This is a genomic window from Streptomyces canus (genome assembly GCF_001514145.1).
Classification (GTDB): domain Bacteria; phylum Actinomycetota; class Actinomycetes; order Streptomycetales; family Streptomycetaceae; genus Streptomyces; species Streptomyces canus.
Genome location: NZ_KQ948656.1, coordinates 283,494 through 1,066,291 on the forward strand (window position 1 = coordinate 283,494; position 782,798 = coordinate 1,066,291).

Here is a 782,798-nt window from a genome sequence, read left to right on the forward strand (position 1 = left end):
CGCGAAGCGGCGCAGGGAACGGCCATTGTGGACGGAAACGACGGCAGGCAGCTCTGCGGCCGTGAGTTCGCGGACCGCGCCGAGCAGAGTGAGGTGCAGTGTCGTCATTGCCGATTCTCTTCCATGCCGGTCTCAAGGGTCTCTTCTCGAGGTCTCGGACGGCCGCAGTCACACGATCCGCTCGGAACACAACAGTGGTTTCCACACTATCACTGCATGGTATGTGTCAACCGGTCCCAAGCACGCGGCAGAGATCAGTGACCCGGCAACCTACGCCTCACCGGCTGAACAGTTCGAAGACAACAGCCGGCACCCCACCGAAACGTGGGCTCAGGGCGCTGGTGCTCTCGGTCAGGAATCGTCGTGCATACGATTCGGGGTCCTCGTCGGTCAATGCCTCGATGTATGTGCGGTGCTCGCGAAGCGACAGCACCGCACGCTCCAAGCCGTGATCAGCACGCACCGCGTGCGTGGGGTTCGGGGAATTGGCGACGGCCACCCATCGGACCCCGTTCCATGGCTGGAGACCCGCCTCGGTCAGTCCGGGGAAGATCCAGCGATTACCGGCATCCGCTGCCGCGTCGAGAGCGGCGTGCGCTACGGCCACGTGGTCCGGGGTGTTCCAGGCGCCGGCACTCCAGGTCGTGTGATGGTTGAGCGTGATGACCAGTTCGGGCCGGTAGCGGCGCAAGGCCGCAGCGATGTCGCGGCGCAGCGGGAGGCCGTATTCGATCACGCCGTCGCGATGGTCGAGAACTCCACCCAGGGAAGATCGTCGACGATGACCAGCACGTCGCCCTGGGCCTCATCGGACGCGGCCTGCAGCACGGCCAGGGCGGCGTTGGAGACGACCAGGCGGTCCGGCGGCTGACCGACGCCGAAACCCAGGGCGATGCGTATGGCGTCCCGATGAGTGGCGTCCAGGGTGTCGAACGCGTCCCGCAGCGGAAGGAGCGCCTGGTTCAGTGAACGCCCGCGGCACGCAGCACGCGAGTGCCGGCGTCCACCGCCGACTTCGCGACGGCGTCCAGGAGCGCTGTCTTCCCCACGCCCGGCTCTCCGGACAACAGCAGGGCGCCGCCCGAGTCCGTGTGCGTCAGGAAGCCGGAAACCCATTCCAGGTCCCGGTCGCGCCCCACCAAAGGGCTGGTGACACCCACCAGCAGCGGGTTGGTGACTCTCACCGGACACCCCTCCCAGCCCACGTCAGGCCGCCGACGCGTCCAGCCGTGTCCCCGGGGTGGTGAGGCACGGACAGTCGGGCATGCGGGAAGGCCGCGGGCAGTCGGCAACAGCGCAGACGTCACCCGGGCATGGGGGCCGTTGCAGTCGGCTCGCGGATGCTTTCAGCTGCTCCACAGGGTGGAATGGTCCGGTGAACTCTCCTGAACACCGTACCGAACGCCCCGAACGCGCCCGACCTACCCCGAACAGCCTCACCTGTCGGCCTCGCGGTCCTCGACTCCGAGGGTCGCGTCCTGCTCGGGCTCGGCCATGACGGCCGCTGGGAACTTCCTGGCGGCAAGGTCGACACCGGGGAGGATTTCGAGACGGCCGCCTCCCGGGAACTGGCAGAGGAGACCGGACTCGTGGTGCCCGCGACTGCCGTACGGGTACTGGCGGTTCTCGTCGACGGCCTCAACGGTTTGACCCGCGTGACCGCCGCAGCGGTCACGGAGAGCGCAACGGGTAGGCCTCGGGTGACCGAGCCGAACAAGATCGTGCACTGGGACTGGTTCGCCCGTGCAGCAGTCCCTTCCGCGCTCTTCCCGCCGTCCGCCTCGGTCCTGGACTGCCTGTGGCCAGAAGCGGAACCGCCAGGAACAGCCGGGTTCCGCCATTACGGGCTTCTTGGCCATGCCCCCACCCGGCTCCGCTGAATCAGGGGTCGGCACCCGGCAGCTGATGTACCCGTCACAGCCTCCCCAGCTACTCGGTCATGAGCTGTGAGGGCCTGCGCCAGCGGCCTGGGAAGCCTCTCGGCGAGGAAGGGAGCGAGTTGGCCAGCGACCATGCTGCTCGCGCGCGTCTCCGACAGCCCAGATCCATGTCGGCGCGTCAACCTGCGCAGCCGCGCCCCTCAGTCTCCACGACCCCCGCATCACTTGGGACTTGCCGGACTCCCGGCTCCAGCCAGAGGAAGACAGAAGATGCCGCGAAACCCTGACCCGGGCTCGGACCATGCCGCGATCGGCGCCACGCTGGCGGCAGAAGCCGCCGTACTCGAAGCTCACGAGCGTCTGCTCCGAGAGGCCCTCGATGCGGTGGACGCGCGGATCGAGGCCGTCTCCGCGGCCTTACGGCACCTGCGCCGTTCGGCGGCCTCCGCCGAGGCTCAGAAGCGGGCGGACCCGGGCGACGGCCTCCGGCACAGCGTCGCCGACTCCGACGACGTGTGTCTCACGTGGCTCGACGGCCCTACGAACTGCCGCCCTTGACGATCCTGGCGCTCTGCTCACGAAGAGGCTGAGAAGCGGCCCGCGCTCGACTGGTCGAACGCGTCGACAGGGCGTCCTCGCCGGGCACGACACTCACGCTGAACACTGAACCTTGTGCCCGGGCGCGGGCCGGTTCCAGTGCAAGATCCCCGTGCGGCACCGAGGGGATGAGCCTGGCCCCTCCGCTCCGGGCGCGCACGGGCAACCCGTCCCCGTACGCGTCAGCCGTTGGGGAAGGCCGCCCAATGAGCCTCCAGGAGTGCGGCGACCTCTGCCGGCCGCTCGAGCACCGTCCAGTGGTTGCAATCGAGCTTGGCGACCTTGGAGGCGCGCAGAGACGCGCCGAGCCTCTCACCAAACTCGATCTGGCAGGCGGGGTCGAGCGCTCCCCAGAACACGAGAGACGGCGCGGACACGTTCGCCAGTGCCGGTTCCCATTCCGCCCCCATGGTCACCGCGGAGCGGTAGAGCTTGAGGATGCTGTCCTTCATCACCCCGTCCACGCGGCTGACCATCTCCTTGGCCGGTTCGACGGGGAGGTCGAAGCCCTTTACCAAGTCGTCGGCGAAGGACTCGGCTTGCAGCTCGTTCATGAAGCGTTCGCCTTCGACCGGGTCCTGCCATGTGACGGCAAGCGGATGCCAGACGTAGTCGGAGCTGATCGGACCGTTGCTCCCGGCCCAGGTACGTACGAGGTCGGGCCGGAGTGATGCGACACGGGCAGTGAATATGCAGCCCCAGTCATGACCGACCAGGTCGACCGGCTCACCGATCCGCTCCAGGCGGTCGATGAGCCAACTGACGTACTCCTCCTTGGTGGATCCGAAGTCGTCCGGCAGGGCGGCGGCGAACCCTGGCAGGTCCCAGGCCTCCACGTCGGTCCGGGAGAGGTGCCGACGTACGTCGTCCCACACGTGGTGGGTATCGGGGACGCCGTGGATCAGGATGGCAGGCATGGGGGGTGCCCTTCGTCGATCGGAGATGGGTCGACTGCCGTGGGATGAGCAGCCGTACCTCGCGTGAGGTGTCCGGCAACCATATTGCCAGGAACAACATCGTGTCACACGGTGTTGTCGCCCTCATCAACTTCGGGTCGTTTCTTCAGATGGTGCCCGGTGATTCATGTCATGTCCGATTGATCCATGGTCAATCAGCACATGGATCGAGCCGCGCGCCTCGTGGACGCTGGTGACCCGGAAGTACCGCCCGACCAGGAGTGTGTGATGAACGAAATGACGGAGCCCGACCTGCGCGGAAAGCTGGCCGTGGTCACCGGGGCGAGCGACGGCGTCGGCCTTGGGCTGGCCACACGACTCGCTCATGCCGGCGCCGAGCTGATCCTGCCGGTGCGCAACATGGCCAAGGGAACCACCGCCCTCGAACAGATCCGGACGAGCGTGCCGGGTGCGCGGACCTCCCTTCGCGTCCTCGACCTGGCTTCCTTGGCGTCGGTGGAGGACCTCGCCGAAACGCTCAATGCGGAAGGCAGGCCGATCCACCTGCTCGTCAACAACGCGGGCGTGATGGCGCCGCCGCTGCGGCACACGACCGAGGACGGATACGAGCTGCAGTTCGGAACCAACTACCTGGGTCATGTGGCCCTCACCGGGCGGCTGATGCCGTCACTGCGGGCCGGCCGGGCTCGTGTGACCACCGTGACCAGCAGTGCCGCGCGTAACAGCCGGATCGACTGGGACGACCCGCAAGGTGTGAAGCGATACTCCCCGGTGCGTGCGTACGGACAGTCCAAGCTGGCCAACCTGCTGTTCGCTCTCGAACTGGAGCGGCGCAGCGCATCGGGCGGCTGGGGCCTCGTCAGCAATGCGGCCCATCCCGGTACGACTCTGACCAACCTCTACGCAGCCGGGCCCAACCTCGGCCGCGCCCGTCCCGCACCCCACGCGGCGATCATGAGGCGGCTCGCACGCTGGGGCGTCTTCGTGCAGTCCGTCGACGCCGGCCTGCGTCCGCTGCTGTACGCGGCGACGAGCCCGGAAGCCAAGGGCGGGCGTCTGTACGGCCCCGACGGCTTGGGCCAGTTCACGGGCAGTCCCACGGAACTGGCGCTCTACAAATCGGCCCGGAGCGAGGCGGACGCGTCCCGGCTCTGGCAGCTGTCCGAGCGTCTCACCGGAGTCACCTTCGCGGCGGTCTGAAGGCGTCCGACGGACCAGGGGCAGCGTGGCTGCGTCGGCGTTCACACCGACCAGGCCGGACACGGAAACGTGCCTGACGGACCGTAAGGCAGCCCGGACCGGGCTGAGTTCACACCTTTCCTCGCCCCGTGCGGCGGGTGTCACACAAACCGGAGGACCTCGGTCTTGTATGTGGGGACGTGGCCGTCAGGCCTGGTGCACCAAGGGAGCACAGAACATTCCGTACCCGGCACGGCGGAGCACCCCTGTTCGGGAGCCTTGAAACCGCTGGCCCCGAGGAGTATCGACTCGACGACCTCACCGCAAACTGCTGGCCGCCCGCGGTGACCAGCGCGACGTGATCTCCGACGTCCACTTCCCCTTCCTCGGTGCGGTGTTCGAGAAGCGGACGCTGCTTCCTACGCCGACCGCACCGCGAGGCCACGTCGCCCTCGCGCAATGGCTCCTGCGGGGCTGACGCCCGCCTGGTGTCCCTGGGATCACGCCCATGCGTGCCCCCTCCCGACAGGCCCGCTCCCGGCACCGGGACCCCCACGCGGTTCCGACCTGCTCCAGCAGAGTGTCACAGGTACCGCACACAATTGGTCTTGCTGGATATGCGCACCCTTATACACAGTTCACGGCCGGTCCGGGTTCGCCAGGACGACTATGTGGTCAGCGCCGAGTTCTACGACGTCCTTCAGGCCGAGCAGGACGCGGTGCGGGTACGTCGCCTCTACGGCCACGCTGTGGAAAGCGCCCGGCTCGGTGTACTGGATGTCGGAGCCGGAACCGGACGGGTGACCTTGATGAGCCTTCTCGCCTCTCAGGTAGACGTACACGCCATCGAACCCGCACATGCCATGCGGACACCGCTGATGACGCGCCTGGCCTCCCTGTCCGCCGAGCTGAGGGCTCGGGTCACCGTCCATCCCACGACTCTCGGCGAGGCGGGACTCCGAGAAGTGGCGGACCTCGCGATCTGTCACAACATGATCGCCTGTTTGTCCCCCTCAGCCAGACATGTTCTGTGGCCGGCTCTCGCCGAGGCCCTGGTACCGGGTGGCTCACTGCTGCTTCAGCTTCCGCCGTCGGGCCTGTTTCCCGGCGAGGTGACTGAGCGTCGCTTCCCGGAGCAACAAGTCGGGCGACACGAGTACGGAGGCCGCATGGTGCTGTCGGCGGAGGGGGACCGGATCCGCACACGCTTCGATTACTGGGTGCGGGAGAGTGGGCTCCTGCTGCGTGAGCACACGGAAACCTTCTGGATGTGGCCGACGTCTCGCACGGAGATGATCAAGGATCTGGAAGATCACGGATTCGTGCCGCAGCCGGCGTGGGAAGATCCGGCCGTGCTGGCGATGACTCTCGGCCCCCACCCGAAATGACTCCGTTACGCTCGGCGAGACAGGAAGCGTGTGCCCGAGCCGCAGACACACTCGGCTTCTGCGACTTGTAACATGGTGGCGTTGCAGCCGAAGGGACACCTATGCACGCCGAGGCCGACGCCAACTCCCTCGAACAGGCGACACAAAACTTCCTCGCGGCACGTCCGCGGCTCTTCGGTATCGCCTACCGCTTGCTTGGCAGCACAGTGGAGGCGGAGGACATTCTTCAAGAGACGTGGTTGCGGTGGCAGAACACGGACCGCACGAAGGTGGTGGAGCCGACGGCCTTCCTCACCACGATCACCACACGTCTGGCCATCAACCTCGCTCAGTCCGCGAGGGTACGGCGGGAATCGTATGTCGGACCGTGGCTTCCCGAGCCGGTCGATACCGTTGAGGACCCTCAGCTGGGCGCGGAACGCGCTGAGGCGCTCGAACTGGCGGTGCTGTTCCTCCTGGAGAAGCTGAACCCGGTGGAGCGGGGCGCGTACGTCCTGCGGGAGGCCTTCGGCTACCCCTATCCGCAGATCGCGGGCATCTTGGAGATCAGTGAGGCCAACGCCCGTCAGCTGGTAAGCCGTGCGCGCAAGCACCTGGCCGCTGAGCGCCGGGAACGCGTGAGCCCGAGCGAGCACCGCCGCCTCCTGCGAGTGTTTCTCACCGCTGCGCAGACAGGTGATCTCGCGGTGCTCGAGGATGTGCTCACCGCAGACGTGGTCAGCTACTCCGATGGTGGAGGCACTCGTGGCGCCTCGAAGATCCCAGTGTTCGGACGCGTGCACGTTTCCAAGTACCTCGCCGCGTTCGCGCCACGGTTCTGGCCCCAGTCGGAGATCCGGTGGGTCGAGGCCAACAGTCGGCCGGCCGTCCTCATCTCCTCCGGCGGAGCAGCTGTGGCCCTGTTGTCCGTGGATGTGTCGGTGGAAGGCATCGACCGGATCATGTGGGTGATGAACCCGGCCAAGCTGTCTCCCTACGTGGCATCGCTGAACGAGTGACCGCTTCCGCGTAGTCGGGCGATCGTTACTGGGCGCATGCCACAAGGCTCGTCTCTCATCGGTCTACAGGTCGTCCGGGATCCGGGATCCTACGAAGCGTGAGGAAAAGACAACGTGACTATGGTCATGAGCGGCACGCCGGCCCGTGCCCGCGGCTGGGCGCGCAACCGGCCCGCCAGAAGCACATTCCACCGGTAGGCGCGTACCGCGACGATGCCGGAGTCATGCCGTGACCGATCGGATCCAATTGCCCGACCTGTCCATCGAGAAGGACTACGACGGAGCGTCCTTCTCTCCCATTTACACCACGACGGTTACTGTCAACGGCGGCGTGGTCTCACACGGTCGGGCCTCGGGCAAGGCACGTTCGTCGGACGGAGCCTTGGACCTCGATCTGCGCATACCCGCCGAACTCGGAGGGAACGGTCAGGGCACGAACCCTGAGCAGTTGTTCGCGGCCGGCTTCGCGGCCTGTTACCACGGAGCCCTGAGCCTGGTGGCCCAGCAGGAGGAACTCGACCCCTCCGCGATCTCCGTGGAAGCAACCGTCGCCTTCGGGCGGGATCCGGCAGACGGTGGCTACCTGCTCCAGGTTGATCTGGTGGTGAAGTGGCCTGGCATCGACCGCGAGATTGCGGCTCCCCTGCTCGAGACAGCCGACTCGTTGTGCCCCTACGCAAGGATGGCGTGGCAGGGAACCCCGACCACCATCACACTGGCCCCGTAGCGGACCAGGGCGGACTGGGGACCAAGGCTGCGCCGTGAGTTCCTGGCTGGGGATCGGTTCCCTGCACGTGAGCCGGCACTCCGCATGTCAGCTCCGGTGACCGCTGGTGATCTCCTTGCATTCCTGCGCCGTGGGTTTGGGTATCTGGGCTCCGTCCCCGTAGAAGCTCCGGCTGAGCCTGACCCGCAGCCGTTGCGCCCGGGTGGGGCTGCCGTTCACGCTTCCCGCCTGGGCTGCGGTAAGAGGTATGTCCTGCTCGTGCGCCGTGAGGATGTGCAGCTGTTCCTGGCCGAGCGGTTCATGCACCTCGACGAACTCGCCGTGCGGAAGGCGTTTGATGACGCCGGTCTCGCGTCCGTGCAGCATTCTCCCTATCGCGCCACTGGAGGGCGAGGGCCCAGCGTTTCGTCACGGCGAAGACGACGAGGGGCACGGCGAAGAGGCCGATACGGACGGTCCACGTCACCGCGTTGACAGAGACGTGGAAGCGCGTGGCAATCAGATCGTTCGCGGCGCCGAGAAGGGCCACGGCATAGACACTCAGCCACGCGGCACCAAGTGCCGTACGCACAGGCCGGTTCCGCGGGCAGTCGAGGAGGTGACGCTCTCGATCGTCGCCGGTAACCCACGACTCGATGAAGGGATAGGCGCCCAGCGTGAGGAAGAGGCCGACCCCCACGCCCAGCGGGATGAAGTTGTCGAGGGCCAGGGTGTGGCCCCAGGCGTCGATCTCCCAGCCAGGCATGACGCGCAGCAACCCGTCGGCCACGCCCATGTACCGGTCGGGCTGCGATCCTGCCGACACCTGGTCGGCCCGGTAGGGGCCGTACTGCCAGATGGGGTTGATCTGCGCGATCGCCGCGATGACGAAGATGAATCCACACACCATGAGGCCGAATGCCGCCGTCTCCACGGCGTGCACCTTGAACGGCAGGCCGACGACGTTCTTGTCCGTACGCCCCGGCCCGGGGTACTGGGTGTGCTTGTGGCGCAGCGTCAGGACCGCGTGGGCGACGATCAGCAGCAGCATGGCGGCCGGGATCACCAGGACGTAGATCGTGTTGAAGCGAGCCACCAGGTCGTCGCCGGGGAACTCGCCACCGAAGAAGAACCACGGCAGGAAGGTGCCGATGATCGGTACGGAGAGAAGGGTGCCGTTCACGACTGCCAGCCCGGTTCCCGAGAGGAGGTCGTCCGGTAGGTCGTAGCCTGTCAGGCCACCGAACATGCCCAGGGTCAGGAGCAGAAAGCCGAACACCCAGTTGAGCTCGCGCGGCTTGCGAAACGCCCCGGTGAAGAAGACCCGCATCATGTGCACGAGCATGCCGGCGACGAACACCAGCGCCGCCCAGTGGTGGGCCTGCCGGATCAGCAGCCCGCCGCGGATATCGAAGGAGATGTCCATGGTCGAGTTGAACGCTTCCGACACCAGTTGCCCCTGGAGGGGGACGTAACTTCCCTGGTACCGCACCGGTGCCGATGAGGGATGGAAGTAGAAGGAGAGGTAGACGCCTGTGACGATGAGGACGAGGAAGCTGGAGAGACAGATCTCCCCCAACATGAAGGACCAGTGGTCACGGACCCCTTCGCGCGGCGGCCCTGGTCACGCCACAGGTGCCCAGCCGGGTGTCGACCCAACGGGCGATGCTCTCACCTTTCCGCCGTTGCTGTGGTGCGGCCTGCCGACTCTCGTTGCTCATCGTTCATCACTCATTCCTGATCACCCGCAGCGACTCTCGTCCACAGGTAACGGGTCACGGGTCTCGCCCACGGCTGTCCCTGGCCGGATTTTGATGCTCTGTCCTCATTACGACCGGTTGGCCGGTGATGGTGTGACACACCCGTGCCGAACCGACGTTGTGGCCAGGAGCGACTGCCCGATCACACTGACTGCCGGCTCGTACGGAGTCTCGGTTCGCGCGCGATTACGCCGCCGGCTTCGCCGTGGGCCGGTCGGCACGTGCCGCATTGCGCCGCCTCATGGCCCGTCGTTCCGCTTCTGTGGTGCCGCCCCAGATTCCCTCCACCGGATCGGTGTCGAGGGCCCAGCTCAGGCACTGGTCGATCACGGGGCATCGGTGGCACACTGCCTTCGCCTCAGCGATCTGAATGAGCGTGGAGCCACTGCTCGCATAGCCGACAGGGAAAAACAGATCAGGATCAGTGCCTTGGCAGGTCGCCGATTCATGCCAGTCCACGAAGAACCTCCTGCGGTGCGAGATGCGTAGGGTTCAACGGCTCAACTCGTCGTACGGCGGGAGCCTCTCGGACAAGGGAGCCGAACGCCTAGTCCAGTCCCGGACCGCAGTGTTCCGAGGCACTGCGAGCACACGGAAGACGTGTCCCTCTGCGGCTGGAGACACCCGTCAGGTCTCTCACAGATGAGACCGAGCGGTCGGCGTATATGTGACACCAAGGGCTTGTCGACCACCGATTGCGAAGGCCCAGGGGCGGACTCAGTTACATACTGTAGTCAGTGTTTACCGCGAACGCTGCTTCCGCTGCCTGTTGTGCCGATGTCACAATGTCTGTGGCTGTCCGGTCTCTGTCGCGTACCAGGGCCTCGTCATCTGCCGCTCAACTTCCTCTGGTGCGGGCTCGTCACAACAGGTATCCGCCGACGGGACGGTGGAGCCGCTGAAGTGGTAGGTGAGAGGAAGGATGCGCATGAGGTCCGTCAGGCAGGTGGTGCCGATCGCGGAGCTGACGGAGGAACGCCAGCACCTGTTGGATGTCGCGTACTGGATGCTCGGCAACGGTCCAGGGCCTGAGAACGTCGTCGATGAGGCCTATCGGCTGTGGTACGGGTTGTCCGATCACGAGCTAGCGCGGATCGAGCAGCCGCGCGCTTGGCTCGTGAAGACCGTCGGCGGTATATGCGTGGCCAGGCTTGCCCAACCGGACCGGGAGCATTCACGTACGGTCGGCGAGCCTGCGTCGGAGCGGTACGAGATGCTGTCACAGGAAATTCATCAGGTGATGCTGAACTCGCTGAAATCCCTGTCTCCGACCGAGCAGGCGGCGCTCGTACTGAACGACGCTTTCGGGACGGCGCAGAGTACGGTCGCCGACATCGGCAGTCAGCCGGAATGCAAGCAGCTCACCGACCATGCACACCGCAGTCTGCAGGACCGGCGCACACGGCCCACGACGCCGCAGCAGCACGACGCGGTGACCGGCGCGGTTCATGACGCCTGCGTGGCGGAGGAAGCCGGGCTATTGGCGTCCCTGCTCGTACCGGACGTGACCGTCTACTTCGACGGCGGTGGCAAGGTACGAGCCCTGGTCCGGCCCGTCCACGGCAGACAGCAGGTCGCCCGCAGCCTGCTGACGCTGCTTGCCCGGCACCCTCGCACCAGGCTGGACACCCATCCGGTCAATGGGCGTACCGGTCTTGTCGTTCGTTACGACCGCCAGGTCGCAGGGGTCATCAGCCTGGACGTCGCCGGACCCCACGTCGTTCAGATCTGGGTCACCCTGAACCCCGACAAGCTCCGTTCCTGGAACCGGTCCAGCGCCGCTCGGTAGTGCCGCACGGCCCTGGGAGCGGGCATCGTCTTGGGCATCCGGCAGTCACCGACTGCCACTATCTCCTCGCACGGGTCAGTGCGGGTGGCGCCCGTCTCCATACCGGAAGGGACATGCAAGCGGGCGGTCCACATCGGACGGCGCCTGGTCCGACCACGGTTGTGCGCAATCCGCCTATGATGTTCCGGGGCACCCGTCTCATTGTATGGGGCGAGCGAGCGGCACCAGAGGTGTACCCGACGAGCACGCAAAAGTATTGAGGACAAGAGGACACATGGTCTCCGTAAGCCACACGGCGCACAATATCGAGATCACCGCCGAGAGCCTTCAAGAGGATCTGGCCCGCCTGGAGATTCAGAAGCAGGCGCTGGAGAGGGAGCTCGCCGCGGTCGTCGCTCATCTCGGCTCCGTACAGCGGGCCCTCACTGCCCTCGAAGCCCTCATGCACGGAGGTGCCAAGCCTCAGGCAACCGACGCGGCGGCCACGGTGTCCACGAAACGGCGTCGCCCCTCAGCACCCGTGCCCCCGCAGGAGGGCACCCCCTCCTCGGAATCTGCGGACGACGCCACCATCACACGAGGTGTCCAGAAACAGCAGCCGGCGGTGAGCCGGCGGGATCCGCGGGACTCCGCCTCCCCGGCCGTGGCCAACGCGGTCAGCCGTACCCCCAGGCCTCACACTAACGATGACGGTGACGATGACAAGAAGTACGGCAAACTCACCGAACAGATTTTGGAGTATTTCGAGGGAGCCGGCGACGCCGACGTGCGGGCCCGGGATGTCGCGGCGGCTCTCGGCCGCGACAAGGACAGCGGTAGCATCAACGCGGTGCGCAGCACCCTGGACCGGCTGGTAGGCACTTGTCGTATCCGGCGGACAGGGCGCGGCCTCTACGCCAAGCAGGCCTGAGACCGTCGGCGACCAAGCCTTGCTGCTCACCTGGTCAGTGTGACTCCGGGCACCGGCCACGGGGGGAGGACGGCACCCGGAGCACTGCACCAGGTCGGCTCTGAGACCTCGGTGCCAACGTGCGACATCTTCACGATGACCGTGTCGAACATGACGTCGCGAACGTTGTGATCAGTATACCCACTAACGAGCGTGGTCGGCACTGCCGGCAGTCGGCGTGACCTGGCGGGCGGGGCACACTGCACACCGGTCTGACGAAAACACTCTTGAGATGTTGTTGACTGCACTGTCGGCCTCCCTCACGGGGCGGCGGCCTCGGGCTGCTCCCTCCGGCGTGGTTTGCCCCGAGCCACGAAGGCCTCCCCGGGATGCTGCGCCGAGGCCGGGGAGACTATGTCACGCCCGTGGAGCGCGGCGGTCGGCCAGACAGCCAGCACGCAGATCTTGCGCTCCCATGACGATACGGCGAGCACGTGATAGCCACGGTGCATGAGTTATGCCGGGAAGCCCTTGATGACCAGACGCCGGTTCTGGAAGACCCCGCGGCCCAATCCCAAGGTCGCTACCACTCCGAGGCTCTGGTGGACGTAGTTCTTGATGGGCTTCCCCGCAGCGTAGCCAGAATGTTCTTCGCCAGGCGCTTTCCTTGTCTTACCGCGTGCTGGGCGTTCGGGACGGTGTACGCTCCCGGTCGTCCTGCCGCCAGGTCGGGGACAGCCGCGTGGTCGCCCGCAGCCCACACCTCTGACACTATGTGCGTCTCTGTGCCCACGCAAAGGTCGGGCCGAACGAGGAGGAGACCCCGGTCGTCGACGGGAAGGTCCGTGTGATTGTGTACGGTCGGGTTCGACGAGTTGCCGGCAGCCCACACGATGAGCCCCGAATCGAACTCCGCGCCACTCGACAGCACGACGTGGCCGTCCTCGGCGGAGACAAGCTGGGAGTTCAGGTGAACCGACGCGCCTCGCTCCTCCAGGGACCGGACCACCCAGGCGCCGGGCCGGTCACTGGCCTCGGGAAGAACGCGACTGCGCGCCTCGACCAGATGAAAGGACAGCGCAACTCTCCGAAGCCCTCCACACGGGAAAAGCCGCCCCCGCCGAACGTGACGGTGAGGAGTTTGCGACGTTCGAAACCGCAAGGCAGCGTTGCTGCGCGGTCGAACGAGGTCAGTAGCCGGTCACGGATGGCGACGGCTTCCTCGACATGCTTCGGGCCGAACGCCTGGTTGCTCAGTCCAGGTATGGAAACGTTCAGGTGACCGCTCCCGCGGTGACGACGAGGATGTCGTACGTCAACTGGTAGTCCGCTCCACTCGCCGGCCGAACGGTGACCGTGCGCTCACTAGTGCGGATTTCTGTCACCGCACCGGCTACCAGTCGCGTGCGGTGCAGGTGCCGCCGCAGTGACACCGCCGCGTGGCGGGCCTCGATCACGCCCGCCACGACCTCCGGCAGAAAGGGTTGGTTCGTCATGTACGGACGCGGGTCCACGACCGTGACGCGAGCCTCGCCCCGACGTAGCTTCTTTTCCAGGCCCCGGCGGTGTAGAAGCCCGCGTAACCGCCGCCGATGATCAAGATCTCACGCACGGTGTCCCCTGTTTCTCTCGGTTTCACCCATGAAGACAAGCCGATACTTCTCGTTGTGACACGTCATCGGCTGGCCCAGTGGCGTGCGGGCCCCAACTGCGGGCTCGGAGCTCGGTACCACGAGCGTGGCGGGTCCCACCCTCTTCCGATAGTCAGATGACTGATGTCTCAGAGCTTGACCGACCCGAGACTTGCAGTAGCCCGACCGACCCAGTGCAGAGGTGCGACGGCTCCGATCCATTCGGCGCACACTTCACCGCGCTGCGCGGGTGTGCTGAGCACCCGTCGGTCCGGGAAGAACAGGAAGGGATAACACTGATGACCGGGAACGCCTTCGACACCGACGACGATCGCGGGTGTGCTGACGCGGAAAACCACCGCCATGAAGGTGTCCACGCGGAACGTACGGGAATTGGATGCGAGACGGTGACGTGCCGCACACTCGTACGACTGGTTCAAGGTCAAGAGTATCCGCAGGCGACAACAGATCTCCGGTATGACAGCGCCGAACCTTTCTCAGTGGGCCTGGAGTTCAATGTGGGCACCGATAAGTCCGTCGAGTGGACATTCGCCCGCGAACTCCTGGTGTCCGGTCTGCGGCGGCTCAGTGGTCTCGGCGACGTGCAGATCTGGCCCTCCAGGATCCGAGGTGCGGAGCTCGTATTCATTTCTCTGCACTCGGGTGACTCAACAGACCTGGTCGCCGCGCCGACGATAGTGATCAGGGCATTCCTTGAACGCACCCTAGCGGTTGTACCTCTGGGAGAAGAGACGCGCTATCTGGACATTCAAAGCGCCACCGCCCAACTCCTGAACGAGACATGAAGAGTCTGAGCGGAACAGATGCCTGCCCCGAGTGCCCGGCCAGCTCGGGTTTTCACTACTGAGCCAGGCTTACCGCCCACCCACACTCATCCCGGTACCGGCCGGTGACGACCGGCCGGCGCGGGTGTCGACAGCGCCCGCACATCCCGCCGGTTCCGTCTTTCACCGACAGGACGCGGCCGCTTGCGAGGGAGATCCCCCCGCTACCGGGGACCTGTGTCACACCCGCACGGTGAGCGCTGTCTTACTGGTAGCGCCGAGGGTCGTGCCCGTGCCCAGGGGCGCGGAGGTTGCAGATTGTTTGTCCTCCCCAGAGAGGTTGACTCATGTCTACGCGCACCGTTTCTGTCAGCGAGGGCAGACGCCTTGCCCGCACCGTTGTGATCGGCACCCACCTTCTGAGATCCGATGAACCGGAGCCCGTCAGTTCCGACACCGGTCCCACCCCAGGAGAGCTGCTCCTGGCGGCGCTTGGGTCTTGTACCTCAATGGCGGTACGCGCCTATGCCGACCGGCACAGCTGGCCCTTGCATCAGGTCGACGTAGACCTCAGGTTCGGTTCGGACTCAGAGATCATCAAGGAGATCCACCTCTCCGGCGAACTTGAACCTTCCCAGTCAGAACGGCTACTGGCAGTGGCTGGCCGCTGCCCGGTGCACCGACTGCTGACAAATAGTGTCTCGGTGGTGACCCTCTCCACGGTGTGGCAGGGGTCAACCGGTCAGCCCGGACTGCCCGAGTAGGGGAATTTGGGCGCCCCTGCGGCAGCAACAACCGGAGCCGATCCCGGCTGGTGGAGTTCAACACATGGCCGTTGAGCATGCGTTGTCAGATTTCCCCTTGCTTGGCCTTTGGTACTCGGGCTGCAGCGGTGACATTACCTTGGGTCTGGAGAGGGTTTCGCTTGGAGACTCTTGATCAAACCGGTCGACTGGCCTACCTCGATGAGGTATCCGTCGGGGTCGCGCAGATAGCAGCGCAGCTCGGAGACGCGGTCGACCGGCTCGGTGAGGAAGTGGACTCCGTTAGCCACGGCATGTGCGTAAAAGGCGGCCATATCGGCTACACGCACGTTGAGGAAGCAGGATGCCCGGTCGCCGTTCTGGGGCGCTTCCAATGTGACCAGCTCATTGCGTGGATGCGAAGCGACGGGCAGGGTCGGTGCGCGAGGCCGGCTGCCAGCAGCCGGCGGACTTCCGCCGCGGTGAGTGCAACCAGGGTGGAACCGTTTCTGCAGTCCCCTTTGCCGCCGCCTGCGCCGCCGTGACCGCGAGAAGGGCGTGTGCAGGCATGGCCAGGGTGATGTGCCGTGTCCAGCCGACGTAACGGCGGACCTCGTAATGATCCAGGCCGCACTCGTTCTTCGCGGCCTGAAAGCACTCCTCGATCGCCCACCGGCGCCCGGCAACGCTCACGGGCCGGTCGACGCCGGTGCCCACCGGGGCATAACCAAGGTAGTAGAAGACGTCCTCGGGCCTGTCACCGTACATGCGGCGCAGCCCCTCCCGCACGATCACTGCGATCTCGTACGTGAACGCCGGATCGTAGGACACGGCGGCGGGATTCGTGGAGGCCAGCAAGTGGGAGTGCCCGTCGGCGTGTTGGAGCCCCTCCCACCGGGGCAGGGCCGCCCAGCGCCGCCCGCCGCTCACGCAGGTACCGCACCTCCTCCGAGTTCTCGCCCGGGTGCCAGTACGGCACCAGATCACCGCTCAACGCGCTGTCGGGGATGGGGAGTTCGAGCAGGTCACGCATCTCACGGAACTGCGCCATGGTCAGCTTCTTCATCTGGTGGTTGGCGTTGCGCGACTCGAAGGCCGAGCCGAGCGTGTGCCCCTTCACCGTCTGCGCCAGGACGACAGATGCCGGGCGAGGCATGCCCCTGGAAGTACAGCTGGTCGCCCGAGCCGGCCCCATCCTTGCCCTGGAAGAAGTGGTGGAACCCGATCTCGTACAGCCAGGCGGCCGAAGCGTAGGTGGAGATGTGGCCGCCGAGCCCGAAGCGGGAGCCGCGGGTCACCATCGCCGCCGCGTTCCATCGGTTCAGGCCGGTGATCCTGGACTCCATGGCGACGTCACCGGGAAAGGCCGGCTGCGCCGACGCCGATATCGTGTTGATGTAGTCGGAGGTCAGGAGCCGGGCAGGGACACACCTGACCGGGCCGCGAACTCGTGCACCCGTCGTAGCAGGTACACGGCCCGCTCCGGCCCGGCGTTGCGCACGACCGCGTCGAGCGACGCCTGCCATTCGGCAGTCTCTTCAGTGTCCCGGTCGGGTAGTTGGTCGAGCTCACTCATGGCTGTTTCCTGTCAGGGCGTGGCGCCGGGAGACGGTGCGTGCCGACGACGTCATCGCCGCGCGATCCACTCGGAGAAGGTTTCGTGCCCCAGCTGGGCGCCCGCCCCGGGCAGCAGCGCCCGCTGCCCGAGCACCGCCCCGAAGAACGGCGTGTGGGCGTCGGGGACCACGTCCCGCAGGTAGCCGCGCGCTGCCAGCAGCTTCGCGGTGAGGTCGTCGAGGCGGTGCTCCTCCGGACCGGCGACCTCCAGAACTCCGAACAGCGGTATTCCGACAGCGACATGGGCGACCGCGGCGGCGACGTCGTCCGTCGACACGGGACGGATCAGGACCGGCGCGACATGGACGACGTCTCCGTACGTCGCCGCGCGCGACATGTATTCCACCGACTCGAAGAACGGCGTGGCACGCACGATGGAGCAGGGCATGGGCGAGCGCCGCACCTGCTCCTCCTGCAGCGCCTTCGCACGGAAGTAGCCCGCCTGCAGATGGTCGGCCCCCACGATGGACAGGGTCACGTGATGTACGGCGCCCGCCTTCGCCGCGGCCTCCAGCAGGTTGCGGGTCGCCGTGCCGAAGAACTCCAGGCTCTCCAGTTCCCCGCGGGAGGGCGTGTCGGTGACGTCCACCACCACATCGGCACCGCGCATGGCCTCGTCGAGGCCCTTCCCGGTCGTGACGTCGACGCCCTCACCGCGTGACAGGCGCACGACCTCCACACCGTGGTCCCGAAGCCTGGCGACCGTCCTGGAACCGATCAGACCGGTGGCTCCCGCTACAACGACCCGCATTCAGGACTCCTTCCCGTCGAGGGGTCGGTGACCCCGCTGATGGTTCGTGAGGTGGCGGTGATGTCGGTCCCTCACACCACCTAGGACAGGACTCATACCAATGTTGTGACACTGGTGTGGTCGCGTGTGTCACAGATCCGTGTGGAGCCCGGTCATCACTGGAGAGGCCATGGCAGCCATGGCTCAGTGAATCCAGGTGGATCCGAGGGAGGCCGACACATGTCGGACAAGGACTCAGCGCAGGAGACCGGAGTGCGGGCCAAGTCGGAAGGATGGAAGACGGCGGCGACGATGCTGCAGGACACCGATCCGCTCACGGTGGCAGAAGGCGCGTCGGCGATGACCATCTTCGTCGAGTGGGAGCCCGGAGACCCGGGAACCCCGCCCCACCGCCACCCAGGACCGGCGTTCGGCTACGTCCTCGAGGGCGCCGTCCGCTTCGAGCTCGAGGGTGAGCCCGAGCGGGTGATCGAGGCGGGCGGGACGTTCTGGGAACCGGGTGGCGACGCGATCCACTACCAGGACGGCAACGCGCTGTCCGACGCGCGCACCCGGTTCGTCGTGACCATGCTGTGCGCGCCGGGCAAGCCCATGGTGCAACTGGTCGAGGAGGAGGAACTGGCCCAGCGGGCCCACCTCCGCGCCCCACGGCCCACCGACTGACCGCCCCGTACGCGGCGGTTGTGAAGGGACCCGTCCGCTTCGTGGGAGGGCGTGGTGCGGCATGAGCGCCACTGATGTCGTGCACGGCATGCTGACGGCCCTGTTCGCGGCCGCGGCCGTTCACACGTTGCGGCGGGCCGTGCTGACACGAGGCTCCGGATGGCGCGGCCTGGGCGACAGTCTCCTGCACACCGCCATGGCTTCGGCCATGGCGGTGATGCCGTGGCACCAGATCGACGACGGGCCGCCACCGGGACGGACGACCTTCTTCTTCGCCGCCGCGGCGCTGTGGTTCCCGCTGACCGCGGTCCTCAGCCTCCGTGGCCCCAGACTGGCCGGCCTCGTACACAGGTCGCCCCACGCGGTCGGCATGGTCGCCATGGCATGGATGCCGGTGCGGCACGGCAGCGTCACGGACGCGCACACCGGCGACCTGGTCACGGGCGCACTGACACTCTGTCTGCTGGCCTACGCTCTCCGGTCGCTGACCCGGGACATGCCCACGCTGGTCGGGGCTCCGGGCAGCGTGGGCATGTCCACCGACCTCGGCGGGCCCTGCGACCGCTTCTGGCAAGGATCGACGGCCCTGGGCACTGCCGTCATGCTGCTCAGCCCCCACTGACACCGGGCTCCGGACAGTGCCCGGTGCTGGTGACCAACGGTGTCACACATCCTGTGAGAAAGGTGGATCATGAGGGGAAACCCCACCACGGTGGGTCTGCACACCCTTCCCCGTCCCGTGGCCGTGGTGGTGGGCGCCGGTGGTGTGCTCGGAGCGGCGCACATCGGTGTCGGGTATGCGCTGGAGCACCACGGATTCGCCCCAGACATGATCATCGGTACCTCGGTGGGTGCCCTCAACGGGGCGATAGCGGCTGCCCACCCCCACAGAGCCGCGCCGTGGCTGGACCACGTGTGGACCCAATTGCGTCGCCGTGACGTGTATCCGCTCGGCTACCTGTCCTCGCGGAGCAGCGTCTTCACCGATCGCGGTCTGCGCCGGCTGATCGCCCGGGCCGGGCTGCCCGCGCGGATCGAGGAACTGGCGGTCCCGTTCACCGCGGTGGCCACGGACCTGGTCACCGGTGCTCCGGTGCTGCTCGACCGCGGGGATCTCGAGTCCGCACTGCTGGCCAGCGCAGCCATTCCCGGGATGCTGCCCCCGGTGGATCGTGCGGGGCGGACCCTCGTCGACGGCGGGCTGATCGCCTATGTCCCGGTACTGGCGGCCCTGCAGGCCGGGGCGGCCAGTGTGGTGGTCGTGGCAACCGGCCCGGAGAGCTCGCCGTTGCGCCCAATGATTCCGCGTCGACGTGCCAGTGCGATCGCCGCCAGGGCCGGGCTGCTGCTGTTGCACCACCAGATCGAGCGTGACCTGCGCGAGGTCTCCCAGCACATCCCGACCGTCGTGCTGCCGACCGGCATCGAAGCCTGGCCCGCACCGTGGGACTTCGGACAGTCCCAGCGGCTGATCACTACAGCGTGCCTCGCAGCCGAGCGCTTTCTGAACGGTCTGCGCATCAGCGGGCCGGGGCTGTACCGGGTCGACGACTCCTCGGCGGCAGCGGAAGGCCCGGACGAGACAACCATTTCTTCCACAGCGGAGGTCGGCCTGTGAGCACCATCGCGTTCCTCAGCATCGGCATGCACGGCCACGTCAACCCGACGCTGCCGGTCGTGGCCGAACTCGTTCGGCGCGGCCACACCGTCACGTACCACACCTCGCCCGCGTTCCGTGAGGAGATCGAGGCGACCGGCGCGAGCGTGCACCTGTACCCCGGGGGCGACCAGCCCTTCCCGGACCCGCCGACACCGCTCACGTGGATGGAGTCACTCGCGAGCACCGCCGTTCACATCCTGCCCGCCGTGCTCACCGACCTGAGCAGCAACCGACCCGACCTGATCGTCCACGACAGCGCCTGTCTGTGGGGCGCGGTGGCCGCCCGCGAACTCGGGGTACCCGCAGCCTCCTCGTTCACCACGTTCGCCCTCAACCGGCGTGTCCCCAGCCCCACCCGTGGCTCCTTGGACCTGCTGACCGCGGCGACGGCTCAACCCCGCAGTGTCCAGGGCTACCTGCGATCCCGCTGGGCACTGCACCGCCGTTTCGACGCGCGTGGGCTGCCCCTGCTCGACCTGGCGAACATCCGCCAGCCGCTCAACCTGGTCTACACCTCACGGGCGTTCCAGCCTGCCGTCGAGGACTTCGACCAGTCCTACCGGTTCGTCGGCCCGAGCATCGGCGCCCGACCGGCCGACCCGTCGTTCCCGACCGACCGGCTGCGGGACCCGGTGCTGTTCGCCTCGCTGGGCACGGTGTTCAACGCCGACCCCCAGTTGCTGCGCAGCCTGGCCACCGAGCTCGCCCCGCTGGGCGGCACCGTGATCGTCTCCACCGGGCAGACCGACCCCGAGGCGCTGGGGCCGTTGCCGGACAACGTGCTCGCCCGCCGCTTCGTGCCGCAACTGGAGGTGCTGGCCCGCGCGGCGCTGTTCGTCACCCACGGCGGGATGAACAGCGTCAACGAGGCCATGTACACCGGGGTTCCCCTGCTGGTGGTCCCCCAGGGTGCCGATCAGCCGATGGTGGCCCGACGCGTCGTCGAGCTCGGCGCCGGCTTGTCGATCCGTACCCAGGACGTCACAAGGGGCTCGGTGCACGTCCTCGCCCAGCAGCTGCTCCACGACCCCCGGTTCCGAGCAGCCGCGCGCACCCTGCGGGTCGCCCAGCGCGAAGCGGGGGGATATCGGCGCGCCGCCGACGAACTCGAGCGGTACCTGCACGCGGCCGGCTCGGCCGGTCAGTCGTCTCCGCCGGTCCGGCACAGCGAGGCCGAGTGATGTCCCCCGCCGTCGTTGTCCTGCTGGCGTTCGCCGGGGTGTCGGAGGCCGCCGGGCGCATCCTGCCTCTCGTAGCGCGCCGACCTGGTATGCCGCGGACTCTCATGGCCGCCTTGCTGCTGCCCGCCGGCCTCGTCGAGGGTGTGATGTTCGCCCTGTGGCCGCTGACCGCGTGGACCATGGCCGAGTTGGTGGTGTCCTCTCCATCGCCAGGAACCGGCCTGGAATGGACACCAGGCGTGGTCGCCCCACTGGTGCTCGCCGGCGTCCTCGCCTTCCCGTTGCTCGGACCTCTGCTCCACCTGGTGCTCTTCGTGGGGGTGGGGGCCGGTCTGGTCGGCCCGCTCGCCGCGGCAAGCGGGCTGGGCTGGTGGAGCGCCGCCGGTTGCGTCGCCGTCGCCGGGGCCGGGCTCGCTCTCGCAGTGGAGACCGTCCGGCATCTCGTCGTGAGGATCAGCGGGACCGGAGCACAGGAGCCGATCGCATGAACGATTTCTTGTTCTGGGCCTGCGTGGTCGGGCCTGCTCTGCTGGCCGAAGCCCTGCTGGCCCGCTACGAGGTTCTGGCCTACGGCGCCGGCTGGCGAGTACCTGCCACCGAGCTCCCGGAAGGCGTCCCCTACGCCCGGGGTGCGACCTCTGACAGGCCCCCGGGTGCCTACCTGGTCTACCTCGACGGCATCGGCAAACGCCGCGTCCGTGACAGCCGGGACGGCGGCCAGCTGGTCGAGGCCCTGATCGCCGGAGCGCCGGAGCTGCGAGTGCTGGGACAGATACAACCCTATTCACCACTGGCCGACCCGCTCGCCGACCGGCCGGTGTGGGCGTGGCTGCGCCGCCGCATCGGGCTGCTGCTGTTCCTCCACAACGTCATGCAGACCTTCGTCGCCGCCGACCACCGCTACCGGCCCCTGTACAACCGGGCCGTTGGCTCCCAGATCGCCACTCAGCTCCGGTTCGCCGGCTACCAGCCCGACAGCGGTATGCCCGTGGTTCTGCTCAGCTACAGCGGCGGCGCCCAGGTCACCACCGGCGCGGTCGACGAGCTGTACACACGGCTACGCTGCCCGCTCCTCCTGATCACGCTCGGCGGGTTCCACAACGGATCCAACGACCTCACCCATGCCGAGCACCTGCATCAACTCACCAGCACGAACGACCGAATTGAGCAGATCGGCACCTGGATCTTCCCCCAGCGCTGGCGGCTCTTCCGTCGTAGCGGATGGAACCGGGCCGTTCGTGCCGGGAAGATCACCGTGCATCGACTCGACCCGGCCACTCACTTCGGTACTCAGAGCTACATCAGCCCAACGGCTCAGCTGCCCGATGGCCGCAGCCACCTCGACCACACCGCCGACACGGTGATCGCGATCATCCGCGCCCACCACAGCACGACCGTCGCCCGAGGCGACCCGTTGCCATGAGGGCCCCGACCAGGGCACCACGGTGCCGGGGCCCAAAGGGCTGCTCAGGCCCGGCAATTCCCAGTACGGCCCGACGTCCCCGAATACAACAGCACGCCCCGTCCGGCCGGGCCTCCAGAGCCGCATCGCAGCGCGCCTGACGCTCCATCAGGAGGCCTCGATGAGGCAAAGGACAGTGGGATCGCAGGCCACTGGACCCAACACGGTCGGCTCGGCCCGCGGTGAGCCCGCACGGCCAGCCAATCCGTGCCGCGACCGCAGAGGGCCACAACCTGACCAGTGCCTCCAGCGGGGCGCCGCGGACTTTGCAGAGCGCAGGTGGGTATTGGGCCCCGCCTTCGAGGAATCGGCGCAGGACGCGCGGCCGGCACGCCCGCGCCGAGCAGTCGGCCGAAAGGCCGCGGCACCCACGCCGCGCGGCGCGACCGCTCACACGAGGCGTCGGGAGGCCCTCTGGAGCAATGCCCTCAGCAGGGCCGTCTCCTCCGCACCGAGAGCGGACACGATGCCCTCCTGCTCCTGTTCGACCGCCGCCGTCCAGCGGGTCAGCGCCTCGTTGCCCCGCTCGGACGCGAAGACCAGCACGCGCCGCCGGTCCTGGTCGTCGACCCGGCGCAGGACGAGGTTCAGGGAGACCATGCGGTCGACGACCTTGGTCAGGGTGGGCGCGGACAGCAGCGCGAACTCGGCGATCTCAGTCATGGCATGGCCTTCGCCGTCGCCCAGGAAAGACAGCACCCGCCACTCCTCGAGCGTGCCGCTCTCGGCCTTCAGCGCCTCACCGAGCCGTAGGACGACGCTGCGCTCGACGAGGGTGAGCGCTCGCGCGAGGTCGAGATCGGCTACGGCCGCCGGGGTGGTCGTGGTCATCGCCCTGCCAGAGTCGTCGTGATCTACGGGTGGAGTGATTCCACGATACAGTCCTTTCCTTATCGCTGTGAAATATTCTCGTAGCAAGCAATGGCTAGGGTGAGCGCCTATGATCGAGAAGGCGTCTGTCCGGCTCGGCGCCCCGGCGAACCGGGCCCGTGACGCACTGGATGTCGCCCTGGTGATACCGCTCCAGGGCCCGGCCGGCATCTTCGGCCCCTCCTGCGAGTGCTGCGCCCAGCTCGCGGCCGAGGAGGTCAACGCCGCATCGGGCGTACTGGGCAGGGAGGTTCGCCTGGTGCTCGTCGACGGCGGTGCGCCGCCCGAGCAGGTGGCCACGGAGGTCGACGCCCTGATCTCCGGAGGCGTCGTCGACGCGGTGGCCGGCTGGCACATCTCCGCCGTCCGCGAGGTCGTCGCCCCACGCATCGACGGCCGGGTGCCCTACGTCTACACGGCACTGTACGAGGGCGGCGAGCGCTCCCCGGGCGTCTTTCTCACCGGTGAGACCCCGAACCGTCAACTGCGGCCCGCGCTGCGGTGGTTCGCGAGCGAACTGGACATCCGCCGCTGGACGATCGTCGGCGACGACTACGTCTGGCCCCGCTCGTCGGCCCGTGCCGCCCACCGCTATCTGCGCGAACTGGGCGGCGAGGTCTGTGACGAGATGTACGTGCCGCTGGGCACCCAGGACTTCGGGCCCGTCCTCGCGCGAGTCGCGGCAAGCGGCTGCGAGGCCGTGCTGATGCTGCTGATCGGGCAGGACGCCGTCCTCTTCAACCGCGCCTTCACCGCGGCCGGGCTGGACCGCGACCTCATCCGGTTCAGTTCCCTGATCGAGGAGAACGTCCTGCTGGCCACCGGCCCGGAGAACACCCGGGGCCTGATGACCTCGGCCGGCTACTTCGAGGACCTGCCGACCGCGTCCGGGCTCGACTTCGCCGCCGCCTACTTCCGCCGGTTCGGCCCCGGCGCACCGGTGCTCAACAGCCTCGGCGAGTCGTGCTACGAGGGCGTGCGCATGCTCACCGAACTCCTGCGCCGGGCGGGCGACACGGATGTGCGGCGCATCCAGGCGACCGCCGAGGGGCTGGAGTACGAGAGCCCCCGCGGCACGGTCCAGATCCGTGACCGCCACCTCGAGCAGCGGGTTTTCCTCGCGGCGGCCGACGGGCTGCGGTGGGACGTGCTGCAGCAGCTTCCCTGACCCGCGGGGAGTTCTTTTTTACCTGTGCGCAACACGCGACCCCCTTGCCCAATTACTTCGGCTGGAAATACTTTTTTCTCGAAGCTTTTGGAGGTTGATAGCCCATGGCCATGTATCAGTACCGCTGTGCGGGCTGCGGCCCCTTCGACGTGGCCCGGCCGATCGGCCGGGCTCTCGCCGAGGAGCCGTGCGAGAACTGCGCAGGCCCGTCCCGCCGGGTCTTCACCGCCCCGCTGCTCGCCCGCACCTCCGCCCCCCTGGCCCGTGCCCTGCACGCACAGGAGGCCAGCGCCCATGAGCCGCGGGTCGTCACCGCCGCACCCCCGGCCCGCCGCCGGCCGACCCCTTCGGCCGATCCCCGTCAGGCCGGGCTCCCCAAACCCTGATCCCCACACGCACCGCGCAGTACCGGATTACGGAGGCAGTCCATGCCCGAAGTCGTCTTCAGCGTCGACCAGGCCCTGTCCATGCGTGACCAGAAAGTGCCCGGCCACAACCGCTGGCACCCCGACATCCCGCCCGCCGTCACGGTGCGGCCCGGCTCGGAGTTCCGTATCGAGTGCCGGGACTGGACCGACAACCAGATCGGGAACAACGACTCCGCCAACGACGTCCGCGACGTCGACCTCACCCACGCGCACATGCTCAGCGGCCCCATCGCCGTAGAGGGCGCCGAACCCGGTGACCTGCTCGTCGTGGACATCCTCGACCTGGGCCCCGTGCCGCAGGCGGAGGGCGAGGGCTCGGGTCAGGGCTGGGGCTACACCGGCGTCTTCGCCCGCGACAACGGCGGCGGATTCCTCACCGACCACTTCCCCGACTCCTACAAGGCCGTCTGGGACTTCCACGGCCAGCAGGCCACCTCACGCCACATTCCCGGCGTCCGCTACACCGGGATCACCCATCCCGGCCTCTTCGGCACCGCGCCCTCAGCCGAACTGCTGGCCCGCTGGAACGCCCGCGAGCAGGCCCTCATCGACACCGACCCGCACCGGGTGCCGGCCCTCGCGCTGCCACCCCTCGCCGACAACGCCCTGGCCGGAACGGCGAGCGACGACGTCGGCAGGCGGATCGCCGCCGAGGGCGCCCGCACTGTCCCGGCCCGGGAGAACGGCGGCAACCACGACATCAAGAACTTCACCCGCGGCTCCCGGGTCTTCTACCCCGTCCTCGTCCCCGGCGCCCTGCTCTCCGGCGGCGACCTGCACTTCAGCCAGGGCGACGGCGAGATCACCTTCTGCGGCGCCATCGAGATGGGCGGCTTCATCGACCTGCACGTCGACCTCATCAAGGGCGGCATGGAGAAGTACGGCGTCACGACCAACCCGATCTTCATGCCCGGCAACGTCGCGCCGCAGTACACCGAGTTCATCTCGTTCGTCGGCATCTCCGTCGACCACGAGACCGACACCAACCACTACCTCGACGCGACCATGGCGTACCGCAACGCCTGCCTCAACGCCGTCGAGTACCTGAAGACCTTCGGCTACAGCGGTGAACAGGCCTACCTGCTGCTCGGCTCCGCCCCGATCGAGGGCCGCCTCAGCGGCGTCGTGGACATCCCGAACGCGTGCAGCACCCTCTACCTCCCCACGGCAATCTTCGACTTCGACATCCGGCCGACGGCCGAGGGCCCGCGAAAGGCCGACCGCGGCCAGTGCGCCGTCACTTCCTGAACGTCTCGAAAGGCAGCCCCATGAGCAGTGACCATCTCACCTTCCAGCTGGGCGACTTCACCACCCAGCACGGCGCCACCCTGCGCGGCGCGCACCTCGCCTACACCACGTACGGCGAACTCAACGCGGACAAGTCCAACGTGATCGTCTACCCCACGTGGTACTCCGGCCGCCACTGGGACAACGAGTGGCTCATCGGCCCCGGCATGGCCCTCGACCCGGACGAGTACTTCATCATCGTCCCGAACATGCTGGGCAACGGCCTGTCCACCTCGCCGAGCAACACGCCGCCGCCGTACGACCGCGCCCGCTTCCCGCACATCACCGTGTACGACCAGATCGAGGCCCAGCACAAACTGGTCACCGAGGAATTCGGCATCGAAAAGATCCAGTTGGTGACCGGCTGGTCGATGGGCGCCGGACAGACCTTCCAGTGGGCCGTCAGCCACCCGGAGATGGTCGAGCGGATCGCCCCGTTCTGCGGTTCCCCGCGCACCAGCGCCCACAACAAGGTCTTCCTGGAGGGCGTCAAGGCCGCACTGACCGCCGACGCGGTCTTCAACGGCGGCTGGTACGACAAGGACAAGTGGCCCACCACCGGACTGCGCGCCCTCGCCCGGGTGTACGCGGGGTGGGGCTTCTCGCAGGCGTTCTACTGGGAGAGGGAGTACGAGAAGCTCGGCTACACCTCCCTCGAGGACTTCCTGATCGGCTTCTGGGAGGGCTTCTTCCTCGACGGCCGCGACCCCAACAACCTGCTCACCATGCTCTGGACCTGGCAGAACGGCGACGTCGGACTCACCCCCGGCTTCGACGGGGACACGGAGGCGGCACTGGGCTCCATCAAGGCGACCACACTCGACATGCCCGCCGAGAAGGACCTCTACTTCCCGCCGGAGGACGAGGCCTGGGCCGTCAGCCACATACCGGGCGCCGAACTCCGCGTGATCCCCGGCATCTGGGGCCACTTCGCCGGCGGCGGCAGCAGCCCCGAGGACACCGCGTTCATCGACACGGGCATCAGGGAATTGCTCGCCAAGCCGGGCGGATTGGCGTAGCCATGAGCAACGGACGCATCAGACTGCCACACGAGGTCAGCGCCTCGATCGTCGCCTTCGCCACGGTCCTCCTGCTTCTGAGCCCGCTCCACATGCCGACCTGGGCGATCTTCATCACCTGGGCGGGAACGTTCCTGCAGGGCGGCCCGAGCATCGCCAACGCCATCTCCATGATCACAGCCACCACGACGGGCGCGGGGTTCGCTGTGGCGGCCGTGCTCCTCAACCGGGAGACGGGCACCATGTTCGGCACCGGGGAGTTCGCCCGGACCCTCGCACTGGGCGTGGTGATCTTCTTCGTCAACGGCACCCTGCTGGCAACCGGCCGGCTGAAGCCGTTCGCTCTCATCCCGGGAATGTTCTTCGGCTTCGCGTCGACCTTCGCCACGTACTTCGGCGGATTCGGCTACGACGGGGGGAATCTGGGCGCCGCGTTCCTCAGCGCCGCCGCGATGTGCGCCCTCGGCCCGCTCTGCGCCGTCCTGGGACTGCGCCTGATGTTCGCGCCACGTCCCGCCCCCGAGCCGGAGCAGCACCTGACCGAGGAGGTGGCGCCATCGACCACTTAAGCACGGGCAAGCCCTCACCTCCCGTGCGGCCGATACGCCGGACCACTCACCCATCGGGCGACCGCTCGGCTGAAGCCCCACGGAGCCACTCGCCGAGCGGCGACCGCCCTTCCCACTCCGCCTCAGCCCGCCCCGGACGGCCCTCCTCCGAGCCGTCCGGGGCTCTTGCGTGTCCTTGAGTCCGGGGGCCGCGTGATCACTCCGGCTGGCTCCGATTCGCAGGAGGGTCAACCCCAGTGTCTCGGGCCCCCCGGGGGTGAGTCGGCGGATACGGCCGACTGATTCACAAAGGAGGAGGGAAACAGCATGTCCGAAGCAACAGTTGGGGGACATCGCGGCGTGGTCCGAGGAGGGTTCCGTCGGCGTAGCCGCGGGTCGGGCCCAAACATGGGTGATTTGCGGCTGAGTGAGACGACGCAGGCGCCGGAACATGTCGCGAGCGGCTCGCGGTCCTGGAAGTCGGCGGGCGTCACCGTGATCATCACCGGCAGGCCGAGCGTGTCCAGCGTGATATGTCGTTTACGGCCGTTGAGGGGAAGCGGCCTTTGCGCGTACGGATCCGGTGGCGGAGCTGGTACGGACGTAGCTGACCACGCCGGCCCCGCTCCCCCTCCAGAAGAGCCGCAAACCGTCTCCCCCGGGGGAAATCCGCAGACAGAACCCTCGACTTCGCGCCGTTGTCCACGATGTAGCGGATGCCGTCGACGATCTCCCGCCGCGGCCGCCGGCTTGCCAGGCTGGTCGGGACTTCGCCATAGCCGCTTGGTCATGATGACGCGGGCCGCCGGAGGTTTGAGAGCGGTGCGGGCAGAGAGACTGTGCGTCAGGATGGGCGTTCGTGTCCTGGGCGCCATCCGACTGACAAGCCCCAGTGGATTCCGGCACTGGCCGTCACCGTGATTTTGACGTTGTGCCTGCTGCTGCCCAGCCCGATCGCGTTGTATGTCGTTTCGGGTGCGGTCGCGCACGGAATGTCGTAGGTGCTCAATTCTCCGATGCTTATGGTCGTCTTTCCCTCGCCTGCGCATTCGGTTGCCACGGCAATGGTCCCGGCCTTGATGCTTGGGATCACTGCCACCTCCTCCGAGCCTGTTCTGTCGGAAAGGCGAACGAGGGTGTCGGTGGAGCCGGATATGTCAGGTGGAGTTCTGGTCACATCGATAACCAAAGGCGGAGGGGGCGAGGTAACGGAGGCATGTGGGGTTTCTTCCGACGAGCCCCGCTCATCATGCGCCGCACAGCCCGCGACGAGCGGAATGCTCGCCGCCAAGACGATCACCACTCCGGCATGAAACTTCGTCAGCTTTGCCATGTGCACCAGCCGTCGGGGTAGCTGGTGCCGGTGCTACGCCGTCGCCCAACGCCGTAGTTGGCACTGCCGATCCTGTGCGACGGGACCGTCGCGGTTACCGGATTCCCCGGTTTCGCGATCAGCGACGCGGACAAGTTTGGCACGCATCTGCGTCTAGCGTATCTGCCAAGCAACACTGTCCCCTAAATCGCGCCCGGATTAAATACACGTTAATGATCATGCAAGCAAATAATCTACGACATGCATTCAAAAGATGCGCAAAGATCCGTGTAACCGGGCAATAGTTGCCACTGAGGACGGCCAGGAAGCAGTCAAGGACAAGTCACGGGGTGCGTGAGACGTCACTGCTGGTCAGCGAGACTGCGAGGAAGCCACGCGCAGTACCCAGCTCGACGCGTCTCGCACGATGGATCTCCGCATGACGTTCCGTCACGCTCAGCATGAGCGGGGTGACGGGGATGTTGTCGAGTGGCGGCCTCAGACCGCCCATTCGTCCTGTGGGCCACGCGGTGTACGGGTGCTTCGCCAAGTGGCAGCAGGACGGCGTGTCGAGCAGCTCACCGGCCTGCTGCGGCGCCTGGACCGCGAAGCCGAGGGCCCAGGCCCAGAGCCGTCGGCCTGCGTGCTGGGCTCCCAGACCATCAAGACCTCCGCCAATGTCCCCCTCGCGGATCAGGGCACGGACGCCGTGCTGGTCACCGCCGCCGGCATGACCCTGCTGTCCCGCATCGCCGCCGCCCACCCGCGTATCACGAAGGCCTGGGTCGACGCGGGCTACTGCAGCACCGCCATCCACCCCGTCCAACGCCCGCCAGGCGCCCGCGGGTTCACGATCATCCCGGGACGGTGGACCATCGAGCGCGGCATCGGCTGGCTCAAGCACCACCGACGCCTCGCCCGCGACTGTGAGAGACACCCGCACCGCTCCGAAGTCGTGATCCACCTCGCGATGATCGACCTCATGGCCCGCAGACTCACCGGCGAAGTCACTCTGAACTGGCGCGGAACCTGACCCGGGACCGATCTCCAGGATGGTCTCGTGACCCCGGCGGCGTGCATGGTGTCGCGCAGGACAGCACTCTGACGGAGCGGGATGCGTCCCATGTCGATGGCGGCGACAGCTGCCATGGGGCGCGGAGTGACGGACGGCTGGGTGGGCGGTCATGACCGTGCGGGCTTCGTGAGGCGTGGGTCGAGGCCGTACTGCTCGTGGGCGGCGAGGTTCTCGCGCAGGGTGGGGCCTTCGTAATCGTCGTGGAACAGGCCGCGTTGCTGCAGGATCGGGACGACCTGGTCGACGAAGGCGTCGAAGCCGTCGTGGTAGCTGTCGACGGCAATGGAGAAGCCGTCGCAGGCCCCTGCCTCGAACCATTGCTGCATGTGGTCGGCCACGTCGGTGGCGGTGCCGGCGACCACCGGGTGGTAGTCGATGACGCCGTGGGCGAGGACGTCGCGCAGGGTCCAGCCTTCCCGGGCCACTTCGAGGGCGCGGGCGGAGCGCGGGTCGTGTGGGCTGGGTTGGGCGTCGGCGAGCTGGTCCGCGGTCAGGGGCTCGTCGAGTTGGTCGGGGCCGAGCGGGAGGCCGATCATGGCGCCGAGGTAGCGGACGCGTTGGTGCAGGTCGACGACCTCGTCCAGGAAGCGGCGCCGCTGAAGGGCGGCCTGGCGGGAGGGGGCGATGGTCGGCATGAAGCCGGCGAGCATCTTCGCCTCGTCCGGGTCGCGTCCAGCGCGCGTGGCGGCGTCCCGCAGGGCCTGGCGCTGGGCCCGGGCGTCCTCGATGGTGTACGGGTTGGCGTAGACGCCGCTGGCGTAACGGCCCGCGAGTTCCAGGCCGTAACTGCCGCCGCCCGCCTGGAAGATGACGGGCTGGCCCTGCTCGGACGGGGGGATGGGCAGCGGACCGCGGGAGGCGGCGTGCTTGCCCTTCAGGTTGACCGGCTGGATCTTGTCCATGTCGGCGAACCGCTTGCCGTCGACGTCGAGCAGCCAGGCGTCCTGCTCCCAGCTGCCCCACAGTGCCTGGACGATCTGGATGACCTCGTGGGCACGCTCGTACTTCTCCGCGCGCGGCGGGATCGTCGCGCCGAAGTTCGCCGCGGCGGCGGGGTCGGAGGTGGTCACCGCGTTCCATCCGGCACGGCCGTGGCTGATCACGTCCAGGGCCTTGAACTGGCGGGCCAGATTGTAGGGCTCGGTGAACGTGGTGGAGGCAGTGGTGACCAGGCCGATCCGCTCGGTCTCGCGCGCGAGGACGGTCAGGATCAGCAGCGGGTCGATCATGTGGTGCGGGGCATGGTGGTCGAGGTCGACGTCCAGGACCGGGGTGTCCGCGATGAACAGCAACTGGATCTTGCCGCGCTCTGCGGCCTGCGCGTAACGCACGAACTGGTCCATGTCGGTGTAGCTGTTCAGGTTGGCACCGGGCAGCCGCCAGGCCCCGGGTGCGGCCCCGTATCCACCGCTGAACTGCATGCCCAGGACCATCTGTCGGCTTGTCACGATTACTTCTCCAGACCAGGCGATGAAAGGAGAATCCCTCCGCTTGCCTATTTCGCCCAAAAAATGCGGAGGCGTCCTCCGAATTGTCAAAGGACTGCTGGCGCAGGACCTACGACCCGTCGAGGACTCCCGGGGTGTCATGCAGAACCACGCTCCGCTGCAGTGGAACCCGCTCTGTGCGAAGGGTGTTCACTGGTGCGGCAGGGTCAGCCATACCGAAGGAGATGCCGAACAGCAGCTTGAGCTCAGCAGGGACACCCAGGAACTCGCGGACGGTGTCGGCGTAGACGCCGAGTACGGTCTGCGGGATGCCGGCCAGCCCCCGGGACGACAGTGAGAGCAGGAAGTTCTGCGCGTACATGCCGATGTCGCCGGCTGTCCGCACTCCGTCGCCGAGTGCCGGCATGAACAGGAAGGCGGCATGGGGAGCGCCGTAGAACTCCAGGTTCTCGCGGACCGCCGCACTCCTGCCCTCCCGGTCCGAGCGTCCTATGCCCCGGGCCCGGTAGTGGCTCGCGCCGAGGGCCTGCGCCCGCTCGAGGTAGATGCCCTCGCCGTAGCCATCGGTGAAGTCCGGGGAGGTCCGTCCCTCCTCCTCGGCCCGGAGCAGGTCTTCGGCCAGGGCGTCCCGCGCCGCACCCGAGACGACGTGCACTGTCCACGGCTGGGTGTTGCTGTTCGAGGGGGCGGTCTGTGCGTCTTCCAGCACGCCGCGGATGTCCGAAGAGGACAGGGCGGTGGGCAGGAACCTTCGGGGGGAGCGTCGGGCGCGTGCGATGTCGGTGAAGGGTGATGCGGTGCCGGGCAAGGCGGTTCCTCTCCATGGCACACAGTCACCGCCACGGCGGCCGACGCGCAGCGCAGTACGGCGGGCCGTGCAAGGAGGCAGGCGGTGTAAGAGCCGGCTGCGGAGGCTCCCTGCGGGTGCCGGTGGGCATGCGGATGCTCGCAGGCAGCGGCGTGCCGAGACTGCGGGCTGCAGCGCGGGGACTGTGCGCTCTTCGTGTTCGTTTTTATGCGGCCGCCCTCGTGTCGTTGTGTGCACGGGAGCGGTGTCGGGTGTCTCAGCGGTGGGCGGCGCGGTTCATCGCGACGACGTCGTCGACGGTGGGGTTGGCCGGGAGGGCGGCGAAGCGTTCCGGGAGGCTGTCGCGGATGGCCGCGTCCTTGGCCCGGTCGGCCGCAGCCAGGGCCGCCGGCAGCTCGTCGAGGGTCAACTCGGTGCAGTAGGCAGGGCCGTTGGGCTGCTGGCGCCAGGAGTCGGCCAGGGTGCCTGCGTCGTAGGGGTCGAAGCCGGTGTCGTCCACGAGCTGCATGGCCACGCGCCGCGCCTGGTCGGTGTCGCCGGCGACGGGGATGGCGAGGCGGCCGGGCGTACCGGCCGGAACGCCCTTGGCCCGCTGGGTTTCGGCCAGGGCGGCGTTCCACGCCTTGACCACGGGGCGCCCCAGCTGCTCGGCGGTGTACACGCTCTCCACCTGGCCGTTGTCCACCGCCTCGATCGGCTCGCTGAGCATGCCGGGGTAGTAGTTCGCGGTGTCGATGACCACCGTCTCGTCGGGCACCGACGCGAACAGGTGGGCCAGGTCCCCTGCTGCCCCGAACGGGATGGCCAGGATGATGGCGTCCCGGTCCTGGACGGCTTCGGCGAGCTCCGTGGCACGCGCGCCGGACTCCAGCACCTCCGCCGGGATGGCCTCGGGGCCGCGGGCGTGGGCCACCTGCACGTCGTGACCGGCCGCAGTGAGTTTGGCGGCGAGGTTCCCGCCGATGGCACCGGCGCCTATGACAGTAATTTTCATGATGTGTTCCTTGAGACGTTGTGCCGCCCCTGAGGGCAGCGCAAGGTGATGTCCGCCTGGCCCTGCGGCGGGTCGGGGCGGGGGTGGCTGGCGGTTCAGGCCTGGGTGTCCGGCTCGCGGTAGCCGCTCGCGATGAGCGTGCGGAGCCGGTCGAGTGACTCCTCTTCCGTGCCGGTGCCCTTGATCCAGGCGACGGAGCAGGCCGCGAGGAACAGGTCGTGCCCCCGTACCGACGCGCGCACGCGCCCGGCGAGCTGTGCGGCTCGCACGTACTGATCGGTGGCGGAGATGAGGATGTGGCAGGGAATGGTGAGCGGGTTGTCCGGCTCCTGCGCCCGGGCGGCGGCCATGAGCGGGTCCGGCAGCCCGCTGAAGGCGCTGAAGTACTCCTCCATCGCCCGCAGCCACCGCTCCAGCGCCTCGGCGGGGTCGGCGAGCCGATCGATGTCCGCCTGGCGGGCCACCAGCTCGTCGGAGCGGGTCTGCAGCACAGCCGCCAGCAGCGCCTCCCGGGTCGGGAAGTGCCGGTACAGGGTGCCGGGCCCGACGCCCGCCTCCTTGGCCACCGCCTCGAGGGAGGTGCCGACCCCATGCCGCAGGAAGTGACGCTGCGCGGTCTCCAGCAGGGCCGCGCGGTTGCGCTGAACGTCCGCGCGGGGCTTGCGCCCCCGCTGCTCACCGGCGCTCATGCGCCCTCCTGCCTGCCATGGTCCTGCGGCCGCATCAAAACGGATGCTGCCTCCGTATGCATCGAGAGTAAAACGGAGGCGGCATCCGGTCAAATGGACGGCCCGGCCATCGCGGTGAAGCGCGGTGGCCGCGCTCCCGGGCGGCGGCTTGACCATCGGGGGACTTCTCGCGGATGCACCCGCGTTCGAACTCGGCGGCCATGCCGGCGAACAAGTGCGAGGAGGACAGGCCGTCTCCTGACGAGTCGTGGACGCCTTGGACGGGGTCGGTGAGGAGCTCGAGCCAGAGGTCGTGGTGGCGCAGGTCCTCGGGGACGGCCGAGAGGTCGGCGGTGCCGCGCCCAGATGGCGGGCAGACCAAGGGCGTCGACGATGACATGACCACATACACGCGGTCCCTGTCGGCCAACGGCATGCCCGTACCGCAGATCACCCAGGATCCTGTCATCTCCCCCGGCCAGAATGTCCGGGCGTGACCTTCTGGTGTCCGATGACGGAGAGCAGTTCGAGTTTGCTGTGGCTCTCCGTGCCGGGGCGAGTGGTCAGCACCACCAGGGTCTGCGCGCGGTTCTCGGTGTACAGGACCTGGGCGTCGACGTCGATACGGCCGAGTTCGGGATGGAGGATGATCTTGCAGTCGTCGTAGAGTTGGGCGACCTCCTGAAGTTCCCACATGCGGACGAACTCCGGGCTGTGTTCCTGCAGTTCGGCGAGGATCCGGGTGGCTCGGGGGGTGTCGCTGCCGGCTGTCAGCGCGGCTCGCAGGCGTGCTGCCTGGGCGCGGCCGTGGCGTTCGTGGGTCTCCTCGGGAACCATCAGACGTTCGGCCGGGTCCATGAACCAGCGGTAGTAACCGCTGCGGGCCAGACCGGTGTGGCGGGTCTGGTCGCCGAGCAGTGCGACCGCCAAGGGGTTCATCGCGAGGGTGTCGAACAGGTCTGTCTGCACCATGGCCGGGGAGTCGCCCAGGCGGTCCAGGACCGCCAGCAGCGTCGGGCTGACTTGCTCCGAGCGGTGGAAGCGGGCCGGGGCGTTGTGGCCGATGAGGACGAAGAGATGGTCGCGTTCGTCCAGGGTCAGCCGCAGTGCCCGGGCGAGAGCCGCGGTGATCTGGACGGAGGGCTGCGGAGCACGCTGCTGTTCCAGCCGGGCGTAGTAATCGGTGGACATGCCGGCGAGCTGCGCGACCTCCTCGCGGCGCAGCCCCTGCGTACGCCTGCGCGACCCCTCCACCAGCCCGACGTCGCGGGGGCGCAACGTCTCACGCCGGTGGCGCAGGAATTCCGCCACTTCCTTCTTGTCCATGCCCCCCATCCTCGCCGCATCCCGCCCGGCTATCCAGAGACCGCCGATCCATGGCTGAGCCCTGACCCCCACCCACGCGAAGCCGCCCGCACGGTCGATACCGAGGGCGCTCGTCCACGAGACGAACCGATGGTCACCCGACGTGCATGACCGCTGGGACATTCGCCTGCTGTCGGCTGTGCGCCGCGGGCCGCCGGTCTCGAAGACGGCCCGCCGCGACGGTCCTCGGTCCAGGACACCCAGCGCTTTGGACCGCACGCTGTGACCGGCCCCTGGCCTCGTCACCCGGCCGGCCCGTCTGACACAACGATGTTCGCCGTGTCAGACGGACGCTCGCGTGCCCCTCGGCCCTCAGGACGGATCCGGTCGCCTCCTGTGCGACGACCGGGACGAAGCCGCAGGCACGTCCTTACCGTTCCGCGTCGGTCATCACAGGTCGGTCAGCTGCTGCTGATCATGGCGAGGACGTCGTCGTAGGAGCCGGTTGCCACCGCGTCGCGGATGAACCTGGCGCGCTCGACGACCAGTTCCTTCGCGTCGGGGTTCTCGCGCAGCAGGTCGAGGGTCTCGGTGAGGAAGTCGTCCAACGGCATGGACTGGTCGCTGTCCTGCTGACCCAGCAGGGTCGTGCGCACGCCCGGCGGGACCACCTCGATCACCTGGACGCCGGCGTCAGCACCGGCGAGCTGGATGCGCAGGCTTTCGGAGAAGGAGTGCAGCGCGGCCTTCGTCGCGCTGTAAGTCGGCGTGATCGGGAACGGTACGAACGCCAGCGCGGAGGTGACGTTCATGACCACCGCGTCGTCCTTGCCCGCGAGCAGGGGCAGGAAGGCGTACGTCATCCGGATCGTGCCGAGCAGGTTGGTCGTGACGTGATCCTCGGCGACCTGGAGTTCGGTCGGATCGAGGAGGTTCTCCAGCAGCATGATGCCGGCGTTGTTGACCAGGACGTTCAACCCCGGGTGGCTCGCCGCCACGGTCTCACGGGCCCGGGCAATCGAGTCGGGGTCCGCGACATCGAGGACGAGGACGTCGACGCCCGGGTACTCGGCCGTGATCTCGTCGAGAAGTTCCTTGCGCCGGCCGGCGACGATCACCTTGTTCCCGGCCTCGTGCAGGCGCAGGGCCAGGCCGAGGCCGATGCCAGAGGTGCCGCCGGTGATCAGGATCGTGTTGCCGGTCATCTTCATCGGGGTCTTGCTCCTTCGGTACGGCGGGCCGGTGAGCGCCCGCAGCCCCGACCGTAGGGGCGCCCGCACAGGGCCGGGAGAGGAAGGTTTATCCATGGATCGGCGGTCTCTGCCTTGGCCGGTCGTTTCACGTGGTGAAGCTCCGGCCGCCCGCGACGTGACAGCGCAACGTGCCGACGATGCTCATCGGCGCCAACTTGATCGGTCTCGTTACCTCGGCGCCGAGACCTCGTCGCCGGGCTGGCGCACAGGTGTGGAAGGAGGCTCGGGTGTGCCCTGTCCCGAGCTGAGCCCGTCCAGCAGGAGGTCACCGAGCTCGGCGAAGGCGTCGCCGGCGGTCAGGCCGGTGCTCTCCAGAAGGGCTCCGGACTGGACCGCGTCGATGGTCACCGCCACGACCTGGGCCGCGAAATGGCCGTTGAGCGCGCGGAAAACGCCGGCCTGCACGCCCTCCTCGATCAGTTGGTGGACCCGGTGCGCCGCAGCGGCAGAGTTCTTGCGGTAGATCTGCGCGGTCGGTTCGTAGCCGACCATGTCGTCGTAGAAGGCGTGGGAATGCCGGCGCATGGCCGTGCCGACGCCGGCGAGGTAGACCCGGATGCGCTGCCGGGGGTCGGGCTCGGCCTGGACGGCCTGCTCGATCTCGGCTGTCGCGTCCCGGAAGAAGGCGCGGGTGACCGCCAGCACCAGCTGTTCCTTCGTGGAGGCGAGGCTGTACAGCGTCGCCTTGGAGCACCCCAGTCGCTGGGCGAGCTCATCCATGGTCACCGCGGTGAAGCCTTCGGCCAGGATGATCGCCTCGGCCTGGCGCAGCAGTTCGTCCCGCCGACGAGTGTCGACGACCCGCCTGCGCGCCGTCCGGCGCGGGCGTCGGTCACGGGAGTCAGTTTGGGCCGTCACCCCAGCAGTCTCCCATGAGCGTCTCCACCCAAAGCCGCGGGGCACGAAGCGAGTCCGGGAAGCGATCCCCGCCGAAGGGGTCGACCACAGGTCGACTCCTCGGCCGTCGGTGAGGGTCCTGACCTCGTCGAGGAATCCGCCGACACGTACGACCTCGTGTGCCCCTACGTCCGACCGTCACTGGCGTTCCTTTAGCCGACGGCTTCGCGGGCTGGGAAGGCTGCTGCTTCGGCGATGCCCTCGGGCCTGCCGGTGTGGCGTGACCCTGCGCTCACTGCTGGTCCTTGCGGTCGATGATGGGCAGGACCAGGCGGCTGGGGTGGTGCGGGCCGTGATGGATGTGGTTGACCGCGGGAATCATCTGCTCCTCGCTCTCCCGGGCGATGACGCCGCCGGTGTTGGTGTTGCGGTCGTAGCGGGGGAAGTTGCTGCTGGAGACGTCCACGCGGATGCGGTGGCCGGGAAGGAACACGTTCGAGGTGGCGGTCATGTCCACGGTGATCTCGTAGACCGTGCCGGGCTCCATCAGTTCTTCCGTGGCGAGACCATTGCGGTAGCGGGCGCGCAGGATCCCGTCGCACAGGTTGATCGCTTTGCCGTCGGGGAAGACGTCGACGAGCTTGGCGGTGAAGTCGGTGTCCACCGCCGAGGAGGACACGAACAGGGTCAGGCTGACCGGACCGGTGACCTCGACCGGCTCCTCCAGTACGGGGCCGGTGAAGCACAGGACGTCGTCGCGGCCGGTGACGGTCCGCTGGTCGACCGGGCCGCAGAAGCCCGGTGTCGTCGGCATCGACGCCCCGCCGGCCGAGGGAACCGGGCGGCGCGGGTCGTAGAGGTAGGTGTCGTGCCCGGCGCCGGTCGGCGGCTCGGTCGTCAACACACCGTCGCCGCCCGCCGTGTTGGCGTGGCCGGCGCTCGACAGGTGGAAGTCGGTCCACTGCGTGTCGGGCAGCGGCCACTCCTGCTCGTCGCGCCACTGGTCGATGCCCATCACGAAGAGCTTCACCGGTGCCACGTCGTCCAGAGCGGTGGTGTCGCCGCGGAGCCAGCGGTCGAAGAACTTCACGTGCAGGCCGGTCAGGCCCATCATCTGGGCACTGGCCAACGGACCGAAGGAGCGGTCGGGGAAGACGCCACTCGTGGACATGTGGTCCCACGGGCCGATGATCAGCCGTTGGCCCTCACGGGCGTGTGCACTGCCCGCCTCCTCGCGGGCGGCGGTGTAGGTGCGGATGGTCTGGCCGATGTAGAGGTCGTACCAGCCGCCGATGTTGAGCGCCGGGACGGTGACGTTCTTGAGCTCGGGGGTGAGCTCCATGGCGTCCCAGTACTCGTCGTGGGAGGGGTGGGCCATCCAGTCGTCCCACCACTTGCCGTACGCCGCCAGGACCGGAACCTCGGCCGTCGGGAGTACGTCGTTGAGCGGCTCGGGAAACAGCGCCGCCTGACCGAGCTGCTGCAGCTGTGACAAGGAGCCCTCTCCGGCGGCCAGGGAACGCTGTGCGTCGGCCGCGTACATCATGGCGTTCCACACCGTGACCAGGCTCAGTGACAGCGCGCCGCCCGCGGAGAACCAGGGCGCCTCGTAGTTGTCGATCGAGGTCAAGGCCGGCGCGATCGCTTTGAGGGAGGGGGCACCGGTCACCGCGGCTTCCCACTGGACCATCCCGAGGTAGGACGGCCCGTACATGCCCACCGTGCCGTCCGACCACGGCTGGTCGGCGATCCAGGCGATGGTGTCCTCGCCGTCGGCCCGGTCGGCCATATGGGGAACGAACTCGCCCTCCGAGCGGTGGGTGCCCCGGCAGTCCTGCACCAACACCGCATAACCGGCCTCCACCAGAGCCAGGAGATCGGGGATGGCTGACTGACCGAAGCCCATCACGTCCTTGCCGTACGGCAGGCGCACGAGCAGCGTCGGCGCCTCCCCCTCGACGGGATGCCACACGTTGGCAGCGAGGGCTACACCGTCACGCATCGGAACCCGTACGTCTATGTCGTATATGTGCTGCATCGGTGCTCCTCATTGAGCTGACGGCGTCGCCTCCGGATGTGGGTACGTTAAGAGGTACGTTCGTACCCTGTCAATTACCTACAGCGGAGTCGACCTTTCGGGCGTCCAACTCGCCCTGCGGTGGCGTGGTGCCGCGGGAGTGCAGGACCTTGCGGGCCTGTTCGGCGTCGAAGTCGTTCTCCCACTTGCCGATCACGATCGTGGCGACGGCGTTGCCGAGGACGTTGATGAAGACGCGGCCCTCGTTGAGGATGCGGTCGATGCCGACGATCAGGGAGAGGGCGGCGAGCGGGATATGGCCGACCGCGGTGACGGTGCCGGCGAGGACGATGAACGCGCCGCCCGCAATGCCGGCGGTGCCCTTGCTGGTGAGCATCATGACGCCGACCATGATCAGCTGCTGCTGCCAGGACAGGTCGATGCCCATGGCCTGGGCCAGGAAGAGGGAAGCCATCGTGAGGTAGACCGCGGAGCCGTCCAGGTTGAAGGAGAACCCGGAGGGGATGACGATGCCGACCACAGGCCGGCCGATGCCGAGGATCTCCAGTGTGCGTACCAGTTGGGGCAGGACGGCCTCGCTGGAACAGGTGCTGAGGGCGACGAGCAGTTCGGCCTTGAGGAAGCGCATGAGGCCGAACAGGCTCAGGCGGCAGGCCCGCATGATGGCGCCGAGGACGACCAGGACGTACAGGACGCAGGTCGCGGTGAACAGGATGATCAGGTAGCCGAGCTGTTTGAGGCTCTCGGCGCCGTAGGTGGCGACCACGGTGGCCAGGGCGCCGAAGGTGCCCAGGGGCGCGAGCCGCATCACCCAGCTCACGATGCGGAAGACGACGTCCGACAGCGCCTGGATGCCGCGGGTCAGCGGTGCCCCATCTTCGCCGGCCATGTTCAGGGCCACACCGAAGACGATCGAGACCATCAGCGCGGCCAGGATCGCATCCCCGGTGATCGCCCCCAGCAGGGAGGCGGGGATGAGGGAGGAGACGAAGCCGGTGAAGGTGGCGTGCTCGGTGGCGGTCTTGGGCACGTCGTCGGCGTTCAGTGACGAGGGGTCGACGTGCAGGCCGGAGCCGGGCTGGAAGGTGTTGGCGACGACCAGTCCGATCAGCATGGACGCCAGGGACAGCACCAGGAAGTAGCCGATCGCCTTCACACCGATCCGGCCGGCCTTGCGCAGGTTGTCCATGGAGGCGATGCCGGTGGTGGCCACGCAGAAGACGACCGGGATCACGATCATCTTGACGGCCGCGATGAACCAGTCGTTGAGCGGCTTCAGGTCCTCACCCAGCCCGGGCGCGAGGATGCCGACGGCGATGCCGAGGACGGCGGCCAGTACGACCTGTGGGACAAGTCCGACCGCTATCGGCGCCTCGGCCTCGAACTCCCGCCCGGTGACGAACCCCGCACCCGGGACCTGCAGGAGCACCACCAACTCGTCTCCCTGATCGTGGACGGCCGCGCCGCGGACGCAGCCCAGCTGATGCGGGGCCACATCACCCACAGCCTCGCTGCCACCGCCATCAGCGCCCTCGAAGACCGCGAGGGCATGCGGGCAGACCAGTCCGCGGGCAGACCGACGAGCCGGTGATCATCCGACCTGCTGGAGCCGGAGTGTGGATCGCGGCGCGTTTCGGTGTGCCTGTCGCTGATTCCCGGTGTGATCGGTCGGGGCCAGGGCAGGCGGTCGGGCGTACGAGCGCCGAACTGCCGGAGGTCGCGATGGCGTGTTTCCCTTGCCGGTGGAATGACTGGCTTCCGCCTGGAGGCCGGCCCGGGGACGGTGACGGTGGAGGTGCGCGACGCCAGCTCGGTTCCGCCGCTGGCCCGGCCCTGGGATGTCGGTAAGCCGGGCGGGTTCGGCTGGCCGGTGGTGCAGGAGCTGTCGCTCAAGGTGCGGGTGTGCACTCAAGCGGCGGGAAAGACGGTGACGGCCATCGTGCCGTGCCCCTCCGCCGGCGCGATGCAGCAGTCGCGCGACTGAGCTCCGGCTTGGTCTTCCGGTCTCACAGGTTCCACGGGGCGCAACGTGGTACTCGAGGGGAGCAGGAGGCCACGCCGCGCCGGGTCGTTTCACCGGGCGTGAGGCCGTGGTCGCACTGGAGGTGTTCCTTCGGAGGTTGGACTTCGTCGCCTTTGGTGGCGCGAGAAGATGCCGACCCGTAAGGCCGCGGGCCTTTGCGAAGGAACCCCTGATGAGCAGCGACGACGCCTATGACAGCAGCCACATCACGCAGTGGCTGCTGGAAACCGACTCCCTCGAGGACTTCCTGCAGACACTGGCCGACGCAACCCTCGAACTCTCCCGTGCCCTGGGCACCGGGCTCACGCTGGAGCGGGACGGCCGGCCGCTGACCGTGGTCAGCGCCGGGACCGTGGCCACCAAGCTGGACGAAAAGCAGTACGGCCAGGACGACGGCCCCTGCCTGCAGTCCCTGCGCACCGGCGAGGAACTCCGCGTCGACGACATGCTGATGGAGACGAGGTGGGGCGACTACCCCGTGTACGCCGCCGCCTGCGGGGTCCGCTCCTCGCTCTCCCTGCCGATCGCCGCCCACACCCACACCGCCGGCGCTCTGAACCTGTATGCCGCTCCGCCCGACGCGTTCGAACACGCCGATCTCACCGCCTTGCGCACCCTGGCCGCCCAGGCAACGGGCGCCGTCGCACTGGCCCAGCGGATCACCGACACGCAGGAATTCGCCGACCAGCTGCAACAGGCCATGCGGCATCGCAGCGTCATCGACCAGGCTCTCGGCGTCGTCATGGGACAGCGCCGGTGCACCGCCAAGGACGCCTTCGGTGTCCTGCGTTCCGCCTCCCAGCACCGCAACATCAAACTCCGCGACCTGTGCACCGAACTGATCACCAACCTCACCGGTCGGCCACCCAGCGCACCCGAACTGCGCCCCCGCCCCTGACGTCCGCCGCCGGTGAGCCGGTCCACGCCGCGCGAAGCCGCGGGTCGGTGAAGGCGCTCTTCGTCCCGCGCGAAGGTGAGACCGGCGCCGGTGTCCGCCTACTTCCAGGTGGCCGGTTTCCGAGCGGAACGCGGAGCGCCGGGTTCGCCTCGGCGGAAGCCGTCACTCGTCGTTCACCCAGCGCATGAGCCGTTGCAAGGGGTAGAAGCCGTCGTGGGAGAGGCCGGGCGGCATGCCGCCCGCTCTGCCGAGGGAGACCACGCGTTGCACGCCGGCGCAGGCGAGGGCGTCGCGCAGTTCCGCCTTGCGGGTGTCGGGGTACACGCCGACCGTCTGGGTGGCGACCCCGGCATGGGTGACGGCGTCGGACAGGGCGGCGACCGGGACGACGTCGACGATCTTCCCGTCGGGGTGGAAGTCCACGGGTTCCGGTGAGCGGATGACCAGGCCCTGGCCGTCGTAGCCGCCCCACACCCGGTACTCGGGTTCCATGGACCGCAGGACGTCGATCTCCTCGCGCAGTTCCGCGGCGACCCGTGGGCCGCCGGCCGAGCTGAACTCCCTTGCCACGCCCAGGCGTTCGCACAGCAGGGCGGCGTAGCGGTCGGCGTCGTCCCAGGACCCCTCGACGAACTGGAAGCGGCTGGCCACGCAGGCCTGCTGGTTGAAGAACGTGGCGTCGGCGGCGCCCGCGTCGACCGCCCGGGCCAGGCTCTCCTCGGACGCGAAGGCCTCGCGGCCGATCATCGAGATGGAGGTCTTGGGGTCGAAGGAGACGAGCTCGAAGCCCGGGCCGACGTACTTCAGCGCGCTGCGGATGGTGGACTCGCCACCCCAGGCGACCAGCTTGTCGAAGAACTGCGGGCGGAACAGCACGCTCTCCACCGCCTCGTCGCCGCCGCGCCAGTACACCGCGGAGAACGACCGCACCACCGGGTGCCCGGGGGCGACCGCGGCCATGGTGCGCAGGATCGCGGTCGCGGTGAACAGGTCGTTCGAGGGCAGTTTGAGGAGGTTGACGCCCTTGGTGAGCGCGCCGCGCACGACGGACATCGCCGCGACTCCTGGTGCGTTGCCGGCGATGATGTGCACCAGGCGCGGCGGGAACGCCCGGGTGGCCGCGACTCGGTCGTCGGGCAGGCGTACCTCGCGCCAGCCGTCGAGCACGTCCGCACCGCCGAGTTCGTGGTCGATCTGGGCGTACAGGCCGGGCCGTTGGAAGCTGCGCCACAGCACGGCGTAGGCGCGCTCCAGCACCTCCGCGGGCAGCGGGCTGACCGGGACCATCCGCTCCAGGGCTTCGGCGAGCAGGCCTCCGCGGTCCGCCTTGAGGGCCTCGCCGGTCTCCACCAGCAGGTCGACGATCTCCGCCACGGGCACATCGAATGCGGGACCCGGTTCGGAGCGCGGCCACACGAGGCGGTCCAGGTCGAGAGCCGGTGCGGTGAACCGGCCGAGGTCGACGGGGGAACCCTGGTCGGCCTCGCCGCGGATCACGTGGACGACGGTCACGGGGGCGGCCGCGGTGTCGTCGAGTGTCGTACCGCTCATCAGTGGATCATCCCCCGCACGTAGGAGTCGAGTGTCGCGGCGCAGGTGATCTTGTCGTCGCCGCCGAGGTCGCCGTAGCGCCGGATGTCCGGCAGGACCGCCGGTCCCGGGCGGCCGCAGGCGCACGGCGAGAAGTCCACGAAGACCCGGTCGCCGCTGATCAGGCCGCCCCAGCGGCCCTCCAGGGAGACGTCGAGGAAGGCGAACCGCCCTTCCACCACTCCCTGTTCGGGGTTGAGCAGCTTCTCACCGGGCTCGTCCAGCACCAGGGGGATCACCCAGGGCGGCACATGGTAGTTGCCCTGCTCGCAGGCGAGGCAGGAGCCCTGGAGCTCGGTCATGCCGTAGCTGCGTACGCGGCGTACACCGTCGTAGAAGGCGGTGAGCTGCTGCTGGTAGTCGTCGGGCAGGGCGCGGCCCTTGTTGCCGCCGCCGCTGAGCACCAGTGTGTCCGGGTGCAGGCTCCCGTCGGGCACGCCGCGGGCGCGCAGGGCCTGGATGAGGGTGAACTGCTGGTTGTTCATGCCGGCGATCAGCAGCGGCTCGTCGCGGTGCGCGGCGATGTCGTCGACGATCCGGGCCATGGCCGCGCCGAGTTCCCCCTCGCGGGACTCGGAGGCCGTCTCGAAGGAGCTGATCTCCTGTGGGGTGGCGGCGCCCTCCGCGATCCGGCGGCGCAGCAGCGCGCTGCTCATCAGCTCGGACACCCGCATCGCGTCTTCGGTGAGCAGCCGGGTCTCACCGGGTTGCGCGAAGACGTCGGCGTGCCAGCGGAAGCCGTCGATCGAGCGCATCGGGCCGCTCGCGGGTGCGAGCAGATAGCCGCGGCGAGTGGGTTTCGGGGGCAGGGGGTCGGGCCAGCAGGTGAGGTGCTCCAGGATGTCGTGCAGGAAACTCAGGTCACTGGCGTCGCAGTTGAGGAAGGAGACCTTTCCCGAGGTGCCGCTGGTGATGTACGGGCGGTGGCCGGCGGCGGTGATGCGGTCGGTCCACTCGTCGATGTCGCGGACGCCGTCCATGTCGACGTCACCGGGTTCGACCGCCGACACGGTCGTGTACCAGCGCAGGAGCCGGTCCCAGCGGCCGGCGGTGATGAGGGAGACGGGGTAGGACTTGTAGCTGGTGTGCGAGAAGAGCAGCGGTACGAGGTCGTCGAGGCCGGTGACCTCGTCAACTCCGGTCTCCGCCGCCCGGGTGCGCAGCAGCGGAACTCGCTCGCGGTGGGCGGTGAAGGTCTCCCGGGCGGCCTCCAGCTGCAACTCCCTCAGTTCGTCGGCGGGTTGGTCGAAGGTGTCGCCGGAAAGGACGAGGGATCGGATCTGCTCGCGTGCGCCTGGCACAGCGTTCACCTCAATCAATTGCGTACGTTGTCTTTTCCGCTGTGGTCTGCGCGAGGTACGACGACTCGATCGCGTCGAGGTTGCCGCGCAGTTCCTTCGGGGTGCCGGTCATGGTGACGCGGCCGCGGTGCAGGACGTACACGCGGTCGGCGATGTCCAGCACCTTGCGCACGTGCTGTTCGACCAGCAGCGCGCCGAGGCCGCGGTCGGCCGCCTCGCGCACCGCGCGCAGGAGGCGGTCGACCACCAACGGGGCCAGACCGAGGGAGAGTTCGTCCGCGAGGAGCAGCTTGGGCGCGCGGCACAGGGCGCGGGCCAGCGACAGCATCTGCTGCTCGCCGCCGGACAGCATGCCCGCGCCGGTTCTGAGGCGCTTTTCGAGCTCGGGGAAGAGCTCCAGCGCCTGCTGGGACCTCACCCGGCCGACCCGCAGGTTGTCCGCGGTGTCGAGCCGGGTGAAGACCGCCCGCTCCCCGACGTACGCCAGGCCCTGGCGGGCCCGGCGGTGCAGCGGTGAGCGGCCGGGGTCGCCCAGCCAGCGCACCTCGCCGCCCATCGGGGCGAGGCTGCCGGAGAGCGCCCGGAGGGTGGTGGTCTTGCCCGCCCCGTTGGGGCCGAGCAGGGCGACGACCTCGCCGGGCCGGACCTCCAGGTCGAGGTCGCGTACGACGGGCTGGCTGCCGTATCCGGCGGACAGAGAGCGTGCTTCTATCAGGGGTGCGTCGGTGTCCGGCACGGGCCTGCTCCTCAGCTGGACGGCAGGGCCGTCAGGACCTTGCGGACGTCGACGAAAGTCGATCCGGGCTTGGCCCACTCGATCTTCCCGTCGCGGATGGTCAGTTCGGTGGCGGTGGTGTTGTGGATGCGGTTGAGGCCCTTGATCGGCAGGGCCGTGGACGCCTTCCAGCTCAGCGGCGGGGTCAGTCCGCCGGTGCTGATGCCCGGGGCGGTGTCGAGTTCCTGCACCAGGGCCTTCGCCGTGATCGTCGGGAGCTTCTTGGCGGCCTCGGTGAAGACCTTGAAGGCCACCCAGGTCGTCTCGTTGGCGCCGTTGCTGGTGTCGATGTCCTTGTCGCCGTCGGTGGCTGCGAGGAAGTCCTTCCAGGCGGCGTCGGAGGTGGGCGGGAAGTAGCCGGTGATCGCGGCGCCCTCCAGCGGGCCGCCGGCTCCGCCGGTGCTCTCGGCGAGTTGCGGGGTCAGGTTGCCGACGACGCTGCCGAGCTTGGTCTTGGCGCCCGACTGCACGTACGACTTCACGAACAGGCCCGAGGCGGTGCCCATGATGACGCTCACGCAGTCACTGCCCTTGGTCGCGGCGGCGACCTGCGGGGCGAGGTCGGTGGCGGTGAGCGGCACCTTGATGTCCTTGGGTGCCGGCGCTCCGGCGGAGACCGCGCCGACGGTGAGGAACTGCGAGACGACGGCGGCGGCGGCCACGTCGTAGCGCACGCCGGAGATCTTCTTGCAGCCGTTCTCCACCAGTTGCCGCCCGTGGGCCGCGAAGATCACCGGGGTGCCGCCGTTGACCGGGAACGACAGCGGGTTGGAGAACTCCGCCGCCGAGACTCCGGTACCGCCGAGGTACGGGATGCCTGCCTTCTGCAGGATGGGCATGTAGCGATCACCGGCGAGGCTGTAGGAACCCACCACCGCGACCACCTTCTCGGCGACCGCCTGCTGGGCGCACTTCTCGGCCTCGTCGGGGTTGCCCTTCTCGTTGCAGGTGAGGACCTTCAGCGGAGCGCCCTTGATCCCGCCGTTGGCGTTGATCCACTTCTCGTACGCCTGGGCGGTGAGCCGGACTCCGGGCTGGGCGCTGCCCTGGGTGTCCTCCGGCGCCCAGACCATCACCTTGACCGGTGTGCCCTTCAAGGTGGAGGTCTCCTCCTTCGAACTGCCGGACGCCTCTCCCCCGCAGCCGGCGGCGAGCAGGACTCCGGTCACCGCGAGGGCGCTCGCTGCGGTTGTTCTGCGTCGGCGTGAGTGGTTCATGGTTCCTCCGCTGTGCTCGTCGTCGAGATGCCGAACAGCATGGGGTGCGTTTTCCAGTTAGTGAAGTACTCTCGGCACAATTATTTAAATGAATGCACTGTCTGGTCCCGCACTCTGGGAGGTTCCTCGATGGACGACGTCCTGCGTTTCGCGCTGCTGGGCCTGGGTCTGGGGGCCCTGTACGCGCTCACCGCGCACGGCATCGTGCTGGTCTACCGGGGCTCCGGCGTCCTGAACTTCGCGCACGGCGCGATCGGTATGGCCGGGGCCTATGTCCAATGGGAGCTCGCCACCCAGCACGGCGTGCCGTACTGGCCCGCCACCGCCTGCGGCGTGCTCACCTCCGCGGTGCTGGGCGTGCTGACCCACCTGTTGGTGCTCCGCCCGCTGCGCAGAGCCTCCTCGCTGGCCCGCCTGGTCGGCACCCTGGCGGTCTTCATCGTGCTCACCGCGATCGCCGTCAAGCGCTACGGCGACAGCCTGGAGCTGGTGCCGGGCAAGCTGCCCACCAAGCTGCTGACGATCGCCGGGGCGACGGTCTCCGAGGACCGCATGTGGCTGATCGGCATCGCGTTCGCCGTGACCGTGCTCCTCCACCTCCTCTACAAGCGCACCCTGTTCGGCCTGGGCACCAGCGCGGTCGCGGAGAACGAGGGCGCGGCCGCCTCGCTCGGCTGGTCCCCGGACCTGATCGCCACCGGCAACTGGGCGCTGGGATCGGCGCTCGCGGGGCTGACCGGCATCCTGATCGTGCCGGTCATCGGTCTGTCGGTGACCGGGCTGACCACCCTCCTGCTCAGCGCCCTGGCAGCCGCCCTGGTCGGCAAATTCTCGTCGTTCCCCGTCACGCTGGCGGGTGGCCTGGTCATCGGCGTCGTGCAGTCCGAACTGACCCGCTTCGGCTCCGACGTCACCGGGCTCGCCGCCTCGGTTCCCTTCCTGTTCATCGCCCTGGTGCTGGTCGCACGCGGCCGGGCGCTGCCGCTGCGCGGCACGTTCCTGGACCGGCTGCCCGGACTGGGCTCCGGGAAGGTCCGTCCCCTGCCGTTGGCGCTGGCCGTCGTGGCCGGGCTGTCGCTGGTGAGCCTGGCGACGCCACTGTGGGCCGACGCGATCACCACCACCCTGGTGCTGTCACTGATCATCCTGTCGATCGTCGTGGTCACCGGGTACGCGGGACAGGTCTCTCTCGCGGCCTACGCCCTGGCCGGGACCGGCGCCTTCCTCGCCGGACACGCGGCGGCCGACTGGGGCTGGCCGTTCGAACTCGCCCTGCTGGCAGGCGTGTTGGGTACCGTGCCGATCGGCTTGCTCTTCGCGCTCCCGGCGGTCCGCACCCGCGGCGTCAATCTCGCGATCATCACGCTCGGCCTCGGCACCACGCTGGAGGCGATGGTCTTCCAGAACACCGATCTGTCGACGACCCCCGGCAGCGACGGCATCGCGGTGGGCAAGCAGACACTCTTCGGGATCAGCATCTCCGGCGTCGACCATCCGCAGCGGTACGCCGCCGTGGTGCTCGTGCTGTTCGTCGCCACCACGCTCGTGGTCGCCAACGTGCGGCGCAGCCGCACCGGCCGCCGGCTGATCGCCGTACGGGCGAACGAGCGGGCAGCCGCCGCCCTCGGCATCGACGTCCGCGCCGCCAAGCTCTACGCCTTCGGCCTGTCCGCGGCCATCGCCGCGCTCGCCGGAGTGCTCACCGGCTTCCGCTCGACCTCGGTCGTCCTGTCCGACTTCGCGAGCTTCGGCTCCATCACCGCGCTCGGCCTCGCGGTCATCGGCGGTGTCGGTTACCTCGTCGGTCCCCTGTTCGGCGCGACCTTCGCCGCGGGCACGGTGGGCGCCCGGTTCGGGGACCTCGTACTGCCCGGGCTCAGCGAGTGGATGCCGCTGATCGGCGGAATCATCCTGGTGCTGACGCTGGTGGGCAACCAGGACGGCATCGGCAAGGGGCTCGGCACACGGGCGGCCGGGAGCCGGCGCAAGCTGCCCCCGACGCGGCCGGCGACCGTCCCGAAGGACGAGCCGTCAGCCGCCCCGGCCGTGACCCGGGCTGCCCCGGTCCCCCTCCAGGTACGGGACCTCACCGTCCGCTACGGCGGTGTCGTCGCCGTCGACGGGCTCTCCCTGGACGTCGGACCGGGCCAGGTCGTGGGGCTCATCGGTCCCAACGGCGCCGGCAAGACCTCCGCCATCGACGCGGTCACCGGCTTCACCCGGGCCGCGTCGGGCAGTGTGCGCCTCGGGGACCGGGACGCGACCCGGCTGCCGGTCCACCGGCGGGCCGCCGCCGGGCTGAGCCGATCCTTCCAGTCACTGGAGCTGTTCGAGGACATGACCGTCCTGGACAACCTGTACGCGGCCTGCGACCGCCCCGGCCGGTGGGCGTACCTCACGGACCTGATCCGTCCCGGCAGCCGCCCCCTCCCTGCCCATGTGCTCGTCGCGGTACGGGAGTTCGGTCTCCAGGACAGCCTGGACCGCCCGGTGGACGACCTGTCGTACGGGGAGCGCCGGCTGCTCGCCATCGCGCGCGCGGTGGCGGCCTCGCCGTCCGTGCTGCTCCTCGACGAACCGGCGGCGGGCCTGTCGGACGACGAGACCCGGGAACTGGCCCACCTGGTACGGCGACTCGCCGAGGACTGGGGCATGGGCGTGCTGCTCGTCGAGCACGACGTCGACATGGTGATGAGCGTCTGCGACCAGGTCGTCGTCCTGGACTTCGGCCGCCGGATCTGCGCCGGCACCCCCGAGGAGGTACGGCGCGATCCGGCGGTCCGGGCGGCCTACCTGGGCGACCTGACGCCGGACGAGGCGGCGGACGAAGCCGCGGACGAGGACACCGTGAGCGCCTGAAGCGCAGGGGGCGCGGTCAGCAGCAGGCCGCGGCGTCGTCGGTGTGGCAGTGCGCGCTCTCACTCGGCGGCAGGTCCAGGGCCGGATTGCCGTCGAAGAAGCCGCTCGGCTTGAGCATGAAGCCGATGGTGCTGACCGGCATCACCGGCCAGTCCTCCGGGCGGACGACGTGGTGGGCGCCGAAGGTGTACCAGACCACCACGTCGGTGTCCTCCAGCGGACGGTCGGCGGCGGCATAGGCGGGCAGTCCCTCCCCGCCCGGGTGCTGGTTGGGGTAGTCACCGGCGGCGTAGCGCTCGGCGGGATCGTAGGCGGTCACCCAGAGATGGCTCGCGGTGAATCCGGCGCGGGGGGCGAACAGCGCCTCCGGCGGGTACATCGGCACGGTGTTGCCTCCCGGCATCAGCGTGTACCCCACCGGTTCGCCGAGCCCGGAGAGCTTCTGAGGGTTCTCGATCCTCCAGTACCGCGCCTTCAGCGGATCGATCTGCCGCTGGGCCGCCGACTCGTGTGCCAGGACGTTCCGCCGGGTCTCCCAGGCGTTGTTGTGCGGATTCTCCGGCCCCGGCGGGTGGCCACCGAGTCGATCTCGACCACGGTGTTCTCCGGGCCGTCGACGCTCATGTCGAGCCGTACGCAGAAGAAGTGCTGGTGGTGCGGCCCGTACAGGCCGGGCGCCACGAGCGTGCCGTGCCGGGGCTTCTCGCCGGGGGGCAGCGCGCCGGTGGAGATGACGCCGGTGAGCTTGACCTCGTACTCGATGGTGCCGTCGTTGTAGAGGTACCAGAAGTAGCCGTACTCGTAGTTGCCGACCGTGGCGATCATGGAGATGACCAGCCGTCGCCGGCGCCGCACCTGTACGGCGCCGGTGCGGAAGTCGGTGTGCTTCCAGGCGATTCCGGCGTCCTCCTCGTGCATGCACACCGCGTTGGGGATGGTGACCGGGGCGCCGTCCTGGTCGTTCACCACCCCGTCGAAGTACTGGATGTGCCCGACGCAGTCGCAGCCCAGGGTGAGGGAGTTGGCGAGCCATCCGACGCCGTACTCGCCCTGGTCGAAGACGTTCTTGAAGCGGTGGGTCGGCGCCGGGTCGCCGTAGGGGACGTACATCTCCGACAGGGAGGCGCGGTAGAGCACGGGGCGCAGTGTGCCCCGGTCGTCGTAGCCCACCTGGTGCAGTACCAGGCCCTCACGGGGCGTGAAGCCGATCCGCAGGCGCCACTTCTGCCAGCGCACCTCGTGTCCCTCGACCGAGAAGCTGGGCCCCTCCGGCTGGGTGATCTCGATGGGCCGCACGTCGTCGCGGTACGCCGGGAAGGCCGGGACGTTGTCCGGCTCGAACTGGAATTCCGGTTCGTAGTTCCCGGGCCGGGGCGGGAACGGTACGACGCCGTGGTCCTCGACCTCGACGACCCTGCGCTCGTCCAGGTCCACGACCACCACGAGGCCCTCGACGGGGCGCGCGTAGCCGTGCTCGCCGGGCGCGGAGCGGACCCAGGTGAGCGGGCGGGCGATGCGCCGGGCCGTCGGGGCGTCCTGGGACCCGGTCCAGCTCGCCGCCCAGGGGTCGACCATCGTCAGGGAGAAGTCCTCGACACCGCGGCGGCGCATCGCCTCCTGCCACCGGGGATCGGCGCGCACGATGTCCTCGCACGCGTTGAACTCCTCGTCCATGATCGGGGGTTGAACGCCCTCGATGTGCTGCCAGGACACCACCTCGCGGGCGGTGAGCGACACCACCGCCTCGTAGGTGCGCCGCTCCCCGCGCTCGTACAGCAGGACGAACGCCTCGCGCGGCAGCGGGGGTTCACCGGGCTGCCACGCGAGGACGGCCGGCTTGGGCGGCTCGTGCAGCGTCACGAAGACGAAGCGCGCGGTCTCGGTGAGTCCTCTGGCCTCGCGGAGGAGTCCGGCGGCCGCCGCGATCTCCGGGGCCGACAGCGGCTCGAGGGGATGCGCGGGACGTGCGGGGCCGATGGCCTCGGCAGGGTCACCGACGGCGGTGGTCGTGGTCATGAGACGGCCACGGCCGGATCGCCCGCGGCGTCTTCCACGTCGGGGTCGGCGAGCGCGAAGTGTCCGAGGGCCGCGTACTTCTCGGGGCTGCGCGAGCGCAGTACGACGGCGATGACGACACCGGCCAGGAACATGGCGAGCACGATCCACGGCAGGTAGGTGATGAACGGGACGTCCTCGGCGCCCGCCAGCACGCTGCGGTTGTCGATCAGCAGATAGCAGGCGCCGATCATCGCCGCGCCGCCGAGGACCGGAGCGACGAGCGTGGCGAACCAGTGGAAGCCGTCACGTGCGGTGGTGAGGAAGTAGCGGATGATCGCCGCCGAGGCCAGGGCCTGCACGCCCAGGATGCCCAGCACGCCGAGCAGCGGCGACCAGGTCCCGAGCTTCAGCAGGGCTCCTTCGGCGCTGGAGTCGTAGATGACGAACGCCAGCACGTACAGGCCCACCGCGGCGCTCACGGTCATCGCCGCGACGATCGGGCTGTGCCGGCGCGAGGTGCGGGCCAGGACGGGCGGCAGGACGCCTTCCCGGCCGAGCGAGAACAGATAGCGCGCACCGGTGTTGTAGAAGGCCATGGCGCAGGCGAAGGAGCTGGTGATCGCGAGCACTTCCATGGCCGTGGTGAGCGGAGAGCCGACGTACCGGTCGGACAGCGGGTAGAAGGCGGAGGCGAACTTGCCCGCGAACTGGTCCTTCACCGCCTGCACGGACTCCGGCAGGCCCCATCCGGTGACGTAGACGTAGGACACGAACATGTAGAACACGCCGAGGCCGATCACCGATCCGTAGGTCGCGCGCGACGCGATCTTGTGCGGGTCGCGGGACTCCTCGGCGTAGTTGGGAGCCATCTCGAAGCCGACCCAGGACCAGAAGGCGGCGAAGAGGGCCACGCCGGCGGCCGCCGAGCCGAAGACATTGGTCGCGTCGTCGTTGCCGAACAGCTCGCCGGGGTTGAGGGGGGCGGCAGAGAGGCCGTGGGCCCCGCCGTCGATCATGACGCCGATCCCCAGTACCAGCAGGACCAGTACCTCCGACACGAGCAGGACGCCGAGGACCTTGGCGGTCAGCTCGATGTGGAACCAGGCGAGCAGGCTCATCACCGCCAGCCCGCCGAACATGTACACCGCGACCGGGACGGACACTCCGGTCCACTCCTCCACGCTGGTGGCGGCGAAGTAGCCCATCACGCCGATGACGGCGGCGGAGAAGACGATGTAGCACAGGGCGATGAGTACGCCGGAGCCCACACCCGTGACGCGGCCGAGGCCGCGGCTGATGAACGTGTAGAACCCGCCGGTGGACGTCACCCGGCGGCTCATCGCGATGTAGCCGACGGAGAAGACCGTCAGGGCCACGGTGGCCAGCAGGAACGCGGCGGGCGCCGCGTAGCCCCCGCCCATCACGGCCACGGGCACGTTGAACAGCATGGCGGTCATCGGTGCCGCACCGGTCACGATGCAGAACAGCACGGACGGCAGTCCGAGGGCGGCGGAGTCCAGCCGGCCGTGCTGGGATTCGGAGGTGGCTCGGGGCTCGGCGGGCGGGCGGGTGGAGACGGGCACATCGGTCACGGCGGCCTCGCGGGGATCAGAAGCGGAACCATCACACCTGGTGCCCGGACCGTAGGAAAGGTTCATTTCTCTGCAATTGCCACCCGGTAAAAACGCCGCCCCGTCCGATGAGGGACAGGAATCAGCCAGGTCCTCACCCGGAGCGCAAGTCCGCCACATACGGCGCGTGGGCCAACAGCCCGCCGTCCACGCGCAGGGTGTGCCCGGTGACGAACGCCGACTCGTCCGAGGCGAGGAAGACGACCGCCGACGCGACGTCCTCCGGGCAGCCCAGGCGCGGGGTGAGGTGGTGGCGCAGCATCGCCTCCCGGATCGCCCCGTGCGCCGAACCGGAGCTGGCCGGCGTGACGATGAACCCGGGTGCGATGGCGTTGCAGCGCACGCCCTGCTTGCCGTACTGGGTGGCGACGTACTGGGTGAGGTTGATGAGCGCGGCCTTCGAGGCGCCGTACGCCGGATTGCGCAGGTCGCCCGAAAGCCCGGACCCGGACGAGGTGTTGATGATGGAGCCGCCGCCGCGGGAGATCATGTGCGGGACGGCGGCCTGGATGGCGACCATGGTCCCGCGCAGGTTGATGCGCATCGTGTCGTCCCAGACCGCCGGGTCGGCCTCCACGACGGCGAGGTCCTGACGGGCGGCCAGGTGGGTGGCCGCCGCGTTGTTGTGCAGGACGTCGAGACCTCCGTACGTCTCGACCGCCGCGGCCACCATGGCCCGCACGCTCTCGATGTCGCCGAGGTCGACCGGGACCGCCGTCGCGGAGCCGCCGGCGGCGCGGATCTCCTCCGTCACCGCCTTGGCGCCGTCGAGGTTCAGGTCGGCGACCACCGTGTGTGCGCCCTCGGCCGCGACGCGACGCGCGGTGGCGGCGCCGATGCCCGACGCGGCCCCGGTGACGACGGCGATCTTGTCTTCGAGTCGCCCCATGGTCGAAACACCTTCCCTATGCGGTGAGTTGACTGCCGACGACCGACACGAACGAGACACACTCGCCGGGTCCGCCGCCGAGGTTGTGGGTCAGCGCGAGCGAGCGTCCCTCGGCCACGGACTTCACCGTCCGTTCGGCCGGTGCCTCGCCGCGCAGTTGCAGCCAGGCCTCGAACATCATGCGCAGGCCGGAGGCGCCGATGGGGTGGCCGAAGGCCTTCAGGCCGCCGTCCGGGTTGACCGGCAGTGAGCCGTCCAGGTCGAACGCCCCGCTGGTGACGTCCTTCCAGCCCTGACCGCGCTCGGCGAAGCCCAGGTCCTCCATCAGCACCAACTCGGTGGGCGTGAAGCAGTCGTGGACCTCGGCGAGGGCGAGTTCGGCGCGCGGGTCGGTGATGCCCGCCTGCCGGTAGGCCTCCTGTGCGGAGGCGACGACCTCGGGGAAGGTGGTGAAGTCGTACTCCGGGTCGAGGAGCCCGTCCGCCGGGCCGGCGACGAAGGACAGTGCCTTCACGAAGATCGGCTTGTCGGTGTACTTGTAGGCGTCCTCGGCGCGTACGACGATCGCCGCCGCCGAACCGTCCGAGACGCCCGAGCAGTCGAACACGCCGAGCATGCCCGCGACGATCGGGGCCGACCGGATGCGCTCCAGCGGCACTTCCTTGCGAAACTGCGCACGGGGGTTGCGGGCCCCGTTGACGTGGTTCTTCCAGGCGATGCGGGTGATGACGTCCTTCATGTCCTCCTCCGCCAGGCCGTACTTGGCGGCGTACGCGGGGGCCAGGAGGGAGAAGTTCGCCGGGGCGGTGATCTCCCCGCGGCTGTCGTCGCCCGCGCCCGGGATGACGGTGCCGGACAGCCCGGACATGCCGGAGTCCTTGAGCTTCTCCACGCCGACGGCCATCGCCACGTCGTACGCCCCGGAGGCGACGGCGTAACAGGCGTTGCGCAGCGCCTCCGAGCCGGTCGCGCACATGTTCTCGACGCGGGTGACCGGCTTGTTGGGCAGGTGGAGCGCCCGGCTCAGGGTCAGCCCGGACACACCGGACGCCTGGGTGCCGAACCAGTACGCGTCGATGTCGTCGAGGGTGATGCCGGCCGAGGTGACCGCCTCGCCGACGGCATCGATCAGCAGGTCGTCCGCCGAGCGGGTCCAGTGCTCGCCGAAGGGCGTGCAGCCCATGCCGACGATCGCGACCCGGTCCCGTATTCCGTGCGAGCCCATCAGTGTGTCCCCTCGGTCTCGCCCGTGCGCACCGGCCGGGCCTTCCAGAAGTAGTTGTGGACGCCGGACGCCGTGACCGTGCGCCGGAACGTCATCTCCACCCGGGCCCCGATGACGGCGTCCGCCTCGGTGGCGTCGGTCAGCTGGCAGCGGAACCGGCCGCCGCCGTCGTAGTCGACGACCACGACGAGCATCGGCGGACTCGGCGTTGCCGCCAGGCGGTCGACGGTGAACGTGGCGACCGTGCCGCGCACATGCGCCATCGGCTCGTCGGTCATGGCGTCGACGCTCCGGCAGGAGGTGCACACCCGGTCCGGCGGCAGATGCCGGGTGGCGCACTTCTCGCAACGGGAGGCGACGAAGCCGTACTTCCATCCGGTGCGCCGGTGTGCGGGCGGGGCATAGGGCGGCTCGGGGTCCGGCCGGCGGGGTGGTTCGCGGTCGAGGAGACCGCGCCAGGACAGATACGTGGCGTACGGCATCGGGGCGCTGCCCTGGGCGATCTGCGCGGCGACCGGGCGGGCCGCCCGGTGCGCGGGGAGCGCGTCGGTGGTGCGCAGCAGGAGGACTCCGGCGCCGTCGCCGAGCACCAGCAGGGCGATGAGCTCGCCGGGCCGGGCCCGGTCGAGGACGTCGGCGAGGAGCAGTCCGGGCTGGGCGGTGCCGGCGTTGCCGATCGCTCCGGCCAGGTCCGGGGTCACCGCCTCGGGCCGGACCCCGGCTGTGCGCCGGACCGCCGCACACGCGCGCGTGTGCAGGCCCGCGACCACGAAGTGGTCGATCGAGCCGATGTCGACCGCCGCATGGTCGAGGGCCGCGGTGAGCGCCTTGTCCGCGAGGGACACGTAGATCTCCTCGGCGAAGCGCTCCTCCCAGACCCGGGAGACGGGCGTGCCCGGCAGCCGCCAGCGGTCGAGGATCTCGTCGCTGACCGTGTCGTGGGCGAGCAGCTCCGCGATGACCGGGGCCCCGTTGCGGTGTCCGCCGAAGACGAACGCCGCCGCGCCGTCGCCGCCCGCGACCTCGTCGCTGCCGCCGGGCAGGCCGGTGCGCAGGTCGGACAGGACCGTGAGGGTCGGGACAGGGGACCGGGCGGCCGTGACCAGGGCGCCGAGGCCGGAGCGCACGGAGCCGGCCATGTCGGCGGCGAGCACGTGCCGGTCGAGACCGAGCGCGGCGTGGACGGCGGTGGCGTTGGTCTTGTCGAGGTAGGCGGGTGCGGCGGTGGCGAGGAAGAGCTGGCTGACGCGGGAGCGCAGGCCGTCGCGGTCCAGGGCGCCGCGGGCCGCCTCGACGGCCATGGACGTGGTGTCCTCGTCGTAGCCCGCGACCGCGCGGGTTCCCTTGCCTCCCTTGCCGCCCAGGGCGGCTGCGACATCCGTCCTCGCGAGGCGGTGGTACGGCACGTAGGCGCCGTATGCGATCAGTCCGGCCATGTCAGCGTCCTCCATGAGCGTGGGTTGCGTCGGTCGGCCGTTCGAAGACCGCGGCCAGGCCCTGGCCCCCGCCGAGGCACATGGTCTCCAGGCCGTAGCGGGCCTGACGGCGGTCCAGTTCGCGCAGCAGGGTGGCGAGGATGCGGCCGCCGGTGGCGCCGACGGGGTGGCCCAGCGAGATGCCGGAGCCGTTGACGTTGAACCGCTCGAAGTCGGTCTCGGTCAGGCCCCATTCACGCGTGCAGGCCAGGACCTGGGCGGCGAAGGCCTCGTTGAGTTCGATCAGGTCGATGTCGGCGAGCTTCAGCCCGGCTCGCTCCAGGGCCCGCGCGGTGGCGGGTACGGGGCCGATGCCCATCGTCTCGGGTGGTACGCCCACGACGGCCCAGGAGACCAGGCGGCCGAGCGGGCGCAGGCCGAGTTCGGCGGCGCGCTCGGGGTGGGTCACGACGCACAGCGCGGCGCCGTCGTTCTGGCCGCTGGCGTTGCCGGCCGTGACGGTCGCCTCGGGGTCCTGGCGGCCTAGCACGGGGCGCAGCGACGCGAGCTTCTCCAACGACGAGCCGGGGCGCGGGTGTTCGTCGGTGTCGACGACCGTCTCACCCTTGCGGCTGCGTACGGTGACCGGCACGATCTCGTCGGTGAACCGGCCCTCCCGCTGGGCCGCGACGGCCTTCTCGTGCGAGCGCAGGGCGAGTTGGTCCTGCTCCTCGCGGGGAACGGCGTACTCGCGGCGCAGGTTCTCGGCGGTCTCCAGCATGCCGCCCGGGACAGGGTGGTTGGCGCCCCCGGAGGTGACCCGGCCGCGGGCCAGGCGGTCGTGCAGGGTGGTGCCCGCCCCGCGTACCCCCCAGCGGACGTCGGTGGTGTAGAACTCGGCCTGGCTCATGGACTCGACGCCCCCGGCCAGCACGAGGTCGCTCGCACCGGTCTGCACCTGCATGGCCGCGGTGATGATCGCCTGCAGTCCGGAGCCGCAGCGCCGGTCGATCTGCAGTCCCGGCACCTCCACGGGCAGACCGGCGTCCAGCGCGGCCACGCGGCCGATGGCCGGGGCCTCGCCGTTGGGATAGCACTGGCCCAGCAGGACGTCGTCCACGGCCGCGGGCGGTATGCCGGTGCGTTCCAGTACGGCGCGTACGACCGTGGCGGCGAGTTCGGCCGCCGTCACGTCGCGGAAGACGCCGCCGTAGCCGCCGACGGGGGTACGCAGGGGTTCGCAGATCACCGCGTCACGCAGGAGGGCGGGCATCAGCACTTGCCTTTCATGAGGGGTCACATGTACCGGCCGCCGGTCACCTCGACCACGGCTCCGGTGACGTAGCTCGCCAGGCCGGAGGCGAGGAAGAGGACGACCTGGGCGACCTCGGCGGGCTCTCCGGCACGTCCCATGGGGATCTCCGCGAGCTTCGCGTCCCAGGCGGCCGGAGGCATCGCCTCGGTCATGGCGGTGCGGATCAGGCCGGGCTGGACGGCGTTGACGCGGATCCCGGCCCGGGCGAGTTCCTTGGCGGAGGCCTTGGTGAGACCGACGAGTCCGGCCTTGGCCGCGCTGTAGTTGGTCTGGCCGAAGTTGCCGACCTTGCCGGCGATGGAGGAGATGTTGACGATGCTGCCGCCCTGTCCGTGCGCGCGCATCGCCTCCGCGGCGTACCGGGTGCCGTTCCACGCGCCGGTCAGGTGCACGTCGACGACGGCGCGGAAGTCGGCGAGAGCCATCTTGCGCAGGGTCGCGTCCCGGGTGATCCCGGCGTTGTTGACCATGACGCCGACCGGTCCGAAGCTGTCGGCGCAGTGGGCGACGAGGGCGGCGACCTCGTCCTCGTCGGTGACGTCACAGCGCAGCGAGGTGGCCGCCACGCCCTTCTTGGCGAGGCGTTCGGCGGCTTCCGCCGCCGCGTCCTCGTTGATGTCGCCGAGGACGACGGACGCCCCCTCGGCGCCGAGGACTCCGGCGATCTCGAAGCCGATGCCCTGTGCGCCGCCGGTGATCACCGCGTTGCGGCCGTCCAGCAGTCCCATGTCAGCCCGCCCTGGCTCGACGCTATTCCTCTCAAATAGATAACCTATTATGCTGAAACAATCAATACAGCGACGGAGCTGTGCGCACGGGACCGGACGAGGAGAGTACGCAGGTGGACATCAGCTATCCCCCCGAGACCGAGGCGTTCCGCACCGAGGTCAGGGCATTCCTCGCCGAGACACTGCCGCCGGGCTGGAAGGGCATCGGCGCCCTCGACGAGGAGGCGGCCTGGGCCTTCGCCCGGGACTGGCGCCGTCTGCTGGCCGAGCGCCGCCACCTCTCGCTGACCTGGCCCGAACAGTACGGCGGCCGGGGACTGACCAAGCTCCACCAGGTGGTGCTGATGGAGGAACTCGCGCTGGCCGGTGTACCGTTCGGGCTGCCGCAGGACACCTTCGGCGTGAAGATGCTGGCCAACACGCTGCTGCGCTGGGGCACGGACGAGCAGAAGGCCCACTTCCTCCCCCGCATCCTCAGCGGCGAGGACACCTGGTGCCAGGGGTACTCGGAACCGGACGCGGGCTCCGACCTCGCCTCCCTGCGGACGCGCGCGGTGCGCGACGGCGAGGAGTGGGTGATCGACGGCCAGAAGGTGTGGACCTCCGGCGCCCACCACAGCGACTGGATCTTCGTCCTGGCCCGTACGAACCCGGACGCCTCCAGACACCGCGGCATCTCCTTCCTGCTCGTCCCCCTCGACCAGCCCGGCGTCGAGGTGCGGCCCTTCCGCATGATGAGCGGACAGCTGCACTTCAACGAGGTCTTCTTCAACGGCGCCCGCACCCGCGCCGATCTCGTCGTGGGCGGCGTCGACAACGGCTGGACCGTCGCCCAGAGCCTGCTCGGCGTGGAGCGCGGGGAGGAGGCGGCGACCAACCCGATCCTCTTCAAGGCGGAGGTGGAACGCCTCGTCGAGCTGGCGCGGCTGTACGGCAAGGACCAGGACCCGGTGATCCGGCAGCGCATCGCCTGGTGCTGGTCCAAGGTCGAGATCATGCGCTATCTCGGCTACCGGATCCTCACCGGCTGGCTCAAGGGCACCGAGCCCGGCCCCGAGTCGTCCATCGCCAAGCTGTACTGGAGCGAGTACCACACCAAGGTCACCGACCTCGCGATGGACATCATGGGCCTGCACGGCCAGGTGCCGGTCGGCCGCCCGCCCCTGCGCACCTACCGGACCGACGACCCCGGCGCCGCGAACTCCTCGGCGTCCTGGTCGACGACCTACCTGATCGCCCGCTCCGGCACCATCTACGCGGGGACCTCGCAGGTGCAGCGGAACATCCTCGCGGAGAAGGTGCTGGGGCTGCCGCGCGAGCCGAGGGCAGCGGCGGGCTAGAACCCGGCCGGGGAAGTGCTTGGGAGCCGGGGCAAGCGGAGCGTGGTGGGCCGGATCATCATGCCCATTGGGCCCCCGGCCGCAGTGGGACTATCGTCGGGATCCTGGGGCCAGACGATGGAGGACGGCCGTGATGCCGCAGGACGAGGCCGTGATCGGCTGCACGGGGAAGCTGCTCATCGGAACCCGCGGATCCGCGGGCCCCGGCGAGATCCTCGTGCGGGTCAGAGGCGGCTCGGAGACCTTCCTCGCCTGGTCCGAGGATCCCCTGCCCACCGGAGCGACCGTGCTCGTGATCGAGTCGCGTGGATGCCGCGCGGTCGGCGTCATCGAGTGGGCGGATCCATTGGACGCGCTCGCGGTGAACCCGCCGGCGCCGGCTGAGGAGTAACCATGTTCGGATACCGGGTTCCCGCTCCCGACGAGGCGATGCTGATCTCGGGGGGACGGCGGGGACTGGGGGGCGCGCCGTTCCGAGTGGTGACGGGGCACGGCAAGTTCGTGCTCCCGATCTTCCGCAAGACCCGTTTCCTCACCCTGTCGATGTGCGAGTCCGAGGTGACCGAGACCTGTGTGACCAGGCAGGGCATCGCGTTGCACGTCCGCGCGGTCATCGCCTTCAAGGTCGGCAACGACCACGAGAGCATCATCAACGCGGGCCAGCGGTTCCTCTCCGACCAGGACCAGATGTCGGTGCTGACGGGCCGGATCTTCGCCGGTCACCTGCGGGCCATCATCGGCTCGATGACGGTCGAGGAGATCGTCACCGAGCGGCAGAAGCTCGCCGCGGAGGTCCTGGACACCTCGAAGACCGAGATGGCGAAGATCGGCCTGATCGTGGACTCGCTGCAGATCCAGTCGATCGACGACGGCGACACCGGCTACATCGACGCGATGTCCGCCCCGCACAAGGCGGCCATCCAGCGGCAGGCCCAGATCGCCCAGGCCCAGGCCACCCAGGCCTCGGTCGAGGCGGAGCAGGTCGCGGCCCGCAACCAGGCCGAGTACGCCCGGCAGACCGCCGTGGTCAAGGCGGAGTACTCGGCCGAGGTGGACCGCGCCCAGGCGAGGGCCGCGCAGGCAGGGCCGCTGGCGCAGGCCCACGCCCAGCAGGAGGTCCTGGACGCCCAGACGGAGCTGGCCCTGCGCCAGGCCAAGCTGCGCCAGCAGCAACTGGTGGCGGAGATCGTGAAGCCCGCCGAGGCCGAGGCCGAGCGCATCAGGGTGCTCGCCGCCGCCGAGGCACAGCGGATGAAGATCCAGGCGGAGGCCGCGGCCTCCTACGACCGGGTCGCGCTCGACCGGATGCTGATCGACCAGCTCCCGCAGATCGTGAAGGAGGCCGCGGGCGGCCTCGCAGGCGCCAATGTAAACGTCCTCAACGGTGCCGACGGGCTCGGCGAGATCGCCGCCGGTCTGGTGTCCCAGGGCCTGACGATCCTCGACTCGGTCCGGCAGAACCTGAACGGCCAGGACGCCTCCGACGGCCGCCGTCCGCCGGAGAGCAGCGGCAATGCCAGCGGCAACGGCCTGCTCCAGTTGCACTCGCGCAAGGACGGCAAGGGGGACGACGGCCCGGTCGATGTCGACTGAGCGGGTTCCCTTGACCAGAAGCCCCTAGCGGGGCCTGGGCAGGATGCGCCCTTGCAGGCCCCAGGCGGGGTCGATGGGGACGCCGAGACGGTCCAGGACGGTCGGGGCCAGGTCGACGAGGCGCGGGGTGTCGAGCAGGGTGCCGCCGGGCACGCCGGGTTCGGCGAGGATGACGAAGACCTCTCGCTCGGCACGGGTGTCGCCGCCGTGGCCTCCGGTGTCGAGGTGGCCGTGGTCCGTGGTGACGAGCACGGTCCAGTGCTCGTCGGCGCGGCGTGGCTGGGAGCGCCGGGCGGCGATCACGTCCAACAGCCGCCCGAGGTGGGCGTCCTGGGAGCGGAGGGCGTGGTCGTAGGCGGGGCTGAGGGGGCCCGTGGCATGGCCGGCTTCGTCGGCGGCGCCGAAGTACACGAACACGGCGTCCGGGTCGCCGTCCGTGAGCCATTGTGCGGCGGTGTCGGCGACGAGGCGGTCCGCGGCTCCGTAGCCCTCTGCCTCGCCGTCGTGGAGTACCCGCCTGTGGATGGCGGGGCCGAGGGTGCCGCGGTCGATCAGTTCGGGCCACGACACCACGGCCGCGGTGCGCAGACCCGGCCGGGCGGTGACGGCGCGGCTGAGGAAGTCGGGGTAGCGGGAGTAGTCGGCGCCGATGAAGTCGTTGCCGGTCACGCCGTGGCGGTCGGGCCACACCCCGGTCAGCACGCTCGACCAGCCGGGTCCGGAGTCGGTGTAGGCCATGCTGGTCGACGGCCCGTCCTCCGCCTGCCCGTCCACCTCGCCGTAGGGCAGCAGACTGGTGCCGTGCGAGCCAGCGGCAATCATGCCGTGCAACACGGGCGCCTTGAACGGCGAGCGTGTGAGCCGGTCGAAGCGCACCCCGTCCAGGCCCACCACGAGCACCTTGCCGCGCTTCACGCCGTCCGCCGTCCCCTCCTCAGCGTGCTCACCGGGCCCCGGCTGCCCCGGCGGATCGACATCCGTCATTTCTCACCTCTCTCGATGCCTCGACGGCTCAGCTGCCCTGCACAGCCCCTTCCGTCGCCCCCGCGATGAAGCCTCGGGCGAAGATCGAGAAGACGACGAGCATCGGGACGGAGGCCATGAGCACACCTGCCATCACCATGCTGTAGTCGGTGTTGTGGGCGACGTTGAGCTGGGCGAGCGCCACCTGAAGGGTGACGTGGCCGGGCTTGGTGAGCACGACGAGCGGCCAGATGTAGTCGTTCCAGGCGTTGACGAAGGCGTAGATGGCGAGGAACGACAACCCCGGCTTGATCATGGGCAGCGTGATGTTCCAGTACTGGCGGAAGAACCCGGCGCCGTCGATGCGCGCGGCGTCGAGGAGTTCGTCGGGCACGCCGCTCTGGATGTACTGGCGCAGCCAGAAGATGCCGAAGGCGTTGGCGAGGGAGGGCGGGACGAGTGCGCTGAGCGTGCCGACCCAGCCGATCTTGGAGACGAGGATGAACTGCGGAAGGATACCCAGCTGCAACGGCAGCATCATGAACCCCAGCAGCGCGGCGAAGAGCACCCTGCGTCCGGGGAAGTCGAACTTGGCGAAGGCGAAGGCGGCCAGGGAGTCGACGAACAGCACCAGGAGGGTGGTGACGGACGCGACGACGATGGTGTTGAGCATCGACCCGAAGAAGTCGATGGTCTTGAGCATGTGCCGGATGTTCTCCAGCAGATGGGAGCCGAAGGTCAGCTTCGGCGGGCTCTTGTAGATGTCCTGGGTGGTGTTGGTCGCCATGATGATCGTCCACACGAACGGGAAGACCGAGATCAGGACGGCCAGGATGAGGAAGACGTGGGCGCTCAGGCCCCTGGGGCGCCGGGACCGCCTCGTGCCCACCTGACCCGGCGTCGTACCCGCTGCTGTCATGTCTTCCTCCCTCGTTGCACGATGCGCCAGTTGATGAGCACCAGCACGATGATCAGTACGAAGAAGGCCCACACGATGGCCGCGCCGTAGCCGTAGTCGTTGTTGACGAAGGCCGACTGGTAGAAGTACAGCAGCGTGGTCAGGCCCGCCTGGCCGGGGCCGCCGAGGCTGGGGTTGGCGGCCTCGCTGGCGAAGAGGATCTGGGGTTCGCTGAAGCTCTGCAGGCCGTTGATGGTCGAGATGATGACGGTGAACAGAATGATGGGCCGCATGATCGGCATGGTGATCTGGAGGAAGGTGCGGACGGGGCCGGCGCCGTCCAGCTTGGCCGCCTCGTAGATCTCCTTCGGGATGGTCTGGAGCCCGGCGAGGTAGATGATCATGTTGTAGCCGGTCCACATCCAGGTCATCAGCAGCGCGATGACCAGTTTGATCAGCCACGGGTTGCTCAGCCACGGGACGGGCGAGATGCCGACCGTGCCCAGGATCGCGTTGACCAGGCCGAAGTTGTTGCTGAAGACCGCGCCGAAGAAGATCGCCACAGCGACGATCGAGGTGACGTTCGGCACGTAGAGGGCGATGCGGTAGAAGCCCTTGAACCGGCGCACCGAATGCAGCAGCGTCGCCAGCACCAGGGCACCGACGAGGGTGGGCACGGTGGAGAGCACCCAGATCACCAGGGTGTTGCGGATCGACAGCCAGAAGACGGGGTCCTTCCACAGGAACCGGAACTCCTGCAGCCCCACGAAGTGCATGTCGCCGATGCCGTCCCAGCGTTGGAAGGCCAGATACAGCGAGTAGAGGACCGGGAAGAACGAGAAGGCGAGGAAGACCAGGTAGAAGGGCGAGATCGCCAGGTACTGCCGCCAGTGGGACAGCACCCCGCGACGCCTGACCCGTACGGCGCCCGGGGGCGGGGTGCGCCGCGGGCGGAACCGGGTCGGGCCCGGCCCGCCGCGATGCCTGGGCACCGCGGCGGGTCCGGTGACCGGAGGCGAGGACATGTCAGCTCACTCCCTGCCGCTGGCCGATCTGCTTGGCCTGGCTGACCGCGTCCTTCCAGGCGTCGTCGGGCTTCTTGCCCTTGGCCTCGATGTTGGTCAACTCGGTCAGGTAGGGGGCCATGACGGCGGCGTCGGCGGGCGCCTCGTAGCTGGCCGGGATGGCCTCGGCGGCCGGGCCGAAGACCTCGATGATCTTCTGCCCGCCGAAGAAGGCGTCCGGGCCCGTCATGGCCGGCATCGCGTAAGCGGCCGGACAGGCCGGGAAGATGGCGGCGTCGGTGAAGCCTCGGGCGTCGTTGGCCGGGTTGAGGATCCAGCTGATGATCTTGAATGCCTCTTCGGGGTTGCGGCACTGCTTGGGCAGGGCCAGGTAGGAGCCGCCCTGGTTGGCCGGACCTCCGGGGTTCGGGCTGACATGCCATTTGCCCTTGGTGTTGGGGGCGGCCTGCTCGATGTCCAACGCGTGCCAGGCCGCGCCGAGTTCGGTGGTGAGGGTGCCCTTGCTGAGGGCGGCGTTGTGGGTGTTGTCGTTGATCTTTCCGTCGAGGCCGAGCTGGTAGGGGCGGACGGAGAGATCCCAGGCGGCGCGTATGTGGTCCTGGTCGCCGATGAAGTGGTTGTTCTCGTCGATGAACCGCTTGGTGCCCTGACCGACCGCGATGTTGAACACCGAGCCGAGGTTGTTGATCAGGTAGGTGCCGGGCAACGCCTTCTTCAGTTCGGCGCCGAGCGCGTAGTAGTCGTCCCAGGTCTTGGTCTCGGCCGCGACCTTGGCGGGGTCGGAGGGCAGCCCGGCCTTGTCGAACAGGTCCGCGCGGTAGTAGAGCGCGGTGGGCCCGATGTCGATCGGGAAACCGATCTGCTTGCCGTCGGTGGTCTGGGCGAGCTTGGTCTTCCAGTCCAGGTACTGGGAGGAGAGCTTCTTGAAGCCCAGGTCGTTCAGGTCCAGGAAGCGGCTGCCGTTGGGCAGGAAGGAGGCGATGTCCTCCCCCTTGATGCCGGTGATGTCGGGCACGGCCGCGCCCGCAGCGAGGGTGGTGGTGAGCTTCTGCTTGAAGTCGCCGCCGATGGAGTTGGTGGTCAGCTTGACCTGGCCGCTGAAGTGCGTCTTGGCTTCGGCGACCACCTTGTCGCTGAGCGCGCCTCCCCAGTACCAAAGGGTCAGGTCCTTGTCGTCCTTGCTGCCGCTCGATCCTGAACTGCCGCCGCACGCTGCGGTGGCGCCGGCCGCGGCGGCCGTCAGGGCGGCGGCCTGAAGGAATCGTCTGCGGGAAAGATCCACGATCTTCTCCTAGTTCTGGGCGGGGTCTGCGCATCGGCCATAACCGGTATGTCCGACAGGACCTGTGAGTCGTGAGCCGTGGAGGGGTGTGACGGGAGGGCCGGGTGGCTGAAGAGCATCGGCGTGGTGGGAACCCTTCAGCCACCCGGGGCGTGTGAGCTGGTCCTCTCAGACGGTGCCGACGCGTCCATGGCGGCGGGATACGCCGTTCATCCGCTTCGGCCGACCGGAGTGGGGTCCGGACCTCGCTTGAATTACGCAAGAGAGTGCACCCGATGCGCGACTTTGACAAGGGTCAAGCGAGTATCGAGACATTCATGCGTGACTTTGCTTGAGTTTGAAGAGTTCGCGAGTATGGTCAGCGGCATGCTCGCTGACCGAAGACACCAGCTGATCCTTCGCGCCCTGCGCGCGGACGGCCCCCTCTCGGTGGTCGCCCTGGCCGAGAAGGTCGGGGCGAGTCAGGCCACGATCCGTCGGGACCTCGTACAACTGGAGGACGAGGGACTGCTCAAACGGGTCTACGGCGGTGCCGCCCCCGTGATGGGCGAGGACGACCCGTTCGCCGACGTCGCCGGCGTCCGTGTGGAGGCGAAGGACGCGCTGGCCGTCTGGTGCGCGGACCTCGTCAGGGACGGCGAGACCGTGCTGCTCGACATCGGCACCACGGCCCATCGGGTGGCCCGCCATCTGCACGGCCGGTCGCTGACCGTGATCACCAGCAACCTCGCCGTCTACGAGGAGCTCCAGGACGACAAGGACGTCCAGTTGATCCTGCTGGGCGGCGTGGTCCGCCGTGACTACCGCTCGCTGGTCGGCTTCCTCACCGAGGACAACCTGCGGCAGGTCCACGCCGACCGGTTGTTCCTCGGCACCAGCGGGGTCCGCCCCGACGGTCAGGTGCTGGACACCACCGCCGTCGAGGTACCCGTCAAGCGGGCGATGATCGCCGCCAGCGCCCAGGTGGTCCTGCTGGCGGACGCGGCCAAGTTCCCCGGCACCGGAATGGCCCGGGTGTGCGGTCCTGAGGAACTCGACGTCGTGGTGACCAACGCCCCGGTGGACGAGAAGACCGGTAGCCGTCTGCGTGAGGCGGGAGTCGAGGTGGTCGAGGTATGAGACTGACGATCCTGGGGGGCGGCGGCTTCCGCGTCCCGCTGGTCTACCGGGCACTGCTCGGCGACCGCGGCGAGGGACGGGTCACCGAGGTGACCCTGTACGACCTGGACGCCTCCCGGCTGACGACCATCGGCAAAGTCCTGGCCGACCAGGCGGTCGGGCACCCGGACGCCCCCGGAGTCACGCTGACCACCGACCTGGACGAGGCGGTCACGGGGGCCGATTTCGTGTTCTCGGCGATCCGGGTCGGCGGGCTCGCCGGCCGCGCGGCGGACGAGCGGATCGCCCTGGAGGAAGGGGTGCTGGGCCAGGAGACCGTCGGCGCGGGCGGCATCTCCTACGGGCTGCGCACCATCCCGGTCGCGCTTGAGATCGCCCGTCGTATCGCCGCCCTGGCGCCAGATGCCTGGGTCATCAACTTCACCAACCCCGCGGGCATGGTCACCGAGGCCATGACCGCTCTCCTCGGCGACCGCGTGATCGGGATCTGCGACTCCCCGGTGGGTCTCGGCCGCCGGGTGGCCGGGGCGCTCGGCGTCGACCCGGCGCGCACCAGCCTGGACTACGTGGGTCTGAACCACCTGGGCTGGCTGTGCGGCCTGTACGCCGACGGCCGGGACCTGCTGCCGTCCCTGTTCGAGAACGAGGCGGCCCTGACCTCCTTCGAGGAGGGCAAGCTCTTCGGCGCCGACCTGCTGCGCACGCTGGGCGCGCTGCCCAACGAGTACCTGCACTACTACTACTTCCACCGCGAGTCGGTCGGCACCGCGCGGGCCGCCGAGCACACCCGCGGCGCCTTCCTCCACACGCAGCAGCAGCGCTTCTACGACTCGCTGGACACCCCGGGCGGCGGCCCGACCGCGCCCCGGGCCGCCTGGAACGCCTGGGACGCCACCCGGCTGGAGCGCGAGACCACCTACATGGCGGAGAACCGCGACGCCGTCGGCATGGGCGAACGGGACTCCTGCGACCTGGAATCCGGCGGGTACGAGCAGGTGGCCCTCGCCCTCATGCGCGCCATCGCCCGGGACGAGCGCACCACGCTCATCCTCAACGTCCGGGGCCGCGGCCGGATCCCCGCCCTGGACGACGACGCCGTCATCGAGGTCCCCTGCCACGTGGACGCCAACGGCGCACGCCCCATCGCCGGCGCTCCGTTGCCCGACCACGGCCAGGGTCTGGTGTGCGCCGTCAAGGCGGTCGAACGCGCGGTGATCCACGCCGCCACGACCGCGGAGCGGGCCCACGCGGTCAAGGCGCTGACCATCCACCCGCTGATCGACTCGTACACCGTCGCCAAACGCCTGCTGGACGCGTACCAGCGGCACTTTCCCGAGCTCGCGTACCTGGGGCGCTAGTCAGCCGACGGGAGCGGCGATGATGTGCGCGCATTCCCCGGCCCAGGCTGCTCGAAGGTCCTGAGCGGCGGCACCGGACGCGGGCCGGTGCCCGGGACCCAACCCGCGTCCAGCTTGCGCAGGCCCACGCCGTCCGGCGCCCAGATGTGGCAGCTGTTCAGGACACCGGCCGTGGAGCGCGGGCCCTGGGACTGCTCGCCGGCGTACCGCAGGCCCGCGTTCGCCGAGATGGCCGCCTGCACCACCGCGGGGCCCAGCACACGGGCCAGCTCGTGGAGGTGCGAGCAGCCGGACACTCCACGGAACCGCTCCTGGATGGCCCGGTTGTACCCGGCGGCGACACTGAGCCCGGTCAGGCCGTCGAACACCGGGGTGATCAACGGACACTCGGCGTGCGGGAAGGTCCGCATGTCCGCGTCGGCGTGCACGATGACCATGTCGGCCAGACGTACGCGCACGGCGAGCACCATCCGGTGGACGACGTCGGCCGACGGCTCCGCCCAGGGGCGCACGTCGCTCAGTTCCGCCTCGACCGAGATCTCGTCGCCGCCCTCCGCGTACGCGGTGACGGTGATCGTGCGGCGGTGCAGCGGGAGTTCGGAGCGTGTCATGACGACGCCTCCTGCGGGAGCGCCGGTGCCACGGCCGGGGTCTCCCCCAGCCCCGCGAACTCCGGGGGCCTGCGCTCGATGAAGCTGCGCACGCCCTCGCGGTAGTCCGGGGCGCGTTTCGCCGTGGCCAGCAGGGCGGCCGCGTGGTCGCGGCTCTCGGTGAAGGTCCTCGCCTGGTCGTCGGCGAGCTGCCGCTTGATGAGGGACATCGCGTACGGGCTGGCCGAGCGGGCCAGTTCGGTCGCGTACGCGAGGGCCGCCGGGAGCAGCTCCGCCGGCTCGACCAGGCGGTTGACCAGCCCCATGGCCAGGGCCTCCGTCCCGGTGATCCGGCGCGAGGACAGCAGCAGGTCGGCGGCGTTGCCGTGGCCGATCAGCCGCGGCAGGATCCAGGACACGCCGTCCTCGGCCACCAGCCCGCGGGCGCTGAAGGCGGCGGCGAACTTGGCGTGCGGTACGGCGAACCGGACGTCGCACATGAGTGCCTGGTTGAACCCGATGCCGGCGCAGGCGCCGTTGACGGCCGCCACCACGGGCTTCGGGAAGGACATGGGCCGGGTGCGCGGGGGCAGCTGGTCCGTCGGCCAGGGGCGGGCGCCCGACGAGGCGGCGTCCAGGACGCTCATGTCCATTCCCGGGCAGAAGCTGCGCCCGGCGCCGGTGAGCACGACGGCCCGCACCTGCGGATCGTGCTCCGCCCGGTCGAACAGTTCGTTGTAGAGCAGCTCCATCTCGAGCGTCCAGGCATTGTGCCGCTCGGGCCGGTTCAGGGTCAGCAGCATGACCCCGTCGTCGCTGAGATCGGTGAGGATCTCCGGGGCCGGGTTCTCGGTCATCGAGGTCACTCCCGCGGTATCCGTCGGCTGGACCGGCTTTATAGATAGATGAATCATCTATATACCAAACGACCGCCAGGGCACCAGATCAGGTCGCGCAAGGAGAAGATCACCGATGGCTTGACCTGGTACCCTCGATGCACTAAGACGATTCATTTAGCTATACGAGGAGCCACCGTGGCCGAGGCAGCCCGCACCGCAGAAACGGCGACCGTGCCCGTCCCCGCCCGCAGCCGGGTCGGACGTCAGGTGCGGGTGCCGAAGACCGCCGAGCTGGTCGCCGCACATCTGCGTCGCCAGATCGTACGGGGCGAGCTGAAGCCCGGTGACGCGCTGCCCCCGGAGTCGGGCCTGATGGAGCAGTTCGGCATCTCGCGGCCCACACTGCGCGAGGCGTTCCGGGTGCTGGAGTCGGAGTCCCTGATCACGGTGCGCCGCGGAGCCCACGGCGGTGCCCGGGTGAGCGCGCCCGACGCCGATGTCGCCGCCCGCTTCGCCGGACTGATCCTCGAGTACCGCGGTGCCACCCTGGGCGACATCTACCGCGCGGCAGCCCTCATCGAGCCGCCCTGCGCCGGCCAGCTCGCCACCAAGCACACGGCGGACGACATCAAGCGGCTGCGCGACGCGGTGGCGGCCGAGAAGGCCGTCCTCGACGACCCGCTCGCCCTGGTCGACGCGCAGGACGCCTTCCACGCCCTGCTGATCGAGCTCACCGGCAACCAGACCCTGATCCTGCTGTGCGGCATGCTGCGCAACATCATCGACCGGGCCAACGCCTCGTACACCGCGGGCGCGGCCGATGCCGAGGCACAGAAGACGCAGGCCCTCAAGGGGCACCGGGCGCATGTGCGGATGGTCGGCCTGATCGAGTCCGGCAAGGCGGACGAGGCCGAGAAGCTGTGGCAGCGGCACATCTCCAGCGCGGACGACGTCGTGAACGCCGCAGGACCCAAGACGGTGCTCGAACTCCTCGACTGACCGGCCCGACCTCGCGGCGGACCCGCCTCCACTCCCCCCTTGCGCTCTCTAATCAGTTAGATAATTATAGAAGGCGTACTGAATAGTTCCTGGGGCCCGGAGGCGACGCCATGGCCGAACAGCGCAAGCCCATCTTCGACTGCGACCAGCACATGTACGAGGAGCGGGACTCCTTCACCCGCTACCTTCCGAAGGAGTTCCTCGGCACGGCGGTCGCCCCGGTGACGCTGCCGGACGGGCGGGAGGTGATCCTCGCCGGCGACCGCATCGTCGTATGCCTGGAGCCGGAGTTCGGGCAGGTCTACCGTCCCGGTTCGCTCAAGGAGATGCTCAAGGCGATGGCCTCGGGCAATCCCGAGGAGACGTACCAGTTCGAGCCGATGCACGAGTCGTACCAGAACCGCGACGCCCGGCTGCGCGTCATGGACGAGCAGGGGCTGGACCAGACGATCATCTACCCGGGCGGCTGGGCGCTGGTCGCCGAGGAGTACGTGAAGGGCGTGGAGCCGCTCTACGCCAACTACCACTCCTTCAACCGGTACATGAACGAGGTCTGGGGCTTCAACCACCAGGGCCGCATCTACGCCCCCGCGCTGCTGTCACTGCGCGATCTACCCAGCGCCGTCAAGGAGCTGGAGTTCGTCCTGAACCAGGGCGCCCGCTTCATCCTGCTGCCCACCGGCCCGGTCTACGGCCGCTCGCCCGGCGACCCGTACTTCGACCCGTTCTGGAAGCTGGTCAACGAGGCCAAGGCCAGCGTCTGTTACCACATCAGCGAGTTCTACTACAACTCGCAGGTGGCGCCCTCCTGGGGCTACGACCCGAACCCCATCCACTTCCGGATGTCGGCCTGGCAGTGGCAGAACACCTACGGCCAGCGCCCCGTCGAGGAGACGCTGTCCGCGCTGATCTTCGACAACCTCTTCGGCCGTTTCCCCGACATCAACGTCCTGGTGTCCGAGTTCGGCTCCGAGTGGGTGCCGCACTTCGTGCGCCACATGGACAAGAGCCGGGGCATGGGCCGCAACGGTCCCTGGATCGGCGGGCAGTTGGACGAGCGCCCCAGCCAGGTCTTCCGCAAGCACGTCCGGGTGGTGCCCTATCCCGAGGACGACATCGTGAACGTCGTCAAGCGCCTCGGCTACCACGAGTCCATCGTCATGGGCTCCGACTTCCCGCACGCGGAGGGCCTGGCCAACCCCGGCGACTTCCGCAAGCTCATCGCGGAACTGGACGAGTCCGCCCAGGACGACATCATGTACAACAACGCCCAGCAGTTGATCACCCGCTGAGCCTCGCGGGAGAGAAACGTGGAGCCCGGTACCGGATTCGGTACCGGGCTCAGTGCTGTGGCCGCCCCCGAAACGGCCCGCACACCCAGCGGTGAATCGGCGCATCCGTACAGGGGCGCTCGGCAGAAGCATGGGTGTGCAGGTGACCGGGAGTGAGAAGGGGTGGCGCATGCGTGGACCGCGGCCCACGGTGGCCGAGCCGGCCGGGTCGGCCGGGTCGGTCGACCGGCCGCTCACGGCCCATGAGGCCGTCCGTGCCGTCGAGGCGGAGCTCGGGCGTGTTCTCGACGAACGTATGTGCCGGGCCCGGCAGACCGATCCGGTGTTCGCCCGCGATGTCGCCGGCCGTGTCTCGGCGTTCGTCCGGCGCGGCGGGAAGCGGCTGCGCACGGCGTTCGCGTGGTGCGGATGGCGGGCCGCCGGCGGATCGGGCGACGTCACGGCGGTCCTGCGTACGGGCGCGGCCCTCGAGCTCCTCCAGGCGTGCGCCCTCATCCACGACGACGTGATGGACGGATCACCCCTGCGCCGTGGCGCACCGGCGGTGCACGTGGACCTCGCCCGCATGCACCGGGCCGCACGGATGACGGGCCCGCCCGAAGCGTTCGCGACGTCCGCCGCGGTGCTCGCCGGTGACCTGGCCCTGGCCTGGGCGGACGACCTGCTGACAGAGACGGCCCTCGGCTCACCGCACGGCCCCGCGCTGCACCGCGAGTGGCAGGCCATGCGCGGCGAGATGGTCGCCGGGCAGTACCGGGACATCCACGCCCAGGCCACCGGGACATCAGGAGTCGACGAGGCGGTGAGCATCGCCACCCTCAAGAGCGCCCTGTACACCGTCGAGCGGCCCCTGGCCCTCGGTGCGGCACTGACCGGCGCCGACGCGTCCGCCCTGGACGCGCTGCGCTCCGCCGGACGGTGCGCCGGTCTGGCCTTCCAGCTCCGCGACGACCTCCTGGGCGCCTTCGGCGACCCGGCCGTGACGGGCAAGCCGGCCGACGACGACCTGCGGACACGCAAGCTCACCTACCTGCTCGCTGTCGGTGTCCGGCTCGCCGACGCCTCCGGTGACGAGGAATCGGCCGACGCACTCGCCGCGACCACACCCCTGCCGTCGGACGAGGCCGTGGCGCGGATGCGGGCGGCACTGGAGCGGACCGGGGCGCGGGCCGTCGTGGAGTCCAAGATCACGCAGCTGGGGGCGACGAGTCTGCGGCACTTCGACCGGACCGGCGCGGAGCCCTTCGTACGGCGGGAGTTCGCCACCCTCGTCGAACGGGCGGCGGGCGTGGCACTGGAGCCCGCCGGGGAGGCCGCGTGAGGACTGTACCGGGGCCGACGGACCACGTCGTCGTGGTGGGCGCGGGGCTGTCCGGCCTCGCCTGTGCCCTGCACCTGCTGGGCGCCGGCCGCCGGGTGACGGTCGTCGAACGGGACGCCGGTCCGGGCGGCCGGGCCGGCCGCGTACGCCTGGGTGACTACAAGGTGGACACCGGGCCCACGGTCCTGACCATGCCGCACCTGGCCGACGAGGCCTTCGCGGCCGTCGGCGACAGCCTCGACCGCCACGTCGAGCTGACGGCCCTGCACCCCGCCTACCGAGCGTGCTTCGCGGACGGGACCTCCCTCGACGTGCACACCGACGGCGAGGCGATGGAGGCCGAGGTCGGACGGTTCGCCGGACCGGCCGAGGCGGCCGGCTACCGCGATCTGCGGAACTGGCTGGAGCGGCTGTACCGGGCGCAGATGCGACGCTTCATCGACACGAACTTCGACTCGCCCTTCCAGCTGCTCCACCCGGACCTGGCACGCCTGGCGGCTCTGGGCGGCTTCGGGCGGCTGGACCGGCGCATCGGCCGCTTCCTGGCCGACCCCCGCCTGCGCCGGGTCTTCTCCTTCCAGTCCCTGTACGCCGGGGTCGCCCCGGCCAGGGCCCTCGCCGCCTACGCGGTGATCGCCTACATGGACACCGTGGCCGGTGTCTGGTTCCCCCAGGGCGGTATGCACGCGCTGCCCCGAGGGATGGCGGACGCGGCGGCCGACGCGGGGGCCGCGTTCCGCTGGTCGGCCGAAGTGACCTCGCTGGAACGCTCGGCCGGACGGGTCCGTGCCGTCCGGCTGGCCACCGGCGAGCGGATCTCCTGCGACGCGGTGGTGCTCTCCTGCGAGCTGTCCGCCGCGCACCGGCTGCTGGGGCGCGCGCCCCGGCGCCCGGTGGGGCTGCGGCACTCACCGTCCGCCGTGGTCCTGCACGCGGGGACCGACCGCACCTGGCCCGGCCTCGCCCACCACACCCTGTCCTTCGGTGTGGCCTGGGAGGGCACGTTCGACGAGCTGACCCGCTCGGGGCGGCTGATGAGCGACCCGTCCCTGCTGATCACCCGGCCGACGACCCACGATCCCGCCCTGGCGCCGCCGGGCGGACACCTCCACTACGTGCTGGCCCCCTGCCCCAACACCGACGTCGGGCCCTCCGCCGGCGCGTGGCGGGACCTGGGGCCGCGCTACCGGGACAAGCTGGTCGCCGAGTTGGAACGCCGAGGCCTGGACGGCTTCGCGGACAGCGTCCAGGAGGAGCTGCTGGTGACCCCGCTGGACTGGGCGGCGCAGGGGCACGCGGCGGGCAGCCCCTTCTCCGTCTCCCACACCTTCGCCCAGACCGGCCCGTTCCGCCCGCGCAATCTGGTGCGCGACGTCGACAACGTCGTACTGGCCGGCTGCGGCACCACCCCCGGTGTCGGCGTTCCGACCGTGCTCATCAGCGGCAAACTCGCGGCAGCGCGTATCACCGGGGGCGTCCCGCGCCGTTCCGCCCGCACCCGCCCGGTGCCACGCGCAGCACACGTTCCCGTCCCCTCGACCGCGGAAGACGCCCATGACCCGTCGTGAACTGGACGCCGCCGGGATCACCGACCCCGCCCTGCGCGCCGCGTACACCCACTGCCGGCGGCTCAACGCCCGCCACGGCAGGACCTACTTCCTGGCCACGCGTCTGCTCCCGGTGGAGCGCCGCTGCGCGGTGCACGCGCTGTACGGCTTCGCACGCTGGGCGGACGACATCGTGGACGACCTTGACGGGCACCGCACGCCCGAGGAGCGCGACCGGCTGCTGCGCCGCCTGGAGAACGATCTCGCGCACGGGCTGCGTACCGGCGGCGGAGCCGAGCCGGTGGTCCGGGCCGTGGCCGACACCGCCGACCGGTACGGCATCGAGGCCGCGTTGTTCGCGGACTTCCTGGTCTCGATGCGCAGCGACCTGCACGTCACGGACTACCCGACCTACGCCGATCTACGGGCCTACATGCACGGCTCGGCCGCGGTGATCGGACTGCAGATGCTGCCCGTCCTCGGCACGGTCGTACCCTGCGCGGAGGCCGCCCCCCACGCGGCTGACCTCGGGGTGGCGTTCCAGCTCACGAACTTCCTGCGGGACGTGGGCGAGGACCTGGACCGCGGCCGCGTCTACCTGCCGGCCGACCTGCTCGCCGCCCACGGCGTGGACCGGCCGCTGCTGGAGTGGAGCCGCCGCACCGGGCGCGGCGACCCGCGGATCCGCGCGGCGCTGATCGCCGCCGAGGCCATGACGAGAGAGGTGTACCGGGCGGCGGAACCCGGCATCGCCCTGCTCGACCCGCGGACACGCCCCTGCATCCGCACCGCGTTCACCCTGTACGGCGGCATTCTCGACGCGATCGCGGATCAGGACTACACGGTGCTGCACCGCCGTGCGGCGGTGTCCCGCGGCCGCCGGGCGGCCACGGCCGCCGCCGGAGTCGTACGCATCGCGGGCGCGCGGTGGGGTGCCCGCACCGCGCGGGGGGTGCCCCGGGCGGATGGCGCGGCAATCCCGACGAAAGGACCGTCGCGATGAGTGACCGAGCGGAACGGGCCGGCTGGACACCGCCGTTGCGGCGGCGCAGGCGGTCGTACTGGGCGACGCAGACGCCCACCTGGCGGGAGGCACGCCCGGCACTGATCGCCGACGCGCTCAAACGGGCGTCGGCCCGCCGGTCCGGAAACTGGTTCGTCGTCGGTGCCTCCCGGGACGTACGCGCCGGTGGCCGCCCGTACGGCAGGACGGTCGGCGGTGTCGAGGTGGTGCTGTGGCGGTCGGACACCGGTGAACTGCACGCCGGACCGGGCGCCTGCCCCCACCTCGGTGCGCCCCTGCGTGACAGCAGGGTGGTGTGCGGCACGCTGGTGTGCCACTGGCACGGACTCGCCCTGGACGGTGGGTCGTTCGCCGGCTGGGATCCCTATCCGGCCCACGACGACGGGGTCCTGGTGTGGGTCCGGCTGGACGCGGTGGGCGGCGAGGAGCCGTTGGAGCGTCCGGTGGTGCCGGTACGGCCGGCGGCGGGCAGCGGGGTGGACGCCGTGTTCACGGCGGTCGGGTGGTGCGAACCGCAGGACGTGGTCGCCAACCGGCTCGACCCGTGGCACGGCTCGTGGTTCCACCCGTACTCGTTCGTCGACCTGACAGTGGTCCGGCCGCCGACGGACGAGGACGACACCTTCGTCGTCGACGTCTCCTTCCGCGTGACCGGCCGTCTGGTGGTGCCGGTCCGGGCGGAGTTCACGGCACCCGGGCCGCGTACGGTCGTCATGCGCATCACCGAGGGTGAAGGGGCCACCTCCGTAGTCGAGACCCATGCCACGCCGCTGACCCGCGAGGCGGACGAGCGGCCGCGGACCGCGGTGGTCGAGGCGGTCGTCGCCGCCTCGGGCCGACGCGGCTTCGCCCTCGCGCGGGCCGCCGCGCCCGTACTGCGCCCCCTGATGCGGCGGACGGCCGGCCGGCTGTGGCGCGACGACCTGGCGTACGCGGAGCGGCGCTGGGCGCTGCGCCGCACGGGGCGGTTCCCCGGGTAGCGCCGCGCACGCGGTCGGATCCCGCGCCGTTCGGAGACCTCCGGCCCCGTCTTGCCCTTGCGGTGCCAGAGGGCCGGGCCAGGTGAGCCGTGCGGGCTCGGCCGGCTTCTCCCAGGGGCGGCGGAGCTTCGCCGCGGCTTCACGGGTGAGCCGGAGCTGGGTGTGCGCGGCGATGATCAGCCACGTCCAGCGGTCTCCGGCCTCGGGGTGCGGATCTTCGGGCCGGTCCGGACGAGGGTCTGCTTCATCAACCGGAATGTGTGCTCGATGTCGAACCTGCGCAGGAACGCCGGCCAGCGGACGTCGACGAGCGGATCAACATGCCCTCGGTGATGGGGAGTTCACCGGCGTGGTCGATCCAAGGGGTACGGCTGGTCAGCCTCGGGTGGATGCGGTCCCGGGCCGTCGCGCGGGCGGTGTCGTACCGGTTGGTGACCTGGACCGTCTCCGCCCGCCCGCGGATAGGCCAGGGGCACCCTGAGATCCTGGGCACCGGCTCCAGCGGTCGCGATGTCGTGGTCTTCCTCCAAGGCCCGGGGAGTCAGGAGACCGACAGCAGATGCGGAAGAAGGCCCAGCCGGCCACACCGACGATCAGTGGCTCCCGGAACCACGGGCAGACGCAACATGCGAGGTATTCCTACTTGCCCTTACCCCTGATCAGGAAGAACGCGATGACAGCGCCTCCGAGGAGCACCATGATGATGGTCGCCGGCCAGTTGTCGGTTATCGCCGCTGCCTGCGGGTACATTCTTCCTCCTACATGATTTCTCCGGCGAGGACCCCGCCAGCCGCAGTGAGTCAGCGACTCCCGGTCGTGCCGAGTGCCCGCAGCACGGGGGTGCGGCCCGCTCGGGGCACCGTCCACAGCACCTGTCCCCGGACGCCCCAGGTGGCGAGGAGGGTACCCGCAGCCAGGAAGCCGGTGGTGGCGGCGCGTTCCATCAGGGCCACGGGGAGGTCGCAGCGGATCGCGTCACCGGCCAGCGTCACCCCGGGGTGGGGTGTCACCACGGTGGGCCGTCGGGAGTGGGAGCCGACCGGGAAGAACGGACAGTCGGAGCGCCATTCGTGCCGGCCGTCCACGACGCGTGCGTTCCGTGTCTCCGGGTAGACCCGGCGCAGACTCTCGGCCAGGCGGTTCTGCAGCGCCGCGCGTGCGGTGCCGGCCGGGACGGCGTAGGCGTGCAGTTCCACCACTGAGCCGCCGGTCCGGTCGGCCCAGCGGGCGGCCTCGCCCTCGTAGCGGTCGAGGACGCTGATGTTGTCGAGGCCGTCGTAGCCGCTGGTGCCGAGGAATCCGGGGCGGTCGGCGCGGACCGGCCGGTCCAGCCAGAGCCGGGAGACGAGGAAGGCGGGGGCGGTGACGAGGGCGGCGATGTCGTTGCGCCAGGCGGGGGTGCCCAGGCCGGGTGAGGCCGCGACGACCTCTCGCAGCGCCCCGGGGTCGAGTGCGAGTACGGCTGCGTCGTGCCGGTCGGCGGCGCTGTCGGTCCGCACCTCCACTCCCCCGGCGTCGCACGGGTGGACGCCGTGCACGGGGGTGCCGGTGCGGACCTGCGTTCCGAGGCTGCGGAGGTAGTCGCCGAGGGGCTCCCACAGGGCCTGGGGGAAGGGCTCGTTCGGCACGTCGAAGAGCAGGCCCTCGGAGGAGCCGAGGAAGTAGATGTGGAACATCAGCAGCAGTTCCGCGGCGGACAGTTCGCGCGGGTCGGCGAAGAAGCTGCGCGAGAACACCTCGAAGGCCAGATGGTGCGCGGCTTCGGGGAAGCGGACGCGCTCCAGGAAGGCCGTCGCGCTCATGCCGTCGAAGCGTTCGTAGACCTCGGGCACACGTACGTCCAGGAGGGGCAGCGCGGCCCGGGCGTTCATCGCGGCGAGGTCGCGCCAGCCGAAGGTGGGGCTGAGGGCGACGAAGCCGAGCGCGCTGAGCGGCGGTGTCCGCGGGACGCGGGCGAAGCTGTCGGTCAGGCCGCTTCTGTGCCGCAGCGGGTAGTCGGGCAGCGGCCTCAGACGGTCGAGGCCGGGATCGGTACGCCGCAGGAGCCCCCGCAGGTTGTAGTACTGACGGAAGAAGGCGTGGAAGCCGCGGCTCATGGTCGCCTCGGAACCGTCGGCGAGGCGGGTGCGCCACCCCGCGAGCCGGCCGCCGAGCGACTCCTCGCGTTCGTAGAGGGTCACGCGGGCGCCGCGTTCGGCCAGCAGGGTGGCCGCGGCGAGACCGGCGATCCCTCCGCCGATCACGGCGACGCCCGGCGCGTCCGCAGGGTAGAAGCGGTCCCGGCCGGGCGCGGGCATCATGATCTCTGCCTTGCGGTCGCGGCCCCGCCTGGCTGCTCGCGGCGCGGCGCTCACCGTGTGTCCCCCGCCGCGGCGGAGCCGCTGCGGGCCAGGAAGGTGTGCACGATGCCGGTCTGCCATCCGGCGACGGGTGCCGCGCGCACGTCCGTGAATCCGGCGCCGGTCAGCCGCGCGGTGAAGGCGGGGGCCGTGTCGAAGTCGAGGACACTTCGCCACAGGTGCCGGTAGAGGGCGCGGTCACCGCTGAGGGTGCCCGCCGGGATGATCACTCCCCGGCACACGGCCGTCCACACGGCGCGGTGGGCGGGTGAGCCGCTGAGACTGTACTCGTGGACGGCGAGCCGTCCGCCCGGCCGGAGCACCGACCTGACGGTTCCGAGTACGCCGTCCGGGTCGGTGACGTTGCGGAACAGGTAGGCGGCGAACACCGCGTCGTACGGTTCCTCACCGGCCGCCGCCACCTCCTCGGCGGTCAGGTGCAGGAAGCGCACGTGGTCCGGCCACGGTTTGGCCAGTGCGCCCCGCAGCATCCCCGACGAGGCGTCGACGGCCGTGATCCGGGCGCGGGGTGCGGCTCGCAGGAGGGCCCGGGTGGAGGCACCGGTGCCGCAGCCGAGGTCGAGGATGTGCAGGCCGGCGCCGTCCCGGGGCAGCCGGAGCCGTCGGGCCGAGCGCAGGAGGTCGGTGCGGTAGCCGGGGTTGAGGGCCGTGAGGCGGTCGTAGGTGTGCGACGCGTGGTCGAAGGCGCGTGCCAGGTCGTCGTCGCGCAGCAATGTCATCGGTGGCTCTCTCCGATTCGTGGGTCGGGCCGGGAACGCCGGGGCAGGAAGGGGAGTTCGACGGCGGTCCGGAGCATGGGGCCCACGGGGGTGCGCAGGCCGATGCTCCACTCCTCGCTGAGCGAGGTGTCACCGTCGAGGAAGCGCAGCAGGCGTTCCGGCGGAACGCGTCGGAACAGGCCGGTGAAGAAGCCGGGACCGTCGATCCGCCCGGTGTCCAGCGCTCGCAGCAGCACCGCGTCCATGGCCAGCGCCCGGCGCCCGTGCGGTGCGGGCACGAGCACGCGGCCGTCGCGCAGGGCGGCGGCGACGGCCCTGCTCTGCCGCTGCACGGCGGCGAAGGTGTAGCCGGTCGACGGGCGGGTGGCACCGCCCGCGGTCCCGATCCGGAAGACGGCGGGCCCGGTGCGGCGGGTGAAGCGCGCGTCGGTCATGGGGATGACGCCCTGCTCCGCCGATTCGACGGTGAACGCCCCCAGGCCGAGGATGTCGCGGCAGTAGTGGGCCAGCGCGGCCTCGTACGCCGTCGTGGTCAGCGGAGCACGGGAGAACTCGGTGTACTCGACGAGCGCGCGGTCCGGTGCCAGCGGCAGTGTGTAGCCGAAGGCGAGCCCATGGCGCGGTTGCGGGACCCGGAAATCCATCAGATCGGCGACGGCGGGGTCGAACCGGTCCGCATCGGTACGCACGAACCAGCCGCGGAAATGCTGCATCAGCTGTGTCCGGGCCGGTGGCAGGGAGCGCAGCGGGCGGGAGTCGAACACGTGGCGGGCGCGGAGTGTCAGCGCCCGGCCGTCGGGCGTCGTGCAGTGGACCTCCGCGCCGTCGGCCGTGTCGTGCACCGTGTCCGCGGTGGCGCGCAGGACGCGGGAGCCGGGTGAGCGGGCCAACCGGGAATGCACCAGCCGTTCGAACGCCGTGGACCGGAGCATGCGGTAGCGCTGCGGAGACGGGTCCACGGTGATCGTCCGGCCGTCGGTGCCGTGCACGCGGAGCCGGGACCAGGAGGCGCTGACCGCCTCGGCGAAGTCGCCGGTGCCGCGCTCCCAGTAGCACCAGGTCCTCTCGGGCGGACGCCGCGGACCGTCCGGCGCTTCCACCAGGGTGACGGTGGAGGTACCGGTCTCCGCCAGGTGGTGCGCGAGACTGAGCCCGGACGCGCCGCCGCCGACGATGACCACGTCGGAGGTTTCGTCGGGCGCTCCGGAAGGTCGGCTCACCGGGCACGCCGTTCGGCGGCGGATGTCCCGGGGGGCCTCGTCACTGCCTCGACGGCGTAGCGCCCGCCGGTGGCGGCGGCCCCCAGCACCCGTGCGCCGTTGCTGTCCACGTCTCACTCCTGATCGCCGAGGCACGCCGGCGGCTTCCCGCTCCTTGCCCTCTCTTCCGTGAACCAGCCGTCGGCGGATGCGCCGGACACAGACCGACCGGCCTCACCTGAGCGCGATGGACTCCACCGCCGTGAGAGCCTGCGCGAGCCCGGACGGGTGGGGTGACCCCGGCACGGTCTGCCCGGCCCAGCCGGGACCGAGTGTCAGGACGACCGGCTTCCTGCGGGCGCCCCGCACACCCCATTCGAGCGAGGCCACGTGCTGAGCCAGCGGCCGGCTCGCGGTGGTACGCGACTGCGCCCACAGACCCACCGCGGCCGGACCAGTTCTGCGTACCGCGGCCACGAGTGACTCGACGGGCAGCGCGCCACCGAACATGCGCACCGGCAGGCCCCGTTCGGTCAAAGCGGCGGCCAGGACCTCCAACGGCAGCGTGTGGTTCTCGGCGGGGACACAGGCGAGAAGCGTTGTGGCGCCGGGCCGGTCGGCGACCACGGGCGGGGCATGGCGCCGCAGCACACCGGACACGTGCCAGGACAGGAAGTGCTCGACCTCGACGTATCTCTCGCCCGAGGTCTCCCACTTGCGGCCGACCGCCTGCAGAGTCGGCATGATCACCTCCGACCACGCCGCGACCAGGCCGTGTTCCTCGATCGCGGCGCTCAGCAACGCGTCGAGCGCGGCGGCGTCGAGACGCAGGGCCGCACGGGCTACTCCCTTGCACTCCTGACGCACATCGCCCAGGCGCAGGCCGGTGCCGGCCCGGCTCCGGCCGCGGGCCGCGGGCAGTGGGGACCGGACGTAACCCACCTGGGGGGCAGGCGCCTGGAGACCCGCCTCGTCCAGGGCCAGACGGGCGGCCTCGGCGGGCGGCAGTCCGGTCGCGGTCAGCGCGCACATCCGCTCCAACCGCGCCACGTCCACGGCGGTCCAGCGGCGATGCCGGCCACCGGTATGCGCCGTGGGGCCCAGACCGTAGCGGCGGTCCCAGGAACGGACCGTGGTCGGTGCCACCCCCAGACGCCTGGCCACCTCACCGGTGGTCAGCCCCCCGCCGACACGCGGCGCGGCGCGGTGATCACCGTCGTCACTGCCCAGGCTCATACTCCCCATAGTACGACGCACAAACGACGCATGTTGTGTGCGTCGTTTCAGCTCACAAGACTGACATGCAGGCGCTCGGCCGCTACGGCGCCTGCCGACCGGACCGGTTCGGCAGACGGCTTTCCGGCCCCATCACGGGATGCACGGCAGGAGGGACAAGCCCATGACCACAACCACGCGATCCGCCGGTGTCCGCACCCCGGCGGCGGAGGAGACGCCGTGCGATGACGAACTGGCCCGCGGCCTGCGCGCCGCGGACGAGACCGCGTTCGCGGCCGTCTACCGGCGCTGGGGCGCACTCGTCCACACCATGGCCACCCGCTCGCTCGGTGACGCCCATGAGGCCGAGGACGTGACCCAGCAGGTGTTCCTCGGCGCCTGGCGCGGACGGGACGGCTACCGTCCGGAGCGGGGGCCGCTGGGCGCCTGGCTGGTCGGCATCGCGCGTCGGAAGATCATCGACGCTCTGTCGGCCAGAACGAGGCGCCTCACGCTGATCGATTCGATGGCGTCCGACGCCGACGTGCACCGCCACGAGGCGGGTGCCCCGGACGACGTCCTGGACCGGGTGCTCCTGGTGGACGCCCTGTCCCGGCTGCCGCGCCACCAGCGCGAGGTGCTGTGCATGGCGTTCTACGAGGACCTCACCCAGGCCCAGATCGCCGAGCACACCGGCATCCCCCTGGGCACGGTGAAGAGCCACACCCGACGTGGCCTGCATCGGCTGCGTGAGGGGATCGAACGAGGCCGCGCCGCCGAGAACACCGCGTAGGCACGCACCGGAACCCGCCGCCGCGCGCATCCAGGGCGGCGCCCGCACACGAAACACCCACGAGACTCCGCAACCGGCGGAACCTCTCACCGAAGGTGTTGATCCTCATGACCTCCCGGACCCCCCTCGTCCTCGCCGCCTCCGCCGGCGCATGCGCCCTGGCTCTCGGCGTCTCCGCCCCCGTCATGGCGGCCCCCGCCGCCGGAGGTGACGACCCGGCCATGGTGTCCGTCTTCCACGGCGTCCCCGGACTGACCGTCGACGTCTACGCCAACGGCAACGAACTGCTCAGCGACTTCGAGCCCGGCACCGTGACCGACCCGCAGTCCCTCGACGCGGGCACCTACGACATCCAGGTCTTCGAAGCCGGGCAGAGCCCCGACGGCACACCGGCCATCGAGAAGGAGATCAAGGTGCCGGCCGGAGCGAACGCCACGATCGCGGCCCACCTCTCCGCCGACGGCAAGCCCCGGCTGACGGCCTTCGTCAACGACGTCGCTCAGGTCGACGCGGGCAACGCCCGGCTGACCGTGCGGCATGTCGCCGCCGCCCCGGCCGTGGACGTCCGAGCGGGCGGACAGCCGGTCTTCAAGGGACTGGAGAACCCGAAGCAGGACACCGCGGTCGTCGACGCCGGCACCGTCCCGGCCGATGTCGTGCTCGCCGGCACGGACACCGTGGCGATCGGTCCGGCCGACCTGAACCTCAAGGAGGGCGCCGGCAACATCGTCTACGCCTGGGGCAGCGCGACCGACAAGAATCTCAAGCTGGCGACCCAGACGCTCAGCGGCATGGAATCCGCGCCGAACGCCGTCCACGCGGGCGGAAGTGGCGCCGCTGTGAGTGCGAACTCCTCCGACCAGTGGCTGGGTTGGGCGGCCGCGACCGGGGTGGTCGCCCTGACGGTCGTCCTGGTGACCCGCCGGGCCGCAGGCCGGCGTGGGTGACACGACACGACGGCTCACCGGCCTCACAGTGGCGACCGCCGCCCTGGCGGCGGTCCTCACTCTGGAGGCCGCCCCGTCTGAACAGGCGTCGCCCCCAGACGATTTCGGCACCCCCGCTACGGCACGGGCAGCCACGTCCGGCACGCTCTCCCCCGCCGCCGAGGCACGGCCGAGTCCCCCGCCCCGGCTCCAACTCCGGCACCCTCCCCAGCGCGTTCTGATGCCCGACGTGGGCCTGGACGCCCGTGTCCGGCCAGTGGGCGTGACGGAAGCGGGCGCCATGGCCATCCCGGCCGATCCGGCCGTCGCGGGCTGGTATCGCTTCGGACCGGCTCCCGGAAGCTCGCACGGGTCGTCCGTGCTGGTCGGACACGTGGACACGGACACTGGGGCCCTCGGCGAGTTCGCGGCGCTCTACGACGTGGAGCCGGGAGACACGGTCGAGGTGCGACGCGCCCACGCCGAGCCGGCTCTCTACCGCGTCACCGCGCGTTCGACGGTACCGAAGGGCGACCTCCCGTCCGCCACGTTCCGCCGGAGCGGCCCCCCGGTCCTCACCCTCGTCACGTGTGCGCCTCCGTTCCTCCCCGAGAAGGGCGGTTACCAGGCCAACCTGATCGTCACCGCCGAACCACTCGCGGCCTGAAGCGCAGCACGAGACAGGAGGGTGACGGTGCCACATGTCGAGCCCGCACACCTGATGGAACTGGCACTGGGAAACGACATCTCGAGCAACGACCCCGGCGCCCTGCAGCACATCGCCGCATGCAACCGGTGCCGGGAGGAACTGCGCCAGATCACGAGGGTCGTTGTCTCCGCCCGTGACGTGGAGGAGTCAGACCTCCCGGCCGCCCCTCCAGAGCGGGTATGGCAGCACATCACACAGGAGTTTTCCGCGACGGAGAAGACTCCCGCACGACCGCCCGTGAAGCCGGCTCACGGCCTTTCCGTGGCGTGGGCCGAGCCGCATCGCACCCGCCGCTCCACGGACCCCCACGACCGGACGATCCGTTACGCACTCGGCCTTCTCGCAGGCATCACCTTCGTCCGCTGGTGGAGCCGGGACCATCACGCCCCCTGGCGGCACTAGGGAGTGTCTCTCCGATCGGTGACTCGTTGTTCTGGTCATGCTCAGCAGGGAGGAACTCACTGACGGGGAGTGGGCGGTGCTGGAGCCGCTGCTACCAAAGAGCAACCACCGGTGCGGCCGGTGGCGCGATCACCGACAGGTGATCAACGGGATCATTCACCGGCTCAGCACCGGGTGTCAGCGGCGCAAACTGCCTGAACGCTTCGGCCCATGGCAGACCGTCCATAAACGCCACATGTTGTGGTCGGCCGACGGTACCTGGGAACGACTGCTGCAGCACGTCCAGGCCGCTGCCGATGCCGCAGGCGAGGTCGACTGGAACATCAATATCGACTCCACCTCGATCCGTGCCCATCATCATGCCGCCGGAGCTCCCCAAGATCCACCGCCACATCCCGCTGCCTCAAAAGGGGCCGCGTAAAGATCACTTCACACGCGCGAGCATGTGGGCGTTGCGGTCTTCCTGGTGGAGGTGGTGCGGCGGGTGAGGCTCTCGGCCGCGCGCGCGGCGGACTGACCACCAAGATCCATCTGAGTGCGGACGGCAGGTGCCGCCCGCTTTCCCTGCTCGTCACACCTGGTCAGCGGGCGGACTGTACCCAGTTCGAGCCGGTCATGGACAAGATCCGTGTTCCCCGGCTCGGTCCAGGGAGACCGCGGCGCCGACCGGACAGCGTCGCGGCCGACAAGGCGTACAGCAACGGTGTGATCCGCTCCTGTCTGCGGCGTCGCGGTATCCGGCATGCGATCCCGGAGAAGAGCGATAGCAAGTCGGCGCGCCTGCGCAGGGGTTCACGCGGCGGCAGACCGCCGGGCTTCGACAAGGTGCGCTACAGAGCCCGGAACACGGTGGAGCGGGCGGTGAACAAGTTAAAGCAGTTCAGAGCCGTCGCGACCCGTTACGACAAGCGCGGATACGTCTACCTGGGCACCGTCACCGCTGCTGCCCTGCTCATCTGGCTTCGCTCGTGACGCCGACGCAGCACTACTAACAACTCCCCATGGCGTGTTGGGATTCCCGGTTCTGCTGTGACTCTTATCCGACTCTCAGCTCCTTCTCGCCGACGCTGTGACCTGGGCATACTCCACGCCTCCCGAGTCAACGCACCGTTCAGCAAGGTCTGTTCCATGAACCGAGCTAACGACTCTGCGCCTGCAGAAACGCCCCCGTACCCCAGCGGCGAGGAATACACATTCATGACCCAGGTAAGTAAGAGCACTGGCGAGAAGGTCACCGCTGCCGCCAGCGCGGTAAAGGACGCGGAGGACATCCCGTCGTGGCCGGTGCGCCGCGGCCTGGTGCCCGAGCCCGGTCCCAAGCGATCCCTCGCCGCAGGATCCTTCGTCAACATGATCGGCAACGGGTTGTTCATGACCGGTTCCGCACTCTTCTTCACGAGGTCAGTCGGGCTGTCCGTGGCGCAGGTGGGTGCCGGTATGGGCGCTGCTTCCCTGGTGGGTCTGGCGGCCGGCATCCCGATCGGGCGACTGGCCGATCTCCGTGGCCCCAAAGGGACCTACATCGTGACGCTGGTCGTACAGGGCGTCGCGATGGCAGCCCTGACGCTGGTCCGTTCTTTCTGGCTGTTCGTCGCGGTCATCTGCGTGACCCAGCTGGCGAGCTCCGCCAGCGCGGCCGCACGTGGGCCCCTCATCCGCGGCTTTGGCGGCACGAACCCGACAAAGTTCCGCGCGTATCTGCGTGCAGTCAACAACCTGGCGGGAAGCTGCGGCGCTCTTGTGGCCGGTGTCGTCGTACAGCTGGACACGCGCAACGCTTACCTGGCCCTGGTCCTGGGCAATGCCCTCACGTTCCTGGCCTGCGCAGCGATCCTCAGCCGGCTGCCACACCTAGACCCGGCACAGGCGCCGCTCATGACCAACCGGTGGATCGCACTCAAGGACAAGCCGTATATAGCGATGACCGTGCTCGACAGCATCATGGCGATGCATGGGCAAGTACTGCTCTTTGCCCTGCCTCTGTGGATCGTGGGGCACAGCGACACTCCTCACTGGCTCGTCGGCGCAAGCGCGGTGATCAACACGCTCATGGTGGTGGCCCTCCAGGTCAGAGCCAGTCGGAACGTGGACTCCAACGCCGCAGCAGCCAGAACAGTTGGTCGTTCAGCCGTGGCGTTCCTCGTCGGCATGGCCCTGATCGCCGCTACAGGTGGGACGCCCAAGGCGGTCGCAACGGGGCTGATCATTGCCGGGGTCGTGGTGCACACGATCGGCGAACTCTGGCACTCGGCAGGTTCGTTCGAACTCAGCTTTGGGCTCGCCCCCGCCCACTCGCAGGGGCAATACTCAGGACTCTTCGGCATGGGCCATGGGCTGATGAACGCCATGGCACCCAGCATTCTGGGCCTCTTCTGCATCACCTGGGGTGCCCGCGGGTGGCTGACCATGGGAGCGATCTTCATAGCTACGGGACTCGCTGTGCCTTACGTCGCTCGCTGGGCGGAACGAACCCGCACGAATGAGTTCCAGACTCAGAGTTAATTCCCCCAACTGGCGAGGGGCCTGAGACCACCGAGCAAGATCGGAGAAACAGGCCCTAGTCCGTGAGATCCGCTGCCAGGTTCGCGATGTTGGTCAGCAGTGCCGTGCCGCGCCGGGAGTGGTCGTAGCCGGCGAGGGGGTAGCCGTTGCTCAGGCAGGTGAAGGACAGGCCGGTCTCCGGGTCCAGGAAGCCGAGTTGGTAGGCGGCTCCGGCGCTGCCGAAGAGGGCGGGTGAGCCGGTGGACGGCAGGTTGCTGCCCGCGTCCGGGCCGGCCACGGTGACGAACAGGCCCATGCTGGTACGGCGGTTGGAGCCGCCGCCGTAGATCTGCTCCCCGTGCGGGTGGTCCGTCAGCCGGATCCGGGTGCCCTCGGTCACCGCTTCCGGCTTCCACAGGCCCGAGTGCTCCAGCGCCTGGAAGTACAGGGCGACGTCGGCCGCAGTGGCGACCAGCGCGTGGCTGGGCTCACCGGCGGCGAGCACCCGCGGGTCGGACAGGTACCAGGGGCCCCAGGGGTCGGGCTCCTGCTCGTCGCTCGTGCGGTCGGTGGCGGTCATCGGGGCGACGGTGCCTGCCTGCCGGTCCACGGGGACGCCGAGTTCGAGCGAGGACAGGCCGAGCGGTACGGCGATCCGCTCGCGCAGGTAGTCGGCGAAGGCCAGGCCCGTACGCCGCTCCACGATCTCGGCGATCAGCCAGGCCGCCGAGGTGAGGTGGAACTGGAAGCGGCTGCCCGGCGGGTGGTCGAGCCGCCAGCGGCCGAAGGCGGCGAGGCGCTGCTCGCGGTCGAGCATCTTCGGGTACCCGAGCGGTGCGAAGGGGAAGCCCGCGGTGTGCGTGAGTACCTGCTCGACCGTCACCTCCGCCTTCCCGTTCGGTGCGAACTCCGGGATGATCGTGGCGACTTGCTCGCCCACGTCCAGCAGACCCTCACCGATCAGCTTCCAGACCGCGCCCGCGACGATCGACCGCCCGACGGACTGCAGGACGTATCGCGTGGACGGTTCGGCGTCCCCCCAGGTCTCGAAGGCGACCAGCTGTCCGCCCCGTGCCACGGCGACCTGGGCGGACGGCAGCGGTCCGTGCTCGACCTCCAGGCGGATCCGCCGCAGGAGTACGTCCAGCCGGTGCGGGTCGACGCCGACGGTTTCCGGGGCGACGACCGAGTGGTCAAGCGTCACGTGGTTCTCCTTCGAGCGCGGTGGGTTCCCGAAGGCTTCGGCGTACGACCTTGCCGTTCGCGTTGCGCGGCAGGTCGTCCACGAACCACCAGCGGACGGGGACCTTGAACCCGGACAGCCGGGCGCGGGTGTGGCTGGTGAGTGCGGCGGGCTGCGGTGGGGCGTCGGGATCGGCGGGGACGACGAAGGCCACGACGGTCTGTCCGAGTCGCTCGTCGGGGACGCCGCTGACCGCCACGTCCGCCACGGCGGGGTGCGCGGAAAGGACCGTCTCCACCTCCAGCGGGTGGACGTTCTCACCACCCCTGATGATCATGTCGGTGCGTCGGCCGAGCAGGTAGAGATAGCCGTCCTCGGCCACGCGGCCCAGGTCGCCGCTGTGCAGCCAGCCCTCGGCGTCGATCCGGAAGAGGTGCTCGGCGCGGGCGTGGATCTCGCCGACGCCGTCCGGCCCCGGGTCGTGGACTTTCAGCTCGACGCCGGGGGCGGGCCGCCCCACCGACCGCAGCAGCTCGGTGCGTCCGGCGACCGCTTCCCGGTGGTCCTCGGGGGTGAGCACGCTGATCGGCGAGCCCTCGGTCTGGCCGAACATGTTGAGCATGCGCACGCCTGGCATCGCCTCGTACGTCCGGCGCAGGGTGCCGGGGCGGACCGGCGCGCCGCCGTACTGGAGGGTCCGCAGGGTCTCGTGGCGGGCCTGTCCGGCCGCCAGCAGGGTCTCCAGCATCGCCGGGACCATGCTGGTGTGCGTGGTGCCGAGGTCCCGCAGCAGGGTCCAGCCCTCGACGGTGAAGCGGGGCAGGCCGGTGATCAGGGCGCCGGCGGCGAGGGCGACGGCGATGTTACCGAGGCCCGCGATGTGGTGGAAGGGCGCGCTGCCGCCGTAGAAGCTGTCGGGATCGAGCTCGCACAGCCGCCCGTTGACCCGGGCCCGGGCGGCGAGACGCCGTTGGCTCATGGGGACGGGTTTGGGCAGGCCCGTCGTTCCGGAAGTGTGCAGGACGGCGGCGAGGTCGTCGGGTCCGGCGGTCAACCGGCGTCCGCCGGGCGGCAGTTCGGGCACGATGGCGATCCGGCGGCCGGTCAGGTCGGCGACCTGCCTGCCGAGGTCGGCGAACTCGGGTTGCGCCAGCAGGACTTGGGTCCGTGTCTCCTTGACCACGGCGGCGATCTCGTACGCCGTCATGCGGACGCCGAGCGGGGCGAGCGGGTAGCCGGATCCGGCGCCCCCGATCACCAGCGCGAGGGCGTCGGCGGAGGTGGCGACCAGTGCGGGCACCGGTTCGCCGGGCTCCAGGCCGAGGGAGTCCAGCCAGTCGGCCGCGCCGGCCGCCCGGTCGAGGAGTTCGCGTCCGGTCCAGGTCAGGTCGCCGAACCGGACGGCGGGGCGGGCATGGTCGTAGGCGCGGCTCACCATGGCGGTCCAGGTGGCCGCCTGCATCCCTTCCTGCGCGGCGGCCATCGGCTCAGGGCTCCAGGCGGGCCGCCGCGGTGCCGCTGACGACCTCGGCGCCGTCCTGGTTGACGGTGCGCAGGGTGAAGTGGGCGACCGGGCCGGTCGGCGTGTCCTCGATGGACTCGACGGTGGCCGTGGCGGTGAGGGTGTCGCCGGGCCAGACCTGCGCCTTGAAGCGCACGCCGTACCGCAGCAGTGCCTCGGTGCCGACCCAGTCGGTCAGGACCCGGCCGGTCATGCCCATCGTCAGCATGCCGTGGGCGAAGACGCCGGGATAGCCCGCGGCCTCGACGGCGAACCGCTCGTCGGTGTGCAGGGGGTTGAAGTCGCCGGAGGCGCCCGCGTACTGCACGATCCGGGTGCGCTTGAGGTCGTCGACGAGGACGCTCTCGCGCATCTCGCCGACCTTGATGTCGTCCGGGCTCAGGCTCATCGGGCGTCCTTCGGGGTCGCGGGGCCCTCGGGGACGACGGCCACGGTCACGGCGCTGACGACCGGTTCGCCGTCGGCGTCCCGGTACTCGGTGATGCGCTCGCTGAAGAGCAGGCGGCCGGTGCGGCCCTGCTTCTCCCAGCTGCGTCCGGTGCTGTTGTGCGCGTAGAGGGTCTCGCCTGCGCGCACCGGGCGGTGATACTCGAAGTGCTGCTCGGCGTGGAGCCCGCCGGCGCCCTCGGCCATGACTCCGGCGTCGCGTCCCGACCCGAACCACTCCTGCTCCGGCTTGGGACGCAGGTGGTAGTCGGGGTCGTAGTGGGCGCTCGCCATGGTGAAGGTGGGCGGGGCGAGCGCCGACTCGCCCTGGTACGCCGGGTTCTCGTCGCCGATGGCGCGGGCGAACATCATGATGTGCCCGGCCTCGACGGGGAAGGGTTGCCCTGTCATCCGCGTGTGCTCCTCGAATCAGTACGGCAGATCAGTACGGCAGAAACGCGTCGCGCGTGGCCTCGTCCGGGTCGAAGTCCGGCGGCAGTCCCTCGAACTTGGGCTCCCGCTTCTCCACGAAGCTCGACACGCCCTCGCGGAAGTCGGGCGAGCCCGCGAAGAACTCCATGGCGGAGTAGGAGCGGGCGAGGGCGTCGGTGAAGGTGCGGTCCAGGTCGCCGTACACCTGGTGTCGTACGACGGCCATGGCGCGCGGGGAGCAGTTGCGGGCGATGTCCCGGGCGTAGGCGCGGGCGGCGTCGAGCAGGTCCTCGGGTTCCACGACTCGGCTGACCAGTCCAAGGCTCTTCGCCTCGTCGGCGTCGAAGACGCGGCCGGAGAGCAGCAGGTCGAGCGCGTTCTCCAGGCCGATGACGCGCGGCAGGACGTACGGCAGGTTGTACTCGCCGGCCAGGCCGCGGCGGGTGAACGCGGTGGTGAAGCGGGCCCCGCGGGCGGCGAAGCGGACGTCGCAGATGAGCGCCTGGACCAGGCCGATGCCCGCGCAGGCGCCGTTGACGGCGGCGATCATCGGCTTCGGCATGTTCCGCCTGCTGTACATGGGGACGCGGGCCTGGAGGTTGAGGGACTCCCCCGGCTGCGAGTTCTGCTCCAGGCGCTGCATGTCCATCCCCGGGCAGAAGGCCCGGCCCGCCCCGGTGATGATCACCACTCTGACGGCGGGGTCCTGTGCGGCCTGGTCCAGGAGCGCGAAGAAGCGGCGCTCCATCGGCAGGCTCCACGCGTTCTTGCGCTCGGGCCGGTTGAGGGTGACGGTGGCGACGCCGTCCTCGTCCACCTCGTACAGGACCAGGTCCAGGTCCTCGGGGGCCACCACGGTTTCCTCGGGCATCACATCACTCCTCGTCCAGCGGTTCGATCGGGTCGCCGACGCCGGGCCGCTCCCCCGAGATGGTCACCACCACCTGCCCGCGCGCGCAGAGGCGTCCGTCGGCCCGCACGTCGACGTCGGCGAAGTGCACCCGGCCGCCCCGCCGCACACAGCGCGCGTAAGCGACCGCCTCACGGCCGCGGGCGGGTGCGAGGTACTGCACCGACATCGACACGGTGCTGAGCCGGCTGCCCTTGGTGAAGTCGTGCCCCGCGATCACGGCTCCGGCGCCGGCGGTGTCGATGAGCGCGGAGATGACGCCGCCGTGGAAGACGTCTTCGTGGGCGGAGAGGGACTCGGCGTAGGGGAGCACGATCTCGACCCCGTCCGCTTCCCAGCGTGTCACCCGGATGCGGCAGCGCCGGTTGAAGGCGACCCCGCGCTCCCAGCGGACCCGGAACCAGGCCCGGCGTTCGCGCTGTTCCTGATCGGTGAGGGTCCTCGCCGCGACGGTCATCAGCCCGCCCTCCGGTCCCGGCCTGGCGGCCGATCCATATAGTTACATGAATTGAATAGATGAGGCAATCACGCGGGCCGCAGCCGCCCGCTAGATGTATTATTTATATAACTGATTCGCCGTCCGTGAACAGAGGGAGACCCAGATGCCGTCGACCGCACTGGCCGGGATCCGCGTGCTCGATCTGTCCCGCATCCTCGCCGCGCCGCTGGCCACCCAGCTGCTGGCCGATCTCGGCGCCGAGGTGATCAAGGTCGAGCGGCCCGGATCGGGGGACGACTCTCGGACCTACGGCCCGCCCTTCGCCCCCGGACCCGAGGGGGACCGGACCGACACCGCCGCCTTCTACCTCTCCTGCAACCGCAACAAGCGGTCGGTCACCGTCAACCACGCCTCCACCGAGGGGCAGGAGCTGATCCGTGCCCTCGCCGCGCGGTCCGACGTCGTGGTCGAGAACTTCCGGACGGGCACGCTGGCGAAGTACGGTCTCGACCACGAGAGCCTGCGCGCACTCAACCCGCGCCTCGTCTACCTCTCCGTCACCGGCTTCGGCCAGACCGGGCCGTACGCCGACCGCCCCGGCTACGACGGCATCTTCCAGGCCATGTCCGGGATGATGAGCGTCTCCGGGCACCCCGAGGAGCCGATGAAGGTCGGCGTCAGCATGATCGACATCCTCACGGGGCTCTACGCCTCCACGGCCGTCCTCGCGGCACTGCGCCACCGCGACCTCACCGGCGAGGGCCAGTTCATCGACCTGTCCCTGCTGGACTGCGGCCTGGCCTCGCTGTCCCACTTCGCGATGAACTACCTGGTCTCCGGCGAGGTTCCGCAGCGGCGCGGCAACGGCGGGTACGGCGGGATCCCCTCGCAGGCCTTCCCCTGCAAGGACAAGCCGATCTTCCTGGTCGCGGGCAACGACAAGCAGTTCGCCGCGTTCTGCGCGGCGGCCGACCGCACCGACCTCCTCCAGGACGAACGGTTCGCCACGACCTCCGCCCGGATCGCCCACCGCGAGGAGATCCTGCCGGTGCTGGCGGCGATCCTGCGCACCCGCACCCGGGACGAGTGGCTGACCGTACTCGACGCACACGACGTGCCCGCGGGCCCGTACAACGAGATGCCCGAGGTCTTCGCCGACCCGCAGATCCAGCACCGGGGGATGCTGATCGAGGTCGACGACCCGGCCTCCGGACAGCTGCCGATGCTGGCCAACCCCATCCGGTTCACGGTGACGCCGGTCGAGGGGTACGCCCCGCCGCCCACACTGGGTGAGCACACGGCCGAAGTGCTCACCGCCCTCGCGGGGGTGACGGAGCGTCAGTTGACTGCGCTGCGGGACCGGGGTGTCGTGTAGCGGCCGTCAGCCGATCAGGGTCCGGCCGCCCTCCAGCATCAGCGTCGCGCCCGTCAGATAGGCCATGTCGTCACTGACGAGCGCGGCCACCGCCCGGCCGATGTCGGCCTCCGGGTCCCCGAGCCGGCCCAACGGGATCTGCCGCGCGAGCTCGTCCGCCTTGTGCGGGTGCGCGGCCAGGTAGTCCTCCGCCGCCGGGCTCAGCGCGGCCGGACAGATGACGTTCACGCGGATCCCGTAGGCGCCCCACTCCCGCGCGGCGACCCGGCTCAGGCCGCGGATCGCCTCCTTGGCCATCGCGTAGGCCGCGAAGGTCGCCTCGCCCTGCACGGCGGCGGAGGAACCGAGGTTCACCACACTGCCACGGCTCTCCTTGAGATGGGGCAGGGCGGCCTGCATCGCGTGGAAGGCGGCCAACGGTCCGCTTCGGTAGGTGAGTTCGACATCCTCGTACGACGTCTCGGCCAGCTTGCGCTGCACCGAGGACTGCGCGTTGTTGACGAGCACATCGAGACCGCCGAACTCCCGTACCGTCTCGGCCACCATGCGGTCTACGTCGTCCCGCTCCCCCACGTCCCCGACGACGGTGTGCGCCCGCCCCCCGCGCTCGGCGATCTCCCCGGCCGTGTCCTTCAGCTTGCCTTCGGTGCGACCGGTGATCACCACGGCCGCCCCCTCGGCCGCGAGCGCGAGCGCGATGCCGCGGCCCACGCCCTGCCCGCCGCCGGTGACCAGCGCCGTCCTCCCTGACAACCGTGCCATTACTTACGTCTCCTTCCAGAAGGCCGACCAGGAGGGGAAGGCGTCGGGCAGCGCCGGTTCTCCGGCACCCTCCCAGCCCTTGAATCCCACCGCCTGGGGGCGCTCGGTCACGTCGGCCGCGTACCAGTGCTGTTCACGACGCCGGGAGAAGTACCACTCGCCGTCCACGCGCGCGTAGTCGTCCCGGTAGCAGATCGCCATCACGATCCACCGGTCCCCCACCTCGTGCTCGGCCCGGCAGTACACCGCGCCGGTCGCCGTGTCGCGGCCGGTGAACTCGATCTGGTGGCCGCAGATCTGGTGGACCGACCGGTGGAAGCCGCGCACCTGGGGTTCGATGTGCTGCCGCAGGACTGCCCGGCCGCGGCCGTGGCGCCCCATGTCCACGTCGGGCCGGAAACAGCCGACCCAGGCGTCCAGGTCGCGGCCGTCCACGGCGAGCGCGTAGCGGATGGGCAGTTGCTGGATGGCGAGCTGCGACTCGACGCGGTCGAGACGGTCCTCGATCGGCGTCATGGGCGCGGCTCCTTCGGCAGGCCGAGGACCTGCTCCCCGATGATGTTGCGCTGGATCTCGCTGGACCCGCCGTAGATCGTCTCCGCGAGGGCCAGCAGGAAGGAGCGCTGCCTGCGGTCCAGGGCGTAGTCCTCGCCGACGATCTGTCCGGCAGGGCCCGCCAACTCCGTGGCCAGCTGGCCCAGTTGCTGGTGCCGGGTCGACGCGTACAGCTTCGCGGTGGTGGCCTGTGCTCCCGGCGTGCGGCCGGCGGTCAGTTCGGCGATGGTCCGCAGGTTGGTGGTGCGCATGATGCGTACGGAGATCCAGGCGTCGACGATGCGGCGGCGCAGCATCGGATCGTCGAGCGCGCCCCGCTCGCGGGCCAGGTCGATCAGTGCCTCGGCCTCCCGCTCGAAGGTGAGCTGCTGGGGCAGGAGCGTGGTGCCGCGCTCGATGCCGAGCGTGGCCATGGCGGTCCGCCAGCCCTGGCCGACCTCGCCGACGACCATGTCGGCGCCGGTGCGCGCGTCGGAGAGGAAGATCTCGGCGAACTCGTCCTGACCGGCGAGGTTGCGGATGGGGCGGATCTCCACGCCGGGCTGGTCGGTGGGCACCAGCAGCAGGCTCAGGCCCTTGTGCCGCGCGGACTGCGGGTCGGTGCGGGTGAGGACGTAGAGCCAGTCTGCGTGGATGCCGAACGACGTCCAGACCTTCTGTCCGCTGATCACCCACTCGTCGCCGTCCCGCTCCGCCCGCGTGCGCACGGACGCCAGGTCGGAGCCCGCGCCGGGTTCGCTGAAGCCCTGGCCCCACAGTTCCTCGACGGCGAGGATCGGCGGCAGGAAGCGCTTCTTCTGCGTCTCGCTGCCCATCTTGAGGAGCATCGGGCCGAGCAGGTCGAGGGCGTTGACGGTGGCCCGGTACGGGGCGTTCACGCGGGCGTACTCGTACTCGAAGACGATCTCCTCCAGCAGCCCGAGGCCGCGTCCGCCGTACTCCTGGGGCCAGCCGATGCCCAGCCAGCCGCCCGCGGACAGCTCACGGTCCCAGGCGAGGCGGACCTCCCAGGCCGCGCCGTCGGTGGGGCCGCCCACGCCCCGGTGCTCGGCGAACTCCCCCACCAGGTGGTCCGCCAGCCAGTCCCGCACTTCGTCGCGGAAGTCGCGTACCGCGGGCCCGAAGTCCAGCTCCATGTCTGCTTCTCCTCAGGTCTCAGATGCCGAGCCGGGTGGCGAGCAGTTCCCGGTGGTACGACGGTGTGCCGAGCAGCACCTCGGAGCTCTTGGCCCGCTTGAAGTACAGGTGCGCGGGGTGCTCCCAGGTGAAGCCGATGCCGCCGTGGACCTGGATGTTGTCCGCGGCGACCTTGGTGAACATCTCCGAACAGAAGGCCTGCGCGAGGGCGGCGGCGAGGGCGATCTCCGTCTCGTCGCCCGCGTCCAGCGCCCACAGTCCGCCGTACGCGGCCGAGCGGGCGGACTCGATCCCCATGAGCATGTCGGCGCACTTGTGCTTGATCCCCTGGAACGAGCCGATGGGCCGGCCGTACTGCTCGCGGATCTTCGCGTACGCCACGGCGGCGTCCAGGGCGGCCGCGGCTCCTCCGACCTGTTCGGCGGACAGCAGTACGGCGGCGGTGGCGAGGGTGCGCTCCAGGGCGGGCCAGGCAGCGCCCTCGGGACCCAGGAGGCGGGCGGGGGTGTCCGTGAACTCGATCCGAGCCTGTTTGCGGGTCTGGTCGAGGGTGGGGAGGGGGGTGCGGGCGAGGCCGGGTGCGTCGGCGGTCTCGACGGCCAGGAGGCTGATGCCCGAGGGGGTGCGGGCGGCGACCAGGAGCAGGTCGGCGAGGTGTCCGTCGGGCACATAGGTCTTCACGCCGGTCAGCCGCCAGCCGCCTGTGTCGTCACGGACTGCGGTGAGCCCGATGCCCTGCTCGTCCCAGCGGCCGCTGTCCTCGGTGAGCGCCAGCGTGGCCACCGTCTCGCCGGACGCGATGCCCGGCAGGAGGTCGTGTCGCGCCTGCTCGTCGGCGCAGCGCAGCAGTGAGTCGGCGGCCAGGGCGACGGTGGCGAAGTACGGGCCGCCGAGCAGTGCGCGGCCCGCCTCCTCGAAGACGATGCCGAGATCGACGTAGCCGAAGCCCGAGCCGCCGTACTCCTCGGGTACGGCGAGCCCCTGGAGGCCGAGTTCGCCGGCCATCCGCCGCCAGACGACGGGGTCGTGACCCCAGGGGTCGGCGGCCAGGCGGCGCACGCTCGCCTCGTCGGAGTGCTTGGCGAGGAACGAGCGGACGACCTTGCGCAGTTCGTCCTGTTCCTCGCTGAAGGTGAGATCCATGCCGAGCTTCCCGTCGTCCGTGCAACGTCACGTGCGGCGTGCTTGCCGCCCACTCCTCGATACAGTTAGATAATTATAGTATCCACACTGAATACACCAGGAGCGCGACGTGACCGATCCCTACGCCCCGTTCACGAGCCTGACCTTCGAGCGGCCCGCGCCCGGCGTGCTGCGGATCGTGCTCGACGCCCCGAACCTGAACGCCGTGGACCCGCGGATGCACGGCGAGCTCGCCGACATCTGGGCCGTGGTGGACCGGGACGCCGAGACCCGAGCGGTGCTCGTCCAGGGGGCGGGCAGGGCGTTCTCGGCGGGCGGGACCTTCGACTCCATCGACGCCATGACCGAGGACTACGCGGTGCGCGCCCGGGTGATGCGGGAGGCGCGGGACATGGTCTACGGAGTGCTCAACTGCTCCAAGCCCGTCGTCTCCGCGATCCACGGCCCGGCGGTCGGGGCGGGGCTCGTCATCGGCATGCTCGCGGACATCTCGGTCGCGGCCCGCACGGCGAAGATCGTCGACGGGCACACGCGTCTCGGGGTCGCGGCCGGTGACCATGCCGCCATCTGCTGGCCGCTGCTGTGCGGTATGGCCAAGGCCAAGTACTACCTGCTCACCTGCGAGACGCTCACCGGCGAGGAGGCCGAGCGGATCGGGCTGGTGTCGAAGTGCGTGGACGACGCCGACGTGCACACCGAGGCCCTGCGGGTGGCGATCGCCCTGGCCGCCGGGCCGGCCAGCGCGATCAGCTGGACCAAGCGGTCCCTCAACCACTGGTACCGCACCGCCCAGCCGATCTTCGAGGCCTCGCTCGGGCTGGAGTTCTTCGGGTTCGGCGGGCACGAGGTCGTCGAGGGACTCGCCGCGCACCGCGAGAAGCGGCCCGCGGACTTCGAGGGCGTCAGCGGCAAGCACCCGCTCGACCTGTGACCACCGTACGAGAGGAACCGATCGATCATGGCACCGCAGCAGACCAGTACCGAAGCACCCCTTCTGGTCAAGGGACTGACCTATGAGGAGATGCCGGTCGGGCAGGTCTTCCGGACCGCCCGCCGCACCATCACGGAGACCGATCTGGTCAACTTCGTCACCTGGGGCGGCTTCACCGAGCCCCTCTTCTGGGACGCCTCGCACGCCGCGGACGGCGGCTACACGGGGCGACTGGTCCCGGGGGGACTGACGTACTGCATCGCCGAAGGGCTCGTCCTGCAGACGAACGTGCTGCACGGCACCGGCCTCGCCTTCCTGCACATGGAACTCGACGTGCTGGGTCCGGTGTACGTCGGCGACACCGTGTACGCCGTCGTGGAGACCACGGGGTCCCGGCCCTCCAGCAAGCCCGGCCGGGGCGTGGTGACCAGCCGGATCGCGGTACGCAACCAGCGGGACGAGGACGTCCTCGTCTACACGCCGGTGCGACTGATCCGCGGCAGGGACTACGAGGCTCCGGCATCCTGAGCCCGCAGCAGGGCTACGAGGTTTCGCTGCCCTGAGCCCGGGGCGCGGCCGGCACCAGGCTCAGACCGGTGGCCCGCCCCGCTTCGGGTACGGCGGCGCCGGCGAAGGCGCCGTGCTGCAGCCAGTCGGAGGGCATCGAGGGACGCGGCGGGGCCTCGTGGTCCGGGACCGCCATCGCATACAGGCGGGTGTAGCGGAACTTGGCCTCCAGGTTGTCCAGGACCGACCAGTACTCGTAGCCGCACACCTCCACACCGGCCGCGGTGAGGCCGGCCAGCCAGGAGAGACGGGCGCGCAGCAGGGCCCGGCGCCGGTCGTCGTCGCTGTGTCCCGTGGCGTCGACGAGGTCCAGGTCGGCCATGCCGTTGTCGATGACGGACAGCGGCGGCAGCGCGTCGCCGTACAGCTCGTAGAGGCCGGCGACGGCGTCGGCGAGTCCTTCGGGGATGATCGGCCAGCCGTAGGCGGTGGTCTCCACGTCGTCGAACGGGACGATCGCGAAGCCCAGGCCCACGAGCAGGCGGTTCACCGCGTTGAGGGCGCTCTGACAGGTTCTCGTCGGCAGCACGCGGGGCAGGTTCTCCGGCGCGGTGACGCGGAACGGGGTGTGCCAGGACAGGCCCAGCAGGTCCTGCTCGGTGGTGATGGTCTCCAGGTCGCCGGGGCGCACGCAGCCGGTGTCCTCGACCGGTGAGTCGCCGTCTTCGGTCACCATGTGCTCGCCGAGCAGCAGGGGATCGAGGAAGAGACGGTTGGTCCAGCTCTCCAGGCGTTCCAGGGCGAGACGGTCGTAGGGGTCGTCGGTGGCAGGGTAGCCGCCCACGAGGGTGACCGTGGTGCCGATCCGGCCTCGCGCGCCGGTGGCCCTCAGGGCCTGGGTGGCGAGCCCGTTCGCGAGCAGGATGTGGTGGACCGTGGGCAGTCCGGCCCGCCCCGCGCCCCGGTTCGGGGGATACATTCCGGCCACATGGTCGGCGAGCGTGGGGCCGGCGAGGTCGGTGGAGGTGATCCAGCGTTCCACCCGGTCGCCGAAACGGCGGCCCAGCTCGGCCGCGTAGGCGGCGAAGTGCTCGGCGGTGTCGCGGGCGAGCCAGCCGCCGGCCGCGTCCAGCCACGGCGGCAGCGAGCGGTCGAGCAGGGTGAGAGCGGGCCGGGTGCCGTGCGCGAGCAGCGCGTCCAGCGCGCGGTCGCAGCGGTCCAGGGCGTCCCGGTCCCAGCTGCCGGGGCCGTCGGGCTGGAGCTGCGGCCATCCGGCGACCATGCGGTGGGTGTCCGCGACGACGCCGGTCAGCTGCCGGAGGTCGTCGGTCCACTGCCGGAAGTGTCCGCCGCGTTCCGGCGCGGGCGGCAGTGGCGCCGCGATGGTGTCCGCTGTGGCGACCCCCCAGTCGACACAGCGAAGGGATTCGTGCAGGAAACCATCGCTCATGGTTACCGTCCAGGCGGTGAATGGTTTAGCGCATTCAACTGAATGTCCGCCGACCGGACGCTAACAGGTCAAACAAACTACGACAATGTTTCGGCCAGATCTCCCGATACGGGATCAGACGGCACCCAGGATGAGGTCGGCCGCCCGCCAGGCCATGGCCATGATCGGTGCGTTCAGATTGCCGGACACCATGGTCGGCATGACCGAGCAGTCGACGACCCGCAGTCCCTCGATGCCGCGTACCCGCAGCCGGGCGTCGACGACGTCGTCCTCGTCCGGGCCCATGGCGCAGGTGCCGATGGCGTGGTAGCCGCAGCGTCCCTGGTCGAGACCGGCGTCGATGATGTCCTGGTCGTCGCGGACGCCGGGGCCGGGCAGCGTCTCGGCCGTGATCCGGCCGGCGATCGGTTCGGTCTCGAAGAGTTCCCGCATGCGCCGGAAGAGGGCGGATCCCACCGTGCGGTCGTGGTCGGAGCCGTAGTAGTTCGGGGTGATCGTGAGAGGGGCGTCGGGGTCGGCCGACGTGATGTGCAGGCCGCCCTCGGCGGTGGGGCGCAGGATGTAGCCGAGGCCCATCACCCCGGGCTCGCGTTCCACGCCGGTCTCCTTGCCGGGGACGTCGGGCAGCAGGGACACCGGCGCGATCAGCAGCTGGGCGTCCGGTCGGGCGAGTTCGGGGCGGGTCTTGAAGAAGGCGATGACGTCGAAGGCGGGCGCGGCCAGCGGTCCACGGCGGGTCGCCAGATATCTCGCCCCCGACAGGGCCTGCCGCAACGGGGTGCTCAGCGCCTTGTTGTAGCCGAGGTCGTCCTTCAGCCGGTACTGGACGACGAAACACCGGTGCTCGCGCATCCGTCCGCCCACGTGCGGGCTGTCGACCAGGACGTCGACGCCCGCCGATTTCAGCGTCTCGGCCGGGCCGATGCCGGACAGCTGGAGGATCTTGGGCGTGGCGATGCTGCCGGCGGAGAGGATCACCTCGCGCCGGGCCCGGACGTCGGTCTCCAGGCCCTTGCTGCGGGTGTGCACGCCGACGGCTCTGCCGTGCTCGGCGAGGACGCGTGTCACGACGGTGTCCACCGAGATGGTCAGGTTCGGCCGGTCCGCGACGGGGTGCAGGAAGGCGCGGGCGGCGCTGAAGCGCCGGCCGTTCTTGATGGTGGCCATGGCGTAGCCGATGCGTTCGTCGTCGCTCGCGTTCAGGTCGTCGGTGCGGCGCCAGCCGAGTCCGGTGCCGGCGGCGATCGCCTCCTCGCAGAGCGGCTCCGCCCGCGGTGCGGTGGAGACGTGGAGCGGGCCGCCCGCGCCCCGGGCCCGGGAGGAGCCGAGCGCGTTGTCCTCGATCCGCCGGAAGACCGGCAGCATGGTGTCCCAGCCCCAGCCGGGGTTGCCGAGCCGCTCCAGCTCGTCGTAGTCGGCGCGGTCACCGCGGTTGTAGACCATGCCGTTGACCGAGCTGGATCCGCCGAGCGTCCGGCCGCGGACCCAGTGCTCGACGCGGCGACTGGGGCCCACCGGCTCGACCGGGTAGTGCCAGGCGAACCGGGGATCACCCAGCAGCTTGCCGAATCCCTTGGGCATCCTGATCAGGGGTGTGGCGTCCCGGCCGCCGGCCTCGATCAGCAGGACGGACGTCTTCGGGTCCTCGGAGAGACGGTTCGCGAGCACGCAGCCCGCGGACCCCGCGCCCACCACTATGTAGTCGAAGGTGGTCATCCCTGGGTCTCCGGTGCCGGTGCCTGCTCGTCGACGTCGAAGGGGCGGAACTCGTCCTCCTGCCACCAGGGGTAGACGGGTGGCATGTCCTTGCTGACCCGGCCCGGGAACGCGGGCGGCCGTTTGGCGAGGAACGACTGGACGCCCTCCACGGGGTCCGGGCCGCCGCCGATCTGGCTCATGATCCGGGAGTCGAGCCGGTGGGCGGCCATGGGGTGGGATTCGCCCAGCATCCGCCACATCATCTGGCGGGAGAGGGCGACGGAGATCGCGGAGGTGTTGTCGGCGATCTCCCGGGCGAGTGCGTACGCCGCCGGCAACAGCTCCTCCGGCGGGTGCACGGAGCGGACCAGACCGGCCGCGAGAGCTTCGTCGGGGCCGAAGACCCGGCCGGTGGCCACCCATTCCATGGCCCGCTGCATGCCGACGGCCCGGGGCAGGAACCAGCTCGCCGCCGATTCCGGCACGATGCCGCGGCGGGCGAAGACGAAGCCGAACTTCGCCGAGGTCGACGCCAGGCGGATGTCCATGGGCAGGGTCATGCTGGCCCCGACGCCCGCGGCCGGGCCGTTGATCGCCGCGATCACCGGCTTGGTGCTGGAGAAGATCCGCAGGGCGACCCGGCCGCCGGTGTCCCGGTGCCAGGCGCCCGCCTTGCGGTGGTCGAAGGAGGAGCCGCCGGAGCTGACGTCGGCGCCCGCGCAGAAGCCGCGCCCGGCGCCGGTCACCACGATCACGCGTATGCCGTCGTCGGCGTCGGCCGCGTCCAGGACGTCGAGCAGATCGGCCATCATCTGGGGGTTGAAGGCGTTGAGTTTCTCGGGACGGTTGAGGGTGACGGTGAGGATCCGGTCCGCCACCTCGGCCCGCACGGTGTCGTACTCCTGCTCCGTCATACGCGTCCTCCGTCACTCCAGCGAGCCGTTTCCAGAAAGCTTAATTAGTTATAGCATTCAACTCTACTGACTCGTTCGATGATGACTGATGGCGGTGGAGATGACGGACCTCTTGGTGACGGCCGTCGGGCCGGTCCGGCTGATCGAGCTGAACCGGCCGGACCAGCTCAACGCCACGAGCGAGGAGCTGCACGCGGGTCTCGCTTCGGTGTGGGACTCGCTCGCCGACGACCCGGAGGCCCGGGTGGTCGTGCTCACCGGGCGCGGCCGGGCGTTCAGCGCCGGGGGCAACTTCGACATCATGACCCGGGTCCAGCGCGACCGCGCCTTCCGGGAGCGGAACGTCGACGAGGCCCGGCGGATCATCACCGGCATGGTCCGCTGCCCGCTGCCGGTGATCGCGGCGGTCAACGGGCCCGCGGTGGGGCTCGGATGCAGCCTGGCGTTGCTCAGTGACCTGGTCCTGATGGCCGAGGACGCCTATGTCGCGGACCCCCACGTCCAGGTCGGACTCGTCGCCGGCGACGGTGGTGCGCTCGTCCTCCCGCTGCTCGTGGGCCTGACCCGCGCGAAGGAACTGCTGTTCCTCGGCGACCGGGTGAGCGCCGAGGAGGCGGTCCGGCTGGGCATCGCCAACCGGGCCGTACCGAAGGACAAGCTCCTGGACGAGGCCATGGACCTCGCCGGACGGCTGGCCGCGCTGCCCGCGCAGGCGCTGCGTGAGACCAAGCGTGCCGTGAACCTGCACCTGGAGCAGGCGCTCGCCACCGTGCTCGAACCCGCCCTGCTCGCCGAGCAGGAGACCATGCACTCGCCGGACCACATCGCCGTCGTCGAGAAGATCATCGCGTCCCGCGCCCGCCGCCGGACCGCCGGGGAGGGCTGAGGCATGGACTTCGCGTTCAGCGAGGAGCAGGAGCAACTGGGGCGCACCGTACGGGCGTTCCTGACCCACACCTCGCCGGAGACCGAGACACGGCGTCTCATGGAGACGCCCGAGGGCTTCGACCGGGCGCTGTGGCGCCGGATGGGGACGGAGCTCGGGCTGCAGGGACTGGCGGTCCCCGAGGAGTACGGCGGTGCCGGGTGCGGGCCGGTCGAAGTGGGCGTGGTGATGGAGGAGATGGGCCGCGCGCTGCTGTGTGCGCCGTTCCTGTCCTCGGCCGTGCTGGCGACGACCGCGCTGCTGCGCTGCGCTGACGAGGACGCCCGCAAGCGCCTGTTGCCGGGCCTGGCCTCCGGTGAACTCGTCGGGACACTCGCCCTGACCGAGGACTCCGCCCGCTGGGACGCGAGCGGTGTACAGCTCACCGCCCGTGAGAGCAACGGGAGTTGGCTGCTGACCGGGCACAAGACGTTCGTCCTGGACGGTGCCACCGCCGATGTCGTCCTCACCGTCGCCCGCACCGACGACGGCCTCGGGGTGTTCTGCGTGGAGGGCGACGCGCCCGGCCTGACCCGTGCGCCGCTGCCCACGATGGACCCGACCCGCCGCCAGGCCCGCCTCGACTACCAGGATGTACCGGCGACCCGGCTGCGTACCCACGGCGACGGCTGGGACCTTGTCTCGGAGGTGCTCGACCGGGCCGCGGTGGCGCTGGCCGCCGAGCAGGTCGGGGTGGCCACCCGCGCGCTCGACATGGCGGTGGAGTACGCCAAGGTGCGCCATCAGTTCGGGCGGCCCATCGGCTCCTTCCAGGCCGTCAAGCATCTGCTCGCCGACGTCCTCCTGGAGGTGGAGTCGGCGCGCGCCGCCGCCCACTACGCCCTGCTCGCGTCGGAGAACGAGGACCCGGAGCTGCCCGGCGTGGCGAGTCTGGCCAAGGCGTTCTGCTCCGACGCGTGCGTGCAGGCGACGGAGCAGAACATCCAGGTGCACGGCGGCATCGGCTTCACCTGGGAGCACCCGGCCCACCTGTATCTGAAGCGGGCCAAGACGTCACAGCTGCTGTTCGGGGATCCGGCATATCACCGGGAGCTGCTCGCACGGAGAATCGGCATGGACAAGGACAAGGGAGCGGCATGAAGGTCGACGGCAAGCTCAACGTGTGGAGCACCACGGAGGTCGTGGAGGAGGCCAGGCACCACGAGAAGGCCGGCTACGACGGCCTGTGGGCGTCGGAGTCCAAGCACGACCCCTTCCTGCCGCTGGCGCTGGCGGCCGAGCACACCGACCGCCTCGAGGTCGGCACGGCCATCGCGGTGGCCTTCGCCCGCTCCCCCATGCAGCTCGCGTACACCGCGCACGACCTGCAGACCTACGCCGGCGGACGGTTCTCGCTCGGTCTCGGCAGCCAGATCAAGCCGCACATCGAGCGGCGCTTCGACATGCCCTGGAGCCGGCCCGCGGCCCGCATGCGGGAGTACGTGAGCGCACTGCACGCGATCTGGGACGCCTGGAACGAGGGCGAGAAGCTCGATTTCCGCGGCGACTTCTACTCGCACACCCTGATGTCGCCCTTCTTCTCTCCTCCGCCCGCTCCCGGCGGCGCGCCCAAGGTGTTCGTGGCCGCGGTCGGCCAGGCGATGACCAAGGTGGCGGGCGAGGTCGCCGACGGGCTCCTCGCGCACGGCTTCACCACCGAGCGGTACCTGCGGGAGGTGACCCTGCCGACCGTGGAGGCGGGGCTCGCCACGTCCGGCCGTAGGCGGGCCGACTTCGCCGTCTCCCATCTGCTGCTGACCGCGACCGGCCGCACGGAGGAGGAGATGACCCGCGCGATCGACGGAACCCGTGCCCAGATCGCCTTCTACGGCAGCACACCCGCCTACCGGGGGGTGCTGGAGCTGCACGGCTGGGGTGAACTCGGCGACGAGCTGCACGCGTTGTCGACGTCCCGGCGCGAGGACAAGTGGGAGGCGATGAGCCGCCTCGTCGACGACGAGGTGCTGCACACCTTCGCGGTCGTGGCGGAGCCGGAGCGGGTGGCGGGCGAGATCCGGCGCCGGTACGGGGCACTGGTGGACCGGGTGTCCTTCTACACGGCGTACGAGATCGACGCCGCGGTGTGGGAGCCCATCGTGCAGGAGCTGCGCACATCCGAGTGACGGTCAGCCGAGCAGGTCCAGGACGGTGGTCATGGACCTGTTCTGCAGCAGGTAGTCCTCGGCCTCCTGGAGGTGGAGGCGCCACAGTTCCTCGGCGGCCTCGGTCTGGCGCGCGGCGACGAGTTCGACGAGCGCGCCGTGGGCGCGGAAGCCCCGGCGGTTGGCCCGTACGTTCTCGGGGCTGCCTGCGTCCAGGTCGACGTGGGACCAGTTCGCCTGGTCGATGATGTGCCGGACCATGCCGTTGAGGACGCTCAGCGTCTCGTTGCCCGCCAGTTCGACGACCAGGGCGTGGAACTCCATGTGGGCACGGATGAAGGCCGACGGGTTGTCCATCAGTGCCTCGGCCTCGGCTACGGCGGCCCGCAGCCGCTCCAGGTCCTCGTCCGTGCGTCCCTCGGCCAGCAGTCCGGCGCACGGTGCCTCGATGACCGTACGGGCGTCGTAGACGTCCTTGAGGGTCGTGCCCCGGTATTCGAGGACCACGCCGGCGTACCGGGCCGCGACCGTGCCCTCCGGAGTCTGCACCCGGGCCCCGCCCCGGGCGCCCCGGCGCACGCTGATGAGCGACTCCGACTCCAGCACCCGGAACGCCTCGCGCAGCGTCGGCCGGGAGACCGCGAACTCCGCCATGAGCGCCGACTCGGCCGGGAGCGCCTCGCCCTCGGCCAGCTCTCCGCGCACGATCTTGCGGCGCAGCTGTGCCGCCACCAGCTCGGCCATCTTGGGGACGCGGACCTTGACACCGTTCACGCCCCCGCCACCACCGCCCTGCCGCCCCGTCGTACTCGTCACCGGGCCCACCTCCGTCCGACCCACAGGTGCGGGACATGGCCCGAGCACCGGGTAGACGGTTCACTCTACTAGATAACTGATTGAACTAGGTTACCGAGTTCGCGGCAATGAGATGTTCGGCCAGCGCGAGCAGCAGATCGCGGCCCACCGCCCGCTGCCGCATGTCCCCCATCACCAAGGGGACTTCCGGGTCGAGGTCGAGCGCTTCGCGGATCTCCCGCTCGCTGCGTTCCTGGTGGCCGTGGAAGCAGTTGACGCCGATCACGAAGGGGATGCCGCGGCTCTCGAAGAAGTCGATGGACGCGAAGCTGGACTCCAGCCGCCGGGTGTCGGCGATGACCACCGCACCGAGCGCGCCGTGCACCAAGTCGTTCCACATGAACCAGAAACGCTCCTGGCCGGGCGTCCCGAAGAGGTAGACCACCAGCCGGGGGTTGACCATGATGCGGCCGAAGTCCATGGCCACCGTGGTGGTGGCCTTCCGTTCGACGCCCACGACGTCGTCGACGCCCACGCTCGCGACGGTCAGGTACTCCTCGGTGCGCAGCGGCGCGACCTCGCTCACCGCCCCGACCAGGGTCGTCTTGCCCACACCGAAGCCACCGGCCACAAGGATCTTGACCGCCGCGGGTGCCGAGCCGTCGTAGGCCCGGCCCGCGGGGTCAGAGTCTGCGAAGGCCATCCCTCACCGCCCGAAGAAGAGTCATGTCCATTGTGTTTCCTACTGCTACAGCGATCGGTGGACGGGTTGTCGCCCTGCCCAGCGCGACCAGGTCGTCGATCAGGATTTTCGTGACCGCCACGGGCAGGTTCAGTTCCGCGGCGATCTCGGCCACCGCTGCTGGGGTGCGGCACTGCTGGAGGATCGAGCGGTGCTCGGGTTGCAGGCCTCGCAGACCTGCCCGGCCGGGTGCCGGTTCGACGGTCGTCACGAGGGTGATCAGAGTGAGGTCGTCGCGCGCGGGTGCCGTCCGGCCCTGGGTGATCGTGTAGGGCCTGACCGACAGCTCCTCAGCGTCCCCTGCCTCCAGGTCGTCCATCCAGTGGCTCACTCACGTACACCGCGCTCGTCGGCGGGCGCCCCGAAGCGCGTCTCGGTGCTCATGCGCTGGCCCACCTGCTGCATCAGGGTGTGCATGGCCACGGTCATCAACTCGGCGTCCACTTCCTGGGACGCCACGACGGCCAGATGAGTGCCTCGGCCCGCGGCGGAGATGAACAGCCACAGATCGGTCAGCTCGACGATGACCTGGTGCACCGAACCGCCGCCGAACAGCTGCCCGACCCCACGGGCCAGACTCTGCTGGCCGGTGGCGATGGCGGCGAGGCGCTCGGCGTCGCCGCGGACGATGGTGCCGGACTGGCTCACCACCAGCCCGTCGTCTGACAGCACGATGGCGTGGTGCGTGCCCGGAACCTGTTCGACCAGGCCGTCCAGCAACCAGTCGAGGTCCGGATGGGTGGCGGTCGTTCGCATTGTCATGGTCAGTCTTCCGTCGGGATCCGTCTACGCTGCGGCAGCACGTCGATGGGCTCGTGGTCGGTCGGGGGAACGTCACGCCGGACCATCCGGGACTGGCGTTGGAAGGCACCGATCGTCGCGCCGGAGCGGGCGGGCGCGGACCGACGGTCCGGTGTCTGCTCGTCGGCCGGTGGCGCTCCCAGGCCGGCGGCCGGGTCCCGCAGTTCGTCGGCGAGACTGGCCAGGCGCACCCGTTTGGGCAGCGGTTGCACGTCCGGCGCGACATCCACGCGCAGGGTGCCACTCGCCCGCGGTGCGCCGGCCGTCTGCGACACCGGATGGGGACGCGGCGGCCGGGTCCACACATCACTCATGGGGGCCGCGGCTTCCAGTGGGCCAACGCGGCCGGTCACCAGGGTGTCCGCGTCCGGGGCCGTCCTGTGCTCCACGCCGGGCGGGTCCGCGACGGCCGCCTCGGGGGGCGGCGGCCAGGCGGCGTCGGCTGCTTCGGGTGCGGGCCCGGTCCGCTCGGGAGCCTCGACGACGAGTTCGTCGGGGATGAGGACGACGACCCGGGTGCCGCCGAACGAGGAGGGCCGCAGTTCCACCTGGATGTCGAGGGCACGCGCCAGCCGGGCCACCACGTAGAGGCCGAGCCTGACGTCGTCCGCCCGGGACATGACGTCCATGCGGGGCGGCTCGGTCATCAGCCGGTTGACCTCGTCGTACTGCTCGGGGTCCATGCCCACGCCGCGGTCCTCGATCTCCACCGCGAGACCGCGTCCCACCCTGGCGGCGTACACCTCCACGGGCGTCGGCGGTCTCGAGAAGCCCACCGCGTTCTCCATGAGTTCGGCCAGCACGTGGATCACCAGGCCGACCGCACGCTCGGCCAGCCACACCCGGTCCTCGACGTCGATCTGGATCCGCCGGTAGTCCTGCACCTCGCTCTGCGCGGAGCGCAGCACATCCAGGAGGAGGACGGGCTTGCGCCACCGTCGCTGCGGCTGGCCGCCGCCGAGGATCACCAGGTTCTCCTCGTAGCGCCGCAGCCTGGCGGTCAGATGGTCGAGGTCGAACAGGCCCTCAAGGACCTCCGGATCCTCGTGCCGGCGCTCCAGCTCACTGAGCTTCTTCATCTGCAGGCCGATGAGCAGCTGGGTACGCCGGGCGATGCGCTGCAGCAGCTTCTCGAAGCCGCGGAACTGCGAGACCTGGGCCATCGTCGTGTCCAGCGCGCTGTGGCGTGCGAGGTTCAACGCCTGGCCCAGCTGGCCCAGTTCGTCGTCGCCGTGCTGGATCGCGGGGAGTTCGGCGTCCAGGTCGACGACGTCACCGCTGCGCAGGCGTTCGACCACGGCCGGCATGCGGGTCTGCAGGTCCAGGGCGGCGACGCGCAGCGCGGAGATCCGGCGGCGCAGCGTCCTGGTGAGCAGCGCGCTGATCAGGACGACCACCAGCACCGCCACCGCGCCCATCACGCTGGTGAGGATCAGACGCCGCACCAGCGCGTTCAGTTCCTTCTCGGTGGCCGCCGTCAGGGTCACGGAGTAGGTGGTGTTGAGCTGCTGGAGCTGGGCGGCGACCGGCCCGACGCTGTCGCTCCATGTCGTGCCGAGTCCCTTGGAGAACTTGTCCGCGTCGGCCCCGGAGCCGGAGCCGGACAGGACCTTCTGCTCAGCCGTCGTCTTCTGCTTCCACGCGCCTCCCGCCATCAACTTCCGGTAGAGCGCGGCCTGATCGTCCGGGACGAGGGGCACGATCTTGTTGTCGTAGAGGAAGTGCTGGGAGCCGATCCATCCGGCGAGCTGCCCGCGTTCGGTGGCGGAGAGCCGTCCGGTCACCGAGCCGCGGGTGAACAGCGCGTTCTCCCGCGAGATCATCTCCATGCCCCAGACCGAGTCGATGGCCGGCCGGGCGAGGTAGTCGATATTGGGCAGACCGACGTGGCTCAGAGTGGTGAACAGATTCAACTGGCCGGAGATGAGGCTCGTATAGCGGTCGAACGTCTGCTGCTGCGAGGCGGTCCGCTGGTCCACTCCCGCCCGGTAGTCGGCCAGTTTCCGCAGGTTCCTGCCCACCTGGACGACGTTGGCGCGGATGTCGTCCGGGGCGCTCCAGCCGCTGTCGGGCAGTTCCTGGACGGTCGAGACGTCGGCGTCGGTGCGGCTGCGCTGCGCGCGCAACGCCTTCTGGTAGCCCTCGGGGTCGGCCAACTCCGCTCCGCTGAGCCGCCGTTCCTCCTGGAGGTCGAAGAAGGCCGCCATGATCGGACGTGCCGCCGCGTTGGAGGCCGCATTGCGGTCCTTCTGCCTCTGCCATTCCGTGTAGAGCTGAGCGGAACTCGCCAGCCACAGGGCCACGAGGGTCACACTGGGCACCAGGGCCAGGATGAGCAGGACCGTTCGAAGTGACGGCTGTCGCCGGGTTCCGCTGCCGCTGCCCTTTGGGCCTTGTCTCTTCGACGCACGCGCGTGCACTGCCACTGAGGTCCCCAGCGATGCTCCAAGTGACAGGCCGCTCCGATGGGCCCGCACGATGACGCGCCGATGCTATCCATGGATACCGCTATCTAAATACACTTAGCCCACTAAATTTTCACAAGAGTGGGTCAACCGGCCCGATCAACGCTCCGGCACGAAATACGGCAGCGCGATCTCGTCCGTGAAGAGCCGGAAGTCGACGCGTACACGCATGCCGATGGCCACGGCCTCCGGATCGCCGGCGTCGACGTGGGAGAGCAGGGTGCCGCCGTCGTCGAGGTCGATCACGGCGAGCGCGAAGGGCGTGTCGAAGCCCGGGCCGGGAGCGCGGTGGACCACGGTCACCGAGTAGACGGTCCCCTGCCCGGCGCTCGGCGCGTAGTGCCAGTCCGGTGCCATGCACCTGGGGCAGGCGGGCTCGGGAACGAAGAAGCGCAGGTCACAACTGGGGCAGTAGGGAATGACCAAGTCGCCGCGTCGGGCCGCGTCCCAGAACGGTTCGGACAGTTCGGTGGGCACGGGTACGGGTCGGCTCATCGCGCTCTCCCCAGCAGGCTCATCTCGTAGTGCTGCGCGCCGGACCCGGCGTTCCCGACGACCGCCAGCTCGGCGCCCTCGACCTGGTGCACGGCGGTGCCGCGCAACTGCCGTACGGCTTCGACGACTTTGAGCGTCATCTGCTGCGTCCCGTTCCAGGCGTACGACAGGCAGCCCCCGTCGGGATTGACGGGATGCTTGCCGCCCACGGCGATGGCGCCGCTGGCCGCCAGTGGTCCGCCCTCGCCCTCACCGCACAGGCCGAGTGCCTCCAACTGCCGGATGATCTCGAAGGAGTTGGGGTCGTAGAGGGAGAAGACGTCCACGTCGTGCGGGCCGACGCCGGCCATGGCGTAGGCGCGGGACGCGGCGTCCCTGCCGAGCTGACCGACCTCCCGGTACAGCGCCGGGTTGGCGTACGCGGCCTGGTGGTACTCCATGCCGCCGCCGAGAACGGCGACGGGCACGTTCGGCAGGTCGCGGGCCCGTTCGGCGGTGGTGACCACCAGTGCGGCGCCGCCCTCGCCGACGATGCAGCAGTCCAGCAGGTGGAAGGGCGTGGCCACCATCCGGGAGGCGAGCACGTCGTCGGCGGTGTACGGACCGCGGCCGTACATCATCGCCTCCGGGTTGGTGGTGCCGTTGTTGCGGATGGTGGCGGCGACCTCGGCGAGCTGGCGTGAGGTCGTGCCGTACTCGTGCATGTGCCGTGCCGCCACCAGCGCGAACTGGGCGACGACATAACTGCCCCACACATCGGCGAACTCCAGGGGCACCCCGGCTCCGACGGGACCGGCTCCGCGTGAGACCAGCTTGCAGCCGCCGACGACGACGGTGTCCGCGTATCCGGCACTGATGGCGGCAGCCGCCTTCAGCAGGCCTCGCGAGCCGGCGTTGTCGAGCATCGAGTCGCTGGTCCAGCGCAGGTCCCGGCCGAGCATCCGCGCCCAGGAGCTGCCCTCGCCGGGTACGCCGCCGGGGCCGGGCCAGTCGACCTGGGCGCCGTCGACGTCGGCCGGGGTCAGTCCGGCGTCCGCGATCGCACCGCGTACCGCTTCGAGGGCGAGGTCCATGGCGTCACGGTCGGGCAGCGTCAGCGCCTGCTCGGTGGCGTGCACGCCGACGACTACGGGTTGGCGGCCGTTCACGTGGTCACCGCCCCGCGCCGAGCGTGTCGCCGCCGGGATAGCCGCCCCCGCCGAAGCGCTCGTCGAGCACTTCGTAGTCCTTGGCGTAGTCCTTCGTGCGCGGCAGTGCCTCGACGAACTCGACCGTCTTCGGCTTCTTGTACGAGGCGATCCGTGCCCGGCAGTGCTCGATGACGTCCGCCGCCGTGATCGGCTCGGCGCCCGGCTGGAGCACCACGACGGCCTTGACGTCCTGCGCCCAGCGCTCGTTGGGCACGCCGATCACGGCCGCCTCCTTGACCGCGGGGTGGGACTCGATGCAGTTCTCCACCTCGGCCGGGAAGATGTTCTCGGCCGCGGACTTGAGCATGCGGGTCGTCGTCCCGAGGAAGCTGATCGTGCCGTCGGCCTCGCGCCTGCCGAGGTCGGTGGTGTGCCACCAGCCGAAGCGGAAGCGTTCCTCGTTGATCTCGGGCCGGTTCCAGTAGCCGAGGTGCACGAGGTCGCCGCGTACACAGATCTCGCCGGCCTCGCCGACCGCGCACTCCTGGCCGGTGCCGTCCAGGATGCGTACGGCGGTGAAGGGGCCGGGGCGTCCCGCGTTGCCGGTGCCCGAGCCGCCGTAGGCGCCGGTCACGGCGAAGCCGGTCACCTCGGTCTGCCCGTAACCGCGGCCCATTCCGCCGCCGTTGCGGGTGAAGCGGCTCTGATCGGTGGGGACGGTGCCCTCCCAGAGCTGCGCGGCGACGCTCGCGCGCAGGTGGGAGAGGTCGTGGCCGGCCTCGCGGTTCAGCGCGACGAGCTGCGCGATGGTCGGGGGCATCAGGTAGGCGTGGGTGCACTGCTCCGCCGCGAGCAGCGGGAGCAGTTCCTCGGCGACCACGCGGCGCACGACCACGTTCTTGCCGCCGTGAACGAAGGCAGGGACGCCCCAGAACTGGTAGTTGCCGATGTGGAACATGGGACCGGCGCCGAGGAAGGACGTCTCCGTGCCGATGTCCCCCATCCAGGCGGCGCTCGCGCCCATGGCGAGCAGGTTGCGCTGCGAGAGCATCGAGCCGGACTGCCGGCCGGAGATCGCCGCGGTGTAGATGACCAGCAGGGCGGCGTCCGGGTCGACCTCTGCAACGGGGTCCTCGGGCGAACCGGAGGCCAGGAAGGACTCGTAGGAGTCGGCGCCCTCGGAGTCGTGGCGCAGCCACAACGCCCGATGGTCGCTGCCGAGTTCGGCCCGCGCCTTGGCGACCGTGTCGCCGATCTCCTCGTCCTGCCAGACGACGACCTTGGGGTCGAAGTCCTCGACGGCGAAGGCCATCTCGGGGGCTGCCCAGCGCCAGTAGCCGGGGCAGACCATGGCGCCGATCTTCGCGGCCGCGCCGAGCAGCTCCCAGATCCGGAAGGAGTTCTGGCCCAGCCACAGGATGCGGTCGCCGGAGCCGACGCCCGCGTCCGTGAGGGCGCCCGCGAGTCGGTTGGTGCGCTCGTCCAACTGAGGCCAGGTCAGCCGGACGTCACCGTCGACGAGGGCGACTCCCTCGGGGAAGGACCGTCGGTGCTCACGGATGATGTCGCCGAACGTCAGGCGGCGGGCGGAATGCATGCTGTTGGCTCCAAAGGCTTGGAGAGGTGGGGGCCGTCAGAGGCGGCCGATGCCCACGCCCTTGATGTTGATGAACTCGTCCAGACCGGCCTTGCCGCCTTCCCGCCCGAACCCGCTCATCCCGACGCCGCCGAAGGGTGTGGCGGGCGAAGTGATCGGATTCGGCCCGGGGTTGACGTAGACCGTTCCGGCCTCCAGGCGCGGCACCAGGCGGTTGACGCGCGCGATGTCACGGGACTGGATGTAGGCGGACAGGCCGTACTCGCTGTCGTTGGCCAGGGCGACGGCCTGGTCCTCGGTGTCGAACGGGGTGATGGCCAAGACCGGGCCGAAGACCTCCTGCTGGGCGAGGGCGCTGCGGTTGTCGACGTCCGCGAAGACGGTCGGTGAGACGAAGTAGCCGTCGGATGCGATGCGTTCGCCGCCGTACACGAGTCGGCCGGCACCGTCCTCGACCGCCTTGTCGACCATGCCCTGGACGCGGTCGCGGGCGGCTTCGTTGATGAGGGGACCGATGTACGTCGTGGGGTCGAGCGGGTCGCCCACGGGCAGGTGGGCGATCACCCCGGTGACGCGCGCGATGACCTCGTCGTAGATCGGGCGCTCCACCAGGAGCCGGGTGGGCAGTGCGCAGCCCTGGCCGGTGTTGCTCATGGCGAAGGCGGCGCAGTACGGGACGATGGTGTCCAGGTCGGTGTCGGCGAAGAGCAGGTTGGCGGACTTGCCGCCCAGCTCGAAGACGACGGGCTTGAGGCTCAGGGCCGCGTCGGCCATGATGCGGCGCGCTGTGGCGGGGCCGCCGGTGAAGGAGATCTTGTCGACGCCGGGGTGGGTGACCAGGGCCGATCCCGCGCCGCCGAGCCCGGTGACGACGTTGATGACGCCGTCGGGGATGCCGGCCTCGCGGGCCAGGTCGGCGAAGAGCAGCGCGGAGAACGGCGTGGACTCGGCCGGCTTGATGACCACGGTGTTGCCGGCGGCGAGCGACGGCGGGACCTTCATCGCCAGCGACAGCGCGGGCGAGTTCCAGGTGATGATGTGGCCGATGACGCCGTACGGCTCGGCAATGGTGTACTCGACGTTCTCGTGCGGGCTGTAGGCCGCGCCGACCATGCCCTCGATCTTGTCGGCCCAGCCGGCGTAGTACTCGGTCCACTCGGCGACGTGCGGTCCGACGTTCTCCGCCCAGCCGCCGATGCACACGCCGTTCTCCAGCGGGCAGATCGCCGCGAAGTCGGGGATGTGGTCGCGCAGCAGACCGGCGAAGCGGGTGAGCAGCCGGCGGCGTTCGGCGGGTCGCATGGTGCCCCAGACCTCGAAGGCCTGACGTGCGGCCGCGACGGCCTGGTCCACCTCGGTGGGGCCGGCGAGCGGGATGTACGCCTGGACGAGGCCGGTGGCCGGGTTGCGGTGCTCGTAGAGACCGCCGCTGGTGTCGGTGACGTCCTTGCCGCCGATGACCAGACGCGGCCGCGGCAGGTCGTGCTCCGCTCTGTCCTGGTGCAGCTCCACATCGACCGTGACCACGGGTACCTCCTAGAGACCGCGCGACACTGCGCACATCCAGGCTAAATAGCTAACCTATTTAGCCAAGGTAGTCAATAAGTTCCGGACACTCCGGGCCTCGGACTACAGGCCCAGCGACCGTCCGATGATCTCCAGCATGATCTCCGAGGTTCCGCCGAAGACCCGCTGCACCCGGCTGTCGCGCCAGATGCGCGCGATCTCGTACTCGTTGACGTAGCCGTAACCGCCGAAGAGCTGCATACATCGGTCGATGACCTGCCAGCCGGTCTCCGAGGTCCAGTACTTGGCGGCCGCGGCCTCGTCGGGCGTCAGCTCGCCCTGCAACAGGGCCATGATGCAGCCGTCCACGTACACGCGGGCGGCGTTCAGCTTGGCCCTGATGTCGGCGAGCGCGAACCGGTTGGCCTGGAACTCCCCGATGGGCTGCCCGAAGGCGGTACGGGTCTTGGCGTAGTCCAGCGCCAGCACGTAGGCCCGCTCGGCCGCCGCCAGCGAGGAGACGGCGATGGCGAGCCGTTCCGTGGGGAGGTTGCCCATCATGTGGTAGAAACCGCGGCCCTCCTCTCCGATGAGGTTCTCGGCCGGGACCCGGACCTCGTGGAAGAAGAGCTCGGCGGTGTCCTGGGCCTTCATGCCGACCTTGTCGAGCTTGCGCCCCCGCTCGAAGCCCTCGGCGCCGCGCTCGACGACGATCAGGCTGATGCCCTTGTGGCCGGCATCCGGGTCGGTCTTGCAGGCGACGATCACCAGGTCGGCCAGGATGCCGTTGGTGATGAAGGTCTTGGAGCCGTCGATCACCCACTCGTCGCCGTCCCGGCGGGCGGTGGTGCGGATGGCCTTGAGGTCGGACCCGGCGGACGGCTCCGACAGCGCGAGCGCGCAGATCGTCTCGCCGCTGATGACACCGGGGAGCCAGCGGGCCTTCTGCTCAGGCGTGGTGAGGTTCATCAGATACGGCGGAAGGACGTCGTTCTGCAGCCCGAGTCCGATACCGACCGTGCTGGTGGCCGCCATCTCCTCCGCCATGATGGCGTTGTAGCGGAAGTCCCGGATGCCCTGGCCGCCGTACTCCTCCGGGAACTGCCAGCCGATGAGTCCGGCCTTGCCCGCCGCCGCCCAGGCGGCCCGGCTCACCTGCCCGTCGCGCTCCCACTGCTCGGCGTACGGGGCACATTCGCGCAGGTAGAAGGTTCGGGCGGTCTCGCGGAACAGCTCGTGTTCCTCGGTGAAGATCGTTCGGCGCATGCTCGACTCCACTCATGCATCTCGCTTATTTAGCTGAAGTAGTTATACGATAGCGCTGTATCGGGATCTGGGCGAGGGAGGGCGCGTGAGCGTACGGGACAAGGTGGCACTCGTCACCGGAGCAGGACGCGGGATCGGCGAGGCGATCGCCGACCGGCTCGCCGCCCAGGGAGCCGCGGTCGCCGTCTGCGACCTCGACCCGGAGGCCGCCGCCAAGGTCGCGGGCCGGCTCGTCGAGCGGTACGGAGTGCGGGCGACGGGGGTCGGCGCGGACATCTCCGACAGCGCGGCCGTGCACGCGGCCGTGGAGCGGGTGACCGTCGAGCTCGGTCCGGTGGACGTCCTGGTCAACAACGCGGCCGTCGACGTCATCGGCCGCTTCGTCGACAGCACCGAGGACACCTGGAACCGCATCATCGACGTCAATCTGCGCGGCACGATCACGGTGACCCGGGCCGTACTGGACTCGATGATCGAGAGCGGTGGCGGCCGGATCGTGCACATCGCCTCGGACGCCGGCCGCGTCGGCTCGTCCGGCGAGGTGGTGTACTCCGCCACGAAGGGCGGGGTCATCGCCTTCGGCAAGGCGCTGGCCCGCGAGGTCGCCCGGCACGGCATCACCGTCAACAGCGTCTGCCCGGGCCCGACCGACACCGCGCTGCTGGGACAGGTCGCCGACTACAGCCAGAAGATGTACGACGCGACCGTGCGGGCCATCCCGCTGCGCCGCGTCGCCCAGCCCGACGAGATCGCCGGTGTGGTGGCCTTCCTCGCGTCCGACGACGCCGCCTACATGACCGGGCAGACGCTCTCGGTCAGCGGCGGACTGACGATGGTCTGAGGTGAACACCGTGCTGCGTGCCGAACTCCGCGATGGAATAGCGGTGTTGACCCTCGACCGGCCGGGGCAGCTCAACGCCATCGGCTCCGAGACCGCCGAACAGCTGAAACAGGCGCTCGCAGACGTCCGTGACAACGACGACGTACGCGCCCTGGTCATCACCGGTGCGGGACGGGCCTTCTCGGCCGGTGCCGACCTCGGTGAGATCGAGTCGTTCACCGCGCCAGGGCAGTTCCGTGCCTTCGTGGGGCGCCTGACCGAGGCATTCGCGCTCCTGGAGGACTTCCCCAAGCCGTCGGTCGCGGCCGTCCACGGGTTCGCCTTCGGCGGCGGCCTGGAGCTGGCGCTCGCCTGCGATCTGCGGGTGGCGGAGCGCGGCACCCGGCTGGGCCTGCCCGAGATGAAGCTCGGCGTGCTGCCGGGCGCCGGCGGCACCCAGCGGCTGCCCCGCCTGCTGCCGCCGGCGATAGCCAAGCAGATGATCCTCACCGGCGAGCCGATCGACGCGGAGCGGGCTCACGCGCTCGGGCTCGTCAACGAACTCGCCGAGCCCGGCGGTGCGCTCAAGACCGCCGAAGCCCTGGCCGCGAAGCTGACCGCCGGGGCCCCGCTCGCGCTCGCGGCGGGCAAGCGGCTCATCGACTACGGGCTCGGCATGGACCTGGAGGCGGCGATCGCGTACGAGCGCGAAACCGTCGCGGTGCTGTTCAGCACCGAGGACCGGGCCGAGGGACTCAAGGCCTTCCGGGAACGCCGACCGGGCGACTTCCGCGGCGTGTAGCAGGCGCACAAGCGCCCGATGATCTGGAGGTGGGCCCGTGCGGCCACTGGAGGGCATTGCCGTGGTCGAGCTGGGCATGTGGGTGGCGGCACCGGCCGCGGCCACCATGCTCGCCGACTGGGGCGCGGACGTGATCAAGGTGGAGGCGCCGACCGGCGACCCCAACCGGTACACGCTCAAGCACGTCGGGCAGGACATCGACAGCGCTCCCCCGTTCGAGACCGACAACCGCGGCAAGCGCGGCATCGTCCTCGACCTGCGCTCGCAGGAGGGCAAGGACGTACTGGAGCGGCTGCTGGAACGCGCCGACGTGTTCGTCACCAACCTGCGCCCGGGCGCTCTGGAGAGGCTGGGCCTGGCGCCGGACGATCTGAGGGAACGTCATTCTCAGCTGGTTGTCGGCACGTTGACGGGGTACGGCTGGACGGGCGCCGAGCGCGACCGCGCCGGGTACGACGTCTCCGCGTTCTGGGCCCGGCCCGGCATCGCCGCCATGCTCAACCCGGCCGGGGAGCCACCGCCCGGTATCCGGCCCGGCCTCGGCGACCGTACGGCCGCGGCCAACCTGGTTGCCGGGGTACTGGCCGCGCTGCTGCGCCGCGAACGCACCGGCGAGGGCGGGGTGGTGGACGTATCACTGCTGCGATCCGGCACCTACGCCAACGGCAACGACCTCGCCCTGCAGAACTTCTTCGGCAAGCGCGGCCGTACCCGCCACCGCACCGAGCACGAGTCGCCGCTCTACAACTCCTACCGGGCCGCCGACGACCGCTGGTTCTGGCTGGTCGGCCTGGAGGGCAACCGGCACTGGCCCGGTGTCGTCAAGGCGCTCGGTCGCGAGGACCTGGAGACTGACGAGCGCTTCGCGACCGGCAAAGCCCGGCGCGGCCACGTGACCGAACTGATCGCCGAGTTCGACGAGGAGTTCGCGAAGCGTCCGCTGGACGAGTGGGCCGAGCGCTTCGACGCCGAGGGCGTGTGGTGGGCGCCCGTGCAGACCCTGGCGGAGGTGGCGGCCGATCCACAGGCGGAGGCGGTCGGGGCGTTCGTCGAACAGCCCGGCATGGGTGACGCGCCACCGTTGCGGACGGTGGCGACTCCCGTCGCCTTCTGGGGCGTCGACGAGAAGCCGCGAGGCGGCGCGCCGACACTCGGCGAGCACACCGACGAAGTGCTCCGCGAACTCAACTGAACTCACATCTCTGGAGGTACGGCGTGGGCATCCTCGACGACAAGGTCGCCATCGTCACCGGCGGCGGCAGAGGCCTTGGCCGGGCGCACTGTCTGGCGCTCGCCGAGGCCGGCGCGACCGTGGTGGTGAACGACCTCGGCTCGGGCATACACGGCGAGCAGACCGGCGACTCCCCGGCCGACGAGGTCGTCGCCGAGATCACCAAGCTCGGCGGCCGGGCGATCGCCAACCATTCCTCGGTGACGGACTGGGCGGCGACCGAGACCATGGTCGCGGACACCGTCGCGGAGTTCGGCCGCCTCGACATCGTCGTGAACAACGCGGGCATCGTGCGTGACCGCATGCTGTTCTCGATGACCGAGGCGGAGTTCGACTCCGTCATCGCCGTCCATCTCAAGGGCACCTTCGCGCTCACCCGGCACGCGTGCGCCTATTGGCGCGAGGCCTCGAAGCGGGGCGAGCGGGTCGCCGGCCGGGTGATCAACACGACGTCCGGGACGGGCCTGTTCGGCAACCAGGGCCAGTCCAACTACGGGGCGGCGAAGGCCGGAATAGCCGGGCTCACCGTCCTCACCGCCCTGGAGATGCGCCGTTACGGCGTCACCGCGAACGCCATCTCGCCGATCGCCGCCACGCGGATGACGGACGGCCTGGCCGTCGGCGAGTCCCTCCAGGCCACCGAGGGCTTCGACCCGCGCGATCCCGCCAACGCCTCCGGAGTCGTCGTCTACCTGGCCTCCGACAGCGCGGCCTGGCTCACCGGTCAGGTCCTGCGCATCGAGGGCAACCGGCTGAACCGGCTCCAGGGCTGGACGGTCGCCGCCGTCCACCCGAGCCAGTCGGGGCAGGCCCTCACTTACGACGAACTCGTCGACGCCGTACCGCAGTTGTACGGCGCCGTCCCTGCCGGCCGGGCGACGGGAGCCGGCCAGTGAAGGGCCACGACGCCGCCGCCCTCGTGCTGCGCGCGACCCTCGGCCCGATGCTCTTCGCACACGGCTGGAACAAGGTCGCCGGACCGGGCGGGCTCAAGGGCACCACGGGCTGGTTCGAGGCGCTGGGCCTCAAGCCGGCCGAGGTGCACGCCCGGATGGCGGCCGGCACCGAGATGGCCGCGGGCGTCGGCATCGTCCTCGGCGCGGCCAACCCGCTCCCCGCCGCGGCGGCCGTCGGCCTGATGAGCGTGGCCGCGCGGACCGACCACCGCGGCAAGGGCTTCTTCGTCTTCAAGGGCGGCTGGGAGTACGTCGGTGTCGTGGGCGGCGCGGCCGTCGCACTGGCCGCCCTGGGCAACGGCCGGTACTCGCTCGACGGCCTGCTGCGCCGCCAACGCGCGGGCACCCGGCACGCGTTGCTGGCGGCCGGGATCGGCACGGCGAGCGCGGCGGCGCTGTTGGCGCTGTGCTACCGGCCCGAGAAGAAGCCCGACGAGACAGATCAATGAGACCGATGAGGGCAACAAGGGAGAGTCGACATGGACGCGGCTGACTTCAGCGCGGTGCTGTCCGAGGTCCGGCGTTTCGTCCGGGACCGCGTCGTGCCGCTCGAGGCGGAGATCGACGAGAAGGACGAGATGCCCGCGGACATCCGCGAGGCGGCCAAGAAGATGGGCCTGTTCGGCTTCGCGCTGCCGGAGGAGTACGGCGGACTCGGTCTGTCGATGCTCGAGGAGGCCCAGCTGATGTTCGAGCTGGGCTACACGACCCCGTCGCTGCGCTCGATGTTCGGCACGAACAACGGCATCGCCGGGCACGTCCTCATGGTCGGCGGTACGGAGGAGCAGAAGGCGCACTGGCTGCCGAGGATCGCCTCCGGTGACGTTCTGGCCTCGTTCGCGCTCACCGAGCCCGAGGCGGGTTCCGATCCCTCGACGCTCACCACGAAGGCACATCTCGACGGCGACAACTGGGTGATCAACGGCGCCAAGCGCTACATCACCAACGCCCCGCTCGCCGACGTCTTCATGGTGTTCGCCCGCACCGACCCGGATGCCCCGCGCACCCGAGGCATCTCCACCTTCCTGGTCCCGGCCGGCACCCCGGGCCTCACCGTGGCCCCCAAGGACCACAAGATGGGCCAGTTCGGCGCCTGGACCGCGGACGTGTTCTTCGACGACGTCCGGGTCCCCGCATCCGCCCTCGTCGGCGGGGACGCCGGCCTCAACCGGGGCTTCGCCACGGCGATGGGCTGCATCGCCCACGGGCGGGTGCACATCTCCGCGCTGATGGTCGGTATGGCCGAGCGCCTGGTCGACGAGTCGGTCGGCTACGCGAGCACCCGCAAGCAGTCCGGCAAGCTCATCGGCTCCTTCCAGCTCGTCCAGGGCCTGATCGCCGACTCGCAGACCGACTACTACGCGGGCCGCGCCACCGTCCTGGAGGCCGCCCGCGCCTTCGACGCCGGCACGGACACCAAGATCGGGCCGTCCTGCACGAAGTACTTCGCCAGCGAGATGGTGTGGCGGGTCGCGGACCGCGCCGTGCAGATCCACGGCGGCGCGGGCTATATGCGTGGGGTCGCCGTCGAGCGCTTCTACCGCGACGCCCGGCTGTTCCGCATCTACGAGGGCACCAGCCAGATCCAGCAGGTCATCATCGCGAAGGCGCTGCTGGGCGAGGCGGCGCGCGGCTGAGCTCGCTCGTGGCCTTCTCGTGGAGCTTGCTGGAGGGGCGGTTAGTCGCCCTGGACCTCTGATCGGATCCGGCTGATCAGTGCTGTGTCAGCGGAGTGTGCTGACGCGTAGGCTTCCGCCACTTTTGAGCTGAGTCGCGACAGTCGTTCCGTGGAGGTGGCGCTTCCGTCGTGGTGGGCTATGGCTTCCTGCCTGTCCCGGGTTGACTGCAACCATATGAGGTGCGCCTTTCTGCTGGCCTTGAGGAGTTCCAGCACCTCTGTTGAGCCGAAGGCGTTCGTGCGGACGTTCAGGTTTCTCCACTGCTCGGGAGTCGGAGCGTACTCCCCATCGGAGTCCGGGTCGCCGAAGGCGTCCCGGAATTCCGACCTGCGCTCCAGGTCATCCATGATTTCCAGGTATACGTGTTTTCGCTCCGTCCAGAGCCTCTGATCCTCCGCCAGCTTGCGCTGAGCGGTCAGCGTGGTCTCGGCGACACTGCGCTGTGTGGCGACTGCAGCAGTTGATACGTCCCGCTGCGTCCGCCCGTTGATGCGCGCACCCAGCCACGCACCGGTCAGCGTTCCGGCTATCCCCAGCCCGGCTATTTCGCTGGGTGTGAAGTGAAAAGCCCCCACACGATCCCCCGTCCGCTGCGCCGCCCCCGGGTTCTCACCCCAGGTTGGCGTCGGTTGTCTTGAGTGCCGAGGACAGGTCCTGGCTCAGTACGTGCACCGCAGAGCTGACACAAAGGCCGCGAATGCAGATCTCGAACGGGTTCGCGTCGGGGAAGAGGAACTGTGCGTCACGTCTCCGCCAGGAGGTCATCAGGTCCCGCCGGTCGATCCACGTAATCTGGGAATAGCTGGCGGAATTGCCTTCGAGGTACTTTCCACCCTTTTCGCACTCGGCGATGACGGTGACCATGAGTGTGGGCTCGATGGCCCCGTCACGCCCCGTGGGATCGTCGACGTCCGCCTTCGAGACGCACCGAACGGAACAGGTTCCCTGAATCTCCCTGGATTCCAGCATGCTCCCGGAGATGATCTTCTTGGAGAGGATGGACTCGACGAGCAACCCCTCGATCGACGTACCCGCGCCGGCGGTTCCGAAGGCCCGGCAAGGACCCAGGAGGTCCAGATGGCCCCCGTCTTCGGGGAGTTTCCCCCCGGCCAACTGGGCAGCCAACGGCAGAGGGATCCGCATGGTGGGCACGCTCACCACACCGGGGTGACGAGGATTCGTCTCCTGTGCACGCACCGCTACCAGGATCTGAGGCTCGGGTTCAGGGCGCAGGAAAACAACCGACAGGACAGCAGCGGGGTTCTCGCTCAAGGGCCTTGCCTTCCACACACCGCAATCATGTTGCACCTCGATCAGGGAAGAGCGCTGAAGGGTTGCGAGAAGATCGTATCCCTGAGCCAGTCCTCGCGCCGGACCAACAGTCGGTTCAGTCTGCCCCGATGCTCGCTGTCGTACAGTGATTCCTGAGCCACCTGAGTGATTTTCTCCTTATTCCAGGCCAATGCTGTGGAGAGTTCATCCGCGATTCCCCGGGCCGCAGCTGCAGTCCTTCTGCGAAATAATACAACCTCGAAAATGCAAAAGAATATTTGCTCGCTGGTCTCTTCTCGGTCGATCACCTGGCATCCACGGAAGATGAACCTTTCCTCCGTGAGGTCCAATCCGCAGCTGAAGAACAACTCGCGCTGGGCGGCCCGGATAAACGCACTCTGCGGTACGGTCAGTGGCCCGCGTGTGCCGTTGATGTTGTAGTTCGCCACCCACATTTCATCGAGGGCCTCACGGGCCGACTTCCCCTCGGAGAGAGGTATACCCAGCGCATCGGCGACTTCCTCCTCGAGGACGCGTGAGCTGAGCAGGGAAAGCTTTCCAAGGTCGTCGGTACTGTTGGCGGCCGTACGTTTCTTGAGCAGAAGTATTTCCTGGTTCTGGTGCGCCGAACGCACGACGCATATCGCTGTCGGCAGACAGGTCGGATAATTCGTCAGGATGGTTCCGTGCGGGACGAGAGTGTTGATTTTCAGGTCGGGCCAGTGCCGCGACACGTCCTCGGTGAACTGCGCCGCCGCGGTCCGGTTGACGGAGTCGGCCCGCTCCCGCACCAGGGGAGCACAGAGAACCTGACGTGTGGTCAACTCCCGGCTCTCCTGGAGTAGTTGGTGAACCCTTCCGCAGGCCGAGGGGTATGCCGGATGTTTTTCGTCCATGGTGACGTACACGTCATCACCGTGGTCTTTTGTCGGGCCGACCGTGTCCCACAGTCGCCAGCGCTTGCTCCGCAGGTCCCTGATCAGCATCGTCATTTCGAGGTAGAGGGATTTGGTCGCCTTCATATGAAACCCCGAATGAGAGCTCTGCTCGAATCCGCCGGCCCGGATCGTCTGGATGACGGTCTGGTTGTAGTGGTGGGCGCAGTTTCCCATGCGCCGCTGGGCGGTTTCCCATCGCTGCACCACAGAACCCAGTTGTGACTCGCCGCGGTTGGCCAGGATCGATGTCCGTTCGGGGGTGACATAGACGAAGCGTTCCCAGGGGAACGTGAATCCGCTCAGTACGGCTTCATCGGTCATGGCCTGTATCGCAGTCACCAGGGCATGGGATGCGACACCGCACACGATTACTTCGCTGGCCTCCCTGAGCGATTCTTTCATCCTGGTGAGAGCATCCTCCCCGTGGAGGATTTCCGACGCCGGTTGACTGCCAATTGATAAGTCGCCGATATTGGCGACAAGAGCTCGTCGGTCCATCCTCTCGTCCGAGGCGTCGTTTCCCCCTGTGGATCCCATCGGCCCCCGCTTCTCCGAATCATGCATGCGAACCCGCTTCAGATGTTCCCGGTCCCGTCATGCACGAACCCGGACCCCGCGCGGCCGTCGTCCACCCGCGTCGGCCTCTTGCCCGTGCGACCCCATGGGCGAAGGGCCGTCCGAAGGTGTGTTCGCCGCCTCTGGTACTACCGTGAGACTTCGCCATTCCCGCTGTTCAGAGGCGTAGTTTTGAGCTTAGCGGGCTGACCGTTCATCAGTAGCGCGTTTCGGTGAGCAGGTGGGGTCGCCGACCCGGTCGCACTCTGCAGGCGTGGGCGGTGCCGCCGAGCTGCCAAAACCGGCAGCAGGCTGCCGGTTTCGTCTGCGCCGGTACACCAGGCCGATCGGCGCATGCTCGTGCTGCGGGAGCGTGCAGCGGCGGTCACCCTCGCGGGTGACCATGAGCATGCAAACCCCTTGTAGAGGCTGTCAGATCCCAAGCCGGTCCAGCAACCGCTCGTGGTACACCGCCGGGCCTCCGAACAGCAGTTGCGAGGACTTGGCCCGTCGGAAGTAAAGGTGAGCCGGGTGTTCCCAGGTGAAGCCGATGCCGCCGTGGACCTGGATGTTCTCCATGGCCGCGGTCATGTACGCCCGTGAGCAGCAGGCGTGCGCCACGGCCGCGGCGACCGGGAAGTCCGGGGAGCCCTCGTCCGCCAGCCGCGCCGCCTCACGAGAGGAGGCCTCGGCCAGTTCCACCTGGACGAGCATGTCGGCGCACTTGTGCTTGACCGCCTGGAAGGAACCGATCGGCCGGCCGAACTGATGACGGACGCGGGCGTAGTCCGCGCTCGTCTCCAGGCACCGGCGTGCCCCGCCCGCCTGCTCGGCGGCCAGCCCCACCGAGGCGATGTCCAGGACCTTGGCCATGATGCGCCCGCCCGCCCCCTCCGCCCCGACGAGTGTCGCGGGTACGGCATCGAAGGTCAGTCGGGCCATGGCCCGGGTGGCGTCCAGGGTCTCCATCGGTTCCGCCGCGAGTCCCGTGGCGTCCCGCTCCACCACGAAGAGCGTGGGGCCGGCGACGGTGCGGGCGACGACGAGGATCAGGTCGGCCGTCGTACCGTCGATGACGAAGCACTTGCGGCCGCGTACCGTCCAGCCGCCGTCGCCGTCCGGCACGGCGCGCGCCGAGACCATGGCGGGGTCCCAGGAACCGTGGTCCTCGGCGACGGCGAGGGTGGCCGTGGTCCGTCCGGAGGCGATGCCGGGGAGGAAACGTGCGCAGGCATCCCTGTCTCCCGAGGCCAGCAGGGCCTGGGCGGCCAGGAGGACGGTGGCGAAGAAAGGCGCGCAGAACAGCGCACGGCCCATCTCCTCCAGGACGACGCCGAGTTCGACGAGCCCGAAGCCATCGCCGCCGTACTCCTCGGGGATCGCGAGGCCCGGCAGGCGCAGTTGGTCGGCCGCCTGGGACCACACCGCCGGGTCGAAGCGCGGCTCGCTCTCCATGAGCTTGCGGACCGCTTCCTCGGGCGACTTGGCTTCCAGGAACTCCCTTACGGACGCCCGCAGTTCCCGCAGCTCGCTCTCGTCGGCGGTCACGACCGCACCTCCTTGGCAGCGGCGGTCACCGGTTCCTTGGGCAGGCCGAGGACGCGTTCCGCGAGGATGTTCTTCATGATCTCCTCGGTGCCGCCGAGGATCCGCAACGCCGGGGTGGCCAGGAGGAGTTCGGTCCAGGCGTACGTGCCCCACTGGCCGGTGTCGGCGATGATCCGGGGGCCGAGCACGTCGGACACGAAGTGCGCCGCCCGGGTCAGGTTCTGGCCGTACATCAGCTTCGAGACGGACATCTCGGGGCCCGGTGCTACCCCGCCGCGCAGTTTGCGCAGGGCGCGGGCGTTGAGGTGTTCGGTGGCCAGGACGTCCACCAGGAGTTCCGCGAGACGGGCGCGCAGGGCGCGGTCGTCCCAGGTCCAGGTGGCCCGCATCAGCGCCGAAAGGTGGTCCGGGGACAGGGCGGCGCCCACCGGTCCGACCCCCTCGCTGCCGACGGTCGCGCGCTCGTTCATCAGGGTGGTCAGGGCGACGGTCCAGCCGCCGTCGACCTCGCCGAGCCGGTGGTCGTCGGGGATGCGTACGTCGGTGAGGAAGACCTCGTTGAAGTCCGCGCCACCGGTCATCTGCCGCAGCGGCCGGACCTCGACCCCGGGGGCGTCCATGGGGACGAGGAACGCCGTGATGCCGCGGTGCTTGGGCGCGTCCGGATTCGTACGGGTCAGGGCGAGGCCGATCTGGCTGTGCTGGGCGACCGACGTCCACACCTTCTGCCCGTTGAGTACCCAGTCTCCCCCACTCTCGGCTTCGCTCGAGCGGGAGGGGCCCCCATCCTCGCGGACGGCCCGGGTCGCCACGCTCGCCAGGTCTGATCCGGCGCCGGGTTCGCTGAACAGCTGGCAGGCGATGGCGTCCCCGCGGTACATCGCCGGCAGCCAGCGGTCCCGGATGTGGGGCTGGGCGTGGGCCAGGATCGTCGGCCCGATCATGCCCAGGCCGATCACACTGAGCACACCGGTGTCGGCGACGTCGTACTCCGACTCGATGGCGTCGTAGAGCAGGTCGTGGACCGGGGTCAGGCCCCGGCCGCCGTACTCCACCGGGCCGGTGATCCAGCCGAAGCCGTTCTCGTGGCGGATCCGCTGCCACTCCCGGGCGCGTTGCACGAACTCCCGCTCCTCCTCGGGTGGGAGGCTGCTGAAGTACGCCATCGAGTCGTCGCCCTCGCCCCAGGTGACGGCGGTGCGGTCGGGTGCCTTCGCCACGTGCGCGTCGAGGAAGCGGCGCGCCTCGGTGGCGAAGTCCCGCATGTCGTCGGATTCCATCGCGTTCGCTCCGCAGTCAGGTCGAGAGGATCGTCACCGCCGACGCGCCGGGCGCGCCGTACAGGTGGGTGTAGCCGACGCGCGGTGTGCCGGGGATCTGGCGGGTGCCCGCGGTACCGCGCAGTTGGAGGACGATCTCGTGGATCTGGCGCAGTCCGGACGCGCCGATCGGTTCGCCGTTGCCGAGCAGTCCGCCGTCGGTGTTGACCGGGAGCCGGCCGCCGATCTCGGTGGCGCCCTCGGCGATGAGGCGTTCCTGCTCGCCGTCCTTGCAGAGGCCGTTCTCCGCCATGTGGATGATCTCCGACCCGGCGTCGGTGTCCTGGAGCTGGGCGACGTCGACGTCCTCGGGACCGATGCCCGCGCGTTCGTACGCGTCCCGGGAGGCGTCCACGCTCGCGCTGTCCACGGGCTCCCCGACCGGGAACGACGGGCTCTGCACCTCGAATGCGCCGAGTCTGCGGCTGCGCAGGGCGGTGGCGCGGACCCGTACGGGGGTGGACGTGTACTTGTGGGCCTGGTCGGCCCGGCACATCACGATGGCCGCGGCGCCCTCGTTCGGGCCGCAGTACATGAACTGGCGCAGCGGGTAGTTGAGGACCGGGGAGGCGAGGACCTCCTCGGGCGTGAGGGGCGTGCGGCGCCAGGCCTTCTCGTTGCCGGCCGCGTTGCGGAAGTTCTTGGAGGCCACGCGGGCGAGCGTCTCGTGGGAGATGCCGTGCTCGTGCATGTAGCGGTTGATCTTCATGCCGAAGAAGTGGGTGGTGAGGAAGAGCCCGGTCTGTCCGTACCAGGAGGGGATGCCGGCCACGGACGGGTCGGCGGCGAACGCGCCGCGCGGGTGCTTGTCCAGGCCGATCGCGATGGTCAGGTCGTGCTCGCCGGTCTCGATGGCGCGGGCGGCCAGCGCCACCGCCGTGCCGGCCGTCGCACAGCCGTTGAAGACACCGCGCATCGGTATGCCGGTCAGGCCGAGCCGGCCGACGATCGCGTCCGGGTTGGCGACCTCGTAGCTGCCGATGTAACCGCCCTGGATCTGCGGCCAGTTCACGCCCGCGTCGGCGAGTGCCAGCCGTACCGCGTCCGCGCCCATGTCCAGCGCGGGCTTGCCGGGGAACCGGCCGAAGGGGTGGAGGCCCACCCCGATGATGACGGCCTCGGTCATGACGCCTCCTCCTCGATCTCAGTGGACTCTTCGACCGGGGCGAACGCGAAGGTGACGACCTCGGTGCCGTCGTCCCGCACGGTGTAGGGCACGAGCGTCAGCCGCATGTCCTGCCCGATCCGCAGCTTCTCCGGGTCCGGTTCGGTCAGTCGCGCCTCGACCAGCAGCTCGCCGGGCAGTTCGACGTATCCGACGGAGTACGGCTCGAAGGCTTCGGGGCCGTCGTACGGCGGGGACGGCGGGCGGAAGTCCTGGGTCGTGTACGTCCACAGCGTGCCGCGGTCCGCCAGGAGCCGTTCCTTCGACTCGTCGCTCGCGCACCGGACACAGGTCGCGGCGGCCGGGAAGCTCACCAGGCCGCACACCCTGCACTCGGAACCGATCAGCCGGAGGGGCGCGGCGGCGGGCGGCCAGGTGAACAGGCCCTCGGCGACCGGGCGTTGTGTCGTCGTCATCTCAGGCCCCGTTCCGGTTGCCCAGGACGTCGGCGTTCGGCGCCGCCTTGGCCACCAGGTTCGGGACGACGGAGGACAGCTCCTCCGGCGTCCAGCGGCTGTCGGCGCTCGCGGCGGGGCCGTTGACCCAGCCCTCCAGGACCGTGATGCGGTTGCCGACGACGCCGAACACCCGGCCGGTGACCTCGCGCGAGGCGGCCGAGCCCAGCCAGACCACCAGCGGCGAGATGGCCTCGGGGGTCAGGTCCTGACTCTCGGCGGCCTGCTTCATCATCTCGATGTCGTCGGTCAGCCGGGTCAGCGCGGTGGGCGCGATGGCGTTCACCGTCACGCCGTAGCGGGCGAGTTCGGCGGCCGCGATAAGGGTGAGGCTGCCGATGCCGGCCTTCGCGGAACCGTAGTTGGACTGGCCGGGGTTGCCGAAGATGCCGGACGGGGAGGTCGTGTTGATCACCCGGGCGTCGTTGTCCTGACCGGACTTGGCGCGCTCGCGCCAGTACGCGGCCGCGTGATGCAGGGTGGCGAAGCTGCCCTTGAGGTGGACGGCGATCACACTGTCCCAGTCCCGCTCGGTCATCGACACGATCATCCGGTCGCGCAGGATGCCGGCGTTGTTGACCAGTACGTCCAGACCGCCGTAGGTGTCCACGGCCTGCCGGACGAGCCGGCCGGCGCCCTCCCAGGTGGAGATGTCGTCCGTGTTGGCCACCGCCTCGCCACCGGCCGCGACGATCTCGTCGACCACACTCTGGGCGGGCCCGGCCGATGCGCCCGCACCGTCGCGTCCGCCGCCCAGGTCGTTGACGACGACCTTCGCCCCATGTGCGGCGAACGCCAGAGCGTGCGCCCGGCCGATCCCGTTGCCGGCGCCGGTGACGACCGCGATCCGGCCTTCGACCACTCCTTCAGACATGCTCAATTCCTCCATCGGAAAGGTCAGTTGGCCTCGGCGAGCAGGACTCGCGGATTGTCGCTGCCGCAGCCGCACCGGCCCACGACGACGCGTCCGGTGATGCCGAGAGGTGTCTCGGGCAGAGGCGAGGTGCGCCCCTCCCCCGCCGCCACGGTCAGCTGGCCGTCCCGCTCGCCGAACCGCCATTCGGCGGCGTTGACATGTGCGCCGCTCCGCTCGGGGCACTCCAGCGCGAGAGCCGGTCCCACCGCCGAGATCACGAAGGCGGTCACCCCCACTCCGCGCAGAAGGGGTACGGCGGCGGGCCGGGCCAGCACGAGGGGCGTGGACCGGAACATCTCGCCGATGTCGGCCGCGCCGGCGAGCCCTCCCAGCGTCTCCGCCGACAGACCGATCACCGCGTGCGGGGTCAGTTCGCGGTGGAAGACCGCGGTGCGGCGGTGGTCCCAGCCCATCGCCTCGGCGATGCCGTACGGCACCTTCAGCGCGCGCAGGGCACCGATCACCGCATGTCCCCAGAAGCCCTCGAAGCCGGAGGCGGTCAGCAGGGCCCGCTGCCCGGCGGCGAGCCCGTGCTCCCGCAGCCGTGCGGTGACCCACTCGGTGTCCCGGGCGAGTTCCGCCCAGGTCAGCTCCAGGTCCCGCATGCCGTCGGCGGTCGGGAAGCGCAGGAGATAGGCGAGTTCGGGGCGGTCGAGCGTCCTGGCTCGGGCCAGGGTGTCGGCGCGGGCCATCAGGTCTTCACCACCCGGGGGAATTTGGCGACGCTGGTCATGGTCTTCAACAGGTCCTCCTCGGTGCGCATGTCGAGCACCGGCTTGACTCCGGTGCGCTCGCGCACGGCCTCGCTCAGGCGTCCTGCCAGCGCGTCGACGTCGCCGGTGAGATGGGGGTCGTAGCCGACGCGCAGCCGCAGTTCGTCGACCTCGCGCCGGTCCCGGACGATCTGGAAGACACCCGCGACGGTCTCCGGCTGGTCCTCCACCGCCTGCCAGACGTCCCGCAGGACCACGGAGCGTCCCTGGACCACCGTCTCGTCGCCGCTCCGCCCGGCCACCCACATGCGGGCGTGGGTACGGCCGCAGCCGCAGGTGTCGCGGGACAGGCGGACGAGGTCCTCGCTGCGGTAGCGGATCAGCGGAGCGGCTCGGTTGTCGAGGTCGGTGGCGACCAGTTCGCCGACGTCGCTCTCCGGGACGTCGTGCCAGCCGTGCTCGTCGACCTCGACGCACTCGGCGAAGACGGTGTCCTCCCAGAGGTGGAAGCCGTCGTGCTCGCGGCACTCCCAGGCGGTGCCGGTGTCGGCGGCGCTGGTGTACTCGTAGACGTCGATGCCCCAGTCGTCGCGGATCCGCTCGCGCATCTTCCGGCTGAGGGGCTGCCCGGCGCAGGAGGCGCCCTTGAGGGAGGAGAATGCTTCCCTCAGGTCGGTCTTCTCGGCCAGGTGCTCCAGCTCCACCATCTGCGGATACATCATCTGCAGGTAGGCGGGGCGGTAGGTGCGCAGGGCCTCGACGACCTCGGGCATGTTGCCCATCCAGGTGTCGACCTCGATGACCACCGCGCCCAGCGCCTGGAAGCCGGCGTCCATGAAGTTGCGGAAGGTGCCGGGCGGGCTCAGGACCCGGTCCCCGGGCCTCAGACCCAGCTCCCACAGGTCGCGTACCTGCGCGGTCACCAGCGGCGGGGCGTCCTGCCAGATCTCGGCGAAGAACTCCGGGTCTCCGGTGGTTCCGGAACTGGAGGAGACCGAGGTCAGCTCCTCGACCGGAACGCAGAGCAGGCCGGCGAAGGGATCGCCGGTGCGGCTCCGGTAGGCGCGGATCATGTCCTTGGTGATGAACGGGATGCGTGCCCGGAAGTCCTCGATGGACTGGATGTCACGCGGGTGGGCCCCGTGCTCGTCCCACAGTTCACGGTAGAAGGCCGAGTTGGCGTAGGCGTACTCCACGAGCTCCAGGAGCTGTTTCTCCTGCCGCGCGCGCAGTTCCTGGCGCGGCATGGTCTCCACCTGGGGCTCGAAGTACCTGTCAGCGGTGTCCCTGTCACCGACCATGGCGCCTCCTCGCGGCTCAGTGCCCAGATCTTCCAGCTATCAGCGCAATCAGTCAACCAATTCGACGGATTGAGCGCGAGACTCGCGCTTCGCCGATCTATATAGTTAACTATTAGCACTCATTGAACCACAGGAGGGCTGCCGTGAAGATCGTTGTCTGCGTGAAGCACGTCCCCGACGCCACGGCGGACCGCACCTTCACCGAGGACGGCACCACCGACCGGGCGTCGGTCGACTCGCTGCTGTCCGAACTCGACGAGTACGCCGTCGAGCAGGCGCTGCGCCTGGCCGAGTCGGACGCCGACGCCGAGGTCAGCTATCTCACCGTCGGACCCGACGACGCGCGCGACGCCCTGCGCAAGGCCCTGGCCATGGGCGGTGACGCGGCGATCCATGTCAGCGACGAGGACATCGAGGGCAGTGACGCGTTCGGCACGTCACTGGTGCTGGCCAAGGCGATCGAGCGGCACGGCTTCGATCTCGTGCTGTGCGGGATGGCCTCGACGGACGGCACCATGGGTGTGCTGCCCGCACTGCTGGCCGAGCGGCTCGGCGTCCCGGCCGTCACCCACCTCGAAGACCTGGCGATCGAGGACGGAACCGTCACCGGGCGCCGCGAGGGCGACGGCGCCACCGTACGGATCCAGGGCGCCCTGCCCGCCGTCGTCTCGGTGACCGACCGCTCGGGGGACGCCCGCTACCCCTCCTTCAAGGGGATCATGGCCGCGAAGAAGAAGCCGGTGGAGACCCTCGGCCTCGCCGACCTCGGCATCGAGGCCGCCGAGGTCGGCCCGGCCGGGGCGCGGTCGGCCGTGGACACCGCGACCCGGCGCCCGCCGCGCACCAAGGGCGAGATCGTCGCCGACGAAGGGGCGGGCGGCGTGGGACTGGCCGCGTTCCTCACGGCCAAGAAGTTCATCTGACCGCGCCCCGCCCTGACATACCTGCCTGAAGGAGTTGCATCACCGTGGCCGAGATCCTCGTCCTCGTCGACCACGTCGACGGCGCCGTGCGCAAGCCGACCCTCGAACTGCTCACCCTGGCCCGCCGCCTGGGCGAACCCTCGGCCGTCTTCCTGGGGCCGGGCGCGGACACCGCGACCGAGGTTCTCGGCCGGTACGGCGCCCAAAAGATCCACGTCGTGGACGCCCCGGAGGTCGACGAGTACCTCGTCACCCCGGCCGTCGACACCCTCACGCAGATCGCCGAGCGCACCGGCCCGGCCGCGATCCTGCTGCCGTCCGGGCCGGACGGCAAGGAGATCGCCGCGCGGGTAGCACTGCGCCTCGGCTCCGGACTCATCACCGACGCCGTCGATGTCACCGCGGGACCCGACGGACCGGTCACCGAGCAGTCGGCGTTCGCCGCGACGTACCAGGTCACCGCACACGTCACCCAGGGCGTGCCGGTGATCACGGTCAAGCCGAACGCCGCCGCCCCCGAGGCCGCCCCCGCCGAACCCGTCATCGAGAAGGTGGACGTCACCTTCGGCCCTGCCTCCGCCGCCGTCCGGGTCCTGTCCCGCACACCGCGGGAGCGCGGCGACCGGCCCGAGCTCACCGAGGCCGACATCGTGGTCTCCGGCGGTCGCGGGGTGAACGGGGCCGAGAACTTCGCCCTCATCGAACGGGTCGCCGACGCGCTCGGCGCGGCCGTCGGTGCGTCCCGCGCGGCCGTGGACGCGGGCTGGTACCCGCACAGCCACCAGGTCGGCCAGACGGGCACCCAGGTCTCCCCGCAGCTCTACCTCGCCGCCGGCATCTCCGGCGCGATCCAGCACCGGGCGGGCATGCAGACGTCCAAGACCATCGTCGCCGTCAACAAGGACGCCGACGCCCCGATCTTCGAGCTCGCCGACCACGGCGTGGTCGGGGACCTCTTCGCGGTGCTGCCGCAACTGGTGGACGAGATCGACCGGCGCCGGAGCTGATCTTTCCCGGCCCGGCCTTCCCTTCTACCACCCATACAACTAAAATCGCTAACTGATTACATCCATTGAGCTTGCAACCTTGACCCGAAGGAGCGTCATGACGAAGATCTGGGTCAACTCCGGGGACTCCCACGTGATGGAACCCGCCGATGTGTGGACCGAGAGGCTGCCCGCACGGCTCGGCGCCCGCGCCCCGCGCAGCGAGCGCGGCGAGAAGTACGAGATGCTCTACATCGACGGCGAGCGCATCGACCGCCAGCTCGGCGACTTCATGGACGCCATGCGTCCGCCGGGCGCCTGGGACCTGAAGGTCCGCCTCAAGGACCTCGACCAGGAGGGTGTGTGGTCCCAACTGGCCTTCCCCTCCATGGGGTTCTGGCTGGTGTCGATCACCGACCGGGAGCTGGCCCGGGAGACCGTACGGGCCTGGAACGACTGGGCCCACGAGGAGATCCTCAGCAAGAACAAGCGGGTCATCACCACCGCCTGCCTCTCGACCGCCGACATCGACGACGCGGTCGCCGAGGTGGAACGGGTGGCGGAGCTGGGGTTCAAGGCCGTCTTCCTGCCGTGTTCCACGCGGGACGGCGAGGAGTACGCCCTCGACCGCTGGGAGCCGCTGTGGACGGCGGTCGAGCGGGCCGGTCTGGTGCTCGCCTTCCACATCGGCACGGGCGGCCAGAACGTCGTCTTCCGCGGACCCGGCGGTGCGGTCGTCAACTACATGGAGACGACCTACCCGGGCATGCGAGTGGTGTCCCACATGGTCGCGGGCGGCGCTCTGGACCGCCACCCCGACCTGAGGATCCTCATCGCGGAGGGCGGCGCGGGATGGATGCCGGCCATCGGCGACCGGATGGACGAGGCCTACCGCCAGCACGGCATGTTCGTCCGGCCGAAGCTGAGCCGGCTGCCCAGCGAGATCATCAGGCAGCAGGTGTACGCCTCCTTCCAGCACGACAAGAGCTCGGTGGAGATCGTCGAGTCGACCGGCTACCGCAACGTGATGTGGGGCGACGACTACCCCCACCTCGAAGGCACCTACGGTCACACCCAGTCCACGCTCCACGACCTGTTCGACGGCGTGCCGGACGACATCCGCGAGCGCGTCACGCGCGGCACCTTCAACGAGCTCTTCCGCCTGCCGGAGCAGACTCCCCAGGAGGCGGCCGTCTGAGCGGCGCCGACGGCGCGAGGATTCCGGACGCATCACCCGTGACCACTCCCCCGTACCCCTCGTATCCCGAAGACCTGGAACGGCCCGGACTCGTCAGGACCGGGCGGTCGACCTTCGTCCGGCCCATCCGGCCGGAGGACGCGGACCGCCTGGTCGCCTTCGTCGGCACCCTGTCCCGGGCCACCCTGGCCTACCGCTCCCTCGGACCGGTGGTCCGCGCCCGCGACGACGTCATCCGGCGCGGCGCCCACGTGGACTACCTCAACGAGCTGGCGCTCGTCGCCCTGGCCGGTGACGAGATCGCCGGCCTGGTGCGCTACGTCCGCGACCCGGAGGAACCGGAGCACGCCGAGGTCACGTTCACCATCCGGGACGACCACCAGAGCGAGGGGTTCGGCAGGCTGCTCCTGGAGCACATCGCCGCCGCCGCGCGGGCACGGGGCATCCGGGTGCTGGAGGCCGACGTCCTCGCCGACAACGCCCGGATGATCAACGTGTTCCTCGGCTCCGGCTACCGGATAGAAGCCGGTCCGCCCGGCCAGATCATCCACTTCGAGATCGCCGTCGATCCGCAGGCCCAGGCCGTGGCGCGGGCCGAGCGCCGCGAGCAGACGGCCGTACGGCGCTCGCTCAAGCCCCTGCTCGAACCGCGCTCGGTCGCCGTGATCGGCGCCAACCGCGACCCCCTGACGATCGGCCACGAGATCGTCGCCAACCTGCTCCGGGGCGGCTTCGCCGGCAGCGTGTTCCCCGTCAACCCGCGCGCCGGGCGGATCGCCGGGGCACGGGCGTACGCAAGCGTCCGGGACCTGCCCGAACCGCCGGACCTGGCGCTGGTGGCCGTACGCGCCGAGGCCGTACCCGGTGTCGTACGGGAGTGCGCGGAGGTCGGGGTCAAGGCGGTGGTCGTCGTCTCGACGGGCTTCGGGGAGACCGGAGCCGAAGGGCGAGCCGGCGAGCTGGAGCTGGCGCGTTTCGCCCGCGCCTCCGGAATGCGGCTGGTGGGCCCGAACTGCATGGGCGTGGTCAACACGACCCCCGCGGCGCGACTGGCCGCGACCTTCTCGCCCGCCCTGCCGACGCCCGGCCGGGTGGCGATGTCCAGTCAGTCAGGGCCGCTCGGGCTCGCGGTGCTCGACTTCGCCCGGCGGCTGCGGCTCGGCTTCTCCGGCTTCGTGTCGGTGGGCCACGCCGTCGACGTCTCCACCGACGAACTGCTCCAGTGGTGGGAGGAGGACCCGGGTACCTCGGTGATCCTGCTGCACGTCGAGACCTTCGGCGATCCGCGCCGGTTCGCCCGCGTCGCCCGCCGGATCGCGCCGCGCAAGCCGATCGTCGCGGTCCATCCGGGCCACGCGGATTCGGCGGTGAGCTCGCTGTTCGCCCAGTCCGGCGTGATCCGCACCCGCAGCCTCCAGGAGCTGTTCGACGTCGCCCTGCTGCTCGCCCACCAGCCTCCCCCGCCCGGCAACCGGGTCGCCGTGATCACCAACGCGGGCGGCCCGGCGGCGCTGACGGTCGGCGCGTGCGCCGCGAGCGGTCTGTGCGTGCCCGAGCTCGGTGAGCGCACCCGGCAGACACTCCGTCCGGCCCTCGCGCCCCACGCCGACGTCTCCAACCCGATCGACCTGACGCCCACCGCCACGGCCGCCCACTACCGGCAGGCGCTGGACGCCGCACTGGCGGACGACGGCATCGACGCGGCCGTCGTCCTGTTCATGCCGCCGCTCGCGGACAAGCCCGACGAGGTGGCGTCGGCGATCCTCGACGCGGCCGCGGCCCGGCCCGACAAACCCGTGCTGGCCAGCTTCCTGGGCGGCGCGGGCGTCGCCGATCTCCTGCACCGGGGGGACCTGGTGGTCCCGACGTACACGTTCCCCGAGGCCGCGGCCACCTCGCTCGGACACGCGGCGGCCTACCAGACCTGGCGCAGCACCCCCGCCGGCGTCGTACCCGACCTCGCGGGAGTCGACGCCGAGCGGGCCCGGTCGCTGATCGCCTCCTGTGCTCCCGGCCCGGTCCCCGCAGCGGTCGCCGCCGAGCTGCTCGCCTCGTACGGAATCGCCGTACGCGACAGCGAACCGGGCCCCGGACCTGACGCGTTTCTCACCGTCCGCGCCGACCCGGTCTTCGGCCCGGTGGTCGCCTTCGGCCTCACCGGGGACTACGCCGACCTCATGGCCGACGTCGCCCACCGTGTCACCCCCCTCAGCGACCGCGACGCCCGCGAGATGGTCCGCTCGCTGCGGGCCACCCCACTGCTGGACGGCCGGACCGGAGGCCCCGGGGTGGACCTCGGGGCCCTGGAGGAGACCGTCCTGCGCATCTCGGCGATGGTCGAGGATCACCCCGAGATCGAGGCGCTGGAACTGCGCCCGGTACGGCTCCTGCCACCCGGGGACGGAGTGACCGTCGCACACGCGACGATCCAGCTTGCCGACAACCCAGCAGCAGGAGGTTCCTCGTGAAGGTGGGCATCTACTTCGATCTGCGCAACCCGCCGCCGTGGCAGCAGCGTTGGTCGCGCGTGTACGGGTTCGCCCTGGAGATGTGCGAGGAGGCGGACCGGCTCGGCCTCGACTCGGTCTGGTTCTCGGAACACCACGGTTTCGAGGACGGCTATCTCCCCCAGCCGCTCACCATGGCCGCCGCGGCCGCCGCCCGCACCCGCCGCGTCCGCCTGGGCACCGCGGTCATCCCCGCCCCGCTGCACGCGGCCCCCGAGATCGCCGAACAGGCCGCGCTCGTGGACATCATCAGCGACGGCCGCCTGGACCTCGGGCTCGGCACCGGCTACCGGGTGCCCGAGTACCGGCTGTACGGCGCCGACCTCACCAAGCGCTACTCCACGACCGATCAGCGGGTACGGGAGATCCGCGGCCTGTGGGCCGAATCCCTGGTCACCCCGGGCCCGGTCCAGGATCCGCTGCCGATCTGGCTCGGCTACCAGGGCCCGCAGGGCGCCCGCCGGGCCGGCCGGCTCGGCACGGGGCTGCTGTCGCTGAACCCGGCGCTGCTGACGCCGTACCGGGAAGGGCTCGCGGAGAGCGGGTACGACGTCTCGACGGCCCGTATGCAGGGCTCGTTCACCACGTTCGTCACCGAGGACCCCGACGGCGACTGGCCGGTGGTGCGCAAGCACCTGGCGTACCAGTGGGACAGTTACCGCCGGTACATGGTGGAGGGCACCGACCAGCCGCTCCCCCGCCCCATCGACCCCGAGAAGTGGCGGGAGACGGGCCTGAGCGCGACCGGCGTCGGCCAGTTCCTCTACGGCACCCCGCAGGACGTCGCCGATGCCATCAGGGCGTACGTGGCAGGGTTGCCGGTGGAGGGCGTGTTCCTGTGGGCCTCGCTGGCCGGGATGCCCGAGGAGATGGTGACCCGGCAGGTCCAGCTCATCGCCGGGAAGCTGCGTCCGCTGCTTGCCGATGTCTGACACTCCGACGCCCGACAAGAGGAGTCACACCATGTCCACGACGCCACCGACCGGGCCCTGGGCGGGGGCCGACTTCCAGGAGCCGCCCCGGACTCCCGGCGGGGTGGCCCTGTGCGGGGCGTGCCGCGCCGCCGGTTCCTGCCGGCTGGGAGTGGAGCACGAGCGGCTCGAGGAGGACGGGTCGGCGCGGTTCGAGCTGTCCTGCCCGCGAGACCAGGAGGGCGGGCCCGATGTGGCGCACGGCGGCTGGACCGCGGCCGTACTGGACGACTGCCTCGGCCATCTGCCGCTGCTGCACCGGGTGTTGAGCGTGACGGCGGAACTGACCGTGAGCTTCGTGAAGCCGGTGCCGGTGCAGCGGCCGCTGGAGGTCCGGGCCTGGGTGGAGAAGCGGGAGGGCAGGCGCTGGTACATCGCGGGCGAGATGGTGCTGCTGCCCACGCGGGCCGTGCTGGCCCGGGTCTCCGGAATCTGGGTGACCCGGGACCAGGGCCATTTCGCACGGCACCAGGAGTGGCTGGCCGGTCAGGACGCCGAGGCTCAGTAGCAACAGTCGCGAGGCCGGGGCAACGGGGGCTCAGAAGGAACAGCCGACAGGCCCGGGCGACGGAGCTCAAAAGGAACAGCCGCCAGGCCCGGGCAGCGAGGCTCAGGAACAGCCGACAGCCCGGGCGACGAGGCCTAGTAGGACCTGAGCCCCATGCTGCGGGCAATGCCGTTGCGCTGGATCTGACTCGTACCCCCGGAGATCGTGGCCACGATCGACTCCCGGTACCGGAAGCTCATCACGCTCTCCGTCGAGAAACCGTGCCCCGCGCAGACCTGCATCCCCAGCCGGGCGGCCGCCACGTACGTCTCCGAGCCCTTCAGCTTCGCCATCGACCCTTCCCGTGTGCACGGCTTGCCCTGCGCGAGCAGCCAGGCCGCCCGGTAGGCGAGCAGCCGGGCGGAGTCGATCTCGGTCTGCAGGTCGGCCATGGCGTGCGCGAGGGCCTGGAAGTTGCCGATCGGCCGGCCGAAGGCGTGCCGGTTGCGCGCGTAGTCGAGCATCTCGTCGAGCGTGGCCTGCGCGGCGCCCAGATAGCCCCCGCTGATGATCACCTTCTCCAGCTCGATGTTGGAGAGCATCACCTTCCAGCCCTCGTCGCGGGGGCCGACGAGGTTCTCCTTCGGCACCAGGGCGTCGTTGAAGAAGACCTCGTTGGTGCCCAGGATGTGCCGGGCCAGTGTCGGCGTCCGGCGCACCTCGACGCCCTCGGTCGCGGGATCGACGAGGAGCAGGCTTATGCCGCCGTGCTTGGGCTCGCGGGGCCCCGTCCGCACGTACGTGGCGATGGTCGTGTCGGGCAGACCGCCGCCCGTGCACCACGCCTTCTGACCCCGGACGAGGAAGTTGTCCCCGTGGTCCTCGGCGGTGGTGCGCAGTGCCGCGGCGTCGGACCCGCTGTCCGGCTCGCTGAGACCGACGGCGAGCCGGTGCCGACCCGTCATCACCTGCTCGCGGATGAAGTCGCGCTGCGCCTCGCTGCCCCACCGGAACACCGTGATGCCGGGAATGAGCACCCCGATGTAGCACATGGCCACGTCGAAACTGGCCCGCCCGAGCTCCTCGGCGATCAGGATGAGTTCCAGCGGCCCGCCACCGTCGCCGCCCTCGTCCTCGGCGAACGGCAGCGAGAACCACCCGAGGTCGGCCATGCCCCGGAACAGCTCGGGTGGTACGACGCCTTCCTCGTCCCACTGCTTGGCCTTCTCGGCCGGGCACACGTCGGCGACGAACTTCCGAGCCGTCGCACGCAACAGGTCCTGCTCGTCGGTCAGCCCGAAGTCCACGGCCACTCCTTCGCCAGCACTAGGCTATTCATCTATCTAATTGTTCTATGTTAGCGGATAGAAGGCGGCGGTAGTACTGCCGGACCACCGCTACCTGAGCGCCGCTTCCCGGCTGCCGCGGGCTCAGGGCAGGAGGAGCACTTTGCCGGTCTGGCGGTGGCTTTCGAGGTAGGCGTGGGCTTCGGCCGCCTCTTCCAGGGGGTAGGCGCGGTCGATGATCGGGGTGATCTTTCCGGCCGCCAGTAGTTCCAGGCACAGTTGTTGGTCGCGCAGGGTGGCGCCGCGCACGCCGGCGATTTTGACCTGTTGGCCGATGACGGCGAGTGCGTCCAGTTCGAGGCGGGAGCCCTGGTCGGTGGGTGTGCCCAGGACGACGACGGTGCCGCCGAGCCGTGTGCAGGCGAGGGAGAGCTGGAAGAAGTCGTTGCCGCCGACGCAGTCCCAGACGGCGTCGGCGCCCAGGCCGTGCGTCAGCTCCCGGACGTGTGCGGGCAGTCGGGGGTCGATGGAGTGGACGATGTGGTCGTAGCCGAGCTTGCTGAGTGCCTCGTCGTGGTCGGGTTTGGTGGTGGTGCCGATGACGGTGGCTCCGCTGAGTTTCGCCAGTTGCGCGCAGGCGATCGCCATGCCGCCGCTGGCGCCGGTGATGACCACCGTGTCGCCGGGGCCGACGGGTGCTTGGCGGGCGCAGTTGAGGGGGGTGGTGTAGGTCCACATGGTGGCTGCGGCGGTCTGGAAGTCGACGCCGTCGGGGATGGGCAGGATGGTGTCCTGGCGGCGCACGACGTACTGGGCGTATCCGCCGAAGACCTGGTGTCCGGGATAGGCGGTGTCGACGCACAGGTTTTCCAGTCCGCGCAGGCACAGGGCGCAGGTGCGGCATGGCGGGTGCGGGAGCTGTACCGCCCGGTCGCCGGGGCGCCAGCGGGTGACGTTGTCTCCGGTGGCGACGATTTCACCGGCCGCGTCCCGGCCGAGCTGGAAGGGCAACGGCCACGGCGGCCGTCCCGGCAGCTGTTGCGGCAGGTTGCCCGCACGGTAGCGCAGGTCCCAGCTGTTGACGGCCGTGGCGTGCACGCGCAGCAAGACGTCGTCGGGGCCGACCTCGGGAATGGGCGCCTCGATGTACTTGAGCACCTCGGGCCCGCCGTGCTCGAACAGGCGGACCGCCATCATGGTCTGTTCCACTCTCACGTTCCTTCAGATCGATACGCAATTCATCGCAGGCTCCCCACAGCCGCCCACACCACGTCCGCCTCGCCGACAGGCGTGCGCGAGCCGATCCCGGCCAGGCGGCTCACCAGTGACGGACACGGGATGGAACGGAGACGGAACAGGAGCGGCCCCGCGAGCACGCCGCTAATCGCCGAGCGTGTGTCCAGCCGGATCCCCGAGGAGTACACCGAGCTGGGCCGAACCGGACAGCGCGGTGTGAACCGCCGTGGTCAAGTGCTGTACAACCTGGTGATCGAAGGCGGGACGAGGAAGCTGCACAACCACCAGGCAACAGCCGCCGCATAAAGCCCCTGCCGCTCCGCGCATGAAGCTTCCATGAAGCTGGGCAGGTTCCTCAACCGCCGGCGGACCCGTGCGGGGGTGAGTCGGCCCGGGCGAGATGGAGTTGGGTGTGGGCCGCGATGACAAGCCAAGTCCACCGGTCCGCCGCCTCGGGGGTGCGGAGCCTTGCGCGGGTCCGGCCGAGCGTCTACTTGATCACCCGGAAGGTGCGCTCAAGATGGGCTCAGCACCCTTCAGCTGTTCGGCAACTGACAGCCGACACCGGCCTCGGACCGAGCGGTCCCAGCCCGGTCGACCGCGCGCGACCGGGCAGCAAGCGCGGGCGTAGTGAGCGCACTGCTCGGCGTCCTTGACGACCGCGACGTGCTCGTCACAGCCGCTCCGCCGTCGATGGGTCAGGTGGAGACCAGTGGCAGAACGCCCCCGGGAACGTGATCCTGCGGTAGGTGCAACGTAATTGTCGCTCCCTTGCCCAGGCCGGCGGACTCCGCGGTGATATCTCCGCCATGGGCTCGGGCGATGCCCCGGGCGATGGTCAGGCCGATGCCGCTGCCGCCGGCGGCAGCGGGTCGGCCGGGATGCTCGAGGCGTTCGAAGCGGTGGAAGATGCGCTCCCGGACGTGTTCGGCGATGCCGATGCCGTCGTCCATGACGCGGACGATCACGTGGTGCGCGGGAGACGGTTCCACGTGCACGGACAAAGCCACATGTCCCTGCCGATCGCATGCGGCCAGTGCGTTGCCGAGCAGGTTCACCAGGATCTGGGTGATCCGGTCCGGGTCGCAGAAAGCGGCGACGGGTGTGCCTGCGTCAACAGAAAGCGTCACCTTCTGGTCGTCGTATTGGGGGCGCAGTCGCTCGGCTGTGTTCCGAGCCAGCATGGCCACGTCGGTGGGCTTGCGGCGAAGATCGAAGGCGCCCTCCTCAGACCGGGACAGGCTGGAGAGGTCGCCGGCCAGACGCTGCAGCCGGTCGAGGTCGTCGGCGAGGGAGGCGAACATCGCCTCATCGGGGATGAAGATGCCGTCGGCCATGCCTTCTATCTGTCCGCGAAGGATGGTGATGGGGGTGCGCATCTCGTGGGCGACCTCGGAGATCAGCCGGGCGCGTCGGCGCTCGGAGTCGGCAAGGGCTGCCGCCAGCGTGTTGACGTCTTGGACCAGCGCTGCCAGGCCCGGTTCGCTGGGAAGTTCGAGGACGTCGTCGTAGTGTCCCTCGGCGAGCCGTCGCGTGGCGGCGCGCACCCTGTCGAGGGGACGCAGCAGAAACCGGGACAGGGCGACGGACGCCAGGAAGGCCGCGGCCCCTCCGAACAAAAGGCCGACCTGCAGGACAACATCGCCTTCGATGTCGGCAAAACCGAGCCACACCTCGATCAGCGCGCTGATCGCCGCCATGGCCGCCAGTGCCAGGAGGAGCACCATGACGTGCGAGAGCACCAGCCGGTTGCGGAGCGACAGGCGCTCCTTGATTCGGCGCAGCCGTGCACGGGACCGGTGGTAGGCGGGAAAGCGGGAGGCAGGCATGGGCGGGTGTCCTTCCTGACCGCTAGGCGGGGCGCCCGATGAACCGGTAGCCGATGGTGCGGACGGTCCCCACGAACCGGGGTGCCCCCGCGTCGTCGCCCAGCGCGCGCCGCAGAGTGCGGATGTGCACGTCCACGACGCGCTCGTCGCCGAAGAAGTCGTCGCCCCACACCTGGGCCAGCAGGCCGCGTCGGGTGAAGACCCGCCCGGGGGTACGGGCCATCGCGAACAGCAGATCGAAGTCGAGAGCGGACAGCTCCACCGTTTGGTCGGCATCGACCAGCACGGTCCGTGTCTCGGGATCGACAGTCAGTCCCTCGAAGCGCAGCACCCCGTCTTCGTGGTCCGCCTCGGACCGGTGGCCGGTGCGCCGCAGGATGGCGCGTACGCGCAGTGCCAGTTCGCGGGGGCTGAACGGCTTGGTGACGTAGTCGTCGCTGCCGGTGGTGAAGCCGATCAGCCGGTCGACCTCCTCGTCCCGGGCGGTGAGCATGATCACCGGAATCTGGCTCGCCTCCCGGATGCGGCGCAGGACCTGGAATCCGTCCAGGCCCGGAAGCATCACGTCGAGCACCACGAGGTCCGGCCGGTCGCGGGTGACCGCCTGCAGGGCGGACGGCCCGTCCGCGGCTTCGACAACGTGGAATCCGTCCGCCTCCAGGTAGCCGCGCACGGTCATGCGGATCTTGGGCTCGTCATCGACGACCAGAACCCGCTGCGTACTCATCGTGCTCGCTTTCCGTCGCCGGGGTGGGGAGAGGGAGGGGGAAGGCCGTCATGGCCGCGGGGGGCAGTGGCGGCATGGAGGCAGAAGGCCTCGAATGCCGCCAGCGTACGGGGTCCGTCGTGGCCGGCGACGCTCTGCGGGCCGGCCTCCGCTTGACCAGGACCAGCGTGGAGAAGGGGATCACGGTGCATCGGCCGGCCTCCCACCGCACCCCGCTCCGTCCCGCGGGCCTCCCCCGTCAGCCGGCGCCGGCCTTTGCGCAGATCCCCGGCCGCACCCCTCGGCAAAGCCGCGGCCGGGGCGTACGGTCGCGGTTCAGCGAGAGCCGGCGCGGCGTATACGCGCCTTCAGCTTCGGGAACTGCTCGAGGGCGTTGTCCCGCTCAAGAGCGATCCGCTGGCGTCGGTTGTAGATCTCGTCGACGGTCGGCTCGGGGTCGCCTGCCTTGAGAATCGGCAGGCTGCCCTTGAGGAAGGGCATCGTCTCGACGTTGTCGGCCGCGTACAGGTGACGGGTCGCCGGCCAGTCGCTGCCGAACATGATGTGGTCGGCGGGCACAAGGGACGACAGCGGCTGCAACTGCGCGGCGGTGAACGCCTGTGCGTCGTCGAAGTACATGCGCTTGATGTACTTGAGGGGGCCTTCCGGCAGCACCTCGTTGAACGGCGGGAAGGCCGAGTGCCGTGTCGCGAGCCGGTAGGCCAGGAACGGCAGCGCGCCGCCGCTGTGCGTGAAGTGCCAGCGGATGTTCGGGTAGTCCCGCAGGACGCCGTTGTAGATGAGGCTCGTCATCGCACGGGTCGCGTCGAAGGTGTACTCGAAGACGTTGTTGCCGGCTGGGATGTCGGGGCCGAAGCAGAGCTTGGGAGCCGGGTTCACCTCCGGACCCGTCGGGTGGACGTAGACGTAGGCACCGCGGTCGTTGAGGATCTCGTACAGCGGCGCGAAGGACGGATCCCCCAGGTAGGTGCCCTTGTAGTTGGTGAGCAGGCAGATGCCGTCGAGATCCAGTTCGCCGAGCGCGCGGTCCACCTCGGCCACGGAGCCCTCGATGTCGGGCATGGGGGTGACCGCGAAGATCCCGAACCGGTCGCCGCGGGTCTGCACGAGATCGCGGGCGTAGTCGTTGACCGCGCGGGCGGTGGCGCGCCGGTCGTCGACCGGGCCGACGGTGACCTGGAGGTCGCCGAACGACAGGACGCCGGCCTGGATCCGGTACTGGTCCATGAAGGCCAGGTGCCGGTCGACCGACCAAGGACCGTATGCCCCGGTGATGGCGCCGAGGAGGCCGTAGCGCTTCAGGTAGTCGTTGTACACGTCCGGGGAGTAGTGCGCGTGGGTGTCGATACGCCAGTTGCCCTTCGGCAGCCCGGGGCCGGACGCTGCCGCCTCCGGACTGGCCATGGCCGCAGGCACGGTGGCCGCGGCCGCCGTGACCAGCGCCGCGGCCGATGCCCCTTCGATCATCCTTCGACGCGAGATGTTCCGTCGCAGGTTCATTTCCGGTACCCCTCTTCGTTCTGTGTGCGAGTCAGGTCGTATGTGCGTGCGTCACGGTGCTGTCGCCAGGCCGGCAGGGCTCCAGGCCGAATGGGGAGGGCAAGCGGCCAAGTCGCTTCTCGGCCGGGCCGGTTGCCGCCAACGGGTCGATCCGGCGCTCAGGCGTGGGCGCCGGCCGGGAGTTGGCTTTGGAGCGGCACTGCGAGCAACGTCGCCGAGACCGCTGCCGAACAGGCTGGCGTCTTCTTCATGCAGCGCCTCGTCGCCGACCGGGTGCCCAGCGGGGTCCAGGTGCCTGGCCGGCCCCAGCCGAAGGAATGCGCCGCACAGCAGGGTGATCAACGTTGTCCACCGGCGGGACGAGGAGTGCGTGCATGACCGTCAGACAACAGGCGCCCCATAAAGCACCTACCGCTCAGCACATGAAGCTTCTATGAAGCCACTCGGCCGCAGTGCAGGGTGCGAGTATCGCCCGGCTACTCCGGGGAATCCTGCGGTGCGTCGGCAGGCCGCAGCGTCGTGAGCCATTGGGCCACGACGGCGTCGATGAAGGTGTCGGTGACCTGGCCTCGGTCGAGGAAGAGCCGGGCGAGGACCGGCCCGTACAGCAGGGTGAACTCGTCTTCGCTGATCTGGACGCCCGCGGGCTCCAGCAGTCTGTTGAAGCCGGCGTGGCGGTCTTCGCCGATGCGGACGAGCGCCCGGGCGCTGTCGGGGTCGTGGTCGGCCTGGGCGGTGACGGCCAGGGCCGCGGTTCGCACGGCCGGCACGCTGACGCCGGCGCGCAGGCTCTTGAGCCAGGCGGTGGCCACCTCACCCACGTCGCTGCCCGGTTCGGGGTAGGTGCCGAGGTCGGGGCCTTCGAGGACGAGGTCGAAGAGAAGTGCGGCTCGGGTGGGCCAGTGCCGGTAGAGCGTCTGGCGGGTGACGTCCGACCGTTCGGCCAGCAGGGCGTAGGTCAGCCCGGCCGGTCCGACCTGAGGCAGCAGTTCCCGCGCGACGGCCAGCACGCGATTGCGGGTGCGCTGCACGCGCGGGTTGCCCGGGGTCGGCTGTCGGCGGTGGAGGGGCTGCTTCATGCCGCCACCCTACCGGCACATCATACGGCGCGTGTGATTGACGTCACATGCCCGAATCATACGCCCTGTGTGATAGACCTTAGGAAGTAATCACACGCACTGGATGATTCTCGCGTGTCGGCACATTCGAAAGGCAGACGGCCATGTCACCTCGCCACCTCACCGCACCCCCCTTCGCCCGCACCCGCCTCGGCTCCGGCCCCGGCCTGCTCCTCGCCCACGGCGCCGGCAGCAGCCTGGCCGGCACCTACGGCCCCGTCCTGGAAGCCCTCGCCGCCCGCCACACGATCGTCGGCATCGACTACCCCGGCAGCGGCGACACCCCCCGCTCCACCACCCCGCTGTCCGTCGACGACCTCGCCGACCAGCTCGTCGCAGCCGCCGACGCCGAGGGCCTCGACCGCTTCGCCGTGTCCGGCTACTCCCTCGGCGGCCCGGTCGCCATCCGCGCCGCCACCCGCCACCCCGAGCGCGTCAGCGCACTCCTGCTGACCGCCGCCTTCCCGCACCGCGACAACCGGCTCGCTCTCGCCTCCTCGATCCAGAGCAAGATCGCCGCGTCCGGCGACCGTGAGCTGCTCGCCGAATTCCAGCTCATGATGGCCCTCGGCACCCAGGCACTGGAGTCGATGCCGGCCGAGCAACTGCAGCAGACCCTCGGCTACGTCGCCGCCGGTACGGCCGACGGCAGTTCCGAGCAGACCGACCTCGTCGGCCAGGTCGACGTCCGCGACGACCTCGCCGGCATCACGGTCCCCACCCTGGTCGTCTCGACCACCGACGACCGCCTCGTCTCCAGCGCCCTGCACCGTCGGCTCGCCGAGACCATCCCCGGCGCCCAACTCGCGGAAATCGCCACCGGCCACCTGCCGATGCTGGAGCGGACCGAGGAGTGGCTGCAGCTCATCACCGACTTCCTCGACAAGCACCACGCCTGACGCAGACCTCGGGCGGGGCCGCAGGGCCTGGCCCCTCACCCGGACCGATCACCACTCACCACACGCGAGTCCATGGAGGAATCATGCTCAGCTTCGGCCACCTCGACGAGTCCACCCACTTCCACGACCAGCAGAAGGAGAAGGCCGGCCCTGTCACCATCATCAACACCTTTGTCGCTCCGGAAGGCAAGGAGGACGAGGTGGTGGCCGCCTGGACGGCCGACGCGGAGTACATGAAGAAGTCGGGGAACCTGCTCTCGGTGCAGCTGTACCGGGGTATCGGCGGCAGCCGGCTTTTCACCAACGTCGCAGTCTGGCGATCCACCGAGCACCTCCGTGCGGCACTCGGCACGCCGGAGTTCGCCTCACACCTGGGGCGCTACCCGGCGGGCACCGTCGCCTACCCGCACCTGTACCAGAAGTTCGCAGTAGAGGGCATCTGCGAAGGGGAATGACGACCGCTGACCGACCGGCCAGTTGCTCGAAGTACGGACGGTGATGGCGGCGGCGAGCGCCGTCACACCGCCTCGACGGAGTCTGCCTTGCCCCGTACGACGTCCCGCAGGCGCTTCTTGTCGATCTTGCCGACCTTCGTCAGCGGCAACTCGTCCACGACCAGCAGGTCTTCGGGGAGCTTGTATCGCGCCACCTGCATCGCGGTGAGGGCGGCACGGACCGATTCGAGGCTCAACTGAGCCCCCGGCTCGACGACCACGACCGCGCACACCCGCTCCCCCAGGTCGGGGTCGGCCTTCGCTACGGCCGCGACGCGGGCGACACCGGGCAGGCGGTAGATGAGGTTCTCGACCTCCTCGGCGGAGATCTTCTCGCCGCCCCGGTTGATGAGGTCCTTGTCTCGTCCTTCGACGACGAGATTGCCCGACGGGTGCAGCCGGACGACGTCACCGGTGCGGTACCAGCCGTCGAGGGTGAACGCGTGGGCGTTGTGCTCGGCGGCCCGGTAGTAGCCGCGTGAGGTGTACGGGCCGCGGGTGAGCAGGGCGCCCATCTCGCCGGGCGGGACCGGGTTGCCGGAGGCGTCGACGACGAGGATCTCGTCGTCCGGGCACATGGGGCGCCCCTGCGTCTCGATCTTGATATCGTCGGGGTCGTCGGGGCGCGTGTAGTTCAGCAGCCCTTCCGCCATGCCGAACACCTGCTGGAGCGTGCCGCCGAGCACGGGTTCGGCGCGGCGGGCGACCTCCGGCGCGAGGCGGGCGCCCCCCACCTGCAACAGCCGTAGTGCGGGCGGGGCGGGGTGGCGGCCGGAGGCCACCGCGTCGATCCAGCGCTGGACGACGGCCGGCACGGCGGCGGTGGCCGTCACGCCCTCGGCGGCCATCAGCGGTAGCACCTTGCCGGGTTCCGGAGTGCGGGCCAGGACGACCCGGCCGCCGTTCATGAGGGTGCCCAGGATGCCGGGGCAGGCCAGGGAGAAGTTGTGTCCGGCGGGCAGGGCCACCAGGTAGACGGCGTCGGAGTCGAGGCCGCAGACCTCGGCACTGCGTCGCGCGTTGTACTCGTAGTCGTCATGGGTGCGCGTGATGAGCTTCGGCAGTCCGGTCGTGCCGCCGGAGAGCAGGAAGACGGCGATGTCCCCGCTGTCCGGGGCGATCCGGTCGAGCCGGGCCCGTGCCGCGACCAGATCGTCGGCCGGTTCGGCCAGGGCGCACAGGTCCGTGGCGTCGGTGCCTGCCGTGCCGCCCGCGACGAGCAACAGCCGTACGCTCGGGGTGGCTTCGGCGACTTCCCGTCCCAGGGCCTGGTGGTCGAAGTCGCCGAGTCGGTCCGGTACGGCGATCGAGGTGACCTCGGCATGCGCGGCCAGGTAGCGCAGTTCGTGACCGCGGTGCGCGGGCATCGCCATCACGGGGGCGATTCCGGCCCGCAGACAGGCAAGGGTGAGTGTGACGAACTCCCAGCCGTTGGGCAGCTGGACGAGCATCGCGTCCCCGGGGCTGAGACCACTGTCCAGCAGGCGACATGCCAATCCGTCGGCTCTGTCGACGAGTTGACGGTATGTCAGGCGTGTGTCGCCGTCCACGACGGCCACCGCGTCGCCGTAGGTATCGGCCCATTCGTGGAGATACGAGCCGAGCGGCCGCCCACGCCAGTAACCCGCCTCGCGGTAGCGGTCGGCCGCCTCCTTGGGCCAGGGCACGAATCCCTCACGCGTCATCGGATCCTCCTTGATCCCGGGGGGCACGCAGCAGCAGTACGGCATCGAGCGCGACGACGTCGCCGTCGGGCAGGACGCGCAAAGGGTTGATCTCGCACTCGGCCACGGCCTCGTCGGCGGCGAGGGAGGCCAGGGCGAGCAGCACGTGGGTGAGTCGCGCGCGGTCGACCGGGGTGGCGCCGCGCGCGCCGAGGAACATCTGACGGGTGGCGAGCGCGTCGAGCATCGCGTGGGCCTCGTTCGCGGACAGGGGCGCGAGGCGCAGCGAGACGTCGCCGAGGATCTCGGCGGCTGTTCCGCCGGCGCCCAGCGCCAGCACAGGGCCGAAGACCGGGTCGCGGCGTACGCCGACGATGAGTTCGGGTCCCGCGGGGGCCATCTGTTCGACCAGCAGCGCGGGGCTTGCGGGCATACGGACGAGGGCTTCGTCGAGCTCGTCGTGCGTGCGGATGCCGACCTGGACCCCGCCTACTTCCGTCTTGTGCAGGATCTCCGCGTCGAGGATCTTCACGACGACCGGCCCGCCGAGCTCGTCGAGAGCCGCGTGCGCCGCGGCGGGGTCGGCGCAGACGCGGCGTACTGGTGTACGGATGCCCAGGTCCGCGAGGACGCCTTTGGCGGTGTGCTCGTCGACCGGGCCCGGCGGGGGCAGGGTGGGGGCATCGGTGGCGGCGACGACGGCCGCCCGTCGGGTGCGGGCAGCCGCGTCCTCGACGAGCGCGCGCACCATCGCCGATCCGGAGGCCGGGGTGGCCGCGCAGGGAATGCCGGCTGCGCCCAGTGCACGGCGGGTCCGCCGCGCCTGCTCCACGGGTCCGCCGACGACGGCGACGAGCGGGGTGGCCGTACGGGCGGCGGTCAGCGCGGCCGGGAGGTCCACCGCCGTGGGTTCCAGCAGCCCGTACACGGCGGTGACGTCGATGCCGGGGTCCTCCGAGACCCGTTCCACCACCTGCGTGAGCGCGGGCGATGGGCGGCCGGTGTCGACGGGGTTGTTCAGATAGGTGAGGGCCGGGAGCAGCTCGCGCAGCTCCTTCACCGTCCGTTCGACCAAAGGCGGAACCTGGATGCCGTGGGAGCGCAGGTCGTCCGTGAGCAGCAGTCCGGGTCCGGCCTGTGCGGTGACCAGGCCGATGCCCGGGCGTGGGTTGGCCGGGAGGCGTACGCGGCTGAGCGCGGTGACGGCGTCGACGAGGTCGCGTTCGTCGTCTACGAGGACGGCGCCGGCCTGGCGCAGGGCCGTCCTGGTCACGCGCCAGGAGGTAGCCAGGGCGCCGGTGTGGGAGCGGGCGAAGTCGCCGATGTCGCTGCGGCCCACGACCAGGGCCACCACGGGGACACGATCGGTCAGGCGGCGTACCGCCTCGGTGAGGCGCCGGCCCTCCGCGGCGGTCTCCACGTGCAGGGCGACGGCCCGTACGCCGCCGTCGTCGGCGAGGTGGTTCAGGACGTCGCCCTGGGTGACGTCCAGGCTGTTGCCGAGGCCGACCCCGAGGCGCAGGCCGACGCCGGCCTCGGCCAGGGCGAACGCCAGCGCGTGGTTCACGCCGCCGCTCGCGGCCACGACCGCCACCGGACCCGCTTCCAGGTCGGACACGCCGGGGACGAAACTGGCCGTGAGCCGTCGGTGGGGGGCGAGGAAGCCCGAGGTGTTCGGTCCGAGGACCCGGATACCGGTGTCCCGCACCACGTCGGTCAACGCCTGCTGGTGCAGCGCACCGTCACCCCCGGCTTCCGCGAACCCGCCGGCGCACACGAGTGCGGCGCGGGCACCGACGGCTGCCGCCTCGCGCAAGGCGTCGGCGGTCACGGCGGCCGGGATGCAGGAGACGACCAGGTCGGGTGTGATGCCGTGGGCCGCGGCGGCCTCGCCGACGGTGGGGAAGAAGCCCCGATCGGGGTCCGGGCGGCCGGAGTTGACCTTCATCACCGGCCCCGGGAAGGAAGCCAGGGAGTCGGCCATCGCCGCACCGAGCTTCCCGGGTGTGGCCGACGCGCCGAGCACGGCGATGGCTCGGGGTGCGAACAGCGCGTCCAGGGCGCTCACTTGCTGCCTCCGACGAGGTCGGCCCGGCCGGAGAGCACGAGCGTGGTCGCGGTGTCGTCGTCGTACGCGCCGGTGATCGCGGCGGGCAGGCTGTGCACGAGCCGGGCCTCCTCCGCGACCAGTACGCGGGTCAGTGCCGTACCGCCCCGTACGCCGACGAGCAGGACGCCCGCCTCTGCCGTCTCGCGCACCTGATCAAGGGCGAGCGGCAACCCCTCCTCGGTGTCCGGGGCATCGATCCACACGCCCGCCCCGAACGGCTGACCACTGAAGGGGACCATCGGGATGCCGGTGCCGTCGGTCCCGGTCAGGCGGTCGTCGCCGATCGTCACCCGGCGGGAGGGAAGGCGGTACGGTCCGACCCGGAAAGGTGTCTTCAGGGGCCCCGCCTCGTGACGTCGCCGCCACCATTCGTCGACGCGGTCCACGTACGCCGCGTCGCGCACGGCGAGTTTGCCGCGCGGGATGCTGCGGGTGAGGAAGTGGAAGGCGAACTGTGTCGGGTCGTCGAGGTCACGGACGTAGCGGCCGAAGTGCTCCCACCAGGACAGGCTGGGCCGCGCAGAGTTCTGGATCCTGTCGACCTTGGGGCGGCGGCGCTCCTCGTAGAGGTCGAGTGCGTCCGGCACGCTGTCCGGTGCCTCCCTCAGGGCCTCGGCCAGCGCGACCGCGTCCTCCATGGCCATCTTGGTGCCGGATCCGACGGAGAAGTGCGCGGTGTGCGCGGCGTCGCCCAGCAGCACCCACTTTCCCCGTCGCCACGAACTGGCCCTGCGGGTGGCGAAGTTGGCCCAGCGGGAGTTGTTGCCGACCAGCGTGTGCCCGTCGATCTGCTCACGGAACAGGTCTTCCAGGTATGCCTTGGTCTTCTCGTCGCTCGTGCCCGGCGGGGCCGACGGATCGAAGGCGTCGAGACCGGCCCCGGCCCAGGAGTCGGCGTCGGTCTCGACGATGAAGGTGCTCAGCGAGTCGCTGATCGGATAGGCGTGGGCGGCGAAGACACCGTGAGGGCCGTCCTGGTGGACGAAGGTGAGCCCGTCGAACAGGTAAGTGGTGCCGAACCAGATGAACTTGGCGCTCGCCACCTCGGCGGTCGGTCCGAAGTCGTCCGCGAACAGGGCGCGGAAGCGGCTGTTGGCGCCGTCGCACACCACGACCAGGTCGAAGTCGTCCAGTTCGGCGGGATCGCAGACCTCGTGCTGGAAGCGCATCTGAACGCCCTCGGCACGGGCCCGTTCCTGCAGCAGGTTCAGCAGCGTCTTGCGTACGACAGCCGCCATGCCCATGCCGCCGACGCGCTCCCGTGTCCCGTGCACGCGGACCTCGATGTCGTCCCAGTGCCGGCCGTGCTTCTCCAGTGCCTCGCTGAGGACGGGGTCGGCGGCGTCGATGGCGTCGAGTGTGGCGTCCGAGAAGACCACTCCGAAGCCGAACGTGTCGTCGGGTCGGTTGCGTTCGAAGACCACGACCTCGGCGTCGGGCCGGCTGCGCTTGAGCAGGGTGGCGAAGAAGAGTCCTCCGGGACCTGCGCCGATGCAGGCAACTTTCATGGCTTTTCCTTCGCGCTCACAGCCACGCGGGCAGTGTCGGCAGGGTTCCCCCGCCGGTCGGGTACAGGGGGCCGGGCACGGGCCGCCCGGTCGCATAGGCGGCCAGGCTGGGCAGGTCACCGCTCACCACGACCGGCTCGACGCCGGCCGAGTCGCCCAGAAGCCAGGTGTCGGCACCGTCCTCGGACCGCAGCCGGACGGAGGGACAGTCCGGGCGCCCCTGGAAGGACGCGGTCACGTCGTCGACGAGGGCCGCGCACATGTCGTGCGGCACGTCGTCGAAGCTGGTGTCGATGTCGAGGTCGACGGCGTGGACCCATACCTCGCGCGCCCTCATCCAGGGCACCTGGGAGGCGGGCACCTCACGCCCTCGCGCGGTGCGGACGGTGGCCGCCCAGCAGTCGCCGGGCAGCGCGGCGAGTTCCTTGGCGAGGCGGCTGTCGGCCGCGAGAAGCTCCGTACGCAGCTCTTCGGCCGGATGTCGGGCGCCCTCCTCGATCTCGCGCGCCCGCTGGTCGCCACTTGCGTACATGGGCGTCTCGACACCTGTACGCGCCCACGTCAGCAGATTGACGAGAGCGTCGGCATTGCGGGCGACGTGGGCGACGAGGTGGGCTCGGTTCCAGTCCGGTAGGTACGAGGGCTTGGTGAATCCCGGATCGGTCAGCCGGTGCACAGCGGCTTCGAAGGCCGCCGTGCCCTTGGCCGCCCACTCCAGCATCGCCGCAGGGCGTGCGCTCACCGCGTCTCCCGGCGGCAGGTGTTGCGGGTCTCGCCGACCCCGTCGATCCGGGTGACGAGGAGTGATCCGTCCTGCAGATAGCGGGCGGGCTTGCGGGCGTGGCCGACCCCGCCCGGAGTGCCGGTGGCGATCACGTCGCCGGGCACTAGGGTGATGATCTCGGACAGGTAGGCGACCAGTGCGACCGGGTCGAAGACGAGGTCACCGGTGTCGGCCTTCTGGACCGTGTCGCCGTCGACCTCGCATGACAGGCTCAGGCCCTGGGCGGCGACCGCGGAGTCGTCGGCGGTCACCAGCCACGGACCGATGGGGGTGGTGGCCTCGAAGGTCTTGCCCTGGTCCCACTGGGTGGTGCGGTACTGCCAGTCGCGGGCGGTGACGTCGTTGAGCACGGTGTACCCGGCGATCGCGGCCCGCGCCTGCTCCGCGTCGGCGTGCCGGGCCTCGGCACCGATGACGACGCCGAGTTCGGCTTCCCAGTCCATCTGCGTGGAGGAGACGGGCAGGGTCACGTCGTCGTACGCACCGACCAATGCTCGCGCGAACTTGGAGAACAGCGTGGGGTGCGAGGGGAGTTCGCGGCCCATCTCCAGAATGTGGGTGCGGTAGTTGAGACCGACGCACACGACCTTCTCCGGCGCGACGACGACAGGGGCGTAGTCCAGGGCGCCTTCGTACGTCTCACCGTCGGCGTCCGCGGCACGCGTTGCCCAGTCGCCGTGACGCAGGAAGGCCACCAGGTCGCTCTCGCCCAGGTCCACCGCCTTGTCGTCGTCGATGCGGACGGCGCGAGTGGTGCCGTTGACCCGGATGGTGGCGAGCTTCACTTGAGTTCTCCTCGAGAGGTACGGGCGAGGCCGAGGGCCTCGTAGACGGGCTCGTCGCTGAAACGGAACAGATCGACCTGGGTGCGGGCGGACAGCGAGACCTCGCACCAGGACGGGACGACGAACAGGTCGCCCTTGGCGATCTCGAAGACCTTGTCACCGACGTGGGCGACCGCCTCGCCCTCGAACACCTGCCAGATCGCGGAGCCGACCGTGCGTACCGGGGCGGTCTGCGTGCCGGCCCGCAGTCGGCGCATCTCGGTGCGCATCGTGACCAGGGCGTCCCTGCCGGTGGTGGGGTTGGAGAAGCGGACTCCGGCGTGCCCGGGCTCGAGCACGCCGGGCACGCCCTCCTGCTCCAGCTCCAGCTGGGCGGTCAGGGCGGCGTCGGTGTGCTCCCAGCGGTACGCGTTCAGCGGGGAGTTGGGCTGGTCGGGCCGGCCGATGGGGCGCAGTCCGGGGTGGCCCCACAGTCGCTCGCCGCGTGAGCGCTCCGGAGTTTCGCGGGTGGAGAGCTCGTCGGGGCCGAACTCGAAGAAACCGGCGTCCAGCTTGGAGACGAGCGGGATGTCGAGGCCGTCGAGCCAGGCCATCGGCTCGTCGGTGACGTTCTGGTGCTCGTGAAAGGCCCAGCTCGGTGTGAGCAGCAGATCTCCCCGCCGCATCGCCACCGCGTCCCCGTCGACGTTGGTCCACACGCCTTCGCCTTCGACGACGAATCGGAAGGCTCCCTGGCTGTGCCGGTGCGAGGGGGCGACCTCGCGCGGACCCAGGTACTGGATCGCGGTCCACAGGGTGGGAGTGGCGTAAGGGAGGCCGGGGAAGCCGGGGTTGGACAGGGCCATGGCACGGCGCTCGCCGCCACGCCCCACCGGCACGAGCTCTCCGGAGCGCTGTGCGATGGGCAGCAGCTCCGCCCACCGCCACAGGTGCGGAACCGCCGCGGGCTGCGGCGACATCGGCATGAGGCCGTCCACCTGGGTCCACAGCGGGATCAGGCCCGCGTCCTCGAAGTCCGCGTACAGCTCGTCGAGCAGCTTGCGCTCGGTCTGTTCGCTGGTGGTGTCGGTCACGGAAACCTCCACGTCGTGTGTTCGGGGACCGCCGGAAGAAGCGCGCGTCTTTCGGCGCTGTTTCCTGACGCTACGCCGATGTTTCCTCTGACCGGAATCCTTGAAGGGTAGGATTCCGCTATGGAGAATTCAGCGCCTCGTGCGGTCGGCCCCTCGTATCCGGTGAGTGCCGCAGGCAACGCCCTGCGCGTCGTCCGGCTGCTGCACGAGCTCGACGAGCTGCGGGTGATGGACGTCGCCGACCGGCTCGGCGTCGCGCGCTCGACCGCGCACCGGATCCTCGCGATGCTCGTCTTCGAGGGTTTCGCCGTGCAGGACCGCCACAAGGTGTACCGGCCGGGGCCGGCTCTGCAGGCGATCAGGGGAGGCCAGGCCGCCCCTCCCCCGGACCTGATCACCATCGCCCACCCGCACTTGCAACGACTGGCGGACGCGGTCCGGGAGACGACCCACCTGATGGTGCTGGAGGGCAACGGCAGCCGCTTCCTCGACGGAGTCGAGGGCTCGCAGGCGCTGCGCGTCAGTTACCGCACCGGCACACTCCTGCCCGCGCATGTGACCTCGGGCGGCAAGGCCTTGCTCGCGGCACTGCCGGCGGACCGGCTCCGGGCTCTCTACCCCAACGGACTTCCCGAGGACCGGGCCAGGACTCCCAAGGACTTCGAGAGCCTGATGAACGAGTTGGTGTCCGTGCGCCGCCACGGCTACGCCATCAATCTCCAGGAGAGCGAGCGCGGAGTGCACGCCGTCGGCGCGTGTGTGCGCGACCGCACGGACGCCGCCGTAGCTGCCGTGGTCGTGGCGGCTCCCTCCGTTCGCTGCACCCGCGCAAGGCTCGCTGAGCTGTCAGAGCCTCTGCTCGCGACAGCGCGGGACATCGGTCAGGGTCGTCTGTGAACGGCGGCGGCGCACGCCACCGTCAAGCCGCGTGGTGGCGTGCGCCGTGGTGTCTTCGAGGTACGACCTGCTTTGCGCACGTCGTCGAGGCTCCTCACAGCCCCAGAAGGCGGTCGGCGTTGCCGTGCGCGATGCGCGCGAGGTCGGCCGGCGCGTACGGTGCGGAGCGCAGGAACCCGACCGCCTCCGCGCTGGACTCGAACGGGTAGTCGATGGAGAACAGCACCCGGTCGACACCCACGGCGTGGACGGCGCCGAGCAGCGCGGCATGCGACATGACTCCGCTGGTGGTGACGTACACGTTGTTGCGCAGGTAGTACGAGGGCAGGTGCTGCACCCTCTGCGCAACGGGAACCTGGGGGTAGCGGCTGTCGAGCCGAGCCATCTGGAACGGCAGCAGCTCACCCATGTGCCCCAGCGTCAGCGAGGCGCCCGGGAACTCGTCGAACACGCCGCTGTAGATCACCCGGAGCGCATGGGCACCCGTCGTCGCGGTCCAGCCCCAGGTCGGCCCGACCAGCACGGAGTACCCGTCGAAGACATGCCAGTTGTCGGCCGGAATGACGGCCGGATGCAGATACAGCGTCACGCCGAGGCGCTCCAACTCGGCCCACACCGGCCTGAACTGCGGCTCGTCCAGGTAGTGCCCCCGCACATGGTCGTTGTACAGCACGCCCTTGAGCCCGAGTTCCTCCACCGCCCGGCGCAACTCCACGACCGCGGCCCTGGGGTCCTGCAGCGGAAGAACCGCGAAGCCCGCGAACCGTTTCGGATGACCGGCGACCGCCTTGGCCAGATAGTCGTTGACCCGCCGCGCGACGGCCACCGCCTCTGCCGGATCCTCGATCACCTCCAGGCCCGGTGTGGAGTACGAGAGGACCTGGACGTCGACGCCGTTGGCGTCCATGTCCGCCAGGCGCAGGTCGGTCAGATCGTCCAGGCGCCGGAACCACTCCTGCTTGATCGCCTCCGGCACGTCCATGCGCTGACGGATCGCTGCCTCCTGGCGGATGGCTCCGGGAATGGAGAACGCCTCTTCCACGGCCACGATGCGCATCTTCTTCTCCTTCTTGATGCTCCGATGGTCCTTCGATCCGCTAGCCGTCGTGGAGACAGGGTTGCCAGGCGCGGCCTCGGCTGCCAGCGCGGGCGACTTCGCGACCAGACCCCCGGCCAGGGCGGCACCTGCGGCAGCGGCGCTCGCGGCGATGAATCTTCGCCGGGTGGCCTCGGCGGCAGGCTGGGCGGGCGGAGTCACGGCTTGGAAGGGACGGTCGTCGGGCATGTCCACTCTCCATCGAGGGCGCGGTTGATGGCCGGGGTCCTGCCAATGACTGGTGCGCTCCGCGAGGGTGCGCGTCGTTGGCGAGTGGTCCGACGGGATGGGCGTCGGTGCCTTGCCGAGAGCCGGCTGACGCCACGCCTTCAGCGGGCCGCGGCTCGAACGGCATGCCGCTCTTGAACTTGAGCCAAGTTAGTTTCCGGGATACTTCCCAGTCAATACGCGTGAAGAAGCCGCGCCGATGCGTTGCTCTCTCATGACTCACAGCCAAGAGAGTGGCCGGACCGGCGCCTTCCCCCTTCCCGCGCGAGGTCCCCTCCCCTCGCGGCACCACCGGCCCTCACCCCGGAGGCGGGCACGGCGCGCTCAGCCCGTGCCGCGCAGGTCCTTCGTCGGCAGAGCATCGGGATTGAGCTCGGCAAGCATCCGGAGCAGCAGGGTATGTACGACTGCCCGCTCGCCGGGGGCGAGGACCGCGAGCGCTTCCTCGTCGAGACGTTCCACCACACCCCGCGCCCGCTCGGCGAGCTTCGTACCACTGTCGGTGATCGTCAGCTGTACGGTTCTGCGGCTCGAAGGGTGTTCGCGGCGAGCCAGAAGGCCGCGGTCGACCAGCGCGTTGACGGCGGCGCCCATGGACTGGGGAGTGAAGCCGGTCCGACGCGCGATCTCCGCCGCGGAAATTCCCGGGGTCCAGACGACGTGCTGCAGCGCGTTGTGCTGGGCGGCCGTGAGGTTGAGCGAGCGCAACACTCTCTCAAGACGCGTCCCCATCACGTGCACCACCTGCCACGCCAGGTAGCCCATGCGCGTCGAGGGATGTGCGGCAAGGCGCCCCATCAGCAACTCCCAAAGTAAGGTGCCTGATATTTCCATGGTACAAATAGAAGGTACCTTAGAAGCTACCTTATAAGCAGAGCTGGAGAGGGCCCCTCCCATGTCCACGCCACCGACCACTTCCGCCGAGCCGCACCAAGCGCACCACCACCACGCGATGGACACCGCTCCGACGCCGCAGGGCGCCACCGGGATGAAGGGAGTTCTGCTTCCCGTCGCGATCGTGCTGGCCATCGGCTCGATCTTCGTCAGCGTGTTCCTGGCCGCGTTTCACGCCCCGCGGCCTCACGACCTACCGGTCGCCGTGGTCGGGTCGACCCAACGGCTCGAACAGATCACCGGAGGGCTGGAACTCGGACTGCCCGGCGGATTCGAGGTGAAGCGCTACTCCGACGCGGACGCGGCCCGCCACGCGCTGCAGGACCGAAAGGTGTACGCCGCCTATGTCACCGGCCCCGGGAAGTCTGCCGAGCTGCTGTATGCCGGAGCCAACGGCCCTTCGGTGACCTCGACGGTCACCGGTGCCTTCTCCGGTGTCGCCAAGGCGAGCGGAGACCGGCTGACGGTGCAGGACGTCGTGCCGGCCTCGGCGGGCGACACCCGCGGCATGTCGGTGTTCTACGCCGGGTTCGGCGTCGTACTGGCCGGATTCCTGTTCGGCATGATGACGTACCAGATGGCTCCGCGGCTGGAGTACCGGTGGAGGTTGGTCAGCCTGGCCTCCTTCAGCATCCTCGCCGGCGTCCTCGTGGCGGCGATGGCCGGCAGCCTGGGCTTTTCGGCACTGCCGGGTCCCTTCCTGGGCATAGCGGGGCTCATCGCACTGATGGCCGCGGCGATCGGCGGCGCGACCATGATGTTCATGCGCCTCTTCGGCCGGGCCGGGATGTCACTGGCCGCCGTGGTCCTGCTGACCTTCGGCAACAGCACGAGCGGCGGCACGCTGCCCACCGCCTACCTGCCGGGCTGGCTGCATCCGCTCTCGGAGATCCTCCCGGTGGGAGTCGGCGTACGAGCCGTCCAAGGCCTGTCGCACTTCAACAACGACGGTCTCACCGCGGGCGTCGTCGTCCTGGTGGCGTGGATCCTCGTCGCCGCCGTGGTGCTCTTCGTGCTCGATGCCCGCGGACCCCGTCGCGCAGCCGTCGACTGACCCGTCAGCCTGCGCGCCACGCGGCGGAGTCACAGCTCCATTGACCGGTGACACGCTCGCAGGCAGCGCACCTCGCTCTCGTAGACTGCGCCCGTGACCGACGCCGCGTTTCCCACTACCGGATACCTAGCCTGGCAGTTCTCCCAGATCATCGCCGGACGACTGGAGCGGGCACTGCGCGCGGAGGACCTCACCTTGGCGCAGCACAACGCTCTGCAGCAGGTCCTCTGGACGCCGGGGGTGTCCGCCGCGGAGATCGCGCGCCGCTCCGGCATCACGGCTCAGTCCATGGGAGCCGCGGTGAGCCAGCTCGTCGAGCGAGGACTGCTGCGACGGGAGCCGCATCCGACCAGCCGTCGCAGCATGCGCCTGTTCGCGACCGCCGACGGCAGCGAGGCGGCCGCTCGTGCCACGACGATCGCGAAGCGGATCGAACGGGAGACGACCTCGCCGCTCTCCCCGGATGACAAAGACGCCATTCACCGTCTGCTCTACCGTTTGGTCGAGGAACTGAACCCCGACGCCCTCGCCATCGACAAGCGATCGCTGAACCAACCCTGACCGTCCAGCGGCCGCCGCTTCCGGAGGCGAGAGGACGGAAAGCCATGAGCCGTGCCGAGAGCCGTCCGCCGTCGTACGGTTCCACCCGCGGTCGTCCCCGCAGCAAAGCCGTGGAACAGGCCATCCTGGAAGCGGTCCTGATGCTTCTCGAGGACGGCGTCCCCCTGGCCGATCTCTCCGTCGAGAGCATCGCCCGCACCGCCGGCGTCGGCAAGGCGGCCATCTACCGCCGTTGGAGCGACAAGGAGGACCTCTTCGTCGACGTCATCCGCGCCGCCGAGCCGACCGAACGAGAACTCCCCGGTACGTCGATGCGGGACGACCTGGTCGTTCTGCTGGAGTCACTGCGCCGACGCAGCCTGGCCGGCCGCTCGTCGGCGGTCCTGCACACCGCACACGCCCAGATGAGAAGCAGCCCGAAGATATGGGCCGCCTATCACTCCGGCGTGATCGCTCCCCGGCGCGACCTCGGACTGGAGATCCTCCGGCGAGGCCAGCTGAACGGGGAACTCCGCAAGGGCATCGACCTGGAGCTGACCATCGACATGTTCGTCGGACCCCTGCTCATCCGCACGTTCGTACGCCACGACCCCGACCTCCCGGATGGACTGCCCGAACAGATCGTCGACACCGTCCTCCGCGGCCTACGACCTGTCAGCTCCCCAAGCAGCTGAACGCGTGGGCACGGGGCGCTCAGCGTCGCGCGGCGAACGCGGTGGCCGCTTCCTCGAAGGACGCGGGTGCACGGCCGAGCAGCATCCGCAGGACGTTGCTGTTGCCGCGCAGGCCGTGCCGGTCATAGTCCTGCCACATGGCGCGCATGTCCGAGGCCCGGGACGCGGAGTCGGCCACTCCCGGCGGGAGCGGTGCGTCCGCCCAGTCCACCGTCCTCGCCTCCAGATCCACTCCTTGTGCCCGCCCGGCGAAGCGCACCGCTTCCGCCAACGTCAGGGCGGGCCCCGCGAGTTCGTAGGTCGCCGAGTCGTGCCCTTGCTCGGAGAGCACCTTGACGCCGGCTTCCCCGAGGTCACGCAAGTCGATGAACGAGAACTCGTTGTCGACGTCGAACGGCACCTGTACGGGACCGGCCGGAGCCCTCCCCCACGTCGACAGGACGATCTGCGCGAACATCGAGGGCTGGAGGATCGTCCAGTTCAGCCGCGAGGCCCGCACGGCGGCCTCGGCGTTCGCCTTGCGCAGGTGGTGGCGCAGCCCAGGGGTGTGCGGGTGCAGGACCGACAGGTACACGAACCGGCGCGCGCCCACGTGCTCAGCCGCCTCGAGCGCCCTGATCGCGAGCACGTCTTCCTCCGGGTGGAACGCCGGCGGAATCATGAACACGAAGTCGGCGTTCTCCAGCGCCTGACGGACGGTGTCCCGCTTCTCCAGGTCGGCCTCGACGATGTCGTCCACGCCCAGGGCGGCCACTCGGTCCCGCCCTGCCGGACCGTGCACCACGGCCCGGACCCGAAATGGCGCTCGCAGCGCGGCCTCCAGCACGTACGTACCGCAGAGCCCGGCCGCCCCGATCACCGCGATCAGAGGGGGCTCCTGGCTGCGTACGGCTTCTGACTCGGACACTTTCCGGCTTCCTCTCGCTGTTCTGAGGTGACTCCGCGGAGCCGAGACACGCTCGTGCGTCGGATCAGGGGTTGATCACGGTCATCCACATGGGGGCGTCGACGCGTTGCTGTATCGCGTCCATGGCCCTGAGCGCTTCGGTGAGCGGGAACCGATGGGTGATGAGCTCGTCGGCGGTGAGGGTGCCCGCCGCGAGCAGACGCAGGACATCCGTCGCGTCCTGGCGGGTGTAGGCGCGCGTGGCGACGAAGCGCCAGCAATGCATCATCAGGGCGATGGGGGGCAGCGCGAGCGGGGTGGTGTTGCCGCCCATGTGCACGAGTGTGCCGCCGGTGCCCAGGCCGGCCATGGTCTGGCCGAGGGCGGGTCCCTCCGGGATGAAGTCGATGACGGCATGGGCTCCCTCGGGTGCCAGCTCGCGCAGCCGACGGGTGAGAGAACCGTCGGTCGACCAGTTCTCGGGAAGTTCGCCGAGTGCGACGACACTGGCCGGTATGCCGCCGGAGAGCCCGGCGACGCGGTGGAGACGGTCGGTGTCGCGGCCGACGAGGATCAGACGGGCGACTCCGAAGTGCTCCGCGAGTTTGACCGTCGCGGTTCCCATGGTGCCGGTCGCGGCGGTGACCACGAGGGTGGCCCGTTCCGGAAGGTCGGCGCACTTGAGTGCGCGCACGGCGTTGGCGAGGTCCTGGATCTTGGCCGCGACGTCGAAGCCGACGGAGTCCGGCAGGGAATCGATCAGCCAGTGCGGGACACGGACGTACTCCGCGAGTCCGCCGTCGTGGTACTGCTCGTACAAAGGCATCGGGGCATCGCCGAAGGCGGCGTGGCCGATCATGGCCTGCTGGGCGCACATCATGTCCCGGTCGGTACGGCAGTAGTCGCACTCCTGGCAGTTCAGCAGGGGGTGCACCCGCGCCCGGTCGCCGACCGCGTGGCCGGTGACGTCCCGGCCGACGGCGGAGATGACGCCTGCGGCCTCGTGGCCGAGTGTGGTGGGCAGGTGCTTGAGCGCCCCCATCCGCAGCAGACGCATGATGCCCGGCGCCAGGCCGGCGGCGGCGACCTTCACGACCACGTCGAGCGGACCCGGTTCGGGGACGGGCACCTCGTCCAGGACGAGTGCTTCGGCGCCCTGGTGCGCACGCAGGGCAAGCATCGTGGCCATCAGCGGACCTCCAAAGTGAGGCTCGGGAGCCGTTCGGGCGTGTACGCATCCGCCGTACGCGCGGTCTCGGCGACCTGGGGCAGTTCCTGGTGCGAGAGGAAGCTGACGTAGTCACCGGGCTCGGTCACGACGCTGGTGTGGGAGATGCCGAGCGGGATGCGCACGAAGTCGCCCGGCCCGAGGTCGACGATGCCCCGCTGGGTGATCAGCGTGCGGTGACCATGGGCCTGGTACTGGATCTCGTCGGCGTCGAGAGTGCGCCGGTAGCGGCGCTGTCCGCCAGGAATGGTGGTGACCATGCCGAGGCGGATGCGATCGGTGCTGTACAGCCAGGTGGCGTCCTGGCCGGCATCGGCCCGCAGCACCGCCATCCGCCGGTCCTCCTGGTGCACCTGCTCGAGCAGGAGCTGTTCGTCGACCCCGAAGACGGTGATGTCGTGGCCGGCCGCGGCCATGCACTGAGTGATCGCCTCGTTTGCCTCGCCGGGCCGCCAACCGGGGAACGGCGGGAACACAGCCCCGGACTCCCGCTGGGCCGGTGCCAGTTCGGTGACCGGTGCGGGGATGTAGAACAGCAGGTGGCTGTCCTCACGGCCGTAGTTGTCGTGGGCGACGCCGCGCGGGATACGGGAGAACTCGCCGGACTGGAACTCGATCACGCCGAGTTCGGACATCAGGGTCCGCTCGCCGCCGATCTGGTAGGAGATCTCGTCGACGTCGCAATTGCGGTGGTAGAACGGCTGCCGACCGTCGAGTTTCTGCCACTCGACGCGGATCTCGTCGTTCTCGTAGACGCCGCGCGGCGGGGCGAATGCCTCCGGCTCGTACTGCTGCGGGTAGTGCACCACGGTCAGCGGCGGGTGCTCCCCCCACAGCTTGACGGGCACCTTCGGGGGATGCGGCGGCGAGAGCAGCAGGTGCTCGTCGCGGACGATGCTCCGCAACGGATGGTCGGAGCCCAGAACCATGACCTCTTCTACGACACTCACGGGGACCTCCTTGTCCTTGGGTACGTGTCCTTGGGCGGTCACCTCTTTCGGCCCCAGTACATCTCGATGCCCTTCCATTCCATCAGCTGAGGGCTGTCGACCTTGTCCCCGAACGCCTCGCGGATCTGTTCTCCGGAGTAATAGGGAATGTCGTCCACGGGTACGTGCGCGAAGAGTTTGTCGAACCACTGCCGCAGGTGGACGTCGGAGTTGATACGGGAGGAGAACGTCGCTCCCTTCAAGACCGCTTCGGCCAGCACGATGCGCCGGCCGGACTTCATCACCCGCAGCAGGTCCGCAGCCGTCTCGTCCCAGTCGTCACAGTGCTGTGTCGCCTGCAACACGGCCACGCAGTCGTACGCCTCGTCGTCCACGCCGTCCGTGTACGACCAGCGCCAGCAGCCGATCTGACCGTTCCGGCCCGGGACCTTGCCCAGGACGGCGTTCCGTCCGTCCTTGATGATCTCCACGGTGTCGATGACGCCGTCCGGCCCCACGATGGCCTGCATGTCCTCGACCCATCCGGCGGGCGCGATGCCCTCGCCGATGAGCAGAACCCGGTCGCCGGCACGGAGTTCGAGCAGACCGTAGACGATCTCGGAGATCGGCCGCGCCAACTCCTGCCAGATGTACGGCAGGCCACCGGCGATGGCCATGGCCATTTCCCATTTCACCCGCTGGTTGACATCGTTGATCTCCGGACCGAAACGCTCCTCGTCCCACGGCTGAATGTATTTCCAGGGGTCTCCGCCGCCGAAGTCTTCCTTGGCTTGTGTATTCATGTCGTCATGTCCTCCGTAGCCACGCGCAGATGTTGACGAGGGCGCCGATGCCTTCGATCTCGATGCGCACCTCGGTGCCGGACCGCAGGAAGAGTCCCTGTTTGTGGCCGACGCCGGCCGGGGTTCCGGTGCTGATCACGTCGCCGGGTTCAAGGGTCGTCTGCCGGGACGGGTAGGAGACCAGCGCTGGAACAGGGTGGATGAGCTGGGAGGTGCGCGCGTCCTGGCGCGGCTCGCCGTCGACCAGGTGCGCTGGCGCAGGTCGTCGGGGTCGGTGAATTCGTCGAGCGTGACCAGGGCGGGCCCCATGGGGGTGAAGGTGTCGAAGCTCTTGGCGGCGGTGACATCGGCCGCCCGGCCGGGGATACGGCCCTTCTGCACGTCACGGGCGCTGACGTCGTTGACGATCGTGAAGCCGGCGACGAAGGCGTATGCCTCCGCCTCGGACACGTCGGTAGCGCGTCGGCCGATGACGACCGCGAGCTCGCCTTCGTAGTCGACCTCGTCGGGGGCTGCCTTCGGGAAGCGGATCCGCTCGCCCGTGCCGATGACCGAGGACGGCGCCTTCAGGAAGACGACCGGCTCCTGCGCCACACCGTTGTCATCCACCTCGGTGCGGTGGTCGGCGTACGCGTAGCCCACCGCCCAGATCTTCGAGGGCCGGGGGACGGGAGCGAGGAGCTGGACCTGCGTCGTAGGCATACGGTCGCGGACCGCGGCCTTGGCCAGGGCGCCGAGGCCTCCTCGCAGAGCCATACCGAGGTCGGTCGGGTCGACGTCGAGGAAGACGATGGTTTCGCCATCGTTTTCGAGCCCGCCGATGCCCTTGACGGTGCTGACGAGCCTGGTCACATGGCCACCGCCCGGTTGTCGAGACGTAGCAGCTCGCGCTCGGGGTCACCGGCACGACAGCGGGCGGCGAAGCGGTCGGGGTCCAGTTCCAGCCCCGAGGGATTCGCGGCGAAGACCGGCCCGGACATGAAGGCCACCTCCTCCTCGAACGTGGCGAAGTTGGGGCAGGAGAACTCGACGATGTTCCGGTCCGGGTCGCGGTAGTAGAAGCTGGTGGCCTGTCCGTGGTTGGCCGCACGGTGCGGGCGCACGCCGATCGAGGCCATGTGTTCGTGCTGGGAGATGAGGTCTCCCAGAGTGCTGACGCCGAACTGGAAGTGGTGCAGACCGGGTCCGGAGGACTCCGTCTCGCTCAGGTTTTCGACACCGAACAGGGCGAACACCTGGCTGTGCGGGGCGTCCGCGATGCGGAAGAAGCCCAGCCGGACGTCGACCGCCCGCTCGGGCATGCCGGCGGGGCGCGGCGGGGCCTCCGGGTCGGGGGTCCGCTCGTAGAACGGGCCGTGCCCGAGGACGTGGGTGTAGAAGACGGCCATGTCGTCGTAGCGCGCGGTCTTGAGCACGAGCTCGGAGAGCTGCAGCGCGACGGCTTGCGTCCCGGCGGCCCCTGTCCCGGCCTCGGTCTGGGGAGTCGTCGTCATCGTGAGGGCCTCCTTGCCCGTCGAACGGTGAGGTGCAGCAGCCTTGAGGCGCGGCGCTCGATGTGCCACTTGCCGCCAGTACGGCGGAATGGGCGGGTGGTGATGCCTCGCGGGAGTCGCCATGACAATCCCCGCCTCTTGAACCGGAGACGAGCGTAGCACCGCACATGACCTGTCAAAAGCCTTGTGTTTTGGCAGGTCTTCCATGCAACGGCATGCGCGTGCGATTCTGACCCCGGTTCAAGAGGTGGGGCCATGAGCGGTCCGACCCTTGCTCAGGAAGGCAGATCTTCTATGTCTGACCAGCACGAGAGAGTCGGATCTCGGCGCGTCCTGGTCGTGGGAGCAGGGCCTGTGGGCCTCGCACTCGCGACCGAGTTGGGGTGGCGAGGCGTACCGGTCACCGTGATCGATCAGGGTGACGGTCGCGTGCCCTTTCCAGCAGGTGAGGCGATCTTTTCCCGCACCATGGAACACCTGCGCCGCTGGGGTTGCGCGGAAGAGGCACGCACGGAGTCGGCACCCGCTCCCGACTACCCGCACCGCACGGTGTTCGCCACCTCCGCCACGGGGCGCGTCCTGACCGACTTCGACTACGGGGTCACCAACCGGTCCTCAGGTGTGTACACGCGGCTGACGCCGGAGGGTCCCGCGTTCCTGTCCAAGTTCTCCTTCGTGCCGTTGCTCGCCCGAACGGCCGGTGAACTGCCGGGAGTCGAGATCAGGTACGGCACCCGACTGGAGACGATGGAGCAGAACTCCGACGGTGTCCTGGCCGTGGTGCGCGACGTGGCGAGCGGTGCCACCGAGACGCTCGCCGGCACGTACCTGGTGGCCTGTGACGGCGGCCGCAGCGGCATACGTCGGGCTCTCGGCATCGAGTTCGAGGGCATGTTCGCCCAGGGGCACAACTTCGCTGTGCACTTCCGTGCACCGCGGCTACTGGATCTGCTGCGGGAGCGGCTGGGCGGGCCCGCGGTGCAGATCCACACCCTGTCGTCGGCGCGCAGGCCGTACATCACGGTCGTCAACGGCGTGGACGAGTGGCGGCTCTCGGTCTACCTGGACGAGGAGCCCGACCCCGACGACGCGGTCGCCTGGATACGCGAGGCCGCCGGTGCGCCGATCGACGTGGAGATCCTCGCAGCGCAGCCCTGGAGCGGACACTGCGTCGTGGCCCGCAGCTACCGTGACGGTCGGGTGTTCCTCGCGGGCGACGCGGCGCATCTGCTGTGGCCCAAGGGCGGCTTCGGCGCCAACACCGGGATCGGGGATGCCGTGGACCTCGGCTGGAAGCTCGCCGCGACGCTCCAAGGGTGGGGAGGCCCGGCACTCCTGGACAGCTACGAGCAGGAGCGGCGGCCGATCGCCGTCCGCAACGTCACGGAAGCCTCCAGCAACTGGAGGGCCGACGCGCGGCTCGTCCCCGATCCCGTGCTCGACCGCATGGACGCGGAAGGCGAACGGCTCCGTCGTGAGATGGGCGAGGAGATCCGCCGGTCCCGGGCCAAGGAGTTCCGCTGCACGGGCGTTCAGCTCGGCTACCGCTACAGCGGCTCCCCGATCTGCGTGCCGGACGGCAGTCCGGAGCCGCCCGACGAGCCGGACGAGTACGTGCCGTCGACGTGGCCCGGCTGCCGCGCACCGCACGTCTGGCTGCCCGACGGCAGCTCGGTGCTCGACCACTTCGGGCGCGGGTTCACGCTCGTGGTCTCGGGTTTCGCGGACCCGACGCCTCTGGTGCAGGCCGCCCGCCGGTGTCGTGTGCCGTTGACCGTGCTGCGCCTGGCCGACCCGGCCGCCGCGGAGCTGTACGAGCGACCACTGGTGCTCGTCCGCCCGGACGGTCACGTCGGCTGGCGGGGTCGGCAGGCTCCCGCGGATCCCGTCGCCGTGCTCGACATGTTGCGCGGGGCGACGCTCCCGTCTCCGGACGGAAATGCGGCCGGTGCGGAGCGGGCGGTATCAGCGGGAGTCGGGACTCACCTCGTCTGAGGTACCGCTCTCAGCGCTTCCGCCCCTGGGGCCCCGAACACCTGGCCAGGACGGACTCCATCAGAAAACGGATCATCTCGTGGGCCGGTCTGTTCTGGTCGTTGGGCACGTTCGCCCCTTCGAACACGGCGATCGCGACATCGCGGACGAGCGCGGCATCGATGCCAGGCGCATGATCGAGGCCACGCTCGGCCATGAGCTCGTCGACCAGTCCCACGATCCAGTTCAGGAAGGTGTTGTGGGCCTCGCGGACTTCCTCCGAGTGAGGAAGCCGGTCGTGCATGGCCTGGTGCAGCGGTCGTGAATAGCGCATGTCGGACAGCCCGCGCACCAGGCGGCTCAGGGGGTCGGCACCGGCCTGCTCCTCGTTCAGGATGCGGATCTCGCGACTGAGCATGCGGTTCATGACGGCGGCGAAGATGTGGTCCTTGGAGTCGAAGTACCAATAGACGTTGCCCCGGGCCACGCCGGCGGCGGAACTGATGTCCGCCATCGTGGTCTTGGCGTAACCCTTCGCCAGAAAGAGCTCGGTGGCCGCGGCTAGCAGATCACCCGTGCGCTCCTCGCGGGGGATCTGTTGGCGGTTCCGCGGCATCCTGACTCCTCCTGTGAGTTCACCACATCTCACGTGAGTCTAGACACCTGGCAGGCCGCGCCCTGCCCAGGAGGAAGGAGTGCCGTGACCACCGGCTCTCGGCGAGGAGTCCGTGGGGATCCTTTGCCGAGGAGGCGGCGGCGATGGCGGAGCGCGGCAGCAGGTGTCGCCCAGCGGCACTGGATACGGCTGCCGCTCGTCCGCTCAGTCCACGGTGGGCCGGGCGAGGCCGTGGTCGTAGGCGAAGATCACGGCCTGGATGCGGTCGCGGGCTCCGATCTTGGTCAGGACACGGCCGACATGCGTCTTGACCGTGGATTCGGACAGAACGAACCGCGCGGCGATCTCCCCGTTGGTCCAGCCCTTGCCGACGGCCACGAGGATCTCGCGCTCACGGTCGGTCAGGGAGGTGAGCCTCGAGTCCTCGGAAGGACCAGTTCTGTGGGAGGGGACGTACTGGGCGAACTCGTCGAGGAGGCGGCGGGTGAGCGCGGGCGCGATGACGGCGTCGCCGACGGCGACCGCGCGGATGCCCGCGAGAAGTTCTTCGGGGCGGGCGTCCTTGAGGAGGAAGCCGCTCGCGCCGGCGCGGATGGCGGCGTGGACGTACTCGTCGAGATCGAAGGTGGTGAGCACAAGGACGCGCGAGCGGCCGCCGGCGGCGACGATGCGGCGGGTGGCCTCGATGCCGTCCATGCCGGGCATGCGGACGTCCATGAGGACGACGTCGGGGCGCAGTTCGGCCGTCCTGCGGACGGCTTCGGCGCCGTGAGCGGCCTCACCGACGACGTCGGTCTCGGGGACGGAGTCCAGGAGCAGGTGGAATCCGTAACGTTGCAGCGGCTGGTCGTCCACGATGAGCACGGAGGTCATCGGTCACCGCCGCTTCCAGGTGTGAGGTCGAGGACGGCCTCGACGCTCCATCCTCCGCCGCCCACCGGTCCCGCGCTGACGGTGCCGCCGTACAAGGCCGCTCTCTCCCGCATGCCCACCAGGCCATGTCCTTCCTCGTTCGGCGGTTCGGATGATGTGGTCGGGCCGCTGTCCAGGACCCGAATGCCCAGCCGGCTGTCCTCGACGAGGATCGCCAGGTGTACCCGGGTGCCGGAGTCGGCGTGCTTCAGGGTGTTGGTGAGGGCTTCCTGGACGATGCGGTACACCGTCAGCTGCACCCCGCTGTCCAGGGTGTCCACGTCGCCGGAGGTCCGGTAGACGACCTCCAGTCCTGCGGCGCGCACCTTGGCGCACAACGCTTCGATGTCCGCGATGCCGGGCTGCGGGCTGAGTTCGGGCGTGTCCGGCGGACCGTCCGCGGTCGCGCGCAGCACGCCGAGCACGCGCCGCAGCTCGCCGAGTGCCTGTCGGCCGGTGTCGCCGATGAGCTGCAGGGCCTCCTTGCCTCGTGCGGGTGCGATGTCCGTGGCGTAGGCGCCCGCGTCGGCGAGCGTGATGATGACGGACAGGTTGTGGCCGACGATGTCGTGCATCTCGCGGGCGACACGGGTGCGTTCGGTGGCCGTGGCCAGCCTGCTGCGCTGGTCGCGCTCGACTTCCAGCCGGGCGGCCCGCTCCCGTAGTCCGGCGAGCTGGGCCCGGCGGATCCGGACCATCAGGCCGAGCGCGAGCGCTGCGGTCGCCGTGCTCAGCAGGAAGAACAGCGCGTCCCCGACGGACACCGCCGACGACACGCGGACCGCGACCAGCACCATGGCGCCCGCCATGGCCGCGCAGGCCCACGGCAACTGCCGCAGCCTCCCGTGCAGGGCCAGGCTGTACAGGGCGACGAAGAGGGCGACATCCGCGCGCAGCGCCGCGCCCAGGGACCATTGGAGGACGAACACCGCGGTGATCGCGGCGAAGGCCGCCGCGGGCTTGCGCCGCCGCCACAGCAGGGGCAGTACCAGTCCGGCCTGCAGAGCCAGCATTCCGGCGACGGGCAGGTGGGTGAAGGCGAGCCGGAACCGGCGCGGGCTGTCGCCGTCGTCCGCACCACCGTGGATCAGGTCGGGCAGGCAGAACATCAGGAAGACCAGGACGACGACCGCGGTGTCCAGTACCCACGGATGTGTCCGGTCGGCATGCCGCAGCCGCTGGCCGCCCCGGGACAGTCGGGCGACCAGCGGTCCCATCCCGCTGATGTCATCGGTGGTCACGGACGTCACCTGTCCATGGTGCGGGCGTCAGACGTCACTGCGTACGAGCCGGTACGCCGCGCCGCCCAGCGCCAGCGCCGTCCAGCACAGGAAGACCAGCAGACCGGCGCCCGGTGACAGGGTGGTGGAGTCGTGGGTCAGGGCGAACATCGCCTGCCCTGCGTTGGACGGCAGGTAGGGGCTGATGTCGTCCTGCCAGGAGCTCGGCAGCAGGGAGATCAGTCCGGGGATCAGCATGAGGGCGGCCACCAGGACCGAGATCCCGCCGGCCACCGATCGCAGCAGTGCGCCCAGGGCGGCGCCGATCACCCCGACCAGGCCGAGGTAGAGCCCCGCGCCCAGCAGACTGCGCAGGACACCCGCGTGCGAGAGGCTCATGGCCGCGGGCGTACCCGAGACGATGCCGCTCCCGATCAGGAAGGTGACGAACGCACCCAGCGTCCCCACCACCAGCGCGACCAGCCCGAACACGGCCGCCTTGGACCACAGCACGGGCAGTCGGCGGGGCACCGCCGCCAGCGTCGAGCGGATCATGCCGGTCGAGTACTCCCCCGCCGTGACCAGCACACCGAGCACGCCCAGGGCCAACTGGGCGAAGTTCGTACCGAAGAGGGACAGGCTCACGGTCGTCGAATCGGCGAAGTCCGAGTCGAGGTTGCCGGAGTCGATCCCCGACTTGTAGCGGCTCGCGGCGATCAGGCCGAAGGCCACCACGAACAGCAGACCCAGGCCCAAGGTGATCCAGGTCGAACGCAGGGACCACAGCTTGGCCCACTCGGAGGCCAGCACGCGCCGTCCAGTCACCCGGTAGGCGGGGCGGGCAGGGGTGGTCCGGGGTTCCTCGGCGGTTGCGGTGAGGGTGCTCATGCGGGCTTCCCGAGGGTCTCGATGCCGGTCGTGGAGCCGTGGTACTCCACGGCATCCCTGGTCAGATCCATGAACGCCTCCTCCAGCGACACCGTCCGCGCGCTCAGCTCGAACAGGGCGATCCCGTGCTCGGCCGCTTTCAACCCGACCTCGCGGGCGCTCAGCCCGGTCACCTGCAGCTCCTCGGAGCCGATCCAGCCGGTGACGTCGACGTCCGGCCCGGCCAGGACGTCCCGCAGCCGCGCCGGGTCCTGCGTCACCACCTTCACCGTGTCCCCGCCCGCCTCGCGGATCAGGTCCGCGACGGTGGTGTCGGCCAGCAGCCGGCCCCGCCCCACGACGATCAGGTGGTCCGCCACCAGGGCCATCTCGCTCATCAGGTGCGACGACACGAACACAGTCCGCCCCTCGTCGGCGAGCCCCTTGAGCAGGTTCCGGATCCAGAGCACCCCCTCCGGGTCCAGCCCGTTGACCGGCTCGTCCAGCATCACCGTCTGCGGATCGCCCAGCAGCGCCGCGGCGATGCCCAGCCGCTGGCCCATGCCGAGGGAGAAGGCACCGGCCCGCTTCTTCGCCACGCTGCCCAGTCCGGCGAGGTCGATGACCTCGTCGACCCGGCGGCCTGGAATGCCATGCGTCAGCGCGAGGGCCCTGAGGTGGTTGTGCGCCGAGCGGCCGGGGTGGATCGACTTCGCCTCCAGGAGCGCGCCGACCTCCTGGAGCGGCGCCCGGTGCGAGGCGTAACGGTGGCCGTTCACGGTGACGGAGCCGCTCGTCGGGGCATCAAGGCCGACGATCATGCGCATGGTCGTGGACTTGCCCGCGCCGTTGGGCCCCAGAAAACCCGTCACCGTGCCCGGCTTCACGACGAAGTCCAGTCCGTCGACGGCTGTCTTCTCGCCGTATTTCTTGGTCAACTGCCGTGCGTCGATCATCCGCGTACTTTCTGTCTGGCTCCGGCGTCCGTGACTTCGACGCCGCACCGGCAACGCTAGGTGCCGCATCACCCCGATCCGGTGGTACCGGGAGGCTGATCTGCACCGTACGCGTGGTACCGCGGTACTACGCGCCTACCTGCGGTGCTTTCCGAGCGCGTCGGCTCGGCCGTGGTCGCAGCAGGCATCCGACAAGAAGCTGTCCGCGGTCTGCCATGGCGAGTCGGCGAGGCTGTGCCAACAAGCAGCGGATGAAAGGGGTCAACGACGACGGCCACCCTGTGGCCACCGGTACGTCAGGAGAGGTCGGCGAGGTCTTCTTCGCTGAGGGTGATCCCGGCGACGGCCATGTTGTCCTCCAGGTGTGACAGAGAGCCCGTGCCAGGAATGGCCAGGGTCACCGGCGAGGACGCCAGCAGCCAGGCCAGGCCGATCTGCGACACGGCGACGCCGTGCCGGGCCGCGACCTTGGCCAGCCGCTCGTCGTCGAGTTCGCGCCCGCCACCGAGCGGGAAGAAGGGCACGAACGCGATGTCGGCCTCCTCGCAGGCGGCCAGCAGCTCCGCGTCGTCGGGCTTGGCGGTGTGGAACCGGTTCTGCACCGCCACGACCGGAGCGATCGCGCGGGCTTCCACGAGATGGTCGGTCTCGACGTTGCTGAGGCCGAGGTGACGGATCAGGCCCTCCTCCCGCAGCGCGGCGAGCGCCTCGAAGCGCACGGCGATCGACTCGCCGTGCGGGGGTTCCATCCGACCGATGCGCAGGTAGACCAGATCGAGGCGGTCCACGCCCAGGCCCTCGATGTTGGCCTCCACCAGGCCGCGCAGGTCGGCCGGGGTGGCGGCCTGGCGGAAGCCGTCGGGGCGGCGGATGGGGCCCACCTTGGTGGCGATGACCAGGTCGGACGCGTAGGGATGGAGGGCCTCGCGGATCAGGGTGTTCGCGCGCACCGCACCACCGGCGCTGACGTAGAAGTCGGCGGTGTCGATGTGGTTGACACCCAGCTCGACGGCGCGGCGCAGTACGGCTCGGCCGGTCTCGGGGTCACGGGCCCGACCACCCATGCCCTCCTTGGACGGCAGTCGCATGGCACCTAAGCCGAGCCGGTTGACGGCAAGGTCGCCGCCGATGCGGAATTCATTGCTCATGGGCCCAGCCTGCACGGCGCGCAACCTGCCGACGAGCCTGTGGCACCTTGCTGCCACAGGCACAATGAACGCATGCCACAGCACATGGCCCTCAAGAGTGATCTTGAACTCCACGCGCGGATCACGCCCTTGGTGGAGTCGTACGACGCGGAATGGGTCAGCGCCGCCCGCGACCTCGACACCTGGCCCGGTGCCCGCGAATCCACACGTCTGCGGATACGCCGTGACGGAGTACGCCAGGCCCGCAAGCTGTTCAGTCCCGCCGCGCTCGCCGACGAGCACGACCGGGAGGTCCTGCGCGAGACGGCCGCCCACGGCATGCAGGTGCGGATCACCACCACCCCGCTGCTTCAGGGAACGGTCTTCATCGACCGGCGAACCTTGTTCCTGACCGATCCCGCGTCCTCGGCCTCGTCCACTCACGGTCCTCGGCACCGTACGTACACGATGAGTGCCGAACCGGCCCTGGTCAGCGGGGCGTACGCGCTGTTCGAAGCCGCGTGGGAGACGGCCACCGATCTGGCGGCCTTCTTCGACGCCGACCGGCCCCGCATCGACGCGCAAGCCCGCGAGGTGCTGCACGCATTGGGCTCCGGAATGACCGACGTGACAGCCTCGCGCGAACTGGGCATGTCGCTGCGCACCTACCGCCGCAGGGTCGCCGGACTGCTCGTCGCCCTGGGCGCGGACTCACGCTTCCAGGCCGGGGTGCGCGCGGGCGAGTGGGGCCTGACCCGCGGGTGAGCAGACCCACGCCCGGGGTCGAAGACGGTGCAGCGTCTCGGACCCGGGTGCCAGGCCGGTCGATGGCCTGCCTCGTGAGGGTACATATGGCGGACTGCGCTCGGCCCGGAACGTCCGTCGCAGCCCGTGAGTTGAATCAGTCCGACTTCTCGCCGCTCTCGGCCAGGATCCTGTCACGGACGCCGGCGAGGGCTCCCGCCATGGCCCCCTGCGGCCTGCCGAAGGTCGAGGCGGAGAACCGGGCGGGGCCGGTCTTGGCGGTGAAGGAGTGCGCGTAGGCGAATTCCCGCAGCCCCTCCTCCCCCTGCTTGCGCCCGTAGCCGCTGTCGCCGCGACCGCCGAAAGGCACCGCGGGGTTCATGGAGAACACCAGGGCATCGTTGATGCTGGTCATTCCCACGCGGAGGCGACGGGCGATGGCCTCGCCGCGGTCGCGGCTGAAGACGGCGCTGCCCAGTCCGTACCGGCCGGCGTTGATGTGAGTGACGGCCTCATCGGCGTCGGCGACCTTGATGACCGCCAGCGTCGGCCCGAACGTCTCCTCCGTCGCCGCGAGGGCGTGGGGGGCCACTCCAACCAGGATGGTGGGCGCGACATAGCGGTCACCCACCGCGTCGAGGCCGCCGACGGTGGCTGTCGCGCCGCGCTCCAGAGCGTCCTGGATGTGTTCCCGGATGATCGAGGTCTGGCTCGGCAGCGGAACCGGCCCGATCTCCGCGTCCTCGTCGCTGCCGACGCGTACCTGCCCGGCAAGCTCGCTGATCTTCCGGACGAACTCGTCGTACACCGACTCGACGACGTACGCCACTTCGAGACTGATGCAGCCGTGCCCGGTGTTCTGCATGGCGCCCCACACGACGTGAGCGGCGGCTTCGTCCAGGTCGGCGTCCTCGGCGATGATGACGCCGTCCTTGCCGCCGAGTTCCAGCAGAACGGGGGTCAAGGTCTGCGCGCATTGGGCGGCCACCGCCTTACCCGTGGCGACGCTGCCCGTGAACGCGAGCTTGTCGAGGCCCGCCTCGATGAGCGCCTGACCTGTGGCCCCGTATCCGTTCAGGCTCTGCAGGACGGCCGGCAGCTCCGGAACCGCACGCTGCCAGGTTCGGACGAGCCATTCAGCGACGCCCGGCGTGATCTGGCTGGGCTTGAGGACCACGGCGTTCCCGGCCGCGAGCGCGTCGACGAGGATGGCCGCGGGAGTGAGCAGGGGGAAGTTCCACGGGCCGATGACGCCGACCACGCCGTAGGGCTGGTATTCGACCCACGCACGCTGGTTGGGCGTGGTGGGGCTGCCCGGCACCTCCCGGCGCTCCAGGACGCGCGCGGCGTTGTCAGCTGCGTACTGCACGTGCTCGAGCGTGCCGAGCACCTCCACGCGAGCGTCGTCGAGGGGCTTGCCGTTCTCGGCGTGAATGAGTGCGGCGCCCTCCTCACCACTCAAAGCTATCTGCCGCCGCCACGCGCGCAGTCGCTCCGCGCGGCCCTCGAAGCCGAGGTCCCACCAGGCCCCGGTGACCGAGCGCGCGGCGGCGACAGCTGCGGCTGCCTCTTCCTTGCCGGCCACGGGGTAGCGCGCGAACTCGGCTCCGGTGGCCTGGTCGATGGTGACGATCTCGGTCGCGTCGTATCCGATGACGCCGTCACGGGTGATCGTCGGGATGTTGTCGGTCATGGGTCTTCCCCTGTCTTTTTTACGTCCGCGCGCGTGAGGCGCATCCATGGCTGAGAGACGTGGCCTTCGGCACGAGTGGCCGTTGGACTGCAGTCGGCGCGGGCCGACGGCAGTGGGGCATAGGTGGCCGCATATCCGGATGCGCTCTCGGCGGGCGGATGTTGCGCAGCCGTCGGAGGGCGACCCGCGGCCGGGTCGGGGGCAGCGCCGAGGAGGCGCCCGCTTCTACGCCTGCGCGTTGCGGTAGCGAGCCGCGGGGGTGGGCTGGTTGCCGCCGGTGAGCAGAGCGGACTCCGCGGCCAGCAGGGCGTCAAGGGCTGCGGCCTGGTCCTCCAGACCAGGGGCGCACACGGTCTCCCCCAGGCGCAGGCCGGCCAGGCTGGCCGAGGCGACGTCCTGCGGGGTCATCGCCCAGGGGATGTCGCGGCCGACGCCTTCGTTCCACTCCGTGGCCACGACGCCGGGCAGCAGCACTTGGGTACGGATGGGTGTGTCGGCCAGCTCACCAGCGAGGGTCCGGGTGAAGGCGACGGTGGCGGCCTTCGCCGCCGCGTAGAGAGTGCGTCGGGGTGCGCGTGGGTCGTTGAGGCCCCCGCTGAAGGCCAGCAGCGAGGCCACCGTGATGATCGCGCCTTCTCCGGCGGCGAGCATCCCGGGAAGCGCGGCGCGCACCAGCTGAACGGGGGCCACGGCGTTGAGGGTGAGCAGTCGGTCGACGTCGGCGGGGTCGACATGGACGAGCGGGGCGTAGCCGCCGGCGCCTGCGTTGCTGACCAGCAGGCGCACGTCCCCCGCGGCGAGGCGACCCACGACAGCGGAGATGCCCTCGTGGGTGCCGAGATCAGCGGGCAGCACCTCCACGGCGGCACCCCGGGCGCGGAGCTTTTCCGCGAAGCCGTCGAGCCGGTCCGCGCGGCGCGCCACCAGGACTAGGTCGTGGTCATCCGCCAGCAGACGGGCGTATTCGGCGCCGATGCCGGAGGAAGCGCCGGTGATGAGAGCGATCGTACGAGTCATACGTCGAGCATGCCTCAAGCGTTAGCTTGACGTCAAACGCTTGATAGTCATGAAGTGTCGTACCCTTGGCAGGTGATACGTGATGACGAGGAGCCTGTGGGGCTCGGCGCGCTCGACCGGGTGACCTGGGCATTGCGCCGCGCGGAACTGGCGGTGCAGACACTCAAGGAACAGCGGCTACGCCCGCTGGGCATGGCCGCCGCGCACTACACCCTGCTGATATCGGTGCACAGCGAACCAGGGCTGGCCGGCGCCGAGTTGGCCCGCCGCCTCAACGTGACCCCCCAGGCCGTCGCCTCCCTCGTGACACGCCTGGAGGGCCGCGGACAGCTGGAGAGGCGCGAGCACCCGCGCCACCGGCACGTGCAGGAACTGCACCTCACCGACGCCGGACGAGAAGCGCTGCGCGCGGCCGACCAGGTGATCGCCGACATCGAGCGCCACATCACCGAGGGGCTGGGGCCGGAAGAGAGCGCGCAGCTGCTGACGCTGCTCGACCATGTGAGCAAGACGGTACGCAACGCCTGAGCCCGTCGGTCGACAGTCCGCGCGCCCCTCCCGCATGCCGAAGATCCCAGGGCTCCCCACCACCACGGGCAAGGGGGCAGAGCTTCTCTGCCCACCCCTTCACTTCCCCAGTCTCTTCTCACAGCGCCACCGGTGCAGCCGGGGGTCGGGTCACGGGACGAGGACGATCTTCCCCGTCGTATGCCCGGTCATGATCCGCCGATGCGCCGCGGCGGCTTCGCGCAGCGGATGGCTGGCGGCGATCAGGACCCGCAGCCGCCCGGCCCCCGCGGCTTCGGTGAGCTGCAGTCGCGCGGCGGCACGGACTTCTGTGCCAGGGTCCGCGCCGGGCCCGCCGCCCAGGAGCTTGATGCCGGCTCGGGCCCCGCGTTCGAAGCCCGCAACGCTCGCGATGCGGGACCGGTCCGCCACCAGCTCCACCGAGACGTCCACCGCCTCGTCGGTGCCCACCAGATCGGCAGCCGCGTGGACGCCTTGCGGCGCTGCCGCACGCACCCGGTCGGCCAGACCCGGCCCGTACGCGATCGGAACCGCCCCCAGCTCGCGCAGGACGTCGTGCTTGGCAGGGCTCGCCGTCCCCAGCACCCTCGCGCCGCGTTCGACAGCCAGCTGCACGGCCAACAGGCCGACGCCACCCGCGGCGCCGTGGATCAGCACCGAATCGTTCTCCCGCAAGCCGATCGCTTCGAGGACGTGCACAGCGGTGACGCCCGTGACCATCAGTCCTCCCGCCTGCTCCCAGGAGAGAGTGGCGGGCTTGGGCACCACCGAGGACGCCGGGACGATGAGCTCGGCGGCGTAGGCGCCGGGCGCGCGGTACGCGATCACCTCGTCGCCGATCCGGATCGGGCCCGCGGGGCCGGCCGCGTCGGCACCGACAGCGGTCACCACACCGGCCGCTTCGGCGCCGAGCCGCATCGGCAGCTTGGCCGGATCGGTTCCGAAGGCGCCGCTGTACATCTTGTGGTCGAAGGGGTTGACGCCGGCGGCGCGGACCTCGATGCGCACCTGACCCGGCCCTGGCTCCGCTACGGCCACATCGATCACCGACAGCACCTCAGGACCACCGTAGGCACGCGCTACTACTGCTTCGCTCATGTCACAGGACAACGCGGCACCGGAGAGGTCGATTCCTCTTCTCGGGTAATTTTTTGAGCGGAGCGCTCCGCTCCGATAGTTGGGCGACAGATCACCCGAACGCGGAAGGACACATGAACGCCACGACCAAGCCCACGGCCCTGGTGACCGGCGGCAGCAGGGGAATCGGCGCTGCCACCTCGCGTGCATTGGCAGCTCGCGGCTACCGCGTAGCCGTCAACTACTTCTCTCACCGCGAGGCGGCCGACCAGGTGGTCAAGCTCATCGAGGCCGACGGCGGCGAAGCCTTCGCCGTGCAGGCCGACGTGTACGACCCCATCCAGGCGGCCGAACTGCTGGAGCGCTCCGCGGTCGACGGGCGCCTGGACGTCCTTGTCTGCAACGCCGGCGCTCGCTTCACGCCCACTTCTGTGCAGACCCTCGCCTGGGACGACTTCAGGACGAAGGTGACGAGCGAACTCGCATCCGTCTACACGCTCACCCAGCGGGCACTGGAGCTCATGGGCGCCCGAGGGCAGGGCCGGATCGTGTATGTCTCCAGCGCCGTGGCCCATGGTCCGCCGGCCCCGGGCATGACCGCCCACGGCACTGCGAAGGCCGCCCTGAACACCTTCGCCCGCTTCGTCGCCCACGAGGCCGGTCCACTCGGCGTCAACGTCAATGTCGTGGCACCTGGTTACGTCCGTACGGAGAGCAGCGCGCACATGCCGCAGGAGTTCCAGCGGCTGCTGGCGAAGAACACCCCCTGGGGCGGGTCGCGGAGCCGGAGGACGTGGCCCGGGCGATCGTGGTGCTCGTCGGTGAGGAGGCAGCCTTCGTGACCGGCGGGGTGCTCGCCGTCGACGGTGGGTACGGCCTGGCACGCCGGTAGAGGAAAATACCTGTCCATGGGTGACACGCAGACCGGCAGACCGCGCGGCCGCCGACGGGAGGCGGACCGCAACGACGAGCGCCTCATGCAGGCTGCGCGCGAAGTCTTCGCCGAGCTCGGCTGGGACGCGCCCGTCTCGGAGATCGCCCGCCGGGCAGGCATCGGCATGGGCAGCCTCTACCGCCGCTACCCCAGCAAGGAGATGCTGGCTCAACGGATGCGCATCGTGGGGATGGAACAGCTCGTCACCCAGGCCCGCACCGCCCTCGCCGAGGAGCCCGATCCTTGGGCGGCCTTCGCCCGCTTCCTGCGGGACGCGCTCTCGGACCAGGGGGCGGGCGGCCCGCTCCTCCCGCTGGTCGGTGGCCGGCTGCCGGCCACCGACGAGATCGTGGCGGCCGCCGCCCGACTCCGGGCCGCCCTCGACGACCTGGTGGACGGCGCCCACCGCGCAGGCGTGCTGCGCGCCGACTTCGCCTCCGCCGACGTTCCCTTGCTGCTCGAACACCTCACCGCACGGATCCCCGTCACCGACGAACGCGCCACCGCGCTCCACCTGCGGTACCTGGATCTGATCCTCGCGGGACTGCGCACGTCGACCACCGACGGGCCCACCGCGTTGCAGAGCCCGGCTCCGGACTGGGCGGAACTCAGCGAGCTCTGGAACGCGCCCAAGAAGTGAAGGCGCCGCTCGCTCCGGACCGGCGCCCCAGGTCATGCTGTCGTATCCCGCGCCCGCTGATACGGCGCAGCGGTCCACGACGCAAGGAAGCGCAGTCCGTCATGGGACGGGGTCCCGGGCTCAGGGGTCATGATCACGAGCTGCTGTGCCGGGTCGGCTGTCGAGGTCAGGCTGTCCCAGTCGAGAGTGAGGTCACCGGCGACCGGATGGCTCAGCCTCTTCGAGCCGACTCGCAGATAGGGCACCTGGTGGCCTGCCCACCACTGCCGGAAGTGGGCATCGGCCACCGACAGCTCGCCCACGAGTGCGGTCAACTCGGGGTCGCCAGGGCACTGGGCGGCCTCCACGCGCAGTTGGGCGACGCAGCTCCGGGCGATCGTCCTCCAGTCGGGGTAGAGCACCCGGAAGCCGGGGTGGGTGAAGAGCAGCCGGGCGTAGTTGCGCCTCTTCTCAGGTATTCGCTCGAAGTCCGTGAGCAGAGCGGCTGCCAGGGCGTTCCAGGCCAGGATGTCCATGTGCCGGCCCAGGACGAGCGCGGGGGTCCCGGTCAGTTCGTCCAGGAGACGCTTGAGTTGCGGCTGGACCTTCTGCGCCGGTCGGCGGCGCGGCGCGCACTCAACTTGCGCGGCCAGGGCGAACAGGTGGTCACGCTGGTCATCGTCGAGATGCAGGACACGAACGAGGGTGGCGAGCACCGAGGTCGGCACGAGCGCGCGCCCCTGTTCCAACCGCGCGTAGCGGTCGGTGCTGATCCCCACGAGCTGGGCGACCTCCTCCCTGCGAAGGCCTGCCACTCGCCGGGGCGCCCGGGACTCGGGCAGACCCACGGTGCGCGGGCTGAGTTGCGCCCGGCGCACCTTGAGGAATTCCCCCAGTTCGGGCAGACGCGCCTTGCTGTACATAGCAGCTAGTGTCGCAGCGCTCAACCGGAAAGAGAGGGGGAGAGTTTTCTCCCAGGTTCTGGACAGCCGCCTTTGCTTTTCTTGAGTGCGCGAGGTCATGAATGGCCGGTGATCAGACGGTCGGGTCAGGTGACGCGAACGCCTACGGACGACGAGTTCCTGATCGGGATCCGCGCTGCAGGTGAGGGTGGCCACGAGGTGGCCTCCCCACCGCTGGCCGAAGTCCCTTTCCTGCGCGGAGAGTTCGCCCGCGAGTCACCGATTTCGCGCAGGTGGAGGAAGACAAGCGGCTGCGTGTCCCATCTGCGTATGAGGGAGCCGGGCGGCGGCGTCTCGTCCCCTGCCGCCCGGCCGGCTCGAACAGATGGTCATGCTGGTGATCATCCGGATGCAGGACATATGCGAGAGCGGCCGGCACCGGCGGGGAGTGCGCCGGCTCAACTCGCCCCTCCGCACCTTGAGGAGTCTCCCCTCTCCGTCAGATGCGCGTCGCTGCTCATTACGGCCAGTCTCGCACCGCTCGGTCTGCGCGAGGAGGGTAAGGATTCCTCCCCTGGATAAGCCATTCTCAGGATGGAATTCTCCCCTTTGCGGGCTCGCACGAGGAGGGCAGGGTCGACCCGCGACGAGCAACCGGTACCAGCCCACGGGGTAGCAATTACTTTCTGGACGTCACCGGGCGAAATCAGGGGACAATTTCTTACCCAGCGCCACTAAAGGGCAGGTACCATGGTCGAAACTGTTTCGTTCAGGAACAAGGAAGTAGAGATTGCGGGACATCTCCATCTGCCAGAGAACTTCAGCGAAGAAAAGAAATATCCGGCACTCGTCGGAATTCATCCGGCCGGCGGCGTAAAAGAACAGACCATCGGCCACTACGCCAAAAGGCTCGCTGAGCACGGATTCGTCACCGTCGTCTACGACTCCTCCTACCAAGGAGCGAGTGGTGGTGAACCCCGTCTCCTGGAAGACCCGACGACCCGGGTGGAAGACGCTCGCTGTGCAGCCGACTTCCTCACCACTCTTCCGTTCGTCGACTCCGAGCGCATGGGAGTCATCGGCATGTGCGCCGGCGGCGGATACGCGATCAGCGTGGCCCAGACCGAACGTCGCTTCAAGGCAGTCGCTACGGTCAGCGCAGCTCCGATGGGTGAGGGTTCCAGGGGCTTCCTGGGGCATCTGTCCCCGGTGGCCGAGCAGATCGGCACGCTGGAAATGGTCGCCCAGCAGCGCACGGCGGAAGCAGGAGGAGCACAGCCTCTCTACGCCCCGTTCGTCCCGGAAACGCTGGAGGAGATCAACGAAAGCACGCCGGACCTCCTGCGCGAAGGGTACGACTACTACAGGACACCGCGAGGCCAGCACCCCAATTCGAAGGGCCGTTTCCTGCTGACCAGCATGGACAAGATGTTCGCCTTCTCGGCGTTCGACCAGATCCCGGAACTGCTCACCCAGCCGCTGCTCCTCATCGCAGGGAGCAAGGCGGACACAAAGGTGTTCAGCGACCAGGCCTACGAGCTTTCCAAGGGACCGAAGGAGTTGTTCGTCGTCGACGGCGCGACTCATATCGCACTGTACGACGTGCCTGAGTACGTGGATCAGGCGATCCCCAAGATGGCGGAGTTCTTCGCCGTCCTTTAGTGGTCCACAGATTTTTCGAGGAGCCCGATCGACATGTCCCATCCGGACCGCACCACCATCGCCATTGCCTTTCATTCGGGCTACGGCCACACAGCTGTCGTCGCCGAAGCCGTGGCGCGTGGCGCGGCGGGAGCCGGCGCCGAGGTGGTCTCGATCTCCGTGGACACCATCACCGACGAGCAGTGGCCGTAACTGGATGCCGCGGACGCCATCATCTTCGGTGCCACCACATACAGGGGGACCGCCTCCGCGGCCTTCCACGAGTTCGCCGAGGCCAGCAGCAAGCGCTGGTTCTCGCATGCCTGGGCGGACAAGCTTGCCGCGGGCTTCACCAATTCCGGTGCCAGGAGCGGCGACAAGTCGTCCACCCTGGGCTACTTCGCCACCTTGGCCGCCCAGCACGGCATGCACTGGATCAGCCTGGGCCTGATGCCGGGCTGGGATTCCACCACGGGCAGCGAGGACGACATCAACCGGCTGGGGTTCTTCATGAGTGCCGGCGCCCAGAGCCCGACCGACGCCGGTCCGGAAGCGGTCCACAAGTCGGACATCGCCACCGCCGAGCATCTGGGTGCGCGCGTCGCGCGCCAGGCCGCGGTCTTCCGCGCCGGACGGGCCGCTCTCGCCGCCTGATCCCCAGGTCTTCTTTCCGTATCCGAACCAGCCCCCCGCAAGGAGCAACCATGTCCGACTCCCCGAGCCTCGCCCTCATCCGCCGACTGTACGAGTCCGGAATGGCCCCGGAGGTCACCAGCGAGGTCATGGCCTCCGACCTCGTGTGGGACATCACCCCCGGCTTCCCGAACAGCGGCGTCTACCACGGTTGGGCCAGCGCGGCGCAGGACTTCTTCGGCAGGACGATGCCGAACTACGAGTCGTTCGCAGCGGTGCCCGAGGAGTTCTACGCGGACGACGAAGGCCACGTCTTCGTGTTCGGGCACTACCACGCCGAGACCAAGACCGGGAACAAGGCCGACGTTCGCTTCATCCACCTGTGGACCGTCCGCGACGGCAAGGCCGTGAGCATGCGGCAGGCCGCCGACAGCCACGTCCTCCAGGAAGCCCTCAAGGGCTGAGCCCCCACCCGTTAGGAGTCACCCATGGCGAAGATCCTCTTCGTGATCACCGCGTCCGACCACTGGACGCTGGCCGACGGAACCCGGCAGCCGGCCGGCTTCTGGGCCGAAGAAGCAATCGGCCCGTACCAGGTCTTCAAGGAGGCCGGATACGAGATCGCGGCCGCGACCCCCGGCGGCGTGCCTCCCACCGCTGATGCACTCAGCCTCACCGCCGAATTCAACGGCGGCGAGGAAGGCGCCCAGCGCATGCGGACCGCCCTGAGCGAGGCGACCGAGCTGGCCGAGCCGATGCGCATCGAGGACGTGACCATCGACGACTACGTCGCCGTGTTCTACCCCGGCGGCTGGGGCCCGATGGAGGACCTTCCGGACAACGCCGCCTCCGGCAAGCTGCTCACCGAGTGGCTCGCCTCGGGCAAGTTGGTGTCACTGGTGTGCCACGGCCCCGCGGCACTGCTGGCCACCGTCGGCCCGGACGGGACGTCGCCGTTCGCCGGCTACCGCCTGACCGGCCTCTCCAACGCCGAGGAGAAGCTCAACGGTCTCGCGGACCGCGCGAAGTGGCTGTTGCAGGACCGCCTCGTGGGCGAACTCGGCGCGGACTACCGCGAGACCGAGCCGTTCGCCCCGCACGTGGAGGTGGACCGCACCCTGTACACCGGCCAGAACCAGGGCTCGGCCGTCCCCCTGGCTCAGGAACTGGTCAAGGCACTGGGCTGACAACTCAGTTGCACGCGGAAGAGGGCTCGGCGGCCCCCGGAACGCATTCCGGACCGCCGAGCCCTCGTCGCTCGGCCGCCACGAGGGCTGGAACTAATACAAATCTTGATACATATCGGTAAAGCCCAACGTAGGCACGATCACTCCCCCTCACAACGCCGGGCTTCTGTGCGAGGCTGCACATCATGAACCGCAACCCCCATCTGAACGAGCTGGGTGAGTTCCTCAAGGCCCGCCGTGCCGAGCTCAGCCCCTCGGAGGTCGGACTTCGCGCAGGGCAACGGCGGCGTGTGAGCGGTCTACGTCGTGAGGAAGTGGCGCTTCTCGCCGCGATCAGCACCGAGTACTACACACGCATCGAGCAGGGCCGCCTCCAGGCATCGGCCCCGCTGCTCGACGAGATCGCCCAGGTGCTCCGCCTGAACGACGACCAGCGCACCTACCTCTTCGACCTCGCGGCGAAAGAGCGGGGGCGCCCATCCGCATCGGACGAGCGCCAACAGGTGGACACACAGTTGCAGCGCATGCTGGACGATCTCACCGCCTCCCCGGCCTTTGTCATCGGTCGGCGGACCGACATCCTGGGGTGGAACCAGCTCGCCGCCGCCCTGTGGACCGATTTCGGACACTATCCGAAACAGGAGCGCGTGTTCGTCCGGCTGCTGTTCACCGAACCCTGGATGCGCGAGCTGTACGCGGACTGGGAAGAGGTCACCCGGCTGGCCATCGCTCAGTTGCGCATGGAGAGCGCACGCTACCCCGACGACGAGCGCCTTGCCGCACTGGTGGAGGAACTCTCCGCGCGCGACGCACAGTTCCGGCAATGGTGGACCGAACACGACGTCGCGGCGCGGGGCAAGGGCACCAAGAAGCTCCATCACCCGGTGGTGGGCGAGCTGACCCTCGACTGGAACACGCTCACCTGCGGCACGGACCCCGATCAGCACATCATCGTGTGGAACGCCGAACCCGGATCCCCGTCCCACGACGGACTGCGCCTCCTGGCCTCCTGGGCCGCGGACCAGAAACGGACGGCGTCCGACACGGTCACCTGAGCCCTCTCCCACGTGCGCCTAATGCGGCCTCTGTCACGAGCAAATTCACCCTCGGGATGAGCCTGCCTTTGGCTGCCCTCTTGCTCTCAACGGCATGCCGGGGAGGGAGGGATTCATCCCCCCTATCACCGCATCCCAGCCAAGAACCTTCCCCTTTTCCTGGCGCGCGCGGGGCGGAAATGTCGGACACCTCAACGACCGCATGCCGAGCAATGAGGTAATTCGATGAAGGCTGTAGGTTTCACTGAATTCGGCGGGCCGGAGGTGCTTCAGATCCTGGAGCTGCCCACGCCCGAGGCCGGTCCGGGCGAGGTGCGCATCCAAGTGCACGCCGCGACCGTCAACGCGGTCGACGCCCTCCAGCGCAGCGGACCCGCCCGGTCGCCGGACGCCCAGCCGCCGTTCGTTCCCGGCATGGATGCCGCAGGGGTCGTGGATCAGATCGGCCCGGGTACGAGCACGGATCTGAGCGTCGGCGACCGCGTGATGGCGATCGTGCTCCCCGACGGCGTGCACGGCGCCTACGCCGAGCAGGTCGTGGTCCCGGTGGAGTCGGTCGTCCGCGCCCCCCATGGCGCGACCGACGCGCAGGCCGCGTCGCTGCCGATGAACGGCCTTACCGCACGCCTGGCCCTGGACACACTCGGCCTGGAACCCGGCCAGACCCTCGCGATCACCGGAGCGGCCGGCGCGGTCGGCGGCTACGCCGTGCAGCTGGCCAAGGCGGACGGGCTGCGCGTGGTGGCCGACGCCTCGGACCAGGACGAGACCCTGATCAAGGAACTCGGTGCCGACGTCGTGCTTCGTCGCGGCGCCGAGTACCCGGACCGGGTACGCCTGGAAGTCCCGGAGGGTGTCGACGGACTCGTCGACGCCGCGTCGCTCGGCGCCCTCTGCGCTCGAGCGGTCCGCGACGGCGGCCGGGTGGTGACACTGCGCGGCTACGACGGCCCAGGCGAGCGAGACGTCGTGTTCGAGCCGGTCGTCGTGTTCAGCTACGTCAAGGAGCACGCCAAGCTCGACCAGCTCCGGCAGCAAGCGGAGCAAGGCGGCATCACCCTCCGGATCGCGAAGACCTTCCCAGCGGAACAGGCCGCCGAAGCGCACCGGCTCCTCGCCGCGGGCGGTGTGCGGGGTCGGCTGATCCTGACGTTCTGATCCGAGGGGCGTGCGGGCACAGGGGCAGCGGACGAGGGGGGTAAGGATTCCTCCCCTGGATAAGCCAATCCCAGGATGGAATTCTCCCCTTTGCGGGCTCGCACGAGGATGGCAGGATCGATGCGCGACCGGCAACTGGTACCGGTCCACGGAGAAACATTCACCCAAAACAGGCTGGGATCGCCAACCCCAGGAAGTAATTACGACGTCTTCACCGCCTTCGCCTTCGACGCGGCCCACAGGGTGACCACATCTCCTGGAGAACCCTCTGGCCAAGGGCCCGGCCTGAATCCCTGAAACACACGCTAGGAGCATCACCCCATGTCCGAACGGAAGAAGTTCGCGCCGCCGGCGATCCAGGAATTCGCCCCCAAGCTCGCGGGGGTGACCGACACGGTCCTGTTCGGCGACATCTGGGAGCGCCCGGGTCTGTCCCCGCGCGATCGCAGCCTGGTCACGGTCACCGCTCTCGCCGCCCTGTACCGGAACGACCAGCTCGGCTTCCACCTCGGCAAGGCGCTGGAGAACGGCGTGACCAAGGACGAGCTGATCGAGGCCATCACCCATCTGGCCTTCTACGCCGGATGGCCCAACGCCATGACCGCGATGAACCAGCTCAAGGAGATCGTGGACAAGGCCGACCAGTCCGGCTGAGGATCCTCCGCCCGCCTGCCCCCGCGCGGCGCGGGCTCGCCCCCCCTACAGGCACCGGTTCGTGATCCACCTCGCTCTCTGGGAGACGGACGACACCTCCTGGCTCGAACACGTCGCGGACGACGACCACAACGGCCCGCGCTTCAGCCCCCGTACGCGTCCCTGACACCACGACAGACACACGAGTTGGGAAGGCATCATGCGAGCGACCATCATTCACGCGCCGGGGGACATCCGGGTGGAGAACGCCCCGGAACCGAAGATCACGGCATCGACGGACGCGGTGATCCGGACAGTCGCCACCTGTGTGTGCGGCTCCGACCTGTGGAGTTACCGCGGTGTCCTGCCGGTCGCCGAGGCGCAGCCGATCGGCCACGAGTACGTCGGTGTCGTCGAGGAGGTCGGCAACGACGTCTCGAGCGTCAGGCCGGGCCAGTTCGTCATCGGTTCCTTCGTCGCCTCCGACAACACCTGTCCGATCTGCCAGGCCGGCTACCACACCTCCTGCCGGCACGCGCAGTGGGTGAACGGCGCCCAGGCCGAGTACGTTCGCGTCCCTCTCGCCGACGGCACCCTGGTCACCGTTCCGGAGCAGCCGACCGAGGCGCTGCTCCCGAGTCTGCTGGCCCTGTCCGACGTCATGGGCACCGGCTGGTACGCCGCCAAGGCAGCCGAGGTCAAGCCCGGTTCGACGGCCGTAGTCGTCGGTGACGGCGCCGTGGGCCTGTCCGGCGTCATCGCCGCGAAGGAACTGGGCGCCGAACGCATCATCGCCATGAGCCGACACGAGTCCCGACAGAAGCCGGCCCTGGAGTTCGGCGCCACCGACATCGTCACCGAGCGGGGCGAGGAAGGCGTCGCCCGCGTCAAGGAACTGACGAACGGCATCGGCGCCGACTCGGTCCTCGAGTGCGTCGGCACCCAGGAGTCGCTGCACCAGGCCCTGCAGTCCACCCGCCCCGGCGGCAACGTCGGCTTCGTCGGCTTCCCGCACGGCTCGCGGATCGACGGCCAGGAGCTCTTCTTCTCCCACGTCGGCCTGCGCGGTGGCCCCGCCCCCGTGCGCGCCTACCTTCCCGACCTGATCGACCGCGTCCTCAGCGGCCGTATCAACCCGGGCAGGGTCTTCGACCTCACCCTGTCGCTGGACGAGGTCGCCGAAGGCTACAAGGCCATGGACGAACGCCGCGCCATCAAGACACTGCTGCGTCCGTGACCTGAAGCCACCGGATCCAGGGAGATTGGAGAATCGCCGATGACGCCATGGACGAGCGAGGAACTCAACCTCATCGCGAAGGCCGACGAGTTGGAGATCGCACCACTCCGGCGTAACGGCACCCCGCGCAGGCCGGTGCCGATCTGGGTCGTCCGCGACGGTGACGACCTGTACGTCCGCTCGTTCCGAGGAACGGACGGCGGCTGGTGGCGCACGGCCCGCGCGAGCCACGAAGGGCACATCCGCTCCGGCGGCGTCGACAAGAACGTCACCTTCGTCGAGGTGACGGACTCCGAGATCAACGACCGTATCGACACCGCGTACCGCACCAAGTACGGCCGCTTCGGCGACGCGTACGTCAACCCCCTGGTGACCGCGCGCTCGACAACCCTGCGGCTGACCCCCCGATGAACACGACGATCCCGGTGGAAGCAGCTTCGCCTCCATCGGCATCCGTCCCCTCCCAGGAGTAGGCGCCATGCTCGGTCTCGAACTCGTCGTCGCCCTGGGCGCGGCCGTGCTGCTGGGCAACGTCCTGGGCCGGCGCTTCCACGTCGCTCCGCCCGTCGTGCTGCTCGTCGTAGGCGCGCTGCTCGGTTTCGTCCCGGCCGTCCGCCAGACCCAACTCCCGCCCGAAGTCGTGTTGTTGCTCTTCCTGCCCGTGCTGTTGTACTGGGAGAGCCTGACCACGTCCATGCGGGAGATCCGGACGAACCTGCGCGGCATCGTCCTGCTCAGCACGGTCCTGGTGATCCTCACCGCGGGGGCCGTGGCAGTCGCCGGGCACAGGCTCGGACTGGCCTGGGGACCGGCGTGGGCGCTGGGCGCGGCCGTGGCTCCCACCGACGCCACAGCGGTCGGCGCCCTGGCCGGCTCCCTGCCGCGCCGTCAGATCACCGTGCTCCGAGCGGAAAGCCTCGTCAACGACGGCACGGCACTGGTCATCTTCGGCCTGGCGGTCGGCATCACCGTCGGCGAGGAGCACCTCACCCTGCCGCACGTCGGAGCGCTGTTCCTGCTGGCATACGGGGGCGGGGCAGCGGTCGGCGTGGCGGTCGCCCGGGTCAACATGAACCTGCGGCGCCGCCTGGACGATCCCCTCCTGGGCAACCTCGTCATGATCCTGGCGCCGTTCACGGCGTATCTGCTCGCGGAACTGATCCACGCCTCCGGTGTCCTCGCGGTCGTCGTGAGCGGGCTGATCATGGCCCAGGTGGCTCCCAGCCTCATCCGCGCCGAACATCGCCGACAGGCACTGGCCTTCTGGCCGCTGGCCACCTTCATCATCAACAGCGCGCTGTTCGTCCTCGTCGGCGTGGAACTCCAGTACGCACTGCACCACTTGAGCCGGTCCGACCTCCAGGACGCCCTGATCGCGGTCGGCGTGGTCAGCGTGGTCCTGGTCGCGGTCCGGATCGCGTTCCTGTTCTCCTCCGCCTACCTGATCCGCGCCATCGACCGGCGTCCCCAGCAGCGACAGCGGAGAATGACTCACCGGGCCCGTGTCGTCAGCGGTTTCGCGGGCTTCCGCGGCGCGGTGTCGCTCGCCGTGGCCCTCTCGGTGCCGGAGACGCTCGACTCGGGCGCGCCGTTCCCCGACCGCAACTTCATCGTCTTCGTCACCTCCGGCGTCATCGTGGTGACCCTCGTGGTGCAGGGACTGCTGCTGCCCGGCGTGGTGCGCTGGGCCCGGCTGCCGCGCGACACGTCCGTCGACGCGGAAGAGGTGCTCGCCGAGACGAAGGCGACCGAGGAAGCCATCGAGGCACTGCCCCGACTCGCTGCCGAACAGGGCACCACCCCGAAAGTCGTGGAGTGGCTGCGCCAGGAGTACGAAGCACACCTCGCGACCGTACGGGCCAAAGGCACGGGCACCGACGGCGATCCCGCCCTGCTCCACAACCGCCACTACACCGACCTCCGCCTCGCCCTGATCGCCCACAGACGCGCAACCGTCGTACGCCTGCGCGACGAGCGAAAGATCGACGACACCGTGCTGCGCCGGCTCCAGGCCACCCTGGACAACGAAGAGGTACGCCTGGCCGGACGCGAGCAGGTGGAGTGAACGGGAGTCCGACACCCGGCCTTGCCCCAAGTCCCCCAGGAGAAGGGATCCCTCCTGCCATGTCCTCCGGCCTCATCGACGTCCACGCCCACCTCCTGCCCGACTTCTACGTCCAGCAGGCGGCAGCGGCGGGCCACGCGCACCCCGATGGCATGGGCGGCTGGCCGTCGTGGTCCGTGAAAGCACACCTGGACCTGATGGATCGCAACGGCATAGAGACCGCGATGCTGTCCATGTCCTCCCCCGGCGTGCACTTCGGCGACGACAAGGCGGCACGGCTCCTCGCCCGGCGCGTCAACGAGTACACCGCCGAACTGATCCGAGACCACCCCGGCCGCTTCGGCAACTTCGTGTCGCTTCCCCTGCCGGACGTGGACGCCTCGTTGGAGGAGATCGCCTTCGCCTACGACGAACTCGACGCCGACGGCGTGGCCCTGCTGACCCACACGCACGGTGTCTACCTGGGCGACCAGCGCCTCGAACCGGTCTTCGCGGAACTCGACCGCCGCCGGGCCGTGGTCTTCCTGCACCCCACCTCACCGGTGGGTTGGGAACAGTCCGCACTCGGTCGACCACGGCCGATGGTCGAGTACATCTTCGACACGGCCCGCACCGTCACGGACCTGGTGATGGCGGGCGTCGTGACGCGCTATCCCCGCATCCAGGTGATCGTTCCGCACTGCGGTGGCGCGGTACCCGTCCTGGCCGACCGCATCAACGAGTTCATGAGACTGTTCGTGCCCTCGGAGAACACGCCCGCCAAGGACGCGGTGCAGCAACTACGAGGCCTGTACTACGACATGGCGGGCACAGCCTTCCCACGCCAGGTCCCAGCGCTGCTGAAGCTCGTCGATCCGGACCGCGTGCTGTTCGGCAGCGACTACTGCTGGACCCCTCCCCCACTGGCCGACGCCCACATCGCGGCGATCGACGCGGCCGAGTCACCGGTGGAGGGAACCACCTGGCGGTCTCTGACGACGGCCAACGCCCAGCGCCTGTTCCCGGGGACGGCGCGGTAAGAGGCGAGCGTCGACCAGTACGGGCATCAACAAGGAGGAAAAATGCACACGCGAACGCTCGGGCAAGACCTCCGGGTATCCGCCATCGGCCTCGGTGCCATGGGAATGTCCCAGAGTTACGGCCCGAACCCCGGCGACCGAAACGACATGATCGCCGTACTCCGTGGCGCCGTCGACCGCGGGGTCACGTTCTTCGACACCGCTGAGGTGTACGGCCCCTACGTCAACGAGGAGCTCGTCGGCGAGGCCCTCGCTCCAGTGCGTGACCAAGTGGTGATCGCCACGAAGTTCGGATTCCGCATCGAGAACGGCGCCTCGGTCGGACTCGACAGCCGGCCCGAGCAGATCCGTGCCGTCGCCACGGCCTCCCTCAAGCGGCTCAGGCTTGAGAGGATCGACCTGTTCTACCAGCACCGCGTAGACCCAGAGGTGCCGATCGAAGACGTCGCCGGCACGGTCGCCGAGCTCGTGCAGGAGGGCAAGGTCCGCTCCTTCGGGCTCTCGGAGGCCGGCGCGGAGACCATCCGCCGTGCTCACTCGGTCCACCCGGTGACGGCAGTGCAGAGCGAGTACTCCCTGTGGACCCGGGATCCCGAGCCGCAGGTCCTGCCGACGTGCACGGCCCTCGGGATCGGGTTCGTACCCTTCAGCCCGCTCGGCAAGGGGTTCCTGACCGGGGCAGTGGACGCGTCGACGTCCTTCGCGGACGGCGACGTCCGCACGACGATTCCACGGTTCACGGCCGAGAACCGGGCGGCGAACCAGGCCCTCGTCGAACACATCGCGACACTCGCACAGGCCAAGGACGCCACACCTGGGCAGGTCGCGCTCGCCTGGCTGCTCGCGCGGCATCCGTCGATCGTCCCGATTCCCGGAACGCGGCGCATCGCGCGTATCGAGGAGAACATCGGCGCCACCCAACTGCCGCTCTCCGCCGACGAACTGGCGGACCTCAACGAACTGGCCGGCCGGGTCGGGGTGCAGGGTGACCGCTACAACGAGCACCACATGTCGCTGGTCGACAAATAGCCTTGAACGCGTACCACCCCACAGCGTCCAGCCCTCCTCCAGTCAGGGCCGGAAGGTGCGGCGGTAGGTGTCGGGTGGGACGCCGACGCTGCGGTGGAAGTGGCGGCGCAGAGTGGTTGCGGTGCCCATGCCAGTGGCCGCTGCGATGGTGTCCACGGTGGCGTCGGTGGTCTCCAGCAGTTCCTGGGCGTGGCGAATGCGCTGGGAGTGGAGCCATTGCAGTGGCGTGGTGCCGGTGAGGTGCTTGAAGTGGCGGCCGAGGTGGCGTGAACTCATGCGGGCCTGGCGGGCCAGGTCCTCCACGGTCAGCGGTTGGTCCAGTCGCTCCAGCGCCCAGGGGAAGAGCTCACCCAGGGGGTGGTTGCCTTCGGCAGGGAGGGGCGTGGCGATGAACTGGGCCTGGCCGCCGTCCCGGTGGGGTGGGACGACCAGGCGTCGGGCGATCTTGTTGGCGCTCGCCGAGCCGTGGTCGAGGCGGACCAGGTGCAGGCACAGGTCCATGGCGGCGGCCTTGCCCGCCGAGGTGAGGACGTCGCCGTTGTCGACGTACAGGACGTCCGGATCGACGGTGGCCGCCGGGTGGCGCCGGGCCAGTTCCCGCGTGTGGCCCCAGTGTGTGGTGGCGCGCCTGCCGTCGAGCAGTCCTGCCGCGCCCAGGACGAAGGCGCCTGTGCACAGTGAGGCCACGCGGGCACCGGCCGCGTGGGCCGCACGCACCGCTTCGACCAGCTCGGCGGGCGGGTCGCGGTCGGTGTCGGCCCAGCCAGGGACGATCACTGTGTCCGCGTGTGCGAGGTGCTCGAGCCCGTGGTCGGGTTCCAGGCGGAAGCGGCCGACGTGCACCGGACCGCTCCCGCAGAGGGAGAAGTCGTACCAGGGATCCACGATGTGGGTCAGGTCGGTTCCGAAGACCTCGACGGCCACGGACAGTTCGTAGTGGAGCATGCCGTCGGTGATGGCCAGTGCAACAGCGGTCATGTCCGAAACTGTACGCGGCATGTCGTTTCCGACACTCGTGCGGGGTGCTGCCGGAAGGACAGGATGGGCGTGTCAGGCCGCAGCGGATGGACCTCGCAGCGGGCGTTCGAGTGCACGGGGAGCAGTCTCATGGGGTCAGGTCAGCTGGTGACGGTGTTCGGCGCGTACGGTCACACCGGGCGGTTCGTGGTCGCGGAGCTGGCCGCGCGTGGGTTCGTCCCGGTGCTGTCCGGGCGCAATGCGCAGACCTTGGAGGAGTTGGCCGACGAGCACGGGTTGGAGGCCCGGCCGGCGTCGGTCGACGACCCGGCCTCGCTGGACCGGGCCCTGGCGGGAACGGCGGCGGTCATCAACTGCGCCGGCCCCTTCGCCTCGACCGTCGGCCCCGTGATCGAGGCCGCGCTCCGCGCGAGGATCCCCTACCTGGACGTGGCCGCCGAACTCGAGGCCAACCTCGACACCTTCGCCCATTACCGCGAGCGGGCCCGGGAGGCGGGAGCGGTGATCGTCCCGGCCATGGCCTTCTTCGGCGGCCTCGGCGACCTCCTGACCACCGCTGCGATGGGTGACTGGACCGAGGCCGACGAGGCGCACATCGCCTATGCGCTCAGCAACTGGCACCCCACCGCCGGTACCCGGCTCTCAGGCGCGGTCTCCCGCGAGAGACGTGGCGCCCACCGCCTGCGCTACAGCGGCGGACAGTGGGAACACCGCACCGACGCCGCGCCCCTCCTGGAATGGACCTTCCCGGAACCGATGGGACCCCGGCCGGTGATCGGGGAGTTCACGATGGCGGACGTGGTCACCGTCCCCCAGCACCTCTCCATCCCCGACGTGACCACCTACATGACGGCCGAGGCGGCCCGAGACGTCACCGCCCCCCACACGCCGGCCCCGACCGCCACCGACGGGAGCGGGCGCTCGAACCAGACCTTCCTCGTCGACGTCGTCGTCCGCTCCGGCGGAGCCGAACGCCGGGCCACGGCCGGCGGCCAGGACATCTACGCCGTCACCGCGCCCCTCGTCACCGAAGCCCTCGAGCGCGTCCTGACCGGCCGCACCAGGACCGTCGGCGTCGTCTCCGCCGGCGAGATCTTCGACGCCCCCGACTTCCTGCACGCGCTCGCCCCGCACATCACACTCGACCTGGTTTCGGTCTGAACCCTGTCTTGATGGGTCAGCGGGCGAGGGATACGGCGAAGGGCTTGAAGCCGTGTCGGCGCAGAATGTGGGGCACGACCAGGATCATGGCCTCGGTGGCGCGGGCCGTGGTGATGCCGCCGAGGTCCTCGATCCGTTCGGGCTGCCAGCCCAGGTCGCCGAGCAGGCCGGTGACGGTCCTCTTCGCGTCTTCGTCGTCGCCCGAGAGATAGGCGGTCGGTGGGGCGGCCAGGGTTTCGGGAGCGGTCATGACCATGAAAAGCATGGTGTTGAGGGTCTTGACCACATGGGTCTCGGGGAGCGCGGCCTGGAGCTTCTCGGCGAGGCTGCTGCCGGGATAGCACAGGTCGCCGGGCAGGCCGTCAGCGTCGCCACGGGTGGCGTTGGAGACGTCCATGAGGATCTTGCCGGCGAGTTCGGCGCGCAGGTCGGTGAGGCGCTCCAGGGAGCTGTCACCGGGTGTCGCGTTGATCACGACGTCCGCGGTGCGGGCAGTGGTGCGCTGGTCGGCGAAGGCGATCCGCGGGGCGAGCCCGGCGGTGCGGGCGGCGGTGTCTTCGGGTCTCCGGCCACCGAGGGTGACATGGTGTCCGGCTGCGGAGAGCTTGCCCGCGAGGTTGGTGCCGACGCGGCCGGCGCCCAGGATGCCGATGCTGGTCATACGGTGATGCTCCTTGCGGTATCGGGGTGAGGAGAAGGGACTTCCCGTCAGGCGGTCGACGCGAGGACCTTGAGGGCGGCGCCGTGGAGGCCGGGGGCTGCGGCGAGGAAGTCTTGGCTGCCGGTGTTCCAGGGGTCGCCCGTCAGGTCGGTGACGGTGCCTCCGGCCTCGGAGACCAGAAGGGCGCCGGCGACCAGGCCGGAGCGGACGTCGGAGAACTGCCAGAACGCGTCCATGCGTCCGGCGGCGACGTGGATGAGCTGCATCGTGGCGGGAACGGACACCCGCACGACCAGTCCGTTGATGAGCATCGCGGTGACGGAGTCACCGATCCGCCGGAAGGTGCGCTCGTCCTCGCCGGGCTTGGCCTGGCCGGTGCCGATGAGCGCCGCGCCCAGGTCGGTCTTGGCGGACACCTTCAGGGGCCGGTCGTTGAGGTGGGCACCGCCGCCGGCGACCGCGGTGTAGGTGTCGCCGGTCAGCGGCAGGTGGACGACGGTGAGCACCGGCTGGTTGTCGCGGACCAGGGTCGCGGTGACGGCCCAGTCGTCCATGCCGTGGACGTGGTTGATGTTGCCCTCGGCGGGGTCGACGACCCACCACTCCCCGGACGGGAGCGCGCCGCCGGCCAGCTCGTCCTCGGCCCACTGCGACCCCGGCCGGGCCCGCAGCAGCGGCTCCCGCAGCACGTCGAGCACCGCGTCGTCGTTGGCGTGGATCTCGCCCACGACCTCGCCCAGACTCACCCCCCGGGCATGCGAGGTGTGGCGGTCGAGCAGCGTGACGCCGGCGGTCTGCACCGCGGCTGTCACGTCGGACAGGAGCGTCGTACCGGCGTCGAAAGGCATGGCTGTGCTCATGGTGGACTCCCTGGTTTCGGTGGAATCGGGGCGGTTGTCTCGCCCCCGCACGTCGAAGGTAGGCCGCCCAGTCATTAACAACAAGTGCATGCTTGTCACTTGTAGAGTTACTGGCATGCAACTGGATCTGAACCTGCTCACAGCCCTGGATGCCCTGCTGGAAGAGGGCAGCGTCGCCGGTGCGGCAGCACGCCTCCACGTCACCGCACCGGCGATGAGCCGCTCCCTGGGCCGCATCCGCAAGGTCACCGGTGACCAGATCCTGGTCCGCACCGGCCGCAGCATGGTCCCCACCACCCGCGCGCTGGCCATGCGCGCCGAGGTCCACGCCCTCGTGCAGCAGGCCCACCACCTTCTGTCCGCGCAGCAGGAACTCGACCTGGCGGCTTTGGACCGGGTGTTCACCGTGCGCTGGCACGACGCCCTGACCGCCGCATGCGGCACCGCCCTGACCACGGCCGTTCACCATCAGGCCCCAGGCGTACGGCTGCGCCTGTCCGCCGAACCAGGGTCGGACGACGCCGAGTTGCGCCGGGGTGAGGTCGACCTCGAATCAGGCTCCAGCGTGCCGACGCTCCCCGACATCCGCCACCGCCTCGTCGGCAAGGACCGCCTGGTCGTCGCCGCCCGCCCAGGCCACCCGCTCACCGCAGGCCCGCTGAGCCTCGAGCGTTACGCGGCCGCCGAACACCTCACCGTTTCGCGGCGCGGAAGCCTGCGCGACCCGATCGATGACGCCCTGACCACACGCGGCCTCGAACGACGCGTCGTCGCCGTCGGGCCCACCGCCGCCTTCGCACTGCAACTCGCCCTCGACACCGACCTGATCGTCACCCTGCCCGACGCGGTCACCCGCACGGCCCGGGAACAACTCGGCCTGGCCACACTACCGCCGCCACTCCCGCTGCCCGACGTGCCCCTGTACCTGCTGTGGCACCAGCGCTACGACAACGACCGCGCCCACACCTGGCTACGAGACCTGGCCACCGAAACCGTCCGGGCACTGTTCACACCGACCGCCTCTCAACCGCCTCTCACCAACCGGACGGGGAAGTGACCGATACGCCTGGGGAATGCCATCCCCTCGCGGCCGTCCGCCCTGCGCCGGCCGCTGCGACCTCCCCGAGGGCCTCGGTCGTGGGGCCTCCTCCCGGACGCGATCAGCGGGACTCCCGGCCGGAGCCGGCCGCGGGCAGGACCAGGCGGAAGGTGCAGCCGCGGCCGGGGGCCGTGTCGAGTTCGAGGCGGCCACCATGGCCCTCGGCGATGGTCGCGGCGATGGCGAGGCCGAGGCCGCTGCCACCGTGGAGGCGAGAGCGGGCCGGGTCGGCGCGGTAGAAGCGCGCATGTTCGTCGGCATCCCGGACGGCATGCCCGACGGAAGGCCTCCGCCGTTGCCGCTCTGCCGGGGCATGCCGCCGCCTCCGCCGAAGCCGAGGGTCTGCGGACCGGCCGTCGGGTTGGAGCCGCCCATGCCGGTGGAGCCGGGCACGCTCACCGCCCAGGCTCCCGGGGCCACCAGAACCGACGTCACCGCCGCGCCCACGGCGACCGTCAGCAACCGGCCGTGCCGTCGGGACAGCACCAGCAGGACCACGGCGGCGCAGCCCACGAGCAGCACCGGCCACACCAGCCGGCCGTTCCAGTCGGGTTCACGGCGGATCAGCGCCACCGCCCAGATCACGCTCACCGCGACCCCGGCCACGCCGGCCAGGGGCGCCCAGCTCAGGCCTGCACGGTGCGCGCGGACCAGGGCGGCCGTCATTCCGCCGCACAGAGCGGCGACGGCGGGCGCGAGTTGGGTGGTGTAGTAGGGGTGGAGGATGCCCTTCTGCGACGAGTACACGGCGGCGCAGACCACCAGCCAGGTACCCCACAACAGCCAACCGGAGGACGGCAGCAGGGCGGAGGCGGGCAGCTTCCCGCGTCGGTGCAGTACCGCCACGACGACGGCGACGACCATGGCCACGGCGCACAGCGGCAGCAGCCAGCTGATCTGACCGCCCGCCTGTGTGTCGAACATCCGGGTCAGGCCGTACTCACCGCCGAACCCGCCGGCGAACCCGCCTCCGCCTCCCATGCCCTGGGGTGCTCCGTCACCGGAGCCGAACACCCGCCCCAGACCGTTGTAGCCGATCACCAGGTCCCAGGCCGAACCGTCCTCGCTGCCGCCGATGTTAGGGACGGTCGCCCGGCCACAGGGCGACCATGGCGACCATGGCGACCCACCACAAGGAGGACGCCGCCAGGATGGCTCCCGCGCCCAGCAGACGCCGCACTCGCGGTATCCAGGGGCCGCTTCCTCCCACGAGCCAGGCGACGGCGAACGCGGGGATGACCATCCAGGCGGCGAGCATTTTGGTGAGGAATCCGCACCCGATCAGGAAGCCGCTCGCGCACAGCCACCAGGTCGCGGCCCGGCCCTCGGCCTGCAGTGCGCGGGTGAGCGCGTACGCCGCGGACACCAGCAGCAGGACCAGCAGGGTGTCGGGGTTGTTGTCCCGGTTGATGGCCACGGTGATGGGCGTGAGGGTGAGGACCAGGGCGGCGACCAACGCCGCGCCCTCTCCCGCCCAGCGGCGCACGATGCGGTGCAGCACCAGCACCGCGGCCACTCCTTCGAGCACCTGCGGCAGGATCAGCGCCCATCCGTGCAGCCCGAAGATCTCGCTGCTGATCACCTGTGGCCACAGGGCGGCCGGCGGTTTGTCGACCGTGACCACGCCGGCCGGGTCGAAGGCGCCGAAGAGGAAGTTCGTCCAGCTCTGCCCCATCGACTTCACGGCGCCGAGTAGTAGCTTCGCGGATTGCGTACGTAGGTATCGACGATGCGGGCGTCTCCCGCGAAGTCGTAGTGCCATACCTCGGACAGGATCTCCTTCTTGCCCACCACGCGCTCCGGCCGCGCCAGCAGACAGACCAGCAGCCGGAACCCGGTGGGCGACAGCTGGATCGGCAGGCCCGCCCGCGACACCTCGTGCGTCTGCTCGTCCAGCACCAGATCGGCGTACCGCAGGGGCGGCCGCCTGGCCCCGCCGCCCGGTGGCATGTCACTGCGCCGAAGGATGGCACGGACGCGCAGCAGTACCCCTTGTACATGGAAGGGCTTGGTGACGTAGTCGTCCCCGCCGGAGCTGAGGCCGATGATGCGGTCCTCGACGTCTCGCGGGCCGTCAGGAACAGCACGGGGGTGTAGAGGCCCTCCGCGCGCAGATGCCGGGTCACCGCGAAGCCGTCGATGTCCGGGAGACGCAGAGCAACGGAGCTTGTGTCCACCCGTCCGGCACTGACGGCGTGCGGGTACGCGGCGTCCGCGCAGCAGGCAGGCCGACGAGCCCGCGACCGCATGCCCGGTCAGCCGACGGGCCTCCCAGTCAGCGTGTCGATCAGCTGCCGGGCGCGGGTCTGCTCCCGCAGGAGGGTTTCGACCAGGGGGCCGGTGCTCGCCGCGCTCATCAGGTTCTGGCCCGTGGCCTCGTGGAGGTATTCCTCGGCGGGCCGGACGTCCGCCGTCAGGGCGATGCAGTCACCGGCCGTCAGTACGCGGTGGACCGAGACGTAGTCGACACCCAGACGGGCTAGTTGCTCACCGCCCGCGTACCGATCGTCCTGGCCGGTGCCGCGCTCCCCCACCAAGTGCGGGTGGCTGAGGGCGACCTCGTGGGTGGCCAGGACCGCGAGCAGTATGTGTTCGGTGCCCACCGCCCGGTCGCCCAGACGGCGGGCCTGCTCGTAAGTTTCCAGCCCAACCCAACCAGCCGGTGAAGCAGCCCAGTTGACGCCGCTCAGCTTGGTCAGCCACCGCATCCACCAGGACATCCGGCGGTAGTGGCTACGGCCGAGGAGTACGTCGCGGGTGGCGCGCAGCAGCGGGTCGAGGCCGTCCTGGTTGCCGCCCGAGCCGCCGTCGAGGCGGTCGAGCACGGCCCGGGGCGAGATGCCGCACGCCTCCAGCAGTTCCGCGGCCCGGTTGTCCTCGGCCAGCAGTCCCCTGAGCAGATGCGTGGCCCCGAACTTTCCCGCGTCCTCCTGCCGCGCGTGCTCCATCGCCGCGCTCAGCGCTCTGGCCGCGGCGCCCGTGAACGAGGTGCGGCGATCCCCGTCCTCCCCCAGGACGTCCTGCGAGACGACGCTGTGCTCCGCCTCGTCGTCGGCGCTCCACGCGCCGTCCTTGTCCGTCCGGTCCCTCAACACCGCCAGCAGCGTTGTCCTGGTCGCCCCTTCGGCCGCGAGCACTTCGCGTGCAGGTCCCTTGGACGTGGTGATGGCGGCCAGCAGGTGCTCGGTCCCCATCGCTCCCCCGGCGTCCGCACGCGCGCCACGAGCGGCTCCCAGGATGCCCACGATGTTCCAGTCGGGGGACTTGATCGCTTCCATATGGCCTTCCTCTTCCCGCCGTTCCTGCTGAGCAGCCTCTCGGACAGGGGCGGGCGGGCGCGTCGGCACAAAGACGGATCTGCTTCTGCACCTTTGGATAGAGGTGGCTGGACAGAACCGGCTCGGCACACGGGGTTCAGCCGCGCTGTGGCTTCGGCCGTACCAGGCCGGTGTCGTACGCGAAGATCGTCGCCTGCACCCGGTCCCGTAGATCCAGCTTGTTCAGGAGAGCGTTGACATGGGTCTTCACCGTGCCCGTGGCGACGCCGAGGCGTTCGGCGATCTCGGCGTTGGCGAGCCCGGTGGCGATCAAGGAGAGGACCTCGCGTTCACGGGGAGTGAGGGCGGCGAGGGGCTCGGCCCGCGGGGCGGGGGCCGTCGCGGTGAACGTATCGATCAGGCGGCGGGTGATGGCAGGGGCCAGCATGGCCTCGCCGGCGACCACCACCCTGAGCGCCGCGAGGAGTTCGGCCGGTTCGGCGTCCTTGAGGAGGAACCCTGAGGCCCCGGCGCGCAGGGCCTCGTAAACGTACGAGTCGAGGTCGAAGGTGGTCAGGACGAGCACCTTGGGCAGGTGGCCCGACGTCGGTCCGGTCAGCAGTCCCGTCGCCGTGAGACCGTCCATCTCGGGCATGCGGATGTCCATCAGGACCACGTCCGGGGTCAGCCGGCCGGCCTGCGCGACCGCTTCGGCGCCGTCACCCGCCTCACCGACGACCACGAAGTCGGGTTCCGCGTCGACGATGGCCGCGAACCCGGCGCGGACCACGGCCTGGTCGTCGACGACCAGGACCCGGGCGGGAGTGGAGGGCGAGGTCATGAGGGGTGATTTTATCGATCCTCCAGTGAAGACTTTGCCGCGCCCTCGACAGGGGGCGTGAGCGGACCGTCAGCTGGGGTGCCGTCCCGCAGACTGCCCAGGAGTTCGCGCATCGCCGCCAGCGCCTCACGCGCCGCCGGCGCCACGTCGTCCAGGCGGCCCGCCTCCGCGGCGGCGACCATGCCGGCGGTCCGGTCGAGCACGGCGGCACGCAGCCCGGCGGCGATCCGCTGCCGTTCCCGATGCGCCGCGCCGAGCGCTTCGTGGACGACCGCGCCCAGTTCAGCGTCCTCGCGGCCAACGATCCGCCCGCGCCTGGACCGCAGGAGAAAGCCCGCAAGCCACGCGCAGCCGAACACCGGCAGCAGCAGGACCGTCAGAGCGAACACGCCGATCCCCACCGCAAGCGCACCGGCCGGCTCGCCGTCGATGATGCCGTCGCGCGCCGCCGTCATCGACACCGCTGTGGCCAGTACGGGCGCGGCCAGGGGCACTGACGCCCAGGTCGCCCACGGATCACGGCCGTAGGCGGCCACCGCGTACACCCCGCCCACCAGCGCGCAGACGCCCGCGGCCAGGGCCGGCCAGGGGTCCGCGGCGGAGCCGGGCACCCACGGCCACAGCCAGGACGCCGTGAGCAGGGCGGCCAGCACCGGCCAGGGCGCCACCCGCCGCCACAGCAATGGCAGCAGCTGCACCACCGACAACGCGCCCAGCAGCGCCAAATCCAGTCCGTGCCGGTCCCCGGTGAACAAGAACACCGCGGCAAGAACTGCGGCGGCCGGCAGCAGAGCGTGCGAGGCGAGGCGCCCGTCCAGTACCCGCACCCGCCCGGCCGAGAGGCGGGCGGGCCGCCCCGCGTGGACCGGCAGTTCCGCCCGTACGGACCAACCGGCGGCCGGGCCCGCTCCCGGCCCGGCGGTCACCGTGCCGCCGACCGCCTCGGCCCGTTCACGCATGCCGGCCATGCCCCGCCCCGACCCGAGGCCCCGGCGGCCTGCGCCCGCCTCCGCATCCGTACGAGATCCTCCGTCGTCGTCGACGGTGAGGGCGAGCCATCCGTCGCCCAGGTCCCGCACGCCGACGCGTACGACCGCGCCCGGGGCGTAGCGCAGCGTGTTCGTGAGGGCCTCCCTGGCGATGCCGAACACCGCCTCCGCGACCTGGGCGCCGGCTCCCGTGCCGCCCTCGACGCTTGTGATCTCCACACGCTGCCCGAGACGGACGAAACCACCGGCGAGTTCTTCGATACGGGCGCCCAGCGGCACGTCGTCGCTCTCCTCGGCCGTCCCCAGCGAAGTGACCAGACGCTGCACAGTGGCCAGGGTCTCGCGGCCCGTGCGGGCCGAGAAGTCGAGCGCCTCGGCGGCGAGTTCGGGACGGCGCGCCGCCAAGTGCCGGGCGGCTTCGGCGGTGACGACCACGGAAGTGAGCTGGTGGGCGCTGACGTCGTGCAACTCCCGTGCCAGCCTGCGCCGTTCCCTCACCCCCGCCGTCCTCGCCTCGACCCGGGCCCCGGCCAGGTGCGCGGCCGCCCGGGCGCGCGCGGCCCTCTGGTGGGCACGGCCCCGGCCGGCCCCGACGGCACCGAGGTACAACACGACGGTGACCGCAACACCGGCGCCGGCAGACAGACCCCCGCCATCGACGGCGAAGTCGATCAGCGCCTCATAACAGACGAGCACCCCGACGGCCCGCAGCGTCACGGGCAGGGTGGTACGGACGGCGACGCCGTACACGGCGACCACCTCACCCAAGAACACGAACACCTGGACCGCGTCCGAAGCCGCCACGGCCAGAGCCACTCCGTAGCAGACGGCGACCCCGGCCAACGCCACCAACGGCATCCGCCGCCGCAGCCCCAGCGCGACACTCACCCCACCCGCGACGCCCAGCACGACTCCGGGTTCCTGCCGAAAGCCGCCGTACCCGCCGTCCAGCACCTGCGGCCCCGGCCACACCAGAAGAAAAGCCGCGACAGTCAACGGCAGCAGCCAGTTCCGCAACGATTCCATCAGGACACGAGCCTACGACGCACCCTCCCTCCGCCACGCCCTGCACCGGGCCGCCCGTCGTCCCCGTCCTGCTTCGTGGCACCGCACCGAACTTGGGACAGGCTTTGCGCGACGCACGCAACTGCGGACCACGCCATCTCTGTCTGACAGGGGGACGGGCCCGTCAGGGCCGAACAGCGAGAAGACCGGGGCAGTTCGTGAGACGGCGCAAGGGCAGCATATGGATCGCATTCGTCACGGGTGTGATGCTGGTGGGCGCGAGCGCATGCGGCGCAGGCGGAAGTGACAAGACGAGCGGGGACGACGCAAAGGCGTCGGGAAAGCCGAGCACGAGCACCTCTCCGTCACCGACGACACCCGCGGGCCCGCCCATGCTGCTGGAGACGATCACCCCACAGACGGGAACCACGGTGGGCGTGGCCATGCCGATCTCGGTGATCTTCACGAACCCGGTGGCAGCCAAGGCTCGGGCCACAGTGGAAAAGCACATGAAGGTGAGCGCCTCCCAGGCCGTGGTCGGCGCCTGGCACTGGATGGGCGACAAGCGCGCCGACTGGCGCCCGAAGTCGTATTGGCCCTCCGATACGACGGTGAAGATCGACGCCGATATGAAGGGTGTCAGCAACGGCAACGGACGCTACGGCGTACACAGCTACACGCACACCTTCAAGATCGGTGACGACGTGCGCGCGGATGTCTCGGTGACCGGCCACACCATGAAGGTGACCCGGAACGGCGCGCCGGTGCGCACCCTGTCGATCAACGCGGGCAGCGCCGAGTATCCGACGTGGGACGGCACGATGGCGGTCATCGACAAGCAGGAGAAGGTCCACATGACTTCCTGCAGCGTCGGTATCAGCTGCGACAAGGGCAGCCCCAACTACTACGACCTGACACTTCCCTGGGACATCCACCTCACCCAGTCCGGCACCTACGTCCACTACTCGACCGGCGACCCGAACCCGGGCAGCGGCAGCGCCCGCGGCTCCCACGGTTGTGTCCACCTGTCCCTGGCGGACGCCAAGTGGTTCTACGGTCAGGTCAAGCAGGGCGACCCCATCACCATCACCGGCTCACCCCGTGGCAAGGCCCCGGCCGACAACGGCTACGCCGACTTCAACCTGGGCTGGGACCAGTGGCTCGCGGGCAGCGCCTCCGGAGAGGGTACGACCGCCGCCCTGTGACGCGCCGCCGTCGTACCCCTTCACCTCACCGAAGCGCCGGCCTTCCATCCAGTCCTGCCGCGCCTGAACATGACGAGTTCCTCCTCGGACGGCTCGCCACCCAGGAGCATCAAGCCGCGTCCGACTCGGCGGACAGCACGAGTTCGGGCGCGGGGGACGGCTGCGGGATCGGCTGGACATGCCTGGGATGTTCAGTGTGAAGCGGCATCCGACGTGCGCTAAGTGGATTGATGCGCTTCAATCGGTCGGCCCTGGGACTCGCCCGATTGCCCACATCAGTGGACCGCCGTTCCGGCACCCGCAAGCACTCCTCTGCCGCTGGCAGGCGTTGCCGGGGGGTGCGTCTGAAGGCACATATTGGAGCGCTTCAACGCGTTTCGTGTATTCTGCGGCTTGTCCGCGACTGGCGGTCGCGGCCTGAACGAGACCAGAGGTCGAGGAGCACTGTGGCAACGGCCCGTCCGCGAGCAGTACAGGGGCATGCCGGTCCGAGCATGCAGGACGTCGCCGACGCCGCAGGCGTCTCGGTCGGCACCGTCTCCAACGTCCTGAACCATCCGGCGAAGGTGAGCCCCGCGACGGCCGAGCGCGTCCGCGAAGCCATCAGCCGTCTGGGTTTCGTCCGCAACGACGCCGCCCGGTCGCTGGTGTCGGGCTCGACCAACAGCATCGGCATGGTGCTCGCCGACATCGAGAACTCCCTGTTCATCGACATGGCGCACGGCGCCCAGGACGCCGCCCGCGCGGTCGGCCAGAACCTGCTGCTCGCGAACACGGCGTGCGACATGACGCTTCAGGACAACTATCTGGACCTGTTCGACGAGTCCCGGGTGACCGGGGTGCTGCTGGCTCCGATGGAGGACTCCTCCGCCGGTATCGCACGCATCCGTTCGCACGGGCGCCAGGTCGTGCTCCTCAACTACTCCCCCAAGCCGGGCACATGCTGTTCGGTGCTGGTCAACAACGAGCACGTCGGATATCTGGCGGCCCGCCATCTCATCGACTCGGGTCGCACACGACTGGCCTATGTGGCCGCACACGACGACTACCAGCCGGTGCGCGACAGACGCAGGGGCGTGCGCGCGGCGGTCGAGGAGGCGGGCCCCGGCGTCACCCTGGAGGAGATCGACAGCGGTGGCCTGACCACGCCCTACGGCCATGCGGTCGGGCAGGATCTCGCGCGGAGAGCACCCGCCGATCTACCGGACGGCCTCATGGTCGTCACCGATGAACTGGCCAATGCCATCATCCACGAACTGCACGCCGTGGCAGGAATCCGGGTGCCCGACCAGGTCGCCGTCGTGGGGTGCGAGAACAACCGCGCGGCGGGCGCCGCGGCCGTTCCGCTGACCGCGGTGGACATGCCGGGGCGGATGATGGGCCGGGAAGCGATCCGTCTGCTGATGGACGAGGTGGCCTCGGGCGAGCAGCACCGTCACGCCACCGTCGTACTGGAACCCGAGCTGATCGTCCGCGCCAGCGCGCCGCGCTCAGGGGTCGGCGTCGGCACGTCGAGTGATCGTTCGCGCGGCGCGCAGAGCTGATCGTCCGGGCCTGCGCGCGCTCACGCCGTCCGTCCCGACGCCCGTGTCGTCAGCCCGCGCCGAGGTCCGGGCCGACCGTCCAACTCTCCTCTCCTCTCCAGCTGTTCGTCACTTCACGCTGACGGCAGCCCCTCCAGACGACCGCCCCGCAGCCCTCAGCGCGGTTCGGAAACATCCATGACGGCTCCTTGACACACGCCGAGACGGGCCATAGGTTCCCGTCGTCCCTCTATTGAAGCGTTTCAATGAGTCGCGCGCCGAGGAGCACCTGTGCACAAGACCCTCAGAACCGCCGTGTCGCCCCCTGGCGCGATGACAACCACGTCGTGCAGCAGGAGCTCACCGCCCTGGACAAGCGCTCGTGCGCGTCGCAGAACAAGGCCCTGCCACTGAAGACCCAGACGCTGCCGATCGGCGACGTCGACCAGAAGGTGCAGCTCCGCGCCGGCCAGAAGACGCTCAAGGGCCTCGGCGCCTGGAACGTCACCCAGCCGTTGGCCGTCAAGGCCGTCGAGAACCGGTGGGGCCCCTTCCTGCACCTGCCGGCCCGCCGGCTGCCCACCCTGCTGAAAAGGGTCCTGTTCGAAGACGACGGCGCCTACGCCGCTGCCGAACTCGAGGCGGCCCAGCCGAGTGGGACAGCGGACTGATCTCTACAACGCACATCACTTCGCGGCGTCTCAGCCGAGAACACGCACCCCTCCACAACGGATCAGCGGGAGATGCCATGCTCCGTAAACGCCCCCTGTTGCTCGTACTCCTGAGAGGCCTTGTCATGTGTGCCGTGGTCGCAGGCGCGGTGATCCTGCCGGCGCCCGTGTCCCCCGCGGCGTCGGTTTCGGAGGCTCCGTTCTCCGTGACGGCTCTGACTGCCAACGGCCGGGTCGACCCGCTGGGCATCGGTGGTGAAGACATGGTCCTAGGCTGGCAGTTGACGTCGGCCCGGCGGGCGACATCGCAGACGGCCTACGAGATCCAGGTCGGACGCAAGCCGGGCTCGACCGACGTGTGGTCGTCCGGAAAGGTGGCGTCCGACCACCAGGTCGGCGTGCGGTACGGCGGGCCTGCCCTGGAGGCGGGCGCCCGTTACCACTGGCGCGTTCGGGCCTGGGACGACAAGGGAGTCGCGAGTCCGTGGAGCGCGACCGCGTACTTCGAGACCGGCCTGCTGGACTCCGAAGACTGGAACGGCGCCCAGTGGATCACTCGCCCCGCGGCTCCGAGCGAGCTGGACAAGTGGACCGACTACACCGCCACGGTCGAGTTCAAGCTCGACAGCAACGCCTTCGGCATGTTCCTGCGTGCCCCGGATGTGAGCAACGGATACATGGTGCAGTTCAACGTCACGGGCCCAACCCCGATGTTGAGACTGCACAAGCAGGTCAAGGGCACCTACACCGTGGCTCAGGAGGTGGATCTCGCGCCTTACGGGTTCACCGACGCGAGTCTCCTCGCCGACCGGCACACCGTCCGCTATGACGTGGCGGGGACCATCATCAAGACGACGCTCGACGGCAAGCTGGTCAGCACCTTCACCGACTCCACGTTCCCGAAGGGCTACATGGGTTTCCGCACCCACGCATGCTGCGGCGAACGCGGAACCGTCTACGACGCCGTCGTGACCGGCGCCGACGGAAGTACGCTGCTGGACACCGACTTCGCGTCCGGCCGCAACCCGTTCACCGGCGGTGAGACAGCCGACTCCGCCCTCGTCGTGTCCGGCACCACGGACGCCCTCTACGCACCCCCGTCCCGTCCGCTGCCACTGCTGCGCAAGGACTTCGCGACGAAGGCCCGCAAAAAGATCGCCTCCGCCCGCGTCTACGCGTCGGCACTCGGCCTCTACGAGCTGGAGCTCAACGGCAAGCCGGTCGGCGACCAGATGCTCGCCCCGGGCTGGACGAACTACGACAAGCGCATCCAGTCCCAGACCTACGACGTCACGAAGCTGCTCGACAGCGGCGACAACGCCATCGGCGCTTCTCTGGCGGACGGTTGGTGGGCCGGCAAGGTCGGGCTCGGCTGGACCCATCAGTACGGGGACGCCCCCGCTCTCGTGGCGAAGTTGCGCATCACCTACACCGACGGCTCCATCCAGTGGATCGCCACGGACGGTTCATGGAAGGCGTCGGAGGGCCCCTATGTGAAGGCCGACCTGCAGGACGGCGAGACATATGATGCTCGTCTGGAGCCGTCGGGCTGGAGCCGACCTGGCTTCGACGACGCGAAGTGGGAGCCCGCCGCGAGCCTGGACTCACGGAACGCACTCCTGGTCCCGCAGAGCGACGAGCCGGTGCGTCGGACCCAGCTGCTCCAGGCCCGGAAGATGACCGAGCCCACCCCCGGGACGTACGTCTACGACCTCGGTCAGAACATGGTCGGCGTGTCACGGCTCAAGCTGACCGGTTCCGTCGGCCAAGCAGTCAAGATCCGCTACGCGGAAGTGCTCAACAAGAACGGCACCCTCTACACCGACAACTTCCGCAGTGCCAAGGTCACCGACCGCTACACCTTCGCCGAGACCGGAACGGTCTCCTACGAACCGACCTTCACCCAGCACGGGTTCCGCTACATCGAGATCACCGGGGTGAACAAACCTCCCGCTCTGTCAGACGTCAAGGGCGTCGTATGGGGATCCGACCTCCCCACCACCGGCACACTGAAGACCTCGGACACCATGCTCAACCAACTGGTGAGCAACATCTCCTGGAGCCAGCGCGGCAACTTCCTCTCCCTCCCCACCGACACCCCGGCCCGCGACGAACGTCTGGGATGGACGGGAGACATCAGCCTGTTCGCGCCGACGGCCAACTACCTGGTCGACACCCGCGCGTTCCTGTCCCACTGGATGGCGGACGTACGCAACTCCCAGTACGCCAACGGCGATCTGCCGGCGGTCGTACCGACCCCTCAGGGCCAGTTCGGTGACAGCGGTGTCGGGTGGTCCGATGTGATGATCACGGTGCCGTACCACGTATGGCTCTCCTACGACGACACCCGCATCCTGCGGGAGAACTACCCGGCCATGCAGAAGTTCTTCCAATTCGTGCGCACCAGCGCCGGACCGGACCTGCTCGAGCCCGGCCGCACCACCTTCTTCACCAACGACTGGCTGAACCTCGACGACCCGACCGAGCAGGGCATACTGGGCACGGCCTACTACGCCGAGAACGCCCGCATGATGGCGGAGACGGCCAAGGCCCTGGGCGATGACGCGGCGGCGTCCGACTACGGCAAGCTCTCCGCGGACATCCGCGACGCCTTCACCAAGGCCTATGTCGCAGCCGACGGCACCGTCAAGGGCAACTCCCAGACCGGGTACGCGATGGCCCTCGCCATGAACCTGGTCTCGGATCCGGCACTGGTCGACAAGGTCGGTGAGAAGTTCGTGGCCAAACTGGCGGTCACCGACTACCACCTGCGGACCGGGTTCATCGGCACGCCATTGCTGCTGCCCGCGCTGAGCAGGATCGGCCGGGACGACCTGGCCTACAAGATGCTGCTGCACAAGGACTACCCGTCCTGGGGCTACGAGGTCGCCAACGGTGCCACCACCATGTGGGAACGCTGGAACTCCATCATGCCCAACGGCGACTTCGGCCCGGTCGACATGAACTCCTTCAACCACTATGCCTACGGCGCCGTGGGTGACTGGATGTTCCAGAACATCGGCGGCATCTCCGCGCTCGAGCCCGGCTACAAGCTCACCCGGATCGCGCCGGTGCCCGGCGGGAACCTGACGGAAGGCACCGGAAGCCTCACCACCGTCTACGGCCGCCTGTCGTCGAAGTGGAGCACGCGCAACGGCGCCATCAACCTGAAGGTGACGGTCCCGGTCAACACCGTCGCGGAGGTCCACGTACCGACGAAGACCCGTTGGGCGGTCACGGAGGGCGGCAGGCCGGCCGACGCCGCCAAGGGAGTCCGCTTCCTGCGCATGGAGAAGGGTGCCGCCGTGTTCGAGGTCGGCTCGGGGTCCTACGACTTCGGCGTCGACACCGTCCGCGGGGTGGCTGAGTAGGCCCGGAGAGCCGCGTGCCATGCCGGCGGGCCCGGACGCTCCGGGCCCGCCAACGACAGTCGAGACGCCCGGCAGGCCCAGACCTCCATCGAGGCCGCGACACCGACAGCCCACGGGCCCGCCGGTTCAGCAGCGCGAGCGTCGCTATGTGCCGATCACCGAGGCGCGGCATCGTGACGGGATTCAAGACCGTTTCCTTGCCGAGGACGAGCGGCTCGCCATTGCCGACTTGCTCCGGTCCGGGAACCCGCCGCGCGCGATCGCCCGGGGAGCTCGGCCGGAGGGGCGGGAGGCCCAACGTCACAAGGCGATCAGACCTGCCGTCGTCTCTCCAAAGCCACAGACGTCGAAGTAGAAGGATCGCAAGTGCTCTTCGAAGTCGACGTGCAGCCACTCACACCCCGCAGCACGGCATTCCTCAGCAGCTGCCTTGACCAGCGCGGCTCCCACCCCGTTCGAACGATTGCGCAGTGCGACCACCGTGTCCAGAACAAACGCATGGACGCCGCCGTCCCAGACGACGTTGACGAAACCGACCAAACGGTGATCTTCCCAGGCGCAGACCCAGCCGAGGCTGTGACGTTGAAGCCGTGCACGCCAATCCGTCTGCCCGACCGGGTGATCGAATCCTTCGGCATGCAGCTTGTTGAGAGCTGAGTTGTCGACGTCGCCCCGCCACTCATACGTGATCGTCATGATCCGAACCTAGTGACCACCAGAGCCGGACTACAGGGCGGGCGACTCACTCACCCTCTGCACGCGGTGCAGTCCTGGACTGGTGATCACTCGATGTGTCCAGTGCTGGGATCCACCTGCGAGAGGAAGTCCCGGATGGCCTCCTCGAGTTCGGCCCTGGCGACTTGCACCGGAGGATGGCTGCGGAACCCGAACCCGTAGTGAGGGTCGGGACCGGTCAGCCAGGTGACGTCGTAAGTACCGGGGCTGTCGTCCGACTGGCTGACCTCGAACTCCTCACCGTCGACGGACATCCGCAACGGCCCGTCCGTCGACATCACGACCTGCTTTCTGCTCCGGTATGAGGGCGCGCGTGGTCTCAACTGCCTATGTGCCGCGATCATATGGGCATCTGCATCACGCAACGGTGAAGTCGGCCGCCTTGGTGTCCAGCGTCGTCTCGCCGTCCTTGGCGGTGGCGAGGACGGCGACGTGCCACAGACCGTGCGGGGACGCCTCGGCGTCGGCGCGGGTGACGATGGCGGTGTAGGTGCAGCGCACGGTGTCCTCACCGGACGGCTTGCATACGGCCGATTCCGCGGCGGCCATGTCCTTGGCAGTCAGCGCCTTCTTCGCGAAGGAAGAGTTCGCCGGCCAGGCCAGGACCTTCACGTTCTTGATGCCAGAGGACACCGTGACGTCGGTGGTGAAGGTCAATGAGCCACTGCGGTCGCCGTCGGGGGCAGCGTAGTGGGCCGCGCTGTGCGCCACGGAGGGAGGCTGCTCCCCGGCGTGGGCGAGGGCGAAGGCTCCGGCGCCACCGAGGACGACGACACCGGCGGTCACGGACAGGACGACACGTCGCGGCATGAGAAGTTTCCCTACTGGAATAAGCTGGATCGGACCGGCGCTCCAGGGCTGCGCCGTTGCACCAATGCTGGCCGAGCGGCGGGCAACGGGTATGAGCGCACATACTCAACCAAGGCCTGAGTAGCTGGCTCCAACAAAAGCGGTTTGATCATGTGCCTGTCGGCTTGATCGCTCGTTGATGAGGGCATGGGGAAGCGTCAGTCGCGGACGTGGGTCGTGTCGGACGAACTGTGGGCGCTCATCGAGCCGTTGCTGCCCGAACCACTGCCGAAGCAGGTCGAGGGCAGACCTTGAGTGCCCGACCGGCAGGCCCTGTGCGGGATCCTGTTCGTTCTGCATACCGGGATCCAGTGGGAGTACCTGCCCCAGGAGCTGGGTTTCGGCTCGGGCATGACGCGTTGGCGTCGCCGGGCGGCCTGGAACGAGGCCGGGCTCTGGGACCAGTTGCACCAGCTGCTGCTGAACAAGCTGCGCTCGAAGAATCAGCCGGACCGGTCGCGGGCGGTGATCGATTCCTCCCCTGTCCGGGCCGCCCGCAGGGGCTGCAGGGTGGGGGTACCCGAGGCGGCCTCTTGTGACAGCTCGCCACCTGTCAGCATGCCCCAGGTCTGCGGGCCGACCACGCCGTCGACGGTGATCTCGACACGCCGCTGGGATCGGGCACGTGCGCGTTCAGCAGCTGCTGCAGCGTGCGTACCGCCTCGCCCTGGGATCCCTGAAGCAGGGTAGGGGTAGCGATGCCGACCGCCGGGGCGTTCGGGGACATGCCATCCTCCTGTGCTACTGCGTCAGGTGACCCCATGTCTGCGGTCCGACTGTGCGGTCGACCACGATGGCTACGCGCTCCTGGAACTCACGCACCGGGAGTGGGTGACTGGCCCGAACCGGCCGTCGACCGCGAGCTGCAGGTCAGGCAGTCGGTCGTTGAGCAGACGCTGGAGCTTGCGTACGGCCGGCCCGTGTGAACCCTGCTGCAGCGTGGGAGTACCGGCGGAGCATCGCGGCCGCCTCCGCCCCAACGTCTTCAAGCTTGTCGAGTCGGCCCAGCAGCGGTGGCGTGCCGTGAACGCACCCCACCTCGTCGCCCTCGTCCGCACTGGAGCCCGCTTCGAACGGGGTCAACTCGTCGAACGCCCCAAGGCTCACGCAGCGTGACCCGAGACGGTTGGAGACCCGTCTCGCCGATTGCGGATGTCTATGGAGGTAGGCCGCCGTCACGTCCGTCATGCCGAGTCAGATGCCTAGCCAGCGCTCGTCGGGGCACCGACGAGGGACTGCAGGGCGCGGACCAGGCATGTGGCGTCTGTGCTGGAGAGCGGGGCGAGGAACCGGCGTTCCATCTCCTGGCGGGCGAATTCGGCGTCGCGAAGGCGCTCCTGTCCGGCCGGCGTCAGCTGCACCATGTTCTTGCGTCGGTCCTGCGGACTGCGGCGCCGCTCGACGAGCTCCTTGCCCTCCAAAGCGTCGACGAGGGCCACCATCGTCGTGCGGTCGATGCCCAGTTCGCCCGCCACTTCCAGTTGAGACAGCTCGTCATGCGCGTCGAGGACGGCGAGAACCGCCAGTTCACGGCCGTCGATCCCGTGCGGCGCCAAGGCCCGCGCGGACTCCTCGGTCAACCGCAGGTACGCGTGCTTGAGCAGATAACCAAGGCGGGAGGAGAGGACCTCGGGCGGTGCGTCGCGAGTCATGGCCGCAGTGTATCCAGAGACTGATAGTCAGCGGTGCTGACGATCCGCTAACGTGATGATGGCGTCGCTGTCGACGGCGGCGCGTCGACTCGAAGGGCGCGTGGCAACCATGTCTCACCAGCACCTCCCCTCCGTAACATTCGGAATCAAGACCACCCCGATGCGGGTCCCCTACGAGGACATCCTCCGCGTGTGGCAGGAAGCCGACGACCTGCCCGAAATCGCGGACGCCTGGCTGTGGGACCACCTCATGCCGATCGCCGGCCCGAAGGATGGGCAGATCCTCGAAGGGTGGACGCTGCTGAGCGCCCTGGCTGCCAGGACCCAGCGACTGCGCCTGGGCCTGCTCGTGACGAGCAATCGGATCCGGCCGCCCGCCGTCCTCGGCAAAATCGCCACAACAGTCGACGTGGTCTCCGGGGGCCGCCTGATCATGGGCCTTGGCGTGGGCGGCACCCTGCAGCCACCCAACGCGGGCGGCATCGCCGGCGAGAACCCGGCCGTCGCGGAGTACGCGGCCTACGGCCTCACGCTCGTCCCGCCCGCCGAAGGAATCGCCCGCCTGGAGGAAACCATCACCATCCTCCGCGGCATGTGGACGCGGGACATCTTCGACTTCCACGGGCGTTACTACACCCTGACCGGCAACCACAACGAGCCGAAACCTGTTCAGCAGCCCGGACCGCCCCTGCTGATCGGCGGCTGGGGAAACAGGACGCTCCGCCTGGTCGCCGAGCAGGCCGACATCTGGAACATCCCCGGACCGCCGCACAACACGCTGGACTACATTACCGAGCGCAGTGCCGTTCTGGACGACCACTGCGCCGCCATCGGCCGTGATCCGCGGACGATCACCCGCTCCGTGCAGTACATCGTCTCCTACGACGACCCGGCCACCGACCGCAAGGCCATCACGGAACTCATCGCCGCAGGCGTGACGCACGTCGTGCTGAGCCTGCGGAGCCCCTACCCCTCACAAGCCGCGCGATGGCTCGCCGACGAGATCATCACGCCCGTGCGCAGCGCAACCGGAGAATTCTGATCACAGGACCGTCCGCCACCCGCAAGACGCTCCGCCCTGCCCAGGTCGCCTGCGCGCAGCGGGCCAGGATGTCCTTCAGGGCGGCTCGATCTTCCTCTGTCCGGGCTGTGGGATGGCGGGCGAGCCAGCCGGTCACCTGGCGCCCGGACAGCAAGGGATCGAGACCTCACGCTTGCTCGAGGTGCGGCCGTCGAGCAAAGAAGGACACGGCGACCGAGCCTCGTCCGCTGGGCCGCACCTGGCACCGCCACGTCACCCTCATGACCGCCGTAGAGGCCTTGAAGTCCTCAACGGACCACAAGGCCTGCTGCGGTGCTGCAACGGCACCTGCACCACCTGCGGCCTCCCGCCCCCACCAGAACCTGACGAAGCACTCTAGTAGCTGTCGTAGCTGGGCTTACCGTTCGTCCGGTAGATGCCGAGGACAGTGCCACCCTTCGTCGTCGAGACGCTGACCGGCTCCAGCGCACTGGGGACGGCTCCGTCGGCGAACAGCCGCTTGCCGGTGCCGATGATCACCGGATGGATGGTCAGCCGGTACTCGTCGACGAGGTCGTGCCGCATGAGGGTCTGGGCGAGGTCTCCGCTCCCGACCACGTTGATGTTGCCACCGTCGGACGCCTTCAGCTTGCCTACGGCATCGACGATGTCACCCTCAAGCAGCGTGGAGTTCTGCCACTCGACGGACGTCAGGGTCCGAGACGCCACGTACTTGTGCATGCTGTTCATCCGATCGGTGAACGGGTTGTCGGGATCGGCGGTCGGCCAGTACGACGCGAAGATCTCGTACGTCTTGCGGCCGAGCAGCATCGCGTCGGAGTGCTCGTACCAACCGGCGATGGCCATGCCGACCTCGTCGTCGGCCACCGGCTTCTGCCAGCCGCCGTGCTCGAATCCGCTCTCAGCGTCCTCGTCCGGACCACCCGGGGCCTGCATGACGCCGTCCAGTGTCAGGAACGTGCAAACGATGATCTTGCGCATGGTGCGCTCCCTTCGTCGAGGGGTAGACGGCCCGCCCGCCGGAAACTCATCGGCGGTGTGCCAGATGGCGCAGTCATCGCCGGGAACCGCTGGGACACGCGGACGCCGACGTCTCGGAGTCGACGATCAACTGCCGAACGATGTGAGCAGGGGCTCGGCGTCGACCAACCCCAGTGATGAGTTTTCGCGCCCGTGCCCGTCACACCTACGACGGGACACGACGAGGCGTAAGGATGACGTGATGACTGCGGACACGCGGCTGGAGGAGCTGGGCGTGAGCGGGTTGGGCGAGGTCGACGAGCCGGCGTTCTCGGGGCTGGTCGAGCGGCACCGGCGGGAGCTGCACGTGCACTGCTACCGGATGCTCGGGTCCTTCGAGGACGCCGAGGACACCGTCCAGGAAACGTTCCTCCGTGCCTGGCGACGGCGGGAGACCTTCGAGGGGCGGTCGACGTTCCGGGCCTGGCTGTACCGGATCGCCACCAACGCCTGCCTGGACCTGCTCGCCAAGTGCCGCCCTGAGCCTGCGACCGGCGGCGAGGTGCGGTGGCTGCAGCCCTACCCGGACCGCCTGCTCGACGAGATGCCCGCGGGTGGCGCGGACGAACCGGAGACCGTTGCCGTCGCTCGGGAGACGATCGAGCTGGCGTACCTGGTCGCGGTCCAGCACCTCGCACCGCGCCCGCGGGCCGTGCTGATCCTGCGGGACGTGCTCAGTTGGCCGGCCAAGGACGTGGCGGAGTTCCTCGGGGACTCCGTCAACTCCGTGAACAGCGCGCTGCAGCGGGCCCGCGCCGGTATGCGGGAGCACCTGCCCGCCGAACGGCAGGACTGGACCAGTGGCGAGGAGGACCCAGAGACGCGCGAGCTGGTGCGCCGTTTCGCCGACGCGAGCGTCGCCAAGGACGTCGACGGTCTCGCTGCCATGCTGCGGGACGACGTCCGCTGCTCGATGCCGCCCACCCCGGGCCTGTACGTCGGTCGCGACGCGGTGGTGAACGACTGGGTCGAGGACGGGTTCGCGGACCTGGGGCGCCTGCGCTGCGTCCTCACCTCGGTGAACCGGCAGCCAGCCCTGGCCTTCTACCTCTGGCGGGAGCAGGAGGGCGCATACCTGCCGCTGACGATCGACGTCCTGCGGATCACCGGCGGGGCCGTCACCGAGATCGTCATCTTCCACGACGACCAGTTCCCGCGGCTCGGGCTTCCGGAGCGCCTTCCTTCGGACGGCACGGAGTAGTCCCGCTGAGGCGCTCGCGCTGCGCGGTGACGCGCCTGTCGCGTGCCACGCGTGCGACGTCTCACCCGTGGGCGGGTACAGCTGGAGCTGCGCGTCGGCGAGCCCGGGCTGGTCCTCGTACGGGATGCCGGGTTCCGGCTCGCGGCATCGGTGTCCGCGCCCTGCACAACCCCTGCCAGTCAACACACCCCGTGGGCCCGTTACTGGATGATCGAGGAACGAGATGAACAGCATGAACGACAGTAAGGTCGGCGCAAGCCCGGCATCGGGCCAGACAAGCCGCACCCACCGACTCCGCGGGCTCGCCGGCACCGGCTTCCTTGCCTCGCTCGCGGCGATGCTGGCCACCACCCTCGCCGCGGCGCTTGCCCAGGCCGTCGGCGTCGACTTCGAGGTACCCGATGGTGGCGAGGCGATCCCGTTGTCCGGGTTCGCCGTGGTGACCGGTTTCTTCTCCGTCGTGGGCGTCGTCATTGCCGTCGCTTTTCTTCGTCGGAGCGCTCGCCCCGCCGAGCGATTCATGTGGACGGCGGTGTCGTTGACCGCGATCTCGTTGGTCCCGCCCCTCCTCTCCGGGGCAAACACCGCCACCACCACCGCCCTCCTCGGCCTACACCTCGTCCCTGCGGCGGTGATGATCCCCACCCTGACGCGGAGCCTCCGCACCCGGACCGGACAGCGCGCGGGCGGCAACACCGAGCACTGCCGGCCATGACGCTCCGCGCCTGAGACAGCTACTCGCGCACGGTGTCCGGGTCGGTGATCGACGGGCACTGACGGTTCCCGCCGCGCCGTGGCGCCGGGCAGGACGCGCACCACCTCCCGCTGCAGGGCGCGTAGTACCGGGTCCACCGGCCACGCCGCATGGTCGCGGCACCCAAGGTGTGACGAGCGCCAGCAGGCGCACGATCACGGGGTGGTCCGACTGGACGTACCGCGGGTCAGGGGTATGCGCGGTGACTCATCAGGGCGTGGCTCAGGGACCGCCAGAAGCGCCGTACGAGGGTGCGCTTCGTGCCCACTCGCGGTGCCGTCTTGGGTGTGTCCCTCGCCGCCGGAACGCTCCGGCGCTGTTTCAATCGCCGCATGACCAAGCGCGATGATGCACTTCTCTTCGGTAACCGGTTCCTGACCGCGCCCGCTCCCTCGGAGACCTTCCCCGAGGAAGGCATGACTGCGATGGACGCCATGAGGCTCGTGGATGTGGATCTCGCCATGGAGGGCGACCCACAGCGCAACCTCGCCACATTTGTCACCACGTGGATGGAACCAGAGGCCCAACGGCTGATCGCCGAGAACCTCCACCGCAACTTCATCGACCATGCGGAGTACCCCATTTCCGCCGATATCGAGCAGCGTTGCGTGCGCATGCTCGCCGACCTCTTCCACGCGCCGGGCAGGACGACGGGATGTCGGACCCAGGGCTCGTCCGAGGCGATCATGCTCGGCGCACTGTCACTGAAGTGGAAGTGGCGCGAGCGCCGACAGGCGGCCAACCTGTCGACCGACCGCCCCAACTTGGTCTTTGGCGGAGACGTCCACGTCGTATGGGAGAAGTTCTGCCGCTACTTCGACGTCGAGCCGCGAATCGTGCCGCTCGCCGAGGGCAAGTACACGATCGGCCCCGAAGACGTGGAGCCCCACCTCGACGAGAACACGATCGGGGTCGTCGCCGTCCTCGGCACCACCTTCACCGGCCACATGGACGATGTCGTCGGGATCGACAAGCTCCTGCGGGACGTCCGCCAGAAGCGGGACCTCGACATCCCGATCCACGTCGACGGCGCCAGCGGCGCATTCGTGTGGCCCTTCCTCTACCCGGACTCGAAGTGGGACTTCCGGCTCGAGCAGGTCCGCTCGATCAACGTCTCGGGACACAAGTACGGCCTGGTCTACCCCGGCATCGGATGGCTGGTCTTCCGCGAGGAGTCCGACCTGGCCAAGGATCTCGTGTTCTACGAGAACTACCTGGGCAAGACCGACGCGACGTTCACGCTGAACTTCTCCACCGGTGCGTCGATGGTGCTCGCCCAGTACTACAACTTCGTACGCCTCGGTCGCCAGGGCTACACCTACGTCATGAAGATCATGCAGGAGAACTCCCGCGCGCTGGCGGACAACCTGCGCAGCAGCGGCCGCTTCGAAGTGATCGGGAGCGACCTCGAGCAGCTGCCGCTGGTCGCTTTCCGTCTCGCCGGCAAGCATGCCTACGACGAGTCCGACATCGCCTGGCAGCTCTCGGCCGAACGGGGCTGGATGGTGCCGGCGTACACGCTTCCGCCCAATGCGGAGCGGGTGAAGATTCTGCGCGCCCTGGTCAAGGAGACTCTGAGCCGCGAGCAGGTCGAGCGGCTGAGCCAGGACATCGCCGACGCGTGTCGCACGTTGGACGACAAGGGTGCGGCCCACGGGATCGAGCGAGAGCAGGTCAAGCGCGGCACCGGCTACTGAGGCACTGCGACGGAGTGGGAATTTCGGGCCACCGGCCTTGACCGTGTGACGACTGGCCCTGTATCAGCGACAGCATGTAGAGCACCGGGCCGAAGACGGTCTCGTCATCCAGGCCGGCACCGTCCCCAGACGGGTGCCGCCGGGGCTTCCCTGTCAGGCGACCAGCTCGGCGATGCTCCGGGCTGTCAGCCACAGGCCGAGGAGCAGGGCGACCGTGACGATCAGCTGCTCCTGGTGCTGCGCGAGCCAGTCCCGCAGGGCGTTCAACCGGGCGTTCGCGGCCTCGGGCGCCCAGACCACGTACATCTCCATCACGATCAGGCTGAGGGTGGCCAACAGGCAGTAGCCGGCCAGTGCGAGCCAGTCGGCGGGGGTGGAGAGGTTCGCGTCGACGGCGGTCGCGGCGCCGGCACCGACCAGTGCCCAGGGCTGCAGCAGCCATGCCAGGCCGGCTGCCGTGGCCGGGGAGGCGTTGTCGATCCGGGCGGTCCAGCGTGGCGGGCCGTGCGGGCGGGGCGGCCGGAAGTGCCGGTGGACGCTGTACAGCACCAGTACCAGGCCGATGGCGAGTTTCACATCGATCGCGGCGGTCGAGGGCACGCTGTGACGGGCCGGGGGCTGACCACCGGTCAGCAGCACCACGCAGGCGATCACCGCGATCAGGTTGGCCAGCCACGACAACAGGAACGCCAGGCCCTGGCGAACACCGTGTCGTGAGGAGAGCAGCAGGATGAAGGCGCTGTTGTGCAAAGGCCCCAGCGTGACAGCCGTAGCGATCACAACCAGGTCGAGGACCATCGGATCAGCCGCTCCTGGGTATCAGGGCCGTGTGCCACCAGTGGACGGGCGGGCCGGTGGCAGCTTGAAGCAGTGCTGCTGCGGTGCCGCATCCCGACTGTGCAGGCGGGAGGCCTGGCCGGTCAAGCGGGCCACGCCCGCACGGCTGCCCTGGCTGCCCTGGCTGCCCTGGCTGCCCTGGCTGCCCTGGCTGCCCTGGCTGCCCTGGCTGCCCTGGCTGCCCGACAGGCTCCCTTGCGAGCACGGCGCCTGGGAACCCGGGGCCGTGCGCAGCTACGAACGCCAACTCGAGCACTTCCTTGCCTTCTCCGGCATCACCGCAGCCCTCATCTGCTACCGCAGGCTCACCGCCTGACCCGGCCTGTCAGGCGCCCGGGCCGGTGCGTACGAAGAGGCAGAACGGGTGGCCCGCCGGGTCGAACAGGACGCGTACGTCATCCTGAGGCTGGAAGTCTGTCACCGTCGCCCCGAGGGCGAGAGCATGCTCGACGGCCGATGACAGATCGTTCACCTCGATGTCCAGATGCATCATCATCTGCTGCTCGGACCGTGTGGAAGGCCATCTCGGGCGAGTGAAGAGCGGCTCAGTCTGGAACGACAGCCCGGGACCGCCGTCGGGCGGAGCGATCTCCACCCAGCCGGGTTCCACCTTCCGCATCGGCCATCCGAGCAGGCCCTGATAGAACTGCGCCAACTCGAGGGCGTCCGGTGCATCAAGAGTGGTCGCGGCCCAGCGTGAAACGCCGTTGCGGGGTCATGCAGTGCTGTTGCCCCGTTTCGCTGCTGCGAGGCCGGCCGTCACTCCTCTCGGCCGCAACCGATGCTTCACCTTGCTCGGACGACGACGCCTCCGTTCAGCCACAGGTCACTGAAGGCCGGACGTCCCAGCGCGTGGCCCGCGAGTGACAGCGATAGACGCTGGGCCCCGGAACACAAAGCCCCATGCCTGGGGTGGGCTCCACCACGCCGTCGGCGTGGAAACGCAACTCCCCCAGCGGCAGCGGCCCAGCCTCCCTGCTCCAGGGAGTGTTGAGAGGTATGCGAGGGGACGAGGAACCGGGTGCGCCTGAGCGGCGGCGCCGACCGGCCTACGGACTTCCGCCGCCGGACACCGAGCGTACGTACGTGCGCCACGCTCCACGCTGGAGATCGCTGCACTCAAAAAGTCGGTCGTCGAGCGCCGGACACCGCGCTGACCTGGGGCTTCTTCAGCCGCGCGGCGGGGACTAGTTGAACGGTGTGCAGGCCGACCGATCTGGCTTCCATCCGCGACGCGGACCAAGCCGCCGCGGTGCTCGTCCAGCGTGAACTCGCCGTTGTCGAGAGCCCCATCGAGCCAGTCCACCGCCGCGGACCCCGCCAATTGACGGCCGGATCTGCTGTCGGCTGTCGGCTGTCGGCTGTCGGCCCGCGAGATCTCGAACTCAGCGATGGTGCCTTCCGCCGGCCGGTCCTCACCCTGATCCGGAAGCAACGCAACATCGACGAAGCCTCCGACGGTCAGCCCGATGTCCACGAAGATCCCGATCACGCCGGGCCGAGGAACGTTCACCACGGTGCCCTCGAAGACCTGCCCGAAGCGCCGGCCCCTCGATCGACCCGTCCATCTCGACGACACCGCACTGCCGTCATTTGTCGTGAACGTTTCCAAGCGCGAAGTTGGTCAACTGCTGCTCAAACTCTGTGGCTTGCCGCTGTGCTGGTCGGAGAAGACGATGAGCCGCCGATGACGCCATCGGCGTGACATCGCCCGGAAACCGCAACCGCAGATGGCCGTGTACGGCTCTCCCCTTGCACATCCACCCGCTGCCGGAGGAGACCGACATGACCATCGCCCTTGAACACCACACGCCGCAGGCCTTCGTCGACCCCTACGCCGCCGATCCGGCGGAGACCGCCTGGCCTCCGGCCTCCGCCGGACAGGACAGGGACCACCTGCTGCCGCCGCCCAACCCCTCCGAGCGCCTCAGCATCCTCATCGACCCCCGCGACCACCACCGCCTGGCCCTGCACGCCGCACTGACCGCCGCCGGCATCCCGCCCCGGCCCGAGGACCGCGACGCCATCGACCAGCTCAGCGCCCTGCCCTCCGGCATCAACACCACCCTGCAACGCTGGCTGGGCCACACGGCATCACAGTGACCGAACCACCGACAGCGAGGAAGGCCGATGCGGTGTGCGCAGTTCCCGCTGAACGACGTACAGCAAGTCACCGTGCATCCTGGTCCCCGCTCCCAACGCTATGGCCGATGGCCTCCGCTCTCTCCACCCTACGCAGGCAGGGTCCCCGCGGACGCCGACCAACTCGCCAAGGTTCCGGAGGACATCGTCGCCAACTGCATGCCTGACCCTGACCAACACACGCCATGGGTGGACCTGCGCGACACCCACCTCGCCCGGTTCACGGCGCAGCGCCCAGCCGTCGCCCGATGGCCGGTCGGCACAGTCCCCGTCGCGTGCGCCCGCGTTGCCTCCTCCGACGACGCCGCCGCCGCGACGCAGTTGGAGAACATCACCAGCGAAGCGGAGGTGCATGCGCCCGAAGGCGTCCTGGTCGTCCTCTCCGGCGAAGCCGAGGACGGCAGCACAGGGCCCGCACGACCGTCGTCCGGTGATCGCCACCCACCGTCAGCGAGGCGGGCTGGACGGGAGGCCGTCGGGAATGGCGCGGTCGGCCTCGGCCGCGTCGGCGAGGGCCGCGGCGGCGGCTTCCGCGGCCTGGGCCGCGTCGTCAGCGGCCCGCTCGGCGCTGTCGTCCGAGGGTTTCTCGCGGGTGGCCGGGGACTGGGGCAGGACCTCGGTGAAAGCGCGGGACACGCCCTGGAGTGCGGAGGTGATCTCGCTGGGGATCACCCAGAAGTTGTTCCCCGAACCCTGCGCCAGCTGGGGCAGGGTCTGCAGGTACTGGTAGGCCAGGAGTTTGGGGTCGGGGTCGTTGCGATGCACGGCCTGGAAGACCTCGTCGATGGCCCGGGACTGGCCCTCGGCCTGGAGGATCGCGGCGGTACGGTTGCCCTCCGCGCGCAGGACGGCTGCCTGCTTGTCGCCTTCGGCGGTGAGGATCTGCGATTGACGTTGTCCCTCGGCCCCGAGAATCGCGGCGCGCTTGTCCCGCTCGGCGCGCATCTGCTTCTGCATCGCGTCCTTGATGGACTGCGGCGGGTCGATGGCCTTGATCTCCACCCGATTGACCCTCAGCCCCCATTTGCCGGTGGCCTCGTCCAGCACGCCGCGGAGCTGGCTGTTGATGGTGTCCCGTGAGGTGAGCGTCTTTTCCAGATCCATGGATCCCACGACATTGCGCAAGGTGGTCACAGTGAGCTGTTCGACCGCCTGCAGGAAATTCGCGATCTCATAGAAAGCCGCTCGCGGGTCGGTGACCTGGAAGTACAGGACGGTGTCGATCTCGACGACCAGATTGTCCTCGGTGATGACCGGTTGCGGCTTGAAGGAGACGACCTGTTCCCGCAGATCGATCACCGGATGAACCCGGTCGATGTACGGGATGACGAGGCTGAGGCCCGGACTCAGGGTCCGGTGGTAGCGCCCGAGTCGCTCGACATTACGAGCACGCGCCTGGGGCACGATACGGACCGCCCGCACCACGGTGAAAACCGCGATCAGCGCGAGGATCAGTCCGGCAATGAGGAACGCCGAGGTTTCCATGGTTTCAGTCCCGGGGGTAGACGAGCGCGGTGGCGCCGCTGATCTCCATGACGTCGACGGTCTTTCCAGGCGGTATCACCAGCGTCTCGTCGTAGGCGCGGGCCGTCCATTCCTCACCGTCGATACGGACCCTGCCGCCGAGGCCCGTCACCTCCGAGAGGACATAGGCAGGCCTGCCGACCAGAGCGTCGATGCCGAATCGCTGCACTTGCGGCCGGAGCACGTGGCGCAGCGCGATAGGGCGCACGAACACCACGGTGCCCGTGGCGACGAGGGCGAACACCAGGAACTGGAAGGGCAGAGGCAGCCCGACCGCGGCGGATCCCGCCGTGACCAAGGCGGACACACTCAGCATTCCGAGCGCAGCGGTAAGGGTGACGATCTCCGCCACCGCCAATACCGCTGCGACGACCAACCAGATCAGCCATGGATCCATTGCGTGCCTCTTCTCACCGGTGCGGGTGCAGGTGCGGAAGAGCCTGACTCTCACCATTGGACCCCGACATCGGACAACGGCGATACCCCCTGGGGAAGGCAAACCCGGCCGTTCCGGCAGCCCCGAGGTGCGGGGGATCAAGGGAGTCGGCGGCTGATCCTGATGGAGAGCACCAGAAGCCTCGGCAGCATGTCCGCCCCGCTGTACCACCCGGCGGCGCACATCGTCTCTCGGGTCCGCTTCCTGGCACAGCACTGACGGGGGGACGCGCCCGCTCTCAGTGCTGCCCTCGTTGGCGGGGGTAGGCAGCCTTGCGAGGCCGCAGGCTGACGCCGGAACAAGCAGCCCCGATGGGAGCGCAGCGCCCTGCACCCGCCGCGCAACGACTGGGCCGCGGAGTGCGATACCTCCGCGGTCCTCGGTCGATTCGTGTGCCGAATCAGTGGTGGCCGGTGAGTTCACCGCTGAGCGTGTCGTGGATGCGGGCGCTGGGCTCGTTCAGTCCGGTGATCCTGACGGTCTTGCCGCGCTGGGCGTACTTGGTCTCGACGGCGTCGAGGGCCGCGACGGAGGAGGCGTCCCAGATGTGCGCGGCGGACAGGTCGATGACGACCTTGTCGGGATCGCCGGCGTAGTCGAACCGGCCGACGAGGTCGTTGGAGGAGGCGAAGAACAGCTCGCCGGTCACCCGGTAGATCACAGACGTGCCGTCGGGGTCGGTCACCGCGGTGGCCTCGGCCAGGTGGGCGACCCGCTTGGCGAAGACGACCATCGCGGTGATCGAGCCGACGACGACACCGATGGCCAGGTTGTGGGTGGCGACCACACACGCGACGGTGATCAGCATGACCGTGATCTCCCCGGCCGGCATCCGCTTCAGGGTCTTCGGCGCGATGGAGTGCCAGTCGAAGGTGCCCACCGACACCATGACCATCACCGCGACGAGCACGGCCATCGGGATGTCCGAGACGACCGGCCCGAAGACGACGCACAGCACCATCAGGAACGCACCGGCAAAGAACGTCGACAGCCGGGTCCGGGCGCCCGACACCCGTACGTTGATCATCGTCTGCCCGATCATGGCGCAGCCGCCCATGCCGCCGAAGAAGCCGGTGACGATGTTGGCGATTCCCTGACCGACGGACTCGCGGGTCTTGGAGGAGTGGGTGTCGGTGATGTCGTCCACGAGCTTGGCCGTCATCAGCGACTCCATCAGACCGACCAGCGCCATGGCGAGCGCGTAGGGCGCGACGGTGGTGAGGGTGTCCAGGGTGAAGGGCACGTCCGGCAGCCCGGGCACGGGGAGCGAGGAGGGCAGTTCGCCCTTGTCCCCGACGGTCGGCACCGCGATCCCGGCGGCCACGGTGATGACCGTGAGGGTCACGATCGACACCAGAGGGGCCGGGATCACCTTGGTGACCTTGGGGAAGAACACCATCAGCGCCAGACCGGCGGCTATCAGCGGATAGACCGGCCACGGTACGTCGGTCATCTCCGGCACCTGCGCCGTGAAGATGAGGATCGCGAGGGAGTTGACGAAGCCCACCATGACGCTGCGCGGCACGAACCGCATCAGCTTCGCCACCCCGAGGGCGCCGAGGACGATCTGGAAGACGCCGGCCAGGATGACGGCGGCGACGAGGTAGCCGAAGCCGTGCTCGCGGTTGAGCGGGGCGATGACCAGGGCGACCGCGCCGGTGGCGGCGGAGATCATGGCCGGTCGGCCGCCGACGATCGCGATGGTCACGGCCATGGTGAACGAGGCGAACAGGCCGATGGCCGGGTCGACCCCGGCGATGACCGAGAACGAGATCGCCTCGGGGATCAGGGCCAGGGCGACCACGAGTCCGGCCAGTACCTCGGTGCGCAGCACCTTCGGATCGGACAGCCAGGTGGGACGCCGGGAGCCGCGCAGCCAGGCGGCCGGAGACAGTGCGGAGGAGGACACGAGGAGAAGAACCTGTCGTGCTCGGGCACACCCGGCATCACTGCGGGCATACGGGAAGGCGTGGGAAGCGGGGGGCAGCCGGCCACGGGTCCGCGAGCGGCGGACCGAAGTCAGGGGGCGGCGGCGCGATCCGCCACGGGATCGTGCGCTGTGCGGGGGTGAAGGGTCACGGCGGGCAGGCAGCGGCGCCGGACATCGTGGGCACGCGCACGCTCTCTCCTGCAGGTATCGGTCTTCGCCGGAGGCATCCTCGGCCCCGACACGGGTGACCCGGCACCGAGGCAACTCTACCCTAACGTTAGGGTAGAGATCGGCGGCCGTGCGCGGCCAGGACGAGATGAGGAAGGCACTCCCCGTGAGCAGCGAGCACATGCAGATCGGCGAGGTCGCCACACGGACCGAGCTGTCGATGCGCACCATCCGCCACTACGAGGACAGCGGCCTCGTCATCCCCTCCGCCCGCTCCCAAGGCGGCTTCCGCCTCTACACCGAGTCCGACGTCGCCCGCCTGATGGTCATCCGCCGTATGAAGCCTCTCGGGTTCACCCTCGACGAGATGCGCGCCCTGCTGGAGGCCACCGACCGCCTCGACACGGGCGAGGAACTGCCGCCCGAGGAGCACGAGGAACTGCTGGACCGGATTCGCGGCTTCGAGCAGGCCGCCCAGCAGCGGGTCGAGGATCTGCGCACCCAGCTGGCGCGGGCGGAGGAGTTCGCGGCCACGCTGGCCGAGCGGCTCACGCGGACTTCCGCTCCCTGACTTCTACGTGAGTGCCCGGCGCCGTTGCCTCAGGGCGCTCTTGGTCCTGGAGGAGGTACATCGATCTCCTTCGCGACGTCCCACACACGTACGCCGTCGTCGTACCCCGCGGTGATGATCAGCGGTGGGCCCTGGGCCTGCCGGACCTGGCAGGCGGCGCGGACCCAGCCGTGGCCGCTGAGAAAGCCGGCGAGGTCCATGCCCAGGTCTCCGGCGCGCTCGCCGGTGAACGGGTCCCAGACCGCGGTGCCCGGTCCGTCACCGCCGGCGACCAGGAGCGTGCGGTCCCCGGCTTCCGCCTGGCAAAGGGCGTACACGGGACCGACACCGGCGGTGAACACGTGGGTCTCCCGCCGTTCCTCCAGGTCCCACAGCCGGACGTTCCCGTCCCAGCCGGCGGTGGCGAGCAGAGTGCGGTCGCCGTCGGACACCTCGCACAGCGTCCACACGATGCGGTTGTGCGCGACCAGTTCCAGCGGCGCTTGCCCGGATTCGGCGTACCACAGGATCACTGTGCCGTTGCCGTGTCCGGACGCGAGCACCGTTCGCCCGCCCATGCGCACCTGACACAGGGCGTGGGTCCACCGCCTCCGGGGGCCGGCGACCATCGTGCGCACCAGCCGGCCGTCGCGCGGGTCCCAGATGCGTATCGCGCCGTCCCGGCCCGCCGAGGCCAGCAGGTCGCGACCTGAGACGCGCACCGTGCACAGCGCGAACACCCAGCCGCGGTGACCCCTGAGGGAGGCCACCAGTTCGCCGCGATTCTCCAGATCCCAGAGCCGGACGACCCCGTCGCGGCCGCCGGACGCCAGCAGGGGCCTGCCGTCGACGTGGATCTCGCACAGGGCGCGGATCCAGGTGCGCGAGTCCGTGAGCACCGCCGTGTCCTCGCGCGCGACCGGGTCCGCGAGCCGGATCACCTTGCGGTGCCCGGAGTACGCCACCAGTGTGCGGCCGCCGACCGTGACCTCGCAGGCCGCCTCGAACGACGGCCGGAACCGGTAGCGGCCGTCCGACCGCCTGACCACCCATACGACGATCAGGGCAACCAGCAGGACGATGCCTGCCACGATGCCGACGATCAACATCCGTCCTCCCCCGAATCCCCGGAGCCTTCGTGGTGCGGCAATAACCGCGGCTCCCACGGACTTGATGCTTTCGCGGGTGTCGGGTCGGGGGGATCGTGTTGTTACGTATCCCGGTTACGTACTTTCCGCCGTCGACGCGGTGTGAGATCGCGGACACGAACCCGCAGGTTGTCAGTGGCGTAGGACAGGATGTGCGGGGGCACCAACTGCCGTGGGGGGCGCGAGGCATGACGACGCAACGGACACCGCTGGTCGGCAGAGAGGCTGAACTCGCGCGGGTGGACCGGCTGCTGGCGGATGTGACGGGGGACGTGTCCGGCCGCCCGGCGGTGCTGGACATCAGCGGTGAGGCGGGCATCGGCAAGAGCCGACTGGTCCATGAGCTGTGCCTGGGCGCGACGCGGCGCGGAGCGGCGGTACTGCGCGGCCGGGCGACGGAATACGAACGCCACATCCCTTTCCAGCCGTTCACCGACGCCTTCTGCGACCTCGACCCGCAGGCCGTGGAGTCCTTCCCTGCGGCCGCCGAGGTCGCCCCGGTGCTCAGCGGCGCTCCCCGCCGCACCGACCGCTTCCACCTGCACCGGGCCACCGCCGCCCTGCTGACGCACGCCGCGGGGTCTGCGCTGGTCGTGGTCCTGGACGACATGCACTGGGCGGACGCCGCGTCGCTGGAACTCCTCGACCATCTCGTACGCCACCCCGTGCGCGCCCGTGTCCTGCTGGTCCTGGCCCGCCGTGACCGACAGAGCCCCGCATCGCTCACCGCGACCCTCACCCGTGGCATGGACACCGGCACGGTGCGGCGGACGGTCCTGGGCCCGCTCAGCGAGCGGGAGGGCGTCGAACTGCTCGCCCCCCACCTGGCCCGCGACGAGGCCGTCCGGCTCTTCACGGCGAGCGAGGGCAACCCGCTGTACCTGCTGACCCTGCTGCAGGCACACCGCGAGGGCGCGTCGGTGAGCCGGCTGTCCACGACCGGCCTCGGGGCGCTGCTGCTCGACGAGCTGACCCCGCTGACGCCGTCCCAGGTCCGGCTCGTCCAAGTGGTGGCGGCGCTGGGCGACCACGCCACACCCGCCCTGCTCGGCCCGGTGACCGGCCACGAGCCGGCACAACTGGTCGAGGACCTCGCCGTACTGACCCGGCGCGACCTGCTGCGCACCGGCGCGCACGGGCGGATCGCGCTGCGCCACCCCGTGCTGCGCAGCCTCGTCCGCGACGGCACCGACCCTTGGCTGCGCACCCGGACCCACCGGCTCGTCGGCGCCGAACTGGCCCGGAGCGGCGCCCCACTTGCCGAGCGGGCGCACCACGCCGAGCAGTCGCTGTCCGGCTGGGATCCGCAGGCGGCGGCCGTCCTGGACGAGGCCGCCGAGCAGGCCGCGCACACGGCGCCCGCGAGCAGCGCGCACTGGCTCGAGGTGGTGCTGCGGCACCTCCCGCACACACCGGAACACGCGAGCAGACGGCGCGAGTTGATGCTGCGGCGGGCCCGGGCGCTGGGCGTCGGCGGCCGGCTCAAGGAGAGCCGAGACCTGTTGCACCAGGTGATCGCCCTGCCCGACCCGGGCGACGGGACGGGTTCGCGGGCGTCCGCTGTCGTACTGTGCGCCGTCATGGAGCGCCATCTGGGCCGTTACGCGGAGGCGGCCGCCCTGCTCCGCCGCGAACTGCACCGCACCGATCCCGCGCCGTCGCTCGCCGACCAGGTGGCGCTGGGCCTGGAGCTGGGCTCCTCGGCCCCGCACGACACCTCGTACCCGGCGGTGCGCTCCGAGGTGGCACACACTCTGGACGTGGCCCGTCGCCTCGGGGACGACACGGGGGTGGCGGGTGCGCTGAGCGTCGCGGCGCTGGGAGAGGCGTACGAGGGGGAGACGGCCACGGCGGAGGACTTCACCCGCCGGGCGGCGGCCCTCGTGGACTCGCTGCCGGACGGCGATCTGACCGACGTGTGCGAGCCGTTGGTCCGGCTGGCCTGGGCGGAGGCGTTCCTGGAGCGCTTCGCCGACGCCGAGCGGCACACCGACCGCGGCCTGGCCATCGCCCGCCGTACCGGCCAGCTCTACCTCCTGCCGCATCTGCTGCTGTGCAAGACCCACGTGCGCATCCAGACCTGCCGGCTCGCGTCGGCGGTGGAGCTGTCCGAGGAGGCCGAGGACATCGCCCGCGGCATCGGCAGCGACGAACTGCTCGCCTTCGTCCTGGCGACCAGGGCCCATGCCCTGGTGGACGCCTGCCCACCCGGCGATCCGCGGCCACTGGCCACCGCCGAGGAAGCCGTGGCCGCGGCGGGCGGGGGCGTCAACTGGTGGGCGTCCATCGCCTGGTGCGTGCTCGGCTACGCGGCGCTCGCCGCCGGCGACCCGGCCCGCGCCCGGGAGGCGGTACTGCGTGCCGGCGGCCCCGGCCTGCAGCGGATGCAGCCCTCCATGCGCCCGCTGTTCCTTGAGGTCCTGGTGACCGCCGCCGTCGCCATGGGCGACCTGGACGCGGCGAAGGACTGGGCCGAGCGGGCCCGCACGGAGGCCGAGAGGCTCGATCTGCCCGTGCAGCGTGCCTCGGCCATGCGCAGCGCCGCACACCTGCGCCTCGGTCTCGGTGACGACGGGGCGGCGGACCTGTTCATGGCGGCGGCTGAGGAGAGCGCACGCAGCGGAGCGGTGTTCTGGGAGGCGTTCTCCCTGCTCTTCGGCTCCCCTCTGCTGGCGGCGGACCCGCACGGTGCCCGGCGTGGGCAGGCGGCCTGGCACCGCGGGCGGCGGCTCGCCGCGGCCGGTGACTGCGGGATGCTGACCGGGCTCGCCGAGGCGGTCGGCCCGACGGTGGCCGCCGCCGACGACGGGCCGGTGCGTCGGCTCGCCCAACTGACCGTCCGCGAAAGGGAGATCGCCGACCTCGTCGCCGACGGTCTCACCAGCCCGGCGATCGCCGAACGACTCTGCCTGAGCCGCCGCACGGTCGAGACCCACATCTCCCGGGTCTACCGCAAGACGGGAGTGTCCTCGCGCGCGGCTCTGGCGGGCCTGATGGCGGGGCTCACGCCGAGGCCTTCCTTCGGCGGGTGAGTGAGCCCGGCGCGGTTCAGGCGTGAAGGTACGTCTTGCTCTCTTGTGGTTACTCGGGAACCATAGGAGAGTGATCGGGTAAGAACGCACTTTTCAGCGACTGGGGAACCTGATGGCGACCAAGCAGTTCACAGGCTCGCCCGAAGACGCGGACCTGAGGCGCGCGGACTCTCTGGCGCGAGAGATCTTCTCGGACGTCGCCAACAAGTGGGCGTTGCTGATCATCGAGGCTCTCGGAGAGCGCACCCTGCGCTTCAGCGAGTTGCGCAACGAGGTCGAGGGTGTCAGCCACAAGATGCTCACCCAGAACCTGCGCATGCTGGAGCGCTACGGCCTGGTCGAGCGGAAGGTGCACCCCACCGTGCCGCCGCGGGTCGAGTACACCCTCACCGAGCCGGGCCAAGGCCTGCGCGCCACGGTCGACGGCATGTGCGGCTGGACCCACCAGTACCTCGGTGACATCGAGGCCGCCCGCCGCCGCTTCGACGCCTGACGCGACAACGACGCGGCATCCGCTTCAGCGCCTTGGGCCAGGCAGTGGATCACCCCCGCAGACCCTCCGGTAACGTGAGGGTATGAGCCATCCGCACCCAGAACTCAAAGCCGCCCCGCCACTGCCCGAGGGCGGACTGAGGGTCACCGCCCTGGGTGGTCTGGGCGAAATCGGCCGGAACATGACCGTCTTCGAGCATGCCGGCAAGCTGCTGATCGTCGACTGCGGTGTGCTGTTCCCGGAAGAGAACCAGCCCGGCGTGGATGTGATCCTGCCCGATTTCACCTCGATCCGGGACCGCCTCGACGACATCGTGGCCGTCGTGCTCACCCACGGCCACGAGGACCACATCGGGGGCGTGCCGTATCTGCTGAGGGAGCGGTCGGACATCCCGGTCGTCGGCTCGAAGCTCACTCTTGCCTTCCTGGAGGCCAAGCTCAAGGAGCACGGCATCCGCCCCCGCACGGTACGCGTGCGGGAGGGCGACCGGCGCGGCTTCGGTCCCTTCGACTGCGAGTTCGTGGCCGTCAACCACTCCATCCCGGACGGCCTGGCCGTGGCCCTGCGGACCCGGGCCGGCATGGTGCTGCACACCGGTGACTTCAAGATGGACCAGTTCCCCCTGGACGACCGCATCACCGACCTGCGCGCCTTCGCCCGCCTCGGCGAGGAGGGCGTGGACCTGTTCCTCACCGACTCCACCAACGCCGAGGTTCCCGGTTTCACCACCTCCGAGCGCGAGCTGAACCCCGCGATCGAGCAGGTCCTGCGGACCGCCCCGCGGCGGGTCATCGTCTCCAGCTTCGCCAGCCATGTGCACCGCATCCAGCAGGTCCTGGACGCCGCCCACCAGCACGGTCGCAAGGTGGCCTTCGTGGGCCGTTCGATGGTCCGCAACATGGGCATCGCCCGCGACCTCGGCTATCTCAAGGTGCCCTCCGGTCTGGTCGTGAACGCCAAGGAACTGGAGAAGCTGCCGGACCACCGGATCACCCTGGTGTGCACGGGTTCCCAGGGTGAGCCGATGGCCGCCCTGTCGCGGATGGCCAACCGCGACCACGCGATCCGTATCGGCAAGGGTGACACCGTCCTGCTCGCCAGCTCTCTCATCCCCGGCAACGAGAACGCCATCTACCGGGTGATCAACGGCCTGACCCGGTGGGGCGCCAACGTCGTGCACAAGGGCAACGCCAAGGTGCACGTCTCCGGCCACGCCAGCGCCGGGGAACTCGTCTACTGCTACAACATCGTCCGGCCCCGCAACGTCATGCCCGTTCACGGCGAGTTCCGTCACCTGCGGGCCAACGCCGACCTCGCCATCCGTACCGGCGTCGACCCCGAGCGCGTCGTGATCGCCGAGGACGGTGTCGTCGTCGACCTCGTCGACGGTCGCGCCTCCATCGTCGGCAAGGTGCCCGCGGGCAACGTCTACGTGGACGGCATGGAAGTCGGCGGCGCCACCGAAGCGTCCCTCAAGGACCGGGTCACCCTTGCCCAGGAGGGCGTCATCACGGTCGTGGCCCTCGTCGACGCCGACACCGGCGCGCTGGCCGAGCCCCCCGACTTCCTGGCCCGCGGCTTCGTCCACGACGAGTCCACCTTCGAGCCGGTGATCCCCGTCATCGAGAAGACGCTGGCCACCGCCGCCGAGGAAGGCGTCGGCGATGCCCACCAGCTCGAACAGCTCATCGCCCGCGCCGTGGGCAACTGGGCGTTCCGCGCCCACCGCCGCAGGCCTCTGATCATCCCGGTCGTCATCGACGCCTGAGACGGCCGCCGCTCGGCTCCCCGCTCCTACGCCTGCTTCGCCACTCATGCATCCACGAACGAACGTCAGAAGGGTGAGCGGATGAGCCTGCGTTTCGAGGAGATCGACTGGCAACCGACACCGATCGGCGAGATCAGTCTGCGCCGGCGCCGTCACCCGGTTTCGGGAGACGACGTGTACGAGGTGAAACTCGGGGACCAGTTCCTGATGTCCAGCCTCTTCACCACCGGCGAGATCGCGCTCACGGAACTCGCACTGGCGCAGCTGCCGGACACCGAACTGGACGTCGCCGTCGGCGGACTCGGGCTCGGCTACACCGCCCGGGCGGCGCTGGACGATCCCCGGGTGCGCTCGCTGATCGTGATCGACGCGCTCGCCGAAGTCATCGACTGGCACCAGCGGCACCTGGTGCCCCTCGGGGCGCGGCTGACGTCGGACGCCCGCTGCCGCCTGGTGCACGGCGACTTCTTCGCGCTGGCCGCCGACCCGGGTGGTCTGGACCGAAAGGAGCCGGGCCGCCGCTTCCACGCCATCCTGCTGGACGTCGACCACTCACCGCGCCATGTGCTCCATCCCCGGCACGCCGCGCTCTATCAGCCTGCGGGGCTCCGTGCCCTCGCCGAACACCTCCACCCCGGCGGGGTGTTCGCCCTGTGGTCGAACGACCCGCCCGACGAGGAGTTCAGCTCCGCACTCAGGGAGGTCTTCGCACAGTCGGCAGCCCATGTCGTCGACTTCGACAACCCCCTGCAGGGCGGCACCTCGGCCAACACCGTCTACCTGGCCGTCACGGCACCGGGCACAGCGTAGGACGACGGAGACGCGGCGCTGCCCCTCCCGCCGGGGAGAGCGGGAGGGGCAGTCCGGGGTGGTGCTCAGGGTGTGGCCCAGGTCGCTCGGGTCACTTCCCCCAGAGCTTCCGGTAGGCCTCGCGGTACCCGCTGGGGTCCCAGGAGGACTTGCCGCCGCTGTTGTCGGCCGTGGCGATGTGCACCGGAGCGACGTAGCCGCTGGCGGGCTTGCCGGCGAAGGCGCGATTGAACTCGTCGATCATCTGCCAGCCCTGCTCGGACAGCGGCTCGGGAACCGTCGCCGACTGGAACTGCTTGCTGTTGACGCGCTGGAAGGCGGACGGGTCGCCGTCGCCCGCGCCGATGTTGAAGGGGGCTGCGTTGCCCTGCTTGCCGGCTGCCCGAAGCGCCGGGGCGGCGTCGGCGAAGTAGAGGTCGTTGATGGCCACCGAGCTGGTCCACTTGGTGCCGAAGCGGGACAGCAGCGCGGAGACCTCCTGCGGCGTGCGGTTGCTGGCGTCCGCGATGGGGATGTTGGAGGTCGTCAGAACTTTCACGTCGGAGCAGGTGGCGAGCTCCTTCTCGATCAGGTCCGACTTGCCCTTGGCGAAGGGTATGGACGCGTCGGTGAAGACCACCACGCCCGCCCGGCCGTTGGACTGGCCGATGATCCAGTCGGCGCTGATCTTGGCGACGTCCTGCACCTTGGTGGTGACGTTACTGAAGAGCTTCGGGTCCGTGCTGGGGCCGGGGGCGTCCACGGCATGCCACCCGATGAGCGGGATGCCTGCGGCATTGGCCTGGGCGACCTGCTGCGCTGTCGACTTGGGGTCGAAACCGGAGAGCACGATCCCGTCGGGCTTGACGGCGACGGCCTGACTGAGCGCCGCCTGGATGCCGGCCGGGGTGCCCTGGCCGTCGATGATCCGTACGGTCCATCCGATGGCCTTGGCGGCTTCCTTGACCCCGTCGGCGGCGCCGGCGACTCCCGGATTGGTCATGCTCTGGGCGACGTAGACGATGGTCTTGCCTGTTGCCGCCTTGGGGCCGGTGGTCGGGCCGTCCCAGGGAGCGTTGACGTCCTCCGCGGCCTTGACCGCCGTCTTGGCGGTGGCGAGGACCGCGGGGCAGCCGGCCTTCGTGTCGGCGACGGCGCTGGCGGTACCGGCCTCCGACCCTCGAGTGCAGCCTGCGGCGAACGCGGTGACCACGGCGAATGCGGCCACGGCTCTCAGGGGCGCTGTGCGGGTGTGGTGGTACGACACGGACGGGCTCCTTGCTGATGTACGGGGAGGGCGGGCGACGTCCGGACGACGGGCCGCCTGGGCTGCGAGTTGTGGCTCGGTGGTTCTAGTCCGTCGTCGTGGACGGCGGCGGGGGCGCGGAATCCGCGGCGGCGACGGAGGTCTGCACGGAAGCGGCCGGGGGCGCGGGCGCCGACGGTCCGGACAGTGAGGTGCGAGTGGCGTCGGCCCCGGCGCGCAGTCGGCGGCGGGCGGAATAGCCGGCCAGGCCGACGGCGAGGAGGAGGGTGCCGCCGTTGAACAGGGAGGTGGCCCAGAACTCGGCCCCGAGCTGCTGGATGCCGGCGAGGCCGATGGCGAGGATGGCGACGGCGACGACGGTGCCGGCGGCGTTGGCGCGGCCGGGCTTGATGGCGGTGGAGCCGAGCAGCGCGCCGACGAAGGCGGGCAGCAGGTAGTCCATGCCGACGCTGGGGTTGCCGATCTGCTGCTGGGCGGCGAGCAGGACGCCGGCGAAGCCGACCACGATCCCGGATCCGGCGAAGGCGTAGATGCCGTAGCGGCGGGTGGGGATGCCGACCAGGTCGGCGGCGCGGGCGTTGGAGCCGATGACGTACAGGTAGCGGCCGAGCGGCAGCCGTTCCAGCAGCAGCCAGAGGATGACGGCGAGGCCGAGGACGTAGAAGGCGGGTACCGGCAGGCCGAGGAACTTCGAGTCGTACAGGTCGGTGAAGGCCGGGGGCAGTCCGCTCGGGCCGGGGACGATGCGCGCGCCGTCGGTGATCCAGCCGGTGCAGGCGTAGAGCACGCTGCCGGTGCCGAGGGTGGCGATGAAGGAGTCGATCTTGGCGAACTCTACGAGCAGGCCGTTGAACACGCCGATGACGCCGCCGCCGACGATGACGACGAGGCAGGCCAGCGGCCAGGGCCAGCCGTTGTTGACGATGAGCTGCATCGCCAGCACATGGGCGAGGCCGAGGCCGTAGCCGACCGAGAGGTCGAACTTGCCGGTGACGATGGGGATCATCGCGCCGAGGGCGAGCATGGCCGGGATCGACTGGTTGGACAGGATCGACGAGATGTTGTCGAGGGTGGGGAAGGTGTCCGGCAGGGCGAAGGAGAAGACGAGGAAGAGCAGGACGGTGAGGGTGAGCAGGCCGTAGGTGCCGATGACGTGGCCGCGCAGCCGGCCGCCGCCCGGGCCTCGGGACGGTCCGCCGGGGGCGGCGCCGGTCGTACGCCTGCTCCTGGGCGTTTTGGCGTCGCCGCCGGTCGTGGACCGCTGGGCTCGGCGGGTGGATGGGGTCTCGGTGGCCATCAGTGGTTGCCCGTTCCGGTCAGCGCCGGCATGGCCGACGCGGCGTGGGTGAGTTCGGTGACGGTGAGGGCGTCGCCGGACAGTTCCGCGGTGACGTGGCCCCGGACGAAGACCAGCGCGCGGTGGCAGACGTCGGCGACCTCCTCGAAGTCGGTGGAGATGAGCAGGACGGCGAGCCCTTCGGCGAGGGCGTCGTCCAGGAGCCGGTAGATCTCGGCCTTGGCGCCGACGTCGACGCCGGCGGTCGGCTCCTCGAGGATCACCACGCGGCGGCTCAGGCGCAGCCAGCGGCCGATCATGATCTTCTGCTGGTTGCCGCCGGAGAGGGTGGCGATCGGGGCCTCGGAGTCGGCGGGACGCACGCCGAACCGCTCGACGAGCGACCTGGCCTCTGCGCGTTCGCGCGCGGGGCTGATCCAGCGCCAGGGGGCCCGGGCGTCCGCGCGGGGGTTCGCCAGGAAGTTCTCGCGCACGGTGAGTTCGAGGGCGCAGCCCTCCTCCTGGCGGTTGCTGGTGACGAAGCCGATGCCCGCGTCGACGGCCACGGCGACCGAGTGGGGGCGGTACGGCTTGCCGTCGAGCAACACCTCGCCGCCGGTGAAGGGCCGGGACCCGGCCAGGGCGCGGCCGAGATCCATGTGCCCGGCTCCGGTGAGGCCGACCATGCCCAGGACTTCTCCGGCGCGCAGTTCCAGTTCGACGGGGCCGGCGCCCTCGGTGGTGACGCCGGTCAGGCGCAGCACGGTGGAGGCGGGTGCGCCGGTCGCCCGGGGGCCGGGCGCGCGGTGGCCCTCCGGTTCGCGGCCGACGATGTCGTGCACGATCCGGTCCGGGCCGTGGTCGGCCAGGAGGCCCTGGCTGATGAGGTGGCCGTCGCGCAGGACGGCGAAGCGGTCGGCCACCTGGTAGACCTCGTCGAGGCGGTGGCTGACGTAGACAATGGCGTGGCCGCGGTCGCGCAGGGTGTGCAGGACGTCGAAGAGCCGGGCGCAGTCGGCGGCGGGGAGGCTGGCGGTCGGTTCGTCGAGGACGATGAGGCGGGCGCGGGTGGCCAGTGCGCGGGCGATGGCGACGAGGGAGCGTTCGGCGCGGGTGAGGTCGGCGACGGCCGCGTCCGGGTCGAGGTGGCCGGCGACTATCTCCAGGGCCTCGGTGCAGCGCCGGCGTACCTGCCGCCAGGAGACGAGCCCGGCGCGGCGGGGGTATCCGGTGCCGAGGGCGACGTTCTCGGCCACCGTCATCCACTCCACGAGACCGAGGTCCTGGTGGATGAAGGACATCTCGGTGGCCGCGGCGCCGGAGCCGAGCGGGTGGCCGGCGACGGTGACCTGGCCTTCGTCGGCGCGGTAGACACCGGCAAGGATCTTGATAAGTGTGGATTTTCCCGCACCGTTGTGGCCCAATAGGGCGAGAACGCTGCCCGCCTGAACGTCGAGGTCCACATCGGCGAGGGCGAGGGTTCCGCCGAACCGCTTGCGCAGTCCGCGGATCGTCACCAGCGGACGGGAGGCCACTCCCCCGTCGGGCGACGGAGAACTGGGGGCTGTGTCGTCGGGAGCGTCGTTCACGGACTTCTCCGGGGGATCTGCAGGCCGAGGACCAATCCTTCGGCTCGACCAGAATCCTGAACTCGTTACAGCATCCTGGTCAATACTCCCGTCGCCATAGATTGCTCCAAAGTTACGGCGGCCGTACGGAGAAGTTCCGTACGGCCGCCGTCGTCGTGATCGTCGCGGGCCCCCCGCAGCGGCGGGCAGCCCATGTCACCTCATCCGCCCCCCGCCGGCAGCCCTCGCGGAAGCATGGGGTTCTCCAGCCCTGCCGCGATGGCGCGCAGATCCTTCAGAAGGGCCTCACGGAACTCGTCGTCGAGGCGCGCCTTCAGCACGGTGACGCTGATCGCGAAGGGGGCCGAGTCGGTGCGGAATCCGGTGACCGGCACGGACAGGCAGAGAACGCCCGCGGTGGCCTCCTCGTCGTCGACCGCGTAGCCGCGCTCCCGGGTCGCCGCGAGGTCCTCCAGCAGCGCGGGCACCGAGGTGAGGGAGCGTTCGCTGAGCGCGGGCAGGGTGCGGCCGCGCAGCCGGTCCTCGGCCACCGCCGGATCCAGCGTCGACAGGATCGCCTTCCCGGTCGCCGTACAGTTGGCGGGGAAGCGGTCGCCGATGTTGGCGGTGAGCCGCAACGGCTGAGTACCGTCGTAACGGGCCAGATAGAGGACGTCCAGGCCGTCCAGAACGGCCACCCGGGCGGTCTCCCGCGAGATGTGCGCGCTGCGCCGGCACAGCTCGTAGAAGTCGCGCAACTGGTCGACCGTGGACAGATAGCGGCCACCGAGCTCCACCAGCTTGCGCCCGAGGCTGAAGCCCGTGCCATTGCGCGTGATCATGCCCGCCGCCTCAAGCGAGGCACAGAGATTCCCCGTCGAGGACTTCGGCAGGCCCAGGGCGCGCGCGATGTCACTGACCGACAACGGTCGGCCCTCTGCCTCGCCGAGGACGTCGAGAATCGCCACCGCTCGGGTCACCGCCGGGACGAGGCTTCCCGGGTCGCTTGCGCTCACCGTCGTTTCCACCCATCATTCTGTTCGTCGTTCAGCATGTTGTTATTGTCCCTCGTCTGTCACCGAACGACAATGCCGTCGCCGTGCGCTTTGCCATCGAGATTCGCCGAGTCTCCTGACCGTAGCGCGCCTTCCGGGCCGATCGACGACACCCTCCGAGCCTTGGAGCGCTGAGCAGCTCATGACCAGCAGCCCAACCCCTTCCCCGCCACCACTGCCTGACAACGGCCCCCGCATGTCACGCGAGGACTTCGATTCCCTCTTCGACTCCGTTCGGACCTGGGGCACGTGGTCCCCCGCCGACCGCGGTGCGTGGAACCGGGTCACCCCCGCCCATGTCCAGCGAGCCACCGCCCTCGTCCGCAGCGGCGTCACCGTCCCCATGGCTCTGCCCTGGAACACGGTTCCCGGCCCCGACAACGGCAAGCCCGCTCTGCATTACATGTCCGATCTCGGCGACGTCGAGGCCCCGGAGCCGTCCTGCCACAAGGACTTCATCGCCGTCGACTACCACGGCAAGGGCGTCAGCCACCTCGACGCGCTCTCCCACATCGCGTACCGCGGTCAGCTCTACGACGGCCGCACCGCCCGTGAAGTGGTCGACGCCGCCGGCGCCCACTTCGGGGCTGTCAGCGAACTGGGCCCCCTCGTCACCAAGGGCGTTCTGATCGACCTGCCCGCCGTCCTCGGCACCGACTGGCTGGAGCCGGGAACCGCCGTGCACGCCGAGGACGTGCTCGCCGCGGAGAAGGCGCTCGGCGTGACCATCGCCGAGGGCGACGCGGTGTTGCTGCGCTCCGGCCACTTCCGACGCCGCGCGGAACTGGGGGCCTGGAACCCCGACAACGCCAGTGCCGGCTTCCACGTGGACGCCGTACCCCTCCTCGCCGAGCGCGGGATCTCCCTGCTCGGCGGCGACGGCGACAGCGACGTACGCCCCTCCCCCGTCGACGGACTGCACTCCCCCGTGCACGCCCTCGCTCTCACCGCCATGGGCGTACCGCTGCTGGACAACCTCGACCTGGAGGCGTTGTCCGCCGCCTGCGCGGCGGCAGGCCGTTATGAGTTCCTGCTGGTCGTGGCACCGCTGAACGTCCCCGGCGGCACGGGCTCGCCCGTCAACCCGGTCGCGGTGCTGTGATGACGAGCTCCCAGCCGGCCGAGGGCCGGTTCACCGTCGGGGTCAGCCGTGACTTCCGCGACGCGGACGGACGCAACGTGTGGGGCGACATCCGGCTCAGCGAGCTGGACGCCGCCGGGATCCCCTGGCACTACCTCCCGCGGGACACCGGCGAACTCCTCGCCCCGGACATCGAAGGCCTGGACGCCGTCCTGTTCGCCGGCCCCGCCGTCACCGCCCGCACGTTCGAGGGCGTCACGCGGCCCCCGCTTCTCTTCGCCCGCTTCGGCGTCGGTTACGACGCCGTCGACCTCGACGCCTGCACGCGCCACGGCGCCCTGGTCACCATCACCCCCGACGGCGCCAGACGCCCGGTCGCCACCGCCGCCCTCACCATGCTGCTGGCGGTCCTGCACAACGTCACCGCCAAGGACCGGCTGGTGCGTCAGGGACGCTGGTCCGAGCGGGAGCAGTGGATGGGGCTCGGGCTCACCGGCCGCCGGATCGGCCTGCTCGGCCTTGGCAACACCGCCCGCGACCTGGTCGGTCTGCTGCGGCCGTTCGACACCGAGGTCATCGCCTACGACCCCTACTGCCCGCCGGAAACGGCCCGCGAACTCGGCGTGCGTCTCGCCGACGCCGACACCGTGATGGCCGAGGCCGACGCGGTGATCGTGATGTGCGTGCTGACCGAGGAGACGTACCACCTCGTGGACTCCCGGCGACTGGCCCTGATGAAGCCCTCGGCCGTGCTCCTCAATGTCGCCCGCGGGCCGATCGTGGACGAGGCGGCGCTGATCGACGCTCTGTGCGCCGGCCGCATCCGCGGCGCCGGACTGGACGTGTTCGAGTCCGAGCCTCCTGGCGCCGACAACCCGCTGCTCTCCATGGACAACGTCGTTCTCAGTCCGCACAGCCTCGCGTGGACCGACGAGATGTCCGCCGGGAACGGCGGGAGCGCGGTGCGGGCCGTCCTGGAGGTGGCGACCGGCCGCCTGCCGCGCTTCGTCGTCAACCGGGACGTGCTCGGACACGCGTACCTCTCCGAACGGCTGGGCGCCCTCGCGGCGGACACGGGGCAGCACGCACCGGCAGGGGTCCGTCCGTGAACTCCCCGCCTCAGCCTCCCGGCACGGTCGGCTTCGTGGGGCTCGGCGCAATGGGCCTTCCCATGGCGGCCAACCTCGCGAAGGCCGGTTTCGACGTCCTCGTATGGGCCCGGGGCCGCGTCCCGCTCGACGCCGCCGTCGCCGCCGGCTGCCGTGCGGCCGGCCGGCCCGCCGACGTCGCCGCCGGCGCCCGCACGGTCATCACCATGCTCCCGGATCTGCCTCAGGTCCGGGACGTGTCGGCCGGCCCGGACGGACTGCTCGCAGGCCTGGACACCGCCGCGCCGGCCGAGGCGATGGACACCCTCGTCGTCATGGGTACCGTCTCCCCCGTCGCCGTACGTGCCCTGGCCCAGGAACTGCGTTCCTTCGGCGTCACCGTCGTCGACGCTCCTGTCAGCGGTGGCGTGACAGGCGCCCGGGACGCCACCTTGTCGATCATGGCGGGCGGAACGCCGTACGCCGTCGAGAGCGTCCGCCCGTACCTGACCGCCATGGGCTCGACCGTCCGCCGCATGGGCGACACCGGAGCCGGATCGCTCGCCAAGGCCTGCAACCAACTCGTCGTGGCCGGCACCCTCGTGGCGCTCGCCGAGGCCGTCGTGCTCGGCGAGCACGGTGGCCTCGACCCGGCCGCCCTGCTGGAGGTGCTGGCCGGCGGACTCGCCTCCTCGGAGGTGCTCGCGCAAAAGCGCCGTCACCTCGCCGACAGCGACTTCACCCCCTCGGGCCCCGCCCGCTATCTCCACAAGGACCTCGGCTTCGTGCTGGACAGTGCCGCGCACGCGCACGTCGAGCTGCCGCTGTCCACCTCCGTCGCCCGCCTGTACGCGGCGATCGACGACCGAGGCCTCGGCGACCTGGACAACAGCGTCGTCCTCCGGCTGTTGCGTGAGGACAACAGTCCCTCACGCCCGCACCACACCTCGAAGGACTGAGCAATGCAGATTGGAATCGTCGGTCTCGGCCGCATGGGCGGCAACATGGCGGCCCGCTGGCGCGACTGCGGCCACGAGGTGATCGGCTACAGCCGCACCTCGCCGGACCGTGGCGTCAACTCCCTGGAGGAACTGGTCGGCAAGCTCGCCGCCCCCCGCGTGGTCTGGCTGATGCTCCCGGCCGGTGATCCCACACGTGAGGCGCTCCGGCACCTGACCGGCCTGCTGTCCGCGGGCGATGTGGTGGTGGAGGGCGGCAACTCGCGTTTCACCGACGACACCGAGCACGCGCGGATGCTCGCCGAACACGGCGTCGGATACGTCGACTGCGGTGTCAGCGGCGGCGTCTGGGGCCGGGAGAACGGCTACGGCGTGATGTGCGGCGGCGCCGACGAGCACGTCCGGCGCGTCTGGCCGCTCCTGGAGTCCCTCGCCCCGGCACAGGACGGCATCTGCCACGCCGGCCCGGTGGGCGCCGGACACTACGCCAAGATGGTTCACAACGGCATCGAGTACGGCATGATGCAGGCCCTTGCCGAGGGCTACGAACTGCTGGAGGCCAGCGAGTACGTCCCCGACGTGCCCAAGGTGCTCGCTTCCTGGCGGCACGGCACCGTCGTCCGGTCCTGGCTGCTCGACCTCCTGGTCCGTGCCCTGGAACAGGACTCGGACCTGGCCGGTCTCTCCGGCCGGGTCGACGATTCCGGCGAGGGTCGCTGGACGGTCGAGGAGGCGGTACGCCTGGCGGTGTCCGCCCCCGCCATGACCGCCGCGCTCTTCGCCCGCTTCGCCTCCCGCAAGCCGGACGCCGCCCAGCTGAAGGCGCTCGCCGCGATGCGTCAGCAGTTCGGCGGACACGCCGTGCACGCGGCGTCCACCGTCTCCGCCGACTCGGCCTGACCCCCACCCGGGTCACCGCCGGACCGGCGTTCTTCATGGACAGCTGCGACAGGGTGCGGGGGCCGCGGTCACCGCACCCGTCACGCGTCGAGCGGCGCGGGCTCCGTGGCCGCTCCGGTGCCGCGGTGCCGGGGCGTGTTTCGAAGGTCCCGTCTGCCCGGCGGCGCCCGGCACGCAAGCTCGCCGCGTCGTCGGGTGTGCCCTTCGGGCGGACGGCGCTGGTTGCGAAGAACGCCCTAGGCGGAGAGGGCGCGCAGCACCTCGTAGCACCGCTCCAGCCCCGGCCGGGACTGCGCCATCCTCCGCACGGCGACCGGGTCGGGGAGGACGGTGCGGTGCGGACGGGCCCAGACATCGGCGGGCAGGGCGGAGAGGTGGGGCACGGCGCCGATGGCTCGCCAGCCGAGGAGGGCCGCGCCGAACCCGGAGCCGGCCGTGTCGTCGGTGATCTCCAACGGCATGTCGAGAGCCGCCGCGACGATCTCCGCCCACAGCGACGACCGCAGTGCCCCGCCGGTGGCCCGCACCGAGGCGATCGGCGTCCCGGCCGCGACCACCGAGTCCCGTACCAGCGCCAGTTGCTGTCCGACGCCCTCGATCATGGCCCGGGTCATGTGCGCTCTGCCGTGGCCGCGGCGCAGTCCGACGAGGGCGCCGCGGGCGTCGGGATCCCACCAGGGGGCGCGTTCGCCGAGGAGGTGGGGCAACGCGATCAGGCCCTCGGAACCAGGTTCGACCTCGGCGGCCTCCTTCAGCAGGTCGGCCACGTCGACGCCACCGAAGGACTCGGCGGCCCACTGGGCGACGACTCCGGCGTTGCTGACCGCTCCGCCGAGCACCCACAGCCCGTCGGCGAGGTGGTAGCAGAAGACGCGGCACCTGTCGTCCACGCCCGGCCGGTCGCGGACGACGCGCAGCGCGCCGCTGGTGCCGAGCGACAGCGCGGCCGTGGCGGGGGCGGTGGCACCGACCGCGAGGTTGGCGAGTGGTCCGTCTCCGGCACCGGCGACCACGGGCAGCCCGGCGGGCAGGCCGAGTGCGGCGGCAGGGCCGGGCAGCAGCGGGAAGGCGGCGGTGGGCGGCACGAGTTCGGGGAGACGTTCGCCGACCACCCCGGCCGCCTCGAGCGCCGGCCGGTGCCAGTCGGCGGTGTGGATGTCCAGCAGCCCGGTCGCCGAGGCACACGAGAGGTCGGTGACGAGTCGGCCGGTGCACCAGGACAGGACGTAGTCCTTCATGCCGCACCAGGCGGCCGTACGCGCGAACAGCTCTGGCTCTTGCTCGGCGAAGAAGGCGAGCTTGGCCATCGGCGACATGGGGTGCACGGGGGTGCCCGTCGCACGGTGGAGTGCTGCCCCGCGCTCGGCACGCAGCCGCCGGGCGGTGTCCGCCGCACGGGTGTCGGCCCAGCTCAGGGCGGGGGTGAGCGGTTCGCCGGAGGAGTCGAGGGCGAGGAGGGTGTGGAGGGCGGCGCTGAACGACAGCCCCCGCACGGTCAATCCCCGTCGCCCGCACTGCTCCACGCTCTCGCGTACCGCGTCGGCGGCCCCGGCGAGCACGGTCGCGGGATCGTGGACGGCCTCGCCGGCCCGTCCGGTGCGCAAGGGGGCCGGGCGTTCGACGGTCGACACCGGGCGGTATGCGGCGTTCACCGCGACCACCTTGGTGGCGGTGGTGCCCAGGTCGATGCCGAGCACCACTTCGCCGACCTCGTTCATGGCGGTCTCCGTTTCGGCGGCTCAGTAGACGGGGGGACGTTAACAGCATGTCGATCTGTTTCCAACATGCTGTACGCAGAGGCGTGGCTTTGCCTAGATCACAGCGCTATGCATTGCCTTCTCGTGTCCCGTTGGTCAATATGTTGGTCTACGCACAGTATTTCGTTCAGGAGGTCGAGTGTCACCAGATACAGAGGTCGGCGTGGCCGGGCTCGGAGTCATGGGCTCCGCCATCGCGCGACGGCTGCTCGACTGCGAGCGCGCGGTGCGCGTCTACGACATCAGGCCGGAGGCCGTCGCCGAGCTCGCCCGGGACGGGGCCGCCACAGCGCAGTCACCGGCCCGGCTTTCCCCCTCGGGAGTGGTGATCCTCTCCCTCAACACCGCACGGATCGTGGAACAGGCGGTCTTCGGACCGGGCGGGATCCTGACCGGGGCTCCGGACGGTGTGCTGGTGATCGACATGTCGAGCATCGACCCCGGCCGCACACGCGAGTTCGCCGAGCGTGCCGCGAAACTGGGCGCCGGCTGGGTCGACGCCCCGCTGTCGGGCGGCGCTCCGGCCGTCGAGCGCGGCGAGCTGACGCTGATGCTGGGCGGCGAAGTGGAGCACGTCGAACGCGCACTCCCCCTCCTCGGGTTGCTGGCCTCGCGGCTGACGCATCTCGGGCCCGCCGGTGCCGGTCAGCTGGTCAAGGCCGTCAACCAGGTGCTGGTCGGCTGCGGATTCGCCGCACTCGCCGAGGCGGCCGCCCTGGTGCGGGCGGCCGGCCTTCCGCCCCGGCAGGTGCTCACCGCGCTCACCGGAGGCAGAGCCGACTCCGCGCTCCTGCAAGAGTTCTTCGTGAAGTTCGCCGACGCCGACCTCTCCCCCACCGGACGGATCAGCAACATGGTCAAAGATCTCGACGCCGCCCGCGACCACGCACGCTCCGCAGGCGTGCCCATGCCCGTCACCACCGCTGTCGCCGAACTGCACCGCTGGCTCACCGCTGCCGGCCACGGCGACGCCGACAACGCCGCGCTGATGCACTACTACGCTCCCTTGGAGGTACGGCCGTGAAGGCTCCCGCACTGTTCGACCTCACCGGCCGCCGCGCCCTGGTGACCGGCTCCAGCAAAGGCATCGGAGCCGCCCTCGCCGCCGGACTGGCCGAGGCGGGCGCCGAACTCGTCCTGAACGGCCGCGACGCAAGTGCGCTGGAGCGCGCGCGGCAGGAACTGGCCGAGAAGACCGGGGCCAAGGTCCACACGGCGGCCTTCGACGTCACCGACGAGACGGCCGTACGACGCGCGGTCCGGGAGATCGAGGACGGCCTGGGCCCGCTGGACATCCTCGTCAACAACACCGGTGTGCAGCACCGCGAGCCGCTGCTGGAGGTCTCGGCGGCGAACTTCGAACGGCTGCTGCACACCAACCTCACGAGCGCCTTCCTGGTCGGCCGCACGGTGGCCGCCGCCATGGTCGAGCGCGGCCACGGAAAGATCGTCAACATCTGCTCCGTCCAGACGTGGCTCGCCCGGCCGGGCATCGCCGCTTACGCGGCCTCCAAGGGAGGCCTGGCGATGCTGACGCGCAGCATGTGCGCGGAGTGGGCCGGATCCGGACTGACCGTCAACGCACTCGCCCCCGGCTACGTGGTCACCGAGCTGACCCGGCCCCTGGTGGACGACCCGGCCTTCGACACATGGATCCGAGGCCGCACCCCGGCCGGCCGCTGGGCCACGGTCGAGGACCTGGTCGGCACGCTGGTGTGGCTCGCGGCGCCTGCGTCGGACTTCGTCAACGGTCAGGTGATCGCCGTCGACGGCGGACTGACCGCGGTCGTCTGAACGCACTGCGATCCAGGACCCTCACGGCCGACCACCGCACGCAGACACGCAACCAACCGAAGCAGCCGAAGTGTTCGGCAGAGAGCGGGACGAGAACATGGACTCAGCGACGATGCGAGCCGTGGTGGCGCATGGCGCAGGAGACCTCCGTCTGGAGGAGCGCCCGGTACCGGTGCCCGGCCCGGGCGAGGTGGCGGTCGACGTCCAGTACGGCGGCATCTGCGGCTCCGACCTGCACTACTGGCGCCACGGAGCCGTCGGGGAGTTCCGGCTCCGCGAACCGCTGGTGCTCGGCCACGAGATCGTGGGCCGGGTGCGCGAGGCGGGTCCCGGCGTCCAGGCGCCGCCGCCGGGGACCCCGGTGGCCGTACACCCACTGGCTTCCTGCGGGCAGTGCCGGCAGTGCCACGCGGGTCGACGCAACACCTGCCTGGACGCCGGCTATCTGGGGAGCGCCGCCAGGAACCCTCATGTACAGGGCGGCTTCGCCGACGTTCTCGTCGTGCCCGCGGGACGGGTGTTCGCGCTGCCGGAGGGTCTCGACCTGCGGCTGGCCGCGGTGGCCGAGCCCGCCGCGGTCGCATGGCACGCCGTACGGCAGGCCGGCGACGTACGGGGGAAGCGGGTGCTGGTCACCGGCGCGGGCCCCATCGGTTGTCTGGTGGTCGCCTCGCTGCGGGCCGCGGGCGCGGCCGACATCACCGTGACCGACATGCACGAGGCGCCGCTGGCCGTGGCCAAGCAGGTGGGGGCCACCTCGGCCGTACGGGTCGGCGTCGGAGCCGACCACCTGGAGGAACTCGCCGCGGACATCGCCATCGAGTCCTCGGGCAGCCCCGCGGGCCTGCGCACCTGCGTGTACGGGGTCGACCGGGGAGGCCTCGTGGTGGGCCTCGGCCTGCTGCCGCCCGGGGACACTCCGGTGGCGGCCAACGCCCTGATCACCCGGGAACTGCGCCTCGTCGGCTCCTTCCGTTTCGACAACGAGCTCGCCGAGGTCCTGCACGCGCTGTCCGACGGCCGCCTGGCCGTCGAGCCGGTGGTCACCTCCGTGGTCCCGGTGACCCGCACCCAGGAGGCGTTCGAGCTCGCGGCCGACCCCGCCCGCTCGTGCAAGGTGCTGCTCGACTTCGGCGAGCCGACATCGAACTGACGCCGTTTCGCCCTCTCCCGCGCGCTCTTGATTCCGCCACCCGAAACGGAGTTCCGCATGTCCGGCACACCCTCCCACCGCCCCCGCGTGGCGGTCAGCCGCAACGGCCTTCCAGGAGAGGGCGTCGAGCGCCTCTCCGCCCGCTGTGATGTCACCGCCTGGGCGGGAACCGCACCGCCGACGCCCGCCGAGCTGGCCGGGCTGGTCCGGGGCTGCGAGGGCATGCTCGTCCTGGGCGCCGACCGCGTCGACGCGGCGCTGCTCGACGCGGCGGGGCCCGGCCTGCGGGTCGTCGCTCTCGCGTCAATGGGCTACGACGGTGTCGACGTCGCAGCCGCCGTGGCACGAGGAGTCGTCGTCACCCACACCCCTGAGGTGCTCGCCGACACCACCGCCGACGTCGCGATGGCACTCATCCTCATGGCCCGACGTCGCCTGCCCGCCGCCGCTGACGCGCTGCGCCGCGGTGCATGGGGCGCCTTCCGCATGGACGCGTTCCTCGGGCTCGACGTGCACGGAGCCACCCTCGGGCTGATCGGCTACGGCCAGATCGCCCGTGCCGTCGCCCGCAGGGCCGCCGGCTTCGGCATGCGCGTGCAGCACCACCACCCGCGGCGCAAGGAAGAGGACGAGCTGTCCCGCTGGGTACCGTTCGGCGAACTGCTGCGGACCAGCGACGTGGTGTCCGTGCACACCCCACTGACGGAAGAGACCAAGGGCATGATCGGCACCGCCGAACTCGCCTTGATGAAGCCGACCGCGACCCTGGTCAATACCGGACGCGGTGGCGTGGTGGACGAACAGGCCCTGCTGGTGGCCCTGCACCGAGGACAGCTGCACTCGGCGGGACTGGACGTGATGACAGGCGAGCCGCGTACAGACCCTTCTGACCCGCTGCTCCATGAGCCGCATCTGGTGGTGCTGCCACACGTCGGTTCGGCGACCGAGGCGACCCGCGCCGCGATGGTGGACCTGGCTGCCCGCAATGTCACGGCAGTGCTGCACGGACACCCGGCCCCCACCCCGATCCCGGGCACCCCGGACCTGCCCGGAAGGCGCGTCGCCGCGGTGGACCTCACGGGCTGGTGACGTGGCGCCGCGCCCGCGCCCCAACGCAGCACCTTCTCGGCAATCGGATTGACCTATCCGCTTTTGGTGCTAGCCTGGCTTCAGCGAGTCGGAGAGACCTATCCGTTTCCGAAACGGATAGGTCTATCCGAATCTTGCTTCCCTACCGCGCCTTACGAAAGGTTCGCTGTGACCAGCATCGCCATCATCGGAGCCGGCCCCCAGATGGGCATGGCCATCGCCCGCACCTTCGGCTCCCAGGGGCTCGACGTCGCCCTCATCTCCCGCAACCGCGCCAAGCTCGACGGCCTCGTCGCCACGCTCACCGCCGAGGGGATCACGGCCGCCGCCTTCCCCGCTGACGTCCTCGACCATGACGCACTCTCCCAGGCACTCAAGGACGCCGCCGCCAGGTTCGGCGGCATCGACGTCCTCGAGTACTCCCCGCTCGCCGTGGAATCCACCGTGCTGGCCAGTCCGGCCGAGAGCGACCCCTCCCACATCCAGCACGAGATCGAGGTCCAGCTGTACGGGGCCATGGCCGCCACCAAGGCCGTACTACCCGCGATGCGCGAGGCCGGCTCGGGCACCCTGCTCTACACGACCGGCGCCGGCTCCCTCGACCCGCTGCCGATGGTCGGCAATGTCAACGCCGCCGCCGCGGCACTGCGCAACTGGGTGGTCAACCTGCACAAGGAACTGGACGGCACCGGCATCCAGGCCGCCCACGTCGCCATCGACGTGGCGCTCGACGGCAGCTCGATCGACCCGAATCTGAAGGCGGCCGCGCCCGAGGCAGTCTCCTCCGTCTACTGGGAGCTGCACACCACCCAGCGCGACCAGGCGGAGATCGTCTACAGGGGCTGAGGCCGCGTCGACCAGGGAGAAGGCATCCGCTCCCTCCTGAAAGCGACGGTGATCTGGGCCGTTCTCATACCTCGGCGCTCTTCCGGCTACGGTGTTCGGCGCCCAGGCGGGCGTAGTGCTCGATCAGGTCGGGGGCGTCCACGACCGCCGGGTTGACGACCTGCTCAACCCGGGCGCCCTGGAGCAGGCGCTTGACCGGGACTTCGAGCTTTTTGCCCGTGCGGGTGTGCGGAACTCCCGGCACCTCGAGGATCTCGTCGGGCACGTGGCGCGGTGAGGCACCGGTGCGGATGGCGTCGCGGATCTTCTCGCGGAGGGCGTCATCGAGGGTCACCCCGGCCGCGAGGACCACGAACAGCGGCATCCAGTAGCCGCCATCGGGTTGCTCCGCGCCGATGACCAGTGCCTCGATGATCTCGGGCAGGCGTTCGACGACGTCGTGGATGTCGGCGCTGCCCAGCCGGACACCGTTGCGGTTCAGCGTGCTGTCGGAGCGGCCATGGACGATCACCGAGCCGTGGCCCGTGACGGTGATCCAGTCGCCGTGCCGCCACACGCCGGGGTAGGAGGAGAAGTAGGCGTCGCGGTAGCGGGTGCCCTCCGGGTCGTTCCAGAAGTACAGCGGCATCGACGGCATCGGGCGGGTGACGACCAGCTCGCCGACCTGATCCACCACCGCAAAGCCCTCGGCGTCGTATGCGGCCAAGGCCACGCCGAGGTGGGGTGCGGACAACTCCCCGGCCCAGACCGGGGTGTTGGGTGCGCTGCCCGCGAAGCCGGACACGACGTCCGTCCCTCCGCTGATCGACGCGAGCAGCACGTGGTCGCCGACATGGTCGCGGACCCAGGGATAGGCGGAGGCGGGCAGGGCGGAGCCGGTGCAGCCGACCACGCGGATCGAGGACAGGTCGTACACCGAGGGGTCGACGCCGAACTTGGCCATGCCCAGCAGGTATGGGGGGCTGGTGCCGAAGACGGTCACCCGGTGGCGCGCGGCCAGCCTCCACAGGGTGTCGGGGTGGGCGAGGGGTGCGGGACTGCCGTCGTACGTGCAGGTCGTGGCACCCGTCAGCAGGGTGGAGGCGACGAGGTTCCACATCATCCAGTGGGTGGTGGTGTACCACAGGAGGCGGTCTCCGGGGCCCAGGTCGGAGTGCAGGCCGAGGGTTTTGAGGTGCTCCAGCAGGACGCCGCCGTGGCCGTGCACGATGCCCTTCGGCAGGCCGGTCGTGCCGGAGGAGAACACCACCCACAGGGGGTGATCGAACGGCACCGGCGTGCAGGACAGTTCCTCGGTGCGGGTGGCCGCTTCCTCCCACGGCACCACCGGCGACAGGTATGCCCGTGACGGCCAGGGCAGGCCCACATGGTTCACCAGCAGGGTTGCCTTCAAGGTCGGAAGCGCGCCGGCGAGTTCGAGGGTGGCGTCGCGGCGGTCGTGGCCGGTGCCGTTGAAGAAGTAGCCGTCGGCTGCGATCAGGACGGTGGGTTCGAGCTGGGCGAAGCGGTCGGCGGCCGCCTTGGGGGCGTAATCCTGTCCGCACACCGACCACACCGCGCCCAGGCTCGCGGCGGCGAGGAAGGCCACGATCGCGTGCGGGGTGTTGGGCAGGTAGCCCACGACCCGGTCGCCCTCGCCGACGCCCAGCTCGCGCAAGGTGGCGGCGACGGCAGCGACCTGGGCTCGCAGCTGGCGCCCGGTCACCTCGTAGCAGGAGCCGGTCTCGTCGAGGGCGATGATCGCCACGCCGTCGTCGGCGAGGTTCCGCAGGGCGTGGTGGGCGTAGTTGAGAGTGGCGCCGGGGAACCAGCGGGCGCCCGGCATGGTCTCCTCCGCCAGCACGCGCTCGTACGGCGTGTCCGCGTCGATGTCGAAGTACTCCCACACCGCGCCCCAGAAGCCCTCCAGATCGGTGACCGACCATTGGTGCAGGGCCGCGTAGTCGCGGCCGGCCATCCCGGCGTGGCGGGCGAAGTCCGTGATGTTGCTGTCCGCGATGGCCTGCGGATCGGGCGTCATGAAGGGCAGGGTCATCGTGTGGCGCTCCTCAGAAGGTGGTCGTCGGCGGTCCGTCGGGGCGGGAGAAGGCTGCGCGTCGTGTGCAGGAGGGCCGCCCAGGCGGCGGTGTCGGTGAAGTCGCGCCCGCCGGCGGGGACGACGTCCATGACGACGCGATCGGGGCGCAGCAGTACGGCGTCCGCCCGGCCCGCGTGCAGCCAGGCGGCGAGTGTGCCGTCGTCGCCCAGGTCGGTCACGGAGATCGCCCGGCCGCCGAGCCCGTGGGCGACGGTGTCGAGCGAGGACCAGGGTTCGGCGGCGGTCAGCACGGCGAAGGAGTCGCCGAGCACCTCGTCGAGGCGGGTTCGCCGTCCGTCGGCGGTGATCCAGGGTTGCGGGCAGTGGGTGCCCACCAGACCTCTGCGGATGCGCCGTCGGACGAGGGGCCCGGCGGTGAGGGGCGGGCTGAGGTCGCGGCCGGCCGCCGCGGTCAGTCCGGGTATGCGGCAGGCCGCGGCCAGGAGTCTGCGGCGCAGCACGGCGGCACCGTCCTGTCCACCGGTCATGGCCCAGCCCATGGCGACCGCGAGCCGGATCATCTGCCGGGCGTGCGGCTTGCGTTCGCGCTCGTAGGTGTCCAACAGCGGCTCGTTGCGGCCCTGTTCGAGGACGCGGGCGAGCTTCCAGGTGAGGTTGTAGGCGTCCTTGAGGCCCGCGCACAGCCCCTGCCCGATGAACGGCGGGGTGAGGTGGGCGGCGTCGCCGAGGAGAAAGACCCGGTCCCGGCGCCACCGGTCGGCGATCCGTGCCCGGAAGGTGTACTGCGTCTCACGGACGACCTCGAAGTCCCCGTCGTAGGAAGGCGGCAGCCACGGAGCGACCAGCTCACGCACCGGCGTCTCGCCGTCCCCCAGCCGGAACTCCCAGCGGTAGCGGTGCTCGCCGACGCGCATGAAGGTCGCCGGGCGGTGCGGGTCGCAGACCTGGTCGACGCCCTCCCAGCAGCGGACGTCGGCTTTCGTCCGGACGTCAATGACGGTCCAGCGTTCCTCGAAGCGCAGGTCCTCCCATACGGCGCCGATGGCGTCGCGGGTGAGGCCGTTGGCGCCGTCGCAGCCGAGGACCGCCTCGGCCCACAGCTGGTGTTCGCCGTCGTCGTCGCGGTAGGTCACGCGCACGGGGCCGGCGGTGTCCGGGCCGATGCCGGTGACCTCCGCGCCGCTGCGCAGTTCGCACTCCGGGTGCCGGGCCAGGGCGTCACGCAGCAGTCGTTCCAGCTCCGGCTGGTCGAACATGCTGGTCTGGGGGTAGCCGTGGTGGCCGTGCTCGGAGCGCCGGAACTCGGCCATCACCCGGTGCCGGGCGTCCAGCAGCCGCAGCCCGTGCGCCGGTCGGGCGATCGCGGCGAACTCCTCCCCCACACCCGCGGCCTGGAGGATCCGGCGCACCTCGTCGTCGGTGGCGACGGCGCGCGGGAGCGGGTAGACGTCCTGGTGCCGTTCGAGGACGACGCTGCGGACGCCACGCCGGGCGAGGAGGAGGGCGGCGGTCACGCCCACCGGTCCGGCGCCGATGATCACCACGGGTACGTCCGTCCCGTTGCGTTCGAGGGTCACGTGCGGCTCACTTCGGGTCTTGTCGCGGGTCGGCGACGGGCGTGCGCTGCTCGCCGAGCTCGATCCGGCCGTCGGGGGTCGCGATCGTCGCGGTGATCACGTCACCTGGGTGCAGGTAGTGCGGGTTCTTCGCCTGGGACTTGAAGAACGCCTTCCACTTCACGGCGGGCGGCAGCAGCGCGCCGATCTTCTCGACGGGCTTGGGCGGGGCCTTGAGGGCCGTGCCGCCAGGTGTGCCGGTCAGCAGCAGGTCGCCGGCATCGAGGGCCTGGAACCGGGCCAGCAGGGTGAGGGCCTGGGCCGGGCGGACGATCATGTCGGCGAGGGTGCGGTCCTGACGCAGGTCGCCGTTGACGCTCAACTTCAGCCGCAGATCGAGGAGATGGGCGAAGTCCTCCGGCTCCAGAAGGGCCAGGTGGGGCCCGGTCGGGGTGAAGGTCGGGTAGGACTTGCTCTCGTAGAACTGCGTCTTCGTCAGCTGTACGTCGCGGGCGCTGACGTCGTTCGTGATCACCAGGCCGGCTACGTACGACGGCAGGTCCCGTTCCTCGACCACGGTCCCCACCGGCAAGGGCACGCCCATGACCAGGCCGAGTTCGATCTCGTAGTCGAGGAACCTCACGTGCTCGGGGCGCACGATGGCGTCGCCGGGTCCGCTGACCGAGCCGGACGCCTTGCGGAAGAAGGCGGGCGGGATGTCCCCGGTGAAACCCGAATCGCGGGCGTGGCTGCGGTAGTTGACCATCTGGGCGACCACCCGGCAGGGACTCGTGACCGGCGAGAGGGCGACCAGGCCGGCGACGGGCGTGCCCGCGTCACCCGAGACAGCCGCCTCCTGTACGGCGTCACGGTCGGCGATCAGCTCGGCGGTGGTGACGGCCTTGGTGTCGACGGGGACGGCCCGGTCGCCGAGGACGACCCACCATCCTTCGGCGGTGCGCAGGACGTTGGTGCTCATGTCAGTGCCTTTGTGAGGGGGGTTGGGGGTTCAGGACTTGGTGGCCTTGAGCAGACCGAGCAGGCGCGCCGGGTCCATCTCGTTGTCACCGCGCAGGGCCTGGATGACCTGGCGGATCCGCTGCGGGGAGGGGCTCGCGCCGAGGAAGTCACGCGTGGCGGGCGGCCCCCACTGGGCCAGCCCGGTCGTCGACATGGGCGCCCATCCGGGTTCGACGTCACAGGAGAACAGGTCGCCGTCGGCGAAGTGCTCCAGCATGAAGCGGTCGGGATCCCGCCAGTAGTCGAACAGCTGACTGCCCTGGATGTGCCGGCCGATACCCCAGCTGCGTCGGTAGCCGCGCTCCTTCAGGTATTCGCCGCCGGCGGCGATCGAGTCCAGGTCGGTGACCTGGTAGGCGGAGTGGACATAACCGGTCCCCGGCCCCAGGTGCATCGCCAGGGTGTGGTGATCGGCGGGCACGCTGCCGAGGTCGCAGCGGATGAACGCCATGGTGGGGCCGCGGTCCCGCTGTCCGTCGAGGAACAGGAAGTCGGAGACGATCATCCCGAGGGTGTCCAGATACCAGGACAGCGCCTGGGCGAACACCCTTGTCTCCAGCACCACATGCCCCAGCCGCTGGATGCGGGACGGCTCGCGCGGCGGGCGCTGCGTGGCGTTCGTACGGCGGTGCTCGGTACCGAAGTTGAGCAGCAGCGGCTGCTGCTCGGGCAGCGCGGGAAGCTGCTCGCCGCAGTGCACCACCCGCACCGGGAAGCCCGAGGGGTCGAGCAGATCGACGGCCTTGCCTCCGCCGGGCACGCCCACGTCGCGCACGTCGGTGCCGGTGGCCCGCGCCAGGCGGTCCAGATCGGCCCGCTCCGCCGCGCGGAACGCCGGGCCGATGAACCGGGAGGAACGCCGCCCGCGCCGGATCACCACGCACGGTGTGCCGGCGAAGGTGCCGCGCAGCCACAGCTCGCTCTCGGTGCGCGCGGCGACGCCGAAGCCGAAGTCCCGGGCGAAGACCTCGGCCCGTTCCAGGTCGGGCTTCTCGAACTCCAGCCAGGCCAGGTCGGCCACCTTGATCACGGGATTGCGGGAGCGTCCTGGGTGTTCGCCGCGCAGGGCTCCTCGTTCGCTGTGCAGATCCTGGTGGGCCGTCCTGGCAGCAGGACCGTGGACGCGGGTTTCAGACATGGTGCCCTCCAGCAACATTGCCGTAATGATGAAATCATCAAGTTTGACAGCTTCGTCGTCAAGACGTTCACCGAGGGAAATGATGAATTCATCAGACCTGCTGCCGTCATCGCCCTCGTGGGTAGACTCCGCGCATGCCTACGTCAGCCCCGCCCAGCAACCGGTTCGAACGGCGCCGCGCCGAGACCCGTGGCGCCCTCATTCGTGCCGCCCGGCAGATACTCGCCGAGACCGGGGACACCGGGGCCAGCATCCAGGCGATCGCGGAGCGCGCCGACGTCGGCTTCGGCTCCTTCTACAACCACTTCCAGTCGAAGACCGAGTTGTTCGAGGCGGCGGTGGTGGACGCCCTGGAGGAGTTCGGCCAGAGCTTCGACGAGCGCCTGGCCGGGATCGACGACCCGGCCGAACTCGTCGCGGCGGGCTTCCGGCTCAGCGCCCGCATGGCCGACTCGCACCCGGAGCTGATGCAGGTCCTGCGCCGTCGCGGCCTCGGACACCTCCACTCGGACAACGGTCTGGTCCGGCGGGCACTGCGTGACCTCGAGATCGGCATGGCCTCCGGCCGCTTCACCGCCCTCGACCCCGCGGTCGCCCTGTCCGCACTGGGCGGGACCCTGCTGTCCCTGGTGGAGCTGCGGTTCGCCCGCCCCGACCTGGACGGTGACGAGGCCGCGGTGAACCTGGCCGAGATGGTCCTGCGCATGCTGGGCGTGCCACCCGACGAGGCCCACGAGGTCGCCCGACGGCCCCTTCCTGACGCAGCATGACCGGCACCTGCCCGCTCACACCCTGTGCGGGCTGAGCGGGCTTCCCTACCGGATCGCCAGCAGACCAGACCTTGAGGCCGAATCCCGTCCGTCAGGAGTCGCGATCGGCTGCTGCCCCCAGCCTTGGTATTGCAGTGGTCTCAATCGTTGGTGGCCTCCCGGTGTGTGTGCGAGTGTTTCGTCGTCTCCGCCGCCCATGCCGTCTTCGTCTGAGCAGGATGCCGGCCCGCCACCCCGGGCAGAACCGAACGCCACGTCCACCCGAGCCGATTGCCGTGTCGAGTTCGCGGCGCAGAGCGCTGGATCCGCCGGGATCCGACCCTCGGCTCAGGGCCGAGCCGGAACCGACCCCGGCGGTCGCGCACCGCGTCAGCAGGTCACGGCAGCGGCGGGTAGGCGTTCTGGACCAGCTGCTGGAACTGGGCGGAGAACCAGCGTCCGGCCAGCGGCGAGTTCGGCAATGCGCCCGTGGGGTTGTTGCCGTTGCGAGGATTGCCGCCGTACGTCGGGGCGCACATCCGGTCGAAGCCCTTGCCCTCGTCATGGGGAACGGCGGCGCTGTTGCCGTCCGACTCCCCCGGCGGCCTGACCTACACGTAGGCGTCGATACCGGCGGCCGGAGCCGCGGTCGGCCGTTCGCCGATGCCTGCGCCGCTCCGGTTGCACCAGTTGCCGGCGTGGATGCGCCGGTCGATGCGGCCGGCGTCGACGTAGCCGTCCACGATGGTCTGCGTTCCGGGGCCGCTGGGCCGGGCGGAGCCGCCCCAGCCGTTGCGCGAGGTGTCGATCAGCATGCCGAGTCCGGAATCGAATCCGGCCGCGACGAGCTTGTCGCGCATCGCCTGGGCGAAGGACTGCTCGTCCACGTACTGGTTCCAGTCCACCCACTTCGACTGGCGTACGGTCTGACCGTTCACCGTGTCGGTGACCTTGAGGTACGGCTCCTTGGTGGGACGGTAGTTCGCAGTGTTGACGATAAAGCCGGTCACGTCCTTCACGCTCGCGCCGTTCGTCGTCGCGACCTTGGCGAACTCCCGCACCGCGGGGGCGAGGTTGCTGTCCCAGCCGAGCCAGCCGTGGTGGCCGGCGTCGATGTAGTGGTAGACGTTCGGGATGGCGCCCAGCTTGTCCAGGGCGTAGGAGACGCCCTTCTCGTAGTTTCCGTTGGCCTTCATGGCCACACTGCCGCCGGCGTTGGTGACCAGGTTGGGCAGCGAGTCGGGCTCGATGACCGTGGCGATCCGCAGGCCGCGTACTTGGATTCGGACAGGATCGACGCGATCGGGTCGATGTACTGGGACTTGTACCTGTCGAGGTCGTTGGGACTCAGCTCGCCGTTGGAGGCGAGGGCGGCAGCCTTGATGAGGGAGCGCCTGCTGAGGGGTGCGGAGGACATCGTGCGGCTCCTGGAGGGGGAAGGTACGCAGGGGACGGGAACTTCTTACCCATGACTCCAAGGACATAGGATGTATTAACAGACACATCAACGCACCATGCCTAGAGCGAAGATACAGAATTCAGAAAACCCCAGTTCAAGACGACTCGCCTTAAAGTTACGGGCGACACACATGGGATGTATATCGACGGGCTACGCGTCCTCGACCACGACGATGTCGAGCGTCCTGGGCCCGTGCACGCCTTCGACACGGTCCAGTTCGATGTCGCTGGTGGCCGAGGGGCCGGAGATCAGCGTCAACGGACGGTAGGGGTCGAGCAGCCCCAGTGCCTCGGGTACGTCGGGAGCGATCTGGTCCGCCCTGACCACACAGATGTGCTGGTCCGGAAGCAGGGTGAGGATCCGCCGCCCCTGGCCAGGACCGTGGTCGAGCGTCACGGTGCCGGTCACGGCGATGGCGGTGGCGACAGTGGTGACCACGGCATCCGCCGCGTCGAGTTGTCCGACCGTCAGCGACGGGACATCCGTCAGCAGGGACCAGGGCCCCCGCGGAACCAGGTCCTCGGGAAGCCCGTACGGCACCACCAGGGACCGTGCGCCGGTGCGGGCCAGTGCACGACCGACCGCGGCCGCGGCATCGGTCGCCGGGACACGGACCACGGTGGCGCGGTACTCGGCGGCACGCTCGGCGAACAGTCCGACAACGTCCGGTCCCGCGTGGTCGGCGCGCTGGACAGACGCAAGGGGCACGTCCCCGGGGCGCTCGGAACCGGGAACTCCGGACAGCGCTCCCCGAATCGCGCTCAGGACACTCTCGCGGCCGTTCATCGTCGTGCCTTCCCCTCCGCCGCCGTACGGGCGTCCTCACTCGTCGGTGTTCTCGTACGGCGCCACCAGGCGCGCAGGGACTCGCGGGCCGGCACCGGGGTGTCCCGGGTGCCGGACCAGACGGCGAACGGACCGGGCAGGGCGCCGATCCGGCCGTCACGGGCCACCAGCCGGGCTCCCACGGCGGCCAGGCGCTGTACGGCGGCCAGCCGCCGCGGTGAGCCCAGGACGGCGCCCGCCGCCTTCATGGCGAGTCCTTCGGTCGTGGGGAGCAGCCGGCCCCGGCGTTTGGCTTCCACAGCCTCGGCGCGCAGGTGGACCAGCACCTCCGGAATGTTGATCTTCACGGGGCAGGCGTCGTAACAGGCACCGCACAGGGTCGAGGCGAAGGGCAGCGAGGCCGCGTTCTCGATGCCGACGAGCTGCGGGGTCAGGACGGCTCCGATCGGCCCGGGGTAGACCGAACCGTAGGCATGGCCCCCCGTGCGCTCGTACACCGGGCAGACGTTGAGGCAGGCCGAGCAGCGGATGCAGGCGAGGGCCTGGCGGCCGACCTCGTCGGAGAGGGTGGCGGTACGGCCGTTGTCGAGCAGCACCAGGTGGAAGTTCTGAGGACCGTCTCCCTCGGTGACGCCGGTCCACAGCGAGGTGTACGGGTTCATCCGCTCACCGGTCGACGAGCGGGGCAGGAGCTGGAGGAACACGTCCAGGTCGGCGAAGGACGGCAGGACCTTCTCGATGCCCATGACGGTGATCAGGGTCTCCGGCAGGGTCAGGCACATCCGCCCGTTGCCCTCCGACTCCACCACGGCGATCGTGCCGGTGTCGGCGGCCGCGAAGTTGGCTCCCGAGACGGCGACCTTGGCGCGCAGGAACTTCTCCCGCAGGTGCAACCGGGCCGCCTCGGCGAGGTCACGGGGCTCGTCGGTGAGGTTCTCGGGGGCGGGCCTGCCCCACTCCCCCATCTCGCGCCGGAAGATCTCCCGGATCTCGGAGCGGCCCCGGTGGATGGCCGGCACGAGGATGTGCGAGGGACGGTCGCCGCCCAACTGCACGATGAGTTCCGCGAGATCGGTCTCGTAGGCACGGATGCCCGCGTCCGCGAGCGCCTCGTTGAGGCCGATCTCCTGGGTCGCCATCGACTTGACCTTGACGACCTCGTCCTCACCGGTCTGCTGCACCAGATACGTGACGATGCGGTTGGCCTCGGCGGCGTCCGCCGCCCAGTGGACCACTCCCCCGGCGGCGGTCACCGCCTTCTCGAGGCGCAGGAGATGGTGGTCGAGATGGCGCAGGGTGTGACTCTTGATCGTCGCGGCCGTCTCCCGCAGTTCCTCCCAGTCCTCCAGCTCGGCGGCGACCGCCAGCCGCTTGTCCCGGATGGTGCCGGTCGCGCGGCGCAGGTTCGTCCGCAGCCGGGTGTCGGCGAGCGCGGAGCGCGCCGCCTCGGGGAAGGCCGGAGTGCCCAGCCATACGACGTTGTCGGCACCGCTCACCGCATGTCCCCTTCCGTGGCGGCCAGGATCTCGGCCAGGTGCATCGTGCCGACGCCGGTTCGGAGCCGGGACAGGCCGCCGCCGATGTGGGTGAGACAGGAGTTGTCCCCTGCGGACAGGATCTCGGCGCGGGTGTCCTGCACATGGCGCATCTTGTCGGCGAGCATCGCGTTGGACACGTCCGCGTTCTTCAGGGCGAAGGTGCCGCCGAAGCCGCAGCAGGACTCCGCGTCGGGCAGTTCGACCAGGTCGATGCCCTTCACGGCGCGCAACAGCCTGAGCGGCCGGTCACCGACGCGGAGCATCCGCAGCGAATGGCAGGTCGGGTGGTAGGTGACGCGGTGCGGGAAGTAGGCGCCGACATCGGTGACGCCGAGGACGTCGACGAGGAGTTCCGACAGCTCGTACACCGTCGGGACCACCTGCTCGACCGCCTCGGCGAGGGCGGCGTCGCCGTACTGGGCCGCCACCACGCGGTGGTGGTCGCGCACCATGCCCGCGCAGGACCCGGAGGGGGCCACGACCGCGTCGTAGCCCGCGAAGACCTCGGCGAAACGGCGGACCATGGGCAGGGTCTCGGGGCGGTAACCGGTGTTGAAGTGCATTTGGCCGCAGCAGGTCTGGCCCTGCGGGAACTCCACGGTGTGGCCGAGGCGTTCCAGCAGTTCGGTCACCGCGCGACCGGTGCGGGGGAACATCGTGTCGTTGAAGCAGGTGATGAAGAGGGCTATGCGCATGGGGTTTCCTGGTGCGGGGCCGGCGGTGCGGGGACGGGCAGGTGGTAGGTCCGCACGGCCGTGCCGGTGAAGACGTCGTGGCGCTCGGCCGGTCCGAGTCCGGCCGTCAACTCGCTCGCTACGGCGATCACCTCGGCGTACGTGGCGGCGAGCCGGCAGACCGGCCAGTCGGAGCCGAACATCAGCCGCCCGGGTCCGAAGGCGGCGAGCACGGTGTCGGCGTATGGGGTGAGCGCCGCGACGGTCCAGCTGTGCCAGTCGACTTCGGTGACCATGCCGGAGAGTTTGCAGACGGTGTTGGGGAGGGCGGCCAGGCGCCGGATCTGCTGTGCCCAGGGGGCGAGTTCGCCCGAGGCGATGGGCGGCTTGCCGAGGTGGTCGAGGACGAACGTGAGGCCGGGCAACTGCTGCGCGGCCTCGACGGCCGCCTCGAGTTGGTGGGGCTGCACCACGAGGTCGTGGACGAGTCCCGCCTCCGCGACCGCGGCAAGGCCGCGCAATACGTCCGGACGTACGAGCCAGCGCGGGTCCGGCTCGCCCTGTACCTGGTGACGGATGCCCACCAGATGCTGCCCTCCGGTGCCCGCGCGCAGGTCCGCGAGGGTCTCGGCGACGTCGGGTGCGGTCAGGTCGGTCCAGCCAACGACTCCCGCGACCAGGTCGCTCTCCGCGGCCAGGGCCAGAAACTCCGGGGTCTCCTCGGGCACGGTGATCGTCTGTACCAGCACCGTGGCGGTGACACCGGCGGCGCGGGCCTCCGGCACCAGGTCGGCGAGGGTGAAGTCGCGCCGCAGCGGGGCGAGTTCGGCCCCGCTGATCCAGTCCTGGTCGCGGACGGACAGGTCCCACACGTGGTGGTGGGCGTCCACGATGCCGGGCCCCGTCTCCGCTGGGGTCACAGCTGCCACACCACCGGCAGCGAGGCGTCCGCGCCCAGCGCGGAGTAGTCGTGGACGACGTCGAGCAGGTCGGCCATCCGGGCCTGCCAGGCGATGTTGACGGGCAGCTTGTCGAGTTCGGCGATCATCGCCTGGTAGTCCTCGACCTCCAGCACGTGGAACAGGTCCGTTCCGCTGCGCCAGATCGTCCATGCGCTCACGCCCGCGGCGCGGATGGCGGCGGTGAGTTCATCGGGCACCTCCTGGTGCGCGGCGTCGTACTCCTCGACGCGGTCGGCACGGACCTTGGTGTGCAGGGCGACCTTCATGAGGGCTCCTTCGGCGGCATGGCTCCCCCTACCGGTGTCGCGGCGGGGACGGGAACGCCCGGGTCCAGCAGGCCCTCGGCGCGCAGTTCGTCCCACAGCGCGTCCGGAATCGGGCGAGCCAGCTGCTCCACCGTGTCGTGCACCTCGAGCGGGGACCGCGCTCCGGTCAGGACGCTCGCGACCGCGTGATGGCCGAACGGGAAGCGCAGCGCGGCGGCCCGCAGCGGCACGCCGTGGCGCTCGCAGACCGCCAGCAGCCTGAGCGCCCGGTCGAGCACCGGCTGCGGAGCGGGTGCGTAGTCGTACGTGGCGCCCGGCCGGGGAGCCGTCAGCAGCCCGGAATTGAACACCCCGCCGATGACCACGCTCCGGCCGCGGGCGGCCGCCTCCGGGAGCAGTTCGGTGAGCCCGTCCTGTTCCAGGAGGGTGTAGCGGCCGGCCAGCAGCACGACGTCGATGTCGGTCTCGCGCACGAACCGGGCGGGCAGCGCGGACTGGTTCATCCCGACGCCGATGGCTGCGATCACACCTTCGGCGCGCAGCCGCTCCAGTGCCGGGTACGCCTCGCGCAACGCCTGCTCTACGTGGTCGTCCGGGTCGTGCAGCAGGGCCACGTCGACGCGGTCGACGCGGAGACGGTCCAGGCTTGCCTCCATGGAGCGCAGCACCCCGTCGGCGCTGAAATCCCAGACCCGGCGGTGGGTGGCCGGGACGGCGAAGCCGTGGGCGAGGTCGTCGCCCGCGCCGCCACCCGGATGCGGCACGAGGAGCCGGCCCACCTTGGTGGAGAGGGTGTAGGTGTCACGGGGGCGGTCCCGCAGCGCGGCGCCGAGCCGGCGTTCCGACAGGCCGAGACCGTAGTGGGGCGCGGTGTCGAACGTGCGGATTCCGGCGTCCCAGGCCGCGTCCACCGTGGCGTGGGCGGCCTCGTCGGTGACCGGGTGGAAGAGGTTGCCGAGGGCGGCACAGCCCAGCGCCAGTTCCGAGACCGGTACCGCGGTGCCGCCCAGCGCGGTGGTCCTCACGACCGGTCCACCGGGCGCAGCCGCAGTCCCTGCATGCCGCCGTCCACCGCGAGGGCGGTGCCGGTGACGGACGCCGCGCCCGGACTCGCCAGGTACACGATCGCGGCCGCCACCTCCTCGGCGGACACCAGACGGCCCATCGGCTGGCGGGCGTCGAGGGCCGCGCGCTCGGCCTCCGGGTCGTCGGCGGCGTCCAGCAGCCGGGACACCCAGGGGGTGTCGGCGGTGCCGGGGTTCACGCAATTGACACGGATGCCCTCACGGACGTGGTCGGCGGCCATCGCCAGGGTGAGCGACAGTACGGCGCCCTTGCTGGCGGAGTACAGGGCACGCTGCGGCAGTCCCGCGGTGGCCGCGATGGAGCAGGTGTTGACGACGGACGCGTGCGCGGAGCGGCGCAGGTGGGGCAGAGCGGCGCGGGTGGTGCGGACGATGCCGAGGACGTTGACGTCCAGGACCCGGTGCCACTGCTCGTCGGTGTTGTCCTCGACGGTGCCCGCCGCCCCGATGCCCGCGTTGTTGACGAGGATGTCGATGCCCCCGAGCCGCGTCACCGCCGCGTCCACGGCGGCACGCACGGAGGCGTCGTCGCCGACGTCTGCCTTGAAACCGAGCAAAGGTGCGCCGGCGCCGTCCGGATCGAGGTCGAGCACGGCCACCGCCGCGCCCTGCGCCGCCAGTGCGCGGGCCGTGGCCAGCCCGATGCCGGACGCGCCTCCGGTGACGAGTGCCCTGAGCCCTGACAGATCGGTCATGCCGCATCCTCCTGAGCGGCGCGGTCGGCCACCCAGAACGCGCCGTCCGGGTAGCGGTACTCGGCGATGGACTCCTCGTGCATGGTGGCGGAGAAGCCCGGCGCGAGCGGCGCGGTGTAGTGGCCGTCGCGGATGACCACGGGCACGGTGAAGTGCTGGTGGAGGTGGTCGACGTACTCGATCACGCGGTTCTCGGTGGTCCCGGACAGCGCCAGGTAGTCGAACATCGACAGGTGCTGCACCAGCTCGCACAGGCCCACTCCGCCGGCGTGCGGGCACACCGGCACGCCGAACTTCGCGGCGAGGAGCAGGATCGCGAGGTTCTCGTTGACGCCGCCGACGCGGGCCGCGTCGATCTGGAGGACGTCGATGGCGCCGGCCTGGAGGAGCTGCTTGAAGACGATGCGGTTCTGCACGTGCTCGCCGGTCGCGACCTTCACGGGGGAGACCGCCTGCCGTACGGAGGCGTGTCCGAGGATGTCGTCGGGGCTGGTGGGCTCCTCGATCCAGTACGGGTCGAACTCGGCGAGCGCCTTGGTCCACTCGATCGCCTCGTCCACGTTCCACCGCTGGTTGGCGTCGATGGCGATGCGGATGTCGTCGCCGACGGCGGCACGGGCGGTGCGCAGGCGTCGGATGTCGTCGTCGACGTCGGCGCCGACCTTGAGCTTGATCTGGGTGAAGCCGTCCGCGACGGCCTGCTTGGCCAGCCGGGTGAGCTTGTCGTCGGAGTAGCCGAGCCAGCCCGGGGAGGTGGTGTAGCCCGGGTAGCCGCGCTCCCGCAGGATCGCCTCGCGCTCGGCAAGCCCTGGGCGGCCCTCGCGCAGGAGGGTGAGCGCGTCCTCGGGGGTGAGAACATCGGCGATGTAGCGGAAGTCGACCTGGGAGACCAGCCACTCCGGGGCGGCGTCGGCGAGCAGCTTCCACAGCGGCTTGCCCTCCCGCTTGGCGGCCAGGTCCCACGCGGCGTTGACCACGGCACCGATCGCCATGTGCATCACGCCCTTCTCTGGGCCGAGCCAGCGCAGCTGGCTGTCGCCGATCAGGTCGCGGCTGAGTGAGCCCGGGTCGGCGCACAGCTCCTGGACGTCACGGCCCATGAGATGGGGCCGCAGCGCGTCGATCGCGGCGACCTGGACGTCGTTACCGCGTCCGATGGTGAAGGTGAAGCCATGGCCTTCGTGTCCGTCTCCGGCGTCGGTGCGGAGCACGACGTAGGCGGCGGAGTAGTCGGGATCCGGGTTCATCGCGTCGGAGCCGTCCAGTTCCCGGGAGGTAGGGAAGCGGACGTCGTAGGTGTCGACGGCGGTGATCCGTACAGGTGTTGCAGTCAAGGGGGTGCTGCCTTTCACGCTTGGGCGAAGGTCTGGCGCTGGCTGCCGAGGCCGTCGACGGAGAGCTCGACGGTGTCGCCGGGGCACAGGAAGGGAGTGCCGGGAAGGCCGAGGGCCACACCCGCGGGTGTACCGGTGTTGATCACGTCGCCGGGCTCCAGGACCATGTACTGACTCAGGTACGACACGATGTGGTCGACCGGGAAGACCATGTCGCTGGTGTGGCCGTCCTGCCGCTTCACGCCGTTGACGCTCAGATGCAGGCCGAGGTTCTGCGGGTCGCCGACCTCGTCGGCGGTGACCAGCCACGGGCCGAGCGGGTTGAAGGTCTCGCAGGACTTGCCCAGGTCCCACTGCGGCGAGTACTCCAGCTGGAACTCCCGCTCCGAGACGTCATGGCTGATCGCATACCCCGCGATCACGGCCCGCGCGGCCTCAGGGCCGTCGAGGTAGCGGGCCCGCCGGCCGATGACGACCGCCAGCTCGACCTCCCAGTCGGTCTTGACCGAGCCGCGGGGGATCAACACCTCGTCGTAGGGGCCGACGACCGTGCCCGGGTCCTTCATGAACACCACCGGGCGCGCCGGGATCGCCGCACCGGTCTCGGCGGCGTGGTCGCGGTAGTTCAGCCCGACGCAGATGACCTTGCCGGGGCGCGTGACGGGTGCGCCCACCCGCAGGCCGTCCTGTTCGAGCTCGGGCAGTTCTCCGGCCGCAACGGCCGCACGGGCCCGGTCGACTCCACCGGAGGCGAGGAAAACGCCGTCGATGTCCGGAGTCACGGAGGACAGATCCAGCAGCCGGCCGTCGTCGGTGCGGACGGCGGGCCGCTCCTCACCGGGGGCGCCGACTCGTAGCAGTTTCACTGGGGGAGCTCCCTTGCCATGCGGGATTCGTCTGAGGGGTGGTCGGCCGTAGAGCCGGCTCTCACGCATCCGCATGGACAGTCATCGGATGTATGGCGGCACAGTGACCATAGATGCGGAGATCCGCACCTGACAAGAATTCCTCGGGTGTATTTCCTCGACTTGGCCAGTCAAGCGCTCACGCCGGCTGATCTCCCAAGCTCACGCATGGCCACGAGGTCGACACACACCACGCCATCCGATGAATCCAGAGTGGAGCCAGAACGGCTCCGTCCCTGGTGGAACGATGGTGAGCGGGCATGTCATCGACCTCTACAGGGTGACACGGCCGCCTTGAGGCGCTCCCGCCTGCCTCGCCCCACCGGCCCAGACCGCCGCCCCGTTGCCCAATTGTGAGCTACGGCAGCGCATCGCCCGTCCCGTACGGGGGCCACGAATGCGCAGGTCACAAAGGTGTCGGCGCGACCCCCCGGGTCCGGAGAGGCGACTTCCCCGGCCCGGGGAGCCATGTCCCGCAAATCTCTGGTGGCGAACTCTTGTCAACCTCGGCAACGTCGTCGTAACGTCCTCGACGTCCCGAGATACATCGGAGGAATGGTCGCATCGCCCCATGCGACTGTTCGGCCCGCATCCGTGCACCGCTTCGCCTCCGATCCTCGGTCCCCCTGACTCACCCTCACCTCCGACCCTGCCGGGCATGATCCGCGCGCTTCCGCTCCGGATCGGCACCTCCCATCCGGCGTGACCTCGCCCTCCCCGCAGGCAGGTTCGTCCCCTCCCACCCTCGCCCTGCGGCCCTGTGCCCTGGCTAAGGAGAGAACACGGCCATGAAGCTCGCTCGCACCCGCTCCACCGCTGCAGCCGCCACCACCGTCCTCGCGGTACTGGCCCTCGCCACCGCGTGCAACCGCGAAAGCACCGGTTCGGTCGCCGCGGACGGCGGCAAGCCCGCCATCGGCATCGACCTGCCGCGCTCGGACTCCGACTTCTGGAACTCCTACGCGCAGTACATCGACAAGGACGTCAAGGCCGACGGCATCAAGGCCCTGCCGATCAGCAACTCGCAGAACGACGTCACCAAGCTGGTCGCCAATATGCAGGTGTTCCAGAACACCGGCGCCAAGGCCGTCGTCATGGCCCCCCAGGACACCGGCGCCATCGCCTCCACCCTCGACACCCTCGCGTCGAAGAAGATCCCGGTGGTCAGCGTCGACACCAGACCCGACAAGGGCGACGTGTACATGGTGGTCCGGGCCGACAACCGGGCCTACGGCACCAAGGCCTGTGAGTTCCTCGGCAAGCAGCTGGGCGGCAAGGGCAAGGTCGCCGAGTTCCAGGGCGCGCTGGACTCGATCAACGGACGCGACCGCTCCGAGGCCTTCGCGGAGTGCATGAAGACGAAGTTCCCGAAGATCAAGGTGTTCGAGCTGCCCACCGACTGGAAGGGCGACGTGGCCTCCGCCAAGCTGCAGAGCCTGCTCGCCCAGCACCCGGACCTGAACGGCATCTACATGCAGGCGGGCGGCGTCTTCCTGCAGCCGACCCTGGCTCTGCTGGAGCAGAAGGGCCTGCTCAAGCCCGCCGGGCAGAAGGGCCACATCAGCATCGTCTCCAACGACGGCATCCCTCAGGAGTTCGACGCCATACGCAAGGGCCAGATCGACGCCACCATCTCCCAGCCCGCCGACCTCTACGCCAAGTACGCGCTGTACTACGCCAAGGCCGCAGCCGACGGCAAGACCTTCCAGCCGGGCAAGACCGACCACGACTCCACCATCATCAAGCTGCCCAACGGCCTGGAGGACCAGCTGCCCGCGCCCCTGGTCACCAAGGACACCGTCGACGACAAGTCGCTGTGGGGCAACAACGTCGGCTGACGACCGACAGCGACCGCCCGCCGCGTCGGGGAACGGAGACCCCCGTCCCCGACGCGCAGCCCGCCGCACCCCGCCCCGGCTGCACTCCCACGCCCCTCGGCCCCAGCCTCCGTACACGAAGGACGGTATCCACCATGGCGGACACCGCGACCACCCCGCCGACCGGCCCCGGCACCCCGGCCCCGGTGGCCGAGGCGACCGGCATCAGCAAACGATTCGGCGCGACCGTCGCGCTGCGCGACGCCCGTATCATCGTCGCCCCGGGCGAGTCGCACGCCCTGGTCGGACGCAACGGCGCCGGCAAGTCGACACTCGTGTCCATCCTCACCGGCCTCCAGCAGCCCGACACCGGAACCCTGCGCTTCTCCGGCGAACCGGCGCCCGACTTCGGCGACATCGACGCCTGGCGCTCCCGGGTCGCCTGTGTGTATCAGCGCTCCACCGTCATCGGTGACCTGACCGTCGCCGAGAACCTCTTCCTGAACCGGCAGAGCGCCGGGGCGGTGCAGCCCATCCGTTGGCGGCAACTGCGCCGACGAGCCGAGGAGCTGCTCGCGGAGTATGGCGTGGCCGTCAACCCCGCCAAGCGGGCCAAGGAGCTCACCGTCGAACAGCGGCAGTTCGTGGAGATCGCACGGGCCCTGTCCTTCGGTGCGCGCTTCATCATCCTCGATGAACCGACCGCCAAACTCGACGCCCGCGGCATCGACCGGCTCTTCGAAAAGCTCCGCGACCTCCAGCGCCAGGGTGTCGCCTTCCTGTTCATCTCCCACCACCTGCAAGAGGTCTACGACCTCTGCAGCACGGTCACGGTCTACCGGGACGCGGCCCACATCCTCACCGCCCCCGTCGCCGAACTCGGTCACCAGGCGCTGGTGGAGGCCATGACCGGCGAGTCGGCCTCCAAGGTCACCGCCACCATCGGCGAGCGTCTCGCCCCGCGGTCCGACTCCGCGGAACTCCTGGCGATCGACGGCCTGACACTGCCCGGTGTCTGCGAGGACATCTCCCTCTCGGTCGGCTCCGGCGAGGTCGTCGGGCTGGCCGGCGCAACAGCGAGCGGCAATGTGCAGGTGGGTGAGGCCATCGCCGGTCTGCACCGCGCCAAGGACGGACGCATCACGGTCGGTGCCAGGACCGTACGCACCGGCAGCGTGCCTTCCGCGCTCGCCGCCGGAGTCGGGCTGGTCCCCGAGGACCGCCACCTCCAGGGGCTGGTGAACAACCGCAGCGTGGCGGAGAACGCGACACTGACCGTCACCGCCCAGCTCGGCCCGTTCGGCACGGTGCTGCCCGCCCGTACCAAGGCGTTCGCCGGACGCATGATCCGGGACCTCGACATCAAGACGCCGGGAGCCGCCACGCCGGTCTCCGCCCTCTCCGGCGGCAACCAGCAGAAGGTCGTCGTCGCCCGCGCCCTGGCCACCGACCCTCACGTGCTGGTGGCCATCCGCCCGACCAACGGCGTGGACGTCAAGTCCAAGGAGTTCCTCCTGGGCCGCATCCGGCAGGTCGCGGACGACGGCAAGGCCGCGCTGATCGTCTCCGACGAACTGGACGACCTGAAGGTCTGCGACCGGGTCGTCGTCATGTTCCACGGACGCGTGGTCGCAGAGTTCGACCACGGCTGGAAGGACGAGGACCTCGTCGCCGCCATCGAAGGGGTCTCCGGCGAGGCGGCCCCCGTCACCACGTTCCCCGCATCCGCCGTACCCGCCTCATCCGGCGCAGACGAGCACGGAAGGTAGTCATGTCCGCCACCACAGATCTCACCGAGCCCGCAGTGAGCCCGGCCGAGCCGGCCGCCGCGGACGTCACACGCCGCCGGGTCGACCTCGGGCGCTTCCGTGAACTGTCCCTGGTCCCGGCGATCCTCGTCCTGGGCCTGATCGGGTTCATCGTCTCGCCGGCCTTCCTCACCTCCGACAACCTCATCGGTGTGCTCCAGCAGTCCACCGAGCTCAGCCTGCTGGTCCTCGCCACGACCTTCATCCTGATCAGCGGACGGATGGACCTGTCCCTGGAGTCCACCATCGGCGTGGCCCCTGTCATCGCCGTGTGGCTCGTGCTGCCGACCAGTGGCGGACGGTTCAACGGACTGGGTCTTCTCCCCGAGTGGACGGCGGTCCCGCTCTGTCTGCTGGTCGGCGCCCTCATCGGCGCCGTCAACGGCTTCCTCATCCTCAAGCTGCGCCTCAACGGCTTCATCGTCACCCTCGGCGCCCTGACCATGCTCCGCGGGCTGCAGGTCGCCCTCTCCGAGGGCCAGTCCATCGTGGAGCTGCCCTCCTCCTTCACCTACCTGGGCAAGGCGTCCTGGCTGGGCATGCCCGCCGCCATCTGGGTGTGCGGGCTGCTCTTCGCCATCGGCGGCAGCGCCCTGGCCTGGCTGCGGCACGGCCGGGCGCTGTACGCGATCGGCGGCAACTCGGAGGCCGCCCGCACCGCGGGCATCCGGGTCGACCGCATCGTGTGGATCGTCCTCATCGCCGGCAGCGTCCTCGCCGCGTTCGCCGGCATCCTCTACAGCGGCCACTACGGCTCCATCTCCGCCACCCAGGGCAGCGGCTGGATCTTCCAGGTCTTCGCCGCGACCGTCATCGGCGGCGTCAGCCTCAACGGCGGCAAGGGCTCCGTGTTCGGCGCGCTCACCGGTGTGCTGACGCTCCAACTGGTCGTGAACGTCATGACGTTGGCGGGCGTACCTCCGCTGTGGAACCAGTTCCTCAACGGCGCCATCATCATCGTCGCCCTGATCATCTCCCGGTTCGCTTCCGGCGAGAAGCAGGAATAGCCACGCGCGGACCGGCGGCTCCGCCCGCCACGGGGCACACCCGGCGGAGCCGCCGGCCGGCATTCCCCCCACTCAGAGAGGCTCCGTCGTGGCACTCACGGACGAGGCGATCGACAAGATCAAGGCGATGATCGTCGCCGGTGAACTCGCACCCGGCTCCCGACTGCCCAAGGAGGAGGACCTCGCAGGACAGCTCGGCCTGTCCCGGAACTCCCTGCGCGAAGCCGTCCGGGCACTGACCGCCATGCGGATCCTGATCACCCGGCAGGGCGACGGCACGTACGTGTCCAGCCTGGAGCCCCATCTCCTGCTGGAAAGCCTCTCCTTCGCCGCCGACGTCTCCCAGGGCCACACGGCTCTGCAGCTGCTCCAGGTACGCCGGCTGCTCGAACCGCAGGCGACAGGGCTGGCCGCCGCGCTGCTGAAGCAGAAGGATCTCCAGGAACTGCGCAACATCCTCGACCGGTCCCGGACCGTCACCACCGTCGAGGAGTTCGTCGCCCACGACATCGCCTTCCACCTCAGGATCGTCGAAGCCGTCGGCAACCCCGTGCTGTCGATGCTGCTGCAAGTGCTCTCCACCCGCACCCAGCGTGTCCGTATCGTCCGCGGCAGCCAGGCCGATCACGCCCTCAACAACGCCCACGACGACCACGAGCAGATCCTCAGCGCGCTTCAGTCACGCGACGCCCTGCTCGCCACCGCTGCGGCGACCGTCCACATCACGGCCGTGGAGCAGTGGCTGGCCAGCAGCCTGACCGACGACCCGACACGAGCGATCGTCGACTGACCTCACGCACCCCGAAGGCAGGAGCAGGCCGAGTTTCGGCTTGAAGCCGATGCGACCTACCCGGCGCCCTGGGCGAGGAGCAGTTCGACGTCATCATCGACCCCGTCGGCGGACGCCAGCGGACTGCCCTCGTCGTCGGCGCCCCGGAGGCGGCACTCACGACAGTGAAGGGCTGCCTGCAGTACTCGAACGCACCACGTCGCGCAGGGAGCCCTGTCGGCGTGGCTGCGTTCTTTCGAAGGACCGGCGTTCACTTCGGACGGCGTCGGCGGGAGCAGGTCACCCGGGACCGCGGCCGGAGTGCGGCACAAGCGGCCCGATCCGACCGGTTATCCGAACAGCCGCCGCTGGACGGCACGCCGGTAGTCCCTGATGGCCTCGTAGATGGCCGCATGCTCCTCGACCGCGGTTCCTGCTACTCGGCACCCGACACGAAGCAGTACGAACCGAGGGCTCCGGCGTCAGCCTCGAGGGCAATCGACACTTCACCGAGGCACTGCGTCACACACCCGTCGCGCACCCGGACCCCGAGGCCGCGCTGGACTTCGCGTACCGACTGATCTACGCCACGATCGCGCACCGCATCACCCAGGGCGAGTTCCTGGAGTCCGACCGTCCGCTGCCCTGGACCGAACTGCGCAGCCACCTCCAGTCCGCGATCGTCTCCTACCTCCTCGATGCCCCGCGGGTCCGCTGAGCCCGGACTCACGTTCGCACAGAGGTGCGCGCACGGCCCTTGACGGGCGGTGTGGCTGGATGCGAGATGTCCTTGCTTCACCTCCACGCAGGCAACGGAGCTCCCGTCGTCAGTCCGACTCGACGGACTGACGACGGGAGCTCCGCACCCCCACTACTTCTCAACACACAGGTTCGCGAACCCCCTTGTCACCAGGCGCGTACCCCTGACTACCCGGTCTTGGATCAAGCCTTGAACGTCCACATCAGGTTGGTGCTGTCCTGCCACGTCCACTGCTTGACCACGGCCCCTTCGGCGACCATGCCGCCGCCGTCGAGGACCAGTCCCGTGGTGCGGTTGGCGATCGAGTACCGGCCCTGGCCGCGGTGGGTGATCTGCCACTGCTGGTTGGCGCCGCCGTTCCAGGGGGCCTGCCGGGCCGGGTCGCCGTTGCCGGTGGCGCCCCAGCCGTCGGCGGCCAGGCCGTTGGTGCGGTTGACGAGCCGGTAGTACCCGTTCCCGAGTTCGATCGCCTGCCACTGGACGTTGGCGCTGTCCACGATCTCCCACTGTTTCAGGTTCGAGCCGCTGGAGAACGTGCCGCCACTGTCCAGCACCAGGCCGCTCGTGACGTTGCCCAGGCGGAAGTACGTGGCCGGGTTGAACGTCACCTTCAGCGAGGCGATGGCGTCGTTGTTGCCGGTCGTCCGGAGGTCGGCGGCGTTCGAGGTGAACGTCCAGGCGGTGCCGGTGAAGTTGTCGCCGGAGTAGCCGATCACCTGGAAGCCGTCGGGCACCAGGATGGACGAGGCCTGGGCGGGCCCCAGACCGGCGGCGGCCAGCTGGGAGGAGGTGTAACTGCCCAGCTGCAGAACGCCGCGGGTGCCTTGGTAGCCGACGTTCTGGAACACCGTCGGTGAGACCCTCGTGGGCATGCCCTGGACCTCCACGCACACCACGGGGAGAGTGGCGTTCGGCGCGGTGGCCGGCACGGTGACGTTGATCTGGTCGGTGACGGTGTACGAGAGCGAGACCGAGGGGTTGTTCAGCAGATAGACGCGGCTGATCGTGTTGTCCATCCTCGGGATCCGCAGCTGGCCGTTCGTGGGCCAGGTGAAGACATGGGCGAAGAGCTTGCCGTTCTTCTTGGTGAGCTTCCCCCACGAAGGTTCGGTGGCGAACGGGCTGCCGCTGGTCCCGTGGATGCTGTCGCTGTGCGTCGACATCCATGAGGCCAGGCCGTTCAGAACGGTCTGGGTTCCCGCTGTGACCGAGCCATCGCCCTTGGGGCCGATGTTCAACAGGAGGTTGCCGTCCCGGGAGACCACCGTGACGAGCTCTTGGACGATGTCCTTGAGGGATCTGTAGGAGTTCTCACTCGACGCGTTGTAACCCCAGGCGCCGTTCATGGTGGCGCACCGCTCCCACGGTCGGCTCATCGGCTCGCCGGGTATTCCGAACTCCGCGACCGCGTAGTCACCGAGACGGTGGTCCCGCTTGACCCGTTCGTTGACGATGAGGTTGGGCTTGCGGGCCATCAGCCAGTTGTAGAGGTCGACGCCGTCCGCTTCCAGCCACCAGTTTTCCAGGGTGGGGCTGGAGGGCTCGCCGAACCAGTCCCCGTCGAACCACAGCAGTGCCGGGTCGTAGCGGTCCAGCAGTTCCTGGAGCTGCGCCTTCATGTCGGCGATGTAGGCGGTGCGGGCGGCCTGCGACGACATGGTCGTCAGGCCGTTGTCGTGGCGGTCGGTCTGGGAAGGGTGGTCCCAGTCGAGGATCGAGTAGTACAGGCAGAACTTGATCCCGCGGCTCTCGCACTCGTTCCTGAGGTTCATGAGCGGGTCGCTCTGGACCCCGCCGAAGTCGTGCAGGTTGTACAGCTTGGTGCCGGTGGTGTCCTTGAAGCCCGCGACGTTGGAGTCCCACATCGCGTAGCCCTCGTGGTGCTTGGCGGTGATCACGAGGTACTTCATGCCGGCGTTCTTGGCCAGCTCTGCGATCTGGGCGGCGTTGAACTGGCTGGGGTTGAAGTTCTGGGTGACCTGGGTCTGGTAGTTCGCCTTGCTCCACTGCGAGTTGGTGAACGCCCACTCGCCCTGGCCGAGCTGCGAGTACGACCCGAAGTGGATGAACATCCCGAACCGGGCCTGGTACCACCAGTCCATCTTCGACGCGACGGTGTACGCCTCGGCGGTGGAGGGCCACAAGGCCTGCGGCAGCCCGAAGGCCGCCACTCCTCCGGCAAGGGCGGCGGCCTTCATCAGAGAGCGTCTGCTGAGGGGAGCTGAGGACATGGGTGCGGCTCCATGAGTCAAGAGGGAGGGCAGGCAGGGAGTGACGAGCGGAACGCCCGCCTGGACACTCTGCTCCGCGTAGCGCCACGAGGAGACATCGGATGGATTTATATGAGTACGGTGACACCCGTGTCTAGGGGTGAGACATAAATACCCTGCACAATGGAGTCTTTGGCGGGAATTCTCGGAGTCGGCGGAAGCTGCTGAGGATCCATCAAGCCGAGGCGGCTAACCCCTATACATAGGATCTTTTTGGCTTGCGGCTGGCCAGGCCCGGACCCTGCCGGGTGAAGTGTCGGGCGGCTGCCAGGAGAAGGACCGCCAGGGCGCCCGGTGCCGCATAGGCGAGACGGAACTGGCCGGTGGAGCCCAGGAGTCCGCCCACTGCGCCACCGGTGATGACGCCGACGTAGTTGAAGAGGTTCAGGCGCGCCAGGACCGCCTCCGAGGCTGCGGGACGCAGCCGCGCGGCGGAGGCGAGACACAGCGGAGCCAGGACGGACGCCCCCAGGCCCACCGTCCCGGCCGCGGGAACGGCGACCGGCCAGCTCGGTGCGGCGGCCATGCCCGCCAGAGCGCCCGCGACCAGCAGGGCCGCGGCGCGGACCACGGCGACCGCTCCGAACCGCTGTACGAGCCGATCGGTGGCAGCGCGACCGACGACCGTGCCGGCCTGGTAGGCCGCGTACGCCAGCGGCGCGACCGTGAGCGACGCGGCGAGGGTCTGGCGTAGATAGACGGCCGACCAGGCCGAGACGGTGGAATCGACGACGTAGACGACGAGGAGGACCAGGCCGAACGGGATGAGCCGGATCCACAGGCGGCGCCCCAGCGGCGGCTGCGCGACGGCGTCCGACGACCCCGCGGAGGAGGCGGGCAGGGCGTACGTGCGCATACAGATGGCGAGGAGCAGCACGATCCCTGCCTGAACGCTCAGGCCGACGGCTACGGGCCACTCCAGCCGGGCGGCCCCGGCCGTGAGCAGGGCCGCGACCACGCCGCCCACGCTCCATGCCATGTAGAAGGAGCCGAAGACACTGCGGCCGTAGGCGCGTTCGATCGCCGCCGCCTGGGTGTTGACCCCGACATCGAGGGCACCGACAGCGAGCCCGAAGAGGATGTACGCGCAGATGGCGGTCGCCGCGTCGGGGGCCCACCCGATGAGCACCAGCGCGGCGGCGGCCGTCAGCAGGGCCCCGCGCATCGTGGCGAGGGGACTGGCGCGGCGGATCGCGGCCAGACCCAGGAAGCTGCCGCCCCCCGCCGTCAGCGCCACCGCGACCATCAGGGTGGTCGTCAGGAGCGGAGCCAGTCGCAGGTGTTCCGTGACAGCGGGGACGGTCGTGTAGACGGCAGCGACAGAGACACCTTGCGCGGCGAACGCGAGGGTCGCGCCCTTGCGGGCGCCCGACCTGGAGACCGGGTGCCCGGCCGCTGTCCGGGCTGGAGCATTGAAGGACATCACGCTGTCGCGCCCTCATTTCCGTGCGGGGTACCGAAACCGTATGCAGGCCCGGCAGGCAGGCTCAGGACGCCAGGGGCCGTACAGGGGACTTCGGGGGCCAGAAGGCACGACCGGTGACGCCCCTGCCTCTAGGGTGATCGTTGGAGCAGAAGGTGAGTGCGATGTCCCTTGTCCCCGGTCCGGCAGACCCTCCCGGGACGAGCCGCAGCACGTCGGCGACGATCCAGCCGAACATCCTGCGCTATCTCGTCGTGGTCGCCGACGAGCGCGGTGTCGATCTGCGGCCGCTGCTGCAGCAGATGGCACTGGACGAGACGGTCATGCGCTCCGCCGCACTGCGGGTGTCGTACCGGCAGGGCAGCGCGGTGATCCGTCGTGCGCTGGAGCTCACCAGGGACGAGCACCTGGGACTGAAGGTCGGCGCGGCGCAGCACCTGACCGCGTGGGGCCTCCTCGGCTTCGCCCTGATGGCCGACGACACGCTGCGGCACGCCATCGAGACCGGGGTGAAGTACCAGAACCTGTCCGGGGCGATGGTGGTGTGGTCGGCCGGCGTGGGCGAGGAGGACGACGCCTTCGTGCTGCGCGCCGATCTTCCCGATCCCGCCATGGACCCGGCCGTGGCCTCCTTCCTGAGCGAGGAGGCTTTCGCCTCCGTGGTCGCCCTGTCCCGGCTGGCCGTCGACCCGGCCTTCGCTCCGCGGGCAGTGGAGTTCTCTTTTCCGCCACCGCGCCAACGCGACCTCTACGACGCCCTGTTCCGCTGTCCGGTCCGCTTCGGCGCCCCCGCGAACCGCATGGTCATCGACCCCGCGTGGGCCCGTGTCCGGATGCCCGGCCGGGATCCGGTGAGCTACGCGTCGACTCTGGAGACGCTCGACGCGCAGATGGCTTCCCGCCGTGACCAGCAGGATCTGCTGGAGGTGCTGGAGATCTCCGTCGCGCAGGGCCTGCCGGTGGTGCCGTCGTTCGGCGAGCAGGCGCGGCGGCACGCGACGAGCGAGCGGACGCTGCGCCGTCGGCTGGCCGACTGCGGCACGACGTACGAGGCACTTGCCGAGGGGGTGCGCCGCGAACGCGTCGAGCAGCTGTTGCTCCGCCCGGAACTGACCCTGCGCGACATCGCCCGCCAGGCGGGATTCTCCGACGAACGGGCGCTGCGTCGCGCGGTACGCCGCTGGCACGGTACCTCGCCGGTCCAGCTGCGGGAGCGGATGCGTACGGATCGCCTTTGAGGCCGAGGTCAGCGGGTGCGGATCCAGATCGTCTTCTCCCGGGTCCACTGCTCGAAGGCGTTGGTGGACTTCTCCACTCCCCCGAATCCGGACTGCTTCCAGCCGCCGAAGGAGGTGGTGATGTCGCCCTCGCTGTAGGCGTTGACGGAGACCACGCCGGCCTCGATGCCGCGTGCCAGCCGAAACGCGCTGTCGAGGTCGCGGGTCCATACGGACGCGGCGAGACCGTACTCTGTGGCGTTGGCCAGACGTACCGCCTCGTCCTCGGAGGTGAAGGCCTGGACGGTGACGACGGGACCGAACAGCTCCTCGGTGAGGACGTCGCTGCCCTCAGGGGCTCGGGTGATCACGGTGGGCGGGTAGTAGGCGCCGCGCGCAGGCAGCCCGTGCGGCAGTCCCCCGGTGTGGATCTGGGCTCCGCCGGCCCGGGCGGACTCCACTGCTCCCGCCACCCGGTCGAAGGCGGCGTGGTTGATGAGCGGCCCCATCTGCGTGCGCGGGTCGGCCGGATCGCCGATGACGAGCTCTCCCGCCGCTGCCGAGAACCGCTCCAGGACCTCCTCGGCGATACTGCGGTGGACCAGCACCCGGGACCCGGCCGTGCAGTTCTGTCCCATGGTCAGGAACGCGGCCTCGATCATGTTGTCGATGAGCTCGTCGCCGTAGGAGAGCGCGTCGGCCATCAGCACCTGGGGGCTCTTGCCGCCCATCTCCAGCGAGACGCGCTTGAAGTTGCTCTCGGCGGCATCCTTGAGGATGCGGCGACCGGTCGCGGTGGACCCGGTGAAGGAGAGCGCCCCTACGAGGGGGTGACGGGCGAGGGCCGCGCCGGCTTCCCGACCGTACCCCGGCAGTACCGTGAGCACCCCGTCGGGCAGGCCGGCCTCGGCTGCGAGCGCCGCCAGGTGCAGGGCCGAGCGCGGGGTCGCCTCGGCGGGCTTGACCAGCAGACAGTTACCGGCGGCCAGGGCCGGTCCGACCTTCCACGCGGTCATGGCGAGCGGGTAGTTCCACGGCAGGATCGCCGCGACGACTCCGACCGGTTCGCGGCTCATGAGACCGAGACCGTCGGGCCCGCTCGGCGCGATGCGGCCGAAGACCTTGTCGGCCGCCTCGGCGAACCAGCGGATCGACTCGATCGCGCCCGGTACGTCGCCCGTACGGCACTCCGTGATCGGCTTGCCCGCGTCCTCGCTGTCCAGCCGGGCGAGGATCTGCGCGTCGCGTTCCATGAGGTCGGCGAGCCGCAGCAGCACCGCGCCGCGCTCCCGGACCGGCAGCCGCGACCACACCCCGGCGTCGTGGACCTGCCGGGCCTGCTCGGCGGCCTTGGCGACGTCGTCGGCGCTCGCGGCGGGCAGGGTGGTGATCGGCTCACCGGTGGCGGGGTTGACGACCTGCAGCTTCTCGTTCGTGGTCATGCTTCCTCCACCAGTTCCCAGCGCCCGTCGGTCCGGCGGGCCAGCCCTCGGCGGCGGAGTTCCTCCAGATAGCGGGCCATGCCGCGGTCACCGCGCTTGCGGAACAGGGGGAAGAGCCGGGGCAGCAGGTTCGGCACGAGCATCGCGAACCGCACCAGACGGGACTCACCGGGCCGGGGATAGGCCTCCAGCCGAGGCTTGTCCAGCAGACTCACCACCGCCGAGACGACATCCGCGGGCTGCTGGGGCCGGTCCTGGAACTGCATGGAGTTCCCACCGTCCACGGCCTCCTGGCGCAGCATCCGGGTGTCGGTCGCCGAGGGGAGCACCGACCCGGCCAGAATCCCCTTGCTCCTCAGATCGAGCCCGATGGCGAGCATCGCGCCCCGCAAACCGAACTTGGAAGCGGTGTAGATCGGGGTCTCGCCCAGCGGGAAGATCCCGCCGAGAGAGACCGTGGTGACCACCCTCGCGTCCCGGGAAGCCATGAGAAGAGGGATGGCGATCCGGGTCGCGACCAGCGGTGAGGTCAGGTTGAGGGTGATCTCCCGCTCGATGCTCTCGACACTGCGGACGTCGAAGCGTTCCGCGCTGGTCATGCCCACGTTGTTGACGAGTACGTCGAGGCGACCGTGGTCATCGGCGACCATGTCGAACAACCGCTCCACCTGGGCGCGGTCCATCAGGTCGCAGCCGATGCCCGCGTGGCCTGTGCCCGGAAGGTTGGCGGCGATCTTCTTGGCGCGGACCCCGTCGATGTCGACGACGACACAGCGGGCGCCTCCGGAGGCGAAGCGGCGGCACAGCGCGCTGCCGATACCGCCCGCGCCGCCGGTCACCAGGACGACTTTGCCGGTGAAGTCGAACCCACTCATGCCGTCGCCTCCGCGGGTCGGAGGGATCGCACGGACGGCGGCCGGCCCTCGGTGCGCCAGCCCATCTCCCCCGCGACCTTGCCCAGGTACTTCACGAAGGCCCCGCTGTCGACGTAGCCGGTGTGGCGGGGCGAGTCGACGAACTTCAGTCCGCCGGACAGATCCGGGCGGTCGGCGCGGATCCTCTGGGCGAACCGCTCAGCGTTCGGCCGCTGGTGCCGTACGTCATGGAGGTATCCGGCGATCAACTGCGCCTGCATGTCGAAGAGCTGGTACGCACCGGCGTTGGTCTCGACGAAGCCGATGCCGAACAGGCCCTCGTGTTCGCGCGAGAACGACGACAGGTACAGGTCGGGGTGCTGCTCGTCGCCGAAGTACCGCTGCGCGACCGGCACTTTGTGGACGTAGCCGGTGGCCAGCAGCACGAGATCGAAGTCGTCGCTCGTGCCGTCGGCGAAGTGCACGGTCCGGCCCTCGGTGCGGGCGATCCCGGGCTTGGCGGTGATGTCGCCGTGCTGAAGGTGGTGGATCAGCATCGAGTTGATGGCCGGGTGGGTCTCGAACAGCTTGTGGTCCGGTTTCGGCAGTCCCAGCCGCGTCGGGTCGCCGTTGATGATCCGCAGGAGTGCTCCGAAGACCCGCTGCGCCAGCCACATCGGCAGGTGCGGCCCGCTGTTGGCGATGGTGTCCACGGGGCGGCCGAAGAGGTGCTTGGGGATGAACCAGTATCCACGCCGCATGCTGATCACCGCGTGGTCCGCGCTCCGGGCCGCATCGCACGCGATGTCGCACCCGGAGTTCCCCGCCCCCACGACCAGGACCCGCTTGCCGCGCAGCTCCTCCGCGCTGCGGTAGCCGACGGTGTGCCGGATCTCCCCGCTGAACTCACCCGGCAGTTCGGGGAGGTTGGGGTGCCACTGCGAGCCCGTACACACCACGACCTGCCCGTGCACGCTCGCCTGCCCGTCGGCCCGGGTGACCGTCCACGTGCCGTCCGCGTTCTTCTCGACGTTCTCGACCTCGACGCCGAACTCGATGCGGTCCCTCAGCCCGTAGGCGTCGGCGAAGGATCGCAGGTACGACAGGACCTGCCGGTGGGGCGGGTAGTCCGCGAAGTGGTCGGGCATCGGAAAACCACCGAACCCCGACAGGGTCCTGCTCGAAATGAAGTGGGCCGACTCGTACATCGGGCTGCCGGGACTGTCGATGTCCCAGATACCGCCGGGGCCGGTGTGCCGCTCAAGATGCGTGTACGGCAGATTCCGCTCCGCCAGGGCCCTGGCGACCGCCAGTCCGGCAGGTCCCGCCCCTATCACGCACGTATCCAACTGGCTTTCCTTCACGGGCCTGCCTCCTCGTTCGTCCCGCTTCACGGGGCTTGGAGGGAAACGTATTGACCCGCTGTCCGGAGGGAACTGACCCGGGCGGCCAGGGACCGGACATCAGCGGCCGCGCGACCACGGCATACGTCTGCGCACGGCCTTCCAGGTGTTCTCGTCCGGTGCCCTCGCCAACCGGCACACCGGCTCCATCGATGCCATTCCGGCCGTCGGAGGGGCGATGCACTTGGCGATCGGCGCCAAGCGGGTGTTCGTGATGATGCCGCTGTTCACCGAGCAAGGCGTGCCAAAGCCGGCCCCGGAGTGCACCTACCCACTCACCGGCGTCGGCCCGGTTGCCGGCACCACCCCGTTCGGACTCTCCGGCAGGTTGTCGAGGTCGTCATGAGTGAACTCCTCATCGACCGCCGAGGCGTGGGGGCGGTGCCGTCATCCCGGCGGGAGCATCCGGTCCTGGTCCACCGGGGTGTGCCGTCGTGCCAGTTCAGGACCCGCCTGAAGCGGGCCGGTCGGCCGTAGAGGGCGGAGTAGACGCGCTCGGTGAAGATGAGGTCGAGCACGGGTCCGGCGGCCTGGCCCGATGATTGAGTGTGGCTGTGTGACTGAACCAGGGGCGGGAGGTCACGGTGTCGACCATGCCGGGGCACGCGGCCGCGATATGAGTACCGGTGGCGAGGCCGTGTTCGCGGCGTTCGGCGGCGACCTGGGCCACCTCGGAGGGAACGGTCAGCCCGACCGGCCGGCCTGCTCCCTGCGCGGTCTTGTCCCGGACGGCGCTGCGCCAGGACTCGCCGCCGTCCCGGCCACCGGCGACCCCGTCCCGCTCGACACCGGCTTCAGCAAGTGTCCTGTCGCCGAGCTGATGGGCCGGCCACGGCTCCGGGTTCCAGGCATACCCGCGTATGCCGGATGGCGTGTGTGGCTGTCACGGCCACGTCGCGCAGCACCTGCGGGTGAACCGATGCCGGTCGGAACGGGTAGTCCATCCAGCGCCCGCCGCTCGTCGTCCTCGCGCCCACGACCACACCATGAGGCTCACACGACGATGCAGGTCATGGCCGCCCAGAGCAGGGGCGAGTGCTCGATCCGGCCGTCGGCCCGCCAGTGGTCCAGTTGCTCGCGCTGCCAACGGCCGAGCCGCGCCACGGGGTCCTGGTCCTCGTGGGCGGTGTCGACGGCGACGACCGCCGCGGACAGCGGGCGGACGGACTCGGGCAGGCCGGCCAGGCGGTGGAACGCGAAGCTCGTCGGCAGCACCCAGCGGGTGGCCGTCACCAACTCGGCGCCGTTGTGGAGCATCGCCGTGGCCAGGCCGAACGACTCGGCGAACCGGAGATCGCCGCCGCTCTCGCAGCCGATGAGAGCGACGCGCGGCGGCGCGGGCCAGATCCGCCCACCCGGTTCTCCGTCGGCACGCAGGGGAAGGGTGCCCAGCAGCAGGTCCTTGGCGGACAGGGGGCGATGGGTACGGACCGCCTCGGCCAGGCCGGCGGTGCCGGGACCGCAGCACAGATGGAGGGTGCCGTCCTCGCTCTGGCCGCCCTCGACCGGCGCGCCGCTCACGTGCCCGACGTACATCAGTCGGCGTGCCCCCTTCCGGAGCGCGCTGCTCAGCCAGTCCCGGTCCAGATCGGTGCGGCGGAAGACCTCGGCCGGAGTGGCGACGGACGGCACGACGGCGCCCGCGTCGAGACGGTTCTGGACGAACGCGAGCAGCTCCGGGTCCGAGCCGGGCGGTCCGAGGACCGAGCCGAGCGGGGAGTCGGCCCGGAAACCGGGGATCCGCGGGTCGAGGACGAGAACGACTGTGTCGGTATCGGTATCGGTATCGGTATCGGTATCGGTGTCGGGGGCGGGACGAGGAGACGGCTTCGGATCCGGCCGACGCAGTGACGTCGGCGCGGTGGTCACCACGTCCGCCAGATCGATCAGCCGTACGTCGCTCTCGGCGTCGACGGCGAGCAGCTCCCAGGGGACCTGGGCGACCCGGGGAGACGGCTGGATCCGTACCAGAGGACGGCCCGCGCGCGCCGACACCTGCCGTATCTGCGCGGTCAGTCCCTCCGGCCACATCGCCTCGGCCAGCTCCCGCGCGAGTGCGTGCTCGTCCCGGGGATCGGTCATCGCTCCCGACGCGAACGCGTGCCGCATTCCCTCCGCCGCCGTACCCGGTCCCGGCAGCGCGGCGGCCAGCGCACGCACCGCCCGGTCGACCTCGTCGGCCGGTCCGTGGCCGGTTCCGAACCCACGGGCCCCGCCGGCCCAGGTCCAGGTCATGAACACGTCGCCGGCGTCGGCCATGCGGATCTGGACGACCGGGCGGCTCGTCAGGTCGTCGGTGATCCAGAACGGCACCTCCTCCTCGTCCACGATCCGCCGGTGATAGCGGAACTCGGCCGCCGCGATGTACTCCTGGAGCGCGACCCGACCGGGCTCCTGCGACATCCGCACCTTCGGCGGTGGCGCGACGCGCAGACCGGCGGAGGCGGCGGCGTCCGCCGCGACTCCCCCGAGCCTCGTCGGGCCGTCGGCGTGCCCATACACCTTCATCGCCGCACTCGGGAAGACCGAGACGGACTCTCCGAATTCTCCGGCGTCTCCGGCGTCTCCGGCAGGCGAGGCGGCAGGCGTCGACGGTGTGCGGTCCAGTGCCAGCAAGGCCCCCGCGCAGCGGTGTTCCACGAGTTCGAAGAGCAGCCCTTGGTCCTGTCGGCGTACGGCTAGACGGAAGACCAACTGCATCGCGTCGTCGGCGAGTTCGAGCCACTGGCTGCGGGCATGGGCGGTGGCGAAGCCGTAGCGCGCCGCCTCCAGGGCCAGCGCGGCGGGCAGGGCGAGGGAGAGCGCGTTGTCGACGGACTTGCGTTCGTGGTCGCCGTGGTCCGTCCGGTTCAGGTTGTCCTCAAGGGTGCGGGCGAGCATGAGGTCGACCTGTGCGCACCGCTCGTAGACCTCCCGCGCCTGGTACACGTCCCGGGCGTCCTGGGCCAGGCGCTTCATCTCCGTGATGTCGCCGCGGTCGTAGGCGTGTTGGGCGCCCAGGAGCATGGTGTCGGCGGCGGCGATCGAGGCGCCGAGTTGTTCGAACCGGGCCAGGCTCGCCGCCATCAGGTCGTCCGCGCCGGTGCTGTCACCTCGCCGGCCGGCGAGAAAGGCCCGCGCCTGTTCACAGACGGCCAGATCCCCGTACCGCCGCTGCCGCTCGAAGAACGCGGAGGCCTCGGCGAACAGCCGCTCCGCGAGGTCGAAGTCGCCCCGGTGCATCGCCGTGTACGCCCGGTGTGCGAGAAGCGACTGCAGCTCACCGGTGTCCCCCGTCGCCCGCAGAGCGTCCTCCGCGCGGGCGAACCAGTCCTCGGCCGGGTCGAACCGTCCGGTCGAGGCGCAGATCAGGCCGAGGACGATCAGCAGGCGCGGGATGGTCTCCACGGCGGTCGCCGGCGTGGTGGACAGCAAGGCCGAGGCCTGCTCCTCGGCCGCTCCCCATTCGCTCCGCTCGATGAGCAGATGAACCCGGTTCAGACCGAGTTCGGATGTGCGCAGTCCCTCGGGGTCGTCGAACTCGGGCAGCCTGAGCGCCGCTTCGTCGAGGCAGGCCAGCGCCTCGTCCAGGCGCCCGGTCCTGCGCAGCAGGTCGGCCCTGGCGAGCAGCGTCCTCAGCATCATCTCCAGCCACAGCTGACGGCCACGCGTTCCCATCGGTGCCGAGGCGATGCCGTCGAGCAGGGCGCGGGAGCGCTCGACGGCGTCCTCCGCCGCGACCAGGTCCGTGGCGGTGAGCCGGACACTCGCGATGTTCGCCAGCAGATGCGCCCGCAGGAATTGCACGTCGGCCGAGTCCTCGAGGGACTCGGCCAGGGTCAACAGGTGCTCGTGGACGGCGCACGCGGCAGTGAGATCGGCCGCCAGCTGGTGCTGCTCGGCCAGGGCCAGACCGCTGTCGAACGGCTCCCCGTACAGTTGCGTCACCGCCGCGTTCTGTTCGTGCTCGCCGTCTTCCCGGCTTGTCTCCGGCATCCGTCAGTAGTCCTCACCGGTGGGGCCGGCAGCAACGGTCTCGGCGAGGAACGGTCCCCAGGAGACGTCGTACGGCGGCGGGTCGTACGTCAGGCGCTCCGCCGCGGCGTTCAGTCGCCGCCGGGCCAGGGCACGGATCGCGTCCCGGGCGACGCGGACCCGGTCTGCGCCGGGGACCGGATCCGAGCCGGAGCCGGGTTCGAAGGGGCCGGCCTCGAAAGGGCCCGGATCGAAGCCGGGCAGCAGGACACCGACCTCGATCCGTGGCGGCGCGGTCCCGCCGAGCAGGCCCGGATCCAGGTCCGCCCGGCCGGTCCACCTGTCGTCCGTCCTGGTGAGCGGCACCCGGTTGGGGCCGCCACCGTTCACGTGGACCTCCGCGACGAGCGGCGCACCGGCTGAGGGTGCGGCGGTGTGGGCGACGACCTCGACCTCGATCCGGCGTCGCGCGCCGAGCGCGCGGGCTGTCCAGGACACCGCGTCCTCGGCCGCGTCGACGAAGCCGGGCGGGTAGCGGCGCCAGTCGTTGCACCCCTGGCCCCGGGCGATCACCCGGCCCCCCGCGACGAGTTGTTCGCCCGCCGCGAGGGCGTAGCCGCCGCCGTGCCGTGCGAAAAGGGAGCCGGGATCGACCGGTACGCCTGCCGGACGGCGCTGGTCCAGGGACGACCGGAGGTGGCGCAGGACCGGCCCGTCCAGCCCGATGGTGTCCGCCGCGTGGTCGATGAGGCGCAGGACGCTCTCCAGGTGGCGTGCCGTGTCCGCCGACTGGGGAGCCGCGCGCCACCACTGGATGAGCGGGTCGAGGGCGTCCCGGTGCTCCTCGATCAGTTCGGCCGTGCAGTCGTCGGGCTGATCGCCCTCGTCGTCGAAGAGCTGCTGGCACCGGTGGGTGAGCGCGGCCAACTCCAGTCCGAGGACGTCCTGTTCGAGGGCCGGTATGCCGTCCGGGTACGACGCCGGCCACCACCTGGCCGCCCAGTGCCCGAGGGCGAGCCGGGCCGCGCTGCCGGCGAGGTCGGTCGGATTCGCCGCCACCCGCACGCCGTGCGGCTCTGCCGCCGTACGGTCGTGGACGGCGGCGGCGACGCGCTCGCCGTAGAGAGCCCACAGCCACTGCTGGGCCCGTCCGCTGTCGTGGACCTCTGCGGACGGCGGGCCGGGGGCGCCGAGAACGGGCCAGGTCAGCACGGCACCCGCGACATCGAGGACGGCCCGGGTGAAGTCGGGGTCCCCGGCGACCTCGTCATCCTGGGCCGCGGAACCGGCGACCGGGTCGGGGTCGGCGTCGATCCGAATCGTGCCGTCCTCGCGCCGCGTGACGTCGACGTGGGTCCGCGCCATCACGCGCTCCTCGGCTCGGCCGCCCGCGTGGGGGCCATTGACAGGGCGCGCAGCGCCGACCGGACCTTGGCGCGGTGATCCATCATCACGGAGCGGGCGACCCCGTCGAGCACCGCCCAGGCCGCCGCGAGGTCCTCCAGGGGTGCGTCGCGCACGTCCCGTCCGTGCAGCCGCACCCACAGCCGCCGCACGTAGGCGGCCCATGGCGTACGGAGGTCATGGGCGAGGGCGTCCAGGACGCCTCCGTCCGGATCGGGGCGCGGGGAGACGGTCATCCTGCGGGCGCGCAGGACCGAGGCCTCCCGGCGCCAGCGGCTGTTGACGGCTCGGTGTGCCGCGGTCCGGCCCAGCATGGGTTCCCCGGTGCCCAGCGGGTCGAGGCCCACCGCGAGCCGGCCGCCGAGGACCACGGCGACGCGCAGGCTCTCGTCGTGCAGGCCGAGCGGGGCGCAGCTGCGGCCGGTCTCGCGGTCGACCAGTTCCGGCACCGTCGGCAGTTCCTCCCGCCGGGCCGAGGACTGCAGGACGACGAAGAGCCGTTCGTAGAGTGTGCGGTCCAGTGGGGCTGGCAGGGTGGCCGTCGAGGCGCCGCGGCCGACCTGCGGACGCGGTGGCACGTGGTGCGCGGTCAGTCCCAGAGGTGCCGGCAGGTCGCCCGGGCCCCAGACTCGGCCCGCGTGCGCCCACAGAGCCCGGCCGAACAGGCATCCGTGTCCGGCCTCGACCAGGGCCGCGTACTCCGGTGCGTCTCCCGCCCGGTCCGGCGTGCCGCAGGCGTCGAGAGCCACAGCCGCCAGGTCGGCCGCCGCGCTCGCGTCGCTGCCCGGGTCCGGGCCCGAGAGGCGGCTCTCCCAGGCGGTGGCGAGCTCTCCGTCGAGCCGGGCGCGCCGGGCGGGGTCGGACAGGTAGCCCTTCAGCGCTTCCACCGTACGTCCGTCGGCCGTGTCCGCCACGTCCTCGACGACGGCCCTGGCCCTGTCCGTCGCGTTCACGTCGTCCGAGGGCGCTCCATGTTCGGTGGCCAGTTCGAAGCAGCGCTGAAAGTACAGGTCCTGGGGGTTGCCCGCCACGATGCCCAGGGCCCGGCGGGTCCTCTTGAGCAGTGTGAACCACTGTGCCGTCGCCACGAGAAGCGCACCGGACCGACGGATCAGCCCGTCGAGGCCGGCGGCCTCGGCCGGTCCGAGGAAGTCCACGGCGAGTTCGGGGCGCAGCGCGGGCCGGACGACCAGCGGCAGCACGATCAGTTTGACCGTCCGGGTCAACGGTGCCCCGCCGGGGCCGCTCAGCGATTCGAGCCCCGGACCCAGGCCACGCCAGGCGTGGTCGATGACCATGGCGCGCGGTCGGCGCACGCCGGTCGGCTGGCTCGGGGGCGGCGGCATGTGAGGAGCGTACGCCGCCCTCAAACAGGCGAACGAACCTGGGATCGGTAGGAGTTGCCGGCCGCCTAACGTCCGTCTCGTCAGGCAGGAGCCACGGCGAACAGCCAACCGTGACCGGAACGACCCACCGCGTGACCGGGCCACCAGAAGGGGAGAACACCATGGGAATCTTCGGAAAGCGCAAGAGCCGCGAGGAGCGGGCCTCCGAGATCGCCGCACAGGTGGCGGGCGGCAAGGGCTTCTACGGCCGTGCCACGCGCGCGTTCCTCGGCGCGGACGATTTCGCCCGGGTCCAGCAGTCGATGGGCGCGTACAACTCGGGCCTCGGTGTACAGCAGTTGCTGGCCGCGGGGGTGCCGACCACACAGGCCGCGGTCGTGTCGATCGCCGACACCGGCAAGCTGGTCAACTTCGACCCGGTCGTCGATCTGGTCCTGCAGCCGTCCGGGGCGGCCGACCGGGTCGCCCTCCAGACCATCGTCTCGAAGCTGCGGATACCCCGGGTCGGCGACCAGGTACTGCTGATCGCCGACCCCGACCGGCCCGGTGGCTACCTGTACGCCGGGGACGGCGTGGCACCGTGACCCCGACACCGTACGAACCGTACGAGGCACCGACGTCCGACTCCGTGCTGCTCTCCTTCGACGGCCGGGTGCTGGAGGTGTTCGGCTACGTCGACGCCGCCCGCTACCACCTCCGGGAGGAGCCCCGGCTGGAGTTCACGTCCGGCAGGTTCCGCAGGCTGACGATCGTCGTGAGGTCCGGCAGGCATCACACCATGCCGTACGACGCGGACCGGCTCCCCGGCCTGCACGCCATGGCGGACCTGCTGGCGCGGAGCGTGGCCGAGAGTCGGCGCCTTTGAACGGCCCCTTTGAGATGGCGGACGACGCGAGCGGCCGCGAGCCGGCGCAGACGTCGAGGATCGGTCCGAGCGCAGCGCTGTTCCCGTACTCCATGGCCGCGGGGCTGTGCCTGTCCGGGCCGGTCCTGCTGAGCGTCGCCGGCTTCACGGGCACCGCGGCCGGCCTCCTGCTCGCAGGCGTCCTGTGCGGCGGAAGTCACCGAACTGACCGACTGGGACGACGGAGAGCAGGCCGGTGTCACCGTCGGTCTGCGGATCAGCGGGCCGCGGTGCCCGACGTTCGAGGCGACCTGGAAGCGGTCCAAGCACCCCGCCCTGCGCGTGGGCCTGCGGATCCCGGCCGTGGTCGACCCGGCCGACCACCTGTTCCGCCTCGATTTCTGAGCGCCTGGCGCGAAACGGGCCGAATTCCCATGGAGGGGGCGGGACTTGGATGAGCGTGGACGACGCACTGAGGCTGTGGTGGGTGCTGCCGACCGGCCTGGCACTGCTCGGCTACGGGCTTGCCCTGGTCGGGCTGACCCCGGCCCAGCGAGCGGTCTGGGTGAAGGGACGGATCGTGGAGGTGGGGCAGCCGGCGCACGGCGCGTCCAAGCGCCCCGGGATACCGGTGACGGTCGCCTTCCGGGATCCGGCCACCGGGCAGGAGTTCGTCCTGTCGAACGTCGGCAAGCACGGCGACGCGGTCGAGGAAGCGTGGGTGGGCCGTGAGGTGGAGGTGCGCCACCCGCGCGGGCGGCCGCACCGGTTCCGCGTCGTGCTGCACAGTCCGGAGGACAAGAGCGGCCGGTACGGCCCATCCTGCACGGTGGTCCTGCTCCTCATCGGGCTGGTGATCCACGCGACCGTGCTGTGGGGCTATCCGTGGGCGCTGCTCGGCTTCGGCACCCTGGTCACGGCCTTCGCGGCGCTCAGCCCCGACATCCGTACGGCCCGCGCCCGCGACGCCCTGCTGGCCGAGGGCATCGCCGTCCCGGCCCGTGTCGTGGCCGTCACCAGGGACGTCTACACCGACGGGGAGGGCGACGAGATCATCAACCACGCGCCCGTCGTCACCTTCACCACGCTTGAGGGCACCGAGGTCACCGTCCTGTCCCGGGACGGCATCCCCGACCCGAGCCGGTCCCTCGGCCGCCGGCTCACCATCCACTACGCCCCCTCCGACCCGGCCGTCTACACCCCCGACCTCGCGGCCGACCGCCGTGCCAATGACAGGGCCGTCGGCGCGATCCTCATCCTGCTGATCGCCGGAACAGCGACGGCCGTGACCGGCGCGATCCTGCTGTGACAGCCGACAGGGGCAGCGCGGGGACGATCACATGACAAGCTGCGGGTTCTTCCTGTCGCCGGCATCGAGCCGGTCACTACGGCAGGCCCGCTCCTACGACGTCTGGCCTGGACGCGGGGCGGCCGAACCGAGGTCGCCGTCGCCCAGCCGGATGCGGTGACCGAATGGATCGGCGGCCTCCGTGCGCCCCCGGAGGGGTGCGGGCGGGGCACTGGCTGAAGGCATCCCTCGACGCGAACGGCCGTACGCTCGCCATGGCGGAGCCGGAGGTCAGTTCGGCGGGGCGGTCTCCGGGAGGTGGGGGTAGGCGGCCGCCCGGTGCTGGAAGGAGAGAATCTTCGGGTTCTGGACGACGCCGTCGCGCATCTCGATGGCCTTGCCGACCGTGACGTCGGTGTCCCATGCCGTAGGGCCGCTCATGACCTTGCGCAGGTAGGGAAGGAGCGCCTCGCTGATCTCCCAGGTGGCGGAGTTCCACAGGTGGGACGGGCTGTGATCCACCGCGTAGTAGTGGCAGCCCGGACCCACCTCGTGCATGGGCGCGCCAAAGGTGGTCGGGCGGGCGAAGGTGAAGCCCATGCCCTCGTCGCAGGCGACGTCGACGAAGAAGGTGCCCGGCCGGAACAGGGAGAGTTCCTCGTCGGTGACGAAGGTGAGCGGTGCGTCGGTGTCCTGCAGGACGCAGTTGACGATGATGTCGAACCCCGCCAGATACTCCGCCAACGGCATGGAACCGGCCGCGGTGACCGCCCGCAGGCGCGACGGATCGTCATCCCGCTCCTCGAAGTGGGCCATGACGACCGAGGGCATCGGCGAGGCCACCGCCGCGGCGGCGCGCTGGGTGAGCACCGTGACGTCGGTGACCCCCATGGCGCCCAGCCCCGTGACCGCTCCGCGCGCCGTGGCGCCGAAGCTGATGACCACCGCGCGCAGGCGCCGGCCGTAGTGTCCGGTCAGCCCGCCGAGCTGGAGGGCGTGCAGCACCGAGCAGTAGCCGGCGAGCTCGTTGTTCTTGTGGAACACATGGACGCTGAAGGCGCCCGTGGAAGTCCAGTGGTTCATGGCCTCCCAGGCGATCAGGGTCAGCCGTCGGTCGATACCGAGCTGGGTCATCTTCTCGTCCTGCACGCAGTGCGGCCATCCCCACAGCACCTGCCCCTCGTGCAGCGCGGAGATGTCGTCATGCGTCGGTTTGGGCAGCAGCACGATGTCGCTCTCGGCGACGAGTCGCTCGCGGGAGCGCAGACCGGCCACGAGCGGTCGCAGCGCGTCGTCGGCGACACCGAACCGCTCGCCGTACCCCTGTTCGAGGAAGATTCTCTCGCGGATGTCCGGGGCGATCCGGTCGAGGTGGGCAGGGTGCAAGGGCAGGCGGAACTCGTTCTCCTTGCGGGAGGAGGCGAGTACTCCGAGGCTCATCAGACTCATAAGGGTGCGGCTCTCTTCCGGCCGGATGCGGTGCACTCCGGCCTTTGCCGTTCCCCGAGGGCGACGCCGCAACGGATGACGGCGTACGAAGTGCACTCGGTACCGCAACCGTACTCCCCTCCGGGTCCCCGAACCGACCCGTCGGGACGTCGCCGGCCCCCTCCTCGCCCGCCGGGAACTTGCCGGGCGCCAGGGACGTTGGAGCGGGTGGTTGTAGTTGAAGAAAGAACGCCGAAGTGATTCACCGGCGGCCAGGGCCCGAAGGGCATGCAGGCCGACCGGTTTCGCGCGTTCTGAGGGCCCAGATTCCGAGGCAGGCCCGTGCGCGGGTCTGCCTCGCGCTGCTTCCGTACGGGCTTCTCTGGCCCCGGCGCCCTGCCCCCGCGCCGGCGGCGACGGCCCTCACGCGTTCGAAAGGAAAACCGTGACCATTGACACCGTCAACCGGGGCACCGAGCCGGCGGACCACACAGGGACGACGGAACACTCGCCCAGCGGCCGGGGCAGCGACTACGCCGTGCTGTCCCGCGAGGTGAAGCAGAGCGGGCTGCTGCGGCGGCGCCCGGGCTATTACTCCGTCAAGGTCGGGGCGAACCTGCTTCTGCTGGCCGCCGGATGGACGGCGTTCGCCCTGATCGGGCAGTCGTGGTGGCAGTTGCTGACCGCTGCCTTCCTCGCGGTGATGTTCACCCAGACCGGGTTCATCGGGCACGATGCCGGGCACCACCAGATCGCCCGCTCCAAGCGCGTCAACAACATCCTCGGCCGCGTGCACGCCGACCTGTTGATCGGGCTGAGCTACGGCTGGTGGATCTCCAAGCACAACCGGCACCACTCCCACCCCAACCACGTCGACCGCGACCCGGACATCGCCGACGGCGCGATCGCGTTCACCGAGGACCAGGCCCGGGTCCGCAGCGGGGCGTACGCCTGGCTGGCCCGCCACCAGGCCTGGCTGTTCTTCCCGATGCTGCTCCTGGAAGGACTCGCCCTGCACGTCGCAGGGGTACGGGCACTGCTGGAGCGCACCGGTACCACGACCTCCCGGTCGACGAAACTGGCCGAGGCCGGACTGCTCACGGCCCATCTCGTCGGCTATCTCGCCGCGCTGTTCCTGGTCCTGTCCCCCCTCCAGGCCGTGGTCTTCCTCGCCGTGCACCAAGGACTGTTCGGGCTGTACATGGGGTGCTCCTTCGCTCCCAACCACAAGGGCATGCCCATCTTCGCCAAGGACGACAGGATCGACTTCCTGCGTCGGCAAGTACTCACCTCGCGCAACATCCGCGGCCACCGGTTCACCGACTTCGCGCTCGGCGGACTGAACTACCAGATCGAGCACCACCTGTTCCCGTCCATGCCGCGGCCCGGCCTGCGCCACGCCCAGAAACTCGTACGCTCCTTCTGCGCCCGGCACGGCATCGCCTACCACGAGACCGGGCTCTTCAATTCCTACGCCCAGGTGCTGCGCCACCTCCACACGGTCGGCGGGCCTCTCCGACCCGAACTGGAGTACTGATCTCGCACGCCCGGTGGGTGAACTCCTTCAGCCAGGCTGGAAGAATGCGAGCATTTTCTGGGCGGCATCGGGCGACGTCAGCAATTCCTGGATGTCCGCGGACATCCGGGCGGCGGCACTGGGGCGTTCGAACATCTCGCGTTCGTACTCTTCGACCGCGGCAGGGAAGTCGTCCGGGTGAGCAAGGAGGAGTTGCTCGACGTGATGGCCGTCGGGGCCTATGCCGAGATCCGGCCCGTCGGAGACGACTGGCGGGAGGTGCTGCGCTCTCTTGCCGAAACCACCCGGCAGACCGCTCACCAGCACGAATGGCTCGCGGACCTGCTCGGTGGACGACCGCAGCTCGGACCGCACGCGCCGGCCAGGGGCGAGGCGGTCGTGGCCGCACTGGACGGCTTCGCCTGGACGACATCACGCCGGTGGTTGGCGCGGTCGACGCGTACGTGATCGGCGCGGTGCGGAGGGAGATCGCCGGACGGCGCGCCGAGCGGGCCAGCGGGATGGACGAGAGGCGTTGGCAGGCCTCGCTCGGGCCCTGTCTGGAGCAGACCTTCGCCACCGGCCGGTTCCGCGCGCTGGCCACCGTGGTCCGCGACGCCGCCCACCTCGACGCCGACCACACCTTCCGGATCGGCCTGGACTTCCTGCTCGACGGCATCGAAGCACGCCTCTCAAGGTGACGCGCGGCCGCGAACGGCCGGACCGAGCCGCCACGCCGCCCGAACGCGGTGACGATGTGCCCGTCAGCTCCCGCAGAGAGCCGGGCCTGTACGGGTCGTTGCCCCGGCCGCTCCTCCACCCCGTCGGTCTTACCGGGCCATTCGCCGCATCGTCGCAGCCGTGGCAGAACGTTGCGCAGAGCGCCGGGCGGCCGTCGGTGCGCCTTACAGCCCCGGCCCTTTGGGCCCGCACTGCGCTTCGGCAGCGAGCCTTGGCGGGCGGCCCTGGCAGGCGCCGCCCGCGGGAGGCAATCGGCGTGGGTCGCGCCGGTTCAGTGCTGTCGCTTGCCGTGGTAGCGCTCGGCGAGGCGGGCGAGTGCGACGGCGGCGAGCAGGAGGCCGAAGTCGCGCAAGGCGATGTCGTAGTAGTCGGGGATCGTCAGGAGGTTGACGATGATGCCGGCCAGCCAACCGGCCACCAGCCAGGCTCCGAAGCGGGGCGCAAGGCCCACGGCGATGCCGGCGACGACTTCGATCACGCCCACGGCATACATGGCCGCCTGGGCGCTGCCGGGAACGAGGTCGTTGATCCAGGGCGCGAGGTAGGCGGGCCAGTCCACGAGCAGGTTGGCGAACTTGTCCAGCCCGAACAGGATCGGCGCCACCGTGAAGGCGGTGCGCAGGATCACGAACGCCTGGTAGCCGGGATCGGCGAGCAGCGCACGCCGCGGGGTGGCGGGGGATGTGGGGCGTGTGGTTGCGGAGGTCATGACGGGCCTCTCCTTCTATCGACAACTCTCATTACCTATAGAAGCGCCGGTCGTTTCTTTAGTCAATGGCTGTTGGTTTTACACTGGTGTTCGTGGACGACCCGAAGGAAGTACGCGACGCCGATGTCTCCGCCATCGCCGCTCTGGACGAACCGACGCGCAGGAGGCTGTACGACCATGTGGTGCGTCAGCCCGGCCCGGTCGGACGGGACGAGGCGGCCGCCGCGCTCGGTCTGGCGCGGCAGACCGCGGCGTTCCATCTCGACCGCCTGGCCGATGAGTCCCTGCTCGACGTGGTCTACGAGCGGCGCAGCGGGCGGGCCGGTCCGGGCGCCGGCCGGCCCGCCAAGCTGTACCGGCGTTCGACGAAACAGATCGCGGTCAGCCTGCCGGACCGGCGCTACGAGCTCGCCGGGCGGCTCCTGGCACAGTCCGTGGAGGAATCTTCGGCAACCGGTGCGCCGGTGCAGGAGGTGCTGCACCGCAGGGCCGAGGAGCTCGGCACGCTGTTGAGCGGGCCGGGCAGCGGAAGTCTCGTCGACCTGCTGGAGCAGTACGGGTTCGAGCCGCAGCACGAGGAAGGCGCCATCGTGCTCGGCAACTGCCCCTTCCACTCCCTGGCCCGTGAGTACACGCAGACGGTCTGCGGCATGAACCTGCATCTGCTCCGCGGCGTCCTTGGCGGGCTCGGCGAGAGCGGGTACGAGGCCCGACTGGCACCCAGCCCGGGCCGGTGCTGTGTCCGGTTGGAGCCCGTCGCCTGATCGAGCCGCGCGACGGAACCGGCAGGTCGCCTACGTGCGGCGCTTGTGTACTTCGATGGCCGACGACGTGACGCTGAACATCGAGAAGCAGGGGCGACGGCCAAGTCGGTCAGGGTGTGCCACGGCGCCCATGCCGGTGTTGACGGTGCGGGCCTCACCAAGGCTGCCGGGTGGCGACGCCGACCTCGTTCACTTGGTGACGGAATAGCTCAGATCCTGCGCGGAGAGGGCGTCGGGAACCACGCGCAACCACGTCGTTCCCCTCTCCCCGGGGTCGTCGTACAGGTAGTGGACGAAGCGTGCGTCCCAGCGGGACTCGTCCGCGCCGAGGTAGCGGGTGAGCTTGCGCCGGCCTCGCGGTACGTCGAAGGGCACGAGTTCGGCATCACCACGAGCGATCACCTGTTGGACAAGACCCGTTGCGGTGTCGCAGGCGTCGACCACGAGGGCGACCCGGGGGTTTGACCTGACGTGATCGAAGAGCCTGGCCCACGGGCCCGTCAGGACCCAGAAGGCTCCGTCCTCCCACAGAAACCACACGGGGCGCACCGTCGGTCCATGGGTCGCGAGGCGCGCGGTGAGCGGCTGACTGAGGAAGGACTCCACATCGAACGCAGGAGAGGTCACCCGTTCATTCTCTTCTCCCTGGAGTCCATCGGAATCCGACCTTGGACCTAAGACCTCTGGTCGAGTAGGACGGCGGTCTCCTGGGTGGGCATGTCGCCGACGGCGTGGACGAGTTGGTCGGCGGCGGCCGGTTCGAGGCAGCACATGCGACTGTCCCGGTCGGCGATCCCTCACCGAACACCCTGACGCACCCGTCCAACTCGTCTGCAGAAAAAGGGTTGGAGGAAGGCGACGCCCCGCTGCTACGGTCCTGATGGACCGTGAAGTCGTCGTATGGAGGTGAGACCCGTGAACACAGTTACCCATGGGTGCTCCCTCAACCCGTCACGGTCCGGCGGCTGACGTCCGGTGTCGCCAGGAGCGCCTGAGATCGAGGCACTCCTGGGAGGAGACTCCGATGAACACAACGCCTTTCACATCCGGCCTGAGCGAGAACGCGGTGATGATCACGCGCGTCGCGGACAGGCAATGGCATGCACTGGATGACGACCTGGTGGTCGGCCGCGGGCATGCGCATCACCGGCCCGACGGACGCTTGTTCGTCAGCATCGACGCCTGGCACGACGCCGTCTTCGACCGGCTCGCCGAGGCGATGCCGGCGGAACTGCCGACGCCGTTGTACACCGTGGTCGACGAAGCCGACGTAGAGCTGACGGCCCGCTGGCGGCGGGCCGGTTTCACGGTCCGCCGCCGCGAGTGGGAGTACGTCGTGCCGACCGACCCGCGGGTCACCGGGCTCGAAGCAGTCATGCCGCCTGCGGGCGTGACGATCGTGCCCGCCGGTCAGACGGACGAAGGCCTGCTGCGGGCGGTGGACCGCGCGATCCGTGACGAAGTCGAGGCGACCGTCGGGTGGCAGTCCATGCCGGCGGAGGTGATCCCCCGCCCCGAAGGCGACACCATCGTCGACCCGTCGAAGTACGCGGTGGCCGCGGCGCCCGACCGCTACCTGGGTCTCATCCGGGTGGTGACGGTGAAGCAACCGCGCATCGGGCTGCTCGCGGTCCGGTCCGACGTGCAGCGCCGCGGCATCGGGCGGGCACTGCTGGCCCACACTCTGGGGACGCTGCACCGCTCCGGGTTCGCCGCGGCCTGGGCCGAGGTCCAGGAGTCCAACCAAGCGGCCACGGCACTGTTCGAGGGCATCGGCGCCCAGCCGATGAGCAGCAACCTGGAGCTGGTGCGATGACGAAGCACAAGAACGTCATCGAAGTCGAGGGCAAGGTCATCGAGTGCCTGCGCAGCGCCATGTTCACCGTGGAGCTCGAGAACGGCCACCAGGTGCTCGCGCACATCAGCGGGAAGATCCGCAAGAACTACATCAAGATCATGCTGGAGGACCGGGTGCTGGTGGAGCTCCCGCCGTACGACCTGACGCGCGGCCGGATCGTGTTCCGGTACCGGAACTAGCGGCGACCGGCACCCTCCGCGACAGCTGATCCTCGCCCCGGTCACAGGGTTTCCGTGACCGGGGCACCGTTCGCAGGCGCAGGACCGGCGTGACCAGCATCCGGTCGGTGAACACCAGCGCGTGCGGCCCGCCCCGCCAGCACGGGCGCTTCACGTGTGGGGAGGGAAGAGTCACTGCGAACGCAGGATGGGACAAGGCCGCACGGGCCTACTTCTCAGTCACAGTCCTCCTGCAGGAACGTCGAAACCGCCTCGGTGAACAGCTCCGGCGCCGCGTGGTGGATCAGGTGTCCAACCGGGATGGTGACCACTCGCCCACCGGGGATGCGGCCGGCGAACTCGGCGACGCCGTCCTGGGGGACGTGGCTGTGCGGGCCGCCGGCGAGGACGAGGGTCTTGGCCGTGATCTGGCTGAGTCGCTCCAGCCACCTGGGGTCGGGCACGTCGATCTGCCGCCTGACGGCCGGCACCATCTCCCAGTCGAAGCTCAGGGCGCCGTCCGGCCTCGTCAAGGTGGTCCGCTCCCGGGGACGCGGGATGGGAACGTCCTCCAGGACGAGCCGGCTCACTCGCTGCGGATGGTTCTCCGCGAGCAGGTAGGCCACGATCCCGCCCATGGAGTGCCTGATCAGGTCCACCGCGCCAAGTCCCAGCGCGTCCAGGAACTGGAGCACATCGGCCTGCACGAGTTCGAGCGAGTAGTCCCCCGGCCAGTCGCTTCGGCCATGACCGCGCAGGTCGAGGGCATACACCCGCCTGCTCCGGGCGAGGGCGGGCACAACCACCTACCAGTCAGTGGCATCCTCGCCCAGCGCGTGCAACAGGACGAGCGGCGGAGCGTCCGGCGGACCCCATGTCCGATAGGCCAGCCTGACCCCGCCGACGCCGACCCATCGTTGATCAACCATGCCCGGACGATATGCAGACAGGTCCTGCCGACGGTTCGGCGTTCACCACCGGCCGAACCACCATCCCCAGTCAGCATCGTCATCCCACGCTCAGGGATGCCGGTCGGCATCTCTTGTCAGGCGACGCGAAGGATGCTCTTGCCCAGAGTGGCGCCCTCTGCGAGCCGCTGTACGGCAGTGGCCAGGTCTGCCATGTCGTATTCGGCGGTGATGTCCACACGTACCCGGCCGTCGGCCACAAGGCCGAGTGCGCGACAGGCGCTGTCGGCGAGTCGCTCAGGGTGGGTCTGGCTGAGCAGGATGCTGCTGTACGTCACGAGTGATGTGCCGCGCGTGAGGAGGTCGTTGGCGCCGACCAGAACCGGTTCGTGGGTGCTGAGGTTGCCGTATGCGGCCAGTCGGCCGTGCGGGGCCAGCTGTTCCAGGCCGGCCTTCCGGGTCTGTCCGCCGACCGGGTCGAGGATCGAGTCGAACTTCTCGTCGCCGAGCGCAGCCGGGAATTCTTCCCGCAGCAGGATCTGGTCGTAACCGAACTGGGCGGCATAGGCGGCCCTGGCGGTACCACCGACCACCCCGACGATCCGGCCGGCTCCGGCCAGTCGGGCGAACTGGGCGGCCAGCGTGCCGACCCCTCCGGCGGCGGCGTGGATCAGCACGCTCTCGCCGGGACGAACATGTACGGCGGTGTTGATCAGGTCGTAGGCGGTCGGTCCTCCCCATCCGATCCCTGCGGCCGTCCTCAGCGAGATGTCGCCCACGTCCATCGTGAACACGGCGGGGGCTACGACCACCTCGGCGTAGGCGCCTCCCATGGTCAGTGCGGCAACTGGCTCGCCGACACGGCTCGGCTCGACGCCCTGGCCGACCGCGATGATGTGCCCGGACGCCTCGAACCCGGGGACGAAGGGACGCGGCACGGGGACATAGCCGTCCCGGACCATGGTGTCGCCCCATTGGATCCCGGCGTAAGCGACGCGGATCGCCACCTCTCCGGGGCCGGGGGTGGGCTCGTCAATGTCGGCGATCTGGTAGCGGTCTGCGGCGTCGAGAAGAACAGCCTTCAAGGTTACAGCCCCTTGTGTTGACTCAGTATCCTTATAGTCGAGGACCCTAGGTATATAAGGTCCCTGAGTCAACACATGAATCTGTTAACGGAGTGGGAGCGCATCGTGGAAGCACCCGTGGAGGATGACCTCTGCACCCGGATCAGGCGGTCGGAACAGGCACTGATGGCGCATCACGAGGCGGTGCTGCGCACCTACGGGCTGACCATGACGCAGTACACCGTGCTGCTGTTCCTCTCACGCCAAGGCGACCTGTCCGGTGCCCAACTGGCGCGCCGCTGCGGGGTGACGCAGCAGAGCATGAGCAGTGTGCTGACCAACATGGAGGGCAAGGAACTCATCCGCCGCGAGGCATCCCCAGTACACGCCAAGGTGCAGATCGCCACCCTGACCGACATGGGTCAGGCAGTGCTGGAGCGCGCCTACCAAGAGGTGATCGTCCTCGAGCGCGCGCTTACCGACGCGTTCACGCCCTCCGAACACACCGCACTCTGTGAACTCTTGGAACGCGCCACTACCGTGCTGGTCCAGCAGACCCGCCAGGCGACAGGCCCGTCCATCGCCTGATCCCTCGGCCGCCGCAGTGCAGGAACCTTGTGACCGAGCCGCGACTGGATCAGCCACTGGTGGCAGAACCTGTCGTGGCCCCAGCGGTACGGCACAAGCCTTCTGGAGCTCAGTCCTCACCGATCTCGGCACCCCTGTGACACCCAGCCTCATCGCCGACCTGGCCTGCTCCGACCTCCAAGCGGGGCCGCCCATCCGTCCAGACACCCACCGGGAACTCCCCGGGGCGAGCCATCAAGCTACGTTGAAAGCGCCCGCAGCAGGCATCCCGAAGGGCCCGAATCGCTATGCGCTTTACCTCTGAGACATCGTCCGACGGAGTCCTTGAACAGCTCTTTCTCCTCGGCGACATTCCTGGCGTGCTGTGGACTGCACGAGGCGCCGACGGAACCCGCCCCCTGATTGCGTTGGGGCACGGCGGCGGTCAGCACAAGAAGGCCCCTGACATCGTGGACCGCGCGCGCCGTTTCGTGGCCGAGTGCGGTTTCGCCGTGGTGGCTGTCGATGCGCCCAGCCACGGTGACCGGCCGGAACATGAGGAGTTCACCCGGATTGCGACCGAGTACGAGGCCCGGCTTGGCGCCGGTGAGGGGCTGGCCCCACTGATCGCCGGCTTCCAGGCGCTCGTTGTCCGCCAGATTGTGCCGGAGTGGCAGACAGTCCTCAACGCGGTCCAGAAGCTCAGTCATGTGGGCATTGGCCCGGTCGGCTACTGGGGTGTGTCGCTGGGCTGCGTGATCGGTGTCCCGCTCATTGCCGCCGAGCCCCGGATCCGGGCAGGGGTGCTGGGCCTGGCCGGTGATGAGGCGTCAGCCGAGACCGCCGCGCGGATTACCGTCCCGTTGGAGTTCCTCGTGCAGTGGGACGATGAGCGAGTGCCACGGACCCAGAGCCTGGCACTGTTCGACGCCTTCGCCTCGACCGAGAAGACGCTGCACGCCAACCCCGGCAGCCACGGTGACGTCCCGGCATTCGAGACGGACAGCACGCTACGTTTCTTCGCGCGGCAGCTTGGCTGATGGAAGTCAGGGTTCAGCGGATCACGAACGTCATCATGCTTCGAGCGGGGAGCGTGACAGTGAAGGAGCCGTTCGACACTGCCGTCGCCCCCTGGGACGCGACGTTCCTGCTCGCGTCGGTCAGCCAGGACGAGACAGTGGGCCCGGCGCTGTTCGCCAGGGTGAACTGCTGACTCACCGCGGCGGCCCCCTTGTTGACGGCGACGACGATCGTGGAACCGCCGCCCCGGTATGCCGAGACGTAGACATCCGTTGCCGGCTTCGCCGTCGCCTCCACCCGCGTATACCCGGGTCGGACGAACCTGGCGAAGTGCGCCATGGTGGCGCCGCGCTTGCTGATCGTGCCGTCCTCGCGCATGGGTCCGTAGCTGCGCCGGATGTACCACCAGATGTAGGCCTGGAACTCGGCGTCCACCATGGCGCGGTGGATGTGCTCCCCCACGTCGAGCGCCTGGGGCCAGAGATCCGCCGAATCCGTGCTGTTGGGGTAGTAGACCTCCGTCATCCAGAGTTCTTTGCCCGCGCCCTTCTGCTTGAAGAGGGGGTAGGGGAAGTTCGCGAACGACGTGCCGTACAGGTGGGCCCCTATGACGTCCACGTTGGCGAGTGCCGCCGAGTCGTTGAGGATCGGGTCGGACATATTCTTCAGGTACTGGAAGGACTCCGGCGCTATGACCCTGGTACCGATGGAACCGGCGTTCTCCCGCAGGAAACGAACCATTTCGGTGGGGGTCCACCACGTCCAGTCCTGCGCGTAATCGGGCTCGTTCTGCACGGATATTCCATACAGATTCACGCCGTTGTTCCGCAGATACGTGTTGAAGTCGTTCAGGTGCTGGGCGTAGGCGCCGTACATGTCGTACCTGAGGCGTCGCGCGTTGGTCTGGCTGCCGTGGACGAAGGTCTCGACCATGGAGGCGGGCGGATTCCACGGCGAGGCGATGACGGCGGCCCCGAGCTCGACCGCGCGCTTCGCCGTCGCCAGGTCGCGGTTCCAGGCCGCGCGGTCCTCGGGTACGGGGATTCTCAGCAGGGAGAACCCCAGCCTTCCGTCTCCGGTGCCGAACGCCGTGTCCCGCTGGGCCGCTGCGAGTTCACCGATCCAGGCTGCGTGACTCATGCCGCCGAAGCCACGGATCGTCTGCCGCGTCGCCGACGGGTCGATGACCGCCGTGGCGGCAGCCGTCACGGTCCCCGCGTCCGACGCCCTCGCGACCGACGGCGCGACGGTGAGGACGGGCAGGGTCCCCAACGTCGCCAGGACGGTTCTCCGGCTGGTCGACTTCTTCTCCCCGCTCAAGCGCTGATTCCGGCTCTGCGTCACGTTTCCTCCTCGTGGCTGCTGGTCCTGCTCCGGGCTCCGCACGGAACCTATGGGAGCGCTCCCACGCTCAGGAATGACTACACACTTGCCGTTTTCGACCGGAGGTACCGCTGAATGCCGCCGGCCACCACTCAACGGCTCGACAAGACACCAACGCCGTTCGATATCGTGAACACTGTCCAAGTGGCGGACCTGTCGCAAGTTAACGATGCCACTCATCGCGGTCAACCCCCTCGATCAAATTCCGCCGCTCGTCGGTAAGTTGAGCGCCATCGGCTGTCTGTCGGGGGTGCCGGGCCATGCCGATGGTCAGCGGCGGCGAGAGTCATGGCAGCCAGATGGCTGGGAAGGACTACGCTGACCCACCGCTGAAGTCGGACGCGGAGTCAAGAGCCGCGCTTCCGGACTCGCGGACCATCTGGCGGGCCGCCTCTCGCAGGGCGGAGACGGCCGGTGCGTTGCGGTGGTCCGCGAGCCAGGCGAGTTCGGCCGTCGAGAGACCCAGTTCCGGGCAGTCGACATAGGTGATGCCCGCGCGCGGGTACAGGCGTCGGGCCGCGGAGGGCAGGAAGGTGATCGCCCTCCCCTGGGTGACGGCGAGGACCATGGCCTCGGTGTCCCTGACGACCGGGCCGAAGCGGACCGTTGTGCCGTCGGGGCGGGGATTGACCGTCAGGTGGTTCCACCACGACCGGGGCACTTCGGGGGGCATGTCGACGACCGTACGATCGGCGAGGTCGCCGAGCGTGAGGGTGTCCCGGTCGGCGAGCGGGTCGTCGTCGGACAGGCAGACCACCCGCGTCTCGGTGGCCAGTTGCAGGGACTGGAGCCCGCCGGGCAGCGGGCCGCGGAGGAAGGCGGCATCGACCTCCCCGGTGAGCAGAGTGCTGAACATGTCGACGAAGGTCAGATTGCGGACTTCGATCTCGAGGTCCGGGTGCTTTCCGCGGAGGCGGGAGAGGATGGCCTGGGCGTAGGGCATGGCGGCCTCGGCCCCGAGGCTGCCGATCCTCAGGAGCCCACGCGCCGCGCCGGCATGACGGTCGGCCGCCTGGCGCAGCCGGGACATGGCATCGACCACTGCCCCGGCCTCCTCGGCGATGGACCGGCCGATCGCGGTGAGCCGCACATTCCCGCCGCCGCGCTCGACGAGGACGACACCGAGCCGCTGCTCCAACGACCGGATCTGCTGGCTGAAGGCGGGCTGAGTGACGTAGACCCGCGCTGCCGCGCGCCCGAAGTGAAGTTCCTGCGCGAGGACGAGAAAGAGCCGGAGTTGGTGGAAGCTCGGTTCTCGTTTGCGACCGGATCCGCCACCAGGACTCATAAACGAAAGTTTATCGACAAGGAGGGCATCCTCTCCCAGCTCGCGGCTTTCCCCTCCAGACCCACTACATCAGGATCTATGGGGTCCACACCTGCCATCGCAAGGAGCCACTTGCTGCGTATCCACTTCGGCTGGCGCGATCTGGAGAACATCCGGATCGCTCAGCAGCCCGAACCCCTGTGGGAGTTGATGTGCGCGGTGTGCCGCCTCCAGACGTCCCAGGGGTCCGTGGAGTTCGGGCACTGGCGACGTGAGACAGGGCGGCGGCTGTCGCGGGACCGACGGGCCTCACATGCGCTGCACACCCTGCGCACCGTCATCCCGGCCTCCGGCTACATCCCCGACTTCCTCACGCCTTCGGTCACCGGCGAGTGCCTGGAGGCGGGGCTCGACAAACTACGGGCGACGCCCCCTGATCGATTATCCGCAGAACTGACGCGGTTCGCCGACACCAGGCCGGTGCCGGGCTGGATGCGCGGCCCCCACGAATCGGCCGTCGCCTCGCTCCAACTGGTCTCCGACGCTCTCCGGGCCTCGTTCCGGACACTCCTGGAACCCCACTGGCGGCACGTCCGTTCGGCGGTGGTCGACGACGTCGCAGTCCGCACGCGCGCCGTGCTCGGCGGAGGCAGCGCCGCCCTGCTGGAGGGCCTGCGCCCCTTCGCGCGATGGAACCCGCCGTATCTGGACGTCGACTATCCCGTCGACCGGGAACTGCGGCTGGACGGGCGGGGGCTGACGCTCGTGCCGTCGTATTTCTGCTGGCGCAGACCCACGGCCCTTGCTGATCCCGACCTCGATCCGGTCCTCGTCTACCCCGTCGTGAAGCAGCCGCTCGACATCGCGCGAGCCGGCGAGGAACGGCTGGAACGACTGCTCGGGCGGACGAGGAGCGCGGTTCTGGTCGACGTGGCCGGTCATCGCACGCGTACCACCACCGAGTTGGCGCGCGCTCTCGGGCTCGCGCCGGCCAGTGCGAGCTATCAGATCGGCGTCCTGCGCGGTGCGGGACTCGTCGTCAGCAGACGCGACGGCAAGCACGTCGAGCACACGGCGACGCCACTTGCCCTCAACCTGCTGGCCGGCACCGGGACGACGTTTCGAAGGGGATCGAAAACATAGCGGCCCGTGTGGGTGCGTGGGACTCTCCTCGCAACCGTTGGCGACCACGGGGAACGACACAGACACGACCAGGGGGAGAACAAATGAACGTGCGCAAGCGGGCGATCACCGTGGTGTTCCTGGCGGCGACCGCCCTGGGCTCCCTCGGCGCACCCGCCATGGCGGCACCGATGCCGTGGGAAACCAGCAAGGTCCCAGCCGTTCCGGCCGCGACCGACGGACAGAACGGCACTGTCACCGTCCAGTGCGGGAGTCCCTGCTACCAGTAGGCGCCCTCGCGGTGACCGCGTCACGGATGGTAGATGTCCCAGCCGGTCGACGCGGCGGGTGACGGGCTCGGCGTCGAGCGGCCCGCGTCGCACAGCGCGGGACCCTGTGCCGGGAGCAGCCGGTGCACACCGATCCGTGCCGTCCCGAACCGCACGTCCGCGTCCCCGGCTGTGGCCAAGTCCCCTGTCATCCGCGGCAGTTCCCCGTAGGCCAGGGGTGCGCCCGCGTATGCCGCGACCAGGACCCGGACGCAGGTGCGGTCCCGTCCGGTGGGAAGTCCGGCCGGGAAAGCGACGGTTCGGGTCCTGCCGCCGTCCGCGGACAGTCCGTAACGCATGACGAACGACATCTCCGGCCTCGTCTTCGTGGCCGTGAGGGTCCAGAACTCGACCTGTACGGCGAGCGGTCGGCACAGCACCCGGACATCGCCCGCACGTGGTCCGTGGACGACGACCGATGCCTGTGCGTACGACGGGTCCGTCCCGTCGGTCGTCCCGTGGAAGGCGACCGCGCTCCGCAGCCAGGCCGCCTGTTCCCGTCCCGACCAGTCGCCGGCGTCGCGGCAGCCGCCGGTCTGCGCGCCCGCGGAGGCGTTCCAGCAGCCGGTCGCGAGCAGCGCGAGGGCCGTCGCGCCCGCCGACAGGACTGTGTGGCGGAAGCGGGTCTGATTGCAGTGCATGGTCTCCTCGATCGGAACGGGGCGGGCCGCGGACGTCGCGTGGCTCGGGACGGCGAGCAGCCTGCTGGTGTCCTGGCCGCGGCGGGGGCATCGAGGGCCCGCTGTGTCCGTCCCGTGATCAAAGGGGGAGCCAGGGGTACGGCGGAGGGTCTGCCGTCCGTCTCGTGGCAATGGTCGGGCAGGGCCGCCCGGGAGACGGTTTGCCGATGAGCACCCTGGTTTCCGGCGATTCGTAGCCGAATTTCCCAAACAGTTGAGCGCTTGTCGTCCGCTCTTCACGCTGTGCCCTGTCAAGTGCCCGACGGCCAGCCCTCGGGTCCCAGCGCTGCAGAAGCGAGACCAGCATGGTGCGTGTCCGTGCGTCCCTGTCCCAGCTGCCCGCCTACGTCCCGGGCCGCAAACTGCCCGGGGCCGTCGTGCTGGCCAGCAATGAATCCCCGTTCGGGTTGCTGCCGGGGGTGGCCGAAGCCCTCGCCGAGGCCGCCGGCGGTGTGTCGCGGTATCCCGATCTGCACGCCGCCTCGCTCATCGAGGCTCTGGCGGCGCACCACGGGGTCGAGCCGGACCGGATCGCGGTGGGCGCCGGTTCCTCCGAGGTGTGCGGGCAGTTGCTGCACACCGTCGTGGGGCCCGGTGACGAGGTCGTCTTCGGCTGGCGTTCGTTCGAGGCGTACCCGATCCTCACTGCCGTGGCAGGCGGTACGGCGGTGCGGGTGCCCCTGCGTGACCACGCCCTCGACCTGGACGCCATGGCCGCGGCGACCACCGCGCGGACCCGGGTGGTCTTCGTGTGCAACCCCAACAACCCGACCTCCACGGCGGTCGGGGCGCGGGCCCTGACCGACTTCGCGGACCGGGTGCCGCGGGATGTGCTGATCGTCGTCGACGAGGCGTACCGGGAGTACGCCGATCCCGCCCTGGTCCCCGACGGCCTCGCCCTCCTCGGCGACCGCCCCAACGTGGCGGTGTTGCGGACCTTCTCGAAGGCGTACGGCCTGGCCGGGCTGCGGGTCGGCTACTGCGTCGCGCCGCCCGGGATCGCGGCGCATGTGCGTCGGACGCAGGTGCCGTTCAGTGTCAGCGCCCTCGCCCAGCGGGCCGCCGTGATCGCCCTCGGTGAGGGCGCGGAGGTCACCCGCCGGGCCGCCCTCACGGTCGCCGAACGCGACCGTGTCACCAGGCGGTTGCGGGCGCTGGGCCACGACGTGCCCGACTCCCACTCCAACTTCGTGTGGTTGCCGCTCGGCGCGGACAGCGCCCCCTTCGCCGGGCACTGCGCCGACGGGAAGGTCGTGGTGCGCCCGTTCCCCGGCGAGGGCGTCCGGGTGACGATCGGGCTGCCGGAGGAGAACGACGCCTTCCTCGCGCTCGCGGCGAGCCGGCAGGGCTGACGGCGATGCGCCCCGGTCCCTACGAGCGCCATCGCGAGCTGCTGCAGAGCGTCGTCCGTGCGATCGCCGCCGGTGAGTGCCGTCGCCCCTTCACCGAGGCGACCGGCCAGGACGCGGCCGACGCGGGCATGAGGTCGACCCGCACCGCGGGGAAGGTGTTCCACTCACTGCTGGGGCGGCCGTTCGAGCTGGGGCAGCCCGGTGAACTCGGCCGTGTGCGCACGGAGTCGTCCCCGTACGGCCTCGCCCCGCCGATCGACTACCCGCGCTGCGATCCCGCGGAGCTGGTCGCGGCGGCCGGGCACGCGGCGGCCGGCTGGCGGGCCGCCGGACCGTACCAGCGCGCCGGGCTCGCCGTGGAGATCCTGCGCCGGCTCAACACCCGCAGCCACGAACTGGCCCTCGCGGTACATCACACCACCGGCCAGCCACTCCAGGGAGCCTTCCGCGCCGCCGGGCCACGCGCTCAGGACCGTGCCCTGGAGGCGGTGGCCCAGGCCTTCGCCGAATCGGAACGCGTCCCGGCCGACCTGCACTGGAAGAGTTCCGAAAGGGGCGGGCGACCACTGCAGGGCACCTGCACTCTGGTGCCCCGCGGGGTGTCGCTGCTCGTGGGCTGTCCCGACTTCCCGCTCTGGAACGGGTATCCGGGCCTGTTCGCCAGCCTGGTGACCGGCAACCCGGTCGTCGTGGCTCCGCACCCGCGCTCCGTGCTGCCGCTGGCGATCACGGTGCGGGTCGCCCGGCAGGTGCTGGCGGAGGCCGGTCACTCCCCCGACCTCGTGACCCTGGCGGTGGCGGAACCGGAACGGCAGGTGCACCGGCGTCTGGCCACGGACCCGGCGGTGCGGATCGTCGACTACACGGGCCCCGCGCGGTTCGCCGACTGGCTGGAGCAACACGCCCGCCAGGCCGTCGTGTTCGCCAACCGGACCGGACTGAACACCGTGGTCGTGGACTCGACCGACGACTACCGGCGCCTGGTCCGAGGTCTCGCCCTCGCCTCGTGCCGGTGCAACGGGACGGTGCGCACCACGCCACAGAACATCCTGGTTCCGGAGCGGGGCTTCACCACCGACGAGGGGCACAAGACGCTGCGGGACCTCGGGGCCGACCTCGGCGACGCCGTCGACCGGCTGCTCGGCCATCCCGCCCGCGCGGCAAGGGCGTTGGGCGCGATCACCGCCGACGAGGTACGCGGCGCCCTGACGGATGCCGCACGGTACGGGCCGGTCCTGCACGCCTCCGGTCCCGTGACCCATCCCGACCACCCTTACGCCGACCTGCGCAGCCCGCTGCTGGTGCGGCTGCGCGCCTCCGACGAACGCGTCTACACCCGCGAGTGGCCCGGGCCCGTCTCCTTCCTGGTGGGCACCGAGTCGACCTCGCACAGCCTCGCGCTCCTGCGCCGTACCGTGGCGCGGCACGGAGCGCTGTACACCTCGGTGCACTCCACCGACCCGCTGGTGCTGGCGGCGGCCGGGACCGCGGCACTGGACGCCGGCGTGCATCTGGTGGAGAACCTGGACGACCTGCCCGCCGACCCGTCCTCGGCCCTCGCCGAACTGCCGGGATCCGGAGTCAACTTCGTCACCGGCCGGTTCCGCGTGGTGCGCTCTCGGCGGCACGCACCGCCGTCGGCTCCCGTCCCCGCACCGACCCGGCTCGAGGTCGACGCCGCGCTGGCCGACGTATGACGCGCAGGTCCTCAGTGCGTCCAGGTGGCGCCGCGCCCCCGCACCTCGTCGAAGACGAGCCAGGTGCGGGTGGAGCGCACTCCGGGGATCCCCTGGATCTTCTCCAGCACCACCTGGCGCAGCACGAGGTTGTCCGGGGCGCGGACGAGCACCAGGACGTCGAAGTCGCCGGTGACGAGGGCGACATGCTCCACGTACGGGATCTCGCGCAGCTCGCGCGAGATGTCGCGCCAGGCGTTCTGCTCGATGCTCATCGTCACGTAGGCGCTCGTGCCCAGGCCCGCCCGCTGGGCATTGAGCTGTGCGGTGAAGCCCGTGATGACGTCCTCGGCCACGAGCCGGCCGATGCGGGTGTAGGCGTTGGCCCGGGAGATGTGCACCTGCTCGGCGAGGGCGCGGACCGAGATCCGACCGTCCTCGAGGAGCCGGCTCAGGATCTGCCGGTCGATGTCGTCGAGCGGGACGGCAGTTCGTCCGGCCACTGCACCCGGCAGCGAGTTTTCCTCGGACACTTTGTCCTCCCAGACCATCGGGTTCGGCAGTTCATCGCCGATCCGGCCGAGCTATTGAACACATATTCATCAGTGGCCACCATTCTCCTGTCAAGTGTCCAGAGAAAGCGAGTGCCCTCCATGTCCGTGAAGAGCCTCCGCCAGACGGTCCAGGGTCTCCTGCCGTCCCTGACGCCGGTGCGGTTCGTGGCCGAGGACGGCACACCGGTCGCCAGGCCGCCGGCCGACTACACCGAGCCTCCCGTCGAGGCCCTGCTCGAGGCCTGGCGGCAGATGGTCCTGGGCCGCCGGTTCGACACCCAGGCGACCGCGCTCACCAAGCAGGGCCGCCTGGCCGTCTACCCGTCCAGCCGTGGTCAGGAGGCGTGCCAGATCGGCGCCGTACTCGCCCTGCGCCCCGACGACTGGCTGTTCCCGACCTACCGCGACTCCGTCGCCCTGGTGACCCGCGGCATCGACCCCGTCGAGGTGCTCACGCTGCTGCGCGGCGACTGGCACTGCGGCTACGACCCCGCCGCGACCCGTACCGCCCCCCAGTGCACCCCGCTGGCCACCCAGGTGCTGCACGCGACCGGCATGGCCGAGTCCCTGCGCCGCAAGGGCGGGGACGGTGTGGCGATGGCGCTCGTCGGGGACGGGGCGACCAGCGAGGGCGACTTCCACGAGGCGCTGAACTTCGCCGCCGTCTTCCGCGCCCCGGTCGTCTTCTTCGTGCAGAACAACAAGTACGCGATCTCGGTGCCGCTGGCCCGGCAGACCGCGGCGCCCGCCCTGGCGTACAAGGGCATCGGCTACGGGGTGCGCTCCGAGCAGGTCGACGGCAACGACCTGGTCGCGGTGCTGGCGGTGCTGACCGCGGCCGTGGAGCATGCCCGGGCGGGCCACGGTCCCGTCCTGGTCGAGGCGCACACGTACCGCATGGACGCGCACACCAATGCCGACGACGCCACCCGCTACCGGGAGGACGACGAGGTCGAGCAGTGGCGGTCCGCCGACCCCGTCGACCGGCTGGAGGCGTACCTGCGCTCGCGCGGCGCGCTCACCGACGAGGACGTGGCGGGGCTGCGGGAGGAGGCCGAGGAGCTGGCGGCGCGGGTGCGCGCCGGCATGAACGCGGACTCCGTGCTCGACCCGCTGGAGCTGTTCGACCACGTCTACGCCGAGCCGACTCCTCAACTGCGCGAGCAGCGAGCCCAGTTGGCGGCCGAACTCGCCGACACCACCCAGGCACAGGAGGACTGACGACCATGGCCAAGGTCACGATGGCGCAGGCGCTCAACACCGCCCTGCGCGACGCGCTGCGCGAGGACGAACGGGTCCTCGTCTTCGGCGAGGACGTCGGTCCGCTCGGCGGGGTCTTCCGCATCACCGACGGGCTGACCCGCGATTTCGGTGAGCAGCGCTGCTTCGACACCCCGCTCGCGGAGGCCGGCATCGTCGGGCTGGCGGTCGGCATGGCGATGGGCGGCTTCCGGCCCGTGGTGGAGATGCAGTTCGACGCGTTCGCCTACCCGGCGTTCGAGCAGATCGCCTCGCACGTCGCCAAGACGCGCAACCGCACCCGCGGACGGATCGGCCTGCCGATGGTGATCCGCATCCCCTACGCCGGCGGGATCGGCGGGGTCGAGCACCACTGCGACTCCAGCGAGGCCTACTACGCGCACACCCCCGGCCTCAAGGTCGTCACCCCGGCCACGGCCGAGGACGCGTACTGGCTGCTGCGGGACGCGGTGGCGGACCCCGACCCGGTGGTGTTCCTCGAGCCGAAGAAGCTGTACTGGTCGCGCGAGGACACCGACCTTCACACCCGCGGGGCGCTGCCGTTCGGGCGGGCGGCGATCCGGCGGGCGGGACGTGACGCCACCGTCGTCGCCTACGGCCCCTCGGTCCCGGTCGCCCTGGCCGCCGCCGAGGCCGCCGCGGCGGACGGGATCGAGCTGGAGGTGGTGGACCTGCGGACGCTGGTGCCCTTCGACGACGAGACGGTCACGGAGTCGGTCCGCAGGACGGGGCGTTGTGTGGTCGTGCAGGAGGCCCAGGGCTTCGCCGGAGTCGGCGCGGAGATCGCGGCGCGCGTGCAGGAGCGCTGCTTCCACTCGCTCGCGGCTCCCGTGCTGCGGGTGGCCGGATTCGACATCCCCTATCCGCCGCCGAAGCTGGAGCACGCGCACCTGCCCGGCGTCGACCGCGTCCTCGACGCCGTCGACCGCCTGCAGTTCGCCGACGAGCCCGACACCCGGCACCTGGTGAAGGGGGCGGTCGCATGACCACCGCGACGCTGGACGAGCAGGTGTTCCGGCTGCCCGACCTCGGCGAAGGACTGACCGACGCCGAGATCGTCGAGTGGAAGGTCGCCGTCGGCGACACCGTGACGATCGACCAGGTCGTGGTCGAGGTGGAGACCGCCAAGGCCGCGGTCGAGGTGCCGGTGCCCTACGCGGGCACGGTGCTGCGCCTGCACGCGGAGGCGGGAACACCGCTGGGCGTGGGCGAACCGCTGATCACGGTGGGAGCGGCGGCGCCCGCTGCCCCGGTACCAGCCGTCCCGGACACCGCCGCCGAGCGGTACCGCGAGGAGGAACAGGCCGGTTCGGGCAACGTCCTGATCGGCTACGGCACCGGGCACGAGCCCGCGCCGCGCCGTCGCCGCCGACGTACGGCGGCCGCGCCTCAGGCGCCCGCACCCGCGCCGGTCACACAGGCGCATGCTCCCCGCGTCGTCTCGCCGCTGGTCCGGCGGCTGGCCCGGGACCACGGGATCGACCTCGCCGAGCTGGCACCTTCGGGTCCGGCCGGGGTCGTCCTGCGGCGGGACGTGGAACAGGCCGTCGCCCGACAGGCACCGGCCTCGACCGAACCCGCCCCGGCCCCAGCCTCCGACGGCCCGGTCCGCATCCCCCTGCGCGGCATCCGCAAAGCGGTCGCGGACAAGCTCACGCGCAGCCGGACCGAGATCCCCGACGCCACCACCTGGGTCGACGTGGACGCCACCGGCCTGCTCCAGGCCAAGAGGGCGCTGGAGGCCGCCGAACCGGGCCGCCGTATCGGGTTGCTGGCGCTGTTCGCCCGTATCTGTGTGGCCGGTCTGCGCCGCTACCCCGAGCTCAACTCGACCGTCGACACCGAGCGCCGGGAGATCGTGCGCTTCGACGAGGTGCACCTGGGCTTCGCCGCCCAGACCGACCGCGGCCTCGTCGTCCCCGTCGTCCGCGACGCCCACCGGCTGACGACTGTCCAACTGGCGGCGGAACTCGCCCGGTTGACGGAGCTGGCCCGGACCGGCAGCCTCCCGCCCGACCGGCTGACGGGGGGCACGTTCACCCTCAACAACTACGGCGTGTTCGGCGTCGACGGCTCCACGCCCATCATCAACCACCCCGAGGCGGCGCTCCTCGGTGTGGGCCGCATAGTCGACAAACCCTGGGTGGTGGACGGTGAGTTGACCGTCCGCAAGGTCACACAGCTGTCGTTCAGCTTCGACCACCGGGTCTGCGACGGCGGCACGGCCGGCGGCTTCCTGCGCTTCGTGGCCGACTGCGTGGAACGCCCGGCGGTCCTGCTCGCCGACATCTGACCCACCACCCTCTTCTTCACCGCCCTCATACCTGGGCGCACTCCACCCATCCACCGACCGAACGTTCGGCCTGGAGTCTTGATGTCATCGACCTTCTACGCCCGCCACGCGGACCTGCTCGAACAGGCCGTGGCCCGCACCACCGACCGCGGTTACTGGACGCCGTATCCGGAAGTCCCCAGCGCCTCGGTGTACGGGGCCGGAGCGCCGGAGTCGGGCGAGGCGGCCTTCCGCGCCCTCCTCGACCGTCCGTTCCCGCTCGACGGGCACCCCACCACCGGCACCGTGCCCGCCACCGAAGTGTCGCCGTACGGCTTCCCCCTCGGCATCAGCTATCCGCATCTGGCGCCCGAGGCCGCCGTGGCGACAGCCAAGTCCGCTGCCCCGGCGTGGCGTTCGGCGAGTCCCGACGTCCGGGCCGGCGTGGCGGCCGAGATCCTGGCCCGCCTCAACGCGGCGAGCTTCGAGATCGCGCACGCCGTCCAGCACACCACCGGCCAGCCCTTCGTGATGGCCTTCCAGGCGGGCGGCCCGCACGCCCAGGACCGCGGCCTCGAAGCGGTGGCGTACGCCTGGGAGGCGCAGCGGCGCCATCCGGCCACCGCGCGCTGGAGCAAGCCCCGGCGGCGCGGCGGACCGCTGGTGATGGAGAAGACGTTCACCCCGGTCGGCCGTGGTGTGGCCGTGCTCATCGCCTGCAACACCTTCCCCACCTGGAACGGCTACCCGGGACTCTTCGCGAGCCTGGTCACCGGCAACCCGGTGATCGTCAAGCCGCACCGGCGGGCCGTGCTGCCGCTGGCGATCACCGTGCGGATCGCCCGTGAGGTGCTGGCGGAGGCCGGTTTCGACCCGGACGTGGTGCTGCTGGCCGCCTCGGGGCCCGAGGAGCGCACCGCTCCCGCCCTGGCCACCCACCCCGATGTGCGGATCGTGGACTTCACCGGCTCCAGCGAGTTCGGCGACTGGCTGGAGACCAACGCCCGCCAGGCCGCCGTGCACACGGAGAAGGCGGGACTCAACACCGTCGTCGTGGACTCCACGGACGACTACGCCGGGCTGCTGCGCAACCTCGCGTTCTCGCTGTCGCTCTACAGCGGGCAGATGTGCACCACCCCGCAGAACATCCTGGTGCCGCGCGAAGGGTTTCCCACCGACCAAGGGCCGCGTACGGCCGACGAGTTCGCCACCGATCTGGGCTCCGCGCTGGACGACCTGCTCGGCGACCCGGCCCGCGCCGTCGCCACCCTCGGCGCGATCGTGAACCCCGGAGTCCTCGCACGTCTGGAGGAGGCGGCGTCCCTGGGTCGTACCGGCCACCCCACGCGGGCCGTGACGCACCCCGACCACCCGGACGCCGTGGTCCGCACCCCGCTGGTGGCCCGGCTCGACGCCGAGGCGGACGAGAAGACCTACACGAGCGAGTGGTTCGGTCCGGTCTCCTTCGTCATCTCCACCGACGACACCGCGCACTCCCTGCGCGTCCTGCACGACACCGTACGGAGCCACGGCGCGCTCACCGCCTGCGTGTACGCGACCGGCGAGGACGTATTGGCGGCGGCGCGCGCGACGGCTCTGGAGGCGGGGGTGCACCTGTCGGAGAACCTGACCGCCGACGTGTTCCCCAACCAGTCCGCCGCCTTCAGCGACTTCCACGGCACGTCGGCCAACCCGGCGGCCAACGCGACCCTGACCGACCCGGCGTTCGTCACCGGCCGGTTCTCCGTCCTCCAGTCCCGCCGTCACGCACCCGACCAGGAGCACGAGGAGACCACCGATGGCCGATGAGGTCTATCTGATCGACGGGGCCCGTGCCCCGCAGGGCCGTTACGGCGGGGCGCTGGCCTCCGTGCGCCCCGACGACCTGGCCGCGCTCGTCGTCGGCGAGGCGGTGCGACGCGCCGGGGCCCCGGCCGAGTCCGTGGACGAGGTGATCCTCGGCGCCGCGAACCAGGCCGGTGAGGACAACCGGGACGTCGCACGGATGGCCGTACTGCTGGCGGGACTTCCGCACACCGTGCCCGGGTACACCGTCAACCGGCTGTGCGCCTCGGGGCTCACGGCCGTGGCGTCCGCCGCGCAGTCGATACGGGCGGGCGAGGCCGATCTGGTCGTGGCCGGCGGGGTCGAGTCGATGACCCGTGCGCCGTGGGTGATGGCCAAGCCGGGCACACCCTGGGCCCGGCCCGGCGACGTGCACGACACCTCGCTGGGCTGGCGCTTCACCAACCCGCGCTTCCCCGCGACGACGACCTTGTCGATGGGCGAGACCGCGGAGGAGGTCGCCGCCCTGGACGGCGTCAGCCGCCTGGAGGCGGACGCCTTCGCGCTGCGCAGCCACCGTAGGGCGGTGGCCGCACGCGCGGCGGGCCGCTTCGCGGCGGAGATCGTCCCGGTGCCGGTGGCGGACGGTGAGATGACCGAGGACGAAGGGCCGCGCCCGACCACCACGTTGGAGAAGCTGAGCAGCCTGCGCACCGTCTTCCGCCCGGACGGCATCGTCACGGCGGGCAACTCGTCGCCGCTGTCCGACGGGGCTGCCGCCCTGGTGGTGGCGAGCGGGGCGGCGGTGGAGCGCCACGGGCTGACTCCCCGGGCCCGGATCGTCACGGCCACCTCGGCCGGGGTCGAGCCGCACCTGATGGGGCTCGGCCCGGTGCCGGCCACCAACCGGGCCCTGCAGCGGGCGGGCTGGGCGGCAGAGGACCTCGACGCGATCGAACTCAACGAGGCCTTCGCCGCTCAGGCCCTCGCGGTCACGCACCGGCTGAAGCTCGACCCTGACCGCGTCAACGCCGACGGCGGGGCCATCGCCCTCGGCCACCCCCTGGGCTGTTCCGGCGCCCGAATCCTGCTCACCCTGCTGGGCCGACTGGAACGGGAGGGCGGCCGACGGGGCCTGGCGACCCTCTGCGTCGGGGTCGGACAGGGCGTGGCCATGCTCGTGGAGCGCGTATGAACACGCGCGAGGGACCGTCGTACGAGACGCTGTCCGTCGAGGAGCACACGGACCGGGTGGTCGTCACCCTGCGGCGGCCCGGCGCCCGCAACGCCATCAACGGCCGCATGATCGCCGAACTGCACCGCGTGTGCGAGGAGTTGGAGCGCACCCCGAAACTCCTCCTGCTCACCGGCCACGACGGAGTCTTCGCCGGCGGGGCCGACATCGGCGAACTGCGGCGGCGCGGCCGGAACGAGGCGCTGGAGGGCATCAACAGCCGCCTGTTCGAACGGGTACGCAGGCTGCCCCTGCCCACCGTTGCGGCCGTGCCCGGCTGGGCGCTCGGCGGCGGTGCCGAGTTGGCGTACGCCTGCGATCTCAGGATCGCCGGGACGGACGCCGTCTTCGGCAACCCCGAACCGGGCCTCGGCATCCTCGCCGGCGCCGGTGCGTGCTGGCGGCTGCGCGAGCTGGTGGGCGAGTCGGTGGCCAAGCAGGTCCTGCTCGCCGGCCGCACTCTCGACGCCCCCGCGGCCCTCGCCTGCGGGCTGGTCATGGACGTCGTACCGACCGGCCGGCTGGTCGCCGAGGCGCACGCGCTGCTCGACCGGATGGCCCGCTCCTCGGCACTCGCGCTGCGGCTCACGAAGCTCGTCACGGACGCCTCGGGGGCTCATCCCGTGGCCGACGACCTCGCCCAGGCCGTGCTCTTCGAGAGCCCCGACAAACAGGAGCGCATGACGCGCTTCCTGGAGAAGAAGGGAGGCCGGGCATGACCCCGGCAGCAGCACCCCCCGTGGTGGGGGTCATCGGCGGCGGTCGCATGGGCGCCGGAATCGCCCAGTCCTTCGCGGCCGCCGGATCACGTGTGGTCGTGGTGGAGCGTGACGAATCCGCGGCGGCCGCGGCAATTCAGAGGGTGACCAGGGGACTTCGGCAGGCGGCCGAGCGCGGGACGCTCGCCGGGCCGCCGGACCTCGAAGTGCCGCACCGCGTCGTGGTCGCCTCCTCGATCGCCGAACTGCCCCACGACACCGACCTGGTCGTCGAGGCCGTCTTCGAAGACGCCGCTCTCAAGGCCGAGTTGCTCGCCGCCGCCGAGGACGTGGTGCACGACGGATGCGTGCTGGCCAGCAACACCAGCGCCCTGTCCGTCACCGAACTCGCGGCGGTGCTGCGGAGCCCCGGGCGGTTCCTGGGGATGCACTTCTTCAACCCCGTGCCCGTCTCCGCCCTCGTCGAACTGGTCCTGGCCCCCGACACGACCGAGGCGACCCGGGCCGCGGCGATCCGCTGGACGCACGCCCTCGGCAAACAGGACGTCGTCGTCAGGGACTCGCCCGGGTTCGCCAGCAGTCGCCTGGGCCTCGCCCTCGGTCTCGAGGCGATCCGCATGGTCGAGGAAGGCGTCGCCGACCCGGAGGCCGTCGACACGGCCATGCGCCTCGGCTACCGGCACCCGATGGGCCCGCTACGGCTGACGGACGTGGTGGGACTCGACGTACGCCTCGCCATCGCGGAGCACCTGCACACGATGCTCGGCGAACGGTTCGCGCCGCCGCGACTGCTGCGGGAGAAAGTCGCCCGCGGTGAGCTGGGCCGCAAGACCGGTCAGGGGTTCTACCGATGGCAGTGAGCGAACGACCGCGGGCATCGGGCGAAAGCCCCGCCTCGCACGGCGTGTCGTACGAGGTCACCGACACCGTCGCCGTGATCGAACTGCGCGGACGCACCAGTGGCAACGCGCTCGACGCACACCTGCGTGGCGCCCTCCTCATGGCCGCCCGGCGGCTGACCACGGACGCCCGGCGCGACGTGCGGGCGGCACTGATCACCGCTCGCGGCCGGCACTTCTGCGTCGGCCAGGACCTCAAGGAACACGCCCACCTGCTGAAGGCCTCGCCCGCCACCGCGTTCGCCAACATCCCCGACCACTACAACCCGCTGGTCAAGGAGCTGCACGCGCTACCGATCCCGCTCGTCGTCGCGGTCGAGGGCTCCTGTGTCGGCGCCGGACTGGGCCTCGCGCTCTGCGCCGACATACGTGTGGCGGCCGAGGGCGCCCGCTTCGCCACCGCGTTCGGCGGTGTCGCTCTCGCCTCGGACTCGGGCGTGGCCCGCGCCCTGTCCCGGCAGCTGGGCCCCTCCCGCACCGCCGGGCTCATGCTGCTCGGCGACACCTTCTCCGCGCGGGACGCCGAGCAGTGGGGGCTGGTGCACCGCGTCGTGGCGGACGGCTCGGCCGCCGCCGAGGGCGTGGCCCTGGCCCGCGCACTGGCCGCCGGGCCCACCGCCGCGCACCGGGAGACCAAGGCGCTGCTGCGGTCGGCGGCCACCACCGCCCTGCCGGCGGCGCTGGAACGCGAGTCCGTCGTCCAGCGGCGGCTCGGCGGCACCGACGACCACCACGAGGCCGTCACCGCCTTCCTCGAACGGCGAGGCCCGGTCTTCCGTGGCCGCTGACTGCCCGTCCCCCCTGAAAGGAGCACCAATGCAAGAAACACCCGCCTCCATGAACACGTCCGTGTTCGAGGACACCATTGCCCGTGACCAGCGCATCGAACCCCGCGACTGGATGCCCGACGCCTACCGGGCCACGCTCGTCCGGCAGATCGCCCAGCACGCCCACTCCGAGATCATCGGCATGCAGCCGGAGGGCGAGTGGATCACCCGGGCGCCCTCGCTGCGCCGCAAGGCGATCCTCTTCGCCAAGGTGCAGGACGAGGCGGGGCACGGGCTCTATCTCTACTCGGCGGCCGAGACCCTCGGCGCCGACCGCACCGACATGACGGAGCGGTTGATCGACGGCCGCCAGAAGTACTCCTCGATCTTCAACTACCCCACCCGCACCTTCGCCGACGTCGGAGTGATCGGCTGGTTCGTGGACGGGGCGGCCATCTGCAACCAGGTCCCGCTGTGCCGCACCTCGTACGGCCCCTACGGGCGCGCCATGGTCCGCGTCTGCAAGGAGGAGTCCTTCCACCAACGGCAGGGCTACGAACTGCTGCTGACCATGATGCGCGGCACCGACGAACAGCGCGCCATGGTGCAGGACGCCGTGGACCGCTGGTGGTGGCCGTCCCTGATGATGTTCGGCCCGCCCGACGACGACTCCCCCAACTCGGCGCGGTCCATGGCCTGGGGGATCAAGCGGCACTCCAACGACGTCCTGCGGCAGCGCTTCGTCGACATGACCGTCCCGCAGGCCGAGAAGCTGGGCGTCACCCTGCCCGACCCGGGCCTGCGGTGGAACGAGGAGCGCGGCCACCACGACTTCTCCGCCCCCGACTGGGACGAGCTGAAGCGGGTCGTCTCCGGTGACGGACCGTGCAACGCCGAGCGGATCGCCCGTCGCCGGGCCGCGCACGAGGAGGGCGCCTGGGTACGGCGGGCCGCCGCCGCGCACGCCGCAAAGCGCACCGCCCGGTCACGGCGAGGAGCGGCGGCATGAGCCCGACGAGCAAGGCCGAATGGCCGCTGTACGAGGTGTTCGTGCGCGGCAAGCGCGGGCTCAACCACGTCCACGTCGGCTCCCTGCGCGCCGCCGACGACGACATGGCGCTGCTGCACGCCCGCGATCTCTACACCCGGCGCAACGAGGGTGTGAGCATCTGGGCCGTGCGCTCGGACACCATCGCCGCCTCCGCGCCCGACGAGAAGGATCCCTTCTTCGCGCCGAGCGGCGACAAGGTCTACCGGCACCCCACCTTCTACGACATCCCCGACGACGTCCCCCACATCTAGGGACCATCCCGGAACCTTTAGGAGCAGCGCATGACCGACGAGGACCTGTACGTCGACGGCGACGGCGCGCGGTGGGCATTCGGCACCGGGTTCACCGACCCGCTGCACGGGATCGACCAGACGGTGCCCGACGGAGTCGACGCGGAAGACCTGGCCGCCTGCTGTCTGGCGCTCGGCGACGATGCCCTGGTGTCCGCGCAACGGCTGGCCGAATGGTGCACCCGCGCCCCGGAGTTGGAGGAGGAGCTGGCGCTGGCCAACATCGGACTCGACCTCCTCGGCCAGGCACGTCTGCTGTACGCCAGGGCGGGCCGGGCCGACGGCACGGGCCATGGCGAGGACGCGTACGCCTACTTCCGCGACCCGGAGGACTTCCGCAACATACGCCTCGCCGAACTCCCGGGCGGTGACTTCGCGTTCACCGTCGCTCGCCTGCTGGTGCTGTCCGTCTGGCGGCTGGCCGTGTGCGAGGCGCTCGCCACCGCACCCGACCCGGTGCTGGCCGCGATCGCCGCGAAGAGTGTGAAGGAGCTGGCCTATCACCGCCGTTGGGCCGCGGAGTGGACGGTACGGCTCGGTGACGGCACCGAGGAGTCCGCCGCCCGGATGCGGGCCGCGCTGGACGAACTCGCCCCCTGGCTGGACGAGTTGCTGTCGGACAGTACGGCCGCGCGCCTCGGCGCCGAACCGGCCGCCGTAGCCGCGCGGACCCGCCTCGAGCTGTTCCACGTGCTGGCCGATGCCGGGCTGAATCGCTCCACCGACGTGTCCCCGCTCGACACGTCGGCGTTCCTCCCGGGCTCCGGGAGGAACGGACAGCACACCCCGCACCTGGCGCCCCTCCTCGCCGAACTGCAGAGCGTGGCCCGCGCCCACCCGGACGCGTCGTGGTGACGGCGTCCGCGGAGCGGGCGTCGCGGATCGCCGCGGAGGTTCCCGATCCCGAGCTGCCGATGGTGACGCTCGCCGACCTCGGGGTGCTGCACGGCGTCGAGGTGACGCCGGAGGGCACCGTCGTCGTACGGCTCGCCCCGACGTACGCGGGGTGTCCCGCCATGGCCGAGATGCGTGCCGAGGTGGCGGCCCGGCTGCGGGCGGCCGGCTTCGCCGACGTGCGGGTGGTCACGGTGCTCGACCCGCCGTGGACCACCGACCGGATCACCGACGAGGGCCGCCGCAAGCTGGCGGAGCACGGCATCGCGCCGCCCGGCCCACGCAACGCCCCCGGTCGGGGGCGGGCCCGGACCTGGCTGAGCCTCTCCACGGAGCCGCCCGACGTCCCCTGCCCGCGCTGCGCCTCGGCCGACACCGAGGAGATCTCGCACTTCGCCGCCACCGCCTGCACGGCACTCCGTCGCTGCCGCACGTGTCTGGAACCATTCCCCCACGTCAAGGACCTGCCATGACCTCGTCCCCCGTTCGGCTCCGCCGTCGCCCCGCCTTCCATGCCCTGCGGGTGTCCGCCGTGGAATCGCTGTGCGCCGACGCGGCCGCCCTCACCTTCGACGTCCCCGACCGCCTGGCCTCGGAGTTCGCGTTCCGGCCCGGTCAGTGCCTCACCGTGCGCCGCGAGATCGACGGTCGCGACGAACGGCGCTCGTACTCGATCTGCTCACCGGCCGGTACGGCGCCGCGCATCGGCGTTCGCGTGGTACCGGGCGGCCTGTTCTCCTCCTGGCTCGTGCACGACGTACGCCCCGGGGACACGGTGGAGGTCATGGCCCCGGCCGGTGCGTTCACGCCGGATCCGACGCATACCGGCGGCTTCGGCCACCAGGTCCTCGTCGCCGCCGGATCCGGCGTCACGCCGATGCTGTCCATCGCCACGTCCGTCCTCGCCGCGGACGAGGACGCGCGCGTCACACTCCTGTACGGCAACCGGCGCACCGGCACCGTGATGTTCGCGGACGAACTCGCCGACCTGAAGGACCGGTACCCGGCCCGTTTCCAGCTCGCCCACGTCCTGTCCCGCGAGCCGCGCGAGGCCGAGTTGCTCTCCGGCCGCCTCGACACCGCGCGGCTCACCGCACTGCTGGACGCTCTCCTCGACATCCGGGTGGTCACCCACTGGTGGCTGTGCGGCCCGCACGGCCTGGTGCGCGACACCCGCGCGCTGCTGACCGGACTCGGCGTCCCGGCGGACCGTGTCCACCAGGAACTGTTCCACACCGACGAGGAACCACCCGAGGCGACCACCGCCGACCTCGAGGACACCACCGACCGACGGCCCGGGAGCGAGGTCACCGTGGTCCTTGACGGGCGGGCGACCACGTTCACCGCGCCCCGCCACCGCAGCATCCTCGACGGTGCCCAACAGGCCCGGTCCGACCTGCCGTTCGCGTGCAAGGGCGGCGTCTGCGGAACCTGCCGGGCCCTCGTCACCGACGGCGACGCCGACATGCGCCGCAACTACGCCCTGGAACCAGCCGAGGTCTCCGCGGGCTATGTCCTCACCTGCCAGACCTATGCCGCCTCCGAGACCCTCACCGTCGACTTCGACAGCTGAGCGCCGAGGCCGGACCCGTCGCGGAGGAAGCCCGTACGCTGCACGCCGGCGCGTGACGGAGCGTGGGGCGGGTCAGTAGTACTGGACCAGACAGAATTCGTGCTCTTCGGGATCGGCCATCACGACGACCACACCTTCGTCGTAGTCGTGCCGTTCGCCGGTGAACCGGCCGCCGAGGGCGACGACCTGGGCGATGCCCTGGGCGATGTCGTCGACTGCGACGTCGAGGTGCAGACGTACCTTGACGTGCTTCGGCTGGGTCACGGGCTGGAAGTTGAGGCGAGGCTGTGGGTCGCCGGAACGACCGAGGTAGACCCAGCCGGGCCGGGACGGCGTTCTCGGGCGGTCCAGCAGTGCGCTCCAGAAGCCCGCGATCCGTTCCACGTCCAGGCAGTCGATGGTCACTCCGATCCAGCGGTTCGTCATGTCGTCAGCTCTCCCCGGCGGCCCATGAGAACGCGTTGCCCGGCGAGTTCCCTGGCCGCGGTGGCGGGTGTGGTCCCGTGGGTCCGGGCCGTGTGGAAGACCTGCCGGAGCGTCGTGGCTATGCCGGAGAGACGCAAGGTCAGCTGTTCCTCGGATTCCCTGCGCAGTTCGACACCGGTGGCGTGGATGACTCCTCCCGCACTGACGACCACGTCCGGTGCCCAGAGGATGCCGCGTGCGGCGAGGAGACGGGCGGTGTCCGGTTCGTCGAGCTGGTTGTTGGCCGGGCCGGCGACGGCGGCACACCGCAGCAGCGGCACCGTGCGCGCGGTCAGCAGGCCACCGAGAGCGGCCGGCACGAGGATGTCGACCTCCGTGGTGAGTGCGTCGTCCGGATCCACCCAGCGCGCGCCCACCTCCTCGGCCAGGCCCCGGGCGGCCGGGTCGATGTCCGTCACGACGAGCCGCGCGCCGGCCCGGGCCAGGAGCCGGGCCACATGGGTGCCGACCGCACCGAGGCCGATCACCCCGATGGACCGGCCGGCGAGCTCCGGTGAGCCGAAGGCCTCCTCAGCCACCGCGCCCAGCGCCGCGAGGGTCCCGCGCGCGGTGTGGAAGGAGGAATCGCCGCTGCCACCGTCCTCGCTCTACCAGGCCGTCTCCGACCGGGCCTTCTCCGGCGACCGCGGCCAGGCCAAGCTCGCCGTACTCGGCGCGGTCTACGGCCAGACCTCCGGCGACGGCCTCAAGAGCCTCGCCGCGCTCAGACGCCGCTTCCCGAAGGCGGTGGCGTACGTCGACGACGCGGCCCGCGCGGGCGAGGCCTCTACCCCCAACCCAGCAGACCGCGAACCGGGCGGTGACCTGGACCCGCGCCCGGTCAAGGCATCCGCACCGCCGGAGAACCTCAGTGGCTGCTGAGCATGCCCTCGCGCAGGCGGGTCAGGAGACGGGTGATCAGGCGGGAGACGTGCATCTGGGAGACGCCGAGGTGTTCCGCGATCTGGGCCTGGGTGAGTTCCTCGACGAAGCGCCAGTGGATGATCTTGCGGTCGCGTTCGTCGAGTTCGGCGATCATCGGGGCGAGGGCGTGGAAATCCTCGACCAGACCGAGCGCCGGGTCCTGGTTGCCGATGAAGTCCGCGAGGACACTCTCGCCTTCCTCGCTGCCGCCGATCGCCGCGTCCAGAGAAGCCGACTTGTAGCCGTTCGAGGCCAGTCGGGCCTCGACGATCTCCTCCTCCGGCAGACTCATCAGCTCGGACAGTTCCCGGGTGGTCGGCGTCCGGCCCAGTCGGCTGCTCAACTCCTCGCTCGCACGGGCCAGTTGCACGCGGGCCTCCTGCAACCGGCGAGGCACGTGCACGGCCCAGGAGGTGTCGCGGAAGAACCGCTTGATCTCACCGACTATGTAGGGGACGGCGAAGGAGGTGAACTCCACCTCGCGGGACAGCTCGAACCGGTCGATCGCCTTGATCAGGCCGATCATGCCGACCTGGACGATGTCCTCCATCTCCTCCTGGCCACGACTGCGGAACCGGCCGGCCGCGTAACGGACCAGGGAGATGTTCATCTCGATCAGCGTGTTGCGCGCGTACTGGTAGTCGGGCGTGCCCTCCTCCAGCACCGCGAGCTGCTCGAAGAACAGCTTCGACAACTCCCGCGCGTCCTTGGGCGCCACCTGGGACGGATCGGTGATCTCCGGCATCGTCACCGTCTGTCCGGCAGTCCGCACGGTCGTCGTCGCCATGATGTGCCCCTCCCACTGTGTCGGTCTCGTGTCAGCCTGCCCGCTGACCGATGATCTTCCGTCTACCCCCGCCTTGAACACGCATGCACGCGAATTTTACGACTGACGTGGTCGGGTTCCGGCGGTCGAGCCGGAACCCGACCAGGTTCCTCCGGTCCTGCCTGGATCTGGGCGGCAGAGGACCTAGCGGACCAGCTTCCAGTCCTGTGAGCCGTCGTCGGCGGCGCTCTGGAGGGTCAGCGGTGCTCCCGCGGACGCTCCGGTCAGGAAGAGGGCGGTGTTCTTGACCGCCTGGAGCCGGTAGTAGCCGTCGGGGGTCTTGACGAGGTTCCAGCTGCCCGACGAGCTGTTGTCGACCCACTGGCCGATGCGCTGGCCGGCCGTGGCGTTGCCGGTCCAGATGGCGGCCGCGCGGCCTCCCGACTTGTTCAGCAGGGTCGTGCCGCCGTTCGGTTCGGTCACGACGTGCCAGTACTGGGTGTCCGGGTCCGCCGCGGCACCGGCGTCCTCCAGGGCCACGTCGGGCACGTCCCCGTTCCCGAGGTTCGCGTCGTTGGTCTTGTTGCCGGTGCCGATCACCTGGCCGGTCCTGCGGTTGACGAGCCGGTAGTAGGTGCCGGCCGAGTCCCCGAGGTCGACCTCGGCGTAGGCGATCGTGGAGGTGCCCTGGTTGTTGAGGATCGCGATGCGGCCGGTGCCGTCTACGTACTGGAGGTTGCGGCTGTAGCCGGCCGGCGAGGTGGTCTGGTACTCCGTCCACACGCCGTCGCTGCGGCCGCTCTCGTTGACCCACACGTCGCCGCTGTTCGACGCGTTGTAGACCAGGCGTCCGTCGGGCAGCCGGATCAGGACCGGGCTGCCGCCGCCCGCGAGCGGGTGGGACCCGGCGACGACCGGGAGCGAGCCGACGGACATGCCGGTCTGGGTGCCGCGGAAGAACGTGAGCGGATCGTCGGCGATGGCGTAGCGGGTGTTGGCCCCGCCGCCCCAGTACTCGAAGGTGAGCATCCACTTGCCGTCCGTCGTGCGGACGATGTTGGTCATGCCCGGCCTGCCGCCGCCGATCTCGGTCTTGCCGCCGCCCATGTCCTGGACGGATCCGGAGATGTCGACGACGGGATCGCTCCATGCGGCGTTCTTGCCGTCCCAGGTGCGGTGCACGAGGATCTGGCCGTGCGAGTCGGTCGCCGTGTCGTTGGCGGGATCCTTCTTCGGAACGCCGGTGACCGGGTCGAAGCCGGTGTAGTCGTTCTCGTCGGAGTAGTAGCAGACCAGCTTGCCCTGGTAGACCATCAGGTACGGCTCCCAGAGGGGGTCCACCTGCTGGTACTTGTTGGCGGCCGCGATGTTCTGCCCGACCGCGCCCGCACTGCCGCCCTGCCAGCCGGCGGTCGAGACGACGTTGACGACCTTCCAGCTGCTGCCCTGGTCGGTGCTGGAGTACAGGGCGATGGCCATGTCGCTGCGGTCGCCGTCGTTGTTCGGCGTCCAGGCGGGGTCGGCCGCCTTGTGCTCCTTGTAGTAGTAGTCGTCACCGGAGACGACACTCGCCAGGAGCAGCGTGCCGGCCTTCAGTCCGCCGACGCTCCGCGGAAGGACGTAGAGGTACGGGTTGGTCCAGTTGCTCGTGTACTTGGCGTACTTGGGGTCGTTGGAGAGGTACGCCGGTGCCTTGACCTCGGACAGCGGCTGCCAGCTGGTGCCGTGGTCGTCGCTCTTGTAGACGGGCAGGGTCTGCCCGTCGGCGCTGCCCGACGCCGGCACGACGGTGGACTTCTCGAACGACGCGACCAGCCGCCCGCCGGGCAGTTGGGCCGACTTCGGGTAGACGGCGCAGTTGCCCCGGCCCTTCAGGCACGGGTCGCTGCCGAGCTGGTACAGGATTCCGCCCGTCGGGTTGTACGCCTGCGCACTGACCATGGGTATCGCGAGTATCGCGGATGTCGCCGCGAAGGTTCCGAGGGCTCGTCCAAGCCTTCTTCTCTGCATGGCCCCTCCTCAGGGGATGGATCAGGATCGGTCGGTTGCTTCAGAGGCCGGTGCGCTGTCGGCGTCGGTGGAGGCGAGAACGCGTACGTCCCACGGACCGAGGTTCAGAGCCGAGCCTGCGAAGATGGAGGTGCCCGTCAGGGCGTCGGAGAGGTCCACCGGTGCGGGGACGCTCGCGGGCTCCCAGCTCCAGTTGTGGACGATGTGCACGCGGCTTCCGTCGGGTGAGGTGCCGGTGGTCGCGGTGACGGACGGGGGAAGGTCGCGCCACCCGCTCCTCGCGGCCGGGACCAGCCACTCGGCGAGCGCTTCGGCGAGGTCGCGGCCCGGCACCGTGCCGACGGTGGTGACCCGGCCCGCGCCGTGGGTGCGGGTGGTGACCGCGGGCCAGCGGCCGAAGTGCGGGTGCTCGTAGGAGGCCAGCGCGTCGGCGTCGGTGACCGTGAGGCCCTCGGCCCAGTGCGTCGCCGTCGCCTCCGCGGGCACCTGGAGCGGGCCACCGGGTACGGCGCGGACCGGAACCGTCCCCACCAGGTTGCTGAATTCGTCGTACCGGACGCCCGCGGCCTCGGCGAGGCGGCCCGGCGCGGGTTCGTGACGGGCCCGGGCCTCGTGGTCGGCGTAGCCGGTGCGCGGGCCGAGGACCAGGTGGCCGCCCGCGTGTGCGTAGGCGGCGAGCCAGTCGAGGGCGGCGTCGGCGGCGATGTACAGCGCCGGTACCACCAGTACGGGGTGGCGGCGCGCGGCCTCCTGCGGTGCCATCCGCTCGTACAGCTGCCGGGCGTGCACGATGCGCACCTGGCGGCCGGCATCGAAGGCGCCCCGGTAGAAGGGGTCGAAGATGCGGTGGTAGGCGGCGGGATCCGGCGAGCCGTCCGGCTTGGACAACGGCGGGTACTTCTGCATCAGCCACTTGCTCGGCATCGAGTAGACCATCGTGATGTCGGCGTCCGGTTCGAGTCCGGCGACGAGCGGTCCGGCCTTCGCGAACTCCGCGCCCAACTGCGCGACTTCGGCATAGGTGCGGCCGGGCCGGCCGCTGTGCGGGAGGACTCCGCCCCAGTAGGTCTCGGCGCCGAAGCGCAGGGTCTGCCACTGCCAGTACTCGATCATCCGGGCGCCGCGCGCCACGTGCGCCCATGCGGTCTGGCGCCACTGGCCGTCGTAGCCGGGCCGGTTGTCCCAGGCGAAGCCGATGGAGTTGGCGTTGGTCTCGGTGACGAGGAAGGGCTCCTGGCGGGAGGAGAACATCCAGTCGGCGGTCTGGTACATCGACCACACGCCGGTGGTCTTCCAGACCTGCTCGTGCTCGTCCGGTGTGGGGTCGGGCAGCAGCAGGCCGTCCTGCATGTCGTAGTACGGGTTGCCGGAGGCGATGTCGAGGCGGTCGCTCATCTCGTCGTCCGCCACCCCCTGGCGGGTGTAGGAGATGCACGTGGTGACGAAGTGCTCGGGCCTGGCGTACTCACGGACGATGTCCGCCTGCCATCCGATGAACTCGGTGACCTGGCGGGCCTGGAACTCCCGCCAGGCGACGTCGTATTGAGGCTGTTCGTTGCCGTCCGGGGTCCACAGGTCGGCCCACGTCGACAGGCGGTGCGACCAGTACACCAGCCCCCACTCGCGGTTGAGGGTCTCGACGTCGCCGTACTTCTCGCGCAGGTGGTCGACGAACCGCTGGAAGACGCCATGGTTGTGGAAGAGGTGCAGACCGGGTTCGTTGTCGACCTGCCAGCCGATGACCGCCGGATGGTCGGCGTACCGGGCGACGATCTTGCGGATGATCCGCTCGGCGTGGAAGCGGAAGGCGGGGTGGGTGAAGTCCGCCTCCTGCCGGGCGCCCCAGCCGATGCGCTCGCCGGTACGGCGTTCGCCGGTGATCTCCGGGTACTGGCGGGCCAGCCACGGCGGAACGGCGTAGGTCGGGGTGCCGAGGATGACGGAGATGCCCCGCTCGTGGGCGCCGTCGAGAACCGACTGGAGCCAGTCGAGATCGAAGCGGCCGTTCTCGGGCTCCCAGGTCGACCAGACCGACTCGCCCACGCGGATCACGGTGAAGTTCGCCTCCACCATGAGGTCGAGGTCGGTCTTCAGCCGTTCGTCGGGCCGCAGTTCAGGATCGTAGGCGGGCGTGTACTCGTGGTAGTACGCGGCACCGAACAGGACGCGGGCGGGCAGAACCGCCATGGGGGAACCTCCGAAGAGTCGATGGGGGTGGCCGGTGCGTCGGCGCTGACGTCGACCGGGCGTCACTGCTTGACGCCGCCGGTGGCCAGACCGCTCTGCCAGTACCGCTGCAGGAGCAGAAAAGCGACGACGAGCGGGATGACGGAGATGAGGGAGCCGGTCACGACGAGCGCGAGCATGTTGCTGTTCGCGCCGCTTCCGCCGCCGAAGGCCTGGGACGCCCAGGAGGACAGGCCGACCGTGACGGGGTACAGCTTCGGGTCGTTGAGCATGATCAACGGCAAGAAGTAGTTGTTCCAGGTCGCCACGAGAGTGAAGAGCACGACGGTCACCAGACCGGGAGCCAGCAGCCGCAGCGCGATCGTGACGAAGATGCGCAGTTCACCGGCCCCGTCGATGCGCGCGGCCTCCAGGAGACTGTCCGGGACGGCGTCCGCGGCGTAGATGCGCATGAGGTAGAGGCCGAACGGGCTGACCAGGGAGGGCAGCACGATCGCCCAGGGCGTGTTGACCAGGTCCACCTTCGCGAAGAGCAAGTAGGTGGGGATGGCCAGGGCGGTGGTCGGAATCATGATGGCGCCGAGCACCAGGGCGAAGGCCGCGTTGTTGCCCCGGAACCGGTACTTGGCGAATCCGTAGCCGGCTGCGGCGGCCAGGAGGGCGGCACCGAGTGCGCTGCCGACGGAGTACAGGACCGTGTTGAGCAGCCAGTGCAGGAAGACGCCGTCGTCGTGGGTGACCGTCTCCCGGACGTTCTCGAGCAGTTGAGGGGCGTGCGAGAACCACAGACCGAAGGTGGTGAAGAGGTCCTGGGTGCTCTTGGTCGAGGAGACGGCGAGCCAGAACAGCGGCAGCAGGAAGTAGGCGAGGACGGCCAGCATGACGATGGTCAGCGGTGTGCTGCGGCGACCGGTCGACCGCCTGCGCTGTCCACGGGCGGTCCGTCGTGCGCCGGTCGTGGTGGCGGGCGGGGCCGGCCGGGACGTGGAAGGGGAAGTCGTGGTCGTCACGAGGTCCTCCTGCGGTTCGCGATGAACAGGACGGCGTAGGAGAAGATCACGATGACCAGGCCCAGGAAGAAGGACACCGCGGCCGAGTAGTTGACCTGCTGACCGGTGAACGCGAGGGAGTAGGCGTAGAGGTTCGCGGTGTACGCGTTGTCGATGACGTCCGGCGCGACGGGCTGCAGCAGCTTCGGCTCGTTGAACAGCTGGAAGCTGCCGATCACGGAGAACAGCAGGGTGAGCAGCAGCGCGGGGCGCAGGGCGGGGAGCTTGATGGACCAGGCGGTCCGCCAGGCGCCGGCGCCGTCCATCGCCGCCGCCTCGTACAGCTCCTGGGGGACGGTCCGCAGAGCCGCGTACAGGATGATCATGTTGTAGCCGACGAACTCCCAGGTCACGATGTTCGCCAGGCTCCCCAGCATCCATCCGTCGCTGAGGAAGTGCGGGACCGGCAGACCGAGCTTCTCGCTCAGCTGGGCGAACGGCCCGAAGTCCGGGCCGTAGAGGTAGCCCCACATCAGGGTGGCGACGACGCTCGGGACGGCGTACGGCACGAAGATGCCCAGGCGGATCACCCGCGCGAGGCGCAGCAGGCCGCTGTCGAGCGCGAGCGCGAAGGCCAGAGCCAGCAGGAGCATCAGCGGGACCTGGATCACGAAGAACGTCGCGACCCGCAGGACTCCTTGGCGCAGCAGCGGGTCCTTCAGGGCTGTCACGTAGTTGTCCAGCCCGACGAACGCGTTGCCGCCGATGAGCTTTTCCCGGAACAGGCTGAGGTAGGCGGCGTAGCCGAGCGGGGCGAGGAACATCAGAAGGAACAGCACCATGAACGGTGCGACGAACAGAGGACCTGCCGCACCCTGGCGCAGGCCACCGAGTGGGCGTCGCCTCGGCCCCGCTCGGCGCGGCTCCTCGGTGGAGGCCACGGTTGTGGCAGTCATCATCGGGCCTTTCTGGTGGGAGGGGCCGGCCTTGTGGGAAGGGCCGGCCGGGCGCGGGTCCCGCGTCGCCGCCGGAGGGCATCGGCACGGAACCCGCCGGACGTCACGGGGTCTTGACGGTGAAGCCCTGGGCCTTGGCGTAGGTGGTGAGCCGCGACTGCCACGCGTCGAGGGCGGCGACGGCGTCCTTCTTCCTGGTGAGTGCCGTGCCGACGGTCTCGGTCCAGTCGGTGACGGCCTGGTCGAGGAACGGCGGCCACTGGAAGTCGGGGCTCACGGTTTTACCGATGTCGGCGAACGCCTGGTTGACCTTCTGTCCGCCGTAGAAAGAGGCCGCGGCACCGGTGAAGGACGGGTCCTCGAGCAGTGGCTTCGTCGCCGGGAAGAACGACTGCTTGGTGTTGAACAGCTTCGCGCTGGCCGGGTCGCTGTTGAGGAACTGCGCGAACACCGCGGCCGCGATCGGGTTCTTGGTCTGCTTGATGACCGCGCTGGTCGAACCGCCCCAGTTGCCCGAACTCGGCTTCGACGCGTCCCACTGCGGCAGCGGGGCGGCCCGCCACTTGCCCGCGGTGGACTTGGCCGAGCCGGCGAGGAAGACCGGCCCCCAGGCTGCGGTGATCCAGGTGGCGTACTTGCCCTTGTTGAGCGCGGAGAACCAGGCGTCGGTGAAGTCCGGCTCGACGCCGATGACACCCTCCTGGGCCAGGCCGCCCCAGTAGGCGGCGAGCTTCTTGGAGATCGTGTCGTCGACGTCGATGGAGACGTTGCCCTTGCCGGAGGTCGCGTAGGGCTTGGCGCCCGCCTGCCAGAGCAGGCCGTGCCAGGCGGCCGCCTCGTTCCCGGCCAGGTTGGTCAGGTAGATCTCCGGGTCGGCCTTGTGCAGCTTGCGTGCCGCGGCGGCGAAGTCGTCCCAGGTCTTCGGCGGCTCGATGCCGTGCTTCTCGAAGATGTCCGCCCGGTAGAGCATGCCCATCGGGCCGGTGTCCTGCGGGATCGCCCAGATCTCGCCCTTGGGGCCGCTGACCTGTCCCCAGGTCCAGTCGACGAAGGTGTCCTTCAGCTTGCCCGCGCCGAAGGGGTTCAGGTCCAGGAGGCTGTCCGTGATCGTGAACGTGGGAATGGCCTGGTACTCCATCTGCGCCACGTCCGGAGCGCCGCTGCCGGCCTTGATCGCCGTGCGCAGCTTCGTGTAGTGCTGCACGCCCTGGCCGGCGTTGACGACTTTGACCTTGATCGCCGGGTACTTCTTCTCGAAGAGCGCGACCTCCTGATCGATGTCCGGAACCCACGTCCAGAACGTCAGCTCGGTCGGCTTCTTCATCGCCGCGTCGATGTCCGCCTGGCTGACCGGCTTCGCGGACGAGGCGGACGTACCGCCGCCGTCACCGCCGCCGCAGGCGGACAGGGCGGCACCCAACGAGACCGCTCCCGCGGTGGTGAGCAGGAGCCGACGGCTCATCTGGGACTGGCTGGGGGTGGAGTTGGATCTGCGCATGACGAACTCCCGCCGATGGCTGAGGAATGGCACACCGAGCAAGGGCGTGCCAAAAGGAGGGTGATGAGGAGTGGAGGGTGATGAGGAAGACAGGAAGCTCGGACGCGACGGCCAGGACACGGAGTCGGCATGGCACGGGTGCACGTCTTCGCGGACGCCGCCCGGGGGGTCCACCTGCTGCAGAGGGGGAGCCCCGTGGACGGGAGGGTTACGGGTGGAGCGGCGAGGTTGCTCAGCGGCTGCCGCCCGGGGAGGAGGACGGGTCGCGTCGCCGGTGTGACGAACTGTCCAGAGGTGGGAGGCGGGTGAAGGAGTCCGGCGGGAACAGGACCGGTACGGCGGCTCGCCTCACAAGTGCCTGTTCGGCTGGGAACGCCGTTCCTCGGGCCGGTCGGTGTTGATCAGTTGGACGTGGAGGCACCTCCGTCCCGGGGTGGGCCGATCCGGCTCCCACTCGGAGAAAAGGCCAGGGCCCGGTTTCGGCCCGGGGTCGTCCGGGTCGGCGGCGGGGGCCCGGTCGAGGCGCGGACCACGAGGTCGACCGGTGGTTCACCGGCAGACAGGGGTGGCGCGTCCGGGTTCTCGATGGAGTGCACGAGGCGTTTGAGCCCCTCCTGTGCCACGGTGTCGAAGGGCTGGCGCATCGTGGTGAGAGGGGGAGTCACATAGGCGGCGACGGGAATGTCGTCGAAACCCACGACGCTGACGTCCTCCGGCACCCGTCGGCCGGCTTCCGCCAGCGCGCGGATGAGACCGATCGCCATGTCGTCGTTGGCGGCGAACACCGCGGTCATGTCGTGGTCGCGGGCCAGCTCGCGGCCCGCGGTGTAACCGCTGGCGGCCGACCAGTCGCCCGCGACGACGCGAGGTACCGTCCTGCCGTGCGCGGCGAGCGTGGACCGCCAGCCCTCCAGCCGGTCCCGGGCGGCGTACCACCGCCACGGACCGGCCAGATGGTGGACGGTGTCGTGCCCGAGTTCCAGCAGGTGCTCGGTCGCCGTACGCGCCATCAGATCGGCACCGACGCCCGCGGCCAGGGTCCTGGGCACGGACAGGGGTGGCGCCCCGAGGACCAGGACGGGTACGTCGACGCGGGCGGAGAGGTCGTCGCCGTGTCCGTCGTCGATCGGCTCGGAGATGACGATGCCGTCGACGCCCTGCTCCAGGAGTGAGTCGACGGCACCGGCGACGCCCGTCGGGTCGCCTTCCAGGGTGTTGACCACGCGAAGGGCGTATCCCGTGTCCCGTACGGCACGTTCGACCCCCATGATCAGTGAGGCGGGTCCGTACAGGGCGGTACCGAGCGTCACCACGCCGATGGACCGGGTACGCCCGGACGCGAGGGCCCGGGCGGCGTTGTTCAGCCGGTAACCGAGTTCCTCACCGGCTTCCAGGACGCGTCGGCGCACCTCGGCGGAGACGTACGGCTCGTCGTTGTAGACCCGGGACACGGTCTTCTGGGAGACACCCGCCAGCTGGGCCACATCCACACTGCGCGGTGCGCCGGAACTGCCGCCCCGCCCTGCGCCTCGCCTCATGGTGGCTCCAGATGGTGGTGACCGGTGTTGGCCGGTGCTCGTCTGACTGCGCTGCCATGTCTACGCAGTCATACGGTGGTCGTCAAGCGCCCGAAACGGATTCGTAACCTTGCGCGGGCGTCGACCGAGCCCTTGGCCGCACGAGAGGCCCGAGTCCGTCGAAAGCCTTGACGCGGCGGGGCTGACTGCGTAGACAGAGCGCGTCCAACGGGAAGCCGGGCCGGTATCGGTCACCGAGCGAGGAGCAGGCACTCCACTGTCTGGTTGCCCAGCCGGCGATCAGTTGGCACGGGCATGAAGCATCTGCCCTCCGGGCGGAACTGCCGCGGGTCGGCGACCTGCGGGGAGGCCAACGCTTCGCAGTACACCGGCACCGCCTGCGCAACCTGCTGGAGGCGGCGAAGAAGTCCGGCTCGGCGAGCAGTTCACCGTCGACGGCATCACCTGGCAGCGCGCCGCCAGTCCACCGAACAGGGACAGCGGCGAACTGGTGGACCTGACGTGGGAGGGAAACCACGCCTTCTGGCAATGGGCCGTGGTGGAGACCGCTGTCCCGCCGTCAACGCGCGATCGATGAAGGCCGACGCGGTGAGTCGAAGGACTCGCCCCCTGGGCATGTCCGCATTGCCCGGCACCGCCCCGGCCATGTCCGTGCCCGCCGGCGTCGATGGCCGGGCCATGAACCGCCCGCTCAGGGCTGACGAAGACTGAACTGGCGACGCAGGTATCCGAACCAGGCGTGGAAGTACGCGGCGCTCAATGCGGCTTCGGGAGCGAAGAGGTCCCAGGCGTGATAGGCGCCGGGGTACCGGTGCAGTTCGACGGGCACGCCGCTCGCCTGCAGCCGCGTCGCATAACTAGGCCAGGAGCGAACGGCATGAATGCCGGGCAACCCTGAGCAAGGGGCCCGCGAGCTTTCCGTTCCGATCCTCCCGAGGGCCTCGCACACACCCACCACGTCCGCCGTGGCGGGATACTCGTCCCAGGTCGTCAACGGGCAGGCGCCGCCGGTCTCCGGGGTCAGCCCGCCGGCAGGACGAACCGCCCGCAGATGAACACCTGCCCCTGCCGCCGGGCGCGGTTCTCCGAGGGGGGCGTCTCGGTGACGTCGACCCTGGCCGCGGCCGCCGGCGTCACCGTCGACAACGCCCACTGCGTGAGCGTCGGCTCCAGGCGAACGCGGAGACCTGATCTCAGGCGGACGCACCGAAGTGGGTTCTGCCCACGGTGCGTACTGGTGCGGTAGCGGGATCCGCTCACCCAGAGGAAACCCCCTGAGCAGCCTGACGGCGAGGAATTGAAGCGCTTCGACGCTGCAATCGGTCTCGTGGAGGCGTCAACGGCCAGGCAGTATGAAAGTTTCTTGGCGTTGATTCTCTTGTTTAGCGAGAAACATGTCATTAACGTTCCCCGCCAGGTGAAGCGCTTCGACGCGCTTCGGACCGCCGATGGGGAAGCGCCGCGTGATGACCAACGAGTTGAACCGGAGGCCGTGGCCCGGGCCACGGAGGTGGCCTGCCTCCCGTCGGCCCGCGGAAGCGGCCGGCGGCCGCAGACCGGGCCACCCCCGCACCCGGAACAGACGTGGCCGCACCCCCGGAAAGCGCTGCAGGCACACCGTGGAGTCGTCAAACTGTGCCCGGCGCAACCGGTCGAGCAGCGCACTCCCGCCCTCACCGCCGTCCCCGGGCCGCAACAGGAACTCGGCGGGGTGGCGGTGGAGCGACCGATGCGCCACCTCACCGCCGCGCCGCGGGGAGCGCATCCGGACGACGAACAAGCGTTGTCCACAGCGCTGCTGACGACACGTCACATCACTGGCTCCCCCAAGTCCCCCGTTCCGAAGGACCAGCCATGACCTCGCGCAGCCTCACCGACCGCCTGGGCGGACTCGCCTTCGGCGGTGACTACAACCCCGAGCAGTGGGACGAAGCGGTCTGGAAGGAGGACGACGAGCTGATGCGCCGGGCCAGGGTCAACCTGACCACGGTCGGCGTCTTCTCCTGGGCCTTGCTGGAACCGGAGGAGGGCCGCTACGACTTCGCCTGGCTGGACGCCCACCTCGACCGGCTCCACGCGAACGGGGTCGCCGTAGACCTGGCCACCCCCACCGCCTCCCCGCCGCCCTGGTTCACCCTCGCCCACCCCGATGCGCTCCCGGTCACCGCGGACGGCATCCGGTACACCCACGGAAGCCGGGACACGTACTGCCTCGCGGCTCCCGCGTACCGGAACGCCGCCCGGCGGATCGCCGGGAAGCTCGCCGAGCGCTACGGCGACCACCCGGTTCTCGCGCTGTGGCACGTGCACAACGAGTACGCCACCCTGTGCCACTGCGACCATACGGCCGCCGCATTCCGGGTGTGGCTGCGCTCCCGTCACAGCACGCTGGACGCTCTCAACACGGCCTGGGGAACGGCCTTCTGGAGCCAGCGCTACACCTCCTGGGAGCAGGTGCTGCCGCCGCGCGCGACGAACTGGCACAGGAACCCCGGCCAGGCACTGGACTTCCGTCGCTACTGGTCCGACGAGGTCGTCGCCGCCTACCGCGAACAGCGCGACGCGATCCGCGCGCACAGCGACCGGCCGGTCACGACCAACCTGATGCTGCCCGCGTACCAGAACGTCGACCTGTGGGCCCTCGCCCGCGAACTCGACGTCGTCAGCTCCGACCAGTACCCGAGTTCGCCCGGCGTGGACGCCGCCGCCGATGTCGCCTTCCACGCCGACCGCGCCCGCTCGCTGGGCGGTGGTCGCCCCTGGCTGCTGATGGAGCAGGGCACCAGCACCGTCTACGACGGCGACCGGATCCTCGCCAAGGAGCCGGGGGACATCCTGCGCCACACCCTCGGTCACATCGCGCGCGGTTCGGAGGGCGCCCTCTTCTTCCAGTGGCGGCAGTCCCGGGCCGGCGCCGAGACCTGGCACTCGGCGATGGTGCCGCACGCGGGGCCCGACAGCCGGATCTTCCGCGAGGTCGCACGGACGGGGGAGGCGGTCGCCCGGCTCGGCGAGCTGGCGGGGTCGACGGTCTCCGCGCCGGTCGCCCTGCTGCACAGCCCGGACGCCTGGTGGGCACTCGGCGTGGACGGCCTGCCCTCGGCGGAACTCGGTTACCACGCGGCGATGGAACAGGCGCACCGGGCGCTGTGGGACTCAGGAGTCACGGTCGACTTCGCGCACCCCGACGACGAGTTGAGCCACTACCCGCTCGTCATCGCCCCGGCCCTGTTCCTGCTCTCCGACGGGTCCGCCGAGAATCTGCGCCGCTACGTCGCGGGCGGCGGAACACTCCTCGTCCAGCACGCGAGCGGCTACGTCGACGACCGTCTCCACGCCCGCCTCGGCGGCTATCCCGCCGCTCCCCTGCGCGAGGCGCTGGGCATCCGGGTCGAGGAGTACCGGCCGCTGCGGCGTGACGAGCGGATCACGTTGTCGGACGGCACGCAGGGCACTGCGTGGAGCGAGTCCCTGCACGCCGAGGGCGCCGAGACACTCGCCACCTACACCCACGGGATGCTCGCGGACAGCCCGGCGGTGACCCGGAACGCCTTCGGCACCGGGCACGGGTGGTACCTCTCGACCCGCCTCGACGACGCCGGCTACGGCGCACTGGTCGCCCGGCTGCTCGGCGAGACCGGAGTGGGCCCCGAGACGCCGGGGCTGCCCCCGCAGGTCGAGGCCGTCACCCGGTACGCCGCGGAAGGCCGCCGCTGGCAGTTCCTGATCAACCACGGCACCGAGTCCGTGCCCCTCCCCGAGCCCGCACACGACCTGCTCACGGGCGGCACGGTCGCCGAACTGGCCGCAGGCGGCAGCGCCGTACTCCGTATCGCCTGAGCCAAGTCTCCCTCTTCCCTCGCTTCGGAAAGGCAGCAATGACCAGCGCACCCCCGATCGTCCGATGGGGCCACCGGGCTCTGGAGGCCGAGATCGTCGTCGGTGAGGACGGCAACGCCCGCCTCACCCGCCTCGGCGTCCCCGGCGACCTGTCTCCCGAGCGGCGGTCGTGGCCTCCGCTGCCCCTGGTGGAGGTGACGGCGGCGGGCCACGGCCGCGCCTGGTCGGGTGGGCGCCTCATCGACTCGTACATCGGCGGGCGGCTGCGTCACCGCGCGCACCGTGCGACCCGCGACGGCGACTGGCATGTGCTCACCGTCGAACTCCACGACCCGGAGACCGGGCTCGTCGCCGAAGTGACCTACCGCTCGCCGGACGGAGTGCCCGTACTGCGCAGCGAGGTGGTCCTGCGCAACGAGGGGGACGCCACCCTGCACCTGGAGTCCGTCTCCTCCGTCGTCGTCGGTCCCCTCGCCGACGGCCCGGAGGCCATCGACGGCGCCGACCTGCTGTGGGCCGAGAACGACTGGGTCGCCGAGTGCCGCTGGCAGCGCCGGCCGATGCGGGTGACCTCGCCGGTCCTCGCCGGCCGCGTGGTCTACGACAACGGCAAGGGCGAGTGCGCTCAGACCGGGCGGGGTGTGTGGTCGAGCTGCGGCCGGCTGCCCATGGGAGGCCTGACCGACCGTCGCACGGGCCGCACGTGGCTGTGGCAGATCGAGCACAACGGAGGCGGCTGGCACTGGGAGTGCGGCGAGCGCGACACGCTGGCCTACCTCGCCCTGTTCGGCCCGACCGACACCCACCACGGCTGGCGGCATCCGCTGGAGCCGGGTGCGGAGTTCCGCACCGTGCCCGTCGCCCTCGCGTTCAGCGATGCCGGGGGCCCGGACGAGGCGTTCGCCGCGCTCACCCGCTATCGCCGGGCCGCCCGCCGCCCGCACGCCGACCACCTGCGGCTCCCGGTCATCTTCAACGACTACATGAACTGCCTGATGGGCGACCCCACCACGGAGAAGCTGCTGCCGCTGATCGACGCGGCGGCCGAGGCGGGCGCGGAGTACTTCGTCATCGACGCCGGCTGGTACGACGGCGAGAACGGCGGCTGGTGGGACAGCGTAGGAGCCTGGGAGCCGGCCGCGTCCCGGTTCCCCGGCGAACGCGGGATCCACGAGGTGCTGGACCGCATCCGGGAGCGCCGCATGGTGCCCGGTCTGTGGCTGGAGCCGGAAGTGATCGGCGTCCGCAGCCCCATCGCCAAGTCCCTTCCGGACGAGGCGTTCTTCCGCCGGGACGGCGTCCGCGTCACCGAGACCGGCCGCCACCACCTGGACCTGCGCCACCCCGCAGCCCGTGCCCACCTGGACCAGGTCGTGGACCGCCTGGTCGGCGAGTGGGGCGTCGGCTACCTCAAGCTCGACCACAACATCGACCCCGGCTCCGGCACCAGCGCCCACCCCGGCGAGACCCCGGGCGCCGGACTGCTCGGCCACAACCGGGCGCACCTCGAATGGCTCGACGGCATCCTGGACCGCTATCCGCACCTGGTGGTGGAGAACTGCTCCTCCGGGGGTATGCGCTGGGACTACGCGCTGCTGTCCCGACTGCAACTGCAGTCCACCAGCGACCAGCAGAACCTCCAGCTCTACGCCCCCATCGCGGCCTCCGCGCCCACCGCCGTCACCCCCGAACAGGGCGCCGTATGGGCCTATCCGCAGCCGGAGGACTCCCTCGACGAGGTGGCCTTCACCATGGCCAACGCCCTCCTCGGCCGCATCCATCTGTCCGGGCTGCTCCCGGACCTGCCGCCCGAGGCCCGTGCCCTGGTCCACGAGGCCGTCACCGTGTACAAGGCCATCCGGACCGACCTGGCCCAGGCCGTGCCCGCGTGGCCGCTGGGCCTGCCGGCCTGGGACGACGCGTGGCTCGCCCTGGCGCTCCACACGCCGGCCACCACTTATCTCACGGTCTGGCGCCGCCCCGGTGCGCAGACCACCGCCACCCTCCAGCTGTCTCATCTGCACGGCCGCGCGGCCCGCGTCGACGTGCTCTACCCCGCCGCGAGCCAGGCCGTCGCCTCCTGGCATCCGGACACCGCCGACCTCACCCTCACGCTGCCCGCTGCGCCTTCCGCGGTGCTCCTGCGCCTCGCCCACGCGGCCTCGGACACCCCCTGAACACGCCGACTCACCTTATTCCGAAGGGACTTGACCGAGTGCCAGAGACACTGCGGGGGGATGCCACCGTGGCCAACCCCGTCATCCCCGGCTTTCACCCCGACCCCAGCGTCTGCCGCGTGGGAGACGACTACTACCTCGTCTGCTCCAGCTTCGAGTACTTCCCCGCCATCCCCGTCTTCCACAGCCGTGACCTGGTCCACTGGACGCAGCTCGGCAACGCCCTGGACCGGCCGAGCCAGCTCGGCCTCACCGCCGCCCCGTCGTCCGGCGGCATCTACGCCCCCACCCTGCGCCATCACGACGGCCGCTTCTGGCTGATCGTCACCAATGTGACCGAGGGCGGCGGCAACATGCTGTTCACCGCCACCGACCCCGCCGGCCCCTGGTCCGATCCCGTCCGCCTGCCCGGGGTTCCGGGCATCGACCCGGACCTGGCCTGGGACGAGGACGGCACCTGCTGGTGCACCTCCGCGGGCGGCGCACAGGTCCGCATCGACCCGTACACCGGGGAGACCTTCGGAAAGCCGTACAAGGTCTGGGCCGGAACTCCCGGTGCGATGGCTCCCGAGGCCCCGCACCTGTATCGCATCGGCGCCTACTGGTATCTCCTCATCGCGGAGGGCGGCACCGAGCGCGGTCACGGTGTCTCGATCGCCCGCGGACGGACGCCCGACGGCCCCTTCGAACCGTGCCCGGACAACCCGGTCCTCACCCACCGCGGCACCCACCACCCCGTCCAGAACACCGGGCACGCGGACCTGGTCCAAGGCCCTGACGGCTCCTGGTGGATGGTGCTGCTCGGCGTCCGGCCGCGCGGCGGCACCCCCGGCTGGCACGTGCTGGGCCGCGAGACCTTCCTCGCGCCGGTGAAGTGGGTGGACGACTGGCCCGTCGTCGACGAGGTGCCGTCCGTCCTGCCCGTGCCCGCCTGGCCGCTCGTCCCCGGCCCCGCAGAGGAGGTCCGGGACGACTTCGACCTCAGCGAGCTGCGGCCCCAGTGGATCTCCGTACGCGACCGTCCCGCCGAGTACTGCACCACCAAGGAGCGGTCCGGCCAACTGACCCTGCGCGCTCGCGGCGAGTCCCTGGACGAGCCGGACGTCGTGTTCGTCGGCCGCCGCCAGGAGCACCTGTCCTGCCGGGTGCGGGCCCTGATCGACCCGGCCGAGGGGCGCGGTGGTCTCGCCGTCCGCCTGGACGAGGAGCACCACTACGAGATCGAGGCGGCCGAGGGCGAGGTGCGTGTCCTCAGCCGTGTCGGAACGCTGCGCACGGTCGTGGGATCACGGTCCGTGCCCGCCGGTCCCGTGGTGCTCCGCCTTCAGGTCTCCGACGCCCCTCCCAAGGGCCCCCGCACCGGTCCCGACGTCCTCGCGCTCGGCATCGAGGAGTCGGACGGCACCTTCACCGCTCTCGGTGAGCTCGACGGCCGCTACCTGTCGACCGAGGTGGCCGGTGGCTTCACCGGACGGGTCATCGGCCTGTACGCGGCGGCCGGCACGGTCCACTTCGACTGGTTCGACTACGAGCCGGTCGCCCCCTGAAACCAGTTGCCTTGAACTCCATTCCCCCCACGGGCGGAACGTCCGCTCACCAGCAGAAAAGGATCGAAGATGAAGGGAACGCACTCCCCCACCGGCCGCCGCAGAAGCGACCCCGGCCGGCTGCTCGGCTTCGTGGTGGCGCTGATCGCCGCGATCGGGCTGACCAGCACCGCCGCCTTCGCGGCACCGGCCCACAAGGACGCGTCCACAGCACTCGGCTCCAAGGCTCTCAGCCCCATGAGCGCCGTGGCCGCGATGCAGCCCAGCTGGAACCTGGGCAACAGCCTGGACGCCATCCCTGACGAGACGTCCTGGGGCAACCCCGCGGTCACCAAACCCCTGTTGGACACCATCAAGGCCCAGGGCTTCCGCAGCGTCCGCATTCCCGTCACCTGGTCGGGCCACCAGTCCGCCACGGCCCCGTACACCATCGACGCGACCTGGATGAACCGCGTCAAGCAGGTGGTCGACTGGGCGCAGGCGGACGGTCTCTACGTCGTGCTCAACGTCCATCACGACTCGTGGCAGTGGATCTCCTCCATGCCCACCGACCACGACAACGTCCTGGCCCGCTTCAAAGCCACCTGGACGCAGATATCCGCCAAGTTCAAGGACTCCTCCCAGACCCTGCTCTTCGAGAGCAACAACGAGCCGCAGTTCAACAACACCACCGACGCCCAGGGCATCCAGTACAACGACGAACTGAACACCGCGTTCCACACCATCGTGCGCCAGTCCGGCGGCAACAACGCGACCCGTCTGCTCGTGCTGCCCACCCTGCACACCAATTCCGGGCAGACCTTCCTGGACGCCCTGTCCAGCGAGATGAAGTCGCTGAACGACCCCAACCTCGTGGTCACGGTGCACTACTACGGCTACTACCCGTTCAGCGTGAACGTCGCGGGCGGCACGCGCTTCGACGCCACCTCGCAGCAGGACATGACCGACAACTTCAACCGGCTCCGCGCCACCTTCACGTCCAAGGGGATCCCCGTCTACCTCGGTGAGTACGGGCTGCTGGGGTACCCCGACAGCAACCACCCCTCCCGCGTCGAACGGGGCGAGGCCTTCAAGTACTTCGAGCAGTTCGGCTACGAGGCCCGCGCCGCCGGAGTGACCACGGCCCTGTGGGACCCCGGAACGTTCGCCTACCTGAGCCGCACCACACTGCAGTGGACCGACCCCGAGCTGATCAACCGGATCAGGTCGAGCTGGACCACCCGCTCGGGAACCGCCTCCTCCGACCAGGTCTTCCTGGCGAAGTCCAGTGCGATCACGGCCCAGACGCTCACCCTCAACCCCAACGGCCTCACATTCCGTGGCCTTTGGCAGGGCAGTACACAGCTCGCCCAGGGCCGGGACTACACCGCCTCCGGCAACCAGCTCACCCTCACGGCCTCCGCGCTGACCCGACTGGCCGGCGACCGCGCCTACGGGACCAACGCGACGATCGAGGCCAGGTTCTCCGCCGGTCTCGCCTGGCCGATCCGAGTGATCACCTACGACCGGCCGGTGCTCTCCAACGCCACCGGCACCACCGGCGGTCTCACCGTCCCCACCCAGTACCGCGGTGACCAGCTCGCGACCATGGAGTCCACCTATGCCGACGGCACCAACGCCGGCAACACCGACTGGACCCCCTACCAGGAGTTCAACGGCGCCTTCTCCCCCGACTACTCCAACAACGCCCTCACTCTCACCCCTGACTACCTCAACGCACTGCGTGACGGCGCGCCGGTGACACTCACCTTCCACTTCTGGAGCGGAGCCACCGTGACGTACCACGTGACGAAGTCCGGCAGTTCGGTGACCGGCACCGTCGGCTGACGGCCCCTCGCCTGAACGAGCAGGTCGGCGAACTGCCCCTGCGGGACGGGCAGTTCGCGGACCCGCCATTCGGGACGCAAGCGGCATCCAACTCGGTTTCCGATCCGGCACGACCTGCTGGAAGGGTCGGCGGATCAGTCCTCGGACAGGAGCCAGCCGATGCGCAGTTCTTCCGCACCTGGGCGGAATACCTGCATGAGCTCGGCGCGCTCGGGGTCGTCTTCGGGGAGGTTGTCGGCGAGGAGGGCCTGCGCGGCGATGGTCTGGGGCCGGGCGCCGAGCGCGGCGCGCAGGTGGAGTGAGCGGCGCAGCATCGCGATCCGCTCGGCGGGTTCCTTGTGCGGTGCGAGATGCCGGATGATGTAGGACTCGAAGTAGCCGTCGCCGGACTTCGTCGCGATCTCGAGAGCTGTCTCGTAGCGCGGGACGGCGCCGGCGGGGTCCTCGTCGATGTTGTCCAGCAGGACGGCCCAGTGGTACTCGGCCCAACCGCGCAGCTTCTCGTCGCCGCTCTCAGCCGCCGCGCGGTAGCCGGCCTCGGCCACGGCGCGGTCGTCGGCGCGGGGGTCGCGCCGGAACAGCAGGCGACTGTAGGCCAGTCGCGCCGTGAGCAAGTGCGCGGTCGGCGATGCGGGATCGAGCGCCGCGACCGCCTTCTCGGCCTCCTCATGACCCTCGACCCGGAAGAACCAGCGGTCGACGGCGATCTCCGCGCGCAGCTCGGGCTCGGCGTCCGGGTCCAAGGCGGCGAGCGCGGCGTCCCACTCCCCGAGCAGCTGCAGGCGGCGGGCCACGTAGGTGTCATCAGATAGCATGGCGCCTACATTAAGAAGCGGCGATGTAGGTGGTCAAGTGCAGTACGGTGACTACATTGGGAACGTGACACGGTTGGCCGTCGAGCTGGCCAATACCGGGACCCTCGACCAGCGCGGCGAACTGGTCGCCGCGTTCTTCGCAGAGCACGAGGTCACTCCGCCGCCGGGCGGCGACTACGGCGAGCTGCCGGACCTCGTGCGCACGGCCCTGGCGCAGTCGGTCGACGGCGCCGCCCCCGAAGCCGTGCACCGCCTGCTGCGCGAGTATCCGCCGGAAATGCATCTGTCCGACCACGACGGCCTCGGCTGGCACGTCCACTTCAGCCGCAACGGCACCCCGGCCAAGCGCTGGGTCGGCCAGCTGATCGCCGCCAAGCTCGCCCTTGTCGCGGCCGGGGATCCGGCGGTGACACTGGGGCGGTGTGCCGGGGCCGGGTGCGGAAACTACTTCGTGGACCAGTCACGGAACCGGACGCGCCGATTCTGCTCCAACGCGTGCGCGAGCCGGACGACGGTCGCGGCCCATCGGGCCCGGGCGGCGAAAAACTCCTAGCAGAGCCTGTTGTGGAGTCGCTCACTCTGCCAGGGACTTGGTGGTGGCGCATTCGGCTCCTGCGCAGCCATGACTTCCTCGCCATACTCGAAGGCCCATGCTCCGACAGCGTCGATGGGCGCCAGCAAAGTCCGCCCCAGGGTGGTGAGTCGGTACTCAACTCGCGGTGGTGCTCCGGGGTGTGCCTGCCGGTCCACCCATCCCTTGGACTGCAGGCGCCGCAGCGTCTCGGTGAGGACCTTGGAGCTGATTCCCCCGATCTGCTCTGGCCTATGCCGCCGGACCGGGACACGAGGAATCAGAAGGCGCCGGAAAGCCGGAGACGTGCCGGTTGCACGACCGTCGAACTGAGCACCGCACTGTCCAGCTTGGGTAAGACAGGGGAAGCCGAATGTCTCCTCTGGAGCTCACGGGGACAGGAGATCTCCGGCGCGCGCCCCGACCTCCCGCTTGAGCTCCTCGACGAGCAAGGCGATGCGCTCTTCGTCGCGCCGGTAGTGGGTCCACTTCCCGACCCGCGTGGAGCGCACGAGACCCGCGCGTTCGAGCACCGCCATATAGGCCGAGACCGTGGACTGGGCGAGTCCGGTCTTGGCCTGGATGTGGCTGACACAGACACCGACCTCGCGCGGATCGGTGACAGCCGGATCGACCGGAAAGTGCTCTTCCGGTTCACGCAGCCACTGAAGCACCTGGAACCGCACGGGGTTGGCGAGCGCCTTGAGGGGTTCGATCAGGGTCGCGAGGTCGCCTGTCACGGGCATGTCGTCATGCGCCTTCCGGTGCTGAAGCGGAGCCGACTGTGGCCACATCGACGATAATCGATGCGTTGCGGCTGCGCGAGCCGCCGCTCGGCGCCGAGCGCCGGGGCTCCCTCCCCGGCGACCGGCGACCGGCGACCGGCGAAGGGACGGTACCCGGGTGGCTCGTACCGCCTGCCGGTCACTGCGTGGTCAACCGGTCTCCGCGCAGGAACACGGCACTGGCGAGCAGGCCGAGGAGCACCACGGCGGCGTTCACCGCGATCGCCACCTTCAGACCGCCGAGGACGGCCGAGGCTCCGGTGCCGGCCATGGCGGCGGTGACGACGGCGCTCATGATCGGCGTACCCATCGTGATGCCGACCTGCTGGGTCATGGTGGCGAGGCCGGTGGCCAGACCCTGCTCGTGGTGGGCGAGCCCCGAGGTGGCGGTCACCATGAAGCCCACGATGGCGAGCATGTTGCCGACACCGCCGAAGAAGCCGGCGACCAGCATCAGCCACATCCACGAGCGGTCGTCGCCGAGGCCGACCAGGGCCGTGGTGAACACGGTTTGCAGAACGCCACCCACGATCAGCGTCCGCTTGGTACCGATCTTCCCGATGACCTTCGAGGCCGTGACGCCTCCGGTCACCGTTCCCAGGCCGAGGAAGCCGAAGGACAGGCCGGCGACGAGCGCGGGGTAGCCGAGGACTTCCTGCAGGTAGAGGGTCAGTGGGAAGATCAGGGAGGTGAAGGTGGCGAACGCGATCAGACCGGCGACGTTGCCCCAGGCCACCGACCGCCTGCCGAGCACACTGAGCGGCACCAGCGGCGCGGACACGTTGCGCTCGACGACGTAGAAGATCACCAGCAGCACCACGCCCGCCGCCTGCGACAACAGGGCGCCTGCCGAGCCCCAGCCCTTCTCGCCCGCCTGGGTGAGCCCGAAGATGATGGCCAGCAGACCGAGCGTGACGCTGACGGCGCCGGGCAGGTCCAGCTTGGGGCGCTCGTCGAGGCGGGACTCCTTGATGATCCTCGGGGCGATGATCAGCACGGCGAGCACGACGGGCACGTTGATGAAGAACGCCCACCGCCACGACAGCAGGTCGGTGAGCACGCCGCCGAGGATGGCGCCGGTGGTGAACCCGCTGGACATCAGTGCCCCGTTGAGGCCGAGCGCCTTCTGGCGCAGCGGGCCCTCCGGGAACGAGGTCGTCATCAGCGACAGCGCCGCGGGGGTCACGGCGGCGGTGGCCAGCCCCTGGAAGACGCGGGCCGTGATGAGCATCTCCGGGTTCTGTGCCAGCCCGCCCATGAGGGAGGCCGCGCCCAGGACCACGAGGCCGCCGAGGAACACCCGGCGGCGGCCGAACAGGTCCGCGACCCGGCCGAAGAGCAGGGTGAAGCCGGCCGCGCACAGTGCGAACGAGGTGCCGATCCACTGCAGGTGCGCCAGCGAGAAGCCCAGGCCGTTGCCGATGACCGGCAACGCCACGTTCAGGATGGCGAAGTCCACGGCCAGCATGAACTGCGTCGCGAGCAGCAGTACCAGCACCAGCCGGAGCCGGGGGGTGAGTTCGGCTTCGGCTGGTGTCGTGTCGACGGCTTGGCCGGACGCGGTACCGGCCGCCTCCGTATCAGTGACAGACATGACGTCGAGTCCTTTTCCTCAGGGTTCCTGACACGCGGCACGCTCGGTCGCGTCACGCGCTGTTACGGAAAAGGATCTGCGGCGCCCGGATTCCCAGCCAGAACCCTGCCTTGCACAGCCATCACGAGGGTGGTCATCACACGACTACCCTTATGGCTACCGGCCCTTGGGTCCGACGGGCATCCTGGGAGGTCAGTGACCACGGCCCACGCACTCCCCCGACCGCCACGAGGGTAGTCATGACAGCACCGTCCTTACCGCTCCGGGCACTTCGGGCCCGGTCGGCGGCACGGGAAGCCAGGGGCAACGGCCCGACGCACTCCGTCGACCTGGAGGCATGAATGGTCGCCCCGTCCGAGCTGGGAGACTTCCTCAAGTCGCGCCGCGCCGCGCTGCGTCCCGAGGTAGTGGGCATCACCCCGCACCCGTCCCGCCGCCGTGTCACCGGGCTGCGCCGCGAGGAACTGGCGATGCTGGCCAACGTCAGCATCACCCACTACACCCGCCTCGAACAGGGCCGCGCCGGCAACGCCTCCGACGGTCTGCTGGAGGCGATCGCGCGCACCCTGCGCCTCACCGACGACGAGACGGCCCATCTGAAGGACCTCGCCCGTCCCGCGGCCGCGTCGTCCCGCCCCGCACCGCCCAGAGTGGCGCACGCCAGTGCCTCGGCCCGGCAGCTTCTGAAGGCCATGACCGACGTACCGGCTGTCGTCATGGACCGGCGCAACGACGTCCTCGCCTGGAACCACCTGGGGCACGCCCTGCTCGCCGGACACCTGGCGCCCGAGAGCCCCGACACGCCCGGCGACCGCCCCAACCTGACGCGGATGCTCTTCCTGGACGAGCAGTACCGGGAGTTGTACACGAACTGGGACGAACAGGCCCAACTCGCCGTGGCCGCCCTGCGTCTGGTCGCCGGCCGCCATCCCGACGACCGCTCGCTGGCCGACTTCATCGGCCAACTCACCATGAAATGCGATGAGTTCGCCTCTCTGTGGGACCAGCACCCGGTGCGCACCTGTACCTCCGGAGTGAAGCGCCTGCGTCACCCGCTGGTCGGTGCGATGGAACTCAGCTTCGAGAATCTCGTCATCCCGGGAACCTCGGGCCAGCGCCTGATCGCCTACACGGCCGAGCCCGGCTCACCGTCGGAGGCGGCGCTGCGGCTCCTGGGCAGCGCGACGGCTCCGGAGGCCCGGAACCGGGCAACGGTACGGCGTGACGTCACCGCCTCTCCGGTACGGTGACGCAGGCCCCGGTCAGACGCCGAGCAGGCCGGTGCCTGCGTGGACCTGTCGCGCCGTCAACCGACGGCGGAGAGGGGAGCCGTCGCGGTGCGCGCCACGGACTCCTTGACGGCCTTCAGCGCCACCGCCCGCTCCTCGTCGGTCAGGTGGGCCGGTCCGTAGGTGATCACGGGTTCGAGGACCTGGTAGCCGACGAACTCCAGCATTCCGCGGTGGATGTGGAACAGGAAGTCGTCCACCGCGCCGAAGGCGCCACCAGGCCGGAACGCCTCACTGGAGCCACCGGTCGTGAACAGCAGCATCGCCCGCTTGCCTGCGAGCGCGGCGTCGCCGAAGAGTCCGTGGTCCCCGCCGAAGACGGCACCCATGACGAACACCCGGTCGATCCACCCCTTGAGGATGGCCGGCAGCGAGAACCACCACAGCGGAAAGGACAGCACGAGAAGATCGGCGGCGAGCAGCCGCTCCAGATGGTCCTTGACGGCCTCGTCGAGGGTGCCGTCCCGGACCGCGCGCATCTGCTCGGCCTGCGGCTTGAACGGACCGTCCACAGGGGGGAACTCCTCACGGGCGAGGACCGGGGCCCAGGCGTCGTTGTAGAGGTCCAGGATGTCGACTTGGTAACCGGCGCCACGGAGAGACTGAGCGGCGGTGGCCATCTGGGCGGTGCTGAACGAGTCGGGCTCGGGATGAGCGTGAACGATCAGGGCGGTGGGAACGGCAGCGGAGGTCGGCATGCCGAGATCATATCGATGCATTGCGATACGTCAATGCGTAGGGCTTGCGCCGCCCGGACGGCTGCGCCGGCATCAAGAAGCGGTGGTCGCCGACCATGGTCGGCGACCACCGCTTCTTGATGCCGGCGGCGCGGCCTCCTCGCTCGGCCGGCTCAGGCGCCGTTCGATGACCGTCGCGGTCACCAATAGTGGCGTCGGCCGGCGACGGCGTGCCCCATGGACCCCATCAGCCAGAAAACGGCGCCGACCACGGCCAGGATGATGCCGAGCGTCCACAAGATCGATACACCGGTGAGGAAACCGATGACAAGCAGAATGATGCCGAGCGCGATCATGACGTACCTCCTGGCGTGAGCCGATGTGTTACCACCCGAGTGCCCCGAACCGGCAACCTCACCCCACCCCGGCAAGCAAGAAGCAAGCACCGACGGGACTTTGGGCAGGGATCGCCTCTCGGCCCCGCTCGCCGACCTCCTGATGCACAGCACTTGCTCGGCAACATCCCGCCCCTCCCAACTCCCACCTTGCCTTACCTATCGAATTTCGATAGGTTTCCATCGCGATTCGATGGAAGGACGGGACATGGGAAAGCTGACCGTGGGTGCGCTGCGTGTCGTGCTCGTGGTGGTGCTCGCCGGAACCGCGTTGGTACAGGCGTTGATGGTGTGGACATTGGTCAGTGGGAACGACCCGGAGGACGGGTCGCTCCCACTGACCGCACTGCGCGTGATCACGATCCTGGGCATGGTGTCGGTCCAGGTCGCCGCGGTCTGCGTGGGGCGGTTGGTGACGATGGTGCGACGCGGAACCGTGTTCTCCCACGCCGCCTTCCGGTACGTGGACGGGGTGATCGGCGCGATCGTGGCGGCCGCCCTCGTGTGGTTCGCGGTCACCCTCGTCAATGCGCCGGGCCAGCGGGACGACCCGGGCGTCACCGTCATCATGGGCGGCATCGGCGTGGCCATCCTGGGCGTCGCGCTCATCGTGCTCGTGCTGCGGATGCTGCTCGCCCAGGCCGTTGCTCGCGACGTCGAAGCGGCGCAGATGCAGGCCGAGTTGGACGAGGTGATCTGATGCCGATCGCCGTCGACATCGACGTGATGCTGGCCAGGCGGAAGATGTCCGTGGGTGAACTCGCGGACCTCGTGGGGATCACGCCCGCCAACCTGGCGGTACTCAAGAACGGCCGCGCCAAGGCGGTACGCTTCGCGACGCTCGCCGCCCTCTGCGAGGTGCTCGAGTGTCAGCCTGGCGACCTGCTGCGCTGGGAGGCCGAGGACGCCGCGGGCGAATGACGTACCTCAGAGCGGGCGGGACCACCGGCCCCGGCTCGTCCCCCGGACCGCCCTCGCGCCGCGCGCGACCCAGGTTCGGCAACCGTCGCCCGCGTCACGACCGCCGACCCCCTCACCCCGCCGCCGCACCGCGCCGACCTGTCGACCTGTCGACCGGCCAACTGTCCCTGATGCCTGGCGCTGTCCCACATCAACGACGCCGGGTACTGACGGAGCTGTAGTCAATGAGCAGAAACTACGGCCGCGGGTGACGTCCCCTCAGGATCCGGCAGGTCCGGAGGATCCGGCCGGACGAGCCTGCCGGTACGGCTTCACCACGCGGCGGGCGATGGCGAACCGGTGGGTCTCGGACGGGCCGTCGTAGATCCGGAACGGCCGCACCTCCCGGATCAGACGCGCCAGCGGGGCGTCCGAGGCCGAGATGCCGAGCGCCCCGCAGATCTGCACCGCCCGGTCGACCACCCGGCCCACCGCCTCCGCCACGAAGACCTTGGACACCGAGGAGAACTGCGCGGCGGCCCTGGAGCCGGTGTCCAACTCCCATGCGGTACGCCAGATCAGCGCGCGGCTCGCCTCGATGTCGATCTCGGAGTCGGCGAGCATCTGCTGCACCATGCCGAGGTCGCCCAGCAGTGAGCCGAAGGCCTCACGGCTTCCCGCGTGCTGCAGCGCGACGTCCTGGGCGCGGCGTGCGGACCCGAGCCAGCGCATGCAGTGCGTCAGCCGGGCGGGGCCGAGGCGGACCTGGGCGTTCTCGAAGCCGCGGTCCACCTGGCCGAGCACCTGTTCCTCGGCCACCACGCAGTCCTCGAACACGATCTCGCCGTGACCGGCGAAGAAACTCTCGTCCAGGGTGTCGATGTTCCTGACGATGCGCATGCCGGGGGTGCCGGCGTCGACGAGGAACATGGTCGCGCCGCCCGGGCTGCCGGGGCCGCCCTCGGTGCGAGCCATCACGATGGTGAAGTCGGCACCGCCGGCCCCGGTGATGAACCACTTGCGCCCGTCGATGCGCCAGCCGCCGGGAACCCGCACGGCCGTGGTCCGCAGCGCCCGGGGGTCGGCGCCGGCGCCGGGGGCCGGTTCGGTCATCGCGAAGCAGGAACGGTACTCACCGGCAGCCAGCGGACGCAGATAGCGCTCCTGCTGCTCCTCGGTGGCCACCTTCTCCAGCAGGTGCATGTTCCCCTCGTCCGGAGCCGCACAGTTCAGTGCCAGCGGGCCGAGCACCGAGTACCCGGCGGCTTCGAACACCACGGCCTGCCCCCGCAGGTCCAGGCCGTGCCCGCCCCATCGTTCGGGAAGGTGCGGCGCGAAGACGCCCGCCTCACGGGCACCCTTCTGCAGGGTCTCCCGCAGTGCCTGCGGAGCGTCGTGGACGGACCCGCCGCACTCGCGCTCGGCCGGGATCACCACGTCGCGGACGAATTCGGCGGTGGCCTCGGCGAGCCGGGCTACGGACGGATCGACATCGAACTGGATCGGCATGGTTCCTCCGGCCGACGGGCGTACGGGCGCCGGTGCCCGTCGCGTCGTAGAAACTGTACAACGGGTCAAGTATCTTTCCCGAGGGGTGGTGACGATCCTCTTCTGAAGAGCCCTCATTTGCGACCGGACGAGGACCTGCGGCCACCGAAACTTTAGGGCGGGCCCAGTATCTGAGCCCGACCCTCCGACGAGCTGTGCCAACGAATGGGAGAAGACCTCCGATGAGCACCCAACCGGTCCGGGTCGTCCGCCACTCCGACGGGGTCGTCGAACTGCTGCTGGACGATCCCGGCCGCGGCAACGCCCTGGATCTGCCGACCGCCGAAGCCCTGCGGGCCGCGGCCTTCGATCTCGCCCAGGACCCCGGCGGCGCGGTCCTGCTGCGGGCGGCGGGCGGGAACTTCTGCGTCGGGGGTGACCTGCGCGCCTTCGCGGGCCGGGGCACGGAAACCGGCTCCTACGTGCACGCGGTCGCGACCGCTGCCCACGCGGCCGTGCAGACCCTGCACGAGTTGCCCGTGCCGGTGGTGACCGCCGTGCGCGGCGCCGCGGCGGGCGGCGGAGTAGGGCTCGCACTGACGGGCGACATCGTGGTGGCGGCCCGTTCCGCACGCTTCCGGCTGGCCTACACGGCGATCGGACTCACCCCGGACTGCGGCGCGTCCTGGGTGCTGCAGCGCCTGCTGGGCCCACGCCGGGCCGCGGTTCTGATCCTCACCAACCGGGTGCTGACCGGCGACGACGCCGAGGGGTGGGGTCTGGTGTCCCGGGTCGTGGAGGACGCCGAACTGGACGACACGGCCTACCGGACGGCCGCCGCCCTGGCCGCGGGATCAAGGGACGCACTGCGGGCCGCCAAGGCGCTTTTGCGGGCAGGAGCCGCCCTGTCACTGGAGGAACAACTCGCCGAGGAGGCGCGCTCCATAGCCGTCCTGGCGGGCGGCACGGAGGCCCAGGACGCGATGGAGTCCTTCCTCGCCGCCCGGCGCCGCGACAGGGCGCCGGCCGAGCGGCCGGCGGACCAGGAGCCGCAAAGTGTTTCTTGAGTTCCTCTTCACTAACAGGGTCGCTGGAGCGTAACCTCCGGGCAACACAGATCGCAGTTCCCTGCGACCCGGCATCCGTCGCCGCGCGGCCTGAGTCCGCGCCCCCACAGGAACAAAGGTGTGGAGATGCATTCAGCTGCCGCGGAGCGGACAGACACCATCGATCCGTCCCTCGCCGACGCCGTCATCGACCTCGTCCTGCGCGGCATGTGGCGCGGTACGCAGGAGTCCGTGCACCGGCCGCTGGTCGACGCCGGGCTGGCCATGGTGAAGGGCCCGATGGTGCTGCCCACCGAGTCCGCCAAGCAGGCCGCCGCACAGATGCTGCGGGTCCCGGCCGGCTCCGGCCAGGAAGCGCAGATCACCGCGGTCTACGAGGCGTTCCTGCCGGTCAACAGGAAGATCCGCGAGGTCTGCACGGCCTGGCAGTGCCGCCCTGACGGCAGCGTCAACGACCACGGCGACAGCGTCTACGACGCCGAGGTGCGCGAGCAGCTGGAGGACGTGCACGAGGCGATCCAGCCGGTACTGCGCAGGCTGGAGCGGCTGCTCGCGGACAGCGGCCGGTATCTGACCGGTCTGGAGGAGGCTCTCGACCGGTTCGACGACGGCGACCGGCAGTGGCTGGCCTCCCCCCTGTGCGACTCGTACCACACCGTGTGGATGCGGCTGCACCAGGAACTGCTGCTGGTCCTGGGCATCAGCCGCGCCGAGGACGAGGCCCGCGAGGAGCAGCTCGTCCGAGGGAGCCACGGGTGAACATCACCGACCACCGCCCCGGCGTCGACGCGCCGCCGCAGGCCCCCGGCCTCGCCCTGGTGCCGTACGGCCAGGGACGGACCCGCGGACTGGACGCGGACGCGCTGGGCACGCACGGCGTCGCGATGGACCGGCTGGTGGCCCTCGGGCTGACGGTGGTTCCGGGGCTGACCGTGCCCGCGGGCACCGCGGCCTCGCTGGGCGAGCCCGGCACCGCCGGTGCGGCCGTCGAACTCGTCGAGCAGTTGTCCGGGCGCCGCGTCGGCGATTCCGCCAGGCCGCTGCTGCTGCGGCTGTCGGCCAGCGCGCCGACGGACATCGCGGGGCTCCCGCCCGACCTCGCGTGCCTCGGAGTCACCCCCGACAGCGCCGGCGACCTGTGCACCGTCATCGGCCGCGCGGACGCCCTGGACGAGGTCTGGACGGCCACGGTGCGGATGATCGCCGAGTACGGCCTCGACGTACCGGCCGCGCTGCTGGACGACGCCCTCCTCGACAACCCCGCGCCCCACGCCCGCGTCGGGGCACTGCTCTCCCTGGTCGCCCGACATGCCGGACGGCCCTTCCCCGACGACCCGGCCGAGCAGCTCGCGCTGGCCGCCCGCGCGGTCCTCGCCCGCTGGGACTCGCCAAGGGCCCGAAGGGCACGCAAGGCCCAGAAGCTTCCCGCCGACCTGGACATCGCGCTGCACGTCCAGGCGCTGCGCATCGGTCCCGCCGACCGCTCCGGCTACGGCACGGCCGTCAGCCGCCACCCCGAGTCCGGCCGCTTCTCTCCGCAGGGCTCGTTCTTCCGGGGCGTACGCCGCAGCGCACCGCCCCCGCACACCGGCGAACCGCTGGAGAAGCTCGCGGGCGGCACGGTGCTCCTCGAGCATGCCCTGCTCACTCTCGAACGCCACCTGCACGCACCCGTGTCCGTCGACTTCGAGGTCCGCGACGGCGAGGTCTCGCTGCTCGCCGCCTCGGCGCAGAGCCGCCCGCCGCTGCGCGCCTCGGTGTGCCTGGCGGTCGACCTGGTCCGTGACGGCGCCCTCGCCAAAGACGCGGCAGTACGCCGGATCGGCCCGGCCCAGGTGCAGGAACTCCTGCACCCGCAGCTGAAGTTGACCGGCGACGAGGAACTCCTGGCACGCGGTCTGCCCGCCTCCCCGGGCGCCGCGACGGGCACGGTCGCCCTGTCCGGCGAACGCGCCCTCGAACTGGCCGCCGAAGGCGCGCACGCCGTCCTGGTGATGCACGAGACCACACCGGCCGACGTCCCCGGGATGCTGGCCGCCACCGCGGTGCTGACCGGCAGCGGCGGCATCGCCTCGCACGCGGCCGTGGTGGCGCGGGGCGCCGGCAAGCCAGCCGTCTGCGGCGTCGAGGGGCTGCGGGTCGACAAGGCGGCCGGCACGGTACGGATCGGGGAGCGAGTGCTGCGCGAGGGCGACGCGGTGTCACTCGACGGCCGTACCGGCGCGGTGTACGCGGGAGCGCTCAGTGTCAGCGTCGCCGGACCGCCGCCGGAGCTGTCCACCCTGCTCGAGTGGGCGGACGACTCCCGGCGGCTCGGCGTACGGGTCAACGCCGACACCGCGGCGGAGGTGACCACGGCCGTCGCGCTGGGCGCGGAGGGGGTGGGCCTGTGCCGTACCGAGCACCAGTTCCTCGGCGACCGGCTGCCCCTGATCCGCAGCGTCATCCTGGCCGCCGACCCGGCGGCTCGCGACGAGGCGCTGCTCGCCCTGGAGCACGCACAGCACGAGGACTTCACGGCGCTGCTGACCGCGGTCGGGGACCGCCCGGTGACCGTACGTCTGCTGGACGCCCCCCTGCACGAATTCCTGCCCGCTCCCGGCGAGGCCGGGGACGCGGCGGCCGAGCAGCGGGCCGCGTCGCTGCGCGAGGCCAACCCCATGCTCGGGCTGCGCGGGGTACGCCTGGCGCTGCTCCACGAGCGGCTGTACCCGGCGCAGGCGGAAGCCCTCTTCTCCGCCTGGGTGGAGGTCGCCGCCACCGGCGTCCGCCCCCGGCTGGAGGTGATGATCCCGCTGGTCAGCCTGCCGGAGGAACTGCGGGCAGCCGCCGCCTTCGTACGCGACGCCGCCGAGACGGTGGCCGCCCGCACCGGCGTCCGGGTGCCGTACCGGCTCGGCACGATGATCGAGACACCGCGCGCCGCCCTGCTGGCCGCCGAACTCGCCGAGCACGCCGAGTTCTTCTCCTTCGGCACCAACGACCTCACCCAGCTCACCTACGGGTTCTCCCGGGACGACGTGGAGCGCCAGGTGCTCGCCTCCTACCAGGAGCGCGGATTCCTCACCGCCAGCCCGTTCGCCCGGCTCGATCCGCACGGCGTCGGCGCGCTGATCGCCCTGGCCGTGGAAAGGGCCAGGAGCGTACGGCCGGACATCAAGCTCGGCGTGTGCGGTGAGCACGGCGGAGACCCCGACTCGATCGCGTTCTGCGACGACGTCGGACTGGACTACGTCTCCTGCTCCGCGCACCGCGTGCCGGTCGCCCGGATGGCGGCGGCACACAGCGCGCTGCGCAAGAGCGAAAGCCGAAGCGCAAGCAACGAGAACGGGACACCGGCATGACGACCACCATGACCGGCCCCGCCGCCGGAACGACCGAGGCCTCGGAGGCCGAACTCGAGGATCTGCGCGCGACCGTGCGGTCCGTGTGCGCGGACGCGGGCGGCATCGCCGCACTGCGCCGGCTCGACGAGCACGCCCCCGGCATCGACACCGGCCTCTGGGACACCCTCGGCCGGCAGGTGGGCCTCGCGGCCCTCGGACTGCCGGACGCGGTGGGAGGCATCGGCGGTCTCGCGGAGATCGCCGTGGTCTGCGAGGAACTGGGCAGAACGCCGGCCGCCGTGCCGCTGCTGTCCTCCACCGTGCTCGCCGGGCAGGTGCTGGCCGGCTGCGGCACGGCCGAAGCGCCCCTGGCGGAGGTGGCCGCAGGCACGGTGCACGCACTGGCCGTGGCCGCGCCCGACGGCGTGTGGCGGCCGGACGCCGTCCCGGTCGGCGTCACCTGGCAGGGCGGTACCCCGACGCTGGACGGCGTCGCACCCTTCGTGCTCGACGGCGCCGACGCCGAGGCCCTGGTGGTCGCGGCCGCCGGCCCCGACGGCGTGGACCTCTTCCTCGCCGACCCGCGCGGGCCGGGTGTGACGGTCCGCCGGGTGCCCACGCTGGACCTGAGCCGGGGCCAGGCCGTGGTCACCTTCACCGCCGCCCCGGTGCGTGCGCTGACCGCGGGGGGCGAAGGGACGGAGGTCGTCACCCGCGCCCTCGACGTGGCCTTCGTGGCGCTGGCCGCCGAGCAGCTCGGCGGGGCGCAGGCGGCTTTGGACATGACGGTGGCGCATGTGCGGGACCGCACGCAGTTCGGCCGGGCCATCGGCAGCTTCCAGGCGATCAAGCACACCTGCGCGGACATGCTGCTCCAGGTGGAGTCCGCGCGGTCCGCGGTGGTCCGGGCGGTACGGGCGGCCGGGTCGCCCGAGGCGCTCGCGGAAGCCGCGGCGGTGGCACAGTCCTGGTGCGGCGAGGCGTTCACGTTCGTCGCCGCCGAGTGCGTCCAACTGCACGGCGGGATGGGCTTCACCTGGGAGCACGACGCGCATCTGTACTTCCGGCGCGCACAGTCGGACGCCGTGCTGCTGGGCGGCGCGGCCCACCACCGGGAACGACTCGCCGGACTCCTGAGCTGGTGACCGCAGGACGGAAGCGACCGGTGACGTCGGAACGGGCCGACCGGTGACGGCAGGAAGAAGGCGGGCGGCATGACCACCAGACTCATCGACGAGAGCCTCTTCGACGGCGCGGATCCGCCGCGCCTCGTGGGGGCGCGCTGCACCGGGTGCCGCACCGTGGTCTTCCCCCGGCAGGACTCCTGCCCCAGGTGCTCGGACGGGGCGATGACCGCGCACGTACTGCCGGACAGTGGCGAGATCTGGTCGTGGACGGTGCAGTCGTTCCGGCCCAAAGAGCCCTACCGCCCACCGGCCGTGGGCCACCAGCCGTACGCCCTCGGCTATGTCGACCTCGGGGAGATCCTGGTTGAGGCACGCCTCGACATACCCCGCCGGCTGATCCGGATCGGGCTGCCGGTCCGGCTGACCACGGTGGAGGCGTACCGCGACGAGGACGGGACCCGGATCCTGACCTTCGCCTTCGGCTCTGCCGCCGAGGACGAGCGATGAGCCGCCCCGAAGAGATCTACGTGGTCGGATGCGGCATGCATCCCTTCGGCCGGGACGAGAGCGTCAGCGGTATGGACATGGCCGAACGGGCGATACGGGAGGCACTGGCCGACGCCGGTGTCGCCTGGGCGGACATCGGGTACGCGGCCGGCGGCTCCGACGTGTCCGGCAAGCCCGACACCCTGGTGGGGCGTCTGGGGCTGACCGGCGTGCCGTTCGTCAATGTGCAGAACGGCTGCGCGACCGGCGCCTCGACGGTGCTCGCCGTCGCCAACGCGCTGCGGGCGGGCGAGGCGTCGCTCGGACTCGCCGTCGGCTTCGACAAGCACGAACGGGGCGCGTTCCATGTCTCCGCGGCCCGTTACGGGCTCGGCGACTGGTACGCGGAGACCGGGATGATGTTGACGACCCAGTTCTTCGCGCTGAAGACGCAGCGGTATCTGCACGAGTACGCCATTGGGGAGCGGGCGTTGGCGATGGTGGCGGCACGCGCCTTCCGCAACGGCTCCCGCCACCCCCTGGCCTGGCGGCGCAAGGAGCTGACGGAGGAGGAGATCCTCGGTTCCGCCGAGGTCAGCCCGCCGCTCACCCAGTACATGTTCTGCTCTCCGGGGCAGGGCGCGGCGGCGCTGGTTCTCGCGCGCGGCGACCGCGCCTTCGACCTGTGCGAACGGCCGGTGAAACTGGCCTCGTTGGCCTTCCGGACCAGACGGTTCGGCTCCTTCGAGGTGTTCGCTCCCTGGCTGCCGCCGGGACCCCACCGCAGCCCCAGTGTGGACGCGGCCGAGGCCGTCTTCCGCGGCGCCGGTCTGAGGCCCTCGGACGTCCAGGTCGCGCAGTTGCAGGACACCGACAGCGGTTCCGAGCTGATCCACCTGGCGGAGACCGGGCTGTGCGGGCACGGCGAGCAGCCGGACCTGCTGGCCTCGGGTGCCACCGACCCCACCGGCCGGATCCCGGTCAACACCGACGGCGGCTGCCTGGCCGGTGGCGAGCCGGTGGGCGCTTCCGGGCTGCGCCAGTTCCACGAGGTCGTACGGCAGTTGCAGGGCCGCGCGCCGGGCGAGCAGGTGCCCGGCGGTCCCCGGGTGGGCTTCACCCATGTGTACGGGGCGCCCGGGATCAGCGCCTGCGCGGTCCTGACGGTCTGACCGCGGTTGAAGGGAATCGCCATGAGCGAGAACAGAACCGCCCTGGTCACCGGCGGCGCTCGCGGGATCGGCCTGGAGATCTGCCGGCAACTCGCGGAGCGGGGGCTGCGGGTACTGGTCGCGGCACGGCAGCTGGAGGCCGCCGAGGAGGCGTGCCGCACCCTTGGCCTGGGGACGCTGCCACTGGCCCTGGACGTGAGTTCCGCGAAGAACGTCACCGAAGCGGTGCGGGAGGCCGCGGAGCTGACCGGCGGTGGGGTGGACGTGCTGGTGAACAACGCGGGAGTGTCCCTGGACGGCGAGCTGCGGCCTCCGTACGTCGACGAGGAGGTCCTGCGTGCCACCCTGGACGTCAATCTCCTGGGCGCCTGGCGGGTGGCGGAGGCCGTCGTCCCGGGCATGGTGCGGTGCGGCTACGGACGCGTGGTCAACCTCACCAGCTCGTACGGCTCCCTGGCGCTGATGGATTCCGGCCGGCATCCGGCCTACCGCGTCTCCAAGACCGCGCTCAACGCCTTCACGCGGATGCTCGCCGGCGAGCTGTCCGGCACGGGCGTCCTGGTCAACGCGGCCGACCCCGGGTGGACCCGCAGCGGCATGGGCGGTCCCTCCGCCCCGCGCGGCCCGGAGGAGGGCGCGGACACGCCCGTCTGGCTGGCGACCCTCCCCGACGGCGACGACACGACGGGCGGGCTGTTCGCCGGCCGCGAGCCACTGCCCTGGTGACCGGCTCCGCCGAAACGGGACCGCGGGCGGTCAGGCCGGTGCGGCCGCGCTCCCCTGGTCTGCGGCGACGATGCGCAGCGCCAACGCCCTGACGGCCTCCTGCACGGACCGTGACGGCAGCTCCGACAGCGGCCCGCCCTCCGCCCGCAGCGCGGTGACGAGGATGGTCGTACTGATCAGCGTGCGCACGGCGAGCGCCTGCGACGCATGCCGCGACTTGGCCGCCCGCGGGTTGCGGGTGGCGCCGTCCGGCAGATAGTCGTACGCCCGCTGGATGTGCCGCTGCTCGAACTCGTCGCGCAGTGCCTTCAGGTTGCCGTTGGCCGAGGCGACCTGGACCTGGTAGAGCCGGGCCTCGTCCGGGTTCTTCTCCACCCAGTCCCACACGGCGTCGATGACCCGCACCAGGCTTTCGGCGTCACCCGGCTCGGATTCCGGCCGGGCCGCCTCCACGACCGCGTTCAGCTGGTCGAAGACCCGCCGCATGGACAGTTCGAGCAGCTCCTCCTTGCCGGCGAAGTGGTAGTAGACGGCCGTGGGCACCACCTTGGCCTCGTCCGCGATGTCCTGCACGCTGGTCTCGGCGAACCCGTTGCGCCCGAACACCCTGACCGCGGCCGCGATGATGTGCTGCCGCCGCGAGGGCCGGTGGGCCGGTTGCTTGCCGTTCTGCTTCGTGGCCATGCTGCTCCCTGTACGCCCGACGGTACTCGCCATGCTATCCAGTAACTCCGCCCGGTCGGGACCGTAATTCCTGGTGCCTGTGCGGTACGGGCGCAGAAAGATCCCGGCATACTTGACACCATGACTACATCCGGAACCCGCGCCGCTCACCGCCCCTCGCGCAGGCAGTGGGTGATCGAGGCGGCCACGGAGCTGTTCGCGACCCAGCCTCCGGACGAGGTGACGGTGGCCGACATCGCCGCGCGGGCGGAGATGACGTCGGCCGCGGTGTACTACCACTTCTCCTCCAAGGACCAGGTGCTCGTGGAGGGCATGCGGGTGTTCGCCGCGGCGCTGCGTGAGCAGGTGGAGACGCTCGCGGAGACCCACACCCCGGGCACGGACATCGGTCCCGCCATCACGGCGCTGGTGGCCTGGCTGGGCGAACACCGCTCCGCCGCCACCGTCTTCTTCGTGTCCTCGGCCGGTATGAGCCAGGAGGCGGAGGCGCTGCGCCACGAGGTCCGCACGCAGCTGCTGGAGGACTTGGTGCGGCTGGTCCGCAAGGCCAGCGGGCCGGTCACGGACGCGGAGGCGGCGGTGATCGGCCTGGGTGTGCTGGCGCTGCTGGAGACCGCGGCGATCTCACAGGCGCGGGGGGACGATGCGTACCGCTCGCTGGGGCACCGCTCCTTCCTCCGCGAGGTGGGCCGCCTCGCGGAGCGGATCGCCGATCCGGTGACGGAGGGCTGAGCGCTCCGCCGGAAGAACGGGCCGCGGGCCCCCGGAGACGACGTCAGACCAGCAACCGCAACGGCCTGCGCAGCAGTTCATCGACCGTGCGCAGGTACTCGGCCGCCGGAGCCCCGTCGACGGCACGGTGGTCGAAGGTGAGGCTCAGGGTGAGCACCCGCGTCCGCCGCGGCTGGTCGTCGACCCACTCGACGCCGTCCTTGAGCCTGCCCACGCCGAGGATGGCCACGTTGCCTGGATTGATCACTGGGGTGAAGAAGTCGACGCCGTACCCACCCAGTGAGGTGACGGTGAAGGTGGCGCCCTCCAACTGCGCCGGGGAGATCCGACCGGCGCGGGCGTTCTCGGCCAACTCCCGTGAGCAGCGCGCCATTTCGAGCAGCGACAGGTCCGCCGCGTCCTGGATGACGGGAACGAGCAGGCCGTTGGGAACCGCGACCGCGAACCCGAGGTGGATGTCCTCGAACAGGTGGATGCCGTCCTTGAGCACTCCCGCGTTGAGCAGCGGATGGTCCCGCAGGGCCAGTGCGGCGGCCTTCATCAGGAAGTCGCCCAGGCTGGGCACGGGCAGGCCGCTGTCCGCCCACTCCTGCTTGAGCTGGTCCCGCAGGGCCACGACGGCGTCCATCCGCACTTCGTAGCCGTGTGTCAGCTGGGCCATCTCCTGGAGGCTGGCGTGCATCCGGCCGGCGATGATGCCGCGCATGCCGGTCAGCGGGATGACGTCCCCTGGCTGTGGCGACGCCGTGGCCTGGCGGGCCGGCGCCGGAGTCGGTGCCGGTGCGGCCGCCGGGGTGACGGCGTCGAGGTCGGCCCGTCTGATCCGCCCGCCCGCACCGGTGGGCTGTACGTCCGCGAGGTCGATGCCCCGTTCCTTCGCCAGCCGGCGGACAAGGGGGGAGGTGGGGGTCACCGGGTCCGCCGAGAGGACGACGGGCGGCTGCGCCGGCAAGGCGAGCAGGTACTCCTCCACGTCCTCGGAGACGATCCGGCCACCGGGCCCGGTGCCGCGTACGGCGGTCAGGTCGACGCCGGTCTCGGCGGCCACCCGCCGGGCGTTCGGGGAAGCCAGGAGCCGGCCCCCCGAGCCGTTCGGCCCACCGCTCCCCTTGAGGGATGCCGCCATGGGGGGAACTCCTGCGGCAGCCGACACCGCGTCCGCCGTGCCGGCGTCCTCAGGCTCGGTGGGCACAGGCCCCCCGGATACCGGCAGCGCCTCCCCTTCGGCCAGCAGCCAGCCGATCAGCGCCCCTGCCGGAAGGGTCGCCCCGGCCTGGACCACGGGGTGGAACAGACCCCCGGCCTCCGCCTCGACGTCCACGTCGACCTTGTCGGTGGCCAGCCGCAGCAGTGCGTCACCTTCCGAGACCGCGCCACCGGTCGGCACGAGCCACTCGTCGATCGTGCCTTCCTGCATGGTCAGGCCGATCTTCGGCAGCAGAACCTCGACCGCCACTTCGGTCACGACCTTTCGAGGAGACGACGGCAGCCCTGCACGATGCGGGCCTGGTCGGGCACATAGGCCTTCTCCAGCACCGGGGAGAACGGCACCGGGGAAAAGGGCGCGCCGATGCGCAGGACCGGAGCGTCCAAGTAGTCGAAGGCCGCGTCCTGGATCTGGGCGGCGATCTCCCCGCCGAGCCCTCCGAAGGTGACCGCCTCGTGGACCACGAGGGCCCGGTTGGTGCGCCGGACGGAGGCGAACATGGTCTCGGTGTCCAGCGGCTGCACGGTACGCGGGTCGATGACCTCGACCTCGATGCCTTCGGCGGCCAGTTCCTCCGCCGCCGCGAGGGCCTCGCCCACCATGCGGCCCAGGGCGATCACGGTGACGTCGGAGCCGTGCCGGGCGGTGTGCGCCTGCCCCAGCGGGATGCCGTAGATCTGCTCGGGCACCTCGCTCGTACTGCCGAGGAGCACCTTGTTGAGCATCACGACGACCGGGTTGTCGTCCCGGATCGCCGACACGGTCAGGCCCTTGGCGGTGTACGCGTCGCTCGGCATGACGACCTTGAGGCCGGGGACATGCGCGAGCCAGGCCTCCAGGCTCTGGCTGTGCTGGGCGGCGGCGCCGAGGCCCGCGCCGGAGGCGGTGGTGATGGTGAGAGGCACCGAGACGGAGCCGCCGAACATGTACTTCATCTTGGCGGCCTGGTTGACGATCTGGTCCAGGCAGACGCCGATGAAGTCCATGAACATCAGGTCGACGACAGGGCGCAGTCCCCGGGCGGCGGCGCCCACGCCCAGGCCGACGAGCGCGGCCTCGGAGATCGGGGTGTCGATCATGCGGCGGGGGCCGAACTCGTCGAGCAGGTTGTCGAACATGCGGAAGACGCCGCCGTAGCCGGCCACGTCCTCGCCGGCGACGAAGACGTTCTCGTCCTCGCGCATGGCCTGGGCGAGTCCTTCGTTGAAGGCCTTGACGTAGCTGAGCTTGCGGGCCGTGCCGCCCGGGGCGAGGGCCGGTGCTTCGGTGATCGTGGTCATGGCGGTCATCCCGAGTAGACGTTGAGCAGCAGGTCGGCGGTGTCGGGCAGCGGGCTGGCCTCGGCGTACGCGATGGCCTCGGCGATCTCGTCGCGGGTGCGCCGCCAGGTGTCGTCCAGCTCGGCGCGGGTGGCGGTGCCGTCGGCGAGGGCACGGGCCTCCAGGAGGTCGATGGCGTCGCGGGCCTTCCACTCCTCGACCTCCGCGTCCGAGCGGTAGGGGTGACGCAGTCCCTTGACGCCCTGGTGATCGTAGTAGCGGTAGGTCTTGGCCTCGATGAACATGGGGCCCTCGCCGGCCCGGGCGCGTGCGACGGCTTCGACGGTGGCCTGGTGGACGGCGAGCGCGTCCATGCCGTCGACGATCACGCTCGGCATTCCGTAGGACGCGGCCCGCTCGGCGACGTCGGTGATCAGCATGTGCTTCGACTGCGGGGTGAACTCGGCATAGCCGTTGTTCTCGCAGATGAACAGGACCGGCAGCCGCAGGATCGCGGCCATGTTGGCTCCCTCGTGGAAGCTGCCGATGTTGGTGGCACCGTCGCCGAAGAAGGTGACGGCGATGTTGTCCTCGCCCCGGTACTGGGCGGCGAAGGCGGCGCCCACGGCGATCGGGACGCCGGCGCCGACGATGCCGTTGGCGCCGAGCATGCCGAGGGAGACGTCGTTGATGTGCATGCTGCCGCCGCGGCCGAGGCAGGCGCCGGTGACGCGGCCGTAGAGCTCGGCGTACATGTGCTTGAAGCTGACCCCCTTGGCCACGGCATGCCCGTGCCCGCGGTGCGTGGAGGTGATCTGGTCGTCGTCACGCAGGGCCGCCATCACACCCGCGGCCACGGCTTCCTGACCGACGTAGAGATGCAGGAAGCCCGGCAGTTTGCCGGCTTCCATGAGCTTTCCCGCCTCGGTCTCGAACAGCCGGATGCGCACCATGCGCTCGTGCAGATCCCTGACGACCTGCGCGGATGTGTGGTTCGCGGCCGGATCGGCCGACTTCTTCGATGCCCTTTGAGCCATCGTCCGCCCCTTCGCCCCGAGCGAGGTGTTTCCAGCAATCGGACTTTGTTGTGCCGGTCTACAGTAACCAGCAGCGGGCACGTTACTGGAGAGGTTCTCTAATTACTATGCCTCGGTCCGACCATGCGAGAGTGACTGGAGCCGTTCCCTAGAAAGATCGAACCGGTTTTGGAACCCTTTGCCCTGGGTGAAGGTGATGTGACCTGCGGTGTGCCGAGCTGCGAGTTCCGGACTTTCTATTGACAGACAACACTTACCCCTGTTGTCGTGTCGCTCACAGCCCGGCCGCCGCATCTGAAGCCCCTCGCCGGTTCGCGGCCGAGAGGATTGTGAGGACATCGTGGTCCAGACCAGTTCACCGGAGCTCCGGGAGACAGGTGCCGATCGCCGGCCGCCCCCGGCCCCCGAGTACTCCTCGTGGATCAGCCAGGACCGGTCCACCGATGCCGCCGCCGTGGCGATGCGGCAGGAAGCCGCCGAACTCGTCGAGCGCGTGCTGGAGCACTACCGCAGCAACACGACGCACGAGGCGGACGGCCAGTGGACGGAACCCGTCGCCAACTACCTCGACGCCGACCGCTGGCAACGGGAGATGGACGCCGTCCACCGGACCGTCCCGCTGCCGCTCGCCATGTCCGCCGAACTCCCCGGACCGAACACCTACAAGGCACTCGACGTGCTCGGTGTGCCGGTACTGATCACCCGGGACCGGCAGGGCGCCGTGCACGCGATGATCAACGCCTGCCGGCACCGCGGGGCCAAGCTGATCGAGCCGGGTTGCGGGGTCTCCAAGCGGCTGACCTGCCCCTACCACTCCTGGTCCTACGACCTGGCCGGTGAGCTGCGGGGCGTGTACGCCGAGAAGACCTTCGGCGACGTGCCGCGCACCGGGCGCAGTCTCGTACGGCTCCCGGCCGGGGAGCGCGCCGGCATTGTCTTCGTGTCACTGGACCCCGCGGCCGAGCCGGACCTCGACGCCTGGCTCGGGGATCTGCAGCCGCTCCTCGAGGGGCTGCGTCTCGCGGACTGCCACCACTACTCGACCAAGGAGCTGACCAGCCCCAACTGGAAGGTCACGCTCGACGGCTATCTGGAGACGTACCACTTCGCCTCGCTGCACCCGAAGACGGTGTTCGAGACCAACCTCTCGAACATGATGGCGCACGACACCTGGGGCGCCCACCAGCGCATCGCACCGGCCCTGCGTCCCATCGCGCAGGCGGCCGAGCTGCCCACGGACATGCGCGATCCCGGAGACTGCGTCGGAGCCATCTACTGGCTCTACCCCGGTCTGGCGATCGCGGGCGGCTGGCGTCACAAGATCGCCGTGTCCCTGGTGCTCCCCCGGACGGCCACCGAGTCGGTCACCCAGCAGATCATCCTGCTGCGCGACCCCGCGGTGACCGAGGAGGAGCGGCACGCCGCCGACAAGTTCGGCGAGTGGTTCCACGAGGTGGTCCGCGACGAGGACTACGCGACCACCTACGGAGTACAGCAGGGGCTTGCGGCCCTGAACGGGACCGACTTCGTCTTCGGACGCAACGAGCCCGGACTCCAGCACTTCCACCGCACCGTTCACGGACACCTGGACAGCAGAGCCGCCAGGTGACGTACCGACAACCCTCGCAGGAGAACAACATGGTGGCTACGGGCAGCCTCGACGGACGTGTCGCGGTGATCACGGGCAGCACACGCAGTATCGGCCGCGCCATCGCCGAGGCCTTCCTGGCCCACGGCGCGACGGTCGTCATCAGCGGCCGCAGCGAACTCAAGGGCAAGCAGGCGCTGGAGGAGCTGGACGCCGGGGACAAGGCGGTCTTCCACCCCTGCGACGCCAACAGCCAGGCGGACATCGAGGCCCTCGCCGACTTCGCCGCCGAGCGCTTCGGCCGGCTCGACATCTGGGTCAACAACGTCGGAGGCACCTCGGGCTTCGCCCCCGTCCACGAGCTCAGCGACGAGGCCTGGCACAACGCCCTCGACCTGAACCTCAACGCCTACTTCTACGGCACCCGCCGCGCACTGCCGACCATGCTGGCGGGCGGCTGGGGACGCGTCATCAACATCTCCTCCGTCGAGGGCAAGCAGGCCAACAAGCCCGCGATCAGCCACTACATCACCAACAAGCACGCCATCCACGGCCTGACCAAGGCGACCGCCTTCGAGTACGGCACCCAGGGCATCACCTGCAACGCCATCTGCCCCGGCGCCGTCGACACCGACCTGATGCGGGCCGCCGGTCCGGCCGCGGCCGAGGCCGAGGGCATCTCGTACGAGGAATGGCTGGGCCGCTTCGCCGAGCACGCCGCCACCAAGCAGATCACCACCGTGGAGCAGGTGGCCGCGGTCGCCTCGCTCCTCGCGAGCGACGCCGGCGCGGGCATCACGGGCACGCTGATCAGCGTGGACGGCGGAACGGCGCAATGGTAGACACCGGCACCGACACGGACAGCAGGAGATCCTCGGCATGAAGAGCTGGATCACGGACGGGCGCCGCAGTGAGCGGCTGCCCCACTACACCCGCGCCAACGCGGGCGAGACCCTGCCGGAGCCCGCCAGCCCACTGGGCTGGACCCTGGTGTGGGGACGCGGGCTGCAGGGCTGGCGCCGCGGCTTCGTCGGGTTCGGCATCTACCACGAGGAGGAAGTGGCCGGCCCCTGGCCGCCGTTCGCCGGAATGTTCGGCGGGTACTTCTACCTCAACCTGTCGCACATGCGGCTGTTCGGCATACGTATGGGGCAGACGGCGGACCAGATCGACACGGCCTTCGTCGGACAGCGCTCCGACACCCCTGTGTACGTGGCGCATCCTGAGGACGAGGACGCGGAACTGACGGCCAAGGCCGGGGCGACGGTCCAGCGGATGCTGGGACAGACCGGCTTCCCCGAGGCCGACGCCGACCAGGAGCGGCTGCGCCGGATCCGGCGCGAGCGGCCCGACCTGACGCAGTTGTCCGCGGCGGAACTCGTGACACACGCCCGCTCGCTCCTCGACGAGGTGGAGACCACCTTCCAGCGGCACGTGGAGTCGTCGCTGCCGGCGTCCGTCGGACCGGCCATCCTCGGTCCGCTGTGCGCGGGCCTGGACCGGCCCGGCGCCATGCTGGACCTCATCGGCGGTCTCGGTGACGTCGACTCGGCCTCCCCCTCCACCGGGCTGTGGGCACTGTCCCGCCAGGTGGTGGCCTCGGCCGAGCTGACCGCGCTGTTCGACCGGGGCACGGCGGCGGTCGAGCTGGCGCTCGACGGGGCGAGCGGGGACGTGAAGGCGTTCCGGGACGCCTTCGAGGAGTTCCTGGCCGCGTCCGGCGACCGGGGCCCCAACGAGTGGGACATCCACGCGCTGTCCTGGGAGGCGGCGCCGGTCCAGGCCCTGGCTCTCGTCGACCGCATCCGGCACAGCCCGGACGACGACTCCCCGGCCGAGCGCCACCGTCGGCTGACCGAGCGCCGCGAACGTCTCGCCAAGGAGATCCGGGAGGCCCTCCCCGAGGACGTCCAGCCGGTGTTCGACGCCGGAATGCACGCCTCCCAGGTGTGGATCCCGGCCCGCGAGCGGACCAAGGCGAACTGCGTGACCGTCATCAACGAGATCCGGATGGCGGTACGGGAACTGGGCCGCCGCGGGGTCGGGGCGGGGCTGTTCGCCGAGCCCGAGGACGTGATGATGCTGCTGGAGAGCGAGCTCGACGACTATGTCGCCGACCCGGGCCGCTTCGGCCCCGTCATCGCGCAGCGGCTTCGGGAGTACGCCGGACTGCGGGAGCTGGAACCGCCGTTCTTCGTCGCCCAGGACGCCCAGACGGCGATCGACACCTGGCCGCGGCGCAGCGAGGACGGGATCACGTCCGCCGGTGAAGGCGATGTGCTGACGGGCGTGGGCGGCAGCCAAGGCACCTACACCGGCCGGGTGCGGGTGGTCAGCGACCCCGCGTCGTGCGAGGCGCTGGAGCCGGGCGAGGTGCTGGTGGCGCCGATCACCGACGCGGCCTGGACGCCGCTGTTCCTGGTCGCCGGGGCCGCCGTGGTGGACGTGGGCGCGCTCAACAGCCACGCCGTCGTGGTCTGCCGGGAGCTGGGGATCCCGGCCGTCATCTCCGTCGAGGGCGGTACCCGGCGGCTGCGGGACGGCATGGTGATCACGGTGGACGGCACCAGGGGCACGGTCACCGTGGACGGCGTCCCGGCGGCACTCGCCATCTGAACGGCCCACGGGCCCGTCGTTCCTTCCTGACGGAGGGCGGCGGGCCCACGGCGTGAGTACGGAAAGGACCACCCGTGGCAGAGGAAATCATCGTCGCCGGCTGGATGGACTACGAGCCCGCGGACCGGGACACGATGCTGGGCCACCTCGTCGAGGTCGGAAAGCACACCCGGGAACAGGAGCCCGGCTGCCTGGACTACGCCATGACGGCGGACCCGTCCGACGAACGCCGGATCCGGGTGTACGAACGGTGGACGTCCCAGCAGGCCCTGGACGAGCACTTCACCACGGCGCACATCAAGGACTTCCGCGCGGCCACGACGGGGCTGACGCGGGTGGGGGTCTCCATGGAGGTCTTCAGCGTCGGGGCGAGCCGCTCCATGCGATAGGCGTACGGGCATGAGGGGGGCGTCGGCCGCGAGGCCGACGCCCCCCTGAACTATGCGCGGGTGTACGGGTCTTCGGCCAACCGGACCAGCATCTTGCCGACGTTGCCACCGTCCAGCAGCGCCAGCAGGGCGCCGGCCGCGCCGTCGAGGCCGTCCGTCACCGTCTCACGGGCGGTGATGCGGCCCGAGCGGAGCCATTCGGCGACGCGGCTCTCGAATTCGGGCCGCAGGTCGTCGTGGTCGCGGACGATGAAGCCCCGCAGGGTGAGCCGCTTGAGGACCGCCTGGATCAACTGGTTGATGTCGGCGGACCGCCGCTCCCCGCCGAACTGCGACATCATGCCGCACAGGGCGATCCGGCCGCCCGTCCGCAACGCGTGCAGGGCGGCGGCGAGTTGCTCCCCGCCGACGTTGTCGAAGTACACGTCGATGCCGTCGGGCGCCAGCCGCGCGAGCGCGTCGCGCACCGGCTCGGCCCGGTAGTCCGCGGCGGCGTCGTAACCGAACTCCTTGACCAGCAGGGCGCACTTGTCGGGCCCTCCGGCTGTCCCGATGACACGCTCGGCGCCCAGCAGCCTGGCGAACTGGCCGGCCGCGCTGCCGACTGCCCCGGCCGCCGCCGACACGAAGACGGTGTCGCCGGGGCGCACTTCGGCGATCCGCGTGAGCCCGACGTAGGCGGTGAAGCCGGTCTGTCCGAGCAGCCCCAACCACGTGGGCAGTGGGGCGAGTTGGGGGTCGATACGGCCTGCGGCATCGGTGTCCGCGGGGTCGAGCACGGCCCACTCCCGCCAGCCGAGCTGGTGGCGCAGGAAGGTGCCCGGCGGCACGGACGGACAGCGGCTCTCCACCACGACGCCGAGGGCACGGCCGTCCAGCGGTGAGCCGGGGGCGAAATTGTGCGTGTAGTGCTTCTCGGTGCTCTCCAGCCGCCCGCGCATCGACGGGTCGACGCTCATGTAGAGGTTGCGGACGAGCAACTGCCCCTCGCTCAGGGGCGGAAGCGGGCGCTCCTCGACGGCGAAGTCCCCGAGGGCCGGTTCCCCGTCGGGCCGGCGCACCAGGCAGACCACGCGGGTGGTGCGGGGCGGCATCGGCTCACGCCTCCGGCGGCGTGGCGCCGCGCCGCTGGGCGAGACGGCCCACCCAGCCGGCCATCTGGAGGTCGGCGTGGCGCAGTTCGCCCGACTGCCAGCGGGCCTGGAAGTCGAAGATGCCGCTGGCTCCGGTCCGTGGGTCGGTCACCTCGACCAGCCCGTCCTCGGTGAGCCGGTACACCTGCCCGGTCAGCGGATGGGTCACTTGCTTGGGGCTCACGGCTCACTCCTGCGGTCGGCGGCGTACGCCGCGTTTGGTCACGGTCACCGGGCCCTCGACCCGGAGCCGGCAGGCGAGCCGGGTCAGGCCGTCCACCGGCCTTCGCAGGGCCTCGATGCCCTCGCGCTCCAGCGGGCCCACGGGAGAACAGTTCTCCACGCCCTCCTCGACCTGGACGAAGCAGGTGCGGCAGGTGCCCTTGCCGCCGCAGACGGTGGGCCAGCGGTAGCCGAGCCGCTGGGCGGCGCTGAACAGGTCCTCACCGTCGCGGACTTCGATCTCGACGTCCGAAGGCCTGACCGCCACCGTGTGGGTCACTTGTCCATCCACTGGTCGAGCGTCTGGTTGAAGTGGCGGATGCGGCTCTCCTGGTAGTTGGACAGCGTGATGCCCGGCTTGCGCATCGCCTTCAGACCCTGCTGGACATAGGGCAGGTTCTCGCAGTCCTGGTCGAAGACCGGCCCGAGGACGCCGAGTTCGGGGATGTCCGCGAAGAGCATGTCGTCCGGCACCCAGCGGATCTTGACCGGGGGCGGCATCTCGCCGGGCTTCTTCGGGGCCGACATGAAGATGATCTCCGCGATGCAGGCGTCGGGGTCGAGGCCGTGGGGCCGGAACCGGTAGATGATGTTGGACTTGGCGCCGCCCCAGGGGTTGAAGTTCGGGAACAGCAGGTAGTTGATGGCGTCCAGCAGTTCGGTGTCCGCGGTCTGCGAGAAGTCCTGGTGCGAGGTGGTCGCCAGCTGGTCGCGCATCCGCTGGGCGAGGACCTGACGGGCGGTGCCGCCGGGCGGGATCGACGGCAGTTCGTCGCCCTCCTGTATCACCAGATCCCGGCCCTGGGCCGCCGCGTAGAAGGCACGGGAGTCGTAGAAGGTCTCCAGGACGTCCTCCTCCGTGACGGAGTCGGCCACGTGGGGACTCGGGGCGCCCTGGATGTTGATCATCCGGTTCCAGTTCGGCTGGTCCGCCATCACGTCGTACTGGGAGTTGGCGTCGGCCAGCCACGGCAGCATCTGCGGGTGCGTGGCGATCACATGGAAGGACTCGATGAACGCGTCCTGGGCGACCTTCCAGTTGCAGGGCAGCACCTTGGCGATGTGCAGCGACTTGTAGCGGTTCTCCAGCGGCCAGATGTAGTAGTCGTCGAAGGTACCGCGGTAGCTCTCGAAGGACTCGGCGTACGGGTCCATGTTGATGAAGACGAAGCCGCGCCAGGTGGCCACCTTGGCCTCGGGCAGCGAGAACTTCTCGGGGGTGACGTGCGGGAAGTCCCAGGCACAGGGCGGACTCTGCATGCTGCCGTCGAGGTTCCAGGCGAAGCCGTGGAAGGGGCAGCGGAACTCGCCGACGTTGCCGCCACTGGTGCGCAGCTTGCGGCCGCGGTGCAGGCAGACGTTGACGTACGCGCGGATCTCCTCGGGTGCCGTGCGCACGACGATCAGTGAGTCGTCACCGATCTCGTAGATCTCGTGGTCGCCGACCTCGGGGATCTCGCTCTCCAGGCAGGCGAACTGCCACACGCGCCGCCAGACCTGTTCCATCTCGCGTTCGGCCCAGGCGCGGGAGGTGAAGCGGGCGGCGTCGATGTCCTCGCTGCCGATGTGGTCGTTGTGGTCGAACCTCAGCGCCTTGGGGACCGGCCGGCTGTCCCGGTCGAGATAGTCCTGGACGCTGGGTCCGGGGCACCGCGCCGTGCCCGTCTCCGACGTATCGTCCATCTTCGCTCCTCAGACAGAAACTTTAGAGTGAGTGTAGTTATCGATCGCGGTCAGGAGCAACACTCACGACATCACCCAAGCGACGTTCACCTTGAATTAGTGGTGACCAACCCCTCCCCAAGCCGGTCGGGGCGTGTCACACTCCGTCGCATCCGAGGCTGTAGAGCCTCAAAAGTTTCTCCACGGCCAGAGGTGGCGTTCCGCCCCGTCTCGGCCACAGCGCCGCCCGGTCATCCCGACGGCCCGCGCCGTACCCCACGACGGCGATCCACGCAGCTTTCGATCACCCATGCGTGCCGTCCCGGACCGGGCGGCAACGGATCCCGCCTGACAGAGCCGGCCGCCGCGGACGCACAAGCGACGCGGGCCGCCGCAGCGCAGGCCCACACCACGGGAGTACTCAACGATGAGTCCCAGACCCGGACGCGCGCTCCGTCGCGCGCTCACCGCGATCGTCCCCGTCACCGCCCTGCTCACCCTGGCGGCGTGCGGCACCGACACCACTCCGGCCGCCGACTCCGCCAAGGCCGCGGGCGCCGACCCCGCCGGGCTGAGCGCGGCCCGCGCGGCCATGACGAAGTACTCGGCGCGCCCGGACAAGATCCCCGTCACCGCACCGGTGGGCAAGAAGATCCCCGCGGGCAAGAAGATCGACTTCATCCTGTGCGGCGTGCAGTCCTGCAAGGATCTGGCCGACTTCTTCACCGCCGGGGCCAAGGAACTCGGCTGGGACGTCAAGCAGATCGCCACGCAGGGCACACCGGAGTCCGTCCAGGCCGCCTACGAGCAGGCACTGCGCGACAAGCCGGACGCCGTCGTCGCCTCCGGGTTCCCGCGCGCGGTGTACGCCAAGCAGCTGGCGCAGCTGAAGAAGGCCGGGATCCCGGTCATCCAGTCGAACGCCGACGACGTGGCGGGCGACGGCATCTCCCTGTTGAAGAACGGGCCGAAGGACGTCGCCGTCCAGGGCGAGATGCTCGCCTCGTGGGTGGTGTCGGACAGCGGCGCCAAGGCCGACACCGTCTACTTCGACCTGCCCGCCTACACCATCCTCAAGCCGGTCAAGGACACGTTCGCGGCCAAGTACCAGCAGTGGTGCGCGGGTTGCGGGCTGGACACCGTCGACGTGCCGATCACCGCGATCGGCAAGGACATGCCGGACCGCGTGGTCTCCTACGTCCGCTCGCACCCGAAGGTGACCCACATCGTCTTCTCGCTGGGCCTGCTCAACGTGGGCGTGCCGGCCGCACTGAAGACCGCCGGCATCACCGGCAAGCACATCGCGGTGAACGTCGGTGACGCGCAGAACTACCAGTACATCGAGAGCGGCCTCAGCGACGCCGCCATGGCCCTCAACTCCCACGAGGCCGCCTGGCTCCAGGTCGACGCGCTGGCCCGCCACTTCACCGGCCAGTCCATGGCGGTGGACCAGAAGGCGGTGCTGCCCAACATGCTGATCACCGGCAAGGACAACCTCCCGTCCGCCGACGGTGACTTCCCGCTCGTCGAGGACTACCAGGCGCAGTTCAAGGCGCTCTGGGGTCTGAGCTGAGCGCCGGAAGGAGCGATGGTGCACGCTGAAACGCCGCTCGGGTCGGCCGGGACGCAGGAGACCGACCGGCCCGTGCTGCGGGTGTCCGGACTGTCGAAGCGATTCGGCGCGACCCAGGCACTCCAGGACGTCGACCTCGACATCGCCCACGGCGAGATCCATGCGCTGATCGGGCCCAACGGCTCCGGCAAGTCGACCCTCATCAAGATCCTCGCCGGGTATCACCACGCAGCCCCGGGAGCGGCCGCCGAACTCGACGGCGAGCCGTTCGGCCTGGGCCAGGTCACCGGCTCCCGGCACGACCGGCTCCGCTTCGTCCACCAGGAGCTGGGCCTGGTCGGCGAGTTGAGCGCCACGGACAACCTCGCGCTCAGCCGCGGCTTCGCCCGTACGGCCCTGGGCAACATCCGCTGGCCGGAGATGGAACGCCGGACGACCGCCCTGGTCGAACGCTTCGGCCTCGGTATCGACGTACGCCGTCCCCTGTCGACGGCCACCCCCGTCCAGCGCGCGGTGGTGGCCATCGCCGCCGCGCTGCAGGGCTGGGAGGGCCGCCGCGGCGTCCTGGTGCTCGACGAGCCGACCGCGGTGCTGCCGCCCGGGGAGGTGGCCCGGCTCTTCGACATCGTGCGGGAGATCCGCGACTCCGGTGCCAGCGTCCTGTACGTCTCGCACCGGATGGACGAGATCTTCGCGCTCGCCGACCGGGTCACCGTGATCCGCGGCGGTCGCCGTATCGCCACCCGCCGGGTCGACGAGCTCACTCCCCGGTCGCTGGCGGAGCTGATGGCGGGCGAGGAGACGGAGACCGAGCACCGGCCGCGGCCCGTTTCCGATGGCGCCGAGGCCGTGCTGGAGGTGCGCGGATTGTCGGCCGGTCCGCTGCACGGCGTCGACTTCACCCTGGCCCGGGGCGAGCGGCTGGGCATCACCGGCCTGGTCGGCTCGGGCCACGAGGTGGTGCCGTACGCGGTGTGCGGGGCGTACGGCGGACCGGTGCGCGGCCAGGTGCGGGTACCGGAGCGCTCCCCGCGCTGGGTCGACGCGAAGGACGCGGGGCGGCTCGGTATCCCTCTCGTTCCCGCGGACCGGGCCGGTGAGGGCGTGATCGGTGACTTCTCGGTCGGCGAGAACCTCACCCTCCCGCTGCTCGACCGGCTCCGTGCACGGGCCGGGCGGCTGCACCGGCGCCACGAATCCTCACTCGCCGAGGAATGGATCCGGCGGGTCGGAGTGCGCGCGGCCGGCCGCGGCGCGCGGATCACCACGCTGAGCGGCGGCAACCAGCAGAAGGTCGTGGTGGCCCGCTGCCTGGCCCAGCAGCCGCCGGTACTGGTGCTGTGCGAACCCACGGCGGGCGTCGACATCGCGACCCGTCTGCAGCTGTACGACCTGATAGAGCGTCAGGCCGATGAGGGGATGGGCGTGATCGTGTCCTCGTCCGACACCGAGGACCTGCTCGCCCTGTGCACCCGGGTCCTGGTGGTACGGGACGGCCGGATCGTACGGGAGATCAGCGGCCGGGACATCACCGAGCCCGCGCTGGTCCACGCCATGGAAGGAACCGAGTGACATGACATCCACCCCGACCCGGACCGCCGAGTTCCGGCCGAGCGGAACCGAGGTGCCCACGGCGTCCGGCGCACGGACCCTGGGCACGCTGGGCCGACGTGCGGCGGCAGCCCTGTCGTTCCGCACCATCGGCGCCGTCTACGTGTGGCTGCTGATCATCGTCCTCTTCTCCGTGTGGGCGCCGGACACGTTCCCGACCGTCACCACGGTCAAGCAGGTCCTCAACGGCAACGCGGTGGCGGGGCTGGTGGCGCTCAGCGTCGTACTCCCACTGACCGCACGTGTCTTCGATCTGTCGGTCGCCTACACGATGTCCCTCACGAGTGTGCTGACCGCCCACTTCCTGGTCTCCACGGGCCTGGGCCCCACCGCTGCGATCGCCCTGGCGATGACCGCCGCGCTGGTGGTCGGGGTGGTCAACGGAGTCGTGGTGGTGGTGCTGCGGGTCGACTCGTTCATCGCCACCCTGGCCACCGGCGCGCTGATCCAGTCCCTGATCACGATGGTCACCGACGACAGCTCCATCACCGGGGTCCAGTTGCTGGCCAAACCGTTCGCCGACATCGCGCAGCTGGACGTCGGCGGCATCACCCTGCCGGTGCTGTATCTGCTGCTCGCCGCGACGGCCATCTGGTTCCTGCTGGAACACACCGCGACCGGGCGCCGGTTGTACGCGACCGGCTTCAACACCGACGCGGCACGCCTGCAGGGGGTGCGCACCAACCGGCTGCGCTTTCTGACCCTGGTGACGTCCGCGCTGCTCGCGGGCTTCGCGGGAGTCGTCTTCGCGTCCTCGGTGGGGTCCGGATCGCCGAGCGCGGGCACCCCGTATCTGCTGTCGGCCTACGCGGCGGCCTTCGTCGGGGCGACCCAGTTGCGTGCGGGCCGCTTCAACGCCTGGGGGACGGTGATCGCGGTGCTGCTGCTCGGCACCGGCATCACCGGGCTCGGACTCGCCACCAGCGCGCAGTGGGCCGCGAGCCTGTTCACCGGTTCGGTTCTCATCGTCGCGCTCGTTCTCACGGGTGGGCGGATCACCCTGCCGGCGGTCCTGCGCCGCCACAAGGCGCCCGTGTCCGCCGAGACCGGCGACGTATCCGCCCCGGACAAGGAGTTCTCATGATGAAGGCGGTTCAGTACCGGACGGTGGGCAGCGCGCCCGAGGTCGTCGAGGTTCCCGTGCCCGAGCCGGGCCCGGGCCAGGTGCTGCTGAAGGTGACGGCCGCGGGACTGTGCCACTCGGACCTGGCGGTCATGAGCTGGCCGCAGGAGCAGTTCCCCTATCCCCTGCCGATGACGCTCGGTCACGAGGGCGTCGGCACCGTCGCGGCTTTGGGCAGCGGGGCAACGGGAGTGGCCGAGGGCGACGACGTGGCGGTGTACGGCCCGTGGGGCTGTGGTCTGTGCCGGGCGTGCGCGGAGGGCAGGGAGAACTCCTGCCCGCACGCCGCCGGGCTCGGCATCATGCCGCCGGGGCTCGGCTCGCCGGGCGCGCTCGCGGAGTACATGGTGGTGGACTCGCCGCGACATCTGGTGCCGCTGAACGGGCTGGACCCGGCGCAGGCCGCACCTCTGACGGACGCCGGCCTGACGCCGTACCACGCGATCCGCGCGTCCCTGCCCAAGCTCGTGCCCGGCAGCACGGCGGTGGTGGTCGGCGTCGGCGGCCTGGGCCATATCGCCGTACAGCTGCTGCGGGCGTTGACCCCGGCCCGGGTGGTCGCCCTCGATGTCGGCAAGGAGAAACTGGAACTGGCCCGCGCGGTCGGCGCGCACGAGACGCTGCTCTCCGACGGCGAGGCGGCGGCCCGGGTGCGGGAGCTGACCGACGGCATCGGGGCCGAGGTGGTGCTGGACTTCGTGGGGGCCGAGGCGACCCTGGCGGTGGCCGCCGCTGCGGTGGCGGTGGCGGGCGATGTCACCGTCGTCGGCATCGGGGGTGGCACTCTCCCGGTCGGCTTCGGCGGCGGTCTGCCGTTCGAGGTGTCCGCCTGCGCCCCCTACTGGGGCAGCCGCCGGGAGCTCATCGAGGTCCTCGAACTGGCGAGGCAGGGGCTCGTCTCCTCCCACGTCGAGACCTTCTCGATCGACGACGCCCCCCTGGCGTACGAGCGCCTGCACGCCGGGGAGGTGGGCGGGCGCGCGGTCGTGCTGCCGCAGGGCTGAGCCACGCGTGCCTGTTGGCCCGGGTCCCCGCGGGGCCCGGGCCCGGGCACGTCAGGCCGACGCCGGTGCGGTGACCGGACGCTCCGCGGCCACGGCCCGCTCCAGACACCGCCCGAGCACCGTCAGGAACTCCGGTGTCTCCCAGGGCCCCCGGTCCACACGCCGGGTGTCGTCCACGCCGAGGTCCTGCATGTCGTACCGGCCTCGGCAGTGGCCGAGGGTGAAGTAGCAGACCTCGCCGAGACCGTGCCGTTTCAGATAGAGGACGGGACGGGGCGCGCCGTCCAGCGCCGCCGTGTCGCCCTCCTCGAAGCCGCGGCACGGCCCGGTGTACTCGGCGTGCAGCAGCACTTCCAGCTCTCCGTGCAGCTCGCACACATACAGCTCGTCGGTGACGGTGAACGGTTCGATTCCGGCGACCAGCGGATGGTCGGGCCGGGTCACGCGCACCTCGTACGGCTCGATGGGCGGGTGCGCCAGGAACTGGCTGCCGAGCACCTCAGCCAGCTGCCCGAGCAGCCGGGGGGTGGAGAACATCCGGGGTCCGCCGGGGGCCGGTTCCTCGATGACCGAGTTGGTGCCGTGCAGGGCGAGCCAGCGCCCGCCCCGCGCGGTGAAGCGTGCCAGAGCGTCCCGCTGCGCCGGCCGGGGCCGCACATCGCAGGTGTAGGTGACCAGCAGATCAGCCTGCTCCAGCGCGGGGAGGCAGTCGTAGTCCTGGTAGACCCTGGTGCGGACCCGGGGATGGTCGCCCAGCATCTCCAGCAGCCTGAGCCTCGCGTGGTCGAAGTCGTGCCATCTGCCGCCGCAGACCAGTACGGCGTCCAGGCGGCCTGCCGGGCCCGCCACGGCTCAGTACTGGACGCGGGTCAGCAGCCCGCCGTCCACCACGAGGTTGACTCCGACACAGAAGGAGCCCGTCCGGCCGAGCAGGAACGCCACCGCGGCGGCCACGTCCTCGGCGGTGCCGTAGCGGCCGATCGGCAGCTTGGCGAGCACCTCCTCGTAGACCTCCGGACGGCTGGTGCGGATGGTCTCCCACGCGCCGCCGGGGAAGTCGATCGGGCCGGGCGAGACGGTGTTGACGCGGATGCCCTTCGGGGCGAGGGCATGGGCGAGGGCCGAGGCGTGCTGGACGACGGCGGCCTTCAGCGCGGAGTAGGAGTTGGCGCCCGCCGGGCGAGCGGTGTCGGAGGCGTTGGTGGTGCCGATGGCCACGACGGCGGCCCGGTCGGAGGCCTCCAGATGGGGAAGAGCCGCCTCGACGAGGCCGGCGAACGGGATCAGGTCGCCGCGCAGGCTGGCCTCCCACGACTCGGGCCCTTTGACGTTGCCCGCCGAGACGTTGGACACCAGCAGGTCCAGTCCGCCGAGTTCACCGGCCGCCCGCCCCACGAAGCCCGCGAGGGCGGCCGGGTCGGTGACGTCGACCGGTTCCGCGAAGACGGTGGCCCCTTCGCCCCGCAGTTCGGCGGCCGCCTTGGCCAGCCCTTCCTCACCCCGGGCGCACAGGGCCAGTGCACAGCCCTCGGCGGCCAGGGTCTCGGCGATCGCCCGGCCGATACCCCGGCTCGCACCGGTCACCAGCGCCTTCGCGCCTGTCAGTCCCAGTTCCATCGATGTCACTCCTTTGTGAGAAGGCCTCTTGTTGGCCTTTTAGTCGCCGGGAAGCTGTGAGAAAGGCGCCCGGTCCACCCGGGGTTCCGGCGGCAGCTTGAGCACCCGTTCGCCGATCAGGTTGCGCTGGATCTGGTCGGTGCCTCCGGCCAGCCGGTAGCCGGGGGCGCCGAGCAGATGCTGGGTCCAGGCGAAGGTGCCCGGTTCCCCGGTGTCGGCGCTGATCCGCGCCCCCATCAGCTCGGCGGCGACCTGGCCGGTGCGGGTGAGCAGCTCGGAGGCCATGAGTTTGGTCAACGAGGCCTCCGGACCCGGCCGGCCGCCGGCGGCGCTCGTCCTGGCGACGCGGTCGACGGTGGCCGCGCGCAGGGCGGCTCGGACGTACAGGTCGGCCAGGCGCTGGCGGACCAGTGGATCCGCGGTGCGGCCGAGGGAGCGGGCGAGCGCGAGGACGTCCGGGAAGGTGCCGCCCTTGCGGCGGTTGCCGCTGCCGGAGGCGGTCCGCTCGAAGGCGAGGGTGGCGTTGGCGACCTCCCAGCCCTGGCCCGGCCGCCCGATCCGGAGCCGGTCCGGGACGCGTACGCCGCTGAGGAACACCTCGTTGAAGGAGGCGCCGCCGCTCATCTGCCGGATGGGGCGCACCTCCACTCCGGGGGCGTCCATCGGGACCAGGAAAGCGGTGATGCCTGCCTGTTTGACCACGTCCGGGTCGGTCCGGGCGAGCAGCAGACCGTAGTCGGCGAACTGGGCGCCCGAGGTCCACACCTTCTGGCCGTCGATCACCCACTCGTCGCCGTCCTGCCGGGCGCGGGTGCGCAGGGCCGCGAGGTCGGAGCCGGCGCCGGGTTCGCTGAAGAGCTGGCAGGCCAGGAGGTCGGTGCGCAGGAACGCGCGGGCGTGGTCGCGGCGTTGCTCGTCCGTTCCGAACAGGGAGACGGCCATCGCGACCAGGCGCACCGTGACACTGATCAGCTCGGTGGACGGCGGCACCGCGAACGCGGACTCCTCCTGGGCGAAGACCGCCACGTGCGCGGCGCTCAGGCCCGCGCCACCCTTGTCCTCGGGGAGTGTCAGCGCCTGGTAGCCGGCGTCGAAGCGGGCCCGCTGATAGGCGCGGCAGCGATCCAGCAGGAGGCGTTCCTCGTCCTCCGGAAGGTTGTGGAACACGGCGAGGTCGGCGGCCTGGGCGGTGGACTCCGACGCCGAGGCCGGTTCGAGCACCGTGGCCAGCCACTGCCGGACCTGTCGGCGCCATGCGTCCGGATCGGGCTGGGACATGGCTCCTCCTCGGGTACTTACCAGACGACGGTTTGAGTAAGGGTGAGTGGGCCGTGGACCTCTCCCACCGCTGGAACATGCGGGAACGGCTTCGTCTGGGGTCAGAGTGTTCCGTACTTTCTTGATAAACGCTACAGTCTCCGCATTCCCTCTCTCCCGTCGACATCGGGAGAGGACCGCGGAGCCGCCGGAGGAGCCATGTCGCTGCTGCCACTCGACCGTCGCGCCCAGGAGACACCCGAGGAGCCCGCCCTGGCGGACGACCTGGGAGTGCTGTCCTGGTCCGGCCTCGCCGACCAGGTGGCCCGGGCGGCGGCCCGGCTGCTGGAGTTCGCGCCCGGCCCCGGCGACCGGATCGCCGTCCTCGGCGACAACGCGATTCCGACGCTGGTGGCCCATCTGGCGGGCCTGCGAGCCGGAGTGGGGACCGTGGCCACGTCCCGGAACCTCACCTCGGGCGAGCTCGTCGACCAGATCATCGACGCGGGGGTGACCGGCATCGTCGCGGGACCGGCCGGCGCGGGCGCCGCCCTCGACGCGGCCCGGGAACTGGGTCTGCCGATCGTGACACACGGAACCCCGTTGGCCGGGCACGCGTTCGACTGGGACAAGTGGCTGGCCGCCGCACCCGCCGGACGCGCCCTCCCGACGGGCCGGCCCGCCCGGCCTCCGCTCGTGTACACCTCGGGAACCACCGGACGAGCACGCGGCACCGAGGTGCGCTGGGTGAGCGGCCCCGTCGCCGACAGTTCCGCCTACCTCGCCGCGATGTCCGCCCGGCCCGGATTCCCGCCGGGCCCCCACCTGGTGTGCGGCCCCCTGCAGCACAACGCGCCACTGACCTCGCTGCGGCACCTGGCGGCCGGTCAGCCGGTGGTCGTCCTCGGCAGATACGACGCGGAGTCGTTCCTCAGCCGGGTGCAGAAGTGGCGGGTCGCCTCGACGGTGATGGTGCCCACCCACTTCCAACGGCTGCTCGCCCTCCCGGACGACGTCCGCGCCCGGTACGACGTCTCCAGCCTGCGGCAGGTCTCCCACACCGGCTCCGCGTGCCCGCCGGACGTGAAGCGCGCCATGATCGACTGGTTCGGTCCGGTGCTGACCGAGTCGTACGGCGCCAGCGAAGCGGGAACCGTGGCCCGCATCAGCAGCACCGAGTGGCTGGCGCACCCGGGCTCGGTCGGGCGGGTACGGCCCCCGTTCGAGGTGCTCGTCACGGACGACGAGGGCGGGCAACTGCCGTCCGGGGAACGCGGGTTGCTGGCCTTCCGGGCGCCCGACGACCAAGGTGTCCGCTACCACGCGGACCCCGACAAGACCAAGGCCGCCTATCTCTCCCCCGGCGTCTTCACGCTCGGCGACATCGGCTACATCGACACCGACGGCTACATCTTCATCACCGACCGGGCGGCGGACGTCGTGGTCTCCGGCGGCGTGAACCTGTACCCGGCCGAGAGCGAGGCGGTCCTGCGCCGGCACCCGGCGGTCGTCGAGGTCGCCGTGATCGGCGTGCCCGACCCGGACTTCGGCGAGTCGCTGCGGGCGCTGGTCGTGGTGGCCGGGGACGAGCCGCCCGCCGGCGAGCTGGACGCCTTCTGCCGCGAGCACCTCGCCGCCTACAAGTGCCCGAAGTCGTACGAGGTCGTTCCCGAGCTGCTGCGCAACGCCATGGGCAAGCTCGACAAGCGCGCGATGCGCCGCCCCTACTGGGGCTCGGAACGGACCATCGCCGGCTGAGCCGCTCCCACATACCTAAGGATCATCCATGACCGAACTCCTTCTCGTCCGGCACGGCCTCCCCGTGGCGGGCGTGTTCGACCCGGGGCTGTCGCCGGAGGGCACCGCCCAGGCCGAACGCCTGGCCGACTGGCTGGGACACGAGAACCTCGACGCCCTGTACGTCAGCCCGTTCCAGCGGGCCCGCGAGACCGTGGCGCCGCTGGAACGGCTCACCGGCATGACGGCCACCATCCTCGACGACCTGCGCGAATGGGACACGGACGTGTCCCAGCCCTACACCCCACCGGAGCAGATCGGGACGGGTGACCCCCGGGCGGCGGCGCTCGCCGAGGGACGCTTCGAGGACTTCGTGCCCGACCTGGACTGGAACGCCTTTCGCGGGCGGGCCGTGCGCGCCATGGACACCATCCTCGACGCCCATCCCGGCGGACGGGTCGCCGCGGTGTGCCACGGCGGCATCACCAACACCTATCTCGCGACGGTGCTCGGTCTGCCGACGATGTTCTGGTTCCACCCCGGCTACACCTCCGTCAGCCGGGTGCGGCGCATGCCCGGCGGCCGAGTCGTTCTGCACTCGGTGAACGAGACCGCCCACATGATCGCCGAACGTGCCGACGACCCGGTCGTCTGACCCCGTCCCCCACCCCAGGAGGTCCCGGCCATGCCCGGATCCGTCATCGTCGCCGGAGCAAGGACACCGATCGGCAAACTGCTGGGCGCCCTCAGCCCGCTGTCCGCGGTCGATCTCGGCGCCCACGCCATCCGCGCGGCTCTGGCCGCCGTCCCTCTGGACCCGCAGGCCGTGCATGCCGTCGTGATGGGCCATGTGGTGCAGGCCGGCGCCGGCCCCAACCCGGCCCGGCAGGCCGCGGTCCTCGCCGGCATTCCCTTCTCCGTCCCGGCGAGCACCGTCAACAAGCTCTGTCCGTCCGGACTGCACGCCATCGCCCTGGCCGACCTCATGATCGCCTCCGGCCGTCACGAGGTGGTCGTCGCGGGCGGCATGGAGTCCATGTCCGGGGCCCCGCACCTGCTGCGCGGATCACGCGCCGGCTGGAAGTACGGCTCGAACGAGGTCGAGGACGCCCTCGACCGGGACGCCCTCGTCTGCGCCTTCGACGGCGTCTCCATGGGCGCGGCCACCGAGCGCTACCAGCAGCCCTTCGCACTGACCCGGCAGGAACAGGACGAGTACAGCGCGCTCTCCCATCAACGGGCCGCCCACGCCCAGCAGTCGGGCGCGTTGTCCGAGGAGATCGCCCCCGTCACGGTGGCCGGACACCGGGGCGAGACGGTGGTGGAAGCCGACGAGGGCGTACGGCCGGGAAGCACCGCCGAGACCCTGGGCCGCCTGCGGCCCGCGTTCTCCGGCACGGGCACCATCACCGCGGGCAACTCCTCCCAGCTCTCCGACGGCGCCGCGGCCGTCGTCGTGATGAGCGCGGAGCGCGCCCGGCGGGAGGGCCTGACACCGCTCGCCGAGATCGGCGCCTACGGCACGGTCGCCGGCCCCGACCCCTCACTGCTCGTCCAGCCGGCGGGCGCCGTCCGCGACGCCCTGGACCGGGACGGCCGGCTCAAGGCCGCCGACCTGGACCTGTTCGAGATCAACGAGGCGTTCGCCGGAGTGGCCCTGGCTTCCGTACGCGAACTGGACATCCCGCTGGACAAGGTGAACGTCAACGGCGGAGCGATCGCGCTCGGCCACCCGGTCGGCATGACCGGAGCCCGGCTGGTGCTGACCCTGGCGACGGAACTGCGCCGGCGCGGAGGCGGCAGCGGAGCGGCGGCCCTGTGCGGGGGCGGCGGTCAGGGTGACGCGCTGCTGCTGCACGTACCGACACAGGCCTGAGACCGGGAGCCGAACCAGCATGAACGACCAACTGCCCCCGGCCCCGACCACCCTCACGGTGGCCGCCCGCACCCTCGCCGCCGACGGTGTGGTCTCCCTCACCCTGCGCCGGCCCGACGGCGGCGCGCTCCCCGCCTGGGCACCCGGCGCCCACATCGACGTACTCCTGGACGGCGACGCCGACGGTCTGGTCCGTCAGTACTCCCTGTGCGGACACCCGGCCGAACGCGAGACATGGCAGATCGCCGTGCTGCGCGAGCCGGAGGGCCGCGGCGGTTCCGCGTACGTCCACGACCACCTGCGTGAAGGCTCCACCGTGCGGGTCCGCGGACCGCGCAACAACTTCCCGCTACGGCCGGCCACCCGCCATCTGTTCGTCGCCGGCGGCGTCGGCATCACGCCCATCCTTCCCATGGTCGAGGCCGCCGAGGCCGCGGGCGCCGACTGGAGTCTGCTGTACGGCGGTCGCACCCGGACCTCCATGGCGTTCCTGGACCGTCTCGCCCCGCACGGGGAGCGGGTACTCGTCCGCCCGCAGGACGAGTACGGCCTCCTGGACCTCGCCGCCCACCTCGGCGTGCCCAAGGAGGGCACCCTGGTGCACGCCTGCGGTCCCGAGCCCCTGCTGCGGGCGGTGCAGGAGCAGTGCGCGGGCTGGCCGCCCGGCACGCTGGGCGTCGAACGGTTCGCCCCGGTCGCGACGACCGGGACCGGCGCGGCCACGGCCTTCGAGCTGGAGCTCGCCCGTTCCGGGCTGACCCTCACCGTGCCGCCTGACCGTTCGGTGCTCGACACCGTGGAGGAGGCCGGCGTCACGGTCGACTTCTCCTGCCGGGAAGGCACGTGCGGCACCTGCGAGACCGACGTGCTGGACGGCACACCCGACCACCGCGACTCGCTGTTGACCGAGGACGAACGAGCCGCCGGCGACACCATGCTCATCTGCGTCTCCCGCTCGTGCGGGCCCCGTCTCGTCCTCGATCTCTGACGCCGATCATTTCCCCCTCACCAGACCCGCTCACCAGAAAGGACGGGCCCCGATGGATTCCGTCACCCGTCTCGGCGTCGTCGGATGCGGCCTCATGGGCTCCGGCATCGCCGAAGTCGCCGCCCGCAGCGGCATGGACGTCCGTGTCGCCGAGGCCACGCATGACGCGGTCGAGGCAGGCCGCCGCCGACTCACCGCCTCCCTCGACCGAGGCCTGCGGCGTGGCAAGCTCAGCGAGGAACAACGAGACCAGACCCTCGCCCGGCTCTCTTTCACCCGTGACCTCGGCGACATGGCCGACCGCCAGTTCGTCGTCGAGGCCGTCGCCGAGAACCGCGACATCAAGACCGGTGTCCTGCGCGACCTGGACAAGGCGATCGAAGACCCTACGGCGGTCCTGGCCACCAACACCTCCTCGATTCCCGTCGTCGATCTCGCCGTCGTCACCGAGCGGCCCGAGCGGGTCATCGGTCTGCACTTCTTCAACCCCGTCCCCGTGCAGCAGTTGGTCGAGGTCATTCCCTCCCTCGTCACCGGCGCGGACACGGTGCTGCGGACCCGCGGCTTCGCCGAGCAGCTGGGCAAACAGGCCATCCAGGCGCCCGACCGTTCCGGCTTCGTCGTCAACGCCCTCCTCGTGCCCTACCTGCTCAGCGCGGTACGGATGGTGGAGTCGGGCTCGGCGCGGCCGGACGACATCGACCGGGGCATGGAACTCGGGTGCGCGCACCCCATGGGGCCGTTGCGCCTGCTCGACCTCATCGGCCTCGACACCGCCCAGGCCGTGGCCGAGTCGATGTACGAGGAGTACAAGGAGCCGCTGTACGCACCGCCCGCCCTCCTGCGCCGGATGGTCGCGGCGGGTCACCTCGGCCGCAAGAGCGGCCGCGGGTTTCACACCTACGACAGCTGAACAAGATCCGGACGCCGAGGTCGAGCTCGACCTCGGCGTCCGGATGTGCACTGCCGTCCCGGTGAGGCGGCAGTCCGGTCCGGGCAGGTGAGGGTCCGGTCCGGTTCGGTCCGTGACCTCCCGCCCGGCGGAACGCTCAGGCGGCGTGGCAGAGGACCGCGGGGCCGGCCGGGGCCGCGGTGCGGGCCACGGTCGCCTGCACGGGAAGGGCGGTGCCAACGGTGGGCGCGGCCTGCGAACGGCTCCTCGCGAAGACGACGAGACGCAGCAACGTGAATCGCGCGACACCGGCGCATGCGGAGGCGGACAGGTAGACGGCCTGCTCGAGGACCGCACCCGGTGCCGCCACCAGCTGCTGCAGGAGCAGCATTGCCGCACAGGTGACCGCGTAGGCGATCGCTGCGGACCCGGCCGACTGCGCATGCTGGCGCCAGGTCGCGCGCCCGCCCCCGAAGGTGAACCGGCCGTGCAACTCGGTGGCGAGGAGCGTGGAGACCACGGTGATCAGGGCGTTGGCCAGGGCCCAGGGAATCCAGGAGGCCAGGGCCGCCACGGCGAGGCTTGAGGCGACCCCCACCCCACCGCCGAAGAGCACGAAGCGGGCGAAGGCGGTGAAGGCCGTGGGCGCCGCCTGCTCCTGGCTGTGCGCTGACTCCATGATCCGACCCTTTCGATGGCTCATTCAGCGAAATGGCGCACCCCTCGGCCTGCGAGATTGAGAGTGCGCCGTCAGTGGTGCCACTATGGCACACATGTGGCGCCACTATGAACCCAAAATGACGTCCCGCAGTGAAGCCACAGCGCGCCGCAAGACTCCGGATGGCACCGGAAGCCATCACTGACGCCATTCCACGCACCCAGAGAGCACTTCCCGCCACACAAAGGCACCACCCGGGGTTGCATGTGGCGCCGCAGTGGTGCCACTATGGCGTCATGGACCTCACCCCGTATGTCGACTCCCTCCGCAAGGAACTCGCGGTGGCCGCCGAAGCCGGCGGCGAAGAAGCTCGCGACCTGGCCGAGAGGCTCACCGCTCCCCTGGAGTCGGCCACCCGTCTGACCATGCTCAACATGCTCTCCGCCGCGATGGACGAGATCACCCGTGAACTCGCCCCCGGCTCGGTCGACGTACGGCTGCGCGGGCTCGACCCCGACTTCGTGGTGACACCGCCGCCCACCTATGGCGGCGCCCCCGCCGAGCCGGCCGCGCCCGCCGAACCGTTCAGGGCCCCGGTCCCGGCCGACGGCGACGACGGGAGCACCGCCCGCGTCAACCTGCGTCTGCCGGCCCACCTCAAGACTCGTGCCGAGGAGGCCGCCACCCGCGAAGGCCTGTCGGTCAACGCGTGGCTGGTGCGCGCCGTGTCGGCCGCGGTCGACGGCGGCGCCCGGCCACGGACGACGGAGAAGGCCCAGACCGTCGGGCAGAGCTTCACGGGCTGGGTGCGCTAGCCGCACCCCCTCCACACCACTTCACCCACACCACGTCCCACCAGCGGGGACGACCCAATGACCCAAGAGGACGGGACAGCCATGCCTTCTTTCGACACTCCCGAAGCGATCTCGGTCACGGCGCGCGTGGAGGCCGGTTCCATCCAGTTCACCGCGGGCGACCGCCTCGACACGGTCGTCGATGTGCGACCCCGCGACCCGAAGAAGGACCTGGACGCACGGGCGGCCGAGCAGACCGAGGTCACGTACGCGGGCGGCGTCCTGACCGTCAGGACACCCAAGGGCAATCTGCTCGGTCTCGGCCGCACCGGCACCGTGGACGTGACGGTCGAACTGCCCGCGGGCTCACGCATCGACATGACCGGCGCCTGGGCCCAGGTGCTGGGCGAGGGCCGGCTCGGCGAGGTCCACGTGAAGACCTCGTCCGGGGACGTCCGCCTCGACACGACAGGCCCGCTCCAACTGACCGCGTCGCACGGCTCGATCACCGTGGACCGGGTCGAGGGCCGGGCCGAGATCACCACCAGCTCCGGCAGTCTGCGCGTCGGCCTCCTCGACGGCCCCGCCGTCCTGAAGAACTCACACGGCACCACGACGGTCGACGCCGCGACCGGCGAGCTGCGGGTGAGCGGCGCCAACGGCGACATCGAGATCCGTCGCGCCGAGGACTCGGTGACCGCCACCACCGCCCACGGCACCCTGCGGGTGGGCGAAGTGGCCCGCGGCACCGTCCAGTTGGAGACCAACTACGGCGCCATCGACGTCGGCGTCCGCGAGGGCACGGCCGCCTGGCTCGACGTCAGCTCCGGCTCCGGTCAGGTACGCAACACGCTCACCGCGTCCGAGACCCCGGAACGGACCGACGACACCGTCAAGGTCCGCGCCCGCACCAAGTACGGCAACATCGACGTCCGCCGCGCCAGGGCCTGAGCCCCACATCGTCAACCAGCTCCTGCGTCCACTCACTTCAGCCTTCGATCGGAGGGCCCCATGCCTTCATCTGTCATGCCCACGTCCAGGCGGGGGGACGGCCCGCAGCCGCCCGCCGCAGTCTCCACCATCGGTCTGCGCAAGTCGTACGGCGACAAGACCGTCCTCGACGGCATCGATCTGCGCATCCCGGCCGGGACGGTATTCGCGCTGCTCGGACCGAACGGCGCCGGCAAGACCACCGCAGTGAAGATCCTTTCCACGCTCGTCACCGCCGACGGCGGACAGGCCCAGGTCGCGGGCCACGATGTCGCCACGTCACCGGACGGCGTGCGCGCCGCCATCGGTGTCACCGGGCAGTTCTCCGCCGTCGACGGCCTCATCACCGGCGAGGAGAACATGCTCCTCATGGCGGACCTGCACCACCTCTCCAAGCACGAGGGCCGGCAGGTCTCCGCCGAACTGCTGGAACGGTTCGACCTCACCGAGGCCGCGAAGAAGCCCGCCTCCACCTACTCCGGCGGCATGAAGCGCCGCCTCGACATCGCCATGACCCTGGTCGGCAACCCGCGGATCATCTTCCTCGACGAGCCCACCACCGGCCTCGACCCCCGCTCCCGCCACACCATGTGGCAGATCATCCGCGAACTCGTCTCCGACGGCGTCACCGTCTTCCTCACCACCCAGTACCTGGAGGAGGCCGACGAACTCGCCGACCGCATCGCGGTGCTGAATGACGGCAAGATCGCCGCGGAGGGCACCGCCGACGAACTGAAGCGGCTGATCCCCGGCGGTCACGTCCGGCTCCGCTTCACCGACCCGGACGCCTACCGGTCCGCCGCCTCCGCACTGCGCGAGGCCACCCGGGACGACGAGACGCTCGCGCTGCAGATCCCCAGCGACGGCAGCCAGCGCGAGCTGCGCTCCCTCCTCGACTGGCTGGACTCCATTGGCGTAGAGGCCGATGAGCTGACCATGCACTCCCCCGACCTGGACGACGTGTTCTTCGCCCTGACCGGCGGAGCCGACCGAACCGACAAGAAAGGTGAGGCTGTCCGATGAGCTCTCCCCTGGCTCCCGCCCGCCCGACCCGGCTCTCCCTCGCCGTGCGGGACTCGAGCACGATGCTGCGCCGCAACCTGCTGCACGCGCGCCGCTACCCCTCTCTCACCCTGAACCTGCTGCTCACGCCGATCGTCCTGCTGCTGCTGTTCGTCTATGTCTTCGGTGACGTGATGAGCGCGGGCATCGGCGGTGGCGGGGCCGATCGCTCGGAGTACATCGCGTATCTCGTCCCGGGCATCCTGCTGATGACCATCGGCGGCACTCTGATCGGCACCGCGGTGTCCGTCTCGATGGACATGACCGAGGGCATCACCGCCCGCTTCCGCACCATGGCGATCCACCGCGGCTCCGTGCTCATCGGACACGTCATCGGCAGCGTGCTGCAGTCGATCATCAGCGTGGTCCTCGTCGGCGCCGTCGGTGTGGCCATCGGTTTCCGCTCCACGGACGCCACGGTCCTGGAGTGGCTGGCGGCATTCGGGCTGCTCGCGCTCTTCGCCCTGGCGTTCACCTGGATCGCGGTCGGGATGGGCATGGTCAGCCCCAGCGCCGAGGCAGCCAGCAACAACGCGCTGCCGCTGGTCTTCCTGCCGCTCATCTCCAGCGCCTTCGTGCCGGTCGACGCGATGCCGGGCTGGTTCCAGCCGATCGCCGAGTACCAGCCGTTCACGCCCGCCATCGAGACCCTGCGCGGGCTGCTGCTCGGCACCGAGATCGGCAACAACTGGTGGATCACGATCGTCTGGTGCCTGGGCCTCGCGGCGCTCGGCTACCGCTGGTCGAAGGCGGTCTTCGACCGCGACCCGAAGTGACCGCACGGACTGCCACCGGCAGCTCGTCCCGCCCGCGGGCGGCGTACTCCGACACCACGTCGGGGTACGCCGCCCCGGCGGCGTTCTGCATCAGCGCTTGTCACTCGACAGTCCTACGCGATCGCCGTACTGGACAGGTCCGGTTCCGGCGATGGCGGGTGGCTCGCCGCCATGGGCAGGGTCAGCACCATGGTGAGGCCGCCGCCCGGTGTGTCCTCGGCGTGCAGGGTGCCGCCGATGGCCTCCGTGAAGCCGCGGGCGACGGCGAGTCCGAGGCCGACGCCGTTGCCGCGCGGTGAGTCGCCGTAGCGCTGGAAGGGCTCGAAGATGCGGTCCTTGGCCTCGTCCGGGACGCCCGGGCCGCGGTCCACGACCCGAACCTCGACGCGGTCGGCGATGGCGCTCGCCTTCACCAGCACACGTGTGTCCGCAGGGCTGTACTTGACGGCGTTCTCGACCACGTTGGCCACGGCCCGCTCCAGGAGGCCCCGGTCGACGTCGACCATCGGCAGGGTCTCCGGCACGTCCATGTCGACACTGTCCTCGGGGACGCCGCCGAGCGCCATCGGGATCACCTCGTCGAGATCTGTCTCGCGGACGAGCGGAGTGACCGTGCCCGTCTGGAGGCGGGACATGTCGAGGAGGTTGCCGACGAGGTGGTCGAGGCGGTCGGCGCCCTCCTCGATGGCCTCCAGCAGGTCCGCCTGGTCCTGCTCCGACCACTCGACGTCGTCCGAGCGCAGTGACGTGACCGCCGCCTTGATCCCGGCGAGCGGAGTACGCAGGTCATGGCTCACCGCGGCCAGCAGTGCGGTGCGGATGCGGTTGCCCTCGGCCAGCGTCCGGGCCCGGACCGCTTCCTCCTGCAGCCTCCGGCGGTCCAGGACGACGACGGCCTGCGCGGCGAAGGCCGCGAGCACCCGCCGGTCCTCGGCCGGCAGCACCCGTCCCGTCAGGGCCAGTGCCAGGTGATCGCCGACCGGTACGTCGACGTCCGCATCGTCGGGGACGGCACAGGGCTGTGGGCCCACGCTCCCGGCGCAGGTCCACGGCGCGACGTCGCTCTCGCGCTCCAGCAGCGCCACCGACTCCATACCGAAGGTCTCGCGGACACGTTCGAGGAGCGCCTCCAGGGTGGTCTCGCCGCGCAGGACGTTGCCGGCCAGAAAGGAGAGGATCTCCGACTCGGCTCTCAGGCGAGCGGCCTGATGGGTGCGGCGGGCCGCCAGGTCCACGACCGAGGCGACGGACACGGCGACCCCGACGAAAATCGCGATGGCGACGATGTTCTTCGGATCGGCAATGGTCAGGGTGTGGACGGGTGGGGTGAAGTACCAGTTCAGCAGGAGGGAACCGGCCGCCGCCGAGGCCAGGGCGGGCAAGAGGCCGCCCAGCAGGGCCGCCGCCACGGTCATGGCCAGGAACAGCAGCATGTCGTTGGCGAGCCCGACGTCGGGAGACATGCTGCTCAGCAGCCAGGTCAGCAGGACGGGGCCGCCCAGACCGGCTAGCCAGCCCCAGATCAGGCGGGACCGGCCGAGGCGCGCGCTCCGGGCGACCGGGAGCCCGCGCCCCTTGCCCACCTCGTCGTGGGTGATGAGGTGGACGTCGAGGTCGGGTCCGGAATCGCGGGCGACCGTGGCGCCGACGCCCGGACCGAAGACGTACTGCCAGCCCTTGCGTCGGGAGACGCCCAGCACGATCTGGGTGGCGTTGACCCCGCGCGAGAAGTCCAGCAGCGCCACCGGTATGTCGTCGCCGACGACGTGGTGGAAGGTCCCGCCGAGGTCCTCGACGAGGGTGCGCTGGACGGCCAGCTCCTTCGGGGAGGCCGCGGTCAGGCCGTCGCTGCGGGAGATGTAGACGGCGAGCACCTCTCCGCCCGCGCCCTTCTCCGCCAGCCGGGCCGCTCGGCGGATGAGCGTACGGCCCTCGGGGCCGCCGGTCAGGCCGACCACGATCCGCTCGCGCGAGCCCCAGATCGTGGAAACCCGGTGTTCGCTGCGGTACTCGGTCAGATAGGCGTCGACCCGGTCGGCCACCCACAGCAGCGCCAGCTCGCGCAGGGCGGTCAGGTTTCCGGGCCGGAAGTAGTTCGACAGGGCCGCGTCGACCTTGTCCGGCTGGTAGATGTTGCCGTGCGCCATCCGCCGCCGCAGCGCCTGCGGCGACATGTCGACAAGCTCGATCTGGTCGGCCCGGCGTACGACCTCGTCCGGCACCGTCTCCCGCTGCCGTACGCCCGTGATCGACTCCACGACGTCCCCGAGCGACTCCAGGTGCTGGATGTTCACCGTGGAGACGACGTCGATCCCTGCCGTCAGCAGTTCCTCCACGTCCTGCCAGCGCTTCTCGTTGCGCGAGCCGGGGATGTTGGTGTGGGCGAGTTCGTCCACCAGCGCCACATCGGGGCGGCGCGCGAGGACTGCGTCCACGTCCATCTCCGTGAAGGTGCTGTCCCGGTACGCCAGTTCCCTGCGCGGGATCTGTTCCAGGCCGTGCAACATCACCTCGGTGCGCGGCCGGTGGTGGTGCTCGACGAAGGCGACCGCACAGTCGGTGCCCCGCTCCACACGGCGGTGCGCCTCGGACAGCATGGCGTAGGTCTTGCCGACGCCGGGGGCCGCGCCGAGGTAGATCCGGAGCTTGCCGCGTGCCATGTTCATCCTTCGAAGCGGTAGCCCATGCCGGGCTCGGTGATGAGGTAGCGGGGGTGGGAGGGATCTGTTTCCAGTTTGCGCCGCAGCTGGGCCATGTAGACGCGCAGGTAGTTGGTCTTGTTGCTCTGGGAGACGCCCCACACCTCCTGGAGCAGGTGCTTCTGCGTGATCAGCCGCCCCGGGCTGGTGACCAGGATCTCCAGCAGGTGCCACTCCGTCGGCGTGAGGCGAACGTCGAGACCGCCTCGTACGGCCCTCTTGGCCAGCAGGTCGATGGTGAAGTCGGCCGTCTCCACCAGCGTCGTCCCGGGTTCGAGCCGTGCCTCTTCGGTGCGACGGACGGCGGCCCGCAGTCGGGCCAGAAGTTCGTCCATGCTGAAAGGCTTGGTGATGTAGTCGTCGGCGCCGGCGTCGAGCGCGGCCACCTTCTCGTCGGACGCCTGCCGGGCGGACAGCACCAGGATCGGCACCCTGGTCCATCCCCGCAGTCCCTTGATGACGTCGACACCGTCCATGTCGGGCAGCCCCAGGTCGAGGAGGACCACGTCGGGCTGACGGGCGGCCGCGAGCCGCAGCGCGGTGGTGCCGTCGGGGGCCGCGTCGACCCCGTACTGGCGTGCCTGGAGATTGATGATGAGGGCCCGTACGAGTTGCGGGTCGTCCTCCACCACCAGCACCCGTGTCATGGGCGTGCGCCTTTCCTGTCGTATCGGGCCATGAGCGCCGGAGGCCGTGCAGCCGACCTCATGGCGATGGGAGTTGGCGGAACCCGGTTCTCCCCGGACCCGCCAACTCCCCTGTGGAGCGCGTAACGCCATCAGCTCTTCGCCGCGAGTTCCTTGAGCGCGATGTTGAGTTCGAGAACGTTCACCCGGGGCTCGCCGATGAAGCCGAGGGTGCGGCTCTCGGTGTGGTCGTCGACCAGCTTCTGCACCTGGGCCACGGAGAGTCCGTTCTTCTCGGCGATCCGGTGGACCTGGATGTCCGCGTACTGCGGGGAGATGTCCGGGTCCAGGCCGGAACCGGAGGAGGTCACCGCGTCGGCGGGCACCTCGGACGGCTTCACCGTGTAGCCGTTCACCGAGTTGTCCTTGACGACGGCGGCCTTGGCGGCCGTCACCCAGTCGATCAGGTCCTTGTTGTCGGCGGACCGGTTGGTCGCGCCGGAGAGGATCAGTTTGTACTGGGTGTTGACGCTGTTGGTGCCGAGACCGTTCTGGGGGCGCCCCTGGAACCACTTCAGGTCCGGCTCCGGGGTCTCCTGGCCCTTCTTCAGTGGCAGGTTGTACGACTGCCCGATGAGGGACGAGCCGACGACCTTGCCGTCCGACTTGATCTCGGAGCCGTTCGCCTGGTCGCGGAACAGCCCCTGGGCGATACCGGTCACCACCAGCGGGTAGATGACGCCGGTCACCAGGGTCAGCACGAGGAGGGCGCGCAGGCCTGCCCAGAGCAACCGGGCAGTGTTCGATACCGAGTTGTTCATGGGGATCAGCCGATTCCGGGAATGAGGGAGATGAGCAGGTCGATGAGCTTGATGCCGATGAAGGGGGCGACCAGGCCGCCGATGCCGTAGATCGTGAGGTTGCGGCGGAGCAACTTGTCGGCACTGACGGGCCGGTATCGCACGCCCTTCAGGGAGAGCGGGACCAGCGCGATGATGATCAGCGCGTTGAAGATGACGGCGGACAGGATCGCGGAGTCCGGTGACGACAGGCCCATGATGTTGAGCTTGTCCAGGCCCGGGTAGACCGCCGCGAACAGCGCCGGGATGATCGCGAAGTACTTCGCGACGTCGTTGGCGATGGAGAACGTCGTCAACGCGCCCCGGGTGATGAGGAGTTGCTTGCCGATCTCGACGATCTCGATGAGCTTGGTCGGGTTGGAGTCGAGGTCGACCATGTTGCCGGCCTCCTTCGCGGCCGACGTACCCGTGTTCATCGCCACGCCGACATCCGCCTGGGCGAGCGCGGGCGCGTCGTTGGTGCCGTCGCCGGTCATCGCGACGAGTTTGCCGCCGGCCTGCTCCCGCTTGATGAGGGCCATCTTGTCCTCGGGAGTGGCCTCCGCGAGGAAGTCGTCGACACCGGCCTCCGCGGCGATGGCCTTGGCCGTCAGCGGGTTGTCACCGGTGATCATGACGGTTTTGATGCCCATGCGGCGCAGCTCGTCGAACCGCTCCCGCATGCCCTCCTTGACGACGTCCTTGAGGTGGATGACGCCCAACACCCGGGCGCCGTCGGTGTCCTCGACCGCGACGAGCAGCGGAGTGCCGCCCGCCTCGGAGATCCGGTCGGTGAGCGCGCCGGCGTCCTCGGACACCTCGCCGCCCTGTTCCCGCACCCAGGCGACGACCGAACCGGCCGCACCCTTGCGGATCTTGCGCCCGTCGACGTCCACGCCGGACATCCGGGTCTGTGCGGTGAAGGCAATCCATTCGGCGCCGGTGAGTTCGCCCTGGTGGCGCTCACGCAGGCCGTACTTCTCCTTCGCCAGTACGACGATGGAGCGGCCCTCGGGCGTCTCGTCGGCCAGCGACGACAGCTGGGCGGCGTCGGCGAGTTCGGCCTCCGTGGTCCCGCTCACCGGTACGAACTCGGACGCCTGACGGTTGCCGAGCGTGATGGTGCCGGTCTTGTCGAGCAGCAGCGTCGACACGTCACCTGCCGCCTCTACCGCCCGGCCGGACATGGCCAGCACGTTGCGCTGCACGAGCCGGTCCATGCCGGCGATGCCGATCGCGGAGAGCAGCGCGCCGATGGTCGTGGGGATGAGGCAGACCAGCAGCGCCACCAGCACGACCATCGTGAGGTGGGTGCCCGCGTAGTCCGCGAACGGCGGCAGGGTCGCCACTGCCAGCAGGAACACGATCGTGAGCGAGGCGAGCAGGATGTTCAGCGCGATCTCGTTCGGCGTCTTCTGCCGGGCCGCACCCTCGACCAGGTTGATCATCCGGTCGATGAAGGTCTCGCCCGGCTTCGTCGTGATCTTGATGACGATCCGGTCGGACAGGACCTTCGTGCCACCGGTCACCGCGGACCGGTCTCCGCCGGACTCCCGGATGACCGGCGCGGACTCACCGGTGATCGCAGACTCGTCCACGGAGGCCACACCCTCGACGACGTCACCGTCGCCAGGGATGATGTCGCCGGCCTCGCAGACGACCAGGTCACCGATCCGCAGCCCGGTGCCGGGCACCTGCTCCTCCGACTCGCCCACGAGCCGTCGGGCGACCGTGTCGGTCTTGGCCTTGCGCAGGGTGTCCGCCTGCGCCTTGCCACGGCCCTCGGCGACCGCCTCCGCGAGGTTGGCGAAGACGACGGTCAGCCACAGCCAGGCGCTGATCGTCCAGCCGAACCAGTCGCCCGGGTCCTTGAACGAGAAGACGGTGGTCAGCACCGAGCCGATCCACACCACGAACATCACGGGCGACTTGACCATCACCCGGGGGTCGAGCTTGCGGCAGGCGTCCGGTAGCGACTTCAGCAGCTGCTTGGGGTCGAAGAGGCCTGCGCCGACACGGCTCTCCTTGTGACCGGTCGGGACGTCCTGGTGGGGTGCGCGGGTCGGGGCGGCTGTGGACATCGAGTCCTCTTGCTTCTGCGTGTCGGTCGTCATGACGCCAGCCCCTCGGCGAGCGGACCCAGCGCGAGGGCCGGGAAGTAGGTCAGACCGGTGATGATCAGAATTGCGCCCACCAGCAGGCCGGTGAACAGGGGCTTCTCGGTGCGGAGTGTGCCCGCGGTGGCGGGCACCGGCTTCTGCTCGGCGAGTGAACCGGCCAGTGCCAGCACGAACACCATCGGCAGGAAGCGGCCCAGCACCATGGCCAGCCCCAGCGTGCTGTTGAACCACTGGGTGTCCGCGTTCAGACCGGCGAAGGCCGAACCGTTGTTGTTCGCGGCCGAGCTGTAGGCGTACAGGATCTCGGAGAATCCGTGCGCGCCGCTGTTGGTCATCGAGTGGCCCGGGGTGGGCAGGGCCATCGCGGCGGCGGTGAAGATGAGCACCAGCGCCGGGGTGATGAGGATGTAGCAGGCCGCGAACTTGATCTCGCGGGTGCCGATCTTCTTGCCCAGGTACTCGGGCGTGCGGCCGACCATCAGACCGGCGATGAACACCGCGATGATCGCCATGACCAGCATGCCGTAGAGCCCGGAGCCCGTGCCGCCGGGCGCGATCTCGCCCAGCTGCATGCCCAGCATGGTGATACCGCCGCCGAGACCGGTGAACGAGGAGTGGAAGGAGTCCACCGCTCCGGTCGAGGTGAGCGTGGTCGACACCGCGAAGATCGACGAGGCGCCGACCCCGAACCGGGTCTCCTTGCCCTCCATCGCTCCCCCGGCGATCTGGAGCGCCGGACCGTGGTGCGCGAACTCGGTCCACATCATCAACGCGATGAACCCGACCCAGATGGTGGCCATGGTGGCGAGGATCGCGTAGCCCTGCTTGAGGGAGCCGACCATGATGCCGAAGGTGCGGGTCAGCGCGAACGGAACGACCAGCAGCAGGAAGATCTCGAAGAGGTTCGTGAACGGGGTCGGGTTCTCGAAGGGGTGGGCGGAGTTGGCGTTGAAGTAGCCGCCGCCGTTGGTGCCGACCTCCTTGATGGCCTCCTGCGAGGCGACCGCGCCGCCGTTCCACTGCTGGTGCCCACCCACGAACTGGCCGACCTCGTGGATGCCCGAGAAGTTCTGGATGGCACCGCAGGCGACCAGCACGATCGCGGCGACGACGGAGAGCGGCAGCAGGATGCGGGTCACACCGCGCACCAGGTCCGACCAGAAGTTGCCGAGCTCGCCGGTGCGGGCGCGCGCGAACCCTCGTACGAGCGCCACCGCCACGGCGATACCGACGGCCGCCGAGACGAAGTTCTGCACCGCGAGCCCGGCCGTCTGTACGACGTGGCCCATGGCCTGCTCGCCGTAGTACGACTGCCAGTTGGTGTTGGTGACGAAGGAGGTGGCGGTGTTGAACGCCTGGTCCGGGTCGATCGCCTTGAAGCCGAGCGAGCCGGGCAGGTGGCCCTGGAGTCGCTGGAGCAGGTAGAGGAAGACGACGCTCACGGCCGAGAAGGCGAGGACGCAGCGCAGGTAGGCGGGCCAGCGCATCTCGGTGTTCGGGTTGGCACCGATGCCCTTGTAGATCCACTTCTCGAAGCGCCAGTGCGTGTCCGAGGAGTAGACCCTGGCCATGTAGGTGCCGAGGGGGACGTAGGCGAGCGCCAGCGCCGCTATGAGCGCGAGCAACTGGAGCACGCCGGCGAGTACGGGACCCATGCTGTCTCAGAACCTCTCGGGGAAGATCAGCGCGAGGACGAGATAGCCCAGCAGGGCGACGGCCACGACCAGGCCGACGACGTTTTCGACGGTCACAGCTTCGTCACCCCTTTGGCGACGAGGGCCACCAGCGCGAAGACCGCGACAGTGGTGACGACGAAGGCCAGATCGGCCATCGCGAACTCCTGGAGTGAGGTTCGGGTGGAACGGACGATTAGAGGTAACCGCTTCTGTGGCCGGATTCGGCCGCCGTTGACGCCTCTCTTACGGCGGCCCCGGCACCTTTGACGGGACTCTGACGCGGCCGGAGGCGAGGGTCACAGCAACCGGAAGCGCAGCCGGCAGATGACGGCGTCGGTCTCCCTGCGTACGGCGTGGGCGACGACGGCGCCCCGCTGGTTCTGCAGCAGCCGCTGCCACAGCCGCTCGGGCTCGGCCTCCGGAATGAGGACAGTGACCTGGGTGGCCGGTTCCGACGTGGCGACCTCGCGCACGTACGCGGCGATGGGACGGCCCAGGCTACGGCTCTGGCAGGTCAGCCGGACCAACGGCACCCCGGGGTCCCACTCCGCCCAGGAGCGCTCCAGCGCGTGCAGCTGAGCCCTGTCCTCGGGGTCCGGGTAGCAGACGGTGACCGCGCGTACCTCGTCGCCCAGGGAGGCCGCCGCGGTCAGCGCCTCGGACGTCAGTCGCGAGAGGGAGGACACGGGGACGATCACCAGCGAGCGCTCGCGATGAGGTGTCTCGGGGATACTGCCCAGGCCAAGGCGCTCCCCAAGACGGGCGTATGCGCGGTGAACAGCGATGAAGGCCCCCACCAGCAGCGGCAGGGTAACCATCACCAGCCAGGCGCCATCGTCGAACTTGCTCGCCGTGACGACGACTGTGGAGACGCCTGTCAGCAGCGCGCCGAAGCCGTTCAGCACGGCCTTGCCCCGCCAGCCCCGCCCTCGCTCCTGACGCCAGTGCCGCACCATGCCGACCTGGGCGATCGTGAAGCCGATGAAGACCCCGATCGCGAACAGCGGCACGAGGGTGTTGGTGTCGCCACCGGAGAACACCAACAGTGCTGCCGAGACCACGGCCAGGGCGAGCACACCGTGCCGGTGCACCTGCCGATCGGCCTTCAGCGCGAACACGTGCGGCAGGTAGTTGTCACGCGCCAGCAGCTTCAGCAGCACCGGCAGCCCGCCGAACGACGTGTTCGCGGACAGGGCCAGCAGGATCACCGTGGCGAACTGGATGACGTAGAAGGCCCAGTTGTGGCCGAGGGAGGCGTCCGCGAGCTGGGCGAGGACGGTGACGCCCTCGGCCGGCTGGAGGTGGAAGCGTGAGATCAGTACCGACAGGCCGATCAGCATCAGACCGAGGACGGCACCGAGGGCGACCTCCGCGTGCTGGGCGCGCTTGGCGCGCGGGACACGGAAGGAGGGGACGGCGTTGGCGATGGCCTCGACGCCGGTCAGGGCACTGCACCCGGAGGCGAAGGCTTTCAGCAGGAGCAGGGCGCCCACGGTGGTGGCGTTGTCGGCCAGCACCGACGCGTGACCGTCCGCCGTGGCCGTACTGACGGGGGCGGATCGGAACAGCCCGACGCCGATCAGCACGAAGATCGAGCCCACGAACACCACGGTCGGCACGATGAACACCTTCGCCGACTCGACGATGCCCCGCAGGTTGACCACCGTGATCAGCGCCAGCACGGCCAGGCACAGCCACAGCCGGTCGCCGTACAGGGCCGGGAAGGCGGAGGTCAGCGCGGCCACTCCGGCCGTGACGGCGACAGCGACGTTCAGGACGTAGTCCAGGACCAGCGAGGCGGCCGCGACCAGGCTCGTCCGCGCGCCGAGATGGGTCTTGGCGACGGCGTACGACCCGCCACCGTCCGGGAACGCGGCGATCACCTGCCGGTACGAGGCGACCAGCACCGCCAGCAGACCCGCGATCGCCAAAGTCACCGGGAGGGTGAACCCAAGGCCGTGGGCGCCGGCCGCGGCCAGCACGAGGACGATCGCCTCGGGGCCGTAGGCAACGGACGCCATCGCGTCGAGGGAGAGTGCGGCGAGGCCCGTGACGGCGGTCAGCCGGTGGCGCTCGCCGGTATCGGGCGGCTCTTCGTCGGCGGGGGTCGCGCCCGGCTCGACGGTCAGGACGGACATGAGTGCGTGCTCCTTCTTCCCTTGGCTTCCCTTGGCTTCCCTTGGCCGCGCATGAGGGCTGTGGTGTGCGCGGTGCACTCAGGTTGTGTCCGTCTCCGGCCGGGACGGACTGCTCCTTGCGAGTTCTTCGCGCCGAACGGGCCGACATTGACGGGTCCTTGACGGTGATGTGACCCAGGTGACAGAGCCGTTGGAACAGAGCCGTCAGAGTGGCGTCAAAAGGGAGGCGATCCGGCCATGCGGATACCTACGGTCGGCGCATGGCACCCCGCAACGACGCGCGCGGCCCCGCGGACGCGGCGCACGATCTCCTCTGGGCGCGCGACGTGCGGGACTCGGTGCGCTGCGCCGGCGTGCTGCTCGCCCTGACCCTCCTCCTCGACTGGGGCACGGACCGGCTGTCGCTCTGGCGCGGCGCACTGTGGGTCGCCTCGGCGCTGCTCCTCTTCGTCGTGCTGTGTCCCGCCCGCGTCCGGGCCGGCGAAGACTGGCTGTCCGTGCGTAGGACGCTGCGCGAGCGACGCGTCCGTACAGATCTGCTGGTGTCCGTCCGCTGCCTTGACGGCGTCTCCCAGCGGCTCGTGCTGCGGGACGCGTTCGGCGGGCGGGTGGAGATCGACCCCGAAGTCCTGGTGAGGAACCCGCCGTTGTGGTTTCGTCTGGAGGCGGGCGCCCGGAAGGCTGCGGCCGGTGGCACGCTGCTGTGCGGAGCGACCGCCTTGCGCCGCCTCTCCCTGCGCGTCGACCGCGAGGCCGCCCAGGCCGTCTTCAAGGTTTCCGGCCTGGAGTGACGCCCTCGGAGACGGCCTCCTCTGGAGTCGTCCCTTCACGCACCGCCTACGTTGCGCGCACCACGCGGGTGGTGCGGGCCGGTCGGGGAGGGCACAGGCTCGGTCCGTTCGGCGAAGGGCAGCGACACGACCATGGTCAGGCCGCCGCCGGGGGTGTCCTCGGGGGTGAGGGTCCCGTTCATCGCCTCGGTCAGGCCCCGGGCGAGGGCGAGTCCAAGGCCGAGGCCGGTGGTGTTGTCGGTGTCGCCGAGCCGTTGGAAGGGCTCGAAGAGGCGGTCGCGGCCGGCCGGCGGGAGGCCGGGACCGCGGTCCACGACACGCAGTTCGACCCGGCCCGCGAGTGCGCTGGCGGTGACCAGCACTTTCTGTCCGGGCGGGGTGTGGCGGGCGGCGTTGCCGACGAGGTTGGCGACGACGCGTTCCAGCAGCGGCGGATCGGCCAGCACGGCCGGGATCTCCTCCATGTCCCGCACCTCGGCCCCTGGCGCGTCGGCCAGCGCCATCGGGAGCACCTCCTCCAGCGTCGTGGCCCGCAGGTTCAGCGTGAGGACCCCGGCATCCAGGCGGCTGAGGTCGAGGAGGTTCTCCACGAGGCGGTTCAGCTTGGCCATGGACTCGTCGGCGGTGGCCAGGAGTTCGTCGCGGTCCTCCGGCGAGAACTCCACCTCACGGCTGCGCAGCGAGGTCACGGCCGCCCAGCCTGCGGCGAGCGGGGTGCGCAGGTCGTGTCCGACGGCCCGCAGCAGTGCCGTACGCATCCGGTCCGCGGCTTTGACGGGCTCCACTTCGGCCGCGGCTTCGGCAAGCCGGGCCCGCTCGACGGCCGAGCCCACGTGTGCGGCGAACGCGGCCAGCACCCGCCGCTCGGAGGACGACAGAGTGCGTCCGCGCAACGCGAGCCATGCCTCCGGCCCCGCGGGCACCACCGTGGCGTCCTCGGCATCGGGCGGCTCGTCGACGAGTTCCGCCGTCTCCATGCCGAAGGTCTCCCGCGTGCGTCCCAGCAGTGCCGGGATCGTCGCTCCGCCCCGCACGATGCTGCCGGCCAGCGAGGACATGGTCTCGGCTTCGGCGGTGGCACGCGCCGAGCGGCGTGACAGGCGCAGGGAACGGTCGACGACGGCGGCCACAGTGGCGGCCACCACCGCGAACACCCCGAGCGCGAGAAGCGCGTTGGGGTCCTCGAGCGTGAACGAGCCGATGGGCGGGATGAACCAGTAGTTCAGCAGCAGGGACGCCGTCACCGACGCGATCAGCGCCGACAAGACCCCGCCTATGCAGGCCACGCCGACCACCGTGAGCAGGAACAGCAGCGCCTCACTGGTCAGGTTGACCGTCCCGCGTACCTGTGCGAGGACGACCGTGAGCAGCACCGGCAGCACCAGTCCGGCCACCGGCCCCGCGATCTGCCGGGCCGTGGACAGGGTGCGTCGCCGGGACGGCAGCAGGGTGCCGCGGCCTGCCCGCTCGTGGGTGACGCGGTGGACGTCGATGTCGCCCGACAGCGCGGTCACGGTCTCCCCGGTGCCCGGCCCGGTCAGGAACCGCTCCAGTCGGCCCCGGCGGCTCGTACCGAGGACCAGCTGGGTGGCGTTCTCGGCGCGGGCGAACTCCACCAGCGCGGTGGCGATGTCGTCGCCGACGACGGAGTGGTAGCTGCCGCCGAGATCCTCCACCAGCCGCCGCTGGCGGGTCAGTGAGGCGTGCGAGAATCCGGCGGCGAGTCCGTCGCTGCGGGCCACGTGCACGGCCAGCAGATCGCCGCCCGCCGACCGCGCGGCGATCCGGGCGGCCCGCCGGACCAGCGTGTCGCCCTCCGGCCCACCGGTCAGCGCGACGACGACCCGTTCCCGCGTCTCCCACACACCGCCGATGCCGTGCTGCGAGCGATAGTCCTGGAGGGCCTCGTCGACCCGGTCGGCCACCCACAGCAGCGCGAGCTGCCGCAGCGCCGTGAGGTTGCCGGGCCGGAAGTAGTTGGCGAGAGCCGCGTCGACCTTGTCGGGGGCGTAGATGTTGCCGTGCGCCATCCGGCGGCGCAGCCCCTCCGGCGGCATGTCCACCAGCTCCACCTGGTGCGCGCGCCGGACGACGTCGTCGGGCACCGTCTCGTGCTGCGGCACATGCGTGATCTTCTCGACCACGTCGTTGAGGGACTCGAGGTGCTGGATGTTCAGCGCCGTGACGACGTCGATGCCGGCAGCGAGCAGTGCCTCGATGTCCTGCCAGCGCTTGGGGTTGCGGCCGTCCCCCGGAACGTTGCTGTGCGCGAACTCGTCGACGATCGCCACCTGCGGGCGACGCGCGAGGACCGCGGCGAGGTCCATCTCCTCGAACCGCCCGCCACGGTACGAACAGCGGGCACGCGGCACGACCTCCAGGCCGTCCAGCATCTCTTCCGTGCGGGCCCGGTCGTGGCACTCTGCGAAGCCGACCACCACATCCGCCCCACGGGCGGCACGGCGCCGCCCCTCATCGAGCATCCGGTAGGTCTTGCCGACTCCCGGGGCCGCCCCGAGGTAGACCTTCAGCCGTCCGGGCCGTACGTCACTCATCGCCGCCGACGCGCTCCGCTCACTGCCTCAACTCCCACGGGAGACGGGTTGCTTCCCCCTACCGAAGCGCTTTCGACGGGCGGCCGGGCCCGCGTTAGCGCGTTCTTGGCGCCGATCACGGCGACCTTGACACTGTCTTGACATCCTTGGGCCGGATAGGGTGAGTGCGGTGTGCCGGGAAGTCTGGTCGGCGGGGAGTCAGAGCGGCTCCTTCGTAGTCCCAGGGGGACGGCATGCGCGGCGTCGGCACGGTTCTGGCACTGGTCATCCTGGCCACCGTCGTGGCGACTTTCGCCCGCCGGTGGCGCATTCCCGCGCCCTCCCTGCTCGTCGTCGCGGGCCTGACTGTCGCGCTGCTGCCGGGCACTCCGCAGATAGAGATCAGCCCAGAGATCATCGGCCTCGTCGTACTGCCACCACTGCTGTACGCCAGTGCGGAGGAATTGTCCTGGCGTGAGTTGCGCGCGGTGTGGCGGCCGGTCGGGATTCTCGCGATCGGACTGGTGCTGGCCTCGGCGGCGGCCGTCGGCTGGGTCGCCTCGCTGGTAACTCCCCTGTCGTGGCAGATGGCGTTCGTGCTCGGCGCGATCCTGGCCAGCACCGACCCGGTCGCGGTCACTGCCCTGGGCCGACGGCTCGCGCTGCCGCCGAAGGTCCAGATGCTGGTGCAGGCGGAGAGCCTGTTCAACGACGCGACCTCGCTCGTCCTGTACCGCGTCGCGGTGAGCGTCGCCGTGGCCACCGCGGCGGTCGGCTGGGGCTCGGCAGGCAGTGAGTTCGTGGTGCTCGCGGGCGGCGGCACGCTTGTCGGCGCCGCGGTCGCCGGGGTGGTCGCGCTGATCCGACGGCGCACCGAGGACCCGGTGCTGGAGACGGTGATCGCCCTGGTCACGCCGTACGCCGCCTATGTCCTCGCGGAAGCGGCACACACCTCCGGGGTCACGTCCGTGGTGGTCGCGGGCGTGGTCCTCGGCGGCCGCGGCGACCGGCTGACCAACGCCCGCATCCGGCTCCAACTGCACGCCGTCTACGGCACCGTGGTGTTCCTCTTGGAGAGCGTGGTGTTCTCGCTGATCGGCCTGGCCCTGCCCGCACAGGTGCAGGCACTGGACGACGGCGACCGGGCCTGGCCGCTGTATGCCCTCGCGGTGGCGGGCACGCTGATCGCGGTACGGCTGCTGTGGCTGGCGCCCCTGTCGGCCGTGGTGCAGCGCAGGGGCGGCATTCAGCGGATGAACTGGCGGGTGCCGCTCGTCCTGACCTGGGCGGGCACCCGGGGAGTAGTCCCCCTGGCCGCCGCCCTGTCCATCCCCGAGACCACGAAAGCGGGTGCGGCACTGGCAGACCGTCCCCTGGTTCTCGTCCTGACCACCTCGGTCGTGGTCGTCACCCTCGTCGTGCAGGGCTTCACCCTCGCCCCGGTCGTGCGCCGCTCCGGTATCGCCCTGGAGCCCGACCACACCGAGCGCGAGGAAGCATCCGCCCGCTGTCACCTCGCCGATGCCGGCATCCGCCGACTCGACGAGCTCTCGGACCTCGAAGCCGTACCGGACGTCGTCGTCGAACGCCTCCACCGAGGGCTCACCGCCCGCCTCGACGACGCCCGCGACCGCCTCGCCGACGACAGCACGACCGCGGCTCCGGCCGGGTCCGCCGACCTCGTCTACCGCCGGCTGCGCCGCGCTCTGATCGCCGTGGAAGCCATGGAACTGCAACGCCTCTACGACGAGCACGCCATCAGCGACACAACGCGGAGAAGGCTCCAGCGCTCCCTCGACCTGGAGGAGGCCCGGCTGGCGGACGGCTGAGCAGTGCTCGGCGAGGGGCCACGGGGGTCAGCGGAATTCGGCCAGCCGTGGCCGCAGCCCGAGCGCGGTCAGCAGCATCGCGGCGAGCAACAGACCGCACGCCCATGGCAGCAGACCGCTCACAGCGGACCGGCCTGCACGCACGGACGCCGCGAAGTGAGCCTGGTTGATGTCCGTCACCTTGTCCAGCGCGGTCATCCAGGCCCCGAAGTGCGCGTTGGACGTGCCGGGCTCCCAGCCCATGCAGAACTCCACGGCCTCCTGTTCCTTCCCGGCCGCCACCAGCGCCCGGATCTTCCGGTCGTCACGCTGGTACACGGCGTACGTCTCCACCGTCTTCTCGGCTGCCGCCCGCTCCCCAGGGAAGGTGATGTTGTCCAGCTCGCGGCGGAACTCCCCGGTGAAGCGCAGGTCCTGGTGGTCGGACTCATACGCCTTCCAGGTGGTGGCGAGCCCGACGTCGTACGTGGTGAGGGTCACGCCCTGGATGCCGTACAGCTTCTGCGACTTGGTCAGGAAAGCGTCCGCGTACTCGGCACGCCGCTCGGGGTCGAGGAGGTAGCGACTCTCGTCGGCGTTGGCGTCGTACGCGACGGCCCGGGCACGGGACAGCGCGACGACGGAGTCGAAGGCGTCGCGGCGGGCACCCCGCAGCTGACCGGAGGTGGAGGTCAGCATCTGCGCGCCGAGGATCACCGCGAGCAGGGCGCAGACGGTGGCGGTCAGGACAGCGGGGTTGAGGATCCGCCGGAAGCGGCGGGCCAGGTACCACTGCAGGATGCCGAGCGCGGTGAGCAGCAGGACCCCGAGTGCGACAACCGCGATGAGCCGACCGGAGAGCGTCGAGCGGGCGGCGACGTACCGGGACTCGAAGGAGCCGTCGTTGGACGAAACCAACATGCGCGAGGCGGGCAGGAGTCTGCTCTGCAGGAGGTCCGTCGCCCGGCGGTATTCATCGACCGCGGAAGCCTCGCCGCCGCTGCGGTCGTCGCTCTCCAGCGCGCGGCCGATGAGTTCCTGGTACTCGGCGAAGTCGTCGGTGAGGGACTCGACCGTCTTCTCGTCGGCCCGGTTCCCCTGCGCCGCGACGGCCAGTGTCCGCAGGTCATGACCGATCCCGCGCCGCGCGTCGCCGTAGAAGCCGACTGCCTTGTCGTACGGCGTCTTCAGGCGCCCTTTCCCCGCGTCCCCGTTGGACAGCAGGATGTTGGCGGCCTGCGCGTCCATGTCGTTGAGGGCGAGGTTGAGGTCGGCTGCGCTGGTGGTGCGGGGTGCGTCACGGTCGGCCACGCCGTCCCAGGTGCCGTTCGCGGCGAGCCCGGCGACGAGTAGCAGCAGGGCCAGGGCGGCGGTGAGTACAGCCGTGGCCGTGCGCAGGAGACGCAGCCGCGCGGGCACCGTGGCCCAGAAGCGGCGGCGCAGCACGGCCCGCGCGGCCAGGGCCTGCTGTCTCGGGCGCGGCCCCGGACCGGGATCGCCCGTCCGCGCTCCACCTCGTGGCCGTGGTCCGGGGCCGCCCGGCGGCACGGCCACCTTTCGCGGTGGTTGTGCGCCACCCTCCTGAGGTGTCCGCGCTGTGCCGGCCGTGATCGTCACGGTCCCTCCAAGGTCCCGCCACGGACGGTCACCCGTCCTCCGTCGCCGATCAGTCTGCGATCGGATCCGGCCACCGGCGGCCGGCCTTGATACATCCCTGACGGTTCCTCAGGCTTGTTTGACGGGACGTTGACGGCACTCATGGGAGAGCCGTGTGAGTGCCACATTCCTTGCCGGACCGGTCAGTTACGACGTCCACCACGACCGGTGCTCCACGTGCTGCAAACACAGCGCGAGAGCCACTACGAGCTGGACCTCAGCCGTAGATCCGCGGGGCGGGAATGTGTCCGCTGCATGGCATGTCCCAAGACATGAGCAGGATGCTTACGAGACCCGGTTGAAGAGCCGTGCCGGCGAACTCGACGCCTGTAAGCGCCATCGGCCGACGCCTGTTCGCGCTGCCCTGAGGTGAACGCACCGCGCGTGCGGGCTCCGCCCGCCGGCATGGGGGCGGCGGGTGTCACTTCTCGGCCGTGCCGCGTTCCCCGCTGATGGATTGCTGGTAGACCTCCGCAAAGGTGGGAGAGTCCTTGACCAGGTCGTCGCAGAACGCGGCGACGTCGTTGCCGGTGAGTTCCAAGACCCCTTTGCCCGCGGCGACGCCCTCCTCGAAGAAGTCGACGATCCCGGGGAGCAGGGGTCCGTCAGGCAGGTCGACCGGTCCGACCTTGAACAGGTACCTCTGCATCTCCTTGTAGACGATCCGGTAGTCCTGCGGGAGCGCCTTGACCCGGGCCATGTGTGCCCGCCACTGCTTCTTGCCCTCGATGATGTCCTGGATGCTCACGTCAGCCTCCCAGCCTGCTGAGCTTCTTTGCGACGTTCCTGTTCAACTGCTCACGCCACCGGTCGCGATAGGTTCGAGCCCCCTCCCCACCCGCCAGCGCGGTGCAGAAGCCCGGGATGTCGTCGCCGAGCACCTCCTGGAGGCTCTGTCCGTCCGCCGCCGCCACCTCGAGCAGCCCCAGGGCGGCGTCGAGGATCGGCATCAGGTTGCGGCCGGTGAAGCCCCCATAGGGGAAGAGGTGGGCGATGATCTGCCCCCACGCCGCCTGGTAGTCGTCCGGCAGGGCCTCGGCGCGGGCTTCGAACGCCTTCCATTCCCTGGTGAGATCGCTGCCTGTGATGGTCTCCCAGAAGTTCATCTCCCGCTCTCCTTGAGCCTGTTGATGCGTGACGAGACGTACTGCCATTTCGCCCAGAACTTCGCGAGTTCCTCACACCCGGCCTCGTTGAGCGCGTAGAACTTGCGCGGCGGACCGACGCCGGACGGCCGCTTCGCCACCTGGACGAGTTTGTTCCTCTCCAGTCGCAGCAAGATCGTGTATACCGTCCCCTCGACGACGTCGACGAAGCCGAGCTCGTTCAGCTGACGAGTGATGGCGTACCCGTAGGTCTCCTCGCGTCCGATGATCTCGAGCACGCACCCTTCGAGCGTGCCCTTCAGCATCTCCGTCAGATCGTCCATCGCGATTCCTCCCCAGCCCCGGGTACTGCGTGCCACCGAGTACCGCTATACGGTATCACCGAGTAGTGGAGAAGGTCACAGCCCGGCCGTGGTCGGCCGAGGCTCGTACGTCATCACAAGAGCCGGCGTACGAGATGACGCTGGGTGCCCGCCACCGATCCCCTGACCGCCGCCCCATACGGCCCAACCCGTTCCCATGCGCCCGAAATATCCACACCTTGATGTGCCACAGACGCTTCAGCGGTCGGCCTTAACGCAAGCTTGACGCCGTCGCATGGCCCATCCGTGGGCCCCTGCATCACGCTCTGCATACGCTGGTGCCGCCGTCCGCGTGATGGCCGGAACCCGACGCCGAGCCGCACATCAGGAGAGCAAGCCGATGGCCACCACCGAACACCCGCCGCCGAGCCGTCTGCGGACGTGGATGCTCGAGGGCCTGTCCGACATGGGCAAGCAGGGCGGCCACACGGGACCGCACGCCCAGCCAGAGCCCCCGCACAAGGGCCAGCGCTGGTGGCGCGTGATGTGTCTGACCGGCGTGGACTACTTCTCCACCCTCGGCTACCAGCCGGGCATCGCGGCCCTGGCGGCCGGTCTCCTGTCGCCGGTCGCGACCATCGTCCTCGTCATAGTCACCCTGGCCGGCGCCCTGCCGGTCTACCGACGCGTCGCCGAGGAGAGCCCGCACGGCGAGGGCTCGATCGCGATGCTGGAACGGCTGCTGACCTTCTGGAAGGGCAAACTGTTCGTCCTGACCCTGCTGGGCTTCGCCGCCACCGACTTCCTGATCACCATCACGCTCTCGGCGGCGGACGCCTCGACCCACCTGGTCGAGAACCCGCACCTGACCAGCACCCTGCACGACAAGCAGATGCTGATCACCTTGATCCTGGTCGCCCTGCTCGGCGCGGTGTTCCTCAAGGGCTTCCTGGAGGCCATCGGCGTCGCGGTCGCCCTGGTGGCCGTCTACCTCGCGCTGAATGTCGTGGTGGTCATCGTCGGCGTGTGGCACGTCGCCACCGCCGGCCACGTGATCACGGACTGGTCCAGCGCGCTGACCGCCGAGCACGGCAACGTCTTCGCCATGGTCGGCGTGGCCCTTCTGGTCTTCCCCAAACTCGCGCTCGGCCTGTCCGGCTTCGAGACCGGCGTCGCGGTCATGCCGCACGTGCAGGGCGACGACGGCGACACTGAGGAGGACCCCAGGGGCCGTATCCGCGACACGAAGAAACTGCTGACGGCCGCCGCGCTCATCATGAGCGTCTTCCTGATCGCCACCAGCTTCATCACGACACTGCTGATTCCGGAGAAGGAGTTCGAGTCCGGCGGCCAGGCCAACGGACGCGCCCTCGCCTTCCTCGCCCATGAATACCTGGGCGGCGCCTTCGGCACGGTCTACGACGTCTCGACGATCGCGATCCTGTGGTTCGCGGGCGCCTCGGCGATGGCCGGCCTGCTGAACCTGATGCCCCGCTACCTGCCCCGCTACGGCATGGCCCCGCACTGGGCACGGGCCGTCCGCCCGATGGTCATCGTGTTCACCCTCGTCGGCTTCCTCGTCACGTGGATCTTCGACGCGGACGTGGACGCGCAGGGCGGCGCGTACGCCACCGGCGTCCTGGTCCTGATGTCCTCGGCGGCAATCGCCGTCACCATCGCCGCCCGCCGCGCCCAGCAGCGGGGCTGGACCATCGGCTTCGCCGTCGTCTCGGCGGTCCTGCTCTACGTCACCGTCGCGAATGTCGTCGAACGCCCCGACGGCGTCAAGATCGGCGCCTGCTTCATCGCAGGCATCATCCTCATCTCCCTGCTCTCCCGTCTGGCCCGTGCCTTCGAGCTCCGCGTCACCAGCGTCACGCTGGACGACATGGCGGAACGATTCGTCCGGGACATGGCGAGCCGCAAGATGCGCTTCATCGCCAACGAGCCGGACCAGCGCGACAAGGCCGAGTACCGCGACAAGATCGAGCAGATCCGGGCCGACAACGACATGCCGGAGCAGGAGGACTTCGTCTTCGTCGAGGTGACGGTGACCGACCCCTCCGAGTTCGAGGCGAGTCTGACCGTACGCGGCGAGGTCCTCCACAACCGCTACCGCGTGCTGACTCTGGAGTCCTCCTCCGTCCCCAACGCCCTCGCCGCCCTGCTCCTGCACGTCCGGGATGCGACGAACTGCACCCCGCACATGTACTTCGAGTGGACCGAGGGCAATCCCTTCGCCAACTTCCTGCGCTTCTTCCTCTTCGGCCAGGGCGAGGTCGCACCGGTCACTCGTGAGGTCCTGCGCGAGGCGGAACCGGACCGCGCCCGGCGTCCCCGCGTCCACACCGGCTGAATCACCGGCTGGCTACGACGTCGGCGTCAGGAGCCCGTCAGGATTCGCCCGTACGGCGTCAGGACCCCGTCAGGGACCGCCGCCCGGATCCGCACAGCCGCCTAACGTCAGCGCTATGACACGGATGGACCGGCGGGTCCTGGCCGGTGACCGCCACTGGCGGGGCAGCGCCCGACTGGCGGCGATCTGCGCCCTGGTGTTCTGTGCCCTCTCCCTTCTCGTGGACTGGGACGCCGGCACCCTGACGCTCCTGCGAACTCTGCTGTGGCTGACCTTGTCCGTCACCGTCCTCGCCGTCCTGCTCCCGCCCCAGGTGACGGCGGGCCCCGGGTGGCTGGAGGCACGCACGCCTTGGCGCAGGCACATCGTGCGTACGGACGCGCTGGTGACCGTACGGCAGTACGGCGGCGTGTCCGCGCGCCTGGTCCTGCGCGACACCCACGGCGGACGCCTGGACCTCGACCCCCGCGTCCTCGCCGCCAACCCGCTGATCTGGCACGAACTCGACACCGGCGTCCACCGCTCCGTCGACCGCGGCACGCTCCTCCAGGGCACGGACGTCCTGGGACAGCTCGGTCACCGGATCGACGACGAGACCGCGCGAGCGGTTCTGAGAGCGTCCGGACTCTCCTGATCAGAAGACTGGGATGACACAAATAATTGTCATCTCAGCCGAAAATGCTACCTTGGCAGGCGTGCCGAACGACGCCCACCTTCTCTTCGCCGACCACGTCGGCCGCTTCTACGCCCGCCAGTACGGCTTCCCGCCCATGGCCGGACGCCTGCTGGGCTTCCTCTTCGTGTGCGATCCCGCGCAGCAGTCCATCGACGAACTGAGCGAAGCCCTGTTGGCGAGTCGCAGCGCCATCACCGGGGCAGTGAAACTGCTGGAGAACTACGGGATGGCCCGGCGCACCCGCACCGCTGGTGAGCGCAGGGACCGGGTGAGACTGAACCCGGACAGCCGGCAGCCGCAGAACTTCGACGCCGCTCTCCACCAGGAACACGCCACGCTGTTCCGGGAGGGCCTGGCCCTCCTCGCCGACGCCCCGCCGGAGCGCCGAGCACCGCTGGAGGAGATGGTCGCGCTGGCCGAGTTCCTCGCCGAACGCCTGCCCCGGCTGGTCGACGAGTGGCAGGCACACCGAGACGCGTTGCGCACCTCGGGAAGACTCCTTACCCCAGGTGATCAACCAGCCCAGAGCCCCGAACCGACCGGTCCGGAACCGGCACCACGGAAGAGGCGCCCGTCATGACGGAACCCGACCTGTCAGCCCTGCGGGAACGCGCCGCACATGGTGACACCGACGCAGCCGACGAACTGACCGAACTCGCCACCGAACGCGGCGACCTGAACGAACTGCGCCGCCTCGCCGACGCGGGCAGCTCCACAGCGACCGACGAACTCATCCAACTCGCCGCGGAACAAGGCAACCTCGAAGAGCTGCGACGCCTGTCGGACAGCGGCAGCGCGACAGCCACCGACCAGTTGATCGAACTCGCCACCGAGCAGGACGACATGGACGAGCTACAACGCCTCGCCGACCGGGGCAACATCACCGCGGCCGAGCAACTCGAGGAACTCACCGCCGAGTGATCACTACGGAGGGGGCTCGAAGACGTATGCCGGGCGGCTCTCAGAAGAGGGGCCAGTTGCGCAGGGCGGCGTCACCCAGCTCCTGGAGTTCGTCACGGCCGACACCGCTCGCGGCCTGGACGGCAATGCCGTAGGCGAAGGTGGTGACGTAGCGGGCCGGCGGCCCCGGATCGGTCTGCGGGGGCAGATCGCCGTCGTCGACGGCTCGCTGGAACCGCTTCCGGATGCAGGAGCAGCCGTCGGCGCGCCAGGCGACGAGAAAGTCACGGACTTCCGTCACGCCCGGACCGACCGACACCCCCGCTCTGTCTGGCCTCACCCCCGACCCGGAACGGTTCCAGCAAGGCCCGCGCGCTGCGGTGGCCAGCGGGCCCTGCGCCTCGGGACGCCACCGGGGCACGTTCAGGCAGCGCGATAGTCGGCAGGCATATGCCAGCAGTACCACCCCCTCGTTGGACGGCACTCCACTGCGGCATTCGACGTACCGGTCATCACCCTGTCGACAGGGACTGACGTACGACGTACGGGTGAGCGAATTCGAAGCAAAAGGGAACACAGGAGACACTCCCGCCACACCCTCACCACAGACACCAACCGCGCCCTGCTCGGCTTCGGAGCTCCCGGCAGAAAGTTCAACGGAACACCCGTGCTCCGCCCGGACACCCGCATAACGTGCCGTGACCCGAACCGCGCCCCCACCGTGCCAGGAGCTTTGGGATGTCCTACGACCGCTCGGAATTATCCCTGTCGCACCCGCACGACGGACGGGTCCCCTCCCCCACCGCTCTCCGGCCGCCGTCCCCCGCGTCGGCCGGAGAGCGCCCGGGAAGCGGGACCCGTCAGCGTTCGTGGTCCAGCTACCACCGCGCCCTGCGCGTCCTGCGCCGCGCCTGCCGGTGGCAGCGACGCGTGGCCACCCTCGCCGCCCTCGGTTATTTCGCCGTCTTCCTCACCCTCACCGTCAAGGCCCCCGCCCTCATGGCTCGCCCGGCCCCCGGCGGGCTCCCCACCGGCCTGCTGCTCGCCGTCGTACAGATCCCCGTCACCTGGCTCGCCGTCCTGCTGTTCGAGTACTCGGCACGGCGATTCGTCGATCCCCTGGCCCGCAGGGTCAGCCGCTACGCGCCACCCGCCGACGGCGACGGACGGGCACAGGCATGACCGACCTCGGCGGCTCCGCGCAGTCCTGGTCCCTGGTCGCGTTCTGCAGCGTCGTCACCCTCACGCTCCTGCTGTGCATCCTGACCGGCCCCGACCGCGACGACCTGGAGGAGTTCTACACCGGCTATCGAACGCTGTCCCCGCTGCGCAACGGCCTGGCGGTCGCCGGCGACTACATCTCCGCCGCGACCGTGCTCACCATCGGCGGGGTCATCGCCCTGTGCGGCTACGACGGAGTCGTCCTGGCCCTGAGCACGCTGCTGTCCCTGCTCCTGCTGATGTTCCTGCTCGCCGAACCCCTGCACCACACCGGCCGTTTCACCATGGGTGACGCACTGAGCCGACGTGTCCCCGGGCGGGCCGTGCGCATCACCGCGTGTGTGGTGACCCTGGTGTCGCTGATCCCGATGATGATCGTGCAACTGGCGGGCGTGGGACAGCTGCTGGCGTTCATCCTGGGCTTCTCCGACCGTGCCATGCAGACCGGCTGCATCGCCGGCGCCGGCATCCTGATGATCAGTTACGCCGCCCTGGGCGGGATGAGGGGGACCGCGCTGATCCAGATCATCAAGACGGTGATGCTCCTCGGATCCGGTCTCGTGGTCGCCGTACTCATCCTCGCTACCTTCGGCTGGTACCCGGGCACGCTGGTCGACACCGCCGCGCAGCGCAGCGGGGCCGGCCAGGCGTTCCTTCAGTACGGCCTGCAGTTCGCGGACGGGCCGTACCCCGCAGTGGACATGGTGAGCACGCAGGTCGCCATCGTGCTCGGCGGCGCCTGTCTGCCGCACGTCACGATGCGGATGTACACCGCGGGCAACGCCCGCCAGGTACGCCGCACGATGTCCTGGGCGGTGTCCTCGGTCGCCCTGTTCATGCTGGTGATCACCGTCATCGGCCTCGGCGCCACGGCACTGGTCGGCCGCGAGCGGATCACGGCCGCCGACCCGCACGGCAGCACCGCCTACCTGCTGGGCGCCCGTGCCGTGTTCGGCCCCGACGTCTCCCGCGCCGAGAGCCTGGTGTTCAGCACCGTCACCACGGCGATCTTCCTGACCCTTCTGGCGTCCGTCGCCGGGATGACGCTCGCCTGCGCCAACTCCCTGGCGCACGACGTCGCCGCCTCCCGGCACAGGGGGATGCCGGCCCTGCGGGAGATGACCCTGGCGAGGGCCGGCGCGCTGATCGTGGGCGTACCGGTGGTGCTGCTGGCTGCCCTGGCGCAGCACCGCAGCCTTCAACCGCTGGCCACCCTGTCCTTCTGCATGGGCGCCTCCGCCCTCGCGCCCGCGCTGGTCTACTCGCTGTTCTGGCGACGCTTCACCAAGTCCGGGCTGCTCAGCACGCTGATCGGCGGTTCGGTGGCCGTCCTCGCACTGATGCCGGGCACCCGGCTCGTCTCCGGCTCCCCGGCATCAGCGTTCCCGGAGGCCGACCTGAACTGGTTTCCCTTCACCACCACCGCCCTGGTCTCCGTACCGGTGGGCTTCGCCTGCGGCTGGCTGGCCACCATCCTGAGCGGACGGCGCAGCGCCCGTCGTGCACGCGAACGGTACGCCTGCATCGAGCAAGTGCTCCTCGCCGGGCCTCCTCAGCGCCGCCCGAGCTGGAGCGACAACCACTAGAACTCCCGTGTTTCCGGGTGTCGAGAATGTGGCGCCGACTCCGTCCCAGGTATGACCGACCCCAACGATTCGTCGGCCGGACCGAGAAGGACAACGGAGGAACAACCGTGGACACGAACGAGATCACCGAGGTTCTGAACCGACCGATCAGTCAGGAGCTGTTGGCTCGCGACGTGACCCGCCTGGCGTACGTCGCCAAGGACGGCACACCCCGCAACGTCCCGGTCGCGTTCGTCTGGAACGGCTCGGAGATCGTCATGTGCACCTCGAAGAACGCCCCGAAGCTCCCGGCCCTGCGCGAGAACCCGGCGGTCGCCCTGACGATCGACACCGAGGTGCACCCGCCCAAGATCCTCCTCATCCGGGGTCGGGCCGAGCTGGACTTCGTCGACGGCATCCCGGAGGAGTATCTCCAGCCGACCACCACCTACGAGATGACCCCCGAGCAACGGGTCGAGTGGGAGGCGGAGGTGCGTTCGCTCTACTACGACGGCATGGTCCGCATCGTCGTCACACCGACCTGGGCAAAGCTGATCGACTTCGAGACGACCCTGCCGAGCGCGGTCGAGGAACTGGTCCGGCAGCGGGAGGAGCGTCAGCGCGCCTGAGCACCGTCACGGTGACGCGCCTCTGCTGTCCGTGCCTCGCGAGGCACGGACAGCAGAATCCGGGACCCACTATTTCTGTACGGCCGTCAGCCGCACGTCAGTGTCGGTACCGCCCAGTCGCCGTGGTCGTTGCCGTTGCCGTCGCCGCCGTCGCCGACCTTGAGGTCGACCACCTGGGCGCCGCTGACGTCGACGTCGATGGGGACGGCGGCCTGGCGGCCGCGGATCGTCGGGGTGGTCAGCAGCGTCTTGCCGTCGGCGATCACGGAGAACGTCACCGTTCCCGCACCACCCGTCTCGTCGTCGACGCCCACTTGCGCCGTCAACCGCGAGCAGTTTCCGGCGAGGTAGAGCTGGACGTCGCTGAGCGCATTGGTGCCGAGGCCCTTGGCGTACCCCACTCCGCCGATACTGATCGCACGGCCGTCCCCGGCCGCCTGCTCGCCGACGCTGCTGTCACGCTCCACCGGACCCCATCCGTTGGTGGAAGACAGGAACGGCAGGTCGCTCACAGCGCTCGTCCCGGCCGGCGGCGCCGGTGGTATCCCGCCGATGATGCGCTCGTCTTCACCAGTGGCCTGCCGTCCGTTCTGCAGGTAGTGCACGGTGGTGGTCAGGGCGGACGCGGAGGGCAGTTCCCCTGTCGGTGGCTGGACCTTCCATGCGAAGGTCGCCGATCCGCCCGGCGGCAGGAGCTTGAGGGACACGGGGCTCGTGGCGCTCACGCTCCAGCCGTCGGGTGCGGAGAGCGAGGCCGTCGGCCTGGACGCGGGCGGTGCGCCCTTGGGCACCCGCACGGTCGTCCGGGCCGTGAAGGCCTCTCCCGGCTGAGCCGTGTCGGGCACGTCCAGGGCGACCTCCACTCCCGGACGCTTCGGCATCGCGTACTTCCGGGCGTCGTAACGCGGGCTGTCGTTCTGCGCGACGCGAAGGGACGAGGCGTAGCTGCCGTAGTCGGTGAGCGAGACCTTGCCGAGGCCCCCCGTGCTGCCGTCCAGGTTCCACACGGCGATGGCGATGCTGTTGCGGCCGTTCGGGTTCAGGATTCCGTTGGGGACCGGGAACGTGTGCTGCGGGCCGAGGTAGTTGACGTAGTTGCCGACCTGCCAGCCGTTCACGAAGAGCGTGGCACGGTACTTGCGGGACGGGTCGTCGGTGAACGTCAGGCCGAGTGAGGTGTCCTGGCCGTGGGGCAGGTCCAGAGTGGCATCGGTGCGGTACCAGGACACCCCGGGGTGGGTGTCGGTCGTCGGCAGGGTGACCCGGTTCCACTTGCCGTCCGGGTAACCCGGGAGGGACCATCCCGCCCGCTCGCCGTACAGGCCGCCCGTCGAGAGCGGGCCGCGCACCGTGTCCTGCAGGTCCTCGCCACCGCGTACGCCCTGGAGGCGCCAGGTGACGGAGGTCAGCGGGGCTCCGACCAGGGAAGCGCTGGTGAGGCCGCGCGCGGTCTTGTTGCCGTTGGTCGAGTTGTAGTCCTCCTCGTGCCCCATGTTCACGGTGAGCACGGAGAGGACGTTGTCGCCCTTGGACTTGACCGAACCGGCCGGGAAGGTGAAGTCGGCGCTGCCTGTGGTCGAGCTGCCCAGGAAGGTGCCGTTGAGCCAGGCGGAGAACGCCTGTGCGCCTCCGCCGGAGTCCGAGACCAGGTGGATGCCGGTCTCCTTGCCGGTGGTGCGGAAGCGGCCGCGGTACCAGGTGTTGCCGGTGTGGAAGCCGTAGTCGTCCGCGTAGAGCACCGGCAGCTTGTTGATGCCGGAGACGCTGTTGGTGGTCGTCCTGTCGGCCACCTGCCAGCTGGTGTCGTCGAAGCCGGGGGCCGCTTCGGGGGACTCCTCGGCGTGCTTCCAGTTCGTCAGGGCCGGCAGGTGTATCGCGGCGGCCGTCGCGATCGTGCCGGTGAGGCTCCGGGTGTCGGTGGCCCGGGTGTCCACCGGCCGGCCGTTCCAGGTGACGCGGGCCGCGGAGGTGAAAACCTCGATGTTCTTGTCGTCGGCGTTGTCGCCGGTGAGCGCCACCGTACGGCCGCCGTTCAGGCTGGTCGCCGTCCGCAGCAGGTGCGTGCCGCGCACCAGGACCGGGCCGGTCGCGGTGTCCTGACGCCAGAACGTCTTCGCGGTGGCCTTGTCACCCACGAGCAGCAGCAGCGGGCGCTGTCCGGCGCCGCTGACGCTGATCCGGATCAGGCCCTTGTGGGTGTAGTTCAGCCGCAGGTCACCGGTGGCCGGATCCCAGGTGCTCGTGACGGTGCCGCCGCTGGTGGTCACGGTGGGCTTGGAGGAGTAGCGCAGGACGGTTTCGCCGTCGCTGTCCTGGTCGCCGTAGAGCACGGCGAGGTCCCGGTCGCCGATGGTCGCGCCGGTCATGATCTCCGAGGTCGAGTACTGCAACTGCGCGTCCCCGAGGCGGTAGTTCGCCACGATCACGTGGGAGTCGCGTCCGTCGAGCGTGATCGCGGTGCCCGGCTGCTGGGGGACGACCGGATAGGTCGGCTGCGCGGCGGCGTCACCTGTGGGCACGTCAATGGCGTCGATGGCCACGTAGTTGTCGGTGGACCCCGCGCTGTGGGTCCCGGAGACGACGATCTTCAGCGTGTGCGCCCCGGCCGCCAGGCCGGTCTTCTGGAAGATCACGGCCTGGTTCTCGCCGCCGGAGTCGTCGACCGTCGCCACCTTGGTGCCGTCCAGGTAGACGTCGGCGTTGCCGTGGTTGTTCGTCTTGGAGCCGATCCAGCGGATCGCGGTGCCGTCGAAGGGGACGGTGACCGAGTCACCGGCCTTGTTGGAGAACGACTCGGTCTTCTTGTAGTCGCCTCCGGTGTAGCTCTGGTTGGCCACGTGCGACCACGAACCGGCGTACTGGAGCGCGGAGTCCGGGTCGTCCCAGGTGTAGGTGGTGTCCGTGGCCGGCTGGGCGTTGAAGTCCAGCGAGATGTGGGTCCTGTCGACCGCCGTGGACGTGGAGTTGCCGTGCCGCAGCACATGGAACTGCGTCTTGGTGTCCGGGTTCATCCGGGCGGTGTCGACGACCGCGGAGTCGTCCGGTGGCGTGGTCCTGATCGCGTCGGTCTTGGTCAGCGGGGCCACCGACTGCGTGAAGTACCCGATCAGTTTGTCCTCGTCGTACTTCGGATCGAGCTGTCGGGTCTCGCGGATCGCGGCTCCGTAGTCGTACGACGTGTAGTTCTGCGGCATGCTCAGCCAGCCCCAGTTGGTGCCGCCGTAGGTCATGTAGAAGCTCTGCGCCGTCGCACCGACCGCGATGTTCTGCTTGTAGAACACGTTGGCGAACTGATCGTTGATGAGCTCGGCGCACTTGTCGTAACCCGGACCGCCCCAGGGGTCGAAGGCGCCGCCCTGGAACTCCGGGGAGTAGAGCGGCTTGCCGGCGGGGTGGTCGTAGCTGATGTCGGGGACACCGTTCCACTTCGAGGGGTTCGAGCAGTCGAAACCCTGCGGATAGGAGTCCGGGCCGTCCACGTCCAGAGCACCGGCACCGGAGTTGAAGGTGCCGTTGTTGTTGCCGGTCAGCGGCACGGTGATGCCGTCGGCGCGGGCCTTGTCCTCGAGGTGCTGCATGTAGGAGCGGGCGGAGGCGGAGCCGTTGTAGTACTCGTTCTCGACCTGGTAGGCGATGACCGACCCGGTGCCGTTGGTGAGTTGATGCCGGGCGATGATTTTGTCGATCTGCGTCAGCCACTCGTCCGCGTACGTGAGGAACCGCGGGTCGTCGCTGCGGTTGTTCTCGGCCTTGGTGGTCAGCCAGCCGGGCAGGCCGCCGCTGTCGACCTCCGCGTTGATGTACGGCGCGGGGCGCGCGATCACGTAGAGCCCGGCTTCCTCGGCCATGTCGAGGAGCTTGTCGACGTCACGTACTCCGGTGAAGTCGTACACGCCCGGCTTGGGCGAGTGGTATCCCCAGTCGAAGTACAGGGAGGTGGAGTTGAAGCCGGCGGCCTTCATCTTCTGGAAGATGTCCCGCCACAGGTCCGGGCTCGGAAGCCGGAAGTAGTGGAACTCGCCGGACCAGAGGTAGGTCCGCTTGCCGTCGACAAGGAACGAGTAGCCGTCGAGAGTCACCGTGTGCGCCTGCGCGTTGGCTGCAGGTGGGGCGGTGGATGTCGGCGCGTCCGCCTCCCGCGCCGTGGCGGGCGCGGCCATGCCCACGGCCAGGGCGATGGTCGCGGCCGTCGCGATGACGGCCCTCCACCACCCACGACGACCGGGTCTCGCAGTCTCTGAATCGATCGGATGAGCTCGCACTGCGGCCTCCCTCTCGCCTGAGCGATCAGCATCAAACAGACTCAGGCAAAGTCGAACAGTAAGGCGGCCGTTGGCTCTGCACAATGGGGCGGTAGAACACGGATGGGGCGGAGGGGACGGCTGACGGCCGAGCGACTGTCAGCGCACAGCCCGATGGCGGGCCTCCCCACTACGCAGAGCTCTCGACCGGAGTTCCAGCCGAGAGCTCTGCGTGGGGCCCTTCGCCGCACGAGCGGAACCGTTAGCGCTGGTCAGCTGTCCGCAGGGCGTTCCAGCGCCACCCTGGGCAGGCGCCGGGCGAGCGGGGCGGGCAGCGGGCGTTCCACCCCGGTCCGCACGATCAGCACCGTGAGCCCGGCGAGCTTCGCCGAAGCCACCAGCTCGTCCACCCGGGCGAGCCCTGGCGCGGGTGCCGTGGGTGCCGCCTCGTCGACCCGACGGAGCACCCCGAGGGTGGCCCGAAGCTCCCGCAGGGTCTCCCGGCTGCCCGCTTTGATCGCGCCGAGCGCCTCCTCGGCCTGGGCGGGGTCCTTCTTCAGCCGATGCAGCGCCGCACCGGCCTGCACGTTGATCATCGAGATGTTGTGCCCGATCACATCGTGCACCTCAGGGGCGATACGCAGCCGTTCCTCGGTGGCACGCAGTCGCGCCTCCTCCTCGGCATAGGCCGCCCGGTGGTGCCGTACCGTGCCCAGCGCCACGACCGCGACCAGCCAGCCAGCCAGCCAGCCAGCCAGCCAGCCAGCCAGCCAGCCAGCCGGTGAGCATGAACACCGTCGTGCCGTTGATGTCGCCGGTACCCGCGAAGGTGCCCGCGAATATGCCGATCACCATCGCCGCCGCCATGGCGACGGCGGCCTGCAGCCGGCCCTGGGCCGCGATGGCGTACAACGCCACGATCGGCACCACGACCAGCGGACCGTCGGTATCGCTCAACAGGTAGTAGCCGCCCGTGCCCAGCGCCGTGCACCAGCCCACCGCCACCGGGTACCGGCGCCGGAACAGCAGCACTCCGCACACCACGACGATCAGCAGCCAGGACGCGAGGCGCACGGGCGTCGAGCCCTCCCCGCTCCGCAGCAGCTGCCCCTCCACGACCGCCACCAATACGAACGTCCCGAGCGCCAGTGCGGCGTCGGCTCGGGCGCCATGGGGCAGCTGGAATCGGGGCCGGTGGTGAGACGTACACACGAGTGCACACGCCTCAGAGTGGCGTCGACGACGACGGCACGAACGGCGCTCCGTGGCCGGGCACGATCAGGGCCGGGCCGAGGGCCAGGACCTTCTCCCTGGCCGTACGCAGCTGCTCGCGGTCGGGGGCGAAGGGGTCGTCGGCCGGCCCCTCGGCGGTCCACCAGAGGTGGGTCAGGATGACCAGGCCCTCGGCGGCCGTGACCAGGGTGCTGACGTCCTCCGCGGTGTGGCCGGGGGTCGTCATGAGGGCGATCGACGGCGAGAGCCGGAATCCGTCGGCGTCACGGTCCTCCCAGATGTCGTCGCGGTAGATGGCCATGTGGTCGTGGAAGCGGGCTTCGGGGAACAAGGCCGCGTTCAGCGTGTGGTCCGGGTGGTGGTGGCTGAAGACCACGTCGGTGACGTCCTGCGGGCTCAGTCCGTGGTGCGTGAGCGGATCCAGGATGAGCCGGCGGTCCGCGACCATGCCGGGATCGACGATCGCGATCGTCTCGCCGTCGACGAGCAGGGTGACGGTGCCGGCCACCCGTGCATCGGCGTAGCCAGTGGTCAGTACGTGGAAGGCGGCGGTCATCGGGGACTCCTCGGGTGAAGGTGTTGGGAACGGACGAACGCGGGCTCGGGCCGTCTCGCGGGTCATGTGGGAGAGTCTTCTGCATTTTCGGCTCGGCCCCCGACCTCGTGGCACCGCCGGTGTGCCGCGCTCGCCCATCAGCCCGAGGCCGTGCCGGAGGGCAGGGCTTCGGCCGAGCGCAGGTGCTGCCTCAGCCACTTCTCGGTGTTGCTCACGTGCAGCAGCGCCGCGGCCTGACTCAGCGCCGCGTCGCGTGCGGACAGGGCCGCGAAGATCGCCTCGTGCTCGGCGAGGGTGCGGCCCGCCGCCTGGATGTCGACCAGACCGCGCCAGATCCGGGCACGCAGCGTACGGCCGGAAATGCCCTCCAGGAGGGCGAGCAGGGATTCGTTGCCCGTGGCCGAGACGACGGCCCGGTGGAAGGCCGCGTCATGGGCGTTGAGCCGTTCGACGTCGTCACGGGCCTCGCGCATGGCGTCCAAGTGCCCCTTCACTTCGGCCAGTTGGTCGTCGGAGATCCGGGTCGCGGCAAGGCCCGTGGCAACCGGTTCGAGAAGCCGCCGTACCTCCATGAGGTCCTGGAGAGCGACCGAGTCACCCTGCAACAGCTCCACCGCTCCCCCGAGTCCCTCCAGGAGAAGGCTCGGTTGCAGGCTGGTCACATAGGTACCGTCGCCCCGCCGGACCTCCAGGACCCGCGCGACGGCCAGGGCCTTGACGGCTTCCCGGGCGAGGTTGCGGGACAGTCCCAGCTGTGCGGCCAGGTCCGGCTCCGGAGGGAGCTTCGACCCCGGAGGCAGGGCTCCGGTCCGGATCAACTCACGGATCTGCTCGATCGCCTTGTCTGTCAGAGACACCGCGCATCCCTTTCTCCACGTTGCGCCCCGACCCGTGCCGCAGTCCGCATGCCAAGGGTGACGTTGATGATACTGGGGTGCGTTCGACGCAAGACATGTGATGTTTCCTTGCCGGCATATACGCAATAAAGCGCAACTAAGAGGACAAGTCGCCTCACCGCGTAGTCATATTCATCCCTGCATGCCGATTGACATCACATGGAGACATGACAGACCGTCATGCGTAACAAGCTGCCCTTCCGCCCCAGGGATGTCTCCATGTCGAGTTCGATCAGCAGACGCCATGTGCTGGCCGGTGCCACCGGCGTGGCCGCGGCGGCCGTTGCCGGAAGCGCGATCGGCTCCGGTGTCGCCCAGGCGGCGTCCACCACGTACACACCCGACTGGAACTCGGTCGACCAGCACCCGCCGGCCCCGGAGTGGTTCCAGGACGCGAAGTTCGGGATCTACTTCCACTGGGGTGTCTTCAGCGTCCCCGCCTTCGACAACGAGTGGTACCCGCGCAACATGTACCACGCGGGCAGCAACGCCAACCAGCACCACATCGCGACGTACGGCCAACCATCGGCCTGGCCTTACCACAACTTCATCAACGGGGCTCAGGACCTGGCGGGCACCACCGTGAAGTTCGCACCCAAGCTGAAGTCGGCAGGCGGGAAGTTCGATCCGGACGAGTGGGTGCAGCTGTTCGTCGACGCCGGCGCCAGGTTCGCCGGCCCGGTGGCCGAGCACCATGACGGATTCTCCATGTGGGACAGCCAGGTCAACGAGTGGAACTCGGTGACCAAGGGCCCGGGCCTCGACCTGCTGCGGCTGTTCTCCACAGCCATCCGCGCCAAGGGCCTGAAGCTGCTGGTGGCCATGCACCACGCGTACAACTTCACCGGCTTCTACGAGTTCGCCCCCGCCCAGACCGACCCCAGCCTCAAGAAGCTCTACGGACAGCTGGGCCCGGCCGCGGAGAACCAGCTCTGGTTCGACAAGCTCAAGGAGGTCATCGATCGCGCCCAGCCCGACGTCCTGTGGCAGGACTTCAACCTGGACGCCGTCGACGAGACACAGCGCCTGAACTTCCTGGCGTACTACTACAACCAGGCAGTCAGCTGGGGCCGCGAGGTCGTCGCCACGTACAAGGACGGCATGAACGGCAAGGGCGAGGTCTTCGACTACGAACGCGGCGGCCCGGCCGACCTCACCACCCCGTACTGGCTCACCGACGACAGCATCTCCAGCAGCAGTTGGTGCTACACCCAGGGCATCGGCTACTACAGCATCCAGCAGATGCTGCACTCGTTCATCGACCGGGTCAGCAAGAACGGCAACATGCTGCTGAACATCGCGCCGATGGCCGACGGCACCGTCCCCCAGGCACAGAAGGACATCCTGCTCGGTATCGGTGACCACCTGAAGCGCTTCGGCGAGTCGGTGTACGAGACGCGCGCCTGGACGGCGTACGGCGAGGGCCCGACGAAGATGGGCGGCGGCTCGTTCACCACTCCGCATGCCGGTACGGCGCAGGACCTCCGCTTCACCCGCAACAAGGCGAACAACGTCCTGTACGCGACCGTCCTGGGCTGGCCCGGCAGCTCACTGACGATCAAGACACTCGGCTCGGACCGGATCAACGTTTCGTCGCTGACCTCGGTGAAGCTCCTCGGCTCCACCGCCGGCACCTATGTCGACCTCGCCGCACCGGCCCAGAGCTCCTCCGGCCTCACCGTCACCCTGCCGTCCTCGGCGCCGTACGACGCCAACGCCTATGTGCTGAAGCTCGCCTTCTCCGGCACGATCCCTGGCCTGCGGCCGCTCGCCGGCGCCGTTGTCTTCACGGACGTCGACTACACCGGCAGGGCCGCCGTGCTCACCGTCGGCGACTACACCGCGGCCGACCTGCGCACGACCGGGCCGGGGCCGGGCACCCTCTCCTCCCTCCGGCCGGCACCCGGCTACCAGGTGATCGGCTACTCCGGCGACAACTTCACCGGCACCGCGTGGACGTTCACCACCGACAACTCCGACCTGAGGGTCACCGGCAACAACGACCGCATCACCTCACTGCAGGTCCAGTTCAACCCGGCTGCGTACTTCCGGATCACCAACGTCACCGACGGTCTGGCGCTGGACAGCGGCGGCACCGTGGCCGCCGGCTCCCACCTCAAGCAGTGGACCTGGGACGGCAGTCCCAACCTGCAATGGCGTGCGGAGGCTGTCGAAGGCGGCTGTTACCGGCTGGTCAACCGCACGAACGGCATGGTCGCCGACGGCTGGGGCGCCACCGCCGACGGCTCCGCCGCCCGGCAGGCCCCCTGGAACGGCGGCACCAACCAGCAGTGGACGATCACCCACCGGGGCGGCGACCGTTACTCCATCGCCAACCGCACCACCGGCCTGGTCCTCGATGGTGGCGGCAATGTCGCCTCGGGCTCCGTCACCAAGCAATGGACCTACGGCAGCAGCACGAACCTGCTGTGGACCTTCACGGCGCCGTGACCTGAGTACCCGCTTTGCTCAACTGGTCGCGCCGGCACAGGTGTTGCCGTTGAGGGTGTAGGAGGCCGGCATGGCCGTGTCACCGGTGTGGACGGCCTGGAAGCCGATGCCGACGGAGGCGCCCGGAGCGATGGTGGCGTTGTGAGCGAGGTTCCTGGCCGTCACCTGGCCGGAGGCGGGCGAGTAGTCCGCGTTCCAGCCGGAGGTGATGGCCTGGCCGCCGGGCAGGGTGAAGACAAGGGACCAGCCGTCGATCGCGGTGGTGCCGGTGTTGGTGATGGTGATGTTCGAGGTCAGACCGCTGTTCCACGCGCTGACGGTGTCCGTGACCCGGCAGGTGGCGGTCCCCGGTGACGGGTCCGAGGTCTGGAACTGTGTGAAGAACTTCCACACCTCCCCCGGCACCCAGGTCCTGCCGCTGTCACCGGGGGCGCCGTCCTGGGGAGCGGCGATGTGTCCCTCGTCGAACGCGGCCCAGGCGACCGGATGCCCGGTCGAGCAGCCCGAGTAGGTGGTGACTCGGTGCGTCAGGCTGCCCTGGGCGGGCTCGGTCGGGTTCTGAGGGGTGCAGCCGTTGTTCCTGACGAACGTGTCCCGCATCGCCCGCCCGCCGGAGATGCCGAGGACGCTGTCCCTGAGGCCGTGCACTCCGAGGTAGGCGATGGGTTGGGTTCCGCCGCTGCATCCGCTGAGCTGCCCGCCGCTCTGCACCGCGACCGCGCGGAAGACCGTCGCGCGGGCACATGCGAGGGCGTACGACATGGCGGCGCCGTAGCTGAAGCCGAGCGCGAAGCGCTGGGTGGTGTCGACGCACAGGTCCGCCTCGATCCGCCGGATCATGTCGTCGACAAAGGTGACGTCCTCTCCGCCGGAGTTGGCCCAGCCGTTGTTGAGGCCTTGTGGTGCGACGAAGACGGCGCTGTTGTTCGCCAGTCGCTGGAGTCCGTAGTAGGCCCAGGTGCCCGTTTCCACCGTGCGGCCAGTGGCGACGTCGGTGGAGGTGCCGCCCAGCCAGTGGAACCCGAAGATCAGCCGGTAGGCGTGGTTGCGGTCGTAGCCGTCCGGGATCTTCAGGGTGAAGCTGCGGTTCTTGCCGCCGCTCTGGATCGTGTACGTACCGCTCGTCAGGGTGGGCGCCTTGCCGCAGCCGGGGCTCGCGGCAGCGGCGCGCGAGGGTGCGCCGGCCGTGCCGGAGGCCGTGGGCCGGGTGGTGTCGCCCTGCCCGCGGGCCAGTGCCGTACCGCCCATGCTCAGGACGACCAGCGCCGCGACCATGGCGGGCCATAAGAGGGTTCGTGTCCTTGTCATCGTGCGACTGCCCTTCTGTTCGCGGGATGCCGGAGTCACGTACGGGTCCACTTCTGGCCGGCCTGGCCTGTACAGCTCCACAGGACCAGCGGAGTTCCGTTTGCGGTGCCGGACCGGTCGGCGTCGAGGCACAGCCCGGCGTGGGCGTTGCGGATCGTCCCGTCGGAGCCGAGGGTCCACTTCTGGTTGTCCTGGCCGTTGCAGGGCCAGGTGATGACACGGGTGCCGTTGGTGGTGCCCTGGTTGTAGGCGTCCAGGCACTTGTCGCCGAAGACGCGGATCTCACCGCCGGCCCATGTCGTCCACAGCTGGTTGGCGGCCGTGTGGCAGTCCCAGATCAGTGCCGTGGCCCCGGCCGCGGTGGAGGCGTTGTCCACGTCGACGCAGCGGCCGGAGGCGTTGCCGCGCAGCCGGGAGGTGGTGGCGGCCACCGGGCTGCCGCCGCTCACCCGGAACACGGCCACGCCGTGCGCGGGGACGCTCGCCGAGATCTGCCCGGACGTGCTGGACGTACCACCGGTCCACAGGTCCGTCAGGGTGAACGGCCCGCCGGACAGGCCGACTTGCCCGGCCGTGGCGGTGACCGTCGCGGTGCCGCCGCCCCGGTTGAACAGACCCACGGCGACCGAGCCGTCGGACAGGGGCTTGGCGAACACCTCGGTGCTGCCGTCGTCGCGCACCCTGCGTCCGCCCGCGCCGAGCGGATCCTGGTTCACCGCCAGCAGCCGGGGGTTGCGCAGGATGGCGCTCACGTCGGCGGACATCGTGCGGATGTCGTTGCCGGCCATGAGCGGCGCGCTCAGCAGCGCCCACAGGGCGAAGTGCGAGCGGGACTCGGTCAGTGACAGGCCCGGGCGGCCGACGACCAGCATGTCGGGGTCGTTCCAGTGTTCCGGGCCCGACTGCGCCGCGAGCGGCGCGGTGACGTCGAGGACGTTGCCGACGCCCATCGGATAGCTGTTGGTGTTGCCGTTCTGCCAGATGTCGAGCAGGTCCTCGGTCGTCCGCCACAGGTCGGCGACTTCGCCCCAGTTGTACGTGGCGCCGGTGATGGCGTGGAAGCTGTTGGGGTTGATGCTGTACACGATCGGCCGCCCGGTGGCGCGCAGAGCGTCGCGCATGATCGTGAAGCGCGCGACCTGCTCGTCACGGGTGCCGCTGGAGGAACACCAGTCGTACTTGAGGTAGTCGACGCCCCACGAGGCGAATGTGTTGGCGTCCTGGGCTTCGTGCCCTCCGCTGCCCGTCGACCCCGGATAGGCGCCGCTGGTCTGCGCGCAGGTGCGCTCGCCCGGCACCTGGTAGATGCCGAACTTCAGGCCCTTGCCGTGGATGTAGTCCCCGAGCGCCTTCATACCGCCGGGGAACTTGGTCGCGTTGGCCCGCAGCTCGCCCGCCGCGTCACGCTGCGGGTCGAACCAGCAGTCGTCGACGACGACGTACCGGTAGCCGGCGTCCCTCATGCCGGAGGACACCATCGCGTCGGCGACCTGGCGGACCTGCGCCTCGGTGACACCGCACCCGAAGCTGTTCCAGCTGTTCCAGCCCAGGGGCGGGGTGAGTGCGGGGCTGCCGGGGGCGGCCGAAGCGGTGGAGTGGACAGACGCCGTCAAGGACGCGGTCACCGCCAGCGCGGTGGCCGCGAGGACTCGGAACAGTGGTCTGCCTGATGGTCGGGGCACCGTGAACTCCTTCTGAAGGGCATGGGGCAAACAGAGGATGACGACTGCACAGGGCCGACCCATGTCACGTGTACGACACCCGCCGACAGTTCGAAATTTCGGTCGGCTTTCGGATCGTTGGCTGTACGGATGCTAGAGAGGGTCCTGCGCATGTCAACACCTGACGGGCGATCGACTGTTCACTTCGGCATGTACACACTGCTCGAATCCCCGAAATATTTCGGCGCCAACAGCGAATCATGCGAGAGGCATTGACGGGATGTGTCAGCCTCCTATCATCCTGGTTGCTCGACACACCAGTCAGCGTTCGCACTCTCGAACGAGCCTCCTCGCAGAGAGAACGACACATGGATATGTCATGCCCTCGCCAACCCATGGATCGCCGACGTGCGCTGACCGCCGTCGGCAGCCTGGCCGGCGGTGCCTTCCTGTCTCTGGCGGGGCCCTCCCCCATCGCCGCTTCCGCTCTCGCCCGTGGACCGGTCCCCGGGGCCGCCGCGCAGTACACCAACCCGGTGATCCGGCAGGACTTCGCGGACATCGACGTCATCCGCGTCGGCGGCACCTACTACGCCTCCGCCTCGACGATGCACTACTCACCGGGCGCACCCGTCCTGCGTTCGTACGACCTCGTGAACTGGGAGATCGCCGGTCACTCGGTGCCCGTCCTCGACTTCGGCGCCAAGTACGACCTGAACGGTGCCCGCGGCTACGTCAGAGGGATCTGGGCATCGTCACTGGCCTACCGCCCGAGCAACAGGACGTTCTACTGGCTCGGTCAGATCGACTTCGCCAGGACATACGTCTACACCGCCACCGCCGCAGAGGGGCCGTGGAGCAGGCTGACGACGATCAGCACCCCGTACTACGACGCGGGGTTGCTCGTCGACACCGACGACACCCTGTACGTGGCGTACGGGAACACCACCATCAGCGTGGCCCAGCTCTCCCCCGACGGCCGCAACCAGGTCCGCACCCAGCAGGTGTTCACCACACCCTCGAGCGTCGGAACTCTTGAAGGCTCCCGCTTCTACAAGATCAACGGGCAGTACTACATCTTCCTGACCCGCCCGGCCAACGGGCAGTACATCCTCAAATCGTCGGGCGGCCCGTTCGGGCCGTACACGATGCGACAAGTCCTTCTCGACCTGCCCGGACCAATCTCCGGCGGCGGTGTCCCGCACCAGGGCGGGCTGGTGCAGACCCAGGGCGGCGCCTGGTACCACATGGCCTTCGTGGACGCCTATCCCGGCGGCCGGATGCCGGTCCTCGCGCCGGTCACGTGGACCTCGGACGGCTGGCCCGTCGTCCAACTGGTCAACGGCGCCTGGGGCGCTTCGTATCCCTGGCCGGCCGTGCCCACCCCACCCCGCCAGGTCACCCCCATGATCGGCGTGGACACCTTCGACGGTACGAGCCTCAAGCCGAGGTGGGAGTGGAACCACAACCCGGACAACGCCAAGTGGTCGTCCGGCAACGGTCTGACCCTGCGGACCGCGACCGTCACCAATGACCTGTACTGGGCCCGCAACACCCTCACGCACCGCATCCAGGGCCCCGCATCCACCGCCACCGTCCAGCTCGACTTCTCGGCGATGCGGGACGGCGACCGGGCAGGACTCGCGCTGCTGCGTGACTCCTCCGCGTGGATCGGTGTCAGGCGCGACGGCGGGACGACGCGGGTGGCGATGGTCAACGGGCTCACCATGGACAGCAGTTGGAACACCACCGGCACCGGCACCGAGCTCGCGAGCACGGCCGTCTCAGGGGGCCGCGTCTGGCTGCGCGCGAGCGCGGACATCCGCCCCGGCTCGGCACGCCCCGGCACCTTCTCCTACAGCACCGACGGCACGAACTTCATCCGCCTCGGCCCGTCCTTCTCCATGGGCAACGACTGGCGCTTCTTCATGGGCTACCGATTCGCCCTCTTCAACCACGCCACCCAGGCGCTCGGCGGCGCGGTCCGCGTCCTGCGGTTCGAGCTGTCGACGCCCTGATCCCGTCCCGCCGACCGCACAGCGCAACCCCCCACCCGAACGAACGAGGAGAACCATGAACCCGCTGAAGCGGCTCGGCCGTCGCCGAGCCTCGATATCAGCCCTGCTGGCCGTGGCAGGTCTGGTCACACCCGCCGCCGCGACCGCCGCACCCGACGCCGTCCGCGCCTCCACTCTGGGCGCCCAAGCGGCCCAGTCCGGACGGTACTTCGGGACCGCGGTGGCCGCCGGACGGCTCGGTGACGGCACGTACACCGGGATCCTGGACCGCGAGTTCAACTCGGTCACGCCCGAGAACGAGATGAAGTGGGACACCATCGAGCGCTCTCGCGGCTCGTTCAACTTCGGCCCCGGCGACCAGATCGCCAACCGGACCGCGGCGCGCGGGCAGCGCCTGCGCGGGCACACCCTGGTCTGGCACCAGCAACTGCCGAGCTGGGTCAGCTCCATCAGGGACGCCAACACCCTGCGCGGCGTGATGAACAACCACATCACCCAGGTGATGAACCACTACAAGGGCAAGGTCTACGCCTGGGACGTGGTCAACGAGGCCTTCGCCGACGGCGGCAGCGGCCAGATGCGCAGCTCGGTCTTCCGGGACGTGCTGGGCACCGGCTTCATCGAGGAGGCCTTCCGCAGCGCGCGATCGGCCGACCCGTCGGCCAAGCTCTGCTACAACGACTACAACATCGAGAACTGGAGCGACGCCAAGACCCAGGGCGTCTACCGCATGGTGCGCGACTTCAAGGCGCGCGGCGTGCCCATCGACTGCGTCGGCCTCCAGTCCCATTTCGGGGCGGGCGGACCGCCGTCCAGCTTCCGGACGACGCTGTCGAACTTCGCCGCGCTCGGCGTGGACGTCCAGATCACCGAACTGGACATCGCGCAGGCGCCGACAGCCGCGTACGCGAACACGGTGCGGGCCTGCATGAACGTGGCGCGCTGCACCGGCATCACCGTCTGGGGCATCCGCGACAGCGACTCCTGGCGCAGCGGTGAGAACCCGCTGCTGTTCGACCGCAACGGCAACAAGAAGCCCGCCTACCAGTCGACGCTCACGGCGTTGGGCGGCACTGCCGCGGCACAGCGGACGGGGGCCCCTTCGCCCCGGTCCACCGCGGCACTCCCCTCCTCCTTCCGCTGGAGCTTGAGCGGCGCTCTGATCGCGCCGAAGCCGGACGCGACGCACAACATCGCGGGGATCAAGGACCCGTCGGTCGTCTACTACAACGGCAAGTACCACGTGTTCGCGAGCACCGCGAGCTCGGCCGGGTACAACCTGGTGTACCTGAGCTTCTCCGACTGGTCCCAAGCGGGCTCGGCCACGCACCACTACCTCGACCGCACCGCCATCGGCGCCGGGTACCGGGCCGCGCCGCAGGTCTTCTACCACACACAGCAGCGCCTGTGGTACCTCGTCTACCAGACCGGCAACGCCTCGTACTCGACGAACCCCGACATCAGCAACCCCAACGGGTGGAGCGCCCCCAGGAACTTCTACTCGTCGATGCCGGACATCATCAAGCAGAACATCGGCAACGGCTACTGGGTCGACATGTGGGTGATCTGCGACAGCGCCAACTGCTACCTGTTCTCCTCCGACGACAACGGCCACTTGTACCGATCCCAGACGACCGTCGGCCAGTTCCCGAACGGCTTCACCAACACCGTGATCGCTGCCCAGGACTCCAAGTACGCCCTGTTCGAGGCGAGCAACGTGTACAAGGTGCAGACCAGCAACCAGTACCTGCTCCTCGTCGAGGCCATCGGCTCGGACGGCCGGCGCTACTTCCGCTCCTGGACCGCGAGCAGCCTCGCCGGCTCGTGGTCACCTCTGGCCGCGTCCGAGGGCAACCCGTTCGCCAAGTCGAACAACGTGATGTTCCCCGCCGGAACCTGGACCCGGGACATCAGTCACGGCGAGATGATCCGCGCGGGCTACGACCAGACGCTCACGATCCCGGCCTGCAAGCTCCAGTACCTGTACCAGGGGAAGGATCCCAACGCCGGCGGCGACTACAACAGCCTGCCGTGGCGGCTGGGCCTGCTCACCCAGACCAACTCGACCTGCTGACCGTGTGGGCCCCCGCACGATGTGCGGGGGCCCATGCCACGACTACGGGTCGCGAGTGTCAGCGGCGCCGTCCCCGGAGTTTGCCGAGGAGTTGCCGAGCCTGGGCGCGGCGACGCGGATCGGCCGAGGCACGGCGCACCTGCTCGGCGGCACGTCGCCCCTGGGGGCTCCTGCTGAACTGCTTGATCTTCTCCAACATGCCAGGCACGACTGTCCTCCTGGGAAGGTCGACGACAAGGCCTTCGTACAGACGCGGTTACCCCGCGTCCACCGTCCCACCCCTGTTGTCGACCCATGCGGACGGGATCAGCTCAGGCCGAGATTCGACAGGGCGGTCGTCCAGTCCGTGACGATCGCGTCCTGCGCGTCGGCGAGGCTGACGGTGCCGGCGCAGACAGCCTTCTTGAGCTTGTTCTCGACGGTGTCCTTGTTGGCGGCGGTCGTGGTGCCGTACTCCGGCTCGGGCCAGAGATTGAGGGCGCTCTTGGGAGCGCCACCGAGTTCGAGGGGGACGAAGTGGTCCTCCTCGTAGTCCGAGGTGCTGGTGTCCGTGTAGCCGTACTCGACGATCTGCGTCTTCTTCAGCGCGGTGGTGTAGGAGCTGGACGGCCGGACGGTCGCGGTCCAACCGGATACGCAGATGGTGGAGCCGATGGTGGACTGGGTGACGTCCGGGTTGAAGTCGCCGGGCTGGCAACTCGGGTCGGGCAGGGGGAGGTAGTCTTGGCTGCAGCTCTGCGCGTGCGCGGTGCCGGCTGCGACCGTGAGTCCGGCGGCGGCGAGGGCCAGGGAGGACAGGGCGGTGACCAGGGAGCGGGATATTCGGGGCATGGGGGGATCTCCCGGAGGGGGTGCCCGGCAGGAGTTTCCGGGCGGTCGTGAGCATGACAGCACTGAGTCGTCTATGCGGGTAGACCTTTTTACCGGCAGGGGAATCCCTTTTTTGAATGTTTGACTACGCCGGGACCGACGGAGAGCAAGTCATGGCCCGGGCTTGGTTGTCGGCCTCGCTCAGTCGAGGCAGAACTCGTTGCCCTCGATGTCCTGCATCACGATGCACGACTCGTTGTCGTCGTCGGCCGGCAGGAGTCGCACGCGCACCGCGCCGAGCGCGACCAGTCGTGCGCATTCGGCCTCGAGCGTGGCCAGCCGCTCTTCACCCACGAGCCCGGTGCCGGCCCGCACATCAAGATGCAGCCGATTCTTGACGACCTTGCCTTCGGGAACGCGCTGAAAGAACAGCCGCGGGCCGACACCTGAGGGATCAACGCACGCAGACCATGAACCCCGTTCCTCAGGAGGCAGAGAGCGGTCGGCATCTTCCCAGGTGTCGAACCCCTCCGGCGGCGCCGGTACGACGTACCCCAACACCTCGCACCAAAAGCGAGCGACGCTCTCCGGTTCCGCGCAGTCGAAGGTGACCTGGAACTGCTTGATCGATGGCATCGGCGCACCTTAGCAGGGGGCCTGAGGAGGGCCGCACCTCAGGAGAAGTCCGCTGCGGTGATGCCGTCGGGATGTCCGAGTGGCCACTCCACCAACTCGATGCGGTAACCGTCCGGGTCCGTGAGCCACGACGTCTTCGGACCGTGAGGGCCGCCCGGAAACTGGACGGGCTCCGGCTCCAGTCCGGCTTCGGCCAGCGTCTTCAGGGTGACGGTCAGCGTGTCCACCTGGATAGCGAGGTGGTCGATTCCGCTGCCCACGTCGACGCGCCCGTCGGCGGGACGGTGGACCAGTTCGAGCGAGGCCGCCGGTTCACCGGGGAACTTGAGGATCACGAGGCGGCTCCCGTCGCCGACCTCGACCCTGCCCAGCTCGGCGTAGCCCAAGGCGGTGTAGAAACCGAGCGAGCGATCCAGATCGGTGACGCGGTAGGCGACGAAGAGCGTCTTCACGCGACCTCCCCGGATCGGCGCACCCGGTAGCGGAGGTGCGTCACGTCTCGATCCTCCAGGCGTCGGACGAGTTCGAGTTCGATGTGATCACCACCGAGGTGCTCGAACAGCCGTCGCCCCTCGCCGAGGAGGACCGGCACCATGTGGATCTCCATCTCGTCCATCTGCCCGGCTCGGAGAAGCGCTTGGGCCGCCCCCGCCCCATGGACCATGACCGGCCGGTCCCCTGCGGCTGCGCGAGCCTGACGGGCGCAGTCCTCGACGTCGGTGACGAAGCGTGCGTGGCCGGGTGGCACCTCCCCGCCGTCCACCTGGTGGGTGAGGACGAGGATCGGCACACCGTCGTGGTGGTCGCCCTGCCAGCGCCCCGCGAGTTCGAAGGTCCGACGACCGGAGATCAGCGCGCCGGTCGCCAGCGCCTCGCGGTAGACCTGGCCGCTCGGACCATCGGACTCCCGGTCGTCGAGCCAGTTGAAAAGCCGTCCACCGTCGCGTCCGAGCTCTTGCCCCGGCCGATCGTCCGGGCCGGCGATATAGCCGTCGAGCGACATCGACATGTACAGCCGAATCGGATTGTTCATCCCGGCCTCCGCCTCTCCTCCATGACACGGGTCACAAGGGAGACTTGAGGCGCCCGGCAAACTCATCGGCCGAGGTGTGGATGGGTCGGTGGCGGTGACCGCTCAGGTCTCGTCCGTCACGGCCGCGCTGAAACGCGTGGCCAGCGCTTGCACCGCCGCGCGCAGTTCCTCACCGCCCTCGACGCGGAAGGCGAGTGGCAGTTGCGCCAGCCACTCCTGCGCGTACATCGTCGGATTTCGCGTGCTGCCGACGAGCACGCATCCGTCTCCCGACGGTTCGAGCCGTCCCATGGGCGGGCGGATCGACGGCAGCACCTCGGCCATCGGGGCGTCGAACACCACCCGCGTGGGAAACTCCCACCCCTTGCCCAGGTTCTCCTCCAGCACCCCCACCGGGTCGAGGCCGTCGGGCATCTCGAAGCCGTGGGCGGTCTCCCGGACCGCGCGGACCCGGTCGATCCGGTAGGTGCGGATCGCTTCCGCGTGGTGGGAGTGGCACAGGAGGTACCAGCGGCCGTAGCGGACGACGACCGCCCAGGGATCCACCTCGGCCTCCCACTCGTTGCCGGACTCACTGCGGTACGTGACTAGCACGCGGCGCCGCACCGCGCTCGCCGCGACGAGCGTGCTCGTGAGGGCGGGATCCGGACGGGACGCGTTCCGGTCGGGCGCCGCCGACGCGTGCTCGCGCAGGGCGGCCGCCTGCCGGCCGACGCTCTCGGGCAGCGCCCGGATGACCTTGCCCAGGGCGGCACCGACGAGGTCGTCGGCATCGGGGTCGGCGGCCGCCGGCTGACCGTCGAGGACCGCCATGACCAGGCCCAGCGCCTCGGGCTCCGTGAAGACGACCGGCGGTAGCCGCGCCCCGCGCCCCAGTCGGTACCCGCCATAGGGGCCCCGGGCCGAGTGCACGGGGACGCCCGCCTCTCGGAGGATCCCGACGTACCGGCGCGCGGCCCGCTCCGTGACCCCGAGGGACGCGGCGAGCTCGTCGGCCGTTACTCCCGCGGTGCGGGACTGGAGGATCTCGAGGGTGCGCAGGGCTCGCGCGGTGGGGCTGAGCTCGGTCGGCACCCGAGCAGATTAGGTGGTCACGAGAGATACCGGAAGTGGATTGTCCGGAATCGGTCGTAGCGTGTGGCAACGACCTCACGGGCTTCACGGAAAGAGAACTGATCCATGGACATTCTGCTCATCGCCGGCCTGTGGCTCGACGGATCCGCCTGGGACGGCGTCGTGCCCGCACTCGAGGAACTCGGCCACCGCCCCGTGGCGCTCACCCTCCCCGGTCAGGGTGACGGAGCTGCGTCCGCCACGCTGGACGACCAGGTGGCGGCAGTGCTCGCGGCGGTGGACGCGGCGCCGGAGAAGCCCATGGTGGTCGGGCACTCCGCCGCCTGCACCCTGGCCTGGCTGGCCGCCGACGCGCGGCCGGAGCGGGTCGCCAAGGTGGCCCTCGTCGGAGGCTTCCCGTCCGCCGACGGGCAGCCGTACGCCGACTTCTTCGAGACCCGGGACGGTGTGATGCCCTTCCCCGGCTGGGGCCCGTTCGAAGGACCGGACTCCGCCGACCTCGACGAGGAGACGCGTAGCCGCTTTGCCTCGGCGGCGATCCCCGTGCCGGAGCGGGTGGCCAAGGGTACGGTGCGGCTGAAGGACGAGCGGAGGTTCGACGTCCCGATGCTGCTCGTGTGCCCCGAGTTCACCCCCGCCCAGGCCCGGGACTGGATCGACGCCGGTGACGTGCCCGAGGTCACCCGCATCAGGCACCTGGACTTCGTCGACCTCGACTCGGGCCACTGGCCGATGTTCACCGAGCCGGTCGAACTCGCTCGCCTGCTGGCCGCGGCGGCCGCCGATGCCTGAGCCCACGCAGACATCAGGCACAGAGCCGCGTACGACTTGGAAGCCGGAGTGAGGTCGACGCCCCCGCCGAGGGCAACCAACCTGCGTCAAGCGGTGGTTGGCGGCGGTGCGAGTTCGGCCGCGACTTCGAGGGCGATGTCGACGGCGTGGGCGGCAAGGGGTGAGTGGATGCGTCCGCCCTGCCAGTGCAGGTAGATCTCCCGTGGCGGCGGGGCGGGCCGTAGCCCGTGGATGCGGAGCCTGTCGTCGGAGGGGACGCCCGCTCCGAGGATGGCGAGCCAGGGCAGGAGCGCCGATCCCAGGCCGGCTCGCACCATCGACAGCAGGGTGTCGTTGACCGCGGTGCGGAACACGACCTGCGGACGGGCGCCGCTGCGGGCGACCGCCTGCTCCATCAAGGGCTGGTCACAGGTCAGCGGCCACGCCACCATCGGTGCCCCGTCGAGCCGCTCCAGCGGGATGGGACCTTCGGGAAAGGCGCCGGCGCGTGCCACCAGCAGGTACGGATCGTCGAGCAGCTTGCGGTGCTCGGCGTCGCCGTCGATGCGGCCGTCGTAGAACAGCAGGTCGAGGTCACCGATCTGCGGCTGTTCCGGCTCTTCCTCGGACAATCTGATGTCGCATCCGGGGTGCTCGTCCCGCAGCCGGCGTACGACCGACGGAAGGATCACGTTGGACACGCTCTGGAACGTCCCGATGTCGATACGGCCGTCCCCCGCCCGGAACCGGTCCACGGCGTCGGTCAGTGCCGCCGCCTTCGCCAGCAGTGCGCGACCGTGCTCCAGGACCACGGAGCCGAGTGGGGTGAGCCGCACCGGCTTGGGGCCGCCCGGCCGGTCGAACACCGGGCCGCCGACGGCCCGCTCCAACGCCGCGATCTGCTGGCTCACCGTCGACTGGGTGTACCCGAGACGGGCGGCTGCCCGACCGAACGAGCCCTCCTCGGCAATGGCGGCCATTGCCGCGAGGTGGCGCAGCTCGAAGTTGGTCACGCGCTCCAGCGTAGCGACGTCCATTGGCATGAACGATTGAATCGATCGGTAATCATCGCTTTTCCCCATGGAGTCGCGGACTCTAGCGTGCCGGATATGACCTCACTTCGATCTCACGGCGAGCAACTACTCGAAATCAACGGTGTCGAGCTGTGTGCCGAGACCTTCGGCGACCGCGCGGACCCGGCGATCGTGCTGGTCGCCGGGGCGGCCGCCTCGATGCTGTGGTGGGACTCCGACCTGTGCGAAGAGATCGCCGCCCATGGCCGGTTCGTGGTCCGCTACGACCATCGGGACACCGGCCGGTCGGCCTGCTGCCCACCGGGGCAGCCGACGTACTCGTTCACGGATCTGACCCTCGATGTCCTCGGTATCCAGGACGCCTTGGGCATCGAGCGCGCCCACCTGGTCTGTCAGTCGATGTTCGGCGGGATCGGACTCGTCCTCGGTGTGGATCACCCCGACCGGGTCGCGTCACTGACGTTCGTTTCGACCTCGACCGGTGCCGACGACCTGCCGCCGCCGTCGAGCGACCTGGCCATGCCGACCGAGCCGGACGTCTCCGACACGGCCGCGGTCGTGGAGTACGTGGTCGACGGCGCGAGGGCGTATGCCGGTGGCTCGCCGTACTTCGACGAGACCGCGATCCGGGCTTTGGTCGAACGTGACGTGGCGCGCGCCAGGAACTACGCGTCGACGTTGGTCAACCACTACGCCATCGAGCCCGCCGGGCCGACGCACGGCGGCTTCGGCGACATCGCGGCGCCGACGCTCGTGGTCCACGGCGACCACGACCCACTGCTGCCGCTGCCGCACGGCGAGGCGCTGCGCGATGGCGTCCGCGGTGCGGAGCTGCGGGTCCTCGAGGGGGCCGGACATGACCTGCCGCGACCGGTGTGGGACGCCTTCGTGTCGGCTCTGGAGCGGCACACGGAAGGAGGCCGCTCATGAACCGGCTGCGGTCGGCGCTCTGGCTGCCGCTCTTCGACGACCTCGCCGATCCGCGGGTGGTTGCCCGCCTCGCCGCCGACGCGGAGGAGGCCGGGTGGGACGGCTGCTTCGTGTGGGATCAGTTGTGCCGGCGGGAGCCGGTACGACAGGTCGCCGACCCGTGGATCGCGCTGGCGGCGATCGCGACCGTGACCGAGCGGATCCGGCTCGGGCCGATGGTGTCGGCGCTTCCCCGTCGCCGCCCGGCCAAGGTCGCCCGGGAGAGCGTGACACTCGATCGGCTCAGCGCCGGCCGTCTCACCCTCGGGGTCGGCCTCGGCAGCGACCGGTTCGCCGGTGAGCTGTCCAGGACCGGCGAGGAGCTCGATGCCCGGCGGCGCGGGCGGATGCTCGACGAGTTCCTGGCCGTCCTGGCCGCCGCCTGGTCCGGCGAGCCGGTGCGCCATCGCGGCGAGCACTGCACCGTCGACGGCCTCGCCTTCCTGCCGCGGCCGGTTCAGCGGCCGGGCGTGCCCGTCTGGGCCGCCGGATGCCCGGGCAACGCCAAGCCGATCCGACGTGCCGCACGACTCGACGGCTTCTTCCCGGCCAACCTCGAGCACCCGGACCAGCTCGCCGAGGTCGTCGGCTCCCTCGCCGCGCTGCGCCGGGGCCGGATGGCCTCGTACGACATCGCCGTGGGGCTGCCACTCGGTGTCGATCCCGAACCGTACGCGCGAGCCGGCGCGACGTGGTGGCTGCCAGAGTTGGAGCCGGGGGTACGGCTCGACACCGTGCGGGGCATGCTCCGCGACGGCCCCGTGGCGTGAGGAGACGGTCACCTTGTTCGACTACGACTCGGAACTCGCTCGCCATCATGAGCGACTGCTGAAAGCCCTCGACATCCGCCCCGGCGATCGTGTCCTCGACATCGGCTGCGGCACCGGCCGGACCACCCGGGACGCGGCCAGGGCGGCGTCGCCCGGCAGTGCGCTCGGCATCGACGTGTCGGGCCCCGCGCTGGCGCGGGCCCTCCGACAGGCCGAGGCGGAAGGGCTCCGCAATGTCGATTTCGTGCAGGGCGACGCTCAGGCCCATCCGTTCCCGCAGGAGTACTTCGCTCTGGGCGTCAGTCGGTTCGGCACGATGTTCTTCTCCGACCCGGTGGCCGCGTTCGCCAACATCGGGCGAGCCCTGCGTCCGGGTGCGCGCTTCGTGCAGCTGGTCTGGCAGGCCGCCGACCGTCAGGAGTGGCATACCGCGATCCGGGCGGCGCTCGCCGGCGGGCACGCGTCATCGGCGTCGGCCTCGACGGCCGACGCCCCCTTCACGCTGGCCGATCCGGAGGTCGTGGCCGAGGTCCTGACCGCGGGAGGCTTCACGGCGGTGGATGTCGTCGACGTACGTGAGCCCGTCTGCTACGGCCCGGATGCCGACCGTGCGCGTGCTGCCGTACTCCAGCTGCGGATGGCGAAGGAATGGCTCGCCGACCTGGATGCCTCGTCCGCCGAGCGCGCCCTCGACCGGTTGGGTACGACTCTCGACGCGCATGACACCGGCGACGGCGTGTGGTTCGACTCCCGCGCCTGGCTGGTCGGCGCGCGCCGACGCTGACCGTCTGCGAGCGGACGACGGAGGGGTCAGGCCTGTGCGGCGCGGTTGGTGCGGACCCGATGGGCGACGTCGCGCAGCTTGATGTTGTGTTGCTGCGAGATGCGGCGCAGCACGTTGAAGGCTTCGTCCTCGCTCAGCCTGTGGCGTTCCATCAGGATGCCCATGGCCTCACCGATGGCGTGCCGGGTCTTCATGGCGTCCTCGAGCTGGTCGATGGTGCGGGCGTCGGCCAGGGCGACGGCGGCGTGCGAGGCCAGCATCCAGCCGGCGGTCTCGATGTCCTTGCCGAAGGCGCCAGGGCGGCGGGAGTACAGGTTCAGCGCGCCGAAGTCCTCGTCGTGGGTGTAGAGCAGCACCCCGGTCATGCTGCCGATACCCAGGTCGCGAGCCGCCGTGGCGAACCGCGGCCAGGCCGGCTGCGGCTCGGTGATGTCCCCGATCCGGAACACGCGCTCGCCGTTGCCGCCGGTGGCGCGGGCGGCGAGATCGAAGCACGGGCCCTCTGCCAGCTCGCCCTGCAGCTGGTCGGATGCTTCCACCACGTCGCCGCACGAGGACAAGGTGACCGCCCGGCCCTTGCGGACCGCCAGGATCCCTGCCGCGTCACAGCCCTCCACGAGTCGCACCGCCGACGCCGCGATCTCGTCCAGCGTTCCCTGCACCGACTCCTGCGCCAGCAACGTCCGCGCGAGCTGGGCCATCGCCTCGGCGAATTCCCGCCACTCCACCGCCACCACCCACCTCGCCCCTCGGTGCGCCCACCCTACCGCCGACCCGCTCTCCACCATCGGCCGAACCGGCCTCGCCGGGCCACGCCCCGGCGTGGGCAGCCAATGACGGGCTCACCTGAGCGCGGCCTCTCCGGCTCGTTGGCAGAACCGGAGAAGCCTGGCCGGAGCGGCCCCCATGGGGTGCGCCGCCACACCCGGCCTGCCCTTCAAGTCCCCACCCCTGACGACGCTACTCCTGCGCGATCCGGTGTCGTCATGCCGTGAAGGAGTGGGCCGACAGCCACCGGCCGTGATCAACTTTTCAACGGTCCTCATGTCGGACGCGGACGACGAGCTTCCCGGTGGCGCGGTCGTGTTCCATGTCGTCGTGGGCCCGCGGCACCTGCTCCAGGCCGTCGTAGACGCGGTCCACGGGAAAGGCCAGCCGGCCCGTGGCGACGGCGTCGAGGATCTCCTGGAAGGCCTCCCGAGGCAGGTCGGCGGCGTCCCCGAAGTAGCCGGCGAGGCGTACACCCCTCGGCAGGTACTCGTTCGGGGAGAAGTCCCGGACCGTCCATTGGTTGGAGAGGCTGCCGCCGAAGCAGGCCGTGCCGTGTACGCGTACCGCGCGCAGAGTGTCGGGCAGGGTCGGTGTGCCGACCAGGTCGAGGGCGGCGTCGACGCCGTGCGGGTACAGCTCGCGTACGGCGGGCGCGACCTCGCCGGTGTCGAGGAGGGGGTGGTCGACACCGTGCTCCGACAGGAGCGTGAGGCGGTCGGCCCGCCGGGTGGTGGACAGCACCGTGGCGCCGCGCCAGGTGGCCAGCGCGGCTGCTGCCAGGCCGACCGAGGAGGTGCCGCCGCGGATCAGCACGGACTGGCCGGGCTGCAGGTCGAGTCCGGTGGTGAGCGAGCCGTAAGCGGTCTGCACCATCTCCGGCAGGGCGCCCAGCACCTCCCAGGGCAGGTCGGTGTCGACGGGGATGACCTGGGAGAGCGGCACCGAGGTGTACTCCGCGTAGCCGCCGTCGTAGGTGCGCCCCATGTCGCCCATCATCGCCACGACCTTCTGCCCGGGAACCAGCCCGCTGCCCGCCGGGGCCGCATCGACCGTCCCGACGGCCTCGATGCCCGGCACCCGGGGAAAGCCGACACCCACGCTCAGGCCCAGCCGGAGCTTCAGCTCCGAGCGGTTGAGGCCGAACGCCTCGACGCGGATCCGAACCCAGCCGTCCTTCTCGGGCGGGAGCGGGAGCGTGGTCAGCCGCAGGTTGTCCACGGGTCCGGGAGCGGAGAGCCGGACGGCGCGCATGGTGCTCGGTGAGGACGTCATGAGCCTGCTTTCCACCCGGGGCGGGAGAGTCGGTCGGCGGTGGTCAACGTGCGGCCGCTGCGGGTTCATTCCCGACTCGTCCCGGATCTCCGCCGGGAGGTCGTCATGCCCAGGTGGTCATCGCGTCCGGTCCCCCACGAGGCGAGGATGCGCAAGGCGTCGTGGGAGGGCGTGCCGGGTTCGGCGGTCAGGATCATCAGGCGTTGTCCGGAGCCGTCGGGGGCGGCCCAGGTGTCGCAGTCGAGGGTGAGGTCGCCCACCGTGTGGTGGCGGTAGTGCTTGGTGCCGTAACTGGCGCTGTTGACGTGGTGTTCGGCCCACCACGTGCGGAAGTCGGGGTCCTGGAGGGACAGTTCGCCGACGAGCCGAGCGAGGTCGGGATCGTGGGGATCGGCCGCGGCCTCCATGCGCAGCGCGGCGACGGCTTCCCGGGCATCGTGGGCCCAGTCCTGGTGCAGCTGCCGGACCACTGGATGCGTGAACACCAGCCGCAGGTAGTTGCGCCGATGGGCCGGGAGGGCGGCGAAGTCGGTGTAGAGGGCCGCGGCGGCGGGATTCCAGGCCAGGATGTCCAAGCGGTTGCCAAGGACGAGCGCGGGGGTTTCGGTGAGCTGGTCGAGCAGGCGTCGCATGGCCGGGCGCAGGCGTTGGGCGGGCCGGCGACGACGTGGGCGGGCGTCGCTTCGGCCGGCGAGTTCGTAGAGGTACTGCTGCTGGTCGTCGTCGAGGCGCAGCGTGCGGGCCAGAGTGGTCAGCACGGGTACGGATGCCCGGACGCGGCCCTGTTCCAGTCGTGTGTAGTAGTCCACGCTGATGGCCGCGAGCTGGGCGACCTCCTCGCGGCGCAGTCCGGCGACCTTGCGGGCGGAGTCCCTCTCGGGAAGGCCGCACTCCCCCGGTGTCAGCTGGGCCCGGCGGGCCTTGAGGAAGGCGCCCAGCGCCCGGGAGTCGGAGTCCGAAGTCATGCTCACCAGTGTCGATGCCCCGCGACGACGGCACATGGGTGAGGGGGCAAGTTCTTTCCCGGGCAGAAACCTGACTCTCCCGCCTGTGCGGAGGCTGGCGGAACGTGGACGTGCACCCCGCGGGGTGGGACCCGAGCCCGCCGCGCCGGTGCGTCACGACAACACATCACTTCTCAGGGAGGTCTTTCATGGCCCGGACCACCGTCAGCTTCGACAGCGCCGGCATCCCGCTCGCCGCCCACCTTTACACCCCCGACACACCGGCGCCGGGTCCGCGGCCGGCACTCGTGGTCGGTCACCCCGGCACCGGCGTGAAGGAACAGACCTCCGGTACGTACGCGGGGCTGATGGCCGAGCGCGGTTTCGTGACACTCGCCTTCGACGCCGCCCACCAGGGCGAGTCCGGCGGGCTGCCCCGGGGCCTGGAGGACCCCGCTCAGCGGGTGGAGGACTTCAAGGCCGCCGTCTCCTACCTCACCACCCGTGACGACGTCGACGCCGACCGCATCGGACTGCTGGGCATCTGCGCCTCCGGCGGCTACTCGCTGGCCGCCACCGGCGGCGACCACCGCGTCAGGGCCGTGGCCACGGTGTCCACCGCCGAACCGGCCCGTCAGTTCCGCCTCGGGGCCGACGGCACCCAGGACCCGGCGGTCTTCCAGGCACTGCTGGACGCCGCCGCGGCGGCCCGCAGCGCCGCGGCACGCGGCGAGGACCCCGGCACGATGACCATGTTCCCGGAGACGGCGGAGCGGGCCCGCGCGCTCGGCGGCGAGCACGGCGTCGAAGGCTTCGCGTACTACTGCACCCCGCGCGGCCGGCACGAGCGCTCCGCGAAGACCCTCGCCTGGGAGAGCATCGACAGGATGGCCATCCACGACGCCTTCGCCGCTGTCCCGCTGATCGGCCCCCGCCCCGTGCTCCAGGTCATCGGCGAGCGCGCCGTCACCGCGTGGATGGCCGTCGAGGCCCACCAGCGCGCCACGGGCCCCAAGGAGATCCACTGGATCAAGGACGCCAGTCACGTCGACCTCTACGACAAGAAGCAGTACATCGACCCCGCCGTCGACAAGCTCACCGACTTCTTCACCACCCACCTCACCGGCTGATCCGTTCCCCGGCACTCCGCCCGGCCGGCGTCACTCGGTGGACAGAGCGCCGAGTCGAGGCCTGATCAGACCATCGACAAGTCGATTCGGAGCATGTAGCGGCCGTGCGCCCTTCGTTGGTCGGCGACCAGGTCGCCCCGGGGCGATGGTGACGGAGGTGCGGTAGCGGCTCGGACGCAGCCGGCTGGGCCCCGGTCGCCCCCTGAGAGGACGCGCTGAAGCTTCCCCCGAACACTGCGCGCCTTATTGGGATTCGACAATGACGTCCGGATGAGCGAGTGGGATAACTCCGCTTTGTGCCGCATGAGTTGTCAGGCTGTGGCCAAAGCCTGTGCATTCGACCCTTTGACCATCGTCACGCCGGGCGCCGGGGAGTGCCAAACTCGGCGGTCACGCGCTCGGCCGATTTCCTGAACGTGTGCACGGGCTGCGTTACGCTCATCACCCGCTTCGGGGGAACTGGCGTGCATCGAACGTGACTTCGGGGGATTTCTTGTCGGGACAGCGGTCGGCGTCGGCGGACGACGCGGCTGCCGCACTGCGGCAGACCGGTGCCTTACCCCTGCGCCTCGGCGACCCGAGGCGCGTCGGACCCTATGCGCCGGTCGCGCTGCTCGGCAGTGGTGGCATGGGACGGGTGTATCTGGCGCGTCCCGCGGACGACAGCCCGGGCCTGGTCGCGGTGAAGGTGATCAGGCCGGAGTACGCGGAGGATCCCAGGTTCCGGCGCCGGTTCGAGCGCGAGGCGGCCGTGCACGCCCGCCTTCGTACCCCACACGCACCGCGACTGTGCGGCACGGGCTTCGAGGACGAGTTGCTGTGGATGGCCACGGAGTACCTCCCCGGCTTCGATCTGGCGGAAGCCGTGAAGGCGTACGGCGCCCTGGAGACGGCAGCGGTCTGGCGGCTGGTGGCGGAGCTGGGGCAGGCACTCGCGAGCCTCGCCGTCGAGGAGATCGTGCACCGGGACCTGAAGCCGTCCAACGTGCTGCTGTCCGTCCGGGGCGCGCATGTGATCGACTTCGGTATTTCCAAGGCCGCTGACGCGAGCGCGATCACCGGCACGGGCAACCGGGTGGGGACTCCGGCCTACATGTCGCCCGAGCATCTGAGAGAGGGCCTGTCCGACACGGCGTCCGACGTGTTCTCGCTGGCCGGGACTCTGGTCTACGCGGCAACGGGGCGTGCCCCGTTCGGCGACGGCACCGGCGTCGACGTGATGCACCGGGTGGCGTACGAGGACCCGAACCCCGAGGTGGTCGGTGAGATCGCGGAGGCGGACGCGGAGCTCGGTTCGCTGCTGACCGCCTGCCTCGACAAGGAGCCCGCGCGGCGGCCCACTCCGCAGGAACTGATCGACGCCGCGGGGTCACGCCCCGTGCCGGCGACCTGGCCGGAGCCGCTGGGCGGCAAGGTGCTCGCCCGGCAGCAGGCGTACGAGGCGCTGCACCATCTGCCCGTCGAGGGCATCAGCCGTCTCCGGTCGCCGGGCGGCCTGCCGCTGCCCCCGTCCGTCCGGGTGCCTGAAGCCGCTCCGCGCGATGCGCGGTCACCGGAGAAGGACGAGAGTTCCGTAGCCGCTCCTCCCGCGCCCGGACGGCCGGACCCGGTGGAAGTCCCCGCCCGGAGCCGTAGGAGAGCGTTACGGGTCGCCGTCGCGGGCATGGCGATCTGTGTCGTGGCTGCCGTGGCTTTACTGCTCATCCGTCAGGATCCTCCCGCGGTCGCATCCCCGAAAGCCGGTGCCACCAGGACAGACGGCACCGGCACCCGCGACGGCTCCAGCGGATCGGTGTCCCCGAGTACGAGCGGACTGACCCGCCCGGACGTCGACGGCGCCGTCGAGGAGGACCGCGACGCCAGGACGGGGACCGCCTCGCCGGAGCCCGAGGCCTCGGGCTCCGGCGGCAGCCAGGACGACAACGCGGTGCCTCCCGGTGACACTCCGTCCGCCGCGCTCTCCCCCACGCCGTCCGCCGACAGCCCGTCCGCCGGGACCGACACCGCGCCCTGGCTCGCGGAGTGCACGTACTACGCCGGCAACGGCCGCACCCGCCTCGGCGACAGCGGCAAACGCGTACAGCAGGTGCAGTGCATCCTGACCGAGCGCGGATACAGCGTGGGAAGCACCAGTGTGGACGGTGAGTTCGGTCCGGACACGGAGACCGCGGTCCAGGCCTTCCAGAGCGAGCGGGGGCTGAACGCCGACGGCGTCGTCGGGCACGACACCTGGGTCGCCCTGCGCAGCGCCGGGTGACGACCCCGGCCCAACGGCCCACGCGCCGCGTTCACTCGTCGATCACCGAGCCGAAGTGGGCACCGTGGGCGCTCCCGCCGAGGGCGGCGGCGCCGTAGGAACGCGAACCCTCGGCGAGCAGTCCCTTGCCGCTCGCGGGCAGCAGCCACACCGCTCCGTCGCCGGCGTTCTCGTCGGGCGCGGCGGCCAGCAGCTCGGCCCGCCCGTCGCCGTCGGTGTCCACCAGCCGCACCTGGCCGCCCCAGCCGTCACCGGCCTCGACGGCTCCGGGGATGCCCGGGGTGTCCTGGTCGAAGGACTGGGCGCCGGTGCCGGTCAGGCCCTCCTGCGCGCCACGCAGCAGCCACACCGCACCGGCACCGGCTTCGCCGTCCACGTCCTCGCCCGGCGCGCCGACCGCCACGTCGGCCAAACCGTCACCGTCGACGTCCGCGACGGACAGGTCGTTGCCCCAGGAGTCGTCCCTCTCCCCGGCTCCGGGCACGCCCGGGGAGTTCTGCGACCACCATTGCGGGGCGGTGCCGGGGCCCTCCATGCCGGCGGGCCCGTCATCACCGCCGTAATAGACGCCGACCAGCCCGCCGGGCGCTTCCGCGTCACCGGCCGCCTCGTCCACGGCGCTGAGCTGGCCGACGACGAGGTCGTCGTAGCCGTCGCCGTTGATGTCGCCGGAGGCGGTGCCCAGTCCGCCGTGCAGGTCGCGACCGTAGCTCAGGCCTTCTGCGCCACCCGTGTAGTAGGCGGACCAGCCCTTGGTGTAGTCGTCATCGAAGCTGTAGCCGGAGACGACGAGGTCGGCGAAGCCGTCGCTGTCGTAGTCGCCGGTGGTCAGGTAGGCGGCCTGGAGGGAGTGACCGGTGGAGTGCGGGGTGCCGACCTGGCGCAGGACGCCGGCGTGGTACGTGAAGACGTGCAGGCCCGCCTTCTGGTCCAGGACGACGAGCTGGTCGCCGTCGATGTCCCCGGTGAACCGGGCCGCGGCCACCGCATGGCCGAACCGTGCGCCCTCGGCGGGCGTGGCGGCGGCGACGGTCGCGGTGCGCCCGGTGTCGAGGCCGTTCGCTGATCCGTGGACGACGGTCACCCGGCCCGCGTCCTCGACGGTGCCCTCGTCCTCGCCGGGCGTGCCGATGACCGCGTCGTCGTAGCCGTCACCGTCCAGGTCGCCGGTCGCGACCGCCTGTCCGAAGTGGTCCCCGGTCTCGGAGGTTCCGGGCACGCCCTTGGTCGACTGGCTGAGGAGCTGGACCCGGCCCTTGGGCACGGTGGTGTTGGTGCCGATGCCGTTGGGGGCGCCGTACTGCACGGTGACGTACCCGGCGCCCTCCTCGCCGTCGACGGTGCCCTCCGGGACGCCGGTGAGGAGGTCGCTGTAGCCGTCGCCGTTGAAGTCGCTGTTGCGGTCGGCGGCGGAGGTGCCGCCCGGGACGCCCGCGAACGCGGTCGGCGCGGCCAGGATGCCCGCTCCCGCCAGCAGCAGGAAGGAGGCCGCTGCGACGGCGGCCGAACCTGCGGCACGCCGCTTGGTGCGCATGGTGATGCTCATGTCTGGTCCCCCCGTGGAATGTTGACGGTCCGTCAGTCGGCTGGTCCGGCCGACTGCCCTTTGATGCAACGCAGGGTTCGACACGACGAGTCCGGAACAAGTTGTGGGGCCCAGGCGTGCTGTGACACGCCAGTGACGTCCGTGGCCGCACCACGACATCCCGGGGCGGACCCGTAAGATCAGTGCACCGGCTCGCCGATGCCCAGCAGGTTGCCCTCGCTGTCGCGGAACCAGGCCGCGCGCTCTCCTCGGGCGTTCTTGCTCGGATAGTTGCCGTCGATGTCGGCGATGCCGTTCTTCGTGCGGAAGCCGGGGAGGTCGACCTCCTCGAAGACCACGCCACGCTGCTGCAGCTGGGAGACGACGGTCTCGATGTCGTCCACCTCCCATCCCATCTGGGTGAAGGTGCCGTGCGAGGCCCCTGTCGACCGGAAGAGGGCGAAGTCCGTGCCCCCGCAGCGGTACAGCAGTCCGCCGGGGCGTTCGTCGACGGGCTCGAGCCCCAGCTGCTCGGCGTAGAAGCGCCGGGCCCGGTCCAGGTCCTGCGCGGGAAGCCTGGTCGCCACGCGACCCCGGGCCAGGATGTTCCTGTCGTCTGCGGTCATACCTCGACTGTGCGCCGGTTCGCCGCCGTGTGCCGGGCGCGCCCTCGCGGGTGGAGCAACCGAAACCATCATGACAGGTCAGCGGCCGTTTTCGTAGGACGGACGGCACAGCTCGAACGTCTTGTCCGGCTGCTGCTCCGGATCTCAGAATTCCCGTCATGGATCACTCAGAAAAGGTCGATCAGGACGCGGTGTTGCGGGCGCGCACGATGCTGCTCGGATCCGGCCGACTGGAGCTCGGGCGCCGGGTCGAGGCGTACCGGGTGCTTTCCGCCGTGAGTCCTTTGACCTATCTCCCGAAGCTGGTGGAGGCGTTGCTGTCCTACGGATACGCGCAGGAGGCCGGGAATCCGGCGGAGGTCCAACTGGCCCGTCGAGCCGAGGCCGTGGCCGCGGCGCGAGCCATCGACGACAAGGATCCGAAGAAGACCGATCTGCTGGTCCGTGCCCTGGACGCCTTTCGGCACCAGCTGTATCTCCTCGGCCGCCGGACCGAAGGATTCGCCATGTGCGAGGAGATGGCCGAGGCCGGGAAATCAGGATTCGAACGCGGTCAGGTGAAAAGCCCCGTGTACGGACATGGACCGCTGGTGGTCGTTCTGGCCGAGGAGGGCCGGTACCAGGAAGCCGCGGAGTGGTGCGAGCAGATGGTCCGATCCGAGCACGAGCAGGAATCGGCGGAACTGCCGTTCTGGGACATGGTCGAGTGGGTGGCCGCGCTGGACGCCTCCGGACGTCACGAGGCCGCTGTGGAAGTCCTCGCGGAGCTCGTGGACGACACCCGCGCGAGATGTGCCGAGGACGACACCGCACTGGCCATCCTGACGTGGGAGCTGGTCCACCAGGCCGGGTTGCTGGATGGCGTGGGGCGCCGCGCCGAGGCCGTGGTGGCCCGGCAGGAGGCCCTCGCCCTACTCACCGAGTTGGACCTGACGGGGGAGCGCAAGAGCTGGAGCAACATTCACTCGTGGTGGGGCACGCTGTTCGCCATGTCCGGCCGTTCGGCGGAGCCGGTGCCGTCCGCGAGTGCGCCGGGCCCGTCTTTCGGTTCGGCTTTTCTCCAATGGTCGCCCGACATCAAGCAGGCCTACTTCGGCAGCATGGCGTCCCTCAAAGAGCAGGTCGAGGAACTGCGGGAGGCAGCAAGGACCGATCCGGGCAGGCATCTGCCCGAACTGGTCGCCGCGCACCGAAGACTCATGATCCGGTGTGCCGTCTACCGGGAGAACCGGAGCCATCTCATTCTGAAGCCGCTCCGGCCCGTATTCAATGAACACGTGGATCTCGCCCGCTGTCTCGCCGACAAGGAAGTGCTGGCCCGTGCCCTGACGGACCGTTCCATGTTCCTTCTCGCCGCCCACCAGTACGGCGAGGCCTACGACGATTTCGTGGAAGTCTGCGAGCTGTTGAACTGACGGTCAGTGCTGGGCGAACTGGACCCGGGTCGGCTGCACGACGTCCGGCCTCACGCCGATACCGTCGATTTCCAGTTGCTCGCCGTAGATGTCGGTGATCCTGATCGCGCCACCGCATCCGCTGCCCTGCTCGGAAAGGAAGTAGTTGTAATCCGTGCGGGGCAACTCCTTCCAGCCGGAGGCGGTTTCGAGTTCCAGTCGGGCCAGCGGGTTGCGGTGGCCGATCGCCTGGACACCGCACCAGTAGCGGCTCGATCCGGTCTTGTACCGGATCGAGACCGTGTCGGAGGTGCTGGGGCTCAGCAGGCTCCAGGTGATCGGGATCCGGCCCTGCACGGGGGCGGCGAGTTTCGCGAACGCCTGCGGGCTGAGGTCGAGTTGGCCGGGTGCGCAGGGCAGGGGGCACTCGTTGGTGATGCGGACCGTGACGGAGGCGCCGCTCCCGGCCCGGACGCGGATGTACGCCCCGCACGCCTTGGACGTCTCGTAGTCGGTGTGGTTCATCGCCGCGGTCATGACGTCGCTGGTGGGGCCGTACAGGCAGGCGCCGTCGCCGTTGCCCACGTCGTAGAAGGTGGCCACCCCGTCGTATGAGACGCCCGGTTTGATCCGTCCGGTCAGCGATGCCGAGGCGGACACCTTCCGCGCCGGGCGCGAGGCCGGCGCCGTCGACGGCCGGGGTGACGCGGTGCTCGCGGTGGCCTTCGGGCTGCCTGTGCGGGCGGACGGGGAAGGGGATGCCGAGGCGGGCTTCGACTCCTGTGCCGTCGGGGTGGGCGTGCCACGGGTGGCGGCGACGGCCGTGGCCGCGGCCGAGTCGGCGGCGTCGGTCTCGTGGTCAGGGCCGAAGGTGACGAACAGTGCCGCCACGAGCGCGACGACGACGGCGACGGACGCCGAGACGAGGGCCGTGCGCCGCCTGCCCGACGACGAGGAACGATGCGAACGAGATGCCACTGGTGCGTCCTTCGGTGATCCGTGCAAGCCTCCGGCGGAGGGTGCTTCCGACTCGTCAGTCGCCGCCGAGCGCGGAAAGGTTGCCGGGGACTTCCCGGGCCATCGCGTCCCCGGTCGGGTCCAGTCCCGTCATGAGTTCCGCGAAGGCACTGGCGGCGGCCGGGGAGGTGAAGAGACGGTCGAGGCGGGCGCGGGCGAGGTTACGCAGGAAGGGCTCGGCGTCGCCCGCGTCGTGGAGGGTCCGGGTGAGCCAGTGGGAGAACTCCTGGTCGTTCCAGACGCGGCGCAGACAGCGCGCCGAGTAGGTGTGCAGGGCGGTGTCGTCGCCCTGGACCGAGTCGCGCACGGCCCGGGCGAAGAGATCGGCGTCGTACAGGGCGAGGTTCATGCCCTTGCCGCCCATGGGTGACACGATGTGCGCCGCGTCGCCGACCAGGAAGAGACGGCCGTATCGCATGGGGTCGTGGACAAGGCTGCGGAGCCGGAAGATCTCGCGGTCGGTGATCGGACCGGACACGAGGCCGGGGTCGCCGAGCCTGGTGCGCAGGGCGTCCCAGACGCGGGTATCGGGCCAGGCGTCGGGGTCGTCGTCGGGCGGACACTGGAGGTAGTAGCGGCTGGACCGCGGCCCGCGCGGGAAGTGAGCGGCGAAGCCCTCCCGGCTGACGGCCAGAAGGGGGTGGGCCGGGGGCGGGGCGTCGGCCAGGACGGTGAGCCAGCCGATGCCGTGGTCGAAGGCGTACGTGGTGAGGGCGCCGTCGGGGACGGTCGTACGGCTGACGCCCCGGTCGCCGTCGCAGCCGGCGACGAAGTCGCACGTGATCGTGCGGGGCGTGCCGTCGGCGGTGCGGTAGCGGACGGTCGGGCGGTCGCCGGTCAGGTCGTGCAGGGAGACGTCTGCGGCCTCGAAGCGCAGGTCGCCGCCGTCCTCGAGATAGGTGGTGGTGAGCTTCTGCACGAGGACCTGCTGAGGGCACAGGCGGGCCGGAGGGCCGTCGGAGCCGTCGCTGTCGGACACCAGACGGCTGCGGCCGTCCACCCGGAACTCCAGGATGCCGTCGTACGGGACACCGCCGAGGACCCGGTCCGTCAGCCCCCACGAGTCGAACATGCGGACCGCTCGCGTCTCGACGATGCCGGCCCGCTGGCGCTGCGCCACATGGTCGCGGGAGCGGCGTTCCAGGACGACGCAGTCGATGCCGCTGTGCCGCAGCAGCGTGGCGACGGCCATCCCGGCCGGCCCCGCGCCGATCACGACGACGGTCGTGGATTCGGCGGAATCCTGCAACTGTCCTGTTTCTTCGGCCACTTGGGCACCTCCGAAGCCAGCCTAGCGAGGAGGGTGGCCGAAACGAGCCGGATCCGATCAGCACAGGCACGGCTGATCGGATCCGGCTCCCGGAACTACGGTGCGTCAGCGGTAGCAGGTGGTGAGGCCGGGCCGCCACGGGCAGGCGAGCGCGGCGAAGCCGCCGTTGGCCACGACATCGACGCTCAGTGTGTCGCCGCCGCGCAGGACCTTCCGGTCCTGGACCAGGCCGTCGGCGCCGTCCCGGATCGTCTCCACCAGCCACCGGCCCGGACCGAGGGACAGCGGCACCGCGGCCGTGCGGGCGGCACCGGCGTAGACGCCGCCCAGGAACCAGCGCTCGCCGCTGCGGCGGGCCAGCACGGCTTCCTGACCGGGTTCGCCGGCGAGGAGGCGGGTGTCGTCCCAGGCCGCGGGGACCTGGTCGAAGTAGGCCCGGGCGAGCGGCCGGGCCTCGTACGACTCGGGGGTGCCCGCGAACATCTGCAGCCCCGACTCGTAGACGACGCTGAGACCGACCTCGGCCGCGTCGGAGTTGGGCCGCAGACCGACGCGCTGGAAGGCGCCGGGCGTGAAGTCCATGGAGCCGATGACGTTGCGGGTGAACGGCAGGGTGGTGAGATGGGCGGCGGTGTTGGTGCGCTTCTCCTCGCCGGCGACGCCCTCCAGGGTCATGACCTGCGGCCAGGTGCGCTGGATGCCCTTGGGAATCGTGGAGCCGTGGAAGTCGATCATGAGGTGGTGGGTGGCGGTCTCCTTGAGGATGGCGTCGTACCACTGGAGCATGGGCTGCGCCTCGGAGTTCATGAAGTCGATCTTTACGCCCTTCACACCCCACTTCTCCAGGGTCGGCAGCCACTGGGCGCGTTCCTCGGGGGTGTCGAGGTCACGCTGGTGGATCCAGACGATGATGCCGACGCCCTTGGCGCGGGCGTAGTCGACGAGCTCCGGCATCCAGCTGTTGGTCTGCCAGTTCGGGTCGGTGGTGTCCCATTCGTCGGTCTTGAAGTACCAGCCCGCGTCGACGGCCTCGTAGGGCCAGTTCCGCTGCGCGCCGTAGTCGACGAAGGCCTTCTGCGCCGTCAGGCTCTGGCCGGCTTCGCGGCCGCCGGCGAGCCAGGTCCACAGCACGGTGCCGGGCCGGATCCAGGAGGGGTCGGCGACTTTGGAGGCGGGGGCGAGGTCGTCCGTGAAGGTGGACCGGGTGACGGTGGCGAGGTCACCGGTGACCATGGCCCGCCACGGGGTGACGAGGGGGCCGTCGCTCTTCACCCGGTCGTCGGCGAGCTTGATGCGGTAGGTGCCGGTGCCCTGGGTGTGGGCGAGGCGGGCACCGGAGTAGGCGCCGGTGAGGTCGGACTCGGCGAGCAGGGTGTAGCCGCCGTCGGTCGCGAACAGGGCCTGGTCGGAGTACTCACCGGTGGGCGCGGTCGACGCCGTGTACTGGACGAACTGGCCTTCGTTGTCCACCCGGTAGGTGCCGAGCCAGCTCTTCGCGTCAGCCGGGAGATTGAAGGCGGACGTCTCGCCGAGGACGTCACCGGATCCCGCGGGCAGGGCATAGCGGTAGGCGATTCCGTCCGCGGAGGCGCGGACGACGAGGTCGACGCGGGCACCCGCGGCCGTGGTGAAGGAGAGACGGGTCTCGTTCATGCGGACGAGACGGTCCAGGCGCTTGCCGGACTTCGCGCGGTAACGCTCTTTCACCGTACGGCTCTTGCGGTGCAGGAAGCGCAAGTCCTTGGACAGGTCGGCCCGTTCGGTGACGATGCCGACGGGCGACGGTTCGATCACCGTACGGCCGTCCCGGGACACGGCGAGGCTCAGCGTGCCCGTGGCGTCGTCGAGGGTGACCTGCGCGCGCGGCGCGTGTGCTCCTGCGGACAGGGACCAGGCCTGGTCGTGCTGTTCGGCCTGTGCGGGTGCTGTGGTGAGGAGTGCGGCGGCCAGCGAGGCGCAGAGTGCGGCGACCGCGGTTCTGATCGGAACTGCCATCGGAAACCTCCGAGTTGTGTGGCCTTTACGGCAGACCCCAGGCCGGTCCCGGCTCGCTGACGGCAACGGGCGCGACGCTCAGGTCGGGGCGGGAGCCGGTGTGGACGAGCACCTCGCGGCCGCGGGGCAGGTCGATGGCGAGGGTGCCGTCGCCGAGGTCGCGGGTGCGGGCCGGGGTGCCGTCGTCCAGCACCGCGGTGAGCTGCCCGGTGAGGCCGTGCCGGAGCTTGAGGGGTTCGCCCGCCAGGCTCCTGACCCTGATGAAGCGGGTGGCCCCCGCCTTGCGGACGGCGCTGACCAGGAAGGCGCCCTCGGTACGGAAGTTGTGCAGGGTGAGGTCCGCCCAGGCGGTCGGGACGGCCGGGAAGACGCGGATGACTCCGCCCCAGCTCTGGCAGAACATGTCGTGCAGGGACTGCGAGGCGGACAGCGGGGTCTCGATGACCGGACCGGCCTCCGTGTAGTGGGTGTTGGCCCGGCACGGGTAACGGGTGGTGGGGTCGAAGAACTTGCGGAGGTAGGTGATCGCGGTGTCGCCGTCGCCGCTCATGGCGTACATGGAGGCCGCGCCGGTGTAGCTGTAGCCGCGGTGGGCGCCGGTCAGCGCGTGCCAGTGGACCAGCGACCTGGTGATGAGGTCGCGGTTCTCGGGCTGGTCCCAGTTGACGAGGTAGAGCGGATAGACCATCAGCAGGTGCGAGTAATGGCGGTGGGACTGGGCGTAGGGGGTGTCGGCACCGATCATGAAGCCGTTGGCGTCGACCGGGTAGGGCGTGAGTCTGGCCAGCACCTCCTGCCAGCGCGGGGCCAACTCGTCGTCGACGCCGAGGAGTTCGGCGGAGTCGAGGAGGGTCTGGCAGGCCCAGCGGATCAGGGCCAGGTCGTAGTTGGTGTCCTGCGGCGGTACGACGGGGTATTCGGGCGAGAGGGTGCTGGGCAGGTGGAGCTTGCCGTCGCTGCCCGGGGTGAGGAAGTGCAGGTAGTAGTTGATGGCCCGGCGCAGCACCGGGTAGATCGTGTCGCGCAGCAGGGACTTGTCCATGGAGTGGCGGTACGACAGCCACACGTTGTGCAGGGCCCAGGTGAGGTCGCCGGTCTCGGCGCCGGTGCCGGGCCGGCCGACGCCGCGGTTGGCGAACATGTCGGAGCTGCGACCGACGCCGGAGCTGTCGGCGCGGTAGGCGGCCGGCACGTTGGCGATGAGCTGTTCCTGGTTCTGGCGCAGTGTGGTGGCGAGGGAGTCGAGCTCCGGGTGGTTGAAGCCGTGGATGAGCCAGTACTCCAGTTGGACGTTGAGGTTCCACCAGACCGCGGGCCAGGGCGTGGGCTCCAGCCAGGGTCCGGACGTGGCCATGACGGGGCCGCCGGCGCGGCTCGCGGAGGCGACCTTGTAGAGCTGGATCCAGTGGAAGCTCTGGAGCCGCTGGTCGGGGAACGAGACGAAGCTCTTGCGGTAGAACTCGTGCCACCAGTCGGTGTGGCGGCTCCTGAGCGTGCTGTACGACTTCGCGCGGCGGAGGTTGCGCAGCGAGTCGGGTTCCGCAGTGGTGTCGGAGGGGTGGCTGTGGCCGACGCTGAGGAGCAGGTCGTCGCCGGTGCGGCGGTGGGCGGTGGCGGTCTGGCCGCCGCCGGTGAGGGGCTGCAGGACCTGTTCGGTACCGTCGGCGGTCGTGCGCGTGACCCAGGCCGGGTTGGCGGTGTAACCGGCGGGCGGGGCTTCGCTGATCTTGCGGGGGCTGATGGCCTCCTCGGGATGGAAGGTCCAGGTGGCCCGTTCACCGCCTGCGGCCTTGACCCGGACGGCCAGGACCTCGTCGTGGATGAGGGCGGCGAGGGTGAGGGTGCCGGCCGTGGTGGTGACCGTGCCGGTGAGTTCGGCGTTCCACAGGCTCAGCCGCCAGTCGACGGCGGTGATGGTGCCGGCCGGTTCGAGGGTGAGGTGGCCTACCGGGAGACGGCAGGTTCCCCAGCCGCTGCCGAACTCGGGGCGGTGGTCCTGGACCCGGCCGTGCTGGACGGTGAAGCGGATCTGGTTGGCGCCGGGCTCCTGATAGATCATGCTGCCGAGTCGGCCGTCGCCGAGGAAGGGGCCCTCGTACCAGAGGGTGGGCAGCCTGGTCCACAGCAGGTCCTGGTCGCGCAGGAATCGGGCCCACGCGCCGTCGGTGGTCATGGTGTCCCGGAGTTTCCAGGGGCGTCCGGCGGCACCTGGTGAGGACATCGGTTCTTCGGCGTGGGCCGTACCGGGTAACGCGGCCGCCGCGGCTCCGCCCAGCGCGGTGCCGAGTACGGCTCTGCGGGCCGGTTGCGCGTGTCTCTCCGGCTGTGAGGTCATCGTCGTCCTCTCTACCTGACGGATCCTCGATACATCGGGTGTATCGGGGAACCTAAGAGGCTCTCCTGTACCTGTCAATGACTTCAACATCATGCGCATCGCGTGGCAGTCAGGGAATTCATGGGGTTCCTCGCCGTGGAGACCCCAGCCAGCAGGCCTAGGCCAGCTCTTTGATCCATCCGATGTATCTGCGCCGTTCAGGACTCGGGCGCAGCTGGTAGCCGAGCTCGCGGGAGCTCTCCTCGTGGACCTTCTCGAACACCAGCGACTCCTGGTGGCTGATCCGGCGGGGCCGAGCTGAGCCCGAGCGACGACCTCCGTCGCCGCCTCCTCCACCACGGCGTGATCAAGTTCGCCGGACCATCTCGGGGCGTCAACAGCACGGCCTGAAGGGGCCGTTGACACCCCACAGGTTCGGCGTCACGGTGAGGGTTCCCTGCGCAACGGGCCCCGGAGGTCTTGCCTTGGCTGGTTCATCCGCACCGAACCCGGACGCCGAACTCGTCGAACGCGTACGGAAACTGCAGCCTCTCATCCGCTCGCACGCCCTGCGCACCGAACAGGACCGCCGGGTGACCGGCGAGGTCGTGACGGCTCTCACGGACGCCGGGGTCCCCCGCATGAACGTGCCCCGCCGGTACGGCGGTTACCAGACCTCGGTGCGTACCCAGGTCGACGTACTGAGCGAGGTCTCCGCCGCATGCGGGTCGACGGGGTTCGTGGCGCTGATCCAGGCCGGGTGCGCGTTCATCGCGGCGCTCTTCCCGGACGAGGCGCAGGACGAGATCTTCACCGGCCCCGACGTGCGGGTCAGCGGCACCCTCATACCGAAGGCGAAGGCCCGCCCGGTGGACGGCGGTTACGTCGTCGACGGTACCTCTCCGTTCGCCACCGGCTGCCAGGACTCCGACTGGCACCTGCTGACCGCTGTGGCGGACTCCGGGGACGGCCGTCCACCGGATCTGCTGTGGTCGGCCGTCCCGATGACCGACCTCGACGTGCTCGACGACTGGCACGTCTCCGGTCTGGCCGGGAGCGGCAGCAACAGTGTCGTCGCCCAGGACGTCCACGTGCCGGCCCACCGCGTCCTGCCCCTGGGACCGTTGCTGGGCGGGTCCTTCCCCTCGCGGCGCAACAGCGCCGACCCCTTCTACGGCATGCCCGTCCTCCTGCTGTTCTGTGCCTGGACGGCGGCCGGCGCCCTCGGTCCGGCCCGGGCGGCGCTGGCGGAGTTCGGCGAGCGCATCCATCAACGGGGCATCACCTACACGATCCACGAGCACCAGCACACCGCTGCGGTGACGCATCTGCAGTTCGCCGAGGCTGCGATGAAGATCTCCTGTGCCGAACTGCTCACCGCCGACTTCGTCTCGCTGATCGACGCCCGGGTCGCGGACGGCAATCCGTACACACCCGAGGAACGGGCTCGGATCAGGGCCCAGTCCGGCTATGTGGCGCGCCTGTGCAAGGAGGCCGTCGACCTGATCGGTTCCGCATCCGGCGCGTCGTCGCTGCATCTGGAGGTGCCGGTCCAGCGTGCCGTGCGGGATCTCAACGCCCTGAGCCTGCACTCCTTCGTCAACCCCGCCGCCAATCTGGAGCTGTACGGGAGGGTGTTGTCCGGGTTGGACGCCGGTACGCCGTTCCTGTAGCCCCCGGTCGGGACGCCGGTGCGACGACGGGGACCTACCTGCCCGTCAGCGCGACGACCAGTTCGTCCAGTCCGTCGAACCGTCCGTCGAAGTCGTCGCGGCCCGTCGGCGGGTCCCCGACGGGCCGGTGGACATAGGCGGTCCGCATCCCCTTCGCCTGGGCTCCACGCAGGTCCCAGGCATGAGCGGCCACCATGAGGACGCGGTCCGGTGCGCATCCGGCGGTGTCGAGGGCGAGTTGGTACACCTCCGGGGCCGGCTTGTAGGCCTGGACGGTCTCGGCGGACAGGGCCTGGTGCCAGCGGAGTCCGGCATGGGTGTTGAGCCGGAGCAGAGCCGTGTGTGCGGCGTTGGAGAGCCCGAGCACGGGAAAGCGCCGGGACAGCCGCTCGAGTCCGGCCAGGGAGTCGCCCCAGGGAGGCAGTCGCTGCCCCGAGGTGGCCAGCCGAGCCACGGTCGGCGGATCGGTGAACCCGGCGCGGGCGGCCACCAGTTGAGCGGCCTCTGCGTCGATGACCGAGGTGTTGGCGTACGCGCGGTTTCCTTGGCCGATGCGTTGCTGCTGTCTCTCGCCGTACTGCTGCCACAGCGCAAGCAGTTCGTCGACCTGCGACTCGTCGGACGTGGGCACCGCTTCGCGGATCCCCGCCCGGAGCCCGCTCGGTTCGTCGACGAGAGTGCCGAGGACATCGAAGACGACGACCTCGATGTCACGGATCACGGCCATACGGACTCCCGTTCACGCCGATGTCACCTGCTCGACCGGTGATGATCCTGCCACTCGGAATCATCACCGGTCAAGACGGTCACGCGCGCCTGTACGCGTCCGGGAGCCGGTCAGCCGTTGGCCAGGAGCTCCAGCGTGTCGATCACACGGTTCGAGAAGCCCCACTCGTTGTCGTACCAGGCGACGACCTTCACGTGGCGGCCCTCCACGCGGGTCAGGGCCGAATCGAAGATCGACGAGGCGGGATTGCCCGTGATGTCCGAGGACACGAGCGGGTCCTCCGAGTACTCGAGGACGCCCGCGAGGGGGCCCTCGGCGGCGGAACGGTAGGCCGCCAGTACGTCTTCGCGGGTCACGTCACGCGCGACGGTCGTGTTCAGCTCGACGAGGGAGCCGACGGGGACCGGGACGCGGATCGAGTCACCGGACAACTTGCCGTCCAGGTTCGGCAGCACCAGGCCGATCGCCTTGGCGGCGCCGGTCGTCGTGGGCACGATGTTGACACCGGCGGCGCGGGCGCGACGGGCGTCGCGGTGCGGGCCGTCCTGGAGGTTCTGCTCCTGCGTGTAAGCGTGCACGGTCGTCATGAAGCCGTGCTCGATGCCGGCGAGCTCGTCGAGCACCGAGGCGAGCGGTGCGAGCGCGTTGGTCGTGCACGAGGCATTGGAGACGATCGTGTGCACGTCCGGGTCGTAGGCGTCGGTGTTGACCCCGTACGCCAGGGTGACGTCGGCACCGTCCGAGGGTGCGCTGACGAGTACCTTCTTCGCGCCCGCGTCGAGGTGGGCGCGGGCGGCCTTGGCCGAGGTGAACCGTCCGGTGGCCTCCAGCACGATGTCGACGCCGAGTTCGGCCCACGGCAGCTGCGCCGGTTCACGCTCGGCGAGCACGGTGATGCGACGGCCGTCGACGACCAGGGTGTTCCCGTCGACGGTCACCGGACGGCCGAGACGGCCGGCCGTGCTGTCGTAGGCGAGCAGCCTCGCGAGGGTGGCGGGCTCGGTGAGGTCGTTGACGGCGACGACCTCCAGGGCGCTGTCGCGTTCGAGGAGCGCGCGCAGCACATTGCGTCCGATGCGGCCGAATCCGTTGATGGCGATGCGAGTCATGAATGGTGTCCCTTCCCTATGCCCACCAGGTTCGCGCGCGGCATCGACCGCTGACAGTGGCGGGATCGCCATGGTTCAAAAGGATCGCGCCACACACTCTCCGGAAAGGGTTGGACGGAGCAGTCCCCGGGCTTGTAGCTTGCAGTCGACCGCGACACCGCCCCAGGAGGTGAGACCCGTGAACGCTGTATCGATGTGGGTGCTCCCCCTTGCCGTCACGGTCGGGCGACTGACGTAGGTGTCGCCGGGAGCGCCTCCACAACAAGGCACTCCCGAAAGGCAACCCCCTCATGTTCGACGTGATCATTTCCGGGTGCGGGCCGACCGGCGCGATGCTGGCCGCCGAACTCCGGCTGCACGATGTGCGGGTTCTCGTCCTGGAGAAGGAAACCGAGCCTGTGTCGTTCGTCCGCATCGTCGGTCTGCACATGCGCAGTCTTGAGCTGATGGCCATGCGCGGACTGCTGGACCGCATGCTCGAACACGGAAGAAAGCGTCCGGCCCGCGGATTCTTCGCCGCCATCGACAAGCCCGTGCCCAAGGGCCTGGATTCCGCGCACGCCTATCTGCTGGGCATCCCGCAGCCGGCGATCGAGCGTCTGCTCGAAGAGCATGCGACCCACTTGGGTGCGCAGGTCCGGCGCGGTGGCGCGGTGACCGGTTTCGAACAGGACGACGAGGGAGTGACCGTCGAGCTGGCCGACGGCGAACAGCTGCGTTCGCGCTATCTCGTCGGCTGTGACGGCGCGCGCAGCACGGTGCGCAAACTGCTCGGCGTCGGTTTCCCCGGTGAGCCCTCGCGGACCGAGACGCTCATGGGCGAGATGGAAGCGGGTGTACCGCCGGAGGAGATCGCCGCCAAGGTGAGCGAGATCGGCAGGACGAACAAGCGCTTCTGGCTCCGGCCCTTCGGCGAAGGCGCATACAGCGTCGTAGTCCCCGCCGCAGGAGCCGGCGACCGCGCGGAGCCGCCGACCCTGGAGGATTTCAAACAGCAGCTGCGCGCCATCGCCGGAACCGATTTCGGCGTGCACTCCCCGCGCTGGTTGTCCCGCTTCGGGGATGCCACCCGGCTGGCCGAACGCTATCGGGTCGGACGGGTGCTGCTGGCCGGCGACTCGGCGCACATCCATCCGCCCACCGGCGGGCAAGGTCTCAACCTGGGCCTTCAGGACGCCTTCAACCTCGGCTGGAAACTGGCCGCGCAGATCCGCGGCTGGGCGCCGGGAACACTGCTGGACACCTACCAGGCCGAACGCCGCCCGGTCGCCGAGGACGTGCTGGACAACACCCGCGCCCAGATGGAACTGCACTCCACCGAACCGGGCCCGCAGGCCGTGCGCAGGCTGCTCACCGAACTGATGGACTTCGACGAGGTGAACCGGTATCTCATCGAGAAGATCACCGCGATCGCCATCCGCTACGACTTCGGCGAAGGTCCCGACCTGCTCGGCCGCCGCCTCCCCGACCTCGACGTGAAACACGGCCGCCTCTACGGTCTGCTGCATCGAGGCCGCGGCCTGCTGCTGGACCGCACCGAACGCCTGACCGTCGGCGGCTGGGCGGACCGGGTCGACCACCTCGCGGACCCCACCGCGGCCCTGGATGTGCCCTGCGTCCTGCTGCGCCCCGATGGTCACGTCGCCTGGATCGGCGACGATCAGCAGGACCTGGACGACCAACTCTCCCGCTGGTTCGGCAGCCCGGCCCGGCCGGACCGCCGCTCAGCTCACACGGCTACTCGCCCCGCGTGAAGGTGCGCCGGTACTCGCTCGGCGTCGTCCCCAGGATCCGCTGGAAGTGCAGGCGCAGGTTCGCCCCGGTGCCGAGCCCGACGTCGGTCGCGATCTGCTCGACACTCCGCTCCGAACGCTCCAGCAGCTCGCGGGCCATGTCGATGCGGGCGCGCATGACCCACTGCATCGGCGTGTATCCGGTCTCCTCGACGAAGCGCCGTGAGAAGGTGCGCGGCGAGACCGCGGCCTGGCGCGCCAGGAGGTCGAGGGTGAGGGGTTCGTCGAGTCGGTGCAGGGCCCATTCCCGGGTGGCGGCGAAGCGCTCACCGAGCGGCTCGGGCACGCTGCGCGGCACGTACTGCGCCTGGCCGCCACTGCGGTAGGGGGCCGCGACCAGGCGCCGGGCCGCGTGGTTGGACGCGGCCACGCCGAGGTCGCCGCGCAGGATGTGCAGACACAGGTCGATGCCGGAGGCGGCGCCGGCCGACGTCAGCACGCTGCCCTCGTCGACGAACAGCACGTTCTCGTCGACCCGGACGTGCGGATGTTTCGCCGCGAGCGCCCTCGCGTAGTGCCAGTGGGTCGTGGCGCGTCTGCCGTCGAGCAGGCCGGTCGCGGCCAGCGCGAAGGCGCCGGTCGAGATGGCGGCCAGCCGCGTGCCCCGGCCGTGGGCGGCGACCAGCGCCTCGACGACGGCCGGCGGCGGATCCTCACGGTCCGGGAACCGGTAGCCGGGGATGAAGACGAGGTCCGCCCAGGCGAGCGCCTCCAGACCGTGGGCGACGTGGTACGACAGCCCGTCCCCACCGCTCACCAGCCCCGGGGCCGCACCGCACAGCCGCACCTCGTACGGCATGCTCGCGCGGGTGGTGAACACCTGCGCGGGGATGCCGACGTCGAGTGGCTTGGCGCCTTCGAGGACGAGTACGGCGACGCGGCGAAGGCGGGAGGCGGACACGGGGACAGGCTACGCAGAGGTCAGGCGTCCTCGATCGTCGCCGTGACGGGCGTGCCGATCTCGACCGTACGGCTGACCGTGCACAGGCGGTCGTGGGAGGTCTTCACCGCGCGGGGCAGGATGGTGCGGGCCCGGTCCGCGCCCTCGCCGTCGGGGAAGGTGACAGTGAAGGTGACCGCGAGGTCGGTCAGCCGGTTGCCGAGCTCGTCGTTGATCTTGTTGCCGCTCACCTCGACGGAGAACGAGGTCGGCTCGGCATGACGGCTCGTGGCGAGGTCGACGTCCACCGCCGTGCAGCCGCCGAGCGCGGCGAGGAGCAGTTCGACCGGGGTGAACTCGCTGTCGGAACCGGTGCCGAAGCTGATGGTGCCGCCACGGGTGTTGGTGGCGACGAAGTGGCCGGTACTGGTGCGCTCGACGGTGACGGACCGCGCGGAGTTTTCGCTCATGCCGAGGACATTAGTCCGACGTGCCGAGCGGTGCCCGCGGGCGACAGTGCCGGTACGTCACCACTCGGCCTCCAGCGCCTCCACCAGCCGGGAGATGGCGCTCAGATCGGGCAGGCCGCGCAGCTTGGCCACGGCCTCGCGGCTGCCGAACGCACGCTGCTCGGCGGGCCTCGCCGGATCGACCGCGCAATCGGCCTGTACGTACACGTAGTTGAGGTCGGTCGCGAAGAGCATCGAGAACGCGTCCAGGTTCTTGATCACCGCGCGGCCCCCGGCGTCCCGGTAGGCGCGCACCAGGCGCCGTGCCGCATCTGCGTCGAAGCGGTTGCCACCCGACCACACGTGGACGGCACGGGCCAGTTCACGCTCCGCCGAGACGGGCCCGGCGTTGTCCCAGTCGAGCAGGACAGGTCCGTCGGGGCCGACCAGGACGTTCTGCGGCCGCATGTCGAGATGGGAGGTCACCACGTCTCCGGGGGACGACGGCGAGACATGCCGCGCCAGCTCAACGGCTGTCGTGGCCACGAACCGGCCCAGCTCCCCCGCCCAGGGCAGGCCGGCCCGCTCCACCTTCCCGAGCAGTTCGGCCCAGTCGGACTCCGGGTTGCACCGTTCGTACCAGCCGCTCGGTGTTCCGCTCGTGCCCTCTCCCGCCTTGTGCAGGATGGCGAGCGTACGGCCGCACCAGCTCAGGGTCGCCGGGTCCGACGGGTCGGCCGCGGTGCCGTCGACCCAGTCGTACAGCTTCACGTAGGAACCCTCAGGGAGCCGTACGGCATGGGCGCCGGTGCGGTCGGGCAGGAGACGGGGCGCGGAGATGCCCAGCGTCTCCGCCGCGTCGCGCAGTGCGGACTCGGCGCCGACGTCCGGCTCGTCCTTCTCGAAGAGCAGCTCCTTCACCGCCCAGGCGGTGCCGTTCCCGGACAGCTTCCAGATCTGTCCCAGGGCACCGCGGGCGACGGGCGTCATCGTCCAGTCCCCCGCGCCGAGAGCGTAGGTGTCCGCGATGAGTTCACCCGTGTTCCGCATACAACTCCCCAGCTCCGACGCGCAGTTCATCGCAGCCTATCCGCAGCAGCCCGACGTCTGGGCCGAACCGGTTTCCAGACGGCAGAAGCAGGACGCCTCGACCGGTACGTCGGCCAGCGCGGCGGCGATCCGCAGGTGCTGGGCGACGATCCGCGCCTCCCCTTCCTTCTTCCCGCGGACCAGGCACTCGTGGAGCCCGTGCAGCGCCCACACGTTGCCCGGGTGCTGGAGAGGCCGCGGGAGGGTGTCGTCGAGACCGAGGTCGGCGCGGTAGACGGCCTCGGCCTCGGCGAGGTGTCCCTGTTCGAGCAGGAGGGCGCCATAGGCGTGGCGGGTGGGCTGCATCCAGCCCCACGGCTCGTCGTAGGGGAGGTTGTCGTCCAGCTCGACCGATCGCTCGAGGGCCGCGAAGGCGGTGTCGAACTCGCCCTTGCGGTAGGCCAGTTCGCCGTCGAGCATCGCCGAGGCGATGGCCAGGATGTCGGCGCACGTGTTGTTGAACACCATGCGGGTCTCGGGGACCTCGGCGACCGCCTCATGGAACAGGGCGCGTTCGCTCTCCGCCTCGGTGATGCGGCCGAGGGCGGACAAGGCGACACCACGGGCGTAGTGGAGCATCGCCGTGGTCACGCAGTACAGCCGCGGGTCGGCGGGCAGCGGGAGGTCCAGGATGTCGGTCCAGCGGCCGAAGCGGATCAGGACGTGGACGCGCATCGCGAGGAAGCCCTCGAGCCAGTCGGCCATGGGCGGGCTCTCGACCCGCAGAAGGTCCTCCGGGATCGACGCCTCCAGCTGCGCGGCGGTCTCCAGGGCGGTCTCCGACTGGCCCAGGAACATCGCCCCGTAGATCTTGAAGTGGTAGTTGTGCGAGCGGTAGAGCGTGTAGAAGTTCATCGCTCCGGCCCGGGCGCGGACCTTCTCGTCGGCGGCGATCGCGGCGCTGTTGTCGGCCACCACCCGCCGGTAGTCACCGCACAGCACCTCCAGGTGCGAGGGCATGTGCAGCAGATGCCCGGCGTCCGGCACCAGGCCGCGCAGCCGGTCCGCGACGGACAGGGCCAGTTCGGGAGTGGGCGACATCTCCATCAGATGGATGTACAGGTGCAGGATGCCCGGGTGGGTGCGCCCGGTGGCGCCGGTGAGGGCGCGCTCCAGGACCGCCCGTGCCTCGCGGGTGCGCGCTCCGTCAGCGGGCTCGCCGGTGCGCAGGTCCCACAGTTGCCAGGGCGTGAGGTTCATCAGCGCGTCCGCGTACAGGGCGGTCACGTCCACGTCGTCCGGGGCGAGTTCGTGGACGGCGCGCATGGTGTCGGCGTACGGCGCGTTCCACACCGCGCAGTCCTCGGCGGGCTCCGCCTGCGGGTAGCGGGCACGGAGGGCACCGATCAGGGCCCGCTCCACCTCGGTGGCCCGGGCGGCCGCCTTCTCGTGCGCCGACTCGACGGCCGTATGGGTGCGTCGGACGGTCCGGGCCAGGTCCCGGTCGTCGAAGAACTCCCAGGGCTTGTTGTAGTTCGGGCCCAGGGCGTAGGCGATGCCCCAGTGGGCCATCGCGCAGTCGGGGTCCGCGGCGGCCGCCTTCTCGAAGCAGGCCACGGCCTCCTCGTGGTGGAAGGCGTACGTCCACACCAGGCCACGGTCGAACCAGAGTTGGGCCTCGGCGGAGTCGGTGGTGACGGATCGGCCGTGGGAGCCGAGGTCGTAGTACTCCATGCGCCGCAATTCTGCCCGAAGGAGGGCCTTTGGGCCGCGTGGGAGCCGATCTGTCGCCCGAACGGACACAGGTGCCGGAGCGTGGACTGGTGAAACCGTCAGTCCTCGCTCCGGCACCTGCCGGGCGGTGCTAAGCCGTCACACACGGAAGATCTCGAGGAAACTGCTCCAGAAGCCCTTCTTGACCGGCTTCTGCGCCGCGGGCGCGGGGACGCGGGCCGCGGGGGCGGGCTGCTGGACGGCGGCCGGGCGGGGCGCGGTGGCGGACCCGTACGCCGATGCCATCCGAGTGGCCGGGGTGGGGCTGAACTGGACGGGGAGGGTGGCCAGGGCGCGGTGGAACGGTCCGGGACGCCACTCCAGCTTCTGGGCCGGGACGCTCAGCACCAGGTCGGGCAGGGCGTTGAGGATCACCTCGATGGCGGTGACCGCGATGACCTGGGCCGGGCTCTTGGCCGGGCAGGCATGCGGGCCCGCGCCCCAGGCGAGGTGGGCGCCGCGGCTGTGGGCCTGGCCCGACGAGGTGAGCGCCGGGTCGCTGTTGGCACCGGCGAAGCTGATGACCAGGGGGGAGTTCGCCTGAACCACCACTCCACCGAGGTCGACGTCCTGCACCGGGAAGTGCGTCGCGTAGTTGGCGATCGGCGGGTTGTTGAGCAGGACGTGGTCGAGGGCGTCCTCGATCTGCATGCTCGGCCCGTTGTCGCCCTCCCGGTCGAGGAGCAGCAGGAGGGAGTTGGCGATGAGGTTGCGCTCAGGCTCCACTCCGGCGCCGACCAGCATCACCAGCTGGTCCTTGAGCTCCTCGTCGCTGAGGCCGGCGGGGTGCTGGACCAGCCAGGAGGTGATGTCGTCGCCGGGCTCGCGGCGCTTGAGGGAGACCAGCTCCATGAAGCAGGCGGTGAGTTCGTCGCTGGCGCGCAGCGCGTCCTTGCCGTCGAACATGTCGGCCATCGCGCTCGTGACGCGGTCGCCGATGGCGGCGGGGCAGCCGAAGAGCTTGTTGATCATCAGCAGCGGCAGCAGCTTGGCGTAGTCGTTGATCAGGTCCGCCCGGCCCCGCTCGCTGAACTGGTCGATGAGGTAGGCGGCGATCGGTTCGACGTCGCGGCGGATGCGGGTGACGTTGAGCCGGTCGAGGCTCTCGGTGACCGCCTTGCGCAGCCTGAGGTGCTGGGCGCCGTCGGTGAACAGGCAGTTGGGCCGGTAGGCCATCATCGGCAGGACGGGGCTGTCGAGGGGAACCCGGCCGTCGTTGAGGGCGGTCCAGCGGCGGCCGTCGCGCGCGAACAGGGCGGGGTTCTGGAGCACCCGCAGGGCCGTCTCGTGTCCGACGACCAGGGTGGCGTCGACTCCGGGGGCCAGTTCCACCGGGCCCGCGGGTCCGTGCGCCCGGAGGTAGTCGTAGACCTTCTGCGGGTCTGCCGCGAAGGAGCCGTCGTACATGGGGCATCTGGCCGCACCGGTGGCGGCCGTGTCGTGAACGTCCATGTCTGTGTCCTTTGGTGGCCCGGACCATGTGGCCCGGGCGGGGGGTGGTGGTTCAGGCGGCGCGGTCGAGGAGGTGACGCACGAGGGCGATCAGGGCGCGGGCGGAGGAGCGCTGGTCGCGGGCGTCGCAGTAGATGACGGGAGTGTCCGGAAGCAGGTCGAGGGCTTCGCGGATCTCGTCCTCCTCGAAGTGGCTGGTCTGCGAGAAGGTGTTGACGGCGATCGCGTACTCGAGGCCGTACTCGTCGATCAGGTCGATGACCGGGAAGGTCTCCTCCAGACGTGAGGGGTCGACCAGGAGCAGGGCGCCGAGCGCACCGCGGGCCATGTCCTCCCACAGCTGCATGAAGCGCTGCTGTCCGGGGGTGCCGAACAGGTACAGCACCAGCTCGTCGCTCAGGGTCAGCCGGCCGAAGTCCAGCGCCACGGTGGTGGTCGCCTTCTCCGGCGCCCCGCGCAGGTCGTCGACGTGCATGGACGCCTGGGTCATCTTCTCCTCGGTACGCAGAGGAGTGATCTCCGACAGAGACCCGATGAAGGTCGTCTTGCCCACGGCGAAGTGTCCGACCACCAGGATCTTCGCGGCGGTGGTCACGTCGGCGGACACGTAGATGGAGCCGTTCGCCCCGGGGTCAGCCGATGTTGAGGGTTTCGAGTCCATGCAGAACCTTCTCGAGTATCGCTCGGGGAACGTGCTGGGCGGGGGCCGGTTCAGCGCGACGCAGGAGGTGCCCCTGTTCGAATAAATCGGACAGCAGCAGTCGGGCCACGCCGACCGGCAGTCCCAGATGACCGGCGACTTCGGCGACCGACAGGTAGCCGCCCGAACAGAGCTCCCAGATCGCCCGTACCTCGGGTCCGGCCCCGAGCGGCAGGGTCCGGTCGGGGGCCAGGCACACCAGCGTGTGCAGGGCCAGGTCGTCGTCGGAGGGGAGACGACGACCGCCGGTGATGACGTAGGAGCGGACGAAGTCGCTGGTTACCGGAGCGTCCTCGCCGGGCCAGGTCATGCGTCTACGCCGGTGTTCTGGCGCGGAATGGCGCTCATCGCCTTGGTCAGCGCGCCCACCGTCTTCTGCATCCGGATCGACATGGCCTCCATGTCGACGTCCAGAGCGGTGGAGACGGCGAGGTAGGAGCCACTGCCCCCGGCGATGAGGAAGATCCATCCGCCGTCGAACTCGATCAGTGTCTGCTTCCAGAGGCCCTTGCCGCCGCCGACGAAGGGGGCGACGCTGCGGCACAGGGACTGCAGGGAGCTCATCGCGGCGGCGTTGCGTTCCGCGTCGTCACGGACGATGCCGTCGGACCGCTGCATCAGCAGGCCGTCCGCCGAGACGAGGATGGCGTGGCGGGCTCCGCGCACCTCGAGCACGTCGTTCAGCACCCACGACAGATCGGGATTCACTGGTTCTGAGGTCCTTCCGTGTTGTCCGAGTCCCGCCCGAGCAGGGTTCCGCGAGCGAATGCCTTGAGCCGCGAGGCGGTCTCTTCGCCGGCCGCGTCCAGGTCGGGAACGTCCGCGCCGGGCGAGGCCACCACGGAGACGGAGCCGTTGCGCCGCCGGCGGCGCTTGGGGAGGCCTCCGGCGGTCTGTCCGACGACGAGGGAGGCGACGGGGGTCGGCTTGGCCGCCGCGGGCTCGCCCTCGTGCTCGTCGAGTTCGACGGGTGCGGGTGCGGGCACGTCCGCCGTCAGAAGGTTCTCGGGCACCCGGATCACGGCACGCACACCGCCGTAGGGGGAGACCGCGTCGACGGAGACGTGGAACCCGTAGTGGGCGGCGAGCTTCCCGGAGAGGGCGAAGCCGAACTTGGGCGGGTCGCCGAGGCTCGTGATGTCCACGGATCCGCCGGTGGTCAGCAGGGACGCGGCGCGGGCCTTGGTCTCCTGGTCCATACCGAGACCGGCATCGTCGACGATCAGGCATATCCCGGTCGGGACGGCCTGGATGTTGATCTCGACGGGGGTGCCGGGGGCGCTGTACTTGGTGGCGTTGTCGAGCAGTTCGGCCAGGACCATGGCGACCGGTTCGACCGCGCGGCTGGTGATCGCGACGTTGGCCTGCGAGTGGACCTTGACCCGCTCGAAGTCGCGGATCCGCCCCTGGGCGCTGCGGGCGACGTCGTACACCGAGGCGTCCCGGTCGCGCCGGCCGAGCCAGCCTCCGCAGAGCACCGAGATGCCCTTGGTACGGCGGCTGAACTGGCTGCCGGTGTGGTCGACCAGCATCAGGTCGCCGAGGACCGCGTGGTCGTCGCCGTACTTCTGCTGGAGGCCGTCGAGCAGGGCCAGTTGCTCCTCGGCGAGAGTCGCCAGGGTGCCGACGGCCGACTTCAGGGTCGCCTTCGTCGCCGACTCGGCGTCCTTGCGCACCTCTTCCAGATCCGCGGCGTGCCGCGCGCTCACCGACGAGTAGGTCGTCTGGAGCTCGGCGAGCTGACCTCGCACACTCGCCACGTCGCCGTGCAGTTTGTTGTTGTTCGCGCGGAGCTGGATGTTGGTTCTCCGTGCGCGCATCACTGCGAAAATCGCAGCGATGAGTACCACGAGCAGGATCCACAGGAGTGGATCTTCGAACAATGACGTCATGAGACTCTCTTCAAGTCGCCTCGCGTCGGGAGACTGACCATGCATGGGCCCCGGGAATGCCCGCCACCGTGCGGCGCGGACCTTACCGGCGGACCAACCGTCACTCCTTCACGATGGGGCCGTTTTGGCTGTCCCCGTACGCGCGTATGACGCGTCATCAGCCTACTGAAAAGTGTAATGATCTTATCAGCCGTCACAGTGTCAACAGGCGTATCAGGTGCCACACTTGACGACTCTCCACAAAGATCCCGCAAAGGCCTCATCGGCCACCGTCAGCAGTCGCCGCCGCCCGCCCTCACCCTGCCCACCGTTCCGTTCATGATCAACACGCGCACCCTACCAAGGCTTCGAGAACACTCTCCGGCCCCTCGGTGAAAACTCGTTTGCGGCCGCCGAGCCCGCCCCGGACCCTTGCCTCATGCCCTATCTCCTGCGCGCTGCCGCGCCCACCGACGCGCCGGCCGTCACCGAGTTGCTCAACGAGATCGACCGGATCGAGGTCGGTCGGCCCGAGACCGATCTGCACACGGTGGAGTCCGATCTGGGGCAGCCCGAGACCGACCTCGACCGCGACTCCTGGCTGGCCTTCGACGGAGCCCGACTGGTGGCGTACGCCCTGGTGTGGGACGACTCGAAGGGCGAGCGCATCAGCGCCGACCACTATGTGCTGCCCGACCACCAGCAGGCCGGCGTACTCCTCCTGGAGGCGATCGAGACCAGGGCACTGGAGAAGGCCCGGGCGAACGGCGCCTCGAAGGCCGTGCTCCATCTGCACCTCAACTCGGCGCCCACGACCGACCTCGCGCTGATACGGGCGCGAGGCTGGTCAGTGGTACGGCGCTATCACGTACTGGAGCGGGCGCTGCGCGGGAGCGGGGACCTGGTGCCCGAGCCGCCCGCGGGCGTGCGGGTGCGGGCCTGCGCCGACGAGGCGGACCGGAAGCAGACCCACGCCCTCTACCAGGCCACGTTCGCCGAGCACTTCGACTTCCAGCCGCGCGATTACGAACGGTGGCTGCACGACATCCACGCCGACCGGCTCGACTGGTCCCTGGTGTGGCTCGTCTCCACCGAGGACCTCGGGGACGTCGGCTTCCTGATCGCCCGCGACGACCGCGAGGCCATGGGGTGGATCCGCAGCCTGGGCGTCGTCCGAGAGGCCCGCGGCCGGGGCCTCGGCGGACTGCTGCTGCGTCAGGCGTTCGCGGCGTTCGCGGCCCGGGGGCGGGACACCGTGGGCCTCGGCGTGGACACCGAAAACGCCACCGGCGCCCCCGAGTTGTACGCACGCAACGGAATGTCGGTCCATTACGCCGTCGACACCTGGGAAATCGTGGTGAGTTGAAACCCTGCGGCCTCAGGAGACGTTATTGGTTTTTTCCGCGCAACAATTCGCAGATGAAATTCTCCTGAAGTGCGCGCATTTTCCGCAGCCCTTCGGCGTCGGCGGACTGGGTGATCTGGGCGGTGACCGAGAACGTCAGTGAACGACGGCCGTCGGGGCTGCCCGCGATCAACTGGGTATAACCGAGCGTGTTGCCGGTGTGGCCCAGGACGACACCGCATCGCGTCTCGTAGCGGAAGACGGCAAGACCCGCGGAGTTGCGGCCCGGCCCGGCGGGCTCGGACGCGCCCTTGACCCACTGCCGCTGCTGCTCGACGACCTTCCCGCCGTAGAGCCGTCCGCCCGCGTAACCCCGGATGAAGCGGGTCATGTCGTTCGGCGTGGAGACGATGCCTCCGGAGGCCCAGACGCCCGACATGCCGATGACCTCGCTGACGTCCTGCGGGGACGCCGACGGGCTCACGTCATAGCCGTGCAGATAGGGCTTCGGCATCCGGTACCCCTGCGGGAGGCTGGTGGAGTGCAGGCTCAGCGGCCCGTAGACGCGTTGACGCAGGAGTTCTTCGTACGGTGTATGGGTCGCCGCCTCCGCCATGAGTGCTACGGCGATGTTGTCCGAGTTCGAGTAGCGGTACTGCGTGCCCGGCTTGAAGAGCAGGGGCTGGTCGGCGATGTAGTCGAGCAGGTGCCGGGAGTCGAAGTGGTGGCGCGGGTCGGCCCGTAGTTCGTCGAGGAACCCGGCGCTCCGGGAGTAGTCCGGCAGGCCGCTGGTGTGGTTCAGGAGTTGACGAAGCGTCACTGATCCCCAGGCGGCGGGGAGTTGGGGCAGGCGCTTGCGAAGGGTGTCGTCCAGGCGCAGGGTGCGGCGGTCGACCAGGGTGAGGGCGACCGCCCCGCTGAAGGCCTTGGCCGTGCTCGCGATGCGCATGTGGTCGTCGGGCCGGGGCGAGCGGCGCGTGCGGGTGTCGGCGACTCCGGCGCGCACGATTCGGGTCCCCTTCTCGGTCCGCAGGACGACGATGGCTCCGGGCGGGCCGCCGGGGCGGCGCACGAAGTCGTCGAGCTGACGCTGAAGCGTCTGGTTGCCCGAGGCGTCGGCGGCGGTGCAGCCCATCGCCGGGGACAGCGCGGCCAGGCAGACCGCGAGGGCGGACGCCGCTCGCAGGCGGGATCGGCGTGGAGGCATGGAGGCTCCCGGGGGTGGGACGGCATGGCCCGTCAAGCCTCACGGCAGCCCCGGTCTCGTGCTTCCCGTGCTGCTGCATACGGACCAGTGGCCAGGGCACCCAGTGGTGCCGTGAATTCGCCCCTTCGGGATCAGCGGACGCCCTTGTTCAGCTTAGTTTGCGGGTACAACGGCATCTCCCGGGGCGGCCGCCGGGGGTGCGGTCGGATTCGGTTTCCCGGACCGGGAATGGGCTCACGTCGATTTCAGAGGTGCCAGGCCCCGTTTCCCAGCCGAGCGCCGAGCAGGGGGTGGCCGTCCGCCGGTGGAGCTGTGCGGCGGACGGCCACCCCCTGCCAGTCGTGCGTGCCGGCCGGTGTCACATCGAGCGGCGGCTGGTGCGTCGTAGGAGAACGAAACCGGAGATCAGGAGGATCGCGCCCAGTGCGGCCGGCCACAGCTGGGTGCCGGTCTCGGCGAGACTGCTCTGACTGCCCTGAGGCTCGGGCTGCGCGGCGAGCGGGGGCTGGGCGACGGCTCCGGTGGTGCCGGTCCCGGGATCGTCGGTCGCGGTGTCGTCCTGGGCGGCGGGCTGGGTCGCCTGGCCGTTGCCGGTGCCGTTCGCGGTCTCGGGCGAAGGCGCGGTGGTGCTGTGGGCGGTGGGTGAGCTGTACGTCTTCGGCTGGTCGGCTGCGGGAGCGGTCGTCTGGTCGCCTGCGGGGGCTTCGGTGGTCGGCGTGGGCTGTTGCTGCGGCTCGTCGTCGTTTCCGGGGTTGTCCTCGGAGCCGTTGTCGTTTCCGTTCCCGTTACCGGGGTCCTGACTGGCGCCGGGGTCCGGGGTGGAGCCGTTGCCGTTGTCGCCACCGTTGTCGCCGTTGCCGTTGTCGCCGTTGCCCGGGTCGTCCTGGCCTGTGCCCGCACCGCACTCACGGCCGTCGTTGATGCAGCCGACCATCTCGTTCATCAGGTCCTCGTCGAAGACGTTGATGAAGTCGCCGTGGTCGGTGACGGGCTTGTGCAGCTGCTCCGGGAAGGAGTCGACCGCGAACAGCGGAGTCGTGCGGCCGCCGTCGTTCAGGCTCGGCGCGTCGACGTCGTAGACGATCCGCTGGACCAGCTGCGGGATGGCCTCGAAGCCGTCCGGGCAGGTGCCGTCGTTCTGGGCGAACGCCACGTGGGTGCGGTGGTTGGCGCTGTCGATGTTGCGGCCGTCCCAGCAGCTCTGGAACTTGAAGGTGCGCACCACGTCGCTGCCCTGCGGGCACAGCGGGTACTTGTCCTTCAGCTGCCGGTCCTCGAACCCGGTGCAGCTCCAGGACGCGTTGGCGTTGGCGGTGCCGTTGACGAACGCCTTGGCGTCACCGGTGATGATACGCAACAGACGCGGCATCGCGGTGACCTTGCTGCGGGGGTTGCCCACGAACGTCAGCGTCACTTCCTTGGGGGTGACGATCTCGCCGGCGTTGCCCTCGACGCCGCCGCCGGGCGAGTTGGCGTCCTGTTCCTGTGTTCCGTTCTGGAGCCGGATCACGGGCCAGTAGTACGTGGACTTGTCGCCCTGGTCGACACAGCTCGTCTCGGCGTTCGCCAGGTCCTGGTCGCTCGCGAAGGCGGTGTTGGACTGGTTGCCGATGTAGTCGTGGAAGTGGTGGGCGCCGTTGGAGACACCCGGGGCGACGATGACGTTGTCGGAGTTGAACAGGCCGTTCGCGTTCACACCGCAGCTGGTGACGAAGGTTCCACGGGAGGCGTCGCCCTGAGCCTGCGGCGCCTGACCGGCGGATGGAGCGCTGTTGATGTCGGCGTAGTCCGCGGCGACGGGGCCGTTGCCCGCCTGCCCGCCGTTGCCCTGCTGACCGCCCTGGTCCTGGCCGTCGCCCTGCTGGTCGTCGCCCTGCTGACCGTCCTGGTTCTGGCCGTCGCCCTGCTGGTCTCCCTGATCCTGACCGTCGCCCTGCTGCTGGTCCTGACCGTCGCCGTTCTCGTTGTCGGTCTCTCGCAGGGTGCAGCCGGCCATGTCGCCGAGGCCGTCCGGCTGCTCTCCCGTGCCTTCGAGCGCGGCGCTGATGCGCTGGATCGTGGCGGCGCGGTTCTCCTGGAGCGGGTCGACGATACGACTCTGCGCGTCCTCGCGGTTCTGCACCGACGGGTCCTGGAGTTGCTGGTAGGCCTCGGCTATCTGCTGGTCCAGCTGGGCGAGTTCCTTGTCGACGTCTGCCCTCGACTCGTCGGGCACGCTGGTGAGCGTGTCCCCGACGTCCGGGCAGTCGATCGTGACGGCTCCCCACGACGTCTGCTGCGGCGTGCCGCTCTCCGTGGCGGAGGCGTACACATTCGCCGCGACCAGGCCACCACCCCCCAGCATCAGGGCCACTGCGGCGAAGGTCGCACGTCGTGCGCCGGTCGGTCGTCTGCGATTGCTGCGTCCCACGGAAGTACTCCTGCGCGTATCGGCTCTCCGGGCATGCAAATCCCTCGCCCCATACGGACGGCGGGCCCCCCGTGTTCAAGCGTCTCGGAAATTCACAGCACTCTCATACGGAGCACCGGGTTCCACCATCCCCTCCCGAACCTCTGTGCAGGGAAAACGAGGTGACTCGTACACAACTGCGCCCCTACGGTTCTCGTCATGAACAGCGCGAGCTGCCGGCGCCTCCTGAACGTCGTCGACGTCGAAGCCACATGCTGGCCCGGCTCCCCTCCCCCGGGCGCGGTCAGCGAGATCATCGAGATCGGGCTGACCGTCGTGGACCTGTCGACAGCCGAGCGGGTGGAGCGGCACCGGATCCTGGTGCGGCCCGCCCGGTCCGTAGTCAGCGGCTTCTGCACGGAGTTGACCGGGCTCACCCAGGACGAGGTCGACGGGGGGCTGCCGTTCGGGGAGGCGTGCCGGCTGCTGGCCGCCGAACACGCCTCCGGCGCGCGGCCGTGGGCGAGTTGGGGCGACTACGACCGTCACCAGTTCACCCGGCAGTGCGGGGCCACGAGGACGCCGTATCCCTTCGGGAGCCGCCACACCAACGCCAAGGCGGTCTTCACCGAGGTACACGGCCTGCGCAAGCGCCCCGGGATGGCACAGGCCCTCGGCCTTGCCGGGCTGCCGCTCGAAGGACGACATCATCGCGGCGAGGACGACGCCTGGAACATCGCCGCGCTGGTATTGCATCTGGCGGGGCGGGACGGCTGGCCCGCGGAATGAGCGAGCACGTCACCGAGTCCGACGGCGGCTCCCTCGTCGTGGCCGCCGCCGTGATCATCCGATCCGGACGCCTTCTCGTCGTCAGCAAGACCGCGGCACCCGATGTCTTCTACCTGCCGGGCGGCAAGCCCGATCCGGGCGAGGACCTGGAGACGGCACTCCTGCGCGAACTGTGGGAGGAACTCGGTGTCGTCCCCGTGGCCTTCAGCCCCCTCCAGGAGGTCCGGGCGCTCGCGGCGCTGGAGCGGATCCCGATGTCGATGACGGTCTACGCCACCACGATCACCGACCTGCCCCGCCCCGCCGCCGAACTGTCCGCGATGCGCTGGATCACCGGCCGGGAGCCCGACCTGACACTGGCCCCCGCCGTACGGGATCAGGTCCTGCCGCTCTTGCGGTCCCGTGGGCTGCTCGACTGACTTCCCAAGGACTCGCTCGACCGAGTTCGCCCGGCCGGAGCCTGCGGCACCGCCCGGCCGGAGTCGACGCATCCCCGGCCGAAGGCTGACGTGCCCCCTGGCGGGAGCCCGACGCGTTGCCCCGCCGAAGACCGACCCGCCCCCGGCCGGAAGGCCGACGCACCCACAGCCGGAGCCGACCTGCCCCTGACGGGAGCCCGAAACTTCCACGGGCCGAAGGCCGGCCCTCCCCCGGCCGGAAAGCTGACGCACCCACAGCCGGAACCCAACCTGCCCCTGACGGGAGCCCGACGCGCCCCCGCCCGAAGACCGACACTTCCACCGCCCGGAGGCCGACCCGCCCAACCCCGAAAGCCGCCCCCCTCCAGCCGGGGAACCGACGAAATGCCGCTCCTGAGGTGACGCAGTCGCGCGTAACGGCGTCAGCGGCCGGGCAAGCGTGTGGCGCTGCCCATCCCTGGAACGGGGCGGGCAGCGCCACACCTGGAAACCGGAAACTTATCCGGGGAACGGCTTGCTCGCGTCGTCGTCAGCCTTGATGCACGCGTCGAGCCTCTTCTGGAGGGCGGCCGCGTCGCTGAGCGCCTTCTTGGCCGCCGCGGTCTCCCCCAGCTGCTTCAGCTTCGCGGCCTTGGTCTTGAGGTTGGCGATCTGCTGGCGCAGCTGGCTCGTGTCGCAGGTGACGGCGGCCGTGACGGATACCTCGCCCCGGTCGGCCGACGTGGCGGCGTGAGCGGGCATCGAGGTGATGAAGAAGCCTCCGACGATGGCCGCGGAGACGGCCAGGGCGGAAATGCGCTTGGTCATGAGTTGTTTCCCCCAGATAGGGCTTGCATTGGTCGAAGTGGATCTTACAGACCCATGTGACCCGCCAGTAACCGGAGTCGGGACTCGCCGGCCAAGCGGCCCTGTCGCATCTGGAAACCGTAGGCCGACGCATCCACCGGCCGCATGCCGACCCCGTGTCGAAGGCGACGCCCCGGGTACTCGAGGGTCGCCGTCACGGCCCCTCGGGTGCGGGCCGGTCTGGAAGGGGGCACTGATGACGCAGCACGCCGACGACGACGTCGACCGCCACCGGGGCGTCGCCGGACTGCGACTGGCGACGGAGAGCGCCGACGCGCTCGCCTCGACGCTGCCGGTCGACCGCAACCAGGCGATCCTGGAGGCGGCCAAGCAGGTCGGCGCGATCCTGAAACGGGAAGGGCACCCGTTCGCGCTCGCGGGCAGCGTCGCCGTGTACGCCCATGGCGGCGCCCAGAACCTCCAGCACGACGTCGATTTCGCGATCCTCCCCGAGGACGCGCAGTCCGTGGCCGAGACCCTCCGTGGGGCGGGCCTGGAAGTCCGGACGCCGCCGGAGGACTGGCTGCTGAAGGCCGACTGCATGGGCCAGCAGGTCGACCTGATCTTCGAGCTCGCGCACCAGCCGGTCACCACGGAACTGCTGTCGCGGGCCGACGAACTCTCCGTGGACTCGGTGTTCATGCCGGTGCTGTCCCCGACCGACCTGCTGCACAGCCTGCTGTCCGCCTTCTCCGAGCACCACTGCGACTTCGGAGCGGTCCTGCCGATCGCGCGCGCACTTCGGGAGAAGGTCGACTGGGAGGCCGTACGCAGGGACTGCGGGGACGCGCCGATGCCGGACGCGTTCTTCTACTTCCTGGAACGCCTGGAGGTCATCGAGCCGAGCACGAGGGAGGGACGGTCATGAGCGAGCCTCTGGATCAACACTCCGAGGAGAACGTCGAGTACCGCGTGGCCCACCTGCGTGACCGGCTGGCCGCCGAGGAGCTCGGCGAGCTGGGAGTCCGCGCCGAGGTGCGGGCCGGGGCGGTCGTGGTCACCGGAACGGTGCCCTCCGCGCAGTGCCGGGAGACCGTGCTGCGGACCGTCCGCGAGGAGCTCGACGGCCTCGCCGTGCACACCGATGTGGTGGTGGCGGAGAACGCCACGCCCGATCATGCGGAGGAGCTGCCGTGATCCGCGTCGCCGCCGTGGGGGACATCCACATGGGACCCGAGAGCCAGGGCCTGCTGCGCCCCGCCTTCGACACCCTGCCCGAGTGCGCCGACCTGCTCCTGCTGGCCGGCGACCTCACCCGCCACGGCACGCCGGAGGAGGCCCGGGTGGTGGCCCAGGAGGTGCGCGGTCTCGCGGTGCCCGTCGTGGCGGTCCTCGGCAACCACGACCACCACGACGAGCAGCCCGAGAAGGTCGCCGCACTCCTGGAGGACGCCGGTGTGCGGGTGCTGGAGGGCGAGGGGACGGTCGTCGAGTGCGGCGACACACGCGTGGGGGTCGCCGGGACGAAGGGGTTCGGCGGCGGGTTCGTGGGGCGCAGCGCCGGGGAGTTCGGCGAACCGCTGATGAAGGAGTTCGTACGGTACTCACGGCGCTGCGCGGACGGACTGCGCACCGCGCTGGAGGAACTGGACCGGCAGGGCTGCGCGACCCGGGTCGCGCTCACCCACTTCTCCCCCGTCGCCGACACCCTCGCCGGTGAGCCGCCGGAGATCTATCCGTTCCTCGGCACCTATCTGCTCGCCGAGGCGATCGACACCGCCGGAGCCGACCTGAGCGTGCACGGACACGCCCACGCCGGCACGGAGCACGGGATGACGGCCGGCGGGGTGCGGGTGCGCAATGTGGCCCAGCCGGTGATCCGGCGGGCGTTCAACGTGTACCACCTGAACGTCGACTGACCACGTCGACGGACCACGTCGACTGACGGTGTCTCAACTGCGGACGGACGCCCGGTCGTGGTGCTCCCACGCCTCGTCCCGCAGTTCCGGACGGAGCAGCACCTCCACCGCGGTGCAGGCCAGTGCCTCGGCGGCGGCGAGCATCACCTGACGGCCCCGTTCGGATCCGGCGGCGACGGCGAACTCGGTTGTGTGGTCGGAGCCGTCCTCCTCCATGATCGCCACGAACGGGTGGATGGCGGGCACCCGACCGCTCACGTTCCCGACATCGGACGAACCCAGGTAGACGCCCGGTTCCGGCGGTGTCACCGAGATGCCCGTCGCCGCCAGGTGCCGGGCGAACCGAGCGGACAGGACCGCACTGTTCCGGAAGTGCTCGTACCGCGGTGTCGCGCGTTCCACGGTGACCGTGGTCCCCGTCGCCCGCGCCACCCCCTGGGCGCAGGTCAGCAGTTCCCCCGCCAGATCCTCCAGGGCGGCCGTCGTCACCGCGCGCAGGCCGAACAGACCTTCCGCGTACTCGGGGACGATGTTGGTCGCCCTGCCGCCGTCCGTGACGATGCCCTGCACATGCGAGCCCTCGGGCAGCCTGCGGCCGATCACGGCCAGCGTGTTGAACAGCTGGATGAGCGCGGCGAGGGCGTCGATGCCCTCGGTGGGGTTCCCGGTGGGGTGGGCGGAGCGCCCGTGGAACCCGACCCGGTACTGGGCCTGCGCGGTCAGCGGCGCCCACTGCCAGCTGTGCACGCCGGGATGGAACATCAGGGCCGCGTCGAGGTCGTCGAACACCCCGGCGTCGGTCTCGGCGACCTTGCCTCCGCCGCCTTCCTCCGCGGGTGTGCCGATGGCCCACACGGTGCCCGCGTCCCGGTCGAGTACGGCTCGGGCGGCCAGGGCGGCGCCCAGACCCGCCGCGGCGATCAGGTTGTGGCCGCAGGCGTGGCCGAGGCCGGGCAGGGCGTCGTACTCCAGCATCAGGGCCACCGCGGGGCGGGGCCTCGTACCGGAGCGTGCGGTGAACGCGGTGGGCAGCCCGGCCACGTCCCGCTGGACCTTGAACCCCGCCCATTCGAGCTCCCCGCACAGCAGCGCCGCCGCCCGGTGCTCCTCGAAGGCGTACTCCGGGTCGGAGTGCAGCATCCGCGCCATGTCCCACAGCCGATCCGCCCGTGCGGCCACCTCTCCGCGCACTCGCGCGAGCACCTCGTCCACGGCGTCGGTCACATCGGCCTCCTGGGAGCGTCGTACGCCTGCGTCCTGGAGCGGGTTCCATCGAGCGGCCCGCCTTACACCCACCGTTACCGGCACCGGGGTCCGGGTACTCAGGAGCGATGAGCGGCGTTGTCAGGGAGGCCTTCATGAAGGCGGACCGGATCGCGGATCCCTGGGGTGCCCGGTTGCCGTACGGGCGCCACGAGGCCTGGCCGTCCAGGGTGGACACGTATCTCGCGGACGGCGTCGAGCCCGGTGCCGTGCAGAGGTGGGTGGGGCGGCGTCGCTCCTGCACTCCGGCGGGGACGCCATGGACATCGCCGTCGTCGACGGCCGTATGGCGGGCGTGCGAGGACGGGCGGCGGACCGCGTCAGCCGGGGCAGGCTCGGGCCGAAGGACCTTTTCGGCTGGCAGGCGAACGCCTCGTCGGACCGGCTGACCAGGCCGCTCGTACGGCGCGACGGGCATCTCGTGGCGACGGACTGGGCCACCGCGATGGAGCTGGTGGCCGGACGCACCCGCGAGCTGCTCGACGAGCGCGGGCCCGGCTCGATCGGCTTCTACACCAGCGGGCAGCTGTTCCTGGAGGAGTACTACACGCTCGCGGTGCTGGCCCGGGCGGGTATCGGCACGAACCATCTCGACGGCAACACGCGGCTGTGCACGGCGACCGCGGCCGAGGCGTTGAAGGAGTCGTTCGGCTGCGACGGCCAGCGATGCTCGCGCAGGCCGCCCAGGCGACCCGGGACGAACGGCTGCTGGAGCTGGCGTCGGCGTGTCATCCGCAGACGCTGCGGCAGATGCGCTGGACCAACACCCTGATCAGACAACTGTCACCGCAGGTCCTCACAAGCCTCTGACCAGGCATAGGGAGTGCGGCCCCGGGCACTCGACGGACGGAGGTGAACGAACATGGGACACGGAGGAAACGTCATCGACGAGCTGGTGACCGATCACCGCGAGGTCGAGGAGCTGTTCGGGAAGATCGAGGCGCTGGCGCCCGGTGAGAAGAGCCGCAAGGTGTACGCCGATCAGGCCACCATGGAGCTGGTCCGGCACTCGGTCGCGGAGGAGGAGTACCTCTACCCGGCGGTGCGCAAGCACTTGGTCAACGGGAACACCATGGCCGACCGGGAGATCGAGGACCACTCCACGGCCGAGCAGCTCATGAAGGACCTGGAGGGGTGCGAGGCGGACGATCCCGAGTTCGACCGGATCGTGGGCGAGTTGATGAGCGAGGTCCGCTCCCACATCGCCGAGGAGGAGCAGACCCTCTTCCCGCAGCTGCGTGTCGCGTGCTCGGACAAGGAGCTGAACGAACTGGGCGAGAAGGTACGCCGCGCCAAGAAGATGGCACCGACCCGCCCGCACCCCTCGGCCCCGGACACCCCTCCGGCGAACAAGCTGCTCGCTCCGGGAGCCGGCCTGGTCGACCGGCTGAGGGACGCCATGTCGGGCCGGGGCAAGGACGACTGAGCTTCGGGCCACGGCCAGAACAACGTTGACCGCGCCCGGCTGACCTCGGCCGTCACCAGAGGCCTCCGGCATGGCGCGGCAATCCTCGGACGTCAGCAGAGGGCCCCGGCATGGCACAGCTGGGGCCCTCTGAACGTCACCAGGTGGCCCGGCAGGACGCAGCCGACCTCGGCCTCGTCACAAGACACCGGCAGGACCACAGCTGGAGCCCTCGGAACGTCTCCAAAGGCCACACCAGGACGCCGCTGACGTCGGTCTCGTCAGCGGGCACTGGCACCCACTGGCACCAGACGCTGCCCGGGAACGCGGGCGGGCGGCACCGCACGACCGACGCCGCTGTGCCCGGTCGGAGGGTCAGGCGAGAACGCCCGGCGCGCCCCGCCGCGCGCGCCCGCGCCCGTCCTCAGGCGGCGAGCGCCTCGTCCGACCCCAGTCGGCCCAGTAGCTCGCCCCGGTGCAGCCCGGCCACCGAGGCGAGCAGGTCGGGGTGGCGGAGCAGGGCGGCGGCCTGCCGGTCCGTCGCGTCCGGGGCGAGCAGGCGGCGGAACACGGTCGGCGTGCCCGTCGTGTGCTCGCCCGCCGCTATCCCGGCCACCGCCAGCTCGGCCAGGTCGGGGTCGGTGAGCAGACAGGCCGCCCAGCTGGCCACGACCTCGTCCACCCAGCTGCGCCAGGCATGCTCCTCGGCGTCCCGGTCGTCGGCATTGTCCGCGCCGGTGACCCAGTCGAGGCGGGCGGAGCCTCCCGGGCCCGCCATGCCGACGAGCGCGGCGTCCATCGCCGTCGGGTAGCGCAGCCACGCGGCGACCGTCACGGCCTGCCGCGCCTGCACCTCGCACAGCGCGGCGGCCAGTGCGCCGCCCGACGGCGGAAAGGCGCGGGTCAGCCAGTGAGTGGTCGCCGCGATGACCGGAGAGAGATCTGCTTGCACTGCCGGGCCGCCCGAGGTGCTGGTGGGAGAGGGGACTGCGCGAAACGGTAGCCGCGGTCCCGCCGGGAGGACATGGCTCCGGTCTCCCCTGGCACGTGGCTTCGGCCACACCGGCCCCTCCGTGCGCTCACGCCTCCAGCCAGAACCGGGTGCGGCCGAGCCACAGGTCCAGCAGCTCCGAGTCCCCTCGCGTCCCGACCCCGGGCGCCGGGCGGGCGTAGAGGAACAGGAGCAGGTCCGTCACCGGCCCGCGCACCCTCACCGACGCCTCGCCGGACCCGCGCCGCCATACCGGCCGCTCCCCGGAGAGGTCGAGCAGCCACTCCCCCGCCGACCCCGCGTCGAAGCGCAGGGCACGCCCGGGACCCAGCAGCTCCGGCACGCCGGGCAGGGGTGCGTAGGCCTCGGGCACGGTCGAGAACTCCAGCCACTCCTCCACGGCGTCCACCGCGAGAGACTCCTCGGCCTCGAACTCCGCGCCGGTCACGAGTGCCGCGTCGGCGCGGTGCAGCAGGGTCTCGTACGTCATGCGCCGGGCCCAGAACAGCGCGGACTGCTCGACCAGCTGCTCATCGGCGGGCGTCCAGACCGGCGTGTCGGGGCCGGCCGCCCGCAGGGTTCCGGCCAGCCGTGCGGCGCCCTCCACGAGCCAGCCGCCGAGCGCGGAGCCGTCCAGGTGGGCGTAGGCGGCCGGGTCGTTGACCATGCCGTCGTCGATCGGCGCGGTGGCCCGGGTCCGTACGATGCTCTCCGCCCACCGGTGGTCACCGCCCACGTGCCGCAGCAGCCGGCCCAGGTCCCAGCCGGGGCAGGTGGGCACCGGAGCGGTCGGGTCCGCGCCCTTGACGTGGCGGGCGAGCAGGTCGGTCTGGGTGACGATCGCCTCGCAGTAGTCCTCGAAGCTCAACAACGCTTCCCCCTCGCTGCACGATTCGTTATTCCTGCCACCTAACCTGACTCGTTCCAGTACCACCACTGAACAGAGGGAGACACGGCCATGCTGGTCCGGGCGGGGAACACAGGGCTTCGGATGGCCCATGTGGCGTTGCTGGCAGGTGTGCTGACGGGCTGTTCGGCGGCCGCTGAGGGGGACGACTCGAAGGCGTCCGCGCGCCCGTCGGCGACGGCGGAGACGTCCGGACAGCACGACACGGCCCCGACCAGCGGCGGCACGATCGGCGCCGCCGGTTCGGCGTGCGAGCTGCCCGTCACCTTCGACATCGCCAAGAGCTGGAAGGCGGAGGCCGTGGAGGCGCCTCTGAGCCAGGGGCCCGTCTCCTTGGCCTGCGAGATCGACGCGAAGCCCGCGGGCAACATCGGCTTCCTCCGCGTATGGGCCGGGAAATCCGGCGACGCCGACACACGGGCCGTGCTGGAAGCGTTCCTCGCGGCCGAGGACGGGGTGACCAAGGAGAAGTACCGCACCTTCACGTCCGGCGGTGTCTCGGGTGTGGAGGTCGAGTACCTGTACTCCAGCGAGCTCCTGGACGAGACGAAGAAGGAGAGCGCCTTCGCCGTCACGACCGCGGACGGGCCGGTGGTGGTGCACCTCGGCGGGTTGGACACCGAGGAGCACGAGGAGATGCTCCCGGCGTACGAGCTCGCGCGCCGCACCCTGCGCACCGCCTGAGCAAGGGCACGGCGTCAGGCCTGCGTTCCCGTGTAGAACGCGATCGTCGCGGCCGTCGTCCTCGTCGCCGTCTCCTGGTCGGCTCCGGAGGCGGCGTACGCCTGGCCCCACCCTTCGCCCGAGCCGGTGATGAACGCGCTGCCCTCGGGCGTGGTGTGCCAGGTCGCGGCCTCCTCCTTGCTGAGAGCGCCGCCCGCGAGGTGCAGGGCGAGTCCGTAGAGCCCCAGGTCCCAGCCCACTCCGACGGCACCGGGTCCGAACTGGTCCCAGAAGTCGTCCGGTACGACGGCCACGTGCTCGAGTTCGAGGACCGTGCGCTCCGCGCTCTCGGGCGTGAGGCGCACTTCGACCTCGCTGAAGCCGGGGTCGGGGCCGTACAGCCAGCTCACCCGCAGCCGCTCGGGTTCCACGCACTCGAGGATCTCGCCGCCGGCGTTGCCCTCCAGCTGGTAGCGGCCGCCGACCTTGAGCTCGCCGCTGACCGGCATGAACCAGCGCGCGATCCGTTCGGGGGAGGTCACCGCGTCCCATACGTCGGCCACCTCGGCGTCGTACGTACGGCGCAGCAGGACCGTGCGCGCCTCACCGCTCTCGACCTGCCGGGTGCCGACCCGCCGGTGCATACGGTTGATCTCGTCGGCGATCTCACTCATCCTCGGTCACCTCTCCTTGCGTCCTGCGCTCGCGCTTTCCCCGCGCGAGCTCCGTTCCGAGCGCGTCGAGCCGCTGGTCCCAGAAACCCCGGAAGCGCTCCAGCCAGGCGTCCACCTGCCTGAGCGGCGCGGTCTCGACGGCGTACAGCCGCCGAGTGCCGTCGGCGCGGACAGAGGCGAAGCCGCTGTCCCTCAGCACCTTCAGATGCTGCGAGACGGCCGGCTGGGAGATCCCGAACTCGTCCCGGATCACGGCACTGACCTCGCCTGACGCCTGCTCGCCAGAGGCGAGCAGCTCCAATATCCGGCGCCTGACCGGATCCCCGAGTACGTCGAACGCGTGCACGCGAGCCACTATGCCACTCACCACTTATATAAGCCAATGCTTAACAAGAAGCCGGGGCCGCGGAGTGTTCCGCGGCCCCGGGACGTTTGCCGACGGGTCAGGACGTGCCGGAGAGGATCAGGCCGGTACCCCCTCGGATCGCAGCATGGGGTGGTGCGCCGTGATCTCCTCCGGCACGGCGAAGGCATCGGTGAGCGTCAGCGCGTGCGGCGCCAGCGCCGCGACGGTGGCCTCCAGCACCTCCGGCAGGTATCGGACCTGCTCGGCGGTCATGCGCTCGTGAGCGAGCAGTTCACCGCTGTGCGCGGCCACGTAACGCAGGGCGAACAGCCGGTGGAGGTGGTCCAGCAGGAGGCCCACCTGCGGATCGGTGGCCTGGGTGGCCGCGGCGAGGAGTTCCTGGGCGGCCAGCCGGTGGACGTGGGCGTCGACCAGGGACAGCGCCGCGCCGGAGGCGCCGTTCCAGCGGTCGAGGGGCGAGCCGGCCCGTTTCGCGCGCAGTCGCACACGGGCCCGCTCGTGACGTATTCGCTCCAGGTCTCCCATCAGGTCGTGCAGGTGGGCCGGATCATGCAGGGACCGGGTGGCCGGGGGCACCTCACTGAGGGGGCGCGGAGTGAAGCCGCCCAGCAGCATCTCCCCCGCCGCCTTGACCCAGATGACGGTGTTGTCGCCCTCCGCGGTGATCGTGCCCTCGTTGGCCGCGAGCTGCCCCGCGATTCCGTTGGAGAGCAACAGGCCCTGCGCGCCGCAGCGTTCCCGGCACTCGGTCATCACGGACCGGGCCTGCCAGGTGATCCAGCCCTTGGCGATGGCCACGAGCCGGTCGGCCTCCTCGCGCTCCCCTTCCGCCGCCTGCGCCCAGCGCCGTACGACGCCGCGCTGCAGCAGGGTGGCGGCGTAGGTCGTGGCGAGCGCCTCCACGAGCGGAGCGTGGTGGGTGCGATGGGTGAACAGCGGCACGCGCTGTCCGCTGGTCATGCCCGAAGTGACCCGCTGGTGAGCGTGGCGGATCGCTACGGCCAGGGCGTGCCGTGTCACTCCGAGGCTGTAGGCGCTCATGCACAGCTTGCCCATGGTGACACGGCCTATGGAACGCAGGAACCGCTTGCGCGGACTCCCCAGGGAGGAGACGAGTTCACCCTCGGCGGTCAGCCGGCCGTGTTCGCCCTGGAGCATGGCCGTCCGCGGCAGCCGCACCCCGTGGAAGGAGGTGGCGCAGTGGTCGACCGGGCTGCTGGCCGTCTGGGGCAGCAACTCCACCTCCACGCCCGGCAGATGACGGCCGTTGGCGTCGGTCAGCGAGGTCAGGAAGAGAAAGACGCCCTGGTCCTTGCCGTCGATCACGAGACGGGCGGCGACCAGGGCGTCCTTCGGGCCGCCGGCCACGGAGGTGTTGGGCATCCATTTGCGTGCCCCCCGTGTCGGTGTGGTGAGCACGAATCCGCCCGTGGCCCGGTCCAGGGTCGCGGTGGTCTCCAACTGGGGGGCGTCGTTGCCGTGTGCCTGCTCGGTGCACAGGAAGGTGCCGGTGCGTTCCATCCGCAGGTACGGCCCCAAGTCCCGCCCCTCGTGGTCGTGTTCGAGCAGGCTGCCGAGGAACAGGTTGTAGTGGATGCTGGCCATCGTCGTCATGCCGGCGTCCACCACCCCGGCCCATTCGTGCAGGGCGCTCAGGGCGACCGGGTCACGGGCCAGGGCCTGTGCGTCGGACACCGCCGCGTTCACCACCCGCAGGCGTTGATAGGACAGTTCCGTGCGCTCCTGATGCGTCAGCCCCTCGTGGTAGGCGAAGACGTCGGAGCTGAACAGGCGGCGCCATGGCTCATGGATCTCGGCCTGCGTACCGAAGAGCAGATGCCGCAGTGCGATGGTCTCGGTCAGCGGGGGGGACGTTACGGGGAGTTGAGAGGTGATCACAGCGGCAACGTAGCCCCAGGCACCCCCTGATCACATCATGATCATCGCCACGATTGAACACCCGCGCGTGGTGGTAGTTACCCCTTAAACGGCCTCTCTAATACCAGAAGCCTCAATCTACACAAGGGTGATTGCCCTCCCACGCCGCACTTTACGCCTGCACGTCGGGGCATGACCGATTACCCCCCTCGGCGTGTCGCGATAGCGGGCACGCTCGACGAAAGGCCGGAGAGGAAATGTGTGCGGAATCCCCGCAATTGACGGAGATGGCGGGGGCGGGGGGATGCGGCGCTCCGGCATGCCGGCGTGGCCGGGCTGATCACCACCCGCTGACGCGGCTCCAGAAGGCCTGGACGACCGGCGCGCCCGCCGTCGGCCGCGTGTCGTCGACGACGTGGTAGCCGTGGTGTTGGGCCGCGGTGGCGCAGGCGTGGTTGGGCAGGACGCGCAGGCGGGTGCCGATGGGCAGATCGGGCAGGTGGGCGCCGTCGCGGGCGGTGAGAGTGCCGTGTTCCTGGCTGGCGGCCGTCATGACCAGCCCCGGGACGAGGTTTCCGTCGAGGTCGGCGACCAGCCCGTACCCCTGGTCCTGCGCCTGGGCGGCGGTGCCGCGGTCGCGGGACATGGCCATCCAGCCGCCGTCGGTGAGGATCCACCCGAACTCGGGGCGGTGACCGATGACGGTGACGACGACCGACAGGGCGAGGTCCTCGACGCGGCAGACGCCGAGGCCGGCCATCACCAGGTCGAAGAACACGTAGTTGCCCGCCCGCAGTTCGGTGACCCCGGTGAGGTCCTCGGCGGCATGGGCGGTGGGGGTCGAACCGACGCTGACGGTGGACACGGGCAGGCCCGCCGCGCGCAACCGCTCGGCCGCGGCGACGGCACTGTCGCGTTCGTTCCTCGCGGCCAGGCGCTGGTCCTCGGCCGTGTGGGCGAAGTAGGACTCGCCGGCGTGGGTCAACACCCCGTCCAGGCAGCCCGCTTCGTGCAGGATGCGGCCGATCTCGGGGAGCCCGGGAGCATCGGGCCTGAGGCCGCCGCGGTGGCCGTCGCAGTCGATCTCGATCTGGGTGGGGACGGACAGCCCGGCCCGGCGCGAGGCCTCGGCGACGAACTCCGCCTGCTCCGCGCTGTCCAGCAGGACGCGCAGGGTGACACCGCGTCGCAACAGGGCGACGACACGCGGGAGTTTGTGGGGGTCGATACCGACGGCGTAGGTGATGTCGGTGTAACCACCGTCGGCGAACGCCTCCGCCTCCGCCAGGGTGGACACGGTGACCGGGCAGGGCCTGTCGCCTTCGTGGAGGAGGGCGGCGACGTCGATGCTCTTGGCCGTCTTCACGTGGGGCCGCAGGGTGACACCGAGCCGGTCGGCCCTGGCCGCCAGCCGTTCGGCGTTGCGCCTGACCTTGTGGACGTCGACGACGGCGAACGGAGTGTCGGGGTCGGCCAGGGTGCGCGCGGCGGCGCTCGCGGGGGTCCTCACGGGGCCCTCAGGACTCACGGGGCTCACAGGGTCCTCGTCGACGGGTTCGGTTCGGCGGCGGTCATGTGGGCGTCCTTCACTTGCTGTAGTTGTAGACGGTCGCCCGGGACACCCCGAGCAGATCCGCGATGGTCTGCGCGGCGTCCCGCGAGTCGAAGTACCCGTCCTGGTGCAGCTGCCGTACGAGTGCCTTCTTGTCGTGGCGGCTCAGCGACCGGGGTGTGGCGGCGCGCTCCGCGGCCAACTCCTCCACGGTGTGGCGCAGTTCGCGCGTGTTGCGGTCCCGCAGGGTCTCCGGCGGCTGCTCGCGGTGCTCGGTCTCCGTGGCGACCAGGTGGGACAGGGTGAGCGTGACCGGCGACAGCACGGAGACGTCCAGGTTCAGGCACAGGGCCGCGATGTACTCGCCCGCGGCGTTCTTGAGACCGATGGACGTGCTCTTCACGGGACGGCCGTCGGGGAACCGGTTCGGATAGTTCTGAAGGACACTCGGGTACTCAGGATCGGCGATACGCGCCAGCCCCAGCTCGGTCGCGGAGTCCCCGACCTGGCGGCCGGAGAGGTTGTTCTCGATCGCCCGGATCGCGTGCCGCGGATCCCGCAGATCGTGCAGCACCACCTCGCAGAGCCCGGGGAACATCCGACCCAGGGCGACAGCGATCTTCTCGGCCTCACCGATGAGGTGCTCGTCCGCACCGTCAACGACGCCTTCCACAGTCGGCGCTCCGTCCCGGGACTCGAATGGACTGATAATCCAGATCTGGATTTTAAGCCTAAGAGTTCGACCGGCGGTTGTCCAGGAGAGATACCGGGGTGTACATATGGGCCGCCCGGGTGCGGGCCGGTGTCCTTGTGGCGCATTCTTGCTGTGTCGCCCGCGGGACGGCGCACGGACGAGGTAGGGCCGATGACTGGGAGCGTCGAGGACGCACACCCGACGGCCGGGCGGCTGACGGCGCTGCTGATCGACGCTTCGACGGAGGCGATCAGTGCGGGCGGCGGCCACGCCGGAGGGGTCTATCTGCGCTCCCGCACGCCCGGGCTACTGCGGCTCGCCGTCCTGTCGGGGCTGCCCGGACCGCTGTTCCGCCCCTGGTGGCGCCTGCACGCCGACCGTCCCTTCCCCGTCGCCGACGCCTACCGGCTCGGTGTCCAGGTGGTCCTGCCGAACGCCACCGAGACCATGCGCCGCTACCCGCAGTTCGCCGCCGGACTGCCGTTCCAGTTCGGCTCGCTCTATGTGCCCGTCGTCGGCGGTTCCACGACCTACGGTGTGCTGACCGTGCTGCGCCCGGCCGTCACCGACGCCGCCGAGGTACTGGCAGAGCACGACCGCGTGGTGCGCCTCGCCCAGGAACTGGGCGCGGCGCTGCGGGGCTTGGAGGATGCTCACCCGGACCAGGTCGCCTGGGACGGCGAGCCCGTCTGTCTGCGGCCGCCGACCGCCTCCACGTCCTTGGGACGTGCGGGGCGCTTCGCCTGGGATCCCGAGACGGCCGACATCACCCTGGACGAGGACCTGCACACCCTCCTGGGCATGCCGCCCAGCGAGTTCCCCGGCACCGTCGAGGCGTTCGCCGAGGCCGTGGCCCCTACCGACGCGCACCGCATTCTGGCCACCCTGCGGGACACCGCCGTCGGCCGCCCTCCCGCTCTGCCCCTCTATCTGCGGGCCGAGGACGGCGCGCTGCGCCTGCTGGACCTGTGGAACGCCTACGAGCCGCCCGCCGCACCCGCGGTCCGGGGGGTCGTCGTAGCCCCAGGCCCCGGTCCCACCGCGGACTCGGCGGCCGACCTGCTGCCCGACGGCGTGTTCTGCGTGGACCGGCTGGGCCTGGTCGTGTACGCCAATCCGCGCGCCGCCCAGCTCCTCGGCCGTCCCCGCGCCGAGCTCGTCGGCCGCGACCTGTGGGAGGCCGTGCCCTGGCTGCGCCGCCCCGACTTCGAGGACCACCTGCGGGCGGCGCTGCTCACACCGGACCCGGTCCACTTCCATCTCGTACGCCCGTCCGCGCAGGAGTCCGAGACACGGCCGTCTGCACAGGGCACCGGATCACCGCGGTCCGCTGGGGACGCCGGATCACCGCCGTCCCCCCGGAATTTCGGGCCCTCCGCCCAGGACGCCGAGTCCGCCCAGCGGCCGTACGACGGCGACTGGCTCGCGCTGTCCGTGCACTCCGGGCCGGACCGGCTGACCTGCACGATCCGGCCCGCGAGCCGGGTGAAGGACAGTCCGGAGGGGCAGGAGACCGCCGAGTCGTCCGAGACGGGCATGAGCCCGCTCGCGCCCCTGTACCGTCCGATCGCGCTGGCCATCGCCCTGACCGAGGCGGTCACCGCCCGGCAGGTGTCCGCCGTCGTGATGCGGGAGCTGCTGCCCGCGTTCGGCGGCCGTCGGCTCGCGATCTACCTCCTCCAGGAACGGCACCTCTACCTGGAATGGGAGACCGGCTTCCCCAAGGGTTTCCTCTCGCCCTTCGACGGAGTGGACCTGGGCACCCACCTGCCCGGTGTGGAGACCCTCACCACCGGCCGCCCGCTGTTCTTCGACTCGATGGAGCAGCTGACGGCCACCTACCCCGGCATCCCCCTGGACGCGACCGAGGGTGCCCGGGCCTTCCTGCCGCTGATCGCCTCCGGGCGCGCGGTCGGCTCGTGCATCCTCGGCTTCGACCGTCCGCGCAGCTTCAGCACCGAGGAGCGCACGGTGCTCACCGCGCTGGCCGGGCTCATCGCCCACGCCATGGAGAAGGCACAGCGCTACGAGTCGGAGGCCGCGCTCGCCCGGGGCCTGCAGCAGGCGCTCCTCCCCCGACGCCTCGCGGCACACCCGCAGTTGGAGACCACCGGGCGTTATCTGCCGGGCACCGCGGGGATGGAGGTCGGCGGGGACTGGTACGACGTCGTCGAGTCCGGTGACGGCCTGGCCCTGGTCATCGGGGACGTACAGGGGCACGGCGTGCAGGCGGCGGCCACCATGGGCCAGCTGCGCAGCGCGGTACGGGCGTTCGCGCTCGGCGACCGGCCGCCGGACGAGGTCATGAGCAGCACCAACCATCTCCTCATCGACCTCGATCCCGGCCTGTTCGCCAGCTGCTGCTACATCCGGCTCGACCCCGCCACGGGCGTGGCCAGGGCCGCCCGCGCCGGCCATCCGCCGCCCCTGCTGCGCAGCCCCGACGGCCGCACCCGGGTCCTGGACCTGCCCGGCGGCGTCGTGCTCGGCGTGGACCCGAGGGCCCGCTATCCGGTGACCGAGCTGCAGATGGAGCCCGGCGCGATCCTGGCGCTCTACACGGACGGGCTGGTGGAACGGCCCGGCAGCGACATCGACGAGGGGATCACCGCACTGCGGGTGGCCCTCGCGAAGGCCGGCGCTCCGGCGGCCCGGCCGGTCGGGCGGTTCCTGGCAGGCGTGGCGGACCGGCTCACGGCGACCGCGCGGCACGCCCTGGACCGCCCGGACGACATCGCGCTGCTGCTCGCCACCCGCCGCACCGCACCCCCGCCCGGACCACACTGAAGGAGTCCGTCGCCGCCCCGCCACACCACGCGACACGCCCCCCCCGGGGGCACGGCACCGCCCACCACCCAGCACGCCCCGGACTCCCCGGACGCCATCACGCTCCTGCTCGCCACCCACCACACCGCACCACCGCCCGGACCACACTGAAAGGAGTCCGTCGCCGCCCCGCCACACCACGCGACACGCCCACCCCCCCCCGGGGGCACGGCACCGCCCACCACCCAGCACGCCCCGGACCCCCCGGACGCCATCACGCTCCTGCTCGCCACCCACCACACCGCACCACCGCCCAGACCCCACTGAGGAGGGTCTGTGGCTGTTGTGTCACACCGTGTGACGCCCCTCGCCTCCTGGGGCGCGGCAGTGTAGACATGGGCACATGGTCCGACTCCCGGGCCGTTCCGGGGGCGGGCCGGCCCGTCGCCCCGACGGCCCCCGCCCGCCCCAGACATCCGACTCGGCACGCGACCGGCACGAGGGCCCGCTGAGGGGCAGTTCGCCCACGCGGTTGGAGCGCGACGGAGCCCGGACACGACGGCGGCCGGGAGCCCTGCGGGCGGCGGTCGGCGGTCGCAGTGTGGCCGGACAGGTGTTCGTCCTGCAGGTCGTGATCGTCCTGCTGCTGGTCGTGGCCGCGGTGGTCGCCCTGGTGCTCCAGGTGCGGCACGACAGCACCATCGAAGCCCGCAACCGTTCCGTCGCCGTGGCCGAGGCCTTCGCCAACGCTCCCGGCACCGTGGAGGCCCTCAGCTCCCCCGACCCGTCGGCGGTGCTCCAGCCGCGTGCCGAGGCGGCCCGTCGGGCGACCGACGTGGACTTCATCGTCGTCATGGACACCGACGGCATCCGGTACACGCACCCCAAGCCGGACCGCATCGGCAAGAAGTTCGTCGGGAACATCGCCCCCGCTCTGGCCGGTGGCGTCGTGACCGAGGACATCACGGGAACCATCGGACCGCTCGTGCAGGCCGTCGTCCCCGTCAAGGCGGACGACGGGAAGGTCGTAGGCCTGGTGTCGGCCGGCATCACCACGGCGAAGGTGGGCGGCACCGCGAACCAGCAGCTGCCGCTGCTCCTGATGGCCGCCGCCGTGGGACTCGCCCTCGCCACCGGCGGCACCGCGCTGGTCAGCAGACGGCTGCTGCGCCAGACGCACGGTCTGGGTCCGCACGAGATGACCCGCATGTACGAGCACCACGACGCGGTCCTGCACGCCGTACGGGAGGGCGTGCTCATCGTCGGCGGCGAGGGGCGGCTGCTGCTCGCCAACGACGAGGCCCACCGCTTGCTCGACCTGCCCGCCGACGCCGAGGGCCGGCACGTGCTGGACCTCGCACTGCCGGCCGACACCGCCGGGCTGCTGGCCTCCGGGCGGGTCGCCACCGACGAGGTGCACCGGGTCAAGGACCGGCTGCTGGCGGTCAACCAGCGGCCCACCGACATCCAGGGCGGCCCACCGGGCAGCGTCGCCACCCTGCGCGACTCGACCGAGCTGCGCGCCCTGTCCGGGCGCGCCGAGGCGGCCCGCGAGCGCCTCGACCTGCTGTACGACGCCACGGTGGGCATCGGCACGAGCCTGGACGTCACCCGCACCGCCGAGGAACTGGCCGAGCTCTCCGTGCCGCGGTTCGCGGACTTCGCCACCGTCGACCTGTTCGACGCGGTGCTCAGCGGCGGCCAGCCGGAAGCGGCCACGACCCTGCGCCGCACCGCGCTCAGCGGGATCCGTGAGGACGCCCCGCTGTACAAGGTGGGCGAGCGGATCCCCCTGGTCGACTCCGCTCCCCAGTCCCGCGGCATCAGCAGCGGCCGGGCCGTCCTGGAGCCGCGTCTCGCCGAGGCCACCGGGTGGCGCGCGCAGGACCTGGAACGCTCCGCCCAGGTCATCGAGTACGGCATCCACTCGCTGATCGCCGTGCCCCTGCGGGTCGGTGATCTCGTCCTGGGTACCGTCAGCTTCTGGCGCTCGGACAAGCCCCAGCCCTTCGACTCCGACGAGGTCGCCCTCGCCGAGGAGCTCGTCACCCGGGCCGCGGTCTCCATCGACAACGCCCGCCGCTACACCCGCGAGCACACCATGGCGGTGACGCTCCAGCGCAGTCTGCTGCCGCGCCGGCTGCCCGAGCAGGACGCCCTGGACATCGCCTACAAGTACCTGCCCGCACAGGCCGGGGTGGGCGGCGACTGGTTCGACGTACTGCCGCTGTCCGGTGCGCGGGTCGCGCTCGTGGTCGGCGACGTCGTGGGGCACGGTCTGCACGCCGCGGCCACGATGGGGCGGCTGCGGACGGCGGTGCACAACTTCTCCGCGCTCGACCTGCCGCCCGACGAACTGCTCGCGCTGCTCGACGAGTTGGTCGCCCGGATCGACCAGGACGAGGCGGAGGAGAGCGGCAACTCGCCCGTCACCGGCGCGACCTGTCTGTACGCCGTCTACGACCCGGTCACACGGCTGTGCACGATCGCCCGCGCCGGCCATCCGCCGCCCGCCCTCATCCATCCCGACGGCAGCGTCGAGTACCCCGACGTGCCCGCGGGTCCTCCGCTCGGCCTCGGCGGCCTGCCGTTCGAGACGGCCGATCTGGAACTCGCCGAGGGCAGCCGCCTGGTGCTCTACACGGACGGGCTCGTGGAGGACCGCGAGCGCGACATCGACGTGGGCCTGGAGTTGCTCCGCACGGCCCTGGAGCAGGCGGGACCCTCACCCGAGGACACCTGCCGGGCCGTACTGGACGCACGGCCGCCGGCCCGCGCCACCGACGACATCGCCCTGATCGTGGCCCGCACCCGGGCGCTCACGCCCGACCGGATCGCCGAGTGGGAGGTGCCCGCCGACCCGGCGGCCGTCTCGGACGTACGGGCAGCCGTGTCCCGGCAGCTCGCGCGCTGGGACCTGGACGAGCTCGGCTTCACCACGGAGCTCATCCTGAGCGAGCTCGTCACCAACGCGATCCGTTACGGCGGCGACTCCATCCACGTCCGCATGCTGTTCGACCGCACCCTGATCTGCGAGGTGTTCGACACCAGCAGCACCTCACCGCATCTGCGGTACGCGGCCATGACCGACGAGGGCGGCCGCGGCCTGTTCCTCGTCGCCCAGCTCAGCGACCGCTGGGGCACCCGGTACACCCCGGAGGGCAAGGTCATCTGGGCCGAACAGCCGCTGCCGTGACCCGGTTCGAGGCCCTTCGCCACCCATAAGGTGATCTTATGAGCCCATAGACCGGACCCGCGTACCGACTTAGGCTTGCCTTAGCTTAGGCTTCCCTCGAGTTGATCTGTCACCGCTCGAAGGGAACCTGATCATGCCCCGCCCCCTGCGGGTAGCCATCGTCGGAGCCGGCCCCGCCGGGATCTACGCCGCCGACGCGCTGCTCAAGTCCGATGTGGCCACCGCCCCCGGTGTCTCCATCGACCTCTTCGAGCGGATGCCGGCCCCGTTCGGACTGATCCGTTACGGAGTGGCTCCGGACCACCCCCGGATCAAGGGCATCATCACGGCCCTGCACCAGGTGCTCGACAAGCCGCAGATCCGCCTCTTCGGCAACGTCGACTACCCGACCGACATCAACCTGGACGACCTGCGCGCGTTCTACGACGCCGTGATCTTCTCCACGGGCGCGACCGCCGACCGCGAGCTGCGCATACCGGGCATCGAGCTCGACGGCTCGTACGGCGCCGCCGACTTCGTCTCCTGGTACGACGGCCACCCGGACGTGCCGCGCACCTGGCCCCTGGAGGCCGAGAAGGTCGCGGTGCTCGGCGTCGGCAACGTCGCCCTGGACGTGGCACGCGTCCTGGCCAAGACGGCCGACGAACTCCTGCCGACGGAGATCCCGCCGAACGTCCACGAGGGCCTCAAGACCAACAAGGCGCTGGAGGTCCACGTCTTCGGCCGCCGTGGCCCGGCGCAGGCGAAGTTCTCCCCGATGGAGCTGCGCGAGCTGGACCACTCCCCCAACATCGAGGTCATCGTCGACCCCGAGGACATCGACTACGACGCGGGCTCGATCGAGACCCGGCGCGGCAACAAGCAGGCCGACATGGTCGCCAAGACCCTGGAGAACTGGGCGATCCGCGATGTCGGCGACCGTCCGCACAAGCTGTTCCTGCACTTCTTCGAGTCGCCCACCGAGATCCTCGGTGAGGACGGCAAGGTCGTCGGTCTGCGCACCGAGCGCACCGCCCTCGACGGCACCGGAAACGTCAAGGGCACCGGCGAGTTCAAGGACTGGGACGTCACCGCGGTCTACCGTGCGGTCGGCTACCTCTCCGACAAGCTGCCCAAGCTGCCCTGGGACATCGACTCGGGCACGGTCCCGGACGAGGGCGGCCGGGTCATGCAGGAGAGCGGCGAGCACCTGCAGTCGACGTACGTCACCGGCTGGATCCGGCGCGGCCCGGTGGGCCTGATCGGCCACACCAAGGGTGACGCCAACGAGACGGTCTCGAACCTCCTGGACGACTTCGCGAACGACCGTCTGCAGACCCCGGGTTCGCCCGAGCCGGAGGCCGTGGACGCGTTCCTCGGTGAGCGTGGCGTCCGCTTCACCACCTGGGAGGGCTGGTACAAGCTGGACGCCGCCGAGAAGGCGCTGGGCGAGCCGCAGGGCCGCGCGCGCGTGAAGCTCGTCGAGCGCGAGGACATGCTGCGCGAGAGCGGCGCCTGACCGGGACGGGGACGGCGGCGGAACCCCCGCCGCCGTCCCCTCGTTCCTTCCGTGTCCGCACGACCGTGCGGGCGGAGTCGGGGCGAACGGGGCGGGTGTGGCACGCGTACTGGTCATCGGCGGCGGCATCGCCGGTACGGCGGCGGCTCTGGCACTGCACAAGGCGGGCTTCGAGGCCGAGGTGCACGAGGCACATCCGGACTCGGCCGAGGACATCGGCGCGTTCCTCACCCTGGCGAGCAACGGCATGCGCGCCTTGGCCCAGTTGAAGGCCTCCGCGGCGGTGACGGCGATCGGCTTCCCGCTGACCTCGCTGCGGGTCTTGGACGACACAGGCATCGAGTTGGCGTATGCGCCCATGGGCGAGGCCTCCGACCCGCTCCTGCGCTACCGGTGCCTGCGCCGCGGCGACCTCGACACCGCGCTCCAGGCCGAGGCCGCGCGCCGGGGCATCACCGTCCGGCACGGCGCACGGCTCGCCTCCGTCGAGGACGGCCCCGACGGTGTCACCGCGCGCTTCGCCGACGGCACCACCGCGACCGGTGACCTGCTGATCGGCGCCGACGGCCTGAACTCCGCCGTACGACAGTCGATCTCGCCCGGGACCCAGCCGTGCTACGCCGGCCAGTACGTCTTCTACGGCTACACACGCGCCGCGTCTCCTCCCGGCCCGGACGCGTGCATCACCATGGTGCGCGGCAGCGGGGCCGCCTTCGGCTACGCGGTGTCGCCCGACGGGGAGACGTACTGGTTCGCCCGGGTGACCGGAGACCCGCTGCCCGCCGAGGAGTTGGCGCAGGGCACGCCCGCACACTGGCGCGACCTGCTGCTGCCGCTGCTGCGCAAGGACACCACCCCGGCCGCCGACCTCGTCGCGGCCACCGGCGACGATCTCATGGTCACCCATGCCACCGAGCTCCCCACCGGCACCCCGTGGCGCTCCGGGCGGTCCCTGCTCATCGGCGACGCCGCCCACGCGGCCTCCCCCGCGACCGGCCAGGGTGCCTCGATGGCACTGGAGGACGCCGTGATCCTCGCCAAGTCCCTGCGGGACGCGCCGGACACGGATGCCGCACTCGCCCTCTACGAGACGCTCCGCCGCCCGCGCGTTGAGCACAACATCACCGTCAGCGGCAACATCTCCCGGGGCACCCACACCCCTTCGACCGCCACCCGCCCCTTCGACGAGGACCTGGCCCGCCTCCTGGAATGGGGCGGGGACCTCTGGGCCGAGCGGCAGGGGAAGTAGGGCCGGCGAGGGAAGGGCGCGACGCCCGCCGCGGGACACAGCACCCAAGCCGAGAAGCTCGCCACCGAGAAGCTCGGTGGCTTCCGATCCGCCGGGACCGGATGACGGCCGTTGCGAACATCTGCCGGGCCGCGTCCGCCGTGCGACAGGACCCGGAGAACTCGGTGCTGCGCGGCTCCGACCTGACCTGGACGGCGTTCGTCTCGGAGACCCGGCATGTGGCGGAGGAGGCCGGGATCTCCAAGAGCACGCTCACCGGCGTCGCGGACCATGGAGTCGCGTGGGCTGCTGAACCGGGCCGGGCGCAGCAGGCGGCGCCCCAAGGCCTTCCCCCGTCAGGAGAACAGCGCCTGGATGTCCGGCTTCTTGCCGCCGAAGATGCCGTCCTCCTCACCGAGGGCGGCGAGCTTCTCCAGCGAGGCCGTGTCGACCTGGGGCGGCCAGCTCGGGAGGATGAGCTTGGTCAGCACGTCGCCGCTGATCTTGGTGTAGACGGTGAGGATCTGCCGGGCCTCCTCCGGGTGGCCGGTGGCGTACTTCAGTGACTCCGTCATGGCCTCGGTGAACTTCTTCACCAGGTCGGGGTTCTGCTGCGCGATCTTCGTCGAGGTGAACCAGGTCGCGACCGTGAGCTTCGGGTCGGTCTCGGCGAAGGGCGAGGCGATGACCCGGGCGCCCTGCGCCTTGGCGACCGTCTGGGCCGGCTCGCCCATCCACGCGGCGTCCACACGACCGCCGTTCAGCGCGGCCGGCATCTGGTCGAAGGGGATCTCGACGAACTTCACCTTCGCCGGGTCGCCGCCGTCCTGGCGCACCGACTCGCGGACCGTGGTGTCCCCGATGTTCTGGAGGGTGTTCACGGCGACCGAGCGTCCGGCCAGGTCCTTCGCGGACTTCACCGGGCTGTCTTTCTTCACCAGGACGCCGGTGACGTCGGCCCCCACCTTGCCGTTGGAAGCAGCCCCGTTGACCACGGACTTCACGGGGACGCCCTTGGTCTGCGCGAGCATCAGGGACGTGGTGTTGCTGAAGCCGAACTGGAACTGGCCGCTCACCACTCCGGGAATGATCGCCGCGCCGCCCTGCGCGGTCACCATCTTCAGCTCGATCCCGCGACTGGCGAAGAACCCCTTCTTCTGCCCGAGATAGAGCGGTGCCACGTCGACGATGGGGATGACACCGACCGTGACCTGGGTCTTCTTGGCTCCGCCCGCGGACGAGGTGCCGCCGCTCCCGGAGTCCGACGATCCGCATCCGGCGGCACCCGCGAGGGTCACCACCGCAACGGCAAGTCCGAGCACACGCCTTTGCATGGGGCCCTCCTGACGAGGCGTCAGAGCGCCTCACGACCCGTCCACTGATGTTGTGCACATCATTGACGCCCGCAATGTACACGCCTACTTTCGCCGGTGTCAGTCCCCCCGACCGCAGGAAAATACGGACTGCCCCCCAAGGAGCCCACACCTCGTGATGCACCGCATCCGCACCCGTACGCTCGTCGCCGTCGCGGCACTGCTGCTCGCCGCTCCCCTCACCCCGGCCGCCCACGCCGCCGAGGACGTCCATGCCGAGGGTCGCCTGCCGTCCGGCGCGACCTATGTCATGGATGTGCCGGCCGGCTGGAACGGCACGGTCCTTCTCTACAGCCACGGCTACACGCCGTCCGGCGTCCCCAACGCGGCGCGCAACGCCCCCGACGACACCACGAAGTCGCTGCTGCTGAACCAGGGTTACGCGCTCATCGGGTCCTCGTACGCCACCACCGGCTGGGCCGTGACCGAGGCCGTGCCCGACCAGGTCGCCACCCTCGACACCTTCACCGCCCGCTTCGGACGTGCGGGGCGCACCATCGCCTGGGGCACGTCGTACGGCGGCCTCGTCACGACCGCCCTCGCGGAGCGATACGCGAACCGTCTCGCCGGTTCGCTGTCGATGTGCGGGCTGGTCCAGGGCGGCGTCGCCAACTGGAACAGCACGCTGGACCCGGTCTTCGCGCTGAAGGCGCTCCTCGCACCCGGGTCCGGAATCCGGCTGACCGGACTGCCGAGCCCGGCCGCCGCGGCCCAGGCGTCCGACGCCCTGGCCGCCGTCCTCACCGAGGCGCAGCAGACCGCCGACGGCCGGGCCCGCATCGCGCTCGCCGCGGCTCTGCACAACATCCCCGGCTGGAACGACCCTTCACAGGCCCGGCCCACGCCCACCGACTGGGACGCCCAGCAGTCCGGCCAGTACCAGGCCGTGGTCGGGCTGGTGAAGTTCCCCGCCTTCGTCTGGCGCCAGGAGGCCGAGTCCCGGGCGGGCGGCAACATGTCGTGGAACACCGGGGTCGACTACCACGCGATGCTCCGCAACTCCCCCTACCTCAAAGAGGTCAAGGAGCTGTACGCGAAGGCCGGCCTCTCCCTGAAGTCCGACCTCAACACGCTCGACAAGGCCCCGCGCACCCGCGCCGACGCGTTGGCCGTCGACTGGATGAGCCGTACCAGCTCCTTCACCGGACGCCTCACCAAGCCCCAGCTCGACATCCACACCACTGGCGACGCGCTGATCCCGGTGCAGTCCGAGAGCGCCTACCGCCGGGCCGCCACGGCCGCGGGCTCGGCACCCCTGCTGCGCCAGCGCTATGTCGACAACGCGGGCCACTGCACCTTCAGCCCCGGCGAGCAGATCGCCGCCCTGCACACGCTGGAGGACCGGATCGCGACCGGCCACTGGGCAGGCAGCGACCCCACCGCACTCAACTCACGTGCCACCGAAGCCGATCCGGGGTCGTCGGCCCGCTATCTCCCCTACTCCCCCACCAGTTACCCCCGCCCCTACGACCGGGCGCACCCTTCCGACGGCCACCGGAGCTAGCCGTCGGCGGTCACGGCTCCGAGGTCTCGGACTCGAGTGAAGCGCGCGTCGCCTTGCCGTACACGCCGGACTCGTCCTGAAGGACGAAGCGGGTGACCTGGTAGGTGCGCACCGCACTCTGGACCTGCTGGTCGAAGTCGCCGTCGGCATCCCCGTCGTACATGCCGACCTGCCGGAGGCGGAGCTGGAGTTCGACGACCTCGGGCCCCTGGTCGCCGAGGCCGAGGACAGGGGGCCGGCCGCTCGAGGCACTCGGGCCCGGGGCCACTGTGCCGGTGGCGGCCGCACTCGACGGGATCCCGGTCGGGGTGGCGGTGCCCGTCGGGGACGCGCTGTCACCGGCCTCGGCGCTCGGCGAGGCGGAGGGCGGCGGGGACGACTGCGTCGAGGTAGCCGTAGGAGAGGAAGCGGTGACGGACGGGCCGCTCGACGACGGCTGCGCCTCCGGTACACCCGCGCGCACACCGCCGGCCACGGAACCGTCCCGTGACGGGCCGTCGTAGGTGAAGAACCCGCCGACGAAGCCACCCGTGACCAGGACGGCGGCGGCCGCTCCCGCCCCGGCGACGATGACCGTCCGCCGCCTCCGACGGTCGGGGGCGCTGTCAGCCGGGGGCTCCTCGGCCGACTGCCGAAGAGGCTCCTGTTCCGCGTCCGTCCCCGCCTCGGTAACTTCACTCAAGTCGCTTGTCAGGCCCGCAGGTTCCGGCTCTCCGACCGGGTCCGCCGGTTCCTGGCCGACTTCCACGAAGGGCCGTATGCGCACCGGGTCGAAGTCCTCCGCGGCTGCCGCCTCGGCCGTACGGGACTCGAGGTGGGCCTCGGAGGCGCGGTGCGCGCAGGTGCAGGAGGGAGTGCCATCCGCCGCCCTGGGCGCCCCGCACTCCGGGCAGACGAGGACTGGTGGTTCACTCACGCGCGTTCCCTCTCCCTACGATCTTCATATCGTAGACAGATATGCCGCGCGGAAATTCCACAACTCTTATCGATCTGGAGCCCCGGCATCCGCAAGGCCGAGATTCAGCCATCGCGCGTGACGGAGAGGTGAACGGTGGCGGGCGCGAGGTCCCAACAGCCGGTCAGGCGCCGGGGACTTGGCGGCAAAGGAGCACGCGAGACCGCGACAACATGGGGTAACCGGCGGTAACTTCTGTCCCGCTCGCTCCATTCACCCGCGCCACTCCGTCAGGAGACACTCCCCATGCGCAGACTCCTCGCCGCCCTGGCGGCGACCACCGCCGTCCTCGGCGGACTCACCGCGGCCGCCCCCTCCGCCACGGCCGCCGACTCGGGCAGTTTCAGCGTCCTCAGCTACAACGTGGCCGGCCTGCCCGAGGCCGTCTCCAGCGCGTCGACACCCCGCGAGTCGAGCACGACGGCGATCGGCCAGCGCATAGCTCCCTACGACATCGTCCACGTGGAAGAGGACTTCAACTATCACGCCTACCTCTACGCGGGCGACACGAACCACGCCTACCGCACCCCCACCAGCGGCGGCGCCGGCATCGGCAGCGGCCTCAACACCCTCTCGAAGATCCCCTACGACGGGGACGACTTCGAGCGGGTGCGCTGGAACTCCTGCCAGGTGGACTCGGGCGACTGTCTGACCCCCAAGGGCTTCACCTTCATGCGCGAACGCCTCGCCGAGGGCGTCTACGTCGACTTCTACAACCTGCACACCAACGCGGGCACCAACGACGGCGACCTCGCCTCCCGCGCCGACAACCTCAACCAGCTCACCGCGTTCATCCAGACCCACTCCGCGGGCAACGCGGTCGTGGTCATGGGCGACACCAACACCCGCTACACCCGCTCCGGCGACACCATCGCCGAATTCGCCGCCGCCAACGGCCTCACCGACCCCTGGGTACAGCTCATCCGCGGCGGCACCCCGCCCGCCAAGGGCAGCGACGCCCTGGTCTGCGACCAGACGGGGCCGACCGTCCCCAACACCTGCGAGGTCGTCGACAAGGTCCTCTACCGCAGCAGCAAACTCGTCTCACTGAACGCCTCCTCGTACAACAACGAGCACGCCAAGTTCCTCACCGACGCCGGGCTCATGCTCTCCGACCACGACCCGATCAGCGTCGGCTTCACCTGGTCACGCAACGCCGCCTACCAGCTCAGCGACCAGTACGGCGGCCCGCACGGCGACTACTACAACGACATCAACAGCGTCCCCGCCGGCGCCCGCGCCGCCACCCTCACCCTGCGGGCCGGCTCCCGCATCGACCAGCTGAGCCTGACCCTCGCCAACGGCACCACCCTCACCCATGGCGGCACCGGCGGCACCGCGTCCTCACTGACCCTCGGCAGCGGCGAGTACGTGACCACGGCGAACCTGTGCCAGGCCGAGAAGGACGGCCACACACGGATCTTCTACGCCAAGTTCACCACCAACCTCGGCCGCACTCTGGCCGGCGGTACCACCACCTCCGACTGCGTGACCCGCACCGCACCGACCGGCTGGCAGATCGCCGGGTTCCACGGCCGTGGCGGTGACGAGGTCGACAAGGTCGGCTTCATCTACACCCAGCGCTGACCCCACTCGCCCCGGGGCGCTCCCGCGCGCCCCGGGTGCACAGGAATCACAAAAGAGTGGCAGGACGATTGACGCGCTCATGGCCAGGCCCTACTTTCTGATCGATTTGCCGAACTACGTTCGAAATACCGGTCATTGAGGTGCACCCGCACGCCACCTTGGAGAGCACGATGAGCGCAAACCCCCACCTGTCCCGCCGCGGCCTCCTGGGCATGACGGCCGCCGTGCCGCTCGCCCTGACGCTCGGCGCGGGCACCGCGCAGGCCGCCGACTCGGCGTACGCGATGGTGTACTTCACCGAGTCGACCAACCTCGGCGACGGCACCGACTACGGCCTGCACCTGGCCGTCAGCCCCGACGGGCTGAACTGGACGCCGCTCAACCAGAACAACCCCCTGGTCACCCCCACCGCCGGCGCCCTGGGCCTGCGCGACCCGTTCCTCATGCGCAAGCAGGACGGCACGTTCGTCGTCCTCGCCACCGACCTCAAGGGCACCGACTGGAGCTACAACAGCCAGTACATCCACGTCTGGGACTCCGCCGACCTGCGCACCTTCACCGGCTACCGGCGCCTGAAGCTGCACGACATGACGACCCACAGCTGGGCGCCCGAGGCGTTCTGGGACGCCGGGCGCGGCCAGTACGCGGTCATCTACTCCTCGGTCAACTCCAGCGGCCACAACGTGATCATGGTCAACTACACCAGCGACTTCGTCACCGCCTCGGCCCCGCAGGTGTTCTTCGACCCCGGCTACGACGTCATCGACGGCGACATGGCCGTGGGAGTGAACGGCTACAACTACCTCTTCTTCAAGAAGAACCAGACCCTGGTGAGCGCCCGATCCGCCACCCTGAACCCGGGCAGCTTCACCGAGTACAGCGCGGGTGTGGCGCACGGCGGCACCGAAGCCCCCACCGTGGTCAAGTCCCTCAGCTCCGGCACCTGGTGGCTCTGGGGAGACACCTACACGCCCAACGGCGTCTTCTACGCCTGGCAGTCGAGCAGCCTCGCCTCCGGCACCTGGACCGCCCTCGACCAGAAGACCTACACCCAGCCGGTCAACTCCAAGCACTGCGGCATCGCGACGATCACCACGGCCGAGTACAACAACCTGCTCAGCAAGTGGGGTGCCCCGGCCTGGAACCGGCTCAAGTCCTACAACTACCCGGCCCGTTACGTCCGCCACTCCGACTACACGGGCCGCATCGACGAGTACCCGGTCGAGCCGTACAAGGACTCCCTGTGGACCCTCGTCCCGGGCCTCGCCGACAGCTCCGGAGTCTCGTTCCGATCGGTCAACTACCCCGACCGCTACCTGCGGCACTACAACTACGCCCTCCGACTCGACGTCAACGACGGCACGTCGACGTTCGCCGGTGACGCGACCTTCTACCGTACGGCGGGCCTCGCGGACGCGAGCTGGGCCTCCTTCCGCTCGTACAACAACCCGACCCGCTACATCCGCCACTCCAACTACGTCCTGCGCATCGACCCCGTCTCCACCACCACCGAGAAGCAGGACGCCACATTCCGAGTAGGTTACTGATTCAACCGAAAAGCCCCCCTTGGTGCTCCGCGTTGTATACGCTCCAGGTCTTCTTCACGAGACCTTCACAGGGGGGCTTTTCCATGCGCAGAGGACACATAGCCGTGGTCGCGGCCGCAGGCGCGCTGACCGTGCTGGCCGCGGTCCCGGCCCACGCCGCCGAGTACTCGTCGGCACTGAAGATCAAGGGCGTCCAGTACGACGCCCCGGGCCGGGACTCCAACAGCTGCGCCACCGGCAACACCGACGAGGAGTACCTGACGATCAAGAACTACTCGCGGACCGCGACGGTGAACCTCAAGGGGTACGTCGTGAAGGACGCGGCGGGCAACAAGTTCACCTTCACCGCCAGTCACTCCCTCCAGCCCGGCGACTACGTCAAGCTCCGCGGTGGGCGCGGTGACGACTCGGACGCGAAGAACGTCGTGTACCGCGACAACTGCAACTTCATGTGGAACAACGACAAGGACACGATCTACCTGTACAAGCCGTCGGGCAGCCACGCCGACACCCACGCGTACACCAAGAGCGCCAACGACCGCGACGGCAACGGGTACATCACGTACCACGGCTGACCAGGCCGCGTCCGCTGACGACGGCCAGCGCGGCGGTCAGTGCGACCAGGGCCGCCGCCTGGGTCAGGACACCTACGCGCAGCGGGCCGGGCAGGACGTCGAGCCACGGGTAGACCGCGGCGATGCGGACCGCCAGGAGGAGCAGACCCAGCGCCGCGAGGGCGGCAGCCTCTTCGGCGGGGAGGCGGTTCTCGCCCCGCACGCGGTACAGCAGCCAGGCGAGGGCCGTCACGAGGTAGCACGTGACGAGCGCCCAGACGGTGTCGACCCCGCCGGGCAGTGCCACCACCGAGCCGCCCATCAACACACAGCAGGCGGCGAAGACCAGCCCGGGCGCGCCCGCGGGAAGAGCCGCCGGGGGCGCGTCGCGGTGGTGGGCCGCACAGAGTGCCAGCGCCGTCGAACAGGCCAGCACGGCGGCCGCGACGACGTAGGCGGAGTCCGAGGGGGCGAAGTCGCGAGCCCAGAGATCGACCAGCGGCAGGAGCGTCGGCAGGGCCGCCACGAGCGCGGAGGCCTGGGCGAGGCGGCGGCGGTCGCGCAGAAGGGCGAAGTAGGCGACCGTCCAGAGCAGCGGCAGGAACCACTGGGCGGCCGCGACGGCGCCGGCCCACACGCCGTGACCGGTGAAGCCGTCCGTGAACAAGTCCCATTGGCTCCCGCCACGGGTCGACACCCAGGTCAGTCCCAGAACCCGGTCGACCACGGCGGACGCCGCCTGCAGCAGGACGGCGGAGAGCGCGAAGAGGCGGACGGCCGAGCCGAGCACGGCGTACCGGCGGGGCGCGCCGCCCGCACCGAGCCTGCTGCGCACGGCCAGCGCGACGATGCTCGCCACCTCCCCGAGGGTGGGCCGGCTCTGATCCTGGGTCTCCTGGTCGACGTCCCACAGGTAGGTCTCGACCATCTCCTCCTCGCGCTCGCGCCGGTAGTAGGCGGGCAGCAGGCGCAGGACGGCGCGGTAACGGGCCTCGAGCAGCGTCGTCATGCCAGACCTCCGGCGAGTCCGTGGCCCGTGCCGGGCGCGCCGGTCGTTCCAGGAGCACTGCCGGGGGTACGCCGTCCCTCGGCGATGCGCTTCTTGGCGGCGCTCGCTCCGGCGGCCAGCCGCTCCGCCTCGGCGTCCAGGGCCGCGGTGCCCTCGTCGGTGAGGCGGTAGTAGCGCCGGAGCCGGCCCTGCTGCACCTCCTCGCGGTCCAGCACGATCAGTTCGTCGGCGGTGAGCCGGTCCAGTACGCCGTAGAGGGTGCCGACGCGCATCTGCACGGCCCCCTCGGACAGTTCCTCGACCTCGCGCAGGATGCCGTAGCCGTGCCGTGGCTGATCGGCGAGGGCGGTCAGAACGAAGAACGCCGCCTGTGTCATGTTCCTCGATGCCATGGAACAAGAATATATCGGCTCCCGATATATTCAGCGAGCCGAAACGCACGATCGGGTGGGAACCGCGAACAGGGCCCGCCCCAATGCGGATGGTGGGCGGGCCCTGTTCGGGGGGTCATTTTGGCGTGGGGGGTTCCGGACCGGGCACGAGTGAAGCGGGGTTGCTCGGTGTGGAGCGTGTGCGCCCCGTGTGCGCGGGGCAGATCATGGGTCGGCGGGCACGGCACACCGGACGTGCCCGCCCGCCGGACCCCGCCTGGTCCGTAGGGGCCGGCGGCGACGATACTTGGCCCCGGCACGCACCACTCCTTCTCACAGATGGACCCATGTCAAGAACTCGCACGGCAGACCCCACGGCACCTCCCACCGTCTGGCTGGCCCGCGGCCGCCATCTCGGATCCGACGCGGCCGACGTCCTGCGCCACCACCTGGAGCGACTGAAGGAGAGCGCGGACCTCGACGACTTCCAGGAGCCGTCCGGCACCGGGGACGCCCCGGAACGGATCTTCGAGGCCCGCTGGCGGGTCGCCGACGAGGTGACCGTCCGGGCCCGGCTCTCGCTCGCCCCCGTGTCGAGCGGCGGACAGGAGTGGGTACTGGCGGCCGAGGCGGAGCAGCCGTGGGATCTGCGGTGGCCGTCGCCCGCGACCATGTTCTGGCCCGACAGCGCGGACGTCTTCTGGGACCGTGACGCCGCCACGGGGCTGCGCCTGAGGGACCTGAGTGTGCTGCCCGAGGAGGACAAGGACGTACGGCGACTGCTCCGGCAGGCCGTGCGGGGCAGCTGGGCCGTGCATGTCGTCGTCCACGAGGCCATGACCACCGACCAGCGCGGCCGACGCCCGCTGGCGGACATGGTGCCGCCCGGTCTGCGCCACCGCGTGGTCGAGCACCGGGCGCAGCCGCACCAGCTGCGGGTCCTGAACTGGGCCGTGAAGGACTTCGGCGTGGAGGTGCCGCGCGGCGGTGCCGTGGTGCTGCCCGGGACGCCGGTGCCGCCCGGCTACGACGGCCAGGACTTCTCCGTACGCAGTGTGTTCCTCGACGGCTCGGAGCCCTCCGAGCTCATCGCGACCGTGACGCGCTACGCCATGATGCCCAAGCCGCTGCCGGACGACGCCTGGGCGGCGGTGACCGCTCTGCGGGAGCAGTGGCAGCTGCTGACGCTGCAGGAGGAACTCGCACGCGAGCGCGCGCTCGTGACGATGTACGCCGATGCGCTGGAGGCCATGACGAAGTCCCGGGACCTGTACCGGGAGGCCGCAGAGCGGGCGAACGAGGCGCTGGCGATCTACCGCGAGAACGCCCCGGCGCCGGAGCCCCGTGCCGATCCGGAGGCCACCTCGCCGTTGCAGCAGCTGTCCCGGACGTTCGGACGCTGGAAGGGCACCTCGAAGCCCGCGGCCCGCGACGAGGACTCGGACCAGCAGATCAGCTGAAGAGGCAGATCAGCTGAACAGCGGGAAGCGGTCCGCGTCGGCTCCGAGGGCGCGGCGTTCGGGGTCCGTGAGCGGCGTGCGTCCGGTGGCGGCACGGGCGTAGTGCTCGTCGCTCCAATCGAGCGGAACGGCCCGGCCGAGGAGACCGTCGAGGGTGGCGCGCACCGCGGCCAGGCCCTCCGGGGACGGTCCGACGGCCTCCGGCAGGTCGGTGACGACGCACCGCATGGCACCACTCGACGTGCCCACCCCGTCCTGGATGCGTGCCCCCGGCGAGGCTCCCGGCATGTACGCCCTGGAGTCGGCCATGGACGAACTGGCGACCGAACTCGGCATGGATCCGGTGGAGTTGAGGATCGTCAACGAGCCGGGCACCGAGCCCGACAGCGGCAAGCCCTTCAGCAGCAGGCACCTGGTCGAGTGTCTGCGCGCGGGCGCCCGGCGCTTCGACTGGGCCGAGCGGGACCCACGGCCGCGCTCCCGCGCCGAGGGCCCGCTGCTCGTGGGGTCGGGGGTCGCGGCCGCCACGTATCCCGTGCTGGTGCATTCGTCCACGGCGGTGGCACGGGCGCTGCCCGACGGGACCTTCCTCGTACGGATCAACGCCACCGACATAGGCACGGGCGCCCGGACCGTGCTCGCGCAGATCGCCGCGGACGCGCTCGCCGTGCCGGTGGCCCGCGTGCGGACCGACGTGGGCAACAGCGACCTGCCCGCCGCGTCACTGGCCGGCGGCTCGTCGGGCACCGCCTCCTGGGGCTGGGCGGTGCACGAGGCGTGCACCCGGCTCGCGGAACGCCTGGCCGAAGGGCCGCTGCCGGCTGAGGGGATCGAGGTCCGCGCCGACACGGCCGGCCGGGCGGACGCCGACAGCCCGTTCGCCCGGCACGCCTTCGGCGCCCACTTCGCGGAGGTCGCCGTCGACACGGTCACCGGCGAGACCCGGGTCCGAAGGCTGCTGGGGGTGTATGCCGCCGGGCACATTCTCAACTCCCGTACCGCCCGCTCGCAGTTCGTCGGCGGCATGACCATGGGGCTCGGCATGGCACTGACCGAGGGCAGCACACTGGACGCCGCGTTCGGTGACTTCGCCGAGTCCGATCCGGCCGCGTACCACGTGCCCACGCACGCCGACGTGCCCGACATCGAGGCGCACTGGATCGACGAGGACGACACCCGCCTCAACCCCATGGGCAGCAAAGGGATCGGCGAGATCGGCATCGTGGGGACGGCGGCCGCGATCGGCAACGCCGTCTTCCACGCCACCGGCGTGCGCCTGCGCGAGCTGCCCCTCACACCGGACCGCGTGCTGAGCGGCGTCCGGGAGAGGGTCGGCTCCTCGGCGAGCTAAGGAGCCAGCGGAGCGTCGGCCGCCTCACGGACCGGCTCCGCCGTCCGCCGCTCCGTCAGGACGCCGTTCGGCGGTGTCGGCGACGCGAGGTGCACCACCAGAGCGGCCAGCGCGGCCAGCGACGCGCACGCGGCCACCGTCCCCGCGAGCCAGGCCGGCGCGAGCGGCAACTCCAGGGCCCGGGCGAGCCCCTCGGAGCGGAACCGCCCGTAGAGCAACTGGCCCGCGGCCACCCCGGCCGGCACGACGACCGCGAAGACCAGAACCGGGAGGGTGGGCCGGATCATCAGCACGGCGAGCAGGACGCACAGGAACGACACCCCGAGCGCGAATCCGTACACCTGCAGGGACGCCCCGTCCTGGTGGACGGGGAAGCACAGGACACCGCAGACCAGCAGTGCCAGGGCGGCGAGCCTGCCCGGCCACGCCGGTGCCTTTCGGGGCCACCTCGGCGCGGGGGGATGCGGCGGCAGGGCCGGGAACACACTCAGACCCGGCATCCAGGGCAGCTCCGGTGCGGGCCGTCCCTCCCCGTCGTACGCCTCGTACGACGGCTGCGGGGGCGGCGGAGGCCTTTCCGTCGCCAGCCGCCCGATGAGCTCGACGAGCTCCTCCACGGGGCGGCCGGTCGCCGCCGCGCGCATCGCCTCCTGACCGCAGTGGGGCTGCAGCTCGGACCGGTTCAACAGGGCCACCAGGCGGGTCACCTCCTCCACGGGACGGGACTCGGCGGCGGCCCGGATCGCCTCGTCGGCGCCGCCAGGGTCCCGTGGCGGCCGGGTCAGCAGGGCGACGAGCCGGGTGACGTCCTCCACGGACCGGTCCACGCCGACGGCACGCAGGGCCGCACCCGTGGCCTGCGCGTACTGGGGCGACTCTTCCAGCAGGGTGATGAGGTGGACGACATCCTCCAGGGGACGGTCGGCCACGGCGGCACGCACCAGGTCGCCGACGGGATCGCCGTACGACCCGTCCAGCGGTATGGCGGAATCGTTCGGGTTAGCTGCTGACGGGCCGGTGGTCATGCTCTGCTCCAGACACCAGACAAAGAGTGCGGTCGCTCCCACGCGCCCCCGTCGTGCGACCGCGACGCTGAGATGACCCATTCGTAAGCGGGTGCACGACGGCGTGCCACTCGGATGAGCCATGGGTGTGAGTGCCGCCCCTGGGCGAGCCTTAGCGGGACCGGATGCGGGAATCCGTCAGACAGCGCGCCGCACGGCGCCCGGAGGAGGAGGTCGGCCCGTGGATTCGACCACAGCACTGATCGTCGTCGTCGCTGTGCTCGCGGCGCTGGCGCTGGCGGTGGCCGTGGGACTGCTGGTGCGGCTCGTGAGAACCCGGCGCGGTCTGCGACGGGCGGGACTTCCCACCGGGCCACGCTGGGTCTTCTGGGGCGCCCTGTTGTACTTCGTGCTGCCCACCGATCTGGTGCCGGACCCGGTGTACCTCGACGACATCGGCGTCCTGTTGCTCGCCCTGCGCACTCTGCGCGGCTCCCCCGCCGACCGGGCGGCGCTGCGGCTCGACGAGCGGGACCGGGAGACGTCCCGCCGACCGTGATTACGCAGTGTAAGGAAACCAATCACTCGTTCGATTCGTATAAGTCTCTGGAAGCCGAAGGAAGTCGGCTGACCTGACGGCGTCGTGGGGAGAGGCCGTCTGCGAGAGGCAGTACCGGCGAGGGAGAGAAGATGCAACCGTTCGCGCTCAACTACGCACGTCCGGCAGCGACGTTGGAGGCGACCACTCCGTACGTCTACGACTCCGGGCTGCAGTTGAACGTGCTCATGGACGGCCGGGTCGCGGCCCGCGACCACGCGCTGATGAGGGAACTGGGGACCACCACCTCCACGGCGGGCTCCAAGACTCACTTCGACGACTGAACACGGGTCGCCGACCGATGACCGTTTTGATTCTTACCTGCGAAGAGGACGTGACGGCCGACATGGTCGTCGTGCACCTCAACGCCACGGGGGTACCGGTGGTCCGGCTCGACCCGGCGGACCTGACCGACGGTGTCGCACTGTCCGGGGAGTACGTGCACGGCAGCTTCCGCGGCCACCTGTCGGCCGGCGGCCGTCTGGTGGGCATCTCCGGGCTGCGCTCGATCTGGGTGCGCCGTCCGGGCACCCCCGCGGCGCGGGCGGCCGCGCCCTCGGAGTGGCTGACCGAGGAGTCCGCCCAGGCGCTGTACGGCATGCTCCGGGGCAGTGACGCCCGCTGGATGAACCACCCCGACGCGGCCCGCCGGGCCCGTCACAAGCCCTGGCAGCTACGGCTCGCCCAGCGCTGCGGACTGCCCGTCCCGGCCACGATCGTGACGACGTTCCCGCAGGCCGCTCGCGAGTTCGCCGAGCGCTATCCCGACCTGGTGGTCAAGCCGGTCTCCGGCGCGCACCCGCAGGACCCGCCGCGGGCGGTGCCGACCAGCCGGGTCGCGCCGGACGCCGACTTCTCGGCTGTCGCGTTCGGTCCCACTCTGCTGCAACGGCGGGTCGCCAAGCGGGCCGACATACGCCTGACCGTCGTGGGTGAGACCCTGCTGGCCGCCCGGAAACCTACGGGCGCCGATGACGAGGTGGACGTCCGGTTCGCCCCGCCCACCTCCTCCTGGCGGCCCACCGACGTCCCGCCGCGGGTGGCCGCGGCCGTCCGGGACTATCTCCGGGCGGCGGAACTGGCGTACGGCGCCTTCGACTTCGCTGAGGACGGGGACGGGACCTGGTGGTTCCTGGAATGCAACCAGTCGGGACAGTTCGGCTTCGTCGAGGTGGAGACGGGCCAGCCGATCGCGCGCAGCATCGCCGAGTGGCTGGCCCGGCCCGGTCAGGACCCGCGTTCGCGCGCCAACGGGGCGAACACCACGGTGTCCTGAGGCCGGGTCAGTAGGGCCGCGGGGCGGCGGGCGGAAGGGCCGGCACCCATCCCTGACCGGGCGAGGCCGGGCGCTCGGGGACGGGCGGGGGCATGAGGGACTGCAGCGGCCGCATGACGTACTCCAGTTCCCTGCGTACGCGCTCGGCCTCCCTGCGGGTCAGAGCGGGGACGTCGCCGCGCTCGGCGACCAGTCGGTCGTAGATGGGGGAATCCTGGAACACCCGTCAACGCGCCTTTCGTTTTCGCGGGCCCACGCGCATGGGCACGGTTGACGAGTCTAGGCGCCTCCACGCACCGACGTACGAATTCCGGCGTCGGGCTTGACGGCTCGCGGGCGGTCATGCGCCGGTGGTGGACCCCGGGCGGACGATCATCAGGACGGTCACGGTCGCCCACAGAAGGTTGAAGATGCCGGTGAACATGGCCAGTTGGACGGTGCTGCGGCGTTCGACGCTTCCCTGTCCGGTCAGTTCCTCGAGCAGTTCGCCCTGCCGGGGCAGGACGAAGGCGGCGAGGACTCCGGCAGCCGCGGCGGTCAGCGCCATGGACGTGGTCAGCCATGCGTCGCCAAGGACTCCCATCGCGGCTCCGGTGGCGATGCCGAGGACGGGGACCGCGATGCCGATGCCGGCGTAGACCCGGCAGATGCGGTGCAGCAGCCGTACCGTGCCGAGCCCGGTCTCCTCCTCGTGGGCCCGGCGGGCCGCCGGTGGGAACATGCTGGCCGCGACGGTCACCGGCCCCACGGCGACGATGGCGACGAGGACGTGCAGGGTGAGCAGGAACTTGGTCATGGGGTGGCGTGTCCTTCTCCGGTGCGGTCGGCGGTGCCCGCCCACCCTAGGAATCCGCCGGGTGATCACACAGGGGCTGAAACGACATGTTCCAACGGGTTCCCGCCAACGCCCCCGGCAGGGAATTTCCGGCTGATCCGGTGGTCGTGGCTCTGGCGGGAATCCGCCTATCGTGGCGGTCATGCACTCCGTGGTGATCCTGGTTCTCGACGATGTGGTGCCGTTCGACATGGCGGCACCGATGCAGGTGTTCGACTGGACACAGCTGCCCGACGGTCGCCCCGCCTACCGCGTCCGGCTGTGCGCCGAGTCTCCGGAGGTGCGTGCGGACGGCGGTTTCACCCTGCGGGTCGAGCACGGGCTCGACGCCCTCGCGGAGGCGGACACGGTCATCGTGCCGGGCTGCGCCCCCACCGCCGGGCCGCCCTCCCCGCGCGCGCTGACCGCGTTGCGGGAGGCCGCGGCGGCCGGCACCCGGATCGCGTCCGTGTGCGTGGGCGCGTTCGTGCTGGCGGAGGCCGGGCTCCTGGACGGGCTGCGTGCCACCACGCACTGGGTGGCCGCGGACGACCTCGCGCGGCGCTTCCCCGCCGTCGAGGTCCAGCCGGACGTGCTGTACGTCGACAACGGTCAGATCCTGACCTCCGCGGGTGCGGCGGCGGCACTCGACATGTGTCTGCACATGATCCGCCGGGACCTGGGCTCGGCCGTCGCCGCGCACGCCGCCCGGATGTCGGTGATGCCCCTCGAACGAGAGGGCGGGCAGGCTCAGTTCATCGTGCACGACCACCCGCCGGTACCCCGCGGGTCGACGCTGGAGCCCCTCCTGGAGTGGGTCGAGGACAACCTCGCCCACGAGATCACCCTCGGGGCGATGGCCGCCCGTTCGGGAATGAGCGAGCGCACCTTCAGCCGCCGATTCCGCGAACAGACGGGCAGCACGCCTCTGCAGTGGCTGCTGCGGGCCCGGGTGCGGCGCGCCCAGTACCTGCTGGAGAACACCGGCCACCCGGTCGAACGGATCGCGCGGCAGGCGGGGTTCGGCTCCCCCACGGCGTTCAGGGAACGCTTCCGCAGGGTCGTCGGCACCACTCCGCAGGCGTACCGCGCGGCCTTTCACGCGAAAGACGCCGTCCCGGCGGGGGCGCGCTCCTGACCGCCCGCCGGGGCCGGCGTGGTGTCACCCGGCCAGAGGCAGGCTGTTCTCGCCGTCCGGGTCCGCACATCCGGCGGCCGGCAGCAGGGCGTCGGCCCTGGCGACCGCTTCACGGACGTCGGTGGTGCCCATCATCACGCACAGTGTGTAACTGACGTCCTCCAGCTCGCGAGCCGTCGCCGGTCTCTCCCTCTCCGCCTGAGCGATCCTCAATGACGCATACCGGGTCAGCAGGGTCCTGACGGCCTTCGGGTCCGGAACGAGCACGAAGCGCCCCTCTCTCGAATTTTTCGCTGCGTATGCCCCATCTGCACCGGCTCAATCCCATCCGCTGCCGCCCGGCACGCGATTGGCGCAATACCGTGCGCCCGGACCCGCTTCCCCAAGCGCCGCAAACCGTTGAACAAGGGGCATCCCTCGCACATGAACGGTATACGCCCATGAACCGCTCCGCAGGCCTCCTCAGCGCCCTCTACCTCGCGACGAGCACCGGACTGGCCTGGACCGCCGTCCTCGCGCTGCGTCACGACCCCCCGTGGGCCGTATGCCTGTTCGCCGCCGCGAGCCTGGTCCCGGTCATCGCGGTCGTACGGGAGAGCGTGCTCTGCGACCAACGGCGCGCTCTGGCCGAAATGTGGAGGCGGGCGGCGGGTCCCGGCGGGCCCGGTGCGCAGGCCGCCGACGACATCGTCCGCGCCGAGCTCGACACCGCGTGCTGTGAACGCTGGTGGACGAGCTGCGGCACCGACCACGACTCGGCGTGCCCCCGCCGGGTGCCCCGGAGCAGCGCGGCATGATGCCCGGCGGGCGGGCCCTGCGTCAGGCGACCTGTCCGGCGTGCAGTTCGGTGTAGGCCCCGCCGCGGCGCAGGAGTTCCTCGTGGGTGCCGGTCTCCAGGATCCGGCCCTCCCCCAGCACCACAATGCGGTCGGCGCCGCGCACGGTCGACAGCCGGTGCGCGACCACGAAGGTCGTGCGTCCGTGCAGCAGCCGGGCCAGCGCCTGCTGGACGAGCGCCTCGGAGCGGGTGTCCAGGGCCGAGGTCGCCTCGTCGAGGACGAGCACCCGCGGATCACGGATCAGGGCCCGGGCGATGGCCAGGCGCTGGCGCTGCCCGCCGGACAGCCGGGCGCCGCGCTCGCCGACCAGGGTGTCCAGGCCCTGCGGCAGCCGGTCCACGAACTCCAGTGCGTTCGCGTCGCGCAGCGCCGCACGTACCGTCTCCTCGTCGGCGTCGTCCATGCCGTAGGCGACGTTCTCCCGGATCGTGCCGTCGAAGAGGATGGACTCCTGCGGTACGACGGACAGGAAGCGCCGGTAGGTGCGCAGATCGAGGGTGTTCATGTCGGTCCCGTCGAGCAGCAGCCGTCCCGCGGTGGGCCGGATGAAACCGATGACGAGGTTGAGCACGGTGGACTTGCCCGCGCCGGACGCGCCGACCAGGGCGACGGTCTCGCCAGGGGTGACGGAGAGGGTGAAGTCCCGCACGGCGGGCCGCCCGTTGTCGTACGCGTGGCCCACGCCCTGGAATTCGACGGCCCCGCGCACCGAGTCCACCCGGTCCTTGCCCTCGTTGTCCTCCAGTTCGGGTGCCTGGAGCACCTCGCCGACGGAACGGACGGACTCCAGGCCCTTGGTGATGACCGGGGCGAGTCCCGCCAACGTTGTCGTGGAGTTGGTGAGCGTGGTCAGGAACGCGCTGAGCATCACGACGTCGCCCGGGGTGACGCCCCAGACGCCGTAGTACGACACCAGCGCGGCCGCCGCGAGGACGAGCACGCCGACCACGTTGAGGACGACCCAGGCCAGCGAGCCGAAGCGGCCGTTGACCAGATCGAGACGCATCCCGGAGGTCAGCAGGCGGCGCAGGGTGCCGTCCATGCGGCGCAGTGCCTTGCCCTCCAGGCCGTGGGCGCGGGTGACCGGGATGAGGCGGGTCATCTCCGTGACGCGGGACGACAGGGTCTCGACCTCGTGCCGGAAGTGTTCGTTGTGGGTGCGCAGCCGGGCCCTGAGACGGGCCACGACGAGGGCCGCGGCGGGCACGACGACGAGGAAGACCGGCACGAACTCCGGTGTCCGTACGGCGATGATGACGAGGCCGCCGACGAGTACGGTGATCGCACCGAGGCCGGTCTCCGCGGTCTGCTGCACCATCTGTTCGACGGTCTCGACGTCCCGCACCACCTTCGCCTGCAGCACACCGGCGCTGACCCGCGAGTGGTAGCCGATGGACAGCTGCTGCATGCGGGTGCACAGGGCGGAACGCAGGGTGGTGCCCATGCGGCGGACGCTGCCGTACAGGAGGCGGACATAGAGGAGGTGCAGGGGATAGTTGACCAGCAGGATGAACAGGATGACGCCGGTACTCGTCCAGAGCCGGGAGATCGGCTGGTGCTGGACGACGGTGTCGATGATGGACGCGGTGATCAGGGGCAGCAGCCACACCGGGCTGTGCTTGACGGTGAACACCGTGGCGGCCGCGGCCAGTCGGCGACGGTCGGCGCGGAACAGGTAGGCGAGTGTGCGTATCGGGTGTTCCCCCCGATAGCGGTGGTCGAGCGGTTTCTCCAGCGACGAGGCCATCGTCGGCGGTCCTCCCAGGTTGCCGATGTGAGGGCAAGCGCTTTCTCCCCCTCGTCGGCAAGGGATACACCAGGTGGTGGAGAGGACTCCTACTCGTCCAGAGTGCGGGCGAGTTCCGTGGTGGCGTGGGCGATCTCGCTGTCTTCGTCGGCCATCAGCCGGCTGAGGACGCCACTCTTGGCGCGGACGGCCTGACGGGCCTGGCGCTCCCACACCACGGGGTTATCACGGTGGTTGAGCAGCTTGGGGTAGACGGCCGCCGTGCTCTCCCACTGGCGGGCGCCGGCGATGCTCCGAAGCAGCTGGATGATCTCCGCCCGGCAGGTCACCTGGGGCAGTTGAGCGAGTTCCCAGAGGAAGGGGACCGTGGCGGCGGTGGCCTGCTCCACGACGAAGCCGTACTGGCAGATGCGCTTGCGCAGGTCACCGAGTGCGGCACTGGCCGTGTCCGGGTCACCCCAGGCCACGCTGTTGAGGAGCAGGGGGATGGCCGCGGCACAGCCGGTGGAGTCCTGGATCTCGGCCCAGGGAACCCGGCTCAGCGCCGCGAGGGGCGTGGTCGGCGCCACCCCGGTCGTGGGCACGGGGCGGCTGGTGCGCTCGTTGCTCGGTTGGTCCGGAGCGGTGCGCATGGTGTGAGACCTTTCCACGGCAGTCATGTCAGGGAGGAGGGGCGGCCGACAGCTTGGCCCAGACGGACTTGCCGGCCGGGGGCCGCGAGGTCCAGCCCCATTCCTCGGCCAGGGCGTCGACGATGTACAGGCCACGGCCGTGCTCCCGCAGGGCGGTGACGTCGGCGGGCGCGTACGCGGGCGGCTCGTCAGCGGGGTCGGAGACGGTCACCAGCAGATGGGCGGGGTCCAGGGACAAGCCCAGCCACACCTCGGTCGCACCGCCCGCCGCGGGCCGGAGCACCGCGTGCGCCACGGCGTTGGCCGCGAGTTCGGTGATCACGAGGGTGGCGTCGTCGCTGCGGTGGTCGAGGGACCAGCAGCTCAGCGTCTCGCGGGTGAAGGCGCGGGCCCGGGCGAAACCCTCCCCGCTGCAGTTGACGAGCAGCGCGGCGCTGCCGAGGGGGACCGGACGCCGCGAGGTCTCACCGGCCGGGCCCGCATCACCCGCCTCCGGCACAGCCTGGCTCGGCGGCCGGATCGCGTGATTCGCAGGTGACGACACGGCATCTCCTTGATGCGACGTCAAGACGGGGCGCAACCACAGGGGTTGACGCTGGAGCTATTATCCACGCTGAAGGCGTCCGCGTGCAATTGCACGAGAAATTGCGCGAAGATTGGGTGGGGCCACGGAGGTTGCCAGTTGTGCACCCCTGTCCCACCCCGCACGGCCGGGCACGGCGCCCGGCGAAGAACGTGAACAGCAAGGAGACTGCAGTGCCACCAGTGCAGAACGGAGTGCGGGCGAGTTCGCTCGACGCCCGCTGGGTCAAGAGCCGGCACAGCAACGCCGAGGGCAACTGCGTCGAAGTGGCCACACTCTTCGACGGCGGCGTCGCGCTGCGCAACTCCCGTGATCCCGACGGTCCCGCGCTGGTCTACACACCGGCCGAGGTCGCGGCGTTCCTCGCCGGCGCGAAAGACGGTGAGTTCGACCACCTCCTGTGAGGTGCGGGTTTCGAGGTGCCGGTGGCGGGCTCCAACTCCCGTACCGCCACCGGCACCTACGGAATGATGCGGAGCGGCCACACTGCGTGCGATAGTGTGAGTCGTCTCTGTGCCGGTTTACTGGGAGTCAGGATGTCTGCCGCGTCCCATCGCACCTCCCGCCTGGAACCGTATCTGGACCGGTCGGAACCGGCTCCCACCCTGCTGAAGATGCTGGTCGGCGTCCAGTTGACGGGATTGCGCGAGGATGCCGGGCTCGCCCAGGACCAGGCGGCGCGGGCCCTCGGGTTCAGCCCTGCGAAGCTGTCCCGCATCGAGTCGGGCAAGGGCCGCAAGCCCCCGTCGGAGAGCGACGTGCGCGCCCTCCTCCAGCTGTACGGCACCGAGGACTACGAGGCCTCCGTGCTGCTCAAGCTGTTGCAGCGGGCCGGTGAGCCGGGCTGGTGGCAGCGGTACGACAAGCGGTTGATGCCCGAGTGGTTCGACCGGCTGGTCGGGCTCCAGGAGGCGGCCGCGGCGATCCGTACCTTCGAGATCCAGTACGTCCCCGGCCTGCTGCAGACCCCGGACTACACGCGGGCGGTGGTGGAACGCGGCCTGCCGACCGCGGCGGCCGGCGAGGTGGCGCGGCGCGTCGAGCTGCGCACGCGGCGTGCGCAGTTGCTGCAGCGCACGGACCCCCCGCAGCTGTGGGCGGTGATCGACGAGTCGGTGCTGCTGCGGGTGCTGGGCAGCCGGGAGGTCATGCGGGCACAGCTTGCGCACCTCGTCGACATGGCCCAGCGCCCCCATGTGACGGTGCAGGTCGTCCCCTTGGACGTGACCAACGCGTCCGCCCCGGCCATCCCGATCACCTACCTCCGCTTCGGCGGTCTCGATCTGCCGGACGTCGTCTATCTGGAGCACATCAAGAGTGCGAACTTCCTGGAGGACCGGGACGAGACGGAGGAATACCGGCTCGCCCTGGACCGACTGGCCGACGACGCGCTCGAACCCCGGGCCTCGCTGAAGCTGTTGCAGCAGACGATGGAGCAGCGTTACGGCGGCTGAGAACCGGCGCGGACGCCAGTCCTCTCAGTGGTCACGGCCGAACAGGCCTGCCCAGAGGAAGGGTTCGCCGAAGCGGGAGGAGTCGGGTGGCTCGTCGCGCATGCGCCGCAGTTCGATCTCGGTCAGGTCGCGGAAGATCCGGCGCAGGGACCGGGCCGAGTAGGCGAGACCGCCGTCGAGTCCGCCCTGGCGATACAACTCCGCGTCCGGCAGCTCCGATCCCATGCCCCCGTCGGCGAAGCAGACGATGCCGAAGCGGCCGCCGGGTGCGAGGTGCCGTTCCAGGAGCGCGAGGTGGCTGACGCGACGGTGCGGCGGCAGATGGTGGAAGCAGCCGGAGTCGTAGATCAGGTCGTAGGGGCCGCCCAGTCCGGTGTCCGGCAGTGAGAAGGCATCGCCGCACACGAAGCGGACGTCGGCCGCCGTCTCGTGCGCACGCTCCCTGGCCCAGGCGATGGCGGCCGGTGAGAGATCGACGGCGTCGACCTCGAAGCCGAGGGAGGCGAGGTGCAGCGCGTTGCGGCCCGGCCCGCAGCCCAGATCGAGGGCGCGGCCCGGGGTGACGAGGCCGCGGTCGACGTACGACGCCAGGTTCTCGTCCGGCTTCGGCACGAAGAAGGGAACGGGTTTGGAGCGGTCCGCGTAGAAGCCGTCCCACCAGGAACCGGCGTCCGCGCTCCAGCGATCGGCCTGGGGAGCGAACAGGCCGTCGAGGAGCTGGAGGACGTCCTCCACCGTGCGGACGGTGCGGTCCATTCGCTCCCCTCCCGGTCGCGCCGGGGACGCTCGGGTCCGGATCAGCCGAGTCGGGCGACGCCGCCGAACTCGATCCACTCGTGGGTGAGCTGGCGGGGGGCCACCTCGGAGTCGGGGCGCCAGGTGGAGACCTCCACGAGACCCGGGTCGAGGATCTCCAGTCCCTCGAACCACTCGGCGACGTCCTTCTCCTCACGCACCCGGCCCCAGTGACCTTGGGTCGCCTTGTCCATGAAGTCGGTGACGAAGTCGCGGACTTCGGGGTCCTCGCTGACCAGCTGGCACATCACCATGAAGCTGCCGGGCGCGAGCCGCTCGCGGACCCGGCGGACCACCGCGGCCGGCCCGTCCGTCTCGCTGTCGGGGATGCAGTGCATGACGGAGTTGAACAGCACGGCGACGGGCTGCGAGAAGTCGATCAGCCGCTGGGTGTCCTCGTGGTCGAAGATCGCATCGGTCTCCCGCATGTCCGCGTGGATGACGGCGGTGCGCTCGTCCTGCTCGAGCAGCGCCCGGCCGTGGACGAGGACCATCGGGTCGTTGTCGACGTAGACCACGTGCGTGGTGGGGTCGATGCGCTGGGCCACCTGGTGGACGTTGTCCTGAGTGGGCAGGCCTGAGCCGTGGTCCAGGTACTGCCGGATGCCGTACTCCGCCGAGAGGGTCCGCACCACCCGCTGGAGGAAACGCCGGTTGTTCACGGCGAGCCTGCGGGTGCTGGGGACGACCTTGTCGAGTGCCTCGCAGGCCGCCCGGTCGGCCGCGTAGTTGTCCTTGCCGCCCAGATAGTGGTCGTACATGCGCGCGGCCGTGGGTACGGAGGCGTCGATCTCCGTGGACAGCTTCTTACCGGTGCTCATCTTTCCCCCAGCTTGTGCCGCCAACTGGCCTGGCAGGACAGGGAGTCCATCCTAGAGACACCACGATCGCCGGTGCCAGTCCGCAAGTGGCGGAAGGCACCGGCGGGGCCGGGCGGGCGTGGGTTCAGGCGGCGTCCAGCTCCGCGAGTTCGTCCGCACCGAGCACGAGGTCGGTGGCGGCGAGCGAGTCGCGGATGGTCTCGGGGCGGCTCGCGCCCGGGATCGGCACGACCACCGGCGACTTGGCGAGCATCCACGCCAGGCAGACCCGCTGCGGGCTCACCCCGTGCTGCTCGGCGATCCGCGCGAACGGGGCGTGCCCCGAGCCCAGTTCACCCGCCCGGGAGATGCCGCCCAGGGGGCTCCAGGGCAGGAAGGCGATGCCCAGTTCGTCGCACAGCCGCAGTTCCGGTTCGCTGGAGCGGAAGGCCGGGGAGAACTGGTTCTGCACGGAGACCAGTCGGCCGCCGAGGATCTCGTTGGCCAGCCGGATCTGGTCGGGGTTCGCGTTGGAGATACCGGCGTTGAGGATCTTGCCCTGGTCGAGGAGGTCGCGCACGGCGCCGACGGACTCCTCGTAGGGGACCCTGGGGTCGGGACGGTGGAACTGGTAGAGCCCGATCGCCTCCACACCCAGCCGGCTCAGCGATGCCTCGCAGGCCTCCTTCAGATGCCGGGGGCTGCCGTCGAGCGTCCAGCTGCCGTCCCCGGGACGGAGATGCCCGCCCTTCGTGGCGACGAGGACGTCACCGCCGAGGTCGTGGGAGGCGAGGGCCTTGGCGATCAGGGTCTCGTTGTGGCCGACCTCATCGGCGTCCCGGTGGTAGGCGTCGGCGGTGTCGATCAGGGTCACGCCCGCGTCGAGCGCGGCGTGGATGGTGGCGATGGAGCGTCCCTCGTCCGGTCGTCCCTCGATGGACATGGGCATGGCGCCCAGTCCGATCGAGCTGACTTCGACATCACCGATGCGGCGGGTGTGCATGTCCTTGGACCTCTTTCGCCTGTCACGCGGATCTGGGCTCTCCTCAGCGTGGCCGCCGCACGCGCCGAAGGTCCAATAGAAGAATGAGAACGCATTCAGCGACGGTGTCGCTGAATCCCGGACCGTGGCGCTCCCGAGCCGCCCGGGTGGCGAGACGCGGTTGCGGGTACGCCGTGTCGGTGTGACACCCTCGCCTCGACCGGCGGCTGATCCAGTCCGGTCGTCGTGAGGATCCGCAGTACGGCGAGAGGCGGCGGCATGCGTATCGGACTGCTCGGCACCGGTCCCTGGGCCAGGATGGCCCACGCCCCCGCGCTCGGCGCGCATCCGGAGCTGGACTTCGCCGGGGTATGGGGCCGTCGCCCGGAGGCCGCCGAGGAGCTGGCCGTCGAGTACGGCACGCGCGCGTACGCCGATGTCGACGCGCTGCTCGCCGACGTGGACGCCGTGGCGGTCGCCCTGCCGCCCGCCGTGCAGGCCGAACTCGCGGCGCGGGCCGCGCGGGCGGGGCGCCATCTGCTCCTGGACAAGCCCCTGGCGACGACGGTCGAGCAGGGGCGGGCGGTGGTCGAGGCCGTCCGCGAGACCAAGGTCGCCTCGGTGGTGTTCTTCACCTCGCGCTTCCTCACCGAGACCGAGGCGTGGATCGGTGAACAGGCGGGCGTGGACGGCTGGTTCACGGCGCGGGCGGAATGGCTGGGGTCGGTGTTCACCGAAAACAGCCCCTTCGCCGACTCGCCGTGGCGGCAGGAGAAGGGCGCCCTGTGGGACGTGGGTCCCCATGCTCTGTCGGTGCTGCTGCCGGTGCTGGGCGAGGTGCGTGAGGTGGCGGCGGCCGCGCACGGTCCCGGGGACACCGTCCATCTGGTCCTGAGCCACACCGGCGGCGCGTCGAGCACCCTGACGCTGAGTCTCACGGCTCCGCCCGCGGCCGCGGGAGTGGGCCTCGAACTGCGGGGCGCGGGCGGAGTCACCCAGCTCCCCGAATCGTCCGAGGGCATCGAGGCCGCCGTGCTCCGGGCCGCCGACGGACTGCTCGCCGCCGCCCGCACCGGACAGGCACACCCGTGCGACGCCGCGTTCGGTCTGCGGGTCACCGAGATCCTCGTGGCGGCGGAGACCCTGCTGGACGCCGGAACCGGCGCGCCCACGACTTAGGCCGGCGACTCAGTCTCCGGGCGCGTCCTCGTCGAACGGCTCGTCGCTCCACCGGAACCAGGCCCGGTCACCCTCGATGTGCAACAGAAACTCGGGCACGGGACCGCCCGGCGCGTGCAGCGACACACGTCGCCGGACCTCGTCGTAGGCGTCCTCCCACTCCTGCCGTCGCTCCTCGTCGTCCTCCTCCACGAGGGCGAGTTCGCGCGCGAACAGCTCGCGCACACCGGCAAATCCGGGTCCCGCCGTGAAACGGCCCGACAGCCACGGGAAGTCGGCTTCGTCGATCAGGATGTCCCCGACCGGTTCGTCACCGCTGCGTACCTTCCAGACCGCACCCTCGAACGCCACCACGCCTCCCGCACCGAGCCGACGATCACCACGCCGACCAGCATGGCACCCGGCACCGACAGCCGGTCGGCTGTCAGTGCCGGACAAAGGCTCAGCCGGCGTGCCGGGGCCGGTAGTTCAGCCGTTCCCGTACGACGGGATAGCCCGCCTTGGCGAAGTTCGCGGCCATGGGGAAGTTCCCCCGGTCCGTCGCGGCGGAGACGAACTCGGCGCCCTGCTCGACCAGGTAGTGGGTGCACTCGGCGAGCAGGTCGTAGGCATAGCCGTGACCCCGCTGTTCCGGCACCACCCCGATGAACCCGATACAGGGCCCCGACGGGTTGTGCGCGGGAATGTGCATCCCGACCACCTCTCCCTGCGCGGTGTGGGCGATCTGCCACCACTCGCGCGGCGAGGGACACCAGTGGAAGAAGTCGAGTTCCTCCTGGGCGGCCCGGTCGAGTCCGTCCTCGTCGATGGCCTTGAGGGCGTGCGCGTCGAGGGTGGCGGAATGGATGCGCCGCAGCAGGTCGAAGAAGACCGCGTCGTCCGGTTCGGGCCGGAACTCGAGGCGTCCGGGCCGCTCGGGCAGTCCGCGCTCCGGCGTCCACCGGTAGAGGAACCGCTCGACCAGGAGCTCGTATCCGGCCTTCTGTACGGCGGTGAAGCGGGCCTCGGCGGCGGCCCGCTGCTCCGGATCCTCGCGCCAGCCCGCGGGCAGGTTCATCTCGAGCTCGACCTGCCAGGGGGCGGTGCGCAGGAGGTCGGCGCCGGCCTCCTCCTCGCCTTCGGCCACGTCGAACCAGTTGACGTTGAGGGGGGCGGTGTCGTCGGGGCCGCCCCACCAGGCGCCGCGTGCCACGACCTTGCCGTCGCGCAGGGCGACGCGCTTCCAGTCGGGGCGGTGCCGGGTGAGCCGGTGGGACTCACGGGCGCCGAGAGGGTCGGGCAGGGCGTCGAAGAGAGGGGCTTCGCGCTCGTCGAGCGCACGGATGACCAGATCGGTCATGGGTGGATTCCTCCGGGATGCGGACTGCGTGGAGCGCTCCCGGTCAGACGAGGCACGCCGGGGCGACGGAGAGGGAGCGCTGAACGAGGGTGAACTGCACGGCACTCGCCTCCTTCCGCTGGTCTCCGGGCGTGGCGGCCGACGCTACGGGATCGTCCGGACCGGTGTCCATCGGTTTTCGCGGAGCACGTCCGGTCCCGCGGCTGCCACTTAAACGGCCCTTAAGGCCGGATTAAACGCTGTCCGCTCTGTATGCCGTGGAGCCCGCCGTCCGTACCATCGGGCCTCGTCCACATCGTGAGAGCGCTCTCAATTCTCCGAGGAGACCCCCCACATGACGCCTCGTCACCAGCGCCACCTCGGCCGCCGCAAAGTCCTCTTCGCCCTCGGTGGGGTGATGGCGGCCGCACCCGCCGTCGCCGCACTGGCCCCCCACGCCCTCGCCGAGGGCAACCGCTCAAATGCGGCCGGAGCCCTGCCCCTGACCGTCGTCAACAACACCGGCGCCTTCGACAACGCGAACGTCCACGTCTACATCGTGGGCAACCAGGACGGCAGGCAGGTCCGCGTCACCCCGGACGGCGCCCTCGCCCCGGTCGCCCTCTCCGACAACGGCGCCGACGGCTACACCGACTACGCGATAGGCCTGGCGGGCAGCGGCGAGACCAGCCTGTCCCTGCCCTACCTGTCCGGCCGTATCTACGTGTCCCTGGGCGCGAAGCTGAAGTTCAAGGTCGTCACCGACGGCAACGGCAACCCCGCCCTCCAGTACCCGGCCGGCTGGGTGACCTCGGACCCCAACTACCCGGTGCTGCACGACTGCGCCGAGTTCACGTACAACTCGGCGGGCATGTTCTGCAACACGACCATGGTGGACATGTTCAGCATGCCGCTGAGCATCCGGCTGACCGGAGCGCGGGACCAGACGACGGGCACCCTGCGCGCCTCCGGGCGGGCCGCCGCCTTCGACGCCGTACGCCGGGCCGAGGAGTTCGCACCCCTCGTGGTGGACGACAGGCGGGTCATCGCGCCGGGTCACGGTCTGGACGCCGGCCTGTTCCCGGCGGACTACTTCGCGCCGTACATCGACGAGGTGTGGAGCACGTACACCGGCAGGGATCTGACCGTCACCACGAACGCGGGCACCTTCACCGGCCGGGTGCGCGGCGGGCAGCTCGTGTTCGACGGGCCCGCACAGGTGTCCTTCGCCCGGCCGTCGACACGGGACGTGCTCTTCTGCGACGGCGCGCTCGCCGCTCCCAACGACGGCACGACAGGGCCGGTCGCCGCGGTGCTCGGTGCCGGGTTCAACCGGTCGACGCTGGTGAGCACCGCCGCCCAGCCGACCACCGACCCCGCCTCCTTCTACCGGACCGCTCTCACCAACCACTACGCCAAGGCCATGCACGCGGCCGCGGAGGACGGCAAGGCCTACGGCTTCGCCTTCGACGACGTGGCCGACTTCGCCTCCTACGTCCAGGACACGGCGCCGACGGGGATCCGGCTGACGCTCACGCCGTTCTAGAGGCGGCCGGGCGAGCGGTTCGGGGTGCGGGGCCGGTCGGGTCGTAGCAGCGTAGTGGTGTGAGCGGAGTGCGCGACCGGGACCGGCGGAGCTGGCTGCGGGGCGCGCCGCCGCCGGGCTGGGTGCGCGTGCTGCCCGCCGTGCTGCTGGTGGGGGTGTGTGTGGCGACCCTCGTCAGCCCCGGCCCGCTCGACATCGGGTTCCTGCTGGGCGCCATCCCGCCGCTGGCCGTGCTGTCGTACGGACCTGTGGCGACCGCGGTGCTCGGCGCGTCCGTCCTGGCCGTGCTGAACGTGCCGGCTTTCCGGCTGAACGATCCGGGCAGCACGGATGTGCTGACCGTGGGCTTCGTCGCGGCGCTCAGTGTGGTCGTGTCGTTCGTACGGAGTCGGCGGGACGCCCAGCTGGTGACCGAGCGTGCGGTCGCGGAGGCCGCGCAGCGGGCCGTCGTGCCGCCGCTGCCGGGGCGGGTCGGGGGCGTGCGGTGTGCGGGGCTGTACCGGGCCGCGCAGCGCGGGACGCTGGTCGGGGGTGACTTCTTCGACGTCCGGGAGGGGCCCCGCGGGGTGCGGGTGGTCATGGGCGATGTGCAGGGGCACGGGCTGTCGGCCGTCTCGACCGTCGCCTCGCTGCTGGGGGCCTTCCGGGAGGCGGTGCTGGACCGGCCCGATCCCGAGTCGGTGGCCGCGCGGCTGGACCGCAGGCTGGCGGTGGACTCCGCGGGCGTACGGCACTCGGAGCTGTTCGCCACGGCGGTGGTGCTGGACTTCGACGTCGCAGCGAGGGCCGTGCGGATCGTGGCGTGCGGGCAGCCCGGCCCGGTTCTGCTGCGCGACGGGCGGGCCGTGGAGCTCGACGTCCCCGTGGGTACCCCGCTCGGTCTGGGCCTGTCAGGTGCCTCACCGCCTACCGGGGTCACCGTCCCGCTGCGGCCCGGCGACCGGCTCTTCCTGGCCTCGGACGGGGTCTGGGAGGCGCGGAACCCCGCCGGAGTCTTCTACCCGTTGCTCGACCGGCTCACCGGGTTCCCGGGGGACCTCCCGGATCTCGTCGAGGGGGTCTGGGCCGACCTCGTGCACTACGCCCCGGCACTCCAGGACGACGTCACGATGCTCGTTCTCGCGCCGGAGAAGCCGGAGCCCCGCTGACCGCCCCGCCCCCCTCGGCGTCGATGTGCGGCAGCATCCGGTCCAGCCAGTGGGGTGTCCACCAGGCGTGCCGTCCCAGCAGGGTCATGACGGCGGGGACCATGAGCAGCCGTACGACGGTCGCGTCGATCAGCACACTCACCGCGAGACCCAGTCCGAGCATCTTGACCACGATGTTGTCGCTGACGATGAAGGCCGCGAAGACGCTCACCATGATCAGGGCCGCGCAGGTGATGACCCGGGCGGTGATCTCCAGCGCGTGCGCGACGGAGGCCTTGGCGTCCCCGGTGCGCAGCCAGGCCTCGTGGATCCGGGAGAGCAGGAAGATCTCGTAGTCCATGCTCAGGCCGAAGATGATCGCGAACATCATCATCGGCACGTAGCTCTCGATGGGCACCTTGCCGGAGACGCCGAGTGCAGGACCGCCCCAGCCCCACTGGAAGACGGCGACGACGACGCCGTAGGAGGCGGCGATGGACAGGACGTTGAGGACGGCCGCCTTGAGGGCGACGAGCAGTCCGCGGAAGACGGCGAGGATGATCAGGAAGGCGAGGGCGACGACCACACCGATGATCAGCGGCAGCCGGCTGGAGACGATGTCGCGGAAGTCGACCTGGGCCGCGGTCGTGCCGGTGACGTATCCCTTGGCGTCGGTGCCGGTGACCGCGGCGGGCAGGGTGGTGTCGACCAGGCGATTGGTGAGGTCGGTGGTGGTGGCGCTCTGCGGGGACTGCTTGGAGTAGACGGTGGCGAGCAGGACGTCCCCGTCCTTGGTGGGGGTCAGCTGGGTGACCGTGGCGGCGCCGGACACGCCGTCGAGCGTCTTCTGCGCCTGGGAGGACAGGGACGAGCGCTGGGACGACGGTACGGAGGTCTGGTCGATGACGACGGTGAGGGGGCCGTTGGAGCCGGGGCCGAAGGCGTCGGTCATCCGGTCGTAGGCGCGCCGGTCGGTGAAGGACGTGGGGTCGGCGCCGTCACCGATGTGACCGAGCTGGAGGGAGAAGACCGGGATGGCCAGGACGACGACGACTGTCACGCCCGCGGCCAGGTACCGCCATGGCCGCCGCTCGACCCGCTGGGCATAGCGGTGCCACGTCCCCTGCGCCGTCTCGCCCTCGGCGGCGTTCGTCTCGGCGACCGGACGGCGCACCCGGTAGCGGTCGATCCGGGTGCCGATCAGTCCCAGCAGGGCCGGGACCAGGGTCAGGGCCCCCAGGACGGCGGAGACGACCGTGACGGCGGCGGCGAGCCCGAGTTTCGCGATGAACGAGACCCCGGACACGGACAGCCCCGCCAGGGCGATGATCACGGTGCAGCCCGAGACCAGGACGGCCCGTCCGCTGGTGGCGGTGGCCCCGCCGGCCGCGCGCACCGGATCCTTCCCGTCCATCAGGCTCTGGCGGTGGCGGGTGAGCTGGAAGAGCGCGTAGTCGATGCCGACGCCCAGGCCGATCATCGTGGCCAGGGTGGGCGAAACGGTCGCGAAGGTGAACGCCGAGGCCAGCAGGCCGAGGCAGGCGAGCCCCCCGATCACACTGATCAAGGCGGTCACCAGGGGGATTCCGGCGGCGATCACACTGCCGAAGCCGACGAGCAGGACGACGATCGCCACAGCGAATCCGATCAACTCGCTCACCCGGTCGTCGGCGGCGGGGCGCGCGAGTTCGCCGAGCTGTCCGCCGTACTCGACGTCGACGCCGGCCGCGCGCAGGGGCTGTACGGCGTCGTCGACACCGTGGAGGTAGCCGTCGCCCAGGGTCGATGGCTGAACGTCGAAGCGGACGGTGATGTAGGCCGTCTTCGCGTCTGACGACAGCGGCCCGACCTTCGAGGCGGGCGCGGACAGCGGGTTCTGCACCGACAGGACGTGCGGCAGCTTCTGGAGATCGGTGACGGTCGTGGAGACCTGCGAGCCGAGCGAGGTGAGCGCCTTGTCACCGTCGTGGAGAACGATCTGGCTGCCGTAACCCCCGGCCGCCGGGTCGTGCTTCTTCAGGACGTCCTGGCCCTCCTGCGACTGCACGCCGGGCAGGGAGAAGTTGTCGGAGTAGTCCCCGCCGAAGGACCGGTTCAGGGTCTGCAGGGCGACCAGGGCCACGAGCCAGGCCACCAGGACGATCACGAAGTGCCGGGCGCACCACTCCCCCAACCTGCGCAGGGCGCCCTTCGGCCTGTTACGGGTAGTGGACATGACGTCGTCTTCCCTGCCGGCCCCGAGCGATCATTACTCCCATTACACGCCTGCCGGATCATCCGGGCATCCCGGCATCCGTCCCGCCGGGGACCGCGGACGGGGCCCGCGCCGGACGCTTCCGGATGCAGGGTCGGCCCGGGCGTTGAATGGTGATAGCGGACCCGTTGACACCACCGGGACCGCACAGCGATCCGGATCCGAGGAGCAGAGATCATGCCGACGTCACAGCCCGACGCGTCCCGGTCGTCCGAGGACCGCACCACCCCGGACGACCTGCTCCATGCCCGTACCGGCACCGAGGTGTCGCCGGAGGACCTCGTCCTTGCCTCGGGCAAGGACATCACCCCGCACACTCTCGAATGGGCCCGGCGCAAGCTGGAGGCGGAGGGCCCGGCGGCGCTCGACAAGCTGCTGCCCTGACCACACCCGGTGGCCGTACGTCAGCCCCCGGACTCCTCGTCCAGGCACAGCACTTCGACCCGCTGCACGAGGTTGTTGGCGAAGCCGCCCCGGTTCCAGGGCTGTTCCAGCGGCTGGGTGTGCCCCTCGGCGTCGGTGGCCCGTGCGCTGAGTACGTACGCGCCCGGCTCCGCGCGCCAGTTGAAACGCCAGCGCCGCCACGCCCATCGGTGACCGGCGTCCGGTTCGAGTTCCGCCTCGTGCCAGGACTGTCCAGCGTCGGTGCTGACCTCGGCCCGGGTCACCGGCGCCCGTCCCGACCAGGCGCGCCCCTCCAGTGTCACGGCCCCTGGCCGCACCACGCGGGCCCGGGACATGAAGTCCGGGAATCCGGGCGGGACGAGCAGGGCGCGCGGCGCGATCCGGGTGACCGGTTCGCCCTCGTCCCCGGGGTGCTGACGGAGCCGGTAGGCGACGGTCTGCTGGAACCCGGTGAACGGCGTGTCGGTGACGGTGATCTCGCGCAGCCACTTCACCTGGGCCATGCCGTACCAGCCGGGCACGACGAGCCGGAGCGGGTGGCCGTGCTGCGGGGGCAGCGGAGTGCCGTTCATCTCGTAGGCGACCAGGACTTCGGGCTCGGTACCGGTGGCCACGCCGACGGGCAGGGCCCGCTGGTAGTCCTGTTCGACGCCGCGCTCCACTCCGTGGTCGGCGCCGGTGCACACCACGTCGACGGCGTCGGCCTCCACCCCGGCCTCGGCGAGCAGCAGCCGCAGCGGTACGCCGGTCCACTCGGCGGTGCCGACGGCCTCGACCAGCCAGGGCTGGCTGACCGGGCGGGGCGTGAGCAGGGCCCGGCCGTTGCCCGCGCACTCCATCGTCACCCTGGCGGTGGCCCGGGGCAGGGAGCGCAGCTCGGCCGGGGTCAGGGTGAGCGGGCGGCGGACCCTGCCTCCGATCCCGAGCTGCCAGGGGGTGCCCTCGGGGACGTACGGGATGTCGTAGTGCGTGAGGACGTAGTGCAGGCCGGGCGGGGTGAGGTCGTGGCGCATCGCCTCGAGCGGCAGACCGTGGTTGCGGGTGGCGAGCGCCAGTTCGTCCCGGCCGATGCCCTCGTCGGGGGCGGCGAGCCGGGCCGGGGTGCTCGTGTCGGCGAGTCGGTGGCCCATGGCCGTATTGTCCCGCGGTCCGGCTGCGCTGTCGCGGTCCGCGCGACAGCTCCTGCAGCGGCTGCGCCGGTTCAGTGGGTGACCGGTTTCCTGCTCACCCTTTCGAAAGGGACCCTGCGGCTGACAGACTCCCGAGGGTGCCCGACTTCGACATGCTCGTCATCGGATCCGGTCCGGGTGGCCAAAAGGCCGCCATCGCCGCGGCCAAGCTGGGCCACCGGGTGGCCGTCGTCGACCGCCCCGACATGGTCGGCGGGGTCTCCATCCACACCGGCACCATCCCCTCCAAGACCCTGCGCGAGGCGGTGCTGTACCTGACCGGCCTCACTCAGCGCGACCTGTACGGACAGAGCTACCGGCTCAAGGAGGACATCACCGTCTCCGATCTGACCGCGCGCACCCAGCACGTGGTCGGCCGCGAGGTCGACGTGATCCGCAGTCAGCTCTCCCGCAACCACATCGCCCTCTTTGCCGGCACCGGCCGCTTCGTCGACCCGCACACCGTCGCCCTGCGCGAGGTCACCGGACACGAGCGTCTGCTCAGCGCGGAGAACATCGTCATCGCCACGGGCACGCGCCCGGCGCGGCCGGACACGGTCGAGTTCGACGGCCGCACGATCATGGACTCCGACAACGTGCTCGCCCTCGAACGCGTCCCGCGCTCCATGGTCATCGTCGGCGCCGGGGTCATCGGGATGGAGTACGCCTCCATGTTCGCCGCGCTCGGCAGCAAGGTGACGGTCGTCGAGAAGCGGGCCGGGATGCTCGACATCTGCGACATCGAGGTCATCGAGGCGCTGAAGTACCACCTGCGCGACCTGGCCGTGACGTTCCGCTTCGGTGAGACCGTCGCCGCGGTCGAGCGCCATCCCCGCGGCACGCTGACCATCCTGGAGAGCGGCAAGAAGATACCCGCCGACGCCGTGATGTACTCGGCCGGCCGACAGGGTCTGACCGACGAACTCGACCTGGACAAGGCGGGGTTGGCCGCCGACCGGCGCGGCCGGATCACGGTCGACGAGTACTACCGCACCGAGGTGCCGCACATCTACGCCGTGGGAGACGTGATCGGCTTCCCGGCGCTGGCGGCGACGTCCATGGAACAGGGCAGGTCGGCCGCCTACCACGCCTTCGGCGAGCCGGTCGGACAGATGCACCATCTCCAGCCCATCGGCATCTACACCATCCCGGAGATCAGCTTCGTCGGACGTACCGAGGACCAACTCACCGAGGACAGCGTGCCCTTCGAGGTCGGCATCTCCCGGTACCGCGAACTCGCCCGCGGCCAGATCATCGGGGACTCCCACGGCATGCTGAAGCTGCTGGTCTCCCCGGAGGACCGGACCCTGCTGGGCGTGCACTGCTTCGGTACCGGGGCCACCGAACTGATCCACATCGGGCAGACCGTGATGGGCTGTGGCGGCACGGTCGACTATCTGGTCGACGCGGTGTTCAACTACCCGACACTCGCCGAGTCCTACAAGGTCGCGGCCCTGGACGCCACGAACAAACTCCGCCAGATCGACCGGATCGGGGACTGAACTTCCGTCAGGGTTCCTCGGAGGGGTCCTCGACGATGTGCACGGCGGCCTCCTCCGCGCCCGCCGCGCCCGCGTCGATGCCCACGTCGGTGGCGACCTCGTCCTTCGTGGTGGTGGGGTGGGCGCCCTCGTCGGGGGCTACCAGGCGTCCGGCGCGGTCGGAACCGGCCTCCGGGTCGACCGGTTCGCCCTCGCCGTCGGGCAGGTCGCCGATCTCGTCACCGAGGGGCGCGGCCACCTCGGGGACCTCCTGGGCGAGGCGTTCGTCGAGGGTCTCGCCGTCGTGCTGTCCGGCCGCGGTGGTGCCGTGCCGGGTGACGCCGAGGGGCTTCTCCGGTGGCGAGTAGCCCTCGTCGAGGGTGTCGTCGTAGGTCCGTTCGTCGACGGCGTCCTGGAGGTCGAGCGGCGCCGCGTCCTCCTGCTCCTCGTTGGTTCCGGTGGGCTGGTAGGCGTCGGCGGCCGGCGCCTCGGCGGGTGTCGGTTCGGTGCCCATGGGCTGCCTCCCTCTCGCGTCACATGCGGTTCGATGCGGTGTCCTGATCCGCGTTTCCCCGTATGCGCCCTCCCACCTCAAAAGGCTGCCGGAGTAAGGCATTCCACGGCCGGAAGGTTACCCCCCAGTTAATCTTGAAGGGTCAAGGAATACGGCTATCATCACTCGCATACACGGAGTGACCGGCCGTCCACGCAGCGGCCGTACGGTCCCCCGCGCACCCCCTTCGGTTCCTCTCTCCACCGCCCCTGCCCGAGGCCATCCCTCTCAGTGCCCGGGGCGGAGCCACCCCCCACCCCTTTTGCGCCGCACGGTCCCCCTCCGCCGTGCGTCGTGCCCTACCGAAAGCAGCGCACCATGATCAACAGCAGGGGCAGAGGGCTGCAGGCCAATGCCCTCGGTACCTTCGACACGGTGGTGATGGCCGTCGCGGGCAGCGCGCCGGCGTACTCGATCGCCGCGACCACCGCGGTCCTGGTCGGCTCGGTGGGCCTGGCCAGTCCGGCGGCTCTGCTGTACTGCGCGATCCCCATGCTGGGCATCGCACTCGCGTTCAGCTATCTCAGCCGGATCGACGTCAACGCGGGCGCCAGCTACTCCTGGGTGGGCCGCACGCTCCACCCCTTTCTGGGCTTCGTCAGCGGCTGGGCGCTGGTGATCTCGGCGACCATCTTCATGGTGGCCGGCTCGCTGCCCGCCGGTTCGATGACACTGGCCCTCTTCGACCAGGACCTCGCGGACAACACCGCGCTGTCGACCGTCGTGGGCGCGGCCTGGTTCGTGCTGATGCTGCTCGTGGTGCTCGGCGGTGCCCGGCTGACCGTGCGCGCCCAGCTCGTCATGTCCGGTGTGGAGCTCGCGATACTGGCCCTGTTCGCGGTGCTCGCGTTCTTCCACACGGGCAACGCACGCGCCTTCGACTGGTCCTGGCTCGGCTTCAGCCACTTCGACGGCATGCAGGGCTTCGCCTCGGGGGCGCTCATCGCCGCGTTCTACTACTGGGGCTGGGACGTCACCAGCAACCTGAGCGAGGAGACCCGCAACAGCCGGCGTACGACGGGACTCGCGGGGCTCATCGGGGTCGGCATCGTCTTCCTGCTGTTCGAGGTGTTCACGATCGCGGTGAACGTCATCCTCACCTCGAAGCAGATCGAGGACAACGACGCCAACGTGCTCGCCGTGCTCGGTGACGAGGTCTGGCCGGGCTGGGGCGGCAAACTGCTGATCGTCGCGGTGATGCTGTCGACCATCGCCACGCTGGAGACCACGCTGATCCAGGTCACGCGCTCGTTGTTCGCGATGGGCCGGGACCGCACGATGCCGTCCGCGCTGGGCCGGGTGCACCGCCGCTGGAACACCCCATGGGTGGCGATCGTGGTGGTCGGCGCGGTGGCGCTGGTGATGTTCATCGCCTCCAACGCCCTGGGCTCGGTGGGCGACATCCTCGCCGACGCGATCTCGGCGATCGGGCTGCAGATCGCCGTCTACTACGGCCTCAGCGGCCTCGCGGTCGTGGTCGCGTACCGCAAGATGCTGCTGAAGTCCCCGGCCGACTTCCTGCTCGGCGGGCTGTGGCCCTTGCTGGGCGCCCTGTTCATGTTCTGGATATTCGTCGAGTCGCTGGGCGACCTGAGCACGGCCGCGATCACGATCGGCGTCGGCGGGCTCGCCGTGGGCCTGATCCCGATGCTCTGGTACTGGAGGCGGGGCAGCGACTACTACCGGCCCGCGAGGCTTGACGCGAGCCGTACTGTCGAGGCGGACTACGTTCCCGACGGCGGGGCATCCGGGCCTTCGCTCGTCCACGACGGTCTCCCCACCGACTTCTGAGGGGTTTGTGCGATGGCGAGAGACCGTTTCGCCCCCGAGTTCGACCCCGACTGCGGGGACGTCCCGCTGACCACCGCCCGCCAGGACATCGTCATCGGCCGCTGGCAGGGCCTGCGGGAGCTGTTGCGCGCCACCGGGCCCGAGTGGCTCTCGCGGGGACACCGGGTGCGGACGCTCGCCCAGGCCTGCGCGAGCAGTTCGACGGTGGAGTCCTGGCTGGCGGCCGAGCCGCACAACGGTGACGCGCTGGTGCTGCGGGCGGCCACGGAGACGGCCAGGGCGTTCAACCTGGCCATCGCCGCGGGCCGGGGCGTGCCGATCGACCAGCGCCGCATCGACGCCGCGGTGATGGCCTGTCTGCAGGCTGCCGAGGCTTTCGTGGACGATCCGACGCCGTGGATCTCCCTGATCTCGGTGGCGCGGCTGTACCCGGCCGGGGTGCGGCGGCAGGAGCTGGGGCGCTGGTGGGACGAGTTGCACGGGCGTGACCCGTACAGCGTCGAGGGCCACCTCCAGGTCCTGCACTACTACTCGTCCCGCTGGCACGGCTCGCACGGTCTGATGTACGACTTCGCCCGCGACGCGGCCGGGGTGGCACCACCCGGGTGCGCGCTGCCCGTGCTGGTGCAGTACGCGCGGGTCGAGGAGTACCGGGCCGCGGAGGACGCGGCCGAGGGCAGGCGGACGTCCGTCGGGCTGGGGCAGCACTGGAAGAACGACGGGGCCGTCAGCGACGTACGGCGCACCTGGCAGCGCTGGATCGTGGGCCGCACCGACCACACGGTGGCCCCGGGTGAGCTGCGCGACCTCAACTATCTGACCCACGCGGCCTGCCACGCGGGGCTCCATGAGATCGCCGTCCCCCTCCTGGAGATGCTGGACCGCCGGGGTACCCGTACGCCGTGGTCGTACACCGGGGACCCCGAGCGCGAGTTCACCAAGTGGCGCAAGGAGTTCAGGGTGCGGGTCTGAGGGGGTTCAGGTGCGGGTGGCGCGGACCGATGGGGCCCGCACGCAGGGTCAGCCGCCGGACCGCTCCCCCGCCAACCCCGCCGTCCACTTCTCCTCGATCCGGCCGACCTTCCACACCACCAGCGCGACGACCCACGTGGCGACGAACAACCCCACGATGACGAAGCCGAGGAGGTTGAGGTCGAGGCCGCCGACCCAGTCCCAGAACGGGCCGTGCAGGCCGAGTTTCCCGGCGAGCAGGCCCAGGAGTTCGACCGTGCCGATGAGGAGGGCCACCGCGACGGACAGGCCGGTGACCGTGAGGTTGTAGTAGACCTTGCGGACCGGCTTCGAAAACGCCCAGCCGTAGGCGAAGTTCATGAAGGAGCCGTCGATGGTGTCCAGGAGGGACATACCGGCGGCGAAGAGGACCGGCAGGGTGAGGATCGCGTACCAGGGCAGCCCGGAGGCCGCGCCCGACCCGGCAAGGACCAGCAGGGCGATCTCCGTCGCCGTGTCGAAGCCCAGGCCGAACAGGAGGCCCAGGGGGTACATCTGCCAGGGCTTGGTGATCGCCTTCATGACACGGCCGAGCAGGCGGTTCATGAAGCCGCGGTTGTTCAGCTGCTCCTCCAGCGCGGCCTCGTCGTAGCGGCCGGAGCGCATCCGCCGGAACACCTTCCAGATGCCCACCAGGACGACCAGGTTGACCGCCGCGATCAGATAGAGGAACACGCCCGAGACGGTCGTACCGATCAGCGCGGTCATGTCGTGGAGGCGGGAGCCGTCGTCGCGCACGGGTCCCGCGAGGGCCTTCACGCCGAGCGAGAGCAGCAGCGCCAGGACGAAGACGACGCTGGAGTGGCCGAGCGAGAACCAGAAGCCGACGGACAGCGGCCGCTGTCCGTCCCCCATCAGCTTGCGGGTGGTGTTGTCGATCGCCGCGATGTGGTCGGCGTCGAAGGCGTGCCGCATCCCGAGCGTGTAGGCGGTCACGCCGATGCCGATGCCGAAGGACTTCTCGCCGACACCGTAGTGGTGCGGGGCGACGATCGCGACGAGGGTGAACCAGCCGATCACGTGCAGCGCCACCACGACCCCGGCCATGCCGCCCGCCCTGACCCACTCCTGCCGCGTCATGGAGCCACGGACGCGGTGCCATACCGAGCCCCTCTCGGGCCCGGCGGCGGGGAGGAGGGACGGAGCGGAGTCAGGGGCGGCCGTCATCGGGCGGAGGATCCTTCTTTCGGGGTACGGCCGCTCTCAGCAGCCTTGTGCCATCCTCCGGTACCTGCAAGTCGTGTGCAGTAAAGCCCGTGACAGGTCTTCCCCACGACTGGGGAAAGTGCCCTGTCAGGGCGTCGCGTTCGGCCCGTCCGGCCGGTTGCTTCGCTGTTCGACCATCTCGCGGGTGAGGACCTCGGTCTCCGGCTCGGACAGTCGCTCGAAGCCGTCCTCGGTGATGACGGAGACGATGGGGAAGATCCGGCGGTTGATGTCGGGGCCGCCGGTCGCGGAGTCGTCGTCGGCCGCGTCCCACAGCGCTTGGAGGGCGGCGAGGGCGGCCTCGCGACGGTCGAGGCCCTTGCGGAACAGTTTCTTCAGGGCGCCTCTGGCGTACGGCGATCCGGAGCCCTCGGCGTGGAAGCCGGTCTTCTCGTAGAGTCCGCCGACGATGTCGAAGCTGAAGATGCGGCCGCGTTCGCCCTCCGGCGCGGAGGGGTCGTAGCCGATGAGGAGGGGGACCACGGCGAGGCCCTGCATGGCCTGGCCGAGGTTCTGGCGGATCATCCCGGCCAACCGCCGCGCCTTGCCGTCGAGGGTCATGGCGACACCCTCGATCTTCTCGAAGTGCGTCAGTTCGACCTGGTACAGCTTGACCATGTCGAGGGCGAGTCCGACGGTGCCGGCGAAGGCGACCGCCGTGTGGTCGTCGGCGGGGTGCACCTTCTCCAGGTCGCGCTGGGCGATGAGGTTGCCCATGGTGGCCCTGCGGTCACCGGCGATGAGGACGCCGTCGCGGTAGGAGAGGGCCAGCACGGTGGTGCCGTGCGGCACCTGGTCCGGTGCGGCCCGCACACCGTCGGGCAGGACACGGCGGGTGCTGAGCAGTTCGGGGCGGTGGACCGCCAGGAACTCGGTGAAGGACGAGGAGCCCGGGGTGAAGAACTCCTCTCCTAACCGTCCGCCGTTCTCGTTCCACGTCATGGCACTCCCCCTCGTCTCGGGCCGACACCCGGAGTCCTACCAGAGGCGCGGGGGCCGGAAACGTGGACGTCATGTCGGTCCGTGCCCGCTCACGTTCGGCGCGACGTGGATGTCCATGCCTGCGGCTGGCAGGGTGTGCCAGTCGCGGGCGTAGGCGGGAGGCGAGCCGCCGGGCCGGGTGAGGACGGCGACCGGCATGCGGCGGGACGCCCCGACGATGCCGGACTCGGTGCTGTTGGCGTTGGGGCCGAACGCGGCCGCCGAGGTGCACCCGGCGTAGTACGCGACGGGGATCGACAGGTGGCCGGTGAGCAGGCAGGGCGGGCGCACCCCGAGGCGGTTCAGCTCGGTCGCGGTACGCGCCCAGTCGCGGTGGTCGCGCGTGGTGCGGTGCACCACGCGCTCCAGCACGGCGTACTGCACCGCCAGATGCCCCGTCAGTCCGATCCCGAGCAGCACCGCCACGACCGGACGCCACCGGCCCGACGGGGTGGTCGCCAGGTGGAACAGCGCGTCGGCGACCGGGATCGCGAGCAGGGCGTAGGCAGGCAGCAGGAAACGGGGAGCCGCGTATCCGATCAGGAAGAGGTAGGGCACGGCGGCCGTCGCGGCACAGGCCAGCGGGACGAGGGAGCCTCGCGTGCGCCCGGCCCGGACGGCGACCACGAGCCCGACGACGGCCAGCAGCGGGAGTACGGCCCACCAGGCCATGACGGCGGGGTCCGGCAGCGGCCCGGTGCACGGGCGGCACAGGGTCCGGCCGCTCAGGCTGCGCAGCTGGTCGTCGACGGCTGACTGCGGGCCGAGGCCGCCCTGGATGCGGGAGCCCTCGTGCAGACGCTCGGCCAGACCGCCGTAGCTGACGTACGCCTCGATCACCCACTGCGCACCGCCCGCCACCAGTCCGATCACGAGGGCCAGGGCGGACCGCGGACGGCGGCCGACGGCTGCGGCGACGAGCAGCGGGAGGGCGACCCACACGGCGTCGGTGGGCCGCATCCACGCCATGAGCGCGGCACCCGCCGCGACACCCCACAGCGCCCTGGGGTCCTGACGGGCCCGCAGGAAACAGCCGACCGCGCCCAGCGCGCCGACGGCGACCCAGTAGTTGGGCATGGCCTGGGGGCCGTAGAACAGGGTGATCCACAGGGAGGCGAACAGGGCGCCTCCGACGGCGAGGACGCGGACCGGGAAGAGGCCGCGCCAGGCGCGCAGGGCCAGGTGGAGGCCGAGGCCGGACAGCACGGCGAGGTAGACGCGCAGAAGTTCGGTCGAGGTCGACCAGCTCGCGATCGGCGCCACCAGCAGCGAGACACCGCGGGCACGCGGGGCGCTGAAGAAGGCGGCCGGGGCCTGCACGCCGACCTGGCTGACGTAGACGGTCTCGTCCCAGCCGAGGCCCATGCCGGGGCGGACGAGAACGAGTTGGACGAGGGTGAAGGCCGCGGCCACCGCGGCGATCGGCCGGGCCCCTCCGTCCCGCCGGGACGCGCCGAAGACGAGCGATGACGTACGTCGTCGCTCGCCGACCAGCAGGGCGCTGTCCCCGTGAGCCATCGTCCACCCCTCACCCCCGTGTGCCGCGGGGACTTGATCCATTACACAAAACATGGACAAAGTAACCCGCGGCGGCGGCGGGGGCAGGGCGGAGTTCGGCCAAGCGGTGCGTGTCCGGATCGCGCCTTCGGGGTCAGCGGGCGTGCGGGCTGCGATGTGCCGGCTGGCTCGGCGCGGGGCGGTCCCGCGGTGGTGGAACGGGGCGGACGACCGGGCCGTCGCCGTTGACGGTCAGGGCGGCGCCGTGGTGGCGGATCGTCAAGGGAGCGCCCGACATCAGGGTGTACGTCGCCTTGTCCGGGCCGATCTCCACCCGCAGACAGCGCCCGAGGAGCTGGAGGTTGAAGGCGAGGCGGCTGAACCGCTCGGGCAGCCGGGGCGCGAAGTGGAGGGAGTCGCCGTCACGGCGCAGACCGCCGAATCCGGCGACGAGGGCCGTCCAGGTGCCGGCGAGGGAGGCGATGTGGAGTCCGTCGCGGGTGTTGTTCTCCAGGTCGGCGAGATCCATCAGCGCCGCCTCGGCCGTGTAGGCGTACGCCAGTGACAGGTGTCCGGCGCGGGCCGCGACGACCGCCTGGACGCAGGCCGACAGGGAGGAGTCCCGTACGGTCAGGGGCTCGTAGTAGGCGAAGTTGCGGGCGATCTGCTCCTCGTCGTGGAACTCCTCGAACCAGCCGCTGCACAGGTACATCGCCAGCACCAGGTCCGCCTGCTTGACGACCTGTTTGCGGTAGATGTCGAAGTAGGGGAAGTGCAGCATCAGCGGGTACTGGTCGGCGCGGGTGCCGTCGAAGTCCCACTGCTGGTACCGGGTGAAGCCCGCGTGCTGTTCGTGCACGCCCAGTTCGTCGTTGTAGGGGATGTGCACGGCCTCGGCCGCGTCCCGCCAGGCGGCGCTCTCCTCGTCGTCCACGCCGAGTGCGGCGGCCCGTTCCGGATGGCGGGCGCAGGCGTCGGCGGCCGCGAGGAGGTTCGCGCGGGCCATGAGGTTGGTGTACGTGTTGTCGTCGGCGATCGCGCTGTACTCGTCGGGGCCCGTGACACCGTCGATGTGGAAGACGCCATGGTGGTCGTGGTGGCCGAGCGAGCGCCACAACCGGGCCGTCTCCACGAGGAGTTCGACGCCGGTGTCGCGTTCGAAGTCCGTGTCCCCGGTGGCCTCGGTGTAGCGCACCACGGCGTCCGCGACGGCGGCGTTGACGTGGAAGGCGGCGGTACCCGCGGGCCAGTAGGCCGATCCCTCCGAGCCCTCGATGGTCCGCCAGGGGAACGCGGCGCCGTTCAGGCCGAGCTGGGCGGCGCGGTCGCGGGCGGCGGGCAGGGTGTGCTGCCGCCAGCGCAGGGCCTCGGAGACGGCGCCGGGCTCGGTGTAGGTGAGCAGGGGCAGGACGAAGGTCTCGGTGTCCCAGAAGGCGTGGCCGTCGTAACCGGACCCGGTCAGTCCCTTGGCGGGGATGGCCCGTTGCTCCGCGCGGGCGCCTGCCTGGAGCACATGGAAGAGGGCGAAGCGGACGGCCTGCTGGATCTCCTCGTCGCCGTCGACCTCGACGTCGGCGCGGGCCCAGAAGTCGTCGAGGTAGCCCCGCTGTTCGTCCAGGAGTCCGTCCCAGCCGCTGTGGGCCGCGGCCGCCAGAGCCGCGTCGACCTGGTCGCTCATCGCGGGCCGGGAGCGGGCCCCGGACCAGCCGTGGGCGACGAGCTTCTCCAGCCGCAGCCGCTGTCCCGGCTCCAGGACGGAGGTGACGGTCAGCCGGGCCAGGTCCACCGTCTCCTCGCTGCCCGTGGTGGTGCGTTCGGGTCCTTCGACGACGTGGTCGGCGGCCACGGCGACCCTCAGCCCGCTGTGCCGGGTGCGGTGCACCAGCCGCAGACGGGTGCCGTCGGCGAAGCCCTCCTCGTGTTCCAGCGGCGACTTCAGGGCCTTGGCGGCGCGGGGGTCGCCGTTCGCCCCGGGCAGGCTCTCGTTGGTGACGAGTTCGGACTGGATCACCACGCGGGTGCGGCTGTCGACGGGCTCCACCTCGTAGGCCACGGCGGCGATCGCCCGCTGGGTGAGCGAGACGAGCCGGGTCGAGCGCACCCGTATCCGCGATCCCGCCGGTGAGATCCACTCGCAGGACCGCTCGAGGACGCCCCGGCGCAGGTCGAGGGTGCGTTCGTGGGCGACGAGACGGCCGTAGCGCAGGTCGAAGGGCTCGTCGTCGACGAGGAGCCGCACGATCTTGCCGTTGGTGACGTCGATGACGGTCTGGCCGGACTCCGGATAGCCGTAGCCGGCCTCGGCGTACGGCAGCGGGTGCAGTTCGTGGACGCCGTTGAGGTAGGAGCCGGGCAGGCCGTGCGGTTCGCCCTCGTCGAGGTTGCCGCGCCAGCCGACATGTCCGTTGGACAGGGCGAACACGGACTCGCTCTGGGCGAGGACGTCGAGGTTGAGCGAGGTCTCGCGGACGGCCCAGGGCTCGACGGTGTAGGAGCGGTGGGTGATCACGCGGGGCCTCCCAGTTCGGCGAGGCCCTTCACGACGATGTCGGCGCCGTGCTCGTAGAGGGCGTCGGACTGTCCGACGCGGTCGAGGCCGACGACGTATCCGAAACCGCCCGCGCGGCCCGCGTCCATGCCGGCGAGGGCGTCCTCGAAGACGGCGGAGCGGGGTGCGTCCAGGCCCAGGTCGTGGGCGGCGGCGAGGAAGGTGTCGGGGTGCGGCTTGCCGGGCAGGTGCCGCTCGGCCGCGACCACGCCGTCGACGCGTACGTCGAAGAGGTCCTCGGCGTCGATCGCGCGCAGCACGTCACGGCAGTTGGCGCTGGAGGAGACGATCGCGGTGCGCAGTCCTTGTGCGCGGGCCTCCCGGATGTAGGTCAGGGTGTCGTCGTAGGCCTCGACGCCGTCGGTGCGGATCTTCTCCAGGACGAGGGCGTTCTTGCGGTTGCCGAGGCCGTGGACCGTCTCCGCGCCCGGCGGATCGTCCGGATTCCCGTCCGGCAGTTCGATGCCGCGGGAGGCGAGGAAGGTGCGCACGCCGTCTGCTCGCGGCAGACCGTCGACGTACTCGTCGTAGTCGTGGTCGTCGAAGGGCCGGAAGTCCTCGCCCTCGCGTTCCCGCAGGAACGCGTCGAACATCTCCTTCCAGGCAGCCGCGTGCACGACGGCCGTCCTGGTGACGACCCCGTCGAGGTCGAACAGGCAGGCCTTGATCTCTTCTGGCAGACCGAGCTCCGTCATACAGGACACGGTTCCCTGCAAAGCCCTGTGCCAACAGGCGGATTCAGTCGTGGGGGAAGGAGTGGTGCTCGTGGGCCACCAGCCAGCGGCCGCGCTCCTTGCGCAGACCGAAGGTGAGTCTGAGCCGGAAGCCGGGGTGCGCGGCGAGTTCCTCCGGGGTGGCGCAGCGCACCAGGGCGTGGGCGTAGGCGACGTCGGAGCCGGCGGTGATGTCGAGGGACTCGATGTCGAAGCAGGCGCCCTGGGCCTGCCACGCGAAGAAGGGCGGCCAGGCCGCACGGTAGGCGGCGAGGCCCCGGATGCCCTGGTGGGGCGGCGGCACGTCGAACATCACGAGGTCCTGGGCGTGGTCGGCGATCACTCCGGCGAGGTCGCCGCGGTGGACGGCCGCGGCCCACCCGGTGATGAGGGCGCGGATCTGCGCCTCGTCGTCGGAGGAGGCGGAGGAGTCGAGGTCGTCGAAGTCGTCGAAGTCGTGGGGCACGGCTGGGCCTCCTTTCTCCCCTTCCGCCCTCCAGGGTGCCTGGCCGACCTGTGATCGACGAATGACACACTCGGCGTGTGCCGCTGACCTTCGACGACCTTCTGACCCGCGCCCGTTCCCTCGCCGGACCCGAGGGGCGGGCCGTCCTCGGTATCGCCGGTCCCCCCGGCTCGGGCAAGACGACCCTCGCCGAGCATCTGGTGCGGGCCCTCAACGGCTCCGGGGAGCCCTGGGTGGCGCACGTCCCCATGGACGGCTTCCACCTCGCCGACGTGGAGCTGGACCGGCTCGGTCTGCGTGACCGCAAGGGCGCGCCCGAGACCTTCGACGCGGGCGGGTACGCGGCCCTGCTGCGGCGGTTGCGCGAGGAGACGGGCGGCGACGTGGTGTACGCGCCGGGTTTCGAGCGGGTGCTGGAGCAGCCGATCGCCGGGGCGATCCCGGTGCCGCCGACGGCCCGTCTGATCGTGACCGAGGGGAACTACCTGCTGCTCGGCACCGGCGCCTGGACGCGGGTCAGGCCCGCTCTTGACAAGGTCTGGTTCTGCGCGCTCGACGAGGACGAGCGGGTGCGCCGGCTGGTCGCCCGGCACGAGGAGTTCGGCAAGACCCACGAGGAGGCGTTGGCGTGGGTGCTGCGCTCGGACCAGCACAACGCGGAGCTGGTGGCGGCCACCCGGGACCGGGCCGACCTGGTGGTGCCGGTGGCGACGCTGCCGCGTGTCGACACGCAGGTGTAAGCCCTTCAGCAGGCGGACAGCGTCAGTTCCGGCGCACCGTGGGCGTCGTCCGCCGGGTCGCCGATGCGTGCGGCGAACGCCTCCGTGCGCACCGTGAGACCGGCGCCCTCGCGCTCGAAGGTGGCCGTGAAGGTGCCCCCGGGTCCGTAGCGCACGGCGAAGGCGTGCGGGTCGTCCGGGGCGTCCGGGACGGGTCCGGCCTCCAGGGCGGTGGAGCTGACCAGGTGGCTCCAGCCCTCGTCGGGGTTGCCGTACCCGCGGCTCGCCGCACTCGGGCTCAACTGGGCGGCACCCTGACGCCGTTGGGCGGACTCCGGGAGTTGTGTGCGCCCGGGGTCCTTCGCATTCCCGGGCCTGCGGCATCGCACTGGAGTGCGTGTAGGCACTGAGCCCTTTTCAGCCTCATTCGGGCTGCTGACGCGGCTCGCTCCTGGGCAAGCCGGGCGGAGGCTCTGGAGCAGGATGGCCTCCGTGCCCACCATGGTTGTTGAGATCCACGTGCCGTTGCTGCCGACGCCCGACCCGCCGGACCGCTCCTACCCGTTTCCCTAGATCGAGGAGGTCGACCTCCGCCCCCTGCCCAGGGCAAGCGTCAGGCGCTCCGCCCGATGCTGCGGGCCCTGCCCGAACGCGAACGGCAGATCCTCTGCATACGGTTCTTCTGCCACCAGCGGTTCTGCTGCGCGATGACGCAGAACCGCATCGGCCTGCAGCTCGGTCTCTCGCAGATGCAGGTCTCCCGGCTGATCATCCGCACCTGTGTGCGCCTGCGCGACCGGGTGTGGCGGAGGCTTGCGGTTAGGCTCCAGGGACGCGCGGGGGCCATAGCCCGTGGTCGGCGGAGCCCCCGCGAGCCCCGAGACGCGAGAGGCGCGCCGCGATGAGTGAGCAGGACAGCCGGGTCATGCATCATCCCGCAGTGGTTGCACACCGCAACAGCCGTGCCGGGGATGTCCAGTTGCGGATCGCCGACGCCATCACCAAGTTCGCCGGTTCGATGCCGTTCGTCTACCTCCACGCCGTCGCGTTCGTGGTCTGGATGCTTTTGCTCGAGAGCAGCCCATGGCCCACGTTGACGCTCGTCGTGTCGCTGGAGGCGATCTTCCTCTCCGCGTTCGTCATGATCGGTCAGAACCGGCAGGCGGCCTTCCAGCAGATCAAGGCCGACCACGATTTCGTCGAGCAGGAGTTGGAGCTCAGGACCAACACCGAGCTGACGCGAGCGATCCACCTCATGACCACGGAGCTGCACCGCCGTCTGATCGAGGACGCCGCAGAGCAGTAACGGGGCCCCACCGGGGAGCGGGTCAGGCTCCTAGACCGTAGAGGGGTTCGGACTCGTCGATGAAGGCGCGGGCCACGTCGGCCAGGCGACGGTTGTGGGAGCGGGCGTAGCCGCGCAGCGCGGTGAACGCCCGCTCCATGTCGATGCCCTGGCGTTCGGCGAGCTTCCCCTTGGCCTGTTCGATCAGTACCCGGCTGTTCAGGGCGGCCTGCAACTGTTCGTTCAGCACGGTGCTGCGCTGGGTGGTGCGTTGTTGCAGCAGGCTGATGGTGGCGACGTCGGCCAGCGCCTGGGCGACGAGGGTGGCGGACGGGTCGAAGGGGCCGGGCGCGGCCCGGAAGAGGTTGAGGGCGCCCACGGTCTCCTCCCGCAGGCGCATGGGCAGGGCCTGGACGGCGCCGAATCCCCCGCGGTGAGCAGCCGTGACGAAGCGCGGCCAGCGGTCGATCTCCCGGGTCAGGTCGGGGACGATCACCGGTGCGCCGGTGCGGAAACACGTGAGGCAGGGGCCCTCGTCGTTCTGGAGCTGGAAGAGCTCCAGCACACGCACCTGTTCGTCGGAGGCGGCCATGACGCGGAGTTTGCCGTCCCGGTCGGCGAGCAGCACCCCGGCGGCGCTCGCGTCGAGCATGCCGACGCAGCGGTCGGTCAGCAGGCGCAGGAAGTCGATGAGGTCGAAGTCGGCGACCAGGTTGTCGGCCAGCTCGACGAAAGTCTTGGACAGGAGCTGTTCATCCATCGTGGGCACCCTCGATTGAGACTAGTCCCGGCCCGAAGGGGCGGGAAGTACGGCGCGTTCCTCGATCGGCACCCATGCGTCAGGGGTCCTCTCCGGCCTGGTCCGGCTCCGCGTCCGGCGGGAAACGCAGGCGACGGGCCACCACATCCGCGGCCACGTCGCCCAGTCGGCGTCCCTGTGCGTAGGCGTGGGCGCGGAGCCGTACGAAGGCTTCTTCGATGCCGACGCCGAGCTGGACCGTGAGCATCCCGCCGGCCTGGTCGATCTCCGCCCGGTACGCGCCCAGGTCCTCGACGGGGCCATCACGCGGCCCGCCCGTCTCGTCAATGCGCGCATCGAGCAGCACCAGCGTCGCGAGATCGGCGAACGCCAGCGCGTCCGCCATTTCCTCCGCGTTCAACCGGACCGGAACGCGGGCGTACAGGTCCAGGACTCCCGGGCTGATCGCCCCCATCTGCAGAGGGAGCGCGAACACCGCGCGTGCCCCGGCTTCCAGGGCCGCGTCGGCGAACACCATCCAGCGGTCTTGCAGGTCACGGGTGAGCAGATCGGGTGCCAGCACGGCCGAGCCGTGCAGGAAGGCGTCCACGCAGGGCCCCTCGCCCAGCGTGAGCTGGAGCTCTTCCAGTTGCCCGCTGACGCTGTCGGTGCTGCACAGCGGATGGCTCGGCGCGGTCCTGGACATCGCCGACACCCCGGCCCCTCCGACCGGCAGCGCGGCCACGGCCGCCGTGCACACATCCACCACACCGACCCGGTCACCGCGTCGGGCCGCCTGCTCCGCCACCAGCGTCCGAATCCGCGCCGACCGGCTCTCAGGGCCCACCCGGCCCACCGCCTCCCGGCATCGCGACAAGGTCCCCCAGCCTCGCCGCGGTACGTTCCTCGGCGGGAAACACCAGCGCGCGGAACGTGGCGGCGCCCAGTGGCCTGCGAAGCTCTCCGACGTCCAGCCACCCCCAGGAGTGGAGCGCGGCGAGAGCAGCGTGATCGGCCCCGACCACCAAGGTGGCGCCGAGCGAGGCCTGGTGGTCGGTCAACAGCCGCTCCTGCATGCGACGGGCGAGGCGCCGGTCCTGCGGGTGCGGGCGGATCAGGATGTCACCGAACGCGAAGGCCCTGCCGGACACCGTGAGGTGCCCGACACTGCGCGGCATCACTCCGTCGAGGCCGAGCCACCACGAGCCGTCGCCGCGCACCGGGAATCCGAAGGCGCATCCCATCAGGACGTCCGACTCGGCGATCACCATGGCGAATCCCGGGCGGCCCATGTCCGCGGTGACACGGTTCAGGAAGTCCTGGCGGCCGGGACGGCGGTACGCGTCACCCGGCGCCGTTGCACGGGAGTCCGTGTACAGATCCGCCAGATCCTCACGCAGGCCGTCCACCAGCCGACGGTCCAGCCGACGCAACCGCACCGGCGCCACGGCACAGGACTCGCCGTCCCCGGGCTTCCGTGGCCGTCCCCGCCCGGGCACGGCCGTCATCGGACATCACCGGAGAGGACAGGCGCAAGGGAGACAGACTGGCGCGATGGGGCTGGAAGGGGCTCGGCCGGGGTGTCGCCGACAGAAGGTCGCCGGGGGGCGAACTGAGAACCGAGGAGCAGGAACCCGCAGTCGGCGAGGCGGACGATACGCGTGAGCATCGGCGGCGGGTGGTGCAGTCGCAGGGTCCCGCCCGCGGCGGTGGTCTGCTGCGCAGCGTGGAGGAACGTGTTGAGTCCGCTGCAGTCGCAGAAGGTGACGAGGGCGAGGTCGACGTCGATGGTGCGGATGCCGTCGCGCAGGCACCACTCCAGGGACGCGCGCACCAGGGGCGCCGATTCCAGGTCGATCTCACCGACCAGGGTGATCAGCGTCCGTGTCCTTCGGTTATGGCGGTAGACGGTGAGCTGCGGCAGGGGCATGACGCCTCGGTTCAGAAGACCATCCGGCAGCGGCTCCGGTGGCGCCGGGGTTCCGGCCGCCTGAGCATGCTCCCGGCAGGGGCGTACGTTCAGCGGAGACAGAGCGAGGCCGGTCCGAAAGCCCGCAGAGCAGGCCAGAAGACCACCCGGTTCCCTCCAGGGATGCGCCGGGTGACGGACCACGTGCCCGCTCCCTGCGCCATCTGTGTCGAGCAACGACAAGCCGCCAGGGTCTGGGACGTCTGTACGGCAGCATAGTCCTCGGCGCGGTCCGGCGGGGCCCGGTAACCCGCCTGTTCCCGGCGCCCGGACCGTGGCCGGGATGTGACGCCGTACTGGGGCATGTCCGACGCGTGGCGCGGTACTGGGCAAGAGACGCGCAACGCGGCGGCCGACGGCCGCCGGGCACGTCGGTCCGTGCACCACCCGAGGAGGTGGCTTCGCATGACGGAGCCGAACGGTTCGACCCTGCCCACACCCGGCCCGGGAGAACCCCGCACCGACCTGGGCACGACACCGCACGCCGCACACCCCCGGCTCCAGGCACCACCGGAGACCCGCGGCCGGACGACCATCGCCGACGGGGTGGTGGAGAAGATCGCCGGCATCGCCGCACGGGAGATCCCGGGAATCCACGCGCTGGGCGGCGGGTTCGTGCGCACCATGGGCGCGATGCGCGACCGGGTCCCGGGCGGGCATGCGAGCGCGGGGCGTGGCGTCAAGGTCGAGGTCGGTGAGAAGCAGACCGCCATCGACCTCCAGGTCGTCGTCGAATACGGGGTGAGCATCACCGACCTCGCCACGGAGGTCCGTGAGAACGTGATCGCAGCGGTGGAACGGATGACGGGTCTGGAAGTCGTCGAGGTGAACATCGCGGTCAACGACGTGCACCTGCCGGACGAAGACACGCAGGACATCCGCGAGGACCGGCTGCGGTAGGGCCTTGGCCGGGCGACACGGGCGCGGCACGGCGTCCGGGCCGCCTCCGCGGCCGGCTCCGCAGGACACGGCTGGGGACCCTGTCACGGACCCGGCGGCCGCCCCGTCCCGATGCCCTGCGCGTGGCCGCGCGTCGGCGAAGCGGTCAGGTCCGGTGGACCCAGCCGGCCACGGCGTGCCCGATCAGCAGGTAGACGGCAGCGGGCAGGCCGTAGTTGACCGCGATGCGCCAGTTGTCCGACTGGACGGTGAACTCAGAATCGGTGCCGCGATGTCCGCGATGACGGAGGTGACCGACCTCGCGGGGCCTTCCGCCGTAGCGTCTGGGCATATCCAACGACTAGCCCTGCCGACGGAGTTGAACCCTCACCGAAGGGCTTGGGTGGCCGCGTCGCAGACGGCGCCGACGGGCCGGCCCTCCAGACCGAGGGAGGTTCAGCGGCGCGCCAACTGCCGTTCGCCTGCCGCGCCGGACTGGTAAGGCAGTCCGTAGTGCTTGAACACCGCTTCCTCCTGCTCGGCGGGCAACACGTCGTCGGTGCCGATCGAAGGAGCCTGCCTCACCAGCGTTCTGACATAGCCGACCCTGACATAGTCCGGCCCGACGATCGCGTTCTCGATGGGGACGAAGACCAGACGGTGCCGGGTGGGCAGTCCGGTCCGCACCGTGGCCATGGCAGGCTCGTCGGTGGTGGTGTCCACATAGATCGCCTCCAGGACACCGATCTTGTGCGACTCGGCGTCGACGACATCGCGGTTGCGCCACTCTCGGACGTCAGCTGCGTGAATCATGACCTCTCCCTACCTGGACGACTTGCCTGGTTGTCGTGAGTCGCGCCCCTGGCCTTCCACATGAAATCGCCGCACCGTACGACGTAGCGCCCGCTGCATCTGCTCCGGGAGCGACTTGCCCTCCCAGGCGGCGACCAGGGCCGCGGCCACCTCCGGAAGTCTGGTGTCGCACTGCCGCGAGATGTCTACCAGCAGGTTCCTGGCAGCTCCGCGGCTGCAGGGGGTCAGGACCATCACCATGCCGCGAGCCTGGTCGATGACCGCACGGCCGGCCAGCGCCCGCCGCAGCTGATCGTTCTCGGCGCGCAGTGCGACGAGGTCCTGCCCCGCCGATGCGTTCCCCCACGTGGCCTCGGCCCGCAGGTTCCACCAGTCCTCTTGGAGCACGGTTGTGCGTTGCATGGCCTGTACCTCTCTCGAATTATCGAATTCGACCTCTCCGGTCTGGAATTGAGCAGTCCCGGCTGGTGGCTGCCCGCCCACGCACGGGTCACCCGTGGTGTTCATGGTCCCGTCGGTCCTCGCGCCGTCGGCGCGCCCAATTCTGGCGGGTGTAGCGGCGGTCCCAGCGGTCCTGACGATCCCTGCGTTCCCGGTAGTCCCGGTAGTCCCGGGGGTTCCGGTAGTCCCCGAGATCGGAGCCGCCGCCACGGCTCCGGCCTCCGCCGCGCTCGCGGCCGTGCCGCGTGGCACCGTAGGCCAGCACCGCCGCGGCCACCCACCAGATGGGATGGAGGAAGCCGAAGCCGAACAGAACGGCGATGAGGATGAGAAGCAGGACGAACACGGTGGGCCTCCCCGGGAGCGGGACACGGCATCGATACCGGGGACTGGGGCCTCACCCCACAGCGTAGTCCTGCCCAGCGGATACGGATACGGACACGGACACGGCGCAACGTAATTGCCTCCTGCCCGGCACGGATGGCTACTTGACACCTGTCGGGAAACTGCCGGGAGGTCTAGCGTGCGACATGCCGCCCCGGCCCCCGGCAGCGTCGCACCGCCAACGCGCTCCCCAGAGGGCGCACCCCGCGCATCGGTGCCGGAACCCGTCGCGTCACGAGCGAGGCCGTTCCCGCACGCGTCCGCCGTCACGAGATCCCGGCGAAACGCCGATGCGCCTCAAGCGGGCAACGACCTGCCGCCCGCCGCGTCGCACGCATCCCCTACCAGGCGGTACTCATGTACGCGCTGATCGTTCCCGCTTCGACCCCATTTGTTCTACTAGTCGTACTGATGGCCCTTTCATGGTGGGAAGACCATATCCTGCCATCGCCGCCGACCGAGCCGGCCGAATCCCCGGCCGAGGCTCCACTCGCCCCGGCGACCCCGGCGCAGCTCCCGGAACTCGCCCGTGTCGACACCACGTTGACAGGGGAGGTTGCCAGGCGTTGACTGGCAGCACGGCGTAGGGCCATGCCGCTCCGGAACATCGGGGCGCGGCATTTCACCTCCCCGCTTCGCCCGGACCCCGCGGAATCAAGGAAATCCCCGCGATCTGGAGGCCCCGGCGATGATCTGGATTCTTCTCCTTCTGCTGATCCTGGTGGCCTTCGGGTTCGGCTTCACGATGCAGATCCTGTGGTGGGTCGCCGCTGTTCTACTGGTCGTCTGGATCGCCGGCTTCGCGATGAGCGGGCGCGGCCGTAGCCGCCGCCGGTAGTCCGTTCCGGAGTTCGGCGCTGCCCGCAGGGACCCACTCACCAGACAAGCAGGAGGCCGGCCATGAGTGTCGGACAGACCATCAAGCACAAGACACAGGCGTTCAAGGGCCGGGTCACCGAACGCATCGGCCGGACCACCCGCACCAGGCGACTGCGGCGCGAAGGCAGGACCGACCGGGTCTCCGGAGAGCTGAAGCAGTCGGGCGACAAGGCCAAGGACGCGTTCAAGCCCTGATCATCAACGCCCCGGGTGGTGCCCACGTCGGGCGGACACCACCCGGCAGGCCCGAACGCCCGATCAGCCGACAGGAATCGACGGCAATGAAGCAGACCAGAGTGCGAACCGAGCGCCGGAACAGCCAATCATGATCATCACCGTGATCATCGCCGTGGCCCTCATCGGCCTGGCCGTCCTCCTCTACCCCGGACGTGGACGAACCCAGGGCGGTGGCGGGCAGGCACTGAAGCGCCGCTTCGGCCCCGAGTACGCCCGCGCAGTCGCCGACCACGACGGCGACACCAGGGCCGCCGAACAGGAACTCGGCAAGCGTGTGAAGGAGCACGGCCTCCTCACACAGCAGCCGCTGACGCCCGCGGCCCGCGAGCGCTACATGACGCGATGGGCCGCCGTCCAGGAGCACTTCGTCGAATCACCGCAGCAGGGCGTCATCGAAGCGGACGCCCTGCTGGCCCGCCTGGCAAAGGACCGCGGCTTCCCCGACGGCGAGCGGTTCGAGGACCAGATCGCCGCCCTCTCCGTCCACCACGCCCACTACGTCCAGGGCTACCGCAGCATGCACACGGCGGCCCACGAGCCGAGCGGTACCGAGGACATGCGGGAGGTGATGGTCGACGCCCGAAGCCTCTTCGAAGCACTGGTCACCGAGCAACCGGTCAGCCCGCCCCGGCCATCCGCCCCGACGGCCGAGGCAAAGCGCCGTGGCCAATGACCCGGCGTCACACGAAGGGAAGCAGCACGTGATGTCCCGCGACGCCGAAGGTGGCGTTCACGTCGCGGGGGACCCGCCACGAAGCTGTGTGGAGGTTCAACACCACGTACAGCGACGTACGTGAGCTCGCCGGACTGATCTCCCGGCGTTCGGGTGTCCCGGTGACCGGCCTCACCGACCCGTGGCCGTGGGGGGCGTGGAACACGGGTGTGGTGGCCAAGGAGGCGGGCGTCGGGCCCGGCACCCTGTACCGGCACTTACCCACCCGGGAAGCGCTGCCGGCGGCTGTGCTGCTGACGCGCTCCGAGGAGCTGGTGGCCCGCCAGGCGGACATCGATCAGGTGCCGCCGATGTCGTCGAGACAGTCGGGGTGTTCCAGGTTGCCCTCGGGCGTCAGCCGGACGAGGGCCTGCTCGACGACATCGGCGAGGACGGCGTCGTACGCCTCCGGGGTGTCCGGGAGGTCGTGCAGCGGGCCGCGCTGGTGAAGCAGGTGCACGAGAGGGTCAGTCCTTCTTGGCGGAGGTGCCCATGGGGCGGTTCCCCGAGGTCACACATCAGGCGCGGATCGGCGGGCGTGCAGGGCAACGGTCAGGGTTTGCGGGCCGTGTCCGCCGAGGTAGACACGGTTCCCGGTCGTCGCGTCGGTGCCGCCCACCACGGTGTAGTCCTGACCCGGGTCGTAGCGCAGTACGTCGCTCTCGTCCGGCCCGGCGAGCGGTTCGCCCGCCTCGACGCCGGCCTCGACGCGGATCTCGTCGCCGCCGACCCGGTAGGTCATCGGTCCGGTCGTCAGACACCAGCGTCCGTCGCCGATCGGTACGGCGCCCTCGGTCACGCCGCCCGGCCGGAAGGTCAGTTCGAGGGCCCAGGGCACGCGTGGTCCGCTGATGTCGATCCGCAGGTCGGCACCGTCCTCCCGCAGGTCCACCTCGACGCGGGTCGTGTGCGAGACCTCGTCCCGGGGCCGGTCCGGGAAGGCCATCGCGGCCGAGAAGCGGCCCTCGTCCGTCATCCGGTAGACGCCGCCGTCCCGGCGCCGGTCCCGCGGGAGCGGCTGGTAGTAGGCGGCCGTGAGGGTCTCGGTGAGCCGGTAGCGGCTGTCGGCCGGCTGTTCCATGTCGGCGGCGCGGAACGGGCCCAGGTCGAAGAACCCCCGCGTCAGACGGACCGCGTCGAGGACGGCGTCGCCGGCGAACAGTCGCAGGAAGGTGGGATTGCAGGCGAGGCCCGAACGGATGCGCCGGTGCTCGGGCACGTCGGAGCCGCCGTACACCACCGTGTGCGCGGTGGCCGAGGCGCGTGCGGCGAGGCGTGCGGTGGTGAGGTACCGGTCGCGGGGCAGTGTCTCCTCGGTCGGTGCGGGCAGTGGGCGGCACAGGTCCGGGGTGAGGAGGGTCTCGGCGAGCAGGTCGGGGTCGTCGAGACCGCCGGCGGCCGCCAGCCGCGCCACCCGGGCGAAGTCGCCCCGGCCGGTGCGGATCGCGAGCAGCCGGTAGTGCGGCAGGTAGGGCGCCAGCGGGAACGGGTGGTTCTGGTCCTGCCGTCGCGAGTGGACGGTCTCCACCGTGCCGTCCGGCCTGATCAGGTCCAGGGTCGCCGCGAGGTTGCGTTCGACGGCGTAGAGCAGGTCGGCGCGGCCGAGCACTTCGGCCAGCAGCAGCAGCGACGGGTTGGACACATGGGCCGCGTAGTTGGCGCTCCGTTCCGAGTACAGGCCCTCCGCGTCGATGTCGACGCCCTCGGCGAGCCACTCCTCGATACGGTCGAGCAGCCGGTCGTCGGGGAACGACCGGTGCAGCCGGGCCAGCGCCGCGGACAGCTCCCAGCGGTGGTTCGGGGTGTGCACGCCACCGGTCAGGAGGCTGGCGGAGGCGGCGCCGGCGATCTCGGCGAGCGCGGCCGTGACCTCGCTCAGTTCCGGTCCCGCGCCGGCCGCGAGGACGTGCGCGTCGCACACGTCGTTGACGGTGAAGCCGGAGTCCGGCGGTGACTGCACGTTGTCGCCGCCGGCGAAGAGGCCGGTGGTGGTCTGCGTGGCGCGCAGGGCCCGCAGATGGGTCATCGCGGCGGCGACGGCCTGCCCGCTGCCGTGCAGTGCCGAGTCCGGGGAACGGTATGCCGCGACCAGGGTCTTCACCCGCCGCGCCAGACCACGGTGCGGCACACCGGCTGGTTCCTCGTCGGGGCCGGCCGCCAGTGGGACGGCAGACCGGTCGGCGGCACGGGCCACCGCGCGGACGAACTCGTGGTCGAGCGGGGTCGGCAAGGTCAGTCCTTCAGTCCGGCGTTGATGTCGGCGCTCATGACGTAGCGCTGGAAGACCAGGAAGATGGCGATCAGCGGGATCATGGAGATGACCGAGGCGCCGAGCAGTACCGACCAGTTGATGTTCTGGGCGCCGACGATGCTCTGGATGCCGATCTGCACGGTGAACTTGTTGGGGTCGTTGAGCATCAGGAGCGGCCAGATGTAGTCGTTCCAGCGCCACTGGAAGGACAGGATGGCCAGGGTCAGCATGATGGGCCGGGAGAGCGGCACCATGATCCGCAGGAAGATCGACAGTTCGCGGGCGCCGTCGATGCGTGCGGCTTCGACCAGTTCGTCCGGAACCGTCAGGAAGAACTGGCGGAACATGAAGCATCCGGTCGCCGTGAGCACGGCCGGGAGGATGATGCCGGCGAACGAGTTGTAGAGGCCGAGGTTGCGGACCACCAGGAACTCCGGGGCGAGCATGACCTCGGACGGCAGCATCGTGGTGGCCAGGATGCAGATGAAGAACGCCTTGAGCCATCTGTTGTCGTACTTGGCCAGCGCGTACCCCGTGCAGCAGCTGACACCCACCGTGAGGATCGTCGTGATCACGCACACGATGGCCGTGTTGATGAAGTACTGGGAGAAGTTGGCGCTGTCCCACGCTGCCTTGAATCCCGACAGGGTGGGGTTGTGCGGGACCAGCGTCAGAGGATACGAGAACAGGTCGCTGGCCGGCTTGAGGGAGCTGAGGACGAACCACAGCACCGGAAACCCGTACAGGCACGCCATGATCCACAGCAGTGTCGTAGCGGACACCGCCTGCCGGAGCCCACCGGTGGCCGTCTTGCGGGGCCGCTTCCTGGAGACGCGCCGTCCGGAGTCGACGTCGGCCGAGCGCGGGACGTCTGTGGTTGTCATCGGTTCTCCACCCGCCGGTTGACCATCAGCTGGACGACCGCGACGGCCATCAGGATGAGCATGAGCACGAACGACGCGGCGCTCGCGTAGCCGATCTGGCCCCGTTTGAAGCCGGTCTCGTAGATGTACTGGACGAGCAGGTTGTTCGACGTGCCGGGTCCGCCGTTGTTGAGGGCGACGAACACCGGGTACTCCTTCATCGCGTTGATCGTGTTGAGCAGGATGACGATGAACGAGGTGGGCGCGATGCTCGGCAGGGTGATGCTGAAGAACTGGCGCCAGGGGCCGGCGCCATCGAGCGAGGCGGCCTCGTAGTACGACACCGGTACGTTCTTGATCGCCGCGATGAACAGCAGCATCGTGAAACCCGTCCAGGCCCAGGCCGCCGCCATCACCACCACGAGCAACGAGAGGTCCGCGTTCGACTGCCACGGAACGGCGTCTCCGCCGAACTTCTCGATGACGTAGTTGACCAGTCCGAAGTTCTCGCCGAACATCCACCGCCACAGGACACCCACGACGATGGGCGACAGCAGCCACGGGATGAAGAAGAGGACGCGGGCGACCGACCCGCCCTTGGCGTGCTTGCTCACCACCAGGTTGGCGGCGAGCAGCGAGACCACGAAGTTCAGCGGGACGAAGAGGACGGTGTACAGCAGGGTCCGGGACAGCGCGTCGTAGAACGTGGAGTCGCCGAACAGGTTGTGGTAGTTGTCCAGCCCGACCCACTGGAACACCCCCACGCCCGTGTAGTTCGTGAAGGAGTAGACGAGCCCGATCACCGCCGGCCAGACGAAGAACAGCGAGAAGAGTACGACATTGGCCGCGATCAGGACGAGCGGCGCAAGGGTGTACTTACTGCGTCTCCTGGGCGGGCTCGCGGACACGTCCGAGGCGCGTTTTGTCATCTTCCTGACTCCGTGCTGGTGGAAGGGATTGCGATGGGCTCAGGCCATGAGCCCGGCATCACGTGGACGGCCAGGGCCGGGCGGCGGGGTCGGGACACCGCCGCCCGGGCGCTTGTGGCCTACGCTCAGCCGCCGACCTGCTGGTTGTAGCCGTCCACGATGTTCTGCAGGGCCTTGTCGGCCGACTGCTGGCCGTTGATCGCCTTGCCGAGCTCCGTCTTGGTCGGGTCCTCGGTGAGGCTCTTGCCCTTCAGCACCCAGTTCGTCTGCGCGCTGTTGAAGTAGCCGGAGATCGGGGCGTAGAGCGGGATGGACTCGTTGTAGAGCTTGAACGCCGCCTGCGCCGCCTCGGACTTGAAGGGGTACTTCGGGGTCAGACCGCTCTCGACCGGCAGGAACCCGGACGCCTCGCACAGCGCCTGGTAGTGGGCCGGCTCGTACAGCCAGGACAGGAACTTCGTCGCGGCGGTGGCCGCGTCGCCGTTGTTGTTGAAGCCCACGGTCATGCCGCCGCTGTTGACGTCGCTGGCCTGCACCGGCTGGGCGGGGGTCGGGACGCTCGCCCACTCGAACTTCTTGATGCTGTCCGCGAAGGCGGGCACCTGCCACACGCCGGACCAGTAGGCGACCACGTCACCGCTCTGGAACATGGCGGACGGGTCGGCGCCGCTGGTCCACACCGACTTCGGCATGGTCTTGTCGTCGTTCCATCCGACGAAGGTGTTCACGGCCTTCTTGGTCGCCGCGTCCACCGAGAACTTGCCGGAGGAGTCCGCGTGGACGTACTGCCCGCCCATCTCGTACACCATGGCGCGCAGCCGGGACGGCGACTGGTCGAAGGTCAGGGAGTACTTGGCGCCGGTCTTCTCGCGGACCTTGTTCGCCGCGGCGATGAAGTCGGTCCAGGTCCAGGTCTTCGACGGCGAGGCCGGGAAGGAGACGCCCGCCTTCTCGAACAGCGACTTGTTGATGAACAGGCCGGACGCGGTGACGTCCGAGGGGATGGACAGCACCTTCCCGGACGAGTCCTTCGCGAGGAAGTTGGGGTTGATGTTGTTGCTCTTCTTGTTGGCGATGGAGCTCAGGTCGATCAGCTTGCTCGACCAGATCGGGTCCAGCGCCGGCACGGCGGCCACGTCGGGCAGGGAGTTCGCCTGCGCGGCGTTGTGCAGCTTCGTCGTGTAGCCGTCGTAGGGGATGTTGACGAGCTTGAGGTTGACGCCGGTTTCCTTCTTGTACTGCGCCACCATCTTCTTCCAGCCCGCGTCCTGCCCCGGAACCGTGGAGATCCAGAACGTCAGGGACTTGGAGGTGCCGCCCGAGTCGGAACCACCGCCGCAGGCGGAGAGCAGCATGACACCTGCCGTGGCTACGGCAGCGAGGGGGGCCAGACGGCGCATGCCGCCGCGGCCGAGTCGGCGGGAGCGCCGCACACCTACAGTGGTCATCTTCGATCCCTTTTTCGTCGTAGGGGACGGAGCACGGCGCCGACGGACGCGGCACGGGTGCATTGTGCAGGAGGGTCTGCTTTCCGAGGGCGCGGCCTCGCCCGGCCGCGTCATCCTGAAGAGCGGGGGTCCCCGGCCGTCATGGCCGCTGCCGCACAAGCACGCCCTGGTGCGGTTGCCGTACGTCGCGTACGGGCGGGACGCTCGCTCCAAGCCGGCGTCCCGGCCGACTTAGAAAGCGCTTGTCCGGACATTGGCAGACCGAGTCCGAAACCGTCAATCCTTCGTCCGCGCCGCCTGGGTCACGGTTTGGACTCCTCGGACGACCGCGAGCCGGGCGGCGCCCACGACCGTGCCGAGATCACCGACCTGGCTGCTGACCACCTCGGTGGGCCAGCTGAGCCGCTCCAGCTCGGCCCGCACACCGGGCAGGAGCTGCGGATACGCGCCGGTGCTGCCGCCCAGCACGAGCAGTCCCGGGTCCAGTACGGCGGTCACGGCGGCGGCCAGCCGGCCCACGTCCACGGCGTGTCTGTCGACGACCGCGCGGGCCGCGGCACTGCCCTGTCCGGCCAGGGCGAAGAGCCGCTCGGCGGTGCGGGGGCATGCGCCGTCGGATGCGGGCCAGGCCTCGGCGGCCCGGCGGAGCAGGGACCGGGACCCGATGTAGTCCTCCAGGGCCTCGTGGCGGGGCTCCAGGCCGTCGTCCCAGGGGTAGGGCAGCCGGGCGACCTCTCCGGCCGCCCCGTTTGCCCCGGCCAGCACGTGCCCTCCCACGACGATGCCCAGACCGATACCGACACCGATCCGCAGGTAGCCGAAGGTGTGACGGCCACGGGCCGCGCCCTCGTGCAGTTCCGCGAGCGCGGCGCAGTTGACGTTGTTCTCGAGGTGGACGGGCACTCCTGGCGGCAGCGCGACGGCCACCGCGTCGAAGACGGGGCCGGCCTTGGCGGTCGCCGGGCGCACGGTGCCCTCCTCGGCCCGTGCGGTGACGTCACCGACGGCCACGACGATGGCGCGCAGCGGAGCGTCGACGGGCAGCGCGGACAGGGCGTCGCGGACCACGTCGGCGGCCTCCTCCCGGGGGCCGGTGGCCTCGGCGAGGAGGGTGCCGTCCAGGGCGCAGGCCCGGACCCGGGTGACGGCGGGGCCCAGGTCGACGGCGAGCACGGCACCCGCGGCCGGGCCGAGGCGGTACACGGCGGCGCTGCGGCCGGTACCGCCGGAGGAGGTGCCGGAGTGGGCGGCGAGGTGGACCCCCTCCAGTTCGGCGACGGCGGAGGAGACCGTCGGCTTGGACAGCCGCGCGAGGCTCGCCAGCTGGGGCCGGGTCGCGGTGCCGGCCTGGGCCAGCACTGCGAATACGGCGCTGGCGCTTTCGGTCAGACGGGGGGCTCCAGCCACGTCGTGTTCCACACTTCCCCCAGGTCACAGGCCACTCTCCCGAGCCGAGCGGCTCGGCGGGAGGAGGCGATGGGTTGCTCCGGCGTCTTGCGTTCCCGCCCGGGACCAGGGGCCCCGGAAGTCGGGTGCGTGACGCCTATTGACACGCACTGTACTTCGTTAGTTAACTTCCTAACGAACGTCACGGTACTCGCCTGCCGTGGTCCGTCAGAGGCCCGTCCCGGGGCTTCCCTAGCTCTCCAAAGCCCTCCAACTGCCTTGCCCTCCGGCACGGTTCGCCCACCGTCGCAGCACACAGCGCAACGACGAAAGAGGTTCCGTGCAGGACACCGCACCCCTGGTTGTCGGCATCGACGTGGGCGGCACCAAGACACAGCTCCGCGCGTTCGCGGGCGACACCCTTGTCGCCGATCACGTCCGGTCCAGCAGCGGCTGGCGGCCCCACGACCCGGTGGGCGCCGCCGGGTGGCTGGCCGCACTGGCCGCGGACGCGCTTCCCGCGGGCGCGCGCCCGTCCGCCCTCGCCGTCGGCGGGCACGCCTGCGAGACCCCGCGCCAGTGCGCACAGATCCGCACCGCTCTGCAACTGCACTTCGACGCGCCCGCGCTGGTCGTGGGCGACGCCGAACTGCTCGTTCCCGCGGCGGGACTGGACAAGGGTGTGGGCCTGGTGGCCGGCACCGGGTCCGTGGCCGTGGGCCGGTTCGCCGACGGCGCACCGGTCCAGGTCGGCGGCTGGGGCGCGCTCCTGGGCGACGAGGGCGGAGCCGCCGGCCTCGTCCGCGAGGCCGTACGCGCCGTATGGGCGGCGCACGACCGCGGGGAGGAGCCCGACCCGCTGGCGCTCGGCCTGCTGTCCGGGTTCGACGTCCCCGAAGTACCCGCGCTCGGCGCCGCGTTGGAGCACGCCACGGCCGCCTCCGCCGACTGGGGCCGGCACGCCCCGGCCGTCTTCGCCGCCGCCGAGGCCGGATCCCCGCTCGCCCGCACCGTGATCGCCGAGGCGGGCCGCGCCCTGGCCGGGCTCGTCGAACGGCTCGCCGCCCGCGGGGTGGTGGTCGACGATGTCGTGGTCGCGGGCAGTACCGTCCTCGCCCAGCCGTCGCTGTACGACGCCTTCGTGTCGGCGCTGGCCGACGACGTGCCGTCGGCACGGCCGCGTCCCCTACGGGCGCCGCCGGTGGACGGCGCGGTGGCGATGGCCCGTTCACTTCTGTGACATCCGACCGACGCCGAGTCTCCTCCGGTCCGACATGACTCGCCCGTAGATCTTCGCTCGTACGACTTCAGAAAGCGCATTCGGCACACACGCCGCCGGACGCATCATGAGTCGCATCCGCACCACCTCCCCGGCCGTACGGCCGCAGAACTCCAGAGAGGCAGACCCATGCCGTCACCCGCCGGGCAGCACTCCCCCTCATCGCTCACCGAACGCGCCGTGAAGCGGAGGGGATTCCTCAAGACGTCTCTCGGCGCCTCGGCCGGCATCCTGGCCGCGCCCACGTTCGCCTCCTGGCTGGGCGCCGCGGACGCCAAGGCCGCCACCGCCACCGCCGCCTTCGTGGACGACTACAAGTCCAACGTCATGGCGAACCTGACGCCCGAGACCAACGCGGTGGTGCGGGTCCTCGGGGGCTTCGCCCGCATATGGAAGACCGGCGACGCCTGGAACACCGGCACCCCGCTGCGGCCCGAGGTGCTGCGCGCCAACATGCGCTACTGCGCCCGCATCACCCAGGCGCGCACCGAGGCGCAGGCGAAGGAGGCCTTCCTCTACGACCGCCAGCACCAGAGCTACGCCATGATCGGCGGCCTCGGCCCGCTCGCCGGCCTCTACCGGTCCGGCGCCAAGGCGGTCACCTCGATCACCAGCGCACCCGACACCACCCCGCCGACCACGATCAGCGACGCCGTGCCGGCCGACGCCCCCGCGGGTTCGGCGATCGGCGCGGGCTCCTACGACTCCTCGCTCGGCCAGGTGGCCAAGCTGGTCGACACCGTGCGCGGGCCGTACGCCTCGGGCAACCCCGGCAAGTACGCCTTCCAGTACCCGCGCCCGTGGCGCATGAACGAGGACAGCGAGGTCGTCGACACAGGCGTGAAGGACGCGCTCGGCTTCCCGGTCTACGACTCCGAGGTGGTCGTCGCCACGCAGCTGCTGCGCCAGCGCAGCACCTCGCCGGTGGACGACGGCGGCTTCCCCAGCGGCCACACCAACGCCTTCCACCTGGCGGGCCTGGCCTTCGCGTACGCGGTGCCGGAGCGCTTCCAGGAACTGGTCACCCGCGCCTTCGAGCTGAGCCACACCCGGATCATGTCCGGCATGCACTCGACGGTCGACGTCATGGGCGGTCGCATCATGGCCACCGCGCTGGCGGCCGCCACCCTGGCCGACGCCGCGAACGCCGACCTCAAGGCCGCGGCGCGGGCGCAGGCGCTGAAGTACTTCACCGAGCAGACCGGCACCACGGCCGACACCCTGTTCTCCTACGCCCACTCGGACGCCGCCGACGCGTACGCGGACCGGGACGCCAACGCCCGGTCGGTCAAGCCCCGGCTGACCTACGTGCTGAACCGGGACGGCGGCAACACGCCGTTCACCGTGCCCAAGGGCGCTGAGGTGCTGCTGGAGACGCGGCTGCCCTACCTGGACGCGGCCCAGCGCCGTGAGGTGCTGCGGACCACCGGGCTGCCCTCGGGCTATGTCCTGCTGGACGGGTTCGAGCAGTGGGGCCGGCTCAACCTGTTCGCCGCGGCGGACGGGTACGGCTCCTTCGACTCCGACGTGACCGTCACGCTGGACGCGGCCTCGGGCGGCTTCCACGGGGCGGACGCCTGGCGCAACGACATAGACGGCTGCGGCGGTCTGACCAAGCGGGGCAGCGGCACGCTCACGCTGACGGGCCACAACCGGTACACCGGCGGAACCGTGCTCAAGGAGGGTGCGCTGATCGCCGCTTCGGTGCACGCGCTCGGCCACGGCGACGTACGGGTGCAGGGCGGGAAGCTGACGCTGGGCGGCAAGTCGCTGCAGGTCCACGGGACGTACAGCCAGGAGGGCGGTGCGCTGGAGCTGACTCTGCGGTCGGGCCAGGAGCCGGTCCTGGAGGTGACGCGGCGCGCGGTGCTCGGCGCGGGCAGCGTCCTGTCGCTGAAGCTGGACGCGGACAAGCCGCCGGCGGCCGGGCGCACGGTCCGTGTCCTGGGCTGCCAGGGACTGCGCGGCCAGTTCGACCGCGTCGAACTGAACTCCGACACCCTGCGGGCCGTACCCGTCTATACGGCGGAAGGTCTGTCGGTACGACTCCTGAAGCGGTGACGCCCGCGCAGGCGGGAGCTGATGCGAGAGTGACCCTCATGAGGTGCCTCCGGATCGCTCCCGCCACCGCCCGGCCGGTCGCACCGCGGGGCGGATGATGGCGAGCGAGCAGCAGACGGTCCTGGACACGACCTCGGGGTCCGGGGCCCGCGACGACGCGGTGCGGCGGCCGCGACCGGCCCGGCGGTGGCTGGTGCCGCTCCTCGTCGTCGTGCTGCTCGCCCAGATGGCCGCCGTCATGGTGACCACCGCCGTGCAGCAGACCCCGACGATCGACGAACCCGTCTACGTGGCCACGGCCGCCGAGTACCTCCACGGTCAGGGCATCCGCTACAACCCCGAGCACCCGCCGCTCGGAAAGCTCGTCGTCGCCGTCGGGGTGGCGATCGCCGACCCGCACGTGGACACGGCGTTCGACGGGCCCCAGATCGACCTGGGCCCGCACCTGCTGTACGAGTCGGGCAACGACCCCTGGCGGCTGATGTTCTGGGCCAGGCTCCCGGTGATCGTGCTGACGCTGCTGTTCGGGCTGATCGTGTTCGCCTTCGCCCGGGAACTCGCCGGAAGGGCGGCGGGCCTCACGGCGCTCGCCCTGTACGCCTTCTCCCCCGACGTCGTCGCCCACGGATCCCTGGCCACACTCGACGTGCCCATGGCAGGGTTCCTGCTCACCTCGGTGTGGCTGCTGTGGCGGGCCCGCCTTCGGCCACGGCGGTACGTGCCGCTCGCCGGTCTGGCGCTCGGCGCGGCCCTGGCGACGAAGATGAGCGCGCTGCCGGCGGTGCCGGTCCTGCTGGCACTGGCCGCCCTCTCGGTGTGGAGCGCGTGTCGCGGTGACGAGACGCGGCGCCGGCTGCTGCGCGTCCTCGTGGGTGCCGCGGTGGTGGCTCTGGCCGCCGTCGCCGTCGTATGGGCCTCGTATCTGGTGGTCGATCCGCGGCTGCGGTGGACGTCCCAGGACCAGGTGCCGGTGGTGCACGGGCTGCGCGGGACCCTCGTCGATCTGCTGCCGTTCCCGCAGGCCTACGCGGACGGGATGCGCCTCCAGTTCCGTTTCGAGAACCACCCGTGGGAAGGCTTCCTGTTCGGGCGGATGTACACCGGACACCTCTGGTACTACCTGCCGGCGGCACTCCTGGTGAAGACCCCGCTGGGCCTTCTCGCCCTGTGGGCGGCCGGTTCCGTGGTGCTGCTCGCGGTACGGCGGCTGCGGCCCGCCGCGCCGTATCTGCTCGTGCCCGCCGGGGTGCTGCTCGCCTCGGCCATGACGGGATCACGCGACTTCGGCACCCGGTACGCGCTCTTCCTGCCCATGTTCCTGACGGTGGCCGCCGGGTGTGTGGTGGCTGTGCGCCGACGGCCGGCGACGGTCGTGACCGGGGCGCTGGTGCTGTTCGTCGCGGTCAGCTCGCTGCTGACTTTCCCCTTCTATCTGCCGTACTCCAACGAGGCGTTCGGCGGACCGGCCCGCACCCATCTGCGGCTGCACGACTCCAACGTCGACTGGGGTCAGGACCTCGGCCGGCTCGCCGACCGGCTGCGCGAGCGCTATCCGGACGAACGGATCTGGCTCGTCTACAAGGGCAGCGGGCTGCCGTCCGCCTACGGCATCGAGGCGTCCGATCCGCGCGAGGTGCCGGTGGAGGACGTGCGCGGACTGCTGGTCGTGTCGGACTCCTCGGTCGCCAAGGCGAAGGGCCGGCTGGCCGAACTGATCGACAGCAGTCGTCCGGTCGACGAGGTCGGTCACTCGATCACGATCTATCGCCGATGATCACCGCACCAGGGGTGGGACCCGTCCGCTCAGCGGATCGCCTGCTGGAACCCCTCGGCGCTCACATGGGGCATCGCCCCGCTCGTCACGCGGTAACGGCCGTTGGGCACGTGGTCGGACCTGGAGATGTGCACGGTGAGCGGGCCCGCCCATTCATAGCCCTGCCGCTCGCCGTGCCGGGCGAGGCTGTCCGTCAGCGCCTGGCCCACATTGCTGCCCCGGCGCACCAGTTCGTCGTAGGCGAAGTCCGCGAGCTCCACGTCGTACGCGTTCGGGACCACCACGCGGCTCTCACTGCACACGACCACGTGGCTGTCGCACTCGCGCCGCAGCGCCTCGAGGAGTTCGACGGGCTCCCGGCCGAGGACCCGCGCCCACAGTGCCTCCCATCCGTGCTCCATGGCCTGTTCCAGCGTGCTCAGCGCACCCATTGCGTCCCTCCTGCCGAAAGATCCGGTTTCGCGTGCGGCGTCATTCCTGGGCGAAGTCGTCGGGCTCCACCCGCGCCTCCTCGAACGCCTCGCGCAGGGTGCGGCCGCTTCCGCCGGGGGCGGTGGTCCCGCCCTCCTCGGGGGAGTTGGCCAGAAGCTCGCCGGTGGTGTCGGTCTTGCGCCGGTTCTCCTCGGAGACCGTCATGCGGGGCTGCTCCTCTGGTGTCGTCGAAGGTCTTGCCCCGCGGCGGGTTCCCGCTCGCGGGCGGCGTATCCGTCCCGATCGGCGGTCGCCGGATCCTTTCGCACAAGCGCTGGTCACCGAGGGCTGTGGGCTATGTTGACTCCCCGTGGCAGACAAAGGAGGCGCCTCGGTGTCATCGCCGCAGCAGGCACGCGCACAGGCATCCGCGATCACCTCGGGCAAAACCGCACCGGAAGCGGAGGCCGCCCCGGCCTCCCAGCTCAGGACCCTCTTCGACCGGCCCCGGCTCTCCCCCGGGCAGCGGCGCATCGCGCAGTACCTGATCGAGCACATCACCGAAGCGGCGTTCCTGTCCATCACCGATCTCGCCGAGCGCGTCGGCGTGAGCCAGCCCTCGGTGACGCGGTTCGCCGCGGCCGTGGGCTTCAGCGGCTATCCCGCCCTGCGCGAGAAGCTCCAGTCCATCGCGCTCGGCACGCTCGCCGGCGGCCCGGTCGCCGATGACGAGTCCCGCGGCAACGAACTGCAGGCCGCGGTCGACGCCGAGATCGAGAACCTGGAGAATCTGCGGCGCGACTTCGCCGACCCCGACCAGATGATCGAGCTCGGCCGCAAGCTCTCCGAGTCGACGCCGCTGACCATCCTGGGTCTGCGCATCTCGGCGTCCCTGGCCGAGTACTTCTCCTACGCGGCCCGCCGTATCCATCCCGACGTACGCGTGGTCACCCGCGGCGGCAGCGTCGCCTACGACGCTCTCCTGCAGTCTCGTGAGGCGGGTGGCACCTGGGTGCTCGCGTTCTCGATGCCGCGGCACGCCCAGGAGACCCTCACCGCGCTGCGGGTCGCCCGCAGCGCCGGACTGAAGGTCGCCCTCGTCACGGATCTGGCGCTCGGGCACGTGGCCGACGAGGCGGACGTCGTCTTCAGTACCGGCACCGGCTCCCGGCTGGTCTTCGACTCCTACGCGGCACCCGGCGCGATCGCCGCCGCCCTGCTCCAGGCCATGACCGACGCCGATCCCGAGCGCACCCAGGCACGGCTCGAGGAGTACGAACAGATCTCCGACCAGCACCAGTTCTTCCTCAGGGACTGACGCCTCCACCCCCGGTCATAAGGCTTCACAAGGGGACCATCCGCAATAAATCGCGCATGAATGTTTTCATACTCCTTGCCAAGAGGACGGCATATATAAATACTTCTCACGGATCACCCCCGGGACCACTCCGGGACCCGTCCGCACCCCTGTCCCCGTCCCCACCCCCCCACACCGCCCGAGAGGGCTCCTGTACGGACATCCCGAGCCGTCGTCACCTACCCGCGTCGGCGCCCGGGATGTTCGATTGGGCCTCGCCTGCACGCGAGCCCTTGGCGGCCCCGGTCATCCCCTAGACCGGGGCCGCACAACCCCTCGGACCACCCGCACGACGCCGCACCCGGAAGCGATCACCATGCCCCTGACGACCACGCGGACCACCACCCTGACCGGCCCGGACTGGCCGTGCCAGGTCAAGACGCCCGGCAGCTACGACTGGGAGCGCTCCGCGGCCAAGTGGCTGCGCGAACTGGTGCCGGCGCGGTACGCGAGCTACCCGGCCCTGATGCGGCACACCGTCCTCCTCGCCCGGCACGCGCAGATCCAGGTCCAGCACGAGATCCGGGTCGCCCGCACCGCGCTGCAGACCGCCCGGGCGGACCTGCCGTCGCTCGGGCTGCCGGAGTCGGTCATCGAGCACACGATCAAGCTGTACGCCGCCGAGGTCCTGCAGCTCCAGCACATCGCCCGCAGCATCCGCGCGGTCACCCAGGCCCTGGTCGACCACCACCACGGGCGCTGACTCTCCCCGAGGGCATGACCCACGCCGTACGTGGGACCCGTGGTGACCATGAGCACCACCGAAGTACGGCGCGGGGATCCGGTCACCACGGTCCTCACCTGGGAGGTGCGCCCCGGCCGGGAGCAGGAGTTCGAGCGCTGGACGCGCGGGATCACCCGCTGCGCCAGACGGTTCCCGGGCAATGAGGGCGTCTCCTGGCTGCGTCCCGAGGACGGTCACCGCTTCCACGCCTTGCTGCGCTGGTCCGACGCGCACCGGCTCACCGCCTGGCTGGAGTCGGACGAGCGGGCGGCCTGGCACGCGCGGATCGACGACATCGCCGTCGAACTCGGCAGCGAACGGCAGTCGACCACCGGGCTCGAGACCTGGTTCAGCCTGCCCGGCACCACGGTGCGGCCCCCGGTCCGCTGGAAGATGGTGCTGACCACGTTCCTCGGCGCCTTCCCCTGCACGCTGCTCATCCAGTGGCTGGTGACACCCCGCACGGCCGCCTGGCCCCTGCCGCTGCGGGCCGCGGTGTTCCCGGTGATGCTGCTGCCGCTCCTCACGTACCTGGTGATGCCACTTCTGAGCCGGCTGCTGCGACGGTGGCTGTACCCGCCGCCCGACCACTGACCCCGCCGCGAACCGGGGCGCGCGGCCGGTTCCGTCAACCTGCGGGCTCACCGGTGTGTGGGATGTCTGTTCACAAGAGCGCGAACGGCAGCTGACGCATGTGCGATGCTCAACGCGTGACGAGCGAGTTCACCGACCCTTCACACGCCGGTACCGCGCCCGACATTGCCGCGCTGGCCAAGGTCGTGGCCAGACAACGTGCGGAAATGGACCGGTTGCGGGACCAGGTCGCCACCTCGGCGGTGCTGGAGCGGACCAAGGGCGCTCTCATGGCGCTGACCGGGTGCACTCCGGACGCGGCCGGCGAGGAGATGCTCCAGCGGGCCAAGGCCGGCAACCGCACCCTGCTGGAGGAGTGCTGGATCACGCTCGCAGCCCTGGTGCCCCCGCTGTCCGGCGCCGCTCAGCAACCCCGCCCCGGCCACGGCTTTCCCGGCATACCCCTGGCCGCGGTTCCCGGACCGGCCGGTCCGCGGGCCGTACGGCCGGGCACCGCCGTCCCGAGCGGGCGGGACACGTGCGAACTGGATGACGGTTTCTCCGCGCTCGGCCGCCTCGGCAAGGCACTCGCCCATGTCGCCACCCCCCAGGACCTGGCCGGCTGTCTCCTGGAGGAACTCGCTGCGGACGTCGGCGCCGACGCTCTCCTGCTCTTCCGGGCGCTGCCGGCCGGAGGGCTGGAAATGATCGGCCATGCCGGGGTCGAAGCCACCCTGGCCGCCCAATGGGCCCGGATTCCCCCGCTGAGCGGCATCGCCGCGCTCGACGCGCTCCGGGCGCGGGAGCCCCGCTGGCTGGAGGACTTCGCGAGGGACCGGGAGCAGCACCTGCTCATAGGGGATCCGCCCGAGCGCTGGCTGTCCCGGGCCTGGCTGCCGGTGCCGACCGGCGACGGTGCCGAGGTCTGCATCGGGATCCTGCGCGCGCGAAGCGGGCCGTTCTCACCGCAGGCCCGGCAGCTGCTGCGGGCGGTCGCCCGGCTGTGTGCCGGTTGGCTGCGAGCCTTCGGCCCCCGGTCGGAGCACAGTGCCGCCGCCTCGGCCGCCGCCGCCCAGCCGGTCTTCGACGCGCTGCCGGGCTCGGCGACGCTGCTCACGCCGCTGCGCGGCCCCTCCGGAGCGGTCGAGGACTACCGCATCGACGCCGCGACGGCGGAGGCGGTCGACGTCGCGGGCCGCACCGGCAGGCAACTGCTCGGCCGACGGATCCTGGAGTGCTTCCCGAGCATGGCGGAGGAGTCGGTGTGGCACGGCTGCCTGCGCACGCTGACCACCGGCGAGCGGTTCGAGGGTGAGCCGTTCGCCTACCAGGAGGTCGTGGACGGCGCCGCCGCACTGTCCACGTACGCGGTGCACTCGGCCCGTCTCGGCGATTCCCTGGTCGTCACCTGGGTCCGGCACGACTCCTCCGACCGGCAGGAACAGCGGCTGGCGGACGTGCAGCGGCTGGGGAATCTGGGCTGGGCCAACTGGAACCTGGTCACCGACGAGGGCAGCTGGTCCTCCCAGGCCTTCCTGGTCCTGAGACGGGATCCGGCGCTCGGACCGGTCCGGCTCGCCGACCTGCCGGAGCTCGCGCTACCCGAGGACGCCCCCGTGCTGGCCCGGGCCGTGCGCGACCTCGTGCGCACGGGGCGGCAGTTCGACGTCCCGTTCCGGGTCCGGACCGGGGACGAGGTCCGCCATCTTCGGATGGTCGCCGAGGTGGTGGCGGACACCGACAACAGGCCCGCCGAGGTGCACGGCTTCGTCCAGGACCTCACCGCGCAGCGCAGCGCCGAGCTGGCCCTGGTCGAGAGCGAGCAGGCCATCGTCACGCAGCACGGCGTGCTGCGTGCCGAGCGGACTCTGGCCGCCCGCCTCCAGCACGCGCTGCTGCCGCTGCCGACCCGGCCGGTCCGCCTCGCCGGTCTGCGGGTCGAAGTGGCCTATCTGCCCGCCCAGTCGGGGATCCACGTCGGCGGCGACTGGTTCAGCGCCATCGAACTGCCCGGCGGCGACGCCCTGTTCGTCGTCGGTGACGTAGCCGGACACGGCATCGACGCCGTGGCCACGATGGCCCAACTGCGCTTCACCGCCAAGGGCATGGTCATCACGGGCTCGTCGCTGACCGGAGCGCTCGCCCGTCTCAACACCCTGCTGCTGCACTCGCGCGACTCGCACGGCACCGCGACCATGATCCTGGCCCGCTACGACCCGGCTGAGCACTGCCTGGTGTGGGCCCAGGCCGGCCATCCGCCGCCGCTGCTGGTGCGCGACGGAGAGGTGCGCTACCTCCAGCGCCCGCCCGGAATACTGCTGGGAGCGTGCTCCGATCCGAACTTCGAGGAGGCGCGCTGCGTCCTGGAGCCGGGTGACCGGGTCCTCCTTTACACGGACGGCCTGGTCGAGCGCCCCTCGGAAGGCATCGATCACGGCCTGGACCGACTCGCCGCGGCGGTCGCGGCACACCACGCGGACGAGCCCGGCACCCTGGTCCCGCTGCTGACCTCGGTGCTGGAGGGCGAGCGTCGCGACGACGTCTGCGTCGTGGACATCCGGGTGCCGTCCGGGACGGAATGAACACCCGGGACGCGCGCGGTGCTTCGGCCCCGGCTCAGTCCGCCGGGTGGCCGGGCGAGATGGAGGTGGCGTCGGAGAGCCGCAGCAGCGGTGCCCCGCCGGTGTCCTCGCGGGCACCCCACTCCTGTGGCTCCAGCACGAACCCGACATGGTCACCGCCGTCGGTGCGCGAGACGACCGTGCCGACGAACCAGGCGGCCGCGTCCTCCAGTACGACGGCCCCGCCGGCCTCCTCCCGCCAGCGGACCCGGCCGAACTTGTCCGTCCGGTCCCCGGTCTCCCCGCCGAACAGCTCGGCGAGGCCGCGCTGTTCGCGGGTGAGGAGATGGACGGCGAGGCGGCTCGCGGCGCGGGCCACCCGGTAGGTGCGGTTGGCCTTCGACAGCCACACGGCGTACCGCACGAGCTCGATCGAGCACTGGCAGGCGAATCCGACCAGACAGCCCGCACGGTCACCGTCCGCGGCGGCGGTCACGACCCACATGTCGGGGTCGAGCCGGTCGATGAAAGCGTCCATGCCCGCGATTCTCTTCGGTCAGCCGCCGCCCGTACGCGACTCGAGGTCACGTCGGGTGTCGTCGCCGTACACCCCGTCCTCGTCGCCGCGGATGCCGTACCAGAGCTGGAAGCGGGCCACGGCGGCGGTCAGGGTCGTGTCGTAGGTGCCGTCGGTGGAGCCGTTGTCGTAGACGTCAGGGATACGCAGCAGGCGTTGCTGCAGGTCGGTGACTTCGGGGCCATTGTCTCCCTCGCGGAGGGTGCCGGGCCCGTCGGGGTCGGTGGCACCGGCGGTCGAGGTGGGTGTGGGGGTCGCGGAGGCGGTCGCGGTGGGCTGCGGGGCCGCCTCGGCGGTGCTCTCCCCGCGGCCGGCCAGCAAAAGGGCGCAGCCGAAGCCGATCACCGCGGCCACGATCACGGCCGCCGCGATCGCCGTGCGGCGCAGTCCGGGCACCCGCCCGCGGGGGATGTCACGGGAGCGGCGGGTGCGGTCGTGATCCCTGACGGGCGGCAGTTCCTGGGTCGCGTCCTCGGCTTCCGACGGCGGGCCGGGCAGCGCGATGGACTCGTAGCCGACGGCTCCTCTGGGCGGCAGGTCCTTGAGCAGTTCCGCGAGCGCGTCGGTGCGGCGCGGGCGCAGCACCCGGATGGGTTCGATGGGCTGCCCGTCCGGCGGCGCCCCTCGGTCGGACGGTGTCGGCATCCTGGTCTCCTTCCGCCCGTGCACACGGGTCTGGGCCGTCCCCCAGGGAGTGATACGGCGCCACGGGGCCGGGAGTTCAGCGCTTGTTCTCTGTTCGCCCGGGCTTCCGCTACGCCCAGGGCCTGGAGGACCTCAATCCGTACTTGTCCCTGGACGCCCTCGACGACGCTGTTTGGGCCGGCGTGGTCGTGCGACCTGGGACACCGGGTGTCGTAAGGGAACTGGCCTCCAGGCTCGGACCGCGCACAGGATGCGTGTCGCCGCCCCGGGGTCGAGTACGCCGGGGACCAGCCCGCCCAAGACCGTTCGGGGCGCGCGGCTGAACGGACTCACTCCCACTCAGTCCACAGGAACGGTTGTACACGCGCGTGCCGTTTCGCAACGCCCGCGCGCGGAAGGCGTCGTACGGCCTCCTGGTACGCCAGGACCGGCCCGCTGTTGCGGACGACGACGGCGTCGAAGCCGTCCGCCAGCGCGGCGGCATCCCGGGGATGGCACAGGGCGAGACCGAAGTCCTCCCTGAGACGCGAGGTGAGGAAGATGTCCCCGTCGCAGTAGCGGCGCCCGCGGGCCTGGTAGGCCAGATCGGTGACGTACAGGAGGGTGGGGCGGGGCATGCGGGGCTCCTCGGCCGGCGGGAGCCGATCGTATGCGGCGGCACTCCTCCCGGACAACGCACCCGACAGCACTCAGTTCCCTCACAGGAGTGCACCCAGTGCCATGCGATCGGTTCAGGTGCTACGTTCGCGACCATGAGCTCCACCAAACCCGCCATGCGGGACGCGCTGGTCGCGGCCGCCTTCCAGCTGTTCCTGGAACGGGGTTACGAGCAGACCACCGTCGACGACATCGTCACGCTCGCCGGAGTCGGCCGCCGCTCGTTCTTCCGGTACTTCCCGTCCAAGGAGGACGTGGTCTTCCCCGACCACGAGCGGTGCCTGACCGACATGACGGCCTTCCTGGCCGCGAGCGACCCCGGGTGCGACCCGCTCGAGCGGGTCTGCGAGGCGGTGCGGCTGGTCCTGCGGATGTACACCGAGAACCCGACCTTCTCCGTGCAGCGATACCGCCTCACCAAGCAGGTGCCCGGCCTGCGCGCCTACGAGCTGTCCGTGGTGTGGCGCTACGAGCGCGCCTTCGCGGAGTATCTGCGCGGGCGCCTGAAGGGGCTGCACGACGGCACGCTCCGGGCCGATGTGATCGCCGCCGCCGTGGCCGCGGCGCACAACAACGCCCTGCGCTCCTGGCTGCGCTCGGACGGACACGGCGACGCCGAGCAGACGGTGGAGCACGCGCTCGGCTATGTGCAGGCCGCGTTCGGGGCACCTGGCGCGCCGTCCGCCGACGAGCCGCCGGAGGACGTGGTGGTGATCGTCTCCCGGCGCGGCGCCCCGCTGTGGCGCGTGGTCCAGGAGATCGAGTCCACGCTCGAGCGGGACTGAGCCGGACCGGGCGGACGGCACGGGGAACCGTGCCGTCCGCTCAGCGACGGCTCAGGTCTGGCACTGCGCCGTGCCGGCGGTCGACCACCCGCTCCAGACACCCCCGTCGGCGCGGGCGTGTACCCGGATCTCGACCTTCACGGGCCCGCACACCCGGGTCGAGCTTCCCACCTCCGTGGGTTCGACGGTCCCTCCCGCGGGGACATAGGTGCGACCACTGCCCAGCTTCACCCAGTGACCACCGTCGACGACACGGAAGAACGCCTCGTAGGCGACGTTCACCGCCCTCGGGCCCGTGTTGCGCGCCTTGACGTACGCCGTGATCTCCCGCGTGTAAATGCGGCCTTCCTTGCCGCGTTCGGCGCTGATGCAACCGTTGACGGCCACCCGGCCGGTCGACACCCCTCCGCCGCACGCGACCGCCGCCGCATGAGCGTTCGCCGGTACGGCCAGCACGGCGAGCGCGACCGCGCTCAGGACCGCTCCGATACGCCTGACATGCACAATCCTGCTCCCTTCACCCCTGATTGCCCTCAGAGGAACCATGACGGGTCACGGCGTGGAGAGCAGCGGATCTTGGACTTCTTCACTCCAACGGAAGATGAGGGTACCGAGTACCTTTACGTCTGACACTCAGTGCCATACGCTGATGCCGTGCACGGTGGCACAGGGAGCCGCGCACGTCCGTGCACGGTTACCCGAGCACGTGGGATTCCGGCCGAGCGCAGGGAGTTGACCAGCGTGTACCACCACTCAGGAAACATTGCTCGTCAGACAGCCGGTTCTGGGACGGGCGTACTCGAGCCCGCCGCCCCGGCCACGGACGCGATCCTCTTCCAGCGCTGCACCTGGTGCGGCACGGCGATGTACCACCGCCTGCTGTGTCCGGTCTGCCAGTGCGGCGACCTGCGCACGGAACGCAGCGAGGGCGTGGGCACGGTCCGCCACGCCACGGTGGTCCACCGCAACACCCCCGTCGCGCGCAATGTGTCGCTGATCGAGCTGACCGAGGGCTTCGTCGTCCGGGGCCGGGTCATGGGTCCGCCCGCCGCGATCCACAGCGGTGACCGGGTACGGATGTCGACGGTCAAGGACCCGGTCCGCGGCGAGCCGGTCTTCCAACTGCTCGACGAGCCCTACCGCGCCTGGCACTGACGAGACGTCAGCCCCGCGGCAAATACCGGGACTTCGGGCCTCACCACACTCCCGGGATCAGCTCCCGCACCCGCACGGGCCGCCCCGTCTCGAAGCACCGGTTGGCGGCGAGCCCCACCCCCAGCGCCAGGGCACCGTCCCGTTCGGTGGCCGTCGGGTGAGTCGCGGCGCCTACGTCCTCCCTCACCGGACCCGTACCGGGGTCCACGGGCCCGAAGAGCGCGTCGAGCATGCGGGGGTCTCCCCCGCCGTGCGCCTCGTGGGCCGTGACGAGCGGTACGTCGACCGGGGGCTGCCACAGGGGCCGCAGCGTCAGACGCGCGCCGCCCGCGTGGTCGGCCGCGGTGTCCCCGTGCACTGCGCCGCTCGCCGAGGTGACGCCGGTCAGCGGTGCCTGCCAGCGGCTCTCCTCCACCTCGAGTTCCAGACGGCCCCCGCTGCCGTTGAACATGACCCGGTAGCCCTCCCACGGGGAGTAGGCGGTGAGGTGGTACGTCATCGTCGCGCCCCGGGCGTGGCGGACGAGGAGGGCCATGTCGTCCTCGATGGTGACGGGCCCGTCGAAGACGTTGCGGTCGCGGACGTATCCGTCGTCCCGCTCGGCGTCCAGGTACAGGGCCCGCAGGGTGTCATCGGCGGCGAGATCGAGGGCGAAGGGGTCGTCGGCGGCCGGATCCGCCCCGTGGGCCCGGGTGTAGTCGCGGCGCAGGCCGTGGTGTTCGCCGGCCTCACGGCCGTAGAAGCCGAGCCGCCCGTAGCCGAACACGTCCTGCGGTTCGTCGGCGAGCCACCAGTGGACCAGGTCGAAGTGGTGGCTCGACTTGTGGACCATGAGGCCGCCGCTCAGGTGCTTCTCGCGGTGCCAGCGGCGGAAGTAGTCCGCGCCGTGCCGGGTGTCGAGGAGCCATTCGAAGTGGACGGAGAGGATCTCGCCGATCGCTCCGTCGGCGATCAGGGCGCGGACCTTCTCGTGCACGGGGTTGAAGCGGTAGTTGAAGGCGACGGTGAGGGAGTTGCCGGTGGACCTGACCGTGTCCAGGATGCGGGCGCAGCGGTCCGCGTCGACGGTCATCGGCTTCTCGGTGACCACCCGGCAGCCCGCCTTGAGGGCCGGGACGATGTAGCGGTCGTGTTCGGCGTCGACGGTGGTGACGACGACCTCGTCGATGCCTTCCTTCGCGAGCAGGTCGGCGAAGTGTTCGGGTTTCCACTGAGCGGCGGCGGGTTCACCGGCCTCGGCCAGCAGCCGGTTGTGGAAGGCCATACGGGTCGGGCTGGGATCGCACAGGGCGGCCACGTGGTGGCCGGGGCGGGCGGCGAGGGCCCGGGTGAACAGCTGTGCCCGGTGGCCGGTGCCGACGACGGCTGCACGGAGGTGGGGAGTTCGGCTCATGGAAAGCGCTTCCCCCGCCCGGGGATCCGCTAGTCCCCACGGCCGCACTGGCTTGATCGCGTCGCTCGTCCGCGATCGGCGTCTGCTCACAGACAACCCACAGACGCCCCTCCCCCGTCCTAGGTGACGCGAGAGGCGCCCGGGACCGACGGGACGTCTGCGCACGGGGTTTTGAGGAGAGAACCATTGATCCGTGCCCGGCGAATATGTGTGACCGCCGTGGCGGTGCTGGCGGCCCTGGCGGGCTCGCCGGGACTGGCACAGGCTGAACAGCCGCCCGAGTCGAGGCTGTTGAGCGCGACAAACGACAACTCGCTTCCGCCCGGGTGGCGGATCGACGGCAAGAGCGGGGCGCGTGAGCTGGTCTGGCGTGCGCCGAAAGCCGTGCCCATGGGAGACGCGCGCGTCGAGTTCCGGACCGGGGACCGGCTGCTCGGGGTGCCGAAGCCGGCGAGGGACGGGCGGACCTTCCGGCTCGCCCTCGACGAGGCGCGGCCCGCACAGCTGTCGGATCTTCAAGTGACGGCCGCGGGGCGCCGGTTGGACGCGGCGGCCGATGACACACACACATCCGGCCCGCGCGGGGCGCGGGTGCCCGCGCAGGCTCCGGCGAACGACGTCGATCCGGGCAGACCCGGCTCGTACCGCACCGTCACCGGTGAGTACGATCTCGACCCCGTGCGCCTGCCGGGCTACGCCACCCCGATCGAGATGCGTGCCCAGGTGGTGGCGCCGAAGAATGCCACCGGCAGCCGGCCGCTCGCGCTGTTCCTGCACGGCCGCCACAGCACCTGCTACAAGCCGGGCACCGAGGACGACATCACCGGCGACTGGCCCTGTGCGGACGGCTACAAGCCGATCCCCAGCGACAAGGGCTACCTGGCCGACCAGCAACTGCTGGCCTCCCAGGGCTATGTGACGGTGTCGATCTCGGCGAACGGCATCAACGCCCAGGACTGGCAGGCCGAGGACGCCGGCGCGCAGGCGCGTTCCTCGCTGGTACGGCAGCACCTGGCCCGCTGGGCCGACTGGACCGCTCACCGCTCCACCGCCCCGGCCGTGGTGCGCGAGGCCGCGAAGGCCGACCTCTCCCGGGTCCTGCTCGTGGGCCACTCGCGCGGCGGCGAGGGCGTCAACCGGGCCGCCATGGACAGCCTCTACCCGCCGCCCGCCGCCGAGGACGGCTACCAGGGCCCGGTGCGCTGGAAGGTGCGCGGGACCGTGCTCGTCGGACCGACGATCTTCGGCCAGAATCCGGTCGCCGACGTGCCGAACGTGACGCTCCTGCCCGGCTGCGACGGCGATGTGTCGGACCTCCAGGGCGAGGACTTCGTCGACGGGACCCGCGGCGTCAGCCGGGGCACCGCGCTGCACAGCGCGGTCTACATCGTCGGCGCCAACCACAACTACTTCAACAGCGAGTGGACCCCGGGTGAGGCCGAGGCGCCGGCCTCGGACGACTTCTGGACCGACCCCGAGCAGCCGGACCCGGTGTGCTCCCCGGGTGCCGCGACCCGGCTGACCGCCGCCCAGCAGCACAAGGCGGGCTCCACGTACATCGCCGCCGCGGCCCGGCTCTTCCTCGCCGGGGACGACCGGGTACGTCCGCTGCTCGACGGTTCCGGCAAGCGGGCCCCGTCCGCGGACCCGGCCCGGGTGCTGACCCACGCGGTCGGCGGCCGCCGCAGCGGTGGTTTCCTGCCGGACGGCGGGGCGAAGGTGACCGGCGCCCGGCTGTGTTCGGCGATCGACCCCGACCCGGCCGTGGCCTGTCTGGACCCGGAGACCCCCGGCTCGTCACCGCACTTCGCGTCGTGGGAGACGGAAAAGGAGACCGGCCGCAGCGCGGTGGACCTGACGTGGTCCGCGCCGGGCACGGCCGCGCGTATCACCCCGGCCAAGCCGCTCTCCCTGCGCGACTCCCAGAAGCTCGCGCTCCGGGTCTTCGTACCGCCGAACACGTCCGGCACGAAGTTCGACGTGTCCGTCACCGACTCCTCCGACCGTCGGGTGACGCTGGGCTCGGTCAAGGTGGACGGGCTCCCCGGCTCCGCGAGCACCGCGTCCTACTGGGCTCAGGAGCTGCGCGTCCCGCTGTCGGCCGCCACCCGGGCCGGGCTCGATCTCCGGCACGTCACGTCCCTTGAGCTGACGCCCCGTTCGCAGACCGGGCGGGCCTGGCTGATGGACGCCTGGGGCTGGGCGCCGGGCACTCCGGCGGCGAAGGCGGCCGCACTGCCGCGGGTCGACGTGGGCCGCACGATCGTCAAGGAGGGCGACTCGGGCACCCGCACCTACCGGATCCCGGTCGAGATCTCCGGGCACGGCAGCGGCCAGGTCCGCGTGTACGTCCTCGAGCCGGACAGCGGCCGGGCCGAGACCAGGCTCGTGACCGTACGGCCCGGCAGCCACGCGATCGACGTACCGGTCGAGGTGAAGGGCGACACGGACTACGGCTACGACGTGGAGTACGACATCGCCGTCAAGGCCGTCCACAACGCCGTCGTCGGCAAGCACCGGGGCGGGGTCACCGCTGAGAACGACGACCCCGAGCCGGTGATCACCCTGACGCCGGTCGCGGACCGGGTGACCGAGGGAGAGACGCTGACCTGGCGGATGTCCGTGGACGCGCCCACGGCCGTCGACATCTGGCAGCCGATCCGGGTGCTTCCGGTCACCGAGGGCACCGAGCTGTCCACCAAGGACGTCGACCCGCAGTGGCTCCAGGACTGGTCCGGTGACGTGCCCGACCCGGAGCGGCGGCTGTCCGACGCGAACCTGTGGGTGTGGCTGAACATTCCCCCGGGGAGCACCAGCGCGGACTTCATCGTTCCGACGGTCCAGGACCAGGTGGCCGAGCCGACCGAGTCGATGCGCGTCGCGCTGACCGACAACAACGCCGAGCCGCTGCCCGACAAGCCGGTGCTGACGGGGACGGTGCTCGAGCGGCCGTGAGCAACCGGTCGTACGACGGGCCGTGAGCCCGATCCCGTACGACACTGCACGATGACCCTTTGTGCGGGGCCCGGTCCGACCGGGCCCCGTTCGTCACAAGGTCACGCGGATCCCGACCGTCCCGTCCACTCCGCGGCGCAGCCTGCTGCCGAAGAGCGAGAGCCGGCCGACGATGCCGTACTTCCGGGCCAGGAGCTGTCGGTAGCGGGCGGTGGTCGCCGCGTCGCAGATCTCCGCCGTGGCCGGGATCTGGTCGCCGGTCGGGTTGCCGCGCAGGTCACAGGGGCCGACGAGGACGTCCGCGCGGGCCCGGATCCGCTTCACCTTCCAGGCGTCCGCGGCCGACCACACGCCGAGTGTGTCCCCGTCGCGAACCACCCACACGGGCGTGGCGACCGGGGTGCCGTTCTTGCGAAAACTGGTGAGCAGCAGATACTTGCCCGCGCCGAGCCGCTCCAGCTGCGTGTCATCCATGACGGAAGTCTAGTCATTCTGAACAGCGTGGCCCCGGCGCTACTTCGGGTAGCGAGGGGCACTACTGAAGGTGAACTCGTCATGTCGGGTAGCCCGAGGCTGTCGTCACTCGCCCGCCTGGCCCCACAGTAAACCGGTGGCATCGACAGCTGCCCGTCCCTACTGTCCGGATCATGGATGACACCGATGCCCCGCCGCGGCTGACCCGCCTCACCTTCCACGGCCCTCTCTCCGAGGACCGGGCCGCCAGGTTGATCCGTCAGCTCGCCGACGGAGTTGGCCCGACCGCCCCAGCTACGGTGCTCGATATAGGTTGTGGCTGGGGGGAGTTCATGCTCCGCCTCCTCGAGGCCATGCCCGGCGCGACCGGCGTCGGTATCGACCTGAATGAGGACGACCTCGCCCGCGGACGCACCAACGCCGAGATGCGGGGGCTGACCGACCGCGTCGACTTCGTCCGTGAGTCCGCTGCCGGCACTGCCCGAGGCCCCGCCGACATCGTTCTGTGCTTCAGCGCCAGCCACGCTCTCAGTGACGCCCAGCCACCGGAGCACACCAGCGCTGCGCTGCACGCCCTTCGCCGCCTGGTGAAGCCCGGCGGCCGTGTCCTTCTCGGCGAGGGCTTCTGGCAGCGTCCACCTGTTCCGAGCGAGTTGTCGGCCATGTGGCCGGAAGCCTCAGCCTCCGAGTTCCACGACCTCTGCGGTCTCGTCGACCTGGCCGTCGCCGCGGGCTTTCGCCCTGCCTGGATCGAGTCCGCAAACCCTGACGAATGGGATCACTTCGAGTCCGCCTATCAGTCCGACGTCGAGGAATGGCTCGCCGCCCATCCCGATCACCCCCTGGCGAAGGAGACCCGCGACCGTGTGGATCGCCATCGCAGTATGTGGCTCCGGGGTTATCGCGGCGTCATGGGCCTGGCGTATCTGACCCTCGTTCCCGTGAAACAAGGAGCCGCTTCAAGCTCCGCTTGACCAACGAACAGCCGCCTTCTTGGGGGTTGAGGGCATCAGGTGTGCCGCAGGTTGATCCGCACCAGCACCATCGGCCGGCCCCCGGTAGTCCTTGTACAAGTTCAGCAACATCGCCGCCCCGAGCCGGGCCCGGATGCGCGGGAATGTGGCCAACCCAGCCCTGCGCATGGCTGGTTGAGACGTCTCAGGAGGATCCTGCGGCACAGGATCACCGGCTGTCGTGAACGCGCCCGGCCCCGGCCACGTATGCAAGGAGGGCACTCAACGACCGGAGGGCCCTGCGGTGCAGATACCGCATTTTCGGGTTCGGGAGCCATGCATGAGGCACGCACGACGACGGGTCGTCCGGCGAGTGACACGGCTGGCGGCAGTCGGCGGACTCCTCCTGGGAGGTGCGATGGTCACGCGCGCCGTCGCGAGCGAGACTCCCCTCATCACCGCCGTGCCGCACACCTACGCCATGGAGGCCGGGCAGACGGGGGCGGATCTGGTGTCGCGGCTCGGTTCCTCGCGTACGGCCGGCACCTGGATCGGCACCGACGGCAAGCCGGTCGTCGCGGTCACCGACGAGCAGGCGGCCGCCGAGGTGCGCCAGGCGGGTGCCCGGGCGAAGGTCGTCGGGCACAGCATGGACGAGCTCAAGTCGGCGACGAAGACGCTGCGTTCCGCGCCGCGGGTCGCCGGGACCGCCTGGTCCATGGACTACCGGACCAACCAGGTAGTGGTGCAGGGGGACAGCACGGTCTCGGCGTCCGACTGGTCCGCCATGACGGAGGTCGCAAACGGTATCGGCGGCTTCGTCCGCATGGAGCGCACCGACGGCACCTTCACTCCCCGCCTGAACGGGGCCCAGCCGATCCTGTCGACCGGCGGACGCTGCTCGGCGGGCTTCAACGTGACCAACGGTCAGAGCGACTTCATCCTCACGGCCGGTCACTGCGGTCCCACCGGTTCGACCTGGTTCGCGGACACCGGGGGCAACAACCAGCTCGGCAAGACGGTCACCCAGAGCTTCCCGGGCAACGACTTCTCGCTGGTGCAGTACGCCAACGGGAAGGCTGGCGACGGAGCCGGTGTCGTGTTCATCGGCAACGGCAAGGGCGTGCAGATCACCGGCGCGGGCGATCCGTCCATCGGGCAGCGGGTGTTCCGCAGCGGCAGCACGAGCGGGCTGCGCGACGGTCAGGTGACGGCGGTCAACGCGACGGTGAACTACCCGGAGGGCACGGTCACCGGGCTGATCGAGACGAACGTGTGTGCCGAACCCGGGGACAGCGGCGGTCCGATGTTCTCCGAGGGGATCGCGCTCGGCATCACCTCGGGCGGCAGCGGTGACTGCACCCAGGGAGGTACGACGTTCTTCCAGCCGGTGACGAAGGCGCTGACGGACCTCGGCATGCAGTTGATCGTGTCTAACCCGGCCGCCGCCGGCGGGGCGTCTCCCGCTCCTTCGGCCACCGCGACGCAGGCGCAGGGGTCGATCGCTCCCGGTGCGGCCTCTCCCGGTTCCTCGGCGGCGGTGGAGGGGGCACAGGGCACGCCCCTGCTGAGCCGGCTCACGGACACCCGGAATGTCGGGCCCGGTCTGCTGGTCGTCGGGGGAAGCCTGATCGCGCTGGTGGCGACGCGGTACATCCGCTCGGAACAGGACCGCAAGGCGTATCAGCGGTATTACTCGGCGACTTGGGGCTGAGTCCCGTCCTTCCTCATCCCGGACTCAGCAGGACCGTGGCGACCCCCGCCCCGGCGAGGCCCACCACCTGCTTCCGGCTCAGCCTCTCGTGCAGCAGGACGAGTCCGAGGATCACGGGGAGGGCCGGGTAGCGGGAGGCCAGGACGACGGCGACGGCCAGCAGCTGCCGCTGGGCGGCGAGCAGATGGAGCAGCAGCCCGAGGGCCGCGCCCGCTCCCACCAGCACCGCCTGTGCCGCTCGCACGGGAGGCAGACGCAGACGCCGAGGATTTCGTGCCACCGCGGGGAGCAGGACGAGTACGGCGGCCACCCGCCCCGCGGCCACCGGCCACAGTCCGCCGGCGGCACCGGCCTGGGCGAGGGCGATGTACTGGAGCGCGACGCCGGCACTGGCCGGCAACCCGTCGGGGACTCCTCCGCCGCCGTCCGCACCGCCGCCGCAGACCATCCAGAGGGCGGGCACCGACAGGGCGATCCCCCACCAGGCCACGGCGGTCGGCCGGTCACCCAGCAGCACTCCGCACACGACGGAGAGGCCGACCCCGGTGACGGCGCTGACGGGCACGACCACGCTCATCGCGCCGTGACTGAGACCGCGGTTGAGGAAGTGCATGGCGGCGCCGCTTCCGACACCGGAGAGAGCGCCCCACAGGAGGTCGGCGGGGCGTACGACGTCGGCGGGAAAGAGGAGTGCGGCGGCGGTGGCGAGCAGCAGGCCGCCCACCTGTCCGAGGACGGTGACGGCGGCGAAGTGGGCACGACGGGACAGCAGACCGCCGGTGAAGTCGACGATGCCGTAGCAGACCGCTGAGGCCAGTGCGAGGAGAGGGCCCATCCCGTCAGGGGTGCCCAGGGACGGGGCGGTGATGCCCCGCGTCGATCGCCGGGGTCAGGCCGCCCGGACCGGCTGCGGAGCGGCGGCGGCCCACTCCAGGACGAGGCGTTGGTATTCCTCACGCTGCTCGCCGCTCAGTGTCCCGCCCGCCCGGCGCCACAGGGCCCGGATCTCCTCGTTGACCTCGTCGGCCGATCGATCGGTCACGGGTTCAACAGTGGTGGACATGGTGTGAAGCATACGGCCGTCGAAGTGAAGGCGCCGTGAGTAATCGCATCAGAAAAGGGCATATCGGACCGTGTTACTGATCACGTCCTCCTGTCAAGGCGCGCAATGTCAAGAGGCGTGACCCAGTTCACACTTCGGCCACACCCAGGACCAGCACCTGGATCGCCAGCACGGCGGCCCCGCGGGCCCAGTCGTGGAAGTCGGACACCCTGGTCTCCAGGTCGACCGGGCTTGCCAGGGGATGGCGGTGAGCGCGGATCGCGTCCTCCACGGTCTTGCCCGCCACGTCCATCAGACCGACGCCCTCTCCGGCGAGCATGATCTTCTGCGGCATGGCGAAGTTGGCGATCTGGGCGACCAGGACACCGAGGGCGCGCCCGGCCTCGTCGATCACGCGGGCGGGCATGGAGTCGCCGGCCGCGGCGAGGGCGAGGATCTCGTCGTAGGTGTGGTCGCGGCCGGTGGCGGCCTGCACCTGGTAGCGGATGTTGGGGATGGTGAGCAAGGAGACGGCGCTGCCGCGGTTGCCGTCGGGCGTGAGGGGCCCGTTGGGGTCGATGATCCAGTGCCGTCCGAAGCCCCGGTCCTCCTCGGCATAGGGGACGCGCCGGCCGCCCAGGACCAGGCCATAGCCGATGCCGGCGCCGATGGTGAGGACGACGAAGCGGTCGAGGCCGCGGCCGGCGCCGAACCAGGTCTCGGCCTCGACGAGGGCGGCGACGTCGTTCTCGACGACCACCGGCAACCCCGTGCGGTCCTCGACGAGTTCGCCGAGGGGGACGTCCCGCCAGTGCAGGAACGGGGACTCGCCGACCACGGCACGCTCCTGGACGAAGCCGCCGACCCCGATGCCGATACCGGCCAGACGCGGATAACCGCGGGCCAACTCGGCGGTCATCTCCGCGAGCAGGTCGGCGACTTCGGAGGGGTCGTGACTGACCAGGGGCCGGTCGTGGCGGGCGACGATCTCACTCCTGAGTGTGGTGACGACGCCGTAGACCATGTCCTCGGTGATCTTGAAGCCGATGAAGGACCGGGACTCGGCGACCACGTCGAGGGGCTGCGAGGGGCGACCCTGGCGCACTTCGGCCGAGGTGCCCGCCTCGGGGACCTCGACCAGCAGGCCCGACTCGATGAGCGGTTTGGTCAGCCGGGTGAGGCTGCCCGCGGAGAGGTCGAGGCGGCGGGCGAGGTCGGTGCGCGACAGCGGGCCGTGGACGAGCACCTCGATCGCCACCGAGCGCTCGCCGGTGCTCAGGGGTAGCCAGCTGGCGGCAACTGCGGTCATGAAGGTCAGACTCCCACATGATTTCTTTCGCCATAAAAGCAACGTGACCATGCTACGGCGTCCATGGCGGCCCTGAAAAGATGTTCGCAGGCCCCTTGACGCATGGATTCTTCCGCGACAAAAGTAAGTGGCCGAGGACGAGCCACCGAAGACGAGGGAGTCTCCCGATGACCATCGCCTCCAGCAGCCCTCCGTCGCGTCTGCCGCTCAGCGGCGGCGAGGGGGCACGGACCAAACCGAGCACGGACCGGGGCTCAGGCGGGTCGAGCGGGGGCGACGGGCGCCTGGCCGCGGTGTTCATCGCCCCGGCCCTGGTGGGCTTCGTGGTCTTCCTGCTCTGGCCGACGCTGCGGGGCATCTATCTGAGCTTCACCCGCTTCAACCTGCTGACTCCGGCGGAGTGGGTGGGTCTCGCCAACTACGACAGGATGATCCACGACCCCATCTTCTGGGAGTCGCTGAAGGTCACCGTCGAGTACGTGGTCATCAACATCGGGGTCCAGACGGTGTCGGCCCTCGCCATCGCCGTCCTGTTGCAGCGCCTGACCCAGTCGGCGGTGCTGCGCGGCATCGTGCTCACGCCGTATCTGATGTCGAACGTCGTCGCGGGCCTGGTCTGGCTGTGGATCCTCGACAACCAGCTCGGCATCGGCAACGAGATCATCGCCGGGCTCGGCTTCGACCGCATCCCCTTCCTCGCGGACGAGACCTGGGCGATCCCGACGATCGCCCTCATCAACGTGTGGCGGCACGTCGGCTACACCGCTCTGCTGCTGTTCGCGGGGCTCATGGCCATCCCGAACGACATGTACGAGGCGGCGAAGGTGGACGGCGCGAGCGAGTGGCGGATGTTCTGGCGGATCACCATGCCGTTGCTGCGGCCGGTCCTGGCGGTGGTTCTGATCATGACGGTGATCGGTTCGTTCCAGGTGTTCGACACGGTCGCCGTGACGACCGCGGGCGGTCCGGCGAACGCCACCAATGTGCTCCAGTTCTACATCTACCAATCGGCCTTCGGGCGCTTCCAGTTCGGCTACGCGTCCGCGATGTCCGTAGCCCTCCTGGTGGTGCTGAGCGCGATCACCGTCCTGCAGTACCGGCTCACCCGGGCCGGCCAGACCGATCTCGGCTGATCCGGAAGGAGTCGACATGGCTGCCGTGACCACCACCACGACGACACGCGTACGGCCCACCGGGCGCCGTCCCCTCTCCCCCGGCCGGATCCTGGCCTGGACGGCGATGGGCGCGATCGTGCTCGTGACGCTGCTCCCGTTCTACTGGATCCTGCGCACCGCGCTGTCCACCAACTCCGGCCTCGCCGCCCACGCGTCCGACCCACTGCCGGTGAACCCGACCGGTACCGGGTTCGCCCGCGCCCTGGGCCTGGAGTCCACGAAGGACGCGATCGCGCAGGGCGGCGCGGGCGGCGGACTGAAGTTCTGGCGCTATCTGCTCAACTCGGTCATCGTCTCCACCCTGGTGACCGTCTGTCAGATCTTCTTCTCGGCGATGGCCGCGTACGCCTTCGCCCGGCTGCGCTGGCGGGGTCGCGACAAGGTGTTCGCGCTGTTCCTGGCCGGGCTGATGGTGCCGACCATCTTCACGCTGCTGCCGAACTTCGTGCTCATCAAGGAACTCGGCCTGATCGACAACCTGTTGGGCATCGCGCTGCCGACGATGTTCATGACGCCGTTCGCGGTGTTCTTCCTGAGGCAGTTCTTCATGAACGTGCCCCGCGAGGTCGAGGAGGCCGCCCTGCTGGACGGTGCGGGGAAGGTGCGGATCTTCTTCCGGGTGCTGCTGCCGATGGCCTCCACACCGGTCCTCACCCTGGCCGTGCTGACGTACATCACGTCCTGGAACGACTACTTCTGGCCGCTGATGGTGTCCTACAGCGACAACTCACGCGTGCTGACCGTCGCACTGGCCATCTTCCGCGCGCAGACCCCGCAGTCCGGCGTCGACTGGTCGGGCCTCATGGCGGCGACGCTCATCGCCGCGCTGCCGATGCTGGTGCTGTTCGGCTTCTTCGCGCGCCGCATCGTGTCCACCATCAGCTTCACCGGGATCAAGTGAGGGACTCGTGATGCGACTTCGTACGCTGACCGCACTGGCCGGCGCACTGGCCCTCTGTCTGACGGGGTGCGCGGAGAGCGGCTCCGCCGGGTCCTCCTCGAAGACGGTGACGTACTGGCTGTGGGACTCCAACCAGCAGCCCGCCTACCAGGCCTGCGCCAAGGACTTCGAGCAGCAGAACCCCGGACTGCACGTGAAGATCACCCAGTTGGGCTGGGACGACTACTGGACCAAGCTCACCGCGAGCTTCATCGCGGGCACCGAGCCGGACGTGTTCACCGACCACATCCAGAAGTTCGGCCAGTTCGCCGACCTGAAGGTCCTCGAACCCCTCGACGACCTGGGCGTCGACGATTCCGCCTACCAGCCCGGTCTTGCGGCCAACTGGATGGGCCAGGACGGCCACCGCTACGGCGCCCCCAAGGACTGGGACACCGTCGCCCTCTTCTACAACAAGAAGATGACCGACGCGGCCGGGCTCACACCGGCCCAGCTGAACGAGCTGGCCTGGAACCCCAAGGACGGCGGCACCTTCGAGAAGGCCGTCGCCCACCTCACCGTCGACAAGAACGGCAAGCGGGGCGACGAGCCGGGCTTCGACAAGAACAACGTCAAGGTGTACGGCCTCGCCACCAACGGTGGCGGCGACGGCGACGGCCAGACCCAATGGAGCAACTTCACCGCCTCCGCAGGCTGGAGCTACACCGACAAGAAGCGATGGGGCACGAAGTACCAGTACGACAGCCCCGCCTTCCAGTCCGCCATCAAGTGGTACTTCGGGCTGGCGAAGAAGGGCTACATGGCGCCCTTCACCGACTACAACTCCCAGTCCAACCAGGCCAACACCCAGGTCGCGGCGGGAAAGGCGGCCACAGCCTTCGACGGGGCCTGGATGATCTCGACGTACGCGGGGTTCAAGGGCCTCGACATGCGCACCGCCGTCACACCCGAAGGCCCCACCGGCAAGCGCGCCACCATGATGAACGGCCTCGCCGACTCCATCACCAAGAACGCCCGCAACAAGGACGGCGCCCGCAAGTGGGTGAAGTACCTGTCCTCAAACGAGTGCCAGAAGACGGTGGGCAGCTACGGCATCGTGTTCCCCGCCACCCCTGACGGCACCGCGGCCGCCGTGGCCGCGTACAAGAAGAAGGGGATCGACGTCACGGCCTTCACCGAGCCGGTCGCCGACAAGAAGGACTTCACGACCTTCTCCTACCCCATCACCAACTACGCCGCGGACGTGTTCGCGTTGATGCATCCCGCCATGCAGGACATCTTCGGCAACGGCAAGTCCGTGACCAGCCTCGACCAGACCAACGACCAGATCAACCTGATCCTCTCGCAGTGATCTCGCGACCAGTGAAGGACACGCACGTCATGACGTTCTCCCTCGGCATCGTCGGCGCCGGCCAGTTCTCCGGCCAGTTCGCCACGCTGTTCCAGGCCCACCCCGGTGTCGGCGACGTCTACGTCACCGATCTGCTGCCCGAACGGGCCGAGCAGCTCGCCGCGGCGCAGGGACTGGCCGGCACCTTCCCCACGTACGAAGCCATGCTGGAGTCGAAGGAGGTCGACGCGGTCGCGATCTTCACCCAGCGCTGGACGCACGGCCCCCTGGTGCTCCAGGGCCTGAACGCCGGCAAGCACGTGTACTCCGCGGTGCCCATGGCCATCACCACGGAGGAGATAGCAGCGATCATCGACGCGGTCCGGGCGACCGGGCTGACGTACATGATGGGCGAGACCAGCCAGTACAACCCGGCGACCGTGCACGCCCGCAACCAGATCGCCAAGGGCGCCTTCGGGCGGCTCTTCTACGCCGAGGGCGACTACGTCCACGACATGGACCTCGGGTTCTACGAGGCGTACCAGTACAGCGGCGGCGAGAAGTGGAAGGAGACCGCCAGCTATCCCCCGCTGCTCTACCCCACGCACGCGGTCGGCGGGGTGCTCGGTGCCTGGCAGACACACGCGGTGAGCGTGTCGGCGATCGGTGTCGTCGACGACCGCGGCGACGGCGTGTTCGACAAGGAGGTCAGCCAGTTCGGCAATGACTTCTCCAACGCGACCGCGCTGTTCGAGGTGGCGGGCGGCGGGTCGTTCCGTACCAACGAGTTCCGGCGGGTGGGCTATCCCTCCCACATCCGGGAGTCGCGTTTCCGGTTCTTCGGGACCGAGGCGAGCATGGAGCAGCTCGCCACGGTCGCCCTCTGGCAGGACAAGAAGGGTGTGAAGGACATCAGCGAGCTCCTGGAGCCCAAGCCGACCATGGCTCCTGACGACCCGTCACTCCAGCACATCGCGCCGGACCTGCGGGCCGCGTTCACGTCCGGGTCGGCGCCGGTGCACGACCGGGCGCGACTGCCGCGGGAGTTCGACAACCTGCACAACGGCCACGAGGGCAGCCACCACTTCCTGGTGGACGACTTCGTGACCGCCGTGAACACCCGCACCCTGCCGTCGGTGAACGCCTGGGTGGCGGCCCGTTACACCCTGCCGGGCGTCATCGCGCACGACTCCGCGCGGCAGGGCGGGGCCAGGCTGGAGATCCCGGACTTCGGGGACGCTCCTGACGCGTGACGCTGTCGTCGCGCCGGGCGCCTGGTGTCTCAGGTGCCCGGCTTGCGGCCGTACACGAAGACGTCGTCGCCCTTCTTCAGCAGCGACCAGTACTTCTTGGCGTCCTTGGGGGTCATGTTGGTGCACCCGTGGGAGCCCGGCGGGTTCCACATGCTGAGGTTCACCGAGTGGAAGGCCTGGCCGCCGTCGAAGAACTGGCTGTAGGGCATGGGGACGTTGTAGATCGACGAGACGTGGTTCTTGTCGCGCCAGTAGATCTTCTTCAGGCCGGTGCGGGTCTCGTAGCCGTTGCGGCCGGTGCGGACCGGGACGGGGCCGTAGACGAGCGTGTCGCCGTCCTGGATCCAGCTCAGCTGGAGGGTGAGGTTCACGCAGGCGATCCGGCCCTTGTTCACCGGGCACTTGCCGTCCTTGTTGGGGTCCGAGCCGACGGCCTTCTGCTTGTTCATCAGGTCCATCACGCCCCAGGTGACGGATCCGGCGTAGCCGATGTTCGGTGTGATGCCGTGCTTGGTCTGGAAGGCCTTGATCGCCTTGCAGTCGGCGGTGGACTGCCTGCCGTCGACCGGGCGGCCCAGGAACTTCTCCACCTTCTTCTGGTACGGCCCCGCCTGCGTGGTGCAGCTCGCCGCCTGCGCGGGCGCGGCGCCCAGCGCGATGGTCAGCGGTGCGACGAGTCCGGTGATCCCGAGTGCGACGGCACCCCGTCTGCGTATGTCCCCCATGGTCCTGTCCCCTTCATAAGGTCCTGCGATCCCTGCCATCTAGACGGGTGTGCGCGCCTGACCGTTGTACCGCGTGGCGCGCTGGGACGAAACGGTGACAAAGCTCACGACGGAGCGCCCCGGTCCGGATGGACCGCCGCGTGGAAGCCGGTGTTGACCGCGGTGAGGCCGCCGTCGACGACCAGCGTGGTGCCGGTGATCCACGCCGCGTCGCGGGAGGCGAGGAAGGCGACGGCTGCCGCGATGTCCTCGGGGTCACCGACCCGGCCGAGGGGGTACAGCCGTTGCATCTCGGTGAGCTCGGCCTCGCGCCCTTCCCATGCGGAGGTGCGGACCGTGCCCGGGACGACCAGGTTGACACGTACGCCGCGGCCGGCCGCGTGCCCGGCGAGGGTGCGGGTCAGGGAGCCGAGGCCCGCCTTCGCGGCGCTGTAGGCGTGGTTGCCGAAGTCCTGCAGGCCGTTGACGGAGCCGATGTTGACGATGGCACCGCGACCGGAGGTGACCAGGTGCGGCAGCGCGGCGCGCGAGCAGCGGTAGGGGCCGCTCAGGGTGATGTCCAGGTCACGCGCCCACTCCTCGTCGGAGTCGTCCTCGAAGAGCGGGGTCTCCGGGGTGCACCGTGCGGCACAGTTGACCAGGACGTCGAGCGAGCCGAACGCGTCGACGGCGTGGGCGACGGCCGCCTCGACGGCCGGGCGGTCCGCCACGTCGCACTCCAGGGCCTGTGCGGGAAGACCCTCTGCACGCAGGCGCGCGGCCGTCCGCTCCACGACCGTCCCGTCCCGGTCGGTCAGCAGGACCGCGGCTCCCTCCTCGGCGAGACGGCGGGCCGTCGCCGCACCGATGCCGCGGGCGGCGCCCGTGACGAGAACTCCGTGTCCCTCAAAGCGCTTGGTGTGCGTCATGAGGGCGAAGGTAGTACCTCACCGCGCGCTTCCTGCCGCCGGTGCACCCCCCTTGATCTAGCGGTAACCCGTCGTGTCGGCCGACTTTCCCGCGTCCTGCACCTCGACCATGTAGCGCCAGGCGTCGGGACGGCTGCCGTCGAGGTCCGTGAAGCCGTACGTCCGGGCGAGCGAGCCGCTGTCGAGGGACTCGCCGTTCCAGCGGGCGACGTCGGGGTCGGCGGCCAGCGCGGCGACGGCGCGGCCCACGTAGTGCGGGGTCTCCGAGATGGCGAAGTGGGGGACGCGGTCGAGGGCGTCGCGCCAGTTGTCCTCCCGCACCCCGAAGTTGTCGAGCATCATCTCCGAGCGCAGCCAGCCCGGAGTGAGCGCGACGGCGGTCGCGCCGCGCGGGCCGAGTTCATGTCCCAGGGCGAAGGCCATCCGGATGACGGACGTCTTGGCGAGGTCGTAGAAGAAGGAGAGGCGGTAGTTCTCGCGGTTGTAGGCGTCGGTTCCGTCGGTCATCTCGACGACCAGGCCGCCGGGCCGGCGCAGCAGCAGGGGCAGGGCGTGGTGGTTGGTGATCGCGTGCGTCTCGATCGCGAGCCTGAGCAGGCGCAGGCCGTTGTCGAGGTCGTGCTCCCACACCGGGCTGTCCCACTCGAAGAGGTGTTCGCCGCCCCAGATGTCGTTGACCAGGATGTCGAGACGGCCCTGCTCGTCGGCCACCCGGTCGACGAGCGTGCGGACCTGCGCCGGGTCCAGGTGGTCGGTGGGTACGGCGATGCCCTGGCCGCCGGCCTCGGTGACGAGGTCGGCGGTGTCCTCGATGGTCTCGGGGCGGTCGTACTCGGAGCGGCGGGCGCGGGTGCTGCGTCCGGTGACGTACACGGTGGCGCCCGCCGCTCCGAGTTCCACCGCGATCCCGCGCCCCGCTCCCCGGGTCGCTCCGGCGACCAGCGCGACCTTGCCCTGCAGCGGCTGTGACATGTCCGACCTCTCGTTGTGCCCGATGTCTCTTCGAGCATGACCGGGAAGCCGGACAACCTCTGTCGTGATTTACGGGCGGGTCACCCGATCGGCGTCAGTGGCCGCGGTCGATCCATTCCTGGAGGTGCGGAGCCTCGGCGCCGATCGTCGTCGGGTCTCCGTGGCCGGTGAGGACCTTCGTCTCGGGTGGCAGGGCCAGCAGCCGGTCGCGGATCGAGTCGATGATCGTCGGGAAGTGGGACCAGGAGCGGCCGGTGGCGCCGGGGCCGCCCTGGAACAGGGTGTCGCCGGTGAAGACGGTGGCGAGGCCCGGGTCGTAGAGGCAGACCGCGCCCGGTGCGTGCCCGGGGGTGTGCAGGACCCGGAGGTCGGCGCCCGCGGCCTCGATGACCTGGCCGTCGCGCAGGTGGCCGTCGGGGTCGCGGTCGGGGTGGGTCTGCTTCCACAGCGGCAGGTCGTCGGGGTGCAGCCAGATCGTGGCGCCGGTGCGGTCGGCGAGGGCGGGCGCGGCGTCGATGTGGTCGTTGTGGGCGTGGGTGCAGACGATCGCGGTCAGCCGGCGGTCGCCCACGGCTTCGACGATGGCATCGGCGTCGTGGGCGGCGTCGATGACGATCGCCTCGTGGTCGTCACCGACGATCCAGACGTTGTTGTCGACGTCCCAGGTGCCGCCGTCGAGGCTGAACTGCCCGGAGGTGACGAGGCGTTCGATGCGGGCGGCCATCAGAGCACCACCACCGAGCGCAGGACGTCGCCGTGGTGCATGCGCTCGAACGCCTTCTCCACCTCGTCGAGTTGAATGGTCTCGGTCACGAACGCCTCCAGGTCCAGGCGGCCTTGCAGATGCAGGTCGATCAGCATGGGGAAGTCGCGGGAGGGCAGGCAGTCGCCGTACCAGGACGACTTGAGCGCGCCACCGCGGCCGAAGACGTCGAGGAGCGGCAGCTCCAGCTTCATCTCGGGGGTGGGCACGCCGACGAGGACGACCGTGCCGGCGAGGTCGCGGGCGTAGAAGGCCTGTTTGTACGTCTCGGGGCGGCCGACCGCCTCGATGACGACGTCGGCGCCGAAGCCGCCGGTCAGTTCACGGATCGCCTCGACCGGATCCGCGTCCTTCGAGTTGACGGTGTGCGTGGCGCCCATCGTGCGGGCCTTCTCCAGCTTCCGGTCGTCGATGTCGACGGCGATGATCTTCGCCGCGCCCGCGAGGTTCGATCCGGCGATCGCCGCGTCGCCGACGCCACCGCAGCCGATGACGGCGACGGTGTCGCCCCGGCCGACCTGTCCGGTGTTGATCGCGGCACCGATGCCGGCCATCACTCCGCAGCCCAGCAGCCCCGCGACCGCCGCCGAGACGGAGGGGTCGACCTTGGTGCACTGTCCCGCTGCGACCAGCGTCTTCTCGGCGAAGGCGCCGATGCCGAGGGCGGGCGAGAGCTCGGTGCCGTCGGTGAGGGTCATTTTCTGCTTCGCGTTGTGCGTGTTGAAGCAGTACCAGGGCCGCCCGCGCAGACAGGCGCGGCAGTTCCCGCACACTGCACGCCAGTTGAGGATCACGAAGTCGCCGGGCGCGACGTCGGTCACCCCCTCGCCGACCGACTCCACCACGCCGGCGGCCTCGTGGCCCAGCAGGAAGGGGAAGTCGTCGTTGATCCCGCCCTGCTTGTAGTGCAGGTCGGTGTGACAGACCCCGCAGGCCTGTACCTGGACGACGGCCTCGCCCGGCCCCGGGTCCGGCACGACGATCGTCTCCACCCGCACCGGCTCGTCCTTGCCGGGTGCGATCACTCCGCGTACCTCCTGCGCCATGGCCCTGACCCCTTCTGTCGCCCGGTGTACGTCCCTCCGACCCTACGCGCGACTGATCAGTAACGGCACCGATTCCCACGGCGCAAATACGCCCCGGGGGTAATTGACCTCGGGGTTCTCGCGGGGAGAGGAGCACGGCGGCCACGGCGCACTTGCGGCGACGGACGGCTCGCTCGCCGCTGAGAGCGACTCCGACAGGCATACCGGGGCGGGCGGCTCGCCGGGTTCGTCTCGTGCCCACTCCTCGGCGAACGGCTCCGCGCCCCCCGGCGGCCCCTCCCCGCGCCGCGCCGCGTGGCACCCGGTACCCCGTCTGGCGCTCGGCGCGAACGGCGGTGGTGGCAGCATCCCCGCCGTGCCCACGCCGGCCACCCACGCCCGCGGGGACGCGGTGCGCCGGCGGGAGGGCGCCCTGTGCGCGGGTATCGCGGGCGGGCCTGGTCTTCTCGGCACTCACCAACTCCTGCGGCATGACCACCCTGTCGGGAAAACGGCCGCACCACCGGCCACCGGCCACAGGCCACCGACCTCGACGCGTCCCTGGCCGCACTCACCGACGTAGCCTGAAGGCTCCGCACGCCGTCGGGCCCGAAGGAGCACCGTGAGCATCACCGAGACGGAGACCGGCCCGCCGACCTGGCGGCTGCTCCTCGGATACGTACGGCCGCACCGGTGGACCCTGCTGGCGGGTGCCGTTCTCTCGCTGCTCACGGGCGCCACCGGTCTGCTGCTGCCGCTGGTGGCCCGGGAGTTGATCGACGACCTGTCCCACGACCGCACGATCACCGGCGCGTTGTTCGTCATGTCAGGACTGGTGATCACCAACGCGGCGATGGGCGGACTGGGTTCGTACGTGCTGCGGCGCACCGCGGAGTCCGTCGTGCTCGGCGCGCGGCGCGAGCTGTCGTCGTATCTGCTGCGACTGCGCATCGCGGCCGTGGACCGCACCGAACCCGGCGACCTGATGGCCCGGATCACCTCGGACACCACCCTGCTGCGCGAGGTCACCACCGACTCGCTCGTGGGCCTGGGCACCGGCGGGCTCACGCTGGTCGCGACCGTCGTGATGATGGGCCTCGTCGATCCGGTGCTGCTGGGCGTCACGCTGGCGGTGATCCTGGCCGCGGGCACGGTCCTCGGGGTGATCGTGCCCCGCATCAACCGGGCGAGCCGGCAGGCGCAGGACGCGGTCGGTGTGATGGGCGCCTCGCTGGAACGCATTCTCGGCGCGCTGCGCACGGTCAAGGCGTCGGGCGCCGAGCACCGCGAGGAACGGACGCTGCACGCGGCGGCCGAGGAGTCGTGGCGGCAGAGCGTGCGGGCCGCCAAGTGGTCGGCGGCGGCGGGCAATACGGCCGGGCTCGCGATGCAGATCGCGTTCATCACGGTGCTCGCGGTGGGCGGAGCACGGGTCGCGACCGGAGCGATCGACGTCGGCACCCTGGTCGCGTTCCTGCTGTACGTCTTCTATCTGATGTCGCCGATCCAGCAGGTCGTCGGGGCGATCACGCAGTACCAGACGGGAGCCGCGGCGCTCGCCCGTATCCAGGAGGCGCTACGGCTGCCCGCCGAACCGGCCGCTCAGCCCGCGCCGTTGCCCACCGACGGGGCGGAGCCGGCTTCCGTCGCCTTCTCGGACGTCCGGTTCCGGTATGCCGACGATCTGCCGTACGTCCACCACGGGGTGACCTTCGATGTGCCCGCGCGGGGGATGACGGCGTTCGTCGGGCCGTCGGGGGCGGGGAAGACGACGGTGTTCTCGTTGATCGAGCGGTTCTACGATCCCGAGGCCGGGGTCGTCACGCTGGACGGACGGGACCTCTCGGAGTGGGACCTTCCGCAACTCCGGTCCGCGATCGGCTACGTGGAGCAGGACGCGCCCGTGCTGTCGGGGTCGCTGCGGGAGAATCTGCTGCTCGGGAATCCGGACGCGGACGAGGGTGCGGTGGGCCGCGTGCTGAAGACGACGCGGCTCGACGGTCTGGTGGCCAGGTTGCCCAAGGGGTTGGAGACGCTGGTCGGGCACCGGGGAACCAAGTTGTCGGGTGGGGAACGGCAGCGGGTGGCGATCGCTCGGGCGTTGCTGCGGCGGCCCCGGCTGTTGCTGCTCGACGAGGCCACGTCCCAGTTGGACGCGGTGAACGAGGCGGCGCTGCGGGACACCGTGGCGGATGTGGCACGTACGACCACGGTCCTGGTGGTCGCGCATCGGCTGTCCACGGTGACGATGGCGGACCGGATCGTGGTCATGGACGCGGGACGAGTCCGCGCGGTGGGGACGCATCGGGAACTGGTCGCCGGAGATCCGTTGTACGCGGAGCTGGCCGCCACCCAGTTCCTGGCGACCGCCGGCTGAGAGGCGTCCGCGGCGCCGCGGCCAGGTGCACACGCCGAGGGCCGCCCGGTCGTCCGGGCGGCCCTCGGCGTCCGTGCGGGAGACTCAGCCTCCGACGCCCGGCAGCAGCCCCGTGACGGGGGCGACGAGGTCGGTGACCTGGTGCAACTGGTTCAGCTTCTTGACCTGGTTGAGCGCCGCCAGCTGCTCGGAGACACTCGGGATCTCGTCCTGGTGCTCCGCGGGGATGTCACTCACCGCGAGCGAGTCGATCACGGCGATCGGGCTGAGCCGCCCGGCGTCCGGGGCGCCCACGTCGGCCGCGTTCGCGAGGGGGGCGGTGAGGCCGGTGACGCCGACGGCGAGACCGACGGCGGCGACGATACGTCGAGTTGGGATCATGTCTGCAGCAACGCGGGCGGCGTCCCCGCCGACACGGCCGCCCGGCGCCGCTCACCCGTCAGGCGGAGCGCCCGGCCTGCGCTTGCCGTGGCCGCCGGGGCGGAGGAGTCTCGAAGAAAGAGGCCCTACGGCCCGCTCCTTGTCGGCCGGGGCCTTCGAAGGAGGTCATCATGGGCACCGCGGCACGACCCGGCTTCGACACCGACATCCTGCGCCAGGGCGTCGAAGGACACACCGCGGAGACGCTTCTGTCTCTGTACGCGGACGACGCGGAAATACGCCTCGTCAACCGGAACGCCACACCCAGCAACCCCAAGGTCCTGCACGGCCGTGACGAGATCGGCGCGATGCTGACCGACGTCTACAGCCGCGACATGACCCACAAGCTGGAAGGGTGCGTGGTCCAGGGCGATCGCGCGGCCTACAGCGAGTCCTGCCAGTACTCGGACGGCATGCGCGTCCTGTCGGAGTCGATGGTCACCCTGCGCGACGGCAAGATCTCGGAGCAGATCATCATCGAGGCCTGGGACGAGTAGGAACCAGAGCCGGGAGGGCCCCGTCACATCACGGATGACCTGGGCCTTCTCGGCTCGTCCGGGGAGGACTCGGCGGCCACGACCAGCTTCCGCAGCAGGTCCGCGAGTGTTCGCCGCTCTGCCGGGCTGAGTGCCGAGAGCAGCGCGAGCTCACCCGCTTCCTCCGAGGCGACCTGCTGTTCGAACGCGGCGTGCCCGGCTTCGGTGAGCCGGACCCGCACCCGTCGCCGGTCGTCGTCCTCGTGCGTCCGGACGATCAGCCCGGCGTCCTCCAGCGGCGCCAGCCGGGCCGACAGAGCTCCCCGGGTCAGTCCGAGGTGGTCGGCGAGGAGCGAGGGGCTCCCGGTGTACGGCGGGCCGAGCCGGCGCAGGGTCAGCAGCACCTTGTACTGCCAGTTGCGCAGTCCGTCGGAGTCGAGGGTGTCGCGGCGGGCCTGTGACGCGTACCGGGCCAGGATGGCCAGCCGCGCGAAGATCGCCTCCTTGACGGGGTCCATCCAGTCGAGTTCCTTCGCCCACACCTCGACGTGCCGGTCGACCGAGTCCCGCATTACCCGCCCCCTGCAATGGTTTTCTTGTGGATGGTTTTTCGTCTGACTACCTTCCCCTGTCATGACGAACACCACGGGCACAACCGTCGAATTCGACGAACTCCTCGCCTCCGCACGAGAGTTGTCGCTGGCGGGACGGTGGGACCGGGCACTGCGCCTCCTGGACGCGACGACCTGTGACACCGCCGGGGACCGCGCCCGGCTCGCTCTCGCGGCGGCCGAGGTCGCCCTTCAGAGCGACTGGTTCGGCGGTACGGACCTCACCGCCGGCCGTGCCGAGCACGCGGAGAAGGAGTCGACGGGCGCCGACTGGGATCTCGCCTTCGTCCGGCTGCGGCACGCCTACTTCCGGCTGCTGCGCAGCGAGGGCATCTTCCGGCCCGGCCCCGAGGGCAAGGACCCCGAGGCGCTCGCCGGCCTCCGGCGCGACGCTCAGGCCCTGCGCGAGGACGCCCCGGACGAGGTGCGGCGCGGCTGGGCATCGATGTACCTGGGGCTGATCGCCGACAACCTCTTCGCCGAGCGTACGGCCGCCCCCGCCCACTACGAGGCCGCCCTGGGCGCCGGTGAGTCGGGCGGCGACGATCTGCTGGTCCGGGAGGCGCTGCGGCATCTCGGCGACCACGACCACGACGCCGGCGATCACGACGGTGCCCTGGAGCGCTGGCGGCGGGCCACCGCCCTGGGCGCTCGGGCCGGGATGGTCCCCGGCGTGCTCACCCAGCAGATGCTCCTCGCGGTCCTGGCCCGCGACACGGGTGACGAGGCCGGGGCGACCGCGCTGGCACGGGAGATCGTCCGCTGGGCCGGGGCGATCGGCGCCGACCACGTCCACGCCCAGGCGGCCGGCTTCCTCGCGGGGGCCGATCCGACGGCTCCGCCGCAGGAGAGCGGGGCGTGACCGCCGTAGCGCGTCGGCTAATCTGAGGTACGGACCGTGACTGGCGCTGAGGTGGAGCACCACCGGGGAGCGGTCCGCACACTAGATGCCGTGCGCCTGGGCGATTCCTTCGATCGACTCAGGAGTGGATCATGTCTCAGGCACGGCTCATGGACGGCACCGCGCTCGCCGGGCGCATTCTCGACGAGACCGCCAAGCGGGCGGCCGACCTCACCGAGCGCACCGGACGGGCGCCCTGTCTCGCGACGGTGCTGGTCGGCGAGGATCCCGCCTCCGTCACCTACGTCCGTATGAAGCGCAACCGCTGCCGCAAGGCGGGTATCGAGTCGCGGCACGTGGAGCTGCCCGCGGCCACGACCACCGAGGAACTCGTCGGCACGCTGCGGGAGTTGTCGGCCGACCCCACCGTGCACGGCATCCTGCTCCAGCACCCGATGGGCCCGCACATCGACGAGCGGGCGGCGTTCGAGGCGATCGCTCCGGAGAAGGACGTCGACGGCGTCACCTTCGCGTCCTTCGCGACGATGAGTTTCGGACTTCCGGGCTTCGTGTCGTGCACACCCGGCGGCATCATGCGGCTGCTCGACGAGTACGACGTCGACCCGGCCGGCAAGCGCGCCGTGGTCGTGGGCCGCAGCGCGATCCTCGGCAAGCCGGCCGGCATGCTGCTGCTCGCCCGGGACGCCACGGTGACCTACTGCCACTCCCGTACGGCGGACCTGTCGGCGGCCGTACGGGAGGCGGACATCGTGGTGGCCGCGGTGGGCCGGCCCCGGTTGATCCGGGGCCAGGACATCAAGCCCGGCGCGGTCGTCGTCGACGCCGGGTACAACTCCGGGAACGTCGGTGACGTCGACTTCGACTCCGCGGTGGAGCGGGCCTCGCTGATCACGCCGGTGCCGGGCGGGGTCGGTCCGATGACCATCGCCACGCTGCTGGAGCAGACCGTCGACGCGGCGGTGACCGCCGCCCGGCAGGGCTAGATCAGTTCAGCGTCCACTTCTGGTTGGCCTGGCCGCCGCACGACCACAGGACCATCTGGGTCCCGTTGGCCGTGCCCGCACCGTAGGCGTCCAGGCAGAGACCGGCGTTGACGTTGGTGAGGGTGCCGTCGCTGTTCACGTTCCACTTCTGGTTGTTCTGGCCGTTGCAGTCCCAGATCACGACCTTGGTGCCGTTGGTCGTGCCGAGGTTGTAGGCGTCCAGACACTTGTTTCCGTACACCACGAGTTCCTTGCGCGAGGTGTACGTCCACTGCTGGTTCTGGCCGCCGTTGCAGTCCCACAGTTCGGCCTGGGTGCCGTTGGTGAGGGTGTTGTCGTAGATGTCCAGGCAGCGACCGGACTGGGTGCCGACGGCGAGGGTGCTGTTGGTGCCGGGCAGCGGGCGGACCGTGATGTCGGCCAGGGTGGGGGCGCCGGTGAAGGTCAGCGTGTTCGAGGCGCCCTTGGACAGGCCGACCTGGACCGAGACGGTGCCCTGGGAGGAGCCGGTGGGCGGGAAGGAGACCGTGGTCGTGCCCTGGCCGTTGACCTGGAGGGTCGCGGTGCGGGCCGCCGAGGTGTTGTTGGTGTAGGCGACGTCGACGGTCTTGATCCCGGTGTTTCCGGCGACCACTCCGGTGAAGCTCGAGGTGCCTGTGTACGTGCTGCTCGCCGCTTCCGTGCCGCCGGTGACCGTGAGCATCACCGAACCGCCCGCCGGGACGCTCGTGGTGTAACCCGTGCCGTACGAGCCGACGTTGGCGCGCGCCCACAGGTCACGGACGGTCGCGTTGGCGTTGGTCAGACCGAGGTCGGACCAGCGGACGGTGATGTTCTGGGCGGAGGAGGTGCGGTTGAGGAGGACGACGGCACGGTTTCCGGTGCCGGACAGGACCTTGCCGTAGACCTGAAGCCCTGTGGTGTCCTCGGCGACCTTGACGCCCTGGAGCCCGCGTGGGTCCTGGTCGACGCCGATGACCTCGGGGTTCTTGAGGATGTTCGCGGTCTCGGTGGTCATGGTGGCCAGGTTGTTGCCGGCCAGGAGCGGGGCTCCGGAGATGGCCCACAGGTTCATGTGGGTGCGGTTCTGGGCGGCGCTGAAGCCGTCCATGCCGACCATCAGCATGTCCGGGTCGTTGTAGTAGCCGGTGTGCTGGGCCGTGGGGTGGAGGTTCCGGTCGAAGTTGGTCAGCAGGTTCGTCATCGACGGCTTGTTGCCGTAGAGGATGATGTCGTCGTTGGTCCGCCACATCGCGCCTTGCCCCGGGGCCCAGTTCCACGGGTTCTGCCTGCCCCAGTTGCACAGCGAGAGGGTCATCGGACGGCCTGTGGTGGCGGTGGCCCTGGCGATCGCGTCGCTGATCGACTGGTACGTCGTCTTCGCGTCGAGTCCCTCCGCGTCACCACCGCACCAGTCGACCTTCACGAAGTCGAAGCCCCACTGGGAGAACTGCAGCATGTCCTGGTCGTAGTGGCCCTCGCTGCCGGAGCCTGGGGCGGCGGGCCGGCCCGTCGGGTAGTAGTAGCCGCAGCCGTCCTTGCCCGCGTCGGTGTAGATGCCGGCCTTGAGGCCCTTGCCGTGGATGTAGTCGGCGATGGCCTTCATGCCGCCGGGCCACTCGGACTCGTCGACCGTGATGTTCCCGGCGCTGTCGCGAGTGCCCTGCCACCAGCCCTCGTCGATGTTGATGTACTTGTATCCCGCCGCCGGGAGACCGGACGCGACGAACGCGTCGACCTGCGCCTTGATCACGGAGTAGTCGATCTTCGCGGCGAAGCTGTTCCACGACGCCCAGCCCATCGGCGCCGAGGGCACCGCTGTCTGTCGGCTGGTCGCGGCCTGCGCGAGGGTCGGCTGGGCGAAGAGCAGCGCGGCAGTGGCGGTCAGGGCCAGGACGAGAGCACGGACGGCGGCGGCTCTGAAACGTCCTGCGAGACCTCTGCGGGTCTTTCGCGGCGGGGGGTACATGCGGCTCCTTCTAGCGGGGGGGGGCACCGAACCGATCGAAATGTCGAACAAGGATCGGCGATTCGAACACCATGCGCGCCGAAGCTAGAGTCCCGAGAGGGTGAAGTCAACGGCTGTGACAGGAGTGAACTGGCCGGTGTGCACAGGGCGTTCGCGCGGGACGACGGCCGCCGGCGCCATACTGTCCGTCGTGCGGGTAGCGATCATGACAGCGGGTTCCCGGGGCGATGTGGCCCCGTTCACCGGTCTGGGGCACTGCCTGGCGCGGGCCGGACACGAGGTCACCCTGGTGACCCACGGCCGCTTCGCACCGCTGGCGGCGCGAGCCGGCATCGGCTTCCACGCACTGCCGGTCGACCCCCGCGCGGAGCTGGAGTCCTCGCGCGGGCGGGCCCTGCACCGCAGTACGACCGGCGTGGGCAAGCTGGCGCGGGTGGTCGCGATGGCGCGGACGCTGGCGGTGGAGATGGCCGACGACCTGGTGGCCGCCGCCCGGGCCAGCGACGCGCTTCTGCTCTCCGGATCGGTGGCCCCGCTGGGCCACGCCATCGCCGAGGGCCTGAGCCTGCCCAGCCTGGGTCTCAACCTCCAACCCCTCGCGGCCACCAGGGAGTTCGCACCACCCATGCTGGGCACCGGCTCCTGGGGCGCCCTCGGCAACCGGATCGCCGGAGTGGGCCTGAACCTGGCGGTGGAACAGGTCTTCGCCGCGGCCCTCCCACCCGTCCGGGCCCGGCTGGGCCTGCCGCCGACGGGCCCGGCCGCGGCACTGCGCGCCCGCGAACGGCAGGGCTGGCCGGTGCTGCACGGATTCAGCCCGCGCGTGGTCGCCCGGCCTCGCGACTGGCGGTCCGGGCTCGACGTGGCAGGCTACTGGTGGCCGTACGACGGCGACGCACCACTCCCCGACGGCCTACGGGACTTCATCGAGGCCGGCCCGCCCCCGGTCTTCGTGGGCCTGGGCAGCGCGACCGTGCCCGACCCCGCCCGGGTCAGCACCGAGATCGTGCGCGCCCTGCGCCGGGCCGGGTTGCGCGGTGTGATCCAGCGTGGCTGGGCGGGCCTGACGGCGACCGGCGACGACATGCTGACCATCGACGAGGTGCCGCACTCCGCGCTCTTCCCCCACTTGGCGGCGGTGGTCCACCACGCGGGCGCGGGCACGACGGCGGCGGGCCTGCGCGCCGGAGTACCGGCGATCCCGGTACCGATCCAGTTCGACGAGAGTTTCTGGGCGGCCAGGCTGGTGGCGCTGGGCGTGGCCCCGCGCGCCCTGCCGTTGCGGCGCCTGACCGCCGACACGCTGGGGGCGGCACTCATCCGGGCGACGCGGGACACCGGATACCGGGAGCGGGCACGGACGGTGGGCGCGCTCATCCGAGCGGAGGACGGCACGGCTCACGTGGTGGCAGCGGTGAACCGGCTGGGAAGCTGATGACGGCGGGCGTGCGGGGGCAGGGGGGCCGTGGTGACACCCCCCGTTCTCACCGAGCGGACTCCCACCCGGGCGGCTGCAGAATCCCCAGCAGCTGCCGCACCAACTCCTCCACGACCTCGTCCAGGGTCGCGTCCACCCACCCCGCGCTCCAGTCGTGCAGCAGCCCGTTCACACTGCCGATGAACCCGGTCGCCGCGAGCCGATAGTCCCGCAGGGCGGCCTCGCCCCTGACCACGGCCCGGTTCGCCTCGGCGCACACCAGATCGACCCAGAGCGCCCGACGGGCCAGCCGCTGCTCCTCCAACCGCGCGCTGACGCCGATGATCTCCACGAACGTGATCCGCACTCGCCGCGGATCGGAGGTGACGTTCGCCGCGTAGGCGCGGAAGATCGCGGCCGCACGCTCCGCGAGCGGCAGATGGTCCGCGTCGGCCACCGCGGCCAGCACGGCACCCGTCGCCCAGTCGTTGACCTCGAGGTGCAGCTCGGCCAGGACGTCCTCGAGGGTGCGGAACTCCTCGTAGAACTGGCGGGTGGAAAGGCCCGCGGCCTCACTGAGGGCCGCGACGGTCGTGGCGCGGTAGCCGGGGGCGTCCCCGAAGAGCTGGAGTGCCGCGTCCAGGAACCGGCGGCGCCGCTCGGCCTGCCGCTCCTCGGCTGTCTTGCCGCCGTAGCGACCGGTCGGGGCCCTGAGCCTGCCCGTCACCGCACCTCCCACCGGGGCCGGAGCGTCCGGCCTCCCTTATGAGCGCCAATTTTGTCGTGTACGCAGTCTTGTGGAGAAGGGCCCCCCTTCCTTACTTTGCAGTAAGTTAAATCTGAAAGCACGCATCTTCAGTTTTGCCGCCTTGGCATGCCCCCGTCACGAGCCGCCCGAGGGAGACCCGTCATGCCTGTTCCGAGAACCAGACACCTGTGGGCCATGGCCGCCGCCGTCGTCCTGACCGTCACCGCCCCCGCGACCACCGCCTCCGCCGCGGACGCCGCCGCCCTGCGCGAGGTGCTGTTCGTGGCCAACAACTGGGACGGCACGGCCGACGTCATCAAGTCCTCCGGCGACCTGGCGAAGATCGGCCGGGTCAACGTCATCCCCGACAAGGACGCCCGGATGGCGGCGATCAACGCCGATCCGATCAAGTGGATCTACTTCATGGCGATCCGCAACAGCGTCGGCGAAGGCCACGACCAGTTCGCCGACGACATGTACTCCACGCCGGACGGCAAGTCGGTGGTCGTCTCGCGGCCGAGCTTCGCGGACGTGGTGTCGATCGATCTGGCCACCGGGAGCATCAACTGGCGTTTCCCGGTGTCGGGTTACCGCGCGGACCACATGGCGGTCTCCCCCGACGGCACCCGGGTCGCGGTGTCGGCCTCCACCGCGAACACCGTGCACGTGCTGAACATCAACACGGGCAAGCAACTCGGCTCCTTCGCCACCGGTGACAAGCCGCACGAGAACATCTTCACCAAGGACGGCAAGTACATCTGGAACATGGCGATCGGTGACGTGAACACCGACTCCGACGCGCCCTGGCTGGACTGGACGAAGGGCGACCGGCACATCACGGTGGTGGACGCGACCACCTACAAGCAGGTCAAGACGATCGACATGCGGGACAAGCTCAACGCGATCGGTCTCACGGACTACTCCGACGCCGTCCGGCCCGCCGTGTTCTCGCCGGACGAGTCCAAGCTGTACTTCCAGGTGTCGTTCTTCAACGGCTTCTTCGAGTACGACGTCGCCACCGACAAGATCACCCGGACGAAGACCCTGCCGAAGAACCCGGCGACCAGCGACGACCGCACCACCATGGTCAACGACTCGCGCCACCACGGCATCTCGATGAGCCCGGACGGCAGCAAGCTGTGCGTGGCGGGCACGATGGACGACTACGCGACCGTCGTGAACCGCACCACCCTCCAGGAGGGCCCGCTCGTCCCCGCCTCGAAGCCCTACTGGGCCACCGTCAGCGGTGACGGCAAGAGCTGTGTCGTCTCGGAGAGCGGTGCCGACCAGGTCACCGCGATCGACTTCGCGACCGGCCAGAAGACGGTGTCCGTGCCGGTGGGCGACCATCCGCAGCGCGTGCGCCTCGGGCATGTGGCCGCCGACTGGACAAGCCCCTCCTCATAGCAGGAACGCGACCCGCGCGGTCCTGACGGACGATGCGGCCGGCCCGGCCTCCTCCTGGAGGCCGGGCCGGCTGTTTTGACCGAGCAGGGTCAGCCGAACTTCTGGGCCACCCAGGTCGCGAGCTCCGACCTGGCCGCGCTCAGCAGTGACGCGGAGGGCGCGGTCGTCCGGTTCGTCACCAGCGCGTAGTGCAGGACACCGGAGTCCGAGTCGGTGAGCAGCAGCCGTCGGCTCCCCGTGCCGCCCGGCTCGAGAGCCGCCCCGACCGGGGTCGACGAGCTGTACGCCGGAGGGCCGTAGACCGTGCCCAGGTCGGATACCACCGCGGTCGTCGAGTCGGGGAAGGACGCGGGCAGGTGGAGTTCGGTGGGTGCGGAGCCGCTTCCCGAGCGCCAGACCAGCACCGAGTACTGGCCGGACCCGACCAGCGACGACACGTTCGGCAGGCTGCTCGGCACCGGGTTCCAGGTCAGGGTCGTGGAGCCGTCGCGTGAGCGGTCCTCGTAGGTGAAGGCGAGGGTGGTCCCCGCGGTGGCGCTCGGGTAGATCCGGTCGAGGAGCCGGGCGTCCTGGCGGAGCACCGCCGTGCCCGAGTCGTCGAGCTTCACGGCCGACAGGTCCTCGTCGTTCCAGGCGTCGCCCGAGGTGAGGACCTTGTCGGGGTTGTCGTTCATCAACTCGTGGTGGCGGCCGTTGTAGATGTCCCACTGCCATTGGGTGCCGGAGAGGACCGGCCCCGAACCTGCGGGCGCGGACCACCAGTTGGCGCCCTTCACCCGGGAGTCCAGGGCCTGGTACATGGCCTTGAGGACGGTCGGCGCCTTGCCGGCGGTCGAGCCGTTCAGCGGGTGCCCGAACTCACTGACCACGGCCGTCGTCCCGGCAGCCGCCGCGCGGTCGCGTACCGTGCCGAAGTCGGTGACGTACTGGCCGTCGGAGGCGTTGCCCCACATCAGGATGCCGGAGATGGCCTTCTGGTCGTAGAAGTGGGTGTTGAAGACGTACCGGGAGCCGAGCGTGCCCGCGTCGAGAAGGCCGCCCTCCTCCTTGCTGACGTTGCCGTTCCAGAAGAGGTTCGGCTCGACCATGGCGGGCTTGTCCGTCCAGCCCGCCGCGTCCATCCGGGCCCGGAACTTCACATAGAAGGGCCAGAGCAGGTCGCGTTCCCAGGTGCGGCTGTTCTGGCCGGAGTCGTAGGTGCCGGCGTAGGGCTCGTTGTAGGGGTCGAAGCCGACCACGCCGGCGAACTCCTCGGTGGCGAGGTTCGCCTTGAGGTACGCCATGGTCTTCTGGGCGGTGGCCAGGAAGGAGTCCTGGAGGCCGTGGTTGTTGTGCCAGAAGTCGTACTGGGCGGCCTTGACCGCGCCGTTCTGGGTGATGTTCTGGCCCCACAGCAAGCAGATGCCGCAGGACTCGGCGGGGTAGTTGCCGAGCGCCACGGCCCACGCGGGGGCGCCGTCGCCGGTGTACCAGCTGCCCGAGTTGAACAGCCAGCGGGAGTACAGGTCCTGGTGGAAGTCGGGGTAGACACGGATGCCCGCGTCGAGGAACGCGCGCATCTGCGCGGTGGCGTTCGCCAGATACGTGGTGTCGACCTGGCCTTTCACCGGTTCCGCGTAGGCCCAGGACAGCAGGAAGCGGACGGAGTTGCCGCCGCCGAGGGCTCTCAGAGCGGTCGCCGACTTCTTGGCGTCGGCGACCGAGGCGAAGGGCAGCCCCTTGTTCTCGGCGAGCTTGGTCTCGCCGGAGACGTTGTAGCCACGCAGCACGACCTCGCGGCCGTTGCCGTCGACGAACCGTCCGTTCTGGACGGTCAGGGGGGTGTCGTCGAAGGAGAGGGAACCGGTGAGGGCGTCGGCGGGGGCGGGTCGGACGCCCGCGACCGTCAGGAATCCACAGAGGACAACCAGAACAACGAGCAGACGTGCGCGTTTATTCGGCATGTCCATTACAGTCCGACCATTTCGGTACAACGTCAACACCATCTGACTGATGAGTAAGTTTCACTTTCGTCGCATCTGACGCCTCATCCGTCGACCCGGCGCGTCACGTTCAACAGATACCCCTTCCGGTTGAGGAGGTTGTGATCACTGCGTGGGCGACGCGGAACGGTTCCGTGGGAGACGGGCGTGCAGTGGTCGAAGCCGGTCTCCCACTCCCCCTCGCCACGGGTGGGTCCGGGCGGCCGCTGCTCCAATGCGTCCGCCGGTGCATCGGTGTTCGTACACCGGGGGGCCCGCCCGGCGCGGCGCCTCGACGAGGGCCAGCGGGGTGAGGCCCGGGAAGTCGGTGCCGGTGCTGGACATGCTCTTGCCGAGGCCCTGGTGGGTATGCAGTCGATGACCTGCCGGCCCTCGAAGGGGGCTTGCAGGGTGGCGCCGGTGACCCTGGCCGGACGGCGTTGCCGGTCGCGTCCATCGGGTCGAGGGAATGCCCGAGCTCGCATGGCTGCGGATCGTCGGTCCAACCGAGGTGGACGTCATCGCGTCGACCGTGACCATCTACACGGCACTGAGCGACGACGAAGCCTCGGCAGACCCGACAACCTGAGACGACGAGCGAATCCGACCACATCACTCCACCACAGGCTCCTGACCACCCCTACGGCTGCCCCTCGCGGTCGTCGGCACCGTGTCGCTAGGGTCCTGATCATGGCCACTACCGCTGTCGTCTTCGACTTCTTCGGGACCCTCACCCCCAGTACGCCGACGCACGTGTGGGACGACCACGCCGCGCGGAGCGCGGCTCCCCTCGGCATCCCGGCCCGTACGTGGCGCGCGGCCCTGGACGCCTCATTTCCCGAGCGGGCGACCGGCAGCCTGGGCGATCTGGCTGCGACGTTTCGCGCCCTCGCCCGCCGCACCGGTGCCGATCCCAGCGAGGAGGCCCTCGCCGCCGCCTGCGCCGCACGGATGGCGGCACAGCGCGAACTGTTCGCACTGCGGGCCGACGCAGTCTCGACCCTGACCGAGTTGCGCGACCGGGGACTGCGTCTGGGAGTGCTCAGCGACTGCACCGCGGAACTGGCTGAGACCTGGTCGCAGCTGCCGTTGGCCACGCTGGTCGACGCACGCGTGCTCTCCTGCGAAGAGGGTCGGCGCAAGCCCGATCCGGAGCTCTTCCGCCTGATCGCACGCCGCCTCGACACCGATCCGCGGAACTGCCTCTACATCGGCGACGGCGGCGGGGACGAACTCACCGGCGCGTCCAAGTGCGGCATGCAGGCATACATGCTCCGAGCCACTGACTGGACCGACAACGACGCCCACGCACGTGAGGACAACTGGGCCGGGCCGTTCCTGCCCTCACTGACCGACGTTCCGTCCCTTCTCGAACCCTCACCGGCAAGCAGCGATCCGGCCTGACAGCCGATCAATGCGAGGCCCGGGAATACGGGGCCGTGCTGCAGCTGGAATGCTGGTCACAGCCAGAAGTGGACGAAGCACGTCACGGAGGGTGGCGGTCCGGAGCCGCTCGGGGCGCGGATGCGACGCTTGCAGCGGGTGGCCGCGCCGGAGCGTCTGGCGGTGGTGAAAGGAGCCCACGATGCGTGACATCCTCCCGGTGCTGAACGGCTGGTACTCGGCAGGGGTGCCGTTCGGACTGGCCACGGTGGTCTCGACGAGCCGCAGCGCGCCGCGCGATCCGGGCGCGGCCATGGCCGTGGGCCCGGACGACGAGGTCGTCGGCAGTGTGTCCGGCGGCTGTGTCGAGGGGGCCGTGTTCGAGCTGGCCCAAGAGGTCGTGGCGAGCGACGAGGCCCGCCTGGAGACCTTCGGGTACAGCGACGAGGACGCGTTCGCGGTGGGCCTCACCTGTGGCGGGGAGATCACGCTTCTCGTACGTCCCGTGACGGCCGCCCTCGATCCCGCGTTCGGCGAGATCGCGGAGTCGGTCGCGGCGGCCCGCCCGGTGACCGTGGCAACGGTGACCGACGGCCCCGCACCCCGCGGCGCCACGCTCGCCGTGTGGCCGGACCGGGTCACGGGCACCCTCGGCACGACCGGCCTGGACGTGGCGGTCACCGCCGACGCTCGCGGCGAACTCGCCCTGGGAGCGACGGGGTTGCGACACTACGGTCCGCACGGCGAGCGCCGCGAGGACGCGGTCACCGTCTTCCTGCACTCCTTCGCCCCGCCGCCCCGCATGCTGGTCTTCGGCGCGATCGACTACGCGGCCGCGGTCGCCCGGATCGGCGCCTTCCTGGGCTACCGGGTCACGGTCTGCGACGCTCGCCCGGTCTTTGCCACACCGAAGCGCTTCCCGGAGGGCGTGGAGGTCGTCGTGGACTGGCCGCACCGCTACCTCGGTGACACCGACACCGACGAACGCACCGTGATCTGCGTCCTGACCCACGACCCCAAGTTCGACGTGCCCCTGCTGGAGGAGGCGCTGCGCCGGCCTGCGGCGTACATCGGGGCGATGGGCAGCCGGCGTACCCACGACGACCGGATGAAGCGGCTCACCGAATCGGGGCTGAGCGAGGCCGAGTTGTCCCGGCTGCGTTCTCCGGTCGGTCTCGACCTCGGTGCCCGTACGCCGGAGGAGGTCGCCGTGTCCGTGGCCGCCGAGATCGTCGCGCTGCGCTGGGGCGGCAGCGGCGCCCCGCTGACGGCGACGGCTGGAGCGATCCACCCTTCGTGACCGCGGTGCTGATCGCGCTGGCCCCTGGGCGAGCCGCTCCGCCGCCTGCTGCGTGCGATCGGCGTACCGGTCGCCGAGCGGGCCCCGGTGGCGGCCGCCCCGTCGTGGTGATCGCGGCCATCCGGGTACGGGGAATGTGGAATCGTCGGGTGTGAGCCGCGCTCTGAGGGGTAGGGGGCGAACAACGGGAGAGGGCGTCCGAAACCCTCGCCCCACCTCCGATCGGGAAGGAGGTCCGTGAGAACGCACACTCGCAGCGTCCGGGCCGCTCCCCTGCATTCGGAGCGGCCCGGACCTTCATGAGTGCCCGTGTCTCGGCGTAAGGGCTCCCGGCAGCAGAGTCAGCGCCCGCGGCGGCCGCGTAGCGGCAGGCCGAGCCGAGCGCGACGGCATGGAAGCCCCGCAGGAAACGCGCCTGGTCGCCGGGCTGTCCCGCGACGGCGCCCGCCACCGCGATGCCGATCGCGCCGCCCGTCTGCCGTGCGGTGTTGTTGACCGCGGAGGCGAGGCCCGAGCGCTCGGCGGGGACCGTGGCGATGGCCGCCGCGACGACCGCGGGGGTCAGCGGTCCGCAGCCGATCCCCACAGCAGGAACGCCGGCAGCAGATCGGCGGACCCCGAGTGGGCCCCGGATCGGGTCAGCAGCGCGAGCCCGGACGCGGCGACCAGCAGCCCCGCCGCCGCGGGCAGCCGTGGGCCGAACCGGCTGGTGATGCGCCCGCCGACGGGCGCCACGACCGCGAGCGGGGCGAACAGGGGGACGACGGTCAGGCCCGCGAGCAGGGCTGAGCGGTGCTGCACCGACTGTCGGAGCAGCGTTACCGGTGCAGCAGCCATGTTTCCGTCGTATCAGGCGGCACTGACAGTCCCGGGTGCCGGTGGGCCCTATGGCGAAACGATCCGCGGCGGCAGGCGGTGCAGCGTGACGTCCGTGAGGCGGCCGTCGGCCACGGTCGCCGTCATGTAGGTGCAGTCGGGCTGCCTGCGGCGGTCGGTCGGTGAGCCGGGGTTGAGCAGCCGCAGTCCGCCGGGGGCGGTGGTGTCCCAGGGGATGTGGCTGTGGCCGAAGACCAGGACGTCGGCGTCGGGGTAGCGGGCGGCGCAGCGGGCCTCGCGGCCCTGGGCGGCGCCGGTCTCGTGGACGACGGCGAAGCGCAGTCCGCCGAGGTCGGCGTACGCCACCTCGGGCAGCCGTGCGCGCAGTTCGGGTCCGTCGTTGTTGCCGTGGACCCCGACGAGCCGTGCGCTGCGGCTCTCCAGCAGGTCGAGGGTGGCGGTGTCCACCCAGTCGCCGGCGTGGAAGACGACGTCGGCGTGCGGGAGTTCGGCGAGCAGCGGGGCAGGAAGCTGCTTGGCGCGCTTGGGCAGGTGGGTGTCGGACATCAGCAGCAGGCGCACGGGATCAGCCTAGAGGGGCTTGCGGCCCACCCCGCACGACATGGGCAGCGCGCCGGGGCCGGAGTCGGCCTCGGGACGCCACTCGGGCAGCTGGACGACGCCGGGGTCGAGGAGTTCGGTGTCGTCGAAGAAGCGGGTGACGTCGGCGTGGGTGCGAGGTGTCGCGCCCGCATGTTCGGCGGCGCGCGCGTTATGGACACGCATGGACGCGGCTACCTCCTCGGCCCCGATGCCGGCGGCCGGGTGGGCGAGCGCATCGACAACCGCTCCCGTCACCGCCGTCCGTCAGCCCGCGTCCACGCCATGCCCCTCCGCACACGTTCTTCAGCAGGGCCATTCCACCGGGGCCTTCCGCGCCCGTCACCTGCCGGTGGTCCCGGATCTCGGGTGGGCGGCCGACTCCGGGATCCACTCGCCACGACGTTCTGTGACTTTTCACTCACTCAGCGGAGTTAACATCGCGCCACAAAGCGTCGATCCGTGACGCAAGCCACAAACCACCCAAGGAGTCCGGACACCGATGCCGGTCAAGGTCAGCGTCGTCATCCCCGTCTACAACCCGGGGAAGTACATCGAGGACTGCATCGCCTCGCTGCGCAGGCAGTCCCTGCCCCCGGACGAGTTCGAGGCGATCTTCGTCGACGACGGTTCGACCGACGACACACCGGCCCGGCTCGACGCGCTGGCCGCCGAGGTCGCGAACATGACGGTCATCCACCAGGAGGCCTCGGGCTGGTCGGGCAAACCCCGCAACGTCGGAATGGCCGCCTCCCAGGGCCAATTCGTCATGTTCGTCGACAACGACGACTACCTCGGCGACGAGGCCCTGGAGCGGATGTACGACTACGCGGTCGCCAACGGCGCCGACGTGGTCGTGGGCAAGATGGCCGGCAAGGGGCGAGGGGTGCCGGTGGAGCTGTTCCGCCGCAACCACCCCCGTGCCACCGTCGACAGCGCCCCGCTGATCGACAGCCTGACACCGCACAAGATGTTCCGGCGGGCGTTCCTCGACCGGATCGGCCTGCGTTTCCCCGAGGGCAGGCGCCGGCTGGAGGACCACGTCTTCGTCACGGAGGCGTATCTGCGCGCGGACAACGTCTCCGTGCTCAGCGACTACGTCTGCTACTACCACCTCAGGCGCGAGGACGCCTCCAACGCGGGCTTCCAGCGCTTCGACCCGGTGGGCTACTTCCAGAACCTGCGCGAGGCGCTCGACGTCGTCGAGAAGTACACCGAGCCGGGGCCGACCCGCGACCGGTTGTTCCGTCGCTGGCTGCGCAACGAGATGGTCGAGCGGATGCGTGGCAAACGGCTGCTCGCCGCGCCCGAGGACTACCGCAAGGAGCTCTTCACCGAGATCCGCGAGGTGGTCCTCGAGCGCTTCGGGGCCGGTGTCGCGGCCGGCCTCCAGCCCACCCAGCAGGTCGTCGCCGCGCTGATCGCCGACGACCGGCTGGACGACCTGATCGCGTTCGCCGAGTGGGAGGCCTCCGTCGTCTCCCGGGCCGAGCCGGACGGCGTCGAGTGGGACGGCGGTGTGCTGCGGGTCCGCCTGTCCGCCGAGCTCGCCTCCCGCGGTACGCCGATGACCTTCCCCGCCGACGGCGGCGCCACCCCGCTCACCACGCCCCCGGCCTCCGTCGAGGAAGCCGTGGACTGGGTCGGCGCCCAAGGCGTGGCCGGATTCGAGCGCGCCACGGTCGATCTGCTGCTGCGGAAGCGCGCCAGCTCCGCCCAGTACTTCCAGCCGGTGGAGTTCACCCGGGAGACCGTCCCGGGGGAGGACGGCCGGGTGCGGCTGGTGCTGCGGGGCACGGCAGCCCTCGATCCGGCCACCGCTGCCGACGGCAGCCCGCTCGACGCCGGGCTGTGGGACGTGTTCGTCCGCGTCAAGCTCGGCGGCTGGACCAAGGAGTCCCGGCTGGGCCCGGTCCCGCTCAAGGGGCGTACGGCCGCGGACGCCGGTGTGGCGGGCGGCCGGGTCGTACTGCCGTACTGGACCACGAAGGAGGGCACCCTCGCCCTGGACGTGGACACCGCGAGCAAGCGCCTGGCCCTCGGGCGGGTCACGTGCGGGGAGGTCACGATCACCGGTGACCGTGTCGAGGTGCCGTTGCCGTTCCACGTGCCCGGTGACACGCCGGTGCTGCTGAAGCTCACCCGTGGCTCCGGTGGCGCGTCCGCGAAAGTACCCGGCACACTGCGTCCGCAGGGCTCCACGGCCCTCCTGGAGGCGGAGCTGCCGGTCGCCGACCTGACCGGAGCGCCGTGGCAGGTCGCGCTGAGCCCGGCACCCGACGCGCCGGAGCCCCGCTCCCATCCGCTGCCGTTCGCGCTGCGGGTGAAGTCGGGCAGGGTGCAGGTCATGCCCGTGCGCCCGCCTCGGCCCGCTGCCGGGAAGCGGCTGGTCCGCCGGGCGCGACGGCTGGCCGGGAGGCTGGTCGCCAGGCTCCGGGCACGCGGCAGGTAGAAACAGATCCGGGGAGGACGCCGGCGCGTCCTCCCCGGATCACCGGCCCTCGCTCAGCCGGCGTCGCTGAGCTGCTGCAGGCTGGTGCGCAGGTGCTCCCAGCTGCGGTCACGCTTGCTGCCGCGGTTGCGGGCGGTCACCAGGGGCTTCCAGAAAGCCGCGTCGAGCAGTGTCTCCGGCTGGATCGCCACGGTCCGCTCCAGGACCGTCTCGGGCACCTTCTGCGGGTCGGGGACCACGTACTCCGCGATGATCTCGTCGTACTTGTCCTTGAGCACCGTGCTGCTCGGGTCCGCGCCGAAGACCACGAGCTGGCCGGTGGGCTCGGTGTCCACGAGGACCGTCTCCAGGTCGGGCCGGTAGCGGTTCAGGACCTCGATCACCTTGTAGACGTCACCGGTCCAGGCGTTGGTGTGCCGGTCGCGGGCCGCCTCCTCCACGTTGCGCGGCAGCATGTCGTCGAAGACGATCACGCTGGCCCAGTTCGAGTACTTCTCGACGTTGATGAAGTCGCGGAGCGCGTACTCGAACAGGTGCATGCCGTCGATGAACGACAGGTCGAGGGTGACGTCCTGCCAGTAGCCGAACGGGCTGCGGTTGCGGACGATGTTGCGCAGCGGGTGACGGCCGCCCTTCAGGTGCTGCAGCGGGTTGTCGCGTGCGAAGAAGTCGTCGCTGGTGGCCTTGGCCAGGTGGACGTCGCAGCGGATCTCGGAGACCACCTTGAACGCCGGGTCGATCGCGATGCTCGGTACCCGGGAGAACGTCAGGCTGCGGCCGTCGTTGACGCCGATCTCCAGGTAGTTGCGGTTCGCGCTGGCTTTGTGGAGCCCCCGCAGGAACTCGTGACGTTTCACTGGGAAATCTCCTTGCAAATGTGTGGCAGTGCTTCGTGCAGGGCGGACCGCCGGTCCCGGCGCAAGGCCGGCGCGGCCCCCGTCCACCAGTCGCGCCCGAGGGCGACGACGGCGGGGCGTGGTGCGGGCCCGTCGAGGGCCGCGCTGCTGGTGGGGTCGGCCCCGCAGGGCCGACCGAGTGACAGGACTTCGCGCCGAGGGAGCGCGGTCTCTGAGGACGAAGCTGTGGGCCCTGGGCACGCTCGGGGCCGGGGTGGCCTCGACATGGCGGCCGACCAGCGTGGACTCGACACTGGGCGGTTCGGGCCGTAGGAGTCGCAGACCTCGGTTCCGGCGCCGATGACGGCCGTACCGACGATGCGTGAGCCGGTGCCACGCGCGCGCTTCTCCACGCCGACCCGTACCAGGTGCTGGAGGGGGCGTGGTTGATCTCCGACTCGCCCCGCCAGGACGGCTCGATGGCCTGTACGGCGTCGTGGATCACCGGCGTGGATGCGTACGCGCCGACCATGCGGGGCAGGCGCCCGGGCGACGACAAGAGCGAGCCCGCGGGGCCGTTCCTGGGGGATGCAGGTGATCGTCGGACCAGTCCTGGATCCGTCGCCGACGATCATCCCGACCTGGGTGATCCCCGCGTCGGCGATGGTTTCGAGGCCGTGGAACAGGACGGCCTGGTCGGCGACGGGCACCAGCTGTTCGGCCGAGGTGTGCGTGATCGGCCGTAACCGTGTACCGGCCCCGCCGGACAGCACGAGAGCCTTCATTTGCGTCACCTTAGCCCGAATCCGGAGGAACCGGCCAAGGCGGAGCGTGACTTGGTGGTGACGCGGCGTGGTCGCTCAGTCCTCGCCGCGGAAGATGTTGCCCTCCCCGGTGCTCGCCGTGGTGGTGGCCCGGTCCTCGATCGCGGGCAGGCAGGTCCGCAGGTCTCCCTTGCCGTGCAGGCGGCGGGTCATGGACCAGCCCGTCTCGGGCCGGCGTGCGACGGGTTTCTCAACGGTCTGCGAGGTCACGGCGGTTCACCGTCCTTCCATGCTGCCCTCCGGGTCCCCCGGAGGGCTCGGGACAAACGGGCCGGGAGACCCGTCAGCCCCTCGCCTCCGCACACACATTCGCCGGGGATCGGGCGCACCGGAACTTGACGGCCGGGCCGAACCGGCGTGCCAGGCTCAGGTGTTGGGCCGTGCGACGCTGATGTCGCCCAGGGCCGATCCCGGATCGCGTTCCATGGCAGCGTCGCCGAGCGAGACGATGCCGACGGGGTGGCCGTGGTCGATGACCGGGACCCGGCGCACGGCGTGTTCGCGCATGAGCTCGATGGCGTGGTCCAGGTCGTCCTCGGGCGTGACGGTCACCAGATCGTCGCTGCACGCGCCGGCCACGGTGATCTGCTCCGGGTCGCCCCCTCTGCGAGCGAGCGCACCACAAGGTCACGGTCGGTGACCAGACCGCGCAGTTCGTCGCTGTCGGTGACCAGGACGGCGCCGACGTCCTGGTCGCGCATGATCCTGGCGACGGCCGTCACGGAGGCTGGCGTTCCACGGTGGCCGGGGCGCTGGTCATGATGTCGCTGACGTGCTGAGTCATGACGTATCTCTCTTCTGGGGGGTGGTGCGCTTCGGGTACCCCTCCTCAGTCGTCCAGTGCGATTTCGCTCCACACCTGTTTGCCGCCGCTGACGGGGACACTCCCCCAGGCCGCCGACACGGCCTCCACGAGGAGGATGCCGCGGCCCCCGGTGGCCTCCCAGCCGATGTTGGTGGGCTTGACGGGGGTGCGGGGCGAGGCGTCGGCGACGGAGACGCGCAGCCGGCGGCCGACGAGGGTGAGGGCCAGGCGGACCTGACCGCCGGTGTGCACGAGGGCGTTGGTGACGAGCTCGGAGACGACGAGCAGGGCGGTGTCCATCGCGTCCTCGGGGACACCCCAGACCCGCAGCGTGCGCCGGGTGAAGCGGCGGGCGTGCCGGGCGGCCTCGGGGACCCGCCAGACGGTCCAGCTCTCACGCAGCGGGTGCGTGGCCATGCCGTCGTAGCGCAGCAGGAGCAGGGCGACGTCGTCGCTGCGGCGGGCGCCTCCGAGCAGGGCGTCGGCGACGAGGCCGAGGTGGTCGGGGTCGGAGACGGCCAGCCCGTGGGCGAGGCGGTTCATGCCCTCGTCGATGTCGGCCTCGGTGGACTCGACCAGGCCGTCGGTGGTCAGGGCGATCAGGGTGCCGGGCTGCAGCCGGAGCGGGGTCATCGGGAAGTCGGCCTGGGCCACCACGCCGAGCGGGGGGCCGCCGTCCGCCTCGGCGATCTCCGTGGTGCCGTCGGGGTGGCGCAGCACCGGCGGCAGATGTCCGGCTCGCACGCACCAGGCGGTGCCCTCCTCCAGGTCGAGGTCCAGATAGACGCAGGTGACGAAGAGGTCGGTCTCCAGGTCCATCAGGAGGCGGTTGGCGCGGGCGACGACGACGTCCGGGGAGTGACCCTCGACGGCGTAGGCGCGCAGGGCGGTGCGCATCTGGCCCATGAGGGTCGCGGCGGCGGCGCTGTGGCCCTGGACATCCCCGATGACCAGGGCGACGTGGTTGTCGAGCAGCGGGATCACGTCGTACCAGTCGCCGCCGAGCTCCAGGCCCGCGGTGCTGGGCAGATAGCGGGCGACGGCGATCGCACCGGGCAGTTTGGGCAGGCGGCGGGGCAGCAGCTGGCGCTGGAGCATGCCGACGAGTTCGTGCTCGGCGTCGAGGGCGTGGGCGCGCATCAGGGCCTGTCCGGCGAGGCCTGCGGAGGCGGTGAGCAGGGCGCGTTCGTCGGGGCCGAAGTGGTGCGGGGTGTCCCAGCCGATGAGGCAGGCCCCGGCCATGCGGCCCGCGGCGGGCAGTGGAAGGACCGCGAGGCCGCCGGGGCCGACGTCGGCGAGGGCGGGTTCGAGGACGGTACCGGCGGGCCAGATCTGGGCGCGGCCCTCACGCAGGGCCGTGGCCAGGGTGGGCATGGCCCGCACCGGCGCCTCGGGCCACTCGCTGCGCCACTCCAGACGCCACAGCTCGGGCCAGGACTCCGGTTCGGGCGGGTCGAGGACGGTGACGACGAGCCGGTCGTTCTCCAGCTCGGCGAGGGCGATCCGGTCGGCCCTGAGCGGGGCACGGAGGGCGGAGACGACGGCCTGGCTGACGTCGCGGACGGTGCCGGCCATGGAGAGGGCGGCGGCCAGGCGTTGCACGCGGGCCACGTCGGTGATGTCGGAGCGCAGGGTGGAGGCGTCGGCGACGGTGCCCACGAGCTGGGAGGGAGTGCCCTCGCCGCCGGGCAGCATGCGGCCGCGCAGCCTGAGCCACTTGGGTGGACCCGACAGCTGGAGGATGCGGAACTCCAGCTCACGGTCGCCGATGGACATGTGACCGGCCTCGAACAGCGACATCAGCGAGGGCAGGTCCTCGGGGACGGTCAGGCCGAGCAGGGTCTCGACCTTGCCGTCGAAGGCCGCCCGGTTCATGCCGAACAGCTCCAGGATCCCGTCGCCGACCTCGATGCGGCCGGTGTCCATGGCGAGGCTGAAGGCGTTGGAGCGCAGTTCCGCGCCGTCTGCGGCGACAAGGGGGGCGGGGCAGACGATCGCGTCGGCGATCAGTTCGAGGGCTTTGCGGTCCTCGTCGTCGAAACCGTGCGGGTCCTCGCTGACGGCGACGAGACAGGCACGGCCGTCGTCGCCGTGCGCCGGCAGGACGGCCAGGTGGAAGTCCCGCCGGACCGCCCTGCGGGGCTCCGAGCAGGCGGCGGCCTCCTTCGGGCCGAGGAAGAGCGGCCGCCCCGAGCGGTGCGCGTCGGCGGGCGGGGAGTCACCGGAGCTCGGATAGCTGTCGCGCAGCCCGTAGACCGTTCGGGGGACGCCGGCAGACTCGACGAGACCCAGCAGGTCTCCGTCCTCGCCGGGCGTGTACACAGCGGCGAGGGAGGCCCCGGCGAAGACGAGCGCCTGTTCGAGGACACGGCGCAGCCTTTCGGGCGATCCGGGACCGTCCGTGACCGATGTCAGGGCATTTTCGGCACGCAACGCTCTCGTTCTGCGTCCCGCAGCGCCCTCACTCACCACTTCGCCATTACAGCGCTTATACGGCATGTGCGCAGCCCCTGTGAGCGTTCCGTGGAGCCTCTGCGGGCAGACACGCTCGAAACCCTTCGAACACTTCTTGACGCATGCGTTCCGCACGGTGATCTCGTGACAGCCGTGACTGTCCGTGGCCACCGCCTCGCTGGAAGCCTCGTTGGCGGGCCACGGAAGGGGACGCATGGACAAGCGGTACGAGGTGTACGCGCTCGCCGACAGACACTTCTACGAGACGCCCGACCGGATCTCGGCCGGCGAGGCGCCCGTCTACGGGACGGCGCGCCGCACGGTGCCGGACGGCTGGGACGCGGCGCGTATCGGCGACTGGCTGACGCTCACGCCGCTCGGCCCGGACGGAAAGCCGGTGCCGGGCCCGTCCCAGGGCTGGAAGATCCACGCCTCGGCCACCCGGGCGAACGCGGAGCAGATCGCCGCGATCGTGTGGGACTACTGCGTGCCCCGGCGCATCTCGTTCAAGTTCGTGCCGGGCCCGCATCTGCTGCACCTGCGCAACACCAAGTACGCGGCCCGCGACACCAGCGGCAAGTTCGTCACCGTCTACCCCTCCGACGAGAAGCAGCTGCACGACGTGCTCCGGGAGCTGGGGAAGCTCCTGGAGGGCTTCGAGGGGCCGTACATCCTCACCGATCTGCGCTGGTACGAGGGTCCGCTCTACGTCCGCTACGGCGCGTTCGCCCGCACCTTCGTCGTCGACGACCGGGGCTCGCTGGTGCCGGCGGTACGGGACGGCGAGGGCAAGCTGGTGCCGGACCGCCGGGCGCCGTCCTTCCAGGTGCCCGACTGGGTGACGCTGCCCGCCTTCCTGGAGCCCCATCTGGAGGCGCGCAACACCACGACGGTCGGCGAGCTGCCGTACCGCATCGAGAAGGCGCTGCACTTCTCCAACGGCGGCGGGGTCTACACGGGCACCGACACCCGCGATGGGCGCAAGGTCGTCCTCAAGGAGGGCCGGCCGCACGCGGGCCTGGCGGCCGACGGGGCGGACGCGATCGCCCGGCTGGAGCGGGAGAAGGCCGCCCTGGAGCAGGTCGCGGGGACCGGCGTGGTGCCCGAGGTGCGGGACTGGTTCACACTCGGCGACCACCGCTTCCTGGTCATGGACTTCCTGGAGGGGCGCCCGCTGAACTCGTTCTTCGCCGAGCGGCATCCGCTGCTCACGCCGGACCCCGATCCGCGGGCCGTGGCCGACTACACGGCGTGGGCGGTGCGGATCCACGGGGCGGTGGAACGGGCGGTGGAGGCGGTGCACGCGCGCGGGATCGTCTTCAACGACCTGCACGTCTTCAACATCATGGTCGGCCCCGACGAGGAGTCGGTCTCCCTGCTCGACTTCGAGGCGGCGGCGCCGGTCGAGGAGAACGGCCGCCAGGTGGTCGCCCACCCGGGCTTCTTCGCCCCGCCGGACCGCAAGGGCATCGACGTCGACCGCTACGCCCTGGCCTGTCTCAGGCTCGCCCTGTTCCTGCCGGTGACCACGCTGTTCGTGGTCGACCGGGGCAAGGCGGCCCATCTGGCCGAGGTGATCCTGCGTCAGTTCCCGGACGTGCCGAAGGAGTTCCTCGACGAGGCGGTCGCGGAGATCACCCGGGACACCACCGCACACGTGCCGTCCTTCGTCGAGCCCGGCGACTGGCCCTACAGCCGTGACTCCATGGTGAAGGCGCTCCTCGCCTCGGCCACCCCGGAGCGCGAGGACCGGCTCTTCCCCGGTGACATCACGCAGTTCAACGACGGCGGCGGCCTCGGGCTCGCACACGGCGCGGCCGGGGTGCTCTACGCGCTGGACGCGGTCGGCGCGCAGCGCTACGAGGAGGGCGAGCGCTGGCTCCTGGCCCGCACCGCACCACCGCCGACGGGCACACCGCTCGGCCTCTACGACGGTCTCGCGGGCATCGCCCACGTCCTGGACCGGCTCGGCCACCGGCAGCGCGCCCTCGACCTGGTCGAGCGCGTCCTCGCGGAACGCTGGCAGAACCTCTCCTCCGACCTGCACGGCGGCCTCGCCGGTCTCGGTCTGGTACTGGGTGAACTGGCCCGCACCACGGGCGAGTCGGAGCTTCGGGAGCGGGCCGCCGAGGCCGCCGACATCCTCGTACGACGACTCGCGCAGCCCCTCGCCGACACTGCCAAGCGGCGCCGGGCCGGGCTGCTGCGGGGGTGGACCGGGTCCGCGCTCTTCCTGCTGCGGCAGTACGAACGCACCGGTGAGCCCCTGCTGCTGAGGGCGGCGGAGGTGGCGCTTCGGCGGGACCTGGAGTGCTGCGTGACGCACCCGAGCGGCTCGCTGGAGGTCGACGAGGGCTGGCGGACCCTGCCCTACCTCGGTGAGGGAAGTGCCGGCATCGGGATGGTCCTGGACGACTACCTCGCCCTGGGCGCCGACACCGAGGGGGAGTTCGAGCGAGCGCGTGCCGGGGTGCTGACCGCCGCCACCAGCCGCTTCTACGTGCAGCCCGGTCTCTTCCAGGGCCGCGCCGGGATGGTCCTGCACCTGGCGCGCACGGACACCCCCGGGGCGACCCGCGAGCGGATCGCCGAACAGATCGACGGGCTCGGCTGGTTCTCGATGGACTACCGGGGCCAACTGGCCTTCCCCGGCCACCAGATGATGCGCCTGTCGATGGACCTGGGCACCGGAACGGCAGGGTGCCTGCTCGCGCTCGGCGCGGCCCACACGGCCCCCGGCGATCCGGTCACCGCGCACCTGCCGTTCCTGCCGCCGCTCGGGCGGCCCCCCATACGCGGTTCCGCGACCTGACGGAGCCGTGACCCAACCCCGTCCCCACGGGTGGACGACACCGAAGAAAGGAAACCGAGATGGCACTTCTCGACCTGCAGACGATGGAGTCCGACGAGCACACCGGCGGCGGTGGCAACAGCACCCTGAGCCTGCTGTCCTGCGTCAGCGCGGCGAGCGTCACGCTCTGTCTCTGACAGGCATCGTGCGCCCATGACTCCGGGCGGTCCACTCCCGCGAGGGAGGGGCCGCCCGGGGTTCTGCACATCTCCGGAAGGCGCCGTATGACGACTCGCACCTCGCCGCGCGCCCCGCACGGCCTCCTGGGTCCGGCCCCCGCCCGCTGTCTGGTCCTGTGCCTGGTGAGCACGGCCGCGACCGGCGCCGGACTGCTGCTGCCGGCCGCCCTCGGCCGCACCCTGGACCTGCTGCTCGCGCAGGCACCGGCGACCCGCTGGGTGCTGTACTGCGCCGCACTGGTCCTCCTCATCGCCCTGTTCGACGCGGCGGAGACCGTCCTCGGCGGCACCGTCGACGCCCGCACCACCGCCTGGTTGCGCCGCCACCTCACCGGACACGTCCTGGCCGTCGGCCCGCGCGCCACCGCCCGCTTCGGGCCCGGTGACCTCGTCGCCCGCCTCGTCGGCAACGCCGCGCAGGCCGGCACGGCACCGACCGCCCGCGCGGCGCTGCTCGCCGCGCTCGCCGGACCGGTCGGCGCCGTGGTGGCCCTCGGACTCGTCTCCCCCTGGCTCGCGGCCGTGTACCTGGCCGGAGCGCCGTTGCTCGCCCTGCTGCTGCGCGCCTTCGCCCGGGACACCCGGGAATGCGTGACGCGCTACCAGGAGGTGCAGGGCCGGATCGCGCAGGCGCTCTCGGAGGCCGTCGGCGGGCACCGCACCATCCGGGCCGCGGGCACCGAGGACCGGGAGACGGCCCGCATCCTGCGCCCGCTGCCCGAGCTGTCCGAGGCCGGTCACCGCATGTGGCAGGTGCAGGGCAGGGCCTCGGGCCAGTCCGTCGCCGTGGCCCCGCTGCTGCAGCTCGGTGTCGTCGCCATGGCCGGGGTCCTCCTCGCTCAGCACCGGGTCACGGTGGGCGAGGTCCTCGCCGCCTCCCGGTATGCGGTCCTCGCCACCGGGGTCGGCGTCCTGGTGGGACAGCTCGCCGGCCTGACCAGGGCCCGGGCGGCGGCGGGCCGTCTGGACGAGGTCCTCGCGGAGTCCCCCCTCGGACACGGCGAGCGCCGGCTGGCGCCCGGTCCGGGTCGGCTGGAGCTGCGCGGCGTCACCGCCCTGCGCGGGGGACGTGCCGTGCTCGACGGGGTCGACCTCGTCGTACCGGGCGGGACGACGCTCGCGGTGGTGGGCCGGTCGGGGGCGGGCAAGTCACTGCTCGCCGCGGTCGCCGGGCGGCTCGCCGAACCGGACGCCGGGGAGGTCCTGCTCGACGGGGTGCCGCTGCACGAGCTCACCCACGACGCACTGCGCCGTGCGATCGGGTACGCCTTCGAACGCCCCGCTCTGCTCGGCGGCACGGTCGAGGAGGAGATCGGTCTCACCCTCGGGTCCCCCTCCCCCGCGCGTGTCCGGGAGGCCGCCCGCACGGCCCACGCGGACGACTTCGTGCTCCGGCTGCCCGACGGTTACGACACCCTCGTCGCCGACGCCCCACGCTCCGGCGGGGAGTCCCAACGGCTCGGTCTCGCCCGGGCGTTCGCGCACGGCGGCCGCCTACTCATCCTCGACGACGCCCTCTCCAGCCTCGACACGGTGACGGAGGCCCGCATCGCCGAGGCCCTAGTGAACGGCGGGGCCGGCGGCACCCGCCTGCTCGTCGCCCACCGCACCGCCACGGCGGCCCGCGCGGATGCGGTGGCCTGGCTGGACGGGGGGCGGGTGCGGGCGGTCGGGCCGCACGAGGCGCTGTGGCGGGCGGCGGAGTACCGGGCGGTGTTCGGGAGCGGGCCGGAGGGGGCGGACAGCTGGGAAGGGGGGCCGTCATGAGCCAGGGCACCGTGACCGACGGGATCTACGCGCGCGGTCTCCGGTTCCTGCGGGCCCGGTGGCGGGTTCTCGTGCGGCTCGGTGGCTGGTCCGTGCTGGAGACCGGGCAGACCTTCCTCACCGGGTACGCGCCCGCCCGTGCCCTGGACGAGGGGTTTCTGGCCGGGCGGCCCGGCGTCGGACTCGCGTGGCTCGGAGTGGCCGGGATCGGGGTGCTCGTGGGCGCCTGGGGGACGGTACGGGTGTACGCCGCCGTCGCCGCGTTGGTCGAGCCGCTCCGGGACGTCCTGGTCGGGCGGGTGGTCGAGCGGGGGGTGCGGGAGGCGGACGCGGGGGCGCTGTCCGGGCTGACCCAGCAGGTGGAGATCGCGCGGGACACGTTCGCCGGGCTGGTGATGGTGTCGCGTTCGTTCGTGTTCACGGGCGTCGGCGCCGTCGTCGGACTGGCTTCGCTCGACCCGCTGCTCCTGCTGGTCGTGGTGCCGCCGCTCGCCGCGGGTCTTGGCCTGTTCGCGGCCACGCTGCGTCCGCTGGCCCGCCGCCAGGAGGGGTTCCTCGTCGCCGACGAGGCGCTGGCCGACGGTCTCGGCAGGGTCTGTCCGGGGCTGCGGGACATCACGGCGGCCGGTGCGGAGGACCGGGTCGCCGCCGACACCGGCCGACTTGTCGAAGCCGAACAGCGGGCCGCGTACTCCCTCGCCCGCTGGTCCGTCCTGCGCGTGGTCTCGCTCGCCCTCGGCGGCCAGCTCCCGATCGTCCTCCTCCTCGCCTGCGCACCCTGGCTCCTGGCCCGGGGCGTCACCACGGGCGCCCTGCTCGGCGCCCTCGCCTACGTCACCCAGTCCCTGCTCCCCGCCCTGCGCAACCTGGTCCACGGGCTGGGAACGAGCGGCTCCCGGCTGGTGGTGGTCCTGCGGCGACTGGTCCGGGAACCCGCCGCGGAACCGGGCACCGAGCAGTCGGGCGTGCGAACGGGACCCCACAGCACGAAACCCCCGCCCAGCCACACCTGCACCACCAGCCCGGACGACGGCAGACACCCCGCGGCCCACGACCTCGCCGTCGCCACAGGCGCTCCCGCCGGGTCGGACACGGGCACCGAAGAGCCGGTCGTGCAGACGGGACCCCACAGCGCGAACCCCCCGCCCAGCCACACCTGCACCACCAGCCCGGACGACGGCAGACACCCCACGGCCCACGACCTCGCCGTCGCCACAGGCGCTCCCGCCGGGTCGGACGCGCGCGGCGCCGAGACCGACGGCGGCCGCACCGACGCGAGGCCCGCCGACCGGCATGCCGAGCCGGGCCACCGTTTCGCCCCGCACACCCGGGCTCGAGCGGCGGACCACGAGTGCGACACCCCCACACGCGAGGCAGCCCCGGCCCCACCACAGCAGACACCCCGCACCGCACCGCACCCGACAGACCGCGCCTCCACGCGCGCCCCCGCCCTCTCCCTCACCTCCGTCTCCTTCGCCTACGGCCCCGCCGCCACCCCCGTCGTCGACCGCCTCGACCTCGACCTCCCACCCGGCGCCCATCTGGCCGTCGTAGGCCCCAGCGGGATCGGGAAGTCCACGCTCACGGCCCTGATCGCAGGGCTCCTGCACCCCACCGGCGGCAGGATCCGGCTCTGCGGTCACCCCGTCCCCTCCCCCGACGCGGCCGCGCTGCGTGTGCTCATCCCGCAGGAGGCGTACGTCCACACCGGCACCCTCGCCGAGAACCTCGGGCATCTGCGGCCGGACCCGGTGCCCGAGCCGGAGCTGCTCGCGGCGGCCGAGGCGGTCGGACTCACCCCGGTGCTCGAAGCCCTCGGCGGATCTCGGGCGACCGTCGACCCAGCCGCGCTCTCCGCCGGTGAGCGGCAGCTCGTCGCGCTGACCCGGGCCTATCTGTCGTACGCCCCCCTCGTCCTGCTCGACGAGGCCACCTGCCACCTCGATCCCAGGGCCGAGGAACGCGCCGAGCGGGCCTTCGCGAGCCGGCCGGGCACCACGCTGGTCGTCGTCGCCCACCGGATCAGCTCCGCCCGCCGCGCCGGACGCGTGCTGCTGATGGACGGCCCGCGCACGGCGTACGGCACCCACGAGGAGTTGGTGCGCGACTCGCCGGCGTACCGCGAACTCGTGGGCGGCTGGACGGCCGTGGTCCCGAAGCGATCAGAGCCAGCCCTGCCCCTGGGAGATCCGGATCGCGTCGATGCGGTTGCGGGCCCCGGTCTTGCGGGTGATCGCGGCCATGTAGTTGCGCACGGTCCCGTGGGACAGGCACAGGCTTCCCGCGATCTCCGCGATGGAGGCCCCCTCGGCCGCGAGGGATAACACGCTCAGCTCCCGTCTGGTCAGCGGCATCTCGGCGGCCTGGAGGAAGCCGAAGCCCAGCGAGTCGTCGACGAAACGTTTCCCTTCGGCGACCCGCCGGATCCCGCGCGCGAGCCGCTCCGGTGCCGCCCCCTCCTTGTCGACGTACCCGAGCGCCCCCGCCTCGACGGCACGCTTCAGCAGCCCCGGCCGATTGGCGCTGGCCATCACGAGAAGGCGCGGCGGACTCCGGTCCGGCTCGCGCACGGATAACTCCCCCAGCGGCGGGATGCCGTATGCGTCGGAGCAGTCGAGGTCGGCCGCGCAGACGTCGGGACGTACGGCTCGCAGACGGCCGGGCGCGGCGTGCCACGGGGTGTCGAACACCCCGAGGTCCGGTTCCCGGCGGAGCCACTCCGCCAGGGCCGATCTCACCAGACACGCGTCGTGCACCAGAAGCACCCGGATCACCGCTCGTCCCCCTCGAATCGCTGCACTTGTTTCCGTGGCATGAACGCGTGCCCCATTGTTCGGGTCCTGGACCGCCCTCGGGCGCGAAGAACTGGCCATCAAGGTGCGCGGGGGCGCACAGAGGGCGCCCGTGTGCCGTCGCGCGCTTCCACTGTGGGGGCATGGCCCGGGGCCAAGGGGGTACGCGGTCGCCCTCGCCGTCGTGCGGACACCCGTGTGCCCGCACGCGGGAACGCTCGCCGTGCGGGACCCGCCGTGAGGGGGGAGATTTGATCCCTGGGGGCCCGGCACGCGACAGCGGCCCGCGCCCCTTCCGGGACGCGCCCGTGCGAGGAGGTGGTCGGCGTGTCCGACGGGCATAGGTCCGCCCAGGCGCCGACGAGCGCCCGGACCCGGGTGGGACGGCCGCTGCTCTCCCTCGCGCTGGCGTCGATGATGGACGAGGTGCACGCCCACTCCGGCGCGGTGTATCTCGTGGCCGCCGACGAACCCGTGCTGGAGATGGCGGTGATGGCGGGCCTGCCGCGGGCGTTCGCGGCACCCTGGGAGCGGGTGGGGCTGAGCGCGCCGATCCCGGTCGCGGAGGCGGTACGGGAGCGGCGGCTGGTGTGGGTGGGCGGCGAGCACGAGATGGCGCGCCGCTTTCCGCGGATCGCCGTGGTGCTGCCGTATCCCTTCGCGCTGGCCGCGGTGCCGGTGGCGACCTCGTCCAAGGTGTACGGCGCCGTCTTCGTGACCTGGCCCGGTTCGCACCCGCCGGACTTGTCCGACCGGGAGCGGGAGCATCTGATCGCGGCCTGCGGGCGGCTCGCGGTGCGGCTGGAGCGGGCGGTGGAGGACAACGTGTCGCCGCACGCCGAACCGGATCTGCTGGGCGCGGCCCAGGTCGGAAGCCCGGCCGGGACGCTGGGCACGGTGGAGGCGGCACGGATGGTGGCGAGGCTGCCGTACGGACTGTGTTCGCTCGATCTGCACGGGCGGATCTCCTTCGCCAACGCCGCGGCGGCCGAGCTGATCGGTGTCCCGACCTCCCAGTTGCTGGGCTCGCAGCTGTGGGCGGCGGTGCCCTGGCTCAACGACCCGGTCTACGAGGACCGTTACCGGGCAGCGTTGCTCAGCCAGCACAGCACGTCGTTCGTGGCACTGCGGCCGCCCGGGGACTGGCTGTCGTTCCGGATGTACCCGAGCACGACCGGGCTGAGCGTCCGGGTCAGCCGGGCCCGGGCGGTGACGGACATGAACCGGTCCGGTCCGCAGCCCGGCGACTCGCCGCCCCGGCTGGTCACGATCTCGCAGCTGCTGAGCCTGGCCGGGGCGCTGACCGAGGCGGTGGGTGTGCAGGACGTGGTGCAGCTGGTGGCGGACGAGATCGCCCCGGCGGTGGGGAGCCAGGCACTGGTCGTGCTCGGTTCCCGGGCGGGGCGGCTGCGCGTGCTCGGGCATCGCGGGTATCCGGACGCGCACGTCGTGGAGCGGTTCGACGGGCTGCCGCTGTCGGAACCGACGCCGGGTACGCATGCCCTGACCACCGGAGTGCCGGCGTTCTTCGACTCCCGGGAGCAGTTGGAACGCCTGTATCCGAGGCGGCACGCCACCCCTGACGGTTTCGAGGCCTGGGCCTATCTGCCGCTGATCGCCTCCGGGCGCCCGGTGGGCACCTGTGTGCTGGCATACACCGAACGGCACCCCTTCCCCGCGGACGAGCGGGCGGTGCTGACGAGTCTCGGCGGGCTGATCGCGCAGGCCCTGGAGCGGGCCGTCCTGTACGACGCCAAGCACCAGTTGGCGCACGGCCTGCAGGCGGCCCTGCTGCCGCACAGCCTGCCTTCCCTCCCCGGCATCGACGCGGCGGCCCGCTATCTGCCGGCCACGCAGGGCATGGACATCGGCGGCGACTTCTACGACCTGGTGCCGGTGGACGGGCTGGCGGCGGCGGTGATCGGCGACGTGCAGGGACACAACGTGACGGCGGCCGGGCTGATGGGGCAGATCCGGACGGCGGTACGGGCGTACACGACCGTCGGCCAGACACCGGAGGAGGTCATGCGCTCGACGAACCGGCTACTGATCGACCTCGGCGCCGAGCTCTTCGCCAGCTGCCTGTATCTGCGGCTCGATCCGCGGCGGGGGCGGGCCGTCATGGCCCGGGCCGGGCATCCGCCCCCGCTGCTCCGGCGGCCGGACGGCCGGGTGCGGGTGCTGGACCTGGCCGGGGGCCCGCTGCTGGGCATCGACAGCTCGGCCGTCTACCCGACGACGGAGGTGGACCTCGCGCCCGGTTCCGTCCTCGCCCTCTACACCGACGGTTTGATCGAGTCCCCCGGTGTCGACATCGAGGACGCGCTCGCCGGTCTGGGACGGCAACTCGCCGACGCCGGTGACCGTCCGCTCGACGAGCTGGCCGACGAACTCGTCCGGCGCAGCGCGGCCGCGCGGGAGCGGATCGACGACGTGGCGTTGCTGTTGCTGCGGGCCTGCGACTGACACAGGCGGAGAGTCGACCACCCACCCGGTGGAAACACGCCGGTCCGGCCCTCCCGCCGGAGGGCCGGACCGTTGCACCTCCCGGGCCGGAACCGCGGTGTGGCCGGGAGGTGGTCGTGCGGGCCGGCGTCGGCAGCGGAGGGTGGGGGGGTGGGCCGCTGCCGACGCGGCCGGTTCAAGGTGTGGCGTCGGACCGACGGGGTCAGTTGTGCGTCTGACCCGCAGCATCACCCGCAGCGTCGCCGCCGGCGGCATCGCCCGCGCCGTTGCCGGTCTCCTGGCCGTTGCCGGCCTCCTCGCCACCGATCACGTCACCGCCGGCCTCCTCGCCGCCGACTTCCTGACCGGCGCCGACCTCCTCACCGGGGCTCGCGCTCGCGTCGCCACCGGCACCGGCCTCCTCGCCCGCACCGGCCCCGGCGTCGCCACCGGCACCCGCCTCGCCACCGGCACCCGCCTCGCCACCGGCACCGGCCTCCTCGCCGCCGGCCTGATCGTCACCCGCGCCCGCGCCGCCGGCCGCGTCACCCGCGCCGAGCGTGGCGCCGACCGCCTGCAGGGCGGTGGTCACCGGCTGGAAGAAGGTCTCGCCGCCGACGGTGCAGTCGCCGCTGCCGCCGGAGGTCAGACCGATGGCCGAGCCGTCCTGGGTGAACAGCGAACCGCCGCTGTCGCCGGGCTCGGCGCAGACGTCGGTCTGAATGAGCCCGGTGACAGTGCCCTCCGGGTAGTTGACGGTGGCGTCGAGTCCGAGGACCTGGCCGTCGGCGAGGCCCGTGGTGGAGCCCATCCGGAAGACCTGGGCGCCGACCTCGGCGTCCGCGGCCTGGCTGATCGCGACGGTCTGGCCGCCGCCGACGTTCACCTCGCTGGGTGCCTGGGTCGCCGGGTCGTCGTACTTGACCAGAGCGAAGTCGCCGTCGCCGGGGAAGGTGGCCTGGTCGACGGTGGCGATCGGCTGACCGTCCTCGGCGTCCGACCACTGTTCGGCCGCGACCCCGCAGTGACCCGCGGTCAGGAAGGCGGGGCTGCCGTCGCCCGCGGTGACGTTGAAGCCGAGCGAGCAGCGGGCGCCGCCGCCGAAGATCGCGTCACCGCCGGACACGAAGGTCTTGAAGGTGCCGGCCGACTTCTTGATGGTCGCCATGTCGGAGCCGAGGCTCTTCACGGTCGACTCGATGGTGTTCCACTTGTCGCCGGTGACCGTGCTGTCGGCGGTCACGAGAATCTTGTTGGTGCGCGGGTCGACCGCCCAGGACGTGCCCGGGATGGTCGCCTCCTCCTTCAGGGTCTTCGCGCCGGCGGCCAGTTCGGTGAGGCTGTTGTCGACCTCGCGGACCTTCGCACCGGCCTTCTTCGCCTGCACGACGACGTTGTTGTTGTCGCCGGATATGACGTTCACGACGAGCTGCTGGCTGTCGGAGTCGTAGTAGGACCCGGCGAAGGCGTCGCCGAGCAACTCCTCGAGCTGCGAGGCGAGGTCCGAGGCGTCCGTCGCCTTCAGAGTCTTCGGCGCGACGGCGGCCGCGTCGTTCGACGAGCCGTCCTGGGAAGCGTTGGCGTTGGGCAGCAGAATCGCGGCAGCTCCGAGCGCCACCACGGTGCCTGCCGCGAACGCGGCCTTGCGCTTCGGAATTCGCTTGTGACTCAAACTTCTCGACCTCCTGGGGGACCGGAGTCTGTAACCGCCGTACGGCAGTTGGTTGTTCGGGGCGCCTGGATGGCCATGGGTACGCACGGTGCACGCGGTGCGTTCAATGCCGTTTCTTTACGCCCCGATTGCCACGCCGATTCGGCCACGGGCCGTGCCGGGCGGGCCGCGGGCGGGAACAATCCCCCATATGACGATGACGCCCGCCGAAGCCGACAAGATCCTCGCCGACAACTTCGCCCCTTGGGTCCTCGACCTCGGTCTGTCGGTCGAGACGCTCGGCGACGACCATGCGGTCCTGCGACTTCCCTGGTCACAGCGGTTGGCGCGGGAGGGCGGCGCGTTGTCGGGCCAGGCCCTGATGGCCGCCGCCGACACCGCCACGGTGATCGCCGTCTCGGCGGCCAGGGGCGCCTACGGACCGATGACGACGGTGCAGCAGTCCACCAGCTTCCAGCGGGCGGTGTCCGGTTCGGATGTCCTGATCAAGGCGGTCGTCACCAAGCTGGGCCGCCGCATGGCGTTCGCCGACATCACGATGACCGACTCCGCATCGGGTGATCTCGCGGCCCGCGCGAGCACGGTCTACGCACTTCTGGGCTGACACGCTCAGCGAACGGTCAGCGACGGTCCGTTGTGAAGAGCGCCCCGAATCCCCTCTCCCATGAATCTGCACATCGAATGCGCAACCAAGTCACCGCGAGCGGAAGTTCTGCACAAGCGCGGACCGGCGCCCATGTCATTGGCGAGGTGTGTCGCATTCGCCACGGCGACGACGAGGGCCCCTTCACGCCGCCGCAACATCACCTGTGAAGAAGTCGGCACCAAGGCGTGCGCAAGCCTGCACGGATGAAGGCTTCTGTGACTCAAGTGCCCTGGTGGGACCGGTGGTTAATTGGAAGGGCGGAGCGGCGGCGTGCTTTGATCCATCGCACCGCAGGGCCGTTCGGGTTTCCGGAAACGGGATCCGTCGCCTTGTGATTGCGGCCGTCATCTGTCCCCAGAGGGGGCCGCTCCCCCCTTGTGAAATACCCATACGAAGGGAAGTTCCATCATGAACTCCACCCCCCAGGTTGAGACCGTCGAGATCTCGGACGCCGACCTCGACAACGTCTCCGGCGGCCTGCAGCTCAACGCCCTCGGCACCGTCACCAGCCTGGTGGACGGCGTCGCCCCGGTTTCCGGCCTGGTCAACACGGCCGTCGGCACCGTTGAGGGTGTGACCGGCCTGAACACCGCCCCGGTCACCGGCCTGGTCGCCGGTCTCTGATCACATTCTTCGTGATCTGATCACTTTCTTGTGGTCGACCCGTCCCGGAGCCGCAAACCGGCGGTTCCGGGACTCTTGGGTGCCGTAATCCGGCCGGCTCATGCGAGTCGGTCCTTTGTCATTGGCAGCATGCGTAGCATTCGCACGCTTTCGCAGGTGAGGGAAGACCCGTGCAGTTCCGCCAACAGGCCCTCGCCAAGCTCCAGTCACCGGAGGAGCTCGACCTTCCGGTGCGCTTCGCCCGTCCGCAGGGCTGGCTGGTGATGTCCGTGACGGTGGTCGTGATGGCCGCCGCCTCGGTGTGGGCGGTGACCGGCTCGGTCGCCTCCACGGTGAGCGCGCCCGCCATCCTCACCCACGGGCAGGGCAGTTACATCCTGCAGAGCCCGGTCGCGGGCCAGGTCACCCAGGTGATCGCCAAGGAGGGCACCCAGCTGCCCGCCGACTCCCCTGTGCTGAAGGTCCGTACGCCCGACGGCGACACCGTCGTCCGCACGGTCGCCGCGGGCCGGCTCACCGCACTGGCGGCCACCATCGGGCAGATCATCTCGACCGGCGCGAACGTCGCCGCCGTGGAGAAGGTCGCCCACACCTCCGATCCGATGTACGCCACGGTCTACGTACCCGCCGAGAACGCGGCCTCCATCCCCGAGAACGCCGCCGTGGACCTGACCGTCTCCTCGGTGCCCACCCAGGAGTACGGCGTGCTGCGCGGCCATGTGAAGTCGGTGGACCGCTCGGCCCAGTCGGCGCAGCAGATCGCCGCGTTCCTCGGGGACAGCCAGCTCGGCGAGCAGTTCACCAAGGACGGCCGGCCGGTCGCCGTACTCGTGAGGCTGGACAAGTCCAAGGGCACGAAGAGCGGTTACCGGTGGTCCTCCGCCGAGGGTCCGCCCTTCGCCCTCACCTCCATGACCGTGGCCTCGGGTTCGATCCGGCTGGCCGATCAGCGTCCCGTCGATTGGCTGCTGCCGTGAGCACCGCACAGGACACCCGGAGCAGGCGCCGCTCCGCCCCGCCCAGACGCCCGGTCCCCAAGGGGAAGGCGAAGACGGTCCGTACGCCCACCGTCCTCCAGATGGAGGCGGTGGAATGCGGCGCCGCGTCCCTCGCGATGGTGCTCGGCCACTACGGCAAGCACGTCCCGCTGGAGGAGCTGCGCATCGCCTGCGGTGTCTCCCGGGACGGCTCGCGCGCCAGCAACCTCCTCAAGGCGGCCCGCAGTTACGGCCTGACGGCCAAGGGCATGCAGATGGACACGGCCGCACTCGCCGAGGTCAAGACGCCGGCGGTGCTGTTCTGGGAGTTCAACCACTACGTCGTCTACGACGGCATGGGCCGCCGCTTCGGCCGCCGCGGTGTCTACATCAACGACCCCGGCAAGGGCCGCCGTTTCGTCCCGATGGAGGACTTCGACGGCAGCTTCACCGGCGTCGTGCTGGTGATGGAGCCCGGCGAGGGCTTCACCAGGGGCGGCCGCAAGCCGGGTGTTCTCGGCGCGATGCCGGCCCGGCTGCGGGGCACCGCGGGCACCATGCCGACGGCGGTGCTGGCGAGCCTGCTGCTGGTGCTGGTCGGCGCGGCAACTCCCGCGCTGAGCCGCACCTACATCGACATGTTCCTGATCGGGGGGCAGACCTCGCTGCTCGGCGTGCTGTTCGCGTCGATGGGGGCCTGCGTGGCCCTCACTCTGGCCCTGACCTGGCTCCAGCAGGCGAACCTGCTGCACGGCCGCATCATCTCCTCGACGCTGTCCAGCGCCCGCTTCCTGCGCCATCTGCTGCGCCTCCCGGTGACGTTCTTCTCGCAGCGCAGCCCGGCCGACCTGGTGCAGCGCCTGCAGTCCAACGACCAGGTGGCCGAGACCCTGGCCCGTGACCTCGCGGCGGCGGGCGTCGACGCCGTGGTCGTCGTCCTCTACGCACTCCTGCTCTACACCTACGACCCCCAGCTCACCTATGTCGGCATCGGTGTGGCCCTGCTGAACGTGGTGGCCATGCGGGTCGTCATCCGACTGCGTGCCACGCGTACGGCGAAGCTGCGCGCCGACAGCGCACGGCTCACCAACACCGCCTACACCGGGCTGCAGTTGATCGAGACGATGAAGGCGACCGGCGGCGAGGACGGCTACTTCCGCAAGTGGGCCGGGCAGCACGCCACCACGCTGGAGGAGCAGCAGCGGCTCGGTGTACCAAGCGCCTGGCTGGGTGTGGTCGCCCCGATGCTGGCCACCTTCAACAGCGCCCTCATCCTCTGGATCGGCGGCATGCGGGCGATCGAGGGCGGTATCTCCGTCGGCCTGCTGGTCGCCTTCCAGGCACTGGTCACCCGGTTCACCGCGCCGATCACCCGCCTGAACGGCGTGGCCGGCCGCATCCAGGACTTCGCGGCGGACGTGGCCCGGCTGAAGGACGTCGAGAACTTCAAGGCCGACCCGCTCTACGGCCGCCCCGGCGCCGGCGACTCGACCCGAAGGCTGCACGGCCATGTCGAGCTGCAGAACATCACCTTCGGCTACAACCCGCTCGACAAGCCCCTGCTGACCGGCTTCGACCTGACCGTCGGCCCCGGCCAGCAGGTGGCGCTGGTCGGCGGCTCCGGCAGCGGCAAGTCGACCGTCTCCCGGCTGATCTCGGGGCTGTACACGCCCTGGGAGGGGGTGATCCGCATCGACGGACAGCGTCTGGACGACATTCCGCGCGGCGCGCTCGCGTCCTCGGTGTCCTTCGTCGACCAGGACGTCTTCCTCTTCGAGGGCTCGGTCCGCGACAACGTGGCGCTGTGGGACCCGTCGGTCCCGGACGACGCCGTGGTGGACGCGCTGCGGGACGCGGCCCTGTACGACGTGGTGATGCGCCGCCCGGGCGGCATCCACAGCAGGGTCGAGCAGGACGGCCGCAACTTCTCCGGCGGGCAGCGCCAACGCCTGGAGATCGCGCGGGCGTTGGTGCGCCGGCCCAGCATCCTGGTCCTCGACGAGGTGACCAGCGCGCTGGACGCGGAGACCGAGCTGGTCGTCATGGACAACCTGCGCAAGCGCGGCTGCGCCTGTGTGGTGATCGCGCACCGGCTCAGCACCGTGCGCGACAGCGACGAGATCGTCGTACTGCAACACGGCACGATCGTGGAACGCGGGCGGCACGAGGAGCTGGTGGCGCACGGTGGCGCGTACGCGGCGCTGGTCAAGGAACGGTGAGATGACTACCGCACACGAAGGGGACGTGGTCCTCACTTCCCTCGGTCAGATGGGCACGCGCGTCGACTGCGCGGGGTTCAGCCGCATCGACCTCGAAGGCCCGCAGGTGCTGTGGCTGGTCGTGTCTGGCGCGGTGGACCTGTTCGCGGTGGACGCGGAGCAGCAGGGCCACTGGCACCACCTGGGCCGCCTGGAGCCCGGCGCACTGCTGCTCGGCCCGGTGGCGGGCCCGCAGCACACCCTCGTCGCACGCCCGCTCAGGGATTGCGTCGTCCACCGCATCGGCCTGCGCGAACTGTACGAGCCCGCGAACACCCAGACGTGGTCGTACGACGAGTACGGCAACCCCCAGTACGTGCCGCCGACGACGAGCCCGCTGGAGTACGCCCTCGCGCTCGGGGTGGGCCGGAGCCTGTCCATCCTCTTCCAGGCGCCGATGGCCGACGAGCGGGCCGCCGCCCCGACCGACGACGACGTGTTCTGGATGCAGGTGCCGCCGGGCAGCGTGCAGTACGGCTCGCTCTACGGCGCCGAAGCGGCCGCCGACCTGCTGATGGATCCGGCGGTCTGGCAGTCCATGGTCGACCAGCAGTACCGGCTGCTGACCACGCTGGACCGCTGGATCGAGCAGCTGGAGCGCACCCACGAGACCCGGACGGCCGCCGGCATCAAGGCGGGTGAGGCCGTGCGTGCCCAGGCCGACCGGACCCTGCTGGCGTCCATCGGCAAGTCGAAGCAGCGCACGACGACGGCCGACGCCGACGCGAGTTACGCGGCCTGCAAGCTGGCCGCCGACGCGGCCGGGATCCCGCTCGCCGAGAACGCGCACAGCGGCACCGAGAGCGACCGTCTCGACCCGGTCGAACGGATCGCCCTCGCCTCCCGCGTCCGGATCAGGTCGGTGCGCCTGGACGGCAGCTGGTGGCGCGACAACATCGGCCCGCTGGTGGGCCATCGGGCGCTGTCGGGTGCCCCGGTCGCGCTGCTGTGGCGGCGCGGCGGCTATGTGGCCGTGCATCCGGCGACGGGACGCGAGACGCCGATCGAGAAGGACAACGCGGAGGAGTTCGAGCCGCGCGCGGTGATGTTCTACCGCCCGCTGCCCGACCGGAAGCTCAGCCCGCTCGGACTTCTGCGGTTCAGCATGCGCGGCACCGGCGGCGATGTCACGAACCTGCTGCTCAGCGGTCTGGTGACGGTGGCGATCGGCGCGTTGGTCCCGATCGCGACCGGCAAGGTGCTCGGCGAGTTCGTGCCGAAGGCCCAGACCGCTCTGATCGTGCAGGTGTGTCTGGCCGTGATGGTCAGCGGGGTGGTGACGGCGGCCTTCATGCTGCTGCAGAACCTCACCATGCTCCGTCTGGAGGGCCGTATCGAGGCGACCCTGCAACCGGCCGTCTGGGACCGGCTGCTGAGGCTGCCGACGAAGTTCTTCACCGAGCGCTCGACCGGCGAACTGGCCAGCCAGGCCATGGGCATCAGCTCGATCCGCCGGATGATGGCGGGCATCGGCCCCACTGTCGCCCAGTCGGTGACGGTCGGCGCGATGAATCTGGGCCTGCTGTTCTGGTACAGCGTCCCGATGGCTATGGCGGCGATCGGCATGCTGGTCGTCATCGCCGCCGGCTTCCTCGGCCTCGGGCTCTGGCAGGTGCGCTGGCAGCGGCGACTGGTCGTGCTGAGCAACAAGCTGAACAACCAGGCCTTCCAGACCCTGCGCGGTCTGCCCAAGCTGAGGGTGGCGGCCGCGGAGAACTACGCGTACGCGGCCTGGGCCTCGGAGTTCGCCCGCAGCCGGGAGCTCCAGCAGAAGGTCGGCCGGATCAAGAACCTCACGTCGGTGATAGGCTCGGTCTATCTCCCGCTGTGCACCCTGTTGATGTTCATGCTGCTCGCGGGCCCGGCGCGCGGGTCGATGTCGGCGGCGGAGTTCCTCACCTTCAACACCTCGGTGACGATGCTGCTGACCGCGGTCACCCAGCTCACCGGCGCCTTCGTCTCGGCGGTGGCCGCGCTGCCGTTGTTCGAGGAGATCAAGCCGGTCCTGGAGGCGCAGCCGGAGGTGCGCACCGCGAGCACCCGGCCGGGGCCGCTCACCGGCGCGATGGAGGCCCGCAGGCTGTCCTTCCGCTACTCCGAGGACGGTCCCCTGGTCCTGGACGACGTGTCCTTCGAGATCCGGCCGGGTGAGTTCGTGGCGATCGTCGGCCCGAGCGGCTGCGGCAAGTCGACCCTGCTCCGGCTGCTGATCGGCTTCGACCGGCCGGTCTCCGGGAGTGTCCTCTACGACGGCCAGGACCTGGCCGCCCTCGACCAGTCGGCGGTGCGCCGGCAGTGCGGTGTCGTCCTCCAGCACGCGCAGCCGTTCACCGGCTCCATCCTGGACGTCATCTGCGGCACCGAGCCCTACACGCCCGAGGAGGCGATGGCGGCGGCCGCGATGGCGGGGCTCGCGGAGGACATCCAGCGGATGCCGATGGGGCTGCACACCATCGTCTCGGGCAGCGGGGCGATCTCCGGCGGCCAGCGCCAACGGCTCATGATCGCGCAGGCGTTGATCCGGCGGCCGCGGATCCTCTTCTTCGACGAGGCGACCAGCGCCCTGGACAACGACACCCAGCGCACGGTCATCGAGTCCACCAAGGCCCTCAACGCCACCCGGATCGTCATCGCGCACCGGCTGTCGACGGTGCTGGACGCCGACCGGGTGATCGTGATGGAGAACGGCAAGGTCGCCCAGCAGGGGCCGCCGGCGCAGCTCCTCGCGGACACGGGCGGCCGGCTGCACGAGCTGGTGCGGCGGCAGATGGCGTGAGGGGCTGGTCCGTCCCCGGTCAGTCCATTCCGGGGACCGGTGCGCCGGAGGGGACACCGGCGTCGACGTACGCCTGGTAGAGCTCCTTCCACTGCGGCCGTTCAAAGCTCCGGCTGTGGGCCCGCGCGTCGAGGGCGGCGAGGCACGCGTCCCAGCCGGCGCCGTTGCGGGCAGCGGTGTCGGCGGCGCTCAGCACGTTGGTGAGCGTGAGGCGCGTCCGCTTCTCGTCGAGCGCTCCAGGTCGAAGTGCAGCTCGTCGCCGCCCCCATGCGAAGGAGAGGTGCCGGGGCTCGTCGAGGGCGATGACCCGGTCGTGTAGTCCTCCATGTCGCCGTTGAACTTGTACACGGCACTGCGCGTCCGCCGTATCCGGACCAGACCCGCTTCCCTGGGCGCCTTCAGATGCTTGGACGTACTTCCCCCCTCAGCGAAACGTTGCCGTTTCGTTCGGCATGGTCTAACCTCGACGTGTACGAAACGGTTTCGTTTATGAGCCGGAAGAGCCCAGCCGACTTTCCCTGGAGTTGTGCCATGTCCCAGAAGACTCTGACCGAGAGCGGGCAGGAGGGCGCCGTCGAGGCGCCGGCCGCCGCTTCGGCCAAGCGGTGGTGGATCCTCGCCGTCGTCGCGCTCGCCCAGCTGATGGTGGTCCTCGACGCCACCATCGTGAACATCGCCCTGCCCTCGGCCCAGGCCGACCTCGGCTTCTCCGACGGCAACCGGCAGTGGATCGTCACCGCCTACGCGCTGGCGTTCGCCTCCCTGCTCCTGCTCGGCGGGCGGATAGCCGACCTCTTCGGCCGCAAGACGGCCTTCCTCATCGGTGTCGTCGGCTTCGCGGCCGTCTCGGCGCTCGGCGGTGCCGCCACCAACTTCGAGATGCTGGTCACCGCCCGCGCTCTGCAGGGCGCCTTCGGCGCGCTCCTCGCGCCGGCCGCGCTGTCCCTGCTCAACACGACGTTCACCGACGCCCGCGAGCGCGCCCGGGCGTTCAGTGTGTACGGCGCCATCGCCGGTGCCGGCGGTGCGGTGGGTCTGCTGCTCGGCGGCGTCCTGACCGACGCGCTCGACTGGCGCTGGACGCTGTACGTCAACGTCGTCATCGCCGTCGTCGCCTTCGCGGGCGGCTGGCTGCTGCTGCACAACCACCGTGACGCCGCGAACTCCAAGCTGGACGTGCCCGGCACGCTGCTGGTCGCCGCCGGTCTCTTCTCCCTGGTGTACGGCTTCTCCAACGCCGAGACACACGACTGGAGTTCTCCCGAGACCTGGGGCTTCCTGGTCGCGGGCGGTGCGCTGCTGGCCGCCTTCACCTGGTGGCAGACCCGTGCCGCGCACCCGCTGCTGCCCCTGCGCATCCTGCTGGACCGCAACCGGGCGGCCTCCTTCCTGGCCGTGCTGATCTCCGGCGGCGGCATGTTCGGTGTCTTCCTCTTCCTCACCTACTACCTCCAGCTGAACCTGGGCTTCAGCCCGACCAAGACGGGTGTGGCCTTCCTGCCGATGGTCGCCGCGCTGATGGTGGCGGCGCAGGTCAGCACCACGACGCTGGTCCCGCGGATCGGACCGAAGGTGGTCATCCCGCTGGGCTTCGCGGTCGCCGCGGTCGGCATGGCCTGGCTGACCGGGATCGGCGTCGGCTCCAGCTACCTGTCCCATGTACTGCCGCAGCTGATCGTGACCGGATTCGGTCTCGGCCTGGTCATGCCGCCGGCCATGCAGCTGGCCACCGGCGGGGTCGCGGCCGAGGACGCCGGAGTGGCCTCGGCCACCGTCAACGCCATGCAGCAGGTGGGCGGTTCGATCGGCACCGCACTGCTGAACACGCTGGCCGCGAGCGCCGCCACCGACTACCTGGCCGGCAAGGACCCGACGAACAAGCTGGTCCAGGCCCGGGCCACGATCGAGAGCTACACCACCGCCTTCTGGTGGTCGGCCGGCCTCTTCGCCGTCGGCGCGCTGATCACCTTCCTGCTCTTCAGGCGCGGGGTGCCGGAGCAGGACGCGGACGCCGCACCCGTCGTCCACATGTAACAACCGCAGCAGGAGCCGCTTGGTCCGAGGGGCCGCCGTCAGCAGGGAGACGGCGGCCCCTCTCGCGTTCTCCGCAAGGCGCCGGCGACGCGGTGTGCCGGGCCGGTGGCCGAGAGTAACGCCCCGACCGGACGGCCGGCGTTGGAGGCAGTCGTCCGTGGGTACCCACAGGTCCATGCGGATAAGCGTGGTGGATGTGGGATCGAACACGGTCCGGCTGGTGGTGGCGGACGCCGAGGGCGGGGTGCCACTGCCGGTGCACACGGCGAAGTGGCGGCTGAGACTCTCCGATCATGTACCGCCGGGCGGACCGGTACCCGAGGAGGCCGTGGAGCGGCTGGTGGAGGCGGTGGAAGGGGCGAGCCGGACCGCCGCCAAGTGGGGTGCGGCCGGTCCGCTCGCCTTCGCGACCGCCGTCGTACGGTCCGCGCCGAACCGTCAGGAGGTGCTGCGCACCGTCCGCACGCGGACCGGCGTCGGGCTGTACACCCTGCCGGGCGAGGTGGAGGCGGAGCTCACGTTCCTCGGGGCGCGACGCTGGATGGGCTGGCGTTCGGGGCCGCTCGCGCTGTTCGACATCGGCGGCGGATCGCTCGAAGTCGCCTTCGGACGCGGCCGGTTGCCGGACTACGTGGCCTCGCTGCCGCTGGGCGCGGGCCGGCTGACCCATGAGTTCTTCGAGGGGCAGGACCCGCCGCCCCCGGAGGCGATGCGAGCGCTCCGCCGCAAGGTCCGCCACCAGCTCAGGGACGTGGCGTCGCGGATCCGCTGGGAGGGACCGCGCACCGCCGTGGCCACCTCGCGCACCTTCGAGCAGCTGGGGCGGCTGTGCGGAACCCCGCCCGGCCGGCGCGGCCCGTTCGTGGAGCGGCGGATGCACCGCGCCGACCTGCGGGAAGCCATCGAGGCTCTGGCCGCCCTCCCGGCCGCGCGGCGGGCCGAACTGCCCGGCATCTCCGCGCCGCGCGCCGCGCAGAGCCTGGCCGGTGCGGTGGTCGGGCACACGGCGATGAAACTCACCGGCGTCAGGACCGTCACCATCTGCCCCTGGGCGATCCGCGAGGGGGTCCTGCTGCGGCACATCGAGGACGGCGCCTCCTGGTGGGCCGAGATCGCCCGCCGCAACAAGGAGCACACCCCTCCCCCGGAGCCGGTTCCCCTGCGCATCGCGACCGCCACGACCTGAACGAAGAGAAAGAAGGAAGAGGAACAGCCGTGCCGGAGAAGAAGCAGAAGCCGGACACCGCCCTGGACGAGGTCCTGCACGAGTTCGAGGACGCCGAGAAGCGCGTCCAGGACCCCGACGGGAAGCGCGGGCACCGGGGTGAGGCCGCAGACGCCACCACCCCCAACACCCGGGCCCAGGAGGAGTCCGAGGGCGAGTGACCCACCGGCGGCGCGCCCCGCGGGCGCGCCGCCGGCGACGACATCCCCGGACCACTCCTCGCAGGCGGGTGACCTCCCGCTTCACGGGTACCCGGGGTGCATGGATCACGACCGCCGAGAACCGCCGCTGCCGTCGGCCCGGGGCCCGGTCTCCGCCGCCGTCCAGGAGTATCTGCTCGGCGCCGGACCGCTGCCGCGCCACGAGGCCGTCGCGGGCGCGGACGTGTACGGCGACGACCTCCAGCTCGCCCTGTACATCTGCTACGAACTGCACTACCGCGGCTTCTCGGGCGTCTCCTCCGAGCTTGAGTGGGACCCGGCGCTACTGCGCACCAGGGCGGTCCTGGAACACCGCTTCCTGTCCGCCCTGCGCACGGACACCCCGGTCCACGACAGCGTCGAGGACGCGCTCGCCGGGCTCCTCGTGGAGCCGGTCGACGGCACCGGACTCAGCCATTTCCTGAGCAAGGAGGGCGAACTGCGGCACGTGCGCGAATACGCCGCCCAGCGCTCGCTCTACCACCTCAAGGAGGCCGACCCGCATGCGTGGGTGCTGCCGCGGCTGTGGGGCCGGGCCAAGGCGGGCATGGCGGCGGTGGAGTTCGACGAGTTCGGCGGCGGCCGTCCCGACCGTGTCCACGCCCACCTGTTCGCCGAGCTGATGACGGACCTGGGCCTGGACACGACATACGGGTACTACCTGGAGGCGGCCTGCGCGGAGATGCTCGCCACGGTGAACCTCATGTCCTTGCTGGGCCTGCACCGCAGCCTGCGCGGCGCTCTCGTGGGCCACTTCGCAGCGGTCGAGATCACCTCCTCGCCCGGCTCCCGGCGACTCGCCGAGGCGATGCGCCGCACCGGCGCGGGACCGGCCGCCGAGCACTTCTACGACGAGCACGTCGAGGCCGACGCCGTCCACGAACAGGTCGTACGCCACGAGGTCATCGGCGGTCTGCTGGCCGAGGAACCGCACCTCGCTCCTGACGTCGCCTTCGGCATCGACGTCACCGGACTCGTCGAGGACCGTCTCGCCGAGCGCCTTCTGCGCGACTGGACGGACGGACGCTCGTCGCTGCGCACACGCTCACTTTCCGAAATACACCATATTTCCTGAATGCCGGGGTACTTGGGCGGCGTGAGATCACTGATTCCCCCTTTGGCTCTTCCCGGTGTCTACACCCCCCAGGAGGACACCGCGCTGCTGGCCGGGGCCCTGTCCGAAGAACCGCTGCCGCCGGGCGCGGACGTCCTGGACGTGGGCACCGGGACCGGCGCCCTCGCTCTCCAGGCGGCTCGCCGGGGCAGCCGGGTGACCGCGGTCGACGTGTCGTGGCGGGCGGTATGCACGGCCCGGGCGAACGCCTGGCTGACCGGCGCTCGGGTCCGGGTCCGGCGCGGGAACCTCTTCCACCCCGTGCGGGACCAGTCGTTCGACCTCATCCTGACCAATCCGCCGTACGTGCCGGCACCGATGGACGTCCGGCCGCCGCGGGGAAGGGCGCGGGCCTGGGACGCGGGCCACGACGGGCGGTTCGTGCTGGACCGCGTCTGCCGTGAGGCACCCGGCCTGCTGCGCCCCGGAGGGGTACTGCTGATCGTGCACTCCGAACTGAGCGACTCCGGACGGACGGTGGGGCATCTGCGCGCGGCGGGCCTCAAGGCCGCCGTGACCCGCCGTCACCGCATCGCGTTCGGACCGGTGCTGCGTACCCGGGAGGCATGGCTGCGCGAGCGCGGTCTGCTGCCCGCCGACGCCGCCCACGACGAAAAGGAAGAGTTGGTGGTCGTCCGTGCCGAACTCCCCCTCTGACTCCGACCGACCGCGCCGCATCCGGGTCCAGCACCGGGGCCCGCTGCTCGTGGAGGGCCCCGTGGAAGTGGAACTGGAGGACGGCAGCACCGTCGTCTCCGACCGCTTCCGGGTGGCCCTGTGCACCTGTCGGCGCAGTCGCCGCTATCCGTGGTGCGACACCAGCCATCGGGAGCGGACCCGCTCTTAGACAAGAAGTCAATGTAATTGACAGAAATTCACCGGGTCGAGTGAATCAGATCTTGCGGACCCCGCTGGATGGATGCTCCAGGCCGCTGCGGGGTACCTACCGAGATCGAATGCGTCCCTCGCCGAGGTGGAGCGGCCATGACGCCGGAGTCCGACGACCGCGTTCCGGAAACGCCCGCGGCGAACCCGTATGCCCGCACCCGGGTGAACGCCGGGTTCACGGTGGTGGAGGCGGTCGGCGAGATCGACCTCGCGACGGCGGGCTTCCTCGCGGAGCATCTGGACGCGGCGACCGCGAGCGATCGGCCCGAGGTGCTGGTCGACCTGCGCCAGGTGGAGTTCTTCGACTGCTCGGGTCTGCGGGTGCTGTGCCGCGCCGAGTCCCGGGCGCGGGAGCGGGGCGGGCGGCTGCGTGTGATCAGCGACGTGCCGCGCCTGCACCGGCTGCTGCGGGCCTGCGGCCTGTGGCGCCGCTTCCCACCACTCCTCCAGTTCCCGGAGTCCCCGGAGAAGGCGTGACCCGAGGGTCCGGCGGACGGCCCCACTCCGTCCGCCGGCCCTCGGTGCGGGATCACGGGGTTCCGTGAGAGGGGCGGCACTCCCCAACTGCGGGCCCCTCGGGCAGATCACGGGTACCACGCGACCCCGGTCTCTCAGAACGCGAAGACGCTTGTCCCGTAGGAGCTCTTCACGCACTCGTTGGCGAAGGTGCGTTCGTAGGAGACCCGCTTGCCCCGCCATACGCCGTCGACCGTGACCACCACGGGGTCGTACTCCCTGGTGCACAGGGCGTCGGATCTGGCTCCCAGTGCGTCGAAGTCCCCTCCCACGGCGCGCAGTTCGGCGCAGGCCACGGGCGCTGCCGGATGGGTGCCCGAGGAGGTCGGGGCGCAGGTCAGGGTCACGGCCCGTTCCGGGGTGACGGTGGCGGCACTGTCGCCGTGGCCGAGGGTGAGCACGAGGGCCGAGGGGGCGTAGAGGCCCGAGGCGGCGGCCGGTTCGGCGAGGGCGGCCCCGGTCAGGGGTCCGCAGACGGCGGTGGCCGTGAGGCCGAGGGTCGCTGCCCAGCGCGCGGTGTTCCGCATTGTGTGCATCCTTCCGCTGGATTCGAGGGTGTGCGCTCCGACTCGGTCGGTGCCGGAGCGGCGAGCGCGAGTCTGCCGAGTCCTGGCCCGAACTTCACATCGACCCCACAGCTTTCAGTAACCTTGCGTGTTGAATCAGTGGCGTGAAGTCACATCATCCGAACAGCCGAGCCCCGCAACCGGGCGGTTCTTGATCGCCTGATCCGGCCGGATGGCCTGAATACCCCGCCTGGGCAATAGGCCTGAAACATTCCGCTTCAGCCGTCAGCGCACACCCTCACAGCCTCTTGCATTCCTGGAGCAACGGAGTAATCGTCATTACATGATTACTGACGAGCAACGAGAGAAGCTGCGCGGCTGGTTCACCGGCCGGTTGCCCGACGACCTTTTCGAGGCCCTGGCCGAGGTGGTTGTCGACCGCGAGGAGATCACCGTGATCGGCCGCATCCCCGGCCCCCGGCTCTCCGAGGACGTCTCGGCCGCCGAGCGGGAGGCGGCCGTGCAGGGCAGGATCCAGGAGTTCCGGGAGCGCACCAGGGACGAGCGCATCGAGGTCGCCCGCGAAGCCGAGCACAAGTTCCGCCGGAAGGTCTCCTGGGGCGTGGAGTGCGACGGCGAACGCGTCCTGTTCACGCATGTGGCCGCGCCCGTCATGACCCGGCTGCGCCAGCCCGAGCGCCAGGTCCTGGACACCCTGATCGCCGGCGGGGTCGCCCGCAGCCGCAGCGACGCCCTCGCCTGGTGCGTCCGGCTGGTCCAGCGGCACACCGACGACTGGCTCGCCGAACTGCGGGACTCCCTGGAACACGTCCAGCGGGTGCGGGAGCGGGGTCCGGACAGCGAGGAGGTGGCCGATTCCACCACGGGGAACCCGGAGGACGGATGACCGTACGGTCGACAGGGCCTTCCCCGAACCGGGGGGGTGTCGGTGCCCTCGGCTACATTGCGGGCATGACCAACTTCGTACTGGTGGCGGGCGCGAGGCTCGGAGCGTCGGCGTGGGACGAGGTCGCGGACGAGCTGCGCGCGGCCGGACACGAACCGCATCCGCTGACGTTGTCCGGCCTCGCCGAGAAGCGGGGCGTGGCCGCGGGACAGCAGACACATGTGCGGGACATCGTCGACGAGGTGGAGCGGCTGGACCTGCGCGAGGTGGTGCTGGTCGGGCACAGCTACTCCGGAATACCCGTGGGACAGGCCGCCGAGAGGATCGGCGACCGGCTCGCGCGGGTGGTGTTCGTGGACTCGAGCGTGCCCGTCGACGGGGAGTCGTTCCTGTCGGGATGGCCGAGCGACCACGTCCGCAAGGCGATCGAGGAGAACGACGGCTTCTGGCTGCCGGTGGGCCCGGAGCACTACGCCGGTCAGGGCCTGACGGACGAGCAGATCGCCCGGATCATCGACCGCGCGTCCCCGCACCCGGGCGCGTCGCTCACCGAGCCCGCCGTCCTCACGCGTCCCCTGGGCGAGCTTCCGGCGACCTACATCAAGTGCCTCCTCGACGACGAGGAGCCGATGCCCGTCGTGGCCGAACTGCTCAAGAGCGAGCGCTGGGAACTGGTCGAGATGGACACCGGCCACTGGCCGATGTTCTCCCAGCCGCGCGAACTGGCCCGGATTCTCGCCGAGTCCGTCGCGACGTCGGCCCTCCCCGACTGACGAACGCCCGCCCGCCGATATCGTCGGCGCACCCGACGACGAGAGGCGGTTCGGACGGATGGCCAAGCACTGGGCGGACTTCCAGTACGAGATCTATCTGAGCGGGATGTCGGGTGCCGTGCCTCGGCTGCCCACCGACCTGACCCGGCTGGAGGAGCTCACCGAGCAGCGCCTGGGCCCCGGGCCGGTGGGCTATGTGGCGGGCAGTGCGGGCGACGGCAGTACGGCGCGGGCCAACCGGGCGGCGCTGGAGCGGCGCCGGATCGTCCCGCGCATGCTGCGGGACGTCCACGAACGCGACCTGTCCGTCGAGGTGTTGGGGCGCGCGCTGCCCGCCCCCCTGGCGCTGGCGCCGGTCGGCGTCCTGTCGATCATGCACCCGGACGCGGAGTCGGCGGCGGCCCGGGCAGCGGCGGCACAGGGCGTGCCGTACATCCTGTCGTCCGCCTCCAGCACGCCGATGGAGCAGGTCGCCGAGGCGATGGGGGACGCCGAGCGCTGGTTCCAGCTGTACTGGCCGAAGGATCCGCAGGTGGCTCTGAGCTTCCTGAACCGGGCCAAGGCCGCCGGGTTCACGGCCCTGGTCGTCACCCTGGACACTCCGCTGCTGTCCTGGCGGCCCCGTGATCTCGACCAGGCGTATCTGCCGTTCCTGCACGGTGTGGGCACCGCCAACTACTTCTCCGACCCGGCCTTCCAGGCGGGTCTGGCCAAGCCGGTGCACGAGGATCCCAACGCGGCCGTGCTGCACTTCGTCGGCATGTTCGCCGACCCCGGCAAGACCTGGCCCGACCTCGCGTTCCTGCGGGAGAACTGGGAGGGGCCCATCGTCCTCAAGGGCGTCCTGCATCCGGACGACGCCCGCCTCGCCGCCGACGCCGGGATGGACGGGGTCGTGGTGTCCAACCACGGCGGCCGCCAGGTGGCCGGGTCGGTCGCGGCGGCCGACGCGCTGCCGGGGGTGGTGGAGGCGGTCGGTGACCGGCTCACGGTGCTCTTCGACAGCGGAATCCGCACCGGGGACGACGTCTTCAAGGCCCTCGCGCTCGGCGCCCGCGCGGTACTCCTCGGTCGGCCGTACGTCTACGGCCTCGGCCTGGACGGACAGCCGGGCGTCGAGCACGTGATCCGCTGTCTGCTCGCGGAACTGGACCTCACGCTCGCGCTCTGCGGACACGCGACACCGGCGACGGTCGGCCCCGACGACCTCCTGGAGGGCCCCGCCTGAGGGAGGCCTCCTCCGTGAGCGGAGGCCTCCCCGGTTCCTAGATCCGGTCCGTGAGCTCCGCGGGCCGGGCGTGCGGGGCCTCGCTCCCGGTGACCGACAGCGAGCCGGGGCCCGCGCTGGAGGCCGGGTCGGTCAGCCAGCGCTGCTGGTCCGAGTGGTCGCGGACCTTGACGACGACGTCGGCGCCCGGGTCATCGGTGGTGGACGCGAGGGCGAGCTGGTCGTCCCAGCGGGGCAGTAACTCCCCCTGCACGGTGAGGTCGTAGCGCACGTCGTCGGCCCGCTTCGTCCTCTCCCCCGCGCAGGTGCCGAGGATGACCACGCCCGCGTCCCCGCGCGAGTCCAGGCACAGCTCCGGATCCGCCTCGCTGCGCAGCAGACCGTCCTTCTCGTACGACCACTGCTGGGTCCGCTCGGTCGAGCAGGCCGCCAGTTCGGTGCCGGCGCCCTCCTTCACCGTGCCCCGGACGTCCAGGCAGAGGTCGGCGGCGGCGTTGCGCAGCCGGGTCACCGCCGGTGCGGTGGGCAACTGGGCGGTGCCCGGCGTCTGCGTGTCGGCGCCCGGGGCCGAGTTGCCGCCGGTGGCGCTGGTGGAGGCGGCCGGGTCGGCGCCGCCGTCGTGCGACCACAGCCCGGCGGCGAGCATGGCCGCGAGGAGGCCGGCGGAGGTGAGGCCGACTCCGGTGAGCAGCGTCCGTGAGGACCGCAGGCCCCCGCTCTCGCCGGGAGCACGGCGGCCGGGGGTGGGGATGCGCGCGAGGATGCGGCGGCGTTCCGCGCCGTGCCGGCCGGTGCCCCGGCCACGGGCCTCCGTCCGGGGCGTACGCCCGGCGCGCAGTTCGAGATAGCGGCGGGCACCCCAGCCGAGCACCGCCTCGGCGATCAGCACGCCCAAGCCGCCCTCGAAATGGCTCAGTTGTTCCGCGGCGGAACGGCAGTAGCGGCACTCCGCGAGATGCTGCTGGACATCCGGCAGCAGAGCTCCGCCGCGGCGAATCGGAACGTCGAGGAGCCGGTTGTAGAAGCGGCAATCCTTCGTCGGCGCGAGTTCCCGATGGGCATGTACACATCCTTCCCGGAATTTTTCACGCGCCTGTTCGAGCGCGGCCGACGCGGTGTCGGTGGCCATGCCGAGGAGTGCGGCGGGCACGACAATCGAGTCCGCCTCCACCTCGGTGTGCCACAGCAGGCATCGGGCGAGTCCGGGAAGGGACTGGAATGACCGCTCGGCGAGCTTGCGATTTTCGGGGGTCATGGACTTCGCGGCCCGCATACCGCGGCCGCCGTTCGGTTTCACCAGGTCCGGCAGAACATCGGTGATCCGGTCCTCGGCCGTCCACTCCCTGACCGTGTCCCGCACGGCCACGAGGGTTCTGGGGCGCAGCGCGAGAGCCGGTTCGCCGAGCGCAAGCCGGTCCAGGACCTGGTGGAAGGCGGCCGCAGCCACCATGGAGGCGGTCTCGGACGGGGAGGCGAGGCAGATGACCGCGTACTCGTGCGCCGGTTTCCAGTGGCGCGCCATGAGGAGGGCGACGGACTGGGCGGCCTCGCCGTCGGGACGGCCCCTGAGCCGGGCGGCGAGATCCTCGTCGGATTCTCCGGAGGCACCGCCGGGCGGCGGGTAAGGAGGGAGCGGTGGATGGGGGGTTGGCACTGAGCGGATTCCTTCCCACGGACATGGGACTCACAGAAGTTCTCGTTGCCGAAAAGAAGTGCCGAACGGGGCATCCCTTTTGGGCGCGGGCGTGGGAAGCACGAATTCGCCGACGCCCCTCCACCCCGCTTCCCCACGGGACGAATGCGACCCGGCCCTGGCCCCCCACATGGGTGGTTCACCTTTGCACAAGTCACTCACGGCCAACAAGGGCACCCGAGCAACATCCGCGCCAATTGAAAGATGGTCAGACCGAGTCGCAACTGCGTGCGCTCGCACCGGCTTTCGACATTCCGTGCGCCCCGTGTGAAACACGCGCACGCGCCGGAGCGTCCCGCACGCTCCCCCCACGCGGCGACCGGCGGTCCACTGGAGGCGGCCCTTCTCGGAGGCCCCGCGCGGAACGGCGGCTCTCCCGCGCGAAACCCCGGCCGCCGACCCCGTTCCTCCCGCCCTCGGTCGGCGGCCCCGGGGCGGGACGGCCGGAAGGCCTCAGATCTGCCAGGAGCGCAGCCGGTCCGCCGCCCCGTACACGTCGGTCTTGCCGGAGATCAGATCGCGGGCGAGGTCGACGAGGGCGCCGTAAGGCGGGTCGATGCCGACGCCGCTGACGAACATGTAGGCCACGGCGGTGGCGCAGGCGAAGCGGGCGTTGGCCGACGGTAAGGGCTTGAGCAGCGCCAGGGTGTGAAGAAGGGCGGCGGCGCGCCAGGCCGGGTCGGAGTCGACGCCCAGGCGGGGCGGGTCGACGCGATGCCGGGCGACGGCGGCGACGAGGGCCGAGAAGTCGTTGATCGTGGGCTGCTCGGGCAGGACCTCTTCGTGCCGTTGGAGCAGCCAGGGCACGTCGATGTGAACGACGGAAGCCATCGGTCAGCCGACCCGCCCCGCGCCCCTGGCGGCCGGTTCGTCCTCCGGGAAGGCGGCGGCGAACTCGTCGGCGTGGGCGGAGAAGAACCGCCGGAACGCTTCCGCGCCTTCCTTGAGGGCCCGGTGCCGGGCGATGTCGGCCGCGGCGGCCTCCCGCACGAGGGCCTTCATCGACGTACCGCGCTCCTTGGCGATCTGCCGCAGGTCCTCTAGCTCGCGATCGCTGAACTCCACGTTGAGAGCTGGCATGCCTTCACGGTACCTCGCGGGTACTCAACCGTAAATATCCGCAGGTCACATCACTTGTCGAGCGGTACCGAAGGGGTGCGAGCACGGTGTCCGATTCCCGCCGGACGCGCGACGTCGGGCGTCCCACACTCGAAGGCGAGGAGGAACCGACATGACCGTCACCCCCGACCTGGCCGCCGCCCGGGTCGCCGAGACCGACTGGGCCGCCCTCGCCGCCGAGTTGGACGCGCACGGCTGCGCCCCGACGGCACCGCTGCTGACGCCCGACGAGTGCCGGGACCTGACAGCGCTGTACGAGAAGCCGGAGCTCTTCCGGACCACCGTGGACATGGCACGCCACCGCTTCGGATCGGGTGAGTACCGCTACTTCACCCACGACCTGCCCGCCCCGGTGTCCGCGCTGCGCGCCGCGCTCTATCCCCGCCTGCTGCCCGTCGCCCGTGACTGGGCGGCCCGTCTGGGACGCCCGGCACCGTGGCCGGACTCCCTGGAGGAGTGGCTGGAGCACTGTCATGCGGCCGGGCAGGACCGCTCGGCGCAGATCCTGCTGCGCTACACGCAGGGCGACTGGAACGCGCTGCACCGGGACGTCTTCGGCGACCTGGTCTTCCCGCTGCAGGTGGTGGTCGGCCTCGACGGGTACGGCACCGACTACACCGGCGGCGAGTTCCTGATGGTCGAGCAGCGTCCCCGGGCCCAGTCCCGGGGCACGGCGACCGTCCTCCCCCGGGGCCATGGCGTGGTCTTCACGACCCGGGACCGGCCGGTGCGCAGCAAGCGCGGCTGGGCGGCCGGGGCGATGCGGCACGGGGTGAGCGTCGTGCGCTCCGGCCGGCGGCACGCGCTCGGGATCGTCTTCCACGACGCGTCCTAGCCGCCCCGCCTCGGCCACGGTGAGGCGTGGGTCACATTCGACCGTCGGATGTCACATTCCGGCGCCCCGAAGGCCTCGCAGTAGTGAGCGCGCTACTGGGAGGCCACACGAGATGTCCGAGATCCCCGTTCCCGACACCGAAGAGGCGACCGGTGTCTTCGTCGAGCACCGGGAGCTGTTGTTCGGCGTCGTCTACAACATGCTGGGCAGCGTCACCGACACCGAGGACGTGCTCCAGGACACCTGGCTGTCGTGGTCGCGCCGGGGCGCCGGCGGGATCGACAACCCACGTGCCTATCTGGTCCGGATCGCCGTCAACCACGCGCTCCAGCGGCGGGCCGTGGTCAACCGCCGCCGCGAGACGTATGTCGGCCCGTGGCTGCCCGAGCCCCTGGTGACCGACGAGGCCGGCGCCGACGACCCCGCGCTGCGCACCGAGTCCGTGTCGCTGGCGATGCTGGTGGTCCTGGAGTCGCTGTCCCCGCTGGAGCGCGCGGTGTTCGTGCTGCACGAGGTCTTCGGTTACGCCCACACCGAGATCGCGGAGATCATCGACCGCACCCCGGCCGCCGTACGGCAGTTGGCGCACCGCGCGCGGGCCCATGTGCACGCCCGCCGCCCGCTGTACGAGGCCCATCCCCGGGTCCGCCGGGAGGCGACCGAGCGGTTCGTGCGGGCCGCCGTCGGCGGGGACATCGCCGAGCTGATGGAGATCCTCGCGCCGGACGTGACGGTGTGGACGGACGGCGGCGGCATGCGCAGGCAGGCCCTGCGTCCGGTGCGCGGGCGGGAGAAGGCGGCCCGGCTGCTCAACGGGTACGCGAAGCGGGGCGGGGCGCAGGCCCTCGGCCTGGAGTTGCGCTACCGCCGCGTCAACGGCGATGACGCGGCCGTGCTGTTCGACCACGACTCGCCGTACGCGGTGATCGTCCTGGACCTCACACCGGAGGGCGACCGGGTCTCGAACCTCTTCGTCGTGACCAATCCCGACAAGCTCACGCATGTGCAGAAGGAGGAGGCGTGACCACGGCGGAACGCCCGGCTGAGCCGGGGAAGGGCGAGCGGCTGTCCGGCTGGCTCGACGGACGGCTCGGCACCCGCACACTCGGCGCGAAGTACCTGCGCAAGGTCTTCCCGGACCACTGGTCCTTCCTGCTCGGCGAGATCTGTCTGTACAGCTTCGTCGTGCTGATCCTGACCGGGGTGTGGCTGACCCTGTTCTTCCATCCGTCGATGAACGAGGTGACGTACCACGGCAGTTACACGCCGCTGAACGGCGTGCGGATGTCGGAGGCGTACGCCTCGACGCTGGACATCAGTTTCGACGTGCGCGGCGGGCTGCTGATCCGGCAGCTGCACCACTGGTCGGCCCTGATCTTCGTCGCGGCGATGCTCACGCACATGATGCGGCACTTCTTCACGGGCTCGTTCCGCAAGCCGCGCGAGGTCAACTGGCTGTTCGGCTGGGCACTGCTGTTCCTGGGCCTGTTCGAGGGCCTCTTCGGCTACTCGCTGCCGGACGACCTGCTGTCGGGCACGGGCATGAGGTTCGTCTACGGCGCCACCCTGTCGGTGCCGATCGTCGGGACGTATCTGGCGATGTTCCTGTTCGGCGGCGAGTTCCCGGGCCATGACATCGTGGCCCGCTTCTACTCGCTGCACATCCTGGTCATCCCCGGCATCATGGCGGCGCTCGTGGTGGCCCATCTGATCCTGGTCGTCCACCACAAGCACACCCAGTTCGCGGGCCCCGGAAAGACCGAACGCAATGTGGTCGGGACACCGTTCTTCCCGGTGTACCTGGCGAAGGCCGGCGGGTTCTTCTTCCTGGTGTTCGGGGCGCTCACGCTCATCGCGGCGGTGGCGAGCATCAACCCCGTCTGGTCGTACGGCCCCTACCGCGCCGACCAGGTCTCCACGGGCGCCCAACCCGACTGGTACCTGGGGTTCGCGGAGGGACTGGTGCGGGTGATGCCGGGCTGGGAGGTGACCCTGTGGGGCCACACGCTGATCCTCGGAGTCCTGATACCGGTCGTGATCTTCCCGCTGCTGCTGGTCTTCATCGGCGTCTACCCGTTCCTGGAGGCCCGGTTCACCAAGGACAAGCGGGAGCACCACCTCCTCGACCGCCCGCGCAACAAGCCGGTCCGTACGGCGATCGGCGCGTCCTGGATCAGCCTGTACCTGATCCTGCTGGCGGGCGGCGGCAACGACATCGTGGCGACGCGGCTGCACCTGTCGATCAACACGGTCACCTGGGCCGTGCGGATCGGGATGTTCGTCGTCCCGGCGGTCGTCTTCGTCGCCACCCGGCGGATCTGCCTGGGTCTGCAACTCCGGGACCGGGAGCTGGTGTTGCACGGCCGGGAGACCGGTGTGATCAAGCGGCTGCCGCACGGTGAGTACGTCGAGGTGCACCAGCCGCTCGATCAGGCCCGGCTCCACACGCTCACCGCGCACGAACGGCCCGGTGAGCTGGTGGAGCACGCGAAGGTCAGCCTTGATCCGCCACGAAGGACGCCATCCGGGTCAGAGCGGAGTTCCAGTTGATGGTGTGCTCGTTGGTCGACCAGGACTGGATGTCGTCGATGTAGCAGAACTGGCCGACGCAGCCCTGGAGTTTGCTCTGTGCGTAGGGGTCCTGGATGCCCGAGTTCGGCCCGCCGGCGAGGGTGCCCCTCGGCGGGTTCGGCATGCTCGGGTCGAGCTGGTGGGCGTACCAACGGGCGTGCTGGTTGTGGGAGTTGACCTCGCCGTAGCCGGTCACGTACGAGATGTTCAGCGCGTTGCGCCCGAAGATGTAGTCGATGCCCTGGAGAGCGCCGTCACGGTACTTCGTGGCCCCCGTGATGTCGTAGGCGGTGGCGATGACGATCCCGTTGTGCAGGATCTGGTGGTTGGAGCCCCAGTCGTAGAGGTTGCCTTCCGGGGCGTACGGCATGCCGTACGGGTGGGCCTTCAGCGTGGCCAGGTAGCGGTCGGCACCCTTGACGACCGACTGCCGCACCTTGTCCCGGCCGGGCAGCCTGCTCGGCACCGTCGCCAGGTCCAGGCGGGCCGCCGCGGCCGTGCGGGCCCAGTCGTAGCCGACGGGGGTGAAGATGTCGGCGGTGTGGACCGGCGAGGCGAGCACGTGGTCCTGGAACGCCTTCTCGCCCGTGGTGAGGTACAACTCGGCCGCCGCCCAGTAGAACTCGTCGGTGACGTTGTTGTCGGCGTAGGTGCCGCCTCCGGTGCCGTCGCTCTCCGAGGCGTACAGGTCGGGGTGGGCGAGTGCCGCGGTCCAGGCCTTGCGGGCGGCCGCCAGGGCCTTCGCCGCGAACGCCTTGTCGTAGGGCTTGTACAGGCGGGCGGCCTGCGCGGCGGTCGCGGCCAGGTTCAGGGTCGCCGCGGTGGACGCCGGGTGCAGTTCACGCTTCTGCGGGTCGTCGCTCGGCATGAGCGGCAGGCCGGTCCACTGCTCGTCGTGGATCTTGTGGTGCGCCATCCCGGCCAGCGGCTGCCCGTCCGGCACCTGCATCTTGAGCAGGAACTCCAGCTCCCAGCGGGCCTCGTCGAGGATGTCGGGCACCTTGTTGCCGCTCTCGGGGATGGCGAGGGTGCCGTCGCCGAGCTTCGCGGGCTGACCTGTGCGGGCCAGCAGCTCGCGCTCGTACGTGCTCAGCACCTCCCAGGTGGAGATGCCGCCGTTCACCACGTACTTGCCGTGGTCGCCGGCGTCGTACCAGCCGCCGGTGACGTCGAGGGTGTAGTCGCACACCCCCGGCTGGCAGGGCACGTCCTTGTCGCCCTGGTTGGGGGCCGAGTTCACGTGCCCGGCGGCGCGTCCGTAGCCCGGGCGCAGGTCGTCGCGGATCGCGATGCCGCTGCGCTGGGTGTAGTAGTACTTCGCCGCGTCGAGCCGGAGCTGTTCGTAGGCGCCCGTGCCGATGTCGAAGGGCCGGCCGGCCTCGCCGTCCGCGACCAGGGTGAGGCCCGCGCCGCGCTTCTGGTAGGCGCCGAAGTCGATGGAGTGGACGTTCTGCCCGGAGGAGACGTCGGTGCCGCGCGGCACGGTCCAGCCGTGGGCGACGACGGTGCCGGAGGCGCTCTTCAGCTGCCAGGGCAGCTTCGCCGTGGCGTCGGTGACCAAGGTGGCGTTCTTCGGCCCGGCGGGCAGATAGGCCACCTGGTTGACGCGCACGCGCGGTCCGGTGTCGGGCTCGTACACCTCGGGCGGAACCCCGCCCAGCAGGGACACGTCGTCCATGCAGAAGCGGAATGGGTCGGCGCTGCCGCCGAGTTGGAAACCTACCTGGCCCTGGGCGGTGTCGACGGGCGAGGTGAACGTGTAGGAGTAGGAGTTCCCGGAGACGCTCAGCTGGGGGCTCACCTCGAAGTAGGTGTCGTAGGGCGCCACTTGCAGCCCCACGATCGCCCTGAGGACGTGCCCTTCGGGCGTACCGTTCGCGGTGAAGGAGAACTTGTACGACTCCCCCTTCACGAGGGTGACGTCGTTCTGGCCGACGGCGGCGTCCCAGCGGTTGGCGGTGCCGCCCGGCACGTCCGCGCACAGCTGTCCGCCGGACAGGCCCGCGGTGACGTTGCTGCTTGTCCACCAGGGCTCGGTGGTGGTGTCGAAGGTGCCGTTCTTGAGCTGCTCGACCTCGTCGGCGGCGGCCGGGGACGCGGGCGTGGCCACAAGTGCCGTTCCCAGTAAGGCCGTCAGGCACAACAAGGTGGTTCTGCGTCGTTTCACGTCTGGGCTCCTCCAGTGAGGTGCGGGTGACGCTCTTGATGGGAGCGCTCCCAGATGCGGACGCAGCCATGCTTGTTGCAGGCATGACACTCCGTCAACGGTCCGGACGGGACGGAATCCCGCCCGGACCGTTCTCTCAGACGGCCGGTATCTCCAACTTGCTGATCCGCACGGCACCCTTGGGCCCGCCCGGCGAGGCACTGGTCATCGTCAGCCGGACGCGTGAGCCCCGCACGGAGGCGAAGGTGATCACCGTCGGCTCGTCGGAGGCGGTGGCCCACGCCACGGACACACCGTCGACGGGCGCATATCGCCTGCCGTCCCACACCGCGGCCTCGACGGCGGCAGGCAGGCCGTGGGTCGCGCTCAGCGTGAAGGAGACCTCCGCCCGGTCGAAGGTCCTGGTCCGCCCGAAGTCCACGCAGACCCAGTCCTTTGCCCTCGCCCCGCTGAAGGCGGGCAGCAGGGCGGTGGCGGCCTTGCTGAAGGCGTTGGACCAGCCGGTGGCCGGGTCGCCGTCCAGCATCGCGGCCGGGAGCGTGTCCGGTCGGCCGGAGTAACTCGCGTCCGCCTGCGGGTAGTTCGCGGGCGCCTGAAGGTCGGGGGTGAAGGCGGCCGGCTCGGTGACGGCGACCGACCGGGACGGGGTGGTACGCACCTTCGCGCTGCCCGCCCGAAGGCCCTCCGCGCTCGCCGTGACCTTGAGAACCCCCGGCTCGGTGCCGGAGCGCACGATCGCGAGGGCCTTTCCGTGGAAGGCGGTCCGGGTGGTGGCCTGGTAGCGCTCGGCACTCTCCTCGCGGCCGTTGTCGAGACCGGCGAGAGAGCCGCCCCTGACCGCGAAGGTGATCAGGTGCTCGGCGTCGGGCACCACCACACCCCGGGAGTCGACGACGTCCGCCGTGACGAAGGCCAGCGAACGGCCGTCCGCGGCAAGCGACGTGCGGTCGGCGGTGAGGCGTACGGCATGGGGCTTGCCCGCCGTACGCAGCACGTCGGTGGCGACCACCTTGCCGTTCCTGCGGGCCACGGCCTTCAACTCACCCGGCGCGTAGGGCACTTTCCAGGTCAGATGGAGCTTGCCCGCGCTGCCGTTCGGGCTGGTGTAGCTGCCGGGGTAGGGGCCGTCGGTGAAGGTCTTGTCGTCGCCGGTGGCTTCCGTCGTCTCGAGGTACACCCGGCCGTCGGTGGTCTTCTTGGTGTCGAAGGTCCGGGTGCCGAGGGACGTGCCGTTGAGGAACAGCTCGACGGTGGGGACGTTGGCGTACGCCCACACCTCGACCGTGTCGCCTGCCGCGTGGTTCCAGGTCATCGGAACGAGATGGACCATCGGTTCGTCGACCCACTGGCTGCGGAAGAGGTGGTACATGTCCTTCGGGAAACCGGCGGTGTCGACCGCGCCGAAGAAGGACGCCTTCACGGGGAAGACGTCGTACGGCGTGGGCTCCCCGATGTAGTCGATGCCCGACCAGAGGAACTGCCCGGCGAACCACTTCCGGTCCCGGTCCTTCTTGTGACCGTACTCGCCGCTCATGGTCCAGGAGGCGAGGTTGTTGTCGTACGACGAGGTGTCCCGCCTGCCCGGCGTGTGGTTCTCGCCGGTGTTGAGGTGCTCGGGCTCCTGGTAGGCGCCGCGGGTCGAGGTCTCGGAGGACGACTCGGACTCGAAGAGGAAGAGGTGCGGATAGGCGGCGTGCAGCTGGTCCACCGACTTGGCCGTGTTGTAGTTGAGACCGAGCCCGTCCAGCTTGGCCAGCATCAGATCGGCCGCCGAGCCCTTGGCGGGCAGGCGGCGGTACTTGTCGGAGCCGATGATCAGCGGGCGGGTGTCGTCGACGGCCCTGATCGCGGCGATGATCCGGTCGGCCATGGCGAGTCCGGCAGTGGACGTCGAGTCGGGGATCTCGTTGCCGATCGACCACAGCAGCACCGCGGGCGAGTTGCGGGCCGCGAGGACCATCTCGGTCGCGTCCCTCTCGCACCACTCGTCGAAGAACCGGCCGTAGTCGTAGCGCGTCTTGCCGGTGCGCCAGCAGTCGAACGCCTCCACCAGCATCACGATGCCCAGTTCCTCACAGACCTGGATCATCTCCGGGGAGGGCGGGTTGTGGGAGGTGCGGAAGGCGTTGACCCCCATCGACTTCATGAGGGTCATCTGCCTGCGGATCGCGTCGATGCTGACGGCCGCGCCGAGGGCGCCCAGGTCGTGGTGGAGGTCGACGCCCTTGATCTTGTGGTGGGTGCCGTTGAGATGGAAGCCCTCGTCCGGATCGAACCGGAAGGTGCGCAGGCCGAACGGGGTGCGGTAGGTGTCGACGAGCTTGCCGTCGCGGCGGAGTTCGGTCTCCAGGGTGTAGCGGTGGGGCGTCGAGATGTCCCACAACCGGGGTTCGGGGACGGTGAGTTCATGGGTCTCCGACGCCTTCGTCCCGACCGTGATCGTGGTGGCCGTGCGGGCCACGGTCCGGCCCCGGGGGTCCTTGATCCGTGAGCGGATCTCGACCGGCCCCGCCGTGCCGGACTCGTCGACCACCGAGGTCCGCACCCTGACACGGGCACGCTCTGCGGTGATCTCCGGCGTGGTGACCTGGGTGCCCCAGCGCTCCACGTGCACCGGATCGGTGACGACCAGGCGGGCCTCGCGGTAGATTCCGCTGCCCGAGTACCAGCGGCTGCTGGGGAGCCGGTTCTGCACCTTGACCGCGATCACGTTCTCGGTGGTGCCGTCGGTGTGGAGCAGGTCGGTGAGGTCGAGGGCGAAGCCGGTGTAGCCGTAGGGGTGCCGTCCGGCCTCGGTGCCGTTGCAGTAGACGTACGAGTCCATGTAGACGCCGTCGAACTCCACCGAGATCCGCTTGCCGGCGAAGGCGGACGGCAGGGTGAAGGCGAGGCGGTACCAGCCCAGGCCGCCGGGGAAGAAGCCGGTACCGCTGGTGGTGCCGTTCTCGGTGGTCGGGGCGAGCTCGATGCTCCAGTCGTGCGGCACCGCGATCTCGCGCCACCCCGAGTCGTCGTACCCCGGGGCCGCGGCGTCCGTGTACTCCCCCGTCGGGTCGGTGATCCCGCCCGGATCGACCAGCGCGAAGCGCCAGCCGTCGCGCAGCGCGACGGTACGGCGGCCGGACGCGTTCCCGGCGGACTCGGCGGCCTGGGCCACCGGGGTGGCCAGGAGCGCGCCCGCGGCCGGGGCGGCCGTGGAAGCGAGCAGAACCGATCTGCGAGTGACGGTCATGGCGGCTCTCCCTCATCAGGGCCCAGAAGTACTCACAACTGATCGTGAACACACAGAATCTGACGACGTGCCACTCAGGTCCGTCAAGGGTGCGGAAAGCGCCTTCTGCCCCGGCCGTCCCCACGGACGGCCCACTCGCCTTCGCGCGCCGCCGCCCCGTACCGGTGGGATCGGCGTTCACTGGCGGGCGGGACGCACTAGGCTGGGACTCAATTTACGCAGCTGATCACTGTGCGTAGGCGCGATGGAGTGGCGACGATGAGGCCGGTGGATCCGTTCGACGATGCCTCGACCGCGCGGGCCGTCATCGACGACCGGGGCGCCGTGGCCAGATGGGGCGTCGGTGCCCGGCGGCTGCTGGGGTACGACGCCCACGAGGTGCTGGGCCGCCCCGCCGCGGCCCTGCTGGCCCAGCCGGATGCCCTGGCCGCCGTCGTCGGCCCGCGCTGGAGCGGCGATCTCGCTCTGCGGCACCGGGACGGTCGCACGGTCTCCGTCCACCTGCTCGCGCTCCGCAGGCCGCCGCGAGGGGACCGGGCCGAATGGCGGGTCGCCGTCCGGCCCGACCACACGGAGCTCGACCCGCCGGACGACGTGGTGACCGCGGCCGCGCTGGACCAGTCTCCCTGTCCCATGCTGGTCTGCGACGAGCGGCTGCGGCTGCGCTGGATCAACGACCGGATGGCCGAGCTGATCGACCTGCCCGACCACGAGGTCAGGGGACTGAGGATCACGGACATCGGCGTCCGCCGGGAGAACGCGGAGATCGAGGATCTCGTCGCCGATGTGCTCGCCACCGGGCGGCCACGCGACATCGAGGGGTACGTCCGTCCCAGCGGCCTCGACCGCGCGGCCGGGATGCTGACCCGCATCGCGCCGCTCACCGACGACTCGGGACGGGTGCGGGGAGCCTGTCTGACCGGACACGACTTCACCGAGCACTACCTCGCCCGTGAGCGGCTCCAGCTGGTCAACGAGGCGAGCGTGCGTATCGGCACCACCCTCGACGTCACCCGTACGGCCCAGGAACTGGCGGACGTGTGCATTCCGTCGCTCGCCGACTTCGTGAGCGTCGACCTGCTGGACACGCAGGAGAGCGGCAGTGCCCCGACCCAGCTCGCGGCACCGGTCGAACTGCGCCGCGCCGCCCACCATTCCGTGGACCCCGGCAACCCGATGGCCGTGATGAAGCCCGGGCACACCGAGGTGTATCCCACCACCTCACCGCAGGCCGACTCTCTGGTGGCGGGCCGCACCATCGTCGCCACGGTGGCCTCCGGGCGCCTGGACCAGTGGCTCAACTGGAACAGAACCCGCGGTGAGCGGGTCAAGGAGTTCGGCGTCCATTCCACGATGTCCGTACCGATCCAGGCCCGCGGCCAGACCCTCGGGGTCGCGGTCTTCACCCGCTACCGACGGCCCGACCCCTTCACCCCGGACGATGTGCTGCTGGCCGAGGAGATCACCGCGCGGGCCGCCGTCTGCATCGACAACGCCCGTCGGTTCTCCCGCGAGCGCGAGACCGCCCTCGCCCTGCAGCGCAGTCTGCTGCCCCGCTCCCTGCCGCGCACGGCCGCCGTGGAGGCGGCGTCGCGTTATCTTCCGGCCGCGCGGGCGGGGGTGGGCGGCGACTGGTTCGACGTGATCCCGCTGTCGGGGATGCGGGTCGCGATGGTCGTCGGGGACGTGGTCGGGCACGGCATCCAGGCCTCCGCGACGATGGGCCGGCTGCGCACCGCCGTGCGCACCCTCGCCGACATCGACCTGGCCCCGGACGAACTGCTCACCCACCTCGACGACCTCGTCGTACGGCTGTCCGCGGAGGCCGGACACGAGGGCAGCCCAGGCGAGGTCGGGGCCACCTGTCTCTACGCGGTCTACGACCCGGTGTCGCGGCGCTGCACGCTGGCCCGGGCCGGGCATCCGGCGCCCGTGATGCTGACGCCGGGAGGGGCGGCACGCGAGGTGGACCTGCCCGCGGGGCCACCGCTGGGCCTGGGCGGGCTGCCGTTCGAGTCCGCCGAGCTGGCACTGCCCGAGGGGAGCGTGCTCTCCCTGTTCACGGACGGTCTGATCGAGTCCCGGGAGCGGGACGTGGACGCCAGTCACGCGCTGCTGTGCGAGGCCCTGGCCGTTCCCTCCGACTCCCTGGACGAGACCTGCGACCGGCTGCTGCAGGCGCTGCTCCCGCCCGCCGGCTCCACCGACGACGTGGCCCTGCTGCTGGCCCGCACCCTCGGCCTGCCCGCCTCCCAGGTGGCGACCTGGGACATCCCGGCCGACCCGGCGCTGGTGGCGCCCGTCCGCAAGCAGGTCGTCCAGCAGCTGGATCGCTGGGACCTGAGCGAGGCGTCGTTCACGGCGGAGCTGGTGGTGAGCGAGCTGGTGACGAACGCGATCCGGTACGGCGCCCGTCCCATCCGGCTGCGGCTCATCCATGACGAGACCACGCTGATCTGCGAGGTCTCCGACACCAACCACACCGCCCCGCACCTGCGGCGCGCCAAGACGTGGGACGAGGGCGGCCGGGGTCTGCTCCTGGTCGCGCAGCTCACCCAGCGCTGGGGCAGCCGGCACACGGCCGAGGGCAAGACGATCTGGGCGGAGATCGGACTCCTCGACGAGGAGTGAGCGAACTTTTTCTTCTCCGGGAGTGTGGAGACATGACGATCAGGTCCCTGGGTGTGCGGCGGGCGGCCCTGCTCGCGAGTTCGGTCGCGATGGCCGGTCTGCTGGCGGGCTGCGGCAGCGGCGACGACACGGCGAACGCCCCGCGCACGGGGTCCGGCACCACGACACCGTCCGACGGCACCAGCAGCGCGCCGAGCGGCGTACCGACCGACGCGGTGAGCAACTCCCTCACCCCGTCCGCACCGCAGTCCCCCGCTGGCGGAACCCGCTGCCACACCTCCGACCTGAGCGCCTCCGTCGGCCGCAACAACCCGGGCGCCGGGCAGGAGAACTTCCCGGTCGTGCTGACGAACGAGTCGAGCCGCACCTGCACCCTGTACGGCTATCCGGGCACCGCCTTCGTCGACGCCTCCGGCAAGCAGCTGGGCCCGGACCCGAAGCGCTCCTCCGCCGAGCCCGAGACGGTGAAGCTGGCGCCGGGTCAGAGCGCCTGGGCCGGACTGTCCTTCGCGAACCCCGAGGTCAGCGGGGCGGGAACGGCCACCCCTGCCGCCCTTGTGGTGACCCCGCCGGACGAGGAGGACCCGCTGAAGGTGGCGTGGAAGTCCGGTCAGGTCCCGGTGTCCGGCAACGAGTCGTCGGTGCGGCTGATCCCCTTCAGCCCCGGCACCGGAGCCTGAACGGGCGCGGGTCGCGGTCGGGGGGCACTGACCAGGTTCTTACTCCGGCCTGATTTCATGACCGGGCACGATCTGCTCGCGTCCCGAAGGATTTGCCCTGAACACCCCGCTCGCCGAAGCCCTGTCCGTCGCCCTGCTCGTCGCCGTACTCGTGTGGGCGGTCCTGCGCCCCTTCGGCTGGCCGGAGGCCGTGGTCGCGGTCCCGGCGGCGGGGCTCGCGGTCCTCACCGGGGCGATCTCCCCGGACCACGCCTGGGCGGAGGCCGAGCGGTTGGGACCGGTGGTCGGGTTCCTGGCGGCGGTACTGGTGCTCGCTCACTTCTGTGACGTGGAGGGGCTGTTCCATGCCTGCGGGGCCTGGCTGGCCCGGCGGGCGGCGGGCTCGCCCGGGCGGCTGCTGACCGGGGTGTTCGGGCTGGCTTCGGCGATCACGGCGGTGCTCAGCCTGGACGCCACCGTGGTGCTGCTGACGCCGGTGGTGCTCGTCACCGCCTCCCGCATGGGGGCCCGCGCGAAGCCGCACGTCTACGCCTGCGCGCATCTGTCGAACACGGCCTCGCTGCTGCTGCCGGTGTCGAACCTCACCAATCTGCTCGCGTTCGAGGCGAGCGGGGTGAGCTTCACCCGGTTCGCACTGCTGATGGCGCTGCCCTGGCTGGCGGCGATCGCCGTCGAGTACGTGGTCTTCCGGCGTTTCTTCGACACCGACCTCACCGTCGTCGACCACTCCCCCGAGCCCTCCGAGGAGCCCGCGCTCCCGCTGTTCGCGCTGGTCACGGTCGGCTGCACACTGGCCGGGTTCGTGGTGGCCTCCGCGTTCGGCGTCGATCCCGCCTGGGTCGCCTGCGCGGGCGCGCTCGTCCTGGCGGGCCGCGCTCTCGTCCGCCGGAAGGCCACCCCGGTCACGGTGGTGCGGGCGGCGGCACCGGCCTTCCTGGCGTTCGTGCTCGCGCTCGGCGTCGTGGTGCGCGCGGTCGTCGACAACGGGCTCGCCGACGCCCTGCACCACGTCCTGCCCGACGGGACGGGAATCGTCGCGCTGCTCGGGATCGCCGCGCTGGCCGCCGTACTGGCGAACCTGATCAACAACCTGCCCGCGGTCCTGGTCCTGCTGCCGCTCACCGCCGCGGCCGGGCCCGGCGCCGTCCTCGCGGTGCTGCTCGGGGTGAACATCGGCCCGAACCTCACCTACGCCGGGTCCCTGGCCACGCTGCTGTGGCGGCGCATCCTGCACCGGGACGACCACGAGGTGGAGCTCGGGGAGTTCACCCGGCTCGGCCTGCTGACCGTGCCGACCGCGCTCGCCGCAGCGGTGGTGGCCCTGTGGGGCTCGCTGCAGCTCGTCGGAGCCTGAACGGGGTCAGCGCCCGCCTCCGAAGCCGCCGCCTCCGTACCCGTAGCCACCGCCGTACCCATAGCCACCGCCGTAGCCGTAACCACCGCCGTAGCCGCCGGGCTGGCCGCCCCCGTAGCAGTAGTACGGGTTGGTGGAGCAGTTGTCGCCGGGGTACGGGTTGGTCGGCGGTGTCGGCGGTGTCGGCGTGGCCGTCGGTGTGGCGGACGCCGTCGGGGTCGGTGTGGGCGTCCTGGAGGGCGCGGGGGCGGACTTCGGGGTCGGCGTGGGGCTGCTGTCGGCGTCCCAGTTGACCGCCTCCATCTGGGGGTCGGGCTTCGAGGTGTCGAAGACCCAACGCTGGGCGGGCCCGTCGTCGCGGTTCTTCAGGACCAGCGCTCCGGATCCGTCGGTGGCGGCCGGGGTCAGCGCGAGGTCCTGGTCCCAGCGCGGCACCAGGGTGCCCTGGAGGGTGAAGTCGTAGCGGACGTTCTTGGCGCCGGGCGAGGTGGCGCCCGTGCAGGGTGCGAGCCGCACCGAGAAGCCGAGGTGGGAGTCCAGGCACAGGTCGGGGTCGGCGGCGCTGCGCAGCAGTCCGTCCGTTTCGTACGTCCACTGCTGGCCCTCGGCCCCGGAGCACTCGGCGAGCCCGGTCTCGACTCCCTGGGCGATCTTCTTGCCGACGACGCCGACGCACAGCCCGGACTCGACGTTGTGCAGGCGTCCGCGCAGGTCGCCCTGGCGCGCCTCGCCCGCCCCGGCCCGGGACGGGTCGGTGGTCGAGGAGGCCGTGTCGGCGCCGGGCGCCTCGGAGGGGGCGGCGTCGGCCGGGCCGCTGCCGTCCGAGTGGAACGAGGACCACATGACCAGGGGGAGGACGACGAGCCCGCTCACCGTCAGGACGGCCGCGGTGAGGTTGCGGCGGGAGGTACGGCGGGAGGCCTTGTGGGCGGAGTGCCGGGAGGCGGAGCGCGCACGGACGCGGGGGCCGGGGGCGACGGGCCCCGGACCGGTGGAGGCGGGACCCCGGGGTGGGGCGGCGGGCGGCATCGGAACGCCGAAGGCCTCACCCGCGAACGGTCCGCTCGGCGCGTGTAGTTGCGCTTCCTGTGCCGCTTCCGCGTCGTCGACGCTCATCCGTGATTCCACGTAGGCGGCGGCGCCCCAGCCGAGCACGGCCTCGGCGAGAGCGAGGCCGAGCTGCCCGTTGAACTGGTGCAGCTGGTCGGCGGTGTGCATGCAGTGCCGGCACCGCTGCAGATGCTCGTGAAGATCGGGGTCGAGCTCGGCACCGCCGCGCCGGAACGTCACGTCGAGCAGCCGCAGATAGTGCCGGCACTCCTGCTCGGGGGCGAGCTCGCGGTGGACCTGGAGGCACTCCTCGCGCAGCCGCTCGCGGGCCCGGCGGAGTTCGACGCCGGCATCCTCCTCGTCCAGGCCGAGGAGGGCCGCGGGGACGCCGAGCGGCTCGGCCTCGACCTCGGTGTGCCACAGCAGACAGCGGGCCGACTGCTGCAGCCGCTGGAAGGCACCGGACAGCAGACGCCGCTCGGCTGGGGGCAACAGGCGGGCCGCGGCTCTGTCGCCGCCCGCCTCGGTTCTCAGCGCGGGGTGGAGCATCTCCCGTCGGCCGTCGGAGTCCCACTCGGCCGCGATCCGGCGGACGGTGACGAGCAGATGGGGCCGCCAGGCGGCGGTCGGACCCGTGTGGCGCAGGGATTCGCCGAACAGGCGCGTGAACGCGGCCGTGGTGAGCATGCCCGCGGGGCGCGGACCGTCGGTGCACAGCCGCGCGTAGGCGAAGGCGGCTTCCCAGTGCCGGTCGAGGAGTTCACCGACGGGCTGCAGGGCCGGCGTCGTGCCGCTCCACTTCTTGAGCTCGGCGCTCAGCTGCTCGTCCGTGACGTCGTACGGGCGAACCGGAGACGGGGAATTCGACAGGCCTGCGTCACTCACGGCGGCATTTCCTCCCGAGGGCATGCTGCGTTGCATAAAGTCCATACCAATGGGTACGTCCGCCTGGGACAGCTCTTTTGAAGCGTGAAGGGCGTACGGAGGGGTCGAGAGCGCACAGGGAGAAAATGTATTGTCCGTGCGCCGACAACGCACACCTTTGCACAGGTCAGCGACGCGTAACAAGAGATCTCTCGGTTTTGTGCATAGCGTTCGGCCTGTGGAGGTTTGACGATTCGTCAAGCCCGGTGACTGCGGATTGCCGCCTTATTCGGCCACCGTAATTGGAAACGGGATTCACTTGGCGCGGCACCTCGTCCGCACCAACCATTGAACCGGCACTCCACACCACGTCCGGATCGCCCCGCGAGGTCAGGTCCCAACCTTTGGCCCGGTGGTCCGGTAGGCCCCGGGCGGAGTCCCGTAGCGGGCACGGAAGACCCGGTTGAAGTGGAAAGGGCTGGCGAAACCGGAAACGGCGGCGACGCGTTCCACGGACAGGTCGGTGCTCTCCAGCAGTCGGGCGGCATGGTTCAGGCGCGACTCGCGCAGCTCCCGCATCGGTGACCGGCCCAGCTGCCGGGTGAAGAGGTGGGCGAACCGGGACGGCGACAGCGACACTTCGGCGGCGAGCGACCGCACGGTGTGCGGGGCGCCGGGATCGGCCGCGATCAGCTCCTGGGCGCGCCGCACCCGGGGGTCGACGCCGGTCCCGGTCCGGTTCCCGCGCGCGGCACCGACGGTGAGCAGGACGACCTCCTCCAGCGCGCACAGGGCGAGTTCGCGGGCGGTGGTGCCGTGGGCCACGGCGACGGCGACCCGGTCGTCGGCCGGTGCGGACGCGGGCGGGGCGGTCTGGGGCGGGGTGCCGGTGCCGGTCCAGCGGGCGTCGGCGAGCATCCGGTGGAAGGCCGCCTCGATGCGGGCGCTCGGGCCGTCGGCCCCGGCGCCCGGGGTGACGACGTACATGCCGTCGCCCCTGCCGTGCGGCCCGAGCCAGGCGGTCCAGGACGGTCTGGCCCCGCAGTGCGCCCACCAGAACCGCCAGTGGTCGGCGCCGTGTTGGACGCCGTAGCGGTGCGGGGTGCCGGGCGCGAGCACCACCAGGTCCCCGGCGCCCGCCCCGGTCTCGGTCCGTCCCTGGCACAGGGTGCCCCGGCCGCCCACCGTCCAGGTGAGCAGCCAGCTGTCGGCGCCCCGCGGTCGGTGGACGGTGTAGCCCGGGAGTTCGTCGTAGCGGCCGACGACCACAAGGCCCGGTGGCGGGCCGGGGTCGCCGGGTGCGACAGTCTCGGGCAATCCGACGGCGGTCACGGGCATCCTCCTCGGGCGGGCTGCGGCCTAGCGTGACGAGTGGAACACAGCTCACCAGGGAGGGGACACATGACAGTCACAGGCATCGAGACAGGGGTCCGGCAGTTCCAGGAGGACGGCTTCATGGTCGTTCGCGGGCTGTTCGCACGCGACGAGATCGACCGGTTGTGCGGCGAGTTCACGGCACTGCACGCCGGCGGACCGGTGCCGGGGCATTTCGAGCCGAGTGCGCCGGGCGAGGAGACGGATCCGCTGCGGAGGTATCCGCGGGTGATGCAGCCGCACGAGATCGACGACCTCGCGCTGCGCTTCCTGCTGGACGCCCGGCTGCGGGAGGTGCTGGAGACGCTGCTCGGGGAGGAAGTGCTGGCCGCGCAGAGCATGTTCTACTTCAAGCCGCCGGGGGCGCGGGGGCAGGCGCTGCACCAGGACAACTTCTATCTGCGGGTCGAACCGGGCACCTGCGTCGCGGCCTGGGTGGCCTGCGATGTGATCGACCGGGACAACGGAGGGCTGGAGGTCGTCCCGGGCACGCACCGGATGGACCTGTTCTGCCCGGAACTCGCGGACTCCGAGGTGTCGTTCGCGCGGGAGTACGTGGCACCGCCACCGGGACTCGCCGCGGTTCCCGTCGACATGGCTCCGGGGGATGTTCTGTTCTTCAACGGGAGCCTGGTGCACGGCTCGCAGCCGAACCGCACGGCCGACCGGTTCCGCCGGTCGTTCATCGGGCACTACGTGGGGGCCTCCACCGAGCGGATCGGGCACTACTACCGGACGTTGTCGATGAGCGGTGCGCGGGTGCCGTTGCCGGAGAGCGAGGGGGCGGGGCCGTGCGGCACGGAGTTCGCACCGCACGGGCCGCACTAGTCAGCTGTGGCCGACGATCGGACGGGCCGTGTACGGTCCCTCCAGCTCCTCGATCTCCTTCTCGCTGAGCTGCAGTTCGACCGCTGCCACGGCGTCCTCGATGTGGTGCGGCTTGCCCGCTCCCACGATCGGGGCGGCCACCGTGTCCTGGGCCAGGAGCCAGGCCAGGGCCACCTGGGCGCGCGGGACGCCCCGGTCGCCGGCGATGCGGGTGACGGCCTCGACGATGGCGCGGTCGCCCTCCTGGTAGAGGCGGCTGCCGAAGTTGTCGGTGGAGCTGCGGTCGGTGACCGTGCCCCAGTCCCGGGTCAGGCGGCCGCGGGCGAGCGGGCTCCACGGCAGGGCGCTGACGCCCTGGTCGGCGCAGAGCGGCAGCATCTCGCGCTCCTCCTCGCGGTAGAGGAGGTTGTAGTGGTTCTGCATGGACACGAACTTCGTCCAGCCGTGCCGCTCGGCCGTGTACTGCATCTTGGAGAACTGCCAGGCGTACATCGAACTGGCCCCGAGATAGCGCACCTTGCCCGCCTTCACCAGGTCGTGCAGCGCCTCCATCGTCTCCTCGACCGGGGTGCGCGGGTCGAAGCGGTGGATCTGGTAGAGGTCGACGTAGTCGGTGCCGAGGCGCCTGAGGCTGTGGTCGATCTCCGTCATGATCGCCTTGCGGGACAGTCCGGCGGCGTTCTGCCCGGACCGCATCGGGCCGTTCACCTTGGTCGCGAGCACGATCTCGTCGCGGTTCGCGAAGTCCGTGAGGGCCTTGCCGACGATCTCCTCACTGGTGCCGTCGGAGTAGACGTTCGCGGTGTCGAAGAAGTTGATGCCCGCGTCCAGGGCCTGCCGGATCAGTGGCCGCGACGCCTCCTCGTCGAGGGTCCACTCGTGCACGCCGCGGTCCGGCAGGCCGTAGGACATGCAGCCCAGACAGATCCGCGAGACGTCCAGGCCCGTCGAACCGAGCTTCACGTACTGCATCGTTGCTGCTCCTGACGTCGAGAGAGGTCCGAAGTGGAGCGTACGACTTCGCGCTTCAGCATCTTCCCGGCTCGAGCAGATCCAGCGCCCGTTCCCATCCGAACTCCTCGCCCTCGGCGCCCTGGTAGGGGTGTCCGAAGCGCACGCCCATCCCCCGCAGCCGGATCAGGCTGTCCTGGTAGGCGGGGTGACCGGCGAGGTCGTCGGAGACACAGGTCAGGACGCCGATCGGGACGCCCCGGCCGGCCACCTCGCACAGCGTGCCCACCGCGAGGGTGTCGGCGATGCCGGCCGCCCACTTGTTGATCGTGTTGAAGGTGGCCGGGGCCACCACGACCGCGTCCGGGTCCGGGAAGGGCCGCGGCTCCCCCGGCCGACGCCACGCGGAGCGGATCGGGTGGCCGGTGGCCGCCTCGACGGCCGCCGTGTCGAAGAAGCCGTTCATCGCGGTGGGGGTGGCGATGACGCCGACCTGCCACTCCCGCTCCTGCGCGGCGGTGATCAGCTTGCCGACATCCACCGCGATGCCGGCGGCGCACACGACGACGTACAAGAAGGGCGGTATCTCGTCCTGATCGGTCACGCCGGAACCCTACTGAAGCGGGAAGGACAGCCCCCGCTCGGTCTCGGGGCGTGGTCCGTGGATCCGGCGCTCCTTCTCCTCGATCGGCACGTCGTTGATGCTCGCCTCGCGCCGGGTCATCAGCCCGTGCTCGTCGAACTCCCACAGCTCGTTGCCGTACGACCGCCACCACTGCCCGTCGGTGTCCTGGCACTCGTACTGGAAGCGCACCGCGATGCGGTTGCCGTCGTAGGCCCACAGGTCCTTGCGCAGCGCGTACTCCCGCTCGCGCGCCCACTTCGCGGTGAGGAACCCGACGATCTCGGCGCGCCCGGTGACGAAGGTGCCGCGGTTGCGCCACACGGAGTCCTCGGAGTAGGCGAGTGCCACGCGCTGTGGATCGCGGGTGTTCCAGGCGTCCTCGGCGGCCTGCACCTTCTGGGCGGCGCTCTCGCGGGTGAAGGGCGGCAGGGGTGGGCGGTCGGTCATGTCATCCTCCGTGGCCGAAGCGGCCGGGAAAGGGGAGAACGTACGTTCTCCGGGCTGCCTGCTACCGTAGGAGAACGCTCGTTCTCACGTCAAGGAGTGGTCGTCCATGGACAGCGCAGTGGCCCGCGAGCGGGCGCTGGACGCCGCCGAGGAGCTGTTCTACGGGCGGGGCATCCAGTCCGTCGGCATGGACGACATACGGGGCGCGTCCGGCGTCTCCCTCAAGCGGCTCTACCAGCTGTTCCCGGCGAAGGAGCAGCTGGTGGAGGCCTATCTGGAGCGGCGGGACGGACGGTGGCGGGGGCGGCTGGCCGAGTTCGTGGAACTCCGGTCGGCCCCTGAGGAACGGATCCTCGCGGTGTTCGACTGGCTGGAGGAGTGGTTCGGCGAGGAGGGCTTCCGCGGGTGCGCGTGGATCAACTCGTACGGCGAGCTGGGCGCGACCTCGGACCGGGTGGCGGCCCAGGTCCGGGCGCACAAGAGGGCGTTCGGGGACTACCTCGCCTCACTCGTGGCCGCCGCGGGGCGGCCCGCGGCGCTGGCCGGGCCGCTCTTCCTGCTCGCCGAAGGGGCCATGGTGACAGCGGGCATCACGCGGAGCACACGGCCCGCGGCGCAGGCGCGGGAGGCGGCCCGAACGCTGCTGGAGCCGCGCTGAGGTCAGGCGACGGCGGTGCCGTCGGCGTTCCTGGTCACACCGCGCGCGGTGTGACCAGGGCGGGCTGCTGGACGTGCCGGCCCCGGACGTGGTGCGCCGGGACTCTGCCGCGCTGCCGCCCGGGTTGCCGGTGGAACTGCGGGGCGCCCGCGCGGTGGCCGAGGGGACGGTGGCGCTGCGCGAGCGCTCCCAGATCACGGACCTCGCCCTGATCGACGCCCCGTCGTCGCCCCGCGCAGGCGGCTGCTGTCCGCGCTCACCGTCACCGTCGAGGGCCGGCGGACCACTTCGTACGACGTCGTCGCCGCGGCGGGTCGAGCCGGGGGTGCTCGACCCGCCTGGCCGGTTCAGCTCACCGTCTCCGACACGGTGATGGCGGCGACGGGACACGCCCGGGCTGCTTCCCGGACCATGGGGTCGCCGTCGCCGTCCTCCCGGCCGGGCAGGAGCGCGCTGAAGCCGTCGTCGTCCTGGGTGAAGACGCCCGGTGCGGCCAGGGCGCACTGGCCCGCCCCGATACAGGCCTCCTTGTCGATGTCGATGTGCATGGGCGGGCCTCCTACCAGGTCACGGGGAGTTCCAGCATCCCCTGGATCGTGTCGCCGGGCTTGAAGGGGATCTCGTCGGCGGGGGCGGCGAGGCGGAGGGTGGGCAGCCGGTCGAAGAGGGTGCGCAGGGCGATCTCCAGTTCGGCGCGGGCGAGGTTCTGGCCGAGGCACTGGTGGATGCCGAAGCCGAACGCGATGTGGTGCCGGGCGGGGCGGTGCCAGTCCAGGCTGTCCGGATCGGCGTAGACGTCCTCGTCGCGGTTGACGACCGAGGTCGAGAAGACGACCCCCTCGCCCGCCCGGATCGTCGTCCCGGCCACCTCGATGTCCTCCAGGGCCATCCGCAGCAGTCCGTCGGCGATCGACAGCATGCGCATCAGTTCCTCGACCGCGTTCGGGATCAGCGCGGGGTCGGCACGCAACTCGGCCAGCCGGTCGGGGTGCTGGAGGAGGGTGTAGGTGCCGAGCGAGATCATGTTGGCGGTCGTCTCGTGGCCGGCGACCAGCAGGATGATCGCCAGCGCGATCAGTTCCTCGCGGGTCAGCTCCCCGTCCCGCAGCTGCCGGTGGACGAGTTCGTCGAGTACGCCGTCGCCGGGCTCCGGCTGTTTCTGTTTGCGGTCGATCAACTCGTCGAAGTACTCCTCCAGTTGATCGCGGGCGTCCATGACGTCCGCGGCCGCGGGGCCGCGCAGCAGCCGTCGGGACTGCCCTTCGAAGAAGTCGTGGTCGGTGTAGGGCACGCCGAGCAGGGCGCAGATCACCGTCGACGGGACGGGCAGCGCGAAGGCGCTCACCAGCTCGGCGGGCGGCCCCTGGGCGATCATGGCGTCGATGCGGTCGTCGACGATCCGCTGGATGCGGGGACGCAGTTCGGTGGCCCGCCGGAGCGTGAAACTGGGGACCATCATGCGTCGCTGGACCCGGTGCTCCGGGTCGTCGACGCCCAGCAGCGCGGTCCTCCGGTTCTTGATCGCCGCGAAGCGTGCCGTGGGCGCGGGAAAGCCGTCGCGGGTGCGGTCGGTGGACAGCCGGGGGTCGGCGAGCAGGGCGCGGGCGGTGTCGTGTCCGGTCACCAGCCAGGCCGGACGGCCGTCGAAGAGGGCGATCCGGGACAGCGGGCGGGCGGCGCGCAGGGGTTCGTAGCCGGTGGGCGGGTGGTAGGGGCAGGTCCGGTCCTGGGGGAAGGCGACAGGTTCCGTTTCCGTCATGGAAGACCTCGCAGACGAAGGGTGCGTCGTGCAGATCTTCATTAGATGCTCGGGGCATCTATAGGGCGACGAGAAGTTCGGCCAGATCGGTGGCGGGGGCAATCTGGCCGGAGATCGACGCCGTGGCGGTCCTGGGTGTACCACCCTGTGCGGGGGGATGATTACCGTTCAGGACGGTGTTGCAGTCCCGTACGAGAACGCCGTAGCAGACGACGAGGAGACGGAAACCATGCCTCTTGAGGGCGAGTACGAGCCCAGCCCGACCCAGTGGGTGCGTGAGCAGGTGGAGCTGTACGAGAGCTCCGGCGGCACCAAGGGGAACACGCTCATGGACACGGGGATGCCGGTCATCGTGCTGACCACGCGGGGCGCGAAGAGCGGCAGCATCCGCAAGACCCCGCTGATGCGTGTCGAGCACGCCGGGCGTTACGCGGTGGTCGCCTCGCTGGGCGGCGCGCCCAAGCACCCGGTCTGGTACCACAACGTCAAGGCCGATCCGCATGTCGAGCTCCAGGACGGCTCGGTCAAGCGGGACTTCACGGCCCGCGAGATCACCGGCGCGGAGAAGGACGAGTGGTGGGAGCGGGCCGTCGCGGCGTACCCGCCGTACGCCGACTACCAGAAGAAGACGGACCGGGTGATCCCGGTCTTCATCCTGGAGCCCGCCGAAGAGGTCTGAGCGACTTCGAGAAAATCTTTTCCCGAGGACGCATGAACCGGTTTCGGCCGGGCACCCGTGCCTCAGGCCCCGCCGCGTTCCCCCGTCGCGGCGGGGCTTTCTCGTGCCTCCTCGGCCGGCCGGTCGGTCACGTCGAGGAAGATCTGGTCCGCCTCGGACACGGTCCGGGCGACGGACCGCTTGATGCGTACGGCGACCTCCTCGACCCGTTCGCTGTCCAGTCCCGGCACCAGGTCCACACGGGCGGCCACCAGAACCGAGTCCAGCCCCATCTTCATGGTGAACAGCGCCTCCACGCTGTCGATCTCGGGCTGTGCGTCCAGCAGTGCCCGGATCCGGGCACTGGACTCCGGGTCGGCGGCCTCACCGATCAGCTGTCCCTTGGCCTCGCGTCCGAGCCGATAGGCCACGTAGACGAGCAGCGCGCCGATGGCCAGTGAGGCGGACGCCTCCCAGACGACCTGCCCGGTGACCATGTGCAGCGCCATGCCGGCCATGGCGAGGGTCACACCGAGCACCGCCGTGCCGTCCTCGGCGACGACCGTGCGCAGGGCGGGGTCGCGCATGCCCTGGGCGGCTCCGCCCTGCTTGTGCACCTGGTGCAGCGCCCGCACGAGCGAGATCCCCTCGGCGATGAAGGCCACGCCCAGCACGATCAGGCCCGCCACATAGCCGCTGAGCTTTTCCTCGGCGCCGTTGCGCAGCGCCTCGATGCCCTGGAAGAAGGAGAAGCAGCCGCCCATCACGAAGATCCCGACGGCCGCGATCAGCGACCAGAAGTACCGCTCCTTGCCGTAGCCGAAGGGATGCCGCCGGTCGGCGGGGCGACGGCTGCGACGCAGCGCGGCCAGCAGAAAGACCTCGTTGAGGCTGTCCGCGACGGAGTGCGCCGCCTCCGACAGCAGCGCGGGAGAGCCCGCGAGGAGGCCTCCGACGGCCTTGGCGACCGCGATCACCAGGTTCGCCGCGAGGGCCACCAGCACGGTGACGCGTGTTTTCCGGTCCGCTGTGTTGTTCTTCGATGTCCCGCTCACCTTCGCCGACTGCCCGGCTCCCGGGCACTCACACCGTGCCGACTCCCGAAAACGGGGAACGCGTCCACCAGGACATGCGTACTACGGGAGGAACCATGGGCAGCGCCGACGACGGCAACAGCTCGTACGGCCAGAAGGCGTTCAAGCGGTCCAAGAGCCATTTCGCGGACCGGGTCACCGCCGACGGCCGGGACGGCTGGCCGGTGGAGGCCGGCCGGTACCGGCTGGTGGTCAGTCGTGCGTGTCCCTGGGCGAGCCGGGCGGTGATCTCGCGACGGCTGCTCGGACTGGAGGACGCGCTGTCCATGGCGATCGCCGATCCGATCCAGGACGACCGCAGCTGGCGATTCACCCTGGACCCGGACGACCGCGACCCGGTGCTCGGCATCCGCTACCTCAGCGAGGCCTACGACAAGCGGGAGAGCGACTATCCGGGCGGGGTGAGCGTGCCCGCGCTCGTGGACGTTCCCAGCGGGAAGCTCGTCACCAACGACGACCAGCAGCTCACCCTGGACCTGGCCACCGAATGGACGGCCCTGCACCGGGACGGCGCGCCCGATCTGTATCCGCGGGCGCTGCGCGACGAGATCGACACGGTGATGGCGGAGGTGTACGAGGACGTCAACAACGGTGTGTACCGAGCAGGTTTCGCCACCGGCCAGGAGGAGTACGAGGAGGCCTGCGCGGGCGTGTTCCGCCGGCTCGACCTGCTGACCTCGCACCTGGCCCGGCAGCGGTATCTCGTCGGGGACACGCTCACCGAGGCGGACATCAGGCTGTTCACCACGCTGGTGCGTTTCGACGCCGTCTACCACGGTCACTTCAAGTGCAACCGCTGGAAGCTGGCGGAGAACGAGGTGCTGTGGGCGTACGTCCGCGACCTCTACCAGACACCGGGCTTCGGTGACACCGTCGACTTCGACCACATCAAGCGGCACTACCACCAGGTGCACACCGGCATCAATCCGACCGGCATCGTCCCGCTCGGGCCGGACCTGGCGGGCTGGCTGACGCCGCATCACCGTGAGGAGCTCGGCGGCCGTCCGTTCGGCGACGGGACCCCGCCGGGGCCCCCTCCCCCGCAGGAGCAGGTTCCGGCACAGGGACGTCCCTGATCGTCCCCCGATCAACGACTCACTCGACCTAGGAGACCCTCATGGCCAAGAAGAAGAAGAAGATGAAGCTGCCCCTCGCCTACCAGCCCCTCGGATTCGTCCTCGGCTGGTCGAGCGGCTGGCTGGCGGGACTCGCCTTCCGCAAGACGTGGATGGCGATCCGGCACGAGGAGGACGCGCCCGACGCCCTGGACCGGGACCGCGGCTGGGGGGAGATCCTCCTGGCGGCCGCGATCCAGGGCGCCATCTTCGCCACGGTGCGCAGTGCCGTGGACCGCACGGGTGCGAAGGCCATCGAGCGGTCCACGGGCACCTGGCCGGCCTCCGAGAAGGGCGGCCGGGACTGACTCAGCCCTGTTTGGGCGCGGTCGGGGTGACCAGGCGCAGGGTGAAGGAGTGGCCGGCGGGGTCGGCGTAGCCGCGCTCCTCGAACGGCCCGGCGACGTCCTTCGCCTCCAGCGGGCGGCCGCCGAGCTCCACCACCTTGCGCTCGACCGCGTCCAGGTCCTCCACCACGAAGTCGATGTGGGCCTGGAGGGAGTTCTCGGGGCGGGGCCAGCTCGGCGGCGTGGCGTTCACATCACGGCGGAACGCCAGCCGGAAGCCGTCGGCGCCCCTGATCTCCACGCGGTTGGCGGTCGCATCCGTCTCCTCGGCGTCCAGCAGGTCCTTGTAGAACACGGCGAGCTTCTCGGGCTCGGCACAGTCGAGCACGACGACCCCCGCTTTCACCAGTGCCATGTCTCCTCCGAAGGGTTCGGCCACGGGGTGTTGGCGCCCCGCGGCCCTGTACCTTGCGGATATCCCGGCACGGCCGATTCAGTCGGCGACCAGCCACTGTCCGTCCGACATCAGCTCACGCCCCGTGAGCTCATTGGCCTCCCGCCAGGCCTGCACCCGCTGTGGGCGAGCCCTGAAGTACAGGTAGGGCGTGCTGAGCCGGCGGGGGTCGAAGCCGGTTCGTGCGGCGAACCGGTCCCCCTCCTCGCCGGTCAGTTCGGCCTGGGTGATGGTGTCGACGGTGCCCTCGATCATCACTACGTCCCGGGTGGGCCCCAGGCCGAGACGCACTCTGCCGGTCGCCTTCAGGTTCCGCCCGGTGGGGCTGTTGGCCGGGGTGGCCAGGAGGATGGTGGAGCCGTCCCAGAGGAACGAGAGCGGGACGAGGTACGGCACACCCGAGCCGTCGTCCGGGGCCGTGGCGACCCAGACGTCCTCGTCGTGCTCCAGTCGGTTCAGGGTGTCCTGCTTACGCTGCTTCGCGGAGCGTGGCGGCTGCGGGGCCATCGGCGTGCGTCCTCCTGCTGGATCTTCAAGTGACGGCATCAGTCTGGCCGTTCGGACCGGCTTCCACCTCCGCCTTTCGGCCTAGGACGTGTCGCAGGGTCACGGCGTGGGCCCCGAATCCCTGGCGCTCGTAGAAACGGATCGCCTCCGGGTTGGCCGCGTAGGCGGCGACCTCCGCCTGCACGGCCCCCTGCGCCCCGGCCCAGGCCAGGAACTCCTCCACCAAGCGGGCGCCGACCCGCGCGCGCCGATGGGCCGGGCGGACGTACAGGCCGTTCAGCGTGGCCGACTTCACGGGTCGCACGGCCGAGGGTTCGGTCAGGGATCCGGTCAGGTGCCCCACCACCTCACCGTCGTACGCCACCACCAGGACGAGCCGTGCCGGGTCCGCCAGGGCCGCCGTGAACGAGGCGGCTCCGTGCTCGCGCGGCCAGCCGACGTCGACGATCGGGTCCCTGGTTCCGGCGTCCTCGGCGAACAGGCCCGCACTGGAGGCGACGAGCCCCGGGAGGTCGTCGGGGCGGGCACGGCGCACGGTCAGGTCTTCCTCGGTGGTCATGGCGCTCACGCTAGCCGCCGACACCGACAGTGGACTTCCTGGACGGTTGTCCAGCTATAGTGGACACACGTCCAAGAAGTAGGGGAAGCTGATGGAGATCCTGGCGAATGTGCTGGTCGCCCTGGTGGCGGCGCTGCACGTGTACATCCTGGTGATGGAGATGTTCCTGTGGCAGAAGAAGCCGGGGATGTCCTTTCACGGCTTCGACCCGGAGATGGCCCGGGCCACCGCCGCCATGGCCGGCAACCAGGGCCTGTACAACGGCTTCCTCGCCGCGGGACTGGTGTGGGGGCTCCTGGCCGGGGATCCGACCGGGTTCCGGGCACAGGTGTTCTTCCTGGTGTGCGTGATCGTCGCGGGTGTGTACGGCGCTGTCACGGCCAACGTCCGGATCCTCGCCGCCCAGGCCCTGCCCGGCGCGCTCGCCCTGGCGGCCGTGCTCGTAGCGCAGTGACGCGCGCCGCACCCGAGGACCCGCGGGCGGCCCGCACCCGGGCGCGGCTGCGGGAGGCGCTGCTCGCGGAGTGCGCCGAGCGGCCGCTGGAGGAGGTCGGCGTGGCCGCGCTGGTGCGGCGGGCCGGGGTCGGCCGGGCGACCTTCTACGTGCACTACGACGGCCTGGAGGCGCTCGCCGTCGACGCCTGCGCGGACGTCGTACGGGACGCCGTGGAGGCGCTGCACGCCTGGCGCGGGCGGCCCGACCCGGTGCACGCGCCGCCCGCGCTCGCGGAGTTCTTCGACTCGCTCACCCCGCACACCGCCCTGTACCGCTCCCTGCTCGCTCCGGGCGGCGGCGGCCCCCTCGGCAGGGTCCTGCACCGGGACCTGAGGGCCTACAGCCTGCGGGAGCGCGAGCTCGCGGGCGCGGCGGACGCCCCTCTGGTCGCCTCCGCGGTCGCGGCCACCTTCGCCGGCGTACTGGCCGACTGGCTGCACGGGCTGCTCGACGCCACCGCGGCCGACATCGCCGACCAGGTCTGGCAGTTGCTGGTCGCGCTGCACGCGAGCCGGTGAGGCCGGATCACTTGCAGGCCACGTGTTCCCTGAGCAGGGGCCAGGCCTCCACGCCGTCGGCGGTGCGGACGTACGCCGTGCGTCGGTCGTCGGTCAGCCACAACTGCCAGTCCTCGTACCGGTTTCCGGTGTCGTGGGCGTCCGCCGGCAGGTCGGCCGAGCCGTCGTAGGCCGCGGTGAGCATGCCGGGTTCGAGCAGGCGCTCCGGGTCACGGGCGTACATCCGTTCGCCGAGGTCCAGGAAGTGCACCTCACCCCAGCCGCAGTGGTCGTCCCCGGGACCGCTGCTCACCTCGGTGGTGGGCACCCGCTCGCCCGCGCGGCCGGTCCAGATCTCGTAGCCGTGGGAGTCGGTCCAGTCGGCCGGGAGTTCGGACGGATCGCAGGACGCGCTGGCCTCCGGGCCCCAACCGGGCCTGTCCTGCTGGTCCTTGGCGACCACGACCGCCACCTTGGTCCGCCCGTCGACGTCGTACGAGTACAGCACGCGGTCCGTCTCGCGGCGCTCGACGCGGTAGCCGGACCGGGGGTCGCCCGGGGCGAACAGGTCGAAGTACAGCTTCAGCCCTTCCTCCGGGCTGTCCCCGCCGTCGTCGCTGCTCCAGCCGTCGGGGCCGTTGCCGTTGTGGATCTCCCCGGCGCACTCCAGGGCCCGGCCCGCGGCACCCGAGGCGAGCCGCAGCGCCTGCGGGGTGTGCTCGTCCAGTTCCTTCGTGGGGACGTTCAGCGGTCCGCCGTACGGCACGCTCGGCGCCGTACCGTCGACGACCACGTCGTCCCCGGAATCGCATCCCCCGACCACCATGACCAGCACCGCCCCCAGCACCGCCGTCAGCCTTCTGCGCATCCCGGCCCCCGTTGCTCCGCCCGCTCTCATGATCCTTCGACGCCGCGGGGCACCGGAACGTTCAGCGCGCCGCCGTCTGGAACGTCCGCCGGTACACCTGCGGTGACACCCCGATCGCCGCGTGCAGGTGCTGGCGCAGGGACGCGCCCGTGGCGAAACCGACGCGGCCGGCGATCTGGTCGACCGCCAGGTCGCTGGACTCCAGGAGGTGGCGGGCCCGGGCGACGCGCTGCTGGATGAGCCAGCGGCCGGGGCTCATGCCCACCTCGTCGTTGAAGCGGCGGGCGAAGGTGCGCAGGCTCATCCGGGCGTGCGCGGCGAGGTCGGCCAGGGTCAGGGGCTCGTCGAGGCGCTCCAGGGCCCAGGCGCGGGTCCCGGCGGTACTCGCGGCGCCCTGCTCCGGGACCGGCTGCTCGATGTACTGGGCCTGGCCGCCGTCCCGGAACGGCGGGACCACACAGCGGCGGGCGACGGCGTTGGCGAGTTCGCTGCCGTGGTCCTTGCGGACGAGGTGCAGGCAGACGTCCACGCCGGAGGCGGCTCCGGCCGAGGTGAGGATGCTGCCGTCGTCGACGAAGAGCACGTCGGGGTCGAGGTCGATGTGCGGGAACATGCTCCGGAAGCGGCCGGCGAGCTGCCAGTGGGTGGTCGCCCGGCGGCCGTCCAGGAGACCGGCCGCGGCGAGGACGAAGGCACCGGTGCAGATGGAGACGATCCGGGTGTCGGGGCGGACGTACGCGAGGGCCTCGCGCACCTCCTCCGGGAGCCCGGCGGGCATCCGCTCCGGCGAGACGGGGGTGATCACCACGGTGTCGGCGGTGGCCAGGATCTCCGGCCCATGCTCGACGCCGATGGTGAAGTCGGCGTTGCTGCGCACCGGTCGGCCGTCGACCGAACAGGTCAGCACCTCGTACCGGCCGTCGGCGGCGCCGAGGATCCGGCTGGGGATGCCCAGCTCGAAGGGGTACACGCCGTCCAGGGCCAGCACCACGACCCGCTCGGTCCGCTCCACATGTCGCATGGCACGATCCTATCGAAGCTTGGCAATCATGCCATTTCCCGGACGGGCGGGGCCGGGCAGGCTGGACGACCATGAGCACTGTGAACACCATGCGAGCCATCAGCCAGTCCACCCTCGGCGGTCCCGAGGTCCTTGAGGAGATCGAGGTCGAGCGCCCCGCGCCGCGGCCCAACCAGGTACTGGTCCGGGTGCGGGCGGCCGGCCTGAACCCGACCGACTGGAAGCACCGCGCCACCGGCGGCTTCCTCGGCGAGCCGCCGTTCGTCCTCGGCTGGGACGTCTCCGGCGTGGTCGAGGCGGTCGGCATCGGGGTCGCCACCTTCCAGCCCGGTGACGAGGTGTTCGGCATGCTGCCGTACCCGTGGGGCCACGGTTCGCACGCCGAGTACGTCGTCGCGCCGGTGCGGGCCCTCACGCACAAGCCGTCGTCGATCGACCACACGCAGGCCGGCGCGCTGCCGCTGGTGGCGCTGACCGCGTGGCAGGCGCTGGTCGAGAACGCGGAACTCCGGCCGGGGCAGCGGGTGCTGATCCACGCGGCGGCAGGTGGGGTGGGCCATGTGGCCGTGCAGATCGCCAAGGCGCGGGGCGCGTACGTGATCGGTACCGCGAGCGCGGGCAAGCACGATTTCCTGCGCGAGCTGGGCGCGGACGAGGTGATCGACTACCGGGACACGGACTTCACCGAAGTGGTGAAGGACGTCGACGTGGTGCTGGACACGCTGGGCGGCGACACCTCGGTGCGCTCGCTGCGGGTGCTGCGGCCGGGCGGGATCGTGGTGTCGATCCTGCCGGTCGGCTCGGACGAGTTCGGCGAGGAGGCCGAGCGGCTGGGCGTCAGGGCCGTGCGGATGCTCGTGGACGCCGACCGCGCGGGGATGAACGCGATCGCGGAGCTGGTGGAGCAGGGCGACCTGCGGGCCACGGTCGCGGGGACCTTCCCGCTGGCCGATGCCGCCGAGGCGCATGCGCTGGGCGACACCGGCCGTACGACGGGGAAGCTGGTTCTGGTGGTCGACTGACCCGTCAGAACGTCAGCACGGGCTTGATCGCCTTGCCCGCGCGCATGTCCCGTACCGCCTGGTCGATGTCCGCGAACGGATAGGTACTGATCAGGCGGTGCAGCGGGAGGCGCCCCTCCTTCACGAGACGGACCAGGGCGGGGATGAAGCTCTGCGTCTCGGCGTCGCCGAGGGTGAGGCCGACGACCCGCTTGCCGCCGAGGAGCCCGTTGACGTCGAGGGAGACCTCGGTGCCGAACGGCGGGGCGCCCACGACGACCACCGTGCCGCGCGCGCCGAGCGCGTCGACGCCCTGGCGCAGGACGTTGACGTTGCCCGTGGTCTCCACGATGCCGTCCGCGCCCTGACCGCCGGTGATGGCCGCGAGCACCTCGCCGAGGTCCTCCTCGGCCGCGTTGACGGTGTGGGTGGCGCCCAACTCCCGTGCCAGAGCGAGGCGTTCGCCGAAACGGTCGACAGCGACGATCGTCGTGGCGGGGGTGAGGGCGGCGGCCATGACGGCGGAGAGGCCGACCGCTCCGGCGCCGAGCACGACGATCGTGGAACCGGTGACCGGCTTCAGGACGTTCCACACGGCGCCGACTCCGGTCTGCACTCCGCAGCCGAGCGGGGCGATGGACTCCAGCGGCACGTCCTGGTCGACCTTGACGAGGCTGCGCTCGTCGACCAGGGCGCGCTCGGCGAACGAGGACTGGCCGAAGAAGTGGCCGCCGAGCGGCTCGCCGTCCCGGCTGATGGTGCTGGTGCCGTCGGCCCGGCGGCCGCCGAGGAGGTTCAGTGGCAGCCAGGTGGCGCAGTAGGCGGGGTGGCCGCCGTCGCAGTTGCGGCAGTCGCCGCAGGAGGTGAAGGACAGCACGACGTGGTCGCCGGGGGCGACGCCGGTGACGGCCGGTCCGACGGCCTCGACGACTCCCGCGCCCTCGTGCCCGAGGACTCCGGGCAGCGGGAAGGGCAGTCCGCCGCTCGCCACCCCGAGGTCGGTGTGACACAGACCGGTGGCGACCATGCGGACGATTGCCTCGTGCGGTCCGGGCTCGTCGAGCTCGACCTCGGAGAGGGTGAAGGGTGCTCCGCCGGACTCGACGACGGCGGCGCGGGTGGTGGTGGGCATCGTACGAACTCCCTTTGTTTTCAAGCGTGTTCGGGCGCGCGCTCAGTCGAGCGAGACGACGACGGACTTGACCCTGGTGTAGGCGTCGAGCGCCTCGGGGCCGTACTCGCGGCCGTAGCCGGAGTCCTTGACCCCGCCGAAGGGCACCGCGGGGTCGAGCATCGCCCAGTCGTTGACCCAGACGATGCCCGCCTGGAGCCGGTCCGCGACCCGGTGCGCGCGGGCGAGGTTCGTGGTCTGGACGCCCGAGGCCAGGCCGTACGGCGTGGAGTTGGCGAGGGCGACGGCCTCGTCCTCGCTGTCGAAGGGCTGCACGGTCAGCACCGGTCCGAAGATCTCCTCCTGCACGACCCGGGAGTCGTTGGAGAGGTCGGCGATCACCGTGGGCTTGTAGTAGAAGCCGCCGTCCAGGTCGAGGCGCTCACCGCCGCAGACGATCCGGCCGCCCTCCTTGCGGGCCAGGTCGATGTACTCCTCGACCTTCTTCAGGTGCTTCTCCCCCGCCATCGGGCCGACGACGGTCCCGGGGTCGCGCGGGTCGCCGACCGGCACGCCGGGCACGGCGTCGGCGAGAATGCCCAGCAGGGTGCTGTGGACCGAGCGGGCCACGAGCAGGCGCGGGCCGCCCATGCAGAACTGGCCGGTGTTGAAGACGAACGCCTTGATGATCGCGCCGACCGCCTTCTCCAGGTCGGCGTCCTCGAAGACGATGTTGGCCGCGTTGCCGCCGAGCTCCATGGTGACGGGCTTGAGCGCCTCGCCCGCGGTGGCCGCCACGTGCCGGCCGATCGCGGTGGAGCCGGTGAAGGCGACCTTGTCGACCCCGCGGTGGCGCAGCAGGGCCTCGCCGGCCACCGGCCCGGCACCGGTGACCACGTTGACGACCCCGTCCGGGACGCCGGCCCGCTGGAGCAGTCCGGCCATGTAGAGGGCGCTGAGCGGGGTCTCGTCCGCCGGCTTGTGCACGACCGTGTTGCCTGCGGCGAGCGCGGGGCCGATCTTGGAACCGGCGAGAATCAGCGGGAAGTTGAACGGGGTGATCGCGGCGACCACGCCGAGCGGCTCGCGCTTGGTGTACGCGAGGGCGTTCATGGGCGTGTTCCGGACGGAGCCGTCCAGCGAGTGGGCGAGGGCCGCGAAGTGCTCGTAGTCGTTGGCCGCGTTGGTCACGTCCACGGCGTGGCACAGCGAGATCGGCTTGCCTACGTCCAGGCTCTCCAGTTGCGCGAGTTCGTCGGCGTTCTCACGGATCAGCTCGGCGACCCGGTGCAGGATCCGGCCCCGCTCGCGACCGCTGAGGCCGGACCATGCGCCGTCGTCGAAGGCCTCCCGGGCGGAGCGGACGGCCGCGTCCACGTCGGCGGCGCCGGCCTCCGCGACGGTGGTGACGACCGCGCCCCGGGACGGGTCGACCACCTCGGTGCGTGCGCCGTCGGCGGCCTCACGCCACTGGCCGCCCACAAACAGCCGTCCGGGTTCGATCTCGATGGGGGACATCGCCGCTCCTCAGCTTCGTCGCCAAGATTTCAACCAACAGGATTCCTGTTGGTTCGCAGTCTCTTTACAGACAGGTTTCCTGTCAATGCTCTAGCCTGAACCCATGCTCGACACACAGGTGACCAAGGCGCCCCCGTCGCTCCTCTACATGGTGAAACAGGTGGAGCTCGTCGTCCGTTCCCATCTGGACGAGCTGGTCAGGCCGTCCGGGATCACCGCTCTGCAGTACACGGCCCTCACGGTCCTCGAGCGGCACGACGGGTTGTCGGCGGCTCAACTGGCCCGGGACTCGTTCGTCACCGCCCAGTCGATCGCCGATCTCGTGCGTTCCCTGGAGACCCGCGGGCTGGTGCGCCGGGAGCGCAACCCGAAGAACCGCCGCGAACTGCTGATCCTGCTGACCGAGGAGGGACGCGCGCTGCTCGCACAGCACGAGGGCCCGGTGCGGGAGCTGGAGGAGAGGATGGTGCGGGACCTCACCGCCCACCAGACCGAGCAGTTCCGTCAAGCGCTGACCAGGGCCTGGCACGCCCTGTCGTGAGCCGGGCGCGAGCCCCGCGTGAATCCGTTGCGAACTGGCGGCCGCAATTCGCAGACATATGTCAATCGAACATGCTCAAATTCACTCCATCGAGGGTAACTTGCAGGGCGGGGAACGGATTGGCACGCACCCCATGCCGCCTGTGGAGCCGGTTGGAGGCGATGTCGTCGTGCAGCAGGATTCCGCGCCGCCGTCCCGGCATCTGCGCGTCCACCAGGACCGCGGTCACACGGTGCTGGAGTTCCGCGGGGAGATCGACATCGCCGCGGCCGTGGAGCTCCTCCCCCACCTGGACCGCGTCACAGGGCGTCCCGACGCACGGCTGGTCATCGACCTCACCGGCGTGGAGTTCTTCGACTGCTCCGGGCTGCGGCTGCTGTACCGGGCCCGCTCGCGCGTGCTCGACAACAACGGCAGGCTGCTCCTGGTCTGCACCCATCCGCTCACCCTGCGGGTCATCCGGGTGACCGGCCTGGCCCGGCTGCTGCCCCCGCTGCCGTCGCTGGACGCGGCCCTGGGCCAGCCCGAGGCCACCTCCGAGCCGTTATGACCGGGAGTTATTCGCTCCGGGGCGCGTCGAACAGGGCGCTGACGGACTCACCGTTGTGAATGCGCCGTACGGCCTCGGCGAGGGCGGGGGCGATGGACAGGATCTGCAGCTTGTCGGTGCGCTCCTCGTCCGGGACCGGCACCGTGTTGGTGCACACGATCTCCAGTACGTCGGGCTGCTCGCCGATCCTCTTGAGGGCACCGTCCGCGAACAGGCCGTGCGTGCACGCGACCCGGATGGATCGCGGGCCCAACTCCCTCAGCCTGTCGAGCAGTTCCAGGACCGTGCTGCCCTTGGCGATCTCGTCGTCCAGCACGATGACGTCCCGTCCGGCGACCTCGCCGATGACGTCGCTGATGCTGACCCGGTCGTCGGCGAACCGCTGCTTGGCGCCCGCGGCCACCTGGGCGCCGATCAGCCGGGCGAAGGCGGCCGCCTCCTTGGCGTTGCCGAGGTCCGGGGAGACGACGGTGGTGCGGGAGAGGTCGTACTGCCGGAAGTGCGCGGCCAGCTCGCGCAGGGCGTGCAGGTGGTCGACGGGCACCGAGAAGAAGCCGTGCACCTGCGGGGAGTGCAGGGTCATGGCGAGGACACGGCTCGCGCCGGCCGACACCATCAGGTCGGCGACGAGCCGCCCGCCGAGGGAGATGCGGGGCTCGTCCTTCTTGTCGGAGCGGGCGTAGGAGTAGTGCGGCATGACGACGGTGATCCGGCGCGCCGAGGCACCGCGTGCCGCGTCGCACATCAGCAGCAGCTCCACCAGGTGTTCCTGAACCGGCCTGACCAGTGGCTGGATGAGGAAGACGTCCCGCTCCCGGCAGTTCGCCTGGAGTTGCACCTCCAGGCAGTCGTTGGCGAACCGGCTGACCCGGGTGGGGCTGAGCGGCACACCGAGATGTGCACAGACCTCCGCCGCCAGCTCGGTGTGGGCGCTACCGCTGAACACGGCGATGTCTCGCACTTGACCTGCTCCTAGGATGATCATCTCGGGCTGCCGGGCTCATGCTACTGGGCTCGCCCACCGGCCGCCCGGCCGCCGATATTCGGTTGCGGTCCCCCTGCCGAGGGGCGGCATCATGGCGATGTCCGAGCCCTCTCACGTCAGGATGCCCCGCATGCGCCGACTCCTCGAAGTCACCCAGTGCCCCCTTCGGCCCACGGCTTCTGAGGACTCGACCCCGTATGCACACCCTGAACATCGGCATTCTGGCCCACGTCGACGCCGGTAAGACCAGCCTCACCGAGCGGCTGCTGTTCGACCACGGCGCGATCGACCGGCTCGGCAGCGTCGACACCGGTGACACCCGCACGGACGACGGCGCGATCGAGCGGCAGCGCGGCATCACCATCCGCTCCGCGGTCGCCTCCTTCACCGTCGGCGACACCCGGATCAACCTCATCGACACCCCGGGCCACTCCGACTTCATCGCCGAGGTCGAGCGTGCCCTGGAGGTACTCGACGGCGCGGTGCTGCTGCTGTCCGCCGTGGAGGGCGTGCAGGCGCAGACCCGGGTACTGATGCGAACCCTGCGCAGGCTGCGGCTGCCCACACTGGTCTTCGTCAACAAGATCGACCGGGCGGGCGCCCGCGCCGAGGGCCTGCTCGCCGACATCCGGCGCCGGCTGACGCCGCACGTCGCCCCGCTGACGCGGGTGGCGGGCATCGGCACGTCCGACGCCCGCGTGAGGGCCCTCTCGACGGACGACCGGCGACTGGCCGAGGCTCTCGCCGACGTGGACCCGGACATCCTCACCGCGGTCGTGGACGGCCCCGAGCCCACCCCGGGCGACCTCGACAGAGCCCTTGTCGCCCGCACCGCCGACGGCTCCTTCCACCCGGTGTTCTTCGGCTCCGCCCTCGGCGGCCAGGGCATCACCGAACTGGTCGACGGGATGACCCGACTGATCCCCCGCCCTCCCGTGACACCCGCCGGTGATCCGCGCGGGACGGTGTTCGCGGTGCGGCCCGGACCCGGCGGCGAGCGCACCGCGTATCTGCGGCTCTACGGCGGTGAGGTGACCGAACGGCAGCGCCTCACCCTCCTCAGGCGCGAGGCCGACGGGACGACCAGCCGGGTGTCCGGGCGGGTCACCCGTCTCGCCGGGCCGCTGACCGCGGGGAACATCGCGGCACTGACCTTCTCCTCCGGCCTGCGCGTGGGCGACCGGCTCGGCGAACTCACCGAGCGCGCACCGCAGTTCGCGCCCCCGACCCTGGAAACCCTGGTCACCGCCCGCCACCCCGGACAGGCGGCGCGGCTGCGCTCGGCGCTGCTGTCCCTCGCCGACCAGGACCCACTGATCCACGCCCGTCCCACGGCCGGGGGCGCCACCACACTGCTCCTGTACGGCGAGGTCCAGATGGAGGTGCTCGCGGCGACCCTGGCCCAGGACTTCGGTGTCGAGGCGGACTTCGAGCCGGCCCGGGTCCGGTATCTGGAGCGCCCTCGCGGCACCGGTGAGGCCTGCGACGAACTGCCCTGGCACGATCGCGTGCGCTACTGGGCGACGATCGGACTGCGGGTCGAGCCGGGCGAGCGGGGCTCCGGCGGGGTGTTCGCGTACGAGACGGAACTCGGCGCGCTTCCCCGGGCGTTCCACCAGGCCGTCGAGGAGACGGTCCACGTGAGCATGCGGACCGGGCTGACGGGGGCGACCGTGACGGACTACCGGGTCGTCCTCGTCCGTTCCGGTTTCGTCGGGCCGCTCAGTACCGCCGCCGACTTCCGGGGGCTCACGCCGATCGTGCTGCGCCGGGCCCTGGAGCAGGCCGGGACACGGCTGTTCGAGCCGTACCACGCGTTCGAGGCGGAGGTCCCCCTCGATGCGCTGGCCCCGGTGAGCGCGCAACTCGCCTCGGCGGGGGCCGAGTTCACGGGCACGACCGGCGGCAGCACCGCATGGCTGATCACCGGCGAGCTCCCGGCCCGGAGGGTGCGCGAGATCGAACTCCGACTGCCCGGTCTCACGCACGGTGAAGGGGTGTGGTGGTCCAGGCCCTCGGGCGACCGGGAACTCAAGCCTCACTAGGAGGACTCACCAGGACACCGGCAACCGCCGCGGCCCCCGTGTCATCTGTCCCTCCCGCCACTCGATCGTCTCCGGCGTGAACTCGGCCCGCAGTCCCGGGAACCGGACCGCCAGCCGGTGCAGGGCCAGCCCCAGCTCCAGGCGGGCCAGCCATGCGCCCAGGCAGTGGTGGGGACCGGCACCGAAGACCACGCTCGGGGTGGTGAGAGGGGCGAACAGATCGGTCTCGTCGGGCTGCGGGAAGACGTCGGGGTCCCTGTTCGCCGCGTTGGTCTGGACGGCGACCACCGCACCGGCGGGAATCGTCACCCCGCCGACCTCGACCTCCTCCACGGCCCGGCGGATCAGCCCGGGCAGCACCCTCCCCTCACTCAACGGGATCGTGCGCAGGAGCTGTTCCACCGCGGTCTCGGCCGCCTCCTGGCTCTCGGCGAGCCCCGTCCAGGCCTGCCGCCCGTCGGTGAGGAGGTGGACGACGATGTTGGCGAGGGCGGTCATCGTCGTCTCGTGTCCGGCGACGACCAGACCCAGGACCAGGACGATCAGTCGGGGCTCCTCGATCCCGAGGCCGTCACCGGCGACGACCAGGGCGCTCACCAGGTCGTCGCCCGGCTCCTTGCGCCGCTCGGCGACCAGTTCCGCGCAGAACAGGCCGAACTCCCGCATGGCCGCGCCGACTTCCTCGGCACGGTGCGCACCGCCGGACAGGGCGTGATCGGCCCAGTCCCGGATGCGCTCCCAGTCGGCGTGTTCCAGGCCCATCAGCCGGGAGATCACCGACACCGGCAGCCGGCGGGTGAACCCCTCGACGATGTCGGCGGGTTGCGGCTGCCCCGCGAGGTCGTCGAGGAGGGTCTCCACCACGGAGGCGGTCCAGGGCCGCCAGCGGGCGATCGCACGTGGGGTGAAGGCCCGCTGGACCGTGCCCCGCAGCAGCTGGTGGGGCGGGCCGTCCTGGTTGATGAGGCCGTCCGGGGAGTCCAGCAGGTTCGGTACGACGAGCAGGGGCGGGGCGTCCGCTTCCGTGAGGGACTTCCTGTTGAAGCGGGGGTCCATGAGCACCCGGCGCACGTCGGCGTAGCGGGTCACGAGCCACACCGGGGTGCCGGTGGCCAGGGTGGTGAGCCGGGGCGGGCCGTTCTCGGGCAGGGGGATGCGGTGCATGGGACGAAGGGTGCGGGACGTGCTGTCTGTGCTCATCCAAGTCTCCAGACACGCCGGTACGCGGAGTTCTCCACGCTAGTGCGCCCCGTTGTGTCCCGTCAGTGTCCCAATCGGCCAACAAGACGGTCCGGCAGGGCTTTTGGGGGTCATCCCTGGGCATCCGTGCTTGTAGGAAGGAGGGCCGTCGCATGACGACTCCCATCAGGCGCGTGTCCAGGCGCATGCCCGGCTGGGCGAAGATACTGACCGCCGTCGTGGTGGTGCTCGTGGTGTTCTTCGCCGGGATCCGGTTCAGTGTGCTCCCTGGCCTCAAGGACCTGTTCGGCACGGAGACCCACGACCGTTCGGGTCCCGCACTTCTGGAGTCCATCCAGGACATCAGCCGTTACGACGCCGCCTCCGGCAATTTCCAGGTCGTCGTGGACCTGGAGAAGGACACCAAGTACCTGCCCGACGCGATCCGCGGCTCCCGCACCCTGTATGTCGGGGCGGGCGCCGTCGACGCCTACGTCGACCTCGGCAAGGTCGCCAAGAACGACGTGACGGTCAACGAGGACCGCACGGCCGCCACCCTCCATCTGCCGCACGCGCAGCTCGGCAAGGCCACGCTGGACGCCGACCGCTCCTACGCGGTCTCCAAGCAGCGCGGTCTGCTCGACCGGCTCGGCGACTTCTTCTCCGACAACCCCAACGGCGAACAGGCCGTGCAGAAGCTCGCGGTGAAGCACATCAACGAGGCGGCGAAGGAGAGCGAGCTGACCAAGCGGGCCGAGACCAACACCACCAACATGCTGAAGGGTCTGCTGAGTTCGCTCGGCTTCAAGAAGGTCGAGGTCACCTACGGCAGCTGATCAGCCGCCGAGCATGCCCGGCAGGGTGAGGGCGCCGAGCACGGTGGTGCCGATCAGCACCCATGCCACGTAGTCGCCGACGTGCCCGGACTGCAGACGCCGTAGCGGCAGCGCCCGGTCCGGTGCGGCGAACGGCTTCGGGCGGAGGACGGCGAGGAGGGCGAGGACCCCGGCCAGCAGGGTCGAGACCAGGCCCAGCAGGACCCCGGCCGGGGTCCAGTGGACGGAGGTGAACACCCCCGCGGATCCGGTCTCGTTCACGGAGTGCGCGACCACCTTCGCGAAACCGGGGGCCACGCCGACGGTGACGGCTCCGGCGAGCAGTACGGCGGGCACCGCGGTCATGGTGTCCGGGATCCGGGATCCGGCCGAGCCGGTGCCGGGTCTCGGGCCGCTCGCCGGAGCCGGTGGTCCCGTACCCCGAACCGGCCTCGGGCCTGGGGCCCAGGCCGCCGAACACCCGGGCGCCGACCCGCAGCACGGCTGCGGCGGTCACCGCGCTCGCCGCCACGTACAGCACCGTGAGCGGGCCTCCCACGGCCTCCTCCGTCACCGACTTGCCGAGTGCCGTGCCGAACGGCGGCAGGCCCGCGAGGCCGAGGGCTCCCAGGACGAACAGCACGGCGACGCCCTTCAGTTCGCGGGCCCTGCCGTACAGGGCGTGCTCGTCGACGCTGCCGTACCGGTCGAGGAGGATGCCGGTGCACGCGAACAGGGCGGCCTTCACTGCGGCGTGGCCGAGGACGTACAGGGCGATCCCGTCGTCGGCCTCTGGCTTCAGCACGCCGATGCCGACGAGGAAGAGCCCGGTGTGGGCGACCGTCGAGTAGGCCAGCAGCCGTTCGATGTGCCGCTGGTACCAGCACATCACCGCGCCGATCACGGCCGTCAGCGCGCCCAGCACCACGAGGACCCGCTCGAACTCGGGGGCCGGGACGCCGCCGGGCCCGGAGAAGACCGTGCCGTAGACGCGCCAGACGCCGAAGGCGCCGAGTTCGACCATGACACCCGACAGCAGCATGCACACCGGGGTGGGGGCGACGGCGTGCGCGTCGGGCAGCCAGAAGTGGAAGGGGACGGCGGCCGCCTTGACCAGCAGTCCGGTCATGACCAGGACGAACGCGGCGAGGACCACGGCGTGGGGGCGTCCGTGCGCGTCCAGCCCGCGCCCGATCCGGTGCATGCCCAGCTCGCCGGTGCGCGCGTACAGCAGCCCGATCCCCATGAGCATGGCGTAGGCACCGAGCGAGGTGACGACCGCGAAGGTCAGCGCGCCCTGCACGGCCCTGGCCTCCTCGACCCGGTGCCCGGTGAGGGCGTACGCCACGACGCTCATCAGCTCGAACCACACGAACGCTTTGAACAGGTCGCCCGCGATCGCGAACCCGCACATGCCGCCCTGGAAGAGCAGCAGGAGCGCGGGGAAGGAACCGGCGTGGCCGCGCGGCGGTTCGTCGAAGTAGTGCCAGGAGTACGCCAGTGCCGCCAGGGTGAGCAGGGAGGCGAGCGCGGTGCACAGGTTCTGGGCCACGACCCGGCGCCTGAGCGGCCCGGTGGCGACGCCCCACACGGTGGCGCCCACTCCCCCGCCGAGGGTGACGGCCGCCGTGAGGATCCAGCCGTTCACCGGCCGGTCACCGCCCTCCGGGCGGCCCGGGCGGCGAGCGCGCCGAGGCAGGCGGCGCCCGCGCCGACCGCGAGTTCCAGGCTGTCCACGGTGCTGACGAACACGAGCCAGAGGACGGCGAGCGCGGCCCACCAGCCGAGGAGTTCGGCCGTGGCCAGGAGTGTCGTACGCCCGTTCATGCGGTGGCGACGCGCGCGGTACTCAGCCCGGAGTGCCCCGACCGTACGAAGAGAAACCGGGAGCCGGTCGGGCCGCGGCGGCATTTACGGGCCGTTCAGGGGTAATCGCCTCACGACACGGGGAAGTTGAGAGTGGAGGACTTAATGGCCTGGGCGCCCTCACGTTCGCGAGCGGGGTCAGACACCGGCACCGCCAAGACCGAGCGCGCGGCGAAACCCGCCCGCCCGCGGCGCGATCCGCTCTCCCTCGTCGTCCGTTTCGTGGCGATGGTGTTCGCCTTCGCCTTCATGGTGGCGTTCGCCGTCGTCCTGGCCCGGCTGACCCTGGAGCCGTCGCCCGCTTCGGTGGACCTGACCCACACCAACCTGCATCCCGGAGCCTCCCTCAAGGCGTATCTGGACCAGCCGGAGATGCGGGACGCCGTCAAGCAGATCGGCGGGAACATCCTGCTGGGCGTACCGTTCGGGATCCTGGTGCCGATCGTGGCTCCCAAGACCCGTGGGCTGCTGCGGATCGTGCTGCTGACGGCCGTGGTGATGCTGCTGGTCGAGTTCGCGCAGGGCGCGCTGGTGGAAGGGCGGGCGTTCGACATCGACGACGTCATCCTCAACACGTCCGGCGCTCTGATCGGCTATCTGCTGCTGGGGCGGCGGCTGAGCCGGGCGGTGCACAAGAGGCCGGCCGCCAAGAAGCCGGCCGCCAAGTCTGCGAAGAAGGCGTAAGGAATCCCCCCTGACTCAACTCCTGGTCCGTACCAAAGTATTGACGGGCCCTTAACTCACTCCTTAAATCAAGAGGCGACACCTTCACCCCCCACCTCGAAGGAAGAGCCGTGGCCGCCTCTCGCCTGCTGCGCAGATGTCTCCTCGCCGCCCTGTCCGCCGTGCTGATCTCGTCCGGTACCGCCCAGGCGGACCCGCCCGCCGCCTCCTCCGCCGCCGCTGCGGTGACTTTTTCCGACACCTTCGACGGGCCCGCCGGAGCCGCCGTCGACTCCTCGAAGTGGCAGATCGAGACCGGCGACAACGTCAACAACCATGAGCGGCAGTACTACACGTCGGGCAACAGGAACGCCGCTCTCGACGGGCAGGGCCATCTGGTGATCACGGCCCGGCGCGAGAACCCCGCGAACTACCAGTGCTGGTACGGCACCTGCCAGTTCACCTCGGCCCGGCTGAACACCTCCGGGAAGTTCACGGCGCAGTACGGGCACGTCGAGGCGCGGATGAAGATCCCGCGCGGGCAGGGCATGTGGCCGGCGTTCTGGATGCTCGGCACCCCGGTCAACTGGCCGGACTCGGGCGAGATCGACGTCATGGAGAACGTCGGCTTCGAGCTCTCGACCGTCCACGGCACGATCCACGGCCCCGGCTACTCCGGCTCGGGCGGCATAGGCGCCGGCTACTCCCTGCCGAACGGCCAGGCCTTCGCGGACGCCTTCCACACCTTCGCCGTCGACTGGGCACCCGACTCGATCACCTGGTCCGTGGACGGGAACGTCTACCAGCGCCGCACGCCCGCCGACCTGGGCGGCCGCACCTGGGTGTTCAACAAGCCGTTCTTCCTGATCCTGAACCTCGCAGTCGGCGGCTACTGGCCCGGCGACCCGGACGGCTCCACGGTCCTTCCGCAGCAGCTCGTGGTGGACCACGTGTCGGTGACCACCGGCGACACGGCGTCGGGGGCGGCGATCCGGGGGCTGGCAGGCAAGTGCGTGGACGTCGCCGGGGCGAACCCCGCGAACGGGACGGCCGTCCAGCTCTACGACTGCAACGGCACCGCCGCTCAGCAGTGGACCGTCGGCTCGGACGGCACGATCCGTGCGCTCGGGAAGTGCCTGGACGTGACGGGCGGCGGCACCGCGGACGGGACGGCGGTCCAGCTCTACGACTGCAACGGCTCCGGAGCCCAGCGGTGGACCGTCACGGGCGCACGCGACATCGTCAACCCGCAGGCCGACAAGTGCCTCGACGTGACCGGCAACAGTTCAGCCAACGGCACCCGGTTGCAACTGTGGACCTGCACGGGCGGCGCCAACCAGAAGTGGACCGTCGGCTGAACCGGGGTCAGTGCCGGGTCCAGGTGAACTTGTCGCCGCCCACCCAGCGGACCACGTCCGGGTCGTCCAGGTCGTGGACCGTGATGCCGAAGGCGGCGGCCGCCTCCAGGACGTCGGTGACGGCCCTCGCCTCGCCGACCACCTCCCCGTCGATCTCCACGATCCGGAAGGGAGGCGTGGTCGGCTGGACCCCGAGCACGATGATCCGCGGGGTGGCCATGTACGGGCTCGCGATTTCGGTCATGCATAGAGCGTAGAACGCAATGCCCGGGAGCGAGGGGCGGGCGCCCCGGCCACAGCGGACCCGGCTGAAGCCGGGGCGGTCGCACGTACTGATGCGCAGTCTCAAGGGCGCCGCCACTCGTCGTCCTCGAGATGCGAGCCGGCCTGCGGGCCCATCCGGAGCATGCCGCCGTCGACACTCCAGGACGCGCCGGTGACGTACGTGGCCTCGGGGCCGGCGAGGAAGGCGATCACGCCGGCGACCTCCCGGGCGTCCCCCGGACGGCCGAGCGGGACGCCGGGGCGGTCCTCGGTGTGGACGTCGCTGTCGTCCTGGCCGGTCATCGGGGTGGCTATCTCTCCGGGCGCGACCGCGTTGACGGTGATGCCGTGCTCGGCGAGTTCCAGGGCCATGACCTGGGTGAGCAGCCCGAGGCCGCCCTTGGCCGCGCAGTAGGGGGCGGCGCCGACCCGCGGCTGGTGCTCGTGGACGGAGGTCACGTTGACGATCCGGCCGCCCGAGCCCTGTTGGATCATGTGCCGGGCGGCCCGCTGGCCGCACAGAAAGGGGCCGACGAGATCGACGTCGAGAACCTCACGGACGGTGTCGAGTTCCAGGTCGAGGAAGGGCGTCATGGTGCCCGTGCCCGCGTTGTTGACCAGGACGTCGAGGCGGCCGAGTCGGTCGCACAGTTCGTCGACCGTGCCGGCGGCGACAGGCAGCCGCGTGAGGTCCATCTGGGCCACGGCGGCCCGCTGCCCGTGGGCGCGGACCTCCTCGGCGGTCTCCTCGGCACCCTTCAGATCGGTGTGCCACGTGATGCCGATGTCCATCCCCGCCCGGGCCAGCCGGACGGCGGTGGCCCTGCCGATGCCGGAGTCGGCTCCGGTGATCACGGCCACCTTGGTGCGGGGTGCGGTGGGGGCGGACATCTGGGCCTCCTCGGGAAGGGGGGCGTCGTCAGGGGCGACGAGGCGGTTGCCGGACGTCCCGGGTCCGAGGTCCGAGTGACATCCGACGAGGCATCGCAGTACCCGGCGGCGTACCCGACAAACCGCCCGCCCGTCGTGCGGGCCCCGTGGGCGTGGGGAACTCTGGAGGAGGAGGTGGCGATGGATCCCGTCGAAGCCCTGGACCGGATCGCCTTCCTGCTGGAGCGGTCCCTGGCACCGACGTACCGCGTGCGTGCCTTCCGTACGGCGGCCCGGGTGCTGGCCGAGCTGCCCCCGGACGAGGTGCGCGAGCGCGCGCAGGCCGGGTCGCTGGAGTCGCTCAAGGGCGTCGGCCCGAAGACGGCGCAGGTGGTGCGTGAGGCGCTGGCCGGAGGGGTGCCCGGCTACCTGGAGAAGCTGGAGGGTGAGTCCACCGCGCCGCCCACCCGGGGCGGCGGCCGGCTGCGGGCGCTGATTCGGGGCGACTGCCATCTGCACTCCGACTGGTCGGACGGCGGCAGCCCGATCGAGGAGATGGGCCGGACCGCGGCGGAGCTCGGCCACGAGTGGGCGGTGCTGACCGACCACTCGCCGCGGCTGACGGTGGCCCGGGGGCTGTCCCCGGAGCGGCTGCGGCACCAGCTGGACGTGGTGGCGGCGCTGAACGGGACATGGGCGCCGTTCCGGCTGCTCACGGGCATCGAGTGCGACATCCTCGACGACGGCTCGCTGGACCAGGAACCGGAACTCCTGGAGCGGCTGGACGTGGTGGTGGTGTCCGTGCACTCGAAGCTGCGCATGGACGCCCGGGCGATGACCCGGCGCATGGTGGCCGCCGTACGCGATCCGCACGCGAACGTCCTCGGGCACTGCACGGGCCGCCTGGTGACCGGGCGGGGGCGGCCCGAGTCGGAGTTCGACGCGGACGAGGTGTTCGCCGCGTGCGCCGAGTCCGGCACGGCGGTGGAGATCAACAGCCGTCCGGAGCGCCTCGACCCGCCGCGCCGGCTGCTGCGCCGGGCGGTCGACGCGGGCGTGCTGTTCTCGGTCGACACCGACGCGCACGCGCCCGGCCAGCTCGACTGGCAGATCCTCGGGTGCGCGCGGGCGGAGGAGTGCGGGGTGCCCGCCGAGCGGATCGTGACCACCTGGGCTCGGGAGGAACTGCTGGCCTGGTCCCGGGAGGGCCGGGTGCCGTCCCGAGTGGCGAACGTCTGAGGTGGTACCCGGAACGGCACGACAGGAAAGGGGCGGTTCATGCAACGCGCGGCAGTGTTCGACGTCGACGGCACTCTGGTGGACACCAACCACCTGCATGTGACGACGTGGTGGGAGGCGCTCCGGCAGGCGGGCCACCGGGTGCCGATGCATGCCGTGCACCGGGCCATCGGACTCGGCTCCGACGACCTCGTCGCCCATCTCCTCGGCGACGACCGCGACAAGGACCAGGACGACGAGCTGAGCACCGCCCACAAGGCCCTGTACGGGCAGTACTTCGACCGGCTGTCGGCGCTCCGGGACGCCGGGCGGCTGCTGCGCCGTCTCGACCAGGACGGCTGGCGGGTGGTGCTCGCCACCTCGGCGGGCGGGGCGGAGCTCTCCGCGCTGCGCCGGGCGATCGCCGCGGACGACGCGATCATGGCCACCGCGAGCGCCGACGACGTGGAGGAGGGCAAGCCCTCCCCCGAGCCCGTCGAACACGCGCTGGAGCTGGCCGGGGTGCCCGCGGAGCGGGCTGTCTTCGTCGGCGACACCGTCTGGGACATGCGGGCCGGCTCCCGGGCGGGCGTGCGCTGCGTCGGCGTCCTGTGCGGCGGCATCCCGCGCGCCGACCTGGTGGAGGCGGGCGCGCAGGCGATCTACGACGATCCGGCCCACCTGCTGGCATCCCTTGCGGACAGTCCTTTGGCATGACGTGCCGGACGGTACGGAACCCGCAGCGGATGACTGGTGTGACAGAAGCTCTACGTCGACCCCGCCCGACGCACGCGGTACGGGAGGAGGCACATGCCGTCGGCCGGGCGGCCCGTGCCGCCTGCCGTGGGCCCGGGCGGGAGCGCGATCTGCTCGTGCAGTCGCTCAAGGCCTCGGCCGCCGCGATCCTCGCCTGGCTGGTGGCGGGCGTGTGGATGGGCGATCCGATGGCCCTGATGGCGCCCTGGGTGGCGGTGGTGCTGGTGCAGGCCACCGTGTACAGCTCGCTGATGCAGGCCGCTCGGCAGTTCACGGCGATCTGCGCCGGGGCGCTGCTGGCGTCGCTGGCCCTGGCCGTCACCGGGAACACGCTGGGTGCCGTGGCGCTGTCCGTACCGCTGCTGATGCTGCTGGCGAACTGGCCGCGCTTCGGCGACCAGGGGATCTACGGCGCCACCACCGCGCTGTTCACGCTCGCCACCGGCGCCGCCGACGTCTTTGCCGTCGGCCACCGGGTGGGTCAGGCCGCGCTCGGCGCGGTCATCGGTGTCGCCGTGAACGCGTTCGTGCTGCCGCCGATCCATCTGCGGGACGTACGCGAGAACCTCGCGGCGCTGGCCCGGGAAGCGGGCGACGTGCTGCACATCGTGGCCGGTGACCTGCGGGACGGCGAGTGGGACACCCAGGGCTGGTCGCATGCCTCGGCCCGGCTGGAACGCCGGCTGGACGCACTGCGGTCCGCCCGCGGCTGGAGCCGGGAGAGCCTGCGTCTGACCGCCACCCCGCGACGTGCGGTACGACGGCTTCCCGCCTCGATCCCCCCGGAGCAGGACGACGAGCGCTGGAGCCGTGTCACCGGGCACATCCGCGCGCTCACCCGGACCCTGGCCGTGGCCGCCGACGACGGCCGCGCCCCCGCGCCGCCCGCCCGGCCGGTGCTGGACGCGTACGCCGACCTGCTGCAGCTGATCGGCGACGCGTGTCACGCGGAGAGCGAGCGGCTGCTGACGGCCGACGGCGCGGCCCGTCCGGACGGCCATGCCGAGTCGGCGATGCGGGAGCTGCGCGGACAGCTGCAGGACGGTCTGCGGGAACACGCCGGGCAGGGGGGCGACGGCACGACGGTGCTGGGGAGCCTGCTGCTGCAGGCCGAGAACCTGTGGAGCGAGACCGTGCCGACCGGTCGGCACGGGTGACACAGCTCACCCGGGAATGCCCTCAACGGCGGAACACCACAGGGTGGTTGCCCGTTGAACAGACCGTGGGTACGGACGGGACAGTGTCCCCGGGCCTCACCTTTTGCCCACAGGGACGATCGTTCGGCTGAAGCCCTGTGGAGCCTTTCGCCGAGAGGCGACCGCCGTCCGTGCCCACCGCGAGACCGCCCCGACCGTGATTCCCCCGTCCGGTCGGGGCTTCCTCTTGTCCGGGCCCGGTGCCCCGGGTGGTGCGGGCTTGACTTCGAGAGCACTCCAATTCGTAGCGTTCCCGTCATGAGCACTGCACAGCACAAGATCGGTTCGGGGTTCGGCGCCCACAGCACCGCCGACGACGTTCTCGCGGGCATCGACCTGTCCGGCAAGCTCGCCGTCGTCACCGGCGGCTACTCGGGGCTCGGCCTGGAGACCACCCGGGCGCTCACTAAGGCGGGCGCCCGGGTCGTCGTCCCGGCCCGCCGTCCCGACACCGCCTGGAAGGCCCTGGCCGGCCTCGACGGTGTCGAACTGGACGAACTCGATCTCGGCGACCTGGAGAGCGTGCGCGCCTTCGCCGAGCGGTTCCTCGAATCGGGCCGCACGGTCGACCTCGTCATCGACAACGCCGGGATCATGGCCTGCCCGGAGACGCGGGTCGGGCCGGGCTGGGAGGCGCAGTTCGCGACCAACCACCTCGGTCACTTCGCGCTGGTCAACCGGCTGTGGCCGGCGATCGAGCCCGGCGGCGCCCGCGTGGTCTCGGTGTCCTCGCGCGCCCACCACTTCTCCGGGATGCGCTGGGACGACGTCCACTGGCGGACCGGCTACGACAAGTGGCAGGCCTACGGCCAGGCCAAGACGGCGAACGTCCTGTTCGCCGTCCACCTCGACAAGCTCGGCGCCGACCACGGTGTGCGGGCCTTCTCGCTCCACCCCGGCGGCATCCTCACCCCGTTGCAGCGCCACCTGCCCAAGTCGGAGATGGTGGAGCGCGGCTGGATCGACGAGCAGGGCAACGTGCTCAACCCTTCCGGCTTCAAGAGCCCGGAGCAGGGCGCGGCCACGCAGGTGTGGGCGGCGACCTCGCCCCAGCTGGCCGGGATGGGCGGGGTCTACCTGGAGGACTGCGACATCGCCGAGCCCGCCGTCGACGGCGACGAGAGCGGCGGCGTCAGGGGATGGGCCACCGACCCGGAGCAGGCGGAGCGCCTGTGGACGCTGTCGGCGGAACTCACGGGCGTGAACGCGTTCGCCTGAGTCCTGGGGCGGCCGGCGTCGAGATCGCCGGGGCCCTTCGACACGGTCGACGCGTGGACCGCCTGGGGCTTCGGCACGGCCGGCGCCTGCGCCCTGGGGCCCCGCTGACGCGGTCCGCATCCGGCTCGTAGGTCTGCAGGAGTCCGGCCGGTTCGCCGTCCTTCCCAGACCCCGGGGTTCCTCGGCACCATTCCCGCCTGGACCGGGGCCCCCTCGGCACGGCCGGCGCCTGGCCCCCTTGGCCCCCTCGGCGCGATCCACGCCCGTCCCCCGGGCCCCCCTCGGCTCGATCCACGCAGAGGCTCCGGGCCCTCGGGACGATCGGTGCGCCGGGGACGAGGCGCCGAGAGCCTCGGCCCCTCCTCAGGAGATCCCCGGGCCGCCGCCAGGCGCTACACCGTGTCGAGTTCCTTCGCTCCGTACAGCGCAGCCGGCGCGCCCGTCTCCAGAGCCCAGTAGCGGTCGCCGTAGGACCAGTGCCACCACTCGGTCGGATAGTTGACCAGGCCCGCCGCGCTCAGCGCCTCGCCGAGCACGGCCCGGTTGGCCTTGGCCTCCTCGGTGATGTTGCCGGCGTCCGTGTAGCAGGCGCCGTCGCTCTCCTCCGGGTTGGCGTTCATGGCGGTGCCCAGGTCGAGTTCGCGGCCGTCGGCGTCGGTGAGGGTGAGGTCGACGGCCGCGCCGGCGCTGTGCGGGGCTATCTCGGGCGGGGAGACATAACGGCTGGCCGCGCTGCGGATCCGGTCGGCGGACCAGTCCGGGTGGGCGGCGCGCAGTCCGTCGGCGTACGTCTCGAAGTAGTGCCGCTGGAGGACGGGCGGCCGGTACCCCTCGACGAAGAGCAGGCGCAGGCCGTCGGGCAGCAGGGCCTGCGCCCGGAGCAACCGGTCGAGAACACCCTGGCGCAGATGAACCTCGGCGCCCCCGGAGTCCTCGTGCTTGCGGTCGTCGACGCGGAGATGGGCGCTGACGTCCACGAGGGGTTCACCGTTCTCCTCGACGGGGACGGCGGCGACGCGGGCGTCGGACATCAGGATGATCTCACTCATGGGGTGATCATCTCGTGGCCGCGGTCCGTGCCCCGCACCGCGTGCATCACCGGAGGGCGGGTACTCGGGCGTCTCCCCGCCCCAGCGGCCCGAAGGAGCCGAACGTGAGCACTTCAACCGGCAGCAGGATCGTGGTCACGGGCGCCACCGGCAACGTGGGAACCAGCGTGGTGCGCCTTCTCTCCGAGGATCCGGAGGTCGGCTCCGTACGGGGCCTGGCCCGGCGGATCCCGGACTGGTCGCCCGCGCGTACCGAGTGGTCCTCGGTCGACCTGGGATCCGAACGGACCGATCTGACCGAGGAGTTCGCGGGCGCCGACGCGGTGGTCCATCTGGCGTGGGCGTTCCAGCCGACGCACGACCCGGCGGTGACCTGGCGCACCAACGTCCTCGGCTCAATCCGGGTGTTCGAGGCGGTCGCGGCGGCCAAGGTGCCGACGCTGGTGCACGCGTCGTCCGTGGGCGCCTACTCACCGGGGCCGAAGGAGCACGCGGTGGACGAGTCGTGGCCGACGCACGGCTGGCCGGACGCCGCGTACTGCCGGGAGAAGGCGTATCTGGAGCGCGCCCTGGACACCTTCGAGCGCGATCACCCCGCCGTCCGGGTCGTACGGATGCGTCCGGCGTTCCTCTTCAAACGGGAGTCGGCGAGCGAGCAGCGCCGCATCTTCGGTGGCCGTTTCCTGCCGGGCCAGCTGGCCCGGCCCGACCTGCTGCCCTTCCTCCCCGACATTCCCGGTCTGCGGGTGCAGGCGCTGCACACCGACGACGCCGCCCAGGCCTACGCACTGGCGGTGCGCTCGGACGTGCGGGGCGCCTTCAACCTGGCGGGTGAGCCGACGGTCGACGCCGAGTTGCTGGCCGGGATGCTCGACGCCCGTCCCGTACGGCTGCCGCGCACCGCGGCCCGCTCGGCGATCGCGGCCGCGTGGGGCCTGCATCTGCTGCCCGCGTCCCCGCACCTGTTCGACGCGGTCCTGCGGCTGCCCCTCATGGACTGCACACGCGCGCGTACGGAACTCGGCTGGCACCCGGAGCACACGGCGACCGAGGTGCTGGAGGAGTTCCTGCACGGGATGCAGCAGGGCGCGGGGGCACGGACGGAGCCGATGAAGGGCCGCAAGGTCGGCTGACCGGCCCTTGCGGCCCAGGCGTCAGCCGGTGGACTCCTCGGCTCCCGGGTGCTCTGGGTGCACGGTGTCCGACCGCGTCGCCCCCTGTCGGCCGGTGCCTGCCTCGTCGGTGTCGGGGACGGCCTCGGGCTCGTCGTGGGTACCGGTCTTCTCGTCCGGGACCTCGGCGACCTCCCAGGGGTCCTCGCCCTCGCCCGCCTGCTGGTCCGGCAGATCCCGCGGGACGGGGTCACCGTTCTCGCCGGGTGCTTCCTGACGGTGGTCCACGGCGTCCTCCCTTCGCGTTCGTGGCGGGAGCGCGAGTACCTCCGCGCAGGTCGGCGAAACGTCAGCGCGGGGCCCGCTCCTCCAGGGCCGTCCGCCAGGCCGGTGCCGGTCCCTCGGGTGCGGGTTCGGGTCGCCGGCCGCCGCGGGCGAAGAAGTCGGCGAGCGGGAGGATGGCCGCGCCGACGGTGACCGCGTCGGGCCCGAGACGTCCGAGGTCGACGGTGACCCTCTCGGCCGGGTACCGCAGCGCGTACGCCGTCGCGTGGCGCCGTACGGCGGGCAGGAACCGGTCGCCGAGCTGGAGTCCGGCCCAGCCGCCCACGATGATCCGCTCGGGCTGGAAGAGGTTGATCAGGTCGGACAGGCCTGCGCCCAGGTACTCGGCGGTCTCCTCCAGGACGGCCAGGGCCACCTGGTCGCCCTCGGCGCCCTCGGCCGGGTGGGCGGCGGCGAGCAGCGCGGCCAGCGCGGTCTCCTCGTCGGCACCCTCGGGCGGGCGGCCGCCCGCTTCCCGCCAGCGCTCGAGCAGCGACTCGGCGCCCGCGTAGGCCTCCAGGCAGCCGAGGGCACCGCAGCGGCAGCGGCGCCCCCTGACCCGTACGGTCAGATGCCCCCATTCGACCGCGCGGCCGTGCTCCACCTCGGGCGTCACCAGACAGGCGCCGAGGCCGGAGCCGAACAGGACCACGACGGCGCTGCGGGCGCCGCGGCCGCCGCCGAACCACATCTCGGCCTGGCCGAGGGTCTTGGCGCCGTTGTCGATGAAGTACCGCACGCTGCCGGGCAGCGGGGAGCCGGTGCGCAGCAGTGCCTCCAGCGGGACGGCGTCCCAGCCGATGGTCTGTCCGTGCACGACGGCCCCGCTCCGGGGGGTGTGGGCGACGATGCCGGGCACGCCGATGCCGACGCCGAGCAGCGCCTCGGGCTCGGTCCCGGTACCGGCGAGCACCTCGGCGATGCCGTCGCGGATGTGCCCGACGATGGCCTCGACGTCGTAGCTCCGCTGGGTCAACGGCCGTTCGGCGCGGGCGAGTTCGGTGAGGGTCAGGTCGAACAGCTCGACCCGCACCCGGGTCTCGCCGACATCGACGCCGATCATGTGGCCGCTGCCGGGCGCCACCCGCAGCAGGGTGCGGGGGCGTCCGCCGTCGGAGTCGACGCTGCCGGCCTCCTCCACCAGGCCGTCGGCCACCAGGTCGGCGACGACATTGCTGACCGAGCCGGAGCTGAGCCCGGTGGCCGGGCCGAGTTCGAAACGGCTGAGGGGGCCGTCGAAGTAGAGGCGCTGCAGTACGGCAGTGCGGTTGGCGCGTCTGAGATCGCGTACGGTGCGTCCGTTCAAGGGTGTTCAGGCTCCTGCGACCCGGGCGAGGGCCTCGATCTCGTCCAGGGCTGCGACGAGTTCCGGTGCCACCGCCGACTGGACCCAGCGTTCCTTCTCGTCGTCGACCGCCCGCGGGACGGTCTCGGTGAGCATGATCAGGTAGAGGTAGGCGCGGTAGAGGGCCAGGCGCACCCGGGCCGGCACGTCGAACTCGGCCCGGCCGCCCTCCTCCCGGTAGCCCGCGAGGAACGCCTCGTCCTTCTTGATGTCGCCGAGCAGCGCCAGGGAGACGAAGTCGGCGAGGGGGTCGCCCCAGAGCATCCGCTCCCCGTCGATGAGCCCGCCGATGCGGAGCTCCCCGTCCGCCCGGCGGTCCAGCAGGATGTTGCCGTCCCACAGGTCGAAGTGGACCAGGGCGGGGACCGTGACCTCGTCGAGGGCGGGGAGGCCGGCCCCCAGCGTGTTCGCCACCTGGTCGACGGAGCGGGGCAGCCGTGCTCCGTAGTCCCGGGCGTCGTCCAGGATGGCATCGATCATGGCCGTGAACGCGGTCCGCCAGTCGGGGGCGAGGGGACCGAGTGCACCGGAGGGGTAGCCGAAGCCCGGCCCGGTCACGGTGTGCAGCCGGGCCACCTGGCGGCCCAACTCCCTTCGCAGTGGGGTCCGTTCGACTTCGGTCACCGAGCCGTCCCAGGGCTCGCCGGGACACGCGGTCATCAGCAGATGGGGTACGGCGGCGTCCTCACCGAGGGCCACGACGTGCGGCGCCGCGACGTCGGCCACGGCGGCGGCGCGGTAGAACTCCGCCTCGGAGACCAGGAGTTCACGCTCGTAGCGCAGTCCGGGAACGGTGGACGCGGGCGGCACCTTGAGGACGTAACGGGTCCCGTCGGTGAGCAGGAGCTCCTCGACGGTGTTGTACGTGCCGCCGCTCAGCGGCCGCAGCCCGGCGAGGCGGCCCGGGCCGAGACCCGCGCCCTCCAGCACCCGCCGGGCCCATTCCCAGGAGTCCACCAACGTCCCGCCCCCTTCTCCCTGCCCGGCAGCCGTCCGGTCGGTGTCGAGCATGTGTTCCCGGAACAGAGTACGGAACGCGTCCCGCACACCGGGGGCCATTCGTGATCCGCCTCCGCAGACGTATGCGCGGGCGCGGGACAGATCTGTCCGGATGGCGGCCTTGATCCTCGCGGCCTAGCGTGGAAGTCGTGCCTCGGGCCATCCATGCAGGTACCGGCGTGCACGCGGTGGAACGGAGGCCGGGAATGTCGCAGGCATCCTGGAGTGAGTACAAGCCGGGGCGGTCGTTCCCCGGGGTGATCGGCCGTACGACGGACGAGTCGACGCCGGCATGGCCGCAACCGGTACGGGCTGTGCCAGGTGCGCCGAACGTGCTGATGATCGTGCTCGACGACACGGGGTACGGCCAGCTGGGCTGCTACGGCAGCCCGATCAGGACGCCGAACCTGGACGCCCTGGCGGCGGACGGGCTGCTGTACACCAACATGCACACCACCGCGCTGTGCTCGCCGTCGCGCTCGTGCGTCATGACCGGCCGCAACCACCACGCCAACGGTATGGCGGCGATCACCGAGCTGGCCACCGGCTATCCCGGCTACAACGGGCAGATCCCGTTCGAGAACGGGATGCTCTCCGAGATGCTGGTCCAGCACGGCTACAACACGTACATGATCGGCAAGTGGCACCTGATGCCCTCGGAGCACGAGTCGGCCGCAGGACCGTACGAGCGGTGGCCGCTGGGGCGGGGCTTCGAGCGGTTCTACGGCTTCCTGGGCGGGGACTCCAGTCAGTGGTATCCGGACCTGGTGTACGACAACCACCAGGTCGAGCCCCCGGCGACGCCGGAGGAGGGCTACCACCTCACAGCGGACCTGGCCGATCGGGCGATGTCGTTCATCGCGGATGCCAAGCAGGTCGCCCCGGACAAGCCGTTCTACCTGCACTTCTGCACCGGCGCCACGCATGCCCCGCATCACGTGCCCAAGGAGTGGGCGGACCGGTACCGGGGCGACTTCGACGACGGCTGGGACGGCTACCGTGAACGCACCTTCGACCGGCAGAAGCAGCTCGGCATCGTGCCGCCGGACGCCGCGGTGTCCCCGCGCGACCCGGACGTGCCCGCCTGGGGGTCGCTGTCGCCGGACGCGCGTCGCCTGGCGGCGCGGATGATGGAGGTCTACGCCGGGTTCCTCTCCCACACCGACCACCACATCGGCCGGCTGATGAACTTCCTCAAGGAGACCGGCGAGTTCGACAACACGCTGGTCATGGTGGTCTCCGACAACGGGGCCAGTGCCGAGGGCGGGGTCACCGGCACGACCAACGAGCTGCAGTTCTTCAACAACGCGCCCGAGTCTTTGGAGGAGAGCCTGGCGCGGATCGACGAGATCGGCGGCCCGGAGACGTTCAACCATTACCCGTGGGGCTGGACGTGGGCGGGCAACACGCCGTTCCGGCGGTGGAAGCGGGAGACCTACCGGGGCGGCGTCAGCGATCCGTTCCTGGTCCACTGGCCGCGGGGTATCCAGGCGCGCGGTGAGGTCCGCTCCCAGTTCGCGCACATCATCGACATGGTGCCCACCGTGCTCGACGTGCTGGGTATCGAGCCGCCCACGACCATCCGGGGCGTCACCCAGTCGCCCCTGCACGGGGTCAGTTTCGCGCACACCTTCGACGATCCCGCGACCCCGACGCGCCACCGCACCCAGTACTACGAGATGTTCGGGCACCGGGCGATCGACCATGACGGCTGGCGTGCGGTCTGTCCCTGGCCCGGCCCTTCGTTCGCCGAGGCCGGCAAGCCGTTCGGTGCTCCGATCACCATGGCGGACCTGGACGACCTGGACGCCCATCACTGGGAGCTGTACCACGTCGCCGAGGACGTCGCCGAGACCCGCAACGTCGCGGAGGAACACCGCAGCAAGCTCATCGAGATGATCGCCCTGTGGTACGTGGAGGCCGGCAGGTACAACGTGCTCCCGATCGACGGCAGCGCCCTCGAGCGCATGATGCTCAAGCGTCCGCAGATCACCGAGGACAGGACCAGCTACACCCTCCGCCCCGACACGCAGGCCCTGCCGGCAGCCGTCGCTCCCCGGGTCCTCAACCGCCCGCACAGCATCACCGCCGACGTGGAGATCCCTCCCGGCGGAGCCGAGGGCGTGCTGCTGTGCCAGGGCACCAACGCCGGCGGCTGGTCCTTCTACGTCAAGGACCATCACCTGCACTACGCCCACAACTACGTCCACCGCACGCTGCACCATGTGACCTCGGGCGAAACCGTCCCCGAGGGCCGCCACACGCTGCGCTTCGAGTTCGAGCCCACCGGCAGCCCGGACATCGCGTCAGGCAAGGGCTCTCCCGGCCGTGCCCAGCTCTACGTCGACGACCGCCTGGTCGGCGAGATCGAGATGCCGTTCACGACACCGGTCGCCTTCAACCCCGGCGGCATGTGCTGCGGCGCCAACCCCGGCTCGGCCGTCACCTCCGACTACCGGGCACCGTTCCGGTTCACGGGCACCCTGCACAGCGTCACGGTCGACATGTCCGGCGACTTGATCGTCGACGCACCCAGTGAGATGCGCATGCACATGGCCCGGCAGTGACCCATGGCCGGCCTGGTGGTGGTCAGCCGATGCCGTCCAGCAACAGGCCCAGCCGGATGTCGAACCAGGCCCGCTCCTGGCGCCATGTCTGCGCGGCGTCCACCAACAGCCGACTCAGTCGGTCGACGGTCAGCGACCGCCACCGGCAGGCACTCAGGACCTGTACCAGCGCTTCGGCGCACTCGTTCTGCGGGTCCATTCCGTTCGACGGACCGCGGGGGCGGGGAAGCGCCTGCCCACCGTCCATGGCGGCAACCGCACGGCTGCAGACCAGTTGGGCAGTGAACGACTGCCAGCCGAAGGGTTCCAGCGCAGCGCGGACCGCGACAACGCGGGCATCGCCCGCCGGTACCGTCACCGCCATCGAGACCACCTCACTCGCGAGCGCCCCCGGTCGCCTGCGATTGTAAGCAGTGGCAGACGGGAGACTCCCAGGTCATGGCCACCGTGCCGCGTCCGGGCCGCCCCGAGGCGTACCGACACCCTCGTCCGGGACATCCGCGTGCTCTTTGAGCCCGGGGTGGCTCGCCAGCGTTCTGGAATACCAGGCACCGTAACGGCCGCCCAGCAGCGGAGCGGTGGCTCCGTGCAGGCAGACGCTCAAGGCGACCGTCAACGCCACTGCGCCGCCGAGGACGTGTGTGCCCGGCAGGTGCTCTTCGACGGCCAGCAGGCCGAACACCACAGAGGCCAGTCCACGAGGGCCGAACCAGCCGATGTAGGCGAGGGTCGCCGGCCGCAGTCCGGTTCCGAGGAGGGCCACGGCGACCGGGAGCATCCGGATCACGGTCAGGCTCAGTACGGCGTACACCAGCATCCGCCAGGTCACGTGCTCCAGCACCGGGCCCAGGATGACCGCGCCGAAGGCCAGGAAGCTCATTGAGGTGAGCAGCAGGCCGAGCCGTTCCGTGAAGGCGGTCGCATCGCCGGACTCGCCCGCGCCGGCACCGCGCACAGGCGAAGCGGACTTTTGAAGGACGTTCCCGAACGCCAACCCGGCGACCCAGACAGCGATGAATCCGCTGCCCTCGGCCTCGACGGCCAAGGGGTAGGCGACGGCCGGGACGGCCAGCGACGCCAGTTGGCGCCACCCGTGAGCAGCCCATCCGCGGGCGGCCGACCAGCGCAGGAGCCGGGCAACAGCCCAGCCCACGGCGAAACCGATCGCGGAGCTCAGCAGCAGCGCGCGCAGGAACGTCTCACCGACACCCTCATCGCCATGGCCGCCTCCGGCCGCGGCCAGCGCCAGAACGAAGAACGGCAGCGCCAGACCGTCGTTCAGCCCGGACTCGACGTCCAGGCCATGGCGCACCAACGCGGGCACCCTGCGGTCCGAGATCGCTTGCTGACCCAGCGCCGCGTCCGTGGGACCCAGAATGACCGCGACCAGAGCCAGTTCCCACATGCCAAGGCCCGGCAGCAACGGCCATGCCACCAGCCACCCCAACGCCATCGTCAGCGGCAGCCCCACAGCCAGCAGCCGCAACGGCAGAAACCGCTCCCGGCGCAGCTCGCGCCCCCGGATCGCAGACGCGTCGGTGAACAGCACCACCGCCAGGGCGCCCTCCAGCAGAGCCCGGACCGGCTCCAGACTTTCGTCCTCCTGGACGAGCCCCAGACCGAGGGGGCCGATGGCCAGCCCCGCGGCCACGAACACCAGCGGTCCGGACACCACCGTGGTGGACAACCGTCGTGACAGCACTCCATAGAAGGTGACCGCCGTACCCGCCACCACCAGTGCCCACGGATTCACGGACCACCTCCAGACGCGCCTGCGACGACGAAGCAGATGACGGGTGCAGTCACGTACCAGGGTCCTACGGGCGCATAAGCATCAAACAAGCACGAACCGGTCGCCCCCTATCCTGCGCCGACGGAGTCGCCAGTTGCGCGAAGGGACCGCGCGCGTCGCCCCGCATGAGTCGTCGCCTCCGGCGCCCCGAAGCGGGCCAGCGTGTGCCAGACCATCTTCAGGTGCTGGAGTTCGTAGCGGCCCGTCCTGGCGGCGTCGCCGATGATGCGCGGGTCGACCACTCCGTCCTCGGCGATGCTCGCGCCCAGGTCGGCGTACTCCTGTCCGCGGTAGTCGGCGTGGCGGTGCAGCTCGGCCACGGTGATCCGGTAGCCGGAGTGCCACTCGACCGGGACGGAGAGCAGGTGTGCCGCCGCCTCGACGGGGGTGTTCCGGTAGCTCGCGTCCAGGACGAGGGCCTCCACATCGCGGGCCAGGTCCACGCCGCCGTGCACCTGGGCCTCGATGTAGTCGTTGAGGGCGTCCTGCTCGTCCGCCTCCGCGAGGGCGATCAGGGACATGCCCGCGGCGACCCCGAAGTGGACCGGCTCGGCGGCGCTGTCGGGGTAGCAGAAGGTGGCGCGGGCCAGCGGTTCGCCGGTCAGCCGGAAGTGCGAGGAGCCGAACCGCGGGGCCGCGCCCACCACTTGACGACGGAAGTTCAGCGCGCCGTACACAGGCCGGTCATGGGCGTCCGCGTCGTCGTAGGCGCCGCCGAAGATCCGGCTCTCCCAGCGCCAGCGGTCGCCGCCCGGGTGCGCGGTCAGCCCGCCGTTGCTCGTGCCGGTGACGAACTGCGAGTGATAGGCGCCGTCCTGGGCCAGGGCCTCCAGAAGGGGCAGGCCGCGCGCCACGCGGTCAGGGTGGAAGTTCAGCGTGATGCGCACGTCCGGGGCGACGGCCGGCCCCTCCGAGACGGCCGCCACATGGCTCAGCGCTGCCCGTGCTCGTGCCGACCCCACTGGATCCACCGGCGTCTCCTCACCCACGACTCACCCACGACTCTGCAAATGATCACCTGGCGAGGAGGACGCCCGCATCTCATTTGCCGAATTCCGGTCCGACCGAGAGCACGATCTTGCCGCGGTTGTCACGCCGTTCCAGCCGCTCGTGGGCGGCCCGCGCCTCTTCCAGCGGTACGACGGTCTCGATCGGCACGCGATAGCCGCCGGCGGCGACCCGGTCGGCAAGTTCCCGCAGGTCGGGGCGGGGGTCGTAGCCGTGGATCTGGAGGTTGGTGAGCTGGAAGCCGAGGATCGAGGCGTTCTTGGGATAGAAGTCGCGGGTGTCGACGGTGCTCGGCTCCAGGGCGACGTTGGCGAGGGCCACGACCCTCCCGCCGTGGCCCACTTCACGCAGACTGCGCCCGAAGGCCCGGCCGCCGACGGTGTCCAGGACGACGTCGGCGCCACGGCCGTCGGTGAGCCGGAGCACCTCCGCGACCTCGGCGTCGTCGGGGAAGGCAGAGGTGTCGACGGTGACGTCGGCGCCGAACTCCCCCGCCCAGGCGGCCTTCTCGGCCGAGCCGGCCAGGGCGATGACCCGCGCCCCCGCCTCGGCGGCGATCTGCACGGCCGCGGTGCCGACACCGCTCGCCGCCGCCTTCACCACCACGGTGTCGTCCTTGGAGACACGGGCGAGGTGCCGCACGCAGTACCAGGCACTGAGCCAGGCGATCGGCAGGGCGGCCGCCCGCGCCAGATCCACGCCCTCGGGGAGCACGACCACCTGGGTGGCGGAAACGGTCGCCAACTCGGCGTAGAACCCTGACGACTTGCCGCCGTCCAGGCCCATGACCCGCTGCCCTGGCGCGAAGTCGGTCACCCCCTCCCCCACCTCCACGACGACGCCCGCCGCCTCGGCGCCCGGGATGAGCGGCGGGTGTCCGGCGCGGTGGTAGAGGCCGGCGCGGAGCAGGGCGTCCGCCCGGTTCACCCCCGCCGCGGCGATCCGCACCAGCACCTCTCCGGGGCCCGGCACCGGGTCGGGGACGTCGACCGGCACCAGTACCTCGGGTCCGCCGAACCTGTCGATCCGCACCGCACGCATACCGCACCTGCTCTCTGCCCGGCCAACCGAGCGACTGACACCAGTTGAAGTGGTGTCGTGAAGTGAAGCCACCATCCGACACCCCCTCAACCGGTGTCAAGGGGGCTCGTCCACCGATCCGACACCCCATGAACCGGTGTACGCTCGTCGCATGACCGGCAGCCCCGCCCCCGCCGACCCGGCGCTCGCGTTCCCGTTCATCGGCGGCCGCCCCTGTCTGGACTTCGCGGCCACCCTCGGCAAACGGCACGCCACGCCGCTGGAGCGACTCCCCGACACCGCGGCCCTCGCGCGCTGGTTCACGGAGGCGGAACTGGCCACCGACGCGGGTGCGGTGCGGGTCACCCCTCGGGACCTGACGGACGCCCGCCTCCTGCGCGAGGCCCTGTACGGCCTGGTCCGCGCCGCGATGGCCGGCCGGGAGCCCGACCCGGCCGACATGGAGCGGGTCAACGCGGTCGCCGCCCAGCCGGATCTCGCGCCCCAGCTGGGTCCGGTCCGCTGGACGGCACGCAGTCCGGCCCGCGCGGCCCTGGCCACGGTGGCACGGGACGCCGTACTCCTGGTGCGGGGCCCGCTCCTGGAGCGCGTCAAGGAGTGCGAGAACCCGGACTGCTCCCTGCTGTTCCTGGACGATTCGCAGGCCCGCCGCCGCCGTTGGTGCTCGATGGACCGCTGCGGCAACCTCGCGAAGATCGCCGGCTACCGGTCCCGCAGCCGGGCGGCCGTCACCCGGTGAAGGTGGACCAGGATGTCGTGGGTGCGGGCCAGGGCGACGTCGTGCGGGCCGTCGGGGTAGGCGGTGCCGATCCGGTAGGTCGGGCGGGCCTGGCGGAGCCACGTGCGCGCCGGTGAGCCGACTGTCCGCAGATCGACCGCGTAGTCGCGGTACCTCACCCGGTCGAGAGTCCGCTCGTTGCTGCCGGGGGCGGCCGGGCCCACCGTCCAGCGCCGGACGGCGGTCTCGTCCTGGTCGGTGGCGTTGAACGAGCCCCGTTCGAAGGTCAGGCCGATGTTCACGTACGCCGCCCCCAGGCCGTCGCGCAGGAAGGCACCCTGCATCTTCGGGTAGGCGGGGTCGTAGCTCTCGTAGCCGACATGGGCGTCGTGCGCGGACAGCAGGACCTTTGTCCCGGTGTGCCGTTGCCACCAGAGCACGTTGGCGGCCATCGCCTGGTCGCGGTAGCGCATGGCCTCGGCGATCTGTCCGGGCTCCTCGAAGTCGAAGGCGTACTGGCGGGCGGTGCGGTCGATCGCCGTGGCGTCCTGGACGGTCCCCCCGTCGGCCCCCGTCCGCCTCACCAGCTCCAGCGCCTCACCGGTGCGTTCGGCCATCTCCCTGCGCTCGGCGTACGGCTTGCCGAGGTAGCTCTCGATGTACGTTCCCGTCGGCACGGTGGGCCGCAGCCCGCGGTACAGCCCGTTCAGGCGCTCGCCGGAGGCGGGGTCGGCAGCGGCCACACGGGCCACTACCTCGTCGTACACCTCGGGTCCGGTCCAGGCGGTGTCGTCGCCGATGAAGCGGACGGGGTCGGCGGGGTGGCGGATGTTGTACTCCCGCATCCACTCGACGAGCCGCAGATAGTCGGTGTTGTTCCACCACAGATAGTCGCGCTGGAACTCCTCTCGCATGATGCGCCGCGGGTCTCCCTTGCCGTACACCACGTAGTCGTCGAGCCGCAGTCCGGTGCTCCAGGGGGCCTCCAGGGCGAAGGTGCGAAAGCCCTTCTTCTCGACGAGGTGGCGGAAGAGTCGGTCCTTGAGGGCGAAGAAGTCGTGCGAGCTGTGCGTGGCCTCACCGACACCGACGACCTCGGCGTCGGCGATCATCCGGTCGAGAGGGCGCAGATCGCGGGTGTCGCCGCCGGGTTCGACGGTTCGCAGGGGGTGCCCGGCCCGGTCGAGGGTCTCCACGACGGTCGGGGCCGGTGCCCGGGTCGTCGCCGCCGCCGGCGCGACCGTGCCGAGGATGACGATCAGGGTCAGGATGGTCGAGGTCCGTTTCCAGGTCATCGCTCCACGCTTTCGCCCCCGACCGGCCGCGGGCCATCCGGCGGTCCACCGTCGGCGCCGGGGGTTTTCCCCAGGTATCGACCGAGGTCGTGCCGGGTGTCCGCCGTCACTGCCCCGGCCCCTTGCCGTCAAACGGCCGCACCCCACAATGGGGGCACGCTTGCGGACAGTTACGGTCCGCAAGGAGTGCACCGGACGCCTATGTGGAAGAGGAACACACTGAGGATGCGAGATGTACGTGAGTGGACGGCGTCCCTGGTGCGGTTTGTGAAGCGGCACCGGGACCCTGTCGTCGTGCAGACGCTGCGGTCGGCGGGCGCGGCGACGATCGCGTACGTCATCGCGCTGCGGCTCAGCCCCGAATCGGCGCCGCTCACGGCTCCCCTGACCGCGCTGCTGGTCGTGCAGGTCACCCTCTACTCCACGCTGACCACCGGCATCCGCCGGGTGAACTCCGTGGTGACCGGAGTCCTCGTCGCCATCGCCTTCAGTCTGCTGGTGGGTCTGACCTGGTGGAGCCTGGCCCTGCTGATCGTGGCGTCGCTGGTGGTCGGACGGCTGGTGCGGGTCGAGGAGTTCGTGCCCGAGGTGGCGATCAGCGCGATGCTGGTGCTCGGGGTGACGACCGTCGGGGACACCGCCTGGGCGCGCGTGGTGGAGACGCTGATCGGCGCGGTCGTCGGCCTCGCCTGCAATCTGCTGCTCGCTCCCCCGGTGTGGGTGGGCGAGGCGGGCGAGTCGATCGAGGGGCTTGCCCGCCGGCTGCGGAAGCTGATGCTGCGGATCGGCGAGGAGGCCGCGGGCCGTACGCCCGTGGAGCTGGCGACGGCCCGGCTGTACGAGGCGCGCGAGCTCGACCACGACATCGTCGAGGTGGACGCGGCCCTCCGGCAGGCCGAGGACAGTCTCAAACTGAACCCCAGGGTGAAGGAGGGTCTGCTGCACCGGGTGGTGCTGCGCACCGGCCTGGACACCCTGGAGATCTGCACGGTCGTGCTGCGGGTCCTCGCCCGCACCCTCACCGACCTCGCGAAGCAACGCGACCCCTTCGCCGACGAGCCCTACGCGATCGACGAGGGACAGGCTCCCGACCCGCTGTTCGGGCCCGAGACCGGCCGTACGGTGGAGCAGTTGCTGTCGGAGATCGGCGACGCCGTGGTCAGCTTCGCGGTCCTGGTCACCACCCATGTCAGCGTGAGCGCCGAGTCCGCGGAGGCCCGGCTCACCGCCGAGCTGCGCCAGGCCACGGCGACCCGCGACAAACTGGCCCAGCTGCTGCTGGAGGAGATCCAGCGCGACTCCCGCCACTGGCAGCTGCACGGCGCCGTCCTCACCGAGGTCAACCGCATCCTCGACGAGCTCGACACCGAGCACCGCTCCCGCCGCCTGCTGGAGGAGCTGGACCGGGCCGCCCGCGAGCAGCGCGAGCGGATGCCGCGTCTGACCCGGCTCCAGGAGCGGTGGCGCGGGAACCGCCCGGTGCTCTCCCGTCGTTCCAGGTGAGGTAGCCACATCGAGCAGACACAGGGGGCGGGCCGATGACCGGCACGAGCGTGCGGATCGACGGGAACACACTGCGGCTGCCGGGCGGTGCGGCGGTGCGGTTCGTCCGTACCCTGCGGCTGCCCGAGACGGGCACGCATCCGCTGCCGCCGGGGCTCGGCGAGTTCCCGGTGCGCCGCGTCTCCGACTACCCCGACACCGTGCCGGAGCGGTGGCGGGCCCGCGGCGGGGTGATGCTGCCGGCGTATCTGCGCGAGGCGATGTGGCTGAGCTTCGGCAGCACCACCGAGCCCGCCGCCCTCCAGGTCGGGGTGGGCAAGGTGTGCGCGGTCTCCGGGAAGCCCTGGAGCGACCGGCTCACCCGTGACCCCCAGAACTACGTGGTCCTGCCCCGCCAGCCGTGGCTGGACGGCATCAACTCCGGCAAGGGGACGGTCCGCCAGTTCGTCGCGGTGCCGCTCGGACTGGGCGCGACCGTCGAGGGGCAGGTCACGGGCGAGGAGGTGTGGGGCGGCGTCCAGCTGCAGTCCTTCCCGCTGGCCGAGGAGCGGCTGGCCGAGTGGCGGGAGGCGCAGCGGCGGCTGCGGTCGGTGAGCAGGCCCGCGATGGGCTACGGCGCTGCCGTACCCATGGCGATGGCCGCGCCTGCCGCTCCGGCGGGGGCGCCCCGCAGCGCTCCGGCGATGGGACTCGGCGTCGGCGGTTCCATGCGCCAGGAGGTCTACCGCGACGACCGGCCGCTGTCGGACTGGGCGGAGACACCGGCCGGCCGGGTGTTCGTGCACCTGGTGACACCGCCCGAGTGGCGCCGCATCACCGGCGAGGCTCCCCCGCCGTCGCCCGTGGACCGCGCCGCGTACACCAACGCGGGGTTGCCCTGGTTCGACTACTACGACCAGGACGCGGAGGACCTCGCCCCGACGGACCCGCTGGAGGGCGTGAAGCCGGTCGGTGACTGGCTCGGGGACGATCACGAGCCCTGGCAGCCGCCGGGATCGCACCAGGTCAAGAAGCTGGGGGACGCACCGGGCAAGCCGGTCGAGGACGGCGACTGGTAGCGGGCCGCGGGGGCTCGGGTTGCACGGGGCGCGTGATCCGGGTGAAGGTGGCTGTCACGACCGCGACGATCGATCACCCGGGGTGCGCAGGGATGGGCAGTGCGAACGGCGGCTGCAGCAGGCGCGGCTTCGTCGGCGTTCTCGCGGGAGCCGCCTCGGGACTCGTCGGCTGCTCGACGTCATCCGGATCGTCGTCGGCGTCGGTGCCCTCGCGGACTCCCGGCTCCCCCGGGGCTGCTGTCTCACCGAGCCCGGCGAAGACACCGTCCGCTCCGGCTCCGACCGGCCCCCGCCCCCTCTACCTCGGCACCTACACGTCCGCCGAGGGCGGCGGCAACGGCATCGGCGTCGCCAGGTACGACCCGGACAGCGGGCGTATCACCGGCACCGGCACGATCACGGGCGTCACCAACCCCTCGTATCTCGCGCTGCACCCCGACGGCCGCACGCTGTACGCGGTCGACGAGCAGGACGCCGGTGCCGTGACCGCCGTACGCCTGTCCGACCGCAAGGTCCTGGGGAGCCGCGGCACCGGCGGGGCGGGACCGTGTCATCTCTCGGTGCATCCGGGCGGCCGCTGGCTACTCAGCGCGAACTACGGCTCCGGCAGTGTGGCCGTGCATCCGATCGACTCCTCGGGAGCGCTCGGCGAGCGCAGGGACACGGTCACGCACTCCAGTCCGGCGCCGGGGCCCGGCCAGGAGGGTCCGCACGCCCACCAGTTCCTCACCAGTCCCGACGGCGGCCATGTGCTCGCCGTCGACCTGGGCACGGACACGGTCTACAGCTATCGCCTGAACGAACGGACCGGCGCTCTCACGGAGGTCTCGCAGGCGCACACCCGGGCCGGTGCCGGACCGCGCCATCTCACCTTCCATCCCGGGGGCCGGTACGCCTACCTGGCCAACGAGGCCGACGACACGGTGGCGGTCTGCGCCTACGACCGCAGGACCGGCCGCCTCTCCGTCGGGGCGGCGCAGTCCACGGGAACGGGCTCGGGCACGAACTACCCGGCACAGCTGCTGGTCACCGCGAACGGCTCCTACGCCTATCTCGCCAACCGGGGCCACAACAGCCTCACGCGCTACGCGGTGGAGGCGGACGGCGCCCGGCTCCGGCTGCTCGACACGGTTGCGGTGAACGGCGACTTCCCGCGGCAGATCGCCTTCTCGCCGGACGGGACCCTGCTGTTCGCGGCGAACCAGAGGTCCAGCACGGTCAGCGTGTTCCACGTGGACACGACGAGCGGTGAACTGCGGCGCGCCGGCGAGCCGTTCGCCTCACCCGTCGCGGTCTGTGCGCTGCCGCTGTAGGGCACGCGGGCAGGACGCGGCGCTCGCCTGGGTCAGCAGGACGTGCATGCGTTCCGTCAGCTGGGCCACGTCGTCGGCGGGCGCGTGGAAGGGCAGGCGTACGTCGCCGTGGGCGCGGGCGCGCTCGATGCGCAGCGTCAGTCCGTGCCGGTCCACGGCGAGGGGCTGGACGCGGACCGCGCCGTGCAGGCTGTCGGCGTCGACGAGCCGGGTGAGCCGCTCGACCGCGTCCGGGTGGCAGTCGGCGAGGTGGGTGAGCAGCCGGGCCTCGGCCGTGGCGAGCGGGTCGGGCGCGGCGGCGGCGAACTCGCCGAGGTCGACGACCACCGCGCCGGACGGCAGGCGCAGCACCACTCGCGTGGTCGTGAACTCCAGCCGGCCGCCCACGGGGACGAACCAGCCGGCGATCCACAGCCGGGCGCGGATACGGCTGCGCACGGGGACGGGTGCCACGTCGGCGAACTCCAGGACGGCGGACGGCTCGCCGCGGGGCGCGCAGATCGCGGCCGCGACCAGGGTGCTGGCCTCGGGCACGTCCAGTGTCACCCGCCCGTCCTCGGCGACGGTGTGCGCGCCGACGAACTCCTCGCGGCCGCCCTCGGCGGTCACCGCGCAGGACCACGAGGCGGCGAGCACCGACCGGGCGTGTTCCGCCGCGGAAGGCGCGGCCGTCCAGGTTTGGCTGTCACCCATCCATTGCCTCCTAAGGTAAGCCTTGCCTAACCTATCGAAGATCGGCGACGAAGCCAACCGTGGGATGCGTGACGGACGCGCACCTTCGGTCAGGGCCTGAGAACGCCGAGCAAGGCCCGTGCGCACAGATCGCGCACCTGTTCCCGAGAAAGGTCCGAGCCCCTCAACCACTCCAGACACACGGCCGTGGTGAAGGCCAGCCAGCCGCGGACGGCCAGCGAGAGGTCGGGGCGCTCTTCGGCCTGGGCCCCGAACTCCGGATCCGCGGCCAGCGCCGCCAGGATCTGCCGCTCCTGCGCGGCCAGCGCCCGCTGGTAGACCTTGCGGACGGACTGGTCCCCGGCGGCATCGGCACGGTGAAAGGCGCGGTAGCCGTGCGCGTGCGCCGACACGTACTCCAGATAGGTGTCCAGCCCGGCGGTGAGCTGCTCGCGCACGGGGATGCCGGGCACGGCCGCGGTCATGGCCAGCATCCGACCGCTCTCGCGCTCCACGACCGCCGCGAAGAAGTCCCGCTTCGTCGGGAAGTAGTGGTAGAGCAGCCCGCGCGAGACACCGGCGATCTCCGCGACCTGCTCGATCCACACCTCGTCGTACGGGCTCTCCGAGAACAGCCTCGCCCCCACCGACAGAAGCTGCTCGCGGCGCTCCTCGGTGCTGAGCCTGCGGCGCGTGCGCTCGCCCTGCTTCCCGGCCATGCCCGCACTTTACTTGACGTCGGTTCAACAACGGGATCAGACTGAGGCGCGTTATTGAACCCACGTACAACGCGCTCAACTGCCGCTGGATCAAGGGAGATCTCGTCATGGCGGAGACGACGACAAGGGCCGCGGAGCCGAGGGGTTTCCGCAGTGCCGAGCTGGGCTGGCCGGAGCTGCACCGCATTCCGCACCCGCCGCGCCGACTCCCCCTGCTCGGTGACGTCCTCGGCGTCAACCGGGCCACCCCGCTCCAGGACTCCCTGCGCTTCGCTCGCCAATTGGGGCCGATCTACCGGCGCAAGGCGTTCAACAGGGAGTTCGTGTTCGTCTGGGGTGCCGATCTGGTGGCGGATCTGGCGGACGAGTCACGGTTCGCGAAGCATGTCGGTCTGGGGGTCGCCAATCTGCGGCCGGTCGCCGGCGACGGGCTGTTCACCGCGTACAACCACGAGCCGAACTGGCAGCTGGCACACGACGTGCTGGCACCGGGCTTCAGCCGCGAGGCGATGGAGGCCTACCACCCGATGATGCTGGCCGTCGCCGGGCGGCTGACGGACCACTGGGACCGCGAGCAGGCGGCGGGCCGGTCGGTGGACGTCCCCGGCGACATGACCAAGCTGACCCTGGAGACCATCGCGCGGACCGGGTTCGGCCATGACTTCGGCTCCTTCGAACGGGACCGGCCGCATCCCTTCGTGACGGCCATGGTGGGCACCCTGACCTACGCGCAGCGCCTCAACTCCGTGCCCTTCCCGGCTCTTCTACGGCGTGCCGCGCAGCGCAACGCGGACGACATCGCCTACCTCAACCGCATGGTCGACGACCTGGTCAGTACCCGGCGCGCGGCGGGCGGGGACGGCGATCTGCTGGACCGGATGCTGGAGACGGCCCACCCGGAGACCGGTGAGCGGCTGTCGCCGGAGAACGTCCGCCGGCAGGTCATCACCTTCCTGGTGGCCGGTCACGAGACGACGTCGGGCGCGCTCTCCTTCGCCCTGCACTACCTGTCCCGACACCCCGAGGTCGCGGCACGCGCGCGGGCAGAGGTGGACCGCGTCTGGGGCTCGGCCGCCGTGCCGGGGTACGACCAGGTGGCGAAGCTGCGGTACGTGCGCCGGGTGCTGGACGAGTCGCTGCGGCTGTGGCCCACGGCACCCGCGTTCGCCCGGGAGGCCGTCCAGGACACGGTGCTGGCCGGACGGCACCCGATGCGCCGCGGGGCGTGGACGCTGGTGCTCACGCCGATGCTGCAGCGCGACCCCGAGGTGTGGGGCGCCGACGCCGAGCGGTTCGATCCGGACCGCTTCGACCCCAAGGCCGTACGCTCGCGTCCCCCGCATGTCTTCAAGCCGTTCGGGACCGGGGCCCGGGCCTGCATCGGGCGGCAGTTCGCGCTCCACGAGGCCACGCTGGTGCTCGGTCTGCTGCTGCGCCGCTACGAGCTGCGGGCCGACCCCGGCTACCGGCTCAGCGTGACCGAGCGGCTGACGCTGATGCCGGAGAGGCTGCGGCTGCACTTGGAACGGCGGGCGGGCAGTGGCGCTACGGCCGCCCCCGTGGCGGATCCCGACGAGGCCCCGGCCGCCTCGGAGTCACGCTGTCCAGTGTCCAGGGCGGGTGACTGAGTCCGGCAGCCGGGTGCCGGCGCCGCCCCGGGCCGCGTTCAGCTGGGGCTGGGTGAGGAAGAAGGCGCCCGTAAGGTCTGCGTCCGTCAGGTCGGCGTCGCGCAGATCGGCACCGATCAGATCCGCGCCGCGCAGGTCGGCGCCGGTGAGGTCGGCCGCTATGAGGTAGGCGCCACGAAGGGTGGCTCCGCGCAGGTCGGCGCCCTTCAGACGGGCGCCCATCAGGTCCGCGCCCCGGCGGTTCCTCTTCCTGTTCGCGGCGCCGAATCCGGCCCGCACCAGCTCACTGGTCCTCAGCAGAAGGACGTTGACCTTCTGCCGGTGCGCGGGGACGTCCAGCGCGGCGAGGTCTTCTGCGGTCCCCCGGGTGAGCGCGTCGGTCCGCTCCAGCATGCGGCGCAGGTCGGCGTGGACCGGGCGGGCGGCGGGCAGGGTGAGTGCCTCGGTGAGATACCAGAGCAACTCGTGCAGTTGGCGCACGACCGGGAAGACGTCGAACATGCGGCGGGCGTCCTCGCGCGGGCCGGTACGCCAGTCCCGGCCGCCGAAGGTGACCTGCGAGACCTTCTGTCCGGCGCCGAAGCAGTCGTAGACCGTGCATCCGGTGTATCCCTCGACGCGCAGCTTCGCGTGGATGCCGCACCGGTGGTCGTCCCGGAGGTTCGGGCAGGGTGTGCCGGCCGGCTTGTCGCGGGCGAAGTCCGCGGAGGCGGTGAAGGGCAGGGCCACACAGCACAGGCCGAAGCACCGCGCGCAGTCGCCGCTGAGGTCGGTCATTTGTTCTTGCATCGCCGCCAGCGTAACGGGCCCGCCGACCGGCCGACCTGACGAGAACTCACCGATGAGATTCCGGCGATGTGGGGGTCTCCTCATCCAGCGGAAAACAAGCTCGGCTACCACAGAGATATCGGCCGAACCGAGGCAGGAGCCGAACGCATCGAGGAGATGTCATGTGCAGCCACCAGCCCCAGTGCCCCACCGCCGACAGCCCCTGTCACCACACCGCGGTGATCGTCTCGGCCCATCCCGAACAGGGCTGGAGCCTGCTGTGCAACGGCACCATCGTCTTCGACGACACCGGTGAACTCCTGCCGGACGGAAGGGTCGTGAGCCCGCACCGCACACCCGGCGCGCTGGCCACGGCCGCCTGAGTCAATACCGCTGCGCCTTCGCCAGCTTGGGCGTCAGCACCGGCTCGGTGGGCTTGCGGCTGACGGCGACCGGCTGCGCCTTCTGCCCCGGATCGAGGTCCTCGGCGCCGACGTACCGGGTCTCCACCGCCTTGCCGGACGAGTCGAGGAAGTCGACCTGGACGGCGTACGAGGCCGTCTTGTCGGTCTTGTTGGTGATGGTGACGACGACGGCGAGCAGACCGCCGGTCTCGGAGCGCGGCTTGCCGGTCATGGTGACGTCGGACATCGCGTTGCCCGCTCCGTCGACCTTGGCGAGCTCGGTTCGCGCGGCCTTGTTGGCCCGCTCCACCTCCGCGGAGACGGAGGCCTCGAAGGAGGAGGCGGCAGCCGAGGCGGACGCGACCCGCTTCGAGGCCTCGGCCCGCACCGAGGCCTCGGCGGACGCGAGCGCGGAGGCCGCGTTGCCGGAGAAGGACGCCGTGTCCGGGGCCGTGGGCGTGGCGGAGGACGTCGACGAACCGCCGGAGTCGTCGTCGCAGGCCGTCAGGGCGAGCGCGCTCGCGGCGGCCAGGGCCACGGCGAGGGCGGCGATCCGGGACCGTCCGTGGGGTGACGGTGTGCTCATCGACTGACATCCTCTCGACTCCGGCGTCGACACCTGGCCGAAATGAACCTTATGCCGGAATCGAGAGTGCGGCATGTCGCCGCCCACGGGCCGCCCGGGTGTCCGGGGTCAGGCCTCCTCACGGGCGAGGGCGAGCAGCCGGTCCAGGACGCGGGGGCCGCCCGCGCGGACTCCGTCGTGCTCGAACTCGTCCGTCACCCAGGTGCGCAGACCGCGGATCGCGCGGGCGGTCTCGAGGGAGTGGGCCGTGTCGACGTACATGTCGTCGTGGTAGACGGCGGCGGCGACCGGGACCTCGTTGGCGGCCAGGCGCGCCGGGTCGTACAGGGGCTGCCAGTCGGTGCGGGCGGCGAGGAGCTCGGCGGTCTCGCGCAGCGGGCGCAGGGCCGGGTCGCAGTCGAACAGCCAGGGGTGGATGGACTCGCCGGTGAACAGCAACGGCTCGTCGCCCGCGAGGGCCTTGGCCGCGTCGAACTGGGGGAACTCGGCGCGTACCCGTTCGGCCGACCAGGCGGTGGGTCGCTCGCCCTGGCCGTAGGTGGCCTCGTGGACAAGGGCGTAGAGAGGGTGGGGCGCGTAGGAGAGGAGGCCCTGGACCTCTTCCTGGAACGCGTCGGAGAGCTCCGGGCCCTGCGGGGTGCGGACGAAGGCGTGCTCCAGCAGGTAGTGCAGCCGGTGACTGCCCTCGCCGCCGCCGAGGAGGATGCCGAGGGACTGGAAGGCCTCGACCGTCAGGCGGTAGCCGTTCGGCAGGGTGACGTCGCGGGTGAGGAGATGGTCGGCGATACGGCGGGCCCGTTCGACGTCCTGCGGATAGCGGGCGTAGTGCGCGGCGACCTTCCGCTCCACGCGCGGGTAGGCGGCCCGGTAGACGTCGTCGGCGTGGCCGTCGAGGGAGGGCAGACCGCCGGTGATGAGGGCGGCGGCGAGCCCCTCGGGGGCGAGGGACAGATAGGTCGTGGCGCAGAAACCGCCGAAGCTCTGGCCGAGGACGGTCCAGGGGGCGCCGCCGGTCACCTGGGCGCGGATCGCCTCGCAGTCACGGACGATGGAGTCGGCGCGGAAGCGGGCCAGGTAGTCGGCCTGTGGCGCGGGGCCGCCGCGCAGCGGGAGCGTCTGGCGGTTGGCCGGTGTGGAGTGGCCGGTGCCGCGCTGGTCGAGCAGGAGGACGCGGAACTCCTTCAGGGCCCGGCCGAACCAGGCCCCCTTGCCGACGAATCGGTTCGCCCCGAAACCCGGGCCGCCCTGGAGATAGACCAGCCACGGCAGGTTCTGGCCCGCCTTGTCGCTCGCTACGGCCTCGCGGGCGTAGAGCTCGATCGTCTCCCCGGCCGGGTCGTCGTGGTCGAGGGGGACGGTGAAGCGGCGGTCGGTGAGGACGAGGCCGGGCTGGCGGTAGGTCGCGGTCAACAGGGCTCCCGGGACGGACGGACATTCTGTGGACGCGTCCCAGTTCAGCACATGTTCGTCCGCCGTCCGACCCCTTCGATCATGAAATCTTACTGACTCCCGGGTCAGCGGGCGGCCAGGCTGGAGCGCCGCACCACCAGTTCGGGCTGGAGCACCACCCGGCGGTGGTCGTGCCGCTTGCCAGTGGTCTCCGCCTCCGTCTCCTCCAGCAGCAGTTCGGCGGCCAGGGCGCCCATGGTGACGGCGGGCTGCCGGACCGAGGTGAGGGGGACGGCCGCGGCGGCGGCGAACTCGATGTCGTCGTAGCCGACGATGGCGAGGTCGTCGGGGACCGTGATCCCCGCCGCGTACATGGCCTGCAGGACGCCGAGGGCAAGCAGGTCGTTGGCGCAGAACACGGCGGTCGGGCGGTCGGCGAGGCCGAGGAGACGGGCGCCGGCGTCCCGGCCCGCGGCCACGTCGAGCCGTTCGGTGGGCAGCTCGCGCAGGTTGTCTGGGCCCAGGCCCGCCTCGGCCAGCGCGTTGAGGGCGCCGGTGCGGCGGTCGCGGACCTGGTTGAGGCCGGGCGGGCCGCTGACGTAGGCGATGGAGCGGTGACCGGCGTCCACGAGGTGGCGGACGGCCAGGGCGCCGCCGGCGACGTCGTCGACGGAGACCGAGCACTCGGTGGTGCCCTCGGCGACCCGGTCGACGAGGACGAAGGGGATGCCGTGGCGGCGGAAGGAGTCGATGTTGCGACCGGAGGCGTCGGTCGGGGTGAGCAGGACGCCCCGGACCCGCTGCTCCGCGAAGAGGGACAGGTACTCCGCCTCCTCGCTCGCGCTCTGGGCGCTGTTGCAGACCATCACGCCGAGGCCGTCCTCACGGGCGGCCCGTTCGGCGCCGCGCGCGACGTCGACGAAGAAGGGGTTGCCCATGTCGAGCACGAGCAGACCCATGATCCGGCTGCGGCCCGCGCGCAGCTGACGCGCGGACTCGCTGCGGACATAGCCGAGCCGGTCTATCGCGGACAGGACGCGCGCCCGGGTCTCGGTGGCGACGGAGTCCGGACGATTGATGACGTTCGAGACCGTGCCGACGGAGACTCCGGCGGCGCGGGCGACGTCCTTGATACCCACCGACTGGGCCATCGGGCAGGGACCTCCAGGAAGACGGGGGGCGACAGGACGACCTTCACATTATCGTCGAGTCGCCCCCACACCGGTCACGATCAGGCAGGCAGTGCGAAGTCGACGACGTGGAGCGCCGAGGGGGTCGTACCGCTCGACTTCTCCTGGTACATGAACGACAGCACGTTGCTCTGCGCGACCCGCGTCTCGTCGATCACGACCTCGCCGAAGGCGTTGAGGCCGCTGCCGTCGAACAGGACCGTCCAGTCGGTGTACCCGGACGCCTTGGAGGCGCCTGCGATCCGGCCGAACGGGAAGATCGCGTAGGCGTTGTCGTACTTGTCCAGGATCAGTTTGGTGCGCTGGCTGGAGCCGAGCACGACCGGTATCTCGGTCTTCTGCCAGGTGCCCGAGGAGTTCTTGCGGACGTGGAAGGCGCGGCCGTTGGCGGTGCGGTCGGAGACGTAGTTCGTGGTGCACTGCCCGAAGCGGCCGGGGACGTAACTGATGATCGCGTGCGGCAGGCCCGAGGAGTCCGTGGACTGGCTCTCCTGGTTCATCAGGGAGTGGTCCGGGTTCAGCGCGTCGATGACCAAGCCGCTGTCGGTGACGGCGACCTTGTCGGAGCCACCGGTGGTGCCGACGACGGTGCCGGCGTTGTTGCGCCAGGTGCGGCCGCGGTCGTCGGAGTAGACGTAACCGGTGTCGTGGTTGGTGATGCCGCCGCTGGAGCACATCACGGCGCCGTTCTGCTCGCGCCAGGTGAAGAAGGAGTGCAGCCGGCCGTTCTTGTCGTAGTCGATGCCGTGCAGGTACATGTTGCGGGCCGTCGAGGAGCCGTGCTCGCTGGTGTAGGTGCCGGTGGAGGCGGACCACTCGCCGAGGTTGGTCCAGGTCGAACCGTCGTACTCCGCCAGGGCGTTGCGGCCGTTGCCGGATATCCCGACCCGGTAGCTGAGCTGGAGCTTGCCGTCGGGGGTGGAGACGAACTGCGGGTAGGTGAACTGCGACGTGAGGGCCAGGCCGTCCAGGGTGGGCTGGGGTGCGCCGAACCGGGCCGCGGTCCAGCTCAGTCCTGACGGGTTGTCCATGAGGCCGGCGACCGACTTGACGTAGGTGAAGCCGTCGCTGTGCGAGTCCATGTTGAGGTGGAGGCGGCCGTCCACCTTGGAGACGCCCATGGAGATGACATTGTGGGAGTCGCTGGTCTTGAGGGTGTGTCCGACCTGGACGGTGGACCAGGTGCTCCCCCCGAGGACGCGGCGGCCGACGACGGCGTTCTTGTCGGCGGTGTACCAGACGGCGTACTGATAGCCCTTGTAGGTCAGCAGGCCGTTCTTCTGGAACGAGTTGTTGTTGACGAGGCCGTCGTAGGAGACGAAGAAGACTGCCTGGCTGTCGAGCGTGGTGGTGCCGGTCCGGGTGACGGAGGGACCGGGGTCGGCGGCGCGGGCGGTGCCGCCGGTGAGCGCGGTGGTGGACATGGCGGACACGATGGCACCTGCCAGCAGTGTGCGTCTTCTCATGGTGCGGCTCCTGATGGGGAAGGTCAGGCGAGGTGGAACACCTCGGTGAGCGGTTTCATCGCCTCGTCCGGGCGGGCTCCGTCGAGGGACTCGAAGAATTCGCCCATCTCGGCCTGCCAGCGGGCGTTGACCGCGGTGGCTTCCATACCGGCCTTGGCGGCCTCGAAGTCCTCGGTCTCCAGGTAGCCGACGAGCAGGCCGTCGTCGCGCAGGAAGAGCGAGTAGTTGTGCCAGCCGGTGGCCGAGAGTGCTTCGAGCATCTCCGGCCACACGGCGGCGTGTCGTTCGCGGTACTCGGCGAGCTTGTCCTGACGGACCTTGAGGAGGAAACAGACGCGCTGCATGAAGTACCGCTCCGCAATCAGAAGTTGAACTGGTCGATGTTCTTGGCGGTGAACACGGTCGGCTTGCCGAGGTTGATCACGCCGTCCTTGCCGATGGTGTACGTGGTGCCGCCGGCCTTGAAGGTCTCGCCCTCCTTGCCGGTGATCTGGCCGGAGACCAGGGCGACGGCGGTCTGGGCGGCCAGCGCGCCGAGCTTCGCCGGGTCCCACAGCTCGAAGCCCTCGACAGTGCCGTTCTTGACGTACTTGCGCATGTCGTTGGGGGTGCCGAGGCCGGTCAGCTTGACCTTGCCCTTGTACTTGGAGCCGGAGAGGTACTGGGCGGCGGCCTTGATGCCGACGGTGGTCGGGGAGATGATCCCCTTCAGGTTCGGGTACTCCTGGAGCAGGCCCTGGGTCTGCTGGAAGGACTGCTGGGCGTCGTCGTTGCCGTACGCGACCTTGACGAGCTTGATGTTCTTGTACTTCGGGTCGGTCAGCTCGTCCTTCATGAAGTCGATCCAGGTGTTCTGGTTCGTCGCGGTCTGCGCGGCGGACAGGATCGCGATCTCGCCCTTGTAGCCGATCTGTTCGGCGAGCAGCTGCACCTCGGTGCGGCCCAGGTCCTCGGCGGAGGCCTGCGACACGAAGGCGTTGCGGCACTCCGGCTTGGTGTCGGAGTCGTAGGTGACGACCTTGATGTCGTTCGACATGGCCTGCTTGAGGGCGGTGCACAGCGCGCCCGGGTCCTGCGCGGACACGGCCATCGCGTTCACCTGCTGCTGGGTGAGCGTGTTGACGTAGGAGACCTGCCCGGCGGTGTCGGTGGCGCTGGACGGACCGACCTCCTTGTACTTCGAGCCCAGTTCCGTGAGGGCCGCCTCGCCGCCCTTGTCGGCGGAGGTGAAGTAGGGGTTGTTGACCTGCTTGGGCAGGAAGCCGACGGTCAGACCCTTCTTGGTGGCCGCGTTCGGGTCCGCCTTGGCGGTCGAGGCCGCCGAGGCACCCTCGTCCTGCACGTCCTTCTTGGTGGTGCCGCCGCACGCGGTGAGCGCGAGGGCGAGGGAGGTGCCGGCGGCGAGGGCCGCGCAGGAACGGCGGAGCGATGACTTACGCATGACGGATCTTCCTTAAGAGGGTGAGCGGATACGAGGTTTCCTTGAGCGCCCGGACCTATGCGGCCGGTGTGGGCGCCTTGGACGCCGGTGTCGAGGCGGCTCGGCGGCCGGCCCTCGCAACCGAGATCTGCCGTGCGACCCGCGGGCCGAGCACGGAGAGGACGAGGAGAACGCCGGTGACGACGATCTGGGACTGGGCGGAGACGTCCTGGAGGCTCATCACGTTCTGCAGTGCGCCGAGCAGGAAGACTCCCGCGATCGCACCGCCGAGCGTGCCCTTGCCTCCGTCGAAGTCGATACCGCCGAGCAGTACCGCGGCGACCACGGAGAGTTCGAGGCCGGTCGCGTTGTCGTAGCGGGCGCTGGCGTAGTGCAGTGCCCAGAAGATGCCGGTGAGCGAGGCCATCAGGCCGGTCACCGTGAACAGGATCAGCTTCTGGCGCTTGACCCGGATGCCCGCGAAACGCGCCGCCTCCTCGCTCGCACCGGTCGCGAACACCGACCGCCCGAACGGCGTGGCGTGCAGGACGACCACGGCGATCGCGAGCAGGACGACGAAGGGCAGGAAGGCCTGCGGGAGGAACGTGTCCCCGATGCGGCCCGCCGCGAAGTCCAGGTACTGCGTCGGGAAGTCGGTCACCGCGTCGGAGCCGAGCACGATCTGCGCGATGCCCCGGTAGGCGGCGAGGGTGCCGATGGTGACGGCCAGGGAGGGCAGGCCCAGCCGGGTGACGAGCAGGCCGTTGACCAGCCCGCACACCACTCCGAGGACGAGGCAGATCGGGATGATCACCTCGATCGTCAGGCCCTGGTTCCACAGGGCGCCCATCACCGCGCCGGACAGACCCGCGGTGGAGGCGACGGAGAGGTCGATCTCGCCGGCGACCACGAGCATGGTCATGGGCAGGGCGATCAGCGCGATGGGCAGGGTGTTGCCTATGAGGAACGACAGGTTGAGGGCGTTGCCGAAGCCGTCGACCGTGCCGAAGGACAGCAGGAGCACGACGATGAGCAGCGCGCCGACGACCGTGTCCCAGCGGATCGCACGCGTCAGGGAGTCAGGCATGGCGGGCGTTCCTCTTCTTCAGGGCGGAGGCCACGCGCAGCGCGACGATCCGGTCGACCGCGATGGCGAGGATGAGCAGGATGCCGTTGATGGCGAGCACCCAGACCGAGCTGACGCCGAGGGCGGGCAGCACACTGTTGATGGAGGTCAGCAGGAGGGCGCCGAGCGCCGCGCCGTAGACGCTGCCGGAGCCGCCGGTGAAGACGACACCGCCGACCACGACCGCGCTGACGACAGTCAGTTCGTAGCCGGTTCCGGTGCCCGAGTCGACGTTGCCGAACCGGGCCAGGTACATCGCGCCGGCGAGACCGGCGAGGCCGCCGCAGAAGGTGTACGCGGCCAGGATCCGCTTGCGCACCGGGATACCGGCGAGCCGTGCGGCCTCGGGGTTGGAGCCGAGCGCGTACAGCTCGCGTCCGCTGCCGAAGTGCTTGAGGTAGTACGCGGTGGCGATGAGCACCGCCAGCGCGATCAGGGCCAGGTAGGGCACCGCGGAGATGCCGCCGGAGCCGAAGTTGACGAAGCTGTCCGGGAGGTCGGCCGCCGTGATCTGGCGGGAGCCGACCCAGATGGAGTCGATGCCCCGGATGATGTAGAGCGTGCCGAGGGTGACCACGAGCGCGGGCACCTGGCCGAGGCTGACGAGGAGGCCGTTGAGCAGGCCGAAGCCGATGCCGAACAGGACCGCGAGCCCGATCGCCACGACGGGGTTCCCACCGCCGTGGAGGTAGGTACCGGCGGCGAAGGCGCTGATTCCGAGGATGGAGCCGACCGAGAGGTCGACGTTCCTCGTGATGACCACCAGCGACTGTCCGGTGGCGACCAGGACCAGGATGGTCGCGTTCAGCAGCAGGTCCTTGATGCCCTGCTCGGTGAGGAAGTCGCTGTTCCCGATCTGGGTGACGACGATCATCACCAGGAAGACGAGCAGGATGGCGAGCTCGCGCATCTTGAAGACGCGGTCGACGAGCCGGGTGGCACCGGCCTTCGGTACCTCCGCGGGAGGGGCCTGCTGGGGGGTGGTGACCGTCATGCGGCGGCCCTCCCGGTGGCTGCGGCCATCACGGTTTCCTCGGTGGCGTCGGAGCGCGGGATCTCGGCGGTGAGGCGGCCCTCGTGCATCACGAGCACGCGGTCGGCCATGCCGAGGATCTCGGGCAGGTCGGAGGAGATCATCAGGATGGCCACCCCGTCGGCGGCCAGCTCGCTGAGCAGCCGGTGCACCTCGGCCTTGGTGCCGACGTCGATGCCGCGGGTCGGCTCGTCGACGATGAGCACCTTGGGGCCGGTGGCCAGCCACTTGGCGAGAACGACCTTCTGCTGGTTGCCGCCCGACAGGGTGTTGACGGTGTCGGCGATCCGGGCGTACTTCACCTGGAGCTTGACGGCCCAGTCGAGCGAACGGCTGCGTTCGGCACCGCGGTCCATGAGGCCCGCCTTGACGGTCGTCCGGAGTCCGGTGAGGCCGATGTTGCGCTCGATGGACATGTCCATCACGAGGCCCTGGGCGCGCCGGTCCTCGGGGACCAGGGCGAGTCCTGCGGCCATCGCGGTGGAGGGGGCGCCGTTGACCAGGACCTTGCCGTCCACGGAAACCTGGCCGGCGTCCCAGCGGTCGATGCCGAACACCGCTCGGGCGACTTCGGTACGGCCCGCTCCGACGAGCCCCGCGAGGCCGACGATCTCGCCCTGCCTGACCTCGAAGGAGACGTCGGTGAAGACGCCCTCCCGGGTCAGCCGGCTCACCGTGAGCGCGACCTCGCCGGGGCGCACGTCCTGCTTGGGGTACAGCTCGTCGAGGTCGCGGCCGACCATACGGCGGACGAGGTCGTCCTCGGTCATGCCCTCGATCGGCTCACTGGCGATCCAGGCGCCGTCGCGCAGGGTGGTGACCCGCTGGCAGATCTGGAAGATCTCCTCCAGGCGGTGCGAGATGAACAGGACGGCGGCGCCCTGCTCGCGCAGCGCCTTGACGACGCCGAAGAGGCGGGCCACCTCGCTGCCGGTGAGGGCGGCGGTCGGCTCGTCCATGATCAGGACCCGGGCCTCGAAGGACAGCGCCTTGGCGATCTCGACGATCTGCTGGTCGGCGATGGACAGGCCGCGCGCCGGGCGGTCGGGGTCGAGCTCGACCCCGAGACGCTGCATCAGCGCCAGGGTCGCGGCGTGCGTGGCCTTGTGGTCGATCCGGCCGAGGGCGCGCCGGGGCTGGCGGCCCATGAAGATGTTCTCGGCGATCGACAGGTCGGGGAAGAGCGTGGGCTCCTGGTAGATCACGGCGATACCGGCGTCGCGGGCGTCACCGGGACCGTGGAAGAGGACCGGCTCGCCGTCGAGCACGACCTGGCCGGTGTCCGGCCGGTGCACTCCCGCGAGGGTCTTGATGAGGGTCGACTTGCCCGCGCCGTTCTCGCCGGCGAGGGCGTGTACCTCCCCGGGAAACAGCTCCAGGGAGACGTCCCGCAGGGCGCGAACCGCGCCGAAGGACTTCGAAATGTCCCTGAGCGCGAGAACCGGGGCCGGACCCGTGGTGGACGGGTGGGTCATTGGGGGCTCCTCGACGACGCCGGCGGGACGACCCTCTCGGCGTCGTGAAAGGTTTCAACTTGGTTGCCGGGACGTTAGGCATGGAGCGCATGTCACGTCAATGGGTTCGTGTCGAAAATGTTTCGATGGACTCAGGTCACGGCGGGGTCACGGGCAACAGCCTTGGCCGCAGGGGTTGACACCCCTTCGAGGTCGCCATACTTTCGCGTCTTGAATCGTTTCACAGTGAAGCTGTTCGCAAGCCCTTCGGACCCGACGTCACAGGAGCCCTCAAGTGACCGAGCTCGCCGCGGTGAAGGCCGCTCTCAAGACCCAGGCAGTCGAGACGCCGTCGTGGGCGTACGGGAACTCCGGAACCCGCTTCAAGGTCTTCGCCCAGCAGGGTGTACCGCGTACTCCGCAGGAGAAGCTGGAGGACGCGGCACAGGTGCACGCGTTCACCGGGGTGGCCCCGACCGTCGCCCTGCACATCCCCTGGGACAAGGTCGAGGACTACGCCGCACTGGCGAAGTTCGCCGAGGAGCGGGGCGTGAAGCTGGGCGCCATCAACTCCAACACGTTCCAGGACGACGACTACAAGCTGGGCAGCATCTGCCATCCGGACGCCTCCGTGCGGCGGAAGGCTCTCGATCATCTGCTGGAGTGCGTCGACATCATGGACGCGACCGGGTCCCAGGACCTGAAGCTCTGGTTCGCCGACGGCACGAACTACCCCGGTCAGGATGATCTGCGGGCTCGGCAGGACCGGCTGTCCGAAGGCCTCTCCGAGGTGTACGACCGTCTGGGCGACGGGCAGCGGATGCTGCTCGAGTACAAGTTCTTCGAGCCGGCCTTCTACGCGACGGACGTGCCGGACTGGGGGACGGCGTACGCGCACTGTCTGAAGCTCGGTCCCAAGGCGCAGGTCGTCGTCGACACCGGGCACCACGCTCCCGGCACCAACATCGAGTTCATCGTCGCCACGCTGCTGCGGGAGGGGAAGCTCGGCGGGTTCGACTTCAACTCGCGGTTCTACGCCGACGACGACCTCATGGTGGGGGCGGCCGATCCGTTCCAGCTGTTCCGGATCATGTACGAGGTCATCCGTGGCGGTGGGTACACGCCCGACGTCGCCTTCATGCTCGACCAGTGCCACAACATCGAGGCGAAGATCCCGGCGATCATCCGGTCGGTGATGAACGTGCAGGAGGCCACGGCGAAGGCGCTGCTGGTCGACCGGGGTGCTTTGGCCGACGCGCAGGCTTCCGGTGACGTTCTTGAGGCCAACGCCGTGCTGATGGACGCGTACAACACCGACGTGCGGCCGCTTCTTGCCGAGGTGCGGGAAGAGATGGGGTTGGACGCCAATCCGATTGCTGCGTACAAGCGGTCCGGGTGGGCCGAGAAGATCGTGGCCGAGCGGGTTGGTGGGGAGCAGGCCGGGTGGGGGGCGTAAGCGTCTGCCGGGTTCTGTTCGTTGCGGGGTGCGGGCCGGTTCGTGGCTGGTCGCGCAGTTCCCCGCGCTCCTAGGGAAGTAATCTCACCCTCTTTTCAGTAAGGACTGGAAGTTCATGGCAATCCACCCCGAAGCCGCCGCCCTCCTCGCCCGGTCCCGTCGGCTTGGCTCCGATCCCCGTAACACCAACTACGCCGGCGGCAACGCGTCCGCCAAGGGCACCGACACCGACCCCGTCACCGGGGGTGATGTGGAGTTGATGTGGGTCAAGGGGTCCGGGGGTGACCTCGGGACGCTCACCGAAGGTGGGCTTGCCGTGCTGCGGCTCGATCGGATGCGGGCGCTCGTCGACGTGTATCCGGGGGTAGAGCGCGAGGACGAGATGGTCGCCGCGTTCGACTACTGCCTGCACGGCAAGGGCGGAGCGGCTCCGTCCATCGACACCGCCATGCACGGGCTGGTCGAGGCCGCCCATGTCGATCATCTGCACCCGGACTCCGGTATCGCGCTGGCGTGTGCCGCCGACGGGGAGAAGCTGACCGCCGAGTGTTTCGGGGACACCGTCGCCTGGGTGCCGTGGCGGCGGCCCGGGTTCCAGCTGGGGCTGGACATCGCCGCCATCAAGGCCGCCAACCCGCAGGCGATCGGTGTCGTCCTCGGCGGGCACGGGATCACCGCCTGGGGTGACACGGCCGAGGAGTGCGAGCGGAACTCGCTGCACATCATCCGGACCGCCGAGAAGTTCCTGGAGGAGCGCGGCAAGGCCGAGCCCTTCGGGCCCGTCGTCGAGGGCTACGGCGCCCTCGCCGAGGCCGACCGGCGGGAGCGGGCGGCCGCCCTCGCGCCGTACGTCCGCGCCATCGCCTCCCAGGACAAGCCGCAGGTCGGGCACTTCAACGACTCCGAGGCCGTCCTGGAGTTCCTGGCCCGTGCCGAGCACCCCCGGCTCGCCGCGCTCGGAACCTCCTGCCCCGACCACTTCCTGCGGACCAAGGTGCGGCCGCTCGTCCTGGATCTGCCGCCGACGGCTCCGCTGGAGGAGGCCATCGCGCGGCTCGACGTCCTGCACGCCGAGTACCGCGAGGAGTACGCCGCCTACTACCAGCGGAACGCGCTGCCCGACTCCCCCGCCATGCGCGGCGCCGACCCGGCGATCGTGCTCGTCCCTGGTGTCGGCATGTTCTCCTTCGGCAAGGACAAGCAGACCGCCCGGGTCGCGGGTGAGTTCTACGTCAACGCGATCAACGTGATGCGGGGCGCCGAGGCCGTCTCGGCGTACGCGCCCATCGAGGAGTCCGAGAAGTTCCGCATCGAGTACTGGGCCCTCGAGGAGGCCAAGCTCCAGCGGATGCCGAAGCCCAAGCCGCTCGCGACCCGCGTGGCGCTGGTGACCGGCGCCGGCAGCGGTATCGGGAAGGCCATCGCGCAGCGCCTGGTCGCCGAAGGCGCGTGTGTCGTCGTCGCGGACCTCAACGCCGAGAACGCCTCCGCGGTCGCCGAGGAGCTCGGCGGGCCCGACAAGGCCGTCGCCGTGACCGTCGACGTCACGTCCGAGGAGCAGATCGCCGAGTCGTTCCGCACCGCGGTGCTGGCCTTCGGTGGGGTGGACCTCGTCGTGAACAACGCGGGCATCTCCATCTCCAAGCCGCTCCTGGAGACCTCCGCCAAGGACTGGGACCTCCAGCACGACATCATGGCGCGCGGTTCCTTCCTGGTGTCGCGGGAGGCGGCCCGGGTGATGATCGCGCAGAAGCTCGGCGGCGACATCGTCTACATCGCCTCCAAGAACGCCGTCTTCGCCGGGCCCAACAACATCGCCTACTCCGCCACCAAGGCCGACCAGGCCCACCAGGTGCGGCTGCTGGCCGCCGAGCTGGGCGAGCACGGCATCCGCGTCAACGGTGTCAACCCCGATGGTGTGGTGCGTGGCTCCGGCATCTTCGCCGGTGGGTGGGGCGCCAAGCGGGCTGCCGTGTACGGCGTGGAGGAGGAGAAGCTGGGCGAGTTCTACGCGCAGCGGACCATCCTCAAGCGCGAGGTGCTCCCCGAGCACGTGGCCAACGCCGTGTTCGCGCTGACCGGCGGGGAGCTGACGCACACCACCGGGCTGCACGTCCCGGTCGACGCCGGCGTCGCGGCCGCCTTCCTGCGATGAGCGCGTCCGTGAAGTCGTACGCCGCGGTCGACCTCGGCGCGTCCAGTGGACGTGTCATGGTCGGCCGCGTCGGCCCCGACAGCCTGGAGCTGTCCGAGGCACACCGGTTCGTGAACCGTCCGGTCCGGGTCCCGGAGGGCCTGCGCTGGGACATCCTCTCGCTGTACGGAGGTGTCCTGGACGGGCTGAAGGCGGCCGGGCAGGTCGACTCCGTCGGTATCGACAGCTGGGCCGTGGACTACGGGCTGCTGGACGCCGACGGGGCGCTGCTCGGCAACCCGGTGCACTACCGGGACTCCCGCACCGAGGGAGTCGCGCAGAAGGTGTGGGCGACCGTGCCCGCGCCGGAGCTCTATGCGGCGACCGGGCTCCAGTACGCGCCGTTCAACACGCTGTACCAGCTCGTGGCGGACCGACTCGTGGGCGCACAGCGCCTGTTGCTCATCCCCGATCTGCTCACCTACTGGCTGACCGGCGAGCAGGGCACCGAGCTGACGAACGCCTCGACCACCCAGCTGATCGATCCCCGGACGCGGGCGTGGTCGTACGACATCGCCGAGCGGGTCGGGATCGACCTGGAGCTGTTCGCGCCGCTGCGGCAGCCGGGTGATCCGGCCGGGCTGCTGCGGCCCGAGGTGCTGGAGGAGACCGGGCTGCGCGGGCCCGTGCCCGTGACGGCCGTCGGATCGCACGACACCGCCTCCGCGGTGGCCGCCGTGCCCGCGTCCGGCGAGCGGTTCGCCTACATCTGCACCGGCACCTGGTCCCTCGCGGGCCTCGAACTCGACGCTCCGGTGCTGACCGAGGAGAGCCGGGCCGCCAACTTCACCAACGAGCTGGGGCTCGACGGCACGGTCCGGTATCTGCGGAACATCATGGGGCTGTGGCTGCTCCAGGAGTGCGTACGGGCCTGGGGCGACCCGGACCTGGGCGAACTGCTGCTGGACGCGGCCAAGGTGCCGGCGCTGCGGTCGGTGGTGGACGCCGGGGACGCGAGGTTCCTCGCGCCGGGCCGGATGCCGGAGCGGATCGCCGAGGCGTGCCGTGCTTCGGGGCAGCCGGTGCCCGTCTCCCCCGCCGAGGTCACCCGGTGCATCCTCGACTCGCTCGCGCTGGCCCACCGCAAGGCGGTCGACGAGGCACAGCGGCTGGCCGGTCATCCCGTCGACGTCGTGCACGTCGTCGGGGGCGGGACGCGCAACGCCCTGCTGTGCCAGCTGACCGCCGACGCCTGCGGGTTGCCGGTGGTGGCGGGGCCGACCGAGGCGGCCGCGCTCGGCAACGTCCTGGTCCAGGCGCGGGCCCACGGGCTCGTTCGTGACCTCGCGGGCGGGCGCGAGCTGCTCACCCGGACCCAGCCGCTCACGCGGTACGAGCCGCAGGGCGACTCCGCGCGCTGGCGCGAGGCGCAGACCCGGCTCGCCGGGGACTGACCGGGGTCTCCCCCGGACTACCACCCGGGACTACGCTTCACTCATCCGATGATCGACCACAAGGAGCCGCGATGCGTGTCGCCCTGTTCCTGACCTGTGTCAATGACACGCTCTATCCGGACACCGGGCGCGCCGTGGTGAAACTGCTGACCAGGCTGGGCGTCGACGTCGACTTTCCGATGTCCCAGACCTGCTGCGGGCAGGCGCACTACAACACCGGCTATCGGCATGAGGCGGAACCGCTGGCCCGGCATTTCTCCGATGTATTCCGGGACTACGAGGCGATCGTGACGCCGTCCGGATCGTGCGGGGCGATGGTGCGGGAGCTGTATCCGCGGATGGGTGAGCGGGCCCGGGCCGAGGGGCGCGGGGAAAGCCTCGCGATCACTCTCGCGCCGGTGGTGCCGAAGACCTACGAGCTGACGGAGTTCCTGGTGGACGTGCTGGGGGTGACGGACGTCGGGGCGTCCTACCCGCACACGGTGACGTACCACCCGACCTGTCACGGACTGCGGGGCCTCGGGCTCGGTGACCGGCCCCGGCGGCTGCTCCAGGCGGTCAAGGGGCTTGAGCTCAAGGAGCTTCCGGGCGCCGACGAGTGCTGCGGCTTCGGTGGCACCTTCGCGCTGAAGAACGCCGATGTCTCGGCGGCGATGGGCGCGGACAAGGTGCGCAACGCCGAGTCGACGGGCGCGGAGGTGCTGTGCGCCGCCGACAACTCGTGCCTCATGCACATCGGGGGCACCATGGGCCGGCTGGAGTCGGGCATGCGGCCGGTGCACATCGCGGAGATCCTGGCGAGCACGGAGGAGGAACCGGCCGTATGAGCGGAACGTTCGTAGGGATGCCGGCTTTCCCGAAGGCCGCACACGAGGCGGTGGGCAACCGGACGCTGCGCGGCAATCTGCGCCACGCCACGCACACGATCCGCGCCAAGCGGGAGAAGGCCGTCGGTGAGGTCTCCGACTGGTCGGAGCTGCGCGAGGCGGGCAAGCAGATCAAGGACCACACGCTGCGTCATCTCGACCGCTATCTCGCGCAGTTGGAGGAGTCGGTCGTGGCGGCGGGCGGCACCGTCCACTGGGCCGCCGACGCCGACGAGGCCAACGAGATCGTGACCAAGCTGGTCAAGATGACCGGTGAGTCGGAGGTCGTCAAGGTCAAGTCGATGGCCACGCAGGAGATCGGGCTCAACGAGGCTCTGGAGGCCGAGGGCATCCGGGCCTACGAGACCGATCTCGCCGAGCTGATCGTGCAGTTGGGCAAGGACCGGCCCTCGCACATCCTCGTCCCGGCGATCCACCGCAACCGGGGCGAGATCCGGGACATCTTCGCGCGCGAGATGAGCGAGTGGGGCCGCCCGGCCCCCGAGGGCCTCACCGACACGCCCGCCGAACTCGCCGAGGCAGCACGGCTGCATCTGCGGGAGAAGTTCCTGCGCGCCAAGGTCGGCATCTCCGGCGCCAACTTCATGGTCGCCGACACCGGCACCCTGGTGGTCGTGGAGTCCGAGGGCAACGGCCGGATGTGCCTGACCCTGCCCGAGACGCTGATCTCGGTCGTCGGCATCGAGAAAATCGTGCCGACCTGGCAGGACCTGGAGGTCTTCCTCCAGACGCTCCCCCGCTCCTCGACCGCCGAGCGCATGAACCCGTACACGTCCACGTGGACCGGCACCACTGACGAGGACGGCCCGCAGAACTTCCATCTGGTGCTCCTCGACAACGGACGCTCCGACACCCTCGCCGACGAGGTCGGCCGCCAGGCCCTGCGCTGCATCCGCTGCTCGGCGTGCCTGAACGTCTGCCCGGTGTACGAGCGGGCCGGCGGCCACGCCTACGGCTCGGTCTACCCCGGCCCGATCGGCGCGATCCTCAGCCCCCAACTCCGGGGCACGGCAAGCGAGATCGACGCCTCGCTGCCGTATGCGTCGAGTCTCTGCGGGGCCTGCTACGAGGTCTGTCCGGTCGCCATCGACATCCCCGAGGTGCTGGTGCATCTGCGCGAGCGGATCGTGGAGGGCGGGCCGGTGGTCCGCGAGGGCAACAAGGTGGTGCTGAAGCCCGCCAAGGGACACGCGGCCGAGCGGGCGGCGATGCGGGCGGCCCGCTGGGCGTTCTCCCACCCGGGAGCACTGCGCACCGGGCAGCGGTTGGCCTCGCGCACCCGGCGCCTGCATCCGCGCAGTCTGCCGGGTCCCGGCAAGGCGTGGAGCGGCACCCGGGATCTGCCTGCCGTGCCCGCGGAACCCTTCCGCGACTGGTGGCAGCGCACCAACGGTGGCAAGGAGGGCGGCAAGTGAGCAGCAGGGAACGGATCCTGGGCCGGGTGCGGCGCGCGCTGGCCGACGCCCCGAGCGAGGACACCCAGATCGAGCGCGCGTATCTGCGCGAGCACGGCGACCGGAGCGTCGAGGAGACGGTGGAACTGCTGGCCGAGAACCTCGCGGACTACCGGGCGATCGTGCACCGCTGCACGGCGGCCGACCTGCCGGCGACGCTCGCCGGGATGCTGGCGGCGCGCGGTGCGAAGACGGTCCTCGTACCGCCGGGGCTGGAGCGGTCATGGCTGGCGGAGGCCGATGCCGAGCAGGTTCCGGACCGGGTCGAGAGCACTCCGCACGAACTGGACCGGATCGACAGCGTGGTCACGGCGTGCGCGGTGGCGGTCGCCGAGACCGGCACCATCGTGCTGGACGGGGGGCCGGACCAGGGCCGCCGACGCATCACCCTCGTCCCGGACCATCACATCTGTGTCGTACGGGTCCCGGACCAGGTCGTCTCCTCGGTGCCGCAGGCCCTCGAACGCCTCGACCCGGCACGCCCGTTGACATGGATCTCGGGTCCCTCGGCGACCAGCGACATCGAACTGGACCGGGTCGAGGGGGTGCACGGTCCGCGCACCCTGGAAGTGGTGCTGGTGGACACTCAGGCGAGCGCGGAGGTCAACTCGTAGCGCCCCGAAGGGAGTTCAAAGGACGCTGTGCCGTCCTCGTCGAAGCCCAGGTACGTCACTCCCTTGACGCGTGACAGGGGTGTGCGGCTCTCGCGCACCGAGTCGGGGTCGCTCGTGGGGATGCGCAGGGTTGCGGTGCTGTTGGCGGGCACCGCGACCCGGTACCTGAACTCGCTCTCCCGCACCGCCCATTCGCTGACGATCTCGCCGTACGGCGACCGGTGCGAGCCGGAGACCCGGGTGATCCTGCCGGTCGGGTCGAGGTGGGGCCGTAGCCAGAAGTGCTTGAAGCCCGGGTGGGCCGGGTCCTTGGCGATGCCGGCCATGCTCTCGTACATCCACTCCATGATCGCGCCGTAGGAGTAGTGGTTGAACGAGTTCATCTCGACCGGTCCGAAGCCCTCCTCCTTCGCGTACGAGTTCCAGCGCTCCCAGACCGTCGTCGCGCCGTTCTTCACCGAGTACAGCCAGGACGGCATCGCGTCCTGGTGCAACAGCTTGTACGCCAGCTCCACCTGGCCCTCCTCGGTGAGGACGGGGGCCAGGACGTTCACGCCGAGGAAGCCGACGGAGAGGGTGTTCTCGGCGTGTCCGACACGGGTGCTGTCGGGGTGGGCGGCCTTGTAGGCGGCGTCGTTGCGGATGTTCTGGACGAGGAGCTCGAGGAGGGCGCGCCGCTGGACCTCCGTGTCGTACAGGCCGAGTTTGAGGACCCAGAGCAGCGCGGTCTGGCTGTCGTCCTCGGTCTGGGTGGGGCTGCCTCCCGGGGTCCACGGCGGCGGGGAGCCGAGGCTGGAACGCACCGTGAGGCGGCCGCCCTCGGTGGTCAGGTACTTGGTGATGAATGCCCGCTTGATGTGGGAGAAGAGCTCCTCGTAGGCGTGGGCCTCGCCGGTGCGGCCGGTGGCGCGGGCCATGTCCGCCATGAGCCGGGCGCTGTAGCCGTAGTAGACGTCGCTGATGAGTTGGGTGCTGGTCACCTGGAAGGCCAGCCAGTCGCCGAAGATCGCGCCCTGTCCGGCGTAGCTGTCCCCGGTGCGCGCGCGGATCCAGCCCATGTAGGCCGTCATCGCGTCCCAGCTGCGGTCGACGAGCGTGGTGTCACCGCTCATCTGCCACACGGTCCAGGGGACGACGACCCCGCAGTCCGCCCAACCGCTTGCCGGGACCGGCTCGTTGTAGCGGGCCCCGGGCGCGATCCAGGTGAACTGGGCGCCGTCCGCGCCGTAGGTGCGCTGGGAGTCGATCAGAATGTCCTGGAAGTGGCTCAGGAAGGCGACCGAATCGGTGTTGTGGAGACCGGTGTGGGCGAAGAGCTGGGTGTCGCCGGTCCAGCCGCAGCGTTCGTCGCGTTGCGGGCAGTCGGTGGGTACCCACAGGTAGTTGCCTCGCTGGCCCCAACGGACGTTGCTGATCAGCTGGTTGACGTCGGCGTCGTCCGTTTCGACGGTGCCGATGTCGCGGAGCGCGGAGGTGGCGACCCTGCCGGTCAGTTCGGTGAGGGTGACGGTGGCGGTCGTGGTGACGGAGACGTAGCGGAAGCCGTAGAAGGTCAGGGAGTCCTGGTGCGTCTCGCCCTTCGGGTCGCCCTTGAGGATGTACGTGCTGGTGGCTTTGGCGGTACGGAGGTTGGCCCGGTAGACGGAACCCTCCGGGCCGTCCGCGCCCGCGCCGGCGTCGTTGAGCATCTCCCCCGGTGCGAAGGCCACTTCGGCGCCCGCGGGTCCCCGGAGGGTGTAGCGGGGGACGCCGACCAGGTTCTGGCCGAGGTCGATGACGGCGGTGTCGCCGGGGTGCAGGGTGATGGGGGTGGTGACGGCCCGGGTGGGGTCGGTGACCGTGCGGGCGGGGTCGGGGACGAAATCGCCGCCGCCGGTGTAGACGGTGATCGACCGCGGCCTGCGGTCCCATGCGGGCATCAGCCGGGCCGACTCGCCCGGGTAGGCGACCAGGCGGGACTCGGGGAACCGGGTGGTGAAGTCGTGCTCCTCGACGCCGGACCAGGCGGAGGCGTCGAAGCCGTTCGCGGTCCAGCCGGGCAGTTCCCTGCGGGCGTCGTAGGTCTGGCCGTCGTAGATGTCGTCGGCGCGGTAGGGGCCGGTGTCCGAGGCCCGCCATTCGTCGCCGGGCGCGGTGACGACGGTCTGGGTAGAGCCGTCCTCGTAGCGGATCAGGAGCTTGGCCTTGAGGGCGAGACGGTTGCCGTCGTCGGAGCGGTAGACGCTGTTGTCGGAGACGCGGCCGTTGAACCAGCCGTTGCCCAGCACCGCCGCGAGGGTGACCTGCGGCTTCCCCACCACCGGGCCCGTCACGTCGTAGGTGAAGTAGCTGACGGTGGTGTCGTAGTTGGTCCAGCCCGGGGTGAGGAGTTCGTGGGTGGTGGAGCCGTCCTGGGGCACGGTGACCCGGCGGCCGTTGACGTAGGCGTCGTACACGCCGAGCGCGGAGACGTAGAGCCGGGCCTCGCGCACGCGGCCGGCTTTCAGGTCCGCCTGCCTTCTCAGGAGCGGCGAGCCCGCGCTGTTCGGCGTCTTGCCCGCCATGCTGATCCACTTCGCGCCGTCCCAGCCCGTCACGCCGTCGGTGCTGAGCAGGCCGGTCTCGAAGCGCGCGGTCGGGGCCTCGGGGAGCCTGCGGTCGTTCTCGTCCCAGACCTGGACCGTCCAGTGGTAGCGGGTCGAGGCATGCAGCACGGGACCCGCATAGCGCACGGCCACCGAGTCCGCCGAGTCGACCCGGCCGCTGTCCCAGAGGTCCGCGCGGCCGTCGGCCAGGCGGTCGGGGGTGGACGCGACCAGGAGGCGGTACGCCGTCTGACGCCGGCCACGGACCCGGGACGTGGTGCGCCAGCCGAATCTCGGGCGGTCCGCGTCCACTCCGAGCGGATTGGTGCGGTGCTCCACCGTGAGGCCCTCTACGGCGGTACGGTCGGCGGCCGTGTGCGCGCTGTCGACTCCGTCGGTCATGCATGTGTCCCTTCGGCTGCTCGGAGGTGTATCTACTTCTGCTGCACAGCCGGGGTGACGTCAGCAGTAGACGATCGGACACCCCCGCCGCAGCGAGTGCTGGGCGGCGCGCAGATACAGCGCCACATAGAACGCCGCGTCCAGGTCCTCGCCCCATGGTCCGGGCCGGGCGTCCGCCACCCGCTTCGCCTCGCCGTCGAGGAACCACGTGGTGAGGTCGAGGTTGTCGCAGGCTTCGGGTATCTCGTCGAGGGGCAGGCGCACGGCCTCGGCCAGCCGTCGCGCGAGGTCGAGGATCTGCGGGGCTCCGGCGATCACCGTGGTGTCCGAGTACGAGGACTCGACGGGCAGTTCGACCTCCGCGTCGAGCGACACCGGCACCAGCACCGACCAGTCGAGGAGGGCCTCCGGCTCGGAGGGCGCCAGATGCTCACGCGCCAGCCGCAGGAAGCCGTCCATCGACGGCACCAGCTTCTCCTCGAACTGCAGCCCCGACCCACGGACGAACTCCGTGTCCTCGGGCACGGACTCGTACGGCGGCAGCCCCCGGCGGCGCAGTTCCTCGTTCAGCCCCGCGGCGACGGCCCCCCGGCCCTCCTCCTCGTCCGCGTCGAACCACTCCCGCGCAGCCACGCTCACCAGATAGATCCCCATGCCCGGAAACGTACCGCGCCCCACTGACAACGCCGACCGCCGCAGGCGTACGAGGGTCACGGTGCGGTCAGCAGGAGCGTCGGCAGGGTGTCCTCCAGGATCCGCTCGCGGGGCAGAGTGAGGCCGAAGTGCCGCTGGACGACCTCCAGGCACGCCCGGTGCACGGCACGGCGGTCCAGGTCGTCGTCGGGCAGTCCGGCGGCGGTGAGCCGCTCCTGGACGGCGGCGACCACCTCCGGGTCGCCCTCGGGACTGCCCTGCGCCCAGCTGCCGTCGAGGTGCAGGTTGAACGCGCACATCAGGTTCCCGTCGTGGCGGTAGGTGAAGCGCGGGGGCACCGGCTTGCCGTTCTCCTCCTCGTACTCCAGGTGGAAGACCTGCAGCCCGCCCCGGTCGACCGGTCGCCCTGCGGAGCCGAACTCGCCCTGCCAGCCGCCGTATTTGATGACGAAGGACCACTCGTCGAGCTCGCCGTGGCGCAGGGCGATGCCCTCGCGGACCTCTCCGTAGAGGCCCTCCAGCAGGTCCTGCACCTGACGGCCGGTCAACTCCCCGATGGGACGGGGCCGGTACGGCACCCGGGCTGTCTCGACGATCCTCCTCGCCAGCGATTCCGACTCGAGGTCGGGGGCGATCACCACGCTGTAGCCGCCGTAGGCGATGGACTGGGGCTCGGCGAGCCAGGCTGTTCCGTCGGTCATGGCGATCAACCCTGCCGTATCCGCGCAGGGGTGTCACTGAGTACACCCCGGAAGACGGGTTCTGCGCCCCATGTGCCCCGGCCCGCGGCTCCGTAGCTTCTAGAGCGAGGCACACGGCGTGCCGGACGTAGGGGGACGACGATGTTTCGCACAGGCTCACGACGCAGGCAGGACACGGGACCCGCCGCCGAGGCGCTGCGACTGGTGAAGGTCACCAGGACCTATGGCACCGACGACAGTGCTGTGACCGCCCTGGACGGGGTCACGCTGAGCCTCGACCGGGGCACCTTCACCGCGGTGATGGGGCCGTCGGGGTCCGGCAAGTCCACGCTGCTGCAGTGCGCGGCCGGTCTCGACCGGCCGGACAGCGGGATCGTGCGGGTGGACGGCACGGAGCTGACGGGCGGCGGCGAGGCGGAGCTGACGAGGTTCCGGCGCGGGCGGGTCGGGTTCGTGTTCCAGCAGTACAACCTGCTGGAGACGCTGACGGTCGCGCAGAACACGGTGCTGCCGCTGAAGCTCGCGGGCCGGAAGGTCGACCGGAGGAGGGCGGAGGAGGTCCTCACCTCCGTAGGGCTCGGCGACCGCCTCGGCCATCGCCCCGATCAGCTCTCCGGCGGTCAGAGGCAGCGGGTCGCGATCGCCCGCGCCCTGGTCACGGACCCTCGGGTGATCTTCGCGGACGAACCGACGGGCGCCCTGGACACCCGTAGTGCGCGGGATGTGCTGAGGCTGCTCCAGGAGGCCGTGCGGGTGCACGGCCGGACCGTGGTGATGGTGACCCACGACCCGGTCGCCGCCTCCTACGCCGACTCCGTGGTGTTCCTGGCGGACGGCCGGCTCGCGGGCCGGATGGACGCACCGACGCCGGACGCGGTGGCCGAGCGCCTGGCGCACCTGGGCGACGACGTGACGGCGGGGGTGTGAGCGATGTTCATGCTGGCGATGCGGTCGATAGGGCAACGGCCCGGACGGTTCCTCGCGACACTGCTGGCCGCCTTCCTGGGCGCGGGGATCATCATGACGTTCAACTCGTTGTACGACACGGCGGGCCGGCCGGGCGTGGACCCGGTGAGCTCGGACACGCTGACCACGTCGGCGAGTGTCGTCGGCGGCTACGGCACCCTCCTGGTGTTCTTCGCCGTGGCCTCGACGCTGACGGTCAACGTCCGCCAGCGCGCGGGCGAGTTGGAACTGCTGCGCTGCTCGGGGGCGACTCCGGGGCAGATCAGGCGGATGGTCGTGGGTGAGGCCGTGGCCGTCGCCCTGATCGGTGCCGTGCTGGCGATCGGTCCGGCGATGCTCGGCGGGCAGGCCCTGCTGGACGCCTTCCAGGACAGCGGGCAGGTCGCCGGCTCGGTCGACCACTCCTTCGGCCCCGTCGCGCTGCTGTCGGGTGTCGACATCACGCTGGTCGCCGCGGCGGGCGCCGCCTTCCTCGCCGTGCGGCGGGCCACGCGCACCCGTCGACCACGCGGCCGGGCGCGGACGTTCCTCGCGTACGCGGCTCTCGGCCTCGGTGCCGTGTCGGCGACCTCCACCTTCGCCTTCTCGGCGACGGACGAGGCGCTCATGGCGACACCGGCGTACGGGGCGATCCTGCTGTCCGTGGGGTTCGCACTGCTCGCGCCGCGGCTGCTGAAGGGTGTCCTGGACCGGTTGCCGCTGACCGGTTCGAGCGGCTGGCTGGCCGTGCGGAACCTGCGCCGGCGGGCGGACCACCTGTCCGGGATCCTGATGTCGCTGATCCTGTTCACGGCGGTGTCCGTCGCCACGCTGTACATGCAGGGCGTGGAGAGCGACGCCATGAGGGCCTCGGGCGCGGTCAGGACCGTCGACGCGAAGAACCTTCAGACACTGAACCTCACGGTCGTCGGCATCATCGTGGTGTTCGTCTGCGTGATGCTGGTCAACTCGCTGTACGCGGCGACGACTTACCGGCGACGGGAGTTCGGGCAGCAGCGCCTCGCCGGGGCGACCCCGGGGCAGGTGCTGGGCACGGTGGGCGTGGAAGGGCTGGTCCTCACCGCCGTCGGACTGTGCTTCGGCACGGTGGCGGCGCTGGCCGGGATCATTCCGTTCACGGTCGTGCGCAGCGACTCGGTGCTGCCCCACCAGGGCCTCGGCATCTGGCTGGCGGTGGCGTCGATCGCGGCGGCCGCGACGATCGGGACGGGGCTGGTCACGGCCCGCAGGGTGTTGCGCGCTCCGGCGGTGGAGGCGGTGGGGTCGGCAGCGTGAGGGGCACCGGTCGGGGGGCGTCACTTCGGTGACGCCCCCCTTTTCTGGTGCGCCTCCCGAGGAAACAGATCGGTATCCCCTTCTCGCACCGCGTGACGAATCGGTGAACAAGCGCTTAGATAGTTGACGGACACGAGTTCGCGCCGCGCAGGAGGCCCCGTTGCTGTTCACATCCGTCGACGACGTCTCCGCACGCCTCGCCGAGACCGGCTACCTCGCCTCGCCCGCGGTCGCGACCACCGTCTTCCTCGCCGACCGCCTCGGCAAGCCGCTCCTGGTCGAGGGCCCCGCCGGGGTCGGCAAGACGGAGCTGGCCAAGGCGGTGGCCGAGGTCGCGCGGGCCCGGCTGGTCCGGCTGCAGTGCTACGAGGGCGTGGACGAGTCCCGGGCGTTGTACGAGTGGAACCACGCCAAGCAGCTTCTGCGGATCAGCGCGGGGCGCGACGAGACCTGGGACGAAGCGCGCACGGACATCTTCAGCGAGGAGTTCCTGCTCTCCCGGCCCCTGCTCACGGCGATCCGCGGCGACGAGCCCACGGTGCTGCTGATCGACGAGACCGACAAGGCGGACGTCGAGGTCGAGGGCCTGCTGCTCGAGGTGCTCAGCGACTTCCAGGTCACCGTCCCCGAGCTGGGCACGATCACCGCGTCCCGCCGCCCCTTCGTCGTCCTCACCTCCAACGCCAGCCGCGAACTGTCGGAGGCCCTGCGCCGCCGCTGCCTGTTCCTGCACATCGGGTTCCCCGAGGAGGAGCTGGAGCGGCGGATCGTACGGCTGAGGGTGCCGGGCCTGGACGAGGCGCTGGCCAAGTCCGTGGTCCGGGTCGTGGGGGCGCTCAGGGCCATGGACCTGCGCAAGGTGCCCTCGGTCGCGGAGACCATCGACTGGGCGCGGACGCTGCTCGCGCTCGGCGCGGACCACCTCGACGAGACGGTCGTACGGGACAGTCTGGGCGTGCTGCTCAAGCACCAGGACGACATCCTCAAGGCGGGGGCCAAGCTCGACCTGGACGCGGTGTGAGCACCGCCGAGCGGCTCACCTCCCTGGTCGGCACCCTGCGCGCGCACGGCGTCCGCATCGGGACCGGCGAGACCGTGGACGCGGCCCAGGCGGTCGAGGCGCTGGGACTCGCGGACCGGGAACGGCTGCGGGAGGGCCTGGCGGCGACCCTGCTGCACGGCACGGCTCAACGGCAGGTGTTCGACCCGGTCTTCGACCTGTACTTCCCACGGGGTGTCGGCGCCCCCGACGAGACCTCCGGGGACCGGGACGACCTGCGCGAGCGCCTCGCCAAAGCCCTCGCCGCGAACGACGAGACCCTGATGGCCCGGCTGGCGGCGGAGGCGGTCGACGGGTTCGGCGGATACGGCAACTCCCCCGCGTCGGACGGCTGGTCGTCGTACCAGACCCTCGACCGGCTGCGCCCGCAGACGCTGCTCGCGCGCGTCCGCGACGACGTCCGGGGGCAGCAGGGCATGTCCGGGTTCACGGACCGGCTCCTCGAGGACGAGCTCCGGCGGCGCATCGAGGCGTTCCGCGCGCTGGTGGCGGCGGAGGCCCGGCGGCGGGTCGCCGAGCGGCGGGGCAGGGACGAGATCGCGCGGCGGGCGGTGGCACCGACGACGGACCGGGTCGACTTCCTGTTCGCCGGGAAGGACCGGTTGGCCGAACTGCGGCGCACGGTGCAGCCGCTGGCCCGCAAGCTCGCCACCCGGCTCGCGGCCCGTCGTCGCCGTGCCGCGCGGGGCAGTATCGATCTACGGCGGACCCTGCGTGGTTCGTTGTCCACGGGCGGGGTGCCGATGAAACCGGTACTGCGGCGACGCAGGCCGGCCCGGCCCGAACTGGTGCTGCTGTGCGATGTGTCGGGCTCGGTGTCAGGGTTCTCGGACTTCACGATGCTGCTGGTGCAGGCGCTGCACGACCAGTTCAGCAAGGTGCGGGTGTTCGCCTTCGTCAACCGGCTCGACGAGATCACCCGGCTCCTCGAACACGGCGCGGCCGACCCGGAGGGGCTCGGCGCCCGCATCCGGGCCGAGGCCACGCTGACGGGGTGGCACGGCAGCAGCGACTACGGCGTGGCGCTCGGCGAGTTCGCGTCGCGGTACGCGGATGCGCTGAGCCCGCGCACGACGGTGTTCGTGCTCGGTGACGCCCGCACCAACATGAGCGACCCGAACCTGCCCGCCGTACGGGAGATCACCGAACGGGCGCGCCACGTCTACTGGTTGAACCCGGAGGCGCGTGCGCAGTGGGGCACGGGCGACTCGGCCGCGTACGAGTACGCCGAGTCGGTGGAGATGCACGAGTGCCGTAACGTCCGACAGCTCAGTGCGCTGGTGGGACGACTGCTGCCGATCTGACCCGAGGCCGACGCCGACGAACTCACGGCGGTGGCCGCAGACGCCGAGGCCCGGCTCAGCACCGCCGCGTTCCACGTGCCGGGCGACACCTGTGCGCTGGAAGCGGAACAGGTCCTGGACCCACCGACCGGCGCCGGACTCCTCGCAGGTTCACCTACACCGCCCGACCAAGGGGCGGCACCTGTGCGCCGGGCGCGGAGCACCGGTCCGGATGACAGCCGCCGGACTCCTCACGGACTCGCCCGTGCGGGGAGCACCTCCCGGACCACCCAAGGTCCGGATGAACCCCGCCGAACTCGTCGCAGGCTCACCCACACCGCCGCCCCGGACCGGCCGCACCGGGCAGCCGAGCCCGACCGCGGGCGCCGAGGCGACACCCCTGCGCCAGGCGCAGAGCAGCCCCCGCGCCCCGCACGGACACCCAGTGGGCGCAGTTCTCGGCGGAAAGGCGGACACCTGGTTCCAGCGGCACATCGCGCACTACGAGACCAGTTGGGGCCCTCTTCTCCGACGTGCTGCCCGCCCTGGACGCCCTCGCCACCCGGCACGCCGCCTTCTGCGACACCCGACCGGCGATCCCCACCCGCGGTCCCGATGACGCCCGCCGACGCCCACTCCATCGCCGCCCAGGACGAGCCGCGTCGGCGACCCGAGCCCGGCGGTCCGGAAGAGGGCGGGCCGGCCCGCGCACGTGCAGGTGGCTCAGGCCGCCAACTGCGGGTACAGCGCGGCGAGATCGGCGGCGAGTCCTGCCTTCACCTGCCGGGTCAGGTCGTCGGCGAGCACCTCGTAGGCGCCGGACTCGATGCCGTCGAGGGCCTGTGCGGCCACGCTCTCGGGGGTGACCTTCGGGGCGTCGATCTTGGCGGTCATGTCCGTGTCGACGTACCCGACGTGCAGGCCGGTGACCTCGATACCGCGCGGCCGCAGGTCCAGGCGCAGGGAGTTGGTCTGCGACCACAGGGCGGCCTTGGACGCGCTGTAGGAGCCGGCGATGCCGAGCCACGACAGCACCGAGTGGACGTTCAGGATGTGGCCGCCGCCGTTGCGCTCGATGACCGGAACGAAGGCCCGGGTGACGAGGAGCGGGCCGTAGAAGTTGGTCTCGAACTCGCGGCGGACGTCCTCGACGGGGGCGTCCAGGAACCCCGCATTCACCGACGCGCCCGCGTTGTTGATCAGCAGGGTGACGTCCTGGGCCTGCTCGGCGGCGGCCGCGACGGAGGCCGCGTCGCTCACCTCGAGCGCCAGCGGGACAGCGTTGGGGTGCGTGACGGTCCGCGGGTCGCGGGCGGTGGCGTACACCTTCTTCGCGCCGCGCTCGTACAGGGCGGACACCAGGGCCCGGCCGATGCCGCGGCTTCCGCCGGTGACCAGGGCCACGGAACCTTCGATGGTGGTCATGCGAGTCTCCAGGAACATCGAGAAACTGATCGGTTTACCTACGCCAGCAGAGTAGACCGATCGGTTTCCGATGGCAAGGCGAGGCCTCTTCCCTACGCTCCGGAACGACGGAGGGGGTCGCATGAAGGCAGTCGTCCAGGACCGGTACGGCTCGGTGGACACACTGGAGTTGAGGGAGGTCGAGCAGCCGGTGCCGGCCGCCGACGAGGTGCTCGTCCGGGTGCACGCGGCCTCGGTGAACGCCTACGACTGGCACTACCTGCGCGGCGACCCGAAGATCGCCCGGCTGTCGTTCGGGCCGCGTGCGCCGAAGGTGCGGATCCGGGGCCGGGACTTCGCCGGCCGCGTCGAGGCGGTCGGTGACCGGGTCAAGGGCCTGCGTCCGGGCGACGAGGTGTATGGCGAGGCGGACGGGACGTTCGCCGAGTTCGTGTGCGCCAAGGACAGCGAGACGGACCTCAAGCCGGCCGGCCTCTCCTTCGAGCAGGCCGCCGCGATGCCGCTGGCCGCCAACACCGCGCTCATCGGACTGCGGGACGTGGCCGGACTCCTGGCCGGGCAGTCCGTCCTGGTGAACGGCGCGTCGGGTGGCGTGGGCACCTTCGCCGTACAGATCGCGAAGGCGTACGGCGCCGAGGTGACCGCCGTGTGCAGTGCGCGCAACGTCGAGCTCGTCGGGTCGCTCGGGGCGGACCAGATCGTCGACTACACCAGGGAGGACTTCGCCCGCGCCGGACGCCGCTACGACGTCGTACTGGACCTGGTGGGCAATCGTTCACTGGGCGATCTGCGGCGCGCGACGGCTTCCGCCGGAACGGTCGTCCTGTCCGGCGGGGGCGTGTACGAGGGCGGCAGCCTCCTCGGCCCCGTGCGGCTCACGGTGCGGGGACTGCTTCTCTCCCCCTTCGTCCGGCAACGGGTGCTCCAACTCCCGGCGAAGGCACGCAAGGAGAACCTCACGGCCCTGCGGAAACTCGCCGAGGCAGGGAAGATCACCCCGGCCGTCGAGCGGACGTATCCGCTCGGCGAGGCGGCCGAGGCCATCCGGCATCTGGAGGTGGAGCACGCGCGCGCGAAGATCGTCGTCACGGTGTGAGAGGTGACGGGACGGAACGGGCGCCTCACTTGCCCTTCGCGTAGTCCTTCGCCATGCCGCCCGCGAAGTCGTAGACCACGCACTGCTCGTCGCCGACGACCCAGGCGTCGTGCCCGGGTGCCACCACGAAGATGTCGCCGGGGCCCAGTTCGCCCTCGCCACCGTCGTCCATGGCGATGCGCATGCGGCCCTGGACCACATAGCCGTTGTGGTGGACCTCGCAGCTCTTGGTGCCCGCGATGGGTGCCACGGACTCGGACCAGCGCCAGCCCGGTTCGAAGGTGCCCACGGCGAAGTCCAGTCCGCTCATGTGGACCGCTTCGAGGTGGCCCCGCGGGAAATCGCGGCGCTCGTCCGGCTTGTCGAGCGTCTTCACCTCAAACATGACGGCTCTCCCTTCCGGCCGTGTTTCCGTACGGCCGGGGCCGGTCTCCGTCTCCCGCCCTTCCTGGGCAGCACCGGCGGGGGCCGAGCCCCACCACTCCATCGTCCGCCTGTCCGGTCCGGCCTGCCATTCGAGTGCGAACGCCCGCTCTGACCCGCCCCTCGGGCCCCACCCCCTCAGACCCCGCCCGCACAGAGCCGTGCGAAGCGCTCCGCGTCGACGTTGCCACCGGAGACGATCACACCGATCCGGTCGGGGAGGGCGCTCACCCGGCCGCTGAGCAGGGCGGCCAACGGAGTCGCGCCACTCGGCTCGACGACGATCTTCAGCCGCTCGAAGACGAACCGCATGGCCTCGCGGATCTCGTCGTCGGAGACCAGCACGATCTCGTCGACCAGCCGCCGGTTCACCGAGAAGGTCAGCTCGCCCGGTGTGTGCAGGGCCTGTCCGTCGGCGATGGTCTTCGGTACCGGGATGCTGACGCGCCGCCCCGCCTCCAGGGACCGCTTGGTGTCGTCGCCGGCCTCCGGTTCCACGCCGACCATGCGGATATCCGGGTGCAGCCCCTTGGCGGCGGTCGCGCTGCCCGCCATCAGTCCGCCGCCTCCGACGGGAGTGAGCAGCGCGCCCAACTCGCCCGTCTCTTCCAGGAGTTCGAGGGCGGCCGTGCCCTGTCCCGCCATCACGTGCGGGTGTTCGTACGGCGGGATGAGCGCCAGGCCCCGCTCGGTGGCCAGGGCCTCGGCGATGGCCACGCGGTCGCCGGTGTAGCGGTCGTACGTGACGATCTCGGCGCCGTAGCCCTCGGTGGCCGCCCGCTTGGAGGGCGGGGCGTCCTCGGGCATGACGATCACGGCGGTGGTGCCGAGCTCGCGGGCGGCCAGGGCGACGGCCTGGGCGTGGTTCCCCGAGGAGTAGGCGGCGATGCCCCGGGCCAGTTGCTCCGGGGTCAGCCGGGAGGCCGCGTTGTAGGCGCCGCGGAACTTGAAGGCGCCGACCCGCTGGAAGTTCTCGCACTTGAGGAAGACCTCGGCGCCGACCAGCGCGTCGAGGGTCCGTGAGCGCAGCACCGGTGTGCGGTGCGCGACGCCTTTGAGCCGGGTGGCCGCCTCCTGGACGTCGTCCAGGGTGACCGGCGGGGTGGTGGTCGTCACGAGTGCCCTCCAGTGGTCGCCTGTTTCCGGGACTGGGAGAGGTAGCTGTAGGCGGAGGCGCGCGAGATCCCGAGCCGTCCGGCCACCTGCTCGATCGCCCGCCGCACCGCGAACACGCCCCGTTCGTCCAGGCTGCGGAACAGGTCCAGGCGCCCGGTGCGGTCGAGCAGTGCCCACGACTGATGCCGGTGCGCGTCCAGCATGACGTCGACAACGGAGTCGATGTCGTCACCGAAGGTGGTGACGGGCGGCTCCTCGGGGGCGGTGCCGGTGCCGGCCAGGGCTCCCAGCAAGGCGTGGACCTCGCTCGCCGCGGTGACGTCGACATTGACGCACAACGCGCCGAAGACCGCGCCCGAGGAGTCCCGCAGCAGCATCGTCGACGACTTGACGAGCTTGCCGGCATCGGTCCGGGTGACGTAGTTCAGCTCGTCGGCCGCCTCGTCGCCACGGGCGACCATCCGCAGGCCGATCTCGCTCATCGCCCCGCCGACTCTGCGCCCGGTCACCGAGCCGGCGAGCGCCACCACCGAGTTCTCCGGCCTGCGGTAGTCGTGCAGCACCACCTCGCACACCGGCCCGAAGGTCGCCGCGATCCCGTCGACCACCGAAGTGAGCGCGGCGACAATCGCGTCCCGCTCGGCCTCCATCGCATCCTCCCACCTCCGACAGTCCATCTAGACTAGCAATCCAGACACTGGACCACCAGTCCAATCCGGTCGCCCGTCCCTGTTTGTCCGCAGATCTTGACCGTCGGAATGTTACCGGTAACATCAACGTCCATGTCCTGCACACTGACGCCGCAGCGCGCTCCGGTCTTCAGCCCGGCCGCCGTGGTCGCCTCCTGCGTCGGGTTCGTGCTCATCGGCGCGCTCCAGGCGCTGTACGGCCCGGCGATCCCCGCCTTCCGCGAGGACTTCGGGTTGTCTCCCTCGGAGGCCGGACTCGGTCTCAGCGCCCATTTCGTCGGCGGGGTCGCCGGGGTGCTGCTGTTCGACCGGCTCTTCGGCCGGATCGGCAACCGGCGGATCCTGGGCGCCTCGTACCTGCTGATGGCCGTCGGTGCGGCGGGCTTCGCGCTCGCGCCGAACTGGCCCACCGCCCTGACCGCGGCGCTGCTCGCCGGCCTTGGCTTCGGCGGCATCGACTACGGCCTGAACCAACTGTTCGCGGTCGGCTTCGGCCACCGTTCCACCGCGATGCTGAACATTCTCAACGCGCACTTCGGCGTGGGCGCGATCCTCGGTCCGGCGCTGATCGGCGTGGCGGGTGCCGGTCACTATCCGGCGGTCTTCCTCGGCTTCGCGCTCGCCAACCTGCCGTTGCTGCTGTGCCTGAAGGGCGTACGGAACCGGGCGCCCCAGCCGTCCGGCACGGCTCCCGACTCCCCCGGCGCTCTCGGCCGCAGCCTGGCCTCCGTGCTCTCCGTGTTCGTCGCCCTCTACGTCCTGCACGTGGGCATCGAGGCGGGCGTCGGCGGCTGGGAACCCACCCATCTGCAGACCGTGGGATACGGCGCCGGAGTGGCTGCGACCGCCACCTCCGTCTACTGGCTGATGATGACAGTGGGCCGCTTCCTGGTCGCCCCGATCGCGCTGCGGTTCTCGGCACAGGCCATCATCACCGTGTCCTGCGCGGGTATGACGGTCTGTCTTCTGCTCGCGTCCGTAAGGGAGTTGGCGCCCTACGCGTATGCCGGTGTCGGTCTGTTCATCGCGCCGATCTTCCCCACCGGTCTGCCCTGGCTGCACCGGGCCGCCCCCGGCGCCCGACGCGCCGGCGCGCTGGTCATCGCCGCCTCGATGATCGGCGGTGTGGCGGCGGGACCGGCGCTGGGCAAGGCCATCGAATGGTCCGGGATCCGGGCCGTTCCGCTGCTGCTGAGCGGTGTCTCCGCGCTGTGTCTCGCCGCCACGCTCTGGCTCGTCCGCAGTACCCGAACCCGCTGAACTCCCGCTGACTCGAAGGGATGCCCCGCATGCCCGCTCTGACGACGACCTCCGACGGTTTCCTCCTGCACGGCGAGCCGTTCCGGATCATTTCCGGGGCCATGCACTACTTCCGGATCCATCCCGACCAGTGGACCGACCGGCTGCGCAAGGCACGTCTGATGGGTCTCAACACGATCGAGACGTATCTGCCGTGGAACCTCCACGAGCCCGAACCCGGCACCCTGGTCCTGGACGGGTTCCTCGATCTGCCCCGCTGGCTGCGTCTCGCCCAGGAGGAGGGTCTGCAGGTCCTGCTGCGCCCGGGGCCGTTCATCTGCGCCGAGTGGGACGACGGCGGTCTGCCCGCCTGGCTGCTCGCGCACCCCGACATCCGGCTGCGCAGCAGCGACCCCCGCTTCACGGCGGCGTTCGACGGCTACCTCGACCGGCTCCTGCCCGCGCTGCGGCCGTTCATGGCCGCGCACGGCGGCCCGGTGATCGCCGTACAGGTGGAGAACGAGTACGGGGCGTACGGCGACGACACCGCGTATCTCAAGCACGTCCAGCAGGCGTTGCGGGACCGCGGCGTCGAGGAACTGCTCTACACCTGCGACCAGGCCAACGCCGAGCACCTGGCGGCCGGCACCCTCCCGGGCACGCTCGCCACGGTCACCTTCGGCAGCCGGGTGGAGGAGAACCTGGCCGCGCTCCGCGCCCACCAGCCCCAAGGCCCGCTGATGTGCTCGGAGTTCTGGATCGGCTGGTTCGACCACTGGGGCGGCCCGCACCATGTGCGGTCGGCCGCCGATGCCGCGGCCGACCTGGACCGGCTGCTGGCGGCGGGGGCCTCGGTCAACATCTACATGTTCCACGGCGGCACCAACTTCGGCTTCACCAACGGCGCCAACCACAAACACGCCTACGAGCCCACCGTCACGTCCTACGACTACGACGCCCCGCTCACCGAGAGCGGTGACCCCGGCCCCAAGTACCACGCCTTCCGCGAGGTGATCGCCCGCCACACGGCCACGCCCGACGAGACGGCGCCCTCGCCCTCCCCCAAGCTCCCCCTCACCGACGTGGACCTGGATCACCGGGCGCCGCTGCTGCCGTACGTCCGCGGGCTGTCGTCGACGAGCACCGAGGCGCCGGTGACGATGAACGAGCTGGGTGTGCACACCGGTTACGTGCTCTACCGCACCACGCTTCCGGGCTCGGGCGACGGTCTGCTGCACTTCACGGGCGAGGTCGGCGACCGCGCGCAGGTCTTCGTGGACGGCGCCTCCGTCGGCGTACTGGAGCGGGAACGGCACGACGAGACCCTGTCCGTGCGGGTGCCGCACGCCGGTGCCGTTCTCGAGGTCCTCGTGGAGAACATGGGCGGCGTCAACTACGGGCCGCGCATCGGGGCGCCCAAGGGGCTGCTCGGCCCGGTGTCGTTCCAGGGCGCCGAACTGCGCGGCTGGGAGTGCCGGGCGGTGCCCTTGGACCACCTGGCCGCCGTGCCGTTCGGCCCGTCCGAGGCGACCACGGACGCCGTACCCGCCTTCCACCGGGGCACCTTCGAGGTGGACACCCCGGCCGACACCTTCCTCGCCCTGCCCGGCTGGACCAAGGGCCAGGCCTGGGTCAACGGGTTCCATCTCGGCCGTTACTGGAACCGGGGCCCCCAGCACACCCTGTACGTCCCCGCGCCCGTCCTCCGCCCCGGCACCAACGAACTGGTCCTGCTGGAGCTGCACGCCACCACCGGCACGCGCGCCCAGCTCACCGACACGCCCGACCTCGGACCGGAGATCGACTGATGTCCCACCCGCACCACCTGCGTCTGCCCTCCCCCGCCGGGCCTCCGCTGACCGGGCACCTGCCCTTCGCGGACGCCCCGGGGGTGCCCGACCCGATCGAGGTGACCAGCCGTTGGCTCACCCGTGGCGGCCGGCCCTGGTTCCCGGTCTCCGGTGAGTTCCACTACTCCCGCTACCCCGCCGGGGAGTGGGAGGAGGAGCTGCTGAAGATGAAGGCGGGCGGTGTCACCGCCGTCGCCAGTTACCTCATCTGGATCCACCACGAGGAGATCGAGGGCCGCGTCCGCTTCGACGGCGACCGTGGCCTGCGCCGCTTCGCCGAGCTGTGCGCCCGCCACGACCTGGACTTCATCCCCCGCGTCGGCCCCTGGTCGCACGCGGAGGTCCGGAACGGCGGCCTGCCCGACTGGGTCCTGGCCCGCGACTGCGCCCCCCGCACCGACGACCCGGTGTACCTGGACGCCGTACGCCCCTGGTTCGCGGCGATCGCCGAGCAGTTGAGCGGCCTCGACCGGGCCCACGGCGGCCCGATCGTGGCAATCCAGATCGAGAACGAGCTGTACGACCAGCCCGGCCACCTGCTGACCCTGAAGCGGATGGCCCAGGAGGCCGGCCTGAGCGCACCGCTGTGGACGTCGACCGCCTGGGGCGGTGTCCGACTCCCGCCGGACGAACTGCTTCCGCTCTACGGCGGCTACACCGAGGCCTTCTGGACCGAGGCCGACGGCGGCTGGCCCGACACCTGCCGCAAGCACTTCTTCTTCACCCACCAGCGCGACGACGAGGGCATCGGATCCGACCTGCGCCCGGTCAGCGTGCGGGGCAGCGAGCCCGACGCCTTCGCGGACCGATTCCCCTGGGCCACCTGCGAGTTGGGCGGCGGAATGGCGGTGTCGTACCACCGTCGGCCCTACGTCGATCCCGACGACATCGGCGCGCTCGGCCTCACCAAGATCGGCTGCGGCTCGGTCTGGCAGGGCTTCTACATGTTCCACGGCGGCACGAACCCGACGGGTGAGCTCAGCACCCTGCAGGAGTCGCACGCCACCGGCTATCCGAACGACCTGCCCGTCCTGACGTACGACTTCCAGGCACCGCTCGGCGAGTACGGCCAGTACCGGCGGACTTACCACGAACTCCGGCTCCAGCACCTGCTGCTGGCCGACTTCGGGCACCTGATCGCCCCCATGGAGTCGGCGCTGCCCGAGCGGCGGCCGGACGGGCAGTTCGACCGGGACACCCTGCGCTGGGCGGTGCGCGGTGACGGCACCTCGGGCTTCCTGTTCGTCAACAACCACCAGCCGCACGAACAGCTCCCGGACCACCCGGAGACCTCGTTCACGGTCGAATTCACGTCCACCGGTGGCGAGTTGACCCTGCCCAGCGTGCCTGTCACGGTTCCGAGCGGCGCGTACTTCTGCTGGCCGCTGCGTCTCGAGATGGCCGGTGTGCGGCTGGAGTGGGCCACCGCCCAGCCGGTGTGCACGGTCGACGTCGACGGCCGTACGGTTCTGGTGCTGGCCGCGACGGACGGCATCGCGCCCGAACTCGCCCTGGACGCGGCCACGGTGTCGGCTCTGCGCACGCCCACCGGCGACGTCACCCCGGTCGGTGACCGGCTGCTGGTGACCGGGCTGCGGTCCGGCACCGACGCCTTGGTGGAGGTGGACACCGCCGACGGCCGACGGGTCGGCCTGCTGGTGCTGGACGCGGCGACGGCCCGTACCGCCTACCGGGGCGAGGCATGGGGGGCCGAGCGGCTGGTGCTGTGCGGTGACGGTGTGGTCTTCGACCGGGACGAGGTACGGCTGCACGGTTCGGGGACGGCGACGGCGTTCGCCGTGCTGCCCGCACCCGAGCGGGCGCCCGCGGTGGACGGGGTGACGGTGGAAGCGGTCGCGGACGGGGTGTTCACCCGTTACGTGGTCCCGAGGGCGTCGGCCGGCGAGGGCTCCGCTGTGGAGGTGACCCTCGTCCGGGCCGCGGGGCCCGCCCCCGAGACCGTGACCGGGGTCCAGGGCCGCGCCAGCGCGCCGGCCGACAAGTACTTCGACACCGTGGCCGCCGAGTACCGCGTCGAGGTGCCGGACGCGCTGCCGCCCGGGACGCTGCTGCGGCTGCACTGGAGCGGGGACGTGGGGCGTGCCTACGTGGGAGACACGCTCGTCGCCGACCAGTTCTGCTCGGGACGGATCTGGGACCTCGGCCTGGACCGGCTGCCCGCCGACGCCCTGCGGGCCGAGGGCCTGCGGCTGCGGGTGCTGCCCCTGCACGCCGGGGCGCCGGTGCATCTGCCGGAGCAGGCGCGAGGTGAACGGGAGACGGCCGCCGTCACGCACGCCGAGTGGATCACCGGGCACACCTGGTCGGTCCGGGCGGGCTGACCTGCCCCGGACCCCGATGCCGCCCCCCGGATCCACGAGACCGGCCCGCCTATGCTGTGCTCCCGGGGCGGGCCGGGACCGCCGTAGCTCCGCCACCACATGTCGAGGAAACCGCCACCATGACCCCAAGCGCCGCCGAGGGAGCCGTCCCGAAGGGGCGCAGTCGACGCAACTTCGCCGGCTCGCGCCCGGTGATGGACGACGTGGCCCGGCTGGCCGGTGTCTCCAAGCAGACCGTCTCCCGTGTGCTCAACGAGCATCCGTCGGTCCGCCCCGAGACCCGCGAGGCGGTCCTGACGGCCATGCGGACCCTCGGCTACCGGCCCAGCCGCAGCGCCCGGTCGCTGGCCAGCGGGCGGACCCGGATGCTCGGGGTCATCACCTTCGACGCGGCGCGCTACGGCCCGTCCGCGATCCTGACCGCGATCAACACCGCCGCCCAGGAGGCGGGTTATCTGCTCAGTTCCATCTCCCTGGACACGGCCGAGCACGACACGGTCGTCGAGGCCGTCGACCGGCTCTCCGCCGAGGGCGCGGACGGCGTGATCGCCATCGCCCCGCAGCTGTGGGTGGGTCACGCCCTGGCGGACACCCGGTTCGACACCCCGTTGGTGGTGCTGGAGAACGGCTTCGACCCGGAGACCGAGCGCCTCACCGGCGACTCCCGCAAGGGCGCCCGCAAGGCCACCGAGCATCTGCTGGGGCTCGGCCACCCGACCGTCTGGCACATCGCGGGGCCGAGCGGCTGGACCTCCGCCGACCACCGGCTGGCGAGCTGGCGCTCCACGCTGGAGGCGGCCGGTGCGCGGATCCCCGAGCCGTTGTTCGGCGACTGGAGCGCCGACTCCGGCTACCACCTGGGGCGCCGGCTGGCCCGGCGTACGGACGTCACCGCAGTGTTCGTGTCCAACGACCAGATGGCCCTCGGCGTCCTGCACGCCTTCCACGAGGCGGGCCGCTCGGTGCCGGGCGAGATCAGCGTGGTGGGCTACGACGACATCCCCGAGGCCGCGCATCTGCTGCCCCCGCTGACCACCGTGCGCACGGACTTCGCGGAGATCGGCACCCGGTCCCTGCGGCTCCTGCTGAGCCGGATCGGCGACTCGGCAGAACCGCCGCACCCCGAGTCACTCGTCCCCGTCGACCTGGTGATCCGCGCGAGCAGCGGGGCGGCGCCGGGGCACTGAGAGGCGGTGCCCCCGTCTCACCAGCCGTTGGTCAGTACGTCGTCCAGCGCGGCGGCGAACACGTCGGCGCTCCGCCGGGTCAGGCACATCGGGGGCTTGATCTTCAGTACGCACTGCCGGTCCGAGGTCGGCTGGACGATCACGCCGAGCTCGCGCAACCGGTCGCAGATCGCCGCGGTCTCCTCGGTCGCCGGCTCCAGGGTCTCGCGGTCCCGGACGAACTCGACGCCCAGGTACAGCCCGGAGCCGTGCACCGCGCCGATCAGGGGGTGCCGGGCGGCGAGTTCCTCCAGCCGCCGCTTCAAGTACCCGCCCACTTCGCGGGCGTTGTCCTGGAGCCGCTCGTCCCGCAGCACGTCGAGCACGGTCAGTCCGACCACGCTGCTGACCGGGCTGCCCCCGGCCGAGGAGAAGAAGTAGCCCTGGGTGCGGTAGGCGTCGGCGATCTCCCGCCGGGTGATCACGGCGCCCAGCGGATGCCCGTTGCCCATCGCCTTGGCCACGGTGACGATGTCCGGTACGACGCCCTGCTGCTCGAATCCCCAGAAGTGGGTGCCGAGTCGGCCGTAGCCGACCTGCACCTCGTCCGCGATGCACACACCGCCGACGGCGCGCGTGGCGTCGTAGACCTGCCGGAGGTAGCCGTCCGGGAGGGGGATGCCGCCCGCGTTGCCGTAGAAGGGCTCGCAGATGAAGGCGGCGGGCGGGCGGCCCTGTTCGGCGAGTTCGGTGATCCGGGCGGCGGCCTCGGGCCCGTACCGCCGCGCCTCGGCACCCCGCCGGCGGCCCCGGTAGGAGTTGGGGGCGGCCACGGTGTGCACCCAACTCGGGCGCGAGGACAGGGCGTTCGGGTTGTCCGCGATCGACGTGGAGACCGCGTCGGAGGCGTACGTCCACCCGTGGTACGCCTCCTCGACCGCGACGGTGTCCTGCCGTCCGGTCGCCGCCCAGGCCAGGCGCAGGGCGAGGTCCACGGCCTCGGAGCCGCTGTTGACGAGGAAGACGGTGTCCAGTTCCTCGGGCAGGAGCGCGGTGAGCCGCTCGGAGAGTTCCACGACCGAGCCGTAGTGGAAACGGGAGTTGGTGTTGAGGCGCCGCCACTGCCGGTGCACGGCGTCGCTGAGAGCGGGGTGGCCGTGGCCGAGGACGGTCACGTTGTTGAGCATGTCGAGACAGCCGCGGCCCTGGGCGTCGACGAGGTGGTGGCGCCAGCCGCGTTCGATGCGGGGCGGGTCGTCGTAGTAGTGCTCCTGGACGGGGGCGAAGGCGCGGTCGCGGCGGGCGAGGAGATCCGTGTCGGCGGACGGCTCCACCGGGTCCTGCCCGGTGATCAGCCGGGTCGGATCCGGGCTGACCGTCAGCCAGCCGGCGGCCAGGTCGGGGGTGGCGAAACGGGGTGGGTGGCGGTCGGTCAGGGTCGACAGCTGGAGGCCGAGGGTGTGCCTGCCGTCCCGCTCGGCGACCGTGCCGAGGGGCTGTCCGGCGGCGACCTGACCGGATGCGGCCGGGCTGTCGACGCCGTACAGCCACAGGACCGGACCCTCGCCGCGCAGGTCGAGCGTGCCGTCGGCGTGCCGGGTGAGCGTGCCCGCCCAGGGCGCGTGCACCTCCAGGGGGTCCGCGAGATGCAGGTCCACCCCGAGGGCGCAGGTCGCCGGGGCGTCCGTCGTGTCGATCGTGGTCCGGGTCAGGCGGAACTCGCCGTGCCGGGTGCGTGCCGCCGCCAGGCCGGACGCCTGGTCCGCTTCGGCGTCGGCCTCGAGCCAGCGGCCCGTGTGCAGGTCGTCGCTCTGCGCCGAGAGATCGAGCGCCGGTACGTCGTCGGGCAGGTCCGGCAGCATGCGGTGCGTGGGCACGACGGCGACCCGCGGCAGGGGGCGGCCGAGTGTCTGCCTCAGCTGGGCGGTCATCACCTCCGCCGGGACGGAGACGGCCGACTCGAACATGGCCCACTCCCGGTCCAGGGCGGCGGACGCGTAGCCGTTGTCGGGGTCCTGGAGGACGTCGTACTGCCCGCTGACCACCATGACGGCCGCCCGCAGCACGACGAGGGGCCAGAGCACGGCCGACTCCCCGTCGGCGAGCGGGCGTACGGCGTCGAAGGCGCGGACGGCGGGCAGTACGGAGGCGGGTCCGGACCCGTGGTGGTGCAGGACGGAGGTGCAGGTGACCGCGAGTTCCGCCACGGTCCAGCCGGTGCCGAGGTCCCCGAAGTCGATCACCCCGACGGGCATGCGCCGGCCGTCCCTCGCCGTCTCGCAGACGACGTTGTTGTCGGTGATGTCGCCGTGCACGAACTGGACCGGCAGGTCCTTCGCGTGGGGTTCCACGAGGGCGTGCGCGGTCCGGGCGGCGCGCAGCACCCGGTCGGCGCGGGCCCGGTCGGGCCAGTGCGGAGCGAGTGTCTCGATCACTTCGAGGGCGTTGCGCAGGTCCCACGGCCGGAAGCGGTCGGTCTCGGGTGCGGTGAAGTCGGCGAGGGCCGCGCCGATCTGCCCGGCGAGTTCGCCGAGGCGGGCGACGACGACGGGGGCGAGGTAGCGACTGTCCATGATCGGCTCACCCGGCACGAAGTCCAGCAGTCGGCAGGAGAGTGCGGCTCCGTCCACGAGGAAGGGCTGCACCACGTCACCGTCGGCGCCGGGGCGGGCCCGGGGCAGTCGGAGACCGGGCAGCGCGCGGGCCAGGTGTTCCACTGCGTCGCACTGGGACCTCAGCTCGGCCGTCCGGGTGGCGGGGTTGGCGACCTTGAGGACGTACTCCCCCGCCTCGCCGCGCACCCCGTAGTTGCGGTCCTGCTGGCTGCCCAGGTCCCGCACGGTGCCCCGCACCCCGAACCGGGTCGCCAGCACGGCCGACGCGCCGGCTTCGTCGATCGGTGCCACGGGGCGCACCAGCCAGTCCGTGGACGGCAGGCCCATGGTTCGCTCCGCTTCCGCGGCGAGGGGCCGCTCCTTTGCCGAATCGTTCCGGCAGATCGTGCGACGACGGTAGGCCGATCCGCGTTCCCTGGTCAACGCCTCCCTGGTCAACGCCTCCTGGTCGCTGCGCCGACGCAGAGTTCTCGGGCTACGGCCACCCGCGCAGGAACAGAGCCGGGGCACGACGCGTGAGCCACGCTCCGGCCAGGCCGATGGCGGCGCCGGCCGCGACATCGCTGGGGTAGTGGGCACCCGACTGCACCCGTTCCACGGCCAGCAGGGCGGTCGGCACCGCGCACAGCGCGCCTACGGCCGGCCAGGTGGGGGCGACGGCGGCGGTGAAGGCGACCGCGGCCGCCGTGTGCCCGGAGGGGAACGAGGACGAGTCGGGACGGTCGGCGACCTCGTCGTGCGGGATCCACTCCGCGGGCGGCCTGGGCCGGTCGGCCAGTTGCTTGCACAGGCCGTTCGACGCCAGTTGGGCGACCATCATGGCCACCATTCCGGCGGCCGCGGCCCTGCGGCCCCGCCACCCGCCCCGCCATGCCATCGCGGCAGCGGCACCGCACCACAGCTTGCTGCTCTCCGCGGACTCCTCCACCGCCGACAGCGCCCTGGCCACGCCCGGCGGGATCCGGGAAGCCGCCTGCTGCGTCAGAGCCCGATCGACGTCAGGCGAGTCAGTCGACAACATCATGACCTGCGGTTTCCCCAAGCTCCCCGAGATAGGCGGTCTGGATCCGGATCAGTCCGTCACCCGCTGTGCGCCGGCCCCGATTCGTCGAGCCGGCGCAGGTCCTGCTCGTCCCACTTCCTGGTGTCACGGGGCTCCGTGTAGGGCTCCTTGTCGGGCGGCAGGCCGCCGGCGATGGCCCGCTGCCGGACGGTCTCGGCGTCGAACTCCAGGCCCAGAAGAATCGCCAGGTTGCTGATCCACAGCCAGACCAGGAAGACGATGACACCTGCCATGGTTCCGTAGGTCTTGTTGTACGAGGCGAAGTTGGCGACGTAGAACGCGAATCCCGCGGACGCGACCAGCCAGATGACCAGGGCGAGGAAGCTGCCCGGCGTGATCCACCTGAACCCCTTCACCTTGGCGTTCGGCGTGCCCCAGTACAGGAGCGCGATCATGATCGTGACCAGGACCACCAGGACGGGCCACTTGGCGATCGACCACACCGTCAGGGCGGTGTCGCCGATCCCGATCGCCGTGCCCGCCTTCCGGGCCAGAGTGCCGGTGAAGACCACGATCAGGGCGCTGATGACGGCGAGCACCATCAGGACCACCGTCAGGCCCACCCGCACCGGAAGGATCTTCCAGATCGGGCGGCCCTCCGGCATGTCGTAGACCCGGTTGGCCGCGCGGATGAACGCGGCAACGTACCCGGACGCCGACCACACCGCCAGGACGATGCCGACGATCGCCATGAGCGATCCGACGCCCGCTTTGTTCTGCAGCTGCTCGACGGCCCCGGTGATGATGTCGCGGGCGGAACCCGGCGTGAACTGCTTGAGATTGCGCAGCACCGTGTCCGTGGCGGACTTGCCGGTCAGACCGAGCATCGACACCAGGACCAGCAGGGCCGGGAAGAGCGACAACAGGCCGTAGTACGTCAGCGCGGCGGCCCTGTCGGTCAGCTCGTCGTCCTTGAACTCCCGCAGGCTGCCGCGGAGCACCGCCCCCCAGGCCGGCTTCGGCAGCTGCGAGGGCGTGTCCGGCGCATGCCGCTCCACGGTGGGCCCGGGGCCCACCTCCTCGGCCCGCGGGACCTCGCGCTCCGGAGCCTCGTCAGTGCCGTGGTGCTCTTTGTGTCCAGGGAGATGCAGCTTCATGCCGGGCGAGTACCCCCGGACGCCGACCCAATCAGAGCGCCGATGCGGGGTCCGCAGGCCTCCATGACGATGAGGCCGACCCGCTTCCCTCAAACCTTACTTCATCTCTTGACGTAAGTGGTCCATACCTTTAGGTTCACGGGTCGGCCAGACACCTCGCGACACCCTCACCCCCCCACGAAGGGCTCTGCGCATGCACACCCTCACTCGCCTCCGCAGATCCGGCGCCGCCACCCTCGTCACGGTGGCCGCCGCGTCTGTCCTGACCTCCGTCTCCACACCCGCCGATGCCGCCACCGCGCTGCCCACCGGCTTTTCTACTGTCATGAACGCGGCAAGTGGACGTTGTCTGGACGCCAGATCGGCCGGCACCGCCAACGGAACCGTCGTCCAGCAGTACGCGTGCAACAGCACCACGGCCCAGCAGTGGGGTTTCACCGCCACGAGCGACGGCTACGTCCGCATCGACAACCGCAACGGCACCGGCCAGGTCGTGGACGTGGCCGACGTCTCCGCCGCCGACAACGCCCCCGTCCACCTGTGGACCTACGGCGGTGGCGCCAACCAGCAGTGGCTGCCCGTGCACGAGGGCGGCGGCGCCTACCACTTCGTCAACCGCAACAGCGGCAAGTGCCTGGACGATCCGGGTGCCTCGACCGCCGACAGCGTGCAGTTCGTGCAGTACACGTGCAACGGCAGCGCGGCCCAGCGCTTCCAGGTGGTCCCCGTGACCCAGTCGGCCACCAACCCGGACCTGGGCCCCAACGTGGTCGTCTTCGACCCGTCGATGTCGTCCTCGACGATCCAGTCGCGGCTGAACTCGATCTTCCAGCAGCAGGAGACCAACCAGTTCGGCGCACAGCGCCACGCCGTCCTGTTCAAGCCGGGCTCGTACAGCGCGGACGTCAACGTCGGCTTCTACACGCAGGTCGCGGGGCTCGGGCTGAGCCCGGACTCGGTCACGGTCAACGGCGCGGTGCACGCCGAGGCCGACTGGTTCCAGGGCAACGCGACGCAGAACTTCTGGCGCGGGGCCGAGAACCTGTCCGTCAACCCCACCAACGGCAACGACCGTTGGGCGGTCTCGCAGGCGGCGGCATACCGCCGGATGCACCTGCGCGGCAGTCTCGCCCTCGACGACAACGGCTGGTCCAGCGGTGGCCTGCTCGCCGACACGAAGATCGACGGGCAGGTCAACTCCGGTAGTCAGCAACAGTGGTTGACCCGCAACTCCCAGCTCGGCAGCTGGACCGGCGCCAACTGGAACATGGTCTTCGTCGGCAGCCAGGGCGTCCCCGGCACCAGCTTCCCCAACCCGCCCCACACCACCGTCGCGCAGTCCCCGGTGAGCAGGGAGAAGCCCTTCCTGTACGTCGACGGCGACGGCGCCTACAAGGTGTTCGTGCCGTCCGTACGGTCCAACTCCACCGGCACCAGCTGGGCGAACGGCTCCCCGTCCGGCAGCTCCCTGTCCCTGGACACCTTCTACGTCGTGAAGCCGGGCGCGAGTGCCGCGGACATCAACGCGGCGCTGGCGGCGGGCAAGAACCTCCTGGTCACCCCCGGCGTGTACCACCTGAACCAGACCCTCCAGGTGAACCGCGCCGACACCGTCGTGCTCGGCCTCGGCCTCGCCACGTTCGTCCCGGACAACGGCATCACCGCGATGAAGGTGGCCGACGTCGACGGCGTGAAGGTGGCGGGCGTCCTCTTCGACGCGGGCACCACCAACTCGCCCACCCTGATGGAGGTCGGGCCGACCGGCTCCTCCGCCTCCCACGCCGCGAACCCGACCTCCCTGCACGACGTGTACTTCCGCGTCGGCGGCGCGGGCGTCGGCAAGGCGACCACCAGCCTCGTGATCAACAGCGACAACGTCATCGGCGACCACATGTGGATCTGGCGCGCCGACCACGGCAGCGGCGTCGGCTGGACCACCAACACCGCGGACACGGGCCTGATCGTCAACGGCGACGACGTCACGGCGTACGGCCTGTTCGTCGAGCACTACCAGAAGTACCAGACCATGTGGAACGGCAACGGCGGCCGCACGTACTTCTACCAGAACGAGATGCCGTACGACCCGCCCAACCAGGCGGCCTGGACGAACGGTTCCACCCAGGGCTACGCCGCCTACAAGGTCGCCGACTCGGTCACCAGCCACCAGGCCTACGGCCTCGGCAGCTACTGCTACTTCAACGTGAACCCGGGCGTCGTCGCGGAACGGGCCATCGAGGCGCCCAACACCGCGGGCGTGCGCTTCCAGAGCATGGTGACGGTCTCACTCGGCGGCACCGGCACCATCCGGCACGTCGTCAACGGCACCGGCGGCCCGTCCAACTCCTCGACCAACGTGGCCAATCTGACCAGCTACCCGTAGAGCCCCGTCCTCCGCCGCCCCTCCTCCACCGGGGGGGGGGCGGCCTGCTCACCGCGCTGTTCCGAGCTCCGTGGGTGACAACCCGCGTGGGCCTTTCCCGATGCGGGCTGTCGGGAGAACCGGCGCACAACCGCCCGCTTCCCCTCCGCCGTTGTGGGCGATCGTGGGCGAGGACGTACTGACCCTGTAACGAGCGTCAACGCGCCCTCGCACAGCAGGCGTTCGGCCTGGCAGAGTGGGGTATGTACGCCGCGCGGCGGCGGGGGAGGCACGGGAGAGATGACGGCGACGATCTCCGTGAAGGTCGAGGGACCGCTCGGGCTCGACGAGCCGGAGCAGCTCCTGGAGGAGCTGGGACGGGAGACAGGGCTGACCTGGCGGCTGGAGACGGCCGGGCAGGACGGCACCCTCGACGGCGGCCTCGCCGCCATCATGCTGGAGGCCGTGCTCGGCGGCGCTGTCGGTGCCGCGGTGCAGGTCGCCGTGCAACGGGCGATCGAGACCTGGCGGGGCCGCAGGCTCGATCCACCACCCGTCACCATCATCGTCGTCCAGCCCCCGCAGGCCCCGCAGCCCGCGCCACGCACCGACGACCTCACCACCCCCGAGGGGAGCTGACCGGCATGGCATCCCGGGCGCTGGTGATCGGCGTCGGAACATATGGTGAGGAATCCGGGATACAGGGCTATCCGACGATCGAGGCGAGCGCCCGGGCCTACGGAACAGCGCTGGCCCGGGACCCGCGGTGGGGCGCCGCCGACCGGTCCCCGGTGCTGAAGCCGGACGAGGTGCGGACGGCCGACGACGTGATGCGCGCCCTCCACGAGGCGGCCGCGGCCGGCGAGGGCCCGGAGGACACCCTGCTCGTGGTGTACGTCGGCCACGGCGCCTACTGGCAGGACGTGCCCGGCGGCCAGGTCCACTTCGCGGTCGGCTCCTCGCGCGTCAGCGAACCCTGGACATGGCTGTCCGCCTGGTACGTGTACCGGGCGATCAGGAAGAGCAAGGCCGGCCTCAAAGTGCTGATAGCGGACTGCTGTTACTCCAGCATGCTGCCCCACCTGGGACCCGAGTCCGCCCTGCCGGGGGCTCTCGGCACCCGCTTCAACGGCACCTGCGTCCTCACCGCGGTCGGCGGCAGCGTGCACAACGCGTGGGCCGGCGCCTGCCAGAACCTGCCTCACCCCCTCGACACCTGCACACCGTTCAGCGGCCATCTGCTGAACGTGCTCGGGCAGGGCATGCCCGACCACCCCGAGGACCTCACCCTCGGCGCACTCCGCGCCGGGATCGACGAGGGGATGCAGGAGTGCGGCGTCCACCACGCGCCGCGGATGCTGCTGAACGACGCCTCGGAGGCGGCCCCGCTGTTCACCAACCACGCCAAGGGCCGCCGGCCCCGGACCCGCGCGCTGGGCACGGTGGACGAATGGGTGCGCGAGCTGCTCCTCAACGGCGAGCGCAACCTGCCCGATCTGATGCGCCGACCCGACCTCGCGGGCCGCGTGGTCGTACGACTGAGGGCCGGGGACGAGCAGAGCCGCGACCTGGCCCGCCGCGTCGACCGGAAGGCCGGCGAACTGCTGCCCGACCCCGCCGACTTCGTCAGGTACTGGGGTGAGGTCGAACCCGCCATGCTGGGCGGCGGATGACCGGCGCCGACAGCGCCGCGGGCGACCGCCGCACAGACCACCTCTTCCAGCCGGACCTGGCCGAGTCGCTCAACGAGGCGTACGCCTGGGTCGCACGGGCCGAGGTCAGGCAGTTCATGGGCATCCTGGACAGGATGCGCAAGGAGCATCGCGAGGCGATGGCCATGCGCGCCCTGTACGCCTTCGCGCTGCGCCGCCCGGTCGACGAACTGGTCGAGCTCGCCCACCACTTCGACCCGCGTGACGGCGTCATGCTGATGGCGACGGCCGCCCTGTCGCGGCCCGTCGGGGAGGCCGCCGAGCTGGCCGTGATGCAGCAGGACGCGGAGGCCGGCAGCGAGCGCGCCCCGATCACCGCGAGCATCGTGCACGACGTGGCCTGCCAGCGCACGGCCTTCGACGTGGCGGTGTTCGTGCGGGTCGTGGAGGAGCGGGGGTCAGACCTCGCGGAGCGCACCGTGCAGGTGTTCGCGGGCCGCGGCTCCGGCCGCACCAACCTCGACAAGGCGTTGCTGTACACCGCGCTGCGCGACGAGGGCTGCGACCGCGAGGCCGACCGGCTGCTGGAACTGACCTTGCGGGCGATCGCCGACAGCGAGCCGGACGCCGGGCCGGGCGAGGAGGGCGAGGAGATCGCCGACCTGTCCGGGGCGTTCCAGCACCTCAGCCCGGTCGGCCGGGTCCTGGAACGCTGGATCGAGGAGAGACTGAAGGCCTCGGACGCGACCCAGGTGGAGATGACGCGGCGACTGGTGGCGAAGCTGATCGCCCGGCGCGGGGCCGGTCACGACGCCCTCGCCGAGCACATCGGCCGCACCACCAGGCCCCGGCACGTGGTGAAGCTCTGCGCGCTGCTGGCGAGGGAGGAGGACTCACCCGCCAAGTGCGCCCTGGTACGGCACTACGCGGCCGGGCACACGAACGTCCAGGAACTCGCCGCGCTCGTGTCGTACTGGCACAAGGAGCCGGCCCTGACCCGCACCACCCGCGAGCTGCTGGCCGACATCGTGGCGGGCTCCGCCACCCCGGGCTCCGCCCCCCGCCCCCTCGACGAGCTGACACACCTGGACGAGTGGCTGCCGGAGAAGGACGCGGCGCCCGAGTGCTCCCGGCTGCTGCGCTATGTCGCCGCCGTGGGCGTCGAGGGGCGCTCCGGCACCGAACTGGTGGCCCTGCTGGACAACGTCGAGCGCAGCCGTGACCGGACCCGGGCCGCGGACGAGGCGGGGCGCCGGCTGGCCCTGGCCGTCATGGAGCCGCACGCGGACCGGGACTGGTTCGTGGAGTGCCTGAGCGCGCTGCGGACCCGGCACTCGGTCGCCGTGGACGCGGCCTGCCGCGAACTCTCCGACCCCTCCACCCGGTTGACGGTCGACGCCGCCCTGGTCGCCGATGTCGCGGCCCGTCTGCACCGCGCCGACCTTCGCGACGAGGCCTGGACCTTGCTCGAACGGTTCCTGGAGAACGAGCAGTCGGTGACTCCGGCCGCCGTCGTCGAGGTGGTGGGCGGGGTGCTGGCACTGCCGCTGCCGGACGCCGAGCTGCTGCTGCGGGCCACGGTGGGCCGCTGGTCGGACGTGGGCCACCGCGATGACGCGGTGGCCCAACTGCGGGCGGCCGAGCAGCACGAGGCGGCGGAGTGGGTCATCAAGTCCCTGCGGTGACGGGCACTTCCTGAAGTTCACGGCGGGGCACGGGCAGGGTGGGCGGCACGTGGTCCATGTAGCGGCGGCAGGCCCGGACCAGCAGCGGGAAGAAGACAGCCGCCGACAGTGCGACGATCAGCTGCGGCACCAGGGCGAGATCGTCGCTCAGGACGTGCCGCAGCAGGGTGCACGCCACGATCACCGCCAGATGCGCGAGGAACAGCAGCGCCGGTCGTACCGCCGGGTCCCCGGGGGTGGCGAAGCGGGAGACGTGGTCCCGGGCGTCGTAGCGTCGGAACAGGCCTCCCACGAAGGGCAGGTCGCGTCTGGCCAGCCAGGGGAGCCCGAGCAGCAGCGCCGAGCCGATTCCCACGGCGGCCATGCCCCGCCACACGTTGGGCCACTCCGCCTCGAGCATCACGATGGCGATCGCGACGAACGCGGTGGCGGAGAGCGCCAGGTGCACCGCCCGGCGCGTCCGCCCGAACTCCGGTAGTTTCAACGCCACCAGGACGACGCCCGGCGTGGCGTACACGACCAGCGTCGGCACGCTGTTGAGGGCGACCAGTTCCTCCCAGTTGCCCCGCACCACGACGAGCATCGCCAGCCCTATCGCGAAGTTGACCAGCAGGATCATCCAGTACGCGTCGATCTCGCCGCCCCGGAACCGGAACGACGCCCGACGCGCCGTCTGCAGCCCGCGGTGGGTGAGGTGGGCGCGGCTGAGGGCCGCGACCTCGCGGGTCAGGGCGTGGGTGAAGACGATGCCGGACCCCATCGGTGACAGCACCGCGTTCACCCGGATCAGCCACGCCAGCCAGGTCATCGTCGCCGCCGCGGCGAACTGGGAGTACGGCGATTCGAGCATGTTCCCGGTGAGCCCCTGGCAGTGCCTGCCGAACACGTACTGCAGCGCCGTGTACAGCAGGAACGCGCCGACGAGCGTGCCGTACACCGCCCAGCGCAGCCGCGCCGCCTCGCCCATGCCCCGCCGTTTGACGTTGCCGGCGAAGTCGAGCGGCGCCTGGAAGCCGATGTACGCGTAGATGACGGCGCCGCCCAGCACCACGTACAGCGGCGACAGGTGCCCGGCCTGGCTCTGCAGGTGTTCGGCGGTTCCCGAGCGCCCGCTGAGGTACCAGACCTGCTCCGGTCTGCAGCTGTCGGCGGCGTCGAACGCGGCGAAACCCAGACAGACGATGATCAGCACCGGGACCAGGACCTTCACCATGGTGATGAAGAGGTTCAGCCTGATCAGCCGGCGCGGCGGCAGCAGGTTGAGCCCGACGATCAGCGCCATGAACACCACGGCCCACAGGACGCCGGTCATGGAGAAGTCGTAGGCGTGTTCCATGCTCTGCGGGGTGGGCTGGGCGACGTTCCTCAGCACGTCGCCGTTCCGCAGCAACGACGGGAACCAGTAAGCCAGTCCGTGGACCATGGCCACTGCCTCGCTCGCCGGATTCACCGCGTACACGATCCACAGCCCGGCGGCCACGACGGTGGCCACCAGCGGGCCCGCCGCCTGCAGGGGGAGGAAGATCAGGCCGCCCGTCTTGGGGACTGCGATGCCCAGTTCGACCATCACGGCGGCTATCAGCAGCATCAGCGCCCCGCCGGCCGCCCAGGCCCACACGGCGTTGTCACCGGCCGCCCAGTGGGCCTTACCGGCCGCCAGCAGCCACCCGGAACCCACGACACCGCCGGCGGCGAGCCCCACCAGATCCAGCGTGGACAGCCGACGGCGTTCGTCGGCGTCCTCCAACGAGCCCGACCGTGCCGAGCCCCGGTCGCCCATCCACCCCAACTCGTCCCCCTCCCCCGGAGTTACCGCAGACCAGGTTATCTTCGGCAGCGACTCGGGAGGCCGTGGACGGCAGGTGAGGAACCGGTACTGAATCGATGCCGGGACGACGCCTTCACAGGTTCCGGTCACTGCACCTGGCCGGCGGGTCCGCCTGAAGGGGCGGGCCCGCCGGTGGTGTTGGTCAGGGCTCCGTGCGGACCAGCTTGTCGTAGGCGTCCACGAGCCTGTTCGCGAGCTGGCCGACGCCTAGGGCGTCGAGGCCCTTCTGTCCGCTCACCGCTGCCCTGGCGGCGGTGCGTGCGGTGGCGAAGTCGGCCCATGAGTCGGCCGTGTAGTCGGTCCGGTCCGGGGAGCCCACCGTGTCCAGGGCGGTCCGGAGCGGTGTCGTGTCGACCGGCCCGTCCACGTCGCCGGAGAGCGCGGTGAAGGCGTCGAGCACGATCTTCCCGGACTTGAGGGTGAACGTCGCCGTGTGTCTGCCGTCGGGCAGGCCTCGCAGTGAGTACGTCGCCTGGCGCTTGTCGGTGGCGGTGGTCTTCGCGTTCCGGGCGACGGACCGGCCGTCCACGAGGACGTCGAGGACGGCGCTTCCGTCGTTGCCGCCGATGACGTCGATGCCCGTGCCGCGGAACGGGACGGTGACGGTCGCTCCCGCGGTGGCGCTGGTCGATGTCGAGCGGTACCAGTTCATCGCGTCGCCGAGGGAGGCGTTCCGGCTCCAGGTGCCGTCGTAGGCGACCGAGCCGTCCATGTTGTCGGTCAGCGTGGCGGCGTACGGGGTGTAGCCGGCGACCTTCTCGACCTTCAGGTTGTCGAAGGCGGTCGTGTGGAAGTCCGTGCCCAGCTTGACGCGGCCCTCGGTCACCGGCGTCGGGTCCTGGTAGGTGGCGACGGCCTGGCCGTCGACGTACGCGGTGACGGTCGCGCCCCTGGCCTCGACGGCGAGGCGGTAGCCGTCGGCCGCGGCGACCGTCCCGGTCCGCAGCGCCGTGCCGTACCGGTAGAGAGTCCAGCTCCCGCTCGGGCCGATCCCGACGCTGTACGCGGCGTCGGTCGCGGCCATGCCCTTCTGCTGGCGTACGCCCAGGGTGGCGAGGCCACCGGCCGGGTCCGGGAAGGAGACGTCGACCGAGGCCCGGTAGTTCTCCCAACGGAAGTCGCCGACCGTGGTGTTGGGGGTGTTCCGGTTCCAGGCGCCGGTGTCCTTCATCGACTGGTCCAGGTACTGGTACAGCACGTTGTCGCCGCTCGGCCCCTTGCCGACCTCCCAGGCGCCGGTCTGGTCGACCAGGTAACGGGGCTGGTTGCCACGGGAGGTGAGGTACGACTGGGAGACCTTGCGGGCGCCGTTGTCCGTGCCGACCCGGACCCGGCCCTCCTCCTCGTACCCGAAGTCGTCGGCGTACAGGACGGCGTCGTGGGTGTCGTGCTTCTTGCCGGTCGCGTCGGTGTCGAGGACCGTGCGGGCGGCGGTCTCGGGCAGGCGCTGCTTCGTCGCCTTGTCGGAGCTGCGGTCGAGGGTGGTGAACGTGACGATCGAGCGCGGCTTGACCGTGTAGGTGTAGTAGCCGTCGCCGTCGGGCCGGATCTGGGCGGCGAGATGCTTGAAGTTGGCGTCGTAGGCCTGGCCGGGGTCCGCCGCGCGGGTCTCCCAGACCTCCATGGTGGGATCGCCGCCCAGGGCCATGTTCTCGGCCTTGATGCGGTAACTCTTCGTCCGGTCACTGTCGTTGACGGCGATCGTCGAGAAGTCCTTCTTCGCCGGGTCGGCGAGCGTCATGTAGCTGGGGGCGCCGTTCGAGCCGTCGACGTTCTCGGTGCCGCTGACGCCGCTGTAGCTCGCCTCGGGCACGGTGCGCCACATACCGGCCGTGTTGGTGTCGTTCTCCCAGCCGGTCTTCGCGAACTGGGTGAAGTGCTGCATCACATACACGGCGGCGTCGTAGTGGATGCTTCCCGACCACGGGTCACGGGCGCTGACCAGTTCCTTGTGGCTGTACTGCGCGCCCTCGTAGAAGGCCCCGATCGCCGGCTGGAAGATGTAGTGCGTCCGCTTGGAGTTGGCGTAGCTCTTCACGGAGCGGTTCGCGAGGTCGAGGGCGCTCTGCACACCGCCGATGCCCGTGCTCGCGCCGCCCGGCCCCTCGGTGTTGGAGACCCGGTAGTCCGTCCAGCCGAAGGAGCCGACGCCCTCGCTGTACCAGACCTCCTTGTCCTGACCGTAGGTGTTGTCGCCGGTCGCCAGCTTCGTGTACGGCCGGTACGTGGCGCTGTCGGACGTGCCGTCGAGGCGGTCGTCGGTGGTGTAGTGATAGCCCACCGCGTCGACCATGCCGAAGAGCTCGGTGTCCGTGAGCATCGCCGGGCCGATGTTCTTCGTGGTGTTCTCGTCCGAGGCGACGATCTTGATGTCGTGGTACGCCTTCGCGGCCGACTCCTGCTGACGTGCTGTCAGTCCGTAGCGTGTGTCGCTGAATTGGGTGTCGTTCGCCAGCGCGTTCTTGTACCACTTGATGAATGAGACGTCCGGTTTCTGGGTCTCGTTGGTGTCCGGATTCACGTAGTCGACCATGTACCCGTACTTCTGGTACGCGTCGAGGATCGTCTCCTTGTACCAGCGGTACATCTCGTCGGTGCCGGTGCCCTTGTTCCACTCGGTCTGCACCCACTGGGGCATGACCCAGCGCAGGATCGACACCTTGAGCTCCGGGTTGACCGTCTTGGCGTCGGCCGCGAGCTGGAAGCCCGGGGAGCGGGAGGCGTCGGCGAGTTCGTCGCGGGTGCGCATGGTCGCGGGATCGGAACCGGTGGAGGTGTTGGTGTCCGAACCCATCTCGATCTTGACGTGGTTGATCAGGGGACTCTTCCCGCCGAACAGGACCCTGATGAGCTGCCAGTAGCGTTCGGGGTGCTCCGCCTTGTAGTCCATCAGCAGGTTGCTCGTGCTGTTGCAGCTGAGCAGGCCGAGGCCCTTGTAGGTCAGGCCGTTCACGTTGTCCGCGCGTACGTCGTTCCCGTCGACCACGATCTGTACGGGGTCGTCCGCGGAGTGGGCGGCGGGCGCCGCGGTCACTCCTGCCGCCAGTGCCATGGTGGTCGCCGCGGCGAGCGACGCCCAGCCGAATCTTCGCTGCATACCCATTCGGGGGACCGTAGGCGGCAAGCGCTTTCTACGTCAATCCCCTTGCGTCACTCGAGATGTGACCCGTCCCCGTGGGCTTGACCTGCCGAAAACCGCGCCGCGCAGGGGCGCGGTGCTCCTCGCACTTCGTTACTGCGGGCGGGAGTTGGCCCGGCTCCTCCGGCCGACGGTTCCCGCCATGGTGCTGTCCGCGCCGGGCGGCATCGGCCTCGACTACATCGTGGTCGGAGGCGCCGTCCACGACGGCCATCTCCAGTACCTGCTGCAGTGAGATGGCGGACCCTCGGACGGCATGGGCATCATGCAGGCCTGGGAAAGCTTGGCGGCCGCGGCGGCGGGCTGGGACTGGCTCACGCCGGTGACAGCGCTCTAGACGCAGGTCACCGAAGTCGCTGTCGCAGCGCCCAGCGGGTAGTACCGGTCCAACTTCGGTGGCAAACGGTCCAGCTTCGCTGTCACAGGACAGCGGCGCACAGCTCGGTGACGATCGTGAACGAGGTGGGCACCAGCGGCACCGCCACGGCCGGACGCATCACCGCGTGCGTGGTCCGGCCGCGGGCTGGATGACGGCACCGGGGCGAGAGGGAGCGGCACGCTCGGGTGACCGATGCCGCGGCTGTTGGCGGTGGCCGATGCCGCGGCCCTGGCGGGAGTGGCGCGACAAGATCACCGCCGCGGACTTCGGCTCGACGCCCCCGAGACCGACGACGGCGACTTCCCGTACGCCTGAGCCGGACGGCCGGCCGCGTCACGGGCATCGAACAGCCGCGGGTCGGCGCACCCTCCCCCGCGGCTTCAACGGCAGCGGCGGCAGCTCCGGAGCGGGCAGCGGAGCTCCGTCGTAGCCCTTCACCTCACCGAAGCGGTACCCGGTCATCCAGTCCTCACGAGCCTGTTCGATCTCTTCCTGATCCTCGACGTACTCCAGCTGGGCGATGGCACGCTCGGCTGCGACCCGGCGGTGAAGCCGGAGGCTGCACAGCCTTCGAACAGGGCGAGTTCGGCTTGCTGGTACTGCCGGCCACGGCGAACCGACCGACCCCGCCATCTGGGCCAAGCTCACCGACCACATCAACGCCGGCCGCGAACCGCTCGGCGAACGACGGCGACGCCTACAAGAAAGCCAGCACCGAGCGTTACCCCGCCTGCAGGGGCGCAGCACTCATCGACGTCACGCCACCGTGTTCGATGTCGTCATCGCCGAGCTGGCCCCTGAGCACAGCACAAGGAACTGCGTCGCTGCCACCCCGAGCGTCAGGGAATCTCCTGAGAGGGTGAGTGCGTCTCAGTGCGACCTGGCGGAGAGGCTCTGATCCAGGAAGGAGATGACGGTCTGCCAGGTCGGTGTCACCGGACGCGGTGACGAGGCCTGCCCATTGCGTGCGGTCTCCTCATAGGCGCCCTCGCGGGTTGCGTCGTCGCTCAACATGGCGAAGTTCGTGCCGTGTCCGGCCCTCGGGAAGGAGATCAGGCGAACATCGGTGCCCGAAGTCACGAGCTTGTCGTACAACAGTCGGCTCTGGTGGTACGGAACGATGGTGTCCTGCTCGCCATGCAGGATCAGGAAGGGTGGGGTGGGTCGATTCCCCACATAAGTGAGCGGGTCGGCGGCGGCGACCTTGTCGGGGCAGGCCGTGATGGTGCAGCCGAGCAGTCGTGACTCCGGGGATCGGGCGTCGGAGTGGCAGTTCGTCAGTCCGAAGGCCGAGTTGAACGCCCTGCAGTTGTCCGGCATGTGCGCGTCCATCTGCAGGAAGTCCGTTGGCGGGTAGAACGGCACGGCCGCCTGGACGGCACTGGACGGGCCGAGCGGCCCGACGTCGCCCTCCAGTGCCGGGACGTTCCCGGTGACGGCGGCCATCGCTGTGGTCCAGCCACCCGACGAGTCACCCATGATCGCGACGCGGTCGGGGTCGAGGTGGTACGTCGTCGCATGCGCACGCAGCCAGCGGATGGCGCCCTTGATGTCGTACAACTGGGCCGGGAACTGAGCTTGTCCGCTGGAGCGGATCGCGACGCCGGCGACGGCGTACCCATGCGGGTTGAGCTGGGCGGCGACCTTGTCGGCGCCCGTGCGACCGCTGTCGGCCAGCCAGCCCGAACCGCTGGTGAAGATCACCAAGGGAAGCGGGCGGTCGGAGCGGGGAACGTACAGGTCGAGCAGGTGGCCCTGGGTGCCGGGTGGCTGGGCGGGGGCGTAGGCAAGGTTTTTGGTGACCTCGACATCCATGGCGGCGCGCGCGGGGGAGGTACTGGTGGCTGCCGTGGCCGTGATCAGGGCCACGGCCGCGGCAGCCGCCGCCAAGGCTCGGGGGAGGTGCCCCAGGGGTGTCCGAATGCGCAGATGCATGCCGACTCCTTCGAGTGGGGGGTGGGAGTGAGGCGGTGCTGGAGGGGGAGAGGCCGAGCGTCAACTGTCCGCGGCACCTGCAGGGGCCGTGGCCACGGTGCGGGAAGCCGGGACGGAGGCGTCACCTCTGCCGGCCCGTTGCGCCAGTGGTACGAGGGAGATCGCGACGGCGCCGATCAGTCCGGCCAACGCGAAGGCGGTGAAGCCCCAGCTCTGGTTGCCGCTGGTGGCGAGGTGGCCGATCAGCCAGGGGCCGACGACCGCGCCGGTGCGGCCGATGCCGGTGACCCAGCCGAGGCCCGCGGCGCGTTCGCTGTCGCGGTAGACGGTGTTGGTGGCCGCGTAGACCATGACCTGCGCGCTGAACAGCCATACCCCGGTGATGGCGACAACGATGTAGGTGACTCCCAGTGGGAGATGGGATTTGAGGAGCAGAGCGCCCGCGGCGGTGAGCACGAACCAGATGGCCGACACGCGCACCGCGCCGAACTTGTCGGCGGTGCGGCCGGCGATCAGCAGGCCGACGATGCCTCCGGCATTGATGACGAGAAGGAAGCTCACGGACGAGGAGAGGCCGTAGCCTTCGGCACGCATCATCTGCGGCAGCCAGGTGCTCACGCCGTAGACGAGGAGCAGTCCGCTGAAGGAGGCCGCCCACAGCAGCGGGGTGGCCCAGCGGGACTGTGGCCGGAACAGTGCCCGCACGGCGGCGAGGCGGCCCGCCGCACCGGCCGCCGGAGCGGCGACGATGGTGGGGCGGGGCATTCCGTAGCGGTCCGCGACCGCGTCGGCCTCTTCGCGCTCGCCACGTGCCAGCAGTACGCCTGGTGATTCCGGCAGCAGCTTGAGCAGCAGTGGTACGGCGATCACGGCCGGGAGCACGCCCGCCCAGAACACCCAGCGCCAGCCCGCAGCCGGCGCCAGGGTCAGGCCCAGGCCGGTCGCCGCCATCCCTCCGAAGTGGTACGAGGTCATCAGCAGGGCGGTCGTGAGGGCAGCCCGGCGTGGCGGTGCGAACTCCATCACCATGGCCAGGCACAGCGGCATGAGCCCGCCCAGGCCGAGACCGGACACGAACCGCCCGGCGCCGAACAGACCGACGCCGGGGGCCACGGCGCAGATGGCCGAGCCGACGGAGAACAGCGTCACGCTGGCGACGAGCATCAGGCGTCGACCGAGCCAGTCGGTGAGATTTCCAGCGGTGAGCGCGCCGATGAGCATGCCGAACGTGGTCCAGCTGCCGATGGTTCCGGCGGTGGCCGGGGTCAGTCCGAGCTGTGGGTCGTCGAGCATGTGGGGCATGACGGCGCCGTAGATGTTGACGTCCATGCCGTCGAAGAACACGGCCATCCAGCAGAGGGACAGCACTGGGAAGACCGTGCGGAACGTGTGCCGAGGGGGACGGGACAGAACGGAGGTACGCATCTTCGTCCTTGGAGATGGGGTGGGGCCCGGAACAAGACAGCGGGTGTTCGCCTGGTGAAATGTGGTTCACTGCTGGCTGGCTGGCTATGAGTTTCGGCTCGGGTCGGGTGCGAGTCAATGGCGTTGCGTGCCCTTTCCCCCAGTGCGAACCGGCAGCCGGGACGGCGTTCGAATGAGGAGACACATGAGCACAGACGGATATCCCGAGGTCACAACCGTGGCGGGCGCGGTGCGTGGCCACCACGTGGACGGGCTCGCGGTCTTCCGTGGCATCCCGTTCGCCCAGTCGCCGGTGGGTGCGCTGCGCTTCGGTGCGCCGCGAGTGGTGGACCGTTGGGACGGCGTCAGGGATGCCTTGACGTTTGGTCCGCCGCCCCCACAGGAGCCGTTCGGCCCTGACGCGGCTCCCTCCGGAAACGCGCCGGCAGGGGATGACTGGCTGACCGTCAACGTATGGACACCGGACCCGGATCCGGCCGCACGCCGCCCCGTCATGGTGTGGATCTACGGCGGTGCCTACAAGTTCGGTTCCGCCGACGACCCGGCCTACGATGCCGGCCGCCTCGCCCGGGAGGGCGAGTTGGTCGTGGTCACGTTGAACTACCGCGTCGGAATCGAGGGTTTCCTGCGGATCGAAGGCGCGCCCGCCAATCGTGGTCTGCTCGACCAGGTCGCCGGCTTGGAGTGGGTGCGCGAGAACATCGCTGCCTTCGGAGGCGATCCGGAGCAGGTCACCGTCTTCGGCGAGTCGGCCGGCGCCGGGTCCATCGCCGCCCTCATGGCAATGCCCCGGGCGCGAGGGCTGTTCCAGCGGGCCATCGCGCAGAGCGTGCCGGGCACGTTCTTCTCCGACGCGTTGGCAGCGGACATTGCCCAGGTCATGACCGGCGCACTCGGGCTGCGCCCGACGGTGGACGATCTGTCGGCTGTGGACCCGCGCAAGCTGACCGAGGCCGGGGCCGCCCTCGCCCCCAGGATGCGTGAGTACGCGCACCGCTGGGGCCCTGTGGCCTTCACCCCCACCCCGTTCTCACCCGTCGTCGACGGCGACGTCCTGGCCTCCACGCCGTGGGAGGCGCTGGCGAGCGGCGCCGCGCGGGACGTGGACCTGATCGTCGGACACAACCGGGACGAGTTCCGGCTCTTTCTCCTGCTGGGCGGTCTGCTGGGCCGAGTGGACGACCAACTCGCCTCGCTGACCCTCGGTTTGTTCGGCCCGACAGCGGACGCCGAGCAGGCGTACCGCGCCGCGTTCCCGGAAGCCTCATCGGAGTACCTGTTCGAACTCGTCCAGTCCGACTGGCTGTTCCGCATGCCCTCGCTGCATCTGGCGGAGGCGCACGTGGCCGGGGGAGGTCGGGCACACGTGTACGAGCTCACCTGGCCCGCTCCCGCGAACGGCGGAGCCCTCGGAGCCTGCCACGGCTTGGACGTGCCCCTGACCTTCGGCATCTACGGCGGCCTCGGCGAGATGCTGATCGGCCCCACGCCGTCACCCGAGACCGAGGCGCTTTCCACTCGCTTCCGCTCCGCCTGGGCCGCCTTCGCAACGACAGGAGACCCGGGCTGGACCACCTACGACACCGAAGAGCGGCTCGTGCAGATCCTCGACGCCGCCCCGAAGGTCGCCGCATATCCCGAGGAGGCCTCGCGACGGCTGTGGGAGCGGCACGCCTTCGCCCCGTTGCCCTTGGTGAACCGGTAGCGGCCTCCGGCGGCGCATCGGTTGCCGAGGCGAACCGGGAGCCTCACGCGGCCTGGCAAAGCTCCAGCTGCGCGGCCGCGCCCAATGGGTTGGCTGGCGTCACGGCAGGACGAAGCGCCGCGCCCAGCGCCGAAGAGACCTGAGCCGATGCCCACGCTCGGCCGACGGAGCCTCCCGGCCCGATGCCGTTGGCATCCGTGCCGATCGCTCGTAGCAGCACCACGCCGATCTGGCCACCGGTCAGCCACACCTGGCTCGCGCGCGTTTCGAACGAGCCGGTCTTCAGTGGCGACAACCACGCCCCCGCACTTGACCAGCGCAGAGGTCTCTCTTCGCGTAGCAAGTGGTGGGGCGGGTGGGACTCGAACCCACGGCCGGCGGATTATGAGTCGTTTGAGGATCTTGGCGACCCTTGTCGATCAATGCTCATCTTGGCCGTTTTTACAGGTCAGACGCGGTTTGACGCCTCAATCCTTCTCGGCCCTTGTCAGTCTTTTCCGATCCTTGTGTCCAACCTGCGTCCAGAACGCGCCCCGGATGGACACGTCATGCCGGGCATGATGTGGGCGGCGTAGGTGCTGTCCAACTCGACGCGGAGGGCGAGAACCTGCGCATCACCCGCAAGACCCTTCTCGCCCTCCCGCTGCCCTCACCCGCCAGCGGCCCGGACCGCCCCGACATCCCGGACCACCCCGCCTACCAGCAGATCCTCACCGCCCTGGTAGACGCAGGCCGACCGATGCGCGCCCGCGACCTCTGCCAGGCACTCGACCTGCCGATCCTCCCGAAGCACACCGAAGGCATCCTCTCCACACTGAAACGCCTGCTCAGCCGGGGCATCCTCATCGAAGCCGAACCCGGCTCGTTCGCCCGCCCCGACGCCTGAGAGCCGCCCCCCACCCGCGACCAGCGATCCTTCCCCAACCTCAACCACGAAACGGACAAGAGATCACGTTCCGCACTCTCAGGCCGAGGACTCCGGTGTGGCGTCATGTTCTGCTCCGGAGCGCTCAGTGGTTCGGAGCACCCACCAGTTCGCGCAGGCGCGTATTGTTCTCCAGCGCCCACCGCACGGTCCGCGGTGGGTGCCCGAGCAGGGTTTCCAGTTGGTCGGAGAGGGCGTCGTACCGCCCGCTGGCGATCAGCCTGGTCTGGATCCTCAGGTGCGCCGCCACGTGCCGGGCCGCACCCGGATCGCCCAGGGACTCCTGCAGGACACTCTCGTCGAGGAAGGCCTCGTTCCAGGCCTCCACTTCCTCGGGGATGTAGGTGACCGGGCGTCCCAGCACGGCTGCGTAGTCCTCAGCGAACCCGTACATGTCCTTCAGCTCCGGGCCGGTGAGCGCGTAGGACTTCGAGATGTGCGGTGCGGGGTCGACCAGCACCTTCACGCACACCTCTGCCAGGTCGTGAACGGCGATGGGCGCGAGCCGCTGCTTGCCGAAGGGCAGGCGCAGTTCACCGTTGCTCAGCGGGCCCTGTTGCATCCAGGTCAGGTGGGGGTTCTCGGCGAACAGGGTCGCACGCACGTTGACGGTCGGCAGGCCGGACCAGTCCAGCACCCGCTCGCAGACCCAGTGCGCCCGCTGCTGCGGTGACCAGTCCGTGACCACTCCGCCGAGCCAGGAATGCCGCTCCTCATCCGGTGCGGTCATCTTCTCGAGCGTCATGTACGACTGCTCGTAGTTGGACAGGTGCACGAAGGCCTCGATGTCGCCCTGGGCTCGCGCCGCCGCGGCCATCACGGTGAGGGCATCGGCGTAGTACGGCTGCGGGGTCATGCTGAAGTAGATGCGCTTGACACCCTTCAGCGCGGCGGCCACGTCCGCGAGTTTGAGCAGGTCGCCGACGAAGACCTCGGCCCCGGCCTCGCGCAGCGACTGCGCGCGTTCGTCGTCCCGTCGCACGAACGCGCGCACCGGGTGGCCCTGTTCGAGCAGCATGTCGACCATCAGCCTGCTCACGCCACCGACTTGGCCGCCGGCGCCGGTGATCAGAATGGGATTGCGTTCCGTCATTGTTGTGTCCTTCATCTTGTGGGGGGGTCGGCCGTTCAGGAAGCCGAGGATGTGGAGTCGTCGAGACGGGCGAGGACGTCGAGGAGCGTGGCGTTGACCTCGGCGCGACGCTCCTGCTGCCTGCTTGCCGGGCATGACTGAAAACGTCTGGAAACTGATTGGTTTCCTCGCCGGCGAAGGTGAGGCGAGCGGGTGACGGGCCGAGATCTAGGGCCGCTCCGGAAGGTGTTGTGGTGAGGTGTGGTCGGAGGACGGGGGAACGCCGTCGACGACGGAGAGTCGTGGCCGGGCACCGTCGTCCCGGCGGCGGCGCGGCTTCGTAGCCGCAGCCTGCCGCACGGTGAACGGCCGATTCCGCACGCGCGCAGCCGCCCGTTCGACATGGAGGGTTCAGATGCGCGCGGGCGTCGTCTGCAGGAACAGTTCGAGCAGTGCCAGCAGCGTCTCGGGAGCGTCCTCGGTCGGGAAGTGGCCGGCGCCCGGGATCTCGACCACGGGTGCGTCGGGGTAGCTGAGCTTGAACGACGGGATCACGTACTGGGGCAGCAGTGCGGTGTCGCGCATCCCGACGGCCAGCATCGCCGGTACGGCTCGCAGCGCGGCGACGGCTTCCATGGGCGGCGGGCCGGGCGGGGGGCCCTGCGGGCCCTCCAGGACCTGCCGGGGGAAGGCGATGACACCGCGGCACTGGTCCGGGGTCGAAAAGGGGCTGGAGTACGCGCGGATCCAGGTCGGCGTGGCGATCTCGGGCCGGGCGACATGCTGCAGGTCGATCATCAGCTGGGCGATGGTGTGACCCGCGTTTCCGAGGATCTGCTCGAACGAACCGTCCGAGAGCGCCGAGTGGGCCCACTGGAACCACCGGCTCACAGCGCCGTTGGCCTTCATCAGATCCTCGATGCCCTCGGCGAGCGGCAGCACGGTGTTCACCGCGAAGATCCGGGAGATCCGGCCGGGATTACGCAGCGCGAACCCGGTGCCGATGGGGCCGCCCCAGTCACGGACCACCAGGGTGATGTCCGTGAGGTCGAGCGCGTCGACGAGCAACGATTCGAGATTCAGGATGTGTTCGCTCGCGTCGTACGTGCGGTCCTGCGGCGTCTCGCTCTTGCCGAAGCCCATGTGGTCGGGAACGACCACGCGATGGTGACGTGACAGCGGCCCGATCAGGTGGCGCCACTCGTAGCCCCACGTGGGCTCACCGTGCAGCATGACGATCGTCTGACCGGGCCGATCGGGGCCCTCGTCGACATAATGCTGACGGAAGCCGGCCGCCTCGTTGAAGCGGGCGGGATACGGCCACGTGCCGTCGAACGTCTCGTCAGCAGCAATCACGGGATATCGCGCCTTCCGGTGCGGTGTTGTCCGTACTGACCGCGGTCATGAGGTCCTCCGAAGTATTGGTTCTGAAGCAGGCTTCATCGGCTGGCTCGTTCTTGCGCCGAGCTGCGTGCGACGCCCAGAACGCCATGAGTTCAACGTCCAAGCCGCCTTCGCGGCGTCGCGGTCCTGCACGCCCGGACCAAGCCGGTTCGGTGAGCTCAGGACCGTTGTGGACTGAACAGTAAGGAACCTAGGCGGTTCTGTACTGCCTTGTCAAGAAGGGTGGGTCGGCTTTACCTTCGATGC

At 70.4% G+C, this 782,798-nt stretch carries 710 protein-coding genes, 32 pseudogenes and 1 riboswitch (1 of these 743 only partly in view); of the genes and pseudogenes, 347 read left to right on the forward strand and 395 right to left on the reverse strand.

Translation table 11 applies throughout. The features are described 5' to 3' along the window. The 3 genes and pseudogenes from AQJ46_RS01165 to AQJ46_RS56930 all read right to left on the reverse strand — a co-directional run. Nucleotides 1-108: the 5' end (the start) of a hypothetical protein gene (locus AQJ46_RS01165; RefSeq protein WP_059203760.1), read on the reverse strand. 717 nt of this gene lie to the left of the window's left edge; 108 of the gene's 825 nt are visible here — the first part of the coding sequence; the start codon lies at nucleotides 106-108; its stop codon lies off the left edge, out of view. Nucleotides 109-277: 169 nt separating this feature from the next. Further along, a pseudogene (locus AQJ46_RS01170) lies at nucleotides 278-757 on the reverse strand (PIG-L family deacetylase); the annotation flags it as partial. 205 nt (nucleotides 758-962) lie between these two features. Beyond that, entirely contained in the window at nucleotides 963-1,184 is a 222-nt protein-coding gene (locus AQJ46_RS56930) for an ATP-binding protein (RefSeq protein ID WP_059203761.1), read from the reverse strand. A gap of 191 nt (nucleotides 1,185-1,375) precedes the next feature. On the opposite strand from AQJ46_RS56930, the pseudogene AQJ46_RS51615 reads away from it, so the two are divergent. After that, nucleotides 1,376-1,880, forward strand: a pseudogene (locus AQJ46_RS51615) (nucleotide triphosphate diphosphatase NUDT15). Between the two features lie 270 nt (nucleotides 1,881-2,150). Beyond that, nucleotides 2,151-2,438 carry a hypothetical protein gene (locus tag AQJ46_RS01185; RefSeq protein WP_059203763.1) on the forward strand — a complete coding sequence of 96 codons (288 nt, stop codon included), beginning with the start codon at nucleotides 2,151-2,153 and terminating at the stop codon, nucleotides 2,436-2,438. A gap of 221 nt (nucleotides 2,439-2,659) precedes the next feature. Here AQJ46_RS01185 and AQJ46_RS01190 read toward each other — a convergent pair whose 3' ends face one another. After that, complete coding sequence (locus AQJ46_RS01190) at nucleotides 2,660-3,394, reverse strand: alpha/beta fold hydrolase (RefSeq protein ID WP_059203764.1); 735 nt, start codon at nucleotides 3,392-3,394, stop codon at nucleotides 2,660-2,662. 267 nt (nucleotides 3,395-3,661) lie between these two features. Here AQJ46_RS01190 and AQJ46_RS01195 point away from each other — a divergent pair, with 267 nt between their 5' ends. The 4 genes from AQJ46_RS01195 to AQJ46_RS01210 all read left to right on the forward strand — a co-directional run bounded on the left by AQJ46_RS01195 (nucleotide 3,662) and on the right by AQJ46_RS01210 (nucleotide 7,686). Beyond that, complete coding sequence (locus AQJ46_RS01195) at nucleotides 3,662-4,594, forward strand: SDR family oxidoreductase (RefSeq protein ID WP_059203765.1); 933 nt, start codon at nucleotides 3,662-3,664, stop codon at nucleotides 4,592-4,594. A gap of 596 nt (nucleotides 4,595-5,190) precedes the next feature. Beyond that, nucleotides 5,191-5,961, forward strand: a complete 771-nt coding sequence (locus AQJ46_RS01200; protein WP_059204367.1) for a class I SAM-dependent methyltransferase — start codon at nucleotides 5,191-5,193, stop codon at nucleotides 5,959-5,961. Between the two features lie 101 nt (nucleotides 5,962-6,062). Further along, entirely contained in the window at nucleotides 6,063-6,959 is an 897-nt protein-coding gene (locus tag AQJ46_RS01205) for an RNA polymerase sigma-70 factor (protein ID WP_059203766.1), read from the forward strand. A gap of 229 nt (nucleotides 6,960-7,188) precedes the next feature. Further along, the gene (locus AQJ46_RS01210) at nucleotides 7,189-7,686 is read left to right on the forward strand and encodes an Ohr family peroxiredoxin (RefSeq protein ID WP_059203767.1); all 498 of its coding nucleotides are present in this window, start codon (nucleotides 7,189-7,191) and stop codon (nucleotides 7,684-7,686) included. A gap of 87 nt (nucleotides 7,687-7,773) precedes the next feature. On the opposite strand, the pseudogene qcrB (AQJ46_RS01215) reads toward AQJ46_RS01210, so the two are convergent. Then, nucleotides 7,774-9,386: pseudogene (gene qcrB, locus AQJ46_RS01215) on the reverse strand (cytochrome bc1 complex cytochrome b subunit). 225 nt (nucleotides 9,387-9,611) lie between these two features. Beyond that, nucleotides 9,612-9,884, reverse strand: a complete 273-nt coding sequence (locus tag AQJ46_RS01220; protein ID WP_059203768.1) for a WhiB family transcriptional regulator — start codon at nucleotides 9,882-9,884, stop codon at nucleotides 9,612-9,614. A gap of 487 nt (nucleotides 9,885-10,371) precedes the next feature. On the opposite strand from AQJ46_RS01220, the gene AQJ46_RS01225 reads away from it, so the two are divergent. Both AQJ46_RS01225 and AQJ46_RS01230 read left to right on the forward strand, forming a co-directional pair. Next, nucleotides 10,372-11,214, forward strand: coding sequence for a sigma-70 family RNA polymerase sigma factor family protein (locus AQJ46_RS01225; protein ID WP_318656707.1), 843 nt, complete (start codon nucleotides 10,372-10,374; stop codon nucleotides 11,212-11,214). Nucleotides 11,215-11,488: 274 nt separating this feature from the next. Then, nucleotides 11,489-12,124: a hypothetical protein gene (locus AQJ46_RS01230; protein ID WP_059203770.1), complete on the forward strand. Its 636-nt coding sequence runs from the start codon at nucleotides 11,489-11,491 to the stop codon at nucleotides 12,122-12,124. A 299-nt stretch (nucleotides 12,125-12,423) separates the two neighbouring features. Here the strand turns inward: AQJ46_RS01230 and AQJ46_RS01235 are convergent. Next, nucleotides 12,424-13,715: pseudogene (locus tag AQJ46_RS01235) on the reverse strand (NAD(P)/FAD-dependent oxidoreductase). Between the two features lie 156 nt (nucleotides 13,716-13,871). Here AQJ46_RS01235 and AQJ46_RS51620 point away from each other — a divergent pair. After that, nucleotides 13,872-14,540, forward strand: coding sequence for an SsgA family sporulation/cell division regulator (locus tag AQJ46_RS51620; protein ID WP_079072062.1), 669 nt, complete (start codon nucleotides 13,872-13,874; stop codon nucleotides 14,538-14,540). Between the two features lie 326 nt (nucleotides 14,541-14,866). Then, nucleotides 14,867-15,283 (forward strand): OsmC family protein, encoded by a 417-nt coding sequence (locus AQJ46_RS51625; RefSeq protein ID WP_079072063.1) that lies wholly within the window; start codon nucleotides 14,867-14,869, stop codon nucleotides 15,281-15,283. Between the two features lie 134 nt (nucleotides 15,284-15,417). Here the strand turns inward: AQJ46_RS51625 and AQJ46_RS56065 are convergent. The 4 genes and pseudogenes from AQJ46_RS56065 to AQJ46_RS01250 all read right to left on the reverse strand — a co-directional run. Beyond that, nucleotides 15,418-15,663 (reverse strand): annotated as a pseudogene (locus tag AQJ46_RS56065) (VOC family protein); the annotation flags it as partial. Nucleotides 15,664-15,991: 328 nt separating this feature from the next. Then, a pseudogene (locus AQJ46_RS59420) lies at nucleotides 15,992-16,153 on the reverse strand (hypothetical protein); the annotation flags it as partial. Nucleotides 16,154-16,401: 248 nt separating this feature from the next. Next, nucleotides 16,402-16,838, reverse strand: a pseudogene (locus tag AQJ46_RS59425) (pyruvate dehydrogenase (acetyl-transferring), homodimeric type); the annotation flags it as partial. A 51-nt stretch (nucleotides 16,839-16,889) separates the two neighbouring features. Further along, nucleotides 16,890-17,630, reverse strand: coding sequence for an SDR family oxidoreductase (locus AQJ46_RS01250; protein WP_059203772.1), 741 nt, complete (start codon nucleotides 17,628-17,630; stop codon nucleotides 16,890-16,892). A gap of 135 nt (nucleotides 17,631-17,765) precedes the next feature. On the opposite strand from AQJ46_RS01250, the gene AQJ46_RS01255 reads away from it, so the two are divergent. From AQJ46_RS01255 to AQJ46_RS01280, 6 genes are all read left to right on the forward strand, one after another. Continuing rightward, entirely contained in the window at nucleotides 17,766-18,293 is a 528-nt protein-coding gene (locus AQJ46_RS01255) for a cupin domain-containing protein (RefSeq protein ID WP_455770086.1), read from the forward strand. A gap of 61 nt (nucleotides 18,294-18,354) precedes the next feature. Then, complete coding sequence (locus AQJ46_RS01260; protein ID WP_063803744.1) at nucleotides 18,355-18,915, forward strand: DUF5134 domain-containing protein; 561 nt, start codon at nucleotides 18,355-18,357, stop codon at nucleotides 18,913-18,915. 69 nt (nucleotides 18,916-18,984) lie between these two features. Then, nucleotides 18,985-19,911 carry a patatin-like phospholipase family protein gene (locus tag AQJ46_RS01265; protein ID WP_059203774.1) on the forward strand — a complete coding sequence of 309 codons (927 nt, stop codon included), beginning with the start codon at nucleotides 18,985-18,987 and terminating at the stop codon, nucleotides 19,909-19,911. Continuing rightward, nucleotides 19,908-21,134 carry a macrolide family glycosyltransferase gene (locus tag AQJ46_RS01270; RefSeq protein WP_059203775.1) on the forward strand — a complete coding sequence of 409 codons (1,227 nt, stop codon included), beginning with the start codon at nucleotides 19,908-19,910 and terminating at the stop codon, nucleotides 21,132-21,134. Before AQJ46_RS01265 ends, AQJ46_RS01270 begins: the two co-directional genes overlap by 4 nt. Beyond that, nucleotides 21,134-21,622: a hypothetical protein gene (locus tag AQJ46_RS01275; RefSeq protein ID WP_059204369.1), complete on the forward strand. Its 489-nt coding sequence runs from the start codon at nucleotides 21,134-21,136 to the stop codon at nucleotides 21,620-21,622. Before AQJ46_RS01270 ends, AQJ46_RS01275 begins: the two co-directional genes overlap by 1 nt. Then, nucleotides 21,619-22,557 carry a hypothetical protein gene (locus AQJ46_RS01280; RefSeq protein ID WP_059203776.1) on the forward strand — a complete coding sequence of 313 codons (939 nt, stop codon included), beginning with the start codon at nucleotides 21,619-21,621 and terminating at the stop codon, nucleotides 22,555-22,557. Before AQJ46_RS01275 ends, AQJ46_RS01280 begins: the two co-directional genes overlap by 4 nt. 429 nt (nucleotides 22,558-22,986) lie before the next feature. On the opposite strand, the gene AQJ46_RS01285 is transcribed toward AQJ46_RS01280, so the two are convergent. After that, nucleotides 22,987-23,427, reverse strand: coding sequence for a MarR family winged helix-turn-helix transcriptional regulator (locus tag AQJ46_RS01285; RefSeq protein WP_059203777.1), 441 nt, complete (start codon nucleotides 23,425-23,427; stop codon nucleotides 22,987-22,989). Between the two features lie 109 nt (nucleotides 23,428-23,536). Between AQJ46_RS01285 and AQJ46_RS01290 the strand changes: the two genes are divergently transcribed. The 5 genes from AQJ46_RS01290 (at nucleotide 23,537) to AQJ46_RS01310 (ending at nucleotide 27,937) form a co-directional block, all read left to right on the forward strand. Continuing rightward, a complete protein-coding gene (locus tag AQJ46_RS01290; protein ID WP_059203778.1) occupies nucleotides 23,537-24,634 on the forward strand; it encodes a substrate-binding domain-containing protein in 1,098 nt (365 codons plus the stop codon). A 104-nt stretch (nucleotides 24,635-24,738) separates the two neighbouring features. Then, nucleotides 24,739-25,020: a zinc ribbon domain-containing protein gene (locus tag AQJ46_RS01295; protein ID WP_059203779.1), complete on the forward strand. Its 282-nt coding sequence runs from the start codon at nucleotides 24,739-24,741 to the stop codon at nucleotides 25,018-25,020. Nucleotides 25,021-25,062: 42 nt separating this feature from the next. Beyond that, entirely contained in the window at nucleotides 25,063-26,310 is a 1,248-nt protein-coding gene (gene fmdA / locus AQJ46_RS01300; RefSeq protein WP_059203780.1) for a formamidase, read from the forward strand. A 20-nt stretch (nucleotides 26,311-26,330) separates the two neighbouring features. After that, nucleotides 26,331-27,368, forward strand: a complete 1,038-nt coding sequence (locus tag AQJ46_RS01305; RefSeq protein ID WP_059203781.1) for an alpha/beta fold hydrolase — start codon at nucleotides 26,331-26,333, stop codon at nucleotides 27,366-27,368. Between the two features lie 2 nt (nucleotides 27,369-27,370). Further along, nucleotides 27,371-27,937: a DUF1097 domain-containing protein gene (locus AQJ46_RS01310; RefSeq protein WP_063803745.1), complete on the forward strand. Its 567-nt coding sequence runs from the start codon at nucleotides 27,371-27,373 to the stop codon at nucleotides 27,935-27,937. An 823-nt stretch (nucleotides 27,938-28,760) separates the two neighbouring features. On the opposite strand, the gene AQJ46_RS55300 is transcribed toward AQJ46_RS01310, so the two are convergent. Continuing rightward, on the reverse strand, nucleotides 28,761-29,249 hold the full coding sequence (locus AQJ46_RS55300) for a hypothetical protein (RefSeq protein WP_159063976.1): 489 nt from the start codon (nucleotides 29,247-29,249) through the stop codon (nucleotides 28,761-28,763). Between the two features lie 494 nt (nucleotides 29,250-29,743). On the opposite strand from AQJ46_RS55300, the pseudogene AQJ46_RS01315 reads away from it, so the two are divergent. Next, nucleotides 29,744-30,261, forward strand: a pseudogene (locus AQJ46_RS01315) (transposase); the annotation flags it as partial. Between the two features lie 149 nt (nucleotides 30,262-30,410). Here AQJ46_RS01315 and AQJ46_RS01320 read toward each other — a convergent pair. The 9 genes from AQJ46_RS01320 to AQJ46_RS01365 form a co-directional block, all read right to left on the reverse strand. After that, the gene (locus tag AQJ46_RS01320) at nucleotides 30,411-31,751 is read right to left on the reverse strand and encodes an NtaA/DmoA family FMN-dependent monooxygenase (RefSeq protein WP_079072066.1); all 1,341 of its coding nucleotides are present in this window, start codon (nucleotides 31,749-31,751) and stop codon (nucleotides 30,411-30,413) included. 109 nt (nucleotides 31,752-31,860) lie between these two features. Continuing rightward, complete coding sequence (locus tag AQJ46_RS01325; protein WP_059203784.1) at nucleotides 31,861-32,559, reverse strand: nitroreductase; 699 nt, start codon at nucleotides 32,557-32,559, stop codon at nucleotides 31,861-31,863. A gap of 256 nt (nucleotides 32,560-32,815) precedes the next feature. After that, entirely contained in the window at nucleotides 32,816-33,553 is a 738-nt protein-coding gene (locus AQJ46_RS01330) for an NADPH-dependent F420 reductase (protein ID WP_059203785.1), read from the reverse strand. A 95-nt stretch (nucleotides 33,554-33,648) separates the two neighbouring features. Further along, complete coding sequence (locus tag AQJ46_RS01335) at nucleotides 33,649-34,242, reverse strand: TetR/AcrR family transcriptional regulator (protein ID WP_059203786.1); 594 nt, start codon at nucleotides 34,240-34,242, stop codon at nucleotides 33,649-33,651. Nucleotides 34,243-34,686: 444 nt separating this feature from the next. Then, complete coding sequence (locus tag AQJ46_RS01345; protein WP_059203788.1) at nucleotides 34,687-35,547, reverse strand: helix-turn-helix transcriptional regulator; 861 nt, start codon at nucleotides 35,545-35,547, stop codon at nucleotides 34,687-34,689. A gap of 440 nt (nucleotides 35,548-35,987) precedes the next feature. Further along, nucleotides 35,988-36,737 (reverse strand): SDR family oxidoreductase, encoded by a 750-nt coding sequence (locus AQJ46_RS01350; protein WP_059203789.1) that lies wholly within the window; start codon nucleotides 36,735-36,737, stop codon nucleotides 35,988-35,990. Between the two features lie 210 nt (nucleotides 36,738-36,947). Beyond that, a complete protein-coding gene (locus AQJ46_RS01355; protein ID WP_059203790.1) occupies nucleotides 36,948-37,637 on the reverse strand; it encodes a TetR/AcrR family transcriptional regulator in 690 nt (229 codons plus the stop codon). Nucleotides 37,638-37,908: 271 nt separating this feature from the next. Then, nucleotides 37,909-39,654 carry a CocE/NonD family hydrolase gene (locus tag AQJ46_RS01360; protein ID WP_059203791.1) on the reverse strand — a complete coding sequence of 582 codons (1,746 nt, stop codon included), beginning with the start codon at nucleotides 39,652-39,654 and terminating at the stop codon, nucleotides 37,909-37,911. A gap of 70 nt (nucleotides 39,655-39,724) precedes the next feature. Beyond that, on the reverse strand, nucleotides 39,725-41,086 hold the full coding sequence (locus tag AQJ46_RS01365) for a cation:dicarboxylate symporter family transporter (protein WP_404828367.1): 1,362 nt from the start codon (nucleotides 41,084-41,086) through the stop codon (nucleotides 39,725-39,727). On the opposite strand from AQJ46_RS01365, the gene AQJ46_RS58945 reads away from it, so the two are divergent. The 3 genes from AQJ46_RS58945 to AQJ46_RS01375 all read left to right on the forward strand — a co-directional run bounded on the left by AQJ46_RS58945 (nucleotide 40,997) and on the right by AQJ46_RS01375 (nucleotide 42,575). After that, a complete protein-coding gene (locus AQJ46_RS58945; RefSeq protein WP_404828368.1) occupies nucleotides 40,997-41,245 on the forward strand; it encodes an FCD domain-containing protein in 249 nt (82 codons plus the stop codon). The two genes, AQJ46_RS01365 and AQJ46_RS58945, sit on opposite strands and share 90 nt — an antisense overlap. Before the next feature lie 156 nt (nucleotides 41,246-41,401). After that, entirely contained in the window at nucleotides 41,402-41,638 is a 237-nt protein-coding gene (locus AQJ46_RS01370; RefSeq protein WP_059203792.1) for an ATP-binding protein, read from the forward strand. A gap of 211 nt (nucleotides 41,639-41,849) precedes the next feature. Further along, nucleotides 41,850-42,575 carry a GAF and ANTAR domain-containing protein gene (locus AQJ46_RS01375; RefSeq protein ID WP_059203793.1) on the forward strand — a complete coding sequence of 242 codons (726 nt, stop codon included), beginning with the start codon at nucleotides 41,850-41,852 and terminating at the stop codon, nucleotides 42,573-42,575. 162 nt (nucleotides 42,576-42,737) lie between these two features. Here AQJ46_RS01375 and AQJ46_RS01380 read toward each other — a convergent pair whose 3' ends face one another. The 4 genes from AQJ46_RS01380 to AQJ46_RS01395 are packed head-to-tail and all read right to left on the reverse strand — an operon-like array spanning nucleotide 42,738 to nucleotide 47,458. Continuing rightward, entirely contained in the window at nucleotides 42,738-44,126 is a 1,389-nt protein-coding gene (locus AQJ46_RS01380; RefSeq protein ID WP_059203794.1) for an acyl-CoA reductase, read from the reverse strand. Continuing rightward, nucleotides 44,126-45,466, reverse strand: coding sequence for a phenylacetate--CoA ligase family protein (locus AQJ46_RS01385; RefSeq protein WP_059204371.1), 1,341 nt, complete (start codon nucleotides 45,464-45,466; stop codon nucleotides 44,126-44,128). The genes AQJ46_RS01380 and AQJ46_RS01385 overlap by 1 nt, the downstream gene beginning before the upstream one ends. A 10-nt stretch (nucleotides 45,467-45,476) precedes the next feature. Further along, nucleotides 45,477-46,202: an ABC transporter ATP-binding protein gene (locus AQJ46_RS01390; protein ID WP_059203795.1), complete on the reverse strand. Its 726-nt coding sequence runs from the start codon at nucleotides 46,200-46,202 to the stop codon at nucleotides 45,477-45,479. 11 nt (nucleotides 46,203-46,213) lie between these two features. Further along, entirely contained in the window at nucleotides 46,214-47,458 is a 1,245-nt protein-coding gene (locus AQJ46_RS01395) for an ABC transporter substrate-binding protein (protein WP_059203796.1), read from the reverse strand. A 129-nt stretch (nucleotides 47,459-47,587) separates the two neighbouring features. On the opposite strand from AQJ46_RS01395, the gene AQJ46_RS01400 reads away from it, so the two are divergent. Further along, a complete protein-coding gene (locus tag AQJ46_RS01400) occupies nucleotides 47,588-50,317 on the forward strand; it encodes an ABC transporter permease subunit (RefSeq protein WP_059203797.1) in 2,730 nt (909 codons plus the stop codon). 16 nt (nucleotides 50,318-50,333) lie between these two features. Here the strand turns inward: AQJ46_RS01400 and AQJ46_RS01405 are convergent. The 7 genes and pseudogenes from AQJ46_RS01405 to fabG all read right to left on the reverse strand — a co-directional run bounded on the left by AQJ46_RS01405 (nucleotide 50,334) and on the right by fabG (nucleotide 59,518). After that, nucleotides 50,334-52,333, reverse strand: a pseudogene (locus tag AQJ46_RS01405) (primary-amine oxidase). After that, nucleotides 52,330-53,907 (reverse strand): APC family permease, encoded by a 1,578-nt coding sequence (locus AQJ46_RS01410; protein WP_059203798.1) that lies wholly within the window; start codon nucleotides 53,905-53,907, stop codon nucleotides 52,330-52,332. Before AQJ46_RS01410 ends, AQJ46_RS01405 begins: the two are co-directional and overlap by 4 nt. A gap of 133 nt (nucleotides 53,908-54,040) precedes the next feature. After that, a complete protein-coding gene (locus tag AQJ46_RS01415; RefSeq protein ID WP_059203799.1) occupies nucleotides 54,041-54,835 on the reverse strand; it encodes an SDR family NAD(P)-dependent oxidoreductase in 795 nt (264 codons plus the stop codon). A gap of 16 nt (nucleotides 54,836-54,851) precedes the next feature. Further along, nucleotides 54,852-56,060, reverse strand: coding sequence for an acetyl-CoA acetyltransferase (locus AQJ46_RS01420; RefSeq protein WP_059203800.1), 1,209 nt, complete (start codon nucleotides 56,058-56,060; stop codon nucleotides 54,852-54,854). After that, complete coding sequence (locus tag AQJ46_RS01425; RefSeq protein ID WP_059203801.1) at nucleotides 56,060-57,496, reverse strand: OB-fold domain-containing protein; 1,437 nt, start codon at nucleotides 57,494-57,496, stop codon at nucleotides 56,060-56,062. Before AQJ46_RS01425 ends, AQJ46_RS01420 begins: the two co-directional genes overlap by 1 nt. A 1-nt stretch (nucleotide 57,497) precedes the next feature. After that, complete coding sequence (locus AQJ46_RS01430; protein ID WP_208616854.1) at nucleotides 57,498-58,748, reverse strand: acetyl-CoA C-acetyltransferase; 1,251 nt, start codon at nucleotides 58,746-58,748, stop codon at nucleotides 57,498-57,500. A 23-nt stretch (nucleotides 58,749-58,771) separates the two neighbouring features. Beyond that, on the reverse strand, nucleotides 58,772-59,518 hold the full coding sequence (gene fabG, locus AQJ46_RS01435; RefSeq protein ID WP_059203802.1) for a 3-oxoacyl-ACP reductase FabG: 747 nt from the start codon (nucleotides 59,516-59,518) through the stop codon (nucleotides 58,772-58,774). A gap of 113 nt (nucleotides 59,519-59,631) precedes the next feature. Here fabG and AQJ46_RS01440 point away from each other — a divergent pair, with 113 nt between their 5' ends. The 3 genes from AQJ46_RS01440 (at nucleotide 59,632) to AQJ46_RS01450 (ending at nucleotide 62,451) form a co-directional block, all read left to right on the forward strand. Beyond that, entirely contained in the window at nucleotides 59,632-60,858 is a 1,227-nt protein-coding gene (locus tag AQJ46_RS01440; protein WP_059204373.1) for an acyl-CoA dehydrogenase family protein, read from the forward strand. Between the two features lie 133 nt (nucleotides 60,859-60,991). Further along, nucleotides 60,992-61,249 carry a hypothetical protein gene (locus tag AQJ46_RS01445; protein ID WP_057612745.1) on the forward strand — a complete coding sequence of 86 codons (258 nt, stop codon included), beginning with the start codon at nucleotides 60,992-60,994 and terminating at the stop codon, nucleotides 61,247-61,249. A 2-nt stretch (nucleotides 61,250-61,251) separates the two neighbouring features. Further along, nucleotides 61,252-62,451, forward strand: a complete 1,200-nt coding sequence (locus tag AQJ46_RS01450; protein ID WP_059203803.1) for an SPFH domain-containing protein — start codon at nucleotides 61,252-61,254, stop codon at nucleotides 62,449-62,451. A gap of 24 nt (nucleotides 62,452-62,475) precedes the next feature. Here the strand turns inward: AQJ46_RS01450 and AQJ46_RS01455 are convergent, their stop codons facing one another. The 4 genes from AQJ46_RS01455 to AQJ46_RS01470 form a co-directional block, all read right to left on the reverse strand. After that, a complete protein-coding gene (locus AQJ46_RS01455) occupies nucleotides 62,476-63,435 on the reverse strand; it encodes an alkaline phosphatase family protein (protein ID WP_079072068.1) in 960 nt (319 codons plus the stop codon). A 28-nt stretch (nucleotides 63,436-63,463) separates the two neighbouring features. Next, nucleotides 63,464-64,333, reverse strand: coding sequence for a carbohydrate ABC transporter permease (locus AQJ46_RS01460; protein WP_059203804.1), 870 nt, complete (start codon nucleotides 64,331-64,333; stop codon nucleotides 63,464-63,466). Continuing rightward, a complete protein-coding gene (locus tag AQJ46_RS01465) occupies nucleotides 64,330-65,214 on the reverse strand; it encodes a carbohydrate ABC transporter permease (protein ID WP_059204375.1) in 885 nt (294 codons plus the stop codon). Before AQJ46_RS01465 ends, AQJ46_RS01460 begins: the two co-directional genes overlap by 4 nt. A 124-nt stretch (nucleotides 65,215-65,338) precedes the next feature. Continuing rightward, entirely contained in the window at nucleotides 65,339-66,619 is a 1,281-nt protein-coding gene (locus AQJ46_RS01470; protein ID WP_059203805.1) for an extracellular solute-binding protein, read from the reverse strand. A gap of 189 nt (nucleotides 66,620-66,808) precedes the next feature. On the opposite strand from AQJ46_RS01470, the gene AQJ46_RS01475 reads away from it, so the two are divergent. Together AQJ46_RS01475 and AQJ46_RS01480 are read left to right on the forward strand one after the other, a co-directional pair. After that, complete coding sequence (locus tag AQJ46_RS01475; protein WP_455681655.1) at nucleotides 66,809-67,738, forward strand: DeoR/GlpR family DNA-binding transcription regulator; 930 nt, start codon at nucleotides 66,809-66,811, stop codon at nucleotides 67,736-67,738. Continuing rightward, a complete protein-coding gene (locus AQJ46_RS01480; RefSeq protein ID WP_059203806.1) occupies nucleotides 67,735-69,096 on the forward strand; it encodes a 6-phospho-beta-glucosidase in 1,362 nt (453 codons plus the stop codon). The genes AQJ46_RS01475 and AQJ46_RS01480 overlap by 4 nt, the downstream gene beginning before the upstream one ends. Here AQJ46_RS01480 and AQJ46_RS01485 read toward each other — a convergent pair. Beyond that, complete coding sequence (locus AQJ46_RS01485) at nucleotides 69,093-69,707, reverse strand: DUF2889 domain-containing protein (RefSeq protein ID WP_059203807.1); 615 nt, start codon at nucleotides 69,705-69,707, stop codon at nucleotides 69,093-69,095. The two genes, AQJ46_RS01480 and AQJ46_RS01485, sit on opposite strands and share 4 nt — an antisense overlap. After that, nucleotides 69,704-70,543, reverse strand: coding sequence for an enoyl-CoA hydratase-related protein (locus tag AQJ46_RS01490; protein ID WP_059203808.1), 840 nt, complete (start codon nucleotides 70,541-70,543; stop codon nucleotides 69,704-69,706). The genes AQJ46_RS01485 and AQJ46_RS01490 overlap by 4 nt, the downstream gene beginning before the upstream one ends. 177 nt (nucleotides 70,544-70,720) lie before the next feature. Between AQJ46_RS01490 and AQJ46_RS01495 the strand changes: the two genes are divergently transcribed. From AQJ46_RS01495 to AQJ46_RS01520, 6 genes are all read left to right on the forward strand, one after another. Further along, nucleotides 70,721-71,524 (forward strand): FadR/GntR family transcriptional regulator, encoded by an 804-nt coding sequence (locus tag AQJ46_RS01495; protein WP_057612752.1) that lies wholly within the window; start codon nucleotides 70,721-70,723, stop codon nucleotides 71,522-71,524. A 110-nt stretch (nucleotides 71,525-71,634) separates the two neighbouring features. Continuing rightward, entirely contained in the window at nucleotides 71,635-72,816 is a 1,182-nt protein-coding gene (locus AQJ46_RS01500; protein ID WP_059203809.1) for an amidohydrolase family protein, read from the forward strand. Nucleotides 72,817-72,985: 169 nt separating this feature from the next. Further along, nucleotides 72,986-74,137 carry a polyprenyl synthetase family protein gene (locus tag AQJ46_RS01505; RefSeq protein WP_059203810.1) on the forward strand — a complete coding sequence of 384 codons (1,152 nt, stop codon included), beginning with the start codon at nucleotides 72,986-72,988 and terminating at the stop codon, nucleotides 74,135-74,137. Beyond that, nucleotides 74,134-75,705, forward strand: coding sequence for a phytoene desaturase family protein (crtI, locus tag AQJ46_RS01510; RefSeq protein ID WP_059203811.1), 1,572 nt, complete (start codon nucleotides 74,134-74,136; stop codon nucleotides 75,703-75,705). The genes AQJ46_RS01505 and crtI overlap by 4 nt, the downstream gene beginning before the upstream one ends. Next, the gene (locus tag AQJ46_RS01515) at nucleotides 75,692-76,687 is read left to right on the forward strand and encodes a phytoene/squalene synthase family protein (RefSeq protein WP_059203812.1); all 996 of its coding nucleotides are present in this window, start codon (nucleotides 75,692-75,694) and stop codon (nucleotides 76,685-76,687) included. The genes crtI and AQJ46_RS01515 overlap by 14 nt, the downstream gene beginning before the upstream one ends. Continuing rightward, nucleotides 76,684-77,688 carry a DUF5914 domain-containing protein gene (locus AQJ46_RS01520; RefSeq protein WP_059203813.1) on the forward strand — a complete coding sequence of 335 codons (1,005 nt, stop codon included), beginning with the start codon at nucleotides 76,684-76,686 and terminating at the stop codon, nucleotides 77,686-77,688. Before AQJ46_RS01515 ends, AQJ46_RS01520 begins: the two co-directional genes overlap by 4 nt. Here the strand turns inward: AQJ46_RS01520 and AQJ46_RS56950 are convergent. The 5 genes and pseudogenes from AQJ46_RS56950 to AQJ46_RS01540 form a co-directional block, all read right to left on the reverse strand. Next, nucleotides 77,674-78,139, reverse strand: a pseudogene (locus AQJ46_RS56950) (NF041680 family putative transposase); the annotation flags it as partial. The gene AQJ46_RS01520 and the pseudogene AQJ46_RS56950 sit on opposite strands and share 15 nt — an antisense overlap. A 349-nt stretch (nucleotides 78,140-78,488) precedes the next feature. Then, the gene (locus AQJ46_RS01525) at nucleotides 78,489-79,988 is read right to left on the reverse strand and encodes an FAD-dependent oxidoreductase (protein WP_225887203.1); all 1,500 of its coding nucleotides are present in this window, start codon (nucleotides 79,986-79,988) and stop codon (nucleotides 78,489-78,491) included. A gap of 50 nt (nucleotides 79,989-80,038) precedes the next feature. After that, complete coding sequence (locus AQJ46_RS01530) at nucleotides 80,039-80,767, reverse strand: class I SAM-dependent methyltransferase (protein ID WP_059203815.1); 729 nt, start codon at nucleotides 80,765-80,767, stop codon at nucleotides 80,039-80,041. Continuing rightward, nucleotides 80,764-81,987 (reverse strand): FAD-dependent oxidoreductase, encoded by a 1,224-nt coding sequence (locus tag AQJ46_RS01535; protein ID WP_059203816.1) that lies wholly within the window; start codon nucleotides 81,985-81,987, stop codon nucleotides 80,764-80,766. Before AQJ46_RS01535 ends, AQJ46_RS01530 begins: the two co-directional genes overlap by 4 nt. A gap of 213 nt (nucleotides 81,988-82,200) precedes the next feature. Beyond that, a complete protein-coding gene (locus tag AQJ46_RS01540; protein WP_059203817.1) occupies nucleotides 82,201-83,202 on the reverse strand; it encodes a MerR family transcriptional regulator in 1,002 nt (333 codons plus the stop codon). A gap of 163 nt (nucleotides 83,203-83,365) precedes the next feature. On the opposite strand from AQJ46_RS01540, the gene AQJ46_RS01545 reads away from it, so the two are divergent. From AQJ46_RS01545 to AQJ46_RS01570, 6 genes are all read left to right on the forward strand, one after another. After that, nucleotides 83,366-83,974: a sigma-70 family RNA polymerase sigma factor gene (locus AQJ46_RS01545; RefSeq protein WP_059203818.1), complete on the forward strand. Its 609-nt coding sequence runs from the start codon at nucleotides 83,366-83,368 to the stop codon at nucleotides 83,972-83,974. A gap of 107 nt (nucleotides 83,975-84,081) precedes the next feature. Next, on the forward strand, nucleotides 84,082-84,921 hold the full coding sequence (locus AQJ46_RS01550) for a DUF4397 domain-containing protein (RefSeq protein WP_059203819.1): 840 nt from the start codon (nucleotides 84,082-84,084) through the stop codon (nucleotides 84,919-84,921). Then, nucleotides 84,914-85,567, forward strand: coding sequence for a class F sortase (locus tag AQJ46_RS01555; protein ID WP_225887204.1), 654 nt, complete (start codon nucleotides 84,914-84,916; stop codon nucleotides 85,565-85,567). Before AQJ46_RS01550 ends, AQJ46_RS01555 begins: the two co-directional genes overlap by 8 nt. 27 nt (nucleotides 85,568-85,594) lie before the next feature. Further along, a complete protein-coding gene (locus AQJ46_RS01560; protein WP_159063977.1) occupies nucleotides 85,595-86,011 on the forward strand; it encodes a hypothetical protein in 417 nt (138 codons plus the stop codon). 37 nt (nucleotides 86,012-86,048) lie between these two features. Then, nucleotides 86,049-86,983 (forward strand): IS5 family transposase gene (locus AQJ46_RS51650; RefSeq protein ID WP_404828352.1). Its coding sequence is split into 2 segments (ribosomal slippage): nucleotides 86,049-86,384 and nucleotides 86,387-86,983, totalling 933 coding nucleotides; the frame shifts between segments, so codons are not numbered across the junction. A 225-nt stretch (nucleotides 86,984-87,208) separates the two neighbouring features. Beyond that, nucleotides 87,209-88,513 carry an MFS transporter gene (locus AQJ46_RS01570; protein ID WP_079072071.1) on the forward strand — a complete coding sequence of 435 codons (1,305 nt, stop codon included), beginning with the start codon at nucleotides 87,209-87,211 and terminating at the stop codon, nucleotides 88,511-88,513. Nucleotides 88,514-88,568: 55 nt separating this feature from the next. Here AQJ46_RS01570 and AQJ46_RS01575 read toward each other — a convergent pair whose 3' ends face one another. From AQJ46_RS01575 to AQJ46_RS01600, 6 genes are read right to left on the reverse strand one after another with little or no spacing between them, the layout of a single operon-like run. After that, on the reverse strand, nucleotides 88,569-89,696 hold the full coding sequence (locus AQJ46_RS01575) for a serine hydrolase domain-containing protein (RefSeq protein WP_059203822.1): 1,128 nt from the start codon (nucleotides 89,694-89,696) through the stop codon (nucleotides 88,569-88,571). Next, on the reverse strand, nucleotides 89,686-91,158 hold the full coding sequence (locus AQJ46_RS01580) for a class I adenylate-forming enzyme family protein (RefSeq protein WP_079072072.1): 1,473 nt from the start codon (nucleotides 91,156-91,158) through the stop codon (nucleotides 89,686-89,688). The genes AQJ46_RS01575 and AQJ46_RS01580 overlap by 11 nt, the downstream gene beginning before the upstream one ends. Before the next feature lie 4 nt (nucleotides 91,159-91,162). Next, complete coding sequence (locus AQJ46_RS01585) at nucleotides 91,163-91,585, reverse strand: MaoC/PaaZ C-terminal domain-containing protein (RefSeq protein WP_059203823.1); 423 nt, start codon at nucleotides 91,583-91,585, stop codon at nucleotides 91,163-91,165. Then, entirely contained in the window at nucleotides 91,582-92,034 is a 453-nt protein-coding gene (locus AQJ46_RS01590; RefSeq protein ID WP_059203824.1) for an FAS1-like dehydratase domain-containing protein, read from the reverse strand. The genes AQJ46_RS01585 and AQJ46_RS01590 overlap by 4 nt, the downstream gene beginning before the upstream one ends. Before the next feature lie 31 nt (nucleotides 92,035-92,065). Beyond that, a complete protein-coding gene (locus AQJ46_RS01595; RefSeq protein ID WP_059204379.1) occupies nucleotides 92,066-92,926 on the reverse strand; it encodes an enoyl-CoA hydratase-related protein in 861 nt (286 codons plus the stop codon). A 4-nt stretch (nucleotides 92,927-92,930) separates the two neighbouring features. Continuing rightward, nucleotides 92,931-93,422, reverse strand: coding sequence for a PaaI family thioesterase (locus AQJ46_RS01600; RefSeq protein ID WP_059203825.1), 492 nt, complete (start codon nucleotides 93,420-93,422; stop codon nucleotides 92,931-92,933). Between the two features lie 145 nt (nucleotides 93,423-93,567). Here AQJ46_RS01600 and AQJ46_RS01605 point away from each other — a divergent pair, with 145 nt between their 5' ends. Continuing rightward, nucleotides 93,568-94,779, forward strand: a complete 1,212-nt coding sequence (locus AQJ46_RS01605; protein ID WP_059203826.1) for a CaiB/BaiF CoA transferase family protein — start codon at nucleotides 93,568-93,570, stop codon at nucleotides 94,777-94,779. A 6-nt stretch (nucleotides 94,780-94,785) separates the two neighbouring features. Here AQJ46_RS01605 and AQJ46_RS01610 read toward each other — a convergent pair whose 3' ends face one another. The 4 genes from AQJ46_RS01610 to AQJ46_RS01625 are packed head-to-tail and all read right to left on the reverse strand — an operon-like array spanning nucleotide 94,786 to nucleotide 98,376. Continuing rightward, nucleotides 94,786-95,541 (reverse strand): SDR family NAD(P)-dependent oxidoreductase, encoded by a 756-nt coding sequence (locus tag AQJ46_RS01610; RefSeq protein ID WP_059203827.1) that lies wholly within the window; start codon nucleotides 95,539-95,541, stop codon nucleotides 94,786-94,788. A gap of 3 nt (nucleotides 95,542-95,544) precedes the next feature. Further along, entirely contained in the window at nucleotides 95,545-96,057 is a 513-nt protein-coding gene (locus AQJ46_RS01615; protein ID WP_059203828.1) for a nuclear transport factor 2 family protein, read from the reverse strand. Continuing rightward, nucleotides 96,054-97,232 (reverse strand): acyl-CoA dehydrogenase family protein, encoded by a 1,179-nt coding sequence (locus AQJ46_RS01620; protein ID WP_059203829.1) that lies wholly within the window; start codon nucleotides 97,230-97,232, stop codon nucleotides 96,054-96,056. The genes AQJ46_RS01615 and AQJ46_RS01620 overlap by 4 nt, the downstream gene beginning before the upstream one ends. 19 nt (nucleotides 97,233-97,251) lie before the next feature. Then, nucleotides 97,252-98,376 carry an acyl-CoA dehydrogenase family protein gene (locus AQJ46_RS01625; RefSeq protein WP_059203830.1) on the reverse strand — a complete coding sequence of 375 codons (1,125 nt, stop codon included), beginning with the start codon at nucleotides 98,374-98,376 and terminating at the stop codon, nucleotides 97,252-97,254. 109 nt (nucleotides 98,377-98,485) lie between these two features. Between AQJ46_RS01625 and AQJ46_RS01630 the strand changes: the two genes are divergently transcribed. Next, nucleotides 98,486-99,307, forward strand: coding sequence for an enoyl-CoA hydratase/isomerase family protein (locus tag AQJ46_RS01630; protein ID WP_059203831.1), 822 nt, complete (start codon nucleotides 98,486-98,488; stop codon nucleotides 99,305-99,307). A gap of 27 nt (nucleotides 99,308-99,334) precedes the next feature. Beyond that, a complete protein-coding gene (locus AQJ46_RS01635) occupies nucleotides 99,335-99,835 on the forward strand; it encodes a MaoC/PaaZ C-terminal domain-containing protein (RefSeq protein ID WP_057612775.1) in 501 nt (166 codons plus the stop codon). 13 nt (nucleotides 99,836-99,848) lie between these two features. Here AQJ46_RS01635 and AQJ46_RS01640 read toward each other — a convergent pair whose 3' ends face one another. From AQJ46_RS01640 to AQJ46_RS01650, 3 genes are all read right to left on the reverse strand, one after another. Continuing rightward, nucleotides 99,849-101,264, reverse strand: a complete 1,416-nt coding sequence (locus AQJ46_RS01640; protein ID WP_059203832.1) for a family 1 glycosylhydrolase — start codon at nucleotides 101,262-101,264, stop codon at nucleotides 99,849-99,851. Nucleotides 101,265-101,378: 114 nt separating this feature from the next. Continuing rightward, nucleotides 101,379-102,980 carry a GMC family oxidoreductase gene (locus AQJ46_RS01645; protein WP_059203833.1) on the reverse strand — a complete coding sequence of 534 codons (1,602 nt, stop codon included), beginning with the start codon at nucleotides 102,978-102,980 and terminating at the stop codon, nucleotides 101,379-101,381. After that, a complete protein-coding gene (locus AQJ46_RS01650) occupies nucleotides 102,977-103,876 on the reverse strand; it encodes a crotonase/enoyl-CoA hydratase family protein (RefSeq protein ID WP_059203834.1) in 900 nt (299 codons plus the stop codon). Before AQJ46_RS01650 ends, AQJ46_RS01645 begins: the two co-directional genes overlap by 4 nt. Before the next feature lie 100 nt (nucleotides 103,877-103,976). On the opposite strand from AQJ46_RS01650, the gene AQJ46_RS01655 reads away from it, so the two are divergent. The 3 genes from AQJ46_RS01655 to AQJ46_RS01665 are packed head-to-tail and all read left to right on the forward strand — an operon-like array spanning nucleotide 103,977 to nucleotide 106,924. After that, the gene (locus AQJ46_RS01655) at nucleotides 103,977-104,762 is read left to right on the forward strand and encodes an enoyl-CoA hydratase/isomerase family protein (protein ID WP_225887205.1); all 786 of its coding nucleotides are present in this window, start codon (nucleotides 103,977-103,979) and stop codon (nucleotides 104,760-104,762) included. Nucleotides 104,763-104,765: 3 nt separating this feature from the next. Beyond that, complete coding sequence (locus AQJ46_RS01660; RefSeq protein ID WP_059203836.1) at nucleotides 104,766-105,902, forward strand: acyl-CoA dehydrogenase family protein; 1,137 nt, start codon at nucleotides 104,766-104,768, stop codon at nucleotides 105,900-105,902. After that, complete coding sequence (locus AQJ46_RS01665) at nucleotides 105,899-106,924, forward strand: TIGR03617 family F420-dependent LLM class oxidoreductase (protein ID WP_059203837.1); 1,026 nt, start codon at nucleotides 105,899-105,901, stop codon at nucleotides 106,922-106,924. The genes AQJ46_RS01660 and AQJ46_RS01665 overlap by 4 nt, the downstream gene beginning before the upstream one ends. Before the next feature lie 3 nt (nucleotides 106,925-106,927). Here AQJ46_RS01665 and AQJ46_RS01670 read toward each other — a convergent pair whose 3' ends face one another. The 10 genes from AQJ46_RS01670 to AQJ46_RS01715 form a co-directional block, all read right to left on the reverse strand. Continuing rightward, nucleotides 106,928-107,719: a FadR/GntR family transcriptional regulator gene (locus tag AQJ46_RS01670; RefSeq protein ID WP_225887206.1), complete on the reverse strand. Its 792-nt coding sequence runs from the start codon at nucleotides 107,717-107,719 to the stop codon at nucleotides 106,928-106,930. Nucleotides 107,720-107,804: 85 nt separating this feature from the next. Next, on the reverse strand, nucleotides 107,805-108,401 hold the full coding sequence (locus AQJ46_RS01675; protein ID WP_059203838.1) for a GTP-binding protein: 597 nt from the start codon (nucleotides 108,399-108,401) through the stop codon (nucleotides 107,805-107,807). After that, the gene (locus AQJ46_RS01680) at nucleotides 108,382-108,750 is read right to left on the reverse strand and encodes a DUF742 domain-containing protein (protein WP_392666164.1); all 369 of its coding nucleotides are present in this window, start codon (nucleotides 108,748-108,750) and stop codon (nucleotides 108,382-108,384) included. Before AQJ46_RS01680 ends, AQJ46_RS01675 begins: the two co-directional genes overlap by 20 nt. Nucleotides 108,751-108,767: 17 nt before the next feature. Further along, entirely contained in the window at nucleotides 108,768-109,196 is a 429-nt protein-coding gene (locus AQJ46_RS01685; RefSeq protein ID WP_404828369.1) for a roadblock/LC7 domain-containing protein, read from the reverse strand. A gap of 8 nt (nucleotides 109,197-109,204) precedes the next feature. Next, nucleotides 109,205-111,562, reverse strand: coding sequence for a sensor histidine kinase (locus AQJ46_RS01690; RefSeq protein ID WP_159063978.1), 2,358 nt, complete (start codon nucleotides 111,560-111,562; stop codon nucleotides 109,205-109,207). Between the two features lie 243 nt (nucleotides 111,563-111,805). After that, nucleotides 111,806-112,201, reverse strand: a complete 396-nt coding sequence (locus AQJ46_RS01695) for a Zn-ribbon domain-containing OB-fold protein (RefSeq protein ID WP_059203842.1) — start codon at nucleotides 112,199-112,201, stop codon at nucleotides 111,806-111,808. Beyond that, a complete protein-coding gene (locus AQJ46_RS01700) occupies nucleotides 112,198-113,349 on the reverse strand; it encodes a thiolase family protein (RefSeq protein ID WP_059203843.1) in 1,152 nt (383 codons plus the stop codon). The genes AQJ46_RS01695 and AQJ46_RS01700 overlap by 4 nt, the downstream gene beginning before the upstream one ends. Before the next feature lie 4 nt (nucleotides 113,350-113,353). Then, nucleotides 113,354-114,928 (reverse strand): AMP-binding protein, encoded by a 1,575-nt coding sequence (locus AQJ46_RS01705; protein ID WP_059203844.1) that lies wholly within the window; start codon nucleotides 114,926-114,928, stop codon nucleotides 113,354-113,356. 36 nt (nucleotides 114,929-114,964) lie between these two features. Beyond that, nucleotides 114,965-116,455 (reverse strand): aldehyde dehydrogenase family protein, encoded by a 1,491-nt coding sequence (locus AQJ46_RS01710; protein ID WP_059203845.1) that lies wholly within the window; start codon nucleotides 116,453-116,455, stop codon nucleotides 114,965-114,967. Between the two features lie 102 nt (nucleotides 116,456-116,557). Continuing rightward, nucleotides 116,558-117,700 (reverse strand): acyl-CoA dehydrogenase family protein, encoded by a 1,143-nt coding sequence (locus AQJ46_RS01715; RefSeq protein ID WP_059203846.1) that lies wholly within the window; start codon nucleotides 117,698-117,700, stop codon nucleotides 116,558-116,560. An 85-nt stretch (nucleotides 117,701-117,785) separates the two neighbouring features. Between AQJ46_RS01715 and AQJ46_RS01720 the strand changes: the two genes are divergently transcribed. The 6 genes from AQJ46_RS01720 to AQJ46_RS01745 are packed head-to-tail and all read left to right on the forward strand — an operon-like array spanning nucleotide 117,786 to nucleotide 123,146. Beyond that, nucleotides 117,786-118,541 carry an SDR family NAD(P)-dependent oxidoreductase gene (locus AQJ46_RS01720; protein WP_059203847.1) on the forward strand — a complete coding sequence of 252 codons (756 nt, stop codon included), beginning with the start codon at nucleotides 117,786-117,788 and terminating at the stop codon, nucleotides 118,539-118,541. Nucleotide 118,542: 1 nt separating this feature from the next. Continuing rightward, on the forward strand, nucleotides 118,543-119,322 hold the full coding sequence (locus tag AQJ46_RS01725) for an enoyl-CoA hydratase/isomerase family protein (protein ID WP_059203848.1): 780 nt from the start codon (nucleotides 118,543-118,545) through the stop codon (nucleotides 119,320-119,322). A 37-nt stretch (nucleotides 119,323-119,359) separates the two neighbouring features. Continuing rightward, a complete protein-coding gene (locus tag AQJ46_RS01730) occupies nucleotides 119,360-120,514 on the forward strand; it encodes a CaiB/BaiF CoA transferase family protein (RefSeq protein ID WP_079072073.1) in 1,155 nt (384 codons plus the stop codon). A gap of 23 nt (nucleotides 120,515-120,537) precedes the next feature. Then, nucleotides 120,538-121,449: an SDR family NAD(P)-dependent oxidoreductase gene (locus AQJ46_RS01735; protein ID WP_057612793.1), complete on the forward strand. Its 912-nt coding sequence runs from the start codon at nucleotides 120,538-120,540 to the stop codon at nucleotides 121,447-121,449. After that, a complete protein-coding gene (locus AQJ46_RS01740) occupies nucleotides 121,446-121,958 on the forward strand; it encodes a DoxX family protein (RefSeq protein ID WP_059203849.1) in 513 nt (170 codons plus the stop codon). The genes AQJ46_RS01735 and AQJ46_RS01740 overlap by 4 nt, the downstream gene beginning before the upstream one ends. A 30-nt stretch (nucleotides 121,959-121,988) precedes the next feature. Next, nucleotides 121,989-123,146, forward strand: a complete 1,158-nt coding sequence (locus AQJ46_RS01745; protein WP_059203850.1) for an acyl-CoA dehydrogenase family protein — start codon at nucleotides 121,989-121,991, stop codon at nucleotides 123,144-123,146. 41 nt (nucleotides 123,147-123,187) lie between these two features. Here AQJ46_RS01745 and AQJ46_RS01750 read toward each other — a convergent pair whose 3' ends face one another. From AQJ46_RS01750 to AQJ46_RS01795, 10 genes are all read right to left on the reverse strand, one after another. Then, nucleotides 123,188-123,763 carry a hypothetical protein gene (locus AQJ46_RS01750; protein WP_059203851.1) on the reverse strand — a complete coding sequence of 192 codons (576 nt, stop codon included), beginning with the start codon at nucleotides 123,761-123,763 and terminating at the stop codon, nucleotides 123,188-123,190. Nucleotides 123,764-123,797: 34 nt separating this feature from the next. Then, the gene (locus AQJ46_RS01755; RefSeq protein ID WP_159063979.1) at nucleotides 123,798-124,460 is read right to left on the reverse strand and encodes a hypothetical protein; all 663 of its coding nucleotides are present in this window, start codon (nucleotides 124,458-124,460) and stop codon (nucleotides 123,798-123,800) included. Between the two features lie 41 nt (nucleotides 124,461-124,501). Beyond that, on the reverse strand, nucleotides 124,502-125,719 hold the full coding sequence (locus tag AQJ46_RS01760; protein WP_159063980.1) for a hypothetical protein: 1,218 nt from the start codon (nucleotides 125,717-125,719) through the stop codon (nucleotides 124,502-124,504). Between the two features lie 666 nt (nucleotides 125,720-126,385). Further along, complete coding sequence (locus AQJ46_RS01765) at nucleotides 126,386-127,501, reverse strand: acyl-CoA dehydrogenase family protein (protein WP_059203854.1); 1,116 nt, start codon at nucleotides 127,499-127,501, stop codon at nucleotides 126,386-126,388. Then, entirely contained in the window at nucleotides 127,498-128,781 is a 1,284-nt protein-coding gene (locus tag AQJ46_RS01770) for an acyl-CoA dehydrogenase family protein (protein ID WP_059203855.1), read from the reverse strand. Before AQJ46_RS01770 ends, AQJ46_RS01765 begins: the two co-directional genes overlap by 4 nt. A gap of 16 nt (nucleotides 128,782-128,797) precedes the next feature. Continuing rightward, nucleotides 128,798-129,946, reverse strand: coding sequence for a thiolase family protein (locus tag AQJ46_RS01775; protein ID WP_059203856.1), 1,149 nt, complete (start codon nucleotides 129,944-129,946; stop codon nucleotides 128,798-128,800). Next, nucleotides 129,943-130,401 carry a Zn-ribbon domain-containing OB-fold protein gene (locus AQJ46_RS01780; protein WP_059203857.1) on the reverse strand — a complete coding sequence of 153 codons (459 nt, stop codon included), beginning with the start codon at nucleotides 130,399-130,401 and terminating at the stop codon, nucleotides 129,943-129,945. Before AQJ46_RS01780 ends, AQJ46_RS01775 begins: the two co-directional genes overlap by 4 nt. A gap of 1 nt (nucleotide 130,402) precedes the next feature. Next, complete coding sequence (locus tag AQJ46_RS01785) at nucleotides 130,403-131,314, reverse strand: SDR family oxidoreductase (RefSeq protein ID WP_057612803.1); 912 nt, start codon at nucleotides 131,312-131,314, stop codon at nucleotides 130,403-130,405. Between the two features lie 23 nt (nucleotides 131,315-131,337). After that, the gene (locus AQJ46_RS01790) at nucleotides 131,338-132,048 is read right to left on the reverse strand and encodes a hypothetical protein (protein ID WP_059203858.1); all 711 of its coding nucleotides are present in this window, start codon (nucleotides 132,046-132,048) and stop codon (nucleotides 131,338-131,340) included. Further along, the gene (locus AQJ46_RS01795; RefSeq protein ID WP_059203859.1) at nucleotides 132,048-133,370 is read right to left on the reverse strand and encodes a phenylacetate--CoA ligase family protein; all 1,323 of its coding nucleotides are present in this window, start codon (nucleotides 133,368-133,370) and stop codon (nucleotides 132,048-132,050) included. Before AQJ46_RS01795 ends, AQJ46_RS01790 begins: the two co-directional genes overlap by 1 nt. Nucleotides 133,371-133,531: 161 nt before the next feature. Between AQJ46_RS01795 and AQJ46_RS01800 the strand changes: the two genes are divergently transcribed. The 6 genes from AQJ46_RS01800 to AQJ46_RS01825 all read left to right on the forward strand — a co-directional run bounded on the left by AQJ46_RS01800 (nucleotide 133,532) and on the right by AQJ46_RS01825 (nucleotide 140,463). Further along, nucleotides 133,532-134,293, forward strand: coding sequence for an electron transfer flavoprotein subunit beta/FixA family protein (locus AQJ46_RS01800; protein ID WP_059204381.1), 762 nt, complete (start codon nucleotides 133,532-133,534; stop codon nucleotides 134,291-134,293). A gap of 44 nt (nucleotides 134,294-134,337) precedes the next feature. Then, nucleotides 134,338-135,300, forward strand: a complete 963-nt coding sequence (locus tag AQJ46_RS01805) for an electron transfer flavoprotein subunit alpha/FixB family protein (protein WP_059203860.1) — start codon at nucleotides 134,338-134,340, stop codon at nucleotides 135,298-135,300. Between the two features lie 97 nt (nucleotides 135,301-135,397). Beyond that, on the forward strand, nucleotides 135,398-136,477 hold the full coding sequence (locus tag AQJ46_RS01810; RefSeq protein ID WP_057612807.1) for an amidohydrolase family protein: 1,080 nt from the start codon (nucleotides 135,398-135,400) through the stop codon (nucleotides 136,475-136,477). 38 nt (nucleotides 136,478-136,515) lie between these two features. Further along, complete coding sequence (locus AQJ46_RS01815; protein ID WP_059203861.1) at nucleotides 136,516-138,945, forward strand: bifunctional acetate--CoA ligase family protein/GNAT family N-acetyltransferase; 2,430 nt, start codon at nucleotides 136,516-136,518, stop codon at nucleotides 138,943-138,945. After that, nucleotides 138,942-139,916, forward strand: a complete 975-nt coding sequence (locus AQJ46_RS01820; RefSeq protein ID WP_059203862.1) for an LLM class flavin-dependent oxidoreductase — start codon at nucleotides 138,942-138,944, stop codon at nucleotides 139,914-139,916. Before AQJ46_RS01815 ends, AQJ46_RS01820 begins: the two co-directional genes overlap by 4 nt. A 31-nt stretch (nucleotides 139,917-139,947) precedes the next feature. Then, nucleotides 139,948-140,463: a PaaI family thioesterase gene (locus AQJ46_RS01825; protein WP_225887207.1), complete on the forward strand. Its 516-nt coding sequence runs from the start codon at nucleotides 139,948-139,950 to the stop codon at nucleotides 140,461-140,463. Between the two features lie 134 nt (nucleotides 140,464-140,597). Here the strand turns inward: AQJ46_RS01825 and AQJ46_RS01830 are convergent, their stop codons facing one another. Next, nucleotides 140,598-141,749 carry an acyl-CoA dehydrogenase family protein gene (locus AQJ46_RS01830; protein WP_059203863.1) on the reverse strand — a complete coding sequence of 384 codons (1,152 nt, stop codon included), beginning with the start codon at nucleotides 141,747-141,749 and terminating at the stop codon, nucleotides 140,598-140,600. 123 nt (nucleotides 141,750-141,872) lie between these two features. Then, nucleotides 141,873-142,937, reverse strand: a complete 1,065-nt coding sequence (locus AQJ46_RS01835) for a quinone oxidoreductase family protein (protein WP_059203864.1) — start codon at nucleotides 142,935-142,937, stop codon at nucleotides 141,873-141,875. Nucleotides 142,938-143,123: 186 nt separating this feature from the next. On the opposite strand from AQJ46_RS01835, the gene AQJ46_RS55305 reads away from it, so the two are divergent. Next, a complete protein-coding gene (locus AQJ46_RS55305; RefSeq protein ID WP_159063981.1) occupies nucleotides 143,124-143,270 on the forward strand; it encodes a hypothetical protein in 147 nt (48 codons plus the stop codon). Between the two features lie 41 nt (nucleotides 143,271-143,311). On the opposite strand, the pseudogene AQJ46_RS56955 reads toward AQJ46_RS55305, so the two are convergent. The 5 genes and pseudogenes from AQJ46_RS56955 to AQJ46_RS01855 all read right to left on the reverse strand — a co-directional run. Then, nucleotides 143,312-143,484 (reverse strand): annotated as a pseudogene (locus AQJ46_RS56955) (NF041680 family putative transposase); the annotation flags it as partial. A 178-nt stretch (nucleotides 143,485-143,662) separates the two neighbouring features. After that, a complete protein-coding gene (locus tag AQJ46_RS01840; protein ID WP_225887208.1) occupies nucleotides 143,663-144,691 on the reverse strand; it encodes a sensor histidine kinase in 1,029 nt (342 codons plus the stop codon). Between the two features lie 124 nt (nucleotides 144,692-144,815). Next, nucleotides 144,816-145,520: a response regulator transcription factor gene (locus tag AQJ46_RS01845; RefSeq protein ID WP_059203865.1), complete on the reverse strand. Its 705-nt coding sequence runs from the start codon at nucleotides 145,518-145,520 to the stop codon at nucleotides 144,816-144,818. A 315-nt stretch (nucleotides 145,521-145,835) separates the two neighbouring features. Next, the gene (locus AQJ46_RS01850) at nucleotides 145,836-146,987 is read right to left on the reverse strand and encodes an amidohydrolase family protein (RefSeq protein WP_059203866.1); all 1,152 of its coding nucleotides are present in this window, start codon (nucleotides 146,985-146,987) and stop codon (nucleotides 145,836-145,838) included. Between the two features lie 509 nt (nucleotides 146,988-147,496). Beyond that, on the reverse strand, nucleotides 147,497-148,099 hold the full coding sequence (locus AQJ46_RS01855) for a TetR/AcrR family transcriptional regulator (RefSeq protein ID WP_059203867.1): 603 nt from the start codon (nucleotides 148,097-148,099) through the stop codon (nucleotides 147,497-147,499). Nucleotides 148,100-148,242: 143 nt separating this feature from the next. Here AQJ46_RS01855 and AQJ46_RS01860 point away from each other — a divergent pair, with 143 nt between their 5' ends. Further along, nucleotides 148,243-149,037 carry an alpha/beta fold hydrolase gene (locus AQJ46_RS01860; protein ID WP_059203868.1) on the forward strand — a complete coding sequence of 265 codons (795 nt, stop codon included), beginning with the start codon at nucleotides 148,243-148,245 and terminating at the stop codon, nucleotides 149,035-149,037. Between the two features lie 83 nt (nucleotides 149,038-149,120). Continuing rightward, nucleotides 149,121-149,492 carry an antibiotic biosynthesis monooxygenase family protein gene (locus AQJ46_RS01865; RefSeq protein ID WP_059203869.1) on the forward strand — a complete coding sequence of 124 codons (372 nt, stop codon included), beginning with the start codon at nucleotides 149,121-149,123 and terminating at the stop codon, nucleotides 149,490-149,492. A 62-nt stretch (nucleotides 149,493-149,554) separates the two neighbouring features. On the opposite strand, the gene AQJ46_RS01870 is transcribed toward AQJ46_RS01865, so the two are convergent. From AQJ46_RS01870 to AQJ46_RS01895, 6 genes are read right to left on the reverse strand one after another with little or no spacing between them, the layout of a single operon-like run. Next, complete coding sequence (locus AQJ46_RS01870) at nucleotides 149,555-151,216, reverse strand: (2,3-dihydroxybenzoyl)adenylate synthase (protein ID WP_059203870.1); 1,662 nt, start codon at nucleotides 151,214-151,216, stop codon at nucleotides 149,555-149,557. Then, nucleotides 151,206-153,263: an acetate--CoA ligase family protein gene (locus AQJ46_RS01875; protein ID WP_059203871.1), complete on the reverse strand. Its 2,058-nt coding sequence runs from the start codon at nucleotides 153,261-153,263 to the stop codon at nucleotides 151,206-151,208. The genes AQJ46_RS01870 and AQJ46_RS01875 overlap by 11 nt, the downstream gene beginning before the upstream one ends. After that, a complete protein-coding gene (locus tag AQJ46_RS01880; RefSeq protein ID WP_059203872.1) occupies nucleotides 153,260-154,813 on the reverse strand; it encodes an FAD-dependent monooxygenase in 1,554 nt (517 codons plus the stop codon). Before AQJ46_RS01880 ends, AQJ46_RS01875 begins: the two co-directional genes overlap by 4 nt. 16 nt (nucleotides 154,814-154,829) lie before the next feature. Beyond that, nucleotides 154,830-155,555 (reverse strand): maleylpyruvate isomerase family mycothiol-dependent enzyme, encoded by a 726-nt coding sequence (locus tag AQJ46_RS01885; RefSeq protein ID WP_059203873.1) that lies wholly within the window; start codon nucleotides 155,553-155,555, stop codon nucleotides 154,830-154,832. Further along, a complete protein-coding gene (locus tag AQJ46_RS01890; protein WP_059203874.1) occupies nucleotides 155,552-156,382 on the reverse strand; it encodes a fumarylacetoacetate hydrolase family protein in 831 nt (276 codons plus the stop codon). The genes AQJ46_RS01885 and AQJ46_RS01890 overlap by 4 nt, the downstream gene beginning before the upstream one ends. Further along, nucleotides 156,379-157,455, reverse strand: coding sequence for a cupin domain-containing protein (locus tag AQJ46_RS01895; RefSeq protein ID WP_057613632.1), 1,077 nt, complete (start codon nucleotides 157,453-157,455; stop codon nucleotides 156,379-156,381). Before AQJ46_RS01895 ends, AQJ46_RS01890 begins: the two co-directional genes overlap by 4 nt. 120 nt (nucleotides 157,456-157,575) lie before the next feature. On the opposite strand from AQJ46_RS01895, the gene AQJ46_RS01900 reads away from it, so the two are divergent. Further along, nucleotides 157,576-158,352, forward strand: coding sequence for an IclR family transcriptional regulator (locus AQJ46_RS01900; protein WP_063803746.1), 777 nt, complete (start codon nucleotides 157,576-157,578; stop codon nucleotides 158,350-158,352). 94 nt (nucleotides 158,353-158,446) lie between these two features. Here AQJ46_RS01900 and AQJ46_RS01905 read toward each other — a convergent pair whose 3' ends face one another. Together AQJ46_RS01905 and AQJ46_RS01910 are read right to left on the reverse strand one after the other, a co-directional pair. Next, nucleotides 158,447-159,637, reverse strand: a complete 1,191-nt coding sequence (locus AQJ46_RS01905) for an amidohydrolase family protein (RefSeq protein WP_225887209.1) — start codon at nucleotides 159,635-159,637, stop codon at nucleotides 158,447-158,449. Between the two features lie 363 nt (nucleotides 159,638-160,000). Then, on the reverse strand, nucleotides 160,001-160,474 hold the full coding sequence (locus AQJ46_RS01910; protein WP_059203875.1) for a MarR family winged helix-turn-helix transcriptional regulator: 474 nt from the start codon (nucleotides 160,472-160,474) through the stop codon (nucleotides 160,001-160,003). 97 nt (nucleotides 160,475-160,571) lie between these two features. Between AQJ46_RS01910 and AQJ46_RS01915 the strand changes: the two genes are divergently transcribed. The 3 genes from AQJ46_RS01915 (at nucleotide 160,572) to AQJ46_RS01925 (ending at nucleotide 162,859) form a co-directional block, all read left to right on the forward strand. Further along, entirely contained in the window at nucleotides 160,572-161,624 is a 1,053-nt protein-coding gene (locus AQJ46_RS01915) for an ABC transporter permease (protein WP_059203876.1), read from the forward strand. Nucleotides 161,625-161,717: 93 nt separating this feature from the next. Next, a complete protein-coding gene (locus tag AQJ46_RS01920) occupies nucleotides 161,718-162,185 on the forward strand; it encodes a MarR family winged helix-turn-helix transcriptional regulator (protein ID WP_059203877.1) in 468 nt (155 codons plus the stop codon). Between the two features lie 44 nt (nucleotides 162,186-162,229). Next, nucleotides 162,230-162,859 carry a TetR/AcrR family transcriptional regulator gene (locus tag AQJ46_RS01925; RefSeq protein ID WP_059203878.1) on the forward strand — a complete coding sequence of 210 codons (630 nt, stop codon included), beginning with the start codon at nucleotides 162,230-162,232 and terminating at the stop codon, nucleotides 162,857-162,859. A 19-nt stretch (nucleotides 162,860-162,878) separates the two neighbouring features. Here AQJ46_RS01925 and AQJ46_RS01930 read toward each other — a convergent pair whose 3' ends face one another. From AQJ46_RS01930 to AQJ46_RS01955, 6 genes and pseudogenes are all read right to left on the reverse strand, one after another. Beyond that, the gene (locus tag AQJ46_RS01930) at nucleotides 162,879-163,766 is read right to left on the reverse strand and encodes an SDR family oxidoreductase (protein WP_059203879.1); all 888 of its coding nucleotides are present in this window, start codon (nucleotides 163,764-163,766) and stop codon (nucleotides 162,879-162,881) included. A 64-nt stretch (nucleotides 163,767-163,830) separates the two neighbouring features. Further along, nucleotides 163,831-164,934, reverse strand: a complete 1,104-nt coding sequence (locus AQJ46_RS01935; RefSeq protein ID WP_059203880.1) for an alcohol dehydrogenase catalytic domain-containing protein — start codon at nucleotides 164,932-164,934, stop codon at nucleotides 163,831-163,833. Beyond that, nucleotides 164,934-165,923: a hypothetical protein gene (locus AQJ46_RS01940; RefSeq protein WP_059204385.1), complete on the reverse strand. Its 990-nt coding sequence runs from the start codon at nucleotides 165,921-165,923 to the stop codon at nucleotides 164,934-164,936. The genes AQJ46_RS01935 and AQJ46_RS01940 overlap by 1 nt, the downstream gene beginning before the upstream one ends. Nucleotides 165,924-165,961: 38 nt before the next feature. Beyond that, nucleotides 165,962-166,705 carry a class I SAM-dependent methyltransferase gene (locus AQJ46_RS01945; protein ID WP_059203881.1) on the reverse strand — a complete coding sequence of 248 codons (744 nt, stop codon included), beginning with the start codon at nucleotides 166,703-166,705 and terminating at the stop codon, nucleotides 165,962-165,964. A 4-nt stretch (nucleotides 166,706-166,709) separates the two neighbouring features. Beyond that, a pseudogene (locus AQJ46_RS01950) lies at nucleotides 166,710-167,461 on the reverse strand (fumarylacetoacetate hydrolase family protein). A 92-nt stretch (nucleotides 167,462-167,553) separates the two neighbouring features. After that, entirely contained in the window at nucleotides 167,554-168,198 is a 645-nt protein-coding gene (locus tag AQJ46_RS01955) for a VOC family protein (RefSeq protein ID WP_059203883.1), read from the reverse strand. A gap of 294 nt (nucleotides 168,199-168,492) precedes the next feature. On the opposite strand from AQJ46_RS01955, the gene AQJ46_RS01960 reads away from it, so the two are divergent. Continuing rightward, complete coding sequence (locus AQJ46_RS01960) at nucleotides 168,493-170,193, forward strand: FAD-dependent monooxygenase (protein WP_225887210.1); 1,701 nt, start codon at nucleotides 168,493-168,495, stop codon at nucleotides 170,191-170,193. A 10-nt stretch (nucleotides 170,194-170,203) separates the two neighbouring features. Here the strand turns inward: AQJ46_RS01960 and AQJ46_RS01965 are convergent, their stop codons facing one another. The 6 genes from AQJ46_RS01965 to AQJ46_RS01990 all read right to left on the reverse strand — a co-directional run bounded on the left by AQJ46_RS01965 (nucleotide 170,204) and on the right by AQJ46_RS01990 (nucleotide 175,891). After that, complete coding sequence (locus AQJ46_RS01965) at nucleotides 170,204-170,788, reverse strand: TetR/AcrR family transcriptional regulator (protein ID WP_059203884.1); 585 nt, start codon at nucleotides 170,786-170,788, stop codon at nucleotides 170,204-170,206. A 204-nt stretch (nucleotides 170,789-170,992) separates the two neighbouring features. Beyond that, a complete protein-coding gene (locus tag AQJ46_RS01970; RefSeq protein WP_059203885.1) occupies nucleotides 170,993-171,661 on the reverse strand; it encodes a response regulator in 669 nt (222 codons plus the stop codon). Further along, nucleotides 171,658-172,941 (reverse strand): sensor histidine kinase, encoded by a 1,284-nt coding sequence (locus AQJ46_RS01975; protein WP_059203886.1) that lies wholly within the window; start codon nucleotides 172,939-172,941, stop codon nucleotides 171,658-171,660. The genes AQJ46_RS01970 and AQJ46_RS01975 overlap by 4 nt, the downstream gene beginning before the upstream one ends. A 27-nt stretch (nucleotides 172,942-172,968) precedes the next feature. Next, nucleotides 172,969-173,808, reverse strand: a complete 840-nt coding sequence (locus AQJ46_RS01980) for an ABC transporter permease (protein ID WP_057613643.1) — start codon at nucleotides 173,806-173,808, stop codon at nucleotides 172,969-172,971. Continuing rightward, on the reverse strand, nucleotides 173,805-174,743 hold the full coding sequence (locus tag AQJ46_RS01985; RefSeq protein ID WP_059203887.1) for an ABC transporter ATP-binding protein: 939 nt from the start codon (nucleotides 174,741-174,743) through the stop codon (nucleotides 173,805-173,807). Before AQJ46_RS01985 ends, AQJ46_RS01980 begins: the two co-directional genes overlap by 4 nt. 296 nt (nucleotides 174,744-175,039) lie before the next feature. Then, the gene (locus AQJ46_RS01990; RefSeq protein ID WP_059203888.1) at nucleotides 175,040-175,891 is read right to left on the reverse strand and encodes an aldo/keto reductase; all 852 of its coding nucleotides are present in this window, start codon (nucleotides 175,889-175,891) and stop codon (nucleotides 175,040-175,042) included. A gap of 72 nt (nucleotides 175,892-175,963) precedes the next feature. On the opposite strand from AQJ46_RS01990, the gene AQJ46_RS01995 reads away from it, so the two are divergent. Continuing rightward, complete coding sequence (locus tag AQJ46_RS01995) at nucleotides 175,964-176,635, forward strand: helix-turn-helix domain-containing protein (RefSeq protein ID WP_059203889.1); 672 nt, start codon at nucleotides 175,964-175,966, stop codon at nucleotides 176,633-176,635. Between the two features lie 136 nt (nucleotides 176,636-176,771). Here AQJ46_RS01995 and AQJ46_RS02000 read toward each other — a convergent pair whose 3' ends face one another. Together AQJ46_RS02000 and AQJ46_RS02005 are read right to left on the reverse strand one after the other, a co-directional pair. Then, nucleotides 176,772-178,307 (reverse strand): aldehyde dehydrogenase family protein, encoded by a 1,536-nt coding sequence (locus AQJ46_RS02000; RefSeq protein WP_059203890.1) that lies wholly within the window; start codon nucleotides 178,305-178,307, stop codon nucleotides 176,772-176,774. Nucleotides 178,308-178,532: 225 nt separating this feature from the next. Further along, nucleotides 178,533-179,324 carry an SDR family NAD(P)-dependent oxidoreductase gene (locus tag AQJ46_RS02005; protein WP_059203891.1) on the reverse strand — a complete coding sequence of 264 codons (792 nt, stop codon included), beginning with the start codon at nucleotides 179,322-179,324 and terminating at the stop codon, nucleotides 178,533-178,535. Between the two features lie 72 nt (nucleotides 179,325-179,396). On the opposite strand from AQJ46_RS02005, the gene AQJ46_RS02010 reads away from it, so the two are divergent. After that, the gene (locus AQJ46_RS02010) at nucleotides 179,397-179,852 is read left to right on the forward strand and encodes a MarR family winged helix-turn-helix transcriptional regulator (protein ID WP_059203892.1); all 456 of its coding nucleotides are present in this window, start codon (nucleotides 179,397-179,399) and stop codon (nucleotides 179,850-179,852) included. 150 nt (nucleotides 179,853-180,002) lie between these two features. On the opposite strand, the gene AQJ46_RS02015 is transcribed toward AQJ46_RS02010, so the two are convergent. Further along, nucleotides 180,003-180,950, reverse strand: coding sequence for a quinone oxidoreductase family protein (locus AQJ46_RS02015; protein WP_059203893.1), 948 nt, complete (start codon nucleotides 180,948-180,950; stop codon nucleotides 180,003-180,005). 113 nt (nucleotides 180,951-181,063) lie between these two features. Here AQJ46_RS02015 and AQJ46_RS02020 point away from each other — a divergent pair, with 113 nt between their 5' ends. After that, complete coding sequence (locus tag AQJ46_RS02020) at nucleotides 181,064-181,771, forward strand: SDR family NAD(P)-dependent oxidoreductase (RefSeq protein ID WP_263972850.1); 708 nt, start codon at nucleotides 181,064-181,066, stop codon at nucleotides 181,769-181,771. Nucleotides 181,772-181,837: 66 nt separating this feature from the next. After that, nucleotides 181,838-182,503 carry a TetR/AcrR family transcriptional regulator gene (locus tag AQJ46_RS02025; RefSeq protein ID WP_059203894.1) on the forward strand — a complete coding sequence of 222 codons (666 nt, stop codon included), beginning with the start codon at nucleotides 181,838-181,840 and terminating at the stop codon, nucleotides 182,501-182,503. Nucleotides 182,504-182,535: 32 nt separating this feature from the next. Here AQJ46_RS02025 and AQJ46_RS02030 read toward each other — a convergent pair whose 3' ends face one another. After that, nucleotides 182,536-183,405: a helix-turn-helix transcriptional regulator gene (locus tag AQJ46_RS02030; RefSeq protein WP_059203895.1), complete on the reverse strand. Its 870-nt coding sequence runs from the start codon at nucleotides 183,403-183,405 to the stop codon at nucleotides 182,536-182,538. 729 nt (nucleotides 183,406-184,134) lie between these two features. Here AQJ46_RS02030 and AQJ46_RS02035 point away from each other — a divergent pair. The 12 genes and pseudogenes from AQJ46_RS02035 to AQJ46_RS02090 all read left to right on the forward strand — a co-directional run bounded on the left by AQJ46_RS02035 (nucleotide 184,135) and on the right by AQJ46_RS02090 (nucleotide 195,041). Then, nucleotides 184,135-185,046, forward strand: a complete 912-nt coding sequence (locus AQJ46_RS02035) for an alpha/beta hydrolase (RefSeq protein WP_059203896.1) — start codon at nucleotides 184,135-184,137, stop codon at nucleotides 185,044-185,046. 33 nt (nucleotides 185,047-185,079) lie between these two features. Next, nucleotides 185,080-185,679, forward strand: a pseudogene (locus AQJ46_RS02040) (flavodoxin family protein). A 50-nt stretch (nucleotides 185,680-185,729) separates the two neighbouring features. Further along, nucleotides 185,730-186,122, forward strand: coding sequence for a nuclear transport factor 2 family protein (locus AQJ46_RS02045; protein ID WP_059203897.1), 393 nt, complete (start codon nucleotides 185,730-185,732; stop codon nucleotides 186,120-186,122). Nucleotides 186,123-186,146: 24 nt separating this feature from the next. Continuing rightward, nucleotides 186,147-186,845 (forward strand): type 1 glutamine amidotransferase domain-containing protein, encoded by a 699-nt coding sequence (locus AQJ46_RS02050; protein ID WP_059203898.1) that lies wholly within the window; start codon nucleotides 186,147-186,149, stop codon nucleotides 186,843-186,845. 185 nt (nucleotides 186,846-187,030) lie between these two features. Continuing rightward, nucleotides 187,031-187,900 (forward strand): helix-turn-helix domain-containing protein, encoded by an 870-nt coding sequence (locus AQJ46_RS02055; RefSeq protein ID WP_059203899.1) that lies wholly within the window; start codon nucleotides 187,031-187,033, stop codon nucleotides 187,898-187,900. A 225-nt stretch (nucleotides 187,901-188,125) separates the two neighbouring features. Continuing rightward, nucleotides 188,126-189,058 (forward strand): NADP-dependent oxidoreductase, encoded by a 933-nt coding sequence (locus AQJ46_RS02060; RefSeq protein WP_059203900.1) that lies wholly within the window; start codon nucleotides 188,126-188,128, stop codon nucleotides 189,056-189,058. A 321-nt stretch (nucleotides 189,059-189,379) separates the two neighbouring features. Further along, nucleotides 189,380-189,712 carry a carboxymuconolactone decarboxylase family protein gene (locus AQJ46_RS02065; protein WP_059203901.1) on the forward strand — a complete coding sequence of 111 codons (333 nt, stop codon included), beginning with the start codon at nucleotides 189,380-189,382 and terminating at the stop codon, nucleotides 189,710-189,712. Nucleotides 189,713-189,911: 199 nt separating this feature from the next. Beyond that, nucleotides 189,912-190,928 (forward strand): zinc-dependent alcohol dehydrogenase family protein, encoded by a 1,017-nt coding sequence (locus tag AQJ46_RS02070; protein ID WP_059203902.1) that lies wholly within the window; start codon nucleotides 189,912-189,914, stop codon nucleotides 190,926-190,928. A 39-nt stretch (nucleotides 190,929-190,967) separates the two neighbouring features. Next, a complete protein-coding gene (locus AQJ46_RS02075; protein ID WP_059203903.1) occupies nucleotides 190,968-191,339 on the forward strand; it encodes a DUF2255 family protein in 372 nt (123 codons plus the stop codon). A gap of 67 nt (nucleotides 191,340-191,406) precedes the next feature. Continuing rightward, entirely contained in the window at nucleotides 191,407-192,993 is a 1,587-nt protein-coding gene (locus AQJ46_RS02080; protein ID WP_059203904.1) for a Na+/H+ antiporter, read from the forward strand. Between the two features lie 59 nt (nucleotides 192,994-193,052). Further along, the gene (locus AQJ46_RS02085) at nucleotides 193,053-194,012 is read left to right on the forward strand and encodes an amidohydrolase family protein (RefSeq protein WP_059203905.1); all 960 of its coding nucleotides are present in this window, start codon (nucleotides 193,053-193,055) and stop codon (nucleotides 194,010-194,012) included. Between the two features lie 42 nt (nucleotides 194,013-194,054). After that, nucleotides 194,055-195,041, forward strand: a complete 987-nt coding sequence (locus tag AQJ46_RS02090; RefSeq protein ID WP_059203906.1) for an aldo/keto reductase — start codon at nucleotides 194,055-194,057, stop codon at nucleotides 195,039-195,041. A gap of 42 nt (nucleotides 195,042-195,083) precedes the next feature. On the opposite strand, the gene AQJ46_RS02095 is transcribed toward AQJ46_RS02090, so the two are convergent. Continuing rightward, nucleotides 195,084-196,019, reverse strand: coding sequence for a helix-turn-helix domain-containing protein (locus AQJ46_RS02095; protein WP_059203907.1), 936 nt, complete (start codon nucleotides 196,017-196,019; stop codon nucleotides 195,084-195,086). 129 nt (nucleotides 196,020-196,148) lie between these two features. On the opposite strand from AQJ46_RS02095, the gene AQJ46_RS02100 reads away from it, so the two are divergent. Further along, nucleotides 196,149-197,180, forward strand: coding sequence for a saccharopine dehydrogenase family protein (locus AQJ46_RS02100; protein ID WP_208616855.1), 1,032 nt, complete (start codon nucleotides 196,149-196,151; stop codon nucleotides 197,178-197,180). 16 nt (nucleotides 197,181-197,196) lie between these two features. On the opposite strand, the gene AQJ46_RS02105 is transcribed toward AQJ46_RS02100, so the two are convergent. After that, nucleotides 197,197-197,892, reverse strand: coding sequence for an NADPH-dependent F420 reductase (locus AQJ46_RS02105; protein ID WP_225887241.1), 696 nt, complete (start codon nucleotides 197,890-197,892; stop codon nucleotides 197,197-197,199). Next, nucleotides 197,889-198,701, reverse strand: a complete 813-nt coding sequence (locus AQJ46_RS02110; RefSeq protein WP_059203909.1) for an inositol monophosphatase family protein — start codon at nucleotides 198,699-198,701, stop codon at nucleotides 197,889-197,891. Before AQJ46_RS02110 ends, AQJ46_RS02105 begins: the two co-directional genes overlap by 4 nt. Before the next feature lie 115 nt (nucleotides 198,702-198,816). Between AQJ46_RS02110 and AQJ46_RS02115 the strand changes: the two genes are divergently transcribed. Continuing rightward, nucleotides 198,817-199,758 (forward strand): LysR family transcriptional regulator, encoded by a 942-nt coding sequence (locus AQJ46_RS02115; RefSeq protein WP_059203910.1) that lies wholly within the window; start codon nucleotides 198,817-198,819, stop codon nucleotides 199,756-199,758. A gap of 103 nt (nucleotides 199,759-199,861) precedes the next feature. Here AQJ46_RS02115 and AQJ46_RS58950 read toward each other — a convergent pair whose 3' ends face one another. Further along, nucleotides 199,862-200,329 (reverse strand): ATP-binding protein, encoded by a 468-nt coding sequence (locus AQJ46_RS58950; protein ID WP_404828353.1) that lies wholly within the window; start codon nucleotides 200,327-200,329, stop codon nucleotides 199,862-199,864. A gap of 195 nt (nucleotides 200,330-200,524) precedes the next feature. Between AQJ46_RS58950 and AQJ46_RS56960 the strand changes: the two genes are divergently transcribed. Further along, nucleotides 200,525-200,701, forward strand: coding sequence for a hypothetical protein (locus tag AQJ46_RS56960; RefSeq protein ID WP_225887211.1), 177 nt, complete (start codon nucleotides 200,525-200,527; stop codon nucleotides 200,699-200,701). Nucleotides 200,702-200,878: 177 nt separating this feature from the next. Here AQJ46_RS56960 and AQJ46_RS56965 read toward each other — a convergent pair whose 3' ends face one another. The 5 genes and pseudogenes from AQJ46_RS56965 to AQJ46_RS02140 form a co-directional block, all read right to left on the reverse strand. Continuing rightward, nucleotides 200,879-201,475 (reverse strand): ArnT family glycosyltransferase, encoded by a 597-nt coding sequence (locus AQJ46_RS56965; protein WP_225887242.1) that lies wholly within the window; start codon nucleotides 201,473-201,475, stop codon nucleotides 200,879-200,881. A 26-nt stretch (nucleotides 201,476-201,501) separates the two neighbouring features. Then, nucleotides 201,502-201,953 (reverse strand): annotated as a pseudogene (locus AQJ46_RS02125) (response regulator transcription factor); the annotation flags it as partial. Between the two features lie 102 nt (nucleotides 201,954-202,055). Then, nucleotides 202,056-203,078 carry a Clp protease N-terminal domain-containing protein gene (locus tag AQJ46_RS02130; RefSeq protein WP_059203911.1) on the reverse strand — a complete coding sequence of 341 codons (1,023 nt, stop codon included), beginning with the start codon at nucleotides 203,076-203,078 and terminating at the stop codon, nucleotides 202,056-202,058. Nucleotides 203,079-203,214: 136 nt separating this feature from the next. Continuing rightward, nucleotides 203,215-203,898, reverse strand: a complete 684-nt coding sequence (locus AQJ46_RS02135) for a response regulator (protein ID WP_059203912.1) — start codon at nucleotides 203,896-203,898, stop codon at nucleotides 203,215-203,217. Nucleotides 203,899-203,909: 11 nt separating this feature from the next. Beyond that, entirely contained in the window at nucleotides 203,910-205,913 is a 2,004-nt protein-coding gene (locus tag AQJ46_RS02140; protein WP_079072076.1) for a sensor histidine kinase, read from the reverse strand. Between the two features lie 245 nt (nucleotides 205,914-206,158). Here AQJ46_RS02140 and AQJ46_RS02145 point away from each other — a divergent pair, with 245 nt between their 5' ends. Beyond that, complete coding sequence (locus AQJ46_RS02145; protein WP_059203913.1) at nucleotides 206,159-207,097, forward strand: L,D-transpeptidase; 939 nt, start codon at nucleotides 206,159-206,161, stop codon at nucleotides 207,095-207,097. Here the strand turns inward: AQJ46_RS02145 and AQJ46_RS56970 are convergent. Further along, nucleotides 206,987-207,242, reverse strand: a pseudogene (locus tag AQJ46_RS56970) (hypothetical protein); the annotation flags it as partial. The gene AQJ46_RS02145 and the pseudogene AQJ46_RS56970 sit on opposite strands and share 111 nt — an antisense overlap. A gap of 349 nt (nucleotides 207,243-207,591) precedes the next feature. Here AQJ46_RS56970 and AQJ46_RS02150 point away from each other — a divergent pair. From AQJ46_RS02150 to AQJ46_RS02160, 3 genes are all read left to right on the forward strand, one after another. After that, complete coding sequence (locus tag AQJ46_RS02150; RefSeq protein WP_059203914.1) at nucleotides 207,592-208,641, forward strand: LacI family DNA-binding transcriptional regulator; 1,050 nt, start codon at nucleotides 207,592-207,594, stop codon at nucleotides 208,639-208,641. 326 nt (nucleotides 208,642-208,967) lie between these two features. Continuing rightward, a complete protein-coding gene (locus tag AQJ46_RS02155; protein WP_059203915.1) occupies nucleotides 208,968-209,291 on the forward strand; it encodes a hypothetical protein in 324 nt (107 codons plus the stop codon). Between the two features lie 206 nt (nucleotides 209,292-209,497). Continuing rightward, nucleotides 209,498-212,662: an alpha-L-rhamnosidase gene (locus tag AQJ46_RS02160; protein ID WP_208616856.1), complete on the forward strand. Its 3,165-nt coding sequence runs from the start codon at nucleotides 209,498-209,500 to the stop codon at nucleotides 212,660-212,662. A gap of 300 nt (nucleotides 212,663-212,962) precedes the next feature. Here the strand turns inward: AQJ46_RS02160 and AQJ46_RS51665 are convergent, their stop codons facing one another. The 3 genes from AQJ46_RS51665 to AQJ46_RS02175 all read right to left on the reverse strand — a co-directional run bounded on the left by AQJ46_RS51665 (nucleotide 212,963) and on the right by AQJ46_RS02175 (nucleotide 214,207). Continuing rightward, on the reverse strand, nucleotides 212,963-213,358 hold the full coding sequence (locus AQJ46_RS51665) for a GNAT family N-acetyltransferase (protein ID WP_079072077.1): 396 nt from the start codon (nucleotides 213,356-213,358) through the stop codon (nucleotides 212,963-212,965). Nucleotides 213,359-213,444: 86 nt separating this feature from the next. Next, a complete protein-coding gene (locus AQJ46_RS02170) occupies nucleotides 213,445-213,675 on the reverse strand; it encodes a hypothetical protein (RefSeq protein WP_059203917.1) in 231 nt (76 codons plus the stop codon). Nucleotides 213,676-213,754: 79 nt separating this feature from the next. Then, nucleotides 213,755-214,207, reverse strand: coding sequence for a DUF5707 domain-containing protein (locus AQJ46_RS02175; RefSeq protein ID WP_059203918.1), 453 nt, complete (start codon nucleotides 214,205-214,207; stop codon nucleotides 213,755-213,757). Between the two features lie 186 nt (nucleotides 214,208-214,393). Here AQJ46_RS02175 and AQJ46_RS59430 point away from each other — a divergent pair. After that, nucleotides 214,394-214,711, forward strand: a pseudogene (locus AQJ46_RS59430) (transposase); the annotation flags it as partial. Here AQJ46_RS59430 and AQJ46_RS56980 read toward each other — a convergent pair. Then, nucleotides 214,690-214,830: a hypothetical protein gene (locus tag AQJ46_RS56980; protein WP_225887250.1), complete on the reverse strand. Its 141-nt coding sequence runs from the start codon at nucleotides 214,828-214,830 to the stop codon at nucleotides 214,690-214,692. The pseudogene AQJ46_RS59430 and the gene AQJ46_RS56980 overlap by 22 nt on opposite strands. A 400-nt stretch (nucleotides 214,831-215,230) precedes the next feature. On the opposite strand from AQJ46_RS56980, the pseudogene AQJ46_RS56985 reads away from it, so the two are divergent. Continuing rightward, a pseudogene (locus AQJ46_RS56985) lies at nucleotides 215,231-215,362 on the forward strand (IS256 family transposase); the annotation flags it as partial. 86 nt (nucleotides 215,363-215,448) lie between these two features. On the opposite strand, the gene AQJ46_RS02185 reads toward AQJ46_RS56985, so the two are convergent. Further along, entirely contained in the window at nucleotides 215,449-215,898 is a 450-nt protein-coding gene (locus AQJ46_RS02185) for a MarR family winged helix-turn-helix transcriptional regulator (protein WP_059203919.1), read from the reverse strand. A gap of 109 nt (nucleotides 215,899-216,007) precedes the next feature. Between AQJ46_RS02185 and AQJ46_RS02190 the strand changes: the two genes are divergently transcribed. Further along, nucleotides 216,008-216,940 carry an LLM class flavin-dependent oxidoreductase gene (locus tag AQJ46_RS02190; protein WP_079072078.1) on the forward strand — a complete coding sequence of 311 codons (933 nt, stop codon included), beginning with the start codon at nucleotides 216,008-216,010 and terminating at the stop codon, nucleotides 216,938-216,940. Nucleotides 216,941-217,315: 375 nt separating this feature from the next. Here the strand turns inward: AQJ46_RS02190 and AQJ46_RS02195 are convergent, their stop codons facing one another. Beyond that, complete coding sequence (locus tag AQJ46_RS02195) at nucleotides 217,316-217,921, reverse strand: dihydrofolate reductase family protein (protein ID WP_059203921.1); 606 nt, start codon at nucleotides 217,919-217,921, stop codon at nucleotides 217,316-217,318. A 241-nt stretch (nucleotides 217,922-218,162) separates the two neighbouring features. Here AQJ46_RS02195 and AQJ46_RS02200 point away from each other — a divergent pair, with 241 nt between their 5' ends. The 3 genes from AQJ46_RS02200 to AQJ46_RS02210 all read left to right on the forward strand — a co-directional run bounded on the left by AQJ46_RS02200 (nucleotide 218,163) and on the right by AQJ46_RS02210 (nucleotide 221,612). Next, complete coding sequence (locus AQJ46_RS02200; protein WP_059203922.1) at nucleotides 218,163-219,161, forward strand: RNA polymerase subunit sigma-70; 999 nt, start codon at nucleotides 218,163-218,165, stop codon at nucleotides 219,159-219,161. 223 nt (nucleotides 219,162-219,384) lie between these two features. Next, nucleotides 219,385-219,876 carry a DUF6069 family protein gene (locus AQJ46_RS02205; RefSeq protein ID WP_059203923.1) on the forward strand — a complete coding sequence of 164 codons (492 nt, stop codon included), beginning with the start codon at nucleotides 219,385-219,387 and terminating at the stop codon, nucleotides 219,874-219,876. A 371-nt stretch (nucleotides 219,877-220,247) separates the two neighbouring features. Next, complete coding sequence (locus AQJ46_RS02210; RefSeq protein WP_059203924.1) at nucleotides 220,248-221,612, forward strand: glutamate decarboxylase; 1,365 nt, start codon at nucleotides 220,248-220,250, stop codon at nucleotides 221,610-221,612. Between the two features lie 153 nt (nucleotides 221,613-221,765). Here AQJ46_RS02210 and AQJ46_RS02215 read toward each other — a convergent pair whose 3' ends face one another. Further along, nucleotides 221,766-222,410, reverse strand: coding sequence for a GAP family protein (locus tag AQJ46_RS02215; protein ID WP_059203925.1), 645 nt, complete (start codon nucleotides 222,408-222,410; stop codon nucleotides 221,766-221,768). Nucleotides 222,411-222,441: 31 nt separating this feature from the next. Between AQJ46_RS02215 and AQJ46_RS55310 the strand changes: the two genes are divergently transcribed. Beyond that, nucleotides 222,442-222,765 carry a hypothetical protein gene (locus tag AQJ46_RS55310; RefSeq protein WP_159063982.1) on the forward strand — a complete coding sequence of 108 codons (324 nt, stop codon included), beginning with the start codon at nucleotides 222,442-222,444 and terminating at the stop codon, nucleotides 222,763-222,765. Nucleotides 222,766-222,774: 9 nt separating this feature from the next. On the opposite strand, the gene AQJ46_RS02225 is transcribed toward AQJ46_RS55310, so the two are convergent. After that, nucleotides 222,775-223,104, reverse strand: a complete 330-nt coding sequence (locus AQJ46_RS02225; RefSeq protein WP_059203927.1) for a VOC family protein — start codon at nucleotides 223,102-223,104, stop codon at nucleotides 222,775-222,777. 814 nt (nucleotides 223,105-223,918) lie between these two features. On the opposite strand from AQJ46_RS02225, the gene AQJ46_RS55315 reads away from it, so the two are divergent. Both AQJ46_RS55315 and AQJ46_RS02230 read left to right on the forward strand, forming a co-directional pair. Further along, a complete protein-coding gene (locus AQJ46_RS55315; RefSeq protein ID WP_159063983.1) occupies nucleotides 223,919-224,140 on the forward strand; it encodes a hypothetical protein in 222 nt (73 codons plus the stop codon). 94 nt (nucleotides 224,141-224,234) lie between these two features. Next, entirely contained in the window at nucleotides 224,235-224,552 is a 318-nt protein-coding gene (locus AQJ46_RS02230) for a hypothetical protein (protein WP_059203928.1), read from the forward strand. Between the two features lie 486 nt (nucleotides 224,553-225,038). Here the strand turns inward: AQJ46_RS02230 and AQJ46_RS02235 are convergent, their stop codons facing one another. From AQJ46_RS02235 to AQJ46_RS02245, 3 genes are all read right to left on the reverse strand, one after another. Beyond that, complete coding sequence (locus AQJ46_RS02235; RefSeq protein ID WP_057613331.1) at nucleotides 225,039-226,076, reverse strand: SPFH domain-containing protein; 1,038 nt, start codon at nucleotides 226,074-226,076, stop codon at nucleotides 225,039-225,041. A 4-nt stretch (nucleotides 226,077-226,080) separates the two neighbouring features. Continuing rightward, nucleotides 226,081-226,512 carry an NfeD family protein gene (locus AQJ46_RS02240; RefSeq protein WP_059204389.1) on the reverse strand — a complete coding sequence of 144 codons (432 nt, stop codon included), beginning with the start codon at nucleotides 226,510-226,512 and terminating at the stop codon, nucleotides 226,081-226,083. A gap of 439 nt (nucleotides 226,513-226,951) precedes the next feature. Continuing rightward, the gene (locus AQJ46_RS02245; RefSeq protein ID WP_059203929.1) at nucleotides 226,952-228,460 is read right to left on the reverse strand and encodes a SulP family inorganic anion transporter; all 1,509 of its coding nucleotides are present in this window, start codon (nucleotides 228,458-228,460) and stop codon (nucleotides 226,952-226,954) included. A gap of 355 nt (nucleotides 228,461-228,815) precedes the next feature. On the opposite strand from AQJ46_RS02245, the gene AQJ46_RS02250 reads away from it, so the two are divergent. Beyond that, nucleotides 228,816-229,220 carry a MerR family transcriptional regulator gene (locus AQJ46_RS02250; RefSeq protein WP_059203930.1) on the forward strand — a complete coding sequence of 135 codons (405 nt, stop codon included), beginning with the start codon at nucleotides 228,816-228,818 and terminating at the stop codon, nucleotides 229,218-229,220. A gap of 29 nt (nucleotides 229,221-229,249) precedes the next feature. Here the strand turns inward: AQJ46_RS02250 and AQJ46_RS02255 are convergent, their stop codons facing one another. Next, complete coding sequence (locus AQJ46_RS02255; protein ID WP_059203931.1) at nucleotides 229,250-230,308, reverse strand: WD40 repeat domain-containing protein; 1,059 nt, start codon at nucleotides 230,306-230,308, stop codon at nucleotides 229,250-229,252. Nucleotides 230,309-230,535: 227 nt separating this feature from the next. Between AQJ46_RS02255 and AQJ46_RS02260 the strand changes: the two genes are divergently transcribed. The 4 genes from AQJ46_RS02260 (at nucleotide 230,536) to AQJ46_RS02275 (ending at nucleotide 236,450) form a co-directional block, all read left to right on the forward strand. Further along, nucleotides 230,536-233,379: a LuxR family transcriptional regulator gene (locus tag AQJ46_RS02260; RefSeq protein ID WP_208616857.1), complete on the forward strand. Its 2,844-nt coding sequence runs from the start codon at nucleotides 230,536-230,538 to the stop codon at nucleotides 233,377-233,379. Nucleotides 233,380-233,491: 112 nt separating this feature from the next. After that, the gene (locus AQJ46_RS02265) at nucleotides 233,492-233,872 is read left to right on the forward strand and encodes a winged helix-turn-helix transcriptional regulator (RefSeq protein WP_059203932.1); all 381 of its coding nucleotides are present in this window, start codon (nucleotides 233,492-233,494) and stop codon (nucleotides 233,870-233,872) included. An 82-nt stretch (nucleotides 233,873-233,954) separates the two neighbouring features. After that, the gene (locus tag AQJ46_RS02270) at nucleotides 233,955-235,640 is read left to right on the forward strand and encodes a ribonuclease J (protein ID WP_059203933.1); all 1,686 of its coding nucleotides are present in this window, start codon (nucleotides 233,955-233,957) and stop codon (nucleotides 235,638-235,640) included. 81 nt (nucleotides 235,641-235,721) lie between these two features. Further along, nucleotides 235,722-236,450 carry a polyamine aminopropyltransferase gene (locus AQJ46_RS02275; RefSeq protein ID WP_059203934.1) on the forward strand — a complete coding sequence of 243 codons (729 nt, stop codon included), beginning with the start codon at nucleotides 235,722-235,724 and terminating at the stop codon, nucleotides 236,448-236,450. Between the two features lie 91 nt (nucleotides 236,451-236,541). Here the strand turns inward: AQJ46_RS02275 and AQJ46_RS02280 are convergent, their stop codons facing one another. From AQJ46_RS02280 to AQJ46_RS02295, 4 genes are all read right to left on the reverse strand, one after another. Then, nucleotides 236,542-237,696, reverse strand: a complete 1,155-nt coding sequence (locus AQJ46_RS02280; protein ID WP_392671099.1) for a substrate-binding domain-containing protein — start codon at nucleotides 237,694-237,696, stop codon at nucleotides 236,542-236,544. A gap of 85 nt (nucleotides 237,697-237,781) precedes the next feature. After that, a complete protein-coding gene (locus AQJ46_RS02285) occupies nucleotides 237,782-238,993 on the reverse strand; it encodes an ABC transporter permease (RefSeq protein WP_079072080.1) in 1,212 nt (403 codons plus the stop codon). Next, nucleotides 238,993-240,561 (reverse strand): sugar ABC transporter ATP-binding protein, encoded by a 1,569-nt coding sequence (locus tag AQJ46_RS02290; RefSeq protein ID WP_059203935.1) that lies wholly within the window; start codon nucleotides 240,559-240,561, stop codon nucleotides 238,993-238,995. Before AQJ46_RS02290 ends, AQJ46_RS02285 begins: the two co-directional genes overlap by 1 nt. A 200-nt stretch (nucleotides 240,562-240,761) precedes the next feature. Continuing rightward, nucleotides 240,762-241,556, reverse strand: a complete 795-nt coding sequence (locus tag AQJ46_RS02295) for an IclR family transcriptional regulator (protein ID WP_225887212.1) — start codon at nucleotides 241,554-241,556, stop codon at nucleotides 240,762-240,764. Nucleotides 241,557-241,737: 181 nt separating this feature from the next. On the opposite strand from AQJ46_RS02295, the gene AQJ46_RS02300 reads away from it, so the two are divergent. From AQJ46_RS02300 to gnd, 4 genes are read left to right on the forward strand one after another with little or no spacing between them, the layout of a single operon-like run. Next, nucleotides 241,738-242,697 (forward strand): cyclase family protein, encoded by a 960-nt coding sequence (locus tag AQJ46_RS02300; RefSeq protein WP_057613339.1) that lies wholly within the window; start codon nucleotides 241,738-241,740, stop codon nucleotides 242,695-242,697. Then, nucleotides 242,697-243,785, forward strand: coding sequence for an NAD(P)-dependent oxidoreductase (locus tag AQJ46_RS02305; RefSeq protein WP_059203936.1), 1,089 nt, complete (start codon nucleotides 242,697-242,699; stop codon nucleotides 243,783-243,785). Before AQJ46_RS02300 ends, AQJ46_RS02305 begins: the two co-directional genes overlap by 1 nt. Further along, nucleotides 243,782-244,723, forward strand: coding sequence for an NAD(P)-dependent oxidoreductase (locus AQJ46_RS02310; protein ID WP_059203937.1), 942 nt, complete (start codon nucleotides 243,782-243,784; stop codon nucleotides 244,721-244,723). The genes AQJ46_RS02305 and AQJ46_RS02310 overlap by 4 nt, the downstream gene beginning before the upstream one ends. A gap of 3 nt (nucleotides 244,724-244,726) precedes the next feature. Beyond that, nucleotides 244,727-245,623, forward strand: coding sequence for a phosphogluconate dehydrogenase (NAD(+)-dependent, decarboxylating) (gnd, locus tag AQJ46_RS02315; RefSeq protein ID WP_059203938.1), 897 nt, complete (start codon nucleotides 244,727-244,729; stop codon nucleotides 245,621-245,623). Nucleotides 245,624-245,859: 236 nt separating this feature from the next. On the opposite strand, the gene AQJ46_RS02320 is transcribed toward gnd, so the two are convergent. Next, nucleotides 245,860-247,341 carry a gluconokinase gene (locus AQJ46_RS02320; protein ID WP_059203939.1) on the reverse strand — a complete coding sequence of 494 codons (1,482 nt, stop codon included), beginning with the start codon at nucleotides 247,339-247,341 and terminating at the stop codon, nucleotides 245,860-245,862. A 178-nt stretch (nucleotides 247,342-247,519) separates the two neighbouring features. On the opposite strand from AQJ46_RS02320, the gene AQJ46_RS02325 reads away from it, so the two are divergent. The 5 genes from AQJ46_RS02325 (at nucleotide 247,520) to AQJ46_RS02345 (ending at nucleotide 252,262) form a co-directional block, all read left to right on the forward strand. Continuing rightward, complete coding sequence (locus AQJ46_RS02325; RefSeq protein ID WP_079072081.1) at nucleotides 247,520-248,404, forward strand: NAD(P)-dependent oxidoreductase; 885 nt, start codon at nucleotides 247,520-247,522, stop codon at nucleotides 248,402-248,404. Further along, nucleotides 248,401-249,174, forward strand: coding sequence for an SDR family oxidoreductase (locus tag AQJ46_RS02330; RefSeq protein ID WP_059203940.1), 774 nt, complete (start codon nucleotides 248,401-248,403; stop codon nucleotides 249,172-249,174). Before AQJ46_RS02325 ends, AQJ46_RS02330 begins: the two co-directional genes overlap by 4 nt. Nucleotides 249,175-249,271: 97 nt before the next feature. Continuing rightward, nucleotides 249,272-250,327 (forward strand): L-idonate 5-dehydrogenase, encoded by a 1,056-nt coding sequence (locus AQJ46_RS02335; protein ID WP_208616858.1) that lies wholly within the window; start codon nucleotides 249,272-249,274, stop codon nucleotides 250,325-250,327. Nucleotides 250,328-250,384: 57 nt separating this feature from the next. Next, on the forward strand, nucleotides 250,385-251,416 hold the full coding sequence (locus AQJ46_RS02340) for a 2-hydroxyacid dehydrogenase (RefSeq protein WP_059203941.1): 1,032 nt from the start codon (nucleotides 250,385-250,387) through the stop codon (nucleotides 251,414-251,416). A 168-nt stretch (nucleotides 251,417-251,584) separates the two neighbouring features. Beyond that, nucleotides 251,585-252,262, forward strand: a complete 678-nt coding sequence (locus AQJ46_RS02345; protein ID WP_059203942.1) for an SDR family NAD(P)-dependent oxidoreductase — start codon at nucleotides 251,585-251,587, stop codon at nucleotides 252,260-252,262. A gap of 64 nt (nucleotides 252,263-252,326) precedes the next feature. Here AQJ46_RS02345 and AQJ46_RS02350 read toward each other — a convergent pair whose 3' ends face one another. Genes AQJ46_RS02350 through AQJ46_RS02365 form a run of 4 tightly spaced genes read right to left on the reverse strand, consistent with a single transcriptional unit; the run spans nucleotide 252,327 to nucleotide 258,014 of the window. Further along, nucleotides 252,327-254,297, reverse strand: coding sequence for an acetoacetate--CoA ligase (locus AQJ46_RS02350; RefSeq protein WP_059203943.1), 1,971 nt, complete (start codon nucleotides 254,295-254,297; stop codon nucleotides 252,327-252,329). Continuing rightward, nucleotides 254,294-255,877 carry a bifunctional 3-(3-hydroxy-phenyl)propionate/3-hydroxycinnamic acid hydroxylase MhpA gene (gene mhpA / locus AQJ46_RS02355; protein WP_059203944.1) on the reverse strand — a complete coding sequence of 528 codons (1,584 nt, stop codon included), beginning with the start codon at nucleotides 255,875-255,877 and terminating at the stop codon, nucleotides 254,294-254,296. Before mhpA ends, AQJ46_RS02350 begins: the two co-directional genes overlap by 4 nt. A 7-nt stretch (nucleotides 255,878-255,884) precedes the next feature. Continuing rightward, nucleotides 255,885-256,835 (reverse strand): fumarylacetoacetate hydrolase family protein, encoded by a 951-nt coding sequence (locus tag AQJ46_RS02360; protein WP_059203945.1) that lies wholly within the window; start codon nucleotides 256,833-256,835, stop codon nucleotides 255,885-255,887. Nucleotides 256,836-256,865: 30 nt separating this feature from the next. Further along, nucleotides 256,866-258,014: a VOC family protein gene (locus AQJ46_RS02365; protein WP_059204394.1), complete on the reverse strand. Its 1,149-nt coding sequence runs from the start codon at nucleotides 258,012-258,014 to the stop codon at nucleotides 256,866-256,868. A 134-nt stretch (nucleotides 258,015-258,148) separates the two neighbouring features. Here AQJ46_RS02365 and AQJ46_RS02370 point away from each other — a divergent pair, with 134 nt between their 5' ends. Then, nucleotides 258,149-258,784, forward strand: a complete 636-nt coding sequence (locus AQJ46_RS02370; RefSeq protein WP_208616859.1) for a TetR/AcrR family transcriptional regulator — start codon at nucleotides 258,149-258,151, stop codon at nucleotides 258,782-258,784. A 377-nt stretch (nucleotides 258,785-259,161) separates the two neighbouring features. On the opposite strand, the pseudogene AQJ46_RS02375 reads toward AQJ46_RS02370, so the two are convergent. The 10 genes and pseudogenes from AQJ46_RS02375 to AQJ46_RS02420 form a co-directional block, all read right to left on the reverse strand. Further along, nucleotides 259,162-260,138, reverse strand: a pseudogene (locus AQJ46_RS02375) (glycoside hydrolase family 6 protein); the annotation flags it as partial. A gap of 234 nt (nucleotides 260,139-260,372) precedes the next feature. Then, nucleotides 260,373-260,930: a LutC/YkgG family protein gene (locus AQJ46_RS02380; RefSeq protein ID WP_404828354.1), complete on the reverse strand. Its 558-nt coding sequence runs from the start codon at nucleotides 260,928-260,930 to the stop codon at nucleotides 260,373-260,375. A gap of 74 nt (nucleotides 260,931-261,004) precedes the next feature. Then, nucleotides 261,005-262,504, reverse strand: a complete 1,500-nt coding sequence (locus AQJ46_RS02385) for a LutB/LldF family L-lactate oxidation iron-sulfur protein (protein ID WP_059203947.1) — start codon at nucleotides 262,502-262,504, stop codon at nucleotides 261,005-261,007. Further along, complete coding sequence (locus tag AQJ46_RS02390) at nucleotides 262,501-263,241, reverse strand: (Fe-S)-binding protein (protein ID WP_059203948.1); 741 nt, start codon at nucleotides 263,239-263,241, stop codon at nucleotides 262,501-262,503. The genes AQJ46_RS02385 and AQJ46_RS02390 overlap by 4 nt, the downstream gene beginning before the upstream one ends. Further along, nucleotides 263,232-264,140 (reverse strand): amidohydrolase family protein, encoded by a 909-nt coding sequence (locus tag AQJ46_RS02395; RefSeq protein WP_059203949.1) that lies wholly within the window; start codon nucleotides 264,138-264,140, stop codon nucleotides 263,232-263,234. Before AQJ46_RS02395 ends, AQJ46_RS02390 begins: the two co-directional genes overlap by 10 nt. Further along, nucleotides 264,137-264,448, reverse strand: coding sequence for an L-rhamnose mutarotase (locus tag AQJ46_RS02400; protein ID WP_059203950.1), 312 nt, complete (start codon nucleotides 264,446-264,448; stop codon nucleotides 264,137-264,139). Before AQJ46_RS02400 ends, AQJ46_RS02395 begins: the two co-directional genes overlap by 4 nt. Next, nucleotides 264,445-265,473, reverse strand: a complete 1,029-nt coding sequence (locus tag AQJ46_RS02405) for an aldo/keto reductase (RefSeq protein WP_059203951.1) — start codon at nucleotides 265,471-265,473, stop codon at nucleotides 264,445-264,447. The genes AQJ46_RS02400 and AQJ46_RS02405 overlap by 4 nt, the downstream gene beginning before the upstream one ends. After that, nucleotides 265,470-266,228 carry an SDR family NAD(P)-dependent oxidoreductase gene (locus AQJ46_RS02410; protein ID WP_059203952.1) on the reverse strand — a complete coding sequence of 253 codons (759 nt, stop codon included), beginning with the start codon at nucleotides 266,226-266,228 and terminating at the stop codon, nucleotides 265,470-265,472. Before AQJ46_RS02410 ends, AQJ46_RS02405 begins: the two co-directional genes overlap by 4 nt. Next, nucleotides 266,225-267,562 (reverse strand): L-fuconate dehydratase, encoded by a 1,338-nt coding sequence (locus AQJ46_RS02415; RefSeq protein ID WP_059203953.1) that lies wholly within the window; start codon nucleotides 267,560-267,562, stop codon nucleotides 266,225-266,227. Before AQJ46_RS02415 ends, AQJ46_RS02410 begins: the two co-directional genes overlap by 4 nt. A gap of 14 nt (nucleotides 267,563-267,576) precedes the next feature. Beyond that, nucleotides 267,577-268,428, reverse strand: a complete 852-nt coding sequence (locus tag AQJ46_RS02420) for a fumarylacetoacetate hydrolase family protein (protein WP_059203954.1) — start codon at nucleotides 268,426-268,428, stop codon at nucleotides 267,577-267,579. A gap of 827 nt (nucleotides 268,429-269,255) precedes the next feature. On the opposite strand from AQJ46_RS02420, the gene AQJ46_RS02425 reads away from it, so the two are divergent. The 4 genes from AQJ46_RS02425 to AQJ46_RS02440 all read left to right on the forward strand — a co-directional run bounded on the left by AQJ46_RS02425 (nucleotide 269,256) and on the right by AQJ46_RS02440 (nucleotide 273,889). Continuing rightward, nucleotides 269,256-270,305: a sugar ABC transporter substrate-binding protein gene (locus tag AQJ46_RS02425; RefSeq protein ID WP_059203955.1), complete on the forward strand. Its 1,050-nt coding sequence runs from the start codon at nucleotides 269,256-269,258 to the stop codon at nucleotides 270,303-270,305. Between the two features lie 134 nt (nucleotides 270,306-270,439). Next, the gene (locus tag AQJ46_RS02430) at nucleotides 270,440-272,053 is read left to right on the forward strand and encodes a sugar ABC transporter ATP-binding protein (RefSeq protein ID WP_079072082.1); all 1,614 of its coding nucleotides are present in this window, start codon (nucleotides 270,440-270,442) and stop codon (nucleotides 272,051-272,053) included. A 2-nt stretch (nucleotides 272,054-272,055) separates the two neighbouring features. Further along, nucleotides 272,056-273,099, forward strand: coding sequence for an ABC transporter permease (locus tag AQJ46_RS02435; protein WP_059203956.1), 1,044 nt, complete (start codon nucleotides 272,056-272,058; stop codon nucleotides 273,097-273,099). A gap of 88 nt (nucleotides 273,100-273,187) precedes the next feature. Further along, nucleotides 273,188-273,889, forward strand: coding sequence for a FadR/GntR family transcriptional regulator (locus AQJ46_RS02440; protein ID WP_059203957.1), 702 nt, complete (start codon nucleotides 273,188-273,190; stop codon nucleotides 273,887-273,889). Between the two features lie 921 nt (nucleotides 273,890-274,810). Here the strand turns inward: AQJ46_RS02440 and AQJ46_RS02450 are convergent. Then, the gene (locus AQJ46_RS02450; RefSeq protein ID WP_059203959.1) at nucleotides 274,811-276,859 is read right to left on the reverse strand and encodes an alpha-L-fucosidase; all 2,049 of its coding nucleotides are present in this window, start codon (nucleotides 276,857-276,859) and stop codon (nucleotides 274,811-274,813) included. A gap of 235 nt (nucleotides 276,860-277,094) precedes the next feature. Beyond that, nucleotides 277,095-278,321 carry an MFS transporter gene (locus tag AQJ46_RS02455; protein WP_225887213.1) on the reverse strand — a complete coding sequence of 409 codons (1,227 nt, stop codon included), beginning with the start codon at nucleotides 278,319-278,321 and terminating at the stop codon, nucleotides 277,095-277,097. A gap of 164 nt (nucleotides 278,322-278,485) precedes the next feature. On the opposite strand from AQJ46_RS02455, the gene AQJ46_RS02460 reads away from it, so the two are divergent. Continuing rightward, nucleotides 278,486-279,559 carry an AraC family transcriptional regulator gene (locus tag AQJ46_RS02460; protein WP_059203961.1) on the forward strand — a complete coding sequence of 358 codons (1,074 nt, stop codon included), beginning with the start codon at nucleotides 278,486-278,488 and terminating at the stop codon, nucleotides 279,557-279,559. Between the two features lie 8 nt (nucleotides 279,560-279,567). Here the strand turns inward: AQJ46_RS02460 and AQJ46_RS02465 are convergent, their stop codons facing one another. Genes AQJ46_RS02465 through AQJ46_RS02475 form a run of 3 tightly spaced genes read right to left on the reverse strand, consistent with a single transcriptional unit; the run spans nucleotide 279,568 to nucleotide 283,198 of the window. Next, a complete protein-coding gene (locus AQJ46_RS02465; protein ID WP_059203962.1) occupies nucleotides 279,568-280,980 on the reverse strand; it encodes an aldehyde dehydrogenase family protein in 1,413 nt (470 codons plus the stop codon). Then, nucleotides 280,977-281,855, reverse strand: a complete 879-nt coding sequence (locus AQJ46_RS02470) for an SDR family NAD(P)-dependent oxidoreductase (protein WP_059203963.1) — start codon at nucleotides 281,853-281,855, stop codon at nucleotides 280,977-280,979. The genes AQJ46_RS02465 and AQJ46_RS02470 overlap by 4 nt, the downstream gene beginning before the upstream one ends. Further along, the gene (locus AQJ46_RS02475; protein ID WP_208616860.1) at nucleotides 281,852-283,198 is read right to left on the reverse strand and encodes a flavin-containing monooxygenase; all 1,347 of its coding nucleotides are present in this window, start codon (nucleotides 283,196-283,198) and stop codon (nucleotides 281,852-281,854) included. Before AQJ46_RS02475 ends, AQJ46_RS02470 begins: the two co-directional genes overlap by 4 nt. A 136-nt stretch (nucleotides 283,199-283,334) precedes the next feature. On the opposite strand from AQJ46_RS02475, the pseudogene AQJ46_RS02480 reads away from it, so the two are divergent. After that, nucleotides 283,335-283,532, forward strand: a pseudogene (locus AQJ46_RS02480) (3-oxoadipate CoA-transferase); the annotation flags it as partial. A 698-nt stretch (nucleotides 283,533-284,230) separates the two neighbouring features. On the opposite strand, the gene AQJ46_RS02485 reads toward AQJ46_RS02480, so the two are convergent. From AQJ46_RS02485 to AQJ46_RS02495, 3 genes are read right to left on the reverse strand one after another with little or no spacing between them, the layout of a single operon-like run. Then, entirely contained in the window at nucleotides 284,231-287,212 is a 2,982-nt protein-coding gene (locus AQJ46_RS02485) for a CHAT domain-containing protein (RefSeq protein WP_059203965.1), read from the reverse strand. A 3-nt stretch (nucleotides 287,213-287,215) separates the two neighbouring features. Continuing rightward, on the reverse strand, nucleotides 287,216-288,556 hold the full coding sequence (locus AQJ46_RS02490; RefSeq protein WP_059203966.1) for a hypothetical protein: 1,341 nt from the start codon (nucleotides 288,554-288,556) through the stop codon (nucleotides 287,216-287,218). Further along, nucleotides 288,556-289,941, reverse strand: a complete 1,386-nt coding sequence (locus AQJ46_RS02495; RefSeq protein ID WP_225887214.1) for a hypothetical protein — start codon at nucleotides 289,939-289,941, stop codon at nucleotides 288,556-288,558. Before AQJ46_RS02495 ends, AQJ46_RS02490 begins: the two co-directional genes overlap by 1 nt. A gap of 161 nt (nucleotides 289,942-290,102) precedes the next feature. On the opposite strand from AQJ46_RS02495, the gene AQJ46_RS02500 reads away from it, so the two are divergent. The 3 genes from AQJ46_RS02500 (at nucleotide 290,103) to AQJ46_RS02510 (ending at nucleotide 292,094) form a co-directional block, all read left to right on the forward strand. Continuing rightward, on the forward strand, nucleotides 290,103-290,525 hold the full coding sequence (locus AQJ46_RS02500) for a hypothetical protein (protein WP_059203968.1): 423 nt from the start codon (nucleotides 290,103-290,105) through the stop codon (nucleotides 290,523-290,525). Then, on the forward strand, nucleotides 290,522-290,806 hold the full coding sequence (locus AQJ46_RS02505; protein WP_059203969.1) for a hypothetical protein: 285 nt from the start codon (nucleotides 290,522-290,524) through the stop codon (nucleotides 290,804-290,806). The genes AQJ46_RS02500 and AQJ46_RS02505 overlap by 4 nt, the downstream gene beginning before the upstream one ends. Nucleotides 290,807-291,239: 433 nt before the next feature. Next, on the forward strand, nucleotides 291,240-292,094 hold the full coding sequence (locus AQJ46_RS02510) for a DUF3592 domain-containing protein (protein ID WP_059203970.1): 855 nt from the start codon (nucleotides 291,240-291,242) through the stop codon (nucleotides 292,092-292,094). Nucleotides 292,095-292,364: 270 nt separating this feature from the next. Here the strand turns inward: AQJ46_RS02510 and AQJ46_RS02515 are convergent, their stop codons facing one another. After that, nucleotides 292,365-293,522, reverse strand: a complete 1,158-nt coding sequence (locus AQJ46_RS02515; RefSeq protein WP_059203971.1) for a N(5)-(carboxyethyl)ornithine synthase — start codon at nucleotides 293,520-293,522, stop codon at nucleotides 292,365-292,367. 430 nt (nucleotides 293,523-293,952) lie between these two features. Between AQJ46_RS02515 and AQJ46_RS02520 the strand changes: the two genes are divergently transcribed. Further along, nucleotides 293,953-295,038, forward strand: coding sequence for a fatty acid desaturase family protein (locus tag AQJ46_RS02520; protein ID WP_225887243.1), 1,086 nt, complete (start codon nucleotides 293,953-293,955; stop codon nucleotides 295,036-295,038). A gap of 27 nt (nucleotides 295,039-295,065) precedes the next feature. Here AQJ46_RS02520 and AQJ46_RS58960 read toward each other — a convergent pair whose 3' ends face one another. After that, on the reverse strand, nucleotides 295,066-295,392 hold the full coding sequence (locus AQJ46_RS58960) for a hypothetical protein (protein WP_225887251.1): 327 nt from the start codon (nucleotides 295,390-295,392) through the stop codon (nucleotides 295,066-295,068). Here AQJ46_RS58960 and AQJ46_RS58965 point away from each other — a divergent pair. Beyond that, a pseudogene (locus AQJ46_RS58965) lies at nucleotides 295,297-295,718 on the forward strand (TetR/AcrR family transcriptional regulator C-terminal domain-containing protein). The gene AQJ46_RS58960 and the pseudogene AQJ46_RS58965 overlap by 96 nt on opposite strands. 311 nt (nucleotides 295,719-296,029) lie before the next feature. On the opposite strand, the gene AQJ46_RS02535 reads toward AQJ46_RS58965, so the two are convergent. Beyond that, nucleotides 296,030-296,467, reverse strand: a complete 438-nt coding sequence (locus tag AQJ46_RS02535; protein ID WP_059203973.1) for a DoxX family membrane protein — start codon at nucleotides 296,465-296,467, stop codon at nucleotides 296,030-296,032. An 86-nt stretch (nucleotides 296,468-296,553) separates the two neighbouring features. Between AQJ46_RS02535 and AQJ46_RS02540 the strand changes: the two genes are divergently transcribed. Further along, the gene (locus AQJ46_RS02540; RefSeq protein ID WP_059203974.1) at nucleotides 296,554-297,231 is read left to right on the forward strand and encodes a helix-turn-helix transcriptional regulator; all 678 of its coding nucleotides are present in this window, start codon (nucleotides 296,554-296,556) and stop codon (nucleotides 297,229-297,231) included. 189 nt (nucleotides 297,232-297,420) lie between these two features. On the opposite strand, the gene AQJ46_RS56995 is transcribed toward AQJ46_RS02540, so the two are convergent. Then, nucleotides 297,421-297,858: a pyridoxamine 5'-phosphate oxidase family protein gene (locus tag AQJ46_RS56995; RefSeq protein WP_059203975.1), complete on the reverse strand. Its 438-nt coding sequence runs from the start codon at nucleotides 297,856-297,858 to the stop codon at nucleotides 297,421-297,423. Between the two features lie 397 nt (nucleotides 297,859-298,255). Between AQJ46_RS56995 and AQJ46_RS02550 the strand changes: the two genes are divergently transcribed. Beyond that, nucleotides 298,256-299,047 (forward strand): GNAT family N-acetyltransferase, encoded by a 792-nt coding sequence (locus tag AQJ46_RS02550; RefSeq protein ID WP_059203976.1) that lies wholly within the window; start codon nucleotides 298,256-298,258, stop codon nucleotides 299,045-299,047. Further along, entirely contained in the window at nucleotides 299,044-299,268 is a 225-nt protein-coding gene (infA, locus tag AQJ46_RS02555; RefSeq protein WP_057613374.1) for a translation initiation factor IF-1, read from the forward strand. The genes AQJ46_RS02550 and infA overlap by 4 nt, the downstream gene beginning before the upstream one ends. A gap of 215 nt (nucleotides 299,269-299,483) precedes the next feature. On the opposite strand, the gene AQJ46_RS02560 is transcribed toward infA, so the two are convergent. The 3 genes from AQJ46_RS02560 to AQJ46_RS02565 form a co-directional block, all read right to left on the reverse strand. Then, a complete protein-coding gene (locus AQJ46_RS02560; RefSeq protein WP_318656708.1) occupies nucleotides 299,484-300,053 on the reverse strand; it encodes an alpha/beta fold hydrolase in 570 nt (189 codons plus the stop codon). After that, nucleotides 300,054-300,176: an alpha/beta fold hydrolase gene (locus tag AQJ46_RS58740; protein ID WP_318656709.1), complete on the reverse strand. Its 123-nt coding sequence runs from the start codon at nucleotides 300,174-300,176 to the stop codon at nucleotides 300,054-300,056. Between the two features lie 116 nt (nucleotides 300,177-300,292). Further along, nucleotides 300,293-301,240: a quinone oxidoreductase family protein gene (locus AQJ46_RS02565; RefSeq protein WP_059203977.1), complete on the reverse strand. Its 948-nt coding sequence runs from the start codon at nucleotides 301,238-301,240 to the stop codon at nucleotides 300,293-300,295. A gap of 75 nt (nucleotides 301,241-301,315) precedes the next feature. Between AQJ46_RS02565 and AQJ46_RS02570 the strand changes: the two genes are divergently transcribed. Both AQJ46_RS02570 and AQJ46_RS02575 read left to right on the forward strand, forming a co-directional pair. Next, the gene (locus AQJ46_RS02570) at nucleotides 301,316-301,807 is read left to right on the forward strand and encodes a MarR family winged helix-turn-helix transcriptional regulator (protein ID WP_059203978.1); all 492 of its coding nucleotides are present in this window, start codon (nucleotides 301,316-301,318) and stop codon (nucleotides 301,805-301,807) included. 287 nt (nucleotides 301,808-302,094) lie between these two features. Then, complete coding sequence (locus AQJ46_RS02575) at nucleotides 302,095-302,826, forward strand: dienelactone hydrolase family protein (protein WP_059203979.1); 732 nt, start codon at nucleotides 302,095-302,097, stop codon at nucleotides 302,824-302,826. Nucleotides 302,827-302,839: 13 nt separating this feature from the next. Here the strand turns inward: AQJ46_RS02575 and AQJ46_RS02580 are convergent, their stop codons facing one another. Further along, complete coding sequence (locus tag AQJ46_RS02580) at nucleotides 302,840-303,946, reverse strand: glycoside hydrolase (RefSeq protein ID WP_225887215.1); 1,107 nt, start codon at nucleotides 303,944-303,946, stop codon at nucleotides 302,840-302,842. Between AQJ46_RS02580 and AQJ46_RS57000 the strand changes: the two genes are divergently transcribed. Further along, entirely contained in the window at nucleotides 303,945-304,133 is a 189-nt protein-coding gene (locus AQJ46_RS57000; protein ID WP_225887216.1) for a hypothetical protein, read from the forward strand. The genes AQJ46_RS02580 and AQJ46_RS57000 overlap by 2 nt on opposite strands. 369 nt (nucleotides 304,134-304,502) lie before the next feature. Here the strand turns inward: AQJ46_RS57000 and AQJ46_RS02585 are convergent, their stop codons facing one another. Further along, nucleotides 304,503-305,477 (reverse strand): LysR family transcriptional regulator, encoded by a 975-nt coding sequence (locus AQJ46_RS02585; RefSeq protein WP_059203981.1) that lies wholly within the window; start codon nucleotides 305,475-305,477, stop codon nucleotides 304,503-304,505. Nucleotides 305,478-305,588: 111 nt separating this feature from the next. Here AQJ46_RS02585 and AQJ46_RS02590 point away from each other — a divergent pair, with 111 nt between their 5' ends. Further along, nucleotides 305,589-306,599, forward strand: a complete 1,011-nt coding sequence (locus tag AQJ46_RS02590; protein WP_063803750.1) for an ArsR/SmtB family transcription factor — start codon at nucleotides 305,589-305,591, stop codon at nucleotides 306,597-306,599. Nucleotides 306,600-306,682: 83 nt separating this feature from the next. Continuing rightward, nucleotides 306,683-306,868: a hypothetical protein gene (locus tag AQJ46_RS02595; protein WP_059203982.1), complete on the forward strand. Its 186-nt coding sequence runs from the start codon at nucleotides 306,683-306,685 to the stop codon at nucleotides 306,866-306,868. A 20-nt stretch (nucleotides 306,869-306,888) separates the two neighbouring features. Here the strand turns inward: AQJ46_RS02595 and AQJ46_RS02600 are convergent, their stop codons facing one another. Continuing rightward, on the reverse strand, nucleotides 306,889-307,548 hold the full coding sequence (locus AQJ46_RS02600) for a hypothetical protein (RefSeq protein WP_059203983.1): 660 nt from the start codon (nucleotides 307,546-307,548) through the stop codon (nucleotides 306,889-306,891). Between the two features lie 344 nt (nucleotides 307,549-307,892). Between AQJ46_RS02600 and AQJ46_RS02605 the strand changes: the two genes are divergently transcribed. Then, nucleotides 307,893-308,939 carry a histidinol-phosphate transaminase gene (locus tag AQJ46_RS02605; protein WP_059203984.1) on the forward strand — a complete coding sequence of 349 codons (1,047 nt, stop codon included), beginning with the start codon at nucleotides 307,893-307,895 and terminating at the stop codon, nucleotides 308,937-308,939. 5 nt (nucleotides 308,940-308,944) lie between these two features. Next, complete coding sequence (locus AQJ46_RS02610; RefSeq protein ID WP_059203985.1) at nucleotides 308,945-310,636, forward strand: aldehyde dehydrogenase family protein; 1,692 nt, start codon at nucleotides 308,945-308,947, stop codon at nucleotides 310,634-310,636. A gap of 11 nt (nucleotides 310,637-310,647) precedes the next feature. Here the strand turns inward: AQJ46_RS02610 and AQJ46_RS02615 are convergent, their stop codons facing one another. Further along, nucleotides 310,648-311,166, reverse strand: coding sequence for an Lrp/AsnC family transcriptional regulator (locus tag AQJ46_RS02615; protein WP_059203986.1), 519 nt, complete (start codon nucleotides 311,164-311,166; stop codon nucleotides 310,648-310,650). Between the two features lie 102 nt (nucleotides 311,167-311,268). On the opposite strand from AQJ46_RS02615, the gene pdhA reads away from it, so the two are divergent. The 13 genes from pdhA (at nucleotide 311,269) to paaE (ending at nucleotide 323,913) form a co-directional block, all read left to right on the forward strand. Continuing rightward, entirely contained in the window at nucleotides 311,269-312,390 is a 1,122-nt protein-coding gene (gene pdhA, locus AQJ46_RS02620; protein WP_059203987.1) for a pyruvate dehydrogenase (acetyl-transferring) E1 component subunit alpha, read from the forward strand. A gap of 5 nt (nucleotides 312,391-312,395) precedes the next feature. Then, nucleotides 312,396-313,415 carry an alpha-ketoacid dehydrogenase subunit beta gene (locus tag AQJ46_RS02625; RefSeq protein WP_059203988.1) on the forward strand — a complete coding sequence of 340 codons (1,020 nt, stop codon included), beginning with the start codon at nucleotides 312,396-312,398 and terminating at the stop codon, nucleotides 313,413-313,415. Further along, nucleotides 313,412-314,722, forward strand: coding sequence for a dihydrolipoamide acetyltransferase family protein (locus tag AQJ46_RS02630; protein ID WP_059203989.1), 1,311 nt, complete (start codon nucleotides 313,412-313,414; stop codon nucleotides 314,720-314,722). The genes AQJ46_RS02625 and AQJ46_RS02630 overlap by 4 nt, the downstream gene beginning before the upstream one ends. An 81-nt stretch (nucleotides 314,723-314,803) precedes the next feature. Beyond that, complete coding sequence (gene paaN, locus AQJ46_RS02635) at nucleotides 314,804-316,510, forward strand: phenylacetic acid degradation protein PaaN (protein ID WP_059203990.1); 1,707 nt, start codon at nucleotides 314,804-314,806, stop codon at nucleotides 316,508-316,510. Beyond that, nucleotides 316,500-317,681 carry a thiolase family protein gene (locus tag AQJ46_RS02640; RefSeq protein ID WP_059203991.1) on the forward strand — a complete coding sequence of 394 codons (1,182 nt, stop codon included), beginning with the start codon at nucleotides 316,500-316,502 and terminating at the stop codon, nucleotides 317,679-317,681. The genes paaN and AQJ46_RS02640 overlap by 11 nt, the downstream gene beginning before the upstream one ends. Continuing rightward, nucleotides 317,678-318,439, forward strand: a complete 762-nt coding sequence (locus AQJ46_RS02645) for an enoyl-CoA hydratase/isomerase family protein (RefSeq protein WP_059203992.1) — start codon at nucleotides 317,678-317,680, stop codon at nucleotides 318,437-318,439. The genes AQJ46_RS02640 and AQJ46_RS02645 overlap by 4 nt, the downstream gene beginning before the upstream one ends. Then, nucleotides 318,436-319,299 (forward strand): 3-hydroxyacyl-CoA dehydrogenase family protein, encoded by an 864-nt coding sequence (locus AQJ46_RS02650; protein ID WP_059203993.1) that lies wholly within the window; start codon nucleotides 318,436-318,438, stop codon nucleotides 319,297-319,299. Before AQJ46_RS02645 ends, AQJ46_RS02650 begins: the two co-directional genes overlap by 4 nt. After that, the gene (locus AQJ46_RS02655) at nucleotides 319,290-320,126 is read left to right on the forward strand and encodes an enoyl-CoA hydratase/isomerase family protein (protein WP_079072085.1); all 837 of its coding nucleotides are present in this window, start codon (nucleotides 319,290-319,292) and stop codon (nucleotides 320,124-320,126) included. Before AQJ46_RS02650 ends, AQJ46_RS02655 begins: the two co-directional genes overlap by 10 nt. 28 nt (nucleotides 320,127-320,154) lie before the next feature. Continuing rightward, on the forward strand, nucleotides 320,155-321,114 hold the full coding sequence (gene paaA, locus AQJ46_RS02660) for a 1,2-phenylacetyl-CoA epoxidase subunit PaaA (protein WP_059203995.1): 960 nt from the start codon (nucleotides 320,155-320,157) through the stop codon (nucleotides 321,112-321,114). Beyond that, complete coding sequence (paaB, locus tag AQJ46_RS02665) at nucleotides 321,111-321,407, forward strand: 1,2-phenylacetyl-CoA epoxidase subunit PaaB (protein WP_059203996.1); 297 nt, start codon at nucleotides 321,111-321,113, stop codon at nucleotides 321,405-321,407. Before paaA ends, paaB begins: the two co-directional genes overlap by 4 nt. Before the next feature lie 30 nt (nucleotides 321,408-321,437). Beyond that, on the forward strand, nucleotides 321,438-322,301 hold the full coding sequence (gene paaC / locus AQJ46_RS02670) for a 1,2-phenylacetyl-CoA epoxidase subunit PaaC (RefSeq protein ID WP_059203997.1): 864 nt from the start codon (nucleotides 321,438-321,440) through the stop codon (nucleotides 322,299-322,301). Next, nucleotides 322,295-322,813, forward strand: coding sequence for a 1,2-phenylacetyl-CoA epoxidase subunit PaaD (paaD, locus tag AQJ46_RS02675; protein WP_059203998.1), 519 nt, complete (start codon nucleotides 322,295-322,297; stop codon nucleotides 322,811-322,813). The genes paaC and paaD overlap by 7 nt, the downstream gene beginning before the upstream one ends. Next, nucleotides 322,810-323,913, forward strand: coding sequence for a 1,2-phenylacetyl-CoA epoxidase subunit PaaE (gene paaE, locus AQJ46_RS02680; protein WP_059203999.1), 1,104 nt, complete (start codon nucleotides 322,810-322,812; stop codon nucleotides 323,911-323,913). Before paaD ends, paaE begins: the two co-directional genes overlap by 4 nt. Nucleotides 323,914-323,985: 72 nt before the next feature. On the opposite strand, the gene AQJ46_RS02685 is transcribed toward paaE, so the two are convergent. After that, a complete protein-coding gene (locus tag AQJ46_RS02685; protein ID WP_059204000.1) occupies nucleotides 323,986-324,339 on the reverse strand; it encodes a VOC family protein in 354 nt (117 codons plus the stop codon). After that, on the reverse strand, nucleotides 324,336-324,917 hold the full coding sequence (locus AQJ46_RS02690) for an NAD(P)-dependent oxidoreductase (RefSeq protein ID WP_225887217.1): 582 nt from the start codon (nucleotides 324,915-324,917) through the stop codon (nucleotides 324,336-324,338). The genes AQJ46_RS02685 and AQJ46_RS02690 overlap by 4 nt, the downstream gene beginning before the upstream one ends. 61 nt (nucleotides 324,918-324,978) lie before the next feature. Here AQJ46_RS02690 and AQJ46_RS51690 point away from each other — a divergent pair. Further along, nucleotides 324,979-325,161: pseudogene (locus AQJ46_RS51690) on the forward strand (bifunctional 3'-5' exonuclease/DNA polymerase); the annotation flags it as partial. Between the two features lie 85 nt (nucleotides 325,162-325,246). Here AQJ46_RS51690 and AQJ46_RS02700 read toward each other — a convergent pair. From AQJ46_RS02700 to AQJ46_RS58390, 9 genes are all read right to left on the reverse strand, one after another. After that, the gene (locus AQJ46_RS02700; protein ID WP_079072086.1) at nucleotides 325,247-326,089 is read right to left on the reverse strand and encodes an RNA polymerase sigma factor SigF; all 843 of its coding nucleotides are present in this window, start codon (nucleotides 326,087-326,089) and stop codon (nucleotides 325,247-325,249) included. 183 nt (nucleotides 326,090-326,272) lie between these two features. Continuing rightward, nucleotides 326,273-328,078, reverse strand: a complete 1,806-nt coding sequence (locus AQJ46_RS02705; RefSeq protein WP_059204002.1) for an RICIN domain-containing protein — start codon at nucleotides 328,076-328,078, stop codon at nucleotides 326,273-326,275. A 21-nt stretch (nucleotides 328,079-328,099) separates the two neighbouring features. After that, the gene (locus AQJ46_RS02710; protein ID WP_059204003.1) at nucleotides 328,100-330,265 is read right to left on the reverse strand and encodes a beta-galactosidase; all 2,166 of its coding nucleotides are present in this window, start codon (nucleotides 330,263-330,265) and stop codon (nucleotides 328,100-328,102) included. A 62-nt stretch (nucleotides 330,266-330,327) separates the two neighbouring features. Continuing rightward, the gene (locus AQJ46_RS02715; RefSeq protein WP_059204004.1) at nucleotides 330,328-331,275 is read right to left on the reverse strand and encodes a carbohydrate ABC transporter permease; all 948 of its coding nucleotides are present in this window, start codon (nucleotides 331,273-331,275) and stop codon (nucleotides 330,328-330,330) included. Continuing rightward, on the reverse strand, nucleotides 331,272-332,210 hold the full coding sequence (locus tag AQJ46_RS02720; RefSeq protein WP_059204400.1) for a carbohydrate ABC transporter permease: 939 nt from the start codon (nucleotides 332,208-332,210) through the stop codon (nucleotides 331,272-331,274). Before AQJ46_RS02720 ends, AQJ46_RS02715 begins: the two co-directional genes overlap by 4 nt. A 103-nt stretch (nucleotides 332,211-332,313) precedes the next feature. Further along, nucleotides 332,314-333,708 carry an ABC transporter substrate-binding protein gene (locus AQJ46_RS02725; RefSeq protein WP_059204005.1) on the reverse strand — a complete coding sequence of 465 codons (1,395 nt, stop codon included), beginning with the start codon at nucleotides 333,706-333,708 and terminating at the stop codon, nucleotides 332,314-332,316. Nucleotides 333,709-334,109: 401 nt separating this feature from the next. Continuing rightward, a complete protein-coding gene (locus AQJ46_RS02730) occupies nucleotides 334,110-335,246 on the reverse strand; it encodes a LacI family DNA-binding transcriptional regulator (RefSeq protein WP_079072087.1) in 1,137 nt (378 codons plus the stop codon). A gap of 691 nt (nucleotides 335,247-335,937) precedes the next feature. Beyond that, the gene (locus AQJ46_RS55320; RefSeq protein WP_159063984.1) at nucleotides 335,938-336,075 is read right to left on the reverse strand and encodes a hypothetical protein; all 138 of its coding nucleotides are present in this window, start codon (nucleotides 336,073-336,075) and stop codon (nucleotides 335,938-335,940) included. A 191-nt stretch (nucleotides 336,076-336,266) separates the two neighbouring features. Further along, entirely contained in the window at nucleotides 336,267-336,392 is a 126-nt protein-coding gene (locus tag AQJ46_RS58390; RefSeq protein WP_263972852.1) for a hypothetical protein, read from the reverse strand. Nucleotides 336,393-337,100: 708 nt separating this feature from the next. Here AQJ46_RS58390 and AQJ46_RS02735 point away from each other — a divergent pair. The 4 genes from AQJ46_RS02735 (at nucleotide 337,101) to AQJ46_RS02750 (ending at nucleotide 344,637) form a co-directional block, all read left to right on the forward strand. Then, nucleotides 337,101-339,086 (forward strand): beta-galactosidase, encoded by a 1,986-nt coding sequence (locus AQJ46_RS02735; RefSeq protein ID WP_059204006.1) that lies wholly within the window; start codon nucleotides 337,101-337,103, stop codon nucleotides 339,084-339,086. Between the two features lie 38 nt (nucleotides 339,087-339,124). Further along, nucleotides 339,125-341,263 (forward strand): alpha-galactosidase, encoded by a 2,139-nt coding sequence (locus tag AQJ46_RS02740; protein ID WP_059204007.1) that lies wholly within the window; start codon nucleotides 339,125-339,127, stop codon nucleotides 341,261-341,263. Nucleotides 341,264-341,331: 68 nt separating this feature from the next. Further along, nucleotides 341,332-342,810, forward strand: coding sequence for a glycoside hydrolase family 43 protein (locus tag AQJ46_RS02745; RefSeq protein ID WP_225887218.1), 1,479 nt, complete (start codon nucleotides 341,332-341,334; stop codon nucleotides 342,808-342,810). 69 nt (nucleotides 342,811-342,879) lie between these two features. After that, nucleotides 342,880-344,637: a cellulase family glycosylhydrolase gene (locus AQJ46_RS02750; protein ID WP_059204009.1), complete on the forward strand. Its 1,758-nt coding sequence runs from the start codon at nucleotides 342,880-342,882 to the stop codon at nucleotides 344,635-344,637. 134 nt (nucleotides 344,638-344,771) lie between these two features. On the opposite strand, the gene AQJ46_RS02755 is transcribed toward AQJ46_RS02750, so the two are convergent. Next, on the reverse strand, nucleotides 344,772-345,452 hold the full coding sequence (locus AQJ46_RS02755) for a hypothetical protein (RefSeq protein ID WP_059204010.1): 681 nt from the start codon (nucleotides 345,450-345,452) through the stop codon (nucleotides 344,772-344,774). A 64-nt stretch (nucleotides 345,453-345,516) separates the two neighbouring features. Between AQJ46_RS02755 and AQJ46_RS57005 the strand changes: the two genes are divergently transcribed. Then, the gene (locus AQJ46_RS57005) at nucleotides 345,517-346,005 is read left to right on the forward strand and encodes a CGNR zinc finger domain-containing protein (RefSeq protein WP_225887219.1); all 489 of its coding nucleotides are present in this window, start codon (nucleotides 345,517-345,519) and stop codon (nucleotides 346,003-346,005) included. On the opposite strand, the pseudogene AQJ46_RS51695 reads toward AQJ46_RS57005, so the two are convergent. The 3 genes and pseudogenes from AQJ46_RS51695 to AQJ46_RS02770 form a co-directional block, all read right to left on the reverse strand. Further along, nucleotides 346,002-346,301: pseudogene (locus AQJ46_RS51695) on the reverse strand (winged helix-turn-helix transcriptional regulator); the annotation flags it as partial. The gene AQJ46_RS57005 and the pseudogene AQJ46_RS51695 sit on opposite strands and share 4 nt — an antisense overlap. A 111-nt stretch (nucleotides 346,302-346,412) precedes the next feature. Beyond that, nucleotides 346,413-346,769: an ArsR/SmtB family transcription factor gene (locus tag AQJ46_RS02765; RefSeq protein WP_059204012.1), complete on the reverse strand. Its 357-nt coding sequence runs from the start codon at nucleotides 346,767-346,769 to the stop codon at nucleotides 346,413-346,415. Between the two features lie 178 nt (nucleotides 346,770-346,947). Continuing rightward, nucleotides 346,948-348,402, reverse strand: coding sequence for an MFS transporter (locus AQJ46_RS02770; RefSeq protein ID WP_059204013.1), 1,455 nt, complete (start codon nucleotides 348,400-348,402; stop codon nucleotides 346,948-346,950). Nucleotides 348,403-348,743: 341 nt separating this feature from the next. Between AQJ46_RS02770 and AQJ46_RS02775 the strand changes: the two genes are divergently transcribed. Continuing rightward, nucleotides 348,744-349,652: a helix-turn-helix transcriptional regulator gene (locus AQJ46_RS02775; protein WP_059204014.1), complete on the forward strand. Its 909-nt coding sequence runs from the start codon at nucleotides 348,744-348,746 to the stop codon at nucleotides 349,650-349,652. A gap of 56 nt (nucleotides 349,653-349,708) precedes the next feature. Here the strand turns inward: AQJ46_RS02775 and AQJ46_RS02780 are convergent, their stop codons facing one another. Together AQJ46_RS02780 and AQJ46_RS56080 are read right to left on the reverse strand one after the other, a co-directional pair. Beyond that, on the reverse strand, nucleotides 349,709-350,389 hold the full coding sequence (locus AQJ46_RS02780; RefSeq protein WP_059204015.1) for an NAD(P)H-dependent oxidoreductase: 681 nt from the start codon (nucleotides 350,387-350,389) through the stop codon (nucleotides 349,709-349,711). Between the two features lie 179 nt (nucleotides 350,390-350,568). After that, the gene (locus tag AQJ46_RS56080; RefSeq protein WP_167362990.1) at nucleotides 350,569-350,724 is read right to left on the reverse strand and encodes a DUF6131 family protein; all 156 of its coding nucleotides are present in this window, start codon (nucleotides 350,722-350,724) and stop codon (nucleotides 350,569-350,571) included. Nucleotides 350,725-350,971: 247 nt separating this feature from the next. On the opposite strand from AQJ46_RS56080, the gene AQJ46_RS02785 reads away from it, so the two are divergent. Together AQJ46_RS02785 and AQJ46_RS02790 are read left to right on the forward strand one after the other, a co-directional pair. Continuing rightward, complete coding sequence (locus tag AQJ46_RS02785; protein WP_059204016.1) at nucleotides 350,972-351,463, forward strand: DUF2975 domain-containing protein; 492 nt, start codon at nucleotides 350,972-350,974, stop codon at nucleotides 351,461-351,463. Next, entirely contained in the window at nucleotides 351,463-351,684 is a 222-nt protein-coding gene (locus AQJ46_RS02790) for a helix-turn-helix domain-containing protein (RefSeq protein ID WP_059204017.1), read from the forward strand. The genes AQJ46_RS02785 and AQJ46_RS02790 overlap by 1 nt, the downstream gene beginning before the upstream one ends. A 258-nt stretch (nucleotides 351,685-351,942) precedes the next feature. On the opposite strand, the gene AQJ46_RS02795 is transcribed toward AQJ46_RS02790, so the two are convergent. Beyond that, entirely contained in the window at nucleotides 351,943-353,172 is a 1,230-nt protein-coding gene (locus AQJ46_RS02795; RefSeq protein WP_059204018.1) for an acyl-CoA dehydrogenase family protein, read from the reverse strand. A gap of 221 nt (nucleotides 353,173-353,393) precedes the next feature. Between AQJ46_RS02795 and AQJ46_RS02800 the strand changes: the two genes are divergently transcribed. The 7 genes from AQJ46_RS02800 (at nucleotide 353,394) to AQJ46_RS02830 (ending at nucleotide 361,055) form a co-directional block, all read left to right on the forward strand. After that, entirely contained in the window at nucleotides 353,394-354,218 is an 825-nt protein-coding gene (locus AQJ46_RS02800) for an enoyl-CoA hydratase/isomerase family protein (RefSeq protein WP_059204019.1), read from the forward strand. 126 nt (nucleotides 354,219-354,344) lie between these two features. Further along, nucleotides 354,345-354,977 carry a hypothetical protein gene (locus AQJ46_RS02805; RefSeq protein WP_059204402.1) on the forward strand — a complete coding sequence of 211 codons (633 nt, stop codon included), beginning with the start codon at nucleotides 354,345-354,347 and terminating at the stop codon, nucleotides 354,975-354,977. Beyond that, nucleotides 354,974-357,562, forward strand: a complete 2,589-nt coding sequence (locus AQJ46_RS02810) for a putative PEP-binding protein (RefSeq protein ID WP_079072089.1) — start codon at nucleotides 354,974-354,976, stop codon at nucleotides 357,560-357,562. The genes AQJ46_RS02805 and AQJ46_RS02810 overlap by 4 nt, the downstream gene beginning before the upstream one ends. Beyond that, entirely contained in the window at nucleotides 357,559-358,689 is a 1,131-nt protein-coding gene (locus tag AQJ46_RS02815) for an acyl-CoA dehydrogenase family protein (RefSeq protein ID WP_059204020.1), read from the forward strand. The genes AQJ46_RS02810 and AQJ46_RS02815 overlap by 4 nt, the downstream gene beginning before the upstream one ends. Nucleotides 358,690-358,758: 69 nt before the next feature. Continuing rightward, on the forward strand, nucleotides 358,759-359,178 hold the full coding sequence (locus AQJ46_RS02820) for a Zn-ribbon domain-containing OB-fold protein (RefSeq protein ID WP_059204021.1): 420 nt from the start codon (nucleotides 358,759-358,761) through the stop codon (nucleotides 359,176-359,178). Beyond that, nucleotides 359,175-360,329, forward strand: a complete 1,155-nt coding sequence (locus tag AQJ46_RS02825) for a thiolase family protein (RefSeq protein WP_059204022.1) — start codon at nucleotides 359,175-359,177, stop codon at nucleotides 360,327-360,329. The genes AQJ46_RS02820 and AQJ46_RS02825 overlap by 4 nt, the downstream gene beginning before the upstream one ends. A gap of 21 nt (nucleotides 360,330-360,350) precedes the next feature. Then, a complete protein-coding gene (locus AQJ46_RS02830; protein ID WP_059204023.1) occupies nucleotides 360,351-361,055 on the forward strand; it encodes an SDR family NAD(P)-dependent oxidoreductase in 705 nt (234 codons plus the stop codon). A gap of 30 nt (nucleotides 361,056-361,085) precedes the next feature. Here AQJ46_RS02830 and AQJ46_RS02835 read toward each other — a convergent pair whose 3' ends face one another. Further along, the gene (locus tag AQJ46_RS02835; RefSeq protein ID WP_059204024.1) at nucleotides 361,086-361,739 is read right to left on the reverse strand and encodes a TetR/AcrR family transcriptional regulator; all 654 of its coding nucleotides are present in this window, start codon (nucleotides 361,737-361,739) and stop codon (nucleotides 361,086-361,088) included. A 120-nt stretch (nucleotides 361,740-361,859) separates the two neighbouring features. On the opposite strand from AQJ46_RS02835, the gene AQJ46_RS02840 reads away from it, so the two are divergent. Then, the gene (locus AQJ46_RS02840; RefSeq protein ID WP_059204025.1) at nucleotides 361,860-362,471 is read left to right on the forward strand and encodes a TetR/AcrR family transcriptional regulator; all 612 of its coding nucleotides are present in this window, start codon (nucleotides 361,860-361,862) and stop codon (nucleotides 362,469-362,471) included. Nucleotides 362,472-362,514: 43 nt separating this feature from the next. Here AQJ46_RS02840 and AQJ46_RS02845 read toward each other — a convergent pair whose 3' ends face one another. Genes AQJ46_RS02845 through AQJ46_RS02855 form a run of 3 tightly spaced genes read right to left on the reverse strand, consistent with a single transcriptional unit; the run spans nucleotide 362,515 to nucleotide 365,974 of the window. After that, entirely contained in the window at nucleotides 362,515-363,936 is a 1,422-nt protein-coding gene (locus AQJ46_RS02845) for a 2-oxo acid dehydrogenase subunit E2 (RefSeq protein WP_208616861.1), read from the reverse strand. Beyond that, complete coding sequence (locus AQJ46_RS02850) at nucleotides 363,933-364,958, reverse strand: alpha-ketoacid dehydrogenase subunit beta (protein ID WP_059204026.1); 1,026 nt, start codon at nucleotides 364,956-364,958, stop codon at nucleotides 363,933-363,935. The genes AQJ46_RS02845 and AQJ46_RS02850 overlap by 4 nt, the downstream gene beginning before the upstream one ends. Nucleotides 364,959-364,963: 5 nt before the next feature. Next, nucleotides 364,964-365,974 (reverse strand): thiamine pyrophosphate-dependent dehydrogenase E1 component subunit alpha, encoded by a 1,011-nt coding sequence (locus tag AQJ46_RS02855; protein ID WP_225887220.1) that lies wholly within the window; start codon nucleotides 365,972-365,974, stop codon nucleotides 364,964-364,966. Nucleotides 365,975-366,314: 340 nt separating this feature from the next. Between AQJ46_RS02855 and AQJ46_RS02860 the strand changes: the two genes are divergently transcribed. The 4 genes from AQJ46_RS02860 to AQJ46_RS02875 all read left to right on the forward strand — a co-directional run bounded on the left by AQJ46_RS02860 (nucleotide 366,315) and on the right by AQJ46_RS02875 (nucleotide 370,567). After that, the gene (locus tag AQJ46_RS02860) at nucleotides 366,315-367,583 is read left to right on the forward strand and encodes an aromatic ring-hydroxylating oxygenase subunit alpha (protein WP_059204027.1); all 1,269 of its coding nucleotides are present in this window, start codon (nucleotides 366,315-366,317) and stop codon (nucleotides 367,581-367,583) included. A 29-nt stretch (nucleotides 367,584-367,612) separates the two neighbouring features. Beyond that, entirely contained in the window at nucleotides 367,613-368,404 is a 792-nt protein-coding gene (locus AQJ46_RS02865; protein ID WP_057613205.1) for an SDR family NAD(P)-dependent oxidoreductase, read from the forward strand. A gap of 37 nt (nucleotides 368,405-368,441) precedes the next feature. After that, nucleotides 368,442-370,178: a PEP-utilizing enzyme gene (locus AQJ46_RS02870; protein WP_059204028.1), complete on the forward strand. Its 1,737-nt coding sequence runs from the start codon at nucleotides 368,442-368,444 to the stop codon at nucleotides 370,176-370,178. Between the two features lie 74 nt (nucleotides 370,179-370,252). After that, on the forward strand, nucleotides 370,253-370,567 hold the full coding sequence (locus tag AQJ46_RS02875; protein WP_059204029.1) for a putative quinol monooxygenase: 315 nt from the start codon (nucleotides 370,253-370,255) through the stop codon (nucleotides 370,565-370,567). Nucleotides 370,568-370,617: 50 nt separating this feature from the next. Here the strand turns inward: AQJ46_RS02875 and AQJ46_RS02880 are convergent, their stop codons facing one another. The 4 genes from AQJ46_RS02880 to AQJ46_RS02895 are packed head-to-tail and all read right to left on the reverse strand — an operon-like array spanning nucleotide 370,618 to nucleotide 373,605. After that, the gene (locus AQJ46_RS02880; protein ID WP_059204030.1) at nucleotides 370,618-371,661 is read right to left on the reverse strand and encodes an NADP-dependent oxidoreductase; all 1,044 of its coding nucleotides are present in this window, start codon (nucleotides 371,659-371,661) and stop codon (nucleotides 370,618-370,620) included. Nucleotides 371,662-371,665: 4 nt separating this feature from the next. Next, nucleotides 371,666-371,884, reverse strand: a complete 219-nt coding sequence (locus AQJ46_RS02885) for a hypothetical protein (RefSeq protein WP_057613201.1) — start codon at nucleotides 371,882-371,884, stop codon at nucleotides 371,666-371,668. 3 nt (nucleotides 371,885-371,887) lie between these two features. Continuing rightward, a complete protein-coding gene (locus AQJ46_RS02890; RefSeq protein ID WP_059204031.1) occupies nucleotides 371,888-372,202 on the reverse strand; it encodes a 2Fe-2S iron-sulfur cluster-binding protein in 315 nt (104 codons plus the stop codon). Beyond that, complete coding sequence (locus tag AQJ46_RS02895) at nucleotides 372,199-373,605, reverse strand: aromatic ring-hydroxylating oxygenase subunit alpha (protein WP_059204032.1); 1,407 nt, start codon at nucleotides 373,603-373,605, stop codon at nucleotides 372,199-372,201. The genes AQJ46_RS02890 and AQJ46_RS02895 overlap by 4 nt, the downstream gene beginning before the upstream one ends. A 406-nt stretch (nucleotides 373,606-374,011) precedes the next feature. On the opposite strand from AQJ46_RS02895, the gene AQJ46_RS02900 reads away from it, so the two are divergent. From AQJ46_RS02900 to AQJ46_RS02915, 4 genes are read left to right on the forward strand one after another with little or no spacing between them, the layout of a single operon-like run. Next, nucleotides 374,012-375,157, forward strand: coding sequence for a substrate-binding domain-containing protein (locus tag AQJ46_RS02900; protein ID WP_059204033.1), 1,146 nt, complete (start codon nucleotides 374,012-374,014; stop codon nucleotides 375,155-375,157). 15 nt (nucleotides 375,158-375,172) lie between these two features. Continuing rightward, a complete protein-coding gene (locus tag AQJ46_RS02905; protein ID WP_059204034.1) occupies nucleotides 375,173-376,729 on the forward strand; it encodes a sugar ABC transporter ATP-binding protein in 1,557 nt (518 codons plus the stop codon). 1 nt (nucleotide 376,730) lies between these two features. After that, nucleotides 376,731-377,852 carry an ABC transporter permease gene (locus tag AQJ46_RS02910; protein ID WP_059204035.1) on the forward strand — a complete coding sequence of 374 codons (1,122 nt, stop codon included), beginning with the start codon at nucleotides 376,731-376,733 and terminating at the stop codon, nucleotides 377,850-377,852. Next, the gene (locus AQJ46_RS02915; RefSeq protein ID WP_059204036.1) at nucleotides 377,852-378,895 is read left to right on the forward strand and encodes an NAD(P)-dependent alcohol dehydrogenase; all 1,044 of its coding nucleotides are present in this window, start codon (nucleotides 377,852-377,854) and stop codon (nucleotides 378,893-378,895) included. The genes AQJ46_RS02910 and AQJ46_RS02915 overlap by 1 nt, the downstream gene beginning before the upstream one ends. A gap of 51 nt (nucleotides 378,896-378,946) precedes the next feature. On the opposite strand, the gene AQJ46_RS02920 is transcribed toward AQJ46_RS02915, so the two are convergent. The 3 genes from AQJ46_RS02920 to AQJ46_RS02930 are packed head-to-tail and all read right to left on the reverse strand — an operon-like array spanning nucleotide 378,947 to nucleotide 381,790. Beyond that, nucleotides 378,947-379,744, reverse strand: a complete 798-nt coding sequence (locus AQJ46_RS02920; protein WP_059204037.1) for a ThuA domain-containing protein — start codon at nucleotides 379,742-379,744, stop codon at nucleotides 378,947-378,949. A gap of 3 nt (nucleotides 379,745-379,747) precedes the next feature. Then, nucleotides 379,748-380,512 carry an SDR family NAD(P)-dependent oxidoreductase gene (locus AQJ46_RS02925; protein WP_059204038.1) on the reverse strand — a complete coding sequence of 255 codons (765 nt, stop codon included), beginning with the start codon at nucleotides 380,510-380,512 and terminating at the stop codon, nucleotides 379,748-379,750. Between the two features lie 39 nt (nucleotides 380,513-380,551). Then, nucleotides 380,552-381,790, reverse strand: a complete 1,239-nt coding sequence (locus tag AQJ46_RS02930; RefSeq protein WP_059204039.1) for an acyl-CoA dehydrogenase family protein — start codon at nucleotides 381,788-381,790, stop codon at nucleotides 380,552-380,554. Between the two features lie 198 nt (nucleotides 381,791-381,988). On the opposite strand from AQJ46_RS02930, the gene AQJ46_RS02935 reads away from it, so the two are divergent. The 5 genes from AQJ46_RS02935 to AQJ46_RS02955 are packed head-to-tail and all read left to right on the forward strand — an operon-like array spanning nucleotide 381,989 to nucleotide 387,283. Then, nucleotides 381,989-383,527 (forward strand): AMP-binding protein, encoded by a 1,539-nt coding sequence (locus tag AQJ46_RS02935; RefSeq protein ID WP_059204040.1) that lies wholly within the window; start codon nucleotides 381,989-381,991, stop codon nucleotides 383,525-383,527. A gap of 28 nt (nucleotides 383,528-383,555) precedes the next feature. Then, nucleotides 383,556-384,161, forward strand: a complete 606-nt coding sequence (locus tag AQJ46_RS02940) for a histidine phosphatase family protein (protein WP_059204041.1) — start codon at nucleotides 383,556-383,558, stop codon at nucleotides 384,159-384,161. Nucleotides 384,162-384,191: 30 nt separating this feature from the next. Further along, nucleotides 384,192-385,382 carry an acetyl-CoA C-acyltransferase gene (locus AQJ46_RS02945; protein ID WP_059204042.1) on the forward strand — a complete coding sequence of 397 codons (1,191 nt, stop codon included), beginning with the start codon at nucleotides 384,192-384,194 and terminating at the stop codon, nucleotides 385,380-385,382. Between the two features lie 19 nt (nucleotides 385,383-385,401). Further along, nucleotides 385,402-386,370 (forward strand): PDR/VanB family oxidoreductase, encoded by a 969-nt coding sequence (locus AQJ46_RS02950; protein WP_059204043.1) that lies wholly within the window; start codon nucleotides 385,402-385,404, stop codon nucleotides 386,368-386,370. A 52-nt stretch (nucleotides 386,371-386,422) separates the two neighbouring features. Beyond that, the gene (locus tag AQJ46_RS02955; RefSeq protein WP_059204044.1) at nucleotides 386,423-387,283 is read left to right on the forward strand and encodes a 3-hydroxybutyryl-CoA dehydrogenase; all 861 of its coding nucleotides are present in this window, start codon (nucleotides 386,423-386,425) and stop codon (nucleotides 387,281-387,283) included. Nucleotides 387,284-387,419: 136 nt separating this feature from the next. Here AQJ46_RS02955 and AQJ46_RS02960 read toward each other — a convergent pair whose 3' ends face one another. Further along, a complete protein-coding gene (locus tag AQJ46_RS02960; RefSeq protein WP_059204045.1) occupies nucleotides 387,420-387,941 on the reverse strand; it encodes a GtrA domain-containing protein in 522 nt (173 codons plus the stop codon). A 275-nt stretch (nucleotides 387,942-388,216) separates the two neighbouring features. Here AQJ46_RS02960 and AQJ46_RS02965 point away from each other — a divergent pair, with 275 nt between their 5' ends. The 4 genes from AQJ46_RS02965 (at nucleotide 388,217) to AQJ46_RS02980 (ending at nucleotide 391,542) form a co-directional block, all read left to right on the forward strand. Next, the gene (locus AQJ46_RS02965; protein ID WP_059204046.1) at nucleotides 388,217-388,735 is read left to right on the forward strand and encodes a type II toxin-antitoxin system HicB family antitoxin; all 519 of its coding nucleotides are present in this window, start codon (nucleotides 388,217-388,219) and stop codon (nucleotides 388,733-388,735) included. Between the two features lie 81 nt (nucleotides 388,736-388,816). Next, nucleotides 388,817-389,665 carry a DUF4097 family beta strand repeat-containing protein gene (locus AQJ46_RS02970; protein ID WP_059204047.1) on the forward strand — a complete coding sequence of 283 codons (849 nt, stop codon included), beginning with the start codon at nucleotides 388,817-388,819 and terminating at the stop codon, nucleotides 389,663-389,665. A 75-nt stretch (nucleotides 389,666-389,740) separates the two neighbouring features. Further along, on the forward strand, nucleotides 389,741-390,727 hold the full coding sequence (locus AQJ46_RS02975) for an ATP-binding cassette domain-containing protein (RefSeq protein ID WP_059204048.1): 987 nt from the start codon (nucleotides 389,741-389,743) through the stop codon (nucleotides 390,725-390,727). After that, the gene (locus tag AQJ46_RS02980; RefSeq protein ID WP_059204049.1) at nucleotides 390,724-391,542 is read left to right on the forward strand and encodes an ABC transporter permease; all 819 of its coding nucleotides are present in this window, start codon (nucleotides 390,724-390,726) and stop codon (nucleotides 391,540-391,542) included. The genes AQJ46_RS02975 and AQJ46_RS02980 overlap by 4 nt, the downstream gene beginning before the upstream one ends. A gap of 113 nt (nucleotides 391,543-391,655) precedes the next feature. Here the strand turns inward: AQJ46_RS02980 and AQJ46_RS02985 are convergent, their stop codons facing one another. From AQJ46_RS02985 to AQJ46_RS03015, 7 genes are all read right to left on the reverse strand, one after another. Beyond that, on the reverse strand, nucleotides 391,656-394,202 hold the full coding sequence (locus AQJ46_RS02985) for a sensor histidine kinase (RefSeq protein ID WP_059204050.1): 2,547 nt from the start codon (nucleotides 394,200-394,202) through the stop codon (nucleotides 391,656-391,658). 2 nt (nucleotides 394,203-394,204) lie between these two features. Beyond that, a complete protein-coding gene (locus AQJ46_RS02990) occupies nucleotides 394,205-394,888 on the reverse strand; it encodes a response regulator (protein WP_059204051.1) in 684 nt (227 codons plus the stop codon). A 131-nt stretch (nucleotides 394,889-395,019) separates the two neighbouring features. Beyond that, nucleotides 395,020-395,688, reverse strand: coding sequence for a potassium-transporting ATPase subunit C (locus tag AQJ46_RS02995; protein WP_059204052.1), 669 nt, complete (start codon nucleotides 395,686-395,688; stop codon nucleotides 395,020-395,022). 5 nt (nucleotides 395,689-395,693) lie between these two features. Beyond that, nucleotides 395,694-397,820 carry a potassium-transporting ATPase subunit KdpB gene (kdpB, locus tag AQJ46_RS03000; RefSeq protein ID WP_208616862.1) on the reverse strand — a complete coding sequence of 709 codons (2,127 nt, stop codon included), beginning with the start codon at nucleotides 397,818-397,820 and terminating at the stop codon, nucleotides 395,694-395,696. Then, entirely contained in the window at nucleotides 397,817-399,481 is a 1,665-nt protein-coding gene (gene kdpA, locus AQJ46_RS03005) for a potassium-transporting ATPase subunit KdpA (RefSeq protein ID WP_059204053.1), read from the reverse strand. Before kdpA ends, kdpB begins: the two co-directional genes overlap by 4 nt. Nucleotides 399,482-399,487: 6 nt before the next feature. Continuing rightward, complete coding sequence (gene kdpF / locus AQJ46_RS03010) at nucleotides 399,488-399,577, reverse strand: K(+)-transporting ATPase subunit F (protein WP_037770757.1); 90 nt, start codon at nucleotides 399,575-399,577, stop codon at nucleotides 399,488-399,490. Between the two features lie 221 nt (nucleotides 399,578-399,798). Continuing rightward, on the reverse strand, nucleotides 399,799-401,640 hold the full coding sequence (locus tag AQJ46_RS03015) for an APC family permease (RefSeq protein ID WP_059204054.1): 1,842 nt from the start codon (nucleotides 401,638-401,640) through the stop codon (nucleotides 399,799-399,801). Between the two features lie 260 nt (nucleotides 401,641-401,900). Between AQJ46_RS03015 and AQJ46_RS03020 the strand changes: the two genes are divergently transcribed. Then, on the forward strand, nucleotides 401,901-402,431 hold the full coding sequence (locus AQJ46_RS03020; protein ID WP_059204055.1) for a hypothetical protein: 531 nt from the start codon (nucleotides 401,901-401,903) through the stop codon (nucleotides 402,429-402,431). Nucleotides 402,432-402,466: 35 nt separating this feature from the next. Here the strand turns inward: AQJ46_RS03020 and AQJ46_RS03025 are convergent, their stop codons facing one another. Continuing rightward, nucleotides 402,467-404,986 carry a sensor histidine kinase gene (locus AQJ46_RS03025; RefSeq protein ID WP_059204056.1) on the reverse strand — a complete coding sequence of 840 codons (2,520 nt, stop codon included), beginning with the start codon at nucleotides 404,984-404,986 and terminating at the stop codon, nucleotides 402,467-402,469. Nucleotides 404,987-405,219: 233 nt separating this feature from the next. Between AQJ46_RS03025 and AQJ46_RS03030 the strand changes: the two genes are divergently transcribed. After that, nucleotides 405,220-406,794 (forward strand): Na+/H+ antiporter, encoded by a 1,575-nt coding sequence (locus AQJ46_RS03030; protein WP_059204057.1) that lies wholly within the window; start codon nucleotides 405,220-405,222, stop codon nucleotides 406,792-406,794. Nucleotides 406,795-406,821: 27 nt separating this feature from the next. Here the strand turns inward: AQJ46_RS03030 and AQJ46_RS03035 are convergent, their stop codons facing one another. From AQJ46_RS03035 to AQJ46_RS03050, 4 genes are all read right to left on the reverse strand, one after another. Then, nucleotides 406,822-408,390, reverse strand: a complete 1,569-nt coding sequence (locus tag AQJ46_RS03035) for a hypothetical protein (RefSeq protein ID WP_159063985.1) — start codon at nucleotides 408,388-408,390, stop codon at nucleotides 406,822-406,824. 460 nt (nucleotides 408,391-408,850) lie between these two features. After that, complete coding sequence (locus tag AQJ46_RS03040; RefSeq protein ID WP_059204059.1) at nucleotides 408,851-409,177, reverse strand: DUF1048 domain-containing protein; 327 nt, start codon at nucleotides 409,175-409,177, stop codon at nucleotides 408,851-408,853. Between the two features lies 1 nt (nucleotide 409,178). Then, complete coding sequence (locus AQJ46_RS03045; protein WP_059204060.1) at nucleotides 409,179-409,535, reverse strand: DUF1048 domain-containing protein; 357 nt, start codon at nucleotides 409,533-409,535, stop codon at nucleotides 409,179-409,181. Beyond that, nucleotides 409,532-409,858 (reverse strand): PadR family transcriptional regulator, encoded by a 327-nt coding sequence (locus tag AQJ46_RS03050; protein ID WP_059204061.1) that lies wholly within the window; start codon nucleotides 409,856-409,858, stop codon nucleotides 409,532-409,534. Before AQJ46_RS03050 ends, AQJ46_RS03045 begins: the two co-directional genes overlap by 4 nt. Nucleotides 409,859-410,237: 379 nt before the next feature. On the opposite strand from AQJ46_RS03050, the gene AQJ46_RS03055 reads away from it, so the two are divergent. The 4 genes from AQJ46_RS03055 to AQJ46_RS55325 all read left to right on the forward strand — a co-directional run bounded on the left by AQJ46_RS03055 (nucleotide 410,238) and on the right by AQJ46_RS55325 (nucleotide 413,790). Continuing rightward, nucleotides 410,238-412,193 (forward strand): APC family permease, encoded by a 1,956-nt coding sequence (locus AQJ46_RS03055; RefSeq protein WP_059204062.1) that lies wholly within the window; start codon nucleotides 410,238-410,240, stop codon nucleotides 412,191-412,193. A gap of 115 nt (nucleotides 412,194-412,308) precedes the next feature. Further along, nucleotides 412,309-412,827: a hypothetical protein gene (locus AQJ46_RS03060; RefSeq protein WP_059204063.1), complete on the forward strand. Its 519-nt coding sequence runs from the start codon at nucleotides 412,309-412,311 to the stop codon at nucleotides 412,825-412,827. Between the two features lie 61 nt (nucleotides 412,828-412,888). Then, nucleotides 412,889-413,449: a GbsR/MarR family transcriptional regulator gene (locus tag AQJ46_RS03065; RefSeq protein WP_107117189.1), complete on the forward strand. Its 561-nt coding sequence runs from the start codon at nucleotides 412,889-412,891 to the stop codon at nucleotides 413,447-413,449. Then, entirely contained in the window at nucleotides 413,446-413,790 is a 345-nt protein-coding gene (locus tag AQJ46_RS55325; RefSeq protein ID WP_208616863.1) for a hypothetical protein, read from the forward strand. The genes AQJ46_RS03065 and AQJ46_RS55325 overlap by 4 nt, the downstream gene beginning before the upstream one ends. Nucleotides 413,791-413,830: 40 nt before the next feature. Here AQJ46_RS55325 and AQJ46_RS03075 read toward each other — a convergent pair whose 3' ends face one another. Then, a complete protein-coding gene (locus AQJ46_RS03075) occupies nucleotides 413,831-414,070 on the reverse strand; it encodes a hypothetical protein (RefSeq protein ID WP_404828359.1) in 240 nt (79 codons plus the stop codon). 437 nt (nucleotides 414,071-414,507) lie between these two features. On the opposite strand from AQJ46_RS03075, the gene AQJ46_RS03080 reads away from it, so the two are divergent. From AQJ46_RS03080 to AQJ46_RS03090, 3 genes are all read left to right on the forward strand, one after another. Continuing rightward, on the forward strand, nucleotides 414,508-414,951 hold the full coding sequence (locus AQJ46_RS03080; protein WP_059204065.1) for a DUF485 domain-containing protein: 444 nt from the start codon (nucleotides 414,508-414,510) through the stop codon (nucleotides 414,949-414,951). Beyond that, complete coding sequence (locus tag AQJ46_RS03085; protein WP_059204066.1) at nucleotides 414,948-416,576, forward strand: sodium/solute symporter; 1,629 nt, start codon at nucleotides 414,948-414,950, stop codon at nucleotides 416,574-416,576. The genes AQJ46_RS03080 and AQJ46_RS03085 overlap by 4 nt, the downstream gene beginning before the upstream one ends. Nucleotides 416,577-416,683: 107 nt before the next feature. Next, nucleotides 416,684-417,184 carry a pyridoxamine 5'-phosphate oxidase family protein gene (locus AQJ46_RS03090; protein WP_059204067.1) on the forward strand — a complete coding sequence of 167 codons (501 nt, stop codon included), beginning with the start codon at nucleotides 416,684-416,686 and terminating at the stop codon, nucleotides 417,182-417,184. Between the two features lie 86 nt (nucleotides 417,185-417,270). Here the strand turns inward: AQJ46_RS03090 and AQJ46_RS03095 are convergent, their stop codons facing one another. The 5 genes from AQJ46_RS03095 to AQJ46_RS03115 all read right to left on the reverse strand — a co-directional run bounded on the left by AQJ46_RS03095 (nucleotide 417,271) and on the right by AQJ46_RS03115 (nucleotide 424,071). Then, nucleotides 417,271-421,344, reverse strand: a complete 4,074-nt coding sequence (locus AQJ46_RS03095) for a beta-galactosidase (protein WP_404828370.1) — start codon at nucleotides 421,342-421,344, stop codon at nucleotides 417,271-417,273. 353 nt (nucleotides 421,345-421,697) lie between these two features. Next, nucleotides 421,698-422,147 (reverse strand): sensor histidine kinase, encoded by a 450-nt coding sequence (locus tag AQJ46_RS57010; protein ID WP_225887221.1) that lies wholly within the window; start codon nucleotides 422,145-422,147, stop codon nucleotides 421,698-421,700. Beyond that, on the reverse strand, nucleotides 422,053-422,550 hold the full coding sequence (locus AQJ46_RS57015) for a DUF7134 domain-containing protein (protein ID WP_059204070.1): 498 nt from the start codon (nucleotides 422,548-422,550) through the stop codon (nucleotides 422,053-422,055). Before AQJ46_RS57015 ends, AQJ46_RS57010 begins: the two co-directional genes overlap by 95 nt. 100 nt (nucleotides 422,551-422,650) lie before the next feature. Beyond that, a complete protein-coding gene (locus tag AQJ46_RS03110; protein WP_059204071.1) occupies nucleotides 422,651-423,214 on the reverse strand; it encodes an MBL fold metallo-hydrolase in 564 nt (187 codons plus the stop codon). Nucleotides 423,215-423,351: 137 nt separating this feature from the next. Next, complete coding sequence (locus AQJ46_RS03115; RefSeq protein ID WP_057613156.1) at nucleotides 423,352-424,071, reverse strand: FadR/GntR family transcriptional regulator; 720 nt, start codon at nucleotides 424,069-424,071, stop codon at nucleotides 423,352-423,354. A gap of 258 nt (nucleotides 424,072-424,329) precedes the next feature. On the opposite strand from AQJ46_RS03115, the gene AQJ46_RS03120 reads away from it, so the two are divergent. Further along, nucleotides 424,330-426,561 (forward strand): alpha-L-fucosidase, encoded by a 2,232-nt coding sequence (locus tag AQJ46_RS03120; protein ID WP_059204407.1) that lies wholly within the window; start codon nucleotides 424,330-424,332, stop codon nucleotides 426,559-426,561. Between the two features lie 18 nt (nucleotides 426,562-426,579). Here the strand turns inward: AQJ46_RS03120 and AQJ46_RS03125 are convergent, their stop codons facing one another. After that, a complete protein-coding gene (locus AQJ46_RS03125; protein WP_079072119.1) occupies nucleotides 426,580-427,869 on the reverse strand; it encodes a cellulose binding domain-containing protein in 1,290 nt (429 codons plus the stop codon). 35 nt (nucleotides 427,870-427,904) lie between these two features. Then, a complete protein-coding gene (locus AQJ46_RS03130; protein ID WP_059204073.1) occupies nucleotides 427,905-429,551 on the reverse strand; it encodes a glycoside hydrolase family 27 protein in 1,647 nt (548 codons plus the stop codon). 374 nt (nucleotides 429,552-429,925) lie between these two features. On the opposite strand from AQJ46_RS03130, the gene AQJ46_RS03135 reads away from it, so the two are divergent. Further along, nucleotides 429,926-431,548 carry a glycoside hydrolase family 43 protein gene (locus AQJ46_RS03135; protein WP_225887222.1) on the forward strand — a complete coding sequence of 541 codons (1,623 nt, stop codon included), beginning with the start codon at nucleotides 429,926-429,928 and terminating at the stop codon, nucleotides 431,546-431,548. Between the two features lie 55 nt (nucleotides 431,549-431,603). Further along, a complete protein-coding gene (locus AQJ46_RS03140; RefSeq protein ID WP_059204075.1) occupies nucleotides 431,604-433,622 on the forward strand; it encodes a non-reducing end alpha-L-arabinofuranosidase family hydrolase in 2,019 nt (672 codons plus the stop codon). A 58-nt stretch (nucleotides 433,623-433,680) separates the two neighbouring features. Here the strand turns inward: AQJ46_RS03140 and AQJ46_RS56085 are convergent, their stop codons facing one another. The 6 genes from AQJ46_RS56085 to AQJ46_RS03165 form a co-directional block, all read right to left on the reverse strand. After that, nucleotides 433,681-433,830: a hypothetical protein gene (locus tag AQJ46_RS56085; RefSeq protein WP_167368191.1), complete on the reverse strand. Its 150-nt coding sequence runs from the start codon at nucleotides 433,828-433,830 to the stop codon at nucleotides 433,681-433,683. Nucleotides 433,831-433,928: 98 nt separating this feature from the next. Beyond that, entirely contained in the window at nucleotides 433,929-434,453 is a 525-nt protein-coding gene (locus AQJ46_RS03145) for a hypothetical protein (protein WP_057613151.1), read from the reverse strand. Nucleotides 434,454-434,633: 180 nt separating this feature from the next. Next, on the reverse strand, nucleotides 434,634-435,068 hold the full coding sequence (locus AQJ46_RS03150) for a VOC family protein (protein ID WP_059204076.1): 435 nt from the start codon (nucleotides 435,066-435,068) through the stop codon (nucleotides 434,634-434,636). A 38-nt stretch (nucleotides 435,069-435,106) separates the two neighbouring features. Further along, entirely contained in the window at nucleotides 435,107-435,520 is a 414-nt protein-coding gene (locus AQJ46_RS03155) for a VOC family protein (RefSeq protein WP_059204077.1), read from the reverse strand. Beyond that, complete coding sequence (locus AQJ46_RS03160; protein ID WP_059204078.1) at nucleotides 435,517-436,101, reverse strand: dihydrofolate reductase family protein; 585 nt, start codon at nucleotides 436,099-436,101, stop codon at nucleotides 435,517-435,519. Before AQJ46_RS03160 ends, AQJ46_RS03155 begins: the two co-directional genes overlap by 4 nt. A gap of 102 nt (nucleotides 436,102-436,203) precedes the next feature. Continuing rightward, nucleotides 436,204-437,175, reverse strand: a complete 972-nt coding sequence (locus tag AQJ46_RS03165) for a helix-turn-helix transcriptional regulator (RefSeq protein WP_059204079.1) — start codon at nucleotides 437,173-437,175, stop codon at nucleotides 436,204-436,206. Nucleotides 437,176-437,280: 105 nt separating this feature from the next. On the opposite strand from AQJ46_RS03165, the gene AQJ46_RS03170 reads away from it, so the two are divergent. Further along, complete coding sequence (locus AQJ46_RS03170) at nucleotides 437,281-437,967, forward strand: alpha/beta fold hydrolase (RefSeq protein ID WP_059204080.1); 687 nt, start codon at nucleotides 437,281-437,283, stop codon at nucleotides 437,965-437,967. 86 nt (nucleotides 437,968-438,053) lie between these two features. Here the strand turns inward: AQJ46_RS03170 and AQJ46_RS03175 are convergent, their stop codons facing one another. Next, entirely contained in the window at nucleotides 438,054-438,959 is a 906-nt protein-coding gene (locus AQJ46_RS03175; protein ID WP_225887223.1) for a LysR family transcriptional regulator, read from the reverse strand. 96 nt (nucleotides 438,960-439,055) lie between these two features. Between AQJ46_RS03175 and AQJ46_RS03180 the strand changes: the two genes are divergently transcribed. Genes AQJ46_RS03180 through AQJ46_RS03190 form a run of 3 tightly spaced genes read left to right on the forward strand, consistent with a single transcriptional unit; the run spans nucleotide 439,056 to nucleotide 441,503 of the window. Then, nucleotides 439,056-439,910, forward strand: coding sequence for an alpha/beta fold hydrolase (locus AQJ46_RS03180; RefSeq protein ID WP_059204082.1), 855 nt, complete (start codon nucleotides 439,056-439,058; stop codon nucleotides 439,908-439,910). Continuing rightward, nucleotides 439,907-440,719, forward strand: coding sequence for an LLM class flavin-dependent oxidoreductase (locus tag AQJ46_RS03185; RefSeq protein ID WP_059204083.1), 813 nt, complete (start codon nucleotides 439,907-439,909; stop codon nucleotides 440,717-440,719). Before AQJ46_RS03180 ends, AQJ46_RS03185 begins: the two co-directional genes overlap by 4 nt. 13 nt (nucleotides 440,720-440,732) lie before the next feature. Further along, a complete protein-coding gene (locus AQJ46_RS03190; protein WP_059204084.1) occupies nucleotides 440,733-441,503 on the forward strand; it encodes a class I SAM-dependent methyltransferase in 771 nt (256 codons plus the stop codon). Between the two features lie 26 nt (nucleotides 441,504-441,529). Here AQJ46_RS03190 and AQJ46_RS03195 read toward each other — a convergent pair whose 3' ends face one another. From AQJ46_RS03195 to AQJ46_RS03205, 3 genes are all read right to left on the reverse strand, one after another. Further along, entirely contained in the window at nucleotides 441,530-442,231 is a 702-nt protein-coding gene (locus AQJ46_RS03195; protein ID WP_225887224.1) for a GAF and ANTAR domain-containing protein, read from the reverse strand. Between the two features lie 304 nt (nucleotides 442,232-442,535). Continuing rightward, on the reverse strand, nucleotides 442,536-443,546 hold the full coding sequence (locus tag AQJ46_RS03200) for a zinc-binding dehydrogenase (RefSeq protein WP_107117191.1): 1,011 nt from the start codon (nucleotides 443,544-443,546) through the stop codon (nucleotides 442,536-442,538). 65 nt (nucleotides 443,547-443,611) lie between these two features. Next, nucleotides 443,612-444,511, reverse strand: a complete 900-nt coding sequence (locus AQJ46_RS03205) for a helix-turn-helix domain-containing protein (RefSeq protein ID WP_059204086.1) — start codon at nucleotides 444,509-444,511, stop codon at nucleotides 443,612-443,614. A gap of 188 nt (nucleotides 444,512-444,699) precedes the next feature. Between AQJ46_RS03205 and AQJ46_RS03210 the strand changes: the two genes are divergently transcribed. Both AQJ46_RS03210 and AQJ46_RS03215 read left to right on the forward strand, forming a co-directional pair. Then, complete coding sequence (locus AQJ46_RS03210) at nucleotides 444,700-445,620, forward strand: alpha/beta hydrolase (protein WP_059204087.1); 921 nt, start codon at nucleotides 444,700-444,702, stop codon at nucleotides 445,618-445,620. 493 nt (nucleotides 445,621-446,113) lie between these two features. Next, complete coding sequence (locus tag AQJ46_RS03215) at nucleotides 446,114-447,877, forward strand: serine/threonine-protein kinase (RefSeq protein WP_079072090.1); 1,764 nt, start codon at nucleotides 446,114-446,116, stop codon at nucleotides 447,875-447,877. 31 nt (nucleotides 447,878-447,908) lie between these two features. Here AQJ46_RS03215 and AQJ46_RS03220 read toward each other — a convergent pair whose 3' ends face one another. After that, nucleotides 447,909-449,423 (reverse strand): FG-GAP repeat protein, encoded by a 1,515-nt coding sequence (locus AQJ46_RS03220; protein WP_208616864.1) that lies wholly within the window; start codon nucleotides 449,421-449,423, stop codon nucleotides 447,909-447,911. A gap of 179 nt (nucleotides 449,424-449,602) precedes the next feature. Continuing rightward, nucleotides 449,603-450,028, reverse strand: coding sequence for a VOC family protein (locus tag AQJ46_RS03225; RefSeq protein WP_059204088.1), 426 nt, complete (start codon nucleotides 450,026-450,028; stop codon nucleotides 449,603-449,605). A gap of 158 nt (nucleotides 450,029-450,186) precedes the next feature. On the opposite strand from AQJ46_RS03225, the gene AQJ46_RS03230 reads away from it, so the two are divergent. Continuing rightward, on the forward strand, nucleotides 450,187-451,443 hold the full coding sequence (locus tag AQJ46_RS03230) for a hypothetical protein (RefSeq protein ID WP_059204089.1): 1,257 nt from the start codon (nucleotides 450,187-450,189) through the stop codon (nucleotides 451,441-451,443). 3 nt (nucleotides 451,444-451,446) lie between these two features. Here AQJ46_RS03230 and AQJ46_RS03235 read toward each other — a convergent pair whose 3' ends face one another. The 4 genes from AQJ46_RS03235 to AQJ46_RS03250 form a co-directional block, all read right to left on the reverse strand. After that, complete coding sequence (locus AQJ46_RS03235; RefSeq protein WP_059204090.1) at nucleotides 451,447-452,400, reverse strand: expansin EXLX1 family cellulose-binding protein; 954 nt, start codon at nucleotides 452,398-452,400, stop codon at nucleotides 451,447-451,449. Between the two features lie 55 nt (nucleotides 452,401-452,455). Next, nucleotides 452,456-453,709, reverse strand: coding sequence for a 4-hydroxybenzoate 3-monooxygenase (locus AQJ46_RS03240; protein ID WP_059204091.1), 1,254 nt, complete (start codon nucleotides 453,707-453,709; stop codon nucleotides 452,456-452,458). Nucleotides 453,710-453,814: 105 nt separating this feature from the next. Continuing rightward, the gene (locus tag AQJ46_RS03245; RefSeq protein ID WP_059204092.1) at nucleotides 453,815-455,704 is read right to left on the reverse strand and encodes a glycoside hydrolase family 97 protein; all 1,890 of its coding nucleotides are present in this window, start codon (nucleotides 455,702-455,704) and stop codon (nucleotides 453,815-453,817) included. Nucleotides 455,705-455,729: 25 nt separating this feature from the next. Next, complete coding sequence (locus AQJ46_RS03250; RefSeq protein WP_059204093.1) at nucleotides 455,730-458,039, reverse strand: glycosyl hydrolase family 95 catalytic domain-containing protein; 2,310 nt, start codon at nucleotides 458,037-458,039, stop codon at nucleotides 455,730-455,732. A gap of 464 nt (nucleotides 458,040-458,503) precedes the next feature. On the opposite strand from AQJ46_RS03250, the gene AQJ46_RS03255 reads away from it, so the two are divergent. Further along, nucleotides 458,504-459,691, forward strand: a complete 1,188-nt coding sequence (locus tag AQJ46_RS03255) for an acyl-CoA dehydrogenase family protein (RefSeq protein ID WP_059204094.1) — start codon at nucleotides 458,504-458,506, stop codon at nucleotides 459,689-459,691. Between the two features lie 34 nt (nucleotides 459,692-459,725). On the opposite strand, the gene AQJ46_RS03260 is transcribed toward AQJ46_RS03255, so the two are convergent. Together AQJ46_RS03260 and gap are read right to left on the reverse strand one after the other, a co-directional pair. Then, the gene (locus AQJ46_RS03260; RefSeq protein WP_059204095.1) at nucleotides 459,726-460,418 is read right to left on the reverse strand and encodes a haloacid dehalogenase type II; all 693 of its coding nucleotides are present in this window, start codon (nucleotides 460,416-460,418) and stop codon (nucleotides 459,726-459,728) included. Nucleotides 460,419-460,528: 110 nt separating this feature from the next. Further along, nucleotides 460,529-461,527 carry a type I glyceraldehyde-3-phosphate dehydrogenase gene (gap, locus tag AQJ46_RS03265; RefSeq protein ID WP_059204096.1) on the reverse strand — a complete coding sequence of 333 codons (999 nt, stop codon included), beginning with the start codon at nucleotides 461,525-461,527 and terminating at the stop codon, nucleotides 460,529-460,531. 290 nt (nucleotides 461,528-461,817) lie between these two features. Between gap and rox the strand changes: the two genes are divergently transcribed. After that, nucleotides 461,818-463,281, forward strand: a complete 1,464-nt coding sequence (gene rox / locus AQJ46_RS03270; RefSeq protein ID WP_059204097.1) for a rifampin monooxygenase — start codon at nucleotides 461,818-461,820, stop codon at nucleotides 463,279-463,281. On the opposite strand, the gene AQJ46_RS03275 is transcribed toward rox, so the two are convergent. From AQJ46_RS03275 to AQJ46_RS03315, 9 genes are all read right to left on the reverse strand, one after another. Next, nucleotides 463,265-464,221, reverse strand: a complete 957-nt coding sequence (locus AQJ46_RS03275; protein ID WP_059204098.1) for a GlxA family transcriptional regulator — start codon at nucleotides 464,219-464,221, stop codon at nucleotides 463,265-463,267. The two genes, rox and AQJ46_RS03275, sit on opposite strands and share 17 nt — an antisense overlap. A gap of 20 nt (nucleotides 464,222-464,241) precedes the next feature. Next, the gene (locus AQJ46_RS03280) at nucleotides 464,242-464,670 is read right to left on the reverse strand and encodes an OsmC family protein (RefSeq protein ID WP_059204099.1); all 429 of its coding nucleotides are present in this window, start codon (nucleotides 464,668-464,670) and stop codon (nucleotides 464,242-464,244) included. 57 nt (nucleotides 464,671-464,727) lie between these two features. Beyond that, entirely contained in the window at nucleotides 464,728-465,699 is a 972-nt protein-coding gene (locus AQJ46_RS03285) for a phosphotransferase enzyme family protein (protein ID WP_059204100.1), read from the reverse strand. 36 nt (nucleotides 465,700-465,735) lie between these two features. Continuing rightward, nucleotides 465,736-467,412, reverse strand: coding sequence for a hypothetical protein (locus tag AQJ46_RS03290; protein ID WP_059204101.1), 1,677 nt, complete (start codon nucleotides 467,410-467,412; stop codon nucleotides 465,736-465,738). 138 nt (nucleotides 467,413-467,550) lie between these two features. Further along, nucleotides 467,551-468,903, reverse strand: coding sequence for a cytochrome P450 (locus tag AQJ46_RS03295; RefSeq protein WP_225887225.1), 1,353 nt, complete (start codon nucleotides 468,901-468,903; stop codon nucleotides 467,551-467,553). A gap of 52 nt (nucleotides 468,904-468,955) precedes the next feature. Continuing rightward, nucleotides 468,956-469,564: a GTP-binding protein gene (locus AQJ46_RS03300; protein ID WP_007386763.1), complete on the reverse strand. Its 609-nt coding sequence runs from the start codon at nucleotides 469,562-469,564 to the stop codon at nucleotides 468,956-468,958. Continuing rightward, the gene (locus AQJ46_RS03305) at nucleotides 469,536-469,913 is read right to left on the reverse strand and encodes a DUF742 domain-containing protein (protein ID WP_007386762.1); all 378 of its coding nucleotides are present in this window, start codon (nucleotides 469,911-469,913) and stop codon (nucleotides 469,536-469,538) included. Before AQJ46_RS03305 ends, AQJ46_RS03300 begins: the two co-directional genes overlap by 29 nt. Then, nucleotides 469,910-470,311, reverse strand: a complete 402-nt coding sequence (locus AQJ46_RS03310; RefSeq protein WP_057613125.1) for a roadblock/LC7 domain-containing protein — start codon at nucleotides 470,309-470,311, stop codon at nucleotides 469,910-469,912. Before AQJ46_RS03310 ends, AQJ46_RS03305 begins: the two co-directional genes overlap by 4 nt. Continuing rightward, nucleotides 470,308-471,495, reverse strand: coding sequence for an ATP-binding protein (locus tag AQJ46_RS03315; protein ID WP_057613124.1), 1,188 nt, complete (start codon nucleotides 471,493-471,495; stop codon nucleotides 470,308-470,310). The genes AQJ46_RS03310 and AQJ46_RS03315 overlap by 4 nt, the downstream gene beginning before the upstream one ends. 418 nt (nucleotides 471,496-471,913) lie before the next feature. Here AQJ46_RS03315 and AQJ46_RS03320 point away from each other — a divergent pair, with 418 nt between their 5' ends. Next, nucleotides 471,914-472,840: a GNAT family N-acetyltransferase gene (locus AQJ46_RS03320; protein ID WP_059204102.1), complete on the forward strand. Its 927-nt coding sequence runs from the start codon at nucleotides 471,914-471,916 to the stop codon at nucleotides 472,838-472,840. Nucleotides 472,841-472,862: 22 nt separating this feature from the next. On the opposite strand, the gene AQJ46_RS03325 is transcribed toward AQJ46_RS03320, so the two are convergent. Both AQJ46_RS03325 and AQJ46_RS03330 read right to left on the reverse strand, forming a co-directional pair. Continuing rightward, nucleotides 472,863-474,026, reverse strand: coding sequence for a serine hydrolase domain-containing protein (locus tag AQJ46_RS03325; protein WP_059204103.1), 1,164 nt, complete (start codon nucleotides 474,024-474,026; stop codon nucleotides 472,863-472,865). Nucleotides 474,027-474,384: 358 nt separating this feature from the next. Further along, the gene (locus tag AQJ46_RS03330; protein ID WP_059204412.1) at nucleotides 474,385-476,370 is read right to left on the reverse strand and encodes a DUF1996 domain-containing protein; all 1,986 of its coding nucleotides are present in this window, start codon (nucleotides 476,368-476,370) and stop codon (nucleotides 474,385-474,387) included. Between the two features lie 264 nt (nucleotides 476,371-476,634). Between AQJ46_RS03330 and AQJ46_RS03335 the strand changes: the two genes are divergently transcribed. Both AQJ46_RS03335 and AQJ46_RS03340 read left to right on the forward strand, forming a co-directional pair. Further along, nucleotides 476,635-477,204: a 3'-5' exonuclease gene (locus tag AQJ46_RS03335; protein WP_059204104.1), complete on the forward strand. Its 570-nt coding sequence runs from the start codon at nucleotides 476,635-476,637 to the stop codon at nucleotides 477,202-477,204. After that, nucleotides 477,201-477,623: an NUDIX hydrolase gene (locus AQJ46_RS03340; RefSeq protein WP_059204105.1), complete on the forward strand. Its 423-nt coding sequence runs from the start codon at nucleotides 477,201-477,203 to the stop codon at nucleotides 477,621-477,623. Before AQJ46_RS03335 ends, AQJ46_RS03340 begins: the two co-directional genes overlap by 4 nt. Before the next feature lie 498 nt (nucleotides 477,624-478,121). Here the strand turns inward: AQJ46_RS03340 and AQJ46_RS03345 are convergent, their stop codons facing one another. Continuing rightward, nucleotides 478,122-478,430, reverse strand: coding sequence for a hypothetical protein (locus AQJ46_RS03345; protein ID WP_059204106.1), 309 nt, complete (start codon nucleotides 478,428-478,430; stop codon nucleotides 478,122-478,124). A 235-nt stretch (nucleotides 478,431-478,665) separates the two neighbouring features. On the opposite strand from AQJ46_RS03345, the gene AQJ46_RS03350 reads away from it, so the two are divergent. The 3 genes from AQJ46_RS03350 to AQJ46_RS03360 are packed head-to-tail and all read left to right on the forward strand — an operon-like array spanning nucleotide 478,666 to nucleotide 480,328. After that, complete coding sequence (locus tag AQJ46_RS03350; protein WP_059204107.1) at nucleotides 478,666-479,337, forward strand: nucleotidyltransferase family protein; 672 nt, start codon at nucleotides 478,666-478,668, stop codon at nucleotides 479,335-479,337. Beyond that, nucleotides 479,334-479,606: a BON domain-containing protein gene (locus tag AQJ46_RS03355; protein WP_059204108.1), complete on the forward strand. Its 273-nt coding sequence runs from the start codon at nucleotides 479,334-479,336 to the stop codon at nucleotides 479,604-479,606. Before AQJ46_RS03350 ends, AQJ46_RS03355 begins: the two co-directional genes overlap by 4 nt. Continuing rightward, nucleotides 479,603-480,328, forward strand: coding sequence for a metallophosphoesterase family protein (locus AQJ46_RS03360; protein WP_059204109.1), 726 nt, complete (start codon nucleotides 479,603-479,605; stop codon nucleotides 480,326-480,328). The genes AQJ46_RS03355 and AQJ46_RS03360 overlap by 4 nt, the downstream gene beginning before the upstream one ends. Before the next feature lie 33 nt (nucleotides 480,329-480,361). On the opposite strand, the gene AQJ46_RS03365 is transcribed toward AQJ46_RS03360, so the two are convergent. Beyond that, on the reverse strand, nucleotides 480,362-481,552 hold the full coding sequence (locus tag AQJ46_RS03365; protein ID WP_079072092.1) for an amidohydrolase: 1,191 nt from the start codon (nucleotides 481,550-481,552) through the stop codon (nucleotides 480,362-480,364). A 134-nt stretch (nucleotides 481,553-481,686) separates the two neighbouring features. Here AQJ46_RS03365 and AQJ46_RS03370 point away from each other — a divergent pair. Together AQJ46_RS03370 and AQJ46_RS03375 are read left to right on the forward strand one after the other, a co-directional pair. Then, nucleotides 481,687-482,255: pseudogene (locus AQJ46_RS03370) on the forward strand (molybdopterin-dependent oxidoreductase); the annotation flags it as partial. Nucleotides 482,256-482,453: 198 nt separating this feature from the next. Continuing rightward, the gene (locus AQJ46_RS03375) at nucleotides 482,454-483,017 is read left to right on the forward strand and encodes a hemerythrin domain-containing protein (RefSeq protein WP_057613114.1); all 564 of its coding nucleotides are present in this window, start codon (nucleotides 482,454-482,456) and stop codon (nucleotides 483,015-483,017) included. 403 nt (nucleotides 483,018-483,420) lie between these two features. On the opposite strand, the gene AQJ46_RS03380 is transcribed toward AQJ46_RS03375, so the two are convergent. Beyond that, nucleotides 483,421-483,948, reverse strand: a complete 528-nt coding sequence (locus AQJ46_RS03380) for a hypothetical protein (protein WP_059204111.1) — start codon at nucleotides 483,946-483,948, stop codon at nucleotides 483,421-483,423. A gap of 127 nt (nucleotides 483,949-484,075) precedes the next feature. Then, nucleotides 484,076-484,858 (reverse strand): maleylpyruvate isomerase family mycothiol-dependent enzyme, encoded by a 783-nt coding sequence (locus AQJ46_RS03385; RefSeq protein ID WP_059204112.1) that lies wholly within the window; start codon nucleotides 484,856-484,858, stop codon nucleotides 484,076-484,078. Between the two features lie 87 nt (nucleotides 484,859-484,945). Here AQJ46_RS03385 and AQJ46_RS03390 point away from each other — a divergent pair, with 87 nt between their 5' ends. Then, nucleotides 484,946-485,578 carry a lipoprotein gene (locus tag AQJ46_RS03390; RefSeq protein WP_059204113.1) on the forward strand — a complete coding sequence of 211 codons (633 nt, stop codon included), beginning with the start codon at nucleotides 484,946-484,948 and terminating at the stop codon, nucleotides 485,576-485,578. A 14-nt stretch (nucleotides 485,579-485,592) separates the two neighbouring features. Here the strand turns inward: AQJ46_RS03390 and AQJ46_RS03395 are convergent, their stop codons facing one another. The 5 genes from AQJ46_RS03395 to AQJ46_RS03415 form a co-directional block, all read right to left on the reverse strand. Next, nucleotides 485,593-486,231, reverse strand: a complete 639-nt coding sequence (locus AQJ46_RS03395) for an SRPBCC family protein (RefSeq protein ID WP_059204114.1) — start codon at nucleotides 486,229-486,231, stop codon at nucleotides 485,593-485,595. Next, nucleotides 486,224-486,586 carry an ArsR/SmtB family transcription factor gene (locus tag AQJ46_RS03400; protein WP_107117193.1) on the reverse strand — a complete coding sequence of 121 codons (363 nt, stop codon included), beginning with the start codon at nucleotides 486,584-486,586 and terminating at the stop codon, nucleotides 486,224-486,226. The genes AQJ46_RS03395 and AQJ46_RS03400 overlap by 8 nt, the downstream gene beginning before the upstream one ends. 108 nt (nucleotides 486,587-486,694) lie before the next feature. Then, on the reverse strand, nucleotides 486,695-488,497 hold the full coding sequence (locus AQJ46_RS03405) for an acyl-CoA dehydrogenase family protein (protein ID WP_059204115.1): 1,803 nt from the start codon (nucleotides 488,495-488,497) through the stop codon (nucleotides 486,695-486,697). 319 nt (nucleotides 488,498-488,816) lie between these two features. Continuing rightward, entirely contained in the window at nucleotides 488,817-489,986 is a 1,170-nt protein-coding gene (locus AQJ46_RS03410; RefSeq protein ID WP_208616865.1) for a DSD1 family PLP-dependent enzyme, read from the reverse strand. A 76-nt stretch (nucleotides 489,987-490,062) separates the two neighbouring features. Continuing rightward, entirely contained in the window at nucleotides 490,063-490,701 is a 639-nt protein-coding gene (locus tag AQJ46_RS03415; protein WP_208616866.1) for a helix-turn-helix transcriptional regulator, read from the reverse strand. 192 nt (nucleotides 490,702-490,893) lie between these two features. On the opposite strand from AQJ46_RS03415, the gene AQJ46_RS03420 reads away from it, so the two are divergent. The 5 genes and pseudogenes from AQJ46_RS03420 to AQJ46_RS58745 form a co-directional block, all read left to right on the forward strand. Then, nucleotides 490,894-493,509 (forward strand): SpoIIE family protein phosphatase, encoded by a 2,616-nt coding sequence (locus AQJ46_RS03420; protein ID WP_059204117.1) that lies wholly within the window; start codon nucleotides 490,894-490,896, stop codon nucleotides 493,507-493,509. 382 nt (nucleotides 493,510-493,891) lie between these two features. Then, on the forward strand, nucleotides 493,892-496,684 hold the full coding sequence (locus tag AQJ46_RS03425; protein ID WP_079072094.1) for a SpoIIE family protein phosphatase/ATP-binding protein: 2,793 nt from the start codon (nucleotides 493,892-493,894) through the stop codon (nucleotides 496,682-496,684). A 133-nt stretch (nucleotides 496,685-496,817) separates the two neighbouring features. After that, on the forward strand, nucleotides 496,818-498,182 hold the full coding sequence (locus AQJ46_RS03430; protein ID WP_059204119.1) for an FAD-dependent oxidoreductase: 1,365 nt from the start codon (nucleotides 496,818-496,820) through the stop codon (nucleotides 498,180-498,182). A gap of 97 nt (nucleotides 498,183-498,279) precedes the next feature. Further along, entirely contained in the window at nucleotides 498,280-499,431 is a 1,152-nt protein-coding gene (locus tag AQJ46_RS03435) for an FAD-dependent oxidoreductase (protein ID WP_059204120.1), read from the forward strand. Nucleotides 499,432-499,473: 42 nt separating this feature from the next. Continuing rightward, nucleotides 499,474-499,731 (forward strand): annotated as a pseudogene (locus tag AQJ46_RS58745) (MarR family winged helix-turn-helix transcriptional regulator); the annotation flags it as partial. A 35-nt stretch (nucleotides 499,732-499,766) separates the two neighbouring features. On the opposite strand, the gene AQJ46_RS03440 reads toward AQJ46_RS58745, so the two are convergent. After that, complete coding sequence (locus AQJ46_RS03440) at nucleotides 499,767-500,744, reverse strand: ABC transporter substrate-binding protein (RefSeq protein ID WP_059204121.1); 978 nt, start codon at nucleotides 500,742-500,744, stop codon at nucleotides 499,767-499,769. 157 nt (nucleotides 500,745-500,901) lie between these two features. On the opposite strand from AQJ46_RS03440, the gene AQJ46_RS03445 reads away from it, so the two are divergent. Then, complete coding sequence (locus AQJ46_RS03445) at nucleotides 500,902-502,287, forward strand: alpha/beta hydrolase family protein (protein ID WP_059204122.1); 1,386 nt, start codon at nucleotides 500,902-500,904, stop codon at nucleotides 502,285-502,287. 10 nt (nucleotides 502,288-502,297) lie between these two features. Here AQJ46_RS03445 and AQJ46_RS03450 read toward each other — a convergent pair whose 3' ends face one another. Beyond that, nucleotides 502,298-503,203, reverse strand: a complete 906-nt coding sequence (locus AQJ46_RS03450; protein ID WP_059204123.1) for a peptidoglycan-binding domain-containing protein — start codon at nucleotides 503,201-503,203, stop codon at nucleotides 502,298-502,300. 285 nt (nucleotides 503,204-503,488) lie between these two features. Here AQJ46_RS03450 and AQJ46_RS03455 point away from each other — a divergent pair, with 285 nt between their 5' ends. The 3 genes from AQJ46_RS03455 to AQJ46_RS03465 all read left to right on the forward strand — a co-directional run bounded on the left by AQJ46_RS03455 (nucleotide 503,489) and on the right by AQJ46_RS03465 (nucleotide 506,951). Further along, nucleotides 503,489-504,829 carry a jacalin-like lectin gene (locus tag AQJ46_RS03455; RefSeq protein WP_059204124.1) on the forward strand — a complete coding sequence of 447 codons (1,341 nt, stop codon included), beginning with the start codon at nucleotides 503,489-503,491 and terminating at the stop codon, nucleotides 504,827-504,829. 170 nt (nucleotides 504,830-504,999) lie between these two features. Beyond that, the gene (locus AQJ46_RS03460) at nucleotides 505,000-506,376 is read left to right on the forward strand and encodes a glycoside hydrolase family 43 protein (RefSeq protein ID WP_059204125.1); all 1,377 of its coding nucleotides are present in this window, start codon (nucleotides 505,000-505,002) and stop codon (nucleotides 506,374-506,376) included. 83 nt (nucleotides 506,377-506,459) lie between these two features. Next, the gene (locus AQJ46_RS03465) at nucleotides 506,460-506,951 is read left to right on the forward strand and encodes a lamin tail domain-containing protein (protein ID WP_059204126.1); all 492 of its coding nucleotides are present in this window, start codon (nucleotides 506,460-506,462) and stop codon (nucleotides 506,949-506,951) included. On the opposite strand, the gene AQJ46_RS03470 is transcribed toward AQJ46_RS03465, so the two are convergent. Further along, nucleotides 506,935-507,939, reverse strand: coding sequence for a hypothetical protein (locus tag AQJ46_RS03470; protein ID WP_059204127.1), 1,005 nt, complete (start codon nucleotides 507,937-507,939; stop codon nucleotides 506,935-506,937). The two genes, AQJ46_RS03465 and AQJ46_RS03470, sit on opposite strands and share 17 nt — an antisense overlap. Beyond that, nucleotides 507,936-508,316: a PadR family transcriptional regulator gene (locus AQJ46_RS03475; RefSeq protein WP_059204128.1), complete on the reverse strand. Its 381-nt coding sequence runs from the start codon at nucleotides 508,314-508,316 to the stop codon at nucleotides 507,936-507,938. The genes AQJ46_RS03470 and AQJ46_RS03475 overlap by 4 nt, the downstream gene beginning before the upstream one ends. 341 nt (nucleotides 508,317-508,657) lie before the next feature. Between AQJ46_RS03475 and AQJ46_RS03480 the strand changes: the two genes are divergently transcribed. Further along, nucleotides 508,658-509,770, forward strand: coding sequence for a hypothetical protein (locus tag AQJ46_RS03480; protein ID WP_059204129.1), 1,113 nt, complete (start codon nucleotides 508,658-508,660; stop codon nucleotides 509,768-509,770). A gap of 9 nt (nucleotides 509,771-509,779) precedes the next feature. Here the strand turns inward: AQJ46_RS03480 and AQJ46_RS51710 are convergent, their stop codons facing one another. Beyond that, nucleotides 509,780-509,998 carry a hypothetical protein gene (locus tag AQJ46_RS51710; protein WP_225887226.1) on the reverse strand — a complete coding sequence of 73 codons (219 nt, stop codon included), beginning with the start codon at nucleotides 509,996-509,998 and terminating at the stop codon, nucleotides 509,780-509,782. Here AQJ46_RS51710 and AQJ46_RS03485 point away from each other — a divergent pair. Continuing rightward, nucleotides 509,979-511,121 (forward strand): annotated as a pseudogene (locus tag AQJ46_RS03485) (xanthine dehydrogenase family protein molybdopterin-binding subunit); the annotation flags it as partial. The gene AQJ46_RS51710 and the pseudogene AQJ46_RS03485 overlap by 20 nt on opposite strands. Here AQJ46_RS03485 and AQJ46_RS03490 read toward each other — a convergent pair. Next, entirely contained in the window at nucleotides 511,118-512,146 is a 1,029-nt protein-coding gene (locus AQJ46_RS03490; protein ID WP_059204130.1) for a hypothetical protein, read from the reverse strand. The pseudogene AQJ46_RS03485 and the gene AQJ46_RS03490 overlap by 4 nt on opposite strands. A gap of 220 nt (nucleotides 512,147-512,366) precedes the next feature. Here AQJ46_RS03490 and AQJ46_RS03495 point away from each other — a divergent pair, with 220 nt between their 5' ends. The 3 genes from AQJ46_RS03495 to tgmB all read left to right on the forward strand — a co-directional run bounded on the left by AQJ46_RS03495 (nucleotide 512,367) and on the right by tgmB (nucleotide 513,999). Further along, nucleotides 512,367-512,684, forward strand: coding sequence for a YkvA family protein (locus AQJ46_RS03495; RefSeq protein ID WP_059204131.1), 318 nt, complete (start codon nucleotides 512,367-512,369; stop codon nucleotides 512,682-512,684). A gap of 131 nt (nucleotides 512,685-512,815) precedes the next feature. Continuing rightward, a complete protein-coding gene (gene tgmA, locus AQJ46_RS03500) occupies nucleotides 512,816-513,007 on the forward strand; it encodes a putative ATP-grasp-modified RiPP (protein ID WP_031037338.1) in 192 nt (63 codons plus the stop codon). 17 nt (nucleotides 513,008-513,024) lie between these two features. Further along, nucleotides 513,025-513,999 carry an ATP-grasp ribosomal peptide maturase gene (gene tgmB / locus AQJ46_RS03505; protein WP_059204132.1) on the forward strand — a complete coding sequence of 325 codons (975 nt, stop codon included), beginning with the start codon at nucleotides 513,025-513,027 and terminating at the stop codon, nucleotides 513,997-513,999. 7 nt (nucleotides 514,000-514,006) lie between these two features. On the opposite strand, the gene AQJ46_RS03510 is transcribed toward tgmB, so the two are convergent. Beyond that, nucleotides 514,007-514,222: a hypothetical protein gene (locus AQJ46_RS03510; RefSeq protein ID WP_037713967.1), complete on the reverse strand. Its 216-nt coding sequence runs from the start codon at nucleotides 514,220-514,222 to the stop codon at nucleotides 514,007-514,009. A gap of 117 nt (nucleotides 514,223-514,339) precedes the next feature. Next, nucleotides 514,340-514,795, reverse strand: coding sequence for a hypothetical protein (locus AQJ46_RS03515; RefSeq protein ID WP_059204133.1), 456 nt, complete (start codon nucleotides 514,793-514,795; stop codon nucleotides 514,340-514,342). A gap of 181 nt (nucleotides 514,796-514,976) precedes the next feature. Here AQJ46_RS03515 and AQJ46_RS03520 point away from each other — a divergent pair, with 181 nt between their 5' ends. Beyond that, nucleotides 514,977-515,951, forward strand: coding sequence for a GlxA family transcriptional regulator (locus AQJ46_RS03520; protein WP_059204416.1), 975 nt, complete (start codon nucleotides 514,977-514,979; stop codon nucleotides 515,949-515,951). A gap of 24 nt (nucleotides 515,952-515,975) precedes the next feature. On the opposite strand, the gene AQJ46_RS03525 is transcribed toward AQJ46_RS03520, so the two are convergent. Continuing rightward, complete coding sequence (locus AQJ46_RS03525) at nucleotides 515,976-516,218, reverse strand: DUF5133 domain-containing protein (protein WP_057613085.1); 243 nt, start codon at nucleotides 516,216-516,218, stop codon at nucleotides 515,976-515,978. 173 nt (nucleotides 516,219-516,391) lie between these two features. Here AQJ46_RS03525 and AQJ46_RS03530 point away from each other — a divergent pair, with 173 nt between their 5' ends. Beyond that, on the forward strand, nucleotides 516,392-516,748 hold the full coding sequence (locus AQJ46_RS03530; protein WP_057613084.1) for a hypothetical protein: 357 nt from the start codon (nucleotides 516,392-516,394) through the stop codon (nucleotides 516,746-516,748). A 22-nt stretch (nucleotides 516,749-516,770) separates the two neighbouring features. Here AQJ46_RS03530 and AQJ46_RS03535 read toward each other — a convergent pair whose 3' ends face one another. The 3 genes from AQJ46_RS03535 to AQJ46_RS03545 form a co-directional block, all read right to left on the reverse strand. Next, a complete protein-coding gene (locus AQJ46_RS03535; RefSeq protein ID WP_059204134.1) occupies nucleotides 516,771-518,537 on the reverse strand; it encodes an ABC transporter ATP-binding protein in 1,767 nt (588 codons plus the stop codon). Between the two features lie 89 nt (nucleotides 518,538-518,626). After that, nucleotides 518,627-519,169: a hypothetical protein gene (locus AQJ46_RS03540; protein WP_059204135.1), complete on the reverse strand. Its 543-nt coding sequence runs from the start codon at nucleotides 519,167-519,169 to the stop codon at nucleotides 518,627-518,629. A gap of 28 nt (nucleotides 519,170-519,197) precedes the next feature. Then, a complete protein-coding gene (locus AQJ46_RS03545) occupies nucleotides 519,198-519,713 on the reverse strand; it encodes an ATP-binding protein (protein WP_059204136.1) in 516 nt (171 codons plus the stop codon). A gap of 212 nt (nucleotides 519,714-519,925) precedes the next feature. On the opposite strand from AQJ46_RS03545, the gene AQJ46_RS03550 reads away from it, so the two are divergent. Together AQJ46_RS03550 and AQJ46_RS03555 are read left to right on the forward strand one after the other, a co-directional pair. Continuing rightward, nucleotides 519,926-520,156: a DUF397 domain-containing protein gene (locus AQJ46_RS03550; protein ID WP_057613080.1), complete on the forward strand. Its 231-nt coding sequence runs from the start codon at nucleotides 519,926-519,928 to the stop codon at nucleotides 520,154-520,156. 132 nt (nucleotides 520,157-520,288) lie between these two features. Further along, nucleotides 520,289-521,206 carry a helix-turn-helix domain-containing protein gene (locus AQJ46_RS03555; protein ID WP_059204137.1) on the forward strand — a complete coding sequence of 306 codons (918 nt, stop codon included), beginning with the start codon at nucleotides 520,289-520,291 and terminating at the stop codon, nucleotides 521,204-521,206. 24 nt (nucleotides 521,207-521,230) lie between these two features. Here the strand turns inward: AQJ46_RS03555 and AQJ46_RS03560 are convergent, their stop codons facing one another. From AQJ46_RS03560 to AQJ46_RS03570, 3 genes are all read right to left on the reverse strand, one after another. Then, on the reverse strand, nucleotides 521,231-521,962 hold the full coding sequence (locus AQJ46_RS03560) for a class I SAM-dependent methyltransferase (RefSeq protein ID WP_059204138.1): 732 nt from the start codon (nucleotides 521,960-521,962) through the stop codon (nucleotides 521,231-521,233). A 41-nt stretch (nucleotides 521,963-522,003) separates the two neighbouring features. After that, nucleotides 522,004-522,822 (reverse strand): SAM-dependent methyltransferase, encoded by an 819-nt coding sequence (locus tag AQJ46_RS03565; protein ID WP_059204139.1) that lies wholly within the window; start codon nucleotides 522,820-522,822, stop codon nucleotides 522,004-522,006. Between the two features lie 124 nt (nucleotides 522,823-522,946). After that, nucleotides 522,947-523,804: an aldo/keto reductase gene (locus AQJ46_RS03570; protein ID WP_059204140.1), complete on the reverse strand. Its 858-nt coding sequence runs from the start codon at nucleotides 523,802-523,804 to the stop codon at nucleotides 522,947-522,949. A gap of 258 nt (nucleotides 523,805-524,062) precedes the next feature. Between AQJ46_RS03570 and AQJ46_RS03575 the strand changes: the two genes are divergently transcribed. Further along, nucleotides 524,063-524,962 (forward strand): Gfo/Idh/MocA family protein, encoded by a 900-nt coding sequence (locus AQJ46_RS03575; RefSeq protein ID WP_059204141.1) that lies wholly within the window; start codon nucleotides 524,063-524,065, stop codon nucleotides 524,960-524,962. Nucleotides 524,963-524,971: 9 nt separating this feature from the next. Here the strand turns inward: AQJ46_RS03575 and AQJ46_RS03580 are convergent, their stop codons facing one another. Then, nucleotides 524,972-525,313: a hypothetical protein gene (locus tag AQJ46_RS03580; protein ID WP_059204142.1), complete on the reverse strand. Its 342-nt coding sequence runs from the start codon at nucleotides 525,311-525,313 to the stop codon at nucleotides 524,972-524,974. A gap of 91 nt (nucleotides 525,314-525,404) precedes the next feature. Continuing rightward, nucleotides 525,405-526,301 carry a GNAT family N-acetyltransferase gene (locus AQJ46_RS03585; RefSeq protein WP_059204143.1) on the reverse strand — a complete coding sequence of 299 codons (897 nt, stop codon included), beginning with the start codon at nucleotides 526,299-526,301 and terminating at the stop codon, nucleotides 525,405-525,407. Nucleotides 526,302-526,635: 334 nt separating this feature from the next. Here AQJ46_RS03585 and AQJ46_RS03590 point away from each other — a divergent pair, with 334 nt between their 5' ends. Then, entirely contained in the window at nucleotides 526,636-527,826 is a 1,191-nt protein-coding gene (locus AQJ46_RS03590) for a glycoside hydrolase family 64 protein (RefSeq protein WP_059204144.1), read from the forward strand. 68 nt (nucleotides 527,827-527,894) lie between these two features. Next, nucleotides 527,895-528,974 carry a PP2C family protein-serine/threonine phosphatase gene (locus tag AQJ46_RS03595; RefSeq protein ID WP_059204145.1) on the forward strand — a complete coding sequence of 360 codons (1,080 nt, stop codon included), beginning with the start codon at nucleotides 527,895-527,897 and terminating at the stop codon, nucleotides 528,972-528,974. Here AQJ46_RS03595 and AQJ46_RS03600 read toward each other — a convergent pair. Then, the gene (locus tag AQJ46_RS03600; RefSeq protein ID WP_059204146.1) at nucleotides 528,931-531,168 is read right to left on the reverse strand and encodes an MMPL family transporter; all 2,238 of its coding nucleotides are present in this window, start codon (nucleotides 531,166-531,168) and stop codon (nucleotides 528,931-528,933) included. The two genes, AQJ46_RS03595 and AQJ46_RS03600, sit on opposite strands and share 44 nt — an antisense overlap. A gap of 216 nt (nucleotides 531,169-531,384) precedes the next feature. Here AQJ46_RS03600 and AQJ46_RS03605 point away from each other — a divergent pair, with 216 nt between their 5' ends. Then, nucleotides 531,385-531,591, forward strand: coding sequence for a hypothetical protein (locus tag AQJ46_RS03605; RefSeq protein WP_059204147.1), 207 nt, complete (start codon nucleotides 531,385-531,387; stop codon nucleotides 531,589-531,591). 20 nt (nucleotides 531,592-531,611) lie between these two features. Here the strand turns inward: AQJ46_RS03605 and AQJ46_RS03610 are convergent, their stop codons facing one another. Beyond that, a complete protein-coding gene (locus tag AQJ46_RS03610) occupies nucleotides 531,612-532,742 on the reverse strand; it encodes a sulfite oxidase (protein WP_059204148.1) in 1,131 nt (376 codons plus the stop codon). Between the two features lie 137 nt (nucleotides 532,743-532,879). Here AQJ46_RS03610 and sthA point away from each other — a divergent pair, with 137 nt between their 5' ends. Beyond that, nucleotides 532,880-534,283 (forward strand): Si-specific NAD(P)(+) transhydrogenase, encoded by a 1,404-nt coding sequence (gene sthA / locus AQJ46_RS03615; RefSeq protein ID WP_059204149.1) that lies wholly within the window; start codon nucleotides 532,880-532,882, stop codon nucleotides 534,281-534,283. 7 nt (nucleotides 534,284-534,290) lie between these two features. On the opposite strand, the gene AQJ46_RS03620 is transcribed toward sthA, so the two are convergent. After that, nucleotides 534,291-534,776, reverse strand: coding sequence for a DUF5709 domain-containing protein (locus AQJ46_RS03620; RefSeq protein ID WP_059204150.1), 486 nt, complete (start codon nucleotides 534,774-534,776; stop codon nucleotides 534,291-534,293). 357 nt (nucleotides 534,777-535,133) lie between these two features. On the opposite strand from AQJ46_RS03620, the gene AQJ46_RS03625 reads away from it, so the two are divergent. Together AQJ46_RS03625 and AQJ46_RS03630 are read left to right on the forward strand one after the other, a co-directional pair. Then, nucleotides 535,134-536,606, forward strand: coding sequence for an APC family permease (locus tag AQJ46_RS03625; RefSeq protein ID WP_059204151.1), 1,473 nt, complete (start codon nucleotides 535,134-535,136; stop codon nucleotides 536,604-536,606). Between the two features lie 12 nt (nucleotides 536,607-536,618). Then, nucleotides 536,619-537,578 carry a hypothetical protein gene (locus tag AQJ46_RS03630; RefSeq protein WP_059204152.1) on the forward strand — a complete coding sequence of 320 codons (960 nt, stop codon included), beginning with the start codon at nucleotides 536,619-536,621 and terminating at the stop codon, nucleotides 537,576-537,578. A gap of 48 nt (nucleotides 537,579-537,626) precedes the next feature. On the opposite strand, the gene nicT is transcribed toward AQJ46_RS03630, so the two are convergent. The 6 genes from nicT to AQJ46_RS03660 form a co-directional block, all read right to left on the reverse strand. After that, nucleotides 537,627-538,784: a Nickel transporter NicT gene (nicT, locus tag AQJ46_RS03635; RefSeq protein ID WP_079072095.1), complete on the reverse strand. Its 1,158-nt coding sequence runs from the start codon at nucleotides 538,782-538,784 to the stop codon at nucleotides 537,627-537,629. Nucleotides 538,785-538,910: 126 nt separating this feature from the next. Further along, nucleotides 538,911-539,765 (reverse strand): proteasome subunit beta, encoded by an 855-nt coding sequence (prcB, locus tag AQJ46_RS03640; protein ID WP_059204153.1) that lies wholly within the window; start codon nucleotides 539,763-539,765, stop codon nucleotides 538,911-538,913. 69 nt (nucleotides 539,766-539,834) lie between these two features. Next, nucleotides 539,835-541,322 (reverse strand): hypothetical protein, encoded by a 1,488-nt coding sequence (locus AQJ46_RS03645; protein WP_059204154.1) that lies wholly within the window; start codon nucleotides 541,320-541,322, stop codon nucleotides 539,835-539,837. Between the two features lie 133 nt (nucleotides 541,323-541,455). Then, nucleotides 541,456-543,810, reverse strand: a complete 2,355-nt coding sequence (locus AQJ46_RS03650) for a glycoside hydrolase family 65 protein (RefSeq protein ID WP_057613062.1) — start codon at nucleotides 543,808-543,810, stop codon at nucleotides 541,456-541,458. Next, complete coding sequence (locus AQJ46_RS03655) at nucleotides 543,807-544,544, reverse strand: beta-phosphoglucomutase family hydrolase (RefSeq protein WP_059204155.1); 738 nt, start codon at nucleotides 544,542-544,544, stop codon at nucleotides 543,807-543,809. The genes AQJ46_RS03650 and AQJ46_RS03655 overlap by 4 nt, the downstream gene beginning before the upstream one ends. Before the next feature lie 43 nt (nucleotides 544,545-544,587). Then, nucleotides 544,588-545,028, reverse strand: coding sequence for a YybH family protein (locus tag AQJ46_RS03660; RefSeq protein ID WP_059204156.1), 441 nt, complete (start codon nucleotides 545,026-545,028; stop codon nucleotides 544,588-544,590). 77 nt (nucleotides 545,029-545,105) lie between these two features. Here AQJ46_RS03660 and AQJ46_RS03665 point away from each other — a divergent pair, with 77 nt between their 5' ends. After that, nucleotides 545,106-545,768 (forward strand): nucleoside/nucleotide kinase family protein, encoded by a 663-nt coding sequence (locus AQJ46_RS03665; protein ID WP_059204157.1) that lies wholly within the window; start codon nucleotides 545,106-545,108, stop codon nucleotides 545,766-545,768. A gap of 5 nt (nucleotides 545,769-545,773) precedes the next feature. On the opposite strand, the gene AQJ46_RS03670 is transcribed toward AQJ46_RS03665, so the two are convergent. Beyond that, nucleotides 545,774-546,049 carry a hypothetical protein gene (locus AQJ46_RS03670; RefSeq protein WP_059204158.1) on the reverse strand — a complete coding sequence of 92 codons (276 nt, stop codon included), beginning with the start codon at nucleotides 546,047-546,049 and terminating at the stop codon, nucleotides 545,774-545,776. Between the two features lie 327 nt (nucleotides 546,050-546,376). On the opposite strand from AQJ46_RS03670, the gene AQJ46_RS58970 reads away from it, so the two are divergent. Next, a complete protein-coding gene (locus tag AQJ46_RS58970; RefSeq protein WP_059204159.1) occupies nucleotides 546,377-546,652 on the forward strand; it encodes a sigma factor-like helix-turn-helix DNA-binding protein in 276 nt (91 codons plus the stop codon). Then, the gene (locus AQJ46_RS03680; RefSeq protein ID WP_059204160.1) at nucleotides 546,649-547,053 is read left to right on the forward strand and encodes a DUF1003 domain-containing protein; all 405 of its coding nucleotides are present in this window, start codon (nucleotides 546,649-546,651) and stop codon (nucleotides 547,051-547,053) included. Before AQJ46_RS58970 ends, AQJ46_RS03680 begins: the two co-directional genes overlap by 4 nt. 22 nt (nucleotides 547,054-547,075) lie before the next feature. Here AQJ46_RS03680 and AQJ46_RS03685 read toward each other — a convergent pair whose 3' ends face one another. From AQJ46_RS03685 to AQJ46_RS03700, 4 genes are all read right to left on the reverse strand, one after another. Continuing rightward, the gene (locus AQJ46_RS03685; RefSeq protein ID WP_059204161.1) at nucleotides 547,076-547,792 is read right to left on the reverse strand and encodes a GAF and ANTAR domain-containing protein; all 717 of its coding nucleotides are present in this window, start codon (nucleotides 547,790-547,792) and stop codon (nucleotides 547,076-547,078) included. A gap of 79 nt (nucleotides 547,793-547,871) precedes the next feature. Then, complete coding sequence (locus tag AQJ46_RS03690) at nucleotides 547,872-548,579, reverse strand: ANTAR domain-containing protein (protein ID WP_225887227.1); 708 nt, start codon at nucleotides 548,577-548,579, stop codon at nucleotides 547,872-547,874. A 28-nt stretch (nucleotides 548,580-548,607) separates the two neighbouring features. Further along, the gene (locus AQJ46_RS03695) at nucleotides 548,608-549,279 is read right to left on the reverse strand and encodes a hypothetical protein (protein WP_225887228.1); all 672 of its coding nucleotides are present in this window, start codon (nucleotides 549,277-549,279) and stop codon (nucleotides 548,608-548,610) included. Continuing rightward, entirely contained in the window at nucleotides 549,276-549,701 is a 426-nt protein-coding gene (locus AQJ46_RS03700; RefSeq protein WP_059204163.1) for an STAS domain-containing protein, read from the reverse strand. The genes AQJ46_RS03695 and AQJ46_RS03700 overlap by 4 nt, the downstream gene beginning before the upstream one ends. Before the next feature lie 444 nt (nucleotides 549,702-550,145). Between AQJ46_RS03700 and AQJ46_RS03705 the strand changes: the two genes are divergently transcribed. After that, nucleotides 550,146-550,640: an Asp23/Gls24 family envelope stress response protein gene (locus AQJ46_RS03705; protein WP_059204164.1), complete on the forward strand. Its 495-nt coding sequence runs from the start codon at nucleotides 550,146-550,148 to the stop codon at nucleotides 550,638-550,640. Between the two features lie 145 nt (nucleotides 550,641-550,785). Here AQJ46_RS03705 and AQJ46_RS03710 read toward each other — a convergent pair whose 3' ends face one another. The 4 genes from AQJ46_RS03710 to AQJ46_RS03725 all read right to left on the reverse strand — a co-directional run bounded on the left by AQJ46_RS03710 (nucleotide 550,786) and on the right by AQJ46_RS03725 (nucleotide 552,219). After that, nucleotides 550,786-550,971: a hypothetical protein gene (locus AQJ46_RS03710; RefSeq protein WP_059204165.1), complete on the reverse strand. Its 186-nt coding sequence runs from the start codon at nucleotides 550,969-550,971 to the stop codon at nucleotides 550,786-550,788. A gap of 104 nt (nucleotides 550,972-551,075) precedes the next feature. Further along, entirely contained in the window at nucleotides 551,076-551,432 is a 357-nt protein-coding gene (locus AQJ46_RS03715) for a PRC-barrel domain-containing protein (protein WP_059204166.1), read from the reverse strand. A gap of 9 nt (nucleotides 551,433-551,441) precedes the next feature. Beyond that, nucleotides 551,442-551,834, reverse strand: coding sequence for an ANTAR domain-containing protein (locus tag AQJ46_RS03720; RefSeq protein WP_063803752.1), 393 nt, complete (start codon nucleotides 551,832-551,834; stop codon nucleotides 551,442-551,444). 88 nt (nucleotides 551,835-551,922) lie between these two features. Beyond that, a complete protein-coding gene (locus AQJ46_RS03725) occupies nucleotides 551,923-552,219 on the reverse strand; it encodes a hypothetical protein (RefSeq protein ID WP_059204167.1) in 297 nt (98 codons plus the stop codon). A gap of 726 nt (nucleotides 552,220-552,945) precedes the next feature. Here AQJ46_RS03725 and AQJ46_RS03730 point away from each other — a divergent pair. From AQJ46_RS03730 to AQJ46_RS51725, 4 genes and pseudogenes are all read left to right on the forward strand, one after another. Further along, complete coding sequence (locus tag AQJ46_RS03730; protein WP_059204168.1) at nucleotides 552,946-553,095, forward strand: hypothetical protein; 150 nt, start codon at nucleotides 552,946-552,948, stop codon at nucleotides 553,093-553,095. 62 nt (nucleotides 553,096-553,157) lie between these two features. After that, nucleotides 553,158-553,331 (forward strand): CsbD family protein, encoded by a 174-nt coding sequence (locus AQJ46_RS51720; protein WP_079072097.1) that lies wholly within the window; start codon nucleotides 553,158-553,160, stop codon nucleotides 553,329-553,331. Between the two features lie 130 nt (nucleotides 553,332-553,461). Next, nucleotides 553,462-554,046 (forward strand): hypothetical protein, encoded by a 585-nt coding sequence (locus AQJ46_RS03735; RefSeq protein ID WP_059204169.1) that lies wholly within the window; start codon nucleotides 553,462-553,464, stop codon nucleotides 554,044-554,046. 212 nt (nucleotides 554,047-554,258) lie between these two features. Then, a pseudogene (locus tag AQJ46_RS51725) lies at nucleotides 554,259-554,381 on the forward strand (TetR family transcriptional regulator); the annotation flags it as partial. Between the two features lie 2 nt (nucleotides 554,382-554,383). Here the strand turns inward: AQJ46_RS51725 and AQJ46_RS55330 are convergent. The 6 genes from AQJ46_RS55330 to AQJ46_RS03765 all read right to left on the reverse strand — a co-directional run bounded on the left by AQJ46_RS55330 (nucleotide 554,384) and on the right by AQJ46_RS03765 (nucleotide 560,983). Then, nucleotides 554,384-554,545, reverse strand: a complete 162-nt coding sequence (locus AQJ46_RS55330) for a hypothetical protein (protein ID WP_159063986.1) — start codon at nucleotides 554,543-554,545, stop codon at nucleotides 554,384-554,386. A gap of 51 nt (nucleotides 554,546-554,596) precedes the next feature. After that, complete coding sequence (locus AQJ46_RS03745) at nucleotides 554,597-556,315, reverse strand: hypothetical protein (protein WP_059204171.1); 1,719 nt, start codon at nucleotides 556,313-556,315, stop codon at nucleotides 554,597-554,599. A gap of 2 nt (nucleotides 556,316-556,317) precedes the next feature. Further along, entirely contained in the window at nucleotides 556,318-557,220 is a 903-nt protein-coding gene (locus tag AQJ46_RS03750) for a carbohydrate ABC transporter permease (RefSeq protein ID WP_059204172.1), read from the reverse strand. Next, nucleotides 557,217-558,128, reverse strand: coding sequence for a carbohydrate ABC transporter permease (locus tag AQJ46_RS03755; protein ID WP_059204173.1), 912 nt, complete (start codon nucleotides 558,126-558,128; stop codon nucleotides 557,217-557,219). The genes AQJ46_RS03750 and AQJ46_RS03755 overlap by 4 nt, the downstream gene beginning before the upstream one ends. Nucleotides 558,129-558,253: 125 nt before the next feature. Then, a complete protein-coding gene (locus AQJ46_RS03760; protein ID WP_059204174.1) occupies nucleotides 558,254-559,576 on the reverse strand; it encodes an extracellular solute-binding protein in 1,323 nt (440 codons plus the stop codon). Nucleotides 559,577-559,852: 276 nt separating this feature from the next. After that, a complete protein-coding gene (locus tag AQJ46_RS03765; protein ID WP_225887229.1) occupies nucleotides 559,853-560,983 on the reverse strand; it encodes an ROK family protein in 1,131 nt (376 codons plus the stop codon). A 319-nt stretch (nucleotides 560,984-561,302) separates the two neighbouring features. On the opposite strand from AQJ46_RS03765, the gene AQJ46_RS03770 reads away from it, so the two are divergent. The 3 genes from AQJ46_RS03770 (at nucleotide 561,303) to AQJ46_RS03780 (ending at nucleotide 566,076) form a co-directional block, all read left to right on the forward strand. Beyond that, nucleotides 561,303-562,202 (forward strand): N-acetylglucosamine kinase, encoded by a 900-nt coding sequence (locus AQJ46_RS03770; RefSeq protein WP_059204176.1) that lies wholly within the window; start codon nucleotides 561,303-561,305, stop codon nucleotides 562,200-562,202. A gap of 168 nt (nucleotides 562,203-562,370) precedes the next feature. After that, nucleotides 562,371-564,302: a phosphatase PAP2 family protein gene (locus AQJ46_RS03775; RefSeq protein WP_059204177.1), complete on the forward strand. Its 1,932-nt coding sequence runs from the start codon at nucleotides 562,371-562,373 to the stop codon at nucleotides 564,300-564,302. A gap of 43 nt (nucleotides 564,303-564,345) precedes the next feature. Then, nucleotides 564,346-566,076 (forward strand): phospholipid carrier-dependent glycosyltransferase, encoded by a 1,731-nt coding sequence (locus AQJ46_RS03780; protein ID WP_059204178.1) that lies wholly within the window; start codon nucleotides 564,346-564,348, stop codon nucleotides 566,074-566,076. A 29-nt stretch (nucleotides 566,077-566,105) separates the two neighbouring features. On the opposite strand, the gene AQJ46_RS03785 is transcribed toward AQJ46_RS03780, so the two are convergent. Together AQJ46_RS03785 and AQJ46_RS56095 are read right to left on the reverse strand one after the other, a co-directional pair. Beyond that, a complete protein-coding gene (locus tag AQJ46_RS03785; RefSeq protein ID WP_059204179.1) occupies nucleotides 566,106-566,507 on the reverse strand; it encodes a DUF3662 domain-containing protein in 402 nt (133 codons plus the stop codon). 40 nt (nucleotides 566,508-566,547) lie between these two features. Then, nucleotides 566,548-566,712: a hypothetical protein gene (locus AQJ46_RS56095; protein WP_167368192.1), complete on the reverse strand. Its 165-nt coding sequence runs from the start codon at nucleotides 566,710-566,712 to the stop codon at nucleotides 566,548-566,550. 169 nt (nucleotides 566,713-566,881) lie between these two features. Here AQJ46_RS56095 and AQJ46_RS03790 point away from each other — a divergent pair, with 169 nt between their 5' ends. The 4 genes from AQJ46_RS03790 (at nucleotide 566,882) to AQJ46_RS03805 (ending at nucleotide 571,723) form a co-directional block, all read left to right on the forward strand. Then, nucleotides 566,882-567,805 carry a MurR/RpiR family transcriptional regulator gene (locus AQJ46_RS03790; protein WP_059204180.1) on the forward strand — a complete coding sequence of 308 codons (924 nt, stop codon included), beginning with the start codon at nucleotides 566,882-566,884 and terminating at the stop codon, nucleotides 567,803-567,805. A gap of 355 nt (nucleotides 567,806-568,160) precedes the next feature. Next, entirely contained in the window at nucleotides 568,161-568,547 is a 387-nt protein-coding gene (locus AQJ46_RS03795) for a hypothetical protein (protein ID WP_057613037.1), read from the forward strand. Nucleotides 568,548-568,595: 48 nt separating this feature from the next. Next, on the forward strand, nucleotides 568,596-569,162 hold the full coding sequence (locus AQJ46_RS03800; protein WP_059204420.1) for an antibiotic biosynthesis monooxygenase: 567 nt from the start codon (nucleotides 568,596-568,598) through the stop codon (nucleotides 569,160-569,162). A gap of 206 nt (nucleotides 569,163-569,368) precedes the next feature. Further along, on the forward strand, nucleotides 569,369-571,723 hold the full coding sequence (locus AQJ46_RS03805) for a SpoIIE family protein phosphatase (protein ID WP_225887247.1): 2,355 nt from the start codon (nucleotides 569,369-569,371) through the stop codon (nucleotides 571,721-571,723). Between the two features lie 34 nt (nucleotides 571,724-571,757). Here the strand turns inward: AQJ46_RS03805 and AQJ46_RS03810 are convergent, their stop codons facing one another. The 3 genes and pseudogenes from AQJ46_RS03810 to AQJ46_RS03820 all read right to left on the reverse strand — a co-directional run. Then, nucleotides 571,758-572,240, reverse strand: coding sequence for a flavin reductase family protein (locus AQJ46_RS03810; protein ID WP_059204182.1), 483 nt, complete (start codon nucleotides 572,238-572,240; stop codon nucleotides 571,758-571,760). Nucleotides 572,241-572,258: 18 nt separating this feature from the next. Beyond that, nucleotides 572,259-572,924 (reverse strand): peptidoglycan-binding domain-containing protein, encoded by a 666-nt coding sequence (locus AQJ46_RS03815; protein WP_059204183.1) that lies wholly within the window; start codon nucleotides 572,922-572,924, stop codon nucleotides 572,259-572,261. Between the two features lie 343 nt (nucleotides 572,925-573,267). Then, nucleotides 573,268-573,541 (reverse strand): annotated as a pseudogene (locus AQJ46_RS03820) (hypothetical protein); the annotation flags it as partial. A 135-nt stretch (nucleotides 573,542-573,676) separates the two neighbouring features. On the opposite strand from AQJ46_RS03820, the gene AQJ46_RS03825 reads away from it, so the two are divergent. Then, on the forward strand, nucleotides 573,677-574,366 hold the full coding sequence (locus tag AQJ46_RS03825) for a TetR family transcriptional regulator (RefSeq protein ID WP_225887230.1): 690 nt from the start codon (nucleotides 573,677-573,679) through the stop codon (nucleotides 574,364-574,366). Between the two features lie 51 nt (nucleotides 574,367-574,417). Here the strand turns inward: AQJ46_RS03825 and AQJ46_RS03830 are convergent, their stop codons facing one another. Further along, entirely contained in the window at nucleotides 574,418-574,870 is a 453-nt protein-coding gene (locus AQJ46_RS03830; RefSeq protein WP_225887231.1) for a hypothetical protein, read from the reverse strand. 237 nt (nucleotides 574,871-575,107) lie between these two features. On the opposite strand from AQJ46_RS03830, the gene AQJ46_RS03835 reads away from it, so the two are divergent. Then, nucleotides 575,108-575,521, forward strand: coding sequence for a Zn-ribbon domain-containing OB-fold protein (locus AQJ46_RS03835; RefSeq protein ID WP_057613031.1), 414 nt, complete (start codon nucleotides 575,108-575,110; stop codon nucleotides 575,519-575,521). 40 nt (nucleotides 575,522-575,561) lie between these two features. Here the strand turns inward: AQJ46_RS03835 and AQJ46_RS03840 are convergent, their stop codons facing one another. After that, a complete protein-coding gene (locus tag AQJ46_RS03840) occupies nucleotides 575,562-576,914 on the reverse strand; it encodes a Gfo/Idh/MocA family protein (protein WP_059204187.1) in 1,353 nt (450 codons plus the stop codon). A gap of 186 nt (nucleotides 576,915-577,100) precedes the next feature. Here AQJ46_RS03840 and AQJ46_RS03845 point away from each other — a divergent pair, with 186 nt between their 5' ends. Beyond that, nucleotides 577,101-579,869: an alpha/beta hydrolase gene (locus tag AQJ46_RS03845; protein WP_059204188.1), complete on the forward strand. Its 2,769-nt coding sequence runs from the start codon at nucleotides 577,101-577,103 to the stop codon at nucleotides 579,867-579,869. Nucleotides 579,870-579,962: 93 nt separating this feature from the next. On the opposite strand, the gene AQJ46_RS03850 is transcribed toward AQJ46_RS03845, so the two are convergent. Next, nucleotides 579,963-580,343, reverse strand: coding sequence for a PPOX class F420-dependent oxidoreductase (locus AQJ46_RS03850; RefSeq protein WP_057613028.1), 381 nt, complete (start codon nucleotides 580,341-580,343; stop codon nucleotides 579,963-579,965). A 173-nt stretch (nucleotides 580,344-580,516) separates the two neighbouring features. Between AQJ46_RS03850 and AQJ46_RS03855 the strand changes: the two genes are divergently transcribed. Both AQJ46_RS03855 and AQJ46_RS03860 read left to right on the forward strand, forming a co-directional pair. After that, the gene (locus AQJ46_RS03855) at nucleotides 580,517-581,317 is read left to right on the forward strand and encodes an SAM-dependent methyltransferase (protein ID WP_079072098.1); all 801 of its coding nucleotides are present in this window, start codon (nucleotides 580,517-580,519) and stop codon (nucleotides 581,315-581,317) included. Nucleotides 581,318-581,636: 319 nt separating this feature from the next. After that, nucleotides 581,637-583,010, forward strand: a complete 1,374-nt coding sequence (locus AQJ46_RS03860) for a S1 family peptidase (protein WP_059204190.1) — start codon at nucleotides 581,637-581,639, stop codon at nucleotides 583,008-583,010. A 13-nt stretch (nucleotides 583,011-583,023) separates the two neighbouring features. On the opposite strand, the gene AQJ46_RS03865 is transcribed toward AQJ46_RS03860, so the two are convergent. The 3 genes from AQJ46_RS03865 to AQJ46_RS03875 all read right to left on the reverse strand — a co-directional run bounded on the left by AQJ46_RS03865 (nucleotide 583,024) and on the right by AQJ46_RS03875 (nucleotide 585,361). Then, nucleotides 583,024-583,845, reverse strand: a complete 822-nt coding sequence (locus tag AQJ46_RS03865) for an EamA family transporter (protein ID WP_059204191.1) — start codon at nucleotides 583,843-583,845, stop codon at nucleotides 583,024-583,026. A 54-nt stretch (nucleotides 583,846-583,899) separates the two neighbouring features. Beyond that, a complete protein-coding gene (locus AQJ46_RS03870; RefSeq protein ID WP_007386663.1) occupies nucleotides 583,900-584,085 on the reverse strand; it encodes a hypothetical protein in 186 nt (61 codons plus the stop codon). A 115-nt stretch (nucleotides 584,086-584,200) separates the two neighbouring features. Further along, complete coding sequence (locus AQJ46_RS03875) at nucleotides 584,201-585,361, reverse strand: ROK family transcriptional regulator (RefSeq protein ID WP_059204192.1); 1,161 nt, start codon at nucleotides 585,359-585,361, stop codon at nucleotides 584,201-584,203. Nucleotides 585,362-585,528: 167 nt separating this feature from the next. Between AQJ46_RS03875 and AQJ46_RS03880 the strand changes: the two genes are divergently transcribed. Genes AQJ46_RS03880 through AQJ46_RS03895 form a run of 4 tightly spaced genes read left to right on the forward strand, consistent with a single transcriptional unit; the run spans nucleotide 585,529 to nucleotide 590,020 of the window. After that, on the forward strand, nucleotides 585,529-586,494 hold the full coding sequence (locus AQJ46_RS03880) for a carbohydrate ABC transporter permease (RefSeq protein ID WP_059204193.1): 966 nt from the start codon (nucleotides 585,529-585,531) through the stop codon (nucleotides 586,492-586,494). A gap of 16 nt (nucleotides 586,495-586,510) precedes the next feature. Continuing rightward, complete coding sequence (locus AQJ46_RS03885) at nucleotides 586,511-587,437, forward strand: carbohydrate ABC transporter permease (RefSeq protein ID WP_059204194.1); 927 nt, start codon at nucleotides 586,511-586,513, stop codon at nucleotides 587,435-587,437. A gap of 10 nt (nucleotides 587,438-587,447) precedes the next feature. Next, nucleotides 587,448-588,788 carry an ABC transporter substrate-binding protein gene (locus AQJ46_RS03890; RefSeq protein ID WP_059204195.1) on the forward strand — a complete coding sequence of 447 codons (1,341 nt, stop codon included), beginning with the start codon at nucleotides 587,448-587,450 and terminating at the stop codon, nucleotides 588,786-588,788. A 29-nt stretch (nucleotides 588,789-588,817) separates the two neighbouring features. Continuing rightward, nucleotides 588,818-590,020, forward strand: a complete 1,203-nt coding sequence (locus AQJ46_RS03895) for a Gfo/Idh/MocA family protein (RefSeq protein ID WP_059204196.1) — start codon at nucleotides 588,818-588,820, stop codon at nucleotides 590,018-590,020. Between the two features lie 29 nt (nucleotides 590,021-590,049). Here AQJ46_RS03895 and AQJ46_RS03900 read toward each other — a convergent pair whose 3' ends face one another. The 5 genes from AQJ46_RS03900 to AQJ46_RS03920 form a co-directional block, all read right to left on the reverse strand. Next, on the reverse strand, nucleotides 590,050-590,745 hold the full coding sequence (locus AQJ46_RS03900) for a L,D-transpeptidase family protein (RefSeq protein ID WP_057613020.1): 696 nt from the start codon (nucleotides 590,743-590,745) through the stop codon (nucleotides 590,050-590,052). A gap of 104 nt (nucleotides 590,746-590,849) precedes the next feature. Next, a complete protein-coding gene (locus AQJ46_RS03905) occupies nucleotides 590,850-591,653 on the reverse strand; it encodes an SDR family NAD(P)-dependent oxidoreductase (RefSeq protein ID WP_059204197.1) in 804 nt (267 codons plus the stop codon). A 57-nt stretch (nucleotides 591,654-591,710) separates the two neighbouring features. Beyond that, complete coding sequence (locus AQJ46_RS03910) at nucleotides 591,711-592,625, reverse strand: SDR family oxidoreductase (RefSeq protein WP_059204198.1); 915 nt, start codon at nucleotides 592,623-592,625, stop codon at nucleotides 591,711-591,713. 94 nt (nucleotides 592,626-592,719) lie between these two features. Next, nucleotides 592,720-593,349: an MBL fold metallo-hydrolase gene (locus AQJ46_RS03915; RefSeq protein WP_059204199.1), complete on the reverse strand. Its 630-nt coding sequence runs from the start codon at nucleotides 593,347-593,349 to the stop codon at nucleotides 592,720-592,722. Then, a complete protein-coding gene (locus AQJ46_RS03920; RefSeq protein WP_059204200.1) occupies nucleotides 593,349-594,434 on the reverse strand; it encodes an S-(hydroxymethyl)mycothiol dehydrogenase in 1,086 nt (361 codons plus the stop codon). Before AQJ46_RS03920 ends, AQJ46_RS03915 begins: the two co-directional genes overlap by 1 nt. 601 nt (nucleotides 594,435-595,035) lie before the next feature. Here AQJ46_RS03920 and AQJ46_RS03925 point away from each other — a divergent pair. After that, entirely contained in the window at nucleotides 595,036-596,790 is a 1,755-nt protein-coding gene (locus AQJ46_RS03925; protein WP_059204201.1) for an ABC transporter ATP-binding protein, read from the forward strand. A gap of 84 nt (nucleotides 596,791-596,874) precedes the next feature. On the opposite strand, the gene AQJ46_RS03930 is transcribed toward AQJ46_RS03925, so the two are convergent. Further along, a complete protein-coding gene (locus AQJ46_RS03930; protein ID WP_059204202.1) occupies nucleotides 596,875-597,171 on the reverse strand; it encodes a hypothetical protein in 297 nt (98 codons plus the stop codon). 170 nt (nucleotides 597,172-597,341) lie between these two features. Here AQJ46_RS03930 and AQJ46_RS03935 point away from each other — a divergent pair, with 170 nt between their 5' ends. Further along, nucleotides 597,342-597,707, forward strand: coding sequence for a nuclear transport factor 2 family protein (locus AQJ46_RS03935; RefSeq protein WP_059204203.1), 366 nt, complete (start codon nucleotides 597,342-597,344; stop codon nucleotides 597,705-597,707). A gap of 23 nt (nucleotides 597,708-597,730) precedes the next feature. Here the strand turns inward: AQJ46_RS03935 and AQJ46_RS03940 are convergent, their stop codons facing one another. Next, entirely contained in the window at nucleotides 597,731-598,258 is a 528-nt protein-coding gene (locus AQJ46_RS03940; protein WP_059204204.1) for a MarR family winged helix-turn-helix transcriptional regulator, read from the reverse strand. 61 nt (nucleotides 598,259-598,319) lie between these two features. On the opposite strand from AQJ46_RS03940, the gene AQJ46_RS03945 reads away from it, so the two are divergent. Both AQJ46_RS03945 and AQJ46_RS03950 read left to right on the forward strand, forming a co-directional pair. Then, on the forward strand, nucleotides 598,320-599,159 hold the full coding sequence (locus AQJ46_RS03945) for a hypothetical protein (RefSeq protein ID WP_059204205.1): 840 nt from the start codon (nucleotides 598,320-598,322) through the stop codon (nucleotides 599,157-599,159). A gap of 26 nt (nucleotides 599,160-599,185) precedes the next feature. Next, nucleotides 599,186-599,268, forward strand: a riboswitch (ZMP/ZTP riboswitch). A 22-nt stretch (nucleotides 599,269-599,290) separates the two neighbouring features. Continuing rightward, nucleotides 599,291-600,142, forward strand: coding sequence for a bifunctional 5,10-methylenetetrahydrofolate dehydrogenase/5,10-methenyltetrahydrofolate cyclohydrolase (locus AQJ46_RS03950; RefSeq protein WP_059204206.1), 852 nt, complete (start codon nucleotides 599,291-599,293; stop codon nucleotides 600,140-600,142). A gap of 1 nt (nucleotide 600,143) precedes the next feature. On the opposite strand, the gene AQJ46_RS03955 is transcribed toward AQJ46_RS03950, so the two are convergent. Then, a complete protein-coding gene (locus AQJ46_RS03955) occupies nucleotides 600,144-602,111 on the reverse strand; it encodes an RICIN domain-containing protein (protein WP_107117194.1) in 1,968 nt (655 codons plus the stop codon). Between the two features lie 205 nt (nucleotides 602,112-602,316). Here AQJ46_RS03955 and AQJ46_RS03960 point away from each other — a divergent pair, with 205 nt between their 5' ends. Further along, on the forward strand, nucleotides 602,317-603,546 hold the full coding sequence (locus tag AQJ46_RS03960) for a glycosyltransferase (RefSeq protein WP_059204422.1): 1,230 nt from the start codon (nucleotides 602,317-602,319) through the stop codon (nucleotides 603,544-603,546). Nucleotides 603,547-603,595: 49 nt separating this feature from the next. Here the strand turns inward: AQJ46_RS03960 and AQJ46_RS03965 are convergent, their stop codons facing one another. Then, complete coding sequence (locus AQJ46_RS03965) at nucleotides 603,596-604,255, reverse strand: TetR/AcrR family transcriptional regulator (protein ID WP_059204207.1); 660 nt, start codon at nucleotides 604,253-604,255, stop codon at nucleotides 603,596-603,598. Between the two features lie 183 nt (nucleotides 604,256-604,438). Between AQJ46_RS03965 and AQJ46_RS03970 the strand changes: the two genes are divergently transcribed. Further along, nucleotides 604,439-605,683 (forward strand): YncE family protein, encoded by a 1,245-nt coding sequence (locus tag AQJ46_RS03970; RefSeq protein ID WP_057613007.1) that lies wholly within the window; start codon nucleotides 604,439-604,441, stop codon nucleotides 605,681-605,683. An 89-nt stretch (nucleotides 605,684-605,772) separates the two neighbouring features. On the opposite strand, the gene AQJ46_RS03975 is transcribed toward AQJ46_RS03970, so the two are convergent. Together AQJ46_RS03975 and AQJ46_RS57020 are read right to left on the reverse strand one after the other, a co-directional pair. Next, nucleotides 605,773-607,632, reverse strand: coding sequence for a cellulase family glycosylhydrolase (locus AQJ46_RS03975; protein ID WP_059204208.1), 1,860 nt, complete (start codon nucleotides 607,630-607,632; stop codon nucleotides 605,773-605,775). Between the two features lie 77 nt (nucleotides 607,633-607,709). Further along, nucleotides 607,710-608,037: pseudogene (locus AQJ46_RS57020) on the reverse strand (GTP-binding protein); the annotation flags it as partial. 297 nt (nucleotides 608,038-608,334) lie between these two features. Here AQJ46_RS57020 and AQJ46_RS03980 point away from each other — a divergent pair. Beyond that, nucleotides 608,335-609,048 carry an HAD family hydrolase gene (locus tag AQJ46_RS03980; RefSeq protein WP_059204209.1) on the forward strand — a complete coding sequence of 238 codons (714 nt, stop codon included), beginning with the start codon at nucleotides 608,335-608,337 and terminating at the stop codon, nucleotides 609,046-609,048. Nucleotides 609,049-609,229: 181 nt separating this feature from the next. After that, nucleotides 609,230-610,327, forward strand: a complete 1,098-nt coding sequence (locus tag AQJ46_RS03985) for an XdhC family protein (RefSeq protein ID WP_059204210.1) — start codon at nucleotides 609,230-609,232, stop codon at nucleotides 610,325-610,327. Nucleotides 610,328-610,888: 561 nt separating this feature from the next. Here the strand turns inward: AQJ46_RS03985 and AQJ46_RS03990 are convergent. The 3 genes from AQJ46_RS03990 to AQJ46_RS04000 are packed head-to-tail and all read right to left on the reverse strand — an operon-like array spanning nucleotide 610,889 to nucleotide 611,929. Then, a complete protein-coding gene (locus AQJ46_RS03990; RefSeq protein ID WP_159063987.1) occupies nucleotides 610,889-611,164 on the reverse strand; it encodes an MFS transporter in 276 nt (91 codons plus the stop codon). A 48-nt stretch (nucleotides 611,165-611,212) separates the two neighbouring features. Beyond that, on the reverse strand, nucleotides 611,213-611,725 hold the full coding sequence (locus tag AQJ46_RS03995) for a metallophosphoesterase family protein (RefSeq protein WP_059204212.1): 513 nt from the start codon (nucleotides 611,723-611,725) through the stop codon (nucleotides 611,213-611,215). 9 nt (nucleotides 611,726-611,734) lie between these two features. Further along, nucleotides 611,735-611,929, reverse strand: coding sequence for an SAM-dependent methyltransferase (locus AQJ46_RS04000; RefSeq protein WP_079072121.1), 195 nt, complete (start codon nucleotides 611,927-611,929; stop codon nucleotides 611,735-611,737). Between the two features lie 316 nt (nucleotides 611,930-612,245). On the opposite strand from AQJ46_RS04000, the gene AQJ46_RS04005 reads away from it, so the two are divergent. Continuing rightward, nucleotides 612,246-614,195, forward strand: coding sequence for a glycosyltransferase family 2 protein (locus AQJ46_RS04005; protein WP_059204214.1), 1,950 nt, complete (start codon nucleotides 612,246-612,248; stop codon nucleotides 614,193-614,195). Nucleotides 614,196-614,248: 53 nt separating this feature from the next. Here AQJ46_RS04005 and AQJ46_RS04010 read toward each other — a convergent pair whose 3' ends face one another. The 5 genes and pseudogenes from AQJ46_RS04010 to AQJ46_RS04025 form a co-directional block, all read right to left on the reverse strand. Further along, a complete protein-coding gene (locus AQJ46_RS04010) occupies nucleotides 614,249-615,052 on the reverse strand; it encodes a class I SAM-dependent methyltransferase (RefSeq protein ID WP_059204215.1) in 804 nt (267 codons plus the stop codon). 201 nt (nucleotides 615,053-615,253) lie between these two features. After that, nucleotides 615,254-615,816 (reverse strand): annotated as a pseudogene (locus tag AQJ46_RS55335) (sugar phosphate nucleotidyltransferase); the annotation flags it as partial. 75 nt (nucleotides 615,817-615,891) lie between these two features. Beyond that, nucleotides 615,892-616,065 carry a hypothetical protein gene (locus tag AQJ46_RS56100; protein ID WP_167368193.1) on the reverse strand — a complete coding sequence of 58 codons (174 nt, stop codon included), beginning with the start codon at nucleotides 616,063-616,065 and terminating at the stop codon, nucleotides 615,892-615,894. 156 nt (nucleotides 616,066-616,221) lie between these two features. Beyond that, nucleotides 616,222-616,639: pseudogene (locus AQJ46_RS04020) on the reverse strand (CBS domain-containing protein). 45 nt (nucleotides 616,640-616,684) lie between these two features. Further along, nucleotides 616,685-619,159, reverse strand: a complete 2,475-nt coding sequence (locus AQJ46_RS04025) for a SpoIIE family protein phosphatase (RefSeq protein ID WP_059204217.1) — start codon at nucleotides 619,157-619,159, stop codon at nucleotides 616,685-616,687. Between the two features lie 169 nt (nucleotides 619,160-619,328). On the opposite strand from AQJ46_RS04025, the gene lanKC reads away from it, so the two are divergent. From lanKC to AQJ46_RS58750, 4 genes are all read left to right on the forward strand, one after another. After that, nucleotides 619,329-621,926 (forward strand): class III lanthionine synthetase LanKC, encoded by a 2,598-nt coding sequence (gene lanKC, locus AQJ46_RS04030; RefSeq protein WP_059204218.1) that lies wholly within the window; start codon nucleotides 619,329-619,331, stop codon nucleotides 621,924-621,926. Between the two features lie 59 nt (nucleotides 621,927-621,985). Further along, on the forward strand, nucleotides 621,986-622,102 hold the full coding sequence (locus tag AQJ46_RS04035; RefSeq protein ID WP_020117173.1) for a SapB/AmfS family lanthipeptide: 117 nt from the start codon (nucleotides 621,986-621,988) through the stop codon (nucleotides 622,100-622,102). Nucleotides 622,103-622,189: 87 nt separating this feature from the next. Then, nucleotides 622,190-623,911 (forward strand): ABC transporter ATP-binding protein, encoded by a 1,722-nt coding sequence (locus tag AQJ46_RS04040; RefSeq protein ID WP_059204219.1) that lies wholly within the window; start codon nucleotides 622,190-622,192, stop codon nucleotides 623,909-623,911. Further along, the gene (locus AQJ46_RS58750) at nucleotides 623,908-626,235 is read left to right on the forward strand and encodes an ABC transporter ATP-binding protein (RefSeq protein ID WP_059204423.1); all 2,328 of its coding nucleotides are present in this window, start codon (nucleotides 623,908-623,910) and stop codon (nucleotides 626,233-626,235) included. The genes AQJ46_RS04040 and AQJ46_RS58750 overlap by 4 nt, the downstream gene beginning before the upstream one ends. On the opposite strand, the pseudogene AQJ46_RS58755 reads toward AQJ46_RS58750, so the two are convergent. Beyond that, nucleotides 626,158-627,045, reverse strand: a pseudogene (locus tag AQJ46_RS58755) (response regulator transcription factor); the annotation flags it as partial. The gene AQJ46_RS58750 and the pseudogene AQJ46_RS58755 sit on opposite strands and share 78 nt — an antisense overlap. On the opposite strand from AQJ46_RS58755, the gene AQJ46_RS04050 reads away from it, so the two are divergent. Next, nucleotides 627,022-629,169: a SpoIIE family protein phosphatase gene (locus AQJ46_RS04050; RefSeq protein WP_059204220.1), complete on the forward strand. Its 2,148-nt coding sequence runs from the start codon at nucleotides 627,022-627,024 to the stop codon at nucleotides 629,167-629,169. The pseudogene AQJ46_RS58755 and the gene AQJ46_RS04050 sit on opposite strands and share 24 nt — an antisense overlap. A gap of 202 nt (nucleotides 629,170-629,371) precedes the next feature. On the opposite strand, the gene AQJ46_RS04055 is transcribed toward AQJ46_RS04050, so the two are convergent. Beyond that, the gene (locus AQJ46_RS04055; protein WP_059204221.1) at nucleotides 629,372-630,820 is read right to left on the reverse strand and encodes a S1 family peptidase; all 1,449 of its coding nucleotides are present in this window, start codon (nucleotides 630,818-630,820) and stop codon (nucleotides 629,372-629,374) included. 190 nt (nucleotides 630,821-631,010) lie between these two features. Between AQJ46_RS04055 and AQJ46_RS04060 the strand changes: the two genes are divergently transcribed. The 5 genes from AQJ46_RS04060 (at nucleotide 631,011) to AQJ46_RS04080 (ending at nucleotide 638,101) form a co-directional block, all read left to right on the forward strand. Beyond that, nucleotides 631,011-631,424 (forward strand): PaaI family thioesterase, encoded by a 414-nt coding sequence (locus AQJ46_RS04060; protein WP_059204222.1) that lies wholly within the window; start codon nucleotides 631,011-631,013, stop codon nucleotides 631,422-631,424. A gap of 450 nt (nucleotides 631,425-631,874) precedes the next feature. Next, nucleotides 631,875-632,090, forward strand: a complete 216-nt coding sequence (locus AQJ46_RS04065) for a hypothetical protein (RefSeq protein ID WP_020134776.1) — start codon at nucleotides 631,875-631,877, stop codon at nucleotides 632,088-632,090. A 170-nt stretch (nucleotides 632,091-632,260) separates the two neighbouring features. After that, nucleotides 632,261-633,067: an HlyD family efflux transporter periplasmic adaptor subunit gene (locus tag AQJ46_RS04070; RefSeq protein ID WP_059204223.1), complete on the forward strand. Its 807-nt coding sequence runs from the start codon at nucleotides 632,261-632,263 to the stop codon at nucleotides 633,065-633,067. Beyond that, nucleotides 633,064-635,286, forward strand: a complete 2,223-nt coding sequence (locus AQJ46_RS04075) for an NHLP family bacteriocin export ABC transporter peptidase/permease/ATPase subunit (RefSeq protein ID WP_059204224.1) — start codon at nucleotides 633,064-633,066, stop codon at nucleotides 635,284-635,286. The genes AQJ46_RS04070 and AQJ46_RS04075 overlap by 4 nt, the downstream gene beginning before the upstream one ends. Nucleotide 635,287: 1 nt before the next feature. Beyond that, nucleotides 635,288-638,101, forward strand: coding sequence for an NHLP bacteriocin export ABC transporter permease/ATPase subunit (locus AQJ46_RS04080; RefSeq protein WP_059204225.1), 2,814 nt, complete (start codon nucleotides 635,288-635,290; stop codon nucleotides 638,099-638,101). 19 nt (nucleotides 638,102-638,120) lie between these two features. On the opposite strand, the gene AQJ46_RS56505 is transcribed toward AQJ46_RS04080, so the two are convergent. Beyond that, a complete protein-coding gene (locus AQJ46_RS56505) occupies nucleotides 638,121-638,297 on the reverse strand; it encodes an SRPBCC family protein (protein ID WP_208616867.1) in 177 nt (58 codons plus the stop codon). A gap of 335 nt (nucleotides 638,298-638,632) precedes the next feature. On the opposite strand from AQJ46_RS56505, the gene AQJ46_RS04090 reads away from it, so the two are divergent. The 7 genes from AQJ46_RS04090 (at nucleotide 638,633) to AQJ46_RS04115 (ending at nucleotide 644,039) form a co-directional block, all read left to right on the forward strand. Further along, the gene (locus tag AQJ46_RS04090) at nucleotides 638,633-640,135 is read left to right on the forward strand and encodes an MFS transporter (RefSeq protein ID WP_059204226.1); all 1,503 of its coding nucleotides are present in this window, start codon (nucleotides 638,633-638,635) and stop codon (nucleotides 640,133-640,135) included. 175 nt (nucleotides 640,136-640,310) lie between these two features. Continuing rightward, complete coding sequence (locus tag AQJ46_RS04095) at nucleotides 640,311-641,321, forward strand: Ppx/GppA phosphatase family protein (protein ID WP_059204227.1); 1,011 nt, start codon at nucleotides 640,311-640,313, stop codon at nucleotides 641,319-641,321. 29 nt (nucleotides 641,322-641,350) lie between these two features. After that, nucleotides 641,351-641,521, forward strand: a complete 171-nt coding sequence (locus AQJ46_RS56105) for a hypothetical protein (RefSeq protein ID WP_167368194.1) — start codon at nucleotides 641,351-641,353, stop codon at nucleotides 641,519-641,521. A gap of 100 nt (nucleotides 641,522-641,621) precedes the next feature. Next, on the forward strand, nucleotides 641,622-642,635 hold the full coding sequence (locus tag AQJ46_RS04100; RefSeq protein ID WP_059204228.1) for an iron-containing redox enzyme family protein: 1,014 nt from the start codon (nucleotides 641,622-641,624) through the stop codon (nucleotides 642,633-642,635). Further along, nucleotides 642,636-643,331, forward strand: a complete 696-nt coding sequence (locus AQJ46_RS04105; RefSeq protein WP_107117195.1) for a HemK2/MTQ2 family protein methyltransferase — start codon at nucleotides 642,636-642,638, stop codon at nucleotides 643,329-643,331. Next, the gene (locus AQJ46_RS04110; protein ID WP_059204229.1) at nucleotides 643,312-643,521 is read left to right on the forward strand and encodes a CDGSH iron-sulfur domain-containing protein; all 210 of its coding nucleotides are present in this window, start codon (nucleotides 643,312-643,314) and stop codon (nucleotides 643,519-643,521) included. Before AQJ46_RS04105 ends, AQJ46_RS04110 begins: the two co-directional genes overlap by 20 nt. 137 nt (nucleotides 643,522-643,658) lie before the next feature. Further along, the gene (locus tag AQJ46_RS04115; RefSeq protein ID WP_059204230.1) at nucleotides 643,659-644,039 is read left to right on the forward strand and encodes an STAS domain-containing protein; all 381 of its coding nucleotides are present in this window, start codon (nucleotides 643,659-643,661) and stop codon (nucleotides 644,037-644,039) included. A 134-nt stretch (nucleotides 644,040-644,173) separates the two neighbouring features. Here the strand turns inward: AQJ46_RS04115 and AQJ46_RS04120 are convergent, their stop codons facing one another. Next, on the reverse strand, nucleotides 644,174-644,605 hold the full coding sequence (locus AQJ46_RS04120; protein ID WP_057612983.1) for a protease inhibitor: 432 nt from the start codon (nucleotides 644,603-644,605) through the stop codon (nucleotides 644,174-644,176). A gap of 322 nt (nucleotides 644,606-644,927) precedes the next feature. Here AQJ46_RS04120 and AQJ46_RS04125 point away from each other — a divergent pair, with 322 nt between their 5' ends. The 3 genes from AQJ46_RS04125 (at nucleotide 644,928) to AQJ46_RS04135 (ending at nucleotide 647,492) form a co-directional block, all read left to right on the forward strand. Then, nucleotides 644,928-645,491, forward strand: a complete 564-nt coding sequence (locus tag AQJ46_RS04125) for a hypothetical protein (protein WP_059204231.1) — start codon at nucleotides 644,928-644,930, stop codon at nucleotides 645,489-645,491. A gap of 65 nt (nucleotides 645,492-645,556) precedes the next feature. Next, a complete protein-coding gene (locus AQJ46_RS04130) occupies nucleotides 645,557-646,264 on the forward strand; it encodes an alpha/beta fold hydrolase (RefSeq protein WP_059204232.1) in 708 nt (235 codons plus the stop codon). A gap of 58 nt (nucleotides 646,265-646,322) precedes the next feature. Further along, nucleotides 646,323-647,492 (forward strand): lactate 2-monooxygenase, encoded by a 1,170-nt coding sequence (locus AQJ46_RS04135; RefSeq protein ID WP_059204233.1) that lies wholly within the window; start codon nucleotides 646,323-646,325, stop codon nucleotides 647,490-647,492. 37 nt (nucleotides 647,493-647,529) lie between these two features. On the opposite strand, the gene AQJ46_RS04140 is transcribed toward AQJ46_RS04135, so the two are convergent. From AQJ46_RS04140 to AQJ46_RS04150, 3 genes are all read right to left on the reverse strand, one after another. Next, nucleotides 647,530-649,146, reverse strand: coding sequence for an RICIN domain-containing protein (locus AQJ46_RS04140; protein ID WP_059204234.1), 1,617 nt, complete (start codon nucleotides 649,144-649,146; stop codon nucleotides 647,530-647,532). A gap of 492 nt (nucleotides 649,147-649,638) precedes the next feature. Continuing rightward, nucleotides 649,639-650,016, reverse strand: a complete 378-nt coding sequence (locus AQJ46_RS04145; RefSeq protein WP_020134791.1) for a hypothetical protein — start codon at nucleotides 650,014-650,016, stop codon at nucleotides 649,639-649,641. A gap of 3 nt (nucleotides 650,017-650,019) precedes the next feature. Further along, on the reverse strand, nucleotides 650,020-650,265 hold the full coding sequence (locus tag AQJ46_RS04150) for a hypothetical protein (RefSeq protein ID WP_057612978.1): 246 nt from the start codon (nucleotides 650,263-650,265) through the stop codon (nucleotides 650,020-650,022). Between the two features lie 151 nt (nucleotides 650,266-650,416). Here AQJ46_RS04150 and AQJ46_RS04155 point away from each other — a divergent pair, with 151 nt between their 5' ends. The 3 genes from AQJ46_RS04155 (at nucleotide 650,417) to qcrB (AQJ46_RS04165) (ending at nucleotide 653,689) form a co-directional block, all read left to right on the forward strand. Next, the gene (locus tag AQJ46_RS04155) at nucleotides 650,417-651,139 is read left to right on the forward strand and encodes a 2OG-Fe(II) oxygenase (RefSeq protein WP_059204235.1); all 723 of its coding nucleotides are present in this window, start codon (nucleotides 650,417-650,419) and stop codon (nucleotides 651,137-651,139) included. Between the two features lie 112 nt (nucleotides 651,140-651,251). Next, nucleotides 651,252-652,163: an RNA polymerase sigma factor SigJ gene (gene sigJ, locus AQJ46_RS04160; RefSeq protein WP_059204236.1), complete on the forward strand. Its 912-nt coding sequence runs from the start codon at nucleotides 651,252-651,254 to the stop codon at nucleotides 652,161-652,163. Further along, nucleotides 652,160-653,689, forward strand: a complete 1,530-nt coding sequence (qcrB, locus tag AQJ46_RS04165; RefSeq protein ID WP_059204237.1) for a cytochrome bc1 complex cytochrome b subunit — start codon at nucleotides 652,160-652,162, stop codon at nucleotides 653,687-653,689. Before sigJ ends, qcrB (AQJ46_RS04165) begins: the two co-directional genes overlap by 4 nt. Here the strand turns inward: qcrB (AQJ46_RS04165) and AQJ46_RS04170 are convergent. After that, nucleotides 653,634-655,877 carry a glycoside hydrolase family 9 protein gene (locus AQJ46_RS04170; RefSeq protein ID WP_059204238.1) on the reverse strand — a complete coding sequence of 748 codons (2,244 nt, stop codon included), beginning with the start codon at nucleotides 655,875-655,877 and terminating at the stop codon, nucleotides 653,634-653,636. The genes qcrB (AQJ46_RS04165) and AQJ46_RS04170 overlap by 56 nt on opposite strands. 136 nt (nucleotides 655,878-656,013) lie before the next feature. Continuing rightward, the gene (locus AQJ46_RS04175; RefSeq protein ID WP_059204239.1) at nucleotides 656,014-659,109 is read right to left on the reverse strand and encodes a glycoside hydrolase family 2 TIM barrel-domain containing protein; all 3,096 of its coding nucleotides are present in this window, start codon (nucleotides 659,107-659,109) and stop codon (nucleotides 656,014-656,016) included. Nucleotides 659,110-659,367: 258 nt separating this feature from the next. On the opposite strand from AQJ46_RS04175, the gene AQJ46_RS04180 reads away from it, so the two are divergent. The 3 genes from AQJ46_RS04180 to AQJ46_RS04190 all read left to right on the forward strand — a co-directional run bounded on the left by AQJ46_RS04180 (nucleotide 659,368) and on the right by AQJ46_RS04190 (nucleotide 663,774). Continuing rightward, the gene (locus tag AQJ46_RS04180; RefSeq protein WP_059204240.1) at nucleotides 659,368-661,740 is read left to right on the forward strand and encodes a SpoIIE family protein phosphatase; all 2,373 of its coding nucleotides are present in this window, start codon (nucleotides 659,368-659,370) and stop codon (nucleotides 661,738-661,740) included. A 32-nt stretch (nucleotides 661,741-661,772) separates the two neighbouring features. Further along, the gene (locus AQJ46_RS04185) at nucleotides 661,773-662,420 is read left to right on the forward strand and encodes a DUF4232 domain-containing protein (protein WP_059204241.1); all 648 of its coding nucleotides are present in this window, start codon (nucleotides 661,773-661,775) and stop codon (nucleotides 662,418-662,420) included. Between the two features lie 97 nt (nucleotides 662,421-662,517). Then, on the forward strand, nucleotides 662,518-663,774 hold the full coding sequence (locus AQJ46_RS04190; RefSeq protein WP_079072100.1) for an arsenic transporter: 1,257 nt from the start codon (nucleotides 662,518-662,520) through the stop codon (nucleotides 663,772-663,774). Nucleotides 663,775-663,780: 6 nt separating this feature from the next. On the opposite strand, the gene AQJ46_RS04195 is transcribed toward AQJ46_RS04190, so the two are convergent. Together AQJ46_RS04195 and AQJ46_RS04200 are read right to left on the reverse strand one after the other, a co-directional pair. After that, on the reverse strand, nucleotides 663,781-665,709 hold the full coding sequence (locus tag AQJ46_RS04195; RefSeq protein WP_059204243.1) for an RICIN domain-containing protein: 1,929 nt from the start codon (nucleotides 665,707-665,709) through the stop codon (nucleotides 663,781-663,783). 369 nt (nucleotides 665,710-666,078) lie between these two features. After that, the gene (locus AQJ46_RS04200) at nucleotides 666,079-667,026 is read right to left on the reverse strand and encodes a helix-turn-helix domain-containing protein (protein ID WP_079072102.1); all 948 of its coding nucleotides are present in this window, start codon (nucleotides 667,024-667,026) and stop codon (nucleotides 666,079-666,081) included. 63 nt (nucleotides 667,027-667,089) lie between these two features. Here AQJ46_RS04200 and AQJ46_RS04205 point away from each other — a divergent pair, with 63 nt between their 5' ends. Then, entirely contained in the window at nucleotides 667,090-667,890 is an 801-nt protein-coding gene (locus AQJ46_RS04205) for a phytanoyl-CoA dioxygenase family protein (RefSeq protein ID WP_059204245.1), read from the forward strand. Here AQJ46_RS04205 and AQJ46_RS04210 read toward each other — a convergent pair whose 3' ends face one another. Genes AQJ46_RS04210 through AQJ46_RS04220 form a run of 3 tightly spaced genes read right to left on the reverse strand, consistent with a single transcriptional unit; the run spans nucleotide 667,891 to nucleotide 669,913 of the window. Further along, nucleotides 667,891-668,862 (reverse strand): aldo/keto reductase, encoded by a 972-nt coding sequence (locus AQJ46_RS04210; RefSeq protein WP_059204246.1) that lies wholly within the window; start codon nucleotides 668,860-668,862, stop codon nucleotides 667,891-667,893. It abuts the gene before it with no gap. A 55-nt stretch (nucleotides 668,863-668,917) separates the two neighbouring features. Further along, entirely contained in the window at nucleotides 668,918-669,445 is a 528-nt protein-coding gene (locus tag AQJ46_RS04215) for a flavoprotein (protein ID WP_059204247.1), read from the reverse strand. 9 nt (nucleotides 669,446-669,454) lie between these two features. Further along, nucleotides 669,455-669,913 carry a nuclear transport factor 2 family protein gene (locus tag AQJ46_RS04220; protein WP_057612964.1) on the reverse strand — a complete coding sequence of 153 codons (459 nt, stop codon included), beginning with the start codon at nucleotides 669,911-669,913 and terminating at the stop codon, nucleotides 669,455-669,457. 106 nt (nucleotides 669,914-670,019) lie between these two features. Between AQJ46_RS04220 and AQJ46_RS04225 the strand changes: the two genes are divergently transcribed. Then, complete coding sequence (locus tag AQJ46_RS04225; RefSeq protein WP_059204248.1) at nucleotides 670,020-670,571, forward strand: TetR/AcrR family transcriptional regulator; 552 nt, start codon at nucleotides 670,020-670,022, stop codon at nucleotides 670,569-670,571. A 347-nt stretch (nucleotides 670,572-670,918) separates the two neighbouring features. Here the strand turns inward: AQJ46_RS04225 and AQJ46_RS04230 are convergent, their stop codons facing one another. Further along, nucleotides 670,919-671,119, reverse strand: coding sequence for a ferredoxin (locus AQJ46_RS04230; protein WP_057612962.1), 201 nt, complete (start codon nucleotides 671,117-671,119; stop codon nucleotides 670,919-670,921). Between the two features lie 11 nt (nucleotides 671,120-671,130). Further along, entirely contained in the window at nucleotides 671,131-672,330 is a 1,200-nt protein-coding gene (locus tag AQJ46_RS04235; protein WP_059204249.1) for a cytochrome P450, read from the reverse strand. A gap of 229 nt (nucleotides 672,331-672,559) precedes the next feature. Here AQJ46_RS04235 and AQJ46_RS04240 point away from each other — a divergent pair, with 229 nt between their 5' ends. Next, the gene (locus AQJ46_RS04240) at nucleotides 672,560-673,009 is read left to right on the forward strand and encodes a nitroreductase family deazaflavin-dependent oxidoreductase (protein ID WP_059204250.1); all 450 of its coding nucleotides are present in this window, start codon (nucleotides 672,560-672,562) and stop codon (nucleotides 673,007-673,009) included. A 62-nt stretch (nucleotides 673,010-673,071) separates the two neighbouring features. On the opposite strand, the gene AQJ46_RS04245 is transcribed toward AQJ46_RS04240, so the two are convergent. Then, nucleotides 673,072-674,043 carry a cation diffusion facilitator family transporter gene (locus AQJ46_RS04245; RefSeq protein ID WP_079072103.1) on the reverse strand — a complete coding sequence of 324 codons (972 nt, stop codon included), beginning with the start codon at nucleotides 674,041-674,043 and terminating at the stop codon, nucleotides 673,072-673,074. Nucleotides 674,044-674,138: 95 nt separating this feature from the next. On the opposite strand from AQJ46_RS04245, the gene AQJ46_RS04250 reads away from it, so the two are divergent. Together AQJ46_RS04250 and AQJ46_RS04255 are read left to right on the forward strand one after the other, a co-directional pair. Further along, nucleotides 674,139-675,158 (forward strand): glutathione S-transferase family protein, encoded by a 1,020-nt coding sequence (locus AQJ46_RS04250; protein WP_059204252.1) that lies wholly within the window; start codon nucleotides 674,139-674,141, stop codon nucleotides 675,156-675,158. Nucleotides 675,159-675,199: 41 nt separating this feature from the next. Beyond that, complete coding sequence (locus tag AQJ46_RS04255) at nucleotides 675,200-675,505, forward strand: DUF4235 domain-containing protein (RefSeq protein WP_059204253.1); 306 nt, start codon at nucleotides 675,200-675,202, stop codon at nucleotides 675,503-675,505. Between the two features lies 1 nt (nucleotide 675,506). Here the strand turns inward: AQJ46_RS04255 and AQJ46_RS04260 are convergent, their stop codons facing one another. The 3 genes from AQJ46_RS04260 to AQJ46_RS04270 all read right to left on the reverse strand — a co-directional run bounded on the left by AQJ46_RS04260 (nucleotide 675,507) and on the right by AQJ46_RS04270 (nucleotide 677,004). Then, complete coding sequence (locus AQJ46_RS04260) at nucleotides 675,507-675,899, reverse strand: VOC family protein (RefSeq protein ID WP_059204254.1); 393 nt, start codon at nucleotides 675,897-675,899, stop codon at nucleotides 675,507-675,509. A 78-nt stretch (nucleotides 675,900-675,977) separates the two neighbouring features. After that, nucleotides 675,978-676,445: a pyridoxamine 5'-phosphate oxidase family protein gene (locus tag AQJ46_RS04265; protein ID WP_059204255.1), complete on the reverse strand. Its 468-nt coding sequence runs from the start codon at nucleotides 676,443-676,445 to the stop codon at nucleotides 675,978-675,980. Nucleotides 676,446-676,470: 25 nt separating this feature from the next. After that, on the reverse strand, nucleotides 676,471-677,004 hold the full coding sequence (locus AQJ46_RS04270; protein WP_059204424.1) for a GNAT family N-acetyltransferase: 534 nt from the start codon (nucleotides 677,002-677,004) through the stop codon (nucleotides 676,471-676,473). 91 nt (nucleotides 677,005-677,095) lie between these two features. Between AQJ46_RS04270 and AQJ46_RS04275 the strand changes: the two genes are divergently transcribed. Both AQJ46_RS04275 and AQJ46_RS04280 read left to right on the forward strand, forming a co-directional pair. Next, complete coding sequence (locus AQJ46_RS04275) at nucleotides 677,096-677,458, forward strand: DUF1304 domain-containing protein (RefSeq protein WP_059204256.1); 363 nt, start codon at nucleotides 677,096-677,098, stop codon at nucleotides 677,456-677,458. After that, nucleotides 677,455-678,018, forward strand: coding sequence for a TetR/AcrR family transcriptional regulator (locus AQJ46_RS04280; RefSeq protein ID WP_059204257.1), 564 nt, complete (start codon nucleotides 677,455-677,457; stop codon nucleotides 678,016-678,018). The genes AQJ46_RS04275 and AQJ46_RS04280 overlap by 4 nt, the downstream gene beginning before the upstream one ends. A gap of 7 nt (nucleotides 678,019-678,025) precedes the next feature. Here the strand turns inward: AQJ46_RS04280 and AQJ46_RS04285 are convergent, their stop codons facing one another. Both AQJ46_RS04285 and AQJ46_RS04290 read right to left on the reverse strand, forming a co-directional pair. Further along, nucleotides 678,026-678,865, reverse strand: a complete 840-nt coding sequence (locus AQJ46_RS04285) for a hypothetical protein (protein WP_059204258.1) — start codon at nucleotides 678,863-678,865, stop codon at nucleotides 678,026-678,028. 61 nt (nucleotides 678,866-678,926) lie between these two features. Then, nucleotides 678,927-679,886 carry a GlxA family transcriptional regulator gene (locus AQJ46_RS04290; RefSeq protein ID WP_057612951.1) on the reverse strand — a complete coding sequence of 320 codons (960 nt, stop codon included), beginning with the start codon at nucleotides 679,884-679,886 and terminating at the stop codon, nucleotides 678,927-678,929. Nucleotides 679,887-679,957: 71 nt separating this feature from the next. Here AQJ46_RS04290 and AQJ46_RS04295 point away from each other — a divergent pair, with 71 nt between their 5' ends. Next, nucleotides 679,958-680,908, forward strand: coding sequence for an NADP-dependent oxidoreductase (locus tag AQJ46_RS04295; RefSeq protein ID WP_059204259.1), 951 nt, complete (start codon nucleotides 679,958-679,960; stop codon nucleotides 680,906-680,908). Nucleotides 680,909-680,912: 4 nt separating this feature from the next. Here AQJ46_RS04295 and AQJ46_RS04300 read toward each other — a convergent pair whose 3' ends face one another. Together AQJ46_RS04300 and AQJ46_RS04305 are read right to left on the reverse strand one after the other, a co-directional pair. Then, a complete protein-coding gene (locus AQJ46_RS04300) occupies nucleotides 680,913-682,019 on the reverse strand; it encodes an NAD(P)-dependent alcohol dehydrogenase (protein ID WP_059204260.1) in 1,107 nt (368 codons plus the stop codon). A 42-nt stretch (nucleotides 682,020-682,061) separates the two neighbouring features. After that, the gene (locus AQJ46_RS04305; protein ID WP_059204261.1) at nucleotides 682,062-683,516 is read right to left on the reverse strand and encodes an aldehyde dehydrogenase family protein; all 1,455 of its coding nucleotides are present in this window, start codon (nucleotides 683,514-683,516) and stop codon (nucleotides 682,062-682,064) included. Between the two features lie 103 nt (nucleotides 683,517-683,619). Between AQJ46_RS04305 and AQJ46_RS04310 the strand changes: the two genes are divergently transcribed. After that, nucleotides 683,620-684,057 (forward strand): MarR family winged helix-turn-helix transcriptional regulator, encoded by a 438-nt coding sequence (locus AQJ46_RS04310; protein WP_057612947.1) that lies wholly within the window; start codon nucleotides 683,620-683,622, stop codon nucleotides 684,055-684,057. A 133-nt stretch (nucleotides 684,058-684,190) separates the two neighbouring features. Further along, nucleotides 684,191-684,607: an anti-sigma factor antagonist gene (locus AQJ46_RS04315; protein WP_057612946.1), complete on the forward strand. Its 417-nt coding sequence runs from the start codon at nucleotides 684,191-684,193 to the stop codon at nucleotides 684,605-684,607. A gap of 7 nt (nucleotides 684,608-684,614) precedes the next feature. On the opposite strand, the gene AQJ46_RS04320 is transcribed toward AQJ46_RS04315, so the two are convergent. After that, nucleotides 684,615-685,568 (reverse strand): ribose-phosphate diphosphokinase, encoded by a 954-nt coding sequence (locus tag AQJ46_RS04320; protein ID WP_059204262.1) that lies wholly within the window; start codon nucleotides 685,566-685,568, stop codon nucleotides 684,615-684,617. A gap of 221 nt (nucleotides 685,569-685,789) precedes the next feature. Between AQJ46_RS04320 and otr(A) the strand changes: the two genes are divergently transcribed. After that, nucleotides 685,790-687,637 (forward strand): tetracycline resistance ribosomal protection protein Otr(A), encoded by a 1,848-nt coding sequence (gene otr(A) / locus AQJ46_RS04325; RefSeq protein ID WP_059204263.1) that lies wholly within the window; start codon nucleotides 685,790-685,792, stop codon nucleotides 687,635-687,637. Between the two features lie 6 nt (nucleotides 687,638-687,643). Here otr(A) and AQJ46_RS04330 read toward each other — a convergent pair whose 3' ends face one another. After that, nucleotides 687,644-688,837, reverse strand: a complete 1,194-nt coding sequence (locus AQJ46_RS04330; protein WP_059204264.1) for a cytochrome P450 — start codon at nucleotides 688,835-688,837, stop codon at nucleotides 687,644-687,646. Nucleotides 688,838-688,989: 152 nt separating this feature from the next. Here AQJ46_RS04330 and AQJ46_RS04335 point away from each other — a divergent pair, with 152 nt between their 5' ends. Next, the gene (locus AQJ46_RS04335; RefSeq protein WP_057612942.1) at nucleotides 688,990-689,652 is read left to right on the forward strand and encodes a DUF4230 domain-containing protein; all 663 of its coding nucleotides are present in this window, start codon (nucleotides 688,990-688,992) and stop codon (nucleotides 689,650-689,652) included. Here AQJ46_RS04335 and AQJ46_RS04340 read toward each other — a convergent pair. Together AQJ46_RS04340 and AQJ46_RS04345 are read right to left on the reverse strand one after the other, a co-directional pair. Beyond that, nucleotides 689,653-691,162 (reverse strand): annotated as a pseudogene (locus AQJ46_RS04340) (complex I subunit 5 family protein); the annotation flags it as partial. 113 nt (nucleotides 691,163-691,275) lie between these two features. Next, on the reverse strand, nucleotides 691,276-691,458 hold the full coding sequence (locus tag AQJ46_RS04345) for a hypothetical protein (protein ID WP_059204265.1): 183 nt from the start codon (nucleotides 691,456-691,458) through the stop codon (nucleotides 691,276-691,278). A gap of 144 nt (nucleotides 691,459-691,602) precedes the next feature. Between AQJ46_RS04345 and AQJ46_RS04350 the strand changes: the two genes are divergently transcribed. Both AQJ46_RS04350 and AQJ46_RS04355 read left to right on the forward strand, forming a co-directional pair. Then, nucleotides 691,603-692,181: a VanZ family protein gene (locus AQJ46_RS04350; protein WP_059204266.1), complete on the forward strand. Its 579-nt coding sequence runs from the start codon at nucleotides 691,603-691,605 to the stop codon at nucleotides 692,179-692,181. A gap of 110 nt (nucleotides 692,182-692,291) precedes the next feature. After that, complete coding sequence (locus AQJ46_RS04355) at nucleotides 692,292-693,518, forward strand: glycoside hydrolase family 16 protein (RefSeq protein ID WP_059204267.1); 1,227 nt, start codon at nucleotides 692,292-692,294, stop codon at nucleotides 693,516-693,518. 7 nt (nucleotides 693,519-693,525) lie between these two features. On the opposite strand, the gene AQJ46_RS04360 is transcribed toward AQJ46_RS04355, so the two are convergent. Both AQJ46_RS04360 and AQJ46_RS04365 read right to left on the reverse strand, forming a co-directional pair. Next, nucleotides 693,526-693,762: a hypothetical protein gene (locus tag AQJ46_RS04360; RefSeq protein ID WP_059204268.1), complete on the reverse strand. Its 237-nt coding sequence runs from the start codon at nucleotides 693,760-693,762 to the stop codon at nucleotides 693,526-693,528. A gap of 101 nt (nucleotides 693,763-693,863) precedes the next feature. Then, a complete protein-coding gene (locus tag AQJ46_RS04365; RefSeq protein ID WP_059204269.1) occupies nucleotides 693,864-694,673 on the reverse strand; it encodes an SDR family oxidoreductase in 810 nt (269 codons plus the stop codon). A gap of 180 nt (nucleotides 694,674-694,853) precedes the next feature. Here AQJ46_RS04365 and AQJ46_RS04370 point away from each other — a divergent pair, with 180 nt between their 5' ends. The 4 genes from AQJ46_RS04370 (at nucleotide 694,854) to AQJ46_RS04385 (ending at nucleotide 699,040) form a co-directional block, all read left to right on the forward strand. After that, on the forward strand, nucleotides 694,854-695,891 hold the full coding sequence (locus tag AQJ46_RS04370; RefSeq protein WP_059204270.1) for a PHP domain-containing protein: 1,038 nt from the start codon (nucleotides 694,854-694,856) through the stop codon (nucleotides 695,889-695,891). Between the two features lie 39 nt (nucleotides 695,892-695,930). Further along, the gene (locus tag AQJ46_RS04375) at nucleotides 695,931-696,587 is read left to right on the forward strand and encodes an HAD family hydrolase (RefSeq protein ID WP_059204271.1); all 657 of its coding nucleotides are present in this window, start codon (nucleotides 695,931-695,933) and stop codon (nucleotides 696,585-696,587) included. 29 nt (nucleotides 696,588-696,616) lie between these two features. After that, nucleotides 696,617-697,783, forward strand: a complete 1,167-nt coding sequence (locus tag AQJ46_RS04380) for an FUSC family protein (RefSeq protein WP_059204272.1) — start codon at nucleotides 696,617-696,619, stop codon at nucleotides 697,781-697,783. Nucleotides 697,784-698,080: 297 nt separating this feature from the next. Further along, a complete protein-coding gene (locus tag AQJ46_RS04385) occupies nucleotides 698,081-699,040 on the forward strand; it encodes an SDR family NAD(P)-dependent oxidoreductase (protein WP_059204273.1) in 960 nt (319 codons plus the stop codon). A 392-nt stretch (nucleotides 699,041-699,432) separates the two neighbouring features. Here AQJ46_RS04385 and AQJ46_RS04390 read toward each other — a convergent pair whose 3' ends face one another. After that, complete coding sequence (locus AQJ46_RS04390) at nucleotides 699,433-700,089, reverse strand: M15 family metallopeptidase (protein WP_059204274.1); 657 nt, start codon at nucleotides 700,087-700,089, stop codon at nucleotides 699,433-699,435. A 104-nt stretch (nucleotides 700,090-700,193) separates the two neighbouring features. On the opposite strand from AQJ46_RS04390, the gene AQJ46_RS04395 reads away from it, so the two are divergent. After that, complete coding sequence (locus AQJ46_RS04395; RefSeq protein WP_059204275.1) at nucleotides 700,194-701,222, forward strand: SDR family oxidoreductase; 1,029 nt, start codon at nucleotides 700,194-700,196, stop codon at nucleotides 701,220-701,222. Between the two features lie 21 nt (nucleotides 701,223-701,243). Here the strand turns inward: AQJ46_RS04395 and AQJ46_RS04400 are convergent, their stop codons facing one another. From AQJ46_RS04400 to AQJ46_RS04410, 3 genes are all read right to left on the reverse strand, one after another. Further along, on the reverse strand, nucleotides 701,244-701,489 hold the full coding sequence (locus tag AQJ46_RS04400) for a hypothetical protein (protein WP_059204276.1): 246 nt from the start codon (nucleotides 701,487-701,489) through the stop codon (nucleotides 701,244-701,246). A 61-nt stretch (nucleotides 701,490-701,550) separates the two neighbouring features. Further along, nucleotides 701,551-702,831 (reverse strand): ROK family transcriptional regulator, encoded by a 1,281-nt coding sequence (locus AQJ46_RS04405; RefSeq protein WP_059204277.1) that lies wholly within the window; start codon nucleotides 702,829-702,831, stop codon nucleotides 701,551-701,553. Nucleotides 702,832-702,837: 6 nt separating this feature from the next. Next, nucleotides 702,838-703,881: a phosphotransferase family protein gene (locus AQJ46_RS04410; protein WP_225887232.1), complete on the reverse strand. Its 1,044-nt coding sequence runs from the start codon at nucleotides 703,879-703,881 to the stop codon at nucleotides 702,838-702,840. Nucleotides 703,882-704,075: 194 nt separating this feature from the next. Here AQJ46_RS04410 and AQJ46_RS04415 point away from each other — a divergent pair, with 194 nt between their 5' ends. After that, nucleotides 704,076-706,436 (forward strand): arylsulfatase, encoded by a 2,361-nt coding sequence (locus tag AQJ46_RS04415; protein WP_059204278.1) that lies wholly within the window; start codon nucleotides 704,076-704,078, stop codon nucleotides 706,434-706,436. Nucleotides 706,437-706,458: 22 nt separating this feature from the next. Here the strand turns inward: AQJ46_RS04415 and AQJ46_RS04420 are convergent, their stop codons facing one another. The 4 genes from AQJ46_RS04420 to AQJ46_RS04435 all read right to left on the reverse strand — a co-directional run bounded on the left by AQJ46_RS04420 (nucleotide 706,459) and on the right by AQJ46_RS04435 (nucleotide 710,277). Further along, nucleotides 706,459-706,800 (reverse strand): hypothetical protein, encoded by a 342-nt coding sequence (locus tag AQJ46_RS04420; protein WP_059204279.1) that lies wholly within the window; start codon nucleotides 706,798-706,800, stop codon nucleotides 706,459-706,461. Between the two features lie 72 nt (nucleotides 706,801-706,872). Next, nucleotides 706,873-708,189, reverse strand: a complete 1,317-nt coding sequence (locus AQJ46_RS04425; RefSeq protein WP_063803753.1) for a cation:proton antiporter — start codon at nucleotides 708,187-708,189, stop codon at nucleotides 706,873-706,875. A 107-nt stretch (nucleotides 708,190-708,296) separates the two neighbouring features. After that, nucleotides 708,297-709,199 carry a DUF3626 domain-containing protein gene (locus tag AQJ46_RS04430; RefSeq protein ID WP_059204280.1) on the reverse strand — a complete coding sequence of 301 codons (903 nt, stop codon included), beginning with the start codon at nucleotides 709,197-709,199 and terminating at the stop codon, nucleotides 708,297-708,299. 70 nt (nucleotides 709,200-709,269) lie between these two features. Next, nucleotides 709,270-710,277 carry a quinone oxidoreductase family protein gene (locus AQJ46_RS04435; RefSeq protein WP_059204281.1) on the reverse strand — a complete coding sequence of 336 codons (1,008 nt, stop codon included), beginning with the start codon at nucleotides 710,275-710,277 and terminating at the stop codon, nucleotides 709,270-709,272. A 151-nt stretch (nucleotides 710,278-710,428) separates the two neighbouring features. On the opposite strand from AQJ46_RS04435, the gene AQJ46_RS04440 reads away from it, so the two are divergent. Next, complete coding sequence (locus AQJ46_RS04440; RefSeq protein ID WP_059204282.1) at nucleotides 710,429-711,016, forward strand: CGNR zinc finger domain-containing protein; 588 nt, start codon at nucleotides 710,429-710,431, stop codon at nucleotides 711,014-711,016. Here the strand turns inward: AQJ46_RS04440 and AQJ46_RS04445 are convergent. Further along, complete coding sequence (locus AQJ46_RS04445) at nucleotides 710,980-712,290, reverse strand: erythromycin esterase family protein (protein ID WP_059204283.1); 1,311 nt, start codon at nucleotides 712,288-712,290, stop codon at nucleotides 710,980-710,982. The genes AQJ46_RS04440 and AQJ46_RS04445 overlap by 37 nt on opposite strands. A 225-nt stretch (nucleotides 712,291-712,515) precedes the next feature. Between AQJ46_RS04445 and AQJ46_RS04450 the strand changes: the two genes are divergently transcribed. The 3 genes from AQJ46_RS04450 to AQJ46_RS04460 all read left to right on the forward strand — a co-directional run bounded on the left by AQJ46_RS04450 (nucleotide 712,516) and on the right by AQJ46_RS04460 (nucleotide 716,164). Next, the gene (locus AQJ46_RS04450; protein WP_059204426.1) at nucleotides 712,516-713,793 is read left to right on the forward strand and encodes an FUSC family protein; all 1,278 of its coding nucleotides are present in this window, start codon (nucleotides 712,516-712,518) and stop codon (nucleotides 713,791-713,793) included. Between the two features lie 35 nt (nucleotides 713,794-713,828). Beyond that, on the forward strand, nucleotides 713,829-714,851 hold the full coding sequence (locus tag AQJ46_RS04455) for a hypothetical protein (protein ID WP_059204284.1): 1,023 nt from the start codon (nucleotides 713,829-713,831) through the stop codon (nucleotides 714,849-714,851). Nucleotides 714,852-714,943: 92 nt separating this feature from the next. Continuing rightward, a complete protein-coding gene (locus tag AQJ46_RS04460) occupies nucleotides 714,944-716,164 on the forward strand; it encodes a lactonase family protein (RefSeq protein ID WP_059204285.1) in 1,221 nt (406 codons plus the stop codon). Here the strand turns inward: AQJ46_RS04460 and AQJ46_RS04465 are convergent. Next, complete coding sequence (locus tag AQJ46_RS04465; RefSeq protein ID WP_059204286.1) at nucleotides 716,132-716,857, reverse strand: DUF2470 domain-containing protein; 726 nt, start codon at nucleotides 716,855-716,857, stop codon at nucleotides 716,132-716,134. The two genes, AQJ46_RS04460 and AQJ46_RS04465, sit on opposite strands and share 33 nt — an antisense overlap. A gap of 89 nt (nucleotides 716,858-716,946) precedes the next feature. Beyond that, complete coding sequence (locus AQJ46_RS04470) at nucleotides 716,947-717,555, reverse strand: TetR/AcrR family transcriptional regulator (RefSeq protein WP_059204287.1); 609 nt, start codon at nucleotides 717,553-717,555, stop codon at nucleotides 716,947-716,949. 107 nt (nucleotides 717,556-717,662) lie between these two features. On the opposite strand from AQJ46_RS04470, the gene AQJ46_RS04475 reads away from it, so the two are divergent. Further along, on the forward strand, nucleotides 717,663-719,183 hold the full coding sequence (locus tag AQJ46_RS04475; RefSeq protein ID WP_059204288.1) for a cytochrome P450: 1,521 nt from the start codon (nucleotides 717,663-717,665) through the stop codon (nucleotides 719,181-719,183). Here AQJ46_RS04475 and AQJ46_RS04480 read toward each other — a convergent pair. After that, nucleotides 719,151-719,960, reverse strand: a complete 810-nt coding sequence (locus AQJ46_RS04480; RefSeq protein WP_404828371.1) for a pentapeptide repeat-containing protein — start codon at nucleotides 719,958-719,960, stop codon at nucleotides 719,151-719,153. The two genes, AQJ46_RS04475 and AQJ46_RS04480, sit on opposite strands and share 33 nt — an antisense overlap. Nucleotides 719,961-720,133: 173 nt before the next feature. Between AQJ46_RS04480 and AQJ46_RS04485 the strand changes: the two genes are divergently transcribed. Beyond that, nucleotides 720,134-720,334, forward strand: coding sequence for a DUF5999 family protein (locus AQJ46_RS04485; RefSeq protein WP_059204290.1), 201 nt, complete (start codon nucleotides 720,134-720,136; stop codon nucleotides 720,332-720,334). Between the two features lies 1 nt (nucleotide 720,335). Here the strand turns inward: AQJ46_RS04485 and AQJ46_RS04490 are convergent, their stop codons facing one another. The 9 genes from AQJ46_RS04490 to AQJ46_RS04530 form a co-directional block, all read right to left on the reverse strand. Continuing rightward, nucleotides 720,336-720,941 (reverse strand): FxLYD domain-containing protein, encoded by a 606-nt coding sequence (locus AQJ46_RS04490; protein WP_059204291.1) that lies wholly within the window; start codon nucleotides 720,939-720,941, stop codon nucleotides 720,336-720,338. A gap of 108 nt (nucleotides 720,942-721,049) precedes the next feature. Continuing rightward, nucleotides 721,050-722,351 carry an alpha/beta fold hydrolase gene (locus AQJ46_RS04495; protein WP_059204292.1) on the reverse strand — a complete coding sequence of 434 codons (1,302 nt, stop codon included), beginning with the start codon at nucleotides 722,349-722,351 and terminating at the stop codon, nucleotides 721,050-721,052. Nucleotides 722,352-722,455: 104 nt separating this feature from the next. Further along, the gene (locus AQJ46_RS04500; RefSeq protein WP_057612911.1) at nucleotides 722,456-723,481 is read right to left on the reverse strand and encodes a LacI family DNA-binding transcriptional regulator; all 1,026 of its coding nucleotides are present in this window, start codon (nucleotides 723,479-723,481) and stop codon (nucleotides 722,456-722,458) included. Between the two features lie 80 nt (nucleotides 723,482-723,561). Further along, nucleotides 723,562-724,986: a BNR repeat-containing protein gene (locus AQJ46_RS04505; protein WP_059204293.1), complete on the reverse strand. Its 1,425-nt coding sequence runs from the start codon at nucleotides 724,984-724,986 to the stop codon at nucleotides 723,562-723,564. Nucleotides 724,987-725,009: 23 nt separating this feature from the next. Then, entirely contained in the window at nucleotides 725,010-725,330 is a 321-nt protein-coding gene (locus AQJ46_RS04510) for an L-rhamnose mutarotase (protein WP_057612909.1), read from the reverse strand. A 17-nt stretch (nucleotides 725,331-725,347) separates the two neighbouring features. Beyond that, on the reverse strand, nucleotides 725,348-726,427 hold the full coding sequence (gene rhaS / locus AQJ46_RS04515) for a rhamnose ABC transporter substrate-binding protein (protein WP_059204294.1): 1,080 nt from the start codon (nucleotides 726,425-726,427) through the stop codon (nucleotides 725,348-725,350). A 55-nt stretch (nucleotides 726,428-726,482) separates the two neighbouring features. Then, nucleotides 726,483-727,493: an ABC transporter permease gene (locus AQJ46_RS04520; RefSeq protein WP_059204295.1), complete on the reverse strand. Its 1,011-nt coding sequence runs from the start codon at nucleotides 727,491-727,493 to the stop codon at nucleotides 726,483-726,485. After that, nucleotides 727,486-728,526: an ABC transporter permease gene (locus AQJ46_RS04525; protein WP_059204296.1), complete on the reverse strand. Its 1,041-nt coding sequence runs from the start codon at nucleotides 728,524-728,526 to the stop codon at nucleotides 727,486-727,488. Before AQJ46_RS04525 ends, AQJ46_RS04520 begins: the two co-directional genes overlap by 8 nt. Beyond that, nucleotides 728,523-730,040: a sugar ABC transporter ATP-binding protein gene (locus AQJ46_RS04530; RefSeq protein WP_059204297.1), complete on the reverse strand. Its 1,518-nt coding sequence runs from the start codon at nucleotides 730,038-730,040 to the stop codon at nucleotides 728,523-728,525. The genes AQJ46_RS04525 and AQJ46_RS04530 overlap by 4 nt, the downstream gene beginning before the upstream one ends. A 274-nt stretch (nucleotides 730,041-730,314) precedes the next feature. On the opposite strand from AQJ46_RS04530, the gene rhaI reads away from it, so the two are divergent. The 6 genes from rhaI to AQJ46_RS04560 all read left to right on the forward strand — a co-directional run bounded on the left by rhaI (nucleotide 730,315) and on the right by AQJ46_RS04560 (nucleotide 738,018). Then, nucleotides 730,315-731,475 carry an L-rhamnose isomerase gene (gene rhaI, locus AQJ46_RS04535; protein WP_057612904.1) on the forward strand — a complete coding sequence of 387 codons (1,161 nt, stop codon included), beginning with the start codon at nucleotides 730,315-730,317 and terminating at the stop codon, nucleotides 731,473-731,475. Between the two features lie 115 nt (nucleotides 731,476-731,590). Continuing rightward, nucleotides 731,591-733,630, forward strand: a complete 2,040-nt coding sequence (locus AQJ46_RS04540; protein ID WP_059204298.1) for a bifunctional rhamnulose-1-phosphate aldolase/short-chain dehydrogenase — start codon at nucleotides 731,591-731,593, stop codon at nucleotides 733,628-733,630. Beyond that, the gene (locus tag AQJ46_RS04545; RefSeq protein WP_059204299.1) at nucleotides 733,627-735,063 is read left to right on the forward strand and encodes a rhamnulokinase; all 1,437 of its coding nucleotides are present in this window, start codon (nucleotides 733,627-733,629) and stop codon (nucleotides 735,061-735,063) included. Before AQJ46_RS04540 ends, AQJ46_RS04545 begins: the two co-directional genes overlap by 4 nt. 71 nt (nucleotides 735,064-735,134) lie before the next feature. Next, on the forward strand, nucleotides 735,135-735,890 hold the full coding sequence (locus tag AQJ46_RS04550) for a (Fe-S)-binding protein (protein ID WP_059204300.1): 756 nt from the start codon (nucleotides 735,135-735,137) through the stop codon (nucleotides 735,888-735,890). Then, nucleotides 735,887-737,365, forward strand: a complete 1,479-nt coding sequence (locus tag AQJ46_RS04555) for a LutB/LldF family L-lactate oxidation iron-sulfur protein (RefSeq protein ID WP_059204301.1) — start codon at nucleotides 735,887-735,889, stop codon at nucleotides 737,363-737,365. Before AQJ46_RS04550 ends, AQJ46_RS04555 begins: the two co-directional genes overlap by 4 nt. Beyond that, nucleotides 737,362-738,018 carry a LutC/YkgG family protein gene (locus AQJ46_RS04560; protein ID WP_059204302.1) on the forward strand — a complete coding sequence of 219 codons (657 nt, stop codon included), beginning with the start codon at nucleotides 737,362-737,364 and terminating at the stop codon, nucleotides 738,016-738,018. The genes AQJ46_RS04555 and AQJ46_RS04560 overlap by 4 nt, the downstream gene beginning before the upstream one ends. Here AQJ46_RS04560 and AQJ46_RS04565 read toward each other — a convergent pair. From AQJ46_RS04565 to AQJ46_RS04575, 3 genes are read right to left on the reverse strand one after another with little or no spacing between them, the layout of a single operon-like run. Continuing rightward, entirely contained in the window at nucleotides 737,991-740,984 is a 2,994-nt protein-coding gene (locus tag AQJ46_RS04565) for an alpha-L-rhamnosidase (RefSeq protein ID WP_059204303.1), read from the reverse strand. The genes AQJ46_RS04560 and AQJ46_RS04565 overlap by 28 nt on opposite strands. 60 nt (nucleotides 740,985-741,044) lie before the next feature. Next, a complete protein-coding gene (locus AQJ46_RS04570) occupies nucleotides 741,045-741,638 on the reverse strand; it encodes a hypothetical protein (protein WP_059204304.1) in 594 nt (197 codons plus the stop codon). A 56-nt stretch (nucleotides 741,639-741,694) separates the two neighbouring features. After that, nucleotides 741,695-742,339, reverse strand: a complete 645-nt coding sequence (locus AQJ46_RS04575) for a hypothetical protein (protein ID WP_159063988.1) — start codon at nucleotides 742,337-742,339, stop codon at nucleotides 741,695-741,697. 141 nt (nucleotides 742,340-742,480) lie between these two features. Here AQJ46_RS04575 and AQJ46_RS04580 point away from each other — a divergent pair, with 141 nt between their 5' ends. From AQJ46_RS04580 to AQJ46_RS04595, 4 genes are all read left to right on the forward strand, one after another. Next, nucleotides 742,481-743,266 carry an ABC transporter ATP-binding protein gene (locus AQJ46_RS04580; protein WP_057612895.1) on the forward strand — a complete coding sequence of 262 codons (786 nt, stop codon included), beginning with the start codon at nucleotides 742,481-742,483 and terminating at the stop codon, nucleotides 743,264-743,266. 3 nt (nucleotides 743,267-743,269) lie between these two features. Next, the gene (locus AQJ46_RS04585) at nucleotides 743,270-744,580 is read left to right on the forward strand and encodes an ABC transporter permease (RefSeq protein ID WP_059204306.1); all 1,311 of its coding nucleotides are present in this window, start codon (nucleotides 743,270-743,272) and stop codon (nucleotides 744,578-744,580) included. Nucleotides 744,581-744,743: 163 nt separating this feature from the next. Beyond that, entirely contained in the window at nucleotides 744,744-745,601 is an 858-nt protein-coding gene (locus tag AQJ46_RS04590; protein WP_059204427.1) for an AAA family ATPase, read from the forward strand. Further along, a complete protein-coding gene (locus tag AQJ46_RS04595; protein ID WP_059204307.1) occupies nucleotides 745,598-746,944 on the forward strand; it encodes a vWA domain-containing protein in 1,347 nt (448 codons plus the stop codon). The genes AQJ46_RS04590 and AQJ46_RS04595 overlap by 4 nt, the downstream gene beginning before the upstream one ends. A 702-nt stretch (nucleotides 746,945-747,646) precedes the next feature. Here AQJ46_RS04595 and AQJ46_RS04600 read toward each other — a convergent pair. Then, nucleotides 747,647-748,348 (reverse strand): SDR family oxidoreductase, encoded by a 702-nt coding sequence (locus tag AQJ46_RS04600; protein ID WP_059204308.1) that lies wholly within the window; start codon nucleotides 748,346-748,348, stop codon nucleotides 747,647-747,649. Nucleotides 748,349-748,469: 121 nt separating this feature from the next. Between AQJ46_RS04600 and AQJ46_RS04605 the strand changes: the two genes are divergently transcribed. Then, nucleotides 748,470-749,444: an NAD(P)-dependent alcohol dehydrogenase gene (locus tag AQJ46_RS04605; protein ID WP_059204309.1), complete on the forward strand. Its 975-nt coding sequence runs from the start codon at nucleotides 748,470-748,472 to the stop codon at nucleotides 749,442-749,444. A 25-nt stretch (nucleotides 749,445-749,469) separates the two neighbouring features. Here AQJ46_RS04605 and AQJ46_RS04610 read toward each other — a convergent pair whose 3' ends face one another. The 3 genes from AQJ46_RS04610 to AQJ46_RS04620 all read right to left on the reverse strand — a co-directional run bounded on the left by AQJ46_RS04610 (nucleotide 749,470) and on the right by AQJ46_RS04620 (nucleotide 751,633). Next, the gene (locus tag AQJ46_RS04610; protein ID WP_059204310.1) at nucleotides 749,470-749,829 is read right to left on the reverse strand and encodes a cupin domain-containing protein; all 360 of its coding nucleotides are present in this window, start codon (nucleotides 749,827-749,829) and stop codon (nucleotides 749,470-749,472) included. A gap of 176 nt (nucleotides 749,830-750,005) precedes the next feature. Beyond that, the gene (locus tag AQJ46_RS04615) at nucleotides 750,006-750,983 is read right to left on the reverse strand and encodes a threo-3-hydroxy-L-aspartate ammonia-lyase (protein ID WP_059204311.1); all 978 of its coding nucleotides are present in this window, start codon (nucleotides 750,981-750,983) and stop codon (nucleotides 750,006-750,008) included. Further along, nucleotides 750,980-751,633 carry a helix-turn-helix transcriptional regulator gene (locus AQJ46_RS04620; protein WP_079072105.1) on the reverse strand — a complete coding sequence of 218 codons (654 nt, stop codon included), beginning with the start codon at nucleotides 751,631-751,633 and terminating at the stop codon, nucleotides 750,980-750,982. The genes AQJ46_RS04615 and AQJ46_RS04620 overlap by 4 nt, the downstream gene beginning before the upstream one ends. Before the next feature lie 132 nt (nucleotides 751,634-751,765). Here AQJ46_RS04620 and AQJ46_RS04625 point away from each other — a divergent pair, with 132 nt between their 5' ends. The 4 genes from AQJ46_RS04625 to AQJ46_RS04640 all read left to right on the forward strand — a co-directional run bounded on the left by AQJ46_RS04625 (nucleotide 751,766) and on the right by AQJ46_RS04640 (nucleotide 758,290). Continuing rightward, on the forward strand, nucleotides 751,766-752,932 hold the full coding sequence (locus AQJ46_RS04625; protein ID WP_059204313.1) for an MFS transporter: 1,167 nt from the start codon (nucleotides 751,766-751,768) through the stop codon (nucleotides 752,930-752,932). A gap of 29 nt (nucleotides 752,933-752,961) precedes the next feature. Next, on the forward strand, nucleotides 752,962-754,719 hold the full coding sequence (locus AQJ46_RS04630) for a glycoside hydrolase family 35 protein (RefSeq protein WP_059204314.1): 1,758 nt from the start codon (nucleotides 752,962-752,964) through the stop codon (nucleotides 754,717-754,719). Next, nucleotides 754,719-757,103: a beta-galactosidase gene (locus tag AQJ46_RS04635; RefSeq protein ID WP_059204315.1), complete on the forward strand. Its 2,385-nt coding sequence runs from the start codon at nucleotides 754,719-754,721 to the stop codon at nucleotides 757,101-757,103. Before AQJ46_RS04630 ends, AQJ46_RS04635 begins: the two co-directional genes overlap by 1 nt. A 119-nt stretch (nucleotides 757,104-757,222) precedes the next feature. Continuing rightward, nucleotides 757,223-758,290, forward strand: coding sequence for a LacI family DNA-binding transcriptional regulator (locus tag AQJ46_RS04640; protein ID WP_059204316.1), 1,068 nt, complete (start codon nucleotides 757,223-757,225; stop codon nucleotides 758,288-758,290). A gap of 17 nt (nucleotides 758,291-758,307) precedes the next feature. On the opposite strand, the gene AQJ46_RS04645 is transcribed toward AQJ46_RS04640, so the two are convergent. The 3 genes from AQJ46_RS04645 to AQJ46_RS04655 all read right to left on the reverse strand — a co-directional run bounded on the left by AQJ46_RS04645 (nucleotide 758,308) and on the right by AQJ46_RS04655 (nucleotide 763,044). Beyond that, on the reverse strand, nucleotides 758,308-761,211 hold the full coding sequence (locus tag AQJ46_RS04645; RefSeq protein ID WP_059204317.1) for an aminotransferase: 2,904 nt from the start codon (nucleotides 761,209-761,211) through the stop codon (nucleotides 758,308-758,310). A gap of 148 nt (nucleotides 761,212-761,359) precedes the next feature. Further along, on the reverse strand, nucleotides 761,360-761,908 hold the full coding sequence (locus AQJ46_RS04650) for a phosphatase PAP2 family protein (protein ID WP_059204318.1): 549 nt from the start codon (nucleotides 761,906-761,908) through the stop codon (nucleotides 761,360-761,362). A 56-nt stretch (nucleotides 761,909-761,964) separates the two neighbouring features. Continuing rightward, entirely contained in the window at nucleotides 761,965-763,044 is a 1,080-nt protein-coding gene (locus tag AQJ46_RS04655; RefSeq protein ID WP_057612881.1) for a YihY/virulence factor BrkB family protein, read from the reverse strand. Nucleotides 763,045-763,237: 193 nt separating this feature from the next. Here AQJ46_RS04655 and AQJ46_RS04660 point away from each other — a divergent pair, with 193 nt between their 5' ends. The 4 genes from AQJ46_RS04660 to AQJ46_RS04675 all read left to right on the forward strand — a co-directional run bounded on the left by AQJ46_RS04660 (nucleotide 763,238) and on the right by AQJ46_RS04675 (nucleotide 768,740). Next, the gene (locus tag AQJ46_RS04660) at nucleotides 763,238-765,424 is read left to right on the forward strand and encodes an RICIN domain-containing protein (RefSeq protein WP_059204319.1); all 2,187 of its coding nucleotides are present in this window, start codon (nucleotides 763,238-763,240) and stop codon (nucleotides 765,422-765,424) included. Between the two features lie 279 nt (nucleotides 765,425-765,703). Continuing rightward, nucleotides 765,704-766,042, forward strand: a complete 339-nt coding sequence (locus AQJ46_RS04665) for a hypothetical protein (protein ID WP_057612879.1) — start codon at nucleotides 765,704-765,706, stop codon at nucleotides 766,040-766,042. Nucleotides 766,043-766,047: 5 nt separating this feature from the next. Beyond that, nucleotides 766,048-767,076 (forward strand): hypothetical protein, encoded by a 1,029-nt coding sequence (locus AQJ46_RS04670; RefSeq protein ID WP_057612878.1) that lies wholly within the window; start codon nucleotides 766,048-766,050, stop codon nucleotides 767,074-767,076. Beyond that, complete coding sequence (locus AQJ46_RS04675) at nucleotides 767,073-768,740, forward strand: hypothetical protein (protein ID WP_059204320.1); 1,668 nt, start codon at nucleotides 767,073-767,075, stop codon at nucleotides 768,738-768,740. Before AQJ46_RS04670 ends, AQJ46_RS04675 begins: the two co-directional genes overlap by 4 nt. Here the strand turns inward: AQJ46_RS04675 and AQJ46_RS04680 are convergent. Further along, nucleotides 768,724-770,520 carry an APC family permease gene (locus AQJ46_RS04680; protein WP_059204321.1) on the reverse strand — a complete coding sequence of 599 codons (1,797 nt, stop codon included), beginning with the start codon at nucleotides 770,518-770,520 and terminating at the stop codon, nucleotides 768,724-768,726. The two genes, AQJ46_RS04675 and AQJ46_RS04680, sit on opposite strands and share 17 nt — an antisense overlap. Before the next feature lie 190 nt (nucleotides 770,521-770,710). Further along, the gene (locus AQJ46_RS04685; protein ID WP_225887233.1) at nucleotides 770,711-773,671 is read right to left on the reverse strand and encodes a glycoside hydrolase family 30 protein; all 2,961 of its coding nucleotides are present in this window, start codon (nucleotides 773,669-773,671) and stop codon (nucleotides 770,711-770,713) included. Nucleotides 773,672-773,729: 58 nt separating this feature from the next. Between AQJ46_RS04685 and AQJ46_RS55340 the strand changes: the two genes are divergently transcribed. Then, the gene (locus AQJ46_RS55340) at nucleotides 773,730-773,942 is read left to right on the forward strand and encodes a hypothetical protein (RefSeq protein ID WP_079072106.1); all 213 of its coding nucleotides are present in this window, start codon (nucleotides 773,730-773,732) and stop codon (nucleotides 773,940-773,942) included. Between the two features lie 336 nt (nucleotides 773,943-774,278). Continuing rightward, complete coding sequence (locus AQJ46_RS58395; RefSeq protein ID WP_263972853.1) at nucleotides 774,279-774,401, forward strand: hypothetical protein; 123 nt, start codon at nucleotides 774,279-774,281, stop codon at nucleotides 774,399-774,401. A gap of 555 nt (nucleotides 774,402-774,956) precedes the next feature. Here AQJ46_RS58395 and AQJ46_RS04690 read toward each other — a convergent pair. Both AQJ46_RS04690 and AQJ46_RS04695 read right to left on the reverse strand, forming a co-directional pair. Then, entirely contained in the window at nucleotides 774,957-776,021 is a 1,065-nt protein-coding gene (locus tag AQJ46_RS04690) for an alpha/beta hydrolase (RefSeq protein WP_225887234.1), read from the reverse strand. A 60-nt stretch (nucleotides 776,022-776,081) separates the two neighbouring features. Next, on the reverse strand, nucleotides 776,082-777,446 hold the full coding sequence (locus AQJ46_RS04695; RefSeq protein WP_059204323.1) for an MFS transporter: 1,365 nt from the start codon (nucleotides 777,444-777,446) through the stop codon (nucleotides 776,082-776,084). A 184-nt stretch (nucleotides 777,447-777,630) separates the two neighbouring features. Between AQJ46_RS04695 and AQJ46_RS04700 the strand changes: the two genes are divergently transcribed. Further along, entirely contained in the window at nucleotides 777,631-779,151 is a 1,521-nt protein-coding gene (locus AQJ46_RS04700; RefSeq protein WP_059204324.1) for a carboxylesterase/lipase family protein, read from the forward strand. A gap of 43 nt (nucleotides 779,152-779,194) precedes the next feature. Here the strand turns inward: AQJ46_RS04700 and AQJ46_RS55345 are convergent, their stop codons facing one another. Next, nucleotides 779,195-779,446 (reverse strand): hypothetical protein, encoded by a 252-nt coding sequence (locus tag AQJ46_RS55345; protein WP_159063991.1) that lies wholly within the window; start codon nucleotides 779,444-779,446, stop codon nucleotides 779,195-779,197. A gap of 267 nt (nucleotides 779,447-779,713) precedes the next feature. Here AQJ46_RS55345 and AQJ46_RS04705 point away from each other — a divergent pair, with 267 nt between their 5' ends. Then, nucleotides 779,714-780,037: a hypothetical protein gene (locus AQJ46_RS04705; protein WP_208616868.1), complete on the forward strand. Its 324-nt coding sequence runs from the start codon at nucleotides 779,714-779,716 to the stop codon at nucleotides 780,035-780,037. A gap of 124 nt (nucleotides 780,038-780,161) precedes the next feature. On the opposite strand, the gene AQJ46_RS04710 is transcribed toward AQJ46_RS04705, so the two are convergent. Both AQJ46_RS04710 and AQJ46_RS04715 read right to left on the reverse strand, forming a co-directional pair. Further along, nucleotides 780,162-781,169 carry an NAD(P)H-binding protein gene (locus tag AQJ46_RS04710; protein WP_208616869.1) on the reverse strand — a complete coding sequence of 336 codons (1,008 nt, stop codon included), beginning with the start codon at nucleotides 781,167-781,169 and terminating at the stop codon, nucleotides 780,162-780,164. 390 nt (nucleotides 781,170-781,559) lie between these two features. Then, on the reverse strand, nucleotides 781,560-782,504 hold the full coding sequence (locus tag AQJ46_RS04715) for an alpha/beta fold hydrolase (protein WP_059204325.1): 945 nt from the start codon (nucleotides 782,502-782,504) through the stop codon (nucleotides 781,560-781,562). Nucleotides 782,505-782,798: the final 294 nt, after the last annotated feature.

What these genes read in the sequence shown, in the direction of transcription:
- AQJ46_RS04250 (WP_059204252.1), top strand. Translation starts at nt 674,139, where the DNA reads ATGGGCAGCGCCGACGACGGCAACAGCTCGTACGGCCAGAAGGCGTTC.
- AQJ46_RS01275 (WP_059204369.1), top strand. Translation starts at nt 21,134, where the DNA reads ATGTCCCCCGCCGTCGTTGTCCTGCTGGCGTTCGCCGGGGTGTCGGAG.
- AQJ46_RS03695 (WP_225887228.1), bottom strand. Translation starts at nt 549,279, where the DNA reads ATGACGGCCGTGCCCGGGCGGGGACGGCCACGGAAGCCCGGGGACGGC.
- AQJ46_RS01420 (WP_059203800.1), bottom strand. Translation starts at nt 56,060, where the DNA reads ATGGGCTCGCACGGAATACGGGACCGGGTCGCGATCGTCGGCATGGGC.
- AQJ46_RS02050 (WP_059203898.1), top strand. Translation starts at nt 186,147, where the DNA reads ATGGCGAAGATCCTCTTCGTGATCACCGCGTCCGACCACTGGACGCTG.
- paaE (WP_059203999.1), top strand. Translation starts at nt 322,810, where the DNA reads ATGACCTCGTCCCCCGTTCGGCTCCGCCGTCGCCCCGCCTTCCATGCC.
- AQJ46_RS02370 (WP_208616859.1), top strand. Translation starts at nt 258,149, where the DNA reads ATGCCTACGTCAGCCCCGCCCAGCAACCGGTTCGAACGGCGCCGCGCC.
- AQJ46_RS01350 (WP_059203789.1), bottom strand. Translation starts at nt 36,737, where the DNA reads ATGAAGATGACCGGCAACACGATCCTGATCACCGGCGGCACCTCTGGC.
- AQJ46_RS51710 (WP_225887226.1), bottom strand. Translation starts at nt 509,998, where the DNA reads ATGCGGTGCGTCGTCACCGACCTGCCGGAGGCCGTCGGACCGTCCCCG.
- AQJ46_RS01230 (WP_059203770.1), top strand. Translation starts at nt 11,489, where the DNA reads ATGGTCTCCGTAAGCCACACGGCGCACAATATCGAGATCACCGCCGAG.
- AQJ46_RS03880 (WP_059204193.1), top strand. Translation starts at nt 585,529, where the DNA reads ATGACCATCGCCTCCAGCAGCCCTCCGTCGCGTCTGCCGCTCAGCGGC.
- AQJ46_RS04460 (WP_059204285.1), top strand. Translation starts at nt 714,944, where the DNA reads ATGGGCAGTGCGAACGGCGGCTGCAGCAGGCGCGGCTTCGTCGGCGTT.
- AQJ46_RS01985 (WP_059203887.1), bottom strand. Translation starts at nt 174,743, where the DNA reads ATGATCGACGCACGGCAGTTGACCAAGAAATACGGCGAGAAGACAGCC.
- AQJ46_RS04100 (WP_059204228.1), top strand. Translation starts at nt 641,622, where the DNA reads ATGGATCACGACCGCCGAGAACCGCCGCTGCCGTCGGCCCGGGGCCCG.
- AQJ46_RS01675 (WP_059203838.1), bottom strand. Translation starts at nt 108,401, where the DNA reads ATGGCCTTCGCAGACTCTGACCCCGCGGGCCGGGCCTACGACGGCTCG.
- AQJ46_RS03960 (WP_059204422.1), top strand. Translation starts at nt 602,317, where the DNA reads ATGACAGCGGGTTCCCGGGGCGATGTGGCCCCGTTCACCGGTCTGGGG.
- AQJ46_RS04645 (WP_059204317.1), bottom strand. Translation starts at nt 761,211, where the DNA reads ATGGGCCTGCCGTCCACGGACTGGCTGGTGCGCCCCGTGGCACCGATC.
- AQJ46_RS02485 (WP_059203965.1), bottom strand. Translation starts at nt 287,212, where the DNA reads ATGCCGGAGACAAGCCGGGAAGACGGCGAGCACGAACAGAACGCGGCG.
- AQJ46_RS03060 (WP_059204063.1), top strand. Translation starts at nt 412,309, where the DNA reads ATGACACGGATGGACCGGCGGGTCCTGGCCGGTGACCGCCACTGGCGG.
- AQJ46_RS02335 (WP_208616858.1), top strand. Translation starts at nt 249,272, where the DNA reads ATGGACTCAGCGACGATGCGAGCCGTGGTGGCGCATGGCGCAGGAGAC.
- AQJ46_RS01785 (WP_057612803.1), bottom strand. Translation starts at nt 131,314, where the DNA reads ATGTCTGAAGGAGTGGTCGAAGGCCGGATCGCGGTCGTCACCGGCGCC.
- AQJ46_RS01445 (WP_057612745.1), top strand. Translation starts at nt 60,992, where the DNA reads ATGCCGCAGGACGAGGCCGTGATCGGCTGCACGGGGAAGCTGCTCATC.
- infA (WP_057613374.1), top strand. Translation starts at nt 299,044, where the DNA reads ATGACGAAGCACAAGAACGTCATCGAAGTCGAGGGCAAGGTCATCGAG.
- AQJ46_RS02775 (WP_059204014.1), top strand. Translation starts at nt 348,744, where the DNA reads ATGGTCGCCCCGTCCGAGCTGGGAGACTTCCTCAAGTCGCGCCGCGCC.
- AQJ46_RS04120 (WP_057612983.1), bottom strand. Translation starts at nt 644,605, where the DNA reads ATGCGGAACACCGCGCGCTGGGCAGCGACCCTCGGCCTCACGGCCACC.
- AQJ46_RS03945 (WP_059204205.1), top strand. Translation starts at nt 598,320, where the DNA reads ATGACGAACACCACGGGCACAACCGTCGAATTCGACGAACTCCTCGCC.
- AQJ46_RS01205 (WP_059203766.1), top strand. Translation starts at nt 6,063, where the DNA reads ATGCACGCCGAGGCCGACGCCAACTCCCTCGAACAGGCGACACAAAAC.
- AQJ46_RS02140 (WP_079072076.1), bottom strand. Translation starts at nt 205,913, where the DNA reads ATGGAATCGTTGCGGAACTGGCTGCTGCCGTTGACTGTCGCGGCTTTT.
- AQJ46_RS04675 (WP_059204320.1), top strand. Translation starts at nt 767,073, where the DNA reads ATGACCGGCGCCGACAGCGCCGCGGGCGACCGCCGCACAGACCACCTC.
- AQJ46_RS03125 (WP_079072119.1), bottom strand. Translation starts at nt 427,869, where the DNA reads ATGACAAGGACACGAACCCTCTTATGGCCCGCCATGGTCGCGGCGCTG.
- AQJ46_RS04315 (WP_057612946.1), top strand. Translation starts at nt 684,191, where the DNA reads ATGCCGCCTGTGGAGCCGGTTGGAGGCGATGTCGTCGTGCAGCAGGAT.
- AQJ46_RS02605 (WP_059203984.1), top strand. Translation starts at nt 307,893, where the DNA reads ATGGTGCGTGTCCGTGCGTCCCTGTCCCAGCTGCCCGCCTACGTCCCG.
- AQJ46_RS03600 (WP_059204146.1), bottom strand. Translation starts at nt 531,168, where the DNA reads ATGTCCACTACCCGTAACAGGCCGAAGGGCGCCCTGCGCAGGTTGGGG.
- AQJ46_RS04485 (WP_059204290.1), top strand. Translation starts at nt 720,134, where the DNA reads ATGTGCAGCCACCAGCCCCAGTGCCCCACCGCCGACAGCCCCTGTCAC.
- AQJ46_RS02205 (WP_059203923.1), top strand. Translation starts at nt 219,385, where the DNA reads ATGAACAGCATGAACGACAGTAAGGTCGGCGCAAGCCCGGCATCGGGC.
- AQJ46_RS03900 (WP_057613020.1), bottom strand. Translation starts at nt 590,745, where the DNA reads ATGGGGGACATACGCAGACGGGGTGCCGTCGCACTCGGGATCACCGGA.
- AQJ46_RS04415 (WP_059204278.1), top strand. Translation starts at nt 704,076, where the DNA reads ATGTCGCAGGCATCCTGGAGTGAGTACAAGCCGGGGCGGTCGTTCCCC.
- AQJ46_RS01685 (WP_404828369.1), bottom strand. Translation starts at nt 109,196, where the DNA reads ATGCGAACGACCGCCACCCATCCGGACCTCGACTGGTTGCTGGACGGC.
- AQJ46_RS03850 (WP_057613028.1), bottom strand. Translation starts at nt 580,343, where the DNA reads ATGGATGACACGCAGCTGGAGCGGCTCGGCGCGGGCAAGTATCTGCTG.
- AQJ46_RS02430 (WP_079072082.1), top strand. Translation starts at nt 270,440, where the DNA reads ATGGCGGACACCGCGACCACCCCGCCGACCGGCCCCGGCACCCCGGCC.
- AQJ46_RS02270 (WP_059203933.1), top strand. Translation starts at nt 233,955, where the DNA reads ATGAGCCATCCGCACCCAGAACTCAAAGCCGCCCCGCCACTGCCCGAG.
- AQJ46_RS02600 (WP_059203983.1), bottom strand. Translation starts at nt 307,548, where the DNA reads ATGCACTGCAATCAGACCCGCTTCCGCCACACAGTCCTGTCGGCGGGC.
- AQJ46_RS02100 (WP_208616855.1), top strand. Translation starts at nt 196,149, where the DNA reads ATGGGGTCAGGTCAGCTGGTGACGGTGTTCGGCGCGTACGGTCACACC.
- AQJ46_RS04620 (WP_079072105.1), bottom strand. Translation starts at nt 751,633, where the DNA reads ATGGAGGCCGAGCGGGACGCGATTGTCGCCGCGCTCACTTCGGTGGTC.
- AQJ46_RS04270 (WP_059204424.1), bottom strand. Translation starts at nt 677,004, where the DNA reads ATGACCACCGAGGAAGACCTGACCGTGCGCCGTGCCCGCCCCGACGAC.
- AQJ46_RS01185 (WP_059203763.1), top strand. Translation starts at nt 2,151, where the DNA reads ATGCCGCGAAACCCTGACCCGGGCTCGGACCATGCCGCGATCGGCGCC.
- AQJ46_RS02895 (WP_059204032.1), bottom strand. Translation starts at nt 373,605, where the DNA reads ATGGACGATACGTCGGAGACGGGCACGGCGCGGTGCCCCGGACCCAGC.
- AQJ46_RS01295 (WP_059203779.1), top strand. Translation starts at nt 24,739, where the DNA reads ATGGCCATGTATCAGTACCGCTGTGCGGGCTGCGGCCCCTTCGACGTG.
- AQJ46_RS03250 (WP_059204093.1), bottom strand. Translation starts at nt 458,039, where the DNA reads ATGACCTCACAGCCGGAGAGACACGCGCAACCGGCCCGCAGAGCCGTA.
- AQJ46_RS04670 (WP_057612878.1), top strand. Translation starts at nt 766,048, where the DNA reads ATGGCATCCCGGGCGCTGGTGATCGGCGTCGGAACATATGGTGAGGAA.
- AQJ46_RS03025 (WP_059204056.1), bottom strand. Translation starts at nt 404,986, where the DNA reads ATGAGTGACGTACGGCCCGGACGGCTGAAGGTCTACCTCGGGGCGGCC.
- AQJ46_RS04710 (WP_208616869.1), bottom strand. Translation starts at nt 781,169, where the DNA reads ATGACGGAACGCAATCCCATTCTGATCACCGGCGCCGGCGGCCAAGTC.
- AQJ46_RS01610 (WP_059203827.1), bottom strand. Translation starts at nt 95,541, where the DNA reads ATGGCACGGTTGTCAGGGAGGACGGCGCTGGTCACCGGCGGCGGGCAG.
- AQJ46_RS01605 (WP_059203826.1), top strand. Translation starts at nt 93,568, where the DNA reads ATGCCGTCGACCGCACTGGCCGGGATCCGCGTGCTCGATCTGTCCCGC.
- AQJ46_RS03135 (WP_225887222.1), top strand. Translation starts at nt 429,926, where the DNA reads ATGGATCGCCGACGTGCGCTGACCGCCGTCGGCAGCCTGGCCGGCGGT.
- AQJ46_RS01590 (WP_059203824.1), bottom strand. Translation starts at nt 92,034, where the DNA reads ATGACAGGGCAACCCTTCCCCGTCGAGGCCGGGCACATCATGATGTTC.
- AQJ46_RS01305 (WP_059203781.1), top strand. Translation starts at nt 26,331, where the DNA reads ATGAGCAGTGACCATCTCACCTTCCAGCTGGGCGACTTCACCACCCAG.
- AQJ46_RS04450 (WP_059204426.1), top strand. Translation starts at nt 712,516, where the DNA reads ATGCGAGATGTACGTGAGTGGACGGCGTCCCTGGTGCGGTTTGTGAAG.
- AQJ46_RS02755 (WP_059204010.1), bottom strand. Translation starts at nt 345,452, where the DNA reads ATGCTATCTGATGACACCTACGTGGCCCGCCGCCTGCAGCTGCTCGGG.
- AQJ46_RS01285 (WP_059203777.1), bottom strand. Translation starts at nt 23,427, where the DNA reads ATGACCACGACCACCCCGGCGGCCGTAGCCGATCTCGACCTCGCGCGA.
- AQJ46_RS01500 (WP_059203809.1), top strand. Translation starts at nt 71,635, where the DNA reads ATGGCCGAACAGCGCAAGCCCATCTTCGACTGCGACCAGCACATGTAC.
- AQJ46_RS03535 (WP_059204134.1), bottom strand. Translation starts at nt 518,537, where the DNA reads ATGGCCTCGTCGCTGGAGAAACCGCTCGACCACCGCTATCGGGGGGAA.
- AQJ46_RS03170 (WP_059204080.1), top strand. Translation starts at nt 437,281, where the DNA reads ATGGACATTCTGCTCATCGCCGGCCTGTGGCTCGACGGATCCGCCTGG.
- AQJ46_RS03150 (WP_059204076.1), bottom strand. Translation starts at nt 435,068, where the DNA reads ATGCCATCGATCAAGCAGTTCCAGGTCACCTTCGACTGCGCGGAACCG.
- AQJ46_RS03730 (WP_059204168.1), top strand. Translation starts at nt 552,946, where the DNA reads ATGATCTGGATTCTTCTCCTTCTGCTGATCCTGGTGGCCTTCGGGTTC.
- AQJ46_RS02235 (WP_057613331.1), bottom strand. Translation starts at nt 226,076, where the DNA reads ATGGAAACCTCGGCGTTCCTCATTGCCGGACTGATCCTCGCGCTGATC.
- AQJ46_RS02500 (WP_059203968.1), top strand. Translation starts at nt 290,103, where the DNA reads ATGGGAATCTTCGGAAAGCGCAAGAGCCGCGAGGAGCGGGCCTCCGAG.
- AQJ46_RS04040 (WP_059204219.1), top strand. Translation starts at nt 622,190, where the DNA reads ATGACGACTCGCACCTCGCCGCGCGCCCCGCACGGCCTCCTGGGTCCG.
- AQJ46_RS04420 (WP_059204279.1), bottom strand. Translation starts at nt 706,800, where the DNA reads ATGGCGGTGACGGTACCGGCGGGCGATGCCCGCGTTGTCGCGGTCCGC.
- AQJ46_RS02360 (WP_059203945.1), bottom strand. Translation starts at nt 256,835, where the DNA reads ATGAGCACCAACGTCCTGCGCACCGCCGAAGGATGGTGGGTCGTCCTC.
- AQJ46_RS02720 (WP_059204400.1), bottom strand. Translation starts at nt 332,210, where the DNA reads ATGACTGCCACAACCGTGGCCTCCACCGAGGAGCCGCGCCGAGCGGGG.
- AQJ46_RS02735 (WP_059204006.1), top strand. Translation starts at nt 337,101, where the DNA reads ATGACCTCGCGCAGCCTCACCGACCGCCTGGGCGGACTCGCCTTCGGC.
- AQJ46_RS55315 (WP_159063983.1), top strand. Translation starts at nt 223,919, where the DNA reads ATGTCCACGAAGATCCCGATCACGCCGGGCCGAGGAACGTTCACCACG.
- AQJ46_RS01960 (WP_225887210.1), top strand. Translation starts at nt 168,493, where the DNA reads ATGTCTGACCAGCACGAGAGAGTCGGATCTCGGCGCGTCCTGGTCGTG.
- AQJ46_RS03645 (WP_059204154.1), bottom strand. Translation starts at nt 541,322, where the DNA reads ATGGCTCACGGGGACAGCGCCCTGCTGGTCGGCGAGCGACGACGTACG.
- AQJ46_RS03875 (WP_059204192.1), bottom strand. Translation starts at nt 585,361, where the DNA reads ATGACCGCAGTTGCCGCCAGCTGGCTACCCCTGAGCACCGGCGAGCGC.
- AQJ46_RS01375 (WP_059203793.1), top strand. Translation starts at nt 41,850, where the DNA reads ATGAGCAGCGACGACGCCTATGACAGCAGCCACATCACGCAGTGGCTG.
- AQJ46_RS03700 (WP_059204163.1), bottom strand. Translation starts at nt 549,701, where the DNA reads ATGCCCCTGCCGCAGCTCACCGTCTACCGCCATAACCGAAGGACACGG.
- AQJ46_RS03440 (WP_059204121.1), bottom strand. Translation starts at nt 500,744, where the DNA reads ATGCAAAGGCGTGTGCTCGGACTTGCCGTTGCGGTGGTGACCCTCGCG.
- AQJ46_RS03210 (WP_059204087.1), top strand. Translation starts at nt 444,700, where the DNA reads ATGGCCCGGACCACCGTCAGCTTCGACAGCGCCGGCATCCCGCTCGCC.
- AQJ46_RS04180 (WP_059204240.1), top strand. Translation starts at nt 659,368, where the DNA reads ATGAGGCCGGTGGATCCGTTCGACGATGCCTCGACCGCGCGGGCCGTC.
- AQJ46_RS02870 (WP_059204028.1), top strand. Translation starts at nt 368,442, where the DNA reads ATGAAGAGCTGGATCACGGACGGGCGCCGCAGTGAGCGGCTGCCCCAC.
- AQJ46_RS04520 (WP_059204295.1), bottom strand. Translation starts at nt 727,493, where the DNA reads ATGCCTGACTCCCTGACGCGTGCGATCCGCTGGGACACGGTCGTCGGC.
- AQJ46_RS03955 (WP_107117194.1), bottom strand. Translation starts at nt 602,111, where the DNA reads ATGTACCCCCCGCCGCGAAAGACCCGCAGAGGTCTCGCAGGACGTTTC.
- AQJ46_RS04605 (WP_059204309.1), top strand. Translation starts at nt 748,470, where the DNA reads ATGAAGGCAGTCGTCCAGGACCGGTACGGCTCGGTGGACACACTGGAG.
- AQJ46_RS04200 (WP_079072102.1), bottom strand. Translation starts at nt 667,026, where the DNA reads ATGCCCGTGACCGCCGTCGGATTGCCCGAGACTGTCGCACCCGGCGAC.
- AQJ46_RS03480 (WP_059204129.1), top strand. Translation starts at nt 508,658, where the DNA reads ATGTCAAGAACTCGCACGGCAGACCCCACGGCACCTCCCACCGTCTGG.
- AQJ46_RS04130 (WP_059204232.1), top strand. Translation starts at nt 645,557, where the DNA reads ATGACCAACTTCGTACTGGTGGCGGGCGCGAGGCTCGGAGCGTCGGCG.
- tgmB (WP_059204132.1), top strand. Translation starts at nt 513,025, where the DNA reads ATGACCGTTTTGATTCTTACCTGCGAAGAGGACGTGACGGCCGACATG.
- AQJ46_RS03975 (WP_059204208.1), bottom strand. Translation starts at nt 607,632, where the DNA reads ATGGACATGCCGAATAAACGCGCACGTCTGCTCGTTGTTCTGGTTGTC.
- AQJ46_RS03680 (WP_059204160.1), top strand. Translation starts at nt 546,649, where the DNA reads ATGAGTGAGCAGGACAGCCGGGTCATGCATCATCCCGCAGTGGTTGCA.
- AQJ46_RS01195 (WP_059203765.1), top strand. Translation starts at nt 3,662, where the DNA reads ATGAACGAAATGACGGAGCCCGACCTGCGCGGAAAGCTGGCCGTGGTC.
- AQJ46_RS01915 (WP_059203876.1), top strand. Translation starts at nt 160,572, where the DNA reads ATGTCCACGCCACCGACCACTTCCGCCGAGCCGCACCAAGCGCACCAC.
- AQJ46_RS02285 (WP_079072080.1), bottom strand. Translation starts at nt 238,993, where the DNA reads ATGGCCACCGAGACCCCATCCACCCGCCGAGCCCAGCGGTCCACGACC.
- AQJ46_RS01935 (WP_059203880.1), bottom strand. Translation starts at nt 164,934, where the DNA reads ATGGCCACGATGCTTGCCCTGCGTGCGCACCAGGGCGCCGAAGCACTC.
- AQJ46_RS04385 (WP_059204273.1), top strand. Translation starts at nt 698,081, where the DNA reads ATGAGCACTGCACAGCACAAGATCGGTTCGGGGTTCGGCGCCCACAGC.
- AQJ46_RS02625 (WP_059203988.1), top strand. Translation starts at nt 312,396, where the DNA reads ATGGCCAAGGTCACGATGGCGCAGGCGCTCAACACCGCCCTGCGCGAC.
- AQJ46_RS03570 (WP_059204140.1), bottom strand. Translation starts at nt 523,804, where the DNA reads ATGCACACCCGCCGCATCGGTGATGTCGAAGTCAGCTCGATCGGACTG.
- AQJ46_RS02980 (WP_059204049.1), top strand. Translation starts at nt 390,724, where the DNA reads ATGAGCTCTCCCCTGGCTCCCGCCCGCCCGACCCGGCTCTCCCTCGCC.
- AQJ46_RS04380 (WP_059204272.1), top strand. Translation starts at nt 696,617, where the DNA reads ATGACTGGTGTGACAGAAGCTCTACGTCGACCCCGCCCGACGCACGCG.
- AQJ46_RS02780 (WP_059204015.1), bottom strand. Translation starts at nt 350,389, where the DNA reads ATGCCGACCTCCGCTGCCGTTCCCACCGCCCTGATCGTTCACGCTCAT.
- AQJ46_RS02020 (WP_263972850.1), top strand. Translation starts at nt 181,064, where the DNA reads ATGAACGCCACGACCAAGCCCACGGCCCTGGTGACCGGCGGCAGCAGG.
- AQJ46_RS03915 (WP_059204199.1), bottom strand. Translation starts at nt 593,349, where the DNA reads ATGGCCGCCCGCATCGAACGCCTCGTCACCTCCGGGCAGTTCAGCCTC.
- AQJ46_RS01250 (WP_059203772.1), bottom strand. Translation starts at nt 17,630, where the DNA reads ATGCGGGTCGTTGTAGCGGGAGCCACCGGTCTGATCGGTTCCAGGACG.
- AQJ46_RS02495 (WP_225887214.1), bottom strand. Translation starts at nt 289,941, where the DNA reads ATGCCGCCGCCCCCGAGCCAGCCGACCGGCGTGCGCCGACCGCGCGCC.
- AQJ46_RS01400 (WP_059203797.1), top strand. Translation starts at nt 47,588, where the DNA reads ATGGACGACGTCCTGCGTTTCGCGCTGCTGGGCCTGGGTCTGGGGGCC.
- AQJ46_RS03220 (WP_208616864.1), bottom strand. Translation starts at nt 449,423, where the DNA reads ATGAGCATCACCATGCGCACCAAGCGGCGTGCCGCAGGTTCGGCCGCC.
- AQJ46_RS04600 (WP_059204308.1), bottom strand. Translation starts at nt 748,348, where the DNA reads ATGACCACCATCGAAGGTTCCGTGGCCCTGGTCACCGGCGGAAGCCGC.
- AQJ46_RS04265 (WP_059204255.1), bottom strand. Translation starts at nt 676,445, where the DNA reads ATGGCCCCGCAGCCGCCACGCTCCGCGAAGCAGCGTAAGCAGGACACC.
- AQJ46_RS02215 (WP_059203925.1), bottom strand. Translation starts at nt 222,410, where the DNA reads ATGGTCCTCGACCTGGTTGTGATCGCTACGGCTGTCACGCTGGGGCCT.
- AQJ46_RS02830 (WP_059204023.1), top strand. Translation starts at nt 360,351, where the DNA reads ATGAGCGAGAACAGAACCGCCCTGGTCACCGGCGGCGCTCGCGGGATC.
- AQJ46_RS04570 (WP_059204304.1), bottom strand. Translation starts at nt 741,638, where the DNA reads ATGGGGATCTATCTGGTGAGCGTGGCTGCGCGGGAGTGGTTCGACGCG.
- AQJ46_RS01580 (WP_079072072.1), bottom strand. Translation starts at nt 91,158, where the DNA reads ATGGCCGCCGCGCAGGAAGGGATGCAGGCGGCCACCTGGACCGCCATG.
- AQJ46_RS03585 (WP_059204143.1), bottom strand. Translation starts at nt 526,301, where the DNA reads ATGACCGATCTGGTCATCCGTGCGCTCGACGAGCGCGAAGCCCCTCTC.
- AQJ46_RS03320 (WP_059204102.1), top strand. Translation starts at nt 471,914, where the DNA reads ATGCCCTATCTCCTGCGCGCTGCCGCGCCCACCGACGCGCCGGCCGTC.
- AQJ46_RS01525 (WP_225887203.1), bottom strand. Translation starts at nt 79,988, where the DNA reads ATGATGCCCGCGCCCGGCCGGGACCGCTTCTACCCTGCGGACGCGCCG.
- AQJ46_RS01745 (WP_059203850.1), top strand. Translation starts at nt 121,989, where the DNA reads ATGGACGCGGCTGACTTCAGCGCGGTGCTGTCCGAGGTCCGGCGTTTC.
- AQJ46_RS01545 (WP_059203818.1), top strand. Translation starts at nt 83,366, where the DNA reads ATGACCACAACCACGCGATCCGCCGGTGTCCGCACCCCGGCGGCGGAG.
- AQJ46_RS04375 (WP_059204271.1), top strand. Translation starts at nt 695,931, where the DNA reads ATGCAACGCGCGGCAGTGTTCGACGTCGACGGCACTCTGGTGGACACC.
- AQJ46_RS04220 (WP_057612964.1), bottom strand. Translation starts at nt 669,913, where the DNA reads ATGACCGACCGCCCACCCCTGCCGCCCTTCACCCGCGAGAGCGCCGCC.
- AQJ46_RS04685 (WP_225887233.1), bottom strand. Translation starts at nt 773,671, where the DNA reads ATGGGTATGCAGCGAAGATTCGGCTGGGCGTCGCTCGCCGCGGCGACC.
- AQJ46_RS03290 (WP_059204101.1), bottom strand. Translation starts at nt 467,412, where the DNA reads ATGGAGTACTACGACCTCGGCTCCCACGGCCGATCCGTCACCACCGAC.
- AQJ46_RS01955 (WP_059203883.1), bottom strand. Translation starts at nt 168,198, where the DNA reads ATGACGACGACTCCCCAGACCGAGGCCGGGACAGGGGCCGCCGGGACG.
- paaB (WP_059203996.1), top strand. Translation starts at nt 321,111, where the DNA reads ATGAGCCCGACGAGCAAGGCCGAATGGCCGCTGTACGAGGTGTTCGTG.
- AQJ46_RS02610 (WP_059203985.1), top strand. Translation starts at nt 308,945, where the DNA reads ATGCGCCCCGGTCCCTACGAGCGCCATCGCGAGCTGCTGCAGAGCGTC.
- AQJ46_RS03030 (WP_059204057.1), top strand. Translation starts at nt 405,220, where the DNA reads ATGCGCGGCGTCGGCACGGTTCTGGCACTGGTCATCCTGGCCACCGTC.
- paaN (WP_059203990.1), top strand. Translation starts at nt 314,804, where the DNA reads ATGTCATCGACCTTCTACGCCCGCCACGCGGACCTGCTCGAACAGGCC.
- AQJ46_RS03345 (WP_059204106.1), bottom strand. Translation starts at nt 478,430, where the DNA reads ATGACCAAGCGCATTTCCGCCCTGGCCGTCTCCGCGGCCATCGTCGGA.
- fmdA (WP_059203780.1), top strand. Translation starts at nt 25,063, where the DNA reads ATGCCCGAAGTCGTCTTCAGCGTCGACCAGGCCCTGTCCATGCGTGAC.
- AQJ46_RS01380 (WP_059203794.1), bottom strand. Translation starts at nt 44,126, where the DNA reads ATGAGCGGTACGACACTCGACGACACCGCGGCCGCCCCCGTGACCGTC.
- AQJ46_RS02460 (WP_059203961.1), top strand. Translation starts at nt 278,486, where the DNA reads ATGTCCCTTGTCCCCGGTCCGGCAGACCCTCCCGGGACGAGCCGCAGC.
- AQJ46_RS03095 (WP_404828370.1), bottom strand. Translation starts at nt 421,344, where the DNA reads ATGGCCGCGCCCGCCACGGCGCGGGAGGCGGACGCGCCGACATCCACC.
- AQJ46_RS02130 (WP_059203911.1), bottom strand. Translation starts at nt 203,078, where the DNA reads ATGGAAGCGATCAAGTCCCCCGACTGGAACATCGTGGGCATCCTGGGA.
- AQJ46_RS04690 (WP_225887234.1), bottom strand. Translation starts at nt 776,021, where the DNA reads ATGCATCTGCGCATTCGGACACCCCTGGGGCACCTCCCCCGAGCCTTG.
- AQJ46_RS03430 (WP_059204119.1), top strand. Translation starts at nt 496,818, where the DNA reads ATGCCCCGCCCCCTGCGGGTAGCCATCGTCGGAGCCGGCCCCGCCGGG.
- AQJ46_RS57000 (WP_225887216.1), top strand. Translation starts at nt 303,945, where the DNA reads ATGCCGCCGAAGCCACGGATCGTCTGCCGCGTCGCCGACGGGTCGATG.
- AQJ46_RS02255 (WP_059203931.1), bottom strand. Translation starts at nt 230,308, where the DNA reads ATGTTGATCGTCGGCATCGTGGCAGGCATCGTCCTGCTGGTTGCCCTG.
- AQJ46_RS02110 (WP_059203909.1), bottom strand. Translation starts at nt 198,701, where the DNA reads ATGAGCACAGCCATGCCTTTCGACGCCGGTACGACGCTCCTGTCCGAC.
- AQJ46_RS02940 (WP_059204041.1), top strand. Translation starts at nt 383,556, where the DNA reads ATGACCGAACTCCTTCTCGTCCGGCACGGCCTCCCCGTGGCGGGCGTG.
- AQJ46_RS03045 (WP_059204060.1), bottom strand. Translation starts at nt 409,535, where the DNA reads ATGAACTTCTGGGAGACCATCACAGGCAGCGATCTCACCAGGGAATGG.
- AQJ46_RS04445 (WP_059204283.1), bottom strand. Translation starts at nt 712,290, where the DNA reads ATGACCTGGAAACGGACCTCGACCATCCTGACCCTGATCGTCATCCTC.
- AQJ46_RS01450 (WP_059203803.1), top strand. Translation starts at nt 61,252, where the DNA reads ATGTTCGGATACCGGGTTCCCGCTCCCGACGAGGCGATGCTGATCTCG.
- AQJ46_RS03590 (WP_059204144.1), top strand. Translation starts at nt 526,636, where the DNA reads ATGACGCCTCGTCACCAGCGCCACCTCGGCCGCCGCAAAGTCCTCTTC.
- AQJ46_RS01880 (WP_059203872.1), bottom strand. Translation starts at nt 154,813, where the DNA reads ATGAAAGTTGCCTGCATCGGCGCAGGTCCCGGAGGACTCTTCTTCGCC.
- AQJ46_RS01395 (WP_059203796.1), bottom strand. Translation starts at nt 47,458, where the DNA reads ATGAACCACTCACGCCGACGCAGAACAACCGCAGCGAGCGCCCTCGCG.
- AQJ46_RS01995 (WP_059203889.1), top strand. Translation starts at nt 175,964, where the DNA reads ATGCCACAGCACATGGCCCTCAAGAGTGATCTTGAACTCCACGCGCGG.
- AQJ46_RS04370 (WP_059204270.1), top strand. Translation starts at nt 694,854, where the DNA reads ATGGATCCCGTCGAAGCCCTGGACCGGATCGCCTTCCTGCTGGAGCGG.
- AQJ46_RS03970 (WP_057613007.1), top strand. Translation starts at nt 604,439, where the DNA reads ATGCCTGTTCCGAGAACCAGACACCTGTGGGCCATGGCCGCCGCCGTC.
- AQJ46_RS01260 (WP_063803744.1), top strand. Translation starts at nt 18,355, where the DNA reads ATGAGCGCCACTGATGTCGTGCACGGCATGCTGACGGCCCTGTTCGCG.
- AQJ46_RS02850 (WP_059204026.1), bottom strand. Translation starts at nt 364,958, where the DNA reads ATGACCACGATCACCGAAGCACCGGCCCTCGCCCCGGGCGGCACGGCC.
- AQJ46_RS04175 (WP_059204239.1), bottom strand. Translation starts at nt 659,109, where the DNA reads ATGACCGTCACTCGCAGATCGGTTCTGCTCGCTTCCACGGCCGCCCCG.
- AQJ46_RS04060 (WP_059204222.1), top strand. Translation starts at nt 631,011, where the DNA reads ATGACGATGACGCCCGCCGAAGCCGACAAGATCCTCGCCGACAACTTC.
- AQJ46_RS04505 (WP_059204293.1), bottom strand. Translation starts at nt 724,986, where the DNA reads ATGAGAAGACGCACACTGCTGGCAGGTGCCATCGTGTCCGCCATGTCC.
- AQJ46_RS04575 (WP_159063988.1), bottom strand. Translation starts at nt 742,339, where the DNA reads ATGACCGACGGAACAGCCTGGCTCGCCGAGCCCCAGTCCATCGCCTAC.
- AQJ46_RS04540 (WP_059204298.1), top strand. Translation starts at nt 731,591, where the DNA reads ATGGCAATCCACCCCGAAGCCGCCGCCCTCCTCGCCCGGTCCCGTCGG.
- AQJ46_RS02970 (WP_059204047.1), top strand. Translation starts at nt 388,817, where the DNA reads ATGCCTTCTTTCGACACTCCCGAAGCGATCTCGGTCACGGCGCGCGTG.
- AQJ46_RS01415 (WP_059203799.1), bottom strand. Translation starts at nt 54,835, where the DNA reads ATGGGGCGACTCGAAGACAAGATCGCCGTCGTCACCGGGGCCGCGTCG.
- AQJ46_RS02115 (WP_059203910.1), top strand. Translation starts at nt 198,817, where the DNA reads ATGCAACTGGATCTGAACCTGCTCACAGCCCTGGATGCCCTGCTGGAA.
- AQJ46_RS04440 (WP_059204282.1), top strand. Translation starts at nt 710,429, where the DNA reads ATGACCGGCAGCCCCGCCCCCGCCGACCCGGCGCTCGCGTTCCCGTTC.
- AQJ46_RS02960 (WP_059204045.1), bottom strand. Translation starts at nt 387,941, where the DNA reads ATGGAGTCAGCGCACAGCCAGGAGCAGGCGGCGCCCACGGCCTTCACC.
- AQJ46_RS04080 (WP_059204225.1), top strand. Translation starts at nt 635,288, where the DNA reads ATGACTACCGCACACGAAGGGGACGTGGTCCTCACTTCCCTCGGTCAG.
- AQJ46_RS04285 (WP_059204258.1), bottom strand. Translation starts at nt 678,865, where the DNA reads ATGCGCAGAAGGCTGACGGCGGTGCTGGGGGCGGTGCTGGTCATGGTG.
- AQJ46_RS03520 (WP_059204416.1), top strand. Translation starts at nt 514,977, where the DNA reads ATGCACTCCGTGGTGATCCTGGTTCTCGACGATGTGGTGCCGTTCGAC.
- AQJ46_RS02765 (WP_059204012.1), bottom strand. Translation starts at nt 346,769, where the DNA reads ATGCCCGTGACAGGCGACCTCGCGACCCTGATCGAACCCCTCAAGGCG.
- AQJ46_RS04065 (WP_020134776.1), top strand. Translation starts at nt 631,875, where the DNA reads ATGAACTCCACCCCCCAGGTTGAGACCGTCGAGATCTCGGACGCCGAC.
- AQJ46_RS02640 (WP_059203991.1), top strand. Translation starts at nt 316,500, where the DNA reads ATGGCCGATGAGGTCTATCTGATCGACGGGGCCCGTGCCCCGCAGGGC.
- AQJ46_RS01900 (WP_063803746.1), top strand. Translation starts at nt 157,576, where the DNA reads ATGGAGAATTCAGCGCCTCGTGCGGTCGGCCCCTCGTATCCGGTGAGT.
- AQJ46_RS03350 (WP_059204107.1), top strand. Translation starts at nt 478,666, where the DNA reads ATGACGCAGCACGCCGACGACGACGTCGACCGCCACCGGGGCGTCGCC.
- AQJ46_RS02410 (WP_059203952.1), bottom strand. Translation starts at nt 266,228, where the DNA reads ATGACCGATCTGTCAGGGCTCAGGGCACTCGTCACCGGAGGCGCGTCC.
- AQJ46_RS03895 (WP_059204196.1), top strand. Translation starts at nt 588,818, where the DNA reads ATGACGTTCTCCCTCGGCATCGTCGGCGCCGGCCAGTTCTCCGGCCAG.
- AQJ46_RS03460 (WP_059204125.1), top strand. Translation starts at nt 505,000, where the DNA reads ATGAGCGCAAACCCCCACCTGTCCCGCCGCGGCCTCCTGGGCATGACG.
- AQJ46_RS04585 (WP_059204306.1), top strand. Translation starts at nt 743,270, where the DNA reads ATGTTCATGCTGGCGATGCGGTCGATAGGGCAACGGCCCGGACGGTTC.
- AQJ46_RS04510 (WP_057612909.1), bottom strand. Translation starts at nt 725,330, where the DNA reads ATGCAGCGCGTCTGTTTCCTCCTCAAGGTCCGTCAGGACAAGCTCGCC.
- AQJ46_RS04530 (WP_059204297.1), bottom strand. Translation starts at nt 730,040, where the DNA reads ATGACCCACCCGTCCACCACGGGTCCGGCCCCGGTTCTCGCGCTCAGG.
- AQJ46_RS02770 (WP_059204013.1), bottom strand. Translation starts at nt 348,402, where the DNA reads ATGTCTGTCACTGATACGGAGGCGGCCGGTACCGCGTCCGGCCAAGCC.
- AQJ46_RS01625 (WP_059203830.1), bottom strand. Translation starts at nt 98,376, where the DNA reads ATGGATCTCACCTTCAGCGAGGAACAGGACGAACTGCGCAAGGTCGTC.
- AQJ46_RS01840 (WP_225887208.1), bottom strand. Translation starts at nt 144,691, where the DNA reads ATGGTGCTCCTCCTGGCACTGGCGGCCATGGCGGCGATCAGCGCGCTG.
- AQJ46_RS04555 (WP_059204301.1), top strand. Translation starts at nt 735,887, where the DNA reads ATGAGCGGAACGTTCGTAGGGATGCCGGCTTTCCCGAAGGCCGCACAC.
- AQJ46_RS03280 (WP_059204099.1), bottom strand. Translation starts at nt 464,670, where the DNA reads ATGAGCGAAAACTCCGCGCGGTCCGTCACCGTCGAGCGCACCAGTACC.
- AQJ46_RS02995 (WP_059204052.1), bottom strand. Translation starts at nt 395,688, where the DNA reads ATGAACAACTCGGTATCGAACACTGCCCGGTTGCTCTGGGCAGGCCTG.
- AQJ46_RS02515 (WP_059203971.1), bottom strand. Translation starts at nt 293,522, where the DNA reads ATGAGTCTGATGAGCCTCGGAGTACTCGCCTCCTCCCGCAAGGAGAAC.
- AQJ46_RS01910 (WP_059203875.1), bottom strand. Translation starts at nt 160,474, where the DNA reads ATGGGGCGCCTTGCCGCACATCCCTCGACGCGCATGGGCTACCTGGCG.
- AQJ46_RS02570 (WP_059203978.1), top strand. Translation starts at nt 301,316, where the DNA reads ATGAATCTGTTAACGGAGTGGGAGCGCATCGTGGAAGCACCCGTGGAG.
- AQJ46_RS02795 (WP_059204018.1), bottom strand. Translation starts at nt 353,172, where the DNA reads ATGCCGATCCAGTTCGATGTCGATCCGTCCGTAGCCCGGCTCGCCGAG.
- kdpB (WP_208616862.1), bottom strand. Translation starts at nt 397,820, where the DNA reads ATGACGACCGACACGCAGAAGCAAGAGGACTCGATGTCCACAGCCGCC.
- AQJ46_RS04630 (WP_059204314.1), top strand. Translation starts at nt 752,962, where the DNA reads ATGCCCGCTCTGACGACGACCTCCGACGGTTTCCTCCTGCACGGCGAG.
- AQJ46_RS01640 (WP_059203832.1), bottom strand. Translation starts at nt 101,264, where the DNA reads ATGAGCGATGGTTTCCTGCACGAATCCCTTCGCTGTGTCGACTGGGGG.
- AQJ46_RS02035 (WP_059203896.1), top strand. Translation starts at nt 184,135, where the DNA reads ATGGTCGAAACTGTTTCGTTCAGGAACAAGGAAGTAGAGATTGCGGGA.
- AQJ46_RS03800 (WP_059204420.1), top strand. Translation starts at nt 568,596, where the DNA reads ATGAGCACCACCGAAGTACGGCGCGGGGATCCGGTCACCACGGTCCTC.
- rhaS (WP_059204294.1), bottom strand. Translation starts at nt 726,427, where the DNA reads ATGCGTAAGTCATCGCTCCGCCGTTCCTGCGCGGCCCTCGCCGCCGGC.
- AQJ46_RS02925 (WP_059204038.1), bottom strand. Translation starts at nt 380,512, where the DNA reads ATGGAACTGGGACTGACAGGCGCGAAGGCGCTGGTGACCGGTGCGAGC.
- AQJ46_RS02865 (WP_057613205.1), top strand. Translation starts at nt 367,613, where the DNA reads ATGGTGGCTACGGGCAGCCTCGACGGACGTGTCGCGGTGATCACGGGC.
- AQJ46_RS03860 (WP_059204190.1), top strand. Translation starts at nt 581,637, where the DNA reads ATGAGGCACGCACGACGACGGGTCGTCCGGCGAGTGACACGGCTGGCG.
- AQJ46_RS01530 (WP_059203815.1), bottom strand. Translation starts at nt 80,767, where the DNA reads ATGACATTGCTGCGCGACGACGACCTGGCACGCGCCTTCGACCACGCG.
- AQJ46_RS03225 (WP_059204088.1), bottom strand. Translation starts at nt 450,028, where the DNA reads ATGACCGCAGACGACAGGAACATCCTGGCCCGGGGTCGCGTGGCGACC.
- AQJ46_RS02465 (WP_059203962.1), bottom strand. Translation starts at nt 280,980, where the DNA reads ATGACCACGAACGAGAAGCTGCAGGTCGTCAACCCCGCCACCGGTGAG.
- AQJ46_RS01925 (WP_059203878.1), top strand. Translation starts at nt 162,230, where the DNA reads ATGAGCCGTGCCGAGAGCCGTCCGCCGTCGTACGGTTCCACCCGCGGT.
- AQJ46_RS04345 (WP_059204265.1), bottom strand. Translation starts at nt 691,458, where the DNA reads ATGAACGGGCGTACGACACTCCTGGCCACGGCCGAACTCCTCGGCTGG.
- AQJ46_RS02185 (WP_059203919.1), bottom strand. Translation starts at nt 215,898, where the DNA reads ATGACTCGCGACGCACCGCCCGAGGTCCTCTCCTCCCGCCTTGGTTAT.
- AQJ46_RS04700 (WP_059204324.1), top strand. Translation starts at nt 777,631, where the DNA reads ATGAGCACAGACGGATATCCCGAGGTCACAACCGTGGCGGGCGCGGTG.
- AQJ46_RS01760 (WP_159063980.1), bottom strand. Translation starts at nt 125,719, where the DNA reads ATGACCGATGAAGCCGTACTGAGCGGATTCACGTTCCCCTGGGAACGC.
- AQJ46_RS02080 (WP_059203904.1), top strand. Translation starts at nt 191,407, where the DNA reads ATGCTCGGTCTCGAACTCGTCGTCGCCCTGGGCGCGGCCGTGCTGCTG.
- AQJ46_RS01780 (WP_059203857.1), bottom strand. Translation starts at nt 130,401, where the DNA reads ATGACGACGACACAACGCCCGGTCGCCGAGGGCCTGTTCACCTGGCCG.
- AQJ46_RS01705 (WP_059203844.1), bottom strand. Translation starts at nt 114,928, where the DNA reads ATGCATTCCGCCCGCCGCCTGACGTTCGGCGACATCATCCGTGAGCAC.
- AQJ46_RS02275 (WP_059203934.1), top strand. Translation starts at nt 235,722, where the DNA reads ATGAGCCTGCGTTTCGAGGAGATCGACTGGCAACCGACACCGATCGGC.
- AQJ46_RS03470 (WP_059204127.1), bottom strand. Translation starts at nt 507,939, where the DNA reads ATGACGACGCTGCTCGAGGCCCGTTACCGCGCCGTCCTGCGCCTGCTG.
- AQJ46_RS02435 (WP_059203956.1), top strand. Translation starts at nt 272,056, where the DNA reads ATGTCCGCCACCACAGATCTCACCGAGCCCGCAGTGAGCCCGGCCGAG.
- pdhA (WP_059203987.1), top strand. Translation starts at nt 311,269, where the DNA reads ATGTCCGTGAAGAGCCTCCGCCAGACGGTCCAGGGTCTCCTGCCGTCC.
- AQJ46_RS03355 (WP_059204108.1), top strand. Translation starts at nt 479,334, where the DNA reads ATGAGCGAGCCTCTGGATCAACACTCCGAGGAGAACGTCGAGTACCGC.
- tgmA (WP_031037338.1), top strand. Translation starts at nt 512,816, where the DNA reads ATGCAACCGTTCGCGCTCAACTACGCACGTCCGGCAGCGACGTTGGAG.
- AQJ46_RS02985 (WP_059204050.1), bottom strand. Translation starts at nt 394,202, where the DNA reads ATGGCACGCGGCAAGCTCCGGATCTACCTCGGCGCGGCCCCCGGCGTC.
- AQJ46_RS03300 (WP_007386763.1), bottom strand. Translation starts at nt 469,564, where the DNA reads ATGGACTCGAAACCCTCAACATCGGCTGACCCCGGGGCGAACGGCTCC.
- AQJ46_RS03335 (WP_059204104.1), top strand. Translation starts at nt 476,635, where the DNA reads ATGAACAGCGCGAGCTGCCGGCGCCTCCTGAACGTCGTCGACGTCGAA.
- AQJ46_RS04470 (WP_059204287.1), bottom strand. Translation starts at nt 717,555, where the DNA reads ATGGCCGGGAAGCAGGGCGAGCGCACGCGCCGCAGGCTCAGCACCGAG.
- AQJ46_RS03605 (WP_059204147.1), top strand. Translation starts at nt 531,385, where the DNA reads ATGCCGACGTCACAGCCCGACGCGTCCCGGTCGTCCGAGGACCGCACC.
- kdpA (WP_059204053.1), bottom strand. Translation starts at nt 399,481, where the DNA reads ATGGGTCCCGTACTCGCCGGCGTGCTCCAGTTGCTCGCGCTCATAGCG.
- AQJ46_RS04005 (WP_059204214.1), top strand. Translation starts at nt 612,246, where the DNA reads ATGCCGGTCAAGGTCAGCGTCGTCATCCCCGTCTACAACCCGGGGAAG.
- AQJ46_RS04465 (WP_059204286.1), bottom strand. Translation starts at nt 716,857, where the DNA reads ATGGGTGACAGCCAAACCTGGACGGCCGCGCCTTCCGCGGCGGAACAC.
- AQJ46_RS03315 (WP_057613124.1), bottom strand. Translation starts at nt 471,495, where the DNA reads ATGACGTCATTGTTCGAAGATCCACTCCTGTGGATCCTGCTCGTGGTA.
- AQJ46_RS01665 (WP_059203837.1), top strand. Translation starts at nt 105,899, where the DNA reads ATGAAGGTCGACGGCAAGCTCAACGTGTGGAGCACCACGGAGGTCGTG.
- gap (WP_059204096.1), bottom strand. Translation starts at nt 461,527, where the DNA reads ATGACTCGCATCGCCATCAACGGATTCGGCCGCATCGGACGCAATGTG.
- AQJ46_RS03055 (WP_059204062.1), top strand. Translation starts at nt 410,238, where the DNA reads ATGGCCACCACCGAACACCCGCCGCCGAGCCGTCTGCGGACGTGGATG.
- AQJ46_RS02320 (WP_059203939.1), bottom strand. Translation starts at nt 247,341, where the DNA reads ATGAACGAGGTCGGCGAAGTGGTGCTCGGCATCGACCTGGGCACCACC.
- AQJ46_RS02575 (WP_059203979.1), top strand. Translation starts at nt 302,095, where the DNA reads ATGCGCTTTACCTCTGAGACATCGTCCGACGGAGTCCTTGAACAGCTC.
- AQJ46_RS03330 (WP_059204412.1), bottom strand. Translation starts at nt 476,370, where the DNA reads ATGCTGGGGGGTGGTGGCCTGGTCGCGGCGAATGTGTACGCCTCCGCC.
- AQJ46_RS04135 (WP_059204233.1), top strand. Translation starts at nt 646,323, where the DNA reads ATGGCCAAGCACTGGGCGGACTTCCAGTACGAGATCTATCTGAGCGGG.
- AQJ46_RS02075 (WP_059203903.1), top strand. Translation starts at nt 190,968, where the DNA reads ATGACGCCATGGACGAGCGAGGAACTCAACCTCATCGCGAAGGCCGAC.
- AQJ46_RS01200 (WP_059204367.1), top strand. Translation starts at nt 5,191, where the DNA reads ATGCGCACCCTTATACACAGTTCACGGCCGGTCCGGGTTCGCCAGGAC.
- AQJ46_RS58740 (WP_318656709.1), bottom strand. Translation starts at nt 300,176, where the DNA reads ATGGTTGATCAACGATGGGTCGGCGTCGGCGGGGTCAGGCTGGCCTAT.
- AQJ46_RS04205 (WP_059204245.1), top strand. Translation starts at nt 667,090, where the DNA reads ATGACAGTCACAGGCATCGAGACAGGGGTCCGGCAGTTCCAGGAGGAC.
- AQJ46_RS02145 (WP_059203913.1), top strand. Translation starts at nt 206,159, where the DNA reads ATGCTGGTGGGCGCGAGCGCATGCGGCGCAGGCGGAAGTGACAAGACG.
- AQJ46_RS02000 (WP_059203890.1), bottom strand. Translation starts at nt 178,307, where the DNA reads ATGACCGACAACATCCCGACGATCACCCGTGACGGCGTCATCGGATAC.
- AQJ46_RS03375 (WP_057613114.1), top strand. Translation starts at nt 482,454, where the DNA reads ATGGGACACGGAGGAAACGTCATCGACGAGCTGGTGACCGATCACCGC.
- AQJ46_RS03715 (WP_059204166.1), bottom strand. Translation starts at nt 551,432, where the DNA reads ATGATTCACGCAGCTGACGTCCGAGAGTGGCGCAACCGCGATGTCGTC.
- nicT (WP_079072095.1), bottom strand. Translation starts at nt 538,784, where the DNA reads ATGACGGCCGCCCCTGACTCCGCTCCGTCCCTCCTCCCCGCCGCCGGG.
- sigJ (WP_059204236.1), top strand. Translation starts at nt 651,252, where the DNA reads ATGTCCGAGATCCCCGTTCCCGACACCGAAGAGGCGACCGGTGTCTTC.
- AQJ46_RS58970 (WP_059204159.1), top strand. Translation starts at nt 546,377, where the DNA reads ATGCTGCGGGCCCTGCCCGAACGCGAACGGCAGATCCTCTGCATACGG.
- AQJ46_RS02305 (WP_059203936.1), top strand. Translation starts at nt 242,697, where the DNA reads ATGACGAGCTCCCAGCCGGCCGAGGGCCGGTTCACCGTCGGGGTCAGC.
- AQJ46_RS01595 (WP_059204379.1), bottom strand. Translation starts at nt 92,926, where the DNA reads ATGCCCGAGGAAACCGTGGTGGCCCCCGAGGACCTGGACCTGGTCCTG.
- AQJ46_RS03940 (WP_059204204.1), bottom strand. Translation starts at nt 598,258, where the DNA reads ATGCGGGACTCGGTCGACCGGCACGTCGAGGTGTGGGCGAAGGAACTC.
- AQJ46_RS03630 (WP_059204152.1), top strand. Translation starts at nt 536,619, where the DNA reads ATGGCGAGAGACCGTTTCGCCCCCGAGTTCGACCCCGACTGCGGGGAC.
- AQJ46_RS02045 (WP_059203897.1), top strand. Translation starts at nt 185,730, where the DNA reads ATGTCCGACTCCCCGAGCCTCGCCCTCATCCGCCGACTGTACGAGTCC.
- paaC (WP_059203997.1), top strand. Translation starts at nt 321,438, where the DNA reads ATGACCGACGAGGACCTGTACGTCGACGGCGACGGCGCGCGGTGGGCA.
- AQJ46_RS03870 (WP_007386663.1), bottom strand. Translation starts at nt 584,085, where the DNA reads ATGCTTCACACCATGTCCACCACTGTTGAACCCGTGACCGATCGATCG.
- AQJ46_RS03610 (WP_059204148.1), bottom strand. Translation starts at nt 532,742, where the DNA reads ATGGGCCACCGACTCGCCGACACGAGCACCCCGGCCCGGCTCGCCGCC.
- AQJ46_RS04475 (WP_059204288.1), top strand. Translation starts at nt 717,663, where the DNA reads ATGGCGGAGACGACGACAAGGGCCGCGGAGCCGAGGGGTTTCCGCAGT.
- AQJ46_RS02595 (WP_059203982.1), top strand. Translation starts at nt 306,683, where the DNA reads ATGAACGTGCGCAAGCGGGCGATCACCGTGGTGTTCCTGGCGGCGACC.
- AQJ46_RS01795 (WP_059203859.1), bottom strand. Translation starts at nt 133,370, where the DNA reads ATGGTCGGTGACAGGGACACCGCTGACAGGTACTTCGAGCCCCAGGTG.
- AQJ46_RS01860 (WP_059203868.1), top strand. Translation starts at nt 148,243, where the DNA reads ATGTCACCTCGCCACCTCACCGCACCCCCCTTCGCCCGCACCCGCCTC.
- AQJ46_RS03390 (WP_059204113.1), top strand. Translation starts at nt 484,946, where the DNA reads ATGCTGGTCCGGGCGGGGAACACAGGGCTTCGGATGGCCCATGTGGCG.
- AQJ46_RS55300 (WP_159063976.1), bottom strand. Translation starts at nt 29,249, where the DNA reads ATGGCAAAGCTGACGAAGTTTCATGCCGGAGTGGTGATCGTCTTGGCG.
- AQJ46_RS03080 (WP_059204065.1), top strand. Translation starts at nt 414,508, where the DNA reads ATGTCCTACGACCGCTCGGAATTATCCCTGTCGCACCCGCACGACGGA.
- AQJ46_RS56960 (WP_225887211.1), top strand. Translation starts at nt 200,525, where the DNA reads ATGCCCTTCTGCGACGAGTACACGGCGGCGCAGACCACCAGCCAGGTA.
- AQJ46_RS02070 (WP_059203902.1), top strand. Translation starts at nt 189,912, where the DNA reads ATGCGAGCGACCATCATTCACGCGCCGGGGGACATCCGGGTGGAGAAC.
- AQJ46_RS04410 (WP_225887232.1), bottom strand. Translation starts at nt 703,881, where the DNA reads ATGCTCGACACCGACCGGACGGCTGCCGGGCAGGGAGAAGGGGGCGGG.
- AQJ46_RS03085 (WP_059204066.1), top strand. Translation starts at nt 414,948, where the DNA reads ATGACCGACCTCGGCGGCTCCGCGCAGTCCTGGTCCCTGGTCGCGTTC.
- AQJ46_RS04290 (WP_057612951.1), bottom strand. Translation starts at nt 679,886, where the DNA reads ATGCGACATGTGGAGCGGACCGAGCGGGTCGTGGTGCTGGCCCTGGAC.
- AQJ46_RS01845 (WP_059203865.1), bottom strand. Translation starts at nt 145,520, where the DNA reads ATGAGTACGCAGCGGGTTCTGGTCGTCGATGACGAGCCCAAGATCCGC.
- AQJ46_RS03305 (WP_007386762.1), bottom strand. Translation starts at nt 469,913, where the DNA reads ATGACCTGGCCCGGCGAGGACGCTCCGGTAACCAGCGACTTCGTCCGC.
- AQJ46_RS02740 (WP_059204007.1), top strand. Translation starts at nt 339,125, where the DNA reads ATGACCAGCGCACCCCCGATCGTCCGATGGGGCCACCGGGCTCTGGAG.
- AQJ46_RS02240 (WP_059204389.1), bottom strand. Translation starts at nt 226,512, where the DNA reads ATGGATCCATGGCTGATCTGGTTGGTCGTCGCAGCGGTATTGGCGGTG.
- AQJ46_RS04695 (WP_059204323.1), bottom strand. Translation starts at nt 777,446, where the DNA reads ATGCGTACCTCCGTTCTGTCCCGTCCCCCTCGGCACACGTTCCGCACG.
- AQJ46_RS03930 (WP_059204202.1), bottom strand. Translation starts at nt 597,171, where the DNA reads ATGATCCCAACTCGACGTATCGTCGCCGCCGTCGGTCTCGCCGTCGGC.
- AQJ46_RS02535 (WP_059203973.1), bottom strand. Translation starts at nt 296,467, where the DNA reads ATGACCTCCGCAACCACACGCCCCACATCCCCCGCCACCCCGCGGCGT.
- AQJ46_RS03805 (WP_225887247.1), top strand. Translation starts at nt 569,369, where the DNA reads ATGGACCGGTTGCGGGACCAGGTCGCCACCTCGGCGGTGCTGGAGCGG.
- AQJ46_RS03985 (WP_059204210.1), top strand. Translation starts at nt 609,230, where the DNA reads ATGCGTGACATCCTCCCGGTGCTGAACGGCTGGTACTCGGCAGGGGTG.
- AQJ46_RS02095 (WP_059203907.1), bottom strand. Translation starts at nt 196,019, where the DNA reads ATGACCGCTGTTGCACTGGCCATCACCGACGGCATGCTCCACTACGAA.
- AQJ46_RS02630 (WP_059203989.1), top strand. Translation starts at nt 313,412, where the DNA reads ATGACCACCGCGACGCTGGACGAGCAGGTGTTCCGGCTGCCCGACCTC.
- AQJ46_RS02055 (WP_059203899.1), top strand. Translation starts at nt 187,031, where the DNA reads ATGAACCGCAACCCCCATCTGAACGAGCTGGGTGAGTTCCTCAAGGCC.
- AQJ46_RS03775 (WP_059204177.1), top strand. Translation starts at nt 562,371, where the DNA reads ATGCCGTCACCCGCCGGGCAGCACTCCCCCTCATCGCTCACCGAACGC.
- AQJ46_RS04000 (WP_079072121.1), bottom strand. Translation starts at nt 611,929, where the DNA reads ATGCGTGTCCATAACGCGCGCGCCGCCGAACATGCGGGCGCGACACCT.
- AQJ46_RS04360 (WP_059204268.1), bottom strand. Translation starts at nt 693,762, where the DNA reads ATGACCGAAATCGCGAGCCCGTACATGGCCACCCCGCGGATCATCGTG.
- AQJ46_RS02175 (WP_059203918.1), bottom strand. Translation starts at nt 214,207, where the DNA reads ATGCCGCGACGTGTCGTCCTGTCCGTGACCGCCGGTGTCGTCGTCCTC.
- AQJ46_RS02470 (WP_059203963.1), bottom strand. Translation starts at nt 281,855, where the DNA reads ATGAGTGGGTTCGACTTCACCGGCAAAGTCGTCCTGGTGACCGGCGGC.
- AQJ46_RS02550 (WP_059203976.1), top strand. Translation starts at nt 298,256, where the DNA reads ATGAACACAACGCCTTTCACATCCGGCCTGAGCGAGAACGCGGTGATG.
- AQJ46_RS02975 (WP_059204048.1), top strand. Translation starts at nt 389,741, where the DNA reads ATGCCCACGTCCAGGCGGGGGGACGGCCCGCAGCCGCCCGCCGCAGTC.
- AQJ46_RS56965 (WP_225887242.1), bottom strand. Translation starts at nt 201,475, where the DNA reads ATGGGGCAGAGCTGGACGAACTTCCTCTTCGGCGCCTTCGACCCGGCC.
- AQJ46_RS02950 (WP_059204043.1), top strand. Translation starts at nt 385,402, where the DNA reads ATGAACGACCAACTGCCCCCGGCCCCGACCACCCTCACGGTGGCCGCC.
- AQJ46_RS01620 (WP_059203829.1), bottom strand. Translation starts at nt 97,232, where the DNA reads ATGGAGCTGGACTTCGGGCCCGCGGTACGCGACTTCCGCGACGAAGTG.
- AQJ46_RS02025 (WP_059203894.1), top strand. Translation starts at nt 181,838, where the DNA reads ATGGGTGACACGCAGACCGGCAGACCGCGCGGCCGCCGACGGGAGGCG.
- AQJ46_RS02580 (WP_225887215.1), bottom strand. Translation starts at nt 303,946, where the DNA reads ATGAGTCACGCAGCCTGGATCGGTGAACTCGCAGCGGCCCAGCGGGAC.
- AQJ46_RS01475 (WP_455681655.1), top strand. Translation starts at nt 66,809, where the DNA reads ATGGCGGCGGGATACGCCGTTCATCCGCTTCGGCCGACCGGAGTGGGG.
- AQJ46_RS03935 (WP_059204203.1), top strand. Translation starts at nt 597,342, where the DNA reads ATGGGCACCGCGGCACGACCCGGCTTCGACACCGACATCCTGCGCCAG.
- AQJ46_RS03230 (WP_059204089.1), top strand. Translation starts at nt 450,187, where the DNA reads ATGGATCACTCAGAAAAGGTCGATCAGGACGCGGTGTTGCGGGCGCGC.
- AQJ46_RS02400 (WP_059203950.1), bottom strand. Translation starts at nt 264,448, where the DNA reads ATGAAGGTCGCCCTGCACACCAAGGTCCGTGCCGACCGCGTCGAGGAG.
- AQJ46_RS02825 (WP_059204022.1), top strand. Translation starts at nt 359,175, where the DNA reads ATGAGCCGCCCCGAAGAGATCTACGTGGTCGGATGCGGCATGCATCCC.
- AQJ46_RS01600 (WP_059203825.1), bottom strand. Translation starts at nt 93,422, where the DNA reads ATGACCGTCGCGGCGAGGACCCTCACCGATCAGGAACAGCGCGAACGC.
- AQJ46_RS04480 (WP_404828371.1), bottom strand. Translation starts at nt 719,960, where the DNA reads ATGACCGACCTCAGCGGCGACTGCGCGCGGTGCTTCGGCCTGTGCTGT.
- rox (WP_059204097.1), top strand. Translation starts at nt 461,818, where the DNA reads ATGTTCGACGTGATCATTTCCGGGTGCGGGCCGACCGGCGCGATGCTG.
- AQJ46_RS02730 (WP_079072087.1), bottom strand. Translation starts at nt 335,246, where the DNA reads ATGAGGCGAGGCGCAGGGCGGGGCGGCAGTTCCGGCGCACCGCGCAGT.
- AQJ46_RS04275 (WP_059204256.1), top strand. Translation starts at nt 677,096, where the DNA reads ATGGAGATCCTGGCGAATGTGCTGGTCGCCCTGGTGGCGGCGCTGCAC.
- AQJ46_RS04095 (WP_059204227.1), top strand. Translation starts at nt 640,311, where the DNA reads ATGCGGATAAGCGTGGTGGATGTGGGATCGAACACGGTCCGGCTGGTG.
- AQJ46_RS03810 (WP_059204182.1), bottom strand. Translation starts at nt 572,240, where the DNA reads ATGGACGCTTTCATCGACCGGCTCGACCCCGACATGTGGGTCGTGACC.
- AQJ46_RS01905 (WP_225887209.1), bottom strand. Translation starts at nt 159,637, where the DNA reads ATGCCCGACGACCGTCCCTTCCAAGCCGTGACTCCGCCCGCCCAGCCT.
- AQJ46_RS01645 (WP_059203833.1), bottom strand. Translation starts at nt 102,980, where the DNA reads ATGACCACCTTCGACTACATAGTGGTGGGCGCGGGGTCCGCGGGCTGC.
- AQJ46_RS02195 (WP_059203921.1), bottom strand. Translation starts at nt 217,921, where the DNA reads ATGCGCAAGATCATCGTTTGCACGTTCCTGACACTGGACGGCGTCATG.
- AQJ46_RS03815 (WP_059204183.1), bottom strand. Translation starts at nt 572,924, where the DNA reads ATGCCGACACCGTCCGACCGAGGGGCGCCGCCGGACGGGCAGCCCATC.
- AQJ46_RS02425 (WP_059203955.1), top strand. Translation starts at nt 269,256, where the DNA reads ATGAAGCTCGCTCGCACCCGCTCCACCGCTGCAGCCGCCACCACCGTC.
- AQJ46_RS03050 (WP_059204061.1), bottom strand. Translation starts at nt 409,858, where the DNA reads ATGGACGATCTGACGGAGATGCTGAAGGGCACGCTCGAAGGGTGCGTG.
- AQJ46_RS03515 (WP_059204133.1), bottom strand. Translation starts at nt 514,795, where the DNA reads ATGACCAAGTTCCTGCTCACCCTGCACGTCCTCGTCGCCATCGTCGCC.
- AQJ46_RS03490 (WP_059204130.1), bottom strand. Translation starts at nt 512,146, where the DNA reads ATGACCACCGGCCCGTCAGCAGCTAACCCGAACGATTCCGCCATACCG.
- AQJ46_RS02955 (WP_059204044.1), top strand. Translation starts at nt 386,423, where the DNA reads ATGGATTCCGTCACCCGTCTCGGCGTCGTCGGATGCGGCCTCATGGGC.
- AQJ46_RS02090 (WP_059203906.1), top strand. Translation starts at nt 194,055, where the DNA reads ATGCACACGCGAACGCTCGGGCAAGACCTCCGGGTATCCGCCATCGGC.
- AQJ46_RS01515 (WP_059203812.1), top strand. Translation starts at nt 75,692, where the DNA reads ATGACCCGTCGTGAACTGGACGCCGCCGGGATCACCGACCCCGCCCTG.
- AQJ46_RS02880 (WP_059204030.1), bottom strand. Translation starts at nt 371,661, where the DNA reads ATGCCGCCCCGCACCACCCGCGTGGTCTGCCTGGTGCGCCGGCCCGAC.
- AQJ46_RS03110 (WP_059204071.1), bottom strand. Translation starts at nt 423,214, where the DNA reads ATGACCGCCGCCTTCCACGTACTGACCACTGGCTACGCCGATGCACGG.
- AQJ46_RS03755 (WP_059204173.1), bottom strand. Translation starts at nt 558,128, where the DNA reads ATGACAAAACGCGCCTCGGACGTGTCCGCGAGCCCGCCCAGGAGACGC.
- AQJ46_RS01550 (WP_059203819.1), top strand. Translation starts at nt 84,082, where the DNA reads ATGACCTCCCGGACCCCCCTCGTCCTCGCCGCCTCCGCCGGCGCATGC.
- AQJ46_RS01695 (WP_059203842.1), bottom strand. Translation starts at nt 112,201, where the DNA reads ATGAGCCGACCCGTACCCGTGCCCACCGAACTGTCCGAACCGTTCTGG.
- AQJ46_RS04305 (WP_059204261.1), bottom strand. Translation starts at nt 683,516, where the DNA reads ATGTCCCCCATCGAGATCGAACCCGGACGGCTGTTTGTGGGCGGCCAG.
- AQJ46_RS04660 (WP_059204319.1), top strand. Translation starts at nt 763,238, where the DNA reads ATGCACACCCTCACTCGCCTCCGCAGATCCGGCGCCGCCACCCTCGTC.
- AQJ46_RS03140 (WP_059204075.1), top strand. Translation starts at nt 431,604, where the DNA reads ATGAACCCGCTGAAGCGGCTCGGCCGTCGCCGAGCCTCGATATCAGCC.
- AQJ46_RS04610 (WP_059204310.1), bottom strand. Translation starts at nt 749,829, where the DNA reads ATGTTTGAGGTGAAGACGCTCGACAAGCCGGACGAGCGCCGCGATTTC.
- AQJ46_RS02655 (WP_079072085.1), top strand. Translation starts at nt 319,290, where the DNA reads ATGGCAGTGAGCGAACGACCGCGGGCATCGGGCGAAAGCCCCGCCTCG.
- AQJ46_RS01635 (WP_057612775.1), top strand. Translation starts at nt 99,335, where the DNA reads ATGGCACCGCAGCAGACCAGTACCGAAGCACCCCTTCTGGTCAAGGGA.
- AQJ46_RS03825 (WP_225887230.1), top strand. Translation starts at nt 573,677, where the DNA reads ATGAGCTCCACCAAACCCGCCATGCGGGACGCGCTGGTCGCGGCCGCC.
- AQJ46_RS03565 (WP_059204139.1), bottom strand. Translation starts at nt 522,822, where the DNA reads ATGAGCACCGGTAAGAAGCTGTCCACGGAGATCGACGCCTCCGTACCC.
- AQJ46_RS03160 (WP_059204078.1), bottom strand. Translation starts at nt 436,101, where the DNA reads ATGAACAATCCGATTCGGCTGTACATGTCGATGTCGCTCGACGGCTAT.
- AQJ46_RS04225 (WP_059204248.1), top strand. Translation starts at nt 670,020, where the DNA reads ATGGACAGCGCAGTGGCCCGCGAGCGGGCGCTGGACGCCGCCGAGGAG.
- AQJ46_RS02990 (WP_059204051.1), bottom strand. Translation starts at nt 394,888, where the DNA reads ATGACACGGGTGCTGGTGGTGGAGGACGACCCGCAACTCGTACGGGCC.
- AQJ46_RS04655 (WP_057612881.1), bottom strand. Translation starts at nt 763,044, where the DNA reads ATGAAGCTGCATCTCCCTGGACACAAAGAGCACCACGGCACTGACGAG.
- AQJ46_RS03855 (WP_079072098.1), top strand. Translation starts at nt 580,517, where the DNA reads ATGGATGACACCGATGCCCCGCCGCGGCTGACCCGCCTCACCTTCCAC.
- AQJ46_RS02585 (WP_059203981.1), bottom strand. Translation starts at nt 305,477, where the DNA reads ATGAGTCCTGGTGGCGGATCCGGTCGCAAACGAGAACCGAGCTTCCAC.
- AQJ46_RS01520 (WP_059203813.1), top strand. Translation starts at nt 76,684, where the DNA reads ATGAGTGACCGAGCGGAACGGGCCGGCTGGACACCGCCGTTGCGGCGG.
- AQJ46_RS03655 (WP_059204155.1), bottom strand. Translation starts at nt 544,544, where the DNA reads ATGACGGAGCTCGGTCTGCCAGAAGAGATCAAGGCCTGCCTGTTCGAC.
- AQJ46_RS51665 (WP_079072077.1), bottom strand. Translation starts at nt 213,358, where the DNA reads ATGACGATCACGTATGAGTGGCGGGGCGACGTCGACAACTCAGCTCTC.
- fabG (WP_059203802.1), bottom strand. Translation starts at nt 59,518, where the DNA reads ATGGGACTGCTGGACGGCCGCAACGCGGTGATCACCGGCGGCGCACAG.
- AQJ46_RS03205 (WP_059204086.1), bottom strand. Translation starts at nt 444,511, where the DNA reads ATGACTTCGGACTCCGACTCCCGGGCGCTGGGCGCCTTCCTCAAGGCC.
- AQJ46_RS03735 (WP_059204169.1), top strand. Translation starts at nt 553,462, where the DNA reads ATGATCATCACCGTGATCATCGCCGTGGCCCTCATCGGCCTGGCCGTC.
- AQJ46_RS02005 (WP_059203891.1), bottom strand. Translation starts at nt 179,324, where the DNA reads ATGACTCGTACGATCGCTCTCATCACCGGCGCTTCCTCCGGCATCGGC.
- AQJ46_RS03865 (WP_059204191.1), bottom strand. Translation starts at nt 583,845, where the DNA reads ATGGGCCCTCTCCTCGCACTGGCCTCAGCGGTCTGCTACGGCATCGTC.
- AQJ46_RS02855 (WP_225887220.1), bottom strand. Translation starts at nt 365,974, where the DNA reads ATGGCTCAAAGGGCATCGAAGAAGTCGGCCGATCCGGCCGCGAACCAC.
- AQJ46_RS01585 (WP_059203823.1), bottom strand. Translation starts at nt 91,585, where the DNA reads ATGAGCCTGAGCCCGGACGACATCAAGGTCGGCGAGATGCGCGAGAGC.
- AQJ46_RS03445 (WP_059204122.1), top strand. Translation starts at nt 500,902, where the DNA reads ATGCACCGCATCCGCACCCGTACGCTCGTCGCCGTCGCGGCACTGCTG.
- AQJ46_RS03905 (WP_059204197.1), bottom strand. Translation starts at nt 591,653, where the DNA reads ATGACGCACACCAAGCGCTTTGAGGGACACGGAGTTCTCGTCACGGGC.
- AQJ46_RS56095 (WP_167368192.1), bottom strand. Translation starts at nt 566,712, where the DNA reads ATGACGGTCTCCGAGGAGAACCGGCGCAAGACCGACACCACCGGCGAG.
- AQJ46_RS04295 (WP_059204259.1), top strand. Translation starts at nt 679,958, where the DNA reads ATGAGCACTGTGAACACCATGCGAGCCATCAGCCAGTCCACCCTCGGC.
- AQJ46_RS01990 (WP_059203888.1), bottom strand. Translation starts at nt 175,891, where the DNA reads ATGAGCAATGAATTCCGCATCGGCGGCGACCTTGCCGTCAACCGGCTC.
- AQJ46_RS01485 (WP_059203807.1), bottom strand. Translation starts at nt 69,707, where the DNA reads ATGACACGCTCCGAACTCCCGCTGCACCGCCGCACGATCACCGTCACC.
- AQJ46_RS02930 (WP_059204039.1), bottom strand. Translation starts at nt 381,790, where the DNA reads ATGTCCCAGCCCGATCCGGACGCATGGCGCCGACAGGTCCGGCAGTGG.
- AQJ46_RS04235 (WP_059204249.1), bottom strand. Translation starts at nt 672,330, where the DNA reads ATGACGGAAACGGAACCTGTCGCCTTCCCCCAGGACCGGACCTGCCCC.
- AQJ46_RS04665 (WP_057612879.1), top strand. Translation starts at nt 765,704, where the DNA reads ATGACGGCGACGATCTCCGTGAAGGTCGAGGGACCGCTCGGGCTCGAC.
- AQJ46_RS02200 (WP_059203922.1), top strand. Translation starts at nt 218,163, where the DNA reads ATGACTGCGGACACGCGGCTGGAGGAGCTGGGCGTGAGCGGGTTGGGC.
- AQJ46_RS04365 (WP_059204269.1), bottom strand. Translation starts at nt 694,673, where the DNA reads ATGTCCGCCCCCACCGCACCCCGCACCAAGGTGGCCGTGATCACCGGA.
- AQJ46_RS04115 (WP_059204230.1), top strand. Translation starts at nt 643,659, where the DNA reads ATGACGCCGGAGTCCGACGACCGCGTTCCGGAAACGCCCGCGGCGAAC.
- AQJ46_RS04310 (WP_057612947.1), top strand. Translation starts at nt 683,620, where the DNA reads ATGCTCGACACACAGGTGACCAAGGCGCCCCCGTCGCTCCTCTACATG.
- AQJ46_RS03950 (WP_059204206.1), top strand. Translation starts at nt 599,291, where the DNA reads ATGTCTCAGGCACGGCTCATGGACGGCACCGCGCTCGCCGGGCGCATT.
- AQJ46_RS03885 (WP_059204194.1), top strand. Translation starts at nt 586,511, where the DNA reads ATGGCTGCCGTGACCACCACCACGACGACACGCGTACGGCCCACCGGG.
- AQJ46_RS04090 (WP_059204226.1), top strand. Translation starts at nt 638,633, where the DNA reads ATGTCCCAGAAGACTCTGACCGAGAGCGGGCAGGAGGGCGCCGTCGAG.
- AQJ46_RS03455 (WP_059204124.1), top strand. Translation starts at nt 503,489, where the DNA reads ATGCGCAGACTCCTCGCCGCCCTGGCGGCGACCACCGCCGTCCTCGGC.
- AQJ46_RS04680 (WP_059204321.1), bottom strand. Translation starts at nt 770,520, where the DNA reads ATGGGCGACCGGGGCTCGGCACGGTCGGGCTCGTTGGAGGACGCCGAC.
- AQJ46_RS01655 (WP_225887205.1), top strand. Translation starts at nt 103,977, where the DNA reads ATGACGGACCTCTTGGTGACGGCCGTCGGGCCGGTCCGGCTGATCGAG.
- AQJ46_RS03710 (WP_059204165.1), bottom strand. Translation starts at nt 550,971, where the DNA reads ATGCCCAGACGCTACGGCGGAAGGCCCCGCGAGGTCGGTCACCTCCGT.
- AQJ46_RS03910 (WP_059204198.1), bottom strand. Translation starts at nt 592,625, where the DNA reads ATGTCACAGCCGCTGCAGGGCAAGGTCGCGCTGGTCGCCGGAGCGACC.
- AQJ46_RS04625 (WP_059204313.1), top strand. Translation starts at nt 751,766, where the DNA reads ATGTCCTGCACACTGACGCCGCAGCGCGCTCCGGTCTTCAGCCCGGCC.
- AQJ46_RS02945 (WP_059204042.1), top strand. Translation starts at nt 384,192, where the DNA reads ATGCCCGGATCCGTCATCGTCGCCGGAGCAAGGACACCGATCGGCAAA.
- AQJ46_RS04635 (WP_059204315.1), top strand. Translation starts at nt 754,719, where the DNA reads ATGTCCCACCCGCACCACCTGCGTCTGCCCTCCCCCGCCGGGCCTCCG.
- AQJ46_RS04640 (WP_059204316.1), top strand. Translation starts at nt 757,223, where the DNA reads ATGACCCCAAGCGCCGCCGAGGGAGCCGTCCCGAAGGGGCGCAGTCGA.
- AQJ46_RS02015 (WP_059203893.1), bottom strand. Translation starts at nt 180,950, where the DNA reads ATGAGCGAAGCAGTAGTAGCGCGTGCCTACGGTGGTCCTGAGGTGCTG.
- AQJ46_RS01505 (WP_059203810.1), top strand. Translation starts at nt 72,986, where the DNA reads ATGCGTGGACCGCGGCCCACGGTGGCCGAGCCGGCCGGGTCGGCCGGG.
- AQJ46_RS01480 (WP_059203806.1), top strand. Translation starts at nt 67,735, where the DNA reads ATGAGACTGACGATCCTGGGGGGCGGCGGCTTCCGCGTCCCGCTGGTC.
- AQJ46_RS01865 (WP_059203869.1), top strand. Translation starts at nt 149,121, where the DNA reads ATGCTCAGCTTCGGCCACCTCGACGAGTCCACCCACTTCCACGACCAG.
- AQJ46_RS04210 (WP_059204246.1), bottom strand. Translation starts at nt 668,862, where the DNA reads ATGCAGTACGTGAAGCTCGGTTCGACGGGCCTGGACGTCTCGCGGATC.
- AQJ46_RS02060 (WP_059203900.1), top strand. Translation starts at nt 188,126, where the DNA reads ATGAAGGCTGTAGGTTTCACTGAATTCGGCGGGCCGGAGGTGCTTCAG.
- AQJ46_RS02065 (WP_059203901.1), top strand. Translation starts at nt 189,380, where the DNA reads ATGTCCGAACGGAAGAAGTTCGCGCCGCCGGCGATCCAGGAATTCGCC.
- paaA (WP_059203995.1), top strand. Translation starts at nt 320,155, where the DNA reads ATGCAAGAAACACCCGCCTCCATGAACACGTCCGTGTTCGAGGACACC.
- AQJ46_RS03465 (WP_059204126.1), top strand. Translation starts at nt 506,460, where the DNA reads ATGCGCAGAGGACACATAGCCGTGGTCGCGGCCGCAGGCGCGCTGACC.
- AQJ46_RS03705 (WP_059204164.1), top strand. Translation starts at nt 550,146, where the DNA reads ATGACGGAGCCGAACGGTTCGACCCTGCCCACACCCGGCCCGGGAGAA.
- AQJ46_RS03120 (WP_059204407.1), top strand. Translation starts at nt 424,330, where the DNA reads ATGTCGAGTTCGATCAGCAGACGCCATGTGCTGGCCGGTGCCACCGGC.
- AQJ46_RS01965 (WP_059203884.1), bottom strand. Translation starts at nt 170,788, where the DNA reads ATGCCGCGGAACCGCCAACAGATCCCCCGCGAGGAGCGCACGGGTGAT.
- AQJ46_RS04330 (WP_059204264.1), bottom strand. Translation starts at nt 688,837, where the DNA reads ATGAGCACAGACAGCACGTCCCGCACCCTTCGTCCCATGCACCGCATC.
- AQJ46_RS02820 (WP_059204021.1), top strand. Translation starts at nt 358,759, where the DNA reads ATGACCACCAGACTCATCGACGAGAGCCTCTTCGACGGCGCGGATCCG.
- AQJ46_RS03325 (WP_059204103.1), bottom strand. Translation starts at nt 474,026, where the DNA reads ATGCCTCCACGCCGATCCCGCCTGCGAGCGGCGTCCGCCCTCGCGGTC.
- AQJ46_RS02390 (WP_059203948.1), bottom strand. Translation starts at nt 263,241, where the DNA reads ATGCGCATAGCCCTCTTCATCACCTGCTTCAACGACACGATGTTCCCC.
- AQJ46_RS04240 (WP_059204250.1), top strand. Translation starts at nt 672,560, where the DNA reads ATGCCTCTTGAGGGCGAGTACGAGCCCAGCCCGACCCAGTGGGTGCGT.
- AQJ46_RS51720 (WP_079072097.1), top strand. Translation starts at nt 553,158, where the DNA reads ATGAGTGTCGGACAGACCATCAAGCACAAGACACAGGCGTTCAAGGGC.
- gnd (WP_059203938.1), top strand. Translation starts at nt 244,727, where the DNA reads ATGCAGATTGGAATCGTCGGTCTCGGCCGCATGGGCGGCAACATGGCG.
- AQJ46_RS03540 (WP_059204135.1), bottom strand. Translation starts at nt 519,169, where the DNA reads ATGCGCACCGCTCCGGACCAACCGAGCAACGAGCGCACCAGCCGCCCC.
- AQJ46_RS02150 (WP_059203914.1), top strand. Translation starts at nt 207,592, where the DNA reads ATGCAGGACGTCGCCGACGCCGCAGGCGTCTCGGTCGGCACCGTCTCC.
- AQJ46_RS01810 (WP_057612807.1), top strand. Translation starts at nt 135,398, where the DNA reads ATGACGAAGATCTGGGTCAACTCCGGGGACTCCCACGTGATGGAACCC.
- AQJ46_RS04230 (WP_057612962.1), bottom strand. Translation starts at nt 671,119, where the DNA reads ATGCACATCGACATCGACAAGGAGGCCTGTATCGGGGCGGGCCAGTGC.
- AQJ46_RS02170 (WP_059203917.1), bottom strand. Translation starts at nt 213,675, where the DNA reads ATGTCGACGGACGGGCCGTTGCGGATGTCCGTCGACGGTGAGGAGTTC.
- AQJ46_RS01360 (WP_059203791.1), bottom strand. Translation starts at nt 39,654, where the DNA reads ATGCAGCACATATACGACATAGACGTACGGGTTCCGATGCGTGACGGT.
- AQJ46_RS01870 (WP_059203870.1), bottom strand. Translation starts at nt 151,216, where the DNA reads ATGACGCGTGAGGGATTCGTGCCCTGGCCCAAGGAGGCGGCCGACCGC.
- AQJ46_RS03015 (WP_059204054.1), bottom strand. Translation starts at nt 401,640, where the DNA reads ATGTCCGTCCTGACCGTCGAGCCGGGCGCGACCCCCGCCGACGAAGAG.
- AQJ46_RS03840 (WP_059204187.1), bottom strand. Translation starts at nt 576,914, where the DNA reads ATGAGCCGAACTCCCCACCTCCGTGCAGCCGTCGTCGGCACCGGCCAC.
- AQJ46_RS01850 (WP_059203866.1), bottom strand. Translation starts at nt 146,987, where the DNA reads ATGATCGAAGGGGCATCGGCCGCGGCGCTGGTCACGGCGGCCGCGGCC.
- AQJ46_RS03180 (WP_059204082.1), top strand. Translation starts at nt 439,056, where the DNA reads ATGACCTCACTTCGATCTCACGGCGAGCAACTACTCGAAATCAACGGT.
- AQJ46_RS03795 (WP_057613037.1), top strand. Translation starts at nt 568,161, where the DNA reads ATGCCCCTGACGACCACGCGGACCACCACCCTGACCGGCCCGGACTGG.
- AQJ46_RS03720 (WP_063803752.1), bottom strand. Translation starts at nt 551,834, where the DNA reads ATGCAACGCACAACCGTGCTCCAAGAGGACTGGTGGAACCTGCGGGCC.
- AQJ46_RS01980 (WP_057613643.1), bottom strand. Translation starts at nt 173,808, where the DNA reads ATGAGCACCCTCACCGCAACCGCCGAGGAACCCCGGACCACCCCTGCC.
- AQJ46_RS01650 (WP_059203834.1), bottom strand. Translation starts at nt 103,876, where the DNA reads ATGACGGAGCAGGAGTACGACACCGTGCGGGCCGAGGTGGCGGACCGG.
- AQJ46_RS04580 (WP_057612895.1), top strand. Translation starts at nt 742,481, where the DNA reads ATGTTTCGCACAGGCTCACGACGCAGGCAGGACACGGGACCCGCCGCC.
- AQJ46_RS01265 (WP_059203774.1), top strand. Translation starts at nt 18,985, where the DNA reads ATGAGGGGAAACCCCACCACGGTGGGTCTGCACACCCTTCCCCGTCCC.
- AQJ46_RS03785 (WP_059204179.1), bottom strand. Translation starts at nt 566,507, where the DNA reads ATGGGTGCGCTGAGCACGCTGGAACAGGCCATGGAGCACGGATGGGAG.
- AQJ46_RS04145 (WP_020134791.1), bottom strand. Translation starts at nt 650,016, where the DNA reads ATGGCTTCCGTCGTTCACATCGACGTGCCCTGGCTGCTCCAACGGCAC.
- AQJ46_RS02650 (WP_059203993.1), top strand. Translation starts at nt 318,436, where the DNA reads ATGACCCCGGCAGCAGCACCCCCCGTGGTGGGGGTCATCGGCGGCGGT.
- AQJ46_RS02805 (WP_059204402.1), top strand. Translation starts at nt 354,345, where the DNA reads ATGCATTCAGCTGCCGCGGAGCGGACAGACACCATCGATCCGTCCCTC.
- AQJ46_RS02710 (WP_059204003.1), bottom strand. Translation starts at nt 330,265, where the DNA reads ATGGCGGTTCTGCCCGCCCGCGTCCTGTTCGGTGCCGCGTACTACCAC.
- AQJ46_RS02645 (WP_059203992.1), top strand. Translation starts at nt 317,678, where the DNA reads ATGAACACGCGCGAGGGACCGTCGTACGAGACGCTGTCCGTCGAGGAG.
- AQJ46_RS01330 (WP_059203785.1), bottom strand. Translation starts at nt 33,553, where the DNA reads ATGAAAATTACTGTCATAGGCGCCGGTGCCATCGGCGGGAACCTCGCC.
- AQJ46_RS01345 (WP_059203788.1), bottom strand. Translation starts at nt 35,547, where the DNA reads ATGGACAAGAAGGAAGTGGCGGAATTCCTGCGCCACCGGCGTGAGACG.
- AQJ46_RS01190 (WP_059203764.1), bottom strand. Translation starts at nt 3,394, where the DNA reads ATGCCTGCCATCCTGATCCACGGCGTCCCCGATACCCACCACGTGTGG.
- AQJ46_RS04455 (WP_059204284.1), top strand. Translation starts at nt 713,829, where the DNA reads ATGACCGGCACGAGCGTGCGGATCGACGGGAACACACTGCGGCTGCCG.
- AQJ46_RS01770 (WP_059203855.1), bottom strand. Translation starts at nt 128,781, where the DNA reads ATGGAATCCGACGACATGCGGGACTTCGCCACCGAGGCGCGCCGCTTC.
- AQJ46_RS02510 (WP_059203970.1), top strand. Translation starts at nt 291,240, where the DNA reads ATGAGCGTGGACGACGCACTGAGGCTGTGGTGGGTGCTGCCGACCGGC.
- AQJ46_RS03200 (WP_107117191.1), bottom strand. Translation starts at nt 443,546, where the DNA reads ATGACGTCCTCACCGAGCACCATGCGCGCCGTCCGGCTCTCCGCTCCC.
- AQJ46_RS01570 (WP_079072071.1), top strand. Translation starts at nt 87,209, where the DNA reads ATGACCCAGGTAAGTAAGAGCACTGGCGAGAAGGTCACCGCTGCCGCC.
- AQJ46_RS02750 (WP_059204009.1), top strand. Translation starts at nt 342,880, where the DNA reads ATGAAGGGAACGCACTCCCCCACCGGCCGCCGCAGAAGCGACCCCGGC.
- AQJ46_RS02685 (WP_059204000.1), bottom strand. Translation starts at nt 324,339, where the DNA reads ATGACGAACCGCTGGATCGGAGTGACCATCGACTGCCTGGACGTGGAA.
- AQJ46_RS03685 (WP_059204161.1), bottom strand. Translation starts at nt 547,792, where the DNA reads ATGGATGAACAGCTCCTGTCCAAGACTTTCGTCGAGCTGGCCGACAAC.
- AQJ46_RS04150 (WP_057612978.1), bottom strand. Translation starts at nt 650,265, where the DNA reads ATGCCAGCTCTCAACGTGGAGTTCAGCGATCGCGAGCTAGAGGACCTG.
- AQJ46_RS04025 (WP_059204217.1), bottom strand. Translation starts at nt 619,159, where the DNA reads ATGCCGTATAAGCGCTGTAATGGCGAAGTGGTGAGTGAGGGCGCTGCG.
- AQJ46_RS03475 (WP_059204128.1), bottom strand. Translation starts at nt 508,316, where the DNA reads ATGACACAGGCGGCGTTCTTCGTTCTGACCGCCCTCGCCGATCAGCCA.
- AQJ46_RS01855 (WP_059203867.1), bottom strand. Translation starts at nt 148,099, where the DNA reads ATGAAGCAGCCCCTCCACCGCCGACAGCCGACCCCGGGCAACCCGCGC.
- AQJ46_RS51625 (WP_079072063.1), top strand. Translation starts at nt 14,867, where the DNA reads ATGTCTACGCGCACCGTTTCTGTCAGCGAGGGCAGACGCCTTGCCCGC.
- AQJ46_RS01290 (WP_059203778.1), top strand. Translation starts at nt 23,537, where the DNA reads ATGATCGAGAAGGCGTCTGTCCGGCTCGGCGCCCCGGCGAACCGGGCC.
- AQJ46_RS03750 (WP_059204172.1), bottom strand. Translation starts at nt 557,220, where the DNA reads ATGACAACCACAGACGTCCCGCGCTCGGCCGACGTCGACTCCGGACGG.
- AQJ46_RS01335 (WP_059203786.1), bottom strand. Translation starts at nt 34,242, where the DNA reads ATGAGCGCCGGTGAGCAGCGGGGGCGCAAGCCCCGCGCGGACGTTCAG.
- AQJ46_RS02935 (WP_059204040.1), top strand. Translation starts at nt 381,989, where the DNA reads ATGTCGCTGCTGCCACTCGACCGTCGCGCCCAGGAGACACCCGAGGAG.
- AQJ46_RS04490 (WP_059204291.1), bottom strand. Translation starts at nt 720,941, where the DNA reads ATGAGCACACCGTCACCCCACGGACGGTCCCGGATCGCCGCCCTCGCC.
- AQJ46_RS03980 (WP_059204209.1), top strand. Translation starts at nt 608,335, where the DNA reads ATGGCCACTACCGCTGTCGTCTTCGACTTCTTCGGGACCCTCACCCCC.
- AQJ46_RS03890 (WP_059204195.1), top strand. Translation starts at nt 587,448, where the DNA reads ATGCGACTTCGTACGCTGACCGCACTGGCCGGCGCACTGGCCCTCTGT.
- AQJ46_RS02350 (WP_059203943.1), bottom strand. Translation starts at nt 254,297, where the DNA reads ATGACCCTGCCCTTCATGACGCCCGATCCGCAGGCCATCGCGGACAGC.
- lanKC (WP_059204218.1), top strand. Translation starts at nt 619,329, where the DNA reads ATGGACAAGCGGTACGAGGTGTACGCGCTCGCCGACAGACACTTCTAC.
- AQJ46_RS03760 (WP_059204174.1), bottom strand. Translation starts at nt 559,576, where the DNA reads ATGACCACTGTAGGTGTGCGGCGCTCCCGCCGACTCGGCCGCGGCGGC.
- AQJ46_RS02085 (WP_059203905.1), top strand. Translation starts at nt 193,053, where the DNA reads ATGTCCTCCGGCCTCATCGACGTCCACGCCCACCTCCTGCCCGACTTC.
- AQJ46_RS02800 (WP_059204019.1), top strand. Translation starts at nt 353,394, where the DNA reads ATGAGCACCCAACCGGTCCGGGTCGTCCGCCACTCCGACGGGGTCGTC.
- AQJ46_RS02490 (WP_059203966.1), bottom strand. Translation starts at nt 288,556, where the DNA reads ATGGCGCGGACCCACGTCGACGTCACGCGGCGCGAGGACGGCACGATT.
- AQJ46_RS02190 (WP_079072078.1), top strand. Translation starts at nt 216,008, where the DNA reads ATGTCTCACCAGCACCTCCCCTCCGTAACATTCGGAATCAAGACCACC.
- AQJ46_RS04435 (WP_059204281.1), bottom strand. Translation starts at nt 710,277, where the DNA reads ATGCGTGCGGTGCGGATCGACAGGTTCGGCGGACCCGAGGTACTGGTG.
- AQJ46_RS02135 (WP_059203912.1), bottom strand. Translation starts at nt 203,898, where the DNA reads ATGACCTCGCCCTCCACTCCCGCCCGGGTCCTGGTCGTCGACGACCAG.
- AQJ46_RS02265 (WP_059203932.1), top strand. Translation starts at nt 233,492, where the DNA reads ATGGCGACCAAGCAGTTCACAGGCTCGCCCGAAGACGCGGACCTGAGG.
- AQJ46_RS03625 (WP_059204151.1), top strand. Translation starts at nt 535,134, where the DNA reads ATGATCAACAGCAGGGGCAGAGGGCTGCAGGCCAATGCCCTCGGTACC.
- AQJ46_RS02910 (WP_059204035.1), top strand. Translation starts at nt 376,731, where the DNA reads ATGACATCCACCCCGACCCGGACCGCCGAGTTCCGGCCGAGCGGAACC.
- AQJ46_RS03425 (WP_079072094.1), top strand. Translation starts at nt 493,892, where the DNA reads ATGGTCCGACTCCCGGGCCGTTCCGGGGGCGGGCCGGCCCGTCGCCCC.
- AQJ46_RS02365 (WP_059204394.1), bottom strand. Translation starts at nt 258,014, where the DNA reads ATGTCTGAAACCCGCGTCCACGGTCCTGCTGCCAGGACGGCCCACCAG.
- AQJ46_RS04335 (WP_057612942.1), top strand. Translation starts at nt 688,990, where the DNA reads ATGACGACTCCCATCAGGCGCGTGTCCAGGCGCATGCCCGGCTGGGCG.
- AQJ46_RS02615 (WP_059203986.1), bottom strand. Translation starts at nt 311,166, where the DNA reads ATGGTCTGGGAGGACAAAGTGTCCGAGGAAAACTCGCTGCCGGGTGCA.
- AQJ46_RS01660 (WP_059203836.1), top strand. Translation starts at nt 104,766, where the DNA reads ATGGACTTCGCGTTCAGCGAGGAGCAGGAGCAACTGGGGCGCACCGTA.
- AQJ46_RS03185 (WP_059204083.1), top strand. Translation starts at nt 439,907, where the DNA reads ATGAACCGGCTGCGGTCGGCGCTCTGGCTGCCGCTCTTCGACGACCTC.
- AQJ46_RS01945 (WP_059203881.1), bottom strand. Translation starts at nt 166,705, where the DNA reads ATGAATACACAAGCCAAGGAAGACTTCGGCGGCGGAGACCCCTGGAAA.
- AQJ46_RS02815 (WP_059204020.1), top strand. Translation starts at nt 357,559, where the DNA reads ATGACGACCACCATGACCGGCCCCGCCGCCGGAACGACCGAGGCCTCG.
- AQJ46_RS01425 (WP_059203801.1), bottom strand. Translation starts at nt 57,496, where the DNA reads ATGGCCGGACTGATCGCATACGGCGCCTACGTGCCGTACCACCGCCTC.
- AQJ46_RS02915 (WP_059204036.1), top strand. Translation starts at nt 377,852, where the DNA reads ATGAAGGCGGTTCAGTACCGGACGGTGGGCAGCGCGCCCGAGGTCGTC.
- AQJ46_RS01280 (WP_059203776.1), top strand. Translation starts at nt 21,619, where the DNA reads ATGAACGATTTCTTGTTCTGGGCCTGCGTGGTCGGGCCTGCTCTGCTG.
- AQJ46_RS01615 (WP_059203828.1), bottom strand. Translation starts at nt 96,057, where the DNA reads ATGACGCCGATCGAGGACCGTCTCGACCGCGTCGAGTCGCAGCTCGCC.
- AQJ46_RS03340 (WP_059204105.1), top strand. Translation starts at nt 477,201, where the DNA reads ATGAGCGAGCACGTCACCGAGTCCGACGGCGGCTCCCTCGTCGTGGCC.
- AQJ46_RS03990 (WP_159063987.1), bottom strand. Translation starts at nt 611,164, where the DNA reads ATGGCTGCTGCACCGGTAACGCTGCTCCGACAGTCGGTGCAGCACCGC.
- AQJ46_RS04525 (WP_059204296.1), bottom strand. Translation starts at nt 728,526, where the DNA reads ATGACGGTCACCACCCCCCAGCAGGCCCCTCCCGCGGAGGTACCGAAG.
- AQJ46_RS02835 (WP_059204024.1), bottom strand. Translation starts at nt 361,739, where the DNA reads ATGGCCACGAAGCAGAACGGCAAGCAACCGGCCCACCGGCCCTCGCGG.
- AQJ46_RS02840 (WP_059204025.1), top strand. Translation starts at nt 361,860, where the DNA reads ATGACTACATCCGGAACCCGCGCCGCTCACCGCCCCTCGCGCAGGCAG.
- AQJ46_RS04390 (WP_059204274.1), bottom strand. Translation starts at nt 700,089, where the DNA reads ATGAGTGAGATCATCCTGATGTCCGACGCCCGCGTCGCCGCCGTCCCC.
- AQJ46_RS58750 (WP_059204423.1), top strand. Translation starts at nt 623,908, where the DNA reads ATGAGCCAGGGCACCGTGACCGACGGGATCTACGCGCGCGGTCTCCGG.
- AQJ46_RS03260 (WP_059204095.1), bottom strand. Translation starts at nt 460,418, where the DNA reads ATGGCCGTGATCCGTGACATCGAGGTCGTCGTCTTCGATGTCCTCGGC.
- AQJ46_RS03245 (WP_059204092.1), bottom strand. Translation starts at nt 455,704, where the DNA reads ATGGCAGTTCCGATCAGAACCGCGGTCGCCGCACTCTGCGCCTCGCTG.
- AQJ46_RS04550 (WP_059204300.1), top strand. Translation starts at nt 735,135, where the DNA reads ATGCGTGTCGCCCTGTTCCTGACCTGTGTCAATGACACGCTCTATCCG.
- AQJ46_RS04350 (WP_059204266.1), top strand. Translation starts at nt 691,603, where the DNA reads ATGGCCTGGGCGCCCTCACGTTCGCGAGCGGGGTCAGACACCGGCACC.
- AQJ46_RS01790 (WP_059203858.1), bottom strand. Translation starts at nt 132,048, where the DNA reads ATGGCCCGCGCCGACACCCTGGCCCGAGCCAGGACGCTCGACCGCCCC.
- AQJ46_RS01715 (WP_059203846.1), bottom strand. Translation starts at nt 117,700, where the DNA reads ATGCGCCGAACGATCTTCACCGAGGAACACGAGCTGTTCCGCGAGACC.
- AQJ46_RS02905 (WP_059204034.1), top strand. Translation starts at nt 375,173, where the DNA reads ATGGTGCACGCTGAAACGCCGCTCGGGTCGGCCGGGACGCAGGAGACC.
- AQJ46_RS01775 (WP_059203856.1), bottom strand. Translation starts at nt 129,946, where the DNA reads ATGACCGAGGCCGTCATCATCGGGGTGGGCCTCCACCCCTTCGGCCGG.
- AQJ46_RS03575 (WP_059204141.1), top strand. Translation starts at nt 524,063, where the DNA reads ATGCGTATCGGACTGCTCGGCACCGGTCCCTGGGCCAGGATGGCCCAC.
- AQJ46_RS01430 (WP_208616854.1), bottom strand. Translation starts at nt 58,748, where the DNA reads ATGCCCGCCCTCCTGCGTGACGCGGTGATCTGCGAACCCCTGCGTACC.
- AQJ46_RS02300 (WP_057613339.1), top strand. Translation starts at nt 241,738, where the DNA reads ATGACCAGCAGCCCAACCCCTTCCCCGCCACCACTGCCTGACAACGGC.
- AQJ46_RS03555 (WP_059204137.1), top strand. Translation starts at nt 520,289, where the DNA reads ATGTCTGCCGCGTCCCATCGCACCTCCCGCCTGGAACCGTATCTGGAC.
- AQJ46_RS03145 (WP_057613151.1), bottom strand. Translation starts at nt 434,453, where the DNA reads ATGCCCCGAATATCCCGCTCCCTGGTCACCGCCCTGTCCTCCCTGGCC.
- AQJ46_RS03395 (WP_059204114.1), bottom strand. Translation starts at nt 486,231, where the DNA reads ATGAGTGAGATCGCCGACGAGATCAACCGTATGCACCGGCGGGTCGGC.
- AQJ46_RS02450 (WP_059203959.1), bottom strand. Translation starts at nt 276,859, where the DNA reads ATGTCCTCAGCTCCCCTCAGCAGACGCTCTCTGATGAAGGCCGCCGCC.
- AQJ46_RS02455 (WP_225887213.1), bottom strand. Translation starts at nt 278,321, where the DNA reads ATGTCCTTCAATGCTCCAGCCCGGACAGCGGCCGGGCACCCGGTCTCC.
- AQJ46_RS04035 (WP_020117173.1), top strand. Translation starts at nt 621,986, where the DNA reads ATGGCACTTCTCGACCTGCAGACGATGGAGTCCGACGAGCACACCGGC.
- AQJ46_RS02785 (WP_059204016.1), top strand. Translation starts at nt 350,972, where the DNA reads ATGGGAAAGCTGACCGTGGGTGCGCTGCGTGTCGTGCTCGTGGTGGTG.
- AQJ46_RS01540 (WP_059203817.1), bottom strand. Translation starts at nt 83,202, where the DNA reads ATGAGCCTGGGCAGTGACGACGGTGATCACCGCGCCGCGCCGCGTGTC.
- AQJ46_RS04260 (WP_059204254.1), bottom strand. Translation starts at nt 675,899, where the DNA reads ATGGCACTGGTGAAAGCGGGGGTCGTCGTGCTCGACTGTGCCGAGCCC.
- AQJ46_RS04125 (WP_059204231.1), top strand. Translation starts at nt 644,928, where the DNA reads ATGATTACTGACGAGCAACGAGAGAAGCTGCGCGGCTGGTTCACCGGC.
- AQJ46_RS02230 (WP_059203928.1), top strand. Translation starts at nt 224,235, where the DNA reads ATGACCATCGCCCTTGAACACCACACGCCGCAGGCCTTCGTCGACCCC.
- AQJ46_RS04155 (WP_059204235.1), top strand. Translation starts at nt 650,417, where the DNA reads ATGACCGTCACCCCCGACCTGGCCGCCGCCCGGGTCGCCGAGACCGAC.
- AQJ46_RS02260 (WP_208616857.1), top strand. Translation starts at nt 230,536, where the DNA reads ATGACGACGCAACGGACACCGCTGGTCGGCAGAGAGGCTGAACTCGCG.
- AQJ46_RS01970 (WP_059203885.1), bottom strand. Translation starts at nt 171,661, where the DNA reads ATGACCTCCGTGCTCATCGTGGACGACCAGCCGCTGCAACGTTACGGA.
- AQJ46_RS02030 (WP_059203895.1), bottom strand. Translation starts at nt 183,405, where the DNA reads ATGTACAGCAAGGCGCGTCTGCCCGAACTGGGGGAATTCCTCAAGGTG.
- AQJ46_RS02210 (WP_059203924.1), top strand. Translation starts at nt 220,248, where the DNA reads ATGACCAAGCGCGATGATGCACTTCTCTTCGGTAACCGGTTCCTGACC.
- AQJ46_RS03530 (WP_057613084.1), top strand. Translation starts at nt 516,392, where the DNA reads ATGAACCGCTCCGCAGGCCTCCTCAGCGCCCTCTACCTCGCGACGAGC.
- AQJ46_RS02705 (WP_059204002.1), bottom strand. Translation starts at nt 328,078, where the DNA reads ATGCAGAGAAGAAGGCTTGGACGAGCCCTCGGAACCTTCGCGGCGACA.
- AQJ46_RS01460 (WP_059203804.1), bottom strand. Translation starts at nt 64,333, where the DNA reads ATGACAGCAGCGGGTACGACGCCGGGTCAGGTGGGCACGAGGCGGTCC.
- AQJ46_RS04650 (WP_059204318.1), bottom strand. Translation starts at nt 761,908, where the DNA reads ATGATGTTGTCGACTGACTCGCCTGACGTCGATCGGGCTCTGACGCAG.
- AQJ46_RS04545 (WP_059204299.1), top strand. Translation starts at nt 733,627, where the DNA reads ATGAGCGCGTCCGTGAAGTCGTACGCCGCGGTCGACCTCGGCGCGTCC.
- AQJ46_RS58395 (WP_263972853.1), top strand. Translation starts at nt 774,279, where the DNA reads ATGCCGCGGCTGTTGGCGGTGGCCGATGCCGCGGCCCTGGCGGGAGTG.
- AQJ46_RS03295 (WP_225887225.1), bottom strand. Translation starts at nt 468,903, where the DNA reads ATGGACGTTCACGACACGGCCGCCACCGGTGCGGCCAGATGCCCCATG.
- AQJ46_RS04255 (WP_059204253.1), top strand. Translation starts at nt 675,200, where the DNA reads ATGGCCAAGAAGAAGAAGAAGATGAAGCTGCCCCTCGCCTACCAGCCC.
- AQJ46_RS03420 (WP_059204117.1), top strand. Translation starts at nt 490,894, where the DNA reads ATGACTGGGAGCGTCGAGGACGCACACCCGACGGCCGGGCGGCTGACG.
- AQJ46_RS01490 (WP_059203808.1), bottom strand. Translation starts at nt 70,543, where the DNA reads ATGACCGAGAACCCGGCCCCGGAGATCCTCACCGATCTCAGCGACGAC.
- AQJ46_RS04185 (WP_059204241.1), top strand. Translation starts at nt 661,773, where the DNA reads ATGACGATCAGGTCCCTGGGTGTGCGGCGGGCGGCCCTGCTCGCGAGT.
- AQJ46_RS51620 (WP_079072062.1), top strand. Translation starts at nt 13,872, where the DNA reads ATGACTGATGTCTCAGAGCTTGACCGACCCGAGACTTGCAGTAGCCCG.
- AQJ46_RS04105 (WP_107117195.1), top strand. Translation starts at nt 642,636, where the DNA reads ATGCCGGGGTACTTGGGCGGCGTGAGATCACTGATTCCCCCTTTGGCT.
- AQJ46_RS03020 (WP_059204055.1), top strand. Translation starts at nt 401,901, where the DNA reads ATGGCACCCCGCAACGACGCGCGCGGCCCCGCGGACGCGGCGCACGAT.
- AQJ46_RS56080 (WP_167362990.1), bottom strand. Translation starts at nt 350,724, where the DNA reads ATGATCGCGCTCGGCATCATTCTGCTTGTCATCGGTTTCCTCACCGGT.
- AQJ46_RS03560 (WP_059204138.1), bottom strand. Translation starts at nt 521,962, where the DNA reads ATGGACCGCACCGTCCGCACGGTGGAGGACGTCCTCCAGCTCCTCGAC.
- AQJ46_RS02700 (WP_079072086.1), bottom strand. Translation starts at nt 326,089, where the DNA reads ATGGCGACGACGACCGTGCGGACTGCCGGACAGACGGTGACGATGCCG.
- AQJ46_RS02900 (WP_059204033.1), top strand. Translation starts at nt 374,012, where the DNA reads ATGAGTCCCAGACCCGGACGCGCGCTCCGTCGCGCGCTCACCGCGATC.
- AQJ46_RS02965 (WP_059204046.1), top strand. Translation starts at nt 388,217, where the DNA reads ATGGACCTCACCCCGTATGTCGACTCCCTCCGCAAGGAACTCGCGGTG.
- AQJ46_RS03920 (WP_059204200.1), bottom strand. Translation starts at nt 594,434, where the DNA reads ATGGCGCAGGAGGTACGCGGAGTGATCGCACCCGGCAAGGACGAGCCG.
- AQJ46_RS01310 (WP_063803745.1), top strand. Translation starts at nt 27,371, where the DNA reads ATGAGCAACGGACGCATCAGACTGCCACACGAGGTCAGCGCCTCGATC.
- AQJ46_RS04300 (WP_059204260.1), bottom strand. Translation starts at nt 682,019, where the DNA reads ATGCCCACCACCACCCGCGCCGCCGTCGTCGAGTCCGGCGGAGCACCC.
- AQJ46_RS55325 (WP_208616863.1), top strand. Translation starts at nt 413,446, where the DNA reads ATGACGGAACCCGACCTGTCAGCCCTGCGGGAACGCGCCGCACATGGT.
- AQJ46_RS01825 (WP_225887207.1), top strand. Translation starts at nt 139,948, where the DNA reads ATGTCCACGACGCCACCGACCGGGCCCTGGGCGGGGGCCGACTTCCAG.
- AQJ46_RS01370 (WP_059203792.1), top strand. Translation starts at nt 41,402, where the DNA reads ATGACTGGCTTCCGCCTGGAGGCCGGCCCGGGGACGGTGACGGTGGAG.
- AQJ46_RS01455 (WP_079072068.1), bottom strand. Translation starts at nt 63,435, where the DNA reads ATGACGGATGTCGATCCGCCGGGGCAGCCGGGGCCCGGTGAGCACGCT.
- AQJ46_RS04565 (WP_059204303.1), bottom strand. Translation starts at nt 740,984, where the DNA reads ATGACCGACGGAGTCGACAGCGCGCACACGGCCGCCGACCGTACCGCC.
- AQJ46_RS04500 (WP_057612911.1), bottom strand. Translation starts at nt 723,481, where the DNA reads ATGGCCCAGTCGGTGGGTATCAAGGACGTCGCCCGCGCCGCCGGAGTC.
- prcB (WP_059204153.1), bottom strand. Translation starts at nt 539,765, where the DNA reads ATGACGTGGAACGAGAACGGCGGACGGTTAGGAGAGGAGTTCTTCACC.
- AQJ46_RS02340 (WP_059203941.1), top strand. Translation starts at nt 250,385, where the DNA reads ATGTCCGGCACACCCTCCCACCGCCCCCGCGTGGCGGTCAGCCGCAAC.
- AQJ46_RS02790 (WP_059204017.1), top strand. Translation starts at nt 351,463, where the DNA reads ATGCCGATCGCCGTCGACATCGACGTGATGCTGGCCAGGCGGAAGATG.
- AQJ46_RS03285 (WP_059204100.1), bottom strand. Translation starts at nt 465,699, where the DNA reads ATGCGGAACACGGGTGAACTCATCGCGGACACCTACGCTCTCGGCGCG.
- AQJ46_RS02725 (WP_059204005.1), bottom strand. Translation starts at nt 333,708, where the DNA reads ATGCGCAGATCCAACTCCACCCCCAGCCAGTCCCAGATGAGCCGTCGG.
- AQJ46_RS03620 (WP_059204150.1), bottom strand. Translation starts at nt 534,776, where the DNA reads ATGGGCACCGAACCGACACCCGCCGAGGCGCCGGCCGCCGACGCCTAC.